This window comes from Entomomonas moraniae (assembly GCF_003991975.1).
Taxonomy (GTDB): Bacteria; Pseudomonadota; Gammaproteobacteria; order Pseudomonadales; family Pseudomonadaceae; genus Entomomonas; species Entomomonas moraniae.
The window spans coordinates 574,011-1,496,756 of sequence record NZ_CP029822.1; the positions used below are offsets into that span (position 1 = coordinate 574,011).

The following is a 922,746-nucleotide window of genomic DNA, read 5'->3' on the forward strand; positions in this document are numbered from 1 at the left end:
AGTCATCCAAGCTGGCATAACAACGGACAAACCTGCACCATGGGGAACGTCACAGACTGCACTCATGGCATGTTCAATCATGTGATTGGGATAGCTAGCGCCAGCTGTACCTAAAAGAGTTATTCCATTTAATGCCATCGTTGCAGCCCAAGCAAACTCTCCACGAGCATCAAGATCTGCTGGATTTTTTAATAATATTTCGGTAGTACGAATAACCGTTTTAATATTCGCTTCAACTTGTAAATTTATCAGCTCAGGTTGTACTGTCGCAGTAAAATACCCCTCAATTGAATGGGCAATAATATCCGCAGCAGAATAAACCAAATAGTCTTGACTTACTGTCGCTTGAAGCTTGGGATTAATAACAGATACTTTAGGATATAAGCTAAAACCACGTATAGGATACTTCTGTTTGGTTTCCTCATTGGTTACCACGCCACCACTATTCATTTCGCTGCCGGTTGCTGCTAGCGTCATCACATCAAAAATAGGCAATGCTTGTTCGACTTCTTTGCCTGTAAAGAAATCCCATACATCTCCCTCGTACAAACTACCCGCCGCAATTGCTTTAGCACTATCTAAACAAGATCCACCGCCAATGCTTAATACACTATCAGCACCAAATTCTTTAGCAATTGAGACTCCTTCTCGTACTTTACTGAGAAGTGGATTACTTTTAATTCCACCGCATTCTATAAATTCAATGCCGTGTTCTTTAAGACTAGTGGTCACATCATCAAATAAACCTGATTCTTTAATGCGATCACTGCCAAAGATAATGAGAGCTTTTTTAGCTTCACACTCTTGCATATACTTACCCATATTTTTTTCTTTATCAGTGCCAAACTCTATACGTGTTGGATTTTGGAAGCTAAACGAATACATAATGAATCCTTATTTAATTGAAGTTATGTTTTTTAATTTATTAAAAAAATATAGTTTAAACTTTAGCAATACCTAAACTTTCACCAATAGCACAATCAGGCTTTTGGATTAGCTTATCGATTAAGGCAGCAATACTGCGCCTAGATACTTGATCACCTTGAAAAGCCTCGCCTTTACGAGTTAATTTATAGTCGACCTCTATGCCATTTGTAAACCAAGCAGGACGAATAAGGGTGTAGTCTAATTTTGATTCTTCAATGACCTTGGCTGAAAGGCGATAGGGATCTAATATTGAACCATGATCTGTTTCTGTTTCATCATAAATCCCCATTGAACTTATCCAAATCAAACGCTTGATATTTTGCTTAGCCATTGCTTGCACCACATTTTTAGCCATTAGCTCAAGCTCACCCGCTAAATTAGCATAGACAATATCCTGCCCCTGCATTGCCTGTTCTAATTGAGCTAAATCCATCACATCTCCTTTAACAACCGAAACCCTTTCATGGGTTAGTGGTATTAGCTCAGTTATATGACGAGAAAATAACGTTAATTTAATTTCAGGGTTATCCAATAAAACGGTAATGACTACTTTGGCTAAACTACCACTTGCACCTAATACCAAAATATTTTTCATTCTATTTACCACGTGATTATCTATTTATGTGGTAATTTTAAACATTACTGTTATTGAGATAAATTAGGTATTGTTTTATAGTGAAGTGAATTAAATTCACTAATAATATAATTATGTATAATTTTAATGAGCTAAATTACTTTATCACTATTGCGCAGACTACCAGCTTTGTAAAAGCAGGCAGATTACTCGGAATTTCATCGTCAGCATTGAGCCATAGCATGCGCAGTTTAGAGACTCGATTAAATTTGCGTTTATTTAATCGCACTACACGCAATGTTTCACTTACTGAAGCAGGTGAGCAGCTATATAAACAAATTGCCCCTTTATTTCGTTCTGTCATCGAAGAAGTCAGTGCATTAGGCGATTTTCTTAATACACCATCAGGTACTATCAGGATTAATGCACCAAGCCTTGCAGTAGAAAATATTATCTATCCTAAATTACGAGATTTTCTACCTCTTTATCCACAAATCAGAGTCGAAATCCAATCTGATAATAGCTGGGCTGACATAGTTAAACAAGGCTTTGATATGGGCTGCCGTTTAGGTGAAGATGTTGCTAAGGAAATGATTGCAGTAAAAATCTCTCCCCCCTTAAAGATGGCTTTAGTTGCTAGTCCTGATTATTTAAAAGGAAGAACTCAGCCTAAAAAAATTAACGAGTTAGATCAGCATCGTCTAATAGGCATGAGAATTTCAGCACATCATGGTGCAGAAGTTCCATGGGAATTTATAGAAAACGGCAATATAGTAAAATATAATCCTTACGCTCAGTTTTCCATTAACAATCATTTGCGTAAACAAGTAGTCTTAGATGGCTTAGGTATTACTTGGCTTGGTCAAACTGAGGTAGAAAATGAGTTAGCCACAGGGAAATTAATTGAATTATTAGAAGAGTTTGCTATTACTTATGATCCTTTTTACATTTATTACCCAAGCCGTAAAGGGCATTCAAATGTCTTTAAATTAGTAATAGATGCGCTAAGGTGTTAGATAATAAATAGTGTAATGGACCTTCCATTCAAAAAATGAAAAATTCATATGTCTGCTATTGGCACAAAAGAGCTATTGCTGACTACCAATCAATAGCTCCTAATCCGCTTATCTAGAATTATTTATTTTTTACCTTAATAATCCCTCTCCCCAAGATACGCCGATTATCAGGTTTCATCAGTCTTAGGTATTCATCGGTTTTAAGTAAATAGCTAACCCCATAGTCAATCATCCAATTAATTTTATTACTTTCACTACGATGTAACATTCCCAAATAACAATGTTTGTAGCTTTCCTTTTGTTCTTTGGTGTTGCAGTTGTAGTACATGCCTCTGCCAAGGGTGATATGATGCTGCCAAAGCTCACCTACTTGTTTAGCAATGTGGTAGTCACTTCTTCTTTTATTACCGTCATAGCAGAGCAGCAAATGCGCATGATAGCCTTTATCACTACCATATTCTAATTTCCAAATATAACCTACCAGATCTTTAAAGACAGGATTGCTGGTAATGAGATTGATAAAGTAATCCATATCTGCTCTAAACGCATCGTATGAGCAATGATTATCGGTAATATGTTCTTTATAACCTAGATCTAGTCGAATAACTAATACTCTGCGGTAGTGATCAAATAGCTCTTCAATATAACGGCTATACTGCCTTAAATGGTCCGTATAGCCTGTATCGTGATAATATTGGCTGAGCGTTCTTCTAAAGCTAGGACTTTGGCTGTTCATATGCATTGCATCAATTAACCAATAGATATCCTGTAGGGCTAATGCATTGATGGTAAGCTGTCCTCTATGGCTGTCTAATTCCACTTGTTCTCTAATATTGATTAAACCATCACACATTAGCAGTAATTGTACATAGGGCGATAACCGTATACCCATGGTTGAATAAAAATAATCTTCATCAAAATCATTATAAGCCTCTATTAAGGTATAAAAGGGATGCTCTGGATTTAGATAGACTCTATTACTCTCTATAGGCTCATGATGAGGGTTTGAATCAATCGGAGGTACTTTGTCATGATTGCCATCAATTAACTGTTTAACAGCTTTATAAAGCCTTACTTGTTGATGAGCTAAATAAACTTGTTGTTTATAGTATTCAGCGTAATAAGGATGATAGCGTTGTCTTTGATTTATTTTACGGGTATAACTAAAGGTATTGGATAAGGACTTCATAAAATTACCTGTTAATAATAAAAAAATAATCATTACTAGGTAAGGTGTATGTAGGACTATAAATTCTCTCTAAATAATAGGCATTCAATGGTTAAGTCATCAGTCATTTAAATGCTTAGTAAAGGAATATTAACTAAGTCATAAGTGATTTAAATACTTATATTAAGAACTTATATTAAGAACTGATAATAACTATTGATATTAACGACTAATATAATAACTACCAATATAGTAACGACTAATAACATATAATCCCTTGGTTTTATTTTTACTGATTACCGACAGGGCTCGGTACCTGTAATTTTTGATTGACGAGTGTGCTCGGCAATAGCATTTTTATACTTTAACCAAAGTTAGCCGAAATCATGATATTTATGCAAAGAAAAATAGAATCAATGGCGAAGGACTTTATTGCTTTAGCAGAGGGACTGAATAACACTGATGAAAGAGAGAATTAACCTAGAAACACACACATTACCTAATGGACATGATTGCCATCATTTAAAAAATAGCAAATAACATGCTGCTATCAAAGTGTATCACTCTCCATCTCCACTTCAGTTAGATCGGTTACACGTGTCAATGCTACGCGATTAAGCAACCAAGCATCCACTTCTGAGGATAACCAACCAATGGCCTTACCACCTAACTTAAAAGGCTTAGGGAAAGTTTCATCATAACGAGGCGATTTAAGGTTCAACCAATCATAAATGGTCGATTTGCCGATACTGAGTTTCTCAGCCACTTGCTGAATACGTAAAACCATTAACTCGGCTAAGATGGTAGAGTTATTAGCCAGAATAGGGGCAGGGGATGGAACTACGGTTGATGTTACTTGTAAAGAAATGCTCATGGTTTTCTCCTAAATGATTTAATCACTCGTTAATGAATTAACGAATGGAGAAGAAACAGCCGGTTTTAACTGATACTTATCAAATCTTGTTAAAATTTAAAAACTACTGATCTCTTGCTCATATTTTCTGAAGAAAAATTATTTTTTTAATTTACCTAACAACACCAACAAACAACCCTACCTAACAAAAGGATCCTTCCAATCATAAAAAAATACACCACACAGCCTACTGCCTGCTCTAAAAATACTCCTGTACTGAAATAAACAAATTAGCACATAAACATTCCCCTATAAATTCCCTCTAAAAAATAAATACCTGCCCATAGCGCTAGATTTTCTCTTTCTACTTAACTAAAAAGTACGTGTCTAAAATACTTAAATCTGCTAAACTGATCATGAAATAAATTAATGACGGTTTAGCAAGCAAGTTTATTCTGAGGCTAACTACTTTCATTAAAGAATGTCATAAAAAATTAAAATAATAATAAAAGGTAACTAACAAAACAGTTACTAAAAATAAATAGCCTGCCAGTCAGCTTGCATTTTACTACTTCACTAAACTTCCCCCCTAGTAAAAAATTATCTCCTATGGTACGATAACCATCGTAGTATCCATTATATCTATTAACTAAATGAAATAATTTATAAAAACTATAAAAATATATACCTAAATAACACATAAATAATATTGTTTTATGTGAAAAATAGATTGTAAATAACATAAACGATTCATTTTTTATTATTACTTTTAGATATAAATTGGAGTTTTTTTATTATGAATAATCAAGTTTCAAATTCCCCTTATCCCTGCAAAGAACTCGAAAATATTCGTGTCAGAAGACAACTTTTGTCCTACCTTTCGACAGATGAGTATCCTCTTGATATTAATATTGTTCATGATCCAGTATTGTTTATGGATGAAGCGATGCGTTATATTGATCATGAAATAGGAATGATAAGGTATAGCAAAGAGGATGCAAATGGAATGCTTGTCAGAAAAGTTAGAGAATGCAAAGCAGAGCTTTTACCTGAGTCCGAATTTGATTGGTTAAAACGCGATGAAAGGGCTTGTTATTATACTTGGTTGACTATTCGAAATGATACTTTATCAGTAGACCTATCGAATCTGTCATTTGTAAAGCCAAAAAAATGGCTAGACTACCATGATATAAGGCTTACGGTATCTGCTGAATCAAGCCAAAAGCGTCTAGAACTAATTATAGCCTACCTTGATTTACAACCCGTGAATACGTCAGATAAAATCGATTACCTAACGTATATTCAAGGAATATGGAATAAAAATAGAAACACCAATAAAAATAACAATGCTAATCCTTTTAGATGGTTAGATAGAAAGGACAAAGATGCTTGTCAGTGGGGATATGAATATATCAGAAATTCATTTGCAGCCAATGACACAGAGCCTAGAGATAAACGAAGGCAACGCCATGATTCTTTTGAATGGTCATATCAACAATTAAATGAACTCAATCCCGCTACAGCCGATGAACAATACCAATTTATTTATCTTTTCTTTGACATCCTTGACGAACGCGATAAAAAAGATTTCAAAGAAAAGATAAGCAGAAAATTTGCTCAACACAAATACCAAAAAAGTAAGCAAGAAATACCCCCTTTAAATACACGCATGAGTAAAGAAACCAAGAAACAGCTAGAAAAACTCAGAAAGCATTATAAAACCAATCTACAAGATACCATAGAGCATATTATACAACTGGCTTATGATCATGAAATTATAAAAAGTAACATTATAAAGGTGGATTTTTCTAAAAAGGACTAAAGAAATCTAACTAAAGCGAATTTCTGGTATAGCTCTGAAATTCGTTATAAAATAACCAAACAGAGAAAAACAGCCACTGTCTAACCTATACTAATAAAATACAATTGAAGCCAATCACAAGTGGTAACCAACTGGCAACGAAAATAAGTGTTTTTAGGGTTTTGACAAATAAGAGAAGAAGAGGGTGGTTGTAACTTATTGATTTAATTGGTGGAGCTAAGCGGGATCGAACCGCTGACCCCTTGCATGCCATGCAAGTGCTCTCCCAGCTGAGCTATAGCCCCAATTTGATTTGCGCGTATGTTACATAAGCGTTTAGGCCAAGTCAAGAAGTATTTATTTTTTGTGAATTTCAAAATGAGTAAAGAAATTTAAGTTAATTTTAATCATTCTAATTAAGTGAACTATTTTATGTGTGAGGTTTACTTTTAATGGTTTAATTATAGAGAATTTTGAGGTACTCATTGGTGTTATATTGCCGATGCTAATAAAGATTTTGAATAGGGGTGCTTAACGTAAGCAAGTTGTTCGGTCATGCATTGTTCAATGATCTGTTTCTGGTATAAAAATAGCACTTGATCACAAAAATAACATACCGTTTGGATGTTGTGGGTAATAAAAAGATAGCTTAATCCTAACTCATATTTGAGTTTTTCCAACAAATCCAGAATTTGTACTTGGGTAGGAATATCTAGCGAGCTGATGGGTTCGTCTAAGATAATGAGTGAGGGTGATGTTGCCAGAGCCCTTCCGATGCAAACACGTTGGGCTTGCCCACCCGATAGTTCGTGAATATAGCGATACATGAGTTTGGAAGATAAACCCACACGTTCAAGGATTTTTTCAACTTCAACTTGTAGCAGTTGTTTAGGGATATAGCCATTGATTTGTAACGATTCGGCAATAACCTGCATGACGTTCATGGTAGGGTTTATCGAGGTGGTATAGTCCTGAAAAACCACGCTAATACGTTGTTTTCGACGATTAGTGGGTAGGCCATCCAGTAATACTTCACCACTGTCGGGCATTTCGATACCGCTAATGATATGGGCTAAGGTTGTTTTACCACTGCCGCTTTCACCTACCAGTCCAACACTTTGCCCTTTTTCTATTTGGAAGGAAACATCTTCAATAATCACATGTTCATGCTTAGGAGAGAGAGCATGGGTATGGAGATAAGATTTTCGTAAATGATTAACCGTTAATAACATAGGGTTTACTCATGATTTTTTCAAAGCGCTGTGTTAATTTACGACGTGTTTCTAACAGAAAGCGAGTGTAAGGGTGTTGCGGGGCGTTAAATAGTTGTTCTTTACTGGCGTATTCGATGAGATCACCTTCTTTCATTACCGCAATATCATCAGCAATTTCTCGAACTAAACTTAAGTCGTGGGTGATGAAGATGAGGGTCATGTTTTGTTGTTTGATAAGCTGTGTCAGTTGTTGAATGATTTCATATTGGGTGATTGCATCCAGTGAAGTAGTAGGCTCATCAGCAATAATAATAGTGGGTTCAAGGGCTAAAGCAAAGGCGATCATTACGCGTTGTAGTTGGCCACCACTTAGTTGGTGAGGATGACTACCCAAAAGGTTATGAACTTGATCGAGTTTGGTTTTTTGAAGTGCTGAGACTATGCGCTGCTGTTGTTCTTCATAGGAGAGATTAAAGTGGCAGGCTAATGTCTCCATAAACTGTGCCCCAATTGTCATCATCGGGTCAAAGGCTCCCATGGCATTTTGCACAATTAAATTGATCTGTTTTCCACGCAGTTGTTGCCGCTGTGCGTTGCTATAATCTAATAAGGATTGTTGTTGAAATAGAATTTGCCCATTGGCGGTTAATGTGGGGGGGAGTAATCCTATAATGGCTTTGGATAATAAACTTTTACCGCTGCCGCTTTCTCCCACAATGGCAAGGGTACGATGCTGATGAATAGTTAAGCACAGTTTATTCAATAAAGGCTGTTGGTTATTTTTATCAATAATCGAGAGATCACGAATTTGCAGGAGTGGTTGACTAGGCATGGTGGTTTTCCGCTGTAAGGCTGTGATCAAACCGATTGGTTGGGTCAAAAACATCACGTAAGAAATCACCTAGCCCATTAAATGCTACAACAACGAGGGTAATCATTAATCCCGCTGGTAACATTTGCTCTGGATGTGAAAGCATGACGGTTTTAGCTGTATTTAGCATGCTTCCCCATTCAGGAGTAGATGGTTGCACGCCTAGCCCAAGGAACGATAATGCAGAAATTGTTAGAATAACAGCACCAATATTGGTCGAGGCGAGTATGATCATATCGGTAGCGGTCATGGGTAAAATATGGCGGTGTAAAATACGCCATGGTTTAATGCCAATGATTTGTGCATAGCGCACATAGTTTTGATGGGTGTATTGAATGACAGCACCACGAACCATGCGTGCATACCACGCCCATTTAACAACCACTATGGCGAGTATGATATGGTTAATGCCTGGCCCTAGTATGCCGACGAGGGCTAAGATCATCACCACCTCAGGGAATGAGAGCATCATGTCACAAAAGCGCATGATGAGGCTATCCACTTTACCACGAAAATACCCAGCGATTAGACCTAAGACAGCACCTAGAAAAATGGTCAGTAGCATGGCGAAAAATGCATAAAAAATGGTCGTGCGAATACCATAAATAAGCCTTGAGAAAACACAGCGTCCTAAATTATCAGTCCCTAAAGGATATGCCCAACTCATTGCATGGTATTTGATGCGGATATTGGTCAGTGTCGGGTCGTGCGGTACAATCCACGGTGCAAAAATGCCCATTAAGAAAATGATGATGAGCGTAGCTAAACACGCTTGTGCGAACCAGTCTTTCTTTAAATGATGGACAAAATGAGGCCACATAATTAATGTCTCCTCAAACTGGGGTTGAGTTTAAGTTGTAATAGGTCAATTAAGAAGTTAAACACCAAGAACAATAGTGCAATCAGTAGAATATAGGCTTGTATCATTGGGTAGTCACGCCCTAAGATAGCGGCAACGCATAAGCGGCCAATACCCGGCCAAGCAAAAATATTTTCAATGACAACAGTCCCTGCAATTAAACTTGGGATACTTAAACCAATACTAACCAAGGTGGTATGCAAAGCGTTGGGTAACACATGTTTTAAAATGATGCGTGATTCAGGCAACCCTCTGGCACGTGCATAAAAAACATAGGGTTGTTGTAGTTGGTTAAGCATGGCTCCACGCATTAGGCGTAGATATGTTCCTATGTAAACAAAAGATAAGGTAATGGCTGGCAAGAGGACTGAATTGAAGCTTAGCATCCCGCTGACGGGGAATAAGTCAAAATACACTGCAAATACCCAAATCAGCAGTAACCCAAGCCAATAATTGGGCAATGCCATGAGGGTAAAAGTGATGCAACGGATCACTTTATCAACCCATGTGTTTCTTGTTAAAACGCATAAAAAAGCGATGGAAAATGAAATAACCAAGCTTAGAATAAAGGTGGCAGCTGCCAAGTAAAGTGTTGCTGGCAGGGCATTAAGAATTTCAGTTAAGACGGGGGTTCTAAAGATAAAGGAACGTCCGAAATCTAAATGTAGAATTTGCCATAGCCAATGAAAATAACGGATAAGAAATGGCTTGTCTAATCCCAGCTCTTGCTGCATCAACGCAATGGCTTCATCAGTGGGAACTATATTGCCTACTCTTAAGGCGACCTCAGCAGGGTTGGAGGGGACAAGGTTCAGCAGTAAAAATGCAATAAAAGAGATGAGTAGCATGAGGGGAATCATCATCAGCATACGGTGTATGATATAGTTCTTCATCGCTCTTTCTTACGCCTAGTTTCTATTTCTCTTAGGGGTTATCGTTTAAAATACATTTTCTCAAACGGTATTTCGTATTGAGATACATTAAAGTCGACACCTTTTAAATCTTGGCTATAAATTACTTTGGTTCTTGAGTAGGTTAAAGGAATATAAATAGCTTCGTCTGCTAATCTTGTAAATAGCCACTGGTAAAGTTGTTGCCGTTTCTGGATATCGGTACTGGTTAAAATCTTACCGATGGTGTTATCGATTTCTTTTTTATCAGGTAGGCCTAATTGTGCTTGATAGTCTGCGTGACCGGAAAAGCGGAACGAGGCGATAAACGAAGCAGGGTCATAAGGTTTACCCCAGGACAGAGAGTATTGTAAATCAAAGTCGCCTGTTTTTTGACGGTCGCGGTAGGTTTGTTTTTCTTCACCAATAATATCGAGTGCGATACCGATTTGTTTAAAGTCATTTTGTAGAAGTTCTGAAATGTCTTTTTCTACTGCATTATTTGTGTCATAAGAAAAAACTAAACGCAGTTCACAGCCATCTTTTTCACGGATTTGTTTTCCTGAAGGTAACCGCCAACCTGCGTCATCGAGAAGTTTGCGAGCTATTTCTGGATTATACGTGTAGGTTTTAACGGATACATCGCTGTAAGGTACGGAGCGAGCCATCAGCGTATCTGCAACCGTTTCACTGTCATTTAATATCCCGCTGGCAATGGCTTCTTTATCGACTGCATAAGAAAGTGCTTGGCGAACTTTTACATCAGAGGTAATCGGGCGTTTACTATTAAGCACGATGGTACGTGAGGCGATAGGGCTACTCATCAGCGTAGTAAAGCGCCCTGTATTGGCTAGGTTTTCATAAGAGTCCATGTCCACCATATCACCATCAGCACCAAAAATGAGCTGAATATCACCTTTTTGTAATGCCATCAGCATGGTTTGACGATCAGGAATTACATGCCAAATGACGGCAGCTAGCTTAGGCTTTTCTCCCCAGTAATGAGGGTTAATGACAAACGTGGCGTATTGATTCTTTTTGTAATCTTTTAATATCCAAGGGCCAGTACCTGCGTTGCTGGTTATTCCATTTTGCGTTAGGCCATTAATAAAAGCTTTGGGTGAAATAAACCGAAAAGGTCTGGTGAGTGCTAGTTCTGTTAAAGTGGGGTAGTAGGGGTGGAAAAGATTGACCTCTACGGTATAGTCATCAATTACATTAACGGATTCAATTTCATTGACTAAGCCCATCCACGCGTGGCGAGCTTTGTTAGCAAGCACTGCGTCCATATTTAATTTAACGGCTTGGGCATTAAACTTTTCGCCATCATTAAAGCTAACATCTTGGCGTAAATTGAAGCGGTAGCGTTTACCCTCATCGAGTACTTGCCAACTTTTTGCAAGGTGCGGTTTAATACTTCCATCAACAGCATTCGTCACCAGTGACTCAAAGACCATGTTTTGGGCCGCCATTTCACCCAAATAAAGGTGTGGGTTGATGTCTGCAATATCTTTAGTACTGGCATAGTCCAGTTGGTTGTCGCGCAGATCTGCTTTGACAAATAGACTGATGACTAACAGTGGAATTGCTAACCATATGAAAACATTCAACCGCATCAGGTACCACTCCTTGAGTTTAACTGGATTTTATTTACGAGCCATAATGACAAACATAGGGGTTGAACCGTAATTGATTTTTTCTTCCTGACTCCACAGTTGTTCACCAATGGTTGTATCAATATAGCATTGGTTGAATCCAATATCTAATAAAACTTTGGCATCCCATTGAGGGCGTATTACTTGGCTCAGTGGGAGCTGGCGTGCTATATCTTCCATTGCTTTAGTATCGGTATTAACGTAGTGGTCACTCACTTGCATTTTTTGAGTATTACTACGGTCATTTAAATAACCTTGCCGATAGTCATCGTTGAATATGTGCAGGTACCAGTTAGCATCGAATACAATGAGTCGACCCTGTGGCGCTAAAACACGATACCAGTCTTGATAGGCTGTTAGTGGGTCTTTTAAGTTCCATGTTACGTTACGGTTAATCACCAGATCAAATTGGTTATCCGCAAAAGGTAGTTGATGGGCGTCACCGCTCATAAACTCAATGGTAATATTCTCTTGTTGTGCATTGTGTTTAGCTTGTTCAAGCATCGCTGTGGTAGCATCAATCGCAGTTACGTTATGGCCTGCTTTTGCCAAGATAATAGCGAAAAATCCAGGGCCTGTTCCGATATCAAGAATGTTTAAACAGCTTTTTTGAGGGGCTAGGCTAAGAATGGTTTCTAGCCAGAGAGTAGATTTATTGCTATTTAACTCCGCCACATTGGATTCACTGTAGCCTTGTGCTCGGTTATCCCAGTAATCAGTGATTGATTTTAGGATTTCATTATTAATACAAGATTGCATGATTAATCCTTTTTCTTTATTGGTTATCTTTGCTCATAAAACTTTTATTAGAGACAAGAAATAACCACGTTGCTAACACAAAGGGCATTGTTAAGCTTGGGATACCGATAGGCGCCAACGCTGTATCTAAAGCACCTTGCACAAACACGGTAAAGATAATACCAATAATCGTATAAATAGTCACGCGTAAGCTAGGAGTATTAAAGGTTGACCCTAAAGCGATACCAGTTAATACAGCACTGAATGAGTATAGACCTACATTAATAGAGCTTGCATCAGCTTGTAAAAAATAAGAGGCAAGAACAGATACAAATGAACCGAGTATAGCATACAGTGCCGCCGCAATTGAGTTGAACGCCAGCCCAATCACAAAGATGATACCAACAGTCATGCTACTGAGTAAAAATACTTCAGAAATACCTCGAAATATATCAGGGATGAGGATGTTTAAGTAAGGCAGAGCTTGTGAACTCGTAATGGTGAATTGATCAGGCGTGACTGGGTGGGGGAGTGAGATGCCCTTGATACCAAAAAAAGTATAGCTTGCTAATAGAATTGTCCAAGTGACTAGTACAAAGGGAGCCGTTAAGGCGGCAACGCCCCAAGATTTGAGAAAATCAGCTAATGATTTTGTGGCAATAACTGAGATAATTGCGCCAAATATCACCACAATCCATAAATAAAAGGATGGGTTTAGAAAAGTAGCTAAACCAATGCCCACTAAGCATCCGTTATAACCATAGAGCCCCGCTCTTAAAGAAACTTTATCCAAGTCATAAAAGTAGGCGGTGAGTGTTGCAATTGCTGTTCCTAAAAGGCAAGCAAAGCCTGCTTGTGGGAGGTTTCCCCAATAAGCACCTAAAAAGATGGCAATAAAAAAAAGTAGCCCTGTGATCGGATTGTTTTGAAACATCACCTGACCACAACCACGCAGTGTTACGTCAATAAACTGGATGATGATGTTTTGTTCTGTTAACTTGTTCCAAGCGTTGGTTGAGGAGGGGGCTGACATAAAAAATTACCTCAAAAAATTTAATAAAATAATCGGCAGAAGAAATAAGCCTATCGCCATAAAAATGGCTGTGGCAGGGCAATGCCTTTGACTTCTTCTCGTGCAACTTGCCAGAAATGGCGAATAACTTGTTTTATTTTTAGGCTCTCGTTGGCTAGGGCCTTAAAAATAATGCCACTTTCATTAGGGAGTTGTGACGCACCAAATGCGATATGATTTTCTACATCATATTTTGCCTCTAAGCGTTCTAGAATAGCTTGATGGTATATTTTGGGTGTCAGTAAGATAACATTGCCAAAAATATCGAAAGGCCCCATGACGCCGGTGGTGCTTAGCTCACTTTTTTTAGGTTCTAGAATGTATTTTTCAACAAATAATTCTTTTTTATAGTCAGGCGTTATTTGGTTATCTTGGTCTAAGTATTTAGCACTGATGCGCGATGAAAAAATATCAAAGCCGAACTGTTCATCATGATGGTGGTATTTGCGACCAGATTGTAAAATTTCTGAGTAAATTACTGTGGCACTCGGGTGCAAGTTAATCTCAGTATCAGTGATAAAGCGTGCGGTTCGATGAGGAATAATAGGATCTGGCATAAGTTCTAAATAGCCATTTTCAGCTACAGTAATATGCTGTACTTGTGAGGCGTAGTTAGCGTCCATCATATGAATTTTAGTCGCTGACTGAGTGGTGACATGTGCACAGGCATCTTTTTCAACAATAATGTCTAGTGCTTGGCGATCGCCTTGTAGTAAGCAACCCGAGGTTGATATCATGGTGACACAAGGTAGGTCTGGCATTTCCTCATCCCAGTACAATGCCTTTTGTACAAGGGAGGGAACGCGTCGCTCTAACTCGACAAGCTCGCTACGATATTCGCCTTTAGCAAAGCGTAGTTTTAGGTAACCTGTTTTGCCAATAGCACCGCTATCCATTTGTTTGGGTTCATTTTGGAAGGCTGCCATTTCTGGTGCCTGTTTACCCAGAAGATGCGCATGGGTACGACTGGGGTTATCTTTTATTTCATCTCTTAGCTCTATCATGCCTTTTGCTCTTGTGATTGATGAGTAAATAAGAATTTATCCATAATCATATCGACCAATTCAGTTACCCCTTGGCCTGTTTTGCAGTTAGTTAATATGTAAGGGCGGTTACCTCGTACCACTTTGGTGTCACTTTCCATGACATCTAGGCTTGCACCAACATAGGGTGCTAAGTCGATTTTATTGATGACTAAAATATCAGCTTGTACTAAACCTGGTCCATTTTTGCGAGGAATCTTTTCACCTTCTGCCACATCAATCACATAGATGTAAAAATCAGCCAGTGCAGGGCTAAAAGTTAAGGTTAAATTATCACCGCCACTTTCGATCATGATGACATCGCTATCAGGAAAGCGTGCTTCCATATCTTCAACCGCTGCAATATTCATACTAGGGTCTTCACGTACCGCGGTATGAGGGCAAGCACCGGTTTCCACACCAAGGATTTTTTCTTCATCTAAAATACCCTTGAGGGTGCGTTTCACTTGTTTCGCATCTTCAGTGGTGACAATATCATTGGTAATAATTAAAGGTTTTATGCCGCGTTGAATTAATATGGGGGTAATTACCTCAATAATCGCTGTTTTTCCAGAGCCTACAGGGCCACCAATACCAATTCTTGTTATCTTTTTCATCTAATTTACTCCATCAACTCGGTATACTTTGATTAATTCATAAATAATCGTACGAACGATTTAGTGTGTACTGCGGCAAGTACATCAATAATCGGGGTGTACGAGGACATTTGGTTGATATCGCCAGAGGCCGCCATATCACAAAAGGATTCAATTTCTTCGTTTAATTCAAATAAAATATGTTGTGTTTCGAAATGGGTAATACGCATTAGGCGGATAGCTGCACTCAGAATTGTCATGGCAATACCGTATTGATGTATCACCACCACATCACGTTCTTTAATACCTTGAATTGCCATCACAATGGCTTGGGTAACGGGTTGTGTACCTAAGGTATTGTTAGTCTTTATCTGCTCGAGCCACCATTGTAATAAGGGGTTTTCGATAATATGCACGGAGAGTTCAGCTAACTTTTTACCCATGCGAACGGTCATTAGCCGCGCTTCTTCATTGAGTTTTCGATTATTGACTGCCCAATCGATTTTCATTAGGTCTTGATGGTTTTCAGTTAAAGCTGCTCGATGGGCTGCGACTAAAGCAATGCCGTCACACTCGGCGGCTTGTTTTAATGCGGTTCTCACAAAGCTTTTTAGACTGTCGGTATCATGGACTACACCTGTTTGTATCGCCGCCTCGACACCATTAGAGAATGTGAATGCACCGATAGGCAGTGCAGAATCACCAAACTGCATAATACGAATAAGTTCAGAGGCTTTCATCATCTTTCCTTTGTTGTCTAGTGCTTATGCGTGTGAGGGTGATGATGATCATGGTCATGCGGGTGATCATGTCCATGGTCGTGGTCATGAGAATGCTTATGTTCAACATGAACGTGTGTTCCAGTGTCTTCAGCCCCACCAAACAGTAAACGGGCTTCTGCATTTGTGAGTAGGGGAAGAATGGTGCTGCCTTTAACGAACTGATAGGTATTGTCGCTAAAGCCATGTGTACGCATAACAGAGCTCATGACCTTTTCGCTCACGGTTAAGGGTACATAAACTTTGTTGTCTTTTATAACGGCCTTCCAATGTTGGTTACCTAAGGCATGGCCTAGTTCAAAGCTGATTAGAATTTGCTGTTCTGGGGTGTCGCCTTTGAGAGAGTTTAAATCGATAACCATTACATCACGCAGGGTAATTTGTACCACAACGGCAGTTTGGTTTGATTCATCAAATAAAATAATATCGCCATCGCTTAATAAAACGTGGCGATCAAGCGAGATGCCTATGTCAAGTCCTGCTTGTGTTTGCTTGCGGCATCGACTTTTTTGAGCTTCCCATTGATCAAGAACAAGGAGATCGACAGTGGCATTGGCTATTTTTTGTTTCCACTCGTTATCTTTATGGGCGTTGCCAAGGATCTGTTCAACTAAGATCATATATTTATCCTTAATGACATCATTATTTTAAAGGAATATATTGTTGGTTTCTTTTAACCTGATGAAAGTTAAAAGAAACCATTGTGGACTAACCGAAGAAATAGCGTTGGTTCATAGCTGCTACAGTGATCGGTTTACAGGTAGCGTGTTCGCCATTGACTTTTACCGCAAAGGTTTCTGGATCAACCTCTATATGTGGTGTTTCTTGGTTACGAACAAGGTCTTGTTTACTAATAGAGCGGCAATTGCGCACAGCAAGTACTTGGCGTTCTAATCCTGCCTTTTCTTTCACCCCGTCATCTAAAGCCGCTTGTGATACGAAAGTAACACAAGTATCTTGCAATGTTTTACCATATGCACCATACATAGGACGGTAAAATACTGGTTGAGGTGTAGGAAGCGATGCATTAGGATCACCCATTGCAGCCCAGTTAATAACGCCACCTTTAATAACCAGTTTAGGTTTAGCGCCAAAAAATCGAGGATCCCATAACACTAAGTCTGCCATTTTACCTACTTCAACAGAACCTAACACATGGCTAATACCTTGGGCGATGGCTGGGTTGATGGTAATTTTTGCCACATAGCGTAGGACACGGAAGTTGTCATTATCAGCTGCGTCTTCTGGTAACTTACCACGTGATGCTTTCATGGCATTAGCTGTTTGGATTACTCGTAGCCAGTTTTCACCAACACGACCCATGGCTTGGGAGTCACTGGAGAACATAGAAATAGCGCCCATGTCATGTAACACGTTTTCAGCGGCGATAGTTTCTGGTCTAACGCGGCTTTCAGCAAAAGAGACATCCGCAGGAACGTTAGGGTTTAAGTTATGGCATACCATAATCATATCAAATAGCTCTGCTTGGCTATTGATACCATAAGGTAATGTAGGGTTAGTAGAACTAGGTAATACATTCATAAGGCTTGCTACTTTTATGATGTCAGGAGCATGACCACCACCCGCACCCTCTGTATGGTAAGTATGAATGGTACGACCTTCAAAGGCTTCTACCGTATTCTCAACATAACCGCCTTCGTTTAGACTGTCTGTATGGACAGCGATTTGAATATCATATTGATCAGCAACACGTAATGAGTGGCGAATAGAGTTTTTTGTAGCGCCCCAGTCTTCATGAACTTTTAAGCCCGCTGCACCGGCTATAATTTGCTCTTCTAATGGCTTAGCTGTAAACGAGTTACCTTTCCCCAATAAGCCGACATTGACAGGTATATTTTCAAACGAGCGTAGCATGGTTCTAATGTTACGAGGACCAGCGGTTACTGTTGTACCATTGGAGCCATCGGTTGGGCCAATCCCACCACCAAAGAACGTAGTTACACCATTGGAAAGTGCTGCATAGGCCTGTTGTGGAGAGATAAGATGGATATGGGTATCGATACCTGCTGCGGTTAAAATAAGGTGCTCGCCTGAAATGGCATCAGTTGAAACGCCTACCACCATGTTGGGGGTAATATTGTCTTGTAGATTAGGGTTACCGCTTTTACCTACACCTACAATCTTACCATCTTTAACACCAACGTCAGCTTTAATGATACCTAATTTAGCATCAACAATTGTCACGTTGGTAATAACGAGGTCTAATACACCATTGTCGCTGGTGAGCGTATTATCAGCACCCATCCCATCGCGTAACGATTTGCCACCACCGTAAACAGATTCTTCGCCATAACCGCGTAAATCTTTTTCAATTTCAATATAAAGGTCAGTATCGCCAAGGCGAATTTTATCACCTACTGTTGGGCCGAATAAACCACAGTATTCTTGTCTTGATATTTGAGGCATTTTATCTATTCCTTCTCGCGTGGATAGAGATTTCTTTCACTGGATAAATGAGTTTTAGATTACGCTTTATTTTTAAAACCTTGCTCAATCGCTTTATTAACAGCGATAGTTTTAGCAGGACGCTCAGCATTGGTGACACTGTCACCTGTCCAGCCATCAACAAGATTATTAAAGCCATAAACGGTTTGTTTTCCACCGTAAGGAATGAGTGATACTTCAGTTTCATCGCCCGGCTCAAAACGAATAGCCGTTGTTGATGAAATGTTTAAACGTTTGCCGTAGGCGGATTGACGGTCAAATTCTAATGCGCTATTTGCCTCAAAGAAGTGAAAATGTGAGCCGATTTGAATAGGACGGTCACCCGTGTTACGTACTTTTATTTTAGTTTCTGCTTTGTTAACATTAAATTCAATCGGTGTGCTTGCTAAAATAACACCACCTAGTGGAGTGGGTTGTTTAGTTTTTGAGTCTTTTTTCATGATATTTCCTTAATGCTAATATAGGTATTAAAAGGAAGGAGGGAGTTACTTAATAGGGTCGTGTACCGTAACAAGTCGGCTACCATCGGTAAAAATGGCTTCTACTTGTACTTTAGGGATAAGATCAGCAACGCCTTCCATCACATCATTTTTAGTTAATACCGTACTGGCTTCTTTCATTACATCTTCCAATGTTTTGCCATCACGAGCACCTTCAAGAGCGGCTACAGAAATAATAGCGACTGATTCAGGATAGTTTAGTTTTACACCTCTGTTTTTACGTCTTTGGGCTACATCAGCTAACGTGTACATCATCAGCTTTTCAATTTCTCTAGGGGTTAATTCCATAACTGACTCCAAGTAGTTAAATTAACATTCTCAGGTTCATTCTATTCCGCTAATGGTGTAATGAATATTATCTGTTTGTATAAGTCCTTATAAGTGTATCCGAATTAGTTATGTTGATTAAGAGACTGGGTAACAACTAATGGATTATTTAAAAAACAAACAGATATGTAATAAGCTATGATTATTCTCTTTGTGCATTATTGATGTTGTTTTTGGCTACAGCGTAAGCTGTTTTGGTCATGACAATTGACTCGCACTTTAACTTAGCATTTAAATCGTTAGAAGTTTTTGATATGTTAAAGCACATCAGTTTTCGTGATAATTTCGTTTTCTTTTTTACAGCACTTATAAACTCAAGTATTTGTTATTGCTTCTTTGGTATAACAGGTGCAATGCTGGGTGTTCTTACGGTTTTATTTGCTAACACAGCTTACTCTGCTAAAAAAGGCAGTAATAATATTTTTTATACAGGGTTTTTATTATTTCTTATTGTGTTAGCAGGTGGGATCGGGTTTTTATTAAAGTTATCATTACTTTTTTATCTGTTTTTATTTGTTGTATCGTACTTTTATTACGTGAGTTATGACAAGGATATTGTGATTGATCGCATTACCCCTTTCATCGTTATTTTTGCTTGCATGGGGACTACGTTACCTACGGTTACTATTGAGCTTCCACTCGCGTACTTAACGGGTATTTGCATTAGCCTCATCCTTTTAACCTTACTTCAGCATAAAAAATACGATGTTGATGCGTTTAAACGAGGGTTGTTTTCAAAAGAACTGTATCGAAGCGATAAGCGTTTGGCTCTACGTGCCTTTATATATAGCATATTCTTGTTTTTAAGTTTAGCCATTCCTGATTATTTGGATTTATACCGTGTTTATTGGGCCCCCTTAACATTTATAGTGTTATTGCAGCCTAAGGAAGTGGGGATCATAAAAATAACATTGTCTCGTTTCTTAGGCAGTGTCTTAGGGGCACTATTTGTCTTTTCATTATTTCATTTGCGGCTCTTTGATACCGTTTATTTTGACGTAGTTCTGATCGCTATTGTTACGTTTCTTATGCCAACATTTTTAAAGTTAAATTATGTTTTTAAAACATTTGCCTTCACGGTCTTTGTTTTATTACTGATTGAGGAAGCAGAATATTGGGGGGACCCTACTTATCTTTTACCCTATTCAAGAGTTTATGAAACTTTAATTGGTGGTAGTGTGGCGCTTTGTGCCAGTTTTGTTTTAAAGCAAGTTAGACGTCTTCCCCGTATAGCATAGGGTAAGTTAACGGGATTTGATTAAATAAAAATTTATGTTTTGATGACTATGACGTTACGGTTTGCTTATTACTATATAAGCTTTCTAGTAAGCAATGGTCATAAAAATGAATACAATTACTTATAGCGATATTGAACAATTTAATTATTGGTGGAATGTTTCGGGTAGCTGGGTTGAGGAGCCTAATAGACGCCGCGGTGGCGAAAGCGGTGTTTTAATACATAAGGATAAAGTAGGGCAGGTTTTTTACGTTAAACGCCAAGAAAAACATATTTATCGTAGTCTATTTTTTCCTTTTGGTCAGCTAACAATTAAGCGCGAAAATTTCGCCTATCAGGCATTTAAAAAAATAGGAATAACAACACCAGAGCTTGTTTATTGTGGTGTCTCTGGCGATAGAGCTATTTTAGTAACAAAAGAGTTAAAAGGCTTTATTAGCTTCGAGCAATGGCTCGATCAATCAAATGATAGTGATGCTAATGAAATAGCTTTATTTGCTGTGTTAAGAAGTATTGCAAACGTCTTATCTAAAATGCATAAGCATCGTTCTCAGCATAATTGTGTTTATCCAAAGCATATTTTTATTAATTTAAATGATGTCCAGCAAGGTAAGGAAAATATAGAAATAGCTTTGCTCGATCTAGAAAAATCTAGGAAGCGTTTTACTGCGAAACAAGCGACGCTGCATGATTTGCCACAGATTAGGAGGCATACATCATTAACCATGAATGAATGGAGATATTTTGTTCAGCAATATGAGATTGCGTGTGACGCTTTTTTTCCTTCTTTATACATTTAAAACTAGGGTTTAGGTAGTTATTATGATAGATAAAAATTTCTTTGAGAAAACTTGTGTTGAATTAACCTTTTCAGATAAATACGATAAAGAGCATGCCATAAAGTATTATCATAAACACCAGCAAGGCTTTTGGCGTAAGCTCTCGCATTGGCGAGAAGAGCAAATGATACGAGAAGCTCTTAAAACAGCAGGTGACCCATTGTCGGTATTAGATTTACCTTGTGGGGCTGGCAGATTTTGGTCGTTATTGTCAGAGAATAAAGAACGCCGTATTTATGCGGCAGATAACTCTCCGCACATGATCGATGCAGCAATATCTTTACAGCCAATAGAGATCACACAAAAGATCCATACTTTTCAATCATCTGCTTTTGATATCCAAGTAGAAGATAACGCGGTTGATTGTGTGTTCTGTATTCGTTTACTTCATCATATCGGTGAGCATGAACACCGTTTAGAGCTATTGCGAGAGTTCCATCGAGTTACTCGTGATACAGTGATTGTTTCTCTATGGGTGGATGGTAATTTCAAAGCATGGCGTAGACGCCAATCTGAATCGACAGGTTCGCATACACAAAATAATAGATTTCTAGTGAGTAGATCAGACATTGAAGCTGAGTTTAAAGCGTCTGGTTTTGATATCTTAGAGTATCATGACTTCTTCCCAAAGTATGCGATGTGGCGTACTTATGTATTAAGAAAGATAAGATAATTCAATTTCTTATAAACCATAATAATAAAATTGTAGTGGAAATATAAAACGTTTATCATTACATAATGATAGATAATCAAAAGGCTAGCTTATGCTAGCCTTTTTACTTTTCTTAGAACCTATCATTAATATTCAACAGTCAAATAGTTACCAAAACAGTTATCACTTTATTGCCATCCTTGAAATACTCTATTGTTTCCTTGTCGGCTTACTTTGGTTTCAAAACAGATTCTAGCAAAGTCTTCTTGATAGCATTTGCCGTTATTAATTATTAGCGAGTATCTGCCTCCCGCATTAGCAACTATAAGATATGACAAAGTTCCAGATAAAACCCAACTAAGTACCAGCAAATCATTCACATTTGCCTCATCACAAGCACAACTGACCTACAACAGCAATGATGCATATAATCAACCGTAATCGTGGACTGGATACACGTTTTAAGATGCATTTCTATAAAAGAATGCTTTATATAACCTTTCTTAGAGGTTAACTGGTTAGATATAAACGGCCTTCTTTGGCTGCGTAATGGCCTCTACTTAGGTTTTAACTGTAAGATGGAGTGTTATAGGTGAATGGCTCGATGATAAGGGGTTCACTTATTTTTTGAGATATGTTATCGAAGAGGGGGGATGTAGGTGCTTTGTAAAAGTTAGGGGATTAGGTATGGCCTACCTAATCCCCTTGGTATTAAGTGAAAATATTATTTGATGAACCTGTTATTCGTATTCACAACTCTTAAATATATCTAACGATGGGTCATATTCCTTTGTTGAAACATCAAGGGCACCTAATACAGTGTGAAATAAGTTATCGTGTGATACGTTTTGATCATTCTTTGCCTTATCCGCTAAACAAGTTTTATTGATGCGGTGGTTATTCATAAAGCTATCAGATAACCAAAAAATCATCGGAATATGTGTTTGCTGTTTAGGTGCAATTCTATAAGGTGCACCGTGTAGATAAAAACCATCTTCCCCTAACGATTCACCATGATCAGACATGTATAACATAGCGGTTGAGAACTGATCGCTGTGCTTTTTAAGTAGCTCAATAGTTGAGTTAAGTACAAAATCAACATTAACAATGGTATTGTCATAGGCATTAACTAACTCTTGTTGTGAGCAGCTGTCTATTTCTGTACTTTTACACGCTGGGGTAAATTTTTCTTGATCCTTTTGATAGCGCTCATGATAGGCAGGACCATGACTACCGTTGGTATGTATTACAATAACGGTATCATCTGTGCGCTCATTAATGTATTGATCTAGTCCATTTAACAATTGAATGTCATAGCAAAGCCCCCCTTTACAGAGTTCTGCCGGTTCTGTCTTATTAATCTCAAGTGTTGGTACACGGTTACATACCTCTTTACAGTTGGAATCATTATCTTTCCAATATACATTAACCCCTGTGCGCGCAATAATATCGAGTACGTTATCTTCATTAATTGCTAGAGTACGGTCAAAGCTTTTACGTGGCATATTTGAAAACATACAAGGAACAGAAATAGCAGTGGCTGTTCCACAAGAACTAGCATGTTCAAAATTAAATAAGTTTGATTGTTTTGATAACAAGGGATTTGTCTCACGCTCATAACCATTAAGTGAAAAGTTTTGTGCCCGTGAAGTTTCACCTACAACGATAATGATCAGTTTCTTTTTCTGTGGGTTAGTTGCTATTTTTCGTTTAGCATCTTCCCCTATATGGGTGAAAGGCACTTCTGATTTATAGTGTTTGTTAACCATATCGCCGAGAGCATAAATATAATTGGTGGGAGAAATTAGTTTTAAGGTTGATTTATTGGTTTTGAGGAAAAAACTATATTCACCCGGTAGTGAAAAGTAGAGTGCGCCTAAAATAGCAACAGAGATGAGAATATTAACAGTCCGTAAAGTTGCTGATTTTAGAAATGATATTTTTTTAACTTTGATGAAGAAGATTACAAATAGACTTGGTAATAAGCCAAAAATAATAAACCATAAGACAAGTTTGCCATTGAGAAGGGTGATTGCTTCATAAGTGTTGGTTTGAAAGATATTAACCAACATGTCATTATCAATATAGATACCATAAAATAGAGAAAAATAGCTACCTAGAGCACTACAGCAAAGGAGTATAACAAGTAGCGGTTTTCTAATAGGTTTTACAAAGAATAAAGTAAAAAGAATATTGAGAACGCAAAAAATAAAAATAATAAAAGAACCAAATAAAAGATAATCATCTTTATTATTCATGCTTAATGCATCGATAACTTTTGCAAAAAAGGCAATATTAAAGCAAGCAGTAAACACTAATGCACTGACCCAAATAAAGCTTAAACTATTGCATTGGATAATGTTTAGTTTACTCGTAACGGATTGTAGTTTTTTATACAGTGTTGTCAACATCTTGAACTCAACTTAATTAAAACGGGTTATTTAAAAACTATGGAACTGTGAGGACTACTTTAAATAAACTTGCTTACCAAGGAGTTCATCGTTAAATAAATAAAAGTTTATATAGTTTGAAAATAACTAAAATACAAATAGAAAAGGCTGAGTAATCAGCCTTTTTTATGTTGGAATTTAAGCTAGTAAGATAGGGTCAAACAGATACAACAACCGGGGTTTGCATCTTCAATCGTTAAGGTCATATTGTGCATGTGCGCAACTGCAGCGACCATGCTTAACCCTAAACCATTACCAGGCGTATGACGGCTACGTTCAGAGCGGTAAAACCGTCTTAGTACGTCTTTTCGCTCTGCGTCTGGAATACCAATGCCTGTGTCAGTGACCTTTAACAAAATTTTTTGTGGGGTATTCTCCAGTGTTACGCTAACATGGCCATGGCTAGGGGTGAATTTAAGGGCATTGTCTAATAAATTACTAAGGGCATCAAATAATAGGTATTGGTCACCTTGAATAATAAGCGGTTTGTCTTTTTTATGTAGGGTGAGTTCGATTTCTTTTTCTTCCGCCACGGGTTCATAAAACTCCACCACATCATTCACAATGGTATTTAAATCAACAGTGGAAAAGTTTTGACGTTGTAGGCTATTTTCTACTTCCGAAATTTTTAAAAGTGATTTAAAGGTATAGAGTAGCGCTTGTGCTTCTTCTATGGCCTGATTAATTACTTGTTCGTACTCTTCTTTTGTGCGCTCTTTTCGTTGCATACGTTCTAGCCCTGCGAGTAACCTTGTGAGAGGGGTGCGTAGGTCGTGGGCAATATCATCACATGCAGTTTTTAAGTGTTGCATTAATCGCTCAATTTCATCAAGCATTTGGTTTAAGATCTGCGCGAGCAGATTAATATCATTTCTTTTGTTATTAACGGGGAGACGCTCTTTTAAATCACCTTGAATTATTTTTTTAATAGCGGCGGTGGTTTTATCCAGTTGCCTCTGGGCACTCTGGCCGATCAAGATGGCACCAAGACCTCCCATGATTAAGATAATTCCTAAACTTGAAAGCATTGCCCCTACCAGTAACTCATTAAACTCGTGAAGGCCACGAATATTCGAGGAGACGATAACGATAATGTTTGAGTCAGGGATTTTGTATAAAATACCACGCAAGACAAGGCGTTTTGAGTTACTAATACGCCGTATATAAAATTCGTAAGGGATATTAAATTCTATTTTTTCAGGAAGTGATCTTAAATCGCCAGCAATATGTTGTCCTTTATCGGTAAATAAACTAAGAGGCTCTAAAAGACTAGAGTCATTTTTAACAGATTTTTCTATAAGACTTTCTAGCTGTTCTATTGGGATCGTTTTTATTTGAGCAGCTCGGGCTTGTAATGATTCATCGACTTCTTTAATCATGTAGTGCGTTGTTTTCCAGTAAATATACCCGAATAAAAGCAATACAGAAAAAATAAAGATAAGTAAAAAGGTAACTGCAACTCTAAAGCCCGTGGTATGCCAAATTTTATTTAATCGAACGAAGGACATAGCCCGCTCCCCGAACAGTTTGAATCATAGAGAGTTCATCACTGGTATCGATTTTTTTTCTTAACCGTCCCATATGCACTTCAATCACATTCGTTTGGTCATGGTAGTGATATTGCCAAACGGCTTCAAATAACATGGTTTTTGTGACGACTTGATCGGCATGTTCGGCGAGATAGATTAGTAATGCGTACTCACGGGGAACTAAGTTAATGTCTCTAGTCCCCCGTTTGACTTCGCGTTTTAACAAGTCGATTTCCAAATCACCAATCATGAGTTTGTTTGATGTTGGTTCTGTATCTTTTTGAATATAGCGTCTTCTTGTTAATGCATCAATTCGAGCGGTTAACTCAATAAACTCAAAAGGTTTGCAAAGATAATCATCACCACCTGCTTTTAGTCCTTGTACGCGTTCATCCAATTGAGATAAGGCGCTTAATATAAGTACAGGGGTTATTACTTCGGCATTACGCAGTGATAGTAAAACGCTTAAACCATCTAGCCCCCCAGCTAGCATGCGGTCTAATACAATCGCATCATAAGGATTTGCTAATGCTTTGATAAGACCGTCGCGTCCTGTTAGTGCAGTAGTCACCATAAGGCCATGATCTTGCAGTGCTTCTTTTATTTCTTCCGACGTTTTTAAATCATCTTCAACGACAAGAATGTGTTTCATAGTATCTTCTGATCTTAATGATATATTTTAGATTGATAGTATGCCTTATAATAACCCCTTTGTATGTCGCCAAAATATAAATAAAAGTTTAACTTTGATTAGGAGATAGTTTGAGAGTACTTGTTATTGAGGATGATAAGCGCACCGCAGAATATCTTTCTAGTGGGCTAGGACAAAATAATTATGTTGTGGATGTTGCACATGATGGTTTAGAGGGTAGGGACATGGCATTAGAAGGTATTTACGATATTATTCTCGTCGATCGACTATTGCCAACGCTTGATGGTATTAACCTTGTGAAGCAATTACGTGAAAAGCGTTTGATGATCCCTATTCTCATGTTAAGTGCATTAGGAACCCCTTTGCATAAGTCAGAGGGGCTACAGGCTGGTTGTGATGATTATTTAAGTAAGCCTTATGCTTTTATAGAATTAGTCACCCGCTTAGAAATTTTATTAAATCGCTATCGTAATAATATAAACACCAATGTATTGCAAGTAGAGGATTTACAATTGGATCGTGAAACTCGAATCGTTACACGAGCAGGAAAAGTTATTTCTTTGCAATTGCGTGAGTCGTTGATTTTAGAAAAACTTATGTTGAATAAAGGTCAAGTAGTGACTCGCCTCTTGTTATTAGAAAGTGCGTGGAATTATGCATTTGACCCCAAAGATAATATCATCGACAAGCATATTTATAAACTACGCCAGAAAATGGATATAGGCTTCTCTAAGCACTTAATTCATACAGTTACAGGCCAAGGGTATATGATTAGGGAATCATAAATGATGTTAGTTAGTATTTTTGGTGTAGCAAGGGTAGGATGCTTTTATAAAATTATTCATTACCTACAAACATAACTATAAACTTAATGTGATTGAGGGAGTAATTGACCGTCTGCACCACCCAATGAAAACAACACCCAAGGTTATGTTAAGCGTGCTTTTAATAATCTAGACGTTAGTCCAGAGAAGCTATAGAGCTAACGGATCAAGTACTATTATTACTCGTCATATGCAAGTAATAGCTAAATAAGTGCTATTAAAAACTATTTCTATGTCGCCTAAGTCGTAGCTTTAGGTTATCTCTACTACTTGATTGATCGGTTAGAGAGTACAAGAACTAAAAGACTATCAAGAGAAATTAACCCATGAGTAAACTGAAAACAATAAGCTAGGTGATAGCATTGCTAACCGAACTAAGCGTTGTATGTCAAAATCAGTTGCCTAGTGTCTACTAATACAACTACCACCAACAAGCCTGATGCAATTACCGTCCAACTTACGAAAATGTTAGACAAGATTACTTACGTATCAGATTCGAAATAGCAAAAACTAAGGGGTAGATATTGGATTACAGTCTTGTATTTAAGAAGTTTGTTTAAAATAATTGCGGAAACGGTTTAAAGGAAGCTAATAAAAAAGCCTTGTATTTTAATAAATACAAGGCTTTTAGTATTTGGTGCGGACGGAGAGACTTGAACTCTCACACCTCACGGTACTGGATTCTAAGTCCAGCGCGTCTACCAATTTCACCACGTCCGCATATATTGTTGTTAATTAATGGGGTGGACGATGGGGATCGAACCCACGACAACAGGAATCACAATCCTGTGCTCTACCAACTGAGCTACGCCCACCATTACAAACCTATTAACTAACTTGCTTAATTCCCGTTCAGGCAATATGGCGCGCCCGGCAGGATTCGAACCTGCGACCACCCGCTTAGAAGGCGGGTGCTCTATCCAACTGAGCTACGGGCGCTCTTTTTAGAGCTTAAGATTCGAGTAAGTGATACTTTCAGACCCTTTGCCCCATTGCTAAGCTATGTTCGTTAAGCGGTGCGAATATTAACTAGAATAATAGATTAAGTCAACGCTTTTTTATAAAAAATATTTTTTTTGGTGTTTTGTATATCAAAAATAAAAATATATTTCTCTTTAATAGGCTGATTATAGGCATTATTAGCTATGTTTTTATGCTTTTTTTTGTTTGGGTTTACTTTGATTGTCGTCCGAGTTTTTTATTATAATGAGGTGGAAGTGGTCGATGTCATCCTCAATTAATGAGCGACGTATGGTGATAATGATCATAAAACCAATGATGAGCATAATAAAGGTAGCAACCCCACCGAACACGATGGCTGTTATTCCACATAGTAAGAAGTAAGGGATAATGAAGATAATGGTCCGTTTGCTGACTTTCTCTGATTTTGCAAAGCGATAATTAAGGATTTGTAACTCGTCATCTTTCATGGCGAGTGCTTTATTGCAATTTTTACACTTAATTGCCTTGTGTGCTCTAAGGTCTGTAATCTCTGTGTAGTCAGCTTGCCAGATGCTATTGCAATGGCTACACTCAAAATCGGCCTGTTTATAAATGGGCATTTTTTGTGTTGATTGTGTCGAGCTTGCCATGAGAAATCCTTAATGTAAGTGCTTTATAGGGTGTAAACACTATATAATAAACGAGAATCTTATTTTTTTCTAATCAGCCGTGAGTTTTGTTGGTTTCATTTGTTATGTTGGTAAGTTCGTCATGATGTCGATTATTCACAAACTAGGGCGTTATACTGCTGTAGGCATTATCAATACCGCTATTCATTGGTTGGTTTTTTTATTAGTGTATTATATGTTAAAAACAGATCAATCGTTGAGTAATTTAGTGGCTTTTTTAGTGGCTGTTAGCTGTTCATTTTTTTTGAATGGTTATTTTACTTTTAATAGTCGTTTAAATATAAAACGTTATTTTTTGTTTATAACCTTTATGGGCTTGATAAGCTATTTAGTTGGCAGGTTAGCGGATACAGCTCACCTATTGCCAGTCTTTACATTGGTTATTTTTACAATGATTAGTTTTGTATTAGGTTTTTTATGGTCTCATTTTATTGTGTTTAAGAAGTGATTACTATGCTAATTTCTTTAGTAGTACCCGTTTTTAATGAAGAAAGTACAATACCTTTATTTTTGTCTGAAATTAATAATAATGGATTACTAGCGGATTATTCCTTAGAAATTATTTTTATTAATGATGGTAGCACAGATAATACAGAGCAGATTATCACTGCTGAGGCAATGAAAAGTTCTAATATTGTTGCTGTGAATTTTTCTCGTAATTTTGGTAAAGAGTCCGCTCTGTTAGCAGGTATTTTCCAAAGTACTGGCGATGCTGTTATCCCTATTGATGTTGATTTGCAAGACCCTATTGATGTTATCCCCATGATGATTGAGCGTTGGCAAGAAGGGTTTGATGTTGTATTAGCAAAACGTGCTGATCGTTCAAGCGACTCTTTTTTTAAGCGGGCGACCTCTAAATTATTTTATATGGTTTATAACAATGTAGTTGAAAATAAAATAGAAGGTAATGTAGGCGACTTTAGATTAATGAGCCGACGAGCTATTGAAGCAGTTAAAGAGTTGCCAGAAAACAATTTATTTATGAAGGGCTTGTTGTCTTGGGTTGGTTTTCCTACCACGGTTATTGAATACACTCGTGTTGAGCGAGCGGCTGGAAAGACAAAATTTAAATTCCTGAAGTTATTTAATTTGGCTTTAGATGGCGTTACCTCATTTAGTAATGTCCCTTTAAGATTTTGGAGTTGTTTAGGTGGGACAGTTGCTTTTATTTCTTTTCTTTTTGCTATGAAAATTGTGTTGTCTAAATTAATTCTTGGTAATCCTGTACCGGGCTATTCTTCATTGATGGTCGCTATTTTGTTTTTAGGCGGTGTGCAGTTAATAGGGATTGGCGTATTAGGTGAATATATTGGGCGAATTTATAAGGAAGCTAAACACCGACCTCGCTATATCATCAAGTCAATTATTGATAAAAATAGGGAATAGCTATTTTGAAAGGATGTATGAATAATACAGTATGTTTAACAGTCGCTATTCTTATTCTCTATGTAACTACTTTTTTTATTGTTTATTTGAGTCCAATGCAGTCAGATGATTTTTCTTTTTATTTCATGGGAACATCGATTAGTAAACATTGGCATTTTTATATGACATGGAGTGGTAGGGTCGTTGCAGACTATATTTCAACATTAATATTAGCGATTAATCACCCTGTTATTATCACGGTTATTTCAAGTGCTGCGTTACCTATATTAATTTATAACATAGCAACTACGCCATATTATCAAGATAAAATTAACCCTAAAAAACAATTAGTGTATACATTGATTATTTTGTGGTTTGGTTATTGGTTGGCTAACCCTGCGTTAGGGCAAACAACTTTTTGGGTCGTTGGGGCCGCCAATTATTTATGGCCACTAGTTTTTGTTTCTTTCTTATTTAAGTATTTACTAAGATGCCTCCCTGAGGGAAAAATCAATAAGATAACAGTGCTCATTTTAATTGTGTTATCTATTCTTTCAGGGTGCTCTAATGAGGCTACAGGGGCACTTATCCTTTATTGTTTAGTCTTGTTATATGCGTGGGCATGGTTTAATAAGCTAGCTAATCGCTCGATTATTCTTTTGTGTTTCGTGGCTGTATTTATGGGGTTTTTAGTACTGTTATTAGCTCCAGGCAATATGGTTCGTGCAGCCAGTCCTGACTATTCGGTTTGGCGTTCAATGGCTTTTGATGAGCGACTTTATAACCATTTTTATGATGTTATGCCCAGTATTTTAAAAGGGTATGGAGTTATTTATTTATTGTTAATTTGGGCCTTTGCGCAAAGTTATCGTCTGCTTCAAAAAAAGGATTATCAATTATTGATTATTTGGCTGAGTTCGACGGTTGTCTTTAGCATTATTCTCATTGCTTCTCCTCATGCAGTAGTTGCTAGAACGCACCTAACAGGCTTGTTTTTTTTACTGGTGGCTTTGTCTTTTCTACTTGAAAAAGCTTTACAGCAGAAAGTAAGTAAAATGGGCGTAGTGTTATTTATTGCGCTTTGTATTACCTTTTTATCATCCTATATTTTAGTTTTTTTGGCTTATCAATCAATTAATAAGCAAAGCAATATCCGTACTGGGATTATTGAAGAAGCTAAAGCCCGTGGTGAGCAGGCAGTCGTTATACCTAACTATTATAAAGGGTTTGTTTTGCGTACGGGGGATTTCCCCGAGTTAGATTACCATAGTGCCGATATGATGGGGCGTTATTACGGCGTAAAAGCTATTAATTTAGTATTTGCCGATTTTGATTACGCTACATTGCTAAATAAGCCTTGTGAGACGCCTTATAATAGAGTGGACGACTATATCCAATGTATTTATACACAGACATTTTTAGGCTCAGATATATTGCGGTTTGTAGTGATGTTTGATCCAAAAATCACAATGTTAGAAAAGGAACACCGTCAGTTTAGGTTGAGAGTGAAAAATACATTGAAACCAACCGACCCTAATTATTATGAGCTAACAATGCCTTTGCGCATTATTAAAGTGGGTGACTATTATTTTGCATCGGCTGATATGTTGCTAAGTTTACTTGGTGTTAAACAAAATCCAGCGTTGATTGTTAGCGTTTATAATTATGATGTAAAACAACCAAGTGCTGATACAATACCTTCAATTTCGATACAGGTTAAATAAAATGAATATTCTTAAAAATACTGCAATTGTTTTTTTCTGTTTATGCTCAATACCTTTGGCGCAAGCAGACAACTATGATGAGTTATATAAAGCATCTGGTTGGCCGGTACAAGTTGAGCATTTTGACTCAGCATTGCAGATGATGCAAAATCAGTACAAGGACATGTTACCCCCAGTTTTCTATCAATCGGTCGTTGGGTTTAGTAGCCAACGCTTTGAGCCTACAGCTATGAATCAACGAGGTCTATCCGCACTAAAGCAAAGTTTAGTGAATCCTAATCCCGCACTGGTTTTTTTTGACTCTGCATTAGGTAAAAAGATTGTTAAAGCAGAAACAGAGGCGACCACAGCAGAAAACTTACAAAAAAATCAACAAGGTGTTCCTGTTATTAAGATAAGTAATGAAAGGAAAGTACTTTTTAAAGAGTTAGCCGCTGCTATTCCTTATCGTCAAGCAACTGTGGATGTTAGTACATCATTGACAAGTACTATGGGTGATACCGTCGACAGTTTATTTCCAGGAATGGGGCTAGGCAGTAGTATTAAACAGATTACACCAACAAAAGCTCAAATTCAGCAGCAAGTAGATGCTCATTTGAATGATATTTTAGTTTATGTTTACCGTGATTTAACGGATCAAGAATTACAACAGTTTATAGTTTTTGCAAAATCAACGGAAGGGAAGGAGTACTATCAGTCGGCACAAAAAATAATCATGGCAAGCTTAAATAAATAGAAACGTTTGTCTAGTGTTTTTGGCTGGTTTTATTGTGGTTAATAGGGTATTGTGAAGTTAACACTGTAATCGATGATTAATAAAATTAATTAGGACCATCGAATTAATTAATTTTTAAATGTTGTTTAGTGGTTATATAATAGGTTCCATAAGTTAATCAAACCGTAAATAAAAAAGGAGTGACATATGTCTCTTATAAATACAGAAGTAAAACCATTTAAAGCACAAGCATTCCACAATGGTGATTTCAAAACTGTTACTGACGCAGATTTAAAAGGTAAATGGTCTGTTGTTTTCTTTTATCCAGCTGACTTTACATTCGTTTGCCCAACAGAGCTAGGTGACTTAGCGGATCATTATGAAGAATTCAAAAAATTAGGTTTTGAAATTTACTCAGTATCAACTGATACTCATTTCACTCATAAAGCTTGGCATGATACTTCAGACACTATTAAGAAAATTCAGTACCCAATGATTGGTGACCCAACTGGTACTATTTCTCGTAACTTCCAAGTAATGATTGAAGCTGATGGTCTAGCTGAGCGTGGTACTTTCTTAATCAACCCAGAAGGTGTGATTAAAGTAATTGAGTTGCACGATGGTGGTATTGGTCGTGATGCGAAAGAACTTTTCCGTAAAGCACAAGCAGCTAAATACATTGCTGAACATCCAGGTGAAGTTTGCCCAGCTAAATGGACTCCAGGTGAGAAAACATTAGCACCTTCATTAGATTTAGTTGGTAAAATTTAATTTTACGTAATTACCCATCTTGATTATTAGATGGGTATTAAAAAATTAAATAGAAATATATGAACGCCTGGTTATCTAGTTGGCCGGGCGTTTTTATTCTCACTTAACTCCAAGGGAAATCTCAGATGTTAGATGCAACTTTAAAAAGTCAATTAAAAACCTATCTTGAGTGGTTAACTAAACCCATAGAGATTGTAGCCTCTTTGGATGAGAGTGAAAAATCTCAAGAAATGTTAACCCTTTTAAAAGAGATTGAATCTCTTTCAGATAAAGTTAGTTTAGATGCTGCGGGTAACGATAGCCGTAAGCCATCTTTTGTTGTAAAACGTGTTGGTGAAGAAATTGGTGAAGTCCGTTTTGCCGGTATCCCTATGGGGCATGAGTTTACTTCACTTATATTGGCATTATTACAAACCGGTGGTCATCCACCTAAAGTAACACCTGAAATGATCGAGCAAATTAAAGGGCTTACTACAAAGCTTCATTTCAGAACCTACATTTCATTGTCTTGCCAAAACTGCCCAGATGTAGTGCAAGCGTTGAACACGATGGCGATTTTAAATCCTAATATTAGCCATACCATGATTGATGGTGCTATTTTTATGGATGAAGTCAGCCAATTACAGATTATGTCTGTGCCTACTGTCTTTTTAAATGATGAGCTTTTTGGCCAAGGCCGTATGACGTTACAAGAAATTCTTGCCAAGGTTGATACAGGCGCAAGTGCCAGAGAAGTGGACAAACTTAATGCTAAAGAAGCATTTGATGTATTGATTGTAGGTGCAGGGCCCGCGGGGTCAGCAGCGGCTATTTATACTGCACGTAAAGGTATCCGTACGGGGATTATTGCAGAGCGTTTAGGTGGGCAAGTACAAGATACTTTAAGTATTGAAAACTTTATTGCTACCATCGAAACAGAAGGCCCTAAGCTTGCTATGCAGTTAGAAGAGCATATTAAAGCGTATGATGTTGATATTATGAGCTTACAATGTGCTAAAGCTCTAATTCCTGCCGCAGAAAAAGGTGGTTTACACGAAGTTCAATTTGAAAGCGGCGCACGTTTAAAAGCCAAAAGTGTTATTCTTTCAACGGGTGCACGTTGGCGCGAAATGAACGTGCCGGGAGAGAAAGAGTATAGATCTAAAGGGGTGGCGTATTGCCCTCATTGCGATGGCCCATTATTTAAAGGCAAAAAAGTAGCCGTGATTGGTGGTGGAAACTCAGGTGTTGAAGCAGCCATTGACTTAGCGGGTGTTGTTAGCCACGTAACTTTATTAGAGTTCGGTTCTGAACTACGCGCTGATGCCGTGTTGCAGAAAAAATTGGCCTCTTTACCTAATGTAGAGGTAATTAAAGAAGCACAAACAACAGAAGTATTGGGTGATGGCCAAAAAGTGGTTGGCTTAGCTTATAAAGACCGTAAAACTGATGAAATGCACAAAATAGAATTAGCCGGTATTTTTGTACAAATTGGTTTAGTCCCTAATACTGACTGGTTAAAGGGAACGCTTGAACTAAGCCCACAAGGGGAGATTGTGATTGATAACCGTTGTAAAACCTCTGTTGATGGTATATTTGCAGCGGGTGATGTAACAACTGTACCTTATAAGCAAATCGTTATTGCTGTGGGTGAGGGGGCTAAAGCAGCACTTTCATCATTTGATTACTTGATTCGTTTGGGTAATTAAAAAAGCAGAAATAAAAAAGGAGACTAGAGTCTCCTTTTTTTACATTGTATTTAGATTAAAACCTATTTCTAAATTTGCTCTTCGTCCCTCACTCTTTAAAGAGATGAGTCTGCTTGATAAATAATGGGGTTAATATGAGCACCATTAAGTCCTACCGATATTCTTAATCCTGCACTGTCCTCAGTCGTTGTTGTCAACACGGATCCATCTACAGGACCATGGCAATTATGATCAGCACTTACTGTGTGCGCTCCTTCAGGGACATAAAAAATAGCTTTTTCAGATGTTTCCAATTGAGCTGCTAATTTGCCATCAATATAGAATTTGACGCCACATAAAAACCTTGGTATCCACTGTCTCTGGTAACCAATATTTTCGCGGGTTGACTTTTATCTTGAAAGGTATAAAGTCTTTTTGATGGAACAGGTTTTGCCTGATCAAATGGAATCGGTTTCGTAGCACATCCAGCTAAAACAACAAGGGCTAAAAAAATAACTGTTTTTTTCATAGAGACTCCAATAAAAATAATTTATATCGTCATGCTATTCGCTTGTATAAACAAAAAAATTGTTAAAAAGTCTATGATCCAACTAAAACTATCAAATAGTCTTAACAAAATATTTATGGCATTGGGTAAGTTAAATAAAATAAAAAAGAGATTTGCATTCTAATTATTGTGGCTTTTTTAGATAAGTATTAGAGTTTGATCTGTTGCTATTAAACTTTATTTAAATAGAAAATGAACAAAGAGTAAGGGAGGTATTAGCCTCCTTTATTAAGGGATCTGTTAGAAATAAAACTTAATGGCAGTGATTATTTGTATTCATACAATAAAGCATTTAAAAAAAATAAAAAGATAATGTGATAACCTCCATCATAGTATTTTTACAAGACTATCTTAAAATGATTTAGAAATCAGGGTATTCTGCATATTCGATGTCATTTTCTGTCAACCTATTTAAACCATCTTCTTTTAGCATGCTATTGAAGTAGTTTATTGTGTCCTCTAAAGCCTAATCAATAGTTTTACCAGAACCTATTGCATTTTCTGGATTTCCATCAGACTTCCGTTTTATCTTTAAATCAGTTCTTCCTGTATATGAACCATTCTGACTTTAATTTTAGCATAGGGTACAACCCCACCATCCAAACAGCAAACTCTGCAACTGTTTTTTCAATAGTGCTAACATTCTCTAATTTTAAATTATGCCACATAGCTTATTTGCCTCATTTTTGTGTTAGTAAACTTAGACCGTCACGTCATAAAATTAAGTGTTATTTTCCACTAGATAATACTGGCGTGCTTATAAATAGTAAGAGAGTAAAAATACTTTTTAATAAAGTAACTGAAATTATATGGTATGAAAGAGATTGAGAGTGTTAAATATATTTATATAAAATAATAAAGCAAGGCGCTTTTAAAAAAGAAATAAAGATAATAAAAAAGAAGCCTACCAATGTAAGCTTCTTTGTAGTTCATAAAATGAGCTATTTTATTTTTTTGTAACGTACCCGATGAGGTTGCGTTGCTGCATCCCCTAAGCGTTTTTTACGATCTTCTTCATATTCTGTGTAGTTGCCTGCAAAGAAAGTCACCTGTGAATCATCTTCATAAGCCAGAATATGGGTACAAATACGGTCTAGGAACCAACGGTCATGCGATATCACAATGGCCGCACCGGGGAAGTCTAATAAGGCTTCTTCTAGGGCGCGCAATGTTTCCACATCAAGGTCGTTTGATGGTTCATCGAGTAGTAAAACGTTACCACCTTGTTTTAAGGTGAGTGCTAAGTGTAGGCGTCCACGTTCACCGCCTGATAAGTCTTTAACGAATTTTTGTTGGTCAGTACCTTTGAAGTTAAAACGTCCAACATAAGCACGAGAGGGGACTTCATAGCCACCGATTTGAATGATGTCAAAACCATCTGAGATTTGTTGCCAAACGGTTTTATCACCTTCTAAGTTGTCGCGGCTTTGGTCAACACAAGCTAGTTTTACTGTTTCACCTAGCTCAATAGTGCCTGAATCTGGTTGTTCTGTGCCCATAATCATTCTAAAGAGGGTTGATTTCCCTGCACCGTTACCACCAATAACCCCCACAATAGCCCCTTTAGGTACAGAGAAAGTAAGATTATCGATCAGTAAACGATCACCATAGCCTTTAGAAACATTATTAAACTCAATAACCTTATCCCCTAGACGAGGACCAGGTGGAATATAGATTTCGTTCGTTTCGCTACGTTTTTGGAATTCTTGCGATTGCATTTCTTCAAAACGCGCTAAACGTGCTTTAGATTTAGATTGGCGTGCTTTTGCACCTTGTCTAACCCACTCTAATTCTGATTTCATTGCACGTTGGTGTGTTGCTTCTTGTTTAGCTTCTTGCTCTAGGCGGGAGGCTTTAGCTTCTAACCAACCAGAGTAGTTACCTTCATAAGGAATACCATGACCACGGTCGAGCTCAAGTATCCAACCTGCTACATTATCAAGGAAGTAGCGGTCATGGGTTACTGCAACAACAGTTCCTTCAAAGTCATGTAAGAAATGCTCAAGCCATGCCACTGATTCAGCATCTAAGTGATTGGTTGGTTCATCGATTAATAGCATGTCAGGTGCCGACAATAATAAGCGACATAAAGCAACACGGCGCTTTTCTCCACCAGATAGCTTGTCGACTTTAGCATCCCATTCAGGCAGACGAAGAGCGTCAGCCGCAATTTCAAGTTGACGCTCTAAGTTGTGGCCATCAGAAGCTTGTACAATAGCTTCTAATTTAGCTTGTTCAGCAGCTAGTGCATCAAAGTCAGCATCGGGTTCAGCATAAGCTGCATATACTTCGTCTAAACGTGCTTGGGCTTGCTTAATTTCATCAACCGCTTCTTCTACCACTTCACGTACAGTTTTGTTAGGATCAAGTTGTGGTTCTTGAGGTAAGTAACCTACTTTAATCCCTGGCATTGGGCGTGCTTCACCATCAATCTCGGTATCAACGCCAGCCATGATTTTTAAAAGGGTTGATTTCCCCGCACCATTTAAACCAAGCACACCAATTTTTGCACCAGGGAAAAAAGAAAGGGAAATATCTTTTAGAATTTCACGCTTCGGAGGAACGACCTTGCTCACCCGATTCATTGTATAAACGTATTGTGCCATAGTAACCTGTATTCTTTTGAAAAATGTATAGTTAAATATATTAGTCTATTTTACCTGTTATACTGGTGGTTGTGTAATTATTTATTATTGATAATTGTGTAAGTTTGGCGTGATTATGAATCGAAAGTCATTGATTGTGTTAATGGGCAGTATTTTATCGGTTATTAATTTAGCCTGTGCCGATCCACTTCTTGAAAAAATGGGAAATGTTGCTAAATCGGATAACAGTGGGAATACAACCTATTATTATGATAGTTCAAGTCATCGCGTTGGTAAATCAGTGGTTAGTGGTAATACTATTACTTATTATGCTGCAACCGAACATACACTAGGCAAAGCCGTTAAGGATGGCGGTAATGTGACTTATTATAATAGCAGTGGTGTCAGAATAGGAGGATCTAAAACCAATAATAGTAGGACAGATTATTATGATAAAAATAATAAACATCAAGGCAGTTCACAAACCAATAATAATAGGACAGACTACTATAATAGTAATAATAAACGTGTAGGGAGCTCAGATAAAAGTGGTAATGTAGAGCAGTATCGACGCAATTAATGGGCGACTAAGTTGTAGTTTCTAGCGTGGGTAGTATATTTAAAGATCATTTCGGTTGAATACTTGTATTGTATCTATAGACCACGACGGCTTTTATGGTGAACAGTGGTCTATAAATATTAAATGAGTCAGTTTATTGAGTTTTAGTTTGCTCAATGAGCTTCTCAATGGCTCCATTGCTATCAAGTTGTTCGCTGAAGTTTACAGCCGCTTCTTGGACGACAGAATTCGACATTAGCGTCATCATAGAAACCTCCCCCAAAGTTTTAAAGCTAATGAAAATGCCTTGTTCTGGTTCATATTTTATAACAGAGATAAATTCGCTTTTACAGTCTTGGGTAATTAATCGCGCAAAAAGATCGATGGCAGTTTTTTCAATTGCTTTTTGTTGCTCAGGGGTAATGCTTGTGAACTCTTTAATATCGGGATGTTGAGCAATCACAGAAAATATCCATTTGGCTAGATTTTTACGGTCTTCTTCATTGGTGTTTTTTACTAAGCACTGACTAAGCTGGTCTGCATAATAACCAGCATAAGCATTGTTAGCTCCTATAATAAAACATAGTAAACCGATAGAGAAAGTTAATGATTTTTTTAATCGTTTCATGGCTTTCCTTACATTATTTACAATATTAGACAGAGTACATGTTAATAATAGTATAGTATTTGATAAGTATTAACTAGGTAACGTGATTAAAATTTGAGTGAGACTGAAAAGCTTTCATATACGAATTATTTAAATATAGGGTAAAATACCCCTTTTATCGATATTCATCCACTGTAGAGGATTGCTATGTTTAGCCGTGATTTAACTATTGCTCGCTTTGACCCAGAAATTTATGCCGCGATGGAAGGCGAGGCGCAACGTCAAGAAGACCATATTGAGTTGATTGCTTCAGAAAACTACACCAGTCCCGCAGTGATGGAGGCGCAAGGCAGTGTCTTAACTAATAAGTACGCAGAAGGTTATCCAGGTAAGCGTTATTATGGCGGTTGTGAATATGTAGATGTGGTTGAGCAAATAGCCATAGATCGTGCTAAAAAACTATTTGGAGCTGATTATGCAAACGTGCAGCCTCATGCCGGTTCTCAAGCAAACAGTGCTGTTTACATGGCATTATTACAACCAGGCGATACTGTGTTAGGTATGAGCCTTGCACACGGTGGGCACTTAACACATGGCGCAACTGTGAGTTTCTCAGGTAAAATTTACAAAGCAGTACAATATGGCATTACAGCAGATGGCTTTATTGATTATGATGAAGTAGAACGCTTAGCCGTAGAGAATAAGCCAAAAATGATTATTGCAGGATTCTCTGCGTATTCTCCAGTACTTGATTTTGCCCGTTTCCGTGCGATTGCCGATAAAGTAGGTGCTTATCTATTTGTCGATATGGCGCATGTGGCTGGCTTGGTTGCAGCAGGTGTTTATCCTAATCCAGTACCTTTTGCTGACGTAGTTACTACAACAACCCATAAAACATTGCGTGGTCCTCGTGGTGGTTTAATTTTAGCGCGTGCGAATGAAGAAATAGAGAAAAAACTAAACTCAGCTGTTTTCCCCGGAGGACAAGGTGGGCCTTTAGAGCATGTGATAGCAGCAAAAGCAATCTGTTTTAAAGAGGCGATGCAATCTGAGTTTGTGGCTTATCAAAAACAAGTGGTTACCAACGCTAAAGCAATGGCAGGCGTGTTCATTGATAGAGGTTTTGATGTGGTTTCTGGCGGAACTGAGAACCATTTATTCTTATTAAGTTTAATCAAGCAAGATATCACAGGTAAAGATGCGGATGCCGCTTTAGGCCGTGCGCACATTACAGTGAATAAAAACTCAGTCCCTAATGATCCACGTTCACCTTTTGTAACATCAGGATTGCGCATTGGTACGCCTGCCGTAACTACGCGCGGCTTTGGTGAGGTAGAATGTATCGAGCTAGCTAATTGGATATGTGATATTTTAGATGATATTACCAACGAAGCTGTTATCGAGCGCGTTCGTGGTCAAGTTGAACACATTTGTGCTCGCTTCCCCGTTTATGGTCGTTAATCATGGATTAGCTGTAATAAAGGGTTATTTTAAATAACCCTTTTTTGTACCACTAGTATTGCAGTATTTTCGTTTTTATCTTAAATGCAAAAAGCTAATCTATTATAAGTTTCATCCCATAAATATAAAAAGACAACATAACGTTGTATTCTTGCGGCTATAAAAATATCAAAATGCCTATAAGAATAAAGGTAGCAACCCAATAAATGGTAAAGTTATCTCTAGTTACTGAGTTATCTTTAACATCAGCTCTTTTAGGTGAGTATCCATCGTATATAATATTAATTATTCTTGTTGTTTCTATTCTATCTGTTTTATAGGTTCTGTTTTATTTGTTCGTGAATTCAGCCGCTATTTTGTAAAATTGTTGATTATTGACTTTGTAGGGCTGAGTACCCTTATTAGCTATTGCTTCTGTTTCTACGCCATTCAAAGCGTAAGACTAACAACGACGGGCGTACCAATTAATACAAATAGAATCTGATATTTTTTAAGATTCATTATTAGTAGAACACCCTATAATATACAACATAAAAATAATGCTTTAGACTCTTTGTCTAAATTTTGAATTGTGACCAGCGTTTTTAATAAAAAAGATTTACTACTTAAGCAACTAACTTAAGTAATCAGACTATAAATAGAGTTGACTAAAAAATAAAGGTTATTGAGATATGGATATATTTTTTATTTGCTTACTGATTGTATCATTTATAGCATTAATTTCTTTGTCGAGCGGTTTGTTATGGGTTCTCTCTCTGATATGTGTAGTGGTCAGTTTGGTATATCTAAGTTATAGGTATTTTCCAAATATATCTAATTTTATAGATGATTTCTTTTGATTCGCAGTCCTATAAATAGCTGATCTATATTAAAGTCTAAGGCTTGAGTTGAATAATAGTGTTGAAAGCTTATTGTTTTATAAGATACACAGTATTGTCATATTTAGAAGGTAAAATAATTTTATATTATTTTAAATACAAGCCCTTTTAAGGAAAAAAACGATGGGAAAAATATTTAGATTATTCTTTGTTCTTGGTTTATTAACGTTGGCATTTAGCGCACAAGCTTTTGATAAAGTGGTCATTGCTCATCGTGGCGCTAGTGGTTACCTGCCAGAGCACACCTTGCCATCAAAAGCAATGGCTTATGCACAAGGTGCTGACTATTTAGAACAAGACCTCGTGATGACTAAAGATAATCAACTGATTGTGTTACATGACCATTACTTAGACCGTGTTACGGATGTTGACCAAAAATTTCCTGAGCGGGCGCGTAAAGATGGACGTTATTATGCGATTGACTTTACATTAGATGAAATTAAAACATTGAATTTTACTGAAGGATGGACAGAGGTAAATGGTGTTAAAAAGCAAGATTATCCTGATCGTTTTCCGATGGAAAAATCAATATTTAAAATTCATACATTTTCAGAAGAAATAGAGTTCATTCAAGGGCTTAACCACTCAACAGGTAAAGAGGTTGGTATTTATCCTGAAATAAAAGCTCCTTGGTTCCATTTAAGTGAAGGAAAAGATATCTCATTAGCGGTGCTTGAAGTATTAAAAAAATATGGTTATACCACTAAAAAGGATAAAGTCTACTTACAGTCTTTTGACCCTAATGAGTTAAAACGGATTAAAACAGAACTGTTTCCCCAACTAGGGATGGATTTAAAGCTTGTGCAACTAATCGCCAAAACAGACTGGCAAGAAACGTTTGAAAAAAATAAAGAAGGCAAACTTGTTAACTATAACTATGATTGGATGTTTGAGCCTGGTGCCATGAAAAAAATTGCTAAATATGCCGATGGAATAGGGCCACAATATCCCATGTTGATTGATAAACGTTCCACCCCTGAGCATATTGTTCTGACTATTATGAGTCAAGAGGCTCATAACAACCATCTATTTATTCACCCTTATACGTTGCGTAAAGACCGATTACCGAGCTTCGCAAACAATATGGAACAGCTACACAATATTATTTTTGAAGTCGTTAAGAGTGATGGAGTGTTTACAGATTTTCCTGATTTAACAGTTAAGTATTTATCTACGCATTGAGTCTAAATTTATTTAAAAACCTGATCCTTGGGTTACAACTCGCATAGATAGGTATCTATTATAGTTCGATGACTCAGATAATCTAATTGGTAATGTTTTGATCTCTAAAGATACTTCTAAAATTATGCAAGATATGGAGTTTATTGCTGATAATTTTTAATATTTAGAAGAAATAGTAGCTCTTATTTATCAAGAGATAACAGAAGACTATCAGTTTAATACTAAAGATTTTATTGTTAAGTTTCAGGCATGTGTTGGCAGCACATTTAAAAGCTACGCATTCTTATAGATGCTTAGTATATAGCAACTACAGAAAGTTAAATGTATTGGATTAGTAGATGATAACTTAAATGGCCATCAGAAGTGCTGCTATTTTTCGAGGTGTACGGATCAGTACTCAAGTGTTAAGTATCTTAAAAAGGCAAAATTATTTGATTACTATATCAGGCTGTTTAGTAAGGTTGTAATGGACGTAATTTAAAAAACTAGAGATCAGTAATGAATTGGTTTATTATTCACTATGATAATTAAGTGGCTGACTTTTTTATAAAAAATTAGTTAGCGTAAAATATGCATATATTCATTATTGGCATTTTTTTACTGAGGTAATACTATGATTTGGGAAAAAAAAGGACTTATTTTAAAGTCCGAGAATCAGGTAGATTGGATTGTCGGAGGAACACTGCAGCCAACGCCTATTCTACTAGGAAACATAATAAGAATTTATTTTGGTGGAAGAAGTGTAAATGGTATCTCAAGAGTTGGTTATGTTGATGTCGATGCGGCTTGCCCATCGAATGTATTGCAAATTTCCGAAAAACCTGTTCTTGATATTGGGGCTCAGTTTACCTTTGATGAGAATGGTGTTGTTCCTTGTGCCGTAGTAAAGCATGAAGAAGATATTTTACTTTATTACGCAGGCTACCAAGTTCCAGAAAATATAAAGTTTCTTGTTTTCGGTGGATTGGCGGTATCAAAAGATGGTGGAAAAACTTTCTTTAGAAATAGTCAGGTACCTATTACTGACCGAACCGATGGTGAGGAGTTTTTTCGTGTAATTCATTCCATAATGTTCGAAGATGGAAAGTGGAGGGCTTGGTATGGAGGAGGTAATTCTTTTATTGATAAAAAGTATCCAGTTTATGACATTCGTTATATGGAATCAGAGTGTTATGATTCTTTTCCCAAAAAAGGTAAGGTAATCATACAATGTAATGAAGGTGAGCACAGAGTAGGTAGGCCATATGTCTTTAAAGATGGCAATATATACCGGATGTTTTTTGGTGCTAGTACAAAGCTAATTCCCTATAAGCTAGCTTATGCTGAGTCTAAAGACGGTATAAATTGGACACGAGATGATGATAAAATTAATTTAGAGTTTTCATCTAAGGGGTGGGATAGTAAAACGATGGGGTATCCATCGGTTTTAAGGTATGAGAGTAAGACTTATTGTTTCTATACTGGGAATAATATGGGAGCGGATGGATTTGGGTACGCTGAACTTGTGGAGTGGTGATTACTTACTAAATAAAAGCCTAATCCGAAGGCTTTGTTTTCTTGATATGCAAACTTTAGATATGACTGTAAACTATATAATCTAGTTTGTCACAAAGGTGATAACTAAAGTGAGTGGAGTGTTACAATTTCTGTATCCTTTTGACTCTCCTATATAGGTTTAATGTGCTGATACGTATATATGAGTTTTAGTACTTAAACAGATGAGAGTAATACGTCATTTGTACAAGATAATATTATTTTTGTTATTGGTATCTCTCTGAGATAGATAGATTGTTTTATCTGTACAAATAACTTTTATTTAAAATTCAATTTTTATAAAGTCTTCCATAAATATCTTGTATTAAAAAGCCCTTACTTATAGGGCTTGTTTAGAATAGATTATTGATTTCATCACTGGCGCAATGAAACTTAACCAAATTATTTTGGGGTTATATTTTTCCATATACCAACTTTTTGATTTTGTGCTTTTTGCTCATACTCTAAAAGAGAATCAATATTATCGTTGAATTTTGAGTTTTCAGATACCTTTGCCATACCTGAAGCGACTTGAAACTTTGCTACATCTTTATTTTCACAACTTACAGCGCCAAATATAAATTGATTATTGTATAAATGTACCTCTACTTCTGCTTCTTTATTTAGGCATAACTTTGTTAAGTTTTGTTTTGATTCTTCAGCATAAAGCTGATTATTAAAGGGTGCATCAATGTCTGCCACCATTAAAGTTATATTGTTAAATTCTTGCTTAATATATTTATTTTCTGGTCGACAATTAGCGACTAAAGAACCGCCATTATTTACGCTGAGAATCATACAAAAAAAAATGTTTAACATATGTTTATTTACTCCACTTAAGATAATCTTGAACTATTTTAGAATATTATTAACTTTTTTAAGGTAAATATTACTTTGTAATTAAATAGATTAATAGAGTTTAATTCCATTAATTGAGTGATGTTTATTAGCTGGTTCTTAAAGAAAGCAATTGTTCTAATCTAGCACCCTCAAAAAACTCGCCCTTATCGATAGCCTCTTTAACAGCTGTCTTACTAATAGAACGTTACTATTTAACAAAAGAGCCGTCATCAAGAAACTTAGTTTCATCATCTTCAACAACTACAGAGGCTCTTCCTTTATTTAACTTACTCGTGAAATTATCATCATTCATTTTAATCTCCGTAATACCGCAACGCTCCATATAGAATTGTTTTAGCCAAACAATACGTTTAGATAGCGTCTGTCTCTTTTCTTTCATTTTTTCAACAGATTTAATACTATCTAACTCAAGCTTAAGATTTAAGATATAACCTGCCATGTTTTGTGATTTTTTGCTACCTTACCTTGAATGTTGTATATTCCAATCGTAATGGCTAATACCATCGGAGCATTAATACGCCTTAATACCTCATTAACTATTAGCTTTAAACGGTGTATATAGTTTTATCTCCTCTGAGTTATTTTGATACTCTTCCTTATGCAGAATTAAACCGACGGGTTTATTTTTTAATTCAATACATATTTCTTTTTGTTATTTCTTGTCCTGTTTAGTATTGAAGTTATAAATATTTCTTAATTCATTATCCCGTGTTGTCCCTTCAACTTTGCAACAAGACATTATCGCGTTAACCAAGTTATACTTTATCAACAGGCGCTATCTAAATCTCATTACTAAACTCATGTGTATGTATCGATGCTAAGGCGTTAGAGCCTGTATCTAAAATCATAAAGCTAGGATGTGATGAAATTACTTAAAAATAATTAAAGTTAGGTATTTATGCTAATTAACTATTTGTTTTTAGTTAAATATTGTCAGCTTAAAAAAATAATGAATTATTTCTATAATTATTTTTCGCTCTAAACGAAATACAGCCCTTAGCCTAATCCGCAAGGGCTTTTTTTATGCCTGTATTAAAACTATACTTCATTTTTTATGTATCTAAGGATGAAGAGAATGAAGCAATTAATTATCAGCGTGATTTTAGCAGTTTTGCTTGTGGGATGTGGTGAAAAGCCTAATTTTTCGATTAATAAAGATGATACACCAGAAACGTATGCTAATAATCCTGTTTTTATAAAAGTTGAACAGCACTTTACTCCTGCGACTGATGAGGGTAAAAATACTATTGTTTATCAATTTATTGGGGGGCCGGTATCTTTTTATGATATAAAAACAAGCGATTTAAGTGTATTGGGTGGATCTATTTATATTATTAGTAATCCTAACATGAAAAGCACGTACTTAATTATTAAAGGCGAAGAGAGTTTTGATAAGTTAGCAGATAGGTTAATTAAATCAAAAAATCTTATTTGTAAAAGGGTCGAGACAGGAAATGATAAAGTATTTCAATGTGCGGACCAAAAGAAACCTGATACTAGGTTAACCATTTATTATAATTCACTTTCAGATATTGTGTCTGTAACTCAAGTTCAATATTAATACTATCAAGTCTAGATAAAAGACCGCTCATTGAGGCGGTTTTTTATAGCTGAAAATTACCAAGACAACATGAAATGCCAGAAAAAGACATAAGTTTTTGGATAGACCTATACAACATTGCACGAGAACAAGGAATAGCATTAGCTATGGTTTTCGTTGTAATCATATTTCGAATGTAGCGAGATGAAAAGCACCCAAGTTTTAAATTAGTATTATTCGATTCTATGTTTGGATCACATATTGTTTTTAGTGTAGGCGTTACCTGTAGAGAGTTTGGCTTATCTTATGGATAGGCATTAGCAGCATCAGGTTTTATAGGTGTATTTGGTTTGAAAACAGCTAAGTACTTCATAAGAAAATTAATCGATAAAAAAATAGAACAAAGTACTAGCTACCAAGACAGATACAGAAACGAGGATGACGAACTATGAGTCTACCAAGAGGAATAAGAAACAATAATCTAGGTCATATACATTGAGGTATTAAATTTCAAGGATTAGTGTCTGAATCACAGAGGACGGATCAATCATGCTATCAATTTATTGATCCTGTGTATTGTATTAGAGCTATTATAAAGGTCATGTTTTCATACAGAGATAAATACGGATTAAGGACGGTTCAATCAACTATTAATCGTTATGCTCCATCTAATAAAAATAACACACAAGGCTATATTCAACGAGCATGTACCAAATTAGGTGTTCAGTCAGACGAACCAATTAAGCTCACGGATGCAGTACTTTATCGATTAAAAGTGCTGTGCGGTTTTTTTAGGATTTCGATTTTCTTTTTACGAAATTCGAGTTCTTTCTTCATCGCTTTATTTTGATGTTCTAGCTCGTGTAGTCAGGTTTCTTATTGGTTTTTATGGTTTGATGGCTAGACTTGCTTATTCATGGTTTGTTGTATCCAATTACACAGGTGGGATATTTTATACCCAAGTCATCAGCCGTTTGTCGATAGGTTTGACCATTATATAATGCTAAATTTATAGCTTTTTGTTTAAAATGAGGATTGTATTTTGTGCCCATTGGAGACTCCTTTTTGAGGTTTAAATGTCTCCACTAATTCGAGGCTACATCATATGTGCCTAGTCTTTTGGGCAAAGGCTCAAAAGTCATAGCTTAACGCTAAGTAACTCATTCCAACGTGTAGTATAACGCCGGCTTAAAAAATCCCTTTTAAGACTCCATGTAGCGTTAACTGTACGACCCCCAATAATAATCGTATTCTTCCCCATCTTTTTATTAATGGAATCAATCGTAGACATTAACCGATCACTTTTAATCTGTTCTTTAGTATCTTGTGCTGCATGAAAAAAATCGAATTGCTCAACATCCTTATCTATTAAGTCTAACATCATAACTCCAGCCTTATGATAAAGATAATCTTCACGAAAGATAGAGCATAATGCTTCATGGGCCGTCTTTACGATAACGCGTGTATCATTAGTAGGATAGGGTAGTTGGGCGAGTTTCGATGGGTTGTACTGCAATAAATCATTACGAAAGCGATTCGTTTTTAAAAAAACCATTAGAGCACGAGCAACAGACTGCTGACTACGTAATTTTTCAGCCCCCTTGCTTGAATGAGCGCGTATAGCCTCAGACAAATCATAAAAGTTACTTGTTATTTTGCCAAAACTACGCGAAGTCATGATATTCTGTTTAGGCGTATTCATATCATCAAGCTCAATACAAGGGGTTCCTTGCAACTCTAAAACAGTGCGCTCAAGAACAACAGAAAAATGCTGCCTAATACGTTTAAGATTTGATTGTCTTAATTGCCAAGCTGTTTTAATACCCAACGCCTCTAATCGTTGAGCTATTTTATAGCCGATGCCCCACACCTCACCTACAGGCAACTGCTTTAACAGCGCTTCAAGTCTTGGCTCCCCTGCGTGTAACCAGCAAATCCCTTCGAGTTCAGGATTTTTCTTAGCAACATGATTCGCTATTTTAGCTAAGGTTTTTGTTGACGAAAGTCCAATACTTACAGGAATACCTGTGTCACGCTTAACAATTGAACGCAAACGCTTACAGTATTCAACCGTATTATCAAAACCCAATAGATGAATAAACGCTTCATCAATAGAATAGATTTCAAGGTCTGACGTGTGTTCACGAACAGTATCAAACACACGACGGCTCATATCACCATAGAGCTCATAGTTAGAACTTAATAACGTAACTTCTTTACGTATATGTGGTGGGATCTGATAGGCAGGCATTCCCATGGGTACTAATGGTTTAATTTCATTAGAGCGAGCAATCACACAGCCATCATTATTAGAAAGAATGCCTACAGGCCTTCCTTCTAGCTTAGGATTAAATACACGCTCACAACTGGCATAAAAATTATTACAATCAATCAAGCCGATCATGAACACTTTCCCTGTAACGAGTGAATATTATAAATAACCACTCCCCACACATGAGCTTCTTTACCTAACAAAGGAATAGGCGGGTACAGACTATTGCCAGAAACCAGAAAAGGTTCACCTTTAATATAAGACAGTTTCTTACACGTAAGCTCCCCATCAATAGCTATGATAACAACATCCCCCGCTTTGGCATCCAATGACCTATCGACAATCAGCAAATCACCACTAAAAATACCATAATCCACCATTGAATCACCAATCGCTCTAATATAATAAGTAGCATTAGGATGCTGTACAAGATACTCTGTTAATTCAAGCTTTGCCTCAGCATAATCATCCGCAGGAGATGGAAAGCCTGCTCTAACTGGGATATCAACAAGGGGTAAAGAAAAATTATTTGAAATGGAAGCACTACCAAGCACAATAATACTAGATTTGCGCGACATCAGTCTCCGGGAGAAAATGGATTTAATACAGTATGAAAAAAAGAAACAACAATGATAAAAATCAAATACTAAGATGAGTTAATAGTATTATTTAAAAATACTGCTGGTCAACCTTTCGAGTAATCACAAATATTACATTTTATGAATAACTGTGAAATACTATATCAAATGTTTTGCGATGTTATACAAGTACTAGGCGTTACCAAAAAGTAAGCGCCTAATCATGTACTGAGCTGTTATGGTGTTTGACAGGGGGATATTAGATTTTAAAATATAGATAAATTAATAAAATATCTTAAATAAAGAATGTTATTAGCATTTCAGTTTAGCATAGAAAGTATTGTTCTGAAGTTCTAATAATAGAAGCACTATTTATTGCTAAGTGCTTTTTTATTATTAAAATATTTATAAATTAATTCGGTAGATTTAAACTGTCGACAGTTGGGCAAGAAGTATTAACCACAGTTAAAGTGTAATACTGATTTTGCAAGCGGCCATAGTTTTGCTGCCAGCGGGTTCTTGTATAAATACAATTGCGAACTATATTAAAGTTTTGTATTGAGTCAGAGGACGCTAGAAAGTACCAAGTTCCGTAAGTTAAGTTTCCTTGTGCGGCATTAACTGATAAAGATGTTAGCCCTGCAATGATTCCTAAAGTTATGGCAAATATAGCTATTAATTTTTTCAATATATCTCTCCTTGAGTTTAAAAACAGTAGCTTTAAAATTGAGGCAATAGAATAGATGATGTGCTATACCTACTAATACTATACCTTGGTACTATAATTATAATGTTAAAATGTTATTAAAACAAAGAAAGCAATGTCAAAAGCTTTGCTCATTTGTGGCGTTCCTAAATGGCAAAACTATTTATTTTATTATTGTGTTAGGGGAGGGCTTTATTGATCCACATTGTATTTTTATTGAGGGCATCTAATGTGCTACCAACATTCAGAGATCAATAGAAGTAAAGCTAATATAGGAATATAATTTTTTTGCATAATAGGTGAATACTCATATATAAAATTATAGGTTGAAAAGTGTATTAAATTAAACATGAGTTTAATGTTTAGCTCTGTAGCAATATATTTGTCTATAAAGGGAGGAGTGTCAAGCTTGTGAAGTGTCTTAGTTTCGAGATTTTAATAAGAAAGGCTAATATTTTATGTAAATTAAGTTTTAATTTGCTCTTCCTAAATACTAGCCTTAATCTGCTTCTTATCATCAGTTAAACATTGGATTATATCGCCGTTCGTAATATCACCACCTTACAATAAATATTATCTGCAAAAGGCAGATTAGAAAATAGGGGGGTAATGATTGATAATAGTTTTTTCATAAGTAAAGCCAGTTTAACATTGATTACCGTCTGCTAGAATTGGGTTGTTAGTTAGTTTTACACTTTCAATCAGTTCTTTTAGTTCTGAAAAGCGAACGTGGGGCATTGGTTTTTTTTTAGTACAGCCTTGGTAACTATATCAATGTTGGTGGTTGGATTAGATTCGATAATTCCTTTTTGCAATAGCAAATCTAAATATTTGATTTAGCTATATTCGTATTTTTAACTGGTTCTGATACGTTTCTGGGCTGGACTCAGGCTTTTTGATTAACGAGACTAGTTCTATTCTTTTTACTGTTCAAATATCTCTTTTTTTAAAGAATGGCATTAGGTCATTGTCAAGATATCTTCTTGTTTTTAGTTTCGTTAAATCTGACCATTTACTAGCAAAAATATCGTACCATTTATTTGCTAAAGATCCAAAATCATTGATGCCCTGTTTGTTTTTTTATATTTTCCTATTGAATACTGTGTCGATTCCCCTTTTGCCTTGCGTCCTTACTTCTTGTTTAAGCTCTCTCGCATAAGAGAGGGACACCGCTAGGTAACATCCTAAAGCTATGAGTTTTTCTTTTCCATCAAAAATATACTTTACCCTCTATAATTTAGAACCATTAGGGAACATTTCAATGTATAATCTCTCCCTATTAGATAACTTAAAAGACTTATCTTTGGATTTTTTTTTATGTGTCTTGGTATTGACTAAGGGGACAGTTTTTTTAGTATCTTTACTTATATTTAATTTTATTGTGGATATGCTCCGTTCCATCATATGCCCCAAAAATAAGCAGATTTTAAAGAATTAATTAGTTCTATTGTGAACAAAAAAAAGCTATAAGCCCTGTTTTTGTTATGAATAATGAGCTATAACGAATGAAAAAGAATTTAACGAAGGAAAACACCTTATGGTTCCTGTGCTTGCTTTAGTAGGCCGCCCAAATGTTGGCAAATCAACTTTATTTAATCGTCTAACTAAGTCGCGTAGCGCTATTGTTGCTGAGTATGCGGGGTTAACCCGTGACCGCCAATATGGCGAAGCGCATTGGAAAGGACAGCCTTATATCGTTATCGATACAGGGGGGCTTTCTGGCGAAGAATTAGGGATTGATGCCAGAATGGCGCAACAATCATTACTTGCTATTGAAGAAGCCGACGTAGTGCTTTTTATTGTTGATGCAAAAGACGGCTTAACGGGTGGTGATCAGTTAATCATGGATCACTTAAGAAAGCGTAATAAAACGACTTATTTGGTTGTTAACAAAATCGATGCAGTAAATAACGATTATATTCAGGCGGAATTTAGTTTATTAGGTTTTGAGTCCATTATTCTGATCGCAGCTGCTCACGGTCGTGGCATTAATCCTATGTTAGAAACGATTTTGTCTAATATGATTGGTGAAGTAAAAGAGGACTCGTTGACTAATGAAACCACTATCGATCCCTCCCAAATAGCAGAAATGCCGAGAGTCCCGGGGCCTAGTGAAAAAGATGGCATAAAAATAGCCATTATTGGTCGTCCTAATGTGGGTAAGTCAACCTTGGTAAATCGTATGCTCGGTGAAGAGCGTGTGGTGGTGTATGACCAAGCAGGAACAACTCGAGACAGTATCTATATTCCATTTACCCGTGACGAAGAGAAATATACATTAATTGATACTGCGGGTGTTAGAAGAAAGGGTAAAATATTTGAAGCGGTAGAAAAGTTTTCTGTTATCAAAACCTTACAAGCTATTCAAGATTCAAACGTAGTTATTTTTGTGATGGATGCCCGAGAAGGTGTTGTAGATCATGATCTCAATCTATTGGGATTTGTGTTAGAAACAGGGCGCTCATTAGTAATTGCTTTAAATAAATGGGATGGAATGGAAGCATCTGAACGTGATTATGTTAAAACAGAGCTTGAACGCCGCTTAATGTTTGTGAACTTTGCCGACATTCATTTTATTTCGGCGCTGCATGGAACTGGGGTAGGCCATCTTTATAAGTCGGTACAAGCAGCTTTTAATTCAGCAGTGACGCGTTGGCCTACAAGTAAGTTAACCCGCATATTAGAAGATGCAGTGCAAGAGCATCAACCACCTATGGTTAATGGTAGTCGAATCAAGTTGCGGTATGCGCATTTAGGGGGAGCTAATCCACCGCTACTTATTATTCATGGTAATCGAGTAGAAAAAGTACCTAAAGCTTATACTCGCTACCTTGAAAATACGTTTCGTCGTGTCCTAAAGTTGGTAGGAACGCCTATTCGGATTGAGTATAAAGGAAGTACAAATCCTTATGAAAATAATAAGAATACGCTAACAGAAAGGCAGGTCAATAAGAAGCGTCGTTTAATGAGCCATCATAAAAAAATGGAAAAAAAGATTCGTGATAAAAAGCGATAAATAATATTTGAAATCAGCTGGTTCTATTTGTTTAGAGGGTTGTTATGGAGTATGTTAAAAAGTGTTTTGTGATTGTTATCGGCCTTATAATCGCAATATTACCTTGTTATTCTTTTGCACAAGTAGCTGTAGAAAGTAAAGCAGAATTGGTTAATGTTCCATTGAAAGAGGGAGCGATTATTAGTTATGCAGATAAAGAGGGTAAAAGAGTAGGAAGTAAGGAACAAAGCACTTACTATAGAAAGTTGTTAAAGATTAACGGCAATGACAATTATCTAATCCAAGATTTTTTTACTGACACGGATAATAAGCAAGTAGAACCAACCTTATTTACCAATGTAAAAGATATTTATGCTTTTATGGTTGAAGATATAGGCGATATTGAAGGAGAATATATTCAGTGGTTTGACAATGGACAAATGGAGTTGAGAGGCTTTTATAGTAGAGGCTTGCTAGAAGGAATGGTTACATCGTGGTACTCATCAGGTCAAAAAGAGTCAGAGTTTAATTATAAGGATGGTAAATTAAATGGATCTTATAAGTTTTGGTACCCTGATGGCAAACTGCAAACAGATGCGCAATTTTCGGATGGGCGATTAGATGGTGTTGTGATCAACTGGTACTGTAATGGTAATAAAAAAGAAGAGTTACATTATAGTGGTGGTAAATTGAATGGTTTGGTGACTCGCTGGTTTAAGAGCGGTGAAAAAAAATATGAAGCCCATTATAAAGATAGTCAAATAGAAGGCATAGAATCTATTTGGGTAAAAGAGAACAATCAATTAATAAAACAAGAGGTCTACTTTAACGATGCCACCTCACAAGATGTGTTTGTTCGTTATTTTCCATCAGGGAAAAAAGAAGTAGAGCGCCATTTTAAAGGTAATAAATTACAAGGGTTATCAACTAGTTGGTATGAGAATGGTGAGAAAAGCATAGAGCTTATGTACGAAAATGACGTACGAAATGGTGATGCTGTTTTTTGGTATAAGAATGGTAATAAGAAAGCACAAGGCTCTTTTATCAATAATAAGAAAGAAGGAGTTTGGCACTATTGGTATGAAGATGGCAAGCCAGAAGAAACTTGTAGTGTCTATGATGAAAATCCTGTTTCTTGTGAACGTTGGTATGCAAATGGTAATAAAAAGTTAGAGGGTACCTCTATTTTAGGAAAGAAGATTGGCCTGTGGAAGACATGGTATGAGAATGGTATGCCTGAGTCTGCTTGCCAATACAAAAATGAGATTCCAATATGTAAAATTTGGAATGAAGCAGGATTACTAATCAATTAATCAAGTATGTATTAAGATGACTTTATTAAATAAAGATGATGCTTTTAGTAATGCTTACTTAGGATTTGTGGTGAAATGATAATAACAGTAGCCAATAAAAATGATTTACAAGAAATTTTGCAACTGCAATATTTAGCCTATCAAAGCGAAGCAAAGCTTTGTGGAAATATGAATATACCGCCGCTAACTCAAACATTGGAAGAAGTATTACAGGAATATGAAAAGGGCATTGTTTTAAAAGTAATGGATAATGGTGACATTATTGGATCCGTAAGGGGGTATATCGAGGATGATACGTTGTATATAGGTAAGTTGATTGTTAAACCAGATAAACAAAATCAAGGAATTGGTACAAAACTATTGACTGAAATAGAAAATGTGCTACCCCATCAGCGGTGTGAGCTTTTTACCAGTTCAAAGAGTGATAGAAATATTAAACTATATCAGAAAATTGGTTATAACATATTTAAAGAAAAGAAAATATCAAACACTTTAAAACTTCTCTATTTAGAGAAGTAATATTTTGTAGGGCAAGTTATTAATAACGTAAAATAGTGTACCCAGTAGCAGTTTGTGCTAATGAAAGTACCACTGTTTATCTGTCACGACAGCCATTGCTTTAATATCCCAGCTATTTAAATGTAGCTTTTCAAGTTTTTGACACTCGTGTGCTAAACCTAATAAATAAGGTTTACGCCACGAGTTCATACGGTTTAGGTAGCTAAAGTAGCGATCGTAAAAGCCTCCCCCCATACCTATACGCCCACCTTCTTTATCAAAACCGACGAGAGGCATAAGGATTAGATCGAGTTTGAGTGGATGACTTAGCTTTGTTTTATCATAAACAGGTTGTTTGATTTTATACTGGTTAAATGTCCAGCGTGTGGATGGTTTAATACGTTGAAAAACCATGGCGTATTTAGGCCATTGCCTGAGAACGGGAAGATAAATATGTTTTTTATACTTTTTAGCGACTTTTAGCAATAAATGAGGATCTATTTCACCATCATTGGCGAGGTAGAGGCCGATATGTTTTGACTTTTTAAATAAAGGGCTTTTGATGAGTTGCTTACAAAGATTTTCAGCGGCAATCTGTTGTTGTAGATTAGTCAGTGACCGTCTACGAGAGCGTAATAGCTTTCTTAGTTCTTTGGGAGATGTTTCGGGGGTAATGACCATCGTCATAATAGAAAATGAAGAGCTCCAAAGGTGCCGTTATTGGGTTAGCCCTTGAACCCAAAAGTTCAAGGTGGTGGTTACCGCAAACCTTTAGGCTTTCCGTAAAACGGACATGCACACCGGTTATTTGATAACCTCCGTATAAAAGATTATCGGCTCAGGGACATCTCCAATTGACGAACACCCGAGGAGTTAAATTTATTATACCTGAATTGCTTGCACTGTAAATGAAAATATAATTAACCATTAATATAATGTAAGACAAGATATTTGGCTGTTTTTGTAATACTATTATAATAGGCTTTGTTGGGTTTCAGTGGCCTTGTGTTTATATTCAAGTAACTCATAGGCAATATTGAGTGCGGCGGTTACGGCAATTCTTTCAACACCAATCGCTTTTCCGCTTGTACGAATTTCTCGCATCACTTTGTTGAGGTAGTTAGCCGCTTCTTGTAGTTCAAGACGTTTATCTTCTGGACATGTAAGGTGATATTCTTTATCTAAAATATTGATAGTCACTGTTTTTGCTTGTTTCATAATATTTCCATGTTTTCGTTTAGTCAAAACGCCCACATATTAATCAATGTAGTAAGGTATTATAATATAATGTTTAATAAAAGTTCATTATACAATTAAACATTCTGTTTGTTTGTCAAGATTGTTACTATAATAGTATAAATTTAGTTTTAAAAGGTTAGCGCCATTTATGTCACAAGTATTATGTTCTGCCTATGCAGGTTTTGCAAAGTTATTAACAGATGCAGGGTATTTTATTACACCGGCTGAGTTGCAGGGGAATCTTTGGGGCGTTAAAGTGTCTGGTGGATCCTTTCAGGAAGCTGATATGGCAACTCTTTTAGGTGAAGGTGAGGAGAGTGAAGCTATTAAGCTTGCTATTTCAGGGTTGCAAGAAATGGTAAATAAAGAGTTTACCGATGGCAGTGTCACGGTGACATTATTATTACCAACAGATGATGAGTCTCTAGAAGATCGTTTAAAGGCATTGATTAATTGGGCCGGCGGTTTTTTATCTGGCTTTGGAATGGTTAAGCAAGCTGCTGAGTTACCTAAAGAAGTATTAGAGATTTTAGCCGATTTAGACTCAATCACACAGTTGCAAACGGCTATTGTTCCAGAAGATGAAGCTCGTAGTGAGAATGATTACATGGAGTTGGTAGAGTTTTTAAAGCTAGTTCCTCTGCTAGTTGCGACCGAGTTAAAAATTCTCCCTGATGAAAAGCAGGTCATACACTAGTCCGAGAAAAATATGATTACAATAGCCCCTTGTGAGTATCAAAAACGCCGCGAATCTTTATTGGCTACTTTAACTGAAGATGATGTGGCAATTGTTAGTGCTGCATCTATTGTAGAGCGTAATGAGGGGGTTGAGTATCCCTATCGCCAAGACAGTAATTTCCAGTATTTAACAGGCTTTCCCGAGCCAGAAGCTATGTTGGTGTTGATTCCAAACCGTGAGCAAGGCCAGGTTGTATTATTTTGTCGTGATAAAGACCCTGCCTTAGAGGTGTGGACAGGGATAAGAGCAGGGCAAGAAGGCGCCGTAACAAACTTCCATGTTGATCAGGCTTTTTCTATTAAACAGCTTGATGAAATTATGCCAAGCTTATTAGATGGGCGTAAAACAGTCTATTCTTTAATGGCAACTCAAAAAACGTTGCAACAACAAATAAGTGATTGGGTTTCTACTGTTCGTAGTCGAGTAAGACAAGATGCTATTCCCCCTTTTACATTTAAAGCATTAGAACCTATTTTGCATGAGATGCGTTTGCATAAAAGTGAGTCTGAATTAGCCGTTATGCAATATGCGATGGATGTTTCAGCAAAAGCGCATATAAGTGCAATGAAAGCGTGTAAAGCAGGATTGTTTGAGTACAGTTTGGATGCTGCATTAGAATATGAGTTTCGTAAAGGTGGTGCGCGTTTAGTGGCCTATAATTCGATTATAGCCAGTGGTGCCAATGCTTGTATTCTCCATTACCAAGAAAATAATGCACCGCTTGTGGCGGGTGATTTAGTAATGATTGATGCTGGGTGTGAAATAGACTGTTATGCGAGTGATATTAGTCGGACTTTTCCTGTTTCTGGCAAATTTTCTCCCGCGCAAAAAGCTTTGTATGAAATCGTTTTAGCTGCTAATTTAGCAGCGATTGAGGCGGTTAAACCAGATAATTTATACCAAGCCCCCCATGAAGTGGCTGTTAAAATTATTACTGAAGGGTTAGTGTCTTTAGGGATATTGCAAGGCGATATCAATGCATTAATTGAAGAAAAAGCCTATACTGATTTTTATATGCATGGTACAGGTCATTGGTTGGGGCTTGATGTGCACGACGTGGGCGCTTATCGGCTTAATAAACAAAGCCGACCCTTGGCGGTGGGCATGGTGTTAACCATTGAACCCGGTATTTATATTGCGGTAGATAATAACAATGTTGCAGAGCAATGGCGCGGTATAGGAATTCGTATTGAAGATAATGTGGTGGTGACAGAAGAGGGACATCGGGTGATGACCTCTAAAGTACCTAAAACGATTAAAGCAATAGAAGAATTGATGGTTTCCTCATTTGAAGCATGAGTTGGAGATAAAGATGCAACAAAATGATCTCGTCATTATCGGTGGTGGCTTGGTAGGTGCGAGTTTGGCATTATGTTTACAGTCAGCTGCACGTGAAAAGGGGTGGCGAGTTAAATTGATTGAACCGCACTCTATTGAGAGTGGTTATCAGCCAAGCTATGATGCACGTTCTTCAGCCATTTCTTATGGCTCTAAATTAATATACGAGCAATTAGGTGTGTGGGATCTTTTAGCTACAAAAGCAGAGCCTATAACTTTTATTCAAGTGTCAGAGCGTGGCCATGGCGTTAAGATAAATCTTGATGCTAAGCAGGAGGGGATGTCCTCTTTTGGTTATGTGATTGATAATGCATGGATTGGACATTGTTTAACGACAGCATTAGATACGCAGGTCATTGATTGCCTTTATAATACAGAGGTAAGTCAGTTAATCCCTCAGCCAGATGGTTACCGTATTATTTTGGGCAATGGTGAGGTCATGGAGTCAAAGCTAGTTGTGCTCGCAGATGGTGGTCGTTCACCACTTCGTGAGCAACTAGGTATTCATGTGGCTTCTACGCCTTATAATCAAACTGCAATTATTGCTAATATCACGCCTGGGTGCCGTCATATGGGGCGAGCATTTGAGCGTTTTACTGATGAGGGTCCTATTGCGTTATTGCCATTGCCTAATAATGATTGTGCATTGGTTTGGACGCGTGAACATGAGGAAGCTGAGCGACTTTTAGCTTTGCCTGATGAAGCCTTTCTGAGTGAACTACAGCATTCCTTTGGTTCGCGTATGGGCGAGTTTAAACGGGTTGGTAAGCGTCATAGTTATCCTTTAATTTTGACAAAAGCTGAGGAACAAGTGAGGCCTCATCTTGTCTTATTAGGTAATTCAGCTCATGGTTTGCATCCTGTTGCAGGGCAAGGATATAATCTTTCATTACGTGATACATGGGCATTGGCGCAAACATTATTAACTTCAGATAAACCGCTTGGAGATTTTAAAACGTTGCTTAAATATCAAGAGCAAAGAGGATGTGATCAATTTTGTGTCGTTGGTTTTTCTGATCGAGTAACACGGCTATTTTCTAATAAACAGCCTATATTAAAAGCAGGGCGTTTTTTAGGTTTAGGCTTAGGAGCTACCAATATTGTACCTCCTTTAAAACATTGGTTTATTTTACAAGCTATGGGGCTTGGAGTTCGTCAGTAGTTTGATTGGGTATTTTATTTGATAGTGATGATAGTTATTGTTAGTTTTTTAAAACAAATTGATTGAAAGGAATTTATTATGCGTTCATCTAAATTTTTATTATCGATATTGGCCGCTGTTAGTACTTTATCTTTAGCTCAATCACCTGAGGCTAAAGATGCACCTAAGCCTACTGATTATAAGAAAAGTATTATTGCAAAAGGTGTTTCAACAATTTCAGCTGCAGACAAGAGCCTTATTGCATCAAATATTTTATGTCAAAATTTACCTGTCGTGGGCAAGGATAAAGTAGCTGCGATGGAAACATATAGTGGTTATATTTTTAAAGTATCTGATCTATTTGCTAATAATGCTAAAGATATCGAAAGCCATGTGATCGGTATTAACCAAGACAATCAAATGGCTTATACATTGGTAGAGCCTGTGTCTATTGTCGGGATAAACTTTGATGTGGTTAATATTAATCGATTAAAGGATGTTGATGGTAATTATTATCAGTTTACCGCTATAAAACCTTTAGTTGATGAAGATGCTGGCAAAGTTAAAAATATTCCAGTTAATGATAATTTGACATTATCAACAAAAGACAAACAGTTATCAATTATCTGTAATATTAGACTGACATTGAATAAGTAATCGCGTTAATAGGGCATGCAGTTGCTATTCACTTGCGATGAGTCCAATACTTTGGTTTGGTTATTGTGAGTGAGTAGTAACTGGCTACGGTTTATTAAGGGGCGAGCCTCTAGGGTATAAATTTTATTGGGCTCAAAGTGGGCGTTAAGTGTAATAATGCAGGTAATGTTACTGCTATTGTTTGAGAATAAACCTGTTGTCTCTGTTGCATCGTACTGAAAAATCAAGCTCAGGCGGTGTTCTCCTTCCGTTACCTCAAAATAACGGCCATCATTCACCCAGTTATAATCTAATTTATCAGCCATTAAACTTCTTCCCGGTTGAGCATACAGTTTAATAATGGCCGTGTTATCCGTTGGAGATGGAATAGGGGGAAGTGCACAAGACGATATAAGGCCCGTGAGTGCTAATATGAGAGAGTAATGTTTAGGTGTCATTCTTCTTGTTCTTTCTGTAGTCATCTAATGTCAATATGGTTGGATGAGGTCTATTTTCTACAATGTTTCCTTGTTGTTCCTCTGCTTGTTGTGGATTGAACGGATAGGGGGGAAGGTTAATAGCCGCCACATAAAATCCATAAAGGGTGATAGTACCGACATAACGTTGCTCCCCTGTTACGGTAAACTCAAAGTTATAGAGTTTGGCAAGCCTTAACTTGCCATGAATGTCGCGTTGTAACTTTACTTGTTTAAGCGCAACATAACCATCTAATAATGAGATATTGAGTTTTTTGCAGTGTTGTTCAACTGCTTTTAACGCAAAGTCTCTTTGTCCATGAATGCGCCACCACCAAGCTACACCTGTAACAATCACAAAGGTTAGTATTATTTCAGGCGTAGATAGCATAAAAGCTCCTATTTAAAAACGTATTTGACTAAATAAAAACCAACACCAATCAGGATTATAAATGCAGTAAAGGCTAGTCCAAGTCGTTTTTCTACTATCTCTCTTGCTCTAGGGCCTAACCAATAGAGAATAGCGCAGGTGAGTAAAAATCGTGTTCCTCGAGCAAAGGTTCCCACAATGACAAACACAAAGAAGTTGAGTTGGGTAATGCCGCTTAAAATAGTGATTATTTTGTAGGGGATGGGAGTAAAACCTCCACCTAATAGCACCATTAACCAGCCTAGCTCATTAAATTTGTTTCGTGCTTCATCAAAACTATGCTGCAAGCCATAAAGATTGATAATCCATTGGCCAATGGTATCCATTAATAAGTAACCAATAAGATAGCCAAGAATCCCACCTAATGAGGAGCTGATAGTACAAATGAGGCAGTAGCGCCATGTTTTTTTGCGATTGGCTAAAACCATCGGTGCTAAAATAACATCAGGAGGAATAGGGAAGAATGAACTTTCTGCAAAACTAATGCCTGCTAATGCCCATTCTGATTTTGGGTGTTCGGCAAGGCGCATTGTCCAATCATATAAACGGCGTAACATCAAAAAGGTTATCCTAAAGCTAAAAGAGGCAATTCTACTAAATTTTATCCAGGGGAGTTAGTTTTATATTGTAAAGTTTATTACAAGATAAAGGACTATCTGCTAGATAGTCCTTTAGGGGAGGTTCATTATGAGGTAGGTATAGATTGCAGTAAACGTGACTCCATTAAGCGTGCAATTTCATTTTCACCAATGATTACAAAGTTAGAACCATGCTGTTCTAAATGTTCTTGTTCTGCTTCTGTTTGAGCGCGTGCCATAATGTCGAGAGAAGGGTTACAAGTTCTTGCATGTTCCACAATTTGGCCTGCTTCAAAACCATTAGGTACGGCAATTAATAACCATTTGGCTTCTTCAATATTTGCTCTTTTTAATAAGTCTATATTAGCAGCATTTCCCTCAACGACAGTGTAACCTTGTTCTCTTGCTTTATCTACACGCACGTGAGCATCTTCGATAATCACTAAGGGAATTTGTTTCTCTTGTAAATATTTACTGGTGAGTATGCCGACACGCCCATAGCCTACAATAATGGCATGGTTAGTTTCTGTAATCGGCTGAATATCATCGTCACTTTCTTGTTCTATCGCAATATTTTCTATAGGATCTGCTGATTGAGAAGTGTTTTCTTCATTTGTAGCTGTCGCGGCAACTTCTTTTTTCTCAACAGATGCTTGGTAACGGTCAAGCAATAAAAATAGTACAGGGTTAATCAAAATGGATAAGATTGCACCCGCTAAGATTAGATTGTAGCCATTTTGAGGGAGTAACTCATATTTCATACCAAGCCCCGCCAAGATGAAAGAGAACTCACCTATTTGAGCTAAGCTGACTGAAATGGTTAGTGCTGTATGAGTAGATTTGCGGAACGCTTTAACAATTAAGAATGCTGCTACAGATTTACCGATAACGATAATCAGAAGTGTTGCTAAGACGAGCAAGGGATTTTCGAGTAGAACATGGGGATCAAATAACATCCCTACTGATACGAAAAAGAGTACAGCAAAAGCATCTCGGAATGGAAGAGAGTCCTCAGCTGCTTTATGGCTAAGTTCTGATTCATTGAGTACCATCCCTGCAAAGAATGCCCCTAACGCAAAGGAGACACCAAAGAGCTCTGCTGATCCAAACGCGATTCCCATGGCGATGGCTAACACAGATAAGGTAAACAGTTCTCGAGAGCCTAAGCCCGCAATACGTTCTAATATCCAAGGAATAACTTTACGGCCAACGATAATCATGAGTGCGATAAATGCAGTGACTTTGCCAAGCGTTATTCCTAATTGTGCGAGTATTCCCAATTGGGCGGGAGCTGTATCGGTTACTACAGTAATAGCTGCATCGGCAAGATCTTTTGAGTCAACAGCGGTTGTCGCAGCATCGCCTGCCGAACCACCTAATATGCCTGCAAGTGCGGGTAGCAATACAAGAGCCAATACCATAATAAGGTCTTCAACAATTAACCAACCAACGGCAATTTTTCCTCTTCGTGTATCGATGAGTTGTCTTGACTCTAGCGCTCTGAGCAATACAACAGTACTGGCACAGGATAAGGCTAGGCCGAAGACAATACTTGTTCCTAGACTCCAGCCAAGTAACCACGTAAGCCCCATTCCCATTATCGTGGCGAAAAAGATTTGGCCAATGGCACCAGGAATAGCTATATTTTTAACGGACATTAGGTCTTTAAAAGAAAAGTGTAACCCAACGCCAAACATGAGCAAGATGACGCCAATTTCAGAAATTTCGTGTGAAAGGTGTTGGTCAGCAACAAAAAAAGGTGTGTAAGGGCCTACACAAATACCGGCTAATAAATATCCTACAAGTGGCGATATCCTGAGGCGTAAGGCAATAGCGCCTAGAATAAGTGCTAATACAAACCCAACCGAGATGGTTGCTATGAGGGGTGTTTGTGTCATAGATTCTCCCTTTTAGTGATTTATCTTTATTATATGATAATTTTAGCTATTAACGGGTGTAATTATAACTATATATGCTAATAAAAATAACCTATTTTTTAATTAGAGTTAATAGCTAAATGCTATAAGTAATTACCATTTGTTTCTAATTCACCGTATCTTTCCAGTTTATGTATTTTTCTTTTGGCGAACTTCACGCCTTTTTTGTGCTTCGTGAAAACGTCTTATTCCATCAGGTGTGGTTGGCTCTAATGTTGGAATCTTGCTGGGTTTGCCGTCATCACCTATAGCGACCATCGTGAAAAAACTGCTGTTCGTGTGGCGAACACTTCGTTCTTTAATATTTTCAGTGACTACTTTGATGCCTATTTCCATTGAGGTGTTACCTGTATAATTAACGGAAGCAAGAAAGTGTACAAGCTCCCCTACATAAACAGGGGCTTTAAAGGTTACTTGGTCAACAGATAGAGTGACAGTGTAACAAGCAGCATAGCGACTTGCACAAGCATAGGCAACTTCATCTAATAATTTGAGCAATGTCCCACCGTGGACATTCCCTGAGAAGTTAGCCATGTCGGGAGTCATGAGAACTGACATAGAAAGTTCTGAGTTACTTGGCATTTGCATACTAGATTAATTTCCTTTAGGCATTGATTATAAATGTTTATAACATCTGAGGTTATTTTTCTATTAGAATAGAGAGCTGTTATTTGTAAATAAAGTATTTTTAGGAGTCCACATTGCATAGTGCTACTAGTTTTCTCCAAGATTTAGCTATTTTAATGCTTTTTGCTGGTGTATCAATTGTTATTTTTAGCCGATTAAAACAACCTGTGGTATTAGGGTATATCGTAGCAGGTTTCTTAATAGGTCCTTATCTATTTAAGCCCGGTCTTATTCATGATGAAGACAGTATTAAAACGTTATCGGAGTTGGGCGTTATCTTCTTAATGTTTTCATTGGGGCTTGAGTTTAGTATTCGAAAGTTGTTTTCAGTCGGCGCTACGGCTTTTATTGCTGCATTATTAGAAATTGTGGTGATGATTTGGATCGGCTATGAAATAGGGCGCTTCTTCAGTTGGGGCAGTATGGACTCTTTATTTTTGGGGGCCATTTTAGCGGTTTCATCAACGACTATTATTATTAAAGCATTAAGCGATTTAAAAATGAAGCATGAGCGATTTGCTCAACTTATTTTTGGTGTATTGATTGTGGAGGATATTTTAGGGATTGGTATTATTGCGCTGTTGTCAGGGATTGCTGTTTCAAAAGGGGATATTAATGCGGTAGGTATTATTGCAACTATCAGTAAGTTGACGCTATTTATGGTGGTATCACTGGTTGTGGGTATCATCATGGTGCCACGTGTATTGGCATATATCGCACGTTTTCAAAGTGATGAGATGGTATTAATCTCTGTTTTGGGCATGTGCTTTGGATTTTGTTTAATTGTTATTTATTTAGGCTACAGTGTGGTATTAGGTGCCTTTTTAATCGGCGCCATTATGGCAGAGTCGAGGCAACTAGCCCAGATTGAGCGAATAATTGAACCTGTTAGGGATCTGTTTAGTGCAATATTCTTTGTTACTATTGGTATGCTCATTGATCCAACTATTTTGCAAACCCATTTTGTTGAAATTATTGTAATCGCGCTTGCGGTTATTATCGGTAAGGTTTTTTCTTGTGGTATGGGAGCGTTTATTGCAGGTAATACAGGTAAAACATCATTACGCGTTGGGATGGGGTTGTCCCAAATTGGTGAGTTTTCTTTTATTATTGCTACTTTGGGGATTCAGTTGGGTGTTACCTCCAGTTATCTTTATTCTATTGCGGTGGCTGTTTCTGTGATTACAACCTTAACAACGCCGTATTTAATTAAGGTAGCTGATCCTTTATCTAATGGATTAGCTAGTATTATTCCTACACCTATCGCTAAAGTGTTTAACGCTTATACGCAATGGGTTGATAGCATAAGATTACATGGAGATAAAGCTGTTTTAGCGGGGATGATACGCAAGATTATTATGCAGGTAGGGGTTAATTTAGCCTTAGTAACGGCTATTTTTCTAGGGGTCGCTTATTTTGTTGGACCTATTGGCCAATGGTTAGGGCATTGGGTTGTTAATGTGGACTATCGTAAGGCGGTTATTTGTGGTGTTACCGTTGTTTTGTCATTGCCTTTCTTGATTGCTGCCTACCGTAAGTTAAAAGCGTTATCAATGCTATTAGCTGAGATGAGTTTGAAAGGCGGTAATATTCGATTACAGCGCATATTGGCTGAGTTGATACCTGCATTGTCTATTGTTGTGATCTTAGTCTTACTTTCGGCATTATCATCCGCTATTTTACCCTCACGTGAGACACTGATTATTGTAGTTGTAGTCATTATTGCATTAACATTAATTTTATGGCGCTGGTTTATTAAAATTCATTCAAGATTGCAGATAGCTTTATTTGAAACATTGGATCAAAGTAAAGATAATCATCATGGTTAGCTGAATGGGTATTTGTTTGTGTAAAAACATATTTTTTACATCAACCTTGGTAAATTAGGGAAGTGGATTTTATCATTTATTAATAGAAGTAATAGAGATATGTTTATTTTAAAAAGATTATCTTGTAATAATCTAACCTTTGTTATTGTTTGTGCAGCATTTTTTACACTGTTCCAAAATATTGCCTTCTTTAGTAAGACTATTCATTTATTAGGTATGAGTAGTCTTATGGATTATGTATTAGTTAGCTCTTTTTTTGTTTTTATTTTTTGTTTTATCAATATCCTGTTTTCTATTATTTTAGTAAGTTACATTAGAAAGCCAATTATTATCCTATTTTTATTTTGTAGTGCATTCGCCAATTACTTCTCTTATTTTTATGGTATTTATATTGATAAAGATATGATACAAAACTTAGCCCAAACTAATATTGGAGAAGCAGAGGCTTTGATAACCTTCAAGCTGATTGTCTGGGTATTTATTTTTGCAGTATTACCCAGTATTTGGGTTATTTTAGTTAAAGATAATAAAAGGTTTTCTTTATTTAAAACCGTTGGCTATCGGTTTTTAAATATTGTTATTTCATTGGTTGTGTTGCTGTCGGTTTCTTATCCTCTTTATAATCAGTATGCATTCTTTTTACGAGAAAAGACGAATGCGCAGTTCACAAAATTTATTACACCCAGTAATTATATTCAAAGCGTTATCAGTTATGCGAAAGGTGAGTATCTTAAAAGTATACCTTTTGTGCATATTGGTGAAGATGCGGCACTTCAAGAAGTGCCGGGGCAAAAGAAAAAATTAATGATAGTGGTTGTGGGGGAAACTTCGCGCGCCATGAACTTCTCATTAAATGGCTATGAGAAAGAAACCAACCCTCTTTTGCAGAAACAATCCATAATTAATTTTACCAATGCAAGATCTTGTGGTACTGCAACCGCTGTTTCTGTTCCTTGTATGTTTTCTGTGATGCCTAGAGAAGATTATGAAGGGGCACAGGCTGAGCGACAAGATAATTTATTAGACATTCTTCAACGTGCTTCGGTAAGCATTTTATGGAAGGAAAATGATTCTAGTTGTAAAGATGTGTGTGATCGTGTGCCAACCATTAAATTAGACGAAGTTTTACCAAAAGAAAAATGCTCAGGTGGATTATGTGATGACATTGAACTACTGAATGGGTTGGATCAATACATTGCTAATTTAAAAGGTAATGCGGTTATAGTTCTACATACAAATGGTAGCCACGGTCCAGCCTATTATCAGCGTTACCAAAAGGCTCAAGAAAAATTTACCCCCGCGTGCAGTACTAACGCGGTTGATACATGTACACGAGAAGAGCTTATTAATGCGTATGACAATACGATAGTCAATGTTGATTATGTTGTGAATTCTGTTATTGAGCTTTTAAAGCAACATTCGAAACAGTATTCAGCAGCAATGATTTATCTTTCTGATCATGGTGAGTCATTGGGAGAAAATGGTATTTATTTACACGGTATTACACCTTATGCTCTGGCACCGAAGGAGCAAACACATATCCCAATGATTTTATGGTTATCCAGAGATTTTACTCAAGATAAGGGAATAGATAACGATTGTCTTATGGCTTATGCTAAAAATAATCAGGTTTCACATGATAACCTATTCCATACTGTGTTAGGTGGTATGAATGTGATGACATCGCTTTATGATCCCAAACTGGATTTATTTAGGCGGTGTGAAAAATAAACCCATGGAGCAGTCTAAACACTTTCATGTGATTACCTGGTACCGGTAAAACAATGCTTGTTAATAATCTGCATGCTTTGGGTTATAAGGTATCTTCTAAGTCAGGTCGAGCGATTATTCGAGCCCAGTTAAGGGCTAATACAAAGTTAGCCCCCATGGCTTTTGCGAAGCAGATGTTGGAAAAGGATTTACATAATTATAAAACAAGTCCACAAAATACCGTGGTGGTATTTGATCGGGGGATTTCAGATACACTTGGGTATTTAATAAGTGTTGGTGCGCAAATTCCTAAATATATCAAACAGGTGGTGCGAGAGCATTTGTATAATCAGACTGTATATGTAGCACCGTTTTGGCCTGAAATTTATGAGTTGGATGCAGAGCGTAAGCAAACGCTAGAGGAAGCAAGGGAAACTTATGAAATTATGCGGTAAGTTTATATTCAATTGGGATATAACCCCCTTCTTTTGCCAAAAGTGGCTGTTAATGAACGGGTAGATTTCGTTAGTAATTATATCAAAAATTTTTGATATGCAATAAAAAACCCTCTGTTAAGAGGGTTTTTATTTTGTTATGGGGTTAGTTACAATTTAGGACCCGCATTACGAATTTCTTCAGCAACATCAAATTTTTTGAAGTTATCAATAAACTTAGTGGCTAATTCACGTGCTGCAACATCATAAGCTGATGTATCAGACCACGTTTTGCGAGGATTTAAGAGTACTGCATCAACATTAGGAACTGATTTAGGAACATCAAGATTAATAATGTCTAAATGCTCAGTCTCTGCGCCAATTAATGCACCACTTTGAATTGCTGCAATAACTGCACGAGTTGTTGGAATGTTAAAGCGTTTACCAACACCGTAACCACCACCTGTCCACCCTGTGTTAACAAGGTAAACTTTAGAACCAAACGCATTAATACGCTTAATGAGTAATTCAGCATATTCACGGGGTGGACGAGGGAAGAAAGGTGCGCCAAAGCAAGTAGAAAATGTTGATTTGATTCCACCACCAGACCCCATTTCTGTTGAACCAACAAGTGCTGTATAACCTGATAAGAAGTGATAAGCAGCTTGTTCATTATTTAAAATAGAAACAGGGGGTAAAACGCCTGTTAAGTCACACGTTAAGAAAATAACCGCATTAGGTTCTCCACCTTTGTTTTCAGGTGCGCGCTTAGCAATAAAATCACGTGGATAACAAGCACGGGTATTTTGAGTAAGACTTGCATCTGTATAATCAGGTTGACGTGTTTGGCTATCTAATACAACGTTTTCTAACACACTACCAAAGCGAATAGCACGCCAAATAACGGGCTCGTTTTTTTCTGTTAAATCAATACATTTAGCATAGCAACCGCCTTCAATATTAAAGACTGTACCAACGCCCCAACCATGCTCATCATCGCCAATTAGGTAGCGGCTTTCATCAGCAGAAAGGGTTGTTTTTCCTGTGCCCGATAAGCCAAAGAATAATGTTACATCACCTTTGTCACCCATGTTAGCGGCACAGTGCATTGGTAAAACATCTTTTGCGGGGAGTAAGAAGTTTTGCACAGAGAACATGGATTTTTTCATTTCTCCTGCATAACGCATACCCGCAAGTAATACGCACTTACGAGCGAAGTTTATAATAACGGTACCATCAGAGTTTGTTCCATCACGCTCTGGTTCACAAATAAAGTGAGGCGCGTTTAATATTTGCCATTCGTCGACATTGCTAGGGTTATATTGTTCTGGATTAATGAACAGTGAACGACCAAACAAGTTGTGCCAAGCAGTTTCAGTTGTCATCCTAACAGGTAAGTAATGGATAATGTCTGAACCAACATGGACGTGAGAGACAAAGTGGTCACGCTCTGCGAGATAAGCGCTAACACGTTGCCAAAGGGCATCAAATTTATCAGCAGGAAATGGTTTGTTGATGGTTCCCCAATCAATTTTATCCTCTGTACCGGCTTCTTTAACAATAAAGCGATCGGCAGGGGAGCGACCTGTACGCACGCCAGTTTCAACAACTAATGAGCCATTAGCCGCAAAGTGCCCCTCTTTACGTTGTATGGCCTCTTCAATAAGTTGTGCGATACTAATATCTGTGAATATAGTAGTTTGACTCATGTTGAATTCCTGTTGGTTAATTCGCTCTTATTACTTTAATAGCTGATCTTGTTCATTTTGTTTATTAATAACGTTCAATTATGCCAGATAAACGGTAGATGATAAATAAATTTGATAAAAAAGAGTAGCGATAGTAGGCATTAAATCATTTATAATAAAAATAAGGCTATTAATCTATTGTTTATGAGTTCGGGTAGAGTCTTTGAAAGTATTGTATTGTTAATAATAAGTCATGTGGTGTTTAACGCGTATGAATAAATCTAGATTATGGAAAGTGCTAGCTAGTTGTTGTTTGTTGAGCGGTTTATTTTTGCAGAATGCAAGTGCTCAAGAATCGCATACAGTAGAGCCAAGAACCATTGTGCTAAAAAGGAATGCACAAGACGCGGCAAACATAATTGGGGTAAGTAGTACGCAGTCTATTCCTGAGAGTAGACTAGCTTTTAAAGCTATGGAGCAGTATACGCCCACCTTAGAGAGGCAGCTTAATGCGCAAGGTCTAAAGCTAGGTGACCCGATTTTATTGCGTATTTTTAAAGTGCCTGCACTTTTGGAAGTTTGGGTTAAAAAAGGTAATCAGTATGTACTATTTAAAACTTATAATATTTGTCAGTTTTCAGGAAAGCTAGGGCCTAAGCTTAAAAATGGTGACCGCCAGTCACCTGAAGGATTTTATAATGTTCCTGCGAGCGCATTAAATCCTAAGAGCAGTTATTATTTGTCTTTTAATTTGGGTTATCCCAATGAGTATGATCGTTTTCATGGGCGAACCGGTAGTTTGCTAATGGTTCATGGTGAATGTGCCTCTGTTGGTTGTTATGCAATGACAAACTCTCGTATATCAGAGATTTATACTTTAATGTATCGCGCATTTAAAAATGGCCAAAAAGAAGTTCAAGTGCAAGCTTATCCTTTTGCTTTGACCGATAATAATATGCGTAAAATGCAGCGCCATTCTTCTTATCGGTTTTGGCTTAATTTGAAAGAGGGGTATGATCTGTTTGCCACGAACCATAAAATGTTAACCGTAACAGTGGATGGTACGGGTAAATACCGATTTAGAAGTAATTAGTTTTTAGCTCGTATAGATTGGCGTAGCCAATGCCAAAAATATACAAACGTTAACAATATTATATGATTTTTAATCAATATTTATAGCTAAAAACGTTACACTAAGCGCTTAATCCAATATTTTGGTAAGTTTATATTATGTATTTGAAAAAAATATTTTTTGTTTTTGTATTATCTATTGTTCTGGTCGGTTGTTCTTCGAATGGTAAAGAGACTTACTCCCACGACGAAGCTAATCGTATCCAGACAACATTGGTTGGTACGGTTGAACAGGTTGAAATTGTTAATGTTAGTGGTACATCGTCTTGGAAAGGAACCTTGACGGGGTCGATTTTAGGTGGGGTATTGGGCAGTACCATCGGTAGTGGTTGGGGGCGTGTTATAAGCTCTGCGGTAGGTTCTATTGGTGGAAGCTTTGCCGGTGCAGGCGTTGAGCGAGAGCTGACAAAAGATGAGGGGCTAAAAATGTCCATTCGTCAGGACGACGGCAATGTCTTTTCTGTCATTATTGTTCCTAAAAAAGGTGAAACTTTTAAAGTGGGTGATAAAGTGCGTGTAATTTCTAGTTCAAGTGGCTCTGTTGCAGTGTCTCACCTTTAGTTTTTTAGTTGTATCTGTATGTAAATGTTTTATTGATTTTAATAATCTGTAAAACAATTTATGACACTATGATGGTCTTTTTCCTTTTATTGGGTTAAGGTGAAATCATCAGTTTAATTAGCTCATAGAAAGGATTTAGAAATTATGAATACTAGCATTAAAAATTTAACCAAAGTTTTGGTACTAGGCTCTACTTTTATGTTAGCAACAACTGTTGTTCAAGCCGCTGGAGCTGAAAAAGGTTGTATGTTAAAGCAACAACAAATACAGAAAGAGATTGATTATGCTAAGAACTATGGTAATAGTTATAAGCAAAAGGGCTTAGAAACTGCCTTGGCTAATGTCAAGGAACATTGTACAGAAGCATCATTAAAGCAAGAAATTAATGAAAAGATTGCAGAAAAACAGCAAAAAGTTAATGAGCGCGAGTCTGAATTAAAAGAGGCACAAGCAAATGGTGATGCTAAAAAAATCGCTAAAAAGCAAAAGAAATTGCTATCAGCTCAACAAGAGTTAGATGAAGCGAAAAAAGAGTTAAGCACATATTTCTAATGGGTATCCACTCATTGTAATAGTAAGGCTAAGTTTTTATATAACTTAGCCTTTTTTGTATAAAAACGATGAATGTATTACCATTAAAAAAAATTTATAATGTGTGCCGGTGTATGAAGGGTCAAAAAAATGTTTACAGGTATTATTGAGTCAGTAGGAAGTATTCAACAATTACAACCATTACAAGGTGATTGTAGGGTACAGGTAGCAACAGGTAAACTTGATTTGTCAGATGTTAAGTTAGGTGATAGCATCGCAGTTAACGGTGTTTGTTTAACCGTGATTGAGTTACAAGGCCATAGTTTTTGGGCTGATGTCAGTGGCGAAACTCTACGTTGTACAACATTCAATGATTTTAAAACAGGCCAGAAAGTTAATTTAGAAAAAGCATTAATGCCAACAACCCGTATGGGGGGACATTTAGTCAGTGGTCATGTTGATGGCTTAGGTGAAGTCATTGAGATAAAGCAAGCAGCACGATCCGTGTTTTTTAAGATAAAAGCCGATATGTCAATTGCTAAATACATTGCTGCTAAAGGCTCAATTACTGTTGATGGAACGAGTTTAACGGTTAATGCAGTCAATGATTGTGAGTTTGAGTTAAATATTATTCCTCAGACGTTAGCAGAAACTATTTTTAATACATATAACGTTGGTATGTTTGTTAATTTAGAGGTTGATTTATTGGCGCGTTATTTAGAGCGTTTATTGACAATGGGTAAAATTGAAGGGAAAGAAAAAGTCTCTACATTAACGGAGTCTATGCTAAGAGAGCATGGATTTATTCGTAACTAAGAAATATTATGGTTATCTATGAAAATATTAATAGTAGAAGATGAACAACTCTTAAGGCATCATTTAAGTGTTAGATTATCGGATGTTGGGCACATTGTCAGTGCGGTTGCAAATGCAAATGAAGCATTGACCTCTGTTGCTAATAATCACTATGACATTGCGATTATTGATATTGGTTTACCAGGCACTAATGGTTTGGAGCTGATTCAGCAATTACGTGCGAATAATTATATTTTTCCTATTCTCGTGTTAACAGCCCGTGGAAGTTGGCAAGATAAAGTGGAAGGGTTAAGCACGGGGGCCGACGATTATGTTGTTAAGCCTTTTCAGTTTGAAGAGTTAGAGGCACGTTTAAATGTATTAAATCGACGCGCATCAGGTATTTCTCAACCAGTTTTAACATTAGGTTCATTAAAGCTTGATTTGAATAGAAAACGGGCTTTTTGTGATGATACTCCTTTGCAACTGACGGCGTATGAATACCGTTTACTTGAATACTTAATGCAACATAGTCAGCAAGTGATTGCAAAAGAGCGCTTAATGGAGCAACTTTATAAGGACGAAGAAGAGCGTGATAGTAATGTTATCGAAGTACTCGTTGGTCGTTTGAGGCGTAAGCTAGAAAGTCAATGTGGTATACAGCCCATTGAAACGGTTAGAGGACAAGGGTACTTATTTTCAGAGTCTTGTCATTAATGCTTCGATCATTTCGTTTTCGTTTACTTTGTTGTGCCGCTATTTTATTGGTTATTTTTTTGGTTGTACTCATGCCTATTATGCGAGAGGCATTTGATCAGGCGGTAAGGCAATTTTCTAATGTTCGCTTAGAAGAGAGGGCAAATGAGCTTATTACGGCGGCTCAAGTAGTAGATGGGGAATTAACCTTACCAAGCAGACTACAGGATTTACGCTTAGAAACCAATAAAGTAGGCAATCATTTGGGGTATTTTTATAAACCAAAAGCTAAAGCATGGTCGGAAAGCATTACAGCAATTGGTGAGTCCTCAGACACTAGAGCACTTTCTTCAGGGGAGTCTATGTTATCAACTGAAGGGAAGGCTGATTTTAGGCTTTCTACTGACTCATTAGGTCGTCATTATTATGTTTATGATAAAGAAATTAATTTAGGTGGACCAGACCTTAGTGTTATCACTATGGAGCCTGTTACTGAGTATGATGTCCTTCGTACTTCATTTCTACGTCGTTTTGAGGTGTGGTTGGTTGTTGCATTGGTGTGTTTATTAGCCTTAATTGCTATGGGATTAACGTGGAGTTTGAGACCGCTACGACGATTAAAATATCAGTTAGATGAAATAGAGGCGGGTAAACGAGAGCAGTTAGATGAGAATGTTCCAAGCGAAATTTATCGTTTAACACGCTCTCTTAATCGGTTGTTGACAACAGAAAGAATGCAGCGCGAACGTTATCATGATACGTTGGGTGATTTAGCACATAGCTTGAAAACACCGCTCACAGTATTACAGAATACATTAGATGAAATTAAAGAAAAAGATGTGGGGTGTGTACAACAACTTGTTATTATGCAGTCACAAATTGATAGAATGGGACAGCAAATAGGCTATCAGCTACAGCGTGCAACACAACGAAAAGGCGCGCTTATTAGTAAACGGATTAGTTTGCGACCATTGATTGATTCACTAACAACCACGTTAAATAAAGTGTATGCTGATAAGCAAATTAATATAAAGACGGACGTGTCTTATAGTATTAAATTACAAGCAGAAGAAGCAGCCTTGTTAGAGTTGTTCGGGAACTTGTTAGAAAATGCCTGTAGATTGTGTATTTCTACCGTTAAAATTTCAGCCAATCTTTTTGAGAAAGAAGTGGTTATTTTGATTGAAGATGATGGGCCGGGTATTCCAGTGGCTAAACGCAACGCTGTATTACAACGAGGTGTTCGTGGCGATAGCTTAAATCCTGGGCAAGGTATTGGATTAGCTGTTGTTCAAGATATTCTAGAGGGGTATAGTGGTTATTTAGAAATTGGTGATTCGGCATTGGGTGGTGCATGTTTTTACATACATATCCCAATTTAGTATGATTTAGACGAGTAATGAATGAAGGAATTTGTAATGGTTAAAACATGTGATTATTTACAATCAGTATTGAATGAACAGATACCAATTACTCAAGCATTGCAGGTGAAAGTATTGGATTGGAAAAATAACCAGTTAACACTTTCTATGCCGTTACAACCCAATATAAATCATATGAGTTCTGCTTTTGGTGGTAGTCTTTATTGTGGCGCTGTTCTTGCAGGATGGGGATGGATGCATTTACGTTTAAAAGAGTTAGGGGCTGAAAATGCACACATTGTTATACAAGATGGGCAGATTAGTTACCCTTATCCTGTTTTAGGTGATGTGTTTATTGAATGTCCTCCACCCAGTGAAGCAGAGTGGGACAAGTTTGAACGGATCTTTAAGCGCCGTTCAAAAGGTCGTTTATCATTAAGTACTTCCGTTATTTATGATGGTAAAGAAGCGGTGGTTTTTAATGGTCAATTTGTTGTCTATTGTGACTAATTTAACTGTAAATATTCAAATGAGAAGACTATTAAACCTTTTTATAGGTATTTTTTTAGCAAGTAGTTTGTTTGCCTGTTCAAATAATAATGAATCAAGTTTTTATAAAGACAGTGACGGCCTCGTTCAGTTAGAGGGAATTATTTTAAATATTCCTGAAAACTCTAATTTGGAGTTGGCATTATTTGCGTTAAATAACGATAACCGTCCTGAAAAGTTGATTGTCAGTGAACATTACAAAGGTATTGGTAATGCGTTTAAGTTTCAAATAAAATTTAACTTAGCAAAAGCAGAGCCGTTTTCGGCATTAGAGCTCAGAGGAAGAGTTATGCAGTCAGGTAAGTTAGTTGGTTATTTGATTCCTTGGTATAAAAAACGATTAACAAAGCAGGATTTAAAAGGTATTATTCTTGAATTAGCGAGTACAGATGCTTAGTAAAAGATTAATGCAAGTTTTTATTGATAGATAACAGAGCGTATTCGATACTTTCGTTGTCATTATTATAAAAAAATATGATCAGATTCTTTATTTAAGGTACATAGTTAATGCCCCAGCTTAGTGATTTACCGTTGGTAATAGAGCCAAAAGATTATTTGGATATGCCTCCCTCATCTAATATAGTTTTGGTTGATATTGGGAGTTCGATACGCTATCAGCAAGGGCATATAACCAATGCCTATAATATTGAACCAAAACAAATTCAATCCCAATCGGGTATTTTTGGGTTATTACCTGATAAATCAACATTGCAGACGCTATTGGCACAGTTAGGTCATTCTGAAAATGTAACTTATATTGTTTACGATGATGAAGGTGGTGGATGGGCCGGCCGGTTTATATGGATATTAGATAGTATAGGACATCACAAATATCATTATTTAAATGGCGGTTTACATGCATGGATTAAAGAGGGATATCCTCTCTCTACTGATGTTCCTCTAAAACGAAAAGAGACTGCGGTTGAGTTAGTTATCCATGACCAGCCAACTGCAACATTAGATTATATCCAAAGCCGTTTAGGTGCTGAGGATTTTGTTATTTGGGATGCTCGTTCTGATGCTGAGTATGATGGTGAAAAAATATTAGCCGCTAAAGGCGGGCATATTCCGGGTGCTATGCACTTTGAATGGACTGATGCAATGGATAAAACCAATGGTTTACGCATTCGCAGCGATATCGAAAAGTGTTTAAATTCTCTTGGTATTACTAAAGATAAAGAGGTGGTGACACATTGCCAATCTCATCATCGATCGGGTTTCACTTACCTTATTGCTAAATCGCTTGGGTATAATATTAAAGCTTATGCCGGTTCTTGGTCAGAGTGGGGTAATCATCCTCATACAGCTGTGGAAAATTAAATGACTTTTAAAAAACGACTTTTTATTATTGTACAATACTTAACACCTCAACATTTATTATCAAGATTTATTGGCTGCTTAGCTGATAGTGAAGTAGTCTGGTTCAAAAATAAATTAATTAGTTATTTTATTGAGCGGTATAAAGTAAATATGAGTGAGGCGGTTTCTGAAAGTTACCTTGAGTATAAAAGCTTTAATGAGTTTTTTACTCGTCCTTTGAAAGAAGGAATGCGTCCAATAGATCAGGCTGCCGATAGCGTTGTTTGCCCCGCTGATGGTGCTATCAGTGAAATAGGAACAATTACTGAGGGGCGTATTTTACAAGCAAAAGGGCATGACTATAGCTTGGTTGATTTATTAGGCGGAGATACAGAAAGAGCACGTTCTTTTTTGAATGGTAGTTTTGCTACAGTTTATTTGTCTCCCAGTGATTATCATCGTGTGCATATGCCAGTTACAGGTACTCTAAGAGAGATGATTTACGTACCAGGACAATTGTTTTCTGTTAATCAAACGACGGCTGAAAATGTGTCTGGGCTATTTGCGCGTAATGAGCGGGTTGTTTGTCTTTTTGACACAGCGTATGGGCAAATGGCAGTTATATTGGTTGGTGCTATGATTGTGGCCAGTATTGAGACGGTATGGGCTGGCTTAGTAACACCGCCTAAAAGAGCGATTAAGGTAACTCAGTATGATGAAAATAACCGAAAACCTATTGTGTTGGAGAAAGGGGCTGAATTAGGACGCTTTAAATTAGGCTCAACGGCAATCGTTCTTTTTGAACAATCAGTGGTTGATTGGGCTAAGGCTGTTGAACGATTAACTGCTACAAAAGTGGGGCAGCGCTTAGGAACTATCACTGCTAAAGTATAGAAAGTTGACTTAAGAGTGTATTCTAATCTAAAGAGCTCGTTTCATATGATCGTCTTTATGTTATAATCTCAAGGCTTTTCAGGGCATTACTTGAAGGTTAGGATGTTAAATTGTTATTAATGGCTAAGTATTATAGTTTACGTATGGATAAAGTAAGTTGTTGTGCTTGGTTAAAGAAAGCACAAGATGAGTAATTATGGAAACAAAAAATCTTCGTTTATTAGTTCTAGATGACTCGCCCAACGAGGCGGAACGTTTCGCTGCTATTTTTCGTAATGCAGGTTATGCCACTAGATTACATAGAATAGCTTCCGCTGATGATGCTAATTCTGTACTTGATCAGTCATGGGACTTAGTTATTGCGACGTCTATGAATGATAACTATGATTCATTAGCACTATTGCAACTAATCAGATCAAAGCATTTAGATATTCCGTTTCTGCAACTTGTTGAACCAGCTTTAGCGACTAATGAGCAAGAAGTTATTGGCTATTTGAAAAAAGGCGTTCAGGGTGTATTGTCTTTAGAGGCAGGTGATGAGTTTCTTCTCTTAATAGCTCAACGCGAACTTTATAATTTAATTAGGCGCCGTTCGTTAGTGAGGGTTGAAAAAAAATTATCAGAATCTGAGCGCCGTTGTAACCTATTACTCGATTCTTCTGTTGATGCTATTGCCTATATTCATGAGGGTATGCATATTTATATTAATCAGGCCTATGCAGACATGTTTGCTTATGGAGATAAGTCAGAGATGGAGGGGTTATCGATTATTGATCTTGTATCAGCGGATAATCCGAATGATTTAAAAGATATGTTTAAGCACCGTGTTGAATCAACATTAGCTTGCCGTGGCATTAAGGAAGATGGTTCAAAGTTTCCTATTATAATTACAACATACCCCGCCTCTTATGATGGTGAGGAGTGTATGCAAGTCATTATTAGGCAGCAACAAGAGGAAGGGGTAAATCATGATCTTTTAGAAGAAAAGATTCGTGAAATGAGCAGCTTAGATTCATTAACAGGTCTGTATAACCGTGCTTATTTATCTACCTTGCTTGATAATGCGATGCATCATATAAAATCTGCCGAGTCTAAAGCAACTCTATTATATATCCATATCGATAATTTTGATGCACTATCAGTGCAAATAGGAATTACAGGATCAGACTCTTTACTGGTAAGCTTTGCAAATTTATTAAAAGAATATTTCTGTCATGGGGAAAGTTTAGCAAGGCTCTCTGATGATGCCTTTGTTGTATTGATCCCAAATAAGAAATCATACGAATTAATTGATCGTATTAAAGCGTTACAAGAAAAAATAACAGAGATTATTTTTGATGTGAATGACTTCTCTATTCAAATTACAATTTCTGTGGGTGTTGCCGACTTTGATAAAAGCTCGACAAATCCACAAGAAGTGATGGACAGAGCTCACCGTAGTGTAGAGTCAGTAACTGGTGTTAACTCAATTAAAGTTTATGATCCTGCTGAGGAGTTAGCAAAAGCGGCTTCACAAGGCGACTTACTTGCAACATTACAACAAACGTTGCAGCAAGAATCATTAAAGTTATTGTATCAACCTATCGTTAGTTTACGTGGAAAATCTTACGAGTTGTATGAAGCACGTTTAAGAATGCTTGATACTGAAGATAAAGAATTGCCTTTAACAAAATTGTTAGATGTTGCTTCTTCTGCAGGAATGGCTGAGCAAATTGATCGTTGGGTAATTGTAAACTCGTTGAAAGAAGTTGCTAGCATGCGTGCGGCTGGCCATAAGCCACGCGTATTTGTACAAATTGGTGCTGATACATTAAAGAATGAGCAACTATTAGGTTGGTTAGAGAAAATGTTTGTGGCGACTAAATTACCACCAGAATGCTTAATTATTGAGTTTTCTGAAAGTGATGCTGCAACTTATTTAAAACAAGCCCAAGGGCTAGTGAATGGTTTAAATGAAATGAGCTGTCAGTCGGTTATCAGCGATTTTGGTAAGGACGAAAACTCATTACTAACATTAAATCATTTAAATACGTCTTTTGTTAAAGTCGCGCCCGTGTTGGTTCAAGCGTTACGCAAGCCTGAGGGCGTTGAAGCATTAACAAATTTACTTAATAAGTTAGCTGACTCTAAGAGAAAAACTATCGCGCCATATGTTGAAACAGCTAGTGTTTTATCAGTTTTATGGCAAGCAGGTGCTGACTATATTCAGGGTTATTATTTGCAACGCCCTATGCCTAACATGAGCTATGATTTTTCAGCGGGTCAATAATAATAGTGAGTGAAATTTTAAAACCTGATATACAAAAGTATCAGGTTTTTTATTTTTTAATCAGCAAATATTGTTTTTATAGCGTGTTAACTGTATTACTGGGTTAACAAAGATTTTTATTTATAACTGCTAGGTTGGATACTATGAGAATCGCTAGCTTTGATATAGATGCCCAAAAAGGCTTCACACCGCTTTGCCCCAAGGAGCTTCCTGTGGCTGGGGGGGACCAAATAGTCACCACACTAAATGAAATGGCTAAGCGAGCAACGATCAGAGTAGGGAGCAAAGATGCCCATACCCCTAAGGCCGTTTGGATTGTTGATAAGCCAGATGCAATGTTACAACCATTATCCTACCCTAATGCCGATTTAACATGGGTTGCTCACTGTATTGCAGGAACTAAAGGGTTCGAACTGTTAGATGGATTGCCGGCAGTAAATGATTATGACTTCTTTGTTTGGAAAGGAATCGAGCCTGATATGCATCCTTACGGTGCTTGCTATCATGATTTAAATGGAAAGCTATCAACAGGTATTATTGAGTTCTTGAAGCAAAAGAATATACAGTGTGTACTCGTTGGTGGATTAGCATTAGATTACTGTGTTAAAAATACAGCAATTCAACTGGCTAAAGCTGGTTTTCAGGTTATTGTTTTATTAGAGGCAACACGCGCTATTGCTGAGTCGACCAAGCAAAGTTCAATTTTTGAAATGCAACAGTCAGGTGTAGTTATTTGTAATGATATAGCTGCATTAGATCAATTACTAATAGGGGATAAATAATGGAGAGCACTATATTCTCTCAACATATTATTAGAGGCATCTTAGATACTGATTTTTATAAGTTAAGCATGATGCAAGCTATTCTACATAATTATCCCAACGCTGAGGTTGAGTGGGAGTTCCGTTGCCGTGACCAAGAAGATTTTACAGCCTATATCCCAGAAATTAAAAGGCAAATAGAAGAGTTGGCTGATTTACAGCTAACAGAAGATGAGCAAAATTACTTGTCACATATTAAGTTTTTAACGCCAGATTATATTCGGTTTTTACGTTTATTTCGTTTTAATCCGCGTTATGTCACAGTGAGCGTTGAAAACGGCCAGTTGAGTATTATTTTAAAAGGGCCATGGCTACATATCGTGTTATTTGAAATTGCATTATTAGCCATTATCAGTGAAGTACGTAATAAAGCGCGTTACCCAAGTGTAGAGCTAAAACAAGTTAATGATCGGTTATATGATAAGTTAGATAATTTAACAAAAATGGCCAGTGATGATGAGCTTAAAGAGTTTAAATTAGCTGATTATGGTACCCGTCGCCGTTTTTCCTACGAAGCTCAACATTCTGTTGTAGAGATTCTGACTAAAGAGTTCCCTGGGAACTTTGTCGGTACCAGCAATGTTCATTTAGCACAAAAATTTAATATCAGACCGTTAGGAACAATGGCTCATGAATGGATTATGGCACACCAACAACTTGGTTTCAGGTTAAAGGATTGCCAAATCGCAGCGCTTGATTGTTGGGTTAGAGAATACCGTGGTTTATTAGGGATTGCCTTAACTGACTGTATTACAATGGATGCTTTTTTAAAAGATTTCGATTTGTATTTTGCTAAGTTATTTGATGGATTACGTCATGACTCGGGGGATCCAATCATTTGGGCTGAAAAAGCCATTGCACATTATAAGTCATTAGGTATTGACCCTCGAACAAAGACATTAGTATTTTCAGATGGTCTAAATTTCCCTAAAGCACTGTCTATTTTTCGACAATTAAGGGATAGAATTAATGTTAGCTTTGGTATCGGTACTAATTTGACTTGTGATATTGAAGGCGTGTCAGCTACCAATATGGTCATTAAAATGGTCAGTTGTAATGGGCAGCCGGTTGCTAAAATTTCAGACTCGCCGGGTAAAACGCAATGCCGTGATGCAAGTTTTGTCAGTTATTTAAAGCATGTATTTAATGTTGAAAGTGAATAGGTTTGGAGAATAGTCATGGCAAATTCATTAGAAATACAACAAACGATTGCTCAAGCTTTAAATGTTTGCCCGCCATTTAAAACAGAACAAGAGATGATCACTGAGTTAAAGCGTCGTATTCAGTTTTTGAAAGATACATTAAAACAATCAGGACTAAAAGTTTATGTATTGGGTATCAGTGGGGGGGTTGACTCACTCACAGCAGGAATGATGACGCAACGTGCTATCAATGAGTTGAGAGAAGAAATGGGAGACTCGGCCTATCGTTTTATCGCAGTACGTCTACCGTATAAGCAACAAGCAGATGAAGCAGAAGCTATGCAATCAATAGAAGTGATTGCACCCGATGGCTGTGAGATTATTAATATAGCCCCCAGTGTAGAGGGAATGGTTTCATCTGTTCATGCACTACAAACCGTGGCAGAAGCAAAAAGAGATTTTGTCATTGGTAATATTAAAGCGCGTGAACGTATGGTAGCGCAATATGCTGTAGCAGGGACTTATGACGGCTTAGTTATTGGTACCGATCATGCGGCTGAGGCGGTGATGGGCTTTTATACAAAGTTTGGTGATGGCGCCTTTGATATTGGCCCATTGATTGGTTTAGTAAAAAATCAAGTTAGAGCCTTTGCGCATTACCTTGGTGCACCGGATTATTTAGTTAATAAAGTACCAACTGCTGACCTAGAAGATTTAAAACCCGGTTTACCTGATGAAGTAGCACATGGTGTCTCATATGATGATATTGATGCTTTTTTGCATGGAAAGTCTGTTTCTTCTGATATATTTAAAAAAATAGTTGATACCTATCATAAATCAATGCATAAGAGAAAACTTCCAATAGGCCCTTAATTATAATGGGTAACACATTAATACTTTATAAAGTTATTTCAATTGATTAGGATAAGCATCTTTTAGTTTTATACAGAGGGATTATGACTTCTTTAGGTAAAGCACTCTTGCTAAGTTTAGGGGTAATAACCGCTTTGCCAGTGCTAGCCTATGATGATTTGCCTACCTTAGGAGACTCATCATCATCGATTGTCTCTCCTCAGGAGGAGTATCAGCTAGGTCGGGCATGGTTAAGCTTATTGCGCTCACAAGTTCCGCGTATTAATGACCCGTTATCGAAAGAGTTTATAGAAATAAAAGTTAATCGGCTAGCGCAAAGTAGCCGTTTGCAAGATAGACGGCTGGAGTTTATTTTAATCAGAGATGCTGAGCTCAATGCTTTTGCCGCCCCCGGTGGTATTATTGGGGTGAATGGTGGGTTGTTTTTATCTGCACCTAATGAAGCAGAGTTTATGGGCGTATTAGCCCATGAATTGGCGCATTTATCACAACGCCATTTCGCTCGTGGCATTGCAGCACAGCAACAGTTACAAGTTCCGATGATGACAGCTTTGTTGGTTGGTATTGTCGCTGCCGCCGCAGGTAGTCCTGATGCCGGAATGGCCACTATTTTAGGTTCACAAGCCGCGGCCTATCAAAATATGATGAGTTTCTCACGAGCAAATGAGCAGGAGGCTGACCGTGTTGGTATTGAAACGCTGGCCAAAGCGGGTTATAGCGCGCAGGCAATGCCTGATTTGTTTGAAATATTGATGAAAAAATATCGTTTTCAACAAATACCGCCAGAGTTCTTAATTACCCATCCACTGACAGAGTCTCGTATTGCAGACACCCGAAATAGGGCAGAGGGCTACCCTAAAAATGGTGTCCGAAATACATTAGAATACTCTTTGGTGCGAGCTAGAATACAGTCATTTTTTGAAGAGACGCCAGGTTCAAGCGTTCGCTTATTTAGAAGCTTACTTGAAAATAATCCTAATGATGAAGTATTACAATATGGCTTAGCTATCTCCTTATTAAAAAATAATAACCTATCTGCTGCGACCAATATACTTAAACAGTTATTAGCAAAATCACCCGATAATATATTTTATAATTTAGCCTATGTTGATTTGGATTTTTATCAAGGTAATTTGGCAGATGCTAACCAACGCATTCAAAAAATGTTATTGGCTAACCCTAATAACTATCCTATTACCAAGGCTTATGTTGATTTATTAATGAAGCAAAAAGACTATCAGCAAGCCAATAGAATCATGGAGCGATTAGTACGAACTCGCCCTAATGACCCTGATATTTGGAATCAAGCGGTTGAGGTGAGAGGAAAGTCAGGTGATATTATTGGGGTGCACCAAGCGCAAGCACAATATTTATCGTTAACAGGGAATTTTGATACAGCACTTGAGCAGTTAAAGTTTGCACGCCAAAAAGCAGGTAATAGTTTTCAACAATTGGCGATGATCGATCAGCAAGCTAAAGAAATACGTACTATGCAAGAAACTGTGAAACAATTTTTACAATAGGTTTTTAATGATGGATATTAGTGTTAATGAAGTATTAGATACCACAGGGCTTACATGTCCATTGCCGTTATTAAAAGCAAAACAAGCTTTAGCCAATTTAAATGCAGGCGATGTATTAAAGGTGATTGCAACGGATGCGGGCAGTCAGCGAGATTTTAGAAGTTTTGCTAAATTGTCAGCCCATCAGTTACTTCATGAAGAAGCCGTTGATGGTATTTACAGTTATTGGTTAAAAAAGGGTTAATAAAAAAGGCTAGTATAACTAGCCTTTTTTAGTAGATTGCTTTATTTAATCAGAGTTTTTAGCTCATCTAAAATGTTTGCCAATGGCAAGTTTTTAGACTCTGACTCACAACGGTTCTTATATTCAAGCTGCCCTTCTTTGAGTCCACGATCACTGATAACAACACGGTGTGGAATACCAATAAGATCCATGTCTGAGAATTTAACCCCAGGGCTGGTTTTCTTATCACGATCATCGAGCAGTACTTCATAACCGAGTTTGTTCAGGTCATTGTAGAGCTTATCAGCGACTTCTTTAATTGCAGGGTCTTCGTATTTTAAAGCGACAATAGCAATTTGGAAAGGCGCCATAGCTTCTGGCCATAAAATACCACGGTCATCATAGTTTTGCTCAATCGCAGCAGCAACCACACGAGAGACACCAATACCGTAGCAACCCATGGTGAGCTCAAGCGGTTTACCATTTTCAGCTAATACAGTGCAGTTCATTGAATGAGTATATTTTGTACCGAGTTGGAAAATGTGGCCTACTTCAATCCCACGACGAATAACTAATGAGCCTTTTCCATCTGGGCTAGGATCACCTTCAACCACATTACGTAGGTCAGCAGTTTCAGGTAAAGCAAGGTCTCTTTCCCAATTAATGCCAAAGTAATGTTTCCCTTCAATATTAGCGCCAGCGCCAAAATCACTCATCATGGCAACAGAGCGGTCAATAATACAAGGAATTGCTAGATTAACAGGGCCTAATGAACCGGGGCCAGCACCAATAGCTGCTTGTATTTCATCTTCAGTTGCAAAAATGAGCGGGCTTGCAACTAATGGGTGATTAGCCGCTTTAATTTCGTTTAGTTGGTGGTCGCCCCTTATGACTAAGGCTACTAATGACCCTTCTTCTGAACCTTTTGCAATTAAAGTCTTAACAGTTTTTTCAATCGGTAATTTAAACTGCTCAACTAAGGCATTAATGGTTTTACAATCAGGAGTGTCAACTAATTGCATGTCTTTTGTTGGTGCAGGGCGACTAGTTTCACGAGGGATAGCTTCTGCTTTTTCAATATTAGCAGCATAGTCTGATGTATCACTGAAGACGATATCATCTTCCCCTGAGTCAGCAAGTACATGGAACTCATGTGAGCCGGAACCGCCTATAGAACCGTTGTCTGCTTGTACAGGACGGAAATCCAATCCTAAACGACTAAAAATATTTGAGTAGGCACGGTACATATCATCATAAGTTAATTGCAAAGACGCTTGGTCAGTATGGAACGAGTAAGCATCTTTCATTAAAAACTCACGTCCACGCATTAAACCAAAGCGGGGGCGGATTTCATCACGAAACTTAGTTTGAATCTGGTAAAGTGTTAGGGGCAGTTGTTTGTAGCTACTGACTTCATTGCGGACTAAATCAGTAACAACTTCTTCGTGGGTAGGGCCAAAACAAAACTCGCGTTGATGGCGATCTTTAAGGCGTAGAAGTTCAGGACCGTATTGTTCCCAGCGTGTTGACTCAACCCAAAGTTCTGCTGGTTGTACCGCAGGCATAAGAATTTCTTGTGCGCCAATGGCGTTCATTTCTTCTCTGACCACTTTTTCTACTTTACGCAAAACACGTAAACCCAGCGGTAACCATGTATAAAGGCCGGCGGCTAACTTACGTACCATGCCAGCACGTAACATGAGTTGATGGCTGATAACCACTGCATCTGCAGGTGTTTCTTTCACTGTGGGGAGTAAATATTGACTAGTACGCATGTTATGTTCACATAAATGAGGTTAGAAAAGGATCATTTTATAGGTTGACTAGCATCGCATTCAATAGCAAAAGTAAAAGAAATAGATATATTTTTGATTAACTACTTTTATCTCATCAGTTAAAGCATTACAATGCGCTGCTTGTGAGGGTTGGTGCTGGTTTTTTGCTAGGGTATTTATTTGTAATGCGTCGCTTGTTTAACTTTTTATTTATTTTAATGGTCTTTATTAGCGGTAGTCTTTGGGCTAATGATGGTATGGCTCAGTCGAGTGTTATTACAACAACAAAAATAAGACCTACCATTGACAAGGTTTTGGTTGAAAAGTCAAAACGTAAACTGTATTTGATGAGCGGTAGAAATGTTATTAAAACGTATAATATTTCATTAGGTAAAAAACCTGTTGGCCCTAAAGTGATGGAGGGCGATAAGCGAACACCTGAAGGCTTGTATTGGATCGACTGGCGTAAGCAGAGTGATAAGTTTAATTTAGCAATGCATATCTCATACCCTAATTCTAGAGATGTTGTTCAAGCAAAAAAACAAGGCGTTTCGCCGGGCAGCATGATCATGATTCATGGTACACCCATTGATCAAGAGTATCCTGAGTGGTATTTTCGAGGATTAAATTGGACTGATGGCTGTATCGCTATGATGAATTGGGACATGAAAGAGGTGTGGAGTCTTGTAAAAGACGGCACGTTGATTGAGATTAGGCCTTAAAGAATAATACATACTAGCGTTTAAGGCTTATTGTTAATTTTTACATTGTCTATTCATGATGTAAACAATGGTCCATGGAGGATATATTCATGAAGTATTCCAATCGTTGAGTTATTAGTTTTTTAGTCATAGATCTTGCCATTTATGGTTGTTCGCCAAAGATTTATTAATCTAGTTAATGATTATTCGCTATATTTTTTACATAAATAGTTGATTTACTTAAGTGGTACGTTGGTTTTTTGTATGATGACGCTTGCTGTTATCTTAACGGCATGTTTTAGTTTAGTTAGTTAACTCATTATGAAAGTCATCGTCATATTGCGATATGGTATTGTGTAAAAAGTGAGCTTTCAGAACAGTTTCATCATGATTTAGCCACTATTTGTCAGTAAGCATAGGCTGATTTATATTATATTAATTCTTTAGTAAAGAATGACTTACTTGAACAGTTAGAACAATGTATTGCCCATAATGAAAAGAGGGTAAGCATCTTTTTTGTGGACCTGAATCTTTATTGGATGCTATAAAAGGGTTGTTAAAGTGTAAAAATATAGGCGTAACTTGTTTGCATTGTGATCATTTCAATATGTGTTAAACCGAGGTGTTGAAGCATAAATAAAAAAACCTAGAGAGCTAATGGATTCTCTAGGTTTTTTATAGTTAAGATGAGGTTAGTGAGACCAGTTTTGAGGTAAGTTAATATAGTCGATCAACTCTCTTAGTCGGCCATGTAATTTACCAGTAAAAGAGAAGAGCAGGTAAGTAAGATGCTTAAACTCATCCTCTTTAAAGCTCTCAGCATACGCTTGCTGTGTAAACTGGCTACCACTTATATCTTTGAAGTTTTCATTAATATAGGATAATGCATCGTTTGTTAATGCATGGTTTAATCTCAGTGCGAATGTGTCTTTAAACCAGCGGCTAGAGTTAAAGTTTTTATAAAACTGCAATATTTCCTGTGTGGCCTCTTCTGAGGTATGTACAAGTTTCATGAGCTTCATATCACTGGGCACAATATAGTGTTCATCTTTTAAATGTTTTTCAAAATAGCTGATAGCATCTTTCCAGTACGAGCTTCCATGTGTTTCTAGCATAATAACGGGAATCAGTGGTGTTTTTCCCGTTTGAATAAGGGTTAAAACTTCCATTGCTTCATCCCAAGTACCAAACCCACCAGGGCATAATACGATAGCTTCTGTTTCTTTCACAAAGAATAATTTGCGAATAAAAAAGAATTGGAAGGTTACCAGAGCATCGCTGTCTCTCATGGTTTTATTGGCATGTTGCTCAAAAGGCAGCTTGATGTTAAAGCCGAGAGCATTATTTTCGCCAGCCCCTTCGTGGGCAGCGGCCATGATACCATTACCCGCACCAGTGATGACAATAAAACCATTATCAGCTAATAATTTTCCTAACTCTTTTGCTTGTTGATAAAGTGGATTAGTTACTGGTGTACGAGCTGATCCAAAAACAGTAACTTTTCGATGCCGTTTAAAGCGTTCAAGCAAAGTAAAACCTTGCTCCATCTCGGTGAGGGCATTTTTAGCTATTTTTGTATCCCAATGGCTACGTTCAGCTTGGACAAGTCGGGTAGCGGCTAAAAAAAGTTCTTTATAAAGAGCATGTTCCTTCGCACCACTCGGTAATGCAAGGTTAAGGAGTTCGTCAATTTTTTTATTAAGCTCTGTTGAGCTGGCAGAGTGGTGCCTATTTAACTCATTATCATGTTCGTTCATCATTGTATTATCCTAACACTTGAGAGTGTCTTATTTTTAAAGGAAGTATGCTAGTGTGTTATAGGAGATGTGTCAATTAAGAAGGGGAGGTTAAGGTGTAATAAACCACCTTAACCTAGTTGTGCTAATTTAGTTTAGGATGTTGCTCGATGAGCTGTTCTCTTTTTTCTGTGAGTGCGTCAATTTGTGCTGTAAGATCTTCTACTTTTGCTTCAATACTATCATGATGCTCTTGTAAAAGTTCTTTAGCTTCAGCCTTATCAGAAGCAGCTGGTGTTGCTCCACGTAAAGGTTTATTTGCTGTTTCTTTTGTAAAGGAGATAGCAACAAAACCAATCACTGCAACAATCATTAAGTAATATGCAGGCATCATTAAATTTTGGGTAACTTCAATTAGCCATTGAGCAATGAGCGGTGTGGTACCACAAAATAATGAAACTGAAATATTAAATGAAATAGCTAATGCACTATAACGGATGCTTGTAGGAAATAGTGCAGGTAACGTAGAAGCCATTACGCCAGTAAGTAAACTGAGGAGTACGCCAAGTATCATAAGCCCTGTAAAGATATAGATAACATCATCATGCATAATGAGATGGAAACTAGGGATCGCAAGGAAAAATAAACCGAACGAAGCAATGGTAATCAGTGGTTTTCTACCAACTTTATCACTCAGTAAGCCAATAAAAGGCTGTACACATAACATACAGATCATAATCACAATAATTAAGATCACTCCATGGCTTTCAGAGTAATGTAAGTTACTACTTAAATAACTTGGCATATAGGTTAATAGCATGTAGTAGGTCACATTCCATACAATCACAAGTCCCATACAAATGAGTAGTGGTTGCCAATGGCGAGTAACTATCTCTTTAAGTGATATTTTACTAATACCATGCTCAGCATCTGACTGTTGTTTTTCTTGCATTTTTTCAAAGGCAGGCGTTTCGTCAATATTACTCCTTAGATAAAGTCCTATCAGACCAAGAGGGCCTGCAAGAAGGAAGGGTATTCTCCACCCCCATTCAAGCATTTTTTCATCACCAAGAAGGTGTGTAATCAGTGTAACTAGACCTGCCCCTACTAAAAAACCAGCGGTAGAGCCAAAGTCTAACCAACTTCCCATGAATCCACGCTTACGATCAGGAGAGTATTCAGCGATGAAAATGGTTGCTCCTGTGTATTCACCACCGGTGGAGAAGCCTTGCAAAAGACGGCAGCAAAGCAGCAATATGGGTGCCCAAATGCCGATACTTGCGTAGCCAGGAATGAGTCCTATACAAAAGGTACTGATAGCCATAATAATAATGGTGGTTGCCAATATTTTTTGACGACCAAGTTTATCCCCTAACAGGCCGAAAAATATTCCACCAACAGGACGAATAATAAATGCGACAGCAAATGTGGCCAGTGCCGCTAATATTTGAGTTGAACCTGATGTTTCGGGAAAGAAGACTTTACCAAGGGTGACAGCAATAAAGCCGTAAACACCGAAATCGAACCATTCCATTGCATTGCCAAGAGCCGAAGCGGCAACTGCTTTCTTTAGTTTTTTGTTATCAATGATGGTAATATCATTAATTTTTAATTCTTTATTGTGGGGTGATATTAAATCCACTGGCATACGTTTTCCTCTATAAGGTGGAACAAGACAAGTGGCAATCTACTGATTAAGTTGAAACAGATACAAGCGAACAAACAAGAAGAGAATATTATTTAATATGTTCATAGCTAGCTGAGAGCTAGAGGCGTATCTAAAATGCGCCGAGAGTTTGTCTTGTGACGTTAATTTTAAAAGCAACACACCTTAAAATAAGTTAGCGATAATACTCTCTTTCATCATTATACCACAAAAAGTGCACTTTTTGTAAAATACATAATTAGTCTTATAATTAAAAATCATGCAGTGCTTTCAAAAAATATTATAAGACTGGATTTAAAAAGCCCCTGTATTCGAGCAGTATACCAATCAAGGGAAGTTCTGCCTTGGCAATAAATTGATAGGTTCCTTTCTCATCAATCCCTTCATTGGCAATAATTTTAGGGGACAAGAAAGAGGGCAGTTTCACACCAAGTAACGAGCAGTATTGGAGCCTCCAACACAGCCAATTATCAGCTAGCTCTAATTTATAATGTTGCTTAATCAGGCCAAAGCTTTCGCTCATGAGTTGAGGATTTTTTTTATCAATCATCAGTAGTGATGAAAATTTTTTATTACCAAAGCTTCTACTCCAACGTTCATTCCCTTGGTCAGTGTAGTAAACACTAACAGTAATCGGTAGGTTATTTCCTGGTTTTGGAAACCCCATAAAGGTGCGTATGATTTTGGCTAAAACATTATTAGAGCCCGTAGCATTAACATACCCCTTCCATAAATGGACGGGGGTATCATGAAATTGTTTAATTGCTGCTGGGAGTTCTTCATATTGCTTTCCCAATAGCTTTGCAAATAGATTAGAAGGCTTATTCTCTGTTGTCATGATTAGTGTTTCGTTTCAGATGGAGGTTCACTGCTGCCATCCTTAAATAGTTGAATGACATCCGCCTTATCAAACGTATAGTGTTGGTTACAGAATTGGCAATCAATCATAATATGACCATTTTGCTCTGCTATCAAAGCTAAAGCATCATCTAATCCTAGGCTACGTAATGCATTGGCTGATCTAGAGCGTGAACAGCTACATTGAAATTTTATAGGTTGTGCATCAAAGAGACGAATATCTTCTTCATGATACAGACGATGTAGAATAGTTGCATGAGGTGTTGATAAAAACTCATCAGTTGTTAATGAGTTTGCAAGTGTTGTAAGGTGTTGCCATGTTGCGCTCCTTTGCTCTGTATCATGCTGCTTTTCTTCGGGAAGCGACTGGATAAGCATTCCACCTGCTTTTTTGCCATCAGCACACAGCCAAAAAAAGGTAGGCAGTTGTTCTGAGCTTGCAAAGTAGTTAGAAAGACTTGTAGAAAGAGAGTCTCCCTCGAGTGCTACAACGCCTTGGTAACGTTTTCCTTGGGTAGGGTCAACGGTTAGCGTCAAAATACCATTGGGCATTAACTCGTTCAAGCTCATGTTGTTATCGATTTGCTCTTCCTCATAACGAGCTATACCGCGTATTTCTCGCTGGCTATTACACTCAACCATTAATAAAGGCAGTGGGCCTTCGGAGCGAACTTGTAATACTAATACCCCATCAAACTTTAATGTGCCACAAAGAAGGGCGCTGGCGGCTAATAGTTCACCTAACAAATTAGCAACCACGGGAGGATAGTTGTGTCGTTTTAGTACTTCGTGGTAACTTTGCTCTAGGGAGACAAACTCACCTTTGGCATCTAGGTTTTCAAATAAAAAACGTTGGGTTATGTCTTGTTTTGTCATGGTAGTTTTAAGTATTGGCTAATTAAATTGATAGTTTTACTTATTAAAATAGTAAACTATTAGTAAGTATAAGCTAACCGTATTATATACGTGTTTAGTTTAAAGATAGCCTTTATATATGGGTTATTGCACCTGATTACAAGGTATATAGCAAGCAAAATAAATAAAGCCTTTATTATTTACTGTTGCTAAGAGTATTTGTTGTGGTTAAATGTTGTATGGATATTTTTCCTGTGGTTTAAGACATACCTATTATTTGGATGTTGCTATTGTTTGTTATCTTATAGAGCAGTTAAACTAAGCGTTGTATTTTATTAAGAGAAGAAGTCAAAATGGAAAAATCCCCTTTTAAAGGAACACGTGGTTTCAAAAGAGTTGTGAATGCTACGGGGTATTCAATGTGTGGGCTTAAAACAGCCTTTGTTAATGAAGCTGCTTTTCGTTCGTTGCTTTTTTTAAGTATTGTTTTAATCCCAATAGCTCTTTTTCTACCCGTTGCACCTGTTGAAAAAGCAGTGATGGTTGCGGTTTGCTTGTTATCGTTGATTATTGAGTTATTCAATTCAGCGATTGAAGCGGTGGTGGACAGAATATCACTAGAGCGACATGAACTTTCTAAAAATGCTAAGGATTTAGGGAGTGCTGCGCAGTTTATAGGACTTTGGACAATTTTTATTGTTTGGGGAATTATTTTGATCGGTCATTATATTTGAGTGATTTATTTGTAACGTACGGGTATTTTAGAGCATTTTATTCGATAAAGTTTTGTATTTTCAGCAATGATAGTGCTAAGATAAGTAGTATTCGTCATCTGTATGGTATGTAAGGAAATGTTTATGGGAACTTCGCCCCATTTTGTTTGTTATTCGAACCCTGTTGACCATTATTCACATCGTGTAAGATTGGTGTTAGCAGAAAAGGACATTAGCATAACAATAAAGGATATAGATTCGAATCATTACCCAACAAGTTTGGCAGAACAAAACCCTTATGCTACGTTGCCTATGTTGGTTGAACGTGAGTTAACCCTCTATAATTCCATCGTGATTATGGAGTACTTAGAGGATCGCTACCCTTATCCTCCATTATTACCAGCCTACCCAAGTGAAAAAGCCAGTAAACGTTTATTGATCTATCGTATCCAAAGAGACTGGTGTAATTTGGTTGATTTACTGTTAGATCCAAAAGCCAAACAAACGGCTCAAAATTCAGCGCGTAAAGAATTAAGAGAGAGCTTAATTGGTATATCAGCTGTTTTTGCAGATAAACCTTATTTTTTAAGCAATGATTTTTCTTTGGCTGACTGTTGTTTATTACCTATTTTATGGCGATTACCTTTATTGGGTATTGAAATACCGCGTGCAGCAAAAGGTTTATTAGTTTATATGGACAGAGGGTTTAACCGTCCAAGTTTTAAAGCCAGTTTGTCTGAGGCGGAGTTAAAAATGGCGGGAGTTAATTCATGAAGTCTAATCGTCCTTATATCATTCGTGCTTTGTATGAGTGGATCTTAGATAATAACTGTACGCCTTATATTTTAGTGGATACTAACGCCCCTCATGTAAATGTCCCCTCTGGGTTTGCCGAAGATGGGCAGATTGTTTTAAATCTTTCTCCTTCTGCGGTTAAACATCTATTGATGGACAATGAAGCGATTAGCTTTGAGGCTCGTTTTGCAGGTGTTATACAACGGCCTTATGCACCTATTGCTGCGGTTAAGGCAATTTATGCCAAAGAAAATGGCTATGGAATGTTTTTTGAAGATGATCCATTGCTTAACCAAGAGAATGAGGAGCCAGACAACGATCCAACCAATCCTGACGGTTCCCCTTCTAGAGGAAAGCCAACGCTAAAGGTTGTTAAATAGAATAATTTAATTAAGCCAATACTGTGTGAGTAAGGTATTGGCTTAATACTGTAGATTTCTTTTTATAATTTATTCGCTGTAAATTTAATTCGTGGATGGGCTATTCTATCTTGAGCGGCGACGAGTTCTAATTCGTAACTTCCTTGTTTTTGAGTTTCTAGTAATACTTCATGCACGGCTGCCGCACAAAACTCAAAGGCCTCGAGTAGAGTATTGCCTAATACTAAACGAGATAAGAAGATACCTGATGTTAAATCACCTACACCTACAGGTTGTTTAGGAAAGGCTAATAGCGGACGCTGTATATGCCACGTTTCTTTTTCTGTCACTAATAGCATTTCAAAGTGTTCTGGCTTTTTACCAGGATAGTTAAGGTGCTTAACCATAATCGCTTTGGGGCCATAAGTTAATAGCTTTTTAGCCATCTCTACACAATCAGTCAAAGAGGTTGGCGTACGTCCTGCAAAGCTGTCCAACTCTAGTTGATTGGGGGAGAGATAGTCAGCCGCAGAGACAGCTTCTTTTAGTAAAAAGTCACTGACCTCTGGCGCTACAACACAACCTTTTTCAGGATGCCCCATCACAGGGTCGCATAGATAGATGGCTTTAGGGTTTAAACTCTTTATATGTTTAACCGCTTCTAGAATTTCTCTGCCTTGTTCTGCTGTTCCTAAATAGCCTGATAGAATGGCGTCACAGTTAGCTAACTCACCAATAGCATCAATCCCCTCGGTGAGCTCGATAATTTGTTTGGGAGGAAGAACTAAACCTTTCCATTGTTTATACTGCGTATGGTTCGAGAATTGTACGGTGTTAAGTGGCCACACGTTAACACCTAGACGTTGCATTGGAAATACGGCCGCCGCATTACCCGCATGACCAAAAACTACATGAGATTGAATGGTCAGAATTTGCGGAACAGATTTCATAATAGGCGACTCCTAAGCGATTCTAAATAGATTATTGTAAGAAATATTATGAGTTCTGGCTATAGTTAGTTTTTTTGCGCCGTTCCTTTATTTTTTTGAGCAATACAGGAGATAAAGCAATAAGTGCTGATCCCATGACAACCACCATCGCGCCAAGATAAGCAACGATATTTAAAGAATCTGCAATAACATAGGCAGGCCAAATAATTGCACCAATGGTAGCGGTAATGAACGTAATGAGAGGAGCAAGTGTTAATGTGGCGGTGACTTTTGAAGCTTCCCAATGAGCGAGTGCTTCTGCAAAAGCGCCATAAGCAATAATGGTATTAGCACAACTAAAAATAAGAAGCCATAGCTGTACCGTAGAGAGGTGCGTAATTGATGATGGATGGCTAACAGGAAATAGAATACAGCTACTGAGAATATAAATTGTCAGTAAAATTTGCATAGAGTTCCATTTTACTAATAATTGTTTTTGGCATAACCCATAACCTGCCCATAAAATGGCAGAAAAAAATAAAATAATGACGCCAAGGGTATAATTACCCAAAGAGGTAAATAGCTCTACAAGCCGTTGATTAAAAAACAACAAAAAACCTGCAAGAAGAATGACAACAGCCAACATTTGTAGATAGTTAAAGGATTCTTTGAAAATAATAACGCTAGCCACGATGAGTAACAGTGGTCCTGCCTGCATCATTAGTTGGGCTGTTCCTGGCGTTAGTAACTCAAGACCCATCACATAAGTAATATAATTACCTAATAAACCGATGGTAGCTAATATTAATAAGATAATGCCCTTATAGCCTAAAGTTTTTGGTCGGGGTAGCTTTCTTTTTGTATAAAGATAGATAAATAAGCACAAGGCGGCTACCGTGAAGCGATACCATGTAATGGTATAAGCATCCATGTTTTTTAGAACTTCTTTCATGGTAACGGGTAAAATTCCCCATAAAATAGCCGTTGTTAAAGCTAATAGAAAACCTCTTAGCCAGCGTCCTGATGTTGTATGCATAATAAGTTGATAAGATTTTTAGATGAAATAAAAGAGTAATCTACTGTTTAGGTTACTCTTTTTTAAAGGAAAGACAAGAGGGCAGAGATTTATTTTATATTATTAGCAAAATAGGTAACGACTTTATTATCAACAAACTGTATTTTTAGGTTGGCGTCCCCTTGGCTCCAATTACAACTCGTTGCCGACATAATATTTTGACAATCGGAAGGTTTACCAAAAATAGATTCAACTTTGCTGCGTTCCATACCCATTTGTAATTTATTATAGTTTTCTTGAGTGAGTTTATTACACCCCGTTAAGAATAAAAAACAAGTTAAGCCAATTAATAGAGTTAGTTTCTTTGACATGAATTGTAGACCTATTGCTTTTGTTGTTGATGGTAATGAGTAATGCGTTCAACTTCTTCCTTAGAACCTAAGAAAACAGCAACACGCTCATGTAATGATTGTGGTTGAATTTCTAAAATACGTTGGTAACCATTAGTGGCTGCACCACCTGCTTGTTCAATAATCATCGACATGGGGTTGGCTTCATACATTAAGCGTAATTTACCGGGTTTACTGGGTTCTCTTGCATCACGAGGGTACATAAAGATACCACCACGCGTTAAAATACGATGAACATCGGCTACCATAGAGGCAATCCAGCGCATATTATAGTTTTTACCTAGAGGGCCTTCTGTTCCTTCTAACATTTCATCAACGTATTGTTTAACAGGGGCTTCCCAATGGCGTTGATTCGACATGTTGATTGCGTATTCAGCTGTTTGTTCGGGAACTTTTACATCATCATGAGTTAATACAAAACTACCCAGTTCAGGATCTAGTGTGAAACCTTTAACGCCATTGCCCATTGTTAACATTAGCATCGTTTGAGGGCCATAGATGGCATAACCTGCAGCGACCTGCTTAACACCTGGTTGTAAAAAAGCTTCTTCTTGCAATGGTTCGTTTTGGCTTAAAAGTTCTGCTGGGCATTTTAGAACAGAGAAAATAGTACCAACTGATACATTGACATCCACATTGCTAGAACCATCTAATGGGTCGAATACTAATAAGTAAGCGCCTTTAGGATAGCAACCAGGAATTTGATAAACGGTATCCATTTCTTCAGAGGCCATACCCGCTAAAGTTCCACCCCACTCATTAGCTTCTAATAAAATTTCATTAGAAAGTACATCTAGCTTCTTTTGTACTTCGCCTTGTACGTTTTCTGTTTTTAAACTGCCTAATACGCCACCTAATGCACCTTTGGTGACAGAGCGATTAATCATTTTACAAGCACGACCAACGATCTCGAGTAAGAATCTTAAATCAGAGGGGGTATTATGGTTGCGTGTTTGTTCAATTAAAAAGCGACTTAGGGTCGTTATGCGCGACATACAAAACTCCAAATAGAAACAGCTGCATTATAAAGCAATAAAGCATGAAAAAATCGTCTTGGCATTATACGCTATCTTGGACAAAAAGGAGATAATTATCCATAGATAAAAATGCTAGATCAAAATGCAATTTTTAATTTAACCAAGTAAATAACACAAGCAAAACAACTTAATGCCAGAATAAAACCTAAATAGCGATAAGCAGAGGTTTTGCCTTTTAGGGCAAGAAAGCCAAAAAGAATATAGCCTATTACAAAACAGAGCTTTTCAGTTAGCCAACGTTCGGATGATAGGTTAGGGTATTGTTGCGTGAGAATAATTAATGTAATACCAAAAATAAGCAAGCAAGTATCATTAAGGTGTGGAAGGATACGAACCCATCGTTGTCGCATAAACTTAGCATTTAGCTGTTTACCAAAAAAACGTACAATGAATAAAGTAATGGTAATGACAGCGGTTAGCGCATGTAAGTGTAAAATAGTTTTTTGTATCATTGTTAGCAATCAACCGTGTTAACTATTGTTTAGTGAAAGATTATTTAATGGCTGAGTAAATTTTAAAGCCATTTTTTTCAGCCAAGACTTGGCAATTACCAAAAGCTTGCTCAATAATAGGTTGGTATTTTAAAAAGCTATTGGCAACAAGCCGTAGTTCACCTCCTTTAATAAGGTGATAGACCGCTTGGGTTAATAGTTGCTCCGTTGTTTCATAATTTGTTTTCACCCCTTGGTGAAAGGGCGGGTTAGTAATAATCATACTAAGTTCTGTGGGGGCCGCATTAATCCCGTCAGCTAATAATGTTGTCGCTTCTAGCTGATTTTGTTGTAACGTTTGCTCTGTACTTGCAATAGCAAAGGCATCCACATCTTGTAAATAAACACAAGTTTTAGGGTGTTGTTGTTTTATAAGGCTGCCAATAACGCCAGCACCACACCCAAAATCTAATATTTTGCCTTGGGGAATATTTGTAAGGTGTTGTAATAAAAGGTTTGTGCCTATGTCCAATTTACCATGACTAAAAACACCTGCAAAGCTTGTAATGTTGATCTCATCTACATGGTAGGTTTGTGCAAAATCACTCAGTTTAGGTGGTAGTATGGCTTCTTGTGGGGTGACTTTCCATAATTGGCAATGACGAGCACTATCAAGTTTGATCGCTTTGCCATAAGTGGTGAGTTGTTTGGCCGCGCGCTCAATCCCTGCTTTTTTTTCTCCTACCAAGTACAGTGGACAATTAGTTTTTAGTGTGGCCGCTGTGGCCTGTAAGAGATAGTCTGTTAACTCTTTCGATTTAGGTAAAAAAATAACAGCAGCTGAAAATACCTCGCAAGGGGCTGTTGTACCAAGGTGTATCTTTTCTGGATAACATTGTTGAAGTATTTGGCTATCATCAGCAAACCAAGACCAACCTTTGCCAGTAGGAATCATGGTAAGTAATTCATCAGCTGGTAAACCCACTAAAAGTGTATTGTCGGTAAATAATTCGATTTGTCGAAGTAACACTTCACTGCGTGGATCCATAAAATAGCCTAATTGAAGTAATAAGAAAAAATTTATTTTATCATTTTAGGCAAAGAAAAGAATTGTAAATATTTTCTAAATTAAATACGGAATGGTTTATAGAAAATACAAAGATATTCCCTGTCTATTTTATGAACATATGAAAAGTATTTGTGATTTTCAATAGGATTATCATAAATAGGTTATTTAGAGTTTGAAATACTTTAGTCTAATAAACTAAAATCTTTTTTTCGGAGAAATGACTTCTTCTTCCCAACTCTTTTTATGCCGTCAAGAGTATTAAAATGAATTATATAAGTATAAAGCTTTTTAAGAAAACTATTGTCTTTTCAGTATTAATGAATACTTTCAATATGGCAATAGCACAAACTCCACCTAGCTCGTTTATACCCGAAAAAACAGCGCCTAATACGGATCAGATATTAACCAATGGCTTATATCAGGACGGTGCACCAAAGTTAAATGCTGATTTAGCAAAAGGAAATTACAATATAGCCATAGCAGCTAATAGCTATGTTCAAGGCCAAAGTATTGTTCGAACGAACACTTCAATGGGTAATTACATCGCGGCGGGCAACAACAATTATATTCTAAATAATACGATTACTTCTGTACAGATTAATGTTGGTTCAGACAGCTATACGATTGGTAATACAGTGCAAGGTAATGCTGACCTTTTTGGCCAGTATGCTAAAGGTGTTATCAGTTTAGGGGCAGGTGCGCAAGCTTATGATACAACCATTAAAAATCTAGGTACTATGTCGGTTAATAAAGGATCTGAAGCATACAATACAAAAGTTGAAACGGGGGGAGTTTTAACCATTGCTAATGGCTATGCGCAATCCATTGTTGTTAATGGTGGGGTATTAAATCTAGCTTTAACTAGTCCAGACTCTAAAACTAAAGATACGCTTGTAATCAATGGCGGACAACAAAATGTTTATAATGGAACAGCCGAAAACTCACATATAGGAAGTGGTGGTTATCAGCTAGCCTCAGGGAAATCTATTAATACCTTTATTTATGAAGGGGGGTATCAAGTTGTTTATTCAGGAGATTCGAGCCGTTTAGTCACCGATCAAAATGCAACGATTTATGCAGGCGGGCAGCAACGTGTTCAAAGTGGTATTTCTGAAAATGCTACCGTGTATGGTACCCAAACGATTAGTCAAAAGAATGGCGATTGGGAAAATGGTCAGTGGGTTGAAGGAACAGGAATCTGGTCAGCATATACACCAACAGCAAATAATGCGACGATTAAACAAGGTGGAACACAAGTTCTAGATACAAATGGCCAAGCCATAGGAACCGTTGTCGAGCATGGTGCTAAACAGTATGTTTATAAAACAGGCGTTATTCAAGATACAAAGGTGGATGGTGGCTATAGTCTTTTAAAAGACGGTGCTATTTCTAAAGGTAGTCTTGCAGTTACTAATGTCGGTACATTAGCAGTTGAAGGCTCAGCTAATCAAGTGTCAACAATAGAGAATGCTACGATTGATGCTTCAAGTTTGTTAAGTCTTGAAAATAATTCCAGTTTAGCCAATGATACGTTCGTTAATATTACTAATCTTGCAAACGATGGTAATATTCGTTTTGGCAGTACCTCTTTGACGCCTAATACTGATTATATTACATTGAATGTTGATAATTTATCAGGTAGTGGCCTTTATACCATGCGTGCAGATATGGCGAGTCAACAGGGAGATTTGCTTAATGTTAATCAGTTAAGCGCGAGTAGCCAGAATAAGCTCTCGATTATTAATCAAGGTTCTGCCGCTACAAAACCAACAGATACATTAACAGTTGTCAAAACGAACAATGGTGGCCAAGCAAATCAGTTCACTTTAGATCATGCTGTGGAGCAAGGTGGATATTTATTTAAATTACGCCAAGCGGGTAATGATTGGGAGCTTTATGCTGCTCAAGGAGGCTCGAGTGGTAAGACTAGCTCTGCATTAGCGGCAGGAAATTTTTTGAACGTCAGCTATTTGATGAATTATGTAAATACTCAGAACTTAATGCAAAGAATGGGAGATTTACGTAATGAGAATAGTACAAAAGAAGTCGATTTCTGGGTAAGAGGGTTTACTGGAAAGCTTAATTCTTTTTCTGGTAACTTGGGCGGTTTCGATATGGATTATCGTGGCACGCAAGTGGGCATAGATAAGCTGATTCCATTATCATCTGGCTCATTGCGTACAGGTGTTGCGGTAGGCTATACAGATGCAGATCCTGATTATAAAGATGGGCACGGTAGCGCTAAAAGTTATAATGCAGGGCTTTATGGTACTTATGTTGATAATAGCCAATTTTATATTGATACCTTATTAAAATATGAGCATATTAAAAATAACTTTCATGTAAAAGATACACAAAATAATAACGTATCAGGTAATGCCAAAAGTGCAGGTTATGGTTTATCTATAGAGGCAGGTAAACGATTTTACTTACAGCAAACTAGCCAAGGTGTTTATTTAGAACCACAGGCGCAATTAAGTTATATGCATCAAGAGGGTGATACGGTTCATGCTTCTAATGGTTTAAAAGTTAAGCTCAGCGATTATGATTCTACGCTAGGCCGACTAAGCACAGCGATAGGTTATGAAATAAAAAATACGGCTAGCCCTGTGAATGTATATTTTAAAACGGGATATGTAAGAGAATTTATGGGAAACAATATTAGTTATTATCTCAATGATGTAAAAGAAAAGCACAATTTTAAAGGGAATTTCTGGGATAATGAACTAGGGGTTAGTACGACGATTAATAAAGCTCATACTTTTCACGCCGATTTGCATTATTCGAAGGGTAATCGGTTCGATCAACAGCAAATTAATATTGGTTATCGCTATCAGTTTTAGTGGTATCAGCTAAGAACCATCACAAGCTTAAGTGTGATGGTTCTTTTATAAAAAAACAAATATTAGTTAATCACTACCTTACTCAATAAATATAATAATGTTATTTAAAATAAAAGTTCCTGATAAGATATGACGATAAATTACGTTGATAAACATCATACGTGATAATCTAATACTTTGCATTTCACATTATTTAGAGGTGATTATGGGGTTTAAGTTAGCCAAAATTATTACGAAAACGGGCGATCAGGGATTGACTCGGTTAGGTGATGGTTCACGGGTGAGTAAAGCCTCTCCTCGAGTTATGGCAATAGGTGGCATTGATGAGCTAAATACCAGTATTGGGCTATTGCGAGCGTATGTGAATAATAGTGAAATAATCGACCAGCTCATTATTATTCAGCATCAGTTATTGGTAACTGGATCGCAACTGGCTAACTCTAATCGCTGCGCGTTACAAACCCGTCATGTTGAGTTTTTGGAAAATTGGGCAGCTACGTTAATGCAACAGCTAGATCCTGTGCAGGATTTTGTTTTACCCGGTGGTTCAAAAGCAGCAGCACATTGCCATATGGCACGTGTGACCTGTCGTCGAACAGAGCGTTATTTAATTGCGGCTGATTTAAAAGAAGATTATATTCCTACCATTATGCAATATTTAAATCGTCTATCGGATGTGTTGTTCGTATTAGCTAGAGTGTTAAATAAAGAACTGGGTGTTTCAGAGATTGTATTAAACAGAGAAATCTAACGTAAAGGTATAACGATGACAGCACTTTATCCTCTGGCACTTAAACTAACCCATAAAAAAGTATTGATTGTGGGGGCGGGTAAAGTTGCCTTACGCAAATTAACAGGGCTACTTGATACAGGTGCAGAAATTACGGTTGTTTCACCAGAAATATTGCCAGAAATACAAAAGATAACACAGATAAAAATTATTGAGCGCCCCTTTGAGAGTGAAGATGTGAAAGGGTTTCATATCATCTATGCTGCCACAAATCAACCAGCCGTTAATGATAGCGTTGCGCAAAATATTGAAGATTGGCAATGGTTTGATGATACCGCAAATCCTCAAACTTCTAGCTTTTATACGCCCGCGGTAGTGCGTGTTGATGGTCTAGTTGTGGCTATCTCGACAGAAAATAAAGACCCTGTTAGAGCAAAATCAGTTAAACAGAAATTGACGGATTTTTTACTTGGGTCAATTAAATCGTAGTTATTTTTAATTGCCATGTTATTTTAATGGACTATCTATTAGTATGTTAAATACGTATTACAAATATGTAATAAGCAACTGCTTGTTATGGAAACAGGTGTAATTCCTGTGCAGCCCCCGCTGCTGTAAGGTGGACGACCCTTTTGATACCACTGAGTGAATCACTCGGGAAGGTGGAGGGAAGAATGAAGCTAAGCCAGAAGACCATTTGTAATGCCAAATAACACCTTCGGTGGGAAGGCGGGTTGTGCTTATTCATGTCTACTTATTTCGATTCATCAATAGCAAACGCGCATTCCTACTTGTTGATAACAAGGTGTGAATTTTTTGTTTGCGGGTGGATAGGCAAAAAGAGTCATGAAAAAGATCATGTTTGGGGCAACCCATAGTGGTGCAGGTAAAACCACAATTACTTTAGGTATAATGCATGCCTTAACCTTACGTGGGTTAAAAGTGCAACCTTATAAAGTGGGGCCTGACTATATCGATACAGGGTGGCACCAGTTAGCCACTCATCAAGCTTCTTGTAATTTAGATGCCTTTATGGTGCCTGAAGAGAACTTACATTATCTTTTCCATACCCATGCACAAACAGCTGATATCAATATTATTGAAGGGGTGATGGGGCTTTATGATGGCTATGGCATCGATCCTAACTATTGTAGCAGTGCAGCGTTAGCCAAAAGCCTTGCTTGCCCGATTGTTTTAGTGGTTGATGGTAAGGCAGTTTCTACATCCATTGCGGCTACAGTGAAAGGGTTTCAGGTATTCCAGCCAAATGTACCCATTGTCGGAGTGGTGATAAATCGGGTTAATACCGATAGCCATTATCAATTATTAAAACAAGCCATCGAGACGTATTGCCAACTTCCTGTATTAGGCCATTTACCCAGTCTTGCAGAGCTAGCCTTACCTGAACGGCATCTAGGATTAGTCCCTTCTGAAGAGATGAGCGATATGCAATCCTATTGGCAGAAGTTGGCTGATACGGTAGAGCAATACATTGAGATTGATAATATTCTTTCCCTAAGTGAAAGTACTGAAGAAACTATAGTTTCACCTAGGTTACCTGATTCGAGAAACTATCAAGGGCTTAGAATGGCCATTGCTCAAGATGCGGCCTTCCATTTTTACTATCAAGATAATTTAGAGTTGCTTAAGACTTTAGGCATCACATTAGTTCCTTTCAGCCCACTTTCTGATAAAGCTTTGCCTGACTGCGATTTAATTTATTTAGGTGGTGGTTTCCCTGAAATATTTGCAGAGCAGCTAGCCGCTAATCTATCTATGCGTCAATCTATTGCAGATGCACATCAGCAGTTAATCCCTATTTATGCTGAGTGTGGAGGATTGATGTATTTGGGGGAGTCATTGCAGGTTGATGGGCAAGTTTACCCAATGGTTGGCGTGTTAACGGGGTACAGTCAAATGAGCAAAGGCTTAAAACGTTTTGGCTATTGTGAAGCAAAAGCGTTACAAAATACGCTATTGGCTAATAAGGGTGAAATACTAAGAGGGCATGAGTTTCACCATTCAGAGTTTATTACATCACTTGATTGTGCTTTTGATCTTTATAAAACACGTGATGGCGAAATCATCAAAACGTGGCAAGGAGGTTATCAGCTGGGTAATACATTAGCCAGTTATTTACATGTTCATTTCTATCAGAACCCTTTTATGCTATGCCGATGGCTAGATAGGGCGGTGCAATGAGCTGCTTTTGGGGGATTGTGCCGATTGTAATTGGATTTATGCTAGATCTATGGTTGGGTGATCCTCCCAATTGGCCTCACCCTGTACGTTGGATTGGCTCTAGTATCAACTTCTTACAACAACGTATTCGCAAAGTGTGCCAGAGTGAGATGTCTTTAAAATGGGGCGGCTTAGCCTTGTGGATTGTGATTGTTGGCGGTACGTATTGGGTGACATGGGGAGTTATCTATGTATTGGCACTAGGATCATTCTGGTTAAGCCTTATGGTGCAATGTTTATTGGCCTATAGCATTTTAGCAACAAAATGCCTGAAAGATGCTGCAGTAACAGTTTTTCAAGCATTGGATATGGGGACAGTAGAGGAGGCTAGAGAAAAACTTTCTTATATTGTTGGCAGGGATACTTCTCAACTCGATAAACCTCAGATAACCCGCGCCGTAGTGGAAACAGTGGCTGAAAATACGGTGGACGGTATCATTGCACCATTATTTTATTTGTTCATCGGTGGCGTACCTTTGGCAATGGCCTATAAAGCAGTGAATACGTTGGACTCTATGGTGGGTTATAAAACGCCTAAATACCAAGCTATTGGCTATTGCTCTGCCAAATTAGATGATGTGTTTAATTATTTTCCTGCTCGTATCAGTTGGTTGCTTTTTACGCTAGCGGCTTATTGGATGAAGCTTAATGCTAAAGCTGCTTTATTGATTGGTTGGCGTGATCGCTATCAGCATAAAAGCCCTAATTGTGCATGGTCAGAAGCAACAGTAGCGGGGGCGTTAGGTATTCGTTTGGGTGGGCCTAACTGTTATTTTGGCGAGTTAGTTGAAAAGCCTTGGTTAGGCGATGAGACACGCTCTATTGCGCAACAGGATATTCAAATAACCATTGCCTTAATGTATCGGGTAGCTTTATTGGCGCTTATTTTATTTGCAGTGATTGACTGCACTATTTACTGGCTAAGTTAAGGATTTGTATGACTTATATTACACAACCACAAAATATTGAAGATAAAAGTTTTGAAATTATTCAACAAATTATTGAGCAAACAAGACCTGACTATCAATTTAAAGACGAATTACAAGCAAAAATAATTAAGCGTTGTGTTCACACCAGTGCAGATTTTGATTGGCTCGATATTCTTAAGTTTTCTAGTACAGCCAATCAAACATTATTAGAGGCTTTACAGCGTGGCGCGACGATTTATACAGACACCAATATGGTGTTGTCAGGAATGAATAAAACCCGTTTAGATAAATTAGGTTGCCAATATCGCTGTTATGTCGCAGACCCCATTACCCGTGAAATAGCTCATCAAAAAGGGATCACGCGCTCAATGGCTGCTGTTGAGCAAGCAGCTAATGAGGAGGGTGAGAAAATCTTTGTATTCGGTAATGCACCTACTGCCTTATTTCGGCTATTAGAACTCTATCAAGAGGGGCGTTTAAAGCCCTCAGCGGTTGTGGGTGTCCCTGTAGGTTTTGTGGGGGCAGAAGAGTCGAAGGATGCATTAATGCAAACGGATTTACCCTATATTGCTGCTCAAGGTCGCAAAGGAGGTTCTAATATTGCGGCCGCTATCATGAATGCTTTGTTATACAGCTTGTGAGATAGTTAATGGAACACGTTGTCTGGATTGATAATAAACCTTTTCGTAAAGGCTATACCACAGGCTCTTGTGCAACAGCTGCTGCTAAAGTGGCTGCGTTAATGGTTTTGCAACAAACGGTGATCTCACAGGTATCGATTACGACACCATCAGGTGTTGTACTGGATTTAGATGTGTTAGAACCTTACATTGAAGAAAATACGGCCACCGCGGCTATTCAAAAAGATGGCGGCGATGATATCGATGTGACACACGGCATGCTTATTTTTGCTAGCGTGACTTTAAACAAGTCAGGCGCTATTACTATTGATGGTGGTGAGGGCATTGGTCGCGTGACACGCAAAGGCGTAAGGCATGAGATCGGTGCAGCAGCCATTAATGATACCCCACGGCGTACGATTGAAGAGGCTGTTCGTGAAGTGATTGGTGAGCAACGTGGTGCCCATGTGGTTATCTTCGCTCCTGAGGGAGAAGAGCGCGCTCAGCAAACCTTTAATCCTCGTTTAGGCATTATGGGAGGGATTTCTATTATTGGAACAACGGGGATTGTTACCCCAATGTCTGAGGAAGGATGGAAAAAATCTATTAGTTTAGAAATCGAAATGAAGCGTGAGCAAGGCTTAGACAAAATAATCTTTGTTCCAGGTAATCAAGGCGAAAAGTTTGCAGAAGCATTAGGTTTTAATAGCCAATACGTTGTCGTAATGAGTAATTTTGTTCGCCATGTTTTGAAGGATGCAGAGCGCTTAGGCTTTAAGCGTGTTTTAATTTTAGGGCATTTAGGCAAACTTATTAAAGTGGCGGCAGGTATCTTTCATACCCATAATCATGTAGCGGATGGGCGTATTGAAACATTAATCGCCCTATTAGCTTTAATGGGTGTGCCACAAGATTTTTTATTGCAGATTGATCAATGTAAAACGACCGAAGCGGCCATGGAGCTTATTGAGCAAGAAAATTATCAAGCTGTTTATCAGCAAATAGCTTTACGTATTAAAGAGCGAGTAGAGCAACTGTCTAGGTTTACTAAAAATCCGATGCAGGCTGATGCCGTACTGTGTTCTATGGATGGCAAACTGTTAGGTTGTAGTGCTCCTTTAACCACGTTAATAGAGGAGTTTCAACTGTGATTAGCGTTGTTGGCTTAGGCCCCGGTTCAACCGATTATTTAACTCCGTTAGCCAAGCGTTTGCTAGATGAGTGTGATTATGTTGTAGGGTCAACTCGTCAATTAGAAGCCATTGCGCCCCATAATGCAAAAGAGCATTTGTTAGATAAAAAATTAGCAGATTTAATTGTTTGGTTAAAACAAAATCAAGCGCTATCTGTTGTGGTGTTAGCCTCAGGCGATCCAATGCTCTATGGGCTAGGTAAATATATTCGTCAACAGATGCCACAGGATAATGTACAGATAGTATCAGGCATTAGTTCTATTCAGTATCTATTTAGTCGAATCGGCCTTGATATGAACGATGTTTACCTCACCAGTAGCCATGGTAAAACTCCGGACTTTGATTTTATGCTACAGCACCCAAAGGTGGCGTTAGTAACCGATGAAAAATTAGGCCCCTATCAAATAGCACAAGAAATTATTAAACGTGGCTTTCAGCGAAAACTGGTGATCGGCGAAAACCTTTCTTATCCCAATGAATGTATAACACAAAGCCAAGCAAGCGAAGTGGTAGACAAAACTTATCAAATGAATGTGGTGGTGATTATTGATGAAAGATAATTTATTTATTCGTGGTGATGTACCCATGACCAAAGAAGAAGTCCGTGTATTAACCATTGATTGGCTAAACCTCTCCCAAGCAAAGACTTTAGTAGATGTGGGTGCAGGCACTGGTAGTATTTGTATTGAAGCCAGCTTGCGTTACCCCCAGTTACAAACGATTGCCATTGAAAAAAATCCAGAGGCGATTGATTTAATTAAGCAAAACTGTGAAAAGTTTCATGTTAATAATTTATACCTTATTGAAGGAGCTGCTCCAGAAGTATTGCCAGAGCAAGCCGTCGATGCCATTTTTATTGGTGGTAGTGGTGGTGAGTTGGATGAAATTATCCGTTGGGCATTTCGCTCTTTAAATGCGAATGGACGCTTAGTGCTTAATTTTATATTGCTTAATAACCTGATGGAAGCATTGGATATTTTATCTAAGATAGGTTTTGAAGCTATTGAGGTGACACAGTTACAGGTATCACGTTTAACTAAGTTAGGTAAAGGGAATTATTTTAAACCCAATAATCCTACCTATATTATTTCTTGTTCAAAAGGGGCTGAAAGCTGATGACGACAACCATTGATAACAGTAAGGTTTATTTTATAGGTGCAGGCCCTGGTGACTGCGAACTGATTACGTTAAAAGGCTATCGTATTCTAGCGCAAGCGGATGTCGTGATTTATGCTGGCTCACTAATTAATCACGACTTACTGCATTATTGTAAGTCAGGGGCTGCTTGTCATGACAGTGCATCTCTATCACTGCAAGAAATTATTGATTTGATGAAAGAGGGGATAGATCAAGGCAAGTTGGTGGTTAGACTACAAACAGGTGATCTTTCTCTTTATGGTTCCATTCGTGAGCAAGCTGAAGAATTGGCTAAACTTGCCATTGGTTTTATTTCTGTTCCTGGGGTGAGTTCTTTCTTAGGGGCTGCCTCTCAATTAGGCGTAGAGTACACAGTGCCTGAAGTTTCACAAAGCCTCATTATTACCCGTATGGCAGGGCGCACACCAACCCCAGAATTAGAGTCATTGGAGTTGTTTGCACAGCACCAAACGTCAATGGCTATTTTCTTGTCGATTCATGACATGGCGAAAGTGGTTGAAAAACTCCATAATCAGGGCAATGGTTATCCTATGGATACTCCCGTGGCAGTTATTTACAAAGCAACATGGCCAGATGAGTGTAAAGTCACAGGCACATTAAATGATATTGCCAGTAAGGTAAAAGAGGCTGGTATTAATAAAACCGCTTTGATTTTAGTAGGTCGTTTCCTAGGAGAGGAATATTACTACTCCAAGCTTTATGATGCAGAGTTTAGTCATGAATTCAGAAAAGCCTAAACTCGCTGTATTGACCATAACGCTCGGCGGAAAAACGCAAGCGATGCGTTTGTCACAGTTGCTGCCTTGTGACTGTTTTACCAGTGATAAGCTTGTAAGCACAGGGTTTACAGGTTTTAACGGCAGTATGGCGGATTGTGTGCATCGTCTTTTTACAACTTATCAGGCGTTATTGTTTATTTGTGCCACCGGTATTACGGTACGAATGATAGCGCCCTTAGTAACTGATAAGTTGGCAGACCCTGCCGTATTGGTGATGGATGAGCACGCAACGCACGTGATTAGTTTGTTATCTGGGCATGTGGGAGGGGCTAATCAGTTGGCTGTAAAATTAGCTAAATTATTAGGTGCAACTCCTGTTATTACAACGGCTACCGATGTTAATCAGTTAGCTTCACTTGATACCTTGATTCAATCGATAGGTGCAGACGTTAGCTTGTATCGACAACAGGTGAAAGATATTAATCAGTTATTGGTTAGTGGCCAAGCTGTTGGTTTATACCTTGATGGTGTAGAAGTAGAAGATACCCGAGGCTTTACGCCAGTAACTGACTTGCAATTGATACCAGAGGGCTTAGCTGCATTGGTTGTGGTATCTAACCATACGGGATTATCGTTTGTTGCAAATTGCCTTGTGGTAAAAGTCATTCCTAAAAATATCGTTGTAGGGATAGGGTGTCGGCGTGGAACTGATGTAGCACTTATTTATCAACACCTTTGTCAACATCTAGCCAAGTATCAAATTGATTTACGAGCCATTAAACAAATCGGCAGTGTCATAATTAAACAGGATGAAGTTGGGTTAATTGCTCTGGCAGAGCAGTTAGCTGTCCCCTTTCAAATCTTTTCCATTGAGGCATTACAAGCGCACGAACACCTATTTCCTATTTCTGAATTTGTACGTAGAACCATTGGAATAGGCAGTGTTTCTCAGCCTTGTGCTTGGATAATGAGTAATGGGAATTTATTAGGCGAAACGTTAAAACAAGATGGTATTACCATCACATTAGGAGTAAGCAAATGTTATATCTAGTTGGTTTAGGCCCAGGTGATGAAGGCACCATGACACAAGACGCTATCGCAGCAATTCAAGATGCAGAAGTCATTGTAGGCTACAAAACGTACACCAATCTTATTAAGCACTTGATTGAAGGTAAAGAGCTGATTAGAACGGGAATGTGCAAAGAATTAGAGCGTTGTGAAGCAGCCATTGAAGCAGCTAAATCAGGTAAAAAAGTAGCCTTGGTGAGTAGTGGAGATGTTGGCGTTTATGGTATGGCTGGTCCTGTTTTTGAAATCATTGCACGAGATCATTTAGATTTAGAGGTTAAAGTAGTAGCCGGTGTAACTTCAAGTGTGGCCAGTGCGGCGATGATCGGTTGCCCATTAATGCATGATTTTTGCCATATTAGTTTGAGCGATTTATTAACCCCTTGGGATTTAATCGAAAAACGGGTACGCATGGCGGCTGATGCCGATTTTGTCATTTGCTTTTATAACCCACGCTCTAAGGGCCGCCCAGACCACTTACAAAAAGCCTTTGAGCTGATGTCTCCTTTCAAACGCCCAGAAACACCTGTGGGGATTGTTAAAGCAGCAGGTCGTGCAAAAGAAGATATGTGGCTAACAACCCTTGCAGAGATTGATTATAGTGTTGTGGGGATGACCTCGATGGTGATTGTTGGTAATAAATCGACTTACCGTTACAAAGATTACATCATTACACCAAGAGGGTATATGGTGTGATAGGTAAAATCCATGTATTTGGTGGTACTTCCGATGCAGTATTGCTATGCCAACGATTAGAGCAGTTAGGTTTAACTTATGGGCTTTCTGTCGCCACCGAAGCAGGTAATGAAACCGCCATGCACTTACAAGGTAAAGTGCATGTAGGACGATTAGATATCGAGCAAATGATGGCGTTATTTCATCGTGAAAGCGTTGATTTAGTCATCGATGCTACACATCCGTTTGCTGCTGAAGTATCAAAAAATATCATACAAGCGACTCAGCAAACAGCGACTAAGTTGATCCGCTACGAGCGTCAAACCCAAATAGATTTATTAGAGCATCCCTTGCTGATCAAGGTGGCTAGTATTGAAGAGGCTTGCCAAGTGGCTAGTCGTTTAGGTGAAAAAGTATTTTTAACGACGGGAAGTAAAGAGTTAGCAAAATACAAACAACTACTCCCAAATAAAATACTTATCGCAAGGGTATTGCCAACTGTCGGTGTTATTCAGTCGTGTGTCGATTTAGGTTTAGGGTTGGGCGAGATTGTAGCTATGAAAGGCCCCTTTAGTCATGACATGAATAAAGCCATGTATCAGTTTTACCAAAGTGATGTGGTTATCACCAAAGAGTCAGGGGCGGAGGGGGGCTACAGCGAGAAGGTTTTGCCTTGCTTAGAATTAGGAATTACCTGCATCGTTATCAGTCGACCTAAGCAAACGTATGAAACCGTGGTATCAAGTATTGAAGCATTAGCCGAGCAATTACAAGTATTAATAAGAGGGTGAGAACATGAAAGGTAAAGTATGGTTAGTTGGGGCTGGTCCTGGAGATATTTCTTTAATTACCGTTAAAGGCATGGAATGTATAAAACATGCGGATGTTTTAGTCTATGATCGCTTGGTTAATCCTGAGTTGTTAACTTTTGCCCCTAAGCACTGTGAGCTTATTGATGTGGGTAAAAAGAGTGATCATCATCCTATTCCCCAAGATCAAATTAACCAAATTTTAGCGGATCATGCTAAAGCAGGTAAAAAAGTAGTCCGCTTAAAAAGTGGTGATCCTTATGTGTTTGGTCGTGGTGGTGAAGAAGCTCAGTTATTGGTTGAGCAACAAGTACCTTTTGAAGTAGTACCAGGGGTTACCTCAGCTATTGGTGGTTTAACGTGTGCAGGGATTCCTGTGACGCACCGTGATCATGCATCTTCTTTTCATGTGGTAACAGGTCATTTGCGTGCTGATAAAGAAACAGACCCTATTAACTGGAAAGCATTAGCAGAGTTAGACGGTACGATTGTTATTTTAATGGGCGTTGCTAACCTTGCAAACATTACCCAAGAGCTTATGCAGTACGGTAAGCCAGCCGATACCCCAGTTGGGATTGTGATGTGGGCAAGTCGAGACAAGCAACGCGTCGTAACGGCAACGCTTGAGACCATTGTTGATGTAGCAAAGGCTGAGGACGTTAAACCTCCTGCACTTATCGTAATCGGTGGTGTCGTAAGTCTACAACAAATGCTCGATTTTTCAGCCTTTATCAGTGACCCAGCACAGTAAGGAATGACCATGAAAAAAGCATTATTAGTGGTGAGTTTTGGTACTAGTTATCCCGAAACTCGTATTAAAAATATTGAATCGTGTGAAAAAGCAATGCAAGCGGTGTGCCCTGATCGCGATTTTTTTAGAGCATGGACATCTCATATCATCCGTAAAAAAGTAGCCAACCGCGATCAAATGTTTATCGACTGCCCTCAAAAAGCATTGGAAAGGCTCATCGAAGAAGGTTATCGAGATGTAGTGATTCAATCGTTGCATATATTGAATGGCGATGAATTTGAAAAAATCACCACCGAAGTCATGGTTTATAAAGATCAATTTGATCGGATGACTATTGGCAAGCCGCTGCTCAGTAGCATTGAAGATTACCAAGCGGTGATTGATGCGCTAATTGATAACAGCCCTAAGTTACCAGCAGATGAACGTATTGTCTTTATGGGGCACGGCGCTAGCCATCATGCATTTGCTGCCTACGCCTGTATCGATCACTTGTTTATGACTAAAAATTTGCCTTTTATCATGGGGGCAGTAGAAAGTTACCCTGAAATTGACACTGTGCTAGTGCGCTTACAACAAGAGAATGTTCGTAAAGTTCATTTAATCCCTTTTATGATTGTGGCGGGTGATCATGCTACTAACGACATGGCCTCTGATGAGGAAGATTCATGGAAAAGCCAAATAGAAGCCATTGGCATAGAGACACAATGTTATTTACAAGGTTTAGGTGAAAATGAGCAGATCAGGGCGCTGTTTGCACAGCACTTGTTAAACGCGATAGGAGAGCACTAAAATGACAGGTAAACTTTATGCCATAGGTACAGGCCCCGGCGCAGCAGATTTAATTACTGTAAGAGCAGCTAATTTACTGGCAACTATGGATATTGTCTATGCTCCTGCTGCTCGTAAAGGAGGGGATAGTTTAGCGCTGTCTATCGTACGCCCCTATATTGGACAACAAACGCTTATTAAAGAGCGCCACTTTCCGATGACCCATAACGCGGCTGAAAAAGAACAAGCATGGCAAGCGGTGGTTGAAGAAATAAAAACGGATTTAGCGGATAATAAAAAAATAGCTTTTATCTCATTGGGTGATGTGATGCTCTACAGCACATGGGTAAGTGTTTTAGAACGTTTACCTGATGGCTTGGATATAGAAGTCGTGCCGGGTATTACGTCTTTTGCCTTAATTGCCGCTAAAACCCAACGTCCTTTAGCGATGGAAACTCAATCACTGGTAGTGATGTCTTGCACTGTAGGAAAAGAGGCGCTCGCCCAAGCGCTTAAGCAGCACTCGAGTTTGGTTTTAATGAAAGCCGCTTCTTGCCTTGCCGATGTGAAAGAGTTGATTGAGCAGCAAGGTTTGCTAGATTGTGCCGTCCTAGTCTCTGACGCATCTCTTGAGACTGAAAAACAATACCGTAACCTAAGAGATATTCCTGTGGATGAAAAACTGCCTTATTTTACAACTGTTTTGGTGAATAAAGAATGGTAAGATTTAAGTTTAGAGTAACCATTTAATGTATTTTAAATACAAAGTTCAATAAATGGATAGGATTGAGCTTTGTTCATAAATTAATGTGTAGTGGCTCAGAGGTATATCTATTCTGACAGGTAGTTTAGTTCCAATAGCGGACATCAGTTTAAATTATATTTATCATTTCGTCAGGGCTTGTTTGGAGTTGCTCAGAATACAAAAATGTTATGTTCATATTACATATTAACAATCCAATCAATAAACATAAAATATGTTTACTTAATTTAGCAGAAGAATTAAGCAATGCATCTAAAGCCTTTTATATAATGGGCGTATCAAGAGAAACATTCTATCGTTATCATGAGCTAGCTAATAATAGTGGAGTTGAAGAAATTGTTAATCAATCAAAGTGAGTACAAAATCTAAAAAATAGAGTGGATGAAGCGGAAGAGCAAGCCATTTTACTTGTGCGCAGGATACTCACTGATAGCGGAGCTGATTATTGTGGTAAGGAAGAGCATCATGATTATCAGCTTTATTTACCAGTCAATGATATTAATCATACTAGGGCCAACGTGATGTCACCACAAACCAATGGCATCTGTGAACGTTTCCATAAAACCATCTTACAAGAGTTTTATCAGATCACTTTTTGGAAAAAATTAGACACTAACTAAGAAAAGCTGAAGCAATATATGGATGAATGGCCGGACTATTACAATAATAATCGAACTCATTTAGGTAAAATATGTTGTGGAATAACTACTATACAAACATTACATGATGGAAAATTGATTTGGCAAGAGCTAAATCTAGCTAAAATCTAAATTGACAGATTTCTCTTTAAAAACAGTGGAGTGTCACATCAGACCTGAGCTCGAGCAAATGTTTTGGCTTGATGTTCCTTGATTCGTAAGATTCATGAACACTAACTCCCGTGCCCAGTTGCCCTTTAAAATTTATTTCCATTGTTACCTCATGATTTTTTATAATGAAGTTACTTTAGTTAGTCCAATTTATATAGGTAAAGCTGTTTCCTGACGCTTACCATTGGTATTTAAAACCTATATTGCCATTTATACCCTCTCGCGTTCCGCGATGATTACTCAATGAATGGCTATAACGAATATCGGTATAAATAGCAGCATTATTTGTAATCGGTAACTGAGCGCCGATACCCACTTCTCCCCAAGTATTCGCAAACTTTTCTCTTATATTACTATTACCGATTTTAGTGCTGTTTGTGCCGTTAATAAAATCATGATAAATATTCCCTGTTAAATAAACACTGCTCATTGATTGTGTTTGTGTATCTTTATTATACCCTAGTCTGAAGCCTATACGGCCTCGTAGACCATGGCGGTCATCTTGATCTACTTTTATATTATTTAGAGTTTTGAAATCAGAAAAGTGAAGGTATTGATAAACAATTTGCGCCTGTGGCTCTATTAACCAATGGCTAGTTATAATTTTAAAGGGACGACCTACTTCGGCAGATAAAGTTGTACCCAAAGCATTATTACTTGATTTGTCTGAGCGGATAGAATCAAACTTATTATGTGCATAGTTAAAATGGCCGACAAGATCTAAGTAGCTATTATTTTTATCATAATAGGTATAGTAACCGCCAAGGCTAACCCAATCTGTTTGACCACTCCCTGTTTTTTTATTACTTGCTTGGTATTGTCCAATGAGTTGATTAAAACTAACATACTGGTCATCGTGAAACTTTATATCATCTTTAGCATACGTTAGCATAACACCTGTATGAGTGCTTGAGCCCTCTTCAAGGTTATATTTTATGGCAAAATCATAACCTAATTGAGCTCCCCACATGTTTGAGCGATAATTAAAGCGATTCTCTCCATTATTACGAGTATAGCTCCCTAAAAAACGCCCCCAAACTTGCCCTTCTGTAGGATTTTTATTATCTAATGCAGTACCCTGTTGTTCGCTAATACGTTGATGCAATGTTCCAATTAACTGATAGCCTAAATTCATATTAGCATCGGGCATTACTGTGAAACCCGGTACCTCTGGCTTTATTGGTGTCGGACCCACTGGTTTATCAGGTACGGGTGACGCCTTGGGAATATACCATGCATAGGTGTTTGCATCCTTTTGTACTAAAAGTGCCTGGCCCGCACCAGCAGTATCTGCAAAACCATAGAAGCTATTACTTCCCATAGTATGGTCACCCACAGTAATAACGTCAGCTGAATACTTTCCTAACTCATCATCTTGTGTCACATCGCCAATAATACCATGATGTGTTTGTACTTGAGTATATCCTGTCGCTGTTCCAGCTATATTTAGCTTATCCGATGAAGAGCTGTCATTATTCCAAAGTGTATTGACGATCAAACGGCCATTAGTGTTTTGATTTTTATAGGTATCCCCTGTGTAATTACCTGTTATATTGAGTATGTTGTATTGAGTGCTGTTGCTGTTGGTTAGATCAATAACAGAATTATTTAAATTAGATAAATTCGTCACATTAGATGATGAGAGCATTTTCCAGTTAGCTCCCGTTAATTGCATATTAACAGTACTACCTTTTTGGAAATCAACATTACCCACTAGTTGGCTATTACTTTCTGCCACTAAGTTAACATTAGATACAATATTATTATTAGTAAAAGAGAGTGCTTCTGCATAAATTAATCGTCCATTATTGGCAGCTAATGATGAGCCATCAGTGAGTTTTACATTAGCATCCATTCCTTTAACATACAAACCATCTCCATTTTCGCTAGTAACAGAAGTATTGTTAAGTGTGATATCAGATACGTATTGATTATCAATTGTAGAGTTATATTGATTAATAGCTGCGATACCTGCTGCTTTATTACCTGTCACGTTGATTGTGCTATCAGAAACTGTTATATAGTTTTGCTGATCATAATAACCTGAACGTTTTGCTAATATTCCATGGCTATTATCACCTGATGTGGTTGCTGTAATATTTTGTGCCTTAATAGTAGAGTTATTTGTTGCCTCTAAAATTGAGGCATTACTTCCTGTTGTTTTAACTATAGAATCACTAATTCCTATCTGCCCTGTTTTATTAGTAGCAATGGCAGAAGAACTACTACCCGTTGTGGTAATAGTTAATTGCTTAGCCGTAATAAAAGCTTCTGAGTAAAGTGCATTGGCATTACTTCCAGCTGTTGTAACACTCGTGTTATTCACAAGGATATTACCATTACTCTTAATACCAACTGATTTATCCATATCGGTTGAAACACGGGTATTATTTAATGAAATAGTAGCGGTATCATTTACAGCCCAAACACCATGCTGTTCAAGTCCTTTTGAGTGATATGAGCCACCTTCAACAATAATATTGGAAAAGGCTTTACCATTGATGAGTGCATAGTTTTTATCGTTCTCGTAATAATTTTGATTGCCGCTTGATTCAGCTGTAATGTTATTTAACTTAATAGTCGCTACTGCCTGCTCACTTGTGCCTTTAGCTAATGCAATAGCTCCTTGATCAAGTATGATAGTTCCATCTTGAATCTCAATACTTCCAGTATCTGTTGCTCTAACCGCTGAGTTGACATTACCCGTCACGGCTAAGTCGTTTAAAGTAATTTTACCACCAGCTTCTGCTTGAATACCAGAAACACCATTCTTCACATATAATTGTGTATTGTCTAACGTAACACTCGATTGAGTATTTGCAACATTGCTTGATGCATAAATACCTGCTTGGGAATAAACACCACCGTCCATATTGATGATATTGTTTGCACCCGTTAAATTAGCATTATTAGTAACAATAATTCCATAATTTCCGATACTATCAATTTGTGATCCATTAACGGTTACGGTTGCACCATTTTTTCCTTCAACCGTCGTATAGCCACCTATTAAATGGCTATCTTTTATATTTGTAACAGAGCTGCTCCCATTGGTAACTATGCCACTGGCTTTTATTGTATCAGTTGTTAAACTAATATTAGATACATTGAGGTTCCCATTCGTATTTGAAACCATATAAGAAGAAAATGTCGAATTATTGCTTCCTTGTATAGATGTTCCATCAAGGATTAAGCTACCATTCGTCAATGATATGGCATTACCTTGCCCTGTCACAGAAATAGAGACATCATCTCCTGCCGTTACAGTGGTATTATTTCCTGTGATTTTTACGGTTGCTTGGCTTTGCGATGAGTTACTGAGCTCATACGCACCTGTTAACTGTTGAGAACCACTAGATATCGTTGCTGTTCTATTGGCTCCAATAGCAGAAAAAGCAACTGTATTAGATATAAATATTAAAGAAAAAGATTTTAAATACCTTTTAAACTTTAATGAACTATGGAAACGTTGTTTTTTCATTAAAATAACACCTTATACTGCTTGGCCTTTGCTTACAGCGATCTCGTTAAAAATTGATTGCTTTAATATTGATAGTGATATGAAACATAAAAGCTACTGCAGTGACTTATAGAACAAGCTAAATGTTAAGTTTAAGTTAGCTTTAAATAAAAGTTTCATATCTATCTTTGGAAATAATACAAACAAAAAATCAATTCATTATGATTAAATATGAGTATAGTTTTATAGGTGATAGGTGGCAATTAATAATTATAAATTTTAGATATAAATCACTTTATCTTAATTTGTTATTAATTAAACCAAGTGGTGATGACGTGTGTTAAAAAGTTATAGTTTGAGATAATTACAGATGTAAAATGATTAAGCTGAGCACGGGGTGATTTTTGTATGATAGGAGATGAGACTGCAAATGCCAATAGCGGAAATAATGTTAGCTTGAGTTTGCAATCCTAATTAGATAGTTTTTTGGTATATGCTCATCAAGGAGGTCTATGTCCACTGAACTGTCCTAGTTTAAGACTAATCATTTCAAATAGATGCAATTATAAAACATAGCACAAAATAACATTATGTTCTTAACAGGTTTTTAGCATCCTTGATTCTTGTGTTGGCTTTCTTTAATATTGTGTGCAGAAAATGAGTTAGTTAGCGTAGCCCAAAAGTTTACGTCCTAATATGATACTTTGACTTCGCTCAGTATCATAGACCTAAATGACTGATAGTATTTTCTTACGAATCTGTATTTAATACATTGAAGTGATTGATAAAAATGACTTCGGAAGTGAGGTGAAAATCCTCCGCAGCCCCCGCTGCTGTAATGCTGACGAACCTGTATATACCACTGGAGATTATTCTGGGAAGGAGCAGGTGAGGATGAGGCTAAGCCAGAAGACCTGTGTGAATACATTGATTTTTCTTCGGCGGGAAGGAAAACAGTAGTCTTTGTATAACCATTGTTATGATGGTTACATTCTATTTGTTACCTTAAAAAATCCTGCTTGTTTTGCAAGCGGGATTTTTTATTTTTACAAATACCGTCTGCTTGTGGTTTGGTAAATTACTAAGGATCATATTATGTTTACTAATAAGGCAGCTGTTATTAATGCAATGGTGTTAGTTTGTTCAAGTCCATTATGGGCGGAAGAGGTTAAACGCAGTGATGAGGATTCTCTATTGCTCGATCCTTTTGTTGTTAGTGCCTCAGCGCGTAATGAAGAGTTAAAAAAAGCGACAGCAATGGTGCAGGTAATCGACCAAGCACAAATAGCAAGATCCAGCGCATCGGATGTAACCAGTCTATTGGCTGAAAATGCGGTAGGATTTTTTAGTGAGTGGACGCCAGGGCAAACCTCTATCAATATTCGTGGTGCAGCAACAGACGGACAAGGTAAAGATTTTAAAAGCCAAGTGTTGGTCTTAATTAATGGTCGTCGAGCGGGAACAGCTAATCTCTCAAAAATATCTCCCAGCAATATTTATCGAATTGAAATTGTTAGGGGTCCTGCCTCGGTCATTTATGGCAGTCAAGCCATTGGTGGCGTGATAAATATTATCATGAAAAACGGCCATAATACCGAAGGAGGAAAGGTTACGCTTAAAGGTGGTTCTTTTGGTATGGCCTCTGGGAGTGGTGAATATGGTTGGCAAAGCAAAGATGGACAATTTACAGGTTTTTTTGGTTTTAATACAGCCACTCAAAATGATTATAAGGCGGGTAAGGGGGGAGGGACGCAGCACAATACCAGTTGGAAACGTCATGGTTTTGATGGTGCTTTAAGTTGGCAAGTGGATGAGGCTAATTTAATCGATTTTTCGATACTTAAAGATGGCGTTTATGATGTAGGTTTTCGTGGTTCATCAGCCAACTATTCAGCCAAAGAAGATCGTTATAATACTTCTGCTGATCTTATTTGGCATCATGGTACAGAGGATGATCGGCTGCGGTGGAAATTACATAATTATTGGCTTGAAGATATTGATGATTTCAAGTGGGCCTCTCCTCAAACTGCTAAAACTAGTCTAGATCACAATAAGCGTAAGCTAACGGCTGCTGGATTAAAGTTTCAACCAGAAGTTGATTTAACGAGTAGTAATACCTTGCTATTAGGGGTTGATTTTGAAAAAAATAAATTACGCTCAACCCGTCATCGTTTTGGATTAAATGGTGCACCCATGACGCAAGTAACGCCTTTTGATAATAATCAAAGGGAAAAAATGTATGGTTTATATTTTGAAGATGCACAGCGTTTTTTAGATGATCGATTAGTATTTAAAGCGGGTGCTCGTTACACGGATGGTAAAACCTATTATGACAGAACACCCTATTTGAAAAATCAGTTAACGGGTAGCACACATTATTATAAGACCACATGGAGTACTGGGTTAAATTTTGAAGCGACAGATTGGTTAAATTTAAAAGCCAGTATGGGTACAGGCTTTCGAGCGCCAACTGCGTCAGAGCTAGGGGCAGACTATACAACCTTAGCGGGCTCACAAATCTATGGCACACCTGGTCTTAAACCTGAAACTAACAAGCAGTATGAGTTTGGTGCTGTATTTTCTGGTAATAATTGGCTAGTTGATGTTGCTTATTTTGAAAATCGTATTAAAGATCGGATTATTACAAAGCCACGTAGCAACAATAGTAATATTTCTGATTATGTGAATAATTCTGATGAGGTTATTGTCAGAGGTTTAGAATTAAATAGCCGCTTTAAGATGCATGAGTTATTGGGCTGGCAAAATAATTGGCAATGGGATGTTGAAGCTAACGGTGCTTGGAACTTTCATATGAAGGATAAAGGCGCTAAAGATCGTAATACTGACAAAGTCCAACGTATGTATCAATATCAGGCAGCGCTGACACATCGACTTGGGCAAAAGGAAACAACCTATCCTTGGTATGTTCAAGTAACGGGTATTTTACGAGGGCCTGTTTGGTATGACACAGAAGAAAAGTTGGTGGCTGGAGCAGAACCTTATAGTAACTACATTCATCGTAAATCACCCTTTATGGTATGGAATCTTAAGGGTGAAGTAGAAGTATATAAAAACTTATCGGTGTTTACAGAAGTTAATAATGTGTTTAACAAAAATCAGCATCCACTCTTTATTGCTATTGATAAAAAGCCTTATATTTTAAATCCATCTGCATCCAATGGTGGGTTGGGAACCTCAATGATGGGTAGAGCAATCTATGTGGGTAGTACTTACCGCTTTTAAACAATGTCGTTGGTTATTGGTTAGCCTGGGGTATTTAATTGCCTCAGCTAGCTTTGCGAATGATTTTCCTGTAAAAGTTGTGGATGCTTTAGGTCGAAGTGTAATTGTAAAAGAGCGTCCACAACGTATTGTTACCGTATTTTCTTCTAATACTGAAATTGTAGCAGCATTGGGTTTAAGCCGGTTGATTGTTGGGATTGATGGTTATACCTATTATCCTGAGAGTATTAAAAAAGTCCCGAAGATTGGTGGACGATTGGGGTTTTCATTAGATAGTATTGTAGCCCAGAACCCTGATTTAGTGATTATGACGCCAGCCAGGCAAGCTACTCATCAGTTGGTTTTACCATTAGATCGATTGGGTATCGCGAGCGTTGTGGTTAATGGCGGTTCTATTGAGACGATTTTGCAAAATATTTTATTAATTTCACATGTTACAGGCGTTCCTGAAGTAGGTAAATCGCTCGTTGCCTCCATGCGAAAAAGATTAGCGGCTATTCCTACGCTTTCTTCTTGCCCTAAAGTGGTTTTAATAACAGGTCGCATTGGTGGTTTGTTATTGATTGCACGTCGTAGTTATTCTACCGTAAATGCCTATACAGCAGATATTGTTACTAAGGCAGGTGGCTGTTTAGTTTTTGATGACGGTGAGTCTATGCTACCACAACTGAATCAAGTATCCCCTGAAGTCATTCTAGCGGCTAATCCTGATATTATTTTATTTGCTGGCAGTGATAGTGAATTATTAGAATTAAGCCGTAGTATTGCAGGTTGGGAGGGTATGAAAGCGGCACAAACAGGTTTTGTTCGTGCAGTAAGTCGGTCACAACTATTGATTTCAGGGCCTAGGGTAATTGACGGGGTTGAAGCGCTTTCTACTATTTTCCAAGCGTGGGATAGGCAGCAATGAAATTATATTTAAAACTATTGATTTGTTTGTTTATAGTGATTGGATTAGGCACTTGTGCGGGGCATACATGGGCTACTCCTCTTGAGATAATAAAAGCAGTAATGGGAGATGGTTCATTAGCCTCAAGACTTTTAATCGAATGGCGTTTGCCCAGGGTATTAACAGCTGCACTTGTGGGCGGTTTATTGGGACTAAGTGGTACTATTTTTCAGGGCGTTTTTCGTAATCCATTAACAGACCCTTGGTTGTTAGGCGCATCTGGAGGGGCTGCAGTCGGAGCAACGGTAGCCCTGTTAGTACCGCTAGCTATTCCAATCGTTTTTAGCTTACCGTTATTTTCTTTTTTAGGTGCTTTTATCACCATTTTTTTAGTTTTAACGATTGCCCGATTAACAGGTTCTTTGGATGTATCTACTCTGCTGTTAACAGGGGTTGCTATTAGTGCTATGTTAAGTGCGATACGGTCTTTTTTAATGATGTCACTATCCAATGAAACCATCAGTTTACAAGTGGTGTTAAGCTGGTTAATGGGCGGAATTCAACCCTTGCAATGGGGTGGAATACTGATTACGTTGCTAATCTTTCTAGCTGGGTTATTTCTTGCTTTGTGGTTGGCTCATGGTTTGGACTTGCTAGGTTTAGGTGAGCACATGGCAACCGCTATGGGGTTATCGGTTAGTCGTTTTATTTTTGTATCCTTACTAATAGGGTCTGCTATAACGGCCTGTGCTGTTGCGTTAGGCGGTATTATTGGCTTTGTTGGTTTGGCATCTCCTCATATTGCACGCTGGTTAAGTGGTAGTCAGCATAAGAAACTATTACCCCAAGCGGCAATTGTTGGTGCTATTTTAGTGACTGCTGCAGACGCATTAGCCAGAAGCTTATTGCCTCCAGGAGAAATTCCCCTTGGTGTGATTACAGCGATTGCAGGTACGCCCTTGTTTATCGTATTATTATCTAAACGGAGTAAAGGATGATTGATATTACTAATTTAATCATTACTCATGGGAATAAAACATGCCTTCAAATTGACGCTTTGCAAATACCACAAAAAGGTGCTATTGCTTTAATTGGTCCTAATGGTTCAGGTAAAACAACCCTGATAAAGTCCTTAACAGGCATTCAAAAAATTAATACTCAAGCAAAATTGTTGATTAATCAAAAAGCATTTGCTGACTACAATAATAAACAACGTGCCCAGTTATTGGGCTATATCCCACAACGTTTTAATCCTTGTTGGAATCAAACGGTTGAGGAGCTATTGGCGTTGGCATTAAGCCGTACCATTGCATCTTCTGAGGTCATGATAAAAGCATGTCAACAATTTGAGTTGATGGAATTACTTAAGAGACATTGGAATATCTTATCAGGAGGAGAGCAAGCTAGAGTATTAGCGGCGATGGCTTTTATGGGAGACCCTGCATTATTAATAGCAGATGAACCAGGAGCTGCTTTAGATGTTAAACACCGATTACAGTTAATAGAACATCTCGTGGCTTATGGTAAACAACAGTTGGCGATTATTTGTTTACACGAATTAGATTTGGTTTTTCGTTATTTTGAAAAAATCATTCTACTCGATCAAGGTAAGTTGATTTTTTATGGTAGTACTCATGACCTGATCAATAACCCGTTATTAGATCAAACCTTTGGGGTGTTTTTTAAGCGTATTAAACAGGATGAAGGGTACTTATTGTATCCTAAGCTTTCAAATCCTTAGTAGGAAGTAGTTTTTATAAATGTAATCTATACAACATACTTTTTCAATAGCAGGTAACCATCATGAGTAAACCCTTTGAAGCACTAAATCCAATGGCTGTTTATGCAGAAGGAATTAACCATTCGAATTATATACAATGTGTTGCCCCACAGATTAAAAAAGTACTCACTAACATAGGTGACTTATTGGATGTGGGTGCAGGTGCTGGGCAATTAGGTGCATTATTAAGCAGTCCAGAAAAACAATGGGTAACAATCGAGCCCGATCCTTATATGAGGAATTGTTTAAAACAGTATCCGAATTGTAGTCAGATAATTGCTAGCGGTTGGCAGGATGTCACTGACTTGCCAGCGCAGTCTTTTGATACCGTGTTAGCTGCAAATATGATAGCACCACAAGCACAGGCTAATCAGTTTTTAGAACGTTGCCGTTATTGGTCACGTAATGCAATTATTTGGTTGGTACCTTCTCAACGAGGTCCTAAAAATCTCTGCTTGGCCGGCTGCTTACCAGAGGAGTGGATAAATGAAGAAAATGTGACAGGGTATGAGAGGGTCATCTCACAGTTATCAATTTCAGACTATCCAGATCATACTTTAACAGCAGATTGGACGTTCAATTACATTACTAACAATATTGACCAAATTGCAACGCATATGGCAAATCAACTGGATTGGGGAAAGACAGATTTGCGTCGTACGGCTATGCGAGATCATCTTTATAATCAGTCAATTAAAGAAGGGCAGAATTACCATCTTCAAGTTGCGAAGCAATCAACAATTCTGATTTGGTTAAATAACGATAAGTAGATTATAGCACTTTAATATTCGTACTTTAAAATAGAGAGCGTTCAAATTTTATTGTCAAAAGATATTAACTATTCTTTAAAAGAATTGAAGCACAAAAAACATATTTTTACCTAACCCTGCATAATTATTTTATGATACGGGACTAGGTATTGACAAGTTATTTAATAAAGTATCTAATCACCGAAATAGTGGTCAGATCACTCAGACCTTACTAATAAGTAAATACGTAGTTTTTAATATTGTTTTTTTGACTCTACGTAGAAATTTTTTATATATTTGCAGATTAATAAAGGTAAAAGTAAGTAAAGGTTATAATAACCTTACTATGAATGGTATGTATTGTAATAAAAATAGTATTATTGTCGTTGGTCTTTTTCAAGTGTTATCGGGTAATGTTTTTGCTGCATCATCTAATAGTTATGGTGGTAACTATAACTATGGTTCTAAAGTTTCTGGTTCTGTAACGGTTGATAATAATAACGCGATTAATTTAGATGGTATAACGTTAACACCTTCATCTTCGGATCAAGAGTTTTTTAGTACAAAAATAAAATTTGATAGTAGCTCACCATCAGGGACAACTATGGCTGGAGGCTCTTTAACTTCCAATGGTGGAGAATTTAATGTCTCTAATAATAGTACATTAAATGGTAGTATTACAGGAGCAAGTAATACTATAAAAAACTCTTCTACAGGTAACAGTGCCTATCCAATAAATATTACTAATTCAAATGCGTCATTATCTGCCACCGGACAACAAATTACTGTAAATGACTCTACAGTTAACGGTAGTATTACAGGGGCTAAGAATGAATCTATTGGTGTTAGTAATTATGCTGTAGGCGGAGTTTATGCATCGAATTCACAGGTCAACTTTATGGCTAAAAGTGGTGATATTAATATTTATAACTCCTCTCTATCAGGCGATATCATAGGTGCTATTAATCGCAGTGTAGCTGATCAAGCTTATTCTGGGGTATCTGCTATAACTGGTTCCATAATGTCCTTTATAGCAACAGGTGATAATCTAAAATTAGATGACTCACTTATTCAAGGAAAAGTATTGGGAGCCAGTAACTATATTCAAGGTTGGACAAGAGGGCTGTCTGCTCAATCAAACTCTAATCTCACGTTTAGTGCCATTGGTGGGAATTTAGAAATTAGTAATAGTAAGATTTCTGGAGAAATTATTGGTGCAAATAATAGTATTATAGGCGCTACTGGTGGAGCTTCTATTAGTACAGGTGCACAAGTGAGTATTCTTGCTAGCGGAGGACAAATTAGCGTTGATAATGCGGCGGTAGGCTCTATTTACGGTGCACGTAATGATATTATCGCTACAGAAGATTACAGTAATGCAATTTTTATTGATCAAAAATCTAAATTAACAATTAATGCTACCAATAGTACTATCAATCTTTCCGGTAATACTGTGCTGAGTAAAACAGATAGTACTAATAATACTACCTATGATGCAGAGTTATGGGGAGGCTATATTAATATACAGGGTGAACTTGCCGGTGATGGGCAAGCTAATATTTATAGTGATAGTTTTACAGGAAATACGCTTAACTTTTCATCCTCTGCCATTACTGTGGCTAAAATGGGTAACTTTGAAAACTATAATTTTAGCTTAAACGATAATAATAAAAATGTAATTAATAGCTCAACAGGACTTATCACTGTTACAGATACTTTACAAAATGATGATACGGTGACCGCCGCAGGTACTACTAAAAATCAATCCACTGCAAAGTTAACAGGTATTTCTGGAAATGTAGATATCAAAAATGGAGATACTATTATATTAGTTGATGCCACAGGCGCTGTTATGAAAGGTGGTGATACGAGTCAAACAGGTTTAGGTCAAATAATAACACAGGGTCAGAAAGAGACGATTAAAGTTGGATTGATTAAAGAAGTTGAAGTGGAGTATTCATTTGCTGGTAATGATAATCAACAGCTTGTTGCAACAGTTAATTCTAACGATGGTAATGACGGTGGTGCATCTGTAAATAATGATTATATTAAGCAGCTAAAGACTTTGTCAGAGAGTCGCTTAGCTTCCCTAATGGCTATTAATCGTGGAGCCGAAATTATAAGCTCTGATATTTTACGACAAATTGATCAACAACCTGCACAGACATTTAAACCTTTTCTGGTTGTTCAATCAGGTTATGATCGTTATAACAGTGGCTCCCACATTAATTCAAATACGACAGTTGTCGTGATGGGTGGAAACTATCAATTCGATGATCATTTTTCTTTAGGTACATTGTATGAGTATGGTAATGGCACCTACGATACCTATAATAGTTTTAATATTGGTAAGGCAAAGGGTAGTGGTAATACCCATTACTATGGTGCTGGTTTAATCACTAAGTATACTTATGATATTTTTTATACAGATGCCTCTCTTCGTTATGGCCGCAGTAAAACTAATTATGGTAATAACGATATTATTACAGGTGGTGGGAGTTGGCTTAGCTATAAAAACACCGTAGATTATTGGGGAGGACATATTGGTGTTGGCTTCACCTATGCGATTAATGATAAAAATATATTAGACACGTCACTTAAATACCTTGTTACTTCATTAGATGGAGCAGATGCCATGGTAGAGGGGAGCTATGTTAAATTTAACAAAGCAAACTCTACAAGAATACAGTTGGGTGAGCAATTGAAGCATCAGTTAAGTCCTTCTACTATAATTTTTGGTGGTGCAGCTTATGACTATGAGTTTAATGGCAGACCTCGGGTTGAAGTGGATGGTTATAATATTGATAAGGCCAGTATCAGAGGTTCGACAGGTATTGTGGAGTTAGGTGTAAACATTAAACCAATACCAAAAGCCACACAGTTAGAATTGGGCTTTGTAACAAAGGGCTATGTGGGTAAACACCAAGGTATAACAGGACTTGTAAATCTTAGCTATCGGTTTTAGAAATAAATAAAAGGAACTGTCAAGTTAACTATTCCTTTGTATAATCATACCGATGAATACAATTAAAATCTATCAACACCATCGTTATTATTCCAAAATTATTATCCAATGTGTGTGGCTATATTACCTTTTCACCTTAATTTATCGTGATCGTAATGGGGTCTTTTGTGAAATCAAAAGAAAATGCATTTATCTATGGCGCTCCGTCGGTTGACCAAGATGGTCAAACTGTTCAAGAAAAAAAGAAACAGTTTGGCTATTAAACGGTTTATCCAAAGGTGAAAAGAAGTATTCAACAATCCGTCGTAACTGACAAACTCAAAAGTTATATTAAACCAATTAAAACACTACCCCCTAGAATCTGGAATATTACTCAATAATATGTCAGTAACCGAGAAGTAAACTCTCATCAACCAACGAGGCTTAGAGAAAAGAAAATGCGTAAATTTAAATCATTGAAACTAGCTTAATTTATCTTATCGTGTTTTGGTAATATCTACGATCATTTCAATTGAAAAGGGCATCTCTGCTTGGCTAATAATTTTCGGGTTTTAGCTAAATACCGATTTAAAGAATGGGATAGTATTACCTAGGTTTCGTCTAAAACTCAAAATTAGAAAGTAGCTATCAAATTTAAACTTGTTTTAAAAAGTTAATTTAACAATAACAATTGCACTGTTATGTTACTTTATATTTTTTACACACTTAAATTCATAACCGCCTAATGTAACCAAATTAATTAGGCTTTGTTAGTTTTACTCGGGATAGCCCTCGTCATTGTAATTATCGTATTTAGCTGCGATTGAACCATCAGGATTATAGATTATAGTTTCTAATACTTTTGCGTTATCCAAGCTTTCTTTGTCAATAAAAGACTCCATAGCTTTAGCTCCGTAAATTCTTTTCGGGTTTGCATAATAAACGACAATTTTCCATACATTTCTTTCAGGTAAATATTCAAATGGTTTAACCGCATAATAGCGAGCTGTACTTTTCTGGCTGCCGAGAAATGAATGCAATATAGGGGTAGGCAACTCTATTTCTTCTCCAGTTGATGAAGGATTACTAAACCATACTTTAGGCATGTCATTTTCATACTCTTTCCCACATAATTTTTCAGTGCACTTGGTAACCGATGTAATATATGAGGCATTATCTCCACATTGATATTCCAACACGTAGTAAAATTCATTCGAAGAATCGTCTACTATTTTCTCCCAAATTTGCTCAAATTTTATTTTATCTACACCTAATGATGAGGGAGTGATTCTATATCTAGTCGGACTGCATTTAGATTTATATTCAAGATTAACCATTTTCACCAACTCATGGTTTTCATCATACATTGAGTAAACATCATTAATAACATTAATCTGTCTATTCACTCCATCTATATGATTACCTTTACAACCAATTAAGGCGACTAATACACTTAATAAAATAAAATTTTTCATTAAATTTTCTCTATAATATAAAAATAGGAATGAACTTTTCGCCCCTTTACTGGCAAAATAAATTTAAAAGTGAATACTATATTGATGACCCTAAAATCAAACCCAAAAAAAGATAATTAACTGTTAGAGAGAATCCATTAAAGACTCTATGCCTTACTTCTCTAGATATTCTTACGACGATCCATTTTAAAACAGCTGGTCAAAAATGCTAAAAAAGGTTCTGTTGTTAATAAGTTCAATTTGTTCATACAGGGATTGTAACACATCAGCTTTATTAGCATTCAAATAAATGGTGGAGAGATAATTTTAACTATATCCATGCTGCCCTAACAACGCGAAGGTATTCATGACTTTGCTGGAGAGACGTGGCAATTTGCTAAAGAACATCAGTGACAAAGCGAAGTGAGTTTAATTCAACTTGGACATTGGTGTCCTTATTGTGCTGGTAAAACCTATATTATTGAAGACATGTGGTAACTGGTGATAGCACGAGGTGGTAAATACCTCTTTAAGATCTACAAAAATTTAGAAACCAAACTCGTGCAGCTTTGTCATTTAGATCATACTTGGTAGGCAAGCTCAACTCATATTAAAGCAGGCACTTGATGTCCATCCTGCAACTATTTATCTCGTGGCCCTAAAGAAGAGCTCAAATAAAAATACCTTTCAACTTTTTCTTATGGGTTTCTCGACAGCTTTATGATGCGCTTTGATTTATTTGGCACTTTTTAAACCTAACGCTGTGCTAAAATCATTTATTATTACCGTATTATTACAAATATTGATGGATAGGAATTATAACTGTATGCCTAATAGCAATGAATTAATTGCTTTTGCTGATGATAAGCACGATATAAACATAAAACCGTCTTATTATTATAAACTCCATGGGCTACTGGTGGCTTTATGCTTAGTGATATTTCCTATTGGAATATCACTACTTTTTATACAATACTTTGAATCTTGGCTTGATTTTAGAAGTTTTCTAATATTTAAGCTGGCATTTGCTTTGATTATAATCATAGGCTTTGTGTTTCTGTTATTGTTTATAGGAATGCTTACAATAGCTGTGATTGTGGGTAGGTTTACACAGGATGATACATTGAATTTTTCTGAGGATGCATTGATCTTTCAAAAAAGAACACGTATTCTCTTCAAAGATATAAAAACTTACTACATTTATGCACAGCCGTTCTCTTCTATAATGCCTGGGCGTAATATAGTTCACCATTACTCTTTATATTTGGAAATTAGTAAACCTCGCTGTTCTTATTTAATTACCTATCATGGACCTAGGATGTTTAATCATGCTGTATATAGCCATAAAACGTTCGCTGAAAATACCTGTGTTATTATTAATGAGTGGCGTCACAACCATAGTCAAAGTACTTAATAGATAAAAATATATAAAAACGATTATCTGATCTGAAGTAATTCATCCCCCCCTGTTGTACAGCGTTGGCTCAGTAATTCTCGTTTGGATGTGCTCTCAATTTAATGCAGATATTTTAACCAAAGGAGTCTCCAATGAGTACTAAATACGACCTCTTTAAACAAGAACTCTGATAATCAAGAGCTAGAGCACTAAAATAAGGTTATGAAAAAAAACTTAAGTTATGTTAAAAGTAGATCGAAATCCTAAAAAAGGCCGCACAGTACTTTATAGGTCAGAAATAGCAAGGTATAAATTTATTAAAGAACAAAGCAATTTATCTAAACGACAGTTTTTACATTATCACCATACTTAAAATTGAAAAAGTAATTAAATCTATAAGTCAGCTTAGTGGTAAACAAAGCAAACAGTACAAAGTTTAAAAGTGAGAAAGTTCAATTAGTCGCCTCGGAATGGAAGTTAATGATGTATAAATTTAGAGGGCTGTGAATGCAGCCCTCTAGCTAGAAAAGATATTAGTGAAATAATAAATTAACCCACTATTTCTGAAGTAAATTATAGGGCATCTTGTAGGATAGTATTCACAACCTCTTTTGTATAAATGTGATAGATACCAAAGATTTTGGCGTTATTTAAAACATTGTCAGTGATTAAAGGTAAATCTTTTTGTGTGATATTGAGTTGCGATAATCTTGTTGGGGTTCCAATTTTATTAAACCAATTTTCTAGTGCAACAATCCCTTCTTCTGCTGTTTTAACCGCAAAGACTTGCTTAGCAAAACGTTTAAATTGATCTGTATTATGCGAGTGATGCCATTTCATCCACGCAGGAATGATGATGGAAAGTCCTGCGCCGTGGGGTACATTAAAAAGTGCAGATAAGGAATGTTCAATCATATGGTTAGGAAAATTAAAACCAGCAGTGCCCGCAGTCGTTAACCCATTTAGAGCTAACGTAGAAGCCCAAGCAAACTCAGCACGTGCATTGTAGTTAGTTGAGTCAGATAAAAGAACTTCTGTTGTCTCAATAACCGTATTGATTATGGCTTCCACAATTCGGGATTGTAAATGAGGTTGATCAGTTGCTGTAAAATAGCCTTCAATCGAATGCGCAATAATATCGGCTGCTGAGTACACGAGGTAGTCCTTTGGGACACTCTGCATGAGCTCAGGATTAACAATCGAAACTTTTGGAAAAAGTGATTCATCAGCAATAAAGAGCTTCTCTTTGGTTTCTTGATTGGTCACCACCGCTGTGGTGTTCATTTCACTCCCCGTTGCAGCTAAAGTCATCATAGCAAAGATAGGTAGTGCTGATTTAATTTGAGCTTTACCAATAAACAAATCCCATACATCACCTTCATGCTTTGCTCCCGCTGCAATTGCTTTAGCGCTATCTAATACGGAACCGCCACCTACGCTTAAAATAGCCTCAACAGGAGTAGCTTTAATTAATTTTATGGCCTCACGTACCTTTGAAAGGACAGGGTTACTAACAATGCCTCCAAACTCAATAAACTCAATACCATGTTCATTTAGCTGACTGGTAATCGTTGTGAAAAGCCCATCTTGTTTAATCCGTTCACTTCCATAGCAGAGTAGCACTTTTTTAACACCAAACTGTGCTAAATGTTGTCCTATTAGTTGTTCTTTATTAGTACCAAATTCAATTTTAGTGGGGTTATAGAAAGTAAAATTTTCCATTTGATTATCCTTACATTGTGAGAGTTATCATTTAATAATAAATTATTTCTAAAATTTAAAACCTTGCAGAAAAATGTTTAGTTTGGTGGTAAACCATGAGTAAACACCTTGGCATGGAAAATATTGGCACCTTGTACATTAGCTTCATCACTGGTAACAATATAGAGATCATTTGTTTTTGGATGAATAGCTAAACTGGTGGAGCGTAAATTTTGTCCTTTATCTCTGTCAGGAAGTAGTATTTGCCCTATGGGAATACCTTGGCGATTAAATATCATTACGCGCCCTTGCCCGTAAATAGCAACATAAACATTCCCATCAGCATCAATTCGCATGGAGTCTGGTGCAGAGCCAATAAAACGATAGGGTATTGCTGAGCCGATTGCCGCTATTTCTGTCGGGTTAATAAGCTCAATACGGTGCAAAAGGTTACGAGCGAACTCAGTAGCCCATAGTGTTTTACCATCTTGACTAAGCGCGAGACCATTGGCCATGGCAAGATTAGGTAGCACGGGTGTGATAGTCTTTAAATCAGCAGAAATATAATAAACCCCACCGCTAGGTTGGGTTGACGATCCTTTGAAATCAGTAAAATAAAAACCGCCTTGTTTATCAAAGACGAGATCATTAGGTAAATAGCCTGCTTGTGCAGGAATAACAGTTTTTATTTCTTGGCTTTTGAGATTGACTGCAACAATGGTTCCTAAGCCCTGCTCTAAATTTAGAGCAGCAATAAATAATCGACCATCTTTGTGTAATGCTAAGCCACCAGGAGAAAAGTTATCCAGTGTTGCCAAGGTTGTTAGCTGTTTATCTTTGGAGACCTGCATAACACGCTGATTGGTCACATCACAAAAAAGTAGATTACCTTCATTATCAAAAATGATACCCTCCAGCACATTATTTTTTTCTGAAGTTTTGAGCCAAAGCTCCGCAGTAACCGTGGGGATAGTTTGTTCAGAAGCGGGGATTGGCATTAAACTTTGTGATTTTTCATTGTAATGTAATCCTTTAGCGAGTACCCCAAAACTAACGATCGCTAAAAATATCAGAATAGCTATCTTCGACATCTGTTTTCGTATCATTTTTCCCTCTGTATTTCTAAAATTTTCAGTGCGTTATGCGGAGCCAGCTCATTAACCAACTTGCCACCTACTCCGATATTTTCTGTGCTGTTTTCTTTGATATATACATAAAATCCAGACTTTGGAATATCAGTTATGCGTGCTGCAATATCGCTTATTTGCTCAACAAGCTCTTTTTTCTGTTTCATTGTTAATGGTGTAATTTCTAACGTAATAACAGGCATACTTTCTCCAAGCTGGATAAAGGAAAAGTTACATATTTTTGGTGTAACCGCCTTTGGATGGGGATGCATCCAAAGAGCGTGTCATGAAGAATTTTAATTACCATGAATAGGCTTGTGGTGCTTCTCCACCAGGCCCTGGAAATATTTTATCAAGCCTGTTAAGCGTTTCATCAGACAATTTAATATTAATTACAGGACGTACCTGTGTCAGTTGTTCTAAAGTACGTGGCCCAATAATTGGTGCGGTTACAACTGGATTATGTAATAACCACGCTAATGCCACATCAGCAGGAGTTTCGCCTATTTTTTCACATAAGGCTTCGTATTTTTCTAACTGTGGACGATAACGTTCAATAACTTGTTGCATAGAGGGTGATGCACGACGACCATCCGACTTATCTTTTAATACGCCACCTAATAAACCACCTGCTAGTGGGCTCCAAGGAAGTAGTCCTAAACCGTAGTGTCTGCATGCAGGGATGACTTCTAATTCTAATGCCCTAACAGTAAGATTATAGAGGCTTTGTTCCGCTACAAGTCCTAGAAAGTTACGGCGCTGTGCAGCAGCCTGAGCAGTAGCAATATCCCAACCAGCAAAATTACTGCTGCCAATATACAATACCTTACCTTGTTGAACTAGAAGTTCCATCGCTTGCCATATTTCTTCCCATGGGGTATTTCTATCAATATGGTGCATCTGATAAAGATCGATATGGTCGGTCTTTAACCGACGCAAGCTGTCTTCACAGGCTTTGCGAATATGGTAAGCAGAGAGATGGCGGTCATTAGGACCTAACCCCATTGGTTGATAGCATTTAGTGGCTAGTACAATATCGTCACGCTTACCACTTTTTGTAAGCCAGTCTCCGATAATTTCTTCAGAAATGCCGAAGCCTTTTTCCATATCAGGGGTTTGTGGGCCACCGTAAACATCCGCCGTATCAAAAAAGTTAATACCGGATTCAACAGCTTGATCCATGATACTAAAAGCTATGGGTTCATCAGTAACATAACCAAAATTCATTGTACCAAGGCACAGGCGACTCACTTTAAGACCCGTACGACCAAGATAAGTGTATTGCATAATCATTCTCCTTAAAGAGGTTATCAACGAAGTACCTTAATAAACGAATTGTTTAGTAAGCTGTTAACTTCGATCTGATGATTAGTTTAAGGAAGAGATTTAGGTATGTAAAATACTTATATTTAATGATTATTTATGCTTAAAAAGCATGTTTTTATTTGGTGTTTATTAGTGGCATATATCTTTTTATCCAATGATCGAGTCATTCTGCATAGCTTATAGTTTGTTCGTATCACTGACCAAAAGTCGCTTTCATTCGCTGTAAAAAAAGCTCAGCTGCTTTTGAAAATAATTGGTACCTTTTCCATACAAAATGCACATTCACTTTTAAATCGGGTTCAAAAGGTCTAAAGCACAATAAACTATTGCCTGTTGTATTAATTAATTTATCAAGACCTAGAGCATATCCCATACCGCTTTCAACCATGACAGAAGCATTAAAGATTAAATTATAAGAAGCAACAATGTTGAGTTTTTTATAATCACGTTTAATCCACTGAGTGATATTATTATCAACTTGTTTTTGTTTAGCGACGATAAGCGGTAGGTTCCAAAGATCCTTAGGTTGAATGGTTTTTTTATTTGCTAATGGGCTATCTTTTCTCATTAATACCCCCCACGTCTCCTGTTCGGGGAGCAGTAGCGTTTCATATTGACTTAAATTAATAGGTTCGATTAAAACGCCGAAGTCTATTAATCCTCTATCAATTCGCTCGGTTACTTCGTCACCATCACCACTAAAAATATGGATGCAAATTTGTGGATAGTCTTGTTGTAAGCTTTTTATAACCTCTACAATCAAGTTCATTAGGTAGGTTTCGCCACCCCCTATATAAATATCACCACCGACTGTTTCAGCAGGGGCTTGAAATTCTGATTCGGTTTTTTGTACCAACTCCAATATTTCTTCCGCTCGTTTACGTAAGCGCATACCGTCGTCCGTCAGGATGATTTTTCTACTGCCACGGATAAACAAAGTAGTGCCTAACCTATCCTCTAACTCACTCAGTTGCCTTGATAGTGTCGGTTGTGTCAGGTGTAAATACTCAGCCGCAGCGGTAACACTTTGCTCTCTAGCCAGCGCTAAAAAATAACGTAGAACTTTTATATCCATTGATGAATCCTCACCCATTAAAAACAAAACAATGCTTTTAGGGTATAGCTAATCATTAAATATAAGTATTTTACATGGATTTCCCATTTTCTTACACTATAAAAAATTAATTATTAACGGTGAGTCGTATGAGTGAAGAGTTTGCAATTATTCAAAACTTAAAAGATGCGGGGTGCGATGAGGTATTAATTAAAAGCTACCTTACCTTAAAAGCTAAAGACTACACAGACGAGCAACTACGCTTACTTGCTTGCCATCGTTGCAATTTAATGACTGAGCTACACGGTAATCAAAAGAAAATAGACCGTTTAGATTATCTCATTTATTTCATCAAAAAAAGTATCAGTACAGAGAATCGCTTAGGAGATTTACCATGAACAATAGCTTAATGTTTTCACTCATTCTTATGTTGTCAATTGGCTGCAATAGTAATGTTTACAGTCAGGTTACTACAAGCAATAAAAACTCTTCTACCAATCACTCAACTACCACTAAAGAGTCATCTATTATGAACAATAGTGAAGTTCGTGTACGTTTTACCTTTAATGGTAAACAAGCGATTGCTGTACTAAATGATAACCCAACCACGCGTAGCATGTTGGCACAATTACCTATTACACTGCCTTTTGAAGACTACTCCAGAACTGAAAAAATAACTTACTTCCCTAACAAACTCTCAAAACAAGATGCACCCGCTGGTCATGCTGCTTCTGCTGGTGATATTACGTGTTATGGCCCATGGGGAAACCTTGCCATATTTTATAAAAGTTTTCCGTATTCTAATGGGCTCATTTATATGGGTAAATTCGAGTCAGGTTTTGAAGAGTTATCCCGCCAAGGCAATAAATTTGACGTAACCATTGAACTAATGGAATAACTTGAGCGCAATAACTATATTTTATATAAGGTAAATTCAAATGAATACACTTAAACAACAAATTTTAACGGGTGAACGGGCGTTATTTAAAGCCTGTAATAGACAAATCACAGACAGTATTTTTGATCATGGCGAGTCTCCTCTAAAAGAATCTTCTAATATTAAGGTGACGGATAGTATTTTTAAATGGAAATACCCCTTTTGGTATTCAAATAAAGTGCATATTCAAAATAGCTATTTAGAAGATGGTGCAAGAGCTGGCCTATGGTATACCGACGGAATCGATATCAGTAACACCACCATTAAAGCACCAAAAGCATTGCGCCGTTCTAAAAATATAAAACTTGATAGTGTGGATATGCCAAATGCCAGTGAAACATTATGGATGTGCGAAAGCATCGTCATGAAAGATGTCAGTGTTAACGGCGACTATTTTGCAATGAACTCAAATAACATTACGGCAGATAACTTTAGACTGGTGGGTAATTATTCTTTTGATGGCTGTAAAAATATTGAAATAACAAATGCAAAATTATTGTCTAAAGATGCTTTTTGGAATTGTGAAAATGTGACGGTGAAAGATACCTTTATCTCAGGCGAATATATTGGCTGGAACTCCCGTAATCTAACGTTCATTAACTGCACAATAGAAAGTTTGCAAGGTTTCTGCTATGTAGATGGTTTAACCCTTATTAATTGCCGATTACTCAATACCACGTTAGCATTTGAATACTGTCAAAATATCGATATTGATGTATCAACCACCATTGATAGCGTAAAAAACCCATACAGCGGTGTTATTAAGGCAGAAGGAATTGGTGAAATAATTTTTGATGACCCACAAATTGAGCCAAGTGAAACAACAATTATTACCTTAAGAGAAGCCCAATATGCCATTTGATTTTGATAAATTAACTGATCGACAAAATAGCTACTCCTTAAAGTGGCAGGTAAAAAATAATGAGTTACCCATGTGGGTAGCTGACATGGATTTTGAAACAGCGCCAGAGATCATTAATGCAATAGTTAATAAAGCAAAAAAAGGTATATTCGGTTATACCATCATACCCGATGAATACTTTAACGCAGTCTGCAATTGGTGGAGTAAACGCCACCAATTTTTCATCGACAAAGAGTGGATTGTTTATTCATCAGGTGTGGTGCCTGCACTTTCATCCATTATTCGCAAACTAACCAGGGTAGGCGAAAATGTATTAATCCAACCCCCTGTTTATAATATTTTTTACAACTGTATCGCCAATAATGGAAGACACTTAATAGAAAATAAATTGCTTTATCAACAGGGTGAGTACCAAATCGATTTTGCAGATCTAGAGCAGAAGCTAGCCGATCCACAAACAACTCTTATGCTACTATGCAATCCACATAACCCAATAGGAAAACTATGGAGTAAAAATACACTGCAAAAAATTGGCGAGCTGTGCGCAAAGTATCATGTGCTCATCATCTCCGATGAAATCCATTGTGATTTAACTCATCCAGATTACCATTACACACCCTTCGCCAGTGTTTCAGAAGCATGTGCTCAAAACAGTATTACTTGCATTGCACCGACAAAAACCTTTAATTTAGCAGGGTTACAAACGGCCAGCGTGCTAATACCCAACCCCGTTTTACGCCATAAAGTAAACCGTGGGCTTAATACTGATGAGATTGCAGAGCCTAATAGTTTCGCTATAGAAGCAACTATTGCTGCCTTCACCCAAGGCGAAAGCTGGCTAACTGAACTTAATCATTATATTCAAAAAAATAAAGATTTAGTGGCAACTTATATTAAAGCCAATATTCCAAAAATTACGGTGGTCGTTTCAGATGCTACGTATCTACTGTGGTTGGACTGCTCGGCTATTACAGACTCCACACGGCAACTGAGCGCATTTATTCGTGAAAAAACAGGACTCTATTTATCTTCTGGGGAAGACTATGGAGAGAACAGTAAAACTTTTTTAAGAATGAATGTAGCAACTTCTTATTTAAGAGTTCAAGAAGGCTTATTACGATTAAAAAATGGAATTAATGAATATACTAAAAGAAGTTAATTGTTCTTCGCTTTATTTAATCGCAGTTTCTAAAAGACATAGTATTTTAAACTCTATATCATTAACGTCAATTAGTTGTTCATTTGTGTCTTAGATTCATCGGTGCCATCAACAGTTAAACAATTCGGCAGAGTAAACATAACCAAATAGCGCATTGGGTGTAAGGGTCGAGATGAAGTTTTACACCTCGTTTATTTGTGTCGTTATTGTAATGGTCTTATTCTTGTTTGATGAGTTTATATGGCTTTTGGAGTTCTTCTGGGGGTTAAGATATGATCATGTTCTTAAATGATTCATTTAACTAACATTGTCAAATATTTTTTAATCTTAAAAGTGTCTGATAATCTTAGGTCTCCCCATACTAAAAACAATTAATTTTTCAATAAAAATTACGATTTTGTAACTGATTTTTAGATTTGTGATCTATATTTGCTACAATAAATAAATTATCTTTGACAATGATTTGAACTTGCTCTTTTCCGAACATAAAGGTCTAAATTTTATATACTAATTGGAAGCCCTAATGAATAGTGACATTATTAAAGGTCGTTTAATCTTCTTGAGAGAAGCTGAAAATTTAAAAAATATAATTCGTTGTTCATATACTTCTAAAGGTAGAAATGAAAGTACTGCTGAGCACACATGGAGATTGGCTTTAATAGCTCTTGTATTTGAAGATGAATTAAAGTATTTAGATTTTTCGAAAGTCTTAAAAATGTGTCTTGTTCATGATTTAGGTGAGACAATTCATGGTGATATTCCTGCAACAGAAAAGCAAAATCATCCTGATAAAGACACTCAAGAACGTAACGACTTATTATTTCTTACAAAGACACTTGATGAACCGTTGAGAAGTTCTTTACTTGCACTATGGGAAGAATATGAAATTGGCCAAACTAAAGAAGCTATTGCTGTAAAGGCTTTAGATAAACTAGAGACTATTTTACAGCATAATCAAGGAATTAATCCTGATGATTTTGATTATGAGTTTAATCTTACTTATGGTGAAAAATATACAGATAGGCATCCATTGTTTAAAAGTATTCGAGCTATCCTCAATGAAGAAACATTAGTAAAAATAAATAACAGCTTATAAAATCTGATTTAGATAGTGGACTATCCTTATTTTAGCAGACTGTTTTATTTAAATATTTTGCTTATTCATTTTTAAATTGAACAGGCGGTATGTATAAGTAGCAAGCGTCTAGAAAACGATACCTAGCCTCTTTTACGTTAGGAGTTCCCATTCAAGTTGGCACCGCAGTAACACAGGGAACTTTTATTATCCCATTACAAGCTCGTTATTATCAATCGGAGCAAACAGTAACGCCTGGTATCGCTAATAGTTCAGCAACATTTACATTAACTTATAAATAGTAAAACTTTTTTTGTAATCTGTGGAAGATATTTCAATTGTTTTTTAGATTTAATCAAAAGCTATAGGAGGTCGTTAATTAATGCTTCATATAATCATCAATCACAGCACTACTAACATTGTTACCATCTTTAATGATTTCGGTTTGTATCTGTGCCTGCCCTAAATTTGAAAATGATACAGTAGCCAGTGACAGATCAATCACCAGATAGCTTTTTTAAATAAACCAAGTTTTTATCGTTCATAAATCCCTCACTCATTGAAAATCCTCACTACGAAGAAAGACCTGATTTATAAATTCATAACAGCCATAGAGGCGCCATAATGCCCACACATAAGCACTATCCTCAGCTTGCTTATGTATGGTTTATTTATCAGAAAAGACCTTAAAAATTTGTTATTGAGTTGGGAGCAGTTCTTGCATTTTCCTGATGGTTAATCATTTTCTATCAGCTCACCATCGGGCTAATAGCCATCTTTTTGGTTAACTAATAACGGCAAGTAAACGTGAGGTTGCCCTCAGCACGTGAAAATATTACCAACACGTTGCACCGTAATAGTGGCTACCTTATAATTATCTGATTGATGAGTAAAGTTGCTTTGTGAGTAGTTATTACTCCATAAGTCCAAAGAGCTACGTGAACCAAACTCACGTATTAAAGGGACTAACAATTCAGACTTCATCGGGAATGTTATAACGCTGGTTAAGAGAGTCTAGTGTTGAAATAAAATAAGGGATAAAAAGCATTCCTGAATTTTCGCTGATAAATATGGACTGAAATTCTGAAAAAATAAGGCTGGAAGCATTTACCTCTTTGATACAAGAGTAAAATGCACAAAACTATCTAACTATGCATACTAAACACTTAGGAGAGTTTGGCATAAAGCACGTTAATGGAAAAATATTTGCTAATAAAAAATCTCTTTCGCTTATAGATAAAGCATCGATTTAATTATCAAAAGATACTATAGATTTTATTCGTAAAAGTATGTGGTTTGATGTAAGGGAGCACATATTACTTTGGCTTGATGCAACAAAAGCTTTATGGAGTATGGTGATTATGGTGTTATGTTGCATATTACTGTAAGAGTTAACAACAAACTTTACGATTACTTGATTTATTATCTATACCATTTAAATACTCAAATCAGTAGTAATAAAGTAGTAGCAATGATGATATCGGTTGTTTTAAGTTGAATTGACAGCATCTGAGGGATATTCTATGACACAAAGTTTACGCGTTAATAAGCAAAGGTTAATGGGTTTTTTAAATACATTAGGAACATTTGGCGCTTTAGAGGGTGGTGGTGTTTGTCGGTTAGCACTATCAGCAGCTGATAAACAGGCACGTGATTGGGTTGTCTCTCAAATGCAAGCGTTAGGTTTAACTATTCGTATTGATCAGATTGGTAATGTTATAGGTATTTATAAAGGGCAAGAGGATGTACCACCAGTGATGATGGGATCTCATATAGATACGGTTGCTACTGGTGGTTTATATGACGGTTGTTTTGGTGTTATGGCAGGTTTAGAGGTTATTTCTACTTTAAAAGATTCAGGAATTACGCCTAAGCGTCCTGTAGCTGTTGCTTTCTTTACTGATGAAGAAGGGGCACGTTTTGCCCCTGATATGTTTGGTAGCTTAGTTTTTCAAGGAGGCTTGTCATTAGAAGAAGCTTTGGCTATTAAAGATGTTGATGGTTTCACCGTAGGCGAAGAGTTAGATAAGATAGGTTATAAAGGAAATGCTCCAGTTGGATGCTTTGAAGTTGATACCTTTTTAGAGGCCCATATTGAACAGGGGCCTGTATTAGATAAGGAAGGCATTAAAATTGGTGTTGTTGAAAGCGTACAGGGTATTTCGTGGACAGAGTTTACTATTGAAGGCGTGTCTAACCATGCTGGAACAACACCTATGAGTATGCGTCATGATGCAGGCTTAGTTGCTGCTAAGATTAATGTATTCGCTCGTGAGGTGGCCCATAAAATAGGGGGTAGCCAAGTGGCAACAGTAGGCTATATTTCATGTAAGCCTAATTTGATTAATGTGGTGCCTAATCATGTGGTGATGACTGTTGATTTACGTAACACCGATAATGATGTCTTAAAGCAAGCGGAAACTCTGTTGTTTGATTATGCTGAGAATACAGCTAAGGAAGAGGGGGTTAAAATTTCTCGGCGTAAATTAGCACGTTTTGATCCTGTGTATTTCCATAAGGAAATAGTTGATTTGGTAGAGCAAGAGGCCGAGGCAGCTGGTTTAAACTCGAAAAGAATGCCAAGTGGTGCAGGGCACGATGCTCAGATTCTTAAGGAAATGTGTCCAACAGCTATGATTTTTGTACCTTGTAAAGATGGGTTAAGTCATAATGTTAAAGAGTTTACAGAGCCTGATGATTTAGAGGCGGGAGCAAATATTTTATTGAGTGTTATTTTAAAGCGAGCAAATCGTCCTTAAGTACGTATAATAAATAACTTGAAACTCACAAGCCCAGCGTTTTACTGGGCTTAGTTTTAGTCGACAATAACATGCAGATTTTGTTTGGCATTTTGCATTACAACAATAGTTTTAAAACCTTTGATATTATCTGCTTTAAAAAAGAGTTCTCGTGTTAATTGTTCATATTCTTCCATATCACATACGTTAAGTACTAATAGAAAGTCAAAATCTCCTGTCACATAATATACTTGCTGTACTTGTGGGCAGTTTACGAAGCGTTTTTTGTCGTTTTCAAGCAAATCAAGGCGTTCATTCTCTATTTTTACTTCTACAATAATAGTGATGGGGCGTCCTACTTTGGTAGGATTAATGATACTAACATTTTCTTTAATAATGCCATGTTCCTCTAAAGAAGCAATTCGTCTGTTGACAGCAGATGCAGAGAGGTTAACGTTTTCAGCTAAGGTACGTTGAGATATTTTATTATTTTGCTGTAGTAGCTTTAGTATTTTCTTATCGTAGCTATCTAATTCCATATTTGCTTCTCTCTCTAAACTAATACGCTAGGTATATGCAATAACATTTCAATATATTCTAACAATTTAGAAGTTTGTTTCATTTAAGATTAAAACTTCGAACAACCATCATAAAGCGCCATATTATGATAAGGCTATTAATAATATAGCTGTAAGCAAATTTTAGGTTGTGAGCAAGAGTTTACCGCTAAAAAAGAAAACTGTGTAGTTTTAGTTATGCGAGTTTATGTTATTAGTTGTTATTAAATAACCTTTTGCTATATAGGAAGAATATATATGAAAAAAATTGTTTCCTCATCTGATGCCCCCAAGGCTATTGGACCGTATTCTCAAGCTGTTTGCTTTAAAGACTTAGTTTTTACTTCCGGTCAGTTACCATTAATCCCCGAAACAATGAATTTTCCAAGTAGCTGTGTGAAAGAGCAAACACGGGAATCGCTAACCAATCTAAAGGTTGTTTTAGAAAAAGGTGGTAGTTCTTTAAAAAGTGTATTAAAGACAACTTGTTTTCTTGTTGATATGGATGATTTTGCTGCTTTTAATGAAGTTTATACTGAGTTTTTTGGCACGGAAGGTGCGCCTGCTCGCTCATGTTTTGCTGTAGCTAAATTACCCAAAGGTGCGTTGGTTGAAATAGAAGCTATTGCATTTGTAGAGCGCCCTTAAACCTATAAAATTGCAAGGAGTCTGTAAAATGACCAATGAAACAGCAGTGTTTAAATTCAATCCACGTAAAAAGCCGTATGGAAAAGGCACTGATTTGTCTTTGTTAAATGATCAAGCTGCCAAAGTGGTAAAGGGGTTTCACAGTAAGTTTCCTGCCTATGCAATAACACCTTTAGTGAGTTTACCTAATTTAAGCAAATACTTGGGTATTGGTTCACTGCATGTTAAAGACGAGTCTAAACGTTTTAAGCTTAATGCATTTAAGGTATTAGGTGGTGCTTACGCAATCGGACAATATCTAGCAAATAAATTAAACCGTGAAATTAATACCCTGAGCTTTGCGGAGCTGGCTTCACCTGAAGTTAAAGCTCAATTAGGTGATATTACTTTTGTGACAGCTACCGATGGCAATCATGGGCGAGGTGTTGCTTGGGCCGCTGAGCAGTTAGGGCAGAAGGCAGTGGTGTTTATGCCTAAAGGTTCTTCTCTTGTTCGTGCACAAAATATTCGTAACCATGGTGCAGAATGTACTATTACAGAGCTTAATTATGATGACTCGGTTCGGTTAGCTTATAAGAATGCGCAAGAAAAAAATTGGGTGATGGTGCAAGATACTGCTTGGGATGGTTATGAGGATATTCCCACATGGATTATGCAAGGCTATATGACCTTAGCGGTAGAGGCTATGTTACAGCTTGAGCAAGCAAAGGCGCCTCTGCCCACTCATGTTTTTTTACAAGCAGGCGTTGGTTCTTTTGCTGGTGCCGCATTGGGTTATATTGTAGAAAAAATGAAAGAAAAATCACCTACCATCGTTATTATGGAACCTAATCAAGCAGATTGTTTGTATAAGTCTGCTCTTGCTGATGATGGTAACCCCCATAATGTAACAGGCGCCATGCAGACCTTAATGGCAGGCCTTGCTTGTGGTGAGCCTAATACAATTAGTTGGCCTATTATTCGTGATAATACAGATTGTTTTATTTCAACACCTGATTATTTCGCCGCTGACGGTATGCGCATTCTGGCGGCGCCTCTAAGAGGGGATTCTGCAATTGTTTCGGGTGAATCTGGGGCAATAGGTACAGGGTTACTCTATCATATTATGAAAGAGCCAAAGTACCAAGGGTTAAAAGAGCAATTGAAGTTAGACCAAACAGCTCATGTTTTATTGGTAAGTACCGAGGGCAATACCTCACCTGATATCTATGAGGATGTTGTTTGGCTTGGCAGGCAACAACTTTAACTTAGCAAGAGGGTATGTGATGGCATTAACTAAACCCCAACAAGAACAAGTGATCGCTTTGTGCCAAACGCTTATTCAAGCACAAAGTTATTCTGGCGAAGAGTCACTAGCGGCCAAAGCCTTTACTCAGTTTATGCACGCGCATAACTTTGATGAGATTGTTGTTGATAGTTACGGCAGTGTGTTAGGTTGTATAAAGGGAAATTATCCAGGGCCTACCGTGCTATTAGATGGTCATATTGATACGGTTCCCGTTGATTCATCAAAATGGACTCATGCACCCTTTGGTGCAGAAAGGGTGGATGGAAAGATTTATGGGCGTGGTTCCAGTGACATGAAAGGCGCTGTAGCTGCTATGGCCTGTGCAGCAGCATTTTTTGCTGATGCGAGTAATCGACAGTTTGCTGGTAAGCTGTATGTTTCTGGGGTTGTGCACGAAGAATGTTTCGAGGGGATTGCTGCCCGTGCTATTAGTAAAGCAATAAAGCCCGATTTAGTGGTGATTGGTGAAGCATCGGAGCTTAATTTAAAAATAGGACAACGTGGCAGAGCAGAGGTTATTGTAGAAACTTTCGGTGTCCCTGCCCACTCAGCTAATCCACATAAAGGTGTTAATGCTGTCCATTTAATGTGTGAATTGATCCGTGCGTTAGATGATATTGCGCCTCCTAAAGACGATGTATTGGGAGAGGGTGTTTCTGTATTAACCGATATTATTTCAACACCTTATCCTGGTGCTTCTGTTGTGCCAAGTCATTGCCGAGCTACTTATGATAGACGATTATTGGTAGGTGAAACACCTGAGAGTGTTTTAAAGCCATATCAAGAAGCTATCGCAATGCTTGAGAAAAAACATCCTCAATTTAAAGCAGCCGTTAGTTATGCCCAGGGAGCCGAGCGTTGTTATACCGGTGCTGAGATTGCCGCTGATCGTTTCTTTCCTGGTTGGTGTGCTAAAGAGGATGAACCCTTTGTTCAGAAAGCATTATCTGCTATTAGGCAAGAAGGGATTGATGCTACGTTGGCTTACTATCCATTTTGTACCAATGGCAGCCATTATGCGGGAGAGGCTCATATTAATACAATTGGTTTTGGACCAAGCCTTGAGACATTAGCCCATGTGATTGATGAGTATATTGAAGAGGTGCAGCTAATCAAAGCGACTGAAGGCTATATAGGAATATGTAAAGCATTTTTAAGTAATTGATCCAAGAAGTTTAATTTGACTAAACCGAGGTTATTATGACAAAAACACTTATAAAAAATGCACAAATTGTTGATGGAAGTGGCAGTAAAGCTTTTGCAGGATCAGTGCTAATTGAAAATGAACGCATTGTAGCCGTAGGTGAGGTAAAGGATACCTCCGCTGATATTGTCATTGATGCCAAAGGTTCGGTCGTATGTCCTGGATTCATTGATACCCACAGTCATTCAGATTTAGAAGTGTTTAAAGAGCCTCCTTTATATGCCAAAGTAATGCAAGGTATTACTACTGAGTTTTTAGGCCAAGACGGTATATCGATGGCACCATTGCCAGAAAAATTTATTAGTCCTTGGCGCAAAAACTTAGCTGGACTAGATGGTGATAAAGAGGATTTAAACTGGAAGTATAAAGATACAGCAGGCTATTTATCTTTATTAGAAAAAAATGGTTCGGGAACTAATCTTGCCTATTTAATTCCCCACGGCAATGTGCGGATGGAGGCAATGGGCTTGGATGGCCGATTGGCAACGCCAGAAGAGCTAGACAATATGAGGCAAATTTTGCGCCGTGAGCTTAAAGCGGGTGGTTTTGGTTTTTCTACAGGGTTGATTTATATGCCTTGTGCATATGGTGATACCCATGAAATGGTAGAGCTTTGCAAAGTGGCTGCTGAATTTGATACCCCGCTAGTTATCCACCAACGTAGTGAGGCGGATACTATTGTGGAGTCAATGGAAGAGGTAATTGAAATCGGTCGTAATTCGGGCTGTAAAGTTCATTTCTCCCATTTTAAAATTTGCGGTAAAAATAATGCAGACAAGTTTGAGCCTGTTTTAAATTTATTAGATGAAGCAAGTAAGGCGGGGATTACCGTTTCTTTAGATCAATACCCTTATGTGGCTGGTAGTACTATGCTTGGTGTGATTCTACCCCCATGGGCACATGATGGTGGTACTGATAAGTTGTTGGAGCGGTTAGCTAATCCTGAAGATCGTAAACGCATGCAACAAGATATTAAAAACGGTATTCAAGGATGGGATAATTTTGTGCAGTTTGCTGGGTTAGATGGTATTTTTGTAACCTCCGTAAAAACCGAGAAAAACCAAGATGCAGTGGGGAAAAACCTTGTTGAGCTTGGCGAGTTAAGAGGTAAAGAGCCATTAAAAGCAACCTTTGATTTACTTTATGAAGAAGCTAATGCGGTTGGTATGGTAGATTTCTATGGACTAGAAGAGCATGTTAAAGCTTTCATGTCGCGTCCTGAAATGAATGTGTGTACTGATGGTTTATTAGGCGGTAAACCTCATCCTCGTGTATTTGGTGCATTCCCAAGGGTACTTGGTAAGTATGTGAGAGAGGAAAAAGTGATGCCACTTGAGGAGGCGATTCGTAAAATGACCTCTCGGCCCGCACAAGTATTTAGGGTTAAAGACAGGGGCTTATTAAAACCAGGTTATTTTGCCGATATAACCATTTTTAACCCTGAAACTATTATTGATAAAGGAACCTATGTTGATCCACGCTACTATCCAGATGGTGTGGAGTATGTGTTAGTAAATGGGCAATTTGCTGTGAAGCAAGGGAAAGCAACATCAGCAACGGCTGGTAAAGTATTAAGGCTAACTGATTAATAGCGGTGTAGTTGCTCGGCGTAGTAGCTGAGCGATAAAGCAGTGACATAATCTATAACTAATAGTCAGCAATTAACGGATTTATATAATTTGCTGAGTTGAAGGAGCCGCAACATGATAAGTAGAATACTGGAACCGCAAAAAATACAATGGAAAGCAAGGTATACCATATTAGCTTTTATTTGGCTTGCTTGGTTGATGTCGTTTTTAGATCGTATGTTAATGAGCATTTCTTTACCTTTTATTGGTGAGGAGTTTCATCTAGATAAAGGGACACAAGGTTGGATTATTTCAGCTTTCTTTCTCAGTTATGCAGGTTTTCAAATTCCAGGTGGTTTTTTAGCAGATAAATTTGGCCCACGCAAAGTGATGTTTTTTGCCATTATTTGGTGGTCAATTTTTACTTCTTTAACAGGGCTTGCATTTAATATTGGCATTGTTTCAGCATTTGTTGTAATGCTGTGTGTGCGCTTTTTATTCGGTATTGGTGAAGGGTCATTTCCAGCTTCTTCATGGAAGTGTATTTCTACCTATTTTCCTTTGAAAGAAAGAGGCCGTGCTACAGCTATTCAATCTACCGTCAATACACTAGGCCCAGCAGTAGCTACTTTTGTTGCGGCCGCCATTATTGCTGCACTAGGATGGCGCTGGGTATTTGTTTTATTGGGCATTCCTGGCATTGCAGTTGCTTTTGGTATTCGTTATTACTGTCGAGATAATTATAGAGACTGCCCTGTTATAACCCAAGAAGAAATAAAAGAGCTAGAAGCAGATGAAGCAGAGCAGGCCGCTAAACTAAGCACCCAACAAGCAGGAGAAACAATACCCTTTATTGATATTTTAAAACGTGTGGAACTATGGCAACTAGCAGTCATTTGGTTCTTATTTGATATTACGTTTTGGGGGTTTACTAGTTGGCTGCCTAGTTATCTTAAAGATGCACGTGGCTTAACCTTAGCACAAATTGGTGTTTGGGGGTCTGTTCCTTATTTGTTTGGTGCTGTTGGAACATTAATGGGCGGGTATGTTTCAGATAAGTTTACGAGTATTCGTAACTGGATTTATATTGCAGCCAGTATGATTGCGGCATTATTCCTATACTTTATGTTTAAAGCAGATGGCCTTACCATGACCGTGATATACCAATGTATGGCAAGCTTATTTATGTTCTTTGCCATGGGTATATTCTGGGGCATTCTAATGCATACTATCAGTGCTAATATCATGGGACGAGCCTCGGGAATTGTTAACTTTGGTGGGCAGCTCGCGGGTGTGGTTGCTGCCCCTGTGATGGGATACTTGGTAGATATTAGTGATGGTAAATATGATAATGCTTTTTGGTTTATTATTATAACATTAGCGGCATCAGCAGCCTTTATTCTGACATTGAGAACTAAAAAATAAGAAGGTTATTATCAATTATTGAGATACTAATAAAGTTAACAGCAGAGAGCTTAATGGCGTAAAGGTCATAAAGTATTCCTTTAACCTCTCTTTGTTGCTTGTAATATACCAAGTTTTATCAGTTTATCATAGTTGATTTTGGATGTTCTACCATCCTCAGCGTTAGATAAATAGATTTTCTTTGTTAATATAGAGATTAAAATAAAGCTGTTTATTCAATATCTATAAGTGACAAAGAAGGGTACGTAATACAACCAGCACCTCCTGCTGCGGAATCTGATCCAATGAGAAATGACCTAAACTCGGTAACAAATCCTTCCGCAAATACCGTTCAATCTGCACCCGAGTATTTTGGCGTTGCTTAAACTCTGTTCCTAGTTTCAACAACTTAAGCAGCTTCCACTGCTCAGCAAACGCACCAAAGGTTTCACAAGTTACCGCTGATTCATCATCAGACTTAACTGACGCCACCGAACGCGAATCAATACCCCTGCTAATAACTGACGACCTCTTCACGGTGTTCTCATGCTAAGCACAAATCCACCTCAGGAAAACATCTAAATGAAATACGCCGCTGCTTACCTTGACAATAAAACCTAAAATGCCAGTGCTCAGCGCCACTTGGTTCAATCCGTAACCCCCATCCACGACCATCAGACAGCGAATACACCGAAGACTTCGCCTTCGCACGACGAATCCCTAAATCCGTTAAACAACTCATAGAGCATCTCTTTACCTGACGAACTCCGAATTCATGTTGAGCAAAAAGTGAAATCGGGAGCTTATAGTACCGGTAGTGAATACATTCAAGACCTTATTCGCAAAGATTTTGAACGAGAGCAACGAGAAATTTAATTATCGAAGGGGTAGAATCATCATTAGGAACTGTTGTGGATGAGAAATATCTTAACGCCTGTAGAGATAGAATAAACAACGGATAAATGGCTTAACCCTTGGGGAAAAAAAGAAAAATAAAACAAGCTACGAATCATTACCAGAGCAACTTTAGATTACTAGCTAAATGCATTTTCACTTTTTCATCTGATAATCTTCATCAAAATCATCTATGATGTTCATATTTAATAATAAAGTTGATAACCTCATGCAAAATACCGAATTAGCTCTATGTTTAGATAATGCTGCCTATAATGAATGGGTAGATAATAAACTAAAAATATCAGCTCAAGATGATTCAGAAGGTATACCAAATTATGAATTTATGAAGATAATAGACGCAATCATTATCAAAGCCAATATAAAACACTATCACTATAATGTTTAGTTTTTCTGATTCTTTTGAATAAAACGAGTCACATTTAAAGCACAAATAACAGACAGGTTCATGGGTAAAAGTAAAATATAATGGTATGTCTATGATCAATTTTAATTTGCAATCATACGATGAGAATATGTATGGGCTTGTTTTTGAGTTCGCTACACCACCATTTAAAGATAACGTTTGGAATATGACATCAAAATATCTGACAGAAGGTGCATTTTGCTTTATCGAAGGCATTATATACAACAATGTGCCTAAATATCAGAATTTTGGGCATTGGGGGAAAACCGAAATTGATAAAGAGCAGTGGTCACTGATAAAATCAGCATTATTAATACTCAAGTCTAAAGTTGACCATGCCAAAAATCTAAGAGAGCTTAAACCTGATTTATTTGATTTCAAATTTATTTCGGATGACTATTTGCAAGAGATGGCAAAAAAGTTTTCTAAATCGCAGCCACCATTTTCACAGATGATTAGTGACTTTATAACATGGGCCGATGAGAATATACAAAAATATGGCTCAATTTATATTCTCGGAATATAAATAACTTTTTAATTAAATCTAATGGAGAAGATCAATTAAACCTTGAGATTTGTTAGAGAGAAACAAAACCTATGAGTCAGTTTTGTGCCAATAGCGGCCCTAATGGGAGGGAATTAAGCTGTTCACAACAATAATGTGAGTTTGACGGAATAAAGCTTGCTATAAAGTTTTATATATGCATTAATGGTACTAACAGAAGTTCAGCATTAACCAAGCATTTTAAATACCTAGTTTTTAGTCAAATAATATCTTTTTGTTTCTTCTATTTTCTTTATATTAATCATGTTCATGCAAAGCGAAGAAATTTTGTCAATTACAGTCATGTGACTGGATTTAATTTATTAAAAGGTATATTTGAATGTCGAATCAAACAGGTTTAGTTAAGTGGTTTAATGAAGGTAAAGGTTTTGGTTTTATTACTCCTGACAATGGTGGCAAAGATTTGTTTGTTCATTTCTCAGCAGTCATTGGTGATGGATTTAAAACATTATATGAAGGACAGAAAGTACAATTTACTGCTGAGAATGGCGCTAAAGGTCCAACAGCAACTCAATAGCTATCTGATTTGAAAAAATAAAATAGCTTACGCATAAAACTCAAAGCCTGACTTAACGTCGGGCTTTTTGTTCTCTGAATATTAATAAAACCTTAAGTTAAAGCATTGACTAAGTTAAATCTGGCTTGAATTTTATCTTTATGAAAATTTAGCCTTATGCAGGCATCTCGTTTTTCGCCCACTTTCGGATAGCACTATAAAATAGTTTTAGTGCTGGAGGTTGATGGAGGCTAGTTGGATAATAGAGGCACATTCTACTAATACATGGGCTCCACTCCGGCAGAATTTGGACTAAGCGACCATGACGAATATGCTCATGCACATGGTAATCTGGAACCCAAGCGATACCAATACCAGTAAGGGCTGCTTCTACCATCAGATTAGTATTTCCCAGTGTCATAGGACCATTGACATCTACACTCATACTACGCCCTTGATAGGCAAAATCCCAGTGATAAAGCGCTCCACTTAAAAAACGAAACTGAATACATTGATGATTTCGAAGATCATCGGGTGAGGCTGGGTATCCATGTTGTGTAATATAATCAGGAGAGGCAACAGCAACAATCTTGATTTCTTTAGGCCCAAAAGGAATCGCTACCATATCAAGTGGAACATCATCCAAAAGGCGTATACCTGCGTTAAATCCTTCTGCAACGATATCAACGTAACGCGTATCTATAACGAATTCAACATGGATATCTGGGTAAGTTTTAAAAAAATCAGGTAGCATATTTTGAATGATTAGTTTTGCTCCCGCCTCTGCAGCACTGATTCTAATAGTACCTGAGGGCCGATTGTGTGTAGAGTTTAACTCATCAATAGCTAATTCTAACTCGTTAATAGCAGGTGTGGCACGCTTGAAGAGCTGTTTACCAGCATCTGTCAGTGCAACAGATCTTGTTGTTCGGATAAAGAGCTGTGTCTTCATTCGCTCTTCGAGTTTACGAATCGAATGACTCAGCGCAGAAGTAGATACTCCTAACTCGCGTGCAGCCGCACTAAAGTTGAGTTGCTCTGCAACAGTAATAAAAACACTTAATTCAGGCAATGCAATTCGAGACATTAATCTGAATCCTCTTAACAAAGGAAATAAAATTAACATTATATGATTATTGAAAATTACTCAATATCGTATCAATTATATTGCTAATTGTTAAATATAACTAACTAATTATAATTGGTTGCTTAATTAAAAAGCAGACAGCATATAACTAAGAGGTTCTTATGATAAAACAACAACGAAATTGGTTGATTACAGGTTGCTCTTCTGGACTTGGTTATGCTCTGGCCAAATACCTGATTACCAGTGGAGAGCAAGTGTTTGCAACTGCTAGAAATGCTAAAGACTTGAATAAGTTGGTTGAAGGGCATGATAATGCTTATGCCCTAACACTGGATGTTACCTGTACTGCCGATATTGAAGGGGCTATTGAATTCGTAAACCAACATGGCGGTGTTGATGTATTGGTTAATAATGCAGGTTATGGCTATATCGCAGCCATAGAGGAAGCAGATGAAAAGGATTATCGGCAATTATTTGAAACGAACCTTTTTGGTCTGATTGCACTCACTCGCAAAGTACTTCCTAGCATGAGAAAAAAAGGATCGGGGCATATCATCAATATATCCTCCATTGGTGGGATGATCGGTAATCCTGGCTCGGGCTTTTATGCAGCGACAAAGTTTGCTGTGATTGGATTTTCAGAATCATTATCCAAAGAAGTTGAATCTCTTGGGATAAAAGTCACTGCCGTATTACCAGGACCTTTTCGTACTGACTGGGCTGGAAGGTCTCTTCAAGCAGCAAAGCATCCTATCGAAGCCTACAAGGAAACGGTACACGATCGTGTAAAATCTTTAAATCAGCAAAGCGGTCAGCAAGTTGGTGATCCTATACGTGCTGCAAAAGCAATTATTTATGCAGTTAACAGTGCACACCCACCATTGCACCTTGTGCTTGGCAAACCAGGATTAGAGATGGTTCAAGAAAAAATTGTCTCATTGAGTGACGAGTTAACAAAATGGACTGATATTACTTTAAGTGCCGACTATCCAGACTAGGCGTACTAAACGCCTTTTCAACAATAGCGCAATATTATGATGCTGATGGACATATCTATAAATAGGAGCATTAAAGTGAAATCTACAGGTTCAAAAAATATCTTATCAACACTTATCTTATCGGCAACACTCATATTTACAGGAGACATTATGGCCGCTGATTATTCAAAAAATCCATTTACGTTAGCCTATGATAGTGCTATTACGAAAAACGAAGCAGGAAAAGTCAATATTCATACCGTTCATTATAAAACTAACGGCATCGACATTGCGGCAAATATCTATACGCCGGCCAATTATGATCCTACCAAGCAATATCCAGCAATTGTAGTAGCACACCCTAATGGTGGAGTAAAAGAGCAAGTAGCAGGCTTGTATGCACAACGTTTAGCAGAGCAAGGTTATATAACGATTGCGGCTGATGCAGCCTATCAGGGTGGCAGTGGTGGTGAGCCTCGTAATATTGATAAACCTTTCAATCGCATCAACGATATTCACGGGATGATTGATTTTATTGAAACCTTTCCGGGGGTTGATAAAAAACGTATTGGCGCATTAGGGATTTGTGGTGGCGGTGGATACACCTTGGCCGCTGCGCAAAGTGACAAACGTATAAAAGTTGTGGCTACAGTAAGCATGTTTAATTCTGGACTTGTCCGCCGCAATGGTTTACAGAATAGCCAAATTGATACCATTCAACAACGTCTCCAGCAAGCTAGCGATGCTCGTACATTAGACTTTAAAGGCAATGTGCAATACAGTGCTAATACCGATTTAAAAGGTATTACTGATGAAGAACTCGCCAAAATGCCAGCAGGGTTATACCGGGAAGGCTTTGAGTATTATGGAAAAACCCATTACCACCCCAACTCAACCCCTAAATACACAACCAGTAGTTTATTAGATTTAATAACATTTGATGCAACTGACCACATTGACCTTATTCAACAACCGCTATTAATGATTGCTGGCTCTAAAGCAGATACGTTATATATGAGTGAACAAGCATTTGCAAAAGCAACAGGAACTAAAAATAAGCAGCTAGTGAAAATCAATGGTGCTAGTCATATCGAAACGTACTGGAAGCAACCTTATGTTAATCAAATCGCTGAAGACTTAATTGCATTTTATAATAAAGAATTATGATCTTAACAATAACGTAGTAAAGGTGATAAATGTTAGTTATTTATCACCTCCCAGATTAAAGTCAATATATTAATTAAATTACTAAGCTTCAACATTAAATTTACTGGCTAAAGGAGCGCATTGTATGATCACAAAAATACGTTATTACGGGTTATGGCTACCCTTATTTGCTATATGTTCAGTTGCACAAGCACAAAACTCTTCTTTGAACATCAAGCCTGCTGGAACTCAAAACGTAGTTTTTGGAGCGGCTGAGAATTTTACGGGACGAGTGATGGTTGAACCATTATTCCAAGCGGATAAAGATATCAATACCTCAGCAGCTTATGTCACGTTTGAACCAGGTGCTCGATCAGCATGGCATACACATCCGACAGGGCAACGGTTAATCGTAATATCTGGCACTGGGCTTACGCAGATAGAAGGACACCTCATACAGACTATCCGCCCTGGTGATGTTGTATTCTGCCCACCACAAGTCAAACATTGGCATGGTGCTACCCCCAATAGTATCATGACACATTTAGCAGTAACAGGCATCGCTGATGGAAAAGGTGTTGAATGGATGGAGAAGGTAACGGATGAACAATATCAAGCGCATTAAATTAATCATGATAGCTTCTTTGTTATCTTTGAACTGTGGTCCCTCGTTGAATGCTGAAACCATGACATCGAATACATTAGAAGTGAATCATCAACAAGTAGTATCCGATACGTTATCACCACGGCAACAGGCCATCCTATTAATTGCTTCTTATATGGCTAGCAGTCAAATGGAAAAGCTTAAAACAGCACTTAATCAGGGGCTAGATGCTGGATTAACCATAAATGAAACCAAAGAAATCCTTGTACAACTCTATGCCTATACAGGCTTTCCTCGTAGCTTGAATGCGCTTAATGAACTCATGAACGTTGTTGCCTCACGCAAACAGCTTGGAATTATTGACGCTGGGGGAAAAGAGCCTATCACCCCTGTTCCTGTTGGTGATGAACTAAAGCGTGTAGGCATCGCTAATCAAACTAAAATAGCAGGTGCGCCAGTACAAGGGCCGCTGTTCGAATTTGCACCTGTTATTAATCAATTTTTACAAACCCATTTATTTGGCGATATTTTTGCTCGCGATAATTTGGACTGGCAAAGCCGTGAATTGGCAACAGTAGGAGCTTTAGCTGCCACACCAGGTGTTGAATCACAATTACTATCACATATACGAGGTAGCTTATGTGTTGGTCTAACGGAAAAACAGCTTCAACAGATTGTTTTGGTTCTGCATGAACATAATGAAATCGACGCCTCTGCAAGAGTAAACTATGCATTGCAACAGGTAACAAAATAGTCATTAATGCTTAATACCTTAAGAACATATGTAGAAGTACACCTAATTGATATATAGATTAGTGTCATAATGCATCTTTATTTTATTAATCAATAATGTGACTTATTATAAGGATGCTGTACATTTACTAATAGTAATACGCTCAATGACAAACCATACAGAAAATACTAAGTTTATCATCTAACTTATTATCATTGATTAATGCTTCCTCTCATTACTAATGTCTGCTGTTCGCTCATTTTTGCCTAAGACTCATCTGTACCAAAGAAGGATTTTTAATAGAAAAATAAACTTTTTACTGAATATAAGAGCATAGTAAATAACTCAAACGTTTCAAGCAGGATTATCTAGCAAAATAAAGGCAAATAAGCCTATTGGGATAGGTTCTTTCGTGCAAGACAAATAGCTTCGTGATTATCATTAGCCCATTGAATGAGTATATTCATTGGTTTTAGAAAAGACCCTCCCAAATCGGTCAGTGTATATTCGACACGAGGAGGCACTTCTGCATAAATAGTTCGGCTGATATAGCCATCATTTTCAAGTTTTTTTAGTGTACGAGAAAGCATCTGACGTGAAATATCGCCGATCTCTCGATGAAGTGAATTAAAGCGTAGTGTTTGGATCTCTAATGCTTTTAAAACTAGTAAACTCCATTGGTCACCAATTCTGTCAAGTACATCGCGGATTGGACAGGGTTGCTCAAAATCAATCATGTTATCCTCTAAGTCGTTTGTCATTATTAAGTTTTCTAGCATCATGTTAGTCTACTTTTGTGACTTAGTCTAATATCTATTAGGAATAGTTACCGATAATATATACAACACTTTTTATATTTCTCTTGATATGGCGGTGACAGAAAATAAAATCCTCTTTTCTTACTACAGTGATGCCTTATTAAACTTTTAAGCCATCGAAACTTAAACACCAACAATAGTCACAAAAAACTGACTTAGTCATATATTTTTGACTTCTTGTTTTTGTCAATAACAGTTGTTAATATTTATTAGTCTATATTGTAGACTAATATTTTTAGCACACTCTAAAAAGTATTTATTTATTAATTTTTATTGGTAAAAGCTTATATGAACATATTTAAAAAACTAATTTTTATTGGAGCCATTTTTTTATCGTTAATGAGTGGTGTTGCCAGTGCTCAAACAACAACTTCGCCTAATTTTGTACAAGAAGAGAAGAATCGTGCACTTGTTATTAAATTTTACAATAGTTTTTTTAATAATCATCAAGTTGATGAGGCTGCTAAAGTGTTAGCAGATGACTACAAACAGCACAACCCGACTGTTCCTGATGGCAAAGCCCCTTTTGTTTCATTTTTCAAAGATTTTTTTAATGAAAATCCACACTCACGCGCTCGCATTATACGCAGTGCTGTAGATGGCGATATTGTGTGGCTTCATGTTCACTCGATAAATGGTGAGAATGACCTTGGAGAAGCCGTTGTCGATATTTTCAGGGTTGAAAATGGAAAAATAGTTGAACATTGGGATGTGATTCAAGCTGTACCTCTGAAGGTTGAAAACAATAATACTATGTTTTAATGAAATATCAGGCCTAAGTATCTATAAACTTAAATTATACCTGTACTAATTTAAAAGGAGCAATCATTGTGAAAATAGCACTTATTGGCGCTACTGGATTTGTCGGTTCTTATATTTTAAAGGAGGCTATTTTACGTGGCCATAAAGTATTAGCAATTACACGTAACCCAGATAAAATATTAATGGCACCATCTGTTGCTGTACAAAAGCTTGATATTAATGATAGTGAAACATTAGTAAAAACGATTATTGATTGTGATATCGTTATACATGCATTTGCACCACCGCGCTCAGACTCTATCGAAGAACGTATTGCAAAACAAACTACAGGGACTAAAAATATTATTTAAGCAGTAAAAAAAGCAAATATTAATAGGCTAATTGCCGTTGGTGGTGCAGGAACAGCAGAAATTGCCCCGGGTATTGCTTTAATGGATAGTTACTTCTTTCCTCCTGAGTATGAAGGTGGTGCACGCTCGACCGAGGTTATTAAAAAACTGTTACAATAAGAAGATGCGTTTGATTGGGTATTTATTTCACCCCCAAATATTCTTGAGGAGGGGGAACGTACTGGTAATTACCGTACAGGATCAGATAATTTGATCATTGAACTGACTTCTGGTAAAAGTTACATGACATTGGCTGATTATGCAGTTGCTCTATTAGATGAGGCTGAGAATCCTCAACATCACCCAACGCCTGAAATGCCTTAAAAAGCATCTCACGAATCCCCTGACTGGTTAATCGTCCACCAAAGCCCAAACGCTTCAACGCCATATTCAACGTATTCTCACTGATTGTTTGCTCAGGATCGAGGCGATGACACAAAAGATACTGTTGTCCAGGAAAAGCACACTCACACAACTTCCTCACAATACCCAATGCTTGAGAAGACAAAGGTACCACATACGCAGGTTTAATCAGCCGGCTCCTCTCTGGGTTTTCCAACACCTTACACCCCCTAAACACATCCACATGCCAAAGAGCCTGCTTAAAATAAAAATGCTGCACCTGAGCAAAACGCAAATCAGCCAACCGAACTCCCGTCAACAATAGCAACCGAATTGCCAATCGCGTTTGCAAATTACCCCGATAACGGCCAAGACGAACTAACAACGCTGGTATCTCCGCGATAGACAAAAAAGGATTTACCGTCCGCTTAGCACGATCTGGCAACGCCAACTCATCTAAATAACAGACTGGATTCAACTCCAACTCACCCAATGCCACCGCATAACCAAATATCTCATAAAGCCACGTTCGTACTTTCTTAGCTACAGCAAGGGTTCCTCGTTCCTCAATACGTTTTTGCACCGCCCACACATCCGCACGAGAAATTTCTCTTAACGGCTTATCGCCCAAGAATGGCAAAATATCCCTTTTCAGCGAACGCTCAATCTGAATTGCCGTTACCTGACCACCCCCATGCTTCCTTTCCCGAGAAAACACCGCATCCAGTCGCTTTAGTTTAAACGCCAACCAAGACTTCGCAAACACATGAAACAACCGACTATCAGCCGCAGGCGAATTTGATTGCTGACGATAAGCTCTAGGATCAATCCCTTTCCTAAGTAATTCATTTCCATCTCGACACAAAGCCCTGGCTTCAGCCAGACCTACCTCAGGAAATACCCCCAACGAAATCCGATACTGCTTCCCTTGCCAAGAAAAACGAAAATGCCAACTGCGTCGAACATTACACGCGACAAACAACGACAAGCCCTGTCCATCAGACAACGTATAAGGCTTCTTCTCAGGCTTAGCAAAACGTACCGCTTTATCTGATAAGGACATCATTGCCTCCAAGTACCAACAGACAAAGAAAAGACCAATACCCCTACAATAATACCGATGGACAAAAAAACAAACTAAAAAATAAACACCGACACGCCTAAAACAATGCGAAAAATAATGTACTACCTAAACCCAGATGTACTAATTTTTGGACTAAATTCTCAGCAAATAAAATCAGATATAAAAGATGAAAAAAAGAGAGGAAAATAATAAAACGATCAAAATCAATGAAATAGAAAGGAGTAAAAATAAAAAAATCCGAATACGAGTCGGATTTCATAACCTTATTTTTTTATATAACCTATCGAATTTAAATAAGTTTTTTACTTGCATAAAAATTTGGAGCGGGAAACGAGACTCGAACTCGCGACCCTAACCTTGGCAAGGTTATGCTCTACCAACTGAGCTATTCCCGCTTTTAATAATGAGGTTGCATTTTATAGCAACCTATCTATCTGTCAATAGTTATTTGTTATTTTCTTCTATTTTATTCTTATTATCTGTCATCAGATAGGGCCACGCCGCCATGAGGTAATGGATCATTGACCAAATAGTTAAAACTGCTGCAATAGTAAGTAAAACATAGCCAATAATAACAGGGGTTGTTAGGATAGGAGGATTGGCTAGGAGTATAACAAGTGCGATCATTTGTGCAGCTGTTTTCCATTTGCCAAGTTTTGATACCGCCACATTAGCTCGTGCGCCTAGTTCTGCCATCCATTCTCTGAGTGCTGACACGACGATTTCTCGACTAACAATAATAATGGCAGAGAGGGTTAAGCAGAGGTTGACCATTGTGCCATGTATAACGCGTGAATGGCTCCCTACGAGTAATACTAGGGCTACTGCAACAATGAGTTTATCTGCAACGGGGTCTAAAAAAGCACCAAAAGGGGTTGTTTGGTTCCATTGTCTTGCAAGGTATCCATCAAACCAGTCGGTAATACAAGCAATTGCAAATATTACACTAGAAGTTGTATATACCCATGGAAATGGTAGTAGGTAGATGATAACGAATATAGGGATAAGGACAACTCGCAACATGGTGAGAATGTTTGGTATGTTCATTTGGAACCTTTTTGTAGATTTAAGTAGTATTCTATGATTGCCATCTATATTATTGAATATTAGTCTATGATATCAGGCTTTTTACTCTTGGTTAATGCTTAGAGGTTGTTTTATTTTATAGAGTTTTTTATTCATTTATTATGTTACATTTAATTTTAATGATGAAGAGTAATTAATAGACGTTATGCATTAAAATCATCTACTATATATTATGTATAAAGATTCTATTATAAAAGGGTATGTTAATGACAGTTTCAATATTATTGCGTAGTGTTTGCCTTGCAGGTTCTATTTTCTTGGTTACTGGATGTGCAACAGAATCCCAACCAAAGCTTACACCAGCACAACAGGCTATTGCTTCAATGTCTTATGAGCAAAAAACGGTTAAGTTTTTAGAGATTATACATGCAGATAAGTTTACAACACTTGCTTATGTACAAGCGCAAGATGTGTTAAATCGTTTGTTTGTTGTTAGTAAAGCACCTGAAAGCAAGAGAGCTGTATTGGAACGTTATGAGGCTCAAGCTAATGCGATCCTAGACAAAGCTATCGGATGGGATGTAATAAAACCTGATGTTATTAGGTTGTACCAAGCAAACTTTACTGATGCAGAGTTAGCGCAAATGATTGAGTTTTATGATTCACCAACAGGTAAGAAAATGTTAAGACAGTTACCTGAAATAAACGTTCAAGTAGAACAGTTGATTGGTTCTAAACTGGAAAGAGGTGCGGCTCCTCAAATTCAAGGACTTATTGAGAGTATGGCAAAAGAGTTGAATTTTTCTTTGAATAGTAAAAAACGTTAGAGTTTTATGAGAAATTGTATTAATGCCGCTCTTGTAGCGGCTTTTTCACCTATGGTGTGTAATGTGCAGGACGAAAGTCATTTGCATAGTCGTGGTACTCAAACACATTATAAGGTTGTGTTAGTTAGTGATTCTTTTTTAAATGTTAGTCGAGTTAAACGTCATCAGTTAGTTTATGCTGCTTTGGGTGACATTATGAAGCAGATTCATGCGCTATCTATTTATGCTTACTCTGTAGATGAGTGGCTGAAAAGTGAGTCAGAAAAAAGTCATAAAAGTCCTCAGTGCCGAGGTGGTAGTAAACATGATGTTGATTTATAGTAGATTTTGTTAGTTAATGAGATAGTTTGTTTTTGAGATAATAATATATGCCTAATCATGCATTGCTATTAATAAATTTAGGTTCCCCAAAGTCGCCAGCAGTGGTGGATGTTAAGGCTTATTTAAAGCAGTTTTTAATGGATCCTTATGTCATTGATTTACCATGGCCTATCCGTAAGCTATTGGTGGCGATGATTTTAATTAAAAGGCCAGAAGCATCAGCACATGCTTATCAATCTATTTGGTGGAAAGATGGATCTCCTTTAATTGTTTTGAGCCAACGTTTACAAAAAACAATGGGGTTACATTGGCAACATGGTCCAGTTGCTTTAGCTATGCGTTATGGACAACCTAGTATTGAGTCTGTTTTGTTGGACTTACGTGAGCGAGGTGTTGATCAAGTCACAATTGCACCGCTTTATCCTCAGTTTGCTGATAGTACGATAACGACAGCATTGGAAGAAGTAAAAAGGGTTGTTAAAGCGAGTCGATTAGAGTTTAAGTTCAAGTTACTTGATCCTTTTTATAACGAACCAAGGTATATTCAGGCTTTAGTTGGTAGTGCGCAAGAAGTGATGAAACAAGGTTTTGATCATTTGCTATTTAGTTTTCATGGGGTTCCTGAGCGTCACATTCATAAATTGGTAAAAGATAAACAACATAATTTACAAGCAGCACATAGTGGTGAAATTAATTCAGAGTATATGGATGTTTGTTATCGCACGCAGTGTTTGAAAACAGCCGAATTATTTGCTGAGCAAGCTGGGTTAGCTCGTGATAAATGGTCGGTATCCTTTCAATCTCGTTTGGGCAAAACAAAATGGATTGAGCCGTATACAGATGTTCATTTAACTAAATTAGCTGCTCAGGGTGTTAAACGTTTACTGGTGATGTCGCCTGCTTTTGTTGCTGACTGCTTAGAGACTTTGGAGGAGATTGGCATACGAGGACGTGAGCAATTTTTGAATGAAGGAGGGACAAGCTTTGAGCTTATCCCTTGTTTAAATGACACCCCCTCATGGGTTGTTGCTTTAAATCAGCTTTGTCAGCCCGAGCAAACGAAGCCATTTCTTATTGATTAAAGCTCTGTAATATCGATGAAACGAGGTGTTGCTGTTTCATCGATTTTTAAGTCTTTGAAATTAAATAATTGTGTATCAGCCAGTTGAGATGGTGCTACGTTGCTTAGTGCTTTAAACATGATTTCAACTCGTCCTGGGTGCTCTTTTTCCCAATCATTAAGCATACCTTTGATAACTTGCCTTTGTAAGTTCGGTTGAGATCCACAAAGATTGCAGGGAATTATTGGAAACTCTTTGATTTTTGCGTAGTTTTCAATATCTTTTTCTGCGCAGTAGGCTAGTGGGCGAATCAAAATATTACGTTTATCATCGGATAAAAGCTTGGGTGGCATTGCTTTTAAAGAACCACCATAGAATAAGTTTAAGAAGAAGGTTTCAACAATATCATCGCGATGATGCCCAAGGGCTATTTTGTTAGCGCCAATTTCATCAGCATAAGTATAAAGAGTACCTCGTCTTAGGCGTGAGCAAAGTGAGCAGGTGGTTTTTCCCTCTGGTATTTTTTCTTTGACAACAGAGTAGGTGTCTTTTTCGATGATGTAATAATCAACACCAATTGATTTTAAGTATTCGGGTAGTATGTGCTCAGGGAAGCCAGGTTGTTTTTGATCTAAGTTGACAGCAATAAGTGAAAAATTTATAGGGGCTACTTTTTGAAGATATAGTAAAATATCCAATAAGGTATAGCTATCTTTTCCACCGGAGAGACAAACCATTATTTTATCACCATCCTCTATCATGTTATAGTCAGAAACGGCTTCTCCAACTAGACGGCGCAGACGTTTTTGCAGTTTATTTTGATTAACTGAAAGTGTGGACATGGGGTTGATTACCTAAACTACATAATGAAAATGGTGGCTATTTTACCTGTATCTAGAAAGCAACACTAATTTTTTATTAAGTAACTGTTATGTTAGCATTTATTTTTTGTCAATAACTCGATAGAATGGTTAGCTTGAGAATAGAGCTAGTAAGTAATGAGTACAAAGTTTATTGTTGAATGCCCAGACTGTAAGGTGCGTTTTTTTGTTACGGAAGATTTGCTCGCAACGGCATATGGCGTTTTGCGTTGTGGTTTCTGTTCGCATGTTTTTAATGGCAAAGAGTATATTGTTTATCAAACATTGGATGTTGGACCAAAGCAAGCAAAAGTTACTGAATCTGCCCCGATACATAGTAAGAAAAGCAATCAAGATGATACGATAGTACCCCCTCAAAAGCAGCCAGAGGATACACCTGATTATTGGAGTGGGGTTGTTGATACATTATCAAGTTTTTCGGTCAACTTTAATGCAGTGGATGGTAATGAGAAGCCTATATCAAAAAAGGAAGAAGATAGACTGCCAAGTTACCCACCTCAAGACTCTCAAACATTAATAGAGGAAAGTTCTTCTCCTGCTTCCAGTGAAGTAGATCTTAATTATGTTGACCCTGATATTGTTGAACGGATAGAGCACATAGATTTTGATCATCTGCTTGTGTTGGAAGAGCAGGCACTATTAGCAAAAAAAGCCAACGCAGGCTCGTTGTTAGTTGAAGAAAAAATAGAAGAAAAGCAAGGTGTAGATGATTTTCCGCTTTCTGTTATAAGTAAAGATTATAACGAGGGAGATACTGAGCCAAAAGATATTTATGGTAATAGCCTGAAAAAAGTATCTTATAGCGATTTTGTCTTAGAAGCTCCACTGCCTAAAAAGATACGTAAGTCTACGTTTGTATGGGGGGGCTTATCCTTTTTGGCGGTATTGTTTTTAGCAGGTCAATACGTTAGATTTATAGCACCTGACATGGCACTTCACGAAGAAAGTAGGGCTTTAGCAGAGAAGGTTTGTAGCTTGTTGCTGTGTGATATTCCACCATTGGTTGATGTGGGCAAGATTAAAACTAATCAACTAGTTGTGAGTGAAAGCAGTCGACTAGAAAATGTATTAAACGTTGACGCCATTATTGAAAATAATCTCAAAATTGCCCAACCTTATCCCATTGTCGAATTACGTTTTACGGATTTAAATGGGCAGCCGATAGCGAGTCGACGCTTTTTGCCTAACGAATACATGGGCAGTGATGTTGTGCAAAACGATCAAATGCAACCTAATTCTCCCACTTATATTTCTTTTGAGGTTATTGACCCTGGAGAAACAGCAGTGGGATATTCGTTATATTATTATCCAGCGAATTAGAATACGTATAACTTATTTATTTTTTGGTCATTTTATCCATGTAAGTTACAACCAATGCAGACACAACAAAGGTTAGGTGGAGAACAACATACCAAAATAGTTTGTCGTTAGGGATCTGCTGAGCAGCCATAAACATTCTTAATAAGTGAATAGATGAAATAGCAACAATGGAAATAGAGACTTTGGTTTTTAAAGAGCCAGAGTCCATTTTTCCTAGCCAATCCAATTTTTCACGATGATCATGGATATTCATTTGAGATACAAAGTTTTCATAGCTTGCAAACATCACCATAACGAGTAAGCCACCTACTAGAACCATGTCAATTAATGAGAGTAGTTTGAGAACTAAGTCTGATTCTGGCATTGAGAGAATACTGGGTAAAATATGAAAAAGTTCTTGGTAAAATTTTATAGTCAAAGCAAGCAATGCTAAAGAAAGCCCAAAGCAAATAGGGGCCAATATCCAGCGAGTAGAGTACATGATATTCTCTAAGAGCGTTTCTATTTTACGCATGTGTTAAATCCTTTAAAGCTTGGGTCGTTGTAGGTACAGGATATTTCGAAGTGGAAATATAAGTAGCTGTTAGTAATTGTTGATAGTCTGTCTGTATTTATATTAATAAGTTGCCAGCGAATCAATTATAAGTGATTTAATAGAGTGTTTGTAAGTATATTAATTTTACTAAAAGTAAAATCAGAGTAAAATATCTATTATTATTTTCCTATTATTAATAAACTTATTCTATAATAGTATAATTTAATTGAAAGTAATTAGTCGCAATTTTACTAAATTGCTCAGGGCACCATTTGGGGTTTGCTCTGTTTGTAATATTTGAGGATGATTCTGTTATATGCTTGGACCACTACTGAATAAGCTTTTTGGAAGCAAAAATGATCGTGAAGTTAAACGCATGACTAAAATAGTTAAAGCGGTTAACGCCCTTGAAGAGAGTATGGTTGCATTACACGATGATCAATTACGTGCAAAAACATTAGCGTTTAAAGAGCGCATAGCGCAAGGTGAAAGTTTAGATAAGTTACTGCCAGAAGCTTTTGCGGTTGTGCGTGAAGCAAGTAAACGTGTAATGGGAATGCGTCATTTTGATGTTCAGCTCATTGGTAGTATAACGTTGCATGAAGGTAAAATTGCTGAAATGCGTACAGGTGAAGGTAAAACATTGATGTGTACCTTGGCTGTGTATTTAAATGCATTATCTGGCAAAGGTGTTCATGTTGTTACCGTAAACGATTACTTGGCTAAACGTGATGCCCAGTGGATGACTCCGCTGTATGAGTTTTTAGGAATGACCGTTGGTGTTATCGTTCCATTCCAAGATCCTGAAGAAAAGCGTGCTGCTTATAATGCGGATATTACTTACGGTACGAATAATGAGTTTGGTTTTGATTATCTAAGAGATAACATGGCATTTCGCTTAGAAGACAAGTTCCAGCGAGTGCTAAACTTTGCCGTGGTTGATGAGGTTGACTCTATTTTAATCGATGAGGCAAGAACCCCTTTAATTATTTCTGGTCAAGCAGAAGATAGCTCTGAGCTTTATATGCGCCTTGATAAGCTTATCCCAAACCTTAGCCTGCAAACAGAAGAAGGCGAAGGTCAAGATAAGAAAATTCTTAAAGAAGGTCATTATACCATTGATGAAAAAGCGCGTACTGCTGAATTAACAGAAGCAGGTCATCAATACATAGAAGAGTTATTATTAGAAAATGGTTTGTTAGCTGAAGGCGATAACCTATATTCTTCTAGTAATGTTACATTGTTCAGTCATGTATTGTCTGCCTTAAGAGCGCATGTACTTTATCATCGCAATGTTCAGTATATTATTCAAGACAATGAAGTCTTATTAATTGATGAAAATACGGGCCGTCCGATGAAAGGACGTCGTTTATCTGAGGGCTTACATCAAGCAATTGAAGCGAAAGAGCGTGTCCCTATTCAGCCTGAAAGCCAAACATTGGCTTCAATCACTTTCCAGAATTTTTTTCGTCTTTATAGTAAGTTGTCAGGTATGACGGGAACCGCCGATACCGAAGCTTTTGAGTTCCGTCAAATTTATAATCTTGATGTGGTTGTCATTCCTACTAATCGTCCTTTAGCGCGTAAAGATTCAAATGACCTTGTCTATATGACTAAGGCAGAAAAATATCGTGCTATTTCTGATGAAGTTAAAGCAGCGCGTGAGCGTAAGCAACCTGTGTTAGTAGGTACCGCATCTATTGAAGCCTCAGAGATTCTTTCAAATGAACTTCAAAAGCAAGGCATCAAACACAGTGTATTGAATGCTAAGTTCCATGATAAAGAAGCAGATATTATTGCACAGGCGGGTCGTCCAGGTGCAGTGACAATTGCAACCAACATGGCAGGGCGTGGTACAGATATTCTATTGGGTGGTAATTGGGAAGCTGAAGCAGCTAAGTTAGAAGAACCAACTGCTGAGCAATTACAAGCATTAGAAGATCAATGGCGTGCAGACCATCAGACAGTTTTAGATGCCGGTGGTCTATTCGTAATAGGTACTGAAAGACATGAGTCACGTCGTATTGATAATCAGCTACGTGGCCGTTCTGGTCGTCAAGGTGACCCAGGTGCTAGCCGATTCTATCTTTCTTTAGAAGATGATTTGATGCGAATTTTTGCGTCTGATCGTATGCGCGGCATCATGCAAATGCTAGGGATGAAAGAAGGTGAGGCGATTGAGCATCGTATGGTAACTAATGCGATTGAAAAGGCTCAACGTAAAGTAGAAGGTCGAAACTTTGATATTCGTAAGCAGTTACTAGAATATGACGATGTGGCGAATGAGCAGCGTAAAGTTATTTATCATATGCGTGATACCATTTTAGAGACTAATGATATTAGCCATATTGTTACAGAGTTCCGTAATGAAGTCTTAACGTCGATATTTAATGATTATATTCCGCCGATGTCTTTACCTGAACAGTGGGATATTGAAGGACTTGAGCAAGTATTACGTTCTGATTTTGGTCAAGATCTCCCTATCCAACAATGGTTAGATGAGGATGACAAGCTTTATGAAGAAACACTAAAAGAGCGTATCACACAGCTAGTTACTGATAAATACGCGGCTGTAGAAGCTGATGCAGGTAATGATAACATTCGTGGTTTTGAAAAATATGTGTTATTAAGAGAGATCGATGACCTCTGGAAAGATCATTTAACACGTATGGATAATCTACGCCAAGGTATTCACTTACGCGGTTATGCTCAAAAGAATCCTAAACAAGAATATAAGCGTGAATCTTTTGAAATGTTTGAACGCTTATTAGGTTTGATTAAATACAATACCATTAGTATATTAGCTAATGCACAAGTTAATCATCAAACTCCAGAGGAAGAAGAGGCAAAACTACGCGAGGAAGCTGAAAGATTAGCTCAAAGCATGGTTTTTCAACATGATGAAGCTGTCTCATCATTAGATGAAGACCCTGAACAAGTAGCTGTTGATGAGTTAGCACCTCCAGCGCCACAACAACCTATTAGACGCGAAGGGGATAAAGTTGGGCGTAATGATCCTTGTCCATGTGGTTCAGGCAAGAAATATAAGCACTGCTGTGGTCGTATAGAATAATCAATTTATTATTTATCTATTTATTTTACACACCACATTTTTTGTGGTGTGTTTGTTTTAGGGTTATAGGAGTATCAAAATGGCAGTAGGTCTAGAGATTCCATCCGTGTTATATCCTGTCAAAGGGTTTAAGTTAGGCATTGCTTCTGCGGGTATTAAAAAAGTAGGCCGTAAAGATCTTGTGATCATGCAATGTGCTGAAGGGGCTACTGTTGTGGGTGTTTTTACACGCAATGCGTTTTGTGCTGCCCCCGTTTTACTATCGAAAGAACACTTAGCTAGAAATACAAATATTCATTATTTTATAACCAATACGGGAAATGCTAATGCCGGCACAGGCAAACAAGGCTTAAAAGCTGCAATAGATGTTTGCCAGGCACTCGCCGATGCTACAAATCTAGACAAAGAAGCTATTTTACCTTTTTCAACGGGTGTTATTGGTGAGCCTTTACCGGTTGAAAAAATAAAAGTGGCTATCCCTGAAGCCCTTAATGATTTAAAAGAAGATAATTGGTTAAAGGCGGCAGAAGGTATCATGACAACAGATACTACGCCTAAAGGAGCAAGCATACGTTTTCAGCATGAAGATAAGGTAGTGACTGTCACCGGTATTAGCAAAGGGGCTGGCATGATTTGCCCTAATATGGGAACGATGTTAGGTTATATAGCTACAGATGCAGATGTTGCAAAACCTGTTTTACAAGCCTTATTAGAGGATGCCACGAATAAATCATTTAACCGAATTACAATTGATGGCGATACCTCTACCAATGACAGTTGCATATTAGTTGCAACTGGTCAAGCAGATCTGCCCACGATTAATCAAGCTCAAGGCGAGTATTATGATAAGTTAAAAATGGCTATTTTTTCAGTAGCTATGGAGCTAGCTCAGGCAATTGTGCGTGATGGTGAAGGAGCGACTAAGTTTGTAACCGTTGAGGTCAATGGTGGTAAAACCCATCAAGAATGTTTAGATGTCGCTTATGCTGTAGCCCATTCTCCGCTTGTTAAAACGGCTTTATTTGCTTCTGACCCTAATTGGGGGCGTATTGTAGCAGCCATTGGTTATTCTAAACTTGAACAGCTTGATGTCAGTAAAGTAGACGTTTTTTTAGGAAGTGTTCAAATTGTAAGTGAAGGTGAGCGTGCTATAAGCTATACGGAAGAGCAAGGTTCGGCCGTTATGCAACAAGCTGAAATTACTATTCGTATAGAGCTTAACCGTGGACAGTGCCGTGAGGTGATTTGGACAACAGATCTTTCTCATGAGTATGTCAAAATTAATGCAGAATATCGGACATAATGACTAAGCGTTAGATGAATCTCAATATAGAATAAGAGGACAAAACGTGGAGCAAATTAAGGTAGTGGCTGCTATTATTCGTCAGAATGGTCGAGTACTACTGGCACGTCGTGCTAAGCATAAACATCAAGGTGGTCTGTGGGAGTTTCCCGGTGGCAAAATAGAGCAAGGAGAAACACCTGAGCAAGCACTTAAAAGAGAGCTAAAAGAAGAGCTTGATATTGATATAACGCAGCTTAATCCTATTTTTCAAACCTCTCATCAATACCCTGAGTATGGTGTGCATTTGGATATTTGGGAGGTGAACCGTTTTGATGGTGAGGCAAGGGGAGCTGAGGGGCAAGAGATTACCTGGGTATTGCCTAAGAATTTATTGCAATATGAGTTCCCAGAGGCCAATAAATCTATTGTGACGGTTGCACGCTTGTCTAATCGCTATTTAATCACACCTGATAATTTAGACCGTCAAGAAATTATTGAAGGACTTCGAATAGCTTTAGATGAAGGGATTAAATTGATTTGCTTAAGAGCACCTAATTTTTTTGATCCTGATTATCGAGACTTAGCAATTGACGCTGTAGGGGTTTGTGCCGGACGTGCTGATTTGCTGGTAAAGGGAGCTTTTGAATGGCTCGGTGATTTCCCTATGGCTGGATGGCACGTAACGGTGGAGCAATTACGAAAATTAGCTGATAAAGGTAGGCCACTACCTGCAAATCGTTGGTTAGCTGCTTCATGCCATAATGCAGAAGAATTAGCATTAGCTAAACAATTTGGTGCCGATTTTGTAACACTTTCACCCATTCAACAAACAGCAACACACCCTGATGCAAAGCCATTAGGTTGGGAAGAGGCAAGCAAATTAATAGCTAATTTTGATCGTCCAGTCTATTTACTGGGTGGTTTAACAGGGCAAGACGTACCTAAAGCGCAGTCAGTCGGTGCGCAAGGTATTGCTGCGATTAGAGGCCTATGGCCTTATGAGTTAGATTAATTAACGAGGATAAGATGATGATTAGTGTTTTTGCAGTGATGATAGCTAAAGCAGGAAAAAAACAACAGGTTTTAGAAATTGCACGTGCCAATCTCAATACGGTGAGGGCAGAACAAGGTTGTCATGAGTATCGATTAGTAGAAGATGCTAGCGATGCAGGAGCTTTTCAAAAAAAACTAGGTGAAGAGAGTTTTGCTTTTATTGAACAATGGGAAAGCATGGTTGCATTAGAAGCACACCTTACTACTCCACATATGCAAGCTTATGCAAAAAATACAAAAGACTTGTTAGAAGACAGTGCGATCTATGTTATGCAGTCTGCTGACTAGTAACTTGTATTAAAAACTAAAAATAATGACTCGAGGTTTATAATGGCTACTTTTCCTTATCAAAAAACAATGATTTTATACACTGGTGGCACTATTGGTATGGTGCCAAGTGATAAGGGGTTAGCGGCTAGTGCAGGCTTTGAGCATTATCTTAAGGACTATTTAACGAGTTTTGCTGAGATTGGTAATAATCAATGGCAATATCAAGAGATTGAGCCTTTAATTGATAGCGCTAACATGACACCTTGTTATTGGCAAAACCTTTTAGGTTTTGTGGTTGACGCTGTTAGATGTAATGAATGTGATAGTGTGCTAATTTTACAAGGAACAGATACATTGGCATACAGTGCTGCTGCGCTATCTTTTCAGTTGTTGGGATTTGATGTGCCTGTTTTAATGACAGGAGCGATGAAGCCTGCCTCTGCCTCAGACAGTGATGCGAAAGAAAATATTTGTGGTGCGATGGCCGCATTGAGTCAAGGTTTAGTAAAAGGTGTACAAATATTTTTCCATGGTGAGTTGCTCTCGGGAACACGTAGCCGTAAATGGCGTAGTGTAGGGCATAATCCTTTTATCTCATTACCTGCGCTACAATCTCAGCCAGTGATAAGTAACATTCCTAATGAGCTGACGTATCCTTTTGTGAGCAGTCTACCGACAGTTGCTATTTTGCCTTTGTTTCCTGGGCTTTCTGCTTATCAACTGCAAGCTATTATGGGCTTGTTTTTACATGGCCTAGTGATTGAGTGTTATGGTAGTGGTACAGGGCCTAGTGATGACGATGCTTTCATTACTTGTATTCAACAGTTAATTGCACAAGGAGTTGTGGTGGTTGCTATTAGCCAATGCCCAGAGGGCAGTATCGATTTTTCTAGTTATAAGGCGGCGAACACTTTTCAAGAGATAGGTGTTATCAGTGGGGGTTGTTTACCACGTGAGGCTGCATTAGCAAAACTTAGCCGGTTGTTAGGGTTAGGCTTAAGTGCTAAGGATATTGCTTTTTATTTTTCTCAAAACCTATGTGGCGAGTATGGAAATGCTTAATCATTATAAAAAACAACTAAAGTTATTATTTCCATTACTGTTCCTCTTTGGCTTAGCGGCTTGTGTCACTAAGTCCGTTTATAAAGACCTAGAAGTGCTGGACAAGGATAAGGCAGACGGCTTTGTTTATATGGCGGCGGATTATGACTTTTATGATAATCCCATTATTGATTTTGATCAGGCTACGAAAGTCGCTGCACAACAATGCAAGAATTGGCTCTATAAGGGGGCAACGCCATTAGAAGGGTATGATCTAACCTGCATTGTTGGAACAGAACAAGATTGTGAGCGCTATCAGGTGGTATATACCTACCAGTGTCTGACAGCGCAAGATTTAAAAGATTATGATGCAGGTGTCTTCAAGTTGAAGGCTAAAAAGGATAGACCGAAGAAAAGTTCATAATAATGAATTTTTGCTTGTTAACGTGAATATATCTCATGGGAGTAAGTTATATGCACCTACCTACAACGCTTTTTAATAGGGTGTTTTGTGCAGTATGTATTTGTTTTGCTTTTAATGCATGGGCAAAGGAAGATATTCCACTGCAAACTAATCAAGTGCCAGGGTATTATCGGATGATGCTAGGTGATTATGAAGTGACAGCCTTATACGATGGCTATACAACGATTGGTAATAAACTTCTAAAAAATATTACTACGAAAGATCTTAAGAAGTTATTACAACAAGCTTTTATAGATAATAGCAATACAGAAGTAAAAACAGCCATTAATGGTTTCCTTATCAATACCAAAGACCAGTTGATTTTAGTTGATACGGGGGCATCTAATTGTTTTGGAGAAAACTCAGGTAAACTAGAAGATAATTTAAAAGCAGCAGGCTATTCGCCTGATCAAGTCACGGTTATTTTGTTGACACATTTACACCCAGATCATGCCTGTGGTTTAGTGAAAGATGGCAAACGTGTTTTTCAAAATGCAATGCTTTATGTGAATCAAGCAGAGGCAGGGTATTGGCTTAATCATAAGTTAGAAGAAGCAGCTACAGAAGATAAGAAAAATATATTCAAACTTGCGCAAAGTGCAGTAGCTCCTTACCAAGCAGCCAATAAATTTAAGACATTCACGGATCAGTTACCTATTACTACCATCAAGTTAATGGCTTCAACTGGTCATACTCCTGGGCATATGTCTTATTTGGTTTCTTCAAAGGGGCAGAGCTTATTGATTATGGGTGACATTATTCACAGCCATGCTGTACAGTTTAGATATCCTGACGTGGCAATTGATTATGACTCTAATCCTAAACAAGCTATTGCTTCACGTAAAAAACTACTCACCTATGCGGTTCGTAATAAATTATGGTTAGCGGGTGCACATTTACCTTTTCCTGGTATAGGGCATGTGATTAAAGAGGGGAATGGCTATGAATGGATTCCTATTGAGTATTCACCGATTGAAGCCACTAAATAACGAATAGGTGTTAGTAAACACCTATTCGTTATCATTAATTAAGGATTAAGCGTCCTCTAGAATAATCACGATTAATTCTTTAGGACCGTGGGCACCATAAGCAAGTACCTGTTCAATATCGGCTGTTTTTGATGGGCCTGAGATGAGTAGTGCATTGGTCGGAGTGTTGTCTGCCCAGTTTAATATTTGCTGTGCTTCATAGAAGTTATTAGCAATTTTACTGGCTTCTAAAATAGCAAAATGGATGGGAGGAACGAGACTCATTAATCGTGGTTCTTCCGTTGTTGGCCAAACAATTAAACTACCGGTAGCTGCAATACCTCCTAAGGTCGAAGTGATGCTAGCATCTACCTCAAAAAACAGTTCATGTTTCCACTCCTCGACTGGACGATCATAAGTTTTTAAGGTAGGTAGTGTTGTATTTTTTGCCCAGTAATTTTCAATTTGCGTTCCCCATTTAACAGTTGGAGCATAGAGCAAATTATTGACTTGCTTTTGTTTTAATACGTCGGCAAATATACTAACCCATTCTGCTTGGGTTGTTTGATAAACTTCTGTCCGCACTGATTCCATCATGGCCCTAAGTTGTTTGATTTTTCCTTGGGTACTGTCATAACTCCAAGGTTTAGTCACAAGATCAACGTTAAAGTCATCAGGGCGTGGTTTAGTATCTTCTAGGCTAGAACGCAATTTATTCAAAATATTATCACGAGCACTCATTTTTTATCTCCTAGATGTTTTTTAGCTAGCTCATGGAGTGTATAAGACGCAGGTTTAGCTTTGCTATGGTTTTGTGACCACGCAAGAATGTTGGGTGTCATAAATCGTAAGCGTGTTGCTAAGTAACTGAACTTGCGATACAAGTTAGGCTTAGTATTCATACTTTTCCAAATATTCCACATCGTTCTTTCCTTACGAGAGAAACGAGCACCTTGGCCTTTTACGTAATGAAGGGGCTCTTCTGGTGGTCGTACGTCTTCTTTACGTAATCGGCGTAATAGTTCAGGGATGGGGATTTTGACAGGGCACACCTCACCGCAAGCACCGCAGAGAGTAGAGGCTATGGGTAAGTCTTCTGTTTTGTCTAGTCCCATCAGATGAGGTGAAATGATTTTACCAATAGGGCCAGGATAAACAGTACCATAGGCTTGCCCACCAATACGGGTGTAAACGGGGCAATGGTTCATGCAGGCACCGCAGCGGATACAGTTAAGGGTTTGCCTTAATTGTGCATCAGCAAAGGCTTGAGTACGGCCATTATCTAATAAGACTAGATGGACTTCTTCAGGGCCATCAAGCTCATTTGCTTTGCGAGGGCCTGATATTAGATTGACATAAGTAGTAATAGCTTGTCCCAGTGCAGAACGCGTTAACAGTGAAACCAGTGGTACGGTGTCGCGTAAGTTTTCAACTACTTTCTCAATGCCTGTAATAGCAATATGAACAGGAGGAACTGTGGTGGACATTCGACCATTACCCTCGTTCTCAACTAAGAATAATGAGCCTGTTTCAGCCACAGCAAAGTTTACACCCGAAATACCAATATCGGCTTCAAAAAACTTGTTACGCAATACTTTACGTCCTGTTTGAATCAAGGTATCAACATCGTCAGTGTAAGGTGTCTGTAACTTGTTTTCAAAGAGATGGCCTACTTGCTTAGCATTTTTATGGATCGCTGGCATGATGATATGTGAAGGTCTTTCATAATCGAGCTGAATAATGTATTCGCCCATATCCGATTCAAGTGCTTCAATACCTTGCTTTTTTAAGAAGTGATTCATGTTCAACTCTTCGCTGACCATGGATTTACCTTTAATAAATAACTTGGCTTGGCGACGTTTAGCAATATCAAAAATAATTTGATTGGCTTCTTCAGTTGTTTCAGCCCAATGTACTTGTACACCACGTTTGGTTAGATTGGCTTCAAGTTTTTCGAGCAGTTCAGGTAACTTTGATAAAGCACGCGCGCGGACATGATTACCTAGTTCACGTAGACTTTCACGTTCATTTTCATCAGGCATTGAGACGAGTCGCTTAGTGATGAGCGAGTCCATGGCTGTGCGCATATTGTGGCGTAGTTGTTTATTACGCAATGCCATGTGAGCATTTTCTTTAAAATGTTGGCTCAGTGCATCGAGGACAGGAATACGAGGCTGTTCTGTCTTACTCATGGTGTGTACCTCCTGTTCTTAGCCAAAGGAATGTAGCTAAATGTTGGCCTCGTAATGATTCATTTTGCTTTTCAAGGGAACCATTGATATTCATCAAACAGCCGCAATCTGCGCTAACAACTTGATCAACGCCTGTGTCTTTGAGTGCTTTGGTTTTATCGAGCACCATCGCGCCAGAAATATCAGCCATTTTGACAGAGAATGTACCGCCAAAGCCACAGCACTCACTCTCATGGTCGTGGTCAATACGTTCAACATTTTCCAGTTGGTCGAGTAATTGACGAACATGTAAATGTGTATTCATTTCACGGCGAGCAGCACAAGATGTATGTAGTGCAATTTTGGTTTTTTGACCTTGGTCTTTTAGCTGTATTTTACTGACATAAAGTAAAAACTCACCTAACTCATAAATACGTTCGCTTAATGCATTGACCTTGGCAAGTACTTCAGGTTCATCATGAAAGAGCTCTTTGTAATGTAGACGCATCATCCCCGCACAAGACCCAGAGGGAATCACAACAGGCCAATCATTTTCGAAGAGGGCGATTTGTGCCTTAGCCACTTCTTTAGCTTGCTCAATGTAGCCAGATGAGTAGGCTGGTTGACCACAACAGCCTTGCTCTTGTGGATAATGTACAGTAATTCCCTCACGCTCAAGTAGACGGATTGCATCAAACCCTGCATCAGGGAACATAATATCAATAACACAAGTACCAAATAAATAAACATGCGTTGGCTTTTTATCTGGATATTTGCGTGGTTGTGGACGAGGAGGTGCTATCCGTGTTGCATTAGGAGCAGCATCATAAAATAAATCACTCATAAGGCTATATCTCACTTTTTTAAATATTATTATGATAAAGGGTAAAAGATTTACCCTTTTAAATTATTAGCTATAAATCATCCATGGCGTTACGTAGCATATGACTAGGTTGATAACACCAACGATTACAGCAAAGAATAAACTATGTTTTACAGTAAATCGAAACAGGTCAGACTCTTTACCAACTTGATTTGTTGCAGCGCAAGCAACAGCAATTGACTGTGGTGAAATCATTTTACCCGTTACGCCACCACTGCTATTAGCGGCTACCATGAGTGTGCTAGATAAATCTAGTTGATTGGCGGTATTAGCTTGTAATGAACTAAATAAAGCGTTGGCTGAGGTATCTGAACCTGTTAAAAACACGCCTAGCCAACCTAAGAAGGGGGAGAAAAAGGGGAAGGCTATACCCGTACCAGCTAGTACCAATGCCATGGTTACAGACATTCCTGAGTTATTGGTAACAAACGCGAAAGCCAATACCATGCCAATAGAAAAAATTGACCATTTTAATTCTTTTAATGTATCCCATAATGTACATAAAGCCAATTTAGGTTTAACTTTAAGAATAAAAACAGAAATAATCGCGGCGATGAAAATAGCTGTACCTGTTGCAGCAACGATATCAAGTATAAAGATATTTTTAATAAAATCATCTTTTGCCCCTGTCGCAACAGGGGCTGCTTTCATAATTTGAATGCCATCAAAGATAAATTGTAAGCTAAAAACACTGAGTGCATCTTTAATCGTTTTTAGCGTCCAAACACTCACCATAATGGTTAAGATAATAAAAGGTGACCACGCCAATAAAATTTGCTGAAAAGAGTAGTTTAATGGCTTCTTTTCATCAGTACTATGGGAGATACTTGCGGTACCACCACCATTTATTTGTAAACTTTGGTTTGTTTTAGGTTGCCATACTTTTAAAAGCATGGTTAAGCAAAGCATGCTGATTAAGGCGGAGGTAATCCCTGCTAATTGGTAGCTGATGTAATGTGCTGTAATATATTGTACGACAGCAAAACTAATACCTGTTACTAGGGTAGCAGGTAAGGTTTCTTTAACGCCTTTAATACCATCCATAATAAAAACGATCCATAAAGGTACAAATGCGGCGAGAAGGCAAAGTTGGCGGCTAGTCATTGCCCCAATGCTATTTGCTTCTATGCCACTGACAGAACCTGCAACCGTAATGGGAATCCCTAATGCACCGAAAGCAACAGGGGCTGTATTGGCAATCAAACAAAGCCCAGCTGCATAAACAGGATTAAAGCCTAAACCAGCTAGTAGCGCCGCTGTAATAGCAACGGGTGCACCAAATCCAGCAGCCCCTTCAAGGAATCCTCCAAAGCAAAAACCAATTAATAATACTTGTAGGCGTTTATCATCCGTAATGTAAACAATAGAGTCACGAATAATATCAAATTGACCACTTTTTACAGTTAGTTTATATAAAAATACGGCGCCAATAATAATCCACGCAATCGGCCATAATCCATAAATAAAGCCGTGCACAGCAGATAACAATGCCATTTTGACGGGCATGGCAAACGCGAAAATAGCGATAGCAATCGAGAGGAGAAGGGTAATAGCACCTGCGATATGCCCTTTTAATCGCAAAACGGTTAAGGCTAAAAAGAAGAATATGACAGGTATAGTTGCTACAAGAGCTGATAAATAAATATTGTTAAATGGATCATAAAGATGTTGCCAGGCTTGCATAGGTTTGTTGCCTCTTTATTTATGTTTATTATAAAAGATAAAGCTAGTGTTTATTATTTTGGTTAATTGGTAATACCAATTTTATTTTGGTATGATTAGGTTAAATGTTTATAAATAAATTATCAACAATTCTTTTGAATTTTTTATTCAATAACTTATTATTTAAGCTACAGTCCTTTAGCATAGAGTAGAACACTAATGGTGCAGCAGTTAATCAGAAGTAAAAAGGTCTCAGATGATATCGTAGAGCAATTAGAGCACCTGATTTTGGAAGGGATATTTAAGCCAGGTAGTCGTTTGCCGGCAGAGCGTAAGTTGGCTGAAGAGTTTGGGGTCTCCCGCCCCTCAGTTCGGGAAGCTTTAAAAAAAATGGTGGCGAAAGGCTTGGTGATAAGTAGACAAGGTGGCGGAAACTTTGTTGTTGAGAGTGTAGGTCAGTTGTTTCGTGACCCTATTTTGAGTTTGTATGGAGATTATCCTGAAGCTCAGCGAGATTTACTTGAGTTTAGACATACGTTAGAAGCATCCTGTGCTTATTATGCGGCATTACGTTCCAATAAGCTGGATCTGGAAAATTTAGTGCAGCACTTTAATGTGATGAAAGCTTGTTATTTAAATAAACAATCAACAAAAAATCAAGAGGCGGAGGCCGATGCAGGTTTTCATCTGGCAATCGCTGAAGCAAGTCATAACATGGTGTTGTTACAGATTATGAGGATGCTGTTTGACTTAGTAAAGCAGAACATTACTTCTAGTATTTTTTGTCTTTATACGGGTTGTAAGCAAACCCGTGATCAGTTAATGGAACAACATACGGCACTATATGAAGCTATTCTTTCAAGAGATGCAGAGTTGGCTAAGACTGTCGCGGGAGATCACATTAATTATGTTCGTCAAGTATTAGATGAGTTAGAGCGAGATCAAAAGCGGATTGTTCAGTCTGAAAGACGTCATAAAGGTGAAACGAAAAAATAGAGTGCTAGTGATTAGCGCTCTATTTAGTTAATTAGGCATGCGTAGTAACTTTCATTAAGACCATGCCTGTGATTATGAAACATGCGGCGAGAATACGGAGCCAGCTCATAGGTTCATGTAAAAAAATAAAGCCCACAAGAAATGCTCCAACCGCTCCAATGCCTGTCCATATAATATAAGCTGTACCTAAGGGTAAACTACGCATCGCGTAAGCCAGTAGGCTAAAACTTACTATCATTGCAATAACTGTGATTATTGTTGGAGTAGGCGCTCTAAAACCGTTTGATAATTTCATTGAATAAGACCAAACAACTTCTAGAAGACCTGCCATTAATAAAGCAAACCAAGCCATAACTTATCTCAATATTAATTCAGGTCGTCCTGAGTGATTGGGAAACATGAGGTCGTCCTCTGTTTTTATGATAACACAGATAAATTGAAGGATAGAAAAAATGTTGGAACCATTAACATGATACATGTTAATAAATAGCGGTGAATGGTTAAAATTATTAATCAATTGATTTTAATTCTGTGGTTTTAAAAGTATCATAGTAACCTATGATAAGTTTAGGTAGAGGAAGAGTGATGCAAGCAGATATCGTCATTGTGGGTGCAGGGATGGTAGGAAGTACACTGGCTTTAGCATTAAAAGATTCTGGATTAAGTATTGTTGTATTAGATCATCATGAAAAATCATATAAAACATTTGAACCAGAAACGCCTTTTGAACCTAGAGTGAGTGCCATTTCTCTAGCCAGTCAGCGAGTATTACAGCATGTTAATGCTTGGCGTGGTGTTTTAGCAAGAAGAGTATCTCCTTATACTGATATGCATGTATGGGATGGTTCAGGTACAGGTAGTATTGATTTTTCTGCAGCAAGTGTTCATCAATCCATTCTAGGGTATATTGTTGAGAATAGAGCCATTCAAGATGCTTTGTTAGAACAATTGGAGCAAGCGAGTGAATCGATTCAATTGCTACCCAATACATCGTTAGAACGGTTAGAGCGCTTAGCGGATGGTTGGTGTATTGGTTTAACAGACAACACGGAAATTAAAGCTCAGTTAGTTGTCGGTGCCGATGGTGCGTGTTCACAAGTGAGGGCTCTCTCTGGTATAGAAACACGTGAGTGGGATTATTTTCATCATGCTATCGTCACCAGTGTTCAGTGTGAGTTACCTCATAAAAAAACAGCATGGCAACGTTTTACTGATGAGGGGCCATTAGCCTTTTTACCTTTATCTTTAAATGGTGATGAACATTGGTGCTCTATTGTTTGGTCTTTACCTCCAGCAAAAGCTGAGCAGGTCATGGCATTGGATGATGTTGCATTTTGTAAAAAACTGTCAGAAAGCTTTGAGTACAAACTGGGTAAAGTAGTGCATACTGATGCTCGTATTTGTATTCCTTTACGTCAGCGACATGTAAAACGCTATGTTCAGCAGGGCTTGGCGGTTGTTGGTGATGCCGCCCATGTTATACATCCCCTTGCCGGACAGGGAGTAAACCTTGGATTTATGGATGCAGCCATGTTAGCAGAAACAATCCTCAATGCATTGTTAACGAGTGATAATTTTAGCAGTGCAAAAACGCTAACTCGTTTTGAACGCAATAGAATGCCTCATAATTTAGGTATGATGGCTGCAATGGAAACTTTTGAGCGTTTATTTCAAGCTGACCTATTACCTGTACGTTGGTTGCGTAATACTGGGCTTAAGGTGGTTGATCAATTGCCAGAGGTCAAAGCAATTTTTATTCGCAGAGCATTAGGTATTGAGGGATCATTGCCAAAAATGGCTATGGTATAAATTTTATTATTATAAACCCCTCATGACAGGGGTTTTATTGTTATAAAAGAGAATTCCAAGTTGTCAGTGAAAAAGTATTTGTCCATATTACCTCTACCCGTAGTTATTCTGCTTGTAGTTATTTGGCAGTTTTATTTTGAATCCTCGATCTCCTCATTTCAACCTAGCACAGCAAAGCAGGTAACGCTAAGTAACTCGGTAAGTAATCCTGAGTTGTTGAGGGCTTATAATAGTCGGGTAGCTAAAGCACAGATCAAAGGAAAAGGGACCATTATTAAATTATTAAAAGATGATTTAGATGGTAGTCATCATCAGAGAATATTACTCAAGGTCAACCCAAATCAGACATTATTAATTGCTCATAATATTGATTTAGCCCCTCGTATCGATAATTTGAGAGTGGGGGATGTCCTTGAATTTTATGGTGAATATGTCTGGAATAATAAAGGTGGCGTATTGCACTGGACTCATCGTGATCCTCGAGGCAGACATCAGGGCGGATGGTTAAAGTATCAAGGAAAAATTTACCAATAAAAATAATTATATAGCATAATAGTTATTAGCCTATTTTATTGGTATGTGTCTAAATAAGTATTGTCCTTTTTAATTATTCGAACTACGATATGTTTTTTTACATCTATTTATAAACTCTTGCAGTGTCTTGCTGTCAATAGTCAATAATACAACACAAAAATAACGGAGAATAATATGCAATTAAAAGATGCTAAGTTGTTTCGCCAGAAAGCTTATTTTGATGGTAAATGGCAAGATGCAGATAATGGTAAAACGATCGATGTAACTAACCCAGCAACAGGGAAAGTCATCGGTACAGTACCTAAGATGGGAGCTGCTGAAACTAAGCGTGCTATCGATGCTGCCAATAAAGCATTACCCGCATGGCGAGCAAAAACAGCTAAAGAGCGTTCTGTTATTATTCGCCGTTGGTACGATTTACTGATAGAGCACCAAGATGATTTAGCACTTATTTTAACCACAGAACAAGGCAAACCGCTAGCAGAAGCTAAGGGCGAAATTGTTTATGGTGCTTCGTACTTAGATTGGTTTTCAGAAGAGGCAAAAAGAGTTTATGGTGATGTCATTCCAGGGCATATGACAGACAAACGTATTGTGGTCATAAAGCAGCCTATAGGTGTTACGGCAGCTATTACTCCTTGGAATTTCCCCAATGCGATGATTACGCGAAAAGCAGGCCCCGCATTAGCAGCAGGTTGTACCATGATTATAAAACCAGCCAGTGCAACACCATATTCTGCGTTAGCACTGGTTGAGTTAGCTGAGCGTGCAGGTATTCCTGCGGGTGTCTTGAGTGTGATAACGGGGTCAGCGGGTGAGATTGGCAGTGAATTAACCGGTAACCCTATTATTCGTAAACTCTCTTTTACAGGCTCTACCGAAATTGGTCGTGACTTAATGGTCGAATGTGCTAAAGACATTAAGAAAGTTTCCATGGAGTTAGGGGGAAATGCACCTTTTATTGTATTTGATGATGCTGATTTAGATGCAGCGGTCGAAGGGGCGATGATTTCTAAGTTCCGTAACTCAGGTCAAACGTGTGTATGTGCTAATCGACTTTATGTACAAGATGGTGTTTATGATGCTTTTCTTGAGAAGTTTAAAGTAGCGGTTGCTAAATTAAAAGTAGGTAATGGGGTAGAGGCTGGTATAACAACAGGTCCTATGATTGATGCCAAAGCGGTTGAAAAGGTAAAAGAGCATATTGAAGATGCAGTAAGTAAAGGCGCTAAAGTTATCGAAGGCGGTAAGTCTTTGGGTGGTAACTTCTTTGAACCAACTATTTTGGCTCATGTTCCGACAACGGCTATTGTGTCTAAAGAAGAAACCTTTGGGCCGCTTGCTCCGGTTTTTCGTTTTAAAACAGATGACGAAGTGATCGGTTATGCTAATGACACAGAGTTTGGCTTAGCCTCATATTTCTATTCTAAAGATTTATCACGCGTTATTCGTGTATCTGAAGCATTAGAGTATGGGATGGTTGGCATAAATACAGGCTTGATCTCTAATGAAATGGCCCCTTTTGGTGGTGTAAAAGCATCAGGATTAGGGCGTGAAGGGTCTAAATATGGTATTGAAGACTATTTAGAAATTAAATATCTTTGTATTAGTATCTAGTAATGATAAAAAGCTGGCTGTTAATGACACCATTAGCGCTAGCTTTTAAAGAGGCATGTTTTTATTATTTCTTAGATTTTTTATTTTTTGTAGCATTTTTTTTGTTCTTACTTAAGGGAAAAGCCTTCTCAAAAGCTTGATGTACTTCTTTTAGTTTTTTTTCATGAACATTATGGATGTGTTTTAGTTTTTTTTTAGTAAAGTCTAGTATTTTACTCTCTATCATCGTGGTAATATCCTCATTAACTTTGGCGTAGTTTAATGTTATGTCTTATTAAAAGCTAGAGCGTTTTGTTATATGCTAATTGCTTTAATGAATAATTGTTTCCAGAAGTTAAGGGGTATCTTTAAATTTTATTTTTTTAGGCGTAAGATTGCCATTTTTTTAGTAAGTTAAGTGTTAGTAGTTACTTTTATACAGTGATTTAATATTACTAGAATCCATCTAGTTGTAGTAATTAAATAGGACGGGTTATTTAATGGAAACTGAAGAGTTTTACCAACCAGGTAATAATATCAACTTGCATTTTGCAAGTCAGACAGAAATGCCTTTGTCAGAAGATGAAAAATGGCTCATTGCTTTAGGTGGGATGTTTTCTAGTCTATCAGGTGATTATGTCAATGTTATTGATACCGGGCGTAGTAATAAGGATATAAGGGAGACGCTCAGAAAAAGGTGGCTAATTGATAGTGATCGTGCTGTTTTTGAGGGGGCAGCATTACGTCTGGTTATTGGGGAAAAAAGAAAGCTTCATTTGCAGCGTTTTAATATGATAAAACGTTTTTTTAAGTTTTTTGATAACTCTAATATATTAGTTAAAACATTATCAAAGTTTTCATTGTTGTTTTCATTAGATTGGTATCAAACAAGGACAAAAGAAGATTTACGAGCGACTGCTAGAAAAGAGTTGGATTTAGATCGCCTGTCCAAAAATAGCTCTAAGAAAAATGAAGAGCTATTTAAGTTATTAAAAAATGCTGGTCATTGGTGTAAAGAGATTGAAAAGATAGGCGACTATCGCCAGATTAATGATCTTGTTGCTTGGGATGCTGTTTGTTTGGTTAACTTAACCCGTTATGTTACTCAGGTTAATTTAATTGAACGAAGTGAGTTTGTTCGCTATGCCGGTGCTATAAAAAAACAAGTACAGATGGCTTATAATAGTTGGGATGAAGTAGCATTAGCTTATTTGATTGGTACTTTTTTATGGAATTACTCAGAGCAAAAATCAAAAACCGTGATTAAAGCAATCCGCAGCTATTTGGATGATAAACGCACATTAATTCATGCGGTAAACTTTAAGTAGCAATCAGATATAATATGTTTGATTTAATAATGAGATACTAAGGTATGAGCTAAACTAACTCATACCTTGTATCGAGTATAGTTATTGGCTATTGGATGCGCTACTAGAAGTTGTTTGAGGTTGATCTAAGATTATATTTTTTGCGTGTAATCCTTTACCACCTTCTTCTATTTCAAAAAGAACATTTTGACCAGCTTTTAATGTTTTATACCCCTCTAATTGTATTGAAGAATAATGAACAAATAAATCCTCATTATGTGTCTCTGAAGAAATAAAACCATAACCCTTGGTATTATTGAACCACTTTACTTTGCCATGTAGCATAACATTTTCCTTATGATTTGAGACCCTTATATTTCCTGCACAATAAGTACAGCTCCCAATATAGGTTCACTATAAAGTATGAATCCGCTTTTATTATAAGATAGATTTAATCGCAATTGCTAATTTTTTAAAGAAACAAAATGTCAAACCCATCTCGTACAAATCATAATATCTTTTTAGATGATTAAAAATAATACTAAAGTGTATAATTCTTAAATGAAAATATTGATTTTTAAGGATTATCTTAACAATCATAGTCAAGTAATCGATAATGTCGTAAAATATCAAGTATTAATTTGTATACAAAAAATGAGATAGACAGTAGTATTCATTCTTTATTTAAGATTTAAGGAACTTTCAAATGATCACAGGTAGTATTGTTGCGCTTGTTACCCCCATGGATCGTACTGGGAATATTGATTGGGAATGCCTTAGTCGATTAGTAGATTTTCATTTAAGCTCAGGTACACATGCTATTGTTGCCGTAGGCACCTCTGGTGAATCGCCAACTTTAGAATTTGATACCGAACATTTAAAGGTAATAGAACATGTAGTGAAGCAAGTTGCTGGTCGTATACCTGTCATAGCAGGAACGGGTGGTAACTCAACAAAAGAGGCGATCACATGGACTAAAGCTGCAAAAAATGTTGGTGCCGATGCGTGTTTACTGGTTGTTCCTTACTATAATAAACCTACCCAAGAAGGTTTATTTCAACACTTTAAGGCTATTGCTGAGGCTGTTGATATCCCTCAGATTTTATATAATGTGCCTGGTCGCACAGTGTGTGACATGAAAAATGAGACGGTTGTACGTTTATCAACTTTAAATAATATTGTTGGTATTAAAGATGCGACCGGAGATGTTGCTAGAGGTCGTGAGTTATTACAAATGGTCAGTAAAGATTTTGCTGTTTATTCTGGTGATGATGCAACGGCGCTTGATTTAATTTTATCAGGAGCAAAGGGTAATATTTCAGTAACCGCTAATGTTGCCCCTAGAGAAATGAGTCAGTTATGTGCGGCTGCTTTATCAGGTGATAGCGTAAAAGCACAAGAAATCAATAACTCATTAGCAGAATTAAATAGAATGTTATTTGTCGAAGCTAACCCTATTCCTGTAAAATGGGCATTATATGAAATGGGATTGATTCCTGAGGGTATACGTTTGCCATTAACTATTTTAAGCGAACAGTATCATGACCAGGTACGTCATGCCTTACGTTGTGCAAGTATTTTATAATTAAGTATTTTATAATTAAGTATTTTATGATAAATAATATTAAGGTCTATGTCTCTAGCATGACAAAAAAACATTTAAGGAGTCTAATGCCATGAGACAACTGGCTAAATTCTCGGTAATTGCTGTAGTCATTTCAACAATCAGCGGTTGTGGTTGGTTGTGGGGTGAAAAAGGGTACTTTCGTGATCGTTCGAATGATTATTTAGATGCAAAGCAAGAGTCGATGATTACGATTCCGGCTAACTTAAAAAAAGATACGAGACCGTTTGATCCACTGTATCCCATTCCTAACAATATTCCTAACCCAACCGTAACTAAGAATTATGAAGTGCCAAGACCATTGCCTTTACAAGCAGTTAATACAAGCGGCCCATTTAGTTTACAACGCAATCAAGGTAATCAATGGATTATTGCACAACAAATGGTTACGCCTGCTTACGAACAAGCACTGCAATACTTTAGACAGGCCGGATTCCGTATCGATACTGCTCGTCCTGTAACAGGTGAGTTTACAACAAGTTGGACGAAAACAAGCGTATTAACCAATATGCTAAATAGTCGCTTGTTGGCAATGGATTCTTCTTTAGCTAATCAAGAGTTACGTATACGTGTTAGAGTTGACCCAGGTGCAAGAGCCAATACGAGTGAACTTTATACGTTGGTTATGGTTCGCCCAGAAGGCAGCGCTGTAGAGTCTGACTGGCCTAGTAAGTCACAAAATTCAGTGGTTGAGGCTATTTTACTAGATGAATTAATGGCTAATATGTCGAATTCTCAAGCGTCAGAAAATGTAGTTTCTTTATCAGATACTCAACAACAATCCGTTGCTGCTAAGAAAAAGGCACTCTTTAATCGAGATACACAAGGCGTTCCTTTCTTAGTGATGAACGGAGATCTTGATTTGGTGTGGTCGCAAGTAGAGCAAGCGATTAACAAAGCAAATATTAAAATTGACGACATGGATCGCAGTGAGAGAGTTTATTACATCAACTTGTCTGAAAAAGCGGATGGTAGCTCGAAACCAGGATTTTTTACTCGTTTATTTACCTCAGAAGCTAGACGAGAAGCGAATGCAGAGCGTTATATTATAAAAGTTATACCTATTGACAATGCAATGAGTGTTAAAGTAGACGGAATAGGCAATGACACAGTGGTTTCTCCTGAAAAAGCTGAGTCTATTCTTAGAATGCTACAAGATAACATGAACTAAACTTATTATAGGCTTTAAACAAGAGTGTAATTAGATGGAAAAGCGTGAAGAACTTTACCGTGGTAAAGCAAAATCAGTATTTGCAACAAGTGATGAAGATCGTTTGATTCTTTATTTTCGTAATGATACATCAATGAAAGATGGAGAAAAAATAGAACAGTTGGAGCGTAAAGGTGAGATCAATAATCGCTTTAATGCGTTTATTATGCAAAAACTTGAAGAAGCTGGAATCCCAACACAGTTCGATACGTTACTATCAACTAATGAGTCTGTTGTTAAAAAATTAAAAATGATACCACTTGAGTGTGTTATTCGTAATTATGCGGCAGGTGGTTTAGTCCGGCGCTTAGAGGCTAAAGAGGGGACTAAGCTTACACCTCCCGTATTTGAATTGTTTCTAAAAAATGATAAGTTACATGACCCTGTAATTAATGAGAGTATTGCTGTTGCTTTTGGTTGGGCAACTCAAGATCAGTTAAATCGTATGCGTGAGCTTACTTTCCATGTAAACGATATTTTAACAAAATTATTTGATAAAGCCGGCTTATTATTAGTTGATTTTAAACTTGAGTTTGGTCTTTACCATGGTGAAATTGTATTAGGGGATGAGTTTAGTCCTGATGGTTCAAGACTCTGGGATAAAGAAACGCGTAAGAAATTAGATAAAGATCGTTTCCGTCAAGGGCTCGGCGGTGTTGTTGAAGGTTATATTGAAGTAGCACAACGTTTAGGTGTTCCATTATAAACTTGATATTAGCATGATGGATAAAAAGGCTATTCATGGAATAGCCTTTTTTCTTTCTAACGTTTACTGCGCCATAGTGAAATATTCGATTAAATAATAAATCTTAATTGACTATTCTAGCCTGTGCTATATTAGTAGTAATAAGTATCTCAATAAGGAGTCTTACAGATGAACAAAAAGATTGGTTTCATTGGTGCTGGACACATGGGTTCAGCTATTATTGGTGGGTTAATACATAAAGCAATAGTCGATGCGAGTCAAATTTATGCAGTTACTCAACACCAAGATAAAACACAGACAGTTGCTAAGCAGTTCGGTATTAATGCATCAGCTAATATTGCAGAACTAACAGTAACTAGCGATATTTTAGTTGTGGCAGTAAAACCTAAAGTTATTGCTCAGGCATTATCGGAAGCATTACCTTTTATTAAAAAAGATACTGTGATTGTGTCAATTGCTGCGGGCGTTACTTTAGCAAATTTAGAAAAGGTATTGGGAGCGGATAAAAAGATTGTCAGAATAATGCCTAATCTTCCTTCCTTAGTTGGGGAAGGCGTAAGTTCCATTACCCCAAATGCAAAAGTAACAGAAAAAGATCTAGAGGATATTAAAGTAATTTTCAATAGTTTGGGTAAAGCAGAAGTAGTCTCTGAAGATTTAATTCATGCTGTAGTCGGTGTGAGTGGATCTTCTCCTGCTTATGTTTTTATGTTTATTGAAGCATTAGCTGATGCGGCAGTACAAGGTGGTATGCCTAGAGAACAAGCCTATACATTTGCTGCACAAGCTGTGCTAGGATCTGCTAAAATGGTACTTGAAACAGGCACCCATCCAGGGGTATTAAAAGATATGATTTGTTCTGCTGGAGGAACGACCATAGAAGCTGTTTGTACTTTAGAGCGAAAAGGCTTTAGAACAGCTGTTATTGATGGTGCAAGTGCAGCAATGATTAAATCACAAGAAATGAGCAATAAAAAATAAGTTATTCGTAATGTTGTATATTGAGTCAGTAGTCTTTATTGACATGTTTTATCTTTTTAAAAAGAGTTTTTATTTATGTGGTTCCGCAATTTATTAGTTTATCGTTTAACACAATCTGTTTCTTTAAATGAAGAAACTTTAATTAAAGCTCTCGAAACTAAGTTAGCTAAACCTTGTACCTTTCAAGAGTTATCTACCTATGGTTTTATTGCCCCTTTTGGGAAGTCAGAAGAGGCTTCTTTAACACATGTGAGTCAAGATTTTTATCTAATTGCAGCGCGTAAAGAAGAGCGAATTTTACCTGCTAGTGTTGTCAAAGAAGCTTTGCAAGAAAAAGTGGATGTTATAGAGGCACGGGATGCGCGTAAGGTTTATAAAAAAGAAAAAGATCAGTTAAAAGATGAGGTAATACAAGATTTATTACCCCGAGCCTTTAGTCGTAAAAAAGTTACGTATGCAGTAATAGCTCCTTCATTGGGATTAATCTTTGTTGATACGACAAGTACGGCTAAGGCAGAGGAATTGTTATCCACATTACGCGAAGCATTAGGTGGTTTGCCTCTAAGGCCTATGAGCGTTAAGGTTGCCCCCAGTGCTACGTTAACTGACTGGGTTAAAAGCCAAAAAGCTTCTGATGGCTTTCATGTGTTAGAAGATTGTGAGTTACGTGATACTTTTGAAGATGGCGGTATTATACGTTGTAAACGACAAGATTTAAGCAGTGATGAAATTCAAACACACTTAAAGTCTGGCAAGGTTATTACACAATTAGCATTGATGTGGCAAGATAAGTTGTCATTTGTTTTAGATGATAAATTGGCAATTAAGCGTATTAAGTTTGAAGATTTACTGCTTGATGAAGCTGATAAAGAGGGCGGTGACGATGAAGTTAGCCAATTTGATGCAACTTTCTTATTAATGATGATGACTTTCTCTGAGTTTTTACCTGCACTGCTTGAGGCATTAGGTGGTGAAGAACAACCTTTAGGTATATAGATTAGATATGTGTGATAAAAGAAAAGTTGATATAGCCATTATTGGTGCCATGAGTGAAGAGGTGGACGCATTAGCAATTCACTTAACAAAGCCTGTTAAATATGAAGCTTTGAATAGTGTTTACTATTTAGGCAAATTGTGTGGTCATGAGGTTGTAATTTTTCAATCAGGTATTGGTAAAGTCGGTGCTGCTATATCAACAACTTTTCTATTGGAGCATTTTAGTCCCAATTATCTAATTAATATTGGTTCAGCCGGTGGTTTTGATTCTCAGCTTTCAGTTGGGGATATCATTATTTCTACAGAAGTTTGTTACCATGATGTTGATGTGTCAATGATTGGTTGTGAATATGGTCAAGTCCCTAATTTACCGGTTGCTTTTAAGGCAGATAGCCAGTTAGTTGCACTTGCAAATCAAGCGGCAAAAAATATTATTGGATATAAAGCATTTGATGGTTTGGTGTGTACTGGTGATTTTTTTATGTCTGGGGCACAATCCATTGCCTTAGTGCGTAGCCATTTCCCCTCTGTATTAGCGGTTGATATGGAGGCCGCTGCTATTGGACATACCTGCTATTTATATAATTGTCCTTTTGTAGTGGTTAGGGCTATTTCAGACTTAGTTGATAACCCTAGTAATAATCTTGATTTTTATAGTTTTTTAGCGGTTGCCGCAAAAAATTCAGCACATTTAGTTATTGATATTTTAAAGCAATTACAATCTTAAGTTCAGAGCTAGCGTGTAACGCTAGCTCGTGCCTTTACCAGTTAACACCGATGCCTAAAATATACCGTGTTTCATTTACATTGGCGTCGCTTGATCCATCAACGATATTTCTATTGACTTTAAAGTTTAAGGACGCCCAGTCCGTCAGTTTGTAGCGTATTCCTATATCAGTATCTAATGTGTATCTAGCAACATTGCTATTAAATGGTTTTGTTGCATTGCCAGTGGTAAATAGTTCTATGTCTTTACCCCATAAGTAGCGATTATAGTCCCACCGTATCCCATAAGCTCCAAAGTTTTTATTGTCTTCTGCTTTGTATTCATAACGAGACAGGTTGATAAGTGATGACATAGAGAATGCTCCTAAACTGTCATCCCAAAATTGATAACCAGGACCTGTACCCAATGTATATTGTTTACGAAGATCTTCAATATGATCCAGTTTAAAATAGCCATTAGTTTGCCAGAACCATTGTTTTGTTAGAAAATGATCAAGCGTATAATCTAATGAATAATTATTAGTTGAGACATTTTTATCGGTACTTTTCCTATTGTATTCTCCCGAAATGATATGACGCCTATTTCCACGCTCAATTTTTGTTTGGAAGTCGATATCAAAAGTACTTGAGTCTTTTTCAGCATGTTTACTATCCAGTGAGAGATTAACTTTTCCTGTCCAAACAAGATCATCAACCTCAAGCCCTAATTTTTTAGGTTTAATTATTTGATTGATATCATTTAAAGCTATTTCATGCTTCTCACCATTAACGAGCAGAAGTTTACCTTCTTGTGAAGGTTTGATGATTTGTGCTTTTTCCTGTTTATCTTGTTTTAGTTTGACTAGAAGAGAGCTTTTGGTTTCTAATGTACTAACTTCACTCCAATTTATAGTTACTGTTCCAGCATATTTTGTGTCTAAAACTAGTTTGTTGTTATTTAATAATGAAACAGTTCCGGTCAGTCTATCACCGTTTTTCATCCATACGGTATCGGCTATAGTAACAAAAGAGGAAAAAAATAGAATTAAAAAAATAAATAGGCGTACTAGCATAGTTATAACGTTTAGTGTTGGAAGAGAATGAATTGAAATTAATTAAGATAATAAGAAAAAAATCTTATATAATAATTTAGAGTAGGTATATAAATTAAATTAAAGGTTAATAGATACTTTGTCAATCTTTCTTTGTAGGCTTTTAGCTAAAGAAAAATCAAATAAACAGCCACAGCGACAGGTATTGAGTACTTGTTTTTAAAGTTATGATAGAATTATATCACTTAACAAAACGAGATATGTCTCTATTGTTCGTTAATTATGTTAGGGAAAACTACTAGTGAGTTGTGATGAGAACCAGTGCATTAATAAATTTTACTAATTTTAAGCTATCCAATAACTTAGTTATTTTGGTATTAGGATTTTCGGCAGGTATTCCTAGTTTATTGATATCCTCAACTTTGGGTATTTGGTTACTGGGGGCGGGCGCGTCTTTCGAAACTATCGGTTATTTAGGATGGGTAGGCTTGATCTATGCGTTGAAATGGGTTTGGGCGCCAATGCTTGACCAGTGGCAACTGCCTGTGCTAAATCGTTTAGGCCGTAGGCGTTCATGGTTACTCTTTTCTCAATTATGTATTTTTATTGGATTGATTTGTGTTGCAGTAACTGATCCTAAAAGTCTTTTACAGCTATTTTTTATATTTGCTTGTTTGGTTGCTTTCTTTTCTGCAACGCAAGATATTGCTCTTGATGCATATAGATTAGAAATTGCAGACCAAAGTCAACAAGCTAAATTAGCTGCACTTTATATTGTGGGTTTTAGAGTAGCGCTGTTAGTTGCGGGGGCTGGATCTCTGTTATTAGCTACTTATTTAGGTACATCTGAACGTTACTATTATTATCATGCATGGCAAATAACGTACATGATTTTTGCCGTTTTGATGTTGCCAGCAATGCTTGTTACATTGTTAAGTAAAGAGCCCGACATTAATATTAAGCATGACCAGACGTCAGACACGGGGTTTAGTTTTGGTCGCCAGTTGTTTGCTATTGTCTTAATACTTTTTTTAGTCATCTCTTTACCTGTTATGATTACTGCCATTATGGATAGTGCATGGCCCAGAGCGTTGTTTTATGGATTGGTTCTAGCCACTGGGTTATCTCCTTGGGGAAAATCGCAGATTTTACCTGTACGTATTTTACTTCGTAAAATGCGTCATTATTTAAAACTAACTGCTCGCTCAAAAGAAATACCTAATTTTGATTTTGTACATCAAAGTATTTCTATCATTATAATGCTCATAGTATTAGTAACCATCTACGCGGCTAGTAAGGCCTTTATGCAAGGGGCTTGGCCAAGAGGCATATTATACTTGCTGATCTGTATGGGGTGTTTGACCGCTCCGGGGCGTTTTTTAATGGCTCCTATATTAACACCGATGGTTGAGTTTATTCAGCGTTATCGTTGGCAAGCACTATTAATTTTAGCTATTGTGTCCACTTATAAATTAACGGATACAATGCCGCTTAATATGATTGATGTCTTTTTGCTTAAACATGGCTTTAGCCAAAATGTTATTGCCGTTTTAGTTAAAGGGTTTGGTATTATTTTGACGATTGTAGGAGCATGGTTTAGCGTTTTCTTAATCGGTCGGTTTAAAGTAATGCCTGTGCTTTTTCTTGGTGGTTTAGCTTGCGCACTGACTAATTTGCTGTATATTTTACTGATTGATGTTCAGAGTACTATTTCTGCTTTAACCACAGGCCATTATAGTTATTTTCTGATAAATTCTGGTTTTGCATTTTATGGTGTGACTTATTCGGCTCCCACCGTTTGGGAGCAGGTTATCGGCTTTGATCCTCAAATTTGGACATTAATTACGATTGTTATTTTTGATAGTCTCAGTTCGGGAATGGCTGTTTCTGCATTATTAGCCTATTTAGCTGGTTTAACGAATATTAAGTTCTCAGCCACACAGTACGCTATGCTTAGCTCAGTTATGCTGCTATTACCTAAATTGTTGGGCGGATATTCTGGGAAAATTCTTACGTATTATGATAATGATTACCAGAAGTTCTTTTGGATATGTGTATTAGCAGGTATTCCCACATTAATTTTCATTAGCTGGGCATGGTTGCGTGAAAATAAATAGGTAATTTATAATTAGAATTACAATTAACCGATTAAATTATTATTTAAACATGTTAAAATACGGCAAGTTTCAAAGAGGTTTATAACCTCTTTTTATTTTTTTAATATGGCAGTGTGGGAATTATGTTATTACAAATACAAAAAGTTCTTTGTCTAAGTTTTTTAGTTTCTTTTGCAATGGTTGGTTTTGCAGAGGAAAAGACCGTGTACGGTCGTTATGAAATGATGAAGGTCGAGGGGCTCAATGGCTTAGTACCCGCTAAATTAGATACTGGTGCAATGACAGCGTCTCTTAGCGCCACTGATATAAAAGTGTTTAAGAAGGATGGTGAGGAGTGGGTACGTTTTACTCCCCAAGTTAAAGGAAAAACATTTGGGCCTTTAGAGTACCCATTGGCTAAAATGGGAAAAATTAAGCGTCGTGCAGCTGATCTTGTTAAAGTAGATCAAGATGATGACGCAGATGAAGAAGATCCTAACTATACCTATCGCCCAGAGATCCAAATGGAAGTTTGTCTAGGCAATCAACTAAGAACTATTGATGTTAATTTAACAGATCGCCGCTCTTTCAGTTATCCCTTATTAATTGGAACTAAAGCATTAAGATCATTCAATGCCATTGTTGATCCTAGCTTGAAGTATCAATCAAAAGCTACATGTGGTAAATAAAAAATATCAGTTAATGGAAATAATATGCGTGCGTTAACGTTACATCTAAAAATTTTAATTACAGTCTTGGTATGTATTGGAGTTTTTTCTATTGCTTATCAGATTTTTGTTCTCAAAATTCCTATTACAGAGAATGAGAAAGGGAATTATTGGACTATTGATGCCAAGATAGATTTTTTTGTACGAGGATCTAAGCCTGTGAAAGTACAGTTTTTTATTCCTTCAGCACAAAATGGTTATATTCGCTATATTAAATCAACCGACAGTATTATTGCAAAAGACTATGGTTCAAGTATTGAGGATGATGGTCTAGGAAATCAGCTTTTAACATTGTCTTCTCGTCGTGAATCTGGCTTACAAACGCTCTATTATCGTTTGGCATTAACACAACGTGATAGTTTAAATACAACGCTGCAGACAAAAGGCTCTATATGGCGTGAAAGTATTCCTTTAACTGAGCAACAACAAGTTGCGGCAAAAACTTTAATTGATGGTATACGTCAAAAATCGTTGGATACTTCGACCTTTATTACTGCGACAATAAAGGCCGTATCTGACACTAAAAATGATAATGTTAGTTTATTGCTAGATAATAATGATAGTATTGTGAACAAAGTTAATGTAATTGATTTATTGTTATCGCAAGCTCATATTCCTATACAACGTGTTCATACCTTACGCTTGATTCAAGGGATTAATCAAAAACCAGAGTTATGGATTAGAAGTTATATAGAATCAACAGTGGCTAAAAATAATGTAGCTGATAAAAAAGATACTAATGCTACCAGTAGCACTGGAAAATGGGTTTATTTCAACCCTGAAACGGGTAAGGTGGGTTTACCCAATGATCGCATTATTTGGTGGGTTGGGGATAATGATTTATTAACCGTTGATAATGGTTCTCAGGCAAGAGTAACATTCAGTATCGGAAACTCCGAGTTATTAGCTAAAGGAATTATCTCTCAGATGGCAGCTGAAAAAGAGGCCAGTAGTTTCCTTACATACTCACTTTATAGTTTACCTATTCAAGTACAAGAAACTTATATGGTCATGATAATGATTCCTATCGGTGTTCTAGTTATTTTGATTTGGAGAAATATTGTTGGGTTACAGACATTAGGTACGTTTACCCCCGTATTAATTGCGTTAGCATTTAGAGAAACTGGACTGGGCTTTGGTATATGCTTATTTAGTATCATCGTTGCCCTTGGTTTATCGGTTCGCTCCTATTTAGAGCACTTAAAATTACAGATGCTACCTCGTCTTTCTGTTGTCTTAACCTTTGTTGTTATCCTGATTGCTGCAATTAGTTTATTTAGCCATAAATTAGGTTTAGAGCAAGGTTTATCAGTGACCTTATTTCCTATGGTTATTTTAACGATGACTATCGAACGACTTTCAATTACGTGGGAAGAAAGAGGGGGAGCTACAGCCTTTAAAGTTGGGATTGGTACATTATGTGCCGCTTCATTGGCTTATTTAATCATGAAGGTTCCTACGATTGTGTACTTCGTATTTACTTTCCCAGGTATTTTATTGATATTAGTTGGCTTTATGCTTGCGATGGGACGCTATCGTGGTTATCGACTCACTGAGCTTGTTCGTTTCAAAGCGCTGTTGAAAGAGGGTTAATCGATGTTAGCACTTTGGAAAACATGGCAAGACTTAAAGGCCAGAGGAATTATGGGAATTAATCAGCGTAATGGTGATTATATTCTCAAGTACAATAAGAGAAAATATTATCCTGTAGTGGATGATAAAATTATTACTAAAATGCGTGCTATAAAAGAGGGTATTAAAGTCCCTGAACTTTATGGTGTTATTGAAACAGAGCACGAAATTAGTAAGTTAAAAACCATATTAGACGGACATAATGATTTTGTCATTAAACCAGCCCAAGGAGCTGGTGGTGATGGAATTATTGTGATTGCTGATCGTTTTGATGAAAAGCGTTTTAAGACCATTTCAGGTAAGATGATCTCATACTCTGAAATTGAGTACCAAATTTCTAGTATTTTAACAGGATTGTATTCTTTAGGTGGTATGAGGGATCGTGCTATCATTGAGTATCGAGTGAGTCCCGACCCTATTTTTAAAAGCATTAGTTATGAGGGGGTTCCCGATATACGTATTATTGTATTAATGGGTTACCCTGTGATGGCTATGCTGCGCTTACCTACTCGTCAATCAAGCGGTAAAGCTAATTTACATCAGGGTGCGATTGGTGTAGGTGTTGACTTGGCAACAGGTATTACATTAAAAGGGACATGGTTGAATGAAAAGATCTCAAAGCATCCAGATACCAATAATATTGTGAGTGGTGTACAATTACCCGACTGGGATAGTTTTATGCGATTAGCAACACGTTGCTATGAGCTTTCAGGATTAGGCTATATCGGTGTTGATATGGTTCTAGATCAAGAAAAAGGGCCATTAATTTTAGAGTTAAATGCACGGCCTGGTTTAAATATCCAGATTGCAAATGATGCCGGTTTAGCTCAGCGTAATCATATTGTTGAAGCGCATTTATCCGAACTGAAAAAGAAGAAAAGAATTGAAGTTCCTGAAGAAAGGATGCTTTTTTCTCAGAAGAATTTTGCAGTAACTATAAACTAAACATATATATAAAAAAGTTTATGTTGTTAGCTTAATGAGCTATATAAAAAGAGTTAAATCTTATATAAAAGCATTTGTCATATAAGGTTTATCTCATATAAGATGTACCTTTAGCTAGGCTTTTATGTATTGAATGCTACTATGACTATAAGTATGTATGAGTAGTAGTGACGTATTTTAATATATTAATGGATTAATATGTGGCAGGAGTCATTATGAAAAAACAAAAAGAAGTAGATTACTATAAGGTAATTCCTAAATATCTCCATAAAGATGCGGATGCATTAATTGATTATGTAAAATATTTTCCTTATCAATTTCCCACAGAATGCCCATTCTGTGGTTATAGATCATTCAAGCAAACATCAGGAACTAATACCGCAGGTGAGCCTAGGTTCGTTTGTTATAGTTGTAAGCGTAACTTTAGCCAATTAACAGGAACTTATTTCGCTCAAATGAAGCAAATAGAACTATGGCCTGATTTTGTTGCTTTACGTTTAACTGGCATTTCATTAATTAAAATTAAAAATATCTTAGGAATGTCGATGCATGCTATTACTAATAGAGAAAAAGCATTGCAGAAGATGGTGAAAGATCTATTCCCTGATTTGGCAGAGTGGTGGTTGCCACATCATCAATGGCAAGATCGTCGCTTGACGAGTCAAGTAGAAAAAGAAAAACAAGTATTTATGAGTTTTCTTGACACCTTACTTTATCAAGAAACCTTGGATTGTCCTACTTGTGGTAATGTAATGAAACGCTTAGAAGCCTCTAAGCACCGTCCTTATTTTGTTTGTCATCGCTGTAAAACCTCTAAAAACTTATTGAGTAATACAGAGTTATTTAGATTAGATCATGTTGATTTATGGCATGCCTACACTAATTATCTAATTAAAGGTGAAAGTAATTTAACAATACAAGACATGTTAAAGATTTCCCATATTTGTGCACTCAATTGGCGTAAACGCTTTATAAAACAGATGACATCTATGGGGTTGGATGAATTAGTATTCTGGATCAATTGGCAATGGGGAAGACGGCAAGGCTCTATTAAAGGAGCTGAGATATCTAAATCTAGGAAAAATGATCAAGAGTCATAGAAAAGATTATTTATAAAATATAACCTTAAAAATAATTTAATACTATTAAGTAACTATCTACACGAGTTATTTACTGGTGATAGATTATTTTAGTTGAGATATAATTACTAAACATAGTGGATATCCATAGATTTAATGGTTGGGGAGAGTATTAAGCTAGTTTAAGTATTATATTTTATGATTAGCTTTCAAAGTATTATGTATAGAATTTTATCAACTGTTATATTATATAATTCAAAAATCAGTGACTCTGAAACATTGCAAAGCCTCTTAGATATAGAGCTTAATAATTCTGTTTGTTTAACGCTTAATATTTGGAATAATGGCCCATCACTGTTAGATGAACGTGATGTAAGTGATTATAAAAAAATAGCTGCATCTAAAAATATTACGGTAGCTGTTTATCAAGATATTAGGAATGTTGCTTTAAGTAAAATTTATAATTTTATTATTAAAAAGGACTGTTTTGATTTTTTTATACCACTAGATCAAGATACTGAAATAAGTAAAGACTATTTTAAAATTATTAGTAATCATGCGGAATTAGATATTATGCTTCCTCTCGTTTATTCAGGTGAGGATTATACAGATATTAAATTCCCTTTTAATATAGCAAGTAAGCAGGTTATTGTTCATGAAGAAGAGTTAAATGTAACAGTAGTCACCTCTGTCACATCTGGCTTGGTTATCAGTAATAGGCTTGTAAAACTATTTGCAGATAAAGCATTAAATGTTTTTGATGAACGATTTGCTTTTTATGGTATTGATACCGCTTTTTTTCTTAATATCCATGAATTAATTGATAAAAATAATATTAAATGTGGTTGTTTTGGAAAGATAAAGCATTCTTTATCAACGTATGTGGAAGAAAACGGTCAGGCAAGTTATCGTCGGCGCATGGAGTTTTTATATTATGCGCTACTTTATCGTTTAAATTATAAAGGAAAATCAAGGTTATCTATTTTAAGTCTAATATTAGCACGTCTATTTACAGGACGTATAAGAGATTTTAAGGGGGTAAAAAATGCATTGTATTGTCTTTTTTATAAGCAACACCCGAGGTCTGCAATTAATATTAGTTTAAATAAGTAGTTTAAAAGCATATTTTATATGAATATTATTCGATTTTTAAAAGAAAAATATCAACGTGAAAAATTTAAGGACTACCTAAAGAAACAACATCCTTTAGAGTGGGGGCAGTTAAAGTTTAAGTATCGTTATCCACAGTATGAGTATGGCTATGGCAGCTATGGTACTCCCTTAGTAGAGCATGCAAGTAAAGATGCTCAATTAAAAATAGGCTCTTTTTGTTCCATTGCTGGGGGCGTCAAGATTCTATTAGGGGGTAATCATAATATAGAGGCAGTGACGACCTTCCCATTTTATGAACGACTACCTAATATGGCCCGACACAATGAAACAAAAGGTGATGTTATTATTGGTAGCGATGTTTGGTTAGCAACTGATTGTTTGATTTTATCGGGTGTAACGATAGGCCATGGCGTCGTTGTTGCAGCAAGATCTGTCGTAACTAAGGATATTCCACCTTATGCTGTTGTCGGGGGGAATCCTGCTAAAATTATTCGTTATCGCTTTTCTGAAGAAGTCATACAAGCTTTATTAGCTAATCCATGGTGGGACATGCCAAAAGATGAGATTATCAACATTGCTTCCTTATTGTGCTCTAGTGACATGCAAGGATTGTTAGATTATATGAAGAACCGAAAAGAATAGAGAAATGTCTATAAAGCCTATATTGGAGATACATAGGCTTTATAAAATAAAAGATTCAATATGTCTAGTTTAAAAACTTTACATTATGAGTATATAAGGTCGGGAGTTGTTTAAGTAAAAAGTTTTTTAATAGAAGTAGTGTCTTTTCCTTTGCAGTGTCTTTAGGCCAAACCATGTAGTAACCATCGCCCGTCGAAACAGCCGTCGGAAAAGGTAAATAGAGGTTTCCTTTTTCTAATTCTGATGAAACGAGCATAAGATCATTTACAGAAACTCCAGTACCTTGTAGTGCTGCTGAAATACCTTGATCTAATGTGTCAAATACTTGCCCACGTCTAATATCAACTTCATGTGATAATTTTTGTCTATCAAGCCATCTTTTCCAGTCGCGTCTATCAAATGAGGGATGTAGTAACTCCATCTTCTCCAAGCTTTTTATCGTAAATGGATCGTTGGGTGAATGGTAGCTGGGTGAGCAAATAGGTATAAGCCATTCATCAAATAATTTAAAACAATTATAATTAGGGCCGAATTTTCCATCCGTCAGTAATATAGCGCAATCATAAGGTTCAGAGTAAAAGTCAACGTTATCAATATCCATCCAAATGCTTGAAAGTTGGATAGGATGACTAGGGTGTTCACCTTTAAATACATTAATTGCTTTGAGTAACCAGCGTGCAGTGAGTGACGAAGGAACTTTTAGTCGAATTGCATGTGGGTTGTCTCTGAATAACAGGCAAGCTCTTTCTATTATTGCAAAGCCAAGTTTTAACTCTTCTGCTAGTGTCTTTCCCTGATCTGTGAGTGTTAATCGAGGGCCATTTCTTTCGAACAAATGATAGCCGAGGATATCCTCCAATGTACGGATGTGGCGACTAATCGCACTTTGGGTCAAAGAAAGTTCGTTTGCGGCTTGTGTAAAAGAGCAGTGGCGGGCGGCGACCTCAAAAGCTCGTAAAGCGTATAGCGGTGGAGTTTGTTTAGACATATTTTTCACGATTATGATAAAAATTCATAGTAAGCCACAAATTTTTACGTTTTTCAATAGTTAAATAAGACAGCATTATCTTCACCTCATGGAATTAGAAAAGTTTAGTTACTTTTATGAGGTATATATGGAATCAACTTATAAGTACATCATTAACCGCAATGATGTGTGCAGTAATAGTTTTTTGAATAATTTGTTTTTTAGATCATGGATGGTGAGGGCCTTAAGTTGTTTTGAGTCTTCAGTAAATAATAATGAGTTTCCATGTTTATTTGGAAAGAAAGTTATTAAGTTAAAAAAGTTTTTTTTATTCTTTTCCTCGATTAGTAGACCAATGGATGACCTTGTTGCTGCATTTATTGAGTATACTAATTTTGTAAAGGAAGTACCTGTTAGAGAAAGGATCTATAGTCCTTTTGTTGTATTTTTAGAGAAAAATACCTTTTCTACACTAAAAGATGAACATCAATATGGATGGTCAATATTACAAATGTTACATGATAGAGATAAGTCTTCTTGGCCTCTTGATGTACCAAAAGATACAGAGAATGAAAAATGGTCCTTTTGTTTTAATGGTCTTCCTTTATTTGTCAATATTAGTTGTCCTCAACATAAGCTCATGAAAAGTCGTAACCTAGGAGACTATGTGGTGTTAGTTATCAATCCAAGAGAGAATTTTGATGAAGTGGCTAGCCTTTCTTCAAAAGGTGGTCGAAGTGTAAGAGAAACGATAAGAAATAGAATAAAGATGTATAATGATGGTGTTGTTCCATCGACGCTAGGTGTTTATGGAGAAAAAGGAAATTACGAGTGGAGACAGTATCAGCTTGAAGAGCCAGGAGGACTAGAGCTGAAAGAGTGTCCTTTACATATAAGGAAGTCGTAAATGGATTTTAATTTATTGATAATTTACGTGATAACAGTCTTAATGTTAATTGCAACGCCAGGGCCTGTGGTTTTTTTAGTTATAAATACTACAATAAAGTCAGGCCCCTCCACAGCGCTAAGAACTGTTTTAGGAACCAACTGGGCTTCTTTGGTACTAATTGTCATTGCGGTACTTATTATTTCAACAAGCTTAGTTATTAGTCCGAAGTTATTTAGTCTGATAAGTTTATTAGGATGTTTGTTTATTGGTTATATGGCAATTAATACCATCAGAGAAGCACTATCTTTAGATAAAGAGTATGTTTTTAAGCAAGAGCAATTGGTTGTAAAAAATGGAGGACTTTTAAATGGTTTCTTGATAGGGTTATCCAATCCCAAAGATATCATCTTTTTTGTTTCATTTTTTCCACAATTTATTAAAGTAACAGATTCCTTTAATAAAAGTATTTTTTTATTAACATTACTTTGGATTCTGTTAGATTTTTTAATCTTAGGCTTCTATATCGTATTTATTCGTAGGGTATCGACACCTAAAGTCAAAAATATAATTGTGTTATTTTCAGGCTTTATCTTGTTAGTTATTGCGATGATTGGTTTCTTATACAGTTTTTTTGAGCTAATTTCGGTTTAATGGCATTGTATAGGGATTATTGAGTAATCCCTATCATGCTCCAAATATAGCCTTCTTTAAGACAATATAATCCTTTTATGGTTTTTCCTTTCTTCCAGTCGACTGATAAATCAATTAATAGTCTTAAAGTAATTTCACCAGAATAATCCCATGTGATTATTTCTGCATCGTGAAAGTAAAAATATTTCTTTGTAATAGGGAATAATGCTTTAAAAAGGCTTTCTTTTATAGAAAAAGCTAAGGTTATAAAAAAAGAAATATCATCTTTGGCTAATGTGAGTTCCTGTTCATTAACTATGTGTGATGCTAGTTTTTTACTCCGATGCTCGGTTAGTAATAATTCTATATCTAAGCCTACAGTTATCCAAAATTTTGTTTCAGCTACAATGGCGGCTGCTACGTGATGGCTATGAGTAATACTGCCAACAGTAAAGGCGGGCCATGATGGCGACCTATCTTGTTGAGAAATAGGAAGCATTGAAATCCCAAGATGAGATAATGCATTTTTTGTACAAATTCTTCCTGCAAGGTATTCTGCTTTTCTTTTAATATTGGCATTTTTCATCTGCTCAGGAAGAGGGATATTAAATTTTAAGTGCAGATCGTCATGGTAACTAGGTACATGGTACGAGCAATGATATAAATAGATTTGATTAACTGGCGGCTTAGTTGGAAAAGGCCATGTATTCGAAAGCAATGTATAAAAAGTTGGTATAGGTTCAGAGTTCATGACATTTATGGTCGTTATAAAAACGCTATTTTATCTTAAATATGATTTATAAAAATACCTAAAAAATTTACATGTGATGCTATTGATTTTATTACATGTGAGTGATATAGTTTACTCATGGAAACGAAAACATCAGCATATTATCAACGATTATATCGTCAACGCTTGCGAGAGCAAGGGCTTGTGAAAAAAGAGGTTTGGATACTCCCAGAGCATACACGAAAGCTACTGGATGTTGAAAAACAACTACGTCAACCATCTGGAATGCCTATAACAGTAGCAATAGGGGAGAAGAATATGGCTGCAACAGCTTCATTATGGACTACCAATAAGTTATTTGATGCACTATCTGCTATTGATCTATTTAAAGGTGGTAGCGCAACTGTTGAGTTAGTAGAAGGAACTGACCCAAGTCTGCATATTATTATGCATGATGTTGGAGATTTGCCCATATTTTTAAGTGTTGTGGGTGAGCAAATTATTGTTGAAAGTATCTTATGGCCAGTGGATTCAGTTAGAAATCCGCAAGTTTTTAATGAAGAAATATTGAGGGCTCACAAGTTCTTTCCTCTTTCTACTGTAGGCATTGAACGATTAGCAGAAAATGATTTTTACATTATGTTTGGTGCATTAAGTGCTGAGTCAACGCTATCAAACGTAACATTTGAAATTGAAATGTTGGCGGATAATGTGATCAAGGCGACTGAAGCATTCGAATCATACTTAAAGGCTTAAAAGGGGGAGAATAAAATGGGCGTATGGGGCAAATTAATTACAGCTTTGCGTGGTGGTATGCATGAGGCTGGAGAGGCCGTTATTGATACTCAAGCACTACGCATTCTTGATCAAGAAATCCGAGATGCTGATCAAGAGCTCAGAAAATCAAAAGAAGCATTGGCTGAGATTATGGCTAAGCAAAAGCTAGCAGAAGATAAAGTTAAAAAGACACAGGCTAAAGTTGATGAGTATGAAGGTTATGCGTTAAAAGCATTAGAGGCCAATGATGAAAAACTGGCAAGAGATGTAGCAGAAAAAATTGCAAATTTAGAAGTAACTCTTGATGCTGAACGTGAGTCTGAAGCTGCTTTCACGAAAAGTGCAGCGGATTTACGTAAGGCCGTCAGTCAGTCAGAGGCTAACATTAAACGTCTTAAGCAACAAGTTGATACTGTTAAGGCAACTGAAAGCGTGCAAAAAGCACAGGCTACTGTAGCTAGCCGTTATTCTGGTTCACAAACTAAAATGCATACTGCACTAGAGTCATTGGAGCGCATCAAGAAAAGACAAGCAGAGTATGGTGCCCGTATGGAAGCAGCTGTTGAGGTTGAAGCGATGGAGAGTGATGACATGCTTGATGTTAAATTGCGAGAAGCAGGCTTTTTAGCCAAAGAAGGCAGTGCAGATAATGTTTTAGATCGATTGAAAAAGAAACAACAAGACAAGTCATCTTCTTGATTTTAAAGGAAAATTAATAAGGTCGCTGATTGCTTGTAATAATAATGTAATACGTGACTTTATTTTGTATATAATGATTGCATTATGAGTGAGGGATTAAAAAAAGAATGGGGCTTTTTTTTACTATAATCGCATCTTTTCCTACGATTGTTTATACATTTTTTGTCTTTGTTGCCATTATCTTTTGGATAGTAGCTACCTTAGGGTTGTTAGATATCGACGTGTTAGATTTTGGTGATATGTCCTCAGCCGGCGACCATATAGACTTTCATGGTGATACGGGCTGGTTTGCTGGTTTCTTAATGAAATTTGGTTTAGATCTTGTTCCATTAACTATCGTTTTAACTATATTTTTCATTATTGGTTGGATGATTTGTTATTTTATTCAACTGTTGGTTTTAGATTTTCTTCCGCTCGGTATTTTGCGTATTCCTGTTGGCTTATTGGTTTTGGTTGTCTCAGTATTTCCAAGTGCCTATTTGACTGGATGGGTTTGTAAACCATTACGTAAAGTGTTTAAAAAATTAAACGAAGAACAAAATGCAATTTCTGGGAGTTCATTAATAGGGCAAACGGCTATTGTTCGCTCTGGAAAAGTGACCTCTACTTTTGGCGAAGCAATTTATGATGATAAAGGGGCTGGGTTTAATTTACGTATTCGTGCTGATGAGTCCTTAGGTTTAAAGAGAAATGATCGTGTAGTGATGATCGAATACCTAGAGGATGGAGCTTACAATGTTGTAAGTGAGGATGAGTTTAAGGGAATCTAATAGGGAGAGGATGCTTGACAATTCTTATTGTGATACTAGCTGTTATCATCTTATGCATAGTGGGTACAATTTTATTTTTTAAATTTTGCTATACCGTATTGCCTCCTAATGTAGCGCTGATAGTGAACGGGAAAAAAGTTTATTTTAGTAACGCAGTCACAATGCCCTCTGATAAAAAATTATTAATACCATTAGAACCTACCCAGATTAGAATGAGTTATATAGGTGCTCAAGGTATTTTATGCAAAGAACAGTTATTACTTGATATATCCATTATGTATCAAATATGTGTTGGCTTAGATGAGGATGCTATATTAAAAGCAGCCGCAAAAGTAGGGGCGGAAAATTTAGGGAATAAAGAGAAGGTTACTACCGCTGTTGATAATGTATTAACGAATACATTAAAAATGATAGTCGCTGAATTACCTTATGATGTGGTTGATAAAGATAGAGGTAAGTTAAGGAAGCAGTTGATGTCCTCGTTACACGATAAACTTTATGGCTATCATCTAGATTACCTTGATATTGAACAAATTAAGCTGACTTCGTTAGAAAGTTTAGCACAGCAAGACGAAGCCCTGTTTAAGCAGCAAGAATTAATCAGAGAGGACTGGGACAAGTATCAACGGCAACAACTAGAAAATCGCTTAAAGTTAGTGACTAATCGTCAACTAGAACTATCAACTAAAATTAAAGCACTCATCGCCGATTATCAACGCGTGATTAGACAAAAAATTAATGTATTTATTAATAAAACATATTAAAGAAAGAAAAAGTCGCTTTAGAGCGTAGGGGGATTTACTTTAAAGGAATAACTAAAGGAAGTTACTTTTAGGTGATTATAGTGTTTCAATGTTTTTAATTATGGAGTAGGAGAGTCAACATAATGTTTTCATCGATTTTAACTATCGTAGGCGTAGTAGCAGCTGCTGTTGTAGCGCTGATTATACTCGTTGTGCTTATTGTAAAGTCTTTTTATATTAAAGTTCCCCAAGGCACAGCGCTGATTGTTAATACCTTGTCATCGATTCCTAAAGTCAGTTTTACAGGGGCTCTTGTTTACCCTGTGATTTATAAAAAGGAATTTATGAAAATTTCTTTAATTACTTTAGAAATAGATCGTCGTGGTTCAGAAGGATTAATTTGCCGCGATAATATTCGAGCAGATATTACTGTAGCCTTTTATTTAAAAGTAAATGCAACTCAAGATGATGTACTTAAAGTGGCTAAATCAGTTGGTGCTGATCGCGCATCAGATCACGCGGCAGTTGCTACACTATTTAACGCTAAATTCTCTGAAGCACTAAAAACAGCGGGTAAAAAATTTGATTTCGAAGAATTATTTTCGGACCGTAAACGTTTTCGTGACTCGATTATTGAAGCTATTGGTGATGATTTAAATGGTTATTCTTTAGAAGATGCTGCAATTGACTATTTGGATCAAACACCTATAGAACATCTTAAAAATACCAATATTATGGATGCTGAAGGTATTCGTAAAATTGTAGAAAGAACATCAACAGAAATTGTTAAAACCAATGAACTTGATCGTGATAAAGATTTAGCTATCACCAAGAAAAATGTTGAAACACAAGAGGCAACACTGGCGTTAGAACGCCAAAGAGCCGATGCTGAAAACAGACAAAAACGTGAAGTTGAGACAACTAAAGCACGTGAAGAAGCTGAAACTAAGAAAGTTCAAGCAGAAGAGTTAGCGAAGTCTGAAATTGCAAGAAAGCAAGCAGAACAAGAAATTGGTAAGGCTGAGATTAATACACAGCGTGAGTTAGATGTTACAGAGCTTAATAAAAAGCGTGTATTAGTAGAGCAAGAAGAAGGTGTTACACAAGCACAGCAAGAAGCCATTGTTAAGCGTGAACGTGAAGTTGAGCTACAACGCATCGATAAAGAAAAAGCATTAGAAGCAGAGCGTACAGCGATTGCTAATATTATTCGTGATCGTGTAGCAGTCGAGCGTACTGTAGCGAAAGAAGAAGAGGCTATCAAAGAAGTACGTGCTGTTTCTGAGGCCGATCGTGCTAAACAAGTTAGTGTCCTTGAAGCACAAGCAGAGGCTGAACGTGACTTAGTGCGCCAAGTTAAACAAGCAGAGGCCGATGCTGAAACCTCTAAGCATAAGTCTATTGAAATTAATAATATGGCACAAGCTGAGTTAGAAGCAGCTGCTAAAAAAGCAGAGTCTCAAAAACGCTTGGCAGAAGGTGTTCAAGCTGAGCGTGCTGCACCTGGTTTAGCTGATGCACGTGTACGTGAAGTACAAGCTGCTGTACGTGAAAAAGAAGGCTTGATTGAGGCTAAACTAACTGCTGAAAGAGGCATTGCAGAAGCTAAAGCAGTGGAAGAAAAAGGCTTGGCAGAAGCGAAAATTATTGAATTTAAAGCAGATGCTAATCAGAAACAAGGTTTGGCAGAAGCAAAAGTACAAATGGAGCTTATGCTATCAACAGCTAAAGGTAAAGAAGAGCAAGGTCTGGCTGATGCTCGTATTACCGAAGCCACAGCCGTTGCAAAAGAGAAAGAAGGCCTCGTAGATGCTAAGGTTATGGAAGAAAAACTAAGTGCCCAAGCTCGTGGAGAAGATCAATTGGGTACTGTTAAAGCTAAGGTTAACCGTGAAGTGGGTGATGCTGATGCTGAAGTGTTGTTAAAACGTATGCGTGCAGAAGCCACAGGGCTTGCTGAGAAATTTACAGCGATTAATGCGCTGTCTGATAATGCACGTGCTCATGAAGAGTTCCGTCTACAAATTGATAAAGCCTTTGAACAATCATTGGCTGCTATCGCTGCGAATAAAGACATCGCGAAAGAGCAAGCAGAAGTATTGGCTGCTGGCTTGGCAAAAACCAAAATTGACGTGGTGGGTGGCGAAGGTGAATTCTTTGAGAAATTCTCTAAAGCCTTGGCTGTTGGGAAATCATTGGATGGTTTCGTCAATAGTAGCTCTGTAGCTCAAGGTGCAATACAACAAATATTGTCAGCAACATCTGATCGTATTGCAAGTAAGGCAGAGACTAAAAAAGCACCGCAGGTAGATGGTGAGTAGTAGGATTTTAATCCTAAGGAAGGGAACATTTTTTACACAATTTTGGCTGATTAATGAAATAGTCATTGAGAAATAATAAAGGCGGCTTTGGTCGCCTTGTTAATTAAGCGGAGTTATGAATGGCTGATTCCCAAGCGGTAGCACAAGAGCAAGAACTACTAGATAAAGCAGTTGCGGAAGGGGGAGCTTATGAGGTGCTTAATAAGCGTCTCCATGAGCAAGGACAGCAATTAAGCAAGCAAGTAGAGATCATCAATCAACAGCGTTTAGATGAGTTTAAGCGCAGCGACATGCAAGTGATTGGTCGAATTCGTATTCGTACTGAAAATAATAGTGTTGCACGCGATATTGTACGTGTCGGTGATTGGCTTTTATTTGGCTATAATGTTTTTTTAGGGTTGAAAAAAGAAACTCATGTTGAGGATGTTTTCTCTCTTCATAAACTCATTGCGATTGATGATGGTTTTGATGTTGAGCATATTCCTTTAGAGGGAACTTTTTTAAGTGATCCAAGCTTCGTAAGGGATTTTTCAGAGTTATACGCTTATTATAAAGATGCTAAATTATTACAGTTAGCCCATAATAATGGCCGCTTGTTGGCTAGTTTCCAAATGGGCGATAAGGTTAGCGATATAAGGGTATTTCGTTGGTCTCTCTCAGCCGACCAGAAAGAAGTCAGTTATATTGATAACCGTGGTGATCGTGATATTGCTTTACCGGCTCCTTATGATTTTGAGTGGCAGAAAACTAATCGTGAAATGCGTGTCAATGGTAAGTACCCTCATATTAATATTCTTGATACCGTTTTTGTTGAGACCATCGGTGGTGATTTAACTGTCAAAGTTGAGAATAATACCAGCACAGGGTTAGGAATTTATAGTGAACCGGTTATCGATAAGACACAATCTGTTGATGATGGACAAATTGAATACGCAAAACTAGGTAGCTTAATTCTATTAAAAATATTGCCTTATCGTGAAGAAGCATGGCGTTACTTTGTTTACAATACGATAAATCAAACAGTGGAGCGCATTGATGAGATAGGATTATCGTGCGTACAATTGCCAGAAGACCACGGTATTATTTTCCCTGGTGGTTATTATCTCCAAAACGGTGAGTATAAAAAATTTGATTTATCCATGAGCGGTATGCGCTTTAAACGCTCAGCAAAATCTCCTAATGGCGAAGATGTTCTGTATATATTCTATGAGCCTAGCGAAGGTCGTAGTGTGTTGTTTACCTACAATATGATTGAGCGTCGTTTACAAAATCCTATAGTGGGTCATGGTTATGCGCGTTTTGATGATGGAAAAATGGTCATATTTGCCAATGAAGGAGAAGAGCCTATTCGCGTTCATCCTATGCAAGTATGGCAAACGCCTTATATGTCGGAAGAGTATGTGGCAAGTCAGCCTGCCAGTAATACCTTTTGGGGACGTATAGGGAACCCCGAGCTGGTTAGAGGGATTTCAGACCTCTATAGTTTAGGGCGTGATATTAATAATAAATCAGTCTCTGTTAATCACTATAATTTAATTCGTGAGAATATTCGTAAGTTATTGGATACTTACAACTGGTTAAGTGACAGCCATTGTGGTGATGTTGTTCAATCTGTTCGTGAGATCGCTGCAACCAGTGATGCAGTACTTGATGAGTATGAAAAAGTTGAAAGTATACGTCGCCAATCTGCAGAAGCCTTAACTCAAGCAGAGCAGCAACAAAAAACGCTTATTACCTCGTTACGTCCTGACAGTTGGGAGACTATCCAGGAATATGTTGATGGACTCCAAGGTATTAGCAAACAATTAGGTCATTTATTAACGATTCGTGAAAATCGTTACATGAACGTGACTAAAGTTGATGAATTAGAGTCACAGTTAAAAGAAGCTCAACTGAAAATTGCCGAAGCCACAGGCAACTTTCTCTCAACACCTGAAGCACTTGAACCATTTTCTGAGCAATTAAAGGTTTTAGATGCACAAGTTCAAGAAGTAAAAACAGGTATTCAGCTAGAAGAACCTTTACAAGGTTTGAAAGACTTAGGTGATAGCTTAGATACAATATCGCAGCTGATGAGCTCATTAAAAATTGATGATGCCAACCAGCGAACACTCATTGTTGAAGCGATATCAAGCATTTATGGTCGTTTGAATCAAACTAAAGCTAGGGCAGAGCAACGCCGTAAATCATTACGTGGTCAAGAGTCTGTTGCTCAGTTCGGTGCACAGTTTACGTTATTCTCACAATCGATTACCAATGCACTTTCGTTGGCGACAGACCCTGAGCGTTGTGATGACCAACTATCGCGTTTATTAGTGCAATTAGAAGAGTTAGAAAGTCAGTTCAGTGACAGTGAAGAGTTTTTAACTGATATTCTTTCTAAACGAGAAGAACTGTTAGAAACATTTGAATCCCATAAACAGTCATTACTTGATGAAAGACAGCGTAAAGCACAGTCATTGCAGGATGCAGCATTACGTATTTTAGAAAGTATGAAGCGCCGCACAGAGCGTCTTACAACACAAGAAGAGCTTAATGCTTTCTTTGCAGGCGACCCACTGGCATTAAAGCTGCGTGAGTTATCAGAAAAGCTAAGAGAACTAAAAGACAGCGTTCGTGCTGATGATTTAGATGCGCGTTTAAAATCAACAAAAGATCAAGCTGTTCGTAGTCTACGTGATAAGTCAGAAATTTTTGAAGCTGGTGGCAATGTTATTAAATTAGGGCCACGCCATCGCTTTAGTGTTAATACTCAAGAGCTTGACTTAACTATTATGCCACGAGGTGAGCAGCTTTATACTCACTTAACAGGAACTGATTATTTTGAGTCATTAGGTAAAACAGAACTCGATGACTTAAAAGATTACTGGCAATATAACAGCGAGTCAGAATCACCAAACTTATACCGTGGGGAGTATTTAGCTGGCCTTATTTTACACGCGGCGGAAAATAATGAAAATGGTCTGACAATAGATTTGCTTGAGCAACAACTTAAAGATCCAGTGTTACTAGAAAAAACAGTCAGAGACTTTGCCGCGCCGCGTTATCGAGATGGTTATGAACGCGGTATTCATGACCATGATGCGGTATTATTATTAACTAAACTAATTCCTTTACACCGTAGTGTTGGTTTATTACGCTATCCGCCTTTAGCGCGTGGTTTTGCGGTTTTATTCTGGGGGCGTTGGAAGGATAATATTGAGGCTGAAAAGTGGCCTGAGCGCGCTAATAATGCCATGAATATGGCTCAGTTATTTGGCAGTCAGCAAGCACTTAAAGAATTACAAGTAGAAATTTCACAGGCGATGTCTGGCTATTTAGAGGTACATCACTTACCAATTGATGCACAAACACGATCAATGGCCGCAGAGTATTTAGTCAATGTGTTAACGGCAGGTGTTAATGTTGACTTTGCATTTACTCGTTATGCTAAGCAATTGATGGAGTCGCTTAAAAAGCGCTTAGAAAATGCGCAAATGTGGCTTGGTTTCCAACAGTCACTCAGTAATTTACAAGGTAGAACATTAGCCCGCTGGGAATTGGCAACAGGCTGGTTTACAGCATTATGCAATGCCAATGATAATGAAGTAGTGATTGAAACCGATGATGATCTTGGTGCATTAAAAAATTATATTCCAGAAGCTGTTGCCTTAAGTTTATTGGATGAAAGCGTCTTATGGCGTTTTACAGAAATGGATTTACGCTTTAGTGTTGAAGGTTTGATGGGCGAGCACGATCGAATTAAAGACACTAAAATGATTTTAGGTATTGATGATTTTTATGATCGTTATGCGTATCAGCAACAGGTGTTTGTTCCTGCTTATCAGCGTTATCAAATGTTACGCCAGGAAGTGATTGTTCGTGAGCGTAATGCGTTACGACTTGAAGAGTTTAAACCAAAACCACTGAGTTCATTTGTTCGTAACCGTTTAATCAATGATGTTTATCTAGGCATTATTGGTGATAATTTAGCCAAGCAAATGGGAACGGTTGGTGAGAATAAACGGACTGATTTAATGGGGCTTCTAATGCTTATTTCTCCTCCTGGTTATGGTAAAACTACCTTGATGGAGTATGTAGCGAATCGTTTAGGGCTTATCTTTATGAAAATTAATGGGCCAGCGATAGGTCACCAAGTGACCTCTGTTGATCCAGCACAAGCGCCAAATGCCACAGCTCGCCAAGAGCTAGAAAAACTCAACTTAGCCTTAGAAATGGGTAATAATGTGATGTTGTATGTGGATGACATTCAACATACTAATCCTGAGTTTTTACAAAAATTCATTTCTCTGTGTGACGGTACGCGTCGTATTGAAGGGGTTTGGAAAGGTCAAACCAAAACGTATGATATGCGTGGCAAGAAGTTCTGTGTGGTAATGGCAGGTAACCCTTATACGGAGTCAGGTGATGTCTTTAAAATCCCAGATATGTTAGCTAACCGTGCGGATATTTATAACTTAGGTGATGTGTTAGGCGGTATGGAAGATGTATTCCGTTTAAGTTATATCGAGAACTGCTTAACTTCAAACCCTGTATTATCACCTTTAGCGACACGTGACATGGCCGATCTTTATCGTTTTGTTGATAAAGCCGATGGTAAACCTTTCTCAAGTAATGAGCTTAGCTATGATTATAGTGCAGCAGAAGTTAATGAGATTGTGTCGACATTACAGCACTTAATGCGTGCTCGTGATTTAGTCTATAAAGTTAACTTACAATATATCTCCAGCGCCGCACAAGCTGATAAATACCGTGTTGAACCACCCTTTAAGTTACAGGGTAGTTACCGTAACATGAATAAGTTAGCTGAAAAAATTACAGCAGTGATGAATGATCAAGAGTTAATGCAATTGTTAGAAGATCATTATCAAGGTGAGGCACAATTACTTACAACAGGTGCTGAAGAAAACCTATTAAAGTTAGCTGAGCTTCGTGGCAATATGACTGAGCAACAGCAGGAGCGTTGGGAGCAAATTAAACGTGACTTCTTGCGTAATAAAACCATGGGGGGAGATGAAAGCATTGGTAACCGTGTAGTTGCACAATTACTTGACTTATCTGAAGGGGTTAAGTCTATTGCTACTCGGCCTGAACCGCAGACACCGTGGGAACAGCTAACAGGGCAATTTGCTGAAATGATTGTTGCATTGAAACAACAACCTGAACCAGCACCATGGGATAAGTTGTTTAAGGAGTTTGGTCGTCTTACTCAGGTTATGGATAAGCAACCAGAGCCTGCTCCATGGGATAAAGTTATTGAGCCGTTATCTCATATTAGTGAGGCTTTACAAGATAAACCAGAAACAAATATTCAAGTGGTCAATCAGCCTGTGCCAGGGTTAGATGGTGTGTTGACAGCATTAGCTGAAACGCTAGAGTATACATTCATGCCGATGTTAAAAACCATGGATAAAAAACTGGATTTAGACTTGCGTAATCATCAGCGTATGCAAGATATTATCACAGAGCTTAAACTCCTCGGTCAGCATGTGGGTATGCATCCAAAGCAGATGATTGAGACAACAGTAAAAGCGGGTACAAATATTCAGAGTAATTATAAAGAAGATGCTAATTAAGCAGTTACGCATTTTATTTCTATTAGCAGGATTAATGGTAGGTGTTTATCTCATTAATCTTGTGTTTGGAGGTGTTTTGTTTTCCTATGGTTTAATTCCTCGCAGACTAACAGGTCTGTGGGGAGTTTTTACTAGCGTTTTGATTCATAAAGACCTAGGCCATTTATTAGGTAATCTATCGGCATTATTAGTGCTTGCTTGGCTATGCATGTTACGTTCAATCCGTTATTTTATAATAGCGAGTACGTTTATTATTATTGTGGGTGGTTTGTTACTATGGCTCTTTGGGCGTAGTGCTTCACATATTGGTGCCAGTGGTTGGATATTTGGTTTATGGGGGCTGCTTCTTGCCAATGGCTATTTTGAAAGAACCATAAAAAATATAGTGATCAGTATTGCCGTCATCGTCTTGTACAGTGGTTTTGTATTTGGTTTATTACCTGATAAACAAGTTTCGTTTGAAGGACATATTTGTGGAATGATTGCAGGTATTCTCTTTTCATGGTTAACCCATAAAACAAAAATCGCTAAGCATAATGGATATGCTTAGCGAAACACTTTTTTATTTCTTTACAAAGTTATCAATAAGTAGCCCTGTAACATCCTCTGTACGGCCTGCTAACGTAGCTTTTACTGTATACATTGCCATACCAAGCACTTGCCCCGTTTCTATTTGAGGAGGCATTACAAGTTCGTAAGGACTTGTGTGAACATCCAATAAAGCAGGGCCTTTTTGATCCAAAAACTCTTTAACAGCCGATTCTAAATCATCTGAATGCGTTACTTTTTTACCATAAAACCCAATGACCTCAGCCAATTTCGCTAGATCAGGGTTTTGAAGATCGGTGTAGTTGTTAACGAGTCCTTCAACTTTTTGTTCGAGTTCTACGAAGTTTAACGAGGAATTGTTAAGAACGACAATTTTAACTGGTAGCTTCTCTTGAACTGCGGTTAATAAGTCGCCTAACAACATAGTTAATCCCCCATCCCCTGAAAGAGAAATTACTTGGCGATTAGGGAACGCTTTTTGTATACCTAATGCTTGGGGCATTGCATTGGCCATGGTTCCATGTTTTAGGCTTGTCAGTGTGCGCCGCTTACCATTAGCTTTGATGTGGCGTAATATCCAAACCATGGCGGAACCACCATCTGCAGTAAAGGCGGCATCTTCAGAGGCATATTGGTCTAATAGCTCCACAAGGTACTGTGGGTGAATTTGACCGCTCGGCGTACGTTGGGCTTTTTTATCTAGTTTAGCGATTGTTTTTGTATGCATTTGTGTGTGGTGGTCTAAAAAGCTAACATCTTCTTTTTCAGAGAGCAAAGGAAGTAGTTTATTTAAGGTTGCTTTTATATCACCTAGGGCTCCCAAAGTAATCGGATGGCGTCTGCCTAAATGGGAGGCCTCTTTATCTATTTGAATGATGGTTGCATTGTCAGGATAAAATTGTGACCAAGCAAAGTCGGCACCCAATAAGAGGAGTGTGTCACAATTTTTAACCATATGAAAGCCTGACTCAATACCCAGCATGCCCGTCATTCCCACATTGTAAGGATTGTCGTATTCGACGAAGTCTTTGGCTCGAGAGGTGTGAGCAATAGGAGCTTTTAATTTTTTAGCAATTGCTATGAGTTCATCATGTGCATTTTGACAACCTAATCCTGCATAGATACCAATTTTTTTACCTTTAGCAAGGAGTTGGCTAATACTCTGTAACTCTTCATCACTCGGTGTTATGACTGGAGAAGGATGATATGTGTGAATAGCTGGGTTGTCATCAACTTTAATTTGGCTAATGTCTACCGGTAAAATAATAACGGCAACGCCTTTTTTATTGATCGCTGTTTGTGCTGCTAATGCAGTAATTCTTTGAGCTTCGAGGGGATTACTAATTTGCTCACAAAAAACAGAACAACTACTGTAAACAGCTTTAAAATCAACTTCTTGAGGAAAGTCAGTGTTAAGTGAAGAGGTGGCAAGCTGGCTAGCAATTAAAACAACAGGTGCACCATTTCGATGGCTTTCAAATAGTCCGTTGATAAAGTGTAGGCTACCAGGGCCACAGGAACCTGCACAAGCCGTTAGTGTACCTGTTAAGTAAGCTTCTGCACCTGCTGCAAATGCTCCAACTTCTTCATGCCTTACATGGATCCATTTTATATCACTTTTATGAATAGCTTCTGTTACATAGTTTAAAGTATCTCCTACAATACCATAACAGTGCTTTGTTCCTGCTTTTTGTAATGTTTCTACAACAAGTTGCGCTACCGTCTTTTTAGACATAAACTTTCTCCTTTTAGTGAAATACGGGTATATACTATCGGATTTGACAAATTAACTATTACAATAGTTAAAGTTAATTTGTTTCATAATTTATTATTCTGCATAAACGACATCTAATATAGGTACATTATTATATGCTTGTCCCTGCTAAGTGGTTTTTTGCCAGTCGCCTCAACCTTTGGGGGCTTGTCTCCATACGTGTGCTTGTATTTTCTTTACAGCTTGTTTCGGTTATTATCTGTTACATTTATAAGCTATTTTATTTGCCTTGGGATATTTTGGCGTTAGTTTTTGTTGCCTCATTTATTTTATGTGTGTTAACAATTATCAGATTAGCCTATATTTCTTTTCCTGTCAGTGATATTGAGTACGCCATTCAGCTTGCTTGTGATTTAACTACCCATGGGATACTTTTATACTGTACCGGTGGCGCAACAAATCCGTTTGTTTCTTATTTTTTAGTGCCTATTACTATCGCAGCGGCTACGCTACCTTGGCTTTATACTCTTTGTTTAGTGACCTATGCTATTTTTGTGTATAGTCTATTATGGACTTGGAATATTCCATTAGAGGTTCAGACTATTTGGGGAAGTAATACTGAATCATTACTTATCAATTTACACCTCATGGGCATGTGGTTGAGTTTTGTTTTTTCTACGGTATTAATTGGTTTTTTTGTTAGCCAAATGGCGGTCACATTACGTCAGCAAGACCGTAGAATTGCAGACTGGCGTGAGGAGGGATTACATGATCAGCAATTACTGGCGGTAGCAGCACAAGCAGCAGGGGCTGCACACGAATTAGGAACGCCGCTCTCAACCATGACGGTTTTATTAAAAGACTTGCAAGAAACCTACAAGGATCCTACTTTACAACAAGATTTGGTCTTATTACAGCGTCAAGTGCAGTTATGTAAGGGTAGCTTACAACAATTGGTTCGAGCCTCTGAAGCAGATAGAATGCATGAGTCAAAAGAACAGTTAGTCTCTCACTGGGTTAATACAGTATTACAAAGCTGGCACCTTATGCATCCTGAGGCAAGTTATACTTATAAAACGTTAGGCAAACATAATGAGCCCGTTTTTAAGCCCCATACAACACTTAGCCAAGCATTATTGAATATTTTAAATAATGCTGCAGATGCATGCCCCGACGAGATAGAAATTGAACTATCATGGACTAAAACTGATTTTACTATTAATATTCATGATAAAGGGGCTGGTATTCCTTCTTTTATAGAGAATAAGATTAATAAACCCTTTGTTTCTTCTAAAGAAAAGGGGTTGGGATTGGGGTTATATTTAAGTCAAGTGAGTGTAAGTCGTGCAGGTGGTAGTTTAAGGTTGTATAATCATAAGAAACAAGGGACAATCGCAGTACTACAATTACCGTGCATAAAAAATAAATCATAGAGAGTTGTTATGGTAGCGCAAGTTTTATTTGAAGGTGATGATCAGCCACATTTGTTATTAGTAGATGATGATGAGACTTTTACCCATATTATGGCACGTGTCCTCGTGCGTAAAGGGTTACGGGTATCTATTGCTGATTCTTCTGAAAAAGCTTTAGACATAGCAAGGGAGGATCTTCCTGAATATGCTGTTGTGGACCTAAAAATGAATGGCGAGTCAGGACTAGTTCTTTTACCGAAATTATTAGAGTTAGATCCTGAAATGAAGGTGGTCATTTTAACGGGGTATTCCAGTATTGCTACTGCGGTAGAAGCTATTAAAAGGGGTGCCTGTAATTATCTTTGTAAACCTGCTGACGTGGATGATGTGTTAGCCGCCTTGTTGGCAAAGAATGTGGATGCTGATAAGATAATTCCTGACAGCCCTATGTCAGTTGATCGACTGGAGTGGGAGCATATTCAGCGTGTGCTAAATGAATATGATGGTAATATTTCGGCTACAGCACGTGCGTTAGGTATGCATCGTAGAACATTGCAACGTAAATTACAAAAGAGGCCCGTAAGACGCTAATCATGACTCCTGCTATTGCCTTATTGAAAAAACAAAAAATCGCTCATCAATTAATGAGTTATGAGCACGATGAAAACGCAATATCCTTTGGGTTAGAAGCTGCAGAAAAGCTTGGTGTGGCACCAGAGAAAGTATTTAAAACACTGTTAGTCACAACCGATAACAACGAATTGTTTGTAGGTATTGTGCCTGTTTTAAAACAACTAGATTTAAAGCACATTGCCCATGCAGCAGGTGTTAAAAAAGTAGAAATGGCTAACCCCTCATTAGCAGAGCGTGTTACGGGTTACTTAGTTGGTGGCATTAGCCCTTTAGGGCAAAAAAAACGATTAAAAACCTTTATTGATAACTCTGCTGAGACTTTAGATACTATGTATGTTAGTGGTGGGCGTCGTGGTTTAGATATTGGTATCTCACCTTGTGATTTAGCAGGTGTATTAAGCGCGCAATTTACCTCGTTAGCTCGAGACAAAGATTAATGGTTTCTTATATTTTATCAATAGATCAGGGAACAACCAGTACTCGTGTTATTATCTTTGACCCACTAGGGCATCCCATAACCACTGCGCAAAAGACAATGGAACAGTCTTTTCCTAAAGATGGTTGGGTAGAGCATGATCCACATGAAATTTGGTCGACGACATTGGCGTTGTGCCAGCAAGCACTTAAACAGGCTCATTTGAAGGGTGAGTCAATTATTGGTATAGGCATCACAAATCAACGTGAAACCACTATTGTGTGGGATAAACTAACGGGAAAAGCTATTTATCCTGCGATAGTTTGGCAGGATAGACGAACAGCGGACTATTGCCAATCTCTTAAAGAAGCAGGGTATGAGCAACAAGTGTTGTCTAAAACAGGTTTGTTAATTGACCCTTATTTTTCTGCTACAAAATTGCGCTGGATTTTAGATAACGTACCCAATGCTAGAACAAAAGCCTGTAAGGGTGAGTTGCTTTTTGGTACGGTGGATAGCTTTTTATTATGGAACCTAACGGGCGGTCAGTCGCATTATACAGATGCAACTAATGCGGCACGTACTATGTTGTTTAATATTCATGAACAATCTTGGGACAACGACTTATTAGCATTATTTGATATTCCTGAAGCTCTATTACCTACTGTTTTGGATTGTGCGGCTGAGTTTGGCCATACACAAAATGGGATGTTTGATTGCCAAATTCCTATTTTAGGTATTGCTGGTGATCAACAGTCAGCGTTGATAGGACAGGCCTGTTTTAATGAGGGAATGGTTAAAAGTACTTATGGTACAGGCTGTTTTATGATTAAAAACACAGGTACAGAACCTGTTATATCAAAAAATCGTTTATTAACCACTATTGCGTATCGTTTACAAGGCAAAACAACCTATGCGCTTGAAGGAAGTATTTTCGTGGCAGGCGCCACAGTACAATGGCTTCGCGATGGTTTGAAGTTATTTGCAAATACATCAGATGCTGAGCTTATCGCTGAATCAACTCCTGATACCAGAGGGGTTTATTTAGTTCCTGCTTTTACTGGTTTAGGTGCCCCTTATTGGGATCCAAAGGCGAGGGGAGCTATTTTTGGATTAACAAGGGATACAGGAATTCAAGAGATTGTTACCGCAGGATTAGAGTCTGTTTGTTATCAAACCTGTGATTTACTTTTGGCGATGCAAGAAGATAGCGCTAGCCCATTGACAACTCTACGGGTTGATGGGGGAATGGCTATTAATAATTGGCTGATGCAGTTTTTAGCAGATATTTTAAATATTACGGTAGAACGCCCTGTGACCAATGAAACAACAGCATTAGGCGTTGCTTGGTTAGTCACACTGCAAGCCAATATTTATCAAAGTTTAGATGAGATTGCAAGCCACTGGTCTTTACAGCGATGTTTTACCCCCGTTATAGCAGAAGACAAACGTCAACAACTTTATAACGGGTGGTTAAAAGCTGTTGAGCGTGTTTGTCTAACTCAGTAACATACTATTTAAAGCTCTTTTTGTAGAAAATATCGAGAGAGCTCGCAGTCCCTCCTGCTGCTTCTAAATAAATGCTTTTTGTTAGTTTATAACGAAGCATGATGGTATTGACCGCTTTGAAAATACTCACGCCATAGTGGATACTGAGTTTATCATTAATTTTGCCACTGGCTGTCAGGCTAGTATCATCGCCTGATCCTGATGCGTCTAGCTGAAAATCTTCTAGTCCCACTTTGCTGGCAAGTTCTCCAACGGTTTCTGATGTGCTTGCAACTCCCATTGCTAAGGCTGCTTGGGCAAGTACATTATTATCTCCTGCTCCCAGAGGACGACCAAAAATAATATAAGACAGAGCTTGGTCTTGACTCATTGAGGGGGTTGAAAATACAGTTATTTTTGGCTGACTTGTAAAACCTGTTACTTTAACGCCAGCGGTTACATTATCAACCATTCTAACTGCTTCAATATCAAGACTTGGCTCTGTCATGGAACCCGTAAATAAAATATTGGCACGGGTAATGTTTAATTGCTGGCCATAAGCACGATAAACACCATTTTTTAGATTAATTTCACCTTGAGTAAAAAGGTTTTTGGTAATGGATAAATTACCTGTAATAGTTGAGGTTAGACCAAAGCCTTTAAATGATAGATGCTCTTGTCCAATCAGTACTTTGACATCCATGTCGATTTTCATTGGCATTGTCTGTTCTGGTGCTTTTTGAGTCACAATAATAGCATCTGAAGAAACAGTGACGGTTGAAGGGGGAAGTTCGCGTACAACAATACTTCCAGTAGGAATATTCACTACTCCTGCAACAGAGAGTGCATTATTGTCAATTTTTAGCTTTAAGTCTGTATTGGCTTCGAGGTTAGCATAGGGTGCAATAATAATGGGAAGTTTACTGGCTTTTAGACCCAGGTTGAGGTTTATACCATTGCTCCAGTTCGCATCGCCAGTGATTTTTGCATGCCCTTGTTTACCGCTACTCCAAGAACCATCGATTGTTAGTGACTCACCTTCGATCATGGCGGTGGCCTGTAAGTTTTCTAAAGAAACTGAGATATCTCCCATCACCGTACCATTTTTTAGTGTTACTTTGCCTGATACATAGGGCTTCTCTAGTATACCGCTGATTGTACCTTTACCATCTATTTTACCTGATAATTCACTAACATCTGGAATAAAGGGACGTAAAATGCCGATATCAAAGCCATCAATACTAAAATCTCCTTCAATAGGCTTATTGTTCGCAAGGGGGTTAAGTATGATTTGTGTATGAATATTACCTAGTGTTGTACTTTTAAACTCAAGTGTTGACGTGATTTTATTGGGCGTTAAGTTAACCAATACGTTTAATGCTTGATAAGGGAAGTCATACCATTGCTCCTCAGTACTTTCTTGTAGTTGGAATACCCCTGCGTTGGTTTTGATCTCAATAATACCTGACATTCCTTGTTCAAGAATTTTGAGCGTAATATCGGCCGATAAAGTGCTTTTCCAATTAAACGTTTCAGGATACCAGGGCTGTAAACTTTGCATAGCAAAGTTGGCTAATTGATAGTTAATTTTTGGATGCGGTAAAAGTGTTTGTTGGTCTTTTGCGCAGAGTGTGGCTTGCCCATTTTTAAAGCAATGAGCTGAAAGCGTTAGTTCGCCTGTATGGGCATAGTTAAGCCGGGTTTTATTTTGTAGTTGCCAATTTTGCCCTTTAGCGTCAACTTGTAGTTTATTGATAGAGGCTAGCCAGTTTTGTTTTATATCTTGTTTGCTATCAATTTGTGTTGATAGGGTGAGGATTCCCCCTGAGATATCAAGACTTAACTGCTGCTGTTTTATATCACCAGAAGCCGTAAGATTTAAATTCCCCAAGGAGGTTGTTCCAGAACTTATATGACTGGCTTGCAGCTTTATCTGGGCTTGTTGCATGGCATTTAAATTAGCATTTAATTGTATACCATTAATTTTTTGCTCTTCAAAACTTAAACGTTTACCTGTTAAGGACACGGTCGTTTGAGGTTTTTCGAGGGACCCCAATAGTTCTACTTTTCCTATGACGTTACCTGTTAACGTAGGTAATAATTGCTTTAAGTTAGGCAGATTGATATTCACATTTGCTTTTAAGGAACGGCTTAGCTCACCTTGACCTGTGATTGTATTATTGCCCACTTTTATTAGTAATTCTGGAACATGCCATTGATTTTGCTTGGCTAATACCGTTGCTTTTATCTGCGTTGCTTGTTTGTTGAGTATGCCTTGGATATTGGCTTTGCTGTCAGTTTCTATTGTATCGCCTATTGTCCCCGTACTTTGAACAACTCCGCTAAGTGAACCGGTTAAGTCCTTTAGCCAATAATTGGGATTAATATTTTTTAAATTAAGGCTAGCAAGCCAATGGAGTTTGGGGGTAAAGTCTAGTGCTGCAGTACCATTAATATTTCCTTTATCAGGGGTATCGATTTGTAAAGTTTCTAACGTTAAATGCTTAAGATCACCTGTTATTTTCGTCTGGAGCTCAAAGTTCCCTGCAGGACCAGTAAGATCGGCACCTAACTGTGCACGATACATATCATTTTGATAGTTAAGCTTAATATTGGCTGTTTGTAAGTCAATAGGGGGAGGTGGATCAAGTGGGTAAAGCTCTTGCCAAGGAAAATTATGATAATTAAGCGTGGCATCAGCAGTTAAGTTGGGTTGGAAACTAGCATTTCCTTTAATATTAACGACTTGTTGCTCTGTTGTTTTGAGTATTAAGTTTTTAACATCAATCTGCTTAGTTGTTATAAAGCTATTTAGCGTCAGATAAACAGGAGTTGTTTTACCTGCAAAGGTAGAGTTAGTACTAACAGTATAGCCATGTTTTAAGTCACCTGTTGCATTAAGGATAAGCTGTTTAATTAAGAGTGTATCAGGTAGTTCTATTATGTTATTTGGAATAAAATTATTTATTGTTAAGGAGAGCGTTGCAGGTAGATTTTCTTCTAATACGCAAGCGGAGGCTTGTAAGTTAGCATCTAAATACCCCGTACTGGCAGTTTCTAGTAGAAGTTTTTTTTGCAAATCACCTTTGACATTTAAGGCCAGTAGCCATGGGGTTTGGTATAGTTCATTAAGCTCTATTTGGCTTTTAACTTCTAGCGGCCAATTATTAGCAAATTCAATATGGCCTTGTAGTGTTGCATTGGCTTTAGCTTGGCCATTGTGCAATGTTAATTGTCCTATAGTAACGTGTGTATTTTTCCATGAGGCGCCTTTTAATAAGGCTTGGGATAAAATTTCTTGCTTATCTATGAGTAGTTTTTCCAGTATGACCGTTTCAATATTGATTGTAACAGGAGTATTAAGCGTCGGAAGCCTTGTTGCTGTTTTATTTTGTTCTTTTGCGTTTGTTTCACTGTTGACCGAGTCTAATAAATCAATATCTAATTGTTTTACTTTTAATTGGCTAATACAGACATTGCCTGTAAGTAAACAACTGGCAAACCAGTTAAGTGAAGGGTTCTGGACAGTTATTTTTATCTCTTCACTTTGCCAGATAAGCTCTTCGGCAGACCAGCCACCACTTAATGTCCCTTGTGAGTTTTTTACAGAAAGATTAGGTATGCTGTTGAGTAAATAACGACTGCCAGCCTCTGTTTTGATGGCAAGAATCAATGTCATTAAAATAAGTAGTAACACTAAAATAATAACAATAAGAGCGTATTTTGCAATTTTTAAAGTTAACTTCATAATTCAGGCCCCATGGAAAAGTGGAGTCGTATTGAGTGATCTTCAACACCGTGAGCAAGATCCACGCGAATAGGGCCAACAGGGGATATCCAGCGAATACCAACACCAACGCCGGTTTTGAAGGCCATGTTCCAACTATTACTAGCATTCCCTTTGTCAATAAAGGTTGCTGCACGCCATTTTTCGGCAAATTGGTATTGATACTCGAGACTACCGGCTAGCATGTATCGCCCCCCAACTCTTTTACCATATTTGTCTTTAGGGGAGAGTGTTTGATAATTATAGCCACGAACACTTTGATCACCCCCTGCATAAAAACGCAAAGAGGGGGGGATTTTACTGTAGTTTGGGCTATCAATGCCCCCGACTTCAACACGGCTAAAAAAACGGTGCCTAGATGCAAAGGTATAAAGTCCTTTGGCAGAACCTGTGTAACGAATAAAGTCAGCCGCGGAAAGAACGTTTTGTTTAGCCCCGGACAAGCCAAACTGTAGACGGTATCCTTGTGAAGGATCGATGTTATTATCTGCTTTTAAATAAGAAAAATTAAACCCAGGCATTAAAAACATACGTGTAGCATTTTCATGATCTATATCGTAAGTTTCATCTTGCCAACGTAAAAATATTGTACGCATCCAACCATTACTAAGCTTTTTATTACGCTCAACACCTAAGGTATATAGCGTACTTTCGGTGTCGACAATATCTTCATGTTGTAATCCAGAGATAAAACGAATATTGTCTGTCAGCGGGTTTTCCATGGGTATTTGGTACCACGCGGATATACTTTGTCGAGGCTGCGATACCTCGGTTGTAAAGCCAAGTTTATGTCCACTGCTATTTATCCATGGGCGCTCCCAATCAAGTTGTGCTCTAGGACCTAAATCAGTAGAAAAACCGGCTCCTACACTGAGTACTTTTGATTTGGCTGCTGTTACATTGGCAGAGACGGGAATTTCAGTGTGTTCTTTATCTATTGGGAGGGCGTCAATACGCACTGTTTCAAAATAACCACTAGATTGTAAACTATTATTTAACTGAGCGATAAGGTCAGCATTGTAAGGAGTGCCTTCATTGAAGTTGACAAATCGGTACAGTAAGTCATCCTTAAAAGGGTTTTGTTGTTGATTAAATGTGACTTTACCAAGGCTTGCTCTTGGGCCACTTTTATAAGTTAGATTAACATCTGCTGCGTGTTCCTCAGGGTTTATCAGTAATTGATGCTTTGTAAACTCTCCCCAAAAAAAACCATAATAAAGTGCTTGTGACTTTATTTGTGATTTTGTTGCATCATAAGCGCCTTGATTTAATATAGCCCCTTTTCTTAGTTCTTTATGTCCTACATTTTTAAATGCTTCTAATGTAGTAGCTGGGCCTAGAATCTTTATATCAATACTTTTTAATCGAATAGGGCTACCTAGTAAGACTTTTACCTTCAATGTAGGATTTTTACTCTTTCTGCCTGAAATCCGAGTATGAACTTCTGTGTCATAGTACCCTAATGCTTGGCTTGCTGAGGTTGCTTTTTCTTTTATAACCGATTGTAAGCGTAGTAGGGTGGCTATATTTTGGTCTTCAAAACTACCAATATAAGCTTCGATATTATCTTTGACTGCTTTATTATCAGGTATAACTTCAACGACTACCTGATTGGCATGAATAACAACACTATAACTGAGGAGGGTCGTTAATAAGGAAATTTTAAAATGCATAAGCAAAAGATAACATCATTTGTAATTAATTGCTTAGTTTATACTAATCAGTATCTCTTATAAATAATGACATGTAGCTTATACATATTATTTAGTATGAAAGATATTGTTTATGTTAATAATAGCCATCCTATTTTATTTAGGGTGGCTTTTTGATGTAAAGTCTATTGACCTGTATATTCACAACCGCTGGTGCAAGTTTCTCTAATACACACTTTGGATAGCTCTGGCAGTAGGGGTTTTAGTTGCTGCCAAACCCAAATAGCTAAATTTTCACTGGTGGGGTTTTCTAAACCTTTTATTTCATTTAAATAGTTATGGTCAAGCTGTTCATAAATGGGTTTGAAAATTTGCTTTATTTCGGAAAAATCTTTAATCCAGCCCATTTTAGGGTCAATATTCCCTGTTATATAGAGTACAACTTTAAAAGAGTGACCATGTAAGCGACCACATTTATGCCCATCGGGAACATAAGGAAGACGATGTGCCGCCTCAAAAGTAAATTCTTTAAATAATTCCAAAACAATTGCCTATTTCTATATGATTGATATTGCTATTTTAGCAAGGAGTTATTAATAACTCCACGCGTTTTATTTGTTTATCTAGCAATGTATGTTAAAAGAAGGTATTGAGTATATGATGTGATATAAATCAATAGTGCTTGAGTATAACAACCAATTAGTGCAACTTTGTAAAAATATGATACAATTTTAGTCAATGAAAATTTAAAGCCAAGGACACTTTAGATGAAAAAAATTGGATCTTTAATTCTATCACTGATTGCTATAACTTCTGTTCAAGCTCAACCATATAAATGTAAACAAGAAAATGGTAAGTATCTGTTTTCTGATATGCCTTGTGTTTCTTCTGTAACTGAGGTCTTAGAGAAAACAAAAATTGATTATGATGGTGTCATTGTCTATTTGGCTGTCACGGCTGATCCTAACCCTCTGCCTAATAGGATTGTGAATCAGTTTTTAGATAAAGTTGATGATGCATGTAAACAGAAAGATGGTCAAAAATTATTCAGCTATTTCTCTACGGACTCTCAAGAAAAACTTAAATTCCGCATTATTAATAATGATCCGTTTACTGCTGTTTCTTATGTTTGTAGTAGTATAAACAATATTAAAAAAGAAGTTGAAGAGTCAAAAGAACCTGTCTTATTTGCAAGTAAAAAACCGGGTAAAGCGATTGAGTTATGTCTTTACACTGCAAAGAAAGGACTTGAAAACTGTTTAGGTAACACAAAAATTATTGCCGAAAAGGGCGATTTAAAATTAGATAATCTTTAAGCAATAAGTTAAGTAATGTAATAAAATATGATTTAGTTTGGTTTTATTAAGCAATGAAATAATGCAAGATTCAAGGCAACGAGTTAATTTTATTACAGCTATTTGGCGAGTTATTAAGCTCACTTGGCATTTTACTTTAGGTTTACTTAGATTATGTGTATTTAATAAATTTTATACTGAAGCAGATAAAGAGGCATTCGTGCAATCTTGGTCTAATAAACTTTTAAAGTTATTAGATATACGAGTTATTATCCAAGGTGAAAAGCCTACACGGTTTAATAATACACTCTTGGTTGCAAATCACATTTCATGGTTAGACATCCTGATTATTTTTACTGTCTTAAAACCGCGTTTTGTCGCAAAAAAAGAAATTGCTAGCTGGCCTATTGTAGGTATGATCGCTAAATTGGGCGATACTATTTTTATTGAAAGAGAAAATAAACGTAGCATTACCCATGTTAATGTATTGATAACCAAAGCATTGCAAGCAGGAAGTTGTATTGCTGTTTTTCCTGAAGGAAAAACCTCCTTAGGTGTGTCAGTAGAACCATTTAAGTCTTCGTTATTTGATTCGGTATTACACTCTAATGGCCAAGTCTTACCGATTGCATTGCAGTATTTAGACAATGCTACATCCATAACAACACGTCCTTCGTTTGCTGGTGATACAACCTTATTACGTAGTATATGGAATGTTCTAACTTGTTATAAACTAACCGTTAATATTTCTTTTGAGCAAACATTACCTGCATATCAATTTTTAGATCGTAATAGTTTAGCGGTTGCTTCAAGACAGGAGATTATAAAGCATTGGCTATAGTTTTATTAGACTTTACTTTTTTATAACATTGGTCTCATAATTCAAATTAAGTTTTTCTCTATATAAAAACTTTCTGGTATAATTAGCCATTTTACAAATCTCTTGGAAGTTTTCTCATGCAGCCCATGCTAACCATTGCCTTACGTGCCGCTCGTAGTGCTGGCGAATTTGTTTTTAGAGCAACAGAGCGTTTAGATAGCTTAAGTCCCCAGCAAAAACAAGCCAACGATTATGTTTCAGAAATCGATAAGCAGTCAGAAGAAATGATCATTGCCGCTTTACAAAAAGCGTACCCTAACCATGGTATTTTGGGAGAGGAAACAGGTTTAATAAAAGGCAAAGATGAAGGTGAAGATTATTTATGGATCATTGATCCATTAGATGGAACCACTAACTTTTTGAGAGGGGTCCCTCATTATGCAGTAAGCATTGCTTGCCAGTATAAAGGGCGGTTGGAACATGCAGTGGTTTTGGACCCAGTACGTCAAGAAGAGTTTACTGCAAGCCGTGGTCGTGGTGCGGCAGTCAATGGCAAGCGTATTCGAGTCAGTGCTCGGAAAAGTTTGGAAGGGGCTTTATTAGGGACAGGTTTCCCCTTTAGGCAAGATCAACTATCTGGTTTAGACAACTATTTAGGAATGTTTCGTGACTTGGTGGGCATGACTTCTGGCATTCGTAGAGCAGGGGCTGCAAGTTTAGATTTAGCGTATGTCGCTGCTGGACGTTATGATGCTTTTTGGGAGTCAGGACTTTCTTCTTGGGATATGGCGGCTGGTGCTCTTCTTGTTCAAGAGGCCGGTGGCTTAGTTAGTGATTTTTCCGGAGGGCACGAATTTTTAGAGAATGGCCATGTTGTTGCAGGTAACCCTAAGTGCTTTAAAGCCGTGTTACAAACCATTCAGCCTCATCTTGTAAAAAGCTAGTTTTTCTTTATACAAAAGCCTTGTTTTCTATTTATTAGAAAGCAAGGCTTTTTTTATTGTGTGCTTTTAAAACAATAGGAAGTTTACATTTGCTATAAAATATTTGTTTGCTTTAGGCGTGTGTTGAGCTATAAAGTAGGCGAGTACATATATTATATGAGCCAATTCTTGGAGTAATTATGAAAATATTATTGATTAATGGTGCGCAGGAGTTTGCACATTCTGGTGGGTTGTTGAATACGACACTGCATAAAACAGCAGTTAAAGTTCTGCTAGAACTTGGTCATCAAGTAAAAGAAACACATATTGAGCAAGGCTATAATGAAACTGAAGAAGTAGAAAAAATATTATGGGCTGATACCATTATCTACCAAATGGCTGGTTGGTGGATGGGAACCCCTTGGAAAGTTAAACGCTACATGGATGATGTTTATACAATGGGAGCGGGGCAATTGTATAAAGATGATGGGCGTACCCGTTCTGATCCTAAAAAGCAATATGGCACAGGTGGTATGTTACAAGGTCGCCGCTATATGCTTTCTGTGACATGGAATGCGCCTTTAGAAGCATTTAATGAGTTTGGGGATTTTTTTGATGGGCGAGGTGTAGATGGTGTTTACTTTGCTTTTCATAAATCACAGCAATTTTTAGGGTTATCGGCATTGCCTACTTTTATGGCAAATGATGTTATAAAAGCTCCTCATGTGGATGACTATATTGCTAATTATCAAGCGCATTTAACCACAACATTGGGTAGCGCTTAAATTTTGTATTGTAAGTGCTTAGTGAAGAGGTAAGTGATTGCAATCCCTGTAGAAGCACAAAGACATAACATTACTGCTGTAGGGTAGATAGTTCCATTTTGTAGCCATGCGGTAAGCCCTGACAAGCTTGCCGCAATAGCAAACTGGAGTGTTCCCATAAGTGCAGATGCACTGCCTGCTTGTCTGGCATCAATAGACATGGCGCAAGCCGTAATATTGGGTAGAAGTATGCCTATAGTGCCCATGAAAATAATAATAGGTATGACCATTAGCCAAACAGGTGCTTTAAAATAGCTAGCTAATATTAATAATAATGCAGCACTCACCGATATCCAAAGAATTTTAGGAATCCAAAACATAGAGGGGTGCTTAGCCAATAGAATATAATTTAATTGCGCAGATAGCATAATACTTAGAGAGTTGAGTGCAAATAACCATGCATACTGTGTATTTGTTAGCTCATAAAGCTCAACGAATATAAAGTGAGAACTCCCAATATAAATAAAAAGCCCTGCTAAGACAAATCCACCGACAAAGCTGAAGCTGATAAATTGATATTTTTTAAACAGTGCTTTGTATTGTTTCATTGCTGTAGAAATAGGTGGCCTTGGTGCATTAGGATGTAATGTTTCGGGTAACCAACAGAATGTTGTTGTAATGATAATGACTGCAAAAATAAAACAGAAATAAAAACTTGCATGCCATGTTTCATAGTATTGAAGTAGCCAACTCCCAATGAGAGGGGCAATCATAGGGGTAATTCCACTAACGAGCATAAGTTGTGAGAAAACCTTAGCGGCTATTTTAGGGTCACATAAGTCCCTGACTACGGCACGCGATATCACCATACCAGCGCAACCCCCTAATGCCTGTAATACACGTAATGCAATAAGCCACTCAAGGCTTGTGGCTAAAGCACAACCTAGTGAGGCGAGCATGAATATGCAAAGGCCAAAAAGTAGAGGTATTTTTCTTCCTAACTTGTCTGTTAATGGGCCATAGAGAATCTGCCCTGCAGCGAGACCAATCAAGTAAACAGAAAGACTAAGTTGGATTTTATCTGACGTCGTATTAAACTCTTCAGCCATCGAGGTGAATGAAGGTAGATAGAGATCGATTGCGATAGGCCCAAAGGCATTTAAGCTAGCTAAAATAAGTATAATTCGTAAAGTCATGAGAATTGAAAATAAACTGATAAACAATAATTGTACAGAATTTGTTAATATACGTACATCTTGTTTGTAAATATATTAAAATAAAGCCTGAGTACTACGTAAGAGTGATTATTTATTATGCGGCGAACTAAAGAAGATGCTGAAAAAACAAAACTGGCTATTTTAGAAGCAGCAGAACAGCTTTTTTTAAAAAAAGGCGTATCTAAAACAAGCCTAGAGGAAATAGCACGCACAGCGGGAATGACTAGAGGTGCTGTATATTGGCACTTTAAAAATAAAGACCATCTAATTAATGAGTTGATGAGTCAGATATTTAAGCCTGTTGAGGATGTATTTGACGAGTTTCTGACAATGGATGGCTCTGTTATCTTAAAACTATTTGGTTTATTTAAGAATATCTTTGATCAACTTTCCAGTGATGAGAGGGTCCGTAATATATTTACCATTTTATTAAGACGTTGTGAATACACTGAGGAGCTAAGTGAGTCAGAAGCACGGTGTAACAATATGATAGCAGGCTTTATTAATCACTGTGCAGGGCTTATTAGCCAACCAGAGACGGCCAAAAAACTTCGACCAGACATTACGCCTGAGTTGGCTGCTCATATGTTGCATATAATGACCAGTGGTGTTTTGAATGATTGGGCAAGAGATCCTCAGCAGTTTGCGGCTGGTTATAACCCAGAGATTATTATCAGAACTTTTTTTAGAAGTATCTTTGTTGATTGGGAATAAAATGCTACAACGAGTAGTTTAAACTACTCGTCATTTAGCTCTAACCAAATAGGGCAGTGGTCCGATGGCTTTTCCATTGCTCTAATTTCGTAATCAATACCCGCTGTTTTAAGGCGTTGCTTTAAGATTCCTGATGCTAATATTAAATCAATTCGTAACCCTCTCTTTGGGGTGTCCTCAAAGCCTCGACTGCGGTAATCAAACCAACTAAAAAGATCATCAGTCTCTGGGTGAAGCATTCTAAAGCTATCAATAAAACCTAAATTTTTTAACTTATCAAGCCACTCACGCTCTTCCGGCTGAAAACTGCATTTGCCTGTTTTTAACCAGCGTTTAGCATTTTGTTCACCAATGCCAATATCGCAATCTTGAGGAGAAATATTAAAATCTCCCATAATAATCATTGGCTCAGCTGACTTGCTTTGTGTCTCTAAAAACTGCTGGAGATCGGCATAAAATTTTTGTTTAGCAGGAAATTTTATAGGATGACTTTTACTTTCGCCTTGTGGAAAGTAACCATTCATAATCGTTATGGATTTTCCGCATTTATCTTTATAAGTTCCATAAATGAAGCGACATTGAGCATTCTCGTCGTCTGAAGGGAAACCTTTATAAATAGTTAATGGCGGGGTTAACGATAATAAGGCAACACCGTAATGTCCCTTTTGCCCATGATATTCAACATGGTAGCCAAGTTTTTCAATATCTGCTAAAGGAAATTGAGGGTTGTCTACCTTTGTTTCTTGTAAACCGATAACATCAGGCTGATATTTATCGATAATTGCTTTTAATTGATGGGGACGAGCACGCAACCCATTAATATTAAATGATATAATTTTCATAGTAAAATAATCCTTATATAATCAAGAGGATATAAAATATTACTCTTAATTACTCATAAAAAGCTCATAACTCTAAATAGTCGTTACCTTTATTATCTAGGTATTTGTCTGTCATTACCATAGATTTGTGACCTAATAATTTTTTTGCAAATTCAGCACCTTTTTTCTACCTCATGTAATCTAGCGGATAAGTTTCTAATTTCGTGGAAGGTTGGCTTCTTCTTTTCACAGGCTGGTAGATATTTAGCAAACCTTGTTCTTAAGGTATAAGTATTTGCGTTGCATGTGGTTTCACTTGAATGAGATAAATTGTTTAACACCTCACGAATAGATTGATTGAAAAAAGAAAGCTTTAAATCTAAAGGAATTGCAATCTTTGAGCCTTTTTTTCTTGCTCGAGATATATATTTTATCGTTTTTAAGATCACACCATTTTAAAGAAGCTATGTCACCTATAGGTTGGCTTGTCAAAACAAATAGCAAAAAATAAATTTTGTATATTTCTGGTGAATTGTTTAAGGCTTCTTTAAATTGTTCTAAGGTGAGTCTGGATCGTTGAACTTTTATTTTTGGAGATTTTATTACTGTTACAGGATTAATAGTGACATATCTGCTTGCTATAGCTTCATTAAAACTATCAGACAATGTTGATTTAATTTGTTTAACCATTGATAGTTTAGGATAGTTGTTTATAAAGTCAGCAATTATTTTGGGTGTAATGTCTTTAAGCGGCATGTCTTCTAAATTTCGTTTGATGATAGATATTTTAATTTTGTAATCACGCAAACTATTAGCGCTTAACTTTCTTTTATTTATGATTTCTTGATAGGTCACCAACCATTCATGTAAAGTTGTTTCTTTAGTACCTCTTATCCGATCAATTAAAGATTCTTTTGGTTTGTATACTTCAAGATTTGCTTGAATTGTTTCAGTTACTGCTAACGCTTTATTGATAAATTAGGCGGTAAATCTTTCGTCTTTTCTGCTTTTTGTCTGCTCATTCATCCGTTCTTTTAACCGCATAGGGTTATTAATTAGTTCTTTGTCTAGCAATATTGCGTTACTATCTACTTCATATTCTCTGCCAACCTTGATTGGAGCAGAAAATATCTTCCCTTCCTTTATATAATTAGATGACATTTGCCTCGTCCTTGGCCTAGCGAAATAGTTTTTATTCCATTCACTAAAAGTTACTCTCATACATCACCTCTTTTCAAATCCTCGTTAAGCAGCTTAAACATTTCTTCATTAAATGAAATTGATTTAATAGGCATGACAACACCTCACTTTATCCACAATAACTGTGGATAAGTCTGTTAGTGGTTTATGGTTAAATTAAGCTAGGCTTTAGAATAGCTAGCTTGTTTATAATTGGTTGGTTTGTGGTGGGGTTAGTGGGAGTAGTGTGAACAAGTAGTTTTTAACGTCCTCTAAAAGTTGATGTAAATCTTCTTCGTATTCTTCGTAAGCATTCTCATCAATAAAATCATACTCGTCTGTAAATGGTCTTTTCTTATTGTATAAAACAATCTTCTTGCCTTCTTTTAATAAAGTTAGACTTAATTCCTCTATAGGCTTCCAGTCAAAAGCTGGTTGGCGATTGTTCCATTCTTTAGCAGCATCACCATTATTTCTATGATCTCCTATATTTATGTAACATCCGTTATATTTAACAGTAGGTTTTTGAATCCAGCAACCAGTTTAATCTTCCTGAACATCTACGTAACCGTCTTGCTTTACTCCCACAAAAAGGGCAGGGTTTTAATTCATTAGTCATATTAATTGACCTCTTAACTAATATTGTAATTTCATTAATAATTATTTTAATATTCTTTGGCTAAAGTATAGGAGTTTTTATCCTTGATTTTTGCTATTTTACCAATAGCTTAACAAGCAAGATTAAGCTGGTAAGTAGTAAAAATTCATTAGTTACAAATGGAGTAGTTGATTATGAAAAAGTTTATTACTGCTTTAGCTTTTTTTTCTAGTTTATTCATATGTTCAAATACTTTTGCTGCTAATAATATAGTAGTTAGCAAGTGGGTTTTAATTAATTACAGAGCAACTTCAACACCTTTTGCATACAGTTGTGATTATGTTCGCTCGGTCTATGTTAATGGCCTTTTTGTTACACAGCAGTATTGGACTGGTGCCGCCTGGTGGGTTTGTCCAGCAGTAATCTAAATAAAAATTGATATACTTGCATCTTATACCAACCTATAATGGTGTTGGTATAAGTTTTATAGATAGCTATTATGATATAGCGAACTCCTAGTGACCTGTCTTTAATATCTTGATTAAATGCCATTGATTGAGTAATGCTTAGTGAACGAGATATCGTCCCAGTCATCGCTCTGAGGCGGTGTTGCTTGTTGATTCTGCTTCGGCCTAGTTTGCTGTACTAGGCTTTGTTGCTGGTTAAATTGTTGTGGTGGATCTTGACCGCTGTCTAGAATCTGCATAATGCTTACATAAATTTTAGTTATGTACTTATCAACGCCTTGTTGATCTTGATACTTTTCAGTAACAATCTTATATTCAAAATAAGCTAGCGATCCTTTAACTAGATATTGTCCAGCTACTTCTGCCAATTTTCCGAACATAGTTATATTGTGCCAAGTTGTACGCTCTTGACTTTGCCCGTTCTGATCTATCCACTTCTCGCTAGTCGCTACGGACATATTAGCAACCGAGCTTCCTGATGCTGTATAACGTATGTCAACATCATTTCCTAGTCGTCTAATAATTTGAACCTTGTTTGAACTAGCTATGCTTAACCTCTTTAACTGTATTTTTAACCAACTCAATAAACTGAGTATGTCTATTGGTTAATCTTTCTATACCCTGTTCACAGTCTGATCTATTAAGCCTGTGAATGATCAATTGCTTATGTTCTGGAAAGTCTGAGCAATAAATAATGAAGTCTACCTAGTCACACCCCGCACAATCTAAATGGCCTATAAGCTGCCATTTATAACTAGGGTCAAATAAATTACGCTTTAGCGTTGCGTAATGAGTAGAAGCGATAACTGACTTAATCTCGATAACACCGTCATCATTAACAAGTCCATCTGGTGATTCACCATAATCGCCACAATCAAAAAAGCCACCATTATTAGCCATGATTGTTCCAAATTTAGAAACAGTGACTTTCCCTAGCCTTAAATGCTCTCATTCTTTGCTATTCTGTTGGATGTTTTGCCATTTCATCATTACACTTGGCTATCAATTGCTCTATGTGTTGTTATGAAATATGAGCTCTTTTTAAAACGCTTTCCAAATTACCATCGCGTTTTTTAAGCGTTTTTAGCACCACTCCACCACTTTTCATTCTCTGGCGTTTAGACTGACTTTTGCTCCTGAATATCGGTATATACATCCATTTCCTGATCTATTAGTTCTTCAGTGGGAATGCTGAATGTTTGTGGTAGGGCATATTTATGAGCTATAGGCATAGCTTTTGCTGTTGACTTGTCTTCACTATCCATTGCTTCACCAAAGACTGCACAGTTAACACTAGAGCTGTCTTTGCACCAAAACGTATATTTCATTTGAACAGTCGTGTAAAAAAGTACAGTGCCTTTTGCATTTACTCGTTCTGTTCTTGTTTGCTCTAACACTTCAGGTGCTGTGAATATTCCATGCTTGGCTAGAATAGGGAGCAAAGTATTATAAACATCATCAATACCTCGATAGTTAAAGCCCTGTTGCTTCTTATCCTTTCCTATAGCTTCAATTTCTTCCATAACACAATCCATCGCTTGATAAATGCTTTACATAACTTTGAGCAATATATAGCACAGCCTCTATTGATATCTGTTTGTCTTGCTTCAAATTCGCATCCGCAAGTTTTGCAATTTCGTTTAACCATTATTGACCTCTTTAATTACTCCATAAGAAAGCAATCAAGGTCAGAAGATACAAGTTGATCTGGCTAAATTGCTTTCTTATAGGTAGAATTGGCTAAAAAATTAAATGAGCGTTTTATATGGAAAGTGTTTTTTATTTTATTTTGCTCGTTATTGCTACTTTATATATTTGGCTATTTATTATTATTATTTTTGGCATCATTGCTGCGTTAGTAAAAAAGAACATGCGCAAACTATGCGTATGTGCGGTATTGCTATTTATTTTTGTACTTTTATCATATGTATTAATAAAATATGTATTTGATTTCATTATAAGCATACATGGTTAGTTTGCCATCCTTGGCATGGCTAAAGTTAGTCTTCCTCAGTATCATTACAGCTAATTAAAGCATCATTTTTTTTGATAATTTTGCATTCTTTTCTTTGAGCCCATCAATTTCTTAACTTGTTCATCTTTTTCTTTTTTGTAATCAGCAAATGATATAAATAATTCGTTGCTTGCTGGTTTAAATCCTTCAATTACATGGTCCTTTGGTTCTACTTTACATTCGATTTCGTGATTATTGCTTTTTGTTTTGTAAGAGTTGCCTAATATTATTGTTGATTCTGGCTTTACTTTTTCTAATGAATTCTAGTTATCTTTAATAAATACAGGATTTTGCTCCAACATATTGATTATGGCTTGTAAGGCTTTCTCTAATTTGTCACTAGGTACAGAGATTAAAATATTGGTAGTGCCTTTTACATCTATATTGATAAATATAATTATTTCCTCCTTGGTATTAATCAATTAACTAATAAAACCACCCTGTATAGGGTTGTTTTGTTAATTGACTTCTTAAATTTGATTTTCTGAGGTAATATAAATAAAAATTAAAACGAATGTTTTATATGCTGGGTCTGATTTACCTCACTTCACTTGGGTTAAGACAAGTTCCTCTTACAACTATTTTTTTAGTAATAGCAGTAATACTTGCCCCGCTGATTATTTTAGCGGTCCTTGCAGATAAGCAATACAAGAAAATATACCTTCTAGCAATAGTGCTTTTTTTGTTAGCTTTAGGCTCTATATATATTATCTATAATGTACTTTATTTCATTATCCCTGTTATTCTTTTTAGTGGTATAAGATAACTATATTTACAAGGTGATCAACCAACTAGAGTAGGGGGTAACCCCTGCTTTTTATTAGTAATCTCGAATTTTATTTTCTCACTCGAAGACGTTGCCCGTCCATATCCTTTCTCCTCTGCTATTACTAGGAAACGGCCTAGCTCTTTTAATCTGAAATTAACTTGCTAACTTTTTTAAAATAGATAAAATCTTTGCGTGCTTATTAACATTTACTGAGAAAATCATGAAAAAAATAGTATTTCTTTTTGCCACCACATTAATTTTAGTAGGGTGTAATAGTATGGATAATCAATCTAAGAAAGATAAAAATCCTAGTGTTGGTATGGCTAATCCTGCATCTGTATATTGTGAACAGATTGGCGGAAAATTAGAGATCAAAAATTCAACTGATGGTCAATACGGTATGTGTACTCTACCTAATGGAGAACAAATAGAAGAGTGGGCGTTATACCGTAGAGACCATAAGTAACTTGCTAAGTTGTCCTTTGTCTTAGCTACTGATAACCGCGCATATTGCCGTTATAACTTCTATCTTATCGGCCTTATGCACCGAACCAGTGGAAAGCTCAAAACTTTCTGCTTGTCACTGTGGGCTACCATTTAAAGGTAGACAGCCGCGTAACCTTTTAATCACCTTTAGCAAACGCACTGGTTAATGCGTTTGGTGAAGATTGCTATTTACTCTCAATATCTTTAACTTTAGCCTCCGCTTCTTCTCTTGTCTTAAATTCGTAGAATGAATTAGCGTCTGTTTTTTCACCCTCAATACCTACTACATAGAGCTCCTCTTTAGCACCTGTTTTGCTGTTGATGCTTTCGATTTCTTGCATGGTGTATTTCATGATTAACCCCTTAAAGCTCATATAACCTGTTTAAATCTGCTGTTGCTAAGGTTAGCCATATAGCCGCGAAAGCTAACCCTGCTATTAAATCTTTTTTCATAACGCCCAACTAACAATCGACCAGATAACCATTGCGCTAAATAAAGCACCACAAGATACGTTCAATATTGTTTCGCCCATCTAAACCACCTTTAAAGCTATTGCTGATACAGCAGTTATAATAAAAAGAACATCTAGCACAATTTTCATTTATGCGGCCTCACAAGCTAATTGGTCTACTAAAACGGCTAGCTTCTTTTGGTAGGCATCTACTCTGTAAGCTTCTCCACCTATCTCAATATCAACATCGCCAATACTGACTCCTAAAACAGTTATGTCGTTTTCATTAAAAATATTGCTTTGAAATGTATATCTTCCAAATTCGCATACAGCGTTGTAATCTGGTCTTAATTCTTCAATTCTGATGTGCAGTTCTGCTAAGGCTCTTTTTTGATGCGTTGGTATGGCTTTCATCTTGTTCACTCCTAAACTAAAATGCTTATTTCGCCAATCTCTGTAAGCTGAAATATGGCTTCGTCAATTGTCTAGTCTGCATCTTCTGCTGTTTGTTTAACTAACTGTTGATCAGCTTTGCTTAAAGTATTGAACCGGAATTCTTCCAAGGTTTGAACGTTATCCCACGACTTAAGGTAGGTATTTATGTTAATTAGTTATTTATTTTTAGTTTAATATTGACAACGTCGGAAAAATAATGCGTTATTACCACAATTATTTTTCGCACCTTAAATAAAGTTAAACAAAACGCAGCCTCTAGCCTAATCGGCAGGGGCTTTTTTTATGCCCGTAATAAAACTATACTTCATTCATGTATGTTTCTAAGGATATAAGGAAATGAGACAAGTAATTAGTGTCATTGTATTAGCTTTTTGTATTATGGGGCTTGGTGGAAAGTCTAATTTTTCGATTAATAAAGATGATACTGAAGAAACTTACGCTGATAATCCTCTTCTTACAAAAGTTGCTTCAGATCGTTTAGATACCAAACACTATAGATTTAAAGATGTTGCCCCAGTTTCAATACTGGGAATAAATACTAATGACATAGGTATCGTCAGTGGAGATGTTAGACTTGTCCCTGAAGAAAAATTAGTTCTAGTTGATCTTATTTTCAATGGTAAAGAGAACTTCGATAAACTTTTTGATAGATTACAGAAAGAATCTGAAAGAGATAGGGATATGAACTGCCGCTATCCAGGTGGAAATATATCTTGCCATCGTGATATGTACGATAGAGGTGATATTAATGTTTTTGTGCTTACTTATTTTAAAAAAACAGATGGTGCTGTTTTATCCATTATGATAAATAACAACTAAGATTTTCCCTTATAGTAACAGATTAAAGCCTCTTAAAAGAGGTTTTTATGTCTTTTTTTTCTTGCTAAAGCAATAGGAATCAATAAATTAAGTAAAATAAAATATGATCTCCAGTTAATAGTAAAGGAGAATTTAGAATGTCATATTATGATAATTTTTCGTTAAATTCAGCTTTAAAAGTTGAAAGAGAACAAGTATGGGGCTTAGAGCCTAATAAACATGTATATAAAGTAACTTTGCCAGTTTTTATGAGTAAGGTAATTCCTAATGACGATATTTATAAAACATACGGGAATAAACTTTTTCTTCATACAGAATTTGAAATTAAAATAATCGCAAACTCTGAAGCTTCAATAGTCGAAGTTGAGAATCAAGCAAAAATTACTTTAAAATCGATGTTAGCTTCTGATAGTGTATTTGATTTCTAAACGTAAAAAAAGCCCCTTACTATAGCTGGTTAAGGGGCTTTATTATTTGCTTAAGTTAATACGAAAGCGACCTCTTTAATACTGGAATATTGAAGATAGCCCTAATCAGCAGAAGCACCTGCATCATAGCTAGATCCCCGTCCTACGTAGGAAAAACCAGTCTAGCATAAGCATGATAACTAAGGGTTATGCTACATAAGTCCTATTGTGAGTGTAAAAAATTACTTTTCAGCTTATCAGAAGATCAAGAAATTATATTTAGGTATCCACGCTGTATGAAAAATAAAACATTAGAAATAGATGGTAGCTATCAATATAAATGTGATAGCTGTGGTAGGTTATTTTTCAAGGTAGTAGACAGCAAAGTTGAGATCAAATGTACACAGTGTAAGAAAATGCACTACAAACCTATGAGTTTAAACAATCGAAATGCCGAACAAAGATCCCAGCCTATGGAATTGGTTGATAGCAGCAATTGAGCAAAGTCCCACTATACAAGGGGGCAGTGATGGCAGCAATTATGGCTACATTAAGATTACTTTACGATGACAATAAAATCAAACCTATAATAGCTTTAGAAGCAATTACTTGTGGCGCTTTGTCGTTATGTATTACTAGTTGATATATTTCAGCTACCACAAAGTGCTGTTATTACTATTGGTGGTGCAATAGGCTTTGTTGGTGTTACTTCTTTAAGAGAGTTTATTTTGAAAACTATAAATAACAGGATTGATAAAGAATGACCGATAAAATAAAGCTTACCTTAGTTCTTGAAAAATCAGAATATTATGGAACATTTGAAACAATAACATTACCCGATGGAAAGACGTTCTATACATTAGAGCTACCAGACAAAGGCAACAAACGTCAGGTGTCATGTATTCCTAAAGGTACATATCAATGTAAGATTTTTAATAGCGCCAAGTTTGGGAAAGTTTATGGTATCTGTGGTGTCCCTAATAGGATAGCTATTCTAATTCATGCAGGGAATTATGGTGGAGACATAGATAAAGGCTACAGAACAGATATACAAGACTGTATTTTGCTTTGAAAAGCTAAACAATCAGCCAGTTGTCACTAGCAGTAAGGTAGCTTTAAATGATTTTATGGGCGATCTTAATAACGAGCCTTTTGAATTGGTGATTAAATAAAGTTAAAGAAATAACTTATAATAAAACTATTTCATACACTTTAAGGATTGTTAACATGTCAGTATTCATGTCATTTTTTTATAGTTTATTCGCGGGTATTCTCTTAAGTTGTAATATTAGTATGGCCCAAGAGAGCGAGACTGCAGATGTTCTATTTGAAAAAGGAGTGCAATATGCCGGCAAGCAAGATTACCAACAAGCAATGCAATGGTATCTAAAAGCTGCTGATGAAGGCAATACTGATGCAATGTATAATATTGGAAATCTTTATGCAAAAGGGGAAGGAGTTGAATGGAGTTATCAACAAGCCATGCAGTGGTGGTTAAAGGCCGCTGATAAAGGTCATATAAACTCAATGCTCATGATTGGTGGTTACTATTATGCGAGCACTGAATATCCAGAGGCGATGCAATGGTACTTGAAAGCAGCAAACAAAGGCAGTCCTAATGCAATGCTTCGTCTTGGATGTCTTTATAAGGAAGGTCTAGGGGTTAAGCAAGATAAGGAACAAGCTGAATTTTGGTACAGAAAGGCAAAAGAAGAACAAAAATAAATCTATTTCTTCAAACGAACCGCCATTAGAGGCGGTTTTTTTATGCCCATTAGTACGGGTTTAACCAGAGAAACTTACAGAATAGTGGTTAAGAGAATAGCGAATGTTTTCCTAAGTTCTCGACCGCCACTTATGTACTAACTTAACCACTATTCTATAGGTGAAAACATGGCAAATATTCAATTAGTATCTGTTAACGATGAAGTAAGAGTAGATAGCAAGTTGATAGCTGAACGGGGTGGCATTGAAAATAGATCAGCCGTCCAGACAATAACTAACTATATTGATGATTTTAAAGAGTTTGGACTAATCCAATTTGAAATGGAGACAGTGAAAAAGATTGGTGGAAGAGGTAGAAAATACAAAAAATATTATCTACTACAGTTCATGCAGGTCACAGATTTGGTGCTCCGGCAATTTATGGTTAAATGACTTTAAAATGGACTGACTCAGTCGTTATACCCAAGGAAGTATTAAAAGAGAAGTAAAGGCTCGTAAATCTAATTCTGAGAAAGTACATCAATGGCTACAAGGTGGCGGTATAGATTTATTAGATGGACAGATAAATGCTATAAAAGCTATTGCCTTAACATCATTAGATCATAGGGATTTTGATGCAAGATGTAGACAAGCATTTAGCAAGAGAGGACAGCTTAAATTTATATTGCCAAAGGCTAGCTAATGGACACTATCACTAAATACCTCTCTGTAGGTTTAGGAGCTATAGCAGTACTACTGCTTATCTACTGTTTAATACTGAGAAACGACAGAGACAATGCACTAAACGAGATAGGCACTCTTAATGGTTGGCTTTATACAGTTATAGGAGCTAACCTGAATCTAAAAGGCTCTATTGACCTACTAGAGAAACAAGCAGAACAAAACAGAGGCTACATAACCAAGCTAGAAGATCAAAAAGCAGAAACAAGAATAAAAGCTATGGAAGAACTGGAGAAGTTCAAATCCACAAAGCATACTAACCAGCCTGTAAGTGATTGGGCAAACAATAAACTACTAAAGGGGATTTATTAATGCTTGGCTATATGACAAAGAAATAAGCTTTAAGTAATGGATTTATACATCATGGTAGTTATTATGGAATTCTTCTTTGGATGGGAGATCTTGATACTGATCGCCCTATGGTAGCCAATAAGTTCTTGCTGCTAGAACTTGTTATGCCCGTAATTACTTTTATAGAGCAGTTAATAAATGATTATAGATGGTATGAAAATATGTTCGTGTTTGAAATTATTAAAAAGATTAAATAGACATGATAGTTAAATTACTAATAACTGTGCTGATAATAAGTTATTTAGCTGGCTGTACTAACAAACAAGTAGTAACCGAAGTAAAGATAGTTTATATCAAACTTCCAGTAATAATGCATGTCAACGGTACTCAATCCAAGAATGCAAGCCTGAGACAAACGGTGAGCTATTTGAATGTACGCTAGAGATAACCAAGCAACTAAATTTATATGCTGATCAGGTAGACAGTTTAAGGAGTTGGTAAAGCAATCAATAAGCAAGAATAAGCTTCACGAAAGAGTGTTTTAATAATTAAAAACTATATTTTCATGAGTAAGATATTCTCTGGATAGTCGCTCAAGGTAAAGACTTAAGAAATGCTACTTGAATAACATATATTTGTTATTATCCTATCCTGGGTTAATTATAGGATAAAAAGATGAAAAAGATCGTGTTTGTTTGTTTGTGTCTTTTATCTACAGCATGCTCTCAGAAAGAGGTACCGCTTAGTCAACTATTTACTGAGAAATCTGCCTTTGGAGTAAAGAGTGGGATGACTCTTGAGGAAGTGAGCAAGGTTCTCAGTTTAGAGAAAGTTAATACTAAAGGCTGTCAAGAATGCTATAAGTCTAAAAGCTCACCTTTACAGAATAGTTTATTTAGTTGCTATGGATTTATGTTTAGAGATGATCGTTTAGAAAAAATCGTAGGATTTAACGATATTCATCCAACAAACAGTGATAGCACTGTGGTCTATGATGGGTATAAAGAGCTAATACAAGTTATAGATAATAAAATTAAAAATGGTTCTTTAGAGTGTGCGAAATTGCCTTCTACTATCGACGAACAAACCACTTATGTATGTAAGAAAAACTATTCTATTGATATTATTTATATAGATGATGGACATAATGAAAAGAAAAATTTTAAATTTATGGGAATAACGTATACATTTTTCAATGATCTTTCTTAGCAAATTAACAACGAAATTAATCACAACATAATACTAAAACCAATAAATAGCCGCCCATTGAAGCGGTTTTTTTATGCCTGTAAAAAGGTAACCAACACCTAAGGGAAAAACAATGCTATTAACACCAGAACAACTCAAAGAGTTAGGAATAGAAGTCAACGAAGGGCAAGCTATTTAGACGGCAAGGAAGCAGTGCATTCACCGCGTATCAAGAAAAATACAGCAAGGATTGTTAGATCACAAGTTGCACAAAGTTCATTTGGATGATGGAACCGAAAGAATAAGTGAAAGAGTTGTTGTGATGCCAAAAGGAATAACAAAATTGTCTTTAATGCTAGTTAATAATATTTGAGGAGGGTATATGGCAACTGAAATAAAATATATACGATATAATAATTGCAAATATGTTTAATTAAAATTTGTACTGTAGAATTAATGATTTATAAAGGTAGTAATTATGAAAATTGATAGAGTGTATCAAGCTCCCGCAGTTAATAAAAAAAGGTATGGTGACACTATAGTTACTATGCTGAGCGATGGTTATCTTGATGCTTCATTTGAGTTATTGAATGGTATTGAAGCAATTGAAGCTGAGGCACTGTTGGAAAACAAGGGAATTAGCCCTTTGCCTCGCATGAATATTAATGTGTTTGTATTACAAATAGGGGAGCGAACAATTTTGGTGGACAGCGGTGCAGGAGGTATAAATGGCTGGGGAGGAAGATTACAAGCTGCATTATCAGCTGCTAATATCGATCCACTAGATATTGATACCATTTTATTAACGCATGCGCATCCAGACCATATTGGTGGTATGGCTACATCATCTGCAACACCTGTTTTTCGAAATGTTCAAGAGTTGTATATCCATGAAAATGAATTAGATTTCTGGCGCAATGATACAATATACGTATCTTCAAACGATAAGTTTAAAAAGAACGCTAATATTGCGAGAAATGCTTTCGATGCCTACCAAGATAGATTAGTTCCATTTAAAAATGAAGCTATACTACCTGGAGTTCAAGCAGTTCCATTATTTGGGCATACGCCCGGCCACACAGGTTATTTGATTGGTAATGAAAAGGACTCTCTCCTTATATGGGGGGATATTGTTCATTTTCCTTATATACAAATAGTTCATCCTGATGTGACGATTGCATTTGATAGTGACCCTACTCAGGCCTCTCATATACGTAAAATACTATTAGATCGTGTCGCTACAGATCAGCTTTCAATCAGTGGTATGCATTTCAATCTACCGGCATCTGGGAAAATTCATCGAGGAAAAAATTGTTATATATTGGATTACGATCTATGGTCACCTTCAGTCTAAAGCTTTCATTGAAATAATACTTTTATTGGCATAATTTGCTCGAAATTATGATTATCCTAGTTTGGTCTATCCTTTTTAAAAAACTGCATATGTATCTTGACCAAACCCTCTTTTGAATTTTTTTCGCAAGAAGAAAATATGGTTTAACTTAATGCCGTGAGGCGTGGAGAAACAAAATGACAGACGGAATTAAAATCGTAGTTGACGCTACAGATGCAGAAAAAGCACGTATTGAACTTGAAAAACTAAGTAGCTCAGTAGAAAAGCTAGAAACCAAAACAAAAAAATCTACATCAACAGTCAATGATATACAAAAAGAAATAATGTCTCTCAGTTCCGTTAGCAAGATAACCTCAAAGGCAGTGGACGAAGTAACAAACTCGCCAAACAATGCGGCTAAAGAGCCTAAATCAACCGCAACAGCTACACAAAAAGCAGACAAGCTACAGCCAGTTTAGGCGAAAGCGAAGAACATGCAGCCACAAGAATTAAAAAGATGATTGCAGCGGCACTTGAGAGAAAGAGAGCAACAGATGAAGCAGTTGAAGCGTCTAGAAATATGTCTAGAACCTTGTCTAATGAAAACAAAAACTGGCAAGAGGTCGTTAAAGCACAAAACCAGTCAATGTCTGCTTACCACAAAGTAGAACAAACCATACAAGCATAAGCAGCTGCCGAAGAAAAAGCCAAAGAAGTAGCATAACAAAGAAAAATCTAGCTGAAATTCAACAATAGAGTATGGGGGGCTGTTAATGACCTTACGCGTGTGCATCATTCAACGGGTGGATTAGCTAGAGTTCCTGCTCATTCTGCGCCTAGTTTGCCAAGTATTAACTTTGCACCTATGGAAAATACCAACAGTACTACTGTTAAAAACAACATGATGCTCAATGTTATTGATGATCCTAACAAAGTTGGTAATTCTCTTTTAAATAACGAGCATACGCAAGATAGTTTTTATGTATTTTTAACAGAAAATAACCAGAGAGTTAGGCAGATTTTGCAATTCTAATGATAAATATAGAGGGCAGACTTATTGCCCTCTCATTTATTATTTAAAATTGTTACAAAATGCGCTATCCTATCTTAAATTAAGAAAAGGGATAGGGTTATGAAAAGGACTCTTATTGCTAGGCTAAACTATCGCATGGATGATCGGTCAAGACGTATCACGAACAGGTGTTAACGATTACTACGCAATTAGGTTAGATGCATAAGTTATTACACAGCAACCTTATGTGTCTAGGGTTGATTAAGGGTTGTATGATTAATTTTTAAATCCTATTCTAAGAGATAAACTATGACATTGGAAATAAAAGAAAAGATTCTACCATCCTATATCGTGTTATCTTATGACGATATTAGCGATCTAGCCAATGAAAACCATACAGAGGCTTTTCTTGTTGTATCAAAAAAGTTTTTTGAAGAAGTTTTGACTTTATTCAATGATGAGATCGAAATACACCTTCCGAATATTTTTTACTCTAAATATCCTTTGGGAGGCTGGATTCCATTTAAGCAACTTTTAGATGAAGCCGCTAATTTTCTATCCTTTATATATTATAACGATAACTATGAATTTCTTACGCAATTAAGAACGAAATATAATTTATATGAGCTATCAATATATACTGATCCTGTTGTATTTACGATAAAAAGGATAAAAAAATAAAGCTAAGAGTATTTTAAAAGCATACAATTTCCATTCTATTGAAAAGCCAGAAACACGGTTGTATTACTCTATCATAAATAAGATAGGGTAATGATTATGTATCTAAAGTTGATTTTAGCTTATGTAAATCTAATCAAACACCTTAAAAATCAAAGTCTATACTATCAGCCTATTCTTGCATGAAAATGCTATTATATAAGCTCATAATGATTTTTAAGTTATTGATTTAATATAACGTAATGGCTTATATCGACTAGTTTTGTCATGCGTGCGGAGTTGTTTAAAGTATATAACGCCTTGTTTATTAAATATTTTTTATTTATTGGCCTCTTTTTCTAATAAACAAGTAGTGAATTTTTCTATGATGTAATTGTATTCATCTTTTTGAAGCCCATTAGGATCAAGAGATAATAATGTATTCTCTCCTGTTTCATCGTAATCGTAAATATGAACATCTACATCCAGTTTTTTATTTAGGTAATGATAGATATTTTTTCGTTGCCGTGCATGGGCAGGGTAATAATCTTTTAGTTCATGCATGGCCAGAACAACCTTTTCTTTAGCTGCCATTTTATTTGCTTGAATATCGCCTGCTTTACGTTTAGCCGCAGATGGAGCTTCAAAAATATCTCTTTTAAATGTATTAATCAATTTGTCTATAAAACTTTGATGGTTAGGCATAAATCGTATCCATGATTGATAATATAATAGAAGAAGATACTAACTATATTATCATTAGTTTTATTAAAAAGACATTGAATGGCAAATTTTTAGGTTTCGATTATGTATTAATTGTGTAATAGGCTTCACAAAATAATGATTTATTAAAATTTTTTTAAAAATAGGCTTGTTGTATTCTACTTATGAATTATAATATCAAGTGATATCTTATCCATTAGAATAAAGTATATTAATATAATGAGCAGTTTTTATTTACAAGCGGTATGGAAAGGCAATATCACATTTAATTATTAAGTGTTTTTTTCATGTTTTATAGGAGATAAAAGTGAAAAAATTTAAAATCGCATTGTTAGTAAGCTCATTAAGTTTGTTGAGTGTAAATTGTTTTGCTTTAGATGGTGGTGTGTTGACATTTAAAGGCTTAATATCCACTAAAACATGTAATGTAGATGTGGATGGAGTTGCCTCGAGTCCGGTTGTTACGCTTCCTAGTATTCCTTCAACTGATCTTCCAAATGTTGGCTCTACAGCAGGTGCTAAAGAGTTTCGTATCAATTTAACAAATTGTAATATTTATGTAACAAGAGCACGTTCTACATTGATAGGTAATCGCGTGACAACCAGTGGTAACTTAGGAAGTATAGGAACAGCAAAAAATGTTTCTATTCAAGTTGCTAATGCCTGGAACTCATCAGTTATCGACTTCAGTCAACAAGAAGAGATTATTTCATTACCTACTGAGCTTGGTAAAGCATATATCCCTTTTATTGCTAAGTATTATGCTGAAGGCACTGTGACTGGGGGAACTGTTATTGCAACAGCACAATATGCTCTTATCTATGAGTAGATTGGTATAAGTCTTTTTGTTTTAAATGTTGTAGAAGTAAATAATTGGCTATTATCTCTAAAAGGTTTTTTATACAGTATTGCGATGCGATTGAAATAAAAAACTATATTTGATGTGATTTGAGTATAGTTTTTATGAGATTCTAGAAGTACTCATACAATTATATATAGATTATGATGGTTAGATTTTTTTATCTCCGAAACGTTTTATTTGCAATTAAATAAAACGCTATCTATTGGTCGTTTTTATGTGGCTGATATTTTTGTTGAAAGTATGCTATATAATTATTTCTTACTAAAAAGCCCTGTTATTACAGGGCTTTTTAAGTTGTTGAGGTTTTAAGCTAATCCCAGCTAAGCGCACCACCTGTTTGATACTCGATAACACGTGTTTCAAAAAAGTTTTTCTCTTTTTTGAGATCCATCATCTCGCTCATCCAAGGGAATGGATTAGTCACGTTAGGGAACTCTTCTTTTAAGCCGATCTGTACAAGGCGACGATTAGCAATGAATTTTAGGTATTCTTCCATCATTACTGCATTCATACCTAATACACCGCGTGGCATTGTATCGCGTGCGTATTCAATTTCTAATTGAGTACCTTGTAATAGCATTTGGCGGGCATCGTCTTTCATTCCTTCATCCCAAAGATGAGGGTTTTCAATTTTGATCTGGTTGATCATATCGATACCAAAATTCAAATGCATTGATTCATCACGTAAAATATATTGGAACTGTTCTGCAACGCCTGTCATCTTATTACGACGACCCATAGAAAGAATTTGGCTAAAACCACAGTAGAAGAAAATACCTTCTAATACACAGTAGTAAGCAATTAAATTACGTAGGAATTGCCTGTCTGTTTCTTCTGTCCCTGTTTGGAATGTAGGGTCAGAGATTGAGCGTGTATATTTTAAGCCCCATGCTGCTTTTTTAGCAACTGAGGGAACTTCACGGTACATATTAAACACTTCGCCTTCATCCATACCCAGTGATTCAATACAATATTGATAAGCATGGGTATGAATAGCTTCTTCAAAGGCTTGACGTAAAATATATTGGCGGCATTCTGGGTTAGTGATTAGACGGTAGGTAGCCAATACTAAGTTGTTAGCCACCAATGAGTCAGCTGTTGAGAAGAAACCGAGGTTACGCATAACAATGCGACGTTCATCTTCGGTTAAGCCATCTTGACTTTTCCAAAGGGCAATATCGGCTGTCATATTGATTTCTTGTGGCATCCAGTGGTTAGCACAGCCATCAAGGTATTTTTGCCAAGCCCAGTCGTATTTGAAAGGAACTAGCTGATTTAGATCGGCACGGCAGTTGATCATTTGTTTGTCATCAACTTGTACACGCCCAGAGGTTCCTTCTAAATCATCGAGCCCTTCTTGAATATCTAATTCATCTAATGCTGCTTTAGCTCTTCTAACGTCCTCTGAGTCATCTGCTTGAATGCTACGGGCTTCATTAGCGAGATCATCACCCACATGATTTAGTTGCTGTTCTAATTGAGCCGTTTTTGTATCAGCAGGTTTGCTCTCTTTTTTAGGGGTATCGTCATTGTCGAAATCATCCCAACTTAACATAAGTAATCTCCTATTTAATAGGCATTATGTCGTTATAATGCCTAAATAATATACAAAATAGTCAAACGGTTATTGGCAGGCTTCACAGTCAGGATCATCAATACTGCACGCTTTTGGCACAGGGGCTGGAGCTACATTGGCTTGCGCTACCTGTTCGTGATTTGATGAAACAGCGTTTAATGCACCAGTGTTAATTGTTGATTTTTCTGTACTTGTAGCAGCTAATGCACGTAAATAGTAAGTGGTTTTTAAGCCTAAGTACCAAGCCATACGGTAAGTAACATCGAGCTTTTTACCTGATGCACCAGCAACATAAATATTCAGCGATTGAGCCTGATCAATCCATTTTTGACGACGGCTTGCCGACTCAATAATCCATTTTGGCTCTACTTCAAAAGCAGTACAGTAGAGGCGCTTTAGGTCTTCAGGTATACGCTCAATTTGTTGCACACTACCATCATAGTATTTAAGGTCATTAACCATGACGCTGTCCCAAAGATTACGGACTTTTAAGTCATGAACTAAATAAGGATTAATGACAGTAAACTCACCCGATAAGTTAGATTTTACAAATAGGTTTTGGTAGGTTGGTTCAATGGATTGAGAAACTCCAGTAATATTAGCAATAGTCGCTGTAGGAGCAATCGCCATGATGTTTGAGTTACGCATACCTTTTTTGACCAACTCACGGATTGGCGCCCAATCAAATGTAGCTGTTTTATCTACTGAAATGTATTGATTACCACGCTCTTCAATTAACTTGTCGATTGAGTCAAGAGGTAATACCCCTTTAGACCATAAAGAACCTTCGAAGGTCGAGTAGCTACCACGTTCATTAGCAAGCTCACAGGAGGCTTGAATTGCATAATAGCTAATCGCTTCCATAGAGAAGTCCGCAAATTTGACCGCTTCATCAGAGCTATACGGAATGTGTTGCAAGTAAAGAGCATCTTGGAAGCCCATCAAGCCGAGACCAACAGGACGGTGTTTAGCATTAGAGTTCTTTGCTTGAGGTACCGCGTAGTAGTTGATGTCTATGACGTTGTCTAACATGCGTACAGCCGTTTTTACTGTTCGTGCTAGTTTTTCTACGTCTAATTTACCATCAACGATATGTTTAACGAGGTTAATTGAACCAAGATTACATACGGCTATTTCATCTTCGTTAGTGTTTAACGTAATTTCAGTACATAAATTGGAGCTATGCACAACACCAACATGTTGTTGTGGGCTACGAATATTACAAGGATCTTTGAAGGTAATCCAAGGGTGGCCTGTTTCAAATACCATGGAAAGCATTTTACGCCATAAGTCACGTGCAGGTAGTGTTTTAAAAGTTTTGATTTTGTTGTATTTGGTTAACTCTTCGTAGTACTCATAGCGTTCTTCGAAGGCTTTACCGTATAGGTCATGTAAATCAGGCACGTCTGATGGGCTGAATAGCGTCCATGATCCATCTTCGAAAACACGTTTCATAAATAAATCTGGAATCCAGTTAGCTGTGTTCATGTCATGTGTACGACGACGATCATCCCCAGTATTTTTACGTAACTCTAAGAACTCTTCGATATCAAGATGCCATGATTCTAAATAAGCACACACAGCTCCTTTGCGTTTTCCTCCTTGGTTAACGGCAACTGCAGTATCATTAACAACTTTGAGGAAGGGGACAACACCTTGAGATTTACCATTGGTTCCTTTAATGTAAGCGCCTAATGCACGAACGGGCGTCCAGTCATTCCCTAAACCACCAGCAAATTTAGAAAGCATCGCATTATCATGAATAGCTTTATAAATACCTGATAAATCATCTGGTACAGTGGTTAAGTAGCAACTTGAAAGTTGCGCGCGAACTGTTCCAGAGTTGAATAATGTAGGGGTTGATGACATATAGTCAAAAGACGATAACAGATTATAAAACTCAATAGCTCGTTCGTTTTTGTCTGTTTCTTCTAAGGCCAATCCCATCGCAACACGCATAAAGAATACTTGCGGTAGTTCAAAACGAATACCATCTTTATGAATAAAATAGCGATCGTATAATGTTTGTAAACCTAAGTAAGTAAACTGTTGATCACGTTCATGTTGTAATGCTTGACCTAGTTTTTCTAAGTCAAATTGAGCTAAGCGCTTATCTAATAACTCAAGCTCAATACCTTTATTAATATAAGCAGCGAGTGCTTTTGGATAAAAGTTAGCCATTTCATGGTGAGTGGCACGTTCCGCAATATTTAAGAAATTTAAAGCTTCTGCACGTAATGTATCAAGTAATAAGCGTGCTGTAACAAAAGAATAGTTTGGTTCGCGTTCTACTAATGTTCTTGCTGTCATTACGAGAGCAGTATTAACATCTTTTTCTGCGACACCGTCGTAAAGATTTTTTAATGTTTCTTTTTCTATAATACGGCTATCAACTTCCTCTAAACCTTCACAGGCTTCCTTCAAAATTGTGTTTAAGCGGCCTAAATCTAAAGGACGTACTTCGCCTTTATCTGTAGTAACACGGATACTTGGATGAGCTTCTTCTATATGGTTTTTGGCACGTTCTTGTTTTCTCGCTTCGCGGTAAAGTACATAAGCGCGTGCTACTTTATGTTCGCCCGAGCGCATCAAAGCTAGTTCAACTTGGTCTTGAATGTCTTCAATATGAATAAGGCCACCAGAAGGCATTCTACGCTTAAAGGTAGCTGTTACAAGGTCAGTTAACTTTTTAACGGAGTCATGAATACGTGAAGATGAGGCGGCGTTATCGCCCTCAACAGCTAAAAACGCTTTGCTAATAGCCACTGAGATTTTATCATCAGTATAGGGTACAACACTCCCTGTCCTTTTAATAACATTAATTTGTCCAGGTGCGGGGGTATTTAACTCGCTATTTATTGGGTTATTATCATTATGAGATACACCACTTAACATTTATGTCTCCTAAAACTAACTTTATACATATGATAAAACAACAAACACAACATATAGTATTTGTATTATTCTGTAGCACGTAGTCCAATTGGTCTACCAAGGCGTAATAATAGGAGATGCCCAGCCATCAAGCATCTCTTAAAATAGGGGTAGCTTAGAAAAGTGCTTACTAGATATAGTTTGCCTTATTACTATATATAGTATTATATACTGGTTTTCATATACAATATAGAGGGATTTTTTTGAATTGTGTATAAGTTTGTGGATATTTTATGGATAGCTATTAGAAAGCTTTGGTATCGCTTAATTATATAATTTTTTTATTAAGAAGGTAATCTTTAAGATTTTTATCTATCAAATCAGATACAATATATAGTGTTGTTATTTTTGCTTTAATCTTGGAATAATTGATGTTAATAAAAGAACGTGATTTGCCTAATGAGGCAGTCAACTTGCCCGATATTCCCCCTTTATTAAAACGTATTTACGCTGCGCGCGGTATTACAACCCCTCAACAGTTAAATAGAGAGCTTACGAATATTGTATCTTATAAAACGCTTAAAGGCATTGATGAAGCAGCAATCTTATTAGAACATGCGCTCATAGAGCAACAATCTATTGTTATTATTGGTGATTATGATAGTGACGGTGCAACGGCAACCGCATTAGCTATGCAAGGTTTGCGTATGTTAGGTGCTCACAACGTTAATTATTTAATACCGAATCGGTTTGATTATGGTTATGGCTTATCCCCTGAAATTGTCAATATGGCCATTAAAACTTACCAACCGCAAGTGATTGTCACCGTAGATAACGGTATTACCAGTTTAGATGGAGTAAATACTGCAAAACAAGCAGAGATAAAGGTACTGATTACTGATCACCATTTACCGGGTGAGCAATTACCCAACGCGGATGTCATTGTTAATCCTAATCAAGCGGATTGCTCTTTCCCTTGCAAGTCCATTGCAGGTGTTGGCGTTATGTTTTATGTCTTGATTGCATTAAGGGCACGATTGAGAGAGAAAGACTATTTTCTACAAAAGCAATTAACAGAGCCTAACTTAGCTGAACTATTAGATTTAGTAGCCTTAGGCACTGTAGCAGATGTTGTTCCTCTCGATACTAATAATAGGACGCTTGTTTATCAGGGGTTAAAGCGAATACAAAAGGGGCGAGTAAGGCATGGCATTAGAGCATTACTTCAACTGGCAGGGAAGGAGCTTGATACAATCACTGCCTCTGATCTCGGCTTTATTGTAGGTCCAAGACTTAATGCTGCCGGTCGACTAGATGATATGCAACTCGGGATTGACTGCCTTTTAGCAGACAATGAAGCAGATGCTTATGAAAAGGCAGCGCAGCTAGATACACTTAATAGACAACGTCGAACAATAGAGCAAACCATGCAAAAAGAGGCGTTACAGCAATTAGAGAGTATCACATTAGATAATTTACCTTATGGGATTTGTTTATTTAATGATCAATGGCATGAAGGTGTTATTGGTATTTTGGCCTCACGTTTAAAAGATAAGTACCATCGCCCGACGATTATTTTTGCAGAAACAGAACAAAAAGGTGTATTAAAAGGTTCTGCTCGTTCAATTACGCACATAAATATTCGTGATACATTACAAAACATGGCTAGTCAATATCCTGATCTGATGGATAAGTTTGGTGGGCACGCTATGGCCGCGGGGCTTGTTTTACAGAAGGAACAATTGTCATTATTCCAAACAGCATTTAATCAAGAAGTAGCAAGGCAGTTGGGTAATGAACCACTAGACAAAATAATTGTAACGGATGGGGTGCTTTCTCAAGAAGATTTTTGCTTAGCGCAGGCTAAGCAATTAGCTGAGGCAGGTCCATGGGGGCAGTCTTTTCCAGAGCCTCTTTTTAATGGTGTATTTTGGATAGAACAACAGCGCTTATTGAAAGACAAGCATCTAAAGTTAGTACTACGGACAGAAGATAAGCAGCAACAAGTGGATGCAATAGCATTTAATATTGATAACACTGTATGGCCTAATAGTACAATTAAACAAGCCAATATAGTGTATAAGTTAATGGTTAACGAGTATAACGGCCAACAGAATTTACAACTATTGGTGACTCATTTACAGCCATTATAAATTGGTAATGGATTAAAAAAGGCAACCTTAGGTTGCCTTTTTTGTTGATTAATAAGATAAGTAATGGAACAGTGTATCAGGAACACCTGCGTAGTTTGCAACAGCAATCAATGGTGATGGCCATACCCCTACAAAGATAACAATAATTGCAATCAATAATAAGACAAAAGTGGCCAGTAAATGTGACCAATGGATACCTTTTTCTTCATTACCTGTTGCAGTTGGTTCAGGTAGGTAAAGTGTAATCATCACCCGTAAATAGTAGTAAAGACCAATACCACTACCAATAATGACCATTGCGGTTAATAACCATAAATTTGCATCTACGGCAGTTCTTAATAACCAGAATTTACCAATAAATCCTGCTGTTAATGGTACACCAGCTAATGAAAGCATCATGACTGACAATGAAATTGTCAATAAAGGGCGACGCCAGAATAAACCACGGTATCTATAAAGCGCATCAGCATCACGATCACCACAAGGTGAAGATAGAACAGTAACCACACTAAATGCTCCCATAGTGGTTGCTATATAGGTAAATAGATAGATAGTTGCTGTTTGCGCTGCTAGTATTTTAGTGGCGGCTGATGAAGACTCATTACTGGCTAAAAGGATAATCAGTAAATAACCAAAGTGGGCAATTGATGAATACCCCATAATACGTTTTAAGCTGGTTTGGAACAGTGCCAATAAGTTACCGACGAGGATAGAAGCAATAGATAGAATACTAATAGCAATATAAAGCCAAGAGTTACCCGTGATAGGGATGAACTCCATCAGGCGTAATAACATCGCAAATACAGCAAGTTTACTAGCTGTTGCTAAAAATGCAGAAGCAGGGGCGGGCGCTCCTTCATAAACATCAGGTGTCCATAAATGGAATGGCACCAATGATAATTTAAATGATAGCCCTACGATCATCAATACAATACCCATATCAACGAGTATTGAATGATTAACAACTTTAGAAATCTCTAGAATAGAAGCAAAGGTTAGTTGACCTGTTATTGCATATAATAAGGCCATACCAAATAGTAAAAACGCAGTACCTGTTGCTGAAAGCACCATGTATTTTATACTGGCTTCTAATGAGCGATGTTGAAAGAATGAATAACCAATTAAACCATACATTGGGATAGATAATAACTCTAAACCAATAAATAAGCCCATTAAATGTGTTGTACTGACCAGTATCATTCCACCTAAGGTTGAGAGCAGAAGTAATAGATAAAACTCATCTTTATTACCTTTATAACCCTCTAAATAGATATGGGAAAAGCAAGTACAAGCCATTGTAACCAATATAATTGATAAGCTTGCAAAGTAAGCATATTTATCAAATGATAGTAAACGGGTTACCTCAATTACTTGTTTTGCAGCATCGACTTGTTTAACGGCAGGGATGATAGCGATGAGTGCTAAAACCATCCCAATCATTGAGATAGCTGCTGTTAAAGTTTGGTGCCGTTTCCATGCAATAGATAACATGACAACGACAATGGTAGCCGTCATTACCAATATGGGTAAGAGGGCTATAAAATGACTTGTTGTTAGTTGTATTTGTTCCATGAGCGACTACCGAGAAACGAGGTTAGGGGAGAACCAAGCATGCACACCATTCATGGTGGCAGCTGATGTGTCCAGAACGATCTGTGGATAAACACCTAGTAATACAAGGAGTATAATCAATAAGAACATCATGTTAAGTTCTCGTTTACAGAGCCCTTGAATAGGTTCATGAAAATTACCACGTGTTGTACCATAAAAAACACGTTGCATGATACTCAGTGAATAAATAGAAGCTAATACCAAGCCAAAGGCTGCAATAGAAACCGCAACTTTATCTGCTGGGAAGGCTCCAATTAAAATCATGAACTCACCCACGAAGTTACCAGTTCCTGGTAATCCTAGCGCGGCGGCATTAAAGAATAACATAATGGCTGGTAAGTAAGTTATTTTACTCCAAAGCCCACCCATTAAACGCATATCGCGTGTGTGTAAGCGTTCATAGATTTGACCACTGGAAATAAAGAGGGCCGCAGCGGAGAAACCGTGAGCAATCATTTGTATAACAACCCCTTGTAAAGCAAGAGGACTACCAGAATAAATACCCACTAAAATAAAGCCCATGTGAGAAATACTGGTATAAGCAATTAAGCGTTTAATATCTGTTTGTTGGAAGGCTAAAATAGCACCGTAAATAATGCTAATAATACCTAACCACATAGCAATAGGTGCGAATTCTATAGACGCATGCGGGAATAAAGGAATAGCGAAACGTAAAACACCAAATGCGGCTGTTTTTAATAAAATACCTGCGAGGTCAACAGAGCCTGCGGTAGGTGCTTGAGCATGTGCATCAGGTAGCCATGAGTGTAAAGGAACAACTGGCAATTTAACTGCAAAAGCAATAAAGAAACCAAGCATCAATACATATTCTAAACTACCTAAATTAGTACCTAGTAGTTGTATATAGTCAAAACTCATCACTCCAGTACTTGTATAGTTTTTAAGTGCTAGTGTAATAATAGACACAAGCATTAATAAGCCACTGGTTTGGGTGAAAATAAAGAATTTAGTTGCCGCGTAAATACGTGTTTTTCCATCAGAACCACTATGTCCCCATAAGGCAATAAGGAAGAACATAGGGATAAGCATGGTTTCCCAGAATAGGAAGAAAAGGAATAAATCAATGGCGATGAAAACACCAACAACCCCACCTAAAATCCACATCAAGTTTAAATAGAAGAAACCTACACGGTTATTGATTTCTTTCCAAGAACACAAAACAGCCAATAACCCTAAAATAGCAGTTAGTACAATGAGCAGAATAGAAAGGCCATCCATTCCCAAGTGGATGCTAATCCCTAATTGGGGTATCCAGCTCATTTGGAAGTAAAACATCCACCACTTAGATTGACCATGTATTAAGGCCGATGAAACCTCTGGGTTAGGTGCATTATGCCAGTTACCTGTAGCCCAGAAATAAAGGGACAAGGAAACCAATATGACCATTGTTAATAATGCAATCCAACGAGGAAGAAAATTACTAATCCGTTCAGAAAGCCAACAAAAAAGGCCACCGATAATCGGTATTAGAATTAACCAAGGTAATAATAGGGATGACATGACTATATCTATTCCTTTTTATAAGTTTAAATCAGCTAGCCGAAGACATAAATGTAATAATCATTACAGCTATTAATACTAAAGCACCACATGCCAGAGATAGCGCATACCAACGTAGGCGACCAGTTTCTGTCAGGGTCATTAATTTATTACCACCACGTATCACCAATGGAATTAAACCAATAGCTTTATCACAAGGGTCTTTGACTAGCAATTTGGTAATAAATAAGTAAGGTTGTACGAATAATTTATCGTAAATCCAATCAAATCCCCAACCATTTAGCCATAAACAGCTAAGTAAGCGGCCAACTGTAGATTCCGCTACGCTATTCACAAAGGCACGTTTGCCAAGGAATAGTAATGCCGCTAACAGAATCCCAGCAATACCAATACAAGCAGAAACCATTTCAAGCGTATGCTTACCTGTTATTGCGTGTTCAGGAGAAGTAAAAGCTGCACCTAATGGTGGTGTAATTAAAGCCCCAATACCGGTTGATAAAATAATCAATACAATCAATGGTAATGCATGAGCAATGCCTTTACCTGCATGAGCATGATCTGCATGTTCCGTTGCAGGTTTACCATGGAATACGATAAAGATTAAACGGAAGGTATAGAGTGATGTCATAAAGGCACCAGCTAATCCAGCTACCAGCAGTCCAGGGTGATCAGCCGCCATGACTTCCCATAAAATTTCATCTTTAGAGTAGAATCCTGCGGTTATGAAGGGTAGGGCACTTAATGCTGCGCCACCTGCAATAAAGCCTGCATAGGCAAGAGGAAGTTTTTTCCATAAGCCGCCCATTTTGAAAATATTTTGTTCATGGTGGCAAGAAATAATGACCGAGCCTGCTGATAAGAACAATAATGCTTTAAAGAACGCATGGGTCATTAAATGGAAAATAGCCGCATTCCATGCACAAACACTGGTAGCTAAGAACATATAACCTAGTTGGCTCATGGTAGAGTAAGCAAGAATACGTTTTATATCAGTTTGTACAAGTGCTGCAAAACCTGCCAATGTTAGAGTGATCGCACCAATAATACCTACAATTTCTAAGGTAAAGGTAGCAGGGAAGAATAAGAAATTCAAGCGAACTAATAAATAAACACCGGCAGTTACCATGGTTGCCGCATGGATTAATGCAGAAACAGGGGTTGGGCCCGCCATTGCATCAGCTAACCAAGTTTGTAATGGGACTTGAGCTGATTTACCAACGGCACCACCAAATAAGAATAAGGTTGCCGCTGTTAAATAAGGTTCACCCAATTTAGCTAAAATAGTTTGAGTCATCTCAGGCTTAGCCATTTCGCTAATACTTAAAGAAAGAAGCTCAGGAACTCGCCAAAGAATAATAAACATACCGATAGCCATCAACACATCACCAATACGTGTGACGATGAAAGCTTTTAATGCGGCGGCACCATTTTTTGGTTCAGTGTAATAGAAACCAATCAATAAATAGCTACATAAACCAACACCTTCCCATCCAAAGTAAAGGAAAAGTATGTCGTCGCCCAAGACAAGGATAACCATACAAGCAACGAAAAGGTTCATATAAGCGAAGAAGCGAGAGTAGCCTTCTTCACCTCTCATATACCATGAAGCAAAAAGATGGATAAAGAAGCCAACACCTGTAACAACACAGAGCATAGTAACGGCTAAGCCGTCAATATGGAAACTTAATTTAGGATCAAATAGAACCTTCCCTGCATTGTTGGGATCATTAACAGTAATCCACGACCAGAGTGGTGCAGTATACTCTGTTAAGCCACTGTTTAAGAAACTATAGCTAACCCATGCAGCAGAAAGCGCTGCTAAACCAATAGCTCCAACGCCAATAATGGCAGAAACTTTCTCACACAAACGCCCTCTTGAAAAAGCTAATATTAAAAAGCCAAGAAGAGGGAAGCCAACGGTTAAATATATTAGGTTCATCCGCGCATCTCACTTGCTGCATCAATGTCAAGGGTATGGAAACGACGATAAAGTTGTAACAGTAGAGCTAAACCAATTGCTGCTTCCGCTGCGGCGAGGGCAATGATCATGATATACATGATTTGGCCATCGGCAGCATGAACGAGTAAATGTTTACCATGAACAACCTTATCAACGAGTACAGGAGTATGGGCACTTCCTGCCACAATAAAAGCCAATGCAGCAGAGTTCATCATAATTTCAAGACTCATTAAGATAAAGAGTAAATCACGACGTATGAGCAAACCTATTAGGCCTAAGCAAAATAGGATGGCCGAAACAATTAGACCGTGCTCAAGAGGGATGCTTTCAAACATAATTTTAATCCTTCGCTTCTTGGCGCCCAATATGATAAGCAGTGACCAACGCGGCTAGTAGTAACAATGAAGCCAGTTCAACTGCTAGTAAATAAGTGCTAAATAAAGATAAACCTACTTCTACAGGGCTAACTGTAATATTGCCAATCGTTAAACCAGTATCACCTACAAAAATAACAAAGAGGAATTCTATCAACAGTACAGATGAGAGTAATGTTGGACCAACCCATGTTTTTGGTGATAACCATTGTAGTTCTTGGTTAACAGTTTGTGTTCCTAGGTTTAGCATCATCACAACGAAAATGAAGAGTACCATGATGGCACCTGCATAAACGATTATTTCTAGAGCTCCTGCAAAAGGAGCGCCAAGGCTAAAGAAGCACATTGAAATAGCTAATAAAGAAACTATTAAGTATAAAAGTGCGTGCACTGGTCGACTATTAGTAATCACTAACAGTGTTGCAATAATCGCAATTGCGGATGAAAGGTAAAAACAAAATGCTGCCATAATCTGTGTCCTTCAAGGTAAAAGACTTTTTACATCAATAGGTTCAGCTTCATTCTTTGCTGCACCTTTGGGTTTGTCTTTAATCGCTTTACCTGAAAAGTTAAAAAAAGAATAATTATGATATTTTCCAGGTCCCGAAATTAATAAGTCTTCTTTGTCATAAACCATGTCTTGGCGTTTGAATTCAGCCAGCTCAAAATCAGGTGTTAGCTGAATTGCTGTAGTAGGGCACGCCTCTTCACACATTCCACAGAAAACACAACGTGAAAAGTTAATACGGAAAAATTCAGGGTACCAACGACCATCTTCACGCTCTGCCTTTTGTAAAGAAATACAACCGACTGGGCAGGCAACTGCACAAAGGTTACATGCGACACAGCGTTCTTCACCTAGCTGACCTTCTGGTGCAGGTTCACGTGTTAAAACGATTCTGCCACGGTAACGAGGAGGGAGATAAACCTCCTGTTCAGGATAGTTAATCGTATCACGCTTACGAAAAGCGTGGCCAAAAATCATAACGATACTTCTTAGTTGTGTATAAGCACCGTGAATAACATGCCATATATATTTCATAACAGTCTCTCTTATGCCCCTTGCGCCAATAACACAAAAAAGCCAGTTACTAATAAGTTAATTAAGGAAAGAGGTAAACAAAACTTCCAACCAAATAACATCACTTGATCGTAACGTGGTCTAGGTAATGCTGCACGGATAAGGATAAACATCATTACAAAGAATAAAGTTTTAAGAACAAACCATACTATTCCGGGTAGAACAGGGCCATGCCAACCACCAAAGAAAAGCACAGTAATTAACGATGAAATCAATACGATCCCAACATATTCACCCACGAAAAACATACCCCATTTCAATCCAGAGTACTCAATATGATATCCATCTGCTAAGTCTTGTTCTGCCTCGGGTTGGTCAAAAGGAAAGCGGTGAGTAACGGCTACCCCAGCAATACAAAATAAGCAAAAGCCAAAAAACTGTGGCACAACAAACCATAACCCTCGTTGTGCGTTTACAATATCATTCATATTAAATGAACCTGCTTGTAAAACGACACCCATCAATGCAAGACCTAAAAACACCTCATAAGAAACGGTTTGTGCTGAGGCACGTACAGCACCTAATAATGCAAATTTATTATTACTTGACCAACCTCCAAAAAGTACTGCATAGACTGCAATACCTGCCATAGCCAAGAAGAATAATAAGCCAATGCTGGTATGGCTAGCCACTCCCCAATTAGGGGTAATAGGTACAATAGAAAAAGCTATCAGTAGTGTGCAAATAGAAATAAGCGGAGCAATGGTAAAGATTAGTTTATCGGCAAAAGGAGGAATCCAGTCTTCTTTAAAAAACATCTTTATCATGTCAGCAGCTAATTGTAAGCAACCAAAAGGGCCTACACGGTTAGGGCCATAACGATCTTGCCATAATCCAAGTAACCGGCGCTCAATCCAACTAAGTAGTGCTGCAAATACGAACACAACTAACATGATAACAATAGCTTTAATAGAAGCTAAAAGAATTGCTATGATCATGTCATAAGTTGATGCTTCCATATTATTGTGCCTCCTTCTGTAATGTTGTTACATTAGGGATATATTGACCAAATAAATAATTAGGTGAACAAACAATACCCACAGGTAAGCCGATAGCGCCTTTTGCTAAACCTGCATTCAAGCACACAGATACAGCCATTTCTTTATTGTTGATAGTCAGTTTAATGAGATCATCTTGTTTTAGATCTAGCACTACAGCATCTTCATTATTTAAAGCAATATAAGGTTTGGCTATGCGTTCTTTTATTGGTTCGGCTTTAGAGGTCATTTCATCAGAACCAAATAAATGGTAAAGAGGAACGATACAATAGCCTTCTTTGTTGTCAGTTTGAGCAGTATACCAAGGTAAAAGTTCATTTTTATTTGTTAGTAGACGAATACCAGGATCCCCTGCACGCAATGGTCCGCCTACTTCACTTTGGAACTTGTTCCACGCTTGTGGTGAGTTCCAACCGGGTGCCCATGCAAATGAAATTTGCTGACGCTCAGCCGATGTACCTGCATAACCCTCCATTGAATAAGTAAATGCAGTATCTTGATCTTGAGGAGCTCTAGGTTCATGAACATTCTTATTGGCTAACATTGACGTGCGCCCACTGTAACGATGTGGCTCACGTGCTAGTTTTTGACCTTTAATACGGAACGAGGCATCAGGAGCTGCTTCTTTAATCCCCGCTAAAATAGGGAAGTGAGAGGCACAATCAGTCGTTACATGGTCTAACAATGTCCAATCAATAGCTTTATTTTCTATTGTGCTATGGATTGCATGCATCCAACGCCAACTTTCTTTAACGCAGTTGTCAGCATTGTAGTAAGTTGGATCAAATACTTGGAAGAATCGTTGTGCACGCCCTTCTTGACTGATGACTGTTCCATCACCTTCTGCAAAAGAAGAGGCAGAAAGGAGTAAGTCTGCTTTAGCCGTTGTATCTGTAATTTGGTGATCAATAACCAGTACTGATTTTGCTTGTTCTAATAAGTTGTCAACCTGTTTAGCATCAGCACGACGGTAAAGGTCATTTTCTAAAATAACCACAACATCGACCAATTGATCAGAAATGGCATTAAATCCATCTTCTAATGATTTATTGGCCATTAAGGCTAAACCAACGCTATTCACTTCAGGGAAAACAAAGCTTAGTGAAGCTTCTTTTTGTTGAAGTTTTAGTGCATTAGCAATATTAGCGGTTGCTTCTAATAACGCTTTAGAACCTAATGAGCAGCCAGAAATAAGTAGTGGCTTTTTAGCAGCTAATAATGCTTGTGCAATATGTTTTGCTCTATCTTTTAATTCGGCTGTAATGTTATTAACCGCAGGAGCTGAAGCATCTAGCTCATGCGCAACGGCGCAAGCAAGTTTTATTAGCTCGTTAGGTGTCGATTGAATAGATGTTTCTGCAATATCATCTAGTCGTGTATTGGCTACACTAGCAATAAATAACGGGTATTTAGCATTTTGCCCAATATTTTTTACGGCTGCTGCAAGCCAAGGTTGAACGCCGAATTTTTCAGACATTTCAACTGCTTTGCCTTTAACGGCTTGACGTACTGCCAATGCAAGACGAGCAGAGGTCTGTGTTAAGTCTTCACCCAAAATGAAGATAGCATCATGTTTTTCTATTTCAGTTATGGTTGGGGTCGGTAATGGGCCTTCTTGCATTATTTTGATTGCAAGGTTAATGCATTCTAATTCTTTGGCAGCAATACCTGTTGAAAAATTATCATAGCCTACTAATTGGCTTAAAGCATAGTTACTTTCTAAGCTCGCACGTGGCGAACCAATCCCTAATACTTTTTGATTTTTTAATAGGTCAGCAGCTTGATCCAATGCTTGATCAATGGTTAGCAGTTTTTGCTGTTTAACCAAGACTGGTTGTAAAGGACGATCTTTTAAGTTGGTATAACCGTATCCGAAACGACCACGATCGCAAAGGAAATAGCGATTGACTTCACCATTATAGCGATTTTCAATGCGTCTTATTTCGCCATAGCGCTCACCCGCCGAAGTGTTACAACCTGAGGCACAGCCTTGGCAAATACTAGGTGCAAATTGCATGTCCCACTTACGGGTGTAGTGGTCAGAGTGGGTTTTATCTGTAAATACACCAGTAGGGCAAACTTCTGTTAAGTTGCCTGAAAACTCACTTTCTAAACAACCATCTTCAACGCGACCAAAGTAAACATGATTATGTGCGCCAAATACGCCTAAATCTTTACCATCAGCGTAATCGTTATAGTAACGAACACAACGATAGCAGGCGATACAGCGGTTCATCTCATGGTTAATGAATGGACCTAAGTACTGGTTGTGGTGAGTACGTTTGTTGAAGCGATAGCGACGTTTGCTATGGCCTGTCATGACTGTCATATCTTGTAAATGACAGTGACCGCCTTCTTCACAAACAGGGCAATCATGAGGGTGGTTTGTCATTAACCACTCGATGACACTTTCACGGAATTTTTTGGCTTCTTCATCTTCAATTGAGATAATTGTACCTTCCGTTACCGGTGTCATGCATGACATGACTAAACGACCTGCTTTATCATCAGCATCTTTATATTGTTTAATAGTGCAAGCACGACATGAGCCTACACTACCTAAGGCAGGATGCCAACAAAAGTAGGGGATATCAAGCCCAAGAGATAAACAAGCTTGTAAAAGATTGTCTGCTCCGTTAACTTCGTATTCTTTACCGTCTACATGGATAATGGCCATGGTTCTTATTTCTTCATCATTTGCTCACCAAGGTGAGACTGGCTTAATGGAAAAATTATTTTTACTATTTTATATTAAATATTGAATAGTAATCGTTTTATAATATGGGTAATTGCTGTACTGCAATTCCTGCATCAAACTCACTTCTAAAGTACTTAATCGCTGTTGCGAGTGGTTCAGATGCGCCCGGTGCGTGTGCACAGAAACTGAGTCCTGGACCTATTTGACGAGCTAGTTCGTCAAGTAACTTAACATCATCAGCTTCGCCTTGTTTCTTTTTGAGGGCTGCTAATATTTTCACTGTCCAAGGTAAACCATCACGACAAGGTGCACACCATCCACATGACTCACGAGCAAAGAAGATTTCCATATTGTGTAATAGGGAAACCATGTCGATCGTGTCATCTACTGCCATTGCGAGCCCAGTACCCATGCGCGTACCGACTTTAGCAATACCACCGGAGTACATTTGTGCAGTCAAGTGTTCGGGAAGTAAAAAGCCTGTTCCAGCTCCGCCGGGTTGCCATGCTTTTAACTTATAGCCATCTCTCATGCCACCTGCATAGTCTTCTAATAATTCTTTAGCAGTGATACCAAGAGGGACTTCCCAAATTCCTGGGTTATTTACTTTACCAGAAAACCCCATTAATTTGGTACCCATATCTTCACTACCTTCTTTTGCCAGTGATTTGTACCATTCAACACCACGCTCAATAATAGCAGGAACATTACAAAGTGTTTCTACGTTGTTTACACAGCTTGGTTTTCCCCATGCGCCAACTGTTGCAGGGAAGGGCGGTTTTGAACGTGGGTTTGCGCGGCGACCTTCTAGTGAGTTAATAAGTGCGGTTTCTTCCCCACAAATATAGCGCCCGGCACCGGTATGAACAAAAAGCTCAAAATCAAAGCCACTACCAAAGATATTTTTACCTAATAGTCCTGCTTGTTTGGCTTCTTCTATGGCTTTATTCAGATTAGTGGCTGCATCAACATATTCGCCACGTAAGAAGATATAGCCACGATAAGCTTTTAATGCATAAGCAGCAATAATCATCCCTTCAATTAAAAGATGAGGTTCTTGCTCCATGAGGAGTCTGTCTTTCCAAGTATTTGGCTCCATTTCATCCGCATTACAAAGTAAATAACGAATGTTAAGTGTCTCATCTTTGGGCATTAAGCCCCATTTGACACCTGTTGGGAAACCAGCACCACCGCGTCCTTTAAGACCAGAATCTTTAACTTGTTGAACTACATCATCTTTTGATAAAGAAGTGAGTGCTTTACGCGCTGCCTCGTACCCTTTTTTCTGCTGATACTCATCTAACCAAATGGCTTCACCATCTTCTCTTAGACGCCATGTTAAGGGGTGTGTTTCGTAACTACGAGCGGAAGTATTAATAGGCCCGATGGAGGTTAATTTTCTCATTTATAAGCCTCCAAAATTTCACTGACTGTTTCAGCGGTTAAATTACCATACGTATCATCATCAACCATCATAGCAGGTGCTTTATCACAATTACCTAAACAACAAACAGGTAATAAGGTATAGCGTTTATCCTCAGAGGTCTGCCCAAGGTCTGCATTGATTTTCTTTTTTATAGATTCTAATACGGGATCATGTCCTGCCATGAAGCATACCATACTATCACACACACGAATAACGTGTCTGCCTACTTCTTGACGGAAAATTTGGCTATAGAATGTAGCAACACCTTCAACGTCTGCAGCACTGATACCAATGATATTAGCAATATAGCTGATGGCTTCATCAGGTACCCAACCATGGTGCTTTTGAACCATTTTTAATGCTTCAATGGAGGCAGAGCGAGAGTCTTCATAATGGTGCATTTCGTGCTCAATTGCCGCTTTCAAAGCGTCTGTTGGCTCAAAAGGCTTAGTCGGTTTACGGTCTGTTTGAATTATTTGATCTTTCATTGTTAACGGTCCACGTCTGCCATAACAAAGTCAATACTACCTAAATAAGCAATAAGGTCTGAAACTAAACTACCACGAATAACCGATGGTATTTGTTGCAGATGAGCAAAGCTTGGCGTTCTAATGCGTGTACGATAGCTCATCGTGCTACCATCACTGGTTAGGTAGTAGCTATTAATACCCTTGGTCGCTTCAATCATTTGGAATGACTCATTATGTGGCATTACAGGCCCCCACGATACTTGTAAAAAGTGGGTGATGAGTGTTTCGATATGTTGTAGTGTGCGCTCTTTAGGTGGTGGTGTTGTTAAAGGATGATCTGCTTTATAGGGACCAGAAGGCATATTCTTTAAGCATTGAGTGATGATTTTAGTACTTTCACGCATCTCTTCAACTTTTACCATCATACGGTCATAGACATCACCGTTATGTGCTAGAGGAACTTCAAACTCAAAGTTTTCGTAACCTGAGTAGGGGCGTGCTTTTCGTACGTCAAAATCAAAGCCTGTTGCGCGTAGCCCTGCACCAGTGATACCCCATTCAAGCGCTTCTTTGGTGTTATATTGTGCAACACCTTTGGTACGGCCAATGGTTATACTGTTAGATAAGCAAGCTTTTTGGTATTCATCAAGGCGTTTAGGGAACCACTCAATAAAGGTTTGTACTAATCGATCCCAACCATTAGGTAAGTCATGTGCTACACCACCAATACGGAACCATGCGGGGTGCATACGAAAGCCTGTAATGGCTTCAACAACATCATAAGCTTTTTGGCGATCAGTAAAGGTATAGAATACAGGTGACATGGCACCAATATCTTGTACCATTGTTCCTAAGAATAGCAGGTGGTTTAAGATTCGGAAGAATTCTGCCATCATGATTCGTATACAATTGACACGATCAGGTACGGTAATTCCAGCTAGTTTTTCTACAGCAAGTACGTAGGGGAGGTTATTCATAACCCCACCAAGGTAGTCGATGCGGTCTGTGTAAGGAATATAGCTATGCCAAGATTGACGCTCAGCCATTTTCTCAGCACCACGATGGTGGTAACCAATTTCGGGAACACAGTCTAAAATATTTTCGCCATCAAGCTGTAAAACTAAACGGAAGGCACCATGGGCAGAGGGATGGTTAGGTCCAACGTTTAGGAACATGTAGTCATAGTTTTCGTCATGTGTTGTCATTCCCCAATCTTCAGGTTTGAAACGCATGGCTTCTTGTTCGCGGATTTGTTTGGCTACTGTTAGTTGGAATGGTTCTTGTTCCGTTGCACGGGCTGGATAGTCTTTACGAAGAGGGTGTCCTTCCCAAGTAGGTGGAAGTAACATTCTAAATAAGCGGGGATGACCTTTAAAATGGATACCATATAAGTCATAAACTTCACGCTCATACCAGTTTGCATTAGGCCATATAGGTATCAGTGTTGGTATATTTAAATCGCCATCAAATAAAGGAACTTTAATAATAATATCACTATTACGTTCCATGGATATGAGATGGTAAAAAACCGTAAAGTCTGCTTCAGGTTGTCCTTCACGATGTGTTTTTAGGCGCTCATCAATCCCGTGTAAGTCATATAGCATGACATAAGGGCGAGGTGACTCGCGTAGAAAACGCATCACTTCCATCAGGCGTTCACGCGTTACCCATACAATAGGGCAACCTACCTTGGTTTGGGGTTGAATCGTTAGCGCTTGATCACCAAAGCGAGTGATTAACTCGGCTACAACTTCTTGGTCATCGGCCTTATAAGGCGGTACGGTCATCGCCATTTTTAGTGTCATAGTTTCAGCCACTTAATAGTCTAAATCACAGTTAATAATAAATTTTATACTTGGTCAGGCGTTCTAAGTTCTTTAACTTTAATGCGTTTTTCTCTTAGTTTTACTTTTTGAGGTGTCATCTCTGCACGATAAACACCTTGGTCACCAACTACCCACGATAGCGGTCTACGTTCCTCAGCAATTGTGTCTTGTAATAATAGTAATGCTTGTAAAAAAGCTTCAGGGCGAGGAGGACAGCCAGCAACATAAACGTCAACAGGTAAGAATTTATCTACACCTTGTACAACAGAGTAAATATCATACATGCCACCTGAGTTAGCACAAGAACCCATGCAAATGACCCATTTAGGTTCAAGCATTTGTTCATAAAGTTCTTGAATAACGGGTGCCATTTTAACAAAGCAAGTTCCAGCAATCACCATAAAATCTGCCTGACGTGGTGATGCACGGATAACCTCAGCACCAAACCTTGCGATGTCATGGACTGCTGTGAATGCTGTGGTCATTTCCACATAACAACAGGAAATACCAAAGTTATAAGGCCATAATGAGTTTTTACGCCCCCAATTTACTACTTTGTTTAGAACATTGTCTAGCTTACCCATGAAAATCCCTTTATTGGCAAGATCTTCTGACATGTCGTCAACAATAGTTCTTTCGCCAATAGGGTAGGTATCATTTGTAGCATTAGGATCAATGCGAGTCAGTGTATATTTCATTGAGGGTACTCTTATTTATTCAGTTTATTTTTGTGATCTTGTGGTGCCCAGTTAAGAACTCCTAAGCGCATAATGTATACAAGACCAGCTAATAAAATAAGGGCAAAAACAGTTGCTTCTATAAAACTAGCCCAACCAAAACCTAATAAGCCGGCATCCTTTAAAGAGACTGCCCAAGCAAATAAAAATAGTGCTTCAACATCAAAAATCACAAATAACATGGCTACAAGATAAAACTTAGCCGAAAATCTAATTTTTGTTGTACCGGTTGGAAGTTGGCCTGCTTCAAATGGTGTATTTTTATTTCGGCCAAAAGCCCTACCACCTAGTATAGAAGCTAACGCAACGACGAAACCTACGAGAGCGATAACAGCAAATATATAAACAGCAAAGCCTAGATTCTGAGAAAGTGTTGTCACGGTTGTTTCAGGCATAAAACTGTCCACCTCTTCCTTTATAATAATGTTGATTAAGATAGGTAGTTTTTTAAAAAGTTCAATTATAAACTATCTTTACTAATTTTTAACTGATTATTCTAAGTCCGATTTGCCATTAAGTAAAATCATTTAGCAAAACTTTTTGATTTTATGAGATATTTTTAATACTTTCTTTATTAAAAAACAGCAACAACTCTATATTTATGTATTCCATGTAATGTTAGAGATATTTTGATTTGTTATTTTTAGCCATGTGTTTTCTTGATCATCTTCTGTTTCAGTCCAGCCATTAGGCGCACAACGAATTTCTACATGAAGGTTTTTATTAGCATCAAGGGCGCATTGGAGATCATCTGCCCATGGTAAGTACTCACTAGCGAGGTAAAGACAGTGCCAACTGCCAACAGCTTTTTCATACCAAGTGATCTCAATATCTTTTTTATGGGTCTCACACTTAAATATTTTATTTTTTTGTTGCCATGGCGTACATTCACCTAAATTGCTGGTTAACCATGGCGTGATTTTTGAAAGGTCGCAGTCTTTTAAATAGATCTCAATATCTGTTTGTTTCATTATTTGGACTCAAATAAATTTAAAATAATCATAACGTACCGACACGGTAACGGTTAAGTCATTCTCAATGACTTTTTGTCTTTTTTCAGCGCTAGCACGCCAGCCGTGGGGCGTCATTGCCAATAAGTTTTTACGGTCCTTTACTTCGGTGAGCGTTAATTTAAAGCTTAGGTAATCTGTAAAGTTGAGCGTCAACTCACTGGGCAGTTGTAATAGGTGTTTATCGTCTTGGTAAGGGCGAACCTCATCATAAAGCATTTCTCTTAGCTCTATTAGATGCTCTTTGGTAGGCCCTAGCCGTAGAATACCCCCTTGCTTATTGAGTATGCGCATTGCTTCTTGCCAGTTGAAGGGGCTAAAAATAGTGGCAATTAAGTCACTTTGTTGATCGGCTATAGGTATGCGCGCCATGCTGGCTACAAGCCAATGAAGGTGTTTATTAAGTTTACAAGCTTGCTTGACTGCATCACGTGAAATATCAAGCGCATAACCCTGTGATTGGGGGAGTGCCTCGGCAATTTTTTGCGTGTAATACCCTTCACCACAACCAACATCTAGCCAGTTTGCTGGGTGTTGTTGTTGGACTAGTGTGGCAAAGCGCTCCGCTAGTGGAGCATAGTGGCCTGCTGATAAAAACTCTCGACGGGCGAGAACCATTTCTAAGTTATCACCCGGTGCGCGGCTATTTTTATGCTGGACAGGTAGTAGATTTAAATAACCTTGTTTAGCTTTGTCAAAGGTATGGTAGTTGACACACTTGACACTCTTGTCTTCATCGGTGAGAGGTGCATTACAGAGAGGACATATTAACATAGTAATAAATTATTCCGCTAAGAGTCGCTCTAAAGTTTGGTAGTAAATTTCAGTCAGTAAGTTGAGGTCTTCTGCATTGACATGCTCATCGACTTGGTGAATAGTTTCGTTGATAGGCCCTAATTCAACCACCTGACAGTTAAGCGTTGCAATAAATCGTCCATCGGATGTTCCACCACTAGTGGAGGGCTCCGTAGTAATTCCCGTTACTGCTTGAATACTTTCACCAATGGCCGCTAAAAGTTGTCCCGGTTCAGTGAGAAAGGGTAGTCCAGATAAAGACCAATCAATATGCCAATCAAGTTGATGCTTATTGAGAATATTGGCAACACGCTGCTTTAAGTCTTCTACTGTGGATTTCGTTGAAAAACGGAAGTTGAAATCAGCATGAAGTTCCCCAGGAATAACATTATTGGCACCTGTGCCTGACTGTATATTAGAGATTTGAAAACTGGTGGGAGGGAAAAAATCATTGCCATGATCCCAAAGCGTGTTAGCTAATTCTGTAATGGCAGGAGATGCGAGAAAAATAGGGTTTTTAGCATTTTGTGGGTAGGCTACATGCCCTTGTTTACCCTTTATGGTTAACTTACCATTAAGAGAACCCCTGCGGCCGTTTTTAACCATATCTCCCAACTTATTGACACTGGAGGGCTCTCCAACAATACACCAATCAATGGTGTCATTGCGTTTTGCTAATGTTTCAACAACGGCACGTGTCCCGTGGGTTGCTATGCCTTCTTCATCGCTTGTAATAAGAAAGCTAATCGTTCCTTTATGGTTTGGGTATTTGTTTATGAAGCGCTCTGTTGCAACGATCATCGCCGCTAGGCTGCCTTTCATGTCGGCAGCACCACGACCATAAAGCATTCCGTTATCATCAATATAAGGTTGAAATGGGTCGTGTTTCCATTTATCAGGTGAACCTACAGGTACAACATCAGTATGGCCTGCAAAGCAAAAAACAGGGCCTTGTGTACCATGGGTTGCCCAAAAGTTTTTTACATCTTCAAATGGCATGTCTTCAATCGAGAATCCCAATGTCTTTAAACGTTCTATCATCAGTTGTTGGCAGCCTTCATCTTTAGGTGTGATGGAGGGGCGGCTTATCAAATCAAAAGCCAGGGCCAGAGTAGATGAAAGTGATGACATTAATAACTCCTTAATATTGCTATGATTGAGTAGAAGGTTCTTGGGTATCTGGTGTTCCATTATGAACAGTCACGCTTCTTCTTGGAACACCAAGATCAAGCCCATTTTTGTCCAGATAACGTTTTAATCTTAAATTGAATGTACGAGAGATTTCGAACTGTTTAAGGGGAGCCGTTTTAAAACGTGCACGTAACACAGCGTTACCTGAATCAAAGCTTTCAACGCCTTGTATCTCTATAGGTGACCAAATATCACGTTGTAGTATTGGGTCAAGACGCATTTCATTAGCGACACTTCGTACAGCTTTAACTGCATCGTCGATTCCCATGCTATGGGCAATCGGGATTCTAAAAATAGCAAAGCCTAGTTCACGAGAATAGTTTTTTACGGTTTTAATGACGCTAAAAGGGACGATATGAACAATACCATCAATATCGCGTAAGCTAACAGTACGGATGGTAATTGCCTCAACCGTTCCTTTATGGTCACCTACATCAACATAATCGCCGATTGCTAATGAGTCTTCAACAATAATAAATAAGCCTGTAATAAGGTCTGACACCAATGATTGTGCTCCAAAACCAATAGCCAAACCGATAACCCCAGCACCGGCTAAAAGAGGGGTAACGTTCATCCCTAAATTAGCTAAGGCAACAATAGTGGCAATTACCAAAATAATGCAAAGTGCAGTGTTGCGAATGAGAGGCATCATCGTAAGTGCACGGGTGCTTGGGCCGTTTCTTCCTACTCCTGTGAGGGCACGATAAATAGCAGTATCTACTAAAATCCAGACCAAGCGAGTCGTCAGTATTGTAAGCATAACGGTAATAACAATAATAGTAATATTATGTCCTGCACCTTGCTCAAACAAGAATATAGAAGAATTCCATACCCGTAATGCTAGATCAATAAAAATAACCCAAACTGCGAGGTTTAAGAGGGTGTAACCAAAGCGAGTTAGACGTAAAAAATATAAACCGTTGTGATTACGTTTAGCTCGTTGTTGTAACTTAGTTGATTGTTTTTGTATCAACCCCGTTAATACGAGAGCAACAATTAATAAAGCAGCACATAATAATGCCCTATGTAATGCAGAAGTGGGGTCTCCTGACAATATGGTTGCAATGAGAGACGCTGTCACAAGCATTAGTACGGGAATATGCCATACGGCACTTAAAAAACGTAAAAAGTCATACGAGCTTTTTCTTTTTTTACGATATGCAAAAGAGCGATTACGAATTAGATGAGCTATTGGGCGTCGGAATGTAATAACAAACCAGCCAGCCAGTAGTGCAGCAGTTAAATTGTTAAATGTTGATAGCGTTAGACTTAGATTACCACCAAGTAAACCGATGATTTTGTAATTAGAGAGAGCATCGCCTAAAGAAGCAAAGAATCCAATAGAAAATAAAGGCCTAAATGCACGTCTACGTAAGGTTCGTAGTGCCCCCCAACGATGATCGCCGCTGAGTAGTGATAAGGAAATAAAGCAAAGTGCAGAAAATATTCCTCCCCCCATAATGGCATAGGTCATTAATAGTGCAATACCTTTACCAAGTGGAGATGTCGTAGGTAGTATATTCGAGGTATAAAGTGTAATAAAGAATGCTACAACCCAAGGAAGTAACTTCTCAAGTGCATAAAGTAAGAATTCCCACGTAGTAGGACTATTGGAGAGTGATAGAGGGAGTTTATAATGTAAGTTGATACGCCTTATTAACCATAACAGTACTCTAGCGATGAGGTACCAAATAATGATAATAATAGAAAAACTATAGAGTAGGGTTGAGAACTCTGAAAGAGATGGAGCAAGTAACTGTAACTCCAAATAGGCAAGTTGTACTCTATCTTTCCAAAAGTTTATTGGGGTTTGACCATTTAAATCATGGCTTAAAAAGTCAAAGAGTTCAGTAAAATCAGTTAAAACACCATTTTCCTCATCTTTCTTATCTTTTTCTGCTGCTACCTTTAGGCTTTCACGAAGGTCCTTTAAATTAACTAATAGATCCTGACGTTGACGGTTGTTTTCAAGAGTTTTTATGAGCGCATCAAGCGACTGTACAAGTTCAGTATTACTGACTTTAGGTTCTTGTTCAGTAGAGGATGAACCTTTTAATAAATTAGGTAATGCAGCATAGCTAGGCGTTATCAATAGATGACTAATAAAAATGATAAATAAGAGTTTATAAATTTTTTTCATACTAAATCTGTTAATAAATTGACTACGCATAGCAGCAATTATACCTTTAAATTGATGGCATATTAGTTTGTAGTGCTTGTAACTTCAATTGTGATGCTACATGGCCTTGTTGTGCTCCTTGCCCATACCAATAAAGAGCCTTTTTTATATCAGGTTTAACACCATCACCCATTTCATATAGTTGTCCTAAATTATATTGGCTGAAGGCATCCCCTTGTTTGGCCGCCTTTTGATACCACTGTAAGGCTTTTTCTTTATCAGGAGTAACGCCTTTTCCATCGCGGTACATGCCAGCAATATAGGATTGTGCTTTTGCATCCCCTTGATTCGCTGCTCGTTCATACCAGTAAGCTGCTTTTTTAAAATCAGGGGTAAACGCTTTATCTTGTTCATAGATTGAAGCCAACACAATTTCTGCATCTAGAAAATTTTGTAACGCTGCTTTTTCTAGCCAGTAAATACCTTGTGTTTTATTAATTATCCCAGGTTTATCTGTGTAAGTTACCCCTATATAGTATTGAGCATTTTTATCACTTGCTATAGCCGCTCTTAAAAACCAATAGTCTGCTATTTCTTCATTTTTATTGCCTGAATATAGAGTGGCAAGTAAATACTGTGCCTCTGTATTATTTTTTATTGCTTGTTCTAATAAAAAGTCAGCGATTTGATTAAAACTTTGCTGTTGCTGATTAAGTAAAATAAGGCTGCGAGGTTCTGTTGTTCTTTTGTGCCAATAAACTGCATCTTTTGGAGAGGCTTTAATACCATCACCATACTGATAGATCGCGATAAGTGCATATTGAGCAAGTAGATAATTTTGTTCGGCAGCTTTTTGGTACCATGATAAAGCAGTTATTTTGTTTTGCTTAACGCTCTTAGCTTGTTGATACATTATACCTAATGTATATTGTGCAACAGGGTTACCTTTTGAAGCTTGTTGTTTTACATAAGAGAAATTATTTGCCCATATGTTAACACTAGCAATATAAAGCAAAAAAGGAATAAGGTAGTTGTAAAACCGCGGCATCTAGGTACTCATCTATTATCTTATGACCAGAGTTCGCTATTGTAACAGCTATTATAATAAGATCATCTGTTATATTAAGTTTTTATATAAAAGAGTATTAGGATCTGATTGGAAATAAGAAGGGAGAGGTTTAGAGAAAATACTTAATAATTACGTGGTAATAAAAACCACGTAATTAAAAAAGGCAGGACTATATTATTTGAATATTTGAAGCCTGTGGACCTTTAGCACCTTGGGTAGCGGTAAAAGAAACACGCTGACCTTCAGTCAAAGTTTTGAAACCGCCGCTTTGGATTTCTGAGTAGTGAGCAAATAAGTCTTTACCACCATCTTCTGGAGTGATAAATCCGTAACCTTTGGTTTCGTTGAACCATTTTACAATGCCGGTTTGCATCTTTTCTTTCCTATAAAACTAAAAAAATAATAGGGGAGTTACCCCACAACACGAGGGCGAAATCAAGACTGAGAGTGATTATTCAAAATAGTTATAGACAAAGAATATACTACTAGACGACAAACACAACCTTAAAACCGCTTGTGACTACTATGAGTGATAATATGAAAAATAGCAAATGGTTTTTATACTATTTATATATTAAGTTATAAGTATAGCTTATAAAAAATCCAAACATTTTTGTCAATTCAATATATTTTGACTGAAACCTTGTTGTTATACAACGTATTAGGTTATATGTTTTTTATAATCATGTGCGTACTATAGTTTTAAAACAGATTTTTTACTTCGTTTTTTGTTACACTAAGCCAGAAGAATCCATTTAAATACAATTATTTTTTTTAAAGAATAATGATAATGAGCGAAAATTAATTACCGACGAGGTATCTACTATGTCTTTTGATTATGATCTTTTTGTCATTGGCGCAGGGTCTGGTGGGGTGAGAGCCGCCCGTTTTGCAGCGAGTTATGGCGCTAAAGTAGCGGTAGCTGAAGAGCGTTATTTGGGAGGGACGTGTGTTAATGTTGGTTGTGTTCCTAAAAAACTATTCGTTTATGCTTCACAGTTTCATGAGGAATTTAATCTAGCTAAAGGATTTGGCTGGCATCTAGGAGATATAGGGTTTAATTGGCAGACATTAGTAGAAAATAAAAACAAAGAGATTGCTCGTTTAAATGGAATTTATAAAAAACTACTGACTAATAGCGGTGTTACCCTGTGTGAAGGACATGCTATAATAGTCAATGCCCATACCGTAATGGTTGATGGTAAAAGTTATACTGCAAAAAATATCTTAATTGCTGTGGGGGGCTGGCCTCAAATTCCTGACATAAAGGGTAGGGAACATGCAATTACTTCCAATGAGGCCTTTTATCTAAAAGAACTTCCTAAGCGTTGTACTATTGTGGGGGGCGGTTATATTGCGGTTGAGTTTGCTTCTATTTTTAATGGATTAGGTGTTGAGACGACATTAGTATATCGAGGTGAGTTGTTCTTAAGAGGATTTGATGATGATGTTCGTAACCATCTAGCTGAAGAGCTGACCAAAAAAGGGATCAAACTAAAATTTAATACAGATATTGTGCAGATAGATAAACAATCGAGTGGCACATTAGTAACAACCTTTAATAATAGTGAAGTGGATGAAACAGATTTAGTTTTTTATGCCACAGGGCGGCATCCAAAACTAGATAATTTAGGGTTGGAAAACACCAAGATCGTTTTAAATAGCAAAGGGTTTATTGATGTTGATAAATACTATGAAACAGCAGAACCAGGTGTTTTTGCTATTGGTGATGTGGTTGGACAGATACAGTTAACACCGGTAGCACTTGCTCAAGGCATGGCGGTAGCACGTTATCTTTTCAAACCAGAAGATTATCGAGCCCTTGATTTAACTCAAGTAGCAACTGCGATGTTTAGTTTACCTAATGTGGCAACCGTTGGATTAACTGAGCAACAGGCTATTGAAAAAGGCTATGATGTTCAGATCTTTGATGAAAGTTTTAGAGCATTAAAACTAACATTGACGGATTGTACCGAAAAAATGTATATGAAACTTATTGTGGATAAAACCTCCGATAAAGTATTAGGTTGCCATATGGTGGGAGAGGGTGCTGGTGAGTTAATACAATGTTTGGCCATTGCTTTGAAAGCGGGTGCTACTAAAAAAGTTTTTGATGAAACAATAGGTGTTCACCCTACCGCTGCAGAAGAGTTTGTTACGATGAGGACCCCTAGAGATTAATTGATGTTTGGTGAAGTCTTCTAGAAGACTTCACTTTTAATGTGCATTATCATCATAACTAAACGTTGGAATTTGCCAACTGTATTTAATAGCTAATAATCTTAATAAGAAGCCAGAACATAAGCAAATTAATGTCGCCGTGCTATCATTTATTTGAAAATGTAATAATGCTAAGTAAGCAATGCCTGTACAAAGGGAAACGCTGGCGTAAAGCTCCTTTTGGAAAACTAGAGGAACTTGGTTGCAAAGCACATCACGTAACACCCCACCAGAAACGCCTGTGAGCATACCTGCAACCAGTACAATAATTGTAGGGCAGTTGATTTCTCTTGCAATCGTGCAGCCGATGAGCGTGAATGCGACCAATCCTAAACTGTCTAAAATTAAAAAAATAGTTTTTAAGTAGTGTAGCCACCGTGCAATAAAGGTTGTGACTAATGCAGCACAAATAGTGTAGTATAAATATTCAGGGTGTTTTACCCAGCCTAATGGATAATGGCCTAAAATAACATCGCGCACAGTTCCACCGCCTAAGGCTGTTACGCAAGCAATGGTTGTAACGCCAAATAAATCCATACGCTGCTTTCCTGCGGAAAGCGAACCAGTTACTGCTTCAGCGGTAATAGCAATCAAGTAAATAATGTGTAATAACATGGATGAAATCTCAAACAACAGTCAAGCAGAACAGTTTAACCAATGTAAACAGTTTCTGAGCCGCTCCCGCTGTCCTTTTGCCTGAGAGTTTAGCAGCTTTGCTGCGTGCCCCTTCGGCGGATCAATTAAGATCTCTCTCCAGATCGGCTTGTTATTCAGATGCAGTTATTATTATCTTTAGATAAGGCCTGAGCGATTATGGGAGTATGCGCCTTCGGCGGGAGTTGAAGTTCCACTCTCCTACACCTAGTAAGTAACAGATTATATAGAATAAGAAAAATAAATGTAAGCCAATAAGTGTATAAACGATTATTTTAATTCGTTAATAATGGAGTAAGCTCACCCACCTTTTCATACACAGGATTAACGCCGTCATCAATACGGTAAACAACTGTTTTTGTTGTTAAATTAATTAATGCCGTTATATTTTTGATGCCATATCCTAAACCACTGACTGCCCATGTCAAATTGTCACCATTAAAGGGAATAATAACTCTATAAAGGAAACCCAGCTCATTGTAATTGACTTGTGGTATAAGTTCCATGCAGTTATTGGAGAAGTCAAAGTATCCACTGCTATCGACTATAGCTTGTTGGTCATTACATGACGTAAGTAAAAAAACGGGGGCACCAATGAATGGCTCTTCATCAACGGATATAATGCCATCTAACTTAGGCGTGCCATAGTAAATATGCATTTTCTTATCAGCGGATTGATGATTACAACCTGCAAGAAAAATAGATAAAAGTAAAAGATAATATTTCATAGCCTATGGACTAAATAATGGGATGTTATCATTTAGTTTAACAGATTATAAATAAATGGTGCGTTTTAGTTTTTAATTGTTTTAAAATATGGTGTGGTATTCGATAGATGGTTTATGTAGAGGGATTTATAAGTCATTTTTATCACTGCTAAATATATTAAAATAATGATATTTATTCATTTAAAAGGATGCTTCATCTGCTATGTCTATGTTTCCTCTTAATGCGCTAAACTTTTTTATGGCCGATGTTCGGGATGGGTTAGGGCCCTTTTTAGGCGTTTTTTTACAGCAACAAGGTTGGGCGGTTGACGATATTGGTTTTGTAATGACGTTAAGTGGGCTAATAGCTGTTATATTTACAACACCTATTGGTGTATTAGTCGATGCTGTGCGAGCAAAGCGAGCAATTATAATATTTTCTTCTTTAACTATTATGGTCACTTGCGCTATTAATTATTTTTATCCCACTCATGTAACAACTACGATCGCCCAAGTGTTAGCGGCTATAGCAGGTGCCTCAATTCCACCAGCTATAACGGGGATTACCTTGGGGATTGTGGGAAAGGATAGATTCGATCATCAACTAGGCCAAAATGAGTCCTATAGCCATGCAGGTAATGCTTTCTCAGCTCTAATGGCGGGGGGATTTAGTTTTTATTATGGATTAAGTGCAGTTTTTGCTTTGATGGGGTTATGGACATTACTATCCATTGTTGCTGTCTTATTAATTCGGCGAAATCAAATTGATTATAATCAATCAAGAGGGCTTACCATGTCAGACAAATCACCCCAGTCAATTAAGTGCCTATTGACTAATAAGGGATTGATTATTTTGGCAGTTACGGTGGTTTTCTTTCATCTAGCCAATGCAGCTATGTTGCCTTTACTAAGTCAGTCAATGGTTGCAAATGGTTCTATTGAACGCCCTGGTTGGTATACGGCGATGACAGTGATTATTGCTCAGATGACAATGATCCCAATGGCATTGTATGCGGCCCATGTCTCAGAGAAGAAAGGTTATAGTCTTATTTTTATTATCGCGTTGGTTGCATTACCTATACGTGGATTATTGGCAGGGCTTATACCACATCCTGCTATCATCATACCTGTTCAGATTTTGGATGGTATTGCTGCAGGACTTATGGGGGTTGCTGTTCCCGGGCTTGTTGCACGTATTTTAAATGGCACAGGGCGTTTTAACACAGGGTTTGCTATGGTATTAACCCTTCAAGGCGTAGGTGCGGCTCTTAGTTCCAGTGTTGCAGGGGTGATGGCTAAGTTTTTTAATTATGATATCGCCTTTTTGGTATTATCTAGTCTTGCTGTTATTGGCTTACTTGTTTGGCTATTTTTTACTTCATTCATGATGCGTTATAATACAAAAAATAGTACTTAATAAAAGAAAAAGATATGATTTTCTTCGTGTTTTCTAAAAAAGGTGATTATAATTAGGTACTTTTTTATATTATTAAATGCTAAAATGAAAAATATATTGTTAATTTAAAATGGAATCGTATGAACTATGGTAGCTAACGTATTAAGAGCATTTTCTTTAACTTTCTTATTCACATGCTTCTCTACGATGGTAAAAGCTGAAATCGTTCAAGAGATAACACAAGGTTGTTCTGACAGCCCTATTGTTTCTACATTGTGTATTACGTTTAGTCCTTTTTATACAACCACTATTATTTCTGTTGTTCCCTCTGAGTGGTCTGGTACCGCATGGGGAGCTAAGTCAAAGGTTATCTATCAGGCTAAAAGTGATGCGGCTACCTTTGTAGCCAGTAATGGAGCAATTAAGGGATCTTATTTAGAAGCCGCTTTTGTGCTTTTACGTCAAGAAGATATCCGTTATAACAAGGTTGATGAGTTAGACCTAGCCAAAGCAATTTTGGCATTTAATCAAACAGCACCTACACCTGCTGCACCGTAGGTGTTCGCTAAGATACTTTGCCATCTAAATAAAGCCACCCCCCATCTTTTTTGGTAAAACGACTGATTTCATGCATTCGATGCATTTGCCCTTCTTGTTCATAGAATGCGTCGAAATCAACAAAAGCCTCATGGGTTGCTTTATTTTCCCAGCTACGATTAATAATAAGCTTCACCCACTGAGTATTATGTGTTTTATTAGTTGAAAAATGTGGGCAAGTGCTTGGGTCCCATGTCTTTATAATATAATCTATTAAATTCAATGCATAAGCACTATAACGTGAACGCATTAGCTGTTCTGCACTATTAGGGCGTTTTGTATAGTTATGATAAGGCTGGCAACAGTTATGGTATAAACGCTCTTGAGTACAAGGACAATAAACTTCTTTTAGCATTATACAAACTCCGGTAGGGTATGTGTTACAAAGTACATAGCGATACTATGTGATGTGTTTATATTAAATATATAAAAATCATTGGCTTATGTTTTTAGTTTGGTCTGCGAGAAACATTTGTTATTTACGTTGTCACAAAACTCATACATTAACGATACATCATTATAAAAGAAATTTTTTAATAATAGTCACCACTGAAGTATAAATTAAATCTTAATTTGTGGAGTAATTCATGAGTAAACCTAATCCTGAGATGATGAAGAATCGTCCTGATGATGCTACTCTCCTAGCTGATGAAGCAAAATATTGTTCTTTTGGTGATACTGTTCATTACATTGAACCGCCTAAGATCTTTGATGGCTGTGAAGGCAGCTATATGTATGATAAGGAAGGCAAGCAATACCTTGATTTACAAATGTGGTATTCCGCTTGTAACTTTGGTTACGCAAATGAGCGCTTAAATAATGTATTAAAAAATCAAATTGATACATTGCCACAATGTGCTAGCCAATACCTTCATCCTACAAAAATAGAGCTTGCTAAAACTATCGCTCAGGATATGAAGAAAAAATTTGGATACGATGGCCGTGTACACTTTAACGTAGGTGGCTCACAATGTATCGAAGATTCTTTAAAGGTTATTCGTAATGCCACGGGTGGTAAAAGTTTAATGTTTGCATTTGAGGGCGGCTATCATGGTCGTACTTTAGGTGCTTCTTCAATCACATCAAGCTATCGTTATCGTCGTCGTTATGGTCATTTTGGTGATCGCGCGATGTTTGTTCCTTATCCTTATCCTTTCCGTCGCCCTAAAGGCATGACAGCAGAAGAGTATGGTGAGTATTTAGTAGCTGATTTTGCTCGTTTATTTGAAACAGAATACCACGGCGTGTGGGATCCTAAAGTAGGCCAAGCAGAATATGCAGCATTTTACGCTGAGCCTATGCAAGGAACAGGTGGTTATATTGTTCCTCCACCAAATTATTTCAAAGGCTTAAAGAAAGTCCTTGATCAGTACGGTATTTTATTTGTAGTTGATGAAATCCAAATGGGCTTCTATCGTACAGGTAAATTGTGGTCAATTGAACATTTTGATGTAAAACCTGATGTGGTTGTATTCGCTAAAGCCTTAACCAATGGTTTAAATCCATTAGGTGGTTTATGGGCGCGTGAAGAGTTAATTAACCCACAAGTATTCCCTGTAGGGTCTACTCACTCAACCTTTGCTTCAAACCCTTTAGGTACAGCATTAGGGCTTGAAGTCATGAAAATGACTGCCGAAGTTGATTTTGAAAAAATGGTTATGGAAAGCGGCGCTTATTTCTTAGAAGGTTTAAAAACGCTTGAAAAACGCCACAAAGAAATTGGTGAGGTAGATGGTTTAGGGCTTGCTCTTCGTGCAGAAATCTGTACAGAAGATGGCTTTACACCTAATAAAGCATTAGTTGATAAGATGGTTGATATCGGTATATCTGGCGACTTAGATTGGAAAGGTCAAAAGATGGGATTAGTCCTCGATATCGGTGGTTATTACAAAAACGTAATCACTTTTGCACCATCATTGTATATTTCTAAGGCTGAAATAGACCAAGGTATTGAGTTACTTGATCAATTAATTACAAGAGCTAAGAAAGAATTGTAATTGTTTTAAATAAAATGGTAGGTAGTAATTAATTACTACCTACTATAAGTTATTAATTATCTTAAGAATAATGCGATATATTAATCAATTAGAACCAGATGGACTCATCGAAAACTTTTTAAGTCATCCTCCCCAGAACTTTAAGGCATGGCTGACGGAGTCTAATGTCCCTGTTTTCTCTGCCAAATTTGATTTATTAACAACAACAGACCTCGATTTTCAAAAGAAACTACAAAAAATTCCACTCTACAATAAATGGCGTAAGTTATTACAGCCACATACTTGTTTTGTTGGTACAACGGTTTCTGAATATGCACTTCTAACAAATGATTTAGATGCAGTGCAGTTAGCAGAGCAAATTAAAGAGCAATACAGTGCTAACTATCCTTTTTTAATTGTCAAAGATATTCCACAAGACTCCCCATTACAAAATCAATTAGCTAATGACTATTCACAGCAATTTATCCAAGCGTTGAAGAAAAATGGCTTTATTGAAGTTGAAGGCCAGGCATTAGCATGGGTACCCGTTGACTATTCAAGTACTGATGATTACCTTTCTCGACTTTCTGCAAGTCGCCGAAAAGATTTTCGTCGTAAATTAAAACATCGTGATAAATTAGACATTCAAGTGATGCACAGTGGAGATGACTATTTTTTTGAAGCGGATGTTTTAGATTATTATTATCAGTTATACCTTAATGTTTATGAGCAAAGTGAAGTTCATTTTGATTTATTAACTAAAGATTTTTTCGTCACGCTTTTACAAGATAAACAGACTAAAGCAACCATTGTGACTTATTATCATCAGCAGGAGCTGATCGGTTACAATATTTGTTTTATTGTTAATGGCATGCTAATTGACAAGTATATTGGGCTTAAATACCCAGCAGCACGTGATTTTAACTTGTATTTTGTTAGTTGGTTTTATAATTTAGAGTATGCAAGAGAGCATCGTTTGTCTTGTTATATTGCAGGTTGGACAGACCCAGAAGTAAAGGCCTCTCTTGGGGCTAAGTTTACTTTTACTAAACATATGGTTTACGTACGTAACCCATTATTACGGGCCATTCTCCGCAAGATAAGTAATAGATTTGAAAGTGATCGGTCTTGGCGTGATGCGCATATTGAAACAGAAAATAACAAAAGGGAATGCAATGAGTAGCCCTATTATCCTTAATTTTGACGATAGCGTTATTAATATAAAAAATGCTATAACCCTTGATTTAACTTCTTGGCAAGATGATATTCGTTTTGGTTGCTCAAAATCCAAGTTTAACCAGTTAAAACACTATCTTGATCAACACTTACCAGAGACTTATGGCACGGTATTGACGGGAAGTGGGGATTATCACCATATTTCATTATTGTTAATTGAGCGACTAAAAGAAAAGTACAGTAGTCAGAATCCTATTCAAGTTGTAGTGTTTGACAATCATCCAGATAATATGCGTTATATGTTTGGTATCCATTGTGGTTCTTGGGTTAGCTATGTGGCGAATTTGCCTTTTGTTAGTCATGTCCATGTATTAGGCATCACCTCTAATGATATTGGTATTGGGCACTTATGGGAAAATAGGTGGCTGCCATTAATGAAGAACAAGTTAACTTACTGGTGTATGGATGTCGATATTACATGGGCTAAACGACTTGGTCTGGGTAAATCATTCAAACGCTTTGATACACCTGACGAGCTGATTGTTGCTTTTCTATCGCGTCAGGACCATGACGCTCAGCCAGTGTATTTATCGATTGATAAAGACGTATTGAGTGAAGAAACGGTCAAGACCAATTGGGATCAAGGGCGATTAGAGTCGTACCATGTATTAGATACTATCTCAGCACTCAATAGTCGTATTATTGGTAGTGATATCACGGGTGATGTATCTACCTGGCAATATAAAAGTCGTTTAAAGCGCTTTTTAAGTTCTCTTGACGAGCAGCCTGCTATTCCCACGGAGACGCTTATTAAATGGCAAACACAGCAACAAAAAATTAATACACAAATTATTAATGCGTTGAAAGAAAGTTGTAAAGAACCTTCTTTTTAATGAGCGACAATGGTTGGGGTAGTGGCTGTAAGCACTATCCTATTCAGCCTCTACAGTTTCCGAGATAATAGCCTTTTTTACAGTTTCAATTAATATTTGATCACCGTAGAGCTCTGCAACTTCTAGTAAGGGACTATCATAACAATAATTACCACTCTTTATATAATGCTGTATTAACGCTACAACTCGCTTATCCTTACGCCTTGCTAGTCCGTGCATGGCTTCGTCTACCACAAGGGAGTCCTCATCATGGGCATTTCTCCAAAGGCATTCTCGTACTTCAGGTGTGTCTACTTGACTATATTGCAAATTACATGTAGCCCAGTCTCTGGTTTCTTCAAAATCATCGGTAGCAAGTTTTAATAGTGCATTAGCAACATGTGGGCCTTCATCAATAAAGTGAGATAAAGCAACGGCTAGCTTCTGACGACACCAAACATGGGGATGATCAACAAAAGTTAGCATAGTTGGCAACGCTTCAGGTACTGGGGTATGAGATAGCCCACTTAGGGCAACGGCAATAACACAAGGGTTTGGATCAGCTAGACCAGCAACAAGCATTTCTTTGCTCTCTTCGATACCGTAGCGAATATGTTTTTTTCTATTATGGTTATCAATATAATAAAGTTGCCCCATAACATACATTGCTAAACTTCTTTTTTTCCAATTGCGTGACTTAAAGATTTTTTTCATGCATGTTATTGTTTCAGGATTTCCTCGAGAACGTATCTCATCAGCCGGGCACCAGTCAATATCATCATAATCACCTTGCAAGTCCATGCTAATTAAACTTTTAAGGCTTAAGCCCTTAAGGTGGTTTCTTCTTTTTTTGCCTTGATTAATATAATCCATTGCTCTTCATTCTCTTAAATAACCATCATCGTTGCGTTATGAAGTGATTAGACGCGTTTATGCTGTATGTTTTTCGATTACCTGGCAAATGAATTGGAACTGATCGTCGTTAAGCCATAAGCTATTGCTAATAGTTAGCATTTGGTTGGCAAGATTTTGTGCATTGGGCACAGAGGTTTTCGGTACAATGCTTTCTAAATAAGCGTAATCGGGTAGAGCATAGATAAATAAACGAGTGATACCTAAAGGACCAGCCCATAGCTCTTGTAAAATGTCATCACGTATTTTACCTGTCGGCAATATCACCATAATAAATGGCCATGTACCTTGTTGTCCCTCATTGTCTGTTAGTACCTGAAGTCCTCTTATTTGTTGTAATTGATTTACGCGAGATAAGGCTTGTTGGGTAGTATCTTGAATGAATTGGGGAAGGCGTTTTACACTATTGCTAGCAACATTTTGTCTAAAGTGACTGACTTTGTGTAAAGGGAGATCAAAATCGAAATCATCACCTACTGCTTCGATAAGTTGATGCTGCTTGAGTGACTTTCTTTTTGGATTACCATAGGCAAAGTAAAGACCGAATGGATTATAGAGTAGAGTATACCCAAAAAGTTCAAGAGTGCGTGTAAGCTCCCATTTTCTATCTCTTGGAATAATTGTTTTAGCCATTTGTTCCAGTTGATTATGCAGTTGCTCATGACGACTGGTGAGCAATCCGCCCTCATAGAGAGTCAGACCTTTACCAGCGGCGAGGCTATAAAATACTATATCGCCATAGGTGCCTACCTGTGCGCCAAGAGCTTGGGCTGCATCTTCTATAATGGTTATATTATAGGGTTTGGCTAATGCTGCAACCCTTGCAATATCGGCAACACGCCCACCTAGGTGTGTTGGAATAACGGCTAACACTTGCTCATCCATTAATGATGCCAATTGGCCAAAATCAAAGTCAAATGAGTGACTAGATAAATCACAAAGCTTAATTTTTAGGCCACAATGGTGAATAGCTAACGCAACTAAAGGGCAAGTGTAGGCTGGGATGATAACATAGCAACGCTCAGGGGCATTACGTTTAAGGGTGGTGAGTGCAATCACCAATGCCGCTGTACCCGAACAGGTCAGTTGTAGGGGCGGGAGTTTAAATAATTGGCTAACTTGTAGGGCTAAATCGTTATGGCAGGGCAACCAATCACGCCATTTTGTTGGTAGCCCAGCAGTTGGAGGTATTTCATAATAACGACGAAGTAATGTCATTAAACACCTAAAGATAAAATTTATTTATTGCTTTCTTGCTCTTGGCTAGTAACTTGTTTTTCAGCTAAAGCCAAAAATATAATGCCCGCAACAATAAGTGCTGCACCAACAAGTCTTTCCCACGTAATGGTTTCATTAAATAACCATACAGAAGCAATCATTACAGTCACAACTTCTAGGTGGGAGGCTGCAAAGGCAGGGCCAACAGGTGCTTTTTTTAGTAGAATCATCCAAGTGAAAAAAGCACCAATGTAACCGAGTATTGCGGTGTAGACCCAGTGATTAGTAAAAACACGTATTACCCAGTCAATATTAAATTCTAGTGGATCAGCATGCATAGCTGTAAACTTAAAGCTACTTTGACCTAATGTGTCAAATAGTAATAGTAAAGTAAAACCAATTAGATAAAATTTACGCATTATGATAGCCCCACAAAAATAACACCCGCAGTGATAAGCGTCATGCCGATAATACGATAAGGCGTTAAGATTTCATTAAATAACAGTCGTCCAACAACCATAACGGCAATAATGTTAATAGAGCCTAATAAAATACCTTGAGAAAGTTCAACTAACGATAAGAAAGCGAGCCACAAGAAGAATTCGGCAAGATAAGATCCTATACCAATCCATAACCAATAATTACGGAATAAATCAAACCAGTAATGCCAGCCATCTCTATTATTTGGCGCCGTTGCTGCGAATTTAAAAGCGATCTGACCTAGTGTGTCAAAACACACATTTGAGACCCATAACACGATAACTAGGGGAGACATTTTTAGAGGCTCCGTTGATCAGTTGTTGAAGAGGACACTTGTGCTTGAGTATTAGCTATTTCTTCAAAGAACTCAACACTCTCTTTAATTACATCACGTCGTTGACGGTCGATAGTGATTAAGTGGTAACTGTCTTCAAGAACAATGAATTTAGTAGGGCCTTTTACTGATTTCTCAACAAGCCGTGCATTGGTATCGATATTGGCGATATCATCATGCCCTGAGTGCATAATTAAACAAGGTGTGGTTACCTCGGGTAGTTGTTTCTTTACAACCCTTGCCAAAAGTTGCATTTCAGCCAGTGCGGGGAAAGGATTACCTGCTAAGCCGGCAGCGGCACTATCACCACTTAACATGCTGGCTGAAACAGTTGCTCTAATACGTTCATCTTTTAGTCCATAAGGTGGTTTTTCAATAAAAGATGTTTTTTGAAAAAGATTGAGTTTTTTGAGTATAACTAATGAAAAGAATAGCTTTTTTGCCCATAGTGGCATGCTCCAGCCATCATAACTAAATGTAGGGCCATAAACACCAACCCCTTTAATTTGGTTAGGGCGGTCAGCTGCTAGTTTTAAGGCAAGCAGGGCACCCATAGAAAGCCCTGCAACAAAAACATTATCAACTTCTTTTGCTAAATAGTCTGCTGCTTCTTCAACACTTTTATACCAGTCTACCCATGTGGTTTTGCAAAGGTCAGCTTCATCTCCACAATGTCCAGCAAGTTGCATTGCATAAACGGTAAAACCTGCTTTATTTAAGCCTTTAGCAATAATACGCATTTCATTAGGCGTACCGGTTAAGCCATGAATTAATAGTACACCGTTTTTATTACCCGGCATAAAGTATGATGAATCTTGAATCATAAAAACCTATAATTATTCAACTGACATAGCAGGGATTCTGCTATATTTTTGGTGTGCACTGTAATCTTCTAGAATACTTGGTAACACCGCGATTGCATCAGCAAAATTATTGATAGCAATATGATCAATAGCGTTTTTCTCACAGTAACCAATCAGTTTGTCTTTTGCTAACACAAGATCAACTTTGTTAGAGACACAAAAGTCAGAAGTACCATCACCAACATAAAACACTTGGTTAAAGTGTTTACGTTGTTGTTTTAAGTGATTACATTTACAATTACCACTGGCTTTAACGCAATTAGCATTTGCATAGGGGAATGTAAGACGCCAATTTCTTTCATTGTCGTGTAATAATTTATTTGCAAACACAGGTAATGACTCTAATCCATTACGTTTTAAAATAGATTGAATAGCATAGTCTAAACCATCACTTACAACATGCACTGCAATATTTTCGCTATGTGCTTTGCTAACAAATGCTTTGAAACTAGGGTCTATTTTAACTTGAGATAACACTTCATCAAGTTCTTCTAGACTAGCATCAAGTAACGCAATTTGTTTGCTCATACACTCTTGTGAGCCAATAACACCTGCAACCCATTGATCTTCTAACTCCTCATAACCATTTTTTCCAAAACGGGTGAGTAGGATATCAGTAACATCTTTAAGGCTGATAGTCCCATCAAAATCACATAGTATGATGGGTTTCTGTGGCTCAAAACTATAGCTAGTTCTAGCTTGTCGAAAAATATTTTCTGAGATGGATAAGAAACTACTCATATTTTTATACCAATATTTTCAATGTAATATAGAATACTGTTTTAACTTGTTTAGTATTTTATAAGAAATCTGTACAATTCTTTGTTTCTGCTTTGTGTATATTCTGTAACGAGTATGTAAAATAGACGATTGGTAACATGATATTTGAATAAAGTGAACGTACAATGAATGATAAAATATTAATTATTGAAGATGATGAGCGTTTGGCTAATCTTGTTCAGGCTTATTTAGTTCGGCATGATTATCAAGTTGAGTGGCATGATCAAGGGGATACAGCAGAGGAAGCGATTGTCAAAATAAAGCCAGATTTAATTATTCTCGATGTTATGTTGCCAGGAAAGTCAGGTTTTGATATTTGCCGAGATATCCGAACTTGGTTTACAGGCTTTATTTTAATTATGACGGCCAGTGAAGATAATATTGATGAAATTGTCGGTTTGGAATTGGGGGCTGATGATTATTTAGCAAAACCAATTGAGCCAAGACTTTTGTTGGCCCGTGTTCGTGCTTTATTACGCCGTAAGCAACTTGAGATCGATCCTTCGATTTCATATCCTATTAGCATTGTAAGTCCTGAGATTCCAGATAATGAGGTACTTTTAAGCTTTGATGGTTTGATTGTTAATAATGAAAACCGTAAAGTTATTTTAAATGGGCAAGAAATAGATTTTACAACGGCTGAATTTGATTTGTTATGGTTACTAGCTAGTCATGCTGGGCAAATTTTATCTCGGGATGATATTTTTTCACAGGTTCGTGGTATTGACTTTGATGGTAGTGATCGTTCAATCGATGCAAGAGTATCTCGGTTACGCCGAAAACTATTGGATGATCCTGATAATCCCCGTCGTATTAAAACGGTTAGAGGAAAGGGATATCTTTTTTTATGTGAGGAAGATAACCATTGAGTGTCATATTAACTAAGCTAACGTTTAGTAAACGTATCATTATTTATTTAATTACGTTATTAATTTTGCAGTGTATTATTGCCTATGGGGCATTGCTCGTTTTTGATGCGTTGCCGCCATCAATTACTGGTGTTCCTGAAGACCATACTGTTCAAAGAGACTCACAAAAAGGAACTGTCAGTTTGATCCGTATGCAAATTAATCAAAATAAAAATCTATCTGTTCAACAAGTGGTTGATAATTTACAGCCTTTATTTGGTTATCCTATAACTGTGTTGGAGGCAGATGTGTTATTGCCTCCATCCGTAAAAAAAGAGTTAGATGAGTATGGTACAGCTTACGATGAAGACCTCGATATTTTATATGTTAGCCTTGATAGTCATGATATTCTTAAGTTAGGCCCCATTTTAATGCGTGATATCCTTGAATCGGATTTTATGCCATTTAGTGTTTTTATTTTTTTATGGTCGTTATTTAGTGTTGCTATCTTCTTTATTTTAATTTACTTTGCCTTTGTTCACTTTTGGAAAGATTTGGTCAATATAAGAAAAACCGCAGAGCGGCTAGGACAAGGTGATCTAGATGCAAGGACAGAGGATGCAAGGAGCTGGTTGTTTAGACCCTTAGCAAGTGTTTTAAATAATATGGGTGTTCACATTAAACACTTGGTGACAACCAGCGAAACTATTTCTCACGCTATGGCGCATGAGCTAAGAACTCCTCTTGCTCGGATGCGTTTTGAACTCAGTATGCTTGATGAGGCAAGAAGTGATGAAGAGCGCTTACAATATCGAAAAGGACTGGATGAAGATATTGATGAGCTCGAGTCTTTAATTAAGGTGAGCTTAAGTTACTTCAAAATGCAACAAAGTCAGTTTGAGCTTAATTTAACTGAAGTTCCTTTAAAAGAGTGGAGTGAAAAGCTCTGTAAATCACTTACATTATTTAAGCCCGAAAACTTTGAGCTAGAATGTAATAGCCAAGATGATACAGCACTGTTTGATATTAATTTAAGCGATACAATTGTTAAGAACCTATTACTTAATGCATTTAAATACGCTAATAGTAAAGCTATTTTTAGTGTATTTAAAAAAGAAGACAAAGTTGTTTTTGTTATTGATGATGATGGCCCAGGCGTTCCTATTGAGTTTCGAGACAGGGTCTTTATGCCTTTTTCTAGATTAGATACAAGCCGTACCAGAACAACCGGCGGGTATGGTTTAGGGCTAGCGTATGTAAAACTTATTGCTGAAATTCATAATGGTAAAGCATTTGTAGTTACAAGCCCATTAGGCGGTGCTCGCTTTGTTGTAGCGATTAAATCAGGCGACTAGAATAAAGCCAGTTTTATACTGGCTTTGTTTTTTCTAAAAAATTAAACTGTTATGGTATTTTTGTAATCGTTCAAGATCAGCTTGGGTAATCTTGCTTAGCCGTGCTAGATTCATATTATCTTTTAAGTCAGCTATTTTTATTTGTCTAGCCAGAGAGTTTAGGCTAACACGTAAAATAAATTGCTCATAAGATTCATCATTACTTTTAGTTAATGCTACGATTGCTTCTAAGATATCCTCTGAAAATCCTTTACTACGTAGTTCATCAATGGTTATTGGTGTATCCTCAATCACATCATGAAGTAGCGCAATGACTTTTAATGTGACATCATCAAATGCAAACATCAACCTAAGTGGATGAAGAATATAAGGTTGACTTGCTTTATCATATTGGTCTTTATGCCCATTAAAAGCAATGCTAAGGGCTTCCTGGAACTGTTTATTCTTCTCCATTGCTCTTACCTTATAATTAAGCCTCTTTTAATGGTTCTGGTTTTCCAAAGATATAGCCTTGAATTTCTAGGCAACCAATTGATTTTAATGTGTTTAGTTGTACCTCATTTTCGACACCCTCAGCAATCAGAGGGAGATGAATACTATTAACCAACGAAATAATACTCTGCAGAAATGTTACTGATTTTTTATTGTATTCAATGTCATTAATAAAACTACGATCTAGTTTTATACAATCAAACTTAAAGTCGTGTAGAAGTTTTAGTGAAGAATAGCCCGTACCGAAATCATCTAAAGAAATACTGATTCCCATTGCTTGTAGTTCTTTTAGTTGTTTAAATGTATTGGTTTGATCATTGATGAAGGCTGTTTCTGTTACCTCAAGTTCTAATTGTTCAGTAGGATACCCAGTTGTTTCTAAGATACGAGATACGTTTTCGATAAAATTGGGATCTTTTAATTGAATAGGTGATAGATTAACTGAAACTTTTTTATTTATCTTATATGTTAGAACCTCTTTGCAAACAGTTTCTAAAATCCAATATCCGAGGGGAATAATTTTTCGTGTGTCTTCTGCCACAGGGATGAATGTGTCGGGGCTTATTAGTCCTAATGTTGGATGTTGCCACCTGAGCAATGCTTCATACCCTGATGTATCATTGTGTAGTAAAGAATATTTTCGTTGATAGAGAATGAATAACTCATTTTTTTCAATGGCGGTTGACATATCATGAGCTAGCATTTTGATTTCTTGCGTTTTTCCATCAACTTTCTTGTCATAGCAACAAATACGATCATTTATTTTTTTATGGGCTCGGATCATTGCAGTCTCAGCATTATTAACCAAGTCTATTAAATTGTTAGCATCACCAGGATATATAGATGCACCAATGGCAACAGTAATTAAAAAATCTTGATCGTCTATGGAGTATATGTTGTTAGTACAGCCATAAATACGCCTATAAAAATGGGTAATATCTTCTTTATTATCAAATATCTTTAGTGCAATAAATTGATCATTACTAAAACGAGCCAATATTTCATCGGGAAGGAGATTCTGCTTTATTTTATCGGCAATATTTTTAGCTAGTTTATCGCCTGTGCGATAGCCTCTGTTATTAATGATTTCTTTGAGTGTATCGACACCAAGTAAGCAGATAGCAAGCTTGTTATTCTGTGGTAGATCATTGATATTTGTTTGTGCAATATTAAAAAACTCATTTCGGCTAAATGTGTCTGTTAACGTATCATATTTTGCGAGATAAGAAATTTTATCTAAAAAGTTTTTTTGCTCAGTAATATTTTTGGTTATTTTCGTAAAACCTTCCAGAGCACCTTTATAATCATATATTGGGTCTATTACAACATGAGCCCAAAAACGATTGCCATCTTTCTTATAACGCCATCCTTCGCCTTCAAAATGCCCCTGCTTTAAAGCATAATCAAGATTTTGTGCAGGTATTTTTAATATCTGATCATCAAGGCTATAAAAAATACCATAGTACTTCCCAATAATTTCACTGTCAGTATAACCTTTTGCTCTTTCAGCTCCTATATTCCAGCTAACAACAATACCTTCTAAGTTTAAGATATAGATAGCATAATCTTGTACACTTTCGATAAAATGACGGTAAGAAATATCAGTGAGGTATTGTGAGTTCATCTTCCTAATCTCTAAGTAAAATGATGGTCTAACATTTTATGCTCTATTTAATATAAATTATACTTTATAATCTAGCCTTGATTCTTATAGCATAGGTCATTGAAAATGGCTTTTTCGACAATGATTTAATATAGCATAAGATTTTACTTTTAGCTTGAGTGCCATCATAATTCTTTTGGATATGTGTTATGGGTTTATAATTGTTACTTCTTATGGATAGATAATAAGAATAGCAGGTAACTGTTTGGATAATAAGAATGTTTAATATGTTAAAGCAATCCGAGTTTAGAAGAGGCTTGATTGCTGCTATTCCTATCATGATTAGTTTTATTCCATTCTCTTTGGTTTTAGGCGCGCAAGCTATTCAAAGGGGGATGGTAGTAGGAGAAATATCGGCCATGGTAGCCGTAAATTTTGCGGGAGGGTCTGAGTTTGTTGCTGTCAATTTATGGACATCACCACCACACCTTTTACTCATTGCATTAATGACATTGTTAGTCAATAGCCGACATATTTTAATGGGGGCAGCGTTGACCCCTTATTTAAAAGAAGTACCTAAAAGAAAAGTATTACTTTCTTTATTTTTTATGTGTGATGAAAGTTGGGCGTTAAGTTTTGCCGATATAAAAAAATCACCTAAGCTACAATTTAATTATCATTATTATTTAGGTGCTAGCTTAGGTCTTTATATTACATGGGTCTTTTTTACAACTATGGGAGCATTAATTGGCCCAATGATTGGTGATGTAACTCATTATGGTTTTGACATGGCGTTTGTTGCAGTATTTTTAGTCTTATTACGAGGAATGTGGAAAGGTGCTGTTAATTCTATTCCTTGGTTTGTAAGCCTCGTAGTGGCAGTGATAAGTTATTTATTTATTCCTGGGGCTTGGTATGTACTTTGTGGTGCATGTTCTGGATTATTAACCGCTTTTGTGATGTTTAGCCATGATTGACTTTTACTCAATACTTACGATTTTAGCGATGGCGACAGTCACTTATTTAACGAGAGTAACTGGTTATTTATTATTACGTAATCGTGTACTGAACCCTCGTTTAACAAAAGTCCTAGAGGCGACCCCCGGTTGTGTTCTCATTGCGGTGATTGCTCCTGCTTTTGCAACGACAAATATTGCTAATTTACTAGGTTTAGGCATTACACTATTATTAGCGAGCCGTTTTTCTCTACTGACAACCGTTATAATAAGTATTGTAGCAACGGGATTATTGCGTCACTATATAGTGTATTAATATATTTAAATACAGGTTATCGCGTGGACAAATTACACCGTTTTTTAAAAACACTTCCTGTTCGTCGTAAACTAATGGCTGCATTGTTTGTGCTATTAATTACAATTCTTATTATTTCTAACCTAGCTTTTATTAGTGCTAGTTATTGGATTACCCAACAAAGTATTGCTCCTCAAGGGTTAGTGACTTTAGGTAACTTGTATGCAACACCTGCACTCAGTAGTCAACTCTTAACCTCTCAAGAAACAGCTAATGCAGCCTTAGATCAGATGATTGATTATATGCCATTAAAAGGGGCTGCTATTTATAACAATCAAGGTGTTTTACAAACAAGATTTCCTATTATTAAAAAAGCTCCCGACTTTCCTGAGAATGTAGCGGCCTTAAATGATTGGATGATATCGCAGTTTGGTACTAGCTATTCTACTGATTTACGAGGCGAAAATGGTGAGTCTGGCCGATTAGTTCTGCTAGCAAGTAATAGCTTACCCATAGCGTTTTATACAGGAATTATCAGTGCGAGCTTAGGGATATTGGTTATTAGTATTTTGTTGTGGTTACTTTTATCAAAACAGGTTAAACGACATATAACAATTCCTATTCAAGAGCTAGAAGCATTGGCATTACGTGTGACACGTGAAGAAAATTATGCGTTGCGAGTAATCCCCCATAGTCGTGATGAAATCGGTCAATTAGCCACTGCATTCAATACCATGTTAAGTCGTATCGAAGCGCGTGAGCAACTTTTAAAGAGTGCGCGTGATGAGGCAGAAGATCTTGCCTCTGAAATGAGAGAGACAAATAATCAGCTCATCAAAGAGGTAGAGGTTCGTAGTAAGGTAGAGAAAAAATTAACAGGATTTCAAAGCTATTTAAATAATATTATTAACTCAATGCCTTCTGCATTAATTGCGGTTGACGGTGAGTTATACGTAACACAATGGAACCAAGAAGCATCCGCTGTATCAGGTTCAACTTTTGAAGAGGCTATTGATCACCCTGTTTTCTTGGCGTTCCCCCATTTAAGACCTTACACAGAACAATTAAAGCAATGTATTGAATCCAATCAAATTGAAAAAGTTGAAAGAGTCTCTTGGATGCAAGAAGGGAAGGTTTGCCATTATGCCTTAACCTTCTATCCCTTGGCTGGTGAGCACGTTAATGGTGGCGTAATTCGTATTGATGATATTACTGATCGCTTAAATCTACAGGAACTGATGGTGCAATCTGAAAAAATGCTATCCGTTGGTGGGTTAGCAGCAGGGATGGCACACGAAATTAACAACCCATTAGGTGCTATTTTGCACAATGTTCAAAATATCCGTCGACGCTTGTCGCTGACTTTAGATAAAAATCAACAGTTAGCAAATGAGGCCGATATTTCATTAGAACATATTAACCATTATCTAGAACTTAGACAAATTCCCTCATTGTTAGATGGTATTTATCAAGCAGGTAGCCGAGCCTCTAAAATTGTTACACACATGTTATCTTTTAGCCGACGTAGTAAGCGACAATTAGTTTTATCTGATTTGAGTGGCATCATTCGTCAGACTTTAGAGATTGCAGAGGCCGATTTTTATTTAGGTGAGTCAACTGATTTTCAAGACATTAAAATTAAATTGGATTTGGATGATAAATTACCGCAGGTTTATGTGGTCACGAATGAGTTAGAGCAGGTGTTACTCAACCTATTAAAGAACGCGGCTCAAGCCATTTTTATGCGTGGAGAGAGTACTGTAAAAGGGGTAATACAAATACGGCTTTTCCCACAAGACCAATGGGCCGTGATTGAAGTTGAGGATAATGGTATTGGTATGAATGAGGTGACTGCTAAACGGATTTTTGAGCCATTTTTTACAACTAAAGAAATTGGCAAGGGAACAGGGTTAGGTTTGTTTGTTTCGTATTTTATTATTACCAATAACCATAAAGGTGAGTTATTACTGAGATCAAAATTAGGACAGGGTTCTTGTTTTACTTTGCGCTTACCATTAAATAATCCTTTAATTAAGAAGTAGATATGAATAGATTAACAAAAATTTATACAAGGCAAGGTGATGAAGGTCTTACGCGCTTAGCGAGTGGTGAGCGTGTGGCTAAAAATCATCCCCGTATTCAAGCAATTGGCGAAGTGGATATGTTAAATAGCCAGCTCGGTTTATTACTTTCTTATCTTCATGCCGATAAAGCAAAGAGTCTAGAAGATTTAGCCTTACAAATAACGCCCTGTTTACATCGTTTATTTGATGTGGGTGGGGAGCTTTCTATGCCAGAGTATCAGGCTATATCAGAGCAGGATGTGACTTATCTTGAATCATTAATAGATGGTTGGAATGAGCATTTAGCCCACTTAAAAGATTTTATCTTACCAACGGGTTCTATTGCTGCGTCTCAAGCCCATGTGTGCAGAAGCCAAGCAAGAACAGCAGAAAGAAACCTACAGTTATTGCATAAAGATGAACCTTTAAGAAAAGAACTATTAGCGTATTTAAATCGCTTATCTGATTTGTTTTTTGTGTTAGCACGTATGATTAACCAATCACAAAAAGTTACTGAAACTTTATGGCAAGCAGCGCAAAAGAAATAACTAATTGATAGATGGATTTGCAATAAAAAAATATTTAACATGAATTAAATTGAAGTTGTGTATTAAAAAAATGAGTTTGTTTCATTTTGCTTTATTCTAGAGAATAGCGCCGTCTATAAATAGGAGTTTGTTACGATGGCGTTAGCACATAATTTAGGTTTCCCCCGCATAGGGCATGACAGAGAATTAAAAAAAGCACTAGAGTCCTACTGGCAAGGTAATATCGATGAGTCAGCGTTACAAGCCGTTGGTAAAGAGTTAAGACATAAACATTGGCAGATTCAACAAGAAGCAGGTATCGAGTTACTCCCTGTAGGGGATTTTGCTTGGTATGACCATGTATTAACACATTCATTAATGTTCGGTGTGATACCAACACGCCATCAAAATAAAGATAAAACCGTAAGTTTAGATACCTTGTTTGCTATGGCTCGCGGTGTTGCTAAATCAAATTGTCAATGTGGTAGTAGCCATGCTCAAGAAATGACCAAGTGGTTTGATACCAACTATCACTACCTGGTTCCAGAATTCACTAAAGATCAAGTATTTACATTGTCTTGGAATCAATTATTTGATGAAGTAACCGAGGCCAAACAACTGGGTTTCAATATAAAACCAGTTATCATTGGCCCATTAACTTATCTCTGGCTAGGCAAAGAAAAAGAAGCTGATTTTAATAAGTTAGCGTTATTGGAACGCCTACTGCCATTGTACGGAGAGATATTACAACAATTATCTAAGCAAGGGGTAGAGTGGGTACAAATCGATGAGCCTATTTTAGGATTAGATTTACCTCAAGAATGGAAGTCTGCTTTTGAGCGGGCTTACAATATTTTGCAGCGCGAACCGACTAAAAAATTAATTGCTACTTATTTTTCAGGGATAGGCGATAACATAGGGTTAGCCAGCTCATTACCTGTTGACGGCCTGCACGTTGATTTAGTACGTGCCCCTGAACAGTTCCCTAGTATTTTAGACCGTATTCCCTCCTATAAAGTACTTTCATTAGGTGTAGTGAATGGGCGAAATATCTGGAAAGCAGACTTTGAAAAGTGCCTTTCTATCTTACAACAAGCGGATAAGCGATTAGGCGATCGTTTATGGGTTGCACCTTCCTGTTCACTACTGCATACACCAGTTGACTTAACTCGAGAAGATCAACTTGATGAAGAGTTAAAAAGCTGGCTTGCATTTGCTGTTCAAAAATGTAAAGAAATAGCATTGCTTACTAAAGGAATCAATCAACCTAAAGACAATGCGGTTGTCTTAGCTTTACAAGAAAGTACACAGATACAAAAAAATAAAGCAACCTCTACGCGTATACATAATCAATCGGTACAACATCGTTTAGCGCATATCAAACCACAGGATGTGCGGAGAACTTTAGCATTTGCTGAGCGCATTAAATTACAGCATGAAAAGCTAAAATTGCCTTTATTTCCTACAACCACCATTGGCTCTTTCCCCCAAACGTCTGCTATCCGGAGTGCAAGAAGCGACTTCAAAGCAGGGCGGATAGATCAAAAAGCATATCAGCAATTAATGCATCAAGAGATTAATGATGTCATTGATTTTCAAGAAAGGATAGGGTTAGACGTTTTGGTACACGGTGAACCCGAACGTAATGATATGGTTGAATATTTTGCAGAGCAGTTAGAAGGGTATTTATTTACTCGTTTTGGTTGGGTACAAAGTTATGGCTCGCGTTGTGTTAAGCCTGCGATAATCTATGGAGATATTTGGCGCCCCAAAGCAATGACTGTTGATTGGATTTGTTACGCACAAAGTAAGACAAAAAAAGCGATGAAAGGAATGCTAACAGGACCTGTTACGATGTTAATGTGGTCTTTTCCTCGCGAAGATATATCGTCTGAACTACAAGCAAAACAATTGGCTTTAGCTATTCGTGACGAAGTGGTTGATTTAGAAGCATCAGGCATCACTGTGATCCAAATTGATGAGGCTGCTTTTAGAGAGGGGTTACCTTTACGCCGTGAGCGTTGGAAACATTATCTAGACTGGGCCGTTAATGCCTTTAGATTGTGTTCTTCTGGTGTTCGTGATGATACACAAATTCATACGCATATGTGTTATAGCGAATTTAATGATGTCATCAGTGCTATTGCAGCAATGGATGCAGATGTCATTACCATTGAAACGTCCCGTTCACAAATGGAACTATTAGATGCTTTTAGAGTATTTAATTATCCTAATGAAATTGGGCCAGGAGTGTATGACATTCATTCTCCCAGAGTGCCTTCTGTTGATGAAATAGTTTCTTTGCTCAAAAAAGCAGCTGAGCTTATTCCAATAGAGCGTTTATGGGTTAATCCTGATTGTGGTCTAAAAACACGCGCATGGCCGGAAACAGAAGCTGCTTTAGTTAATATGGTAACAGCAGCTAAAGAAATGCGTAAGAAGAAGTAGAAGTATTAAAAAAGCCCTAGAAGGGCTTTTTTTAATTAATCTTTTCAATTTCAAGCAGGCGATCACGACCACCTTCAGCTAAGATATATTTATCTGTTCCTATTTTTAGCAACTGTTGTGGTGCTTTCAAATAATTAAGAATAACTCTTAATTTACCATTAGGTTTTAATAGCAACAAGCGCGCACGGTGAGTAGAGTCTTCAGAAATCCAGAGTCCTTTATCATCACACCTTAAAATACTAGGATAGCGTGTTTTTTTATAGTTTAAAATAATAGGATCAGTGCCATCGTCTGCTAATAGTTTCACACGGCTTTTGTCTTTTTCATTGTAATACTTCTTTCCATCAGGGCAGATCGCCAATGTTTCTGCTTCGTTTAAGCTCGAGCGAATCACTTCCAGTTTTTTAGTTTTTGAGTCATAGCGAAGAATTTGGCTATTTTCTCCTCGGTCTTCTACTGCATAAAGGTATTGGCCATCGACGGTTAATCCTTGAACATTAGTTCCCTCAAAAAGAGTTTGTAATTTACCATCCTTAAAAAAACTAACGGGATAAACGCCGCCTTCTTGGCTAAATACAATACCACCATTAAAGGGGGTTATACCATCTGGTTTATCTAAATCTTTGAATAAAACGGTTCTTGTACCATCAGTAGCGATATGAATAATTCTGCCTTGTTTTTTATTTAGTTCTTCTGCCACTATCAAGCTGCCATCTTGTTGTTTATAAACAGCACTTGCACGTTCAACATCGCTATGAAGTACACGGTATTGCCATTTCTTCGATGCTACAACGGGGTAGTATTGTTGCCATAAAAAGAAACCGACAGTACCTAGCGCTGCGATGATAAAAAAAATAAAGAAGTATTTGATAGAAAGAAATAAGCGAGGTTTGCTATTTAGAAGAGACATCATGAAATACAAAGAACCTAGAAAAGAGAGTAGGGAACAGTATATAGAATCTAGCTGAGAAGTCTATGTTAAGTTTTTAATATATTAGGCGTGTCACAAACGTTTTTATTGCAAGTTATTACTCAGAATACTTGCAATAAAAACTCATCATAACTATAACTGTTTGGCTGATAAAATGATAATCGACTGAACAGGAACATCAGATGATCCCATACGAAGGGTGGTGCGAGTATCGGCAATTTTATCAACTACATCCATGCCAGAAACTACTTTACCAAAGACGGCATAACCAAAATCGCGTTGGCTATGATTTAAATAATCATTATTTTTAATGTTGATAAAAAATTGACTTGTAGCGGAGTTAACATCAAAAGTCCTTGCCATTGCGATGGTGCCACGATCATTACGTAATCCGTTATCTGCCTCATTTTTTATAGAGGGTTGTGTTGGTTTTTGTGTCATATCTTCTGTAAAGCCACCGCCTTGAATCATAAAGTTAGAGATAACACGATGAAAAATAGTGTTGTTATAAAAACCACTATTGACATAATTTAAAAAGTTTTCGACAGAAACAGGGGCTTGTTGAGGGTAAAGTTCAAGCTCAATATCTCCCATATTGGTTGATAGCAATACATGAGGGTTTTCTGGCTTAGCATTTCCTTGGTTAGCCCATGTTGATGTAGAAAGTAAAGTAAAACAACAAATTAAAGAGAATAATATTTTTTTTAACATCATCTGTTCCATTAATAAAAGCGATTGCGGTATCATCTTGTATTGTAATAAGACACCATATTAATATGTTTTACAATGAATTAATATAAATATTAGTAAATTGAGGTTATATGATTACGTTATCCACTTTGCAAAAAAAGAAAACTGAACAAGAAAAAATAGCGATGCTTACTTGCTATGAAGCGAGCTTTGCAACACTACTTGATGAAGCAGGTGTTGATATCTTGTTAATTGGCGATTCGCTAGGTATGACGATACAGGGGCACACCTCAACATTACCTGTTACCTTAGAACAGATGTGCTATCACACAGATGCAGTTGCAAGAGGGGCAAAGAACGCATTTATTTTGGCGGATTTGTCTTTTGGCAGTTATCAACAAAGTAAAGAGCAAGCTTTTGACTCTGCCAGTAAGTTAATGGCGGCAGGTGCTCATATGGTGAAGTTGGAAGGTGGCAGCTGCATGGTTGAAACTACAAGCTTTTTACAAGAACGAGGCATTCCAGTTTGTGCCCATTTAGGGTTAACACCTCAGTCTGTTAATGCATTTGGTGGTTATAAAGTTCAAGGAAAAACCGATGCGGCGGCAAGGCAATTAATTGCGGATGCACAAGCCCATGAGCATGCAGGTGCAAGTATGGTCTTATTAGAGTGTGTCCCCGCGGAGTTGGCGAAAGAAATAACAACGAGTTTAGAGTGTCCTATTATTGGTATTGGCGCAGGCATCTCTTGTGATGGGCAGGTGTTAGTACTTCACGATGCCTTGGGTATTTATGCGGGGAAGTCACCTAAATTCTCTAAAAACTTCATGCAAGGTCAAATAAGCATTCAAGCCGCTGTGGCTGCTTATGTAAAAGAAGTTAAAGAGGGGAGTTTTCCGTCATTGGATCATTCGTTTTAGTATAAACTATCATTAGTTTGTGTAATTATAAAACTATTATTGGACTAGGCAGGGTGTTTTATAATACTCTAATATTCTCTAATAATTAATTTTAATCTTGATGTTGGGATAATAATAATGAATGAAACACTTCCAAACTATACACCAGAAGAGCGCCGTAAAAGAATTTGGGGAATTGTCGGGGCTGCATCTGGCAACCTTGTTGAATGGTTCGATTTCTATATCTATGCAGTTTTTGCTACCTATTTCACTGTTGCATTAACAGGCCCAGCGGAAGGATCAAAAGGTACTTTCTTTGTTTGGGGCGCTTTTGCATTAAGTTTCTTTATGCGCCCTTTAGGAAGTTGGCTATTTGGATGGATTGCCGATAGGTACGGTAGAAAACAATCTATGTTAATTTCTATTGTTATGATGGGGGCAGGATCATTCTGTTTTGCTTTATTACCTACTTATGAGCAAGTAGGTGTTTTAGCACCTGTTTTATTGTTGGTTGTTCGTTTATTCCAAGGGTTATCTGTGGGTGGTGAGTATGGTGCAGTCGCTACTTATATGAGTGAGGTCGCGTTGAGAGGCCGTCGAGGTTTTTACGCATCATTCCAATATGTTACTCTTTCTGGCGGACAGCTATTAGCCAGCTTATTAGGGGTTATTCTTTTAGCCTTTTTATCTAATGAGCAACTTGAACAAGGCGGCTGGCGTATACCCTTTTTTATTGGTGGATTTGCAGCATTAATTTCACTCTGGGTACGTAGAAAATTAGAAGAAACAACGACAGCGGAACAACGAGAGTCAAAAGAATCAGGCAGTTTAATTGCATTATTTAGAGATCACTGGAAACAGTTTTTCTTAGTTGTAGGCTATACAGCGGGCGGTTCATTAGCATTTTATACTATCACTGTTTACTCAAGAAATTATATGATGGGAATAGGGGTTGATCCTAAAGTTGTTGGTTATATTATGACTATAGGATTATTTGTTTTTATGCTAAGCCAGCCTGTATTTGGTGCAATTGGTGATAAAGTAGGTCGTAGAGCCTCTATGTTACTCTTTAGCGCCATTGGTGCAGTCTGTATCTATCCTATTATGGCTTGGGGTATGCCAACGATCAAAGATTCTGCTGTTATGCTAGGGATTTTACTGATTATTATGATGTTTATTTTAAGCTTTTATACTTCCATTGGTGGCTTGGTAAAAGCAGAAATGTTTCCAACAGAGGTTCGTGCTTTAGGTGTTGGGCTATCTTATGCTGTAGGTAATGCACTTTTCGGTGGTACAGCAGTTTCAGTAGCTACAGAGTTTAAGTCAAGAGGACATGTAGAATACTTCTTTATCTATGTGGCTATAATGCTTGTTGTTTGTTTCTTCTGTAGTTTTGCATTACCTAAGAAACCACAATACTTAGAAAATGATCATTAAGCAAAGTTATATAACGTATAAATAGTTAATAAAAAACCCAGTTTATCTGGGTTTTTTATTGGTTGGATATTTGTTGCTGTTAGGCGAAAGGATGACGTAACGTAATGGTTTCATTACGATCTGGGCCTGTTGAAATAACGTCAATTGGGGCATCTACCAACTCACCTAAACGCTTAATATAAGCAATAGCATTAGCTGGAAGCTCTTCTAGTGACTTAGCACCAAAAGTTGATTCTGACCAACCAGGCATTTCCTCATAAACAGGGATTAACCCTAAATAACTATCGGCATCGCTAGGTGCTTCGGTTAATAAATTACCTTGTGCATCTTTATAGCCTGTACAGATCTTAATAGTATCTAAACCATCGAGTACATCGAGTTTCGTTAAGCAGAGTCCTGAAATACTATTAATTTCAATAGAGCGACGTAAAATAACTGCATCGAACCAACCACAACGTCTAGCACGACCTGTGACTGAACCAAACTCATGGCCTTTTTCAGCTAAACGCTCACCAATGTCATCAAATAACTCGGTAGGGAATGGACCCGAACCTACGCGCGTTGTATAGGCTTTGGTAATACCTAGAATATAGTCAAGGTACATAGGGCCAAAACCTGAACCAGTAGCAACACCACCAGCGGTAGTATTCGAGCTTGTGACATAAGGGTATGTGCCGTGGTCAATGTCAAGCAATGCCCCTTGAGCACCTTCGAACATAATGTTTTTGCTTTGACGACGTAATTCATGTAAACGAGCAGTAACATCCATTACCATTGGTTTGATTTGTTCTGCATATTCCATGCATTGCTCAAGGGTTTCTTGAAAGTCGATAGTCTTGGCATGGTAATAGTTTTTGAGTGCAAAGTTATGGTAATCGAGTAGTTCGCCAAGCTTTGCCGCAAATCGTTCACGGTGGAACAAGTCGCCAACTCGTAAACCTCTACGTGCCACTTTATCTTCATAGGCAGGGCCAATACCTCGACCTGTTGTACCGATTTTTGCAGCGCCGCGTGCTGCTTCTCGAGCCTGATCTAAAGCAATATGGTAGGGTAGAATTAATGCACAGGCTGGGCTTATATGTAAGCGATTACGTACATTAATGCCATTTTCTTCAAGCTCTTTAACTTCTTTTAAAAATGCTTCTGGAGAAAGGACAACACCATTACCAATAAGGCATTCTACATTTTGTCGTAAAATGCCTGATGGAATGAGTCTTAAAATTGTTTTTTTACCGTCAATAACAAGTGTATGCCCCGCATTATGACCGCCTTGGTAACGAACAACAGCCGAAGCATCTTCGGTCAGAAGGTCAACAATTTTACCTTTGCCTTCATCGCCCCATTGTGTACCTAGAACAACAACATTCTTACCCATGATTATTTCCCCGCTTCGATTGGCTTAATATGCCAACTATTTTCAATAAATATTAAATGCCGATCACATCCCGTTTCAATAGCATCAGCTAATGTCTGATGAGGGAGTGCTTGAATAACACGTTGATTTTGATTACGTAGCTCGGTGATTTTTTGATGAAGACTTGGTTGGTGATCGTAAGGAGCCCATATCATTGACTGGGGTACACAAAAATCAGCTTCACCTAAGTTAACCAGTGTTTTTAAGTCGGTTGAAAAGCCTGTAGCTGGTCTTGCATGGCCAAAAGCAATCCCTGCACTATCATAGCGACCGCCTTGAGCAATAGACTGTCCCACTTGCGGAATAAATGCAGCAAAAACAATCCCTGTATGGTATTGGTAGCCTCGCAATTCGCCGAGGTCAAAATATAAGGGGATATGTGGGTAACGTACGGCTATTTGCTCAGCGATTTCTGCTAGTTTATCAATGGCTTTTAATATGCTGGCTGGTGCGTCGGCTAGCAGTATTTTTGCTTGATCGATGACTTCTTTTCCACCACAGAGTCTAGTCAATGCTTGAAACATTGTGGCTTCTTTATTGGGCAAATGGCTAGTTAACTCAACAATCTCATCAATAGCTTTACGCTGTAATGCATTAAATAGTTGATGTTCTAGTTCATTTGACAGTTGTGAGGCTTGTGCTAATGTTCTAAAAATAGCGACATGTCCTAAATCCATATGAACATTTTTTATTTGGGCTAAGTTCAATGTTTCTAGCATCAAGCAAATAATTTCAATATCGCTGGCTGTGCTTTTATCACCGTATAACTCAGCTCCTAATTGAATAGGACTGCGGGATGTTGTATGCGCTCTTGGCTTGGTGAGCAGAGTACTCCCTGCGTAACACAAGCGAGCGGGGACTTTTTCTTTCAGCCAATGTGCATCAAGTCTTGTCACTTGTGGCGTAATATCGCTACGAAATCCCAAAAGGCGACCCGATAAAGGGTCAACTGTTTTGAATGTTTGTAGGTCAAGATCCTGTGCCGAGCCTGTTAAGAGTGCATCAATAAATTCAACGTGAGGTGGTATGACAAGATCATAGCCCCAACGATTAAATAAATCTAATATCTGACGGCGTGCTGTTTCAATACAGGCCGCCTCAGCAGGCAATACTTCTTCAATACCATCGGGTAGTAGCCAACGATCTAGCTTTGTCATTTATGTCCTCTGATAGTCACTAGAGTAGACGTAAAAAAGCCGGGCGTTCCCGGCGAAACGTTAATAATAACATGTTTTTTACTTGTCAAGGGAGTTATTGCCCTTTAATTTTGTTAACAATGGCTGTTGTAGAGCTATTTTCAACCAGCCCTAATACATAAACCTCTCCACCATAGGCTTTAACAATGTCTGCACCAACCACTTCGTCTACAGTGTAGTCACCGCCTTTAACTAATACATCTGGTTTAACTGCTTGCAATAGGCGTTCAGGTGTTTCATCGCTAAAAAAAGTAACCCAGTCGACAGCCCCTAAGCCTGCTAATACAGCCATGCGACGATCAACAGTATTAATAGGGCGACCCAAGCCTTTTAGTTTTGTCACAGACGCATCATCGTTGATAGCTACAATTAAACGGCCACCTAAAGACCTAGCTTGTTCTAAGTAGGCTACATGGCCTGCATGTAAAATATCAAAGCAGCCATTAGTGAAAACAATTTTTTCGCCTTGTGCACGCGCATCTTCTACTGCAATCAGTAATTGCTCTAAGGAAACAATACCTTTCCCATTGCCTGTGTCTCGTTGTATGGCTCGGCGTAATTCTGGAGCACTGATACAAGCAGTTCCTAATTTAGCAACAACAATACTGGCGGCTAGGTTTGAAATAGCGACAGCTTCTTCAATCTCTACACCTGAGGCTAAAGAGGCTGCCAAGGTAGAAATGACAGTATCGCCTGCACCAGTTACATCAAAAACTTCATGGGCACGAGCGGGTAAGTGTAGCATTTGCTGATTTTTACGAAGTAGAGTCATGCCATGTTCACCACGGGTAATTAGCAGTGCTTCAAGATCTATGTCTTCAATGAGTCGTTGGGCTTTTTCAATCAGTTGATTTTCATCTTGGCATTTGCCAACAACTGCTTCGAACTCGGAAAGATTGGGGGTAAGTAGGGTGGCTCCACGATAAATACTAAAATCACTACCTTTAGGGTCAACGAGAACAGGAATATGAAGTTGTTTAGCAAGCTGTATAAGTTGTTGATGATTTTGCAAAGTTCCTTTGCCGTAATCAGATAATAGTAATACTTTTACTTGGGGTAATAGATCCATTACATCGGTAGCGAGTGCTTCTTTGTTAACTTCAAACGGTTCTTCAAAATCAACTCGTATTAGTTGTTGATGACGACTCATGACTCGTAGCTTAATGGTCGTTGGCTGACCCACAATACGTTGGAAAAAAGTCTTTACGCCTGCTGAATTTAAGCTGTCAGTTAATGAGTCTGCAGCTTCATCTTCGCCAGTGGCCCCAATAAGCCATGTTTGTGCACCGAGTGCCGCTATATTGAGAGCTACATTGGCAGCACCTCCCGCACGATCTTCACATTGATTAACTTTAACGACAGGGACAGGTGCTTCAGGGGAAATTCGAGAAGTTCCACCATGCCAATAACGATCAAGCATTACGTCACCTACAACTAATACAGAGGCTTGCTCAAAGGGGGGCATGGATAATTTCATTCTTTCTCCTAAATAAAAGGATTGTTGGGTAAATAGCTTATTACGCTAGTTTAAGAATGGCAATATTATATAACAACTGAGAGTTAATGACGAAATTATCTGACTGGTAATGTATACTATTGTTAAATAGATTGATTTAAATAAGCGTAAACTCAAAATGTCTTTAATTAGTTTAATTGATACGTTACTCCCTCAAACACAATGTACTAAATGCGGTCATCAAGGATGTAAACCTTATGCTGAGGCTATTGCACAAGGCGAAGCTATTAATAAATGCCCACCTGGTGGTGAAGAAACGATTAAGGCGTTAGCAGCTTTATTAGATAAACCTGTCGTAGAATTAGCCGAGCCATTTATCCCCGCACAGGTTGCCTTTATACGTGAAGCTGAATGTATTGGTTGTACTAAATGTATTCAAGCGTGTCCTGTGGATGCTATTGTAGGGGCAGCGAAGCTTATGCATACCGTCATTAGTCAAGAATGCACAGGATGTGATTTGTGTGTTACCCCATGCCCTGTTGACTGTATTGATATGGTGTGTTTACCAAAGCAATTGGTGGCGTTAACAGGCGACTCTGTTACTACTGAAGAGGAGCGAGTAATTCGTCAATTAAGAAGAGACCATGCAAGAACTCGGTTTGAGTTCCATAAGTTACGGTTAAAGCGAGAGATTCAGCGTAAACAGGCAGAAAAGAAAGCCCGATTAGAAAAAATATCAACCCAAGGAGCAACTAAAATTTCACCCTCGGTGGTGGTAGAGCAAGTTAAAGCAAAGAAATCAGCGGCGAACATATTAAGTGCAGAGCAAAAACGTTTAAAAATAGAGTTGGCAATGGTTCAAGTTGCTTTTAATAAGGTTGAAAAGCAATTAAAGCAACATAATACGGCAGAGTTGCAGCAGCAATTAGATAAATTGGCGATGAAGCTAGCTGAGGCACAATTAGCTTTTAATCAGTCCTTGGATGTTAAGGGCGAGTAAAGAAGTTTGATCTAGAAGTTAAATAATAATAGTAGATCATCAAGAATTATGATGATCTACAAATTATTTTAAAATAGGTGCTAATTAAAAGCGGAACTGATAACCGGCCTTAACGCCCCAAGGTTGTTCCATTTTACTGCCATTTTCATACGAGGCATTAATAAAGAAGTTATGTTGCTTGGCTACATTAAAGTTAACACCAGCACCATAGCGTTGACGTGTACCAATTTGATCGCTATCTAAACGATTATTATTAACGACAACGCGCCCAGTACCAGAAAACTCTTGAATATGAGAGACTTCGACATAAGGCTCTACGACTACGTTATCATAAGTCATTTTAGTACCAGCAACGATTCCCGCACGGCCATTGAATAGATCCATACTATTGCTCTTTACTTCCATACCGTTGCTAAGTGAGTAGCTTCTACCTCTTAAATGAGAAGCTGTTAATTGTAATTGAGGTTCAATAAACCAAGTTTTTTCAAACGTAAAGCGTTTACCACCCTCAACACTTAAGCCAAGAGCGTTACTAGTGTAATCCCCCTTAACCTTTTGGCCAGAGTTATCGTGATAGCTTATTTTATTTTTCATATGGCCATATTTTGCTACTGTATCTAGATAATAGCCGTTATCAAATATTGCTGTTCCATATAAACCATAAGTTTGTGATTTAATAGAACCATTGGCTCCCTCTTTAAAATCCAAAGTACTGCGAGAGAAACCGGTCATTGCGCCCAGGTAGAAGACTCCACCATCAAAGCTAAAAGCTTTATCTACACCAACTTGTGTTCCATTATATTGTTGCTGATAAGCTCGGCTAGAGTCAGGAGATGCATGAATTTCATGAGAAAGCTGTCTTACCCAAACACCACCTGTACGATTAGTATCTAATCTTAAATCACCCATCCGGTTCATTAAAGATCCCATTTCTTCTTCCCACATACTGGCAGTGGCACTATGCATGCCTACTGCTGCATTAGCGCCTGTTGATAGGGAGTTACCTTGGCTCCCGCCTTTGGCCCCTTCATTCACTAATGTCCAATCATTTCCTTGTTGCTCTAAGCCGTAACGATAAGTACCAATATCTACACTATTTAGGTTAAGTGCAAAACTCCCCATACCGGCTTGGCCAGATTTTACAACGGTTAAGCTATCAGCACTGGTTGGCTCTACTCCTGTATCTTTGATAAAAAGTTTATTGTTACCATTGACGGCACCAGTAACATTAATTAAATCTCCAGTGTCATTAGCCATTTGAGTTTGCATATAATAGTTACCATCACCATTTAAGTTCCCATCAACATTTAAAACATTACCTACGGCGGCGGTGGATGAATTAAACGCATTGGTTAAATAAACGTTACCACTATTTGTTACATCACCTGCTATATTAATTGTTGTAGTGGAGTCATTCCCAACAAGCGCTACATTGCCTGTGTTGGTGATATTACCGGTAATATTGGTTGTCATTGCTCCAGAGGAGTCTTTTTCACCCAAAAGCATACTCCCCTCATTGGAAATATCGCCTGAGTAAGTAATATTATCCCCTAAATTTATAATGCCTTTATTATCAAGTCCGTTGGTAGAGTTAATGTTTGTGTTAGAAGCAATGTTGAGCACATTATTATTATTAACTTGTGTTGAGTAGCTTCCTGTTCCTGATACATTCATTACACCATCATTTTCAAATGTTCCTTCATTAAAATTAAATCCATCGGTTATATTAAGAGTACCTTCATTTTGGAGTGTTGTGTTGAGAAAATCAATATTACCAGTTGCTGTGGTCGTACCTGTATTATTAAAACTGGAGTTGGATAGTATTATATCTCCTGAAACGTTTAAATTTCCTGCATTAGTAATGGTGGCTTGATCAGCATTTACAGAGGATTCTGATTGACAACCATTGGTGGTAGTGCAGGAAGTAATATTCATTGTTCCAGATGCGTTATTTGTAATAGTGGCTCCTGCTGCATTGTTACCAACAATATTCATTGTACTGTTTGAGTTATTGGTAAGGGATACACCCTCTGCACTGTTCTCAATAATATTGATAGTACCCTCTGTGTTAGTAATATCGGCTCCTGTTACCGTGTTACCTATGATGTCCATCGTGGAGCCTGCTCCAGCGTTAGTGATTGTTGCACTGTCAGCTGAGTTTTGTTTGATGAGCATGTAGCCATTATTTGAGTTTGAAATTTGAGCATTATTAGCATAGTTAGAATCAATAAACATGCTAGAGCCATCGTTATTTAAGTGGACACTATCGGCATAGTTTTTGTAGAGTACAACATTGTTTTTAGTAGGGTCTCCATTACCTGTGGTTGCTATCGTTACAAATGAACCATTGCCATCTGATGAAACATTCGCTCCTTCATAAACTCCAACGTTATAGTCATTGCCATCATATACGATATTATTAAATGTACCTGAGGATGTACTTTCACCAGAGGTATATCGCTCACCGTTTACTTCCATGTCAGTAAGACCTGTCTTTGGGTCTACAAAGTAACTTGTACCATTGGTATCTTGTTGAAAGTAAGGATTAGTACCATTGTTATAATAAAAGTCTTGATAATTGCTTCCAGTATTATCGGTTGTTGGCGTAGCATTGCCATAAGCATCTTGGCCTGTAGCAAAGGCATGAGTGGATGTTAGTACCGAAATTACTACTGGTAGTATACTGAACTTTTTGTTAATGCTTTTCATAAATCATTTCCTGAGGAATGAGTAAGTAAAAAATATTTAAAGGTTAGATAACAGACATAAAACTGCTTAAATCAACCCTAACATACAAAAGTCGTATTGAATGTTTTGGATTAGTTAAAATGCTGAATAGTTCTCATTTTTTGTGAAAATATATACAACAAAATATTACGAGTGAATGTAGTATAGGTAAGAAATACCAAAGCTTAATAATTAACGAGTTGTGGTTTAAAAAACCATTTTAGAAGGGTAAATATATTTTTTGATATATCAATACAAGTTATTCGTGTTATTTTATCCATGGAGCAAGAGTGATGAAAATTGATAATAATTAGTTGTTTTAGTGTAAAGATTAAGTAAAATTACTTTTTTAAATTTAAGGATAATTATACAGTTATTCAATTTTATATGGATTTGACTGTAGACTGTAAAGATGACTGATCAACGAGATATTATGCCAACACATCAACAAAATGGAACTAAAAGGAAAAGGGTAATTATAGCAGGGATTGTTACTCTTGTGATTATTATAGGTTGTGTATGGTGGTATAAAACACGGTTATCAGGGCAAGCTACAACAAAACCAGCTGATGATGGAATGTTTAACAGCGGAGCTATTCCCGTCAAAGTTGAAGCGGCTTATAGTGGTAGCTTTGTAAAATATGCAAAAGCTTTAGGAACAGTCAATGCTTATAATACTGTGAGTATTGTTAGCCGTGTGCAAGGTGAGTTAGTAAAAGTATTGTTTACTGAGGGGCAGCAAGTTAAAGAGGGCGATTTATTAGCTGTTATTGACCCAAGACCTTATGAAGCAGCACTTGAACAAGCTAAAGGAACGCTTAAGCAAAATCAGGCACAATTGCAAAATGCAAATTCAGAGTTGGTGCGCTATCAAAAACTTATAAAGCAAGACTCTATTGCTAAACAAACTTATGACTCACAATTAGCATTAGTTCGGCAATATCAAGGTACGGTACTAAGTAGCCAAGCCCAAGTTAAAGATGCTGAGTTAAATCTAGAGTTTACACAAATAAAAGCTCCCATCTCTGGGCGTTTAGGCCTCAGACAAATTGATATAGGCAACTATATTAAAGTGGGGGATACGACGCCATTAATTACGATTACTCAAACACAACCTATTTCAGCGACATTTACACTGCCTGAAACACAGTTACCTGAAGTTGCTAAGCATTTAGCGCAAGGGCAAAGGCTAGTGGTAGAGGCTTGGGATAGTAGTAATACACAGTTATTGGCAACAGGTATTGTGGAAACACTGGACAACCAAATTAATACCAGTACAGGAACTATCTTGGTTAAAGCTCGTTTTGATAACAGTGACCAAATATTATTCCCTAATCAGTTTGTAAATATTAAATTAAAATTAGCAACACTAGAAGACGCATTAATTATCCCTACGGATGCAATTCAGTACGGTAATAAGGGTACGTTTGTTTATGTGGTAAATGGTGACAAAGTACACTTAAACTATATTACGCTAGGCAGTAGTGATACAGATAAAACCGTTGTTTTGAGTGGTTTAAATGTAGGAGATAAGGTTATTTTAGAGGGAACAGATAGGCTACGTGAAAATACTAAGGTAGAGATTATAGGCTCTGTATCAGATCTTTCTGATAAATCAAAAATAGAGACAGCGCCTGTAAGTGAGAAGTAGTAATGAATATTTCTCATCCTTTTATTGTTAGACCGGTCGCTACAACTTTATTAATGATAGCCCTGCTAATCTCTGGGCTTATTGCTTATAAAATGTTACCGGTAGCAGCCTTACCGCAAGTAGATTATCCTACTATTCGAGTGGTGACTTATTATCCAGGGGCAAGCCCTGAAGTGATGACAAGTGCCGTAACAGCGCCTTTAGAGAGACAGTTTGGCCAAATGGCGGGGCTTTCTCAAATGTCATCAACCAGTGCTAATGGTGCATCCATTATCACACTACGCTTTTCTTTAGACACTGATTTAGGTGTGGCCGAACAAGAAGTTCAATCATCTATTAATGCGGCGACCAATGACTTACCGACGAATTTACCTGCACCACCGGTTTACAATAAGGTAAATCCTGGTGATACGCCTATTTTAACCCTAGCAATCACTTCAGATACACTACCTTTACCTACCGTTCGTGATCTAGTTGATACACGCATGGCACAAAAAATAGCACAAATCACTGGGGTAGGGTTGGTCAGTATTGCGGGGGGGCAAAAACCTGCTGTGCGAATCAAAGTCGACCCACAAAAATTAGCGGCCTATGGCATGGGACTAGAGGATGTTAGAACCCTCATCACAACAGCCAATATTAATCAACCTAAAGGAACATTAGATGGTCCAACGCGCCAATCAATGATTGATGCAAATGACCAGCTAACTTCGGTCAAAGCTTATGAAGATTTAATTTTAGGCTATAAAAATGGCGCTATATTAAGATTAGGTGATATAGCAACCGTTAGCCATGGACGTGAAGATGACCGATTGGCAGCGTGGGCTAATCAGAAAGAAACTATTCTATTAAATATTCAACGCCAACCCGATGCCAATGTGATTGAGGTAGTTAATCATATTAAATCCATTTTGCCACAGCTAACAGCTACGTTACCAACAGGGGTTGACGTTAAAGAGCTGACCAATCGTACTGAAACAATTCGTTCTTCTATTGAGGGGGTGCAACATGAAATGTTTCTAGCGATTGCTTTAGTCGTTTTGGTTACTTTCTTGTTTTTACGTAATATTCCTGCAACCATTATTCCCTCTATTGCTGTCCCTCTGTCTATTGTAGGAACCTTTGGGGTAATGTACCTTGCAGACTTTTCTATCAATAACTTAACGTTAATGGCGCTTACTATCGCTACAGGCTTTGTGGTAGATGATGCTATTGTGATGTTGGAAAATATTGCACGGTATATAGAGGAGGGTGATACTCCGTTAGAGGCTGCACTGAAGGGAGCTAAAGAAATTGGTTTTACACTGGTTTCATTGACGCTCTCATTAATTGCTGTACTAATTCCTTTGCTCTTTATGGCCGATGTTGTGGGTAGGTTGTTTAGGGAGTTTGCTATTACCCTAGCTGTAGCTATTTTAATCTCGCTGTTAGTGTCATTAACGCTCACCCCAATGATGTGTGCTAAACTGCTAAGGCATGTGCCTGATGAAAAGCAGGAGGCTTTTTATAAAAAAGCAGGGGCGGTTATTGATTGGCTTATTGAATATTATGGTAAGGGATTAACCTTTGTATTACGCCACCAAATAGCTACTTTATTGGTAGCGGTTGCAACCTTTGTTTTAACCGTTGTACTTTATATTGTGATCCCTAAAGGTTTTTTCCCTGAACAAGATACTGGGGTGATTCAGGGAATTTCAGAAGCCTCCCAAAATATTTCTTTTAAGGCGATGGCCGAAAGACAACAAAAATTAGTGGATGTGATTCTTGAAAATCCGAATGTAGTTAGTTTATCGTCCTATATTGGTGTTGATGGCGATAATACCACCTTAAATAGCGGACGCATTCTCATTAATTTAAAACCTCATGATGCGCGTAGTGCAACAGCATCACAAGTGATTGCTGAACTACAGCCAGAGCTTGCTAAAGTAATGGGCATTCATCTTTATATGCAACCTATTCAAGATTTAAGCATAGAAGATAAAGTTAGCCGTACCCAATACCAGTTTACTTTGAACTCACCTGATGAAGACTTGTTAAGAGAGTGGACACCACGACTAATCACTGCTCTAAATAATCAGCCAGAACTGGTTGATGTAACCAGTGATTTGCAAAATAAAGGTTTACAAGCCTATTTGAATATAGATCGTGATATGGCGAGCCGTTTAGGCATTAAAGTTTCAGATATTATGGACACGCTCTATAATGCGTATGGTCAACGACAAATATCCACTATTTTTACTCAAGCGAATCAATACCGTATTGTATTAGAAGCTAATAATGTGATGACTGATGGCATTGATGCATTAAACAACCTATACGTTGTAACGACTTCAGGTGAGAAGATTCCATTAACTAATTTAGTGAAGATAGAACAAAGGCCTGCTTCATTAACCATTAATCATATTGCTCAGTTTCCTGCGGTAACCTTATCATTTAACTTAGCACAAGGTGTTTCTATTGGTGAGGCAGTTGATATTATTAGCCAAGTGAAGGCAGACCTTAATTTACCATCCTCTATTGAGATGAGTTTTCAAGGGGTGGCAGAGGCTTTTAAGGCATCATTATCAAGTACATTATTCTTAATCTTAGCAGCTATTGTAACGATGTACATAGTGTTGGGTATTTTGTATGAAAGTTATATTCACCCTATTACTATCTTGTCAACATTGCCTTCGGCTGCGGTAGGGGCCTTATTGGCGTTAATGATCAGTGGTAACGAGCTTGGGTTGATTGCGATTATTGGTATTATACTACTGATTGGTATTGTGAAGAAAAATGCCATTATGATGATTGACTTTGCTTTAGAGGCTGAGCGTCATCAAGGGTTAACGGCTGATAAAGCTATTTATCAAGCGGCTTTACTCCGTTTCCGTCCCATTTTAATGACCACCTTAGCGGCATTATTTGGTGCTATTCCATTAATGTTTGCGACAGGTTCAGGTGCTGAGTTACGTCAACCACTCGGTTACGCAATGGTGGGGGGATTATTATTAAGTCAGTTATTAACACTGTTTACGACACCTGTTATCTATTTATTCTTTGATCGTCTGTCGCTTAATACACATCCTAAAAAAATGACTAGGGTTTAATACTCGTTATGAATATTTCAGCCCCATTTATTTTTAGATCAGTGACAACCATCCTGTGTAATATTGCAATATTACTACTAGGGCTTTTGTGTTTTCGCCTTTTACCTGTTGCTCCGCTACCTGATATTGATTTACCTGTTATTACTGTTTCTGCTTCATTACCGGGTGGTAGCCCCGAGGTAATGGCGGCAACAGTTGCAACACCGCTTGAGCGTGCGTTTGGTAGTATCTCGGGTTTACAAGAGATGAACTCCAGCAGTAGCCAGGGTTCTACACGCATTATGTTAGTATTTGACTTTAATAAAAATATTGATGATGCTGCACGTGAGGTACAGGCTGCTATTAATGCGGCAAGGGCTTTATTACCCAGTGGAATGCCTAATAACCCAACGTATCGTAAAGTGAACTCAGCCCAAGCGCCTATCATGTTAATCACCATGACATCTGATGTGTTAACAAAGGGACAGTTATATGATCTGGCATCAACTATTGCTGCCCAAAAAATAGCTCAATCACCAGGTGTCGGTGATGTTCAAGTGGGGGGAAGCTCTTTACCCGCAGTACGGATTGAGCTAGAACCTAAAATGTTATCGCACTATAACATTTCATTATCTGAGGTGCGTGAGGCAATTACAGGCTCTAATTTACGAAAGCCTAAAGGATTTGTAGAAAACGCACAGTATCAGTGGCAAATTACAGCGAATGATCAATTAACAAAAGCGGATCAATATAAACCACTTGTTATTCGTTATGATAATGGTGCGGCCATTAGATTACAGGATGTAGCGAGAGTCTATGACGATGTGGAAAATAGATACAATGCAGGCTTCTCTAATAATCAAGAAGCGGTGCTTCTCATTATAAGTAAGCAATCTGGTGCTAATATTATTGAGACGATTAAAGGGGTAAAAGACTCCATTCCTATGTTGGAAGCCGTTATGCCTTCAAGCGTATCTTTAGATATTGCCATGGATCGCTCTATCGGTATTCAAGCAACCCTCACGGACGCAGAACATACATTAGTGATCGCCGTTATATTAGTTATTTTGGTTGTGCTGTTATTTTTAGGGCAGTGGCGTGCAGCACTCATTCCTGCGCTAGCTGTACCTGTATCCATTATTGGTACTTTTGCTGTTATGTATTTGCTTGGCTTTTCATTAAATAATCTTTCGTTAATGGCATTAATTGTTGCCGCAGGTTTGGTTGTGGATGATGCTATTGTTGTGCTTGAAAATATTGCGCGCTACATAGAAGAGGGAATGAGCCCGATAAAAGCGGCACTAAGAGGAACAAGGGAGGTTGGTTTTACTCTTATTTCGATGAACGTCTCACTGGTGGCTGTATTTCTGGCATTGTTGTTTGCAGGCGGGATCATTTCTAAGCTATTTAAAGAGTTTGCTATTACCTTATCGGTAACTATCGTTATTTCGTTACTGGTGTCGTTAACACTCACTCCCATGCTTTGTTCACGTTGGCTTAAAAGGCAAAATGTTGCAGACAACGCAAATGCTTGGCAAAGAGGGTTTAACCGTTTTTTTGCAAAAGTTACTCAAGGCTATCGCGTAAGTTTAGGTTGGGCTTTAAAACATTCACGACTCACGTTAATGATTTTATTCATTACCATTGGGGTGAATGTTTATTTATATGTAGCCATTTCAAAAACATTTCTTCCCCAACAAGATACCGGTGTGCTATGGGGCTTTATACGTGGTGATGATGCAACATCGTTTCAAGTAATGCAGCCTAAAATTGACCAAGTTCGCCGCTATTTATTGACTGACCCAGCGGTTGAAAACGTAGCAGGCTTTATCGGTGGAGGAAGTGTCAATAATGCCATGATGATTATTCGCTTAAAGCCAAAGTCTGAAAGAACAGAAGGAGCACAAGACATTATTAATCGATTAAGAGATAATGCTCCCAAAGTGCCTGGAACAAGAATCTTTTTAATGGCAGTACAGGATATTCAACTGAACAACCGTCAGGATCAAAGCTCTGATTCTGAGTATCAGTTGCTCGCGGATGATTTAGATTTACTACGAAAATGGACGATAAAAGTAGCGGATACTTTTAGAAAAATACCACAGATAACCAATGTTGATGCTGATGATAATCAAGGGGCACAACAAATTTCTCTCGTCATTGACCGCGAAAAAGCTAAACGACTAAAAATCAACATGAGTGATGTGATGGATGTGCTCAATAACTCATTTAGCCAACGACAAATATCCACTATCTTTAATAGTCTAAATCAATACCGTGTTGTGATGGAAGTTAATCCTAAATATGCGCAGTACCCCGACATGTTGAAAGATTTATATGTGATTACAGATGATGGCGAGCGTGTACCACTTTCTACTTTTACAAAGTATGACTATGGCCTAGAAAAAGATAAGGTCAAACATGAGGGACAATTTGCATCTTCTTATATCTCTTTTGATTTAGCCACAGGTGTTAACTTAGATGAAGCTACTGTAGCAGTCGATAAAGCTATTTCAGAGCTGAATATACCAAAAGAAATTCAAGCCAAAATGGGGGGCACTGGGAGTGCATTCCAAAGCTCGATGGCTGGACAGCCCATTATGATTTTAATGGCATTGGTGATTGTGTACATCGTTTTAGGTATTTTATATGAGAGTTATATTCACCCATTAACCATATTATCAACGCTCCCTTCTGCAGGGGTAGGTGCATTATTGGCATTAATGATGCTCAATACCCCCTTTAGCTTAATCTCATTATTGGGTTTATTCTTATTGATTGGTATTGTGAAGAAAAATGCTATTTTAATGATCGACCTTGCGCTACAGTTTGAGCGTGAAAAGGCTATGGATTCACGCACGGCTATACAAGAAGCCAGTATATTGCGTTTTAGACCTATCCTAATGACTACTGTTGCTGCTATTTTGGGGGCAGTTCCTTTAATGATCGGTGGTGCAGAAGGGGCTGAAATGCGTCAACCATTAGGTATTACTATTGTCGGGGGATTGATTTTAAGTCAGTTGCTAACACTGTATACAACCCCTGTAGTTTATCTTTATTTTGACCGTTTAAGCCATTGGTTCAAAAATCGCCGTGTTAAAAAAAATACTCGAACTGATTCAGGAAAAACACTATGAATCATAAATTATATTTAAAAACATTATCTATTGCTTTGATTGGTCTATTATCAAGTTGTGCTATTGGGCCAGACTATCAAAAACCTAATACTATTCAAACCGCAGATTTTAAAGAAGGTGGGGGGTGGAAGTTAGCTACCCCAAAAATAGGAATCATGCCTGAAAAGTGGTGGTCACTTTATGAAGATAATGAACTTAATCAACTGCAAGAGCGGTTATTAGGTGCAAATCAAAACTTGGCTCAGTATGAAGCGAAATACCGTCAAGCTTTAGCTTTGGTTAAAGGGGCAAGGGCGGCTTATTTTCCAACAATTACGGCCGATGTTAATGCCAAAAAGAGCCAGCAAGGCAAAGGTAGTTCGGTAACGAAAACCTATGATATAGGCCCATCGGCTTCTTGGGAAATAGACGTTTGGGGTAAAATTCGCCGTCAAGTCGAATCAGCTAATGCCGATGCCCAAGCTAGCTTTGCTGATTTAGCGGCTGCTAAACTAAGTTTACAATCAGAATTAGCACAAACGTATTTTCAGCTAAGAATAATGGATATTCAGCAAAAACTGTTAGATGATACCGTGTTAGCTTATCAGAAATCACTAACGCTCACTGAAAACCAATATAATGCTGGGCTTGTTGTTAAATCAGATATGACGCAAGCTAAAACACAATTAAAATCAACCCAAGCTCAAGCTATTGATATTAAATACCAACGTGCACAGTTAGAGCATGCGATTGCTATATTAATCGGTGAAGCACCTGCTAATTTCTCGATTAAACCTACTTATATTGTGCCTGAGCTTCCTGGCATCCCTAGTATTTTACCTTCTCAGTTATTAGAGCGCCGACCAGATATCGCAGGGGCAGAGCAACAAGTGATCTCAGCCAATGCACAAATTGGTGTAGCTAAGGCAGCATGGTTTCCAGATCTCACACTGTCAGCGGGGGCAGGTTATAGTAGTAATAGTTTTAGCCATTGGGTAGAAAGCCCAAATCGCTATTGGTCATTAGGACCACAGTTTGCAATGACATTATTTGATGGCGGGTTAATAAGCTCTCGTTATACACAGGCTGAAGCCGTATATGATGAAAAAGTCGCTAATTATCGTCAAACTGTACTAAATGGTTTTAAAGAAGTTGAAGATTATCTTATTCAGCTCTCTACATTACAACAGGAAGCGGTTGTTCAGCAAGAGGCGGTTGATTCTGCGAAAGAATCATTACGCTTAATTACCAATCAATACGAGGCAGGTCTTATTGATTATTTAAATGTTGCTTCAACACAAACATCAGCACTAACCACGGAGCGTACACAGATTACATTATTAGGTAATCAATTAACCACCAGTGTTAAGCTAATTGCAGCCATCGGTGGGGGATGGACAACCGCTGAATTAGATAAAGACTAGTTATCTGGCTTTTATCAGAAAAGAAAAAAAGATGGTTAAACCATCCTTTTTTTTATCAAGCATGAGATATTAAGCTTTTAAAGAATCTTTACGAATAGCTACATAAACCATGATAAAGCTAATGCCTTGCATCAGTAAATCAATCCCCATGATAACACCAAAAACAATTCCACTCACAGGAGAAGCTGCTAAAATAAAAATACCAAAAAGAATATTAATAATGCCTGTTAGGAAAATCCATGGACTACCCACCATTTTGCGTAGTTGATAACTATAAATGATACGACTAACACCAAAGGCAATCAAAAAGATAGCTAGAATAAAAGCTAAATAGAGCGCAGACTCTAAAGGAAGTAAAAATAAACAAATACCAGCAACTAAATAAATAACAGACCATAAAACAGACAATAAAAAAACACCGGTTGTTTGTTTTGCATAAAAACTATGACCAAGTTGAATAAGCCCCGCGGCTATAACAAAACCGCCAATAAAGTACATAGCAACTACAGTGGCTATAATTGTGTAGCTAAGCGCGAATAAACCACCAATCACCAATAAAACCCCAAGCACAAGAAACCAAATACGATTGACTTGGAGTTTTTGAATGAGATCTGTATATTGATTGTTATCTAACATAATGAAAGTCCTTAGTTAATGGTATTTAAAGTTTAGATTAGTTATTATCAAAAGAGTTCTTAAAAAAATATAACCAAATATTAATATAGTAAAAAAAGATATAATCTATTACATTTTCTTAAATAGAGCGATTAAACTTTTAGTTAGCCAATTGGTCTGAGAAGAATAGTAAAATTGTAAGTGATCATAATCAGAGGCAATATGTTAAAGCGTATTTTTATTTTGTTTTTACTGAGTAGTTGTTCTTTGTCTGTATTTGCCCAAGAGCAAGAACTTTATAGTTTTTTAAATAAACCACTATCAGATAAATTATTGGCAATTGGTGTTTCTATAATGCCAGTAGAAGCAAATCAACAAAATGAATCGTTGAGACGTGTTGTTTTTAATAATACAGAGAAACCTAGGTTAACATTAACCTCAGCATGGGACTTAACGGAAAAAGATAGCATTAGTTTACGTATCCAAAACGCAATGGATTGGGATTTAACTTTATATGTCACATTGACGGATACCGACAATTCAACATTAAATGCTGTTATTGCTTTACCTGCAGGGCCAGCCCAAAACTTAGTTATCCCCCTTAAAAGTTTTTCTAGTAGAACATGGGGAATGAGAGAGGGCATTACAAGCTGGCAATCAGAGGGCAACCTCTATTTATTGCCAACAAGCGTTGTGGGCAAAATTGACCCAAGTAAAATAGATACGATTAGTTTATCTATGGATAAACCAGCGGTTGCACAAAGCCTATTGATAGGCACTATGAATAAAACAGATGCGGATGTTGAACAAATGGCCTATTATCACCTTGTTGATAAATATGGGCAAAATACACGCATGACTTGGCCCCAGAAGATCCTCTCTAATAAACAACTAAAAACGATGGCAGAGGAGGAGTCCCAAGAGCTCGTTAAATGGTCAAAAAATACACCTACTCAAGATATTTATGGTGGTATAGGTAAAAGACCTCAATTCAGAGCCTCTAAGTATTTTAGAACAGAAAAATACAAAGGGCGTTGGTATTTTGTATCGCCAAATGGTTATGCATTTATTTCATTGGGCGTGAATACAGTAACGCCAGATGATAGCCAAACGTATATTGATGGACGAGATTTTATGTTTGCTTCATTGCCTGATGCAAAGAGTGTTCTTGCCCGTTTTTATGGTTATGCCAACACCAGTAGTGGCAATGCTGCACAAGGTGGGTTAGGGGTAGATCAAGGAAAATGGTTCGATTTTTATCAAGCCAACTTATACCGGACATATGGCATAAACTTTTTAGATGAATGGCATGAAAACGTTATTAAACGTTTTAAAGCTTGGGGTTTTAATACCATTGGTAATTGGAGTGATAATACACTCATCGGTTTACACAAACTACCTTATACTCGCTCTATTTATATCCGAGGAGACTACAACACGGTCTCTTCTGGATTAGATTGGTGGGGGTATATGCCTGATACATTCGATCCAAAATTTTCCCAGGCGGTTGATGATGCAGTTAAACTAGCCACCAAGGATAATAAGAATGATCCTTGGCTAATTGGTTATTTTGCCGATAATGAGCTGTCATGGGGTAAATTAGGTGACTCACCAACTGATCATTACTCCTTGGTTATGAATGTATTGGCGCAAACGGATACTAGTCCTGCGAAACAAGCTTTTTTAAAACAACTAAAAGGTAAATATACTGATATTACAAAACTTGCAAAGGCTTGGGGGATCGATGTTCAACAATGGGATGCTATAGCAAGTAAAGGGTTTAATGCACCTCTGCCAAGTGCAGAGTATCCTGCGATTGAACGAGACTATGGTATTTTCTTAGCTAACTATGCGGATCACTATTTTAAAACAGTCAAAGATTCCCTAAAAAAGTACGATCCTCACCATTTATTTTTGGGCAATCGATTTGCTGTTAAACTTCCTGAGGTTATTTCATCTTGTGCCAAGTTTTGTGACGTGATTAGTTTTAATACGTATACGATGTTAGCCAGTCAAGGGTATGACACAAAATTAGTAGCCCAACTAGATCGCCCAATTATGATTACAGAGTTTAGCTTTGGTTCTAAAACAATGGGTGCTTTATGGGGTGGGCCAATTAGTGTTACCAATGAGAAGGAAAGAGGTGAAAGTTACCAACGTTTTGTGTCAGATGCTTTTGCTGATCCTCACATGGTGGGTACTCATTGGTTTCAATATATTGATGAGCCACTAACAGGACGTCTGTTAGATGGGGAGAATGGACATGTAGGACTAGTCAATATTACTGACAGACCTGCTCATGATTTAATTGAAAAAGTGAAAGAAACGAACATAAATCTATTAGAAAAAATACGATAAAAACAATACTAATAATGAAGTAAAAGTATTAATCATAGAGACTGTGTATAATATAAGCCATTATATTATATATTAGTAATTAAAACTCATTAACAGCATTTATAGAGTTGAGGTTTTACCCCATAAATGCTGATGGACTTAAGTGTAGGGGCTCATGATAAAGCGTATTTATTTCGAAACACACGTCGTAGAAACTAAACCCGATGAAACAGTATTGGATGCATTTATTCGTAGTGGTGTTTCTATTCCTTTTTCATGTCGTGGAGGTTCTTGTCAGACATGTGCAGTACGTTGCTTGGAAGGAAATATTCCTGCACAGGCACAATTAGGCTTATCTGATTACCAGAAAGAAAAAAAATATTTGTTAACCTGTAAATGTATTCCTACCTCAGATATGACCATTGCTCCACTAAGCCCTGATGATGTGATAACGGACGCATATGTTGTTAGCATTAACGCTAATCAGTTGACTATAGAGTTAGGAAGATCGAGAACCCTAGCAATAGGGGACACTTTTAAGTGTATAAACGGTAGCCAAGCTGAACCTGAGGCAAAAGTTATAGCGAAAGAGGGTGATTGGATTTTAACCTTAGAGCTATATAACACAGAAAACGATGCTATTTGGTTGCAAGGATTAACACCAGAAGCGTTAATACAGATACGAGGACCTTATCCTCAACAAACGCCTGTATGGATGACAGATGAAGCCCCGGACCCTGAGCCTAATTTAGCTATCTGGCATCAATTAGAAGATGGGAAAAAAGTAAGAGAAACCTTAATTGATTTTTATGACAGAGTTTATGCTGATGAAAGATTAGCTCCTTTTTTTGCTAATGTGACTAAAAGTCGTCTCATTGAAAAACAATATTCTTTCTTAATGTATCTATTTACTCGTCAACATGTTCATTTTGGTTTACGCCCTAGAAATTTACACCATTGGATGGTCATTTCAGATGATTTAATGGATCATCGCCGCCAAATTCTAGATGACACTTTTAAAACACATGGACTAACGGATGAGCAACGTCATATTTGGCACCAGTATGAAGAGCATTTTCGTACAGATATTGTGAAAGATAAGGCATGGCCTATAAAAATAGGTGATGAATTTGTTGATTTAGAAACATTTGATAAAGAAGTACTTGATTGCGCCACCGTATGTGATCATTGTGGCGAAGCAGTTGATGTTGGCGTAGAGGTGATTTATCATCGTCGAACAGGTAAAATTAGCTGTCCAAATTGTAGTAAGTAATCTGATGGCTAGGAATAATTTATGAAAGAATATAACGAAACATTATACCCTATGTATGGGCAGCGCTTTAGTGTTGATGAGGTATTGTTTGAGACAGAAACAGACCATCAAAAATTAGTTATTTTCCATAATGCTAAGATGGGAAGAGTGATGGCTCTGGATGGTGTTATACAAACAACTGAAGCTGATGAGTTTATTTATCATGAAATGATGGCACATGTTCCTATTTTCGCCCATGGGAACGTAAAAAGTGTTTTGATTATTGGTGGTGGCGATGGCGGAATGCTTAGAGAAGTAGTTAAGCATAAAAATATCGAAAAAATCACCATGGTTGAGATAGATAAAAGTGTTGTTGAGCTTTGTACAAAATACCTACCTAATCATTCTAAAGGGGCTTTTAATGACCCCCGTTTAACTTTAGTCATCGATGATGGCATGAAGTTTGTTTCCGAAACAACAGCGCATTATGATGTGATTATTTCAGATTCCACTGACCCTATCGGCCCTGCCGAAGTGCTCTTTACTGAGAATTTTTATCAAGCTTGTTTTCGTTGTTTAACAGAGAAGGGAATTCTAGTCACCCAAAATGGAACACCTTTCATGCAAATTGATGAAGTTAAAAGTACAGCCCAAAAAATGCAAAATCTATTTGCAGATTGGCACTTTTATCGTGCAGCAATACCTACATACATAGGGGGGGATATGACATTTGCATGGGGTTCAAAAAATCCTAGTGCCCGCCATACACCTCTAACTGTATTAAAAGAACGTTTTCAAAAAGAAGGGATTGATGTACGTTATTACAACTCAGCAATACACCAAGCCGCTTTTGCCTTACCTCAATATGTATTAAAAGCCATTAATAAACAAAGTAATGACTAGCCATAACAATGCTCTTTTTTGTAAGGGCATTGTATTACTTATATTTTATCCCCGAATTCATTTCAGCACGCTTGTAATCTGGTAAACACCAAACTAATCCCCAATTAAAAACTTCTTTTCCCTCTTTAAATGGTCGTGCAAGTTGAATACGATACTCAATCAGTGCCATTGAAACGGCTTCATCCACGCTTTTATCCGATGCCCAACCTGCCGATGAACGATCTAAATGAGCGGGTATAATATTTAATTTAACTTGTGTTAATGCATTGTTATCAATATACAAACCTAAAGTACAAGGGGAATCACTAAACTCAATATCTTCAAAAAACAACCACTCAGTACCATTTTTATAATCTATATTAGAGCGATATAACTCTGTCAACACTGAGCTTATTTGCTCTTTTGTCGTTCCCTTTTTGAGCACAATAGGATGATTTTTTATTGTTAACGATCCATCTGTTTTATTAATTTGTAGTGTATTATTTGCCATATAACATACCTGTTAGTTGTCATTATTATATTATTATAATATTACTAAAATACAGAGTATTGTAATTTATCAGTGTTTTTTTGTTTTTAATATGAATTGTTTATATTGTTAGCCTAAAATACTTAATCACATTGATTTAATAAAAAGGTGGATGATTATAACGTTTGAACTTATACTCTCTAACCGTTTATGAAAAAACATATGCATATAAAAAATAGTGAGTCATTTTATTTTTAATAAAGGTAATAAATTATTTATGACAGAAAAAACTGTAGTGGCTGCATTTGATTTTGACGTAACGATCACAACGAAAGATACCTTCGTACCTTTTTTATACTGGGTTTTTGGTAGAAAAACTGTCTACAAAACATTTTTAAAGCTTCTTCCAGAAGCGATAAAGGTTGTTTGTAAACTATCGGATCGAGATATATTTAAAGAGAAAATTATAGCAGCACTATTTACTAATCAACCGATTAAACCATTAAAAGTTATGGGGGCAGGGTATGCTAGTTCTTTTACGCCACTAATACGTCTAAAAGCAAGGGAAAGAATTAAGTGGCATAAAGAGCAAGGACATCGTTTGATTATGGTAAGTGCCTCTCTCAATTTGTATTTAGAAAAAGCGGCAAAAGACCTTGGGTTTGATGATCTCCTCTGTACAGAGCTGGAAGAGCATGAAGAATTATTTACAGGACATTTAAACGCTAAAAATTGCCGTTGCCAAGGAAAAGTAGATAAACTACAAGAATTACTAGGCGATTTATCAAAATATGAACTTTATGCTTACGGTGACTCCGAAGGCGATAAACAAATGCTAGCAATTGCTAGTCATCCAAACTTTAGAGTCTTTGAATAACTTATATAAACGACTATATATAAATGCACAGAGGTTTTCTAAATATTATTGCTAAACCTTTACAGTAGCCTTTTGCCTCTATAATTAAAATTTATAATCAGAAGAAAAATATTATATATACGGTTCGATTATCATCTACAATCGATATAAATCAACATATCAAATTTAATAAAAATAAATTAAAAAAATGCTTTACAACGTTGTAAAAATCTATATAATGCACAACCCATATAGCCGGTATAGCTCAGTCGGTAGAGCAACTGACTTGTAATCAGTAGGTCCCGAGTTCGACTCTTGGTGCCGGCACCAGTTAAAGAAAGGCTTGTAGAGAAATTTACAAGCTTTTTTAAATCCCACAAAAAAGCAATTATCCCACAAAAAATATTAGTTAGTCTGTTATTTCGGCTTTCCTGTCATATACCTTTTTAGTTAAAGTAGATGATGAATGACCTAATCTTCTTCTTGCTTGCTCAATATTTTCTGAATCTGTAGCAACTTTAGCGCGCAAATCGTGTTCTGTAAACCGTTCTTTAAGATTAGTGGTTAACAATGCTTTTTTCATGTACCGCTGCCATATAGAAGTAAAGCCGCTTGCTTTGCTACCATCGGAGTATGAGTTGCCGTCACGGTTGCAAAATACATAATCAGATATAGTCGGGCGAATAGATAGGCATTCATTGACAGCTTCCTTTCTGTCATCATTCCAGCTATAAATGGTTTTCTTACCAGTCTTTTGGTGTACGGCATGTATACCATCATCCATTAAATCGCTTTCTCTTAGCCTTAATAAATCGCCTTGTCTTAATCCGGTAGCTAATTTTAATTTCACATAGGCTTTGATAAAAGGAGAGCAGACGCTTAAAAATTCTTCAAGCTCCCAATTTTCAACGTATCTATCTCTAGGTTTCATAGAGAACTTTATATTTAATCCTCTCATTGGGTGCTGTTCGTTTTTTATTACTCCCCATTCTATAGCCTTGCTGAACAGGTGGCTTAATACAGCAAGATCATTATTAGTTGATTTTCTACGATCTTTATTCTTATCCTTGTACTTAAATATCCACGGTGTTTCAAAATTTATTACTGATACTTCACCAAATACAGCACGAAGCCTCCTTATTGAAATAACGTCTAGTTTTTGAGTGTTAAGTGCTTTTGTTGGGGTTACTTCTGATAGATAGCGTGTTATTAAATCATTCATTGTTATAACTGGTTGTTCTTTATCAGATAACGCTTGAATTATATCTGCATACTTGAGTAATGCTTCAGATTGATTTTTACTGAGAGTAACTTCTTGTTTGCCGTTGAAAATGGTTTTTCGTTGTTCTTCTGTTACCCATCTTGGCACCCTATAACGCCATGCTCCTTTCTTCCAACGTACTGATTGCGCGAATGGTTTTATCCGTTCTCTTCCCATTTAGGTTGCCTCTTAGCTTTTTTACTATCATTTATGCTTAGTGATGATCTTGGAATAATGATTATGTTATCAATAGGGTGTATGTAATATTTAATCCCCATAGCATCTAATATTTCTCTTTGTGGTTTTAGATGTTTTCTTCGAGTTAAACGATAAACATCTTCATCATCTAATACTTCACTCATACATCACCTCTTTTCAAATCCTCGTTAAGCAGCTTAAGCATTTCTTTATTAAATGAAATTGATTTATTAGGCATGACAATACCTCACTTTATCCACAATAACTGTAGATAAGTCTGTTAGTAGTTTATGGTTAAATTAGGCTTGGCGTGGAATTTGAATGTGCTAAATACTTTTATCTAGCTTTTCATCGATAACTTCAATACAAAACTGATCCACAGTGATATTCTTTTTTTGAACTATTTCACTAATTTTTTCATATTGTTCGGGCTTGATTGTAATCTTGAGTTTTCTATCTAGCTCACCTTTCATTTTAACTCTTATTTCTGCTATTACTAAAAGAAGAAGAAAGGGAATAGTTATTTTATAAAGTTGATTTGAGTTTATAGTAAAAGGATAATTCTGACAGTAAAAAAGGAAAATAATCAAACAAGCAATAAATACCTTATTAAAAAAATATTCCATTTTAAATAATGCTTTTAAGCCAATCATCTTATTAACCTTACTGAGCAGAGAATGTTCATTTATATTACTTTATATAACTCTTTTAAACCACATAATTAAACTCCATTGATTGAGTGATGTTTAGCGAACGGGATATCATCGTCAAATTCGTTATAGTCAGGTACAGCCGCTTGTTGATTCTGTTGTGGCCTATTTTGCGGTGCTGGTCTTTGTTGCTGATTGGTTTGTTGCTGTTGTGGCTGATCTTGACGGCTGTCTAGTAATTGCATAGTTCCACCCATATCAACAACGATCTCCGTTGTATATCGCTCTATGCCTTGCTGATCTGTCCACTTTCTTGTAACAAGTCTACCTTCAACATAGAGCTTTGATCCTTTATGCACATACTGTCCTACAATTTCTGCAATTTTCCCAAAGAAAACCACACGATGCCATTCAGTACACTCTTGTGGCTCGCCCGTGTTCTTATCTTTCCATGTGTCTGACGTAGCTAATGAAACCGTAGCCACTGCATTACCATTAGGCATATAACGCATTTCAGGCTCATTTCCGATATTGCCTACAAGAATAACGCGATTAACCCCTCTAGCTGCCATGTTTAACCTCTTTAACTGTATTTTTAACCAACTCAATAAACTGATTACGCCTATTGATCAATCTTTCTATATCCTGTTCACAGTCTGATCTATTCAGCCTGTAAACGATTAATTGTTTATGTTCAGGGAAGTCAGAGCAGTAACTTATAAAGTCCACCCAGTCACGACCTGTACAATCTAAATGACCTACGAGCTGCCATTTATAACTAGGGTCGAATGAATTACGCTTTAGTGTTGCGTAGTGAGTAGAGGCAATAACTGACTTGATCTCGATAACACCTTCATCATGAACAAGGCCATCTGGTGAGTCGCCATAATCGCCACAATCAAAAAAACCGCCGTTAGTGACATCAACAAAATACTCATTCTCATAAAGCATTCTGGCAATTGGCTCTTGTTCGTGACCTCGTTCCATGTGCTGATTACTAAAGCTATACTCTGCCTTTTGATTATTGATAATCTCCAGGGCTAACTGTAAAGCGTAACGTTTAGCAGGCTCACCAAAAGCGCCGCCGTCATTAGCCATGATTGTTCCAAAGTTAGAAGCAGTTACCTTGCCAAGCCTTAACTGCTCCCATTCTTCGCTATTCTGTTGGATGTTGTGCCATATCATTATTGCACTCATTTATTAGCTGGTTGATATGCTCTTGTGATAGGGTAGCTCTTTCTAAAACCTTATCTAAATTACCATCCCGCACATAAGCCTCTTTCGCTCTTGTCCACATCTTTTCATTTTGTGGCGTAATAGCTGGTTTATTCGATGCGAATGGCTTCATTAAGCGCAATCCTTCCACTATTTCACCTCTATTTTTAACGTTAGGATCAACATAAATCCTGACTTTGGTATTGCTCCAGTCTTCTAAATATCCTGATCCAGTAAGTGTTTTCATCATCTTGCTGTTGGTGGCATTTAAAATCATTGGTTTTAGCTGTTCGCCTTGTCTTATTTCTTTTTCAATAAAGTAGAGCGTGTTAAATAAGTCCTTACTTCGCTTTGTTTTATCGCCCTCTAATACGGCCCTTGATACAGTAACCTCTATTGGTTCTTCAATATCAGCACTACTAAGATAAGGCGAGTTAAACGCTTTTCTAAAATGTGTTTTATCTTGGCTGTTCTGTGACATTCTTTTTACCTCATGTTATTACCCCATAAGAAAGCAATCTAACCAGCGTGTCTAAGGTCAGAAGATACAGGTTGATCTGGCTAAATTGCTTTCTTATAGGTAGAATTGTGGGTGAAAGTTAATAGGTGTTGATATGAAAAAAAAGTATGCTATTTTTTTTTCTGTAATATCTTTTATAGGCGCTTTTTTTCTAGATATAAGATATTTATGGCAGATTTGTTTAATTGTCTTTTGCTATAGTTGTTGCTGTATCTTCAATCCTGATGCACCAGGTATCAAAAAGATCAACGGTTTTTTGGGTAACATCATAAATCACATTAAAAAATAATAAGTTAACTTGTCAATAAGTAGATTTATTAATATCTGTATTGCCGTCCTTTGCATGGCTAAAGTTATTTATGCTTAATATGATTAAGTTGTCGAGTTTTACTAATCGTTATCCCAACGAGAGAGGCTAATATATAATCTTTCCTTTCTGTTTCTGCTAATCTATACATCTCCATAATTACCTTTTCAGGATTGTCTGAATTGGTTAGAATGTTTTCAAATTGATTGGATAGGGAGGTTAATTTATTCATGCCTACGCTCACAGCTGATTGTCCTCATTGTTTTACAAAAAATACTTTTTTTAAAGGATTAAATGCTTATGCTATTTGTGAAGATGCTGGCTATTTAACTTTTCAATGCCAGCATTGCAAGAATATTGTTTTAACGCTTGTTGATGATGCTTCAAATCAATCAAGAAGGTTTACACAGTTTGATTTTAGTCTCGATGCTAATAAAATTATAAATGGCTGGGAAGTACTAAACATATGGCCAAACTTCCCAAAACCTAAGACTCTTGATTATTTACCTGAAAGTGTTGCTAAGCGATATATTGAGGCACAAGAGCAGTTAGCAGAAGGTCGCTTTGAAACTGCTATAAGTATCTGCCGTAAATCTCTTGATATTGCAACTGTTCTTACGTTAGAAGAAAAGCAGGCCAAAGATGGCGAAGGCAATATTCTAACTAAAGAGGCTTTAGTTAAAAGACCATTGAAAAGAAGAATAGAGCTTCTTTTTGAAAATAATTTAATCACAAAGGATATGGAAAGCTGGGCGCATATAATCCGTGAAGATGCTAATGATGCAATTCATACTGACATTATTTTTACAAAAGAAGAAGCACAAGAACTACTCGATTTTACAGAAGTATTTCTAATGTATCTATACACACTCCCCAAAATGGTTGAAGAAAAACGTAAAACCAATTAACTAATAAAACCACCCTGTATAGGATTGTTTTGTTAATTAACTTTCTTAACTTAATGTTTAACTGTAAAATCACCTCTAAACTTCAAAGGTGGTTAAGTATGTTGGGTATAGCGATTGTTTTTGCCTTTTTTGCAATAACTACAATTGTCTTTTTAATATTCTTTATTAAATTATTAAAGAATAAGAAATATAAATCTTTTATTGTTTTATTGATTATTTTTGTTGTGTTAGTTTTTTTTGCTTATCTTTTTACACTCCAACTTTTTGATTCATTAAAGTGTGCGTATTCTCCATACGGTTGCCCATAATAATTATGCTAAGTTTGTCCATTTGTCTTAGCTACTGATAACCACGCATTTTGCCGTTATCATTCCTATCTTATCGACCTTCTGCATCGAACCAGTGGAAAGCTCAAAGCTTTATGCCTGTCACTGTGAGCTATCATTTAAAGGTAGATAGCCGCTTAACCTTTTAACCATCTTTAGCAAACGCACTGGTTAATGCGCTTGGTGAAGATTACTACATTGCCCAACTAACAATTGACCAGATAAACATTGCGCTAAATAAAGCACCGCAAGTTACGTTCAGAATAAAATCAGCCATCTAAGCCACCTTTAAAGCTATTGCCGATACAGCAGTTAAAATAAAAAGAATGTCTAGTGTGATTCTCATTTAAGCGGCCTCACTAGCTAATTGGTCTACTAAAGCGGCTAGCTTCTTTTGATAGGCATCTACTCTGTAAGCTTCTCCACCTATCTCAATATCAACATCGCCAATACTGACCCCTAAAACAGTTATGTCGTTTTCATTAAAAATATTGCTTTGAAATGTATATCTTCCAAATTCGCATACAAAGAGGCGTTAAAATTGACAATAGAAACTGGGATAGAGAGTGGGGTGCTATATATAACGCTTTACTAAACTCATGCGCTTATATCGACGCTAAAGCGCTTGAACCCGTATCAAAGATCATTAAGCTGGAGTATGATAAAGTTGCTTAAAAATAATAAAAGTTAGATGTTTATGCTAATAACTTATTTATTTTTAGTTAAATATTGACAATATTCGAGAAAAAAGGCATAATTATCATAATTATTATTTGCACCCTAAATAAAGTTAAACAAAAACACAGCCCCTAGCCTAATACGCAGGGGCTTTTTTTATGCCTGTAATAAATCTATACTTTATTCTTTTGTGTATCTAGGGATAAAAGGGAATGAAGCAATTAATTGTCGGCATTGCTGTAGCTGTTTTGCTTGTAGGATGTGGTAAGTCCAAGGAAGAGAAAAGAAAAGAGATTGAAGAAACTATGACTGCAAAAGGACAGACACAGTTACTTGTAAAGCAAGCTGAAATGAATCAGCGAGAAGTTGTGGCAGAAGTATTAAGATATATGGAGACGATAGAGCCTATTGTTGCTGAAGTCTTTTCCGAGCGAGGCACTTGTATTTTTATTGAAAAAACAAGGATGTTACGTGTAGAAAAAACTTGGGATAGCTTTTATCCAAAGATGAACTATTTAAAATCTTTCTCTATCGGGGGTGATTGCTCTATCATTGCAGGTTTTCAAGATTTAGCTTTTGCTCCAAATTTAAAAGATGAAATATTGACTCTCAAAATCGCGCAAGAAAAAGGGAAGATTACTTGGATTTGCTCACTTACAAGTAAAAATAAAGATGCTATCCCAAAAGAATGCCAGTAAATTAAACAATATCAAAAGCCGCCCATTGAGGTGGTTTTTTTATACCTAAAATTTATCAAGACAAAATGAAATGCCAGAAAAAGACATAGGTTTTTGGATAAACCTCTACAACATTGCACGAGAACAGGGAATAGCTTTAGCTATGGTTTTCATACTAACCATATTCCGAATGTATCGAGATGAAAAGCACCCAAGCTTTAAATTAGTATTATTCGATTCTATCTTTGGATCACTTATTGTCTTTAGTGTAGGCGTTACCTGTAGAGAGTTTGGCTTGTCTTATGGATGGACATTGGCTACCTCTGGGTTTATAGGCGTATTTGGCTTAGAGGCATTCAAATACTACGTTAAAAAGATGGCAGACAAAAAAGTAGAGCAAGGATATAGCTATAAAGACAGATACAGAAGTGAGGATGATGAGCTATGAAACTAACATTAACTCGTGAGCAATCGAAAGATTATGGCACGTTTGGAACGATAACATTACCAGATGGTAAAAAGTTCTACACATTAGAACTACCAGATAAAGACAACAAGCGTCAGGTGTCATGTATTCCTAAAGGTTCATATCAATGCAAGATTGTTAATAGTGCCAAGTTTGGGAAAGTTTATGGTGTCTGTGGCGTTCCTAATAGGATAGCTATTCTAATTCATGCTGGGAATTATGGCGGTGATGTTGAGAAAGGCTACAGAACGGATATTCAAGGCTGTATTTTACTCGGGAAGGCTAAAGGTAATCTAAACAATCAACCAGTTGTCACCAGCAGCAAAGTAGCTTTAAGAGAGTTTATGAGTGCATTAAATAATGAACCTTTTGAACTGGTAATCAAATGAAATCAGTGAAATAGCATATAATAAATCTATTGAATAATTTACTTTAAGGATTGTTAGTGTGTCACTATTTAAATCGTTGTATTTTAGTTTATTTGTTATTTTTGGTTTGATCTGCAATTTAGCTGTTGCCCGAGAAAATGTATTAGAAAACAAAAAAAACCAAGAAGTTATGCAGAAGTATTATAACAAGGCAAGCAATGGTGATTATCATGCAATGTATAGCATAGGAGTTGTATATAATCTAGGGTTGCTGGGAGTTAAGCAAGATTACCAACAAGCTATGTTTTGGTATGTGTGGGCCGAAATGGGAGGGAACACATTTGCAATGGTTAGTATTGGTGAGCTATACCAAAAAGGATTAGCTATCAGACAAGACTACCAACAGGCAATACAATGGTATTTGAGAGCAGCTGATATGGGGAATAGTATTGCCATGGCTAATATTGCTTATCTGTATCAAAAAGGGTTAGGTGTAAAGCAAGATTCCCAACAGGCAATGCAATGGTATTTGAAGGCTGCAAATAAAGGTAACCCCTTTGCGATGCATGATATTGGTGTTGTTTATGCTAAGGGTTTGGGGGTTAAGCAAGATAACCAAAAAGCGATGGAGTGGTATCTAAAGGCCGTAGACAAAGGTGTTCCCAGATCGATGTATAACATAGGCTATCTCTATGCTAATGGTCTTGGAGTAAAGCAAGACTATCAACAAGCTATGCAATGGTGGTTAAAAGCTGCTAATAAGAATATACCTAATGCAATGGTGGCTATTGGAGTACTTTATCAAGAAGGGTTGGGGGTTGAAAAAGATCCTATCCAAGCCGAGCAATGGTTTAAAAAAGCTAAAGAAGTAGAAGAAAAGCTAAAGAAGTAGAACACAATAAGCTGATTTTTATCTAAATCAATAAACCGCCTAACAAGGCGGTTTTTTTATGCCTGTTCGCATGGGCAATCAAAAGAAACTTACAGAATAATAGTTAAGAGAATAGCGGATGTTTCCCTAAGTTCTTAACCGTTAATTCTGTGCGAACTTAACTATTATTCTATAGGTGGAAACATGACAAATTTAAATACATTCAACTTTGATCAAATGGTATCTGAAAAAGAGGGTAAACCAGTTACCACTTCTTTAAAGGTTGCTGAATATTTTGGTAAGCAACATAAGCATGTTCTTAGAGACCTTAAAAAACTAGATTGTTCTAATGAATTTATTGAGTCCAATTTTGGACTCAGTGAATATATTGACCAAAGAGGCCGAAGATTACCTATGTATACAATGACTAAAAATGGTTTTATGTTTTTGGTAATGGGTTTCACAGGTGCAAAAGCGGCGGCAATAAAAGAAGCCTATATTAATGCCTTTGATTGGATGCATGAACAACTAAATAATATTAGTAAGTCCTATATGGAAATGCTCAATAAAGCCATGCTTCAATTTAAGCAAGAGCAAAGTATAGCTAGTTATGCTGGTAGGACATTAAGACACTGGCAAGACAGCAAGCCAATGTTAGAAAGCAAAATTAATGAAATCGCCTCAAAGGCACAATTAAAACTCGAGTTAGCTAATGGACACTATCACTAAATACGCTTCTATAGGTTTAGGTGCTATATGCGCTTTGCTCATTATCTACTGCCTACTCTTACGAAACGATAGAGATAACGCATTAAATGAGATAGACAATCTCAATGGTCAGCTTTATACAGTTATAAAAACTAACCTAAACCTAAAAGGCTCTATTGATCAACTAGAGAAGCAAGCAGAGCAAAACAGGTTCTACATAACTAAGCTTGAAGATCAAAAAGCAGAAACAAGCAAAAGAACTATGGAAGAACTAGAAAAGTTTAAAACCACAAAGCGAACTAACCAGCCTGTAAATGATTGGGTTAATACTAAACTACCAAAGGGGATTTATTAGTTATGTTTGATGGGTTACAAAAATTAATAATTGCCTTGGTGGTCATAATGCCAATTATAGGGTGGATTCTTATAGAGGGATTGATATGGTTATTTTCTCACTTAAAAATTATATAGCTTTAGCAATATTCAGCTCCCTAGCGGCTTGTACTAACAAATAAGTAGTAACCGAAGTAAAGACGGTTTTTATCAAGCCGCCAGTAATAACTCCATGTACACGTTACTCAATCCAAGAATGCAAGCCTGAGACAAACGGTGAGCTATTCGAATGTACGCTAGAGATAACCAAGCAACTTAATTTATGTGCTGATCAGGTAGACAGTTTAAGGAGTTGGCAAGACCAACAATGAGCAATGACCTATTAAGTGCTATTAATAGATTAATAGAAGCACAGCAAGCATTAACCGAATCAATAAGAGATAACACTCAAAGCAATAGAGAGTTAATAGAAGCTTTACTATCAGAAGAAGATACAGAAGAATCTATTACTACCTACATGGATGGCACACCAATATAAAGGTAAACATTATGGCTAGACCATGCAGACACACAGGTTGTCCTAACCTTGTTACATCACGCAGTCAAAAAGGCTTTTGTGATACTCATGCTAATGAGCGTACTAACTGGTATAAACATGCACAAGGTAAGACAAGTAGCGAGCGTGGTTATGGTTATAACTGGCGTAAACTACGTGAGCGTGTACTAGAGCGTGACAAGTATCTATGCCAGTGTGACGACTGTAAAGCAACTGGACGTATTAGAGCAGCAAATGATGTTGACCATATCGTACCTAAAGCCAAAGGTGGTACGGATAACATGAGTAACTTACGCGCTATCAACAGAGAGTGTCATAGAGGCAAGACATCAAGTGTTGATTCTAAAATTAGCATATAGACATTGGGCTAATAATCAATAATACTATTACTTTTAAGTCTATAGCATTATTAATAAAAGGTTTTTCATGCCTGTATTTAAATCGTTATGTTGTAGTTTATTCGTAGGTGTTTTCTTAAGTTGCAATATTACTATGGCTCAGGAGATTGAGACTGCTAATACTCCCCTTAAAAAGGGAAGGCAATATAATGAAAAGCAAGCTTACCAAGAATTAATACAATCATATTCAATAGCAGCTGATAAAGGTGATATAAGTAAGATGTATATTCTTGGTTTTTTTTATGATTCCGGTATAGGTGTTAAGCAAGACTATCAACAAGCAATGCAATGGTATTTAAAAGCAGCCGATAAGGGAAATGCGAAAGCAATGAATAATATTGGTTTTTTGTATCTACAAGGAAATGGAGTTAAGCAAAATTACCGACAAGCAATGCAATGGTATTTAAAAGCAGCCGATAAGAACAATCCACCTTCAATGTACAGCATTGGATATCTTTATAAATATGGCTTAGGTGTTCAACAGGATTATCAGCAAGCAATGTATTGGTACTTAATGGCAGCGAATAAAGGTAATATAGATGCAATGAAGGCGGTCGGGTATCAGTATATGTTCGGGCTAGGTGTCAAAGAAGATCATGAGCAAGCAATACAGTGGTATGAAAAAGCACAAAAACTACGCGAAGAACAAAACGCACAGCAGTAAGTTTATTGCTTCAAATATACCGCCCTTAGAGGCGGTTTTTTATACTAGTAAAGGTAGGGGGGAGGGTAAAAAGTTCAGAGAAAAGAGCTTGTTGACCGCCCCCCTAGTCTTTTTTTTACAACCGCGAAATAAAAAATTTGGCATTTTGATTATTTGGTGAGTTTATGGCATCTGGAAGAAAACCTAAACCAGTGTCTCAAAAGCTTTTAGCTGGCAATCCCGGCAAGAGAAAGTTAAATAGTGCAGAGCCTAAGTTTTCAGAAATAACCAATATTGACCCGCCCGAATGGTTAGATGATTTAGCCTCTCAGATGTGGCAAAGGATAATCCCTGAACTATTAAAAGAAAAAGTGCTTTGCTCAACTGATCTACACAACGTCGAGTGCTTTTGTGTAGCCTATTCGCGCTGGAGACAGTCAGAGCAAGACGTAGTTAAGTATGGAATAGTAGTAGAAAGCGGAAACGGAAGCCTTACTAAAAACCCAGCACTAACAGCCGCTAATGAATCGATGATGCAGATCGTTAAATTTGGTTCAAGTTTGGGATTAAGCCCTAGTGATAGAGCTAGAATTATTGGTAACAAAGATAGTGAAGTGAATAACGAATTTGCAGAGTTTCTAAAAAATGAGTGACGGATGGATTACATTAATGTTAAAGACGGCATTAAGTGGGGAAAGACCATTGCTGATGGAAATGAGTAAAGGCATCTGACCAATAAAGCGGTTTATGAATATTGATCCTTTTACATAAACTAATCTGCTCATGCTAATACTCAAACTTTACAATTATTGTCAATACCGTGATTTTAGCGTGTTCAGTCACCTGATTAACCCCCTCAACTCATAACAAAAAACAACAGAGTAGGGGGAATGGTTGTACCTATTAGCGTGTAAAGAACTTGGGTTCTCATACGGATGGGTATTAGCAGCATCAGGTTTTATAGGTGTATTTGGTTTGGAAACAGCTAAGTACTTCATAAGAAAATTAATCGATAAAAAAATAGAACAAAGTTCTAGCTATCAAAACAGATACAGAAACGAGGATGACGATTTATGAGCCTACTAAGAGGAATAAGAAACAATAATCCAGGTGATATACATTGAGGTATTAAATGTCAAGGATTAGTGTCTGAATCAGAAAGGACGGTTCAATCAACTATTAATTGTTATGCTCCATCTAATAAAAATAACACACAAGGCTATATTCAACGAGCATGTACCAAATTAGGTGTTCAGTCAGACGAACCAATTAAGCTCACGGATGCAGTATTTTATCGGTTAGTAAAAGCTATTTACGGAGTAGAGAATGGAAACGATTACACTAATTACTACCCAAGAGAAGCTATAGAACAATCTATAGGATTAGCAAAAAGATGATAGTTAGGAAATAAAACAGTTACAAATAGCAAAATTATAGCTGCCCATCGAGGCGGTTTTTTGCGCCTGCAAGATAGGTTATCAAAACTACAGAAAACCTTCCATAAATTATTTCTTAAATAGGAAAAATATGAAAAAATCTATCATTTCAGTATTCATTTTAGTAAGTTTTACTGCTTACATTTATGCAAAAGAAAATACTAATATCGCTAATGATTTAAAAGCTAGATACAATGATTCAACTAAAATTTGCATGGGAGATAAGCCTGCCTATCAATGTTCGGGTATTATGATTCGAGGCATTAATCAAGCCAACAATCTCCCACATGCTTGGAGTTTAAAGCCAGAAAATAAACAAAAAGAATCTTTTTCTTTTGCTTTTTTACGGCATGATCAACCTTTTTCGAGTTTCCCAAGAGGCTATGATAGCGGTATTATCATGTATCCTCAGCTAAAAACACCAACTAATAAAAACACATATAAAGTATACTGCGCGTTTCCAATAGATGGAGGAACAGATGGTCGAACTGGACATGGTTGTGGTATATACAATAATGACCCAATGAGCAATCATTGTGATAAAGTTGGTATTACTACCTATAATGCATGGGTTAACAACTTTAATCGAATAATGAATAGCAATGACACTAATTTTGTTGGTAGACAATGTGCCTTTGATATGACGATTTCCTCAAGAGGAAAGGATTTCGATATTATCAGGCAGGCTAACCAATATATCCAAAAAAACTCAACTAAATATTACATGCGCAATAACGAACTGTTAGTTCATGCATGGAATGAAGATAATGCAGCACCTTTACCATTAGAAGCCTTTTTCTATTTGATAGGCTCCACTGATGGCTTAAAACATGCTCAAGAATTCCAAAAGGATTATTACAACCAGACCAATAAAGAAATTGTACCGATTGTAGGAATTAAATTACCTAAAACCCCAAATGATACATTGACAGTTACCTATAGCAAATCTGACCAAATAGTAAGTGGTGGTGGTGGCGGTGGTGGATCTCAATCTACAGAAAGCTTTAAAAGTGGCCCTTTTTACAAAAATACAATACTAAGTAGTATATTAGCTAATGCAAAAACTACGGTAAAAAAGGGGGATAAACTTCATATTAAAATCAGTAGCAATAGGAATGGTAAAGTTTGGTTCTATCAAAGCAAACCTGTAGATAATCCAAATTATGTAGTCAATTCACTATCAAACTCTGCTGATGGGGTTTCAGGTTCGATAAATATAACGCTATTGAATGGAGGGAAATTAGCAGACTTGATTGGAGGAAGCTTGGAATACCAGTTTAGCGATGGGAGTACTACTAAGGCTGCGTACTTTAATACGGAAATTACAGTACTTAAATAAATAATAAACATTAAAAACTATTAATGAAAGCCGCCATATAAAATATGGTGGCTTTTATATGCCCATTAGTACAGGCTTTCACAGAGAAACATACAGAATAGTGTTTAAGAGAGTTGTGAATTTTTTTCTAAGTTCTAGACCGCTATTTCTGGACTAGATTAACCATTATTCTAAAGTAAGTGGATGCATGAAAAGCTTACGTGCATTCAATTTTGATCAAATGGTATCTGAAAAAGGGGATGGTGTAGATGACACTCTTAAAGATGCGGTACTGCTAAATGCTATTTCTAAAGAGATTAAAAAGCAAAGTCAGAATTTATAGATGGAACTTTAGATAGAGAAGATGTGTTAGTACATTATATCAACCAATTTAGTAATATTTTGATGATTATTAGGGGTGAGTCCAATTTTTCAATTAACTCATTAATGGCTTAGAGGTTTTTCAGTAATATAATAGGTATTAGTAGGATAAAAAATGAAGAATTTGTTATTTACGCTATCTATAGAGTAGAAACTGGATTAACCAAGATAGGAAGAAGTACACACTTTAATGAATGGAAAAGGGCTATTATACGGTGAGCGATTGATTGGGGGAGCGGTCGCTAGTGCTGGTATTTATGCGGAGGATAAAGCATAATCTATCTATTGATGACTTGCAGATACTGAAACATGAAACTAATAATACTACCTATATTGTTTATAGGCTTGATTGGTTGCGATAATAAATCCAATCTTGATTTAAGTGATAATTATCATCACATTGATAGAAAGTTTGGGCTTAAAAAAGTACAAAAAAAATGTAAGCCATTCTTAGATGAGTACTCACCTGATAAAGAAATTTCCACGATAAATAGTTTTCCCATCTCAGGATATGGTTTCACTAGTATTGAACTAAGCTTTACAAAAGAGGGCAGTCTTTGTGTTGTATCATTAAAGAGAACCTTACCTGATAATGATAATAGTAAAATACAAATTAAACAGGATTTTGATAGATTAAATAATGATCTTAACATGATAAATAAAAGACCTTTACATTCCTATACAATAAATAAAGATGGCATGGCTATAGCGCAGGGAGGTTTAGATGAAAATGGTCATGTTATAGGATGGGGAAATAATGAATATATGCGTTATGAAGTTCTAACTATGTGGTCTAAAACTCTTCTTGATACTATAGAGTTTTCTGCATACTTTAAAAATACATATGAAAAAAACTGTTTCCCGAGTCACTTCTCAAACTAACATCTAAAGGGGATGAGTTATGAAGAGAATAATAATGCTAGTTTTAGGGATGCATGGCTACAATACTATCTAAATCTGACTTCTATATGGTAACTTCACATCTTCTGCTATGGTTTTTATGAGATATCATGGAGTTTTATACACAAAGAAGAGAGGCGGAAAGTTATAAAATAGCGAACTATGTTGATCCAACCCTTTCTTCATACTCTATTCTGACGCTCTAGTTCCTAACAGCTCAAAATGCGGATTGTATTTAGATCTCATAAAAAGCTCATTTTTACTGTTTAAATATTTTCACCAGTTTTGATGCAGAGTATAGTGCTGTATAGTCTATGTAAGATATTGATTATTTAGGTTTTATGAACATTTACTTAATAAATTCTCAATTATATACTAATACCTATTTGGTATATTTTACAATATGTAACTCCCTATTACATGGAAAATGAGTTTTTACGCTTTATGATACAAAAAAGAATTCCTTATGCAGTGATTAAGTTTACGTTGATATCTTCACTTTTTGGAGTGCAGTTGATCTATCAAAATGGTATCGCGGCTACAATTACTTGGAACCATTCTAAATCAAGTGATTGGTCGGACAGCTCAAATTGGGTAGGTGGGGTAGTGCCAGGAATTAGTGATAAGGTGATAATAAATCAAAATGAACAGCAAGCACCTATGATTAATAATGGCAGCTTTTCAATAAACTCATTAGCTCTTGGGGAGACAATTGGTGCATCAAGCGATAGTGGATCTTTAGTTATTCAAGAGGGAGCAAAGTTAAATACCGATTACACTTATATAGGGTCTAGTCAAGGGCTTAGTGGTAGTGTCACTGTCACCGGTAGTGGGTCGACCTTAAATGCAAGTCAATCAATGTATCTTGGATACAATGGTAGCGGTTCTTTAACAATAGAAGATGGAGGGGCGGTTAATCTTCTTAATTCAACACTCTACATGGGGGCATTTAATCGTGGTGAAACCGACACTCTAGTTGTTTCTGGAGAAGGCTCAAATCTTAATATCACTGGCTCTGGTTGGTTGTTACTGGCATATGGAAATAATGCTACTAGTCATGATAGCACCTCTATCGTAACAATAGAAAAAGGAGCAAAGGTTAATGCTGATGGAGTTGATGTAGGCTATGGTGGATATGGAATACTGACAATTAGTGATGGTGGGATGTTGAGTACCCAACATGGCCTGGTAGCTCCTTATGAAGGCGCTAGAGGAGATATACTGATTACTGATAAAAATTCTCAATGGGTAATTGATGATGAGTTAACCGTTGCTTATTCTGGAGTGGGTAACGTAGTTGTAAGTAATGGAGGCCTACTTGAGAATAAAGGCTATGCTTCTATTGCTTCCGGAAGTGCTTCAAATGCCACTGTTAGAGTAACAGGTACTGACTCACGATGGTTGAGTGGATTGTTATATCTTGGTTATGGAGGGGATGGCAACCTTATTGTTGATAATGGTGGATATGTATCTTCGGCTGATGGATATATTGGTGTAGCTGCAACATCCACCAGTGCTGCTGTAGTTACTGGCAAGCATTCAATATGGGAAAATTCTGGTGAACTCGCTGTAGGTTATCAAGGTAATGGATCATTAACTATTGCAGAATTAGGTACCGTTTCTGCAGATGGTATAACTCTTGCTTACGATGCAGGTTCTAAAGGTGTACTAAATATTGGAGCTGCTGTTGGTTATGCTCCAGTATTACCAGGAAGTCTCAATACACAGAATATAACCTTTGGTAATGGAGAGGGTACTATTGTTTTTAATCACACAGATAATTCGGGTCATTATGTGTTTTCGCCTAAAATACAAGGACCAAATGGCTCATTGGAAATATTAGCCGGCACGACTACCCTAACCGGATCCAATGACTTTGCGGGTAATGCACACATAGCTCAAAGCGCATCGTTGATGGCAGGAGCTACAAATACATTAAGTGCCAATGCAAATTACACTATTGATCAAGGTGGTTTATTGTTACTTAAAGGATATGACCAAACAATAAAGTCATTATCAAATGCAGGATTTGTTGACTTGACAGGAGCTTCACCAGGGACTATCTTAACGATAGCAGGAGACTATAAAGGTGAAAACGGTTCTTTAATATTTGGCTCTCAGCTAGCAGGTGACTCATCACCTACAGATCAACTCGTTATTGAAGGTAATGCGACAGGCTCAACCTATGTTGCTGTCAAGAATTTAGGTGGAACAGGGGCGCAAACCGTTGAAGGAATCAAGATAATAGATGTACAAGGTATATCTGATAATAATGCATTTATACAACGGGGACGAATCGTAGCAGGTGCATACGAGTATAGCCTAAAGAAAGGCTCTGCGACTAATCAAGACCAGCAAAGTTGGTATTTAACCAGTCCAGGTCATGATAATACGCCTGTTTTACGCCCTGAAGGGATAGGTTATTTAACAAATCTTACCCTAGCAAACACCTTATTTAATTTAAGATTACATGACCGACAAGGTGAGAGAGAGTATATTGATCCTATAACTGGGAAGAAAAAATCAACCAGCTTGTGGCTACGTCATAGCTATACCCGTAATAATTTTAATGATGCATCAGGTCAACTCAGCTCACGGACTAATCGTAATGTATTTCAATTAGGCGGTGATATACTCCAGACTTCTTTTTCGGGAAAAGATCGTTTTCATTTAGGTGTTATGGTGGGGTATGGTTATGTTGAGGGGCATTCAAAATCTAAAATTACTGGCTACAAAGCAGATACTGATCTTAAAGGATATAACACTGGCTTATACAGTATTTGGTATGAAAATTCAGAGGATATGTCAGGTCTTTATATAGACAGTTGGCTTATGTGGAGTCATTTTACAGCAAAAGTAAAAGGTAAAGGTTTAGCTCAAGAAAAGTATAACCTGCAGGGGGTGTCGGGGTCTCTCGAGCTTGGCTATACATTTGAACTGGCTCAGTTAAATAAAGATTATTCACTTTGGTTACAGCCTCAAGCACAAGCTATTTGGGAGGGAGTGAAGGCTGATAATCATACCGAGAGCAATGGAACACGTATAACCAATAATCATGGTAACGTACAAACAAGAGCAGGTGGACGATTAAGATTGATCCCTGAAACTTCTGCTAAATGGTTCGTAAGTCCTTATTTAGAAACAAATTGGATTCATAATAGTAAAGACTATGCTGTCAGTATGAATAAAGTTCGTACAAAACAAGAATCGACTAAAAATATAGGTGAGGTTAAAGTAGGTATTAGTGGAAATATTAGTCCAAACACCCAACTTTGGATGAGTGTGGGGCAGCAGTTTTCTAAAGATGCTTACCGTGATACTACTACCAATTTGGGGATTAAATATAGATTCTAATACTATGATGTTTTTGAAAAAAATCATTACTATGGACTCAATCGGTATGTAGTAGCCAATGGCTAACCTAAAAAATTAGCTAGCGATTAAACAAAAAAAGCATAACCTTGATTTTTTTTAATGATTTATGCACTGAATGAAAGTGATAAAAAAACTCCGAATGAAAGGAGTCTTATCTGTTGTAAAATAGATTCTTTTTATTCCTTTTTACGCTAAAAACATAACCTCTGCGAAGCTGTCAGACTTGCCCAATTTGGCAGGGGATCGATAGACAGTAAGTTTTTGCAGATATCCTCTGATCAAAAAATTAAAGCAATATGTACGTAACATTGTCAAAAATATTATTTTTATTTATTCAGCATATATCAGTTTGATTTTGGATTCGTTTTAAAGTGACTAAACATAATTGCACCTGCGGTTGGTACCACCTCAATTTCCAACAATGTATCATCATCCATGTCAGGCAGATCATAGCGGTTTAATGATAATCGATTCACACGGTATGGCGTTAAGGTACTGACGATGGCATTGCCACGCCAGTCTGTTGTGGTACCATACTGATTATCGACACCCACTCCTGGCTTGCCAGGTAAGCTGACGATCGCTATTGTTTCACCTAAACTTTGTCCTAATGTCAAACCATGCGAATGTAGCACTGCACTACCTGTAATTTCAGCAGTTTGTTGACGGTAGTCTTCACCTTTTGAATAACCTACACGTAGATCACCGGCATTATATTGATAATCGGCACTGTAATCCTCACTGTCGCCATATTTTCGATCTTTGCTGGTACTAAGGTCATAACTCAGGCTGTAGTCATCCAATAGAGTGCCACTGACGCCAATACGCCGACTATCAGTGCTATCTTTTACTTGAGTCCGGTCATAATTTAGCTTCATACGTGGTAAATTGATCGCATCCAATGCCAGTGAAAGAGAGATTCCTATTTGTGACTCCGCTTTGCTATAGCTATAGTTGGTATACTCAGCATACACACTGATATCTAAATCTCCCCAACTATCATTATAGCCTAACTCAAAACTAGTCTCCCCTTTATTATGAGCGCCACGCATTGCTTCTCGTGATACTGTCACATACAGGCTGCTGGAGTCGGTTATATATTGGTTATAGCTCATTTCTAATCGAAACTTTTTTTCGATATCGAAGTCACCAACGAATACCCCATCTTCCCAATCCCACGAATAGATATTTTGTTGCGCGACGGTTTCATTGAAGGTGCGATAGTGTTGTTTGGGGTAATATTGGTATAGCACGCTGAGCGCTGATTCTAATGATGGAAAAGCTTTGGCATAACGTACGCGTGCCATATTACCGCGATCCTTACCTTTGATACGAGGATCTTCAGCCTCCGCAAAACTATTGTCTACCGATATTGCACCCCATGCACCGAAACTTTTACCCACTCCAATGACGGTGCTACGATACATATCTGAGTGAAGTATGCCTGCATATATTGTGGTATCACTAGGTAAGCCATAACTCAAAGAAATCTGCTGAAATAAAGGTTCCTGTTGTTCAACACCAAAATAGTTTTGATATTTACCCACAGTAAAATCATACTTCCATTGGCCGATATGAGCCAAATTTGGCATGGCAGAGTAGGGGATTTTACGGGTACTTTCTGTGCCATCGCTCTCTTGTATAGTGATATCAATATCTCCATCAGGTGCTGGCGGATAAACATCTTTCAAAATAAAAGTGCCTGGGGAAACAAAGGTTTGGTAGATTACCTCACCCATTTGTCGAACGGTTACTTTTGCATTGCTGCGTGCATAACCACGTATCCAAGGGGAAAAAGTACGTAATCCATCAGGTAGCATGCGGTCGTCAGAACTCAGGCTAAAGCCACGATATTTTACGCTATCAAACAAGCTTGATGATGTGTTGCTATCGCCTATTGAGAGTGATGAACGCAAGCGTTCAATACTGCGAAAAGCTACTGCTCTCTCTGTATGCCAAGTTGGATCGCCCCAGGTATCTTTCTGATAAATTGGTTCATAACGTAAACGCCATGGCCCTATATTGAAGCCAGTCGTAATATCGGCATATAGGCTATTTCTACGCTCTGCATCCTGATACTTTTCACCAGCATAATGGGCATAATTGATGTGATAATCTACAAATAATGCGGTGACACCGTTATTCCAACGGCTGGTTGCTACGCCATTTTCCATATTAGTAAATATATCATCTGGAATAACCAGTGTTACTAATTGGGCAATGGGGTCGTAAAAGTGAAGGATATCGAATTTTTCAAGTGCGTCAGGCATAACGCAAAGGTTTGACGAAAAGCGCATCTTATCAACAAACTTATGGCGGACACCCCATTCACGGAGTAGTGGAGCGGTTAGACAAGGCTTATCTTCTTGATAAAAATTAAGCAACACTCGTCCACGATAGGCACCATTTACGATAATATAAGTTTTATTTGCTTCGGCGAAGCAAACTGACGTCATCATCCCTAATAGTCCTAACAAAACAGCATATAGAATAATGGAGTTAACCCTTTTCATTATTCATTCAATAAAAAAGGTGCTAAAGCACCTTTTTTATTATGGTTTATTAGCGTTTTAGTGCAGCTAGTTCAGCACGCGCTTGGTTTAACTCAGCTGTGATTTTTTGTACATCAGCTTGCTTCTCTTGAAGTTTGCTTTGGTATTTAGCAACTTTCTTAGCATCACCTTTTGCTTGAGCTTGGCGTAGATCTGCTTGTACTTCACGGACGTCGCCTTGTTTTTCAGTTAGTTTCTTTTCAAGCTTAGTTACTTTCTTTTCTGCATCTTTGATAAGACCACTGTTAGTGCAGTTAGCATTTAATTCGCTTAATGCTTTTTTCAAGCCTGCAATTTTATGTGTGTTACCGTATTTTTGCGCTTGTTGAATTTGGTTTTCAATTGCTGTACGCTTAGCTGCACAATCGTTACCAGCCGCAGCTGCTGTAGCTGAAAAACCAACACCTAATGCAAGTACAAGTGGTAATACCATTAATTTAGTTTTCATATCAAAATCCTTATTAATTTGCTTCCATATGGAAACGGTTGATTTCATTAGTTTTTAATAAAAAGGTGCTAAAGCACCTTTTTATTATGGTTTATTAGCGTTTTAGTGCAGCTAGTTCAGCACGCGCTTGGTTTAACTCAGCTGTGATTTTTTGTACATCAGCTTGCTTCTCTTGAAGTTTGCTTTGGTATTTAGCAACTTTCTTAGCATCACCTTTTGCTTGAGCTTGGCGTAGATCTGCTTGTACTTCACGGACGTCGCCTTGCTTTTCAGTTAGTTTCTTTTCAAGCTTAGTTACTTTCTTTTCTGCATCTTTGATAAGACCACTGTTAGTGCAGTTAGCATTTAATTCGCTTAATGCTTTTTTCAAGCCTGCAACTTTATGTGTGTTACCGTATTTCTGTGCTTGTTTAATTTGGTTTTCAATTGCTGTACGCTTAGCTGCACAATCGTTACCAGCCGCAGTTGCTGTAGCTGAAAAACCAACACCTAATGCAAGTACAAGTGGTAATACCATTAATTTAGTTTTCATGTCAAAATCCTTATTAATTTGCTTCTATATTAGGAGTCGGGCCTTTCCCTTCCTTTCATGTGCATTGTATGTTTTTCGCTGGTTACATTGATATACCCCTTTTTCCTAATAGGTTTGTAGGAATGGCTTAAGCTATTGTAGTCCGTAGTCGTATTTGTAGGTTGGCTATCTGCTCTTGAACCTTTATAAGAGCCTCCCGACTGCATTGTTTCTCCAGTTGTTCACAGGCTTTAGCCAATTCGTCATCATGAACTAAATGAGCAGAACCTGCCAGTTTATGCGCAAGTGCCGCAATATTTTCGGCATTAAGTTCAACTTGCTCGGCTTCGGCAGCTAATAAGGCTGCGTCTTCGGTTAGGCATTGTTGTAATGTGGTAATAAACTCTGCCAATACTTCAGGCTGCTGTAACGTTGTAGGGAGACATGTGATATCAAATGCTTTAAAAGATTGTTCTGAAGCGATAGGTGTCACTGTGGCCAGTTTTTCCATCAATCCTTTCAAATTAATTGGTTTAAATAGGCAATCATTCATACCAGCCTGAAGGCAGACTTGATGGGCGCTATCCTGCGCATTGGCAGTTAAACCCCAAACTATCATGGCCTGTTGTTTTTTATCTCGTTCCAATGTTCGTAGTTGCCTTGTAAAATGATAACCATCCATATTAGGCATTTGACAGTCGGTAATCACCAGATCAAAAGTTTGGTTTTCACAAGCAGAGATCGCTTCTTTTCCATCGCTTACAGCCGTAACCTGATGGCCCAAAAACGTTAACTGGCGCATCAGCAGTATTCTGCCTGCCCGATTATCTTCAGCAATCAGAATATTTAGGGGGCGCGATGTTATTTCCACTGTTTCTTTGGAGGCAGAGACTTCTAGTGTATCCAATCGTGGCAGCGAGAGCCGCACGGTAAATTTACTACCTACAGACGGATCACTGCTTAAAGCAATGCTGCCTCCCATCATTTCGACCAGCGTTTGGCTGATATATAACCCCAGACCAGCACCATTGCCTGCATCTTTAGCTTGAGAGAAGGGTTGAAAGAGTCGTTTTCTGGTTACTTCATCGATACCTTTGCCAGTATCTTGTACGTCAATACATACATCTAGCCTTCCTACAGTGATTCGTTCTACCATCACTCTAAGGGTTACTTGCCCCTGCTGAGTAAATTTAATGGCATTGCTGACGAGATTTGATAGTACCTGTTTAAAACGTAACGGATCTACTAATACATCGCCATTCACTTCAGTATCAATTTCCAGGTAAAAGTCCAAGCCTTTTTGACGTGCTACACCTTCAAACAAACTGGCGACAGCCTCGATTTGGTGACGTAAGTAAACTCTCTCTGGATGAAGTACCAGACGTTCAGATTCAATACGTGAAATATCTAAAATATCGCCAATCAATGACAGTAAAGAATATGCAGAGTCATACGCGATGTTTAGCAGCCCGTCATCTAGCATTTCACCTTGCTGTTGTTGTCCTAAAGCTAATTCGAGTATGCCAATAATTGCATTAAGTGGCGTACGAATTTCATGGCTCATGGTCGCTAAAAATGTTGTTTTAGCCCTGTTGGCTGCATCGGCGCGTTCTTTGGCCTGTTGTAGTTCATTAATCAGTTGTTCACGTTCAGTAATATCAAACCAACCTCCAACTTTTTTATCGGTATGACCAATGTTACTCGTCAACAACATGCTCCACTGCTGAAGTGTACGTTGTTGCCCTGAACTTATCCATTTACGAGTAATAAATAGCGCATTAGGATAACTATGGTCGGAATACAGGACTTGATCTGCAGTGCTCGATGGACTCAACTGGTATTGGGAAAGTGATTGCCCCAAAGCCTGATGAGAGGTTTCACCAACTGCACGATAAAAATGGTTATTGGCGGCAACGATGCGTTCTTTGGAGTCAGTCAGATAAACCGGTAGTGGTAGCGCATCCAATAAAGCTTGTTGATGCTGTTGTAGCGTACGACGTAGATGGTAGCGTCCCATTAGCCAAGCTAACAATAATAACAATGATAGTGCTAACGTCATGAGTAGTAGCGGATAATAGTCTGCTAGTGTCTCTTTTTTATTACCTGGCAGCTTCATTAAATAGGCTTTACTATACCATTTGCGGGTCATGGTATGCATCTCTTCTGGTGGGATGTTGAGTAAGGCTTTGTCCAAGATAGTAGCCAGTGGGTATTCATTTTCAGAAACTCCCATCACAAAGCGTGCTGGCTCAGTTTCTAGCCCATGGATGATTTTAAGTTTGGCTTCCGGCGCTTGTGAGAGTATATAATCAGCGCTGATTATAGGCAGTACTAGCGATTGTACTCGACCTGTTACTATCGCATCAATTCCTTCCTGCGGGGAGTCTACGGGTAGAATTTTGGTTTTGGGGTATTGTTGCTTGAGAAATGATTCTAAAAGGTGTCCTTTTACCAATGCAACACTCAGCAGAGGCACTTTATCATTAAAATTTTCATCACCAATTAGAACCCATGAGCTAAATAGATAAGATCGCGTAGTTAATAGGCCATTAGGCCATACAGTATCGAGTGTTACACCAGCAACTACATCAGCATTACCTGATTTTACTTCAGTTAGAGATTGCTGTAACGTATTTGCTCGGATCACTTTAAATTTTAGTCCAGTTCGGCTGGTGATCTCTTGCAAAATATCGGCAGTCAAGCCACGAAAATCTCCCTGGGCATCAAAAAAACTCAGTGGTGGAACATCGTCATTTACCACCACTCGAACAATTGGATTTTCTTCTATCCATTTGTGCTCTAGTGATGTAAACAGTGGATGGCGTACATCGGTGTTTGCTGGAACTCCGCCACTCCAACGACTTTGAATTGCTGCGTTTGTACGATCAGGAATAATCGCCAGAACTGCGTTTAACACTTTTAACAGTCGGGTATTATTATTTGCCACTGCAAAGGAAAAGCCATTAATATCTTCTTGAGGGAGCAACTGTAAGCGTAAATTATTGAGATTGGCTTGATTAATTAAATATTGCGCAGACGTAGCATCACCAATAAACACGTCGAGATTATTAAATGACAATGCTTCCATCGCTCGTCTTGGTGAGTCATAAACCTGATATGGTTCAGAATAGCGTTCGGTCAATGCTTTGCGGTTTCTATAAAGACGCTCAATAGCAATACGCTTCGGTGCTTTGGCATGTGACAGACTATCGGTTCGTTCCACTAAGGCTGGTATAGCGGTCAGATAAGGTTTAGTTAATTGGAATTTGTATTTTTCTGCCTCGTCATTGCTGGCATTACCAATTAGGTCAATGTCACCGTTGGCCAGTGCCTGTATCATCAGCTCTTCGCTATTATAATAACGCACCTGAATCTGAACATTAAGGGTATAGGCTATAATGCCTAAATAATCACCATTGATACCACCGTAATCTTGCACACCGGAAGTAATATCGTACGGTGGATAGTTAGGCGTTGAAGTACCGTATATTAAGGTGCGCTTTTTACGCAACCATTGCCAATCGCCGCCACTCAAAGCCGGTTCTGACAACTGTACTTGCTCTCGGCTCACTAGATTCACTTCTCGATATGGTGGTGGTTCTTTTGCGATAGCAGCAAAGCAGATTAACAATAAAATAAAAAGATACTTATTGAACTTCATGTGAGTACTCTTGTATATCTTGATGATCAAGAAGATTGACTAAATCTTCTGGTTTACTTAGCTGTAATTTTTCCATCAGGCGTGACTTATAAGTGCTAATGGTTTTATTACTAAGTATGAGCCTGTCGGCAATCTCTTTATTGCTGAGCCCATTGGATAAGTAACGTAAAACTGTTAACTCTCGATCAGATAATTTTGCCAACATGCTTTTTTTATCATTTATCTCATGTGTAGAAGAAGTTAATAGCTTTTCAGTGATAAAGTCAGGAAAACAGTGGTAGTCCTGAAGAACTAGTTGACACATAGTAGCTAATTGATTGATATCTTGATCTTTGCCGAAGAAACCACAGGCACCAGCTCGCAAAGCTCTTTCAGCATAAGTTTCAGCTGGCAAACTAGTATAGATAATAACTTTGCTTGGGATTTCTAACTGACGTAGATGCTGGAGGATTTGCAGGCCATCCATTTTATTAAGCATAATATCGAGAATGATGAGTTGTGGCTGCTTTTCCTTAATTTGTGCTAAAGCACTGATACCGTCACTGACACTTATAATGGTATTATCACCCAGAGGTGTCAAAATCGCTTTGATCGCGAAACAAATAGCCGGGTGATCGTCGATAATTAACCATGTGCTCATGACAATATCCTTATTTAGAGTAAAAAAATTATATCTAATACAATCCTATAATGAGAATTATTTCATTAGCAAATAGATAAAATATTATTTAATTTATTATAATAAATTGCTGTGTCTGATGCATTTTTTTTTATCTCATCAAAAACTAAGCATTTAAAATACGATATCATATACTAGTAAAAAATAATACCGTCATACCCCTTAGATCACTTTATACAAAACAAAAATTTACTAGCCAAATTATCTCATCCATCATGACATCGAAATAGGATATCAATCTCATAAATCACATTGTCACTTTATTGGTTTAGACTCATATTAAACACTATAAAAAATAGTGATATCGGCAACATTATAAAGATAAAGCAATGAGTGTAATTGGTGTTCCCTACTATAGCTCTTTCTTTAGTCACTGATGTTTTTAGGAAAATTAAGAAATACAAATACTTGTAACCTAAAATATAATGCAGTTAAATGCATTGCAGAAATATGTAATTGGTGTATTTAAAAAGATAGCAAGGCGAAAAAAGACAACCTATAAATAAAAAAGTCTAGTTAAATAAATTAACTAGACTTTATAAATGGTGCCTCGGGCGAGACTCGAACTCGCACGTTATCGCTAACAACGGATTTTGAATCCGCCGCGTCTACCAATTCCGCCACCGAGGCAGGCAGTGCGCATTTTATGGTTTGGCCAGTTTATTGTCAAATTATTTATTATTAGTTTAGGAATATTAAGTGCTTATTATGGTATTTATGCTATTTTGGTAAGACTCTTAAAATATTAATATCTGAAGTTTTAAAAATCTTTTGTCTCTCGAAAAATAAAAAACACAAAAAATCCAAGAGAAATGAAAGCATTCACTATACCTAATAAACATATTGTTAAGATGCTAAGATGACTTTTATTTAACTCTAAATAATTTAGTCCTCCCGATGTCTTTAAAGCAGGAAGAGAGATAATTTCTTCTAATATGGTAAGGCTTAAGACGACATAACCAATTGAAATGGCAATATTAAAAAGAAAGAAAACGCCCCATGGTAAGTTATTCTTTTTTCGAATAACTAATGCAATAACTGTGGTAACAATATACGTTACTAATATAAAAGATAAAGCAGTAAGCATAATCTATGGCTTCTAATTGATATTGAAAACTATCTTTGCTACAAATTTAGCTCTTTTTTGTGATAACTACAATTATCCAATAGGCTAAAAAGCTGTTTAATTCGTGAACAAAATAGAAATATGCTATATACTTAACACTTAATATAGACTTTTTTTATTACAAATAAAGTAGTAGTCAATGCCTATGTATCGTTATAATTAGCCCAGTTTAATAAAGATAAGGCCGAATAATTATCATGTTTGGATTTAAAAAGAAAGAAGTAACGGATACCAATGTAATGGATCATGTTATTGCAAAAAAAACTTCAAAAATAAAGTCTAAGCTATTTTTGGTGGTGAGTAGTATTATAGGGATCTATTTACTCGTTTGCATTGGTATAGGTATTTATTGGAGTAGAGAGCCTGACTTATTCTCTGTCACAGACAATGCAAAACAAGCCGCAGCTTCTTTAAATATTGCTCCCGAAAATATTCCTGTTGGATTTACGACAGTTGAAACATTAAAAAGAATATCTTCAACATTGATTAATAAACCAGGTGGATTTTTGACCAATGATATGTTTCCTCCGGGGATATGGTTAGATAATATTCCTAGTTGGGAGATAGGAGTTCTTAAGCAAACACGTGATATGACATTGTCTATGCAACGTTCTTTTTCACGATCACAATCGCAATCTTCTGAAAACACTAATCTTTCAAAGGCATTCGAAAGCTTTAGCACCGCCCCAACGAGTTGGCTTTTCCCTGCAGCTGAAGAGCGTTATGCTCAAGGAATAGATTTTTTAAATGCCTATGAAAAGCAGTTATTAAATCCAAATAATGCCGATGGTAAATTTTATGCCCGTGCTGATAATTTGGCCGCGTGGTTGGGGCTTGTAGAAACACAATTAGGCTCTATGTCTCAACGTTTGGCAGCAAGTGTTGGTCAACAAAATATTAGTTCTATGTTGCAAGATACAACCGACTTTGTAACCGATAAAGATAAGGTCACCCAAACACCTTGGTTTCAAATAGATAATGTTTTCTATGAGGCACGAGGACAAGCGTGGGCCCTTTCATTATTATTACGTGCAGTTGAAGTAGATTTTAAAGATGTGTTAGCTAAAAAAGAAGCTCAAACAAGCCTTAAGCAAATCATTCGTGATTTAGAAGCAACCCAGCAAACTGTTTGGAGTCCTGTGATTTTAAATGGTTCTGGTTTTGGTTTTTTAGCTAATCACTCGTTAGTCATGGCCAGTTATATTTCAAGGGCGAATGCTGCTATCATCGATCTACGTCGCCTATTAGAACAGGGTTAAGTCTGTGGCTAAGAAATCTTCTTTATCTGATTTAGGTGGATTAGTTTATTCAACAGATACAGGGCGCACTTGCCCTGTATGCCGTCAACCAGTTGTTGAATGCTGTTGTAATACATTAATTCCATCAGGAGATGGGATCGCTCGAGTTCGCCGAGAGAGTAAAGGGAGGGGGGGGAAAACAGTTTCAACAATTACGGGAATTGCGCTTAGTGAAAAAGAGTTAAAAGAGCTAGCCGCAGTCTTAAAACGTAAATGTGGCACTGGCGGTACTTTAAAAGAAGGAGTTATTGAAATTCAGGGTGACCATGTTGAGCTTTTATTGAATGAGCTGATTAAACGTGGCTTTCTAGCAAAAAAATCAGGCGGATAAATTTTAGATATTTCATCATTGATAAGATTTAGTCTTTCGCTCAATCTTATGTTCTAACTCTATTTAGCTATCAACACTTAATGGTTTCTTAATAAATATTAAGTAGCACTTGTAAATTGTGACATTATATTTTAATGTAGCCCCTCGTTTTGCGTTAGGAAACGGGAAGTAGGTGTGAGAATCCTACGCTGCCCCCGCAACGGTAATTGACAGCAACACAGCACTACACTTTATTAACCCACTGTAATTTAATTATGGGAAGGGAAAGTCTGTAGGTCATAAGCCCGGAGACCGACCTAAAATACATCTGTATTAAGCGCAATGACTCCTGGTGTAGCGGAGGGTTTCACCAGCAGCTGTGTTCTATGCTGCCTGTTTTTCCCTCCTCAAAAGCCTTTATAACTTTTGAGGACTTTCATGAAGCAATCATTATTTTACCCCATCCCTTTAATGCTAGCAGTTACTACTTCTGCATGGGCGGAAACAAAAACATCAAAAGAAACCTTAGATGATGCATTAAAGCTAGATACTATTGTTGTAACCGCAAATCGTGATGCTCAACCACGTTCAGAAACGAATGCGGCCGTGAGTGTTTTTACTCGTGAAGATATTGATCGATTACAACCATCAAGTGTAGCTGACCTACTCAACAGAGTTCCGGGCGTACAAGTAACTCAAACAGGGGGAAGAGGCTCTGTAACCAGTGTTTTTATTCGTGGAACAAAAACGGCTCAAAGTCTCGTTTTGATTGATGGTCAACGTGTTGGTTCTGCATCAGCGGGAGGGGCATCTCTACAATATTTATCTATGGATCAGATTGAGCGGGTTGAGGTTTTACGTGGCTCTCGCTCAGCTATTTATGGTGCCGATGCTATTGGTGGGGTTATTCAAATTTTTACTCGCCGAGCAAATGGGAACGGTATTAATCCTCGTCTACGTGTAGCATTCGGTAATAGAGGGACACAAGAGAGTGCATTAGGTCTTTCGGGTGGAACTGATAAAACACGGTTTAGTCTTAATGCTGCATTGAATGAAACTAATGGTATTGATCGCACTAGACGTTCATTCCCCAGTGATAGCGACCATGATGGATACCGTAATAAATCGTTTAGTTTTACGTTTAGTTATCAGTTAACAGATGATATTGAACTTGGTTTTAATGCATTAGATCAGCGTGGCAAGTCAGAGTACGATAATCCTTATGGGCGTTATGATTCCTCTACGTATATGACTTATGCCACTACAAAGCCTTATAATCTTTTTGCTTTAAATAGTACGTCTGCTTATCTTAATTATCATATCAATGATGTATGGACTTCTCGACTTGAGGTAGGCCATGCCGAAGATAAATTAAAGAGCAAAGATAAATTCTCAACAGAGTCCTCTGTTTATAACACGTATCGTGACTCTGCAACATGGCTTAATACCATTGATCTTGATGAAAAAAATAGAGTATTACTTGGCCTTGACTATTTAAATGATAAACTTCATGCAAGTACTGATTACAACAGAACAAGCCGCTGGAATAGGGCAGGTTTTATTCAATATGATTTCAAAGGTGATTTAATTTTTACTGAGGTAGGATTACGTCACGATAAAAATCAGCAGTTTGGCAGTAAAAACACATGGAATGGAAGTGTTGGTTTTAATATTAACTCAACTAACCAGTTAATTTTTTCTTATGCCGAGGGCTTTCGTGTACCTACCTTCAACGATACTTATGCTCCACTTGGTTGGGGCGCCAATCCAAACCTTAAGCCTGAACGCTCTAAAAGTTATGAAATGCAATGGCGTAGTCAGTTAGCGGATAAAACCTATTTTGAAGCGTCGCTCTATCACACGTTAATACGTGATGCTATTGTGTACAGTGATATTGAAATGCAAAATATCGACAAAGCTAGAATTAATGGTTTTGAAGCTAGTTTACAGCAGGAGTTAAGTAACCAATTATTTGCTAATATTGCACTGAGTATGGTTGATCCACGCGATGCTAAAACAGGGCATACATTACCTAATCAAGCACGTAGAACACTGAATGTTGATCTTGATAAACAATTAGGTAATTTTACTGTCGGGGCTACTTGGTCTTTAGTCAGTTCTAGTTATGGTGATACCGCTAATAAGATAAGTATTCCTGGCTATGGGTTACTTGGCATTCGTAGTAGTTGGCAAGCCACACCTGAATTAAAGTTTGATGCAAAAGTCGATAATCTTTTAGATCGCTCTTATTATCGTGCAACCTATAACTTTAAACCTGATCCTAATAACTGGACAATGCCAACCACACCGTATGGTTATAGGGAAGAGGGGATTACAGTATTGGTCGGGTTAACATGGACACCTGATTTCTTTAATAAAAAGCGACTTTAAGGTCGCTTTATTATTTTTTCTTCCATGTGCTATTAATATTGATATATTGGCCAGCAGGAGTTTTTTCTTGTGCTTTTTGCCCTGCCATCTTTTCTATATCATTTAATGTAATACCATTTTTTTTCGCTAGTGCCTGATATTCTTTTTTACGTGCCTCATTAATTAACTGAGCAATTTCACTAGCGCTACCTTCATTTTTTACTACCCCGAGATAACCGTTGCTCATTTCTCCGACTAGTCCCGCGCTTTTAGCTTGGGCTAATGAACTCATCGCCTCATTCAAACTCATTGCAGCGACAGGTAAAGAAAGGGTTGTCGCCAATAATGCTGTTGTCAACACTTTACGTAAACTCATGATCAGTCTCCTTAGAACAAGCCGCTTGAGCTGTTAAAAATACCATCTAATTCTTTATCAACTTTAATATAGATATCATGTTGAATTTTTACATTTAAATTAATATCAATTGGTTTGTCTGAGGGTTGAACCTTTACTGTAGGAGTACACCCACTCAATAAACCAACTGCTAATAAAAAAGTAAGTAGTCCTACCTTCATACAAGCCCCTTCATCATTTAAAAACATCTGTTTTATCATAATATGGTTATTTATTTTTTACTAGCCCCTTGTTGTAAACGTTTTTGTACCCGTTTTTGGATAATATCACTGACTCTATCACTGAGTTGTAATGTTGTCATTAGTGCAGGAATATTTTCTTGTAGACTAATGTTAAGGTTAACAGCCTGTCCATCTTTGACATCAGGGTTCTTGCCTTTTATTTGTAATCCTAAAATAGCATTGCCTTGATCGTACGAAATCTGGCTACTCAAGACTGAATATTGAAAGTTTTCTAGAGCATCCGTTACAAGCTTCATATTGGGATTGTTTTCACCAACTGCTTTAATAGCAGGAGAGTTGAATTTTATATAACCAGCTTTACGTGCAGCTAGCTTTCCTTCTTTAATATCAAGCCCTGTATTAGTAATAATGATAGGAAGATAACCATCAATATCACCTTCACCATTTAAACCTTCTGTAGGGTAAGCCTTTAAAATATCTTTTAACTGTATATTTTTGATTTGCACGTTTATCTCTTGAGGTAACTTAGCTAAGTCTAATGCACCTGGTTTTAGCCAAACTTCTCCTGTAAACAATGTTAATTCTGCTTTGGTCCAGTTTAATACTCCTTCTAAAGGTTTTTTAATAGATGCGTTATACTCACCGTTAAATTGTAATGGCCCCATGTCAAAACCAGGGTTTGCTTCCGTTAAGGCCAAATCGGGTAACGCTATTTCTAATTTATTGTTGTTTACATTAATTAACACGGTACACGATAAGTCCCTAAACTCAATTCGATCAAAAATTCCTGACAAACCACTGGCATTAATTTTTGACTCTAAAGATAACGTTTTATTATCAAAAGGAATAGTCAATAGCATGTTGCTGATAGAGGTTTTACCCGTCCCTATATTTAACAGTTCAGGCCAGTCTTTAAATGTTTTTGCAAATATATTGGTATTTCTAAAGAATAGATCAGGCGTTTTCCCTTTAATGGTAAGTTGCTTTTTATAGTCTGTTATTAAGGTTAGATTAGCTACAAAATCAGCTGTGTTGGAAATCTTTGCAGCTAATAGAGTTTGTTTTGAGCTGGCATCTAAGCGACCTGTTAAACTCCAACTTTGAGTTTTTAATAACGGTTGTGCTAGTGTTTTGGTTGTTAAAGTGATAGGAGTACCCAATGACCATTGCATGCTATTATTATCTTGATAATCTATAGTGGCTTTAAGTGATTTAGCGGTGAGTTGTAAGTTTTTGGCGACAGTGTCCCGATCAATAATTAATTGTTGTGCTTTAAAACTTGCATCAGGAGAGAAAGTAACGTCAGCCTTTTGTGGTGTAATCGTTGCATTAAATGGAAGTAACAATTGAGCATTCTGTAAACTATAGCCGACCCAAGTTAGCTTATTAGTATTTGCTTGAAAGTTGCTATCCGCCAATAGAATGGTAGTATCTTTTTGGTTAATAAATATTTTTGAATAAAGCAGCGTATTTAATTTACCCTCAGTCGTTAAACTAAGCTCAATAGCATCATTAGTTGCCGTTAACGGTTGCAGTATTAAGTTTACAACGTTGGGTTGTAAATCTTGAGGAATATTAGTTAGTAATTTAGAGGATAAATTGGTTAAGGTCAGGTCTACATTAATTTTTTCTACTTTGGGGAGAGAGTTATCTATCAGTACTTTTGTTTGTAATAGCCCTTGCAAATGCCCTAAATGAATTATGGGCCAAGGGTTAGGTAGTGAGGCATCAATGCTTATCTCTCCTTTTTCAGCTCTAAGTGTCATCAGCCCATCAGGAAAATAAAGCTGCCAGTTTGCATCAACTTTGGCTTCATAAGGAATATTAGTAAAAACCTTTTGATTGGGCAGAAAATACTGCATAAAAGAAAATAACTGAGATGTATTTTGAATTTTATAAAGATTAAAGCTTCCTTGCCAATGCTTTAGTGTTTCATCAATTTGTGTGCTCAATGATATCAGTGGTTCTTTATTAAAGTTTGTATCTAATATTAACGTGAACAGCTCAGGTTTCTGATAAAGTTCGGCTTTTATATATAATAGCTGCAAGTTCTCATTCACTGTAGCAACTAGTGTGATAGGCTTATTAGCGTTGGATGTTTGTAATAACTCAGCACTGCCAGAAAGATTACAAAAGCTAGAAGAGCAGGGTATCGATAAATCAAATTTTTCTATCTTAATCCGATGAGGAGCCCAATTCAAATTATCTAAAAAACGCTTTAGTTCAATTTGGCTAGCTTTTTCTTTCTCTTTTATAATATAATCACCAAGTTGTACTTTTACGTCTAAGTGTTTTATTGTTAATGTAGAAAAAGAAAGCATAACATTTTGGCTGGTGGTGGTTGTTAAGGTACCATCGCTAGACTGTTGATCAATCGTTAGCTTCTCAAATGTTATTCCTTTAATACCTACCTGTATGTTTTGCCAGTCAACCGTTAAACCTAAATCGTGCTTTACTTCTTGTATTTTAAGTACGCCATAAACAATAAGTAATGTTAACAGTAAAAAAACTATTAACAGTATTCTAAGTAGCTTGGTGAACGATTTCATCTTAATACTTACCTAACAGCGTGTTATATTCATTAATTAAATGATTTTACGTAAATACAACACTGAGCATCAACAGTTATAAAATTATATTTTTAATACTAACTGATACATAACAATTATTATAGAGGCCAAAGAATTAAAATAACTGTACAATGAAGTATTGTAAATTTATAGACTCTGTAATAAAACATTACAATTTGAATAATTGAGGATAATTAAAAACACATGGCCAATTGGCATGATATTGATCCAGAGGCAAAATTAGAAGCCTCTAAATATGAAAGACCTATTCCTAGCCGGGTTTTGATTTTAAAACATCTGGAAGACCGCGGGGCGCCTGCAACTAAAGAACAGTTAATAGCAGAGTTTGAAATTCATGAAGAAGAACAACAAGAAGCTATTAAAAGACGTTTGAGAGCTATGGAACGTGATGGACAAGTCATTTATACTCGGCGGGGCGCTTATGCTCCTGTCAATAAATTAGATTTAATTGGTGGTAAAGTGATTGGTCATCGCGATGGCTTTGGCTTTTTAGCACCTGATGATGGTGGAGATGATCTTTTTTTAAGCCCCGCACAAATGCGTTTAGTCTTTGATGGTGACAGGGCGTTAGCACGTGTTACAGGCTATGACCGTAAAGGAAGAAGAGAAGGGGCGATTGTCGAAGTGACTGATCGTGCACATACGACACTTGTTGGGCGCTATTACAATGAAGCCGGACTTGGTCATGTTATTGCTGATAATCCTAAAATTCCCCAAGAAATATTAATTCCACCTTCAAAGCAAGGGAAGGCTAAACACGGCCAGTTTGTTGAAGTTACTATTGAGCAATGGCCCACTGTCTTTCGTCAAGCACAAGGTGCTATCACAGATATTATTGGTAACTATATGGCTCCGGGAATGGAGATCCAAATAGCATTACGTAGCTATGAAATCCCTTATGAATGGCCAAAAGTAATAGAGAAAGAGACAGCAAGAATCAAACCCGACGTTTCTGAAAAGGATAAAAGAAAACGAGTAGACTTGAGAGAGCTACCTTTCGTTACTATCGATGGGGAGGATGCTCGTGACTTTGATGATGCTGTATATGCAGAAACAACTAAAACTGGTTGGAAACTTTATGTAGCTATTGCAGATGTTTCTCATTATGTACAGCTTGGTTCAGCTCTTGATGAAGAAGCTGAGAAACGGGGAACCTCTGTTTACTTCCCAGCTCAAGTGATTCCAATGCTTCCTGAGGTTTTATCAAATGGCCTATGCTCCCTAAACCCCTTAGTCGATAGACTTGCTATGGTCTGTGAAATGGAAGTTAATAAAAAAGGGGAGATGTTAGATTATACTTTTTACGAAGCTGTTATCAACTCGCATGCACGTCTAACCTATAATAAAGTAAGTAAACTTTTAGAAAGCCCTAACTGCATAGATGCTAAACAGATGAGAAAGGAGACGCCGCATATTATATCTCCTTTGAAACATCTGTATGCATTATATAAAGTGCTTTTGACAGCGCGCTTTAAACGACATGCTATTGAGTTTGAGACACAAGAAACACGTATTGTTTTTGGTTCAGATCGCAAAATAAAGGAAATTGTCCCTACCGTTCGTAATGAGGCACACCGACTTATCGAGGAATGCATGCTTTGTGCTAACGTTGCAGCGGCATCTTTTTTAAAAGATAATAATATTGAAGGGCTATTCCGTGTACACGATGGCCCCTCAGAAGAGAAACAACAAAAATTACAGGCTTTCTTAAATAGTTTAGGATTGCAACTTCACAAGGGTATTGACGAAGCAACCCCTGAAGATTATGCGAATTTATTAGAAAAAATTAAAGACCGACCTGATTTTAGTTTAATTCAAACTGTTATGTTACGCTCTATGGGGCAAGCACATTATACTCCAGATAACGAAGGGCACTTTGGGCTTAATTATGAAGCTTACACCCATTTCACATCACCTATTCGTCGTTATCCTGATTTATTAGTGCACCGAGCAATACGCAGTATTATTCGCTCCAAAAAACAAGCAACCCACATACGTAGAGAAGGGGCTTCTAGTTTACTGAAATCACGTATCTATCCTTATGATGTAGCTCAGTTAGAAAAACTAGGTGAGTACTGCTCTATGTGCGAGCGTCGTGCCGATGAAGCAACAAGAGACGTAGTTAACTGGTTGAAATGTGAATATATGCAAGAAAAAGTGGGTGATAGTTTCTCTGGTATCATCACTGCGGTTACAGGTTTTGGTCTATTTGTTGAGCTCTCAGATATTTTTGTGGAAGGACTTGTACATATTACTGCGTTGCCAGGAGATTATTATACTTTTGATGCGACCTATCATCAGCTACGAGGAGAGCGTAGTGGCCGTATTTTTAGATTAGGTGACACTATTGAAGTAATTGTTACTCGTGTAGATATGGACGATCGAAAAATTGACTTTGATCTTGCTGAAAATGCACAAAACGTCAAAAAATCTAAACCAAAAGCAACTATTGCAAAAAAAGAAGTTAAATCAAGAGATTTTAAATCTAAAAATGTAGCACATAAAAAGGCTAATACAAAAAAACGCATTAAAAAACAAAAAAAATCAACTCCAGATAGTAAAGAATTAAAGATACCTCAAGTGGCATCAGCAGCTACGTCTACTTCTGAAAAGCCTAAAAGTACTCGTCAAAAAAGTAAATCTGTTAAAAGAAAACCTAGAGTGAAAAAAGTATGAGCCAAGTCTGGGAAAAAATTTATGGGATTCATGCTGTAGAAGCATTGCTAACTCATCATCCTAAACGAGTTAAACAACTCTTTATTCTCGAAGGGCGTCATGATGTTAAAATACAATCCATTGTTATGCTCGCTAATAATAATCGAATCAAAACTAAAATGTGTAGTCGTGATGAGCTGAATGAACTAACCTCTGAAGAAGCAGTTCATCAAGGTATTATTGCAGAAGTATCACCTAGCCAAGTTTGGACCGAAGCAATGTTGCTCGAATTATTAGAGCAACACTCTGGCACGCCTTTACTTTTAGTATTGGATGGAGTAACAGACCCTCATAACCTAGGCGCTTGCCTACGAACTGCGGATGCGGCAGGTGTACACGCTGTCATTATTCCTAAAGATAAGTCAGCAACACTCAATGCCACCGTAAGAAAAGTTGCTTGTGGTGCTGCGGAAGTGATTCCTCTTGTAGCCGTGACTAACTTAGCACGAACATTAGAAAAATTAAAAAATCTTGGTTTATGGCTAGTTGGAACAGCAGGAGAAGTTGAAACAACTATTTACCAACAAGACTTAACCATCCCCACCGTTTTAATTATGGGCGCTGAAGGGAAGGGAATGCGTAGACTAACCCGTGATTACTGTGACTACTTAGTAAAACTTCCTATGTTAGGCAGTGTAACAAGCCTTAATGTTTCTGTTGCAACAGGTGTTTGTTTATTTGAAGCATTAAGACAGCGCCAATATAAATAGAACTTTCAGGATTATTCTTAATCTAATCATACTATCTAAGTTTTTAAAGCGAATACTTATTTGGAAAATAAAAAGTTTAATTCACTTATATTAAGTTTAAGGAAATTAAAATGGACAAAGTAAAAAAATTTCCAATACATCCAAAGCATCCGGAACGTATTTGCTGGGGGTGTGATAAATACTGCTCAGTGAATGATCTTGGTTGTGGTAATGGCGCAGAAAGAACCCAACATCCTAGTGAACTATTTGGAGATGATTGGCTAGAATGGGAAAACGGCTTAGACTCAAGTCGTTTTTCAGAAGAATTAGAAGAAAGTAAAAAGTTAAAAGATTATAAAGTGAAATGATAATTAACGTAATAGCTATATATTTTATTTACCTTCTACGGAACTCAATGTGGTTCACGTCTATTTTTATTTAAATATTATATACTTATAGTCCATGAAGTTAATTTTAGTTCATGAGGCGTCAATTTCTGCTTGTTTTAAAGGCAAAATGGACATCTAAAGTTCGCGAATTTAAATTTTTATTAATTGATAATAATGTGATGTAATTCACAATATTTAATGTGTGGGTATCTACTCCCTTTTAATTGGGGTATTTCAATTAAAAAGGAGGCTGAACTAGAGCTGAAACTACGAACCATCACAAGGTTTAAAAATATAAAATAGTTCAGGATGAAAAAACAATACATACCTCAAACGAACTGCCTCTCTCGAGTCCTCTGAAAGAGTTGCAGTCAATTGATTGCTTTCAACTTCCATGTTCTCTGGTCAATATCAAGAATATCTATCACTGGGCCTGTAACTTCTGCATACCGTAGAAAAAGAGTATATCATGGCCACCATGAAAGCATTGGAGCTTGTCTCTCCGTTGTTTATTTATCAAGGTTCACGTAGACATCCAGAAATTCTAACCAACTGAGGAAATTAATGAGGAAGAAAAAAATCAACGTAAGGGGTCAGTTTCTCCGCGGTGTTACTTGCTTGAATGCAGGACTATCTAATGCCTTCAGAATGCCCTCAATGACGTAGACCGGACGAAACGTCCAATCTGTGCCAATAGCAGTCATTAATATTTTTCTAATCTTTATTTAGTAATACTGTGATATGCTGATGCTATAAGACTAAAGATACTTTGAATACCCTTATCACTAAAGTGAGGATAGAGCATCATAAGGAATTTAGCTAAACCAATCACTCTTATTTTTTCCTGATGGTGTAAACATCATATTTCTTATTGATGGTAAGGCATTAATTTTATTTTCTTGTGCATGCTCATTATAGTAACTAGCCAAATTAACGACTATTTCCTATAAGGCTTTGTTAGCCATCCACTCTTTTTTTAAGATTGCATATTGCATGGTGTTTTCATATTTAGGTGTGCCATCTGGGTGGTTAGTGAATGAAATAAACTCAATGAAAAGCCCTTCTTTTCGAAGTCCTAAACGGTTACATAATTTTTGGGAGGAGTAGTTATCTTCTTCAACATAAGCAAATATCCGTCGAGCATCAGATTGTTCAAATAGATGATCTAAAAAAGCATAAGCGCTTTCCATCGCATAACCTTTGCCATGGAATTTCGTATTGAAATTCCATCCTACTGAATAAGTATCTGGTTCTTCTTTTATAAAGAATATTTCACCAATGAGTTGATCTGAGTCTTTTAAACAAACTGCAATATAATCATTTTCTTTTTGTCTTTTATGTATGAGAGAAAGTGCATCACCGAGCGTTGAGATTTTTTCTGATAGAAAGCAGTTTGTTATTGGTTTTGTTAAATATGACAGCAAATCAGATGCATCTTTTTTCTCAAATGCTCTTAAAATTAAGCGTGATGTTTCTATTTTTTCTTTCATATTAAAGGACTCTTTTCTATTTTACTTATGGGAATTAATGAAAATATTTTTATTTAAATATATTCTATTTAAGTAAAATATCATCATTAAAATTTAGTTTTGCATAAATAGCGTGATTATGGATTAAAACTATGATTCAACGCCATTCATGCTTTTTAAAAAAAGGACGTTACTTTCTAAAACGTGCCTGTAACCTCATTACGAATACGAAAAATACAGGCACAAAGAAAATTGCTAATAGGGTGCCACTAATCATTCCACCTAATACACCAGTTCCTATTGCATGTTGTGTCTCAGCGCTTGCACCCGATGCGATAACAAGTGGCATTACGCCTAAACCAAAAGCCAGTGAAGTCATTAAGATCGGACGTAATCTTAGTTTTGCAGCCTGTACTACAGACTCAATTACTCCTTTATCTTGCTCTTGCAATTGTTTTGCAAATTCAACAATTAAGATAGCATTCTTAGCTGATAACCCAATCACTGTAATCATCCCTACTTTAAAGAATACATCATTAGGCAAGCCACGAAGCATAATGGCTATTACAGCACCAAATAACCCCAATGGGACTACCAGCATGACTGACAAAGGAATAGACCAACTTTCATAGAGTGCTGCCAGCACTAGGAACACAACGAGCATGGATAATACAAGTAAAAGAGGAGCTTGTGATGCAGACATACGCTCTTGTAATGATTCTCCTGTCCAAGCTACAGTAAACCCTTTTGGTAGTTGTTTAACTAAGTGTTCCATTTCTGCCATAGCTTTTCCGCTAGAATGTCCCGATGCCGCATTACCTGAAATATTTAAAGCTGGAAAGCCTTGGTATCGTATCAACTGTCGTGGTGTTGTCTCCCACTCTACTGTTACTACTTCCGATAATGGCACCATACCACCGCTAATATTACGAACATATAGTTTAAGTACATCATTAATTTGCATGCGCGAAGGGGCATCTGCCTGAAGAATTACTTGTTGCATACGACCTGCATTAGGGAAGTCATTAACATATGTTGAGCCAATTGCGCTGGAAAGTGTTTCGCTAATACTGGTGAATGATATGCCAAGTGCTTCTGCCTTATGACGATCAATGTCTAGGTGAATACTTGTGCCTTCTGGCAAGCTATCTAGATAAACATTAGTAACTACTTTACTTTTTTGGGCTAGCCTGATTAATTTATCGCCTGCTGCTTTGAGTTCAGCATATCCCCTATTAGAGCGATCCAATAAGCGCATTGTAAAACCAGAACTAGTACCTAACTCATCAATAGCAGGAGGCGATAAGTTCATGACAGTACCCTCTGCAATATCTCCCATAGCTTGATCAGCAAGTATTAATTCTTCTTGTATGGTCGCTCCATTTCGTTTTTCCCAATCTTTAAGCATGGTAAACGCAAGTGCTGAGTTTGACCCCGATCCTGAAAAACTAAATCCTATAATTGATAGACTGGTTCCAATAGATGGTCGTGAAGTTACGTGTTTTTCAAACACTTTAACTACATCTAATGTACGTTCGATAGTAGCATCTGAGGGTAACTGAATAGATGTTAAAAAATACCCCTGATCTTCTTCTGGCAAGAACGAGGAGGGTAGCCGTAGAAAAGCAAGTATTAATGCACTCACAATAAGAATAAATGCTAACATGACTCGTTTGGTGCGAGTTGCTAATTTGTTTACACTAGAACCATAATACAATGTCATCTGATTAAATTGACGGTTAAACCACCCAAAGAAACCGCGTTTCTCATGAAAGCTAGGATCTATGGGTTTAAGTAATGTTGCACACAATGCAGGTGTTAATGTTAGTGCAAGAAAGGCTGAAAAGAGAATAGAGATAACCATAGACAGGGTAAATTGTTTATAAATTACTCCCACCGAACCACTAGCGAAAGCCATTGGAATGAATACGGCTGTTAGTACTAAGGTTATACCAATAACGGCATTTGTAATTTCTTTCATTGCTTTAATCGTAGCAGCTTTTGGGTCTAGCTTGTCTTTAACCATAATGCGTTCAACATTTTCTACAACGACAATAGCATCATCCACAATGATACCAATCGCCAGTATCATCCCGAACATGGTTAATACATTAATTGAAAAACCAGCTAAGAGCATTATTACGAATGTCCCAAGTAAAGCGATTGGAGCAACAATTGCAGGAATTAAGGTATAACGAATATTTTGTAAAAATAGAAACATTACTAAAAATACAAGTAACATTGCTTCAAGTAATGTATAAATCACTTTTTCTATCGAAATTTTAACAAAGGGTGCGGTATCAAATGGTATTGAGTAACTCATTCCAGCAGGCAGTGTTTCACTTAGCTCTGAAATACGTGCTTTGATAGCGCTGGCGGTGTTTACTGCATTGGCTCCTGGAGACAATTGTACCGCCGCCATAGTAGATATTTTGCCATTTTCACGGTTAGCAAAGCTATAGCTCTGTGCTCCTAGCTCAATCCTTGCGATATCACTTAAAATAACTTTAGAACCATCAGGATTAGCACGTAGAATGATGCTAGAAAATTCTTCTGGCGTGCTTAATTGGCCTCGTATTGTTAATGGTATTGTTACACGCTGGCTAGGTACTGTAGGGGAAGAGCCTACGCTGCCCGGAGCAATTTGCACATTTTGTTGGCTAATAGCTGTTGATACATCATTCATTGTTAAGCTGTAAGCAATTAATTTATCAGGATCTATCCATATACGCATGGCTTGTTCTGAACCAAATAATTGGACACGGCCAACTCCATCTATACGACGCAATTCTTCTACAAGATTACGCGCCATATAATCGCTTAATGTAATTTCATCAAAACGATCATCATCTGATTTCAGTCCTACAATCATCAAAAAACTTGAGGTAGCCGATTCTACTGTAAGTCCATTTTGTCGAACTTCTTGGGGTAATCGTGGTTCAATGGTTTTTATCTGATTTTGTACATCAACTTGTGCGAGTTGTGGATTTGTTCCCGGTTTAAATGTGGCAGTGATAGAAGCTGTTCCTGATGTATCAGCAGAGGATTCAAAATATAATAAATCTTTTACACTGGAAAGCTCGCGTTCAATTAAGCTTAACACTGCATCGTTCATCGTTTGTGGTGTAGCCCCAGGAAAGTTCGCATAAATAGTTACCGAAGGGGGGGCGATTGATGGATAACGGGCAACCGGTAGCTGTGGGATAGCAATCAAACCAACTAAAATAATAAATAAAGCAATAACCCAAGCAAAAATAGGGCGTTGAATAAAAAACTGAGGCATTATAAATTCTTCCTGTGGCTTTAGTTAGAAGAAGTTTGATTAGGAAAGCTAGGCGTCTTCCAATTTTTTGTAACTACTTTAATATCTTCCGATAGTCGATCTACTCCTTCAATCACAACTTTTTGTCCAGCTCTTAGCCCAGCTTCGATACGGTATTGCCTATTGGCTAACTCTCCTAACTTTACAGGTATGAGGTGTGCATGATTATTCGTATCAATAATCCAAATATACGCTGATTTGCTGAGACGGATGATAGCTTGTTGAGGCACCATTAGCGCATTATCGTAGTTTTTAAGAGGCACTCGTGCGCGAACGAACATACCTGGTAGAAGTTGGCGCTCAGGATTATCTACTAATATTCTTAACAGAACATCTCCCGTACCTTTGTCAACATTAACACCTGAAAACAAAGTTTGCCCCTTAACATCATAAGGTGTGCCATTATTGCGTAATATCACTACAGATACTCTATTATCTGGGTTGTCTTTTTGCGTTACTGCCGTATTGTGTAATATCTCAAGAGAAGATATGGGAAGTCTCACATCCACATAGATTTGGTCGATTTGTTGAATATAAGCCATTGGATTAGTATCATTACTGCTTACTAAAGCGCCTTCAGAAATGAAGGCCTGATCAATACGCCCCGAGATAGGCGCCTCTACGCTAGCAAATTTTAAATCTAATTGACGACGGTCTAAAGTAGCACGTGCTTGCGCAACATCTGCTAGTGCTTGATCTCGTTGAGAAACAGCATCGTCATGTTGTTGACGGCTAACAGCACGCACTTTAACTAAAGATTGCATCCTATTGAGTTGTGTTTTAGCGTGTAGTAATGCGGCATTAGCTTTTTGTAAAGCCGCTGCTGCCGTATCAACTTCAATCTGAAAAGGGGCAGGGTTAATTTGAAATAACGGCTGTCCAGCTAGCACTTCAGTGCCTTCCTCGAATAGACGTTTTCTTATAATACCATTAACCTGAGGGCGAATTTCTGCTGTTCTTATCGCCAATACTCGGCTTGGAAAATCCTCTGTTATGCTCAGTTTTATAGGGGTTGTCGTCATTACTGAAACTATAGGTGCAGGCTCTATACCTTGATCTGGACCTGATTGTTCACAAGCTTGCAGCATTAAGGTGAGTAAGGCACATAAGTAATAGTAATATTTTGGTTTAACTGGCATAGTGTTCTCTTGAGTACAAGTTATCAATTACCAGATTAGTATAAACATTGATGTTGTCGTTTTGGTTGAGCTACAATGGAGAAATGATGGAGATGAAAAATATATAAAGTGAAGTAAAACAATGTCAGTGATAACACCACAACTAAAGACAACTACAAAAACTCACTCATTAGTATTAGTTGCTGAAGATGAGCTGGAAATTGCTGAGATTATCATTGCTTATTTAGAACGTGCTGGCTTACGCACTATTCATGCGGCTAATGGCAAACAAGCATTAGATTTTCACTTGTCACTAAAACCTGATCTCATATTACTTGATATACAAATGCCACAGGTAGATGGGTGGCAAGTTTTATCTGAGATCCGTCATCGAGGTGATACTCCTGTCATTATGCTAACAGCAATGGATCAAGACATTGATAAGCTTATGGGACTGCGTATTGGCGCAGATGACTATATTGTTAAACCTTTCAACCCCGCTGAAGTAGTAGCCCGTATACAAGCAGTTTTACGACGCTCTATGGCAAAAAATAATGATTATCAAGCCCAGCATATTTTACGAGCTGCGCCTTTTGAAATTGATTTAGAAAAGCATGAAGCTATTGTGCAGATCGGTAAACAACATCATGTCTTAGCATTGACACTGACAGAATTTAAGTTATTAGCACGATTAGTAAGCTCCCCTAAACGTGTTTTTAGTCGAATAGAATTATTGACAGCCTGTTTACCAGAGAGCGAAGCATTAGAACGTACTGTCGATAGTCATATCAGCAAACTACGTAAAAAGTTAGAAGATTTAGGTGTTAAAGGTATTCCTGTAGGTGTTCGTGGAGTTGGCTATAAACTCTGGGGGGAGGAATGAAAGGCTCGGGGTTAAGTCGCCAAATTACATTGTCAATGATGGTAATAGCTTTTAGTACTATGTTGCTTATTGTGATTACATCCTACGTATTTTACTACTTTGCATCAACCTATTGGAGTGAGTATTTTCCCCAAGATGAATGGGTAATTACACTTCCTGAGCTAATCTGGCTAATCAGTACGATTTTATTGGGATTAATTTTTGCCGTAATTGTTGCTATTAAATTATCACGTCGAATTCTTACACCATTAAATTCAGTGGCAGATAATATACGCCGTTTGGCACAAGGAGATCTTGATGCAAGAGCTATTTCTGGGAGTCATCCAATAGGAGAAGTTACTTTACTTGTTGATGATTTTAATATGCTAGCAGATAAACTACAGCAAATGACAAAAGAGCAATCCTTCTGGAATGCAGCTATTGCTCATGAATTGCGTACGCCCGTCACTATTTTGCAAGGACGCCTACAAGGTTTGGCAGATGGTATATTTAAACCTGATATATCCCAATTTACTAGCCTGCTAAGTCAAGTAGAGGGTCTATCTCGACTGATTGAAGATCTGCGAGTTGTTAGTCTTGTAGAAAGTGGGCATTTAGCTCTTCACTGGCAACAAGTAATTATCGCCACAGAACTCAAAAAAGTCGTAGATTTTTTTTCTGAAGCGCTATTATCCGCAGGACAAAAGCCTTTGTTGAATCTAGATGATAGCCTGATATATTGTGACCCCATTCGCATAAGACAAGCATTACTGGCATTACTTGAGAATGCTCGGCGCCATGCAGTTCCAGGAACGGTAAAAATTCAGGGTTATCTAGAAAATGGAAATTACCATCTCAGTGTCGAAGATGATGGACCTGGTGTTACCGATGAGATCCTCCCTTATATATTTCAAGCTTTTAGGCGTAAGGAAACACCACACACTCACTCAAGTGGCAGTGGTTTAGGATTAGCTGTTGTATCCGCAATTGCAAGAGCTCACGGAGGAACGGCAACTTGCAACATAACAAGTAGCGGTGGAGCGCAGTTTTCAATCGTATGGCCTGCCCAACCAAAAATAAAATAGACTCTGAATTATAACTATCTCAATAAGTTATTAAGTTTTTATTTATAATTTATTGATTAATCATAGCATTATACTTAGATGGGATTTTATAAATCTTACTAGGAGGGTTGTATAATGTCCGCTCCTCGCTCAGAGCAGACTGTCAGGTATAGCTGTGCTCTATCAACAAAACTGTCAGTACAAATCTGAGCTGATACAATTTAAAACTCCCAAGAAATGATGCCTCTGGGAGTCTTAATTTATTTATTCGCTTTCCTTAGTTCTCTTATAAGAAAAGGGGAAAGAAGCTCTTCAACCTTGATAGGCGTTGTTAAATCAACAGCATTTATTATATCTAGTACTGCCATTGTGTTCAGTTCCAAATTTTTTGCCATTTCATCGCGCTCGTTTCGCATTCGTAGAGCCTGTTTCCTATACGCTTCATTTGCTTTCCTACCGTTCACTAAAGTAGCAATTTCATCAATATCCATATCCATTTGGTTTAACTGACGTTTTTGGTAGTCATGTATCATCTCTTTACGTTTAGGTGTTGATAGAGTACTGAGTGATCCTGTCACATAACCTTTAAGCAAAAGACGTTTGTGTAATGTAGCAGCCTTAATCGGGGCATGTTCTATTCCTTCACGAACCATAGCCAAAAGCTCGGACTCGATGTATTTATCTAATTCGCTACCAGCTAACCGCTTGTTATTATCCATTATTAGTATCCATTCTAGTATGCTGTGCTTTCTTTCGTTTATGTTCTATGAAAAAAAGGTCTGCGAGTGTATTAGGCGTTTTGCCTATAGCCATTTGTGTTTCAATACGTTTAAAAATAGGGAGTAGAGGGTTAGCTTCATTTTGAGATAAAATAGAAATGAATTTTTTATCCCTTAATGAAACAAAGGTGTTTTTTTCAAATCCTTCTAGAATTAAAAGCGACTCATTGGCTTCATTTAAAGCAGATGTGTATCCTGGATCCTCATCAACCAACACCTCTAATTTTTTGATATCTATTTCTCGTTGAGCAATCTGTTTACGAATGATGAATATCTCCTTGGGATGACCTGAGAGCGTGAAATACCCACAGGGTAAACCAGATTGGCATTTCATCGCAAAAGGGCATCCCCAACGGCCAATATCGCGTGTACAGCAACCTAATTCGAGAGGATGGAGTAACGCATGCCGTGATATTAATTCAGATGCTTCTTTATCTTTTTGTGATGCAATTAAAGCAGCATGAGCGGCTTTTAATTCAGGTAAAAATGAGTCAGAAATGGTACTGGTTATATAATTAGCAACCTCTTTATTTGTTTGTCCATAGGTCTGCAAGTTTGTTTTAAAATTAGTTTCAATATTTACCGTTGGGTCGATCAGCATCATCCCAGTTTCTTTAAGGAACGAATTTGAGTGATTCAAGTCTGGTACTTGAACTGATGTGTTTTCTCTATGGTAAATTGACAATTGATGATCAATGGCGGTTTGGCTTTTATTAGAACGGTCTTCTAACATCATTGCTGATAAGGATGCAGCACGAAAACTTTGCGATTCAGCCACATGTTGGTAATGGATGTTCTGTGTTATGTCCATTCTCCCCATTAACATCGCTTGTAAGTGATCAGTTACCTCGGCAATGGCTAAAAACGTATTAATATTATGCCGAGGGAAATGAGTGCCCATAGAGATACGAGAACCATCATCTTCAGTCATTCCCAGCATTTCGAAAAAAGATTTGCGATTCGGTTCCGCTCCCAGCCAGGCCAAGATATTAGCCGAATCAATTGGAACAGGGTTTGATAAAATGATGAGATCTTTATTCAAAGCAAAAGATCCGATAGGGGCTATAAATAATAAGTCTTCATATAAAAACTTGTGGGATTGTCCACTTTCTTTGATCATCATTGAACATTCATCACCAACTTGAAACGCTTTTAATTTTTCATATCTAGCTTTTATAAATTGATTGACTTGTTGTTTTGTGAAGAAAAAACGCTTATCTACCTTATTTATTTCCTCAATATGAACTGGCTGTATTCCAATACCATGATTTTTGAAAGATGAAATCATTGAGCGTCTGAAACCACCATTACCACGGGTACCACCACTACCTTGGAATATGATGTTTTCAAACTCTGATACTTCTATTAAGTCCCGATCTAAATCTAAAAGTGGAGGAGGGAGATAATTCATAAAACTGGATTTTCTATAATCATTTAATCGCTTTCGGCTATCTACGGTCAGTTCTTTTACTGCAATAAAAATAGACTCAACTAGAAGTATTGTGCTGGGTGCTAACCAATGAATTCGCCAACCAGTCTTTTTAGCTCCTAAGTATCTGATACCTAGATGATATATTGGCAATCCATTACTTCTTGCATGTTCAATCTTATCTAAATCAACGATCTCTCGTTTAACCAAAGCATTTATAGTTAAACATTGAGCCTCTCTGAAACGAAAACCAGTAACAATTAATAGCATCATGAAATTCAAAAATACTTTTTCAGCATCAGTTTTTGCAAAATAAATCATTTCAACAATATGCATAAATGTACGAATTGTTATTAGCTTTTCATCATCTGTATGCTCGCCAGTCATCTCGGCCAATTTACGCTTTTTTGTGTTATGCGTAGGGTTACGACATGGATATTTATTGACGCATTCAATATTAGTGAGTGTAAAATTTTGTGTGCGTAAAATTCGAGCTAATAGTACAGCTATATCACAATAATCACTGACATTTGATTTACTCGATGAGTTGTCATAATGTCTTTTCATCGCACTATAGACAATATCAGCAGTTAAATAGATTGGTGATGTTTGACTCGTTAATATGAATAACTCATGATACCAGCGTTTTAATACATTAAGCCTTTTTCCTAATGCGATAGCAGATAAAGGCATATTTTTGGTGAAAATCTCAGAAATAATAATAGCCTTCATAAACTCGATATATTGGCAATTAATCTCTAAATTTTCCAAACCTTTCATTTTATATGTGGATGAAAAATTTAAACTACCAGCCCCTCCTTGACGAAACCAGGCTGCACCTTTTTCACCAAAAAACCATTGAGGATCATGCCAAGAAATCATGCCTTCACAACCGTATTCAGCTAATTTTAATTCAAAAATTTCTTTCTGTTTTAAGATGAATTTTTTTAAGTTATCTCGTTGTATTTGCATATTAAAAATCATTCCTTGATGAATGTAATTGGATCCTAGTCATAACCATCATGACATGTTGTTTTCTTCTGGTTATTTCGGCAATTAATGGGTGAGATTCAATGTGACTAGAATCTGCTTGTTTCATTAATTGAATCAACTCTTCATTTATTGAATCAAACACCTTTTGATGTTCACCATCTATAAAAGGTTTGAAATAAAGGCAACCATAGCAAGCTCTGACCTGAGAGAACGGGCAGAGAGTAGTGTCGTAAGTACAATCCCCGATATTAAAGTGAAATTGATTGTTAATATTTCCTGCCACTTTGCGACCAATCCAGTCATTTCGTTGAACTAAACTACCTGTCATCATTAAAGCAATCATGTTCTGAAAAACAGGGTTGGAACCTAATGCATTCTCTCTAATTTCAGCCAAGCTTGGTGTTGATGAAATATAATATCCCGCAGCAACAGTACTTGAATGGCCTAAGATATAGGCTATTTCTTCAGCGCTAGAACCGTTAAGAGCCATCGAGTGTCCAACATTATGTCGAAATAAAGATGAAGTGTACCTTGGTACAATGGTTGCATTATTTTTTACTGCTTCTTGAAAATCTAATGATGAAAAACGTATTAATTGACGATTGATTGCATCATTAACCATAGTGACGGAGCTTACTTTTTGAGGAAGTAGTGGGTCACTGGATGTAAGTTGGCTAAGCGCTATATATAAATAAATTAATTTACCTAGTTCATCAGGTAATGCTACTGCAATCCGTTCAATGTTTACTTTCGTTTTTTTGCATATGGGATCATTACCGCAAATCGGGTCGTTAAATTCGATTGAGCATCAATACAAATATCTTGCACAGCAATTTTGGAAAGCTGCACAGGCCTTGCACCCGTGATAAAACACAAACCAAGTATGATACAGTCAAGTAGTTGACTTTCTATTTGAAGTTCTTTTATTTTTGTTAATAGCTCTTTTTTTTTCTTAGGCGAATTCAAAGTAGGTGCATACCTTGTAGCCCATTCTGTTAACCCATTTTCAATCAATGAAATAACTGAAGAAGGTAGTACATTGTCAATGTTTTTATAAACACCGAAATCACCTGTTTTTGGTCTAGGGATGAATAAAAGCTTATCCTCCAAATCCTCATAACTATTGGAGGAAGTAAAAAAACCAACGGCTTCTAATTTTCTTGATAAGAATAATACAGAATAAAATAGCCATGAGTTTTTGTTTAACTCCGTTGCGGACTTCAAAAAGTATAAAATATTATCATGATTTATTGATTTTAATTCTTTAAAGAAAACAACCAAGTGACGTGATATGTAATCAATAGATGATGGTGAGTTTTCATTGATATAATAGATAAGTATTATTTTTATGAGTTTAATCTGATAAGAACTTAAATTATCCTTGAATAGTGTCGAATTAAAATCAATGGATATTTTTCTACCTGAGAACCTAATATTCCATAATAGATCATTAGTACACAGCCATTTATCATCAAATTCAGATGCGGAATTAATGATAACATTAACTGGTATATCCGTCTCGATTAACCATGCTAGTTGCTCTTTTGTGAAGAAATTATCATATTATAGGAAAGGGTCATATTTATTATCTACAGTAGGTGCTATTATTAACGAAGTTTGCTCTTTATTATTTTTGATTCGTAGTAAATTATTTTTATTAGCTAGTTCTGATAAAAACCTTTTCGCATATCTATATGGCATTTTACTATTTAGAGACCAACCACCTAAGTTTCTAAGCTGTTCACTTGCTGCATCAAGTAGACCAGACCATTTAACCGACTGTTAATACCGTATTGTTGTTTAAGTATAACTTCCTCATCGAATAGCTTATTATAGATATACTCTAAGGTTATATAGGCACATGAATGTCTACCAACATGAGGGATGATCTTAGGCATAAATGTATGAAAAGCCCTGTCAGAATATAAGCTATTATAGTGTAAATCTATTTTGGTATAATATTTTTGAACCGTGTCATATGTTATAAGCCCGCATGTACCTCGATTGGTAATAAATAAAAGTTGCGGATCATTTTCAATCGACTTATCAGTGCTAATGAATAATGGGTTTCTTAATTCATTAATATAATATTTTATATGGTAGTAATCTTTCTCATCTAAAAGAATTTCACGCAGGGAAAATCTATTTTTTATTGTTATTGGCTCTTATGACTAGGTAATACAGATAGAATATAAGTGAATCTCACCTAAATGATTTGGTTTTGATGCACCGAGCGACTCCATGGTTAAAAGCAAAACTTCACCTATTCTCAATCCGTAGTTAAACATAAGCCGATGAATTATGTATGTTCTAAATTGTAAGAATAATGAAGAAAATGGATTCAATTTATTTTTATATACACTAACGTTTTCCTTTGGTACTGATTCTGATATCAAAGGAGAAGAGGGTAGTAGCATTTCATCTAGGCATAATAGTTGTTCTTTCGTTAAACTTCGGTAAGTGGGATTGTGCTTCATACCACTTGGCTGTACTTTGCTAAAATTCCGAACTATTGATTTTATGCAGCGTTCGTTCCAATCGCGTGACTTACAGAGTTCATATCGGTCAATTTGCTGAAAGATCTGGTTCATATAACGTTGATTTAGATATTGAAAGAACTTAGAAATTGTTCGTAAGTGTTCCGCATTACTTCTGCATGATTCAAAAGATGAGTTTTGAATTGAAACTATGTTTTTAGTATTTCTAAGGTGCTTTTTATTACTCAAGTGATGATAGAAACCATCTAATTCAGAAATGCAGTTTGCAATATCGTAGTTAGATTCCCTGAAAGAGAAATCAAATGTTTTACTGAATTTATTTTCCCAAAACTCGAAGAAATACTTCAGTGTGAACAATTCCTTTTCTTGAGTGCGGAAACGTAGAAGTGAAAGCTTTCTTATTGAGTATATTGCAACAAACAAGGATGGAAGAGTTGTTTGCTCATCGATTAAGGTCAGTATATGTTTCTTATCTATGCGTAAATGCTGTATTGAATATCCCATTAAAAATCTCAGATTGGCTAGAAGTGAAGTTATTAAATTCTTAACACGTATCTGAGTCAATAGGGATTTGAAGCGCTAAATCATTGAAAGAATCCATCTCATGAAGTTATTAGTTACTACGTCCCGTTTAACATAATATATATTATGCGAACTTATATAATGCGGTAATAAGATTAAGTATACGGATAATCTATTACATGTGCATGGCGAGTAATTAGCATTCCTTTCGCCTTGCACATGCATTTATAAAACCGCAGACAGATTTTAATTACGCCAATGTAATTATTACTTGGCGTAACACCACACTTAATGATTTGTAGCTAATTTAAGAATGTTCTTTAAACGTTTATCAATATCTAGTTGAATAGCTTCAGTCGAAAAAGACAAATCATCTAAAACTGGATGGGTTAAAAAACAATCACCAACGAACTGATGATAATCTGTCATCATGGGAGTCATATAAATAATCTGCTCAACTAATATTTGGTTACGATTATTTGGAGGTTCTGAACTTGAAATACTTTCATTTTCAAGTAAGTTTAGCGGTGCCTTAACAGAATTATTTACACCAATGTCAGATAAATTTTGAGTAGAATTATAAGTAGTCATAATGTATTTCCTTGTTCAGATACAGAAAAGAAATTATGGGTATTGGCTATTCATTAAACAATGATTGTTTTATCGATGATCAATTTGTAGCATTTGTACACCTTGTTGAAAAATATCTTTACATCCCTCTTTCTGTACAGTATCCCATAGTGCTTGATTATCCAATACCATAGCGCCAGCCAGCACATCAACACCATAATCGAATAAAATAGGTGTAAGTGGTACACTCGGGCCAGCCATGATAACTTTAGCTCCCCGACTTAACGTTAATAAACGTGGTAACGTTTTATTAGCAAGTGTCGTTCCTGTAATAAAGACATAATCTTGTTCAGGTAAAATATATTCGCAAGCACTGTCTGGATAATCGCCAAGCGATGGATTTTTTTCAAGTATCGATAATTCACAAACTGTTGCTAACTTTTCAAGTCCCGGGAAATGCCCTATTACAGCAACGCGCTTGCCAGTTATTTCTTGCTCATATTCTTTGAAAACCGTTTGTGTAAATTTAGGAGCTAATGGTGTTATTTTAGCTTGTTGATTAAAATAAGCATTAATCGCGGCAACCCCCGCTGTTGCCTCATAAAAATTCCAAGATTTAGCATACGCAGCCAAAGCTTTTAGACGTATTCCTATTAATTGGGCAGGGAGTGTTCTTACCGCCTCTCCTTGTTCAAAATACATAGCAAGGCCTATTGTTTCTGACGTTTTTATTAGCCACCATTTTTGTTGAAAAGTATCTTCTATGGTAATGTTATTGGGGATGGCATCAATTAATTCATCATAAAGTTTCCAACTCATATTCTATCCTTAATTTTTAGTAAAAATCTACGCGGATATTGCTATAAATATAGCGCCCTGGTGAAGCATAGCTTGCATCATATTTTGCATAGTTTTTATTGAAAATATTTTCAGCACCAACATTAAAGCTAACATACTTTAGACTCGCAGGCGTAAACGAGAACTTCAATCCATACAAGGTATAACCACTATTTCGTTCACTACCACTGGTTGAATAATAACTATTACTACGCGCATCCATGGTGGGAATAATATGAAGCCACTCTACGGGATTAATATCAGCATATAATGTCCCAAAATGCTTCGGTATATCCGCCAAATGAATACTTGGATCAGATTTATTTCGTGCCCGTAAAAAAGTATAGGTTCCACCAACTATTAATTTATTATTAATCACATAGTCAACACCCAGTTCAAAACCTTTACGCTCAGTCACACCGGGTAGATTAGTTGTTTGGGTAATGGCGTAACCTGGAAAGTTATTGTAATCAATTGCAGTACGTGAAATCGCTTTTTTAGCTTGATTTAAAAATAATGCTGCTTCTACTGTCATGCCATCAATAGGCATTCCCGAATAACCTATTTCATAATTCATTGCATTTTCTGGTTTAAGCCCTGGGTTTTGCAAAGTTACGCGGGGAATAATTTGCCCCGAGGTACATCCTGACTGCCCAGATGGACACTTACCAGTGCTTCCAGAGGAGTAGTTGGAGTAGGCTTCTTTAAAACTTGGAAACCGGGTTTTACGTGCGATACTTGCTCGGAAAGTATGATCTTTTGTGGGCTTATAAAACAAAGCTGCTTCTGGATCGGTAGTACGTATCGTTGGCGCCAGCATAGAGTTCACTTCTGGATATTTTTGTATTAAAGCTGCTGTATTATTGCCAATTCCTGTCGCACTTGCTTTGCGTTTGGTATGAATAATACCAAATTGTGCTTCCCAATAATCGTTAAAATTAATCGTATCTTCTAAGGCTATCGAGTAGAACTTTTGAGTAGCCTCAGTGCTATCACCAGGAATTTTAATTGATGAGCCCTCGTAAGTGTTAAAACTAGAATGTTTTTCTCGTTTATAGCTAAGTAAAAGCTTTAGTTGATTATGGCTAATTATGCTTGTGCCCAACTCAACGGAAGATCCAAAAGCCTTATCATCATAATGACTACCATTACGACTCCCACCAAAACCAATTAATGTATTCTTAAAGCGATCCTCATATACTCTGGGCTTTATATAAAACTTATCGTCAAGAAAATAGGTGTTTGATACATAAGACAGCGTTTCTCGATCCCACTTAGGCCATTCCCATGTTGTTGGCTCAAATCCTCCAACGCCTGATGAGGGGTATTTTTTTGCTTTTTGTTTTGAGTAGCTAACCGCATATTCATCTGTCTCATTAGGAAGTAACCCGAGCTTAATACTGCCACGTCTATCCTTGGTGGTATAGGCATATTTTTTAGAATCAATTAATCGTCCTGCACTATCTTTACCTACAAAACTTTTAGATAGGTTGGTATAACCACTCGATAAATTTGAGGCTCCCATCTGGATATACCATTTATCTTGCAGACTTCCCACATTAATATTTTCTTCTTTTGAATCACCTTGACCTATCCCTAGCGTTCCTGTTACATCCAACTCTGAGCGCGGTTTCATGGTGACAATATTAATAGCTCCCCCCATCGTATTGTGTCCATACATCACAGAACTATAGCCCTTAGCTACATGAATAGAAGAAATATCTGCGGTGGTAAAACGCCCTAAATCTGAATAGCCATCGTAAGGAATATAAACGGGGATGCCATCAATATAAATAGGCATATAACGTAAGCCATAACCACGAACAACAACATTGGACTCGTATCGTCCACCCTGAGCATAGTTATACAAAACCCCCGGAACTTTTGAGAGTGCAGTACCTACGTCTTTTTTCTCAAAAAGATTAATTTTATCTCTATCTATAACAGATTCTGTTTCTTCTGCCGATGAAATAGGTGTTCCTGTGATCGTCAATGTACCTAATGTAAACACATTACTATTTTCTTGTGTTTCAGTAGCATTAGTAATGTCACTATTCTTTTTTTGTGAATTTCCTTTATTTTTTTCTTTTACTTTTAACATGCGCTTAGCAGACTCAGCATCCACTTCTTTATCTTGCGCAAAGGTCATAGAAGCTAAAGAACAGAAAATAACAGCAAACGCTAATAAATTACCACGCAAAAAATAATGATGAGATAGCGACATAACAACTCCTTCTAACTATTCATAAATGAATACTATTTATTCCATGATAAAAAAGCCCACATCTTATTTGTTTTAAACAGATTAGCTTTACTCTTAACATTGTTAATATAGAAATGTATAAGACACTCTATTTCTTGGTCTGACAAATAGCCAACCGACCACTGCACCATCCGGATAAACCCTTCTAAATCTGGCGTTTTATTTTTATGTGGGCTATGCTCTGCTTCTATAAAGTCAACTTTAACGTTATAACCTTGTTGGGCTAAAATATTGACTGCATAAATATAGTTAGGGAAACCTCTACTTTTGCGACCAATGCACTCTAAAATTTCGTTGGCAATAAAATCTTGTCCAACCGTCATCGTTAAATAGGCTCTTTTTTTAGTTTTTTCATTGATCTTATTGAGTGCCATTTCAAGATCATCCACCATTGTTGAACGTGAAGCAACACAGATATCACACACGGGAACACTATCCCAATTATCTTCCCAAGCTAATTGCATAGGCGTAATGTTATTGACTTGCATGGCTTTTATATTTTTAGCTAAAAGTGCCAGCATGCCAGCACTAAAATCCAGCGCATATAACTTTTTAAACTTTGCAGCTATAGCCAAACTTATGACTCCCCCCCCACAACCTATGTCTAACAAAGTTTCAGCTTCACTTATATCCATTCTTGAAACAAACTCTTTGACATAAGGCGTATCAACTTCAGCAAAATTACCTGAACTATTTACTGACTTTTCGTCCCAATCAATAGCCGTTTTTGGTTTACGCTCAGCACGTTGAAAATGGTTTCGATATAAAGCACCAAAATCAATATCATTAATTGTTTGAGTACTACTTTTTTCCATACTAGTTACCTTTTATCAAACTATGGCTAAGCTTAGTCCGCCATTAAAAACCTCAAATTGTGCTCAATAGTTTCTTGATCCAAACTATATAGTTTGGCAAGATTACTAATGGATAGCGCCTGCATCGGTTCTGCATTAGCCATAACTTTTCCGTTATGAAGTAAAACAATCTTATCGGCAACACGCTTCGCGTGTGAGGGTTGATGCGTTGTTAATAATATCGACATGCCTTCTTTTTTTAATTTAAGAACATGTTCTAACACTTTTATTTGATTACCAAAATCTAAACTAGAGGTAGGCTCATCCATTATCAAAAACCTAGGTTGTTGTGCTAGTGCCCTTGCAATCAACACTAGTTGACGCTCTCCACCACTGAGCAATTGATAATTTTGATATTTAAGATGTTCTACCCCTAGAGTGGCAAGACATTCACCGGCTATTTTCTTGTCATTGTGTTGAGGACTACTGTACCAATTTAAATAAGCCGTTCTTCCCATCAAGACAACTTCTTCTACCGTAAAAGGAAAAATACTATTGTGAGCTTGTGGAACATAGCCAATAAACTGGGCAAGTTCTCTTCGGGTCCATTGATGGTGAGGTTTGTTATTAATGATTATTTCACCCTCTATACAATCTAAAATAGATAATATAGTTTTTAGCAATGTGGTTTTACCGCAACCATTGGCGCCTAATAAGCAAGTAATTTGTTGTTCTTCAAACTCAAGATCAATGTCGGCGCCTATTATTTTATTGGCATACCCTATCGTTAATTTTTTTAGAGAGATTAAACTCATTTTCTAACCCCTCCTCTTATTAATAAACTTAAAAAGAAAGGAACACCAACAAATGCGGTAATAATGCCTAGCGGTAATTCAATGGGGAAACAGGTTCTAGCAATCGTATCAGTTAAGACTAAAAAAACTGCACCAATAAACAAACTCATGGGGAGTAGTTTTCTAAAATCAGGGCCAATCCATAGTCTAGCCATGTGAGGAACCACAAGTCCTATCCAACCGATTACTCCCGTAATAGAAACAGCCGTAGCCGTCATCAAGGTAGCAGATAAAATAAAAACAATGCGCGTTCGATTAACATTAACACCCAAAGATAGGGCCTCTTTATCATCAAGACTCAATATATTCATCCGCCAACGCAATAAAATAAGAGGAACCATACACAACAAAATAATCGGAGTGCTCATTAATAAGTCTTCTCGATTCACCATATTAAGAGCACCTAGCATCCAAAATACCATCGTTGCTAATTGTCCATAAGGATCAGCTAATATTTTGACCAATGCAATGGCTGAACCAAACAATGCTCCTATGGCAACACCGGAGAGAACTAGCGATAGAATAGGATCATGATGACGTGCTAATTTTGCCACTAAATAAACAATAAAAACGACTAATAATGCAAAACCAAATGCCATCACTTGAACCAGAAAAAAAGATAGATCGAAATAAATGGCCATTACTGCACCAAGCCCAGCCCCTGCTGTAACACCTAATACATCAGGAGAAACCAACGGGTTTCGGAACATACCTTGATAAGTTGCACCCGCCATGGATAATGCGGCCCCTACCAAAATTGCTGCACCAATTCGTGGGATTCGAATATCCCACAGCACTGTATCGATATCTGTTTTGTCTGCTGTCGAAAAAAAATACTGAGTTATTGAGTGAGCTAATTCACTTAACGAAATGCCATATTGCCCTACACAGCAGGCAATAACACAGAGTAATAATAAAACGATTGGTGGAAGTAATAACTTAAATAACCGGCTATCTCTATGGCTAGCCATGTTTACTCTAGTCCTTTACTAAAATTAGCAAGCTCATGCGCTGTTAGCTCGTAACCATAAAATAACTCATAATAGCCTCTTATACCTTGACTGTACTCTTCATAGCTCATAGCCTCAGGATAAAGAACTCGCGTTAACCAAATAACACCCAACAGCCGATTAATACTGGGCGGATGGCTAATCCAACCAAAAGGTTTACTAGGTGCAAGATAAACTTTCCCATTTTTTACAGCAGGTATTCTTTGCCAAACAGGGTCTTTCATTAGACGTTGATAAAAATTTTCATCTTGCGTAATAATAACATCTGGCTTCCATTTCATTAGTTGCTCCATTGAAACCCTAGCGCTAAAACCTTTTCCTGCCTCACTAGCAACATTGTAAGCTCCAACGAAATCAATGGCTTCCGTTTGAATAGAACCTGCTAACCCTGTTTGTAAACCATCGATCCCACCGCCAAAATAAACTTTTATAGGTGCCTGATTTTTAGAGGTTTGATTCCGGTGTGCCCTTTCAGCCGTTGATAATATTTTTTCTGCATAATCAGCTAATAATTTACCCCGCTCACTAGCCCCTAACAAATCACCTAGAGTTCTAAGCTGCTCAGGCGTTTCATTTAATAATCCACTTACGACAATATAAGGGATTCCTGTTAATTTATTTATTCGTTCAGCCGTAGAAATATACGTCGCACTTGTTGCTCCTACATCAACAATAATATCTGGCTTTAAAGCCACTATTTTTTCTAAAGGAAAAGTAGAATCTCTTCCTGCAACTCGCCCTGTATTTGGAAGGTTTTGAACAGTCGCAGGAAAATATTTCTTAACTTCTGTAGATAAGCCATGAGTTGAGAAGCCAAGTAATTTATTAGGAACCAATGAAACCAATAAAGTATCTGATACAGGACCCGCGCTGACTACTCGCTGAATATTGTTTGGCTGAGGCAAATCACCAAAGGCACCTCGTACTAGAGGGTAATTTGCCTGCCCCATACTTAGCTGACATAACAAACTAAAGGATACGCCAACCAAAGCGTTAAAAATCCATTGACATTGCTTCATTATTGGCCCCCTTAAAAACGCGATTGCATAGTATTCGTTATGTCAAATTTGACATAACGAATACTATAGAAAGAGCGCCTAACTGTTTTGATTTAAATCAATTCAAGAAATATTAAGTAAAGAATAAAAAGCATCCAATTCTTTTTTAGCACTCTTATTCAGTTTTTTTTCTAATGCTTCATAAGAGTCTATAATTTTCTGCCCCAAAGGAGTTAACCTTGCACTACCACCTGCTTTGCCACCAATACTTGTTTCTATAACCTGTCCTCCAAACCCTTGATTAAGAACATCAATTAAAGACCATGCTTTTTTATAAGGTATACTTAAAGCACGCGCAGCACCAGAGATTGATTTCATTATATTAATTTGTTTCAAAAGCTCTATTTTACCAGGACCTATAGAAAGATTATCACCAAGATAAATGCGAGGGCGAATCAAAATAATATTTTGTTTCTCTTGTGAGGAGTTCATGCATGTCACCTTTTAATAAACTATTAGCAATATATGCAAACCATTATAAGCACCTTAATACAGCATCCCGCTATTCAGAAACTTATTTTCCAATTTACTTCAGCCTCTAACTTTATTAAACCATGCATGTAATGCTTCTTTGTTTGGCGCTACTTCTTCAGCCAGTCCTCCAGTAAAAGTTTGCCATGCGCCTAAATACTTATCTGCTGTTAACGTTAACACAGGAATATCCTCACCAATAAGCGCTTGCAACTCTTCAATAAAACCGCCACCCTCGGCTTCTGCTGTGCCAAAACGATTAATAATCACTAAATCTGGCTTTTCTTCTAATGCTTTACGCAAAACAAAAGCCGCCCCCGCCAACTTACCTAAATCTAAACAACAAGATGTCGAATTTTTACCTAATGCTTGAGAAATAACAATCTCTTGATTAGAACTAATATCATAAATAATCATTGGATTTTTATAATGCTTCGTTAATAACCCTTGAACATTAACGCCATCTGCTTTTAACTCCTCAACAAAATCTCTTAATAAGCCATCATACTCACCCTCTCCTGTATGAATGATAGTGGCTAAATTAATATTATCTGCCTTCATAAACCGGTACCTCACCTTAGTATTAACAAAGTTAATTGCTATTATCATAATATTAACATCATTATTATCTTGATCACGGTTATTTAACTGATGAATAAATAAAATAATTACTAAGTTTTTTGAATACCTAAACGATAAAAGTAGAACGGATGTATTATTAAACAAGAAAGCTGATAGAAAGACCTATTATGGCTGGTATAGTGTGGCTTTAGAAGAGATGAACAGTACAGCACCTGATATTGGAAATTTAATGCCGCTCTTCAAGGTAAATTAAGACTTTTATTACCCATTATTTTCTGAAAGCGAATGATTGCTTCACTACCTCCTGATTTTTTTATCTAACTACCCCAAAATTAAAATTGAAGCTTATTATGAGGATAGTGCTGTTAATATTGTAGCTAAAAGTTATGATCTCGTTATACGTATCGGCTTTTTCTCAAATAGCAATCTAATATCAAAAAAACTAGGGGTATTTAAAAGCCCATTTCTAGTTTTATCAAACTATCTATTGAAACATGGCATGAAATTTAAGTTATTTTTTATTATCAACGTTTTTTCATCAGAGTAACAGTGAATATCCCCCATTGGTCAATACGCTGTGCCACTTTACTAAATCCTGCTGCTTCCATTAACTGATCAACTTCAAGTTGGTATCGGCGACGCAGTAACCATGCTTGCCCGTCTTTATGGCTAGACATGACACGTGCCATATATTCTAAATCCGGGTTCCATATTTTTGTTGTAAAAATCAAGAATCCTCCCTCTTCTAATGCCTCTGCCACCCCATTTAAGGAACGAATAATCATTTGATTATCATTAAATAATTCATAAAAACCAGAAGCAATGGCTATTGTCCTATCTTTCGGTAATGTAGCTAACGATTGTTCACTAAAGGCATCTCCCCATTCAAAATCAACTTGTTGTACAATCTGTTTTTCTTTTAAAGCGGATAAACCTTGTAGAACATTCATGTTCATATAATCCCTCATCAATACATGGTTTATCTTTTCACTATTTTTAGCTATAAAGTCAAACAGATAACAACCAGTACCTGCAGCTATATCTAAGATATTAACATTCCTTTTATCTTTTTGAACTTTGTCGATAGCTAACAACAATAATTCTTCTAGATTTTTTTTTCGTTGCCTAACACCTTTCCAACTACGATTATTAAGATAAATTTTATCTAATAGCTTTCCAAGAACATTACGACCACTGGGAGTATTTTGATAAACATAATCTAATGAAACGCCTGAATCAAAACCATGTTTTAATCCTAGTTTAATACCATTTGACAACACACCAATGTGGCGTATAACGGCACGATTGATTGCCCAATATACCCTTTTTAATAAGCGAGTCTCTGGTGCTGCTAACTTATCGAATTCTTCTTTGGTTTTACCTTGCTGATCCGCCTTTAATAATGAAGGTAACGACTCTTCTATACAAGCTATTTCTTTGATTATCTGATTCATTTTATTAGCTATGATCTCGTTATCATCTATTATATCAATTCTCTTATAATAGCTGCTTACGTTATTATAAAAGTATTTTTGCTCCCTCTCTGTTAGTAAAGAATCCTGTTGGTCGATCAACATAATAATAGGAGTATAGATTGCAGAGGCATCTAACATAACACGCTTGGCTGTATCCAAAAAACTAGTAGCACAACCTTTGACATTGCCGTCTAAAGTGCTATTTTTTGCAGGAAAGAGCCGAGTGTTATATTCTTGGCGTTGTTTAAAAAAACAACTTAGCTTATAAAGTTTTATTTTACTAGTATGTGTAAAAGTAGGAGCCAATAATATTGCCCCTTTTATTTGAGGAGCATAGTCGTGTAACCATATTGAGAGAACCAAAGCACTAATATACTCACCCACAATAATAATATTACTTTCTTCTATACTATAGTTATCTTTAACTTGTGAAATAAACTCATAGAAATCACGTACTAAAATAGAGATATCTTTCATATCTCTATTTTCTGAGAAAAAGCCATCTCTAAAACCAACAGTGAAAAATGCGTACTCTGGTAGACTCATAGTCTTTATCAAATCAGTAAGACTTATATCTTCAGCATTACCTTGATGTAAGAAAATAACGACGTTAGATTTTTTATTTAATGAATCCACTGGCCAGTATTGATAAGGTAATGTGGTACCATCAACGCTAGAAAATTTTTTTTGATATTTTGTACGCATAAGTATTTTTCAATATTAATTTAAATAGAATTTAAGCCTCAGAACGACGAATAGTTTCTTTTATTTTGGCTAATAACATAGGTTCCCATTCATTATCCCAAGACTGTACAAAATTCGATATTTTTTCTACTATTTTAGGTTCTTTAGCATTAAAACCTTCACTAACCAGCCCTCTATAATTAGGGAGCCTCGACTGTATCTGCTCTACAGTAACATCAATATTGAGCATCCTAGCGACATAAAGCGTTGCTACAGTTATTCGATGTAACAATATATCAACTTCTTTGTCATACTGCTTAAGTTGCTCCTTTGACCAAAGTTGCTCTTTATAAATTGTTTCATAGGCCTCAATTGATACGCTACAATGTTCCATTTCTTCAGCATAATGATAGGCTAATAAATAAAGCACTCCAAGGTTTTCAGAAGTGTCCAACATATATTCTAATTTACCATTAGCCAATACATTTTCATAAAATGAAAAACTAGCCATACAAACTTGTGTTTCAAATATAGCGACTGTTTTTAGTGCTTCTTTAAAAGAAAGACTATCTATTGTTTTACCTGCCTGCTCATCCTTTTCAATACCAGCAACAATAGGCTCTACAAATTCTTTATAAGCAACATACATAAAGTCATAAACACGAGGGTGGTATTTTTCTCTAGAGGGTTGAGAATAATTTTTTGCTATAAAAACATTTAGGTTTTTATGAGCAGCTGCATGCCTTTTTTCTTGAGAAATAAAAATAGGAAACCGCTCATCATCATATTCTGTATTTTTTATAAATTTATCATAATAAACACTAATTTTCTCACCATAAAATTCAAAAAACTCTAATAAATAAGAAGTACCTAGTCCAACCAATGAAAGCACATTATCAGGCACCCAAAGATGTTTGAAATTTTCATTTAAACTCATTACCGTAAAGACTTCTTTTGGTACCGTTCTTAATTTTAATTCCATTTTTTTTTCCTTGTAGACTAAACGAATTTAAATAGACAAACCACCATCGATAACCATAGTTTGCCCCGTTATAAAATTACCACCTTCGCCCAGCAAATATTCAACCATTTTAGCTACATCGTCAGGTTGTCCTATTTTTCGTAAAGGAGTAGATTTAATAAGTTGATCTAAAACTTTTTTTGGAAGTTCTGCTGTCATCTCAGTTTCAACAAGCCCTGGGGCAATACTGTTAACACGAACATTAAACATTGCTACCTCTTTAGCTAAACTTTTAGTCATGCCAATTTGTGCCGCTTTAGAAGCGGAATAACTAGTTTGCCCAATATTCCCTCTTAACCCCGAAATCGAACTAATATTAATGATGCAACCATCTCCATCAATAATCATGGGATTTAATAAGTAATGATTAAAATAAAAAGTAGCATTTAAATTAGTTTCTATGACCGTTTGCCACTCAGCAATTGTCATATTTATTTGTAAGTTATTAACACTAATCCCCGCATTATTAATCAATGCGTAAGGAGTACCATGCTTATCTAAAAGCATCTCACAGAAAGACTTTACTTCAGATGTTTTTGTGACATCACAAGGATAACAAACACAAAAAGTATTGTTGTTTGTTAATGACTTTGCTAGTAACTCTGCTTGCTCTTTGTTAGTGCGGTAAGTAAAAACAATGTTATAATGCTTTGAGAGCACTCTAACAATGGCAGCGCCAATACCTCTACTTCCCGCCGTAACAAGTACCATTTTTTTGCTTTTCATTAAAATATCCTTATAAAAACTTGTTTAAGCTATGTGAGCTTTGGTCATACTCCCCATAGAAGATTGGTATAAAAGCTGGCTACCTTCCATCACCTGATAATCTAGTAGACTATAAACCGAGTAATCTTCTTTAATAACATCTTTATCTTCAAAAAAAATTGATAGTTTAGAAAAATCAATCTTTTCGTTTGATAATAGACGCTCAGGAATATAGATTTTTTGATCTGCTTGATAGGTTACGACTTTCCCTTTATCAGGTTCTTTAGTAATTTTTAGAGCTTTTTTATAAAATGGATCGCCTTTTTGATATTTAAAACAAACACTAAAAAGTAATGAGTCCATCATCACCCAGTTGGATATTACATAAGGATACTCCTGCTTAAACAGATCCACTTGCTCGTGAAAAAAATCAGCACTTATATCTATTTTATTAGCAGGCTTGTCAAAAATTGGCTGGTTATCATGATTTAGTTTAGATGTAACAACCACATTTTCTTCATCTGATATTTTGCAAGAAAACTTATTATCCCTTTCACTAAACTGATATTGAATTTGCTCATTAACATAAACAGGTTGTTTGAGATAGAAGTTAACACAAGAGTTTGCTTTAATATGAGGCGCGTATTTTAATTTAGCCTCCATGAGAACCAACATTCCTTGTACAATAATATCTTGTAAACCATTTTTAACTGCAATTTCTTTATCAAAGTGAACTTTATTATGATCACCTGAAAAATCAGCCCACTGTTTAATATCATTATGTGTAAATTGTTTAATCATGGCTCATACCTTTTAAGAACAAGGCAACTATTAGCACCTCCAAATCCATAATTAACATTAAGCGTATACTTTAAGTCTTGATTAAATAAATGCTCATTGGGTACATAATTCAAATCACAAACAGGATCAGGGTTATTGAGATTTATCGTAGCTGGAACTAAATTCTCACTCATGCTTTTTAAGCAAAAAATTGTTTCTATTGAGCCTGCCGCAGCAATTAAATGACCTGTATAAGACTTTGTACTAGAGACAGGAATCTTATATGCATACTCACCAAAAACATTTTTTAGAATTTGCGTTTCATTCGCATCATTCATTGGTGTCGATGTGCCATGAGCATTGATATAATCAATATCCTTTGCACTTATGTTTGCATATTCTAGCGCTTTTTGTATAGTTAATGTTCTACTATGATAATCAGGGGCAGGAACTGTTAAATTAAAATAAGAATCACTGTAATTGGCATAACCAATAACTTCCCCTAATATCTTAGCATTTCTTTTCTTGGCATCTTCTAAGTTTTCTAAACAAACTACCGCAGCCCCCTCTGATAATACAAAACCACTACGATCTAAACTAAAAGGACAACAGGCTTTAGTTAAATCTTCTTGCTCTTTAGTTAAAGCTCTTAAAACATCTATTGACCATATTGACAAAGGAGACATAGAACTCTCTCCTCCACCTGCGATCATCATCTTAGCTTTGCCATTTTTGATTTTCTCATAAGCCTCACCAATTGCTATATTACCGGTAGCGCAAGCAGCTATTGGAGTATTCTGATAACCTTTAAGTTGCCAATTAACGGTAATAGCTGCTGTACCAATATTTGGCATAGCGTGAAAACAACTTTGAATGGAGGGTTCTTTCGAATCATCATACTCATAGGCATAGTAATTAGAGTTAACGTCATCACAACCGCCCCAACCGGTACCAAAAATCACCCCACAATCATCTTCATCGTAATAAGGCTTAAATAATTGCTCTTTACCAAAGGCCATACTCATTGCCTCATCAGTAGCAATAAGCCCTAATTTAGCGAATCGAGGAGTATTTTTAATAATCCGTTTAGAGAAATGCGCCAACGATAATTCTTCTTTGATATTTCCGAAAATTTTAGTTTTTATATCTTTGCCAGGATTATTCCATATATCATATCCCATCTTTTTAGCTAATATAGCTTGCCATATATCAGAGACATTATTACCTAATGAACATATGGCACCATATCCTGTGACGACAACTCGATTAGAATCCTTTTTTTGGTTCATTATTTATCCCTATTTATCTTTGCTTAAAAACTCAACCAACTCTCCAAATGTGGTAAGATTAGCTTCTGTCAACTGATTTAAATCAACATTGATCCCTAAAGCTCTCTTTAATGCGACTTGAATAGATAAAAAGTCTAAGCTTACAAAACCAAAATCACTAATGAGAGTTTCCTTATTGATGGTATCAACGTCAAAATCGGTTAACTCACCAACTTGATCTTTAATAATAGTCTCAATTTTTTTTGTTTTCATGTAGTCACTGTTCCTTGTAATTAGAGTAGGGAAATACTATAAATAACCACTAAAGAAAACAACTGAACTAAAGTGCAATAAAGCTAACTTTAAAAATATGTAATCATTTATAAAGAAGATGTTTATTTTTAGAGTATGCGTAATTTTATAACACCTAAAGACCTAATATTTTCAATTGCTTAATAACAATCAAATAACTTCTCGACAGGTTAATATGTATATAGGGACTAATAAAATATTACGTGTATTCATTATTTTTTTGGCTATTATGCTTTTTTTAGCCATATATCTATATTATACAAATAGAACTAACCTCAATCCGTTAGGGTTGACACTGTATGGTAATATAGAGCAACGGCAAATTTCTTTAGCCTTTAATGCAAATGAAAGAATAACAGAACTCTTCGTAGAAGAAGGAGATAGCGTAATAAAAGGGCAACTTTTAGGTAAACTAGACACTCGCACCATTAGACAACAAATTAAAAAAGCTCAAGCACAAATAAAAGCCAATGAAGCTGCATTATTGCGTTTAAAAAATGGTAGCCGCCCGCAGGAAATAGAACAAGCAAAAGCCGTGGTTAATGTTGCAAAAGCAGATGTTGAACATAAAAAGAAGCTTTATAACAGATACACAAATATTGTAAAAATGACCAATGGTCAAGGAATTAGTAAGCAGAATTTAGATGAATCAAGAGCAGACTATAATGCCTCTTTAGCTACGCTAGATAATAAAAAATTAGCTCTAGAATTAGCTGAAATAGGACCAAGAATAGAGGATATAAACCAAGCACAAGCAATATTAAAAAGTAGTATGGCAGATTTAGCTATACTGAATCGTCAACTTGAAGAAAGTTATCTTATTGCGCCTGCTGATGCGTTTGTTAGAGCTCGCATTTTAGAAGTGGGAGATATGGCCTCCTCACAAAAACCTGTTTATACCCTTGCTCTTATAAGTCCTAAATGGGTCCGTGCCTATGTACCTGAGGCAGATTTAGGAAAAATCAAACAAGGTATGCATGCTAATATAATTTCAGACAGTTTTCCTGATACACCGATTGAAGGACAAGTTGGCTTTATCTCTTCTAATGCTGAGTTTACACCTAAATACATACAAACTGAAGAATTAAGAACAGCATTAGTTTATGAAATACGTATTTATGTAAAAGATCCCACTAACCAACTTAAATTAGGTATGCCCATCACTGTTAAATTAAGAGATTAAGAATGACCAATGAAAGGTATTCTATAGAGATCACTGCATTAAACAAATGCTTCTCTTCTAAAAAAAACACGAAAATACAGGCGCTTAATAATGTTTCACTACAAATTCCTGAAGGGTGTATAACAGCACTTGTTGGAGCTGATGGAGCAGGAAAAACTACATTATTAAGAATTATTTGTGGTTTGTTACACTCTGACCAAGGAGATATCAAAGTAATCGGTTTAGATGTTAATAAACATACTTCCATGATACAAAGTCGCATAGCTTATATGCCACAACGCTTTGGTTTGTATGAAGATTTAACTGTAGGTGAAAACCTAGAGCTATATGCTGACTTACATAATGTTCCCCCTGAGATAAGAGAGCAACGATTTAAGCTATTGTTAACGATGACTAATCTTTTGAATTTTACTGACCGCGCTGCAGGGAAGCTTTCAGGAGGAATGAAACAAAAGCTGGGGTTGGCATGTACACTAGTGCGCTCGCCTAGACTGCTATTACTCGATGAGCCTTCTGTAGGCGTTGATCCATTATCACGATTAGAGCTATGGCAAATTATTGAACAACTAATCGAACATGATCAATTAACTGTCCTCTTAAGTACAACTTACATGGATGAGGCAGAACGATGTAATCACGTGGCCATTCTCCATGAAGGTTCCTTGATTGCACAAGCAAACCCCCAAACAATCGCTAATTATGCAAAAGGAACAACCTTTTATCTTGAAACAAGAGAAAACGAAAGTATTAGACAATTACAAACAGATCTTTATAAACAAAGCATTACTGTTAACGCAGTACCAGAGCAAGGCAAGATACGTCTTGTTATAAAAAAACCTGAATATATACAAAAATTACAATATTGCTTGCTTAATAGAACATATTATCCAATAGCACCAACACTAGAAGATGGATTCTTAGTTTTATTAAGCCAACAGCAAAACACTATCAATGTCTTATCTAACTCTAATCCAATAAAGCCTCATCATCCATTTAACAAAGAAGTTATTAAAGTAAACCACCTGATACGAAAATTCGGTAATTTTACAGCAGTTGATGACATCAGTTTCTCAATACAACAAGGTGAAATTTTTGGTTTACTTGGTCCTAATGGTGCCGGGAAAACAACAACATTTCGTATGCTCTGCGGTTTAATCCCTGCCACATCTGGAGAACTAGAAGTTATTGGTGTTAATTTACGTAATGCACCAGCACAAGTTCGTAAGCGTATTGGTTATGTTGCACAAAAATTCTCTCTCTATGAAAACTTGACAGTTAAAGAGAACTTAACATTTTTTGGTAAAACTTATGGTTTAACAAATAAAAAACTGAAAGAACGCATTGAGTTAGTTTGCCATGAATTTTCCTTGACTAAATATCTCTATCTTCCTACAAAACAGTTGGTAGGAGGCTATCAACGCCGTTTATCAATGGCAGTCGGTTTACTACATGAACCCGATATTTTGTTTCTAGATGAGCCCACCAGTGGCAGCGACCCTATCACCCGTCGAGAGTTTTGGAGAAAAATCATTGCATTGGCCTCAACAGGAATTACAATTATTATTACAACACACTTTATGGAAGAAGCGGAATATTGTGATCGTATACTTATTCAAGATGCAGGAAAACTATTGGCATTGGGGACACCCAATCAAGTTAGATATGAAGCTAATCCCAATGCAAAGGAAAAGTTATCAATGGAACAAGCCTTTATCAACATTATTAAACGGCAGCGCCATCAACAGAGCATACTAAATGAACAATCAATTTAATCACAGCGGAGTTAGACTACGTGCTTTAATAAAAAAAGAATTTTTACAACTTGCACGTGACAATAGCAGTTTGCTATTAGGGATAGCACTCCCTATTATGCTGATTTTTATTTTTGGTTATGGTCTATCTCTAGATGTCAGAAACTCAAGAATAGCTATAGTATCAGAAAATACTACGGCAGATATACTAAACATAGTTGCTAGACTAAAGCTATCTCCTTATTTCAAAACATTCAAGACTAACTCTTTACAAGAAGCCAAACAACTCCTTAAAGAAGATCATGTGGATGGCGTCCTTTATTTTCAAAATGACTTCTCTAAGAAACTTAACCAACAAGAGGCTAGTATTCTATTCATTATAAATGGAACTGATGCGAATAAAGCACGAATAATACAAAGCTATGTCAGCAATGCTTTTAATAATTGGCAAGAATATAATACTGACAGATTGGGAAATAAAGAAAATATAGCCCTGCAAGGTAATGTTACTGTTATCCAAAGATTATGGTTCAATGAAGCTAATAGCAGCACATGGTTTTTAGTACCAGGTGTAATTGTTTTGATTATTACCTTAGTAGGCAGTATGCTAACGGCTATGATAATGGCAAAAGAATGGGAAAGAGGCACGCTCGAATCTCTATTTATTACACCCGTTCACCCAATAGAAATTATTATTGCCAAAATTATTCCATACTTTGTTATCAGTATAGTTGGCATGTTCTTGTGCCTAATTGCAGCACGATGGCTTTTCATGGTTCCTATAAGAGGATCACTTCTCATTATTATTTTTAGCTCCAGCCTATACCTCATCGTTGCATTAGCCATAGGACTCCTTATTTCATCCATCACTAAATCACAATTTGCAGCCAGCCAAATTGCTTTATTAGTTAGCTTTTTACCTGCAATGATGCTATCAGGGTTTATTTTTGATTTACGTAGCACCCCAGCCATAATTCAATTTACTGGTCAATTACTACCATCTACTTATTTTATGGAATTGATAAGGACACTTTTCCTTGCTGGGAACGTATGGTCAATGATTATAAAAAATAGCCTTATTCTTATAGGATACATCATTCTTCTATTAAGTATTACCTTAATGGTTACACGTAAGCGACTAGATTAGGAGAAGTTTTATGTTTTTTATATCTGGCGTTACCAATCTGGCTCATAAAGAATTTATTGCAATTATAAAAGATCGCATTACGAGAGCCATCCTAATTATTCCTATCGTTATACAAACTCTCTTATTTGGTTATGCTGCAACTTATGATCTTAACTCTATTCCCTATGCCGTAATGGATGAAAGCCATAGCCAAAATGCCGCTAATTTGATTGCACGAATTGAAGGAAATCATTTATTTCAACGAATAGCTTCACTAACCAATACGAATCAAATAAAACCACTTATAGACAATCAAAAAGTTTTACTCGTAGTTCATATAGATCAACGTTTTGAAAAACAAATACAAAGTGGAAAAGAAGCACCCATTCAAATAATACTAGATGCTCGTAATTCTAATACAGCAGGCATTGCAGCTAGCTATATTAGCCAAATTATTACAAGCTATAACCAGACACTTACTAATCGCCCCCCAATTAATATAGAAGTACGAGCATGGTACAATCCAAACTTAGAATCACGCTGGCATATTATGCCAGCCATGATTGCAACACTAAGCTTTTTACAAACAATTATTTTTACAGCCCTTTCTATTTCTAAAGAAAGGGAACAAGGTACCTTTGATCAACTGCTTGTTACACCATTAACTCCAATACAACTGATGCTAGGCAAGGCTATTCCTCCTATATTAATAGGATTATTACAAGCAGGTATAGTTAATCTAATGGTTGTTTACTGGTTTCGCATTCCGATGATAGGATCTTATTGGCTACTGTATTCTGGATTATTATTATCTACTATTGCTTGTGTCGGTATTGGTCTATCTATTTCGGCTCTGTCCAATAATATGCAACAATCCGCATTGTATACTTTTATCTTTGTGATGCCTGCTATTCTTCTTTCTGGTTTAGCTACCCCCATTGCTAATATGCCAAATTTATTACAACAACTCACATTGCTTAATCCATTACGTTACAGCATAGATTTTGTAAGACGCGTTTATTTAGAAAATACTAGCTTGTCAGAAATAAGTTATGATTTATACCCACAAATTGTAATAGCTTTTATTACACTTCCAATAGCCACTGTTTTATTTAGAAAAAAACTCAACTAGCAATAACCGATCCATGATATAAATTATTGTTTATTTATATTTTAAATTTAGTATTACTCGTTTAATAGCGTAAATAATAGTTTATAATTACAGCAGACTATATGTAAAGTTTGGGTCGAGTCTCGCCACCTAACTCATAATGTATAAAGCTGTGCTAAATTATACAACCATATAATTTTTAAATAATCCTTATTTCTTCCCAGTATACTGAAGAGTACCTAAATTTATTCTTAAGGACTTGATTTTACGCCAATAAAATTGATATAGCAAAGTGTGTACCCCCATATTGACGCTACTCCTTTTCCTCCACACATAACCATCGCTAGTTTATTGAGGAAACTCTGACTCACTAAATTCTTACCGCTTATCTAAAAGATCTTTTTTAATAACTGTTGACCCAGGTTTCTAATTCCCAAAAAATAATTATTATAATTTGGTATTATTTACTATATAAGCAATAATTGTTGTTCCTGTAGTGGTTTAAGAGAGTTTTTATGATAGATAGTCATATTACGCTGAAAAAATTTGAAATTTTTCTCTCTTTTATGCAAAAAGGTAATATAGGCTTAGTTGCTGAAGAACTAAATTTAAGCAATGTAAGCGTTCATAGAGCACTCCATACCTTAGAAGATGATATTTCTTGTCCTTTATTTGTTCATAATGGCCGGCTTTTACAACCATTACCAGCAGCACACACCTTTGCAGAGTATGTTAAAGAAATTCTTAGGCTTACCGAGCAAGCTATTGAGGCAACCCAACAAACCGCTGGTTTCAATAAAGAAAAACTAAGAGTTGGCAGTATGTACTCGCTAACACTTGAGACAGTGCCTAAAATATTGATGGACTTTAAATTACGCAAGCCGGATATTGCGGTTGATCTTATTATGGGTTCCAATCAGGAACTTTTAGATAAATTGAAAAATGGGCAGTTAGACGCTATATTAATTTCTATCTCAGAAAGCGTGATAGATAAAAATATATTTGAAACGTTGCCATTATTTAAAGATAAACTCTTTATGGCAGGACATATTAGTTCTCCGTTGCTGTCTAGAAAAAAAGCAGATTTACAAGAATTTAGGGATCAAAAGTTTATAGCTTTAGGCGAAGGTTTTGCAACTTATCATAGTTTTAATAAAGTATTTGCAAATACAAATTTTGAGCCTGATATTAGCCTCTATGTTAATGATATTTTTTCACTTATTAATTTAGTAAGTGCAGGCGTTGGTTTTAGTTTGTTACCGGGTCGAATAAAATCAGCTTATACCAATACTATTAAGATGATTCCTTTTGATGCACCTTATTCGGTTAGCCAACAAATTGGTTTAGTATTTTTAAAAGCTAGAGAACATACCCACTATATGCGCGCACTCGTTGCTAGTAGTCGAGTATATTCCCTATCAGTGCATGAACCTATTGCTCCTGACTCAACTCTTTAGCAAGCATAACAACATTGTGTAAACCATTCTGGCAGGTAGATACCGCATCCCCCTGCTCCATTACTTTTTTTGTAAGTCCTGTAAGAACAGCCCCAGGGGGTATTTCAATAGCTAGTCTCGCTCCTCTCTCATAAGCTGCAACCATAGCATCGTGCCAATATACTGGGTGTGACATATTGTAAGCTAAATCATCTGCTATTTTATTTGGCTGATTAATGGCCCTTGCTGTGCTACCACTTAAATAGTGAATACGAGGGTTTTTAAGTACAACCTTTTCCATTGCTTCTGCTAACTGCTTTGCTGCCTCTGATAACAGTTCACAATGGGATGGAACACTTACTGCTAGTTTTGTGGTTTTTCTTGCCCCATTTTTTCTAGCTAACTCAGCAACTTTTAGCATAGCAGATTCACTACCGGCAATAACAAATTGGTCCTCATCGTTATAGTTAGCAACATAAACAGGAAATTGTGAACAGTTAACACTTGCTACTAAAGACTCTACTTTTTTTTGAAGTAGGCCTTGGATAGAAGTTAATCCATAGCCTTGAGGATAAGCTTTCTCCATCAACTCACCCCGTAAAGAAACTAAGTTAAGTGCATCAGTAAACTCTAATGCTCCTGCAAATACAGCAGCAGGAAAAGCACCAATAGACAAGCCGCTGGTAAAATCTGGACTGACCCCTTGGTCTTGCAGCAAATTAGCATACACAATACCCGTTATGAGAATGCAAAGTTGCACAGCACGGGTTTTTTGTAAGGCCTCTTTTGTATCTAACTTAAATATATCTTCATTTAATGTTTCACTTGAAGTAGCTAATATTTTTTTAGTTATTTCATTGTCAGGTAATTGGTGAAGCATATGGGGTGTTTGCGCCCCCTGCCCCGGAAAAGTAAATAATATTTTCATCATCACCTACCTATAATAGCCAAGGATTATTTGTTATAACGGGTCCAGTTGCTGTTTTTAATAGAACTTTTTTATCTCGTATCCACTCACTTAAAGCAAAGCCACCATAGGGTGTTTCAACTTGTACGTCAATCCGGCAAGGCAACCCCTTTATAAAACAGGCTAAATCAACTAGTTGATCCATAACTGCCGGTGTAGGACAGCGTATTAACAAATCTAAATCGCTTTGGTTAGTTAATACGTTAACCCCTGTTGCTAATTGATAACCACAACTTCCCGTAATCCCCCATGTCCAAGAAAAAGGGTATTGTTTTAGTAAATATAATGATTGCTTAATAGGTGCGTGTATATCATCAACTTGCATATTAGCCACCAAAGACTCAGGTGTTACAACGCTTACAATGTGACTTTGCTTTATTTTAGCTGCCAATCGTTGAGAGCGATTACATCCTCTAATCCCTACAGGAATAAACTCTGCCTCTAATTTATCGCGCCTTACCACAACCGGAAGGCTGACTTGCCAGTGCTGAATTACCCAGTCAGGTAATTCAACATCAGTTAATAAAGAGGCTTTATCATCAATCCAAATTAGGTCATGAGGATGGATAATCATATTAATTCCTTAGATACCGGCAGTTAAGGTAATGAATAGAGGTAATGTTACAATACATAGTATTGAAGTGAGTAATAGTGTAGCCTCGGCATCGGGAGATTGCACACCGAATCTGTTGCCAAAGACCACGCCAAAAAAACCAGCAGCTAGTGCGATCATTAAAATCGAAGTGATCGCAATACTTCCATGCAATCCGAATAGAATAACAATACCCCAAGCGATGATTGGCTGAATGATTAACTTTGTAATACAAGAGAGGGTAACGACAGCATTCATCTTCAATTTACGTGCAGATAGTATTAGACCTGTTAAGAATAAAGCGGCAGCTGTGGCAGCCAAGCCTAGAGGTTTAATAGCTAGTAACACCATCTCTGGCATTTTGATACCTATTGCCGACAAGATCACACCAAATAATGGACCAAAAACAATAGGCTTGGTCACTGAGCGCCATATTAGAATAGGTAACATAGATAGAGACGAGCCATGTGCTGTACCAGAAGCACGCGCTTTTTCTCTTTCTAAAATTAATAAACAAAATGGTGTTAATAATACTGAACCGCAAGCAATAGAAATAGCTACCGACAAAGATGTACTAGAGTTTTCACCAACTACGCTACCTAAAATAGGTAACCCTAATGCAGCATAATTAGGTAAAGCAACCGTTAATGTCAATACGGCTGAATCCTGTGCTGATTTGTTAAATAACTTTGTGCTTATAAAATAAATAGCAGCAAAGGTAATCCACATAGATAATACAAGAACAACTACAAGATACCATTGTTGTACAATACCTTGCCAAGGTGTTTGTACTGTTGCGCTAAATAACGCAGCAGGTAACGCAAAATCCATCACAAAAACATTTAATAGTGCCACATTTTTGTTATCAACCATTTTTGCCTTACCGGCATAAAAACCTAAGAGCATAATCAAAAAAATAGGAGCTAACGCTTTAATAATTACATATGCCATGACATCACCTATCTAATCCACTGGGTGAAAAATGTTATAAGAATGATAAAGGCTAGCCTTTACTCGACTATAAATAATACGCTAATAGTCAACTAGCCTTTATCATCGTTGAACTTAACTACCACTGAGCGCGCATCTTCTCACGAACAAGTGCAGAATAATGACGATCCTTCGCTTTTAAGCGGTTACTTAAATCAACACCTTGTTTAAGTGCATCACTGATTGCCTCAGTGATGGTACTTTTAACAAGAGCGATCTCATCAGCTGATGGCTCTTCCACATTGGCAATATCTAGGAGTTTATACAACAAACCTAATTTACTATAATTTTCAATATCATAAGCCATAGGAGGAATGCTAGAGGCTAACTTTTCTAATGACTCAACGGAACGTAAGGTAATTCTTGCTGCTGAGGCCTTACCCATTGCATGAATAAGAACTCCTTTGTCGTTGAAAGCAATTAAACGATTTGCTTGATAACCATGAGCAAGAAAAGCACCTGACATAGCTTTTCCAACAATTAACCCAATTACTGGATGCCCAGCAAGACGTGCCTCGGCATAAGCGCCTGCTGCTCCTGCTAAAGATTGATGAATACCAAAAGCCTCCTCACGTCTACCATACGCTTGGCTGGGCACATCAATGACTGCAACAATAGCCCTTTTATCAGATTTATTTTTATCTGCCTCAATAACTTCATGCACTACCTGGGCTAAAGTCCAACCTTCTAATAAACCTACTTCCCCCTTACTAGCGCGAGGATATTTATTATTAGCATCTGGAACTACGGCAATAAAGCGAGCTGGTTTACCACTAATTTCACCATCTGCCACTTTAATAGAGTTACATTGCCCTTGCCTTAATTTTGCGCCTGTTGTTAATAGCGTAAACCAGAAATCACCACGACTTAAAATAGCGTTACTCATTTGCGATCTCCTTGTCCTAAAATACTTTCAACAGTAGCAGCATCTACTTGCTTACTTGTATCTACCGAATTTAATTTAGCTAAGTAATAGTCATAACATGCTGAGCGTAACTTCTTGGGTAAACCTTTGTTTAAGCAGCCAACCATTGATTTTTTGACCTTCTCAACAGAATCATCAACATAGGCATCAGCAAAGCCATTTTTGTAACGAACTTCCCCACCTGTCATACTCCAAATAAAAGGACGATTACGTGAGTTATATTCTTCAATACCTGCTTCTTGCTCAATCACCTGAGGGCCATTTAGTCCTAATCTTGCTTCACGAGTAACAATTAAATAACTACAAAGACCCGCAGCAATAGACATACCACCGAAGCACCCTACCGTACCTGCAGTAATACCTACCACAGGAACATAGCGTCTTAAATCAGCGATAGCTGAATGAATATCAGCAATGGCAGCCAATCCTAAGTTTGCTTCTTGCAAGCGTACGCCACCTGTTTCGAACAACAGTACCGCTTGAGTCGCTATACCTTTACGATTATCTTCTGCAGCAAGCTCTAGAGCAGCAGCCATCTTAGCGCCAGAAACTTCACCCATACTTCCGCCCTGGAAAACACCTTCTATCGCCATGATGACGGCGGGCTTTCCATCAATAGTCCCTTTAGCTACCACCATGCCATCATCAAATTCAGGAACAATACCTTGTTGTTCTAACCAAGGGGATGTAATTTGCTCAAAAGGATCTAATAATTCGCGAAAGCTACCCTCATCTAATAAACGACGAGCACGTTCACGAGCACTTAACTCAATAAAGCTAATATCATTATTTTTCATGATTAGCCTCCTCAAAAACTTGTTCAATTCTTAATTTTGCAACACCTGGAGTGGATGCAAAGTCATTAATTTCTAACTTACCCATAGGTAGAGAATGCAATAAAGCAAAGCGTTTAAAAAGATTTTCCCAACGCGTTTTACTGCCATCTACTGAAGTTTTAATAATGACTGCTAAGGTTTTTTCTTTATGAGGTATAAACATTGCCTCAAGATCACCCGACCCAACAACGCCTGCTAATGCTTTATGAGATAGTTTCTCAGTTGCAGGGTAACTTAATTCAATTCGTTCCATAACACCCTCTTTAATAACAAAATAGTTATTGAATGACAGTTGTTCTATCTAACAGTAAAGTGGCAGCCAGAAGATCTGCTGCACCACCTGGAGAAATATTGCTAACTAGCATTTGTTTGTCTAAAGAGCCGAACAATGCTTGTCCCTTCTCTGTGGCTACCCCACCGACAGCTAATATGGCCTTTGAGGTTTGCTGGACATACTTTAATGCTGACATCCCAGCCCTAGATAAAACACAGGTATCGGTTAATGAGCTCATAATGGCTAACAATGCATTTATTTGGGCTTGGCTCTCATTAGCACCAGCTTTACGACTTTCCCTTAAAGTAGGTAACCCAAACTTAATAATGTGCGGAAAGCCTTGCTGAGCCTCTTCTCTTGCTCCAGGTACACAATATTTCTTGCTTGCATAAAGTCCCTTGCTAAAAACTTTGGGAGCATTTACATCAGGTAAGTTAGCTAAATCACCCACTAACTTAGCTATTTTTTCAGCAGAAACGACCTCATCAACACAAGCTAATGCAGTTACGATCAACCCTAGAGACCAAATAGCACCTCTATGCGTATTAATCCCACCTGTTACGGCCATCATTTGCTTCTCGCCATCACGACCTATTCTTCCAATTTCTCTTCTTAACACCACATTAATAGGAGAGCACCAGCCACGTAATGCCATTTCATAAAAAGCATCAGCCAAGCTATAAGCTGACTCCTCCATCAAGTTCAGTGTTAAATCTGTGTGAGCGCCAGAACTTCTGCGATCTACTAAACCAGGTTTTGGGCTCAACCGCGCTTCGTCAATTAATGCTTGCGTCGCTAAATTGGCTAATTGCATGGCTTTATCTTGAGCAGATTTAGTGGAGAAATTGGCTAAGGTATTCATTACCAACTCCTAAATTTAGCAGGAGGATTGTATAAGCCACCTGACCATTCAACGAGTTCAGCAACACTATTAGCCGCTAATAATGAACGTTTAGCCTCAGTAGGATGAATACCTAAATCCTCTGGGAAAACTACCTTACCGTCACGACGAAATTCTGCAACTCGCTTACTATCAACTCCTAGCCCAATATCAGTTATGCCCGCTACAGCGGCAACCATGGCACGACGCTCTTCTAATGAAGTAGCACGATGTAAGTAAGCAATGCCTTCCTCTGTTAATACATGGGTAATATCATCACCATAAATCATGACAGGTGCTATGGGCATACCCGCCTCTTTTGCAACATCAACAGCATCTAATTTTTCAACAAATGTTGGTTTTGCACCCGCTTGATAAGTTTCGACCATTTGTACAACTAGTTTATGACCACGATCAACAGGGTTCGGCGTTTGCATCATATCTAACCAAGCTTTAGTCGCATGTCTACGCCCATGAGGGTCATGCCCCATATTTGGTGCACCACCAAAACCTGAAAGCCTACCATGCGTTACAGTTGAAGAGTTACCTAAGCCATCCACTTGTAGAGTTGAACCAACAAACATATCAACCCCATATTGCCCAGCTAATTGACAAAGTGTTCTGTTTGAACGCATGCTGCCATCATGTCCAGTGAAAAACACATCAGGACGTGCAGCCACATATTTTTCCATACCCAACTCACCGCCAAAGCAATGCACAGTTTCCACCCAGCCACTTTCAATAGCAGGAATCAATGTTGGATGAGGATTAAGCGTCCAATGCTTACAAATCTTACCTTTCAAGCCTAACTGTTGACCATACGTAGGTAATAACAGCTCAATGGCTGCTGTATTAAAACCAATACCATGATTCAACGATTGCACTTGATGTTTGGCATAGATCCCTTTAATAGCCATCATCCCCATCAATATATGGAGAGGCTTAATCAATCGAGGATCACGCGTAAAAAGAGGCTCAATAAAGAAAGGTTTATCTGCCACAACGACGAAATCAACCCACGAACCTGGAATATCAACACGGGGTAAATCAGATTCATCATCAACCAACTCATTAACTTGAGCAATAACAATCCCATTTTTAAATGCAGCGGCTTCAACAATTGATGGAGTATCTTCAGTACTTGGACCTGTATAAAGATTACCTTTACTGTCTGCCTTGTAACCAGCTACTAATGCTACATTAGGGATAAGATCAACGAATAAACGCGCATAAAGCTCAATATAGGTATGAATGGCGCCTATCTCTAACAGACCATCATCTAATAGTTGTGAAATACGTAAGCTTTGCGTACCTGAGAAAGAAAAATCAAGTTTCTTAGCAATCCCTTTTTCAAACACATCAAGATGTTCTGGTAAGCCAATACTTGGCATTAACATATGTAGATTATTGATTTTAGTTGGATCGACTTGCGTTAACATCCGTGCTAAAAAATCAGCCTGCTTTTGGTTATTGCCTTCTAAAACAACGCGATCACCAGAAACGATCAGTTTTTCTAAAGCTTGAATGAAGTTTTGGGTTGGAAGAAGCTTTCCTTTCGTAAATGGCTTTACTGCCTCGATACGCCTTTTTTTCTCAGAGAGACGTGTATCCCAAATACGTTTGGATGTTTGGTTATGTAACATAATAGATAAACCTCCAAGGACTAATTACTTTTTATTAAGTAACTGCATTTATTGGTGGTTTTATACTAGACTTTACAATGCCCAAGGATCAATTAAGCGACTTATCTGATCATTAGCTTTTGAGTAATAATAGTTGAATAAAAATTATCTAAAGCTGATATCCATGCTAATTTAAAACTGCTCTACTTTTCTTAATAGACAGCCTTTTTAATTCATTCCTCGATTAATGGAGTTTAGAATAATAATTGCTTTAATAAATAGCGTTAATTTTTTTTATAGTGTGTTATAGATAGAAGAAGATTGATAATATTTTATGTTTAAAGATATTTCTTGTCCTAAACCCCCAATCTTTACACTTACTGTAATAAAACAAATATGAAGTAATACAATCAGATTATTACTTCAAGTTATTCTCTAGGATACTACCTATCTTCCACCAAAACACTTTAAAATTATTATTAGTTTCTTGGGTACGTAATGTATTGGCATAACTTAATGCGAGTTTATAGTCCCCTGCTATAAGTGCATTTAATACTTCTGAATGATTTAATAGGCAATACTTATAATGATAAATGGTATGCATAATTAAAAACTTACTAAAACAGTCTGTAATTAGACCACCCTTTAGATCTTGATTTGTAACGAATTTAGACTCATTAATCACAGAGGCTAAATAAATTTTAAAGTGTATAAAATTTACTTTCCTGTTTAGGCATTGAATAAATTTCTTATTCACTGCCTTTTTCATACGGGAGATAATATATTCTTCTGGACTTGGAGGAAGAATATAAAGTACTCCCATGATAACGAGCATACCGAATAAAATCATCAATGATGTATTTGAGAAGGCGACAATATCGTACGCCATTGGGTTTTGAAAACTAATACTAAAGATTATAACTTGAATAGTGACAAAGCCGAAAAGAGCCCAAATAGGAGAAAATACCACCTGAATATAACACAAAAAGATAATAACAACCAAAAAAGACAACACAGCAATAATATACTCTGAAGTGCCTATAAAAACACCGAATTTTAAGCAGTACGCAATGGTAATACCTGCAATTAACCCTAATGCAGCAAACAAAATTGCAATTCGAATCATAGGAATCATGCTGAGATAGCAACAAATCACACTCAAAAGAATGACACCTATATAACCATATTGCCAATTACCATGTAACCAAAAGAAAACAGCACACATAATTGTCAAAAAGGTTCTTAATCCATTATAAATAGCTTCTTTTTGGTCATGATAACTTCTAATAAAAAATAAACTTTCTTCATTTTTATCTATAATAGGATTAGTAGGTTTTGCAATCGATGAAGTTGTTTTATCAAACTCATCATAAAAACTTTGTATATAAATATCATTAGATGAAATCGGTTTAGGGCTTTCAGCTTTTGGATTATCAAGGTATGCTTCAACTTTTTGTTCGTAAGCAGTTAATATATTGTTAATATTCGGTTTCTCAGAAATTAGCTTACTCTTCATTATTCTTAGCATAATGAGCGAACCTAATGTATCGAAACTGCGATAAATATTCGTTATCGCTTGTACACCCTTCTCACTCGTATTTGTAGAGGAAAAAATATATTGTGTCGCTAATACCTTAATGTTCATCATTTGTAAAATAAAGCCAGTTACGCTTTTAATGATGTCTTTAACAGAAGATGCACTAATGACACAATCATCCATTATAGAAACCAACGACTTTTGTAGTTGGTGATCCGCTTTAATTAAAGCTTTTTGATCTTTGTTAGAAGGAAAAATAAAAGAAACAACAAAAACAACCAGTAGTCCTAGTACGATCTCAGTAAAACGCGCCTGAGATATGAAGAAAAGAGTATAAGAGGAAGGACTGGTTGTGGTTGCAAACCCTACAATCGATGCAGTATAACCACTTAAAGCAAAGCAATAACTAACAGAACCATAATAACAACAGCAAATATAGTGACAAAAACTAACCCACAAGGCAATAAGACAAGCCATTAACCACGGATCATATTGAGACAGTGATACAATAGGAACAATGATGATAATGCCTATAGTCGTACCAATTAATCTTGCAATCAGTTTAATAATTGAAGAACCTGGACTAGGAAGGCTTACAATACTGGCTGTCATCATGGACCAGTATGGCTTATCTAAATCAAGGCAGTAAGATAAATACCAAGCTAATACAATAGCAACACAATACCGTATTACAAAAATATGATCAGCTGCCTTTATGCGAGACCATAAACTATAAGACATTTAGTTTAAGCCCTTCATTAGTCTTTATCAATGATCTTAACAAAGCAAGTAGTTCCTGCGATCAAAGGCTGCTGATAAGCTGCCCAGTCATCTGTTTCAATTTTCACAGGCACTCGTTGCGCTAACCTAACCCAAGGATAATTAGGTTGAACATCTTGTATCAATAAATCGCCCGTGGAGGCACTTTGATCAATAATAGCACGACCAATTCCAGTAATAACGCCTGTTATTTTTTTATTTCCACTATACGAAGTGATTTCAACTTTCTTACCAATCTTTAAAAATCCTAACTTAGTTTCCTCAAAATAAGCCATTACATAAAAAGAATTTTTATCTACTAAAGCAAATAAGGATGTCCCTGTATTGACATAATCAGATACGCGTAATTTTAGATTTGTAATGTATCCATCAGTAGGAGCATAAACAGCTGTTCTAGTTAAATCTAGTTTTGCTTTATCTAAATTAGCCTTTGCTTGCTTAATTTTTGCATCATAAGTATCTAAGTCTGTTTTAGCACTATCTAAATTTTCTTTAGAAACGGATAACCCAGCACGGGCACGGCGTTGATAAAGTCTTTTCGCATTTTCACGAGATGCCTTTAATTCCTCTAGAGCTGCATCTGCATTATCTAGTTGAATTTTATAATCTCTAGGATCTAATTTAAAAAGTAAATCCCCTTTTTTTACTTCTTGATTATCGATAATAGGAAGCTCAACAAGTTGTCCTGAAACCTCAGCAGAGATTTGCGATATTTCTACTCGTATTTTAGCATCACGTGTCCAAGGACCTAACGTATAAAATCCCCAGAAATGATATATTACTGTAATTATTATAAACAGCATAATAACTGAAAGAGCATATTTACCAATTGCTTTCATTTTAAGAGCCACCAATTATCCTTGCAAAAAAGTCAACAACATAGAGACAAATAAATAGAACACCTATGTCAATAAGACCAGGATGCCAATAATTACCATTAAAAATTATTTTTCGATAACTTATTCTAATAAGTAGCCATAAGAATAATCCAATTATTACAATTACTACAAAGTAAGGAAAAAAAATCAAGCTACCAAGAGAGAGGTCTTTCATAAAGTTTTCTTAAATGTACACAAAGAATCTTAAATTCATTTTAGCATACTATCGTCTTAGTAATTTCTTTTTGTAGAAAAATAGCGATTAAAATATTTAAATACTTTTGTAGTTTTAAAATGAAAACTAATGAGAACTATAAGCCCATAATTTTGAACTTTAGCATTTTTTAGATAGGTACTATCTCCATACTATTCAAGCATGCTTACTATTTATGTTTATCTTTACTGAGTTCATAGTAAATTGACAAGTAGCTTATTAATGATGAAAGCTTTCATAGCGTAATGTAGTATTTAAAATATAACCTTATTGGCTAAACTGCCAACAATATTTCATTCATCCACTTCCATAATAGGAAATGTATTATGCTAGCTATTGATGTACTATGGGTAGGTATTGGAGGGGGCATTGGTTCATTACTACGCTGGTGGATTGGCGTATTGGTAGCAAAAAAATATCATCATCCTTTCCCATTAGCTACCTTCTTAATCAATATCTCTGGTGCATTTATTATTGCCTATTTAAGCGTTTTTTTTGGTAGATTGGCATAATCGTTATGGCAACTTCCTTCACTCCGCTATTCTAACTGGATTATTAAGCGGCTACACCACATTTAGCAGTTTGCAATTAGACGCAGCAAAATTAGTTAATCAAAAACAAGCCATTTTAGCTGCTAGCTATTTAATGCTATCGGTATTAAGCTGTTTATTAGCTGCTGCTATGGGCGCTTGGCTAGCTTATTAAAGAGGACAATATAATGTATGCAGTATTTTTTATTTTTATCGGCGGCGCACTTGGCGCCATAATACGCGAACTTTTAATGATAAACATTCCAAGTCTTTCAGATTCTTTTCCAATGGATATTTTTGTAGCAAATATATTAGCTGCTTTTCTATTGGGTATTACAGCCGCATAATTTCAACATAAAAGAATCAATCAATATGCGAATGCCTTTATAGCAACAGGTGTCATGGGTGGGCTTTCAACTTTCTCAAGTTTTATCTACGGCTCTCTTGAAATTATGCAACACCATAATAAGCTATGGGTAGGTATTTGTTATATTGCTATTAGCCTTGTTATTGGTTTTATCGCAGTAATGCTGGGGTTATGGCTTGGAAATAAACTAACACTTAAAAAAATAATACGACCCTAAACTAGCTCTACTACGACCAAAAATAATTCATCGAAGTATTTAGCTCTTAAAACCTCATAGGACGTTTATATTTTTAGTGAACTATGAGGTCTATAATTATAAATCACTAATTATTAGCAGCTCGCTGTGCTGTTAAACGTACAGGCGTATTATTTGCACCGTATTGTGAGTAACCATTAAAGCGTTGTAATATTTCAAAAAAGAAACGATTACCAAAGATTTCTGAATAAACATGCAACATAGCTCCCCCCTTTTCATCTTCATCGTATAAAAGATTATGAGCCTGTAGTTTATTAAGAAATTGTTCATCTAAATCAAACTTAGCGGAGAGATCTTCGTAGTAATTTTCTGGAATTTTCAATAACTTCAAATTATTTTCTTGTAGTTTAGCAACCGTTTCAAAAATATCTTTGGTAGAAAATGCTACATGTTGCAATCCCGAACCACGATAAGCAGTAAATGAACGAGCAATCGAAGTATGCTTATTTTCTGAAATATTTAAAGGAATCCGAACGGTACTATCAATACTACGTACAACTTTACTTTTCATTAAGCCATAAGGATCCGCTAAGGTTAACTCATGCTCCGTCACAAATCCAAAAATGGATTTAAAGTGCAATGTCCATATATCCATTGTTTCAGGTGGAATACCAATAGCAAAATGATCAATACTATTTAAATAAGCAACCTGATCGTTTGGTTTACTAAAAAAGTCGGTTTGATGAATATCTGCTGCATTATCTAAAAAATATTGCAGACTTCCATCGGGTGCTAAAATAGCAGGAATAAATTGCTCTTTAGGCCCTAAGCGGCCTTCGTAAGTATGGCAACCATATTGCTTAGCCCTTGTTAAAGCTTGCTCAGCATTGCTAACTTTAAATGCACTAGCGCATAAGGAAGGTCCATGTATTGCATAATAATGTTGTGCAAATGAATCAGGTTCTGAGTTGAGAACTAAATTAATATCACCTTGCTGATATAAAGAAACATCTTTTGATTTATGCTGCCCTGTTTTTTGAAAGCCTAATTGCTCGAACCAATGGTTTAACTCTGTACGAGCACTTTCATCTACAGCAAACTCTAAAAAGGCTACACTTTCATATTGTGCAACAGGTGCTGGAGAAAAAAGTGACTGGTGCGCCGTAATGTAGTTATACTGTAAATGGTTACGAGTTAACTCTTCTAAATACAATAGAGAACGTCTAGCATAGCAGGCTGTTTGCTCAGTAGGTGCAGCACGAAACTCATCATTAAATATTTCAAGTGATAGAGGCCCTTCATAACCTGCCACTAAAATAGGTGCTAAAAAATACTGTAAATTAAACTGCCCTTGCCCTGGGAAACATCTAAAATGCCGACTCCACTCTAAAACATCCATTTTCATTAAAGGTGCATCGGCTAATTGTACAAAAAATATTTTTTCTTTTGGTATATAGGCAAGCTCTGTTAAATCATCCTTGATGGATAGCGTATGAAAACTATCTAAAATCATCCCCAAATTGGGGTGATCAATCTCTTTAACTAACGACCATGCATGACGATAAGAGTTAACATGCGCCCCCCATGCCAGCGCTTCGTACCCTACTTTAATATTATGCAATGCGGCTTTTTCTGCAATTGCATAGAGATCGTCCATAATCATTGTGTCATCTTTAATACAATTATTTTGTACGTTGCTGCATAACAGCATCCTATCAACACCTAACTCATGCATTAACTCAAATTTTTTCTCAGCGCGGTGGAGGTTTTTTGTTAACCTTTCTCGTGGCATACCTTCAAAATCACGAAAAGGTTGGAATAGAAAAATTTCTAAGCCTAAATCCTGACAAATTGACTTAACATCAGCAGGCGATCCCTCATAATACAATAGATCATTCTCAAAAATCTCTACCCCATCAAAACCAGCAGCGGCAATAGCGCGTAACTTTTCAGGTAACATTCCGCTTAGTGAAACAGTGGCTATGCTATGTTTCATAGCAAACTCCTATCTTTTTATTTTAAATTATAAGCTAAGCCTTAGTTATACAATGGCTTATAGATACCTACTTACGCTTACTCTAGTGCACCTATTAAAGCAGGTATCTCAGTCTTTTTTGGTTGCTGATACCAAATTTTTTTAACCATAACCAATACTACCATCATTGTAGCTGGAATCAACAAGAACAATAACACTTGGTTTAATCCCCAACCGGCGTCAAGCATTAACGCTCCCGCATAGGCACTAAGTATTGCTCCAACACGGCCAATACCATGCATCCAACTATTACCTGTTGCTCGGGCAGATACAGGGAAGAAAATACTAGAAAGTGCGTTCATTCCTGTATTACCTCCATTAAAACAGAAGCCTACCAAAAATACCGTTACTAATAATAATGCATAGTAAATTGACAAGTAGCTCATTAATATTAAAAAGAAAGCGCCAATGCTAAAAGTAACTGCCAATACGATATTTGGGTTATAACGATCCATAAACCAGCCCATACACACTGATCCCAAGGGGCCACCTAGCTGGAATACTGCACCAATAATAGCTGCTTGCTGTAAACTAAAACCAGCCTCCTCAATAATTGTCGGTAACCAACTCCCCAATAAATACACCAAAAACAATCCTGCAAAATAGGTAAGCCATAAACAAAAACTACCGACAATATACTGTTTACTGAGTACTACCGAGATAGGATTACTATCTTGTACCACATTTTTCGATAATTCGAAGGTTGTGTCGTTATTAGCAGCACAGGGTTTGATACGGTTAAGAATAGCAATGATTTTATGCTTAGGCTTTTTCTTGAACACCATAAAGATCATTGATTCTGGTAGTAAAAAGGCTAATACAAGACTAAACACAACTGGCATACCACCACAAACTAACAGTACTGATTGCCAACCATAATGGGTAATCATCCATGAGGCAATAAAACCGCCTGAGGCGGCGCCCACAGTAAAACCAGCAAAAACAATAGTGATAAAGAGCGATTTAGAACGTGCGGGAGAATACTCTGTAATCAAGGTTGCTGCTTGTGGCATCACCCCACCCATTGCAAGCCCTGCAATAAACCGATAAATAATCAGTGACGTTGTTGTTTCAGAGGTCGCACCGATTAAAGTAAAAAAACCAAACGTAAATACACAGCAAACCAATACAAGTTTACGGCCTACTTTGTCAGCAACCGGCCCTGCAATCATTGCGCCAATAGCCAAACCAAACAGAGCAGAACCTAGCACCGGAGCCATTTCAAGATTACTGATACCCCACTGGCGTTTTAGCTCAGGAGTTAAAAATCCCATAATGGCCACATCAATTCCATCCATAATCACGGTTAAAAACATTAACCCAATAATCATAAATTGGTAAGGGCTGGTTTTATTTTTATCTAAAAACTCACGTATATTCATAGTCGACATAACTGTTACCTCTTATTTTTATTTAGGGTATAACACATTGGTTATAAGTATTGTATTTCAGCTAATGTTCTTGCTTCTTCTACCGTTATTGTTGGTAAATCAAAAAACTCTAAATAAGCAGGTATTTGCTCAAATAGCATATCTGTACCCACTTGTATTTGGCAACCTTTTGCTTTTGCTGCTTGTAAAAAAGGGGTTATGTCACTTTTCATTACAACCTCACCTACAAAATGATGACTTTGTAGCTGTGAAATATCCATGGGTAATGGATCATTTTCTTTCATACCTAGTGGTGTCGCGTTTACTACAAGATCGTATGTTCCCACATTCTCTAGGCCAAACACAACCTCCAATGTAGGATAGTGTGTTTTTAATCGTTGGGCTAGCGATTTACATGAGTCTATATTAAGGTCACTTAAACATAATGTTGAAATACCTGCGCCAGCAAGTGATGCCGCAATTGCTCGCCCAACACCTCCCGAACCAATGACAATTGCTTTTTTATCTTTTGGATCAAAGCCTTTGCGCTTGATACCGCGTACGAACCCCTCACCATCGAACATATCACCGACCACTTTACCATCACTCGATAGTTTAAGTGCATTGCAAGATCCAGCCACTTGTGCAGTAACGCTCAACTCATCGGCTAAAGTAACTGCTGCCACTTTATGAGGCATAGTAACCAACGAGCCTTTAAAATTATGGATTTGTATCATTGCTTTAAAGACATTAGCAAAATTTTCTGTACTTACTTCAACAGGGATAAGCACTGTATTAATATTTTGTTTTCTTAAATGAGGATTATAAATCATCGGCGATTTCACACTACGAATCGGATCCCCCATTAATGTTAAAAACTCTGTTTGTCCATTGATTATCATTATATTTATTCTCCAATGTTATTTTTATTTATTCACTAATATGTTAAACACTCTAATGTTTGTGCCGTTGAATGTAACACAGCTATATTGGTTATAAATACAACGTTAATAATCTATCAGATATAACAAAATAATAGATCGGCGCTTAAAAAGATAAACCTCATAAATAACAAGCTATTTTATTTATGGGGTTTTATTGTTTAATCGCTACTAATGTGGAAGTCCGACATAGTTCTCTGCTAATGAATAAATCGCATACTCCGAATTCATTAAATGATTAAACTCTGCCTCTTGCATTTTTTGGGTGAACGGGTCTTGATCATCAAAACGGTGTAATAACTTTGTCATCCACCATGAGAAGCGCTCACCAGCCCAAATGCGCCGTAAACATTTTTCAGAATAATGATCCATACCCAATTCGCGATGCTCAATAAAATACTCCATTAACGCATCAGCTAAATAGAGCACGTCACTGGCAGCTAGATTAAGCCCCTTGGCACCTGTTGGTGGAACAATGTGTGCAGCATCCCCCGCTAAAAACAGACTACCGTAGCGAAGTGGCTCAGAAACAAAACTTCTAAGTGGCGCAATACTCTTTTCAATACTTTTACCAGTTACCAAGTTTTTGCGTGCTTCTGGGTATAGACGTAGGCTTAACTCCTCCCAAAAACGATCATCAGACCAATCTTCAACCTTTTCAGTTAAAGGAACCTGTAAATAATAACGACTCCTCATGGCAGAGCGCTGGCTACTTAGTGAAAAACCACGGGGACTATTACTGTAAATCAATTCATCCGCAACTGGAGGAGTATCGGACAGCAAGCCTAACCAACCAAATGGATAAACACGCTCATAATTCTTTTGAACTTTCTCTGGAATTGCTTTGCGACTTACACCATGAAAACCATCACATCCAACAACAATACGACTATGAATAACTTTTTTCTCACCATTTATTTCAAATGACACTGAAGGATTCTCTGTTTCAATATCGTGGATTTGCACATCATCCACACCGTAAAAAGAGAGTGCAGAAGAATTATTTCTTGCTTCCATCAGATCTCTCGTTACTTCTGTTTGGCCATAAACAACAACGTAACGATTAATGGTTTTCTGAAAATCAATCCTCAGGTGTTTATCATCATAAACTAACTCAATACCATGATGAGGAATACCCTCTTTATGTAAACGTGCAGCGACACCTACTCGTTCAAGTCCCTCAACCGTGACGCTCTCTAAAATGCCTGCTCGAATACGTTCTAAAATATAGGGCTGATCTTTACGGTCGAGTACAATATTATCAATTCCCTCTTTTGTTAGTAACTCACCTAATAACAGTCCAGCGGGGCCTGAACCAATAATGGTCACTTGTGTTTGCATCTTTTTCACCTTTTATACTTATTTTTATGTTTATTATTTCTATTACAACTAATAGGACTTGATTACGAACGCTTTGGGAACAACTACTTGATCTTTAACTTTATAAAACTTAACTTTAATCATTAGTGCAACCGCTGACAATAAAGCAGGAATAGCTAAAATAAAGAAAATGCGCTGTAACGAGATATCTTTACTGATTAAATATGCTACTAAGAAAGACCCTGCAATTCCACCAAAGCGCCCTAATCCCAACATCCATGAGACGCCTGTAGTACGACCCGAGGTGGGATAAAAACTTGCCGCATAAGCAGGCATTGATGATTGTGCTGTATTCATAACAAGACCAGAAAGAATAATGACCGTCACCAAAACTGTGACATGAAGCCCAACCACAAGACCAATTAATGCCACACTAATCGCGGTTAATAACCAAAAAGAAATAATTAACTTGTGCTTGTTATAACGATCCATTAACCAACCATTTGCTATAGCACCTAAACCACCTAATGCAAATAAGCCAGTGACGATTGTTCCTAAACCAGCAGGCATATTGGCCTCCTTAAACAGCAGAGGCATCCAATTCATCACTCCATAGAAAATAACCAATCCCATAAAATAAGTTAACCATAGCGCTATAGAACCTAATGCATAATGTTTAGATAGCACCACGGAAACCCCATTTTTACCATTACCTACTTCTGGTTGCGTCTCCTCTAGGTAAAATGAAGATATATCGTTCGCACGAGGGGAAATCTTACTTAATATAGTTTTAATCTGTGTACTTTCTTGATTTCTAAACACTAAATAGCGAACTGATTCAGGTAATAAAAATAACATCACGATAAGTAATAACGTTGGTGCAATAGCCCCTAACCAGAGAACACTTCTCCAACCTAATTCTGGAATCATCCACGCAGAAACAAAACCACCAATAGCAGCTCCGAGAGGAAAACCACAAAACATGGTATTCACTAAAAAGAAGCGCTTTTTCTCTGGGCAATACTCACTCAATAATGTGACAGCATTAGGCATAGCAGCCCCCAAACCTATACCCGTAATAAACCTAAATAACTCAAGCCACCCTAAAGAAGATGCTAATGCTGAAGCATACGAGCCCGCGGCAAAAATTGCCACAGACAGAATTAATACTTTTTTACGGCCTACTTTATCAGCCACGGGACCAAAACAAACTGCACCAAAGGCCAAACCTAATAACGCTGCGCTTAATACAGGAGCAAGATCAGCCTTTTCAATACCCCATTCAGTGATTAAACTGGGAGCAATATAGCCAATAACGGCGGTATCAAAGCCATCAAACAGCGCCACTAAAAAACATAATGAAAAAATGGTTATTTGAAATACTGACAACTTCTCGGTATTCAAAAAATGTTGGACATTTTCTTTTTTTAATATATTAGTCATCATTTATTACCTCTGGCAGATTAACTGCCTAATACTTAATTATTTTTATACTATTTAAGTATCTTACGTAACAACTTATGCTAGATATAGCCAAAAAAATATCTATTAGATATGCTCTTTTTGCATATCTGTACAACGGATATACAATAACTACAGAGCAATATTTTTCTTTATAAATCTATTTTTATTTTGATTAACAGCGCCAATTGAAGTGAATAGTTATAGAGATAAATAAGATTATAGTTTTAAGGTAAAAAAAGCCCACATCTATATCTCTTAGACTGATGATATAGATATGGGAAACGCCAACTTATTATTGGAGGAGAATAATAACTACGCTAGTTCTTCAGGGAATTTTTCGGTATCAATCTCAGCAAATGTTGCTTTTGCATAACGTGTACCTTTCACTGTTTGCTGATTGATCAGTTCACTTGCTCTAGCTAACACTTCATCGCTGAGAGTTAACTCTATTGTAGCAACGTCCTCCTCCAAATGAGGGACTTTAGTAATTCCTGGTATAGGGATAATCATATTGCTTTGTGCCAACAGCCAATACAATGATAATTGAGCCGTTGTACAGCCTGCCTCTTCTGCCAATTCTAAAAACTGCTGATAAAGTGTCTCATTATATTGCCACTGAGGCTCTTGAAAACGTGGCATTGCAAGTCGAATATCTTTTTCAGGAAAACTACTTATATTCAATTGAGTCGCTAAAAAACCTCGTCCAACGGGACTAAAGGCAACCAAATTAACGCCCAGCTCTTCACATGTTTGTAATAAACCTAACTCTGGATTACGACTCCACAATGAATACTCATTTTGCACTGCTGCAACAGGGTGTATAGCATATGCTTTACGTAAACTTTCTGCAGATACTTCTGATAAACCAATATGTCGAATTTTACCCTCTTTAACAAGGTCTGCTAAAGCCCCTACACTGTCTTCAAATGGGACATTAAAATCACGACGATGTAAGTAATACAAGTCTAAGTACTCAGTAGACAAGCGCTTTAAACTTTCTTCACATTGCTTTTTAATTGTTTCAGGCCGTCCATCAATGACACGCTTGCCATTAACACCCGCCATACCACATTTACTTGCTAAAAAAATATCAGCACGCCTTGCTTTTAAACCAGACTGCCCTAATAAGGCCTCGTTTGTACCAAAGCCATAAAGGGTCGCTGTATCAAAATGATTAATCCCTAAATCTAACGCTTTTTGGATAAGTGCTTTAGCTTCATTTTCAGGTGTAGGATGATTATAAGCATGGCTTAGGTTCATGCATCCTAAACCAATACTCATGATTTCTTGATCTGCTAATTGTCTGGTTTTAAACATGGCCAACCTCTATTGATTATTTAATTGCTGCTCAAGTTCCCCTAATACATGGTAACAGTTAATCACACTGGCTACACTCGAATTAGGTTCGCGCCCTTCACGAATGGCTGCGAAGAACTCTCGATCCTGTAGTTCAATGCCATTCATGGATACAGCAACCTTACTCACATCGATTTTTTCATCTTTACCATTATACAAATCATCGTAACGGGCAAGATAAGTTCCTGTATCACCAATATAACGAAAGAATGTACCAATAGGCCCATCATTATTAAAAGAAAGTGATAATGTACAAATCGCTCCATTTTCAGTTAATAACTGAATGGACATATCCATAGCAATACCTAGCTCAGGATGAATAGGCCCTTGAATTGCATTGGCTTTAATAACCCGTGATCCTGTTTGATATTGGAACAAATCCACTGTATGTGCTGCATGATGCCATAATAAATGATCTGTCCATGAACGTGGTTGCCCTAGAGCATTGATATTTTTTCGGCGGAAAAAATAAGTTTGAACATCCATTTGCTGAATATTAAACTCGCCTTTCTCTATGCGTTGATGAATCCATTGATGAGAAGGATTAAAACGACGAGTATGGCCGACCATAGCAACCAATCCACTCTCTTTTTGAACCTTTAAAACTTCTTCTGCATCTTTCCAACTATCGGCTAAAGGAATTTCAACTTCCACATGTTTACCTGCACGCAAACATTTTAATGTTTGCTCTGCATGCATGTGTGTTGGTGTACACAAAATAACACAGTCTACTTCAGGGCGTTTTAATACATCATCCAAATTATCAGTATAATGCTCAATACCGTAGTCTTGCGCTACTTTTTTAACAGCATCTAAACGAGAACTGACTAAAGAAACAACGTTTGCTCCTTCAATATTCTTAATTGCATCTAAGTGTTTAATACCGAAAGCGCCTGTTCCAACTAATGCCACATTAATTTGCTTCATCTTAATCTCCTTAAATACCATCTTCTAGAATTAAATGACCAACGGCCGTATTTGACGCGGGAACATGATAAAAACGATGTTTGACGATAGGTTCTTTTTCTAAATTCATCGCACCACGTGCCATCAACCACATCACTAACTCAATACCTTCTGAGCCTGCCTCTTCTACATACTCTAAGTGAGGCTTTTTCGATAATTTTTCTGGTTCGGCAATCAGCTCATCTAAAAAGTCATTGTCCCACTTCTCATTAATTAACCCTGCACGAGCCCCCTGTAATTGATGACTCATTCCCCCTGTTCCCCAGATGTGGACATTTAAATCTTGATCAAAAGACTCTACCGCGCGCCTAATCGCTTTTCCCATTGCAAAACAGCGCGCACCAGAGGGCACAGGATACTGTACTACGTTAACATGTAGGGGAATCACATAACAGGGCCACTCATCCACCTCTCCAAACATCAAAGACATTGGCACCGTTAAGCCATGATCAACAGGTAGCTCATTAGCAATGGTAATATCAAAATCATCTTGAATCAGTGATTGTGCAATATGTGAAGCAAGTTCGGGATGCCCTTTTACCACTGGAACAGGTCTAGCTCCCCAACCCTCATCAGCAATAGGAAAGCTTTCTGCTGTGCCTAAAGCAAAAGTAGGAATCAAACTTAAACTAAACGCATTCGCATGATCGTTATAAATCAAAAAGACTACATCAGGTATATTGTCTTTATTCCATTTTTTTGAGTAATCATAACCCGAGAATACTTTTTGCCAATAAGGTTCACCTGCTTTACCTGAGTCTAATGCAGCACCAATAGCAGGGACATGTGAGGTATAAACACTTGCAGTAATTTTAGCCATTTTTTTATTCTCCTAGTTATTTTTAGGCACTGGCTTACGACCACCGGCAAGCATCATCTCGCGGTACTCTTGCTCAGTCATCCCCGTCATACTTCCTGCCATTTGTTGGAATGACAACCCATCAGTTGCACCAATCTTGGCTAGGAAATAAATATTGCCGCCTAATGCAAGACAACGGTTTAAATCACGGTCAATCACTGCTTGTTTTTGGTCTTCAGTCATTGCCCACTCATTTAAATAAGCCCGTTCATCGGCTTTAAAACGGTTGCGATTGTCTGCACTCATAAGCGACATACAAAACTGATTAAGGTAATATCCCTTACGTGATTGCTCAGCATCAAAAATCGTTGTGCCCGGAATATTTTTATAAGGCTTATCTAAACTCATTATTTTTCCCCTTATTTTATTATTTTAAGGTTTCAGGCCAATACAGCCGCATCGGATTGTCGACTAATAATTTTTTTTGTAGTTCAATCGTTGGTGCTATTTGTGTAATATAATTCACTAACAAGCCATCATCCGGCATATGATCTTTTAAATTCGGGTGAGGCCAATCCGTACCAAACAATACTCTATCAGGAAAACGCTCAACAAGATAGCGTGCAAATGGCACGACATCTTGATAAGGTTTTTCTTCACCATTCAATGCCTTAGGACCTGTTATTGTTAAACGTTCTGGACAGGAAACTTTCGACCAGATATTAGGATTTTCCTCCATCAGTCTCACAAAAAGATCAAATTCAGCACCATTCACAGGCTTGCTGACATCGGGTCTCCCCATATGATCTACCACTACCGTAGTAGGAAGTGAGGTAAAGAAATCCCAAAGATCAGGTAGGTCTGGGGCTTCAAAATAGATCACAATATGCCAACCTAATGGTGCTATACGTTCGGCAATTTTTTGCAGTTCATCTTTAGGTAGAAAATCGACAAGCCGTTTTACAAAATTAAAACGAACACCACGTACACCTGCTTTATCTAATGCATGTAACTCCTCATCGCTAATATCTAAGCGAATCGTCGCTACACCACGAGCAAGTCCATTGGCTGACTGTAAAGCATCAACTAATGCACGATTATCGCTACCATGGCATGTAGCCTGTACAATGACATTACGGCTAAACCCTAAATGATCACGCAGCGCAAATAAATCTTCTTTTGACGCATCACAGGGAGTGTATTTACGCTCTGGAGCATATGGAAATTTATTCTGTGGGCCAAATACATGACAATGGGCATCCACAGCCCCAAAAGGTAAGTTAAAACGAGGTTTACTTGGGTTCTCATAAAAAGGCAACCAGCCTTTTGTTACTTCTGCATGTTCCATACTTATCCCCCTAGTCAATGTATTTCAAACCAGCTTTCGCTAGAGGTTCGCGCATTTTGTAATAATCTAAACCTAATGTGCCGTTAGCAAATAGCTGACGTTTATCATCTTCATTTTCAGAACGTTTTTGGGTGGCAATTGCCACGTCCATAGCTTTAGCGGCTGGTACAACAACAACGCCGTCAATATCAGCCACTACCACATCCCCCGGTTCAACTAACATGCCAGCACAAATCACTGGGATATTGACTGACCCCAAGGTTGCTTTGATCGTCCCTTTGCCGTGGATTGCTTTACTAAACACAGGAAACTGCATGTCTGTTAAATCCATTACATCACGAACACCACCGTCAATAATAAGTCCTTTAGCCCCCTGAGCACGAAAGGAAGTCGCTAACAAGTCACCAAAAAAACCATCTGCGTTATCGGTTGTACAAGCAGCTACAACAACATCCCCAGATTTAATCTGCTCAGCGGCTACGTGCATCATCCAGTTATCACCTGGTTGAAGCAACACAGTTATCGCTGTACCACAAGCTTTTGCTTGGGGGTAAATAGGCCGTAAGTACGGTTTCATTAACCCTACTCGCCCCATTGCTTCATGAATGGTTGCACTGCTGTAATTTGAAAGAATTTCTACCGCGGCAGGATCAGCACGATGAATATTACGTTTTACAACGCCAAGTTGATTAAATAATTCTAATGACATTTTATAGCCCTCTTTCACGTAATTTTTTATCTAAACGAGGAAATACTCGACGTGCATTGCCTTCAAAAATTTGGTGACGCTGCTCATCTGTGATATTGGCGCCATTGATATAACGTTTAGTATCATCAAAATAGTGGCCTGTTTTTGGATCAACACCACGCACAGCACCAATCATTTCCGAAGCAAATAGAACATTTTTAGTTGGAATTACTTTAGTCAGTAAATCGATACCATCTTGATGATAAACGCAAGTATCAAAGAAAATATTATTTAATAAGTTTTCTTCAATATCAGGACGTTGTAATGCTTGTGCCAATCCTCTGAAACGCCCCCAGTGATAGGGTACTGCACCACCTCCATGAGGGATTAAAAAGCGCAGTGTTGGGAAGTCTTTAAATAAGTCACTTTTTAAAAACTGCATGAAAGCTGTGGTATCTGCATTTAAATAATGATCGCCTGTGGTATGGAATTTTTCATGGCAACAAGTACTGACATGCACCATCGCTGGAATATCATACTCCACCATCTTTTCATAAATCGGATACCAATATCGGTCAGAGAGTGGTGGTGCTGTCCATAGTCCACCTGATGGATCAGGGTTTAAGTTAATGGCAACATTACCATACTCATTAATGCATTTATCCAGTTCAGCAATGCATGTTTCAGTAGCTACGCCCGGTGATTGCGGAAGCATAGCAGCTGGTATAAAACGATCAGGAAATAGCTGAGATACACGGTAGCACAGCTCATTACAAATAGCAGCCCATGTTGCTGATACTTGATAGTCTCCAATATGATGCGCCATAAAACTTGCGCGTGGTGAAAAAATAGTAATATCGGAGCCACGCTCATTCATTAAACGCAGTTGATTTTCTTCAATCGTTTGGCGAATATCCTCATCACTGATTTTTAAATCACTGACTTTAGGTGCTGTAGAACCTGTTTTAATACTTTGTATTTGTTCTTCTCGCCACTTACTCAATGCTTCTGGCGCAGTAGTGTAGTGACCATGACAATCAATAACTAAACTCATTTAACACCTCTTACTCTTCATTTATTATTTTAATAACACTTATAAACGGCTTTTTAACAAGCACACTTCACCTTTCATCAATAGACGAGCTGTTCTTAGTAATGCTGCACCTATCACTTCACTTTGTCCTTTGTCATTTAGCTTTACTGTTAATTCAACTGTAAACTCACCGCTAGGATGCTCAATAGATAACTGGTAGACTCCTGCTTGTTGCTCTTTATGATAAAACTCACTTGCAACGCTACCTTCTAATACACAAGCAGTGGCAATAGTGACTGCTGCTAAAACCCCAATAGCCTCGTGGCAAACGTGAGGAATAAAACAACGAGTATTCACTGCACCACCTTTTGATGGTTCAGAAATCAGACACATTTTTGGGTAGTTTTTTTGTCTAACATCACCTAACCCCATCTTTTCAGAAGCCACTATACGCAGTGCTTCAATCTTATCTTTTAAGGCTTGATTATTATTTAATTCATCGACACTTTCTTGACCTGTACATCCTAAATCACTGGCACGAATAAGCACCATAGGCATCCCGTTATCAATACAAGTTACTTCAAGCGTGCCAACATTAGGAATGTCAAAACTATCCGATAAATTTCCAGTAGGCAATAAACCACTACAAACGGAACCTGCCGTATCCAAAAAACTGATTTTAATAGGAGCACCACTCCCCGGTACGCCATCAATCTTGGCATTACCTTCATAAGTAATTTCACCTTGTGGCGTCTGTACGGTAATATCGCTGATCATTCCGGTGTTTTCTGTTAATACACGGACTGTAGTTTCATCTTTCATTGCTTTAATCAAGCCTGTTTCTAAAGCAAATGGTACAACTGCCGCTAACATATTTCCGCAGTTAGGGGTGGTGTCAACCGTATCTTTTTCTGGTTGTAATTGTGCAAATAAAAAGGATAGCTCCACACCTTGCTCATGGTTTTCACAACGTGAAACAATCCCCACTTTGGTGGTTAAAGAATGTGCACCACCCACACCATCTATTTGTCGTTTATCTGGTGAGCCAACAGTAGCTAATAAGAGTCGATTACGCTGTTCAATATCTATAGGTAAGTCAGCCTTATTAAAAAAAGGCCCTTTTGATGTTCCTCCGCGCATTAGGCAGCACGGTATCATTACTTGTTTCATCATTACTCTATCTCTTATTGTTATATTAGTAATGATTATCCTAAATAATTCATGTATTATAATAAATATGCAAAACAAACTACTAGATATAACAATATTGCATAACTAAAATAAAAATGATGTATTACTCCCCTAACGGCAGGTGCATAATGAATAAAGAATTAGCATTTGAATTAAAACAACTCAAGTATTTTATCCATATCGCTGAATTTGGTAGTTTTACCAAAGCCGCTGACCATTTAGATATAGCACAACCGATGCTAAGTCGGCAAATCCGTCGGCTAGAAGTCGATTTACGTCAAAATTTACTGGTACGCAATGGTCGTGGCGTTACCTTAACCGATTCGGGGAAAAAACTACTTGAACACGCTTATGGCATTATGCACCAAGTTGAACGCGCCTATGAGGAGCTAACTAACGGGCAACTCTCAGGAAAAGTGGTTATTGGCCTTCCCCCCACATTAGCAAAGCTGCTTGCAGTCCCTATCACTAAAGAGTTTAAACACCTATTACCTGATGCGAACTTAATTATTATTGAGGCAATGTCTTCAGCGATTGAAGAAGGAATTATTACGGGAAAAATCGATATTGGGTTACTCCATAGCAGTAACTTTTCGCTTGATCTAGAGATCAGCAGCTTAGGTAGTGAAAACTTATGCTTGATTGCTCCAAAAGATGATCCTATTATTAATCAGCAATCATTCACTCTTGCAGAAGTAACCAAATTTTCGCTAATTGTACCAAGCTTACCCAATGCCTATCGCTTACTACTCGAAACCAAAATGGCCAATATTGGCTTAAAACCCAATATTATTTTAGAAATGAATAGTGTGAGCACTATTCTAGAACTTGTCTATGAAAAAATGGGTTATGCTATTTTATCGCCACGTACTATTGAACTGATAATGCATAAAGACTCGCTAACTGCTTACCCTATTGGCTCGCCAGAACTCACTAATAAATTATTTTTAGGGGTGTCTAACAAACGAATCATGACGCAAACACAAAAACAAATGAAAGAAGTCATCGAAACGATCTGCAAAAAAATGTATTAAAAATTTAAGCCCAACAATACATTGGGCTTGAATTTTAATTAAAGAAAAGAGATAGGGTAATTCACAATAATTCGATGCTCATCAAAGCGTCCATTTTTATTCCAACTTTGTCTTAACGAACTATAACGCCATTTAATAGATAAGTTTTTTAACTTACCCTCTGTAAAAAGATAAGCTAACTCAGATTCTCGAGCCCATTCTTTCCCATCCTCTGTTAAATTATTTTTAACATCAGTTCCCTTAATATAACGAATCATCATCGTCAATCCGGGTACATTTAAGCCCGTGAAGTCATAATCATAACGCACTTGCCATGAACGCTCTTTAGGTTGATCAGCACTGGTCGTAAATGCATCATTAGCTAATGTTCCTCCACTTGTACCTGTGACGCGCATCCAAGCACTATCACCCGCTAAGTGTTGTAAACCTGCATAGAAAGTATGATGGTTATAATTAGCAGAAAATAAGCCATACAACGTTCTATTATCCAGATTGCCTGCTCGTTTACTACCATCTTCTTTACCGATAAAGAATCCTGTATTAGCTTTTAATACCCAATCGCCTAAAGGTTGCTCATGTTTTAAACTAATAAGCCCTTGCTTATAAACATCTTTTAACTGCCCTCCCCATACACCTACTTGGGTTTTATTATCATTAAAATTGTATTCAACACCGCCAAAATTAAAACGATTTGAGCGCCCTATACTGCCTCGACCATTACTATAAGCCATCTTCTCCATACTAGCATCTTGCCTAAGGCTAGTTTCACGCATTTGCCCACCATAGAATGACCAGTTCTTAAACTCCCTAGAGGTAATTTGACCACCACGAAATGTTTGAGGTAGTGAACGGCCATCATCTGAGCGCAAAATTGGTAAGACAGGCATCCACTCACCTACCTTTAGCTCTGTTTTAGAGATTTTCATTTTACCCGCTACTCCTAACCGCCCATAGCTTTTTGCAGGGTCGCCATCATCATGAATGGGTAACATTTGTGTAGCACCTGCTCCCTTACCCGCGTCTAGTTTAAAAGAGGAAGTCCCTAAAACATCTAAACCAACGCCTACCGTTCCCTTAGTAAAACCAGACTGATAATCCAGTATAAAGTTTTGTGTCCACGCTGAGGATTTACTCTGGGTAGGATCGCTGCCTTTAAAGTCACGAGTAAAATAATAATTACGTACATTCACGCTGGCCTTAGAACCTTCTAAAAAACCTTCTTCCTGACTTTGTACAGGCATGGATAAACATAAACAGGCCAATGCATTGGTCGTTAAAAACCCATAATATTTTTTGCTCATAATGCTTTCTCTATAACAACTTTTTATTTTTCTTATCAATTTATTATTTTTATAAAACCGATAAGTGCGTATTAATTAAAGAACCCTTAACACCAATTTTACTGCTCCTTGCCTCAGTATCCTAAGTAACTACTTATAAAGAATAAAGATATAAATATAAATAATAGATATATCAAATTATTATAACAATACTTACCAACACGATAAAAGATAAAAATATTATTTAAACAATAAGATAAGAAAAAACTATAGTCGCTTTTTAACGTTATCCAAAATCCAGTAATTAACCCAAAAAATGTGTCTTTAACCATTTTTTACTTGCATGATTCAAACGGATTGCTCGTTCTAAAGCATTTTCATGACATCTATCTCGCTCAGGGATTTCAATGGATAACGCTATTTCTTTGGGTAACATTGCAATAATCTCGGCTAAATTATTAATATACCCCTCTCCCGGTGCTTTACGTTGCCCACGCGCTTGACTTAATATTTCATCCATTCCAGTCACATCTTTTGTAGGCACATCACATAACTGTGCATAACGAGGCATAGTGCCATTGTAGGCTTGCCAATCACTAACATCACTATGGGAGCGATGGAAATGCACACTGTCAACCAATACACTTAAATTCTTATGATTAATAGTATTCACCAAGCTAACAGCATCCTTTAACGTTGCAACGGTTAACCATGGCATAAATTCAACATGGGGTAAAATACCATATTGAGCGCTTAAATCAGCCAATCGACCTAAATTATCAATGAGGCGCGCCTCATTAGCATCATTAGCAGCCACCAGAGCACTTTTTGCACCTAACAGCTTGGCTGACTCAAAAATAGGTTCAAAACGCGCTATATCGACCTGATCTGTAATACGTAAAATTTCGATATCTTCAACCTTTACATCAACATCTTTTAAGCGAGCTAAGCACTCTCTACGCACAGGCGTATCTCCTGTAAAATCATAGGAAGGCTCTTGGGGAGTAGCAGGAATCAATCTTAACCCCACATAGTCAAAACCTGCTTGTTGTGCACAATCAATCATTTGAGGGGGCGTTAACTCTAAAACAGTTAATGCCGCTAGTGATAACTTATACATTTTATTTTTCCTCTAGCCTATTAGGTTACTTGATAGTTTTTGGGGAAACTAATTCCCACGGATAATGACGATAAAATATCTGTTATTTTTAATAGATCAGGCAGTAAGTTATCCATTTGCTTTTCGGTTAGCCGTACACTTGGCCCAGCAATACTAATTACCCCTACAGCTTGCCTATTATTTATTGGCAATACAGGTGCAGCCATCGCGGCAGTCCCCAAACCCATGCTATTTTGAAAACGTGCGTGTTGTTGGTCACGTACCTCAGCAAGTTGCTGATAGAACAACTCAACATGAAAAGGACTCACTTTATCGCCACGTTGCTGAAAGCGTTTTTGTTGTTGCTGTACAATACCAAGCGCCTCGTCATCAGTCAGCGTTGATAACCATGCTAAACCTGATGCAGAGAAAGTTAGCTGTGCCTCATTCCCCATATCAGTATCAATCCGTAACGCATCTGTTGCCCCTTGAGCTTTTGCTACAAAAATCAAACGGCTACTATCAATTAAGCTCAATCGCACTAACTCACCACTGATCTGTGCTAATTCGTTTAATAATGGCTGTGCCACTTGAAAAATATTATCCACCGCTAAGCGCTGAAATCCTAGTTGAGTCATTTTTAAGGTCAGGCGGTAGTACTTAGTATCTTCATCTAGCTGAATATATTCATGCTCAGCTAAATCTGTTAATAAACGGTGTGTAGCACTCTTTGGCATAGCTAGTTGCTGGGCAATGTCAGTCAAAGCCATTCCCTGTGGTTGAGCAGCTAATAGTTCTAATAGAGACAATGTACGATTAATTAACTTTGTTGACATAATAAGTTATACCTAATTAATTTGGAAAAATGTTCCACTTATAAACCATATCCTAAATTGTAACATAAGGTCGGTTGAACTAATCTTCGTTACTCATTGCATTTAACTGTTCTCTATTTTTTTATTAGCAATATGACAACCAGCTATATAGCCAAAAGTCATGGCTGGCCCAAGGTTTATACCTCCAGTAGGATAATATCCTCCCATAATACTCGACATATCCGTACCTACGGCATAAAGACCTTGAATAGGTGTACCTGTTTTATGTAGAACGCGTGCTAACTCATCTGTTTTTAATCCTGCAAATGTACCAAAACTCCCAGGCAATACTTTAATCGCATAAAAAGGGCCTTTATCAATCGGTGCGATAGAGGGGTTAGGCGTATGATTTGGATCACCCATTTTTTGGTTGTACGGTGTTGAACCTCGATTGAACAGAGGGTCTTTCCCATCATAAGCTGATTTATTGTACTCATCCAATGTTTGTCTTAATTGTGTAGGATCTATATTACAACTTTGCGCGAGCGCCTCAATGGTCTCTGCTTTTTTTAGATAACCATTTTCCTCCCACATTTTCGTCGAGAAAGGCGCTGGTTTTGTCATTCCAAATCCATAGCGACGTTGGCATTCATGACTACAAATAAGCCATGAGTAAACTTCCTCATCTTCGGGTGTTTCACGATCCATTGCAGAGGCATAATCATAATAACCATCCCCTTCGTTTACAAAACGCTTACCATTTTTTAACACAGCTATAACGCCTGGTTTACCCCGATCGATAATATGAGGAAAGATACCCGTTGAACCATCTTTATAAGGTACAACAGAAACAGGACACCAAGCAACAGCAGATGCTAAGTCAGTAGAGACTTCGGCTCCAATGACTTCTGCCATCTTTAATGTATCTCCCGTATTGGTGGATGGTGGAAGAGGCCAATGAGCAAAAGGATCTTTACTTAAATGCGGAACCATACTAGCACGCCTTTTTATATCGTATGAAAATCCACCGGCAGCTAGGATTATTCCATTTTTTGCATGTATTATTTCTTCACCTGTTTCTGTTTTGACAATAGCGCCTGTTACTTTGTCATTTTCATGGATTAGCCTTTTTGCAGGCGTTGATGTTCGAATTTCAACACCAAGATCCTCAGCAGACTTGGCAAGTCTCGCAATTAAGGCTGAACCATTAGCAAAACGCATGGTTCGACGATAAATTAGTAGATCTAAGAGATGTAATCCCAACCGTTTAGCGACATAAAGAGCTGAAGAAAATGAGCGTGTTGCTTTAAGAAAATGCCAAAGATCTTTTCCTGCCATTATAGGTAATCCTAGAAAGGAAGTTTCTCTCTTTGGTGAAAGCATTTTTTTGACCAACTTACCCATATGTCTGCCATGGTATGGAGCAGCAATGACAGAACGGCCACCTTCTGCTGCACCTGCTGTTTTACCATGTATATCAGCAATTTTATTACCGTCTTCGAATTGCAATGCCGTATGTTGTGCAAAAAAATCAACCATCGTCGGTGCAGTAGTAAGGAACATATCGATATGCTTATCTGAAAACTTATCTTTCAATTCATTTTTTAAAAAAAGACGTGGTTGATCAATATCCTCAACAATACCGGCTTTGCGAGCAAGAGAATTGCGAGGAATCCACATCCAACCACCCGACCAACAGGTAGCACCTCCAAAAAGGTGTGACTTCTCAATAAGAACCACTTTTTGCCCATGCCATGCCGCAGTAACAGCAGCTGAAAAACCTGCCGCGCCCCCGCCAATAACGAGCACATCACAATAATTCTCTTTCATACCTTACCTACTTTTATCATTTTTATTTAATTAAGGGTTGTATCATTTATATAAAAATGGAATACTGTTCCAATAATTTCAGATTAACACAGTTAATCAAACGTTGCCAATAACAATAAATTTAATAGCAATCAAAATAAACATAAAAAATAGGTGAAATATGAGTACATGGGCAAACATTCAAATGAATGAAAATTATGATGTGGTGGTTATTGGGGCGGGCGGCGCAGGAATGTCAGCAGCACTTTTGGCAGCTAAAAAAGGAGCTAAAGTATTATTAGTAGAACGTACTGAATATGTGGGTGGAACAACAGCATTTTCAGCAGGTACTACATGGATTCCAGCGACACATCATGCAGCCAGTGTAGGGGCACAAGATGATACAAAAGAAGCAGCGACAGCTTATTTGGAACGCGTTATTGGTAAAGATAATTTTAACCTCGCATTGATTGATGCCTTTCTAACCGCAGGGCCAAAAGCAGTAAAAGATATCGAAGAAGCTACTGCTGTCCGCTATCGTGCGAGACCTTTCCACCCCGACTATCAATCAGAAGAAAAAGATTCCACATTATGTGGGCGCGCATTAGAACCTCTTGCTTTTGATGGCCGTTTATTAAGGGATAAGTTTAAGTTAGTGCGCCCCCCTATTCCTGAATTTACAGTATTGGGGGGAATGATGGTAGACCGTGATGATGTGGGGCATTTACTCAATTTAACTAAATACTTCGCCTCTTTCAAACACTCACTAAAATTACTGTTACGTTATGGTATGGATCGCTTAAAGTATCCTCGTGGCACTCGGTTAGTAATGGGGAATGCACTGATTGCTTCTTTACTCTATTCCCTTGAACAACGAAAAGTTCCAATATTACTCAATACTGAGATGTCTCACATTATTAAGGAAAATAATGAGATTATTGCTATTGAGCTGGTACATCAAGATGAGATTAAGCGAATTAATGTAAATAAAGCACTTATTTTAGCCTCAGGAGGTTTTAATCGAAATATTGAACGTCGCAAGCGATTAGCTGAACATTCTGATATTTCTTGGTGTCCTGGTGCCCCAGGCCATACAGCTCAAGCACATAAAATTGCTGAAACTTTAGGTGCCGTCTATGGTAAAACACAAAATGCTACAAACTGCTTTTGGGCTCCTGTTTCTATTCGTCAACGTGAAGATGGTTCTCAAGCGGTATTTCCTCATTTTATTTTAGACCGTGGAAAACCAAGTATGATAACGCTTAACCAACGAGGAGAACGCTTTGTTAATGAGTCAACTTCTTATCATCGTTTTGGTTTAGCTCAACAGCAAATGGACTCTATCCCTAGCTACTTAATTACGGATAAAAATGGACTAGTTAAGTATGGTCTTGGGATGGTTCACCCCGGTGGTAAAAACTTAGAACCTTTTTTAAAAGAGGGATATTTATTTAAAGGAGAAAGTATTGAGATTTTGGCTAAACAGCTTGGTATTGAACATACTAAAGCAACTAAGACTATTCAACAATTTAATCAATATGTTGAAAAAGGGATTGATGAACAATTTGCCCGAGGCACTACCGATTATCAACGTGCCAATGGCGATCCAAGCCATAAGCCAAATCCAAACTTAGGAGCGTTGACTCAAGCACCATATTATGCGGTACGTCTATACCCTGGAGATATAGGAGCTTGTACAGGTTTCGCGACCAATGAATATGCTCAAGTATTAAATAGTGAAAACCAATCGATCAATAAGCTTTATGCAATTGGCAATGATATGCACTCAATCATGGCAGGTACTTATCCTGGCCCTGGCATTACTCTAGGTCCTGGACTTACTTTTGCTTGGATTGCAGTTAATCACGCAGTATAAATGAGAGATGGTGTAACAGATCATTAATAAGTTAGACGCAAGAGAAGCAGATATAAAGGCTATAAAAGAAACCTATATCAAATAGGAAAATGAATACCTAGTGTGGAGAAATGCTAGAGAAATACCAAAAGGCTTAAGGAAACAAATCAAAACAGTAAGAGAGCTTATTGCACTACTTAACTTTAAGAACATAAACGGCAAAAGAGCGCGTTATAAAATGGAACCATAGCGCGCTAGTGATGTTAAACAATTCTTTAAAATTAATAAGAGTATGGTATAAATAGAGTGATAACGAAGTAAATATACTTTTTAGAGATTAGTCAAAAAAAATTTTCAGATTATTAAGCATTCGTTTACGAATTAAACCACTGAAAAATCTAATGGCTAGCCAATAACAAGAAAATACTGACTTCGTAACCATTGAAGGACAGTAAACGAATGTCTCTGTTTTAACAATATTTTCATTATTTTGTTTGATAACTTTGAAGCGAAGAACTAATTTAGAAACTTGAGGATCATTTAAATTAATGAATTCATCTTTATTGGTTATATCGCAGAGGCCAAAGTCTGCCCTCCAAAATTTACCCACTAGTCCTAGCGAGATTTCATTATCTGAGCGATATAATAGAGTAAAATTTTTAAGTCCAAAAGTCTCTTTTCCCTGCATGCTTTTGTTGAATAGTCGCGCAGGTAACTCTCTTAAGGACATTAGAAAATGCGTAACTTTATCATCATTCAGATTTGGAAAATATATAGCTTCAATAATTTCATTATCACTAGCATTAATGGCTTGTGACTCATGCTTTTCATAAAAATTAAATGAGGGTAAAAAGGGTGTTCTATCATTAATTTCTAAACTGCTTTTAGCAGTCAATATTCCTACCTTACGGCATAACATATTGTCTCTCCAGCAACTTAATACACTATAGCACATAATGTTAAGCCAACTCTGATATCAATTAAAGACAATTTTTATTAATTCAATCTACTCGCCAAACTCTCCGCTGCTTCTTTATGATAAATCATCAACTGGCTTATATTTCTATGCCCTGCTATTCTAGCCAATTCTAAAACTCTTAGCTTTTTAGATAAGCGCGTTATCAATTCGTTGTGTGTATCGTGAAAAATAAGATCATAAAACTTAGTTTCTTGTTTTGTTTACCTAAAAAAGACCTCTGTCTTAGTCGATGACAATTGAAAGACTTTACTTATCTAAATGAACAAATCAACAATCTAAAAATACATCATCATAAGTTAAACCAAGTTTTCTCATGGCGGTTTCAATTGCAATTAAAAAAGCATATGCCATCTCTTGTTTATTATTTTTTGGCGGTACTCCATCAATACCATTTAATTTTTTTAGTATAGCTTCTATTTCGCTTTCACTTACTTAACCTTTTTCTATGATTATTATTTTTAGGCATTTCAATTGCTTTTAAAGGATTGATTGAACACCATCCTTATTCATTTATAACTTTCTATAAATTGCAGAGATAATAAAAAACTCTCTATTAATAGTTGAGTCTTTAATAATTTTAAACCGTTCGTCTCTTAGTCGTGCAAAGTGTGTAGGCTTAATATTCGATAATAATTCATCCACAAAAACTGGTTAAAAGCTAAAGTTTCTCGCTTAAACCTTCTTTTAAGTATTTAGTGAGCGCATCATATAGAGCATGTTTATTGCCAACAATAATACCCTTTCTATCAGACGCCAGTAAATCGACTTCTCTTGTACTTGCCCACATTAAGCCTCAGCCTTAGTTAGAAAAATTTTAGATTCCCTTACTGCATTACCATTAATATTAAATATTTGTACTTGGCATTTTCTGCCACGTTTTCTAATATTAACCGTAGTATTTTATCGCGATTTTGCCGTGATAAATTAGTTAAATATGGCTAAATTTAGTCAAAAACAGCAAGTGATAAAAAAAGGACACCGGTTCTAATCATTGGAACACGGTGATATATCATGAATAGTTAAAAATAAAAAAAGGGCGATAAAATCGCCCTTTTTCAACTAGCTGATCAATTAATTATTTTGATCTTCTAACTTTTGACGGAATAAGTCACCTAATGTAGCAGGTGCTGCATCATCTTGTTTACGAAGTTCTTTAATTGCATCTTTCTCTTCTTCAACATCTTTTGCTTTAATAGAAAGAGTAATTACGCGAGACTTACGATCAACATTAGTGATCTTCGCTTCAACTTCATCGCCTTCTTTTAATACTGTACGCGCATCTTCAATACGTTCACGTGCAATATCAGAAGCTTTTAATTGACCTTCAACTTCTTCAGCTAAGGTAATAACAGCGCCTTTAGCATCAACTTCTTTCACAACACCTTTAACAATTACGCCTTTATCGTGTGTTTCAGCATAATCAAGGAAAGGATCAGCTTCAAGTTGTTTAATACCTAAAGAAATACGTTCACGCTCAGCATCTACAGAAAGGATAATTGTTTCAATTTCATCACCTTTCTTATAGTTACGAACAGCTTCTTCACCTGTTTCATTCCAAGAAATGTCAGATAAATGCACTAAACCATCAATACCGCCCTCTAAACCAATGAAAATACCGAAGTCAGTGATTGACTTGATATTACCACTGATTTTATCGCCTTTATTATAGCGAGTAGAGAAATCTTCCCATGGATTAGTTTTGGTTTGTTTGATACCTAAAGAAATACGACGGCGTTCTTCATCGATCTCTAACACTTGAACTTCAACTTCATCGCCAACTTGAACCACTTTAGATGGGTGAATGTTTTTATTAGTCCAATCCATTTCTGAAACGTGAACTAGACCTTCTACACCCTCTTCTAACTCAGCAAAACAACCGTAGTCAGTTAAGTTAGTAACACGTGCTTTTGAACGTGTACCTTGTGGATAGCGAGCCTTGATTGCGATCCATGGGTCTTCGCCTAATTGTTTTAAGCCTAAAGACACACGATTACGTTCACGATCAAATTTCAATACTTTTACATCAATCTCATCACCTACAGCCACCACTTCTGATGGATGCTTGATGCGTTTCCAAGACATATCTGTAATATGTAATAGACCGTCAACACCACCTAAATCTACGAATGCACCGTAGTCAGTTAAGTTCTTAACAGTACCCTTAACTTCTTGGCCTTCTTGTAGATTTTCTAATAATGCTTCGCGTTCAGCACTGTTTTCTGCTTCTAATACGCTACGACGAGAAACTACTACATTGTTACGTTTTTGGTCTAGCTTGATAACTTTAAACTCAAGCTCTTTACCTTCTAAGTGTAATGTATCACGTACAGGACGTACATCAACTAAAGAACCTGGTAAGAATGCACGAATACCGTTAACATCAACTGTAAAGCCACCTTTAACTTTACCATTGATAAGACCTCTAACTACTTCTTCAGCAGCGAAAGCAGCTTCAAGCGTTTGCCAAGATTCAGCACGTTTAGCTTTTTCACGTGAAAGTTTTGTTTCACCCCAACCATCTTCAACAGCTTCTAACGCTACTTGTACGTTATCACCTACTTTAATGGTTACTTCACCTTGTTCATTTACAAACTGATCTAAAGGAATAAAACCTTCAGATTTTAAACCAGCATCGACGATGACCCAGTCACCAGCGATATCAACAACAGTACCAGTTACAATTGAACCAGACTGCATTAATTGGATTTTTTGACTTTCTTCAAAAAGTTCTGCAAAGCTTTCGCTCATGTTCATACCTGTAGTTAAAGACGATAATCTGTCTTACCGTATCTCCAGCTTAAATACGGGTTAATTAATAAAATATCAAAAAAATAACCGCTGGTTTTTTTGATATTGTTGAAAATTTAATATATCAATTAATGAAAAACTGCATGTTTTGCTACTTCTTTCAAAACACTGTCTAATACCTGCTCAATAGATGTTGCTGTTGAGTCAAGAATAATAGCATCCGCAGCAGGTTTTAAGGGGGCAATAGCTCTGTTCGTATCGCGCTCATCACGTGCTTTTATTTCATCAATAAGGCTTTCTAGTTTAACATTTTCTCCCGCTGCTTTCAACTGCATATAACGGCGCTTAGCCCTTTCCTCAGCACTAGCCGTTAAAAAAAACTTTAATTGTGCATTAGGAAATACAACTGTCCCCATATCGCGACCATCTGCAACTAACCCAGGCAACGTTAAAAAAGCTCGCTGACGCGCTAGCAACGCTTCTCGTACCATAGGTTGCGCAGCTATTTTAGAGGCATTAGCACCTACTTGTTCTGTGCGTATTGTTTGGGTGACGTCTTCACCTTCCAACAATATTAGTTGATTATTTTTTAAAGCATCAACACTAAAAACAACATCTAATTTTTTAGCTAAATCCGCTAACGCTAAAGTATCATCCATAGAGAGTGCATGTTTTTTAGCTGCTAATGCTAACACACGATAAATTGCCCCAGAATCTAACAGATGATAGCCCAAATGATTAGCGATTAATGTGGCAATCGTACCTTTACCTGAGCCACTTGGCCCATCTATCGTAATAAGCGGAATATTTTGTTGTGTCATGTGCTTATTTTAACTCCACTACATTAATACCACATTGTTGCGCTAATTGAATAAAATTGGGGAATGATGTTGCTACATTATCACAATCACGAATACGAATTTCGCCTTGAGCACGAATAGAGGCAACGACAAAAGACATTGCAATACGATGGTCTGCATGACTCCAAACTTCACCATTGCCTAAACGCCCACCTTTAATTACAATGCCATCTGGCGTAGGTTCTGCCTGAATACCCAAGGTTTTTAGACCATCTGCCATGACTTGTATACGGTCAGATTCTTTCACCCTTAATTCTGCGGCACCCGTTAAAGTAGTCGTACCCTCTGCACAAGAAGCTGCAATGAAAAGTACAGGGAATTCATCAATAGCTAAAGGAACTAGCTCTTCTGGAATGGCAATACCTTTTAATTTAGCACTTTTTACACGAATATCAGCAACCGGCTCTCCACCGACCTCTTTTTGATTTTCAAGGGTAATGTTTGCCCCCATCAATTTTAAAATATCGATGATACCCGTTCGTGTTGGGTTTATTCCTACATGTGTTAATGTCAAATCCGCATCTTCTGCAATGGTAGCAGCCACTAAGAAAAATGCAGCAGATGAAATATCGGCAGGCACGTGAATAGAAGTAGCAGTTAATTTATGATTGGGCTTAATAGTAACCGTTGATCCATTAATATCAAGGGGATAACCAAACCCTTTTAACATACGCTCTGTATGGTCTCTCGTTGGTGCAGGTTCAGTAACAGAGGTTTTACCTTCTGCATACATACCGGCTAATAACATGCAAGATTTAACCTGAGCACTGGCCATCGGCATATCATAGTGCATCCCTTTAAGCGAATGGTTACCTTCTATGGTCAAAGGAGGGTTACCTTCTGTCCCCGTTTCTATTTTTGCACCCATTTCACGTAAAGGCTTAGCGACTCGATTCATTGGACGTTTTGATAGAGAGTGATCACCTGCTAGTGTGCTATTAAACGGTTGAGCTGATAACAATCCTGCCAATAATCTCATTGAAGTTCCTGAGTTACCTAAATAGATCGTTTTAGTAGGTGCTTTCAATCCTTGTAAACCAACACCCTGTATTACAACACGCCCATTTTTAGGCCCCTCAATAGAAACACCCATGTCTTTAAAGGCTTCCAATGTAGCCAACGCATCCTCACCCTCTAGAAACCCCTCAATCGTAGTTGTTCCCTCTGCTAGTGAGCCAAAAATAATAGAACGATGAGAAATGGATTTATCGCCAGGAACTTGTAAACGACCTGATAACTTATTCGTAGGTTTTGCAATAAATGTTAAATCTTTAACAGGGTTAGCTTTATGAGTCATATTCGCTCTACTTTCTAAAATTTTATTAAAATGTCCACGCGCCGCTTTCGCACGAGTGAACACATCCAATAATTGTGAACCGTTATCTTCAAGCATAGCTATGCGAAGTTGCTGTAATTCTTCCATATAACTATCTAAAACAGCTAATACGGCATTTTTGTTCGCTAAAAATATATCATGCCACATGGTAGGATCGCTACCCGCTATTCGCGTAAAATCACGAAAACCTCCCGCTGCGTAGCGAAAAATATCCAAGTTATCATTGTTTTTGGCTAAACAATCAACTAATCCAAAGGCAAGTAAATGTGGTAAGTGACTAGTCGCAGCGAGAATCTCATCATGATGCTTTACCGACATGAGTTCGACATTTGCACCCAAAGCTTGCCATATAAGATGAACCAGTTGCACTGCTTGCTTATTCGTTTCTTGTGTCGGCGTTAAAATAACTTTATGGTTAATAAAAAGCTGACTATCAGCAGCTTCCACCCCACTACGTTCAGATCCAGCAATAGGGTGGCCTGGAACAAAATTAGGCAATAGCTGTGGGGTTAATGCCGTCAATGTATTAACAATGTTACCTTTAACACTACCAACATCAGTCAGTACAGTATTTTTTAAGTTTAGTGAAGACAACGACAGCAAGAGCTTTTCTATTGCTAAAATAGGGATTGCTAGCAAGACAAGATCAGCCTCAAAACAAGCATCGTATAAGTTTTCTGCGATACTATCTACCACTTGATTTTGTATGGCAATTTTTTGTGTTGTTGGATTATTATCTAGCCCAACTACTTGCTTACTTAGCTTGAGATCTTTAACAGCTTTAGCAAAAGATCCACCAATAAGCCCTAAGCCAATAACCGTCACTTTATTTAATTTAGGCGCCCCTAACTCTGTTGTTACTTTAGCCACAAGAAAACCTTTACTTACCCTTATTTATAATTAGCTAGCCAGCGCACATAAATAATCATAAACAATTAGTCTAATATCATTTTTTATAAAAGTGCTCTAGTAGGCTTCTAAAACCCAGTTATAACTCCTTATAATTATAACATCATCAACAACTAAAGGTTATTTATTTAAACTTTTAATACGACTAAGCAACCTATCTGTAAGCTTAATCAAACCATTATAAAAAATATAAATGTATTAACAAATTGTTAATTTTGGTTAGAATAGTCGATTCATTAATCAACGACTGAATATAATCATGGCTGAAAACATTCAAACAATCACTTATGGTGCTATCACTGTAGGACAAAGAGCGACGATAGAAAGACTTGTAGAAGAAAAAGATATTCTATTGTTTGCAGCTGCCTCTGGAGATAATAATCCTGTACATTTAAATCCAGATTTTGCGGCAACAACAAGTTTTAAAAAACCTATTGCCCACGGAATGCTAAGTGCTAGTTTTATTAGTGCAGCAATGGCTTGTAATTTACCAGGACCTGGATCAATATACCTGACTCAAACATTAGAATTTCTACGTCCTGTTTATGCGGGAGACACGTTACGTATTGAAATAGAGGTGCTAGAAAAACTTCCAAAAAATAAAGTACGTCTTTCAACGAAAGTATTTAATCAAAAAAATAAGCGTATCCTTGAGGGAGAGGCCTCTGCACTACTGCCTAACGAAAGTCAGTTAGTTAAAATGTCAGCACTTCCCCAAGCCACTATTAGTTAATCTTACACTATCCCCTAATAAAGGGGATCAGAAAGATCCCTGACAATCCTTTTAAAAACTATTAACCGATTATTTTTTATTACCATAATGAAAAAATGTCTGATAGTTTAGGTTCACCGATTCTAACACTCGCTGTCATACCTGCGGCTAAATGAAGATCTTTAGGTAACTCATCAAACTCAATCCGAACAGGTATCCTTTGTGCTAAACGGACCCAATTATAGGTGGGTTCCACATCGGCTAATAGCTGAGTGTCAGCAGTAGCATTACGGTCAGTAATCCCTCTACTGATTCCCTCAACATGGCCTTTTAGTAAAGTACCACCGCTCATTAACCGAATATCAGCAGGCATACCTACTTTTACACCAGGTAACTTTGTTTCCTCAAGGTAAGCTTGTAAATACAGCGAGCCACTGACAACAATGGCCATCGCAGATTGCCCCTCTTTAATATAGTTGCCTTGAACAAGTTGTAGATTGGTCACTTGTCCATCTCTAGGCGCTCTTACAACACTACGCTTAAGATTTAGTTTTGCCAGTTCTAGCTGAGCTAATGCTTCATTGTATTGACCTTGAGCTATAGCAGCTTCAATTTGTGCATTCTCTAACAATTCGGCACTAATCGCTTGAGACCCCAATCTTTTTCTACGCGAAGCTTCATGTTGCTTTAAGTACATTTGTTGCTTTTGTGTTTCAGCAATAGCCAACGCTTGATTATAAGCCGCTTGATAACGATCTTTATCTATCATCATCAAAATATCACCTTCTTTAACCTCTTGGTTATCTTTGACATTAAGCTCAACAACCCAACCGGCAACATCAGGCGCAATAGTCACAATATCAGCTCTTACTCTCGCATCACGAGTCCAAGGAGACAACATATAAAAACGCCATAGCATAGTGGCTGCAATAATAGCCAACAACACAACAAACAAGGTCACACACACACGTATAACTGGACGCACACTCACCTCACACTAAAAAAAGATACCAATAATTAGCGTCAAAAAAGTAAAAACCAACAAATAGATAGCACAAATGAATAACATTTCATGCCATACCCAACGAGTCAAACCTAGCTTATGGAAAATAACTAAAACACCTTTAGTTATAGGCAATGCCAATAATCCAAAAATTAACAATGGGCTAACATAAACGCCCCCAATAGCCATTTCATGCAATCCCATACTCATCTTCCTGCTGTACTTTTTGCTCTAGATACCAATCAGACCAAACTTGCTGAATCTGCATAATGGCCGATATTGCTAACACACCACGAGTATCAAGACCTTTCTCTCTAATAATCGTTTTTAACCGCTCGCTAGCGCTATTAAGTAGCTCTACACTCATTTCATTAGGTTCTCTTTCAAATACTTTTTCCAAAGTATCAAGATATGTATCTAAACTTATTTGCAATGTTACTTGCTTCGCTAAACTTGTTCGTAAATTAAGAATCTCATCACCCAAATCCATAATATGCAGAGCATCATACCAACGCTTTTCTGCATTCTCTGCCATAATAGAACGATGTCGTGCTAATAAAACTAACCGATCAGCCATCCTTCCACCAAACCATGTTTCAGCCCCTTTTATCGAGGACTGCGTTAATTTTCTTAAATCTTTTAACATGGCACCTAGCATGTATTTACCCTGCCAATACGAGGTATTAATTTTCACGAGATGAAAGGCTAATATTGCCGCAATAATCCCTAGGGGCATCGCCAGTGATTGATTAATAAACATTTCTGTCGATTGAAAGCCATGATTTGTCGGACGGCATAACATTAACAAGTTAATTGAAAATACCGTACACGTCCCTGTTATAGCAGGCTTGACCATTCCTAACGAACTAATAAACAAAGGAATTCCAATGCCTAGCCATAATAAAGGGAAACCACTCCAAGAAGGAAGGATCAACTGTGATACAACAAACGACACCACAACTGCATAACACGTCCCCCTTAAAAATCCCATGCTAATTTGGGCTGCATTCTCTTTATTTGCAAACATACTACAAATAACAGCAACCATCATCAATGAACCACTTGCTTCACTGATGGGCCACCCAAATATCATCCAAAATACAGATAGTATTAAGAAAGCAAGCCCTGAGCGCAAGCCAAAAAACAATCCTAGAGAATAATCTCGATGGGCAGATAAATAACTTGTTTTTGCTTTGCGTTTTAACTTACCTGCACGGACAGAAGCAAGGTCTAAACCTGCGAAAATAGCGCACTGTATCACCATTTCTAGCCGTGCAATAATATCTTGTTGGGGTAGAGGCCTGTCTAGATGATCTTTTTCTCGCAACCTTTTGGCTAGAACATTCAACGACTTATAGGTTGGTTTTGTTAACGTCTCAATACAATCATTAATCCATGGCTGTAACTGCTCACGGTTCTCTTTCGTTAAGAAACGAATTTGCCTAGAAAAACCTCTCGCGGCACGCAGCAACGCCAAAATATCATGGCACATATTTTGAATAGCTTTGGCTCTATTTCTACCATCTCCGCCTTCAAATAGTGCATGCTCTCGTTGTGCATCGATGGCTACAATCTTTGCTAAACTATTTAATAAATCTTCATTAACGTTTTCGCCCTTTAGCGTCATACAGGCTGATGTTAAACCTGCTTGCCAGATATTAGAAGCCTCAACAATAAGCCCATGAAATACTTTAACGGGCCATAAAATAGCGAATACAGCTGACGAGCAAATAATACCCAAACAAATCTCTGTACAACGGGCAATCGCATAATCAAAGATAGATAACGGTTTAAAAACATCAGGTAAAACAATAATCGCCGTGGTATAGCCTGCCAGTACAAAAGAGTAAGACCATGCACTACGTATAACGGTAGAAGCGGCTGTACAAATCATAAGCCCTAAAGATAAAGCTAAAATAAATAACCAAGGCGTTTGGCTAAAAAGTGCTGTCACAACTAATGCGATCACTGTCCCCATCAATGTACCTACCAACCTTGCCAGACCTTTACTCACAACCATCCCAGAATGAGGTTGCGCTACAATAACTGCCGTAGCAGCTGCCCACTGAGGTTGGTTTAAATCTAGACAAAAAGCAATGAATAGAGCAAGCCCTGCCGCAATAGAAAGCTTAATAGCAAACTTTATGGCATCTTCACTAGGAAAAATAAAAGGCTTTAAAACAGCAAACATAAATTCATTAATCTCTTTTTAATACAAACACGTTAACCATAGCTTCATTACTAATTGATAAGAATAAAAAGGAATATCACAGCATGAGCGTAGATAATATTTTCATCACTAAATATTAGGAGGATAGAGAAAGTTAGATTGTTCAAACCTAACCTTGTAACAGAGAACCAAATATTCAATAAGTTCAGTTTATAGCATTATTTTTTAATAGTGCGGTGGTGGGATATTATCTTCAATCTCACCACAACGCTCTAGCAGCTCGTTATGCCCCTTAACTAATAACTGTACTTTTCTTTCTAAAAGGTCTATTAACTGTTGTTGTTTTACAAGCATTTCATTCAATGCTTGAATCGTGTCGTCTTGAAAAGCTAATTGACTTTCCAAACTATTAATGCGCTCAGCTAATTCTTCCATCATAATCACTTAAATAAAAAATCAGTTGGCATCACTGACTTTAATTGTTCTTTTATCACTTCAATCTCATGGTTAGCATAAGGTTTAGCAGGTAACTTATCCCATACTGACTGAGGCCATGTCACATCTGTTTTAACACGTGCAATCACATGTATATGCAGTTGACTCACCATATTACCTAATGCACCGATGTTCATTTTATCAGCCTTAAATAGTGTTTTAAGAAGTTCGCTAAATACGCTCATTTCAACCAATAACTGTTGTTGATCTTCAGACGATAAGTTAAAAATTTCTGTTACCCCTTCTCTTCTCGGTACAAGAATAAACCAAGGGTAGTTTTTATCATTTTTAAGCAACAATCGACAAAGTGGGAAATCTCCCACAATAATACTGTCATTATTTAAACGCTCATCTAATAAAAACATATCGATATCCCAAACATCATCCAAACAAAAAAGTGGTATTTATATCATAACAATAATAGGCTTTAAATATAAACAAATAAAGTAATTCAATAAAAATCACTAACACGCTTTAAATCAATAAAATCAATTATTTTTTTATTTTATTAAAAAATGGTTACCTAATATTTCGATATTATATCGTTTATATGATATAGTTTTTTCGGCTATCTAAAGTAGCTCTTCTGTTAGCACTATATTGTAAAAAGAACTTAGGATTTTAAAAGACAATATAATCAACAGTAATTTAAAACCATAACATAAACATACTAATTTATGATTAAAAATCACTTAAGGGGAAGTGTAAATGTTCAAGCTCAATTTATTTGCAATAACGATTACAGCATTAATACCTAGCCTTACTTATGCCGCCCCACCAGATGACGCAAAAAAAGAAATATCCTCTATCCTAAATGAAAGTGAACAAGCAAAATCGGAGGGAATTTTAGAAGACAGTGATTTAAACTTGCTGATTCGTAATGTCTACTTTAACCGTGACTTTCGTAACTCAAGCCATAATGGGCATGGCAGCTATAAAGCACAAAGCTATCAAGAGGAATGGGGACAAGGTTTTATATTAAACTATCAATCAGGCTTTACACAAGGAACTGTCGGCTTTGGTGTTGATGCACTAGGTATGTATGGATTTAAATTAGATACAGGCCGAGGCCGTACAGGTATCGGTTTAACGCCTACTGACCGACATGGTAGAGCAGAGGATAATTATTCTAAAGCAGTAGGTGCTGTTAAAGCCCGTATATCAAGTACCACACTAAAATATGGTGAACAAATTATAGATACTCCTGTGTTCTCAACGGATGATGCACGACTACTTCCCGAAACAGCTGAAGGTTTTTTGCTCACCAGTAATGAAATTAAAAACTTAAAAATTAATGCAGGCCATTTCACGTCACTACGTGCTATGGATCAAAGTTATCGTGACTCACGCCCTAACGACTGGGGACTTTATAACAATAAAGGAACAGGTTTAAAACGAGCTGACTTTATTGGAGGTAGCTATCAATTTACTGATAATCTATCTGCTGCATTATATTACTCAAATGTAAAAGACTTTTGGAAGAAAAAATACCTAGGTATTGACTACGCCTATCCTATTGATGAAAATCAAGCGGTTAATTTATCGTTTAATTATTACAACACTAAAAGCCAAGGCCCTGTAAAATACTTAAGTCGAGAAGTAGGTAATGGCCATAAAATTGACTCTAATGCTTGGAGTTTACAAGGTTCATATACCTATGACGTTCACAAATTCACATTGGCTTATCAAGCAGTCACAGGGAAAGGGATGGGGAACCCTTATGGTGTTGATGGCGGTGGCTCTATGTATCTTGCCAACTCTGTACAATACTCCGACTTTAATAATGCAGGGGAACGCTCTTGGCAAGCACGTTATGATTTAGATATGACCAACTACGGTGTACCTGGCTTAAACTTAATGGCTCGTTATGTCAGTGGTAGCAATATTTCCGAATATCTTCGTGCCTCAGACAAGTCAGGAGGAAAAGTCAGTGAAAGAGAAACAAACTTTGAAGCTAAATACGTAGTACAAACAGGACCTGCAAAGAATCTTAATTTCCGTGTACGTTACTCTATCTATCGTTCATCTGGCTTCTCTAATGATGTGAATGAAGTGCGACTCATCACCGAATACCCTTGGGATATTTTAGGTACTTTTAGAAAATAACCTTCTCGATATAATAAAGCCCAGTATAACTGGGCTTTATTATATTAGTCATCAAGTTCAGCCCAACGCTCTAATAAAAGATCTAACTGTTGTTGCATGTTAGTTAAGTTTTCTAAAACACCCTGTGTTATCTCGATAGGTTGCTGATAAAAATTAGGATCTGATATTTGCGCTTGCAATGCCGCAATTGCTGTTTCTAATTCATCAATTTGAACCGGCAGCGCATCTAACTCTCGCTGATCTTTGTAGCTTAATTTACGTTTTGGAGCCACATTTTCTTGTACCTCTGTTTTTGCTTGAGGTACAACTTCATCTACCTTTTGCGCTACCTCGTTCTTTTCTTCTTGAACACCTAATAATTTAATAGTGCCGCCTTGCCTAATCCAATCATCGTAACCTCCAATGTACTCGGCTACTTTACCATCCCCTTCAAAGACTAATATGCTCGTCACAACATTATCTAAAAAGGCACGGTCATGGCTAACGATAAGAACGGTTCCTGTAAAATTATCTAAAACTTCTTCTAGCAATTCTAATGTTTCAATATCCAAATCATTAGTAGGTTCATCTAAGACTAATAAATTAGCAGGCTTACTAAATAGCTTTGCCAATAACAACCGTGCGCGCTCTCCACCAGACAAAGCCTTAACTGGTGTACGAGATCGCTGAGGACTAAAAAGAAAATCCCCCAAATAACTAAGCACATGCCGCTCTTGTCCAGCAACCGTGATAAAATCACGACCCTCTGCCACATTGTCTAACACGGTTTTTTCTTCATCTAATTGATCACGTAATTGATCAAAATAGGCAACTTCTAATTTAGTGCCATGCTCAACATTGCCTTTTTTAGGTTCTAAATCCCCTAACAATAATTTTAGCAGTGTCGTTTTACCCGTACCATTTGCACCTAATAAACCGATTCGATCTCCACGCTGTACAAGAATAGAAAAATCTTTAACCTGCGGCTTTTCACCATAAGAAAAACTAATATTATTTGCTAAAATCACTTGCTTACCTGATTTTTCTGCACCATCAAGTTGGAAAGTAGCACGCCCCTGAACATCTCGACGCTCAGAACGCTCTTTGCGCAGGGCTTTTAGTGCCCTTACACGCCCTTCGTTACGTGTGCGTCTTGCCTTAATCCCTTGTCGAATCCAAACTTCCTCTTGGGCTAATTTTTTATCGAAAAGAGCATTTGCTGTTTCTTCTGCTGCTAACTGCTGTTCTTTATGCACTAAAAAGCTTGCATAATCGCCTTTCCAATCGATCAAATGGCCACGGTCTAACTCCAGTATACGCGTTGCTAAATGCTGTAAAAAACTACGGTCATGGGTAATGAATAAAATAGCCCCTTTAAAATCCAGTAGTGCATTTTCTAGCCAATTGATCGCGCCGATATCTAAGTGGTTTGTTGGTTCATCCAATAACAACAAATCAGGTTCAGCCACTAGGGCTTGCGCTAATAATACACGTCGACGCCAACCACCTGATAGGTCTGATAGTTTTTTATCAGCAGATAACTGTAACCGTGTTAATGTTGCTTCGACCAACTGCTGCAAACGCCAACCATCTTTCGCCTCTAACTCTTGCTGCACCGTCATCAGCTGCTGTAAATCATCGTCCGTCACAATATTTTGACTTAAATGATGATAACGTGCTAACAACTCACCTACCCCAGAAAGACCATCTGCTACAACATCAAATACAATACGGTCATCCGCTTTAGGCAGCTCTTGAGGCAACTCACCTATTTTTAATGCAGGCGCACGCCAAATTTCACCATCATCCGGAAAGCTGGCACCCTTTACCAAACCCAATAGGCTTGATTTACCCGTACCGTTACGCCCAATAATACAAACTCGCTCACCTTTATCAATCTGCCATGAAACTTTATCCAATAAAGGAGTCATACCATAAGCTAACGATACATCAGTAAATTTTAGTAGTGCCATTATTATCTCCCAAAACAGAACTGACTAGTTTAACAGGCATTTGCTTTTAGCCAAACAAACAATCAATAAATTGTATTACATAAATATTCGCATATTTTCTCTAAGCACGGTAAGCTATAGCCTTTTATAAAATATAAGGGTTTAATATTTTATGGCTAATGCCTTAGTCCGTTACATCGCATCATTAAGCTGTTTCTTATTAACAAGTATTAACTTACATGCAGTGACTTTAGATGAACAGCGTAACTACTTTGACCAAGCAAAAGCGGCATTAGATAAAAACAATCCCCTCGTTTACTATAGTTATAAAAAAGCATTACAAGGCTATCCGTTACAACCTTATCTTGCTTATCTTGAGCTTAACAATCGCTTAAAACTAGCATCCGATAATGAGATAATTACCTTTGTTGCACAACACGCAGACTTACCCCAAACAAGATGGTTAGAAATGCGATGGTTAAAACAAGTGGCTGACAGAGGAGATTGGAATACTTTTCTACGGTACTATAAAAAAAATACGTTTACTGACCTAGATTGTTACTACGCACAATATCTTTACCAACAAAAACAAATAACTAAAGCCAATAGCCTAGCAGAAGAGCTTTGGTTAACCCCTGCCTCACGCCCTAACTCTTGTGATGCTGTCTTTGATAATTGGAAAAAACAGGGGAAGATGACCGCTGATATGCAGTGGCAACGCTTAAAACTTGCTTTAGAAGCACGTGAATATCGTTTAGCTAACCACCTTATTAGTAGCCTCCCCTCATCACTTGCAAGCCAAGGAAAACTTTTCGCTCAAGTAGCCCAAAAGCCTAGCTTAATACAAAAAACAGAAGACTTTAAAAATAATAACAAAACAACAAAAGACATCGTCACTTTGGGTTTGGTTCGCCTTGTAAGACAAGATCCTGAACAGGCATTATCATTACTTAACTACTATGGCCAACGCTTTCATTTCACTGATGAACAAAAAGTTTCTTTTGCCAACAACATTGGCTTAAGTTTTGCCCGCCGTTTTGATGAGCGCGCACTCCCTATTTTGGCTCAATATGATGCTAATCTTGACCATGATGATGTCAGTGAATGGCATGTAAGGTTATTATTACGCCTAAATCGCTGGCAAGAAGCCCAACAATTAATTAACCGACTACCGGCCAACCTTGCTGAAACTAATCGCTGGAAATATTGGAAAGTAAGAGTTGCTGAAAAAATAAACCCTAAAGATCCTACATTAAAAGAACAATATATCAAACTCGCGCAAGACAGAGACTTTTATGCTTTTTTAGCCGCGCAAAGAGCCAACACAAAATACCAACTTAATAATCAACCCATTATGATTAATAATAATATGGTATTAACTATTAAAAACACACCAGCACTTCAACGATCAATTGAATACCTTTATAAAGGAATGGATAACCAAGCATGGATTGAGTGGCACAACATGACGCGCACGATGTCTGATAAAGAAAAGCTCGCTCTTTCTCAACTAGCCTACGACATGAACCTCTATTTCTATGCCATACGCACATTAGCTATTGCTAGTTATTGGGATGATTTGAATATTCGCTTCCCTATTGCCCATCGACGTACATTAGAAAGGGAAGCAAATAATAGAAATATTAACCCTAATTGGGCTTTTGCAATTATACGCCAAGAAAGTGCATTCAACGACAGAATCAAATCACATGCTGGAGCAATGGGGCTTATGCAATTGATGCCTGCAACAGCTAAAGAAACGGCTAAAAAATTCTCCATTCCATTAGCTAGACCTCAAGATGCGTTAGATCCAACAACAAATATTCAACTCGGCACAGCATTTTTAAGCCAAATGTACTCACGTTTTCAAAATAATCGTATTTTAGCTTCTGCTGCTTATAATGCAGGCCCTGGAAGAGTTAATCAATGGTTACGTAACACAGATAAAAACATTGATTTTGATGTATGGATAGAGACAATACCCTTCAATGAGACACGTCAGTATGTACAGAATGTTCTATTTTACTCGGTTATTTACGGAGAAAAGTTAAATATACCGCAACCACTGATTGAGAAACACGAAATAGCCATTATCAATAACAAATAAAGCAGCCTAAGCTGCTTTATTTATTCAAACAAAAGCGCTCTACATTTTATCTGCACCACAAGTTTTAGCAGCAGCAGTTATTTTGTCTTCTATTGCTTTAAACTTAGGTAAATCTTCTTGAGTAATTTTCTTAGCTGGCGTAAAGATTAAATCCCACTCTTGCTTTGTCATTGCATTATTAAAGCTATCCATTGAGCAAGCGCATGAGGCTTCCGTATTACCACTTTTAACACAAGCTTCTTGCAACTCTTTTATCATTTTCTCTTTTGGAGTTTCTTGCTTCACTGCATCTACTTTTGTCTCCGCTTGAACCACAGAAGCCATTCCCAAAAATGCCATTGTTGCAATAAGTAATTTTAATTTCATAAGTTCTACCCTAAGTTTCAAGAAATAATCTTCCAGTTAATAACAACGTATATTCTTTACCTTGTATTATAAACTGTTTAGACAAAAAGATTTAATGTTTTGATAGATAAAAATGTAAATACAATCAAATTACGTTAAAATAATGTACATTAAGAACTATTAGACGGAATCAATACTTTGCTTAGCTCACTAAAAAAACTTTTTAGTCAAAAAACAACTTCTTCTCGAGTAGAGAAAGAGCATAGAGGGGCAACAGAAAAAGCCACATCAAAGAATGTTAAACATAAAAAATACCAAAGGCGTGCAACAAAAAGCGACACAGCTTCATCGAAGAAAAAAGCCTCACCATCAGTTCCATCATGGACACCTTCCGATTTTGAAGTACCGCTAAAAGAAGGAAAACTACGCTTCAGTGACCTTCAATTATCAACACCTCTACTTCATGCTATTCATGATTTAGGGTTTAGTTATTGTACCCCCATTCAAGCAGAAGTACTGACACATACGCTACAAGACAAAGACTGTATTGGGCAAGCTCAAACTGGCACAGGTAAAACGGCGGCTTTTCTTATCTCAATTATTGCTCAATTAGAAACTGTGGAGCCCCCTAAGGAACGTTATATGGGGGAGCCTCGAGCATTAATTATTGCCCCCACACGGGAACTCGTCATACAAATTGCAGAAGAAGCGAAAGCATTAACCAAATATAGCAACCTTAATGTCCTCAGTTTTGTCGGCGGGATGGATTTTAACAAACAACTCAAGCAACTCGAAACAATGTATTGTGACATTTTAGTTGCAACCCCAGGTCGCTTATTAGACTTCCAACAACGTAATGAAGTTTACTTAGACATGGTTGAAATACTCGTACTTGATGAAGCAGATAGAATGCTTGACATGGGATTCATTCCTCAAGTCAAACAAATTATCCGTAGCACACCGCCTAAAGATAATCGACAAACACTGCTATTTTCTGCAACATTTACTGATGACATCTTAAATTTAACTAAGCAATGGACAACAAATCCTGTTACTATAACCATAGAGCCTGAAACTGTTGCAAGTAACAATATTGAACAGCATATTTATGCCGTCACTGAAACAGATAAATGTACTCTTCTCTATAACTTGATTAAACAGAACAATTGGCAACGTATCATTGTATTTGCTAATCGTAGAGATCAAGTGCGAGATGTTGAAAAAAGGCTTAAGAAATTAGGGATCAGTGTTGCATTACTCTCTGGAGAAGTAGCCCAGAATAAGCGTGTTCAAACATTAGAAAAGTTTCGTGCTGGTAAAATAGCTGTTCTTGTAGCAACTGATGTGGCTGGACGTGGTATACATATTGATGCCATCAGCCATGTAATTAACTATAATTTACCAGAAATACCCGATGATTATATTCATCGCATTGGTCGTACAGGCCGAGCAGGAACCAAGGGGATTTCAATTAGCTTTATAGGAGAAGATGACATCTTCCTATTACCCGCAATTGAAGAACTATTAGGGTATAAACTAGTTGGTGAAATACCACCAACTCATTTATTAATACCACCTAGTAAATAAGGATAAAAAAATGACAGTATTTCAAGTTGTGTTTACTCTGTTAATTATTGCTTGCTGCTTATTGGGCATCGGTTTTAATTTTCGTGATGCAGGATGGGGAATTGCTATCATGTGGCTCGGCGCAATTATTATGCTTTCCGCGATTGGCTATAAAATCTATGATGTTACCCATATGGTAGGAATGTAATCCCTTGCAAAGAAGAGAGTTACCCTCACCATTATGATAAGGCTACTAAGGTCTTTATTAAAACTCAAGCGTTAACTCTCACCTTACTGACCCGCACCTATATTAGTGTAATGTTTTATTCAAAGTATTTACTCGGCAATTCATGGTGTTTCAGATGACACCATAGAGCGTCAACCTGATGGTTTCCCAAAAATAGCAAAAGAATTGTACCAGTCTTTGCGGCTTTTACTTCAATAAAAAATCCCAATAAACGATGAAATGATTAAAATAAGTTGTCCTCACTGCTACAGCCTATTTTCACTAGTTTATTACTATGCACTAGAAACGACAGGATGAAAATTTCGATTAAAATAGGCTAAGCCATTCCCCTCTTCTACATTAATTGTTTCAATCTCCACAAAGAAAATAGTATGAGTTCCTACCTCACTAACATTGCTAATTTTCCCCTGTAAGTTTGCTAATGCCCCTTTTAATATAGGCAAGTTATAAAGCTCTTCTTGCCAATCATTTAGCGTAAAACGCTGGTTCATTTCAATACAGGTCATTCCTGCAAAATGCTTTGCTACCTCAATATGTTCAGCGGACAAAATATTGACACACAGACAATTATTTTCTTTAAAAATAATATTCATTGCACTACTACGATTAATACATACCATAATAGTCGGGGGGGTATCTGTTATAGAACAAACAGCTGTTGCAGTAATACCACAACGCCCCGCTGCGCCATTAGTGGTTATTACGTTAACAGCGGAAGTCATTGAGGCCATAGCGCTACGAAATAATTTTTGTGTTGGCGTTAACTCGGTCTTTATCATTATTATTCTCGCTCTATTAACTAAGCCCCCTTATCTTTGGGCTTAGTTAATCATAAAGTATAAATTATTGACGTATTTTATCTAGCACATTAATATCATCTGGATTATGTAAATGCGATACCGTCCAGCCATTTTCATCGTAATCAGACATGCACTTTTCAACTAAATCTGTCATTTTTTTAAGTGAACCAGTTGCACGAGCATGACCTAAACATTGTAATCTTACCTCATCTTGGTTACCTGCATAATTAATTTCATAAAGCTCATGACGACCACCAAACTCACTGCCAATAGAATCCCATAATAACTTTAAAATCTTAATACGCTCCCTATGACCAATACCTTCTGAACCACGGCAATACACGCTTAAATATTTATCTAACTCAGGGTTTTGGAAATCCCTCACCCCTGAAGGTAAATAAATAAGACCGCTAGCAACCGTTTGCTCAATAATTTTTTTAATTGCAAGGTAAGCACTTGAAGTTAAATTACGATACACATGCATTGGTTCTGAACCAGGAAGATAAGCGCCGCTCTTCCAAGGTGTAGCTGTAGCCCACATGGCATCAGTTAGTGCCCAATACATGTTACGCCAAGCAACGACTTCCCCCACCTGAGCAGAAACACCTCTAAACTCTAATGTGCCCGTACACTCTAGCGCTTTAACTAATAGTCCTGTAATAAAATCCAATTTTACGGCTAGGCGAGTACAAGCCTGCATTGGAAATAAACGTCCAAAGCCACCTTCCCCAAACCAACGTTTACACCTTTCAAAATCACGGTAAATGAATACATTTTCCCAAGGTACAAAAACATTGTCTAAAATAAGAATAGCATCATTCTCATCAAAACGACTGGATAATGGATAATCAAAAGGAGAGCCAGTCATCCCTGCAACTAACTCATAAGAAGGGCGACAAATTAGCTTCATTCCTTTTGCATTCATAGGAGCGAGAAACATGAGTGCAAAATCAGTATTATCACCTAATAGCTGAGCCGATCCTTGCCCGACAAAATTATAATGTGTTAATGCCGAATTGGTAGCTACCACCTTGGCACCACTGACATAAATACCTTCATTTGTTTCTTTTTTAACAGAGATAAAAACATCTTTTACCTGATCAACCGGTTTACTACGATCAATAGGAGGGTTAACAATAGCATGGTTTAAATACAAACAAGACTCTTGAATGCGCTTATACCAATCACGGGCATTTTGTTCAAACTGACCATAGAACTCAGGATTAGCGCCTAAAACATCACCAAATGCAGCTTTATAATCCGCTGTGCGCCCCATCCAACCATAGGACAGTTTAGCCCATTCGGCAATAGCATCACGTTGTTGCCTTAACTCATCGGCACTGCGAGCATAACGGAAAAATTTATGCGTGTATCCGCCACTGCCAGTATCTGTATCCCAACATAAAGTATCTTTAGTAGCTGGATCGTGTAATGCATCGTATAAACTGGCAATAGAAGCAACCGTATTACGAAAAGCTGGGTGGGTTGTCACATCTTTCACACGATCACCATAAATATAAACTTCTCGGTTATCACGTAAGCTTGCTATATATTCTTGTCCCGTGAATGGACGTTTTTTATCAGCACGTAAATCTTCTGGTCTTATTGTCATTTTTATACTCCAATTTTATTTTTATTTGAATAGTCTTTTTATAATGCACATTATCGATTATAAAATGAATGTTTTTTTCCATTTAAAAATGGTACTTTTCATAACACTTTTTAGTTTTATTATTTTTATACTTTATCCGTTTATTTCAATTATTTTATTTATCGTCTTGTTAAGCTTGACCATATCAAAATAAAAAGCATAATAAATAATAATAGGTACCTACCTTATGCCCTTTAAATCTCAACAAAATGCTGTAATCAGCATCCCATTTCTATTACTATTATCTACGCTAGTTGCCTTTGGCCCTTTATCCATTGATTTATACCTGCCTAGCCTGCCAAATATTACTCAAGAATTACAATCATCCGATACTCAAATTCAATGGACAATCAGTGGATTCCTCATTGGCTTTTGTGTTGGTATGCTTTTTTATGGTCCATTATCTGATCGTTATGGGCGTAAACCTATTTTACTCATAGGTATTTTTTTGTATCTTATAACCAGTTTAGCTTGCTATCAGTCAAGCTCTGCGTCACAACTTATTCTTTTCAGAGTACTGCAAGCATTAGGTGGTGGTGCCGCATCAGTTCTTGCAAGAGCAATGGTTAAAGACTTACTTCCATTAAAAAAAGCAGTCCGCATTTTATCCCTGATGCACGTAGTGACCATGATTGCCCCTCTCTTAGCACCGCTAATAGGTGGATATTTAATGCTAGCGTTTGGCTGGCGGTCTTTATTTTTAGTTTTATTTATTTTTGGCCTATTCTGCTTTATTGCGGTGTTATTTACAAGAGAAACCTTACCTAAAGAAAAAAGAGGTGGAAGTATCTCAAAAGCTTTTACCGCTTATAAACATATTTTATATGACAACCGTGCCCTAAGTTATATATTGTGTGCAGGGTTTATTTTTGGCGGCATGTTTGCCTATATTGCTAGCTCCTCTTTTGTATTTATCAATTATTTCAAAGTCCCCGAGCAATACTTTGGATTTATTTTCGGCTGTAATATTATTGGCATTATGATAGTCACCTTTAGCTCAGGTTCATTAAGCCATCGGATTAGCTCTCAAACCCTACTAAAGCTTAGTACTTTAATTGCATTAATAGCTGGGATTCTTCTCCTAATAAGTGCTTATTTTGCTATTGGAGGAATGTGGTTAATCATTATCTTTGCAACCTGCTATATTTCAATGACAGGCACGATCGGAGCTAATTGTATTGCTTGTCTTATGTCACTTTATCCAACACAAGCAGGGGCAGCATCAGCACTTATTGTTGCCACTCAGTTTGGGTTAGGCTTCTTAGCGAGCATTATAGTAAGTCTTTTAACCCTCTCGGTTGCTCTTAATATGGCTATTGTCATGGCAGTTTTTGGTATTGGGAGCTTTTTTGCTTTACGCTTCTCTCACTAAATAATTTAAGTCCTCAATAAAATATAGTCTATACCGAAAAGTTCTATTAAATAAAAAGGCCTCGTTATCTAATAAATAAAAATGAGCAATACGCTCATATAACAAAATAATGATAATAAAGAGGTATATTATGCGTAATGGGTTTGTTAGCTTAAACAAACAGCGTGTGGGAGTGTCTGTTAACGAAAAAGACGAGGTTGTTTATCAAGGACAGATAATTAACTCACCCACTTGGTTACCTATCACTACAGGTACTGTTTATGGCATTGCATTAAACTATAAAGGACTTTTAACTGAACACTTAGCAAGCTTTAATACTCCCCCCTATAAACAACCACCCGTTAAACCTGTTTTATTTATAAAAACACCAAATACTTATAATGCACACCTAGGAAAAATTGTTTTTCCTAAGGGTGTCGAGCGCATACAAGCAGGACCTACACTTGCATTCGTCATAAGTAAAGATGCAAGCCGTGTATCAAAGGACAAAGCATTAAACTATGTAGCAGGTTATACCTTGGCCAATGAAGTAAGCTTACCAGAGGACAGCTATTACCGCCCTGCGGTTAAAGCCAAATGCCGTGATAGCTTCTGCCCTATGGGACCTTACTTTGTAACAACAGGCTCACTCGAGCCTAAAAATCTAACTATTCAGTTGAAAGTCAATGGTGAAGTCAAACAAGAAAATAATACCAATAATTTAATTCGCCAAATTCCACAAATCATTGAAGAACTCACAGAGTTTATGACCCTTAAAGCAGGTGATGTTGTTTTAACAGGAATACCCGAAGGCCGCGTAGATATAAACATAGGCGATACTGTTGAGATTCATATTGAAGGCATTGGTACATTAACTAACATTGTTGTTGCAGAGTAAGGAGATAAAGTCATGAAATACGCACGTATCTGCTACCAGGGTGAAACACTCGATGTTACTGTTGAAAATAATAACGATGTTCGCCTCAAAGATGGTCGACTGTTAAAAGAGGCCGATGTCGAATGGCTACCGCCTGCCATGGGTAATATGTTTGCTCTAGGATTAAACTATGCTGATCATGCGGAGGAACTTGAGTTTAAAGCCCCTACCGAGCCGCTAGTTTTCATCAAATCCCCCACTACCTATACAGGCCACTTAAAAAATACGTGGCGCCCAGACCATGTTGATTATATGCATTATGAGTGTGAATTAGTGGCTGTGATGGGTAAAAAAGCTCGTAACGTAAGTCAAGCAGAAGCATTATCTTACGTCGCTGGATATACCCTCTGTAATGATTATGCTATTCGCGACTATCTTGAGAACTACTACCGCCCTAATTTACGGGTTAAAAATCGCGACTCAACAACCCCTGTAGGCCCTTACATTATCACAACCGATGAAGTACCCGATCCATCAACACTGACCTTACGCACATGGATCAATGGAGAGTTAAAACAAGAAGGCACAACAGCAGATATGATATTCAATGTCCCTTACCTTATCGAATATCTCTCCAGTTTTATGACCTTGCAACCAGGCGACATGATTGCAACAGGCACACCCAAAGGCCTTGCCGATGTTAAACCCGGCGATAAAGTTGTAGTAGAAATGGAAGGTATTGGTAGCTTAACTAACTTTATTGTGACCGAATCAGAATACTTTAAAAAATACGGTACAAATGCTTTAGGAGAATAATAATATGTTAAAACATTGGATTAATGGTAAAGAAGTTGAAAGTAAAGAAACATTTACTAACTATAACCCTGCAACCATGGAAGAAATCTGTGAAGTTGCTAGTGGTGGTGAAAAAGAAATCAACGAAGCTGTTTTAGCGGCAAAAGAAGCCTTTCCTAAATGGGCTAATACACCAGCCAAAGAACGCGCTAAACTCATGCGCAACCTTGGCGAACTTATAGATAAAAACGTACCAAAAATTGCTGAACTAGAAACCAAAGATACGGGATTACCTATTCATCAAACTAAAAATGTACTAATTCCACGCGCCTCTCATAATTTCAATTTCTTTGCTGAAGTCTGTACGCGCATGGATGGACATACTTACCCTGTTGATGACCAAATGCTAAACTACACACTGTACCAACCTGTTGGCGTGTGTGGTCTGATCTCGCCATGGAATGTGCCGTTTATGACTGCCACATGGAAAACAGCGCCCTGCTTAGCACTCGGTAATACCGCTGTACTTAAAATGTCAGAGCTATCCCCCTTAACTGCTCATCAACTTGGGCAACTCGCCTTAGAAGCAGGTATTCCTTCAGGTGTTCTTAACGTTATTCAAGGCTATGGAAGTACAGCAGGTGCTGCGCTTACTAAACATCATGATGTGCGTGCCATTTCCTTTACAGGTGGTACAGCAACAGGACGGCAAATCATGGCATCAGCAGGAATAAAAAAATACTCTATGGAACTAGGTGGTAAATCACCTGTGATTATTTTTGATGATGCTGATTTAGAACGTGCACTGGATGCGGCTTTATTTACTATATTCTCACTCAATGGTGAACGATGCACAGCGGGCTCACGTATTTTCATCCAAGAAAGTGTTTACGATAAATTCGTAGCTGAGTTTGCCAGACGTGCTAAACGTTTGATTGTGGGCGACCCTACTGATCCAAGTACTCAAGTTGGCTCAATGATTACCAAACAACACTACGATAAGGTAACAGGCTATATTGATATTGGTATGAAAGAGGGTGCTTGCTTATTAGCTGGTGGTTTAGAACGACCAGCAGATTTACCCGTACACCTATCCAAAGGGCAATTTATTCAACCAACTGTTTTTGCGAATGTCGATAATAAAATGCGCATCGCTCAAGAAGAAATTTTTGGACCAGTGGTGTGCCTAATGAAATTTAAAGATGAAACCGAAGGGCTAAAATTAGCCAATGACGTTGAATACGGTCTAGCTTCTTATATCTGGACACAGGATATTGGTAAGGCACACCGTGTCGCAAGAGGTATAGAAGCTGGCATGGTATTTATCAATAGCCAAAATGTTCGTGACCTACGCCAACCTTTTGGTGGGGTTAAAGCTAGTGGTACTGGCCGTGAAGGGGGTAATTATAGTTTTGAAGTATTCACTGAAATTAAAAATGTGTGTATCTCTATGGGTAATCATCACATACCACGCTGGGGTGTATAACGCCTTCAAAAGATTGGCTTAGCAAAAGCCAATCTTTAAAACTAATAACATGAAACAATAAAATAAAAATAAAATGGAGAATTATCATGGGTAAATTAGCGCTTGCTGCCAAAATAACACACGTTCCTTCCATGTATTTATCTGAACTACCAGGAAAGAATCACGGTTGTCGACAATCGGCTATTGATGGACATAAAGAAATTAGCCGTCGTTGCCGAGAACTAGGTGTTGATACCATCATTGTTTTTGATACTCATTGGTTAGTAAACAGTGGTTTTCATATCAACTCATACGATCATTTTGAGGGTGTTTATACTAGCCATGAACTACCGCACTTTATTCGCGACATGGAGTATCAGTACGATGGTAACCCATTATTAGGCGATATGATTGCCAAATATGCTAGTCAAAAAAATATTCGTATCTTCTCACACCACATACCTACCCTCCAACTAGAATATGGCACATTAGTTCCAATGCGCTATATGAACAGTGACAACCAATTCAAGGTTATTTCAATTTCAGCTTTTTGTACCTCACACGAACTCTCCGATAGCTTAAGATTAGGACAAGCGGTTGTTGAAGCCATTGAAGAGTATGACGGAACAGTGGCTGTATTAGCCAGTGGCTCTCTCTCTCACCGTTTTGCATACGATCACATTGCTGAAAAATGCTTTAATGACTATACCCGTGAATTTGACAAACAAATGGATCATCGCGTCTTGCAAATGTGGAAAGAAGGAAAATGGAAAGAGTTTATCTCGATGCTTCCTGAATACTCTATTAATTGCTTTGGTGAGGGAGGTATGCACGATACCGCCATGTTATTGGGTGTGGTGGGTGGTGAAAACTATACGGGTAAAGCCGAAATCATTACAGACTTATTTGCAAGCTCTGGAACAGGCCAATTAAATGCAGTTTTCCCGCTGCAATAACAAATCGAGACGACTATGCCACATTTTATTGTTGAATACTCCGGCAACCTTGCCGATGAAATAGACTTCCAAGGGTTCTTCGCAAAGATCCATACTGTACTAGGTAACAGCGGGGTTTTTCCATTGGGAGGTATCCGTAGCCGTGCCATTCGAATGGACACTTTCAGAATGGCTGATGCTAAACACGATTATGCTTTTATACATATTACGTTTAAAGTAGGCTCCGGTCGAGACTTAGCAACAAGAAAAACAGTAGCCGATGCTTTATTTAAAGAAATCACTGAGTACTTTGCACCATTGCAAGCTAAGAGGTTGCTTGCATTATCTTTTGTGATGGAAGAGCTAAATCCCGATTTAAACTACAAAAAAAATAATATTCATGCATTTCTTGCAAACGAGAAAGCAGAATAACTAATAATAGCAACTTATAAAAATAATAAAATCGACTTTACTAAAATAAAAATAATGGGAGTTCGTGTATGAATGATGTATTAGTAAGCCCACAGACTATTCGCAAAATCACATGGCGACTGGTTCCCTTATTACTGATTTGCTATGTCTTTGCTCATCTTGATCGCGTTAATATAGGTTTTGCCAAAGCATCAATGAGCCTAGACCTACACTTAAATGATGCCATGTATGGCTTTGGTGCAGGGCTATTTTTTATTTCTTATATGATCTTTGGTGTACCTAGCAACATGCTCTTAGAAAAATTTGGCCCAAAACGCTGGATTGCTTGTATGATGCTATTTTGGGGAGTAACCTCAACCGCTATGATGTTTGCCCAAAACAGTACCCACTTTTATATTCTACGTTTTCTATTAGGGGTGGCAGAAGCAGGATTCTTCCCCAGTATCATTGTTTATATTAACCGCTGGTTTCCAAGCAGAAGCCGTGGAAAAATAACCGCTATGTTTACTTTGGCTGTACCATTGGCAAGTGTACTAGGTGCTCCTCTATCAGGTTGGATTATTCAAACATTCCATGCTTCTGCAAACTTACATGGTTGGCAGTGGATGTTAATGCTAGAAGGCGTCCCTGTCATCCTACTAGGCATTATTATTCTTTGTTATCTTCCTGATAAATTTTCTAGGGTTACCTGGTTATCTGAAAAAGAAAAACAACTATTAAATAAAGAACTAAACTTCGAAGAAAACAAAAAAATAGAACACTCTCAAGAGTCATTCATTTGTTTTTTAAAAGATCCTAAGTTATTAGTTTTATTCGGAGTCTACTCAGCCGTAATGCTAGGCATGAACGCCGTCAATTTCTGGATGCCTGATCTTATTGGCAACACTGGAGTTGATAATAAAACTAACGTAGGACTTTTAACAGCAATCCCATGGTTTCTAGCCTGTATATTTATGGTAGCAACAGGGGCATCGGCGGATAGACATAATGAAAGACGTTGGCACTTAATTATTCCACTGCTAATGGTTACTATTGGTTTTATTGGCGCAGGCATTTTTTATAACAACCTATACATTTTAATGATCTTTCTTTGCATTGCTACTATGGGCACAGGCACATCTCTACCCATGTTCTGGCAAATTCCTCCCGCCTTCTTAACCGCTAAAAATGTGGCTATAGGTGTCGCTTTCATCAGCTCACTTGGTAACCTTGCGTCATTTTTAGCCCCTTATTTAATTGGTTGGGTAAAAAATTATACGGGGTCAGCCAGCATTGGACTTTATATTTTAGCGATACTCATTGCCTTGGGAGCATCTTTACTGTTATTAATCCCAGCTAAAACTTTAAAATAAATTATGGTAAAGATGTTATGCCTGACTTAACGTCAGGCATAACAATGAGTTATAAACTATATCTAAAGAATGATCATAGAGTTAGAGATCAGCTTACTACTCTCAATTATACCTAATAAACACCGCTCACTTTAGGGATGGATTTCTTATCTTTAAACTCAGACGATAAGTTAGATAAACTTTGCATAAAGACACTGGTGTCCGTTCCCACAGCGATAAAATTAACACCTAACTCAATGTAGTGTTTAGCCAGTGCTTTATCTGCCATTAAGATACCCGAGGCTTTACCAGCCTTTTTTATACACACAAATGCCTTTTCAATGGATTGTTGCACATCTGGATGTTTTGGATTGCCCAAGTGTCCTAACGAAGCAGACAAATCAGCGGGACCAATAAACACACCATCAACACCTTCAGTATTTACAATAGCCTCAATATTATCTAAGCCTTGTTTATTTTCAATTTGTACCAATAAACACAATTCTTTTTCAGCCTGATGTAAATAATCGTCAATAGTATTCCAACGAGACGCTCGAGCTAAAGCACTGCCAACACCACGGATACCGTTAGGGGGATATCGCATCGCTTTAACTAACTCAGTTGCTTGCTCTGTTGTATCCACCATAGGGATTAATAATGTTTGTGCTCCAATATCCAGCAACTGCTTAATAATCGCCGTATCACCTATTCGCGGTCTAATAATTGGCTGGCTAGCATAAGGGGCAATAGCCTGTAATTGAGCAAGTAGTGTTCTTAAATCGTTAGGTGCATGCTCACCATCAAGCAATAACCAATCAAAATCAGCATTAGCCGCTAACTCTGCTGTGTATGCATTGGCCAAGCCCAACCATAAACCAACTAGAGGCTCATTGTTTTTTAATCGTTTCTTAAAGGTATTTATAGGGAGTTCCATAACCATTCCTTTTTATTCTTCATTACACAAACCGACAAGCAATAGAGCCGAGGGGGCCATAATCAACATGAAAAGTATCTCCCGGGTTTGCATCCACGGGGCGAGTAAAAGAGCCACCAAGGATAATTTCACCGGCATTGAGTGTTACATTAAATGCAGACAACTTATTTGCTAGCCATGCAACCCCTTTAGCAGGATGGTTTAACACTGCAACAGATATACCTGACTCCTCCACCACCCCATTTTTATAGAGTACCCCAGGAATATTACGTAAATCAAAATCCATTGGGCGTATTGGTCGACCACCTAAAATAATACCTGCATTAGCGGCATTGTCTGAAATCGTATCAAATACTTTACGAGTAATTTTTGTCTCGGGGTCTATGCGTTGAACTCGCGCATCAATAATTTCTAGTGCAGGGATAATATACTTAGTCGCATCCAACACATTAAAAATTGTGCAATGAGGTCCACTTAATGGTTTATCTAAAATGAAAGCTAGTTCAACTTCTATTCTTGGAACAATAAAACGACTATGGAGGATGTCCGTTCCCTCTTCAAATAGCATATCGTCCAGTAGCGTACCATAATCTGGTTCAGTGATATTAGAAGACATTTGCATTGCACGAGAAGTTAAACCAATTTTATGGCCTATCATCTTACGACCTGCATTAATTTTCATCTCGACCCATGCTTTTTGAATACTATAAGCATCTTCGATAGTCATATCAGGGTATTGCAAAGAAAACTGTTTTATTTGCTGGCCTGATTTTTCAGCTTCGTCCAATCTTTGTGCTGCGTTTTGTATAGATTCATTGTCGATCATAATCATGACCTCCTTATTGTTATTTTAGATGACTAAAGAGATTAAACTTATTTGCTATCATTGATCTTATTTTAGTCTGAAGATGTTTATGATTTATACTTCATACTAAAATCAGTGTAAACACTCTATTATTTAACAAAAAATTAAGCTTTTACTCTTACATAGCAAGCCTTTGCTATTGCGTTTTGTCTATGTAAAACACCACATTGTATAATGTGGTGTCTACAAAAAGACATATTAGTTTGCTGAAAAATAATGCTTAATAAAATAGTCTGTATCAACTTGCCACAATACTTTAGTGCCTTTTTCAACAATCCAGCTATCCCCTTCCTTAAAAGTCCACTTTTCTCCTGTATCTTCATTGGTCAATGTCACTTGGCCTTTGACCACTGTAGCCTGTTCAGAAAAAGGGTATGTCATTCTAAAAATACTTTTAGTCACACCGAAATAACCACCACTTGATGGTTGGTCAGGCGTTCCTAAAGTAAATTTACCATACACATTAGCATCACCCTCAACAATAGTTGAACCTAGATCTACCACTGTACCCCAACTATCTAATTGATCTAAAGTAATAGGTGTATTAAGTTTTAACATCATAAAATCATCTCCTAAAATTTAACTTAGCGACGTCCCGTCCAAAAACCTGATAACTGATGCCAACATTTGGCAACTGTTAAAATGCTAGGACGAAATGCATGTTTACCGACAATATCTCGATGGTGAATTCGGCTGATTAACTTATAATAATTGTAATAATTTGACTGCTCAGCAATACCGGCTGCTAGCACTTTACAAATAATGTGGCTTGGGGTAACACCAAACCCTGAATACCCCTGAACATAAAACACATTAGGATGATTAATTAAACTCCCAATTTGTGGGAAGAGATTTGCACTACAAGCCATAGGTCCACCCCATGCCAAATCAATATTAACATCTTTTAAATAAGGGAATATCTGTAGCATTAATTGTCGATTATAGTGTTTTAGATCGAGAGGAATATGCTCCACATAGCGGGTAGCGCTACCAAATAGCAGACGGTTTTCTTTGGTCACACGGTAATAATCAATGATGGGTCTAATATCACTGTAAGCCCCTCTAATCGGACTAATGCGTTCAATTAATTCATCAGATAAAGGCTCAGTCATTAATTGGAAAGCATAGGTATTGATCGTTTTTTTATCTAAAGAGGGTTCCATTTTATTTAAGAAGCCATCGCATGCCCACAACATCTTCTTTGCTTTAACGCTGCCCTTAGCCGTTCTTACATGAACCGTTTCACCATAACTCACCTCTAAGGCAGGACTATACTCATAAATTCTTGCACCTAAAGAGCTTAAAGCTTTCGCCTCACCCAATAATAAATTAAGTGAGTGAACATGCCCTGCCCCCATATGAACTAACGCACTTTTATAGGCATCTGAACCAATCACCTTGTTGACATCAGGGCCTGTTAATAAATAAATATCATTGGTTTTATCTAGCGATTTAAACTCATTTTCCCAAGAACGAAGTGTTTTTGTTTGTCTTTCATTAAAGCCTAAATAACCATACCCATGGCAGAAGTCTGCTTTAATGTCATATTTTTTTATACGATCTTGTATGATCTTTGAGCCTTGGTCACTAATGGCAAAAATCGTCCTTAACCCTTCATCCCCAATATCTTTCTTAATTGCCTCCAAATCATGGCCTATTCCAGCCATAATTTGCCCACCATTACGACCAGTACCACCATAGCCTAAGTATTTAGCCTCTAGGACGACAATATTACTAAATCCTTGTTCGGCTAATTCTAGAGCAGTATTAATGCCAGAAAAACCACCACCGATAACAACAATATCTGCCTCGATATCTGCTTCAAGTGATGGGAAGCTTAAATCATATTTCTTTGTCGCCGTGTAATAGGTAGGGGTTTCAACTTCTAGCATTTTTGTAATCCTTATAATTATATTTTGCAACTTATTTTTATTTTTTAATGTAGATAATTCTATTTATCATGCTAATATAAAAATAGAATAAATCCGTACTCATCCATAAGTGATTTGCTTATTTATTCTTAAAATAAAACTAATTATACGACTACAAATAAAAATAATAAGGCGGCAATATGGGTATTATTCTTTTAAATAAAGTAGTGGATGTAAAAAATATACAACCTTATTTTATGTTGAGCTCTCACTCAAGTTATCAAGAGAAACGCTCTAACATCCCTGTCATTTCACATTTCTATACATTTCAAGCAGACAACTCAGAAGGCCATACTTTTGCAGTACCCGATGCTTGTGTTGATATTATATTTCTATGCGATAAAGATAATCCTAATGCCCGAATATGTGGCTGTACACTTTCTGCTAAACTCGTTGAAGTGCAAAAAAACAAACATTATTTTGGTATTCGATTCGCACCGGGGTATACACCAAAGTTCTCACAAGCACAGACAAAAGAACTGATAGACAGTGAGTTTAATCTAACAGAGGTTGATCCTTCCGCTGCTATTGTGATTGATAAAATTGCCCAAGCTCACTCATTTGATGAGCAAATCAATATTTTTATTACTCATTATCAAGAACACTTATTAACCAGTGAGTTATCTGGACTATGTAAACAAATTAACCAACTTATTTTAAGCAATAACGGTGATATCCGAATTGCTGATATAGAGAGCCTCACTGGATTTTCAACACGCTATATTTATAAAACATTTACCGATCAATTTGGTATATCCCCTAAATTTTATTGCTTAACCTTACGTTTTCAAAATGCACTGTTAAAGCTACTGTATAATGATAGTGTCACACTAACAGAGTTGGCCATTGACTTAGGCTATGCTGATCAATCCCATTTCTTGCGAGAGTTTAAAAAATTTGCAGCAGTCTCACCAAAAAAATTTTTAATGGCTATACGCTAAATAAAATCATACCAAAATAGTTAAATTTTGGTATGACCGATTTCTTCTATTTTTTAACCACTAAACTCCCTATTTTATTAACTCATAACTAAAAATAATAAACGAGTAAAAATAATAAAATAGGAGTTAATCATGGGTGATACGGCTCATTTAAATAAAAATAGTATTGGTTTGCCTGCCTTAGTTTTTTTTGTAGTCGCTGCTGCCTCACCGCTTACAGGTCTTGTTGGTGGAATGCCGATTGCTATTTTAGAAGGTAATGGAGGCGGTGTTCCAGGGATCTACATTTTATCTGGCGTGGTGTTATTACTCTTTTCCATAGGCTTTATTACCATGAGTCGACATGTTAAAAACTCGGGGGCTTTTTATGCTTATATATCAGCGGGATTGGGTAATAACCTCGGGATAAGTGGTCTTGGTATTGCTATTTTAGCTTATGTTTCTATTCAAATCGCTATTGCTGCAATTTTTGGACTATTCACTCAGATACTTTTTCATGATTATTTTAATATCGATTTACCTTGGTGGCTATATACCCTAGTTATGCTAGTCATTGTTTGTCTATTAGGCATAGAACGTGTAGAGATCGGAGGTAAGGTATTAGGTGTGTTGATGATAATTGAATTAGCCATCGCACTGATTATTTCTTTTATCACCGCCTATCACCAAGCTCAAACAGCTAGTTTAGATTTTACCCCCTTTACCCTTGGTGTCGTATTTCATGGTAACGTAGGTATTGCTTTGGTTTTTGCTGTTGCAGGATTTATTGGCTTTGAAGCTACAGCTATTTACTCTGAAGAATGCCGTAATCCCGAAAGGAATATCCCTTTAGCTACCATACTAGCTGTTGTAATTATCACTGCATTCTTTGCATTCTGTAGTTGGGGTCTAATACAAGCTTATGGTGTAAAGGATGTACAAGCAGCGGTTGCGAAATCTCCAGAGCTTTTTGTGTTTAATTTAGCACAAGCTGCTCTTGGAAAATGGAGTGTATTGGCTATCAATATTCTACTCATTACTAGCTTATTTGCTGCTACACAATCATTCCATAATAACATCACTCGCTACTTTTACTATATATCACGTGATGGTTTATTTTGGAAACGCTTAGCTGTTTTGCATGCAACCAAAGGAACACCTTATTTCTCCAGCATCTGTCAAACCATTACAATGATGGTCATTATTGCAATATTAGTGGTCACAAAGCAAAACCCTCTAACCGCTATTTTTACATGGGGCTCTGCCATTACAACAATGTCTATTTTACTATTACAGACACTGGTTTCAGTGGCTGTTATTTTATATTTTAAGAATAGAAAAGATTTAAATATCGCGCAGTGGAAAGTTTTTTATGCACCTCTACTTTCAGCAATTATTATGGCAGTTTTTATTGGTATAGTTGTTGTTAACCTTGATATATTAAGTGGTGTACACTCAAAATTTATATTCCTTATTCCTCTTTTTGTTTTTGGCACAGCGGTTGGTGGTTTTATTTATTCACTCATTATCAAAAGGCTAAAACCCAATATTTATAATAATTTAGATCAAATTATTAATGAGGCTTAACTATCTAACAAAATAGGAGATATAGGGTTTATCTGCAATGGTTTGACGATACATTTTAGGCGTCATTTTAGATTCTCTCGTAAAGAAACGTGTAAAATAGGCAGGATCATCAAAACCAAGCTGATAACCTATATCCCTAACGCTGTTTGATGAGAATAATAATAAATACTTAGCCTCTTGCATCAACCGATCAATAATAATTTGTTTAGGTGATATATTAGCAATTTGCCGACAAGCATCATTTAACTTAGCTTCTGTAATTATCAATTGTTGAGCATAGTATTTTAATGGTAAATGGTCTTTATAAGAAAACTCAACTAGTTCATTAAATTGTCTAAAAATATAAAATGCTTGATGATGTAATGGTTCATGATTTTGTATTTTAATATTGCCTGCCAAGCGCAATAAACTAATGAAAATCAACCGAACTAAACTTTGCTGAGCAACTAAAAAGCCATTATTTGCGGTATGAGTTTCTTCTCTTAACTTATCCAATAAATAAGTTAAGTGTTGTGCCTCTTGCTGCAATACCTTTGGTAGATCTTTAATCGAAACACAAATAGACATTGTCTTTAATTGAGACTTTAATTCAGGAAGCTCATCCAACAATGACCAAATAAATTGTTGTCGAATAGTCAAAACATGACCATCACTTTCTTCATCAGTAACAAATGCATGGGGAATAATAGGCGGGGTTATAAAAAACAATGGTGCTTCTAATTGGTACTGATGCTCACCTAAACAAATATATGAAGTACCCGTTTTGACATAATGAACTTGATAATAACGATCATGGCGATGCATTTTCATAGTTCGACCAAAAAAATCAGCTAAATTACCTAATGCTTCATAATGAATATCCGCGTCTTTATAGCGGCTATCATAATCTTGACCTATAATGATATTTGGAATATTAGTATCAGCCGTCATACTTTTTTATAAATATTAGCAGGTTATTGTATTAGAGAAATTATTTTTGTAACCCTAGAATATAATGGTATAAAAAATGATATGGGTTACTAACCGTAACCCATATTTCTTATATTGACTAATAACGAATCATTACAGCTTTTAATTCAGTATAAGCGTGGATGAACTCACTACCAAACTCACGCCCCATACCCGATCCTTTTGCTCCTCCAAACGAAATAGAGGGGTCTAATGCAATATGCATGTTAACCCATACTGTTCCTGCCTCGATCTCTTCGACTAATCGAATAGCTTTACTTAGGTTATTTGTCCAAATACTTGCTGTTAAACCGTAAGGTGTATCGTTCATTAAATGAACTAGCTCTTCTTCCGTTTTAAAAGGGAAAAAGCTTAATACTGGACCAAATGTCTCCTCTTGCATCAGCGCGCTGTCTTCACTTTTAGCACGAATCACCGTGGGATAAATATAATATCCCTTTCCCTCAACAGCCTTACCACCATAAACAATTTCATCGCCCTCTTGCCTTGCTTTATCAAAGAAAGATAAAATCTTTTCAAAATGAGGTTTATTCGAAAGAGGGCCAAATTGATTGTTGGTGTTTAAAGGCGAACCGATCTTAATCGCTTTCAATGCAACGACTAATTTCTCAATCACTTGGTCTATAATAGATTCATGCACATAAAACCGCTCAGCAGATGCACAAATCTGTCCTTGATGACCAAGCCCCGCTTCAATAATACCTTGAACAGCCTTATCTATATCAACATCAGCCAGAAAGCCTGCAGCATTTTTACCACCCAACTCAAGAGTAAAGCGCTTGATATTATTTTTTACACAAGCCTCTCCGATCTTAGCCCCTGTTGCCATAGAACCTGTAAAACTGATTTTAGCAACTTTAGGATGATCAATTAAAGCTTGCCCTATATGACCAAATCCATTGATAACATTGATGACTCCAGCAGGAATTCCCACCTCTTCGTGAGCAATTTTAGCCACAAGTAATAAAGAAAGCGGGGTGAACTCACTAGGCTTAACAATAAATGTACAACCACAGGCTAATGCCGCTGCTAACTTCCATACAGTTATCATTACGGAAAAGTTCCAGGGAACAATTGCCCCAACAACACCTATTGGCTCACGACGTGTAAATCCAGTATAGCCCTCACCACTCATTGATGGTTGAGATGTTTGGCTTATGGTTTCTCCTGAAATTTTTGTAGCCCAACCTGCATAATAGCGTAAGAATGAGCAACTTTGCTCAATTTCAAAGCGCGCCACACCTATAAGCTTACCGGTACAAAGAGTGTCTATCTGAGCTAACTCTTCTTTATGATTGGTTAATGCATCAGCCAACTTAAGTAAATAATTCTGACGCCCTTCTGGCGTAACATTTCGCCAAGTTATTTGAAAAGCATTGTAAGCCGCTTCAACGGCTTGATTTACTTCTGTTTGATCTGCCGCTGCAATAGTTGTTATAATTTCTTCGGTTGCTGGGTTTATCACCGTAATCGTTTGCTTGCCCTCTGTGTAAAACTTGCCATCAATATAATGGGCATAACGATTTTTAATAAATGCAGACACTTCAGCAAGTAATTTAATCTCACTCATCTTCCTTACCTCTTATTTTAATTGTCTATAATCATTGATAATCAAATCGGCAGCTTTTTCAGCAAGCATAATCACAGGTGCATTTGTATTTGCGCTCGAAATACAAGGTAAAGCAGAGCTGTCAGCCACCCTTAAGTGCTCAACATTTCTTACTTTTAATTGTATATCAATGGCTGAATTTTCAGGAGAACCTCCCATACGACAAGTACCAACAGGGTGAAATACCGTTTTAGCATATTGTCTGATAAAATCTTCCAACTTCTCATCGGTATCATAACTAGAATCAGGTGCAATCACTTTTGAAATAATTTTCTTCAGTGATGGTGCTTCGAAAAATTTCAAGCCAAATTTAACGGCCCTTAATTGGGCAGCAACATCGTCAGGATCAGCCAAGTAATTTCCCTTGATCATAGGCAAATCAGCCGGATCTTTACTACGTAATAAAACTTCTCCACGCGATTTGGGTTGTACATGTCCTACTTTTAATGTGATGCCATCACCTGATACTTCTTTGCGAGAATCTAAATTATCAAAATTATCAATCACTGGCAGTGCGTGAATTTGTGTTTCAGGTCTGCCGTCACCATCCAAGTCAAAAAAACCGCCAGACTCTAGAATATTTGATGTCACAACACCCGCTTTATAAAGCATCCACTCAATGCCATTGGATATTTTCTTTAATCCTTCCGCTTCTTTCATTAAATTTGGCATATCAGGTGTTAATGCATTTAATGACAAATGTAAATGATCATGAAAATTTTTACCAACTTGAGGATTATCTACCTTGAGCGCCACCCCCATATCCTCTAAATGTTTTTTAGGGCCAATGCCTGATAACATCAGTAATTTAGGAGTTCCCAATGCACCCGCTGTCACAATAACTTCGCTTTTTGCTCTTGCTGTTTCTGTACCTTTTCTATGCCTGTATTGCACAGCTACAGCTTTTTTATTTTCAATAATAACCTGTTCTGTTAAGGCATCTGTTACTACAGTTAAACGTTCATTATTCAAAACTCTGTTTAAATAAGAATAGGCGGCACTCGCTCTCTTACCTAAATGAGTTGTTGTTTGGTAAAAGCCTATTCCCGCTTGCTCTTCACCATTAAAATCTGTCACATAAGGAAAACCCAACTCTTGTGCTGAACGAATGTAAGCCATACTTAATGGATGGCGGTATCTATTTTCGCTCACCCATAAATGTCCATCATTTCCATGATATTTACCTGCAAGGCTTTCATTATTCTCAGATGTAATAAAGTAAGGCAGAACATCGTTGTACCCCCACCCCTCACAACCGTAATCTTTTTCCCAACAGTCATAATCTTGAGGGTTACCACGAACATATATCATGCCATTAACAGAGCTACTCCCTCCCAATACTTTACCTTGTGGTACAGGAATACGTCGATTATTAGCATACGGCTCTGGCTCTGTTTGGTAATTCCAAACACTGCTTTGCATGACATAGGGAATACCTGCCGGCATATGTATAAATGGGTTAGTGTCTTTATGACCTGCCTCAATTAGTAAAACAGTAGCATTTGTTTGCTCAATGATTTTTGTTGCAATAACACAGCCAGCAGAACCCGCACCAACGACAATAAAATCATAATTCTCCATGATAACCTCTTTTTAATTTTATTTTTTTTATGATATTAACTGTAATACTTTGTAGACGTTCACTTCATCTACAGAACAGTATTTCTTTTTTTATTCGCAGTTTATTTTAATAATTCTTTTGAAAAATATGCCATTATTTTAACAATGACTATCAACCTAAAATAGAATATTTAGGACTAAAACACATGCCGTAAATACCGACTATTGCTATTTATAAATAAGTATACTCTTAATAGATGGGAGTACACCTCAATATACCATAAGATCATGACTTAGCTTATAGCTATTTTTATCGCCCAGAAAAAATTAAGCTAACACAATAATTTTTAATAATTAAATCAACAACGCTTAAAAACTAAAGAGGTGTTGATGCCACCAAAGGCAAAGTTATTTGATTGTAGATAGCCAATATCTAATGCACGCCCTTCCGCCATAATATAATCTAATTCACCACAAAGTGGATCAATATTTTCTAAATTAATGGTGGGCGCAAACCACTGTTTATTCATCATTTCGATACTAAGCCATGCCTCTAATGCGCCACATGCACCTAGCGTATGTCCATAATAACTTTTTAGCGTTGAAATCGGTACATTTTTACCAAAGATGGCAGACGTCGCATTAGTTTCTGCAATATCACCTTTATCTGTTGCTGTGCCATGAGCACTTATATATCCAATCATTTCGGGTGTTAATGAGGCCTGCTTTAATGCTTGCTCCATACACACTTGCATTGTTTCTGCTTTCGGTTGTGTAATGTGGGTAGCATCGCAATTAGTAAAAAAGCCTACGATTTCAGCATAGATTGTTGCATTTCTGGCTTTAGCGTGTTCAAACTCTTCCAGAATAAGTGTAACAGCCCCCTCGCCTATAACAAGTCCATCTCTATCTTTATCAAAGGGTCGCGGCGTCAGTTTCGGGGTATCATTTTTTTGGCTTGTTGCAAATAATGTGTCGAACACAGCAACCTCAGAGGGACATAACTCCTCCCCACCACCAGCCACCATGATGGTCTGATAACCATGCTTTATACTTTCGTAAGCATAACCAATGGCTTGACTACCAGAAGTACAAGCCGTAGAGGTTGGTATAATACGGCCAGTTAGCCCAAAGAACAGTCCAATATTCACTGCGGCCGTATGAGGCATCATTTGAATATAGGTTGTTGCAGTAATGCCATAAGTATTCTTTTCTTGTAACATACTTACAAAATCTTTTGTTGCATCCGTACTTCCTGTGGATGAACCATAAGCCACGCCAACTTTGCCACTATTTAATATAACATCGTCTAACAGCCCCGCCTGCATTAAAGCAAGCTCCGTTGCCCTCACTGCCATCAGCGAAACGCGCCCCATACCTCTTGTTCTTTTTCGTGTGTAATGTTCAGGTAAGGAGAAGTTTTTGATTGGTGCTGCTAAGTTTGTATGTAAACCTTGAAAATCAGCCCATTCAGGAATATTTACAATAGCATTATGCTTAGCTTTTAAATGGGGTAAAATAGCCTCCCAACTATTACCTAGGGCTGTTATCCCAGACATTCCTGTTACAACAACACGCCTAGTCATACCATGCCCCCATTGATAGAAATAACTTGTCGGGTAACATAAGCTGCAACATCAGACATGAGATAACTAGCAAGCCCAGCAACTTCTTCGGGTGTTCCCATTCGTTTTAATGGTATCATTTTCATTGCTTCGTCCAAAGCAACAGGTTCTATATCAAGAATACTTGTTTCAATTAACCCTGGAGCGATGCAATTCACTGTAATTTTGCGTTTAGCTAGCTCAATCGCTAATGCTTTAGTTGCCCCAATAATGCCTGCTTTAGCCGCACTATAATTAACTTGCCCCCTATTTCCCATTAAACCTGAAACAGAAGATAATGTAATGATGCGCCCTCCGCAACGTAACCCTATCATAGGCATGACACATGGTTGAATGACATTATAAAAACTATCTAAATTAGTGTGAATAACCTCTTGCCAATCAGTTTCCGATAACGCAGGGAAAGCACCATCTTTAATAATGCCCGCATTATTTACCACGCCATAATAAGCACCATGAGCTTCAATATCTTGCTCAAGCATTGCTTTACACTGCACTGTATCAGCAATATCAAAATGGATTAATCGCCCAGAGCCGCCAGCAGTAACAATCTGATCCAATGTATTCTGAGCCCCCTGCTCATCACTTAAGTAATGCACAACAACATTGAAGCCATCAGCAGCTAACTTGATGGCTATTGCTTTACCAATTCCTTTACTTGCGCCTGTTACTAATACTGTTCGCATATTAATCTTTTCCCATAAACTGCTTTAACTCTACGTCATCTGGCTGATAAACATTTAACCTAGCTGTTGCCATTTCTTTATCATTAACTATTAGCCTACAATCAAAACTAGCTAATTTCGTATCTAATAATAAAAGTGTTACATGAATGGTGAGTATTGTATTAAGGGGATAGCTAGGCATTGCTGTTTTAAACCCGCGACCACCTAACAATAGCCCTAAATGTATATCTTTTTGTGTTTTTTTAGCATACCATCCTTGCCAAACACCAATTGTTTGCGCCATCATTTCTAAAGCAAACCAAGCGGGTAACTCATTTTTTTTATTTAAAAAAGGAGCTAATACCCCATTAGAATCCACAGCAACCTGACAGATGGCCTCTTTATCCGTTACATCAATAATCTGATCAATTAAAATCATAGGTGGGTCATGAGGCAAATAGTTAACCACCGGTTCAAAATGCATCACTGGACTTTTCCTAACAAAATACTGGTATTATTACCACCAAAAGCAAAGGAATTGGATAAGATAATGGGATGTTTTAAAAGCTGCATAGGTTCTTTTAATAAGTTAAATTTGGCTAATGAGCCGTCTATAGTTGCATGAGTAAAATTTTGCCAAGGTAGTGTTAAAGAACGAGTAATAATAAGCCAAGCCAATGCAGCCTCAGTAATAGCTGCCGCACCCAATGTATGCCCAGTCAGATGCTTTGTTGAACTACAAAGTGGCGAGTCACTGCCAAACACTCCATGAATAGCTTTTGCCTCCATCTGATCATTAAGCGCTGTTGCTGTACCATGCATATTGATATAGCCTACTTGGTGTGGCTGTATATTAGCCTCAGATAACGCCATTTTGATTGCCATCTGTGCAGGAGTCCCTTCAGGATGAGGGGCCGACATATGCCAAGCATCGGAAGATTCACCAACACCAAGCAAGGCCAGCTCGGCAGGTTCTTTTGTCAATAACATAAGCCCTGCTGCCTCACCAATATTAATGCCTACTCGTTCTTTTGCAAAAGGTTGGCATAACTTTTCTGAGATTTGCTCTAAACTAGCAAAACCATTAAGAGATAATTGACAAAGTGTATCTGCTCCCCCCACTAGGGCAGCATCAACCATCCCCGACTCGATAAGCCTTTTACCTGAAATAATTGCCCTTGCACTAGAAGTACAAGCTGTCGATACGGTATAGCAAGGCCCATATGTACCCAAATAGTTAGCAAGAAATAGGCCTGAATCACCCATTTCTTGCTGCTGATAAGAGTAGTTTTCGGGCAACACTCCTTGTTGCTCATATTTTGAAATAGCAAGCTCTCCCTCATAAATACCTGAGGTACTGCTCCCCATAATAATAGCCACTCGGTCATTACCATATTTCTTAATAGTGTACTCTAGCTCAGATATTATTTGCGATAGCGCCGCAAATAAAAGTCTATTATTACGGGTATTATGCTCTTTATATACCTCGGGAATATTAGGCGGTTCTCTTTTTACTTTCCCTACATAGGTTTGTTTGTCATGTAATAACCAACTATTATTAGGTGTAAGCCCTGTTTTTCCAATAACTAGATTCGTTGCAATCTCATCTAAAGAATTACCTAACGCATTGATCATAGCAACTGCTGCGATATAAACCATTTTACTCCTCCATGTCTTGAATACTGATGAAGTAATTAAAATAATTGTTTTTTATCGTTATTGGCTCTCTTTCACCCGATGATTGCTTATAAGTAATCTCACTAATGACTTGTTGGTTATCATCTATAAGTAAACGCTTATTACCTTTATCAAGAAGTTGCCATTCATTGGGTAATAAGTTTTGCCAAGCTTTAACAGGCCAATAACTGAGCATAATATCAGCAAGCACTTGATTCGCAGGAGGGAGATCAAGTAACGTTATATATTTTTCTACCTGTATACTTTGTCCATCATAGGTTGCTTCAAATAGTCTAATCCCCATGGTTGACAATCCCATTAAGACAACCCGTCCATCTTTAACTTCTAATAACGTTATAAGACTCCCCGTTTTATTTCCCACCTTTGCAGTTAATAATTGCTGTTTATTTATATCATGGGACAAAGTAACAGCAGGTAGTCGTACTTTAACATCCTTTTTCAACCATGCACTTGTCAATGTTTGAGAATTAGAAGCACAGCCAGATAATAAAATACAAACTAATAAAATAATAAGCTTGTTCACTTTTAATTTACCTTATCTTTCACAATAGCAAGTGGTGATAATAAAAAAGCAGTCAGTATTCCTGTGCTTAACACCAGTCCAAAATCAACAATGGCCTGAGTATGGCTTAACGCCAACAAGCCGAATGTTAGCAAGGTAATTAACGCAGCAAGGCAAATTGCAATAAATGAAACGGGAGGAGCTGTTCTTGCATTAGCAAAAAAAAGTGTGTAATCAATACCAACGCCTAATACTAATGCCAGAGCAAGTGAAGAAAATAAATTTAGTGGAATGCCTATTATACCAAGTATGGCAATACCGACTAAGAGAGACAACCATGTAGGGATAATACAACGTACTCCTTGCCGCCAACCGAAACGTACTAAAAATAAACCGCTAATGACAAACAAAGCCGTCACCAATAACCAACTTAAATAATAACGGTATGTTGCAAAGAGTGCATTATACTCTGAATGCTTATCCATCCAATAAACATTAGGAATTTTTTTGGTTAATTCAAGCAGAGGTCTAGCCTCTTTAACACCTGCGACAGGAACTAAAATGACAGTCTGTCCACGCTTATTTTCAAACCATAATAAACGCCACCCTTCGCTCACTACACTCGACAACCACATCTCAGGTGTTAATATATCCGTTGCCACTTCAGTTGATAAATGCTCTATCCCCTCATTTTTAAGTTTCTCTACCACTGGAACTGTTAAGTTTTTCAATAGTGCGATATTTTCTTTTTGGTGCTGTATAGAGGGCAATGGAAGCAGTCTATAGCTACTAATTTGTTGTTCTTTTTGTAGTTTAGCAAGTGCTGGCTTTAATACTTGTAAAGACTGTAATGCTTGCTCTCCTGTTTCACCATAAATAACAAACCACTTTTGATCAGCATTCTGCTTTGTTAGGCTAGCTATTTTATTATCTTGTGCTTGTAAATGTATGGGAAGCGCTTGCAACTGTTTAATATCATCGTCTATTGTTAGCCTGCTTAAACCAAAAAGACTCATACCAAGTAGTACAATCGGCAGCCCTACCCGAATATAATTATTTTTATGCCATAGCGTTAACCATGCAGTAGCGAAAGAAATATTGACTGTACGAGTTTTAAAACGTTTAGTAAGGTAGGGAAACCAGATAATGACTGTAATAAATGCCGTTAACAAACCAACCACTGCAAATACAGCTAACTGTCTTAGACCAGGGAAAGGCATTAAGATAGAGAGAGAATAGGCAATACTACTGGCAATAACGGCTAAAGATAAAGTGGGTAACAATTTAAAGAAAATAGCTAGTCGATCAATCTGCTCACTCTCTAGCAATCTTGTGGTTAAGTAAAAGAGTGCATAGTCAATGGTTAAACAAATAACTGTACTACTCATTACCAATGTAAGAACATGGATTTGTCCAAAAACCATTAATACAAAGGCTATCCCCCACAAAACACCTATTAATGCAGCCAACGTAATCAATAAAATAGGCTTAATAGATCGGAAGAAAGCCAGTGTTAACAAGATAATTCCAACAATAGAGACAGCACCTATATTAATAATATCTTGTTGTGCTTGTTGGCTTGCATAATCGTTATAATAAAGCATGCTACGCTGCAATATTAAAGTATTAGGCCATTGTCTTTGCAGTTCGTGCTGGATTGCTTGAAATTTTTCTACATTGTCATGGGAGTTTTTTAAAGCAAGCGCATTATCCGATAGCTCAGCATAGAGAAAATACCAAACTCGTCCAGAGGCATCCGCTACCGTAAGCCAACCATCCTTTAGGTTAAAATTATTACTTCCTGTTTTCTGGTTAAGCTGTGTTGAACGTATTAATAATAAGGGGTCATTGGTCAGTTCTTTTGTACTAACGCCTGCAAAAGGTGAATACAATTGCGCTAAAATCCATTGTGTTTGTACATCAGCCGACACTTCGAGTCTCGCCCTTGTTGTTTCATCCATCAAGGCGGAGCGATATTTATAAAAAAACTGCCCCCACTCTTGTTGTTTAACCTCATCTATTGGCGTGAAGGTACTTTCAACTTCAGGCAACGCTGCTACCTTTTTTAAGAAAAACTGTAGGGGTGCTAGGCTTTCTTCATCAGCGGGGCTAATTAGCCAAACCATTTGCTTACTTAACCGTTTATTAAAATCAGCGGTTAAGTCAATGGGTATCCCCTCTATTTTGTCACTTGGTAGCAACGACATAATATTATTATTAACGTGTGCTGTCGCCAATACGCGAACTAGTAATACAATTAATAAAACTGTAGCTAGCAACCAAATAAGGGCTAAAGCACGATGCCATTTAGGGAACAAAATGATTCAACTCCATCTGATTAAGCTTTGGCTCAGTGGTTTGATTAAAAAAATTAATCGTTGTTTTATCACCTTGTTTATCATCAAGCACAACTTGCTCGACAAACTCATTACCCGATAAGGTAATGGCATTAAAAATCTTGTTTATTGGACTTGCAATAGGTTTTAAGGTTAGCACCCAGCCTTTCTCATCCCCTTTTATATCAGAGCTAAAACTACGCGCCAATACTTTTTTATCAAGATTTAAAATAGCGGTTAGTAAATTATTAAATTGAAACATTTGAGGATTACTTTCTTCAGTAATAACTTGAGCTTCCTCACCATTAACTATTTGTGTCATTTTATTTTGTGTTAACACTAAAACCAAATTAAACGGTTGTTGTTGATGCCAATATAAACCCTGTTGTCTAGCAAAAATCATTGAACCTTTAGCATTTAAAGGCTTAGCGATACCTTTAATTTGCCTTGCTTGCTTAAAGTCAGCCCTTACCAGTGGCTGCTTTGCGAACTGGGTAGCTAACTCATCTATTGTAATGCCCCAACTAGTAGATGAAAATAATACAATTACAACGCTAATCCACCATATTCTCATGATATGACCCCTAATTTTTTCCATAAAATAGATGGACACACAAAGCACATTTCTTGTTTATGCATATTAACCGCCACCTGTATGGTATAACCTGTTGTTAATTTCTTATTCGTTAAACTATCTACAATTTTATAATCGATGCGTAGTCTATTTTCGTACTCAGTAATCGTAGCTGTAATATTAATTCTTTGCTCAACAATAACTGGAGCAATGTATTTTGCACGAGCATCAACAACCGGCCAAGCATAACCAGACATCTTCATTTGCTCATAACTGTAATTAACTTTTCGTAATAGTGCTTCACGTGCAATTTCAAAATACCGAAAATAATTACCATGCCATACAACCCCCATCGCATCCGTATCATGGAAAGGTACGGTAAGCGCAATCGTTTCATTGTGTATTACATTTTCTTTTGGTTGCATTGTTAATCCTTTGATAACTTTTCCAAACCATTATCTTGCCAAAAGTTATAAAAATTAAACCAGTCTAATGGAGCCTCTATACAATGATTGGCCAATTCGTCTGCATATCTCTGTGCTAACATGGCTATCTGATGCGGTCTCTCATTTCTCTTAATTGATTGTGGAACATTAAATTCTTTAAAATCGATATAAAACTGTTCTTGTTTCTTCAAGCAAAACATTAAATAAACAGGGTATTTTAGAAGTAATGCCAAAGTAAAAGGCCCTTTTGGAAAAGGTGCTTTTTTACCTAAAAAACTAACCCACACTCTACTTTGCATAGTATCTCTATGATATGTCGTCACCGGTGTTCTATCACCAACAATAGCAACCCATTCGCCAGCTTTAAGTTTTTCCTCAAGCAGTATAGTGGTATCCATACCCACTTCATCCACCTGTATTAAATTAATTGTAGACTTCGGGTTTATTTCTTTTACAAGTTGGTTAAAACGCAATGCATGTTTAGTAAATACAAAAGCATTGATGATGACATGATCGGACAACTCTGCTAATGCTCGACACACTTCAATATCGCCTAAATGAGATACTAATAGCAAGCAACCCTGTTTTTGTTTAACTAAATCTAGGCAATGGGATTTATTTGGAAAGTTAATCTGCTCAGCAGGTATCTGATTGAGCCAAGCAGCTACCTTATCTAAACTCGCTTGGGCAAAGCGTAAAAAATGTTTATAACTATTCAGGTGCGGTAAAACAAGCCCTTTTTCGCTTGCATAACCTCGTAATAGGGCTAAATATTGTTGGGACGCTTCACGTTGTTTTTTACCTGTTAACCAAAAATAGCTAGCTATTGGATAAAGAAGTATATAACACAATCTACGACCAAATAACCGATAGACGGACAATAAAAAACGCATCCCCCATAGCCCCTTACGCTCAATAACTTCAGACCAATGTGTGTCCTTTTTAAAGTGGCGTTTAAGCAATGCGGGCACATGAGGAAACATACCAAAAAATAACCGTGTATGCATCCAAGAAATTCTTAAATTATCTTTCCACACAGAAAAGTGTGAGACACCATCTTTAGGATACACAACTTTTGTAGGAAAAAAATAACACTCGGTACCTTCCCAGTAAAGACGTACCATAATGTCTATATCAAAATCCATATATTGGCCAAGTGATTTCTTTTGTAGCAATGGCATAACCGCTGCTAAGGGATAAACTCTAAAGCCACACATTGAATCCTTTATCGTGAAACTTAAAGTTTCAATCCAAACCCAAACATGAGTAATATAGCGTGAGTATAACCGTGACTTTGGCACGGTTTCATCATAAATAGGTTGTCCCGAAATCAATGTTTGTGGATACTTATGTGCGTTAGCAATAAGCTGTGGAATATCATCAATATTATGTTGAGCATCCGCATCAATTTGCAAACAATGGCTATAGCCTTGCTTAAAAGCCTCCTTAAAGCCCTCGATCACTGCCCCACCTTTACCACTATTATGAGGCAAGGTAATTAACGTTAACCAATGATTAATTTCTATTAATTTCGTTAATACCTGTTTAGTCTCATCGTCACTCCCATCATCAACAATAATACAGGGAAGCTGATAAACTGATAGCCCACTAATCACTTGCTCTATCAAGCTGCCATGATTAAAGCAAGGGATTAAAACACATAAAGAGACTATTGGTTCAACATGCTGATTCATAAGTTAATTTGCCCAGTACTTGCTATTTTATTGCTTTTTGCATATTCAAATTTGAGCTTATTTTTTTCGAACAACCAATCTATTGTTAATACAACATCATCTTCTGGGCATAGTGGGCTTTGAAACTTAACAACATCTATGCCGCCAAAAGCTGTTATATTAAAATACGTTTGAGCATAATGCATTACCCAGTCGATCTGGGCAACACCGGGGAAAATAGCTTGCTCAGGGAAATGCCCAGCAAACCAAAATAAATCTTTTGATAATGTAAAAGATAACTGTAAAGAATATTTACTAATAGCAGGAGGATTCAAAAAAACCGGTAACATCATTTAAATAACCTCTCTAATTCATCATAGCATATCTTACCTCTTTCATTATAAGGCAATTCATTAATTACTCTCCATTTTTTTGGAATAGCTACAAACTCAAGCACCTCTTTTAAAGTTTGACGCCAACACTGAAACAGAGCATACCGACCTAAGTCAGATAACTCTGACTGTCCATCTACGGATAGTACAAGACAAGCTCCGAGTATAAAGCTACTCGATTGATCCAATACTATTACAGCGGCATCAACTACATTAGGTAATGCTTTTAATCGTTCCTCAACCTCAGAGAGGGAAACTCTTTTCTCCTCGATTTTTATGACTCGATCCTTTCTCCCTAGCAAATGAAAACCATTATCTAATAACTCAACCGTATCAGACAGCACAACAGGCAACACGCTACATAGCGGGCTATAGACTACCGCACCATCAGAAGTCGGGACAATCTTAATTGGTGGAAAGTTTAACCATGGCTGATTTTTATAACATTGCCTGCGAGAGGCAATCACACCTGTTTCACTTGAGCCGTAGATCTCCAGTGGGAGATTAACGAGACAATGTTTAACGTGTTGAGCTTCATCGTAAGTTAATGGGCCTCCACCAGATAAAATCATAGCAAAAGCCTTACTTGGCAAATTACTATCCAAACGCTTTAAAAAAGCGGGGCTCGCCACCAAAAGGGCACCTTCTGGATAAAGACAAAGCTGTTCATGATACTGAACCTTCTTTGACTCAAATGGGATACCTGACAGTAAAGGTAATAATACTTTAAATGTTAAGCCATATAAATGCTGATGGCTAACGGTTGCTATTACAAGTTCAATTAACTGATCAGCTAAAAGATGCTCAATTAATAAATGAACCTCTTTCTCCAACAGTGTTATAGGCTTACAAATCGGCTTTGGTATACCTGTTGAACCAGAGGTAAATAATATTAATGACAAATCCTTTGCCAATATTGGTAAATTAACTACCTCTTTAGACATACTTTGATGGACCTGAATCACAGGTTTTGTTGTGCTAATGGCGGATATATCCGTTAAAACAATATCAAAGGTATGTACTTGCTCCGCTAGCTTTTTAGACTTTAAATGACCTAATAAAATAGGTGTTTTCCCACTGTACAAAGAAGCAAACAAAGCGACAGCAAAAAAGTAACTATCTTCAAAATATAATGCACAACGATTACCCGGTAGTGCACTCAACTGATGAATAAGTGCTAAGACAGCATGTCTAAACTGATATAATGTGAAAGCTTGGCTACTACTCCAGGCAATAATCGTCGTAGGATCACGGGACTCATTTAAAACAGAGTCAATACTCAATGCAAGTGTCATGGCATATGCCTCTTACGCACTTTTTGGCGAACTAACCATTCGCTACACATCAATGTTCCCATTAATAAATAACTAATTAATCCATTATAAAGCGTCCAATACATCATATTATTAACTAAGCACGTTATCATAGAAACAGTGCCATTTAATACAAAAAAGACACACCACACCTTAGTCACCATTCGACAATAAGAAACTCCTTTTTCTGGTAACTCAGGTTCAGTTACTCTAGCTAACTGCTCTACAACACTTGGTGGGTTGAATAAACTATAAACAAATACCACTAAAAGTAACAAGTTAATACAAACAGGATAATATAAAACCCAATGATTCTCTTTCAATAACCAACTTAAGGCAGCTAAAAAAATCCCTAAAAAGGCACCTAATTTAAGGCACCATAAAAAATAACTAGACTTGAAATTGACTAAAAAGAAACGAATGCTAAAAAAAACGATAAGGACAGGGGCAATGAATTGAATGCCCGCATATTGCAACCCTAAATAAACAACTAATGGATAAAAAATTAATAATACACCAAAAAAAATGCCTAAAAAATTAGGCTTTTTTGATACATCAGCAGTAAACTTCATGTTATTTTATACCGACAAATTATTTATTATTGACTAGTCGATAAATAACTTCTTCTATATCACCAATTGTACGCACCGATTTAAAATCTTCAGGATTTACTTTCTTTTTAATCACTTTTTGTACATGAACAATTAAGTCAATCGCATCAATACTGTCCAACTCAAGATCCTCAAACAGTCTTGCCTCGTGAGTAATCACCGACTCAGGCACTTCAAAAAGCGTTACCATTGCTGATTTTATTTCATTAAAAATCTGCTGCCTTTCCATGATTATCCTCTTGCTACAACCTGACTATTAACAAAATCGACTAAACTTGCAATAGAGTAAAAATGCTTTTTAGTATCCTCACTCTCCGGTGATAAAACAATGTTATACTTCGACTTTAATGCAAGCCCAAGCTCCAAAGCATCAATAGAGTCCAAGCCCAACCCCTCATTAAATAAAGGCGCATGATCGTCTATTTGTTCAGGTGTTAAATCTTCTAAATTGAGGGTATGAATAATAAGTTGCTTTATTTCAGCTGATAATATTTGCATTATTACTTCTCTGCATTTGGATCTAATAATCCCGTCAAATAACCTGTTAACTTCCTAACATCAATAGCTAACGATGCCCCATCTTCATGTATAAAAGAGTTAATCGAAAGCTTACGCCCAACCTCAATATTAAATACAGGCTTACGTAATGGGACATGATACCACTTTTTATTTTTTGTTAAAAAGACCTCACTGCAAAAAATAGATACAATTCGTATATCAGCCCTAGAGCGTATTGCTATGTTTGCGGCACCTCGTTGTAATTTAAAGGGTTCTCCCTCTACAGTCCTTGTTCCTTCGGGGAAAACTAAAATCATATCCCCTTTTACTAAACAATGATGGCAATCTTTTAATAATTGTTCAGGATCATTATTAGGAATATATCCAGCGGCCTTTATAACACCTTTCATAAAAAAATTATTTAATAATGTATTTTTCACAATACAGGTACACTTTGGCATAACAGAAGTGATTAAAACATAGTCCAATAAATTAGGATGATTAGCAACGACAAGGCATCCATCATCCTCACTCAACTTCTCTACATTAGAAATCTGATAATCAAGTACACCTGTTATTTTTGTTAAAAGCAAAAATAGCTTAAAACTATAACGTATAGATTTTTGCGTTAACTCATGGCGCTTTTTATCATCCCGAATAACGCAGTTTAATAAATTAAAAAAGAAGGTTGATAACAATAAAGCACCTAGACCAAAAACACAAAACGAAAAACCTGTCATTAACAGGCGCCAGAATCGATTCAGGAATAAAAAACTATACTTCATTATTTAACGACCACTGCCATTGAGTCCTACAACCAACCACATTAAAGCTTTTCTTTTTTAATAGATAATGCTTCAAAAATATCAATGATTGAGGTAAGGACTCTACAACGGAACTATCAGGTTTTATTTGCTGCTGACAAATACAACTATTACCTTTCACTATTACCATCCCTAAAGCATAGACAAGCCCATCTTGATAAAAAAGCAGTCTACTTCGATAAGCCGCGGGAACGTTTCCATCAAAATCAATGAGTAAAACTTTATTCTTACCTGAGTGAAGCATAGCTTGAACCTCTAATAATCCTTGCTGAAAACTATCAGCCCCAGCAGATAAGGAAGAGACTGGAATATTTTTTTTTGCTTCAATCGTAAAAAGTCCTGCGGATGTATTATGGACTGACATCGTAAAGCTTGTTGGAGAGGGATCCTTTTGACTCACCAAATCTTTGATAATATGATAAGTGCGATCAAGCTCACCATGTCTACTCACAAAGACAGCTGCATCAATATCTGTATGTTTCTCTAATAATTGCAAAGCAGTTTCTAACGCCATCTTGCTTGATGAACTCATTCGCCTAGCAACCATCATAGGAATCTTTTTAAAAACCACTTTTTGTTGCATATTCCAGTTATAATTTTGGCTAGAGGACCATTGTTGCCAGAGGTCAGAACTACACAATCCCGGCGCCACCCCATACCAATCAAGAATATCAAATGAGTAACTCAACACACCCTCACCTCAAAAGAGATTTATATATTTATTATCTATAGCTTGTAATTATAGCTTATTTTTGAGAAATATTTTTTAATAATATAAGTCCTGCTTTTATTATGAATTTGCCTTAGATCAAAATGACTATAAAACAGACAATTGTATACGTTTTTTTGTCTACCTTATAAGGAGTAGTCACATTCCTTAATTCATCTAAAAAAAAATACCAACAAAAACCCTTCTTTAACTGCTGTATTTTTAATTCTTGTTATAACAAAAAAAATTGGGAGTATAAAATTGGCTATCAAAGTATTAGCTACATACTTTGATATTCTCTGTACGTAATGGAAGCTTATATTGTAAAAATAAGCTTAGATTTAAAGAGGTAGTCTGTATGACTTAAATTATCCTTTTTATCCAAGCAGCAATTGACTCTCTTGTTCTTTTAGTTAATTCTAATTGCACAGGGCTATCTGTCTTTTGATGTAATACATGAGCCCTACTTAAAATAGTTGGCCCGTAGGTCACATCGGATACTTTTAACTTCAATAGATCACAACCCCGTAGTTTGCCATCCAGTGCCAAATTGAAAAGTGCTAGGTCACGGGCTTTATCTTCTAGCTCTAAACCTAATTCGTATTCCCCAGATATAGGGTATCTGTAAAGTTTTTTTCTGACCAATAATAGGGTTTTTATTCCAAGGTGTTGTCGCCATCATTATTCTCCTGCAATAAAGGAGATTTTATTATAGTTAGCGATATAACCTTATCTAGGCAATTATTTTTTTCTAACCCTCAATCTGATATTCTCGTTGCGAAGCAATCAAGGTGGCTCCACATTTGGTTTTCATTCCTTCAACCGCGGGATTAAGACCCTCAATGGTCACATTCATCACCCCTTCTTCAATGGGGTAAGAACCTAAACATTTAGGACAGGTTACTTTATGGCTCTTGCAAGCAATACCTATCCCTTTGATCGGATGATTATCTAACCCTTCCGTCACCGTACCCCCATGACTTGTTTTATCCCCTTTACGAATCACACTTTTTAACACCATGGTTTAACTCCTTTTAATTGATTTGGGCTATTTTTAAATTCTTTCACCTATCTCACCCAACTAATGATGAGCATCTTATCTTGATTAATATTTAGTTTGTTTTTTGTACATCTTTAGTATAGTATTTATTTTATCTTGTTTGAAACTATAAAAAAATATTTTTTAAGCTATTGTAGCTACGAAGTTATAGCTGAACCAAAAGGATTTATTGGCGATCACTATGTTTGAAATTACAAACAATACCTCTTTCTTCTTAGAAGTAGAAGATGCTTCATCAGCTCGATTACAAGTGCTATCTTTTGATGGCATTGAGTCGCTAAATACCGAATACGCGATCGAAGTTACTTTGGTGAGTGATCATCTGCGTTTTGATGTTTCTTCGCTGCTGAGTAAAAAAGCGTTTTTAGCCTTTAATGGCAGTAAAACGTCAGGTATTCACGGCATTGTGTATGCGGTTCGTCGTGGTACCATCAGTGAGCACTATGCCGAGTATAAGATTTTATTGATGCCGCGCTTTACCCATTTACGTAAACGCACTAATCATCGCACCTTTATTAATAAGACCGTACCACAAATCATTAAAACCTTGTTAGAAGAGCAAGGGCTTTTAGAAAATGCACAGTTTGTTTTTAAGTTTAAAGAAGCTGCCGTTTACACACCACGTGAATTCTGTTGCCAATACGGTGAAAGTGATGCGGACTTTATTCATCGCCTGTGTGAGGAGTGTGGTATCGCCATCCATTATGAGTTTAGTCAAACAGAACACTTAATGGTGTTCAGTGATGCCATACCTTTTTTCCCGAAGCTTACACCGGCTTATTTATACCGACCCGATGCAGGCATGACAACCGATCAAATGGTCTTTAAACGTTTTGATGTGGAGTTACTGACTAACGCCAGTGTAGCCGCTGAACGAAACTATAATTTTAAAAATAAAAAACACCCCGAGTCAGCGGCTGTAAGAGCAACGTTAACCAAAGCTAACCAAGCCAATGAACCGCAGCTGGAACACTACCAATACCCAAGTTTAGGCAACACCCAAACCCAAACTAACTATCAAACAAAGCTAACCATTGAACGCTTAAATGCTAATCGTATACTGGCTGAAGCCAGCAGTAACATCAACACCTTGCACAGTGGTTATTATGTCAGTATTGAAGACTATCCGCTGGTGGATGGGCTCAATGCGAATGAGCCTTGGCTAATACAACAAATCCATCACCAAGGTAGACAACCTCAAGTACTAGAAGCTTTTGCCAGTACCCATTCGGCTGAAAGCTATTTAACCCCTAGCTTATTACAAAAACACTTTAAACACCCCATCCAAGAAGAACTGCAATTTACCAGCAACAGCTTCCAGCAAGGTTACCGCAACTGTTTGGTGGCCACCCCGCAACAAATTATTTATCGTCCCCAATACCTACACCTCAAACCTCGGGTATTAGGCACCCAGACCGCTTTGGTAACAGGCCCACAGAATGAAGAGATTTATTGCGATGAATACGGGCGGGTAAAAATTCAGTTTCATTGGGATCGTTTGGGGCAATATAACGAACATTCCAGCCATTGGATACGGGTTGCTAACAACTGGGCCCACCATAAATACGGTGCTATTGAAATCCCTCGAATTGGTATGGAGGTAGTGGTTGACTTTATTGAGGGTGATATTGATAACCCCATTATCCGCGGTGCCGTACACAACGGTATTAGCCAAGTGCCCTATGATCTACCCCGTATCAAAACCCAAAGCACGTTAAAAAGTAAAGAATACAAAGGCGAAGGCTATAACGAAGTTTTACTAGACGACACCACCGGTCAAGTTAAAACCCAAATTCACAGTACCCCGGGAACTAGCCAATTAAACTTAGGAGTATTAACCCATCCTCGAAATCTACCCAACACCAAAAAAAATGGTGAAGCCCGTGGCTTAGGGTTTGAGTTACGTACCGATGAATGGGGGGCTGTGCGAGCGGGTAAAGGGCTTTATGTTTCCACCGATGAGCGCAATAAAGCCAGCAGTCAACAGTTGGATATGCAAGAGGCCATTGACCAACTCAAACGAGCCTTGCAATTAGCCGAAGAATTAGCCAAATCCTCACAACAAGCCAATGCCCTAAAAACCGATACCGCTAACCAAAAATACCAACTTGATACGGTCTACACCCAACTAACCAAACCCGGGATGCTCACCAGTGCGGCTGAAGGGTTTGCTTTCACCACCCCCAAAGCAGCGCAAATCAGCGCCCAAGGTAATATCACCTTAACCGCCGGCGAAAATACTGACCTAAGCACAGCGCAAAACTTTCGTGTTGCTGCTGCGCAAGGTATTTCACTTTACAGCGTTAATCAAGATATGCAACTGATTGCCAACAAAGGCCAAGTCAAAGTGCAAGCACAAGCCAACCAAATGGAACTGGTGGCGGATAAAACCTTAAAAATTGTCTCCACTGAAGACCAAGTGATCGTTTCGGCCGATAAAGAACTGCTATTAACCTCGGGTGGCGCCTACATCAAAATCAAAGATGGCAACATCTACCTCCACGCCCCCGGTGTCATTGAAAACAAAGCCCTAGCTTATCCCCATGCTGAGCCGGCTAACATTGGTATGGACATGCCTGAATTTGTCAGTGCCTCCTCACCCAGCAGCCAATTCTTTAGACCTAGACGACCCATCTGCATTGAATGCTTAAAAACAGCTGCCGAGTACAGTGCGATGACGTTGGAGGTCTCGTAATGAACAACCCAGCTAATCTCCCCGTCAACCCTATTAAAAACAGCCAGCTTTACAGCTACGCCATTGTTGATTGTGCACAGCTTGAAGATGACTTTTATGCCATATTTATCCAACAATACGCACAATATGCAACCAATACAACCCAATCAACTCAAATAGAATCCCTGTTCAAAGGCACATTGGATGAACCTTCCGCCAAAGCAGGACCTGTACTCATAAAGCTCGACATCACCCAAGACAGTCCACTGCGCCAAAAACTACTCCGTCTAGAACAACAATCTCCGGCGGTACTGTGGCTATGGACCAAACTCGACTTTTACCATCTGGCTGAACGAACGTTAAAACCACTGCTGTATGGCCAACTCGAAGACCAGAGTGAAGTATTGATTCGTTACTACGACCCACGCTGTACTGAAAACCTGTGCAAACTCTTTAAAGAAGACCCCACAACTGCAAAGCTTATTAACCAAATCAGTGCGTGGGCTTACCAAGAAGATGGAGAATATCGCTATTTAATCACCTGAGCTAAGCAAAACAGCGAAACAGCGAAATAAACAAAACAGCAAAGTAAACAAGACAAAGCAGAAAAGCTGTAAAAATACAACGTGATAGAGACAAAACGAAACAATAACCCAGCAAACAAAATACAGGAAGTAATTAGAGTAAGCCATGGCGATGAGTATCAGTAATCAACAAATGCATCAGTTAAAAAATAACCTACTGGACGATTATTTAAAAGAGTTAATGACTCTCCTTCAACCCGACTTCGGACAATGGCAACAAAGCATCGGTGAAGATAATTTCTATCACGCCTTAAAACAAGGGGTAGAGGATGCCAAAACCGAAGGCTTTAGCCAACGCGGTCCAGTTAAACTCTATATCAACTTACAGCTGCTGCTGGGCAGTGGTTTTGCCATTGATCCGCAATACGCAGGGTTAACCGAAGAATGGCAACGGCTCAAAACCCAACATGTAAGTCAATTGGAACAGGCGGATACACTTCATCAAGAGCTTACCCCTTACTTTGACCAAGTGTTGGGTGAACAAAACAACGCGCTGCTTAATCATTTAAAAAGACTACAACAACTGAATCTTAACGAACTGGGTGTTTACAAAGAAACCTATAAACCCGATTTGCATGCCTTGCTCTATGAACTCTACCCTGAAAAATACCAACAGTTGGGTAAAGAGACCATGACACAAGTGATTATCAAGGGCACCGAAAAAGCGTATTACCAATACCATTTTGAGCAACCCAGTCATTCGGCATTGCTGGTGACAGCCTGTTTTAGTTTGGGCCATCAGTTTGATCAAGATCCTTTTTTGCCGTGGTTTAGCCAGACGCAGGAACACAACCCAATAAACCCAATGCACATGACAACAACAGACATGAATACGAATACAAAGGCATATACACAAATAAAAGCAGCAATGAATGAAGAGTTTGAAGCAGATAATAGTCAACAACAGGCGAAATGGCTTGAAGCCAGTTTGAAGAGTTATGCTGATAGGGCGATGATGAATTATCGGCAGAAATAGGATAGATAAATTTTTTATTGAATGAAACATAAAAAGGCTAAGTAGCCATCGGATAAATAGCTGATTTAGAGACAATAAGTGAGCTAAACACAGTTAAACAATTGAATGTTAATGATTAAGCAGATTAAATAAGGAGTTTTATTATGCCACCAGGAACACCTGAAACCAAGCATGTAGACCCAGCAAAAAAAGGAAGTGATGGAAAAGAGGTTACGGGAACTAAACAGTCTTGTGGCATCTATTATAATTTTTATAGAGCTATAAGTACTGCAAGAGCGTCATGCGCCTGGAATGGTTATCCATTTAGTACAGATGCTACTCAATGTATTAAAAATGCTAAGATAAGAGTCATAGGAGGAAAAGAAGAGCCTATTCAAGTAAATGAGCTGGGAAAAGCAGACACAGTCAATGGTAAAGAGTATTTATATTATGAAATGATATGTGATGAACATTTCGATTATTTAAATAAAGGAGAAGGAACGGATTTTGATGATGATACTAGAAAAAATATGTGTGGAAAAACCATAGGATTAGGTTTAATTGCCAATAAAAATGATACCTATAATCATCAAACTTATAATATTAAATCAGTTGAGAATATTTATGAAGGCTATAAAGAGAAGCTTCCTAAGAATCCAGTCTGTTATGATTCTGTGATAGATTTAGATAAAAAAATAGCTGAATTTACAAAAAAATACGAAGATAAAAACACAGAATATAAAAGTGCTCATAAACTAATTCCAAATTACGCCCCCCTGTCAGAACTGGTGATATATACTGCTAATAAAGAGAACAGTTTTTATGGCAAATATAAGGCATATAATCAACAGGCGGAAGAATATAATAAGAAACTAAAACTACTTTTAGACATTTATAATACAAGACCTAGCTATAAAGAACTTTTAGTTGATGACAAATCAAACGATACACATATCTTTATATCAGAGGCTGATGATATTTATAACAATAAATTACAATCAATAAAAGAGGAAACATCTGAATCGAAAGCAACATTTTTGAATGCAATAAATGAACTTAAAAAAGAACTTACAGAAATTGAACAAAAACAATATCCTGATCAGATTAATAAAACATTAAAAATATACAAGGAAAACTTACAGACTAGTTTGCATAACCACTTAACAAGATATGAAAAAAAAATTACTGCAAATGAAAAATATGCTGAATATTCAATACTTTTGAATCTCTGTAACCAATTGATAAATCAAAAAAAATTTTATCGTAAAACACAAGGTGGTATAAAAGGTGTTGATGGAATAGCTACAGAGCTTGAAGCAGAGTTTACTATTCATGAAGATACTACTACTTCCATGTTAGAGAATGATACATGCTTTTGGGAATTATACAAAGTAAATAAAGGTGAAGCTCAATGGCCAAAAAGTGGAAATGATAAAGTATGCAAACTAGCTCTTTTATCAGCACCAAGAAGTCCTAACAAGGCTCTATTAATTTCACCAAAAGATTTGCTTGAATGTAGCGAGGATACTGAAAATAAACAGTACATATCATTTCTTAATCATGGTTCAAAAATAGAAGATAAAAATATATACAATCGTTTTAAAAAAAATAAGAAACTTAAAAATACATATTTTTACGTATTAGGCCATGGTTCTCCTTTTACATTAGGAATGAATAGTACAAGTGAAGTTTTTTCTGTAAATGAAAGCGGTATAGACAATAATGCAAAATATATAAAGAAACATTTTGATGAGATCACTAAAGACGAAAATGGGAGCTCAGAATTTTCTGCTAATGCTTGGTGTAAAAAAGATTTAAAGGCACTCGAAGCTTTAATCAGCGCTAAGAATGATCCTGTCAAACCTATTGTTTTTTTAAGCTGCTCATTAGGCGCGGGGATTAATTCTTTTGCAGAGTGTTTTAGTCGGAATTTAACAAAACCTTTAACTGTGTACGCTGCAAATACAACAGTTGTAATGGGAGAAAATACTCTCACAAAAGGTTGTACAAAAACAACTACATATACTGTATCTATAGCAGGAAAATTAAAAGGCTATACACAAAACAATATTAGTTACAAAACCAATAAAACAGTCATACCATGTATAAAAGACGATATAGCTTATATAAATGATCTAGACATTATAATTGATGAGACTCATGTAGCAAATTTTGGTGAAAAACCTCCTTCCAAAGACAAATCGTTGACGACACAAATTATACATACTAAATCCAGCCTAACTCGTAAAATTGCCAAAGCTGGAATAGGCCATTTCCGTATATTTAACTATGCTCAAAGAGTACAGGTGACTAATTCAGGATCTGGTACGACTACTGATCAAACTCCAAATGGAGCTAATCATCCATGAACACATCAAACAACTACTGGACAATTGATTACGCTCTTGACTTAGTCCGTAAAGCGGCTAACCCTTCTTACGGCATAGAAGACCATGAAGCCATTAAGCACTTAGTTGCTCAAAAAAATACAGGTGATCCGAATGCTTTGTATGCTTATGCTTATTTACTCCGTGGCTATAATGGAGCCAATGAAGAATTTAACCTTAGTTTAGAACAAACTGAGTCTACGTTTTTTAATATCTTCTGGGAGCTTTCTGAACAAGATCATCCACAGGCCTGTGATGAAATGGTTAAGTGTGATAACAGCTATATTTTTGCCCATAAATACATCACCAAAGAAGATTTGTTTGCTAAAAAACAACAATGTGCCAAGGTAGCTTTAGAACATAACCTATCTAACTACATGTACTATGCCGATACCTTCTTATTTGGTTTAAACGATGAATATGCCAGTGATTTAATGCTAAAAGACAGCCCTTATTTAGATGACAATCATAAAGAGCTCGTAGCACAAGCCATACCCCTTTATGAAAAACAAGCCCAAAAAATGGGTCTAGAATACTGTTTTGGCCGTATGGTCGAAGCTTACCATCAAGGTATTGGCGTAGAGCAAAATACCATCACTGCGGCCGCTTGGGCAAAACTGATTAAAGAGCGCGTTACCTACCAAAGTGTCTACAAAAACGTCAACTGGGTCAAAGCTATTTACCCCGTATTTGAATACCCCTCCATCCAAGAAAGCGAAGAATTCAAAACCCTCTACGCCCAACTGCAAAAACTCCCCCAATGGTAATCAATAATCAGCTTACTCACTAAATATACCGCCCCAATACTTATAAATAGCGGGGCTTTTTACAATGGTTGCATTACCATACTGCTAGTTACTACAGAAAAAAAACTCGCACAAAAAAACAAACCAATTCACACCAACAACTTATGCTAGCGAATAAAAAAATTTAATTCCTTACTTTCCGCTATTGGCACTGAACTGACTGTAAGACATGATTAAATATAGCATGAGCACTTACAATTTTTTTTATTTTTCTGCCGAACATTATTTAATATGTCTTCTTAACTCTCAATTACTTCTTCCGCACTCGCATAGATATCTGTCCTTATCTACCCAAAGTACTTAGTATTACTTGGCGTAACGCAAGAGTTAATGATTTGTAGCTAATTAAAAAATGCTCTTTAAAAGTTTATCAATATCTAATTTCTATAATTGATATGTTAAAAAAAGTATCTGACGTTAAATTAGCTATATATGTTGTTTCTCTTATAAATCTGAATGTTATATTTTCTTTTAAAGGAGTCATAGTCATATATAATATATGTTCGCTACTAAAAAATACCCTAGTCACTAAAAGCTTTCGAGAACCAAGATTTATTATCTCAAATCCTAAAATATTTATAAATTTGAAATGGTTCTGTTGTGAAACCATCTAAATCGATTCTATTTCCCGCTGTAAACTAAAGTAACTTGCATCGATCTGCATTTGGGTAAAATACTTTAATCACATTACTATTAGGAATATAGTTAATCACAATTAATATAGAGGGTTTTAGATTTTTCTTATCCCAAGTGACGTATTTACCTGGTCTTTCAATAGTGGGCTTTCCAAATACATCTTCTATCTTTTGTCGTAAAATACCGATATCCTCATCACTTTTAGTCACCAATGATAAGGCACATAAACCCTCAACAGAGTTAATAGAATAAACAACAGAGTCAAACTTCAAACCGTAATCATTAGGTACTTCCTGTCCTGCAAAGGTTTGTCCATCAGTACCTACTTCAGCTAGCATCGTGTATCGTTCTATCTGCAGTTTTGTTAACCCCATTTGTGTTCCAAAAGGCCCACTCCAAGGCCCTTTCATAAATTGTTGTTTTGGAGAGTTATTATTACATGCTGTCATTAATAAACTTAGCAGTATAGTTATAGTAAAAACAAATTTTATTTGCATACTTATCTCCAGAACAATTTATTTAGTATAGAAAATTTACCACCCATAACAATTTTTATAAAACCTATCTGCTATTACAATATTTTCTTAGAAATATTTGTTAATATTGGCTAGGTTAATAACAACGTTTTATTTTATCGTAATTTAAAATTATTTAAACCGTTTAAATAATAAATTAATATTAAAAAGATGCTCAATGATGACAGAAAAAAAACTTTCTCCGTGGTTCGTACTTTTACTTTCAATTGCAACAGGCGTTAGCGTAGCAAGTAATAATTATGCACAACCTCTTTTACATACAATAAGTAATGATTTACACATTACAACCAGTAGCACAGGGATTATTATTACTGTTGCTCAACTTTCTTATGCAGCAGGTTTACTCTTGTTGGTCCCTTTAGGCGATCTCATTGAGAGACGCTTACTTATTGTCAGCATGTCTTTTATTTCGATGTTAGGCCTTATTATCTGTGCTTTCTCTCAGAATATGACTTGGTTACTTATTGGTACTGGAATCGCTGGTTTCTTTTCTGTCGTTGCGCAGGTTATTATCCCCTTTGCAGCGAGCCTTGCCAACAATAAAGAAAGAGGGAAAGTTGTTGGTTTCATCATGAGTGGTCTACTCTTAGGTATTTTGCTTGCACGTACCGCTGCTGGGATCTGTTCTTATTTTGGGAACTGGCGGACTATTTATATCGTTGCGGCCATAATTTTATTTATTATTATTCTATTATTATTCAAAACACTTCCCCGCTATCCGGCACCGATTAAGATGAGATATTACCAACTCATTGCTTCAACTATTGGTCAATTTAAAAAATATCCGCTATTAATTTTATATAGCCTATTGGGGGCTTTAAACTTTGCTATTTTTAGCCTATTTTGGACACCTATCGCTCTTTTACTGGGAGGCTCCGATTACCAATACAGTGATTTGACCATTGGTCTCTTTGGATTATTTGGCGCAGCAGGAGCCTTGATTGCCCCCTATGCGGGGAAACTAGCGGATAAAAATAAAAGTAATTTAGTTATCACATTGGGGTTAACTCTATTAATGTTATCTTGGTTACCCATAGGTTTTGTACATATTTCTATTATTTTGTTAATTATTGGTGTTATCACGTTGGATTTAGCCGTACAAGCGACACATGTCACCTCCATGAACCAAGTTTATAAAATAGACCAAAACTCAAGAAATCGCTTAAATGCTTGTTATATGTTATTTTATTTTATTGGTGGTGCAACTGCATCATTTAGCTCGACATGGCTATTTGCCCACTATGGTTGGTTTGGGGTTTCTATCGCGGGAGCCTCAATTGCCCTCATTGCTTTAACCATTTGGCTTATCTTTTATCCAAAACAAAGTGAAGAGCAAACTTATGAATAAATCAGTTCTAATTATTGGCTGTGGAGATTTAGGAACACGACTTGGCATCGATATGGTCGATGAAGGTTGGTCTGTGTATGGCATGAGAAGAAATGTTAGTCAACTTCCCAAAAAAATCAAAGGCATTTCTATTGATCTTTACCAAACGGACATGCCACAAAATTGGCCTAAACAACCTATAGACTATATTGTTTTTTGTGTCGCCCCTAATAGAGACGACCACTTTGATTATGATCGTCTCTACTGTAATGGTCTTAAAAATGTACTGCATTGGTTAAATCAATCAAAACAACAACCTAAGCATTTATTTGTTATCTCTAGTACAGCCGTTTATGACCAAGATGATGGAGAATGGGTCGATGAGAATAGCTCCGCCACCCCATCAAGCAGTCAAGGAAAGAGCATGCTAGCAATGGAGCAGCTTGCTTTCACCAGTAATATCTCATCAACCAGTGTCCGTTTGTCTGGCATTTATGGGCCGGGGCGAACTTATTTAATCAATCAAGCTAAGCAGGGAATTTTCTACCCTGCTCAACCACTGCTTTATACTAATAGAATTTATATCAGTGATGCGACCAACTTGATACATAAACTTGTTAATTATCATCAAGCTGGCCACTCTCTAAGTAACTACTATATTGGTGTAGATGATGCTCCATCTTCTATTCAAGAGGTATTAACTTGGCTACAAACAAAATTAGGGGTATTTGAACTCCATACAGAGCTGACTCAACGACGTGCAGGAAGTAAAAAACTCAGTAATAAACTAGCAAGGTCTATAGGTTGGCAACCAGAGTATCTTAGTTACAAAGAAGGCTATACAACACTTTTAAAAGATTTAATTTAATCAATAAAAAAGGTAAGCTAAAAGCTTACCTTTATAGCAGTATCAAAAATAAATTATCGCGTCGCTGAAAGCATGAGCTGATCTATATCTGATGGGTTATTTAGTGCATTGTTTAATTTACCTGTGTCTAATTGTCCACAATATTTTGCCACTACCACTGTTGCAAGCGCATTACCAATTAAATTAGTTAAAGCACGAGCTTCAGACATGAAGCGGTCAATACCCAAAATTAATGCAATTCCAGCCACAGGGATATGACCAACGGCTGACAAGGTAGCTGCCAGTACAATGAATCCTCCCCCTGTTACGGCCGCAGCCCCTTTCGATGACAACAATAAAACCAATAATAAGGTGATTTGATTCGTAAGGTCAAGAGGTGTATTCGTTGCTTGGGCAACGAAAATAGCAGCCATTGTCAAATAAATGGAGGTACCATCTAAGTTAAATGAATACCCCGTTGGAATAACCAAACCAACTACTGACTTATGACATCCTGCAAGCTCCATTTTCTTTAACATCCGTGGAAGTACAGACTCAGATGATGAGGTTCCTAATACAATCAATAACTCTTCTCTAATAAGACGAATCAGTTTAGAAATACTAAATCCGTTATAACGAGCAATAGCACCTAAAACGAAGAAGATGAAAACAAGACATGTAGCATAAAAACAAAGCATTAGCTGGCCTAATTGCCATAAAGTGCTAATACCATAACGACCAATGGTAAATGCCATCGCACCGAAAGCACCAATAGGCGCTAGTTTCATAATCATATTAACAACATTAAACATAGCATGAGCAATTTGATCAATTAAGTTTAATAATTGTTTACCATAAGGCCCTAATCGATGAAGAGCAAAACCAAATAAAACTGCAAAGAACAAAACTTGCAAGATTTCACCACTAGCAAATGCACCCACTACTGTATTAGGGATAATATGCATGATGAACTCAATAGTACTTTGCTCTTTACCTATATACTGTTGAACACCTTTAATATCTAAAGTAGAGGCATCCACGTTCATACCAACACCAGGTTGAACAATATTAACAATAATAAGACCAATAAATAAAGCAACCGTTGAAACAATTTCAAAGTATAAAATTGCTATACCACCAGTTTTCCCAACAGATTTCATACTTTCCATACCAGCAATCCCACTAACAACAGTACAGAAAATAATGGGGGCAATAACCATTTTAATTAACTTAATGAAACCATCCCCTAAAGGCTTCATTGCCTCTCCCCAACCTACTTTGGTTACTGTATTTGTTGCAGCATCAATGATTGTAGGTGAAAAATGTCCTAATATAATTCCTAAAACAATGGCGACAATAACCTGAAAATACAAAGATTTATAGATCGGTTTTTTCTGCATAATATATTCTCTTTATTAAGTTATGCTCAAATTCTAACACTAACTTTAGTTTTTAAATTATTTTTTTACTACTAAAATAGTAGTTTTTTACATATATTTCAAAAGGGCATTTTATTATTTTCTTATTACAAAAACAAATAAAACCATTATAACTCCTTAATTAGTTTAGTAATTAATAGTTAGCCCTATAGGAAGCTACTATATCATAAAGCACTTATTAACCAATAGAAACTCTATAAAAAACTAGCAGATTATGAATGATAATTTCTACTTTGAATAATTTATATAAATTTGAGTTTTATCAATAATCAGTTTAGGGTAGTATAAATACTTCATTTTTACTGATAATGGAAAAGCTCATGTCTTTGCAACAACATTACACCGCTATCTTACAAGAACTTGGAGAAAACCCTAGTCGAGAAGGATTACTGGATACGCCTAAGCGAGCTGCTAAAGCAATGCAATACCTTTGCAAAGGGTATCAACAAACACTTGAAGAAGTAGTGGGTGATGCTCTTTTTACATCAGATAATAGTGAAATAGTACTAGTAAAAGACATTGAACTGTACTCTCTTTGTGAGCATCACATGCTCCCTTTTATTGGGAAGGCTCATGTTGCCTATCTTCCTAATGGTAAAGTATTGGGACTATCTAAAATAGCACGCATTGTAGATATGTATGCCAGACGTTTACAAATTCAAGAAAATTTAACACATCAAATAGCTGATGCTATAGAAGAGATTACAGGTGCACTAGGCGTAGCCGTAGTAATAGAGGCTAAGCATATGTGTATGATGATGCGAGGAGTAGAGAAACAAAACTCAACCATGATCACTTCTGTGATGCTTGGTGCTTTCCGCGAAAAGGCAACAACTCGTGCTGAGTTTCTTAGTTTAATAAAATAATATCAGAGTAAGTTGGTACTGTGAAAGTTATATCATTTAGTATTATTTGAATGATATAATTTTCATAATTCAATAACTTATTTTTTAAAAACTATAAATATAGCGAAAATATAAGAAATATAAGAAATAAATACAATAACTTAAAAATCATTACGAGCTTATATAATAGCATTTTCATGCAAGAATGGGCTGGTAGTATCGACTTTGATTTTCAGGTGTTTGATTAGATTTACACATGTTCTAATTAACTTTAGACACATATTCATTACCCTATTTTATTTGTGATAGAGTAATACAACTGCGTTTCTATCCTCTCGATAGAATGGAAATTTTATGGCATATATAACTGTTGGTTTTGCTATTTTTATTATCAATTTATTAATTGGCTTATCGGTTTTGAGAGCCAAAAAAAATAGTGCATTAAAAGCATCCTTTATGTTTTTATGGATATGTATTTTAGTTATTTCACCTTTGCTAGTTTTGATTGCACCATATCTTTACTTTATTGCATACTGTTCTGTTTTTACATGCCACTTTGCTTCATAATCCTTTTTCTTTTCAGTCACACACCCGTAAATCAACCCTAGACATGTAATCATTACCCCACCCCATTGTGCAAAATGTTGTAGAGGTTTATCCAAAAACCTATGTCTTTTTCTGGCATTTTATTTTTTCTTTTTTAAGGCAACAATAAAGCCCCTATCTATTGCTAGATAGAGAGGCTTTATTAGATAACAATTATTTAACTACCGATAGCAATATATGAATACGTACAATCACCTATAGGCAACACGTTTGCTATAAAACCTTCTTTGGTTAAACTACCTGGCGTGATATTCATAATCTCTGTGCTATTACTTGTATTTTCTCCACTGCCACAATTTAACACATGGCATGCGTTGGGAAATGCTATCGGAAAACTAACCTTAGTTCCGCTTTTTGATAAAACGACTCTTCCCCACTGTATAATTAATCCACTAGGAAATTTTTGATATCCATTAGTATCAAGTAATGCTTCATCTTTAGGCAACACAACATAACTATGAATAGGCAACTCGATTCCTTCATTAATACATGGGCATTTTTGTGTATCTGTCATTTTCTAATCTCCTTTCTGTTTTAATCGAGATTGTATTTTAGTGGCTGTAATACTTTGACTCTTCTGGCTTTGACAAAAAATTTCAAGCATAAAAAAACCACCTCTAGGGCGGTTGTTAAAAATAAGCTATTCTTATAAAGTCTATGTCTTAGTATAAAAGTATCTATTCCTCATAAATGGAATATTTAAAAGACATCGTATCTGTAAATGATTCATACTTAACCACTAAAAATGTGGCCTCTTGGTCGTTTTCAATACTGCATATAGTCTCTCTAGACTCACCAATTTCAGAAACTTGACAACCTGAACTCACTAATTTACTTATTCTGTCTTCTAGCTTAGTAAAACTTTCTTTACCTCTGATTGCTAATATAGTCTCTGTGCTCTTTTTTGTATCAGAAGGATCTTTTAAATAAATAGTACCACCTAAAACATCTAAATCATTCGTTTTTATGCCATATACTGATTCTGGTACACCAGTGAACTGGTAAATAAGTCGTCTTCCACTTAGCGTTCTAAAATCTGAATCACTAGCTGACTTAATTTTTCTAACCACAGACTTAAACAATGGATTATTAGCATAAGTTTGAATGGTATCTTCTTTACTAATTGAAAATTTAGGCTTCTCTCCAAATCCAACAAGACAAGCGGACAAAATAACACCAATGATTATTCGTTTCATTCCTTTTATCCTTAGATATACAAAAAAATAAAGTATAGATTTATTTCAGGCATAAAAAAAGCCCCTGCTGATTAGGCTAAAAACAAAAAAATTTACCGCCTAATTTATACCTAAGAAAATGTATTTACTACTACAGAGATATAAGAGATAAAAAAGAATACTCATTAGGTAAAAATAAATCTTTAGCAGTGATCGAAGCAATACAAGCAAATTTAGTCATATTAAAACCCTCTATCTATATCTTAGACTGTATTAATCATGTTCAAGTCGTAACGCTTCATGAGTGGCTAGACCAATACTATGACATTGTTAACAGCAGAGAACTAAGAGAGAAAACTTTAGTCGATTACAGATCAAAAATAAACATTATTAAATCTAAACTAGGAGATAAAAACATCCTTGATATAACGCCTAAAGATATAGCTGATTTTATAAATAACTATAAAGGGGCACCTATACACCGCCCTGTCAGACGCGTTCAAAGAGGTAATAGTTGGAGGCATTACAAACAATAATCCTGTCATAATAACTAAGCCACCAAAGACTAAAGTTATGAGAGCCAGACTAGAGCTAAATCAATTTAAAAGTGCCTTTAATAACGCACCAAAAAAGTATGGATACATATTTATGTTGTCTCTTTTAACTGGTCAACGCATAGGTGATATAACGCGCCTTAAATGGGAAGATATAAAAGAGGATAGACTTTATATTGAACAGTCTAAAACAGGGGCAAGGATAGCTATACCTCTTTCAATAAGGCTAGAGGCTATTAAGCTTGATCTTAGAGGCGTTTTAGAATTACTTAAAAATGACAGCCGGTTAATTTGCAATATTTCCATACGCACACTAAGAGAATCATTTAATAAAGCTCTGCCAGATATGGATAATAAGCCAACCTATCACGAGATAAGAGGTTTATCAGCTAGGGTTTATGAGATTGAGAAAGGCGCGGAGTTTACCAAGAAATTATTAGGACACAAATTCATGGTAATGACGGATAAATATTTAGATAACCGTAATAACTCGTTCATTAAATTATGAGCTTTTAATGAGTTATTACGAGTAAATAATTTTAATACTTTGATTTTAAAAGACTCATTTTCATAGGAAGCTTTATTAGAAAAAGAATCTAATCACTCATAAAAGCCCATAAGGGCTTTTATGACAGGCCATTTACTTCTTTAATACCTGAGTAACTTCATCCATTTGCAGAGCAACACTTTGCAATCCATTACCCGACAAATACCATAAATCAGGAGTCAAATAGATGATTTTATTATTCTTATAGGCATTCGTCTGTTTAATATACTGATCTTCTATTTTATTCGTATCTAGTTTACCCTCACCTATCGCCTCGCCTCGATCAATAACAAATAAAATATCAGGATTAAGTGCCGCAATTTCTTTACTCTCTAAAACCAATCGTGGTGTATTACTATTCTTTTTTCTGATCTCCGATAAATCAACACCTTTAAATCCTAACCAGCCATTTATCAACCCTGCATAACTCGTCTGGTCCCCCGCCATTAAACGCCCCTTATAATGCACAGTAATCAATGTGTTAGCTGGCGAACCTTTTACCTTCTTCTGAATATCCTGTGCTTTTTTATCAATAACCGCTAGCTCAGTGCTCATTTCAGGCAATTTATTAAACAGCTTTCCTAACATAACCATGTTATTTTTAAAAGAATGCTCATACTCTTTTGGGTCAACACTCAAGTTAACAGTAGGTGCAATGTTAGCAAATTCATCATATTGTGCCTGCTGTCTACCAGAGATAACTATTAAATTTGGATGCAACTGATTAAGTTTTTCAATATCAGGTGATTTTAACCCACCAATATCTACATAATTACTTGACTTATATTTTTTTAAATAGTTTGGAAGAGCTTGTTTAGGTAGCGCTGCCACTGGCACTCGCAACTGATCTAATGTATCAACCACACCTAAATCAAACGATGCAACACTTTTAGGATTATTAGGTAATGTAGCTTCTTTAGTATTTTCAGCATTAGCCATAACAATACTACTCGTTAACAATAATGTGGTAGCAAGCCCTATCCTGATCATTGTTTGCATAATCATACTCCTTGTAAAAAATAATGATTATCATTTAACAATTATTAAAATGCAATCTTAATTGGCCATTTACTTTTTAAAGACCATACAATCAGACTAAAACACTTTTTCATACACACTATTAAAAAATAATAGTGTGCTTTTTATACAAACAAAGGTACTATTATAGGCTTTACAAAAGATTGGTATTAACAGACAGTTATGTTTCGACCTTTTCCTATTTTTGTTGGATTACGTTATACAAAAGCTAAACGACGCAGCCATTTTGTATCCTTTATTTCTTTTACTTCCATGCTTGGCCTCATACTTGGGGTGATGGTCATGATCTTAGTTTTATCAGTAATGAATGGCTTTGACCGTGAAATGCGCGAGCGTGTACTCTCCTTGATCCCTCAAGTGATGGTTAAAACATATCAGCCTATAGATGACTGGCAAGCACTAACCAACATTATAAAAGAAAAAAATCCTGATGTTATTGGCGTGGCTCCAGTATTAGAAATGCAAGGGATGCTCAGTGCTAATAAGCAAATATCATTTATTCAGGCCAGTGGCATTAACCCCGAAGCAGAAAAAGACGTCTCTATCATTAATCAATACATAACCCAAGGAAAACTAGATGATCTAGCTCCAGGACAGTTCGATATCATTGTTGGTTCAGGCATTGCAAAAAAATTAAATCTTGCAATTGGTGACAAAGTTACCTTCATTATGCCCGAGGCATCCGTAACACCAGCGGGTATTTTCCCTCGAATGAAACGCTTTACAGTAAAAGGTATTTTTCATGCAGGTACTGGCGAGTTAGACAATCACTTCGCCATGATGAACATAGAAGATGCTAATCGCCTTATTCGTCTCCCTGTTAATCAAACACTGGCTTTACGCCTAAAATTAAAAAACCTTTTTGACTCAAATAGCGTTGCAATGGATGTTTTAAAAAGCATACCTGATGGTAAAAACTTTTACGCAACCACTTGGAAAGCCAATTACGGTGGTCTTTATCAAGCCATTCGTTTAGAAAAAAATATGATTGGTATGTTGCTACTGTTGATTGTAGCCGTTGCAGCATTCAATATCATTTCCACACTGGTTATGGTAGTGACTGATAAAAAATCTGATATTGCTATTTTACGTACACTCGGTGCAAGCCCTACACAAATTATGAGTATATTCATGGTACAGGGTACTGTTATTGGTGTCATCGGTACCTTAATTGGTGGTATTTTAGGTGTATTAGCTGCATTTAAAATCAGCAGTATCTTAGCTTGGGTACAAAAAATAACAGGCCACCAGTTCTTAAATTCTGAAATTTACTTTATTGATTACATACCGTCACAAGTCATGTTAAGTGATGTTGTGACAATCTGCGGTGCTGCATTAGTGTTAAGTTTTTTAGCAACACTCTACCCTGCATGGCGAGCAGCACGTATTCAACCAGCAGAGGCATTACGTTATGAATGATTCTTTTGTTTTAAGCTGTAAAAATTTAGGCATGGTTTACCAACAAGGCCCCAATGCAGTTCAGGTATTATCGGATGTAGAGTTAAACTTAAAAGCTGGTGAACGTGCAGCTATTATCGGCCAGTCGGGTGCAGGTAAAAGTACACTATTAAACCTATTGGGTGGCCTAGATACTCCTACATCAGGAAGTGTCTGGCTAGCAGGAAAAGAACTTTCAGCCCTTAATGAAAAAGCCCGTGGATTACTCAGAAATGAAGCCCTTGGTTTTGTTTATCAATTTCATCATCTATTACCTGAGTTTTCTGCACTTGAAAATGTTTGTATGCCGTTACTTATTGGTAAAACATCTGTTAATGAAGCACAACAACGAGCAACAGAACTCCTTGACAGAGTAGGTTTAGCACATCGTCTAAAACATAAGCCTTCAGAACTTTCTGGTGGAGAAAGGCAGCGTGTCGCCATTGCACGCGCACTGGTTAACCAGCCTAAATTAGTTTTATTAGATGAGCCAACAGGTAATCTAGACCAATACACGGCACAGAGCATACAAGCGTTAATGCTCGAATTAAGTAAATCGCTTAGTACTTCATTTTTGGTCGTCACACATTCATTAGAACTTGCGGGGCAAATGGATCGTACATTACGCCTCACTGAAGGGAAACTAATAGAAGAATAGTCTTATGTTTAAACCTTTCACGTTATTTATTGGCCTACGTTATATTCGTGCGAAACGTCGCAATCAATTTATTTCGTTCATCTCATTAACCTCGATGATTGGTTTATCATTAGGCGTTATTGCCATGATTACAGTTTTATCGGTTATGAATGGTTTTCAAAAAGAGATGCGTGACCGAATTTTAGGAATGGTTTCCCATGGCATTATTACCCATCACGATCAACCGATCGATGATTGGCAAGCAATCGCAACCAAACTAAAAAAGAACCCTCAGGTGGTTGGGGTTGCACCTATCACTCAAATACAAGGGATGTTATCATCTAGAGGGACAATGAGCCCTGTCATGATAAGTGGTATTGATCCAGAACAGGAAGACCAAGTATCAACCCTCAGAAAACATATCACTTATGGCAACTATAGCAATCTAAAACCTGATGAATACGGGGTAATTATTGGTGAAGCAACCGCAGGAAACTTGCGTATTAGAATAGGCTCACCATTGTTATTAGTTGTTCCCATTGTAAGTGACTCGGTGAGTGGTATTACACCTCGCATGCAAAAAGCTGTCGTCGTCGGCACTTTCCGCACCAACTCAGATATTGATAACAGCATGGCATTCATGCATTACAGTGATGCGGCTAAAATAAAACAATGGCAACCCAATCAAGTAGAAGGCGTACGCTTAAAATTAAAAGACCTTTTCCAAGCCCCTGTGGTCATTAAAAAACTCGCTAAAGAACTTGGCGATGACTACCAAGCAGAGGATTGGACAAAAACACAAGGCAGTTTATTCAGTGCCATGAAAATGGAAAAAACCATGATTGGTCTACTGTTAATGATTATTGTTGCTGTCGCTGCCTTTAATATTATTGCTACCCTCATCATGGTGGTTGCTGACAAACGTTTAGACATTGCCATTTTACGTACACTGGGTGCTACACCTAGACAAATTATGAGTATCTTCATGATACAAGGTACCTTTATTGGTCTTATCGGTATCACCTCTGGCACTGTACTGGGTATTCTTTTAACCAAATACATCAATACCGTCGCAGGATGGTATGAAAGACTCACAGGAAGCGAAGTATTTTCTACAGAGGTTTTTGCAATTAATTTTTTACCTGTAGACATGCAGATAAGTGATATTGTTACGGTATGCATTGCAGCACTTATACTAAGCTTTTTAGCTACACTTTACCCTGCTTATCGAGCATCAAAGACACAACCTGCTGAAGCATTAAGGTACGAATAAATAACTAAGTTATTAATTAATGTCATAAGGATATGACTAAAAATTTAGGCTAACTTTATTGAAAACCATTAATATAGTGGCCTAATTTAGAATTAATGGAGATGAGAAAACCATGCGTAAAGATAAAAAGCAAATCATTGGAGAACCGATGACCAATGAGCAAATAAAGGTATTCTTAAATGTTGAGCCTGCAGATGACAGCTTACCTGCCCCACTCCATAAACTAATACGAGCTTATCATAGTTTAAGAATAGAGGACTTTGAACGCTTTTTAGTCTTTTTTAAACAACAAGGATTCCCACTTGATGCCAAGAATAAGGAAGGTAAGGATTTTGTATCACTCATCATTGACCAACAATTTGCCAAACCTTATATCGAAGCATTTGAGACAGCACAAACTACCCTTTAGTCGTCTAATAAAACCACTAACCTTTCTCTTATTAGTCACGATAACGTTAACAGGGTGTCAAACAAGGCAACAACAAAATTGCTTGCAAATAGCCTATTCACCTAACACATTGCAACTTAGTCATTTTCAGATAGCCATTAATAAAAAAACCATTGATAGTATTGATAATAACTTATCAGCACTTACATGGAATGAAGACACACGAACATTATTTGGTACGCTTAATAAACCAGCAACCATTGTTGAGCTCTCTACACAAGGTGAACTACTCAGAAAAATAACACTTAACGGTATTACCGATCCAGAGGCCATTGAGTACATAGGGAATAATCAGTTTATTGTGGCAGATGAGCGGTTCCATCGATTAATAAAAGTAACGCTCAATGAACAAACGAATAGTATTAATAGTCAAGATGCCTTACAACTCACACTAGAAAAAAGCTATCAATACAATAAAGGATTAGAAGGGTTGGCTTATGATCACCAAAGAAAAATAATCTATGTTTCCAATGAATCAAGCCCGATCACTATTTATAAAATAACGGGGTGGATTGAAAGTGACGTTATTCATATAGCAGAGATAAAAAAAGATTGGTCTGCGTTTTTAACTGATATTTCAGGACTACACTTCTATGCTCCTGACCAAACATTGTTGGTACTCTCCGATGAGTCTAAACTCATTTTAGCATTGAATAAAAATGACCAAATCGTGGGATGTTTTCCACTCACCACTGGACAACATGGCTTATGGCATACACTTCGTCAACCAGAAGGCATCACGATGGATAACAAGGGAAATCTCTATATTGTGAGTGAGCCTAACTTTTTTTATAAATTCACTCAAAAATAACATAACAAACACTATTTCATACTTAAAAGGCCTTGCTAAAATACAGGGTAAAGCCGTTTAGCCATGGCATATTTTATATAAAAAGGGATAACATGATATTAGCAATTGATGTTTACTATATTGATAATAAAGCTAAAACAGTGGGTATTTTATATGAAACGTGACAGTCCGAAACACCTCATGCCGTGATTACTGATTACCGTGAAAATATAGCGCCCTATCAATCAGGGGCATTTTATTTACGGGAGCTCCCTTGTATTCTCTCTCTACTTAACAAAATTGATTTACATGAAGTCCCTACCATTGTGGTTGATGGTTATATTTATTTAGACGAAGGAAAAATAGGGCTCGGCGGCCACCTTTATCAAGCATTAAAAGAATCAATCCCCATTATCGGGATAGCTAAAAAGCCTTTTTCGGACAATAGTGATTATCTTAAAGAGGTATTGCGAGGTAAGAGCATACATACACTCTATTTCACAAGCGTCGGCATTGAAATAAACTTCGCAGCTGAATGCATTAAATCCATGGCAGGTAAACACAGAATGCCGACTTTACTCCGTTTTCTCGATCAACAAACAAAGCTCTTTAAAGAAGAACTAACCAACAAATAAATACTGATAATATAGACTTATTGAAAATTGAAACTGCATTATAATGCCACCGAACCTATGCTAATATAGTCCACCAGATCACTCATGTGTTAGCAAATCAGCTTCCATTGTATTAATAGCTTTTTTTGTAAGCTCTACCGTCATTCCATCCACACGCTGAAAGCCTCGAGGTAGCTTATTACCACGTCGGCCACGCTCGCCTAAATAATGTTCAAGGTCTGTAGATTTTAAAGCAATAGTACGCTTACCTGATTGCAGAATTAGCGTTGCCTCAGGTGGTAAAACAGCCACACACACCATATACTCTTCATGAGTAACCGCACGTGAACTACTGATATTGATAATTTTATTGCCCTTTCCTTTTGCCAATTGTGGTAAATCAGCAATCGGGAATATCAATAAACGCCCCTCGTTGGTAACTGCTGCAATTCTATCTTTCTCAAGATCATTAACTGGCTGAGGAACAATAACTTTAGCATTTTCAGGCAAACTAAGCAGTGCTTTACCTGCTTTATTTTTAGTTTGTAAATCTTCACCTTTTACAACAAAACCATAACCCGCATCAGAGGCAATCACATAAAGCGCGTTGTCGTCTGGCAATAAAACACATTCAAAGCGTGCCCCAGCGGGTGGCGCTAAACGGCCCGTGAGAGGTTCACCTTGACCTCTAGCAGAGGGAAGCGAATGGCTAGCAAGGCTATAACTGCGTCCAGTGTTATCAATAAACACTGCCGATTGGTTAGAACGCCCAAGCGCACTGGCTAAATAACCATCACCCGCTTTATAGGAAAGCATGGCAGGTTCAAGATCATGCCCTTTGCCACAACGCACCCACCCTTTTTCAGATAAAACGACAGTAATAGGTTCTGTAGGTAAAAGTTCATTCTCAGATAAAGCTTTGGCTTCTTCACGCTCAATAATAGGTGAGCGACGATCATCACCATAAGTTTCAGCATCTTGGATGATTTCTTGACGTACTAACGCGCGTAGCTTGGTATCATTATTAAGTAAGCTTAATAGATAATCACGCTCTTTTTGCAACTCATCTTGTTCACCACGAATTTTCATTTCTTCAAGACGGGCTAATTGGCGTAATTTTGTGTCAAGAATATAGTCAGCTTGCAACTCTGTTAAATTAAAGGTTTGCATCAAGACTAACCTAGGATGATCTTCGGTACGAATAATCTCGATGACTTTGTCTAAGTTAAGAAAAGCAATCAATAACCCTTCTAATAAGTGTAAACGGTGTTCTACCTTATCTAAACGGAACTGTAAACGACGGCGCACTGTTTGAATACGGTACAGCAACCACTCTGTTAGCATCTCTAACAGATTTTTAACCTGTGGTTTACCATTTAAACCGATCATATTCATGTTAACGCGATAACTAGACTCAAGCTCTGTTGTTGCAAATAAATGCTGCATAAGCTCTTGAGTATCAATACGGTTAGAACGAGGCACAATAACAATACGGGTAGGATTTTCATGATCAGATTCATCCCGTAAATCTGCCACCATTGGCAATTTCTTTGCTTGCATCTGTGCAGCTATCTGCTCTAATACCTTTGCCCCAGATACTTGGTGTGGTAATGCGGTAATCACTACATCACCATCCTCGACTTGATAGACAGCTCGCATTTTAACTGAACCACGCCCTGTTTCATAAATACTTAATAAATCGGCTTTCGGGGTGATAATTTCAGCCTCAGTAGGAAAATCTGGCCCTTGAATATAGCGGCATACTTCATTCAGCGTAGCCTGAGGGTAGTCAATCAAATGGACACAAGCATTAGCCACTTCTCTTAGATTATGGGGTGGAATATCGGTCGCCATTCCCACCGCAATCCCCGTTGTACCATTGAGTAAGAGATTAGGGAGACGAGCAGGTAATGTAACAGGTTCATCCAATGTACCATCAAAATTAGGCTGCCAATCAACAGTACCTTGCCCAAGCTCAGATAAAAGCACTTCGGCATAACGTGATAATCTTGCTTCAGTATAACGCATAGCGGCGAAAGACTTAGGATCATCAGGAGCACCCCAGTTACCTTGTCCATCGACCAAAGGATAGCGGTAAGAGAAAGGCTGAGCCATTAACACCATGGCTTCATAACAAGCACTATCACCATGAGGATGATATTTACCTAACACATCCCCTACTGTACGGGCTGATTTTTTATGTTTTGAATCAGCCGATAAGCCTAACTCACTCATTGCATAAACAATACGTCGTTGTACGGGCTTTAGACCATCACCAATGTGAGGTAAAGCCCGGTCCATGATCACGTACATAGAATAGTTTAAATACGCTTGCTCTGTAAATGTACGCAGTGATTGGCGCTCAACGCCATCTAAACTCATATTAACTGTTTCACTCATTACTGATTACTCTTATACTGGCGTAATATCAATTGATTGTTACGGTGGGCAAAGTCTAAAGGCCTTAAAAAGCTCATTCCCAACAAAACATCATCATCCATATTAGGGGTAATGGTTGCGGAGACATTATGCAGTTCAATTGCGCCTAAAGTAACGGTATCTAACTTCGTTGCCCAACCTCTTACCACACCATTGGCTGTTGATAAATCAATCGGTATTAATTTTTTTACATTTAATTGATTGGCTAAACGTTCTGATAAGGCCACACTGGTGGCACCTGTATCTACCATGAAATTAACCTTATGCCCATTGATGAAACCACTTGCCGTATAATGCCCTCCACGGCCACTGTCTAATATAACTTCTACATAGTTTGTACCATAGCTGGACTGTGGAGCTTGGTTAGGGTTTGCTTTTTTCTCTTCCCAACCTGCAAAAAACTTTACTGCAAGTAGCATACCTAGTAGCCAAGCAATAATCATCATGGTTTTACCTGCTTTTTTACCTGCAGGTTGTTGATTTTGCACTGTCATTTAATACCCCCCCTCGACTAAGAGAAATACTAAACTGCTGTGTAACATTTAAATTAACACCTCAGCCAGATTGCCTTTATCCTCTAGCCACTGTTTACGATCTGCGGAACGTTTTTTTGCGAGTAACATATCCATCATCTCACACGTTTCTTCGGCATGATCTAAGGTTAACTGGACTAAACGTCGAGTATTTGGATCCATCGTCGTAACGCGTAGTTGTGAAGGATTCATCTCACCCAATCCTTTAAAACGTGTTACCTGTACTTTGCCTCTTTTCTTTTCAGCAGCAATACGGTTTAAAATACTATCTTTTTCGCTTTCATCTAAGGCATAAAAAATTTCTTTACCAATGTCAATACGATACAAAGGCGGCATAGCTACATAAACATGCCCCGCTTCTACTAAAGGCCTAAAATGCTGTAAAAAGAGTGCACAAAGTAGTGTTGCAATGTGCAAGCCATCAGAGTCAGCATCCGCTAAAATACAAATTTTATTGTAGCGTAGCTGTGTTAAATCATTCGAGTCAGGGTCCATCCCTATGGCTACTGCAATATTATGTACTTCTTGTGAGGCTAACACTTGGCTACCATCAACTTCCCACGTATTTAAAATTTTCCCACGTAGTGGCATAATGGCTTGGAAGTCTTTATCTCGCGCTTGCTTAGCAGAACCACCCGCCGAATCACCCTCCACTAGAAACAATTCTGAGCGGCTAGCATCTTGTGTGGCACAATCAGATAACTTCCCAGGTAATGCAGGGCCTTGGGTTACTTTTTTACGTGCAACTTTTTTACCAGCATTTAAACGCTTTGTCGCATTACCAATGGCGAACTCAGCCAGTTGGTTACCAATTTCTGGGTTGGAGTTTAACCACAAGCTAAAAGCATCTTTAACAACACCCGTAATGAAAGCTGATGCCTCACGGGAAGATAAACGCTCTTTCGTTTGCCCTGAGAACTGTGGGTCTTGCATTTTCATCGACAATACAAAACTGATTTTTTCCCAAATATCTTCGGCCGATAATTTTAAATTTTTGGGTAGTAAATTACGAAATTCACAAAACTCACGCATAGCATCCAACAAACCTTGTCGCAAGCCATTCACATGCGTGCCACCAAGAGGTGTTGGAATTAGGTTAACATAGCTTTCTTGTAACAGTTCACCGCCTTCAGGCAACCAAAGCACGGCCCATTCAACGGCTTCTTTCTCGCCTGTAATGCCTCCCATAAAAGGGGTTTCAGGCAAACATTCAAAACCTTGCATAGCTTCTGACAAATATGAGCGCAAGCCATTTTCATAATGCCATTCTATATGTTCTTCTGTATTTAAATCATCAAAGCTAATCACAAGCCCAGGGCATAAAACAGCCTTGGCTTTTAAAAGATGTTTTAGTCGTGATAATGAGAACTTGGGCGAGTCAAAATAACTGGCATTAGGCCAAAAGCGGACACTGGTCCCTGAGTTACGTTTACCTGCTGTCCCAACGATCTCTAACTCTGAAGCTTTATAGCCGTTTTCAAACACCATCCGGTACTCATTGCCCTCACGTTTAACATACACCTCCAAACGATCAGACAAGGCATTAACAACCGATATACCTACACCGTGTAAACCACCAGAAAACTGGTAATTTTTATTAGAAAACTTACCACCTGCATGGAGTTTAGTTAAAATTAATTCAACCCCTGAGATACCTTGTTCAGGATGTATATCCACAGGCATACCACGCCCATCATCTACAACTTCTAATGACTGGTCCGTATGTAAAATAACACGAATATGCTTAGCAAACCCAGCTAATGCTTCATCAACACTGTTATCAATCACCTCTTGAGCCAAGTGATTAGGTCTTGTTGTGTCCGTATACATACCAGGACGTTTACGAACAGGGTCTAGCCCCGATAAAACCTCAATTGCATCTGCAGTATATGTTGTATTTGCCATAAACTCTCTTTATAAACTTACTTGGTTAACTCTGCCCAATCTAATACTTTTAGAAAATGATCACTAAAATCAGCAAATCTATGATCACCATCATCATCAACTGTCACATCACAATCTTTATACCAGTCTTTAGCAAAGCGATAATCCAATACATTATCACCTTTTTTAAGCCAAACCTTATACCGCTCTTTGTCCGTTGGAGGAGCAACTTCTAAATTAGCTAGCTCATTAATATAGTCTTCGGCAAAAGTTTCATCTTCTTCTTGTACGCCGTAAGTGCCTTTTAACAACTTACCAAAAGAATCAACAGAACAAAGTGGTTCATTACGCCAATCTTGTCCATCAATATAGACTTTACTTTGTAACTTATGTGGTAATACAGCAGGATTAATTAATAATGCTTTTAAATTAAACTTTTCTGCTAAATATGTCGCATAGTATCCGCCCAACGAGCTACCAACTAATATTGGTGAATCCAACTGAATAATTAAGGTTTCTAGCTGTACAATAGCTTGTGATGGATAAACTAACAAGTTGGGGGCTCTAAAACGAGCAATGCCACCTAATTCTAACATTATACTCTTAAGTACTTGTGCTTTAGCACTTTTAGCAGAACTATTAAAACCATGTACATATATTAGAGACTTCATCCATTCCTATCCGTCAATCACAAATCTTTGCATTATAGGGTGATTAACACGAACAATAAACCTTTATTTATTCACTCATAAATACATTTTAATGATTGTTTGATTCGATAAGTTTAGTTATAATTACGTGCTTCATTTTTTCCCTGCTGGGAGTATCTATGTTACGCATAAAGCAAGAAGCACTCACCTTCGATGATGTTTTACTCATCCCTGGCTATTCAGAAGTATTGCCTAATACTGTTAATCTTAAAACCCAACTGTCTCGTGGTATTGAGTTAAATATTCCTCTTATCTCTGCTGCAATGGATACCGTTACCGAAGCCCGTTTAGCCATAGCCATGGCTCAAGAAGGCGGCATTGGTATTATTCATAAAAACATGACTATCGAGCAACAAGCGACAGAAGTACGTAAAGTCAAACGTTTTGAAGCAGGGGTGGTACAAAACCCTATTACTATTGAGTCAGACAAAACGATTGCAGATCTGATTAAAATCACTAACCAATACCATATTTCAGGTGTTCCCGTCGTTGCTAATGGAAATTTAGTGGGTATTGTCACTTCACGTGACATTCGCTTTGAAAGCAATTTAAACACTAAAATTCACGATGTCATGACGCCTAAAGAAAAACTAGTCACCGTAAAAGAAGGGGCTAAAAAAGAAGAAGTTAGACAATTGCTACACAAACATCGTATCGAAAAGGTATTAATTGTTAATGATGCCTTTCAGCTACGTGGCATGATGACAGTTAAAGATATAGAAAAAGCAAAAGCCTACCCGCTTGCAACAAAAGATAGTGAAGATCGTTTACGTGTAGGGGCTGCCGTTGGTACAGGCCCAGAAACACCAGATAGAATCAAAGCATTAGTTGAAGCTGGAGTTGACGTTATCATTATTGATACAGCCCATGGCCACTCTAAAGGCGTTATTGACCGTGTTCGTTGGGCAAAACAAACTTACCCTAACCTACAAGTCATTGGTGGTAACATTGCCACAGGTGAAGCCGCTATCGCTTTAGCTGATGCTGGTGCTGATGGGGTTAAAGTAGGTATTGGCCCTGGTTCTATTTGTACTACACGTGTTGTTGCGGGTGTTGGTGTTCCACAAATTTCAGCCATTGCTAATGTAGCAGCAGCACTTAAAGACAGAGGAATCCCGCTCATTGCAGATGGTGGAATTCGCTTCTCAGGTGATTTGGCTAAAGCTGTTGCAGCAGGTGCTTACTCCGTCATGATGGGATCAATGCTTGCAGGAACAGAAGAAGCCCCTGGAGAAATCGAACTCTATCAAGGTCGCTCTTATAAGTCATATCGCGGCATGGGTTCTCTTGGTGCAATGGCTCAAGCTCATGGTTCAAGTGATCGCTATTTCCAAGACTCTTCCGCTGGTTCTGAAAAACTAGTTCCCGAAGGGATTGAGGGTCGTGTTCCCTTCAAAGGCAGCGTAGGAGCAATTATTCATCAAATGATTGGTGGATTACGTGCTGCGATGGGTTATACAGGAAGCCCTGATGTTGCAACCATGCGTACCAAACCTGAGTTTGTACGTATTACGGGTGCAGGCATGGCAGAGTCTCACGTACATGATGTACAAATTACAAAAGAAGCACCGAACTATCGCGTTAGTTAAAATAAATCCCTTGGTCATCAACTGATCAAGGGATAACTTTTCTTTATTGATCGGCCCTTTACTGGATAAAAATAATGACCCAAGATATTCACGCTCATCGCATTCTTATACTTGATTTTGGCTCTCAGTACACACAACTTATTGCAAGACGTGTGAGAGAAATAGGTGTTTATTGTGAGCTACATCCTTTTGATATGGATGAGCAAGCTATTCGTGATTTTTCACCCAAAGGTATTATTTTATCAGGTGGGCCAGAGTCTGTGCATGAGATCAATAGTCCTCGTGCTCCGCAAGTTGTATTTGAGCTAAATATTCCGATATTAGGTATTTGCTATGGCATGCAAACTATGGCAGAGCAACTAGGTGGAAAAGTTGAAAGCTCAACATTACGTGAGTTTGGTTATGCCCAAGTTGATATTGTTGGTAAATCTGAGTTACTCAACAAAATTGAAGACAATAATAATGCAGGAACACCTATACTTGATGTATGGATGAGTCATGGTGATAAAGTAACACAACTTCCACAAGGTTTTACCAAACTAGCATCAACCCCTAGCTGCCCCTATGCCGGGATGGTTGATAATGGTCGTCATTGGTATGGTTTACAATTTCACCCTGAAGTCACACACACCAAACAAGGTGGGCGCATTCTATCTCGTTTTATTCTTGATATTTGCCAATGCAAAGCATTATGGACACCCGCTAATATTATTGAAGACATGACGCAAAAAGTACGTGAGCAAGTGGGTAATGCCAATGTATTACTTGGACTTTCTGGCGGTGTCGATTCCTCTGTAGTGGCTGCATTACTTCATAAAGCCATTGGCAGTCAATTAACGTGCGTTTTTGTTGACAATGGGTTATTGCGTCTACATGAAGGTGACCAAGTGATGTCCATGTTTGCCGAAAACATGGGAGTCAAAGTTATTCGTGCCAATGCAGAAGATCTTTTCCTTGGTAAATTAGCAGGTATCAGTGACCCTGAACAAAAGCGTAAAATCATTGGCAACACCTTTATTGAAGTATTTGACCAAGAGTCAAACAAACTTGATAACATTCAGTTCTTAGCTCAAGGAACCATCTACCCTGATGTAATTGAATCAGCAGGTGCTAAAACAGGCAAAGCTCATGTTATCAAATCACACCACAATGTAGGTGGTCTGCCTGAAGACATGAAATTAAAACTGGTTGAACCTTTACGTGAATTATTTAAAGATGAAGTTCGTAAAATCGGTCTTGAACTAGGTTTGCCTTACAACATGGTCTATCGCCATCCTTTCCCAGGACCTGGTTTAGGCGTCCGCATTTTAGGTGAAATCAAAAAAGAATATGCTGGCCTACTCCGCCAAGCAGATCATATTTTTATTGAGGAGTTACATAATGCCGACTGGTATCATAAAGTGAGCCAAGCCTTTGTAGTTTTCCAACCTGTAAAATCTGTTGGTGTTGTTGGCGATGGTCGTCGCTATGCATGGGTTGTGGCACTGCGTGCTGTTGAAACCATCGATTTTATGACCGCACGCTGGGCTCACCTCCCTTATGAGTTACTAGAAAAAGTCTCTAACCGTATCATCAATGAAATAGAAGATATTTCACGGGTGACTTACGATGTTTCTAGTAAACCTCCCGCCACCATTGAATGGGAGTAGCCTCCCTCTTCTTTTAAAGCCAACACTATCTTTATAGGTTGGCTTTTTTATTAATATCATGATTATTTATAATCAATGCTCTCCTATGTAACCCTATAAGAAATCATTTCTAAACAATAAGATGATTTTATAAAAATAAGAAAAATCCACGCTTGATAAAATTAGATTCAAACAACATAATATAAGACTTTTGTACTACATATATCTTTTTAGAATATTATAATTAAAGACTCGCTGTATTTTTATATAAAAGGGAAAAAACATGTCCGAATCTACCAGTCGAAAACTAACCAGTACTGATAAGGTTGAAACATCCAGCAGACAAAGAACGAGAACTTCACGATCAGAAAATGCATTTTCTGCAATACAAGAAAACTCATTCTTTAAGGTTGTTTTTGATGAAAGCCAATCATTGGAAGATAAAGTTAGTAATCTTACAAAAATACTTGAGTTCACTAATGATAAAGAAAGTGATAGAGCAAGAGTACAAGAGTTTGACGCATTTAAAGAATACCTACAATCCATTTCTGAAGAAATGTCAAAACAACGTATTCAAATGACGGATACCGAGGTTTTCGCAGAGTTACAAAGAGTTTACTCCGACTTTAATGATGACTTGAATGATTTTATTGAGCAAATCACTCCTCTGACAGAAATCACTGATGCTCTTTACAAATTACGCCAAAGTGGTGAAACCAGAAGCGCTCTTGCTCAAATTAAAGCAGATCAAGCATGGGAAAGTGAAAAAGAAGAAGAAAAGAAAACTCTACAAGATGCCATTGAAAATATAGAAAAGCAAATCACTGACCTACAAAATGACATTTTTAAACTGTCACAAAATAAAAGTTTTTTTGGTCTTGGCCAAATCAAACCTAACTCTAAGGCTCAAATTTTAACCAATGAAGCCTCTATTGAAAAACTACAAACCGAATTACAGGTTAAACGCTCAGAGCTCGACACGTTAACAAAAGAAATCCAAGAGCGTAAAACGATTGCCTCTGAATCTTTTGAAGTTGAAAAACTAAAAGAACTACTCAACCTAACCTCTGAAGAGCATACATTACGCCAAGCTAAAATGGTTGAATCCGCGCTTAAATTTGTTAATCAAGGTAAAGAGCGCTTTGGCGCTATCAGGGGTCATCTAGAAAAGATGGTCAGCCAAATTGAAGGGCTAGGTGACAACAATGGCAACATGATTCAAATTTATGCAGTAATGAACGAAGCCACCAAAAAAGTAGAAGAAGCACACCGTATACGCAGAAAAGAGCTGGAAGAAGAAAACGTTGGCGACAACCTACTTGAATCAATGAAGCACGAAGAAACTTGCCGTAACCTAGATGAACATATTGATACAGTCTCAACAGCTACCGTTGATACTATGCAAACTTATGGTGAATTAACAACTGAAGCCATTAAGATCAGAAATATGCAAGCGGCTACCAAGAAACAAGTGGAAAGTGCTCGTGCGATGCACTCTAGAGGTATCGCTTCTGTTGCATCGCAATTAAGTGTTGTTGTTACTGCGGTCAACTCAGCAGCGATTAATGAAGCTCAATCAATGGCGGGCAATACATTAGCAGAAATGGCTAAAGTTACTAATGACATTGCAAAAAATGAAGCGATTCGCATTGCAACAGGCCGTGATGAAATTAACAATGATCTTGAGTCTATGTTACAAAACCTAGCTGAATTTGGTGATACTCAACGAGAAGCAACAGAAATAACCCGTTCAGCACTAGAGACAATGCGTGCAAATCTTGAAGATATAGAGAAATTGGCTAAAGATGTTCAAACAGACACGAAAGACTTTATTGCCGTAACAGGTGATGTTCTTTCAGAAAAAGCCGCGACTGAAAAACCTAAGCCAACGACTCAATCGCCATTCAAACTATAATTAATAAAAAAGGGAGTAGTATCTATGCATTTGATAAGAGGACGCGATCGTCTCGCTGAGTTTATAGATTTCAAACTGGTTGGTCGTGAGCATGATCTTGAAAGGATTTCCTCTATTCTCATTAGAAAGTCCTCAAACTCTTTGCTATTGACTGGGCCTGCTGGGGTTGGAGTTTCCATACTCCCTCTTGGCCTACAAGCGGCCAAAGAGAAACCAGATACTCCCTTTGATATTATTGTTAAAAAGCTGTTTTGGTTAAATACTGACTCATTATTTGCCAGTGGTGATAGCAACAAGATAAATGATGAGTTTCAACGTATGTTAAAAAAACTGACTCAAACACCTGAATCAGTGCTTATTATTAGTGATACCTATAACTTTTTAGAAGCCGCACATAATACGGGTAATGCCCACTTTATGAATGCATTAAACCATGCGGATAAGTCTAACGAGTTTCAAGTTATTCTTGAGGTTCGCGATGAACACCTAAGCTCAGTACTGAAGTGGAATACAACCATTTCAGAAATGTATACACTTTACGATGTAAAAGAGCCTACGGGTGACGACTTAAAAAAAATCTTAACGCATGTTTCTACACAACTCTCTGAACATCACAAAATCAAAATTGATGAAGAAGCCATTGAGGAAGCAATGCACTTAACCAGTAAATACAGAGATAGCCTAGGTTTAGGTGGAGCACAACCTCAACGCTCGATCTCTCTACTAGACCGTGCACTGGCAAGCTATCGCCAATTTACCCATAAATATCATCCCAAACTGGCTGAACTACAAAATCGTATTGATCAAACCACTGATGATACCCAAAAAGCAGAATTACAGCGTCAACTTGAACAATGGCAAACAGAGTGGGACGAGTTAAAAAGTGAAATAAATAAAACGTATCAATATCAGCATGATGCTGAACTGCTTCGTTTTCAATTACAAGATGAAATTGCTCATCTGCAAGAAGAAGAAAAAAAGAACACCTATCCAGACTCTTCTACCGTAAAGACCTTTGCACAGTTAACGGCAAATGGTTTTGATTCACCAGAAATTAGCAAGCGTAAAGAAAAAATTCGCCAAATTGATCAAGAAATTGCAACTAACGCTGAACAACATAAGAAGTTAGTGGCATTAGCTAATCAAGATTTATTGCTAACAAGGGATGAAGTGATTAAAGAGTTTAGTAACGTTTCAGGAATACCAGCGAATAAACTGGATGAAAACGAAATTGAAAACCTCATCCATTTAGAATCAAACCTACTGTCTCGTATTTATGGACAAGATGATGTTGTAAAACATGTAGCCAATTCGATCAAAGTTTCAAAAATAGATACCCTTGAAGAATCTGGCCCTGCTGTCTCTTATCTATTTCTAGGCCCATCAGGTGTCGGTAAAACAGAAATGGCTAAAGCGCTTGCTCAGTATGTCTTTGGTGACGAAAATTCTCTTGTTCGATTTGATATGTCTGAATACATGGAGAAACATGCCGTTGCCAAATTAATTGGCGCGCCCCCTGGTTATGAAGGTTTTGAAGCGGGTGGCATTTTAACAAACTCAGTTAGAAAAAGACCTGTAGGTATTTATTTATTCGATGAAATCGAAAAAGCACACCCTGATGTGTTCAATATCTTCTTACAAGTCTTATCGGATGGACGCTTAACTGACAACGTTGGACGTACTGTCGACTTCTCTGACATCATCATCATTATGACCTCCAATATTGGTCAACCTTACTATTTAAATCCTAATTTGTCCGATGAAGAAGCTAAAGGGTTTGCTAATGATGAGTTAAATAAAACTTATCGCTCAGAACTCCTTAATCGATTTAATGGCCGCGAAAATATTCTTCACTTTAAGCGCTTACCACTAGAGATTATTGAAAAAATTATTCGTCGTGAGATAACCAAACTTAATAAGTCTTATCAAAGCAAAGGCTTAGAAATTGAAATGTCAGATAGCTGCATTACTAGTTTCTGTAAAGACCATTACGATTTAATTCGTGGGGCACGTGGGCTACCCGGCTATATAAAAGCCAATATCCGTCCGATTATTGTAAACCATATATTGGAGACCCCTCAGGATAAAGGGAAGTTCAATGCTATCTATAATACAGAAAAACAAGTTTTTGAAATGTCATTTATCAAAAACTGAGGTAATTACGATTGAAAACAGACAATAAGTTTTTGCAAGTAATCATCACCCTATTCTCTTTTATAGGAAAAAAGCTTCTTAGCGTATTATCATGGTATAAACAACGATGGGTTAACTATACCTATAATAAGTATGGCGAATTCGTCTATAAAAGAGCATTAGCCATGATTGCGGGAACTATTCTATCTTTTATTATTGTCTTTTATACGGCTTGTTTGCTATTACAAACCTCTTACTATTTTGCAACGTATAAAAAGGAAGTTATTTACCTTAATCACTCTGAAGAAATTTATCCCGATGATAATATTTGGGGGGTCAGAGGGTGTCACACTAAACACTGTGATAGTGATTCATCACTCTATTTTAGAATTCGCCCCGCTACCTTTCACCATATTTGGAGTATGCTTCACAGTGGTCGAGTTTTTTTACCCGATGCTATTGGCTCTAGTGTCCCAACAGGATTAACACGGTGCGAGGTAATTTCTTATGGCGTTCGTATGCGATTTACGATGCTTCTTAATATTTACCCTAATATATTAAAAATAAAGTGTGATGAAACCATTCATGAATAATTTTAAGCACTTCTAAAAGAAAAGGCACTTATATAAGTGCCTTTTTTAATTAATGATGTTCTCTTGTCGCTCTAAATTTAATATCAGGCCAACGCTCTTCCATTAAACTTAAATTAACGCGGGTTGGTGCTAAATAGGTTAGATGATTTCCACCATCTATAGCTAAATGCTCCATGGCCTTATTTTTGAACTCTTCAAGCTTTTTCTTATCATCACACTCAATCCAACGTGCTGACCAGACGTTAATTGCTTCGTAAACACATTCTACTTTGTATTCTTCTTTTAAACGACTGGCGACCACATCAAACTGAAGCACACCAACAGCCCCTAAAATGATGTCATTATTCCGCTCAGGGAAAAAGACTTGGGTAGCCCCTTCCTCTGCCAACTCTTGCAAACCTTGGCGAAGCTGTTTCGATTTTAATGGATCTTTTAAACGAACACGGCGGAATAACTCAGGTGCAAAGTGAGGAATCCCTGTAAAACTTAACTTTTCACCCTCAGTAAAAGTATCACCTATTTGAATAGTGCCATGGTTATGCAAACCAATAATATCACCTCCCCAAGCTTCTTCTAATTGCTCACGCTCAGAGGAGAAAAAGGTTAATGCATCAGATACTTTTAAATCTTTACCAATGCGGGTATGGTACATTTTCATGCCCTTTTCATAACGCCCAGAGCAAATACGCATAAACGCAATACGGTCACGGTGTTTTGGATCCATATTGGCTTGGATTTTAAATACAAAACCAGTGAATTTTTCTTCAGTTGGCAATACTTCGCGCTCATTGGTCTTGCGGGGTAAAGGTTTAGGCGCCCAATCCACCACAGCATCTAGAACTTGATCAACGCCAAAATTACCTAGCGCTGTACCAAAAAAGACCGGTGTTATTTTACCTTGTAAAAACTCTTCTTCATTAAATTCATGGCAAGCACCTTGTACCAGCTCAAGTTGCTCAATAAAATTGTCGTATAAATCACCTAGGTACTCGCGCGCTTCGTCGCTTTCTAAGCCATCAATCACTCTGTTCTCAATACGCTCATGTCCGTGACCTGGGGTATAGGTAATAATTTTATCTGCCGCTAAATGATAAACCCCTTTAAAATCGCGGTAACAGCCAATTGGCCATGTGATAGGTGCTGCTTTAATATTTAAAACCGCTTCAATTTCATCTAATAGCTCAATAGGGTCACGAATATCGCGGTCTAATTTGTTTACAAAACTAACAATCGGCGTGTCACGTAACCGACACACTTCCATCAAGGCAATAGTTCTTGGCTCAACCCCTTTACCACCATCAAGTACCATTAACGCGCTATCCACTGCAGTTAGAGTACGATAAGTATCTTCCGAAAAGTCTTCATGCCCCGGGGTATCGAGCAAGTTGATCATATGATCACGGTAAGGGAACTGCATTACCGAGGTGGTAATCGAAATTCCACGTTGCTTTTCCATTTCCATCCAGTCAGAGGTAGCATGACGATCAGACTTTCTCGCCTTGACTGTTCCAGCCACACTAATGGCTTTCCCCATCAACAAGAGCTTTTCGGTAATGGTTGTTTTACCAGCATCAGGATGGGAAATAATAGCAAACGTGCGGCGTTTATCCACTTCGTTTTTAATTTCAGTAGCAAATGACATAATCGATAAAATTCTTTGAGCTTAAAAAGGTGCGCTATTTTCGCTCATCTTAGAGCAAGACTCAACCATTAACATCGCTTGATTGTAAATAAGTCAATACTTGATCAAATACCTCACGGGCTGGCTGCTTATGAATATCAACGGATAAAAGCTGACGAATACGCCTAGAACCTGAAAATCCTTGAGCCAGCCCCAATAAATGACGACTGATATGCTGCACCGTACCGCCCTCCTTCACATGCTGCTCAATATAAGGCAATATATTCAAGAACGCTTGTTCACGAGAGATAATAGGCGTATCACTACCAAACAGACGCTGATCAACTGTCGCCCACTCATAAGTATTATGGTATGCGGCGCGTCCAACCATTACCCCATCAAAGGTTTGTAAATGATGCTCACAGTCTAATAAGGTATTAATTCCCCCATTAAGAATAAACGTACAATCAGGAAAATCTTTTGTTAGCTGGGCGGCAACATCATACTTTAACGGTGGAATATCTCTATTTTGCTTAGGGGAAAGTCCTTTTAAAATGGCAATACGTGCATGAACAATAAAACGCTTACAACCTGCTTGAACACTTTGTCCTACAAAATCAAGTAACTCATCATAGCTTTCACGTCCGTCTATACCAATGCGATGCTTAATAGTTACAGGAATGCTTACGGCATCTTGCATGGCTTTAAAACAATCAGCAACCAACGTAGGATGCGCCATTAAACAAGCACCTATCATGTTATTCTGCACACGATCGCTAGGGCAACCTACATTTAAATTAACTTCATCATAACCCCATGCCTCTGCCTTTTTTGCACAGGCGGCAAGTTCATCAGGGTTACTTCCCCCCAATTGTAAAGCCAACGGATGTTCAAGTTCATGATATGCTAAATAACGCGGCGCATCACCATGAAGTAAGGCTCCTGTGGTAATCATTTCCGTATAGAGTAACGACTGCTTACTTAATCCACGAAAAAAATAACGAAAATGCCGATCCGTCCAATCTAACATTGGGGCAACACAGAAACGGTAATTAGGTAATGCAGAAGATTGAGAATTCATGGAGTGGAATCTAATAAAAAAGGCTATTTTACTATACTATGCTTTATTAGATAAGAGGTATTGCTAGTTGCTAAAGAGCAACTAGCACATAAAACAATTAGTCAACAATATTACCCTGATTGTCAAAGGTATAAGATCTCTTGCCTGTTTTTTTATAGACTTCTTCTTGAAAGGTTTGCCCCTGCATTTGAGCCATATTGGCATAATCTTTTAACTTTTTCTTAAATACAAAAAAGCCAATAACACCTGCAATAACCATAAAAAGTAGCAACCACAAAGCAAACCATGCTAATACAAGAAGCACAGCTAACTTAATAATAAAAAATACTATTTTGGTTAATCCATATCCTAAGCCTGATAGCTTGCTACGAGCAGCATTAGTAATAGAAACTTCTTTTGCCGTAACTTTTTCAAAACCACGGCTAAATAATTGACGAACTTTTTGCCAAATAGATTGTGTATAGGTAGTCATTCTTTCTTAACATCTCTCTTTAATAAAGGCGAGCTGTATTTTTAACATAAATAGTTGAAGCAATACAGAGGCTAACGTACTTCGTTACAATTTAGGAAAAACAAACATTGGTACTTAATACCGCTCCCCCCTATGTAACATGGCATAAATCTATATCTTTATGATTGTTATTTAAAAATTTTGTAATACTTGTTGTGACTTTCTGTAATCATTTTTACACTCTATAAAATTAGCATTTTATAAAACTTGCCTATTTTAAAACATAAAAATATAATTATGTAACTAATTACGTAATCATGAACAAAGGATGCTTTATGGAATTTTTTAATAAAACCGGCAAGATGGCAATAGGTAGCAGACTCCGAATGTTAACTGATAAAATAACAGAAGACGCAGCGGCTATTTATAAACTTTATGATGTAGAATTAAAAACAAAATGGTTCCCCGTTTTCTTTGTATTATCCAATAATGAGCGATTAACTGTCACCACAATTGCAAAAGAAATTGGCCACAGCCACCCCTCTGTCAGTAAAATTATTCGTGAAATGTCAGCCTGTGGCATCATTAATGAATGCAAAGATGAAGCAGATGGCAGATTAAACTTGATTCAACTCTCCCCCAAAGGTCAAGAAATCGCAAAAAAGCTAGTTGATCAGCTGTCTGATGTTGGAGCAGCGATTGATAGTATTTCAAAGCAAACAACTCATGATCTATGGAAAGCCATAGAGGAATGGGAGTATTTACTTAACCAAAAATCACTTTTAAAGTATGTAGAAGAAGAAAGAAAAAAAAGAGAAAGCACCTATGTTGAAGTTGTTCCTTATACCTCTGATTATCAAGATACATTCAGAGCCTTAAACGAAGAATGGATCAGCCGCTATTTTGAAATGGAAGACGCAGATCATAAAGCATTAGATAACCCACAAGCCTCTATCATCGATAACGGAGGATGTATTTTTGTTGCACTCTACAAAAATATACCTGTTGGCGTCTGTGCGCTATTAAAAATGGATGACGATTATTACGACTACGAATTTGCCAAAATGGCTGTTAGTCCTAAAGCACAAGGGAAAAACATTGGTTTTCTATTAGGTCAAGTTGCTTTAAAGAAAGCACTAGAACTAGGAGCTTCTCGCCTTTATTTAGAAAGTAATACCGTCTTAAAACCGGCTATCAATCTTTACCAAAAATTAGGATTTAAAAAGGTTATAGGTCATGCAACGCCTTATAAACGCTGCAATATACAAATGGAGTTAATCTTAAATAAAGAAGTAGCAAAAGAATAGAACAAGGCGTTATTTTTAATTAAATAACGCCTTTTAAAAAAATACCTAAACAAAATAGCCTTAAATAACCTGTAAAATTGCATCAGTTACTGTTTTTACGTTATTTGTATTCAGTGCAGCCACACAAATGCGTCCTGTCGATACAGCATAAATACCATAATCCGTCCGTAACTTGTCGACTTGATCAGCCGTTAAACCTGAATAAGAGAACATACCACATTGTTTAGCAATAAAAGAAAAATCTTGTTTAGCTTCAGCTAAATTAGCAACCATTTGATTGCGCATAGATTTAATTCGCTCTCTCATGCCTTTTAGCTCATCACTCCATAACTTATAGAGTTCTGGATTATTAAGCACTTTCGACACCAACATAGCACCATAAATAGGGGGATTTGAATAATTGGTGCGAATAACACGTTTTAGTTGTGATAAAACACGTTGAGCATCATCGGCTGAGTTCGTCACTAACGACAAAGCTCCAACGCGCTCACCGTATAGAGAAAACGATTTTGAGAAAGAGCTTGATACGAAAAAGTTAATCCCCGATGCCGCAAATAGCTTAACAGCAAATGCGTCATCTTCAATGCTATCACCAAAACCTTGGTAAGCAATATCAATAAAAGGAATGAGTTGTTTTTCTTGAACAATATCTAGAATTTGCTCCCAATCCTCGGTATCTAAATCAACACCTGTGGGGTTATGACAACAACCATGTAATATCACTAAAGTGTTAGCAGGCAATGCTTTTAAATCAGCAAAAAGCCCTTCACGATTTAAACCATGAGTGTCAGCATCATAATAGCTATAATCACGAACATTAAAACCTGCGGTTGAAAACAATGCCCGATGATTCTCCCAACTGGGGTTACTGATGGCAACATCTGTACCATTTAAAAACTGTTTAACAAAATCAGCACCTAACTTTAACGCCCCTGTACCACCTAAAGATTGAACTGTTACTACGCGCTTTTCGGCCAATAAAAAAGAATCAGCACCAAATAAAAGTTTTTGTACAGCTTGGTCATAGCTACCAATACCATCGATGGGTAAATAACTATGGGGAGCGCCAGCTGCGACAAACTCAGCCTCAGCCTTTTGTACAGCTTTTAGTAAAGGGATACGGCCTTGTTCATCATAATAAACCCCTACACCCAAATTAATTTTATTGGCTCGAGTATCAGCCTGATATGCTTCATTTAAACCAAGAATAGGATCACGCGGTGCAAGTTCGATATTGGCAAATAAATTCATTTTTATCACTCTAGCGGCAGATGCAAAGGTTTTATTATAAACCTAATATGAAATGTTCTAAATACAAAACTACTTATCATAGGTAATATTTTTAAATATAAACTCTTTTGATTATTTAAAATAATAAACAACCTCTTTCATAATGCAGTATTTATGATATATTTCTTCTTTACTATTTTTCTGAGACACTGCACAGCAATGATACAAACACACATGGTGTGTAAGGATTCCCCACTATGCCAAGTCGTATAAAACGAACAATCTATGTATTAGCCTGTTTAATTAGCTGGGGTTCTATCTTTAGTTTTTTCTTTATGTCAAAAGACGCTCCTACACCTATGCTGAAAGAAATCAATAATGCAGGCAATTTGTCCAAAATTCATAGCAAATCCATTGATGTCACTGATATTATCGAGCGCTACTTACCGTTGGGCAGCTCTTATAATGAAACCATTGAACTCCTTCAACAAAATGGTATCAATAGTGTAGTCCCCGTAAGAAGAGATGAGCTTTTAAATTCAAAACGCGTGTCAGGTAACGAATACATGGGCTACTTTTCTTTTAGTTCTCGGCTAACAACCTCTGATCGTTATCTACAAATCTATCTTCACTTCTCAGAGAATGATGAGCTAATAGACTATAAAGCCACATACCAACAACGAGGTATATAGTTATCTTATCATAACTATTTTTTACTTTTAGGGTAGATATTGTGACGATGTAACCCCATATAGGTATTATCCATACTCTTTTTATTATGTAGAGCGCCATGAGCAAATTTCTATTAAAAACTAACTACACCCCTGCTGGAGATCAACCCACCGCTATCAAAGAAATGGTCGCAGGTATCGAGACTGGCCTATCACACCAAACACTTTTAGGTGTTACAGGGTCAGGGAAAACATTCAGTATTGCTAATGTTATTGCACAACTACAACGCCCTACGTTAATCATTGCGCCCAATAAAACCCTAGCGGCGCAGCTCTATGGAGAGTTTAAAAGCTTCTTCCCCAATAACTCCGTTGAGTATTTTGTTTCGTACTACGACTATTACCAACCTGAAGCCTATGTTGCTGCATCGGATACCTATATTGAAAAAGACTCCTCGGTAAATGAACATATTGAACAAATGCGCCTTTCTGCGACTAAAGCGCTGTTAGAGCGTCCTGATGCTATTATTATTGCTTCGGTTTCCTCTATTTATGGTCTGGGTGACCCTGAGTCTTATTTAAGAATGATTTTGCACGTTGATCGTGGTGACAAAATGGATCAACGCACTCTATTGCATCGGTTAGCTGAACTACAATACACCCGCAATGACTTTGATTTTGCACGTGCTACTTTTCGAGTCAGGGGGGATGTTATTGATATTTACCCTGCGGAGTCAGACTTTGAAGCCATTCGCCTTGAGCTATTTGATGATGAAGTGGAAACTATTTCCGCCTTTGATCCCTTAACAGGTGAAATATTACACAAACTACCACGCTTTACCTTCTACCCTAAAACACACTATGCGACCCCACGCGAAGTTTTATTAGACGCTGTAGAACACATAAAAGAAGAGTTAAAAGAACGTTTAGAATACTTACAAGCTAACAACAAATTAGTTGAAGCTCAGCGTCTAGAACAACGTACCAAATTTGATTTGGAAATGATGATCGAACTAGGCTACTGTAATGGTATTGAAAACTATTCACGTTACTTATCAGGTAGAAAACCTGGCGAACCCCCTCCTACCCTTTATGACTACTTACCTGATAATGCCTTATTAGTGATTGATGAATCACACGTTACCGTACCGCAAATTGGCGGCATGTATAAAGGCGACCGTTCGCGAAAAGAAACCCTAGTTGAGTACGGCTTTCGTCTACCTTCAGCACTTGACAACCGTCCTTTACGCTTTGAAGAGTGGGAAGCGATTAGCCCACAAACTATTTTCGTTTCTGCCACACCAGGGGCTTATGAAGAAGAACATGCAGGGCAAGTAGTCGAACAAGTTGTACGACCTACAGGATTAATTGACCCTGAAATAGAGGTGCGCCCTGCTACCACACAAGTGGATGATTTATTATCAGAAATCAGAAAAAGAGTGGCTGATGAGGATCGGGTATTAGTGACAACACTCACCAAACGGATGGCTGAAGACTTAACCGACTATCTATCAGAGCATGATGTTAAAGTGCGCTATTTACACTCTGATATTGATACCGTTGAACGGGTAGAGATTATTCGCGATCTTCGCTTGGGCGCTTTTGATGTATTAGTCGGCATTAACCTACTACGTGAAGGTTTAGATATGCCAGAGGTTTCTCTTGTGGCCATTTTAGACGCTGACAAAGAAGGTTTCTTACGCTCTGAACGCTCACTGATTCAAACCATTGGTCGGGCAGCACGTAACTTAAATGGTAAAGCCATTTTATATGCTGACAAGATAACGGGGTCTATGCAACGCGCTATAGACGAAACAGAACGTCGGCGTGCTAAACAAATTAGCTTTAACGAAGAACATAACATTACCCCCAAAGGCGTTAAACGTGATATTACCGATATTATGGAAGGCGCTAATATTCCTGGAGCTCGCAGTGGTAAACGCAGAAGCCTTGCTAAAGTTGCTGAAGAAAGTGGCCGTGAGATCGAATTAAGAACACCTGCTGACTACAACAAACGAATAAAACAGTTTGAAGAGCAAATGTATAAGTTAGCCAAAGACTTAGAGTTTGAAAAAGCAGCACAACTGCGTGACCAAATTCAGCTTTTACGCCAACAAGCCTTAGCCTTGAGTTAAAAACTCTAGGCTATTATTTTTTCTAGTAGATTTTAAATAAGGTCGGCGCAAAATAAGCCCTGTAAAAAAGCCAGTACCCACACCGACAACATACAAATGAGTGTTGCTGTCTAAAATTGTCTCCACTTTAGGCAAGATATAAAAAACTGCAAAACTGGCTAATCCCCCATAGACCGTACTGATCAAAACAAAAAGCAAATGGGATTTAATTTTTGAATTGAAGTACTCCATCACCACGGTATACAAAAAACATTGAATAAAACAGGGATAATAAATAGCGAACAGCATAGGCATGATAACAATAGCCATAAACATAAAAGTCTCGCCATAGTCATAACGCAAACCACCATGATAACAAATAAACGCCATTAAATAGAACAGCATCAAATAACCACTGATAATAATTGGTAGAAAAAAGCCTAACATAAGACGCCAAATAATCTGCATATTCTGAACACAAGTCATTATCTTAAAATCATCATGCTACCAAAAACACACAAAAATAATCCATCTTTTTACCCAAATTTCGCCACAACTTTTAGCTTAATTTGGTGTATAATTTGCCAAAATTTATTAGCTCCACTATGGGAATGTATTACATGTTACTTTCTGCACTTACTGCTGTATCACCCATCGACGGTCGTTATGGTTCAAAAACTCAAAGCTTACGCCCTATTTTCAGTGAATACGGTTTAATCCGCTTTCGCGTGATGGTTGAGGTTCGTTGGTTACAACAATTAGCTAACCATCCTCAAATTACGGAAGTGCCTCCCTTTTCTCAAGAAGCTAATGACTTACTCAATAGCCTTGTCACTGACTTTAAAGAATCTTATGCAGAAAGAATTAAAGAGCATGAGAAAACAACAAATCATGATGTTAAAGCTGTAGAGTATTTTATCAAAGAACATATTGCACACTTGCCTGAACTTGCTAAGATCAATGAATTTGTTCATTTTGCCTGTACTTCTGAAGATATCAATAATCTTTCCCATGCACTCATGCTAAAGGAAGGATTGACAGAAGTCATCGAACCCACCATGGAGAAAATTAGTGATGCTATCGGTTCATTGGCTAAACAATTTTCGGATGTTCCTATGCTGTCACGTACTCATGGTCAACCAGCATCGCCTACTACCCTCGGCAAAGAGCTAGCTAATGTAGTTTATCGCTTAGAGCGCCAAATTGATCAAATTCAAGATATTCCTTTACTGGGTAAAATTAATGGCGCCGTTGGCAATTACAATGCTCACCTTTCTGCCTATCCAGAAATTGATTGGGAGCGTAATGCTCAAGAGTTTATAGAGCAGCAACTAGGGCTCAACTGGAACCCTTACACCACCCAAATCGAACCACATGATTATATTGCAGAGCTCTTTGATGCCATTGCACGTTTTAACACCATCTTAATCGATTTCGATCGTGATATTTGGGGTTATATTTCATTAGGCTACTTTAAGCAAAAAACTATTGCCGGCGAAATTGGCTCATCAACCATGCCCCATAAAGTGAACCCTATTGATTTTGAAAACTCAGAAGGTAACTTAGGGATCGCCAATGCCATTATGCACCACCTTGCCAACAAGCTCCCTATTTCTCGCTGGCAACGTGACTTAACGGACTCCACTGTATTGCGTAACTTAGGTGTAGGCTTAGCGCACAGTTTAATCGCTTACGAAGCCACCTTAAAAGGCATTAGTAAGCTTGAAATCAACGTTACTCGTATTGCTGAGGATTTAAATAACTGTTGGGAAGTCCTTGCAGAACCTATTCAAACCGTAATGCGCCGTTATGGTGTTGACAAGGCTTATGAGAAACTAAAAGACCTTACCCGCGGTAAAGGTATTACACCCGATGCGTTATTAGCGTTCATTGACACTTTAGACATTCCGGAAGCAGCTAAAGCTGAACTCAAAACATTAACGCCTGCTACCTACATAGGTAATGCAGCCACACAGGCTAATCGGATCTAGTCATGAAAATAGATCAACCTATCGCGTTGCTAGGTGGTATTTCACCTAGCGCTTTTATGAAAGAATACTGGCAGAAAAAACCTTTACTCGTTCGAAAAGCTTTCCCGAACTTAGAAAACCCATTAACACCTGACGAGTTAGCGGGTTTAGCCTTAGAAGAAGAAATCGAATCACGTATCGTCATCGAACATGGTAATACCCCATGGGAACTTTTACATGGCCCTTTTGATGAAGAAACCTTTAAAAATCTTCCTGAAAGTAATTGGACGCTCTTAGTCCAAGCTGTTGATCAATTCGTCCCTGAAGTAGCCGACTTGTTTAAACCTTTTTCATTTATCCCTAAATGGCGCTTTGATGACATAATGATTAGCTATGCCGCCAAAGGTGGTAGTGTTGGCCCTCACTTTGATTATTATGATGTATTCTTAATTCAAAGCCATGGCCAACGCCGTTGGAAAATTGGTGCTGAAGAATCCAGTGAAAGCCCTTGCTTAGAACACCCAAACCTAAGATTACTAGCTGACTTTAAAGAAACGGATGAGTGGGTACTTAACCCCGGTGATATGCTCTATTTACCACCACAATTTGCCCATTATGGTATAGCAGAAACCGACTGCATGACTATTTCTGTTGGTTTAAGAGCTCCGAGTACTCAAGAAATTCTAATTCACTACACCGATTTCTTAAGCCAATTCTACCCAGAAGAGTCTCGCTACAAAGATACTGATCAAATAGCGATCTCTCAAGATCAACACCACATAGATAAAGCAACGCTTGCCCGATTAAAAAAGCTACTTCATGAAGCCTTAAATGATGATCAAAAACTGTTAACATGGTTTGGCCAGCACGTCACAGAGCCTAAATACACTGATCTTTTACTTGGTCAAGAAACCACAGAACAAGAACTCCTTAACTATTTAAATGGGGAAGGACTTCTTATCGCTAGCCCAAGTGCAAAGCTTGCTTGGTCAACCTATAACAATGAATCTATTCTATTTGCAAGTGGCTGTAGCCGTAATTTTCCAGAGCACTATACAGAACTACTAAAACTTATTTCTGAGTCCTCTGCACTGGATAAAGAAAATCTATCCCCTTGGTTACAAGATGCGGTAGCTATTACGCTTTTAGTAGAATTAATTAAACAAGGAACATTGGAGTTTTTCAATGAGTAATACCTGTGTTCGTCAAGCTGATTGGCAAAAAGATATGGTTGATATCATGCGCATTAGAGAAGCGGTATTTATCAACGAACAAAACATACCACCGGAACAAGAATGGGATGAGCTTGACAGCTCATCGACCCATTTCTTAGCCATTGATGGCCAATATACTATGGGAACAGCTCGCTTAACCAAAGAAACAGGAGATTGCGCACGTATTAGCCGTGTGGCTGTTATGAAAGATTGGCGAGGACTGCATATTGGGGAGGAACTACTAAAAGCAACCATCAATGAGGCGATTAAGCAAGGATTTACTACAATAACACTCTCCGCCCAAAAACACGCCACTAAATTTTATAAACATTTTGGTTTTGAGGTCGTCAGTGATGAATTTTTAGAAGTAGGCATTCCCCATGTTGAAATGGTAAAAAAACTATAGGGCTATCTATTTATATTAAGATTGTATATCAAGAAAATTCTTGGTCTTAAAAACACAACATATTGAATAGATTAATAATATTAGCCAAACAAAAATCAATATCAAAGTAAATCAAGGTCTTAAGAATAATAACATTAACTTAATCATGTCTAGACCATAGTAATTTTTTACCAAAGCCTAACTTGTTATTAGTCATTTTAAGTGTAGTGAGCATGATTTCCCACATGGGCGCCTTTTTTAACTTAGCGATAGGATAACTAGTACAAAATAAGTGCCTTGCTCTCTTTTCCTCATCATCCGCAAGTAGCCTCACACGTCCCTGATATTGAACGCCTTGTAAGTGAGTAACAGATCTAGTTTGATCAGCTACTGTCCCTGCAACCTTTGGTAATTTAAGCATAACACTGGCATGATGTGTTTTAAGCGATGAACTAAAATAAAAAGCCATACGTTGTACATCTAATACATAAAAACAAGTACAACAATAAGGCATGCCATCATCAATACAACATAAACTTAAACTGGTCTGCGACGATAAATAACTAACTATTTTATCTAACGAATCATGGTCATGAATCATCTTATTATCTCTACTAAACTAGCCTATGTCATTATACAACCATAAAATATTAGGAAATTTTATTTACGCTAAAGTTTAGATTTAAGTTAATTATTAAGTAAAGAAAACGATAACCAACTGTTTAAAGAGGTAAAAGCACCGAGGAATAAAACCATTATAAGCCCTATAAGGTATTTCAAAAAATACCTTATAGTAATCTAACATTTTTAAACTACACTTCAATTAGCAATACAGCCCGCACCGTGATGATTCCATGCCACAACAACACCCTTTTCAATGGTAAATGTTGTTTTACATACTTCAGGTACTATTTGGTAGTTAACATTTTCTAAAACAGGATCATAATCGGGTAATCCATTAATAAAAAAAGGCTGATAATTTTCTGAGACATTAGGAATATCCTCATTGTATCGAGAATAGTAAGAAAGGAATTGTTGATTCCCTAGCGTATAAGACTTATCTGGTGCTCCCCAATAACTCACTAACTGTAATTCTGTTTTATTAAGCCATTGATTAAGCATCATGTCATATTTTTGGGTAGAAGGGGTTGCACACCCAGTTAGCAATATAATGATAGCAACTAAACTAAGACTTCTTAACTGTATCTTTTTCATGAATAAACCAACCATTTAGAGTATATAAAAATCCCTATTATTTAATCAGTTCATCATGAAATACTGAATTATACATAAGTGTAAACAGCTTTAACTGCTCTTAAAAATCACATTAAATCAAGCCATTCTTTACTGTATACCCCACTGAGCTCCGATAATGAAGATGTCTCCCTTGTATCTATATTAGCAATGGGTAAATTTTGCATTAACTCTAAACGCTCACACCACCGCTTAAAAGTTAACTAGCCTGCCTAATTTCTTGTATCTGAAGAGCTAATAGGATAACTTATTATGGTTTCTATTACGCTAGATACTATTGAATGTAAATCCTGCCGAACAAAAAAAGCTAAATTTCTACCTATTTTCCTTTATACTTTTTTGATTATTGGCTTTATATGCCCATGATTTTCAAACTAACAAAAATATGTAACTATTTGATAGCAACATTATTTATCGAAATGCTTACATCACGAATATCTTGACTATATCTTATCATTGACAACATTAGCTATAGCGATAAATGATGTAAAAGTAATAAATAAAAAAACCTTATCCAACCCATTAAAAACCTAACTTTCAATAAGTAAAAATGGTATATTTACACGAATAAAAATCTCTTAAAAAGTATACAATCATCCATTTCATCATAATTTTTTATCATTAATTAGGCAAATAATTAACACTTTTTTGATCTATATAAACTAAAATGCTTTTTTCAAAATAAATAAAACTAAGGTCTAGTTAATGTCTCTTCAAGAAGGTGCGATAGTTTTTAGATCGCATCGATAGAAAAATAGAATCAAGCCGTTAGATATTATTAATTTTATTAATGGCGAAGTATCACTATAATTAACCACAACAACCTGTTTATTGATGGAGAATGACTATGACTAAAAAAACGGTTTTAACCTCAGCCAGTGGTGCCCCTATCGCTGACAATCAAAACTCCCGTACGGCTGGTCCTCGTGGCCCTGTAACACTTGATGATTTCCAACTTGTTGAGAAATTAGCGCATTTTAACCGTGAGAACATTCCTGAAAGACGTGTTCATGCTAAAGGTTCAGGTGCTCATGGTACATTTACAGCAACAAAAGATATTAGCCAATACACACACGCAAAACTATTTGAGAAAGGGAAACAATCACCTATGTTCGCTCGTTTCTCTACCGTAGGTGGTGAAAGAGGCTCAGCTGATACCGCACGTGACCCCCGTGGGTTTGCATTAAAGTTTTATAGTGAAGAAGGTAATTTTGATATCGTCGGGAATAATACACCTGTATTCTTTATTCGTGATGCACTTAAGTTCCCTGATTTTATCCATACGCAAAAACGTGATCCTAAAACAAATTTAAAATGCGCTCGCATGATGTGGGATTTCTGGTCACTTTCTCCTGAATCTTTACATCAAGTTACTATTTTGTTCTCTGATCGTGGAATCCCTGACGGTTATAGACACATGCATGGTTATGGTAGCCATACCTACAGCTTAATCAACAAAGAAGGTATTCGTACGTGGGTTAAATGGCACTTTAGAACCAAACAGGGCATAAAAAATATACACCCAACTAAAGCAGGAGAGCTTGCAGGCTCTAATCCTGACTATGCTCAAGATGACTTATTCCATGCAATCGAGCGTGGCGACTATCCTAAATGGGGTGTCTATATTCAAGTAATGTCAGAAGATGTAGCGGCAAAACGTGCAGAAAATCCTTTTGATGTTACCAAAGTTTGGTCGCAGAAAGAATTCCCATTGATTGAGGTAGGTGAGTTCGAGTTAAACCGTAACCCACAAAACTACTTTGCAGAAGTAGAGCAAGCAAGTTTTGCCCCAAGTAATGTTATTCCTGGGACTGGGTTATCACCTGATAGAATGTTACAAGGTCGCGTATTTGCCTATGCTGATGCGCAACGCTATCGTGTTGGCACTAACTATCAGCAACTGCCTGTTAATGCGCCTAAATGCCCTTATCACAACTATCAACGTGATGGTTCAATGCGTTTTGATGGCAACAACGGTGGTGCTCCAAATTATGAACCTAATAGCTTTGATGATGCGCCAAAACAAACTAACTTAAAAGATCCAGCATTCCCTCAAGCCGGATCAGGTCCCGAGTATCAATACGATCATCGTGAAGATGGCGAGTATTATAGCCAAGCAGGTGCATTATTTAGATTGATGAATCCTGAGCAAAAAGCACTGTTAATTGATAATATTGTGGGTTCAATGAAAGGTATCGATGAAGCAATACAACGTCGGCAAATCGAACACTTTACAAAAGCTGACCCTGCTTATGGGGAAGGTGTTAAAAAAGGCTTAGGTCTTAAATAGTTTGCCTAACCTAGGTAAAGCTTGGGCTTTAAAAGCTCAAGCTTTACTTTCAACAACTCTACTTTTTTAATTATTAAACTTTTAAGTACGCGCTTTTTGATGATTTTCTAGAAACCATTGATATGCATTATTAAGCCCTGTTTCTAAATCAATACCTGATTGCCATCCCATTGCTTCTAAACGAGAAACATCAAGTAATTTTCTAGGTGTACCATCGGGTTTGCTGTTATCAAATACTAACTTTCCACTAAACCCTGTTATCTTTGCGATTAATTTAGCTAGTTCTTTAATGGAACAATCTTTACCAGTACCAATATTGATATGCGATAGCATAGGTTGCGTATAGCGTTGATAGCTTGACATTTCGAGCTCCATCACATGCACACAAGCAGAAGCCATATCATCAACATACATAAACTCACGTAAAGGCGCTCCTGTTCCCCAAATCACAACTTCATCTTGCTTATTTTCTACCGCTTCATGGAAACGTCTTAACAGTGCGGGAACAACATGGCTATTTTCTGTATGGAAATTATCATGAGGGCCGTATAAATTAGTCGGCATCACGCTACGGTAATCGCGCCCAAATTGCCGATTATAGCTTTCACACAACTTAATACCCGCTATCTTAGCAATTGCATAAGGCTCATTTGTAGGCTCTAATTGCCCCGTTAACAACGAGTCTTCTCTTATTGGTTGTTCTGCTAAACGGGGATAGATACAAGAGGAACCTAAAAACAATAATTTATTAATATCAGCCTTATGCGCTTCATGAATCACATTTGCTTCTATCATTAAATTCTCATGAATAAACTCTGCGGGGTAAGTATTATTCGCCAGTATTCCCCCGACTTTTGCAGCCGCCAAATAAATCTGTTGTATTTTATTTTGTTCAAAAAACTGATGGACTGCCTGTTGGTCTAATAAATTTAACTCTTTACGTGAGCGGGTAATAATATTGGTATAGCCGATTGCTTTTAAACGGCGAACAATGGCTGATCCAACCATTCCTCGGTGACCCGCAACAAAAATTGCTTGATCTAATGCATTCATAACACCTTAATCCTCTAAACTCATCGGTGGCTTATAGCCATATTGTTTTAATAGGGCATGTTGTTTTGCAATGGATAAATCCTCTTTAACCATTTCATGACACATGTCCTGAACAGTAATTTCTGGTATCCAACCCAGTTTTTGTTTAGCCTTGGCAGGATCGCCTAACAGCGTTTCCACTTCGGTTGGGCGGAAATAACGTGGGTCAACACGAACAATTACGTCCCCCACACTCAACGCAGCTGCATTCTCTCCGTCAATAGCTGTGACTATGCCCTGCTCTCCAATTCCTTCGCCTTCAAATTTTAACGTAATACCTAGCGCTTGAGCAGACCAACTGACAAAATCACGCACAGAATATTGTATACCTGTGGCAATCACATAATCTTCTGGTTTGTCTTGCTGTAGCATTAACCATTGCATGCGGACATAATCTTTGGCATGTCCCCAGTCCCGCAATGCATTCATATTCCCAAGATACAAGCACTTATCTAACCCTTGCGCAATATAAGCTAAACCTCGGGTAATTTTACGGGTGACGAAAGTTTCACCGCGGCGTGGAGACTCATGATTGAATAAAATACCATTGCACGCATACATACCATAAGCTTCGCGATAATTTACGGTGATCCAATAGGCATATAGTTTTGCAGCCGCATAGGGTGAACGTGGATAAAAAGGCGTAGTTTCTTTTTGTGGCGTTTCTTGAACTAAACCAAATAACTCTGACGTAGAGGCTTGATAAAAACGTGTTTTTTTCTCTAGTCCTAATAACCGAATGGCCTCTAATAAGCGTAGTGTACCCAAGCCATCCACATCAGCGGTGTATTCTGGAGACTCAAAGCTCACGGCCACATGAGATTGTGCACCTAAATTATAAATCTCATCAGGTTGTACTTGTTGAATAATGCGGGTTAAATTAGAGGTATCTGTTAAATCACCATAGTGCAAGATAAATTGTTTATTTTCCACATGGGGGTCTTGATAAATATGGTCTACACGCTGCGTGTTTAATGATGAAGCACGGCGTTTAATACCATGTACCTCATAGCCTTTTTCTAATAAAAACTCAGCAAGATAAGATCCATCTTGACCTGTAATACCTGTAATCAGTGCTTTTTTAACCATTATACTTCTCGCAAAAAGCCCTTGATGATAACTCGATCAGCAAGGGCTCACTTAACTTACTCGATAATTATTGTTCGTCAGCTAAGAAAAACCATGTATCTAAAACAGTGTCTGGGTTTAATGATACACTAGAAATACCTTGATCCATAAGCCATTTAGCAAAATCAGCATGGTCTGATGGCCCTTGCCCACAAATACCAATGTATTTATTGGCTTTATGACAAGCTTGAATCGCCATCGATAAGAGCTTCTTAATAGCAGGGTTACGTTCGTCAAACAAGTGTGCAATGACACCTGAGTCACGATCTAGCCCCAAACTCAATTGTGTCATATCGTTTGAACCAATTGAGAAACCATCAAAATACTCTAAAAACTCATCGGCCATTAACGCATTAGAAGGTAGTTCACACATCATCACCACACGTAAACCATTTTCGCCACGTTTTAAGCCATAATCTGCTAAAATATCAATCACTTGACGTGCTTCATCCACTGTACGTACAAATGGGATCATCAGCTCAACATTACTAAAGCCCATTTCCTCACGAACACGCTTCATGGCACGACACTCTAACTCAAAACAATCTCTGAATGAGTCACTGATATAACGAGAAGCCCCTCTAAAACCAAGCATAGGGTTTTCTTCTTCTGGTTCATAAAGCTTTCCACCAACAAGATTAGCATACTCATTGGATTTAAAATCGGATAAACGTACAATCACTTTTTTAGGATAGAACGCCGCAGCGATAGTACTTACACCCTCAACAAGACGATCAACGTAATAATCAACAGGGCTCTTATAACCTGCAATCCGTTTTTCTACAACCTCTTTAACATCAATCGGTAATGTATTGAAATTAAGCAATGCTTTAGGATGTACACCAATCATACGGTTAATAATGAACTCTAAGCGAGCAAGCCCCACCCCTTCATTGGGCATCATACTAAAATCAAAAGCACGATCGGGGTTACCCACGTTCATCATAATTTTAAACTTTAACTGAGGCATTTGATCAACAGCACTTTTGCGCACATCAAAGTTTAATTTACCTTCGTAAATAAATCCTGTATCCCCTTCAGAACAAGAAACGGTTACTTCTTGCCCATCTTTTAATAAACTCGTGGCATTACCACACCCCACTACGGCAGGAATACCTAATTCACGTGCAATAATCGCCGCATGGCACGTACGACCACCGCGGTTGGTCACAATAGCACTCGCGCGCTTCATAACAGGTTCCCAATCTGGGTCAGTAATATCAGAGACTAATACATCACCCGGTTGCACCTTATCCATCTCTGTAATACTTTTGACGACACGAACCACACCTGATCCAATACGTTGGCCAATTGCGCGCCCTTCGACCAATACATTACTCTTTTCTTTGATTAAATAGCGTTCGATAACACTCATGTTAGAACGACTTTTTACTGTTTCAGGGCGAGCTTGTACGATATAAAGCTTGCCATCATCACCATCTTTTGCCCATTCAATATCCATTGGGCGATCGTAATGTTTTTCAATAATCATGGCTTGTTTAGCCAACTCTGCCACTTCTGCATCCGTAATGGAGAAACGGTTACGGTCTTCAGGAATCACATCAACAGTTTTTACAGAACGCCCTGCTTTTGCTTCATCGCCATAAATCATTTTAATTGCTTTACTACCAAGATTGCGGCGCAAAATAGCGGGCTTGCCTGCTTGTAAGGTGGGCTTATAAACATAAAACTCATCAGGGTTAACAGCGCCTTGTACAACCGTTTCGCCTAATCCATAAGCCGAGGTTACAAAAACGACATCCCTAAAACCTGATTCTGTATCGAGTGTAAACATGACACCCGCCGCCCCAGTTTCTGAACGAACCATACGTTGTATACCTGCGGATAAGGCTACTAATTTATGGTCAAAACCTTGGTGAACACGGTAAGCAATAGCACGGTCATTAAATAAAGAAGCAAACACTTCTTTTACCGCATAAATCACGTTATCAACACCGCGAATATTTAAAAAGGTTTCTTGCTGCCCTGCAAAAGAGGCATCGGGCAAATCTTCAGCCGTTGCAGAAGAACGAACAGCCACAGCAATATCATGCCCTTGTGCTAGTTCAGAAAATGCTGCTCGAATATCTGCATCTAAACTAGCAGGCAATTCGGCATCCATAATCCATTGTCTAATTTGATCACCTGCTTTCGCAAGTGCATTAACATCATCAACATTGAGCGTATCAAGTACATTATAGATACGATCATTTAAGCCACTTTTTTCAAGAAATTCTCTATATGCATCTGCCGTTGTCGCAAAACCACCCGGTACAGAAACCCCGGCATTGGCTAAGTGACTGATCATTTCACCTAAAGAGGCATTTTTGCCTCCAACCTTCTCTACGTCGTGTACACCTACTTGATTTAAAGGTATTACGTACTTAGTATGTGTTGTCAAGGCTATCTCTCCAATTTGCTGGCTGACAAAGCTTAAAAAACTGCTATCTGTAAAATTGAATTAATGGATGTAAAACAATAATACTTCATATCAATAAAATAACAAAAATTTTACCAATAAAAAGTATTCATATTACTATAGCAGACAAAAGCGCATTATTGTTTAAATCTAAATCACTTTTTAGGCCCACTTTATGAAAAGAACTGTATTTTTTATCTCTGATGGAACGGGTATAACCGCTGAAGCCATAGGCCATAGCCTACTGTCTCAGTTCGATGGTATTGAGCTAAAGATGATAACTAAACCCTATATCAATTCCATCGAGAAAGCGCAATTAATTGTTGAGCAAATCAATCAAGCTGCAGAGCTTGATGGTGTAAGACCGCTCGTATTTGAGACAATTGTCAACCAAGAAGTCAGCCAATCGTTAAAAAAGAGCAATGGCTTCTTTCTTAATATTTTCTCTACATTTTTATCATCACTCGCCACAGAGCTCAATACCAAAGCAACAGGCTCGGTAGGCAAAACCCACTCTATTTCCAACAACTATGTGGATCGTATTGATGCAATTAACTTCGCATTAGATAACGATGACGGATCGCGCACACGCTTTTATGACCGTGCGGACATTATTTTAGTGGGCGTCTCTCGAAGCGGTAAAACACCGAGTTGCCTGTATATGGCTATGCAATATGGCATAAGAGCAGCCAACTACCCCATCACAGACGAAGACTTAGAAGAAGGAAAGCTCCCTGCTCCACTTCGGGACTATAAACATAAACTGTTTGGTTTAACCATTGATGTCGACCGCCTTGTATCCATTCGCAATGAACGCCGCTCAAACAGTAAGTATGCAAGCTACGCACAATGTCAATTTGAAACCAAAGAAGTAGAAGCGTTGTTTCGACGAGAAAATATTCCCTCAGTTAACTCAACGTATTACTCTGTGGAAGAAATTGCAGCTAGAATCTTAGCCAGCCAAAATATTACTCGACGTTTTTAGGAGCTTTGCCATGCGCTGTCCCAATTGCAAACAAGGTGAGTTAAAATACGCTCAACTAGAAGAAAACCTCCCCTGTCAAACTTGCACAAACTGTGGTGGTCACTGGTTATTATTAGTCGACTATTTAAGTTGGCAAAGTGCCAACCGATCAAAAAAACTTGAGGCACCATCAATAATTATTAACGAATCAGAAGATACAACAAAGGCGCTAATTTGCCCTGTTTCGGGTAAATTGATGACTAAATACCGTATTTCTAGTAAAACAGACCATAAGGTTGACTTAAGCAGCAGTGTTAACGCCATTTGGCTTGATAAAGAAGAATGGAATCTTTTAAAACAAGAGGGGCTCACCCTTCAACTAAACCACATTTTCACAGAGCCTTACCAAAAAAATATTCGTGAAGAGCTTGCATCAAAAAGCTTTGAGCGCGTTTACCAACAACAATTTGGTGAGGAAAGCTATTCCAAAATTAAAGCGTTTAAAGAATGGTTAGATACTCAAGACAAGCGCGCAGAAATACTCGCTTATTTAATTGCTGACAATCCTTACGATCGCGTTCGTTAGTTTTTTCAAAAACCACTAGACCACCTGTTATTAACAGGTGGTGATACTAATATTTGCACTACTTTACTGCTTTACTAGTAGTACCTCAGGCAAGACTTGCCAAAATACTTTCAAGCGCTTGTTCTGGATTTTCTGACTTGGTAATAGGACGACCAATCACCAAATAATCAGAACCATCTGCAATTGCTTGTGCTGGTGTCACAATACGCTGCTGATCATCTTTACTGGAGCCCTCAGGTCTAATTCCAGGTGTTACCAGCTTTAAATGAGGGAAGTTTAATTTTAACGACTTTGCTTCTTGTGCAGAACTTACCAATCCATCAAGCCCTGCTTCTGCTGCTAACTGAGCTAAACTTAACACTTGCTGCTCAGGAGATTTAGTAATACTTAACTGTTTTAAATCATCAATACCTAAACTAGTCAGCACCGTCACCCCAATTAAAAGTGTTTGGCTCTTTGTTTGGTCTAATACATTGCGGCAAGCTTGCATCATTGCCATACCACCCACGCAATGAATATCAACCATCCATACCCCCATCGAAGCTGCCACTTTAACAGCCATCGCAGTGGTATTAGGAATATCGTGAAACTTTAAATCTAAAAAAACATCAAAACCTAACTTCTGAAGCTCATCAATAATCATCGGACCACAAACAGTAAAAAGCTCTTTCCCTACTTTGACACGACATTTTGTTGGATCTAACTGCTTAGCTAAATTAAGCGCATCAGCAACGATTGGAAAATCTAAAGCAACAATAACAGGAGAAGTACAAGGCATGTAGGAAGTTCCTTTAATCAGTAAGTATTAACTGAGATATGACTATTTTAAGCATAACAAAGATTTTTCAGCGTGAAAAGCTTATTGCATTTTATCAAATATATTCCCCATAATACGACTTTTCTATAACTTACTTGAATAATTTATTATGCGCTGGAAAAATCGTCGCGAAAGCGATAACATTGAAGACCGTCGTACAAACCAATCTATGTCCTCATCGGGTATTAATCTACCCTCTGGAAAGCTTGGCATTGCCACCATCGTTATTGTGCTTGTAGCAGGTTATTATGGTGTGGATCTTACACCATTAATTACAGGACAATCATCCCCTGTGTCATCCACACAGCAACCTGTTAATAGCACTCATGATAATGAGATGGCCAAGTTCACCAGTGTTGTGTTAGCAACAACTGAAGACACATGGTCAACCATATTTTCACAAATGGGAAAACGTTACCAAGAACCTAAATTAGTGCTTTATCGTGGAGCAACCCGTACCGCTTGTGGTACAGGTCAGTCTGTTATGGGGCCTTTTTACTGTCCCGCCGATAGCACCGTTTATATTGACCTCTCTTTTTATGAGGAAATGAAAAATCGCTTTGGTGCAGGTGGAGATTTTGCGCAAGGCTATGTCATAGCCCATGAAGTTGGCCATCATGTTCAACACCTACTAGGGATTACAGATAAACTTAGAACTTTGCAACAAGGAAGAAGCCAAGTAGAGCAAAATAAACTGTCTGTTAAACTTGAGTTACAGGCAGACTGCTTAGCCGGTGTTTGGGGGCATTATATGGATAATGAAAAAATTCTTGACCCCAATGATTTAGAAGAAGCGCTAAATGCTGCCATGGCAATTGGTGATGATCGCCTACAAAAACAAGCCCAAGGACGTGTAGTACCTGATAGTTTTACACATGGAACATCTAAACAACGCTACACATGGTTTAAAACAGGTTTTGATAGCGGCAAAATTAGCCAGTGTAATACGTTTAATAATTAATAAAAAAAGCAAGTGGCATATTAAGTGCCACTTGCTCTCTTTTACTTTCCCTACAAGAGTTAACTCTTTTTAAGCGATGCCATATCAATAACAAAACGATATTTCACATCACTTTTTAGCATACGTTTAAACGCATTATCAATATCTTGCATATTAATCATTTCAACATCGGCTGTAATACCGTGCTTACCACAAAAATCGAGCATTTCTTGTGTTTCAGCTATTCCACCAATCACTGAGCCTGCCACAGTTTTTCTACCTAAAACAAGCGCGGCACTATTAATGGTTGGTTGTAAATCACCTAAGAAACCAACCAAAACTAAAGTACCATTAATCGTCAAGGTGGTCACATAGGGATTGATATCATGCTCATAAGGTACTGTATCAATAATTAAATCGAACTCACCTTTTGCGGCTGCCATTTGTTTTGCATCAGTAGAAAGAATAATTTTGTCTGCACCTAAATCTAATGCATCTTGCTCTTTACTTGGTGAGCGTGTAAACAATGTTACTTGCGCGCCTAACCCTTTAGCAAGCTTAATAGCCATATGTCCAAGCCCGCCAAGCCCAACCACAGCAACTCGGCTACCTTGTTTAACATTCCAATGACGCAAGGGTGACCACGTTGTAATACCAGCACATAACAACGGTGCGGCACTTTTTAGATCCAAACCTTGAGGGATTTTTAATACAAATTTCTCAGAAACAACAATTTTATCTGAATAACCGCCATAGGTAGGCATATGATCGTGACGATCAGCACCATTATAAGTTGGCGTCATCCCCTCATCACAGTATTGCTCTAGTCCCTGCTTACAGGGATTACAATGTTGGCAGGAATCAACCATACAGCCAACTCCAACATAGTCACCTTCTTTAAAGTGACTAACTGAATTACCTACACTTATCACTTTTCCGATAATTTCATGCCCTGGCACAACGGGGTATGTTGTATTCCAATCAGCATTGACATGATGTAAATCTGAATGACAAACACCACAATACAGAATATCAATTAAAACATCATCTGCACGTGGTTCACGTCGCTCAAAATGGTAAGGAGTTAGAGGTGCTTTAGCTCTCTCGGCCGCATAGCCTGAAACTTTAATAGTCATTATGCTCTCCTGATAGATAATATCATGATCAAGTTTTTAGAAAAACTGCATCAATAAACGAAATTTATCTAAGTAATCTAACAAAAATCAAGGTAATTGATTAGTCTGTATTTAATACTTAATGTTATGAATTACATTCATAAATAGGAAAATATAAAGATAACGCACTTAAGAAACCTTATGGCGTAATGCCTCAACAAGCAGTTTAAAGGCTTGTGACGTTTGCCTACGATTAGGGTAATATAAATAGTATCCCGAAAAATAATTACACCAATCATCTAATACACTAACCAGTCGCCCCATTGCAATGTAAGGACGAACTAAATCTTCTGGCAAATAAGCTACCCCCAAACCTAGTAATGCCGCGTCTAGCCGTTGGGAGGTTAAATTGAATGTAAGCTGCCCTGTCACATTAATTTTTTGTTCATATCCATCTTTTTCAAACTCCCACGCATATATACTATTATAAGTGGGTAGACGCAAATTGATACAAGTATGGTTAATTAAGTCATGAGGCACCTTAGGAATAGTATGTTCTTTAAAATAATCAGGTGTAGCCACAACCGCCATTCTCAAATCAGGGCTAATCTTTACCCCTATCATATCTTTAGCGAGTAACTCACCTGTACGAACGCCAGCATCATATTGTTGTTTTACAATATCAATCATTCCATAATCGGTTGTAAGCTCTACTTTAATATCTGGATATTCTTTTAAGAAAGGGGTAAGTTTAGGCACAATAACCGTATTGACTGCATGCTCTGCACTACTGATACGAATAGTTCCCGCTGGCTTGTCTCTTAACTCACTTAATGCCAATAACTGAGATTGAATCTCAGTAAAATGAGGGCCAATATTTTTTAATAATTGTTCACCTGCTTCTGTGAGGGAAACACTACGTGTTGTTCTTGTTAGTAAACGTATATTTAACCTTTCTTCAAGCCCTCGCATACTATGACTAAGCGCAGACTGAGAAACACCTAACTGCGCAGCTGCGCGCGTAAAACTACACTCTTTCGCTACCACTAAAAAAGATAATAAATCATTATAGTTTTCATGTTGCATTAATGAGTTAACCTCATACGTTTTACTAATAATAAGATTGAGAACTGCTACAAAGACTAAAAATAATAAACAGATTTATATCACTGTTAAAGTACTTTCTTTATGATTGAGTGTATTTTAAGCGCATTTTATAGTAAAAATCTTGTATCATACGCGTAATTAACTTTTAGGTTTCTTTTATGAAAAACACAATACTCTCTTTTAGTATTCTTACACTTTTATTAGGCTGTTCTAATACCTACATGCATAAAAAACCAGAGCCTGTCACCGTTAATAATGAAAAATTTATTAATCTTCCTCAAGACAAAGTCTGGAATATGGCATTTAACCAGTTATTTGATGACACCTTTACAATAGGTAATGTCGATAAAAAAAATGGCATCATTACTGCCACATTTGAAACAGACCGCCCTACTAACTTCATTGATTGCGGTATCGTTAAAGCCAGCTATATGGATGATGAAAAAGTTACTCACAAATACACGTATAACTATGCTGAAGCCACAGAATATAGCACAGATAAAGATGGCGAACGTTACGATGCCAAGGTAGATGCCAAGCTTGATACCACCATCACTGCAACCATTAAAAAAATGGGTGAGGGAACCAACATTATCCTTGATGTAGACTACGCATTAACACGTACAACAAACCTAACAAATCATGCTAATCAAACAAAATTACCTGAAGAAAAAGAAGTCATTACTTTTTCATCAACCAAACCTTATAAAAATGAAAAATTCTCCTGTATTAGTATTGATGCAATAGAAAGTGGCTTATTAAATAACATTCATGCTAAAGGCCGGTAATCTCTATGGCCTTTAGAATTATACAGAATCATCATAGTTTTTATGGCGTGAGCACTGTAACTATAATAAAATAAACATCACTTATTTTTTATAACGCTTTAAACACGCTAACTAATACCATACTCAACAGTTTAATAATTAATTTAATGGCGAACCTTCCCCCTTTATTAACTACTATTTTACTAACGATTAAATAATGCTGGTATTTGATAAAGGTGAGATCCTGCACAGGACATAAAATATAATTAGGAGAAACACCGGCATGTCTGCCAACTACCAAACAGCAGTGACATTTATACTGTATATTGTATTAATGATTATCATAGGTCTTTATGCCTATCGCTCAACAAAAAACTTTGATGATTATATTTTAGGCGGTAGAAGCCTTGGTAGTTTAGTCACCGCCTTATCAGCAGGCGCATCCGATATGAGCGGTTGGTTACTCATGGGGTTACCCGGTGCTATTTATCTATCGGGTTTGTCAGAGTCTTGGATTGCTATCGGCCTTATTATTGGTGCTTGGCTTAACTGGTTATTAGTAGCAGGAAGACTCAGAATCCATACTGAGCACAACCATAATGCGCTCACACTTCCCGACTATTTTACAGCACGTTTTGATGATACCAGCCGATTACTGCGTATTTTTTCTGCGTTGATCATTTTAATATTCTTCACTATTTATTGTGCATCAGGCATTGTCGCTGGGGCCCGTCTTTTCGAAACCACCTTTAACTTACAGCCTTTTGCTGATATGGTTCACTTATCCCCTTATACCGTTGCAATGCTTCTAGGAGCAACAGCAACCATTGTTTATGTATGTATCGGTGGATTTTTGGCCGTAAGTTGGACAGATACCGTTCAAGCAACCCTCATGTTATTCGCACTGCTAATTACGCCTTTATTTGTAATCATTTCACTGTCCGACTGGCATACCACCATGCAAACTATTAATTCAGCACGAGAAGGGATACAAGCTTTTAACTTATTTGCTGTAAAAGGTGAAACATTAGCCATAAAAATAATTGCAATTTTATCTTTACTGGCTTGGGGGTTAGGGTATTTTGGGCAACCTCATATTCTGGTTCGTTTTATGGCGGCTGACTCCGTTAAAGCAATTCCAAATGCTCGTCGTATCGGGATGATATGGATGATACTTTGCCTTGTAGGCACCATAGCCGCAGGCTTTTTTGGTATTGCCTATTTTAAGGACAACCCCAACACAATGGGCGCTATGCTAGTTAATCAAAACTCAGAATATGTCTTTATTGAACTCAGTAAAGCCTTGTTTAATCCATGGGTTGTAGGGCTTATCTTATCAGGTATTCTTGCAGCTGTTATGAGTACATTAAGTTGCCAACTTTTAGTCTGTTCTAGCGCTTTGACAGAAGATTTTTACAAACCATTTTTACGAAAAAATGCTTCTCAAAAAGAGTTGGTCTGGGTGGGGCGTATCATGGTCTTACTTATAGCCTTGATAGCAATCTTTTTAGCACGTGATCCTAACTCCAAGGTATTAGGCATGGTAAGTTATGCATGGGCAGGATTTGGAGCAGCTTTTGGCCCCGTAATTTTACTGTCACTCTTTTATCGCAAGATGACAAAAGAAGGAGCTTTAGCTGGAATGATCGTCGGCACAATAACGGTATTGGTTTGGAAGCATTATGCATGGTTTAACCTATATGAAATTATACCTGGCTTCATTTTAGCAACGCTTGCTATCATCATAGGAAGTAAACTAAACAAACCATCAGAACGCATGATCAACCGCTTTGACAAAGTAGAAAAAGAATATAAACAACTGATGTCATCACACTAGTAGATGAAGGGTGGATGCTAGCATCCACCCTTTATAATTTTTCTTTATCCCATTATTAAAATTCAGTATGATACGCTTTCTAAAAGAATCATATAAAACACATGCTTACCGACTTTCCTAAAATAGGCCCTTATCAGTTAAACGGCTATCTAATACTGGCACCGATGGCAGGTATTACTGACCGTCCGCAACGAGAGTTGTGTCGTCGTTTTGGTGCAGCGCTTGCCGTTTCTGAAATGGTTACCAGTGATATAAACTTATGGAAAAGTAATAAATCACGCCACCGATTACTAAATCAAGAAGACTTAGAGCCCCGCTCCGTTCAAATAGCAGGAACAGAGCCGGAGCAAATGGCAGAGGCCGCACGAGCAAACGTTGCTCTTGGGGCACAAATCATTGATATCAACATGGGTTGCCCTGCTAAAAAAGTTTGCAACAAAGCCGCAGGATCGGCGTTAATGAAGGACGAACGCTTAGTTGAACAGATATTAAACTCTGTTGTAAAGGCCGTTGATGTTCCTGTTACATTAAAAATGCGGACAGGTTGGTGTTATGACAATAAAAATGCGCTCTCTATTGCTAAAATAGCCGAAGCATGCGACATTAAAGCTATAACAATTCATGGTAGAACCCGTGAAGACCTGTATAAAGGTTCCGCAGAATATGATACTATTGCAGAAGTTAAACAACAGGTTAATATCCCCGTTTTTGCCAATGGAGATATTAATACACCGGACAAAGCAAAATTTGTATTAGATTATATGAAAGTAGATGCTTTAATGATCGGGAGAGCGGCTCAAGGCAATCCTTGGTTATTTAGAGAGATTAATTATTTTTTAAAAACCGGTAAATACTGCCCATTGCCTACTTTAGCTGAAAGAAAGCAAGTCATGTTAGAACATTTACAGGCATTGCACGAGTTGTATGGAAACGAATTAGGAATGCGTATTGCAAGAAAACACATAGGCTGGTATTTGTCGCATATTACTAATGTAGTGGCTTTTAAACAAGCATTCAATCAATTAGAATCTACAATAGAGCAATATACCTGTATCAAAAATATTTTTACCCAACTAGCTATTTAACAATGGTTAAACATGAAGGACTTGAAGAGATGGTGATGAGTACTGTGCCAAAGACTGTACCACTCAGTACAAACTACACAGAAGGTCAAACATTACGTACCTGTGTTGAAAAAACACTACAAATCTATTTTGCACATCTTGATGGGCAAATTACGACGGATCTTTATGACCTAGTTTTATCAGAAGTTGAAGCACCTCTCTTCGCCTCTGTAATGGAATACGTTAAAGGCAATCAAAGCAAAGCTTCTGAATTATTAGGTTTAAACCGTGGAACATTGCGCAAAAAACTAAAGCAATATAATCTATTGTAAGAAATTGATAACCTTTAAACAATAATTGATGGATTGATCATGACTGACCAAACGACCCGTATTCCTGTTCGTCGAGCACTCATTAGTGTATCAGATAAGGCTGGTATTGTTGAATTTGCAAAACAACTGACCGCCTTAGGTATTGAAATTTTATCAACTGGTGGAACCTATAAACTACTCAAAGAGAATGCAATAAATGCAACAGAAGTAGCTGATTACACGGGTTTTCCGGAAATGATGGATGGTCGTGTTAAAACGTTACACCCCAAAATTCATGGCGGGATACTCGGGCGCCGTGGAACAGACGATGCAATTATGCAACAACATAAAATCAACCCTATTGATATGGTTGTTGTTAACCTTTACCCTTTTGCGGCTACCGTTACAAAAGAAGGCTGTGACTTACCTACCGCTATCGAAAATATCGACATTGGCGGCCCTACAATGGTGCGCAGTGCGGCTAAAAACCATAAAGATGTTACAATTGTCGTTAACCATCAAGACTATAATCATATTATTAGTCAACTCAAACAAGGTGGGTTAACCTATTCACAACGTTTTGCTCTAGCACTTAAAGCCTTTGAACATACAGCGGCTTATGATGGTATGATTGCCAACTACCTTGGCACAATCGATCAAACCACAGACTACCTAAGCACCCAAAACCGTAGTGACTTTCCACAAACATTTAATAGCCAATTTATTAAAGCTCAAGGCATGCGTTATGGTGAAAATCCTCATCAGAAAGCTGCCTTTTATGTCGAGTCAAACCCTGTTGAAGCTAGTATTGCAACAGCTAAACAACTACAAGGGAAAGAGCTTTCTTATAATAACGTGGCCGATACAGACGCCGCACTTGAGTGTGTAAAAAGCTTTACCAAACCCGCCTGCGTTATCGTAAAACATGCCAACCCTTGCGGTGTTTCCGTTGTACCTGAGCAAGATGGTGGTATTAACAAGGCTTATGATTTAGCGTTCGCTACAGACTCAGAATCAGCTTTTGGTGGCATCATTGCCTTTAATCGTGAACTTGATGGCAAAACAGCACAAGCTATTATTGAACGTCAATTTGTTGAAGTTATTATTGCACCAAAAGTAAGCGAAGAAGCAAAAACGATTATTGCAGCAAAAAACAATATCCGTTTACTTGAATGTGGTCAATGGCCTGAAAAACGCCCTGATGCTTGGGACTATAAACGTGTCAATGGTGGCATTTTAGTACAAAGTCGTGATAATGGCATGATAACAGTTGATGACTTAAAAACCGTTACTAAGCGTGCCCCTACCGAAAAAGAAATACATGATCTTATTTTTGCATGGAAAGTGGCTAAATTTGTTAAATCCAATGCTATTGTTTATGCTAAAAATCGTCAAACCATTGGTGTTGGTGCTGGGCAAATGAGTCGTGTCAACTCAGCACGTATTGCGGCTATTAAAGCAGAACAAGCTGGCCTTGAAGTAAAAGGAGCAGTTATGGCCAGTGATGCATTCTTCCCCTTTCGCGATGGCATTGATAATGCCGTCAAAGTAGGCATTGCCGCCGTCATTCAACCTGGTGGATCAATGCGTGACCAAGAGGTTATTGACGCAGCTGATGAAGCTGGTATCGCTATGGTATTTACAGGCATGCGCCATTTCCGTCACTGATAAGGAACACAAGATGAACGTATTAATTATTGGCAGTGGTGGTCGCGAACATGCCTTAGCATGGAAAGTCGCCCAAGATCAACAAGTACAAAAAGTGTTTGTTGCCCCTGGTAACGCGGGTACAGCTACCGAAACCAAATGTGAAAATATTGACATTGACGTATTAGAACTTGAAAAACTTGCTGACTTTGCTGAAAAGAATGTTGATCTAACTATTGTTGGGCCCGAAGCTCCTCTTGTAAAAGGGGTGGTTAATTTATTTAGAAAGCGTGGCCTAAAATGCTTTGGCCCAACAGCTGAAGCGGCTCAATTAGAAGGATCAAAAGCATTTACCAAAGACTTCTTAGCCCGCCACCATATCCCAACTGCAGACTATCAAAACTTTACAGAAGTAAAACCTGCCCTTGCCTATTTAAAGGAAAAAGGCGCACCTATTGTCATTAAAGCCGATGGCCTTGCCGCAGGGAAAGGCGTAATTGTCGCCATGACATTAGCAGAAGCAGAAGAAGCTGTTAAAGACATGTTATCAGGGAATGCTTTTGGCGATGCAGGCGCTCGCGTTGTTATTGAAGAGTTTTTAGACGGAGAAGAAGCCAGCTTTATTGTCATGGTAGATGGTGAAAATGTGCTCCCAATGGCCACAAGCCAAGATCATAAACGTGTGGGCGATGCAGATACAGGCCCTAATACAGGCGGCATGGGCGCTTATTCTCCTGCACCAGTTGTTACACCTGAAATACATCAACGTATTTTGAATGAAGTTATTTATCCAACCGTACAGGGTATGGCTAAAGAAGGCAATGTTTACACGGGCTTTTTATATGCAGGGCTTATGATCGACAAGTCAGGTTCACCTAAAGTAATCGAGTTTAATTGTCGCTTTGGTGATCCAGAAACACAGCCCATTATGCTACGATTACAAACCAGTTTAGTAGACCTTGTTGAAGCTGCGCTCGCTAAAAAACTCAATACAACGACAGCCAACTGGGATGATCGTTGTAGTGTAGGTGTTGTTTTAGCTGCTCAAGGCTATCCTGCTGATTATCCTAAAGGGGATGAAATTACTGGTTTAGATAAAGCAGTAGCTAATGATGGAAAAGTTTTTCATGCAGGTACTGCATTAAAAAATGGTAAAGTTGTTACCCACGGCGGACGTGTGCTCTGTGCAACAGCATTAGGCAATACAGTACTAGAAGCTCAGCAAAAAGCTTATGCGTTGGCTGAACAAATTCATTGGAAAGGCTGTTTTTATCGTCATGATATTGGTTATCGTGCGATAAAAAGAGAATTATTGTAGTTATCTCATTAGGGTATCAATATGGAAAATCAACCAATTAATTCAAACATGCAAAAATTCTGTTCTTCTTGTGGATCTGTTATCAGTGAAAAGGCTGAAATATGTCCTAAGTGCGGTGTTCGCCAACACAACCCAACTAGCAAAGGTAAAAGTCGCATTGCTGCAGCATTACTTGCCTTCTTTCTAGGAGGCTTTGGTATTCATAAGTTTTATTTAGGGCAAGTAGGGCTAGGTTTTCTTTATCTCATATTCTGCTGGACAGGGATACCTGCCATCGTTGCATTTATTGAATTTATCATCTATTTATGCATGAGCGATGAAACATTTGACGCAAAATATAATAGATAAAACAAAACAGGTAGCTTTTTAGCTACCTATTTTTTACTTCATATTACCTAATCATTATCTTCTGCTTTTTTCTTCTCATCTAATGCTTTTTGTTTCTCTTTATCTTGAATAACATACAGATCTTGGGCTATTTTTCCCTGTGGGTCTTTCTTCTCTAACCATTCTGCAAAAAATATACTTTCAATATTCCCTTTAAAGCCTTTTTCTTTAAGTTTTTGATCCAACCATGCTTGATCATGATCTAAAACCTTAAGTGCTTCTTCGTCAACTTTTCCATCACGGACTAATACAGCAGACGTCTTATTCTCATCTTTTCTAATAATAGAAACTTGATTATTAGCTTCAACTTGCGCATAGTGTACTTCTTGCAATGAAACCCCTTTCATTTGTAAGGCTGTCATAAAGTTATTAATATCTAGGCGTGCTTCTTTAAACGCCTCTAATTGAAATTTTCCATCGATAATAACAGGCGTTACTTTCCCCACAATAATATGCTGTAAAAAAGTGGAGTGCTTACGTAATAAGTTTACAAAAATAATAATCAGTTCCCAAATAATTAAAACCAAAATAAACTTGAAAACTGTAATATCTTTGTTGTATATAACACCACCGATAATTCCACCAAGAACGAAGTTACCAATAAGATCTAAAGGGGTCATCAAGCTTAATTGCCCTTTCCCTGTCGTTCTTAAAACCATTAAGAATGCGCAAATTCCTATGACTAACTTTATCGTGATATCAAGATAAATATAGAATTGATCTAGCATAAGATGTTACCTCTTAAGTAATAGCAATTTCAAAGTAAATAGCTACTTGTAACTGTAAACCACACTCTAATTTAGTCTTTTAAATTGATCATCGAATACAATCAAATTAGATAACTGATCATGAAAAACATCTACGGCATTTTCTAAACGTAACCAATTATTTTTACTAATAACTTGTGCCGCCTTATAAGCAATTATTGCATTACAATACCCTAAACAAACAGGAGTAGCGACAAAATCAGGATGATACTCACTGTCTGACTGAGCAAATAAACAAACCCCTGCGATATGGTCTCCCTCTTTAAAATCTCCCGCTAAGCGATTGAAAGCAACCGTTTTTATTGCCCAACGCTCAGATTGCGCCTCTTTTTTCATTAAAGGGGCTAAAAAAGTTGCTTCATAAGAATCCTTATTGACCTTGGTAATCACACCAGGGATAAGAGAACCTAAATTAAATGCCATTGAGCTTAAAAAATTACTGACAATATTATTGACTTGCGAACCAATAGTACTGATAAGAACTCCGATGATACCCACAATCAACGGAGTCCAAACCCACTGGATACTAAAGAGCCACGCAGCTAAACCAATCAGTACTAAACCAATCAGTTTTAATGCCCACCCTAGTAATTTGGGTTTAGTTGTACCTTTTTGTTTTATAGAAAAGCGCTTGAGTCGTGCTTGGTCAAGTAAATTTGATGCAATATTTAACTTACCATTGCTATAGCGTGTAAGCCCTTCCGACTCTGATTTTTTACCTATTTTATGAATACCACAAAACTCTTTATCCAGTTGGTATTCAACTTCTTCTGCTTTATTTTTTTGATCACTCCAAAGATAAAGGATCATTTGGTATTCTAATGCTTTTGCAAAAATAACCTGTTCATCAACCTCAACGACATTACGGTATTTATCTAGAAATACTTGTAACTGGTTTAATAATGCCTCAGTTTGTTGTTGGTCTTTTGTTTTTTCGACATGAACAAACTGTTTTTCAAGCCAAATAAAAGTATCTCGCATGATATCGCCTACCTCTCCAATAAACCTGCTTACCATGTAATACAGTATTTTCTGAACACTTAGCGCTCTAAATACTTCAGTTTATCTTTTACACCATCCCACTCAGCGGCATCAGGTAATGAATCTTTCTTTTCTGTTATATTTGGCCATGTCATGGATAACTCTGCATTGATTTCAATAAATGGCACCATGTCATCTGCCAACTCATCCTCAGAGAAAATAGCTTTAGCAGGACATTCAGGTTCACACAGAGCACAATCAATGCACTCATCAGGGTTAATCACTAAAAAATTAGGCCCTTCATAAAAACAATCAACAGGGCAAACTTCAACACAATCAGTATATTTACATTTAATACAATTGTCTGTGACAACAAAGGTCATTTATTTTTCTCCTAACACATATAACTATTGATACAATTTTAACAGTTTAAAATATAAATAGTGTAAGTCTTGCTGTATTATTTTGTTATATCGATATAATAATGTCTTTTATTATAACATTTTCATAAGATAAAACGGCTTTTAGTAAAGGCTTATTAAAGAGGGACTACTTTGTAAAAGCTTCTCCCCCATTACACTTTAAGATAAATTAAATATTTTTTTCAACATTCCTGGCTATTTAATCCTTTTTTGCCAGGCATAAAGTAATTCTAATGCTTTGAAGGGTGTTAACTCATTTAGGTTAACACTGGCTAGCTCATCAATCACAGGATGTGTTGGTTGTGTAAATAAATCTCTTTGTTGGGGAATAGATTCACTTTTTATTTGTTGATTACTTAATGTATTGGTATCAACCGCGGTTGTTTCTAACACACTCAAATGCTCTTTAGCCCGCTCAATCACCTCTTTAGGCACACCCGCTAACTTGGCGACTGCGAGTCCATAACTTTGACTAGCAGGCCCAGCAATGACATGGTGTAAAAAAACGATAGTATCATTATACTCAGCGGCCTTAAGATGAACATTAGCAATACTTAGTAATGATTCTGGTAACGTTGTTAATTCAAAATAATGCGTAGCAAATAGGGTAAAAGCTTTTAATTTAGCCAAGTATTCGGCGGCTGCCCACGCCAATGATAAACCATCAAAAGTACTGGTGCCTCGCCCAACTTCATCCATTAATACAAGGCTTTGTTCTGTTGCATTATGAAGAATATTAGCTGTTTCCGTCATTTCAACCATAAAGGTTGAACGTCCACCCGCTAAGTCATCACTTGAACCTATACGGGTAAAGATTCTATCCACCAATGACAGCTGACAAGTTTTTGCAGGCACATAGCTCCCCATATGGGCCAATAACACAATCAATGCGGTTTGACGCATGTAGGTGGATTTACCCCCCATGTTAGGGCCTGTAATAATTAACATACGTGTTTGATCATTCAATGCTAAATCATTAGCGACAAAAGGCTTTTCTAGCACTTGCTCTACCACTAGGTGGCGACCTTGCTCAATAGTAACCCCTACTTGCTCAACAAACTCAGGGGCAACTAAATTAAGGTTTAAAGCCCGCTCAGCCAAATTACAAAGCACATCTAACTTTGCTACCGCTTCAGCAGTTTTTTGCAAAGGTTGTAATTGTAAAATGAGACTCTCTATCAATGCATCGTAAAGCGACTTCTCCCTAGCTAAAGCGCGGCTTTTAGCTGATAGTGCTTTATCTTCAAACTCTTTAAGTTCAGGAGTAATATAGCGCTCAGCGCCCTTTAATGTTTGGCGACGAATATAATCAGCGGGGATTTCTGCATTACCCGCTTGTACTTTAGAAATTTCTATATAGTAGCCATGTACACGGTTATATCCCACCTTAAGGGTAGCAATTCCTGTTCTTTCCTTCTCACGTGTTTCAAGATCCATTAAGTATTGACCTGCGTTTTCACTGATATTACGCAGATCGTCTAACTCTTGATCATAACCTTCAGCCAACACCCCTCCATCACGAATGACTACGGGAGGGTTTTCAATAATGGCTTTTTGTAATGTCGCCGATAACGCGGGATATTCTGTAATATACTGCGCTAATTTTTGCAGCTTTGGATCATCAATACGCTTTAGTTCTGATTGTACAGCGGGTAAGATGATTAACGAATCACGCAGCTTGGCTAAATCTCTCGGGCGTGCATTACGTAACCCTATTCGAGCTAAAATGCGTTCTACGTCGCCAATTTCTTTTAATAATGGTTGAATAGGCTCGAAATTATAATTATTCAATAAGCTTGCAATAGCCGACTGCCGCGAACGAATAATATCAACTTGACGCAATGGTTTATTTAACCAACGCGCTAATAATCGACTCCCCATCGTTGTTTGACAATGGTCTAGTACGGATAGCAAAGTATTATCAAAACCACCATTAAGATTGCAATCAATTTCTAGATTACGGCGACTGGCGCTGTCCAAAATAACTGTGTCTTCAATACGCTCGTGATGTAAACCTTGAATATGGGGTAATGCAGTGCGCTGTGTTTCTTTTGCATAAATTAATAAACAGCCTGCTGCACTAATAGCCAATTTTAAATCCTGACAACCAAAACCAGCTAACTCCTGTGTACCAAATTGCTCACACAGCCCTTTAAAAGCTGTATCTCGATCAAAATCCCATATAGGCCTGCGATGGGCTCCTTTACGTTTTTCTAGCGGTAACCCCATAGGCCAATCGTCGGGGTATAAAAGCTCAGCAGGGTTTAAGCGCTCTAACTCAGCCAGTAGACTTTCCCAGCCTTTTAGTTCTTGCACACTAAAACGACCACTGGCGATATCAAGCACAGCCATACCGAAATGGCGCTCATCACCTAATACAGCAACCAATAAATTATCACGGCGATCTTCAAGCAAGGCTTCATCTGTCACAGTACCGGGGGTAATAATACGCACTACTTTTCGCTCAACAGGGCCCTTGCTGGTGGCAGGATCTCCTACCTGCTCACAAATCACTACCGACTCACCCAACTTAACCAGTTTAGCTAAATAACCTTCAACCGAATGAAAAGGAACGCCAGCCATAGGAATAGGATTACCCGCTGATTGACCGCGTGCTGTCAGCGTAATATCTAATAATTTAGCAGCTCTTTTGGCATCCTCATAAAACAACTCATAAAAATCTCCCATGCGATAAAATAACAACTGGTTAGGATAATCTTGTTTTATGCCTAAATACTGCTGCATCATCGGTGTATGAGAAGAAAGGTTGTTTTTTTCCATAATTCTATTCTATCTATTCGTCATCGCTAATTAATGTACTATTATGCCTGAGCATAAAAAATAATAACACCTATAAACTATCCATCAAGCGAGGTTATTTGTTATGCTTATACGCTATAATTTTTAATGAGTCTTTCGTAATGACACTATCTACCCTACGCCTTAATGCCAATGCCGATCGCCGTATCCGTGCAGGCCACCTTTGGATTTACAGCAATGAAATTAATAATAAAATCACTCCCCTACAAGGTTTTATCAGTGGCGAACAAGCGATTTTAGAAACGTCTGCAGGTAAACCCTTAGGCATTGTCGTGCTGAGCCCTAACAATCTGATTTGCGCACGTATTATCTCAAGAAACACTGAACATACACTGAGTAAATCATTACTTGTTCACCGCATACAGGTAGCACTTTCTCTACGTGAAAAAATATTTGCTAAACCTTTTTATCGCTTAGTTTATGGTGACTCTGATTTACTTCCTGGGTTAATTGTCGACCGCTTTGGTGATATTCTTGTTGCTCAATTAAACTCATCCGCCATGGAACAACATAAAGAAGATATCCAAGCAGCCCTTATACAAGTGCTAAATCCTAAAGGAATCCTCTGGAAAAACGACAGTTCTGCTCGCAACGCTGAAGCACTGACTAGCTATGTTGAAGTGGCTTATGGCGATGTTCCTGAATGGGTCACTTTAGAAGAAAATGGTATTGCCTTTGAAGCCCCTATTATGGAGGGTCAAAAAACAGGCTGGTTCTATGATCACCGTTTTAACCGTGCACACTTAATGCCCTATGTAAAAGGTAAACGTGTCCTCGATTTATTCAGTTACATTGGTGGTTGGGGTATTCAAGCCGCTGCTAATGGAGCATCAGCTGTTACTTGTATCGACTCCTCTCATTTTGCCTTAGATGGCGTAGAACGTAACGCGACATTAAATAACGTTGCTGAAAAACTGACGTGTATTGAAGGTGATGTATTTGAGGCCATGAAAGAACTCAAAGCAAACAATGAAAAGTTTGATGTTATTGTGGCAGACCCACCCGCCTTTATTAAACGCAAAAAAGACTTCAAAAATGGACAAGCCGCTTACCACCGCCTTAATGAATTAGCCGTTCGCTTATTAGAGAAAGACGGTTTATTAGTGAGCGCTTCTTGCTCCATGCATTTAGCTGAAGAAAGTTTAGTAGATATTATTCAAGGGGCTGCTCGTCATAATGATCGTTTTATTCAAATTATTGAACGTGGAGGACAAGGGCCAGACCACCCTGTTCACCCTGCGATTGTTGAGACGCGTTACATAAAATCATTACTTTGTCGTGTATTGCCTAATTAAATCACTTCAACAAAAAGGCTAAACTGATGTTTAGCCTTTATTAATAATACTCTATATTACTAACTATTTTTCTACGCTGTACCAGCATTAAAACCTACAATACTAGCATATAACACATTAAGCACTTGACAGAAGGGGAAAACTCACCTCCCTTGCTTGAGTTGATCTGCTATGTGTATTATTTAAGTCTTTTTAATAACAACGCATATTGACAGTATTTGCTCTTTAATAAAAACTATAACTAACAGCACGTGACCGAATATTTTTTTATCATAATTTAAAATAATACTTAGAATTAAGAGGTACCTTTCCAACTGCTTTTTTCATAGTAACATTCTTACTCCACTTTAGCCTGAACAACTATAGAAGAAGTAATGAAAACCATCATTCAATCTTTGATACCTGCAATTGCTCCAATATCATTCTGATAAACTTTATAATGTGCCAATTTAAATAATCCTTCACTATAAAAGCTCAAATCATTTATTACATTTAATAAAAATATTCTACAAGTATTCTATATTATTCTTATCTGTTCCATTGATGAAACAATCCTCTCCATTTCTCCCCCTTAATCTTTTATTAAAAAGTATTAAAATGAATCCATAATTAAAGGAGAATATTATGACTACAGTAGCAATCGTTTATTACAGTGGCTATGGCCATACTAAGAAGCTCGCAGAAGCAGTACAGTTAGGTGCTAATGATGCAGAGACCAAAGCAACACTTTATGCCATTTCACAAGAAGGTGAACTTAATGAAAGCGAATTAACAGAAATAAGTAAAGCTGATGCTATTATTTATGGAACGCCTACTTATATGGCAGGCCCTGCTTGGCAATTCAAAAAATTTGCAGACGCGACCTCTAAAATTTGGTTTATGAGCCAATGGAAAGATAAAGTAGCCGCTGGTTTTACTAACTCGGCTTCTACCAATGGCGATAAAGGGCAAACATTAAACTATCTTTTCACTTTTGCTCAACAACATGGGCAAATATGGGTTGGTTTAGGTCTTCTACCCTCCAACACAAAAGCCCATAGTTCAAAAGATATTAACTGGTCTGGTGGCTCGATTGGTGTGATGGGAATATCTCCTTCAGATGCCTCACCTGAAGAGGCACCACATAATGGTGATATTGAAGCAGCTAAAGCACTTGGTAAACGAGTTGCTGAAATTACAAAAAAACTACACGTTTAATAACAAAGGCGCCTAATATGCGCCTTTTTATATTTTATTTCTGAGCTATTTTTTTAAGCTCTTCTGTGCGTAAATCTTTACGCAACACCTTTCCCACGTTACTCATGGGTATAGACTCTCTAAACTCGATATGTTTAGGGCGTTTATAGCCAGTCAAATGATCTTTCATATAGTTTCTAACATCTTCAGCACTCATTTGAACATTAGGTTTTAGCACGATAAAAAGCTTAACCGCTTCACCTGACTTTTCATCAGGAATACCAATAGCTGCTGTATACAAAACACCTTCAATATGTGCGGCAACATCTTCCACTTCATTGGGGTAGACATTAAATCCTGACACAACAATCATATCTTTTTTACGGTCAACAATAGTTAAATAGCCATCCTCTCTCACAACTGCAATATCGCCTGTATGCAACCAACCGTTACTATCAATCACTTCTGCAGTTTCTTCTGGTTTATTCCAATAGCCTTTCATCACTTGAGGACCTTTTATGCAAAGCTCGCCCCGCTCACCAAGTAATACCTCATTACCGTTATCATCAACAATTTTGCATTTTGTTGAGGGAAGAGGTAAACCAATTGTGCCTGTTTTTACCCAATTAGGTAGTGGTGGATTTGCACTAATAACAGGGCTTGCTTCTGTCATACCATAACCTTCACAAATTTGACACCCTGTTAGCTTCTGCCAACTTTCATTAGTAGCAGGCTGTAATGCCATACCACCTGAAAGTGATAATTTTAAACGAGAAAAATCCAGCTTTTTAAATTCTTCGTTACTGGCTAATGAAGCGAATAAAGTATTTAATCCTACGAAGACGGTAAAGGGATATTTCGCCACTTCTTCAATTAACCCTTTTAAATTACGAGGGTCTGTAATTAAGATATTATGCCCCCCCAAGACCATGACCACCATGCAGTGAATGGTAAATGAGTAAATGTGGTAAAGAGGTAACGGTGTTATAATAACTTCTGTTCCCTCAGATAGCCCCACTCCCATAAAATATTTTGATTGCATCATGTTGGCAACAAGGTTTCTATTAGTGAGTGATGCACCTTTAGCAATACCTGTTGTACCGCCTGTGTATTGTAAAATGGCAATATCACTTGCTTGGGGTATATTTTCTTTAAACGGTTTACTTGCCCCAACTTTTAACGCGTATCTTAATGAAACACTGTTTTTTATGTGGTAAGGTTTAATCAACTTTTTAACATGTTTCACTGCAAAATTGGTGATTATTCGCTTGAATGGTGGTAAAAAGTCTCCTATTTCCCCAATAATCACTTGATTAACTTTAGTTTTAGGCAATACTTCTTGTACCAAGTGCGCACTGGTTGATAAACAAACAACTACTTTTACATCAGCATCATTAAATTGATGCTCCATCTCCCTTAGTGTATACATAGGATTAGTATTCACAACAATAAACCCTGCCCGAATAATACCAAAGATGACTACTGGGTACTGTAACGCGTTGGGTAATTGAACCGCTATACGATCACCTTTCTTTAAGTCAGAATTACTTTGTAAATAAGCTGCAAATTGTGCTGATAGTTGGTCTACTTCTCGATAAGTTAATGTTCTTCCCATATTAGTAAATGCTGGTTTATCAGCAAACTTTTTACAAGACTCATGAAATACATCAAGGACACTACTATATGCATCGGCATCTATCTCATAAGGTATAACTTCTGGATATTTGTCTTGCCAAAAACTTTCGTACATAAAAAATCCTTATTATTAGAAATTCAAACTATCGTTTTACTTTTATCTAATTTAGCACAATCACTGAAAATACCAACAAACGATGTGTAAAAATTATTAAAAACAAGCATGAATGTATATAAATAATTAACCAACAGGCTTTATTAATTTCAGTGTAACTATTTTAACCGTTTTAGTAGCCATTTTTGAAATTAAATCCATTTTTATAAAAAAATATCAGCCCTCTATTCCCTAAACTGTTATTTCCCAATGCTGTAAAAATATAAAAGAAAGAAACTTACTGAAAAACAGAGAGTCTATATTAAAAATTGACTAAAAATAATAACCATAAACATAAAATAACAACTGGAGTACAACTCATTATGTCACATTGGACACTAAAACAAAAAAGTGCTGTCTTTGCTGCGGTTAGCTGTTGGGTACTTGATGCTTTTGATTTCTTCTTATTAGTCTTTGTTTTTAGCGATATTGCTAAAAGTTTTAATGTTAGTATTGAAGAAGTATCACTCGCTGTCTTCTTAACACTTGCAGCACGCCCTATCGGCGCATTATTACTGGGAAGACTTGCAGAAAAATATGGAAGAAAACCTCTACTCATCATCAATGTTATTATCTTTTCCTCATTAGAATTAGCCTCAGCATTTGCCCCCACACTCTTTATTTTCTTAACCATTCGATTTATCTATGGTATTGCCATGGGAGGTATTTGGGGCGTTGCTTCTTCGCTTGCGCTTGAAACAGCACCAGAAAAATCAAGAGGTTTTGTTTCTGGCCTATTCCAAGCAGGTTATCCAGCGGGTTATTTACTCGCCGCAATTGTTTTTGGCGCACTTTATAGCGTATTAGGCTGGCAAAACTTATTTATTATCGGTTCTTTACCTATTTTCCTCGGTTTATATATTTGGTTTGCTGTTGATGAGTCCCCTGTATGGCTAGCTTCTAAACAAAAAGACAAAACCAATACGCCTTTATTGCCTATCATAAAAAATAACTGGAAACTTTGTTTATATGCAGTGTTACTCATGACTTGTTTCAATTTCTTTAGTCACGGAACACAAGACGCATACCCCATTTTTCTCGAAAAACAACAAGGCTTTGCTCCCCATACAATCAGTTTCATTGCTATTAGTTATAATATTGCCTCTATTCTCGGGGGCATCTTCTTTGGTAGCTTATCGGCAAAAATTGGTCGTCGTAATGCCATTATTATTGCCGCAGCACTAGCATTACCGGCTATTCCTCTTTGGGCTTTTGCTTCTGGTTCGGTCATGCTTGGTGTCGGGGCATTTATCATGCAGTTTATGGTTCAAGGAGCTTGGGGGGTGATACCTGTTTACTTAAATGAGTTAATGCCAGAGGGTGCCCGTGCGGTATTACCTGGTTTTGTTTATCAGTTGGGTAATCTGTTAGCTTCGATGAATTTATCATTACAAATTTATATTGCTAATCATGCCAATGGTAACTACAGCATCGCATTAGCCGTTGTGGCTGGTTGTGCTGCTATCGGTATCTTACTATTCATGTTATTGGGCGCCAATAAATTTTCGACTAAAAAAATATAAAAGTAATAGACAATACCTCTGTATTGATTATTATATACAGCAAAATACAGAGGTCTTATTGCTATGCTTCAAAAAACATTACTATTTTTATGTCTGCTACCCACGTTAACTTTTGCAGAATCAGTCTGTTTAGAAGGCCCCTCTGGCCGTGGTTGCCACACTGTAGATATGAATGGCGAAGTGTTCAAACCCAACAGGACAAACATAGAGACTAGACCCTCTCTAGGACGTAATATTACGTCTAACTTAAAAACTGCGCCTTCTAATCAAGTCGCATCAACTAATAATCGTCGTACTTTTAGGCTTAACGCAGCAGAACAACGTATTCGCCAAAAAGCGCAAATCATAGAAGCGCGAGCTCAAGCAAGACGAAACTTAGCTGGTGCTAATAGTAATTAAATTAATCGATAAACACTCATGCAGGGGCTTGATAATGACCTGCAATTTGTTCCACTTTACCAACGGGTTTATGAGTGGCTCTGTTTATCGCCTCAATGGTGATACCAGCCATCCAGTTAATTTGCTCAGGCGTAATAATATAGGGCGGCATAAAATACACCACATTGCCTATAGGCCTCAACAACAAACCTTGACTTAATGCATATTTGAACACCTGTAAGCCTCTTCGCTCCTGCCATGGAAAAGGTTCTTTAGTTTGCTTATTAGCCACCATTTCAATAGCAACCACCATACCTGTTTGGCGTACATCCCCCACATGAGGATGAGCTTTTAACGAGGCCACTGCATTGGCTAAATAAGCACTGAGTATACGATTTTTATCAATCACTTGCTCCGATTGAAAAATATCCAATGTAGCTAACGCTGCCGCACTGGCTAATGGATTGCCTGTGTAGCTGTGTGAATGTAAAAAAGCCTTTAACGTCTTATAATCATCGTAAAAAGCTTGATAAATAGTATTGCTCGTCATACACACCGACATCGGTAAATAACCACCTGTTAAGGCTTTAGACAAACATAAAAAGTCGGGGCTAATATTGGCTTGCTCACACGCAAACAAAGTGCCCGTACGGCCAAAACCAACTGCGATTTCATCTAAAATCAAATGGACCTGGTACGCATCGCATACTTCTCTGAGCCTCTGCAAATAGACAGGATGATACATCCGCATCCCCCCAGCACATTGAATCAAGGGCTCTACGATGACGGCCGCTACTTGCTGATGATTTTCTGCAATTGCTTTTTCCATCTCTTTGAACATCAGCAGTGAATGCTCCTCTTCACTCATACCCTCTGCTCTGCTATAACAATCAGGTGATGACACTTTAATCACATCAAACAATAGCGCTTTATAGGTTTCCGTGAAAATAGAAACATCTCCCACAGACATTGCAGCTACCGTTTCACCATGATAACTATTGGTCAGCGTAATAAACTTTCTCTTCTGAGGTTTTCCTTGATTTAACCAATAGTGAAAACTCATCTTCAATGCAATTTCGATGCAAGATGAACCATTATCAGCAAAGAAGCAGCGATCTAAACCATTGGGAGTAACCTCAACTAAGCGTTCGGCTAACTCAATAATAGGTTGATGAGTAAAACCTGCCATAATCACATGTTCGAGTTGGTCTACCTGCGCCTTAATGCGTTGATTAATTTTAGGATTCGCATGCCCAAAAACATTGACCCACCATGAACTAATGGCATCCAAATATCGATTACCCTCAAAATCTTCCAACCAAATCCCCTCGCCTTTTTTAATAGGAATTAAAGGCAATTGCTCGTGGTCTTTCATTTGTGTGCAGGGGTGCCATAACACGGCTAAATCACGTGCCATCCAGTCATTATTTAGACTCATTTTTATCTCCTAACATCGCCGTAATATCTAAGTAACTCGCCACTTGCTGAGCATTTGGTTGTTGTAAATAGGGTACTTGCCCCAAGCATGGCAAATTCAGATGCTTTTGTAATGTCCCTAGGTTTTCAGATAAACGTGACATTTTAGGATCAACGATATTAGCCACCCAACCAGCAATCGTTAAGCCCTCTGACAAGATAGCTTGCTTACTGAGCAGCGCATGATTAACACAACCCAAGCGAACCCCAACCACTAAAACCGCAGGAAGCTTTAACTGCTTTGCCAAGTCAGAAAGATACTCGTGTTCATTAAGGGGAACTTGCCAACCACCAGCCCCTTCAATCACCGTAAAATCAGCATCTTTTTCCAAAACAACTTGAACTTTAGGTAACAACATAGCGACAGATAAAACTTGCTGTGATTCAATGGCTGCAATGTGGGGAGCAATCGCCGGTTGAAAGGCAACAGGATTAATCTCTGCGTAATCCAACACTACGGTACATTGTTGCCATAAGGCTAGCGCATCTTCATTTCTTAACCCATCAGCGGTTAACTCACAACCCGAGGCAATAGGTTTTACAGCGGCCGTAGTCAAGTGTTTGGCTTTAGCTGCTGCCAGCAAACCACAAGCAATTGTTGTTTTACCAATTTCTGTGTCTGTTCCTGTAATAAAAAAAGCATTCTTCAACGACATTGCACTACCTTTTACTTAGATAACCGTAAAGCACTTGATAAGTTGAGGGGAGCCCTCGCTCATCACGGTATTGCTCATAAGCTTTTATCAAATGGGCTATCTGCTGTCTTGTTGTAAGCCCTTTTGAACGATTGGGGTTAATATTATGTGCACCAATACCTTTTAGATCAGCCATTAATGCAGTTAATGTTGGATAATAAGCTACTTCGGGGTGACAGCAACAAGCATCAATAGAGAAATGACTGTTATTAAGCAGCGTCATATACTCTGCAAACCCCATAAATTGATTAACATGTATATGGTTATCTACTGCTTGCCAACTGTGTTTTAGCTCCTGCAATGTTCCATGGCACAAGGTAGTGAATAAGAAGAAACCACCTGGTCGTAAGATACGATAGACTTCATCAAGTACTTTTGAAAAATCATGACACCATTGCAAGGCAAGATTAGAGAAAACCACGTCAACACTATTACTTTGAAAGGGTAAGATTTCTGCATCCCCTGCTACCCAAAGGGCATCGTTTACAGTATTTTTTGCTTGCTGTAACATCCCCTCAGCTAAATCAGCGCCTATTAAGATACTCTGTGGGAATCTTTTTTTTAACACCTTAGAAAAATAACCTGTACCACACCCCAGATCTAATAATGTATCAACCGCTTGTGTTGGACAAAGCCCGACTAATAACGTATCACCGATCTTTCTTTGCAATGCAGCAGATTGATCATAACTCACCGCAGCCTTAGAAAAAGAAAGCGCGATAGTTGATTTGCAGGGCTTCATAAACAGCCCCTAATAAACTGATCAATTTTACTAGCGACTACAGCCGATTCTTGAATCACAAATGCATGCCCTGCTTGATGAAATATTTCTATTTTAGCCTCAGGTAACCAGTCGCCTATCGCGGTAGCACAAGCAATAGGCACTAGCGCATCTTGCTCAGCAAACAAGTGGTATTGTGGTTTAGTCAGTTGCTTTAAAGCGAGTCTCGTATCTAAATTAGCCAATAGTGTTAAGCCAATATCACCATACACCATCACATCATCGCTCACGGCTTGCTGTAGAGTTCTCACCATCGTTTTTGGTTCTGATGAGCCTTGTGAAACCAACTGTAAAAAGCGCTTTATAGTCTGCTTAGGGGCATCTTTATAGCTTTGCTCAAACTGATTAAAAACAGCAGCATCCATGGCATAAGGCCAATCTTCTTTTACTGTAAAACTAACATTACTGGCTAATGTTACAAGTCCCAAGCATTGTTTTGGCTTCAACATTGTCAACTGACTGAGCAATTGCCCCCCTAAAGACCAACCCACCCAATAAGCATTTTCAGGTAATTGTTTTTCTAAGACTGAAAACCACTGTTTAGGCTCAGCCAAATAGGGTAAGTTTTTGATAATGACATGATGATTAAGCTTTGCTAGCTCATCGACTAATGGCATTAAACATTGCTCGCCAACACCCCACCCAGTTAATAAAAAAATACAACTCATGGGGTAGTCTCGCTCATCTGCTTCCAACAACTTGCTAAAGCATCTAATAAATGTTCAACATGGTTTGCTGTATGAGCTGCCGTTAAAGTAATACGAAGCCTTGCACTTCCATTAGCAACAGTCGGCGGACGAATAGCCGTTACTAAGATAGCTTGTTGTTTTAGTTTCTCTGAAAACAACATCGCTGCTTCACTGTTACCGATAAGAATAGGCTGAATGGCTGTTTGACTCTCCATTAAAGGGAAACCAATATGTTTTGCCCCCTCTTTAAACTGCTCGATTAAGCTATTTAAATGCTCTCTTCGCCATGACTCTTGTTCGATCAGCCGTAAGCTCTGTAACGTTGCGCAAGCAATAGCAGGAGACTGACTGGTAGTATAGATATAAGGGCGCGCAAATTGAATAAGGTATTCTATAAGTTCCTCACTGCCTGCAATGAAAGCCCCTGATGTACCAAAAGCTTTGCCTAATGTACCCATTAATACGGGAACATCATCAACTGTTAAACCAAAATGCTCAACTAGCCCTGCCCCTGTACGACCTAAAACTCCCATACCATGCGCATCGTCAACCATTACCCAAGCCTGATGAGCTTTAGCCGTTTGACAAAGTGTCGGTAAATCCGCCATATCGCCGTCCATACTAAAGACACCATCAGTAACCACCAGTGTATTACCTTGAGATCTTTTTAAACGTAATTGAAGATTGTCCGCATTATTATGCTGATAACGCAAAAATCTTGCACCACTTAAAAGCCCTGCATCCAATAATGACGCATGGTTTAAACGATCTTCTAATACCGTATCATTTTTTCCTACAAGCGCGGTAACAGCGGCTAGGTTAGCCATATACCCCGTAGAGAACAATAAGGCGCGCTCACGTTTAGTCCACTGTGCTAATGCAACCTCTAATTCATGATGCGGTTCACTATGACCAATCACCAAATGAGAAGCACCACCACCCACCCCCCATTTTTTTGCACCAAGAGAAAGCGCCTCAATTACTTTGGGATGAGCAGCCAAGCCTAAATAATCATTACTGCAAAAGGCCAAATAGCGTTGTCCGTTAATAGTAACTTCTGGTGTTTGAGGGCTTTGTAAATTTAAACGGGTTCGATAAAGATGCTGCTCCTTTTGAGCAGTGCAACGTGAGGCTAAATCAAAACTCATCGTCGGTTCAACTAAGCCTTAGCTGCATCGTAAAATAATGCTGATTGACGTTGCTCCACAATGGCTTGCTCTATTGCGGCTTGGTGAACTTCATCAGCGTGATCTTGTCTGGCCTCGGGTTTTATTCCCAATTTAGCAAATAAGGCTTGATCCTTGATGGTTTGTGGATTACTGGTTGTAAGTAAGCGATCACCATAGAAAATAGAGTTAGCCCCCGCTAAAAAGGCCAACGCTTGCATTTGTTCATTCATTTGTTCACGCCCTGCGGATAGACGTACATGTGATTTCGGCATCATAATTCTTGCCACTGCGAGCATTCTAATAAAATCAAACGGATCAATTTCTTCAGCATTCTCTAAAGGTGTTCCTTTTACCTTAACTAGATTATTAATCGGAACACTTTCTGGGTGCTCAGGTAAGTTGGCTAATTGAATCAATAAATTCGCTCGATCTTTTAACGACTCGCCCATCCCCAAAATACCACCCGAGCAAATTTTCATCCCCGCTTCTCTCACATAGGCTAATGTTTGGAGGCGCTCACTATAGGTACGAGTAGTAATAATATTAGTATAAAAATCTGGTGAGGTATCTAGGTTATGATTATAGTAATCTAAACCTGCATGTGCTAACTGAGTAGCTTGCTCTTGTGTTAAACGACCTAGTGTCATACAAGTTTCAAGGCCTAACGCTTTTACTCCTTTTACCATTTCTAGCACATACGGCATATCTTTAGCCGTTGGGTGCTTCCAAGCCGCACCCATACAAAAACGAGTAGAACCAATCTCTTTAGCAGCTTTTGCTTCTTCTAAAACCTTTTGTACTTCTAACAGCTTTTCTTTATCCAGCCCCGTATCATAATGGCCTGATTGCGGGCAGTATTTACAATCCTCAGGGCACGCACCTGTTTTAATAGAAAGGAGCGTTGAAACCTGAACTTGGTTAGCATCAAAATATTGGCGATGAACAGTTTGCGCCTTGAATATCAAATCATTGAACGGCATGGCTAATAAATCCATTACCTCGTCTAAACGCCAATCATGTCTAACTTTATTAGATGTCATACAAAACCTGTACTATAAAATGTGAGCTGTCTTTTGACTGCACATAATAAGTTTCATTTACCATATGTCAACTTTATTAATCACAAAGGTTTACATTTGATTATTTATTAAACAATTAGTTTTTATAAAACCTAATTACATAACCTCTAATAAATAATAATATTTTATGTATATACATTAACTTTAAAACCTATTTAATTATATCGTGTTAAAATAACCGTAATATTGATGAAAGGAAAGAAGCAGTGCTACTCAATAAGTTACAATGGTTTCGTGAAAGAGGTTGGCATGAGATTAATGCCAACGACTATGAAAAAATATGGTACACCTACGGCGGTAGTGTTGCTACGCACCCAACCATTATTAAAAAACTTTCTACACTGGCTAATACTCCAGTACGTTACCTTGGTTGGCAACAAGAAGGTGATTGGGTAGGAGCTATTGCCTGCTGGGATGATGCACTGGCACTTTCACGAGATCAATTAAAGAAAAAAGGTAAACGCGGCTTATTTGACTTAGGCAATGCAGAAATTATTTTACCTTTGGCAGATAATGCACAGATTACCCTTCGTCATAAAGCTCGTTATTTATCCACACTAAATCAGCCTCAAATCAATAATTGGCAACCACAAAAAGAACAATTGGCCATTGCTCGGCCGCTTGAAGAGTACTCAAAAAAGTTCCGCTATAATCAACGACGTGAATTACGTCTACTTGAAGAGGCTGGTGGTATTATTAAGTCCATTGCCGACTTTTCTTCTGAAGAACTCGCTAGTATGTATTGTGACCTGTTCTTTAAACGCTGGAACTTTCAAGTGCCTAGCGCCCCGACTCAAGCAGAAGTTTTTGAACTACTCCGCGAATTTATGGTGGGATCTGTCATCTTTTTAGACAATGCCCCTATTGCCATTCAAGTTCTTTACCAAGTAGAGTCACCTAAATGGATCAGTATTGAATACGTTAATGGCGGTGTCGATCCTCAAGAGCGTAATTTTAGCCCCGGCAGTGTATTAAGCTTTATAAACCTACAAGCCACATGGGAATACGCTAATAAACAAAATAAACCTCTGCGCTATTCGTTTGGTAAAGCAGACCGAGAATATAAAGAACGTTGGTGTAATCGTATTGATGTAGGAGTGAGTGGCTAATGAGTAAAAAACAACAGCTTCTAAAAAAACACCGCCAAAAGAAACGATTTATTTTAATAGGCTTTGCTATATTTATTCTTACTTGGTTAGTCGCCTCTATTTTTGCCCCTGTGCTTGCTTGTTTTATCCCAATTCTTTTAATCGCTATTTGGGTTATTCATGAAACATGGCTGGCTGATCATTTATTTTACTCGCCTAAACAAGATTATCTCTATCAATTTCCTGCCGAAACATTACAATGCCAAGCTTCTCTCAACCAGAATACTTTAGCCATTAAGGGCGAACTTACAGACGAGTTAGATACGCTTTTTTTAGCGATTAATATCAAAAGCTCATTGACAGGCCTTTTTTTTGATCCCTATATTTTAATTGAAGATGGTCAAGTTAACGATCGACAAGATTTTGAACGAGGCTCCAAAGGACTACGTTACATTAACCTGTCAGGACTTGCTAACTCATTAAAACAAGGCCAGATTAAACTCTTTGCAAAGCACTGTAAAATAATGGGTGAACCAAGACTTTACGGCTTTAAAAACCCTGATTACACACAGCAAAAAATCATGGTCATTGCCCCCCATGCAGATGATGCGGAGCTAGCAGCATTTGGACAATACAGCCAAGCCAAAGAAGCCAGTATTATCACTTTAACCCAAGGTGAAATAGAAGCCGAACATTATCAAAACATCTTTAATCTTACTCAACAAGAAGCTGCACAACTCAAAGGTCGCCTAAGAAGTTGGGATAGCATTGCTACCCCGCTATGGGGAGGAATCCGAACAACCAACAGCGTGCAGTTGGGTTATTATTGTTTACAACTTAAAGCCATGCAACAATCACCAGAGCAAAATTTTGCTTCAAAAGAATCAGGTGAAACAGACACGAGACTTGTACGCATTTTTAATACATTGCCGCTACCTAGCGATAACGATGGTTTACCGACAGGGTATAACTTAAAAAATGATTTAGTCTTTCTAATAGAACACTTTAAGCCTGAGGTGATTATGATGCCCCACCCTGAGCTTGACCCTCATGAAGACCATATTGCTGCAAGCTTACTGGTTGACGAAGTATTGCAAACAACAACATGGCAACCTACTACGCAACTGCTCTACGCGAATCATCTACCTGATAATGACCGTTGGCCGATGGGTCCTGCCTATAACGGAATGGCTTTACCCCCAATGACAGAAAATTTACCTGCCTATAGATTGTGGAGCCCTGTATTAAGTAGGCAAACTCAAATCGATAAAGCCATGGCACTGGCTATGCAACATGATTTACAACCACCAATATCCACTAAAAGGCGCCTACGTCGCTTTATTCAAAAACTGCTAACTAAGCGCAATCACCCAACGTCTGGTGAAAATGACTTTTTTCGCAAAGCCGTTCGTAAGCAAGAATTATTTTGGGTAAAACCCATTCAATCCAAATAGCCTTTATTAAAACACTTACGTATTATTGACTTAAAAACTAATAAATGAAAAAAATATAAAAGGCATCACTATCGGTGTAACAAACATGGCAAACATAATATTTTTAACTACTTCAATGAAGCTGTTTACATAACATTTAGATCGATTTAAAAAATAACTACGCATTGAGGAAATAATAAGCGTCGATAATGTAATGGTAATAAAAATAGGAAAATAAATTTTATCTCTTAAAGGCACACCCAATACATAGTAATTAATAAATATACCCGCTACTAGCGCTATCACTGTTAACAAAGGCACAGCAAACTTTCTGGTTACTTGCCTACTCACAAGGTATTGAAAAATAACTCCTAAGAGAATGGAAGGAATTAAACAAAAACCGAAGAAAAAACTATACAAACCATAGAATCCCATCATGAAATCTAACATACCCACACTTGTTAATTAAATAATAAAGTAAAGTAACCCATGAGTATGTAGGTATTATGTGCTTTCTGTGGAAAGTTGATGGAAAACTAGTCATAACTCAAAAATCAAAAAAGAAGAATCTATTTTTAACGCTCTAAAGATGATAACAATCATCTTTAGAGGTATTTAAAATAGCATGATCACCAAAACTATTCTTTAAATTCAGGAAATTTCATTTGCTCATAACGCACAAACTTCGTTCGTTTAATGTATTTATAACCAAGCCAAATAGTTACAAACAAAGGTAAGCCAACATAAGTTGAGATAATTCTTTTCCAATCAAGACTATCAGCTAGAAAGGCTTGGTAATCTTGACCGATAACAATGGTCATACAAACCACAAAGGCAAAAATAGGCCCAAAAGGAAAAGAGCCTGCTTTATAGGGTAATTTTGATAAATCTAATCCTTGCTTGACATAACCTTTTCTAAAACGGTAATGACTAATAGCAATCCCTAACCATGCGATAAACCCTGTCATGCCAGAAATACTTAATAACCAACCATAGACCTCTTGGCTTTCGAATAAGGAGGTTAAAAAACATAGCATAGCAATAAATGTTGTGGCATAAAGCGCATTACGAGGAACGCCATTTTCGGAAAGCTTGGCAAAAATAGCAGGCGCTTTACGCCCACGGGCTAGTGCATAAAGCATTCGAGAGGAAGCGTACATCCCCGAATTACCTGCTGATAATACCGCTGTTAAAATAACAGCATTCATTACCGTTGCCGCTGATAACAAACCAGCATGCTGAAAAACCAGAGTAAAAGGGCTAACAGCAATATCTGTCGTATCATTACTTAACAAACGTGGATCAGTGTAAGGAATCAAAAAACTAATAATCAAAATAGCTAATACATAAAATAACAAAATACGCCAAAACACACGACGAATAGCAATCGGAATATTTTTACCTGGGTCTTGTGACTCCCCTGCTGCAATACCTACTAATTCTGTGCCCTGAAAAGAAAAGCCCACAATCATCGCCACGCCAATCATGGCAGAAAACCCACCGACAAAAGGCGCCTCCCCTATTGTCCAGTTTTTCCAACCACCTGCGTCACCACCGTTTAAAATGCCAAAAATCATTAAGACACCTAGCACAATAAATATAATGACAGTCACTACTTTAATTAATGAAAACCAGAACTCCGCCTCACCAAATCCTTTTACTGAAATATAATTAATCCAAAACATGACCAATAAAAACAAGGCACTCCATTTCCAACCATCAATATAGGGTAGCCAATAAGCCATAACCAGTTGCAGCGAAACCAGATCCACTGCAATGGTCACTGCCCAGTTATACCAATAATTAAGCCCCATCGCAAAGCCAAAACTTTCATCAACGTATTCAGCACTATAAGTAGCGAATGAACCAGGGGTCGGCATAAAAGCAGCAAGCTCAGCCAAACTCGTCATGATGAAGTAAACCATAATACCAACGACGATGTAAGACAATAAAGCACCGCCGGGGCCTGCTTGAGCAATGGTTTTACCAGAGGCAACAAAAAGCCCTGTCCCAATTGAGCCACCAATCGCAATCATAGAGAGATGACGCGCTTTCAATGATCGTTTTAATGAGTTTCCATTACTAGTTGTTGCCTGAGTCATTAGTAACCTTGTAGAATCTAAAAAGATCGCAAATTTTAGCAAATTATCAAAAAAATAGCTTTTAAAAATTTATTTGAACTTTGAAAAATAAAGACTAGGCATTAAGAATGACAACAATTACCAATATTGACGACTTGCGCGTTCTAGCTAAACGTCGTGTTCCAAAGATGTTTTATGACTATGTCGACTCAGGTTCCTGGACTGAATCCACCTATAAAGCTAACACAGACGACTTCCAAAAAATAAAACTTCGCCAAAAAGTTGCACGCAATATGGAGGGGCGAACCTTAACAAGAACTATGTTAGGTACAGCGATGACAATGCCTGTAGCAATTGCACCCACAGGCTTAACAGGAATGATTCATCCTGACGGAGAAATACTTGCCGCCAGAGCCTTAGCCAATTTTGGTTGTCGTTATACCCTTTCTACCATGAGTATTTGCTCCTTAGAAGATATTGCAGAGCAAGTTGCAAAACCTTTTTGGTTTCAACTCTATGTCATGCGTGATAGAGATTTTATGCTGAGCCTTATTGAAAGATCCAAGGCAGCAGGTTGCGATGCACTTACAGTAACTTTAGATTTACAAATTATTGGTCAACGCCATAAAGACTTAAAAAATGGTCTATCTGTACCACCAAAACCCACACTCAAAAACTGGATCAACCTATTCACCAAACAGGCATGGTGCTGGAAAATGTTAAAAACCAAACACCGCTCTTTTGGTAATATTGTAGGGCATGTTAAAGGAATTGATGATCCAAGCTCTCTTTTCTCATGGACCAGTAAACAGTTTGATCCAACCCTTAACTGGAATGACCTGGAATGGATTAAGAAAGCATGGGGTGGCAAACTCATTGTAAAAGGTATTTTAGATGCCGAGGATGCCAAAATAGCTGCTAACTCAGGCGCTGATGCCATTATTGTGAGTAACCATGGAGGACGTCAACTAGATGGTGCCTGCTCAAGTATTCAAGTATTACCTTCTATTGTAGAAGCATTAAAAGAGTCAGCCGTTGAAGTTTGGTTAGACAGTGGTATACGCTCTGGACAAGATGTTTTAAAAGCTATTGCTTTGGGTGCCCAAGGCACACTTATTGGTCGTGCGTACCTTTATGGTTTAGGTGCCATGGGTGAAGCAGGTGTCACCAAGGCTCTTGAAATTATTCGTAACGAGCTTGATTTAACAATGGCTTTTTGTGGCTTAACCGATATCAACCAAGTCGACCAGCATATTCTTTTAGAAAGTACTATTCCTCACTTATAATTTTTACATAACTAGCAGGAAATACATCTACTAATTACCCTAATAGGCCTTTAGTCATTAGACCTGTGTCTATATTTAATGAATAACTCATTTCTTTTACACTACCCGCCTATGAAGTAGAGGAGTAGACGTGAGTATTAGTCAAAAGTATACAAGGGCGGAGTTAGTACTTGTTACGATCGTGTTAGCCATTGCTACGTTTATGCAAGTGTTAGATTCAACCATTGCCAATGTTGCGGTTCCAACCATCTCAGGAGAACTTGGGGTGTCTAGTACTGTAGGTACTTGGGTAATCACAGGGTTTGGTGCCGCTAATGCGGTTTCTATTGCAGCATCTGGTTTTCTTGCAAAAAAAGTAGGTGAAGTAAGGTTATTGCTTATTTCTACAGCTCTTTTTACCTTATTTTCATTTTTAGCAGGTATTTCTAATAGTATAGGTACTTTGATTTTCTTCAGGGTATTACAAGGAGCCGTTGCGGGCCCCGTCATTCCTCTATCACAAAGTCTTTTATTAAGAAGTTATCCTCCCATAATGAAGAATATGGCCATGGCCTTTTGGTCCATGACGGTGATTCTAGCACCAGTGGTAGGCCCTATTCTAGGTGGCTATATTTGTTATAACTATACGTGGTCTTGGATTTTCTTTATCAATATTCCTTTGGGTATTGCTATCGTTATCATTGGCATTCCACTACTAAAACGCTTGGAAACCAAGCCACAAGTAATCCCTTTTAACTTTATTAGCTTAGGTTTACTCACGATCGGAGTTGGCTGTTTACAAATCATGTTAGATAAAGGGAATCAACTGGGTTGGTTTGCCTCTAAACAAATCATCATTTTAGCGATTATTTCAGTTGTTTCGCTCACTTACCTCGTTATTGGTGAGCTTTTTAGCAAGAACCCTACGGTAGATTTTTCTCTGTTTAAATCTCGTAATTTTACTATCGGCACATTATCTGTCAGCTTAGCCTATATGGCTTATTTCGGTGCTATTGTGCTCATCCCGCAACTATTACAAGAGGTTTATGGCTACACTGCACTCTGGGCAGGTATTGCCTTGGCACCTATTGGAATTATTCCCATCCTTATTTCAGCTCCTTTGGCTAAATTATCTAATAAAGTCGATATTCGCTTTGTGATTACAACAAGCTTTGTCTTTTACGCTATTTGCTTTTTCTGGAGAGCCTTTACTTATACTCCCAATATGGGACTTGCAGAGGTTGTGTGGCCTCAGTTTATTCAGGGTATTGCCGTTGCTTGCTTTTTAATGCCTTTAACGACGCTAACCCTCACTGGGTTACCTGAGAATAGACTGGCTTCAGCTACCAGCTTATCAAACTTTTTTAGAACACTGGCGGGTTCTGTAGGAACCTCTATTACAACCACCATGTGGAGTAACAACGCAGCCTTGCACCATAGTCAATTAGTTGAAAACATTAATCCTTATAATCCCGAAAGTACTTTAACTTATCAAACATTAGAGCGCATAGGGCTTAGTTTACAACAAATCCCCTCCTATCTTAATCAGCAGATTAATGATCAGTCATTAATTATGTCAGCCAATGACATATTCTGGTTAAGTGGTTGTACTTTTATTTTGTTAATCATGATGATTTGGTTTGCTAAACCTTCTCAAAAAGTTAATTAGATAAATACCAAAACAGTAAAGAGTTCACAATGAGTACAGATAATTTGAGCAATAACAACGCACCAACAACCAACCAATTAGATACTAAAAAAAGTCATAATCTTAGAAAAAGATTACTTATGTTACTAACAACCGCCAGTTTTCTATTATTATTTATAGGCTACGGTGCCTATTGGCTCTTGGTATTACGCTATCAAGTCTATACTGATGATGCTTACGTAAAAGGGTTGCAGATACCTATCGTGGCACAAGTGCGCGGTAATGTGACCAAAGTTTTTTTTGAAAATACTAATATTGTTCATGCTGGCGATATTGTTGTTGAATTAGATGATACCGACGCTAAACTCGCCTACGAAAATGCAAAACATCAACTGGCTGAAGCTGTCAGAAAAATCCAAACCATTTATCAAGAAAACATTGGTTATGAAGCAGCGATTGAAGAACAAAAAATATCGCTTGCTAGAGCTGAAAGAGACTACCAAAGACGGTCTATATTGGGTAGTAATGGAGCTGTGTCTCAAGAAACATTACAACATGCCAAAGAAACAATGGAAATTGCAAAATCTGCACTGGCTGTTGCCAAGCAAAAATTAAAAAGTAACCAAGCTCTTCTGTTAAATACAGAGCTTGCTAAGCAGCCTTCAATTCTTGTTGCAGCTGATAATGTTAGGAATGCATGGGTTAACTTACAACGAACTGTTATCCGTGCGCCAATGGATGGTTATGTGGCAAGAAGAAGTGTCCAAGTGGGGTCACAAGTTGACTCAACAACCCCTTTAATGGTGATTGTTCCAACCAATCCTATGTGGGTTGATGCCAATTTTAAAGAAACACAATTAAATAATATTCGTATTGGTCAACCCGTAAAAATAACAAGTGATTTCTATGGTGATGACATTGTATTTCAAGGGACAGTTGAGGGGATAAATATGGGTACAGGTAGCGCTTTCTCGTTACTACCTGCACAAAATGCAACAGGAAACTGGATTAAGATTGTACAACGCCTCCCTGTCCGTATTCGTCTAGATAATGAGCAATCGAAAAAATATCCTCTGATGATTGGCTTATCGATGAATGTTACGATAGATATTGAGGATACCAATGGTAAAAGGCTTCAAGTAAAACAACGAACAACCCCTGCTTTTCAAAGTAATGCAACGGTTGTTAATGTATCCCAAGCCAATCACATTATTAACAATATCATTCAAGAAAATACAACGGAGATTAATTAATATTTTTTATGCGTTGCGAAGGAAAAAGTAGACTAAATATAGAGCCTTTTCCTTCGACACTTTCAATATCTAAATGGCCACCATGCCTTGATAACACGTGTTTTACGATAGACAAACCCAATCCTGTCCCACCTGTTTCACGTGAACGGCTCTTATCAATCCGATAAAAACGTTGCGTTAAGTTTTTAATATGTTGAGCGGGGATACCTTGCCCTGTATCTTTCACACGAAAAACACCTTCCCCATCGACCAATAAAAAGCTAATCTCTATACAACCACCTTCTTTCGTATAACGCACAGCATTTACCGCTATATTAGCAACTGCGCTAATTAACTCAGATTCGTTGCCGGCAATCAATGCTTTCGCATCAGCATGAATGGTAATAGTGTGATGTCCAGCTGAAAGCTCTTGTACCGTATTTTTTGTATGGTCTAAAATCGCATCACTTGCTATCCATTGATCCATCGGGGGAGGAGTACTGTCCTCTAATCGTGCCAATGTTAATAGATCACTCACTAATGACTGCATACGACGCCCTTGCTGATACATTAGATCTAGGTAACGGCTACGCTCCTCTTCTGAAAGAGGTAAATTCTGCATCGTTTCAATAAAGCCATTTAATACAGCCAATGGCGTTCTAATCTCATGAGAAACATCGGCAACAAAGTTACGGCGCATTTTTTCGATACGCTCTATTTGTGTTATGTCATTAACCAACAATAATAACCGCCCCTCATCATAAGGGTGTAGTTGCAACATTAATTTTTTTTCGTCAATACCTTGGGTTAGCTTTAATGGTTGTTGGTATTGCTGACTTTCTATATAATCGACAAACTCAGGCATTCTAATCAAGTTAGTAATATACTGTTGTTTGTCAAGCTCTCTATCTAAATGAAAAAGTTTTGCTGCTGTATCATTGCACCATTCTATTTTATGGTCTTTATCTAATAATAAAACCCCATTGGGTGATACTTGTATAGCCCCTAATAGTTTATTGAGTTGATCAATTGTATGCTGGTTCTCTTGATTACGTTGTTTTAATAATCGCTCAACATAATCTGTAATTTCTTTCCACCTACCTGTTAAATGTGGCTTTTCTTCTCGGGTAGCATCACGTCTTAGCCATAAAATAAGTTGCTCATATTGTTTTTTTGCAAAAAAAGCCCCGGCAAAAATAAAAACAACGAGGCAAATAACAATAATAAGTGAATATATCAATAACTTTCTCCGTTAACTACGATCAATTATTATAAGGTTTTAAAGGTGTTTTACATCATCATGTCTCTTTACTTGCATTAAAGCGATACCCAACTCCCCTCACCGTTTCGACTAAACCGCCAGCGTTAACTAAGGCTAACCCTTCACGTAAACGCTTAATATGTACATCCACTGATCGCTCCTCAATAAACACATGTTGCCCCCAGACTTTATCCAGTAACTGAGATCTACTGTGTACACGATTTGGATAGCGCATCAGGTAGTTAAGTAACTTAAACTCTGTAGGTCCTAATTTAACTTCTAGCCCTGCATAAACTATCTGCCAACGATCTGGATCTAACGTTAGCCCCGCTAATGATACACTCTCTTGACTAGCCTCAGGTAGTTTACGACGCAACAACGCACGTATACGAGCCAATAACTCTTGTGTTGAAAAAGGCTTTACTACATAGTCATCTGCCCCTGCATCTAAGCCTTGTATTTTATCTGTCTCTTCGCTTCGCGCCGTTAGCATAATAATCGGTATTTGCTTTGTTCGTTCATTTGCACGCCAACCTTTTGCCAAGGTAATACCGCTTTGCCCTGGGAGCATCCAATCTAGCAAAACTAAATCGGGTAATATATTATCCACTTCTTGTCGTGCATCGTCTGCATTATCAACAATGACATAATCAAAACCCGCATGTTTTAAATTGATCGCTAACAACTCGGCAATAGCCGGCTCATCTTCAACGATTAAAACTCTTGCCATTATTACTCTCCAGCGCTTTTTGTAATAGACTCAACCTCCTCCAACGAGGCATGCCTAACATCTTCACCTTTGACAATGTAGATAATAAGTTCTGCAATATTTTTTGCATGGTCGCCGATGCGCTCTAACGCTTTTGCAACAAATAATAAATCTAAGCTAGGTGATATGGTTCGTGGGTCTTCCATCATATAGGTAATTAGTTTACGAATAAAACCACCAAACTCTAGATCTATTTCATTATCACTGCGTAAAATATAAATAGCTGCATCAATATCTAATCGAGCAAAAGCATCCAGCGCTTTATGTAATAGGTCTAATGCTAAATTAGACATAAAACGTAACTCTGCCCCCATGAGGTTTTTGGAAATCCCCTGCTCAATGATAGATTTAACCATACGGGCTATTTTAGTTGCTTCATCCCCCGTACGTTCCAAATTATTAGTTGTTTTAGAGATCGCCATCAGTAGGCGCAAGTCACGAGCAGTAGGTTGCCGTCGGGCAATCATAGAGATCAAGTTTTTATCAATCTCAACCTCCATTGCGTTAACTTTTCCTTCTAAATCAATTACCTTACTCACTATTTCTATATCAAAGTTCGTCAAGGCGTTAATGGCCAAGCTCATTTGTGACTCAACCAGCCCGCCCATTTCCATAATTTGGGTAGAAATACTGTTTAATTCAGCACTGAATTGGCTCGAAAGATGCTTATTTGTCATATTATGTTGCCTATACCTACTAGCCAAAACGGCCTGTTATATAATCTTCTGTTTCTTGACGCTGAGGTTTTAAAAAAAGCTGCTCTGTTTCGCCAACTTCCACTAACTGCCCTAAGTACATATAAGCTGTATAATCAGAGCAACGCGCTGCTTGCTGCATATTATGGGTTACAATCGCTACTGTATAATCTTGTTTAAGCTCGTGAATTAGCTCTTCTATTTTACCGGTTGAAATCGGATCTAACGCAGAGCAAGGTTCATCAAGTAGCAACACTTCAGGTTTAATCGCAATTCCTCGAGCAATACAAAGTCGCTGCTGCTGACCACCTGATAAACTCGAGCCATTTTGATGGAGTTTATCTTTAACTTCAGTCCATAAGGCAGCTTTATTTAATGCCCACTCTACACGGTCATCCATTTCAGCATTCGACAATTTTTCAAAAAGCTTAACACCAAAGGCAATATTGTTATAAATAGACATTGGGAAAGGGGTTGGCTTTTGAAAAACCATACCAATACGGGCTCGAATCAACGCAACATCTTCCTTGCTGGTTAAGATATTTTCACCATCAATTATAATTTCACCTTCTGCACGCTGTTCAGGGTAAAGCTCAAACATTCGATTTAGAGTACGTAATAAAGTTGACTTTCCACAGCCAGACGGGCCAATAAACGCAGTGACTTTATTCTCAGCAATATCTAAATTAATATTTTTTAATGCATTAAACTGCCCATAGTAAAAGTTCAAATTACGAATAGAAAGCTTTACTTTGGGTGTTTTGTTATGTACTTTATCGAGCATCTGCAATTAACCTTTCTTCTTTAATAATAAACGTGCGGTGATATTGAGTATTAAAATACCAAACGTAATAATAAATACGCCTGCCCAAGCGAGTTTCTGCCAGTTTTCAAAAGGACTCATCGCAAATTTAAAGATTGTTACAGGCAAACTAGCCATCGGTTGTGATAAATCACTGGTCCAGAATTGATTTGAAAGCGCAGTAAAGAGCAAAGGCGCTGTTTCCCCTGCTATACGTGCAATCGCCAGTAAAATACCCGTAACAATACCTGCTTGCGCCGCCCTAAGGGTAACCATTAGAACAACTTTCCATTTAGGAGCACCTAATGCGTAAGCTGCCTCTCGTAATGAGTTGGGAATAAGCGCTAACATATTTTCTGTTGTTCTAACAACCACAGGAATAACGATTAAAGCGAGTGCCACAATACCAGCCCAACCAGAAAAGCCTTTAAATGGTAAAACAATTAATGAATAAACAAATAAGCCAATGATAATAGAGGGTGCTGACAGTAAAATATCATTAATAAAACGAGTGAAGCTTGAAAGAAGCCCTTTACCACCGTACTCACATAAATAGACACCAGTCATAATCCCTATTGGCGTTCCGATGATCGTTGCCATAAACACCATCAGCACAGATCCCCAAATAGCGTTCGCTAGTCCACCCACTTCTGCATTAGGTGGTGGCGTCATTTCGGTAAAGACAGCTAGTCCAATACCTCCAAGTCCTAAGTAGATCGTTTCAAATAAAATCCATGCTAACCAAAATAAGCCAAACAACATGGCTAATAACGATAACGTTAATGCCACGGTATTTTTAAATTTACGATACCGATGGCGTGTTACTTTGGGAGCGCTAAAATAACTCATGAGCGCCCTCCTTCATTTTTTTGTAATTTCATCAAAAATAATTTAGAACATGACAACACTACGAACGTGATAAAGAACAGTATCAAACCTAAATAAACTAATGATGATTGATGAAGCCCTGGGCTAGCCTCAGCAAACTCATTGGCTAAAACAGAAGTAATACTGTTAGCAGCTTCAAACAGCGAAGGAGACTCAAGCTGATTCATATTCCCTATCATAAAGGTTACGGCCATTGTTTCACCTAATGCTCTACCGAGTCCTAGCATAATACCGCCAACAACGCCCGCTTTTGTATAGGGGAATATAATGTTCCAAATAACTTCCCATGTAGTAGAACCTAGGCCATAAGCCGATTCCTTTAATAAAGGAGGCGTTACTTCAAAAACATCACGCATCACAGAAGCAATAAATGGAATAATCATAATCGCCAGAATAATACCAGCAGGGAAAATACCTATTCCCACAGGATAACCAGAAACTAATGCCCCAAGAAATGGCACACCTTCTAGTAAAGATTGCAGTGGAACTTGAACATATTCGGCCAATAACGGGCCAAAAACTAAAAGCCCCCACATACCATAGACGATGGAGGGAATTGCCGCTAATAATTCAATAGCTGTACCTAATGGCTTTTTTAACCAACTTGGGGCAAGCTCAGTTAAAAACACAGCAATTCCAAAACTAACAGGAACGGCGATAAGCAGTGCAATGACCGATGTAGCAACCGTGCCATAAATCATTACCAATGCGCCGTACTTATTTTGTATCGGATCCCACTCATTGGTCCAAAGAAAACTAAATCCAAATTCTTTAAACGCTGGCCATGCACCAATTATAAGAGAAATAATGATGCCCGCTAACATAACCAACGTTAAGATAGTGGCACCACGAAATAAACCTGCAAAAACAGCATCCCCGTAACGGGAATGCTTTCGATTTAAGGTAGTTCGCATATGTATTATCTGTCTCCTTAATACACAAGCTGATTAGTAATTAATGGCTTTGTTTGTTTTAGCATCTACAACTTTTGACCAACTTTGACGAATTGTTTTCTTTACACTGTCTGGGAAAGGAACATAATCCAGTGCGATGGCTTCTTTATCCCCCTTTTCAAATGCCCAGTTAAAGAATTTTAAAGTCGCTTCAGTTCCGCTAACATCTTCTGGTTTTTGATACACTAAAATGTATGTTGCTGTTGATAATGGCCATGCATTAGCACCTTTTGCATTCGTCATGTCTTGAGCAAATGTTTTCTCCCAATCTATGCCTTCAGCCGCAGATTTAAAGCTTTCATCATTAGGCGTAATAAAATTACCTGCTGCATTTTGTAATGCAACATAACTCATATTATTTTGCTTAGCATAAGCATACTCAACAAAGCCGATTGAGTTAGGTAAGCGCATAACATAGGTAGAAACGCCTTCATTTCCTTTACCGCCCACGCCCACTGGCCATTTAACAGCAGCTCCGGCACCTACATCTTTTTTCCAATCATCGCTTACTTTAGCTAAATAAGAAGTGAAAACAAAGCTTGTGCCTGAACCATCCGCACGACGAACTACTGTAATTTTTGCATTGGGCAAATTAAGGGTTGGATTTAGTTTTTTAATCGCTTCGTCATCCCAATGAGTAATTTTACCTAGATAGATATTGGCTAATACATCCCCTGTTAGCTTTAGCTGGCCTTGTTGTATGCCTTTAATATTCACAACAGGAACAACACCGCCAATCACTGTAGGGAACTGAATAAGCCCTTCCTTTGATAACTCCTCATCTGATAATGGTGCATCAGAAGCTCCAAAGTCAACGGTTTTGGCAATGATTTGCTTTACACCTGCACTTGAACCAATCGACTGATAATTAACTCGATTGCCAGTTTCTTTGTGATACGTATCAGCCCACTTTGAATAAATAGGTGCAGGAAAAGAGGCGCCAGCGCCGGTCATATCTTTAGCAACCGTAGGCAAACTCACCAGTAAAGAAGCAAACCCCAAAACTTTCAAACATGCAGCTATTTTCATAATATCTACCTCAATAAGTAATTTTCAAAATAGCATGACAGAGTTTTATGACAGTATTATGACAATTAAAAAATATTCACCTATTTTTTAATAATAACTTTAAAAAAACAACTATATCTGTTTATAATCACAAGGAAGTGTTATTAAATTGATTAAGTTACTCAATGTATTTTCATTTAAAAAAGATTATTTTTATTCCTCTCGCTTATAGCTTCTTTTGTTTAGCCGGTTGTCAAACTAATTTCAGTGATGCCGATTTAGAACGTGAGGAACTTGTAACCAATCGCAGTAGTATGGGTGCTGGAGAGCTACTACAAACCGACGCAAACCGTGTAGCCACGATTGCTATGCGTAATAATTTGCATGGCCTCTATATTCTGCTTGAAAAACTGTACAAGCGTAATCCGCGTGAATGGCGCAAAACTTCAAACTCTCTCGAGAATGCTAGAAAACTTGTGTTTGACGCGATTGAAAATGATCTGTCTTTTCCAGGATTAAATAATAAAAAAAGTATTGACGCTCTTTATATTTCAATGGACCCTGATTTTACAGGCGATCGTGCGGGTGCATTTATCTATGGGCTAGCCACTATGATTATTATTGCCCATGGTGACCATACAAAATTCTATATATCAGATGTGGTAAATGCCCAATATATTTACAATGCAGCACGTAATGTAGAAATAGCCCAATGGATATTAATGCAACGTAAGGATGCTAATAACCAACCACTGCTTATTTCTAATGAAATTTCTAAAAAAGGCTATAATCTAACATTTGCTATAGAACTTGCAAAAATATCAGGGCGTTTAGACCTTGTTTCAGAAATGCTCGATGAGCGCTTCCGTCGTGTTGGAACTAACTATGTGCATAATCTTCTATTCTTAACTTTTTTACCGGTACAATAAAAAATAGCTGATAGAAGCAGCTATTTTTAAAGCAAACTAAAATTATTCGTTCTCAACCTGCCCCATCATACCCAAGGACTCATGCTCAAGTATGTGGCAATGGTACATCCTTACACCCTTATCATAATCAACAAAAATGATACGTGCTTTTTCATATGGTTTTAGGTTAATCGTATCTTTTAACTCTTTAAAAAGTGGCTTAGTAACTTTGCCCGCCAACTCATACTCTTTTACTTGAAACTGAAGGCCATGTATGTGAAAAGAGTGATCCATATGAGAGTTATTAAAAATCTCCCATTCCTGAACCGTACCTGCTTTGACTTTATAGTCAATACGATTCATGTCAAACGTTTTACCATTAATTAAAAAGTCCACGCCAGCTAAAGACTTAGGATTAGCTGCTTCTGTGTACTCAATTTTATGGAATGCTGTTGCAACAGGTGCCGTAGGAATATCACGTAATCGTTTAGGTAAGTTAATTTTATCTTTTAACTGCATTTTAACCTGGGCTATAGGTAAATCTTTTTCTTTAGCAACTTTTCCCATTTTTCCACGCTCATAAGCCAATGCAGTCAATGTAAACTCACCTTGTTTTTTAGGTGTTAATACAACCTCTGCACGCTCCCCAGGGCTTAACAATAAGCTTGTAATAGCAACGGGTTGCTCTAACAATCCACCATCACTTGCCACCTGATAAGCCTCTACTTCACTTGATGGAAAAGAAAGATTTAAATAACGGCCAGAATTAGCATTCCAAATACGCCAACGTTGAGTCCCCCCTAAAGAGATAACAGGTTGATATTGGCCATTGATGAGCTGAAACTGCCCTTCTCGCCCATTCATCCAGTCTAACATAGAGTTATCAGCTATTTGAGCTTCTTTATTTAATTTCAGATCAGAAAAAAATAGATTTTGTTCAGGAATTGCTTTTAATGGATCGTTCGGATCACGAACAATAAAACCACCTGCTAGCCCCTTATAAACTTGTTCTGCCGTAGTCTCATGGGGATGAGGGTGAAACCAGTAAGTCCCTTCAAAATGAGCAGGTAATGTAAATTCAACTTGCCTTGTTTGACCTACTTTGACTGGATCATGAGGATTACCATCCACTTGTGGTGTCACTGGTAAACCATGCCAATGAACGGTTGTTCCTTCTGGCAAATGATTTTCTATGGCTACTTTAACTTTAGTGCCAGCCATCACATCAATAATAGGTAATATTTTTTGATTATAAAGCCAAAATGTTGTCTGCTTACCAGGAATAATCTCAACCTTTGTAGACATTGGCATCAAATATGTTTCAAATACACCCTGTTGTTTACTTTGATTAACCAATAATGGAAGTGGCTTTAAAGGTTGACCTTTGGGCATTAGTTCTTTTTCTAGCAATGGTGCCTCATTATTAGGCATCGACATCATCATATCATGCTGACTATGATCAGGCAGTGAACTTTGCATGTTATGATGCTGTGCAAGACTCAAAGGAATCTGTAAAGAAAAAACAAAGAAACAACTAAGATATTTAACGATTTGCTTATTGTTCATAAGATCCCATGTGATCAGCTATTTTTTAGGTTTAGATTCCGGATATCGCCAATACCATAGAAGCTCTTCCTTACCATCATTTGAACCTATCCAACTATTACTCTCACCCGTCATAATCCCATCAATGGCCCATTTAATTTCTGGTATCCAATTTTTACCAATGATTAGCTGTGCTGGGTCTAAACCAACAGAGAACTCCCACTTATCTGCCTGTTTCGAGTAGATAAGATTAAGTTCATTTGGAACATCACACTGAGCAATACCAACTCTGTTATTTGGCACACTGAGGATATCATCATTAGGGCGTGTAATTTTAATAAGCTTACTGTTTTCTTTTTGATCTTTCTCAAATGCTCTCAACAGTAACAATAAAGAATGACAGCCAATAATATCAGCTGTTAAATGCCAGTTTGGATAATAAATATCATCAGGATATTGATACCGCCAAAGTGAAATCACACCTTGCTGCTTCCAGTTATCCGCATACAACATTGAACACCTAACTCCCCTTATTTTTTCCGACTTCAAGGCGTACAGCTATACTTATTAATGCTGGTCGAATTATGCCACAATTCATACCAATAATAATATGATTATTTATCGTTTTTGAAAAATAAATAAAATGACATCTCCTGTATTAAAGCCAGAAGTCACCATTATTCTATTTTTAAGAGAATAGTTTTATAGAGAAATGTTATTTAAAAGAAATGTTTTCTATCAGTTAATTCATTTACCTTGTTAAAAACAAGGTAAATGAGTAAATAGGACTAACGTTCGAGCAGAATTCTTAACATGCGGCGCAAGGGTTCGGCAGCTCCCCATAATAACTGATCCCCCACAGTAAACGCACCGATGTATTGAGAGCCCATATTCAGTTTACGTAATCGACCAACAGGTACACTCAAAGTGCCTGTAACAGCCGTTGGTGTGAGCTCCTTCATAGTTATTTCACGGTGATTAGGTACTAACTTCACCCAGCTATTATGATTTTTAATCATCTCTTCAAGATCATTTAGAGGGATATCTTTATGTAGTTTAATTGTCAGTGCTTGACTATGACAACGCATTGCGCCCACGCGAACACAAATACCATCAATAAGAGTAGGGTTCTTTGCACTCCCTAAAATTTTATTGGTTTCAACTTGTCCTTTCCACTCCTCACGGCTTTGGCCGCTGGATAATTCTTTATCAATCCATGGAATTAAACTTCCTGCAAGAGGGACACCAAAATGCTCTGCGGGGAAGTCAGCACTACGCTGTGTTGCAGATACTCGGCGATCAATATCTAAAATAGCACTTGCAGGATCAGCTAACTCAGCTGAAACAGAATGGTTAATCACTCCCATTTGCTGAATGAGTTCGCGCATATTTTGTGCACCTGCACCAGAAGCAGCCTGATAAGTCATTACACTCATCCATTCCACAAGACCGGCTTCAAATAAGCCACCTAGCGCCATTAACATTAAACTAACAGTGCAATTACCACCAATAAAATCTTTCTTACCGGTTTCTAAAGCATGATCAATTACTTTACGATTAACAGGATCAAGCACAATAACCGAATTGTCTTCCATTCTGAGCGTCGAGGCAGCATCAATCCAATATCCCTGCCAACCTGCACTACGGAGTTTGGGGAAAATTTCTGTCGTATAATCGCCACCTTGACAGGTAATAATAGCGTCTAGCGTTTTTAACTCATCAATATCATAAGCATCTTTTAATGTATCGACAGACTTACCAATAGAGGGTGCAGCACCTCCTACATTTGATGTTGTAAAAAAAACAGGCTCAATTAAATCAAAGTCCTTTTCCTCTTGCATACGTTGCATAAGGACTGAACCAACCATTCCACGCCAACCTATCAAACCTACGCGTATCATATTAATACTATTTCCTCTAAAAACTTAGTGCAGTGACGCTCTATGTGATTATTTAACTACAGTTTTTTTAACTCAGCTACAACAGCATTTCCCATTTCTGAGGTCGATACTTTATCACATCCCATTGACATAATGTCAGCTGTACGTAAATTTTTATCTAATGTTAAACCAACTGCTTTCTCAATTAAATTAGCTGACTCAGCATGTTTAAATGTATAACGTAACATCATAGCGGCAGAAAGGATGGTTGCCAAGGGATTAGCCATATTTTTACCAGCGATATCAGGCGCTGATCCATGGCTAGGTTCATACATGCCCTTGCCATTTGCATCAAGAGATGCTGAAGGTAACATACCAATAGAACCTGTCAACATAGAAGCTTCGTCCGATAAAATATCACCAAACATATTATCCGTAACCATCACATCGAATTGTTTAGGTAAGCGAACTAACTGCATAGCCGCGTTATCGACATACATATGCGATAACTCAACATCAGGATACTCTTTTGCCATATTGGTTACAATTTCACGCCATAACTGACTAGACTCCATCACATTGGCTTTATCAACTGAACATAACTTTTTATTACGTAGTTGCGCCATTTCAAAACCAACACGTGCAATACGTTCGATTTCACTTTCACGGTAAGGTAACGTGTTATAACCTTGGCGCTCGCCATTTTCTAGAGTACGAATACCACGAGGTTCACCGAAATAAATCCCCCCCGTTAACTCGCGCACGATTAAAATATCAAGCCCTGCTACAAATTCAGCTTTTAGGCTTGAAGCATTCGCTAATTGAGGATATAAAATAGCAGGACGTAAATTAGCAAATAAGCCTAATTCAGAACGGATTTTTAACAATCCTTTTTCAGGGCGAATACTACGTTCAAGGGTATCCCACTTAGGACCACCCACTGCACCTAATAAAACGGCGTCTGATTCTTTTGCTGTCGCCAGTGTTGAGTCCGCTAAAGGAACACCGTACTTATCAATTGCAGCCCCGCCGATAGTGTCTTCCGTATACTCAAGACCTAAGTTATATTTGTCATTGACGACATTTAATACTTTTACTGCTTCGTCAACAATCTCTGGACCAATACCATCCCCAGCCAATACTAAAATTTTCTTTGTCATGATGTTCCCTTACTCAATATAATTAATCTACTATTCTATAACGTTGTCGCCCATACCACCACCACATCGGTAGAAAACGAGCCCTGTTGATCTATCTCAAAATAATCACGTACTTCTTGCGCCATTGATTGCTGCAATGACAAAATAGCATTTTTATAAACATCAGGCGTACGCATACGCGTTACCCAACTATTAAACTCTAAACGTAACTTTTGCTTATGGTGTTTAGTCACCAGTAAGCCCGCCTCTCCCATTTGCCTAATCCACTCTGCAACGGAGTAATCACGCACATGGCTTGTATCACGTAACACCTCAACCGTTTGTAAATATGTGTCTAGCAGTGGCTGCTCAGGTGAAACCACATCAATGAAAGCAGCTATACCTGACAGTTTTAAAACACGCTTTACTTCACGTAAGGCAATACCTAAATCTTGCCAATGGTGTGCAGAATAACGACTAAACACAAAATCAAAACTATTATCAGCAAAAGGTAACGATTCAGCGACCCCTTGAGCAGTTTCAATATTCTTCAGTTGCTTTTCTTGGCTTGCCTTAGCTACCACCTCAAGCATAGAACCCGAAAGATCGTAAGCAATCACTTTGTTAACAAAAGGTGCCACCTGAAAGCTCACATGCCCTGCACCACAACCCAAATCTAATACGTTGGCATGGGTCTGTTTAGAAACAGCTTCCTGTAATAGTTTAAACTCATCACCTTGTGCGTGAACAGCACTGCTTAAATAAGCATTAGCCTGCTCACCAAACTGCCTATCAACCACTTGCTTATGGTCAGTCACTTTCTATTCCTCATCAATCACGAAATAACCAAGGTTGAGACTCTTTATGCTTAATCTCGAAAGCACGAATGGCATCAGCATCTTGCAATGTCAAACCAATATCATCCAAACCATTTAAAAGACAGTGTTTACGGAATGAATCAATCTCAAAATGATATTGCTTGCCCTCAGGAGTTGTTACTGTCTGGCTAGCTAAATCAACAGTTAATTGATAGCCCTCTTTAGCCTCAACCGCTTTAAGTAACTCATCAACTTCATCTTCAGTTAAAATAATCGGCAATAAGCCATTTTTAAAACTATTGTTAAAGAAAATATCGGCATAGCTTGGTGCAATAACTGTTCTAAAACCATATTCGTCCAATGCCCAAGGCGCATGTTCTCGAGAAGAACCACAACCAAAATTTTTACGTGCGATTAAAATAGTTGCCCCTTGATAACGAGGTTGATTTAACACAAACTCTTTATTAATTGGTCTCTTTGAGCAGTCTTGCCCAGGATAACCTTCATCTAAATAACGCCACTCATCAAACAAGTTCACACCAAACCCTGTGCGCTTAATCGATTTTAAAAACTGCTTTGGAATAATTTGGTCAGTGTCTACATTTGCACGATCTAAAGGAGCAACTAAACCAGTGATTTTTGTATAAGGTTTCATACTATTACGCTCCTCTCTTCATTAACTCACGAACATCAATAAAATGCCCTGTTACCGCTGCTGCGGCAGCCATAGCTGGGCTAACCAAGTGGGTACGCCCCCCATTACCTTGACGCCCCTCGAAATTACGGTTAGAGGTTGAAGCACAATGCTCACCACTTTCTAAACGATCAGGGTTCATGGCTAAACACATTGAGCACCCAGGCTCGCGCCATTCAAAACCTGCTTCAATAAAAATCTTATCTAACCCTTCTTTTTCAGCTTGTGCTTTAATTAACCCTGAACCAGGAACAACCATTGCCAATTTAACATTTGATGCAACTTTACGACCTTTCGCCACTTTAGCCGCTTCACGGATATCCTCAATTCGCGAGTTAGTACAAGAACCTATAAACACCTTATCCACTTTAATATCTGTAATGGATTGATTAGCTGATAACCCCATATATTTTAAGGCACGCTCAATGGAACCACGTTTAATCGGATCAGCTTCTTTTGTTGGATCGGGTACTGTTGCATCTACAGGCAACACCATTTCAGGCGAAGTACCCCAACTGACCTGGGGTTTGATCGCTGTTGCATCTAACTCAACAACAGTATCAAATGTTGCGCCTTCATCAGACATTAACGCACGCCAGCTAGCCACAGCCTTATTCCAATTATCACTTGTTGGAGCAAACGGCCTACCTTTGACATACTCAATGGTTTTATCATCAACAGCTACCAAACCAACACGTGCACCGGCCTCAATCGACATATTACACAACGTCATGCGCCCCTCAACGGATAGGTCACGAATTGCACTGCCTGCAAACTCCATAGCATGCCCTGTACCACCTGCTGTACCAATTTTACCGATAACTGCTAAAATGACATCCTTCGCAGTAACACCATCAGATAACTTACCTTCGACCTTAACAAGCATATTTTTCATTTTCTTTGCTACTAAACATTGTGTAGCTAAAACATGCTCAACTTCTGACGTACCAATACCATGAGCCAATGCGCCCAATGCACCATGAGTTGATGTGTGAGAGTCACCACAAACAATAGTCATTCCTGGCAACGTAGCACCCTGCTCTGGACTGATAACATGCACGATTCCTTGGCGAACATCATTCATTTTAAATTCTAAAATACCAAAATCATCACAATTCTCATCCAATGTTTCTACTTGCAAACGAGAAACAGGGTCCGTAATCGAGTCAATACCACCTTTACGATCCGGGGTTGTGGGTACATTATGATCAGGCGTTGCAATATTAGCATCAATACGCCATGGTTTACGATGTGTCAAACGCAACCCCTCAAAGGCTTGTGGAGAAGTCACCTCATGTAATATTTGGCGATCAATATAAATTAAAGCAGAACCATCATCACGCTGTTTGACCAAGTGTTGATCCCACAACTTATCGTATAACGTCTTAGCAGACATGGTGTTTCCTCATCAAGGTTAATCTAAGTTATTCATTATTTTAGGCTATAGTAAGCCCAACAATTCAATAAAACAAATTTATATTTTTTATAAAAAATATTCCTAAAAGGAATATAAAAATAATTTACAAAAAAAAGCCCCTATAAAGGGGCTTTCTTTAATAATCTGTTTAATTAAATTTCTGATTTACGCTTTTCAGCTAATTCCATTATTTTTACCATTAAAGGATTTCCGCCCGCTTTAGCCAATCTCATTGCCGAAAACATATTACGCTGGATATCTCTAATTTTTGTATGAGTAAGACTTGCCACCTCATCCAATACTCTATTAATTTCTTGAACTGTTGTTGATGACTTTAATAAGTTAACTATATTATCAACATTTATTGCAACATTTGACATTATCATCCCCTCGTTTTCAAATGAATCTACACTATACGCCTAAATACAAAATTAAAAAGACTCAAAATGTTTCCTTAAATAACGATACAATAATAACAACCGACTGCAACTAAATAATAACATAGAAATTAACTGACTAATTATGATAAACTTAACCATCTTGCGCTTGTAGCTCAGCTGGATAGAGCGACCGCCTCCTAAGCGGTAGGCCGCGGGTTCGAATCCCGCCTCGCGCACTTTTTCGGACAAAATAAAATCCCACAAAATGCTATTTATCCCACACCATACCTAAAGAAAATTGACTATTAGTCTTGGTTTAGTCATATCCCTTTATATTAATTAACCATTTTTATTTTAAAAAAGAAAAAATTCATAAATTCTATAAATGGTGTCTTTTGCCGGTAAAGATATTTATTATTCCATCTACCATTAAATGAAATAAATCACAAGATATTAATTATATTGATTTTTTAATTAAAAATCGTGATTCACTATAATATACTTAATCGCGTAATATCGTGGTTGATCCGCATGGATTAGCTTATTGACATTATGAATAATCGACCACAGCATTACCTTTAATTAGTAGTTAGTTTTACAAAAACTGTATTCTTTTTCGAAACTTTCTCTTATTAAACTAGTTACTATCCATACTACCTTTATCTACAAATACTGTAGATAGATCCACTCTAACCTCCAATAGCGAGATCAATACTATGAATAAGTATCGTTTTTTTATTTTAGCTGTCGTACTTTGTAATTTCTTAACGGGCTGCGCTATGTATTATAGATAAGGAGGACAATGTGTTTAGATTTCTATTAATTAACTGTCTTTTACTAACTCATGGTTGTATGACCGTTTATGAATGTGAAGGAGACCATAAGGAACAATATAATAATATTTCTCCTACCACTCAACAATCAGATACAACAAACTCTGGAGATAAACCACCGAACACTCAAGCCAACACTAGCAAAGCTAAATTATAACTTAATATAGCCAACCTATCCTATTAATACTTTTTACTAACAGTTTTAGAACATTTATCCCCTTTAAGCGAATAAATCATTAATCGTTTAAAGGGGAAATGGGTTATTGATTTACTGCAATTAATAATGGTTCAGTGGTTTGTTTGATCAATATTGATTGTTACGTTTGATGAAGCTGAAAATTTTGGCATTGGCTAGGTTTTCTGTGCTGCTATTTACTGCTCCAGTATTCTAGTACCCGTTAAACGTTGTTATACTTCGTCATATTGTACTGTCATTAAAATATAATCAGGACTAAGAATCATTTGCGTCAAAATAATACGATACTCTAGGGCTTAGAGTGGACGATCTGTTATCTAATGTGAATCACTTTAATCCACAAATGAGTAAACTGATAGGGAGATAATCAAGTGTCCAACGCTCAAAAAAGTCGGTATTAAAGGATCCTCCCTTTTGACATACATTGAGAACTGATTTAATGAAACAACTTGATTTTAATTTGGCCTTTATTCAAGGAGTTTATTGGATCATATGACAAATATTGACTCAATCAAAAACCTATTGAAGAGTCGATGATAAAAAAAGATTAATCCAAAAATGTTCACACAGAATAAAGAAAAAATTCAAAGAAACAATTTAATAATTTTCTGCAAGCATTATATTCTTAGTATTAGCAAGTCTGTAAAACACAAAGCTTACTAAATTTTATTTCAAACCTAAATAGCCTTTAGGGCCACTAGGTTAATATGGTGGGTTGTATAGGATCCGAACCTATGACCAACTGGTTAAAAGCCAGCTGCTCTATTGACTGGGCTAATGACCCAAATTCTTTTAAATTTGGTCGGAGCAGAGGGATTGGAACTCCAGACATCCTGTTCCCAAAGCAGGCGCGCTACCAACTGCGCTATACTCTGATAAATTTGGTCCACTACCTGGGCTCAAATCGGGAACTCAATGATTAGCTGTCATTTGATCTTAGTTATGCTTCTATGTATGATAGTTAGTTGAAAGCTATCCAAGCTAAGCATCATCCCTTTTTTAGTATATAAGTCCCACAATAATCTTACAAACTATAAGCTATTCTAAATGCGTAATAATTAAAAGATTTATTATCTAATAAATTGATTGTAATAGATATAACTTTCCTTTTATTAGGACAAATACATTATCTAGTACAATACACTTAAAGTTACACAACTATGTTCATTATAAATATAGTTAATTAAGAAAATATCATTTTCTAATTAATTTAATGTTAAGTTTTTCAATAATCCTATTTTCTGTACACCATCTCTATCATCTCCTTGTTATTTGATTGTTTTGACGTTCGTAAAATCAAAGATTTGTTTTACTTTGTGATAAAGCATTTTATATATACTTTCTTTAGCTGAAAAAATTAACGTTATTTTTCATTAAAGTTGAAATCAACTGAAAAGTTATTTAATTCATCTAATATACAAATATTAAGCTGTATTTCTGTGGCTAAGTCTGCTGTTAACCAACACTCTAAATCTAATCCTACACCCTCTCTCTTACTCACTGGTAATACTACACTAGCTGCAATACCTTTAGCATGAGTAATCGAACCTATAAATCCATTTGGCCAAGCAGGTGATCTATCTTTTAGTATATCTACTGATTGGTAACAATTATATTCAGCTAATAGCTGTTTAGATAATACCCGCCCTGCTACAAACTCTGTTAACCTTTTTGGTACTGCATTGTTAAGTTGAACAAGAATATCAATTTGGTAGATATTACTTGTCTCATTTGTTCAACATTCGGAGTAATAATGGCAAAGTTTAATTTTTACTTGTTGAATTGTTATTTCAGTGAATTGGTCTAGAAGCTTTAAACTCATTAAAACTAGTTCTCTTTATGATTCTGAATATAGTTAGCTAATCCTGCTATGGTGATTTCTATTTGAAACTCAAAGAACTTTTCAAAATCTAATTGCTGCATTTCACTCACTAATAAATTATGTATTTTATTATTTGCTTTTATTGGTGTTATAAGCTGTTGCATTTGTTCAACTATCTTTTGATAGTTAGCAGGTTGTCGATAATACTCATATTCTCTACTAACAAAGTCTTGTACTGCTTGCGCTAATAAAAAAAATGATTGAACAACAAGTACCCGTGGATAACCTAATTTATTTAGGCTTTCTAAACATTGAGTTATAAAATCTGTTGCTGCACCTGCTACTGGACCAATCATTTCTACTAACTGCAAGCGTATAGGTTCAGTTATCAACCATCGCCTAAACTCATAAGCAAAGCCCTTACACCAATGCTGCCAAGTATCTGCAACAGGCACGCGTAAATCCCACGTTATTTTTTCAACCATTAATGAGTGCAGTTCATCAATACTTTGAATATGGTAATACAATGTTGGTGATTTTACCCCTAAAGCTGCCGCAACACTTGCCATACTTAGTTGTTGAGGCGGTAATTTCATTGCGGCCTCAATGATCTTTTCACGATTTATTCGTGTTGGTCTTCCCCTTGGTTGCTGAGGTAGCTGTTGTCCTTTAGATTCGTATTTAGCCATTTTTCTATGATTTTTCTAATGTCACTCTAATGATAATATTTCTCATTATTATCTACAACCTATTTTTCAATAAGAAATATTTATAGAAGGAACTACTATTTTGAAAGCTATTATTAATGCTATTCTTCGTTACCGAATTGTATGTTTAATTTTAGTAGCATTAATAACGCTGTTAGCTTTCCCACAATTAGCTAATTTAGAAATAGACAATTCTAACGAAAGTTTCTTTCAACAGAATGATCAAACCAAAATTCGCCTAGAAGAATTTAAACAAACCTTTGGTAATGATGATTTTATTTTTATTCTAATAGACACTCAGCAACCTATTACAACAAACCATTTAAAACTCATTGAACAATTAGTATCTGAACTTAATCAAAAAGTCCCCTATTTAGATAAGATTACTTGGATTGGCAATGTAGAATCCATAACAGGCCAACAAGATACAATTAGTATCAAGCCTCTTATTAATGATTTTAATTTACCTCCAGCACAGATGAATTTGTTAAGAAACAATATAATCAATGATCCAGCTTATCGTGATCGACTTATTGCCAAAGAAGGTAGTGCTGTAGGAATTCTATTAGAGTTTATAAATTATCCAGATGATAGTATTAACCCCCGTAAAGAAACACCTCCTATCGTTGAACAGATTGTAGCTAACTATCCAGATCTAACCACCTATATTGTTGGTGCTCCTGTAATGAGCTATCAAATAGATGCAGATACTGCACAGGAAGGCCCCATCTGGTTACTTATTGCCTTAATAGCTATGGCTTGTGTACTAGCCTTTACCACTCGTAGTGTTATTGGTGTAGTTATCCCATTAATTACTGTATTTATTGCCATTATTTGGACAATGGCATTAGTAGCAGTATTTGGCTTTAAGCTTAATATGCTCATTATTATGTTACCTACCTTATTGCTTTGTGTAGGCATTGGCGACACTATGCATGTAATAGCCGAGTTTAGACATTTCTATCTACAAGGCACTACCCCACATGAAGCTATTCAAAAAACCTTAGCAATTATTTATAAACCACTTATTCTAACTACTGTTACCACTGCAGTAGGCTATTTAGCTTTTGTGTTTACTGATTTAATTCCCCTTAAAGAATTAGGTTTTCAAGCAGCATTAGGTGCGTTTATTGCTTTACTAGTTACTTTTATTTTTGCATTACCTTTGTTGTCTTTTACAAGACTAAAACCTTCCAATAAAACTATTGTTGTTGATGGTAAAACCAAACGTTCTAAAGATTTCTTTGATCGCTCGTTAATCTTTATGTGCAAAATGGTTTTACTCTACCCTAAATCAATCATCATTGGTTTCAGTGTAGCGCTTTTATTGGCAGTAGTTGGTGTAACACAATTAAAAATAGAAACAGCCTTTATTCATGACTTGCCAACCACAGACCCTTTACGCCAATCTTTTGAATTTGTTGATGAGCGTATGGGTGGCTCAATGTCGATTGAGTTCATGTTTAAAACCCACAAGGAAGATGGTGTAAAAGAATTAGCTACTATCGCAGATATTGAAAAACTACAACATTATCTCAATAGTCATCCAATGATTATGCAAACCTCGAGTTTTTTAGATCAACTTAAACAAATGAATCGAGCTGTTCATGAAAACCAACAAGATTTTTATAAACTACCCTTATCACAAGCACAAGTAGCCGAGTATCTATTACTCTATGAATCAGGTGGTGGTAAATTATTAGATCAGTTTGTTAGTTTCTCTTTTGATACTGCACGTATCCAAGCACGAACAAAATCACTAAAACTAACTGATATTCAAAAATTAGAAAATGATGTTAATCATTTTGTAAAAGAGCAAATACCTAATAGAACGATTGAAGCAACAGGCGGTTTAAGTATTCTTAGTGCTGTAGCAGATTATTTAGCATGGGGGCAATTACTTAGTTTTACTTATGCATTCATTGCCATTGCTATTGTTATGTCTCTTGCATTACGTTCTATAAAATTAGGTTTAATTGCGATGGTGCCTAATTTATTACCTATTTTATTTAGTCTCGGTCTGATGGGATTAACAGGGGCTAAATTGAATATGATTATGGTAACACTTGCTCCTCTTATTCTAGGCGTTTCTATTGATGATACTATTCATTTCTTTAGTCGTTACCAATATTATTTCAAAAAATATGGCTGCTATAAAGAAGCCTATTTACATACGATTTCTAGCGTAGGGCGAGTGTTATTTTTCACTACGCTAGTAATAAGTGCTGGCTTTATTGGCTTTGCTTATACCAAATATGATGGCCCTTTTATATTTGCTCTTATATCTATCTTTGCTTATAGCACAGCATTACTTTCTGACTTTTTATTAACCCCTCTTTTATTTTCTATTTTTAAACCATTAGGCACTGAAACCCAAGATAACCAACTTTCAGATAAAGCTTCCTTAGAGCAGCTTGTTATTAATCATTCATAGGAATAAACATGAAAAAATATTTAATTATCTTAATAGCTGTTTGTTTTTCTTTATCTTGCTATGCAAATGACTTAACAGGTCGAGATATTGCCGTATTGGTTGATAATGCTGATAGTTCAAAAGATACCCACCGTTATGCTGTGATGATGATCGAGCGTGGTAATCAAAAACTTATTCGTAAAATGGAAATGTGGGTTAAAAAATATGGTAAGGATCGCCATTCACTTAATAAGTTTATAGAACCTATTGATATTCAAGATACACAATTTTTATCTTGGTCTTATGATGATCCTAAAAAAGAAGATGACTTATGGGTCTACTTCCCTTCAGAAAACATGGTAAGACGTATTAGTGGTGGTGGCAAAAAGAGTGCTTTTATGCGCAGTGATTTTGCCTTAGAAGATATGGAATATCGCCATGTAGACAGTGACAATCATCAGTTTATCAAAATGGATACTATCAATAACAGACCCACTTATGTAATAGAATCCACCGCTATTCCAGAAAAGCAACACGAAACAAACTATAGCAAAAGACGTATTTGGGTAGATAAAGAATATAATCTACCTGTAAAAATAGAATATATAGACCATAACAATAGACTCACTAAAACTCTACAACAAGGTGACTTCAAACAAATAGACAATATTTGGACACCGACCAAATTAGTGATGCAAAACAGCTTACGTAATACTCGAACACTCATGCAGTATTCAGATACACAATATAATACAAATATTGCTGATAATATTTTTGATCAAAATAAGTTAAAACGATAAAGGAATAGTAATGGTGCTTTGCAAACTGTTTCCTTTATACAGCTTTTTATTATCGATATGCTGTTTCACTGCTTATGCAGATGATACCTTTAATTTTAACTTAAATGAGCAAACAGAATTCAAAAAAAATTGGCGTTTTTCTAATACCTTAGAAAGTCGTAATAGAAAATTTACTCATCAACAACGTTGGCTTTCTACAAGACAACGCTTGAATAGTAGTTTATTGTATGAACAAGAAGCATGGAAAGCCTATATCAATACCTATCTTGATTATGACCCTAGTACCTATCGTTATCAACCAACCACACAAGCTGATTTAAATGAAGCTTATGTAGTTTTTCATGGTTCAGCTGTTGATTTACCTGCTACTCAATTAACTATTGGGAAGCAAAGAATCACTTGGGGTACAACAGATGGGCGCAGTACTATCGATTTACTAAATGCGACCTATTTAAGAGATCCCATTGCTAATGGTAGAACCATTCAAAAACGTCCTTCCTGGTTAATGCGCTTAGAACAACAGTTCTCATTTGGTGCAGTTGACTTAGTAGTTATGCCCTTTGGCCGTGAACGTAAACTACCCAAATATGGTAGCCCTTGGGAACCAGATTCTTTTCATCAACTAAGAGAATATGAAAAACTAGGTTTGATTCAACTAAGTAAGAAATATAATCCCCATAAACCAGAATTAGGTCTTAGATTTACCCAATATAACCAAGGTTATGATTGGGGTTTTGCTTACTTTGAAGGCTATTCTGATTTACCTGCAGCTAAGGTAAAAGCTAACAACCATATTTTATTAGAACCAACTAAGCAACGCACATGGAATATTAATGCAGCCGTAAGTCAAAATAGTAATACTTATCGTATTGAAGCCGCTTATACAGATCAACTACCTGTTTATAACAAACAAGGTTCACTCTATTTTTCTGAACTACAACAGATTATTTTAGGTTGGGATAGAAACTTTAATGATAATTTATACGCCAATATTCAATTATTTTGGGATCACTATCCTAATTACAAAGATAACTATGGCGCTACATTTGCTATTAACAAACCCTTTTTTAATGACACATTAACATTAGGTGTTAGTGGTTTTTATGGCTATAACAATGAACACTCTATAGAAAGTTATGCGGAATACGCTTATAACGACCACTGGACTTTTATCGCTCGCTTATATGTACTAGGTGGCGGTTACTCACAAAGCCTATTCCGTTCCTATGCTAACAATGATTTTATTGAATTAGGTTTTAGATACTTCTTTTAAGCAACTGAACTTATCGTTTCCTTATCAGGTAATTCTTGTTGTAATTGTTCAATTATTAAACCCAAAGCATCAGCCACATCAATACTAGGTTGATCTGAACCAATTAACGGATAAAAGGTTAGATATAAGCGATTAGTGTTTGATAAAGAAGTACAAGCAATTATCTTATTATTCATCATAGCGCCCATTAAATCAAGCGGCTCAGAATTAATAGAAGCAATCACTTCAATAAACGTAGTGCCTATTAATGTATTTACCTTTTTAAATAAACGTCTGTTATTAAATGAGGTATGAGTGAAAGAAATAGGATCATCTTTTTTACCTACTAACTTTTTTGCAATGGCAAATTCTAAAAAGTTATACTGACTGACATCTAATTTATTTTCCCGAAACTCCTTTACCCATGCATCTATGTTTTGCGCAATATCTATTAATGATTGATTAGCATTCATTGTTACTGGCACATAAGCTATATAGTTACCTAAATACTGATTACGCATTTTTGGTGTTAAAATATCTGATAACATGCGATAACTTATCATCTCAGCATTAGCTAATTGTTTTTTATGCACATTAAGCCAATAGAAAGTTTTTACTAATAACGCACTAATAAGGCTATTAGTATTCACTTGAGGATAATGTTTTTTATAATAACTCATTAAGGGGTTTACATCATAATAGCGCATTATAGGGTGACGCAATTTCTGTTGATATTCAGCTAAGTTCTGCTTAATTTGCTCATATGTAATCGAATAATTGCCTGTATCTTTTATTTTATAAGTAATAATTTTAAATAGATTAGCCATATGTTTATACCATGGCATTTTTATTAAACAATCTGCCTGAGCAAAACTATAAACATTTTTACTGGATAAAGTAGTTAAGCTATTTAGCTTAGTAACTATTTTTTGCTGTGCTTGTAAATTATCTTCAATTAAGGCGTTATAGTAATCTATTAACCAATTTATAATCAGCTCTGCTGCCCTTGCATCACAATAAGTATGATTAACCGTTTGAGCAAGAATATAATTTTTTTCATCCCCATTATTATCACTTTCTAATAAAGTAAAAAACATTGGAAACTCATCAAACTCTTTATAAGTATTAAAGATATTTGCAGAAAACTCCACAAAACCTTGTTCTAAATCTGCACATTGCATACTAACTAATGGGGGTATTTTTATGGATGTCTTTTGCCATAATGATTCACCATTATTAGCCACTATCATTTTATATTGAAACTTATTTATTGCACCCAGTATTGCTATACTACTTTGTTGTAATTTTTCTTTATCAATGAATCCTTTAAAACGATAACCTTTAGAAAATAAAATACCACAATGGTGCATCATTGCTTCTAAATAAATCTTCCCTATAGCCATAGTTACTCCCTAATTTTCTTCTGCTATTAAATGCTCAATACTCTGTGCTTGCCATAATTGTTGATATAACTTGTTATGTTTTAATAAATCATTATGTTTACCACAACCAACTATTTTCCCCTGATCCAATACAATAATTTGCTCAGCATAACGGATGGTATTTAAGCGGTGAGCAATCATTACTACAGTTCGCCCTTGAGCTAATTTGGAAAGTGCTTGCTGAATTTCATATTGAGCAATTGGATCTACTGAGGCGGTGGCTTCATCGAGCAATAAAATAGGTGCATCTTTTAACAAAGCACGAGCTATTGAAATACGTTGCCTTTCACCACCTGATAGCCCACTACCTGTCTCACCAATAACTGTTTGATAACCATGCTCAAGATTATTTATAAAATTATCACAATAGGCAACTTTACAGGCTTCTTCTATTTGCTGCTGGGAAGCATTAGGACTACCAATAGCAACATTATCTACGATACTGCCTTGATGTAATAATACTTGTTGAAAAACCATACTAAGATATTGATAAAGTCCTTCTGTACCAATCTCATCAATAGCTATACCACCTATTTTAATTGTACCTTGTTGTGGCTCATAAAAACGTGCTAACAAGTTTAATAAAGTAGTTTTTCCAGAGCCTGATGGACCAACAATAGCTGTTAAGGTACCTTGCGGTACGGTAAAACTAATATCTTGTAAAATTGGTTTTACTTCATAACTAAAACTGACATTTTCTAATGCTATAGTAAAGTTACTAATCTTTTTAGGTTGTTGTGGCTCTTTTAATAATGGTGTATCTAATAGCTGTTGCAGAAGAGTTTCACTCTCAATCGCATAACGAAAAATAGTAATACTTTCAGGTAAAGTTAATAAAGGTTGTAATAGCTTATGTCCAATTAAAATAAATAATAACCAATCCAGAGGTGTCACTTGTTTAGCTGTAATTAAATAAGCCATCATTACTAACAGGGCTACTAAACCAAATTCAACCAGTAGCCTAAATAACATTACAGCACCGCCACCAAAGGCTTCTACCTGCAAATTATTATCCTTTAATTTAATAAATTGCAGATTAAGTTTATTAAGCCATAGTTCTGATTTATTGAATAAACGTAATGTTCTAATACCCATTATAAACTCAACTAATAAACCAGAAATCTGAGCAAATAATTGCTGTTTTTGTTTACTCTGTAATAAAAAATATTTTTTAACTTTTTCTAAAATGACTACTGCTATAGGCAAAGGGATAATCAATGCTAATGCAAGTTGCCAGTTATAGCAGACCAAGACAAGAAATATCACTAAACTAGCACAGCTAGCCGATAAAATATCTGCTACTGAATGAGTAAAAATACCTTCTAATTTTTTAACATCACTAGTAACTACTTCAGTTAATTCGCCTACCCGTTGGTTTTGTATTTCACCTAGCGGCATAGCATGTATTTGATCGATTATTCTTTCTCTGTAGCCTGCTATAATATGATAGCTACCCACAAAAGATTTTAAATAGCCATAATAACTACAAATTAATTGTAGTATCAAAACTACCACCAAACTAATTATTACAACTACTAAGCTAATAATCAGTTGTTGCTGATTAAGAGTATTTATTTGCTTATAAATATAGCTAAACCATAGATAGGCAATAAAGAAAGGTAGTAAATCAAAAATACGTTCTGCTATACGCAGTAATACCCCTTGATAAAACATTTGTGGCTTTCTACCACTGTAATGAATAACTCGTTGTAACGGGGCAAACCATTTTATTAACATTATTGCTTACCCTCTTGGCTAACAATGCTCCAATCCATTACAGTTTGCTGTTGTTGCCACATGGTTTGATAAAAAGAATTACGTGCGAGTAATTGTTGATGTTGTCCAACTTCCTGCACACTGCCCTTATCCATAATAATAATTTGCTCAGCAGATTCTGCCCCATAACTATTATGAGCAATAATTAAAATCGTTTTATGAGGATAGTAAGTGCGTAATGCCTGATAAAAATTCTTTTGGGTAATATTATCAGCAAAGGCAGTAGCTTCATCTAAAATTAAAATCTGAGTATCCATCAGTAAAGCTCTCGCTATAGCTAAACGTTGCCGCTCACCTCCTGATAGCTTTAAACCTTGTTCATTTACCATAGTTTGATAACCATCTGGTAAACTGTTAATTAATGACTCAGCTTGGGCAACTTTGATAGCTGTCTCTAACTGTTGCTCACTAATATCTTTATTGGCAAAACATAGGTTATCTAAAATTGTTCCTTGAAAAAGAAAAGGTTCTTGAGTCACTAGCCCTATAAGCTCTGACCTTTGCTGATCAGACAACTGTTGTAGTGATACATCAGCTACCATTACTTGCCCTTTATTAGGTATTAACAAACCTGCCATTAATTGAGCAATAGTGGATTTCCCTGAACCAGAACTACCCACTAACACAGTAACTGTAGCAGGCTTTAAAACTATACTCACATCAGTAATTACTTGCTGTTGTTGATAGCTAAAACTTACATTAGATAACTGTAAGCTAATAGGTTCTACTAGAGTTAGGGTAGTGTTATTATTAGTCGTTTTTAAAGCCAAAATAGGCATTAAACGCCTTAAACCAGCTAATACTTCTGTTAACTCTGAGCTAAGCAGGTTAACTTTCATTAATGGTCTTAAAATACCTGCTCCTAACATGATAGCTAGGGCAATTGCTGATATCTTAACTTCTCCATAAATAAATAAAACAATACCAACAGGTAGAATAAATAACACATTAGCACTTAACAAAGAGGTAAATACTGACCAACCACCAATTACTTTATGGGTGATAACTTGAATGGTTTGATAATAGTTAGCTAACCGACTACGCATCTGCTCAAAGTGCTTAACATTTAAATTGAACACTTTCATCACCGCAATATTACGCACATATTCAACAGTAGCACTATCTAACTCGGCAGCCATTCCCATATAGCTGTCATAATCCTTACTCATACCACGCATTGTCCAATTTGAAATCAACATAACAACAGGAGCAATAATTAACGCGGCTAAGCCTAACCGCCAATCAAAATAGAATAAGAAAAGACTGCTTACTAAAGGACAGACTATAGCTGCCAAACCTTCTACCGTATGGTGAGCAACAAAGGTTTCTATTCGTTCTACATCTTGAATAACCGTTTGTCGTAACTTACCTGATGGATTCTGCTGTAACCAAGGTAATGAAGCATAAGCTAGCTTATCCACCAACTTATAACGTAACTCAGTTAGGATTGAATAAGCTGCCTGATGGCTAAGGTAATAGGCAATACAATAAAAAATATAGCGCAGTAAAATCACCCCTGCCATAGCTACTGCTAATTTAATTAAATAATAAGCAGTTAATGGTTGATAATTTATGACTGCACTAAATACCTTATACAAAATTAAAAAAGGTAATAGCTCTGCAATTGCTGCCAAAATAGTTAAAACAACTGTCCACAGTAAATATCTCTGTTGTGATTTTAATAGCGTAATAGCTAATTGTTTATCTTGCGATAAACGAGAAATTATCATGATAAATAACAACCTTAGTCATACAAAAATAAGCTAAAAAATAGCCCTTTACAGATAACCATTACTACCCTAAAAAGATTAATTAATAGCCAAATCAGAATAATTCCTATTTATAAAAATAATCTCGCAATATTTATTGTTAAAAAATAATTACTTAAAAATATAAAAGATATATTTCTTAAAAAAATAGATCCGATATGGATATTTTTAACCGATACGGGGAGAATTTTTTTTATAAAACATCTATCTTTTAAATGATAATTATTCTTATTTATGCACTACCCAAATTAGCCTAATCAAATGGAATGTTAAATAAATAACGACTTATAAATAAAGGTTAATTCAATGACACAACCATTAGAAGTAAAAACTTGGAATGCTGAACAACAAAAGCAATACCTAGCACTTGGCTATTGGCATAGGCTTTCCCTAAGTACTGAGTTAACTAACTGGTGTAAACAATATGCAAATAATACGGCCATTATAACCGGCGACAAAAAAATCACTTACCAAGCACTTAATCAACAAGTTGAGCTATTAGCCGCTGGCTTTTATCAACTAGGTGTTAAACCAAAAGATCGTGTGTTATTACAACTACCTAACTGCATAGGTTTTATTACAAGTCTGTTTGCTTTGTTGCGTTTAGGCGCGCTGCCTATATTAGCTATGCCCTCTCAGCGGCAACAAGATATTCATGCGCTTTGTGAGTTGGCCGAACCAACACTTTATATTGTTCCTAATAAATTTTTAGGTACTGATTACCAACCATTAGTAGATAATATAACAAGTAGTTTTCCAGCCATTCAGGTCATTCATATAGATACTGAGCAAGATCCTGAAATAGCGTTAGCAAGCTATCATAGCTCTCAACCTTATGAAGTTACTGAAGCCTATTATTTAGATCCCGCTATTCTATTATTATCAGGCGGTACTACGGGTACACCAAAACTTATTCCCCGTACCCATGCCGACTATTGTTATAACGCTCGTACTATGGCGGAAATATGCCAGATAGATGGTAATAGTGTTTACCTTAATGTATTGCCCATTGCCCATAACTTTTCTTTGTCCTGTCCTGGTTTACTAGGTGTTCTTTCAAAAGGTGGCAGTATTGTTTTAAGTAAAACCACTAGCTTTGACGAAGCTTTTACCTTAATAGAACAACATAAAGTAACTATTACTGCTGTTGTACCACCCCTTGCTCAATTATGGGCTAATGCTCGTGAGTGGGATGATACAGATATTTCTAGTTTACAACTTATTCAAGTAGGTGGTTCACGTTTAGAAGCTAGTATCGCTAGACAAATCAAACAGGCTATGCAATGTCAATTGCAACAAGTCTTTGGTACTGCTGAGGGACTAATCTGTTGTACACGGTTAGATGATAGTGACGAAGTTATTTTCAATACTCAAGGCCGTCCTATTTCACCACATGATCAAGTATTAATTGTTGATGAACATGACCAACCTGTTGTAGCTGGTGCAACAGGTGAGATGATTACTAAAGGGCCCTATACCATACATGGCTATTACCGAGCTGCTGAACACAATAAAACTAGTTTTACTAAAGATAATTTTTATCGCATGGGTGATTTGGTCAGACTTACTCCTGAAGGTAATGTTATTGTTGAAGGACGAATCAAAGAACAAATTAATCGCGCAGGTGAAAAGATTGCTGCCGCCGAAATAGAACAAAAATTAATAGACCACTCACAAATAGAAAGTTGTGCAGTAGTGGCTGTAAAAGATAGCCGCTTAGGCGAACGAACATGTGCTTTTATTATTACTGATAATAAACAAATTACTTTAACCGATATTAGAGACTTTCTGAAACAACAGGGAATTGCTCTTTATAAATTACCAGACCAATTAGAACACATTGCTAGTTGGCCACTAACTTCAGTAGGAAAAATAGATAAACGTCGCTTATCTATTATCGGTGAACAACAAATGAAAATTAATCAATCACAAAATTATTTTGAAAAAACCATCAATATCAAAAACCAACCCCTTGATATAGCAGTAGCTCTTATTAACGCTAATCTAAATGAACAATACGCAGTTTATGAACATAATGGTGAATGGTCAGTAGGTTTAGATAAAGCTGCTCAATTATTTGTTTATGCTGATAAAACTATTCTCCACTACGATGGACAGCAACAACAATGGAATGAGCCAGAAATTATTGACAATATTAACGCTGCGCTTACAACATTACCTATTGCAAACTGGCGTGCTTATGGTGCTAGTAAATTTGAATTGGCCCATATTTTTCACGATCCAGATTATCTAACCAGTAATGATGAAATAGTATTACAGCTATTTATTCCTGAGCAAGAAGCAAGATTTACCCAAGGCCAAGCATTATTAAGAAGTCTAAGCGAACAAGGTTTAAGCCAATTAACTGCCATTGTTGAAAATATAGATAAACAAAACTATCAATCTAATGATGCTAAAAATACTTTTGCAGACAGTGAAACTACTATTCGTGAAACTGATGCTGCGCTTTATAAAGAAAAAGTAGCCGCGGCAGTTAATGAAATAAAAACAGGGCAATATCAAAAAATTATCCTTTCCAGAAAAGTACCTATTCCTGCGGATATTGACTTAATTGCTAGCTATCAACTAGGACGAAAAAACAATACCCCTGCTCGCTCATTTGCTATTAATTTTAACGACCTTCACTTAATAGGCTTTAGTCCAGAAACAGTAGTAGAAGTTAACCACCAAGGAATAGTAACTACTCAACCACTAGCTGGTACTAGAGCCTTAATAAAAGATGATCCTGAGCAATCAGATAGACTTTATAACGAATTAATTAACGATACTAAAGAAATTGCTGAACATGCTTTATCAGTAAAACTAGCCTTTGAAGAATTAGAACCTGTATGTGAACAACAAACTGTGACTGTTCCTGAATTTATGACAGTTTCCAAACGAGGCACTGTACAGCATTTAGCCTCCCGCGTTAAGGGTAAATTAAAACCTAACTTAACCGCGTGGCATGCTTTTAAATCATTATTCCCGGCAGTTACTGCTTCTGGTATACCAAAGCGTGAAGCACTGGCTGCTATTCGCCAACACGAAGCTTCTAAGCGTGGATCTTATAGTGGTAGTGTAATGATTGTAGATAGTAATGGTAGCTTAGATGCAGCCTTGGTACTCCGTAGTCTCTATCATCAAAATGGTCAAGTTTGGCTACAAGCAGGTGCTGGCATTATCGACCAATCACAACCAGAACGCGAACTTGAAGAAACCATAGAAAAATTAAGCTGTATTTCACGCTATTTAGTGATCAAGGAGCAACAAATAATGACAGGGACGGAGGGTTAACTATGTCAATATCATCAATAGATATTAATTCTGAAGGTATCTACCAACAAATAAAAAGGTTACTACCTCAAGGAACTACTACTCTTACAGATACTGACAATCTTATTGAAAGTGGTTTAGATTCGTTACATATCATGCGCCTTGTAAGTCAATGGCGTAAAGCTGGTTATAAAATCACTTTTGCAGAGTTGATAGAGCAACCTATCTTACGCCAATGGCAACTATTACTTGCCAATGCTATACAACAACCCTTAGTAGCTACTAGCACAGCAACCATAGCTATTAACGATCAGCCTTTTCCATTAACCGATGTTCAATACGCTTATTGGATTGGTCGTGAGGACAATAGAGAGCTAGGAGGTGTAGCCTGCCATGCCTATTTGGAAATCGATGGCACTATTACAGATACTCAGCGCCTTGAGCTAGCCTTTAAGCAGTTAATTGCCCATCACTCAATGTTGAGAGCAAGCTTTACGGAAAATGGTCAACAACTGATTAATTCAGAAAACTGTAATGATCCTTTATTAGTCCATGATTTACGTGAACTAACTGCATCACAAATCCAAAACAGTTTAACTGAAACTCGCGAGCGTCTTTCTCACCGTAAGTTAGCTATTGAACAGGGACAAGTTATTGGGTTGGAAATCTCTCTGTTACCTGCTAATAAATCCAGATTACACGTTGATGTAGATTTATTAGTGGCTGATGTACAAAGTCTAAATATTTTATTAAGAGACCTAGCTCAGCTTTACCAGCAAAATACTTCTCTGCAAGCACCAAAAGACTGGAGCTTTGCTGCTTACCTAGCAGACCAACAACATCATAAACAAGCGGATTACCAACAAGCTAAAAGCTATTGGCAAAACCGTTTAGCAGAATTACCTATTGGGCCACAATTACCTGTCCTTAATAAACAGATTTTTAAACCAACCTTTAAGCGACGCACTTTTACCCTTAGCCAACAACAATGGCAAAGTTTAAAACAACAAGCAGCAAAAGCCAAAGTAACCCCTGCAATGACGTTAGCCTGCGCTTATGGCTATGTTTTAGCACGCTGGAGTAATCAACCTCAATTTTTATTAAATATTCCTCTATTTGATCGTAATACTGAACAACAAGCTATTGAACAAGTAGTGGCTGATTTTACTAATCTACTCTTACTAGATTGTGATTTTTCCAAAAAGCAAAGTTTTACTACGCAAGTTAACCAACTACAAAATCAATTTCATAAAGACGTTGCTCATGCTAGTTACTCTGCTGTAGAAGTACAAAGAGAAATGGCACGCTACAACCAACAACAAGGTATTATTGCGCCTGTAGTATTTGCTTGTAACCTCGGTACGTCTTTACTTGATAATGCAACCGAACAAACCTTAGGTAGTTTGCACTATATGATCTCGCAAACACCACAGGTTTGGTTAGATCACCAAGTTTATGAAATGAGCGATGGTTTATTGCTGGCATGGGATAGTGTTGATGAACTATTTCCAGTAGGATTAATAGAGGAAATGTTTAATACTTACACTAAGTTATTAGTAGCACTTAGTGAACAAGCTGAAAGCTGGCAACAATGTCCCCTTGAGCAACTACCTACAAAACCACAGTTAATAAGACAGCAACTAAACTCTATTACCTCGCCTTTACCTAGCAGTAGTTTAATAGAACCTATCTTTGATTATGCCAGTAGTCATCCTCAACAAGTAGCTCTTGTCTTTGATGAGCAGGAGTTCTCTTATGAGGAGCTCTCTATGCGTGCCTTACAAATAGCTAATTTATTGCTCAGCTATGGTTTACAGCAAGGTGAGTCGGTAGCGGTTTGTTTACCTCGGGGACCTATGCAGATTATGGCTGTGTTAGGGGTACTTGCTGCAGGCGGTGCTTATGTGCCTGTGTCTACTACTCAACCTGTTGCACGACAACAAAAGATTTTTAATACTGCTGATATTAAGTTGGTGTTATGTAATGAACCTTTGTTTGAAGCAGATTCTGTTAAGTTTATATCGCCTTATTTAGCCTTGGATTTAGAGCCTTTAACTAAGCCTGTGTTAGTTGATTGTCAATCGCTGGCTTATATTATTTTTACTTCTGGCTCTACAGGTGAACCTAAAGGGGTGGAGATTCCTCATCAAGCAGCGTTGAATACGATTAAGGATATTTGTCAACGTTATGCTGTTGATAGTTCAAGTTGTGCTTTGGCTGTTTCTGCTCTTGATTTTGATTTATCGGTATTTGATATCTTTGGTTTGTTGGCTGTTGGGGGCGCTTGGTTTTAATCAGTGATGATGAACGCCGAGACGCGGCTAGTTGGTTGCAGTTAGTCCATGAGCATGGGGTATCGGTTTGGAATTCGGTACCTATCTTACTTGATATGTTGTTGGTAGTCGCTAGTCATGATAGTCGTAGCTTACCTTTAAAGACTGTTCTTTTATCAGGTGATTGGATTGGTTTAGATCTGCCTGTTCGTTTAGCTGAGTGCTGTGGTGAATTACCTAAGCTGGTGGCTATGGGGGAGCTACTGAGGGCAGTATTTGGTCTAATGCTTTTGAGGTAACCCTTCCTTTACCAAAAGAGTGGTCTTCTATTCCTTATGGCTATCCATTAACTAATCAGTGTTATCGAGTGGTGGATGCCTTAGGCAGGGATTGTCCTGATTATGTAGCAGGCGAACTTTGGATTGGTGGGGCTGGAGTTGCTTTAGGTTATTGTGCCTCTCCTGCGTTAACCAAAGAGCGTTTTGTAGAGGTAGATGGACAACGTTGGTATCGTACAGGAGATCGAGGTCGTTATTGGGCGGATGGTACGTTGGAGTTTTTAGGGCGTGTTGATCATCAAGTTAAAGTAAGAGGTCATCGTATTGAGTTAGGTGAGATTGAGTCTGCCTTAGCCAGTTTACCTGAGATTGCTCGAGCTATCGCCGTAACCGTTGGTTCCCCGGCTCAACTCGCAGCGGCTATTCAATTAAAAGAGAACTTAGCTACCTCTGAGCAGCCTATTAAAGAGCAATTACAACAACTATTACCTGATTATATGGTGCCTACTAGTTTGGTAATTTATGAAACCTTACCTTTGAGTGCTAATGGTAAAGTTGATCGGAAAAAGATTATTGAGGAACTAGTCAATCAAATAACTAATACTGAAACTATCTTTGAAGCACCACAAACAGCTATCGAACAACAAGTAGCTTGTGTATGGCAAAAAATACTTAAAACGCCAAACGTAGGACGCTTTGATAGTTTCTTTAGCTTAGGCGGTGATAGTTTATTGGCCACCCAAGTGATTGCTCAATTAAAGCAATTAGGCTTAACCACTGAACAACCCTTACGACAATTGTTTGCTAAACCACAATTGGCTGAGTTTGCCGCTACTTTAATGGTAACTGAACAAGTTGAACAACAACAAGTAGTGCCTGATTTAGCTAATCGTTATCAACCATTCCCACTGACTGAAGTACAACGTGCTTATTGGATGGGACAATCGCCTGGTTTACCTTTAAGTTGTGGTACTCATTATTTAGTAGAACTAGATGGCGAGAATGTTGATCTTACTAGATTTAGTCAGGCATGGAATCAACTGGTGCAATATCATGAAATGATGCGTGTGACTATAGATAGCGAAGGTAACCAAACTATTCTAAAGCAAGTCGAAGCTATCCAATTGCAAGCAATAACGCTGGCCACAGACTCGGTACAAGAAGTACAACAGGTTTTATATAAATATTGGCAACAACATCAACTTGATAATAATTATAAACATCATCTATATGCCATTAAGTATGCTAATAATCGTTGCCGTATAGGTATTATTTTTAACTACCTTACCTTAGATGGTTTTAGTATTAAGCTAATTCTTCAGCAACTTGCTTCACTCTATGAAAATAGTAGCACTCAGCTACCCAGATTAGCGTTATCTTTTAGAGATTATGTTACTCAAATACAAACAGATACTGATAGCCAAACTAAAGCTAAAGCTTTTTGGTTAGAAAAACTAAATACTTTACCCCTAGCACCACAACTACCTATTGCACAACAGCCTGAACAACTTACACAGGTTATTTTTAAAAGACGTAGCCATCGTTTAGCTAATGAACAATGGTTGTTACTTAAAGCAAAAGCTCGTCAATATCAACTAACACCCTCTGTTATTTTATTAACAGCTTACGCCACTATTTTGGCGCAATGGTCAGCTAACCAATCGTTAGCTATTAACTTAACCCTATTTGATAGACCCAATGTTCATCCAGATATCAATCAAATAGCAGGTGATTTCACTACCCTCGCCCCTGTTGGTTATTTTCCAAATAGTCAACAATCTATTATTGAGCAGGCAAAAGCGTTGCAACATGAAATAGCAGATGCTTTGGAACATAAAGAGATTTCCTCTATTTGGGTGCAACGGGAACGCTCGAAAACGATGGGTATAACTGCTGCTGCATTACCCGTAGTATTTACCAGCACCTTAGGGCTTGGCGAAGGCTTATTTGAAACTCCTAATAAAAACTTCCCTGCTTTTGTTAGCGGTGGCCTTTCTGAAACCCCTCAAGTTTGGTTAGATCATCAGCTTTATGAGTTTCATGGTGAGCTTGAGCTTTCATGGGATGCAGTAGAAGATCTATTCCCAGCTGGCTTACTTGATGAGATGTTTGCTAGTTATATCCAATTATTAAATCAGTTAATTGAACATAATTGGCAACAACCTTTAGTAGCTCAATTACCTGCTACTCAGTTGCAAGTTAGACAGCAAGTTAATGCTGTTGTTGCACCTTTACCTAGCAGTAGTTTAATAGAACCTATCTTTGATTATGCCAGTAGTCATCCTCAACAAGTAGCTCTTGTCTTTGATGAGCAGGAGTTCTCTTATGAGGAGCTCTCTATGCGTGCCTTACAAATAGCTAATTTATTGCTCAGCTATGGTTTACAGCAAGGTGAGTCGGTAGCGGTTTGTTTACCTCGGGGACCTATGCAGATTATGGCTGTGTTAGGGGTACTTGCTGCAGGCGGTGCTTATGTGCCTGTGTCTACTACTCAACCTGTTGCACGACAACAAAAGATTTTTAATACTGCTGATATTAAGTTGGTGTTATGTAATGAACCTTTGTTTGAAGCAGATTCTGTTAAGTTTATATCGCCTTATTTAGCCTTGGATTTAGAGCCTTTAACTAAGCCTGTGTTAGTTGATTGTCAATCGCTGGCTTATATTATTTTTACTTCTGGCTCTACAGGTGAACCTAAAGGGTGGAGATTCCTCATCAAGCAGCGTTGAATACGATTAAGGATATTTGTCAACGTTATGCTGTTGATAGTTCAAGTTGTGCTTTGGCTGTTTCTGCTCTTGATTTTGATTTATCGGTATTTGATATCTTTGGTTTGTTGGCTGTTGGGGGCGCTTGGTTTTAATCAGTGATGATGAACGCCGAGACGCGGCTAGTTGGTTGCAGTTAGTCCATGAGCATGGGGTATCGGTTTGGAATTCGGTACCTATCTTACTTGATATGTTGTTGGTAGTCGCTAGTCATGATAGTCGTAGCTTACCTTTAAAGACTGTTCTTTTATCAGGTGATTGGATTGGTTTAGATCTGCCTGTTCGTTTAGCTGAGTGCTGTGGTGAATTACCTAAGCTGGTGGCTATGGGGGAGCTACTGAGGGCAGTATTTGGTCTAATGCTTTTGAGGTAACCCTTCCTTTACCAAAAGAGTGGTCTTCTATTCCTTATGGCTATCCATTAACTAATCAGTGTTATCGAGTGGTGGATGCCTTAGGCAGGGATTGTCCTGATTATGTAGCAGGCGAACTTTGGATTGGTGGGGCTGGAGTTGCTTTAGGTTATTGTGCCTCTCCTGCGTTAACCAAAGAGCGTTTTGTAGAGGTAGATGGACAACGTTGGTATCGTACAGGAGATCGAGGTCGTTATTGGCGGATGGTACGTTGGAGTTTTTAGGGCGTGTTGATCATCAAGTTAAAGTAAGAGGTCATCGTATTGAGTTAGGTGAGATTGAGTCTGCCTTAGCCAGTTTACCTGAGATTGCTCGAGCTATCGCCGTAACCGTTGGTTCCCCGGCTCAACTCGCAGCGGCTATTCAATTAAAAGAGAACTTAGCTACCTCTGAGCAGCCTATTAAAGAGCAATTACAACAACTATTACCTGATTATATGGTGCCTACTAGTTTGGTAATTTATGAAACCTTACCTTTGAGTGCTAATGGTAAAGTTGATCGGAAAAAGATTATTGAGGAACTAGTCAATCAAATAACTAATACTGAAACTATCTTTGAAGCACCACAAACAGCTATCGAACAACAAGTAGCTTGTGTATGGCAAAAAATACTTAAAACGCCAAACGTAGGACGCTTTGATAGTTTCTTTAGCTTAGGCGGTGATAGTTTATTGGCCACCCAAGTGATTGCTCAATTAAAGCAATTAGGCTTAACCACTGAACAACCCTTACGACAATTGTTTGCTAAACCACAATTGGCTGAGTTTGCCGCTACTTTAATGGTAACTGAACAAGTTGAACAACAACAAGTAGTGCCTGATTTAGCTAATCGTTATCAACCATTCCCACTGACTGAAGTACAACGTGCTTATTGGATGGGACAATCGCCTGGTTTACCTTTAAGTTGTGGTACTCATTATTTAGTAGAATTGGATGGCGAGAATATCGATTTACAACGGTTGACTGTTGCTTGGAATAAATTAGTAGCACGCCATGATATGTTACATGCCACTGTCACCGAACAAGCAGAACAACATATTTTACCTGAATGGGCGCTTTACACCATTCCCCAATCAGAGCATCACAATCTAGCTGAGATAAAAATTAAAGTGGATGAATGGTGGCAACAACAGAAAGCTAAAAAACATTCACTACCCTTTGCTATGCATGCTTTTAATTATCCTGAGCAACGCTGTTATCTGGCTATTATTTTTAACTATATGAATTTGGATGGTTTTAGTATTAAGTTGCTACTTAAAGAATTAGCAAGTTTTTACCAAGACCTTGATATTAAGTTACCTAAGCTAACCCTTTCTTTTAGAGATTATGTTACTCAAGTTACTCATACTCCACAAGCAATAGAGCGAGCTGAAGCTTATTGGCATGAGCGTATGGTAACTTTACCCGGTGCCCCACAATTACCCACAGCTATCGAACCACAACAACTTAAGCAAGCGAAGTTTATTCGTAAAAGCGCTAAATTAGATAGCCAAAAGTTAATTAGTTTACGACATATTGCTAAAAATTATGGGCTAACTCCCTCTGCTATTATTATGTTGGCTTATGCTGAGGTTTTAAGCCAATGGAGTGGTGGCGAAGCAGTTACTATCAATATGACACTATTTGATAGACAAGAGGTACACCCTGAAATCTATCAAATTGCTGGTGACTTTACTTCATTATTACCTATTGCCTATACCCCTGATTACTCTAAATCATTATTAGAACAAGCTAAGTGCTTACAGCAAGAACTTGCTACCGCTTTAGATCATCGAGAAATCTCCTCCATTTGGGTACAGCGAGAGCTAGCACGTAATAAAGCAATTAATGCTGCCTCTTTACCAATTGTCTTTACCAGTACCTTAGGTATTGCTGATGATTTACTTGAAGATAGTGAGCAACAAGGTTTTTTACAACTTGCAGGCGGTGGGTTATCAGAAACTCCACAAGTGTGGTTAGATCATCAACTTTATGAACATCAAGGTGGCTTATTAATTTCATGGGATGCAGTAGAAGATTTATTCCCAACTGGCTTACTTGATGAGATGTTTGCTGGTTATATCCAATTATTAAATCAGTTAATTGAACATAATTGGCAACAACCTTTAGTAGCTCAATTACCTGCTACTCAGTTGCAAGTTAGACAGCAAGTTAATGCTGTTGTTGCACCTTTACCTAGCAGTAGTTTAATAGAACCTATCTTTGATTATGCCAGTAGTCATCCTCAACAAGTAGCTCTTGTCTTTGATGAGCAGGAGTTCTCTTATGAGGAGCTCTCTATGCGTGCCTTACAAATAGCTAATTTATTGCTCAGCTATGGTTTACAGCAAGGTGAGTCGGTAGCGGTTTGTTTACCTCGGGGACCTATGCAGATTATGGCTGTGTTAGGGGTACTTGCTGCAGGCGGTGCTTATGTGCCTGTGTCTACTACTCAACCTGTTGCACGACAACAAAAGATTTTTAATACTGCTGATATTAAGTTGGTGTTATGTAATGAACCTTTGTTTGAAGCAGATTCTGTTAAGTTTATATCGCCTTATTTAGCCTTGGATTTAGAGCCTTTAACTAAGCCTGTGTTAGTTGATTGTCAATCGCTGGCTTATATTATTTTTACTTCTGGCTCTACAGGTGAACCTAAAGGGGTGGAGATTCCTCATCAAGCAGCGTTGAATACGATTAAGGATATTTGTCAACGTTATGCTGTTGATAGTTCAAGTTGTGCTTTGGCTGTTTCTGCTCTTGATTTTGATTTATCGGTATTTGATATCTTTGGTTTGTTGGCTGTTGGGGGCGCTTGGTTTTAATCAGTGATGATGAACGCCGAGACGCGGCTAGTTGGTTGCAGTTAGTCCATGAGCATGGGGTATCGGTTTGGAATTCGGTACCTATCTTACTTGATATGTTGTTGGTAGTCGCTAGTCATGATAGTCGTAGCTTACCTTTAAAGACTGTTCTTTTATCAGGTGATTGGATTGGTTTAGATCTGCCTGTTCGTTTAGCTGAGTGCTGTGGTGAATTACCTAAGCTGGTGGCTATGGGGGAGCTACTGAGGGCAGTATTTGGTCTAATGCTTTTGAGGTAACCCTTCCTTTACCAAAAGAGTGGTCTTCTATTCCTTATGGCTATCCATTAACTAATCAGTGTTATCGAGTGGTGGATGCCTTAGGCAGGGATTGTCCTGATTATGTAGCAGGCGAACTTTGGATTGGTGGGGCTGGAGTTGCTTTAGGTTATTGTGCCTCTCCTGCGTTAACCAAAGAGCGTTTTGTAGAGGTAGATGGACAACGTTGGTATCGTACAGGAGATCGAGGTCGTTATTGGGCGGATGGTACGTTGGAGTTTTTAGGGCGTGTTGATCATCAAGTTAAAGTAAGAGGTCATCGTATTGAGTTAGGTGAGATTGAGTCTGCCTTAGCCAGTTTACCTGAGATTGCTCGAGCTATCGCCGTAACCGTTGGTTCCCCGGCTCAACTCGCAGCGGCTATTCAATTAAAAGAGAACTTAGCTACCTCTGAGCAGCCTATTAAAGAGCAATTACAACAACTATTACCTGATTATATGGTGCCTACTAGTTTGGTAATTTATGAAACCTTACCTTTGAGTGCTAATGGTAAAGTTGATCGGAAAAAGATTATTGAAGAGCTAGCAAATCATACTACTTTAACGCTCGTTAAAGAGCTGCCAAGAGATCAGTTAGAACAGCAAATAGCTAATCTTTGGCAAGAGGTTTTAAATTGCCACACCTTATCACGTGATGATGATTTCTTTTTAAGCGGTGGCGATAGTTTAACTGCCACTCAAATCGTACAACTTTTACATAAACGCCATATTACCCCAGAGCTTATACCACTGAGGGTACTTTTTTCTGCGTCAACTATTGCCAGTTTAAGTGATTATATTAAACAGCAATGGAAAAGCAATGTATTAGACGAAGACACTTTATTTGAGGAGGGAACACTATGAATAAAGCAATAATGGTAGAAACGTTAGTAACAGAATTATCCTCACAAGGTGTTTTACTCTGGGCAGAAGGTGAGCAATTAAAATTTAAAGCACCAGCAGGTGTGATTACAGATCACCATAAACAACATTTAACGGCTAATAAGTTAGCGATTATTGAGTACCTACAAAATATCAACAATAACAATATTGAGCACGATGCCGAAGGGCGTTATCAGCCATTCCCTCTCACTGATTTACAGCTCGCCTATATGGTTGGCCGCAGTAATCTTTATGAATATGGTGGTGTAGGTTGCCATAGTTATATTGAGTTAGCGTTACCTGATACAGACCATAAAAAATTACAAGATGCGTGGCATGGCCTTATTATGCGGCATGATATGTTGCGGGCGATTATCCTTGCGGATGGTACTCAACAAGTTTTAGCAGAAGTTAACTTACCACCATTACTAGAAAATGACTTCAGAGCGTTAGACCCACAGCAAACAGAACAACAATTATTAGCTATTAGAGAACAGCTCTCTCACCGCTGTTACGATCCAACGCAATGGCCACTCTTCGATTTGCGACTAACCCATACTGCAGAAGGTGCTATTTTACATTTCTCAATCGATTTATTAATTGCTGATTTTGCAAGTATTCAAGTATTACTGGCTGAGTTAGGCGAAGCCTATCAATACGGTGTTGCTAGCTTACCTGAACTACCCATCACTTTCCGTGATGTAGTATTAGCTAAAAAACAAGCTTTTAATAACCCCACTTATAAACAACGTTATGAAAAACACAAACAATACTGGTTGAAGCAATTAGACACTATGCCATTACCACCAGAGTTGCCGGTAAGTAGTTACAGTAAACAACAAAATCAACCTATACGCTTTGACCGTTTTCACTTTGCATTAACCAAAGAACGTTGGCAAGCACTAAGCCAGCAAGCAACAAGCCGTAAGCTTACGCCCTCAAGTGTAGTATTAACTGCTTTTACAGATATATTAGCCCGTTGGTCACGCCATCCAGAGCTCTGTATTAATTTAACCCTATTTAATAGACCCACTGACTATGCTGGGGTACATAATACTGTTGGTGATTTTATCGCAGTCAATGTATTAGGCGTTAGGAATAATCCACAGCAGAGCTTTTGTGAACGTAGCCAAGCTTTGCAAGAACAATTATGGCAAGACCTAGAGCACAATGAGTTCACAGGGATAGATGTGCTACGGGCAATGAACCAACAACGCCAAGAAAATATTTTAGTACCTGTTGTTTATACCAGTACCCTAGGCGTTAAAGCAGATAAACTGACAACTAATGAATTTATGCAAAATGCTAAACTGCATTACGGCATTACTCAAACGCCACAAGTATGGCTCGATTGTCAAACTACCGAACGCTATGGTACGTTGCAACTTGATTGGGACGTTAGACAAGGCATTTTCCCAGAAGGTGTGGCTGAAGCGGCTTTTACTGCACTCACTGAGTTATTAAATAATCTAGCTGACGACGATAGTTTGTGGCAGCAAAATTCAGTGGTTAAATTACCCGTTGCTATGCAACAACGCCATGCGCAACTAAATGATACCTTTACTGCTTATCAACCTCAATTACTACATGCTGATTTCTGCCAACAAGTATTGATTAGACCAACCGCCACAGCAGTTATCGCTAGTGACTATCAGCTCACTTATTTGCAACTGGCTGAGCAGGCACTAACTATTAGTCAGCAGCTACAACAGGCAGGCTGCCAAGCAGGCGATAATATAGCCATCGTTATGGATAAATCAGCTGCCCAAATAGCCGCCGTATTAGGAGTGCTATTAGCAGGTGCTACCTACGTGCCCATTGAAAGCCATCAACCTATAGCACGTAAACAAGCTATTTTAGAAGATGCTTCAATCAAACTATTAATCACCGATAACAACCATCTTAATGAAAATTGGCCTAGCAGTATTACCCCCTTACTAATTAATACGCCTAAGGAAGTGGCTGATATTGACCAAGTAGCCCTTACTAACTTCTTCGATCAGTTTATTAAAAATTACCAGCAACAGCCAGAAGCCACTAGAAGAACGGGTTATATTATTTTTACCTCAGGGACTACAGGCAGACCCAAAGGGGTGATGGTTAGCCACTTTGCCGCATGGAATACGGTAGCTGAAATCAATAAACGTTTTGCTGTTAATCAACAGGATAAAGTTCTCGGTTTGGCAAGTTTTAGTTTTGATTTATCGGTATGGGATATATTTGGAACACTAGCGGCAGGTGCTTGCTTAGTGTTACCTGATGCTGAGCAGAGAACAAATCCAGAGCATTGGGGCAAATTAATTGAAGCGCATCAAATCACTCGCTGGAACTCTGTACCTGCACAAATGCAAATGTTAGTTAACTGGTTAGAATGGGATACTCATCTTAACTTAAGTAGCCTACACACTGCCTTTTTATCAGGTGATAAAATCCCTGTTACCTTGCCTGCATTGGTTAAAGAGTACTTACCAAAACTACAATTAATCAGTTTAGGTGGCCCAACTGAAACCTCTATTTGGTGTGTAAGCCACCCTATTCTTCAAAGTTTTACTAAGCAGACAGTTCGTATTCCTTATGGTAAACCACTTACTAACCATCAAATCTATATTTTAAATGAACGCCTTGAACAATGCCCAGACTATGTAGTGGGCGAAATGTATGTTGCAGGGCATGGTTTAGCCGATGGTTATGTAGCAGACAACGAACAGACTGCTTATCGCTTTATTACCCACCCTATTACAGGACAAAGGCTCTATAAATCAGGTGATATCGGCTTTTATACAGCACATGGTTTAATTGAGATTTTAGGGCGTGAAGATAACCAAACTAAAATTAGAGGTTATCGTGTTGAGCTAGGTGAAATTGAGGCTGCACTGACTCATATTCCTACTATTAAACAAGCTGTTGCCATACCTATCGCAAATGCTAGCAGTTTGGCAGCTGCTATCGTGATTGAAGATTCGACAGGTAGAGTGCAAGAAGAATTTGTAGCACAGGTTAAACAACAACTGGCTATCGATTTACCTGATTATATGATCCCTGAGCGAATTGATATTTACCAACAATTACCATTGAGCAGCAATGGTAAAGTAGATCGTAAACAGCTGACTAAACTATTTACCGAAACCCATACCACCACTAGCCAACCGTTCGAACAACCTACTAATGACCCTATCGAACAAGATTTAGCAACTATTTGGCAAGAGCTATTAAAGATAACGCAAATATCTAGACAGGATGACTTTTTCCAAGTAGGTGGCTCTAGTTTATCCGCCATTAACTTATTAAGTATCTTACTAGCTAGGGGTTATCCTGCTACCTTGGAGCTTATTTTCAATAATAGTATGTTTGCCAATATGGCAACTGCACTAAGAAATAGCAATGAGTCAAAAACCCAATGGTTAGAAAGTATCGACTTAGCAGAGATAACTAAGCAAGCTATAAGTAGCCTTAACACTGCTATCCCTTTTAATATTTCCCATAGCCCACAGAATATTTTATTAACGGGCGGTTCAGGCTATTTAGGTATTTATACTTTAAGCACTCTATTGTATAAAACCAATTATAACATCTACTGTTTATTACGCGCTGAAGATGAAGTACAAGGACTTAACCGTCTCTTTAAAGCAGCCGCAGAAAAAGGTGTAACACTATCTGATGCAGAAAATCGTATTAAAATATTCTGTGGTGCAGTGGACAAAGATAACTTAGGGCTAACAGTAGAACAGTATCAACAATTAGCTAATGAAATAGATCTTATTATCCACAATGCTTCCATCATTAATTTAATGGATCCACTAAGTAGCTTATATCCTACCAATGTGCAAGGCGCTAGTAATATTCTACAACTAGCAACTACCAATAAAGTTAAGCAAATAAACTATGTTTCTACTGTTGCAGTACATCATGCCTTAACTGAACATGATGAAAATAAGCCAGTACCTGAAAGTACTAGTATCTCTCGTTGGCGTGATCTTGAGTTAACCTATGAACAATCTAAGATTATGGCTGAGAATATCTTTTACCTTGCCAGAGAACAAGGTGTCCCAATCAATATTATGCGCCCTGCCACTATTACTTGGGCCACTACTGAGCAACCCTTTATTAATGATGATGCTTTCTTAAAGTTCTATAAAGCTTGCTTAGATATTGCCGCCTACCCACATTCTAGTTTAAAAGTTAATTTAGTACCGGTGGACTTTGTAGCACAAAGCATCACTGCCATCACTGAAACAAACTATGGCAACAGTAAAAACTTCCACTTAGTTTCTGCTGATAGCTTAAACGTAGAACAAATTTACCATTGGTTTATAGAGTTAGGTTGTCAGCTACAAGGCTATGAATTTACTGAATGGCAACAGAGACTTCAAGATAATTTTGTAGCTGGTTTTATCAACCTTTACTTTAAAGATGGCATGGATAATGGCGGCCACCACCAATATGCTATGGATAATCTGCTGGAGGCTATCGAACCCTTTAACATCCCATCTTTTAAAGTGGACAAAAATTACTTTATACCACTGATTAATAAGTTTAATAACAAGGAGTTACAATGAATAGTGCAACATCATTCAAAGTGACTCAAGCAAAGACAGCTTGGTGGCGAGTTTATCAACCTCAGCCACAAGCTAAACAACGGATTATCTGCTTACCTCATGCAGGTGGCTGTGCCAGTTTTTTTAAAAAATGGACGATGACTTTACCTAGTTCTATCGAACTTATAGCCGTTCAATATCCAGGGAGAGAAGAACGGCTAGTAGAACCATTAATCAATAATATGGAGCAACTAATTGATGAGTTAATAATAGCTTTAATTGAGCAACAAATATTAGATAAACCCTACTTACTGTTTGGGCATAGCATGGGGGGCTATGTTGCCTATGAGTTGTGCTTAGCGTTACGAGAGTGTAATTTGCCACTTCCCTATCATTTAGTCATTTCAGCAGGTGAGGCGCCCAACCATAAAAATGCTAGCACGTTACATCTCGATTCTGATCAAGCCTTATTAAATGAATTAGATAAATTAAACGGTAGCCAGTTTTCTTTAGCAACTCATCCTGAGTTAGCACAAATGTTATTACCCATTATCAGAAATGATTACCAACTGATTGAAACATGGCAACCCCAATTAAATAGTCTCCCTTTGGCTATCCCGTTAAGCACTTTTATCGCTCAGCAAGATACCGAACTTACTGAGGAGCAAGCGCTCGCTTGGCAACAACAAACCACTAACAACTTTCATTGTGAATACTTTCAAGGCAACCATTTTTATCTGATAGATGAACAAGCTAAGGTTATTCAAGCACTACTTAAAATAGCTAAGCAACAAATGAGAAGCCACTACCAATGGACGATGACCCCTTAAATACGAAGCATGTCATAACGCTTTTATGTGTTATTTTAGGAAAATTATATGAGAGACAAATTCGCTTTAACTAATGCAATAACTCACCAACCTTTAATTTGTTCTAACAAAAGTAACATGACTGCGCCTTGGTTATTGGCCAGTGCTTTCTGTTTATCTTTTAGTGCAATAGCAGAAACTGTTGGCGAAGAAGATGAAGCTATTCAATTAGACCAACTTACAGTTACTGCCAGACATGTAAAAGAGTCTGCCAAAGATATTCCTTTTACAGTCAATATTATTGATGATAAAAAACTTGTCGAACATCGCGAAACCACGTTAGAAAAAGCCTTGAATGATACGGTAGGTGTACAGGTAATCAGTAATATGGGGGGCGCTAAGTCTATTCGGATGCGTGGTGTAGGCTCAGTATTACCAATGAGTGGTGATGATAGTTCAGTCAGTATTAATGTTGATGGCATGCCACAGTCTATTAATAATACGACCCTAAACTTACTCGATGTGGAGCGTGTAGAAGTATTAAAAGGTCCACAAGGAACACTATTTGGTCGAAATAGTGAAGCCGGAGCTATTAATATTATTTCTAAAAAACCTACTCACTATTTAGAAGCAGGTTTTAGAACCGAACTTGGACAAGACCATCAGAAACTAACTGAGGGCGTTATTAGTGGCCCTTTAAATGATATGTTAAGTGGTCGTTTTGCTGTTCGTTATGATGAAGCTGATAGTATTTTAGATAATCATTATGACAATAAGCCAGTGAGCATTCTTAGAAATAAAATAGCAAGAGGGTCATTATTATGGGAACCATCAGATGTCACCTCAGTACTATTTATTACTGAAGTAGAAGATGCGATGGGTATGGATAATATGTATATGATGCGTCCTTATGGGCATCATCCTAAAATTGATATCCCCAATAGTAGTGATAAAAGCGACAAAAATATTCATCGCTTTAATTTAAAGGTAGAACATGAACTTGGTAACAGCATGTTAACCTCCATTACAGGCTATTCGTATACCAAACATGACACTAAATCTCCTATTTATGAAGGTGATTTATATAACCATTTAGTAGGTATGGCACCTCCCTCTAACTGGTCATTTTTAACCAAGGAAAACCTTTTTAACCAAGAATTTAGAATTTCTTCTAAGCCAGAAGCCCCTATTTTTTGGGTAGCAGGGATTAATTACTATACTAATCACCGCCATAGAGAAACCTATGATGTAATGGATGTATTTTATCCTACCAATCCAATGAATGCTAATATTAGAAGAAAATTTAAAACTGATAATGTAGGCGTATTTGGTGAGGTTACTTATCCAATTACTGATAAATTCAAAGTAACAGCAGGTATTCGCCAATCTTACGAAAAGAAAAACTATCAAGCTAAATGGAATGCTAACTCGATTTATGCAGGTGCCGCTCCAGGCATGCCTACTTTAGCTTTTGATAAGCAAAAAATAACTGATCACTACACTACTGGTAGACTTGGGTTTAACTACCTACTCAATGATAATGCTACGCTTTATGCACTTTATTCCAGAGGTTATAAAACGGGGGGTTTTAATGATGAAGGTACCGACTTTGCTACTTTAGGTAGTCCAGACCAAGCCTATAAATCAGCTTATGTAAATTCTTATGAAGCAGGATTAAAAGTTGAAAATGATACCAATACATTAGGGTTAAATACCGCTCTATTCTATAACGATACTAAACGCGAACATTTAATGGCCTATAACCCTGCTACCTTTGTAGCTGTTGTTGAAAATTATGATACTCGCAGCTTTGGTGTTGAATTAGATGGCTTTTGGAAAGCGCCTTGGAACCTAGAGTTTACAGGAGGCATAGGCTATACCAATGCTAAAATTGTAGGAACACCTAGTCAAAGTTTGGCTAAGGTTAAAAAACATAATTATGTACCTGACACAGCCAAGTGGAATGCTAACTTAACTGTACTTCACAGTATACCACTCAATATATCAGGACTTACCTTAGAGACTAGAATAACTAATCGCTATATTGGCGCACGTAAAGCAGATGTACAAAACAATTTTGGTTTAAAACCTTATAACAAACTCGACGCACGGATTGCAGTTAAAAGTGATAACGCTGAAGTTTATGTATGGGGCGATAATCTCTTAAATAAAACTTATGATCTATGGGGCTACTACATGCCAGCCATGTACCCAGGTGGTCCAGATGCGACCATTGGCTCGCCAGGTAGAGGAATAACATTAGGTGTTGGTTTTGCCTATAACTATTAACCATAATCACCACTAGTGGGGTGACCCGCTAGTGTGCTATTTAAGGAATAACTTTTATGCAAGATAATCCCCCACAGATTTTAATACTAGGTGGTACAGGTAAAGTAGGAAAAACAGTTTGTGATTATTTATTAAAAAATACCTTATGCCAACTCAATATAGTTACTCGAAACACAAAACCAGATTTAACGGAATATGCTGATTATTCTGGGCGATTAACTGCCCTTAATTTTGACGCATTAAACAAGGAACAACTTAGCCAACACTGCAAGGAAGCAGACCTTGTTATTTCCTGTATTGGTCCATCTCAAGTAATAGGCTCAACTATTGTAGACATTTGCTACCGAACGGTTACCCCTTATATTGATGCAGGTGGCTATGACCCACTATTAAAACATCTTGCTAATCTAGTAGCTACAGAACCTGCTAAAGTTCCATTAATTATTAATGCGGGATTGTTACCTGGACTATCAGGTGTTTATCCTAAATACCTAATAGATCAATATGCTTCAAATGAAACAATAACCAGCCTAGAAGTATCTTATGTAGGACGTGACGCTTGGAGCTATAACTCAGCATGGGACATCATAGTTGGCTTAGGTGACTTTGGTGAAGACCGAGGCTTTTGCTATATTGCCGATAAACAACTAATAAAAGTACCTTTTTATAAAGCAACGCAAAAGAAAGTTTTTCCAGCGCCTATTGGTAAAGTGGGTACAATGCTAATCTACTCGGAAGAGTTACGAAGATTAATTAACCAATACCAAATCCCTAATCTAAAAGTTTATGGTGCTAATATTGGGGCAAAAGCTGCCTTTAGTTGTGCTATTTCAAAAATATTTGGTCAATATAAAACTCCTGAAAAATTAGCTAAAGCTGCTAAACGTCTAGCATCTGCTTCAGCGAAAGATATGCTCAAGAGTGATCCCATCTATGCCATTCAGGCAGAAATTCAACTTGCTAATGGTCAGCAAATAACAGGTTCATTATTAACAGGTGATACTTACTATGCTACAGGAACAGTCATTGCCATTACTGCTAAATATCTACTGGAAAACACTATTGCGGCAGGTGCATATAGCCTTCATGAAGCAATTCCAAGTGAAGTAATCATTGAGCAGTTACAAGCACAACAGATTATTCAATTAATCACCACAACTAACGACTCCCTAAAACGGTCGGAGGCTATTTAATGACAACTTCTCAAACAACCACTACAAAAATTATTGTCATTGGTGGTACAGGAGAAACTGGACAACGTATTTTAAATCATTTAAAACAAACTTATCCCACACTATCACTCACCTGTGCTAGTCGTCAAAATACTTCAAACTTATCGGATATACCTTTTGTTAATATTGATATTAGTAATGCACAACAAAGCATAGCACTATTAAAAGATTATGATCTAGCTATTCTAGCCATAGGACCTATGGAAAGATTGTTAGCTACCCCACATCAACTCTGTTTGGAAGCTTGCATTGATTGTATTGATATTAATGACAGTGCTACTGCCAGCAAAGCTATTTTAGGGCTTCATGAAACTGCACAACAAAAACAATGCAGTATTTATACAGGTATGGGTTTAGCACCAGGTATTACTACCCTAATGCTAATGCAACTGGCTGAAAAAAAGCGTTCATCAAAAGGTGTTTATCGCTCTAGACTTTATATGGGCGCAGCGTACGGTGGTGGTAAAACAAGCCCCTACTCCATGTTGGCAAATTTTTCTAAAAAATTAACAGTGTTCCAAGAAGGAAAACTACAAACTATTACTACCCCTTGGAAGAAAGCGCCCTATCAGTTTCATTTTTTTGGACAAGAAAAACCATTAGCCATGCTTCCCTATGGTACACCAGAGGTGATTTCTTTAAGCAGTGAACGCTTTGATCAAGCAACTACTCCCATTCGAACTTTAGATAGTCGCTTTCATATTCAGTTTTTCCCAATGGGCATGGCAAAAGCTATTGCTGCTTTTAATCCAGGTGAAAAAACGATTAATTTTTTAGCTAATAAATTTTATAACAGCGGTCAATCTATTAAAAATAAACCCAAAGCAGACCCTGATACTTACATTAATATTTTCCCTGATAATGCTCCTGAACAAGGTTTAATGCTACAAGGTAGTATTTCATCCTATGACCTTACCGCTTTAATGACTTGTGCAGTGACTGACTGTTGGCTAAATAACAACTTAGTTGAGAAACATGGTGTTTACTCTATAGAGTTTTTATCTAGTGCCACAAGAAATAATTTAACCCAAGCATTAAAAGCTAGAGGCATTATTTGGCAAGAGTATAATACCTCAAGACTACAAGCAGAAAATAATTATTTTGGTTCGTTAGAGTCAAATATATATAAAGTACAAACACTGCGCCATTATGGTAAAAACTGGTATACCGTGCCTAAGCAACATCCACGTATGGCCTATTTACAAAAACATTTTTTATTCCAATCAGAAGTATGGCAAACATTAAGAAAACAGCTTAACACGCTACAACTAACAAAGTTTATTATTAAAATGCTTAAGCGTTGGCAAAAACATGGTAAACAATTAGCCCACTATGCAGAAAAAAGTAGTGAATGGAAAAAACTCACTAAAGATCTTAGTATGTTTACCTCTGGTTATAGCTTATTGCGTGAAACCATAGGCCAACAACTAGCATACTCCCATTATCGTAAAATGTTTTTAGAAACAGGTGATATGGAGATGCAATGGTTATGGCCACAACCAACAGTATTTATGTTACTAGAAAATCCTGCACAAGCTGTTTATCAATACTGGTTAGCTTTTTTAGAAAGTTATCAGCAATTAGGGCTATTAAACTTTAGCCAAACTAAACTAGCAGTTGATAGTTACCATGTACACATCAACCAATGTATCTATGCAGAAGTATTTACTAAATTAGGCTGTCCTGAATTAGCTAATCTAGTTCGTGAAATGGAACATTATGCCTTTACTAGAATAGCCTCTAAAACTAATTTAGTTATCAACTGGCAACAAAAAGATAATGGTGAAACTGAGGTCAGTTTAACTATACCACCTGCCATTCTTACCCAAACCTTAGGATAAGGTAAGTAATGGTTAACCACTAAAACTGTGCTGCCACTATTCAAAAAATTTATACAAATGCTGGCGGCGCACCTCTTTAGGTAATACTCCAAACTGTTTTCTAAAGGCTGAACTAAAATGACTAATATTGCTATAACCCATTGTAATAGCTGTTTCTGTTACACTATTATCTACTAATAGCTGTTTTGCTTTACTCATTCGCTCTGCTAAAAAATAAGAATAAATACTTTTACCAAAAACCTGCTTAAAACCTTTTTTTAACTTACTTTGATTAAGCCCTACTTGCTTAGCTAACCAATCAATAGTTGGTGGGCTACTTAAATCACTTATTAAATAGTCACGAGCACTATTAATTTGCTTATATTCTCGATGAGTAAACTCTTGCTTTTCTAGATGACTATCAAAGGTTTTGAAATACCAATTTAGATATTCCAAAACATGAGCATATAGCAGTAAGCGATTGGTCACTTTACAGTCAGTGTTTTGCATTAAGTGAAATAACTGTCTTGCACAAGACAGTACATTAATATTTTGCTCTATTTGATGATGATGTAGGAAAAAATTAACTTTCTTGTCTAGACAAGAAAATTGAAAATCCATATCTCCAAGTAAAACATCCAATAATTCGGGCATTATCATTACTTCAAGATTACAGAAATCCTCTGAATGCTGTAGGTGGAAGGTCTCACCATCAGCAAAGCCAAAAGTTAAATCCCCTTTTGTCGTAACAAATTTTCTACCTTTGACTTGCATACTCAACTTACCCTGCAATTGACAGCTAAAACATAAACATTCATCACTGCTAGGGAACTCTTTGCTGACATCGATTGCATTTAAATCATCTGCGGTAACAACACATACAGCTAAGCCTGGTTGTAACTCAATATATGAGCAACCTTTATTGTCACTATTGAAATTATTACTGGTTAACAGATCATCCAAATGCATACATCCTCCTTCAAAGATACAAACGATAACAAATATCATTTGCATCCACAACAAAATAAAGCTACTATTCACATGCTGTATGCATTAGGAATACTAGTACACTAATAAATTTCTTATAAATAAAAGACTTGTAAAAATATCTCATGGATAAAAAAATCGTCCACAATCGTAAACAGAGAAACTATTTTTTATTCATTATTGCACAACTTTATGTCATTCAAGGAATTCCTGTTGGCTTAGCTTTTGATGCCTATCCTATTTTATTACGTAATGCTGGGGTTTCTCTGGCAGTAATAGCAATGATTCCTCTAGCCGGGCTACCTTGGGTAGTTAAATTCTTATGGGCTCCTGTTGTAGAAAATCACTGGATAAATAAAATAGGTTATAGAAAAAGCTGGTTACTACCTATGCAGTGTTTGTTAGCAGTATTTATTACTATTATCGCCTTTATCCCCTTTACCCCAGAAACTACTAGCTATCTACTTGGTATCATTATCCTGTCTTGTATAGTTTCTGCAACACAAGATATTGCCACTGATGGGTTAGCTGCTGACTTATCACAAAGTAATACAATAACCCAAGTAAATAGTATTCAAGTAATGGGTAATATAATGGGGATGTTAATAGGTGGTGCAGGTGTTACCGTTTGCTATGACTACTTAGGAAAAACCTACAGTATCTTATTATTAGTGGTATTTATTATACTTTCTATAATACAACTACTCATATGGAAAGAACCTAACTTATTTCATACATCACAGCCCAAACCACGAGCAAGAATCAGCTATTTTTTTAAAAGGCAAAATGCTTATCATATGCTATTACTTGCATTACTTGTTCCTTTTGCTGGCTCTGTGATTTTAGCCATGACGAAATTTATACTACTTGATCACGGCCTTTCAGTTAGTGATATAGGTATTTATACAGGTATTGGTGGTTATATAACCATGTTACTAGGCTGTGTTATTGCCGCTTACTTATTAAAAACTAAACACCCCTATCAAACTTTAAAACTAGGCTTTAGCTTATTTACTTTGTTAATTATCTTCTGGAGTGTGCTTTACTACATACCGAACTACATTAATCTTATCAGTATTATTGCCATCATGACTATTCTAGGCATTGGTATTGGTATTATTAACGTTAGTATTTATACTATAACCATGATTTTTGCTAAAAAAGGCAAACAATCTGCTACTGACTATGCTATTTTTCAAAGTAGTTTACTATTCTCTGAAATAATTGCTTCCTCTCTATCTATGACAATAGCAGAATACTTTAATTATCTAACTGCTTTTATAATAGCCTTAATAGCAGTTATTATTATTCTTATAAATCTAAATAAAAACAAGGTCTGTTAACGCTAAAGCACTAGGACTGAAAAGGCTAGTATAAATTTCTTTAATTATTAATTTAGAGGATATTTAGGAGCCTGTTGTTATAAAGAATCTATAGATGTACATAATCAAAGATTATTAAGAGCCTTCGAGAAGTTTTCTCTTATTTCATGACCGTAGAATGGTACAATTGCTATTTTAGAGGAATACTACCCCCTATAATATTAAACAACGTGGCGTAAGTATGAATTACCGATCCGCCAACAATTATTACCGCATCTAATGTCTTTGAGTATATCTCGAAACGCATCGGTATCCAGGTATCACCTCGCCTCTTTGGACACACCTTGGGTACTGATTTGATGAAATAACCGGATCGTAATTTGCATTTAGTAAAGAAGTTATTAGGCCATACTGATGTACTCACAACGCATGAATATATCGTGCCAGACATTAACTCAATCAAGGACTTACGAGAGAGTCGCTATTAAGAGAAGAATTTACACAGAATAAAGAAAAAAGCTTACAGAAACATCTTGATAAACTTCTTTAGGCGTTACACTCTTAAATATATAAGAATTATAAATCCATCAAATATAGTTTAAGTTTTTGCTAATTAATGAGATACTACAATTTATTTTTTACTAATCTGTACTTCTCAATTCATTAAACTTAAAGAGAACCGATTTATTAATTTGAAATGGTGGGTCGTATAGGATTCGAACCTATGACCAACTGGTTAAAAGCCAGCTGCTCTACCGACTGAGCTAACGACCCAAATTCTTTTGAATTTGGTCGGAGTAGAGAGACTCGAACTCCCGACATCCTGCTCCCAAAGCAGGCGCGCTACCAACTGCGCTATACTCCGATAAATTTGGCTCCGCGACCTGGGCTCGAACCAGGGACCCAATGATTAACAGTCATTTGCTCTGCCGACTGAGCTATCGCGGAATCATCAAACTTGAAAGCTATATTGCCTCTCAAGGTGGGCGCCATTTTACGGATTTTAAAAGACATGTCAACTGTTTTTTTAAAAAAATTTAATTTTTATTAAAATACTAGTAATTGTTATACTTTACCCTATCACATTACAGAATTAGGGGTAATTTTTGTGACACGCATTAAAATCTGTGGGATCACTCGAGTAGAAGATGCTATGGCCGCAGTAGAGGCAGGCGCTGATGCATTAGGTTTTGTATTTTATAAAGATAGCCCTAGAGCTATCACAATCGATCAAGCTAAAAATATATGCCAAAATTTACCACCCTTTATTACAAGTGTCGGCCTTTTTGTTAACGCATCAAACAATGGCGTCTTGGATATTGCTAATTATCTCCACTTAGACCTATTACAATTTCATGGAGAAGAATCAGCAGAGTACTGCGAACAATTCAATTATCCATGGATTAAAGCACTAAGAGTACAGCCTGATACTAATATTGAAATGGCCATAGAAAGCTATAAAGAAAGTAAAGGTATTTTGCTTGACAGCTACGTACATGGGGTTCAAGGGGGAACAGGAATAACTTTTGACTGGTCGCTTATCCCTCAAAATGTAAGCAAACCTATTATTTTGGCAGGTGGACTAACTATTGATAATGTTCAACAGGCAATCCAAAATTGTCGCCCTTATGCTGTTGACGTTAGTGGAGGGGTTGAACTTAGCAAAGGAATAAAAGACCATGACAAGATAAAACGTTTTATACATAATGTAAAAAATAGTTTATAGTCATAAAATTAGAGTTTTAACAAAGAAATAAATAACTTTTCAAATCAATTCAGGTAAAATAGTACCTTTGATAATATTTTAGGCTTTCTATAGTGGTAATAGCCTATAGTTTATACCTATAAAGAGGAATATATAAACATGAGTAACTGGTTGGTTGATAAACTAATTCCTTCCATTATGCGCTCTGAAGCTAAAAAGAGTTCAGTACCCGAAGGTTTATGGCATAAATGCGTATCTTGTGAAGCCGTTTTATATCGTCCTGAATTAGAAAAAAATTTAGATGTATGCCCTAAGTGTGGGCATCATATGCGTATTAATGCACGTAAGCGCTTAGATATTTTCTTAGATAAAGAAAACCGCGTTGAAATTGCAAAAGATCTCGAGCCAATCGATCGTTTAAAGTTCAAAGATTCTAAACGTTATAAAGACCGCATTGTCGCTGCACAAAAAGAAACGGGCGAAAAAGATGCATTAGTTGCTATGAGCGGTACATTATTAAACAATCCTATTGTTGCTTGTGCTTTTGAGTTTAGCTTCATGGGTGGATCCATGGGTAGCGTTGTAGGAGAAAAGTTTGTTCAAGCAGCCAATATAGCTATTGAGAAGAAATGCCCCTTTGTTTGCTTCTCCACATCAGGTGGTGCTCGTATGCAAGAAGCATTATTATCTTTAATGCAAATGGCCAAAACATCGGCTGTATTAGCCCGTATGCGCGAACTCGGTATTCCCTACATCTCTGTCTTAATAGACCCTATTTACGGTGGTGTTTCTGCTAGTTTATCGATGCTTGGTGACTTAATTGTTGCTGAGCCTAATGCATTAATCGGTTTTGCTGGCCCTCGAGTTATTGAACAAACCGTTCGCGAGAAACTTCCTGAAGGTTTCCAACGCAGTGAGTTTTTATTAAAACATGGTTCAATTGACTTGATCATTCCTCGTAATGAGTTACGTAGCCGTTTAGCAAAAGTCCTTGCTCAGCTTCAAGGCCTCCCGTCTACAACTCACAATACCGTTGTTCAAACTGTATTAGACATTGCTGATCCTGCATCAGAAGCAGCGGTTGTAGCAGAAGAACAAACTGTAGAAAAAAAGACAAAGCATAAAGAAAAACCTGCAAAGAAATGATTAAACACCATCTTAACGATTGGTTAGCCTATCTTGAGAAGTTACACCCTAGTACCATTGATATGGGACTAGGGAGGCTACAACAGGTAGCTAAAAAACTGCAATTAGCTAAACCTGCACCATTAGTCATTACCGTTACGGGTACAAATGGCAAGGGCTCAACCTGTGCCTTTATTGCTGCACTCCTAGAAAGCCAAGGGTTAAGCGTGGGTATTTACACTTCACCTCACCTTATTCATTATCAAGAACGCATTGCAATTAACCAACAACTGGTTAGTGAAGACTCTATTTGCCATGCCTTTGAAAAAATAGAACAAGCGCGTGGCAATATTTCGCTCACTTATTTTGAGTTTGGCACATTAGCAGCTTTTTTATTATTCCAACAAGCTCATTTAGATGCAGTCGTTTTAGAAGTAGGCTTAGGTGGAAGATTAGATGCGGTTAATCTGGTTGATGCGGATATTGCTGTTGTTACCAGTATTGGCATTGATCACCAAGAATGGCTAGGGAACACCCGCGAATCAGTAGGATTTGAAAAAGCAGGAATTTTTAGAGAAAATCACCCTGCTGTATGTGGAGATAGTAATCCACCCAACACATTAATTGAACAAGCCAAACAAAAAAAAGCACCTTTTTATGTAAGAGATAAAGATTTTACTCTCACACTAGAAGATAACCATTGGCAATGGCAAGGCATTAATAAACAAGGAACAGCACAAACACTCTCTAACATTCCACTGCTTAATTTACCCATGAATAATGCTGCACTAGCCTTACAGGTTTTTAGTCTATTAGATTTTCCATGGCAAGAACATAAGCTTATTAATGCTTTACAGCATGTTAAAGTAATGGGACGCTTAGAACGACACGTTATAAATTATCATAATAAAAAATGTACTCTTTTATTAGATGTAGCTCATAACCCTCATGCAGCTAACTTTTTAGCTAATTACTTGAAAAGCCATCCAACGACTGGGAAAAGATATGCCGTGTTTGGCCTCTTAGCAGATAAGGACCTAGAGGGTGTTATCAATCCACTTGCTAACCTTATTGAAAGTTGGGCAGTTGCACCACTTTCCACACCGAGGTCAAATACTGCGGAACATCTTGCCCAAAAGTTACAAGAGAAAGAGCTACATGTCACCTTGCATAATAGCATTGTAAAAGCTATCGAAGCCCAATTAGACAGCATCTCACCTGAAGACGAAATCATTATTTTTGGTTCTTTTTATGTTGTAGCCGATGCTTTACAATGGCTAAACACATTTAAATAGGAAGTAATATGGCCCTTTTTGATGGAAACCTCAAACAAAGACTCATTGGAACTATCGTACTGATCATTTTGGCTGTAGTATTTTTACCCATGATATTTAATAATAGAGGAGAAAAACTACCCGAAACTATTGTCACTGTGCCTACAGAACCTACAAGGCCTGAAACTTCTACTACACCATCTCAACCAGAAGTTACAACTGCAACCGTTACTAACCAAGCAGCAACTAATACTGTTGTAACAACTATTCCACAACCTGAACACAACGCTCAACCTGTAACATCGACACAACAAACCACAGCAGTGGAACAAAACACTAATACAACAACACCGGCTGCAAATACCAACACACAGCAAACATCACCCCAGACAAACAATCCAATAACCCCTTCATGGACAATTCAGATTGCGGCTGTTTCTAATCCAACTAACGCAGAAGAGTTTACTAATAAATTACGAAAAGCAAATTATAATGCCTACACACGCAAAGAGGGTAATATATACCGTATTTTTGTAGGGCCATTTATTAACAAAACAGAAGCTTTTCGAACACAAAAGCTGATTGAAAAACAATTTAAAGAAAAAGGTATTGTTAGAGAATTTAAGCCTGAAAGAAATTAGTTAAATTCCGCTATTATATTATAATAAAGCTTCCTTTAACTCTTTCAAAAAAACTTGCACTTTCAAAGGGAGCAGCTTTCTCCCCGAAGTAATCGCCCACATGGTTACGGTGGGCATATTCCACCCCTCCAATAAACGAACCAGTCTACCCTCCTCAACCATCTGTTGAACCAGTGTCGTTGTGACTGAAACAATGCCAACACCTTGCACAGCAAGAAGCCTTACTATTTCTATTGAGTTTGATATAACAGGCCCGCTTGGAATGCCTTGCCAGCTTTCTTTACCACAGCTAAGCTGCCATTGTTGTATTTCCCCCAAAGAGTTAGCTAAATGTATACCTACGTGTTCTTCAAGCTCATTAGGGCACTTAGGAACCCCATGTTTCTTTAAATACATAGGGCTAGCATATAAACCGCCAGCCAGAACTTTAAGAGGTCTAGCAACTAAGGTTGTATCATCAGCAAGTGTGGATGCCATACGGATAGCTAAATCATAATGCTCAGCTAAAATATCAACACGACGGCTAGAAAAGTCTAAATCTAATCTTACATGCGGATACTTAACAATAAATTGTTGGAAAAAATCCTTTTTAATAAAATCGATATAATTCGGGGGCATAGAAACTTTTAAAGTTCCTGTGGGCGTCATTTGCCGATAATTAGCTAAATCAGCAACAGCCAATGCCTCTTGCTCTATGGCATGAGCATGATCTAATATCGCTTGGCCAAACTCTGTAATCGCTAAACTACGTGTATTACGAATAATTAAGCGCTCACCTAATTGATGTTCTAAACGTGTAATACGCCTTGATAAGGTTGATTTAGGTAAACCAATACGGTCTGCTGCCGTAGTAAAACTACCATAATCAATAACTTTTGCAAATAAGGTTAAGTCATTTACATCCACTGGTAATGATTTTTCTGTCATCCTAAAAACGTCTCTCTACAATATAAGTGGCTAAATCCCTTAGAACATCAGCGTTACTAGAGAAACTAGCTAACGCATTGATAGCCTGTTCATGAAGCTGCTTTGTATAACGTTTAGCTCCCTCTAGCCCTAATAAAGCTGGATAGGTTGGTTTATCATGAGCAATATCGGCTCCCTGCGTTTTACCGAGTATTTGTGTATCACTCTCAACATCTAAAATGTCATCTTGGACTTGGAATGCTAACCCAATCGCTTGAGAATACTCTTTCAACTGCTGTATTTGCTGGTCGCTAACTTGATGGCTGGCTAATGCACCAAGTAAAACACTTGCCTCTATCAAAGCGCCTGTCTTATAACGGTGCATTTTTTCTAAGGCTGGCTGATCTAATTTTTTGCCCACTGACTGCAAATCGATCGCTTGACCACCTACCATGCCCTTAACACCCGAGGCTCTGCTCAAAACTTTTATCATTTCAAGAGATATTTCTGCTGGGTTTTCATTGAGTTTGGGATCTACCAACACTTCAAAAGCCATCGTTTGTAAACCATCTCCAACTAAAATAGCGCAAGCTTCATCATAGGCTTTGTGTGTTGTGGGTTGCCCCCTACGTAAATCGTCATTATCCATTGCAGGCAAATCGTCGTGTACTAAAGAATATGCATGAATTAACTCCACAGCACATGCCGCACCATCAGCCTGAGATAAAGTACCCCCTAATGTTTCACAGGCACCATAAACTAATAAAGGTCTAACCCGTTTACCACCAATCATCACGCTATAATGCATTGCTTCATAGAGCCTTGCTAATTCTGGCTGAGGAGCTAGAAATAAATTAGCTAATAATGCATTTACGCGCTCTTGACATATTTTTTGGTAAGTGACTATTAGACTCATATTTATTTATCATCCACATCAAAAGGAATCGTCTCAAGTTTATTATCTTTTTCTACAAGCATCTGCACTTTTTGTTCTGCATCCGTTAACGACTGCTGACATTCTCTCGTTAAGCGTATTCCTTTTTCAAAATCAGATAATGACTCCTCTAAAGAAAGATTACCAGATTCCATACGCTCTACCAATGTTTGCAGCTCTAGTAGTGACTCCTCAAAACTCTGTGTAGCTTTTTTCTTTGCCATTACTCATCACCTCTATTCAAACGGTCTCGAACAACCATTAATGCAAATCCCAATAAATTAGCGCCCTTCCATACAAGAGGATTTTCTATATTATTTGCATTTTCATCTAAACCTATCCCCCATACATTATCATAGGGACTCGCTTCTACTAATATTTTATTTTTTGTATTTAATAAATAATCTTTTAACTCAGGAATCTGTGAAAACTTAGCAAAATTTCCATCAATCACTATTTGAGAGCAATTAGCATCCCAAATGGTTTGATCAAACCCACTAATTTTTCTTCCTAACGCTTTTACTGTCGGGGCATCTTGCGCTATTAAAATCTTAGCATGCATGGAAACATCACCAAACAACGCCGCTTTTGATGCCATCATATAATGCTCTGCAGTTGGGTAAAATACCCCATCTATTTCAAATCCCGCAGGATACCACTGGCTAAGACAATTTTTGGAAACTTTATTTCCTGAGTGCCCCCAAAAAAACAGATAATCAAATCGTTCACCAACTCGGTAGCGATCACACAATGTTTGAATCGTTAACATGCTTAAACCTAGTCTTTATTATTGCATTTTAAAAATAAAGCATTTTTAGCACCTGCAACACGTTTATATGCCTCTAAAAAAACGTCATAATACTCACTAAATAACCAATGAGTATCTTGTTGATAGCGTTGCAGATGTTTTAAGTTTCGAGTTCTCTTAGCTTGAGATAATGCATGAGATTGCTTTTTCATATCCGCAAAATCTATTAAACCCAATTGTTGATCAGGCAAAACCAGCACATTAGCCAAATGAATAGAACGAAAATAAATGCCATGCTCGTGAAGTGTCGCTAATAACTCTCCAAATAACCGTATAAAATGTTTTTTTACCGTTTCATCTGCTGTAGAAAGGACATTACGCAAAGTATCGCCTGGTAATGGGTGATAATGCACTGCTGTAAAATCAAGCTGATTATAAGAAAAACGATAAAGATTCAAAATTTCAGGCGTTGCAATGCCTACCTCTTTTAAAATAGAAGCATTATTAGCAAACCGCTTGACATAAGGATAGAATAACTCAGATGAAAACCAACGTTTACGACGAAATAACTTTAAAAAACCACCATCTAGCAGTTGCAAGACTTTAGGCGCTGTCGTGTCTTGTTCTAAGACTTTAGCCCCTCGGGTTATTGCTTGGTAATACTCAGGACTGATTGTTTTTATACATAGTGTTGTCATGACAGTTGTGTATTTTTACTTAAAAATAATGCTATATATTAACATGACGGACTAAAAAATACGCTGACATTAGCGTTTTATTAACCTGCAATTGTCTAGCCAATAAAGTAGAAACGCAAACCCTATAAAGCAAGCTGTAATGGCACCTACATTGATTAATACCTGTGCATAGCCTATTAAATTGATATCGAGGATAGGATAAGGGTATAAACCTGTTATTGCCCCACGAACAAAGGTATAAATCAAATAAATAATCGGAGGAATAAATGAATTAATTACAGAGCGTTTAGTCAATACGGGGTGGGGATCAAAAAATACCCACCCAATAACCCCTAATACAGGAATAACAACATGTAAAAACTCCGTTGTTATTCTAAGTACTAATAAATTGGGTTGGTACATCCCTCGTAGGACAAGATTATAAACAATCCCAGTAATAATAACGCCGACAATCCCATCAATCCGTAATACTGCCAAAGCACTTGATTGGTAATGTGGTTTAAATATAACGAATAAACAGCCCAAGCTTAAAGCCAGCGTTGATAATACCGTAAAAAAACTAAAGTAAAAAACTGCTCTTGAAAAAGCTCCCTCGAGATGAAATGGTAAGAGCCTTTCCGTAATACAAAAATAAGACTCTATACCAATACAAGTAAGGGCTAAAATAATAATGAGTGAATAAAGATATTTCATAGCACTCTACAATAATATCTCTATTTAGCGTTTTGGTTTCTTTGTAGGCATTGGACGCTCAGCAACGGTAGTCACTTTACTACGCTTTACAGAGTTTTTAGCTGCTTTTACAGGCTTCACCATCTTACGTTGCATACGTTTAATACGATCTTTCACTTTAACAGATAACTCTGGTAAAGCAACAGACTCAAGCCCAACCTCAGCACTCAATATATCTAGCTCACGCTGATCCATTTCACGCCAACGGCCGACACTTAAACTAGCGGTTAAAAATACAGGGCCAAAACGCACTCTTTTTAATCGGCTGACAACCAGCCCTTGGGACTCCCAAAGCCTACGAACTTCTCTATTACGACCTTCCATAACCACACAATGATACCAGCGATTTAACCCATCTCCTTCAGGTGCAGCTTGAATATCTGAAAACTTTGCGAGGCCATCCTCAAGCATAACACCTGCTTTGAGGGTTTCCATCATTTCTTCAGTGACCTCACCACGTACACGGACAGCATACTCTCTATCCATTTGATAAGAAGGATGCATTAATCGATTGGCAAGCTCACCATCTGTCGTAAAGAGCAAAAGCCCTGATGTATTTATATCAAGACGACCTATATTAATCCAACGGCCTGTTTTCAAACGAGGCAAACGCTCAAAAACCGTAGGACGGCCTTCAGGGTCACTTCGGGTACAGACTTCACCTTCCGGCTTATTATAGATAATAACACGACGCAAAGGCGCTAGCTCTTTTATTGAGACAACACGGTCATCAACCGTTATTGTTTCATTACCCTCTAAACGTTGCCCTAAAGTAGCAACCGTTCCATTTACTTTAACGCGCCCATCAGCAATCCATCGCTCAATATCACGGCGTGAACCAATACCTAAATGGGATAATATTTTTTGGATACGCTCCCCTGTTTGAGTTATTTCTACTGGTAATTCATCATTCATAGGCACCTCCCGGCGTAATTAACTTTAAAAGGAATATATTTTATCAGCTCATTACATTTAAAACTAATGATATAAAGAATATTTTTTGCATAAAAAAAGCCTACTAACCATTAAGCTTTTAAACAACAAAATATATTTATTCTGCCATTATTTCATTATAGCGTTGTTGGTATTGATTATAAGGTAAATTTTGTTGTTGCAAGACTTGTATTTTCAGCTCTTTCGACATTGTATTAACATATGTCTTTACTATTAGACCAAGGTTTAAAATACTATTGTATTTTATGGGAATAAAGGATGGAAAATGGAGAATTTATTTAGAAGAGAATCTGGTAGGTAATAATACCTACCAGATTTTAATGCATTAAGCTAAAGCAGCTTTAGCTTTTTCAACGATAGCAGCAAACACTGCTTTATCATTAACAGCTAAATCAGCTAACACTTTACGATCAATTTCAATCGTAGCTTTTCTAAGACCAGCAATCAAGCGGCTATAAGAAAGACCGTTAACACGAGCCCCCGCATTAATACGCGCAATCCATAAAGCACGGAATTGACGTTTTTTCTGACGACGGTCACGGTAAGCATACTGTCCCGCTTTGATAACAGCTTGTTTAGCCACACGGAATACACGAGAGCGCGCACCGTAGTAACCTTTAGCTAACTTTAAAATTTTCTTGTGACGAGCACGAGCTACCACACCACGTTTTACACGAGCCATTTATATCTCCTCCAATTAACGTAAACGTAAAGAACGTTTTACAGCAGCTACATCAGATGCATGCAATAAAGATGCACCGCGAAGCTGACGCTTACGCTTAGTAGACATTTTGGTTAAGATATGGCTTTTGTAAGCGTGTTTAAACTTTACACCGCCAGCCGTTATTCTAAAGCGCTTTGCAGCACCACTTTTGGTTTTCATTTTTACTTTTGGCATGTTCATACTCCAAACTAATGAGCTAATAAATATAACAGCAAGGCCTGCCTGTGCCCTGGTTGTTATTTCTTCTTAGGTGCCAACACCATAGTGAGTTGACGCCCTTCCATTTTAGGAAACTGTTCTACAGTACCAAGTTCAGCTAAGTCTTCTTCAACTCGCTTTAGTAGTACCATTCCCAGCTCCTGATGGGCCATTTCACGACCACGGAATCTTAATGATACCTTAGCCTTATCCCCATCTTCTAGGAAACGTTTCAAGCTACGTAATTTAACTTGATAGTCCCCTTCTTCCGTCCCTGGACGAAACTTAATTTCTTTAACTTGAACTTGCTTTTGGTTTTTCTTGGCAACCGCTGCTTGTTTTTTCTTTTCAAACAGGTGCTTGCCATAATCCATTATTTTACATACAGGAGGCGATGCATCAGGCGAGATTTCGACCAAATCTAACTTAGCTTCTTCCGCTGCATTAAGGGCATCCTCAATAGATACAACACCTACTTGTTGACCATCGGCGCCAATTAATCGCACCTCCGGAGAACTAATATTTTCATTAATAGGTGCTTTTGGTTGATTTTTCTTATCTTGTCTCATTTCACGCTTAATAGTCATTTACTCCATCATTAATTAATACGACCACGTTGCTCTACTGCTGTAGTAAGAAGTGCATTAAATTCATCAATTGTCATAGAACCTAAGTCTTTACCATTGTGAGTACGCACTGCAACGGACCCTGTTTCAACCTCCCTATCTCCAACAACAAGAAGATAAGGAATTTTTTGCAAAGTATGCTCGCGAATTTTAAAGCCAATTTTTTCATTTCTCAAGTCCGCTTTTACACGAAAACCTTTTTGAGAAAGATCTTTAGCTACTTTTTCAGCATAATTTGCTTGATTATCTGTAATATTTAACACTACTGCTTGAATTGGTGCAAGCCATGCAGGAAAAAATCCTTCATAATGCTCAATTAAAATTCCAATAAAACGCTCAAAGGAACCTAAAATAGCACGATGCAACATAACAGGCACTTTGCGGCTGTTGTCTTCTGCAACGTACTCAGCACTTAAACGTTGCGGTAGGTTAAAATCGCATTGTATTGTACCACATTGCCACACGCGACCTAAACAGTCTTTTAATGAAAATTCAATCTTAGGTCCATAAAAAGCCCCTTCACCGGGTTGTAATTCCCACTTAAGCCCTGCTGTATCTAAAGCGGTTTGCAGTGCATGCTCTGCTTTGTCCCATAACTCTTCTGAACCCACTCGTTTTTCTGGTCGAGTTGATAATTTAAGTTCAATGTCTTTAAAACCAAAGTCAGCATATACAGCCAATGTTAAATTAATAAAGGCTGACACCTCAGTAGCGATTTGATCTTCAGTACAGAAAATATGTGCATCATCTTGGGTAAATCCGCGTACACGCATAATACCGTGCAAAGCGCCTGATGGCTCATTACGATGACAACTACCAAACTCAGCTAAACGCAATGGTAAATCACGATAGCTTTTTAAACCTTGATTAAAGACTTGAATATGACAAGGGCAGTTCATTGGTTTGATTGCAAAATCTCTATTTTCAGAACTTGTTGTAAACATATTCTCTGCATAGTTAGTCCAATGCCCTGACTTTTCCCATAATACTCTGTCTACAATTTGTGGCGTTTTAATTTCTTCGTAGCCATGCTCACGCTGAACGCGACGCATATACTGCTCTAGCACTTGATAGATAGACCAGCCATTAGGATGCCAAAACACCATACCTGGGGCTTCTTCTTGAGTATGGAATAGATCAAGCTGCTTACCGATTCGACGGTGATCACGTCTTTCGGCCTCTTCTATACGTTGAATATACTCAGCGAGCTGTTTTTTATCTGCCCAAGCCGTACCATAAATACGTTGTAACTGTTCATTTTTAGAATCACCGCGCCAGTATGCACCTGAAATTTTTGTTAATTTAAATGCTTTTAAGAATCGGGTATTAGGCACGTGAGGCCCACGACACATATCCACATATTCTTCATGATAATAAAGCCCCATGGCTTTTTCATCAGGCATATCATCAACTAAGCGCAATTTATAATCCTCTCCGCGCGCAGCAAAAACTTTAATCACTTCATCACGCGGTGTCATTTTTTTAATCACATCGTAATCTTTAGCGATTAATTCTTGCATCCGCTTTTCAATCGCAGCTAAATCTTCTGGTGTAAACGGACGCTCAAAGGCAATATCATAATAAAAGCCTTCTTTAATCACAGGCCCGATTACCATTTTGGCGGTTGGATATAGCTGCTTTACTGCATGCCCTACTAAGTGCGCACAAGAGTGACGAATGATCTCAACACCCTCTTCATTTTTCGCTGTAATAATTTGTACCGTAGCATCTTGATCAACGAGATCACATAAATCGACCAAACGCTCATCAACACGCCCAGCGATCGCTGCTTTAGCTAGACCTGTGCCAATAGATTGTGCAATTTCAAGAATACTAACGGAATGATTAAAAACACGCTGACTTCCATCAGGAAGAGTAATAACGGGCATGGCGCCTCCTATACCTAGTGGTGACCGGTACCAAAGATCACATACGGTGGATGAGCCAGTAAAGTGTCCAAACACTAATCAACTATACAGGGGTTGTTCAGGTAAAACCTGCAAAGCGCTCAAACAATATCACTGGAAATATTAAAGCCTGAAATTATATAGCAACTGGCTTTAAGTTTCTAGTCAACAATCCCGCTATTACTATAAGAATGATCTTATCTCTTGTTATCCACCTATTTGACAAATGAGCGAGGTATGTTTCTCAACAAGGGCTTTTAACTGACTGACATCGTCTGGATTTGGAGGTTTAATATCTCCCATACGGTACTCATAGTTAAGATAGCCATATTTATTTTCGCCCATGCGATGATACGGTAACAAGTGTATATGTTTCACACCCGGCAAATGGCTGGCAATATTGGCAATAGCCAATATTTCTTCTGGCTGGTCATTAAAGCCCGGTATTAGGGGAACGCGTATAATTAACTCAGTACTTGGAAAGCTAGCTATAAACTGTGCATTCTCTAAAATTAACTCATTGGGTTTCCCCACAAAGAGCTCATGCTTTTTACTGTCTGCATGTTTAATGTCAAGCAATACTAAATCAATATAAGGTAGTGTCTTTTCAAATTTTTCTTGTGGAACATAGGCCGCTGTCTCAACAGCAGTATGCCAACCCTCTCGCTTACAAGCTTTTAATAGCTCTGCGCTAAAATCTGCCTGAGCAATTGCCTCTCCACCCGAGAGAGTGACTCCGCCATTGGAACGTCGATAGTGATTACTATCTCGCCTAAGCTCTTTGATTAAATCAGGAACTGTTACTATATTGCCCTCCATCGCTAATGCACCGGGATAGCAGACCGAAGCACAATCACCACAAAGAACACATTGATCTTTTTTTACATTAAAACTAGGGATAATTTGTAATGCGTCATAATTACAAGCATCAACACATTTATTGCATTGTATGCAATCACGCTTAATAAACGCCAACTGCCTTGTCCAGTCATGGCTCTCTGGATTAGAGCACCAGCGACACCGCAAAGGACATCCTTTTAAAAAAACGATTGTCCGAATTCCTGGGCCATCGTGGACAGAAAAACGTTGAATATCAAACACTGTTCCTGTTATTTGTTCATTTAAAGACATAAAATTCCTTACTCAATAAGCGCATACTTTATAAAAAGTATACGCTTACAAACCTGATAATAAGTTATCGTTAAAACAATTGCTCCGTTCTAGAAATAATGTCATCTTGAATTGATTTATCTAATGAAACAAAATGTGCACTATAACCAGCCACGCGAACCACCAGATTTTTATATCTTTCAGGATCTTGCTGTGCTTTTCTCAAGGTTTCACGATCAATCACGTTGAATTGTACATGCATCCCTTTATGGTCAAAATACCCTCTTACAAGTGCCGCCAAATTAGCTAACCCTTCCTGACCAGAAAGTGCAGAGGGGTGAAACTTCTGATTTAACAATGTTCCGTTAGAAGCAATATGATGATCCAATTTAGCCACTGAGTTTAATGCAGCTGTAGGGCCATTTTTATCATAACCTGAAATAGGTGATACCCCTTCAGCTAATGGCTGCCCTGCTAGTCGACCATCAGGCGTTGCACCACAAACCAACCCCATAGGCACGTTCGCAGACACAGGATATAAACCTGGTTGGAAACAACCACCTCTAGGATTTTTATAGCGCTGCACTTCTGTACAATAAATAAGCGCTGCTTCACGGGCAATATCATCCGCTTCGTCCAAGTCATTACCATATTTAGGCGCACCATTAATCAACATCTGACGAATATATTCACCTTCTGTTGAATCATTATTATTGGTTTGTGCTTTGTATGTTTCTGACTTATTAGTTTGTGCTAAAATTTGTTGTACAACTTGAGCCACTAGCGCTTCTAAATCTGTTTGTTGAGTGCCTGTTGTACTATCTACAGCACAAGTTTTACCATGACCGAAGTTATTACCGAGCACTTCTTTTAGTTGGGTGAGTGTCAATTTCTTTTGCTCAAATACCAATGTTTTAATAGCCATTAAAGCATCGCCTACATTGGCAACCCCAACACCTTGTGGACCAGTAAAGTTATATTGAGCGCCACCCTCTTGCAAGGTCTTACCTTTTGCAATGCAATTATCAACCATGCACGATAAGAATGGCAGTGGCGCACGCTCACCGTGCGCAACATCCACCGCATTATCCGCATTAACAAGCAGCTTAACAAACCATTCCATTTGTTTTCTGTAAGCTTTTTCAAGCTCGTTATAACTTTGGAAAGACGTTAAATCACCTGTTTCTAAACCAACCTTAACATGACCATCCATTCCATTGTTTAACGTTACTTCTAGCACTTTTAACATATTGAAGAAAGCTGCATCGTGCCAACCTTCTGTTTTACCGCCAACTTGAGGTTCAACACATCCAATAATGCAGTAATCACGGGCGTCGTTAAGACTCACACCTCGATTTTCTAATGCAGGAATAATCACTTCGTCATTATACCAAGCAGGCATCCCTAACCCTATACGTGTCACTTCAGCGGCTTTTTCCATCAGTGATTGTGGTGTCTTATTCCAGACGCGAATAGAAATAGAGGGTTGCGGTAATTTAACATGGGCTGAGGCTGTTAAACAGGCATAAGACAAAGGATTCGTTGCATCACGTCCACACACTGTTTGCCCACCCACAATAAGGTTTTGAAACATTGGATAACCACCAAAACCTTTGGTTGAGGCTTCATCACGAATCTTGTTAACATCATTTAATTTAACCCACAAGCAGTCTAATAGCTCTTGTGCTTGTTCCTCACTCATGGTGCCATTAATGACACATGCTTCATAGTAAGGGAACATATATTGGTCAAAGCGTCCGGGAGAAATGGAGTGCCCATTAGACTCTATTTGAATTGCCGCTTGGATAAACCAGAATGATTGACAAGCTTCCCAGAAATTTCTGGCTGGATTTTCTGGTACATTCTCACAGTTTTTAGCAATTTGTAATAGCTCTTGCTTGCGTTGGTTATTTGTTTCTTTAGCTGCCTCAATCTGGGCTAGCTTAGCAAAACGCTTTGCATAGTTAACCACCGCATTAGCCGAAATAATCACTGACTCATAAAAATGCGATTTTTTTACTGCATCTGGGTCCCCCTTATCCAATGCGACAAGTGCAGTTGCAGCCTCAGCAATAATACCTTTAAAACCAATCTGTAAAACCTTGCGATAATCTACACTGATATGACCAACACCATTAAAATAGTAGTTTCCAACAGTGAAAGCCCCAACATCCATTGCAGTAATAGTTTCTGAGTACATATATTGGGTGGCTAATTCTTGGGTTGTTTTACCATCCCAGTATTTAAATACTTCTCGCAGTATTTTTTTGCTTTCATCTGAAATAAAGAAGCGATCCCCTGTTCGCTTATTAATAGAATCAAACTCATCTTCTAGCCATTTGTTAGAAAACTCAGGAAAAAGTTGCACACCTCTAGGGCTAACAGCAAAATTACCAACAATAAGTTCATTGGGGCGAATGACTAATGTCATTTCATTCATTATTTTTTCAAACGCACGCGCACGGCGAATCACCATTGGTTGATTTTCAGTTTGCTTATAAGATTCTGTTAATAGACAAGCCCGCTCTATTTCAACGGGGGGATCATTGCGATAAAGCTCATCGATCAAACCTTGAATTCTATTGCTCACTTCTATATTTCTCATTTGCCATCACCCTATTCTTTGCCTATTTTTTGAGTTTGTTCGCTCTATTGAAAAATTGTTTCTTCATGAAAAAATCTTAATAAAATTTTGAAAAGTAACAACTTCTCTAGTTTTTATGCATTTACAACTGTGTTTTGTTCAATAACTTCTAAAAAGTTCGATTATCAAAGGTTGATCAAATAATATAAGGTGTTGTTGTCGAGGCTGCCTTACCACCCAAAGACTCCAATAATGGCAAACCAACTTCTCTAGCAGCTATAACTGCTTGCTTTACCGCACCTGAATCACCTGAAATCATTAAGATAGCTTCGTTTGAATAGCTAGTGCCACCATTAGCGGGAGAACCATAGCCAACCACATCTACCTGTGCGGCTTTTACTGCCACATCAGCCATTAACACACCAATTGCAGCAGGAGCTCCAACAATTAAACCAAATGCTTTATTCATTGGCGCATTAAATCCTTTTTGGCAAGCATAATTAGCCCTAGCTGTATATTGAAACTCTAAATGCCCAGCATCATTGCCATAAACATCTCCCATCGTGCGATTTAACTCACTCAGGGTCACTTCTACTGCATTTCTTGCATCAGCCACGTCATCAGCACCAAAAATAATTAAGCTTCCATGCCCTGCTCCACCTTTGGTATCTCTAGGGAGCTCAATAGATAAGATTTTTACATTACTTGCTTTCACCGCCTCATCAGCGGCTAATATTTGAGGACCTGCTCCTGTTCTAGCACCAACAATACCAATGGCGTTGTATCCTTTTTCTAACTTCATCATCTGGTGTAGTGCTGGATCAACATTAGCGATTACCAGCCCAATCGTATCGCCTATGGCTGTACCAACAAATTCGGGGGGCATTGGAGACGGGCTAGTAGAAAATTGAGGAGAGTTGTTTTTTTCAGAGGTATTTAGACGCTTCATGACTTCTGCAAAAACCTGTTTAGAAAGTTCATCTTGTTGCATATGCATTACCTTTAGTCAGTTCTGAAAGACTACAGCATAGTTCTAAAACATCATCAACCTATCAAACAGCTAGCACACAATATAAATAATAAGTTACGTTTATATTTTTGTCGTTTTTGATTTTTAGGTTTTAACTATTCACTTGCAACTATAAATACTCTAGATAAACCCTTTGCCTTGCACTGATTAAAATCAACATTTTCTCTAATTTTTTAAATTTATCTCAGAAAATATAAGTCGTCATCATCATATAAAAGATACTTAACAAGCACTCTAACCTCTAGAAAACCAAGCCTATAGCGTATTACATCCTCAATAAATATGAAATTTTATTTTTTATTTTTCTTAAAGATGTTTTATTTTTTATCATTACATGTAATAATTTGCAAGAATTACACGTAATAAACAAAAGGAGATGTAAAAAATGAAATTTTTAATTTTTCTCATTATTTTAGTAGGTATTATTGGCTTTATTGCTTATCTTTACAATCAACTGGTTAGTTTGAAAGAACAATTTAAAAATGCGTTCTCCCAAATTGATATCCAACTTAAGCGTCGCTATGATCTTATTCCTAACTTGGTAGAAACAGCAAAAGCTTATTTAAAACACGAAAGCGATACGCTCACAAAAGTCACAGAAGCACGTAATACAGCCCTAAGTGCACTTAAAGCCGTGACCGGGAATATAGATAACTCCTCAGCAATCACTGCATTAAACCAAGCTGAAAAACAACTATCTCAGGCATTGACTAGTTTCAATTTACAAATAGAAGCTTATCCAGAATTAAAGGCTAATGAGAATATCATGCAACTTTCTGAGGAACTTTCATCTACAGAAAACCGTATTGCTTTCGCAAGACAGGCCTATAACGATGCGGTCATGGCTTATAATATCCAACGTAAAACCTTTCCAACCAATCTCTTTGCTGCGAAATTTGGTCACTTTAAAGATGCTGTTTTATTGTCATTTGAAGACTCTTCAGAACTACAAAATGCACCTAAAATTAGTTTTTAATCTGAACGGTTAGTCAGTATGAACTTTTTTAAATATCAAGATCAAGCAAAAAACCAAACATTTTGGCTAGTGGTACTTTTTTTTGCAGGATTAGTAATAATACCTTTTATAGGTGCCAAAATTATTACTTTTGCTCTGAACCTCATGATTTCTGAAAAAACAAGACCGAACAATCTTTTTGCTATAATATTAACTTCATTAATACTAATTACACTGCTCGTTTCTTTATACAAATATATTTCTTTACGTCAAGGGGGACGAGTAGTTGCCATCTCTCTAGGAGGCCGCTTAATTGATAAGAAAGCTGCTACGCTAAAAGAACGGCAATTATTGAATGTTGTGGAAGAAATGGCTATTGCTTCTAGCCTACCTGTTCCTCATGTTTATATTTTAGATGATGAACCTAATATCAATGCTTTTGCAGCTGGCTATACCATTAATGATGCGGTCATAGGCGTTACTTACGGATGTGTGGAGTTACTGACGCGTGATGAACTACAAGCAGTTATAGCGCATGAGTTTAGTCATATTTTAAATGGTGATATGCGGCTTAACTTACGCTTCACTTCCTTACTTTTCGGTTTTATTTTCGTCACTCAAGCAGGTTATACCCTTTTAGATTTAGCCACTGGTTTTAATGAAGGAGATACAGATAAATCCGTTAGTTATATCGTAGCCAATCAAGGAACACGTTATGGCTTATCAGGAGATAAGAAAAAAGGTGGTGGTTTCTCCATCCAGCTTCTTGTCATAGCAGTAGCTCTCTTACTCGCTGGCTTTATTGGCCAAGTGTGGGCTCGCATCATGCAAGCCGCGGTTAACCGACAACGCGAGTATTTAGCCGATGCATCCTCAGTACAATTTACCCGTCATGCCAAAGCACTTGCCTCTGCACTAAAAAAAATCGGTGGATCAGAGACTGGCACAACATTATATGCAGCCACCGCAGCTACTTATAATCATTTTTTCTTCAGTCAGGTAGATGAAAAGCTACTGGCCACCCACCCTCCTTTGAAAAAACGTATCCTACGTATAGAACCATGGTGGAGAGGAGAATTTATTAAACCCAATATTGAGAGGCTAGAGCAAGAGATCGCTTACAAGAACAATCCTGAACTAACTCAAACTCAAAAAACGTTCAAACAAAAAGACAAACAAATAGCAATGGCTATCGCCGTCGGGACGGCATTGACTCACAGTGAAGCATTGCCTTTTATCAAGCCTATCAGTCTACTCAATACCGATGTTTCTACACCTGAGCAAGCCATTGCAAAAATTGAATCAATTTGCCAAGAACCTATGGATGCTTGTTATTTAATGTTTGCCATTTTGATGGACAAAATTCCATCCATTCGAGCCAAACAATTCACAGTTATCAAAAACACTGATCTTGTGACAGACTATTATCAAACCCTATCGCTTATTCCAGAAGAGAGATACTTGGAGTTTATTGAGAAGGCCATTCCTTCTTTAAAAAACCTATCGGCAACACAATACAAGACATTTAAAAATATATTAATGCACTTTATTCAAGCAGACAAAACAATTTCTTTAAAAGAATGGTTACTCTACCAACTCATTACTCACCAAGTTGATGGGCAATTTAACCCCAAGGCTATTGCTCAAAATTCGCTTTACAACCATATAAGCCAAGTTAAAGAAGAAGCAACCAACATTATCACCATAGCGGCCTATCTTAATGAAAACATCATCGATCAGCAGCGTGCTTTTGAAGTAGCAGCAAATAGTATAGGATTAGATACTATAGAATTACCTGAAAAGCCCAGCTTTACAAAACTAAGCAGTAGTTTGGCTAAACTTCAATATGCCTCATTGGGTGTTCGTAAACTTATTTTACAAGGGATATTAAAAACCATTGAACATGACAATAAAATATCCACTAAAGAACATGCACTGCTTAGGGTGTTATCACTTTGTCTAGACTGCCCAATAGCTCTATAACTGTAAAACAATTATTTCAAGAAAAATTTAAAGGCTGTGACAGTCGCTATGCCCAAAAATGTCATGATGATACTGCCAATCACGTGACTAGCAACGGCCAAACTACCCCACATTATTTTGCCTTCATAAAAAAGCATTGAGACTTCACCAGAGAAACTAGAAAAAGTAGAAAGCCCCCCCAAGCATCCCGTTATAATAAATAAACGCCATTCTGCAGGAATGTGTGGATTACTCATAAAAACAACAAGAAAAATCCCTATCAAATAACTTGCTATTAAATTAGCAACTAATGTTCCTAAAGGGATTGTTGGAAATAATGAGTTAAGAGAAAGCCCTAGAACCCAACGTATAATGGAACCTAGCGCACCACCGATACCTACTAATAAAGCAAACTTTAACATAGACTAACCTTTCTTCCATAAAAAATGTCGCTTAACTAGCCAACTAGAAAGCACCATGATTGATTATTTTCTTCTAATGAGCCATTAAAATCTAAATAACATTTTATGCTAATAGTATATCAAGCATTCCTTTGCTGATCAGTATATTTCAATGACCTTCTTAGTATAACTAAACAGAGTATAACGTCTCAATCTTAAAAGCTATATGACGCCGTTAAAGCGATACCACCGCCCTCACGTTTTCCTGTATACCCTTGTAATTCAGTTTTTATAGAAAGGTTCTTCACTTGTTTAGGGCGATAATTCATTGCTAAGCTAGCAATTGCTGTTCCACCCTTAACCGAAGCTTTCTTGATACCAAAGGTTTCGTATGTTCTTCCACCTTGTTTACCATCAAACTCATTCTCAAAACCCAACCCAAGAGAAACAGAAACACTTTGACTGAGTTGTTGAGTTCCCTCCGCATTAAATCTTAATCGGTGTGAGTTTAATGAGTCGAAATGGATGTTATCACCTGCAATTGTTTTATTGGCATCAGGTGTTCTTGTCCATAGATATTTAACTGAAAGGTCTAAACGCTGACGTTCATTAATTTTATAAACATAGCCTGTTCCCAAATGAGCACTTTGATAACCACTCTTTATCGTATATCTTGCATACTCGCCAGATGCTATGTTTACAATATCACTGCTATTAAATTTATTTTTTAAACGACCAAACCGAAAACTCGCATCAGCATACAGGCCGTTTTCAAAAGAATAACGTCCCAACATTGCCATACCATAGTATTCGTTATGCCCCTTGCCATGGACTTTTCCTGTATAGAAGCTGTTATGGCTATCATAACTTCCCCAACCTTGCTCATAAGCAATCGCTGAGGAAAGATTATTATATTTATAAGCTAATCCAGCGGTTAACAAATGTTCATCGGCATTAATATGCGACCCACTGTTGTATCGAGAACTATCTGTTCTTATATCAACAAAAGGGGTAAAGCCATTTACAAATGCCGGATCACTAAGGAAACTACTTAAATTATAGGCAATATTATCGCCACCTCTTGTCACAAGCATAGCTGCTGCCAAACGACCCTCCATTAAAGCTTTTAATTGAGGATTAACAGAAACCACCGAACCAGCTCCAGCACTTGGTTGTACTGTTGTAACTATTTGATTACCAATAACTTCTGTTTTTACATTATAAAGTAACGATATTCCCTGCTGAACTTGGCTAATACCTGTATTAACACCTGTTCCACCAATGCCGAGAGAAACTTTTCCTGCATCGATACTCCCTGAGTTATCTTGAGCTAAAATAAACTTATCATTGACTTGTAAAATATTTCCAGAATTAACACCTACAACATTAACGTTAGATAATTTATAAGTTGTATTATCACCAGCCACATAGCTTGAATCGTTTGTTGCATTATTACCAAAACTAATATTATCAGCTGTCATTAAAGCTGTTGAACTATTCGCAAGAGAAGGCTCTAACTTAAAATTATAATTTTGAAAATTACCTACATTACCAACTGAAATAGGTTTATCTGCGTATACATTAAGCGTATTACCCGTAAACGCATCAAGGCTGGTTGGCGTGTAATTACTATTAAACCAACCACCGTAGAGATCGGTTTGATTAAAAGCAGGATCACCTTTAATCTCAACAGTATTATTTATCGCTTCTGCAAACTGTGCACCAACAGACCCACCATAGATAGCAGAAACATCGATACTACCGCCATTAATAAATACTTTATTTGCATTTGCACTTGATGTTGAATTATTACTTTGCCCTTCATGTTCAACTAATCCACCAGAGATAATGCCACTGCTATTGATGATATTTGCACCATTAAGAATCACTGTATTTTGATTAGCCGTTATTTCTGAAACAGATTGTTGACTTCCTGTTGCACTTCCTCCATAAATATCCCCACGGACTTCACCACCATTAACTTCGACAGTATTATTATCGACACTAACATACCCAGGTATCGTACTGTTTCCATACCCATACCCCCCTTTAACAGCACCATTGACTACCGCATCAGCATTTAGTTTAACGTGATTATCCGTGACCTGAATTGATGAGCCCCAGCCATCAGCACTACCACCAATAACCTCTACGCCTACGGTCCCACGATTAATGATCACCTGATTATTAATGACCATCCCAGAGGATGAGGAAAAGCGGCTTATTCCGCCATAAACGCTATTAGTAACATTCCCATTATTTATAGTAACAACATTATTTTGTACTTGAGAGTCATTATTACTATCCAAGCCACCGGCCACATAAGAAGGGTCTTGTTTAGCACCTAAAGTATAATCAATCGTTACCGATGAACCTGAAGGTGTCCATGCTGTTGTACTACCTGGAAAAAGAACTGCACTGGTCTCTGCGGGGGTTGCTGTACTCGGCAATAACCAACTAGGTGCCGTTTGTAAAGAGTCAGGAGAGGTATCGGAATAGATGATATTATCTCCCCATACAACCTGAACTTGAATAACACTGAGCAAACCACAAACAATATATCCCCAACTCGCATAGGAGGAAGTTTTTTTAGATCCATTTTTTTTCATGCTACAAAAACCCTGCAAATAAAATCATATTTCACTATTAATCATCATTTCGGCCTAACATTTGTTTAATCATTTAAACATAAGACTAAAGCATAAAATTATATATTTACTTATAATATATACTTTAGTAGTGCAAAGCAAACTGAAAATAAATTCCCTCTTAGTTACACAACTAAGAATACAATTTGAAATTGATTAACTATAAATAAACTTAGATAAAAGTTTTTATTTGAGGGTCAAAGTGCAATTTTTCTCAAACACACGTTAAATACTTGAGAAAAATAAAAGAGGGGGAACTAGCTAATTGCTTAGAACAAAACCAATTAAACAAATGTCTTTATTACTCATTATTATAAATAAACTAAAAACAATGATGCATGTATAGCGTTCTTGTATATAGTAATGCCTTAGATGAAATAAAAAGGTGATGAAGGTAAAATCTTTCGTAACAAAAAGCGCATAATTATTTTTATGCGCTTTTTATCAACTGCTATTTATCTAAGGTCTTTAATAACCCTTCAATATTGCTATCAACTTTGGCTCGAAGCTTCTGTCCAGGATGAAAAGTTACGACACGCCTTGCTGTAATAGCAACCTCCTCTCCTGTCCTTGGATTTCGTCCCGGACGTTCGCTCTTATTACGAAGCTCAAAGTTACCAAATCCTGATAACTTCACCATTGTATTATCAGCTAAAGCTCCTTTTATTTCCTCAAAAAAATCTTCAACCAACTCTTTCGCTTCTTGCTTTGGCAAACCAAGCTGATTAATTAGGGATTCAGCCATTTCGGCCTTTGTCAAAGTGCTCATATTTACTTCCTCAATGTAGCATTAAACTGCTCTTCTAATACAACAATGATAGCCTGAAAGAATATATTGATATCATCATCAGTTAATGTACGCTCTGGATGCCTCCAGCTAAGACGCACAGCAATACTTTTTTGATTGTCACCAATAGCACTTCCCTCATAAATATCAAATAATTGTATTTTTGTTAAATAATCTCCTGCGGCCGCTTTTATAGTCGATATAAATTTATCAGCTATAACTGATTTATCAATTAAGACGGATAAATCACGACTTACTTCTGGAAAACGAGATAACTCCTTAAATGCTGGTAAAATCCCCTGTTGGATTTTACCCAAAGACAACTCAAACAAATAAACAGGAACATCTATATCAAGTATTTTAGCTAGTTCTGGATGCAATGCCCCAACATAACCAACAGGAGTACCCTCGCGCATTATAGCGGCAGCTTGCCCAGGATGGAGCGCCGTATGCTGTGTTGGAGAGAATTGGTATTGCTCTAGCGAACCAACTAAACCTAATATTGCTTCAACATCCCCTTTTACATCATAAAAATCAACACGGTCTTTGGCATTAGCCCACCCTTGCGGTAAGCGAGTACCCATGATTAAGCCAGCAATCATACTTTCTTGTTTTAAATCAGCTAACTGCCCTTTAAAACTCAAACCACACTCAAAAATACGAACTCTATCTTGCTGTCTATTGATATTATACTGCAATGATTTAATAAGCCCTGGCCACAATGATACGCGCATAGCAGACATATCACTAGAAATAGGGTTTGCCAATAATAGCGGTTCTTGGTCTGGATTAAATAATTTAAATAGTTTAGGGTCAATAAAACTATAGGTAATATTTTCTTGATAGCCTCTTGCAACTAAAATATCGCGCAACGTCTTTTTATTAAGCTCTGCTTCCTGCTTATTAGCATGTGGAGCAAGACGTGCTTGAGGGTAACGTACAGGAAGATGGTTATAGCCATAAAGTCTTGCGATCTCTTCCACAAGGTCCTCTTCAATTGCAATATCATAGCGATAACTAGGAACAGTGACATCCCATATACCTGCCGACTTGACTTGTAACGTTAAGCCCAACGGCAATAATAATTGCTCAACTTCTTTATCAGAAAGTGCGATGCCTAAAATCTTATTAAGACGCTCAGCACGTAATACAATATGATTTATTGTAGGCAAATCTGACTTACTCACAACATCAACGACAGGTCCAGCACTACCTCCAACAATATCGAGCAATAACGCTGTCGCACGCTCCATCGCTAAGGGCGCTAGCTGCCAATCAACGCCCCTTTCAAAACGATGAGAAGCATCTGTATGTAACCCATAAGAACGAGCCTTACCAGCAACAGTTATCGTATTAAAAAAGGCAGCCTCTAATAACAAGTCTTTTGTTTTAGAGCTAATACCACTGTGCTCTCCTCCCATAACACCGGCGATTGCTAGCGGTTTGGCATGGTCGGTAATTAATAATGTATCACTGCGTAATGTTATTCCTTGTCCATTAAGCAAGGTCAATGTCTCATTTTCATGAGCCATTCTGACCACAAGGCCTTTATCAATTTCTTCAAGATCGAAGGCATGCATCGGTTGGCCTAACTCAATCATTACATAGTTAGTCACATCCACAACCGCATCAATACTACGAATCCCTGAGCGGCGCAATCTCTCTACCATCCACATGGGAGTTGGTTTGGAAACATCAACATCCTTAATCACTCGGCTAACATAGCGTGGACAATCTTTAGAACTTATGACATCAACACTTACTTTATCATCAGCTGTGGGTTGTACTTCATCTATTACTAACTCTTCCATAGGTTGCTTATAAAGAGCACCTACTTCTCGAGCGATACCACGTAGGGATAAGCAATCACCACGATTCGGGGTTAAATCAACCTCAACAACAATATCATTTAAATCTAAGTAATCTCGTAGATCTTTACCAACAGGCGAGTCACAAGGTAACTCCATCAGACCCGCATTATCATCACTTAAACCAAGCTCTTTCGCAGAGCAAAGCATTCCATTAGATTCGACACCACGTAATTTTGCCTTCTTAATAGAAAAATCACCTGGTAATTTTGCACCAATCATCGCAAAAGGAATTCTTATCCCTTGTCTTGCGTTAGGGGCACCACAAACAACTTGAAAGGTGTCAGAGCCATTACTGACCTGACAAACACGTAACTTATCTGCATCAGGATGCTGTTCTATCGCAACTATTTCCCCGACAACAACACCCGAAAAAGCTTCAGCAACAGGATCAACCCCATCAACTTCTAGGCCAGCCATCGATAAACGGGCAACTAATTCTTCTTGGGAAACCGTGGGATTTACTAAACTACGTAACCAATTTTCACTGAATTTCATACTGTTCTCCTCTATTTAATATTAATAGCTTATTAACGAAATTGGGATAAAAATCGCAAATCGTTATCAAAGAACAGACGTAAATCATTAACACCATAACGCAACATCGCTAAGCGCTCGGCCCCCATACCAAAAGCAAAACCTGAATATACTTCAGGATCAACACCCGACATACGTAATACATTCGGATGAACCATTCCACACCCCATTACCTCTAGCCAACCTGTTTGCTTACAAACACGACAACCTTTCCCGCTACACATTACACACTGAATATCTACTTCTGCAGAAGGTTCAGTGAAAGGGAAAAAAGAAGGCCTAAAACGAACTTCAAATTGTTTTTCAAAGAAAACACGCAAAAATTCTTCGATTGTTCCTTTTAAATCAGCAAAGCTAATATCTGTATCAACTAATAAGCCTTCGACTTGATGAAACATTGGCGAGTGTGTCATATCTGAGTCACAGCGATAAACACGCCCAGGACACACCACACGGATAGGTGGCCTTTTAGCTTCCATCGTACGTACTTGAACAGGTGATGTATGGGTACGCAACAGCATATTAGCGTTAAAGTAAAAGGTATCATGCATAGCACGGGCAGGATGATGCCCTGGAATATTTAATGCCTCAAAGTTATGATAATCATCTTCAACTTCGGGACCTTCCTCTACGCTGTAACCAATATTAGTAAAAAAACTCTCAATTCTTTCTAAAGTACGAGTAATTGGGTGGATACTACCAGAAATTTGGCCACGACCGGGCAATGTAACATCGATCTGTTCTGCTTCTAGTTTTTTATTAAGTTTTTCTTGCTCTAAAACACTCTTACAATTATTTAATGCGGCCTGAACCTTTTCTTTAGCCTCATTAATTAAAGCACCCACCTTAGGACGCTCTTCTGGAGATAAGTTCCCCAATAATTTCATTACTTGTGTTAACTCACCTTTTTTACCTAAATACTGCACGCGTAATTGTTCTAACTCATTAATATCATTTGCCGCAGTTATCAACTGCAAAGCTTTAACAACTAACTCATCCAGATTTTCCATCCACAAGCCCCAAATACATAATTAAAATAAAGAATACGAAATTATACACTTTTCCTTTTTACGAGCATACTATTAGATAAAATTAACATATTTAAGGTTTTGTTGCATCACTAATTAATGCCTTCCTCCTCATAGACAGGAGAAGTAGCCAAAACAAAAAGGCTATCGGATGAGCACGTTAAAACCTATTTCGAGTAGTTTTATCATTGGACAATAATACGAATGGTAACAGATTTTTTTAACCAGAAACCATAGCTAGCAACATTTAGAATTAGATATGCTTAACGTAAAGTCTAACCAACGAATTAACACAAATAAAGCGCATATAATCGACTTATAAATCACATAATAAAGACTAAAGAATGACGAATCAGGGAAAAGGAGTGATATTTAAGTAACACTAACTTGATTTCAAAAAAATAAAGCCATCACACAAGGTGATAGCTTTATCACTAACTAAGAGAAACTACTTAATCGTTAAGGCTACTAATTTGCCACCATTGCCAAAAACATACATCATATTATCAACAACTATTGGTTGTACACGCAAACCACCACTGCCTATCTTACGTCGAGCAACAAAATGCCCATCCGCTTGACTCATTAAGTGTAAGTATCCTTCAAAATCTCCAACAGCCACATAGTTATAGAAAGCTGCTGGGCCTGATAATTGGCGACGTAATAATTGATTATTTGACCACAACTCTGTCGAGTTACGCTCTTCAATTGCTTGAACGGTTCCATCTGCTAAAGTAAGGAACAAGGTATTTGAATGTAGAGATAGCCCAGTATAACTTGAAGCAGGTCTTTGCCATAAAATACGACCAGAGTTTGAGTCTACTGCGGCTAATTGCCCCTGATAAGTAACAACGTATAAGATATTATTAGATACTAATAATTTACTGTTTATATCTACCATACGCTCTAATTCTGAACGACCTTTAGGGATTGCAATGACTTGCCCCCATAAAGGAATACCTTTCTTTACATCAAGTGCGATAATTTGGCCTGTTGAAAGCCCGAAAATAGCTGTATTTTGAGTAATAACAGGAGTACTTGTGCCCCTTAATGTCAAAATAGCAGGTGAGTTATCATACCGCCATAGCTGTGTACCCGTTACAATATCAAAGGCAAATAAGCTATCTGCCCCTGTTTGTAAAACTACCTCACTTCCGTTAGTAACCGGAGGAGCCAATACATCACTATTGACTTGGGCAGTCCATCTCACATCACCAGAACTACTTTCAAGTGCGATAATTTCGCCTTTCATGGTACCTAATAAAACCACACCATATTCAACAGTAACACCGCCTGACACAGGTTTTTTTAACTTCTTTTTCCACTGAACTTTACCCGTAAAACGATCCATGGCAATCACTAAACCATCTGCATCAGCGGCATAGATCATATTACCATCAATCGCAGGAGTTAATCGATTATAGAGATCCCCCTGCCCATCCCCTATTGAGCGTGACCAAGCGACACTCAGCTCAATCTCGGGATTAAACTTTACTAATTCAGCGGGAGGTAGCTCTTTTGAACCACTACTGCACCCTACGACTAATAATGCAACAGAAAAAATAACCAGTATTTTACGCCACATTATTTAATATCCTCTTGTGCAAGATTGTTTAGTTTAAGCTTAATAATCAATTGATTACCTAATTTATCTGCTTCTGCGGCTGCCAAGGCTGCCCTATAAGCTTCACGAGCTTGATCTATTTTGCTCTGTTTTAAAAGCACATCACCTTTTAACTCTTCACGAGTTGTAACAAACTCTTTTTCCACAGGAGCTTGTAATAAAGCAAAAGCTTCATCTAGTTTATTCTGAGCTAACAACACGCGTACCAAACGCTCTCTAGACAACTCACCTAACGCTGCATCCGCAGGCTTATCTAATACCGCTTTTAATGCTTTAGCAGCATCATCTAATTTATTCTGACTAACCGCTAATTTAGCTAAATAAAATTTTGCATATTGTGCATAATAGCTATCAGGATTAGCTTTTTGTAGTTGGTCTGCGATTGAAATAACGTCTGCTTCATTCACTTTATCCAGTGGCTGAGACATAGCAAAGATCAATAACTGATAGTTCTGAGCTTCTTTTACTTTATTTGCAATTTGGTGGTTTTCCCAAAACTTCCATACCGAGACAATAGCAATAGCTAATAAAACACCAATAAAAATAGGTTTACCGTATGAGTTCCAAAAACTTTTTAACTCTTCTATTTCTTCATTTTCAATGCGTGTAGTCACTACCGATAACTCCTATTTACTTTAATAACTGTTTTAGATGGCTTGCGATATCTGCCCAGTCTACTAGTTGTTGGGGCGTATCATCTCTTAATGGCTTACAAACTAACTTTTGTTGCGACAATTCATTTTCACCCAAAATAAGTGCATAACGAGCGCAACTATTGTCTGCTTTTTTAAGTTGATTTTTAAAATTGCCACCGCCTGTATTAACCTGTAATTTTAACTGTGGAAATTGGTCTCGTATCTGCTCAGACAATTTAAGTGCTAACGCATCAGTACCTTCACCTACCGCCACAAAATAACAATCTAACTGATTTAGCGCTGTGGGTATTTTACCTAGTTCTTTCAATAAAAGAATAAGTCTTTCTACACCCATGGCAAAACCAACGCCAAAAGTAGGCTTACCCCCTATTTGCTCAAATAATCCATCATAACGCCCACCACCACATACGGTACCTTGGGCGCCTAATGCTGTAGTTGTCCACTCAAAAACTGTTTTATTATAATAATCCAAACCACGAACTAAGTTCGTATTAAGGACATATGGAATACCCAATGTATCAAGACGCATGAGTAAACCTTTAAAATGCTCAGATGAATCTTCATCAATAAAGTCGGTAAACTTAGGCGCATTGACTAAAATAGTCTTTGTTGATTCAATTTTTGTATCAAGTATTCTCAATGGGTTTGTAGATAAACGAGATTGACTATCTTTATCTAACTGATCTTTATAAGTTGTTAAATAATCAACCAATGCGGCTTTGTAGTTATTACGTGCTTCTAAGCTACCCAAACTATTTAACTCTAAAGTAACAGCACTTTCAATGCCTAGTAATTTCCATAGTCGCCACGTTAAAGCGATCAACTCTGCATCAATATCTGGACCCGCTAAATTAAATACCTCTACCCCTATTTGATGAAATTGCCGGTAGCGCCCTTTTTGGGGGCGCTCACGGCGAAACATTGGACCATAATACCAAAGTTTTTGTACACGTCCAGCATGGGTTAAACCATGCTCAATCATCGATCTAACAACCGCCGCTGTATTTTCTGGGCGAAGCGCATAAGATTTACCGTCTTCCTTATCCAACGTATACATTTCTTTTTCTACAATATCCGTCACTTCACCTATAGAGCGCTTAAATAGCCCTGTATACTCCATAATAGGTGTACGGATTTGTTTGTACCCATAACTGGCTAATAGATCAGTTACGGTCTCTTCAAAATACTGCCAAACAGGCGTTTGCTCTGGCAATATATCATTCATTCCTGTAATAGCTTGTAATGCTTCTACCATCAAAATAATTCCTTAAAATAACTTTTAACTATGCGATTAGCCACGAGCGATAATAGCGTTTTGTTTTTGGCGCGCTTTTTCTCTAATTAAACGCTCCAGCTCATCAATAAAGTAGTCATTTGATAATTTCTGTGCAGGTTTCCCATCAATATAAACAAGATTATTAGGGGAACCTCCTGCTAACCCTAGATCAGCTTCTTTTGCTTCTCCTGGCCCATTAACCACACAGCCAATAACAGCTACATCCATCGGAACTAACAAGTCATCTAACCTTGTTTCTAATTCATTCATTGTTTTAACAACATCAAAATTCTGCCGTGAACAACTCGGACAAGCGATAAAATTAATACCTCGCGAACGTAGTTTAAGCGATTTTAATAGATCAAATCCTACTTTTACTTCTTCAACAGGGTCTGCGGCCAAAGAAATACGTAAAGTATCACCGATACCTTCATTTAATAGGATACCGAGCCCTACAGCAGATTTAACCGTACCCGACCGCAAACCACCTGCCTCAGTAATACCAAGATGCAGTGGTTGCTCGATTTGTTCAGCTAATAAGCGATAGGCACTAACCGCCATAAATACATCGGATGCTTTAACGCTAACCTTAAAGTTTTGAAAATCTAGCTTATCTAAATAATCAATATGCCGTAAAGCAGACTCAACTAATGCCGCTGGCGTTGGTTCCCCATACTTTTTTTGCAAGTCTTTCTCTAAAGAACCTGCATTCACACCAATACGAATGGGTATATTTTTATCTTTAGCCGCATCGACAACCGCTCTTACACGATCTTCTCTACCAATATTACCGGGATTAATTCGTAAACAATCCACACCCAACTCTGCAACTCTTAATGCGATGGTATAATCAAAATGAATATCAGCGACCAGAGGTATTTTCACTTGCTTTTTGATTTGTCCAAAAGCTTCAGCAGCTTCCATACTTGGCACTGAAACTCGAACAATATCAGCACCCGCCTTTTCAAGTCGCTGTATTTGATCAACTGTTGCCGCCACATCACAGGTTTCAGTGTTAGTCATGCTTTGTACACTGATTGGCGCATCCCCACCAACGGCAACATCACCAACATATATTTTCCTAGAAATACGGCGCTTTAAAGGGGATAAGGTATTCATAAAGGCTTATTTACCTAATTTAATTCGATGTGTTGAGTTTGATGTTTGGTTGAGTTGTACTGGCTCTCCATTATAACTCATAGATACAGCCGAAGGTGCTCCTAAAACCACATCAAGCGGTGCTTTACCCGAAATATTTAGATGGGTATTGGCCGTAAAGAGCTTACTCACTAAAACCTTGCCGGTAGCATCAGTTATACTCACCCAACAATTTGCTTTAAAATTTGCTTCAATAAGTCCCTCGCCTTTTTTCAAGCTTGGCTTAGCATTTTCTTGAGCATTTGCATCATTTTGCTCTGACTGATCTTGTATATTAGTTTCACTTACAGCGTCTTTATCTGTATTAACGGGCGAAAGAGCATTATCAGTCGCTAGTTGTGTTGTATTATTAAGCGCCAAAGGCAACGTAGAACTATCCGTTGAAATAACGGGTATAGTATTTTGCTCTTGTAAAACGGTCGATGCAGTAGAACCGGGCTCCACAATGATCGCTCCATTTTCACTCGGGATCGTTTGATTAGTATTCGAATTTACAAAATGTTGCCATATTAAAAAAACAATACCCGCAAGGATTAAACAAACCACAAAACTTACAAGCCAATAAATGCTATTTGAGATACTCTTTATACGTTTTATTTGTTTAAAGTCGAGCACCCTCGTGTCAGTAGCATCATTTCCCACACAAGCATCGAATGTGCCGACCAATTCGTCTATATTTGTTAACTCAAGATATTTTGCATAATTGCGGATATACCCGCGGGTAAAAGTAGCTCCAGGTAGTTTACTAAACTCGCCTGCTTCTAAAAAAATAATAAAACGCTCCGGTAAATTTAAAACATCTGCGATCTGCTTGGTCGTGATACCACGCTTTTCACGCTCAGCTTTTAGCAACTGGCATGGTTGAGAAACTTCATTCGTTTTGTTTGGATCAGTACTCATTTACTTCCTGCCTTATATTCTCGATACTCAACAGATTTTGGGTATAACTGCTCAAGTTGCATCGCATACTTTGCAGCACTGGTTTTATCATTCATTGCATTAGATAAGCGAATACCTAGCAACAATCCTTGGGGACTCTGAGCATCTCCCATCATATTGACATAATTATTATAATAATTAAGCGCTGCCGGATAATTTTTCTTTTGTCCATAGACCTGCGCTAATCCAAGAGTTGAAACTACTCGACTCCTATTCAATAACAGTGCCTGACGGAAGTTTTCCTCTGCTTTTACCAAATTATTCTGTTGTAACTCAACTAGCCCTATATTTTCAAATACCATTGATCGTTCAGAATAAAAGGGATCATCCAAGGCCTTTAAAAAATATTTTTTAGACTCATCTAAACGGTTCTGTGAAAAAAGAAATACCCCATAATTATTTAAAATTCTTGAGCTAGAAGGATCCGATGAAAGCGCTTTCTTAAAATATATATCAGCATCTTTATAATTTTGTTCAAGTTGAAAAACGTAGGCAATCATAGCATTAACGTCGGCACTATTTGGTTCTATCTTAAGAGCATCAACCAGTGGTTGTTTAGCTTCTTCCGTTTGCCCTTCACGTATATAACCTAAAGCCAAATCAATATAAGCCTGGACTGCTTCTTGTCTACCCTTCTCTGTATTTAATGCACCTCGTTTACCACTGACCTCTGTAACACAACCAATCACGGCAATACAAATAACTGTAACAAAAAATACTTTCAATAACTTAACTATTTTCATTAGTCTATTCCTAACTACTTAATTTCTATAGAGCTCGTAGAGCCAACCTCTTGCGAACTCAAATCACGCACTGCAATATAACGCGCACTGCGTTTTGTTCTATCTTTTATTTGTCCGACCAATTGCCCACAAGCCGCATCAATATCTTCTCCTCTTGTGGTACGAGTAGTCACATTAAACCCAGCATTATAAAGCATATCTTGGAAACGTCGTACAGCATTATTACTTGGGCGCTCATACCCTGAATGAGGAAATGGATTAAACGGAATTAAATTAATTTTACACGGGACATCTTTCAACAAAGCAATCAGTTGTTCAGCATGTTCTGGCTGATCATTAACACCTTTTAATAAAGTATACTCTATCGTTAAAACTCTTTTTTCCCCTAAACCTGAAATATATTTTAATCCTGCTTCTAATAGTTGTTCTAATGGATATTTTTTATTAATCGGTACGAGCTGATTACGCAGCTCATTATTTGGTGCATGAAGCGATATGGCTAAAGAGACATCTACATGCTTAGCGAGTTCTTCAATCATTGGAACAACACCAGAGGTAGAAAGCGTCACTTTACGCTTTGAAATACCATACCCTAAGTCATCCATCATCATTTGCATAGCAACAATAACATTATCAAAGTTAAGTAATGGCTCCCCCATACCCATCAAAACCACATTGGTAATTGCACGGTCAATTTTACCAGGGATTGTTCCAAATGACTTATTAGCAATCCAAACTTGTCCAATAATTTCTGCTGCGGTTAAATTACTATGAAACCCTTGTTTACCTGTTGAGCAAAAACTACAATCTAAACCACAACCTGCCTGTGATGAAACACAAAGTGTACCTCGGTTATTTTGCGGTATATAGACCGTTTCTATTAGATTTCCAGAATCTACCTTAACAATCCACTTACGTGTACCATCTTGTGATATATTTTGACTAACAATCTCAGGGCCACGTATCTCTGCCTTTTCTTTTAACTTTTCTTTTAATACCTTACCAAAATTAGTAATATCATCGAAGTTATCAATACCAAAATGATGAATCCATTTCATCAATTGCCCAGCACGAAAACGTTTTTCACCAATAGACTCAAAAAACGTTTCAAGCTGCGACTGATTCAGCCCCAGCAAATTTAACTTATCAGTCGCATTACTCATAAACAACTACCTATTCTTATTTCTTATTACAACAACTTAACGAATTCGTTCACATACTTCAGTCGCTGCAAAAAAATAACTAATTTCACGTGCAGCAGAAGCAACAGAGTCTGATCCGTGCACAGCATTCTCATCAATAGAAACAGCAAAATCAGCACGAATTGTACCTTTTTCTGCTTTTTTAGGATCAGTAGCGCCCATTAGCTCACGGTTTTTAGCAATCGCATTATCACCTTCAAGTACCTGAACAACAACAGGGCCAGAAGTCATGAATGAAACTAAATCTTTGAAAAAGGGACGCTCTTTATGCTCTGCATAAAACCCACCCGCTTCACGTGCTGATAACTGTACCATTTTTGCTGCAACTACTTTTAAACCAGCCTTCTCAAAACGAGTGATGATTTCACCAATTGCATTTTTTGCAACAGCGTCAGGTTTAATAATAGAAAGTGTGCGTTCAACAGCCATAAAAATTCCTCAATAAAAAATGGGCTTAAAGTAATCAATTATACTTATATTATAAGAATAATCCTATAATAAAAATGTACTCCCTGTAACAAAATTACAAAGCATCAAGAAAACTGTTATGATGTTTTTTATTTTTAATTAATTTATTATACTTCATTGCTACCAATATGCTTCCGCTCTCTGACGATCAGCAATTAATCTATCATCTAAATAATGCAATAGAGCACTACTACCAAAGAGCTGAGTTGTTTTTTCATCGTACATTTAATCGTCCAAAAGTGAAAATCGATCTAAGAGGTCTTAGTGCGGGAACAGCAACCCCTAGCTTAAACTTATTACGTTTTAATAAAGAGCTACTAATAAACAACCAGCAGCATTTTTTACAACAAACCGTGCCCCACGAAATAGCACATCTATTAGCGTATCATTTATTTGGTCTAAAAATTCGCCCTCATGGCAAAGAATGGCAACATATTATGAATGCGGTCTACCAAGTACCTGCCGAACGCTGTCATCATTATGAGGTCAAACGAAAACCAACAACCTACTATCTTTACGGCTGTCATTGCCCGACCCAACACACACTAACCATAAGAAGACATAATGCTATAAAAAGGGGAAGAAAATACCTGTGTAAACGTTGTCAGACCATACTGTATTTCAGAAATACTACAGAGCAGAAACCTTAGATTATTATTTTTTGGTAATTTTATATATTATCGATTAGAGTATGCAATTTAATTATAAAACTAACGTATAATCATGACATTTAGAAAAGATATTAATGGACTAAGAGCTATTGCAATACTTGCAGTGATACTATTTCATTTTAAAATCAAAGGGTTTACAGGCGGTTTTGCAGGGGTAGATATTTTCTTTGTCATCTCTGGTTACTTAATGACAGCTATTATTTTCACTCGAATCCGGGGGGAAAAATTTTCGCTAGTAGACTTCTATATTTCACGAGCCAAACGTATTATTCCAGCACTGGCTGTGCTTTGTACAATACTCATGGTATTAGGATTCGTCTATTTAGAACCTATCGAATATAGAGAGTTATTACGGTGTATAAAATCCAGTATTTTCTTCACTTCTAATCTCTACTTTAGCCACAAAACGGGCTATTTTGCTACCCCCATGCAAGAAAATTGGTTACTGCATACATGGTCACTATCTGTTGAATGGCAATTTTATATTATATACCCTATTGTTATAACCTTACTTTGCCGCTTCTTTAATGAAAATGTAGTCAAGACGTTATTATTAATAGTTGCTGCTTTTTCACTCATAGGTGCCAGTATTTATGTTCATGAAAATCCTACGGCTACTTTCTATCTCTTACCTACCCGTGCATGGGAGATGATCGCAGGAGGAATTGTCTTTTTATTCCCACTGACATTAGGTAATAAAACTCGAAGTACATTCGAGCTCTCAGGGCTTTTCTTAGTTATTTTTAGTATATTGTATTTCTCAGAGGGCGGGGATTGGCCAAGTTACCGAACCTTAGTACCCGTTATCGGAACAATGATGATCCTCTATGGTAATAGAGACTCCATAATTACTGGAAATATTATTGCACAATTTATAGGAAAAGTTTCTTATTCCGCGTATCTATGGCATTGGCCGATTGCTGTGTTTCTCTATTATTCTGGTTCATTAGATAATCCCACCTATATTGTAACAGGCATTGCCACCACATTTATCCTAGCAACTATCTCCTATTACTGTGCTGAACAGTTTTTCTTAAAAAGAAAAAACACACGACGCATAGCTATAATTAAATATCTGTCTGTTGTTATTATATTAGGTGGGATTGTTAGCCCAACCATTGCCTCCTATGTAAAAAAACACTATTACACTGATGAGACAGTGAAAACCAATCAGATAATACGTAAGAATTGCTCTCCTCCATCTGATGACGATTTTATTGATTGTAAATATGGCGAAGGCCAGCCCCAAGCCATCATCATCGGCGATAGCCATACCGATGCTATTTCAGAAACTATGCGCCATGTAAATCCAGAGCAGACGATTGTATGGGCACGCCATGGATGTCCCACACTTGAAGATTTTCACTTCAAAAGTAAAAGCGAAACAGCTTATTGCCATAAACTTAACAGTAAAATATTTAACCAATTGGCAACACAGTATCCTAATGTACCTCTTTTTATCATCAATCGAGCCAGCTTATATCCAGATCCAATTGATTTAGGAGGTCATTTTGCAAGATTTGATGGCATCAATAATTATGACCGTCAAAAATACTTAGAGACTTACCGTAAAGCTTATTTAAATACTGTATGTAAGCTAACAAAACAAAGGCCTGTTTATATTATTAAACCGATTCCTGAAATGCGGACGGATGTTGTCAAAAGCTTAAAAATGCAAAAACATTTCACTAGCCATGTCCTAGATATTACACTTCCAATAAAGCAATATTATGATCGCCAAGCATTTATACTTAAGATTATGGATGAGGCTAAAGAACAATGTGGTATCAAACTATTAGACCCTACGCTTTTTTTATGCCCTGATGGTAAACTTTGTATAGGTTCAATCAATGGAGAATCTATCTATAACGATGATAATCATTTAAATAATAGAGGCAGTGCGCTCTTGTTTCCTTTATTCACACCGCTATTTAAGAAATAACCTTAAGATTAAAAACAACACAGTAAACACTGTTCTAACGGTAAAGACAGTGTTTACCTTACCATGCAGTTGTTATATCGATTACTCACAACCATTCTATAACTAATATATAATAGCTTTTAATTTATTATTCATTTTATCTCCCCCTTTTTTTACTCAATACTAGATATGTAGGCAGTATGTTATTTGATAAACATTAGAAGAAGTGGATTCGCAAACACAATTTTAAACTAACAAATAGAACAGTCGCTGTTAGTAAATACTCAACACTCCTAATGGAAGAACATGTATTACTCTCGGTCATCAAAAAATAAAAACATTACACGTAGTCTCTATTGGAGCTTATACTCATATTCGTACTACAGGTCGCTTACATTTAGTTAAAAGTATAGGTCGTTTTTGTGCGATAAGTACTGATGCTTATATAGGCCATAAAAAATACACACACCCTTTAGATTGGGTTAGCTGTCATGGCATACAATACTCTGAGGAGTTCCCTCTAGTTTACACTCCACCTTTAAAACTAGCCACTATTGGTCATGATGTAATGATGGGAATAAACGCTATCGTCATGGAGGGCGTTAATGTTGGAACAGTTGCTATTATTGGTGCTCGCTCAGTTTTAGCAAAAGATATTCCGCCCTACGCTATTGTTGTAGGTAACCCAGCAAAAATTATTAGGTACCGTTTCCCTGAAGAAATCAGTCAAGGGCTATTGGAGAGTCAATGGTGGGATTACCCTATTGAGGTATTGAAAACATTACCTATGAACAAACCTGCGGAGTTCTTAAAAGAAATAAGTAACATACCAAGAGAAAAAGCACACTATCAAACGATCCAAATCACTCATAACAAGTGTAGGCTACTCAATGAAAAAAACTGACCATTTATCAAGGAATGAATAATAAATAAAAGCTCTTTTTAATTATAAAAAAAGCCATGGTGTTTTTTTATTACAACCAAAAGTAGAATAGTCTATACCATCTATTGATTATTTGCTCTTAGAGTCTATAAAATCAATTTCTAAGCTATTTAGTATTAAATTAAGAAATTAGCTTAAATTTAAAATTAAAAACTATTAAAAGGAATATCAATGACAAATCAACAAAGCTATACAGCCACAGCAAAGTTCATCCATTGGCTCATGGCATTTATATGGATTTTTGTTTGGGTAATAGGAATGATAGCAGTTTATGGAAGAGAAATGTTCAATCCAAATCATGGTCTTACATCACTACACAAGGCAGTGGCTAGTACCCTGCTTGTTCTCATCATTATCCGTATTTTGTGGCGACTTACTCATACACCACCCGCACTGCCTAACACAATGAGTCAACATGCAAAACTAATGGCTAAACTAGGCCATATTGCTCTTTATCTATTTGCCTTACTGTGTTTACCTATCAGTGGTTGGCTCATGAGCTCTTTTGCAGGAAGACCCGTCCTACTAGCAGGTCTTTTAGAACTCCCGCCTCTAGCAAGTCCTAATCCACAGTATGCATCTATCGTCAAAGATATTCATGTTTATCTCGCTTGGTTTTGTGGATTACTGGTTGCGGGGCATATCCTTATCGCCTTAAAGCACCATTTTATTGATAAAGACAATATTCTTATGAGCATGGCGCCTAATCATAAGAAAAAATAACTCCCTACTTGCTTAACTCATCTGAACCCATCGCTGATTAATGAATAACTCGATGGGTCTGTACTGCAATTTATAACTCATTTTACGACAATTTTTAATCCAATACCCTAATGACAAGTAATCAAGCCCTAGCCTTTGACACTCCTTAATCTGCCACAAAATGGCATACTGCCCTAAACTGCGCTTTACTTCATCTGGCTCAAAAAAAGTATAGACGGCAGAAAGATGATTTTCTAATGTATCAATAACAGCCACCGCTAATAACTTTTCTTTTTTTCGAAACTCATAGAATGAACAATATTCAGGAACATCTACCAAAAAACTTTGATACTGCTCCCGTGTAGCAGGATACATATCACCATCACGGTGCCTTGTATTAATATAACGCTCATACAGATCAAAATGCTCATCCGTATCACAAGGTATGACTTTTTGAATGATCAAATCTTGATTATTTCTTATCGCTCGCTTTTGCTGGCGATCAGGTACAAACTTTGCTACTACCACTCTGACAGGAACACAAGCATGGCAGTTTGCACAATGAGGTTGATAGATATAATGGCCACTTCGCCTAAACCCTAAATTTGAAAAATGGCTATATTGCTCTTTAGTTAAAACCAATTTAGGGTCTACAAAAACAGTCGATGCTTTTTGATTGACTAAGTAACTACAGGGATGAGCGTCTGCCATGTAAAGCGTAATATCAGATAAGTCTTTTATCATCCTACCATCCCATCAGAATATTTCCAGTCAATAGAAATAGATTGATATTGGTAATCACGCAAATAACTAGCAAATACTTTTCGTGGTATTAAATCTGCACCAAGGCTTTGTAAATGACTGGTATGCATTTGACAATCAATTAATACAACACCTGCTTTTCTTAACTTATAAACTAACTGAATAAAACCAAACTTAGAGGCATTCGTCACACGGCTAAACATCGACTCACCAAAAAACAAGCGGCCAATAAGCAGACCATACAAACCACCTACTAACTCCCCCTGTTGCCAAATCTCTACGGAATGAGCTAATCCTAACTCATGCAGTGTAAGATAAGCTTGACGCATATCGTCAGTAATCCATGTCAAATCCGTATAGTCTCTAGGTTGACTACACCCCTCAATGACAGCACTAAACTCTTGATCATAGGTCACATCAAACGTTGAAGCATTCAACAATCTACGCATACTACGAGAAACATGTAACTGATCAGGAAATAAAACCATTCTCGGATCAGGCGACCACCACAAAATAGGATCTTCAGGATTAAACCATGGGAAACAACCATGCCTATAGGCTGCCTCTAAACGTGTAGGAGATAAGTCTCCCCCCATGGCTAATAACCCATCAGGCTCTGTTAGCGCCTGTTCTAAAGGCGGAAAAGTCAAGTCCTCATCCGACAATAGAGTCAACGACATAATCTCTATAATCCATCTAAATAACGTTCTACATCCAAGGCAGCCATACAACCAGCACCTGCTGAAGTAATTGCTTGGCGATAAACTTGATCAGCCACATCACCTGCCGCAAAAACACCTTCAATACTGGTAGCCGTCACGCCTAACTTACCACCACAAATTTTTATATAACCATTATCTAACGCTAACTGGTTTTGAAAAATATCGGTATTAGGTTTGTGGCCTATTGCAATAAAAACACCCATTAAATTTAGAGTAGTTTTTTCACCCGTAGCTACACTCTTTAAAGAAACACCTGTCACTCCCGTTTTATCACCTAATACTTCATCAAGTTCAGTATTCCAATGAATCACTACATTACCTGTTTTAGCTTTTTCAAAGAGCTTATCTTGCATAATTTTTTCACAGCGTAACTTATCTCTACGGTGAATAACATGCACCTCTTTTGCTATATTCGAAAGGTATAACGCCTCTTCAACAGCAGTATTTCCACCACCAACAACAGCAACCACTTGGTTTTTATAGAAAAAACCATCACAAGTCGCACAAGCAGACACACCTTTACCCATAAATTGGGTTTCCGAAGGCAACCCTAAGTATTGCGCAGAAGCGCCAGTAGCAACAATTAATGAATCACAAGTATAAGTGCCACTATCACCGACAAGAATAAAGGGTTTCTTTGATAAATCAGCTTGATTAATATGGTCATAAACAATTTCGGTTGCAAATCGCTCAGCATGTTTTTGCATACGCGCCATCAAATCAGGCCCCTGTACACCTTCAACATCACCTGGCCAGTTATCCACCTCAGTAGTCGTTGTTAATTGTCCACCTGGCTGCATCCCCGTAATCAACAATGGGGACAAGTTAGCACGTGCCGCATAAACGGCCGCTGTGTAACCCGCAGGGCCTGCACCCAAAATAATGACTTTAGAATGTTTAATATCAGACATAACTCTTCGCCCCTCATATTTTTAATTGCGTCTATTGTACAACATAAAACTATCTGATACCCCCCTATCAAAACTAATCATCGTAATTAATTTAATTAATGACCTTAGCACATAATAACTATTTCAGTTTACAACCTTAAACGAGTTACAATGAAAAGAGTATCAAGCAATTATTTAAAACCAAGTAGAGAGATAAAAAATGGCTACTGTTGAAATTACAAATGACAACTTTGAAAATATTATAGAGTCTAACGAAATTGTCATATTAGATTTTTGGGCTTCATGGTGTGGCCCTTGTCGCAACTTTGCCCCAACCTTTGAAAGCGCATCAGAGAAGCACCCTGATATTGTGTTTGGAAAAATTAATACAGAAGAACAAGAAGCACTCGCCAATAGCTTTAGCGTTCGTTCTATTCCGACGATTGCTGTCTTTCGTGAAAAGGTTGTTGTATATTTTGAGTCAGGCGCATTACCAGCAAATGCATTAGATGATCTAATTGCACAGGTTAAAGAACTGGATATGGAAAAAATCAAAGCAGAAATTGCAGCACAAAAAAATGACTAATCATCAATGAAAGAAGCTCCCTTTATTGTAGGACTTTATGAGTGGATCAGCCTACCAGAGCTTGGTGTAATTGGGCTACGTGCAAAAATTGATACTGGAGCGAGCACCTCCAGTTTACACGCCACAGACATTGAAGTTTTTAATCGCAATAATAAAAAATGGGTTCGCTTTACAGCGCATATTGGAACACTCGTACAACGAGGCCATCGATGCGAAGCTCCCCTTGTCAGCACAAAAACTATAAAAAGCTCTAACGGCTTATCGCAAAGTCGTTATGTTATTACAACACAGCTGACGTTAGGTAATCATACATGGCCTGTAGAATTTACATTAGCATGCCGTAGAACAATGCAATACCGTGTTTTACTAGGTTCCAAAGCTTTAATTGATGGGGAAATTCTAGTCAATCCAGCGTTGAGCTATGTGCAGTCCAAACCCTCTTTTACGCTTTTGCCTCCAAACTAGCGGATACCTACGTTATGAAAATAGCCATTTTATCTCGCAACCCTGCATTATACTCAACCAAAAGGTTGATGGAGGCATGCACTTCAAGGGGACATGAGGTCATCGTTATAAACCCACTGCGCGCTTATATGAACATTACAAGCTTGCAGCCACAAGCTTTTTCTCAAGGGGAGATATTATCCAACATCGATGCAGTCATTCCACGCATTGGTGCGTCCATTACATTTTATGGCTGTGCTTTACTGCGCCAATTTGAAATGATGAATGTGCTAGCACTTAATAGCTCTACGGCGATCAAAAAATCACGTGATAAACTCCATTGCTTGCAACTATTATCCACCCAAGGCATCGACTTACCCATTACAGGATTTGCCCATTCACCTGATGACATCCCAAATCTCATACAAATGGTGGGAGGAGCTCCTCTCGTCATAAAACTACTAGAGGGGACTCAAGGATTAGGTGTAGTACTGTGTGAAAACCAAAAAGCTGCTGAATCTGTATTACAATCCTTCATGAAACTTAAACACCATATGATGGTACAAGAATACATAAAAGAAGCAGAAGGTGCTGATATCCGCTGTTTTGTAATCGGTGGTAAAGTGATTGCCGCCATGAAGCGTCAAGCAGAACCAGGAGAATTCCGCTCTAATCTGCACTGTGGCGGTGCAGCAGAACACGTTAAAATAACATCACAAGAGCGAGCAATCGCGATTAAAGCAACGAAAGTATTGGGTTTACAGGTTGCTGGGGTTGATATTTTACGTTCCAATCGTGGTCCACTCGTCATGGAAGTTAACTCCTCGCCAGGACTAGAAGGCATTGAAAACATAGCCCAACAAGATATTGCAAGTTTAATTATTCAATTCTTAGAAAATCGCTTTGCTCATCATAGAAAAGTGAAAATAACTGAATAAATACTTAATTTAACCATTCTATACATTGCAATAACGCTGTATTTTCTGTCAGTATATTCTTTTTCAAAAGGAGAAAAATATGAAAAAAATGCGTCGCGAACCAAGTAAAGCAAAACGTTTGGTCATGCAACCTCTCTTCCGCACGCGAACCCAAAAACCAGTCAAAGGAAAAGGCAGCTATAACCGAAAGGCCCCACATAACTACTATAATGGGGCTTTTTTTATAGCCTAATAAATAAAAGCTCTACACTTTCTTTCCTTTCTTTAAGCTTACATTATTTAATCCCCTAAAGACTATTACATCATAAAAGAGTAAAATAAATAGAATATTTTTCTTTGTAAAATGAGGCCACTCATGCTCTATCGTGCTACTTGCGCAGGTTTAACATTATCACTCTTTTTAACAGCTTGCTCTCAATCAGCAACCAATACGTATACTCAACCTGTCAATGTAACAGAAAAAAGCTCTCAACCTATGGTAAAGACTACATCAGAAGAAGAGTTAATCGTTGATAATCCTAGCCAAAGCTTTAACGAGTGGCTAACTGAATTTAAAGCTTATGCAATAACAAAGGGCATCACCCCCCATGTATTTGATCAGTCATTTCAAGGAATAACCCCAGATCCTGACGTAGTAAAAGCTGACCGCAGCCAACCAGAGTTTACCCGCCCCGTATGGGAATACTTAGACACAGCCGTTTCTAAGACAAGAATCAGTAATGGTAATAAGAAAATTCAAGAAAACAAAAAATTACTCGATGATATTGAACAAAACTACCATATCGATCAAGAAGTCTTTATTGCCATATGGGGTATGGAAAGTGGTTATGGTGGTTTTACAGGCAACAAAAATGTCATTCGTTCCTTAGCTACTTTAGCTTATGAAGGTAGACGTAGTAAATTTGCAAAAGAACAACTCATTGCTGCTTTAAAAATATTACAAAATAAAGATGTTGAAGTAAAAGACATGAAAGGCTCATGGGCTGGGGCCATGGGGCAAACACAATTTATCCCCACCACTTATTTAGCGCTCGCCGTTGATTTTGATGGCGATGGACATAGAAATATTTGGACATCCATACCTGATGCCCTAGCCTCTACTGCAAACTATTTGCAAACCTCAGGCTGGCAATATAAAGAAACATGGGGACATGAAGTAAAGTTACCTAAAAACTTTGACTACTCTCAGACAGATATATCCACAAAAAAATCAGTTTCTGAGTGGATAAATCATAGTGTCACACTTATCAACGGGCAACCTATTCCTAATACTGAGCAAAACCTACAAGCGGCTATTATTTTACCCGCAGGCGCTAATGGCCCTGCCTTTATTGTATATCGTAATTTCTTCGCCATTATGAAATACAATAACTCCACCTCATACGCTCTTGCCGTCAGCTTATTAGCCGACAACTTTAAAGGTAAACCAGGGCAAATCATACACAGTTGGCCTACCTCAGATAAACCGCTATCAAGAACGGAGCGAAAAGAATTACAAACTTTACTCGATCAACAAGGTTTTAGTGCAGGCCATGCCGATGGGATCATAGGTGCTAATACACGCCAAGCAATCAGAGGCTTTCAAAAAACAATAGGTGTTGCTGCTGATGGGTATCCAAGCCATAATTTACTGAATCAATTGCGTACTAAATAATGGAGTTAGGTTCCCAGCTAGCCATATTATTTCAGAAACTTAGCCAATCAAAATTTCGCTCTAGCATTAAACTTAGTGAAAAAGACTATAGTTATCTGAAACTAAAAGGAAAGTCTGTCATCGCTAAACATGCCACTGAGTTTATTAGTCAGCGCTTAGCGCCTGCTCATCCCGTTAACGATGGGAAACAAACCCCTTGGAAAGGACATCCTGTTTTTGTTGCACAGCATGCTACAGCAACCTGTTGCCGTAGTTGCTTACTGAAATGGCACAACATTCCTAAAGGTTTCGAGTTAACATCACCACAACAACAATATATTGTTCGCGTTATTATGCTCTGGCTTAACCAAGAAAAATTTGAAATAAGAAAAAGTGTTAGCAAAAACTTATCCTTGTTATAATGACCAACTTTATTAAACACATCTCTAGGTTCACACGGTGGATTTAAGCACATTTATTGCCCAATATGGCTATCTTGCAATTGCTCTAGGTTGTATGCTTGAAGGTGAAACGGTCGCGGTGCTGGGTGGCCTAGCAGCTAATACACAACTAAGTCTCCCCCTTGTATATTTAATGGCCTTTTTGGGTGGTTGGTTATGGGACTCTGTATTTTTTTTAATAGGTCATCATTATGGTGCAGCCATCATTAAGCGATTTCCTAGATACAAAGGCAAAATTAAAAAAGCTGAATTAATCGTTCGTAAATATGACTTAATTGCAATTATCGGTTTACGATTTCTCTATGGACTTAGAACTATTGGCCCTATGGCAATAGGTATCGCCAAAATCAATACACTACGATTTATTATCTGTAATGCAGTAGGTGCAGCCCTGTGGTCATCTATTTTTGTGACAATCGGCTACAGTGCAGGGAGAATATTTCAAGAAAAACTACAAAAGCTCGGCAATAATATAATCCCTCTTCTAATTGTTGCGGCGATAGTATTTACTGTTTTTTTCATTATTAGAACGCTGATTAGCAAACGACATCGACAAACAGAAAGTGACATTGATGATTAACTTTATAAATAAAAAGCTGGTGGATGTTCTTGGACATCAACCAGCTTTTATTAATAACCAAAAGTACAATTAAAACTTAATTTCGCCACTGACATCTAATAAACTTCTACGCGCTAACGCTAAGTTTGATTTAGATTTATCCAATACGAAGTATAAGAAAATATCTGGCTTACTTTCTAATGGGCGAATAATATGGTATTGCTTACCTAAAGTAATTAAAATATCTTCAATGTGATCATTAAGATTTAATGATTTCATTGTTTTAAGCTTAGCACGAACTACTTCAGTATTACCTGCACAAGCTAATTCAATATCAAGCCCTGCCCCTTTACCACCTAGCATCATACCGCTAGATGAGTCCACCAAAGCTGCAACCATCGCACCATCAACAGTTAATAACTTTTCTAAAGACTCTTGAATATTACTCATTACCTTCTCCTATTTACATAAAACTAAACTTTACTATTAAAAGCATCAACAACTGCTCGGGCATGATAAAGTATTTGACCTAAAACCGCATTTTTCGATGCCACAACATTGAGAATCATCGGAAATGCTTCGTTGTCTATATCCATAATTACAATATAACCTTTATCACTTTCAATAATTATACTGTTGTACTCTGTCCCTAAATTTGTCTCACAAATTGACATGTTACTGATAGCTGATAATGAACTCGCCATTGCAGCTAACTTTGAAGGGTCGACTGTCTCATCAGTAGACTTAAACGCTACCTCAAATCCATCTTCTGTAGTTAAAACAGCACTTTCAATACCCGTAGCAACACTCATTAACTTATCTAACTCTCTTGCTGCAGCAAGCTTAATCACTTTTGGAGTTAAAACTGAAACTTTATTTTCCGCCATTAATATTACTCATAAATTAATTAAATATTGACTAAACATAGAGTTGCGTAAGCAATAAATCTAATAGCATAAGAACATCTTCTTTAAGTCGTACATCAGCCGTTACAATAGGACAAATGACTCCTTGGGCAGCAGTAAATGCTGAGAACTGGTTAATAATATCTGTATCATCTGGGTCTGCTTTTGTAATACAAATAACACAGCTGCGCTCTTCTATTAACGTTTTAAAGCTTTCTAAATAGATACTTAAATCTTCAAACGGATCAGGGCGGGTGTTATCCACTAAAATAATAACGCCTAGTGCCCCAGTGGATAAAACACGCCACATAAAAGAAAAACGCTGTTGACCTGGAGTGCCATAGATTCTAAGGCGCTCATCTTCACTAATTGTGACTATCCCATAATCAAAAGCCACTGTTGTTTTTTCTTTATCCACAGATTTATCAGTATTTAATACATCTGTTGAAATAGGTGGAATTTCACTTACAGCAGCAATTGCTGTTGTTTTTCCTGCTCCCATCGTTCCCGTTATGAGAATTTTGTATTCTTCAATCATAAGTTATTTCTGAAAAAGCCCTAAACTATTACGAATTCTATCTAATAAACTTTTCTTTGGTGCTGCTTTTTTCTCAATCACTTTTGATGGAGTCATTACAGCTGTCACATACTCGGCATCACCACTATTAATTATTTGCTCTATAAAAGCATGACAAACTTCTTCTGGCTTTGTTGAGATAGCGGTTAATTCTTCTAATGTCATCGCGCACTTGCTTAACAACGTTGATAATACAGGGTAAGCCTTATCTTGTTTTAAAATTTCTGCTTTTGGCCACTGTAAAAGACGTACTTTCTGCGATATATCTTTTTGTGATTCAACATTTTTCTCAACAGGTTCAGGCTCACTCTGTGTTCCAAGCAGCACACTCTCTGCCATGTAAATTTTTTCTATTAACTCAGTTGCTTTTATAGGCGTACTGGCATAAAAAATATCACAACCATTTTTTTGAATTTCAGTATTAAATGACAATATTACACGGATATTATTAGGAATAGATAGCATTTGCTCTGGAGTAGCATCTTTACCGACAACAAGAACGCCAGCTGCAGTATCGTTTTGCTTCCATGTTGCATTATCCCGTGTATTATACATAACGAGCACGGATCTAAAAAAAATCTGCTCCCTATTGGATAAACACAATGTTGAATAAAATACTGTTCGCATAAAATCTAATCTACATCTCTCAAAATTGAAAGCTAAAACAATAGAAATATGTCCAAAAGCAGACATATAGCAAAAAATTACTGGCCTTATAATAACATACTTATACAGCCTTTAGAAGAAATCTTAGCACTACCTAATTAATCATATTATGATTTTTAATCAATCATACTTAATATAAATAGTTGCTCTATCGCCATCGCGACCATCATCCATAACACCTAGCCAATCTGAAGATAATAACTGCAAGCAAGAATTCCATTGTAAGGGATGTTGAGAATAAGAATTTTTATAATTTGATCGTAATAAAAACTCAACCACCCTACTTTTAGAAATAGCTAACCGCTTAATCTGTAATTTGGCTTGTATCAACCACAAATAATTATTAACATCATAAAAACGATATAAATAAGAAATAAGCTGATCTGATTCAAGCATTATTTCTCCCAACACATTATCTGCCCCATACTGCTGGTAAATTTCCTGTATGGTTAAAGGCTGATGACTAGCTACACTATCAATAATATAGGCGCTTGATGAACTAGGGAGCACCAATGATGCCTTATTAATCAATAAATTAAGTTTTTGATAGTTTAAATTCATGGCTGAAATTTTATTAAACTTTAATAGATAACCTAACTTTTTGGCCTGGCAAAAATAGCTTCCCCCATTATCATCAAAATCTAGTTTTTTCCATAAATGAATATATTCTTCTATCGTTTCCTTTGTCGAAAAATAGCCACTAATAACCATAAATCCTTGTTCTCTTCTAAACGTACTGGCAATTATTTGTTGCTGCGCTGTGTTTAGCGGTTGAAATAACAATGTTAACTGTGGATCTGATAAATATGGCTTTAGCTGGGGTCTATCAATTAACTGTTCTAACACGTGTGCGGTGATTAATAACTGCCTGACGCCTATCATCACATCAATCAAATAGCCATTCACTAACAATTTATTTTTAATAAAATCCATTTCATCTTGTAAGATTTTTAATCCCTTACGCACATCACCATCGTCAATAGCAAACACAGCCTCAGCCAAACGCAATTGCGAAGCATAAATACTCTTATGATAAGGTGGTATTGGCATTTCTGCCGACATAGGATAAGCCTTATAATAAGGCTTGGCCTGAATTTGTCGATAACGTGCCAAAATAACATTACTTTCCTTGATTAGTGCTGTTAACTACTTCCTATCCTTTACTACTTGATCGACACTATGCAGATTTTTTAATGAAGCACATGGAAACTCATAACCTGTTCCATATCCCATATTTACTTTGAGCGCTTTATTTTCATCATAGTAATCTGTTGTTTTTACTATGTTATCAAGTAACTTAACATCCTGCTTGCTAATGGCTACTTGTAATAAGCGATTATTTTTTATTAGCATTTTTTTAGCGATAGCAGTGTAATTTTAATCTACTGGCACATCCAGCGCTAGCATACCAACATAACCATTCTGGTCTAAGTCTCGTTCAAACAAATCGGGGATAACTAATAATTGCTTAACTTCGGGTAACAGTTGTTTATTGTCCAACTCATTAGCTAACAAAGGTAAACTCAACAAACTAAGAACCCATAAGGCTTTAAGCCTCATAGTAAAATCCCTTAGTAATCAATATTAATCTGCTTTAATCTTTAATTTGTCTAATAACGTTTCAAGTGTTGTAAAACGCTCATCAACTCTCTCCATCGGTACCTGGAATTTAAATGTTGTACCACCTTCTAGTTTATAGTGTTTAGGCTGACCCTGTATCAGTTTTATCAACGTTAAAGGATCAACTGTTGTGTGGGTCGAAAATTCAACCTTACCGCCCTGTGGGCCTGCATCAATTTTGGTGATACCTAATTGTTCTGCTTCTATTTTTAAACGTGTTTGGCGAATCAGATTTTTAACAGGCTCGGGCAACAAGCCAAAACGGTCGATCATTTCTACTTGCAGTTCTTTTAAATCGTCGTCTGTTGTAGCAGAGGCAATACGTTTGTACAAGATTAGGCGATTATGTACATCGGGCAAATAATCTTCAGGAATTAATGCGGGTAAACGTAAATTAATATCAGTACCCACCCCCAATGGTTGCTCTAAGTTGGGCTCCTCTCCTTTTTGAATAGCTTTCACCGCACGATCAAGCATATCCATATACAACGAGAAGCCAACCGCTTGTATTTGCCCACTTTGCCCTTCCCCTAATAACTCACCGGTACCACGAATTTCCATATCATGGGTAGCGAGCACAAAACCTGCGCCCAAATCTTGAGCACTGGCAATCGCTTCTAAACGTTTTTGAGCATCATCTGTCATGCTCTTTTTAGGGGGCGTTAGTAAATAAGCATACGCTTGGTGATGACTACGCCCTACACGCCCACGCAGTTGGTGTAACTGCGCTAATCCAAACTTATCTGCTCGTTCAATCACAATGGTATTAGCCGTTGGCACATCAATACCTGTTTCAATAATGGTTGAAGACACCAGTACATTAAAGCGCTTATGATAAAAATCAGCCATCACTTGCTCAAGTTCACGCTCACGCATTTGCCCATGCCCTACGCCAATACGTGCCTCGGGTACAAGTTCAGCAAGATCAGCTGCACACTTTTCAATGGTTTTAACATCATTATGCAAATAATAAACCTGCCCCCCTCTAAGCAGCTCACGTAGCAAAGCTTCTTTAATCACTGCGTTTTGCTGTTCCATCACAAAAGTACGTACTGACAAACGGCGCGCAGGGGGTGTGGCAATAATGGATAGGTCACGCATCCCCGACATCGCCATATTGAGTGTGCGAGGAATGGGGGTCGCGGTCATAGTTAATACATCCACCTCACTGCGCAAGGCTTTTAGGCGTTCTTTTTGACGAACCCCAAATCGGTGTTCTTCATCAATAACCACCAACCCTAAATTTTTAAACTTCACATCCTCTTGTAATAACTTATGCGTTCCGATAATGATATCGATCTTACCTTCTGCCAATTCAGCAATGGCTTGATTCACCTCTTTGGTGGATTTAAAACGACTCAATACCTCCACCTTCACAGGCCAATCAGCGAAACGGTCTCTAAAACTGTTGTAATGTTGCTGTGCCAATAAAGTAGTGGGCACTAATACAGCTACTTGCTTTCCACTTTGAACAGCAATAAAGGCTGCACGAATGGCCACTTCTGTTTTACCAAAACCAACATCACCACAAATAAGACGATCCATTGGCTTGCTAGCGGTCATATCTTCTAACACAGCATCGATAGCAGCTTGCTGATCTACCGTTTCTTCAAAAGGGAATCCTGCTGCAAAAGCTGCGTAGTCACTTTCTGGTTTACTAAAAGCAAAACCTTTGCGAGCTGCACGACGGGCATAAATATCTAACAATTCAGCGGCCACATCTCGAACTTGCTCTGCCGCTTTACGGCGAGCTTTTTGCCACTGCTCAGAACCTAAACGATGCAAAGGTGCCAACGCATCATCCGACCCTGTATACCGGGCAATCAGGTGTAGGCTAGCGACAGGAACGTACAGTTTGGTTCCCTCTGCATACTCTAACATCAGAAACTCTTGCGGTTGGTCGTCTAATTCTAACGTCACTAAACCTTGATAACGTCCTACTCCATGGTCGATGTGTACGACAGGCGCACCTTCTCGTAACTCCGTCAGGTTTTTAACAATGTTTTCATTGGTTACTTCGCCTCTTTTTTGGCGACGTCTGCGTTGTAAAATCTTTTGGCCAAACAAGGGGGCTTCGGCAATCAATGCCAACGCTGGCTTTTCTAAAACAAGCCCGTCATCTAGATTAGCCACAGTAATGGCTATTCGCTCTTTGCATTCTGTAAATTCTTGCCAACCAGCTACTTCAACGGGGCGTACTTTCAAACGGGCTAATAACTCAAGCACAACCTCTCGACGCCCAGCCGTTTCAGCTGTAAATAATAACCGCCCTTCAAACTGCTCAATAAACTGACGTAATTTACTTAATGGTTCTGTTGTCCGAGACTCTATGGTTAAATCAGGCAATGCCTGTAGTGAAAAATTTTGTTTATTTGCGCCTTGCTCGACACTGCTTTGTTGCAATGTAACTCTTGGCCATTTTTTTAAATAGCCAAAGCATTCATCGGTCGATAAAAATAATTGCTTAGGCTCTAGAATTGGCTTTTCAACATCATAACGACGATCTTCATAACGGTTTTTCACATCACGCCAGAAAGTTTCCGTCGATTCCTCAATATTTGGTAATGAAAAAACTTGCATATTGTCAGGCAAGTAATCAAATAACGTAGCAGTTTGCTCAAAAAATAGAGGCAAATAATACTCAATACCTGATGGTGTAATACCCGTTTCTAAATCTTGATAAATAGGACAGCGACGATAATCGATATCAAACTGTTCTCTAAAACGCTCTCTAAAGTTTTTGATGGCCTGCTTATCAAGAGGAAACTCATGAGCAGGCAATAAATTAATTTGCTCAACTTTATCGATGGAACGCTGTGTTTCAGGGTCAAAGGTACGTAAAGTTTCGATTTCATCATCAAATAAATCAATACGATAAGGTAAACTACTCCCCATCGGGAATAAATCAAATAATGCGCCCCGCACAGCGAACTCACCGTGCTCGAAAACAGTTTCAACACAGCGATAGCCCACACTTTCTAAACGGCCACGCATCTCTTCAACATTAACTTTATCACCAATTTTTACCACCAGACCACTACCTAATACAAAGGAAGCAGGCGCAATTCGCTGTAACACGGTAGTAATAGGAACGACTAAAATACCTTGTTTAATGTTAGGTAATTGGTATAGGGTCGATATTCGTTGTGAAATAATGTCTTGATGGGGGGAGAATACATCATAAGGCAACGTTTCCCAGTCAGGAAAGTTAAGTACGGTCGTGTGAGGCGCAAAAAACTTTAGCTCACGACTTAATCGATCTGCACTTGCAGTATCCGGTGTTAAAACCAAAGTAAAATGCTGATAGGCTGAGGCGGCTTCGGCTACAACTAAACCAAAAGAAGCACCTACTAAATTTCCCCATTGTAGTTTATTTGAGGTCTTTGATAGTTTAGGAAGGGCAAGAACAGACACGAAGTTATAGCTCCACTAGTAGCCAATTAAAGAGGACGATTATACACCATGCAATCATTGGGTTGATTACAAACTCAATGTTTAACCAATCTTTTTTTCTTGAACCATGCATTAGACGTTTCACAGTTCGAGGGTTTCAACTCACTTAAAGGTATTTTAAAACGTTTAAAAACAGCCCAAAGCTCATCTAAAGCTGATTCATCAAGTAATGCTTCGTCAACCGTTACATAAAGTGTTCTTAGCTCTCCGTCCATCACTTGAATACTGTCTATACTTTCAAGCCATTTAAAAAAGATATCTTCATCGGTTAACGAAAAATAAGTAACGCCCGTAATTGAAATAGCTTTCACTTTTGTTACTCCTTTATGGGAGTTATCTCTTTATTGCTACTGACTTGTTTAAGCAAGTTAAACACGCCAATTGCCCCGACCAGAGCAAATAGCATAGGAACTAAACTATCATGATTAACCCCTGTTAGTTCCAATACAAGCACAATCGCAGTCAGCGGCATTTTCATTGAACACGCTAGAAAGGCTGTTGCACCGATAATGGCATAAGCCCCCATAGGCGCAGCAGGAAATACATAATTCCAAAGACTACCAAATAAAATAGCAATCAAACCACCATGCATTAACCCTGGAGTAAGTAATCCCCCCTTTGCACCCACTCGTAAAGAAGTGACAGTAATAAAAAAACGTATCACAAGCAACGTAGCCACAAGCTGTATAGTTAAAGAACCATCAAAGCCTAACTGTAAAGGCTCCTTCCCATTTCCCAATAATTCTGGATAAGGAATCGCTAACACGCCAATCAATAAAAAGTTAATCAATGCCAGTGGTATTAGTTTGGCATCTTTAGGCGCGGCTTTTTTAGCCGCTGCAGTTATCTTTACAAAATAAAAAGCAGCAACACCAATAATAGGCCCGATAACCACCGACCACGCCACTAACGAGTAACTTAGCTGCATGACTGAAATATGGTATTGTTGCTCATCACCCAAGCCCGCCCATGCAATAACCGCTGCCAATGTGGAGGTAAAAATAGCAGGGGCAACACATTGCCAACGTGCACTGACAAGCAAAACCTCTAAAGTAAATAATGCGCCAGCCAAGGGGACATTATAAACAGCTGCCAAGCCTGCTCCTGCACCACAGGCCACCAATATTTTGATGTCAGGCTCGGTTAATTCCATTTTTTGAGAAAGCCAACCAACAAAAGAAGCGCTGACTTCACGGGGGGCTAACTCTCTCCCAAGAGGAGAGCCCAATCCCACCGAAACCATTTGAAGTAAACCATGCACCACGGTTGTAAATACAGGCATCTGATGCGGTTCATTTTTAACTGCTTGTTCAATGGTCATGGTTTTTTTACCGTATCGATAAAGCGCCCACCAACCAACACCAACAACAACCCCACAAGCCACTAAAGCCAAAACTCTACGCAAAGGGGATGAGGCATTAACCGCTTCAAGAAAATTATCTGTTGAAAAGACTTCATTTAAGTTATAACCAAAGGCTATGTGCTGAACCACATGTAAAATAAGTGATAAAACCACCCCCACTAAACCAGCGATAACTCCCGTTAGAATCATCGCCATAAGAAATTTAATGGTGTAACGTACAGAACTGGGTAATGACATAAAAAACCTATAATATGCGTTTCCTAGAAGCCATGCATCATACGTATTAATGCATAAGCCTCATGTATTTTAATCGTCATGATGGTTGCTTGATTAATAGCCTCATCACTGCCTCCTGAACTGATAACCTTGTCAGGATGATAACGTGCTAACTGCCGTTTGTATTGTTGCTTAATGAATGTATTTGGACTATCGACTAAAACCTCTAATAAAACTAATGCTTGTTGATGTTCCTGAGAAAGAAAAACAGGGCGATAAGGTATACCTACTTTTTCAATACGGGCACGCTCCCAGCCAAACCAGAAGCCGAATAGATGAACCAATTGATACTCTCTCGTACCAAGGTGCCGATCAGCCCAAATCATCCGCCAACACCGTTGTAGAAAAAGCTCTTTTTCTAGTTCACAGCCTTTAAAATAACGCAAAGAAGCTTCCAAAACATCTGTCTCTAACGTTTTACCCATTAAATAGTGTTGATAAGCTAGTTGTACTTGCTCATGAGACAGTGGCTGCAATGCGATTTCTTGATCAAGCTGTTGACGATGACACTTACTTTCTAACTGACTATTTGCTAGATGCCCTAGTGCTTTAAAGACCAACTCATTGCCTTCAAAAATAACTTGATTTGCCAACCGACGCCGCTCAACAAAAGCATCAAAAAGGTGGCTTATCTTCTGTTTAAAAAATTGCAAGTAATCTTCCACTATAATAATAGAGGCCTAATTGATACCACCTGTTGTATAACACCTTTTGTTAGGATACGAAGCGATAGATTGCATCAAATAACCATTTTTGATGGGTTTAACATAAAAATATTGCAGCGTTTCAGCATCCATTTCTTTAGTGCCATTAAATATCACTTCTACCTCGTACAACTCTTCTTTTTTACAATATTTTGTTGCCCCATAAAAACCGCCTCTATCTTTTAACTTTGCTTGCTGCTGTAATAATAAAGCTGTATTTTCACTATTTGAAAACCTTTCTAACTCTTCTTTTCCTAAAATTAGCCACTCATCCACAAAATCACGCGGGGTTTTGGCAAGGGGTTGTTCACGAATAATTTTGTTATTGTCTATGCGATAACGATAAAAAGATCGACGAGCCCCTAAATCTGGGTCAAGCATTGCGACACTAGCTTGTAACTCAAAGCCATTCTCTAACTTATTAATATTAACTAACCCTCTTCCTCGATAGGTTATGATTTTCTGATGCATAAGAACCATTTGTGGATTATGGTCATCCGCTAATTTAATCACATCAAATACCAAAGGCTGCCAATTTGTAGTACAGTCAGCAGAAGAATGTAAAGCTAGGACTTTAGTCGATTCATTTTTATTAGCAGGTAAAACCAAATGATCAATATAGCTACTAAACGCGCCAGTTATCATATTATAAGGCTTACTTTTCCAAACCAAATCTAAATGCCAACTTTCCCCTCTAAAGCGATACACGAGTAAAATATTATCATCACCACAGGGAATACCAAAACCAGCCTGAACAACCATTAGATTCGGTGTATTTTTAGGCCTATCTACTGATATTTTTAAATCATACCCATAAATCGCTTCGGCTTCGGCTAGTTCAGAAAGTTGCAATGCATTTAATAAGTCTTGTTGTACTTGTGTAGGATTAATAGATAGGTTATTTTCACACGCCACCCTTTCATTAATCAGCGCAATAAGTGCCAACTTTAAATTGTCGATATATTTAATAGCGTCTGTGGGAACATACCCATACTGAGCATCTACATCTTCAATTTGTAATAATTGAACTAAGGGCTCTTTAACGGCTGAAAGCTTATCATTTGACAGCACGGCACACCCTGCATAAGAGAGGGTAGGCAGCATAAAAAATAATAAACTTACTAGATATAACTGTTTCTTAATCATAACAATCTCTTGGTTTAACAAATGCCAACCAATCTAATTACAACAAAGATAATTTAGGCTTTAGTTTATCGATAGCCTATTTTTTTTTCAAAAAAAAACCAAAAAAAATCAAACTCCGTTCATAATTGGATAAAATAACCCAAGATCAGTTCCACTTTAAATTAACTTATATTTGAGTAGACTATGAATTTCATTATCAAACTATTACGAAAGCTAAGTAATAAACCTAAACGCCTTAATCCAGAAATATACCAACTCGTTGCAGAAGGCAGCCGAGAGGCACTCATCATTTATGTCACTTATTGCAACATGCACCACCAAGAGAAATTTGACTATAAACTTTACCATAAAGGGCTTTTAGCCTCAGTTGAACAGGGGAACTTTGATTCTCTCTATGAGATTGGTTATTTTCATGCCAATGGGTTAATGGAGTTTCCACAAGATTATAAACAGGCCATTAATTACTTTTTGAAAGCAGCCGAACAAAACCATAGTAGCGCAATGAACTACCTTGCACTATTCCACTATAAAGGGTTAGGTGTTGAGGCAGACAAACAAAAAATGCGTGCATGGTATGAAAAATCAGCATCACTGGGTAATGCTGATGCGTTAAGCAATCTTGGAAATATTTATACAGAAGGCTTAGGCGTTGAACTTGATTACGTAAAAGCTAAAGACTACTTTCTCATGGCCGCAGAAAAAGGCAATGCAAATGCCATGAATAACCTCTCTTATTTGTACTCACAAGGGTTAGGCGTAGAAAAGGACGAAGCCCTTGCCGATGAATGGTTAGAAAAAGCCCATAACACCAAAGCAGAACAACCTGTAAAACTTGGCATTATGAATAGCTAAGTAAAACGCTGAATACTGTATGGTGCGGGATCTGTAAAGGGTTTATCCTCGGTCATAAGATCGGCCAACAACCTGCCTGAAATGGGCCCTAAAGTCAAACCATGATGGGCATGACCAAAATTAACCCATAGCCCTTTTGCTTTTGGGGCTTTACCAATGACAGGACGCATGTCATTAATACAAGGTCGACGACCTAGCCAAGGCGTAGACTCAACAGCCTCACCTAATGGATATAGCGTGCGAGCAATAGCCTCTGCCCTATTAATTTGGATATCTTTAGCAGGCAGATTAGGATCAGTAAACTCAGCCCCTGTTGTTAAACGAATGCCATTTGTCATGGGGGCTAATATAAAACCTGCAAGATGGTCACAAATCGGTTGCTGTAATACATGATCAGCTTCAACACGATAATGTTTGTGATAACCTCGCTTAACCGCCAATGGTATTTTATAACCAAATCGGCTTACTAACTCAGGAGAATTAAAGCCTAAAGCAACTACAACATTATCAGACTCAAGTAGTTGCTCATCTGTTTGCAAGGCCCACCCATTATTTTTTTGTTTAAGTCGTTGCGCATCGCCGTTTAATAGCGTTCCCCCTAACTTAACAAATAGCTGCGCATAACGTTTAGCCAGTTGGCTAGGGTCAGTCACTGTTTTAGGGTCTAGCCAATGAATGCCCCCTTTGACAATAGGCTTTAGGGTCGGCTCCCTAACAAGTAGCTGTTCTGTATTAAGCACATCATAATTTAACTGATAAAAGCCTAACTCATCTAAATCACACTTAGCATGTTCAAAAGAAAGTGTTTCTCTAAACACCTCAATCCAACCTTTTGCTCGAACTAAATCTTGGGCATTGGCTAAAGTAATCCACTTATCATGCTCTGTCACACAGCGTTGTAATAATGGCCACATTTCAACCGCAGCTTGAGCTAAACGCTTAGGTGAGGAATGCCACCAATAACTGGCTAACCAAGGGGTTATTTTAGGTAAATAAGAAAAGTCATAGCGAACATCGCTTTGATTATTGAGAGCATAGCGGATAAGTTTGTCAAACTCTCGTGGAAAGCCATAGGGGATAACGCTGCTTCGTTCAATAAGCCCTGCATTACCAAAGCTCGTTCCCTCACCGGGGGCTAGCTTATCAATTAAACAAACACTGCGACCTCTTGCTTGTAGCTGTAATGCACTACTAACCCCAACAATACCAGCTCCCAATACGATACAATCATAGTTCATTATAAAAATCCTATGTTTACGTATTGTTAATTATATATTTTTTATTCGATTAAGCTAGCTATTAGTCAACAATAGACTTCATAAAAGGAACCGTAGACCAATCAATACTATCCAGCAAGTTTTTAACAATGAGCCCTAACTCAGTGTCTCCCTCAATTTGTAATTTTCGATTAAAAAATAACGTATCAGGGTCTTCTTTTCTTAATATCATTTTACTAAAATCAATCATCTCAGCAATGAAGCGTAAGTCTGGCTCACCCTGATAGTGACTGACAATAAATTTTTGCTCATTTGCGGTAAAATTGATAACCAATCCCAAATCATCAATCACTATTTCAAATTGTTTACCCGCTAGTAATGTCATGTCGGCAGGTAAAACTTCTTTGCGTAGTAATTGATTAAGCGCTATAACTAAACCATACTGCACAGGCTTACGGGGTAATCTTTTCGTTACCTGTTTGACAAAAGAAGGAATCTTAATATCAGGAAGTTGCATAGTGACACTCCTCAATAGCTGCAATACCTGGCTGACCTTGCCAGTAACCGTCAATTAACGCATGCTCAGCAAATGATTTTAACTGCGTTAATGCATCGCCTATGGCTAACTGTCCATTGATCACAGCATGATGAATTTGTATCACCTCAATCATATGCTGTGATTGTGGTGATAAACGTAATAGCTTAATACCCAGTGCCTCCATCTGTTGATAATGACATATGAGGCTGTGACAATTAGCAGACATCGTTTGAATGCCATTAATTGTTAAAAATGACTGTCCATCACGGGTATTCACAGTAATCGCATCAGGGTGCTCTTGGCACTTAAACTCGCAGCTATCCTTTTTTAAATTGTAATAGCGTGCTGTAAAACAACGCGATGAAAAGGCTAAAGGCAACTTACCCCAACCAAATACTTCACAATCAATGTTCGTTGTTTCATTTAATATTGTTGTTAACTTTGTTGCAGGCATTTCAATAGGAGGCACCCAACGAACTGCACCTAGCTTTCTAAAAAATGCTAAGGTTTGCTCGTTATAAATATTGAGCGTCTGCCCTGCTACAAAGGTTAAGCCATGATCTCTGGCTAGCTTAACAGCACCCATATCATTAGCTTCTACTTTAAAAACACCTTGATCAACTAATTTACGTAAACGTTTTAAATCTGATTCGCTTTCTAATAGAACTTGTGATGAGAAGACTACTTTTTTACCCGCACACGCAATATCTTTTGCTAGACCAAACCAGTCATCAAAACGCATTTCTTGTCGACGAGAACAAATGGATTCACCAAGATAAATCGTGTTTAACGGTTGATCGATCATTTGTTGATAAAAATCTAATACTTGCTTTTTAGACCAGAAAAACAAAATAGGGCCTAAAGAAAGTGCTAACTTATGCTTCATTTAAATGCCTCATTATTTCCAAGGACGGCTATAAGCCCCTAATGTTGCCTGCTGCCCTTCAGATAACTTGGCCAAACTCTGTTGCCATTCATTATTAATAACGAAGTTAACAGGATTATTTACTGCCAAATCGATGGCCTTTCTTAACACCTTGGTGACTTGTGCAGTATAAGCAGGACTACGTTGGCGCCCTTCTACCTTGATAGCTGCCACACCAATATTAAGTAACTCTGGAAGAATTTCTATAATATTTAAGCTTGTTGGCTCTTCTAATGCATAATAAGTATCATCTTCAACGCAAAAACGGCCTTTACATAATGTGGGATACCCAGCAGGTTCGCTTGCAGCGTATTGGTCAATAAGGACTTCATTTAATCGGGCATTGAGTGTTTGCTGAGTTTTCTCCCAGCGAACAAATTTAGCAGGTGAGCAAACGCCATGGGTATTAGGAGACTCACCGGTGGCATAACTTGAAAGTAGGCAACGCCCCTCCACCATGACACACAAGCTCCCAAAACCAAATACTTCAACTTCAACTTCTGTATTTTGTATCACTTTAGCCACTTGCGCCACGGTTAAGACCCTTGGCAATACAACGCGCTGAATATTAAATAACTCACGTGCCAAATTGATCGCCTCATAATTAGTGGCTGAACCCTGCACAGACAAATGTAATCTCAAATTGGGGTGTGTTCGATGCGCATAATCTAATAACCCCATATCGGCTAAAATAATCGCATCAACTCCTAATTCTGCTGCTTGATCTATAGCTGTATACCATTTATCTACTTCGCCAGCTTGTGCATAAGTATTAATCGCCAATAATACTTTTTTGCCATGTCGGTGGGCATATGCTATACCCTCTATGGCTGATCTCGTATCAAAATTCAGCCCTGCAAAATTACGTGCATTGGTAGTATTTTTCAACCCCATATAAACAGTGTCTGCACCATTATCAACTGCTGCTTTTAAAGCGGGTAAATTCCCGGCAGGACAAACCAACTCTGGAAGGATAGTTCTCATAACTTGACCATGATGGGTTATTTGATTAAAACGAATTAGTTATAGCAGATACAAACTAAAAAAATATCCACTACATTCTGAAAGGATAAATTATATGGGTTACACTTTATTATAAAAATAGATCAAAATAATTAACTCGTATCAATTAAAACGAATTAGTTATCAATCTTTAAAGTGTTTAATTGAGGATACCGGTCAATAATAAAAAAGTGGGGGATTGTTATAAAATACACCGATGCGTATATTTCTAACCATAATACCATTTATTAAAAATAAATATTTAAATATCAATATGTTAAGCATTTATCATATCTATATATGGGTGCCAAAGCCTGACAATACTAGACATTTAGCTATAATTAAATCAATACGTTATAAATAATTATGAGCTTATATAATAGCATTTTTATGCAAGAATGGGCGGATAGTATCGACTTTGATTTTAAGGTGTTTGATTAGACTTACACATGCTCAAACTAACCCTAGACACATAATCATTACCCCATCCCATTATGCAAGCGGTTCTTTGATTACGAGTCTTTTCCCACTGGGTTACAGGATAGGTTTTACTCCACGCTTCGAATAGCTGCCTATCTTGTTTGGATAGTTTGAGATTATAGCGGTCATACATGTACAGGCTAATACGAGCAACGATACCCCTAACCTCTTTCCGTGGCATCATCTTTCGTTTCTTGAAATCAATAACGGTTTGACATTGCCCATATTTGGTAGGCTTTTCAGGTAGCCAAGCATATTGGAAGTCATTTCTGTCTGCATTAACTTCGCCAATAACAGGAATTAGGTTATGCAGATCGGCTTCTATGAGGTTGTATTTAGGATCGTTCTTAACACATCCTTTACGCTTGCCCTTTTGCCAGCATTGAAGCTGTTTACCAAATACAGCAGCAGGTACAACATGTTCCCATTCTACCCTACTCGCCCTTTGTTGATTCTTTCTAGGGATGTAACCACAGCTTTTTAGATTAATCTGTTTACCCTGATAACTACAGCCGCAATATAGCTCTGTTTTGTTATCAAAGTAGATTTGATCAGCAAGCTTTTTAGACTCACTAAAAGTCTTTGGTTGGGCTAGGCATGTCAAGGGAAACAAAAGGATTAAAAGAATTTTATGCATAAAAAAGTTTAGCATAAATTTAATACAAGTGACAAAAATCCAATAGCACCTCCGGAGTTTAGGAAAATGAAATAATCACGACCATATCATAAAAGGCACAAGCATTTAGTGAGCAACTACTAAAAAATCTGTACTAGCTAAGAATGTAGTTGATAGAGAGGTGATTCGTAAAGATATTATTCATAATAAAATTTAAATGCTTAAAAACTCAGCCTTGATTTTTTTAATCATTTCTTGTGCCGAAATACCTTGAATTTTGGGAGGCAGTTCTTTTTCGCAAAATTCTCGCCAAATAAAAAAAGTTAGTTCAGCACCATCAGTTAAGTGGCTCAAACTAGGATCACCAAATTTGCTTAATTCTCTATATCTTTCATCACTCCAAAACAAATCAATAACCCATTGATATACTGGAATAAAATGAAAATGGAAAGGTGTATCTGGCGTATGCCCATACTTACTTATGTAAAGATATTGAGGATTGCATATTTTTTTAATTATACCTTCAGTACGGGCTATAATGCTTCCCATCTCTTTTAACGCTTCTATTGATAAACTATTGCAATTTGCTGAGCTACAAATGGGTTGCATTATTAAATAACCAGAAAGTTTAGAATCTTTTCGGTGATTAACTACCCAATGTTTAGAATTGAACACAATCAAGTTATCAGATATTTGCATAGTTCACCTTAATTTATTTTATTTGCTTACACTTTAGCAATCTACTACCTTGCAAAGACAGCAGGGCTTTTTATTTCATTCCTTTAAGAGAATGGATATTGTAAACTATTACACCGAATATTTGTTCAAGAGGATCGACCAATCTCACAGGCTTTACTGTTTCATCAGGCGATACTAAATATAGAGCATTGTCTCTATTGTGTACTCGACGGATAACATGTTCACCCTGGTAAATAGCTACCACAATATGATTGTGTTCAGGCTCTATTGATCTATCTATGATAAGTATATCGTTTTCGCTAATACCTATACTCTTAACAGTTACCGAGCTTCGTGCATAAAAGGTTGCGGCTGGGTTGGTGGTTACATAGTCCGTTAATTTTATGCTTTGAACATATGCATTGGTTTCGACTGGATAACCAGCTCTGACACTTTCTAAGGCTAACGGTATTGATATTTGACTATCTGCAATACTGCCTAATATTTTTACTTCATTCATAACATAATTATATAACATTCATAATTATGTATCTCTACGACATTCTAAGAACTTGACACTCCTCTCTTTATGGGCAAATAATCGACCTTTAAATGCTGTCGGCGCATGCCTATTTTACGTCCAGATGACGAAGGCACTATACTTAGTGAGCGAGCTTTACCGCTAATGGATAGATAACATAACTATAATTTAGATATAGCTTTGAAATAGGATTGTAATATAATAATTTAAAAGTGCGTTTAGTAGCTAGCAATAAAACGGTTGTTTATATTCATTACATTAATGTTCATGAAAGGATGTCTTAAAGCTAATTATGAAAAACAAATTTAAAGGCTATTACCAACTCTCACCCTCTGACTTTGACAAGCTATGGGAAAATGCAATTTTTATTTTTGATACAAATGTTCTGCTGAATTTATACCGGTATAAAGAGTCAACTAGAAAAGAACTTCTTTCTGTTATTAAAGAATTGAATAATAGAGTATGGATTCCTTATCATGTTGGATTAGAATTTCAACGAAACAGATTAAAAGTCATAGCGGAACAACATAAAAAATACAATGAAGTCAACGATTCTATCTCTAAAAATATATCTAAAATTGAAGCAGATTTAGCAGCACTCAAACTTAAAAATCGTCATAGCCATATTAATCCAGACCAATTATTAAAAAATATTGATTCCGCTAAAAATGCCTTTATTAAAGAGTTAGATAATCTTAAACAGCAGAGTATTAATGTAAGTTCAGAGGATGAAATACGTAACAGAATCGACAAGCTATTTGATAATAGAGTTGGTAATCCACCAGCAGATCAAAAGGGAATTGATGACCTTTTTAAAGAGGCCGAAAATCGATATAAAAATTCAATTCCCCCTGGTTTTATGGACGCAGAGAAAGATAAAGAGAAGCCTGACGGGTTCATATATGGAGGAATAACATACAAGCGTAAATACGGTGATTTCCTTATTTGGAAACAAATCATTGAATATGCCAAAGACGAATCTTTGACAGACATTATTTTTATTACTGATGATAATAAATCAGATTGGTGGTTGCAAGTTGAGAGTGACGGAACTAAAACATTAGGAGTTAGACCAGAATTAGTTGATGAAATAACTAGAGAAGCAAAAATCGAAAGGTTTTATATGTATAGTACTGAAAGCTTTTTGAGCTATGCAAAACCAAAACTTAAAACAAAGGTAACAAATGACGCAATCGAAGAAATACGAGATATCAACCATAAATCTCATGGCCTAGGCGAACTTCCCCCTAATACTGATGCTTCAAAAATTGTCTTGGATTGGTTATATGGTAAATTTTTGTACTTGCAATATATTAATGAAGTGATGCCCTTTTATGTAACTCGTCATGATAATGAATTATTGGGCTTTAATATTATTGTAGAATTCGATAGAAACGTATTTAAGCTTGGATTAAGTCTAGCAAAGAGAGTAATTGCCATGGAGCTCTGTAGTAGAGTTATTACTATTTGTATTATTCCAATATGGGATGTACGAGATAGACAAATAGCCGAAGAGATCTTTAATTTAGAACAAAATGAAAAGCTTGGTTTTTTAATAGGTTATCCAAGACAAGTATTTAAACCATCTTCTAGCCTTGATTATAGAAAAATGCTTCATCTGGAATTTGCTCCATACTTCAGCTCAAAAAATGCAAGGTTTCTTATTTAGAATTAAAACAATGTAATTGATAGTAATCTTTGTCACTCACCTAAAATTTCAGTAGCCATCATTAACAATGGCTACTTAATTATATTTATTTATTCGAAATTAAACTTCCCGCCCGACTCCCTAAATCTATCGTACTCCTCCTCTGTCATTTTAGATGGATCAACAGAAATCGCATTACCAGTAGTCCCCTTTCTCGAAACTTGAGGCGATGCTTGTCTTGCTCGTTCTAATTGCTCCTCAATCTGCTCTTTACTTAGAGTAGTTTTCTTTGTGCTTTCTTGTTTATTGCTATTGATGCCAGTTAACTTATTTGCCTTTTCTATAGCGTAATTAAGAGAGTCATTAAAGCTCATGCCTTTTTCTTGAGAGTTTTTAAATAATGCTACGCACATTGTAGGAACTTGACAAACGAAACTCAATAGGTAAATATATGATCACTACATTAAATCATGTGGTCAGGTGTGGAAGCCTGCTTTAAAGTTACAAGGTGCAACAGCACCCATAACCTATAGGTGCTTTTTTATTGCCTATTCTATGGTAGTGTTGCATGGGAACCCGAAAGGGTTGCTAGTTCCTTGTAGCTAGTCTTCCACCCTGTGCAATGCTACCGCCCTAATCTGTGGAAGGATTAACGGTAGTCTCTTAAATTACAAGGAGACACTAATATGTCTAATCAAATTACAGTTCCATTTCATGGCACAAATCTTTTTATTGTTAATATCAATAACGAACCATACACACCTATGAAGCCTATTGTTGAGGGCATGGGTTTAACATGGCAATCTCAATTAGAAAAAATTAAAAATAGGTTTGCTAAAGGTGTAACGGAAATCGTTATACCTACAAAAAGTGGTTCTCAATCAATGATATGCTTACCACTTCGCAAACTTGCTGGATGGCTACAAACAATTAGTCCGAATAAAGTTAAGCCTGAAATTAAGGATAGAGTAATTCAGTATCAGAATGAATGTGACGATGTTCTATTTGAATATTGGACTACAGGTGAAGTTAAAAAGAAAGTAAAAACCACAGTAGATCAAAGAACACCGTTAAGAGATGCCGTTAATCTTCTAGTAAGCAAGAAAGCTATTACTTACTCAGAGGCTTACTCAATCGTTCATCAGCGCTTTAATGTAGCCTCTATCGAAGATTTACCACAAGATCAATTATCTCAAGCTGTAGAGTATGTTCATAAGGTAGCGTTAGAGGGTGAGTACATATCTAAAGAAATAACAACAAGCAGACAAGTAGCCGTAAATCAAACCAATCTATCTTGCCTAATTAATAGCATGGAATGGATTTATAAATATTACAAAGAATATAACCTACTGGAAGTCAGTAGAATGTTGCAAACTGATTTTGGCACAAAGCTCCACGATCATATTATAAGTGGTTATACTAGCTCAAGATCATTAAGTTAACTCAAGTAAATCTAAACTAGCCCTAACCTACAGGGCTAGTGACTTATCTGAGTAGTTAGCCGATGGTAGAAATCTTCCTAATTTGGAAAATATTGTTTAATTGATTATCCTATACTAGCTCTGGCCATTAACTAGGGATAGCTTTAATTAGTTATCAAAGGAATATAAATTGAAAACTATCATACTTACCGAACAAGACTTGATTTTAGTTTATAGACTACATATTCAAAATTCTAGGATTCTTATATATAGAGTTCTAGTACCTCTGCGCTGGTATTTAATATTGATAGGTATACTTTTTCTGGGTATCTCTATTTGCTTAGGAAAGCATACCAGTTATGAATTTATTAGCCATGCTATAAGTTATCTTGGCCTCCTCTTTTTTTTACTTGGTTTTATTGTATTCTTAATGCCATTCATAGCAAAATATACAGCAAAGAATACATGGAGGAAAAATAAAATATTACATCACTCTTATATATTAACATGGGATCAAAATAATCTATCTGCACACTCTGATATCTCCGAGCATAAGCATAAATGGAGTGCATATTGCCAAACAGTTCAAGATGAAAATTATATATTAGCTTACTATCAACAAAATTTATTCTTTATAATTCCAAAACGGTTCTTTGAAAGCAGTGAAGAAGTGCATGACTTTTTAAATCACTTAGATAGTGGTATAAAAAAAAATAAAGAAAGCACTTAATAACTCCCTCTGCCAAATACCCTAACAGCCCAGTACATGATTAGGCGCTTCCATTTCGGAACGCCTAGCACTTCCTATTCTACTCTCCCACCTTAAACGAATAACTATGCTTTTGATAACTGGTCAAGCCATCGCGCTCTGCTTCAAGCTCAACTTTCACCCTTGTTTCACTACTATTGCTATAAGGTTCAGTAGGTGGGGTAAAATTTGTTGTATACAAGGCTTGCTTTGTAAATAAAAACTCATCGAGTTTAGCCTGTAAAAAGCAGCTAGGCGCGGCATTGTTATAATCTCGCCCGATAACTGTTTTACCATACTTTGAAAAATCAAAAACAAGTTTATTGCCTGTACGCTCTGCGTCTAAAACACCATTTAAAAACAAGCGTATCGTGCCTTTATTGCGCGTAATAGCCACATGGTAGCGTTTACCTACCTCAATCGTTGTATTTGATAATATAGAGGTATAGCCGTAACTGTAAGAACTCTCATAACTTCCTAAACCTATTCTTGATTTAAGTATTGAGTTAGGGCAGTTTTCACCCCATAAGTTAATAAAACACGCCCCCGTACCCCATGAGCTATAGCCATTAGCAATAATGGTTGCATAACTATTAGTCAGCGAGGTTGGTTCAACCCAAAAGCTGAAAGTAAAATCATCTTCTGCACCAATGGATAGGTTTTTATTATCGGTGGTTTGGATAAATCGATTGTTGTCGAATATTGCTTGCTGATTAAATGGCTTATCAGGTGAGTTTTCAAAGGTTACGCCATTATTTGTCCATACAGTGCCCGCTTCATCGATAATGTTGTTATCAAAATGCAATAAGCTTTGATGTTCGCTGATAGTTGTTAGAGTAAACGAGTAGTCTTTGGCAGTTAAGCCTTGCTCTTTTTTATATAGTGTATCGTTTAGATAAACCGTTAAATTATAACGCGTATTGGCTTCTTCCCCAGTATCAGTAGCAGTTGTATCAATCAATTTATCCGCTTGTAATAAACGATGACGGCCTGACCATGTAATATTGAGAGCAGCTGCATTAACTTTTTCAGGATACGCTGCACCATTAATTTTAAGATTGCCCGGCGGATAAGGTCGTCCTTGTCTGGCTTGAACATTAATCGCCTTTGTTTCAGCTTGGCTTTGTTCTAGGCGTTCTCTAAAAGTATTGGGCAGTAGTTTTATTTCGACATTATTGTTGTAGCTATACTCTACGCCGTCGGTTGTTTCTGAGCTGTCAATAAACCAAATCATTACCCCTTTACTATGTTTAGTCGGTACAGTATCGACACAACCACGCCCAAGGGTGATTTGGTTATTAGCGAGATCAAGTCCATCAATACGAACGATCTCGTCATCAATCAGTGCCGCACTACCAATTTCAACATCCTCTAAGAGTTGCCCATCTTGAATATGGATAATCGTGTCCTTATAGCCAATATCACTGGCGATTAAGGCCGTCGCACACCATGCCCCCGTGTCATCCGCCTCGCTAAAGTTGGCAGCACCTTTAACGCGGCTCACAATGTCGTAGCTATAGCATTGGTTTGCGGGTGATTGTGCCACGGCATAAATAAAGCCGGAACTGCTATCAATTTTTTCAAGATTAGCAGGGTCTAAGGTTAATACAAGGTCTCGATAAGTGGCTTCTAGTACACGGCTATCAATAATCGGTACAGGTGGCTGTGGTTCAGGTCTATTGGGTGCATCGGGTATCGGCATAAAGGCCACTTTCGGTGTTGAGAATACGTCTTGCACCACGTCCATCGTGATCGAGCCATCCGTTAAGAAGTTTTCTTTTCTCTTGGTAGCCCGTACAACCAAATCAATGTTATTAGTACGGTATTTAGTTTTTATTCTAAAGGGTTGACCATTGACTATGTCGTAAGCTCTGCGATCTAGTTTGATAGAGGCACTTTTAATGCCACTGGTTTTGGCTTTTAGATCACGATAGGCTACACGGGTCGCCAGTTCACCGATTGGAATACCTAAGTATTCGTTGGTTTCGGTGTTTCGCCCGATTTGCCCTTGAGCCACCGCGGGGTTGGTTGCATACGCTGTACGCTCTTGAAAAGTAATGGCATCATTAAATTTAACAATGATTTGCGAGGGGACTTCGGTATTGTTTGAAGCTTGTAGTTTAATCTCCAGTAATCCGCTGTCCTCATCAAACACGGGTAAATCTTCCACCGCATAATCATCACGGATTAAACGAATGGTATTTTTGCCTGTTTTGGGGTCAGTTCCAAGTATCGCGTCGATATGGTTACAAACATATTCCCTTAAATTTTTTAAGTCGTCGGTGGCTTTCCATTCAAAACATAGGCCAAAACCTTCTGCATAAAGCGTATCTGCTACTTTTTTGTAGGCTTCATCGTCCATCATGGCACGCGGTATGCCTGCGCCCCATGTATTGCTAATATAGCTTTCATAGAGGATGTGAGCAGGGTTCATGGCTTTGATTTGCCCGTTAGCGAGGCTTATTTCGATGGTCTCAGGATAGAACGGCGTATTATCAGGCCATCCTGATTTGATGCGCCGATAATAAAAGTTCCATGTTTTGGGATACCAGTTCATCGCGGCTAACATACCAGTAAACACCGTGGTTACTGTGCCACGAAAAGCAGGGATTTTATTACCTAAATAACGAGTTAGTTTAGCATTTTGTCCTTGCGTCTCACCGCCAAACATGACATCAAGCGTTCCACGTACCCCGCCTTCGCCTTTTTTACCGCCAAATAAATTATATTTATCAATAAAAATTGAGCCATTTTGTTTAATGGAGCCAGTCCATGCGGTTTTATCGCCAATATTAATTTGATAAAGCTCGTCCATAGCAAGGCCAATGCCTGAGTGAACAGTACCATTGTATTCATAACCGATCACGGTTGATTTACTACCCATGCCCATGTTCGTTCTCCTGTACTTTTTTTACTAGCTCAATAACTAATGCATTTCCTGTCCCAATTAAAATATCTGAGTCAACGCCATGCCTTAAAAAAGACCACCAGTTGATATTGTGTTGATCTGCAAACTCTTTTGATACCTTACCGCAGTAGCCATACGCTCTGACGTGATCAATCGTAATCATCATTTTTTACCGCCTTTTTGTTTAATGGCTTTGGTATAAAAGCCACCACACCAGAAAACAATATAATCCTTGGTTTTAACTTGACCAAAGGCGATGGCTTTACTGTTGCCTTCCTCGCAGCGTGGCATGTCATCGGCATTCATTGCTTGTGGTTTGGGCTTTTGTGTTTTTGGTTGAGTAAATAGGCTAATGGCTACCATCACAACCATTGCAATCATTGTAAACATATCACGCCTCCTTAAAATATCTGGCTACCGTCAAAAGGTGACCACCCTTGTAAATGGTCGAACGCTTGGCGGTTGAGTGAGTTATCGAATTTATTAGCGCAGGCATCAGGTGAGCCGTTGCACCCTGCATAGAGGCTAATTGTTTGGCCTTGATTTAAACCTTGTGTTTCACCCCATAAATATAATTCTGCCCCAATATGCTGTTCGATATATCGACGATCCAACTCGCCATTGCTGTCGGTGTATTCAATAAAACCACCACTAAACCATCCGTCAGGATGATTTGCGGCCTCGCTCACGGTCACGGCAGATACGGCGATTTGTTGCAGGGTGGTTCTAACCTTGTAGAGTTCTTTGTTGACCTTGCATTGATGGTCATAAATCATAGCCCCGCAGGTACGCGAATAAACCAAGGTGACACCAGGGCGATTGGTCATGGTTTCATTCGGAATTACGATGATTTCAACGGTGGCGGCTGTTTTATCGTTCACGCTATCGACTACCCCCCAAAATGCAGGAATGACTTCTGCAGTTTGCAAGTGAGTATTAGCCACTTCCAGAGTCAACCGTGAACTGGGCGGCATGCTATGAAATAGTGGTGCGATTTCAATCGTTGCCGGGGCGGTTAGGGTAAAGTTATCACTGATACCACCATCACTGACAATAATCCCACGATCACTAAGACCGCCTTTAAGGGCTTTGTATTTGATGTTATTGCGGATAATGGTCTCGCTACTGGTGTTGTAATCCCAACGTACTGCTCCCAGTTTGAACGTATAAAGCCGTATCGGGGTACGGCTCGCTAAAGATTGTTCAATTTGTTTATAGTTCATTGTCACGTACTCGTTTAAAAGTTAATTGACTGGCCGCTAGCCCTTCACTGTCAGTGACATGGCTAATTTCTACGCTATCACTGTTACTACGGCATAACCGCATATAGCAAATACGGCGAATATCGCTTGGTTTTAGCTGCTTACCCAATGGGCTATCCAGTGCGAGGCGTTCTTTACCGTCTATCGCTTCGCTATCGATGATCTTTCGGAAATAATGCGTACCGTCATTTAAATAAATAACGAGGTGTTTTTTATCAGGGTCATTGCTTGCAAAGCGTTTGTAACCACAAGGAGCTATCACAAGTACTGGCTCGGTAGCACTAACGATGTCCACCACGGTTAAATCATCAGCATGGCTCGGTATCCAAGCGGCTTTTTGTTGACCATTTAAAAAGTAAATAAACTCTCTAAATTGTCGTTGTTCGGTTCTGCCCATGCCTAGCCATCGGTAGCTCTGCACTAAAAAGCTGTAGGTGCTTTTATCAAATACTAACGGCAAGGCCATTTTGTTATCTACAGTTTCAAGCAGGCGTTGATACTGGCTTGTTAAATCATTCGATTCTTCAGGTCTCATCATAAACACTGGGAAGCCTAGATAGGTTTCTTCGGGTGCAACGCCCTTAAAAGGGTTGGTGTCATCAATAAAAAACTCGATAGAGGCCAGTTGTAAGTTATCGGTTTTACGGCTAAGACTGGGCTGTTTAGCAAAGCAAGCTGATTTAGCCGGGTAAAGACGTGTTCCTTTTTTCCAGTCGGCTTGTAACGAACGTTTCAGCGTTAAGCCATCTTCACTGATTGCCGATACTTCGGTGATCTCGTAGGTGGTAAAATCACGGTATAATAAAATAAGGCCACCTTCACTAAACTCTATGTCTTGTGTGGTACAGCCAATAAAGTTATCACCTTGCTGAGCCGCTATGGTTAATGTCTGGATATAATGCCATAAAGGGATTGCCCAGTTACGCGCTCCCCAACTCATCATGTTATTAAAGTATTGGCGTTGGTTTTGGTGAAGTATAAAGTCTGCTTCCAAAGTACGCCGTGGTGTTAAGTAGAGCGCGCTTCGTTGTTCAAAGCCTGATTCACTGGTTAAAATATCCGTTGACCATTCGAGAGTTTCGGTAATGCCGTCTTGCCAGTTGGGCATAAAGGCAAAGGCGACAATGCGGTCACCTGTAATGATGATACTGGGGCGTTCCTCATCAAAGGCAAAAACTATACTGTCATCAATGACGCTTGAGCCGTCAGGTGTAACGGTGAGTTTGTATTGTTGTTCTTCGAGTGCTTGGTAATCATACGGGGCTTTTTTACCGTCTAATACTAAACCCTCGCTAATCCCTATAATGGCGGTGAGCCGCTTTTGGGTAAAGTGGGCATTCCATACATAGAAAGTAACCTCTTGAGTACTGGCAATATTGCCCAGTTCTAATTGACTAGGTGAGATATGCACACGATGATAATAATCATCACTGAAGCTAGTAATTAAGCTTGCTTTGATCTCCCGACTTGGTTTATTAGAATTATTACGAACAATAGTACCTGACAGCATTGGCTCAGCAAGAGATTGCGAGTAAGGATGCCACGCACTTGTAATCTCATACACCCCACCCGATAGATTAGGATTATCAATCCCCCCTTGAGGCGCGGTGAGTTGTACGGCTAGTTTTTCGGCCATTTACTCTCCCCCATACAGTACGGCAATGCCAAATGTGCCACTGTGTCTCAAGGTGTCATAATTTGAGCCGTTGTAACTTTCACCATTACGTGCAGCGGTGTTTTTTTTAAGCCACGGATAGACTTTATACTTAGTATCGCCCAAGGTAATAATTTGCCCCGGCTCGTAGTTGTCTATGCGGATGTAGCGTGCCTGTTTTAAGTTGCCCACAATCACCAGTGTACTGTTAGCTTGGTGATAAACCGCAGGCGTGATAGGCAGTAGAATGGCCTCACCGTTATAGCTGTTCGGTTGTCGATTGAGTAACGGGGCGGTCACCAACGTTGCACTGGCTTGACTGGGTAGAGCTGCCCATCCGCTAGCGGTCATACTACCAACACCCTCGCCACTGACTGACCATTCATTACCGTCTAGCCCATGATGAATAAAACTTCTCACCTGTTGACCTTGGTTGCTTATACTCCCAGTGGGGGTCATAGTCGAAAATAGCAAACTAAAATGATGCCCATTTTGTCCTTGGTTGTTAATATTGCGTATATCCGAGAAGTTATCGCCCCCTGTTCCAATACCACCGTACCAGTTACCCGTCCCCGTTATCCCTGCTACGGGGCTTTGCCCAAAGGCAATATATGACCAGTTATCAACGTTGTAATTAACGAACAGGTAAACTTCTTTATCGAATACATGTAAATGATAAGTCAACGGGTAGCTAATGGATTGAGCAACGCCTGCTAATGAGGCCGCTAATGTATTTTTACCATTTAATAGTATTTGCCCTGTTAATGCGCCATTTGTTTGGCCTGTTCCGCCAATAACCCGTAAACCGTTGCCACTAATCGCCACGTCCATTACACAATTGTTTTTGTAGATCAGACTACCCGATACCGTCCACCCATTTTCAGTACAGCCATTTTGTAAAGCACTTAAGAGTGCATTGGCGGTGCTTGCGGTTGCTGTGTAATAACTCATGCGTCTAGCCTCATTGCGTAATAATCATTTACTCCTGTTCGCGATACATCCTGACCGATCACCCACGTAACACCATCAATGACGAGGGTGTTTTCAACGGCATTATCAAAACCTGAAATATGAGCAATGCCTTCTAATTCGCCATAGAGGTTATTGCTGTCAGTTAGGATAAGCCGCTGTAAGGTGTAAGCTTCGTTACAGCTTCTTAGGTATTTTGAGCCAACGAGGTTGGTATTTACCCAAGGCCAGACCTCGGGTTGTAGCCATGCGCCACTGTTGAAGAACAATCTAAAATTAGCCCGATTGCCTTTGTAAGGCATGGAGTGGCTAGACTCTGAGAAACGAGTAGCACTTGCTCCGTTTAGCATACCGCCACAAACTAAGGGCAATGGGTATTGATTAGGTAATGCATAAGGGAGGCATTTACCACAATAGAATGACTCATACACGGGTGTACCGACACGCAATAAACCTGTGATACGTTGAGGGCTGAGACTAAGCCAATAATCGATACGGCGGTTATGTGCAGGGACACCGCTAAAAATAACATTGGGTTGGGTGGTAATGGGATTACCTGCTACATAACCAATGGCTGTTCCCATTGCTATGTTGTAGTAATCGGCGGTTTCGCTTTGGTAGGTGTAGAAGCAGAGGTAGATTTGTTCTTGTCCGCTGTAGCCTTTGCCTTTGATGATGAGTTCACGATTGGCTTTGGTGGTGTCGTAACGCAAAACTTCCCAACCGTTATTGCTTGTGAAGTCGTGAATTACTTCTAATAGATTATAATGGGCGAGTTGTCCATTACTATCATCTATTGTTCCGATGATGTGTGGCATTGATGTCTCCCGACATTAATTTAGTTTTATTTAGAATGTATTTGTTATAACAGCTCCTAATGCTATTTTTAGGGCTTCATAGCTTAAATCTAGGCCTTTATCTCTAACTATAGTCTTTATTTTGTTCCATGCTGATTGCTGCCTGATCTTGTCTAAAAATTCGTGGCCCTCCCAAGTTAAAGAATTAGCAAAACATAAAATAGGTTTTGTTTTTGAGCATTGAGCAACTATTAACCCTGCTTCATTTAATATGCTCATGTGATAGCTCACTGTTTCAGCATCATACTCAGTAATAGCATTTGCATTTAATCTGCTCGTGGTATCAGGTAAATCTTCAACAGCTATCAATATTTCTCTTATTAAATCCCAGTCTCTTTTCATTTTTATCTCCGTTTAAGATTGTAGAATTTGCTTAATAAAACCATTTTCTTCTATAAAGAATGTTTTCAAGGAATCTCGTGTTCCTGAGTGGGTATTGATTAACTTAGAAAACTCATTTTCATCTTTAACTGTTACAAGCCTAATACTATTTTGAACCGTTGTGCTATTTGTATTTTCCATAGGTGCAAGGTTAATACTTGGCAAACTAGGCGCAGAAGGAGCAGGAACTCCAGCAAGTCCACCTGTTGAATGGTGAACACGCGTAAGATCATTAACAGCTCCCCATCCTCTATTGTTGAGGTCTTTCATAAAGTCTAACATTCCTGGCTGTTTTACCACTTTAGCGCGTGTTACGAATTCACCATTAGAGAGCATTGCAGGGATTGAATCGCTTGTACCTGTCCCCTCACCTCTTACATGTCCACCTGTTGCAAAGGCTTTCATACTGGTAAGTACCATCATTAATGCAGAGAGTCCAATCATTGCGGCAGAACCAAAGGATGCTACAGATGCCGCCGTTGCTGCTGGTGTCCATGATGCTGTTGCACTCGCGGCGGCGGCTTGTGTCGTTGTCTGCGTAGTTGCTGCCGAAGATACCGCAGAAGCTGTTAATGAAGCGTCTGCTGCTGTTTTGGTTGCTTTTACGGTATTGATAGCCCCCACTGCTTCGCTAGCTTGCTGGGTTACATTGCCAAATAAGCCACCATCACCACCTAATCCACCATTCATTGCACCCATAGAGCTAAATGCACTGCTGATAGTTTGAGCCGCTGTCATAGCCCCCTGTTCTATTCCCATCTGCATAGCCATAGCACCTTCTTGTGATGCTGTGCTAATAGCGACTGCTTGCGGTGAGGTTTCATCAATACCCACTGCTGCCGTATCACCCCCAAAGCCAAACATTGAGTTTAGACTATTTAGCCCTCCCATAATGCCATCAGTAGCCTGTTGTGCTATGTTCTGTGTGATGACGTTAAGAATATTGGATGCAATGCTGTCTACAAAGTTTTTAAGGGCTTCTTGTAGGTTCATTGTGCCTTTGACTAGGCCGTCAATACTGGACTGAATACCGTCCTGTAGGCCATTTCTAAAGGCGTTTTCTAGTTCGTTTGTTGTCGCTTGTAATTCGATCAAGCGTGTTTGTACTTGGGTTAAATAGTCTGATGCTTGCTGCCCCATTTCCCCCTCAAGTTTTGACATTTGTTGAAGCTGAGGAAGCATTCCTGAAACAGATTTAGCTGTTTTTTCATGCAGTTCAGTTAGTCGTTTTTGTGCTTCGTATTGGGTAATAATGCCAGCAGTAACTTGTGCTTGTATCGATTGCTCTTGTTGGCTTTGATAGTTAAATAATTTATCTATCTCTGATTTAATACTATCCATTTGTATCTTAAAATCATTAACTCTTTCTACCTTAGGCAATAAAGATAATCCCTCTGTATTGCCGTTCTTCTCAAACTCTTTACGCATTTCTGCCAGACGGGCTTTTAACTCAAGTGAAGCCGCGCCAGCTTCGTCACCTAATGAACGCAATAACTCTATCTGTAATTGAATATTGTCATTAGTATTAGCCATTGCTTGGCGTTCTTTTTCGTCAGCATTGATAATTTCTAAAGCGGCTTTAGCTCTTATCAGCATTTCTTCTGAAAGATTTTTTTCTGCTAATTCCCTTTCTCTGATCTCTTGGGTTGTTAGTTTGAGTTGTGCTGCTTCTTTCTCAAGATTTTTAAGATAGTTTTCTTTATCATTTCCTGATTTTGCACTTCCCTTGCTAGTCTTTTTAGAGTCTGAATAAGCCTTTTGTTGGACGATCAGATCAAGCGCCTGTTTTTTCTGCTCGTCACTCAGCGTACTAGACTGTACTTTATCGGCTTTTTTGTCGAACTCATCCATTCGCATTGTGCGTGCGCTTTCTTTGATATCTTCTAACATTTTAAGATCATTTAAGTTATCAAGCTTGGATTTTGCGCCTTTTAACTTGTCTAGTGCATCATTAAGCTTGGCTACTTCCTCCGCCGCATCTCCAGATTGTCCACCTAAAGTTGTAATCTTTGACTCTATACTGGCTATTGCTCCATCTAATCCTAGCCCTGATTGATATTGTTCATCTAGACTTTTAGTGAGTTTTTGTATTTCTTGGTTCAATTCACTAGACTTGTTTTTTAGATCAGCACTTGCTGCAGCGGCTTCTTTATTCTGAGCACTCAGCTCTTTTTTTCTGCTTTTGGCTTCATCTAAAACAGCAACTTGTTTAGCTAGCTTCTTATTTTCATCATCAAGACTACCTGCTAAGGTCGTAAGTTGAGTATTCATTTTTTCATCTAATACACCTAACTCTTGTAGCTCAGATTTAAGCATATTGATTGCTTTAGCAGTATCTCCACTTTCTTCACGTAATTTTTTGAAGTTTTCAAAGGCGGCGATTACTTCTTTGTTATCGTTATAAACCTCCCCTTCTGGACTGGAAAATATTAGCTCTTGAGTAGGAATTTTATCTTTTATCTGCTTAATAACATTATCAACATCATCTTCTTTTATCTTAACTGCTGCCTCGACCTCAATAATGTATTTATCTAGCTGCGCCTCAGTCATTTCAGTTATTTTTTGTCTAACCTCATCAATGCTTTTAGCCGCATCATCTAACGCATTTTTAGCAAGCTCTGTATTATCTTTAAATAGTAGCCAACTAGCTGCTGCCGTTCCAAGTGTGACCGCCAAACCAACTAAACCTAAAACACCACCACTCATAAAACCGCGGATAGCAGTAGAAGCAGCCGCGGCTCTAGCTTGCGCGGTTGCATAAGCATTAGTAGCGGCTGTTAATTGTGTTTGTGATGCAGTTAGTCCAAGTTGCGCTCTTGTCTGAGCTACTATTGTTGCTGTTCTAGCAACCTCTGCTTTTGCAGCATTACTCTCTGCAATGGTATCTGCTATTTTTGCATAAGTATTTTTAACTGTTGCCAATGTTGCTCCAGTTGCTTTTAGTGTATAAGCAGTCAAAGCCCCTGCTAATACAGAGCCGATTAATTTAGCAGCCCCATCCATATTATCAGTAAGATAGTTCATCGTACTAACTAACTTATCTGTAGCACCTGTCGACTTATCCAGCTCACTTAAGTAACCCCCTAGCTCATTGGTAAATCGCTGGATTGAGTCGTTTGTGCCTGTACTCATACCCTCTGCCATTTCATTTTTAACATCTCTTACTCTATTGGCAGCTTCAATAAAGATTTGTGTGGTAAGTTCGCCATTAATAGCCATTTGACGCACTTCTTTTTCTGATACTTCTGAAACGCCTCGAATCTCTGCTAGATAGTCCGCAATATCTTTGACAACTGTCGGCATTGTGCTAGTTATCGTTATCCATTCATTACCTGATACCTTTCCTTTAGCCATCGCCATATTAATAGCACCAACAACACTCGCAAACTTCTCAGCATTAGCGGAGTTGATTGTCAGGCTTGAACTCATGCTATCCAAAAAGTTTAACGTATCATAAGTTGTATACCCTAAATCCTTAACCGAGCTATTAATGCGAATGAATAGCTCTTGTTGCTCTGATAGTGGTTTATAGGTTCGGTTAGCTGACGCTAAAATACGCTCCTGAGCATACTCAAACTCATCTTGGCTATCCGTCGCCATTTGTATACGCTCTGCTAATTCATTGTACTGATTAGCCATCCGCATTCCTGCAGTAAAGCCAGCGATGGATAAAAACGAAGCCGTCAACCCAAGAATACCTGTCTTTAAGTTTGCAAATGATTTATTAGCTTGATTAGCTGAGTTTGCAGCTGTATTGCCGAATTTAACCGCGCTTTTCTCTGCTTCGGTTATTTGTTTCTCTAGCCCTGTTACTTTCGTAATTAAATCACGAATGTTGCTTCTTGCGCCGTGACTGTCTAAGAACTCGCCAAAAGTGCCATCTGTTTTGATGACTGTTTTATCTAGTTCTTCTAATGTAGATTTTAAAATCTGTAGTTGTTTTTTTGCCGCCTGAACTTCACTAGCGTCTACTGGTATTTTAATTCCGTCTGTCATTTTGTTTCTCCACGCCTCACGGCATTAAGTTAAAAAAAGGGCGCGAACGCCCCAAGGTTAATCACTATCTAAAACAATATCTTCTGGCGACTGATATTCTTTTGCCGTCTCCGAAACTACTTTATTAATATCACTAAGTGGAACTGTTGCTTTATGCATACAATGTATTGCGCACATCCATTTATTTAACTTGGTTAAAGAGTGCTGATCTAAAGATTCGATAAACTCTAACTCTTTATCATCTGCCCCTAACCCTTCCATGGTTCTTAAGTGAAAACCTAATGCGATTGCTGCGCTTTCTATATCACTTAAATAAATTTTTCCTTCATAAGTTTTTCTGTAAGATTGGCTAAATGGAATAACATTACTCATGCCGCACCTCTTAACTCTTTATCTTGAGTATATTCACCATTCCAAGTCTTTTTCATGGGTAACATTCCTTTTATGTAATAGTCATAGAGCTTTACTGCGCCATTTTTTAGTAAAACAGGTTTGTTTACTGTAAACGGCTCTAATCCATGAGGAGCTATCTCTGTTATCTCTTCCGTCATGTATTTATCCCTAGCGTAAGATTTTACGCGCCATCTGACATTGCTCTTACTTTCGTTATAGAGCCAGTTTTTCTTCTCTAGAAACTTTGATACATCCATGACATTTACACCATTTAGCTTTTTACAAAACTGTGTAATAGACTCTCCATGTTTGAATAGGCTTTCTAATGATTCAATCTTTTGTGATTTTTCTTTGTTCTCTAGTTGTAACTGCTGATTCTGTTCTTCAAGATCAGCAGCTAGTCTTAATGCTTCAGGCAATGACTTAGGTATATTGAAGCTATCAACACTATAACCACCAGTTTTACGAACAGAAGGCAATACTTCACCAGTAACCCACTTTCTAAAACGATAGGGTTTTGTTCCTTTTTTCATTGCATCCCTGCATCTTAATGTTAGAGTATATACGCCAGACTCTGAAAGTATTGCAACATCCTGTTTTCCGCCAAGGGTCTGTATTGAATACAGGGCCTTTTCATCATCGTCTAGCTTTCTAGTCTGGCTAGAATCAATATTTAGAGAAGCACACACATCAGCAGCAATAAACCAAGGCTCACTCTCAACTATAACAACCCTTACTTGGTCGCTGTTAAAATTGTAGTTAATTAAGTTACTCATGGCTAAATCCTCCCTTAACTACAGAATCTCCTAAATCATTACCGCAATCATCCAAGTTATTACTGATTAACTGAATAGCACTAATTAATCCACCTAAAACATTACTGTTAAAACTTTCGTTATCACAATCTTTATTACATAGGTCAGCTTCTAATACATCGCCTATCGCTCTTATGGCATAAGCTGACTTATTAACTATCTTAGCTACTCTGCTAGCTTCATAAGCTAAACCCCAAGCATCTTGCTTAGGTTGATTATTTTGTTGTGTTGCTGTACTATTTGACATTGACTTATCTCCGCAAGATATAAGTTTTAGATTAGAGGCTTTAGGTGTTAGCGCACTTGAAGCCTTTTTTATTTGTCCATTCATATTAAGATGCCTCAGCCAAGGCTAGTCTAATAGCTTCCAATCCTTTATCGTTATACATAAAATTAGGCACTTGTTTTGCTGAATATTTAGATTTAGTTAAAATATTCTCGCCATTCTCTTGTGTTTTAATTCCTAAGGAATTAGCAATACGCCCTACTTTGTTAGCGCTAATATTAAGAATTTTTCCAATATCTTCTGCGGTATATAACTTCTGCTCTAACTTTGGTAATGGAATTATTTCAGCCCCTGCAATTGGATTGACTAAACCTGCATAGATGACTTGCTTTGATTTTTCGCTAAGACTTGGAAACATTAAACAGATATCTTTAGCTGATTCAGTAGCCATTTTTAATGCTCTAGCTTGTCTGAATTGAACTAAGCCTGAATTATCAGTTTTAATTTGCTTGCTTTCGCCTAAAACGATCTTTTCACACTCAATAAAATACTTTCTAGCTAGTCTACCCTTCTCATTTCTTTCTACCATAGATAATTCTTTCGCCATATCTATAGTGATGTGATATTCAACGCTTGGGCGACCACCTGTAGGTTTTGCTCTTTTTTGAGCGAAACTTAAATAATCAGTATTTTCAATGAATCCATACTCAGAAATACGACGGGCAATCCAATCTTTAAATTGAGTTTCGACTTCTAAAAATTCATACAATGTTCTAGCATTTACAGTTTTAACTAATTCATTATTAATTTTCGATTGCTCAATCTTGATTAATTCATTCATTACCATTCCCCTCAGCTTTTTTATTAACCCAGCTTTCCAAATCAATAAATCTAATCAATCTACGGCGACCATTCTTGAATGAATTAAGCTCGCCACTGTTTATAGCATCATAAATAGCATTACGTGTTACCCCTACTAACTCACCAGCCTGTTTAGGGCTAATTGAGATAGGTTTAATTTGTGTTACTATAGACATACTTTGTTTTCTCCTTAAAAGATTACATTACTAAACACAACCAAAAACATGTAAGCATAATAATTGTAAGTAACATTTAATGCAAGCATATTTTTTGTATACCTATGGTTTTTTATTATGGCTAATAGATCAAAAAAAGTTGTCTTGTCCGCTAGAGTTCCCTCTTATCTAAAGGCAGGGATTGATATAACCTCTACATGCTTAAACAAAAGCACGGTATCAATTATTGAAGAGCAACTTGAAGATCTCATTGATACTACCTCTATCACCTTTCCTGTTGTTCTCTCTAGTGAAAGATTTGCCCGTAGAGAAAGACTTAGCATACGCAAACTAATGAGCTATATATGGAATGACGATGAAATTATTTTTAAACTCAGAATAGGCATAATTGGAGATCATATTGCTGGCTCTATTTTAAGTAGAGTTGCAGACTGGGCATGCAACGACCTATTCAAAGGAGAATATCCTTTATTTGGAGACTTAAATGGTCACCTAACTCAAAATCCAGAAGAATTTGATGTTATTGAAAAACATATAGACTTGGAAAAGGTCAGAGCAGAGTGGGATACTCTAAATGCATACATGGAATTTTTAGAAAAAAATAAACCTCTAAACCCAAGTTATGAGCAATACAAAAAAATGCTTAACAACTCTTAACCTATAAAAACTCACACCCAAATAAAAACCCTCACTAGGAGGGTTTATATGTACTAAGCTGCTTTTTACCAATCGCGCTGACGAGTAGCTTCTTCTGAATCTATATCAATATCAAAGTATTTTAAAATACAGAAGATTGTTTCACATATACTTTCACGGGCAACCGTTTCAATCTCACTACCGTTTTCCCAAAACTCGTCTTGTAAACTATTGATTGCCTCTGTAACTTCATCGCACTTTACCTGTATTTCGTCGTTAGTTTTGTTTTCAGGTTCTAGAAAATGCACTAATTCGACTAACAGGTTTTTAAGCTTTTCTACAAGATGAGGTGGGTAGTATGCATCATCCATCATGTCTTTTAGATAAACAAAGTCGGGGTCTATTTTCTTCATGGCAACTAACTCCTTCTCGTTATATTTTCTTTATGTTACTTTCTATGAGGGCTTGCTTAATTAGTACAACCATATGAATAGCGCACATGGTAATTGAAATACACATCATTGTTTTTTTCATATACTCCTAGTCTTACGGTGCTAAATGGATTTTCTGTAGTCCATCTAGTCTCTATATCTTGTAGCTTTGAAGGTTTAGCTTTATATATAATATCATTTATTGCGTTTTTTAACTTATCGTATTCGCCTACAAATTCTGCTTTTTCCTTTACATCGCCCTTCCTTGCGCCGAGAACAATACAAATCTTATCATTCTCAAAAACATAAGTGTAACTATTAAGATAATTATAAGGCTTTGGGGCTGAGTTAGAAGCGTACATATTAGGCTTAACTTCTTTCAGTTCCACCTTCTTTTTCAACTCGTCTAATGTTGTATTAGCATTAACACCGAATGCAGAGTCTTTAGTAAAAACTTCATCTATTGGGTAATCTTTTTTACCATCACAACCAGCTAATAAAAGAACGCTTAGCCCCATCAATATTATTTTTTTCATCCCTTTCCCCTTAGATAAACATAGAGACAGGATAGGATAACAGCGCTGATTATTCAATGCTAAAAAGAAGCTCGTTATTATTCTCGGCATTAAGTTAAAAAAGGGCGCGAACGCCCTAAGGTTATGCTGCTATTAATTTCATTGTGATAAGATATCAGATAAGTTTAAGTATTAATCTGGCTCTTTAAGTGTTTATTTTGCGTGATAGGATTCAAGGAGCTTAACAATGTCTGTATATCCCTTTTGTTTTGCATGAGTTAAAGCAGAAATGCCTTTGTTATCAGGAATATTGGGGTTAGCTCCTGCTTTCAATAAGATCTCAATAATCTGGACATGTTTTGCTCCACCATCACTTAATACAATCGCCTCCATTAATGCAGTCCAACCTAAATTATTAACATGATCAATCGGAAAGTTAGGCGTATTCGCTAATAGTTCAACGTTCTTAACATGTCCTTTCTCCGCAGCTGGAATTAACGCAGTGCCACCGTAACGATTATAGATATCGAATTTAGCTCCATGGGCTAATGCTAATTTAACAGTATCATAATACCCTTCAGCCCCAGCGTAGAGAAATGGAGAGTTCTTTATATTATCTTGTGCATTTACATTGGCTCCAGCAAGAATAAGTTGTATTGCAAGCTCTTGATTACCTTGATAAATAGCTAACATTAAAGGTGTTTGTCCTTCTGAGTTACGTATTTCTAATAAAGAAGGATTTGCTTTAACAAAGTTAAGAACAGCTTCATTATCATTCGCTTTAATTTCTTTGAATAAATAAGGCATATTATTTTCCACCTTTAATGATTGTTGTTCAGCGTAACCAATTATATTTGTTGTTATTAATATAGAAGCTAAAATAGTTGTAATTTTATACATTGTTAAATTCCCCTGATGATCAAAAGACGATTTAATAATTAGTACTTTTCTAGTTTTATTTTTGTTGAAAAGTATTTAGTTTCATGAAAACATGATTAATTAAAAAATACCACTTTGATACTGTAACCACATGTAAATATTGAAATATCTTATATTCTATAATCAATTAGTTCATCTGTCTTTTTTGTAAGTGGCTTACCATTAAAGAAATTACATTACTCATGCGGCACCTCTTAACTCTTTATCTAAATAAACCCGTTATTATTCCAGACATCGAGTTTAGTCATATTCTCTACTTGCGTAAAAAAACCCTCAAAAGAGGGCTTTGTTTAATTGGCTCTTCCTTGCTATAGGGGTAGTCCTTAATAAAATATAGCTATAAAGTTTTTACTAGTACTCAGACAACAAAAAGCCCGACATCAAGTCAGGCTTTTGATCTTATGTGTAAGCTATTATATTTTTATTACATAGCTGATACATTAATTGCTGTAGGGCCTTTAGCTCCATTTTCAGCAGAAAACTGTACTTTTTGTCCTTCGTATAATGTTTTAAATCCATCACCAATAACTGCTGAGAAATGAACAAATAAATCTTTGCTACCATTGTCAGGAGTGATAAAACCAAAACCTTTACTTTCATTAAACCACTTAACTAAACCTGTTTGAATCGACATTTGAATATACCTTTTTTATAAATTAAATTCAGTCACATAACTGTAATTGACAAAATTTCTTCGCTTTGGATGAACATGATTAATATAGAGAAAATAGAAGAAACAAAAAGATATTATTTGGACTAAAAACTAGGTATTGAAAATGCTTTATTAACGCTGAATTTCTGTTATAGCCATTAACTCATATATAAAACTTTATAGCAAGCTTTATTCCGTCAGATTCCCATTAAAGTGTAATTATTGTTCTCAGCTTAATCAAATCCCTCTAGGTATTAATTTAAGAAGTTACTCGGGAAACAATTTTTTCATATGCATTTTTAAGGTATGCGAAGAAATCGAACTCACTACCAAACTGTCTAAGCTTGCCATAATTGCCTCTAAAATGAACAATAAAAAACCCACCGAAGTGGGCCATTCATGCGTGTATTGATAGATCTTTCAATGTAGAAAGGTGAAAAGCATATTCCCCCGTTCATTGATGAGTTTAAAGACCGTAATATAAAATATCTTGCTTTTTCTTCATCGCAGCGGATTCCATACATCTAATTGCATGTTGGTCTTGGCTAACTTTTTTAATTGCCTGTCTAATTTCTTTGATAGCTACAGATGTTAAAGTACGGGGGACACCAATTGGTCCACCTAATAATGGCTTAATATAATTTAGAGATGAGGTGCATTCTTTAGAGTCCACTATCATTTTATAAACCTCTAGAGCCACCTTTTCATTTGGGGTTATACCTTTATAGTTGCCTGGATATAACTTTTCCAAAATTTTAACCAGTGCTTCTTGTGTATATAAATCTACAATCTGTTCAGCCATTTTGTTTATTTCCTTGTTAACATTTGAACAACTTCATCTTTAGAAAATCCAGTAAATGATATTAGATAAAATAGATCTTTATATTTATCAGTAAGTACAAAAGCTGTTGTCCTTGGTCTATCATCTAAAGTTCCTTTTTGCTCGATAATATATATTTTATAATCTGGCTTATTTATATTAATAATTGGCTCTGAGCAGTCGTAGTAATACGCCTCTTGGATGGTTTTTTCTATCGTTCCTTTCGTTATGAAATCTTTCTGTATTGTAAATATCCCTATAAGGTTTTCTCTTTCTAAAATCAACACAACCCCATCCGATGCAGCTATTGTTCCTATAGGTATAGGACTATAAAGCGCTAACCCTTTGCTAACAATGTTTTTGAATGTATAACTATTGCTCTCTTCCTTTGGGCTTATCTCTTTAATCTTGCACTCATTAGCCATTGATAAGCCACTACAGGCAAGTAATACTAGTAACGTTGATATTATGATTTTTGGCATATACTCCTCCTTGTAAAACATTATTCTTATTCAATAACAAAGGAAAAGCAATCAGCTTATCTATGTGGTTCATTAAAATTGCTGATAACTTTTTCAAATAAGGGTATCTCTGGTCGTGCATTACATCTATTTACAGACTGCAATTTTTTAAAAAATTGCTCTGAACTCATAGCTTGAACCTTATCCTCCTGCTGATTATAAGCATAATACTCTTGTGTGCCATTATCAAAAACAAAAGAAGCAATCCAATAGTCTCGTTTCTCATAGAAATGCTTGTCAGTATAAAAACTAGCAACTGCGGAATGTGCAGACATGGGTTTATCTAATAAAACATGATCAATAATAAGATCACAGACTTCCATATCAGTCTCATCAAATATGATGTAATAAGGCTTTTCAGGGCAAGGAAGCTCTTCATCCGCCTGAGAAAAAGTTGCAAAAGATGCTAAAATCAACATAAATGAGATAAATTTATACATTTACTACTCCATTGAAAAAATCATTTTTAATTAACTGCATGGAAAAAGCAATTAATATAAGGGTACTTGCGTACCCTTTACGAAGCCTTTGGTAAGATTAGTTTAATTTGCCCTTGCTTGGTATAAGCTTGAGAACAGCGCGATATAAAGTCTTGATAATCTAAGCAACCATTAGCTAATGATGTAATACTAATTATCTGGGCTTCAACTGCTTTTAATGCCGTAGGTGTTAGATATTGATGTACTTTCTCACCCTTACGACATCTTAATTTTGCTTCTTGATAGACATAATCAGGTAAGGCCACTTCATATACCCATTCTTTTGTTATTTTGCCAAATATTGGTGGAGTTCCGTTTCTATGTCCTAGATAACGAGTATTGGTCACTCTAGCTAACGCACGATAAAAACTATCAATAAAACGCTTTTCCCAAGTGTCAGCTTCATCCAAGGTCAATAACTTGATTACTTGCTCATTAGTATGGATAACTGTTCTTGATCTGACTAGGTGATCAATTGTAATGTCGCACCAAATAGAAAATTCAATGGATAACCATCTAGCGAAAGCAACAGCTAGCTTAGGGTGTAACCATGTACCACCTCCACTCTCAGGGCTACCGCTTTTAGACCTAACTAACCCAGTCTTTTTGCTTAGAATTAATATTTTATTCTTGTAAGCACTACTACGGCTATCTAAACTATTGATTTCATTAATCTCTGTCTCAGAGACACCTTTTAAATTAAGTGCATTTTGCAGGGCAAATAAGTAATTTAACGTTTCCTCTGTTCTTAACCATTGGGTAACTTCTCTATGAAATTTCTTAGCTGCTTCGGTCGCATTAATCCATCCATCATCATTGAAGCTAACTTGATAGTGTTGATAATCTAATTTAATGATGTTATTCATATATTTATTTCTCCTTATATCTTAAATCTCCCAGGAATAAAAAAAGGCAAGCAAAAACGGCAGGGAGAAAGCAACCGTCTTTTTTCGGTAGCTAACCTAGCTTGCTGAATTGAAATGAATAAAAATTGAGGAAGTTGACCTCGTTTTTATTACTCTATAAGTGCAACCTATTAATAATTTTTATTTTCTAAGGTCTTTTACGATCTTAGCAGTCTCTTTACCGCCATTTGTTCCCACGCTTACTACGGTTATATCATCTGCCATTTTGTGCCGTTCTGATTCACCTAGTGACTGGGTATAGAGTTTTAGTTGACGGATGGTGAGTTGTTTTATGTCGTTTAGGCTAAAACCATTTTTTAGTAAGTAGGTGATGTTGTTGGTCCATGCATGACTATTTTTATTAGTCGTGTTACTGCTTGGTTCTTTGAAGAATTCAAACAGTCCTTGTTTATTGACTTCCCACCATACTCCTATTAGTACTAATCCCTCCTCTGGCGTTAGTTTAGTTATTTCTTGTGCTGTTAGACTGCATGATTGGCTGACAAGAAAAGCAACCTCGATTTTGTGTTTTAATAGTAGTTCTTGAGCTTCTTCGAATCCTGGAATATCGGTGTATTTTTGTTTTAATGTGTTGATGATAGGTTCAGCTACACTCAATAAGCGCAAAGCTTCTAGAAATGAATACTCTTTTATGGTGATTGAACGCCCTGCTATTTCCACAGGGCGTTCAGGAAAAAGAATTTCTAGCTCATGAACGTCATTTTTCTTTACAGAAGAACTTCGTTTTTTGGCCATGATTATTCCATTGTCAGAACTTGCATATATCCACTTAACTGATCTTTGCCTGTTTTTTGTGAGTCGATTAAAAGCGTACCGGTTAAAGGTAGCTCGCCAAAGGTTTCATTAATCAATCCAAAATTACTGGTGGGGTCAAATTGAACACGGTACATTTCAATATAAGTGTTTTTACCTGTCAGGGTATTAATCCCTTCAAAAACCAAGCAGCGTTCAGGTGGTTGGATGTTGGCAAATGGATACAGTGCTGTTGCTTCGGATGATTTATAGCTCGCTTTGAAGGGCTGTTTGAATGTTTTGGTGCTAAGTATTTTAATATCGCCTGATATATCAGAGACGATTTCATAATCAACGCCTTCTTTTAGTGTCACAGGTGTTGCAGTTGAGTCTTTGATGATTAGGTCTGAGATAAAATAGCCATCTAATACAACCGTATTACCATCAACCACTGTCGGAAATTCTTCATCAGTAATTGTTTTAGCGTCAACTTTAACTTCTTTAGCATAAAGACTTAGTGCTAATGGTTCTGGCAGCCACTCTGTTAATGTCATGTTAAGACTAATTGTTTTACCTGTGATGATGGTGCCGTAATCAGCCCGTTGTCCTGAGAAAGATTCTTTCATTGTTTCTTTGTCAACGGACATTTCTAGACTGGCTTCTTTTACGTTACCTAGCCATGTTTTTGTTGTATTATCTAAACTGCCGTCTGCTTTACGTTGAATAGTTGAGAAACGGCCTTGTAAACTAAATAGTTTATTTGTTTCCATAAAATAGTCCTCTTTCGCCTCACGGCGGTAGTTAAAAGTTAATCGTTGCTTTGTAGTAAATTGATAAGTGAATAACGTTATAGTTATCTTTGATTAGAATCTGGCTGTAATCAACTTTTCTAACAGTGAATGACTGCCCGTTATATTCAAATCTTACATGAGGTCTTAGCCTTGCTTTAACCTTGTCAGCATCTTCAAGTAGTTTAGGTGCACTAGTATCGAGTGGGTGATTGATGTCTATCTGTAGTATTCCGCCTAGCTTCTCTACAGTTTGTAATGGCTCGGTTGTGGTAGGGATGTGTTTTATTTCTATCCAGGGTGTATCTGGAGGCGGTTTAAAGAGCTTGCCCTCGTACTTGATTGGATAGGGTAAGATTCCTTCAATCGCCACCATAAATGCGCTGTTCAGTTCTTTCAATTTTGACCTCGCAGTATCAAGTTAAATCGGTCAACACTACGCCTTATCCATCCAGCTTCAATTTGTCTTGAATGACCATATTCTAGTGGAACAATATAAGGCACGTTGTTGATGATGTAGAGTTTTGTCCACTGTGTAGGTAATGTGGGTGTTGTGGGTACGCTAGTAGAATGGATAATTTCGTTATCGGGCGTTTCAACGATTCGCCAGTTAGCCCTCGCGGTTCCACCTACATAACCTTTAGGGTGATAACCACTCAGCCATAAGCTAGGATTACCTACCGGCGTATTTTTTACAAGCTCACCGTAAAGTTCTAGTACAGCGGCGTTTGCTCTGTCTTGCATTTGGTTGCTATAGTTGTCTATTTGAGCAGAGAGGCTGTTATTTCTTACAGCCATAAATTACCCTCCCCGTAACTGAATGGACCATGTGATATTGGCAGGGTCTTTGGTTACGTTAATGACGGTATAATCTTCGATTTTGTCATTAATTTGTGGGGTATTGGTAACTTCTGCTTGTAGTGCTGTGAGCTTTTGGTCAGTGGTTAGAATAGATTCACCATCAACTAAAGAGAGCGCATAAGAACCAAACACGCCGCGTCCAGTGTATTTGGTCACTATATCATCTGATTCACCCGTGATAGGATTATAATTACCCTTGGTAACCCTAATCCCTTCAAACTCGGTCACAGCATCAGCAAGCTTGTTATCGAAAGCTTTGCTCAGAGCTTTAGTGATTTTGTCTTTTAGCATGATTGCACCTTATTAAGGAACTTTATTAAGAATGCTGACTAATCCAAAGCTTTTAAGCCACGGCCTGAGTAGATCATCTGCTATTAGCTCTCCCTTGGAGATTGTGACAGCATTACTAGCGAGCGTCTGACTGTACGAAACAGTATCAGCACTCATTGATTCACTCAAAACCCCAGTTTGTTTGTCTGCATAGATGCCACCCTTACCGATCTCGTAGGCGATCTCATAGCCTGCTTCTTTCCATTCATTAGGGATGGGATTTAGATTAGGAAGCCCTTTGTTAGATAACCACAGATTAGCCAGCCGTACACAACGCTCAGGTGTTTCTTTGACTGCCCAATCTGTATTGCCGAAGTAGTCGGTAGCACCCTGAACGTTGATGTAGTCCATTATGCACCGCCTGCTTCTTCTAACAGTTTTACGAGATCAGCCTTCTTAGCATTATCAGGAAATTCTATGCCTTTGGCTGTGAGAATTTCTTTGAGTTGATCTACTTTCATGTCAGAAGGATTAATAGGGCCGCTTTCCTTTTCGGCTCCAGTGCTTACTTTAATGCCGACAGCCTCATAAGCTTCTACAATATTGGGATAATCACCTTCAATAATAACCTTTGTAGCCTTTTCAGGTTTATCAAAATACTGTGGATTACGATAACTTTTATCTTTTTCAAAATTTGAAGTTCGTTCTGTATAAATTAGTTCCATGCTCATGTCCAAAGCCCTACTTAAAGGGGCGTTTATTAATGTTATGGTTTTGTGCTTAGATCAATCAATACGCCTGCAGTGGATTTGTTACTCGTAGCGTATTTAGTCCAGTTAGCAGACGAGCCTAATGCAGCAAGATTAGGATTAACCCCGCTGTTTCTTTCCAGCTATAACCTAATACGTCTAGGTTAAATGTTCCTTCGGCTCGGAAACCCATCGCAATGTTTTCTTGGTCGTTAATAGAGTAACTACAAAAACCAGGTAATTGTGATTCAGTAACTGTAATAGCGCCTGTCTGTAATCCAAAAATACTATCGACAGGAGCTTTATCTGTAACTAATACAGGTTTGCCTAGTGTTCCTGGCTGACCACCATAAATAACAATATCTGCTTCGTTGTAGATTTTGTCAGTAATCGCTTGATCTACTAGATCAAAGTAAGTCGTACTGTCCATCACCCATAAGGCAATGCGCGCTGAACGATCTCCAAATTTACGCATGCCTTTAGTTAATGTTTTCTTACCGTCCTTTGCTATACTAGCGTTAGCAACCATGTCTGCATTTGACATGATAGAGGCTTTCAGAGAAGCCATCGCATACTCAATATAACCCTCTAAAACCGCATCTGCATAATCTTGACCGACAAGCATGGAAAACTCTTCAGGGCTACGAGCGCGCCTTTTAAATGCTTCATCAGTAGTTTGGTATGGGCCATATTTAAATGGAACTTTTACACCAACCATTTCGCCGGGGCCAATCTTCTTTGCTGTTACCTTGGCATCTGAATTAACGTCACGATGCTCAACAGCACCACCAATTTTATAAAAAGCTCTTTTACGTAGATCACCCTCAATCAGCTCATTGTTTAAAATCACTGCTCCACTAGATGAAACATTAAAGATTTCAATTACATCTTGAATACGCTCAAGATAGGCGGTTTGTGCTAGGTCATTATAAATAACCATATCTGTATTAACGGTAGTTGTCATTAATTATTCCCTCATTATTTAGGTAGTTTTAAATATGCTTCGCGTCCGTGATCTTCGATATACTGTTTTATATCCACGGCACTCATTTTTGATCTACTCAATTTAGCCTTGCCATTACCTGAGCCGGGCGCCCCCCTCCCTGAACGATAGGAAACCAGTGAGGCGCTTTTTCTCGCATAGCTTCTAGCCATGCTTTTGTTGTCAGAGGATTGCCTTTGGCATCTAACCCTGCTGATTCGGTGGGTATTACTTTGCCTTCATCATCGACGGTAAATAGATCACGACTACGATAAATAGCGTCATCAATCGCTGATGGGATAACACCTAATGCGGTAGCCGCTGCGCGTATCTCATCGGATAGCACGCGACCTTTGAATTTGTTGGCGAAACTCTTAGCTTGCTCTGCTTGCCCTGATAGTTCTTGGTATTTCTTTTCGTAATCTTCTTTCATGCGCTCAGTGCGTTGGAGGACTAATTCGTCAAGCTTGCCCTCTTCAATTAGCTTTTTATCAGCTATTTCTTGTTGTTTCTTTAAGGCTTCCCTAGCAGCTTCTGGGTCTAGGTCAGCATAAGAGCCTAGCTTTTCTTTTAGTTGCTTTTGAAGCCCTAACAGCTCGCTATTTTTAGCTTTTAAACCAGTTACACTACTTTCAAGCTCTGACTCAAACTTACTGTTTAAAGCTTTTGCTTGATCTTCGTTTACTTCTATTCCTAACTCTTTGAGTTGCTCTGCTGTTAATGGCATTGTTGTCCCTTGGGTGTTGTTGTTTACCTTTTTTCAGGCATAAAAAAACCCCACTTAAGGGGTATTAATAAAATAATGCGCTCTTTCGTGACGCTTCACAGCGATACTAGGAGCAAATAATGCGCCCTTTCGTTCTATCTCACGACAGTACTAGGGGCGACTTAACTTTATAAGCCTGCTCTTTCAAAAGCTAGCGGCTCTAACTCTCTCATTCTAGCCAGTGTAATTGGTCTGAAGTTTCTGTCTATTTGTAATTGTGCAAATCGCTCTGCACTCAAACCACCATCACGGAATAATTGACCTCTTACTGGTCCTAATGCTTGATCTTGAAATGTACTGCTCTGTCTCTGTAGCCATGAGTAATAGGTAAGATCGCCTGATACTTGCCCCGTTTCACTCGCTCTGGTTGTTCCTTGACTAAACAGCCTAGAGAGTCGAGTGACGGGAATAACGACACTCCTACAGTTGTAATGAAGAGGTGGCCTAGGACCTTCTCCCTGCCTAAAGATTTGACCATCTAACGCTGCACAAGTAGAGGTAGTTCTTCGATCAAGTGTAGATACCCACTGCACACCCTCTATAGCGGAATCATTAGCCTTATAAAGAGTTTCCTTTGCGACTGTAGCCGTATGACCAATTAACGTTCTAACAGTTGAATCAATGCTGTTACGGCTTACATTAAGTATGCCATCTGTATATTGATTGGCTTTAGTTCCTCTAATCGAGGTGATGATCTCAGCATTAGATTTGCCTTGAGCAACGCTTACTTTGATAGCATTAATTAACCGCTGAGATTCAATCGGTATGATATTAATTGCTTCATTAACAGTCTTACCAGCTATCGAGCCACTAACCTGTAAAGGAATGACGGCTAGAGAGGATATCAAGGTTGTTTTAGCGATGCTTTTAAACTTCTCGCCTAATGTCTTAGTAAGATTTTTTTGCTCAAATTCAGCTTCATAGAGAGCTATATCAGTAAGCTTATGACTAACTTTTTCTGCCATATCTTCTAGTATTGTTTGTATTTCCTTTTGGGCATTCTTTAAAAACTGTTGATATCGTTTTGGGGTCAGTTCTGTTAGCTCTTGCCTGGTTAGAAGCTCTCTAATGAGTTTGTCCAGTTGTCTGTAGTATCTTTGTAGGTCTTTTATCTCCCCGCTTTTAGTTGTTCTAGTAGGACAGCGTGACGAATGGCAGTATCTCTAAGTTGTTTCTGGCTCATCTAGCTGTAATCCTTCGTTGTCTTGTTGCTCAGCGATTAGCTTTTGTTCTTCTTCGTAGGTACGTTCTGTTATTTTTCCTGTACGGATGTAATCCCAGTAGGTTGTCATGCTGATTTTATTAGCCAGTGCTGCACTGAGAAGGCTTGTAAGAATTGAAGCATCTACACCCGCTGCTCTAAAGTCGATAGTAACGCTAAAGATGTCTTTTTCTGTTGCTACGTGGACAACTTCACAGATGTATTTGAGGGCTTGGTTGATTGCGCTGACTGCAACACTGACAACAGAGTGTAATGTAGCATATTGGTCATTTTGTCTGGCTTGTCGTGCTTCGCCCGATTCAACACCAATATCAATTACCCTTGCCCCTGACTCTAAAGCAGTATTTTTTAAGTCGCTCATGGCGATACGGTTGCGCTCAATACCATTACCTGATATTTCTAAATAGCCACAGTTGCCGCCCTGTGGTATTTTCCAGACCATATTGGCCCTGAATATTCTATTTTTTCTTCTGCACTTAAACCACTAACCCAAGGTTGAGGGTGACAGGTTAAATGAAGATCGTGGTAATAGTCGGCACTGATCTGGTACTGTTTTACTGCACACTTTGCCATAGTCCATAGGGGTATGGGGTCTATCTCTGGGCTGGTATCGGTTGAGCCAATAAAAACAAAGGGAATGTAATCTACTCCATTAAGAATATTTTCTTTTGTCTCTACCGGCTCACTTAATGTAGCATCTTTAAAGATTCTTACTCGATACTTGCCCTGCTCGTCCAGGTCTAATACTCGGTAAACCGTTTCTGTATCGTGGTCAAATTCATCATTCGTGTCTTTTAGCCACTGTTCAGCTAAAACAACCAAGGTTAAATCCTTACGTCCGTTGTTGTTGGTTGATTTCCAGTTGATGATAGAGAAGGCATCATAATAGGCTAAGTATGGCTTCCCTTCATGGTCAACATCAACAAGAAGCCCTTGTCTTCCGTAGCCTAATGAGTTTTCAACTACACGATTGAAGAGTTGTTTTAGTCCAAACCCATCCGCGGTTGCATTATTTTCTAGGTCTTTTAATTTAGTTGGTAGTTCAATACTGGCTTCTAATCGAGAAACAAGCCCCATCATTGAGCGTGAACCATCTGAGGTAAAAGATTGAAAGTCTGCTCTTGCTATGTAGGCTTTGTATATTTCAGGTAGGTTAACTGCTTTCTGTCCTGCTGTTTGTGGTAGGTACTTTTCCCGCTTTTCTTTGACGGTCTCTTCTAACACATCACGCATTAGCTCCCATTTAGGCAGCATCTTTACGTAATCAGGGTGTTTTGTTGATACAGGCATATTAGTATCCAAATCCAGGTATTGTTTGGGTTGTAAATTGACGTTTTACAATAGGGTATTGATAAGCAATGAAATAGCCTGCCGCATCTAGTACGTGATCTAATCCACCAGACTTGTCTGGCATGCCATTTTTATCGTAAGGCTGTTGCTCTAGTGCTTCTGTTAGTTCAGGGCAATTGTTGGTGTTTACTTTTAAATTTCTAACGCCTTCGCCATTCAATATCATGGCATTAAATGCGTTAATTCTATTCATAATGGCTGGGTTGGTGCTGTTTACCCTTACTGTTAATCCAGCCTGTCTTAAAATGCTTAAATCTGATTCACTGGCATTTTTACTGGATGAGTTAGCACCGCTCGCATCGGGATAAATAATGACTGAATGCCCGTTGTTTTTGTAAAGATCACATAACAGTTTAGCCATATCTGGCGTATCTCTCACCCCAGTATGCTCTTTCACCGCTATAGGATCATTGTCTTTTATAACATAAACAACCGCACTCATCTTTAAGCGGTTAAAGTCCATTCCCACATAAAGTGTATCGCCTTTAGTGATAATGGCATTGCTATGATTAAGTTTTCTATCAAAGCTCGGGTAAACATTGCCACTATTGAGATTGACAAACTCACCATCCAGATATGCTTTAATGAGTTGTGACGGATAGCTATCAAGCAGTGATTGTACATAGTCTTCTGGTAAGAATGGGTTACTTGCTGTTTTGGCTCTAACTAACTCGTAACCAGCTTTCTTATTCTTTACCCATGTATCGTAAGCAAATTTAAAGCCTTCTGGCGTGGTATAAGCCGATACTCGATTGAATGAGCCTTCTAATCGTGTACCAATGTCATCAACTAATGATTGCCTGTTACGTGCTATGATCTTTTGCCATACTGCATTGGCTTGATCTTTTTTAAGCGTGTCTATTTCGTCAACATGTGCCCTGTAGGATTCATACCCTACAATACGGACTGGGTTCTCTAGCGTCCTGAGTATAAAGTCCCCACATTGAGGATTACTTGTATAGATGATGTTTTCTGTTTTGTTGTATTTATAGCGTATCCCAAAATCTAACAGCTTTTCTTCCATTCTTGGGGCTAGAATTAACCGTATTAGATCATAAGTAGGTTCATAACACGCAATAATCGCCTGTGATGAGCTTAGCGCATCTCTTAATGCACAATTAGCAAGCGTTTCTGTCTTGCCACTTCCATAACCTCCTACGAACAAAGAGTATTTAGCCTGTAACTGAAAGAACTCCGCTTGTTCCTTCGTCATCTTTAGGTTTAATGTTCGCACCCACGACCTCTACTTGTATTTTTCCTATCGGTAACTCTTGTGGTTGCTCTTGTTTTTCATTAAATGCACTGATTGCTACATGCTTACCTAATAATTCAAGGTTCTTTAATTTATCGGGCCATTTGATTTTTTTAACAAGTGACTCAATATCACCACTCATTAGCTCTTGTACATCGATACCTGTTATTGATTGCCGCCATGCTTTAGGCCACTCTTGAATGGGTTTTAACTTACCGTCATCTTGGAGTATATCGGCAACATCCAATTGATCTATTTCAACCAGTCTATTTAGGACATAATCAGCATTTATCTTGGTTCTTTCTGTTCTTTTATCCATGGCTTTTTGTATTGCGTTTATAACTACGGTTTTACCAAGTAGTTCTGTTGCTATTTGATTCGCTGAAGCCTTTGAGTACCCTGCCCTTATAGCAGCTTGACTAGCATTTAAATCTATTAGGTATTCTTTTACGAATAGTTTTTGTTTGTTGGTTAGTTTTCTCATAATGGTTCCTATCGCCTAACGATAAGAAATATATTGTTGCTAATAAATATTTAAAACAAATGTTTTATATATTAAAATAAAACAAATGTTTAATTAAAAGGAGTTTGTCATGCGATATATTAGCTTATTTCTAATCATTCTTAGTTTTAATGTTTGCGCTCAAACACCTGACATAAATATTCCAGACTTGCATGCCATGAACATGGATTTATTAAAACTTGATGTCAAGATGGCTAAATTAAATACTAATTTAAATCAAATTGATTTTGGTGCTGGTGCACAAGGTTTAGCTGCGACAAGTCAATCATTAGGACAAGTACTATCTTCTATGTCAATGTCGAGTAATACAGGTCCTCGATTTAAACTGATTGAGCGAGCACAACCAGATGCAATCAACTATATTGTCAGTGATGGAAATATCCGTGGCGCTTACTTAGAGCAAGCACTAACCCTACTTAGAAAAGAACACTCTAATGCTTCAGATATGGAACTAGCTAAGGCTATTCTTGCTTATTGATTGCTTTGCCAACTCCTTAAACTGTCTATCTGATCAGCACATAAATTAAGTTGCTTGGTTATCTCTAGCGTACATTCGAATAGTTCGCCGTTTGTACTTGGTTTGCATTCTTGGATTGAGTATCTAGTGCACTGGGTTATTACTGGAGGCTTGATGTAAATCGTCTTAACTTCGGTTACTACTTGTTTGTTAGTACAGCCCATTAGGGAGTTTAATATCAGCCCAGTTATTAACAGGTGGATTAGTTTTTTTTGCATTCTTGAACTTCTCTAGTTCTTCCATAGCCTTTTTACTGGTTATAGTTCTTTGTTCTTCAAGCTGAGTTATGTAGCTTCTGTTTTGCTCTGCTTGCTTCTCTAGTAGATCAATAGAGCCTTTTAGGTTTAGGTTAGCTGTTATGGCTGTATTTAATTGACCATTAAGACTATCTATCTTATTTAAAGCCTCGTCTCTATCATTTCGTAAGAGTAGGCAGTAGATAATTAGTAAAGCGCATATAGCACCTAAGCCTATAGAAGCGTATTTAGTGATAGTATCCATATTATTTACGATCTTGCTAATTTGATAGCTTGCTCAATAACTTCTTTAGGGTAGTAGTTGGTGTACTCATTACCGTTCTCAACACCACAGATAGCCTTGATGATCCAGTACAATACTTCATCGGTTAGCTCTATCGGTTCGTCTGGCTGTACACCTAGCTTAGTACATACTCTCTGGATATAGCCTTGTGTGTTGTTTTCTTCGGGAGGCGCGTAGCGATGGATAATTGACTTAACTGTTTTTAGTCCATATTTGTCTCTATAGGTAAAAAGGACTTTTACAATAGCTCTAATACCATATACAGGATCAACGAACTGACAGAATGATTGGTCTGTCCTTTCTGGTTCAGGCACTAATCCTTGCCATTTACTACCCCAGCGTATATTGCCAGGGTTATTGTTTCTTATGCCTCTTGGTAAGCTCATAGCTCATCATCCTCATTTGTGTATCTGTTTTGATAGCTAGTACTTTGTTCTATTTTTTTATCAATTAATTTTCTTATAAAGTACTTAGCGGTTTCCAAACCAAATACGCCAATAAATCCAGAGGTAGCCAATGTCCATCCATAAGACAAACCAAACTCTCTACAGGTAACACCAACACTAAAGACAATAAGTGATCCAAAGATAGAATCGAATAACACTAATTTAAAACTTGGGTGCTTTTCGTCTCGATACATGCGGAATATGGTTAGTACGAAAACCATAGCTAAGGCTATTCCCTGTTCTCGTGCAATGTTGTAGAGGTTTATCCAAAAACCTATGTCTTTTTCTGGCATTTCATTTTATCTTGTTGATTTTCAGGCATAAAAAAACCGCCAATTAAGGCGGTTGTTAAAAAGAGATAGACTTATAAAGTCTGTCTGTCAGTGTAAAAATATCTAATTTTAATATGTCATATACGTAAATGATGTTATATCTGAAAAAGAATCATAACTTGCAGTTATAACTATTCGTTGTTGCTCAAAGTAGTAGTTAAGACTCTTTGAGTTTCCTACATCAAAACTGGTGAAAGTAAATTCTTTTAATTCATTCAATCGTTTTTCTAGCTTATCAAAACTTTCTTTACCTTTAATGGTCATTGTCATGCGGGTGCCTACAAGAGTGTGAACAATAGTCCCACCTATAACGTTTAAATCCCCTGTTTCTATACCAAATACAGATACTGGTGTGACTGTAAATTGATAGCCAAACTTATCATCCTTATCCTTTTTACCCTTAGGGGTAAGATGAGTTTTTACTTTGGTAAATGCTGGGTTATTTGCATAAGTCTCTAAAGTATCACTCTCATTAATAGAAAACTTAGGCTTCTCACCACATCCCACAAGCAAAACTGCTAAAACAATACCGATGATTATTTGCTTCATTCCCTTTTATCCTTAGATATACAAAAGTTTGAAGTATAGATTTATTTCAGGCATAAAAAAAGCCCCTGCGGATTAGGCTAGGGGCTGTGTTTTTGTTTAACTTTATTTAGGGTGCAAAAAATAATTATGGTAATTTTGCCTTTTTTCTCGCACATTGTCAATATTTAACTAAAAATAAATAAATTATTAGCATGAACATCTAACCTTTATTATTTTTAAGCAACTTTATCATAATCTAGCTTAATGATCTTTGATACGGGTTCTAGCGCTTTAGCGTCGATATAAGCGCATGAGTTTAGTAAGGCGTTATAAATAGCACCCCACTCTCTATCCCAGTTTCTATTGTCAATTTTAACGCCTCTCTCGTCGGCTAATAATTTACATTTATCAGCATGAGTTTTGAATGGTTTAGGATTACCCATAATCACATGGAAATATTCGGGGATAGCGCACAATGTTAATTCCTTGGATAGCTCCCACTTCTTATCCGTTAGTTTTTCAGCCTTGAAGTTATACCAGAAGTTATCAAATACAGCCTCTTGCGCACCTTCCAGGTCATCTATATTACGCATAGGCGAGTACATCCAATTACCAAAACCCTGGATATTTTCAGGTAGCATGGCAATAGCATTCTGTACTCTGCCTTTTAACCAGTTATCCATGCTCGCGGAGGTGCTATTATTCATAACGGTCTTTTGAATGGTAGTACCTAGCATCAAGAACTGATCTACTGTGTTTTCTTTACCTGTATAGTATGCATCATGCCATGCTTTGCGCGCTGTCGTGTATTTCATGTACTACCCCTTTACATCTAAATAATCTTGTATAACGTCTTTAGCTTCTTCAAATCCTTTACATACAACGGCTTTATATCCCTGCTTTTCTGCTCTCTCTATAAACTTCAATTGATCTTCTGATACTGTAGCCCCTGTTTTTCTTTTCATTTCGATAAATAAGCCATGGTATTTACAGCTAGGCTGCATGAGGAATAGATCAGATACACCGACAACTAACCCTTCTTTTTTCAACCTAGTCATTTGTTTAGCACGAGCGACCACCCCACCAGCTAGTACCGAACCGTTAGGGATACAGAATAGACAGTCAGCTATCGGCCTGTATTGAAGCCTGAACCATTTAATTAGATTGGACTGCTCTTGTGTTTCTAATGGTGCCTTACTTGCCATTCTGTTTTCCCCATTCTTTGCGCATATTTTCAATTAAGTAATCTGCTGCCTTTTGTCCTCGTTTCTTTCTTATTTCTTCCCTGAGCTGTTCTCTTTTAGAGCGTGTTGTGAAGCCCATACCTAACCAGTATCTAGCCTCGCATTCGGCTCTGTATTGTTCGCTTACTCTTTCCATGGGCTACCTGTCTCTAACCAGCGATCACCACACATGTGAGCTTCTTTATTATTTCTTTTTTTATTCTTAAAATTCATGATGCCCAGCTCATTAAAGGCTGAACCTATTGCTCTTTTTCTACTGCGAATAGGCTTTTGTGTTAGTTCTTCGTTTATTAATGAGTTCATCATCTCTATATCTCTTACAGCCATAGCTGGCATTATTAAAGCCATCAGTTTTGTATAATTATTCATACCTTAATAATCCCCTCTTTTCGCAATACAGATTGAGTTCTCATAACCCCTTCCAAGTGGCATAATCGAACAAATTCATTCTCTAAAATGCGTGTACGACGATCAATTTCATCGTGACAGTCGCTGCAAGCCCAAGCACCTTGTAAGTCATTAGGCTTTATTCCAGTTCCACATGTACCAGCCATTCGATAATGGGCCAATACTGTTGTTTCTGGGTTGTGGTTGCAGATACCGTCTAGTCTTACTTGGCATTCTCTGCCCTTGGCTAGTTTTCTAAGGTCTGTCATATAGCCTCCTGAGACATAGCCCCTGCCATTTCTTCTATTTTTTCAGGTGTTAGATCATGCCAATAGGTATTGATAAGGTACTGGCAAACGATCTGCCAAAATTGATAAAACTCTGCATCGTCCATACTATCGAAAGCGATTGATTGTGGGACATGTCTAGTTACTGTTCCAAGATCACCAAGATCAAATATTTCAGCATCACAAAATACTTGACCATCTTTTTGTATTTTTTTAATAACTTGGTGAGCTTCCATATTTTCAAAGCCGTCTATGTTTTGGCTGACTAGCGTACCTAATCGATGCACTAATCTATGAAAAGCGGCGTGCCTTGGTTTTTTAAGTTCTGCTCTTACCCTGTCGCCCTCTCTATAATTTCTTGCCTTTAATATCTCTCTATCTTCTTGAGAGTCAGCAATCAAGGCCATTACTTGTTGTTTGGTAACAGGGTCTATTAATGCCTTAAATTTTAGGTAAACAGGCTTTGTTTCCTTTTTACGTTTTGCTTTGAGGTCTATAACATTGTTTTCCATTATGCTCTAGCCTCCCTTCTTTCTATTCTTCTCTATGGCTTTCCCCCAAACCATCAAAACGGGCCACATAACTAGTAGAAGAATAAGAACAAAAATAGAAAGGAAAAATGACTTAAGCTCATTCTCGGCAATATCTGTGTTCGACTTAAACATACAAAACACCCATAAAATAAAACCAATAACCAAATATGTTAATATGTATCCATTCATGCTCTAGCCTCCTTTGTTCTGCTGGAGGTCCAGTCAAAAACTATGGCCTCTCCGCCTTCTCTGAGTCGGTCCACTACTCGATCACCTAAGTAATTTGGTAATTCAGAAGGCCCATGATTTGAGATGATGATGGTTGGTAGCATGTTTTCATAACGGTTATTGATGATGTCGAATAGGGCCGTTAGTTCAAATTCGCTAGACTTTTGCACGCCTATTTCATCAATGATTAATAAATCAGGGTCAGAGAAAACTTGAAAGGCTTCTGATTCGGTCATGTTTTTGTCTGAGTAGGTGGCTCTGATAAAACGTAAGATATTACCTACTGTCGAATAGAGGGCCGTTCTTCCCTGCTCTCTGATGATCTTGTTGGCTATGGCATTGGCTAGATGAGTTTTTCCCGTACCAACACCGCCTAAAAGTAATAATGACTTACCCGTCTCATAGTTTTCATTGAATTGGTCCGCATATCGTAAGCATTTTGCGAGGGCCCTTTTCTGACCTTCATTGTCGGCTAGGTAGTTTTCAAATCCTTTGTTTTGAAAGCGTGGCGGTATGCAGGCATTGCCTAGACGCTTTTCGATCGATACTCGTCTAGCTTCGATAGCCGCCCGTTCTTGTTCGGCTCTGTTTTCTGCATCGCGTTTTTCTTGTTGGCATTTTTCACAGGTGGACCAGACATCGCCTTGTCTTAAACACATCAGCATAGCTTGATATTCTCCATGCTTTTCACAGTTCCTAGTCTCGGTATCTAAAATCGTGAATAGTTTTCTCACTGTGTTCATCAGAATTTAACCTCACCGTTAGGGCCAACTTCAAAGTTAAAATTACTAACATTCGCCTGCATGGATGGTTTGCGGTCGGGGAACTGTCGAATATTATTCTTTGGGTTTGGGAATAAGCCCTGCCAACCGCAAGCAATTGATTTTTTGATAACGTCATCTGGATTAGGACAGTTAACCAGATCAACAGCCTGTTGTTTGCACATGGTTTCAGTTAATGGTTTCTTGATCTCAGACCTGTACTTAACCCACATGGACCATGTTTCTACAGATACGTTTTCAGGTTTAGCCAACAGTGGATTAAATTTTTTATTATTGGACTTGGTTTTTTTTGTATTATTTTTTTTAATATCTGTATCTGTATCTGTATCTGTATGGTTCAACGTTTGTTTAACGTCCGTTGAACGTTCGTTATTAGTATTAGCTGAACGCGCTTTAGCAGAACGCTTTCCAGCATTAGATGCTTTAATGGATTTTTCCCTTACCGCATCTAAATCATGTTCAATACGATTATGTTTCCACTCTATACAATCGTTATGCTGAATAATTACGAAGAATTCTTTCAGTTGTTCCGATACTTCTAACCATTCATTAATAGTTAGTCGAGCAACAGACGCTAAACGTTTGTTGAGCGTTTGTTCATCCTTTGCTTTGAAGGATTCTCCACGCTGCCAGTAATTAAACATTAATAGTAAGTAGGCCCCATTTTCCAAAGTGGTTAGATGGGCCGTGTCAGCTAAGTAATCTGCTGTATATAACTGAATGTATGGTAGTGCTGCCATTATGCAACCTCTCTTAATCTGTTAGCCCATAGCTCACTAATCCAGTTAAAGCCTTTAGGGGTGAATTTCATTTGTGTGTAAGCGTGTTCTGTGTCAGATACACCTGTCTTAACAACAAAGCGACCAGCATCAATATGTCTTTGGTAAGGGGTCATTGTTTTACCTGTGTAATAGATGATCCCGTTTTCAATCAGGAATAATTTAAGTTCAGGCTCTTTAGCATTTAGTAACTTAGCCACTTGTCTAAAGTTGTAATTGCCTTCTGCTTTTACGTAGTTGTCTACAAAGTCAACGGCTGGCTTTTGTTGTTCTATGATTAATTTTTGCTTATTATTTTCTTCCACTAAGTCAGCAGCTAAACGCAAAGCATCGGGTAAGGTTTGAGGAACATTTAAAAATATTCCATTTAACTTAGCTAAAACCATTCTTCTTACTTTTTTAGATTCGCGCATAGCTACCAGCATGCACATATCTTTAGTTAACTCAAAAACAACTGACTCCGTATTGTTCAAATTTTGTACTACAAAACTTTTGTAGTTAAAATCTGATAGCTCGTCAGCTACTCTTGCGTGAAAAACATTAGAGCGAATTGAGTTTTCGCCCTCTTGTTCTCTTACATTATTAATAACGTCTAGTAAGTCTCTACTTGACATTGTTACGTTTTCGTTTAATATTAATTTGTTCATTTAGTGAACCTCACTGTATTAATAATCTGTGATAAAAGCCGTAATTGCCGTACGGCTTTTTTATTGCCTGAAATTAATACTCGTCTGTTAAGTCATCCGCTGACTGCAAATGCTCTGTCCATTTCTTATTGCCATACATAAAATATTCGACGTCTGATTGTTTGAAGCAACGCATATCATCAGGAACGATCTTTAAATCTAAGATGGCTAATATTTCTGAAAGCTGTTGAAACTTTTCAGGCTTCATTCTGCTAATAGTCGATTCATCGCAACCTAATGCATGAGAAACAGCGGCATTTCCAACAGATGCAAGACGCTGCACGATCATTGAATAATTCTTGCGTGCTATTGCTTCTTGGTTATCTGATAATTTGCTCATCGTTAATTACTCAAGGATTTAATATGGTTTATGCTATTTGCGACGGGAAAGGTCGAACCTCAAAAGCCTTTAACTTCCCCTGTTCTTCAACAACATATATTTCTCTATTTTTTCTAATGGCTTTGGATACTGCACCCTGTGTTGTACCTAGTTTTTTAGCGGCCTCTCCTTGAGAGGTACCTTCAACATATTTTTTTAATGGGATTTTATTCATAAGAACTCCTACTTATATGTATTAATAATACCGTCGGTATTTATACATGTCAATACCGTCGGGATTTGATTTAAATTACCGCAGGGAATATATTTGCCAAATGGAAAAGACTGATAATAGAAAAAAACAACTTACCCCTGAGCTTCTAGAAGAAAGCAAGAAGCTTAAGAGTATTTTTGAGTCAAAAAAGAAGGATTTAAAAATAAGCCAAGGCTCAATAGCTGACTTTATGGGAATAAATCAAAGCTCAGTTAGTCATTACTTAAATGGACTAAATCCTTTAAATGCAAACGCCGCTGCTAAATTTGCAAAAATATTACAGGTAGATATAAATGAGTTTAGCCCTCGCCTAGCTAAAGAAGTAAATAATTTAGTTTCTATCACAGTAAACAACCAGCCAAACACGATCGAAATTTCTACCTATAACGAAAACGATCCAGTGGAAAATGACGAAGTTGTAATACCAATCTTTAAAGATGTTCAATTAAGCGCTGGGTGTGGACGAGTAGCAATATCAGAACTTCAAGCAAGCTCTACTATCAGATTTAAAAAGAACATTTTAATCAAACAAGGTGTAAGCTTTAATTATGCTATATGCGTTACTGTTTCAGGAAATAGCATGGAGCCATTTATACAAGATGGTGCACTTGTAGGAATAGATACAGCCAATACTAATATAGTAGACGGAAAAATATACGCTGTTGTGATTGAGAATGATCTAGCAAGGGTTAAGCAATTGTATAGACTACCCAATAACAGGGTTAGATTACGTTCATTCAATCGTGACGAGTACGAAGATGAGGATTACAGCCTAGAAGATATTAGGGTTGTAGGTAAAGTATTTTGGTCATCAGTGCTATGGGATTAGCAAAGGGTTTTGATGATAGGAGATTGTAAAGCGGTTTAAATCGCATCAGATATGCTGTAGATGCTAGATATTTTTATTAAAATGGTATGATCTATGGTTATGTTATTTATTAGCAAATACAAGAATATAAACTGTGGGAGAGCCTTATGATTAAGTTTCTCGGTAGCTCTAGCTATGTTGGGGCTAGCAAAGTATCCACTGTAACTGATGGCATGATGGCCTATACCCATATCGCACAATTAAATACAACTCTACACGAGCCAAGTTTTACCCAGTGTTATGTTAAGATCTACCAAGAAAATGATAGCAGAGATAGAGAAGATAAATCTATTTTAAACGAAATCGTTGGGTATATTATTGGTAAATCTCTAGGTCTTCCTGTTCCATCAGAAGCAGGCATAATAATGATAAAAGGCTCTCAACTATCCTCTCCTCCAGATTGGATAAATAAAGATGAAGAAATTATAGCTTGGTGGGTAAAAGATATGTACTCCCCATCCCTTAAGCAATATTATGATTATAGTAAGTTTGGGAATCACGACATTCTTCTAAATAAATTAGTAAAAGAATTGTTAGCCTCTGATTTAACTAGTCAAATTATTGCTTTTGATGACCTAATCGCAAATATCGATAGAAATCTAGGAAATATTTTAAAAACAAAAAATGGAAAATTTATTTTAATTGACCACGGCCTTTGTTTAACGCGCTCTGACTGGATAGCATCTGATTTAAAGCCAGAACTGACATATCCGAATAGAATACTTGAATTTATTTCCACCAATTTGAACTTACAAAAAAAACATAACATTATAGAGTCTAAAAGGCTATTGTTTAAACAAATAGAAACTGCTATAAATAATCTTAGAGAATTGCTGCAATGTTTCATTGAAGAAAATGATATTTATGCCATCGAAAATTTTATACGAAATCGTTACACCAGCGATCGCTTTGAGAAAAAAGTAGGAATACTTGTATGACTATTACTAATAGAATACATGAGTATACAAAATCATTAGGTATACAACATAGTAATAATATTGAAGGATCATGGTTCAATATTTTATTACGCCCTGATATATTTACTGTAGACCAGGTTAGTATTGGCGTTGGCTTTATAGATAAAAATAATACATTGCATGTTAAGGTAGCCAATGATCTCTCAAAGTTAAAATGTTTTTATGGAGATAATATTGATGTTAATGAGCTACAGTATCTAACAGAAATTATAGCTAATGAATATGATCGCATTAATTATAATTTAGCAGAAAAATCTATAATTAGCCCACAAATATCCTTTTCAGCACCTGCTTATGCCGCTGGAGATAGCGTCAACACAATATTAGAAAATTTTTATAATCGTACAATATACTTTACAGGAAAAAAGCAAAACACAATTAATAAAGAAAGGTTTCAAGGAATTAATAATACTCAACTTAGGGATGAGATTTATGAGTGGGTTATGACACAGGATAAATATCTTGCAAAACAGATATTTCCATCGGATATACATCATAAATTAGTATTCACAGATAGCAATGGATCTACTCAAGAAAATTTTGTGGAATTAGCTATAAACTCAATGAACATGTCTGGCTCTATAGTATCTGCATACTGCAAAAATCCAAATTCAGCAGAGCTAAGAATCTTAAAAGCCGCCATTGATATTAATACTACAAAAATTCATTATCCAAACAACAAATATGGTTTATTTATCTTAAGGGCAAACGAAGACAGCGGAATATCTAGGGATATTTTAAACCAACTAGATGATGTTATTGATGAAAACATATGGAAATTAGAAAACGCAGGAGTGCATATAGGCTCTGAAGAGTCTATTGCAGAATTAGGCCAAAATATCATCCATTGGGCTGCGTAATAGCCTCATCTTGATTTAAAAGCCCTCCCAAGGGCTTTTTTATTGCCTGCCATATCCCCCCCTTCCCACCTAAAATATTTTAAAAATAAATTCCTTTTTAGATCATGGGGATATTAAAAATAATACCGATCATAAAAATAATTAATACCGATGGTATTGACATATATAAATACCGGCGGTAGTATAAGCCCATCGAAACACAAAACAGGGTTATCAAAATGAACAATATCTACTTAGACAATACAGGATACGAAAACGCTACTCCTAAGTCTTGGGATAACGTTCAAACCTTGGAAGAAGTTAGGTTCAATTCTTTAAGCAAAGCCGATCAAGAGTTAGTTATACAAACAGCAGAAGATGCAGACTGGACAATTGACGAAGCCATATTTCAGCTTACAGAGATTGGCGAAATAAGCCCTTTAGTTTAGGAGTAACCAAGATGATTACTAAAGAAGAAAGAAACATCTTTATCACGCTTCATGACAGGCTTGAAGAGCTTGGACTTGAAAACAATCTTCAGTATGGGAGCTACGCTTGTGAGTTCCAATCAATAGTCAATATAAACGGTACGATTATTAGCTGTACCCTCGTTACCGTAACGGATGACTCAGACCATGAAAAGATTGAAAACTATCGGAAGATGTTAGTAAACGTCATCGAAACTCATTGTAAGGAAGCCGCCTAAATGAGAATCACACTAGACATTCTTTTTATATTAACTGCTGCTATAAAGGAGGCTTAGATGGGCGAAACAATATTAAACGTAACTTGCGGTGCTTTATTTAGTGCCATGGTTATCTGGTCAATTGTTAGTTGGGCAATGTAGGTTTTTTATGATAACTGAACAAGAGTGGGACTATATCAAAGAAGGCGATTCTATTTATTGGGCGCATCCTTTTGTTAATAAAGTACGTGAAATGAAAATAACCGCAATCAGGCAAACAGGTTTTGATTCTATTCTAATTGATACAGGCGTTAGTGATAAGAACACAAGAAAAGCATTTAGCTTTCTATTTTCAGATCCTGATTGTGCTAGAAAGTTTTTAGATGAACATATCAAGCTAATCGAAGAATCAAACAAGAGAGGTTAATCATGACGGATAAATACATAACATTAGTAATTAAAAATCCAACTCAAGACAGAATTAAAACATTTCGCTTATTTGAAGAAACAGAAGGAGTTGGTGAAATATCGGCATTATCCGTAGGACATTGCTTAGATATTCTAGAAGATTGCACCGCATTTATTGAAAAGTTATCAAATGGTGAAATTTCAAATTTTGATGTACAAGACGAAGCTCTAGAGATTAAGCAAAAAATAGATGCAAAACTTAAATATTAGTCATTTTCACCAAACGCATTAACCAGTGCGTTTGCTAAAGATGGTTAAAAGGTTAAGCGGCTATCTACCTTTAAATGATAGCTCACAGTGACAAGCAGAAAGCTTTGAGCTTCCCACTGGTTCGATGCAGAAGGTCGATAAGATAGGAATGATAACGGCAAAATGCGTGGTTATCAGTAGCTAAGACAAGGGACAAACTTAGCAAGTTACTTATGGTCTCTACGGTATAACGCCCACTCTTCTATTTGTTCTCCATTAGGTAGAGTACACATACCGTATTGACCATCAGTTGAATTTTTGATCTCTAATTTTCCGCCAATCTGCTCACAATATACAGATGCAGGATTAGCCATACCAACACTAGGATTTTTATCTTTCTTAGATTGATTGTCCATACTATTACACCCTACTAAAATTAATGTGGTGGCAAAAAGAAATACTATTTTTTTCATGATTTTCTCAGTAAATGTTAATAAGCACGCACAGATTTTATCTATTTAAAAAAAGTTAGCAAGTTAATTTCAGATTAAAAAGGGCTAAGCCATTTCCTAGCAATTGCAGAGGAGAAAGAATATGTAACAGGTAACGCCTTCGAGCGAGAAAATAAAATTCGAGATTACTAATTAAAAGCAGGGTTTAACCGCCCTGCTCTAGTAGACAGAGAAAAGATGTAACTCATTGAATATGAAGTGATAGAGAAATAGTAATAGAACAAATAAAACCAATATATTTATAAATGCTACTTGCGAGTCTTTTTTTAATATAGCTTTCACAGCCATACGAGAGAATAAGGAAATCACCCAAAAATATATAACAGAAATAGCGACGGCTAAAAATACAACAATACTTTCCATGATGGCTACTAAGTGTGTTTTAACCGATTTTACCTATTCAAAACAACTTTGCAAGTTAATTAACAAAACAATCCTATACAGGGTGGTTTTATTAGTTAATTGAGTGAGGCAATCTATATGACAAAGACCGCAACTAAAGAGCCATAGAAAAAAGCCCACGTAAAAGGATAAATACTAGCCTGATAATAAAGCTATCTGCAAAGACAACATTACATATAACAAATAGTATTAGAAATATTATGCCATTTGCTTGTTTATTTTTAAAAAAACAAACTATGGATATGATCAATAAAACTAAACTAATTACACAAAAAATAGCAATAATCACAAAAAACATCCATTTTAACTTTCAACCAATTCTACCTATAAGAAAGCAATTTAGCCAGATCAACCTGTATCTTCTGACTTAAGCATACGCTGGTTAGATTGCTTTCTTATGGGGTAATTAAAAGAGAGAGGTAAAGAATGTCTGAACCAATAGTAAGGACAATAGTAATTGAAGAAAAGAAAGGTAGTTTATCTGTTAGATTTACACCAAATCCTAGAGAGTTCCCAATAAAAACAAGAGCAGATGCTATTCACTCAGCAGTTTATGACATGCTTTTAAATGACTTAAAAGAATATTCAGATAGCGAAAATATAGAGCTTACTCTTGAAACAGATTAGAGGTAAAAAGAATGTCACAGAACAACCAAGCAAAAATACATTTTAAGAAAGCTTTTAATTCGCCTTACTTGAGCAGCGCTGATATTGAAGAGCCTATTGAGGTAACTGTATCACAAGCAGTAATAGAGGGCGATAAAACAAAACGAAGTAAAGATTTGTTCAATACAATTTATTTTGTTGAAAAAGAGATCAGACAAGGTGAGGCATTAAAACCTATGATCTTAAACGTCACTAACTGCAAAACGATGAAGAAGATCACTGGATCTGGTTATATTAATGACTGGGAAGGCGCAAGAATAAGAATATATGTTGATCCTAATGTGCGTAATCGTGGTGAGATGGTCGAAGGACTAAGGATTATGAAGCCGTTTGCATCTAATAAGCCTGCTATTACTCCTCAAAATGAAAAGATGTGGACAAGAGCGAAAGAGGCTTATGTGCGGGATGGTAATTTAGATAAGGTTTTAGAAAGAGCTACCCTATCACAAGAGCATATCAACCAGCTAATAAATGAGTGCAATAATGATATGGCACAACATCCAACAGAATAGCGAAGAAAGGGAGCAGTTAAGGCTTGGCAAGGTCACTGCTTCTAACTTTGGAACAATCATGGCTAATGACAGCGGCGCGTTTGGTGAGACGGCTAAACGTTACGCTTTACAGTTGGCCCTGGAGATTATCAACAATCAAAAGGCAGAGTATAGCTTCACTAATCAACACATGGAGCGAGGTCACGAACAAGAGCCAATCGCCAGGATGTTATACGAGAATGAGTATTTTATTGATGTGACTAACGGCGGTTTTTTCGATTGCGGTGATTATGGCGATTCACCAGATGGACTAGTTAATGATGACGGGGTTATCGAGATTAAGTCAGTTATCGCTTCCACCCATTACGCGACCTTAAAGCGTAAATCATTCGATCCTAGTTATAGATGGCAGCTAATAGGTCATTTAGATTGCACAGGACGCGACTGGGTAGACTTTATAAGTTACTGCTCAGACTTTCCAGAGCATAAGCAATTAATCGTTTACAGGCTGAATAGATCAGAATGCGAACAAGATATAGAAAGATTAGTCAATAGGCGCAAGATGTTTATTGAGTTGGTTAAAAATACAGTTAAAGAGGTTAAACATGGCTGAGAAAGGTGTTAATAAAGTTATTCTAATAGGAAATTGTGGAGACGAACCATCTATTAGATACATGCCTGACGGAACGGCAGTGGCTACTGTTTCACTAGCCACATCGGAAACTTGGAAAGATAAGAACACAGGACAACCACAAGAGCGTACAGAGTGGCATCGTTGTACATGTTTTGGAAAATTAGCAGAAATCATAGGGCAATATGTTCATAAAGGCTCAAAACTTTATATTGAAGGTAAGCTTAGAACTAGAAAATGGACAGACCAACAAGGCGTTGATCGTTATACAACAGAGGTTGCTATAGAGAAAATGCAGATGTTAGACAGCCGTCAAGATCAACCTCAACAGAATCAACAAGTGCCAAGCTTTGATGACTTTGATGATCCTCATTTTTAGTAAACATCACTCAATCAATGGAGTTTAAACTACTTCAGTATTAGAATATCGTACATCTAATATGGAGTGATGAAAATATAAAAGCTTTGTGTATGTCTATAAGGAGCAAAATGAAAAAGCGTTCATTAATTACAACCTGTTTACTCTTGTTAAATATACTCCTTTCATTTACAAGTATTGTTAATGCAGAACAAACGACAACTAAAAAAACGCCTGTTAAACAAGAAAGAAGAACTTTTTCTTCCCCGATACTACAAGATGTCTATGATCATGGCTATCCTGGGGAAAGGGGTTATGGGGATAGCATTAATGTCACAGAGATCGTTGAAAAATATATTCCGATAGGAACAAGTTTTGATGACACGAAGTCTATTTTAGATAAAAATGGACTATCTATGCTGAAAACGCTGGATGTTGTTCCGGCCGGTGTTGAAGGTTTAACTGACAGAGATTATCGTGTGAAATATCTTTTTGAAGGAGCTAATTTGTTTTCAGGTAAGTGGTCTACAATATATATGATTATAGGATTACATTTTTCAGATCAAAATAAATTAATAAGAATGCGCGCAACTACTTTCTATGATGGTATGTAATTTAAATTTATTAATAAAAATTGGCTAGTATAAATAGAATAAACGCCAAATCAATAATCTAAGCAAGCCCTACCAGTTAGGGCTTTTTAATGAGCTGAATATTTTAGTAAATATAAAAAAAATACTAGAGGTAATAGCACCAATGAGAGGAGAAGATGCAAATAAAATCACATAAAATTTTACTTGTTCAAAGCCATGAATAGAGCTACCAGGGCTATCAATATTTGATATAGAGTAAAATGATATTGCACCAATCATAATTATTGCCCCTAATATAAACAGAACAACTTTTATAGGACCAGGTTTTATTACTTTACCTACTATTATAATCAGTATTACGGCTATAACTGATGAAACAATGAGGGCTATAAAAAATATCGCAAGCAAAATTAATCCCATAATAAATCCTTATAAAGAGCACATTACAAATTACTGAGAACATTCTAATGTAATGTCAGCTTATTAACCAATCTCACAACTAGCTAGCCTTATCAAAGCCTAGCCTAATTTAACCATAAACTACTAACAGACTTATCTACAGTTATTGTGGATAAAGTGAGGTGTTGTCATGCCTATTAAATCAATTTCATTTAATGAAGAAATGCTTAAGCTGCTTAACGAGGATTTGAAAAGAGGTGATGTATGAGGGTAACTCTCAAAGAATGGAATAAAAAATATTTTGCGAGGCCAAGATCGACTCGGCAGTTATCGCGTTATATCCAAGACGGTAAAATATACCCTGCTCCCGTAAAAATCGGACGAGAGTACGAAGTAGATAGTGAAGCAATTCTATTAAATAAAGAAGCTATAAATAACCCTAACACATTAATGAGGCGGATAAATGAGCAGAAAGAGAGGAGCAAAAACAAAAGATTTACCGCCTAATTTATACCTAAGAAAAGGGATTTACTACTACAGAGATATAAGAGATAAAAAAGAATATTCGTTAGGCAAGAATAAATCTTTAGCAGTGACCGAAGCAATACAAGCCAATCTAGCTATATTAAAACCCACCATTTCTTTATTAGACCGTATTAACAATATCCAAGTTGTTACTCTTCATGAGTGGCTAGACAGGTATCATGAAATAGTTAATAAGCGAGGCTTAAGAAAAAATAGTTTGAGAGATTATAAAACTAAAATCTCAATCCTTAAAGCTAATCTAGCTGATAGCAATATCAATGAGCTGACAGCAAAGGAAATAGCAAGCTTTATAAATAACTATCGTAGTCCATCAATGGCTAAATTGCTTCGCACTACTCTATCAGATGCCTTTAATGAGGCAATCGCCGCTGGATTAGCAAACAATAATCCTGTCACAATAACAAAACCACCAAAAACAAAAGTAATGCGCTCAAGACTAGAGTTAGATCAATTTAAAACCGCCCTTGAAAATGCTCCAAAAAAATATGGTTATATGTTCATGCTATCCCTTTTAACTGGACAAAGAATAGGAGATATAACACTCCTTAAATGGGAGGATATAAAAGAGGATAGGCTTTATATAGAACAATCTAAAACAGGGGCAAGAATAGCCATACCTCTATCATTAAGACTAGAAGCTATCAATATTGATCTTAGAAGTATTTTAGAATTACTTAAAAATGATTCTGAGTTAATTTGTAATACATCTCAAGCTACCTTGAGAAGAATATTTGATAAATCGTTACCAGTAATAGAAAACAAACCAACTTACCATGAAATAAGAAGTTTATCAGCAAGGCTATACGAAAGTGAGAAAGGGGCAGAATTTGCTAAAAAACTACTAGGACATAAATCTATGCTGATGACTGATAAGTACCTGGATAATCGCAATAATTCTTTTGTGCAGTTATGAGCTTATAATGAGTTATTATGAACTTCAATACATAACCTATTGATTTTAAGAAGCTTATTAGCCAAGGTATATTTCTAACCAAAATATCCATAAAGCGATTAGAAATATAAGTAGATTTTTATCTGTATAATGAAATGTTAAAAGCTATTAACTCACTGACACATACATGGGGTAAAGTACTCTTTCCTCGCATTTAATGCGTCTCACTAATACATCACAAACATCATTAAACTCTGAGGGAAATTCTTCTTGTAAATTGGCCTCTTTCTCTAACGTTTTATACTTTGATAAAAAGTTAACAACTGCCGTGCTGATACCACTCATTTCTTTTTGAAGCTCACGCATCATCTTCAAATTTACTGGGTCATCTGCTAATGATCGTTGTAAATAGATATAGAGATCTATATTCTCTATCAGTAGGTGAGCATATATTTTTTCACGAAAAATTTGTAGCTCTTTTGTAACAGTGCTCCAATTTTTATTATCTACGGCCTTTTGGATTCGGCTGACAATATTAAAAAGAATTTGATGGTCATCTTTCAAAGTAGCAACTAGCTCTGGTTTGTAGCTTCCAGCACCACCAACTTGTTTATTAGGCGTAGGAGAATTGGTTGGAGTTGGGTTCTCTTGAGTGTTACGTTTAAGTAGTGAGAAAAATCGTTGTAAAATCATTGTATCTTCGTATTGCAAATAAATTATCTATAGTGATTAATATTAAATACTAATCATCTGGGTTTCATCTTGTATGTCAGTTACGTATAACGACTAATTACAAGTAACTAATCGTTATTCTGTGCTTATAAGACAAGTTTACGGTTTGAAGCTTTAATAAACTCTTTCTTTAAATCTTCATAGGTATGTACGGCAGGATATTGAGGAAACTCTTTTATTACATGCGCAGGTGCATGAAAGAGTATACCTGCATGAGCTTCTTCAAGCATTGCGGTATCATTATAGGAGTCACCCGTTGCAATACAGCGATAATAGAGACTTTTAAACGCAATGATTGATTGACGTTTAGGATCTTTTTGTCGAATTTGGTAATCCACTACGCAATCTTGATCATCGATCACTAAATTATGGCACAATAATGTAGGAGAACCCAACTGGCGCACTAAAGGACGAGCAAATTGATAAAACGTATCGGAAAGAATAACCACTTGGAAACGCTCACGCAACCAATCAACAAACTCAATAGCACCATCTAAAGGTTTTAAGGTTGCAATAACTTCCTGAATATCTTTAAGCTTTAAGCCATGTTCATCTAAAATACGTAAACGCTGTTTCATTAAAACATCATAATCTGGAATATCTCGAGTTGTAGCTTTTAACTCCTTAATCCCCGTTTTCTCTGCAAAGGCAACCCAAATTTCAGGGATTAATACACCCTCAAGATCTAAGCAAGCAATTTCCACTGTTATTTCCTCAATAAAAATTAATAATATTTACCACATCAAATCGTCTGGAACAGCATAATCCTTATAAGGATCATCTTCATCCGCTTCTTTTTTCTGTTCGTTTAATACAACAATGCGCTGTTCGTTGCGTTCTTTTATTTTCAGCGCCACATCACGGGGAACAACTTCATAATACCCTTCAAAACTGACAATCGCTAAACTGCCCTTTACTAATTTATCACGAATCACTTCATTAACAGCGATTCGTTTTACTTTTTTATGGTCAACAAAATTATAATAATCTTCTGTATCAAGACGAGGTAACCGCGCATTAACAATAAGCTGCTTTATTTCTGCTGCAATTGCTTTACGACGTTTCTTTTCTTCTTGCTGCTGGTTTAGTTCTTGATCTTTTACTTGCTTTTGAAGAAGGGTCTCTTTAATCGCTTGTTGCTGTGAAGTATCTTTATCCAGCAAGCCTTTATTCTGCAATTTTGTTTCTTTTTGCTTTTGCTTTGCAGCCTGTTTGACTTGCTTTTCATTGACCAAACCAGCTTTCAGTAACTGATCGCGCAGTGACATACTCATAAAAACAAACTCTTTAGTGTAGGTTACGTTAAATAATAAAAGGCTACTATTCTACTGTAGCTTATTCAAAAACAAAATATTTACTGTTCATCTCTTAAAAAAACGAGTTTTTGATCACTTGAATGCTTTTCTGAAAAATAATACCCTTCACAATCAAATGCTTTGACTTGATCTATCGTTTTTAATTGGTTTTTGATCACATAGCGCGCCATCATACCCCGCGCCTTTTTTGCATAAAAACTTATAATTTTATATTGTCCTGATTTAAAATCTTTAAAATCAACATCAATAATATCAGCGTCTAATAAATTAGGCTTAACTGATTTAAAATACTCATTAGAGGCTAAATTAAGTAATACCTTATCGCCCTGCTCGGCAATTGCCTTGTTGAGCCATTGCGTAATTTCATTCCCCCAAAACTCATAAAGATTCTTACCTTTACTATTCGCGAACTTAGTGCCCATTTCTAATCGATAGGGTTGCATCAAATCTAATGGTCGTAATATGCCATAAAGCCCAGACAAAATACGTAAATGTTGTTGCGCAAAAGCAAAGTCTTTCTGTGTAAAATCCTCAACGGCTAACCCTGTATAAACATCACCTTTAAAAGCTAAAATGGCTTGTCGTGCATTATCTTGGTTAAAATTAGGTGTCCACTCAGCAAAACGAGCGACATTCAGCGCCGCTAACTTATCTGAAATGCTCATTAAGCTAGCCACTTCTTGTACAGAAAGTTTTTTAAGTTGCTTAATTAACTGTTCTGAATGCTTTGTATAAGCAGGTTCAGTATACTCTTTAACATCAACAACACTCGTATAGTCCAATGTTTTAGCTGGAGAAATGACCATCAACATAAATCTAAATACTCCCATGATTTTGGTATTTATAACCAATCATAAATTAATACTGGTGCAACAATAAAATATTGTCAATGATTATGCAGTCCACAACAATCACAATCAACCGATTTCTCGTTAAAATATTGTCTTATTTTAATATTAAGTCATTAGCTAACAAACATAATTAAGTAATGTATCCAGCATAAAATAATAGTATTTACTATACTAAAGCCAACCATAAAAATAGATATACTTATTTATAGACCTATAAAAATAAGGAAACACATATATTTTTTATAAAACCAACTAAGGTCTTACTTTCATTCGTATAGATTGCCTATACAATAGCAGTCAGTCTTAAACAACTATTAAGGCTGTTTTTTAGTAATCAAGGAGATAAGGTAATGAAAAAATTACTTTTAATTATGACTGTAGGACTATTGTCAACTCAAGTTTCAGCAAACAATGTAGATAATAATAGCAATGCAAGATATGGCTATAATCCAATCAAAATTGTTTTAGTTGGTGAAGCAGAAACTGCCTATGGATTGAAGATCTGTACTTATCAAAAACTTAAATTCAATTATGTTTTAGCACAATTTAGCAAGGTTGTTCCTAAGAGAATTTCTTGCCCTGTGATTGGTCCTCAATACTAGTGGTAATAGAAAGGCTGTATATATACAGCCTTTTTTATAACTCTCCTCTCTACAAGTATCTTTTTAACCTGATTTCTATTGCTTAATCAAACTATAAACCTGCTCAATATTTACATATTGTCTAAGATGATCAGCTAACTTATCGTATTGTTGTTCTTTGAAGGCTGCATAATCAAAAGTAGTTTCAGTCAACTTACTTGCATAGGGTTTTAATAGATAATCTATCACCTCTGCATTATCTAAAATACCATGAATATAAGTACCAAAGCAGTTATCACTGGCTTTATAGCCATCTTTTGTACCTGTTTGTAAGTAGTTAATTGGCGACTCTTGGTACCCCTCAACAGGCGTTGTTACTCCCATATGAATTTCATAGCCGTCACACCATGAACTGCCGTCTAAGAATTTAAACTTAACTTGACGCGTGACCTTCTCGCCTAGCATTTGAGTAGAAACTGGTAATAATCCTAACCCTGGTAAACGCTCAATAGAACCTTCTACATGATCAGGATCACAAATCTCTTGCCCCATCATTTGATAACCACCACAAATGCCCACCACGGTAGCACCACTTCGATGCGCGGATAGAATACTTTGCGCCACACCATTACGACGCAATTCATAGAGATCGTCTAAAGTGCTTTTACTACCAGGGATTAAGATAATATCTGCTTGAGCGATTTCATCCACATTGCTGCTGTAATATAGATGAACCCGTGGGTCTTGCTCCAAGCGATTAAAATCGGTGAAGTTTGATAGGTGCCTTAATAACACGACTACTACATTAACTTTACCATGGCTTGCTTGAATTTGCTTGGTATGCAGTGCTACAGAATCCTCTTCTTCAATATGAATATCCTTATAATAAGGAACCACCCCCACAACAGGAATACCGCATAAGTCTTCGAGCATTTTAATACCCGGTTCAAAAAGCCTGATATCACCACGAAATTTATTAATTAAAATACCCTTAACATAAGGTCGCTCTTCTTCTGTTAAGAGCATAATAGAACCATAAACACTGGCAAATACACCACCGCGATCAATATCAGCAACCAAGATAACCGATGCATTAGCATGCATTGCCATAGGCATATTGACTAGATCAACTGCACGTAAATTGATCTCTGAAATACTCCCTGCACCTTCCATTACAACGGGGTTATAACGGCTAGCTAAGCGATCAAACGCGCTATTTACTTCCTTTCTTAATACTTCCCTGCCCTCTGTTCTAAAATATTGGTAGGCATTTTGATTGCCAATGGGTTTGCCATTTAATACTACTTGGCAAGTATGATCTGATGAGGGTTTTAAAAGTAATGGATTCATATCCGTATGGCAAGCAACACCAGCCGCCTCTGCCTGCACTGCTTGTGCTCGACCTATTTCTAAACCTTCTTGTGTTGCATAAGAATTATTAGCCATATTTTGTGCTTTAAATGGCGCAGGGTGATAACCATCTTGTTTAAAGATACGACAAAACCCAGCGGTAATAATGCTTTTGCCGACATCGCTACCAGTTCCCATAAACATCAAAGGTGAAAGTTTTTGCATCACTGTTGCCTTATCATTCATTAATAGTTAATTCCGTTACTGAGCCATAACGGGGTGTTTCATCAAACATGGTTTGGAGTGTTGTTGCTTTGCTATAAACACGGGCACTATTAATAACTCCACCATGGGTGAAAATTGCCACTTGCTCCAAGCCGCAAGGTAAATCATCAATAAAATCACAAAATCGACGATGCAAATCATTAAAGGATTCGCCCCCTGTTGTTCTGACCGTAATATAATCTTTATACCACGTATCTAAATGAGGATCTTGTATCGCATCCCATGGCTGCATTTCCCAATCACCGAAATTAAGCTCTTGTAAGCGATCATCTATAACGGCATCAGCAAATCCACAGTAATGCGCTAGCTTAACGCAACGTGTCAGTGGGCTGGTAAATACAGCATCAAACTTAATAAGGCTTAATTGTTTAGCTACGGCTTTAGCTTCCTGCTCAAAACTAGCTTTCAGAGGAACATCTGTTTGGCCATAACAAACGCCCTGAGGTACATCAACAGCCGTATGGCGAATTAAATAAAGTTTCATACAATCCTCGCCAACACAACAAAGCTTAAATAAAAAGAAAGCTCCGTTAATAAAAATAAAGCACCGGCACAATCCCCTGTATAACCTTGTATTTTCTGATTCATAAAAGCTGTTAATAGAAAAAACATAACCACGGGCAAAATAGCCGATAAATAAAATAAAGGGGAAATGACAGCGAAAATAATAAAATAAGGAATTAATGCAAAACTAACTGCGCAAAGAAAATATTTGATTTGCAACGTATTATAAACCACTTTAACCTTACTGCTTTCAGCCGTGCGGGCATAAGTTAAGCGACTGGTAATAAATGAAGACAATCCTTTACAAAAGGGATCAGCAACCAAAATAACAATACAGGCTAGCCCAACAGTTAAGCTGCTAAGTAATGAAAACAACAGCAAATAGTAAATAATTAACCCAATCACACCATAACAACCCATATGGCTGTCTTTCATAATCGCAAGAATACGTTCTTTAGTCAGCCCACCACCAAAACCATCAAAAAAATCGGCTAAACCATCCTCATGAAAGGCGCCTGTTAATAATAATCTGCTCGCCAGCGCCAAGACGACAGCCACATTCATTGGCAAGATCAGATTACTTAAATACAAAACTACAGCCATCACCGATGCCGTTAACCACCCCGCCATCGACCAATAATAGACAATGTTTTTAAAATAATCATCTGGGAGAATACAGTTCCTAAAAAACGGTAACCGTGTGTAGAAAATAATAACTGCTTTTATGGCTAACATTTTGTGATCGGAGAAATATCCGCCCCTTGAAAGGTTTTCATTTCATTAATCATTCGTACCGCAGAATCTACTAAAGGAAAAGCACAAACAGCCCCTGTTCCCTCGCCCAATCTAAAATGGAGTTGCAATAATGCGTTCACTCCGATGTGATCTAAGAGTAATTTATGCCCTGTTTCCTCACCTTGATGTCCAAAAATAGCATAATCCATAATATTTTCTTGAAACTGGCTAGCCATAAGTAAACAGTTAGTCATGATAAAACCATCAATTAAAATAATCATACCCAACTCAGCAGCTCTTAACATAGCACCTACGGCAGCGACCATTTCATAACCACCAAAATAACGCATAATATCTTCAGCACTGCCATCACCTTGATAATTTTCTACTGCTTGCTTGAGAACCTGATATTTACGTAATGTCCCTTCTGATGCCCAGCCAGACCCAGCGCCAACACACTGTTTTAGATCAATACCGGTCAAATAGCTCATCCAAATAGAAGACGGCGACGTATTGGCAATGCCTAACTCTCCTAAAGAAACAATATTACATCCCGCTTGATGACATTGATCAACAAGGCTAATCCCAATATTGATTGCCTGTTCCATTTGTGTATGACTCATCGCCGCCTGATGTAAAAAGTTAGCCGTTCCTTTACTGATTTTACGATCAATTAACCCCGTATTTTCTTCAAAATCATAGTCAACCCCCACATCAACCACCATCAGTTGAAAACCATGTTGACGAGTAAAAATATTAATCCCGCCGCCACCGTTGACAAAGTTAAGGGCTTGTTGCCATGTAATGGCTTTGGGCGAAGGACTAACCCCTGACTCTGCAATACCATGATCTGCCGCCAATAGAATATGACAAGGGTGACTAAGTTGTGGTGTTAGGCTTTGCTGAATCGTACCTATTTGTAATGCTAGTTGTTCTAATAAACCGAGCGATCCTTTCGGCTTAGCCAAACTATCAATCTTGGCTTGTAATAAAGGGGTAATGGCTGTATCTGGTTTTTGAATAACAAAGTTTCTCATTAATTACCCCTTAATTTTCATTGGAATACCTGAGACAGTGAAGTAAACCTCATCTGCTCGCTCTGCAATATACTGATTTAACCACCCTAGTAAATCGGTGAATTGACGCTGCAATTTATTTTCAGGAGTTCCCCCCAAACCTATTTCATTAGTCACAAAAATAAATTGCGCTTGTTGCTTGGTTAACGAATCGAACTCGTGCTGTAATGCTTGTAGCGCTTGTTCAATATGACTATCTAAATCAAAAAAATAATTAGTGGCCCAGAGCGTTACACAATCAACCAACACAACATGCCCTTCTACAAGGTGCTTTGATAGCTGCTTGTCTTCCTCAATGGTGAACCAGTTTGCTTCTCGTCTACGCTGATGAAGAATAATTCGTTGCTCATACTCAGCATCCCAAACCCGAGAGGTTGCCATATAAATTGGCTGATCACTCGCGGCTAACGCTAACTGCTCGGCAAAAAGACTTTTACCTGAGCGCTGCCCCCCTGTAACCAATATTATTTTAGTCATGTAACCATTCCCCAACCGCCGCCACTAAGGCTTGATTTTGCTCTGGCGTTTGTGTTGCTATTCGAAAATAACGAGTATCCAACCCTACAAAATTAGCCGCATCGCGAATTAATAAATGATGCTGATGAGCTAAGTAATGTTTAAGCTCGGCAGCTGTGCGACCATTAAGTAGTTTTACCAAAAAATAATGAGTACAACTGGGTAATACTTCTAGCGCTCTAAATACAGCTAATTCCTGCTGTAGCTGCTGGGTATACTGTAGCAGTAAAATAAGGTCAATTTTCAAATTATTGTATTGATTTAACAAATAATGTCCGGCTGCAATCGCTACGCTATTCACTGACCACGGCATACGAAAATGATTAATTTTTGCCGCTAACGATTGGCAAGTCATAAAATAACCTAACCGCAACCCTGGAATGGCGTATTGTTTGGTCATTGAGTGTAAAATGATTACATTGTTATATTGCAACACCTTCTCTATCGGTAACTCTGCATTGATTGCAAAGTCTGCATAAGATTGGTCAACCACAAAAACAACCTGAGAGTAATTTTCAAATAATGCGAAGAGTTGTTGCTCAGTATAAACGTCACCCGTTGGATTATTAGGGCTACACAACCAACAAAGTTCTGTTTGTGGCGGAATCTCTTGTAGTGCAAAAACATGCTGTACTTGGTGCTGATGAATTTGACAAGCATCGCTGTACTCACTAAACACAGGGGAAACAATGGTTGTTTTACTGCCTCGAAATGCTTGAGCTATTAAATAAATCGCTTCAGTAGCACCATTGGTTACGCCAATACATTGTTCATCAATACCATAACGAGCGGCTAATAAACACCTGATAGCGCCTGCATCAGGCTCAGGATAATGATGAATATCACTAAGATGCTCAATGAGTACTTGCTTTAAAGTAGATAAATCAAGTTGATGATAAACATTAGAACTAAAATCAGCAGTAATTTTTGGGTATTGGTAGCGATCATCACCATGGCCATTTATCATACGTAACTCACCTCATCAACACGGTTAACTACCTAAAAAGTCTTGCTCACGCCGGTAAAGTGGCAACTCTTTCTCAAGATGTAAACGAACTAACCAAGGCTGGACTAACCCAGCCTGTTTAATAAGCTCGGTTTGTAAAAAGACTTGTTGCGTATCGCCCGAGGTTAACAAGCGGCCTTTATGTAATACCGATACCTCATCACACACCTGATAAATCAGATCAATATCATGGCTTGAGATAACAACTTGCTTACCTTCAGCCACTATGCGTTGTAAAATCTCAATAATCTGCTGACGCCCGAGAGGATCTAGGCCAGCGGTAGGTTCATCTAATAAAATACAGGGTGCATCTAAAACTAACGCCCCTGCAATTGCGACTCGTTTTTTCTGCCCATAACTTAAATATTGAATCGGCTGGTCTGCAAAATGCTGAGCATCAACAAGGGTTAGTGCATTATCAACACGACGTAACACTTCCTCTTCGTCCATCCCTAAATTACGCAAAGCAAACGCAATATCACTGCGAATATCGGTATAAAATATCTGCTGATCGGGGTCTTGAAAAACAATAGAAACGTTTTGCCGTAATTGATAAAGTGCCTCTTTATGATAGCTTAACGGTTGTCCATCCCAACAGACCTCACCTGTGTTAGGTTTCAAAATACCTAACAACAGCATAAACAATGTCGACTTACCCGAACCATTAGCACCAATTAGCCCTGTAACCTTTCCAGCGGCTAATGTTAAGCTAATATCCTCTAATACCCATTGATTATTCTGCTCATATTTAAAACTAATCCGCTTGGTCAATAACATATCAATACCTACAGCTACAGGTGAAAATCACCCTTAAATAACTTTGTCTCTAAAGCTATTGTCATTTGACTATAACGACTTAACACTCGGCTAAATAACATCGTAATTAACATCCCCAATGACCGATAACTCGTTGCCATAGAGATATAACCAAAACGTAAAGTTTGGGCACGCTTGATAGCCACAACTTCATCTAAAAAAATAAAAATAAAGCGGTAAGTCAACAAAATAGTCTCTAACAAAACATTGGGAACGCGCAGTTTTTTACCAATATAAATCAACTGATCAAAAGGTGTTGTTAATACAAATAAATAAGTAACCGCCAAACAAGAGAGACTACGAAAGAAAGCGTTCTGAGCAACAGCCAATGAGTCAGCACTAATACCGATATAAAGCGAACCCACGGGGAAGCTGACCAATAAAGAGTTAGCTTCCCAAGCAAATGACACTAAAATACCCAGCATACTGACCAATAAAAAAGAAAAGGGAACCATCATCCATTTACAATATTTACCCAAAGAGATGCGAGTGACATAACAACTAATAGGCGCTAAGACCAATAAAATAACAATCTGTAACCACCAAAAAGTACACAACGCTATCAATAATAAAATAATATAAGCCGCCGCTTTAAACAAAGGGTTTACTGTGCGCCAGCGGCTTTGATAGGCATAATGATCAATCTCTAGCATTATCTTTTAGCCTTCTACCACGGTAATAGCCTAAGATATAACATATAACGCCGGTTCCCAAAGAGCCTTGCAAAGTAAATAATAAACTTTCTATCTCTCCACTGGCAGGTTCAAAGAAAGAAGAAAACCAAGGTTTATAATCAGGATGTGTTTGGCTAATAGCACCTTCCGCTTGATCATCTGAACCGCCGAACTCAGCCCCCTTATTGGTAGGCATAAAAAATGGGATTAAACACATCACGATCACTATCGCTAACAGTATTAAATTCTTTTTCATCTCACAAATCCTTCCGCCGGTGCAATCTTACGATCAACCACAATGTTATAAACAATTACTGTTAACAAGCCCTCAGCAATTGCAATTGGTATTTGAGTTAAACAGAAAATACCCATAAATTTAGCGGCTGAGGCCATAAAACCAAATTGAGGATCGGGGAAGGCCCCAGCCAATTGAATAGAAGTAATAAAATACGTCGCGATATCAGCTGTAAAAGCACAGAGAAAAACACCCACATCTTTGCGAATTTTTAATCGATTAGCTATTCTCCAAATCGCATAACCTACAACCGGACCACCCACAGCCATCGACATGCCATTGGCACCCAGAGTAGTAAGCCCACCATGCGCCAAAAATAAAGCTTGAAATAATAATACGATTCCCCCTAAGACAGCCATAACCCAAGGGCCAAACATGACTACCCCTAAGCCAACCCCTGTAGGATGAGAACAACTCCCCGTAACAGAAGGCATTTTTAAGGAAGACAATACGAATACGAATGCCGCGCACAAAGCTAACAATATTTTTTTATCCGTCCCCGTTGCAGAAATTTTCTTTAGCTGAAAAAGCCCTAAAATCAAAAAAGGAACATAAATAAGCCACCACGCACCCGCCCAAACAGGCGGTAAAAAACCTTCCATAATATGCATAGCAAACGCTTGTTGAGGAAAGAGAGTCAGTAATGCCGCCCCGGCTACTAGTGACAAAGGCTTGAGCTTGATTTTCATCGTAATAACCTTATTTGTCAGAGACATATACACCTAACTCGGTGTTAATAAGGCTATACATATGAAATAAAAAAAGGGAGAAATATTTCATCGATAGACTACCCTTCCCACCGAAGGAGGTATCCTAGGTAATCAAACAGGTCTTCTGGCTTGGCTTCATTCTCATCCGTCCCTTCCCGAGTTTCCTCAGTGGTCATGACAGATTCGTCCACCTTACAGCAGCGGGGGCTGCGCAGGATTCACACCTGCTTCCTAGCAATTAAGCTATGTTTGATTACCGTTAGTTAAGAGTTTATGCTGTTTTTATATAAGGGTAAATATAAAAGTGGTGAAGTATTGATGTAGGTAATGAGTTGGTTAAATTTAATACCTCATACCCTTAAATAACTCTCTATGCTAAAGTGATACTCTAATATTCTATATAGCTGAAGAACTATGGATAAAACTAATATTGGTTTAACTTTTCGTATTACAGCTGATCGATTTGATACAGATTTAATTAGTCAACAACTAAATATTCAGCCCACAAAAACGCGTATAAAAGGAAATACAATAAGTCAAAACAATACACATAAATACACGTTTACGAGCTGGGAGTTAGGCCCTACAAGGAAAGATTCAATGGATATAAACGATTCATTAAATCAGATAATAGTGTTACTTAAAGGAAAAGAAGATAAATTATTAGCTATTAAACAGCAGTTACATGATGTTAATTTCATATTTGGATTTTTTGTATACGTTGAAAACAGCGAAATACCCAGTATTTATTTTGAAACAAGTAGTATTGCCTTTATTAACTCAATTCAGGCAGAAATAGACATAGATTTTTATATTAACTCGTAGGTAACTTAATGGAAGATCCTTTCGCAACCTCCGCCACTGTTAAAGTTTGCTTTTTAATTTATACCCATGATTTAAATACAACCCTTATAAGTAATTTATTAGAACTACAACCATCAAACGTTAAACCCTATCAACCATTAATCAACAATGACAACGAAAAAGCTAATGCAACTAGCTGGATAATAGAAACACCAGAGGAAATCTCACATGATATTAACGATCAGCTCAGCCAACTCATTTCATTATTAGCAGACAAAAAAGAAATCATTAGATCACTAAAAAAACAATATAATACGAACCATGAGTTTCGAATAATCATTAAAATGAAAAATGAAGACAAATGCGGGTTAAAACCTGCTAAAGGCTTTGACCATAAAACACTGACATTTATTAACGATATTTATGCAAAAATTATGTTTGATCAATACATTATCTAATGAATTGATCCTAGGCTTAATATAAACACCGTAAACTTCTTACTGCCAATACTTAAGAGCCATCTCATTGGCTTCAATAGAAATTACACCCTCAAGCCAAGTATTTTTTAACTATACAGGCTAATTTGTCAATCATTGGTTGTTTTTCCATTTCAGGAATCTAGAAAACTAAGTGCTATGATTAGTAGAGTGCTCACTTCTAATATCTTTTTTATTAGTGAACCTAAGTTTACGACGCTTAAAAGAATACGATTTTTTTAATCATTCATCTATTACACTAAGTTTTTAGCATAAGTGATAAAAGCTTTAAGGGCAGTAGATTGCCATGAGTCTTTACGGCGCATGAGTATTGCTGTTCTCTCTAAAGGCTGTTTTAGCAAGGGAATAACAACAAGCCTGTTATAAGCATTGGGTATATTACTGGGGATAACAGTTAAGAGAGAGGTTTGTTGCACAATGGCAATAATTGCATTAATAGAGTCAACCTCCATGTGGACTTTAAGCTGTAAACCTAACTTACGAAAATAATGATCAATTTGTGTACGGGTCGCAAACTTAGGGTTTAGTAAGACAAAATTTTCATCTTCAATCTGCTTTAGCGTAATAGAGACTTTCTTTACCAACGGATGGTCTACGGAAGCCACTAAAGTAAGCTTCTCTGTTAAGAGTTTTTCGGTAGAAATTCCTGATGAATTTGCTTCATCAAACCCAATGCCGATATCAATTTCATCATTTAATAACATTTTTTCAATTTTATCTTGTGGTGATTCTTGAACCTGTACGGTGATGTTAGGATGCTGAGCATATAACTTAGCCACTAAAGGGCCAATGAAGTAGGTAATGAAACTGGGCGTCACTGCAACACGTATAGAACCTCTACTAAGATCTTCAATATCATGAATGGCTCGCTGGCCTTCATTTAATAGATGAGAGGCTTGTTGTGCATATTGAAAATAAATTTCACCTACATCTGTGAGACGAATATTTTTACTACTTCGATCAAACAGTAATACACCCAGACTTTCTTCTAAGGATTTAATATGCTGAGAGAGCGCAGGTTGAGATACATGTAGCACTTCAGCAGCGCGCGTAAAACTTTGGTGCTCCGCAACGGCTAAAAAGTAATGAATATAACGCAGATGTATCATATTACCCATAAGTTTTTTGAATAGCTATCATAATAAATAAGACTTTTACCATATTAATGCAAAAAGCTATGCTTATGAATAAGTACTATAAGAAATAAAAGTTTTACACGTAATTATGTGATGTATAGCAATTATTACCTGATAAGTGCTGTCAGTTTATCAAATTCTAAGGAGTGTTGTATGAGTCGAAAAACAGTAGGATTATTTGCTGCGATTTTAGCCTGTTATGTACTGGCTTTATTCGCGCACAGTAGTCCAGATACATTCTTTTATCAAATTGTTAGCGTTATACCATTGTTATTGATTTTAGCGCTTCTTTTTTTACAAGTTGATATGTTAGTGGCGGCGCTGGCTGGCGGCATAATGGCCATGATTATTGGTGGTATAGGCCTCTCAGGTGCTAATGGAATTATGATGGAGACCGTGCCTAAGATGTTATCGAACACGGTTCCTATTATTAACTCAGCCATTGCAACAGCAGTGTTTCAGGCAGGTGGCTATACTGCTGCGCTTACCTTAGTACGCCGTGCTATCGGTGGTCGTTTAGAATACGTGGCCGCTTTTATTGTTATCTTACAAGCGGCAGCGACTTATATGTCGGGTATAGGTGGGGGTAGTGCCATTGTTATCGCTCCATTAGCCTTTGTTGCATTAGGCGCAAACCGTTATGTGATTGCAGGAATGTCTATTGCGGCTGCCGCCTCTTTTACCACTTCGCCAGCTTCTTTAGAGTCTAGCGTTATTTCTGATCTCTCTAAAACCCCCATTGCAGAATATGTTGCCATCATGCAACCTTATTGGCTATTGTTCGTGGGGATAGCGATTGCTATTGCATTTATTGGCACACTAAAAATGAAAGTTATTTTTGAGGCAGAAGAAGATGAAAAATTTAGCTCAAAAACGAGAGGTGAGCTTTGGAAATTAACCTTGCCCGCTATATTTTTACTGACTGCTGTGATCATGGGACCAACTATTAATCAACTACTTATCTCAAGTGGTCTTGTTAAAACAGCTGTGTTTGGCCCATTAATGTACACAGTGATTACTATCTTCCTTATTTATCTATGCAGTGATTTATCTTTAGATGACTCAGTCAAGGCTATGGTTAATGGTTCTAACTATATTTTAAAGTGCCTGTTCACTGTGGGGTTATTTTTAACCTTTATTTATGTGATTGAAAAAACAGGGGCATTCACCACTATCGCATCGGTAGTAAGTTTAGCACCTACTGCATTAGTCGTTCCGGTGGCTGTCCTAATAGGATTCTTAATTGGCGTACCGGCAGGCGCTTATGTAGGGTCTATTTTAACACTGGTTTTACCAATCACCGTGGTGCTAGGTTTTACTCCTGCACAAATTGGTATGGTTGCAATAGGCGTTGGTTTCGGTAGTCAACTAAGCCTTGTTAATATCACGATGCAAGCATTATCTGCTGGCTTTAGGATTCCAATCATTCAAGTTTCTAAAGGCAACATGCCCTTTATATTGGGTTGTCTTGTGTTATTACTAATGATTTCAGCCTTTGTTTAACATTTTAGGAGTTAAAATAATGAGCAATAAGATGGATACAATTATTCGCAACGTTAGAATTGATGACTCAAAGCCCCTTGTAGATGTAGCCATTACTGATGGTAAAATTACTGTAATTAAGGAGCAAATAGAAGCTAGAGCTGACATTGAGATTCAAGGCAATAATCATATATTAATTCCAAGTTTTGTTGAGAGCCACTTACACTTGGAAAAAGCATTCGTGATGGACCGAAAAGCTAATCGATCCGGCACACTTCAAGAAGCAATTGCGGTGACTGCTGAGTTGAAGCCGACCTTTACGCATGACGATATTATGGAGCGCTCTCGTCAAGTGATTCGTTTATTAGTGCAAAATGGTTCAACGCATGTCAGGGCACATGCTGAATTTGATCCTGGGCAAGGGTTTACAGGTTTTGATGCTGTTTTAAAGCTTCGTGAAGAATTTAAAGATGTCATTTCAATTCAAGTGGTTGCTTTTCCACAAGAAGGAATTTTTAAATATCCAGGCACAGAAGCAATGATGGTCGAGGCTATGGAAAAGGGAGCTGATGTCGTAGGAGGCATCCCATACAATGACCGTGATGCAAAAGAACATATTGACTTTGTATTTAACTTGGCTAAAAAATATGATAAAGACATCGATTTGCATCAAGACTTTGCTGATAATGCCGATAAGATATCTATTGATTATGTAGCCAAAAAAACGATTGAGATGGGTTGGCAAGGACGCGTGAGTGTAGGACATTTAACTAGCTTGGCGGCATTAGAGCCCGATCGCCGTAACGAAATTATCCAGCTAATTAAAGAGGCTGATATTAGCGTCATGTGCCTACCTGCAACAGACCTTCATCTCGGCGCACGTAATGATACCTACAATGTTCGTCGTACCTTAACACCTGTTAGAGCTTTGCGTGATGCAGGTGTTAATGTTTGCTTAGCAACCAATAATATTCGTAATGCTTTTACTCCATATGGAACAGGCAACTTATTACATATTTCCATGTTAGCGATTCCGGCTGCTCATTTAGGTGGGGCTGATGATCAATTAACTATTTTACCAATGCTAACAACTAATCCTGCTAAAGCATTAGGACTTAAAAATTATGGTTTAGAGGTGGGTAAAGATGCTGATTTGGTTTTGCTGAACACAGATAAAATATCCTCAGTAATTTTAGATATTCCAGCACCGCTAAAAGTATTTAAACGAGGAAGGGTTGTTGCAGAAACAGAAGTAAATCAACAACTAAAATTTTAGATAATCAAGAGAACAATAAAACTTTTAATTAGAGTAATCATTAAATCAACTTTACTAAGTATTTATTAAGTTACAGTTAGATCGATAAATAGTAGCTTTCAGTCGAATATTTATCGATCTTTTATTAGGCTGAATCGCGGACCGTAATATAACGTTCTAAGATAATCTAATAAATAAAAATATAATAACTATAATATTAACAACATACTCATCTAATCCAATACCTGTTGTCTTATTAGAACACTTTGGCATCAATATGCAAGGCATGATTTATACATTTTCAGGTTATGAACTTAGCTAGGGTGGGCGCCATGCATATTATCTTTTTAATTGCTGTAGTGATTGTTTAGCGGAGGATAAATCTATCCAACTTACAAAATAAAATAACTAAAGAAACTAATCTTGAATTTCAATAGACTTAGTCTATCTCATTGGGAATAAAACTAAAGTATCATAAGAAAGTTAATGACTTGTACATTGTAAAAACAATGTACAAGTATAGGAAAAACTAATTAATTGGTGAGCGCTGTATACTCTTTACTCGCTTGATCAAATGTATCTAGTACTTTCTGTGTTGGCTTAGTAACACTGCTAACAACAAAAATCGCAAGCATATTTAAAACAAAACCTGGGACAATCTCATATAAATTAAACCACTCATACTGTTTCCATACCAATACAGTGAGAGCACCAAGAATCATCCCAACTAATGCTCCCTCTTTAGTCATCTGACGATAGAATAAAGATAATAAAATAACAGGTCCAAAAGCCGCACCAAAACCAGCCCATGCATAACTTACCATTCCCAATACTCTTGAGTTAGGATCACGTGATAAGAAAATAGCTAATGCCGCAACAATAAGTACCATCGCTCGCCCAACCCAGACTAATTCTCGCTGAGAGGCATTTTTGCGGAAAAATGGCTTATAAAAATCCTCGGTTAAAGCACTGGAGCAAACGAGTAACTGGCAACTTAAGGTGCTCATTACAGCAGCTAAAATACCAGATAAAATAACACCTACTACCCAAGGATTAAAAAGCGCTTTACTTAGCTCAATAAAAACATACTCTGAGTTTTTATTAACAATAGTTGCGCCTAGTGAATCAGGGTAATTAGCAAAATAAGCAATACCAAAGAAACCTGCAGATACAGCGCCCAACAAACAAAGGATCATCCATATCATGCCAATACGCCGTGCATTGGGCATACTTTTAACTGAGTCAGCCGCCATAAAACGCACTAAAATGTGTGGTTGCCCAAAATAACCTAACCCCCAGGCTACCAAAGAGATAATAGCTATAAATTTAATTAATGCTGTCTCGCCTTTAACTGCAAACAAATTAAATACATCAATATTTTGCCGCGTTTTCTCAATTGTAATAACTGTTGTGTTCCAATCTGACAATGAAATAATTACAAATACAGGAGTAAGTATTAAAGCAAACAGCATTAAAGATGCTTGTACAGTATCGGTCCAGCTAACCGCTAAAAAGCCACCAATACACACATAAATAATAGTAGCTACTGCACCTAAGAACATCGCTATATGATAAGCCGTAAGGCTTATGCCTAAAAAATTATTCACATTATTTGCAAAAGGTGTTAAATCAAAAATACTTTCAAATAGTCGAGCTCCTGCCACAATGCCTGAAGCGCAGTATAGGGTAAAGAAAATCAAAATAACCAATGCGGAAAAAATACGAAGTAGTCGCGTATGATCATCAAAACGTGAAGTAAAATAATCAGGTAATGTCAATGCATTATCATTATATTCAGTATGTACCCGCAATCGTCCAGCCACTAATAACCAATTTAGCCAAGCACCAAGCGTAAGACCTATAGCAATCCAAACTTCAGACAAACCCGATAAATAAATAGCACCAGGCAAACCCATTAGAAGCCAGCCACTCATATCGGATGCACCAGCTGACAGCGCTGTTACTAAACTACCTAAACTCCTTCCCCCTAAAATATAATCATCAAAATTTTTTGTTGATCGATAAGCATAAAGGCCTATCAAAATCATTAAAATTATATACAGTACAAAAGTAACTGTTGTTTGATAGTTTGCTGACATACAGGTTCTACTCCTGATTTTATTGTAAACGCTCACCTCATATGAGGGTTGCACCTTAGTCTAAGTAAACTTTTCAAGGCATTTAGGCAAATAGTTATTATTTAAATACACCTTGTGCTATGAATTTAAAAACTCATATTTTTTAAAGCAAAAAAAATGCCAAATAAAGGTGCAACCAATAAAAAATGAGGTTGCACCTTTTGGCATGAAAATTGAATAATATTTTTGAATGTGTTTACGCTAAGTAAAAGTAACATACCCAGTAAATAACATAACAACAAGCTAGTTCTTTCTTTTATGGGGTTTTATATGGCTTCAACAACTTTAGGTGTCAAATTAGATGATAACGCTCGCCAACGATTGAAAGAGGCTGCAAAGCGTATTGATAGAACACCACATTGGCTAATTAAACAAGCTATTTTTAGTTATTTAGAAAAAATAGAACAAGGTGCTTCTATCGACGAGTTACTAGGTATTCATGCATCTGCTGAAATTGATGATGAACTTCCTACATCAACAATTAAAAACGTATTACAACCCTTTTTAGAGTTTGCTGAAAATATTCACTCGCAATCACTGTTGACCGCTTCAATCACCGCAGCTTATCGCCGCCCTGAGCCTGAGATCATCCCTCTTTTACTCGAACAAACACGTTTTTCAGAAGATGACTCAAAATCAGTACATACCATGGCATTTGATATTGCCAATAAATTAAGAAATCAAAAAACAGCTTCTGGTCGCGCCGGTTTGGTGCAGGGGTTGTTACAAGAGTTCTCACTTTCATCTCAAGAAGGTGTAGCCCTCATGTGCTTAGCCGAGGCACTTCTCCGTATCCCTGATAAAAGCACACGTGATGCACTAATTAGGGATAAGATCAGCAAAGGTAATTGGCAACCCCATTTAGGGAAAAGTCAATCTATGTTTGTCAATGCTGCTACATGGGGATTATTGATAACAGGTAGGCTAACATCTACCCATAATGAAACTAAACTAACAAGCTCACTCAATCGAATTATTGGAAAAAGTGGGGAACCACTAATCCGCAAAGGTGTGGATATGGCTATGCGAATGATGGGAGAACAATTTGTAACGGGTGAAACCATTGGAGAAGCGTTAGCTAATGCTTCTAAATTCGAAGCTAAAGGTTTTAGATATTCATACGATATGCTGGGCGAGGCAGCTCTTACTAAAAAAGATGCGGATGATTACTTTATATCTTACGAGCAATCTATCCATGCTATAGGGAAAGCCTCTAATGGTAGAGGCATCTATGAGGGACCAGGAATCTCTATAAAATTATCAGCCCTACATCCTCGCTATAGCCGCGCTCAATATGATCGTGTAATGAATGAACTTTATCCAAAACTACTTTCATTAACGTTACTAGCCAAACAATACGATGTAGGCATTAATATTGATGCTGAAGAAGCCGATCGCTTAGAGTTATCTCTCGAACTTCTTGAAAAACTATGCTTTGACACTAGTCTAGTGGGTTGGAATGGAATAGGTTTTGTCATTCAAGCCTATCAAAAGCGCTGTCCTTACGTGATTGACTATGTGATTGATTTAGCACGTCGTAGCCGTCATCGTCTTATGATTCGTTTAGTGAAAGGTGCCTATTGGGACAGCGAAATAAAACGCGCCCAAGAATTAGGACTAGAAGGTTACCCAGTTTATACCAGAAAATGCTACACCGATATTTCCTACTTAGCTTGTGCGCGTAAACTACTTGCTGTACCTGAAGTGATTTTCCCTCAATTTGCAACTCACAATGCCCACACGCTGTCTGCTATTTATCATATTGCAGGTAAAAATTACTATCCTGGTCAATATGAATTCCAATGCCTACATGGCATGGGTGAACCGCTTTATGAGCAAATTGTAGGTAAAATATCAGAAGGCAAATACAACAGACCCTGTCGTATATATGCTCCTGTAGGCACTCATGAAACACTACTCGCTTATTTGGTACGACGTCTGCTAGAAAATGGTGCAAACACATCATTTGTTAACCGCGTAGCTGATCAAAATATTTCTATTAATGAGCTTATTGAAGACCCAGTTCAAACAATTGAAAAATTAACCGAACAAGAAGGCAAAATGGGACTGCCACATCCTCGTATTTCGCTCCCAGAAAATTTATATGGAAACAGTCGTACTAACTCAAAAGGGATTGATTTATCCAATGAAAACCGTCTAGCCTCACTTTCAAGTGCACTACTTAATAGTGTTACTGAGCAGTGGGTAGCCTCCCCTATTTTAGGGTCAGATGTTACTTTAGGTAACTCACAACCAATCTTAAACCCTGCCAATAACCATGATGTCGTTGGGCAAGTATACGAAGCCTGCGAACAAGATGTGGAAGTTGCACTAACCTGTGCAGAATCTGCTTTCCCTATTTGGCAAGCAACCCCATCTATTGAACGAGCGTCTATTTTAGAGCGAATAGCCGACCAATATGAGCTGAACATGCAAACACTTATTGGTATTATAGTTCGAGAAGCGGGTAAAACATATAGCAATGCAATTGCTGAAGTCAGAGAAGCCATCGATTTTCTTCGTTACTATGCTGAACAAGTAAAAGATAATTTCGCAAATGCTACACACCGTCCCTTAGGAACTATTGTGTGTATTAGTCCTTGGAACTTCCCTATGGCCATATTTACGGGGCAAGTTGCTGCGGCACTAGCTGCTGGCAACACCGTTATCGCTAAACCTGCTGAGCAAACACCACTGATTGCTGCTCAAGCTATTCGCATAATGCTAGCAGCAGGTATTCCAAAAGGAGTATTACAATTATTACCAGGAACTGGTGAAACAGTAGGTGCTAAATTAACAGCAGATCCACGTGTCAAAGGTATTATGTTCACAGGCTCTACCGATGTAGCCAAAATTATCAACAAGAGCATTGCAGGGCGCTTAGACGAGCATGGTCACGTTATACCATTGATCGCGGAAACTGGCGGACAAAATGCAATGATTGTCGATTCCTCTGCCCTCGTTGAACAAGTCGTGATAGATGTGCTTGCCTCCGCTTTTGATAGTGCTGGGCAACGTTGCTCAGCGTTACGAGTGCTTTGTATCCAAGAAGATATCGCAGATCGAACTTTAGAAATGCTTAAAGGTGCAATGAATGAATATCAATTAGGAAACCCTGAACTACTTTCTGTTGACATTGGTCCCGTTATTGATCATGAAGCTAAAGCGAATATTGATAAGCATATAGAAAATATGCGAGTCAAGGGCAATAAAATTTATCAAGCTGCTATTTATAATAACCAGACAATTAGCCAAGGCACATTCGTGGTACCTACTATCATTGAACTTAACCAACTCAAAGAGCTTAAACGAGAAATTTTTGGCCCAGTACTTCATGTCATTCGCTATAACCGCAACGATTTAGATAACTTACTGACACAAATTAATGAGCTAGGCTATGGTTTAACCCTTGGTATTCACACACGTATCGATGAAACCATCTCAAAAGTCATTAAGAAAGCTGAGGTGGGCAACATCTATGTTAATCGCAATATTGTAGGTGCGGTTGTTGGCGTTCAACCTTTTGGTGGCGAGGGACTTTCAGGAACAGGCCCTAAGGCTGGCGGCCCTCTTTACCTATATCGGTTATTAGCTACAAAACCTGATAATGCAGCCTTTGACGCTCTAATACGTTATGATGAGCTTAATCTACCCTACGAGGATGTTGGTAAAGAAGCTTTATCAGAAACAGTGAACACATTTGCTCATTGGTTAGAAAGTAATAATATCACTGATATTGCAGATCTAGCCAAACAGTTTTATGCACAATCACAATCAGGTACACTACGTATTTTATCGGGCCCCACAGGTGAGCGTGATACTTATGAGCTACAAGCAAGAAAAGAAATACTCTGCCTAGCCACCAATGAGCAAGACTTATTAATACAGCTTGCCGCCATTATAGCCATTGGCGCAAAAGCTATAATTGCCGATCCAGTAGCAGAGCTATTAACAAAACCATTGCCTGAAAAAGTACTCACCTCTATTAAACGTATTAAAGACTGGGCAATAGAAAATAGTCATTACGATGCCGTACTCTATCATGGCGACTCTGATCAATTGATTGAAGTATCTCGCAAAGTGGCTAGTAAAGAAGGGGCTATTGCAAGTGTACACGGCTTAAGCCAAGGTAGTACAAACATCCCCCTAGAACGCTTATCAATTGAACGATCAATTAGCGTAAACACTGCTGCTGCGGGAGGTAATGCAAGCTTAATGACTATTAGCTAACGCTATATTAATGCTGTTATGCATACGCATAACAGCATTAACTCTCTACACAATATAACTAAATTATTCATTTAATTAAGCTTTTATTTTTATGAGGGATTACCTTTTTTGATTGTTTAACTGTAGATACTAGTCAAATAATAAAGCATTTAGAATCTCTAAAGAAATCTTGGAGAAATATTTTAAAGACAACATCCTTTAATTTTCTAGATATACTCAATAAAAAAAACACCTAGAGTTGTCAATGAGCCTAGAAATTCATACAAAAAGGACTATCCGACACCCCATAATGCAATTCAAATTAGATTATGAATGATTGATGATGTCTTCTTGTTGGAGGATCTTATTGCGGCTAAAGCCATTAAACCATTAAAAAATTCAGTTACCAAGGCCGTCAAGCAACACAAAGGTGATGTTGTTAAAAAAATTAGCCAGAAGGTTAAAAGCACATCTAGCACTAAGGTAACAACAGAATCAAAGATAACCCTTAAAAATGCTGGCTTGGATAAAACTGTATTAAATCATTTGATTGGTCACGCGATTGCTAAGTACCGTAAGCAAACAGCGTTTTCACAATAGCAGTTAGCCGAGGCGTTAGGTATTGGTTATGAGGCCGTTTCACGGATGGAGCGTGGGGTGGTTATTCCAACAGTAGACCACTTGATTGAAATTGCTGAGATTGTGAATTGTCCTGTGACTGACCTTTTAAATCAAAGCAGTCCTCGCCCCTCGGATGAGGTAGTGCATTTACATCAGTTGTTATCTTATCTCTCTCGTGAAAATAAGCAATGCCTCATGCAGCAAATTGAGCTGTGGGTGAGTAAACTTAAATAATGATGAGCTTACTCATCTGCTGAAAACTTTGCCTGATAGTGCGTTTTAAGTTGGTGTATCATCTCTTTCTGATGTTCTTTAATATCCTTTGACTCCCATGAAGCCTTTTGAAAAATTTTCCATAGTTTTAATGAGTCAATAGCCCCACACTTATCAAAAAGTATTTTCTTTTCTAAAAATAATTTATCACCATAAGAGGAATTTTGGCTAGTATTAAGTAGGGCTAAATTACCAAATGAGTCTAAATCACCATCAAATAAATGATATTCAGTTTCGGGCGTTTGTGGAAAGACATGCTCAATAGAATTTTTAGAGCTGATTCAGTATTTACTTTCTTTTTCATTTTTATCATTGTTAGAAGCCAAATCTGCTCCACTTTCAGTATTTTCTCTTTAGTATTTTTCAACTATACATATTCCAATTTTTGAAACCAATAGTGGCTAAAACCTGTACCATGATCTGAATTTAAATAACCTTCTATGACTTGCCAAGGTTCTAATGCTATGTGTTCATTTTTTGCCAAAGCAAAACTAATACGCTGCTGAGTTTCAGCAGCTCTTGCTTCTTGACTCTTTGTAATAGAGTAACGAGGAACAGAGAGTTTATTATCTATCTCTTCAAGCTTATCCAGCAGATTTTCATTACTACACTCTTTACTGACTTGCATAGCCCTGTAAAGATAAGGGGTTAACCAAAACTGGCTATTACGTTCACTGGTAAAATAACAAACAGCTTGTAACATAGCTAACTCATCAAACTGCTAAAAGCTACTTATCAGTTAGGATATTACGCCCAAAAACTAAAAGAGGCTATTGTGTCAGTATCGGGAAACTCGAAATAGGGTCACTGACTGGAGAAACCATAAATTAGCGAATAACTGGAACACCCACATGTGGTATTTAAAAGCAACATTCACGCATGACGTTGATAATTTTTACTAATATTGAGTATTAATCCTTTCTCCAAAATGGACATTGCAACGCTGAAAAATCGTAAATAAACCTTAACATCAGCAAAACTTACACAAGCTAGGCTATTTCGAGAGGGAATGAAATCGGAGGAGGCAAAGGGTATATTATATCATGTTTGATTTTGGCAAACTATTCCTCATCATTCCCCTTGCCAAAAACACGTAGTCCTTTACGATCATCATTTTTAATAACATACACCCCCTGCCAGATAGATTTATCAAAGAAATGATCTAATTGCCTTTGTTAAGTCATTTGGTGGTTCGCTAGGATACTTCCCTAACCTGCCTCTGTAAAATTTAAGAATCGTGATAACAATGTAAAGCAGCATAACGTGGAATTAGAAAAACATAAAGAGGATGTGAAAAAGATAGCAGCCGTAAATTGGAATGAGCACCAAGCAAATTTGGAGGCGTTTGTCAAAACAAAAACCGAAAAGTAATTAGTGCAGTGATAATTGAAAGGTTAGTGGTATTTTTTATTAGGCCAAGACCAAAGATGTAAAATTTAGTTACTATTAAATTTATTCTAATGAGATGCAACAGATGTTAATTTAAGCTAAGCATGAATAGCATACTAAACCCCTACAAAAAACAAAACCCATTGATTTCTCAATGGGTTTTGTTTTTCCTATGGCGGAGAGGGGGGGATTCGAACCCCCGATACCCTTTTGAGGTATGCTCCCTTAGCAGGGGAGTGCCTTCGGCCTCTCGGCCACCTCTCCATAACTGGTGGCGTATCCTAACCTTTTTTTAAGCATTTGGAAAGTAAAATTTTCATTTTTTTACTTTTACTCTGATTCTTTACCTGAGTCTGCTTGATTCTTTTCTTTTTGAATGCGTTGATAAATTTCTTCACGATGCACAGCTACTTCTTTAGGTGCACTCACACCGATTCTAACTTGATTACCTTTAACGCCCAATACGGTGATATTCACATCATCGCCGACCATTAAAGCCTCTCCAACTTTACGGGTTAAAATTAACATTCCCTATCTCCTCACAAGTACTTCTAGGATGTAAACTAAAAATATAGCATTTTGAAAAATGCTATAAACCTTTATATAAAATCTTACCTAATCTAATGTTTTTTCTGGAGCGTCTAGTTCAAATGCTGTATGCAATGACCTAACCGCCAACTCCAAATATTTTTCTTGAATCAATACAGAAATTTTAATTTCTGATGTTGATATCATAAGAATATTAATGCCTTCTTTGGCTAAAACCTCAAACATACGGCTAGCAACACCTGCATGAGAACGCATCCCTACACCAACAATAGATACTTTTGCAATATCAAGATTACCTGCTACTTCACGTGCAGATATTTTCTTGGCTGTTTCATTTAAGATATCAAGAGCAGACTGATAGTCACTACGAGATACTGTAAACGTAAAATCAGTTGTGCCATCGCGTGAGATATTTTGAATTATCATATCCACTTCAATATTTGCAGCACTAATAGGACCTAAAATATTAGAGGCCACTCCTGGAGTATCTGGGACTCCACGAATTGTTAGTTTAGCCTCATCACGACTAAAAGCTATTCCAGAAATAATAGGTTGTTCCACAGAAACCTCTTCATCAATTGTAATAAGGGTACCATTCCCTTCTTTAAAACTATGTAATACACGTAGTGGGACGTTGTATTTACCTGCAAACTCAACAGAACGAATCTGTAAAACTTTTGAGCCTAAACTAGCCATTTCTAGCATTTCTTCAAAAGTAATTTTATCTAATCTTTTTGCTTTGGGAGCAACTCTGGGGTCCGTAGTGTAAACGCCATCGACATCAGTATAAATCTGACACTCATCTGCCTTTAATGCAGCGGCTAAAGCAACGCCTGTTGTATCAGATCCACCACGCCCTAATGTTGTTATATCGCCATATTCATTTACACCCTGGAAACCGGCTACAACAACAACTTTCCCCTCTTTTAAATCTGCCTTTATGCGATGCTCATCAATACTAAGGATACGTGCTTTTGTATGAGCACTATCTGTTTGGATACGAACTTGAGCACCTGTATAAGATTTTGCAGGAATACCCAACTCCTCTAATGCCATACACAAAAGAGCAATAGTAACTTGCTCTCCTGTAGATACCATCATATCCAACTCTCTCAAATTTGGTCGGTTTGAAACTTGCTTTGCTAGACCTATTAGGCGGTTAGTTTCACCACTCATAGCAGACAAAACAATAACCAAATCAATACCATTCTCTCTAAACTTTTTAACTTTTTGTGCTACTTGCTGAATTCTTTCTACTGAACCAACAGAAGTACCACCAAATTTCTGTACAATTAATGTCATAATATTAATGGCCTAAAACTATTGTGCAATTATCCTAAAGTATCTTCTACATAAGTCGCAATTGATGCTAATGCATCATCTATCTTCGCAACACGCGTGCCACTACCTTGTGCCATGGTTGGTCGACCACCACCTTTACCCTCTATAGCCACACAAGCTAGCTTTATTAAATCCCCTGCTTTTAATTTATTAGAAAGGTCTTCTGTCACACCAGCAACAAGAAGAGCTTTACCTTCATGCTCACTCGCTAATAAAATAATAGCGGAACCTAATTTATTTTTAAGTTGGTCTAGCAAGACTAATAATGCTTTATTATCTTGATTATCAACTTTAACTGATAATGTTTTTATCCCTTTTATTTCTTTAACTTGAGAGGCTAAATCATTACCTGCTGATGAGGCCAACTTAAGTTTCAACTGCTCAATATCTCTTTCTAGCTGACGAGAATGATCAATCACCCCTCTCAGTTTTTCAAAGAACGTCTCTTTAGTCCCTTTAAGTAACTGAGCAGCCTGTTTCAAATCATTATCTGCTTCAGTTAAGTGGTTAAACGCCACCTCTCCGGTCATTGCTTCAATACGTCTTACTCCTGAAGCAATACCTGTTTCATTAATAATTTTAAATACACCTATATCACCCGTACGTTCAGCGTGAGTACCACCACAGAGCTCTATGGAGAAACCGTTCCCCATCGAAAGGACTCGAACTTCATCTCCATATTTCTCACCAAATAAAGCCATCGCACCCATTTCCTTTGCAGTATCAATATTGGTTGTTTTGGTTTGAACTTGTGTATTTAAACGAATTTGATCATTAACAATTTTTTCTAACTCAGCGATCTGTTTAGGTGATAATGCTTCAAAATGGCTAAAATCAAAACGTAGTCGTTGGCTATCGACTAAAGAACCTTTTTGATGGACATGATCACCCAAAACTTTTCTTAATGCGGCATGCAAGAGATGTGTAGCTGAGTGATTTAAAGCCGTTGCTTTACGCACATTAATATCGACAACAGCTTTGAGAGACATTCCCGAGTGAATATTTCCACGCACTAATTTACCATGGTGTAAAAAAGCTTGCTTAACTTTAGTTACATCAGTTACTTCAAACCGTACATCATCTGAAAATAGATAGCCAGAATCACCACATTGACCACCTGACTCAGCATAAAAAGGTGTTTTATTTAAGATGATACTGGCCTCATCACCCTCTTTTAACTCATCAACAATCTCGTTATCTTTGATCAAAGTAACAATATTGCCTTCATCTGCTAAATAATCATACCCTGTAAACTCTGTTAGGGTATCCACTTTCAAAAGGCTATTGTAATCAACCGTGAATTGGCTAGCTGATTTTGCACGTGCTTGCTGCTCTTTCATTAGTAATTGAAAGCCGTCTTCATCTAAAACAAGCGATCTTTCTCGTGCGATATCATTGGTTAAATCAACAGGAAAACCGTAAGTATCATAAAGTTTGAAAATCACTTCACCTGGAATGATATTGTTTTCTAAATTAGCTAGATCTTGCTCTAAAATACGTAGCCCCTGCTCGAGGGTTTTTGCAAATTGTTCTTCTTCTGTTTTCAAGACACGTTCAATATGCGCTTGATTTTCAAGTAACTCAGGATAGGCTACTGACATTTCAGCAACGAGTGCTGAAACAATTTTGTAGAAAAAGGCTCCAGTCGCGCCTAATTTATTACCATGTCGGCATGCACGTCGAATAATACGGCGTAAAACATAACCACGCCCCTCATTAGATGGGAGGACACCATCAGCAATTAAAAAACTGCAAGAACGGATATGATCAGCCACCACTTTTAAAGATGGATTATTATCATGGGCACAACCAATAGCTTTTGCAGCAGCCTTTAATAATTGTTGAAATGAGTCAATTTCATAATTTGAATGTACATGTTGCATAACCGCACTAATACGTTCTAAGCCCATTCCAGTATCAACGCTTGGCGCAGGAAGTGGATGTAGTACGCCATCCGCTGTCCGATTAAACTGCATGAAAACGACATTCCAAATCTCTATATAGCGGTCACCATCTTCTTCAGCTGAACCTGGCACGCCTCCCCATATGTCGGCACCATGGTCATAAAAAATTTCAGTACAAGGGCCACAAGGGCCAGTATCACCCATGGTCCAGAAGTTATCAGAGGCGTATGGTGCACCTTTATTATCACCGATACGAATCATTCGCTCTTCGGGGATGCCTATCTGTTTTGTCCAAATATCATAAGCTTCATTATCTTCTTGATAGACCGTTACCCAAAGCTTTTCTTTAGGTAAGCTGAGCCATTGCGCAGAAGTTAAAAACTCCCATGCGTAGCTAATAGCATCTTTTTTGAAATAATCACCAAAGCTAAAGTTACCAAGCATCTCAAAAAAAGTATGATGGCGTGCAGTATAACCCACATTTTCTAAATCATTATGTTTACCACCAGCTCTTACACATTTTTGGCTAGTGGTTGCACGTGAGTAGGCACGCTTTTCACCACCAAGGAAACAGTCCTTAAACTGGTTCATCCCCGCATTGGTAAAAAGTAAGGTAGGATCATTTTGTGGCACTAATGAACTTGAAGAAACTCGAGTATGTCCTTTTCCCTCAAAGAACCGTAAATAAGCCTCACGAATTTCTGCACTCTTCATAAACAATTCCATAATTTATAGTTACTGCTAAACAATTAAATAATAACGTTATTAGTAATATTTTAGTTAATAATTTCTGTAAACAACACCACGATGAACAGCCCCGTTTTGTCAAAATAAAACAGAGCACATATACAAATAAAAATTAAGTTTATAAAAAACGATTTATTAAGCTAATATATTTTACGCAATCTTCTAATTCTACAAGATAAATAGCATTTTTTCAATAATACTTATTGCAACAATACCGAAAATACCCAAATACAAAAAACAAAAAACAAAAAACAAAAATTAGATCGAATCAATATATACTTTAAAAGACTTCATTTCTTAAGTTTGAATAGTTTATATGATAAATAGTTTTCTTATCAACTTTAAAGCTCATAGTCTATCTCTATAAATAATGAAACGCTCTACTACTTAATAATTAGTTCACTCCGCATTATGAACAAGATGTTTATTTTTCTGTTTTTAGCTATACTATTTGAAATACTAAAACTTGGTTATAACTATGTTGACCGATGACTTTGGAAGAACCATTGACTACCTAAGAATTTCTGTAACAGATCGCTGCGATCTACGTTGTAGCTATTGTATACCTAAAGGATTTAGGAATTTTGAAGTCCCCAAAAACTGGTTAACCTTTGATGAAATAAAACGAGTGGTCACTGCTTTTTCCAAGCTTGGTACCCGTCACTTTCGTTTAACGGGAGGAGAACCCCTGCTACGAAAGAACTTCACCGAGCTTGCCTATGATTTATCACAAATAACAGGTGTTGAAGACCTATCTGTAACAACCAATGGAACCCAACTCGCTAAATATGCTGATAGCTTATATAAAGCAGGTGTACAGCGCTTAAATGTTAGCCTCGACTCGCTACGCCAAGAATGCGTTGAAGAAATTAGCGGTTGCGATAGCCTCAATAAAGTACTAACAGGTTTAAAGGTCGCCAAAGAGGTAGGATTTGAAAAGATTAAGATCAACATGGTGCCCCTACCCAATCAAAATATCAATGATATTGAGAATATGATCGAGTTTTGTATAGAGCATCATTTCGTACTAAGATTAATTGAAGCGATGCCGATGGGAGTAACAGGACAAAATACTCAGTATGTTGATTTACAAAAAGTTATCACGGAACTTAAGACAAAGTTTAATTTAACGCCCAGTGTAAAGGTTATGGGAAGCGGCCCTGCAAGATACTGGCAAACACCTAACCAAGAGTTCTCTCTAGGATTGATTACACCGATGTCTCAACACTTTTGCGCTACGTGCAATCGTGTCAGATTATCCGTTGATGGAACACTTTATATGTGTTTAGGCCAAAATAACAGTATTCATTTACGGCCATTATTACGTGATAATTGCACAGATGAAGAATTAGAATCTACGATTAAACAGGCTATTAAACTAAAACCTGAAGCGCATAATTTTTTAGATAATCCTACACAAATCATACGCATCATGTCTGCTACTGGCGGCTAAAAAATTTATTGTTTAGGTCGAAAAGCTTTACAAACTTCAGGATTTGTCTCAATAAAAGGCCCACCGATTGCATCAACACACAAGGGTACAGCTGAAAAAATCCCATGTACAACAATTTCACCCTCTTTATTTCTTACGCCTTCGAGTGTTTCTTTTATTGCTGTAGGTCGACCGGGCAAATTAAGAATTAAGCTATTTTTACGAATAACCCCTAGTTGTCTTGATAATATAGCTGTAGGCACAAAATACAAACTTACCTGACGCATTTGTTCGCCAAAACCTGGCATCAATCTATCTGCCACAGCCAATGTAGCATCGGGCGTAACATCTCGAGGATACGGACCTGTCCCCCCTGTAGTTAAAATTAAACTACAGCCCTCTTTATCTGATAATTCGATTAATGTTTTTTCAATTAATGCTTGCTCATCAGGAATCAGATGCTCAATATATATTTTTGGATTAATAACGGCTGCATCTAACCATTCTTTTAAGCTAGGTAGCCCTTTATCTTCATAAACACCTTGGCTAGCACGATCACTAACTGATACTAAACCTATTTTTATTTGTTGCACAATTATTACACCTTATAGTCCAAACGATAAACTTTTATAAAGTCCCCTTTGCTAACAGCAGTTTCTGGAGGGACTTCAGCTAATGCATCAGCTTTAACGCAAGTGCTTAACATAGCAGAGCCCTGATTAGCCAATAATATTGCTTTGAATCCTTCTTCACTACTTATTAAGTTAACCCGCAAAAACTCTCGTCGAGATTGTAATTTAGAGATAGAAAAGTCTGCTTTCACCTGTACACTTCTAGGCTGTGCATTCTCTATAGTTTTTCCTGCTAATTTGCCTATAGCAGGAACGACTAACTGTTGAAAAGTAACCAAAGAACTAACAGGATTACCTGGCAACATAAAAATCTTTGTTGTGTTAATTTCGCCCCATGCAAAGGGCTTACCAGGCTTGATTGCTAGCTTCCAAAACACTAATTTTCCTAATTGTTCAATTGCCGCACGGACATGGTCCTCCTCACCGACTGACACGCCCCCAGAAGTAATAATAACATCAAAGTTTTGACTAGCTTTACGAAGTGCTTGCTCTGTTTTCTCTTGATTATCAGGCAAAATACCACCATCCGTAATTTGATGGGCTGATTGCTTTAACCAACTGAGTAATAAATAGCGATTGGCATCGTATATTTTACCATCAACTAACGGCTGACAAGGTTCAAGTACTTCATTGCCTGTTGAAAACACACAAATTGTTAAGGGTTTAAAAACACGAACCGTTGCATAACCTTGGCTCGCTAGCATAGCAATCATCGCTGGGGTCAAACATTGCTTAGCAGACAATAGGCACGTCCCTTTAGCCAACTCTTCCCCTTGAAAACGAATATTCTGCCCTTGCTTGACAGTTTTACTAATCTTTAGAACACCATTTTCTACCTGTGTGTTCTCCTGCAAAACAACAGTAGTTGTCCCTCGAGGGATAGGAGCACCTGTAAAAATACGTGCTGCCTGACCAGTTGCTAACACAGTATCTGCGGCCGAAGCACCTGCTGCAATTCGATCAACAATGTGCCACTGCTGATAGTCTTCTACATCTCCGCCTAAAGCATAGCCATCCATCGCTGAGTTATCAAATAATGGGGCATCATGCTTCACCATAACATCTTCTGCTAAAACTAAACCGACTGCCTCTAGCAGAGGTCTATCTTCAACATCTATGAGGGCAAGCTCCGTCAACAGCGTTTGTAAAGCATCGTAGTAATCTAACATCACAACCTCTTATTGATACTGTGCTAATGTTTCTAAGTAATTTATATTGGTAAACGCAAGCTCATCATCAAACATAACCTTGATAGTGCGATGGCTAAATAACCAAGATTTTATGCTAAGTTTACCTTGTTCTAAATGATCAAATAGCCGATGATTAATGGAAGTCTTACACAGAAAAATACTAGGGTGATCGCAAAACGCAGTTGCTGCGTAAGCAATTTCATTTTCTGGGTGACTTAATAGGGCTTGTTTTAACGTGGCAACTAAGTCTGAAGGGATAAAAGGTGTGTCACAGGGAACGACTTGCATAAACCTAACATTTCCATCAATTTGTTGTGAGGCCGTTAATATCCCAGCCAAAGGTCCTTTGCCAACACTAGTAGATAAATCTTTATAAACATCAGGAACTAATGTTTGATACATCTCTATATCTTCATTAGCACTGATAACAATCTTATCTACTTGTGGTGATAACCGCTCTAAAATATGTTGTACTAAACTTTTTCCCTGTAATGTTAACAATCCCTTATTACGGCGACCAACACGTTGCCCTTCTCCACCAGCAAGAATAAGACCTACTGTTATATCATCTGTGTTCATTTACTATCCCAACGCTGTTTCTGCAAAGTATCAGATGATTTTGCCTCAACCCAGCCTGAGCGTCCATCTTGAAAATATTCTTTTTTCCAAAAAGGAGCTTCTGTTTTTAAATAATCCATAATAAACTCGGCCGCTTGAAAGGCTTCTTTGCGATGCCTCGCAGAAACCATAACCAATACAATAGGATCTCCTACTGCCAAGTCTCCCACACGATGAATAACACGACAATTTGTAAATTGCCAACGTGTTTGAGCCTGCTTAATAATACGTTCTATTTCTTGCTCGGTTATTCCTGGAAAATGCTCTAAATGTAAATAATCTAAACGGGGCTCTTGGTCATAGCCGCGAACAACACCTTTAAAAGTAACAATCGCACCACAATGCCCTGATGATGCTTCAAGTTTTATTTCTTCATCATTACTATTAAAGCCATCTGTTTGCACAGCCACATAAATCATACTAGCCTCCTGTGACAGGTGGCAATATAGCAATTTCATCACCATCATTTAACAAAACAGATTGATATATTATTTGCTGATTCACCACCAGCCTAAATATATTTTTATCAGATAATGTTTCGGCCCATAGCTCATCGCGTTTGCGCAAAACGGATAAAAGATCATCTGTACTACCGCTTTGCCAAACCAATTCCTCTTCACACAAGCTTAATGTGTCTTTAAATGAACCAAAATAACGAATTTTAATCATAATATTTACTGTACATAGCTATCTGTGGTGTTTAGCATACTGCTATACTGATCACTTAACAACTCCCCATTGATACTATCAAACTAGCTATATTGGTTAATTGTTACGCTTATTTTGACATGCTAATTTTACAATTTTAATAGGAAAAGTCTATGACAAAGCTGACCCATTTTGATGATGCAGGCCAAGCACACATGGTCGATATCGCAGAAAAGCAAGAAACAAAACGTCAAGCCATTGCCACTGGAACCATCCAACTATCGCCAGAAGCTTTTAAGTTACTAGGGCACAACGCCAGCAAAAAAGGTGATGTACTTGGCATAGCGAGAATTGCCGCTATACAGGGTGCTAAACAAACCTCTACACTAATACCTCTTTGTCACCCTTTGGCACTGACTAAAGTCAGCGTCGAATTTGAACCTGATGAGGCCAGTTCATGCTTACATATACAAGTCACCACTGAAACAGTAGGAAAAACAGGAGTAGAAATGGAAGCTTTAACAGCGGTTTCAGCTGGGCTTCTCACTGTTTACGATATGCTAAAAGCAGTAGATAAGAGCATGGAAATACACAATATACGCCTACTAAAAAAACAAGGTGGTAAAAGTGGTTTATGGCAAGCCAACACATAATTTAATAGAAAGTACCTCAAGGAAACATAGCCTCTCGACTAAACTGCTTGTTTCTGTCATTTTATGGGTCGTTGGTGCACTCATAGTGACAGGATATGCATTGGCTTTTTTATGGCAGCTCGAAAGCGGTGGTATTGCTATCAACCAAGCGGGGAGCTTAAGAATGCGCGTTTATCACATGGTCGTCATTTTGGAGCAACCAAATAATCAAGCGCAACTACAACAAGAAAAAGAACATTTTTCTTATATATTACATAACCTTAAAATGACTGACAGCAGTACTCTTTTACTTTCTCAGTCCCCTGCAATTGAATCGCAAATTTTACAAGTTAATCAGAGTTGGACACAGCAAATCTTACCGCTTATTGATGAATTGAGCCAAACACACCAAAAAATTTCATCAGAGGAACTAAAGACCATAGATCAATTTGTTAATGATATTGACAAACTTGTTAAATTGATGGAAACAAAAAATACACAACACATTTCTTGGCTACGCTTTATACAGAGTATTCTAATCATCATGGTTGTGTTTTCAGCCTTTACTGCTATTTATTTATTATATCGATTAGTAATCGCACCTCTTGTGATATTACAAGAAGGAATTACACAACTCAGCCTAGGTAATCTCTCAAAACGTATTACACTAGCCAGAAAAGATGAGTTTGGTGTTGTCTCTATCGGCTTTAATGAGATGGCGAAAAATTTAGAAGATCTCTACAACAATTTAGAGCAAAAAGTCAGTGAAAAAACAGCAGAACTAGAAAAAAATAACCACGAATTATCATCACTTTATAGTATGAGCTCATTTCTACATGAGTCTCACACCGAAGAGGTCATGACAAAAGGCTTTTTGAAACACATTATTAATATCAGTCGAGCCAATGCGGGCAGTATTAGATTATTAGATAAAACTAATAATCGCTTAAACTACGTAGCCAGCCTAGGGTTACCTGATGAACTATTCACCACCCCTGAGTGCAGCTCAATCAATGGCTGCTTCTGTGGAACGATAGCCACACAAGAAAGCAATAATGCAACAGCCATTAACTTATCAGCAAATGCATCAAATGTAACCTACTGTATTAAAAAACTATTTGAACACCTTATTGTTTTTCACATCAAACATAATAACAATAGCATAGGTGTCATGACGTTATATTATAAAGATCCTCAGGCTATATTATCCCCCCAAACAACCCATTTAATTGAGATCCTAACCGATCAATTAGCAGTAGCATTAGAAAACCAACAGCTTGTCTTAAGTGATAAGCATCTAGCCGTTATGGAAGAACGAAACCTTATGGCTCAAGGCTTACACGACAGTATTGCGCAGTCATTATCTTTTTTAAACCTACAAGTACAAATGCTACAAACAGCATTAGCTCATAATGAAACAAAACAAATAGAGCAAACCGTTAACTTTATTCAACAAGGTATTCAAGAGTGCTATGATGATGTACGAGAACTTTTACTAAACTTTAGAGTACGCCTCGATAAAAAAGAAACCTTTAGAGATGTTGTTCAAAAGCTTTTAGATCGTTTCAAGACGCAAACGAAAATAGACGTTAATATTAACCGTTCCGGTAATGGCCCTTCTCTAAATCAAGAACAAGAACTGCAAGTTATTTTCATTTTACAAGAAGCACTGTCGAATATCCGAAAACATGCACAATGCACTGAAGTTAATCTTAATATCATCTATGATGATTATTTCGCAATGTCTATTTCTGATAACGGTTGTGGTTTTGAAAAAGAAGAAATAGAGAAAAAGAAAACTCGCCATGTGGGGCTTTCCATCATGTCAGAACGTGCAGCGCAAATTTCAGCGACAATTGATATAAGCTCTGAGCTTAATCGTGGAACAACCATTCTGTTAACTATTCCAAAAGAACAACGAGGCGTTTTATGACCGCATCTAAAATTAAAATTTTACTGATCGATGACCATACTTTATTTCGTAGTGGCCTCCGTTTTTTATTGGAAACTCAAGATGATTTTGAAATCATTGGAGAAGCATCCGATGGGTTGGAAGGTATAAAACTTGCAGAATCTATTCATCCCGATGTCGTCTTACTCGATCTTGATATGCCAACTATGGGCGGACGAGAAGCTTTACCACAACTGCTTAGCACGCAACCAGAACTTGCTGTACTTATTCTTACCGTATCAGAAAATACCAATGACTTAACAGAGTGTATGCGTATCGGCGCTAGAGGCTATTTATTAAAAAACATTAATACTGATTTTTTATTAAACAGTATTCGTAAAGCCGTGGATGGTGATAGCGTACTTTCTCCTGAAATGACCACAAAGCTAGTCAACCAGCTACGCGCCCCGATAGTGCCAGAAAATCATGATGCACTTTATGAGACACTTACCCCCAGAGAGAAAGAAACATTAACATGGCTAACTAAGGGGGTGAGTAATAAAGAAATTGCTAGGGCTCTGGATTTAACAGAAAGCACAGTCAAAGTACATGTTCAGAATTTATTACGAAAACTCAACCTTCACAGCCGTGTACAAGCAGCCGTTTATGCGATTGAACACGGTTTAGATAAAGAATAACTAGTGTGATTTACCACAAACATGGCAGGCAGGATTACGCGTAAATTTAACAGGATAAAACTGTGAATGGTAAGCATCATAATTTAAAAGTGTGCCGATGGCAGTCTTTCCCGTTTCCGCAATTAGCTTTAATGCTTCAGCCGCTTGCATAGAACCAATGATCCCGACCAAGGGAGCAAAAACACCCGAAGTCGTACAAGTCTCCTGTTCTATATCATCTCCATCAAATAGACAAGCATAACAAGGTGAATTAGATTGCCGCGGATCAAAGACACTCAACTGCCCATCAAAGCGAATTGCTGAGCCAAAAACCAATGGAGTCTTTGTGATCACAGAGGCTTTATTGATTGCTTTACGTGTTAAAAAATTATCTGTACAGTCAACAATCACATGATGAGCACGCGACAAAGCTATCAAATCATCCAACGCTACACGCTGGACTAATGTATCAACCTTTACCTCTTTGTTTTGCTGCGTAATATGCTGTGCCATCACTTCTGCTTTAAACAAACCAATATCTTGCTCATTATAATGGGTTTGTCGTTGTAGATTAGAAGACTCTATTTTATCGTGATCAACAATAGTTAACTGACCGACTCCGGATGCCGCTAACAAAGGAATAACCGCGCTTCCTAACCCACCACAACCAATAACCAAAACCTTACTATTAAGTATTTTTTGCTGACCTTGTATATCTAACTGTGGTAATAAAATATGGCGGCTGTACCGTAATAATTGCTGATCATTCATAAAACAATTCTCTTGTTCGCTATTTTTATAATTTACTCAAAAAAAACTGAAATGGCTACTTTTAATAAGACTCACCGACAACTAAGCCAAAATAACTAGATACCACATAAACCTAATGATCTAAACCAACTGAGCTTCTGACCAATTGGAAATAACGCTTTAATCACTTAATGTGTACAAAGTAAATTTTAATATCCGGTGGTTTCATATGATAAGAGAAAGTTACAAACCTTACGCAGTTCTTACCTCAAGCACGATAGCATTTACCGTCTGCTTTATGATTTGGATGATGTTTGCGGTTATTGGTGTTCCCCTTCAAAAACAACTTAATCTCACAGAAACCCAGTTCGGTATTTTAACAGCATTACCTGTTCTGTCAGGTTCTCTTATTCGTGTTCCACTTGGAATATGGACAGATCGTTTTGGTGGAAGAATCGTTTTTTTCATTTTAATGATGAGTTGTGTTATTCCCATTTTCTTACTGCAATATGCAACCGCTTATTGGCAATTATTGGTCATTGGTTTATTTGTGGGTTTAGCGGGTGGTTCGTTTTCTGTAGGAACTCCCTATGTTGCCCGTTGGTTCACAAGTAAACGCCAAGGCCTCGCCATGGGAATTTTTGGTGCAGGTAACGCAGGCGCAGCGGTTAATAAATTAATCGCCCCCACGATAGTGGCTTTTTGGGGTTGGCAAATGGTTGCCAATGTGTATGCCATTGTTATGCTAGTTACTGCGATGTTATTTTTTACTTTTAGTTACAGTAAACCTGAGCATATTGTTCCTTCTACCATTACTTTAAAACAACAATTAGCTATGATGAAAAACCCAGCAGTTTTACGTTATTGCCAATATTATTCTGTTGTTTTTGGAGGCTATGTAGGTTTATCACTATGGATGGTTCACTACTACGTTGCCGAATATGGTTTTAGCTTAACTACAGCCGCATTTTTAGCTGCTTGTTTCTCTTTACCTGGCGGTGTATTACGAGCATTTGGTGGTTGGTTATCCGATAAATACGGTGCTTATAAAATTACTTGGTCTGTTATGTGGGTTTGCTTAGTTGTATTTTTTATTCTCTCCTACCCTCAAACCAAAATGCTGATTACCACCGTAACACCAGAACAACCATTAAGCTTGAATATTGGTATTAATGCATTTTGGTTTACGGTACTGCTTTTCTTTGCAGGGATTGCAATGGCCATCGGAAAGGCATCTGTTTTTAAATTTATCTCTGATGAGTTTCCTGAAAATATCGGCACAGTATCTGGTGTTGTTGGTCTTGCAGGTGGGCTAGGTGGTTTCCTACTCCCTATCATGTTTGGCGCTCTAGTTGATTTAACAGGTATTCGCTCTACTTCTTTTATGCTGCTCTTTGGAGCGGTGGTTGTCAGTTTAATCTGGATGCATTTCTCATTTAAAGCAATGCAAATTGAAAACATACAAAAAGCTCAAAATTTAGCTAACAAATAGGAAATATAAAATGTCTAAACTACTTAAAGAATGGACACCTGAAGATCCAAAGTTTTGGAAAGAACAGGGCCGTTCAATTGCTAGGAGAAATCTATGGATTTCTATACCTGGGTTATTATTAGCCTTCGTTGTCTGGCAATTATGGAGTGTTGTTGTTGTTTACTTGCCACGAGTAGGTTTTAACTATACTCCTAATGAACTGATGTGGTTAACTGCTCTACCAGCTTTATCAGGTGCAACACTACGAATTTTTTACTCATTTATGGTACCTATTTTTGGCGGTAGACGTTGGACTGCTATATCAACTGCAACTCTGTTGATTCCTACTATTGGGCTGGGTATTTGCATTCAAGATCCAACCACAAGTTTTACCACGATGGCGATCTTAGCGCTACTATGTGGTTTTGGTGGTGCAAACTTTAGCTCATCCATGGCTAATATTGGTTATTTTTTCCCAAAGGCAGAAAAAGGCAGTGCAACAGGATTAAATGCAGGGTTAGGTAATCTAGGTGTATCGGCGGTACAATTTATCGTGCCTCTTGTTGTTGGTGTTGGGATTTTTGGGGCATTGGGTGGCCTACCTCAAACATGGACACACGACAATCAAACCACTTCATTATGGTTACAAAATGCGGGCTATATTTGGGTTCCTTTTATTGCCTTAGTGGTTGTTTTTGCTTGGTTTGGAATGAATGATATTGCTTCTGCAAAAGCGTCACTGTCAGATCAATTCACTATTTTCAAACGTAAACATAACTGGATTATGTGCTGGCTGTATGTAGGTACATTTGGATCATTTATTGGTTTTTCTGCCGCATTACCATTACTAATTAAACATGAATTTCCTACAGTTAATCCGCTAACCTATGCATTTATAGGCCCATTATTAGGTTCTATATTCCGTGTATTAGGTGGAATACTTTCTGATAAAATAGGCGGTGCAAGGGTTACACAATGGAGCTTTGTAGCCATGATTCTTTGTGTTTTTTCTATTCTTTATTTTCTACCAGAAAAAGGCCAAGGAGGTAGTTTTGCAGGTTTTTTAATTAGCTTCTTAGTACTTTTTGTTTTTGTTGGTCTTGGTAATGGATCTACCTTTGCTCAAGTGCCTAATATTTTTATCCAATTTCACAAACGCATAGCAAAAGGTAAAGACGAAGAAGCACAAAAACACGCAATGCTTAATGCAAACAAAGAATCTGGTGCAGTACTAGGCTTTATTGGTGCCATAGGTGGGTATGGCGGTTTTATTGTTCCTAGAATTAATGGGATATCTATTGACCTAACAGGTTCTATTACCTTAGCGTTTTATTACTTTATTGCTTTCTACATTACTTGTGTATTGGTCAACTGGTGGTTCTACGCTCGTAAAAATGCAGAAGCGCCATGTTAATAAAAGAACAAAATAGATTAAAAAAAATCCGTGATTAGGAGATATTATGAGCCATTTACTTGATCGTTTAAATTTCTTTGGGAAGGTGAAAAGCACCTTCTCCGATGGCCATGGTGCTGTCGTTAAAGAAGATAGAAAATGGGAAGATGCTTACCGCCAACGTTGGCAACAAGATAAAATTGTTCGCTCAACCCATGGTGTTAACTGTACAGGTTCTTGCAGTTGGAAAGTTTATGTAAAAAATGGACTAATTACTTGGGAAACCCAACAAACAGATTACCCACGTACTCGTCCTGACCTACCCAACCATGAACCTCGTGGTTGTCCTCGTGGCGCATCCTATAGTTGGTATGTTTACTCCGCACAACGGGTTAAATACCCTATGTTACGTGGGCAAATGGCTAAACTATGGCGCGAAGTTAGAAAAACTAAAGACCCAATTGCTGCTTGGGAATACATTAGCCAAACCCCAGAAATTGCAAAATCTTATAAGTCACGCCGTGGTCTTGGTGGTTTTGTTCGTTCAACATGGGATGAAGTAAACGAAATTATTGCTGCTGCTAATAATTTTACAGTTAAAAAATTTGGTCCTGACCGTGTTATTGGATTCTCCCCTATTCCAGCCATGTCAATGATCAGCTATGCATCAGGTTCACGTTACCTTTCACTGATTGGTGGTGTACCACTTTCCTTCTACGATTGGTATTGTGACCTTCCTCCTGCAAGCCCTCAAGTATGGGGAGAACAAACAGACGTTGCCGAATCAGCAGACTGGTATAACTCAACTTATTTAATGGTTTGGGGCTCAAACGTTCCAATGACTCGTACCCCTGATGCACACTTCTATACTGAAGTTCGTTATAAAGGGACTAAAACCGTTGCTGTTTCCTCTGATTTTGGTGAAATGGCCAAATTTGGTGATATCTGGTTAGCACCAAAGCAAGGAACTGATGCTGCACTGGCCATGGCAATGGGACATGTAATTTTTAAAGAGTTCCATTTAGATAACCCATCACAATACTTTACTGATTATTGCCGTCAATACACTGACATGCCAATGCTTGTTATGTTAAAAGAAAAAGATGGCAAATATATTCCTGATTATTTCTTACGAGCTAGTCATTTAGCCAACAACCTCAATGAACAAAACAACCCTGATTGGAAAACATTGGTTATTGATGAAAAAACAGGCAATATTACAGCACCAAAAGGGTCTATTGGTTTCCGCTGGGGCGAGTCTGGTAAATGGAACTTACTTGAACAAGATGCTAACGGCCAAGCCATTCAAGCACAGCTTTCTTTACTCAATAAGCGCGATCAAGAAACACCGGTTGCTTTTAGTTACTTTGCTGGCGATCAGCATAGTGAAGAAGTTATCCGCAATGTACCGACCAAAACCATTACTTTAGCCGATGGCACTCAAGCTGTTGTTACGACCGTATTTGATTTAATGGCAGCCAATTATGGTATTGACCGTGGTTTGGGCGGTGGAAATGTTGCTAAAGACTATATGGATGACATTCCCTACACCCCTAAGTGGCAACAAAAGCACACAGGTGTAAAACCAGAAATGGTTATTCAAGTCGCTCGTGAATTTGCCAACAATGCCGACAAAACTCATGGTAAGAGCATGGTCATCGTCGGTGCTGCATTAAACCACTGGTATCACATGGATATGACTTATCGTGGCATCATTAACATGCTGATGATGTGTGGTTGTATTGGACAAAGTGGTGGTGGTTGGGCGCACTATGTAGGGCAAGAAAAATTACGCCCTCAAACAGGTTGGGCTCCTCTAGCATTTGGTTTAGATTGGCAACGCCCTGCTCGCCAAATGAATGGAACATCTTTCTTCTATGCACACACCAGCCAATGGCGCCATGAAAAACTAGGGGTTAATGAGATTCTTGCGCCTAATGCTGACAGTGAACTTACCAAAATGTCACTGATTGATTTCAATGCAAAATCTGAGCGCATGGGATGGTTACCCTCAGCACCACAACTGGCCACTAACCCATTGGAAATAACAAAACAAGCAGCAGAAAAAGGCCAAGATGCTGTTCAGTATGCTGTAGATGGTTTGAAAGATGGCTCATTAGATATGTCCTGTAATGATCCAGATAACCCTGCCAACTTCCCCCGTAATATGTTTGTATGGCGTTCTAATATTTTAGGTTCATCTGGTAAAGGGCACGAATATTTCTTAAAATACCTCTTAGGAACACAAAATGCTTTAATCAGTAATGAAGAAGACGGCATTAAACCTAAAGAAATTAAGGTTCGCCCTGCGGCTGAAGGCAAACTTGACTTACTCGTTGTTTTAGATTTCCGCATGTCTACTACCTGCTTATATGCAGATATCGTACTACCTACAGCAACATGGTATGAAAAAGACGATTTAAACACCTCAGACATGCATCCTTTCATCCATCCATTAAGTGAAGCTGTACAACCTTTGTGGCAAAGCAAAAGCGATTGGGAAATCTACAAAGGTATTGCTAAGAAATTTTCTGAGTTAGGTAAAGATTACCTAGGGGTTCAAAAAGACTTAGTGTTAACTCCTTTAATGCACGATACACCTCAAGAACTTGGTCAAGCATTTGATGCTAAAGACTGGAAACATGGCGAATGTGACCCTATCCCTGGAAAAACCATGCCTGCCATGACCGTTGTCGAGCGTGATTATGGTGCGATTTATGATAAGTTCACCTCTATTGGCCCATTACTTGAAAAATTAGGTAATGGTGGTAAAGGGATTAATTGGGAGACTAAGCACGAAGTTGATGTACTGCGTGGCCTCAATCATACAGTTACTGACGGTACCGCCAAAGGCCAGCCAAAACTCAATACAGCCATTGACGCAGCTGAAATGATTTTAACTTTAGCACCTGAAACTAATGGTCACATTGCGGTTAAAGCATGGGGGGCATTGTCGAAAATTACAGGGCTTGATCATACTCACTTAGCTAAACCACGTGAACATGACACAATTCGCTTTAGAGATGTTCAAGCACAACCTCGCAAGATCATTTCCTCGCCTACGTGGTCAGGCTTAGAAAGTGAAGAAGTTAGCTATAATGCTGGCTATACCAATGTTCATGAGTGTATCCCATGGCGTACAATCACAGGCCGCCAGCAATTCTACCAAGACCATCAATGGATGCGTAACTTTGGTGAAGAACTCTGCGTTTATAAACCAGCCGTTGATTTAAAAACAACCAAAAAAGTGCTTAATCAGCATGGTAACGGTAACCCTGAAATTACGCTTAATTTCTTAACACCACATCAAAAATGGGGCATTCACAGTACTTACTCTGATAATTTAAGAATGTTAACCCTTTCGCGTGGTGGCCCTCACGTGTGGATATCAGAAATCGATGCACAAAAAGCGGGTATTGTTGATAACGACTGGATCGAGGTTTTCAATGTCAATGGAACATTAACAGCTCGTGCGGTTGTCAGCCAACGTATTCCTGAGGGAATGACACTGATGTACCACGCACAAGAAAAAATTGTCAATGTTCCTGGCGCAGAAGTATCAGGCAAACGTGGTGGTATTCATAACTCGGTGACTCGTGCAGTACTCAAACCAACGCATATGATCGGTGGATATGCACAACTCTCTTATGGCTTTAACTACTATGGCACTGTAGGCTCAAACCGTGATGAGTTTGTGGTTGTCAGAAAAATGAAGAAAGTTGAATGGTTAGAAGAAACTGACACTGTACAACAACCTAAGATCGAGTTATAAGAGGATTAGCTGATGAAAATTAGAGCACAAATCGGCATGGTATTAAACCTTGATAAATGTATCGGTTGTCATACCTGCTCAGTTACTTGTAAAAACGTATGGACTAGCCGGGATGGTGTAGAGTACGCATGGTTCAATAACGTTGAAACAAAACCGGGGATTGGTTACCCAAAAGAATGGGAAAACCAAGAAAAATACAAAGGTGGTTGGGATTTAAAAAATGGAAAACTACAACCTAAACAAGGTGGTAAGTTAAAAATTTTAGGCAATATTTTTGCCAATCCAAATTTACCACAAATTGATGAGTATTATGAACCGTTCACCTATGATTACGAACGCCTTCAAAATGCTCCTGATGTAAAAACCCCACCAACTGCACGCCCTGTTTCTGTGTTAACAGGCAAGAAGATGGAAAAAATTGAATGGGGTCCCAATTGGGAAGATGACTTAGGCGGTGAGTTTAAAAAACGTGCCAAAGATATGCTATTTGAAGGTATTCAAAAAGAAATTCACTCCACCTTTGAAAACACTTTCATGATGTATTTACCACGCCTTTGTGAGCATTGCTTGAATCCTGCTTGTGTGGCAAGCTGCCCATCAGGCTCTATTTATAAGCGCGAAGATGATGGTATCGTCCTCATTGACCAAGACAAATGCCGTGGTTGGCGTATGTGTATTTCAGGCTGTCCTTATAAAAAGATTTACTACAACTGGACATCAGGTAAAGCTGAAAAATGTATTTTCTGCTACCCTCGCATTGAAGGTGGGCAACCAACCGTTTGTTCAGAAACCTGTGTAGGGCGTATTCGTTACCTCGGTGTAATGCTTTATGATGCCGATAAGATAGAACAAGCTGCTTCCGTTGAAAACACACAAGATCTTTATCAATCACAACTTGATCTGTTCCTAGATCCTAATGACCCTGAAGTAATTGCGGAAGCACTTAAACAAGGTATTTCACAAAGCTGGTTAGACGCAGCTAAAAACTCACCTGTTTATAAAATGGCGATGCAATGGAAAGTGGCCTTCCCCCTTCACCCTGAATACCGTACTTTACCGATGGTTTGGTATATTCCACCTCTATCACCTATTCAATCAGCGATGGAGAATGGCATAATTGGTGAAAATGGTATTATTCCTGATGTAAAAGACTTGCGTATTCCTTTGCGTTACCTTGCGAATCTATTAACCGCAGGCAAAGAAGAACCGATACTCAAAGCATTAGAAACCATGGTAGCCATGCGTCGCTATATGCGCGGTAAATCAGTAGAAAAACAAGCAGATTTAAGTGCATTAGAAAATACTCACTTAACACCTGAGCAAGTAGACGAAATGTATCAAGTCATGGCAATTGCTAACTACGAAGACCGATTTGTTATTCCTAGCTCTCATAAAGAAATGGTGGAAAACACCTTTGAAGGCAAAGCCTCTTGTGGTTTTAGCTTTGGTAATGGCTGTTCTAATGGTGAAAGCAAAGGAAGTTTATTTGGTCGTAACCCAAAAGCAACTCCTATTATTTTCTCTGATGCAATGCAAGACAGAGAAATGAACCAAAATAAAGAGAGTAATAGCTAATGAATATTTATAAAATATTATCTGTATTACTCTGTTACCCAGAACAAGAGCTAATCGATAGCGTTCCCGCTATCGGACAGATCTTATCTGAACTTCAAGTAAACAATGAGTATGTACAGCCATTATTAACAGAGCTAGCAACAAATGACCTCATTACGTTACAAGAAAACTATGTGCAAACCTTTGACCGCACACCAACGCAATCACTGCATCTTTTTGAGCACATTCATGGTGAAGATCGTATTCGAGGCCAAGCCATGGTGGACTTGATGCAAGAGTATCAAAATGATGGTTTTGAAGTAACTGCTAACGAATTACCCGATTATTTACCTCTATTTTTAGAGTATTTAGCAGTTTGCGAAACAAAAAAAGCAACAGAGCTTTTAGGTGAAGCAATTGACGTTATTGGTCATATTGAAAGTAAACTTTCTACCAATAACTCCACTTATACGGGTATTTTTAAGCAACTCATCAGCTTATCACCGACTCAACCTAAACCTTTAATTACGCCCCCCATACGGGATATGGACGAGGCCTTAGAAAAATTTGGCCCAAGTTCAGAAGGAGTAGAACCTCTTTTACAGTTAAATACTTCTAGCGCCTGTATCACCTGTGAATCTTCTGCGAGGCAAGTAAAATGAATTACATTGATAAATTTGTATTTGGTATTTATCCCTATATAGCCCTAACAATTTTTATTGTAGGTTGTTTAGTACGTTTTGAACGTGAACAATACTCATGGAAAAGTGAGTCAAGCCAACTTCTTTATTGTGGTTATTTACGATTAGGTAATATTCTATTTCACATTGGTATTTTAGGTTTATTTTTTGGCCACCTTGTTGGTTTATTAACCCCTGTAGCTGTTTGGGATACATTAGGTGTTAGTCATTCATTTAAACAAATGACAGCCATGATCGCCGGTGGCATTATGGGGAGCATGGCATTGATAGGCTTAATTATCATCATTCATCGCCGCTTTACCAATGCACGGTTGCTAGCTAATAGTACTTGGCGTGATAAATTAGTACTAATTTGGTTACTGATTACACTACTCTTAGGTTTAACAACCATTCATGTTTCAGCTCAACACCGCGATGGGCATGAAATGGTATTGCTCATGACATGGGCACAACACATTGTTACCTTCCGTGGCGATGCTGCTGGTTATATCATGAATGCATCCAGTATTTTTAAACTACATATCTTCATGGGTATGACGCTATTTGTTATTTTCCCTTTTACTCGACTAGTGCACGTGTTTAGTGGTTTTGCCGCTGTCACTTATTTGACTCGTGCATGGCAACTTGTAAGACCTCGTAGTTAATACCTAAAAGCCACCCTCCTGAGGGGTGGCTTTTTTAAATGTCTCTCTATAAAAATTGTAGCCATCGTGCAGTGTATTATTTTTACCCAATAAGTTAACGTCTCATTATAATCTTTTTAAAACGTGTTTCTCGTAAGCACAAAAGTAAATGACACTATTATTAGCCAGTGATACTATATACAAATTGCCTTATATATATATTCATTAAAGTTATTGTTGGCTTCTTAATTTTAAGTTCAAGAGGATAAATCATGGTTAATAAGAAAATTACTGCAGCTATTTTTTGCTTATCTATTTCTTGTCTGACAGCCAACGCAGATGAGTTGATTGTTTCTGCCGCAGCTAGCTTAAATAATGCTTTCAACGAAATAGGCCAAAAATTTGAAGCAACTCACCCTAATGATAAAGTATTGTTTAATTTTGCAGCATCAGGCACCTTATTACAGCAAATGGCAAAAGGTGCACCCGTTGATGTATTTGCCTCTGCTGACCAAGAGACAATGAATCAAGCTGAACAGAAAAAACTAATTGTCGATAACTCACGTAAAAACTTTACACAAAACACATTGGTTATTATCGCCCCAACCCAAAGCACATTATCGTTTAATGGATTAACAGATTTAGATTCAGAGGCTATTAAACGCATTGCTGTAGGTAACCCTGCGAGTGTTCCTGCTGGGCGTTATACTCAAGAAGCGTTAGAGCAAACAAAACAATGGCAAGCACTACAAAGCAAATATATCTATACCCAAAATGTACGCCAAGCCCTTGATTATGTAGCGCGTCAAGAAGTGGATATTGGTTTCGTGTATGGTAGTGATGCAGCTATTATGAAAGACAAGGTAAAAGTTTTATTTACTATTCCTTTAAAAACACCCGTGACTTATCCTATTGCCCAATTAAAAGACAGTAAACATAGCCAATTAGCTAATGAATTTATTGACTTTATTTTATCGAAAGAAGGACAACAAATACTAGATAACTATGGCTTTTCGACCATTAAACCTTAACTAATTGCTATGGATATTGCTTGGATAGCCCTGCTTCTCTCTCTTAAAATTGCTGGTTGGGCTATATTAATTAACTTAGTGCTTGGAATTTCTGTTGGCTATTTGTTAGCACGTAAGCAATTTTACGGCAAAGAGCTTCTCGACACATTGCTTACCCTCCCCATGGTAATGCCGCCAACAGTACTAGGTTATTATTTATTAGTTTTACTTGGCCGTAATGGTTGGATCGGCCATTTTTTGCAAGACACGTTTAATATTAATTTGATTTTCACATGGCAAGGAGCCGTTATTGCATCGGTCATTGTCACCTTCCCTCTCATATTTAAACCAGCTCGCGCTGCTTTTGAGAGCATTGACCGCCAATATGAGCAAGCTGCAAGCGTACTAGGTATTTCGGTGCTTGCCATTTTTTTTAGAGTAACATTACCTCTTGCATGGCGTGGTATTTTAGCGGGTGTTTTATTAGCTTTTGCCAGAGCATTAGGAGAATTTGGCGCAACACTAATGGTCGCAGGGAGTATTCCAGGAAAAACACAAACATTATCTATTGCTATTTACGAAGCTGTACAAGCAGGACAAGATGCAATTGCTAATACAATGGTTATTATCATCTCGATCGTTTGTATTATTATATTATTATTAGCCAAACAGTTATCGGCCTATAAAGCCAATTACTGATGATCTATGCAACTTGAATTAACACTACAAAAAACATTACTATCACCTACACGTATTTTTCAATTAGATGTCAACATTACGTCTAACAGCCAGCGTATTGTCATTTTTGGTCCATCTGGGGCTGGAAAAACAATGATATTAAAAAGTATTGCTGGTTTAATAACACCTGATAAGGGATATATTAAAATAGCGGATAAGGTTTTATTTGATAGTACAAAAAAAATAAATCTTAAACCTCAACAACGTCATTTGGCCTATCTTTTTCAACATTACAGTTTATTTCCTCATTTAACAGTTGGCCAAAATATTGCTTTTACATTAAAAAAAGGGCTATTTAATCCAAATAAAAAAAATTTTCCTCCGCAAGCCAAACAATGGATAGAAAAATTAGAATTAACAGAGTTAGTGGACCTCTACCCTCAACAACTTTCAGGGGGGCAACAACAACGCGTTGCCTTAGCAAGGGCACTAACAACAAACCCCTGCATGTTACTGCTTGATGAGCCCTTTTCTGCTTTAGACTATGGATTACGCCACAAAGTACGTCACGAAATAAATGAGCTTCAGCAGCAGTTGAATATTCCTATTATCCTTATTTCTCATGATGTTGAGGATGTAAAATTGTTTGGCGAACACGTAATAGAAATTCAACAAGGACATCTTAAAGGCTAATTCGTAGGCAAGGACTTTATTGTTAATACTTTTTTAACGGATAACTCATAGCGCCAATATAATATTATGTTACAATCGCCAAAAATATCTTATCCCCCCTTTGTAACAGCGTTTATTATGATAACAAATACCGACATACACTCTATTACTAGCCAACCAGAAGCTAGACCTTTAAATAAAAATGACTATAAAACACTTGCTCTATCTTCTTTAGGTGGAACATTAGAGTTTTATGATTTTATTATTTTCGTTTTTTTCACTAATACGCTGACTCATCTCTTTTTTCCTGTTGAAAATATTTTTATTGCACAAATGCAAACCCTCGGAATCTTTGCCGCAGGTTACTTGGCACGCCCTATAGGTGGAGTCATCATGGCTCACTTTGGGGATAAGCTAGGCCGTAAGCGCATGTTTACTCTCAGTATTTTCTTAATGGCTTTACCTACTTTTATCATTGGTTGCTTACCTACCTATAATACCATTGGCGTGCTTGCGCCATTACTTCTCTTACTTATGCGTATCTTACAAGGTGCAGCTATCGGCGGAGAAATGCCAGGGGCTTGGGTCTTTATTGCTGAACATACACCAAAACAACGCTATGGTTTAGGCATTGGTGTTCTTACATCAGGAATTACAGGAGGTATTTTCCTTGGTTCTATTGTCGCCATTATTGTTCAACAACTGTATTCAGATAGCGAAATCCATGCGTTTGCATGGCGTATTCCTTTTTTATTGGGAGGTATTTTTGGTTTTATATCCGTATACCTTCGCCGCTTTTTAGGGGAAACACCTATTTTTAAAGAAATGGCAGCTAATAAGGCTATTGCTAATAACCTGCCTATTTTGACGGTAATAAAAAAACATAAAGCAGCATGCTTTATTACGGGTATATTGACATGGTCATTATCTACCACCATTGTTGTGACTGTTCTAATGACCCCACCACTTATACTAGAAGGGATGTACCATATTGATAGGACAACATCATTATTAGCTAACTGTGTTGCTACACTGATGCTAACCTTTGGCTGCATTTTTTGGGGTTATCTCTGTGATAAATTAGGTACACGCGTTGCTCTTACTCTTGTATGGGGTGGTCTAATCTTAAGTAGCCTTTATTTTTATAATTCGCTACATACAGGCATTAGCACCGAAATCCTTATTTTTAACTATGGATTAATGGGGTTTTTCGCTGGCTCTACAGCGACGACACCTATCGTTTCTACACGCGCTTTTCCGCCTGCGATTCGGTTTACAGGTTTATCCTTCGCTTACAATTTGTCTTATGCTATTTTTGGCGGACTAACTCCATTAATTGCTAGAGCATGGCTTCAATATACACCAATGGCCGCCGCCTATTATGTAACAATCACGTCTATATTGGCTTTAATAGTGACATTTATACCCTTGGCCTACAAAGGTTATCAAGCTAAGTAATCACACCATAGATAACTGGAATAAATAAATGGGCTTCAGAAAAGATATTAATGGACTACGAGCTATCGCTGTTCTTGCTGTAATTTTATTTCACTTTAAAGTCACTGGATTTGATGGTGGTTTTAGTGGTGTGGATATCTTTTTTGTCATTTCTGGTTATTTAATGACGAGAATTATTTTTACGCGGATTGCTAACCATCAATTTTCTGTCATAGACTTTTATCTTCATAGAGCCAAGCGCATTATTCCTGCATTGGCTTTTTTGTGTATAACACTTAGTATCTTTGGATTCTGCTTCTTTTTAACTGCTGACCTACGTGAAGTCACTCAAAACATTCGAAAAGTTATTCTGTTTATATCAAATTATACTTTTTATGAACATGCGGGATATTTTGATACCCCCTCAAAAGAGAATTGGCTGCTGCATACATGGTCTTTATCAGTTGAATGGCAGTTTTATTTAATCTACCCATTGATTCTCATCGGACTATCTAGACTCTTCTCATTACAAAAGATACGCTTTATTATCATTATCATGGCAATTATTTCTCTTATTTTTTCTATTGCTTATACACCTATTAACCCTTCTTTTTCTTTTTACTCGCTCCCTACTCGATCGTGGGAAATGTTAGCAGGCGGAATAGTTTTTTTATTTCCCTTATCATTGTCGAGCATATTTAAAAGATTAATCGAGTGGGGAGGACTTGGCCTAATTTTATTAGCTTTAGTTTTATTTGATGATAGTTTTTTATGGCCAGGTTACTTAGCTCTTATCCCTGTTATAGGGGCTATGTTCATAATTTGGTCAAACCAAAATAGCATCATCACTGCCAATCCCCCTTTTCAATGGATCGGTAAAATCTCTTACTCAGTTTATTTGTGGCATTGGCCTGTTGCTGTACTTTTATTGACAAGTGGACTACTAACAAATCCTATTTATAAAGTTGCTGGCATTATAGTTTCTTTTATATTTGGTATATTTTCGTATTTATTTATTGAGAAAAAACTCAAATTAACACATAGTAAAATAGTCGAAGTGATTAAATACATAGGGATTATTTTGACCACTATTTTATTCGCTGCAATTACAGGATCATTAGCAAAACATCACCCTGAGCTACGCAGCAAATTCTTACAAGATTTAAATTATATCACTGAAAATAAGTACACCCCATTCTCAAAGAAATGCTTACTTACTAACAATACTCCTCCATCATCTGAGTGCATCTCAAATAAAGGTGAACTAAATATGATAGTTTTAGGAGATAGCCACGCTAGTGTTCTATTTTCTACAATAGATGAAGCCAACAAGAAAGGTTCTTCTGCTTTATGGGCTATGGGTAATTGCCCATTTATTCAGGGCGCAAAATTTGCTAAACCAATCTATCAAGGATGTAATGAGTTTGTTCCCGCAAGGCTAAAACTTCTTGAAACTTCTTATTCCAATATTCCCGTATTAATCTCTAATCAACTAACATCCTATTTCAATGAGTCAAAAGGTACTATGTACTTTACAACTAAAAATAAAAGTTTTGAACAAAACTTTCGTTCATCTTATATCAATACGGTATGTAAAATAGCAAAAACACATCCTGTTTATATAATCAAACCTATTCCACGGTATCCTTATGATGTACCTAAAAAAATGGCTAGTAATCATTTATTTAGTTTTAGTACTCTACCGTTAACCATTTCTCTATCTAAATATCAAAATGAGAATAGCGTTATACTAGATGTAATGAAAGAAGCATCAAATGTTTGCGGTGTAAAACTATTAGATCCCACAGCTTACCTATGCCAAAACAATACTTGTCATGCTAACATCAAAAATCAACCGTTTTACTTCGATAGTCACCACTTAACAAAGCTTGGAGCAGAACAACTATTCCCACTATTCGAAGATATTTTTATTAATAAACAAATATAAATTAGTTAACCAAAGAATAAGCAATCTTATGTAAAGTTGCTTATTCTTTTTGACTTTCTTATATCTCTGCTATTCATAACTAGCCAAAACTAAGAAATCACTCACTTCAGGCATCTATAAATATTTTTTCCTATACGGCTAGACTTCTGTCTTACAAGTATTAATCTAATGACTATGTAATCTCTAGTTCAAAAGGCTCATGGTTTAGAACAGCCATAAATTCTTTTAAAGCAACTCTACTGCTTACTACAACAGGCTGATCATATAGCTTTCCACGTCCTTTACCGAGTAAAATACAACCTAAAATATCCGATCGATAACCTTTCTCTACATCACCACCATAGTTACCCGCGTGGATTAAAATATTCGCTCGATTTGGTACATTTAAAATGCCAAAGACTTGACCAAATTTTGGAGAGTTAATTATTTTGCATTTATATATCCCCTCAGGAATACATGATATTTGACGTTTATTATCCTTATCCGGCAATTCTAGTGTATCAAACTGTTTTCCATCAGGCAGTGTTATAGTGCCAAATGTACCATAATCTTTTGATTCTTCTCGTTTTAGTATTACTTTCATCGTTATTTATCCTTGTTTATATTTTTACATCTTCCTACCAATCCATTTTCTTGTAAGACACTTAGCTGTTTCCAAACCAAATACATCAATAAATCTTGAAGTAGGGAACGCTTAACCATAAAAAAATAAGAATTTTTAAGACTACAAACTCTATCTATAGCAAATACTATTATGGAAAAAAAAGACCAAGTGATATTGTTTTAAAACTTGAGAGAAAGTCATTCGAAAGATATGAAACAAAACAGAAGAAAATATTGACTATTTCATTTAACAGCTATTAATGATGCTGTATTCACCGTACTATACGGAGTTGTTTTTTAATTGTTTATTATATAAACATTTCCATGTTCATTAGTCTGATTTTAACCCCCCTTCTTTACTCCTAGTCTATCAAGACCTAGCCTAATTTAATCATCAGCTACTAATAGAGTTATTTATAGATATTGTGGATAACATGAAGTACTGTATACAAATTGATTTTGTCATGGGAGAGTGTATGATAAATAAGGAAATATTTTCAGCCATTTGGTGATTAAATCACATAGATTTAATGGATAGAGGATCAATCTTATAAAAACAAATACTATTGATGGTATAAACTCAGTTTTATTACAGTGATATTATAGATAAGTTTCATCAACCATAAGATCAGGAGAGGCCAATGCGACTGTAACCGTGAAAATAATTCACCAATGAAGAGTGGAATTCTATCCTTTCATCTTATGTATCAATGCAACCAATAATTATAACGCTGTTTTTTTCAATTTACTTTATCACCTGCATTACTTTGCATAGATTACCAATATTTCCCCTAGTTATTTTATTATTACAGATACTATGATTATCTTCACTAATGCACGAGTGAGTTATATCTTATTTTTAAAAACCTCTTTATCACTAGCTATTTATTTCTCAATGATGAAGTCTTTATATGTTATTTAGGATGCTAAAAAACAGCTCATTATCCGTATGATGACACCTATTATTAAATGGTACAATCTAAACAAATAGTACTACAATGTATTGTAATGAGTGTAATATGAAACTACTTATTGTCGAAGACAATCAAAAAATGGCCGATTACTTAAAACAAGGCTTAACAGAATCGGGCTATATTGTGGATTTACTCCATAATGGAATTGATGGGCTCCACCATGCCTTAACAGAAGAGTATGATTTGATTATCTTAGATATCATGTTGCCTAAACTTGATGGTTTAGCCATTTTAAAGACTGTCAGGCATGCGGGTAAACAAATGCCCATCCTGCTACTTTCCGCACGCGACCAAGTATCAGATAGAGTTCAAGGATTAGAAATGGGAGCAGATGATTACCTCGTTAAACCATTTGATTTTACAGAATTACTCGCACGCATTCGTACTTTATTACGCAGATCGACGCTTAATATCACCGACTCAGATACCCTCAAAATTGCTGATTTAACACTGAATATTAAACGCCGCTACGTTATGCGCGGAGAACTACGCATTGATTTAACAGCAAAAGAATTTGCCTTACTTGAATTACTAATACGCCGCCAAGGTGAAGTATTATCACGCTCTTTAATTGCTTCGCAAGTGTGGGATATGAATTTTGATAGTGATACCAATGTGATTGATGTGGCAATGCGGCGCCTACGCAGTAAAATTGATGATAACTATGATAATAAATTAATTCATACGATCCGTGGTATGGGCTATGTGCTTGAGGATAAACAGCAATGATTGCTCGACTAAGATATTCGCTCACCTTTCGTCTTGCTCTAATGTTTTCACTGTCGGCCCTTGCTGTATTGTTACTGCTCGGTTTTGCAGTACTCTACGTGGTCAATCAACACTTCATTTCACAAGATCGTATGATGCTTGAAGCTCAATCGCAACATATTGCACAATCACTTCACCAAGTAGATACACTCTCTCAAGTTTCAACATACTTAGGTCATACCGTTTCAGAAAATGCTCACAGTGAGCATGGTTTTATTATCGTTGTGGCAAATGCGGCTGGTGATGTGTTATTTAATAGCTCACCGACACAAAATCTCTCTGCACTGGCCTTACCATCAAAAATACTTGGCGCCAAACTGAGCACATTACATCAAAACGATATTAGCTATCGCATACTCACCAAACCAATGACGATTGCAAATCAAAAAGCAATCGTTCTGGTTGCGTTAAATATTAATCATCATCAAACATTTTTAACCGCATTTAAAACCTCAATGTGGATAAGTATAGCTGTTGCTGCTGTAATCATGGGGTTACTTGCTTGTATCGTAGCACAAAAGGGTTTAAAACCATTGCATCTATTGATGGCACAAACAGAACAAATCACCATCAATAATTTATCGCAACCACTGCCCATGAATTCGACTTACTTAGAAATCTCACAGTTAACTGCAACCTTTAATGCGATGCTTGATCGATTAAATAACTCATTCCAACGACTCGTCGGATTTTCATCAGACTTAGCACATGAATTACGAACACCGCTGAGTACAATGAAAATGCAAAATCAAGTCATCCTATCCCGATCACGTACGGTTGAAGAATATCAACAAGCATTACACGACAATGCACAAGCCCTTGACCAAATGACCCGAATGGTCACTGATATGCTTTTTTTAGCCAAGTCAGATAATGGTCTCATTTGTCCTGAAGAGACCTCTTTCGCCCTACATGATGAAATCAACACCCTGCTTGATTTTTATGATTACCTTGCTCAGGAAAAAAACATCACACTACACTTATCTGGTCAAGGCAAACTCCATGGCGATAAATCTCTATTACAACGCGCATTGAGCAATCTTATCGCCAATGCAATTAATTACGGCGATGAGCACTCCAGCATTGAGATTAAAATAATAGAAGAAACGGATCAGACAGAAATCACCATCATCAATCAGGGAGAGACTATAGATGCCAAACATCTACCGCATTTATTTGAACGCTTTTACCGTACCGACAGCTCAAGAACCAATAACAGTGAGGGAGCTGGCTTAGGCCTTGCAATTACGGCAGCCATTATTGCAGCACACCAAGGAAAAATAGCTGTATCGTCTGAACAACGCCAGACATGCTTTACGCTACACTTTAAAAAAAAACACACAACAAGCTAAAACTGTTAAGTATTGGCTATGTAACAACAACCTTGCCTTTTACTTAATAAACTAATCCCACGATTTACGTGGGATTAATTAAGATTGGCTCTAAGCTATGAAATAATTACGAGTCCTCATGAACCTCCCGCTTAAAACGTCTACGTTGTATCAGCTTGTAAACAGCAGGAATAACAAACATAGAAAGTAAGGGGGCTGTGATCATCCCACCAACCATAGGCGCTGCAATACGACTCATGACTTCTGAACCTGTCCCCGTGGCCAATAAAATAGGGACTAGTCCAGCAATAATAACAGCAACGGTCATGGCTTTGGGGCGTACACGTAACACCGCACCGTGATAAATCGCCTCATCGAGTTCATCGTCTGAAAGTTGTGTTTTACCCAATTGTTGCTGATAGTCTTCTATCGCATGGCGTAAATAAAGTAACATCACAACCCCAAACTCGGCCGAGACCCCAGCCAACGCAATAAACCCCGTACCCGTTGCAACCGACAAGTGATACCCCTGAAAGTAAAGGAACCAAAAACCACCAATTAATGCAAAAGGAATACTGGTGATGATCAGCAACGCTTCATCAATCCGTCTGAAGGCAATATACAATAAGGTAAAGATAATCAACAACGTCATCGGTATCATCATTTGCAAACGTGCACTGGCACGTTCTAACAGTTCAAATTGCCCTGTGTAAGAAACACTAATACCAGAACTGAGTTTTACATTTTGACTAATTGCTGTTTGTAAGTCATGCACAACCGACACCAAATCCCGTCCACGCGCATCAATGTATACCCAACTCGCGGGTCTCGCATTTTCAGTTTTTAACATCGGTGCACCGGGTTTTATTTCAACACGGGCAACATCTGCTAAGGTAATATATTGTCCTTTGGGCGTTAAAATAGGTAAACGTCGTAAACTGTCAACATTGTTACGGTAATCTTGAGGATACCGTAGGCTAATCGGATAACTCTCAATACCCTCAATGGTATCGCCAATCATCTGCCCACCAATCGCAGCAGAAACAAAGAGTTGTACATCGTCAATATTCATCCCATAACGGGCACTTTTTTCACGATCAATATCAATATCAATGTATCGACCACCTGTTAAACGCTCAGCAAGTGCGGATACCACACCGGGGACTGTTTTAGAAACTTCTTCAATTTGCTGCGCGGACTTATCAATTTCAGCTAAATTAGTCCCTGATACTTTAATACCAATAGCACTTTTTACACCCGTGGATAGCATATCAATACGATTACGGATGGGGGGAACCCATAAGTTTGCTAATCCCGGCAATCGAACTGTCGCATCAAGCTCATCAATAATCTTATCTAGCGTCATCCCTTCTCGCCACTCGGATACTGGTTTTAAACGAATGGTACTTTCTATCATCTCCATCGGAGCTGAATCCGTAGCAGTTTCAGCTTTGCCTACTTTACCAAAAACCGTATCCACCTCAGGTACCGTTTTTATCAGTTTATCTGTCAACTGTAAAATATAGGATACTTGCCCCGATGAAACACCCGGTAAGGTTGATGGCATGTACAGTAAATCGCCCTCATCAATGCGCGGTAAAAACTCGCCACCAATGCGACTTAAAGGCCAAACTAATGTAGCTAATAAAATAAAGGAAATAGCTAAGGTTAGTTTCGCATGCCTTAATACCACATGAATCATTGGGCTATAAATTTTAATTAAAAAACGATTCAGTGGATTGGCGTCCTCCTTCGGAATTTTGCCACGAATCCAAAATCCCATCAAAATAGGAATTACCACAATCGATAATACCGCAGCACCTGCCATAGCATAGGTTTTGGTAAAAGCTAAAGGTGAAAACAGCTTACCTTCTTGTCCTTCAAGGGTAAAGATAGGAATAAACGATAAAGTAATAATCAATAAACTAATAAATAATGCAGGCCCCACCTCAACCGAAGCCTCTGTAATTACTTGCCAACGCTCTTTAGGTGTGATGGTTTTATCAGGGTATGCGTGTTGCCATTGCTCTAATTTTTTATGGGCATTTTCAATCATCACCACGGCGGCATCTACCATCGCACCAATGGCGATAGCGATCCCCCCTAACGACATGATGTTGGCATTTATACCTTGATAATACATCATTATAAAAGCAATAAATAAACCTAAAGGAAGTGAAATAATAGCAACCAAAGCTGAGCGCACATGCCATAAAAACAACACACAAACTAACGCCACAACAATAAACTCTTCCAGTAATTTACCAGTTAAATTATCAATTGCTCGGTCAATCAGTTGGCTCCGATCATAGGTTGTCACAATTTCAACGCCGTCAGGTAAACTACTTTGCAGCGCTTTAAGCTTATCTTTGACATGACCGATCACTTCACGCGCATTTTCACCTGAACGCAAAATAATAATACCACCGACTACTTCACCCTCACCGTTGAGCTCCGCCACACCTCGACGCATTTCTGGCCCTAGTTGCACGCGAGCAACATCTTTAAGATAGACTGGTGTTGCATTCTCGTCAGTTTTTAATACAATGTGATTAAAATCTTCAATCGTCTGTAAATAGCCACTGGCACGCACCATGTACTCAGCTTCGGCTAGCTCAACAACTGAACCACCCATTTCCTTATTACCACTATTAATGGCTTGTTTAATTTGTGGTAATGAAATGTTGTATTGTACTAGCTTTAAAGGATCAACCACCACTTGGTATTCTTTGACTACACCACCCACGGTAGCCACTTCAGCGACACTGGGTATGGTTTTAAGTTCAAACTTTAAGAACCAGTCCTGTAACGAACGCAGTTCAGCTAAATCATGTTTACCACTGCGATCAACCAAGGCATACTCATAGATCCAACCGACACCTGTTGCATCAGGCCCTAGCATAGGTACAACGCCTGCGGGTATTTTGCCCTGAACTTGATTTAAATACTCTAATACCCGTGAACGTGCCCAATATAAATCCGTATTATCATCAAAAATAATATAAACATAAGACTCACCAAAAGAAGAAAATCCCCTAACAGTTCTAGCACCGGGTACAGAAAGCATTGTCGTGGTTAATGGATAAGTGACTTGATTCTCTACAATCTGTGGGGCTTGGCCTGCATAATTGGTTCGAATAATAACCTGCACATCAGACAAGTCAGGTAAGGCATCAACAGGGGTTTTATAGGTGATCCAAGCGCCCCAGACAGAAAGCAATAACACCCCCATCATCACTAATAATCGGTTGGCTACCGATTTTTGAATAATCCATTTGATCATTAATGTGCTCCTTGATGTCCAGTCATATTGTGTTGATTGGTCTTGTCGGCTGGTTGCTCACGCATGCGCTCAAGTGCCCCATTAATATTGGCTTCTGAATCAATCAGGAATAAACCGGAGGTTATGATTTTCTCACCTGCTTTTAATCCTGACAGAATGGCCGTTTTACCACTGGCCTCAGCATAAATTTTGATACGTTTAGGAATAAATCGCCCTTGCTCATCTTGAGTAATCACCCGTTGCTCATCACCCGTATTAATAATGGCTTGTGAAGGCACTAACACATAGTCTTGGGTTTCTGTTTGTAATTTAACAATAGCACTCATCCCCGGTTTTAACTTGTGATCAGGATTAGCCACAAACAAACGCAATGATAGGGTGCGCGTATCTGCCTGAGCATTAGAAAGTATTTGCCAGTCAGTAATCTTAAATTGCTGTTCAGGTAAAGCAGGTACTTCAATGGTTAACTGGGTATCTTTTGTCAACAGATCAGTCAACGACTCAGGAACAGAGGCTACAACCCAAATTGGATCAATACCTTGAATAGTTGCGATTAGGGCAGACTTATTCATGGTCATACTACTGCGCAAATCAAAGCTCGTTAATACTCCGCTGATAGGTGCACGAATAGTTAAATAACTTTGAATCTTTTTTGTTTTATTCAATTGATTAATTAGGCTTTTCGGCATACCCGCCAGATAAAGGCGCTCAAGAACACCTTTTAATAATGCGGGCGATGCATTAGTCCTAAGCAGCGTTAAATACTCGCTTTGTGCAGAAACCCAATCAGAAACCGTAATAGCAACCAACGGCTCTCCTTTCTTGACATAATCACCCACCGCCAATGGATAGCTTTTTTCAACAAAACCTGATGCCCTCGCATGGACAATTTCATATTGATATTGGTTAAAATTGACATTAGCCGGTAAACTTTGTTGATACGTTAACTTACCTGTTTCAGCAATATCAGTACGTAAGCCCAAATTTTGTACTTGCGTTGGGCTAATGGTGACGCCTGCCACCTCATCGCTTCCTTCATCAGCATATTTGGGTACTAAATCCATATCCATAAATGGCGAAGGGCCTGGTTTATCAAATTTGGTAGCGGGGTACATCGGATCGTACCAAAAAAGCACTTTACGTTCAGCGGCAGTGCTAGTTCCCTCTGTAGCTTTCGAAGTGAGTCGTGAGTAACTAAATGCTGTTACCAGAATGCCAAGCACCATTCCTATCGTAATCAGCATGATTGCTTGATATTTTTTAACCAACATGTGTCTTCCTGTTTTTATCAATAACGAATGGTGTGGTTCAGTTAATCTAACTACTGAACAATATCAACACGTTGAAGCATTGATAACGGTCCTTTTTGTTCAAATGTAAAGCGGATGTTATCGTTTGGTTTTAAATTTTGAATCAACGCCACATCTTCAGCTGTAAAGCGCATCGTCATAGCAGGCCAGTTTAATGAAGTTATCGGATCATGATGGATAGTGACTTTTTTATTAGCAAGATCAACACTTTCAACAACCCCTTGCGTTTGAATAAGTTGTTGTGTTTGTGTGGCTGATGGTTGATGATCATGCTCATGAGTTTGGTCGGCCCATACCACTGCTGTTGAACTTAATGTTAAAGCTGTTGTAAGTATCATGTGTGTTAATTTCATAACAAATTTCCTTGTGTTGTGTTATTTATTCTTTCCAACCGCCACCTAGGGCAACAAATAGATTGACCTGATTGGCGAGTGTGTTTTGTGTTAAAGTCAATAGAGTTAGTTCAGTCGTAAATACATTACGCTGTGCATCAAGAATATCTAAATAACTGGCAGAACCACTCAAATAGCCTTGCTGTGATAAGCTCAATGCATTTTGTTGAGTTGATAAGTATTGCTCTTGAAGTAATTTTTGCTGACGATAACTTTGTTGTAGTGTTAATAAATCAGCCACTTCTTTGAAGGCTGCTTGCAATGTTTTTTCATAGGTTATGGCAGTTTGTTGTTGTCGAAGATTAGCGATATCCAAATTAAATTTATTTTGTCCTCCTTTAAAAATCGGTAAACTGATTTTAGGTGCTAGATCCCATAAGGTAGCCCCACTTAATAAATCAGAAAGCTCTGTACTGGCATTACTGATGCCACCCGTCAGGGAGATAGAAGGAAAAAATGCCGCTCTGGCTACACCTATATCTGCGTTACTGGCTTTAAATTGATGTTCGGCTTGTTGAATATCGGGGCGCTTCAACAAAACAGTTGAAGGTAAATTGCTAGGGATTGCTACGTTAATTAGATTTAGGTCTGTTACAGGTTTAACTGTTAAATCATAACGATTCACTAAGTTTTGTAACGTATGGTGCGCTATTTGTTGTTCTTGTAACAACTCAACACGGCTAACTTTAATACTTTCAAGCATACCTCTTGCTTGCTCATAATCTAAATAGGTTGACTCTCCAGAAATCAACCGTGACTCAATCAAGGCCAATGCTTGTTGATAATTTTCCATTTGCTTATCAGCCGTTGCTATTTTTTGAACAATAATTTGCTCATTAAAATAAGCTTGGGCTACTTGTGACACGAGTAATAGATAGACATTACGTTGTGCTTCTTCCGTTGCTAAGTAAGCCTCTAATTGTGATTGGCTTAAATTTTTAAGCCGCCCAAATAAATCAATCTCAAAGCTAAACGAAGCACCTATATTATAATTTTTACTGGTTTCATCACGATTTTGCCCAGCGTATTGAATCGATGTCTGACCATCAACTTGAGGGTAACGGCTCGATTGTGCTACACCATATTGCTTATAACTCTCCAAGGTTTTAAGTGTAGCTAGTCTGATATCGGTATTATTCGCCAGTGCCATCTCAATCAGAGAGATAAGTTGTTCATCCTTAAAATAACGCTTCCAACCAATATCACTTAAATCAATGGAAGTATGATCTTCAGACTGGCTTAAATACTGAGGAACTGTTGAAATATCGGGGTCACTATTTTTTGGTGCTAACGAAATACAACCGGTTAACACCATAAATAGAGGAATGGAGATGAGATTTAACTTAGCCATGTTTTCTCTAATTCATAAAATAGATGAATAGAGAATAAGACTTACGTGTAACGTCACCGTGACAGAAAGATTACAATTTTTGTAATCTACTAAACATCAGCCATCATAAAATAATCAACGCTCACTTTTAAAGGCAATACTTTAGGCCATTATATTTAAAAAAAAACAACTTACCCTTTACTTTAGCACTATAGCGATAATATCAAGCGAACGGTATTATAAAAAGTATCTATAAATAACGAATACTCCTTTAATGAGTAAACTAGCTTACCAATGAAACAAGTCTTCTTAAATGATTTATTGCCTATATTCGTGCTTCTAGTATTTGGCTACATTGCAGGTGCAAGAAATCGTTTTACTGAAGACAATGCCCTTGCTTTTAATAAACTCGTATTAAATTATGCACTACCTGCCGCTTTATTTATCTCGATTGTTAAAACTGATCGAGCAATGTTATTTTCCGACATAACACTAACCCTTGTCAGTACATTGATTTTATTAATTGGCTTTGCTATCAGTTTTTTTAGTTGTCTACTCCTTTTTAAACATAGTAAACAAGAAGCATCTGTTGCTGCAATGATTACTGGCTCTCCAACTGTTGGGGTATTAGGGTTTGCCATTTTAGATCCTGTCTATGGTGCAGGCGCTACCACAGGCATTGTGGTAGCGATTGTTGCTATCATCCAGCATGTGATTATTATTCCATTTGGTATTTATTTATTTCATCCAGCCGATGAGAACGGTAATAAAAAACATACCAATCCTGTGATTGCTGCAATAAAAGAACCTATTGTTATTGTACCAATGATAGCAATCATATTGGTTATTTTAGGGATAAAGTTTCCAACTGTGCTAGATCCTAGCTTAAACCTAATCGCTTATACTAAATCAGGTGTTGCCATCTTCGCCGCAGGCATTACATTATCTGTTTATAAATTACAGCTCAGTAAAGAGGTCGTCTACAATACTTTTTTAAAATTATTTGTAATGCCTTTCTTAGCCTTATTACTCGGTATTATGTTTAATTTGCAAAAAGAAATTATTCAAATGCTAGTGCTTATTTCAGCGCTTCCCTCCTCAATTTCAGGAGTTATCGTTGGCGGTCGCTATCAGACCTACTTAAAAATAGGTACTTCCTCATTAGCATTTAGTATCCTGTTCTTTGCTTTGGCCGCACCTTTTTGGATCATGTCTAGCGGCTATATTATCGATTGGTTTTATTAAAACACCCACAAACTATCAACCTATTGTTTAGCTTATATAATTAATAAATATCATCTAATAGCTCAAGCCATTACATATAAGCTTAGAGCTCATTATTCTAAAAAAACCGTAGATACTAGACTAATGTACTATTTTTATTAATCATTTTTTTTAGGATTATGATTATGTGTTTAGAAGCTAATTTATAGAAATTATGTGTGCATAAATTAAAATACAGTGGATGTCTAATAATTATGAATGGAATTAATTTGTTTGTGACTGTAGGGATATTAATCTTAGTTCTATCAACACATTATTTTTATGTTCAAACTACCTCAAAAATAAAATATATTTTCAATAAAGTATTTTCTAATAATACTTTCATTTTCTACGTTATGAACCCTGTTCAAAAGCAACACGTAGTAGCCTTTGACGCTTTCTTTATTCCTTACTCAATATCCGATCTATCATTAACACCACAATATAACCAATTAGATACTAACCAACATAATAAAAGTTCTAATATGTTATTAAAAATTATCTTACTGATTAGTAAGATAAATATACCTAATCATGTCAATAGTTTTCTAGGAAAAGAGCTGACTCATCCTCCGCATTACCAAAATAATTAATCAGACTCCTCGGAAATAAAAAAACTTTAACGGACATCTAAATTGCTTTCTTTAAAGATCATTCACTTTTAAATATTTTATAAAACAAATCATTAAGTTAAATAATTCGTATTAAAATTATAGGTTAAATCATATGAAAAATATAAAACTTACACCTTATCAATTAACTTTTTATTATGAGTGGTTAGCTAACCCACTACGTCACGATTACAACATGGTGATTGATAATACAATTACTGGTGAAATAGATTTACAACGTCTACATGATAGCTTAAAAAAAATCTTCAATGAACACTTCATTTTGCGCCACAATGTTGCTAATGACGTTAATGGTATAGTATGGAAACAAAGAGAACCTGCATCAGGTACAGATATTGTTACTTATCACAAGGCCCCACTCTCTGATGAGAAAATTAGAGCACTTGCTTTAAAACCCTTCGATTTAGAAAATGACCTCTTAGGTAAAGCACATATTATCAATCTAGGTAATAATCAATACCGACTCATATTTATTTTCCACCATATTGTAGTAGATGGAATCAGTACAGGAGAAACTTGGGATAAATTTCGTCAGCACTATAACGGTATTGACTATAATTTACCTTGTATACAGACACAAGCAACAATGCATGAATCATTAAATAACTATTTCGAAGGATTATTAACCACACAAAAAGGACAGATGCAATCATTTTGGAAAGAGCATTTAACTGATGTAAGAAATATTGATCTAACCTTTCTAAAACCACCATCAACTATAAAAAACAAAGTCCCCTTTGCTATCACTGAATACACTTTCAGTTATAGTGAAGAAGTCGCCAAACAAGTTAAGTCGCTAAGACGTCGCTATAAAATAACCACTTATCTTTTTGGACAATTAGTGATGGCATTGTTATTACATAAAATAACACGCCAGGCGGATATCCCCATTGCTTATCCCGTGGCCATATTAGAAGGCAAAGAATTACTGTACGGAGCACATGTTAATACATTACCTATTAACTACCATTTTGATGACCAAACAACGTTACAATCGGTCATTGACAAAATGTTTACTTATTATAAAGATGTAAAAAACCACAATAGCAAGTACTTGCCTGTTTATGACATTATCTCTTATGCTGACAATCCTGCTATTTTAGACATTGCATTCGTGCAAACCTTTCTTCGAGATCACACAACAAGTCTTAATGGTGTTAGCAATGAAAAGATTAATCATCAATTTCAAATAGACTTATCAAACAAGCTCGTTTTTGAACAAGAAGAACATGATAACCATATCAATTATCGTGTTAAATTTGATGCACAAATATTGGATAAAAACCTTGTTCAACAATTTGCAAGTTTTTATCAACAACTCTTCACAACCACTCTTGATTATTTATTAAATGATCAAGCAGATACTTTAACTAAAACAGTAAAAATTATAGACAACACTGTCTATCAAACCCTTATTCATGACAAGAACCAAACCCGTAGACCTTATAAACAGGATAAAACTATCCCTCAGGTCTTTGAGGAGCAAGCCTCTAAAACTCCTTTGAATATAGCGGTGATGTTTAATGATGTGCGTTTGTCTTATGCTCAGTTGAATGGCAAAGCGAATCAGTTAGCTCATTATTTAAAAGAACATTGTGCAATTAAACCTAATGATTTTGTCGGGTTGTATCTGGATCGTTCGGAGCAGATTGTGGTGTGTATCTTGGCTATTTTGAAAGCTGGTGCCGCCTATGTTCCGATGGATCCTGATGCACCTGATGAGCGTAATGGCTTTATTATGCAGGATGCTCAGTTGAAAGCCGTGCTTTGCCAAGCGCATTATGCAGATAAGTTGGCTACCCTTGCACCCGATGTGGCTATTTTTTCTGTGGATGAGCCTCGTTTTGTTGAGACGTTGTCTGGCTATCCAGTTGATAATGTGGTTTCTGACACGACTCCTCGTGATTTGGCTTATGCAATTTATACCAGTGGGACTACAGGAAATCCTAAGGGTACGTTGATTGAGCATCATAATGTGAATCGTTTGGTGGTGAATGCAAATTATGTATCGGTGGATGAGTCTGATCGGTTTTTGAGTATTTCTGGGTATCAGTTTGATGCATCTACTTATGATTTATTTGCGGCGTTGTTTAATGGGGCTGCTACAATTATTGCCACTAAGGATAATTTTTTGAATTTGGCAGTGTTTAATCAGTTGTTGGCGGATTATGAAGTGACTAACTTTTTTGCTACCGCTGCCTTTTTTAATACGTTGGTGGATGCCGAGTTGCCTAATTTAGCTAGGTTGCGTTATGCCCTTGCTGGAGGTGAGGCGTTATCAGCGGCTCATGTGAATAGGTTTTTGGAGCTTTATCCGCAGGTTAAGGTGGTGAATGGCTATGGCCCTACGGAAACAACAACGTTTGCGGTGACTTATTTGGCAAATCAGGCAGCTCCTTTTGATCATTCTGTGCCTATTGGGGTGGCGTTGTCTAATACAGCACTTTATATTTTGGATGAGCAGCTTGAGCCTGTGCCGATGGGGGCTATTGGTGAGCTTTATATCGGGGGGGCTGGAGTTGGTCGTGGGTATTTGAATAACCCTGAGTTAACGCGTAAGGTGTTTTTGGCAAATCCGTTCCAAACAGCTGAGGAAAAAGCTGAGGGGTATAATGATCGATTGTATAAGACGGGGGATTTGGTTCGTTATTTGCCAAATGGCAATATTGAGTATATTGGCCGTAATGATTTCCAAGTTAAAATCCGTGGCTTTAGGATTGAGCTTTCTGAGATTGAAAGCCGTTTAATCGGTCATCCTTTGGTTAAGCAAGCGGCTGTATTGGCATTAACAAATGCGAATGGTGGTAAGTATTTGGCTGCTTATTATGTCGCTGACAGTGCAATGACGCATGAGGCGTTATCAAGTTATTTGCAGCAGTTTTTGCCTGAGTATATGGTGCCAACCGCTTTTGTTTATTTGAGTGCGTTTCCACTTAATATGAATGGCAAGCTCGATCGCAAAGCGTTGCCTGTGCCTGAGTTTAATCATAACGGTGAATATATTGCACCTAAAACACAAACTGAACAAACACTACAAGGTGTTTTCAGTGAGTTTTTAGACATTCCTGCTGAAAAAATTAGCACATTGGATGATTTTTTCCAACTGGGTGGTAATAGTATTGTTGCCATCAAATTGTCGAGCAAAATGGCTAAACTTTTTAATAAAAAAATCCATGTTGCCGATATTTTCTCCAGACGTACGATTTACTCACTCAGTCAACTGATTGATGAAAGTAAGGATAGCTCGCTGTCCATTACGGCACCTCAAATAGAAAAACCTGAAGACCAGTTATTATCCTTTGCACAGGAACGGTTATGGTTTATAGAATCTTATGAGGGGGGAACTTCTGCCTATAATATTCCATTAGTTTTTAAACTAACTCAAACTGCTGATATTAAGAGCCTGAAACACGCTCTTTTACATATTATTGAGCGTCATGAAGTATTACGCTCACTTATAAAAACCAATCAAGCAGGCCTTGGTTATCAACAACCGATAGATATAAATAATGTATCGCTCAACTTCAACCAACAAACTTGCCATGAAATCTCTGATTTACACATTCGAATTGATGCACATATTCATCATATTTTTAAATTGGATCAAGAAATCCCTGTTTCTGTTGAGTGCTACCAATTAAGCAATGAACGTTATATGAGCATTGTCATCCATCATATCGCCTTTGATGGATGGTCAATTGATTTACTCACCAAAGAACTTATCCATTATTATGATCAATACAATAACCAACAACTAGACAGTATATCTTCTATTACTGAACTACCTGCTGTTGATGTTCAATACAAAACGTTTGCATTATGGCAGCGACAATACCTACAAGGCGAACAGTTAGAACAACAACTTGATTATTGGCAAAAGCAACTCACTGGCTATGAACCTCTAAGTCTACCCACCGACTACCCTCGTCCATCACAAATAAATTACCAAGGTTGTGATATTAACTTTCAATTAGGGGAATCGTTGAGTCAAGACCTACGTCAATTAGCGACTAAGCTTAATGTCAGTTTATACACTGTATTGTTAAGTGGTTATTATTTACTGCTAGGCTCTTTTAGTAATCAAAAAGACATTATCCTTGGTACGCCAACCGCTGGCAGGCATTATCAAGGTATTGAAAATACTATTGGTTTCTTTGTTAATAGCCTAGCTTTAAGACAACAAATTAAACCCGACATGAGCTTGATTGACTTTATTAAAAAAACAGGCGAGCGGACTAGTGAGGCACAGCAATACCAAGATATTCCTTTTGAAAAACTGGTTGATGCTATGCAAGTCGAAAAGGATGAGTCAAGACATCCACTCTTCCAAGTTATGTTTGGAGTACAATCATTTGGTAACCCAGATAGCCATGAATTAACTAAGCTGCTAGAGCTTTATCAAACGCAACAAACAACCTATCAAGCCGCTAAGTTTGATATTACAACACTGCTAGATGATTCAAAAGAATCTATCTCAGGTATTTTTAACTATGCCACTACGTTATTCAAAGCTTCGACGATTGAAAACTATATCAGTGTTTATAAAACTATTTTGGCACAATTTACACGCTTATATGAAGAGCAACAGCCAATTGCCAAGCTAAAACATCTGAACACACAAGATTACCAACATCTTATTCATGACAAGAACCAAACCCGTAGACCTTATAAACAGGATAAAACTATCCCTCAGGTCTTTGAGGAGCAAGCCTCTAAAACTCCTTTGAATATAGCGGTGATGTTTAATGATGTGCGTTTGTCTTATGCTCAGTTGAATGGCAAAGCGAATCAGTTAGCTCATTATTTAAAAGAACATTGTGCAATTAAACCTAATGATTTTGTCGGGTTGTATCTGGATCGTTCGGAGCAGATTGTGGTGTGTATCTTGGCTATTTTGAAAGCTGGTGCCGCCTATGTTCCGATGGATCCTGATGCACCTGATGAGCGTAATGGCTTTATTATGCAGGATGCTCAGTTGAAAGCCGTGCTTTGCCAAGCGCATTATGCAGATAAGTTGGCTACCCTTGCACCCGATGTGGCTATTTTTTCTGTGGATGAGCCTCGTTTTGTTGAGACGTTGTCTGGCTATCCAGTTGATAATGTGGTTTCTGACACGACTCCCGTGATTTGGCTTATGCAATTTATACCAGTGGGACTACAGGAAATCCTAAGGGTACGTTGATTGAGCATCATAATGTGAATCGTTTGGTGGTGAATGCAAATTATGTATCGGTGGATGAGTCTGATCGGTTTTTGAGTATTTCTGGGTATCAGTTTGATGCATCTACTTATGATTTATTTGCGGCGTTGTTTAATGGGGCTGCTACAATTATTGCCACTAAGGATAATTTTTTGAATTTGGCAGTGTTTAATCAGTTGTTGGCGGATTATGAAGTGACTAACTTTTTTGCTACCGCTGCCTTTTTTAATACGTTGGTGGATGCCGAGTTGCCTAATTTAGCTAGGTTGCGTTATGCCCTTGCTGGAGGTGAGGCGTTATCAGCGGCTCATGTGAATAGGTTTTTGGAGCTTTATCCGCAGGTTAAGGTGGTGAATGGCTATGGCCCTACGGAAACAACAACGTTTGCGGTGACTTATTTGGCAAATCAGGCAGCTCCTTTTGATCATTCTGTGCCTATTGGGGTGGCGTTGTCTAATACAGCGCTTTATATTTTGGATGAGCAGCTTGAGCCTGTGCCAATGGGGGCTATTGGTGAGCTTTATATCGGGGGGGCTGGGGTTGGTCGTGGGTATTTGAATAACCCTGAGTTAACGCGTAAGGTGTTTTTGGCAAATCCGTTCCAAACAGCTGAGGAAAAAGCTGAGGGGTATAATGACCGGTTGTATAAGACGGGGGATTTGGTTCGTTATTTGCCAAATGGCAATATTGAGTATATTGGCCGTAATGATTTCCAAGTTAAAATCCGTGGCTTTAGGATTGAGCTTTCTGAGATTGAAAGCCGTTTAATCGGTCATCCTTTGGTTAAGCAAGCGGCTGTATTGGCATTAACAAATGCGAATGGTGGTAAGTATTTGGCTGCTTATTATGTCGCTGACAGTGCAATGACGCATGAGGCGTTATCGAGTTATTTGCAGCAGTTTTTGCCTGAGTATATGGTGCCAACCGCTTTTGTTTATTTGAGTGCGTTCCCGCTTAATATGAATGGCAAGCTCGATCGCAAAGCATTGCCTGTGCCTGAACTCATTAATACAGCGTCTTATATTGCTCCCACTAACCCAACGGAAACTATTTTCTGCCAACTGTTTGCTAACATCTTAAGAATAGATGAAAAGCAGATCGGTATAGAAGATGACTTCTTTAAACTAGGTGGTGACAGTATTAGCAGTATTCAATTGGCTAACCGTGTTCGCCAAAACCTTGGTTACTATCTCTCAATCAAAGATATCTTTAACTACAGAACAATTAAAGGGCTCAGTGATTATGTTATTAAAAACCAACATAATAAAGCCTCTCAGATACAATCTGAGCAGGGTATTTTAGCAGGTGACATTACGCCAGCACCTATTCAACAATGGTTTTTTAATAATGTTACACAAGGTAAATACCAAAACCCAGCGCATTGGAATCAGGCATTCCTCATTAAAGTGCCACAGTTAAACCATACCGTGCTACAACTTAGTATTGAAAAATTGGTTGAGTACCATGATATTTTACGTGCGACCTATAGCGATGACTTAGGGTATTATCAACAATCGTTGCCACTCGCTTTTGATATTTTAAATGTTGAAAAACTTTCAGTAACAGACATAGAGCAACAGCTGACACAATGGCAAGATCAGTTCAATCTTAATGATGGCCCACTTTATCATATAGGCTATCTTGAGGGTTATGCCGATAACATTGCACGCATTCATGTAGCGGTACATCATTTAAATATTGACGCAGTCAGTTGGCGAATCATTAAACATGATTTACAAGCTATTTATGAGTACTTCACACAACAAGCCACAATAGATGAAACCATCAGTGCTGAAAAAATACTGGGGGCAAAAAGTACCAGTTACCGCCAATGGGTCATGGCGCAACAAAATTATTCGTCAAAAAAATCGTCTAGCCATGAAAAAGCCTACTGGCAAAACTTGTTAGCAGACTTTGAAGGCTATCAACAACATATTAACCAATACCGTACCAATACGGTTCATAAGCTGCAATTAACATTGCCAAAAGAACAAACAACTCGTTTATTACGAGAGGCTAACAAGGCTTATCACACCTCTATTAATGACCTTTTATTAACAGTATTGGCTAAAGCGTTAACAACCCTATTCAACACACCTGAGCATTATGTGCTATTGGAGGGGCATGGTAGAGAAAAACTATTTGATGATATTGATATTAATAACACCGTAGGGTGGTTCACTTGCATGTATCCCGTTAAGTTATGTGCTCAACAAGGTGAATCAGTCCATAACCTCATCGCGATTAAAGACAGTTTGCGTAGCATTCCTGAACGTGGTTTGGGTTACGGTATTTTAATGGGTTATACCCAACACCCTCTTCCTTCCGTCTGCTTTAACTATCTGGGTCAGTTTGATGGACAGGAAGATATACAATGGTCATTCAGCCATGAGAGCTCAGGCATCGCTATATCAGCTAACAATCGCATGACCGATTTCTTATCATTAAACGGCGGTATTCTCAATGGACAACTACAGTTTAACGTAGAAGGTTATTTAGCTGTCGATCAGCTTCATACGTTTAATGATGTCTTTACACAGCAACTTAATGATTTAATCGATCAATTAACAGCCATAGACCGTTCGTACTTAACGCGTTCTGACATTAATGACATTATTTCTCGTGAGTTATTAGATAAATTACAAACAAGTAATGAAGTTGAAGCAATTTACCCTGCCAATAGTTTACAGCAAGGTTTTATCTATCATGCTGTTGCCCAAGGCCAGTCAGACAGTGCCTACCGTATTCAATTGATTTGGGATTACCATAATCCGATGGATGCAGAGGCCTTCAAAAAAGCATGGCAAATTAGCCAAGCAAACTACCCTGCCCTGCGCTCACGCTTTTCTTGGGATGAGGAGTTTATCCAAGTTATCGACAAGCAAAGCAGTTTTGCTTGGGCGCTTATAGACCTTAGCGAGCAAACTCCAGCGCAGCAGTTAACAAGCCTTGAAGAAATCATTCAAAAAGATCATCAAATTAATTATGATCTAAGCCAAGGCCAGCTCTTTAGAATCTATTTAATTAAATTGGCAGATGCACATTACCAATGCTTATTTAACAATCATCACACCATTTTAGATGGTTGGAGTGTACCTGTTCTGTTAAATAATGTGCATCAAAACTATTTATCGATCATTAATCAAAAACCTATCGTAGAGCAAACTGACCACTGCTATTTAGCAACTCAGGCCTTTTTGCAGCAAAAAGCAGCAGAAACCGAAGCATTCTGGAATAGCTATTTATCCTCACCAATTGAGCCAGAGAGTTTAGATAGCCTTTTAAAAGATGAGTCTCGACATATTAATCTCAGTGATCACAAGTTTATTGTTGACCACCAAGAACGTTCTATTAACTTCACAGGGCGGCAAGCTGAGCAGCTCAAAGCATTCTGCCGTAAACATGACTTTACCATCAATGCCCTTATGCAGTACTGCTGGCACCAACAACTAAGTCTTCATGGTAATACGAAGACAACAACCGTAGGGATGACAGTATCAGGTAGAAACTTGCCTATTGATGGTATAGAAACCTCCGTAGGGCTTTATATTAATACCCTGCCTGTTACTTTGAACCATGAGGATGGCCGTATTATTGACACGATTAAGTTACTGCAAACGCATATTAATAATGTCAATAATCACAGCAATATCAACCTGACTAAATTACAACGTTCAGGAACGCGCCTCTTTAACTCATTGTTTGTTTTTGAAAACTACCCTATTTCAGAGACGCACAATGAGCAAATAAAACTAACCTTTAAAGAGGGTAAAGAGAAACTAGATTATCCATTAGGTATTGTTGCTTTTGAAAATGCACAACAAATCACCCTCAAGATAAAATATGCAGGTGAGTTATTTAGTGAGCAAGCCATTGAGCGTGTTTTACAGGGGATCAACCTCACCTTGAAACAATTACTTGCTAACCCAATGGTATTAGTCAAAGAGCTACAACTGATAACAGCTGAGGAGTATCACCATCTTATAAAAGAACAAACGCAAACGGTTATTCCTTTTCCTAAACATAAATTAGTCAACCAATTGTTTGAGGAACAGGTACAAAAAACACCTGATGCGTGGGCGCTAGTGTATGAAGATATTCGCTTTACCTATCAGGAGCTCAATGACTATGCTAATCAACTCGCTCATTATTTAATCACCACTCTTGAGACTAAACCGGATGATTTAATTGGCTTGTATTTAGATAAGTCTGAACACATGGCTATTGCTATTTTAGCCATACTAAAAGCAGGAGCAGCTTATGTGCCTATGAGCCCACAAGCACCTGTTGAAAGAATTCAGCACATGGTTAATGACACCAACGCTAAAGCTATATTAACCAACGCGGTGTATCAAGATTATCTTAATCAATTAATGGATTCATCAAACAAGGTAATTGCTATTGATGCGCCAACCTTCACTAGCAAAATTGTACAAGGTGATAAGCATAATCCAATAACACAAACGCAATCAAACCATCTTGCTTATATTATTTATACCAGTGGTACAACGGGTAATCCTAAAGGGGTGATGATTGAACATCATTCGCTTATTAATATGGCAACCTTGCAGCAAGATATTTTAAATTTGAATCCGAAGCATGGTCAAAAAAATGTACTCTGGTATTCTAGCTATGTCTTTGATGCTCATGCTTTTGAACTGTATAACAGCCTACTAAATGGGCATTGCTTACATATCCTTACTGAAGAAAAACGCCTCAACTTCAATGCGCTATCTGATTACATAACAGACCATCGTATTGATCTTGCATTTATACCTCCAGCCCTGCTTGATAAGAACGAATTGCTCAGTATTCCTATATTGGCTATTGGCGGCGAGTCTGCTAATCCTGAGGTTGTTAATCAATATTGCCAGCATGAAACTACGCTTATTAATCTTTATGGCCCCACTGAGACAACCATTTGGGCGACTACGCATCCTTATCAAAAGGTTGATATCAGTAATAACATTGGTAAAGCCAATAAAAACTTTTATCTTTATATCTTAGACGAGCATTTTCGCCCTGTCCCCCAAGGGGTTAAAGGTGAGCTTTACATTGGTGGGTTCGGTGTTGGGCGTGGTTATTTAAACAATACCGAATTAACAAACCGTGTATTTATTGCTAACCCCTTCCAAAGTGCAGAAGAAAAGGCACATGGATACAATGACCGCTTATATAAAACAGGAGATCTTGTCCGCTACTTAGCCAATGGTGATGTAGAGTATATTGGCCGTAATGACTTCCAAGTAAAAATCCGTGGTTTTAGAATTGAGTTAGGAGAAATTGAAGCACGCCTAGCTAGCCACCCTGAAATTAAGCAAACATTAGTGATGGCACTTAGCAATAGTTTAGGCACTAAATACTTAGCCGCTTACTATGTAGCTAAACGAGCGTTATCTCAAGAAAGTTTGGTGGAGTATTTACAACAGTTTCTACCTGACTACATGCTTCCCTCAGCATTTGTTCATTTAACGGCTATGCCGATTAGCATTAACGGCAAAATCGATCGTAAGGCATTACCTACGCCATCATTAGTGCTAATGGATACTTACATTGCACCAACAACGTCCACTGAAAAAACTTTGGCTGATTTATTCGCTGAATTACTGGGACTAACGCCAGATCAAGTCAGTACCAACAGTGACTTTTTTGGGTTAGGTGGCGACAGTATTTTGGCCATTAAACTATCAAGCAAAATAGGCAAAGTATTCAATAAAACTGTGCCTATTAATGAAATTTTTACCAAACGTACTATACAAGCATTGGCTATCTTCTTAGATGAAGTAGAAGAAGGTCAACAACGGATTATAGCACCTGTTATTCAGCATCCAGAAGAACAGCGTTTATCTTTTGCTCAAGAGCGTTTATGGTTTATTGAGAGCTATGAGAATGGTAGTAACGCTTATAACATTCCGCTAGTTTTCAAACTGGCAGAAAATACTGATTATAACGCTATAGAGCAAGCGCTCACCGAAGTTGTTAATCGCCATGAAATACTACGTTCAGTGATTAAAACTAATGTGGAGGGCGCAGGTTATCAACGTGTTATAAACCTACAAGAAAATCCTTTAGTGATTAATCATCAAGTATGTGAAAGTAAAATAATTTTAGATAATTATCTTTATAATCATGCCCATAAAATATTCATACTTGATCAAGAACTGCCTATTTCTATTAATCGCTATCTATTAGACCATGAGTATTATATAAGCATTGTTATTCATCACATTGCTTTTGATGGTTGGTCTACGGATTTGTTGATTAAAGAGCTTATACAGTGCTATCAACAAATTACTCAACAACAGCCTATCAACTTAGCGCCTGTTGATGTTCAATATAAAGACTTTGCTCTCTGGCAACGTCATTACTTACAAGGTGATGTTCTTGCACAACAACTGCAATATTGGCAACAACAGTTGGGAGATTATGAACCATTGAACTTACCTACAGATTATCCTCGCCCTGCTCAAGTCAATTATGATGGCATGGATATGATGTTTGAATTAGGCAGCGAGCTTAGCCATGCATTACGCACAATAGCCGCTGAATCAAAAGTCAGTTTATATACCGTGTTACTCAGTGGTTATTATTTACTACTCAGTGCCTTTAGTAATCAACGTGATATAGTCATTGGCACGCCTATCGCAGGAAGACATCATCAAGGTATTGAAAACACCATTGGTTTTTTCGTTAATATGTTGGCGTTGAGAACCTCCATCAATCCTGAAGATAGCCTACAAGCGTTTATTGAACAAACTAGCCAACATGTTCTTGATGCACAAAAATATCAAGACTTGCCGTTTGAAAAACTGGTTGATTCATTACAGCTTGAAAAAGATGCCTCAAGGCATCCTATTTTTCAAGTTATGTTTGGTGTCCAATCTTTTGCAAGCCCAATAACATCAGAATTTGAGTCGTTATTTACACCATATAAAACCAAGCATGCTCAATATCAACCTGCAAAGTTCGATATCACTACGTTACTAGATGACTCACAACCCTCTATTACAGGGGTATTTAACTATGCAACCAGTCTATTTAGTGAACAAACTATTGCATACTATATTTCTGTTTATCAGCATATTCTAGAACAGATAGTCACGTTGTATAAAAAACAACAATCCATTGCTGAGCTACAACTTTTAACACCTAATAGTCACCATCAAGTGATTACGCAATGGAACCAAACACGATGCAGTTACCCTACTGATGCCACTATCCCGATGCTATTTGAACAACAAGTGCAAAGAACACCGGAAAATACGGCAGTGATTTATGAGCAAGAGAGCATCACCTACCAAGCACTTAATGCACAAGCGAATCAACTCGCTTATTATTTGAGGGCTAACTTTGCCATACAACCTGATGATTTTGTTGCGCTATGTTTAGATCGCTCAAAACACATGCCTATTAGTATATTAGCAATCCTTAAGGCTGGTGGCGCGTATGTTCCTATGGACCCACAAGCCCCTGATGATCGTATTGTCTATATGCTAAATGATACCAAAGCCAAAGTAATATTAACTACTCATAAGAGTTATGAAAAAATCAAAGCATTGGTAAATCCAGAACAAACTGTTATTAATCTACAAGATGAGGATAACATAAGAGCAATAAGCCATTACCCTGTGAATAACCTACCACATTTAGCAAAGCCACACCACTTGGCATATGTGATCTATACTAGTGGTACAACAGGTAATCCTAAAGGCGTAATGTTAGAACACCAAGGGGTTGTTAATCGGATTAATTGGATGCATAAACAATATCCTATTACAGAACAAGACCACATCTTACAAAAAACTAACTACACCTTTGATGTTTCTGTGTGGGAGTTATTCTGGGCCCACTGGTATGGCGCTTGTATTGTATTTGCCAACTCAGAGCTTTACAAAGACAATGTTTATTTGGCACAGCTTATTGAGTCAGAAAAAATAACTGTTTTGCATTTTGTGCCATCAATGTTGGTTGCCTTTATCGAAACACTCGAAGCACAACCAGAGCTTCAATTAAAAGTACAGTCATTAAAATACATCTTCTGTAGTGGAGAAGCACTCAATCTCTATGAGGTAAAAAAATGTCAGCAGTTAATTCCTTCTTGTGAGATACACAACCTCTATGGACCAACTGAAGCAACCGTAGATGTTTTGTATTACGATTGTAATAACCCTGACATCAAACAAGTACTTATTGGTAAACCTATCGATAATACCAGTGCCTATGTACTTAATGAGTTGTTACAACCAGTCCCTATCGGCGGTATTGGTGAGCTGTATGTAGGGGGTGATGGTCTGGCACGTGGTTATCTAAATAACCCTACTCTAACGCAAGAAAGGTTTATTACCAATCCATTCCAAACACTGCTGGAGCAACAACAAAACTACAATGGCCGTATTTACAAAACAGGAGATCTTGTCCGTTCATTGGCTGATGGCAATATCCAATACTTAGGCCGTAATGACTTCCAAGTTAAGATTCGTGGTTTTAGAATAGAACTTGGTGAAATAGAGGCACGACTAACACTTTACCCTGCTATCAACTATTGTGTTGTGATCGCCTACGAGCAAGCTAGCGGTAGTAAATACCTCGTTGCTTATTATGTGGCGGCTCAAAGTATTGATGAGCAATTACTGTCTCGTCACCTGCATGAAACATTGCCTAGTTACATGATACCCAGTGCATTTATTCATTTAACAGAGTTACCTATTACCTCCAATGGTAAACTTAATAGAAAAGCACTACCTAAACCAGAGCTAACCGACAAGGTTGAATACATTGCACCAGAGAATATGGTTGAAATAACACTCTGTGATATTTTTGCAAGTATCTTAAAAATCTCTGCCAGTGAAATCAGCATGGCCGATAACTTCTTCAAACTTGGTGGTAATAGTATTTTAGCCATGATGTTAAACAATCGGATTAATGAAGCATTCCAAATTAAATTACGTTTGGTTGACATACTTAATACGCAAACTATTCGCGAGTTGGCTCAAAAAATTGCCAATACTCAACAATTATTTAACCCTGTTGTTTCACTTAATACAGCGATTAATAAACCGGTCATATTAATGATCCATCCAGGTATTGGCGGTTGTGATGTTTATAGCGCCCTGGCGAATAAACTTACAGACCATTACCAATGTCAGGGCATTGACTCTTATAATTTCTATCATGAGAATAAAATAGATGATCTTTATGTATTAACCCAATACTATCTCAATCACATACAAAAAATACTCGCTCTTAATGAACCTATTATTTTACTGGGTTGGTCATTAGGCGGGCATATTGCATTGGAAATGGCAACGTATTTTGAAGCCCTTGGTATTAATAATATCAAAGTCTATTTACTAGATACGTGGCTATTAGATAAAGAAGATATAGCTAATACTAACAACCCGATCGAGCTCGCTTATGCTATGAAAGAGCTCAATATTCCTGATAGTTTAAAAACGAAAGTTGAGTCATTGGCTGAAATAGACAGTAGGCTAGTCGTTCAACCTCTTTCTGCTGTGCTTGAAAAAACTCAAATTGTTTTATTCAAAGCGACACAAGCAAGAGAACACTCACCAGAGCTTTATGAAAAATATCCCTACAATAATATTGATCGTTATATTCATTCACCTGATCAACTACGAGTTGTTGAATTGAATTGTGATCACTATCAAATCATCAATCAGGAGAGCATAATTATAAATCATCTTATTGAATTAGTTAATTAATCTAAAAAAACCGCTAACACCTAATTATTAGCGGTTTTCAAATTGTATTATTTTTTAACTAGCATTACAAAAAAAAAGTATAGACCTTAAAAAAACGAAGATTACAAACACCTCAAACATGAAATAATTTCATAATCAAGGTGTTTCTTCTATTGCTTCATCACTTTGTGAAACACATCACAAAAAACTTTTGTTTTGATTTTTTATATACTTACAATGTTATTTATATTTAAGCTATGTATATCTCCATTAACTAAACACAACTTAAACTTGAAAAAAACCCAGCCAAACTGAACAGACACTGAACAGAAATAATTTATAACAAAAGTATAAAATTGACTCAAATCACTATACAACAGTTAATCCATCATCTTTTTTGTATGCAAACGACATCATACTTACATTATCTTGATATACTTTACTAGAAAAGCCTAATAAAATTGGTATCGGATGCTTAAGAACCTTCTTCAAGTGTGGCATCAAGGTCAAACTAATATTTTATTATTAGAAAGATCCGTTTAAATCATTAGCTATTAAAGAGTATTTATATGAAGTATGTTATTTTAGCAAGTCTTTTTGCTTTGCCTATTGCTAGCTATGCACAACAAAGTAACGTGATTACTTTCAAAGGTCAGGTAGATGATGTAACTTGTACTGTAACAGTCAATGGTACAGCATCAACTCCTATTATTTTATTACAAACTGCAAAAACTTCGAATCTAGCTGCTGCTGGTAACACCGCTATGCCAACAGAGTTTGATCTTCAATTGACTGATTGTGGTGCAGCAAAAACTGCAACAGCTCAATTAATTGGTAACAACGTAACCACAAAGGGAAATCTTGGCAACACAGGTACAGCTACAAATGTATCTATTCAAATCGTAGATAATGGCACGCCTATCACATTTGTGGGTAGTACAGCGGTTCAAGCAGGTATAGATACTGCTCTTGCAAGTGGCTCTGGTACTATACCTTTAGTGGCACAATATTATGCGGAAGCAACAGGTGTAACTGCGGGTACAGTTCAAGCTACAATGCAGTATGCAGTAACTTACAAGTAATGGACTAAATGACAGACTATTAGATATTACTTATACCTTTTAATAGTCTGTTAATTTAGAAGATTACCTTTATTTTTATTGGTTGTACTGATGAATTAGTCGAGATATACAATGCATAGTAGTTGCTTAAAAAAGCTTATCGCGTCAATCATCCTTATTAGTAGTGTAACTTATAGCTCTTTCAGCCTAGCGACTGTCACCATGGTAGGTAATCGTATTATTTATCCTGCTGATGCTAAAGAAAGGATGTTACAGTTTTCTAACCCAGATAATATCCCATATATGGTTCAAGTCTGGACGGATATTAACACTCCAAATTCAAAACCTGAATCAGCTGATGGCCCATTCATCGCAACGCCACAGCTATTTAAAATTGAGTCAAATCAAGGTCAAGTAGTTCGATTAATGTTTAATAATAAACTGAGTCTGCCTACAGATAGGGAGTCTCTTTTTCACTTTAATTTTTTACAATTTCCAGGGGTAGATGACTCTCAGAAAGAACAAAATAAAATTGTTCTTCTGGTCACTAGTCGTTTGAAGATTTTTTACCGCCCCAAAAAACTTAGCCTTGCGCCAGAAGAAATATCAGAAAAAATTAAATTTAAACTTTCTAATAATAAATTAGAAGTACTTAATAATAGTCCGTACTATGCAACATTTGACAAAGTAGAGCTCTTAGACACTAACAAAAAAGTCATTACCACAGTTAAAAACCCACAGATGGTAGCCCCTTTTTCAAGTGATAGATGGTCAGCCCAAACACCTATGATGAATGCGGCAATAGTTAAATACTCTCTTATAAATGATTTCGGTGTTTCTATTAATTACCAATTTTCTCTTTAAGTATATAGTTTACGATGAAGAGCTTTGTTAAAGTAAAGTGCTATAAAACACTGTATCAGTCATTATCTATTTCAGTGTTTTTTATAGTTTATAGTTCTTCGCCACTTGCAGAAGATAAGGTAGTATCGTCCACAAAAAATTATTCTTTCGATGATTCCTTATTAAAAGGTTCAACATTTAACCTAGGTAATTTAAACAATTTTAATCAAGGAACAAAAGTTGACCCCGGTAGTTATAAGGTTGACTTATATATTAACAATCTATTCATAAAAACAACCGAAGTAACATTTATAAAAGATACAGCAACAAACAAAATAGAGCCTTGTTTTTCGTTAGATGAACTACTAGCGCTAGGTATTAAAAAATCATCCATTGATACTCCGTCGAATACAAATAAACAGAACTGTTTGGTTCTCGACTATGCTGTAAAAGGGGCAAGCTCTAACTTTATTTATTCAGAGTTTAAACTACAATTGCATATCCCTCAAATCTTACTTAACACCTTACCCCGAGGATATGTTAGCCCAGAGGCTTTAAACGAAGGGATTCCTGTTGCATTTGTTAATTATAATGCCAGTCAATATCACGTTAGTTATAAAGGGAATTCTAACCTAAAAAATGTTGATTCAACTTATATCAATATGAATATAGGCGCGAATTTAGGGTTATGGCGCTATAGACAACAAACTTTTTTTACTAAACAAAGCCACATGGGGAGTGATATAAAAACAACCAACCGCTATGTTCAACGTGCAATTTTACCATTACAAAGTGAATTGTTGATAGGTGAAAGCTTTACGACAGGGCAGTACTTCTCGGGCATCGGTTATAGAGGTATTTCATTAAAATCAGATGACCGCATGTTACCAGACTCACAACGTGGTTATGCTCCAACTATCCGCGGGATTGCTAAAACAAATGCTAATGTAGTTATTCGGCAAGGTAGAAATATCATTTACCAAATGACAGTACCTCCCGGTCCTTTTGAAATTAATGATCTTTATGCAACCAACTATGCAGGAGACTTGGACGTTACCGTAAACGAAGCAGACGGGACTGTTAATAGTTTCACAGTTCCTTACTCAGCAGTTCCAGACTCATTAAGACCTGGTGTTAGTCGCTACGATGTGACTATTGGTGAAACTCGCTTCGTTGGCGATAAAGATAAATTTATTGATGCTACTTATAGACGAGGGATCAGTAACTCCATCACTCTCAATACTGGTTTTAGAACCGCTGATGGTTATCAAGCGATTTTATTAGGTGGTGTTTACTCTAATGACCTGGGAGCCTTTGGCGTAACAACCACATTCTCACGCGCCAAAATATTAGGAAAAACAGAAACAGGCTGGATGTCTCGACTCTCTTATAGTCGTACTTTTGACCCGACCAACACAACATTGACTATCGCAAATTATCGCTATTCTACGTCGGGATACAGGGACTTAAATGATACATTAGGTTTAAGAAAAGCATACAAGACCAACACTGAATGGGACTCCTCAACTTATATGCAACGGTCACGTTTTGATGTATCGATTAATCAAAGCCTAGGAAATTATGGTAATCTATTTATTAATGGTGCTATTCAAGATTATTATGGCAATCGTAAACGTGACAAACAATTACAAGCCAGTTATTCCAAATCATTTAGTAATGGCTTAGCGGTTAATTTTTCTGTTACACGCAGTCAATATGGTTCTTATAACACTGGGGTAAGCTATCTTGACAACTACAATATATACCAGCAGTACAACATTCCAAAGAAATCTCAAACAACAACGATGGTTACCTTATCAATGCCTTTAGGTTATGGAAATAATGCTCCGTCATTGAGTACTTCCATAACAAAAGACTCTGAGTCTGGTGCCGATTTCCAAACATCATTAAATGGTACATTAGGCGAAAAACAAAACTCTAGTTATGGCGTGAGCTATTCTACGAATGATAGAGACCATATTGACACATGGAATGCTTCTTTCCAAACTCGCTTACCTGTCGCAACAGCATCTGTTTCAGCAGCAAATTCCGATAATTACTGGCAAGTTTCTCAAGGACTGCAAGGCTCTGTAGTACTTCATGAGGGTGGTATTACCTTAGGTCCTTACTTGGGAGAAACTTTTGGTATTGTTGAAGCAAAAGGTGCAGAAGGTGCAGAAGTTATTGGTGGACAAGGAGCAAAGATTAATCGATTTGGATATGCTGTAATCCCCTATTTAGCCCCTTATCGCTATAATAATGTGTTACTCTCACCGGAAGGCATGAACTCTTATGCTGAATTAGTCAGTAATCAGAAACAAGTTGCACCCTATGCAGGAGCAGCAGTTAAAGTCAAATTTAATACAACACTAGGCTATCCCGTTTTATTCACTTTTGACCAAACTGATAAAGATATTCCTATGGGAGCAACAGTCTATGACGTCAATGGGAAGAACGTAGGAATGGTAGGCCAAGGCAAACAAGCTTACACTAGACTTGAAGAACTAAACAGCAGACTAACTGTACGCTGGGGAGATAAAAAATCTCAACAATGCCAAGTCGATTACAATTTAAATGGACAAGACATCAACCAATATTTAATCATACTCAATGTACCTTGTATATGAGCCACTACTTATGATGCGACCAAACAGTTTAAATTTAATATTATTAATTTTTCTTATGAGTAGCCCAATATTAGGCCATGCCAGCTGTACTCGCAATGTTGCTGTTGCTGGTTATGATGGACAAGGTATGAATACAGGGCTTGGCAATATTAATGTCACTGACAATTACATTCAACCACCAGGCTCTATAATAGCCACATCTGTTGTCAATTATGCACCAGGCTACAGCTACCCCTCACCCGATACTGTTATTTATACTTGTGATCAAACAGATATCGGCAGTATTTATGAAATGTTCGCAACAAATGGGGATGATCTTTATGGTGGCTTTTATACTATAGGAACAGAAGATGGACTTAGTGGTTTTTATCAAAATAAAATTCATTACACAGGCATAAAACTTACTCATCTTAACAGTGGACAAGCTTTTTTAAGAACATGGCAACAATATCCAATTACCTCTTATTTAGTGGACGGTACTAAAATTAAAATTAGAGCTAAAGATTTTAGTGCTATAAAAGTTGAAATAGCAAAAGTGAGCTCAGATGGCTATACCAGTGGTGCTGTTTCTAATTACTGTGGAACAGGATGGCAAGCAGCTGGTTCTTACGCATGCACGCAACCTAATGGATACGTTATATTTAAAGGACCAGGCACGGGCTCCACACCAGCGATTGGTTCAGATTCAGCGACTAATTATCAGGGTTGGCCCACTCACTGGACTTCGATTGGCCTAGGAACTCCACCCAAAACAAATGTTACAATGAATACGACTTGTGTTGCTAGAAATGTAACCCCTACTATACTATTTCAAACAATGAGTGTAAATGATATAAACCAAGGAAAGACCGTAGAAAATAATATTTCAATAACTGTAGAGTGTAGTAATACAGTTCAGTCGGGGACTGCGAGCGGACAAACGGCTATAGGAATTCAAACCTCACTCGAGGCTTATCAAACGGCTCAATCACTGGGGTTAGTTAATGCACAAGGTGGCGTTAGTTACTTGCTATCTGATGGCTATGGCACCAATAGTATGATAGCGACCGGCGTTGGTATTGCATTAAAAGCACCTGATGGCCAAGACCTACCTTTTGTTGGATGGCAAAATTGCAATGGAAGTGGCAGTACAAGCACATGTCCTGGTGGACGAGATGCTGGATGGTATCCTATCTTGTCAGGAGCAACTAATGCAGGAAGCTCTTCTCAATCAGGTTATCAATATTTTACAACTCAATTCACGGCTATTTTGAAAAAAATCCCTAGTGAGACTGTTACTCCAGGAAGTGTTCAAGCAAAGGGATACGTATTAGTAAGAATACAATAACCTAATGTGATTATATGAAAATCGATTTCTCTTTTAAGATAGCAGCTCTTTTAGTACCAATAATATTATTTGATACATTGGCTTATGCAGGCATTATTCCAGAAAAAAAACGAATTATTTTTAAAAGTGATGAACAACAACAGGTTCTCTTAATTGCTAATACCAACGACTACCCTATTTTAATGCAAACATGGATCGATAACGGTAATACGCAGAATGTACCCAGCGCTACTGTGTCCCCTTTTATCATTACCCCTCCTATGTCCCGTTTAGTCGCAGGAGAAATAAAAGGATTACGTATCATCTACAACAAACAAAAAACACTACCTAATGATAAAGAATCCGCTTTTTGGATCAATTTATACGAAGTACCACCGACAAGTAAAGAAAATAAATTAGTTGATAATGTTACCGTGGCAATGAATACACAAATTAAGCTATTTTATAGGCCAACTCCGTTAGCGAATAAACCAGAAGAAAAAATACTCGTCACGCAACTAAGCTGTTATGGTAAAGCTTATAATCTAGAAATCACAGTCTCCTGTAAAAACCCAACCCCCTATTACATCTCCTTATCTAATATTGAATTAAATCTCTACAATCATACTTATCATAATGAAACACAATTAGATATGATGGTTCCCCCTTTTTCTGATAATAGCTATCGGATTAATGTTGACTCCAGCAACATTCCTCAACAAGTAAATGTTGAATACTCCTTTGTCGATGATAAGGGAGATGTCCATGGGCTTAAATCAACAATACGGATCGATTAATCGTTTATTTACATGAAAATTACCGCTACAACCTAACACTCCATTAGGCTAGGTGGCAATGAGCTCTATTTTCATGTATACAACAACAACCAAATATTTACACATTCTTTACCCAAGCTGTATTTTCTCTTTACACTTCTAGCGCTAATATATAAACACTTAAATTACAAAACAAAGGAATTACAAAATGAAAAAATTATTAGCTACCTCAGTTGCTGCTTTATTATCTTTAAGTGTTGCAGGTTATGCTTCTGCTCAAAGTACAGAACACCAACCAAACCAACAACAAGCCCCTCATACTCAACACATGAGCAAGCAAGATAAAGGAAATCAAGGTCAACAACATGAAGGCAAAAAACCAACTAGACATAACAACGCTGACAAAAACCAACAACATGATGGTAAAAAAGTAAACAAAGAACATAAAGGCCAAAATGTGAACAAAACACATAGAGCTGACAAGAACCAACAACATGATGGTAAGAATGCAAGCAAAAAACACAACGGCGAAGGTAAAAGACAACACCAATCAGATAACAGCAAATCTGAATAAAACTGATACTTTTTTCTGATCAATTGATCTTATCTTTTCTATAAAAATTTAGGCGAGGCAAACCAGTTACATTTTTATACTGTCACCCTCGCTCTAAATTTTTTTTAATTTCATATCAATAAATAGTTTCCCATCTCAAAATCATTGACATTTATTTAGCCATTTTTTGTTTTCTTTCCAACTCCAAAGCACCAAAATGAGAGAGAATACAAAAAATAATACAGCACACTGTACCGCCTAATAATAAATAAAAACCAATATCCCAATTGCCATTTGTTTGCTTCACAACAAACCCAAAAATACTGGTTCCTAAAGAAGCACCTAAAATATAGCTCATAAAGCCACGTAGACCTACAGCAGAACCTACCGCATAACTAGGAACAATTTCCATTGTTTGCACAGAAGCAAGAAATTGTGGAATATAAATCAAACAACCAACAATAGCAGCAAATGTTGTTACCATAAATAAAGAACTACTTTGCCAATAACCAATAATACAAAAGAAAATAAGTGACATAGCTAAAATAGCTAAAGGCATACGGCGCCCTTTAAAAAGCTTATCAGATAACCAACCTGCTAAAAGGGTAGAAGGTATTGCTGCCCACTCAAAACATAAGAAAGCAAAACTCATCTCTCCTTTAGAGAAATGTTTAACATCTGATAAATAGATAGGTAACCAGCTAATAACGCCAAAACGCACCATGTAGACAAAGACATCAACAAACGAAATAAACCATGCATTCTTATTAGGTAATACATACTTTACAAAAATTTGCCACGAACTCATATTAGCAACAGCAGAATTCAACTCCGTTTTAACCAGCTCATCGTCATCTTTTACTATTTCATTTAAAGAAGGTAAACCCTCTCCAACTGGGGACTCTTTACCCAAGCCCAATACAACAAATGCCATGATAATCGCAATAGCAGCCGGAACAACATAGCTCGCAATCCGCCAATAATCTTGTGGGTTATCATCCCCTGTCACAAATGCCAATGCTGCAAAGCCACCCGCAACAATCGGAGCAACAACCCCCCCCCCTACGTTATGAGAGATATTCCAAAAAGCACCAACACGCCCACGAATATTGCGAGGAAACCAATTAGCAATAGTAATAAATGAAGGCCCTACTCCCATCCCTTGGAATAAACCATTTAAGGCAACAAAAATAAAAAACATCCAAAAAGCAAAACTAAATCCTAACCCAATATTAACAATAGCACATAGAAATAAACCAACGGCCATAAATCTCTTAGGGCTCGCTTTATCTGAAAGGTTACTCATCACCCCTTTACTAATTCCATAAACGATAAGCATTAAACTGGTCAAAATACCAATTTCCTGAGTATCAAAGTGTAACTGATCTTTTAGATAGGGAGTTGATAACGTAAAGTTATTTCTAACAATATAATAAGAAAGATACCCTAAAAAAACACTTAGTAACGCCTGTATTTTATAGGTATTATAGGTTGTTTGGATCAACTGATCGGAAACTTTATCAGCTTTAAACTGCGGTTTTAAGAATGCAAACATAATTAGGCCTGCTTAGTTTTTGAATGATATAGTATTAGTAAATGTTTCAAGCAATTAGTTTAATATTCTGGAAAAAATTTATAAACTATCCATAATATTTAAATAAATATACTTGATATATTCAAACTTCTATCAAACATACCGCTTTAATTATTAAGTAAAGGTTTTTATTTATGCTACTTTTTATTCGTCATGGTGAAACTGATTTTAACCACAAAGGACTTTGGATGGGATGCACTGACATTGAACTTAATGAACGAGGCAGACAACAAGCACTTAATGCAGCAAAAGCTCTATCCGAAAAATCCATTGATGTTATTTTCACAAGCCCTTTAAAAAGAGCCTATATCACGGCCCAAACGATTGCTCATCAACAACTACACAAACCTCCCATTATCATCTTAAATGATTTAAGAGAACGTGGTTTTGGCATCTTAGAAGGAACCCCTCGAGACAAGCCACTAAATGATGATTTTGATAATATTGAGGGCGTAGAAAAGAAAGATACTCTTATAAAGCGGTTGACCACTGTGTTATCGAGTATTGAGAAAGATGCTCATAAAAACATACTTATTGTTTCACATGGGGGAGTCTTCCATTGCCTTACTCATGAGATGGGATACAGAAGTAATCCTTCGAGTGAGGGCACTCAAATTAGTAATTGCGAACCTGTAGAATTATTTAAAAAGTAATTTTTATTCGTCCTATTTACACCAATATCCAGTTATTAAAAAACCCAATACCTGAGTTATGCACGCAGATATTGGGTTATATTAAAAACTACATGGCTTATTGATAAACCTGCATAGCAGCATCAAACGCTGCACCTTGCGTTGTTTTAAAGCCAACACGATTTAAAACACTTTCTAAAGCTGTTAATGTTTCACATACACAGTCTTTTCTTGCGTTATATCCCATTGTACCTATACGCCAAATCTTGCCTTTTAAGGGGCCAAATGAGCTGCCTATTTCTATTGAGAAATCATTTAACAATAAGCTTCTTACTTCTTCGCCATCAATACCATCAGGAATATGAATACCTAGCACATTGTTCATTCTGTTTTTAAGGTCACCAAAGGGTTTTAATCCCATCGCTTCAATGCCTGCTAAAACAGCATCGCCATGTAATTTATGGCGTTTAATACTGTTATCAATTCCCTCTTCCAGTAGTAAACGTCCACATTCATACGCGGCAAAGAGCATACTGGTCGCTTCTGTATGATGATTTAGGCGTTCAGCACCCCAATAATCCATAATCATACCAAGATCAAAATAGTTAGAGTAAACCATCTCTTCTTGGCCTTGCTCATGATGGTCTGCCAAAATACCTTCTTCAATATGTTTACGGTGATTAATTTGCTCTACAATAGCATCGCTTAAAGTGATAGGTGAGCTTCCTGGTGGGCCCCCTAAACATTTTTGTAACCCTGTAGATACAGCATCTAAATGCCAAGCATCTGTCTCGAGTGGATTACCACCAAAAGAAGCTGTTGCATCTGTGTAAAAAAGCACACCATGACGTTTACAGATTTCCCCTAAGTCAGCCAACGGCTGTAACATCGTTGTTGAGGTATCACCTTGTACTGTAAGCAACATACGAGGTTTTATCTCTTTAATCGCTTTTTCTATTTGTTCTGGTTCAAACACTTCCCCCCAAGGGACTTCAATTTTATGCACCTCAGCACGGCACCGCTTAGCAATTTCACATAATAGTAAGCCAAAACGACCAAAAACGGGTACTAATACTTTATCATTAGGTTTAATCACTGACATAAAGATGGCTTCAATACCTGCTCTTGAAGTCCCATCTATTAATAATGTCCATTGATTTTTTGTCTTATAGAGCTCCCGATAAAGCGCCATAGTCTGGTTCATATAACCGGTCATTACAGGGTCATATTGTCCAACCAACTGATGGGACATCGCTTGCAATACTCTTGGATCGACATTAATAGGTCCTGGGCCCATGAGCAGTCGTCTGGGTGGATTGAGAGGGGGAAAGTTTACGGAATTTTTCATACTACACCTATTTAAATAACAAAATAAATCTACTTCTTATACGGATGATTCTTAAGCCAGTGGGTTGCAATATCCTGACGACGACATACCCACACCTTATCGTGTTGTTGAATATAATCTAAGAAACGCTGTAATGCCTTAAAACGACCAGGTCTACCTAATAACCGGCAATGCATACCTATCGACATCATTTTAGGTGACTCCTCACCTTCTGCATATAACACATCAAAACTATCTTTTAGATAAGTATAGAATTGTTCTGCAGTATTAAAGCCTTGGGGAGTAGCAAAACGCATATCGTTGGCATCTAATGTATAGGGAATGATTAAATGAGGCTTCTTTTCACCTGAGGATAGAGTAACCTCTGTCCAAAAAGGTAAATCATCGCCGTAATAATCACTATCAAATAAATAACCACCTTGCTCCACGACAAGGGCTCTTGTGTTTGGACTATCACGCCCTGTATACCAACCGATGGGAGCTTTACCAAAAAGCTCAATTAATGCTTGGGTAGCTAGCTGGACATGCTGCTTTTCTGTTTCAGGGCTGATTTGTTGATAATGTAACCAACGCCAACCATGACTGACCACATCGTAATCTGCTTCTTTAATCGCCTCAACGACCTTAGGATTTCTCGCCAAAGCCATTGCCACACCAAAAACGGTCATGGGTAACTTTCTTTTCTGAAACTCATTATGAATACGCCAAAACCCTACGCGAGAGCCATACTCATAAAGAGAATCCATAGAAAGATGACGATCAGGAAAACTATCGGCACCAATAATATCTGATAAAAAACGCTCAGAACCTGCATCACCATGCAACACGTTATTTTCAGAACCTTCTTCATAATTAAGAACGAACTGTACAGCAATACGGGCATTATTGGGCCAACAAGCATTGGGAACATCATTTGCATAACCCAACATATCCCGCGGATAATTTACATTAATTTCATCTAACACACTCATTTATCATCCCCTTACTCTTTCGTTCATTCAACTAGCTGAATCAAATAACGTTTAACTCAATTAGCAACTAAAATCACTATTTTTTGTTTCTTTAATTAGGAGCATGGCAATAAAACTAATCAACGAGGCAAAAGATACGTAATAGCCTACCCACAATAATCCACCCTCATTAACGAGATAATTCGCAACGATAGGCGCAATTGAAGCCCCCAAAATACCACCAATACTATAAGCAGCAGACGAGCCTGTATAACGTATGTTGATAGGAAATATTTCAGGTAATAGCGCCCCCATCGGTGCAAAAATAACCCCCATTAAAAATAACTCAATACATAAAAAGGCAAGCACTAAAAAGTTTGAATCACTCTCCATAAATGGAACCATGACCATACCCGATAAAATAGTTAAAATAAGTCCGATAATTAAAACAGGCTTACGTCCATATTTATCACTTAATAAAGCAGAAATAGGCGTCGCAACTGCCATAAACACGACGGCAATACATAAAAAACCTAAAAAAGTCTGATTGGCAATACCAAGGTGCTTTGTCCCAAATTGCAATAAGAAGGCCGTTGTAATATAAAATAATGTATAACAACCAACCATAGACAATGAACCTAGTGCTAATGTTGACCAGTGGCATTTAAACATTTCTAAAACAGGCACTTTAGGAGGATTATTTTTCTTTAATGCTTCTGTAAAAATAGGACTTTCTACTAGTTTTAAACGAATATATAAACCAATAACAACCAATAATGCACTAAATATAAAAGGTATCCGCCAGCCCCATGCTAAAAACTGCTCATTGGTTAATGTTAAAGCAATAATAAAGAATACGCCATTGGACATCAAAAAACCAACCGATGGTCCTAACTGAGGGAACATACCAAATAGCGCTCGCTTGTCTTCGGGGGCATTTTCTGTTGCCAGTAAAGCGGCACCGCCCCACTCTCCCCCAAGACCTAAACCTTGAGCTAATCGTAAAATACAAAGAAGAAATGGTGCCCAAAAACCAATGGCGGCATACCCTGGTAACAAGCCGATCAGCATTGTTGCTATACCCATCAGTATCAGCGAAAAGACTAATGTTGATTTACGTCCAATGCGATCACCAAAATGACCAAATAGCATTGCTCCAATTGGCCGTGCTACAAAAGCAATACCAAAGGTTGCAAACGATTGTAATATTTGAGCAGAAGGGGAACTACCAGGAAAAAATACAGGGCCTATGACAAGCGCCGCTGCAGTGGCGTAAATATAAAAATCATAAAACTCAATAGTTGTACCAATAAAGCTGGCCAAAGCCACACGGGATGTTGAATTAACAGGTTGATTACTATCACTTCCCTCGATAAAAGACTGTGTTTTATCCATTCAATTCTCCCTAAATTATTATTGATGTAAAAGACTATCTGCCTAAATATTGAAAGGTGACAATAATATTGCCTAACCTATTATTAAAGCAAGCACTAACTAAAAGTAATCTTATATTGATTATTTTTATAAGAAATAAATAAATCGTTTATAGCACTTGGCAACCCTTAAATTTAGAGACATACTATTAACCAAATTAAACCAAATGATAAAAACAGTCGATCACAAATAATGATCTATATCTATTGCACATGCGTCAATGAAATACAATGGTCAGAAATTCAGACGCAAGTAAATATTTTAAATATCACTGATCAAAAAGCTATTGCACAATACAAATTTGATAAAGATAAATGCCGTTCCCTCTTAGGGAAAATGCTGTTGCTTTATATTCTTAAGCATCATGAAAGCTATCACTCAAACCAACTTCCTCCCATTACTTATACAACTTATCGAAAACCTTTTATATCAACCATGCAAGGTTATTTTAATATTTCCCATGCAGCTGATTGGGTAGTGTGTGCTTACACACAGAAAGGAGATCTAGGTGTTGATATTGAAAAAGCAATCAGTATTGATATCCATGACTACAAAGCTGTCATGACACCAAATGAGTATTTCCGAGCAACTCATTCTAATAACTTTGATTTTTTTCAGTTATGGACATTGAAAGAAGCCATCATGAAAGCAGAGGGACTTGGATTTTATCTCCCCCCGACATCCTTTGAAGTCCCCTATCCCTTTAGCAACAATACGAATATTCACATTAATAAAGACTGGTTTCTGTTTAGCCAATGTTTTGAACAATACTATACATTATCCATCGCTTCATCATGCTTATTAAATGAACATCCTCAAGTTATCATTCAACCCATCGATCAACTCTTAGTTTCATCAAAAATTTAATTGCATGACTGTAAATCTTGATGTCCCTTTACATTCTTTATTAATATCTGCTTTTCTGTCTCTGGAATATTCATTTTTTGAATATCAGCTTCGTCTAAATCATAAAACATTTTTTGATCCAGCGTTTCTTGCTCTATCTTTTGTAGAAAAGCTTTATCTAGGGGATCCTTTTTATATTGCTGTTCATCAGGGGCAAAGAAATTATAAAACTTTTCTTTATAAAACTGTTGGTCAGCCTTCTCTATATTATATTGTGCAAAAAAATCATCTAACCTCATAACAGGCGGACTAACCTTTCGACCTTGTCGATTGTCACTCACCACGGGATAATACTCAATACGAATACCTGTGTCATCTTTCACCACATAAATCGTATTAATACGGTCCCAGCCACCACTTTCTCGATATAAATTCTCAAACTCAAGAAAGCCTACTTGTTCACCATAGGAAAAATAGATTTTATAAAACCAGACATCATGGTTGCTGAACGCCAATCGGTCACCTTTAAATAAAATCGTTTGTACTTTCGAGCAGGTATAAAGTGTTCCTGTTGGGTTAACTGATTCAATATTAACAACCATTTCCTTTAAAATGGGTCTATGCCCTTGTATTTTGAACTCGGGCTCTGATGAATCATTACTGACTAGCATATAAATCAACCTATCTAGGAGTATTAAGAAAAAAATGATGACAAAAATAATAATAAAATATTTAAATATGCGGGCGATGGTCATTAAAAACTCCTTGATGACTTTTTCGTATTTTACTACCATTTATATATGATAACATCGGCCTCGCTTTAGGAAACTCCTTTAACTCTTCACGAGTTAGGCTTGCAGCTGATTTCAGTCTAATACAAGTTGCAGCCCAACCTTCACTTAACAACCCACCCACCAGGTAAACAGGATTGTATGACCAACCAATCCCTACATTCCTATCCGTACTCGATACCCTATAATCAGGGAAAAAAGAGCCATAGGCAAAATTTGTTTGCCCCCATACTTCAACATTTTTGAAATTTTCAAGGTGTGATAACTTTTCGGCAAAACTATTCTGATACCAAGCAGATTGATTACCATATAAGACACACATAGCGCCTTCTTTTATCCAATTAAACTTAATCGCCGCCCATCCACTGATATTCATTTGATTAACTGCATTTATAGGGTCAACCGGTGGATAAACTATCGAATGATAAGAGATTGGACCATCTAAACCACAATAAGAAAAAATACCTACCTCACGGATTTTTGCTTTACCCTCATGCTCATTCATAATTTCATAGACACGCGTCCCTATGTCATGAATAGCTAACACAGGCAGTTTATATATTTTGTGTAGATCTTCAATATACCAAGGTGATTTTTCTATATTTCTTGCACGCGTATCAGCCGCTACTTTAAACATATCTCTATCGGTATAAAATAGACTCCCTTTATTACGTTCATCTACCCAAAATAATAATATTAACTCTTTGGGCCTACTAATTTTTTGTACTACGGTATGATTAGGTGTCTTCTCTAACATACCTTTAGTTAATTTTTCGTCCGTAGGTTCAGCATAAACTACCATTAATTAAGCCCCTGTATCCTCATCCAGTAACGCATGTATTTTTATTTCTGGTTGAGGTTGATCATCGTAAAACGTTTCTGTATAACCATCTTTATCCGTACGCCCCCTTCTGCTTGAGCCATCAGGCATATAAGCAATATAACTTGTATTACTATAAGGATGATCATGATCATCCGTTAATTGAAAACGTAAGTTATAAGTAGGCTTATCAATCAAACTGTTTGTTTTCTTTGAGTAAATCTTTTCAAACGGCTTCAATACAACAGCAGGTGCCGTAACTGCTGTGACAGCGTCTTGTTTAAATAATGGTGTTTGAGGAATGGCCAGACTCCCCGCCATAGGCACTCCACCCGTCCACACAGGCATAGTCATCCAAATACCTGCTGGATTAAGTACAATATGCTGCCCACCTGCTTTTAGCGTTAAAGACAAGCCGCCATCAATCACTATTTGCCCGCCTGACTTAAGGTGTATTTCTTGTCCTGCTTCAGTTGTCGTAATCGTGCCAACTGTTTTATGCTCAGCAAGCCCTACCTGAGTATAATCATTCGCTAGTACTTGGCTACGACGGTCTAAATCAGTGAGGTGATGCTCTTCTCCCTCAATTTTAGTATATCGATTCTTTACAATGGTTTCTGAATGCTCATTATTAACTTGTAAATGGCTATTGTTATTAACTTGAATTGTATGATTATTTTTAGTTAATTGATCATAGTCTTTTTGTGCCTGCACAAAAATTTGTTCTTTGTCCTTTTTATCTTCAATTCTAAACTCATTACTCCCTACGCCGCCTTTTGATGAAGATGTTTTAAAAACAGACTTCGTTTTATTAGCAGGTAACTCATAAGGCAGCTTATTAATGCCATTATGGATAGCGCCCGAAATAATGGGCTGATCTATATCTCCTTCGAGAAAATCCACCTTAACTTCCATGCCCACCCGAGGAATAACCACTGCACCATAACCATCATGAGCCCAATTGCTCGCCACACGAATCCAACAGCTAGAGTGCTCATTTTTAGGATTCAATCTATCCCAATGAAACAAAACCTTTACCCGGCCAAACTCATCACAAAAAATCTCTTCACCCTGTCCCCCTGTAACAACCGCTGTTTGACTACCTAATACTTGAGGCTTAGGATGTAAGCGTTGCGGTCGACAAGGGACATCTTTAGGCGTACTAATCAAGCAGTTTCTATAACCCTGCTGAAAATCATCAAAAGGAAACTGCAAACCATCATCAACAGGATGGTTATAGTATTTAAATAAATAATGCACATCTTTGATAACAGCTGCGACCTCACTTCCTAAGGCCTCCAATACTTGAGGTTGTCTACCTTGGTGATAAACTTGGTTAACAAGCCAATAATCAGAAGAGTCTAATGCATCCAGCTCAGGATAATTCGACAAAGAAAAACAATAACCACTCTTTAATAAAGGCACATCAGTATAAGCCTCTGCAAGTATCTGGCTTGCTTTTAAACGTTCTATCTCTATTTTTGCATAATGTTCCCCTCTAGCCACATTTAAGTGGCGTTGAGGATAATCATAAAACTCAAGCTTTGGTTCTATAGCATGATTAGCCTTATCGCTTTGTGTTCCCTCTGCGATGCCCTCAGGAATTTTCATGTTTTGAAAATTATAATTTCGAAAACTAGCCTTAGTTGTTGTTGCCGTTAAACCAATAGAAAAACTTTTAAAGACGGGGCTATCAGCAACATTTCCTGTACTGGGTCTGTACTCAAAAACCTCATCATACTGGCCAAAAAAGCTATTGGCGTCACTCAACACCATCAGATGAGAATCGTTGGCGTGTTGATAGTAGATATTTATCCCTTCTTCTTCACAAAGACGATAGATAAAATCTGCATCAGACTCTTTATATTGGCAACAAAACTCTCTTTTGGGATAATCCTCTTTAAACATTAAAGAAAAATCTATCCCTTGCTGCAAACCATGCTCATTTAATAAAGCACATACAATCTCAGGAACACTTTGATTAATGAATGCTCGTTGATTAAAACGGTGATGAAGATTCATAAAACGTGAAGATAAAATAACTTTAAATAAGCTATAATCTTTACCTATTGCTCCACGTTTTACAGCAACAATGACACCATGTACACCTGCTTTTTTGTCTGAGGTAAAAGATAAGCAAGCTTTTTTACCTAATAGTTTTGTGATATCGTAACGAATATGATTACTGACTAAAGTAATTTCAAATACATATTCTGTATTTAACGCTTCGATGCCATCAAAAGCTAATACTTGCAACTTATTATTAGCAAGATTTTCTATATCAAAATAAAAATGCGTCTCGTTAGCAGAGTCAAACATCCACTTTACTCCTCCGCGCTATCTTGCCAATTTATATATAGCAATATATTGATTAAAAGAAGACTTGGAATAAAACTATAAGCAAAGAATATTGATAACAAGCTTGTTATATTATAATTTGCAATGAAAAGTTGTGATTAATAAGCCACTAAGCTTTCAAAAAAATCCCAATTGATGCTGCTAAATTTAGCATTTAACTAGGAGACACCACAACAAAAAGAGATATAGACCAATGTCTAATTCACAACCAATAAAAAAATTTTCTAATTTAAAATCATTAAGATAAAAAAATATAAAATATATCTAAACTATTCAAAACGAAAACTTTAACATCAACTAAAAATAATACAACATATAATCACCCCACATCATCAATAGTATTAAATGAACAACTTTTTGTAATTTATTTATCACTATTTATGATAATCAATCACCTTATAGTTAAAAAATAAGAAATACTTTGCTTAAACACTTCAATTTTTCAAATAATTAATGGTTAAATACTGTTACAAGTCTTGCGTTTAGACCATCGGATAATTTCTTTAATTGAGTCAATGATAAAGAATAAAAAAATCTTAATCAGCATGCAATTATGTATTTGCTTAAGATTGAAAGCACTATTACATCTATTAGAGGAATTCTTCATGAAAAAAGCGATTATTATGGCATCAGCAATTGTATTATCTTCTTTAAGCTATGTATCAGCAGCCACTGCGCCAACTGCTGCAACTAAACCTGTTCAATCATGGACTTGCCAAGACTTTCTTGATTTAAGTGAAACTTACAGACCAACTGCGGTTGGAGTAGTACAAGTGATTAATGAGAAAAAACATACTGATAAAGATTATCTAGATATTGATGGCCTTGAAACAATTACGCCATCTGTTGTTACTATATGCACTGCAAACCCAAAAGCATCACTTCCTAAAGCAGTTAAACAAGCCGCAGCGAAGAAATAAGACGCTACTAAAGGCATATAATCAACCACATTATATGCCTTTTTCTTTTCTCAATTACTGTCCCTCTTCTATTTATTAATTATTAACATTCCTAATAATAAGCATTAATACCATACAATATAATGTTATAATGCTCATTTTAGCCAGATAAAATTGTATGCAGATTTGGATCGATGCCGACGCCTGCCCCAAAGTAGCCAAAGAACTTATTTTTAAGTTTGCCCATAAACGTAATTTACAAGTGGTTATGGTTGCAGGGCAATCTCAAATAAAACCTATCTATCAATGGGTATCTTTAATCGTTGTTCCTACAGGAATGGATGCAGCTGATGACTATTTAGTTGAGCATGCCAAAGCCAATGATTTGGTTATTTGTAGCGATATTCCCCTTGCTGATCGTTTAATCAAAAAGCAAGTGGCTGTTCTACACCCTAAAGGAAATGAATTCACACAAGAAAACATGTCACAAACGCTGGCTATGCGTAACCTCTTTACCGAACTTAGAGAGCAAGGCCAAATTACCTCTCAGCAGGCTAGCTATGGCGCAAAAGATAAACAAAATTTTGCCAATGCACTGGATAGATTACTCACAAGGCTCGCCGCTAAATAGTTTATTGCTAATAGATCATGTATAATTCTCGCCTTTAAAACCAAACTGGCTTTATTATTAAATGAATACTCAAACCTTACCGCTTGTTACTGTTATTATCTCCTCCTATAACCATGCTCAATATATAGAAGAGACAATAAAAAGTGTCATCAATCAAACTTACCAACACATTGAGTTATTGGTAATCGATGATGGTTCAACCGACAACAGTGTTTATCTATTAACAACGCTGCAAAAAGAGTTTGGTTTTGATCTGCTTATTCAAGAAAACAAAGGCTTATCAAGAACCCTCAATGAAGCCATCGACCGCGCCAAAGGAGAATATATTATCCCTTTCGGTTCTGATGACATCATGTTACCTGAGCGTATTACGACTCAAATAGCTTATATTACCGATAAACCAGAAGTGGGTATCTGTGCAGGGAATATGGATCTCATTGACAGTAATAGCCAACTTCTTCCAGAAGAGAAACAAAAACATCGCTATATCCCTTTCAGACGGCTAGATTTTAATGACGTATTTTTAGATAGAAAACCAGGCGCAATGGCTGCGACATTAATGTTTAGAAAAGAGGCTCTGCAAAAGGTTGGAGGGTTTGACCCCACCATCAGATTAGAAGACCTTTATATTATGCTAGCAATTACCCATGCAGGGTATTTTATGGATGTATTGCCTGATGTTATTTCGCTTTATCGCCAACATCCAACCAATACTTATAAAAACTTACCTTTCATGTTTGAAAACAGCTGTAAAACTTATGAACGCTTTAAAGACAGCCCACACTATGAAGAAGTATTGATGAAAATGTGTAATTCGATGTTCTTAAAAAGCGCCTCTCGCAATAAAGAATTAGCCAAACGTATCCTTAAACAAATTCCTTATAAATATTGGAATAAAAAGACGGTTAGAGGGCTACTTAGGTTGTGGTTTAGCCGAACAAAATAAAAGGGAAGTTAACTTCCCTTTTGGCATAAATTTTATACTTCTTGCAAAAGTTTTTTCAAATATTCGCCATAGTGCGTTTTAGATAATTGATTCGCTTTTTTCTCTAGTTGCTCTGCGCTAATCCAACCTTTCACAAAGGCAATTTCTTCTAAACAAGCAATTTTAGCATCTTGACGTTTCTCAAGGGTATAAACGTATTGGCTAGCTTCCAATAAAGAGTCATGTGTACCACTGTCTAACCAAGCAAAGCCACGTCCCAACAATTTAACATCTAACGTTTGCTGCTCAAGATAAACACAATTCACATCCGTGATCTCTAACTCACCACGAGGAGAAGGTTTAATATTTTTGGCAATATTAATGACATTGTTGTCGTAAAAATAAAGACCTGTCACAGCATAATTAGACTTAGGTTTTGCAGGCTTTTCTTCAATGCTTAAAACCTTACCTGTTGAATCAAAGTCAACCACACCAAAACGTTTAGGGTCTGAAACATGATAACCAAAAACCGTAGCACCTACCTGCTTCTCATTGGCTTGCTTTAGGCTTACAGAAAAGTTAGCACCATGAAAAATATTATCACCTAAAATTAAACAACAAGGATCATTTCCAATGAACTTTTCGCCAATAATAAATGCTTGTGCTAAACCGTCTGGTGATGGTTGCTCAGCGTACTCAATATTTAATCCTAACTCACTACCATCACCAAAAATTCGCTCAAAGAAGGGTAAATCCGTAGGGGTAGAAATAATCAATATATCTTGAATATCCGCCAGCATCAGTGTAGACATCGGATAGTAGATCATTGGTTTATCATAAACAGGTAATAACTGCTTTGATACGCCTAATGTTATAGGATGCAATCTCGTGCCTGATCCACCCGCTAAAATAATACCCTTTCTTCTTCCCATCTCACGGCCTATTCTGTATTTTAAAATGTGATAATACCTTATTATATAAAACTTCTCTTATTATTGCAGTGCTTTCATAAAAAAACCGCCAACAGGCGGTTTCTTATTATGATACAAAATTAAATCTTAGCACTAAGCTCTTTAATTTTATGGTTTAAAATATGATCATTTTCACTGTAATCAACAGGGCAATCAATCACATGTACACCAGGTTCATTTAAGCATTTTTGTACCAATGATGCAAATTCTGCCGCGCTATTTACACGATGTCCGGAAGCACCATAGCTTTCTGCATATTTTACAAAATCAGGATTACCATACGTTAAACCAAAATCGTCAAAATGCATATTTGATTGTTTCCAACGAATCATACCATAAGCATCATCACGCAAAATAATGACAACAAGGTGAAGACCTAAACGTACAGCTGTTTCTAATTCTTGGCTATTCATCATAAAACCACCATCACCACAAACAGCAACGATAGGTATATCTGGATGCACTAAACGTGCCGCCATCGCAGAAGGAAGGCCTGCGCCCATCGTAGCCAATGCGTTATCTAATAACACTGTATTTGGCATATGTGCTTTATAATTACGAGCAAACCAAATCTTATAAACGCCATTATCCAACGTTACAATACCATCTGCTGGCATAATATTACGTAAATCTGCGACTAATCGTTGTGGGTACATCGGGAAACGATCATCATCGGCACCTATTCTTAAGTAGGCCTCATTGGCTTCACGAATCGTTAATAAACGTGAAAAATCCCATGTTGGTTGCACAATAATTTCTTGTTTAATTTGCCATATAGCATTAGCAATATCGCCCACTACCTCAATTTGAGGGAAATAAACAGGATCCACTTCTGCCGAACGGAAGTTAATATGAATAACTTCTGTTCCACCACGCACCATGAAGAATGGAGGCTTTTCAATAACATCATGGCCTACATTAATAATTAAATCGGCAGACTCTAATGCCTTATGTACAAAATCACCCGATGACAATGCGGCGTTACCAAGAAAACGAGGATGACTTTCATCAACCACACCTTTCCCCATTTGCGTTGTGACAAAAGGAATGCCTGTTTTTTCAATTAATTGGTATAAAACTCGCGCTGTCATCTTACGATTAGCGCCAGCACCAATGACTAACACAGGGCTTTTCGCCGCTTCCATTTTAGAGACAGCTGCACGAATTGCCTTCCCTTCAGCTAATGGTCGACGCGTTAAGCTAGCAGGAATCGGGGTGTTATCTGTCTCATCTTCAGCCACATCTTCTGGTAGCTCTAAATGAACTGCACCTGGCTTTTCTTCCTCTGCTAAACGAACCGCCTCGCGTATTCTTGAAGGGATATTATCTGCAGACGCCAACTGATGGGTAAATTTTGTTAAAGGCGACATCATGCCCACAACATCTAATATCTGAAAACGGCCTTGTTTAGAATGTCTAATAGGCTTTTGCCCAGTAATCATTAATAATGGCATACCACCTAAATAAGCATATGCCCCTGCCGTTACAAGATTTGTTGCTCCCGGCCCTAATGTTGATAAACACACGCCAACTTTTCCCGTCAAACGCCCATAGGTAGCAGCCATAAAACCAGCAGACTGTTCATGACGGGTCAAAATTAATTCAATTTGTTTTGAGCGTGATAAAGAGTCTAGTAGATCAAGATTCTCTTCACCAGGAATACCAAAGATATATTTAACACCTTCACTTTCAAGGCATTGTACAACAAGATCAGAGGCTTTAGTCATTAATGATTACCTTTGTAAAATTTACTACAGCGGACGTAGAGAGTAGCTTACCAAAAACTAGCTAAAGTCATAATAATGCAATAGCCACGGGTATTTGTCTATAGATAATTAATTTATATAATTATAGAGTAGCTTATTATAAAAGAGTTCGTTTTAAATGATAAAAATTATTATCTTACTTAGATTGGATTTACTACTTCTATCACTTATACTAAAGCACTTTAATGCTTAGCCAATGAATGAATGCCATGATAAAATCGGCAACTTATAAAGCCTACCTCTGTTGTTTGTTATTAAATAGTTACAGCTTAGCTTTTGCTAGTCATACTGTTGATGCAATACCAGTATCAATAGAACAAACAACCACAGCCATTGGCGTAGGAAAGATCGTGGCAGAAAATGCATTGATCTATCGGAAAATTATTGAAATAACAAGTGATCAACAGTTCAAAGTACAAAACTTTTATAAGCATACTCACCATAAACAATCTGACATTCTTACTATTAAAAACCGTAATAAACTTACAACATTTCAAGAGCTCCAATTTTATAACCTAAGAAATCTAATGTTCGATGGTGATCTGACTCTATGGTTTGATAATGGTAATAAATCGATGAGCGTCAAAATTAATCAAGGCAATGCTGATGGCCCTTTCAATACTTATTATATAACAGGCGATAAGGAAATTGAGGGATATTACTACGCTGGGAGACCAGATGGGCTTTGGAGATTTTGGACACAAGAAGGCAAGTTAGACAAACAAGTGTATTACCAACAAGGTATCATACATTGGCAAAAAAGCAGTATTCAAATACAGGAGCTTTGATTTTTCTTTGAAGAATACACTCTCGAAAAAAGGCTACTTTTGGTTACCTCTCCTATCAGGAACACTATCAGCAACAATACTCTTTGTACTATTGCTTTATTTTGATTGGTTAAATATATTGACGTACTTACTCATCCCTTTCTTTAGTGGATTTATCTGCCTCAGCTTCGCCGATAAAACTATACAACAAGATAGGCTATGCAACATATGTTTACCATGGGCTGCTCTCGTCTTACTTGTGCCTTTTAGCTACTGGAAAGTTAAATTATTAATAATTACAATATTTCCTCTTGCGAGCTTTGGCGGCTTACTTGCAAGTTATTTTTTTCTACGCAACAAAAACAAGGACGATTAAAAACAACAACTCATCAAAACATTTCTTCCCCTACTGGTATTCCTTTTTGGTATAAAACACTTTTTAGTTTATTTCCTTTGTCATCCCAATAAATCCAAGTACCATCCTGTAAATTAGCTGCATAATTACCTTCAGCCCATTTTTTACCTGCAGTATAGTAAGTCCATAAATTTTCACGCTTACTGGCCACATACTCGCCCTCAGATATTTTTTCACCCTTACTATTCCAAATAATCCAAAGGCCATTTAATAATCCCTTATTATAAATGCCTACCGCCTGTTGTTGGCCATTTTCAAACCAGCGAGAAAAAGCACCATTCAATAAGCCCTTCTCATAATTTGCTTGTAACTTTAACTGGCCACTCTCGTACCACTCACTCCAACTACCAGACTTTTTACCATTAACATAAGCGCCTTTCATTTTAGATGTTCCATTACTGTACCATGCTTGAAAAGCACCATCGAGCACGCCTATAGTCTTATAAAAAGCCTCTGACTGCTTTTGGCCATTTTGGTACCACGTTATATAAGGGCCTTTAATGGTTTTTAGAAAACCAGAGTTTTTAACATCATAAATACTACTCACCAACACAGGGTCTGACTGCTTACGACCAGTTTCTGTAAAAAAATCTTGAACAAGAAAGAAGTTTTCCTCTTCCATTCCAATAAATTTACGATAATAACCATCTGGTGTTTTTTCATCGATGGGTATCCAATAACGACTAAAAAAACCAACGATACTACCTTCTTTTAGTGGTGGGTTCATAATCGTTTCAGCAATAGGCTTTTCATCTGTCGTGTTTGGCACGTCCCCAGCCCATACGGTTGCCGTTCCTAGCACCATAGACAGCATAAAACTAAAAAAAACAGACTTCCTCAACATCTAGATATCCTTTAAAATCACCTATACCTCATATAATACCTCAATTGTACCATAAGGAAATGAAGATTTTTCCTAAAAAAAAGGGACTTATTGTATAATTAACTCAAGGTTACATGTTTAGTAATATTATCTGCCTCACGTATTAGTTGACTAAATTAGTAGGAAATAACATAATATTAGCTATAAGATATAAATAAAGGTAAATTAATGCGCTTAACAACAAAAGGGCGTTATGCTGTGACAGCCATGATTGATTTAGCAATTAATGCAACAGATACCCCCGTATCTCTAGTAGATATTTCAGAAAGACAAAGTATCTCTCTCTCCTACTTGGAGCAGTTATTTTCTAAATTAAGGCACTACAATCTTGTCAAAAGTGTAAGAGGCCCTGGTGGTGGTTACCAATTATCTCAAAGTGCTGACCTAATAGATATTGCTCAAGTCATTGATGCAGTAAACGAATCAGTAGATGCTACACGTTGTCAAGGTAGTTCTAATGGCTGTAATGCAGGAGATATTTGTTTAACTCACTTTTTATGGCAAGACCTAAGCAATCAAATCCATGATTTCTTAGCGGGTATTACGTTGGCTGATCTCGTTAATAAGCAAGAAGTACGCAATGTTGCACGTAACCAAACTGCACGACAAAAAATAGACAGTAAACTAAAAATGAACAAAATTAAAAGTTCTTTAGTTGAATAAAATTTTTGACCTCCATGAGGATAACCTGATGAACTCACCTATTTACTTAGACTACTCTGCAACTACACCCGTCGACCCACGTGTGGCAAAAAAAATGATCGAATGCTTAACGATGGAGGGTAACTTTGGTAACCCGGCATCGCGTTCGCACATTTTTGGCTGGAAAGCAGAAGAAGCAGTAGAAAATGCTCGTCGTCAAGTAGCGGATGTGATTGGTGCTGATCCTCGTGAAATTGTATGGACATCAGGAGCAACTGAGGCAGATAACCTAGCGTTAAAAGGCGCAGCTCATTTTTATGCCAGCAAAGGAAAACATTTAATTACCTCAAAAATTGAGCACAAAGCAGTCCTCGACACGATGCGCCAATTGGAGAGAGAAGGGTTTGAAGTTACCTACCTAACCCCAACACCTGAGGGTGAAATTACTGTTGATATGATTAAAGAAGCGGTAAGAGAAGATACCATTCTTGTTTCCGTTATGCATGTCAACAATGAAATAGGCACTATCAATGACATAGGTGCTATTGGAGAGTTTACACGATCAAAAGGCATATTATTCCACGTTGATGCAGCCCAATCTATCGGAAAATTACCTATTGATCTAGAACACCTTAAAGTCGATTTAATGTCTTTATGCGCCCATAAAATCTATGGCCCTAAAGGTGTGGGTGCACTTTATGTACGCCGCAAACCAAGAGTCAGAATCGAAGCTCAAATGCATGGTGGTGGTCATGAGCGTGGCATGCGTTCAGGTACATTACCGACACACCAAATTGTTGGTATGGCTGAGGCTCTGCACTTAGGTAAACTAGAAATGCAAAAAGATCATGACCATGCAGCGAAACTACGTGATCGCTTCTATCAACAAGTAAACCAACTTGAAGAAGTTTATGTGAATGGCTCACTTGAAAATAGTGTCCCTAACCTTCTCAACTTAAGTTTTAATTATGTTGAAGGTGAATCACTTATGATGTCACTAAAAGATTTAGCCGTCTCATCAGGATCGGCCTGTACTTCAGCATCACTCGAGCCCTCTTACGTATTGAGAGCATTAGGGCGTAATGATGAACTAGCCCATAGTTCAATTCGTTTTGGATTTGGCCGCTTTACAACTGAACAAGAAGTCGATATTGCTGCTCAAAAAGTTTGTGAAGCAGTCAACAAACTACGTGAACTTTCACCTTTATGGGACATGCATAAAGAAGGTATCGATATTTCTAAAATAGAATGGCAAGCACACTAATTATAAAATACTCTACCGTATTAACTGATTTGAGGAAGTAACCATGGCATACAGCGATAAAGTTATCGATCATTACGAAAATCCTCGTAATGTAGGTAAAATGGATGCAGAAGACCCCAATGTTGGAACCGGCATGGTGGGAGCTCCCGCTTGTGGCGACGTAATGCGCCTACAAATTAAAGTCAATGATGACGGCGTTATTGAAGATGCCAAATTTAAAACCTATGGGTGTGGCAGTGCCATAGCCTCTAGCTCACTAGCTACTGAGTGGATGAAAGGCAAAACCCTAGACGAAGCAGGTAATATTAAAAATACACAACTTGCGGAAGAGTTAGCACTACCTCCTGTAAAAATCCATTGTTCTGTTTTAGCAGAAGATGCAATTAAAGCAGCAATTACAGACTATAAAACTAAAAAAGGTTTATCATAATAACCTTTAGTAAGGAGTTCTTATGGCAATTACAATGACCTCTGCAGCAGCTAAACATATTGAAACAGCATTAGCTAATCGCGGAAAAGGTATTGGCATTCGACTAGGTGTTCGCACCACAGGTTGCTCAGGAATGGCTTATGTTCTTGAATTTGTAGATGATACAGATCAAAGTGATCTCATTTTTGAGCAAGATGGGGTAAAAGTGATTGTCGACCCTAAAAGTTTGATTTACATTGATGGCACAGAACTAGATTTTGTTCGAGAAGGTCTAAATGAAGGATTTAAATTCAACAACCCTAACGTGCGCGGTGAATGCGGGTGCGGAGAAAGCTTCAATATCTGAGGAATGTAGAGGCGATAAGCCTTGTTATTTCGCTTTATTGGATCTAAAACCGCACTTTGATATTGATCTCAAAGCATTAGCAGAGCGCTATCGTAGTAAAGTAACGGCAGTACATCCTGATCGTTTTATTTCTGCGTCTGAGCGTGAAAAACGTTTAGCTTTAGAGCAATCAGCAAACCTCAATGAAGCCTATCAGATCTTAAAAACGCCTTCACAGCGTGCACGCTATTTACTCAGTTTAAGAGGGGGTAATATTCCTCTAGAAACAACCGTACAAGACCCTGAGTTTCTTATGCAGCAAATGCAATGGCATGAAGAGCTTGACGAACTAAATGAGCAAGCCAATATTGAACAGTTAGACAGTTTTAAAAAACGCATCAAAAAAGTGCAAACAAGCCTTGAGGCTGACTTTAATGAACATTGGCAAAATAGTGAAAGTTATTTACACGCAGAGCAGCTTGTTAGACGCATGCAATTTATGGATAAACTCGCGTTATCTGTAAAGCAACTTGAAGAACATCTGGATAATCAACCTGAATAATTAAGAAAAATACATGTCTTTATTGCAAATAGCAGAACCCGGTCAAAGTCCTAAGCCCCACCAAAAAAAACTGGCGGTAGGGATAGACTTGGGGACAACAAACTCCTTAGTCGCCAGCATATTAAGTGGTATACCAACGGCATTAACCGATATTAATGGTAATATGCTCCTTCCTTCTGTCATACGATATTTACCCGATAATATCAAAGAGGTGGGTTACTCTGCTAAACAATCTGCAACGATAGACCCCCTAAATACTATCTCCTCTGTAAAACGATTAATGGGCCGTGGTATTAGCGATATAAAACAACTGGGTAATCAACTGCCTTATCATTTTACTCAAGGTGAGTCGAACATGCCATTTATTGAAACCATCCAAGGTGCCAAAAGCCCTGTTGAGGTTTCAGCAGAAATACTTAAAGCATTAAAAAAACGCGCTGAACAAAGTTTAAATGGTGAGTTAGTCGGTGCTGTTATTACTGTCCCCGCTTACTTTGACGATGCTCAACGCCAAGCAACCAAAGACGCCGCACAGCTTGCTGGGCTTACTGTACTACGTTTACTCAATGAGCCAACGGCTGCCGCAGTTGCTTATGGACTAGATAAAAAAACTGAAGGAGTCATCGCTGTTTATGATTTGGGTGGTGGTACCTTCGATATCTCAATACTGCGCCTTGCCAAAGGGGTATTCGAAGTACTTTCTACAGGCGGTGACAGTTCTCTAGGTGGTGATGATATTGACCACTACATCGCTGACTGGATAATTAAGCAAGCGAACCTATCTCAAAATCTTTCCCCTGCCGAACAGAAACAGCTATTAAAGATAGCCTGTACCGCTAAAGAATCGCTAACAGAACAAACAGAAACACTCATTAAATATGGAACTTGGCAACAGACGTTAACAAGAACCCAATTTAATGAAATGATCCACCCCTTAATAGAAAGAACGCTTAAGGCTTGCCGACGCGCTATCCGTGATACAGAACTGGAACTCACCGAAATAACCGACGTTGTTATGGTTGGTGGCTCTACCCGTATTCCTTTTGTGAGAGAAAAAGTAGGTGAGTTATTCAATACGATACCTCACACAGAAATAGACCCTGACCAGGTTGTTGCTCTAGGTGCGGCAATTCAGGCTGATGCATTGGTTGGTAATCGTAGTGCAGACGACCAACTACTGCTCCTAGATGTGATTCCACTCTCTTTAGGTCTTGAAACTATGGGGGGATTAATGGAAAAAGTGATACCTCGTAACACCACTATCCCTGTTGCACGAGCACAAGACTTTACTACCTATAAAGATGGCCAAACAGCCATGATGGTTCATGTGTTACAAGGAGAGCGTGAGCTGGTTTCAGATTGTCGCTCACTCGCCCGCTTTACCCTTCGTGGCATTCCGCCTATGGTAGCCGGAGCAGCAAAAATCAGAGTAACATTCCAAGTAGACGCAGATGGCTTATTAGCTGTTTCTGCGCAAGAGCTTACCAGTGGTGCACATGCTGCTATTCAAGTAAAACCCTCTTACGGGCTTACTGATGGTGAAATTGCACGCATGTTACAAGACTCTTTCGAACATGCAGAGAATGATAAACAACAACGTAGCCTAACAGAAGCATTAGTAGAGGCTATCCAACTTATTGAAATAACAGAAACGGCTTTAGATATTGACGGTCAACAATTACTAACCGCTCAAGAAATAAATGTGATTGAGAGTGAAATCAATGCATTAAATCAAGCAATAAATACTCGAAACTTACTCACTATTGAAAAACAAACCAAACGACTGGCTAAAGCAACAGATCCTTTTGCTGCTAAACGAATGGATGCGGGAATAAGACAAGCACTGAGCGGCCGCACACTTGACGAAATAGACAACTAACACACTAGGATACCTTATATGCCAACTATTACCTTTCTACCAAATGAAGAATACTGCCCAGACGGCGCTATTGTAGAAGCAGAAACAGGAGAAACCATTATTGAAGCGGCAATGCGCAATGGTATTGAAATAGATCATGCCTGTGAGATGTCTTGTGCTTGTACGACTTGCCATGTCATCGTACGTGATGGTTTTGATAGCTTACCTCCTTCTGATGAATTAGAGGATGATATGTTAGATAAAGCATGGGGGTTAGAACCAGACTCACGCCTTTCATGCCAAGCCGTTGTCGGTGATGAGGATTTAATTGTAGAAATCCCCCGTTACACTATTAACCAAATTTCAGAAAATCACTAGCAGGAACAATCAACATGACTCTTAAATGGACAGATGTACAAGAAATCGCCATTCAGCTCAGTGATTCATTTCCTGATATTGATCCATTAACCATAAATTTTGTTAACTTACGCCAGAAAGTAATGGAGCTTCCTAACTTTTCAGATGATCCTGAGCGCTGTGGTGAAAAAGTTTTAGAAGCAATACAAACAGCTTGGATAGAAGAAGTTGAATAATAAGTGTTATAAACTCTCTGATGATTTTTACCTATTTCTCTAATACCTGTTCATCAGGTATTTTTCCACTCACAACGGTACGAGATCTTTTATTATTATAAATAAAGGGTCTCTTTATCAAAAAGTCTTCTGTAAATTGATCTCATCAAAAACAAACGTTGCTTCCTAATTTAATAACATTATTCAATCACTAATTTATTAATTATTTTTATAAAAAAGAGTTAAAAAGACTCTTTTGTATTATTTTGACTACAGTAAAATTTAGTCAAAATAACATATATTTTAGATATCCACCTGATAATTAAAGACATAATAGTTGGTACGCTATTTGATAGAGTGTTATCTATTAGTTTATTAAAAATAAAGTGAGGTATCGTGTATGTACTGTGTTCAATGTGAGCAAACAATGAGAAACGCACAAAAGGGTAATGGCTGTGCCTATACTAAAGGAATGTGTGGTAAAACGGCAGAAACATCGGATTTACAAGACCTTTTAATAGCCACATTGCAGAGCTTATCTACTTGGGCTATTGAAGCCAATACATTGGGTATTACCGATCACCACACTAATAGTTTCTCTCCTAAGGCGTTCTTCTCGACACTCACCAATGTTAACTTCGACTCTACACGTATTATTGAGTATGCATTAGAGGCGATTACTTTAAGAGATAGCCTGATTAAACAATGCAAAGAAAGAAATACTTCTATTCAATTAACTCATCCTTTAGCGTATTTGCAATTAAATGGTAGTGATATTGACACTCTACAAGAACAGGCTAAGCATTTTTCACTTAAAAAAACAGATGATACCAATCAAGATGCCTATGGATTAAGATTACTATGCTTATATGGCCTAAAAGGGGCTGCTGCCTATATGGAGCATGCCCATGTGTTAGGACAGTCTGATGAAAAAGTTTATCAACAATATCATCAACTCATGAGCTGGCTAGGGACTAACCCTGTAGATATTGAAGAGCTATTAAATAATTCCATGCTCATTGGTCAAATGAACTTTAATATTATGGCATTACTCGACAAAGGAGAAACTGAAAACTTTGGTAATCCATCACCCACTACTGTTAATGTAAAACCCATCGCAGGCAAATGCATTTTAGTCTCAGGGCATGACTTAAAAGATCTTTATGCTTTACTTGAGCAAACACAAGATAAAGGCATTAATGTATACACACACGGGGAAATGCTTCCTGCCCACGCCTACCCTGCTTTTCAAAAATTCAGCCACTTAGTAGGTAACTATGGTGGAGCATGGCAAAAACAACAAACTGAGTTTGCCAACTTTCCTGGTGCCATAATTATGACCTCCAACTGCATTATTGACCCTAGTGTTGGAAACTATCAAGACCGCATATGGACACGCAGTATGGTTGGCTGGCCTAATGTGAAACACTTAGAAGAAAGAGATTTTACAGCAGTTATCAATCAAGCTCTCTCTTTACCAGGCTTCCAACACACAGAAATAGAACAACTTATTACCATAGGCTTTGCCAAAAATACCTTGCTCAATGCGGCGGACGGTATTATTGATCTTGTTAGTCAGAAAAAGTTACGCCATGTCTTTTTAGTGGGTGGCTGTGATGGTAGTCACGAAGAGCGCAACTATTATCATGATTTTGCCATGAGTACGCCTCAAGACAGCTTATTGTTAACACTCGGTTGTGGTAAATACCGCTTTAATAAAGAAAGTTTTGGTGATATTGAAGGCATTCCAAGATTACTCGACGTAGGACAATGTAACGATGCCTATTCTGCCGTTATGTTAGCTGTTCACCTATCAGAAAAATTGGGTTGCGAAGTCAATGACCTACCCCTCACAATCGTTCTCTCATGGTTTGAGCAAAAGGCCATTGTCATTTTATTAACATTACTGTCATTAGGGATTAAAAATATCTATACAGGCCCAACACTACCTGCATTTTTAACACCTAATCTTATCAATATTATGGTAGAAAAATTTAAACTACATCCTACAGGTGATGCGGAAAGCGATCTGAAACAAATTTTAGCCGCTTAATATAAATAAAAGGAGATAATAATTTATCTCCTTTTAAAAAACACTGATTCTTTTCTAACATCCCCATCAATCTTAAACCTCTTAGATTACCCTCCTAAATCTATTCAGTTGATTACTTTACGATTAAATCACTCGCTAATAAACTTGCTAAAAAGGCTGATCAAAACAGATATTTTCTTTATAATATATGGTGAATTCCCTATCTCTTTAGGACACCGATATGAAAAACTTTACTAAATTAATAATCATTGCCCTAGCGACCTCTATTTCTATGGCGTCCATTGCAAAAGAAGCTCAAACAGAACAACAAATCAATGAACAAATGCAGCAAATGGCTACCAAAGTGAATAGCCAACTACCTCGTAAAGTGGATGAAATGATGACCTTGCTTCATATTGATTATGACAATAAAGTATTTTCCTATTTTTATAAAATAGACGATTTATCTCAACTTAAGAATACTGCCAATGTAGAAGCGAATATGACACGAATAGCTTGCTCATCAATGAATAAGATGATTAACGAACTCGGCTATTCTTACCGTTATAATTATGTAGCACCTAATAATGAGCAGATTATGGACTTTACGGTGAATAAAAATAGTTGTACTAAATTGACAAAATGATATTAGGATATTAACTTGGCTAGCGGAAAAAGGCGATAGAAATTATTTGTCGTCTTTTCTGCAAACGACTCAAAAGACTCCCCTCTTAACTGAGCAACAAACTCAGCAACATCTTTTACATAAATTGGCAAATTAGATTGTCCCCGATAAGGGACAGGGGCTAAATAAGGAGAGTCCGTTTCAACCAAGATCCGATCATTTGGAATTTTTTTTGCGACATCTCTTAAAGTATCCGCATTACGAAAAGTGACAATGCCTGAAAAAGAAATATAATACCCTAAATCTAATGCTTGTTTAGCCATCTCCCAATCTTCAGTAAAACAATGCAAAACACCTGCCTGCCTTAGATTGGCCTGCTTTAAAATATCAATGGTTAATGCTCGTGCTTGGCGGGTATGAATAACGACAGGTTTTCCTGTTAAACGTGCAGCTTCTAAATGAAGCTCAAAAGAAGCCTGCTGTGCCTTGACGGTCTCTGGTTGATAATATAAATCCAGCCCTGTTTCACCAATGGCTACTACCTTCGGACGATCAATCGCTTGCAGTAACCAATCTAACATAACAGGCTCTTTATCCATTAAATCTAAGGGATGAATACCTACCGTACAATGAACATCAGAATGCGCTGCAGCAATAGCACATACTGTTTCTGCATTATCTTTACTGACACCTATTGATAGAAAATGTTTAATGCCCTTTGCTCTTGCTTGCTCCAAGATACTGGCTAGGTTTTCTGTATCATCTAACTTTAAACAATCAAGATGACAATGCGAATCTACTAAATAAGACATAACGTTACAGCGATCAGCACTACATGGTAAATGTTGGTTGTGTATTACCTTCTAATAATCCAGCCAAATATTTAGATATTTTCTCTCTAATTGGTGCAGAATCACTTGTTGAAAACTGAATCCCGACACCTTTTACTCTATTACCTTGATTTGCAGGTGATATCCAAACGACTTTACCTGTAACAGGGAGCTTTTCTTCTTCATCTAGCAAATCGATCAATAAAAAAACCTCATCACCTAAACTATGCTTTCTTTGACTTCTTACAAATATCCCACCATCTGTTACAAAAGGCATATAAGACGCATATAGTACATTTTTATTCGGAATACTTACATTAATAATACTATTACCACCCATAAATGACATAAGATTCTCTCCCTATCTGATAATTTAACCATTCTACCTTGCTTGAAGTAAGTTAATCCAGTCAATTAACACACTCTCTAATAGCAAAACTCTATTTAAATTAGCCTTGGCTAATACTTTTTGTCTTTCCTGTAGTAACTTATTTTGTAACTGTCTTACATTTTCTGGCGTTGATTTATCTGCTACATAACCTAATACCTTTTGCATATCCTCTGCACCCAGTGTGTTTTTATCGCCTGTTACTTGAAAACACAAAATAGTATGTATCCACTGACAAAACCAATCAAAGATAACCAATAGCGGTATAGCATTCCAAGCTTCTGCCACTTGACTCACAACAACCTGTTGCTTCAATAATTTTTTCATATCAGCCACTACTAACTCACGTTGTGCTAAGATACCTTGCTGGTGTAACTCAACAGCATAAAGTGGCGCATTTCCTGCCAACATCGACAGTTGTGATAGCTGTTCTTTCGTTAGATCAGGTAACGCCTCTCCCATCCATAACAAAGCATTCTCTTGTTTAGGTAATGGGCACAACTGCTGTATACATCGACTTTTTATGGTGGGCAATAGTTGGCCTATTTGATGACTCACCAAAATAAGACGGCTATTTCCTGCTGGTTCTTCCAAACTCTTTAATAAGGCATTAGCTGCATTTAAATTCAATGCCTCTGCCGGCTCTAATAAAACAACCTTACAGGGTGATATTTGCGGCGTTTGATTAATAAAATCAATCAATGCACGAATCTGATTCACTTTTATAAATTCTGAATCTTCGGGCATTAAATGAAAAATATCAGGATGAGCACCACTTCCTAAAAGCAAGTGACAGCTTTTACATTGCCCACAAGGCTGCTCATGGACTGGTGAAAGACATAGCCAGTAATGAGCAAGGCGCTCAGCAAATAAATATTTTCCTATCCCTTTTTTACCATAAAACAAATAGGCATGCGCTAGCTTTTTATTACTTACCATTTGTTGCCATAACATCTGCTGCCAAGGTAGCAACTTATCAAGCATTTAAATACCCTAAAATTTCTATTAAATAATTATCAAGTTGCAATTGAACTTCTTCCAATGTTTGGCCAGCATTCACAATACGAAATCGTTTCATATCTTGTTTTGCCCGATGCCAATAAGCGGCGCGAACCGCCTCAAAGAAATCTAGACTTTCTTGTTCAAAACGATCTAATCCTTGTCTTGAATTTTTAACACGAGATAAACCAATATCAGCATCCAAGTCAAACAAAAACACCAAATCAGGTCTTAGACTACCTTGCACTAAGTTTTCTAACAAGGCTATTTTAGTTTCATCAATACCTCTACCACCACCTTGATAGGCATAGGTTGCGTCAGTAAAACGGTCACACAATACTACCTGACCACGCTTAAGAGCAGGTAAAATAACTTGATTCAAATGTTCTGCTCGTGCGGCAAAAACTAATAGCAACTCAGTATCAACGGCCATTCCTTTAAAATCGGGATTAATCAATAATTCACGAATTTTTTCGGATAATACTGTACCACCTGGTTCACGAGTGACTAAAACAGAATATCCCGCTTTTTCTAAGCTTTTAGCAAGATAAGCTATATTCGTAGACTTTCCTGCACCCTCTGGCCCTTCGAATGTTATAAACATTGTGATCTACTTCGATTCCTGTGGTGGTGGGCTAGAACGATAGTCTGCACGACGATTTAATTGATATTTTCGAACAGCCCGTTGGTGTTCAGTTAAACTTTCAGAAAACACGTGGCTACCATCGCCATTAGCAACAAAATATAAGAACTTTCCTTCTTCAGGATGAAGTGCTGCATCTATCGCTTTTCTACTCACCATCGCAATAGGTGTGGGGGGTAGACCTGAAATAACATAAGTATTATAAGGTGTTTCTTTCTTTAAATCGGCACGGGTAATTTTACCTTTGTAGCTATCACCCATTCCATAAATAACCGTTGGATCTGTTTGTAACAACATCCCTTTTTCTAGGCGACGAATGAAGACTCCAGCAATCTTTGGTCTTTCTTCCGCCACACCAGTTTCTTTTTCTATGATAGATGCCATAATGAGTGCTTGATAAGGGGTTTTATAAGGCAAGTCATCTGCTCTATTTTGCCAAGCATCATCTAACTCATCAACAAGACGCTTATGTGCTTGTTGTAGAATACTTAAATCTGTATCACCGCGCATATAAACATAAGTATCTGCAAAGAACTGGCCTTCAGGATGAACATCTGACACACCTAGCTTATCCATTATTGCTTGATCTGTCATTTCTTGAGTAATTAACTTAAGGGCTTCTTGTTTGCCCAAAGCAGCTCTTACTTGTTTAAAACTCCAACCATCAACCAACGTAATTTTATAAAGAACTACCTCGCCCTTTAACCAAATGGAGATAAGCTGTTTAATATCCATACCAGGTTTTAAAAGGTATTCACCTGCATGAATAGTATGCCCTTTCTTCTCTAAACGCCAATAGAGTCGAAGAAAAGAGGCATCTGTAATAATGCCCTTCTTTTCTAAAAGAGAAAACATTGCATTAGGCGATGCCCCTTTCGGGACAATAATGGTTTGCTCGTTAGTTATCATCAGCGGCTGCTCTAATGCCGCATTATATTTCCAATAACCAATACCACCCACAGCGCCTATTAAAATAATAACAGTAACAACAGCAATTAAGAATATTCGCATCATCAATTGTAAAATTAAGAAAAACGACGGAAAATTAAGCTACCATTGGTTCCACCAAATCCAAATGAGTTTGATAATACTGTATCTATTTTCGAAGATCTCGCTTCACCTGCAACGAAATCTAAATCGCATCCTTCACTTGTTTCCTTTAGGTTAATCGTTGGTGGTACGATTTGATCACGGATAGCGAGTGTACTAAACACTGCCTCTATAGCTCCCGCAGCACCTAATAAGTGTCCAGTCATTGATTTAGTTGAGCTAATAGGGAATCGATACGCTTGTTCACCAAAAACTGACTTAACTGCTGATACTTCAGCCAAATCACCAACAGGTGTAGAAGTACCATGTGCATTAATATAATCTATTTGATCAATATTAAGCCCAGCATCGCGTAATGTATTTCTCATGCAGGTAGCAGCCCCTTTACCATCTGTGGTTGGTGCTGTCATATGATAAGCATCACCACTAAAGCCTGCTCCTACTAACTCAGCATAGATTCTTGCACCACGCGCTTTAGCGTGTTCGAGCTCTTCAAGAACTAATACCCCTGCTCCATCACCAAGTACAAAACCATCACGATCTTTATCCCAAGGGCGACTGGCCGTTGCAGGATCATCATTACGTGTAGAGAGTGCTCTGCAAGCCGAAAAGCCAGCTAAACCAATGCCACAAGTAGCTTTTTCTGCACCACCTGCAATCATTACATCGGCTTCACCATGAATGATATTACGCGCAGCCATACCAATACTATGTGTACCTGAGGCACAAGCTGTTGCTATTGCGTAATTAGGCCCATGCACCCCTAAGTTGATAGATAATAAGCCTGATGTCATATTAATAATTGCACCAGGAACAAAAAATGGGGAAACACGACGTGGCCCTTGATTGGCTAATGCATCACAGTTTGTTTGAATATTGGGTAGCCCACCAATGCCTGAACCAATAACAACACCGATACGATCACGGTTACTGTCTGTAATTTCTAATCCAGAATCTTCTACCGCCTGCATTCCTGCAACAACGCCATACTGGATAAAAACATCCATCTTTCTAGCATCTTTAACAGACAAATAAGGTTCTACAGAGAAATTTTTAACAGGCGCACCAAAACGGGTAGGAAATTCTGAAATATTAAAATCTACATCAGTTAATGGTTCTACACCATTTTTACCTTCAATAATGCTTTGCCAACTGCTTACTACATCATTTCCTACAGGACTTACAATCCCAAGGCCAGTAATAACAACTCGTCTTTGAGACACCGTCTTCTCCTTAGCTAATTTAAGTAAGTTATGTTAATCAATAAAGATATTATAATGAATTTATATAACCTATTAGAACATATTTTTACTGACACGCCTATAGTCTTATTGGTTAGCCTATAAACTTACCAATTTATAATTTCTTATAAAATAAAAAACCGCACATTTAAAAATGTGCGGTTTTTTATTTAGAGATATAAATTATTCTTCAATATTTGCAGAAATATAATTTACAGCATCTTGAACAGTACCAATTTTTTCAGCTTGTTCATCAGGGATCTCTAATTCAAACTCTTCTTCCAGAGCCATTACCAGCTCAACATTATCAAGAGAGTCTGCACCTAGATCTTCAATGAAAGAAGCATTACTAGTAACCTCTTCTTCTTTAACATCAAGTTGTTCTGCTACAATTTTCTTGACGCGTTCTTCAATGGTGCTCATACCTTGTTTTCACTCCTAAGTTGGATAATTTGGCTCTGTTGTGCCATTTTGCTAAGTTTATAGAAAGGTGATTACTTTTAGCAAGTAAAATTTAAACCCTTCCGTAAAGTTCTAGAGAAAAATCCCTAGGTTATTTTTGCTATTTTACGATAATCTTTACATTTTGGGTAGATATGAATTAACTCATATACATACCACCATTGACAGGTATCGTTGTTCCTGTGATGTAAGATGCTGAATCAGAGGCTAAAAAAGCAACTGTTTGAGCAATCTCTTTAGCTTGTCCCAAGCGTCCTAACGGAATTTGCGCTAATAGCGCATCACGTTGAGCTTCAGGTAGTTCTTTAGTCATATCAGTATCAATAAAACCGGGGGCGACTGCATTAACCGTAACTGAACGAGAGCCAAGTTCACGTGCAAGGGCACGCGTGAACCCTTCTAAACCGGCTTTAGCCGCAGCATAATTTGCTTGTCCGGCATTCCCCATGGCACCAACAACTGAACCAATACTAATAATACGTCCCCAACGGGCTTTAGTCATTCCCCTTAGCACACCTTTTGAAAGACGGTACAGACTATTTAAATTGGTATCGATAACATCATACCACTCATCATCTTTCATACGCATCATTAAATTATCGCGTGTAATGCCCGCATTATTTACTAATATACTAGGGGCGCCAAATTCTTTAGTCACATCAGATAAAACAGTTTCTACTGAAGTTCCATCTGTCACATTTAATACTTTACCAACACCTGAAATTTTATTTTCTTTTAAATAGTGGGTAATTTTTTCTGCACCCGACTCAGTAGTCGCCGTGCCAATAACAATTGCACCTTGTGCACCTAACTCCAAAGCAATGGCCTGGCCGATACCACGACTAGCGCCTGTTACTAAAGCAATTTTACCGGATAAACTCATTTTTATTTCCTATGATTGTAAGGCTGAAACAGTTGCAGCAAAAGCATCTGGTGTTTCTAATGAATAATTAGCTAACTCTTTAGTACAGCGTTTATTTAAACCACCCAATACTTTACCAGGGCCACACTCTACCAATGAAGTTACGCCTAACTTAGCTAGCAGTTGAACTGACTCAACCCATCTTACAGGGCTATATAACTGCGCCAAAAGGTTTTCTTTTAGCGTTTGTAAATCTCTGCTCACATCCGCTGTAACGTTTTGCACAATAGCAATGCTAGGGTTTTTCCATGTAGCGGCACTTAATGACGCAGCAAATTCTTCTGCGGCAGGCCTCATCAAATCACAATGAGATGGTACGCTAACAGGCAAAGGTAAAGCACGTTTTGCTCCTTTAGCACTGCAAATTTCAATCGCTCGAGTTACCGCCTCAGTATTACCAGCAATCACTACTTGTCCTGGTGCATTAAAATTCACTGCACTAACAACCTGCCCTTGAGCAGCTTCTGCACAAGCTTCTCTGACTTCTTCATCTGTAAGGCCGAGAATAGCTGCCATTGCGCCTTGTCCTACAGGTACGGCTTTTTGCATTAATTGTCCACGTAATTCAACCAGTTTAACGGCCTCACTAAAGGGTAAACTTTGAGCTGCTACTAGTGCAGAATATTCTCCTAGACTATGACCAGCCATAAAAGAGGGCTGTGCATTGCCTTGATTACCCCATAAACGCCATAAAGCTATTGAGGCAGTCAAAATGACAGGTTGTGTTTTATCAGTTTGATCTAATTGCTCCTTAGGCCCCTCCTGGGTTAACTGCCAAAGATCATACCCTAAAGCATCAGATGCTTCGACAAAGGTATCCTTAATAATACAATGATCTTTTGCTATATCAGCTAACATTCCTATCGCTTGCGAACCTTGTCCAGGAAAAACAAAAGCAGAAACAACAGACATAAATTTTATCCTAATTAATTTGTAATTTTAATGGTTACTTTTCTATCTTACCGTAAGATTAAATTTATATAAAATATATTTAATCTTCAGTCACTACAATTTATTTTGAGGTATTCTTTGTGAGGACTTCTTCTATAGGCCGTTCTTTTTTCACTACAATCGCTTCTGCCTCTTTTACCAGCTGGTCATAATCATAATCAGTTCGATAATTTACGGCCTCTTTTTCTGACATAGCAATTGAAATATCGCCGTTCCATTGGGGTAAAGTTTCAGGTGGCAAGGGTGCAACTTTTTCTAAATTAGAAAACACTAAGGTTGCATTGCCTCGCATTTCATCGGGCTTACCTAAGGATTTACGATAAATATCACGATTAAGATAAACAGAGTTTTTGGCTTTTTGTAACATGGCCATACGTTCTAAAAACTCTTTAGAAAAATAATCTTTACCATATTGCTGTTTATAATAACTTTCTTTATTTGCGATGCTCGCTAATGCATTATAGCTTCCAGCTTTTATAGCTTGATATAAATACTTAAAAGAATCCATCACTTCTGCTTCTTTTGTTGCATTCGTCTCTAGTTCATTCGATTTTTTAAACAACGCTTCAGCATTATCTTGCTTTTTAGCCACCGCACAGCCAAGCATTACATTAGCATCTTTTGTACGCCCTATACTGATAAAAATATCATGTAGATCTGATAATGCATCAGGATAATTTAATTTAGCCGCTTCAAACAAAAAAACAGAAGCGGGAATCGGAATACTTCTAAAGGCTTCCGTACCATTTGATTTGAACTGCCCCATAGCATAATAAGCCGCTGGAATATTTTGCTGTAACATCTCTACCATATAGGCTTTAGCCTTTTCTGGCTGATAGTCCGTATACTCACTGTCTGAATGTTTTAAATACAAACGTACGACCATCAGCTTGGCTCGCCAATGCCCCATTTCAGCCGATTTATTTGCTAGAATATACATTTGTGGATAATGGTCTGTATCATTTTGACCAAATATTTTTATGGCTGCTTGGTAATATAACTCAGCACGAGGATCTTCGGGTAACTTTAGAGTGTCTTCACTAACATCATTACAAGCCGGCAACTCAGCAGTTATAAAATTTACTTCTTTACGCTTTTCTTTTAAATCAAATGCAAACGTATTCACGCTTGCGATTAATAATCCAACTAATAGCCCACATTTTAAATAGCTATATTTTTTCATTATTGGCATAACAATCCTCTAATAAGCCCATATTGATATTTATCATATTCATCAAAAAATTTAAAATATAAACCTAAAAATAGTGCAGCACAAAAATTGGCTTTTCATTCGAAGCGATAAATCTATTGTAATAAGACATCTTCTAACAATGAACTTATTTGCTTTGATAATCGTGCTTGTAAGTTTTCCTCTACTTCAGTATAAGCATGCCGTAAAGCTGACTTAAAAGCGACGCCATCAGCAGCCCCATGGCTTTTTACTACTACTCCCTGTAAACCTAAAAAACTTGCACCATTGTATTGTTCAGGAGAAAAATCTTTACGTAATCCTCTTAGCATAGGTAAAAACATTAAAAAACCTTTTAGTTTTCCTAGCCAATTTGCTTTAAAACGATTTTCTAAGCGCGTTCTTAATAACTTTAATACGCCTTCGCTAGATTTAAGCAAGACATTCCCAACAAAACCATCGCACACAACAACATCTACATCACCACGATAAACACCATCGCCCTCAACAAAACCAATATAATTTAATTTATTTTGCGACTCTAAAAGCGATGTTGCTTGCTTAACTTGTTGATTACCTTTTATGCTCTCAATTCCAATGTTTAATAACGCCACCTTAGGGTTAATAACACCCATGACTTCGGCAGCAACTGACCCCATAACAGCAAATTGAAATAATTGTTCGGCGCTACAATCAACATTAGCACCCAAATCTAATAGATAGCAATCTTTATTAGCTTGTGTCGGTAAACAACACATCATTGCCGGACGATCTATCCCAGGGATAGTTTTTAATGTAAAACGAGCCAAAGCCATCAACGCCCCAGTGTTGCCAGCACTTACACAAGCATTTGCTTTACCTTCACGCACTAACTCCAAACAGAGTCTCATTGAAGATTGGGGCTTGGCTCTTAAGGCAACAGCAATAGGATCATCCATAGTGATGACATCAGTTGCATCAATGATTTCAATTCGCTCATGAACACTATCAGTTAATGGGGGCAATAACGAAGTAATTTCAGCGGACAGTCCAACTAAAATTAATTTTACTAGAGGCGTATCTTCTAGAAAAGAGATACAAGCAGGCACTGTACAGGAGGGGCCTAAATCCCCCCCCATTACATCAACAGCAATAACAGGGGCGTTCAATTATTCGTCAAAATCCTGATCTTCAACAATAACTTGACGTCCACGATAAACACCCTTAGGTGTTATATGATGACGTAAATGTACTTCACCTGTTGTTTTCTCAACAGATAAAGCATTTGAATCTAATGCATCGTGAGAACGGCGCATATCGCGAGCCGAACGTGATTTTTTGTTCTGTTGAACAGCCATAATTTAACTCCTAAGCTTTTGGGTCACGCTTTAACTGCGCCAGAACACTGAATGGGTTTGACCGTTTAACCTCAGTCTCAATTGGTTCTGGCTCATCGAGCTTTACCAATTGCTGGCATTCATTTAACTCATGTATTGGAATAATTGGAAGCGCTAGCAATAGCTCATCCTCTATCAATACCTTTAAATCAAAAGGATCTTTAACTCCTAACTCAAGAGCATCATATCCTTCTGGTAATAATACCTCTTCTTTCTCATCTGCCATGAACATATAGTGATATGTCCCTGCAGTGCAAAAAGTCATTATATCTAAACAACGTTGGCAAACCAAACATACTTTCGCATCAAGCATAATAGACATCAATGCTTGTTTTTGCTCACCCCGTTTAAATACCACTTCAACATCGATACTTACTTCATCAGTAGCAAGTGCCTCATGCAAACGTGGCAAATCAGCTAATGTAATACTCCCTTTATAAGTGATATTACGATCGGCTAATTTATAAGGTTCAATATAATCTGGAATTAGGCCATTTGACATAGGGCGGCTATTTTATGGTTGTTCTTTATATCTGTCAAAGGAAATTATGTATAAAATGCAATAATTGATACAATTTATTTATTTTATTAACAGGAACGCTTATGTTACCTATCATACTTGCCTCTAGTTCCACCTATCGCCGCCAACTACTTGAGCGTTTAAAAATAAACTTTATCGCGACCTCACCTAATATTGATGAAACACCATTAAAAAATGAGCAGCCACAAGAAATGACTAAACGTTTAGCCATTAATAAGGCCAAAGCACTTACTCATCAGTATACTGATCATCTTATTATTGGTTCAGATGAAGTTGCCTGTCACAATGGCAAAATTATGGGCAAACCTCATACCTTTGAGCGTGCATTTCAACAACTAAAAGATGTTAGCGGCAAAACCATTACCTTTTACACAGGACTAGCGTTATATAATAGCAAAACACAAAACTTACAAGTAGATTGTATTCCTTTCCATGTTCATTTTAGAGAGCTGTCGGATGCTGCAATAATGAGATACTTAGAAATAGAAAAACCTTTTGATTGTGCTGGTAGCATAAAAGCAGAAGGACTAGGAATTTGTTTCTTTAGAGCAATGGAAGGCTCAGATATTACTAGCTTGATGGGATTACCACTTATTCGATTAGTCGATATGTTAGAAAATGAACATATATTGATTCCATAATATTTTCTATCGATAACATGCTATATTAAAGGGATATAACTTAACTATGCAGCAAGGGATAAAAAATGAAGAAACGTCTTTGCTTTGCTTTGCTTTGCTTATTATCAGTTTCTAGTATTCTTCTATCAGCTTGTAAGAACGAACAAGAAAAAATGGATGAAGTCCAAAAAACAGCACTTATACAAGGACTTAAAACTGTTATCCTATTCAAATCACAGATGTCGGCTTATTACGCTGAAAATCAAGTTTGTAGCGAGAACGCTATTAGCAATGTCGATCGAATACTTACCAAGGTACATTATGTAGAGGGCGTTATTGCAACAGACAAGTGTCAAATTATTCTAACATTTAAAAAAGATGTCTCTATTCCTGACATTTCTCGACAACAAATCATTCTTACCATGACGCCTGGCCCAAGTACTCATAAGTGGACATGCGAGTCCACTACACGAAGAAAAGATCTTTTACCACGAGAGTGTAGATAACTAATCATTCTTCATCACATAGTAAGTACATCCATAAAAATGTGCTTACTGCGCTTAATTAATTGCAATTACCCGTATAAATCATTCCGCTTTAGCGCTACAATACAACCTTCTGTAATATTGCGCCCTATCTTGATGGAAACCAATATGCCTATTCATGAAATTAATCATCCGTTAATTAAGCATAAAATCGGTCTAATGCGACGTAATGATATTAGTACCAAACACTTCAGAGAACTTGCACAAGAAATTGCCACTCTACTCACTTATGAAGCAACCAAAGACCTTCCACTGGAGCCCTGTATTATAAACGGCTGGGATGGCAGCCAAGTCAGTGTTGAAAAAATTGCTGGCAAAAAAATTACCATTGTTCCTATTTTACGCGCAGGAATTGGTATGCTCGAAGGAGTTTTAGACCTTATTCCTAGCGCCAAAGTCAGTGTTATTGGCTTAGCCCGTAATGAAGAAACATTAAAGCCTGATACCTATTTACAAAAACTGGCCTATGAAATTGACCAACGAAATGCATTAATTATTGACCCAATGCTTGCCACCGGCGGCTCAATGATCGCAACTATCGACATGTTAAAAGCAGCAGGGTGTAAAGGTATTTGTGCCCTCGTTCTTGTTGCGGCCCCAGAAGGTATTGCTGCTCTTGAAAAAGTACACCCAGACGTGGTAGTTTATACCGCCTCTATAGACTCTCATCTAAATAACAAAGGTTATATTATTCCTGGCTTAGGGGATGCAGGTGACAAAATTTTTGGTACACATCAAAAAGATATTAAATTTCTATAAGGCTTAATCGTAAGTATGAGTTTATCGTTTATTCGTGTTGTGTTGGTAGCTACAACTCATGCAGGGAATATTGGAGCCACAGCTCGTGCGATGAAAAACATGGGGTTAACTCAGCTTGTGCTCGTTAACCCAAAACATTTGCTTCCAAATCCTGAAGCTAGTGCGAGGGCATCGGGCGCTGATGATCTTCTTCAAAACGCTTTAACAGTGAATACGCTTGAAGAAGCATTAACAGGCTGTCATATCGTACTCGGGACTAGCGCAAGAGAAAGACAAATTCCTTGGCCATTGCTCAACCCACGAGAAGCCGCCCAAAAAGCTATTGAGTCAACAATCAATAATCAACAGGTGGCCTTCGTTTTCGGCCGTGAACATGCAGGGCTAACTAATGAAGAATTACAGCAATGCAACTATCATATCCACATTCCAAGTGATGAGGTATTTTCATCACTAAATGTTGCCGCGGCAGTACAAGTGATTACTTATGAAACAAGAATGGCTTGGTTAGAAACTAAACCACTAGAAAAAGCCACCTCTGACAAAACCGCGGATCAACCTTGCACACATGATGAGTTAGAGCGATTTTATAAGCATTTAGAACAACTACTAGTGACTATTAAATTCCTTGATCCTACACAACCTAAACATTTAATGACAAGAATCCGCAAACTCTACGGAAAAGCACAACTGAGCAAAGTTGAGATGAATATCCTACGTGGAATATTAACCGAAACAGAAAAATCCCTTCGTAAATAACTATAACTTACTTAATATATTGGAAAAATAATTCTATGACGGATCTATTAAAAAAAGAAAAACTGATGTTGCTGGGTTTAATAGCAACAATCTTTGCCTATACAATGGAACATACATTGATAGCTAATGGCCGCTCACTAGCGTTTATAACAGCAGTTATTCTCATTATTGTTATTATTGGCGTGGCTATTCGTGTAGCTCACCATGCTGAAGTGATTGCAGAAAAAATTGGTGAACCTTATGGAACAATGGTACTGACTCTCTCAGCTGTTTTAGTTGAAGTTATTATTTTAGTTATCATGATGAGCCATGAACACTCCCCAACGCTTGCACGTGATACAATCTATGCGGCTATTATGCTTGATATGAATGGGATTATTGGCCTCGCCGCGCTCTTAGGAGGCTTACGTCATGGCGAACAAGTTTATAATGATGACGCAGGTAAAACTTATGTTGTCATGATTATGACTGCTGTTGGTATTTCTATGCTTGTTCCTGAGTTTTTACCAACTGACAAGTGGACATACTATTCTGTTTTCACTATTGGCATAATGATTGTCCTTTACGCCCTCTTCTTAAAAATGCAAACTGGCCGTCATAGTTATTTTTTCCATTACAGTTATGCTGATAAAAATAAACTCGGCAATGCAGAGGAGCATTCAACACACGCATCTATTAAACCAGCTATTATTTTACTCATTATCGGCATTATCTTAACAGGGGCATTAGCTGAAGTAATGTCAACCGTTCTTAACACTGGTGTTAAAGGACTGGATATCCCTCCTATTTTACTAGGTTTAGTCGTGGCAACCATTTCAGCAAGCCCTGAAATTCTCACCGCATTAAAAGCTGCTCTTGCTAATAGAATGCAACCTGTTATTAATATTGCACTAGGTGCAACACTATCAACCGTTATTCTTACTATTCCCGTAGTGGAAGCAGTTGCCCTGATCACAGGTCAACAAATCACCATGGGGCTTACCATTCCGCAAACAGTTATGGTCGTTCTCACATTATTTGTTGGTGCTATTAACCTAAATGATGGAGAAACAAATGCCATTGAGGGAATGACCCATTTCGTTCTATTTGCAACCTTTATTATGTTATCAATCTTAGGATTATAGTCGTCCACTTGATACAGTATTACTCATAGAAAATATAGGTAATACTGTAATTAGCACTTGTTCTCTTAAGCTCCATTCAACAAAGAAAGTCATTAAATAAAAATTAATCGATTAATCTGATCAAAAAAGAATATAAATACAGTATCATGTTACCAACAATCTTTATATGAAATAGGCTATTAAGGGAAAGATATGATAGATGACGATATCTCTTTATTTCGTTCCGAGATGAAAAATGTAAAACCAATTGAATGTGACAAAGTTGATCTAAGCGTCAAACCTAAAGATAAAAAACAACTAAAAGCATTAAGGGACAATGCAGCCAACGCTCTATCCAAAGAAAATATTGTTGATGGGCTATCTGACCAATTTATTATTGATGTAGAACCTGAAGAGCAACTCTTTTGGTCTAACAACGGCGTAAGAAGCTCACAAATGCAACAACTAAAAGCTGGGCAAATTTCATTTGCAGGCAGTATCGATTTACATGGCTTAACCGTTGAACAGTCACGTAAACTTTTATGGGAATTTTTAGAAGAAGCAACAAAAATAGAAGTACGTTGTGTTAGAGTAACTCATGGCAAAGCATTAAGAAAAGACAAGTCAAAACCTATTCTAAAAAGTTACCTAAATACGTGGTTAAGACAACACCCCCAAGTACTTGGCTTTAGCTCTTGCCAACCCAAGCATGGCGGTACTGGAGCTGTTTATATTTTACTAAAAAGAACAATGTTAGATGGCCGTGACGAATAAGAAAAAGCTATGAATCATTGTTCATTGATGTAAAATAGACCTCTTTTATTAACCACACAGGTAAAGCTATCTATGAGCATTGATATGGGTGCTATTAAAGCCGTAAGAAAAGAAGCAGATTGCCTCTTTACAAAGGCAGAGATTGATGCAGCTATCAAAAAAATTGCAACTGAAATCACTAATGACCTTGCGGATAAAAATCCTATCGTTTTTTGCGTAATGAATGGCGGACTAATTTTTGCTGGCCAACTTTTACCCTTATTAGATTTTCCGCTAGAAATCTCATACTTACATGCTACTCGCTACAAAAAAGAAACCACTGGCGGAGAGTTATTTTGGAAAGCTAAACCAGAAGTTTCTTTTATCGACAGAGATATTATCATTATTGATGACATCTTAGATGAAGGTAATACACTTGCAGCTATTATACAATATTGCCAACATGCGGGTGCTAATGCTGTTTACACCACTGTTTTGTTAGATAAAGAACATGATAGAAAAGCAATCCCTGGTTTTTCAGCCAATTACACAGGGCTAACGTGCCCTGATCGATTTGTATTTGGCTTTGGAATGGATTACAAAGGCTACTGGCGTAATGCACCAGGGATTTTTGCTGTCAAAGGCTTGTAAACGCAAAAGATAAACAAGCCCTACAAGTTAGGGCTTTTTAATGAAGTAATTATTCGACAAAACTAGACAGACAACTTGCACACTTAACTACTTGAAACTCAATTATTTTATAATCAGCTATACTCTCACGATAAAATGGATCGAAGAGCAAGATATTTTCTAAGTCTTTTTTACTCATATTTTTAACTAAAATAACACCACCATCTCTTGGCACCTTAGGCCCTGAAGCTATAAAACACCCATTACTATAATGAATATCAAGAAACCGTCTATGTTCTTCTAAATATTTCTCAACTTTTGTTAGTGGTTCTTTATAAGTTAACTCTACAACAAACATTTTAGATTTTTGACTCCATGATAAATATCCATAAATTTATTATTTTTTTAGACCAGTATGATTATAAAAAAGTTCGAATAAGAAAAACTTATGTACTTAACTACTTTAATAAAAATACATACTAGGAAGATTATATAAACTCAATTACTTTTGAGTTGGAGCTAATAAAATAGGTGTTGTAATTGAAATGCTCTCATCGAGCAAGCCATCTATAGATATATCTGAAAACTTAATATCTGCCTGATAGTCTTTTTTAAGGTTAATTGGATACCTCTTATAGTCACAATAGAATAATCAATAACAAAAATTGCAGTAGGAGAAACTTGTAAATCTTTATCTGTATCATTTTTCAGATTAATTTTCACTGAAAAGGATAAAAATTTATCCATCATTGAGTTTTTCTTGGCACTGTTAGTGATTTTCTTCAAAGGTGGTGTGATATATGCAAACATTGGCATAGCAACAGAACCACCTATATAGCTCTCGTATCTATAGACATATTTCCATCCATATATCCTATAGATACTGATATTGTGAAGAATGTGGCTACGTGGTGCCTAATATTTATTTTAGGTAGTTTTTATGCGGTTTTTATGTGCCTTCAATATCTTTTATCACTGCAAGACTTGTAAAACTACTTAAACAAGCTGTAGTCATACTACAGCTTATAACCTCTTTGTTTCAATTACACTGTGCACTCAAAGAGAAATTATTAATAGACACTATTAGAAAATGATTATCTTTCTTCCAATACTCTAATAAGCTCCTAAACTTGTTCTCTTCTTGCTCCCCATCTTTCATTTTCTCTTGCATAACAATCATAGAATAACCATCTCAAAATTTAGTTTTAAGCCAACTTATATCATGTAAAAACCAAATAACTCCAAGCTTTGTTTTACTACTTTCATTTGCTATTGATTTAGCAAATCGTTGCCTATGCCGCGACTTGCACCAAAAATCAAGAGCGAATTCATCATAGACTTCGCCGTTAAGACAATACTTGAGCTAAATAATCAAAGCGCTCTAGTTGAGCAGGTTGTAGATAGCGTTCATTATTACGCCCTAAAAAAATCTTTAGCATTGCTGCTCCACTTTGATTTAAAAAAACAATAGATGCTGTATCAGTTCCCATAAACTTTCGTTTAATCAAAGCAATATGTGCGCAATTTTCAGCTTTAATATGACCACTTAACCCATTAGTTTTATGTAAATTAAAATAGCCATGTTTATGCGTACCTTTAGGTAACTCACCTGAATACTCAATAATGGCATCTGCTGTATGCGTTAGTAATACAATTTGCCCCCAATTACCTACCTCATTCCAGACATCATCAAAGTGCTCACCTTGAATAACAACGCAATTTGGCAATAAACAAACTACCTCATAAAGACTGCAGTGATAGTCTTCTGCTATCTTTTCTAATGTACCGTCGGGCGATGTTGCTAAGAAATCTTTCAGTACTTGTTGTGTCATAGACCATACTCCTTTTTTAAAATGTTAGCCATTAGTTTAAACAATGAGCTGTTTTAAGATATTATCCAATGCCATGTAAATATTTCGCCCCCAAAAACGACCACTTGGCGTCATACGTAAGTGAAACGAATTATCTGTAATAAGTTTACTTTGATACCAGTTATTAATCAGAGGCTGTAATAGACTTGGTTGTTCAAGAAAATGAGGTAAATGAATCAATCCTGTTTCAGCCTGTCCTTGTAATTGATGAGACCATGAAGGCTGGTTATTGTACATAAGCATCATAAATGGCTTACGTTGCTCGTCAAGTACTGAGTAATAATGTTCAAGACTACGTGCCAACATAAATGAATAGTTTTCTAGTCGCCCACCAGCTCCCGAACCATAGGCTAGAAAATCGGCGCCTTGCTTGATTAATAAATTATACAAATTACGTTCACGGGTAGTTCTAGCCCAGTGATTATTGCTAAGTTGTACCCAACCCGCCTCATATAAAGCCTGTTGCCCTACGATATAATAGTTATAAATTTCTTCTGGAGTGGGGGCAGTTATTTTTTGACTGCTAATATTTTCTGCTAATTTAGTGTTGGGGAGAATATTAATAGCATAAAGATCGATACCATCTAGCGGCAAATTTTGTACAATTTCCAAATCAGCTTGCCATGAGTCCATTGTTTGCCCTGGCAAACCAAACATTAAATCACAAACTACGGCCGCTGAATTATAATTAGCAATTTTTTCTATAAAAGTGATGGCCTGCTCTTTAGAGGCATAACGCCCCATGCTACGTCTAATTTTCGTATCAAAAGTTTGAATACCAATAGAAAACCGATTAGCACCTGCCTCTAAGCATGTTTCTATTTTCTCTTCATCAAAATTTAATATACGCCCTTCTATGGTGATTTCACAATCTGGCGCAAGAGGGAAATGATTTTTATAAAAGCTAATAAGCTGTTTTAACTGCCTTGCGCTTAGCGCGGTTGGAGTTCCTCCTCCAAAATAAATAGCATGGATAGGCGTTGACTGTACAAGTGTAGAGTCTGCATCTTGCTTCAACTCTTTCAGCAGATAATCAGTGTATTTCTGCGTATCATTTTTTTTTACAGCATTTTGGAAAAAACCACAAAAAGCACAATGTGTTGCACAGAAAGGGATATGGGTATAAATCAACCTTTTAACAGGGTTAAGAGACTGGCTACGTAACGTTTGCCAAACATTATCTATTTCCTCTTTGGCTACAGGAATACTCTGTTGTGCTGTTGAATTAACCGGTATTTTTTTATTAAACGCATAAGCCCCCTGTTCAGTATAAAAAGAACTTAAATCGAAAGAACTACCCCTAGTTTTGTTATCATTACACAGTGCCGCTATTGTTGACATTATTTCGCCTTAAATAAAATGATCAATTTAATTCAAATACTAAGCCATTATTTACCTAATAAATCTCTATCTACCTGAGTCACTTGCCCTGTATTAGCATCAAGTAAGAAAGCTTTACCAAAACCAATAATTAAACGTCCTTGCTCTGGAGTGGCTTTAAAAAGTTGAAAATCTGGCATTATTTTTAATAACTCAACTGTTTTTCCAGCACGCTGCCTTAACATATCAAGTATTTCTTGGTAGTCTTGATCACTTTTGTCTAACTTACTAGCAATAGCTTTATACACTAAGCGATTACGTGCATAAATGTTTTTAGCACATGCCTCATCTTCAATTAATAACAAACTAAAAACTGGATTTATTTGAATATTTTTAGTGTGTGGTGCTAATTCAGAAATCAAGAAATAGTAAGCATTTTTATGGTAGATATAAGGGGTATAACTGGTTTCCAACTCCCTCTCTAGGTTAGTGGTTGATAGAATCAAACTCAGCGTAGATTCATGCAACTTATTTATTTCTTTACATACATATTGTTTCGATGCATACAACATAACAACTTTTTCCATCCCAGCCTTAAATAAAAATGATAATCATTATTATTTAAAAAAGTAAAATATGTCAACCTCGAAATAGATCTATATTTTTAGCAAAATAATCACATAGAATATGCTAATCAAAGAATTAAAGGATGTAGTAGCCTAAGTCTAATGTGACAGCGCCTTGTTTTGAAGAGGTATCTGTCAGTTTAGATTTAAGCTAAGTTTTTCTCTTCCCAAATCAATTTCCCATCAAGTAAGGTTTGCATAGGTGTTCTTCCACAATATATTTTACCTTGATGAGTTCGATTATTATTGTAGTAATCTAGCCATTCATCCAGATCTTTTTGTAACTCTTCCAAGCTAGCGTACAGTTTCTTCCTAAAGATGATCTGATAAAATTCTTGTAGGATGGTTTATGGAAACTCTTACAGATGCCATTGGTCTGTGGTGATATGGCTTTGGTTTTAGTATGGTCAATGTCATTGATTGCCAAATAAAGCTGATAGTCATGATGTTCTACCTTACCACAATACTCTGCTCCTCTATCAGTGAGTATTCTAAGTATATGTAACTCATGGTTATTATAAAACGGTAATACTTTATCGATGAGGTATATCAACCGCGGTAATCGGTGTTTTGGTAGTGTATAACTTACAATGAACTACCTTTGATTAGAAGTCGATAAAGGTTTGTTGGTAGACTCTTCCTACCCCTTTTAGATTACCTACATAGAAGGTATCTTGGCAGTCTAGATAACCAAGGGGAACAGTTTCTATTTCACCGCTGTCTTTATCATCATGCTTTTTCTTTTCTAAAGAAGCTATTTGTGGTCATTAAGGATAATACCTTCGTTGGCTACTTTGGTTTCTAATGCTTTAAGACGTTTTTTAAAGTTGTCTAGGCTATGTCTTAACCAAATTGATCTAACATCGCTACCAGAAATAAAGATGTCTTGCTTCCTCAGTTCGTTACTCGTTCTGTGCTGACCATAAGCTGGATATTCTTATGTTTAGTGATTGGATTGTTAGTATGTAACATGAACATAACCTCTTTATGTTTTGATTTAAGATCTGATACCTCATATCAAAACGGGTTATATTCACTTTTTCAAGTTAACTCTCTCACCTGGTCTGAACTTATACAATTTAAATGTCAATCTACAGGGTAATGATACGGAAATAATTAGACCATCACAAAAATAAAAAACATAACACATTGATAATATGAGATTTATTTGGCATATCTAGCAGGAATCGAACCTGCAACTAAAGGACTGTAAGTACGCTGAGCAAAAGCTATATCTTATTATTTTTTATAGGCTATTTTTAGCCACATACTAATTCGTGTTACCTATGTGTACGAGTAGTAAGGCAATTTATAATAACCTCTGCTAAGAGCGAATAGCAGGCATTAAATTATCTATTAAATAGAGGCAGATCAGTAAACTGTTTTATAATTGGCAGAGAATATCACGACTAATTACAATACGCTATCCCTATTTAATTGATCCTTTTTTATATCAATTAAAATTCTATATAGCATGATTCAAATACTCCAAATCAAGGCAATGTAAAGTGGAAAGAAACAACAATCCTAAAAGTTCTCACTTTTTTAAATTGACAGTCCTCTCGCTGGCTACTCTATCCTCTTTTTCTTATGCTCAATTATTACAAGAGCAAGTATATAATGATAGCTCAGCCTCGATGCTTGAACGAGCAGATTCTCAAGATATCGAGCTCGATAAAGCAAAATGGATGAGTCCCGTATTAAATAATTACGATAAAGGCCTTGTTTTTCGTGATCAAGATAACTCCAATGAGTCGGTTCTAAGTGCTGCTAACCTTGTTGTTGATTATACCGCTAATACAGACCCTCAATTTGTTATCGGTGGGTACAGTAACGATGCGGACATAGTAACAGATAATAAGGTAACACTCATTCATGCGCAAGGAGTAGGAGATGTGTATGGTGGTGTTTCACATTACTCACAAGAAACTGCTGATGCTGTTAATTCGACTAACAATACAAATACTTCTATAGCTATTAATTCTAAAAACCCAGCGGCTAATGGAAATAGCGTTATCATAAACGATAATGCAGGGACAATCAATGGCAGTGTCACAGGAGGTAGTGCTGTATTATGGACTAAAACAGGAAGTGCTATAACTTACGACTACTCGAATGCCTATGCCATTGCCTATACCAGCGCTAACGATGCACAAGTTAATGCCAATAACAATGTAATCACTATTGGAAATGATATTAACAGTATCACAAACATTACAGGTGGATATGCTAGTATCGAATTAACAACTGGTACAGCTAACGCTACTGCTACCGCCACCAACAATGCTCACACCCTTGCTCTTGGCTCTGCTAACACCTCTGCCAGTGCCGACAACGCGCAAATCAATGCCAATAACAATAATATCACCATTGGAAATAACATTGACAGTATCGGAAATATTACAGGCGGATATGCTAATCTCGCATTAACAACCGACACAGCCACTACCAATGCCACTACTACCGCAACTGCTAATCCCGCTGCCACCGCCAGCACCAATACCAACACTTATGCCCGTGCTTACAAATCACAAATCAATGCCAATAACAATGTGGTCACCATTGGAAATGGTAATAACAGTATCGGAAATATTACAGGCGGGTATGCTAATTTAGTATTAACATCTGCCGATGCCAACTCCTCCGCAGCTTCTAATAATGCATCCAATGATAATATCTACACCCAAACTAGTAGCTATCCCTACGGCTCGCAAATTAATGCCAATCATAATGAGGTCATCATTGGAAATGGCAATAACAGTATTGGAAACATTACGGGTGGAGATGCTAATCTAGCCTTAAAAGCCGGCAACACAAGTATGTATAGCAATGGCAGTAATAGTACAAACGCCAGTACCACCGCATCAAGGGTTAACGTTCTTGCAGATAATAATAAAGTTACTTTTGATGGCAACTTAACATCATCTAATACAGCTATTTATGGTGGCCGCATTGGTTTTAATATTATAACTGGGGAAGTATACGAAAACGGTTCTCTAAAAGAAAAAGGAGATTTCTTTAATCAAAATTCCATTGCAAGTGCAACAAACAATACTATAACTATCGGTGAAAATGCCCATTTCTCCAATGACCAAACGCAGTCTCTTTATGGTGGTTATCTTGAGTTAAATACAACAACGGCACTTGCTCCTATAACCTACAATGTCTTTACAGGTAATACCCTGAACTATGCAGCTAAAACTCCTGCTTCTTTTAAGACTGTGGGAAACTTTGAGAACTATAACTTTACTCTTACACCTGAGTTAGCTAATTCAACCACCCCACTTATTTTTGCACAAGACATTGTATTAGGCACAGATACATCTAACACCAACGATACAAGCTTGGCTGAAATAAAATCCAATGTTAATGTTGTAGGAATACACTCTGGCAACATCCTAAAAGTAGATGATAGCTTTGTCCTAATGCAATCAAGCAATGCATTTACAGGAACAAGAGCAACAGGCCAAACTATGAGCAACATAAGCCAAGCTCAACAAGGCATATCTTTACTTTATGACGTAAGAACAGACATAGATACGACCAACAACAAAGTCACCGCGACAATTGTTGGTGCTACAGGTAGCCCTGTGAGGGTCAACCCACAACTCAAAGCCCTATCAGAGGGTTACTTAGCAAACACTATGCTTGTCACCCGAGGGGCAGATATGATGGCTTATGAAACCATATCTGTGATTAGCAGCCAAAACCAGAACAGCGGCTTGGCTCCCTTTGTGACATCCTCTATTCAATACAATCGCTATAATAGTGGGTCTCACATCAAATCAGATGATTATCTGTTAAGTGGAGGGCTCTCTTATCAACAAGACAATATCACCGCCGCTGCTATTATTGAAGGAGGATGGGGTAGCTACGACAGCTATAACAGTTTTAGCAATACTGCCAATGTACATGGAGATGGAAATACAAGCTATTACGGCTTTGGAGTGCTTGGTAAATACGAGCTCAATAATGGCCTATACACAGACGGCTCACTACGCTATGGAAGAACACAGATTAAATTTGACACGAACGATATCGTCAACCTCGCTACTGGACAGAATGCACGCTATAAACTTAATACCAACTATGCCAGTACGCACATTGGAGTTGGTTACAATCTGTCTATCAACGAGAAAAATACACTAGATCTCTCGACCAAATACTTATACACCACAGTACAGGGCAAAAATGTTAATGTTGCTGGGGACAATATTCACTTTGATCGAGTCAACTCTAGCCGGGTCAGACTCAATGTAGAAATCAGCCATCAATACAGCCGTACAGTGACCCTGCATGTAAATACAGGGTATGAGTATGAGTATGATGGTAAAGTCAAAGCAACCACGTATGGAGTATATAAAATAGATGAACCGAAGGTCAAAGGTGGCACAGGAATCATTTCCTTAGGATTATCTGTAAAACCCTCTCAAGAGAGTAAATTCACCTTTATTGGAAAGGTAAAAGGGTATGCGGGTAAAAGAGAAGGTGGCGGATTGGACTTAATGGTAAACTATTCATTCTAAAGGCTTGTTTTGTGTAAAAAATGGTGCTAGCGCAATAGCTAAATCGACAATACAATATTTATTATCAAGCATAGATTGAATAGTTCTATTAGAGTTCTTTCTGTCTGATGCACTACGGATCTTAACTGTATCATCGATATCGCCCAGTCTTATAAGCTCTAATTTTATGTAAAAACTTGGATATCAGCAAAAGCAGGTAATGTGGTCGTAGAAATAAGAAAAAGCACTGTTAGTAGTTTATTCATTGTATCAACTAAACATTATAGCGTAAGAAATGGAGTGGATGTATAGCTGACTTTTATAGTTTATCAGATGAATCATAAATACACAAAACCATTTAATAACACGCATTAAGCATTTTAGTAGTGTTTATAATTGTTGATTTGCTTAAAAGTGAATATCCACTTCTGGCATCTTAACGACACTATAAGCCCCGTTAGCTCTTTTAAATAAAACCAACTAGCTTTATTACTATTGTGGTTTTTATCACTTCCCCAACATGCATTAGCAACAGCTTAAAGTCGCCAAAATGTGCTAGCTAATGACTTTAAAGGTTATTCAAAAATAGTAAAGTGTGCTGCAAAAAAATAAGGGCTGGTAACTTAATAAAATTACCAGCCTTTTTGGTGGGCCCAGCAGGACTCGAACCTGCGACCAACGGATTATGAGTCCGCTGCTCTAACCAACTGAGCTATAGGCCCAAAACTTTTACAACTGTTACATGAGTATTTTAACAAAACAACTAAACTTCATATAACTTATTCAATCCACAGAAGTTTTTCAACTTCTTACTGCCTATGCGCCACTTATTATGAGTCCGCTGCTCTAACCAACTGAGCTATAGGCCCTTTAGAATTAGTGAAGGCGAATTATACAGATAGAAAGCAAATTCGCCAACCCTTTTTATAAAAATTATTCGTCTAAGAATGAACGTAAATGCTCACTACGTGTAGGATGGCGCAATTTTCTAAGCGCTTTTGCTTCAATCTGACGAATACGCTCACGTGTTACATCGAATTGTCTACCAACCTCTTCTAATGTATGATCCGTATTCATATCAATACCAAAACGCATTCTTAGTACTTTGGCTTCTCTAGCAGTTAAACCAGAAAGAACATCACGTGTTGCCTCTTTAAGACTTTCAGCAGTAGCTACATCAACAGGTAATTGCATGGTAACATCTTCAATAAAATCACCAAGATGTGAATCTTCATCATCCCCAATTGGTGTTTCCATTGAAATCGGTTCTTTTGCAATTTTTAGCACTTTACGAATCTTGTCTTCTGGCATTTCCATGCGCTCGCCTAACTCCTCGGGCGTAGGCTCACGCCCCATTTCTTGTAGCATTTGACGAGAAATACGATTAAGTTTATTAATCGTTTCTATCATATGCACAGGAATACGAATAGTGCGTGCTTGGTCTGCAATCGAGCGTGTAATCGCTTGACGAATCCACCATGTTGCATACGTTGAGAATTTATAACCACGACGATACTCAAACTTATCCACAGCTTTCATTAAACCGATATTACCCTCTTGGATAAGATCTAAAAACTGTAAGCCTCGGTTAGTGTATTTTTTGGCAATCGAAATAACAAGTCGTAAGTTAGCCTCAACCATTTCTTTTTTAGCACGACGAGTTTTCGCCTCACCAATAGAAACTCGACGGTTAATGTCTTTAATTTCAGCAATTTTAAGGTCTAAACTTTCTTCGATATCAAGCAATTCTTGTTGTAATTGTTGAATAGTTTCAAGTTGCTGTGCTATACCTTCTGCGTATTTAGTTTTACCAGAAGCAATTTTTGTTGCCCAGTTAGTATTTGTTTCATTGCTAGGAAATTGACGTAAAAAATCTGCACGGGGCATTTTAGCATTACGAACACAAGCTTGCATTATTAAACGCTCGCGCTTACGTACACCATTTAAAGCATCACGTATCATGCCTATAACAATATCGTATTGTTTAGGAATAAGCTTAATAGGCATTAATATATCTGCTAAAACTTGCAATTGCTCTTGTACTTTAGCCGATTTACGAGAACCTTTTTGTAGCAGTTTTTGAACAATCGCGAACTGCTCAGCTACCGCTGTAAAACGGATACGAGCTTCTTCTGGATCGGGTCCCCCATCACCATCTTCTGCATCGCTATCGGATGACTCTTCATCATCTTCATTTTCGTCATCGTCATCATTTTTAGCAACAATTTCTTTTTCTTTGATATCCAACAACATTTCTTCGTCGGTTAATTCTTTAGTTTCTGCGTCAATATAACCGATTAAAAGATCAGACAAACGTCCGCCACCCTCTGTGATACGTTGGTACTCTGCAATAATATGCTCAACAGGGCCAGGAAAATGAACAATAGCACTCATTACATCACGTATACCTTCTTCGATACGTTTTGCAATTTCTATTTCGCCTTCTCGTGTCAATAAATCAACAGTACCCATTTCTCGCATATACATACGCACAGGGTCTGTCGTGCGACCAAGATCACTTTCTACAGCAGCTAACACAGCAGCAGCTTCTTCGGCAGCAACCTCATCTGTATTAGAGTCTGATAATAAAAGTGCATCTTCATCTGGGGCTACTTCATAAACACTAATCCCCATATCGTTGATCATTCGAATAATATCTTCGACCTGTTCTGGATCAGAAATATCCTCAGGCAAGTGATCGTTTACATCGGCGTAAGTTAAGTAGCCCTGCTCACGGCCACGGCTAATTAATTCTTTTAAACGGGATTGCTGGTTTTCAGACATAGGACTCTATCCAAATAGATATAGCAAAAATAAGTTAGCCTAACAGTATAACAGAAAATAGCTAATGACTCCAACCCTAATCATTTTTTGTCTTAGCGGCCAATAAATACCTTAACTGGTCTTTTTCATCATCTGTTAACATATTACCTTTTTTAAGTAGCTCTTGAAGTTGGTTTTGTTTTGCCAATTCACTTTGCTGCTTTATTAGCATTAATATGGTGTCTACAAACTCTTTTTCAAGATCATTTTGATCTGAAACGAGTTGGTCTTTATTCAATAATGTTGTTAAAACGCCCTCTTTATCATAAGAAGACAATTTTCCCAATAGCTGGAAACGATTTAAACGAGGCTCTTTTTTCAGAAAAATAATAGCTTGTGACAATAACTGCCCATAAATTCCTGGAATCTCTGTTAGTTTTTCTGCTCCCTCTACTTTTTGTAAAGATGAAGGATGTTGCAATAGGAAATGGAGAGCAGACATTGCAGGAGAAATAGTCACTTTTTTAGCTTTATTAACAAAAAGTACTGGTTCATCTGCCGGTATAAATGGTGCAGCAGTCGCTGCTGGTACTTGCTGACTCACATGGCTAGCTACTGGTTTAATCGCTAATAAATGTTGCTGATCTAACCCTGTCAACTCTTCTAACTTTTGGTACATTAACGCCTTTAAACCACCACTAGGCATTTTAGTTAAAAGCGGCGTCACAATGGAAGCTAAATGTGCTTTTCCTTCTAATGAGGTGGGCTTAGCTTCTTCAGTAAGATGATTAAAAAAGTAGTCTGTTAATGATTGAGCTTGTTGACTCATGCGAGCTTTGAATGCATCGACACCCTCTTTACGAACTAAACTATCTGGATCATCTCCGTCAGGTAAGAATAAAAACCTTACTTTTCGACCATCCTGCAAATGAGGCAATGCTGATTCTAAAGCCCGCCAAGCCGCTTTACGACCAGCGGCATCACCATCAAAACAAAATAAAATATTATTAACTAATCGAAAAAGTTTTTTAATATGCTCTTCCGATGTCGCCGTACCTAGTGTTGCAACGCCATTAGTAATTCCAAATTGTGCTAGAGCAATCACATCCATATAGCCTTCAAGCACAAGAATTTCATCTAAATGACGGTTATTTTTACGAACCTCATAGAGCCCATAAAGCACTTCACTTTTATGAAAAACTGGGGTTTCAGGTGAGTTCAAATATTTTGGCTTATCATCCCCCAGAACACGACCACCAAAAGCAATAACCCGTCCTTTTACATCACGAATAGGGAACATAACTCGTTCACGAAAGCGGTCATAACGTTTCCCTGTATCAGCACTTTCAACAACTAAACCAGCATCAATTAATTGCTTTTGCTGGCTATCATCAGCCTCAAAGTGCTTTATTAAATTGTCCCAACCAGGTGGAGCAAATCCAAGGGCAAAATCACGTGCAATCACTCCAGTCAAACCACGTTGTTTAAAATAATCAACAGCCATCTTTTTGGTTGAATGCGTTCTCAGCGACTGTTGATAAAACTCACTGGCCTTAAGTATTAAGTTATAAAGAGGCGACTCAATAGATTGCCTTGCCGCACCTCCAGCATTTTCTTCGTATGGAACATCAAGCCCTACTTGCCTAGCAAGCACTTCAACAGCTTGAGGAAAATCTAGGTGATCATACTCCATAACAAAACCTAGCGCGCTTCCAGAGGCCCCACACCCAAAGCAATAATAAAATTGTTTGTCCGGACTAACAGTAAATGAGGGCGTTTTTTCATTATGAAATGGGCAACAAGCGGAGTAGTTTTTACCACTTCTTTTTAATGAAATACGGCTTCCCACCACATCGATGATATCGACGCGGTTTAATAAATCATCAATAAAAGATTGTGGGATTAAACCAGCCATACTATTTATTATATAACAAACTCAAAAAATAAAAGCTCCAATCTAACAAAAGATTGGAGCTTTTATAAGCAACTATTGAAAACTAAGTAGTTTTAATATTACTCAACTTCTACTATTAATAGTTATGTTTAGCTGGACGTTGCTCACGCGAAACTTTTTTCGCATGACGCTTAACGGCTGCTGCCTTTTTACGTTTACGTTCAGCTGTAGGTTTTTCATAAAATTCACGGCTACGTACATCTGCTAAAACACCCGCTTTCTCACAGGCGCGCTTGAAACGACGTAAGGCAACGTCGAAAGGTTCGTTTTCTTTGACTTTAACAGCAGGCATTCAGGTCTTACCTTTAAATAAATTAATAAATGTGTTAAAAATAGTAGTACTTAATTACTAAACAAAGTACCCAATCCATATTAAGCTGACAATACTACTCTTTTAGAAACGCTAACGCAAGTAGTTCTCTTCATCTTTAACAAAAATAGCATTCTAACACTAAACTATAAGCCTAACCAGTATAAAGATTACGCTTACTCATTATGAGCATACACTTAATAAAATAGCTTTTTAATATGTCTTTAATCTATTTTTACGGTAAAATGTTAAACTAAATGATTATGGTAAGGATTAATTATGCAAGACAAAATCACAATAATTCGCCCAGATGACTGGCATATACATTTACGTGACGGCGCCGCATTAAAACAAACCGTCAAAGATGCAGCCAATCAATTTAGCCGTGCGATTATTATGCCTAATCTTGTTCCTCCGGTTAAAAATGTGCAACAAGCAAGTGAATACAAAGAAAGAATCCTTACACATATTCCTAAAGGTAACTCTTTTGAACCTTTAATGACATTGTATTTAACTGATACGACCTCTATAAAGGACATTAAGGCTGCAAAAGATAGTGGGATGATCTATGCTGTAAAATCTTATCCTGCAGGTGCAACCACCAACTCACACTCAGGCGTTACTTCTTTAGAAGCTATTTACCCAACATTGGCTTGCATGGCTGAGCTAGGGATACCTTTATTATTGCACGGGGAAATTACTCGCCCAGATATTGATGTATTTGACCGTGAAAAATGCTTTATTGATGAACATTTAGTACCACTTGTTCAAAAATTCCCGACTCTTAAGGTTGTGCTAGAACATATCACAACCAAAGAGGCCGTCGACTTCGTAAAAGAAGCAAATACCAATGTCGCAGCTACTATTACTGTACAACATCTACTTTACAACCGTAATCATTTATTGGTAGGTGGTATCCATCCACATTACTATTGTTTACCTATTCTAAAACGCAATATCCATCAAGAAGCTTTAATAGGGGCTGCAACCAGCGCCAGCCCTAAATTCTTTTTAGGAACAGATTCAGCCCCCCACCCTACCCATAGCAAGGAATCAGCCTGTGGTTGTGCTGGTTGTTACACTGCTTATGCTGCCATTGAGCTTTATACAGAGGCTTTTGATCGTGCACACGCATTAGATAAACTAGAGGGCTTTGCCAGTCTTTTTGGGCCTAAGTTTTATGGTTTGCCTGTTAATAATGATACCATCACGTTGATCCGAAAAGATTGGACAGCACCAACGTCATTACCCTTTGGAGAAAATCAAGTAACTCCACTTAAGGCAGGAGACACAATACATTGGCAATACTTAAATGAGAGTAAGAATGACAACTGATTACATGGACAATACATTTACAGAAGACACCTCAACCTCAAAGCAACACCACCCGATGTCACAACGTTTTAGAGGATACCTCCCTGTTGTAATTGATGTTGAAACAGGCGGTTTTAATGCTGCCACTGATGCGTTACTTGAAATTGCAGCCACCACAATTTCGATGGACGACGACGGCTTACTGTATCCTGAACACAGTTACTTTTATAGAATAGAGCCGTTTGAGGGAGCAAATATAGAAGCCAGTGCCCTTGAATTTACAGGTATTAAGCTAGATCATCCATTAAGAGCAGCAGTGAAAGAAGACATCGCACTCACTGAAATTTTTAGGGGGGTTCGCAAATCGCTTAAAGCCAACGGTTGCAAACGTGCAATATTGGTGGGTCATAACAGTAGTTTTGACTTAAACTTTCTCAACGCAGCCATTGTTAGAACAGATGCAAAACGCAACCCATTCCACCCATTTTCAAGTTTTGACACAGCAACGCTTGCAGGCTTAGCTTATGGCCAAACAGTACTAGCCAAAGCTTGTGAAGCTGCTAGAATTGATTTTGACCAAAAAGAGGCTCATTCTGCACGCTACGATACAGAAAAAACAGCGGAGCTATTTTGTAATATCGTTAACCGTTGGAAAGAAATAGGGGGTTGGCACGGCTTTTAGCTATCTCCAACATCAATAAGTCAGCCCATTATTTAGTGGGCTATTTTTTATCACACCCCAAAGCACAAGCAAGCGAGCGCCTGTATTTAGTACGTAAGAAGTCAGTATTCATACCCGCCAACTTCATTTTTAATTCTAACTGATACAGTTCTTTCGCTTTAATCGCATAATTATCCGTGTCTTCATCAATCGTATCTAATAAGTCTGCAAGCTCAAGCATCTTTTTACGATCTTCTAATTCTGGCGGTAAAAAACCTGAGTTTTTCAGTAGCCTATACGCTGCCTTTAATTGGGGAGGAACAAAACTATCATCATCAATGACTAAGGCCTTCCCTTGCCCAGGAAGATTATCTAGTTCCCCTCGCTCTATTGATTGCAGTATATGTCGTTCTGCCATATCATCTATAATAGACATATTAAAGAGTTAGTCTCTTGCTTTTAAATCATTTAATAATAACTCACAGTTTGGATAATACCAGTCTGCGAGATCAGGCCATGTATTTTCAGGGTAATTTACTAAAATAGTATGTGCTCCTGCTTCTTTACCACACGATAAATCATGCCTAAAATCCCCAATCATTAATAGATGATCAGATTTTATCTGCCAAGCATTCGCAATTTTTAACAAACCATCAGGAGAAGGCTTTGGCTTAGCCTCATCACGCCCTAAAATAAAAGTTTTAGGAAAGTGTTTTTCTAAACCTATTGCTCGTAAAGTGATAAACGCAAGCTCTCGATCATTACGGGTTAAAATGGCAAGCTTCGTCTCCTGTGAAACTAAATAATTAACGAGCTCAATAGCCCCTCTTGCAGGTGTAGCATTTTCAGCCAACACACGTTCATGTTCTATAAGCCATGCATTTTTTTCAGCCCTTTCTGATGCAGGCAATGCAGCTAAATACTCAAGTATATCATCCGTTTCGGCCATACCAAGCGTCTTACGAATAGCAGGAAAATCATGCACAGCATTCGTAAGCGTACCATCCATATCAAAAACCCAGTACTTTATTTTACTGGGGGTTATAGAAGTATCCATAACTATATCTCTTCTCTATTTTAATAAAAATCAATTTACTTTTCTTTCTAGCAACAGATTTTCTTTTCACTATCAATTTAGCTGTATAATATCATCATTTATAACCTACTCTATTATAGTACTCACTTAATAGTACAATGACTCAAGAATAATTTATATCATGCTTTATCTTTGTATCGTTACAATTTTATGGGCTTTTTCATTTAGTCTTATCGGCCAATATCTAGCCGGTAGTGTTGATAGCTATTTTGCAGTAGTCACTCGCATCAGCTTAGCGGCATTAGTCTTTCTACCTATCACCCAATGGAGGGGAGTCGCAAGCTCATTTATAAAAGGAGTCATGATCTGTGGCGCACTCCAATTTGGTATTACTTACGTTTGCTTATATCTGAGTTTCTCCGTACTTAGCGTGCCAGAGGTTTTGTTATTTACGATACTCACCCCCCTTCACATCACATTGATTGATGACTTTTTAAATCACCGTTTTCAACCATGGGCATTAGTAGCTGCCTTAGTGGCTGTTTTCGGGGCAGGCATTATTCGTTACGATGCCATTAACCAAAACTTTCTAATGGGCTTTTTATTGCTACAAGTAGCTAATTTTACTTTCGCTGCGGGCCAAGTATATTATAAAAAGCTAGTCAAGCAATTTCCTTCAGACATTCCTCAATATAAACGCTGGGGATATTTTTATATCGGCGGTTTTCTTGTGGCATTCCCTGCTTTCTTACTCCTAGGTAGTCCCTCTTCTGTTTTATCTATCACGGCATGGCAATGGGGTATTTTGGTTTGGCTTGGTTTAGCCGCTTCTGCTTTAGGCATGTACTGGTGGAACAAAGGTGCCTGTCAAGTTGATGCAGGTACGCTAGGTATTATGAACAATGCACTTATACCTGCGGGTTTATTAGTTAATCTTATTTTCTGGAATCATCAGGCTGATATTCCTCGCCTAATCTTAGGGGGGATCATTATCGCCAGTTCTTTATGGATTAATAAGTTAGGGAGAGTGACCCAAAAACAGCCAATTTAATATAGAAACGTAAGAAAACCAATATGATGATCCTTATAAAACAAAACTATCATATAGAAATTTCTTAATCAGACATTAAATTTTTTTTATTATCTCGTCCAACACATTACATTAGTCAAGATATTAGGTACAATTGACAATAAAATGATTATCAATTATTGGGAAATATAGAGTGTTATGAAAGTTTATTTACGCCTGTTGGCGCTCTTTTTGTTTGCGTTTTTATTAACAGCTTGTGATATTTTATCGCTGAACAATAACAACCAAATGCCATCATTTACTAATACACAAGGAAATCCTACACAATTAATTAATTTAGCCAACCAACAAAGTAATGTTGAAATTGCTAATCAATACCGACTTATTGCAGCCGATAAATACATTCAGGCCAAACAAGAAGCTAAAGCACAAGAAATTTTAAAGGAGCTACCGGCTAATCTAACCAACACTCAACAGATGATAGTAGCGCTATTAAATGCCAATATTGCACTCAACAAAAAAGATACAACCACAGCACTAAGCTTATTAACTGGTAAAACCTTTTATCAACTTGACGAGCAAGACCCTGACCTACAAGTCCGCGTTAGGTTACTAAAAGCATCAGCTTTTGAGTTAGAAGGTAAACCATTACAAGCTTTACGTGAGCGTTCTTATATCTCCTCATTTTTAAAGGGTAACACTGCACAAGATAACCAAGATAACATCTGGCGTTTAGCTATGTCTGTCCCATTGGATGCTTTGCTATCCGCGGCTGACAGTGGTGAAACAGGCGGCTGGTTAGAACTTGCCAAAGCAGTTAAAACAGCCTCAACCGTTACAGAGCAAAAACAGAACATTGAAAACTGGATAGCAGCCAACCCTAATCATCCAGCTGTCATTAATCCACCTGCGGAATTATTAACGATTAAAGGGCTCACCACTGAAACCTATTCGAAAATAGCCGTCTTATTGCCTCAAAAACAAAAATACGCACAAGCTATTTATAACGGCTTTATTGCTGCTTATTACCAAGCGCCCAACAAAGATAAAGTTACCATCAAAGCTTATGAAAGTACTGACTACCCAACCATGGATGCTTTCTACGCACAGGCACAAAAAGATGGCATTCAATTGGTCGTTGGCCCACTAGACAAAGCACAAATTAATGAGCTCAGCAAAAAATCAACGCTACCTATTACAACACTTGCTTTAAACTATACAGATACCAATACTCAGCCACCTCAACTTTTCCAATTCGGTTTATTGCCTGAAGACGAAGCACGTGAAGCAGCAACCAGAGCTTTTAATGATGGAAAACGTCATGCTATTGCTGTTGTGCCACAAGGCGAGTGGGGCAAAAAAGTACTCTCCGCTTTTCGTTCTAAATGGGAAGAGCAAGGCGGTGTATTAGAAGGCATTGAATATATTGACCGCCCTGTTGATTTGGATGGCCAAATGGTAGCTCTTACCAAGAAACTACCTAACCTGAAAGAAGCCAATGATAATATGCTTTTTATGGTGGCAGACCCCGCTATGGCACGCCAAATAAGAGCATTATTGACTTATCATGATGAAAAAGATCTCCCTGTCTATGCTACCTCACATATTTACAGCGGTGTGCCAAGTGCTAATCAGGATGCTGATCTAAACGGTGTATTATTCACTGACGTGCCTTGGCTATTAAGTGATAACAATCCTGTACAACAGGCCATTGTTGCCCAATGGCCTCAAGCCAAAACAAGCTTTGCACGCCTTTATGCATTAGGAGCAGATACATGGAGTTTAATACCCCGCCTATCTGAATTAAAAGCCTTACCTAACAGCCGTATAGAGGGCCTTTCAGGTGAGCTTTCTATTGATAGTCAACAACGCGTTGTTCGTAAACTACCTTGGGCAACCTTTGACAAAGGATTAATTCAACCTGCGCCTGCTATTAGTTTATAATGGCTAAACACCTAAACTCAGGAAAACAAGCAGAAGACTTGGCTTTGCAGTACTTACAAAGTCAAGGTTTAAAATTAATCAGTCGTAATTGGTTCAGTCCTTTTGGTGAAATCGATCTTATTATGCTGAATAAACAAATACTTTGTTTTATTGAAGTTCGCTACCGCAAATCAGAACAATGGGGAAGTACACAAGAAACTGTTACACATACTAAACGCCAAAAACTCATAAAAACAGCACTGCTATTTTTACAAAAAAACGCCCGATTTACGATGAGTGCTTGCCAATTTGATATCGTTGCTATAACAGGTTCATTGGATAAGCCAAACATCAATTGGTTAACCAATGCTTTTGCTCTATCATAAAGAATCATTATGCAAGAACGTATCCAAACATTTTTTCACGAAGCCATTGACACACTAATACAAGTCTCAGAGAACTTAAGTGATGAAATTGAGAAAGCTAGCCTCTTGGCGGTCAATAGTTTACTCAATGATGGAAAAATTCTAAGTTGTGGCAATGGAGAGTCAGCCATTTGTGCAGACTACTTCACAACTAAACTGCTGAATCATTACATTCAAAAACGCCCTAGTCTACCCGCTATTTCTCTCAATAATCACGCCATTACTACTGCGATAATGACAGATTATGATAGTGCTGAAATATATTCTAAACAAATTAGAGCGCTGGGGAGTAATAAAGATGTATTATTAGCTATCACCAGCCATACAAATTCGGATAATATTATAGAAGCGATACATGCTGCTCATGATAGAGAAATGAATGTGATTGCCTTAACAGGAACTGACAGTAGTGCAATTAGATCATCTTTATTGGCAACAGATATTGAGATTTGTGTACCAACCCATAAAATGGTCAGGGTGCAAGAGGCTCATTTACTAATTACTAATGCATTATGTAACTTAATTGACTATCAATTATTTGGAAGCGACTAATGAACAAACAATTCCCATTAATTATCACTTTTTTGCTGGCACTCATCATCACAGGTTGTTCAACAGTTGTTAGTACTACACGAGACAAGCCTGTTGAAGACAATTTAGGAAAACGGACATGGGGAGCGCAGATAGATGACTCGCTGATAGAAACGAAAGTGGCTGTAAATATTGATAAAGCAGACACTAAATTAGATGATGATTCTCGTATCGTCGTTGTTAGTTACAACGGTGTTGTTTTATTAGCAGGACAAGTGCCTAATGCTAATTTAAAACCTATTGCAGTAAAAGCTGCCTCACAAGGTGTTCAAGGCATTAAGCAAGTACATGATGACTTACAAGTAGGCCCAAATGCTGGCTTTTTAGCGCGCACAAGTGATGGTTGGATTACAGGGAAAGTAAAATCTTCTATGCTTTTCAAAGCCGGTGTACCCTCTGGCCGAATTAAAGTTGTCACTGAAAATGGTATTGTTTACTTAATGGGGTTAGTCACCCACAAGGAAGCACAAGCGGCTTCTGCTGTTGCTAAAGACATATCAGGCGTACAACGTGTTGTGATGGTCTTTGAGTACATTGACTAATAATCTATGAAAAGGGGCCATTTGATGCCCCTTTTTAATTTAACCTATCTCACTCCTATCTTAGTTGGCTGTCTTTGCTTCCCCGCCGATTGTATAAACTCAATACTTTTTCCTGTTCTTTATCAAAGCGCTCTTGGCAATTTATACAAAACCGAACACCTAATAATGCTTTACGTCGTCCCTCTGGAATAGGCTCACCACATTCCTCACAAAACTCAGCACTTTGTTGATTCGCACTCAAATTTAGCTGTTGTTTGGCTTGCGCTATCGCATCATTAATACTGCTTTCAATTTGCTCACTAACGGCATCATCTGACGCCCATCCACTTGCCATAATTAATCCCTCCTATCAATTGAGGATAATTACTATATGGTTATGAACCATTCATTTTTCAAGGCAATAAAAAAACCACTGTTTTATACAGTGGCTTCAAAGTATGTTGGATTATTAACTTATTGACGCACACCCTCAACAGATAACGTCATTTCTACCTCTTCATTGGCATTACCCAAATCTTTTGTACTGATATCAAAATCTTTTAACTTAAAAGTCGTTGTACCAATAAACCCAGCGCGATAACCACCCCAAGGATCTTTACCCTCACCCACAAAGGTTGCATTAATCGTTACCGGTTTTGTTACACCATGCAAGGTTAAATTACCTTCAATATCAAGTTTACTTCTTGAAACGTGAGTTACTTTAGTAGAGACAAATTTAGCTTGCCCATATTTTTCAACATCTAAGAAAGCAGTTGAGCGCAGATGCTCATCTCTCTTTTCATTATTAGTATCAACACTCTTAGTATTAATGATTACATCTACTTTATCCAATGAGGGGTTAGCCTTATCGTAAGTAAAGTTACCAGAAAAATTTCTAAAAGTTCCATAAAGCCAGCTATAACCTAAATGACTAACCCGAAAATTAATAAAAGCATGCTGTCCGTCTGTGTCTATTTTATAATCTGCAGCATTAACCACTGGGATAGTCATTGCAAATGCACTAGTTATTGTTGTCGCCAGTAATAGTTTTTTAAACATAAATCACCTTCCTTTTGTCATTATTCAAATTTAACTTATGCTTTTAGTCTACCGATGAATAATGCACAAATAAACCCACAAAAAGGATAACTACGTTCTATTTTTGCAACAATACCATATAAAATCTACTTCATCGTTTCAGGTGAATAGCCATCACTATAACGCGCACCAACAGCCGAATTTAATGGAAAAAAATCACTTAACTGTTGATATTCTTCGGGTGATAAACAAATATTAAGCGCTGCTATATTTTCTTGCAAATTAGTTATGCGTCTCGAACCCGGTATTGGAGTAATGTGATAAGGTGAAGTAAGTACCCATGCCAACGCTAATTGTGCAGGGCTACATCCTTTTTGCAAGGCTAATGCTTTAAGATTATTGACTAATGCTATATTTTTAAAAAAATTTTCCCCAATAAATCGTGGATTAGTCCGGCGATAATCATCTTTATCAAAGTCATCTGGTGTATTAATTTTACCCGATAAAAACCCGCGCCCTAAAGGGCTATATGCCACAAAACCAATATCTAATTCTTGACAGGTGTCTAAAATCTTTTGCTCTGCATCACGTGTCCACAACGAATACTCCATTTGTACGGCGGTAAGGGGGTAAGTTTGATGCGCTCGTTGAATCGTTTCAGACAAAGCCTCAGAAATACCAATATAACGCACCTTACCTTGCTCGACTAAACGAGCCATCGCTCCGATGGTCTCCTCAATGGGTACACTGTCATCAATACGGTGTAAGTAATATAAATCAATAACGTCGGTATTTAATCGCTTTAAACTGCCCTCACAACTTTTAATAACGTAATCAGGATGTCCATTGACAACTCTCTGTTGTGCAGTGTTTGCAGCATTATTATCATAGACAATACCAAACTTAGTAGCCAAAATAACATCATCACGTTTTTTATCTAGCGCTTTAGCAATGAGTTGTTCATTGGTTAATGGACCATACATATCAGCCGTGTCTAAAAAATTAACACCCTGATCGATAGCATAATGAAGGGTATTAATGGAGTCTTTCTCTGCATAATTGCCATAAAAAGCGCTCATCCCCATGCACCCCAATCCGATGTTGGAAACATTGAGATGACTATTACCCAATTTATGATATTTCATTACTTTACTCCTAAATTATCGGTGATTAATTATAATTTGACGTTCAGCAAAAACCTCTTTGGTTATGCTAAGCCCATTCAATGCAGCAGGAAAACCCGCATATACTGACATTTGCATCATGACTTCAACCACCTCTTCAGGCTTGACTCCAACATTCAAAGCAGCATTAATATGAACTTTGAGTTGTGGCTGGGCATTACCTAAAGCCGCTAATGCAGTAATAGTAGCTAACTCCCTATCGCGTAAACTCAGTTGTGGTCTGGCATAAATATCACCAAACGGATACTCTAATAAATAAACTGCAAAATCTGGAGCAATTGTTTTTAATGATTCAATAACACACTCCCCAATCTCTCTATCAATTTTATTTAACAAACGCTTACCACGAATAAGACGTGACTCAGATTCTTCAAGGGAAACTGACATAATAATTACTCCTTTTGATAACATAATGTAAGTTTATTTATTTATTATTTTTTAATAAATACTATAATACTGTTAATACTTTTAAGTAAAACTTAATAATGCGTACAGACCTTAATACTTATCTACACTATTTTTGTGTAGTAGCCGAACAACAAAGCTTTACTAAAGCAGGCTTACAACTCGGCTTATCCCCTTCTGCTATCAGCCAAGCTGTTCGCTTGCTTGAAACAAGCCTTGGGCTAAAATTACTCTACCGCAACACAAGATCCATTCGGTTAACGGAGGCTGGAGAGCAGTTATTGGCTAGAGTTAAACCAACACTCGAAGAAATAGACAATGCGTTAGAAGACATCAAGCAACAACATAGTGTCCCTAAAGGTATTATTAAGATAAACACTTCTTACATTGCTTGGAGGGCGCTTATCCACCCAAAGCTAAGCGCTTTTAGTAAACAATACCCTGCTATTGATTTAGATATTCAAATCAGTGAAGGTTTGATTGATATTATTAAAGAAGGATTCGATCTAGGTATTCGCTCTACACGTTCATTACAAGACACGATGGTGGCTGTGCCGTTGGGCAATCCTGTTAAGTCTCTCCTTGTTGCTAGTCCATCGTACTTAGCCAAAAACGCTACTCCCATTATTCCAGACGATCTTTATCAACAAGAGACGATAGGTTATCGTTTTCCATCAAGCCAACAATTTTATAATTGGAAATTTACAAAAGAAGATAAACAACAAAATTTACAACTAACCCATAAATATATTGCTAACAGCGAAACCGTTCTACTAGAACTGGCTCTATTAGGTAAAGGTTTTGCCTACATTTTTGAGCAAGAAGCAGTCAAACAAGCCATTGCTAATAAACAGCTTGTTTGTGTTTTAGAAGATTGGCAATTAGAGGCTAGTCAATATTATTTCTATTACCCTAATCGAAACTTTATTCCCAGCAAACTTAGAGCATTTATTGATTTTTATCGGTCAAATTAAACCACCATTTACCATAGAAATTAATGATAAATGGCGCTCTTTAATATTACTTATCATACCCCAGATTAGGTGCTAACCAGCGCTCAATCTCTTCTATGCTCATCCCTTTACGCTGGGCATAGTTTTCTATTTGGTCTTGGTAAATTTTACCCACACCAAAATATTTCGATTGAGGATGAGCAAAGAACCAACCACTAATAGCTGCTGTTGGCCACATTGCATAGTTTTCAGTGAGAATCACCTTACTTTGACCATGCTGATTCAGTAACTCAAACAACGTTGCTTTTTCTGTATGATCAGGGCAAGCGGGGTATCCTGGGGCGGGTCTAATACCTTGATACTGCTCTTTAATAAGCGCTTCATTATCGAGTGTCTCTTGATTTGCATAGCCCCAATAATCCTTACGTACTTGTGCATGCAACCATTCAGTACATGCTTCTACTAAACGATCAGCCAATGCTTTAACCATAATAGCATTGTACACATCTTGCTTACCTTCATACTGTGCGACTAGCTCATCAACACCAATACCCGCCGTTACAATAAAGCCCCCTACGTAGTCAGTGATGCCTGTTTCTTTAGGGGCAATAAAGTCAGCTAAACAATAACTGGGTGTGCCTTCGGCCTTGATTTGTTGTTGCCGCAGGTGGTGTAAAACAGTAACCGGTTGGCCTTGCTCATCGAGGAGTTCAATATCATCTTCATTAATTTGATTAGCCGCCCAGAAACCGAGCGTAGCTCTGGCTTTAATCAGTCCCTCTTTGACGATTGTATCTAACATAAGCTTCGCATCAGCGAAAAGCTTAGTCGCCTCCTCACCTACCACCTCATCGGTTAAGATTCTGGGGTATTTACCAGCCAGATCCCATGAAATAAAGAACGGTGTCCAATCAATATAATCTACTAGCGTAGCTAAATCGATATCTTCTAACACCTTAGTGCCAATAAATTGTGGTTTTACAGGCTTAAAGTTTTGCCAATCAATCACAGGTTTATTCGCAATTGCCTCTTCATAAGAAAGGTATTTGGCTAACTGTGTGCGCTCAGCCATTCGATCTCTGATTTTTTGGTACTCTACACGCGTCTCAGCCACCAAATTGGGCTTCATTTCTTTTGACAATAGTTGTGTAGCCACACCAACAGCGCGAGAAGCATCTGAGGTGTAGATAGCCATATCATTTTGATAATGAGGTTCTATCTTAACCGCAGTATGTGCTTTTGAAGTAGTAGCGCCACCAATCATCAATGGAATAGAAAAACCTTGGCGTTGCATCTCTTTAGCGACATGCACCATTTCATCGAGCGATGGTGTAATAAGGCCTGACAGCCCAATAATATCTACTTTTTCAGCAATGGCTGTTTGGAGGATTTTTTCACAGGGTACCATTACCCCCAAATCAACGACATCGTAGCCGTTACACCCCATAACAACACCCACAATATTTTTACCAATATCATGAACGTCGCCTTTTACAGTAGCCAATAAAATCTTTCCTTTGGCTTCTTTTTGTTCCCCCTTCTCTGCCTCAATAAAAGGGACAAGATGAGCTACTGATTGTTTCATCACCCGTGCTGATTTAACTACTTGTGGCAAGAACATTTTACCATTACCAAATAAGTCCCCTACCACGTTCATACCGGCCATTAACGGCCCTTCAATCACTTCAATAGGGCGATTGCATTGCAAACGGCATTCTTCGGTATCTTCAACAATATAGGTGGTAATACCTTTCACTAAGGCATACTCTAAACGCTTGTCAACAGGGAAATTACGCCACTCTTCCGTTTCCACTTCCTTGGTCGCTGAACCATCGCCACGGTATTTTTCAGCAACTTCTAATAATGCTTCCGTACCATTGCTATGGCGATTTAAAACAACATCCTCCACTCTGTCGCGAAGTTCTTGGGGAATATCATCATAAATAGCTAATTGGCCTGCGTTAACAATCCCCATACTTAAACCATTTTTAATGGCATAGTATAAAAAGACAGAATGTATCGCCTCTCGCACAGGGTTGTTACCACGGAAAGAGAAAGAAACGTTAGAAACCCCGCCAGAACTTAAGGCATAAGGTAAGTTATCACGAATATAAGCACAGGCATTAATAAAATCAACCGCATAGTTATTATGCTCTTCAATCCCGGTGGCTACCGCAAAGATATTGGCATCAAAAATAATGTCTTCGGGAGCAAAACCTACGTCATTAACTAAAATATCATAAGAACGTTTACAGATTTGTTTTTTACGTGCTTCAGTATCAGCCTGACCATTTTCATCAAACGCCATGACAATAATCGCTGCACCATAACGTTTACAAAGTTTAGCATGGTGTATAAAGGCATCAACACCCTCTTTTAAACTGATAGAGTTAACAATCCCCTTACCCTGTACACACTTCAAGCCAGCTTCTATCACTTCCCATTTAGAAGAATCGAGCATAATAGGTACACGTGAAATATCAGGCTCAGAGGCGATGAGGTATAAAAAAGTGACCATAGCCGCTTTCGAATCCAACATGCCCTCATCCATATTGATATCAATGATTTGAGCGCCTGATTCAACTTGCTGACGTGCTACATCGAGGGCTTGTGCATAATCGCCCTCACGAATCAATCGGGCGAATTTAGCTGATCCTGTGACATTGGTTCGCTCCCCCACATTAATGAATAGTGATTCACGGGTAATATTAAAAGGTTCTAACCCTGATAGGCGACAAGCCTTAGGAATTTCAGGCACTTGACGAGGAGCAATACTACTAACAGCCTCTGCAATCGCTTTGATATGTGCTGGGGTTGTACCACAACATCCCCCCACTATATTTAAATAACCTGCTTGGGCAAACTCTTTAATAATGGCTGCCATTTGTGCAGGGGTTTCGTCATATTCACCAAAGGCATTAGGCAAGCCTGCATTAGGATGAGCTGAAACATGGGTTTCTGCTTTTGCTGACAACTCAGCAAGATAAGGGCGTAACTCTTTAGCACCTAGGGCGCAATTAAGACCGACTGATATAGGGTCAGCATGACGAACTGAGTTCCAGAAGGCCTCGGTTGTTTGCCCTGACAAAGTACGACCTGATGCATCAGTAATCGTACCAGAGATCATAATTGGTAACGTAACATTTAACTCCTCAAACACACCTTGTACTGCAAAAATTGCCGCTTTTGCGTTTAAAGTGTCGAAGATAGTTTCGATCATAATAAAATCTACACCACCTTCGATTAAAGCTTTGGTTGCTTCAGTATAGTTTTCAACTAACTCATCAAAATGAATATTGCGAAATCCCGGGTTATTCACATCAGGAGAAATCGTACAGGTTCGGCTCGTTGGACCCAATATGCCTGCTACAAATCTTGGCTTATCTGGCGTTTCTAATGTTTTTTGATCAGCCACTCGCCTAGCGATACGGGCACCTTCTAGATTTAACTCATAAACTAAATGCTCCATGCCATAATCGGCTTGGGAAACACGGGTAGAATTAAACGTATTGGTTTCTATAATATCAGCGCCAGCATCTAAATAAGCTTTTTCAATCTCTGAAATAATCTGCGGTTGCGTCAGTACCAATAAGTCATTATTACCTTTAACATCCATATGCCAATCTGCAAAACGCTCTCCTCGATAGTCTTTTTCTTCGAGTTTATAGCTTTGTATCATCGTACCCATCGCTCCATCGAGGATTAAGATACGATTTTTTAAAACCTTTTGAAAAACAGATAAGCGAGTCGCACGATCTAACATTGATACATTTCCTAATCGAAAGTTAGCAAAACACAAAATAATTAGCCATTATAATGAATTATTAGGCAAACGCGAAAGAACTCATTATTATTTACTAATAAATGCTCTTGCATAGAAGTATCGACCTATTATTAATTTACAAATTGATCTAAAACCTCTAAGCTAGAGTTGTAGTTATACATTGATATGAAAAATCAGCTAAGTAAAAAATATACTTTAGGAAAAAATATGAAAAAGATTTTATTAGGCTTAATGATTGGTGCTACTTCTATTTCTGCAATGGCCGCTGAATTAGTAACAGAGTGTCAAGACTATTATAAAGAAGCAGATACGATGCTTCCTCAAGCACTAGAAGCAGCTAAATCACAAGGTATGGATGAAGCAGTTGTTAAAAAACAATATGAAGATTCAAAAGCCCAATTAGCTGCTTTAACACCAGAACAACAAAAGTCAGCTTGTACTCAAGCAAAAGCTGCACTTGTAGAAGTTAAAAAAATGCAAGCAGCTCAACAAGCAGCTCCTGCAACAGAAAAGAAGTAAATAATTATTTAAAGAAGGACCTTTAGGTTCTTCTTTAAACAAACTATAAAATAACGTGAATTAAAGGGGCTGCAATTAAATTAATTAGTCCCATAAGTACCATGGCCAATCCGGCAACCGATCCCTCACCCATACCCAACTCTTGTGCTCTACTTACACCGCAGCCATGAGCCCCAACACCGAAAATAGCACCACGTGCTAGCGTAGTTTTTAAAGGCAACCACTTCAATATAATCCCACCTAACAAGCCACCCAAGACTCCCGTAATCAATACGAACACCGCAGCAAGTTCAGGAACCCCCCCTAGTGTCTCAGCCACAGGCATTGCGAAAGGTGTTGTAATTGTTCTAGGTACTAACGACATAGTTACTTTATCATCTAATGAAAGCATATGAGCTAAGTAAAAAGAGCTAATAATAGACAAACTACTACCAACCAACATACCTATCGATAGTGCCAACCAATGCTGTATAATCAACTTGCGTTGCTTCCAAATAGGTACTGCAAAGGCTACTGTCGCAGGACCTAACATCAACACGAGCCAATGAGTATTTTGGGAATACTCCTTATAAGTAGTGTGTAATGGCACTGCAAATGCAAATAAAATAATAGGCACAAAGAGTAGAGGTGATAAAATATAATAACGCTTACGCTTATAAAGCCAGCGGCTAACAAAATAGCTGCATAATGTTAACAACAACCAAAGCCAAGGCTTCCACCACTCAATGGTCATGCTTTTTTCTCCAACGGCGCATTAAACTCCAACGATAGACCAACTCAACAGTAATCGCTGTTCCCAACATGACAAGAACTGTACTAATAATAATGATTAAAATAATCTTCCAACCTTGATTTTTAATCAAAGTTCCTTGATCTAATAAACTCATCACCGCAGGAATAAAAAAAAGCAACATTTCACCCATTAGTAACGCGGCACCCCGTTGGAGTTGTTCAGGAGAGAGCCAACCAAAAGCAAAAACTGCTAATAATAGTGCAAGCCCTACCACACCTGGAGGAATGCTTAAACTAAACCATAGAACGAGCTGTCTACCTACTGCATAAAAAGCAAGTAATATAGCTAACTCAGCAAGTAAGCGTGTTAAAAGGAAAATAGATTGGCGTGTCATAATAAAAGAGAACTTCAGTTGTTTTTACAACAACATAAACATAAAAAGTCAGATCGGGTTATTAAGACTTTATTATATTCCTAATTGAGCAATTCGTCATTTAATAGATCACTTAAATTAAGAATCACCGCCCGTAACAAAAATTAACTTGGCAAAATAATATAACTCTTTTATTATACGATGACGCCCAAAGTGGGGTTTTAAAACGTAAGTATCAATAACTATTACTGTTTTTATAAAGTACTTATACGTTTACCAGATGTATCTTTATTTACTCATATTAGCAGTACAGATTTTTCGTTTTCATAAATAATAGCTAGTTATTGCATGACTAATCCACTTTGGCTGATAAATAACCTATAAATAGATTAGGATAAATATGAAAAAAAAGTCTTTTAAAATCACGCTTGCTTGGCAAATCGTTATTGCCTTAATTCTAGGGATCGCTCTTGGCGCTGTCTTACACAATATGCCAAGTGTAACGCTTTTCAGTGCATTCGGATATGAAAAAACTGTAACTAATCTAAATGCCTCCTGGGTCATCGGTAACATTTTACAACCTGCGGGAGACCTATTTATACGCTTAATTAAAATGATTGTAGTCCCTATCGTACTAGCCTCTATTATTGTTGGCGTAGCAGGTATCGGGGACTCAAAAAAGCTAGGCCGTATCGGTTTTAAAACTATCCTTTATTTTGAAGTTATTACCACAGTAGCTATTATCGTAGGTATTACCATTGCAAATGTTTTCCATCCTGGAACAGGCATTGACACTAATACGCTAAGCCAAGCCGATATTTCTCAATACGCCTCTGCAACCCAACAAGTAGTGCATGAAAACCATTTTGTTTCAACGCTAATGTCACTCGTTCCAACCAATGTTTTTGCGGCAATGATGCGGGGCGACATGCTAGCGGTTATCTTCTTTGCTGTTATTTTTGGTGTTGCATTATCAACGATCCCTGCCTCAAAAAGAGAACCTCTCATTAATATTTTTAGTGGGGTTTCTGAAACAATGTTTAAAGTAACCAATATTATTATGCTTTATGCGCCTATTGGGGTATTTGGTTTAATTGCGGTCACTGTTGCTCAGTTTGGTTTCTCTTCTTTATTACCACTTTTAAAACTAGTTTCACTGGTTTACTTTGCTATTTTATTCTTTGCAATTGTTGTTCTAGGTTTAGTAGCTAAGCTATTTGGCTTCAACATTTTTAAATTGTTTGCTATTTTAAAAGATGAACTTATTCTTGCCTATTCAACTTCAAGCTCAGAAACTGTTCTTCCTCGCATTATGCAAAAAATGGAAGATTACGGTGCTGCACCCTCAATCACAAGCTTTGTGATTCCAACGGGTTACTCTTTTAACTTAGATGGTTCAACTCTGTATCAAAGTATTGCGGCTATCTTTATTGCTCAACTCTTTGGTATTGAATTAAGTATTTGGCATGAAATCACGTTGGTATTAACATTAATGATTACTTCTAAAGGTATTGCCGGTGTTCCTGGCGTATCGTTCGTGGTATTACTCGCCACGTTAGGTAGTGTAATGCCTATGGATCAAGCAACACTAGGTCTTGCATTCATTGCTGGGGTTGACCGTATCATGGATATGGCAAGAACCGCGCTTAACGTTGTAGGTAACTCATTAGCTGCTTTAGTTGTTGCTAAATGGGAAGGACAATTCGATTTTGAAAAAGCTCATGCCTATGAGCAAAAGATGATTTACTCGAAATAATGCCTCAGGGATAGTGTAGTTTTCTGCACTATTCCCTTCTTTCTCTTTTAATCTCTCAATAAACCTATACAACGCGATTAGTTATTAATCTTACTACTTATTTCATTGCTTGTTTTTTTACTTGTCGTAAATAATTATTTATAGCTAACAAGCAAACCTCTATTTTGACTCAAGATATAACGATACCATCTCATTTTGTAAGTCTTCACTCAGGTAATGAACTTGTTCGGTGCGTTCATCATTATTAGCGTTACGCTTATTTAGTAAAGAGCACCACTCTTTATGTGCTCTAGCTTTTTGCAAGGGCTTTGGTAGTTCTTTCCAAATGTGCTGATCCGTTACATTTAACTTAATTGCCTGATTTGCCGCATGCCCCCTTTTAACTAAGGCATCAAGTAAACAGCATTGGCGAATAGCTAAAATTTGTAATATAACATCATCAACACCTAAAAACTGTTTGCCCGTTAACTTCCCAACAAACTGTTTTTGATAGGTTGTTAATGTTTGCCATACACTGCCTGTAACAGCACCTAAAAGCGCTGCCGCACCCAAGGTTAAACCTGCAAACATTAAGTCAACGCCAACACCTGCTGCTGCCCCAGCAATAGCTCCTTTACCTATGTGAAGACTAAACTTTTTTATTGTTTCAGGGTTAAATAAATCCCCATCAAAGCGCCCATCAATCAAAGGTAAATTATCAGCGAAGGCATCATCTTTTCTAAATTGATAAATAGCCAGCAGTGTTTCAATGCATTTTTGTTCACGCGCTCTAACTTTATCTTGTAACGCTTGTTTGGCTTCTTTAATACTTTGCTGATCACTGGCAACAAGCATATTATAAGCGGCAATATCAATCAATAAATCAGCAATTGCATTAAACCCTTGCTCATAACGCTCCTGAGCCTGCTGCTCCTGATAAGCCATAAGCTTCAATAGCATAGGGCGTGCTGACTCTATTAATAAAGCTAGATTTTCATAAAGTCTTTTTTCACCATCTTCAGGGGGAGACACGGTATCAAACTGAACCAGCGCATGTATTCCTAACCTCGCAAGAGCTGCTCTCCACTCATCCCCACGATGCTCATTCGTCGAAACGAAATTTAGAACAGGTAATAACGGCTTACCACAGTCAATCAGTATCTCTAACTCATCTTTATATTTGGCTAGCACCGGTTCTCGTGCATCAATAACATACAGCCCTATATGGGAGACCAATAACTGTTTTAGTACTTTGGCTTCTTGCTCAAAACGTAATGATGACTCATTTGATTTTAAAAATCGTGCTATCCTTTCAGGCCCATCTAATCGCTCATCCCCCGTCAGTTGGTCACAATAATCCAGTAAACCAATTGCATCTTCTAAACCAGGAGTATCATATAACTCAAGTGCAGGCTCATTATCTATAAATAATTTAGCGCCCTCAACATGACGAGTCGTGCTTGCGCGATGTGATACCTCACCAAAGTGCCCATCACGTATTAGGGTGCGTAATAAAGAAGTCTTCCCTACATTCGTATGACCGACTACAGCAATAACTAGCGGTTTACTCATGTTCTCTCACTTAACCAAATTAATAATTCATCTGAGTCAGCATAAGTTATACCTAGCTGCTCTAAAGCCTGCTGCCAATCAGCAAGACGCTTACTATCTGTTTTCTCATCGACTAACAGCCATACCCTAGCCTCTGCCACACAATAAGCTAACTCGGAGAAAAGCATTAATGTTCCCCTATCAATAGAGCGTTTAGGATCACAAACAATCAGCAACTTTGCTACAGGGTCGCTCACCAGTTGATCTAAAAGTGCTTTTCGCTGCTCTCTAGTCTCAATAATACCCGCATCAATAACATTTGTTGCGATATTAGGTGGCCAAGGATAATCAGGCTCCAACTCAACACCAATAATCGTCGCCCCCCATTCCACATTATTGTTAATAATGGGTTGTCTCTTTTTTACAAAGACATTATCTGGGTCTGTAATACCCAAACGTTCACTCGAAGGTAATAGTCTTGATCTTAATAAATGATAATTTCTTTTGGTAATATCGAGTTGTAAATGTTTATAACCATAGCGCCAAAAAACACTACAAACTAAAAATAAAATAAGTCGTGGAAAAATACCATAGACAACTAAAACCCCAACCAACCAAGCCGCCCAAACCTGCCTTGCCGCATCATCCATGACAGGAGTATTTCCACTTTGCCGAATAAGTGATTCAGGAGGAATAGGAAAACCTAACCACTGAGGTAAACTACCCAATAGATTAACAATGGTCACAAAATGACTATCACCCAATATAGTGGTTTGCCAAACAAAGCCATAACGTTGTGTAGCTAAGAGAGATAACAAACTAATCAGTGCAAAAATTGAAATGAGTAGCCATAAACCATTAGTGAGGCGCCCCAATAGCCAACGTTCTAAATGGCGCTGGTGTAACAAGCCAAAGAAGGCTGGCATCAGTTGTGCTACTTGTTTTTTACCTGTTAATTTATTAGTCAACCACAAAACCAACCGTCCTAATTGATTAATAGATTGCCCACCAAAAACTGTACTCAATATCCACACAACCAACATCAAAAAATTTAAGCCTAACAAACACCCTAATGCACTAAAAATATTAATGGTATGATCTGCTACAGAAAATGTTGGTAAAATTAATCCCATGCCAAAAAAAAATGCTAGGGCACATAAAATCTTTACAGACCACTGCATGGCAGTTATCGCACTTTGCTGCGCCACTATTAAATTTGTTTTATTGGCTAGCCATTGGGCACGAGTCAAAATACGTGTTTGAAAATCCCCACCCTCTTTCTGGGCTTGACGAACAGCTTCACTATCCGCAAAATCACCCTGAGACTCCTCTTGCAATCGAATGGTTTCTGCCAACCACAAAGCATTAAAATGTTCTTGGCTTGTTAATTTAGTCACAGTATTTATTCATACTCTATTTAATTTAATGATACAGGTTCTTAATATTTTAATACATTTTATCGAAAAGATTATATTAACGTTTGATAGATTGTAAAAAGACGTGTCTAGTCATGTTTATTTCTAGATATAGTTTCACCAAAACATACGCATGATTCAAAATTATTTAGCAATAATCCTCTCTTTTGTAATATTCTATTATAATACTCATTTTTTTATAGTCATGTTTTCAGCGGTAAGGTAGAATTTAACCATATCGTATAAGAATGAAAGATGCTGTTATAAAACTTAACACGCTAAAGCCATCGAAAGTGCTAAGGTAATAGAATAGCTAGCCAGTGGGATAATATCATGCAATACTGTCGACGCCTCATCATTTTAGCTTTTATTTTATCTCCTTCATTAGTTTATACTCAAGAGATCAACACACCTATTGAGAGTGTGACAATAGCACTTCCCCACTACAAAAAAAATACAATCATTCAGAACTATGACAAAGATTGGTTACCTGTCGATAAGACCAATAATAATGGATACTACCGTAAATTTTTAGAAACCACCCCAAATGGACGCTTTGTTATCCAAGATTTTTACGCCAAAAATAATGCCAAACAAAGTGATCCCTTTACGTTTACAGATGAAAAAGATATAACAGCTAGCCGTATTAAAAGCATCGATGGGCCATTAGTGCTATGGTATCGTAACGGTAAAAAATCATCAGAAAAAACCTATATCAAGGGCAAAGAAGAAGGTGCTTATAACTTTTGGTATAGCGACGGAAAGCAGCAGGCTACAGGCGCCTATCATGATGGGCTACTTAATGGACAATCCATTGTGTGGTTTAACAATGGTCAAAAGCAAGCAGCCGGTAATTTTATTGATGGTAAAAAGAATGGTAAGTGGCAATATTGGTATGACAATGGCACCGCATCAGTAGAAGAAAACTATGATAACGGTAAAGCTATTGGGGATTTTAGAAAATGGTATAGCAATGGTCAACCTGAAATTTTAGGCCAGTTTAAAGAAGGTAATAAAATAGGGATTTGGCAATATTGGTTTAAAGATGGTAAACAAGCCATTGAAGAAACCTACCAAGACAATTTACTTTCAGGACATTCTAAAACATGGTATCAATCAGGCCAACTTGAGTCCGAAGGTGATTATGAAAATGGTCAAGAGTCAGGTACTTGGGTATATTGGCATAAAAATGGTAGCAAGGCTATTGAAGCACAATATAATAATGGCCGTCTCGATGGACTTTCACAAACTTGGTACGACAATGGGCAACCAGAAAGTAAAGGTAATTACATAGCCAATAGACAAAATGGCGTTTGGACGTTTTGGTTTAATAATGGCCAAAAATATACAGAGGGGGTCTTCCTGGATGATGAGCCATCAGGTGTGTGGCGTATTTGGACACCAGAAGGTGATTTACGAGAAGAAGATACTTACGAAAACGGCAAACTGTTAGAACGGAATATTACCTCTCAGGAACCACTCATAGAGAGCAAAAAAGAAATAGAACCTGTTATTAATGCTCCCCCAGCAAAAGCAAATAACTAACCTATCAACTACAGCCTATTTTCTAAAAAAACTTGGATACTTTATTAGTATTATTTTTTTAGTTGCAATCAATATTACTTCAAGTTATCTCCCCTCATGCTCTATAATGTTTTCCATTATATATACATAACTGTCTGTATATAAATTAGCACACAATTAAAACTATCGTTTGAATTTACAAACTATCATTTTCGGCTAAACTAATTGCACCAGATAATACATTAGAATAGGAAACTTTAATGTCAGAACATTCACAGTTTGCACTCCTGAAAGAGCGTCGTTACCTGCCTTTTTTTATTACACAACTAGCAGGTGCTTTTAACGACAATGTATTTAAGCAGGCACTTATATTAGCCATCATCTATAAACTGACATTCAGTAATGTGATTGACCACACACTCATCACAAGTTTATTTAAAAATGGGGTGATTGATAAAGACTTTTTAGTTAATTTTTGTGCCATTGTTTTTATCTTGCCTTTCTTTTTATTTTCTGCATTAGGCGGACAATTGGGTGAGAAATATGAAAAATCCATGCTCATCCGGCGCATAAAACTAGCCGAAGTTTTAACGATGGTCATCGGAGCAATTGGCCTATTCCTAAATAGTTTTGCATTAATGCTCGTTGTTTTATTTGCAATGGGTACTCAATCAGCACTTTTTGGTCCAGTTAAATACTCTATCTTGCCACAACAATTAAAAGAAAATGAACTCATCGGAGGTAACGCATTAGTAGAAATGGGAACATTTCTAGCGATACTCGCGGGAATAGTGCTAGCAGGGATACTTATGACAGGGGATGGCCCTTATGCCTTATACATCAGTATGGCTATTTTAATCGTTGCGCTGATTGGCTATTGTGCTAGCAGTAAAATCCCATTTAGCCCAGCGGCTCTCTCTGATCTAAAGATAAGCTTTAATATCTTTTCACAAACTTGGAAAACCATGCGCTTAGGCTTTAATCAGACTCCAGCTGTTTCACGCTCAATATTAGGAAACTCTTGGTTCTGGTTTTTAGGCACAATTTATATTACACAAATTCCCAATTATGCAGAAAAAATCTTAAATGGTGACCCCAGCGCCTATACACTGGTTTTAATTGTGTTTTCTGTTTCTATTGCTATCGGTTCAGCTCTTTGTGAAAAATT

General features: G+C 37.5%; 858 protein-coding genes, 13 tRNA genes, 1 other RNA gene, 18 pseudogenes and 6 riboswitches (2 of these 896 running past the window's edge). Of the genes and pseudogenes, 406 read left to right on the forward strand and 484 right to left on the reverse strand.

Annotated features, from left to right (window positions below):
- Together DM558_RS02715 and DM558_RS02720 are read right to left on the reverse strand one after the other, a co-directional pair.
- Nucleotides 1–885: the 5' portion of an iron-containing alcohol dehydrogenase gene (locus DM558_RS02715; protein WP_127161941.1), read on the reverse strand. 261 nt of this gene lie to the left of the window's left edge; only the first 885 of its 1,146 coding nucleotides appear in the window; its start codon is at nucleotides 883–885; the stop codon falls past the left edge of the window.
- A gap of 55 nt (nucleotides 886–940) precedes the next feature.
- Nucleotides 941–1,522 carry an NAD(P)H-binding protein gene (locus DM558_RS02720; RefSeq protein WP_127161942.1) on the reverse strand — a complete coding sequence of 194 codons (582 nt, stop codon included), beginning with the start codon at nucleotides 1,520–1,522 and terminating at the stop codon, nucleotides 941–943.
- 113 nt (nucleotides 1,523–1,635) lie between these two features.
- Here DM558_RS02720 and DM558_RS02725 point away from each other — a divergent pair, with 113 nt between their 5' ends.
- On the forward strand, nucleotides 1,636–2,517 hold the full coding sequence (locus DM558_RS02725) for a LysR family transcriptional regulator (RefSeq protein WP_127161943.1): 882 nt from the start codon (nucleotides 1,636–1,638) through the stop codon (nucleotides 2,515–2,517).
- Nucleotides 2,518–2,635: 118 nt separating this feature from the next.
- Here DM558_RS02725 and DM558_RS02730 read toward each other — a convergent pair whose 3' ends face one another.
- Together DM558_RS02730 and DM558_RS02735 are read right to left on the reverse strand one after the other, a co-directional pair.
- Entirely contained in the window at nucleotides 2,636–3,706 is a 1,071-nt protein-coding gene (locus DM558_RS02730; protein ID WP_164731229.1) for a YagK/YfjJ domain-containing protein, read from the reverse strand.
- 529 nt (nucleotides 3,707–4,235) lie between these two features.
- Nucleotides 4,236–4,559, reverse strand: coding sequence for a helix-turn-helix transcriptional regulator (locus DM558_RS02735; protein WP_127161945.1), 324 nt, complete (start codon nucleotides 4,557–4,559; stop codon nucleotides 4,236–4,238).
- A 775-nt stretch (nucleotides 4,560–5,334) separates the two neighbouring features.
- Here DM558_RS02735 and DM558_RS02740 point away from each other — a divergent pair.
- Nucleotides 5,335–6,360, forward strand: a complete 1,026-nt coding sequence (locus DM558_RS02740; protein WP_127161946.1) for a hypothetical protein — start codon at nucleotides 5,335–5,337, stop codon at nucleotides 6,358–6,360.
- Between the two features lie 208 nt (nucleotides 6,361–6,568).
- On the opposite strand, the gene DM558_RS02745 is transcribed toward DM558_RS02740, so the two are convergent.
- From DM558_RS02745 to DM558_RS02815, 15 genes and pseudogenes are all read right to left on the reverse strand, one after another.
- Nucleotides 6,569–6,644: transfer RNA gene (locus DM558_RS02745), tRNA-Ala, on the reverse strand.
- Between the two features lie 186 nt (nucleotides 6,645–6,830).
- Nucleotides 6,831–7,571, reverse strand: a complete 741-nt coding sequence (locus DM558_RS02750) for an ABC transporter ATP-binding protein (RefSeq protein ID WP_127161947.1) — start codon at nucleotides 7,569–7,571, stop codon at nucleotides 6,831–6,833.
- Nucleotides 7,555–8,385, reverse strand: coding sequence for an ABC transporter ATP-binding protein (locus tag DM558_RS02755; RefSeq protein ID WP_127161948.1), 831 nt, complete (start codon nucleotides 8,383–8,385; stop codon nucleotides 7,555–7,557). Before DM558_RS02755 ends, DM558_RS02750 begins: the two co-directional genes overlap by 17 nt.
- On the reverse strand, nucleotides 8,378–9,244 hold the full coding sequence (gene opp1C / locus DM558_RS02760; protein WP_127161949.1) for a nickel/cobalt ABC transporter permease: 867 nt from the start codon (nucleotides 9,242–9,244) through the stop codon (nucleotides 8,378–8,380). Before opp1C ends, DM558_RS02755 begins: the two co-directional genes overlap by 8 nt.
- A 2-nt stretch (nucleotides 9,245–9,246) precedes the next feature.
- Nucleotides 9,247–10,176 (reverse strand): nickel/cobalt ABC transporter permease, encoded by a 930-nt coding sequence (opp1B, locus tag DM558_RS02765; protein ID WP_127161950.1) that lies wholly within the window; start codon nucleotides 10,174–10,176, stop codon nucleotides 9,247–9,249.
- A gap of 38 nt (nucleotides 10,177–10,214) precedes the next feature.
- Nucleotides 10,215–11,789: a nickel ABC transporter substrate-binding protein gene (gene nikA / locus DM558_RS02770; RefSeq protein WP_127161951.1), complete on the reverse strand. Its 1,575-nt coding sequence runs from the start codon at nucleotides 11,787–11,789 to the stop codon at nucleotides 10,215–10,217.
- A 30-nt stretch (nucleotides 11,790–11,819) separates the two neighbouring features.
- Nucleotides 11,820–12,587, reverse strand: coding sequence for a class I SAM-dependent methyltransferase (locus DM558_RS02775; protein WP_127161952.1), 768 nt, complete (start codon nucleotides 12,585–12,587; stop codon nucleotides 11,820–11,822).
- A 16-nt stretch (nucleotides 12,588–12,603) separates the two neighbouring features.
- A complete protein-coding gene (gene yut, locus DM558_RS02780) occupies nucleotides 12,604–13,599 on the reverse strand; it encodes an urea transporter (protein ID WP_127161953.1) in 996 nt (331 codons plus the stop codon).
- Between the two features lie 50 nt (nucleotides 13,600–13,649).
- Nucleotides 13,650–14,642, reverse strand: a complete 993-nt coding sequence (locus tag DM558_RS02785) for an urease accessory protein UreD (protein WP_164731230.1) — start codon at nucleotides 14,640–14,642, stop codon at nucleotides 13,650–13,652.
- Complete coding sequence (gene ureG, locus DM558_RS02790; RefSeq protein WP_109703121.1) at nucleotides 14,639–15,277, reverse strand: urease accessory protein UreG; 639 nt, start codon at nucleotides 15,275–15,277, stop codon at nucleotides 14,639–14,641. Before ureG ends, DM558_RS02785 begins: the two co-directional genes overlap by 4 nt.
- Before the next feature lie 32 nt (nucleotides 15,278–15,309).
- On the reverse strand, nucleotides 15,310–15,999 hold the full coding sequence (locus DM558_RS02795) for an urease accessory protein UreF (RefSeq protein ID WP_228411796.1): 690 nt from the start codon (nucleotides 15,997–15,999) through the stop codon (nucleotides 15,310–15,312).
- 14 nt (nucleotides 16,000–16,013) lie between these two features.
- Nucleotides 16,014–16,655 carry an urease accessory protein UreE gene (gene ureE / locus DM558_RS02800; RefSeq protein ID WP_127161954.1) on the reverse strand — a complete coding sequence of 214 codons (642 nt, stop codon included), beginning with the start codon at nucleotides 16,653–16,655 and terminating at the stop codon, nucleotides 16,014–16,016.
- Nucleotides 16,656–16,743: 88 nt separating this feature from the next.
- On the reverse strand, nucleotides 16,744–18,462 hold the full coding sequence (locus DM558_RS02805) for an urease subunit alpha (RefSeq protein ID WP_127161955.1): 1,719 nt from the start codon (nucleotides 18,460–18,462) through the stop codon (nucleotides 16,744–16,746).
- A 152-nt stretch (nucleotides 18,463–18,614) separates the two neighbouring features.
- Nucleotides 18,615–18,941: pseudogene (locus DM558_RS02810) on the reverse strand (urease subunit beta); the annotation flags it as partial.
- Between the two features lie 45 nt (nucleotides 18,942–18,986).
- Nucleotides 18,987–19,289, reverse strand: a complete 303-nt coding sequence (locus DM558_RS02815; protein WP_109703116.1) for an urease subunit gamma — start codon at nucleotides 19,287–19,289, stop codon at nucleotides 18,987–18,989.
- A gap of 239 nt (nucleotides 19,290–19,528) precedes the next feature.
- Between DM558_RS02815 and DM558_RS02820 the strand changes: the two genes are divergently transcribed.
- From DM558_RS02820 to DM558_RS02830, 3 genes are all read left to right on the forward strand, one after another.
- Nucleotides 19,529–20,566: an FUSC family protein gene (locus tag DM558_RS02820; RefSeq protein WP_127161957.1), complete on the forward strand. Its 1,038-nt coding sequence runs from the start codon at nucleotides 19,529–19,531 to the stop codon at nucleotides 20,564–20,566.
- A 106-nt stretch (nucleotides 20,567–20,672) separates the two neighbouring features.
- Complete coding sequence (locus DM558_RS02825) at nucleotides 20,673–21,365, forward strand: lipopolysaccharide kinase InaA family protein (protein WP_164731231.1); 693 nt, start codon at nucleotides 20,673–20,675, stop codon at nucleotides 21,363–21,365.
- A 22-nt stretch (nucleotides 21,366–21,387) separates the two neighbouring features.
- Nucleotides 21,388–22,077: a class I SAM-dependent methyltransferase gene (locus DM558_RS02830; protein WP_127161959.1), complete on the forward strand. Its 690-nt coding sequence runs from the start codon at nucleotides 21,388–21,390 to the stop codon at nucleotides 22,075–22,077.
- A gap of 719 nt (nucleotides 22,078–22,796) precedes the next feature.
- Here DM558_RS02830 and DM558_RS02835 read toward each other — a convergent pair.
- The 3 genes from DM558_RS02835 to DM558_RS02845 form a co-directional block, all read right to left on the reverse strand.
- Complete coding sequence (locus tag DM558_RS02835) at nucleotides 22,797–24,467, reverse strand: phosphoethanolamine transferase (protein ID WP_127161960.1); 1,671 nt, start codon at nucleotides 24,465–24,467, stop codon at nucleotides 22,797–22,799.
- Between the two features lie 182 nt (nucleotides 24,468–24,649).
- Nucleotides 24,650–26,014, reverse strand: coding sequence for a sensor histidine kinase (locus DM558_RS02840; RefSeq protein ID WP_127161961.1), 1,365 nt, complete (start codon nucleotides 26,012–26,014; stop codon nucleotides 24,650–24,652).
- Entirely contained in the window at nucleotides 25,992–26,687 is a 696-nt protein-coding gene (locus tag DM558_RS02845; RefSeq protein WP_127161962.1) for a response regulator transcription factor, read from the reverse strand. The genes DM558_RS02840 and DM558_RS02845 overlap by 23 nt, the downstream gene beginning before the upstream one ends.
- Before the next feature lie 110 nt (nucleotides 26,688–26,797).
- Here DM558_RS02845 and DM558_RS02850 point away from each other — a divergent pair, with 110 nt between their 5' ends.
- Nucleotides 26,798–27,472: a response regulator transcription factor gene (locus DM558_RS02850; RefSeq protein WP_127161963.1), complete on the forward strand. Its 675-nt coding sequence runs from the start codon at nucleotides 26,798–26,800 to the stop codon at nucleotides 27,470–27,472.
- A gap of 674 nt (nucleotides 27,473–28,146) precedes the next feature.
- On the opposite strand, the gene DM558_RS02855 is transcribed toward DM558_RS02850, so the two are convergent.
- The 4 genes from DM558_RS02855 to DM558_RS02870 all read right to left on the reverse strand — a co-directional run bounded on the left by DM558_RS02855 (nucleotide 28,147) and on the right by DM558_RS02870 (nucleotide 29,103).
- Nucleotides 28,147–28,231: transfer RNA gene (locus DM558_RS02855), tRNA-Leu, on the reverse strand.
- A gap of 19 nt (nucleotides 28,232–28,250) precedes the next feature.
- A tRNA-His gene (locus DM558_RS02860) sits at nucleotides 28,251–28,326 on the reverse strand.
- 47 nt (nucleotides 28,327–28,373) lie between these two features.
- Nucleotides 28,374–28,450: transfer RNA gene (locus DM558_RS02865), tRNA-Arg, on the reverse strand.
- 212 nt (nucleotides 28,451–28,662) lie between these two features.
- Nucleotides 28,663–29,103, reverse strand: a complete 441-nt coding sequence (locus DM558_RS02870; RefSeq protein ID WP_127161964.1) for a hypothetical protein — start codon at nucleotides 29,101–29,103, stop codon at nucleotides 28,663–28,665.
- Between the two features lie 121 nt (nucleotides 29,104–29,224).
- Between DM558_RS02870 and DM558_RS02875 the strand changes: the two genes are divergently transcribed.
- From DM558_RS02875 to ahpF, 6 genes are all read left to right on the forward strand, one after another.
- Complete coding sequence (locus DM558_RS02875) at nucleotides 29,225–29,590, forward strand: GtrA family protein (protein WP_228411797.1); 366 nt, start codon at nucleotides 29,225–29,227, stop codon at nucleotides 29,588–29,590.
- Nucleotides 29,591–29,595: 5 nt separating this feature from the next.
- Complete coding sequence (locus DM558_RS02880) at nucleotides 29,596–30,528, forward strand: glycosyltransferase family 2 protein (RefSeq protein ID WP_127161965.1); 933 nt, start codon at nucleotides 29,596–29,598, stop codon at nucleotides 30,526–30,528.
- Nucleotides 30,529–30,545: 17 nt separating this feature from the next.
- Complete coding sequence (locus DM558_RS02885; protein WP_127161966.1) at nucleotides 30,546–32,231, forward strand: DUF6056 family protein; 1,686 nt, start codon at nucleotides 30,546–30,548, stop codon at nucleotides 32,229–32,231.
- 1 nt (nucleotide 32,232) lies between these two features.
- The gene (locus DM558_RS02890; RefSeq protein ID WP_127161967.1) at nucleotides 32,233–32,967 is read left to right on the forward strand and encodes a hypothetical protein; all 735 of its coding nucleotides are present in this window, start codon (nucleotides 32,233–32,235) and stop codon (nucleotides 32,965–32,967) included.
- A 186-nt stretch (nucleotides 32,968–33,153) separates the two neighbouring features.
- Nucleotides 33,154–33,717: an alkyl hydroperoxide reductase subunit C gene (gene ahpC, locus DM558_RS02895; protein WP_127161968.1), complete on the forward strand. Its 564-nt coding sequence runs from the start codon at nucleotides 33,154–33,156 to the stop codon at nucleotides 33,715–33,717.
- 125 nt (nucleotides 33,718–33,842) lie between these two features.
- On the forward strand, nucleotides 33,843–35,405 hold the full coding sequence (gene ahpF, locus DM558_RS02900) for an alkyl hydroperoxide reductase subunit F (protein WP_127161969.1): 1,563 nt from the start codon (nucleotides 33,843–33,845) through the stop codon (nucleotides 35,403–35,405).
- A 95-nt stretch (nucleotides 35,406–35,500) separates the two neighbouring features.
- Here the strand turns inward: ahpF and DM558_RS02905 are convergent, their stop codons facing one another.
- The 3 genes from DM558_RS02905 to ettA all read right to left on the reverse strand — a co-directional run bounded on the left by DM558_RS02905 (nucleotide 35,501) and on the right by ettA (nucleotide 38,558).
- On the reverse strand, nucleotides 35,501–35,698 hold the full coding sequence (locus DM558_RS02905) for a hypothetical protein (protein WP_127161970.1): 198 nt from the start codon (nucleotides 35,696–35,698) through the stop codon (nucleotides 35,501–35,503).
- 8 nt (nucleotides 35,699–35,706) lie between these two features.
- Nucleotides 35,707–35,913, reverse strand: coding sequence for a hypothetical protein (locus DM558_RS02910; RefSeq protein WP_127161971.1), 207 nt, complete (start codon nucleotides 35,911–35,913; stop codon nucleotides 35,707–35,709).
- Between the two features lie 980 nt (nucleotides 35,914–36,893).
- Nucleotides 36,894–38,558: an energy-dependent translational throttle protein EttA gene (gene ettA, locus DM558_RS02915; protein WP_127161972.1), complete on the reverse strand. Its 1,665-nt coding sequence runs from the start codon at nucleotides 38,556–38,558 to the stop codon at nucleotides 36,894–36,896.
- 115 nt (nucleotides 38,559–38,673) lie between these two features.
- On the opposite strand from ettA, the gene DM558_RS02920 reads away from it, so the two are divergent.
- Nucleotides 38,674–39,117: a hypothetical protein gene (locus tag DM558_RS02920; protein ID WP_127161973.1), complete on the forward strand. Its 444-nt coding sequence runs from the start codon at nucleotides 38,674–38,676 to the stop codon at nucleotides 39,115–39,117.
- A gap of 133 nt (nucleotides 39,118–39,250) precedes the next feature.
- On the opposite strand, the gene DM558_RS02925 is transcribed toward DM558_RS02920, so the two are convergent.
- Nucleotides 39,251–39,724 (reverse strand): hypothetical protein, encoded by a 474-nt coding sequence (locus DM558_RS02925; protein WP_127161974.1) that lies wholly within the window; start codon nucleotides 39,722–39,724, stop codon nucleotides 39,251–39,253.
- Nucleotides 39,725–39,910: 186 nt separating this feature from the next.
- Between DM558_RS02925 and glyA the strand changes: the two genes are divergently transcribed.
- From glyA to DM558_RS02940, 3 genes are all read left to right on the forward strand, one after another.
- A complete protein-coding gene (gene glyA / locus DM558_RS02930; protein WP_127161975.1) occupies nucleotides 39,911–41,164 on the forward strand; it encodes a serine hydroxymethyltransferase in 1,254 nt (417 codons plus the stop codon).
- A gap of 1,001 nt (nucleotides 41,165–42,165) precedes the next feature.
- A complete protein-coding gene (glpQ, locus tag DM558_RS02935; protein ID WP_127161976.1) occupies nucleotides 42,166–43,224 on the forward strand; it encodes a glycerophosphodiester phosphodiesterase in 1,059 nt (352 codons plus the stop codon).
- Nucleotides 43,225–43,837: 613 nt separating this feature from the next.
- Nucleotides 43,838–44,740, forward strand: coding sequence for a glycoside hydrolase family protein (locus DM558_RS02940; RefSeq protein ID WP_127161977.1), 903 nt, complete (start codon nucleotides 43,838–43,840; stop codon nucleotides 44,738–44,740).
- A 419-nt stretch (nucleotides 44,741–45,159) separates the two neighbouring features.
- Here the strand turns inward: DM558_RS02940 and DM558_RS02945 are convergent, their stop codons facing one another.
- Nucleotides 45,160–45,576, reverse strand: a complete 417-nt coding sequence (locus DM558_RS02945; protein WP_127161978.1) for a thermonuclease family protein — start codon at nucleotides 45,574–45,576, stop codon at nucleotides 45,160–45,162.
- Nucleotides 45,577–45,805: 229 nt separating this feature from the next.
- A pseudogene (locus DM558_RS02950) lies at nucleotides 45,806–46,060 on the reverse strand (hypothetical protein); the annotation flags it as partial.
- 633 nt (nucleotides 46,061–46,693) lie between these two features.
- On the opposite strand from DM558_RS02950, the gene DM558_RS02955 reads away from it, so the two are divergent.
- Nucleotides 46,694–47,179, forward strand: coding sequence for a hypothetical protein (locus tag DM558_RS02955; protein WP_127161980.1), 486 nt, complete (start codon nucleotides 46,694–46,696; stop codon nucleotides 47,177–47,179).
- 1,117 nt (nucleotides 47,180–48,296) lie between these two features.
- Here DM558_RS02955 and DM558_RS02965 read toward each other — a convergent pair.
- From DM558_RS02965 to DM558_RS15985, 4 genes are all read right to left on the reverse strand, one after another.
- Nucleotides 48,297–49,562 (reverse strand): Y-family DNA polymerase, encoded by a 1,266-nt coding sequence (locus DM558_RS02965; protein WP_127161982.1) that lies wholly within the window; start codon nucleotides 49,560–49,562, stop codon nucleotides 48,297–48,299.
- Entirely contained in the window at nucleotides 49,559–50,008 is a 450-nt protein-coding gene (locus DM558_RS02970; protein ID WP_127161983.1) for a LexA family protein, read from the reverse strand. The genes DM558_RS02965 and DM558_RS02970 overlap by 4 nt, the downstream gene beginning before the upstream one ends.
- Nucleotides 50,009–50,420: 412 nt before the next feature.
- Entirely contained in the window at nucleotides 50,421–50,696 is a 276-nt protein-coding gene (locus DM558_RS02975) for a hypothetical protein (protein WP_127161984.1), read from the reverse strand.
- Between the two features lie 1,098 nt (nucleotides 50,697–51,794).
- Nucleotides 51,795–51,932, reverse strand: coding sequence for a hypothetical protein (locus DM558_RS15985; protein ID WP_407644328.1), 138 nt, complete (start codon nucleotides 51,930–51,932; stop codon nucleotides 51,795–51,797).
- Nucleotides 51,933–52,251: 319 nt separating this feature from the next.
- Between DM558_RS15985 and der the strand changes: the two genes are divergently transcribed.
- The 3 genes from der to DM558_RS02990 all read left to right on the forward strand — a co-directional run bounded on the left by der (nucleotide 52,252) and on the right by DM558_RS02990 (nucleotide 55,541).
- Nucleotides 52,252–53,730: a ribosome biogenesis GTPase Der gene (der, locus tag DM558_RS02980; RefSeq protein ID WP_127161985.1), complete on the forward strand. Its 1,479-nt coding sequence runs from the start codon at nucleotides 52,252–52,254 to the stop codon at nucleotides 53,728–53,730.
- Between the two features lie 44 nt (nucleotides 53,731–53,774).
- Entirely contained in the window at nucleotides 53,775–55,022 is a 1,248-nt protein-coding gene (locus DM558_RS02985) for a toxin-antitoxin system YwqK family antitoxin (RefSeq protein WP_127161986.1), read from the forward strand.
- Nucleotides 55,023–55,097: 75 nt separating this feature from the next.
- Nucleotides 55,098–55,541, forward strand: a complete 444-nt coding sequence (locus DM558_RS02990) for a GNAT family N-acetyltransferase (protein ID WP_127161987.1) — start codon at nucleotides 55,098–55,100, stop codon at nucleotides 55,539–55,541.
- Between the two features lie 57 nt (nucleotides 55,542–55,598).
- On the opposite strand, the gene DM558_RS02995 is transcribed toward DM558_RS02990, so the two are convergent.
- The 3 genes from DM558_RS02995 to DM558_RS03005 all read right to left on the reverse strand — a co-directional run bounded on the left by DM558_RS02995 (nucleotide 55,599) and on the right by DM558_RS03005 (nucleotide 56,738).
- Complete coding sequence (locus tag DM558_RS02995; RefSeq protein ID WP_127164796.1) at nucleotides 55,599–56,201, reverse strand: 5-formyltetrahydrofolate cyclo-ligase; 603 nt, start codon at nucleotides 56,199–56,201, stop codon at nucleotides 55,599–55,601.
- Nucleotides 56,202–56,219: 18 nt separating this feature from the next.
- A non-coding RNA gene (ssrS, locus tag DM558_RS03000) (6S RNA) lies at nucleotides 56,220–56,396 on the reverse strand.
- A gap of 96 nt (nucleotides 56,397–56,492) precedes the next feature.
- On the reverse strand, nucleotides 56,493–56,738 hold the full coding sequence (locus DM558_RS03005; RefSeq protein ID WP_127161988.1) for a cell division protein ZapA: 246 nt from the start codon (nucleotides 56,736–56,738) through the stop codon (nucleotides 56,493–56,495).
- Between the two features lie 169 nt (nucleotides 56,739–56,907).
- On the opposite strand from DM558_RS03005, the gene DM558_RS03010 reads away from it, so the two are divergent.
- The 4 genes from DM558_RS03010 to DM558_RS03025 all read left to right on the forward strand — a co-directional run bounded on the left by DM558_RS03010 (nucleotide 56,908) and on the right by DM558_RS03025 (nucleotide 60,634).
- Nucleotides 56,908–57,456, forward strand: a complete 549-nt coding sequence (locus DM558_RS03010) for a UPF0149 family protein (RefSeq protein ID WP_127161989.1) — start codon at nucleotides 56,908–56,910, stop codon at nucleotides 57,454–57,456.
- Between the two features lie 12 nt (nucleotides 57,457–57,468).
- Complete coding sequence (gene pepP, locus DM558_RS03015; RefSeq protein ID WP_127161990.1) at nucleotides 57,469–58,797, forward strand: Xaa-Pro aminopeptidase; 1,329 nt, start codon at nucleotides 57,469–57,471, stop codon at nucleotides 58,795–58,797.
- A gap of 13 nt (nucleotides 58,798–58,810) precedes the next feature.
- The gene (gene ubiH, locus DM558_RS03020; RefSeq protein WP_127161991.1) at nucleotides 58,811–59,998 is read left to right on the forward strand and encodes a 2-octaprenyl-6-methoxyphenyl hydroxylase; all 1,188 of its coding nucleotides are present in this window, start codon (nucleotides 58,811–58,813) and stop codon (nucleotides 59,996–59,998) included.
- Between the two features lie 78 nt (nucleotides 59,999–60,076).
- Nucleotides 60,077–60,634 (forward strand): hypothetical protein, encoded by a 558-nt coding sequence (locus DM558_RS03025; protein WP_127161992.1) that lies wholly within the window; start codon nucleotides 60,077–60,079, stop codon nucleotides 60,632–60,634.
- Nucleotides 60,635–60,639: 5 nt separating this feature from the next.
- On the opposite strand, the gene DM558_RS03030 is transcribed toward DM558_RS03025, so the two are convergent.
- From DM558_RS03030 to DM558_RS03050, 5 genes are all read right to left on the reverse strand, one after another.
- Nucleotides 60,640–61,071 (reverse strand): PA0061/PA0062 family lipoprotein, encoded by a 432-nt coding sequence (locus tag DM558_RS03030; RefSeq protein ID WP_127161993.1) that lies wholly within the window; start codon nucleotides 61,069–61,071, stop codon nucleotides 60,640–60,642.
- Nucleotides 61,061–61,480, reverse strand: coding sequence for a DUF3301 domain-containing protein (locus DM558_RS03035; protein WP_127161994.1), 420 nt, complete (start codon nucleotides 61,478–61,480; stop codon nucleotides 61,061–61,063). Before DM558_RS03035 ends, DM558_RS03030 begins: the two co-directional genes overlap by 11 nt.
- Nucleotides 61,481–61,488: 8 nt before the next feature.
- Entirely contained in the window at nucleotides 61,489–62,076 is a 588-nt protein-coding gene (locus DM558_RS03040; protein WP_127161995.1) for a YqaA family protein, read from the reverse strand.
- Nucleotides 62,077–62,204: 128 nt separating this feature from the next.
- The gene (locus DM558_RS03045) at nucleotides 62,205–63,995 is read right to left on the reverse strand and encodes a cation:proton antiporter domain-containing protein (protein ID WP_127161996.1); all 1,791 of its coding nucleotides are present in this window, start codon (nucleotides 63,993–63,995) and stop codon (nucleotides 62,205–62,207) included.
- A 168-nt stretch (nucleotides 63,996–64,163) separates the two neighbouring features.
- Nucleotides 64,164–64,616, reverse strand: coding sequence for an acyl-CoA thioesterase (locus tag DM558_RS03050; RefSeq protein WP_127164797.1), 453 nt, complete (start codon nucleotides 64,614–64,616; stop codon nucleotides 64,164–64,166).
- A gap of 161 nt (nucleotides 64,617–64,777) precedes the next feature.
- Here DM558_RS03050 and DM558_RS03055 point away from each other — a divergent pair, with 161 nt between their 5' ends.
- From DM558_RS03055 to DM558_RS03065, 3 genes and pseudogenes are all read left to right on the forward strand, one after another.
- A complete protein-coding gene (locus DM558_RS03055) occupies nucleotides 64,778–66,490 on the forward strand; it encodes a cation:proton antiporter (RefSeq protein ID WP_407644302.1) in 1,713 nt (570 codons plus the stop codon).
- Between the two features lie 99 nt (nucleotides 66,491–66,589).
- The gene (gene eptA / locus DM558_RS03060) at nucleotides 66,590–68,221 is read left to right on the forward strand and encodes a phosphoethanolamine transferase EptA (RefSeq protein ID WP_127161998.1); all 1,632 of its coding nucleotides are present in this window, start codon (nucleotides 66,590–66,592) and stop codon (nucleotides 68,219–68,221) included.
- Between the two features lie 47 nt (nucleotides 68,222–68,268).
- Nucleotides 68,269–68,655 (forward strand): annotated as a pseudogene (locus DM558_RS03065) (AAA family ATPase); the annotation flags it as partial.
- A 149-nt stretch (nucleotides 68,656–68,804) separates the two neighbouring features.
- On the opposite strand, the gene DM558_RS03070 reads toward DM558_RS03065, so the two are convergent.
- Nucleotides 68,805–70,343 (reverse strand): phosphoenolpyruvate carboxykinase, encoded by a 1,539-nt coding sequence (locus tag DM558_RS03070; RefSeq protein WP_127162000.1) that lies wholly within the window; start codon nucleotides 70,341–70,343, stop codon nucleotides 68,805–68,807.
- A 250-nt stretch (nucleotides 70,344–70,593) separates the two neighbouring features.
- Here DM558_RS03070 and DM558_RS03075 point away from each other — a divergent pair, with 250 nt between their 5' ends.
- From DM558_RS03075 to DM558_RS03150, 16 genes are all read left to right on the forward strand, one after another.
- The gene (locus tag DM558_RS03075) at nucleotides 70,594–71,415 is read left to right on the forward strand and encodes a L,D-transpeptidase family protein (protein ID WP_127162001.1); all 822 of its coding nucleotides are present in this window, start codon (nucleotides 70,594–70,596) and stop codon (nucleotides 71,413–71,415) included.
- Between the two features lie 137 nt (nucleotides 71,416–71,552).
- Complete coding sequence (locus DM558_RS03080) at nucleotides 71,553–72,014, forward strand: outer membrane lipoprotein (RefSeq protein ID WP_127162002.1); 462 nt, start codon at nucleotides 71,553–71,555, stop codon at nucleotides 72,012–72,014.
- Nucleotides 72,015–72,158: 144 nt separating this feature from the next.
- Complete coding sequence (locus DM558_RS03085; protein ID WP_228411798.1) at nucleotides 72,159–72,566, forward strand: DUF1090 domain-containing protein; 408 nt, start codon at nucleotides 72,159–72,161, stop codon at nucleotides 72,564–72,566.
- Between the two features lie 129 nt (nucleotides 72,567–72,695).
- Entirely contained in the window at nucleotides 72,696–73,361 is a 666-nt protein-coding gene (locus DM558_RS03090) for a riboflavin synthase (RefSeq protein WP_127162003.1), read from the forward strand.
- Nucleotides 73,362–73,379: 18 nt separating this feature from the next.
- Nucleotides 73,380–74,057, forward strand: coding sequence for a response regulator (locus DM558_RS03095; protein ID WP_127162004.1), 678 nt, complete (start codon nucleotides 73,380–73,382; stop codon nucleotides 74,055–74,057).
- The gene (locus DM558_RS03100; protein ID WP_127162005.1) at nucleotides 74,057–75,418 is read left to right on the forward strand and encodes an ATP-binding protein; all 1,362 of its coding nucleotides are present in this window, start codon (nucleotides 74,057–74,059) and stop codon (nucleotides 75,416–75,418) included. The genes DM558_RS03095 and DM558_RS03100 overlap by 1 nt, the downstream gene beginning before the upstream one ends.
- Before the next feature lie 36 nt (nucleotides 75,419–75,454).
- Nucleotides 75,455–75,907, forward strand: a complete 453-nt coding sequence (locus DM558_RS03105; RefSeq protein WP_127162006.1) for a thioesterase domain-containing protein — start codon at nucleotides 75,455–75,457, stop codon at nucleotides 75,905–75,907.
- A complete protein-coding gene (locus DM558_RS03110) occupies nucleotides 75,879–76,343 on the forward strand; it encodes a hypothetical protein (protein ID WP_127162007.1) in 465 nt (154 codons plus the stop codon). The genes DM558_RS03105 and DM558_RS03110 overlap by 29 nt, the downstream gene beginning before the upstream one ends.
- A gap of 110 nt (nucleotides 76,344–76,453) precedes the next feature.
- Nucleotides 76,454–77,266, forward strand: coding sequence for a rhodanese-like domain-containing protein (locus DM558_RS03115; RefSeq protein WP_127162008.1), 813 nt, complete (start codon nucleotides 76,454–76,456; stop codon nucleotides 77,264–77,266).
- On the forward strand, nucleotides 77,267–78,139 hold the full coding sequence (gene asd, locus DM558_RS03120; protein WP_127162009.1) for an archaetidylserine decarboxylase: 873 nt from the start codon (nucleotides 77,267–77,269) through the stop codon (nucleotides 78,137–78,139).
- A gap of 196 nt (nucleotides 78,140–78,335) precedes the next feature.
- Nucleotides 78,336–80,408: an EAL domain-containing protein gene (locus DM558_RS03125; RefSeq protein WP_127162010.1), complete on the forward strand. Its 2,073-nt coding sequence runs from the start codon at nucleotides 78,336–78,338 to the stop codon at nucleotides 80,406–80,408.
- Between the two features lie 143 nt (nucleotides 80,409–80,551).
- On the forward strand, nucleotides 80,552–81,190 hold the full coding sequence (locus DM558_RS03130) for a nicotinamidase (RefSeq protein WP_127162011.1): 639 nt from the start codon (nucleotides 80,552–80,554) through the stop codon (nucleotides 81,188–81,190).
- Complete coding sequence (gene pncB / locus DM558_RS03135) at nucleotides 81,190–82,392, forward strand: nicotinate phosphoribosyltransferase (RefSeq protein ID WP_127162012.1); 1,203 nt, start codon at nucleotides 81,190–81,192, stop codon at nucleotides 82,390–82,392. Before DM558_RS03130 ends, pncB begins: the two co-directional genes overlap by 1 nt.
- A gap of 15 nt (nucleotides 82,393–82,407) precedes the next feature.
- Entirely contained in the window at nucleotides 82,408–83,244 is an 837-nt protein-coding gene (nadE, locus tag DM558_RS03140; RefSeq protein ID WP_127162013.1) for an ammonia-dependent NAD(+) synthetase, read from the forward strand.
- Nucleotides 83,245–83,327: 83 nt separating this feature from the next.
- Nucleotides 83,328–84,767, forward strand: a complete 1,440-nt coding sequence (locus tag DM558_RS03145) for a M48 family metalloprotease (RefSeq protein ID WP_127162014.1) — start codon at nucleotides 83,328–83,330, stop codon at nucleotides 84,765–84,767.
- 7 nt (nucleotides 84,768–84,774) lie between these two features.
- A complete protein-coding gene (locus DM558_RS03150) occupies nucleotides 84,775–85,011 on the forward strand; it encodes a sulfurtransferase TusA family protein (RefSeq protein WP_109703031.1) in 237 nt (78 codons plus the stop codon).
- 41 nt (nucleotides 85,012–85,052) lie between these two features.
- Here DM558_RS03150 and DM558_RS03155 read toward each other — a convergent pair whose 3' ends face one another.
- Nucleotides 85,053–86,765 carry a proline--tRNA ligase gene (locus DM558_RS03155; RefSeq protein ID WP_127162015.1) on the reverse strand — a complete coding sequence of 571 codons (1,713 nt, stop codon included), beginning with the start codon at nucleotides 86,763–86,765 and terminating at the stop codon, nucleotides 85,053–85,055.
- 257 nt (nucleotides 86,766–87,022) lie between these two features.
- Between DM558_RS03155 and DM558_RS03160 the strand changes: the two genes are divergently transcribed.
- Nucleotides 87,023–87,487: a L,D-transpeptidase family protein gene (locus tag DM558_RS03160; protein WP_228411842.1), complete on the forward strand. Its 465-nt coding sequence runs from the start codon at nucleotides 87,023–87,025 to the stop codon at nucleotides 87,485–87,487.
- A 671-nt stretch (nucleotides 87,488–88,158) separates the two neighbouring features.
- On the opposite strand, the gene DM558_RS03165 is transcribed toward DM558_RS03160, so the two are convergent.
- The 4 genes from DM558_RS03165 to hslO form a co-directional block, all read right to left on the reverse strand.
- A complete protein-coding gene (locus DM558_RS03165; RefSeq protein ID WP_127162016.1) occupies nucleotides 88,159–89,226 on the reverse strand; it encodes an LOG family protein in 1,068 nt (355 codons plus the stop codon).
- Between the two features lie 121 nt (nucleotides 89,227–89,347).
- Nucleotides 89,348–90,850, reverse strand: coding sequence for a glycine betaine/L-proline transporter ProP (proP, locus tag DM558_RS03170; protein WP_127162017.1), 1,503 nt, complete (start codon nucleotides 90,848–90,850; stop codon nucleotides 89,348–89,350).
- A gap of 298 nt (nucleotides 90,851–91,148) precedes the next feature.
- Nucleotides 91,149–91,706 carry a DUF4166 domain-containing protein gene (locus tag DM558_RS03175; RefSeq protein WP_127162018.1) on the reverse strand — a complete coding sequence of 186 codons (558 nt, stop codon included), beginning with the start codon at nucleotides 91,704–91,706 and terminating at the stop codon, nucleotides 91,149–91,151.
- A 2-nt stretch (nucleotides 91,707–91,708) separates the two neighbouring features.
- Complete coding sequence (gene hslO, locus DM558_RS03180) at nucleotides 91,709–92,602, reverse strand: Hsp33 family molecular chaperone HslO (RefSeq protein WP_127162019.1); 894 nt, start codon at nucleotides 92,600–92,602, stop codon at nucleotides 91,709–91,711.
- A 332-nt stretch (nucleotides 92,603–92,934) separates the two neighbouring features.
- Between hslO and DM558_RS03185 the strand changes: the two genes are divergently transcribed.
- The 3 genes from DM558_RS03185 (at nucleotide 92,935) to DM558_RS03195 (ending at nucleotide 94,469) form a co-directional block, all read left to right on the forward strand.
- Nucleotides 92,935–93,315 carry a diacylglycerol kinase gene (locus DM558_RS03185; protein ID WP_109703024.1) on the forward strand — a complete coding sequence of 127 codons (381 nt, stop codon included), beginning with the start codon at nucleotides 92,935–92,937 and terminating at the stop codon, nucleotides 93,313–93,315.
- Between the two features lie 123 nt (nucleotides 93,316–93,438).
- Nucleotides 93,439–94,068, forward strand: coding sequence for a glutathione S-transferase N-terminal domain-containing protein (locus DM558_RS03190; protein ID WP_109703023.1), 630 nt, complete (start codon nucleotides 93,439–93,441; stop codon nucleotides 94,066–94,068).
- Nucleotides 94,065–94,469, forward strand: coding sequence for a ClpXP protease specificity-enhancing factor (locus DM558_RS03195; RefSeq protein WP_127162020.1), 405 nt, complete (start codon nucleotides 94,065–94,067; stop codon nucleotides 94,467–94,469). The genes DM558_RS03190 and DM558_RS03195 overlap by 4 nt, the downstream gene beginning before the upstream one ends.
- Before the next feature lie 62 nt (nucleotides 94,470–94,531).
- Here the strand turns inward: DM558_RS03195 and pdxY are convergent, their stop codons facing one another.
- The 6 genes from pdxY to DM558_RS03225 all read right to left on the reverse strand — a co-directional run bounded on the left by pdxY (nucleotide 94,532) and on the right by DM558_RS03225 (nucleotide 99,318).
- Entirely contained in the window at nucleotides 94,532–95,398 is an 867-nt protein-coding gene (gene pdxY / locus DM558_RS03200; RefSeq protein ID WP_127162021.1) for a pyridoxal kinase PdxY, read from the reverse strand.
- 46 nt (nucleotides 95,399–95,444) lie between these two features.
- On the reverse strand, nucleotides 95,445–96,413 hold the full coding sequence (locus tag DM558_RS03205; RefSeq protein WP_109703020.1) for a DMT family transporter: 969 nt from the start codon (nucleotides 96,411–96,413) through the stop codon (nucleotides 95,445–95,447).
- Nucleotides 96,414–96,502: 89 nt separating this feature from the next.
- Complete coding sequence (gene bamE / locus DM558_RS03210; RefSeq protein WP_127162022.1) at nucleotides 96,503–96,763, reverse strand: outer membrane protein assembly factor BamE domain-containing protein; 261 nt, start codon at nucleotides 96,761–96,763, stop codon at nucleotides 96,503–96,505.
- Nucleotides 96,764–96,774: 11 nt separating this feature from the next.
- Nucleotides 96,775–97,797, reverse strand: a complete 1,023-nt coding sequence (locus DM558_RS03215; RefSeq protein WP_127162023.1) for a class 1 fructose-bisphosphatase — start codon at nucleotides 97,795–97,797, stop codon at nucleotides 96,775–96,777.
- Between the two features lie 119 nt (nucleotides 97,798–97,916).
- The gene (locus DM558_RS03220; RefSeq protein ID WP_127162024.1) at nucleotides 97,917–98,291 is read right to left on the reverse strand and encodes a SirB2 family protein; all 375 of its coding nucleotides are present in this window, start codon (nucleotides 98,289–98,291) and stop codon (nucleotides 97,917–97,919) included.
- Nucleotides 98,292–98,331: 40 nt separating this feature from the next.
- Complete coding sequence (locus tag DM558_RS03225; RefSeq protein WP_127162025.1) at nucleotides 98,332–99,318, reverse strand: methyltransferase; 987 nt, start codon at nucleotides 99,316–99,318, stop codon at nucleotides 98,332–98,334.
- 284 nt (nucleotides 99,319–99,602) lie between these two features.
- Here DM558_RS03225 and DM558_RS03230 point away from each other — a divergent pair, with 284 nt between their 5' ends.
- The 18 genes and pseudogenes from DM558_RS03230 to DM558_RS16100 form a co-directional block, all read left to right on the forward strand.
- Complete coding sequence (locus tag DM558_RS03230; RefSeq protein ID WP_127162026.1) at nucleotides 99,603–102,182, forward strand: autotransporter outer membrane beta-barrel domain-containing protein; 2,580 nt, start codon at nucleotides 99,603–99,605, stop codon at nucleotides 102,180–102,182.
- Between the two features lie 205 nt (nucleotides 102,183–102,387).
- On the forward strand, nucleotides 102,388–102,933 hold the full coding sequence (locus DM558_RS03235) for a cob(I)yrinic acid a,c-diamide adenosyltransferase (protein WP_127162027.1): 546 nt from the start codon (nucleotides 102,388–102,390) through the stop codon (nucleotides 102,931–102,933).
- A gap of 15 nt (nucleotides 102,934–102,948) precedes the next feature.
- Nucleotides 102,949–103,401: an NAD(P)-dependent oxidoreductase gene (locus DM558_RS03240; RefSeq protein WP_127162028.1), complete on the forward strand. Its 453-nt coding sequence runs from the start codon at nucleotides 102,949–102,951 to the stop codon at nucleotides 103,399–103,401.
- Nucleotides 103,402–103,444: 43 nt separating this feature from the next.
- Nucleotides 103,445–103,628: riboswitch (cobalamin riboswitch) on the forward strand.
- Nucleotides 103,629–103,758: 130 nt separating this feature from the next.
- Entirely contained in the window at nucleotides 103,759–105,114 is a 1,356-nt protein-coding gene (locus DM558_RS03245) for a cobyrinate a,c-diamide synthase (RefSeq protein WP_127162029.1), read from the forward strand.
- Nucleotides 105,111–106,082, forward strand: coding sequence for an adenosylcobinamide-phosphate synthase CbiB (gene cbiB, locus DM558_RS03250; RefSeq protein WP_127162030.1), 972 nt, complete (start codon nucleotides 105,111–105,113; stop codon nucleotides 106,080–106,082). Before DM558_RS03245 ends, cbiB begins: the two co-directional genes overlap by 4 nt.
- A gap of 8 nt (nucleotides 106,083–106,090) precedes the next feature.
- Nucleotides 106,091–106,723: a cobalt-precorrin-8 methylmutase gene (locus tag DM558_RS03255; RefSeq protein WP_109703009.1), complete on the forward strand. Its 633-nt coding sequence runs from the start codon at nucleotides 106,091–106,093 to the stop codon at nucleotides 106,721–106,723.
- A gap of 8 nt (nucleotides 106,724–106,731) precedes the next feature.
- Nucleotides 106,732–107,853 carry a cobalt-precorrin-5B (C(1))-methyltransferase CbiD gene (gene cbiD, locus DM558_RS03260; RefSeq protein ID WP_127162031.1) on the forward strand — a complete coding sequence of 374 codons (1,122 nt, stop codon included), beginning with the start codon at nucleotides 106,732–106,734 and terminating at the stop codon, nucleotides 107,851–107,853.
- Nucleotides 107,850–108,455, forward strand: coding sequence for a cobalt-precorrin-7 (C(5))-methyltransferase (locus tag DM558_RS03265; protein ID WP_109703007.1), 606 nt, complete (start codon nucleotides 107,850–107,852; stop codon nucleotides 108,453–108,455). Before cbiD ends, DM558_RS03265 begins: the two co-directional genes overlap by 4 nt.
- A complete protein-coding gene (locus tag DM558_RS03270; RefSeq protein ID WP_127162032.1) occupies nucleotides 108,445–109,011 on the forward strand; it encodes a decarboxylating cobalt-precorrin-6B (C(15))-methyltransferase in 567 nt (188 codons plus the stop codon). The genes DM558_RS03265 and DM558_RS03270 overlap by 11 nt, the downstream gene beginning before the upstream one ends.
- Nucleotides 109,011–109,790: a cobalt-precorrin-4 methyltransferase gene (locus DM558_RS03275; RefSeq protein WP_127162033.1), complete on the forward strand. Its 780-nt coding sequence runs from the start codon at nucleotides 109,011–109,013 to the stop codon at nucleotides 109,788–109,790. Before DM558_RS03270 ends, DM558_RS03275 begins: the two co-directional genes overlap by 1 nt.
- A complete protein-coding gene (gene cbiG / locus DM558_RS03280; RefSeq protein WP_127162034.1) occupies nucleotides 109,771–110,823 on the forward strand; it encodes a cobalt-precorrin 5A hydrolase in 1,053 nt (350 codons plus the stop codon). Before DM558_RS03275 ends, cbiG begins: the two co-directional genes overlap by 20 nt.
- The gene (gene cobJ / locus DM558_RS03285) at nucleotides 110,811–111,536 is read left to right on the forward strand and encodes a precorrin-3B C(17)-methyltransferase (RefSeq protein ID WP_127162035.1); all 726 of its coding nucleotides are present in this window, start codon (nucleotides 110,811–110,813) and stop codon (nucleotides 111,534–111,536) included. The genes cbiG and cobJ overlap by 13 nt, the downstream gene beginning before the upstream one ends.
- A complete protein-coding gene (gene cobK, locus DM558_RS03290) occupies nucleotides 111,533–112,306 on the forward strand; it encodes a precorrin-6A reductase (RefSeq protein ID WP_127162036.1) in 774 nt (257 codons plus the stop codon). The genes cobJ and cobK overlap by 4 nt, the downstream gene beginning before the upstream one ends.
- Before the next feature lie 4 nt (nucleotides 112,307–112,310).
- Complete coding sequence (gene cobA, locus DM558_RS03295; RefSeq protein ID WP_127162037.1) at nucleotides 112,311–113,075, forward strand: uroporphyrinogen-III C-methyltransferase; 765 nt, start codon at nucleotides 112,311–112,313, stop codon at nucleotides 113,073–113,075.
- Between the two features lie 9 nt (nucleotides 113,076–113,084).
- On the forward strand, nucleotides 113,085–113,864 hold the full coding sequence (gene cbiK, locus DM558_RS03300; RefSeq protein WP_109703000.1) for a sirohydrochlorin cobaltochelatase: 780 nt from the start codon (nucleotides 113,085–113,087) through the stop codon (nucleotides 113,862–113,864).
- 1 nt (nucleotide 113,865) lies between these two features.
- Nucleotides 113,866–114,567 carry a cobalt-factor II C(20)-methyltransferase gene (locus DM558_RS03305; protein ID WP_127162038.1) on the forward strand — a complete coding sequence of 234 codons (702 nt, stop codon included), beginning with the start codon at nucleotides 113,866–113,868 and terminating at the stop codon, nucleotides 114,565–114,567.
- Between the two features lie 209 nt (nucleotides 114,568–114,776).
- On the forward strand, nucleotides 114,777–114,962 hold the full coding sequence (locus tag DM558_RS16095) for a helix-turn-helix domain-containing protein (RefSeq protein WP_456073080.1): 186 nt from the start codon (nucleotides 114,777–114,779) through the stop codon (nucleotides 114,960–114,962).
- A gap of 54 nt (nucleotides 114,963–115,016) precedes the next feature.
- A pseudogene (locus DM558_RS16100) lies at nucleotides 115,017–115,376 on the forward strand (integrase core domain-containing protein); the annotation flags it as partial.
- Nucleotides 115,377–115,593: 217 nt separating this feature from the next.
- Here the strand turns inward: DM558_RS16100 and DM558_RS03315 are convergent.
- A complete protein-coding gene (locus DM558_RS03315; protein WP_127162039.1) occupies nucleotides 115,594–118,896 on the reverse strand; it encodes an autotransporter outer membrane beta-barrel domain-containing protein in 3,303 nt (1,100 codons plus the stop codon).
- A gap of 722 nt (nucleotides 118,897–119,618) precedes the next feature.
- A riboswitch (cobalamin riboswitch) is annotated at nucleotides 119,619–119,811 on the forward strand.
- A gap of 159 nt (nucleotides 119,812–119,970) precedes the next feature.
- On the opposite strand from DM558_RS03315, the gene DM558_RS03320 reads away from it, so the two are divergent.
- From DM558_RS03320 to DM558_RS03345, 6 genes are all read left to right on the forward strand, one after another.
- Nucleotides 119,971–122,118 (forward strand): TonB-dependent receptor plug domain-containing protein, encoded by a 2,148-nt coding sequence (locus DM558_RS03320; RefSeq protein WP_127162040.1) that lies wholly within the window; start codon nucleotides 119,971–119,973, stop codon nucleotides 122,116–122,118.
- Nucleotides 122,093–123,028, forward strand: coding sequence for an ABC transporter substrate-binding protein (locus DM558_RS03325; protein ID WP_127162041.1), 936 nt, complete (start codon nucleotides 122,093–122,095; stop codon nucleotides 123,026–123,028). The genes DM558_RS03320 and DM558_RS03325 overlap by 26 nt, the downstream gene beginning before the upstream one ends.
- Nucleotides 123,025–124,005: a FecCD family ABC transporter permease gene (locus DM558_RS03330; protein WP_127162042.1), complete on the forward strand. Its 981-nt coding sequence runs from the start codon at nucleotides 123,025–123,027 to the stop codon at nucleotides 124,003–124,005. The genes DM558_RS03325 and DM558_RS03330 overlap by 4 nt, the downstream gene beginning before the upstream one ends.
- Nucleotides 124,002–124,748: an ABC transporter ATP-binding protein gene (locus DM558_RS03335; RefSeq protein WP_127162043.1), complete on the forward strand. Its 747-nt coding sequence runs from the start codon at nucleotides 124,002–124,004 to the stop codon at nucleotides 124,746–124,748. Before DM558_RS03330 ends, DM558_RS03335 begins: the two co-directional genes overlap by 4 nt.
- Nucleotides 124,749–124,810: 62 nt before the next feature.
- Nucleotides 124,811–125,557: a methyltransferase domain-containing protein gene (locus DM558_RS03340; RefSeq protein ID WP_127162044.1), complete on the forward strand. Its 747-nt coding sequence runs from the start codon at nucleotides 124,811–124,813 to the stop codon at nucleotides 125,555–125,557.
- 325 nt (nucleotides 125,558–125,882) lie between these two features.
- On the forward strand, nucleotides 125,883–128,501 hold the full coding sequence (locus DM558_RS03345) for a beta strand repeat-containing protein (RefSeq protein WP_127162045.1): 2,619 nt from the start codon (nucleotides 125,883–125,885) through the stop codon (nucleotides 128,499–128,501).
- 755 nt (nucleotides 128,502–129,256) lie between these two features.
- Here the strand turns inward: DM558_RS03345 and DM558_RS03350 are convergent.
- The gene (locus tag DM558_RS03350) at nucleotides 129,257–129,955 is read right to left on the reverse strand and encodes a hypothetical protein (RefSeq protein WP_127162046.1); all 699 of its coding nucleotides are present in this window, start codon (nucleotides 129,953–129,955) and stop codon (nucleotides 129,257–129,259) included.
- Nucleotides 129,956–130,760: 805 nt separating this feature from the next.
- On the opposite strand from DM558_RS03350, the gene DM558_RS03355 reads away from it, so the two are divergent.
- Nucleotides 130,761–131,348, forward strand: a complete 588-nt coding sequence (locus DM558_RS03355; RefSeq protein ID WP_127162047.1) for a DUF502 domain-containing protein — start codon at nucleotides 130,761–130,763, stop codon at nucleotides 131,346–131,348.
- 555 nt (nucleotides 131,349–131,903) lie between these two features.
- On the opposite strand, the gene DM558_RS03360 is transcribed toward DM558_RS03355, so the two are convergent.
- The 5 genes from DM558_RS03360 to DM558_RS03380 all read right to left on the reverse strand — a co-directional run bounded on the left by DM558_RS03360 (nucleotide 131,904) and on the right by DM558_RS03380 (nucleotide 136,559).
- Nucleotides 131,904–133,052 (reverse strand): iron-containing alcohol dehydrogenase, encoded by a 1,149-nt coding sequence (locus DM558_RS03360; protein ID WP_127162048.1) that lies wholly within the window; start codon nucleotides 133,050–133,052, stop codon nucleotides 131,904–131,906.
- Between the two features lie 77 nt (nucleotides 133,053–133,129).
- A complete protein-coding gene (locus DM558_RS03365; RefSeq protein WP_228411799.1) occupies nucleotides 133,130–134,137 on the reverse strand; it encodes an SMP-30/gluconolactonase/LRE family protein in 1,008 nt (335 codons plus the stop codon).
- A complete protein-coding gene (gene dmpI, locus DM558_RS03370; protein ID WP_127162049.1) occupies nucleotides 134,134–134,361 on the reverse strand; it encodes a 4-oxalocrotonate tautomerase DmpI in 228 nt (75 codons plus the stop codon). Before dmpI ends, DM558_RS03365 begins: the two co-directional genes overlap by 4 nt.
- Nucleotides 134,362–134,458: 97 nt before the next feature.
- Nucleotides 134,459–135,445, reverse strand: coding sequence for an aldo/keto reductase (locus DM558_RS03375; RefSeq protein ID WP_127162050.1), 987 nt, complete (start codon nucleotides 135,443–135,445; stop codon nucleotides 134,459–134,461).
- 232 nt (nucleotides 135,446–135,677) lie between these two features.
- A complete protein-coding gene (locus DM558_RS03380; protein ID WP_127162051.1) occupies nucleotides 135,678–136,559 on the reverse strand; it encodes a LysR family transcriptional regulator in 882 nt (293 codons plus the stop codon).
- Between the two features lie 128 nt (nucleotides 136,560–136,687).
- Between DM558_RS03380 and DM558_RS03385 the strand changes: the two genes are divergently transcribed.
- From DM558_RS03385 to DM558_RS03405, 5 genes are all read left to right on the forward strand, one after another.
- Entirely contained in the window at nucleotides 136,688–136,936 is a 249-nt protein-coding gene (locus DM558_RS03385) for a hypothetical protein (RefSeq protein ID WP_127162052.1), read from the forward strand.
- Nucleotides 136,933–137,436: a cyclophilin-like fold protein gene (locus DM558_RS03390; protein ID WP_228411800.1), complete on the forward strand. Its 504-nt coding sequence runs from the start codon at nucleotides 136,933–136,935 to the stop codon at nucleotides 137,434–137,436. The genes DM558_RS03385 and DM558_RS03390 overlap by 4 nt, the downstream gene beginning before the upstream one ends.
- Nucleotides 137,437–137,476: 40 nt before the next feature.
- Nucleotides 137,477–138,337 (forward strand): DUF3737 family protein, encoded by an 861-nt coding sequence (locus DM558_RS03395; protein WP_127162053.1) that lies wholly within the window; start codon nucleotides 137,477–137,479, stop codon nucleotides 138,335–138,337.
- A complete protein-coding gene (locus tag DM558_RS03400) occupies nucleotides 138,327–139,496 on the forward strand; it encodes a MalY/PatB family protein (RefSeq protein ID WP_127162054.1) in 1,170 nt (389 codons plus the stop codon). The genes DM558_RS03395 and DM558_RS03400 overlap by 11 nt, the downstream gene beginning before the upstream one ends.
- 523 nt (nucleotides 139,497–140,019) lie before the next feature.
- Complete coding sequence (locus DM558_RS03405) at nucleotides 140,020–140,592, forward strand: HD domain-containing protein (RefSeq protein ID WP_127162055.1); 573 nt, start codon at nucleotides 140,020–140,022, stop codon at nucleotides 140,590–140,592.
- 798 nt (nucleotides 140,593–141,390) lie between these two features.
- Here the strand turns inward: DM558_RS03405 and DM558_RS15580 are convergent.
- A complete protein-coding gene (locus tag DM558_RS15580; protein ID WP_164731232.1) occupies nucleotides 141,391–141,555 on the reverse strand; it encodes a hypothetical protein in 165 nt (54 codons plus the stop codon).
- A 161-nt stretch (nucleotides 141,556–141,716) separates the two neighbouring features.
- Here DM558_RS15580 and DM558_RS15990 point away from each other — a divergent pair.
- Together DM558_RS15990 and DM558_RS03420 are read left to right on the forward strand one after the other, a co-directional pair.
- A pseudogene (locus DM558_RS15990) lies at nucleotides 141,717–141,824 on the forward strand (hypothetical protein); the annotation flags it as partial.
- A 270-nt stretch (nucleotides 141,825–142,094) separates the two neighbouring features.
- Nucleotides 142,095–143,330 carry a Zn-dependent hydrolase gene (locus tag DM558_RS03420; protein WP_127162056.1) on the forward strand — a complete coding sequence of 412 codons (1,236 nt, stop codon included), beginning with the start codon at nucleotides 142,095–142,097 and terminating at the stop codon, nucleotides 143,328–143,330.
- 56 nt (nucleotides 143,331–143,386) lie between these two features.
- Here the strand turns inward: DM558_RS03420 and DM558_RS03425 are convergent, their stop codons facing one another.
- Nucleotides 143,387–143,848: an Lrp/AsnC family transcriptional regulator gene (locus DM558_RS03425; protein ID WP_127162057.1), complete on the reverse strand. Its 462-nt coding sequence runs from the start codon at nucleotides 143,846–143,848 to the stop codon at nucleotides 143,387–143,389.
- Nucleotides 143,849–144,124: 276 nt separating this feature from the next.
- Between DM558_RS03425 and DM558_RS03430 the strand changes: the two genes are divergently transcribed.
- From DM558_RS03430 to DM558_RS03450, 5 genes are all read left to right on the forward strand, one after another.
- Nucleotides 144,125–144,514, forward strand: a complete 390-nt coding sequence (locus tag DM558_RS03430; protein WP_127162058.1) for a RidA family protein — start codon at nucleotides 144,125–144,127, stop codon at nucleotides 144,512–144,514.
- A 28-nt stretch (nucleotides 144,515–144,542) separates the two neighbouring features.
- The gene (gene dpaL / locus DM558_RS03435; RefSeq protein ID WP_127162059.1) at nucleotides 144,543–145,760 is read left to right on the forward strand and encodes a diaminopropionate ammonia-lyase; all 1,218 of its coding nucleotides are present in this window, start codon (nucleotides 144,543–144,545) and stop codon (nucleotides 145,758–145,760) included.
- 19 nt (nucleotides 145,761–145,779) lie between these two features.
- Nucleotides 145,780–146,967 carry a YgeY family selenium metabolism-linked hydrolase gene (locus tag DM558_RS03440; protein WP_127162060.1) on the forward strand — a complete coding sequence of 396 codons (1,188 nt, stop codon included), beginning with the start codon at nucleotides 145,780–145,782 and terminating at the stop codon, nucleotides 146,965–146,967.
- 35 nt (nucleotides 146,968–147,002) lie between these two features.
- On the forward strand, nucleotides 147,003–148,595 hold the full coding sequence (locus tag DM558_RS03445; RefSeq protein WP_127162061.1) for an N-acyl-D-amino-acid deacylase family protein: 1,593 nt from the start codon (nucleotides 147,003–147,005) through the stop codon (nucleotides 148,593–148,595).
- A 114-nt stretch (nucleotides 148,596–148,709) separates the two neighbouring features.
- Nucleotides 148,710–149,999: an MFS transporter gene (locus DM558_RS03450; RefSeq protein WP_127162062.1), complete on the forward strand. Its 1,290-nt coding sequence runs from the start codon at nucleotides 148,710–148,712 to the stop codon at nucleotides 149,997–149,999.
- Nucleotides 150,000–150,522: 523 nt separating this feature from the next.
- On the opposite strand, the gene DM558_RS03455 is transcribed toward DM558_RS03450, so the two are convergent.
- The gene (locus DM558_RS03455) at nucleotides 150,523–150,720 is read right to left on the reverse strand and encodes an Arm DNA-binding domain-containing protein (protein ID WP_127162063.1); all 198 of its coding nucleotides are present in this window, start codon (nucleotides 150,718–150,720) and stop codon (nucleotides 150,523–150,525) included.
- A 381-nt stretch (nucleotides 150,721–151,101) separates the two neighbouring features.
- Here DM558_RS03455 and DM558_RS03460 point away from each other — a divergent pair, with 381 nt between their 5' ends.
- The 3 genes from DM558_RS03460 to DM558_RS03470 all read left to right on the forward strand — a co-directional run bounded on the left by DM558_RS03460 (nucleotide 151,102) and on the right by DM558_RS03470 (nucleotide 152,381).
- Complete coding sequence (locus DM558_RS03460) at nucleotides 151,102–151,281, forward strand: hypothetical protein (RefSeq protein ID WP_127162064.1); 180 nt, start codon at nucleotides 151,102–151,104, stop codon at nucleotides 151,279–151,281.
- 91 nt (nucleotides 151,282–151,372) lie between these two features.
- Nucleotides 151,373–151,825: a hypothetical protein gene (locus tag DM558_RS03465; RefSeq protein WP_127162065.1), complete on the forward strand. Its 453-nt coding sequence runs from the start codon at nucleotides 151,373–151,375 to the stop codon at nucleotides 151,823–151,825.
- 358 nt (nucleotides 151,826–152,183) lie between these two features.
- Entirely contained in the window at nucleotides 152,184–152,381 is a 198-nt protein-coding gene (locus tag DM558_RS03470) for a cold-shock protein (RefSeq protein WP_127162066.1), read from the forward strand.
- A gap of 154 nt (nucleotides 152,382–152,535) precedes the next feature.
- Here the strand turns inward: DM558_RS03470 and DM558_RS03475 are convergent, their stop codons facing one another.
- A complete protein-coding gene (locus DM558_RS03475) occupies nucleotides 152,536–153,447 on the reverse strand; it encodes a LysR family transcriptional regulator (protein ID WP_127162067.1) in 912 nt (303 codons plus the stop codon).
- 161 nt (nucleotides 153,448–153,608) lie between these two features.
- Between DM558_RS03475 and DM558_RS03480 the strand changes: the two genes are divergently transcribed.
- The 4 genes from DM558_RS03480 (at nucleotide 153,609) to DM558_RS03495 (ending at nucleotide 156,928) form a co-directional block, all read left to right on the forward strand.
- The gene (locus DM558_RS03480) at nucleotides 153,609–154,445 is read left to right on the forward strand and encodes an oxidoreductase (protein ID WP_127162068.1); all 837 of its coding nucleotides are present in this window, start codon (nucleotides 153,609–153,611) and stop codon (nucleotides 154,443–154,445) included.
- Between the two features lie 150 nt (nucleotides 154,446–154,595).
- Nucleotides 154,596–155,591: an alpha/beta hydrolase gene (locus DM558_RS03485; protein ID WP_177412516.1), complete on the forward strand. Its 996-nt coding sequence runs from the start codon at nucleotides 154,596–154,598 to the stop codon at nucleotides 155,589–155,591.
- Between the two features lie 124 nt (nucleotides 155,592–155,715).
- Nucleotides 155,716–156,195, forward strand: coding sequence for a (R)-mandelonitrile lyase (locus DM558_RS03490; protein WP_127162070.1), 480 nt, complete (start codon nucleotides 155,716–155,718; stop codon nucleotides 156,193–156,195).
- The gene (locus tag DM558_RS03495) at nucleotides 156,173–156,928 is read left to right on the forward strand and encodes a carboxymuconolactone decarboxylase family protein (protein ID WP_127162071.1); all 756 of its coding nucleotides are present in this window, start codon (nucleotides 156,173–156,175) and stop codon (nucleotides 156,926–156,928) included. Before DM558_RS03490 ends, DM558_RS03495 begins: the two co-directional genes overlap by 23 nt.
- A 371-nt stretch (nucleotides 156,929–157,299) precedes the next feature.
- Here DM558_RS03495 and DM558_RS03500 read toward each other — a convergent pair whose 3' ends face one another.
- Nucleotides 157,300–157,668, reverse strand: coding sequence for a winged helix-turn-helix transcriptional regulator (locus DM558_RS03500; RefSeq protein WP_127162072.1), 369 nt, complete (start codon nucleotides 157,666–157,668; stop codon nucleotides 157,300–157,302).
- A 345-nt stretch (nucleotides 157,669–158,013) separates the two neighbouring features.
- On the opposite strand from DM558_RS03500, the gene DM558_RS03505 reads away from it, so the two are divergent.
- Nucleotides 158,014–158,487 carry a nuclear transport factor 2 family protein gene (locus DM558_RS03505; protein WP_228411801.1) on the forward strand — a complete coding sequence of 158 codons (474 nt, stop codon included), beginning with the start codon at nucleotides 158,014–158,016 and terminating at the stop codon, nucleotides 158,485–158,487.
- Between the two features lie 68 nt (nucleotides 158,488–158,555).
- Complete coding sequence (locus DM558_RS03510) at nucleotides 158,556–158,837, forward strand: NAD(P)-dependent oxidoreductase (protein ID WP_164731233.1); 282 nt, start codon at nucleotides 158,556–158,558, stop codon at nucleotides 158,835–158,837.
- Between the two features lie 253 nt (nucleotides 158,838–159,090).
- Here DM558_RS03510 and DM558_RS03515 read toward each other — a convergent pair whose 3' ends face one another.
- The 3 genes from DM558_RS03515 to pgsA form a co-directional block, all read right to left on the reverse strand.
- Nucleotides 159,091–160,284, reverse strand: coding sequence for a tyrosine-type recombinase/integrase (locus DM558_RS03515; protein WP_127162074.1), 1,194 nt, complete (start codon nucleotides 160,282–160,284; stop codon nucleotides 159,091–159,093).
- Between the two features lie 337 nt (nucleotides 160,285–160,621).
- Nucleotides 160,622–160,697, reverse strand: a tRNA-Gly gene (locus DM558_RS03520).
- 49 nt (nucleotides 160,698–160,746) lie between these two features.
- Nucleotides 160,747–161,349 (reverse strand): CDP-diacylglycerol--glycerol-3-phosphate 3-phosphatidyltransferase, encoded by a 603-nt coding sequence (gene pgsA / locus DM558_RS03525; protein WP_127162075.1) that lies wholly within the window; start codon nucleotides 161,347–161,349, stop codon nucleotides 160,747–160,749.
- 245 nt (nucleotides 161,350–161,594) lie between these two features.
- Between pgsA and DM558_RS03530 the strand changes: the two genes are divergently transcribed.
- From DM558_RS03530 to hemH, 3 genes are read left to right on the forward strand one after another with little or no spacing between them, the layout of a single operon-like run.
- Nucleotides 161,595–162,155 (forward strand): DUF2059 domain-containing protein, encoded by a 561-nt coding sequence (locus DM558_RS03530; protein WP_164731234.1) that lies wholly within the window; start codon nucleotides 161,595–161,597, stop codon nucleotides 162,153–162,155.
- Nucleotides 162,156–162,161: 6 nt separating this feature from the next.
- On the forward strand, nucleotides 162,162–162,476 hold the full coding sequence (locus tag DM558_RS03535) for a BolA family protein (RefSeq protein ID WP_127162077.1): 315 nt from the start codon (nucleotides 162,162–162,164) through the stop codon (nucleotides 162,474–162,476).
- Between the two features lie 47 nt (nucleotides 162,477–162,523).
- Nucleotides 162,524–163,558, forward strand: coding sequence for a ferrochelatase (gene hemH / locus DM558_RS03540; protein WP_127162078.1), 1,035 nt, complete (start codon nucleotides 162,524–162,526; stop codon nucleotides 163,556–163,558).
- Here hemH and ttcA read toward each other — a convergent pair.
- Nucleotides 163,555–164,379 carry a tRNA 2-thiocytidine(32) synthetase TtcA gene (ttcA, locus tag DM558_RS03545; RefSeq protein ID WP_127162079.1) on the reverse strand — a complete coding sequence of 275 codons (825 nt, stop codon included), beginning with the start codon at nucleotides 164,377–164,379 and terminating at the stop codon, nucleotides 163,555–163,557. The genes hemH and ttcA overlap by 4 nt on opposite strands.
- Before the next feature lie 156 nt (nucleotides 164,380–164,535).
- Between ttcA and DM558_RS03550 the strand changes: the two genes are divergently transcribed.
- Nucleotides 164,536–165,738, forward strand: a complete 1,203-nt coding sequence (locus DM558_RS03550; protein ID WP_127162080.1) for a zinc-ribbon and DUF3426 domain-containing protein — start codon at nucleotides 164,536–164,538, stop codon at nucleotides 165,736–165,738.
- Nucleotides 165,739–165,754: 16 nt separating this feature from the next.
- Here DM558_RS03550 and DM558_RS03555 read toward each other — a convergent pair whose 3' ends face one another.
- Nucleotides 165,755–166,243 carry a TIGR00645 family protein gene (locus tag DM558_RS03555; RefSeq protein ID WP_109704314.1) on the reverse strand — a complete coding sequence of 163 codons (489 nt, stop codon included), beginning with the start codon at nucleotides 166,241–166,243 and terminating at the stop codon, nucleotides 165,755–165,757.
- A gap of 346 nt (nucleotides 166,244–166,589) precedes the next feature.
- Between DM558_RS03555 and secA the strand changes: the two genes are divergently transcribed.
- The 7 genes from secA (at nucleotide 166,590) to DM558_RS03590 (ending at nucleotide 174,447) form a co-directional block, all read left to right on the forward strand.
- On the forward strand, nucleotides 166,590–169,346 hold the full coding sequence (gene secA, locus DM558_RS03560) for a preprotein translocase subunit SecA (RefSeq protein ID WP_127162081.1): 2,757 nt from the start codon (nucleotides 166,590–166,592) through the stop codon (nucleotides 169,344–169,346).
- A 79-nt stretch (nucleotides 169,347–169,425) separates the two neighbouring features.
- The gene (gene argJ / locus DM558_RS03565) at nucleotides 169,426–170,649 is read left to right on the forward strand and encodes a bifunctional glutamate N-acetyltransferase/amino-acid acetyltransferase ArgJ (RefSeq protein ID WP_127162082.1); all 1,224 of its coding nucleotides are present in this window, start codon (nucleotides 169,426–169,428) and stop codon (nucleotides 170,647–170,649) included.
- A gap of 46 nt (nucleotides 170,650–170,695) precedes the next feature.
- Nucleotides 170,696–171,643: a Nudix family hydrolase gene (locus DM558_RS03570; protein ID WP_127162083.1), complete on the forward strand. Its 948-nt coding sequence runs from the start codon at nucleotides 170,696–170,698 to the stop codon at nucleotides 171,641–171,643.
- Between the two features lie 14 nt (nucleotides 171,644–171,657).
- Nucleotides 171,658–171,972 (forward strand): putative quinol monooxygenase, encoded by a 315-nt coding sequence (locus tag DM558_RS03575; RefSeq protein ID WP_127162084.1) that lies wholly within the window; start codon nucleotides 171,658–171,660, stop codon nucleotides 171,970–171,972.
- A gap of 42 nt (nucleotides 171,973–172,014) precedes the next feature.
- Entirely contained in the window at nucleotides 172,015–173,016 is a 1,002-nt protein-coding gene (locus DM558_RS03580; protein WP_127162085.1) for an asparaginase, read from the forward strand.
- Nucleotides 173,003–173,419, forward strand: a complete 417-nt coding sequence (gene yecR / locus DM558_RS03585; protein WP_127162086.1) for a YecR family lipoprotein — start codon at nucleotides 173,003–173,005, stop codon at nucleotides 173,417–173,419. The genes DM558_RS03580 and yecR overlap by 14 nt, the downstream gene beginning before the upstream one ends.
- A gap of 50 nt (nucleotides 173,420–173,469) precedes the next feature.
- Entirely contained in the window at nucleotides 173,470–174,447 is a 978-nt protein-coding gene (locus DM558_RS03590) for an MBL fold metallo-hydrolase (RefSeq protein WP_164731235.1), read from the forward strand.
- A gap of 45 nt (nucleotides 174,448–174,492) precedes the next feature.
- On the opposite strand, the gene DM558_RS03595 is transcribed toward DM558_RS03590, so the two are convergent.
- The 4 genes from DM558_RS03595 to DM558_RS03610 form a co-directional block, all read right to left on the reverse strand.
- Entirely contained in the window at nucleotides 174,493–175,167 is a 675-nt protein-coding gene (locus DM558_RS03595) for a LutC/YkgG family protein (protein WP_127162088.1), read from the reverse strand.
- Complete coding sequence (locus DM558_RS03600; protein WP_127162089.1) at nucleotides 175,164–176,618, reverse strand: LutB/LldF family L-lactate oxidation iron-sulfur protein; 1,455 nt, start codon at nucleotides 176,616–176,618, stop codon at nucleotides 175,164–175,166. The genes DM558_RS03595 and DM558_RS03600 overlap by 4 nt, the downstream gene beginning before the upstream one ends.
- On the reverse strand, nucleotides 176,611–177,441 hold the full coding sequence (locus DM558_RS03605) for a (Fe-S)-binding protein (RefSeq protein ID WP_127162090.1): 831 nt from the start codon (nucleotides 177,439–177,441) through the stop codon (nucleotides 176,611–176,613). Before DM558_RS03605 ends, DM558_RS03600 begins: the two co-directional genes overlap by 8 nt.
- A 66-nt stretch (nucleotides 177,442–177,507) precedes the next feature.
- Complete coding sequence (locus DM558_RS03610) at nucleotides 177,508–179,163, reverse strand: lactate permease LctP family transporter (protein WP_127162091.1); 1,656 nt, start codon at nucleotides 179,161–179,163, stop codon at nucleotides 177,508–177,510.
- 198 nt (nucleotides 179,164–179,361) lie between these two features.
- Here DM558_RS03610 and DM558_RS03615 point away from each other — a divergent pair, with 198 nt between their 5' ends.
- Nucleotides 179,362–180,138, forward strand: coding sequence for a GntR family transcriptional regulator (locus tag DM558_RS03615; RefSeq protein WP_127162092.1), 777 nt, complete (start codon nucleotides 179,362–179,364; stop codon nucleotides 180,136–180,138).
- 31 nt (nucleotides 180,139–180,169) lie between these two features.
- Here the strand turns inward: DM558_RS03615 and DM558_RS03620 are convergent, their stop codons facing one another.
- Nucleotides 180,170–180,490, reverse strand: a complete 321-nt coding sequence (locus tag DM558_RS03620) for a DMT family transporter (RefSeq protein ID WP_127162093.1) — start codon at nucleotides 180,488–180,490, stop codon at nucleotides 180,170–180,172.
- A gap of 233 nt (nucleotides 180,491–180,723) precedes the next feature.
- Here DM558_RS03620 and DM558_RS03625 point away from each other — a divergent pair, with 233 nt between their 5' ends.
- From DM558_RS03625 to gabD, 3 genes are all read left to right on the forward strand, one after another.
- Nucleotides 180,724–181,947, forward strand: coding sequence for a 2-octaprenyl-3-methyl-6-methoxy-1,4-benzoquinol hydroxylase (locus DM558_RS03625; RefSeq protein WP_127162094.1), 1,224 nt, complete (start codon nucleotides 180,724–180,726; stop codon nucleotides 181,945–181,947).
- Between the two features lie 66 nt (nucleotides 181,948–182,013).
- Nucleotides 182,014–182,481 (forward strand): DUF3465 domain-containing protein, encoded by a 468-nt coding sequence (locus tag DM558_RS03630; protein ID WP_228411802.1) that lies wholly within the window; start codon nucleotides 182,014–182,016, stop codon nucleotides 182,479–182,481.
- A 174-nt stretch (nucleotides 182,482–182,655) separates the two neighbouring features.
- On the forward strand, nucleotides 182,656–184,098 hold the full coding sequence (gene gabD / locus DM558_RS03635) for an NADP-dependent succinate-semialdehyde dehydrogenase (protein ID WP_127162095.1): 1,443 nt from the start codon (nucleotides 182,656–182,658) through the stop codon (nucleotides 184,096–184,098).
- Nucleotides 184,099–184,162: 64 nt separating this feature from the next.
- Here the strand turns inward: gabD and DM558_RS15585 are convergent, their stop codons facing one another.
- Nucleotides 184,163–184,324, reverse strand: coding sequence for a hypothetical protein (locus DM558_RS15585; protein WP_164731236.1), 162 nt, complete (start codon nucleotides 184,322–184,324; stop codon nucleotides 184,163–184,165).
- A 253-nt stretch (nucleotides 184,325–184,577) separates the two neighbouring features.
- Between DM558_RS15585 and DM558_RS03640 the strand changes: the two genes are divergently transcribed.
- Nucleotides 184,578–185,405, forward strand: coding sequence for a DUF1266 domain-containing protein (locus DM558_RS03640; protein WP_127162096.1), 828 nt, complete (start codon nucleotides 184,578–184,580; stop codon nucleotides 185,403–185,405).
- A gap of 81 nt (nucleotides 185,406–185,486) precedes the next feature.
- On the opposite strand, the gene DM558_RS03645 is transcribed toward DM558_RS03640, so the two are convergent.
- On the reverse strand, nucleotides 185,487–185,729 hold the full coding sequence (locus tag DM558_RS03645) for a cold-shock protein (protein ID WP_109702763.1): 243 nt from the start codon (nucleotides 185,727–185,729) through the stop codon (nucleotides 185,487–185,489).
- Between the two features lie 361 nt (nucleotides 185,730–186,090).
- Between DM558_RS03645 and dapA the strand changes: the two genes are divergently transcribed.
- The 6 genes from dapA to DM558_RS03675 all read left to right on the forward strand — a co-directional run bounded on the left by dapA (nucleotide 186,091) and on the right by DM558_RS03675 (nucleotide 191,628).
- Nucleotides 186,091–186,969, forward strand: coding sequence for a 4-hydroxy-tetrahydrodipicolinate synthase (gene dapA / locus DM558_RS03650; RefSeq protein ID WP_127162097.1), 879 nt, complete (start codon nucleotides 186,091–186,093; stop codon nucleotides 186,967–186,969).
- A gap of 91 nt (nucleotides 186,970–187,060) precedes the next feature.
- Complete coding sequence (gene bamC, locus DM558_RS03655; protein ID WP_127162098.1) at nucleotides 187,061–188,179, forward strand: outer membrane protein assembly factor BamC; 1,119 nt, start codon at nucleotides 187,061–187,063, stop codon at nucleotides 188,177–188,179.
- A 34-nt stretch (nucleotides 188,180–188,213) separates the two neighbouring features.
- Entirely contained in the window at nucleotides 188,214–188,924 is a 711-nt protein-coding gene (gene purC, locus DM558_RS03660) for a phosphoribosylaminoimidazolesuccinocarboxamide synthase (protein WP_127162099.1), read from the forward strand.
- A 168-nt stretch (nucleotides 188,925–189,092) separates the two neighbouring features.
- The gene (gene proC / locus DM558_RS03665; protein WP_127162100.1) at nucleotides 189,093–189,905 is read left to right on the forward strand and encodes a pyrroline-5-carboxylate reductase; all 813 of its coding nucleotides are present in this window, start codon (nucleotides 189,093–189,095) and stop codon (nucleotides 189,903–189,905) included.
- A gap of 75 nt (nucleotides 189,906–189,980) precedes the next feature.
- Complete coding sequence (gene rdgC, locus DM558_RS03670; protein ID WP_127162101.1) at nucleotides 189,981–190,901, forward strand: recombination-associated protein RdgC; 921 nt, start codon at nucleotides 189,981–189,983, stop codon at nucleotides 190,899–190,901.
- Nucleotides 190,902–190,908: 7 nt separating this feature from the next.
- Entirely contained in the window at nucleotides 190,909–191,628 is a 720-nt protein-coding gene (locus DM558_RS03675; RefSeq protein ID WP_127162102.1) for a 5'-methylthioadenosine/adenosylhomocysteine nucleosidase, read from the forward strand.
- Between the two features lie 34 nt (nucleotides 191,629–191,662).
- Here DM558_RS03675 and DM558_RS03680 read toward each other — a convergent pair whose 3' ends face one another.
- Nucleotides 191,663–192,607 carry a DUF481 domain-containing protein gene (locus tag DM558_RS03680; RefSeq protein ID WP_228411803.1) on the reverse strand — a complete coding sequence of 315 codons (945 nt, stop codon included), beginning with the start codon at nucleotides 192,605–192,607 and terminating at the stop codon, nucleotides 191,663–191,665.
- 362 nt (nucleotides 192,608–192,969) lie between these two features.
- Here DM558_RS03680 and DM558_RS03685 point away from each other — a divergent pair, with 362 nt between their 5' ends.
- The 7 genes from DM558_RS03685 to DM558_RS03715 all read left to right on the forward strand — a co-directional run bounded on the left by DM558_RS03685 (nucleotide 192,970) and on the right by DM558_RS03715 (nucleotide 200,893).
- Nucleotides 192,970–194,775: an AmpG family muropeptide MFS transporter gene (locus DM558_RS03685; protein WP_127162104.1), complete on the forward strand. Its 1,806-nt coding sequence runs from the start codon at nucleotides 192,970–192,972 to the stop codon at nucleotides 194,773–194,775.
- A 122-nt stretch (nucleotides 194,776–194,897) separates the two neighbouring features.
- Entirely contained in the window at nucleotides 194,898–195,443 is a 546-nt protein-coding gene (locus DM558_RS03690) for an ATP-dependent zinc protease family protein (RefSeq protein ID WP_127162105.1), read from the forward strand.
- Nucleotides 195,444–195,467: 24 nt separating this feature from the next.
- Nucleotides 195,468–197,075 (forward strand): UUP1 family membrane protein, encoded by a 1,608-nt coding sequence (locus DM558_RS03695; protein ID WP_127162106.1) that lies wholly within the window; start codon nucleotides 195,468–195,470, stop codon nucleotides 197,073–197,075.
- A 3-nt stretch (nucleotides 197,076–197,078) separates the two neighbouring features.
- Nucleotides 197,079–198,059, forward strand: a complete 981-nt coding sequence (locus DM558_RS03700; protein ID WP_109702753.1) for an alpha-L-glutamate ligase-like protein — start codon at nucleotides 197,079–197,081, stop codon at nucleotides 198,057–198,059.
- A 215-nt stretch (nucleotides 198,060–198,274) separates the two neighbouring features.
- Complete coding sequence (locus DM558_RS03705; protein ID WP_127162107.1) at nucleotides 198,275–199,159, forward strand: hypothetical protein; 885 nt, start codon at nucleotides 198,275–198,277, stop codon at nucleotides 199,157–199,159.
- Between the two features lie 177 nt (nucleotides 199,160–199,336).
- Nucleotides 199,337–200,251, forward strand: coding sequence for a hypothetical protein (locus DM558_RS03710; protein WP_127162108.1), 915 nt, complete (start codon nucleotides 199,337–199,339; stop codon nucleotides 200,249–200,251).
- 18 nt (nucleotides 200,252–200,269) lie between these two features.
- Complete coding sequence (locus DM558_RS03715) at nucleotides 200,270–200,893, forward strand: CatB-related O-acetyltransferase (RefSeq protein ID WP_127162109.1); 624 nt, start codon at nucleotides 200,270–200,272, stop codon at nucleotides 200,891–200,893.
- Between the two features lie 64 nt (nucleotides 200,894–200,957).
- Here DM558_RS03715 and DM558_RS03720 read toward each other — a convergent pair whose 3' ends face one another.
- Nucleotides 200,958–201,881, reverse strand: a complete 924-nt coding sequence (locus DM558_RS03720; RefSeq protein WP_127162110.1) for a LysR substrate-binding domain-containing protein — start codon at nucleotides 201,879–201,881, stop codon at nucleotides 200,958–200,960.
- Between the two features lie 127 nt (nucleotides 201,882–202,008).
- On the opposite strand from DM558_RS03720, the gene DM558_RS03725 reads away from it, so the two are divergent.
- Together DM558_RS03725 and DM558_RS03730 are read left to right on the forward strand one after the other, a co-directional pair.
- The gene (locus DM558_RS03725) at nucleotides 202,009–202,767 is read left to right on the forward strand and encodes a YqcI/YcgG family protein (protein ID WP_164731237.1); all 759 of its coding nucleotides are present in this window, start codon (nucleotides 202,009–202,011) and stop codon (nucleotides 202,765–202,767) included.
- Nucleotides 202,768–203,400, forward strand: a complete 633-nt coding sequence (locus DM558_RS03730) for a LysE family translocator (RefSeq protein WP_127162112.1) — start codon at nucleotides 202,768–202,770, stop codon at nucleotides 203,398–203,400. It begins immediately after the preceding gene.
- Nucleotides 203,401–203,416: 16 nt separating this feature from the next.
- Here DM558_RS03730 and DM558_RS03735 read toward each other — a convergent pair whose 3' ends face one another.
- Nucleotides 203,417–204,130 carry a 4'-phosphopantetheinyl transferase family protein gene (locus tag DM558_RS03735; protein WP_127162113.1) on the reverse strand — a complete coding sequence of 238 codons (714 nt, stop codon included), beginning with the start codon at nucleotides 204,128–204,130 and terminating at the stop codon, nucleotides 203,417–203,419.
- Nucleotides 204,131–204,247: 117 nt separating this feature from the next.
- On the opposite strand from DM558_RS03735, the gene bacA reads away from it, so the two are divergent.
- From bacA to DM558_RS03770, 7 genes are all read left to right on the forward strand, one after another.
- Nucleotides 204,248–204,865 carry a biofilm formation regulator BacA gene (gene bacA / locus DM558_RS03740; protein ID WP_127162114.1) on the forward strand — a complete coding sequence of 206 codons (618 nt, stop codon included), beginning with the start codon at nucleotides 204,248–204,250 and terminating at the stop codon, nucleotides 204,863–204,865.
- 15 nt (nucleotides 204,866–204,880) lie between these two features.
- A complete protein-coding gene (locus DM558_RS03745; RefSeq protein WP_127162115.1) occupies nucleotides 204,881–205,585 on the forward strand; it encodes a PspA/IM30 family protein in 705 nt (234 codons plus the stop codon).
- Between the two features lie 107 nt (nucleotides 205,586–205,692).
- A complete protein-coding gene (locus tag DM558_RS03750) occupies nucleotides 205,693–206,355 on the forward strand; it encodes an OB-fold-containig protein (protein ID WP_127162116.1) in 663 nt (220 codons plus the stop codon).
- 161 nt (nucleotides 206,356–206,516) lie between these two features.
- Entirely contained in the window at nucleotides 206,517–207,119 is a 603-nt protein-coding gene (locus tag DM558_RS03755) for an SPFH domain-containing protein (RefSeq protein ID WP_127162117.1), read from the forward strand.
- 122 nt (nucleotides 207,120–207,241) lie between these two features.
- Nucleotides 207,242–209,419 carry a flotillin family protein gene (locus DM558_RS03760; RefSeq protein WP_127162118.1) on the forward strand — a complete coding sequence of 726 codons (2,178 nt, stop codon included), beginning with the start codon at nucleotides 207,242–207,244 and terminating at the stop codon, nucleotides 209,417–209,419.
- A gap of 119 nt (nucleotides 209,420–209,538) precedes the next feature.
- Nucleotides 209,539–214,995 (forward strand): DNA repair ATPase, encoded by a 5,457-nt coding sequence (locus tag DM558_RS03765; protein WP_127162119.1) that lies wholly within the window; start codon nucleotides 209,539–209,541, stop codon nucleotides 214,993–214,995.
- Complete coding sequence (locus DM558_RS03770; RefSeq protein ID WP_228411804.1) at nucleotides 214,985–215,545, forward strand: rhomboid family intramembrane serine protease; 561 nt, start codon at nucleotides 214,985–214,987, stop codon at nucleotides 215,543–215,545. Before DM558_RS03765 ends, DM558_RS03770 begins: the two co-directional genes overlap by 11 nt.
- Before the next feature lie 12 nt (nucleotides 215,546–215,557).
- Here DM558_RS03770 and DM558_RS03775 read toward each other — a convergent pair whose 3' ends face one another.
- A complete protein-coding gene (locus DM558_RS03775; protein WP_127162121.1) occupies nucleotides 215,558–217,279 on the reverse strand; it encodes a thiamine pyrophosphate-dependent enzyme in 1,722 nt (573 codons plus the stop codon).
- A gap of 134 nt (nucleotides 217,280–217,413) precedes the next feature.
- Here DM558_RS03775 and DM558_RS03780 point away from each other — a divergent pair, with 134 nt between their 5' ends.
- The 4 genes from DM558_RS03780 to glpK are packed head-to-tail and all read left to right on the forward strand — an operon-like array spanning nucleotide 217,414 to nucleotide 221,227.
- A complete protein-coding gene (locus DM558_RS03780) occupies nucleotides 217,414–218,691 on the forward strand; it encodes a sensor histidine kinase (RefSeq protein WP_127162122.1) in 1,278 nt (425 codons plus the stop codon).
- 9 nt (nucleotides 218,692–218,700) lie between these two features.
- Entirely contained in the window at nucleotides 218,701–219,261 is a 561-nt protein-coding gene (locus DM558_RS03785; protein WP_127162123.1) for a response regulator transcription factor, read from the forward strand.
- Between the two features lie 2 nt (nucleotides 219,262–219,263).
- Nucleotides 219,264–219,740: a Cys-tRNA(Pro) deacylase gene (gene ybaK, locus DM558_RS03790; RefSeq protein ID WP_127162124.1), complete on the forward strand. Its 477-nt coding sequence runs from the start codon at nucleotides 219,264–219,266 to the stop codon at nucleotides 219,738–219,740.
- Nucleotides 219,740–221,227, forward strand: coding sequence for a glycerol kinase GlpK (gene glpK, locus DM558_RS03795; RefSeq protein ID WP_127162125.1), 1,488 nt, complete (start codon nucleotides 219,740–219,742; stop codon nucleotides 221,225–221,227). Before ybaK ends, glpK begins: the two co-directional genes overlap by 1 nt.
- 4 nt (nucleotides 221,228–221,231) lie before the next feature.
- Here the strand turns inward: glpK and DM558_RS03800 are convergent, their stop codons facing one another.
- The 3 genes from DM558_RS03800 to queD all read right to left on the reverse strand — a co-directional run bounded on the left by DM558_RS03800 (nucleotide 221,232) and on the right by queD (nucleotide 227,187).
- Complete coding sequence (locus DM558_RS03800) at nucleotides 221,232–224,954, reverse strand: translocation/assembly module TamB domain-containing protein (RefSeq protein WP_127162126.1); 3,723 nt, start codon at nucleotides 224,952–224,954, stop codon at nucleotides 221,232–221,234.
- Nucleotides 224,951–226,666, reverse strand: a complete 1,716-nt coding sequence (locus DM558_RS03805; protein WP_127162127.1) for an autotransporter assembly complex protein TamA — start codon at nucleotides 226,664–226,666, stop codon at nucleotides 224,951–224,953. The genes DM558_RS03800 and DM558_RS03805 overlap by 4 nt, the downstream gene beginning before the upstream one ends.
- 164 nt (nucleotides 226,667–226,830) lie before the next feature.
- A complete protein-coding gene (gene queD / locus DM558_RS03810) occupies nucleotides 226,831–227,187 on the reverse strand; it encodes a 6-carboxytetrahydropterin synthase QueD (protein ID WP_127162128.1) in 357 nt (118 codons plus the stop codon).
- A gap of 225 nt (nucleotides 227,188–227,412) precedes the next feature.
- Between queD and DM558_RS03815 the strand changes: the two genes are divergently transcribed.
- The 4 genes from DM558_RS03815 (at nucleotide 227,413) to DM558_RS03830 (ending at nucleotide 230,468) form a co-directional block, all read left to right on the forward strand.
- Nucleotides 227,413–227,961: a DUF4124 domain-containing protein gene (locus DM558_RS03815; RefSeq protein ID WP_127162129.1), complete on the forward strand. Its 549-nt coding sequence runs from the start codon at nucleotides 227,413–227,415 to the stop codon at nucleotides 227,959–227,961.
- Nucleotides 227,962–228,022: 61 nt separating this feature from the next.
- Nucleotides 228,023–228,781 carry a lysophospholipid acyltransferase family protein gene (locus DM558_RS03820; protein WP_127162130.1) on the forward strand — a complete coding sequence of 253 codons (759 nt, stop codon included), beginning with the start codon at nucleotides 228,023–228,025 and terminating at the stop codon, nucleotides 228,779–228,781.
- Between the two features lie 116 nt (nucleotides 228,782–228,897).
- Nucleotides 228,898–229,704: an inositol monophosphatase family protein gene (locus DM558_RS03825; protein ID WP_127162131.1), complete on the forward strand. Its 807-nt coding sequence runs from the start codon at nucleotides 228,898–228,900 to the stop codon at nucleotides 229,702–229,704.
- A gap of 179 nt (nucleotides 229,705–229,883) precedes the next feature.
- Nucleotides 229,884–230,468, forward strand: a complete 585-nt coding sequence (locus DM558_RS03830; RefSeq protein ID WP_127162132.1) for an NAD(P)H-dependent oxidoreductase — start codon at nucleotides 229,884–229,886, stop codon at nucleotides 230,466–230,468.
- Here DM558_RS03830 and DM558_RS03835 read toward each other — a convergent pair.
- Complete coding sequence (locus DM558_RS03835) at nucleotides 230,465–231,643, reverse strand: multidrug effflux MFS transporter (protein WP_127162133.1); 1,179 nt, start codon at nucleotides 231,641–231,643, stop codon at nucleotides 230,465–230,467. The two genes, DM558_RS03830 and DM558_RS03835, sit on opposite strands and share 4 nt — an antisense overlap.
- Nucleotides 231,644–231,760: 117 nt before the next feature.
- Here DM558_RS03835 and DM558_RS03840 point away from each other — a divergent pair, with 117 nt between their 5' ends.
- Complete coding sequence (locus DM558_RS03840; RefSeq protein ID WP_127162134.1) at nucleotides 231,761–232,378, forward strand: TetR family transcriptional regulator; 618 nt, start codon at nucleotides 231,761–231,763, stop codon at nucleotides 232,376–232,378.
- Nucleotides 232,379–232,401: 23 nt separating this feature from the next.
- Here the strand turns inward: DM558_RS03840 and xthA are convergent, their stop codons facing one another.
- From xthA to DM558_RS03855, 3 genes are all read right to left on the reverse strand, one after another.
- The gene (gene xthA, locus DM558_RS03845) at nucleotides 232,402–233,220 is read right to left on the reverse strand and encodes an exodeoxyribonuclease III (RefSeq protein WP_127162135.1); all 819 of its coding nucleotides are present in this window, start codon (nucleotides 233,218–233,220) and stop codon (nucleotides 232,402–232,404) included.
- A 321-nt stretch (nucleotides 233,221–233,541) separates the two neighbouring features.
- The gene (locus tag DM558_RS15740; RefSeq protein ID WP_228411805.1) at nucleotides 233,542–234,054 is read right to left on the reverse strand and encodes a site-specific integrase; all 513 of its coding nucleotides are present in this window, start codon (nucleotides 234,052–234,054) and stop codon (nucleotides 233,542–233,544) included.
- 123 nt (nucleotides 234,055–234,177) lie between these two features.
- Nucleotides 234,178–234,420, reverse strand: a complete 243-nt coding sequence (locus DM558_RS03855; RefSeq protein WP_127162136.1) for an excisionase — start codon at nucleotides 234,418–234,420, stop codon at nucleotides 234,178–234,180.
- 750 nt (nucleotides 234,421–235,170) lie between these two features.
- Here DM558_RS03855 and DM558_RS03860 point away from each other — a divergent pair.
- Complete coding sequence (locus DM558_RS03860; RefSeq protein WP_127162137.1) at nucleotides 235,171–235,404, forward strand: hypothetical protein; 234 nt, start codon at nucleotides 235,171–235,173, stop codon at nucleotides 235,402–235,404.
- 113 nt (nucleotides 235,405–235,517) lie between these two features.
- Here DM558_RS03860 and ssb (DM558_RS03865) read toward each other — a convergent pair whose 3' ends face one another.
- The 3 genes from ssb (DM558_RS03865) to DM558_RS03875 all read right to left on the reverse strand — a co-directional run bounded on the left by ssb (DM558_RS03865) (nucleotide 235,518) and on the right by DM558_RS03875 (nucleotide 236,978).
- Nucleotides 235,518–236,027: a single-stranded DNA-binding protein gene (gene ssb / locus DM558_RS03865; RefSeq protein ID WP_228411806.1), complete on the reverse strand. Its 510-nt coding sequence runs from the start codon at nucleotides 236,025–236,027 to the stop codon at nucleotides 235,518–235,520.
- Between the two features lie 121 nt (nucleotides 236,028–236,148).
- On the reverse strand, nucleotides 236,149–236,343 hold the full coding sequence (locus DM558_RS15700) for a PDDEXK family nuclease (protein WP_177412500.1): 195 nt from the start codon (nucleotides 236,341–236,343) through the stop codon (nucleotides 236,149–236,151).
- Between the two features lie 218 nt (nucleotides 236,344–236,561).
- Nucleotides 236,562–236,978 carry an ERF family protein gene (locus tag DM558_RS03875; protein ID WP_127162138.1) on the reverse strand — a complete coding sequence of 139 codons (417 nt, stop codon included), beginning with the start codon at nucleotides 236,976–236,978 and terminating at the stop codon, nucleotides 236,562–236,564.
- A gap of 1,525 nt (nucleotides 236,979–238,503) precedes the next feature.
- Between DM558_RS03875 and DM558_RS03880 the strand changes: the two genes are divergently transcribed.
- Nucleotides 238,504–238,692: a putative hemolysin gene (locus DM558_RS03880; protein WP_228411807.1), complete on the forward strand. Its 189-nt coding sequence runs from the start codon at nucleotides 238,504–238,506 to the stop codon at nucleotides 238,690–238,692.
- Between the two features lie 205 nt (nucleotides 238,693–238,897).
- Here the strand turns inward: DM558_RS03880 and DM558_RS15590 are convergent, their stop codons facing one another.
- The gene (locus tag DM558_RS15590; RefSeq protein ID WP_164731239.1) at nucleotides 238,898–239,065 is read right to left on the reverse strand and encodes a hypothetical protein; all 168 of its coding nucleotides are present in this window, start codon (nucleotides 239,063–239,065) and stop codon (nucleotides 238,898–238,900) included.
- Nucleotides 239,066–239,314: 249 nt separating this feature from the next.
- Entirely contained in the window at nucleotides 239,315–239,578 is a 264-nt protein-coding gene (locus tag DM558_RS03885) for a hypothetical protein (protein ID WP_127162140.1), read from the reverse strand.
- Between the two features lie 378 nt (nucleotides 239,579–239,956).
- Here DM558_RS03885 and DM558_RS03890 point away from each other — a divergent pair, with 378 nt between their 5' ends.
- The 13 genes and pseudogenes from DM558_RS03890 to DM558_RS03950 all read left to right on the forward strand — a co-directional run bounded on the left by DM558_RS03890 (nucleotide 239,957) and on the right by DM558_RS03950 (nucleotide 247,796).
- On the forward strand, nucleotides 239,957–240,439 hold the full coding sequence (locus DM558_RS03890) for a hypothetical protein (protein ID WP_127162141.1): 483 nt from the start codon (nucleotides 239,957–239,959) through the stop codon (nucleotides 240,437–240,439).
- Between the two features lie 137 nt (nucleotides 240,440–240,576).
- A complete protein-coding gene (locus DM558_RS03895) occupies nucleotides 240,577–240,867 on the forward strand; it encodes a hypothetical protein (protein ID WP_127162142.1) in 291 nt (96 codons plus the stop codon).
- Between the two features lie 520 nt (nucleotides 240,868–241,387).
- Nucleotides 241,388–241,610: pseudogene (locus DM558_RS15890) on the forward strand (phage holin family protein).
- Nucleotides 241,607–241,918, forward strand: a complete 312-nt coding sequence (locus tag DM558_RS03910) for a DUF5675 family protein (RefSeq protein WP_127162145.1) — start codon at nucleotides 241,607–241,609, stop codon at nucleotides 241,916–241,918. The pseudogene DM558_RS15890 and the gene DM558_RS03910 overlap by 4 nt, the downstream one beginning before the upstream one ends.
- Nucleotides 241,919–242,073: 155 nt before the next feature.
- Nucleotides 242,074–242,571, forward strand: a complete 498-nt coding sequence (locus DM558_RS03915) for a tetratricopeptide repeat protein (RefSeq protein WP_127162146.1) — start codon at nucleotides 242,074–242,076, stop codon at nucleotides 242,569–242,571.
- A gap of 168 nt (nucleotides 242,572–242,739) precedes the next feature.
- Nucleotides 242,740–243,003: a hypothetical protein gene (locus DM558_RS03920; protein ID WP_127162147.1), complete on the forward strand. Its 264-nt coding sequence runs from the start codon at nucleotides 242,740–242,742 to the stop codon at nucleotides 243,001–243,003.
- A gap of 249 nt (nucleotides 243,004–243,252) precedes the next feature.
- Entirely contained in the window at nucleotides 243,253–243,603 is a 351-nt protein-coding gene (locus DM558_RS03925; protein WP_127162148.1) for a hypothetical protein, read from the forward strand.
- Nucleotides 243,604–244,257: 654 nt separating this feature from the next.
- A complete protein-coding gene (locus tag DM558_RS03930) occupies nucleotides 244,258–244,791 on the forward strand; it encodes a hypothetical protein (protein WP_127162149.1) in 534 nt (177 codons plus the stop codon).
- 457 nt (nucleotides 244,792–245,248) lie between these two features.
- Nucleotides 245,249–246,124, forward strand: coding sequence for an MBL fold metallo-hydrolase (locus DM558_RS03935; protein WP_127162150.1), 876 nt, complete (start codon nucleotides 245,249–245,251; stop codon nucleotides 246,122–246,124).
- 176 nt (nucleotides 246,125–246,300) lie between these two features.
- Nucleotides 246,301–246,582, forward strand: coding sequence for a hypothetical protein (locus tag DM558_RS03940; RefSeq protein WP_127162151.1), 282 nt, complete (start codon nucleotides 246,301–246,303; stop codon nucleotides 246,580–246,582).
- 38 nt (nucleotides 246,583–246,620) lie between these two features.
- Complete coding sequence (locus tag DM558_RS15595) at nucleotides 246,621–246,791, forward strand: hypothetical protein (RefSeq protein WP_164731240.1); 171 nt, start codon at nucleotides 246,621–246,623, stop codon at nucleotides 246,789–246,791.
- Between the two features lie 99 nt (nucleotides 246,792–246,890).
- Nucleotides 246,891–247,136, forward strand: coding sequence for a hypothetical protein (locus tag DM558_RS03945; RefSeq protein WP_127162152.1), 246 nt, complete (start codon nucleotides 246,891–246,893; stop codon nucleotides 247,134–247,136).
- Between the two features lie 288 nt (nucleotides 247,137–247,424).
- Nucleotides 247,425–247,796 (forward strand): hypothetical protein, encoded by a 372-nt coding sequence (locus DM558_RS03950; RefSeq protein WP_127162153.1) that lies wholly within the window; start codon nucleotides 247,425–247,427, stop codon nucleotides 247,794–247,796.
- Between the two features lie 315 nt (nucleotides 247,797–248,111).
- On the opposite strand, the gene DM558_RS03955 is transcribed toward DM558_RS03950, so the two are convergent.
- Nucleotides 248,112–248,477 carry a hypothetical protein gene (locus tag DM558_RS03955; RefSeq protein ID WP_127162154.1) on the reverse strand — a complete coding sequence of 122 codons (366 nt, stop codon included), beginning with the start codon at nucleotides 248,475–248,477 and terminating at the stop codon, nucleotides 248,112–248,114.
- A gap of 325 nt (nucleotides 248,478–248,802) precedes the next feature.
- Between DM558_RS03955 and DM558_RS03960 the strand changes: the two genes are divergently transcribed.
- On the forward strand, nucleotides 248,803–249,324 hold the full coding sequence (locus DM558_RS03960) for a fimbrial protein (protein WP_164731241.1): 522 nt from the start codon (nucleotides 248,803–248,805) through the stop codon (nucleotides 249,322–249,324).
- Between the two features lie 343 nt (nucleotides 249,325–249,667).
- Here the strand turns inward: DM558_RS03960 and DM558_RS03965 are convergent, their stop codons facing one another.
- Together DM558_RS03965 and DM558_RS03970 are read right to left on the reverse strand one after the other, a co-directional pair.
- Complete coding sequence (locus DM558_RS03965) at nucleotides 249,668–250,912, reverse strand: ribonucleotide-diphosphate reductase subunit beta (RefSeq protein WP_127162156.1); 1,245 nt, start codon at nucleotides 250,910–250,912, stop codon at nucleotides 249,668–249,670.
- Nucleotides 250,913–250,981: 69 nt separating this feature from the next.
- The gene (locus DM558_RS03970) at nucleotides 250,982–253,828 is read right to left on the reverse strand and encodes a ribonucleoside-diphosphate reductase subunit alpha (protein WP_127162157.1); all 2,847 of its coding nucleotides are present in this window, start codon (nucleotides 253,826–253,828) and stop codon (nucleotides 250,982–250,984) included.
- Between the two features lie 410 nt (nucleotides 253,829–254,238).
- Here DM558_RS03970 and recJ point away from each other — a divergent pair, with 410 nt between their 5' ends.
- Nucleotides 254,239–255,960: a single-stranded-DNA-specific exonuclease RecJ gene (recJ, locus tag DM558_RS03975; protein ID WP_127162158.1), complete on the forward strand. Its 1,722-nt coding sequence runs from the start codon at nucleotides 254,239–254,241 to the stop codon at nucleotides 255,958–255,960.
- A 48-nt stretch (nucleotides 255,961–256,008) separates the two neighbouring features.
- Here the strand turns inward: recJ and nuoN are convergent, their stop codons facing one another.
- The 19 genes from nuoN to DM558_RS04070 all read right to left on the reverse strand — a co-directional run bounded on the left by nuoN (nucleotide 256,009) and on the right by DM558_RS04070 (nucleotide 277,219).
- The gene (gene nuoN / locus DM558_RS03980; protein WP_127164804.1) at nucleotides 256,009–257,523 is read right to left on the reverse strand and encodes an NADH-quinone oxidoreductase subunit NuoN; all 1,515 of its coding nucleotides are present in this window, start codon (nucleotides 257,521–257,523) and stop codon (nucleotides 256,009–256,011) included.
- Between the two features lie 15 nt (nucleotides 257,524–257,538).
- Nucleotides 257,539–259,092 (reverse strand): NADH-quinone oxidoreductase subunit M, encoded by a 1,554-nt coding sequence (gene nuoM, locus DM558_RS03985; RefSeq protein WP_127162159.1) that lies wholly within the window; start codon nucleotides 259,090–259,092, stop codon nucleotides 257,539–257,541.
- A 31-nt stretch (nucleotides 259,093–259,123) separates the two neighbouring features.
- Nucleotides 259,124–261,031 carry an NADH-quinone oxidoreductase subunit L gene (gene nuoL, locus DM558_RS03990; protein ID WP_109702590.1) on the reverse strand — a complete coding sequence of 636 codons (1,908 nt, stop codon included), beginning with the start codon at nucleotides 261,029–261,031 and terminating at the stop codon, nucleotides 259,124–259,126.
- Nucleotides 261,028–261,387, reverse strand: a complete 360-nt coding sequence (gene nuoK / locus DM558_RS03995; protein WP_109702591.1) for an NADH-quinone oxidoreductase subunit NuoK — start codon at nucleotides 261,385–261,387, stop codon at nucleotides 261,028–261,030. The genes nuoL and nuoK overlap by 4 nt, the downstream gene beginning before the upstream one ends.
- A 4-nt stretch (nucleotides 261,388–261,391) precedes the next feature.
- A complete protein-coding gene (gene nuoJ, locus DM558_RS04000) occupies nucleotides 261,392–261,895 on the reverse strand; it encodes an NADH-quinone oxidoreductase subunit J (RefSeq protein WP_109702592.1) in 504 nt (167 codons plus the stop codon).
- A 12-nt stretch (nucleotides 261,896–261,907) separates the two neighbouring features.
- Nucleotides 261,908–262,468 (reverse strand): NADH-quinone oxidoreductase subunit NuoI, encoded by a 561-nt coding sequence (nuoI, locus tag DM558_RS04005; RefSeq protein ID WP_109702593.1) that lies wholly within the window; start codon nucleotides 262,466–262,468, stop codon nucleotides 261,908–261,910.
- Nucleotides 262,469–262,479: 11 nt separating this feature from the next.
- Nucleotides 262,480–263,445 carry an NADH-quinone oxidoreductase subunit NuoH gene (gene nuoH / locus DM558_RS04010; protein WP_407644303.1) on the reverse strand — a complete coding sequence of 322 codons (966 nt, stop codon included), beginning with the start codon at nucleotides 263,443–263,445 and terminating at the stop codon, nucleotides 262,480–262,482.
- A gap of 22 nt (nucleotides 263,446–263,467) precedes the next feature.
- Nucleotides 263,468–266,182, reverse strand: coding sequence for an NADH-quinone oxidoreductase subunit NuoG (nuoG, locus tag DM558_RS04015; protein WP_127162161.1), 2,715 nt, complete (start codon nucleotides 266,180–266,182; stop codon nucleotides 263,468–263,470).
- 97 nt (nucleotides 266,183–266,279) lie between these two features.
- Nucleotides 266,280–267,608, reverse strand: coding sequence for an NADH-quinone oxidoreductase subunit NuoF (gene nuoF / locus DM558_RS04020; protein ID WP_127162162.1), 1,329 nt, complete (start codon nucleotides 267,606–267,608; stop codon nucleotides 266,280–266,282).
- Nucleotides 267,605–268,117, reverse strand: a complete 513-nt coding sequence (gene nuoE / locus DM558_RS04025; RefSeq protein WP_109702597.1) for an NADH-quinone oxidoreductase subunit NuoE — start codon at nucleotides 268,115–268,117, stop codon at nucleotides 267,605–267,607. Before nuoE ends, nuoF begins: the two co-directional genes overlap by 4 nt.
- A 2-nt stretch (nucleotides 268,118–268,119) precedes the next feature.
- Nucleotides 268,120–269,904 (reverse strand): NADH-quinone oxidoreductase subunit C/D, encoded by a 1,785-nt coding sequence (nuoC, locus tag DM558_RS04030; RefSeq protein WP_127162163.1) that lies wholly within the window; start codon nucleotides 269,902–269,904, stop codon nucleotides 268,120–268,122.
- 44 nt (nucleotides 269,905–269,948) lie between these two features.
- Nucleotides 269,949–270,623 carry a NuoB/complex I 20 kDa subunit family protein gene (locus tag DM558_RS04035; RefSeq protein WP_109702599.1) on the reverse strand — a complete coding sequence of 225 codons (675 nt, stop codon included), beginning with the start codon at nucleotides 270,621–270,623 and terminating at the stop codon, nucleotides 269,949–269,951.
- A gap of 11 nt (nucleotides 270,624–270,634) precedes the next feature.
- The gene (ndhC, locus tag DM558_RS04040; RefSeq protein WP_109702600.1) at nucleotides 270,635–271,057 is read right to left on the reverse strand and encodes an NADH-quinone oxidoreductase subunit A; all 423 of its coding nucleotides are present in this window, start codon (nucleotides 271,055–271,057) and stop codon (nucleotides 270,635–270,637) included.
- Between the two features lie 204 nt (nucleotides 271,058–271,261).
- Nucleotides 271,262–271,633, reverse strand: a complete 372-nt coding sequence (locus DM558_RS04045) for a hypothetical protein (protein WP_127162164.1) — start codon at nucleotides 271,631–271,633, stop codon at nucleotides 271,262–271,264.
- 9 nt (nucleotides 271,634–271,642) lie between these two features.
- Nucleotides 271,643–272,446: a putative RNA methyltransferase gene (locus DM558_RS04050; RefSeq protein ID WP_127162165.1), complete on the reverse strand. Its 804-nt coding sequence runs from the start codon at nucleotides 272,444–272,446 to the stop codon at nucleotides 271,643–271,645.
- Between the two features lie 9 nt (nucleotides 272,447–272,455).
- On the reverse strand, nucleotides 272,456–273,598 hold the full coding sequence (gene dapE / locus DM558_RS04055; RefSeq protein WP_109702603.1) for a succinyl-diaminopimelate desuccinylase: 1,143 nt from the start codon (nucleotides 273,596–273,598) through the stop codon (nucleotides 272,456–272,458).
- A 19-nt stretch (nucleotides 273,599–273,617) separates the two neighbouring features.
- A complete protein-coding gene (locus tag DM558_RS04060) occupies nucleotides 273,618–275,798 on the reverse strand; it encodes a mechanosensitive ion channel family protein (protein ID WP_127162166.1) in 2,181 nt (726 codons plus the stop codon).
- 46 nt (nucleotides 275,799–275,844) lie between these two features.
- A complete protein-coding gene (locus DM558_RS04065) occupies nucleotides 275,845–276,825 on the reverse strand; it encodes an SEL1-like repeat protein (RefSeq protein ID WP_127162167.1) in 981 nt (326 codons plus the stop codon).
- Nucleotides 276,826–277,015: 190 nt separating this feature from the next.
- Complete coding sequence (locus DM558_RS04070) at nucleotides 277,016–277,219, reverse strand: cold-shock protein (RefSeq protein ID WP_109702605.1); 204 nt, start codon at nucleotides 277,217–277,219, stop codon at nucleotides 277,016–277,018.
- Between the two features lie 452 nt (nucleotides 277,220–277,671).
- On the opposite strand from DM558_RS04070, the gene gorA reads away from it, so the two are divergent.
- Nucleotides 277,672–279,027, forward strand: a complete 1,356-nt coding sequence (gene gorA / locus DM558_RS04075) for a glutathione-disulfide reductase (protein WP_127162168.1) — start codon at nucleotides 277,672–277,674, stop codon at nucleotides 279,025–279,027.
- 36 nt (nucleotides 279,028–279,063) lie between these two features.
- Here gorA and DM558_RS04080 read toward each other — a convergent pair whose 3' ends face one another.
- A complete protein-coding gene (locus DM558_RS04080; protein WP_127162169.1) occupies nucleotides 279,064–279,681 on the reverse strand; it encodes a trimeric intracellular cation channel family protein in 618 nt (205 codons plus the stop codon).
- Nucleotides 279,682–279,742: 61 nt separating this feature from the next.
- A riboswitch (glycine riboswitch) is annotated at nucleotides 279,743–279,833 on the reverse strand.
- A riboswitch (glycine riboswitch) is annotated at nucleotides 279,834–279,934 on the reverse strand. It abuts the riboswitch before it with no gap.
- A 61-nt stretch (nucleotides 279,935–279,995) separates the two neighbouring features.
- On the reverse strand, nucleotides 279,996–280,448 hold the full coding sequence (locus DM558_RS04085) for a hypothetical protein (protein ID WP_127162170.1): 453 nt from the start codon (nucleotides 280,446–280,448) through the stop codon (nucleotides 279,996–279,998).
- A gap of 202 nt (nucleotides 280,449–280,650) precedes the next feature.
- On the opposite strand from DM558_RS04085, the gene DM558_RS04090 reads away from it, so the two are divergent.
- Together DM558_RS04090 and DM558_RS04095 are read left to right on the forward strand one after the other, a co-directional pair.
- Entirely contained in the window at nucleotides 280,651–281,844 is a 1,194-nt protein-coding gene (locus tag DM558_RS04090) for an MFS transporter (protein WP_228411808.1), read from the forward strand.
- Nucleotides 281,845–281,970: 126 nt separating this feature from the next.
- Complete coding sequence (locus DM558_RS04095) at nucleotides 281,971–282,381, forward strand: DUF2388 domain-containing protein (RefSeq protein ID WP_228411809.1); 411 nt, start codon at nucleotides 281,971–281,973, stop codon at nucleotides 282,379–282,381.
- A gap of 7 nt (nucleotides 282,382–282,388) precedes the next feature.
- On the opposite strand, the gene DM558_RS04100 is transcribed toward DM558_RS04095, so the two are convergent.
- On the reverse strand, nucleotides 282,389–282,775 hold the full coding sequence (locus DM558_RS04100) for a YchJ family protein (RefSeq protein ID WP_127162171.1): 387 nt from the start codon (nucleotides 282,773–282,775) through the stop codon (nucleotides 282,389–282,391).
- A 253-nt stretch (nucleotides 282,776–283,028) separates the two neighbouring features.
- Between DM558_RS04100 and DM558_RS04105 the strand changes: the two genes are divergently transcribed.
- The 3 genes from DM558_RS04105 to DM558_RS04115 all read left to right on the forward strand — a co-directional run bounded on the left by DM558_RS04105 (nucleotide 283,029) and on the right by DM558_RS04115 (nucleotide 286,465).
- Nucleotides 283,029–284,417 (forward strand): aspartate aminotransferase family protein, encoded by a 1,389-nt coding sequence (locus DM558_RS04105; protein ID WP_127164807.1) that lies wholly within the window; start codon nucleotides 283,029–283,031, stop codon nucleotides 284,415–284,417.
- Between the two features lie 70 nt (nucleotides 284,418–284,487).
- On the forward strand, nucleotides 284,488–285,579 hold the full coding sequence (locus DM558_RS04110) for a peptidogalycan biosysnthesis protein (protein WP_127162172.1): 1,092 nt from the start codon (nucleotides 284,488–284,490) through the stop codon (nucleotides 285,577–285,579).
- Nucleotides 285,572–286,465: an arginase family protein gene (locus tag DM558_RS04115; RefSeq protein WP_127162173.1), complete on the forward strand. Its 894-nt coding sequence runs from the start codon at nucleotides 285,572–285,574 to the stop codon at nucleotides 286,463–286,465. Before DM558_RS04110 ends, DM558_RS04115 begins: the two co-directional genes overlap by 8 nt.
- 39 nt (nucleotides 286,466–286,504) lie before the next feature.
- On the opposite strand, the gene DM558_RS04120 is transcribed toward DM558_RS04115, so the two are convergent.
- Genes DM558_RS04120 through DM558_RS04145 form a run of 6 tightly spaced genes read right to left on the reverse strand, consistent with a single transcriptional unit; the run spans nucleotide 286,505 to nucleotide 290,992 of the window.
- Nucleotides 286,505–287,317: a HEAT repeat domain-containing protein gene (locus DM558_RS04120; protein WP_127162174.1), complete on the reverse strand. Its 813-nt coding sequence runs from the start codon at nucleotides 287,315–287,317 to the stop codon at nucleotides 286,505–286,507.
- A gap of 57 nt (nucleotides 287,318–287,374) precedes the next feature.
- Nucleotides 287,375–288,574 carry a DegT/DnrJ/EryC1/StrS family aminotransferase gene (locus tag DM558_RS04125; protein WP_127162175.1) on the reverse strand — a complete coding sequence of 400 codons (1,200 nt, stop codon included), beginning with the start codon at nucleotides 288,572–288,574 and terminating at the stop codon, nucleotides 287,375–287,377.
- Nucleotides 288,575–288,594: 20 nt separating this feature from the next.
- Nucleotides 288,595–288,993 carry a DMT family transporter gene (locus DM558_RS04130; RefSeq protein WP_109702612.1) on the reverse strand — a complete coding sequence of 133 codons (399 nt, stop codon included), beginning with the start codon at nucleotides 288,991–288,993 and terminating at the stop codon, nucleotides 288,595–288,597.
- Nucleotides 288,993–289,349: a DMT family transporter gene (locus DM558_RS04135; RefSeq protein WP_109702613.1), complete on the reverse strand. Its 357-nt coding sequence runs from the start codon at nucleotides 289,347–289,349 to the stop codon at nucleotides 288,993–288,995. Before DM558_RS04135 ends, DM558_RS04130 begins: the two co-directional genes overlap by 1 nt.
- Nucleotides 289,350–289,351: 2 nt before the next feature.
- Nucleotides 289,352–290,212, reverse strand: coding sequence for an alpha/beta hydrolase (locus tag DM558_RS04140; RefSeq protein WP_127162176.1), 861 nt, complete (start codon nucleotides 290,210–290,212; stop codon nucleotides 289,352–289,354).
- Between the two features lie 12 nt (nucleotides 290,213–290,224).
- Nucleotides 290,225–290,992 (reverse strand): MtnX-like HAD-IB family phosphatase, encoded by a 768-nt coding sequence (locus DM558_RS04145; RefSeq protein ID WP_127162177.1) that lies wholly within the window; start codon nucleotides 290,990–290,992, stop codon nucleotides 290,225–290,227.
- Between the two features lie 164 nt (nucleotides 290,993–291,156).
- Between DM558_RS04145 and DM558_RS04150 the strand changes: the two genes are divergently transcribed.
- Together DM558_RS04150 and DM558_RS04155 are read left to right on the forward strand one after the other, a co-directional pair.
- Entirely contained in the window at nucleotides 291,157–291,900 is a 744-nt protein-coding gene (locus tag DM558_RS04150; protein ID WP_127162178.1) for a winged helix-turn-helix domain-containing protein, read from the forward strand.
- The gene (locus tag DM558_RS04155; RefSeq protein ID WP_127162179.1) at nucleotides 291,897–293,234 is read left to right on the forward strand and encodes an ATP-binding protein; all 1,338 of its coding nucleotides are present in this window, start codon (nucleotides 291,897–291,899) and stop codon (nucleotides 293,232–293,234) included. The genes DM558_RS04150 and DM558_RS04155 overlap by 4 nt, the downstream gene beginning before the upstream one ends.
- 33 nt (nucleotides 293,235–293,267) lie before the next feature.
- Here DM558_RS04155 and DM558_RS04160 read toward each other — a convergent pair whose 3' ends face one another.
- Both DM558_RS04160 and DM558_RS04165 read right to left on the reverse strand, forming a co-directional pair.
- The gene (locus DM558_RS04160) at nucleotides 293,268–293,687 is read right to left on the reverse strand and encodes a GTP pyrophosphokinase (RefSeq protein WP_127162180.1); all 420 of its coding nucleotides are present in this window, start codon (nucleotides 293,685–293,687) and stop codon (nucleotides 293,268–293,270) included.
- A gap of 16 nt (nucleotides 293,688–293,703) precedes the next feature.
- Nucleotides 293,704–295,350: a putative bifunctional diguanylate cyclase/phosphodiesterase gene (locus DM558_RS04165; protein ID WP_127162181.1), complete on the reverse strand. Its 1,647-nt coding sequence runs from the start codon at nucleotides 295,348–295,350 to the stop codon at nucleotides 293,704–293,706.
- A gap of 266 nt (nucleotides 295,351–295,616) precedes the next feature.
- On the opposite strand from DM558_RS04165, the gene DM558_RS04170 reads away from it, so the two are divergent.
- The 5 genes from DM558_RS04170 to metE all read left to right on the forward strand — a co-directional run bounded on the left by DM558_RS04170 (nucleotide 295,617) and on the right by metE (nucleotide 301,618).
- Entirely contained in the window at nucleotides 295,617–296,306 is a 690-nt protein-coding gene (locus DM558_RS04170) for an AzlC family ABC transporter permease (RefSeq protein WP_228411810.1), read from the forward strand.
- The gene (locus tag DM558_RS04175; RefSeq protein ID WP_109702621.1) at nucleotides 296,299–296,601 is read left to right on the forward strand and encodes an AzlD family protein; all 303 of its coding nucleotides are present in this window, start codon (nucleotides 296,299–296,301) and stop codon (nucleotides 296,599–296,601) included. The genes DM558_RS04170 and DM558_RS04175 overlap by 8 nt, the downstream gene beginning before the upstream one ends.
- A gap of 74 nt (nucleotides 296,602–296,675) precedes the next feature.
- On the forward strand, nucleotides 296,676–298,622 hold the full coding sequence (locus DM558_RS04180) for a sensor histidine kinase (RefSeq protein ID WP_127164808.1): 1,947 nt from the start codon (nucleotides 296,676–296,678) through the stop codon (nucleotides 298,620–298,622).
- A gap of 2 nt (nucleotides 298,623–298,624) precedes the next feature.
- On the forward strand, nucleotides 298,625–299,191 hold the full coding sequence (locus tag DM558_RS04185; RefSeq protein ID WP_127162183.1) for a cob(I)yrinic acid a,c-diamide adenosyltransferase: 567 nt from the start codon (nucleotides 298,625–298,627) through the stop codon (nucleotides 299,189–299,191).
- Nucleotides 299,192–299,326: 135 nt separating this feature from the next.
- The gene (metE, locus tag DM558_RS04190; protein ID WP_127162184.1) at nucleotides 299,327–301,618 is read left to right on the forward strand and encodes a 5-methyltetrahydropteroyltriglutamate--homocysteine S-methyltransferase; all 2,292 of its coding nucleotides are present in this window, start codon (nucleotides 299,327–299,329) and stop codon (nucleotides 301,616–301,618) included.
- A 31-nt stretch (nucleotides 301,619–301,649) separates the two neighbouring features.
- Here the strand turns inward: metE and DM558_RS04195 are convergent, their stop codons facing one another.
- On the reverse strand, nucleotides 301,650–302,531 hold the full coding sequence (locus DM558_RS04195; RefSeq protein ID WP_127162185.1) for a YncE family protein: 882 nt from the start codon (nucleotides 302,529–302,531) through the stop codon (nucleotides 301,650–301,652).
- A gap of 150 nt (nucleotides 302,532–302,681) precedes the next feature.
- Nucleotides 302,682–303,260 (reverse strand): peptidylprolyl isomerase, encoded by a 579-nt coding sequence (locus DM558_RS04200; protein ID WP_127164809.1) that lies wholly within the window; start codon nucleotides 303,258–303,260, stop codon nucleotides 302,682–302,684.
- A 110-nt stretch (nucleotides 303,261–303,370) separates the two neighbouring features.
- Between DM558_RS04200 and panB the strand changes: the two genes are divergently transcribed.
- Nucleotides 303,371–304,159, forward strand: a complete 789-nt coding sequence (gene panB / locus DM558_RS04205) for a 3-methyl-2-oxobutanoate hydroxymethyltransferase (RefSeq protein ID WP_127162186.1) — start codon at nucleotides 303,371–303,373, stop codon at nucleotides 304,157–304,159.
- A gap of 111 nt (nucleotides 304,160–304,270) precedes the next feature.
- Nucleotides 304,271–305,575, forward strand: a complete 1,305-nt coding sequence (locus DM558_RS04210; RefSeq protein WP_407644304.1) for an MFS transporter — start codon at nucleotides 304,271–304,273, stop codon at nucleotides 305,573–305,575.
- Nucleotides 305,576–305,654: 79 nt separating this feature from the next.
- Here the strand turns inward: DM558_RS04210 and DM558_RS04215 are convergent, their stop codons facing one another.
- From DM558_RS04215 to hldE, 3 genes are all read right to left on the reverse strand, one after another.
- Nucleotides 305,655–306,950: an adenylosuccinate synthase gene (locus DM558_RS04215; RefSeq protein ID WP_127162187.1), complete on the reverse strand. Its 1,296-nt coding sequence runs from the start codon at nucleotides 306,948–306,950 to the stop codon at nucleotides 305,655–305,657.
- Between the two features lie 2 nt (nucleotides 306,951–306,952).
- A complete protein-coding gene (locus tag DM558_RS04220) occupies nucleotides 306,953–308,146 on the reverse strand; it encodes an ATP phosphoribosyltransferase regulatory subunit (protein WP_127162188.1) in 1,194 nt (397 codons plus the stop codon).
- A gap of 94 nt (nucleotides 308,147–308,240) precedes the next feature.
- Nucleotides 308,241–309,662 (reverse strand): bifunctional D-glycero-beta-D-manno-heptose-7-phosphate kinase/D-glycero-beta-D-manno-heptose 1-phosphate adenylyltransferase HldE, encoded by a 1,422-nt coding sequence (gene hldE / locus DM558_RS04225; protein ID WP_127162189.1) that lies wholly within the window; start codon nucleotides 309,660–309,662, stop codon nucleotides 308,241–308,243.
- A 157-nt stretch (nucleotides 309,663–309,819) separates the two neighbouring features.
- Between hldE and DM558_RS04230 the strand changes: the two genes are divergently transcribed.
- A complete protein-coding gene (locus DM558_RS04230) occupies nucleotides 309,820–310,641 on the forward strand; it encodes an RnfABCDGE type electron transport complex subunit B (RefSeq protein WP_127162190.1) in 822 nt (273 codons plus the stop codon).
- 84 nt (nucleotides 310,642–310,725) lie between these two features.
- Here DM558_RS04230 and DM558_RS04235 read toward each other — a convergent pair whose 3' ends face one another.
- A complete protein-coding gene (locus tag DM558_RS04235; RefSeq protein WP_127162191.1) occupies nucleotides 310,726–313,350 on the reverse strand; it encodes an autotransporter outer membrane beta-barrel domain-containing protein in 2,625 nt (874 codons plus the stop codon).
- A gap of 430 nt (nucleotides 313,351–313,780) precedes the next feature.
- Between DM558_RS04235 and DM558_RS04240 the strand changes: the two genes are divergently transcribed.
- Genes DM558_RS04240 through DM558_RS04255 form a run of 4 tightly spaced genes read left to right on the forward strand, consistent with a single transcriptional unit; the run spans nucleotide 313,781 to nucleotide 322,627 of the window.
- Entirely contained in the window at nucleotides 313,781–315,019 is a 1,239-nt protein-coding gene (locus DM558_RS04240) for an MdtA/MuxA family multidrug efflux RND transporter periplasmic adaptor subunit (RefSeq protein WP_109702632.1), read from the forward strand.
- A gap of 2 nt (nucleotides 315,020–315,021) precedes the next feature.
- Entirely contained in the window at nucleotides 315,022–318,108 is a 3,087-nt protein-coding gene (locus DM558_RS04245) for an MdtB/MuxB family multidrug efflux RND transporter permease subunit (protein WP_127162192.1), read from the forward strand.
- A gap of 8 nt (nucleotides 318,109–318,116) precedes the next feature.
- A complete protein-coding gene (locus DM558_RS04250; RefSeq protein ID WP_109702634.1) occupies nucleotides 318,117–321,224 on the forward strand; it encodes an efflux RND transporter permease subunit in 3,108 nt (1,035 codons plus the stop codon).
- Nucleotides 321,221–322,627: an efflux transporter outer membrane subunit gene (locus tag DM558_RS04255; protein WP_127162193.1), complete on the forward strand. Its 1,407-nt coding sequence runs from the start codon at nucleotides 321,221–321,223 to the stop codon at nucleotides 322,625–322,627. The genes DM558_RS04250 and DM558_RS04255 overlap by 4 nt, the downstream gene beginning before the upstream one ends.
- 69 nt (nucleotides 322,628–322,696) lie before the next feature.
- On the opposite strand, the gene DM558_RS04260 is transcribed toward DM558_RS04255, so the two are convergent.
- Entirely contained in the window at nucleotides 322,697–323,263 is a 567-nt protein-coding gene (locus tag DM558_RS04260) for an HdeD family acid-resistance protein (protein ID WP_109702636.1), read from the reverse strand.
- A gap of 201 nt (nucleotides 323,264–323,464) precedes the next feature.
- Here DM558_RS04260 and DM558_RS04265 point away from each other — a divergent pair, with 201 nt between their 5' ends.
- The 3 genes from DM558_RS04265 to speE all read left to right on the forward strand — a co-directional run bounded on the left by DM558_RS04265 (nucleotide 323,465) and on the right by speE (nucleotide 327,734).
- Nucleotides 323,465–325,600 (forward strand): beta-galactosidase, encoded by a 2,136-nt coding sequence (locus tag DM558_RS04265; RefSeq protein ID WP_127162194.1) that lies wholly within the window; start codon nucleotides 323,465–323,467, stop codon nucleotides 325,598–325,600.
- Nucleotides 325,601–325,754: 154 nt separating this feature from the next.
- Nucleotides 325,755–326,852, forward strand: a complete 1,098-nt coding sequence (locus DM558_RS04270) for a 2Fe-2S iron-sulfur cluster-binding protein (RefSeq protein WP_127162195.1) — start codon at nucleotides 325,755–325,757, stop codon at nucleotides 326,850–326,852.
- Nucleotides 326,853–326,873: 21 nt separating this feature from the next.
- Nucleotides 326,874–327,734: a polyamine aminopropyltransferase gene (gene speE, locus DM558_RS04275; RefSeq protein ID WP_127162196.1), complete on the forward strand. Its 861-nt coding sequence runs from the start codon at nucleotides 326,874–326,876 to the stop codon at nucleotides 327,732–327,734.
- A gap of 34 nt (nucleotides 327,735–327,768) precedes the next feature.
- On the opposite strand, the gene DM558_RS04280 is transcribed toward speE, so the two are convergent.
- Nucleotides 327,769–328,224 carry a hypothetical protein gene (locus DM558_RS04280; RefSeq protein ID WP_127162197.1) on the reverse strand — a complete coding sequence of 152 codons (456 nt, stop codon included), beginning with the start codon at nucleotides 328,222–328,224 and terminating at the stop codon, nucleotides 327,769–327,771.
- A gap of 256 nt (nucleotides 328,225–328,480) precedes the next feature.
- Between DM558_RS04280 and DM558_RS04285 the strand changes: the two genes are divergently transcribed.
- Together DM558_RS04285 and DM558_RS04290 are read left to right on the forward strand one after the other, a co-directional pair.
- Nucleotides 328,481–329,080: an HAD-IB family hydrolase gene (locus DM558_RS04285; RefSeq protein WP_127162198.1), complete on the forward strand. Its 600-nt coding sequence runs from the start codon at nucleotides 328,481–328,483 to the stop codon at nucleotides 329,078–329,080.
- A 233-nt stretch (nucleotides 329,081–329,313) separates the two neighbouring features.
- Nucleotides 329,314–329,389 (forward strand) — tRNA-Thr (locus DM558_RS04290).
- A 79-nt stretch (nucleotides 329,390–329,468) separates the two neighbouring features.
- Here the strand turns inward: DM558_RS04290 and DM558_RS04295 are convergent.
- The 6 genes from DM558_RS04295 to DM558_RS04320 form a co-directional block, all read right to left on the reverse strand.
- Nucleotides 329,469–330,497 (reverse strand): tyrosine-type recombinase/integrase, encoded by a 1,029-nt coding sequence (locus DM558_RS04295; protein WP_127162199.1) that lies wholly within the window; start codon nucleotides 330,495–330,497, stop codon nucleotides 329,469–329,471.
- Entirely contained in the window at nucleotides 330,479–330,682 is a 204-nt protein-coding gene (locus DM558_RS04300) for a DUF4224 domain-containing protein (RefSeq protein WP_127162200.1), read from the reverse strand. The genes DM558_RS04295 and DM558_RS04300 overlap by 19 nt, the downstream gene beginning before the upstream one ends.
- 162 nt (nucleotides 330,683–330,844) lie before the next feature.
- A complete protein-coding gene (locus tag DM558_RS04305; protein WP_127162201.1) occupies nucleotides 330,845–331,171 on the reverse strand; it encodes a hypothetical protein in 327 nt (108 codons plus the stop codon).
- A 68-nt stretch (nucleotides 331,172–331,239) separates the two neighbouring features.
- Nucleotides 331,240–331,740: a single-stranded DNA-binding protein gene (gene ssb, locus DM558_RS04310; protein ID WP_127162202.1), complete on the reverse strand. Its 501-nt coding sequence runs from the start codon at nucleotides 331,738–331,740 to the stop codon at nucleotides 331,240–331,242.
- Nucleotides 331,730–332,353: a lambda exonuclease family protein gene (locus tag DM558_RS04315; RefSeq protein ID WP_127162203.1), complete on the reverse strand. Its 624-nt coding sequence runs from the start codon at nucleotides 332,351–332,353 to the stop codon at nucleotides 331,730–331,732. The genes ssb (DM558_RS04310) and DM558_RS04315 overlap by 11 nt, the downstream gene beginning before the upstream one ends.
- Nucleotides 332,325–332,864 carry a hypothetical protein gene (locus tag DM558_RS04320; protein ID WP_127162204.1) on the reverse strand — a complete coding sequence of 180 codons (540 nt, stop codon included), beginning with the start codon at nucleotides 332,862–332,864 and terminating at the stop codon, nucleotides 332,325–332,327. The genes DM558_RS04315 and DM558_RS04320 overlap by 29 nt, the downstream gene beginning before the upstream one ends.
- 576 nt (nucleotides 332,865–333,440) lie before the next feature.
- On the opposite strand from DM558_RS04320, the gene DM558_RS04325 reads away from it, so the two are divergent.
- The 16 genes and pseudogenes from DM558_RS04325 to DM558_RS04390 all read left to right on the forward strand — a co-directional run bounded on the left by DM558_RS04325 (nucleotide 333,441) and on the right by DM558_RS04390 (nucleotide 347,531).
- Entirely contained in the window at nucleotides 333,441–334,118 is a 678-nt protein-coding gene (locus DM558_RS04325; protein ID WP_127162205.1) for a DUF4145 domain-containing protein, read from the forward strand.
- 1,216 nt (nucleotides 334,119–335,334) lie between these two features.
- Nucleotides 335,335–335,820 carry a hypothetical protein gene (locus DM558_RS04330; RefSeq protein ID WP_127162206.1) on the forward strand — a complete coding sequence of 162 codons (486 nt, stop codon included), beginning with the start codon at nucleotides 335,335–335,337 and terminating at the stop codon, nucleotides 335,818–335,820.
- Between the two features lie 70 nt (nucleotides 335,821–335,890).
- Nucleotides 335,891–336,247 (forward strand): phage holin family protein, encoded by a 357-nt coding sequence (locus tag DM558_RS04335; protein ID WP_127162207.1) that lies wholly within the window; start codon nucleotides 335,891–335,893, stop codon nucleotides 336,245–336,247.
- Nucleotides 336,244–336,654, forward strand: a complete 411-nt coding sequence (locus DM558_RS04340; protein ID WP_127162208.1) for a DUF5675 family protein — start codon at nucleotides 336,244–336,246, stop codon at nucleotides 336,652–336,654. The genes DM558_RS04335 and DM558_RS04340 overlap by 4 nt, the downstream gene beginning before the upstream one ends.
- 58 nt (nucleotides 336,655–336,712) lie before the next feature.
- Entirely contained in the window at nucleotides 336,713–337,525 is an 813-nt protein-coding gene (locus tag DM558_RS04345; protein WP_127162209.1) for a tetratricopeptide repeat protein, read from the forward strand.
- Between the two features lie 183 nt (nucleotides 337,526–337,708).
- Nucleotides 337,709–338,233 carry a Rha family transcriptional regulator gene (locus tag DM558_RS04350; RefSeq protein WP_127162210.1) on the forward strand — a complete coding sequence of 175 codons (525 nt, stop codon included), beginning with the start codon at nucleotides 337,709–337,711 and terminating at the stop codon, nucleotides 338,231–338,233.
- Nucleotides 338,217–338,567, forward strand: coding sequence for a hypothetical protein (locus DM558_RS04355; RefSeq protein ID WP_127162211.1), 351 nt, complete (start codon nucleotides 338,217–338,219; stop codon nucleotides 338,565–338,567). The genes DM558_RS04350 and DM558_RS04355 overlap by 17 nt, the downstream gene beginning before the upstream one ends.
- Nucleotides 338,568–338,748: 181 nt before the next feature.
- A pseudogene (lysC, locus tag DM558_RS15995) lies at nucleotides 338,749–338,916 on the forward strand (Rz1-like lysis system protein LysC); the annotation flags it as partial.
- Nucleotides 338,913–339,083, forward strand: a complete 171-nt coding sequence (locus DM558_RS15600) for a hypothetical protein (protein ID WP_164731242.1) — start codon at nucleotides 338,913–338,915, stop codon at nucleotides 339,081–339,083. The pseudogene lysC (DM558_RS15995) and the gene DM558_RS15600, both read left to right, overlap by 4 nt.
- 11 nt (nucleotides 339,084–339,094) lie before the next feature.
- Nucleotides 339,095–339,460, forward strand: a complete 366-nt coding sequence (locus tag DM558_RS04360) for an HNH endonuclease (RefSeq protein WP_127162212.1) — start codon at nucleotides 339,095–339,097, stop codon at nucleotides 339,458–339,460.
- A 133-nt stretch (nucleotides 339,461–339,593) separates the two neighbouring features.
- Nucleotides 339,594–340,163, forward strand: a complete 570-nt coding sequence (locus tag DM558_RS04365; protein WP_164731243.1) for a tetratricopeptide repeat protein — start codon at nucleotides 339,594–339,596, stop codon at nucleotides 340,161–340,163.
- 164 nt (nucleotides 340,164–340,327) lie between these two features.
- Nucleotides 340,328–340,795, forward strand: coding sequence for a phage terminase small subunit P27 family (locus DM558_RS04370; RefSeq protein ID WP_127162214.1), 468 nt, complete (start codon nucleotides 340,328–340,330; stop codon nucleotides 340,793–340,795).
- A gap of 874 nt (nucleotides 340,796–341,669) precedes the next feature.
- Nucleotides 341,670–342,917 carry a hypothetical protein gene (locus DM558_RS04380; RefSeq protein WP_127162216.1) on the forward strand — a complete coding sequence of 416 codons (1,248 nt, stop codon included), beginning with the start codon at nucleotides 341,670–341,672 and terminating at the stop codon, nucleotides 342,915–342,917.
- Nucleotides 342,918–343,104: 187 nt separating this feature from the next.
- Complete coding sequence (locus DM558_RS15895; RefSeq protein ID WP_267128195.1) at nucleotides 343,105–343,239, forward strand: hypothetical protein; 135 nt, start codon at nucleotides 343,105–343,107, stop codon at nucleotides 343,237–343,239.
- A 347-nt stretch (nucleotides 343,240–343,586) separates the two neighbouring features.
- On the forward strand, nucleotides 343,587–344,159 hold the full coding sequence (locus tag DM558_RS04385) for a hypothetical protein (RefSeq protein WP_127162217.1): 573 nt from the start codon (nucleotides 343,587–343,589) through the stop codon (nucleotides 344,157–344,159).
- Nucleotides 344,160–344,621: 462 nt separating this feature from the next.
- The gene (locus DM558_RS04390; protein ID WP_164731244.1) at nucleotides 344,622–347,531 is read left to right on the forward strand and encodes an autotransporter family protein; all 2,910 of its coding nucleotides are present in this window, start codon (nucleotides 344,622–344,624) and stop codon (nucleotides 347,529–347,531) included.
- Between the two features lie 365 nt (nucleotides 347,532–347,896).
- On the opposite strand, the gene DM558_RS04395 is transcribed toward DM558_RS04390, so the two are convergent.
- The 7 genes from DM558_RS04395 to DM558_RS04425 form a co-directional block, all read right to left on the reverse strand.
- Nucleotides 347,897–350,065, reverse strand: a complete 2,169-nt coding sequence (locus DM558_RS04395) for a fimbria/pilus outer membrane usher protein (protein ID WP_228411811.1) — start codon at nucleotides 350,063–350,065, stop codon at nucleotides 347,897–347,899.
- A 49-nt stretch (nucleotides 350,066–350,114) separates the two neighbouring features.
- Nucleotides 350,115–350,552, reverse strand: a complete 438-nt coding sequence (locus tag DM558_RS04400) for a DUF1090 domain-containing protein (RefSeq protein ID WP_127162219.1) — start codon at nucleotides 350,550–350,552, stop codon at nucleotides 350,115–350,117.
- 94 nt (nucleotides 350,553–350,646) lie between these two features.
- A complete protein-coding gene (locus DM558_RS04405; protein ID WP_127162220.1) occupies nucleotides 350,647–351,084 on the reverse strand; it encodes a DUF1090 domain-containing protein in 438 nt (145 codons plus the stop codon).
- A gap of 127 nt (nucleotides 351,085–351,211) precedes the next feature.
- Nucleotides 351,212–354,724 carry an ATP-binding protein gene (locus DM558_RS04410; RefSeq protein WP_127162221.1) on the reverse strand — a complete coding sequence of 1,171 codons (3,513 nt, stop codon included), beginning with the start codon at nucleotides 354,722–354,724 and terminating at the stop codon, nucleotides 351,212–351,214.
- The gene (locus DM558_RS04415) at nucleotides 354,711–355,364 is read right to left on the reverse strand and encodes a response regulator transcription factor (RefSeq protein WP_127162222.1); all 654 of its coding nucleotides are present in this window, start codon (nucleotides 355,362–355,364) and stop codon (nucleotides 354,711–354,713) included. The genes DM558_RS04410 and DM558_RS04415 overlap by 14 nt, the downstream gene beginning before the upstream one ends.
- Before the next feature lie 582 nt (nucleotides 355,365–355,946).
- Nucleotides 355,947–356,033, reverse strand: a tRNA-Leu gene (locus DM558_RS04420).
- Nucleotides 356,034–356,163: 130 nt separating this feature from the next.
- Entirely contained in the window at nucleotides 356,164–356,490 is a 327-nt protein-coding gene (locus tag DM558_RS04425) for a hypothetical protein (protein ID WP_127162223.1), read from the reverse strand.
- Nucleotides 356,491–356,726: 236 nt separating this feature from the next.
- Between DM558_RS04425 and DM558_RS04430 the strand changes: the two genes are divergently transcribed.
- The 3 genes from DM558_RS04430 (at nucleotide 356,727) to DM558_RS04440 (ending at nucleotide 360,528) form a co-directional block, all read left to right on the forward strand.
- On the forward strand, nucleotides 356,727–357,788 hold the full coding sequence (locus tag DM558_RS04430) for a DUF2333 family protein (protein WP_228411812.1): 1,062 nt from the start codon (nucleotides 356,727–356,729) through the stop codon (nucleotides 357,786–357,788).
- 4 nt (nucleotides 357,789–357,792) lie between these two features.
- Complete coding sequence (locus DM558_RS04435) at nucleotides 357,793–358,158, forward strand: translation initiation factor Sui1 (RefSeq protein WP_127162224.1); 366 nt, start codon at nucleotides 357,793–357,795, stop codon at nucleotides 358,156–358,158.
- A gap of 116 nt (nucleotides 358,159–358,274) precedes the next feature.
- A riboswitch (cobalamin riboswitch) is annotated at nucleotides 358,275–358,472 on the forward strand.
- Nucleotides 358,473–358,575: 103 nt separating this feature from the next.
- On the forward strand, nucleotides 358,576–360,528 hold the full coding sequence (locus DM558_RS04440) for a TonB-dependent receptor plug domain-containing protein (protein WP_127162225.1): 1,953 nt from the start codon (nucleotides 358,576–358,578) through the stop codon (nucleotides 360,526–360,528).
- Between the two features lie 10 nt (nucleotides 360,529–360,538).
- On the opposite strand, the gene DM558_RS04445 is transcribed toward DM558_RS04440, so the two are convergent.
- Genes DM558_RS04445 through DM558_RS04455 form a run of 3 tightly spaced genes read right to left on the reverse strand, consistent with a single transcriptional unit; the run spans nucleotide 360,539 to nucleotide 363,653 of the window.
- Complete coding sequence (locus DM558_RS04445) at nucleotides 360,539–360,883, reverse strand: YdbL family protein (protein ID WP_127162226.1); 345 nt, start codon at nucleotides 360,881–360,883, stop codon at nucleotides 360,539–360,541.
- 11 nt (nucleotides 360,884–360,894) lie between these two features.
- Complete coding sequence (locus DM558_RS04450; protein ID WP_127164812.1) at nucleotides 360,895–361,083, reverse strand: YnbE family lipoprotein; 189 nt, start codon at nucleotides 361,081–361,083, stop codon at nucleotides 360,895–360,897.
- 50 nt (nucleotides 361,084–361,133) lie between these two features.
- Nucleotides 361,134–363,653, reverse strand: a complete 2,520-nt coding sequence (locus tag DM558_RS04455) for a YdbH domain-containing protein (RefSeq protein ID WP_127162227.1) — start codon at nucleotides 363,651–363,653, stop codon at nucleotides 361,134–361,136.
- Nucleotides 363,654–363,878: 225 nt separating this feature from the next.
- Between DM558_RS04455 and rnr the strand changes: the two genes are divergently transcribed.
- From rnr to DM558_RS04470, 3 genes are all read left to right on the forward strand, one after another.
- A complete protein-coding gene (gene rnr, locus DM558_RS04460; protein WP_127162228.1) occupies nucleotides 363,879–366,371 on the forward strand; it encodes a ribonuclease R in 2,493 nt (830 codons plus the stop codon).
- Nucleotides 366,368–367,120: a 23S rRNA (guanosine(2251)-2'-O)-methyltransferase RlmB gene (gene rlmB / locus DM558_RS04465; RefSeq protein WP_127162229.1), complete on the forward strand. Its 753-nt coding sequence runs from the start codon at nucleotides 366,368–366,370 to the stop codon at nucleotides 367,118–367,120. The genes rnr and rlmB overlap by 4 nt, the downstream gene beginning before the upstream one ends.
- 110 nt (nucleotides 367,121–367,230) lie before the next feature.
- A complete protein-coding gene (locus DM558_RS04470; RefSeq protein WP_127162230.1) occupies nucleotides 367,231–367,467 on the forward strand; it encodes a DUF3079 domain-containing protein in 237 nt (78 codons plus the stop codon).
- A gap of 965 nt (nucleotides 367,468–368,432) precedes the next feature.
- On the opposite strand, the gene DM558_RS04475 is transcribed toward DM558_RS04470, so the two are convergent.
- The 3 genes from DM558_RS04475 to DM558_RS04485 form a co-directional block, all read right to left on the reverse strand.
- A complete protein-coding gene (locus DM558_RS04475) occupies nucleotides 368,433–368,978 on the reverse strand; it encodes a GNAT family N-acetyltransferase (RefSeq protein WP_127162231.1) in 546 nt (181 codons plus the stop codon).
- Between the two features lie 169 nt (nucleotides 368,979–369,147).
- On the reverse strand, nucleotides 369,148–372,240 hold the full coding sequence (locus DM558_RS04480; protein WP_127162232.1) for a multidrug efflux RND transporter permease subunit: 3,093 nt from the start codon (nucleotides 372,238–372,240) through the stop codon (nucleotides 369,148–369,150).
- Nucleotides 372,241–372,260: 20 nt separating this feature from the next.
- A complete protein-coding gene (locus tag DM558_RS04485; protein ID WP_127162233.1) occupies nucleotides 372,261–373,418 on the reverse strand; it encodes an efflux RND transporter periplasmic adaptor subunit in 1,158 nt (385 codons plus the stop codon).
- Between the two features lie 121 nt (nucleotides 373,419–373,539).
- On the opposite strand from DM558_RS04485, the gene DM558_RS04490 reads away from it, so the two are divergent.
- Together DM558_RS04490 and DM558_RS04495 are read left to right on the forward strand one after the other, a co-directional pair.
- Nucleotides 373,540–374,280: a response regulator gene (locus DM558_RS04490; RefSeq protein ID WP_127162234.1), complete on the forward strand. Its 741-nt coding sequence runs from the start codon at nucleotides 373,540–373,542 to the stop codon at nucleotides 374,278–374,280.
- Complete coding sequence (locus DM558_RS04495; protein WP_127162235.1) at nucleotides 374,277–375,344, forward strand: ATP-binding protein; 1,068 nt, start codon at nucleotides 374,277–374,279, stop codon at nucleotides 375,342–375,344. Before DM558_RS04490 ends, DM558_RS04495 begins: the two co-directional genes overlap by 4 nt.
- Nucleotides 375,345–375,583: 239 nt before the next feature.
- On the opposite strand, the gene DM558_RS04500 is transcribed toward DM558_RS04495, so the two are convergent.
- From DM558_RS04500 to DM558_RS04590, 19 genes are all read right to left on the reverse strand, one after another.
- A complete protein-coding gene (locus tag DM558_RS04500; protein ID WP_127162236.1) occupies nucleotides 375,584–376,042 on the reverse strand; it encodes a hypothetical protein in 459 nt (152 codons plus the stop codon).
- Nucleotides 376,035–378,503, reverse strand: coding sequence for a hypothetical protein (locus DM558_RS04505; RefSeq protein WP_127162237.1), 2,469 nt, complete (start codon nucleotides 378,501–378,503; stop codon nucleotides 376,035–376,037). The genes DM558_RS04500 and DM558_RS04505 overlap by 8 nt, the downstream gene beginning before the upstream one ends.
- A 1-nt stretch (nucleotide 378,504) precedes the next feature.
- Nucleotides 378,505–379,014: a hypothetical protein gene (locus DM558_RS15605; RefSeq protein WP_164731245.1), complete on the reverse strand. Its 510-nt coding sequence runs from the start codon at nucleotides 379,012–379,014 to the stop codon at nucleotides 378,505–378,507.
- A gap of 254 nt (nucleotides 379,015–379,268) precedes the next feature.
- The gene (locus DM558_RS04515) at nucleotides 379,269–379,748 is read right to left on the reverse strand and encodes a hypothetical protein (protein ID WP_127162239.1); all 480 of its coding nucleotides are present in this window, start codon (nucleotides 379,746–379,748) and stop codon (nucleotides 379,269–379,271) included.
- A gap of 2,084 nt (nucleotides 379,749–381,832) precedes the next feature.
- On the reverse strand, nucleotides 381,833–382,135 hold the full coding sequence (locus DM558_RS04520; protein ID WP_127162240.1) for a hypothetical protein: 303 nt from the start codon (nucleotides 382,133–382,135) through the stop codon (nucleotides 381,833–381,835).
- A gap of 69 nt (nucleotides 382,136–382,204) precedes the next feature.
- Entirely contained in the window at nucleotides 382,205–382,933 is a 729-nt protein-coding gene (locus tag DM558_RS04525; RefSeq protein ID WP_127162241.1) for a DUF364 domain-containing protein, read from the reverse strand.
- 16 nt (nucleotides 382,934–382,949) lie between these two features.
- On the reverse strand, nucleotides 382,950–385,175 hold the full coding sequence (locus DM558_RS04530; RefSeq protein ID WP_127162242.1) for a TonB-dependent receptor plug domain-containing protein: 2,226 nt from the start codon (nucleotides 385,173–385,175) through the stop codon (nucleotides 382,950–382,952).
- Nucleotides 385,176–385,207: 32 nt separating this feature from the next.
- Nucleotides 385,208–386,029 (reverse strand): class I SAM-dependent methyltransferase, encoded by an 822-nt coding sequence (locus DM558_RS04535; RefSeq protein ID WP_127162243.1) that lies wholly within the window; start codon nucleotides 386,027–386,029, stop codon nucleotides 385,208–385,210.
- Between the two features lie 32 nt (nucleotides 386,030–386,061).
- The gene (locus DM558_RS04540; RefSeq protein WP_127162244.1) at nucleotides 386,062–386,823 is read right to left on the reverse strand and encodes an ABC transporter ATP-binding protein; all 762 of its coding nucleotides are present in this window, start codon (nucleotides 386,821–386,823) and stop codon (nucleotides 386,062–386,064) included.
- A complete protein-coding gene (locus tag DM558_RS04545) occupies nucleotides 386,820–387,833 on the reverse strand; it encodes a FecCD family ABC transporter permease (protein ID WP_127162245.1) in 1,014 nt (337 codons plus the stop codon). Before DM558_RS04545 ends, DM558_RS04540 begins: the two co-directional genes overlap by 4 nt.
- 2 nt (nucleotides 387,834–387,835) lie before the next feature.
- Nucleotides 387,836–388,891 (reverse strand): iron ABC transporter substrate-binding protein, encoded by a 1,056-nt coding sequence (locus DM558_RS04550; RefSeq protein WP_228411813.1) that lies wholly within the window; start codon nucleotides 388,889–388,891, stop codon nucleotides 387,836–387,838.
- 102 nt (nucleotides 388,892–388,993) lie between these two features.
- On the reverse strand, nucleotides 388,994–389,362 hold the full coding sequence (locus DM558_RS04555) for a winged helix-turn-helix domain-containing protein (protein ID WP_164731246.1): 369 nt from the start codon (nucleotides 389,360–389,362) through the stop codon (nucleotides 388,994–388,996).
- A 99-nt stretch (nucleotides 389,363–389,461) separates the two neighbouring features.
- Complete coding sequence (locus DM558_RS04560; RefSeq protein WP_164731247.1) at nucleotides 389,462–389,962, reverse strand: DUF2478 domain-containing protein; 501 nt, start codon at nucleotides 389,960–389,962, stop codon at nucleotides 389,462–389,464.
- Nucleotides 389,963–390,507: 545 nt separating this feature from the next.
- Entirely contained in the window at nucleotides 390,508–392,163 is a 1,656-nt protein-coding gene (locus tag DM558_RS04565; protein WP_127162247.1) for a class I SAM-dependent methyltransferase family protein, read from the reverse strand.
- Nucleotides 392,164–392,194: 31 nt separating this feature from the next.
- Nucleotides 392,195–393,124, reverse strand: a complete 930-nt coding sequence (locus DM558_RS04570) for a metal-dependent hydrolase (RefSeq protein ID WP_127162248.1) — start codon at nucleotides 393,122–393,124, stop codon at nucleotides 392,195–392,197.
- Between the two features lie 27 nt (nucleotides 393,125–393,151).
- On the reverse strand, nucleotides 393,152–393,889 hold the full coding sequence (locus DM558_RS04575; RefSeq protein WP_127162249.1) for an SDR family oxidoreductase: 738 nt from the start codon (nucleotides 393,887–393,889) through the stop codon (nucleotides 393,152–393,154).
- Nucleotides 393,890–393,913: 24 nt separating this feature from the next.
- A complete protein-coding gene (locus tag DM558_RS04580) occupies nucleotides 393,914–394,669 on the reverse strand; it encodes a MaoC/PaaZ C-terminal domain-containing protein (RefSeq protein ID WP_127162250.1) in 756 nt (251 codons plus the stop codon).
- Nucleotides 394,666–395,937 (reverse strand): beta-ketoacyl-[acyl-carrier-protein] synthase family protein, encoded by a 1,272-nt coding sequence (locus tag DM558_RS04585; protein WP_127162251.1) that lies wholly within the window; start codon nucleotides 395,935–395,937, stop codon nucleotides 394,666–394,668. Before DM558_RS04585 ends, DM558_RS04580 begins: the two co-directional genes overlap by 4 nt.
- A gap of 9 nt (nucleotides 395,938–395,946) precedes the next feature.
- Nucleotides 395,947–396,189, reverse strand: coding sequence for an acyl carrier protein (locus DM558_RS04590; RefSeq protein ID WP_127162252.1), 243 nt, complete (start codon nucleotides 396,187–396,189; stop codon nucleotides 395,947–395,949).
- Nucleotides 396,190–396,403: 214 nt separating this feature from the next.
- On the opposite strand from DM558_RS04590, the gene DM558_RS04595 reads away from it, so the two are divergent.
- The 5 genes from DM558_RS04595 to DM558_RS04615 all read left to right on the forward strand — a co-directional run bounded on the left by DM558_RS04595 (nucleotide 396,404) and on the right by DM558_RS04615 (nucleotide 402,856).
- The gene (locus tag DM558_RS04595; protein ID WP_127162253.1) at nucleotides 396,404–397,411 is read left to right on the forward strand and encodes an efflux RND transporter periplasmic adaptor subunit; all 1,008 of its coding nucleotides are present in this window, start codon (nucleotides 396,404–396,406) and stop codon (nucleotides 397,409–397,411) included.
- Nucleotides 397,412–397,413: 2 nt separating this feature from the next.
- Nucleotides 397,414–399,183 carry an ATP-binding cassette domain-containing protein gene (locus tag DM558_RS04600; RefSeq protein ID WP_127162254.1) on the forward strand — a complete coding sequence of 590 codons (1,770 nt, stop codon included), beginning with the start codon at nucleotides 397,414–397,416 and terminating at the stop codon, nucleotides 399,181–399,183.
- Complete coding sequence (locus tag DM558_RS04605) at nucleotides 399,167–400,309, forward strand: ABC transporter permease (protein ID WP_127162255.1); 1,143 nt, start codon at nucleotides 399,167–399,169, stop codon at nucleotides 400,307–400,309. The genes DM558_RS04600 and DM558_RS04605 overlap by 17 nt, the downstream gene beginning before the upstream one ends.
- A 10-nt stretch (nucleotides 400,310–400,319) precedes the next feature.
- Nucleotides 400,320–401,420 carry an ABC transporter permease gene (locus DM558_RS04610; RefSeq protein ID WP_127162256.1) on the forward strand — a complete coding sequence of 367 codons (1,101 nt, stop codon included), beginning with the start codon at nucleotides 400,320–400,322 and terminating at the stop codon, nucleotides 401,418–401,420.
- Nucleotides 401,421–401,914: 494 nt separating this feature from the next.
- Nucleotides 401,915–402,856, forward strand: coding sequence for a LysR family transcriptional regulator (locus tag DM558_RS04615; protein ID WP_127162257.1), 942 nt, complete (start codon nucleotides 401,915–401,917; stop codon nucleotides 402,854–402,856).
- Here the strand turns inward: DM558_RS04615 and mdcH are convergent.
- The 11 genes from mdcH to DM558_RS16000 all read right to left on the reverse strand — a co-directional run bounded on the left by mdcH (nucleotide 402,831) and on the right by DM558_RS16000 (nucleotide 413,291).
- Nucleotides 402,831–403,763 (reverse strand): malonate decarboxylase subunit epsilon, encoded by a 933-nt coding sequence (gene mdcH, locus DM558_RS04620; protein ID WP_127164814.1) that lies wholly within the window; start codon nucleotides 403,761–403,763, stop codon nucleotides 402,831–402,833. The genes DM558_RS04615 and mdcH overlap by 26 nt on opposite strands.
- Nucleotides 403,764–403,773: 10 nt before the next feature.
- A complete protein-coding gene (locus DM558_RS04625) occupies nucleotides 403,774–404,376 on the reverse strand; it encodes a malonate decarboxylase holo-ACP synthase (RefSeq protein ID WP_127162258.1) in 603 nt (200 codons plus the stop codon).
- Between the two features lie 9 nt (nucleotides 404,377–404,385).
- Entirely contained in the window at nucleotides 404,386–405,345 is a 960-nt protein-coding gene (locus DM558_RS04630) for an AEC family transporter (RefSeq protein ID WP_127162259.1), read from the reverse strand.
- A 118-nt stretch (nucleotides 405,346–405,463) separates the two neighbouring features.
- Complete coding sequence (gene mdcE / locus DM558_RS04635) at nucleotides 405,464–406,270, reverse strand: biotin-independent malonate decarboxylase subunit gamma (RefSeq protein ID WP_127162260.1); 807 nt, start codon at nucleotides 406,268–406,270, stop codon at nucleotides 405,464–405,466.
- On the reverse strand, nucleotides 406,267–407,106 hold the full coding sequence (locus DM558_RS04640; protein WP_127162261.1) for a biotin-independent malonate decarboxylase subunit beta: 840 nt from the start codon (nucleotides 407,104–407,106) through the stop codon (nucleotides 406,267–406,269). The genes mdcE and DM558_RS04640 overlap by 4 nt, the downstream gene beginning before the upstream one ends.
- Nucleotides 407,096–407,398, reverse strand: a complete 303-nt coding sequence (gene mdcC / locus DM558_RS04645; RefSeq protein WP_127162262.1) for a malonate decarboxylase acyl carrier protein — start codon at nucleotides 407,396–407,398, stop codon at nucleotides 407,096–407,098. The genes DM558_RS04640 and mdcC overlap by 11 nt, the downstream gene beginning before the upstream one ends.
- Nucleotides 407,399–407,423: 25 nt before the next feature.
- Entirely contained in the window at nucleotides 407,424–408,281 is an 858-nt protein-coding gene (locus DM558_RS04650; RefSeq protein WP_127162263.1) for a triphosphoribosyl-dephospho-CoA synthase, read from the reverse strand.
- Nucleotides 408,281–409,942, reverse strand: a complete 1,662-nt coding sequence (gene mdcA, locus DM558_RS04655) for a malonate decarboxylase subunit alpha (RefSeq protein ID WP_127162264.1) — start codon at nucleotides 409,940–409,942, stop codon at nucleotides 408,281–408,283. The genes DM558_RS04650 and mdcA overlap by 1 nt, the downstream gene beginning before the upstream one ends.
- A 397-nt stretch (nucleotides 409,943–410,339) precedes the next feature.
- Nucleotides 410,340–412,199: an FUSC family protein gene (locus DM558_RS04660; protein ID WP_127162265.1), complete on the reverse strand. Its 1,860-nt coding sequence runs from the start codon at nucleotides 412,197–412,199 to the stop codon at nucleotides 410,340–410,342.
- Nucleotides 412,200–412,216: 17 nt separating this feature from the next.
- A complete protein-coding gene (locus DM558_RS04665; RefSeq protein WP_127162266.1) occupies nucleotides 412,217–413,077 on the reverse strand; it encodes an efflux RND transporter periplasmic adaptor subunit in 861 nt (286 codons plus the stop codon).
- A 1-nt stretch (nucleotide 413,078) separates the two neighbouring features.
- Nucleotides 413,079–413,291, reverse strand: a complete 213-nt coding sequence (locus DM558_RS16000; RefSeq protein ID WP_109702810.1) for a DUF1656 domain-containing protein — start codon at nucleotides 413,289–413,291, stop codon at nucleotides 413,079–413,081.
- 365 nt (nucleotides 413,292–413,656) lie between these two features.
- Between DM558_RS16000 and DM558_RS15750 the strand changes: the two genes are divergently transcribed.
- Genes DM558_RS15750 through DM558_RS15765 form a run of 4 tightly spaced genes read left to right on the forward strand, consistent with a single transcriptional unit; the run spans nucleotide 413,657 to nucleotide 414,444 of the window.
- Entirely contained in the window at nucleotides 413,657–413,842 is a 186-nt protein-coding gene (locus DM558_RS15750) for a CrcB family protein (protein ID WP_228411814.1), read from the forward strand.
- Nucleotides 413,826–414,035 (forward strand): fluoride efflux transporter FluC, encoded by a 210-nt coding sequence (locus DM558_RS15755; RefSeq protein WP_228411815.1) that lies wholly within the window; start codon nucleotides 413,826–413,828, stop codon nucleotides 414,033–414,035. Before DM558_RS15750 ends, DM558_RS15755 begins: the two co-directional genes overlap by 17 nt.
- Before the next feature lie 13 nt (nucleotides 414,036–414,048).
- Nucleotides 414,049–414,207 (forward strand): CrcB family protein, encoded by a 159-nt coding sequence (locus DM558_RS15760; RefSeq protein WP_228411816.1) that lies wholly within the window; start codon nucleotides 414,049–414,051, stop codon nucleotides 414,205–414,207.
- A 15-nt stretch (nucleotides 414,208–414,222) separates the two neighbouring features.
- Nucleotides 414,223–414,444 (forward strand): CrcB family protein, encoded by a 222-nt coding sequence (locus DM558_RS15765; RefSeq protein WP_323368281.1) that lies wholly within the window; start codon nucleotides 414,223–414,225, stop codon nucleotides 414,442–414,444.
- 106 nt (nucleotides 414,445–414,550) lie between these two features.
- Here DM558_RS15765 and DM558_RS04685 read toward each other — a convergent pair whose 3' ends face one another.
- The 13 genes from DM558_RS04685 to DM558_RS04745 all read right to left on the reverse strand — a co-directional run bounded on the left by DM558_RS04685 (nucleotide 414,551) and on the right by DM558_RS04745 (nucleotide 428,916).
- Nucleotides 414,551–416,419 carry a bifunctional sugar phosphate isomerase/epimerase/4-hydroxyphenylpyruvate dioxygenase family protein gene (locus DM558_RS04685; protein WP_127162267.1) on the reverse strand — a complete coding sequence of 623 codons (1,869 nt, stop codon included), beginning with the start codon at nucleotides 416,417–416,419 and terminating at the stop codon, nucleotides 414,551–414,553.
- A 77-nt stretch (nucleotides 416,420–416,496) separates the two neighbouring features.
- On the reverse strand, nucleotides 416,497–417,849 hold the full coding sequence (locus tag DM558_RS04690) for an MFS transporter (protein ID WP_127162268.1): 1,353 nt from the start codon (nucleotides 417,847–417,849) through the stop codon (nucleotides 416,497–416,499).
- Nucleotides 417,850–417,890: 41 nt separating this feature from the next.
- Nucleotides 417,891–418,730, reverse strand: coding sequence for a shikimate dehydrogenase family protein (locus tag DM558_RS04695; RefSeq protein ID WP_127162269.1), 840 nt, complete (start codon nucleotides 418,728–418,730; stop codon nucleotides 417,891–417,893).
- A 210-nt stretch (nucleotides 418,731–418,940) separates the two neighbouring features.
- On the reverse strand, nucleotides 418,941–420,110 hold the full coding sequence (pobA, locus tag DM558_RS04700; protein ID WP_127162270.1) for a 4-hydroxybenzoate 3-monooxygenase: 1,170 nt from the start codon (nucleotides 420,108–420,110) through the stop codon (nucleotides 418,941–418,943).
- A gap of 48 nt (nucleotides 420,111–420,158) precedes the next feature.
- Nucleotides 420,159–421,535 carry an MFS transporter gene (locus DM558_RS04705; protein ID WP_228411817.1) on the reverse strand — a complete coding sequence of 459 codons (1,377 nt, stop codon included), beginning with the start codon at nucleotides 421,533–421,535 and terminating at the stop codon, nucleotides 420,159–420,161.
- A 330-nt stretch (nucleotides 421,536–421,865) separates the two neighbouring features.
- Complete coding sequence (locus tag DM558_RS04710) at nucleotides 421,866–422,870, reverse strand: aldo/keto reductase (RefSeq protein ID WP_127162271.1); 1,005 nt, start codon at nucleotides 422,868–422,870, stop codon at nucleotides 421,866–421,868.
- A 9-nt stretch (nucleotides 422,871–422,879) separates the two neighbouring features.
- Nucleotides 422,880–423,836, reverse strand: coding sequence for a Gfo/Idh/MocA family oxidoreductase (locus tag DM558_RS04715; RefSeq protein ID WP_228411818.1), 957 nt, complete (start codon nucleotides 423,834–423,836; stop codon nucleotides 422,880–422,882).
- Nucleotides 423,837–423,846: 10 nt separating this feature from the next.
- Nucleotides 423,847–424,695, reverse strand: coding sequence for a class III extradiol dioxygenase subunit beta (locus DM558_RS04720; RefSeq protein ID WP_127162272.1), 849 nt, complete (start codon nucleotides 424,693–424,695; stop codon nucleotides 423,847–423,849).
- Between the two features lie 12 nt (nucleotides 424,696–424,707).
- Nucleotides 424,708–425,082: a protocatechuate 4,5-dioxygenase subunit alpha gene (gene ligA, locus DM558_RS04725; RefSeq protein WP_109702819.1), complete on the reverse strand. Its 375-nt coding sequence runs from the start codon at nucleotides 425,080–425,082 to the stop codon at nucleotides 424,708–424,710.
- A gap of 19 nt (nucleotides 425,083–425,101) precedes the next feature.
- A complete protein-coding gene (locus DM558_RS04730; RefSeq protein ID WP_127162273.1) occupies nucleotides 425,102–426,022 on the reverse strand; it encodes an amidohydrolase family protein in 921 nt (306 codons plus the stop codon).
- A gap of 10 nt (nucleotides 426,023–426,032) precedes the next feature.
- Nucleotides 426,033–426,731, reverse strand: a complete 699-nt coding sequence (gene ligK / locus DM558_RS04735) for a 4-carboxy-4-hydroxy-2-oxoadipate aldolase/oxaloacetate decarboxylase (protein ID WP_127162274.1) — start codon at nucleotides 426,729–426,731, stop codon at nucleotides 426,033–426,035.
- Between the two features lies 1 nt (nucleotide 426,732).
- Nucleotides 426,733–427,764: an amidohydrolase family protein gene (locus tag DM558_RS04740; protein ID WP_127162275.1), complete on the reverse strand. Its 1,032-nt coding sequence runs from the start codon at nucleotides 427,762–427,764 to the stop codon at nucleotides 426,733–426,735.
- A 39-nt stretch (nucleotides 427,765–427,803) separates the two neighbouring features.
- Nucleotides 427,804–428,916: a 4-oxalomesaconate tautomerase gene (locus tag DM558_RS04745; protein ID WP_127162276.1), complete on the reverse strand. Its 1,113-nt coding sequence runs from the start codon at nucleotides 428,914–428,916 to the stop codon at nucleotides 427,804–427,806.
- Nucleotides 428,917–429,062: 146 nt separating this feature from the next.
- Here DM558_RS04745 and DM558_RS04750 point away from each other — a divergent pair, with 146 nt between their 5' ends.
- Nucleotides 429,063–429,968: a LysR family transcriptional regulator gene (locus DM558_RS04750; RefSeq protein WP_164731248.1), complete on the forward strand. Its 906-nt coding sequence runs from the start codon at nucleotides 429,063–429,065 to the stop codon at nucleotides 429,966–429,968.
- Nucleotides 429,969–430,006: 38 nt separating this feature from the next.
- On the opposite strand, the gene DM558_RS04755 is transcribed toward DM558_RS04750, so the two are convergent.
- From DM558_RS04755 to DM558_RS04770, 4 genes are all read right to left on the reverse strand, one after another.
- Nucleotides 430,007–431,269 carry an OprD family porin gene (locus DM558_RS04755; RefSeq protein ID WP_127162278.1) on the reverse strand — a complete coding sequence of 421 codons (1,263 nt, stop codon included), beginning with the start codon at nucleotides 431,267–431,269 and terminating at the stop codon, nucleotides 430,007–430,009.
- A 283-nt stretch (nucleotides 431,270–431,552) separates the two neighbouring features.
- Nucleotides 431,553–432,368 carry a sugar phosphate isomerase/epimerase family protein gene (locus tag DM558_RS04760; protein WP_127162279.1) on the reverse strand — a complete coding sequence of 272 codons (816 nt, stop codon included), beginning with the start codon at nucleotides 432,366–432,368 and terminating at the stop codon, nucleotides 431,553–431,555.
- A gap of 20 nt (nucleotides 432,369–432,388) precedes the next feature.
- The gene (locus DM558_RS04765) at nucleotides 432,389–433,183 is read right to left on the reverse strand and encodes an IclR family transcriptional regulator (RefSeq protein ID WP_127162280.1); all 795 of its coding nucleotides are present in this window, start codon (nucleotides 433,181–433,183) and stop codon (nucleotides 432,389–432,391) included.
- A gap of 102 nt (nucleotides 433,184–433,285) precedes the next feature.
- Nucleotides 433,286–434,992, reverse strand: coding sequence for an FAD-dependent oxidoreductase (locus tag DM558_RS04770; RefSeq protein ID WP_127162281.1), 1,707 nt, complete (start codon nucleotides 434,990–434,992; stop codon nucleotides 433,286–433,288).
- Between the two features lie 160 nt (nucleotides 434,993–435,152).
- Here DM558_RS04770 and DM558_RS04775 point away from each other — a divergent pair, with 160 nt between their 5' ends.
- Nucleotides 435,153–436,847 carry an FAD-dependent oxidoreductase gene (locus DM558_RS04775; protein ID WP_127162282.1) on the forward strand — a complete coding sequence of 565 codons (1,695 nt, stop codon included), beginning with the start codon at nucleotides 435,153–435,155 and terminating at the stop codon, nucleotides 436,845–436,847.
- A gap of 316 nt (nucleotides 436,848–437,163) precedes the next feature.
- Here the strand turns inward: DM558_RS04775 and DM558_RS04780 are convergent, their stop codons facing one another.
- The 5 genes from DM558_RS04780 to DM558_RS04795 all read right to left on the reverse strand — a co-directional run bounded on the left by DM558_RS04780 (nucleotide 437,164) and on the right by DM558_RS04795 (nucleotide 443,619).
- Nucleotides 437,164–437,745, reverse strand: a complete 582-nt coding sequence (locus DM558_RS04780; protein WP_127162283.1) for a hypothetical protein — start codon at nucleotides 437,743–437,745, stop codon at nucleotides 437,164–437,166.
- Nucleotides 437,746–438,463: 718 nt separating this feature from the next.
- Entirely contained in the window at nucleotides 438,464–438,592 is a 129-nt protein-coding gene (locus DM558_RS15900) for a hypothetical protein (RefSeq protein ID WP_267128196.1), read from the reverse strand.
- A gap of 284 nt (nucleotides 438,593–438,876) precedes the next feature.
- Nucleotides 438,877–440,553, reverse strand: coding sequence for a 30S ribosomal protein S1 (gene rpsA, locus DM558_RS04785; protein ID WP_127162284.1), 1,677 nt, complete (start codon nucleotides 440,551–440,553; stop codon nucleotides 438,877–438,879).
- A 128-nt stretch (nucleotides 440,554–440,681) separates the two neighbouring features.
- Nucleotides 440,682–441,374: a (d)CMP kinase gene (gene cmk, locus DM558_RS04790; RefSeq protein ID WP_127162285.1), complete on the reverse strand. Its 693-nt coding sequence runs from the start codon at nucleotides 441,372–441,374 to the stop codon at nucleotides 440,682–440,684.
- A gap of 4 nt (nucleotides 441,375–441,378) precedes the next feature.
- The gene (locus DM558_RS04795; protein ID WP_127162286.1) at nucleotides 441,379–443,619 is read right to left on the reverse strand and encodes a bifunctional prephenate dehydrogenase/3-phosphoshikimate 1-carboxyvinyltransferase; all 2,241 of its coding nucleotides are present in this window, start codon (nucleotides 443,617–443,619) and stop codon (nucleotides 441,379–441,381) included.
- 298 nt (nucleotides 443,620–443,917) lie between these two features.
- Here DM558_RS04795 and DM558_RS04800 point away from each other — a divergent pair, with 298 nt between their 5' ends.
- A complete protein-coding gene (locus tag DM558_RS04800; RefSeq protein WP_127162287.1) occupies nucleotides 443,918–444,391 on the forward strand; it encodes a MaoC family dehydratase in 474 nt (157 codons plus the stop codon).
- Between the two features lie 79 nt (nucleotides 444,392–444,470).
- Here the strand turns inward: DM558_RS04800 and DM558_RS04805 are convergent, their stop codons facing one another.
- The 5 genes from DM558_RS04805 to DM558_RS04825 all read right to left on the reverse strand — a co-directional run bounded on the left by DM558_RS04805 (nucleotide 444,471) and on the right by DM558_RS04825 (nucleotide 448,403).
- A complete protein-coding gene (locus tag DM558_RS04805; RefSeq protein ID WP_127162288.1) occupies nucleotides 444,471–445,355 on the reverse strand; it encodes an efflux RND transporter periplasmic adaptor subunit in 885 nt (294 codons plus the stop codon).
- Nucleotides 445,356–445,367: 12 nt separating this feature from the next.
- The gene (locus DM558_RS04810) at nucleotides 445,368–445,577 is read right to left on the reverse strand and encodes a DUF1656 domain-containing protein (RefSeq protein WP_127162290.1); all 210 of its coding nucleotides are present in this window, start codon (nucleotides 445,575–445,577) and stop codon (nucleotides 445,368–445,370) included.
- Nucleotides 445,564–447,564: an FUSC family protein gene (locus tag DM558_RS04815; RefSeq protein WP_127162292.1), complete on the reverse strand. Its 2,001-nt coding sequence runs from the start codon at nucleotides 447,562–447,564 to the stop codon at nucleotides 445,564–445,566. The genes DM558_RS04810 and DM558_RS04815 overlap by 14 nt, the downstream gene beginning before the upstream one ends.
- Nucleotides 447,565–447,768: 204 nt before the next feature.
- The gene (locus DM558_RS04820) at nucleotides 447,769–447,981 is read right to left on the reverse strand and encodes a SlyX family protein (protein WP_177412502.1); all 213 of its coding nucleotides are present in this window, start codon (nucleotides 447,979–447,981) and stop codon (nucleotides 447,769–447,771) included.
- A 2-nt stretch (nucleotides 447,982–447,983) separates the two neighbouring features.
- Nucleotides 447,984–448,403 (reverse strand): HIT domain-containing protein, encoded by a 420-nt coding sequence (locus tag DM558_RS04825; protein ID WP_127162294.1) that lies wholly within the window; start codon nucleotides 448,401–448,403, stop codon nucleotides 447,984–447,986.
- Nucleotides 448,404–448,746: 343 nt separating this feature from the next.
- Here DM558_RS04825 and DM558_RS04830 point away from each other — a divergent pair, with 343 nt between their 5' ends.
- The gene (locus tag DM558_RS04830) at nucleotides 448,747–450,144 is read left to right on the forward strand and encodes an OprD family porin (protein WP_127162296.1); all 1,398 of its coding nucleotides are present in this window, start codon (nucleotides 448,747–448,749) and stop codon (nucleotides 450,142–450,144) included.
- Nucleotides 450,145–450,188: 44 nt separating this feature from the next.
- Here the strand turns inward: DM558_RS04830 and DM558_RS04835 are convergent, their stop codons facing one another.
- Nucleotides 450,189–452,096, reverse strand: coding sequence for an ATP-binding cassette domain-containing protein (locus tag DM558_RS04835; protein ID WP_127162298.1), 1,908 nt, complete (start codon nucleotides 452,094–452,096; stop codon nucleotides 450,189–450,191).
- Nucleotides 452,097–452,247: 151 nt separating this feature from the next.
- Here DM558_RS04835 and DM558_RS04840 point away from each other — a divergent pair, with 151 nt between their 5' ends.
- Entirely contained in the window at nucleotides 452,248–454,182 is a 1,935-nt protein-coding gene (locus DM558_RS04840) for a transglycosylase SLT domain-containing protein (RefSeq protein ID WP_127162300.1), read from the forward strand.
- A gap of 39 nt (nucleotides 454,183–454,221) precedes the next feature.
- Here DM558_RS04840 and DM558_RS04845 read toward each other — a convergent pair whose 3' ends face one another.
- The gene (locus DM558_RS04845) at nucleotides 454,222–454,548 is read right to left on the reverse strand and encodes a hypothetical protein (protein ID WP_109702840.1); all 327 of its coding nucleotides are present in this window, start codon (nucleotides 454,546–454,548) and stop codon (nucleotides 454,222–454,224) included.
- A 177-nt stretch (nucleotides 454,549–454,725) separates the two neighbouring features.
- Between DM558_RS04845 and rhlB the strand changes: the two genes are divergently transcribed.
- Together rhlB and DM558_RS15610 are read left to right on the forward strand one after the other, a co-directional pair.
- Complete coding sequence (gene rhlB, locus DM558_RS04850) at nucleotides 454,726–456,114, forward strand: ATP-dependent RNA helicase RhlB (RefSeq protein ID WP_228411819.1); 1,389 nt, start codon at nucleotides 454,726–454,728, stop codon at nucleotides 456,112–456,114.
- A 10-nt stretch (nucleotides 456,115–456,124) separates the two neighbouring features.
- Nucleotides 456,125–456,301, forward strand: coding sequence for a hypothetical protein (locus tag DM558_RS15610; protein ID WP_164731249.1), 177 nt, complete (start codon nucleotides 456,125–456,127; stop codon nucleotides 456,299–456,301).
- A 311-nt stretch (nucleotides 456,302–456,612) separates the two neighbouring features.
- On the opposite strand, the gene hpaC is transcribed toward DM558_RS15610, so the two are convergent.
- Together hpaC and hpaB are read right to left on the reverse strand one after the other, a co-directional pair.
- Entirely contained in the window at nucleotides 456,613–457,119 is a 507-nt protein-coding gene (gene hpaC, locus DM558_RS04855) for a 4-hydroxyphenylacetate 3-monooxygenase, reductase component (protein WP_109702842.1), read from the reverse strand.
- A gap of 64 nt (nucleotides 457,120–457,183) precedes the next feature.
- Nucleotides 457,184–458,746, reverse strand: a complete 1,563-nt coding sequence (gene hpaB, locus DM558_RS04860) for a 4-hydroxyphenylacetate 3-monooxygenase, oxygenase component (protein ID WP_127164818.1) — start codon at nucleotides 458,744–458,746, stop codon at nucleotides 457,184–457,186.
- Nucleotides 458,747–458,978: 232 nt separating this feature from the next.
- Here hpaB and DM558_RS04865 point away from each other — a divergent pair, with 232 nt between their 5' ends.
- The 7 genes from DM558_RS04865 to DM558_RS04895 all read left to right on the forward strand — a co-directional run bounded on the left by DM558_RS04865 (nucleotide 458,979) and on the right by DM558_RS04895 (nucleotide 465,998).
- On the forward strand, nucleotides 458,979–460,163 hold the full coding sequence (locus DM558_RS04865; protein WP_127162304.1) for a Bcr/CflA family multidrug efflux MFS transporter: 1,185 nt from the start codon (nucleotides 458,979–458,981) through the stop codon (nucleotides 460,161–460,163).
- Nucleotides 460,164–460,293: 130 nt separating this feature from the next.
- Nucleotides 460,294–461,040, forward strand: a complete 747-nt coding sequence (locus DM558_RS04870; protein WP_127162306.1) for a fumarylacetoacetate hydrolase family protein — start codon at nucleotides 460,294–460,296, stop codon at nucleotides 461,038–461,040.
- 12 nt (nucleotides 461,041–461,052) lie between these two features.
- Nucleotides 461,053–461,835: a fumarylacetoacetate hydrolase family protein gene (locus tag DM558_RS04875; protein ID WP_127162308.1), complete on the forward strand. Its 783-nt coding sequence runs from the start codon at nucleotides 461,053–461,055 to the stop codon at nucleotides 461,833–461,835.
- Nucleotides 461,836–461,839: 4 nt separating this feature from the next.
- A complete protein-coding gene (hpaE, locus tag DM558_RS04880) occupies nucleotides 461,840–463,300 on the forward strand; it encodes a 5-carboxymethyl-2-hydroxymuconate semialdehyde dehydrogenase (protein WP_127162309.1) in 1,461 nt (486 codons plus the stop codon).
- An 86-nt stretch (nucleotides 463,301–463,386) separates the two neighbouring features.
- Nucleotides 463,387–464,235 carry a 3,4-dihydroxyphenylacetate 2,3-dioxygenase gene (hpaD, locus tag DM558_RS04885; RefSeq protein ID WP_127162311.1) on the forward strand — a complete coding sequence of 283 codons (849 nt, stop codon included), beginning with the start codon at nucleotides 463,387–463,389 and terminating at the stop codon, nucleotides 464,233–464,235.
- A 15-nt stretch (nucleotides 464,236–464,250) separates the two neighbouring features.
- Nucleotides 464,251–464,646, forward strand: coding sequence for a 5-carboxymethyl-2-hydroxymuconate Delta-isomerase (locus DM558_RS04890; protein WP_127162313.1), 396 nt, complete (start codon nucleotides 464,251–464,253; stop codon nucleotides 464,644–464,646).
- Between the two features lie 68 nt (nucleotides 464,647–464,714).
- Entirely contained in the window at nucleotides 464,715–465,998 is a 1,284-nt protein-coding gene (locus DM558_RS04895; protein WP_127162314.1) for an MFS transporter, read from the forward strand.
- Nucleotides 465,999–466,110: 112 nt separating this feature from the next.
- Here DM558_RS04895 and hpaI read toward each other — a convergent pair whose 3' ends face one another.
- From hpaI to DM558_RS04915, 4 genes are all read right to left on the reverse strand, one after another.
- A complete protein-coding gene (gene hpaI, locus DM558_RS04900) occupies nucleotides 466,111–466,911 on the reverse strand; it encodes a 4-hydroxy-2-oxoheptanedioate aldolase (protein ID WP_127162316.1) in 801 nt (266 codons plus the stop codon).
- Nucleotides 466,912–466,933: 22 nt separating this feature from the next.
- The gene (gene hpaH, locus DM558_RS04905; RefSeq protein ID WP_109702851.1) at nucleotides 466,934–467,737 is read right to left on the reverse strand and encodes a 2-oxo-hept-4-ene-1,7-dioate hydratase; all 804 of its coding nucleotides are present in this window, start codon (nucleotides 467,735–467,737) and stop codon (nucleotides 466,934–466,936) included.
- Nucleotides 467,738–467,974: 237 nt separating this feature from the next.
- Complete coding sequence (locus tag DM558_RS04910) at nucleotides 467,975–468,337, reverse strand: cupin domain-containing protein (protein ID WP_127162318.1); 363 nt, start codon at nucleotides 468,335–468,337, stop codon at nucleotides 467,975–467,977.
- 23 nt (nucleotides 468,338–468,360) lie between these two features.
- Nucleotides 468,361–469,668: an NAD(P)/FAD-dependent oxidoreductase gene (locus DM558_RS04915; RefSeq protein ID WP_127162320.1), complete on the reverse strand. Its 1,308-nt coding sequence runs from the start codon at nucleotides 469,666–469,668 to the stop codon at nucleotides 468,361–468,363.
- A 179-nt stretch (nucleotides 469,669–469,847) separates the two neighbouring features.
- On the opposite strand from DM558_RS04915, the gene DM558_RS04920 reads away from it, so the two are divergent.
- Entirely contained in the window at nucleotides 469,848–470,648 is an 801-nt protein-coding gene (locus DM558_RS04920; RefSeq protein WP_109702854.1) for an AraC family transcriptional regulator, read from the forward strand.
- Between the two features lie 132 nt (nucleotides 470,649–470,780).
- Nucleotides 470,781–472,214, forward strand: a complete 1,434-nt coding sequence (locus tag DM558_RS04925) for an APC family permease (protein ID WP_127162322.1) — start codon at nucleotides 470,781–470,783, stop codon at nucleotides 472,212–472,214.
- Here the strand turns inward: DM558_RS04925 and hpaA are convergent, their stop codons facing one another.
- From hpaA to DM558_RS05030, 21 genes are all read right to left on the reverse strand, one after another.
- Nucleotides 472,215–473,144 (reverse strand): 4-hydroxyphenylacetate catabolism regulatory protein HpaA, encoded by a 930-nt coding sequence (gene hpaA, locus DM558_RS04930; protein ID WP_127162324.1) that lies wholly within the window; start codon nucleotides 473,142–473,144, stop codon nucleotides 472,215–472,217.
- Between the two features lie 118 nt (nucleotides 473,145–473,262).
- Complete coding sequence (locus tag DM558_RS04935; protein ID WP_127162326.1) at nucleotides 473,263–474,753, reverse strand: aldehyde dehydrogenase family protein; 1,491 nt, start codon at nucleotides 474,751–474,753, stop codon at nucleotides 473,263–473,265.
- Between the two features lie 12 nt (nucleotides 474,754–474,765).
- Nucleotides 474,766–476,373 carry a GMC family oxidoreductase gene (locus tag DM558_RS04940; protein WP_228411820.1) on the reverse strand — a complete coding sequence of 536 codons (1,608 nt, stop codon included), beginning with the start codon at nucleotides 476,371–476,373 and terminating at the stop codon, nucleotides 474,766–474,768.
- A gap of 338 nt (nucleotides 476,374–476,711) precedes the next feature.
- Nucleotides 476,712–477,938: a beta-ketoacyl-ACP synthase gene (locus DM558_RS04945; protein ID WP_127162330.1), complete on the reverse strand. Its 1,227-nt coding sequence runs from the start codon at nucleotides 477,936–477,938 to the stop codon at nucleotides 476,712–476,714.
- Complete coding sequence (locus DM558_RS04950) at nucleotides 477,935–478,663, reverse strand: 3-ketoacyl-ACP reductase FabG2 (protein ID WP_127162332.1); 729 nt, start codon at nucleotides 478,661–478,663, stop codon at nucleotides 477,935–477,937. The genes DM558_RS04945 and DM558_RS04950 overlap by 4 nt, the downstream gene beginning before the upstream one ends.
- A 1-nt stretch (nucleotide 478,664) precedes the next feature.
- Nucleotides 478,665–479,126 carry an ApeP family dehydratase gene (locus tag DM558_RS04955; protein ID WP_127162334.1) on the reverse strand — a complete coding sequence of 154 codons (462 nt, stop codon included), beginning with the start codon at nucleotides 479,124–479,126 and terminating at the stop codon, nucleotides 478,665–478,667.
- A complete protein-coding gene (locus DM558_RS04960; protein WP_127162336.1) occupies nucleotides 479,126–480,301 on the reverse strand; it encodes a beta-ketoacyl-[acyl-carrier-protein] synthase family protein in 1,176 nt (391 codons plus the stop codon). The genes DM558_RS04955 and DM558_RS04960 overlap by 1 nt, the downstream gene beginning before the upstream one ends.
- 1 nt (nucleotide 480,302) lies before the next feature.
- Nucleotides 480,303–480,863 (reverse strand): DUF3261 domain-containing protein, encoded by a 561-nt coding sequence (locus DM558_RS04965; protein ID WP_228411821.1) that lies wholly within the window; start codon nucleotides 480,861–480,863, stop codon nucleotides 480,303–480,305.
- Between the two features lie 2 nt (nucleotides 480,864–480,865).
- On the reverse strand, nucleotides 480,866–483,160 hold the full coding sequence (locus DM558_RS04970) for an MMPL family transporter (protein WP_127162338.1): 2,295 nt from the start codon (nucleotides 483,158–483,160) through the stop codon (nucleotides 480,866–480,868).
- Complete coding sequence (locus DM558_RS04975) at nucleotides 483,150–483,752, reverse strand: outer membrane lipoprotein carrier protein LolA (protein ID WP_164731250.1); 603 nt, start codon at nucleotides 483,750–483,752, stop codon at nucleotides 483,150–483,152. Before DM558_RS04975 ends, DM558_RS04970 begins: the two co-directional genes overlap by 11 nt.
- On the reverse strand, nucleotides 483,749–484,177 hold the full coding sequence (locus DM558_RS04980; RefSeq protein ID WP_127162342.1) for an acyl-CoA thioesterase: 429 nt from the start codon (nucleotides 484,175–484,177) through the stop codon (nucleotides 483,749–483,751). The genes DM558_RS04975 and DM558_RS04980 overlap by 4 nt, the downstream gene beginning before the upstream one ends.
- A gap of 2 nt (nucleotides 484,178–484,179) precedes the next feature.
- Nucleotides 484,180–485,892 carry a glycosyltransferase family 2 protein gene (locus DM558_RS04985; protein ID WP_127162344.1) on the reverse strand — a complete coding sequence of 571 codons (1,713 nt, stop codon included), beginning with the start codon at nucleotides 485,890–485,892 and terminating at the stop codon, nucleotides 484,180–484,182.
- The gene (locus DM558_RS04990) at nucleotides 485,889–486,224 is read right to left on the reverse strand and encodes an ApeI family dehydratase (RefSeq protein ID WP_109702865.1); all 336 of its coding nucleotides are present in this window, start codon (nucleotides 486,222–486,224) and stop codon (nucleotides 485,889–485,891) included. Before DM558_RS04990 ends, DM558_RS04985 begins: the two co-directional genes overlap by 4 nt.
- Nucleotides 486,221–487,558 (reverse strand): AMP-binding protein, encoded by a 1,338-nt coding sequence (locus tag DM558_RS04995; protein WP_127162346.1) that lies wholly within the window; start codon nucleotides 487,556–487,558, stop codon nucleotides 486,221–486,223. Before DM558_RS04995 ends, DM558_RS04990 begins: the two co-directional genes overlap by 4 nt.
- The gene (locus DM558_RS05000) at nucleotides 487,555–488,148 is read right to left on the reverse strand and encodes a COG4648 family protein (protein WP_127162348.1); all 594 of its coding nucleotides are present in this window, start codon (nucleotides 488,146–488,148) and stop codon (nucleotides 487,555–487,557) included. The genes DM558_RS04995 and DM558_RS05000 overlap by 4 nt, the downstream gene beginning before the upstream one ends.
- 19 nt (nucleotides 488,149–488,167) lie before the next feature.
- Nucleotides 488,168–488,419 carry an acyl carrier protein gene (locus DM558_RS05005; protein ID WP_228411847.1) on the reverse strand — a complete coding sequence of 84 codons (252 nt, stop codon included), beginning with the start codon at nucleotides 488,417–488,419 and terminating at the stop codon, nucleotides 488,168–488,170.
- A complete protein-coding gene (locus DM558_RS05010; protein ID WP_127162352.1) occupies nucleotides 488,419–488,685 on the reverse strand; it encodes a phosphopantetheine-binding protein in 267 nt (88 codons plus the stop codon). The genes DM558_RS05005 and DM558_RS05010 overlap by 1 nt, the downstream gene beginning before the upstream one ends.
- Before the next feature lie 2 nt (nucleotides 488,686–488,687).
- Entirely contained in the window at nucleotides 488,688–489,425 is a 738-nt protein-coding gene (locus tag DM558_RS05015) for a lysophospholipid acyltransferase family protein (protein WP_228411822.1), read from the reverse strand.
- Between the two features lie 34 nt (nucleotides 489,426–489,459).
- Nucleotides 489,460–490,197, reverse strand: a complete 738-nt coding sequence (locus tag DM558_RS05020; protein WP_164731251.1) for a beta-ketoacyl synthase chain length factor — start codon at nucleotides 490,195–490,197, stop codon at nucleotides 489,460–489,462.
- A 384-nt stretch (nucleotides 490,198–490,581) separates the two neighbouring features.
- Nucleotides 490,582–490,863 (reverse strand): site-specific integrase, encoded by a 282-nt coding sequence (locus DM558_RS05025; RefSeq protein WP_228411823.1) that lies wholly within the window; start codon nucleotides 490,861–490,863, stop codon nucleotides 490,582–490,584.
- Between the two features lie 106 nt (nucleotides 490,864–490,969).
- Nucleotides 490,970–491,239 carry a PAAR domain-containing protein gene (locus tag DM558_RS05030; RefSeq protein ID WP_127162358.1) on the reverse strand — a complete coding sequence of 90 codons (270 nt, stop codon included), beginning with the start codon at nucleotides 491,237–491,239 and terminating at the stop codon, nucleotides 490,970–490,972.
- 220 nt (nucleotides 491,240–491,459) lie between these two features.
- On the opposite strand from DM558_RS05030, the gene DM558_RS05035 reads away from it, so the two are divergent.
- From DM558_RS05035 to DM558_RS05055, 5 genes are all read left to right on the forward strand, one after another.
- Nucleotides 491,460–493,973, forward strand: coding sequence for a type VI secretion system Vgr family protein (locus DM558_RS05035; RefSeq protein ID WP_127162360.1), 2,514 nt, complete (start codon nucleotides 491,460–491,462; stop codon nucleotides 493,971–493,973).
- Nucleotides 493,973–494,497 (forward strand): DUF4123 domain-containing protein, encoded by a 525-nt coding sequence (locus tag DM558_RS05040; protein ID WP_164731252.1) that lies wholly within the window; start codon nucleotides 493,973–493,975, stop codon nucleotides 494,495–494,497. The genes DM558_RS05035 and DM558_RS05040 overlap by 1 nt, the downstream gene beginning before the upstream one ends.
- A 145-nt stretch (nucleotides 494,498–494,642) precedes the next feature.
- Nucleotides 494,643–495,512 (forward strand): hypothetical protein, encoded by an 870-nt coding sequence (locus DM558_RS05045; protein ID WP_127162364.1) that lies wholly within the window; start codon nucleotides 494,643–494,645, stop codon nucleotides 495,510–495,512.
- A 143-nt stretch (nucleotides 495,513–495,655) separates the two neighbouring features.
- Nucleotides 495,656–497,860 (forward strand): hypothetical protein, encoded by a 2,205-nt coding sequence (locus DM558_RS05050; RefSeq protein WP_127162366.1) that lies wholly within the window; start codon nucleotides 495,656–495,658, stop codon nucleotides 497,858–497,860.
- Complete coding sequence (locus tag DM558_RS05055; RefSeq protein ID WP_127162367.1) at nucleotides 497,857–498,645, forward strand: hypothetical protein; 789 nt, start codon at nucleotides 497,857–497,859, stop codon at nucleotides 498,643–498,645. The genes DM558_RS05050 and DM558_RS05055 overlap by 4 nt, the downstream gene beginning before the upstream one ends.
- 677 nt (nucleotides 498,646–499,322) lie before the next feature.
- On the opposite strand, the gene DM558_RS05060 is transcribed toward DM558_RS05055, so the two are convergent.
- Nucleotides 499,323–499,817 (reverse strand): hypothetical protein, encoded by a 495-nt coding sequence (locus DM558_RS05060; protein WP_127162369.1) that lies wholly within the window; start codon nucleotides 499,815–499,817, stop codon nucleotides 499,323–499,325.
- Between the two features lie 196 nt (nucleotides 499,818–500,013).
- Between DM558_RS05060 and DM558_RS05065 the strand changes: the two genes are divergently transcribed.
- Nucleotides 500,014–501,204 (forward strand): MFS transporter, encoded by a 1,191-nt coding sequence (locus tag DM558_RS05065; protein WP_323368277.1) that lies wholly within the window; start codon nucleotides 500,014–500,016, stop codon nucleotides 501,202–501,204.
- Nucleotides 501,197–502,051, forward strand: a complete 855-nt coding sequence (locus DM558_RS05070) for an NAD-dependent epimerase/dehydratase family protein (RefSeq protein ID WP_127162371.1) — start codon at nucleotides 501,197–501,199, stop codon at nucleotides 502,049–502,051. Before DM558_RS05065 ends, DM558_RS05070 begins: the two co-directional genes overlap by 8 nt.
- A gap of 53 nt (nucleotides 502,052–502,104) precedes the next feature.
- Here the strand turns inward: DM558_RS05070 and DM558_RS05075 are convergent, their stop codons facing one another.
- Nucleotides 502,105–503,433 carry a dicarboxylate/amino acid:cation symporter gene (locus DM558_RS05075; protein ID WP_323368282.1) on the reverse strand — a complete coding sequence of 443 codons (1,329 nt, stop codon included), beginning with the start codon at nucleotides 503,431–503,433 and terminating at the stop codon, nucleotides 502,105–502,107.
- Between the two features lie 356 nt (nucleotides 503,434–503,789).
- Between DM558_RS05075 and folE the strand changes: the two genes are divergently transcribed.
- Complete coding sequence (gene folE / locus DM558_RS05080; RefSeq protein WP_127162375.1) at nucleotides 503,790–504,335, forward strand: GTP cyclohydrolase I FolE; 546 nt, start codon at nucleotides 503,790–503,792, stop codon at nucleotides 504,333–504,335.
- Nucleotides 504,336–505,077: 742 nt separating this feature from the next.
- On the opposite strand, the gene DM558_RS05085 is transcribed toward folE, so the two are convergent.
- Together DM558_RS05085 and DM558_RS05090 are read right to left on the reverse strand one after the other, a co-directional pair.
- Nucleotides 505,078–505,434 carry a gp53-like domain-containing protein gene (locus DM558_RS05085; RefSeq protein ID WP_127162377.1) on the reverse strand — a complete coding sequence of 119 codons (357 nt, stop codon included), beginning with the start codon at nucleotides 505,432–505,434 and terminating at the stop codon, nucleotides 505,078–505,080.
- A gap of 163 nt (nucleotides 505,435–505,597) precedes the next feature.
- The gene (locus tag DM558_RS05090; RefSeq protein WP_127162379.1) at nucleotides 505,598–506,116 is read right to left on the reverse strand and encodes a hypothetical protein; all 519 of its coding nucleotides are present in this window, start codon (nucleotides 506,114–506,116) and stop codon (nucleotides 505,598–505,600) included.
- A gap of 95 nt (nucleotides 506,117–506,211) precedes the next feature.
- Here DM558_RS05090 and DM558_RS15905 point away from each other — a divergent pair.
- The 3 genes and pseudogenes from DM558_RS15905 to DM558_RS15775 all read left to right on the forward strand — a co-directional run.
- Nucleotides 506,212–506,325, forward strand: a pseudogene (locus tag DM558_RS15905) (phage integrase Arm DNA-binding domain-containing protein); the annotation flags it as partial.
- Nucleotides 506,305–506,631 (forward strand): tyrosine-type recombinase/integrase, encoded by a 327-nt coding sequence (locus DM558_RS15770; protein ID WP_267128202.1) that lies wholly within the window; start codon nucleotides 506,305–506,307, stop codon nucleotides 506,629–506,631. The pseudogene DM558_RS15905 and the gene DM558_RS15770, both read left to right, overlap by 21 nt.
- 37 nt (nucleotides 506,632–506,668) lie before the next feature.
- A complete protein-coding gene (locus tag DM558_RS15775; protein WP_228411824.1) occupies nucleotides 506,669–507,157 on the forward strand; it encodes a tyrosine-type recombinase/integrase in 489 nt (162 codons plus the stop codon).
- A 132-nt stretch (nucleotides 507,158–507,289) separates the two neighbouring features.
- Here the strand turns inward: DM558_RS15775 and DM558_RS05100 are convergent, their stop codons facing one another.
- Nucleotides 507,290–508,195, reverse strand: a complete 906-nt coding sequence (locus DM558_RS05100; protein WP_164731253.1) for a siderophore ABC transporter substrate-binding protein — start codon at nucleotides 508,193–508,195, stop codon at nucleotides 507,290–507,292.
- Between the two features lie 201 nt (nucleotides 508,196–508,396).
- Between DM558_RS05100 and DM558_RS05105 the strand changes: the two genes are divergently transcribed.
- From DM558_RS05105 to DM558_RS05130, 6 genes are all read left to right on the forward strand, one after another.
- Nucleotides 508,397–509,653, forward strand: a complete 1,257-nt coding sequence (locus DM558_RS05105) for a lipoprotein-releasing ABC transporter permease subunit (RefSeq protein WP_127162383.1) — start codon at nucleotides 508,397–508,399, stop codon at nucleotides 509,651–509,653.
- The gene (gene lolD / locus DM558_RS05110) at nucleotides 509,646–510,329 is read left to right on the forward strand and encodes a lipoprotein-releasing ABC transporter ATP-binding protein LolD (protein ID WP_127162385.1); all 684 of its coding nucleotides are present in this window, start codon (nucleotides 509,646–509,648) and stop codon (nucleotides 510,327–510,329) included. The genes DM558_RS05105 and lolD overlap by 8 nt, the downstream gene beginning before the upstream one ends.
- A gap of 4 nt (nucleotides 510,330–510,333) precedes the next feature.
- Nucleotides 510,334–511,581 carry a lipoprotein-releasing ABC transporter permease subunit gene (locus tag DM558_RS05115; protein ID WP_127162387.1) on the forward strand — a complete coding sequence of 416 codons (1,248 nt, stop codon included), beginning with the start codon at nucleotides 510,334–510,336 and terminating at the stop codon, nucleotides 511,579–511,581.
- 112 nt (nucleotides 511,582–511,693) lie between these two features.
- Complete coding sequence (locus DM558_RS05120; RefSeq protein ID WP_127162389.1) at nucleotides 511,694–511,990, forward strand: PA4642 family protein; 297 nt, start codon at nucleotides 511,694–511,696, stop codon at nucleotides 511,988–511,990.
- Nucleotides 511,965–512,840 carry an SdiA-regulated domain-containing protein gene (locus tag DM558_RS05125; RefSeq protein WP_164731254.1) on the forward strand — a complete coding sequence of 292 codons (876 nt, stop codon included), beginning with the start codon at nucleotides 511,965–511,967 and terminating at the stop codon, nucleotides 512,838–512,840. The genes DM558_RS05120 and DM558_RS05125 overlap by 26 nt, the downstream gene beginning before the upstream one ends.
- A 185-nt stretch (nucleotides 512,841–513,025) precedes the next feature.
- On the forward strand, nucleotides 513,026–513,454 hold the full coding sequence (locus DM558_RS05130; RefSeq protein WP_228411825.1) for an endonuclease V: 429 nt from the start codon (nucleotides 513,026–513,028) through the stop codon (nucleotides 513,452–513,454).
- A 78-nt stretch (nucleotides 513,455–513,532) separates the two neighbouring features.
- Here the strand turns inward: DM558_RS05130 and parC are convergent, their stop codons facing one another.
- From parC to DM558_RS05150, 4 genes are read right to left on the reverse strand one after another with little or no spacing between them, the layout of a single operon-like run.
- Nucleotides 513,533–515,833, reverse strand: coding sequence for a DNA topoisomerase IV subunit A (gene parC / locus DM558_RS05135; protein ID WP_127162393.1), 2,301 nt, complete (start codon nucleotides 515,831–515,833; stop codon nucleotides 513,533–513,535).
- Entirely contained in the window at nucleotides 515,833–516,366 is a 534-nt protein-coding gene (locus DM558_RS05140) for a retropepsin-like aspartic protease family protein (RefSeq protein ID WP_228411826.1), read from the reverse strand. The genes parC and DM558_RS05140 overlap by 1 nt, the downstream gene beginning before the upstream one ends.
- A 48-nt stretch (nucleotides 516,367–516,414) precedes the next feature.
- Nucleotides 516,415–518,310 (reverse strand): DNA topoisomerase IV subunit B, encoded by a 1,896-nt coding sequence (gene parE / locus DM558_RS05145; protein ID WP_127162395.1) that lies wholly within the window; start codon nucleotides 518,308–518,310, stop codon nucleotides 516,415–516,417.
- Between the two features lie 17 nt (nucleotides 518,311–518,327).
- Nucleotides 518,328–518,960 (reverse strand): YqiA/YcfP family alpha/beta fold hydrolase, encoded by a 633-nt coding sequence (locus DM558_RS05150; protein WP_127162397.1) that lies wholly within the window; start codon nucleotides 518,958–518,960, stop codon nucleotides 518,328–518,330.
- 158 nt (nucleotides 518,961–519,118) lie between these two features.
- Here DM558_RS05150 and guaB point away from each other — a divergent pair, with 158 nt between their 5' ends.
- The 5 genes from guaB to DM558_RS05175 all read left to right on the forward strand — a co-directional run bounded on the left by guaB (nucleotide 519,119) and on the right by DM558_RS05175 (nucleotide 526,857).
- Nucleotides 519,119–520,588, forward strand: coding sequence for an IMP dehydrogenase (gene guaB / locus DM558_RS05155; protein ID WP_127162399.1), 1,470 nt, complete (start codon nucleotides 519,119–519,121; stop codon nucleotides 520,586–520,588).
- A 74-nt stretch (nucleotides 520,589–520,662) separates the two neighbouring features.
- Nucleotides 520,663–522,237, forward strand: coding sequence for a glutamine-hydrolyzing GMP synthase (gene guaA, locus DM558_RS05160; protein WP_127162401.1), 1,575 nt, complete (start codon nucleotides 520,663–520,665; stop codon nucleotides 522,235–522,237).
- Nucleotides 522,238–522,499: 262 nt separating this feature from the next.
- Nucleotides 522,500–524,131 (forward strand): hypothetical protein, encoded by a 1,632-nt coding sequence (locus DM558_RS05165; RefSeq protein WP_127162403.1) that lies wholly within the window; start codon nucleotides 522,500–522,502, stop codon nucleotides 524,129–524,131.
- Nucleotides 524,132–524,155: 24 nt separating this feature from the next.
- Nucleotides 524,156–526,285 carry an AAA family ATPase gene (locus DM558_RS05170; RefSeq protein WP_127162405.1) on the forward strand — a complete coding sequence of 710 codons (2,130 nt, stop codon included), beginning with the start codon at nucleotides 524,156–524,158 and terminating at the stop codon, nucleotides 526,283–526,285.
- Nucleotides 526,286–526,296: 11 nt separating this feature from the next.
- Complete coding sequence (locus DM558_RS05175) at nucleotides 526,297–526,857, forward strand: hypothetical protein (protein WP_109702570.1); 561 nt, start codon at nucleotides 526,297–526,299, stop codon at nucleotides 526,855–526,857.
- Nucleotides 526,858–526,906: 49 nt separating this feature from the next.
- Here DM558_RS05175 and DM558_RS05180 read toward each other — a convergent pair whose 3' ends face one another.
- From DM558_RS05180 to DM558_RS05190, 3 genes are all read right to left on the reverse strand, one after another.
- Nucleotides 526,907–528,499, reverse strand: a complete 1,593-nt coding sequence (locus DM558_RS05180; RefSeq protein WP_127162407.1) for a peptide chain release factor 3 — start codon at nucleotides 528,497–528,499, stop codon at nucleotides 526,907–526,909.
- Between the two features lie 61 nt (nucleotides 528,500–528,560).
- Nucleotides 528,561–529,559: a tRNA dihydrouridine(20/20a) synthase DusA gene (dusA, locus tag DM558_RS05185; protein WP_127162409.1), complete on the reverse strand. Its 999-nt coding sequence runs from the start codon at nucleotides 529,557–529,559 to the stop codon at nucleotides 528,561–528,563.
- A gap of 97 nt (nucleotides 529,560–529,656) precedes the next feature.
- Entirely contained in the window at nucleotides 529,657–530,031 is a 375-nt protein-coding gene (locus DM558_RS05190) for a DUF3742 family protein (protein WP_127162411.1), read from the reverse strand.
- Between the two features lie 314 nt (nucleotides 530,032–530,345).
- On the opposite strand from DM558_RS05190, the gene DM558_RS05195 reads away from it, so the two are divergent.
- Complete coding sequence (locus DM558_RS05195; protein ID WP_127162413.1) at nucleotides 530,346–531,317, forward strand: bifunctional helix-turn-helix transcriptional regulator/GNAT family N-acetyltransferase; 972 nt, start codon at nucleotides 530,346–530,348, stop codon at nucleotides 531,315–531,317.
- 60 nt (nucleotides 531,318–531,377) lie between these two features.
- Here the strand turns inward: DM558_RS05195 and DM558_RS05200 are convergent, their stop codons facing one another.
- Entirely contained in the window at nucleotides 531,378–532,568 is a 1,191-nt protein-coding gene (locus DM558_RS05200) for an amino acid aminotransferase (protein WP_109702566.1), read from the reverse strand.
- A 236-nt stretch (nucleotides 532,569–532,804) separates the two neighbouring features.
- On the opposite strand from DM558_RS05200, the gene DM558_RS05205 reads away from it, so the two are divergent.
- Nucleotides 532,805–533,239 (forward strand): hypothetical protein, encoded by a 435-nt coding sequence (locus DM558_RS05205; protein ID WP_127162415.1) that lies wholly within the window; start codon nucleotides 532,805–532,807, stop codon nucleotides 533,237–533,239.
- A gap of 98 nt (nucleotides 533,240–533,337) precedes the next feature.
- Nucleotides 533,338–535,353 carry an excinuclease ABC subunit UvrB gene (gene uvrB / locus DM558_RS05210; protein WP_127162417.1) on the forward strand — a complete coding sequence of 672 codons (2,016 nt, stop codon included), beginning with the start codon at nucleotides 533,338–533,340 and terminating at the stop codon, nucleotides 535,351–535,353.
- On the opposite strand, the gene DM558_RS05215 is transcribed toward uvrB, so the two are convergent.
- Nucleotides 535,339–535,800, reverse strand: coding sequence for a hypothetical protein (locus DM558_RS05215; protein WP_127162419.1), 462 nt, complete (start codon nucleotides 535,798–535,800; stop codon nucleotides 535,339–535,341). The two genes, uvrB and DM558_RS05215, sit on opposite strands and share 15 nt — an antisense overlap.
- Before the next feature lie 152 nt (nucleotides 535,801–535,952).
- On the opposite strand from DM558_RS05215, the gene purB reads away from it, so the two are divergent.
- From purB to DM558_RS05230, 3 genes are read left to right on the forward strand one after another with little or no spacing between them, the layout of a single operon-like run.
- Entirely contained in the window at nucleotides 535,953–537,323 is a 1,371-nt protein-coding gene (gene purB, locus DM558_RS05220) for an adenylosuccinate lyase (RefSeq protein WP_127162420.1), read from the forward strand.
- Nucleotides 537,324–537,325: 2 nt separating this feature from the next.
- Complete coding sequence (locus tag DM558_RS05225) at nucleotides 537,326–538,495, forward strand: cupin domain-containing protein (protein WP_127162422.1); 1,170 nt, start codon at nucleotides 537,326–537,328, stop codon at nucleotides 538,493–538,495.
- Complete coding sequence (locus tag DM558_RS05230) at nucleotides 538,488–538,922, forward strand: GNAT family N-acetyltransferase (RefSeq protein WP_127162424.1); 435 nt, start codon at nucleotides 538,488–538,490, stop codon at nucleotides 538,920–538,922. Before DM558_RS05225 ends, DM558_RS05230 begins: the two co-directional genes overlap by 8 nt.
- Before the next feature lie 139 nt (nucleotides 538,923–539,061).
- Here the strand turns inward: DM558_RS05230 and DM558_RS05235 are convergent, their stop codons facing one another.
- Both DM558_RS05235 and DM558_RS05240 read right to left on the reverse strand, forming a co-directional pair.
- Entirely contained in the window at nucleotides 539,062–539,502 is a 441-nt protein-coding gene (locus DM558_RS05235) for a pyridoxamine 5'-phosphate oxidase family protein (RefSeq protein WP_127162426.1), read from the reverse strand.
- Between the two features lie 218 nt (nucleotides 539,503–539,720).
- Nucleotides 539,721–540,116 carry a hypothetical protein gene (locus DM558_RS05240; RefSeq protein WP_127162428.1) on the reverse strand — a complete coding sequence of 132 codons (396 nt, stop codon included), beginning with the start codon at nucleotides 540,114–540,116 and terminating at the stop codon, nucleotides 539,721–539,723.
- An 886-nt stretch (nucleotides 540,117–541,002) separates the two neighbouring features.
- On the opposite strand from DM558_RS05240, the gene DM558_RS05245 reads away from it, so the two are divergent.
- The gene (locus DM558_RS05245) at nucleotides 541,003–542,445 is read left to right on the forward strand and encodes a catalase (RefSeq protein WP_127162430.1); all 1,443 of its coding nucleotides are present in this window, start codon (nucleotides 541,003–541,005) and stop codon (nucleotides 542,443–542,445) included.
- 81 nt (nucleotides 542,446–542,526) lie between these two features.
- Here the strand turns inward: DM558_RS05245 and fcl are convergent, their stop codons facing one another.
- The 3 genes from fcl to ppsA form a co-directional block, all read right to left on the reverse strand.
- Nucleotides 542,527–543,498: a GDP-L-fucose synthase gene (gene fcl / locus DM558_RS05250; RefSeq protein WP_109702554.1), complete on the reverse strand. Its 972-nt coding sequence runs from the start codon at nucleotides 543,496–543,498 to the stop codon at nucleotides 542,527–542,529.
- A 6-nt stretch (nucleotides 543,499–543,504) separates the two neighbouring features.
- A complete protein-coding gene (gmd, locus tag DM558_RS05255) occupies nucleotides 543,505–544,626 on the reverse strand; it encodes a GDP-mannose 4,6-dehydratase (protein WP_127162432.1) in 1,122 nt (373 codons plus the stop codon).
- Between the two features lie 67 nt (nucleotides 544,627–544,693).
- Entirely contained in the window at nucleotides 544,694–547,066 is a 2,373-nt protein-coding gene (gene ppsA, locus DM558_RS05260) for a phosphoenolpyruvate synthase (RefSeq protein WP_127162434.1), read from the reverse strand.
- 193 nt (nucleotides 547,067–547,259) lie between these two features.
- On the opposite strand from ppsA, the gene ppsR reads away from it, so the two are divergent.
- Both ppsR and DM558_RS05270 read left to right on the forward strand, forming a co-directional pair.
- Entirely contained in the window at nucleotides 547,260–548,069 is an 810-nt protein-coding gene (gene ppsR / locus DM558_RS05265; RefSeq protein WP_127162436.1) for a posphoenolpyruvate synthetase regulatory kinase/phosphorylase PpsR, read from the forward strand.
- Between the two features lie 10 nt (nucleotides 548,070–548,079).
- The gene (locus DM558_RS05270) at nucleotides 548,080–548,634 is read left to right on the forward strand and encodes a TFIIB-type zinc ribbon-containing protein (RefSeq protein ID WP_127162438.1); all 555 of its coding nucleotides are present in this window, start codon (nucleotides 548,080–548,082) and stop codon (nucleotides 548,632–548,634) included.
- Nucleotides 548,635–548,719: 85 nt separating this feature from the next.
- Here DM558_RS05270 and pyrF read toward each other — a convergent pair whose 3' ends face one another.
- Nucleotides 548,720–549,412 (reverse strand): orotidine-5'-phosphate decarboxylase, encoded by a 693-nt coding sequence (pyrF, locus tag DM558_RS05275; protein WP_127162440.1) that lies wholly within the window; start codon nucleotides 549,410–549,412, stop codon nucleotides 548,720–548,722.
- Between the two features lie 148 nt (nucleotides 549,413–549,560).
- On the opposite strand from pyrF, the gene ypfJ reads away from it, so the two are divergent.
- On the forward strand, nucleotides 549,561–550,412 hold the full coding sequence (ypfJ, locus tag DM558_RS05280) for a KPN_02809 family neutral zinc metallopeptidase (protein WP_127162442.1): 852 nt from the start codon (nucleotides 549,561–549,563) through the stop codon (nucleotides 550,410–550,412).
- Between the two features lie 59 nt (nucleotides 550,413–550,471).
- On the opposite strand, the gene DM558_RS05285 is transcribed toward ypfJ, so the two are convergent.
- A complete protein-coding gene (locus tag DM558_RS05285) occupies nucleotides 550,472–551,527 on the reverse strand; it encodes an NAD(P)-dependent alcohol dehydrogenase (RefSeq protein WP_127162444.1) in 1,056 nt (351 codons plus the stop codon).
- Nucleotides 551,528–551,695: 168 nt separating this feature from the next.
- Complete coding sequence (locus tag DM558_RS05290; protein WP_127162446.1) at nucleotides 551,696–552,592, reverse strand: LysR family transcriptional regulator; 897 nt, start codon at nucleotides 552,590–552,592, stop codon at nucleotides 551,696–551,698.
- 179 nt (nucleotides 552,593–552,771) lie between these two features.
- On the opposite strand from DM558_RS05290, the gene DM558_RS05295 reads away from it, so the two are divergent.
- From DM558_RS05295 to DM558_RS05325, 7 genes are all read left to right on the forward strand, one after another.
- A complete protein-coding gene (locus DM558_RS05295; RefSeq protein ID WP_127162448.1) occupies nucleotides 552,772–553,401 on the forward strand; it encodes a hypothetical protein in 630 nt (209 codons plus the stop codon).
- Between the two features lie 262 nt (nucleotides 553,402–553,663).
- Nucleotides 553,664–555,217 (forward strand): sodium/proline symporter PutP, encoded by a 1,554-nt coding sequence (gene putP / locus DM558_RS05300; protein ID WP_127162450.1) that lies wholly within the window; start codon nucleotides 553,664–553,666, stop codon nucleotides 555,215–555,217.
- Between the two features lie 101 nt (nucleotides 555,218–555,318).
- Nucleotides 555,319–556,302, forward strand: coding sequence for a tRNA dihydrouridine synthase DusB (gene dusB, locus DM558_RS05305; RefSeq protein WP_127162452.1), 984 nt, complete (start codon nucleotides 555,319–555,321; stop codon nucleotides 556,300–556,302).
- A 29-nt stretch (nucleotides 556,303–556,331) separates the two neighbouring features.
- On the forward strand, nucleotides 556,332–556,613 hold the full coding sequence (gene fis, locus DM558_RS05310; protein ID WP_228411849.1) for a DNA-binding transcriptional regulator Fis: 282 nt from the start codon (nucleotides 556,332–556,334) through the stop codon (nucleotides 556,611–556,613).
- A gap of 39 nt (nucleotides 556,614–556,652) precedes the next feature.
- Entirely contained in the window at nucleotides 556,653–558,260 is a 1,608-nt protein-coding gene (gene purH / locus DM558_RS05315; protein ID WP_127162455.1) for a bifunctional phosphoribosylaminoimidazolecarboxamide formyltransferase/IMP cyclohydrolase, read from the forward strand.
- A gap of 13 nt (nucleotides 558,261–558,273) precedes the next feature.
- Nucleotides 558,274–559,557: a phosphoribosylamine--glycine ligase gene (purD, locus tag DM558_RS05320; RefSeq protein WP_127162457.1), complete on the forward strand. Its 1,284-nt coding sequence runs from the start codon at nucleotides 558,274–558,276 to the stop codon at nucleotides 559,555–559,557.
- 21 nt (nucleotides 559,558–559,578) lie between these two features.
- Nucleotides 559,579–559,905, forward strand: coding sequence for a TM2 domain-containing protein (locus tag DM558_RS05325; protein WP_127162459.1), 327 nt, complete (start codon nucleotides 559,579–559,581; stop codon nucleotides 559,903–559,905).
- A gap of 47 nt (nucleotides 559,906–559,952) precedes the next feature.
- On the opposite strand, the gene DM558_RS05330 is transcribed toward DM558_RS05325, so the two are convergent.
- The 4 genes from DM558_RS05330 to mutS all read right to left on the reverse strand — a co-directional run bounded on the left by DM558_RS05330 (nucleotide 559,953) and on the right by mutS (nucleotide 564,862).
- Nucleotides 559,953–560,672 (reverse strand): DUF421 domain-containing protein, encoded by a 720-nt coding sequence (locus tag DM558_RS05330; protein WP_127162461.1) that lies wholly within the window; start codon nucleotides 560,670–560,672, stop codon nucleotides 559,953–559,955.
- Between the two features lie 66 nt (nucleotides 560,673–560,738).
- Nucleotides 560,739–561,692 carry a DUF3239 domain-containing protein gene (locus DM558_RS05335; RefSeq protein ID WP_164731255.1) on the reverse strand — a complete coding sequence of 318 codons (954 nt, stop codon included), beginning with the start codon at nucleotides 561,690–561,692 and terminating at the stop codon, nucleotides 560,739–560,741.
- 59 nt (nucleotides 561,693–561,751) lie between these two features.
- Nucleotides 561,752–562,075: a ferredoxin FdxA gene (fdxA, locus tag DM558_RS05340; RefSeq protein ID WP_109702536.1), complete on the reverse strand. Its 324-nt coding sequence runs from the start codon at nucleotides 562,073–562,075 to the stop codon at nucleotides 561,752–561,754.
- 234 nt (nucleotides 562,076–562,309) lie between these two features.
- Nucleotides 562,310–564,862, reverse strand: a complete 2,553-nt coding sequence (gene mutS / locus DM558_RS05345; protein WP_127164822.1) for a DNA mismatch repair protein MutS — start codon at nucleotides 564,860–564,862, stop codon at nucleotides 562,310–562,312.
- 173 nt (nucleotides 564,863–565,035) lie between these two features.
- Here mutS and DM558_RS05350 point away from each other — a divergent pair, with 173 nt between their 5' ends.
- Both DM558_RS05350 and DM558_RS05355 read left to right on the forward strand, forming a co-directional pair.
- A complete protein-coding gene (locus DM558_RS05350; RefSeq protein ID WP_127162465.1) occupies nucleotides 565,036–566,229 on the forward strand; it encodes a class I SAM-dependent rRNA methyltransferase in 1,194 nt (397 codons plus the stop codon).
- Nucleotides 566,230–566,853: 624 nt separating this feature from the next.
- Nucleotides 566,854–567,426 carry a flavodoxin family protein gene (locus tag DM558_RS05355; RefSeq protein WP_127162466.1) on the forward strand — a complete coding sequence of 191 codons (573 nt, stop codon included), beginning with the start codon at nucleotides 566,854–566,856 and terminating at the stop codon, nucleotides 567,424–567,426.
- 34 nt (nucleotides 567,427–567,460) lie between these two features.
- Here DM558_RS05355 and DM558_RS05360 read toward each other — a convergent pair whose 3' ends face one another.
- Nucleotides 567,461–569,155: an AMP-binding protein gene (locus tag DM558_RS05360; protein WP_127162468.1), complete on the reverse strand. Its 1,695-nt coding sequence runs from the start codon at nucleotides 569,153–569,155 to the stop codon at nucleotides 567,461–567,463.
- Nucleotides 569,156–569,517: 362 nt separating this feature from the next.
- Here DM558_RS05360 and DM558_RS05365 point away from each other — a divergent pair, with 362 nt between their 5' ends.
- Both DM558_RS05365 and DM558_RS05370 read left to right on the forward strand, forming a co-directional pair.
- Nucleotides 569,518–570,717 carry an MFS transporter gene (locus DM558_RS05365; protein ID WP_127162470.1) on the forward strand — a complete coding sequence of 400 codons (1,200 nt, stop codon included), beginning with the start codon at nucleotides 569,518–569,520 and terminating at the stop codon, nucleotides 570,715–570,717.
- A gap of 63 nt (nucleotides 570,718–570,780) precedes the next feature.
- On the forward strand, nucleotides 570,781–571,116 hold the full coding sequence (locus DM558_RS05370) for a hypothetical protein (RefSeq protein WP_127162472.1): 336 nt from the start codon (nucleotides 570,781–570,783) through the stop codon (nucleotides 571,114–571,116).
- Nucleotides 571,117–571,132: 16 nt separating this feature from the next.
- Here the strand turns inward: DM558_RS05370 and DM558_RS05375 are convergent, their stop codons facing one another.
- From DM558_RS05375 to bioB, 6 genes are read right to left on the reverse strand one after another with little or no spacing between them, the layout of a single operon-like run.
- The gene (locus tag DM558_RS05375) at nucleotides 571,133–572,533 is read right to left on the reverse strand and encodes an adenosylmethionine--8-amino-7-oxononanoate transaminase (RefSeq protein ID WP_127162474.1); all 1,401 of its coding nucleotides are present in this window, start codon (nucleotides 572,531–572,533) and stop codon (nucleotides 571,133–571,135) included.
- Nucleotides 572,520–573,221: a dethiobiotin synthase gene (bioD, locus tag DM558_RS05380; RefSeq protein WP_407644305.1), complete on the reverse strand. Its 702-nt coding sequence runs from the start codon at nucleotides 573,219–573,221 to the stop codon at nucleotides 572,520–572,522. Before bioD ends, DM558_RS05375 begins: the two co-directional genes overlap by 14 nt.
- 10 nt (nucleotides 573,222–573,231) lie before the next feature.
- The gene (gene bioC / locus DM558_RS05385) at nucleotides 573,232–574,008 is read right to left on the reverse strand and encodes a malonyl-ACP O-methyltransferase BioC (protein ID WP_127162478.1); all 777 of its coding nucleotides are present in this window, start codon (nucleotides 574,006–574,008) and stop codon (nucleotides 573,232–573,234) included.
- A complete protein-coding gene (locus tag DM558_RS05390) occupies nucleotides 574,005–574,715 on the reverse strand; it encodes an alpha/beta fold hydrolase (protein WP_127162480.1) in 711 nt (236 codons plus the stop codon). The genes bioC and DM558_RS05390 overlap by 4 nt, the downstream gene beginning before the upstream one ends.
- Nucleotides 574,712–575,884: an 8-amino-7-oxononanoate synthase gene (bioF, locus tag DM558_RS05395; protein WP_127162482.1), complete on the reverse strand. Its 1,173-nt coding sequence runs from the start codon at nucleotides 575,882–575,884 to the stop codon at nucleotides 574,712–574,714. The genes DM558_RS05390 and bioF overlap by 4 nt, the downstream gene beginning before the upstream one ends.
- Before the next feature lie 11 nt (nucleotides 575,885–575,895).
- Entirely contained in the window at nucleotides 575,896–576,945 is a 1,050-nt protein-coding gene (bioB, locus tag DM558_RS05400; protein ID WP_109702524.1) for a biotin synthase BioB, read from the reverse strand.
- Between the two features lie 245 nt (nucleotides 576,946–577,190).
- On the opposite strand from bioB, the gene DM558_RS05405 reads away from it, so the two are divergent.
- Together DM558_RS05405 and DM558_RS05410 are read left to right on the forward strand one after the other, a co-directional pair.
- Nucleotides 577,191–578,093, forward strand: a complete 903-nt coding sequence (locus DM558_RS05405) for a GNAT family N-acetyltransferase (RefSeq protein WP_127162484.1) — start codon at nucleotides 577,191–577,193, stop codon at nucleotides 578,091–578,093.
- On the forward strand, nucleotides 578,093–579,526 hold the full coding sequence (locus DM558_RS05410) for a PIG-L deacetylase family protein (protein WP_127162486.1): 1,434 nt from the start codon (nucleotides 578,093–578,095) through the stop codon (nucleotides 579,524–579,526). Before DM558_RS05405 ends, DM558_RS05410 begins: the two co-directional genes overlap by 1 nt.
- Before the next feature lie 30 nt (nucleotides 579,527–579,556).
- Here the strand turns inward: DM558_RS05410 and DM558_RS05415 are convergent, their stop codons facing one another.
- Nucleotides 579,557–579,955: a hypothetical protein gene (locus DM558_RS05415; RefSeq protein ID WP_127162487.1), complete on the reverse strand. Its 399-nt coding sequence runs from the start codon at nucleotides 579,953–579,955 to the stop codon at nucleotides 579,557–579,559.
- A gap of 188 nt (nucleotides 579,956–580,143) precedes the next feature.
- Nucleotides 580,144–581,607 (reverse strand): amino acid permease, encoded by a 1,464-nt coding sequence (locus DM558_RS05420; RefSeq protein ID WP_127162489.1) that lies wholly within the window; start codon nucleotides 581,605–581,607, stop codon nucleotides 580,144–580,146.
- Between the two features lie 107 nt (nucleotides 581,608–581,714).
- Here DM558_RS05420 and DM558_RS05425 point away from each other — a divergent pair, with 107 nt between their 5' ends.
- From DM558_RS05425 to DM558_RS05435, 3 genes are all read left to right on the forward strand, one after another.
- Nucleotides 581,715–582,872, forward strand: coding sequence for an alpha-hydroxy acid oxidase (locus DM558_RS05425; protein WP_127162491.1), 1,158 nt, complete (start codon nucleotides 581,715–581,717; stop codon nucleotides 582,870–582,872).
- A gap of 130 nt (nucleotides 582,873–583,002) precedes the next feature.
- Nucleotides 583,003–584,520, forward strand: a complete 1,518-nt coding sequence (locus DM558_RS05430; RefSeq protein ID WP_228411827.1) for a DHA2 family efflux MFS transporter permease subunit — start codon at nucleotides 583,003–583,005, stop codon at nucleotides 584,518–584,520.
- A 29-nt stretch (nucleotides 584,521–584,549) separates the two neighbouring features.
- On the forward strand, nucleotides 584,550–585,752 hold the full coding sequence (locus tag DM558_RS05435; protein ID WP_127162493.1) for an EmrA/EmrK family multidrug efflux transporter periplasmic adaptor subunit: 1,203 nt from the start codon (nucleotides 584,550–584,552) through the stop codon (nucleotides 585,750–585,752).
- Here DM558_RS05435 and phoR read toward each other — a convergent pair.
- The 7 genes from phoR to pstS are packed head-to-tail and all read right to left on the reverse strand — an operon-like array spanning nucleotide 585,745 to nucleotide 592,131.
- Nucleotides 585,745–586,971, reverse strand: coding sequence for a phosphate regulon sensor histidine kinase PhoR (gene phoR / locus DM558_RS05440; RefSeq protein WP_127162495.1), 1,227 nt, complete (start codon nucleotides 586,969–586,971; stop codon nucleotides 585,745–585,747). The two genes, DM558_RS05435 and phoR, sit on opposite strands and share 8 nt — an antisense overlap.
- Nucleotides 586,972–587,029: 58 nt before the next feature.
- Entirely contained in the window at nucleotides 587,030–587,722 is a 693-nt protein-coding gene (gene phoB / locus DM558_RS05445) for a phosphate regulon transcriptional regulator PhoB (RefSeq protein WP_127162497.1), read from the reverse strand.
- Between the two features lie 2 nt (nucleotides 587,723–587,724).
- Nucleotides 587,725–588,438 carry a phosphate signaling complex protein PhoU gene (phoU, locus tag DM558_RS05450; RefSeq protein ID WP_127162499.1) on the reverse strand — a complete coding sequence of 238 codons (714 nt, stop codon included), beginning with the start codon at nucleotides 588,436–588,438 and terminating at the stop codon, nucleotides 587,725–587,727.
- Nucleotides 588,439–588,457: 19 nt separating this feature from the next.
- Nucleotides 588,458–589,240, reverse strand: coding sequence for a phosphate ABC transporter ATP-binding protein PstB (pstB, locus tag DM558_RS05455; protein ID WP_127162501.1), 783 nt, complete (start codon nucleotides 589,238–589,240; stop codon nucleotides 588,458–588,460).
- Between the two features lie 6 nt (nucleotides 589,241–589,246).
- The gene (gene pstA / locus DM558_RS05460) at nucleotides 589,247–590,107 is read right to left on the reverse strand and encodes a phosphate ABC transporter permease PstA (protein ID WP_127162503.1); all 861 of its coding nucleotides are present in this window, start codon (nucleotides 590,105–590,107) and stop codon (nucleotides 589,247–589,249) included.
- On the reverse strand, nucleotides 590,104–591,060 hold the full coding sequence (gene pstC / locus DM558_RS05465; protein WP_109702503.1) for a phosphate ABC transporter permease PstC: 957 nt from the start codon (nucleotides 591,058–591,060) through the stop codon (nucleotides 590,104–590,106). The genes pstA and pstC overlap by 4 nt, the downstream gene beginning before the upstream one ends.
- A 33-nt stretch (nucleotides 591,061–591,093) precedes the next feature.
- On the reverse strand, nucleotides 591,094–592,131 hold the full coding sequence (pstS, locus tag DM558_RS05470; protein ID WP_407644306.1) for a phosphate ABC transporter substrate-binding protein PstS: 1,038 nt from the start codon (nucleotides 592,129–592,131) through the stop codon (nucleotides 591,094–591,096).
- A 161-nt stretch (nucleotides 592,132–592,292) separates the two neighbouring features.
- Between pstS and DM558_RS05475 the strand changes: the two genes are divergently transcribed.
- Entirely contained in the window at nucleotides 592,293–593,036 is a 744-nt protein-coding gene (locus DM558_RS05475) for a hypothetical protein (protein WP_177412503.1), read from the forward strand.
- 42 nt (nucleotides 593,037–593,078) lie between these two features.
- Here the strand turns inward: DM558_RS05475 and DM558_RS05480 are convergent, their stop codons facing one another.
- The 8 genes from DM558_RS05480 to DM558_RS05515 all read right to left on the reverse strand — a co-directional run bounded on the left by DM558_RS05480 (nucleotide 593,079) and on the right by DM558_RS05515 (nucleotide 600,888).
- Nucleotides 593,079–594,581, reverse strand: coding sequence for a multicopper oxidase family protein (locus DM558_RS05480; protein WP_127162507.1), 1,503 nt, complete (start codon nucleotides 594,579–594,581; stop codon nucleotides 593,079–593,081).
- 18 nt (nucleotides 594,582–594,599) lie between these two features.
- Nucleotides 594,600–595,073, reverse strand: coding sequence for a hypothetical protein (locus tag DM558_RS05485; protein WP_109702500.1), 474 nt, complete (start codon nucleotides 595,071–595,073; stop codon nucleotides 594,600–594,602).
- Nucleotides 595,074–595,348: 275 nt separating this feature from the next.
- A complete protein-coding gene (asd, locus tag DM558_RS05490) occupies nucleotides 595,349–596,461 on the reverse strand; it encodes an aspartate-semialdehyde dehydrogenase (RefSeq protein WP_127162509.1) in 1,113 nt (370 codons plus the stop codon).
- Between the two features lie 56 nt (nucleotides 596,462–596,517).
- Nucleotides 596,518–597,600: a 3-isopropylmalate dehydrogenase gene (leuB, locus tag DM558_RS05495; RefSeq protein WP_109702498.1), complete on the reverse strand. Its 1,083-nt coding sequence runs from the start codon at nucleotides 597,598–597,600 to the stop codon at nucleotides 596,518–596,520.
- Nucleotides 597,601–597,635: 35 nt separating this feature from the next.
- The gene (locus DM558_RS05500) at nucleotides 597,636–598,397 is read right to left on the reverse strand and encodes a class I SAM-dependent methyltransferase (RefSeq protein WP_127162510.1); all 762 of its coding nucleotides are present in this window, start codon (nucleotides 598,395–598,397) and stop codon (nucleotides 597,636–597,638) included.
- Between the two features lie 13 nt (nucleotides 598,398–598,410).
- Nucleotides 598,411–599,052 carry a 3-isopropylmalate dehydratase small subunit gene (leuD, locus tag DM558_RS05505; RefSeq protein WP_127162512.1) on the reverse strand — a complete coding sequence of 214 codons (642 nt, stop codon included), beginning with the start codon at nucleotides 599,050–599,052 and terminating at the stop codon, nucleotides 598,411–598,413.
- A gap of 4 nt (nucleotides 599,053–599,056) precedes the next feature.
- On the reverse strand, nucleotides 599,057–600,487 hold the full coding sequence (gene leuC / locus DM558_RS05510) for a 3-isopropylmalate dehydratase large subunit (RefSeq protein WP_127162514.1): 1,431 nt from the start codon (nucleotides 600,485–600,487) through the stop codon (nucleotides 599,057–599,059).
- 173 nt (nucleotides 600,488–600,660) lie between these two features.
- Nucleotides 600,661–600,888, reverse strand: coding sequence for a hypothetical protein (locus DM558_RS05515; protein WP_127162516.1), 228 nt, complete (start codon nucleotides 600,886–600,888; stop codon nucleotides 600,661–600,663).
- Nucleotides 600,889–601,050: 162 nt separating this feature from the next.
- Here DM558_RS05515 and DM558_RS05520 point away from each other — a divergent pair.
- Nucleotides 601,051–601,124, forward strand: a tRNA-Arg gene (locus DM558_RS05520).
- Nucleotides 601,125–601,692: 568 nt separating this feature from the next.
- Nucleotides 601,693–601,878: a hypothetical protein gene (locus tag DM558_RS05525; protein WP_127162518.1), complete on the forward strand. Its 186-nt coding sequence runs from the start codon at nucleotides 601,693–601,695 to the stop codon at nucleotides 601,876–601,878.
- Nucleotides 601,879–603,185: 1,307 nt separating this feature from the next.
- Here DM558_RS05525 and DM558_RS16005 read toward each other — a convergent pair.
- From DM558_RS16005 to DM558_RS05545, 4 genes and pseudogenes are all read right to left on the reverse strand, one after another.
- Nucleotides 603,186–603,245: a hypothetical protein gene (locus DM558_RS16005; RefSeq protein ID WP_407644307.1), complete on the reverse strand. Its 60-nt coding sequence runs from the start codon at nucleotides 603,243–603,245 to the stop codon at nucleotides 603,186–603,188.
- Nucleotides 603,246–603,280: 35 nt separating this feature from the next.
- Nucleotides 603,281–603,418 (reverse strand): hypothetical protein, encoded by a 138-nt coding sequence (locus DM558_RS15780; protein ID WP_228411828.1) that lies wholly within the window; start codon nucleotides 603,416–603,418, stop codon nucleotides 603,281–603,283.
- 18 nt (nucleotides 603,419–603,436) lie between these two features.
- Nucleotides 603,437–603,634, reverse strand: a pseudogene (locus DM558_RS16010) (hypothetical protein); the annotation flags it as partial.
- Nucleotides 603,635–603,744: 110 nt separating this feature from the next.
- Complete coding sequence (locus tag DM558_RS05545; protein ID WP_127162520.1) at nucleotides 603,745–604,428, reverse strand: TetR/AcrR family transcriptional regulator; 684 nt, start codon at nucleotides 604,426–604,428, stop codon at nucleotides 603,745–603,747.
- 100 nt (nucleotides 604,429–604,528) lie between these two features.
- On the opposite strand from DM558_RS05545, the gene DM558_RS05550 reads away from it, so the two are divergent.
- From DM558_RS05550 to DM558_RS05560, 3 genes are read left to right on the forward strand one after another with little or no spacing between them, the layout of a single operon-like run.
- Nucleotides 604,529–606,880, forward strand: a complete 2,352-nt coding sequence (locus DM558_RS05550) for an efflux RND transporter permease subunit (protein WP_127162522.1) — start codon at nucleotides 604,529–604,531, stop codon at nucleotides 606,878–606,880.
- An 8-nt stretch (nucleotides 606,881–606,888) separates the two neighbouring features.
- Entirely contained in the window at nucleotides 606,889–607,659 is a 771-nt protein-coding gene (locus DM558_RS05555) for an outer membrane lipoprotein-sorting protein (protein ID WP_127162524.1), read from the forward strand.
- A 10-nt stretch (nucleotides 607,660–607,669) separates the two neighbouring features.
- Nucleotides 607,670–608,932 (forward strand): TonB-dependent receptor, encoded by a 1,263-nt coding sequence (locus DM558_RS05560; protein ID WP_127162526.1) that lies wholly within the window; start codon nucleotides 607,670–607,672, stop codon nucleotides 608,930–608,932.
- Here DM558_RS05560 and DM558_RS05565 read toward each other — a convergent pair.
- From DM558_RS05565 to DM558_RS05575, 3 genes are read right to left on the reverse strand one after another with little or no spacing between them, the layout of a single operon-like run.
- Nucleotides 608,929–610,314 carry a hypothetical protein gene (locus DM558_RS05565; protein ID WP_127162528.1) on the reverse strand — a complete coding sequence of 462 codons (1,386 nt, stop codon included), beginning with the start codon at nucleotides 610,312–610,314 and terminating at the stop codon, nucleotides 608,929–608,931. The genes DM558_RS05560 and DM558_RS05565 overlap by 4 nt on opposite strands.
- 9 nt (nucleotides 610,315–610,323) lie before the next feature.
- The gene (locus DM558_RS05570) at nucleotides 610,324–612,090 is read right to left on the reverse strand and encodes an ABC transporter ATP-binding protein (protein WP_127162530.1); all 1,767 of its coding nucleotides are present in this window, start codon (nucleotides 612,088–612,090) and stop codon (nucleotides 610,324–610,326) included.
- Nucleotides 612,090–613,859 (reverse strand): ABC transporter ATP-binding protein, encoded by a 1,770-nt coding sequence (locus DM558_RS05575; protein ID WP_127162531.1) that lies wholly within the window; start codon nucleotides 613,857–613,859, stop codon nucleotides 612,090–612,092. The genes DM558_RS05570 and DM558_RS05575 overlap by 1 nt, the downstream gene beginning before the upstream one ends.
- 345 nt (nucleotides 613,860–614,204) lie before the next feature.
- Here DM558_RS05575 and DM558_RS05580 point away from each other — a divergent pair, with 345 nt between their 5' ends.
- From DM558_RS05580 to DM558_RS05645, 12 genes and pseudogenes are all read left to right on the forward strand, one after another.
- Nucleotides 614,205–617,192, forward strand: a complete 2,988-nt coding sequence (locus DM558_RS05580; RefSeq protein ID WP_127162537.1) for a salicylate synthase — start codon at nucleotides 614,205–614,207, stop codon at nucleotides 617,190–617,192.
- A 2-nt stretch (nucleotides 617,193–617,194) separates the two neighbouring features.
- Nucleotides 617,195–619,743: pseudogene (locus DM558_RS05585) on the forward strand (AMP-binding protein).
- Nucleotides 619,698–620,264: pseudogene (locus tag DM558_RS16105) on the forward strand (AMP-binding protein); the annotation flags it as partial. The pseudogenes DM558_RS05585 and DM558_RS16105, both read left to right, overlap by 46 nt.
- A pseudogene (locus DM558_RS16110) lies at nucleotides 620,259–621,866 on the forward strand (condensation domain-containing protein); the annotation flags it as partial. The pseudogenes DM558_RS16105 and DM558_RS16110, both read left to right, overlap by 6 nt.
- 48 nt (nucleotides 621,867–621,914) lie before the next feature.
- Nucleotides 621,915–623,239: pseudogene (locus DM558_RS16115) on the forward strand (amino acid adenylation domain-containing protein); the annotation flags it as partial.
- Nucleotides 623,222–625,983: pseudogene (locus DM558_RS05610) on the forward strand (AMP-binding protein). The pseudogenes DM558_RS16115 and DM558_RS05610, both read left to right, overlap by 18 nt.
- Nucleotides 625,959–626,864 (forward strand): non-ribosomal peptide synthetase, encoded by a 906-nt coding sequence (locus tag DM558_RS05620; protein ID WP_228411851.1) that lies wholly within the window; start codon nucleotides 625,959–625,961, stop codon nucleotides 626,862–626,864. Before DM558_RS05610 ends, DM558_RS05620 begins: the two are co-directional and overlap by 25 nt.
- On the forward strand, nucleotides 626,861–631,438 hold the full coding sequence (locus tag DM558_RS05625; protein WP_127162549.1) for a non-ribosomal peptide synthetase: 4,578 nt from the start codon (nucleotides 626,861–626,863) through the stop codon (nucleotides 631,436–631,438). Before DM558_RS05620 ends, DM558_RS05625 begins: the two co-directional genes overlap by 4 nt.
- A complete protein-coding gene (locus tag DM558_RS05630; protein WP_127162551.1) occupies nucleotides 631,435–632,247 on the forward strand; it encodes a thioesterase II family protein in 813 nt (270 codons plus the stop codon). Before DM558_RS05625 ends, DM558_RS05630 begins: the two co-directional genes overlap by 4 nt.
- Before the next feature lie 48 nt (nucleotides 632,248–632,295).
- Nucleotides 632,296–634,515 carry a TonB-dependent receptor gene (locus tag DM558_RS05635; protein ID WP_127162553.1) on the forward strand — a complete coding sequence of 740 codons (2,220 nt, stop codon included), beginning with the start codon at nucleotides 632,296–632,298 and terminating at the stop codon, nucleotides 634,513–634,515.
- Nucleotides 634,516–634,571: 56 nt separating this feature from the next.
- Complete coding sequence (locus tag DM558_RS05640; RefSeq protein ID WP_127162555.1) at nucleotides 634,572–635,708, forward strand: saccharopine dehydrogenase NADP-binding domain-containing protein; 1,137 nt, start codon at nucleotides 634,572–634,574, stop codon at nucleotides 635,706–635,708.
- Nucleotides 635,708–637,588 carry a saccharopine dehydrogenase family protein gene (locus DM558_RS05645; RefSeq protein ID WP_127162557.1) on the forward strand — a complete coding sequence of 627 codons (1,881 nt, stop codon included), beginning with the start codon at nucleotides 635,708–635,710 and terminating at the stop codon, nucleotides 637,586–637,588. The genes DM558_RS05640 and DM558_RS05645 overlap by 1 nt, the downstream gene beginning before the upstream one ends.
- Nucleotides 637,589–637,624: 36 nt before the next feature.
- Here DM558_RS05645 and DM558_RS05650 read toward each other — a convergent pair whose 3' ends face one another.
- A complete protein-coding gene (locus DM558_RS05650) occupies nucleotides 637,625–638,536 on the reverse strand; it encodes a helix-turn-helix transcriptional regulator (RefSeq protein ID WP_127162559.1) in 912 nt (303 codons plus the stop codon).
- 143 nt (nucleotides 638,537–638,679) lie between these two features.
- Here DM558_RS05650 and DM558_RS05655 point away from each other — a divergent pair, with 143 nt between their 5' ends.
- Entirely contained in the window at nucleotides 638,680–639,897 is a 1,218-nt protein-coding gene (locus DM558_RS05655; RefSeq protein WP_127162561.1) for an MFS transporter, read from the forward strand.
- Between the two features lie 677 nt (nucleotides 639,898–640,574).
- On the opposite strand, the gene DM558_RS05660 is transcribed toward DM558_RS05655, so the two are convergent.
- The 3 genes from DM558_RS05660 to DM558_RS05670 all read right to left on the reverse strand — a co-directional run bounded on the left by DM558_RS05660 (nucleotide 640,575) and on the right by DM558_RS05670 (nucleotide 640,824).
- Nucleotides 640,575–640,650: transfer RNA gene (locus DM558_RS05660), tRNA-Lys, on the reverse strand.
- 15 nt (nucleotides 640,651–640,665) lie between these two features.
- Nucleotides 640,666–640,741: transfer RNA gene (locus DM558_RS05665), tRNA-Pro, on the reverse strand.
- 7 nt (nucleotides 640,742–640,748) lie between these two features.
- Nucleotides 640,749–640,824 (reverse strand) — tRNA-Asn (locus tag DM558_RS05670).
- Between the two features lie 154 nt (nucleotides 640,825–640,978).
- Between DM558_RS05670 and DM558_RS05675 the strand changes: the two genes are divergently transcribed.
- The 4 genes from DM558_RS05675 (at nucleotide 640,979) to DM558_RS05690 (ending at nucleotide 644,621) form a co-directional block, all read left to right on the forward strand.
- Complete coding sequence (locus DM558_RS05675) at nucleotides 640,979–641,602, forward strand: phosphoribosylanthranilate isomerase (protein WP_127162563.1); 624 nt, start codon at nucleotides 640,979–640,981, stop codon at nucleotides 641,600–641,602.
- 138 nt (nucleotides 641,603–641,740) lie between these two features.
- The gene (gene accD, locus DM558_RS05680; protein WP_127162565.1) at nucleotides 641,741–642,727 is read left to right on the forward strand and encodes an acetyl-CoA carboxylase, carboxyltransferase subunit beta; all 987 of its coding nucleotides are present in this window, start codon (nucleotides 641,741–641,743) and stop codon (nucleotides 642,725–642,727) included.
- A complete protein-coding gene (gene folC / locus DM558_RS05685) occupies nucleotides 642,724–644,001 on the forward strand; it encodes a bifunctional tetrahydrofolate synthase/dihydrofolate synthase (protein WP_127162567.1) in 1,278 nt (425 codons plus the stop codon). Before accD ends, folC begins: the two co-directional genes overlap by 4 nt.
- An 8-nt stretch (nucleotides 644,002–644,009) precedes the next feature.
- The gene (locus tag DM558_RS05690) at nucleotides 644,010–644,621 is read left to right on the forward strand and encodes an SPOR domain-containing protein (protein ID WP_127162569.1); all 612 of its coding nucleotides are present in this window, start codon (nucleotides 644,010–644,012) and stop codon (nucleotides 644,619–644,621) included.
- A gap of 18 nt (nucleotides 644,622–644,639) precedes the next feature.
- Here DM558_RS05690 and DM558_RS05695 read toward each other — a convergent pair whose 3' ends face one another.
- The 14 genes and pseudogenes from DM558_RS05695 to pduB form a co-directional block, all read right to left on the reverse strand.
- Nucleotides 644,640–645,548 (reverse strand): LysR family transcriptional regulator, encoded by a 909-nt coding sequence (locus DM558_RS05695; protein WP_127162570.1) that lies wholly within the window; start codon nucleotides 645,546–645,548, stop codon nucleotides 644,640–644,642.
- Between the two features lies 1 nt (nucleotide 645,549).
- A complete protein-coding gene (locus DM558_RS05700) occupies nucleotides 645,550–646,443 on the reverse strand; it encodes a polyprenyl synthetase family protein (RefSeq protein WP_127162572.1) in 894 nt (297 codons plus the stop codon).
- Between the two features lie 2 nt (nucleotides 646,444–646,445).
- Nucleotides 646,446–646,685: an exodeoxyribonuclease VII small subunit gene (locus DM558_RS05705; RefSeq protein ID WP_109702919.1), complete on the reverse strand. Its 240-nt coding sequence runs from the start codon at nucleotides 646,683–646,685 to the stop codon at nucleotides 646,446–646,448.
- The gene (locus DM558_RS05710; protein WP_127162574.1) at nucleotides 646,685–647,230 is read right to left on the reverse strand and encodes an NADAR family protein; all 546 of its coding nucleotides are present in this window, start codon (nucleotides 647,228–647,230) and stop codon (nucleotides 646,685–646,687) included. Before DM558_RS05710 ends, DM558_RS05705 begins: the two co-directional genes overlap by 1 nt.
- Nucleotides 647,231–647,238: 8 nt before the next feature.
- Nucleotides 647,239–647,907 carry a lipopolysaccharide kinase InaA family protein gene (locus tag DM558_RS05715; protein WP_127162576.1) on the reverse strand — a complete coding sequence of 223 codons (669 nt, stop codon included), beginning with the start codon at nucleotides 647,905–647,907 and terminating at the stop codon, nucleotides 647,239–647,241.
- A gap of 69 nt (nucleotides 647,908–647,976) precedes the next feature.
- The gene (locus DM558_RS05720; RefSeq protein ID WP_127162578.1) at nucleotides 647,977–648,600 is read right to left on the reverse strand and encodes a Pr6Pr family membrane protein; all 624 of its coding nucleotides are present in this window, start codon (nucleotides 648,598–648,600) and stop codon (nucleotides 647,977–647,979) included.
- A 27-nt stretch (nucleotides 648,601–648,627) separates the two neighbouring features.
- Nucleotides 648,628–649,554, reverse strand: a pseudogene (rluB, locus tag DM558_RS05725) (23S rRNA pseudouridine(2605) synthase RluB); the annotation flags it as partial.
- Between the two features lie 364 nt (nucleotides 649,555–649,918).
- A complete protein-coding gene (rplT, locus tag DM558_RS05730) occupies nucleotides 649,919–650,275 on the reverse strand; it encodes a 50S ribosomal protein L20 (protein WP_109702924.1) in 357 nt (118 codons plus the stop codon).
- 15 nt (nucleotides 650,276–650,290) lie between these two features.
- Nucleotides 650,291–650,491: a 50S ribosomal protein L35 gene (gene rpmI / locus DM558_RS05735; RefSeq protein ID WP_109702925.1), complete on the reverse strand. Its 201-nt coding sequence runs from the start codon at nucleotides 650,489–650,491 to the stop codon at nucleotides 650,291–650,293.
- 62 nt (nucleotides 650,492–650,553) lie between these two features.
- Complete coding sequence (infC, locus tag DM558_RS05740) at nucleotides 650,554–651,102, reverse strand: translation initiation factor IF-3 (protein WP_177412504.1); 549 nt, start codon at nucleotides 651,100–651,102, stop codon at nucleotides 650,554–650,556.
- A gap of 11 nt (nucleotides 651,103–651,113) precedes the next feature.
- Complete coding sequence (gene thrS, locus DM558_RS05745) at nucleotides 651,114–653,030, reverse strand: threonine--tRNA ligase (RefSeq protein ID WP_127162582.1); 1,917 nt, start codon at nucleotides 653,028–653,030, stop codon at nucleotides 651,114–651,116.
- Nucleotides 653,031–653,255: 225 nt separating this feature from the next.
- Nucleotides 653,256–654,179: a glycyl-radical enzyme activating protein gene (locus DM558_RS05750; protein WP_127162584.1), complete on the reverse strand. Its 924-nt coding sequence runs from the start codon at nucleotides 654,177–654,179 to the stop codon at nucleotides 653,256–653,258.
- 70 nt (nucleotides 654,180–654,249) lie between these two features.
- On the reverse strand, nucleotides 654,250–656,763 hold the full coding sequence (locus DM558_RS05755) for a glycyl radical protein (protein ID WP_127162586.1): 2,514 nt from the start codon (nucleotides 656,761–656,763) through the stop codon (nucleotides 654,250–654,252).
- A 175-nt stretch (nucleotides 656,764–656,938) separates the two neighbouring features.
- Complete coding sequence (gene pduB, locus DM558_RS05760; protein WP_127162588.1) at nucleotides 656,939–657,733, reverse strand: propanediol utilization microcompartment protein PduB; 795 nt, start codon at nucleotides 657,731–657,733, stop codon at nucleotides 656,939–656,941.
- Between the two features lie 424 nt (nucleotides 657,734–658,157).
- Here pduB and DM558_RS05765 point away from each other — a divergent pair, with 424 nt between their 5' ends.
- Both DM558_RS05765 and DM558_RS05770 read left to right on the forward strand, forming a co-directional pair.
- Nucleotides 658,158–658,748: a LemA family protein gene (locus DM558_RS05765; RefSeq protein ID WP_127162590.1), complete on the forward strand. Its 591-nt coding sequence runs from the start codon at nucleotides 658,158–658,160 to the stop codon at nucleotides 658,746–658,748.
- A gap of 18 nt (nucleotides 658,749–658,766) precedes the next feature.
- Nucleotides 658,767–660,710 (forward strand): M48 family metallopeptidase, encoded by a 1,944-nt coding sequence (locus DM558_RS05770; RefSeq protein WP_127162592.1) that lies wholly within the window; start codon nucleotides 658,767–658,769, stop codon nucleotides 660,708–660,710.
- A gap of 11 nt (nucleotides 660,711–660,721) precedes the next feature.
- Here the strand turns inward: DM558_RS05770 and crcB are convergent, their stop codons facing one another.
- The 13 genes from crcB to ndk form a co-directional block, all read right to left on the reverse strand.
- Nucleotides 660,722–661,111, reverse strand: coding sequence for a fluoride efflux transporter CrcB (gene crcB / locus DM558_RS05775; protein WP_127162594.1), 390 nt, complete (start codon nucleotides 661,109–661,111; stop codon nucleotides 660,722–660,724).
- Between the two features lie 194 nt (nucleotides 661,112–661,305).
- Nucleotides 661,306–663,699: an autotransporter outer membrane beta-barrel domain-containing protein gene (locus DM558_RS05780; RefSeq protein ID WP_127162596.1), complete on the reverse strand. Its 2,394-nt coding sequence runs from the start codon at nucleotides 663,697–663,699 to the stop codon at nucleotides 661,306–661,308.
- Nucleotides 663,700–664,189: 490 nt separating this feature from the next.
- A complete protein-coding gene (locus DM558_RS05785; protein WP_127162598.1) occupies nucleotides 664,190–664,507 on the reverse strand; it encodes an integration host factor subunit alpha in 318 nt (105 codons plus the stop codon).
- A 2-nt stretch (nucleotides 664,508–664,509) separates the two neighbouring features.
- On the reverse strand, nucleotides 664,510–666,891 hold the full coding sequence (gene pheT, locus DM558_RS05790; protein WP_127162599.1) for a phenylalanine--tRNA ligase subunit beta: 2,382 nt from the start codon (nucleotides 666,889–666,891) through the stop codon (nucleotides 664,510–664,512).
- Between the two features lie 32 nt (nucleotides 666,892–666,923).
- Complete coding sequence (gene pheS, locus DM558_RS05795) at nucleotides 666,924–667,940, reverse strand: phenylalanine--tRNA ligase subunit alpha (RefSeq protein WP_127162601.1); 1,017 nt, start codon at nucleotides 667,938–667,940, stop codon at nucleotides 666,924–666,926.
- 466 nt (nucleotides 667,941–668,406) lie between these two features.
- Nucleotides 668,407–669,543 carry an outer membrane protein assembly factor BamB gene (gene bamB, locus DM558_RS05800; protein WP_127162603.1) on the reverse strand — a complete coding sequence of 379 codons (1,137 nt, stop codon included), beginning with the start codon at nucleotides 669,541–669,543 and terminating at the stop codon, nucleotides 668,407–668,409.
- Nucleotides 669,543–670,196, reverse strand: coding sequence for a YfgM family protein (locus DM558_RS05805; protein ID WP_127162605.1), 654 nt, complete (start codon nucleotides 670,194–670,196; stop codon nucleotides 669,543–669,545). Before DM558_RS05805 ends, bamB begins: the two co-directional genes overlap by 1 nt.
- Before the next feature lie 16 nt (nucleotides 670,197–670,212).
- Entirely contained in the window at nucleotides 670,213–671,493 is a 1,281-nt protein-coding gene (gene hisS, locus DM558_RS05810) for a histidine--tRNA ligase (RefSeq protein ID WP_127162607.1), read from the reverse strand.
- A gap of 36 nt (nucleotides 671,494–671,529) precedes the next feature.
- Nucleotides 671,530–672,633 carry a flavodoxin-dependent (E)-4-hydroxy-3-methylbut-2-enyl-diphosphate synthase gene (gene ispG / locus DM558_RS05815; protein WP_127162609.1) on the reverse strand — a complete coding sequence of 368 codons (1,104 nt, stop codon included), beginning with the start codon at nucleotides 672,631–672,633 and terminating at the stop codon, nucleotides 671,530–671,532.
- A gap of 6 nt (nucleotides 672,634–672,639) precedes the next feature.
- Complete coding sequence (locus DM558_RS05820) at nucleotides 672,640–673,572, reverse strand: RodZ domain-containing protein (protein WP_127162611.1); 933 nt, start codon at nucleotides 673,570–673,572, stop codon at nucleotides 672,640–672,642.
- The gene (gene pilW / locus DM558_RS05825) at nucleotides 673,569–674,354 is read right to left on the reverse strand and encodes a type IV pilus biogenesis/stability protein PilW (RefSeq protein WP_127162613.1); all 786 of its coding nucleotides are present in this window, start codon (nucleotides 674,352–674,354) and stop codon (nucleotides 673,569–673,571) included. Before pilW ends, DM558_RS05820 begins: the two co-directional genes overlap by 4 nt.
- Nucleotides 674,355–674,368: 14 nt before the next feature.
- Nucleotides 674,369–675,517: a 23S rRNA (adenine(2503)-C(2))-methyltransferase RlmN gene (gene rlmN, locus DM558_RS05830; RefSeq protein WP_127162615.1), complete on the reverse strand. Its 1,149-nt coding sequence runs from the start codon at nucleotides 675,515–675,517 to the stop codon at nucleotides 674,369–674,371.
- Nucleotides 675,518–675,553: 36 nt separating this feature from the next.
- A complete protein-coding gene (ndk, locus tag DM558_RS05835; protein WP_127162616.1) occupies nucleotides 675,554–675,985 on the reverse strand; it encodes a nucleoside-diphosphate kinase in 432 nt (143 codons plus the stop codon).
- Between the two features lie 167 nt (nucleotides 675,986–676,152).
- Between ndk and DM558_RS05840 the strand changes: the two genes are divergently transcribed.
- The 4 genes from DM558_RS05840 to DM558_RS05855 all read left to right on the forward strand — a co-directional run bounded on the left by DM558_RS05840 (nucleotide 676,153) and on the right by DM558_RS05855 (nucleotide 680,282).
- Nucleotides 676,153–676,674, forward strand: coding sequence for a SprT family zinc-dependent metalloprotease (locus DM558_RS05840; RefSeq protein ID WP_127162618.1), 522 nt, complete (start codon nucleotides 676,153–676,155; stop codon nucleotides 676,672–676,674).
- 73 nt (nucleotides 676,675–676,747) lie between these two features.
- The gene (locus DM558_RS05845) at nucleotides 676,748–678,637 is read left to right on the forward strand and encodes an acyltransferase family protein (protein ID WP_127162620.1); all 1,890 of its coding nucleotides are present in this window, start codon (nucleotides 676,748–676,750) and stop codon (nucleotides 678,635–678,637) included.
- Nucleotides 678,638–679,184: 547 nt separating this feature from the next.
- The gene (locus tag DM558_RS15625) at nucleotides 679,185–679,520 is read left to right on the forward strand and encodes an LbetaH domain-containing protein (protein ID WP_164731260.1); all 336 of its coding nucleotides are present in this window, start codon (nucleotides 679,185–679,187) and stop codon (nucleotides 679,518–679,520) included.
- A gap of 210 nt (nucleotides 679,521–679,730) precedes the next feature.
- A complete protein-coding gene (locus DM558_RS05855; protein WP_127162624.1) occupies nucleotides 679,731–680,282 on the forward strand; it encodes a cytochrome b in 552 nt (183 codons plus the stop codon).
- Nucleotides 680,283–680,294: 12 nt separating this feature from the next.
- Here the strand turns inward: DM558_RS05855 and DM558_RS05860 are convergent, their stop codons facing one another.
- From DM558_RS05860 to trxB, 3 genes are read right to left on the reverse strand one after another with little or no spacing between them, the layout of a single operon-like run.
- Nucleotides 680,295–681,002: an arginyltransferase gene (locus DM558_RS05860; RefSeq protein ID WP_407644308.1), complete on the reverse strand. Its 708-nt coding sequence runs from the start codon at nucleotides 681,000–681,002 to the stop codon at nucleotides 680,295–680,297.
- Nucleotides 681,002–681,703, reverse strand: coding sequence for a leucyl/phenylalanyl-tRNA--protein transferase (aat, locus tag DM558_RS05865; RefSeq protein WP_109702950.1), 702 nt, complete (start codon nucleotides 681,701–681,703; stop codon nucleotides 681,002–681,004). Before aat ends, DM558_RS05860 begins: the two co-directional genes overlap by 1 nt.
- A 5-nt stretch (nucleotides 681,704–681,708) precedes the next feature.
- Entirely contained in the window at nucleotides 681,709–682,656 is a 948-nt protein-coding gene (gene trxB / locus DM558_RS05870) for a thioredoxin-disulfide reductase (RefSeq protein WP_127162628.1), read from the reverse strand.
- Between the two features lie 199 nt (nucleotides 682,657–682,855).
- Between trxB and trxA the strand changes: the two genes are divergently transcribed.
- The 7 genes from trxA to DM558_RS05905 all read left to right on the forward strand — a co-directional run bounded on the left by trxA (nucleotide 682,856) and on the right by DM558_RS05905 (nucleotide 687,277).
- Nucleotides 682,856–683,221, forward strand: a complete 366-nt coding sequence (trxA, locus tag DM558_RS05875; protein ID WP_109702952.1) for a thioredoxin — start codon at nucleotides 682,856–682,858, stop codon at nucleotides 683,219–683,221.
- Nucleotides 683,222–683,227: 6 nt separating this feature from the next.
- Nucleotides 683,228–683,686 (forward strand): retropepsin-like aspartic endopeptidase RimB, encoded by a 459-nt coding sequence (gene rimB / locus DM558_RS05880; RefSeq protein ID WP_109702953.1) that lies wholly within the window; start codon nucleotides 683,228–683,230, stop codon nucleotides 683,684–683,686.
- Between the two features lie 14 nt (nucleotides 683,687–683,700).
- On the forward strand, nucleotides 683,701–684,603 hold the full coding sequence (rimK, locus tag DM558_RS05885) for a 30S ribosomal protein S6--L-glutamate ligase (protein WP_127162630.1): 903 nt from the start codon (nucleotides 683,701–683,703) through the stop codon (nucleotides 684,601–684,603).
- A 79-nt stretch (nucleotides 684,604–684,682) separates the two neighbouring features.
- Complete coding sequence (arfA, locus tag DM558_RS05890; RefSeq protein ID WP_177412505.1) at nucleotides 684,683–684,835, forward strand: alternative ribosome rescue factor ArfA; 153 nt, start codon at nucleotides 684,683–684,685, stop codon at nucleotides 684,833–684,835.
- 123 nt (nucleotides 684,836–684,958) lie between these two features.
- The gene (locus DM558_RS05895; protein WP_228411829.1) at nucleotides 684,959–686,257 is read left to right on the forward strand and encodes a lytic murein transglycosylase; all 1,299 of its coding nucleotides are present in this window, start codon (nucleotides 684,959–684,961) and stop codon (nucleotides 686,255–686,257) included.
- Nucleotides 686,257–686,658, forward strand: coding sequence for a DUF4186 domain-containing protein (locus DM558_RS05900; protein WP_127162634.1), 402 nt, complete (start codon nucleotides 686,257–686,259; stop codon nucleotides 686,656–686,658). The genes DM558_RS05895 and DM558_RS05900 overlap by 1 nt, the downstream gene beginning before the upstream one ends.
- A gap of 37 nt (nucleotides 686,659–686,695) precedes the next feature.
- Nucleotides 686,696–687,277 (forward strand): DedA family protein, encoded by a 582-nt coding sequence (locus DM558_RS05905; protein WP_127162636.1) that lies wholly within the window; start codon nucleotides 686,696–686,698, stop codon nucleotides 687,275–687,277.
- Nucleotides 687,278–687,346: 69 nt separating this feature from the next.
- Here DM558_RS05905 and DM558_RS05910 read toward each other — a convergent pair whose 3' ends face one another.
- The 11 genes from DM558_RS05910 to DM558_RS05960 all read right to left on the reverse strand — a co-directional run bounded on the left by DM558_RS05910 (nucleotide 687,347) and on the right by DM558_RS05960 (nucleotide 697,966).
- Nucleotides 687,347–687,706 carry a hypothetical protein gene (locus DM558_RS05910; RefSeq protein ID WP_127162638.1) on the reverse strand — a complete coding sequence of 120 codons (360 nt, stop codon included), beginning with the start codon at nucleotides 687,704–687,706 and terminating at the stop codon, nucleotides 687,347–687,349.
- A gap of 23 nt (nucleotides 687,707–687,729) precedes the next feature.
- Nucleotides 687,730–688,143, reverse strand: a complete 414-nt coding sequence (locus tag DM558_RS05915; protein ID WP_127162640.1) for a roadblock/LC7 domain-containing protein — start codon at nucleotides 688,141–688,143, stop codon at nucleotides 687,730–687,732.
- A gap of 31 nt (nucleotides 688,144–688,174) precedes the next feature.
- Complete coding sequence (locus DM558_RS05920) at nucleotides 688,175–688,699, reverse strand: GTP-binding protein (RefSeq protein WP_127162642.1); 525 nt, start codon at nucleotides 688,697–688,699, stop codon at nucleotides 688,175–688,177.
- Between the two features lie 3 nt (nucleotides 688,700–688,702).
- Entirely contained in the window at nucleotides 688,703–689,293 is a 591-nt protein-coding gene (locus DM558_RS05925; RefSeq protein ID WP_127162644.1) for a hypothetical protein, read from the reverse strand.
- Nucleotides 689,294–689,524: 231 nt separating this feature from the next.
- Complete coding sequence (locus tag DM558_RS05930) at nucleotides 689,525–690,517, reverse strand: hypothetical protein (protein ID WP_127162646.1); 993 nt, start codon at nucleotides 690,515–690,517, stop codon at nucleotides 689,525–689,527.
- A gap of 264 nt (nucleotides 690,518–690,781) precedes the next feature.
- Nucleotides 690,782–690,964, reverse strand: a complete 183-nt coding sequence (locus DM558_RS05935) for a hypothetical protein (protein WP_127162648.1) — start codon at nucleotides 690,962–690,964, stop codon at nucleotides 690,782–690,784.
- A 24-nt stretch (nucleotides 690,965–690,988) separates the two neighbouring features.
- Nucleotides 690,989–694,438, reverse strand: coding sequence for a transcription-repair coupling factor (gene mfd, locus DM558_RS05940; RefSeq protein ID WP_127162650.1), 3,450 nt, complete (start codon nucleotides 694,436–694,438; stop codon nucleotides 690,989–690,991).
- A 74-nt stretch (nucleotides 694,439–694,512) separates the two neighbouring features.
- Nucleotides 694,513–694,788 carry a hypothetical protein gene (locus DM558_RS05945; protein ID WP_127162652.1) on the reverse strand — a complete coding sequence of 92 codons (276 nt, stop codon included), beginning with the start codon at nucleotides 694,786–694,788 and terminating at the stop codon, nucleotides 694,513–694,515.
- 5 nt (nucleotides 694,789–694,793) lie between these two features.
- The gene (locus DM558_RS05950; protein WP_127162653.1) at nucleotides 694,794–696,077 is read right to left on the reverse strand and encodes a chloride channel protein; all 1,284 of its coding nucleotides are present in this window, start codon (nucleotides 696,075–696,077) and stop codon (nucleotides 694,794–694,796) included.
- Nucleotides 696,078–696,100: 23 nt separating this feature from the next.
- Complete coding sequence (locus DM558_RS05955) at nucleotides 696,101–696,769, reverse strand: co-chaperone DjlA (RefSeq protein ID WP_127162655.1); 669 nt, start codon at nucleotides 696,767–696,769, stop codon at nucleotides 696,101–696,103.
- 27 nt (nucleotides 696,770–696,796) lie between these two features.
- The gene (locus DM558_RS05960; protein ID WP_127162657.1) at nucleotides 696,797–697,966 is read right to left on the reverse strand and encodes a hypothetical protein; all 1,170 of its coding nucleotides are present in this window, start codon (nucleotides 697,964–697,966) and stop codon (nucleotides 696,797–696,799) included.
- Between the two features lie 183 nt (nucleotides 697,967–698,149).
- On the opposite strand from DM558_RS05960, the gene DM558_RS05965 reads away from it, so the two are divergent.
- Entirely contained in the window at nucleotides 698,150–698,818 is a 669-nt protein-coding gene (locus DM558_RS05965; protein WP_127162659.1) for a tetratricopeptide repeat protein, read from the forward strand.
- Here the strand turns inward: DM558_RS05965 and DM558_RS05970 are convergent.
- The 7 genes from DM558_RS05970 to DM558_RS06000 all read right to left on the reverse strand — a co-directional run bounded on the left by DM558_RS05970 (nucleotide 698,815) and on the right by DM558_RS06000 (nucleotide 704,794).
- Nucleotides 698,815–700,056: an NAD(P)/FAD-dependent oxidoreductase gene (locus DM558_RS05970; protein ID WP_127162661.1), complete on the reverse strand. Its 1,242-nt coding sequence runs from the start codon at nucleotides 700,054–700,056 to the stop codon at nucleotides 698,815–698,817. The genes DM558_RS05965 and DM558_RS05970 overlap by 4 nt on opposite strands.
- A 61-nt stretch (nucleotides 700,057–700,117) precedes the next feature.
- A complete protein-coding gene (ubiT, locus tag DM558_RS05975; RefSeq protein WP_127162663.1) occupies nucleotides 700,118–700,552 on the reverse strand; it encodes a ubiquinone anaerobic biosynthesis accessory factor UbiT in 435 nt (144 codons plus the stop codon).
- A complete protein-coding gene (locus tag DM558_RS05980; protein WP_127162665.1) occupies nucleotides 700,539–701,459 on the reverse strand; it encodes a U32 family peptidase in 921 nt (306 codons plus the stop codon). Before DM558_RS05980 ends, ubiT begins: the two co-directional genes overlap by 14 nt.
- A 12-nt stretch (nucleotides 701,460–701,471) precedes the next feature.
- Nucleotides 701,472–702,482 (reverse strand): ubiquinone anaerobic biosynthesis protein UbiU, encoded by a 1,011-nt coding sequence (gene ubiU / locus DM558_RS05985; RefSeq protein WP_127162667.1) that lies wholly within the window; start codon nucleotides 702,480–702,482, stop codon nucleotides 701,472–701,474.
- A gap of 442 nt (nucleotides 702,483–702,924) precedes the next feature.
- Nucleotides 702,925–703,617 carry an endonuclease gene (locus DM558_RS05990; protein ID WP_127162669.1) on the reverse strand — a complete coding sequence of 231 codons (693 nt, stop codon included), beginning with the start codon at nucleotides 703,615–703,617 and terminating at the stop codon, nucleotides 702,925–702,927.
- A 192-nt stretch (nucleotides 703,618–703,809) separates the two neighbouring features.
- Nucleotides 703,810–704,295, reverse strand: coding sequence for an HIT family protein (locus tag DM558_RS05995; protein WP_127162670.1), 486 nt, complete (start codon nucleotides 704,293–704,295; stop codon nucleotides 703,810–703,812).
- 70 nt (nucleotides 704,296–704,365) lie between these two features.
- The gene (locus tag DM558_RS06000) at nucleotides 704,366–704,794 is read right to left on the reverse strand and encodes a LexA family protein (RefSeq protein WP_164731273.1); all 429 of its coding nucleotides are present in this window, start codon (nucleotides 704,792–704,794) and stop codon (nucleotides 704,366–704,368) included.
- A 313-nt stretch (nucleotides 704,795–705,107) separates the two neighbouring features.
- On the opposite strand from DM558_RS06000, the gene DM558_RS06005 reads away from it, so the two are divergent.
- The gene (locus tag DM558_RS06005; RefSeq protein WP_127162674.1) at nucleotides 705,108–706,484 is read left to right on the forward strand and encodes a PIN-like domain-containing protein; all 1,377 of its coding nucleotides are present in this window, start codon (nucleotides 705,108–705,110) and stop codon (nucleotides 706,482–706,484) included.
- Between the two features lie 89 nt (nucleotides 706,485–706,573).
- Here DM558_RS06005 and DM558_RS06010 read toward each other — a convergent pair whose 3' ends face one another.
- Complete coding sequence (locus DM558_RS06010; RefSeq protein WP_127162676.1) at nucleotides 706,574–706,876, reverse strand: hypothetical protein; 303 nt, start codon at nucleotides 706,874–706,876, stop codon at nucleotides 706,574–706,576.
- A gap of 273 nt (nucleotides 706,877–707,149) precedes the next feature.
- Between DM558_RS06010 and DM558_RS06015 the strand changes: the two genes are divergently transcribed.
- The gene (locus DM558_RS06015; RefSeq protein WP_127162678.1) at nucleotides 707,150–707,905 is read left to right on the forward strand and encodes a phage antirepressor N-terminal domain-containing protein; all 756 of its coding nucleotides are present in this window, start codon (nucleotides 707,150–707,152) and stop codon (nucleotides 707,903–707,905) included.
- Nucleotides 707,906–708,074: 169 nt separating this feature from the next.
- A complete protein-coding gene (locus tag DM558_RS06020; protein WP_127162680.1) occupies nucleotides 708,075–708,614 on the forward strand; it encodes a YcxB family protein in 540 nt (179 codons plus the stop codon).
- A gap of 79 nt (nucleotides 708,615–708,693) precedes the next feature.
- Here DM558_RS06020 and DM558_RS06030 read toward each other — a convergent pair whose 3' ends face one another.
- The 14 genes from DM558_RS06030 to DM558_RS06095 form a co-directional block, all read right to left on the reverse strand.
- On the reverse strand, nucleotides 708,694–711,522 hold the full coding sequence (locus tag DM558_RS06030; RefSeq protein WP_127162682.1) for a LamG domain-containing protein: 2,829 nt from the start codon (nucleotides 711,520–711,522) through the stop codon (nucleotides 708,694–708,696).
- Entirely contained in the window at nucleotides 711,509–711,706 is a 198-nt protein-coding gene (locus DM558_RS06035; RefSeq protein ID WP_127162684.1) for a hypothetical protein, read from the reverse strand. The genes DM558_RS06030 and DM558_RS06035 overlap by 14 nt, the downstream gene beginning before the upstream one ends.
- On the reverse strand, nucleotides 711,703–711,930 hold the full coding sequence (locus tag DM558_RS06040) for a hypothetical protein (RefSeq protein WP_127162686.1): 228 nt from the start codon (nucleotides 711,928–711,930) through the stop codon (nucleotides 711,703–711,705). The genes DM558_RS06035 and DM558_RS06040 overlap by 4 nt, the downstream gene beginning before the upstream one ends.
- Before the next feature lie 11 nt (nucleotides 711,931–711,941).
- Nucleotides 711,942–712,763: a phage BR0599 family protein gene (locus DM558_RS06045; protein WP_127162688.1), complete on the reverse strand. Its 822-nt coding sequence runs from the start codon at nucleotides 712,761–712,763 to the stop codon at nucleotides 711,942–711,944.
- Complete coding sequence (locus tag DM558_RS06050) at nucleotides 712,753–714,438, reverse strand: hypothetical protein (protein ID WP_127162689.1); 1,686 nt, start codon at nucleotides 714,436–714,438, stop codon at nucleotides 712,753–712,755. Before DM558_RS06050 ends, DM558_RS06045 begins: the two co-directional genes overlap by 11 nt.
- Nucleotides 714,439–715,407 (reverse strand): hypothetical protein, encoded by a 969-nt coding sequence (locus tag DM558_RS06055; protein WP_127162690.1) that lies wholly within the window; start codon nucleotides 715,405–715,407, stop codon nucleotides 714,439–714,441.
- Nucleotides 715,404–716,243 (reverse strand): hypothetical protein, encoded by an 840-nt coding sequence (locus tag DM558_RS06060; RefSeq protein WP_127162691.1) that lies wholly within the window; start codon nucleotides 716,241–716,243, stop codon nucleotides 715,404–715,406. Before DM558_RS06060 ends, DM558_RS06055 begins: the two co-directional genes overlap by 4 nt.
- 30 nt (nucleotides 716,244–716,273) lie before the next feature.
- A complete protein-coding gene (locus tag DM558_RS06065) occupies nucleotides 716,274–716,624 on the reverse strand; it encodes a DUF2513 domain-containing protein (RefSeq protein ID WP_127162692.1) in 351 nt (116 codons plus the stop codon).
- Nucleotides 716,625–716,636: 12 nt separating this feature from the next.
- A complete protein-coding gene (locus tag DM558_RS06070; RefSeq protein WP_127162693.1) occupies nucleotides 716,637–720,659 on the reverse strand; it encodes a tape measure protein in 4,023 nt (1,340 codons plus the stop codon).
- Between the two features lie 57 nt (nucleotides 720,660–720,716).
- Entirely contained in the window at nucleotides 720,717–721,031 is a 315-nt protein-coding gene (locus DM558_RS06075; protein WP_127162694.1) for a hypothetical protein, read from the reverse strand.
- Nucleotides 721,028–721,828: a BRO-N domain-containing protein gene (locus tag DM558_RS15785; protein WP_228411830.1), complete on the reverse strand. Its 801-nt coding sequence runs from the start codon at nucleotides 721,826–721,828 to the stop codon at nucleotides 721,028–721,030. The genes DM558_RS06075 and DM558_RS15785 overlap by 4 nt, the downstream gene beginning before the upstream one ends.
- Nucleotides 721,821–722,114 carry a hypothetical protein gene (locus tag DM558_RS06085; RefSeq protein WP_127162695.1) on the reverse strand — a complete coding sequence of 98 codons (294 nt, stop codon included), beginning with the start codon at nucleotides 722,112–722,114 and terminating at the stop codon, nucleotides 721,821–721,823. The genes DM558_RS15785 and DM558_RS06085 overlap by 8 nt, the downstream gene beginning before the upstream one ends.
- A gap of 85 nt (nucleotides 722,115–722,199) precedes the next feature.
- Nucleotides 722,200–722,934: an antA/AntB antirepressor family protein gene (locus DM558_RS06090; RefSeq protein ID WP_127162696.1), complete on the reverse strand. Its 735-nt coding sequence runs from the start codon at nucleotides 722,932–722,934 to the stop codon at nucleotides 722,200–722,202.
- Nucleotides 722,927–723,130, reverse strand: coding sequence for a helix-turn-helix domain-containing protein (locus tag DM558_RS06095; protein ID WP_127162697.1), 204 nt, complete (start codon nucleotides 723,128–723,130; stop codon nucleotides 722,927–722,929). Before DM558_RS06095 ends, DM558_RS06090 begins: the two co-directional genes overlap by 8 nt.
- 117 nt (nucleotides 723,131–723,247) lie before the next feature.
- Here DM558_RS06095 and DM558_RS06100 point away from each other — a divergent pair, with 117 nt between their 5' ends.
- Complete coding sequence (locus tag DM558_RS06100) at nucleotides 723,248–723,787, forward strand: hypothetical protein (RefSeq protein ID WP_127162699.1); 540 nt, start codon at nucleotides 723,248–723,250, stop codon at nucleotides 723,785–723,787.
- Nucleotides 723,788–723,852: 65 nt separating this feature from the next.
- Here DM558_RS06100 and DM558_RS06105 read toward each other — a convergent pair whose 3' ends face one another.
- The 22 genes and pseudogenes from DM558_RS06105 to DM558_RS06210 all read right to left on the reverse strand — a co-directional run bounded on the left by DM558_RS06105 (nucleotide 723,853) and on the right by DM558_RS06210 (nucleotide 738,505).
- A complete protein-coding gene (locus DM558_RS06105) occupies nucleotides 723,853–724,179 on the reverse strand; it encodes a DUF5713 family protein (protein WP_127162701.1) in 327 nt (108 codons plus the stop codon).
- Between the two features lie 56 nt (nucleotides 724,180–724,235).
- Nucleotides 724,236–724,733: a hypothetical protein gene (locus DM558_RS06110; protein WP_127162703.1), complete on the reverse strand. Its 498-nt coding sequence runs from the start codon at nucleotides 724,731–724,733 to the stop codon at nucleotides 724,236–724,238.
- Nucleotides 724,734–724,925: 192 nt separating this feature from the next.
- Entirely contained in the window at nucleotides 724,926–725,612 is a 687-nt protein-coding gene (locus tag DM558_RS06115) for an ankyrin repeat domain-containing protein (protein WP_127162705.1), read from the reverse strand.
- Between the two features lie 463 nt (nucleotides 725,613–726,075).
- Complete coding sequence (gene cspE, locus DM558_RS06120) at nucleotides 726,076–726,285, reverse strand: transcription antiterminator/RNA stability regulator CspE (RefSeq protein WP_127162707.1); 210 nt, start codon at nucleotides 726,283–726,285, stop codon at nucleotides 726,076–726,078.
- A 484-nt stretch (nucleotides 726,286–726,769) separates the two neighbouring features.
- A complete protein-coding gene (locus DM558_RS06125) occupies nucleotides 726,770–727,105 on the reverse strand; it encodes a hypothetical protein (RefSeq protein ID WP_127162709.1) in 336 nt (111 codons plus the stop codon).
- Nucleotides 727,106–727,110: 5 nt separating this feature from the next.
- Nucleotides 727,111–727,605, reverse strand: a complete 495-nt coding sequence (locus DM558_RS06130; RefSeq protein WP_127162711.1) for a hypothetical protein — start codon at nucleotides 727,603–727,605, stop codon at nucleotides 727,111–727,113.
- A gap of 56 nt (nucleotides 727,606–727,661) precedes the next feature.
- Nucleotides 727,662–728,084, reverse strand: a complete 423-nt coding sequence (locus tag DM558_RS06135; protein WP_127162713.1) for a hypothetical protein — start codon at nucleotides 728,082–728,084, stop codon at nucleotides 727,662–727,664.
- 77 nt (nucleotides 728,085–728,161) lie between these two features.
- Complete coding sequence (locus tag DM558_RS06140; RefSeq protein WP_127162715.1) at nucleotides 728,162–728,989, reverse strand: KilA-N domain-containing protein; 828 nt, start codon at nucleotides 728,987–728,989, stop codon at nucleotides 728,162–728,164.
- A 180-nt stretch (nucleotides 728,990–729,169) separates the two neighbouring features.
- Nucleotides 729,170–729,784 (reverse strand): DUF6631 family protein, encoded by a 615-nt coding sequence (locus tag DM558_RS06145; protein ID WP_127162717.1) that lies wholly within the window; start codon nucleotides 729,782–729,784, stop codon nucleotides 729,170–729,172.
- 2 nt (nucleotides 729,785–729,786) lie between these two features.
- Complete coding sequence (locus tag DM558_RS06150) at nucleotides 729,787–730,551, reverse strand: phage tail tube protein (protein WP_127162718.1); 765 nt, start codon at nucleotides 730,549–730,551, stop codon at nucleotides 729,787–729,789.
- Between the two features lie 31 nt (nucleotides 730,552–730,582).
- Entirely contained in the window at nucleotides 730,583–730,969 is a 387-nt protein-coding gene (locus tag DM558_RS06155) for a phage tail terminator-like protein (RefSeq protein WP_127162720.1), read from the reverse strand.
- Nucleotides 730,966–731,367: a hypothetical protein gene (locus tag DM558_RS06160; protein WP_127162722.1), complete on the reverse strand. Its 402-nt coding sequence runs from the start codon at nucleotides 731,365–731,367 to the stop codon at nucleotides 730,966–730,968. The genes DM558_RS06155 and DM558_RS06160 overlap by 4 nt, the downstream gene beginning before the upstream one ends.
- 3 nt (nucleotides 731,368–731,370) lie before the next feature.
- Nucleotides 731,371–731,721, reverse strand: coding sequence for a glutamate 5-kinase (locus tag DM558_RS06165; protein ID WP_127162724.1), 351 nt, complete (start codon nucleotides 731,719–731,721; stop codon nucleotides 731,371–731,373).
- Between the two features lie 12 nt (nucleotides 731,722–731,733).
- Nucleotides 731,734–732,111 (reverse strand): hypothetical protein, encoded by a 378-nt coding sequence (locus DM558_RS06170; protein ID WP_127162726.1) that lies wholly within the window; start codon nucleotides 732,109–732,111, stop codon nucleotides 731,734–731,736.
- Complete coding sequence (locus DM558_RS06175; RefSeq protein ID WP_228411831.1) at nucleotides 732,111–732,431, reverse strand: HeH/LEM domain-containing protein; 321 nt, start codon at nucleotides 732,429–732,431, stop codon at nucleotides 732,111–732,113. Before DM558_RS06175 ends, DM558_RS06170 begins: the two co-directional genes overlap by 1 nt.
- Nucleotides 732,432–732,466: 35 nt before the next feature.
- Nucleotides 732,467–733,413: pseudogene (locus DM558_RS06180) on the reverse strand (major capsid protein).
- 97 nt (nucleotides 733,414–733,510) lie between these two features.
- Nucleotides 733,511–734,158 (reverse strand): hypothetical protein, encoded by a 648-nt coding sequence (locus tag DM558_RS06185; protein ID WP_127162728.1) that lies wholly within the window; start codon nucleotides 734,156–734,158, stop codon nucleotides 733,511–733,513.
- A 167-nt stretch (nucleotides 734,159–734,325) separates the two neighbouring features.
- A complete protein-coding gene (locus tag DM558_RS06190; protein ID WP_127162730.1) occupies nucleotides 734,326–735,162 on the reverse strand; it encodes a minor capsid protein in 837 nt (278 codons plus the stop codon).
- Between the two features lie 198 nt (nucleotides 735,163–735,360).
- Entirely contained in the window at nucleotides 735,361–735,861 is a 501-nt protein-coding gene (locus tag DM558_RS15910) for a DUF4055 domain-containing protein (RefSeq protein ID WP_127162732.1), read from the reverse strand.
- A complete protein-coding gene (locus DM558_RS15915; protein WP_127162733.1) occupies nucleotides 735,819–736,709 on the reverse strand; it encodes a DUF4055 domain-containing protein in 891 nt (296 codons plus the stop codon). Before DM558_RS15915 ends, DM558_RS15910 begins: the two co-directional genes overlap by 43 nt.
- Before the next feature lies 1 nt (nucleotide 736,710).
- Nucleotides 736,711–738,003 (reverse strand): terminase large subunit domain-containing protein, encoded by a 1,293-nt coding sequence (locus DM558_RS06205; RefSeq protein ID WP_164731299.1) that lies wholly within the window; start codon nucleotides 738,001–738,003, stop codon nucleotides 736,711–736,713.
- Entirely contained in the window at nucleotides 737,942–738,505 is a 564-nt protein-coding gene (locus tag DM558_RS06210; RefSeq protein ID WP_127162737.1) for a terminase small subunit, read from the reverse strand. The genes DM558_RS06205 and DM558_RS06210 overlap by 62 nt, the downstream gene beginning before the upstream one ends.
- Nucleotides 738,506–738,614: 109 nt before the next feature.
- Between DM558_RS06210 and DM558_RS06215 the strand changes: the two genes are divergently transcribed.
- Nucleotides 738,615–739,022, forward strand: a complete 408-nt coding sequence (locus tag DM558_RS06215; protein WP_228411832.1) for a DUF2388 domain-containing protein — start codon at nucleotides 738,615–738,617, stop codon at nucleotides 739,020–739,022.
- Here DM558_RS06215 and lysC (DM558_RS16015) read toward each other — a convergent pair.
- The 17 genes from lysC (DM558_RS16015) to DM558_RS06290 form a co-directional block, all read right to left on the reverse strand.
- The gene (lysC, locus tag DM558_RS16015; RefSeq protein ID WP_407644298.1) at nucleotides 739,016–739,279 is read right to left on the reverse strand and encodes an Rz1-like lysis system protein LysC; all 264 of its coding nucleotides are present in this window, start codon (nucleotides 739,277–739,279) and stop codon (nucleotides 739,016–739,018) included. The two genes, DM558_RS06215 and lysC (DM558_RS16015), sit on opposite strands and share 7 nt — an antisense overlap.
- On the reverse strand, nucleotides 739,212–739,562 hold the full coding sequence (locus DM558_RS06220; RefSeq protein WP_127162739.1) for a hypothetical protein: 351 nt from the start codon (nucleotides 739,560–739,562) through the stop codon (nucleotides 739,212–739,214). Before DM558_RS06220 ends, lysC (DM558_RS16015) begins: the two co-directional genes overlap by 68 nt.
- 5 nt (nucleotides 739,563–739,567) lie before the next feature.
- On the reverse strand, nucleotides 739,568–739,987 hold the full coding sequence (locus DM558_RS06225) for a structural protein (RefSeq protein WP_127162741.1): 420 nt from the start codon (nucleotides 739,985–739,987) through the stop codon (nucleotides 739,568–739,570).
- A complete protein-coding gene (locus DM558_RS06230) occupies nucleotides 739,984–740,340 on the reverse strand; it encodes a phage holin family protein (RefSeq protein ID WP_127162743.1) in 357 nt (118 codons plus the stop codon). The genes DM558_RS06225 and DM558_RS06230 overlap by 4 nt, the downstream gene beginning before the upstream one ends.
- Nucleotides 740,341–740,448: 108 nt before the next feature.
- Nucleotides 740,449–740,928, reverse strand: coding sequence for a hypothetical protein (locus DM558_RS06235; RefSeq protein ID WP_127162745.1), 480 nt, complete (start codon nucleotides 740,926–740,928; stop codon nucleotides 740,449–740,451).
- Between the two features lie 215 nt (nucleotides 740,929–741,143).
- Complete coding sequence (locus DM558_RS06240) at nucleotides 741,144–741,722, reverse strand: hypothetical protein (RefSeq protein ID WP_127162746.1); 579 nt, start codon at nucleotides 741,720–741,722, stop codon at nucleotides 741,144–741,146.
- A gap of 3 nt (nucleotides 741,723–741,725) precedes the next feature.
- Nucleotides 741,726–742,112 (reverse strand): VRR-NUC domain-containing protein, encoded by a 387-nt coding sequence (locus DM558_RS06245; protein WP_127162747.1) that lies wholly within the window; start codon nucleotides 742,110–742,112, stop codon nucleotides 741,726–741,728.
- Entirely contained in the window at nucleotides 742,102–742,287 is a 186-nt protein-coding gene (locus tag DM558_RS06250) for a DUF7696 family protein (protein WP_127162749.1), read from the reverse strand. Before DM558_RS06250 ends, DM558_RS06245 begins: the two co-directional genes overlap by 11 nt.
- Nucleotides 742,275–742,520: a hypothetical protein gene (locus DM558_RS06255; RefSeq protein ID WP_127162751.1), complete on the reverse strand. Its 246-nt coding sequence runs from the start codon at nucleotides 742,518–742,520 to the stop codon at nucleotides 742,275–742,277. The genes DM558_RS06250 and DM558_RS06255 overlap by 13 nt, the downstream gene beginning before the upstream one ends.
- On the reverse strand, nucleotides 742,517–742,807 hold the full coding sequence (locus DM558_RS06260; protein ID WP_127162753.1) for a DUF1364 domain-containing protein: 291 nt from the start codon (nucleotides 742,805–742,807) through the stop codon (nucleotides 742,517–742,519). The genes DM558_RS06255 and DM558_RS06260 overlap by 4 nt, the downstream gene beginning before the upstream one ends.
- A complete protein-coding gene (locus tag DM558_RS06265; protein WP_127162755.1) occupies nucleotides 742,804–743,337 on the reverse strand; it encodes a hypothetical protein in 534 nt (177 codons plus the stop codon). Before DM558_RS06265 ends, DM558_RS06260 begins: the two co-directional genes overlap by 4 nt.
- A gap of 6 nt (nucleotides 743,338–743,343) precedes the next feature.
- Complete coding sequence (locus DM558_RS15630) at nucleotides 743,344–743,490, reverse strand: hypothetical protein (protein ID WP_164731311.1); 147 nt, start codon at nucleotides 743,488–743,490, stop codon at nucleotides 743,344–743,346.
- 53 nt (nucleotides 743,491–743,543) lie between these two features.
- Nucleotides 743,544–744,329, reverse strand: a complete 786-nt coding sequence (locus tag DM558_RS06270) for an ATP-binding protein (RefSeq protein WP_127162756.1) — start codon at nucleotides 744,327–744,329, stop codon at nucleotides 743,544–743,546.
- Nucleotides 744,329–745,108 (reverse strand): YdaU family protein, encoded by a 780-nt coding sequence (locus DM558_RS15795; protein ID WP_228411833.1) that lies wholly within the window; start codon nucleotides 745,106–745,108, stop codon nucleotides 744,329–744,331. Before DM558_RS15795 ends, DM558_RS06270 begins: the two co-directional genes overlap by 1 nt.
- Nucleotides 745,108–745,794 carry a phage antirepressor KilAC domain-containing protein gene (locus DM558_RS06280; RefSeq protein WP_127162758.1) on the reverse strand — a complete coding sequence of 229 codons (687 nt, stop codon included), beginning with the start codon at nucleotides 745,792–745,794 and terminating at the stop codon, nucleotides 745,108–745,110. The genes DM558_RS15795 and DM558_RS06280 overlap by 1 nt, the downstream gene beginning before the upstream one ends.
- A 73-nt stretch (nucleotides 745,795–745,867) precedes the next feature.
- Nucleotides 745,868–746,173: a CII family transcriptional regulator gene (locus DM558_RS06285; protein WP_127162760.1), complete on the reverse strand. Its 306-nt coding sequence runs from the start codon at nucleotides 746,171–746,173 to the stop codon at nucleotides 745,868–745,870.
- 28 nt (nucleotides 746,174–746,201) lie between these two features.
- Complete coding sequence (locus tag DM558_RS06290; RefSeq protein WP_127162762.1) at nucleotides 746,202–746,387, reverse strand: Cro/CI family transcriptional regulator; 186 nt, start codon at nucleotides 746,385–746,387, stop codon at nucleotides 746,202–746,204.
- A 100-nt stretch (nucleotides 746,388–746,487) separates the two neighbouring features.
- On the opposite strand from DM558_RS06290, the gene DM558_RS06295 reads away from it, so the two are divergent.
- The 7 genes from DM558_RS06295 (at nucleotide 746,488) to DM558_RS06325 (ending at nucleotide 750,473) form a co-directional block, all read left to right on the forward strand.
- A complete protein-coding gene (locus DM558_RS06295) occupies nucleotides 746,488–747,255 on the forward strand; it encodes a LexA family transcriptional regulator (protein ID WP_127162764.1) in 768 nt (255 codons plus the stop codon).
- Between the two features lie 146 nt (nucleotides 747,256–747,401).
- On the forward strand, nucleotides 747,402–748,232 hold the full coding sequence (locus DM558_RS06300) for a hypothetical protein (RefSeq protein ID WP_109703077.1): 831 nt from the start codon (nucleotides 747,402–747,404) through the stop codon (nucleotides 748,230–748,232).
- Nucleotides 748,229–749,131: a hypothetical protein gene (locus tag DM558_RS06305; protein WP_127162766.1), complete on the forward strand. Its 903-nt coding sequence runs from the start codon at nucleotides 748,229–748,231 to the stop codon at nucleotides 749,129–749,131. Before DM558_RS06300 ends, DM558_RS06305 begins: the two co-directional genes overlap by 4 nt.
- Before the next feature lie 218 nt (nucleotides 749,132–749,349).
- Nucleotides 749,350–749,559, forward strand: coding sequence for a hypothetical protein (locus DM558_RS06310; RefSeq protein WP_127162768.1), 210 nt, complete (start codon nucleotides 749,350–749,352; stop codon nucleotides 749,557–749,559).
- An 11-nt stretch (nucleotides 749,560–749,570) separates the two neighbouring features.
- Complete coding sequence (locus tag DM558_RS06315) at nucleotides 749,571–749,816, forward strand: hypothetical protein (protein WP_127162770.1); 246 nt, start codon at nucleotides 749,571–749,573, stop codon at nucleotides 749,814–749,816.
- Nucleotides 749,817–749,964: 148 nt separating this feature from the next.
- Complete coding sequence (locus DM558_RS06320) at nucleotides 749,965–750,222, forward strand: hypothetical protein (protein ID WP_127162772.1); 258 nt, start codon at nucleotides 749,965–749,967, stop codon at nucleotides 750,220–750,222.
- Nucleotides 750,223–750,224: 2 nt separating this feature from the next.
- The gene (locus DM558_RS06325; RefSeq protein WP_127162774.1) at nucleotides 750,225–750,473 is read left to right on the forward strand and encodes a hypothetical protein; all 249 of its coding nucleotides are present in this window, start codon (nucleotides 750,225–750,227) and stop codon (nucleotides 750,471–750,473) included.
- 206 nt (nucleotides 750,474–750,679) lie between these two features.
- Here the strand turns inward: DM558_RS06325 and DM558_RS06330 are convergent, their stop codons facing one another.
- A complete protein-coding gene (locus DM558_RS06330) occupies nucleotides 750,680–750,868 on the reverse strand; it encodes a putative hemolysin (RefSeq protein ID WP_228411807.1) in 189 nt (62 codons plus the stop codon).
- Nucleotides 750,869–751,792: 924 nt separating this feature from the next.
- On the opposite strand from DM558_RS06330, the gene DM558_RS06335 reads away from it, so the two are divergent.
- The 5 genes from DM558_RS06335 (at nucleotide 751,793) to DM558_RS06355 (ending at nucleotide 754,126) form a co-directional block, all read left to right on the forward strand.
- Nucleotides 751,793–751,993 carry a hypothetical protein gene (locus tag DM558_RS06335; RefSeq protein ID WP_127162776.1) on the forward strand — a complete coding sequence of 67 codons (201 nt, stop codon included), beginning with the start codon at nucleotides 751,793–751,795 and terminating at the stop codon, nucleotides 751,991–751,993.
- Nucleotides 751,994–752,004: 11 nt separating this feature from the next.
- Nucleotides 752,005–752,544, forward strand: coding sequence for a hypothetical protein (locus DM558_RS06340; protein WP_127162778.1), 540 nt, complete (start codon nucleotides 752,005–752,007; stop codon nucleotides 752,542–752,544).
- Complete coding sequence (locus DM558_RS06345; RefSeq protein WP_127162780.1) at nucleotides 752,516–753,136, forward strand: lambda exonuclease family protein; 621 nt, start codon at nucleotides 752,516–752,518, stop codon at nucleotides 753,134–753,136. The genes DM558_RS06340 and DM558_RS06345 overlap by 29 nt, the downstream gene beginning before the upstream one ends.
- Nucleotides 753,129–753,533 (forward strand): single-stranded DNA-binding protein, encoded by a 405-nt coding sequence (gene ssb / locus DM558_RS06350; protein ID WP_127162782.1) that lies wholly within the window; start codon nucleotides 753,129–753,131, stop codon nucleotides 753,531–753,533. Before DM558_RS06345 ends, ssb (DM558_RS06350) begins: the two co-directional genes overlap by 8 nt.
- Nucleotides 753,534–753,643: 110 nt before the next feature.
- Nucleotides 753,644–754,126: a hypothetical protein gene (locus DM558_RS06355; RefSeq protein WP_127162784.1), complete on the forward strand. Its 483-nt coding sequence runs from the start codon at nucleotides 753,644–753,646 to the stop codon at nucleotides 754,124–754,126.
- Nucleotides 754,127–754,195: 69 nt separating this feature from the next.
- On the opposite strand, the gene DM558_RS06360 is transcribed toward DM558_RS06355, so the two are convergent.
- On the reverse strand, nucleotides 754,196–754,525 hold the full coding sequence (locus DM558_RS06360) for a hypothetical protein (RefSeq protein ID WP_127162786.1): 330 nt from the start codon (nucleotides 754,523–754,525) through the stop codon (nucleotides 754,196–754,198).
- A 243-nt stretch (nucleotides 754,526–754,768) separates the two neighbouring features.
- On the opposite strand from DM558_RS06360, the gene DM558_RS16020 reads away from it, so the two are divergent.
- On the forward strand, nucleotides 754,769–755,011 hold the full coding sequence (locus tag DM558_RS16020; RefSeq protein ID WP_127162788.1) for an excisionase: 243 nt from the start codon (nucleotides 754,769–754,771) through the stop codon (nucleotides 755,009–755,011).
- Entirely contained in the window at nucleotides 754,968–755,963 is a 996-nt protein-coding gene (locus tag DM558_RS06370) for a tyrosine-type recombinase/integrase (protein ID WP_127162790.1), read from the forward strand. Before DM558_RS16020 ends, DM558_RS06370 begins: the two co-directional genes overlap by 44 nt.
- A gap of 147 nt (nucleotides 755,964–756,110) precedes the next feature.
- On the opposite strand, the gene DM558_RS06375 is transcribed toward DM558_RS06370, so the two are convergent.
- The 4 genes from DM558_RS06375 to yaaA form a co-directional block, all read right to left on the reverse strand.
- Nucleotides 756,111–756,635, reverse strand: a complete 525-nt coding sequence (locus tag DM558_RS06375; protein WP_127162792.1) for a hemerythrin domain-containing protein — start codon at nucleotides 756,633–756,635, stop codon at nucleotides 756,111–756,113.
- Between the two features lie 125 nt (nucleotides 756,636–756,760).
- Nucleotides 756,761–757,378 carry a bifunctional phosphoserine phosphatase/homoserine phosphotransferase ThrH gene (gene thrH, locus DM558_RS06380; protein ID WP_127162794.1) on the reverse strand — a complete coding sequence of 206 codons (618 nt, stop codon included), beginning with the start codon at nucleotides 757,376–757,378 and terminating at the stop codon, nucleotides 756,761–756,763.
- 30 nt (nucleotides 757,379–757,408) lie between these two features.
- Complete coding sequence (locus DM558_RS06385; RefSeq protein WP_109702984.1) at nucleotides 757,409–757,948, reverse strand: DUF2058 domain-containing protein; 540 nt, start codon at nucleotides 757,946–757,948, stop codon at nucleotides 757,409–757,411.
- Between the two features lie 80 nt (nucleotides 757,949–758,028).
- Entirely contained in the window at nucleotides 758,029–758,802 is a 774-nt protein-coding gene (gene yaaA, locus DM558_RS06390) for a peroxide stress protein YaaA (protein WP_127162795.1), read from the reverse strand.
- A 389-nt stretch (nucleotides 758,803–759,191) separates the two neighbouring features.
- Between yaaA and DM558_RS06395 the strand changes: the two genes are divergently transcribed.
- A complete protein-coding gene (locus DM558_RS06395) occupies nucleotides 759,192–759,443 on the forward strand; it encodes a hypothetical protein (protein WP_109702986.1) in 252 nt (83 codons plus the stop codon).
- Between the two features lie 75 nt (nucleotides 759,444–759,518).
- On the opposite strand, the gene DM558_RS06400 is transcribed toward DM558_RS06395, so the two are convergent.
- Genes DM558_RS06400 through DM558_RS06445 form a run of 10 tightly spaced genes read right to left on the reverse strand, consistent with a single transcriptional unit; the run spans nucleotide 759,519 to nucleotide 767,368 of the window.
- On the reverse strand, nucleotides 759,519–760,997 hold the full coding sequence (locus DM558_RS06400; RefSeq protein WP_164731336.1) for a cobyric acid synthase: 1,479 nt from the start codon (nucleotides 760,995–760,997) through the stop codon (nucleotides 759,519–759,521).
- A gap of 13 nt (nucleotides 760,998–761,010) precedes the next feature.
- Nucleotides 761,011–761,541 carry an alpha-ribazole phosphatase gene (cobC, locus tag DM558_RS06405; RefSeq protein ID WP_127162797.1) on the reverse strand — a complete coding sequence of 177 codons (531 nt, stop codon included), beginning with the start codon at nucleotides 761,539–761,541 and terminating at the stop codon, nucleotides 761,011–761,013.
- Nucleotides 761,538–762,296, reverse strand: a complete 759-nt coding sequence (cobS, locus tag DM558_RS06410; RefSeq protein ID WP_127162799.1) for an adenosylcobinamide-GDP ribazoletransferase — start codon at nucleotides 762,294–762,296, stop codon at nucleotides 761,538–761,540. The genes cobC and cobS overlap by 4 nt, the downstream gene beginning before the upstream one ends.
- Entirely contained in the window at nucleotides 762,290–763,333 is a 1,044-nt protein-coding gene (gene cobT / locus DM558_RS06415; protein ID WP_127162801.1) for a nicotinate-nucleotide--dimethylbenzimidazole phosphoribosyltransferase, read from the reverse strand. Before cobT ends, cobS begins: the two co-directional genes overlap by 7 nt.
- A gap of 3 nt (nucleotides 763,334–763,336) precedes the next feature.
- The gene (gene cobU / locus DM558_RS06420) at nucleotides 763,337–763,849 is read right to left on the reverse strand and encodes a bifunctional adenosylcobinamide kinase/adenosylcobinamide-phosphate guanylyltransferase (protein ID WP_127162803.1); all 513 of its coding nucleotides are present in this window, start codon (nucleotides 763,847–763,849) and stop codon (nucleotides 763,337–763,339) included.
- Nucleotides 763,842–764,855, reverse strand: coding sequence for an aminotransferase class I/II-fold pyridoxal phosphate-dependent enzyme (locus DM558_RS06425; protein WP_127162805.1), 1,014 nt, complete (start codon nucleotides 764,853–764,855; stop codon nucleotides 763,842–763,844). Before DM558_RS06425 ends, cobU begins: the two co-directional genes overlap by 8 nt.
- Before the next feature lie 24 nt (nucleotides 764,856–764,879).
- The gene (locus DM558_RS06430; RefSeq protein WP_127162807.1) at nucleotides 764,880–765,671 is read right to left on the reverse strand and encodes an ATP-binding cassette domain-containing protein; all 792 of its coding nucleotides are present in this window, start codon (nucleotides 765,669–765,671) and stop codon (nucleotides 764,880–764,882) included.
- A 14-nt stretch (nucleotides 765,672–765,685) separates the two neighbouring features.
- Nucleotides 765,686–766,363, reverse strand: a complete 678-nt coding sequence (gene cbiQ / locus DM558_RS06435; RefSeq protein ID WP_127162808.1) for a cobalt ECF transporter T component CbiQ — start codon at nucleotides 766,361–766,363, stop codon at nucleotides 765,686–765,688.
- On the reverse strand, nucleotides 766,350–766,640 hold the full coding sequence (locus DM558_RS06440) for an energy-coupling factor ABC transporter substrate-binding protein (protein ID WP_109702993.1): 291 nt from the start codon (nucleotides 766,638–766,640) through the stop codon (nucleotides 766,350–766,352). Before DM558_RS06440 ends, cbiQ begins: the two co-directional genes overlap by 14 nt.
- A complete protein-coding gene (locus DM558_RS06445) occupies nucleotides 766,637–767,368 on the reverse strand; it encodes an energy-coupling factor ABC transporter permease (RefSeq protein WP_127162810.1) in 732 nt (243 codons plus the stop codon). Before DM558_RS06445 ends, DM558_RS06440 begins: the two co-directional genes overlap by 4 nt.
- Nucleotides 767,369–767,486: 118 nt before the next feature.
- Nucleotides 767,487–767,657: riboswitch (cobalamin riboswitch) on the reverse strand.
- Between the two features lie 146 nt (nucleotides 767,658–767,803).
- Between DM558_RS06445 and DM558_RS06450 the strand changes: the two genes are divergently transcribed.
- Both DM558_RS06450 and DM558_RS06455 read left to right on the forward strand, forming a co-directional pair.
- Complete coding sequence (locus DM558_RS06450; RefSeq protein ID WP_127162812.1) at nucleotides 767,804–768,214, forward strand: DUF4279 domain-containing protein; 411 nt, start codon at nucleotides 767,804–767,806, stop codon at nucleotides 768,212–768,214.
- An 8-nt stretch (nucleotides 768,215–768,222) separates the two neighbouring features.
- Complete coding sequence (locus DM558_RS06455) at nucleotides 768,223–768,651, forward strand: DUF4279 domain-containing protein (RefSeq protein ID WP_127162814.1); 429 nt, start codon at nucleotides 768,223–768,225, stop codon at nucleotides 768,649–768,651.
- A 272-nt stretch (nucleotides 768,652–768,923) separates the two neighbouring features.
- Here the strand turns inward: DM558_RS06455 and cynR are convergent, their stop codons facing one another.
- Nucleotides 768,924–769,799 carry a transcriptional regulator CynR gene (gene cynR, locus DM558_RS06460; RefSeq protein WP_323368280.1) on the reverse strand — a complete coding sequence of 292 codons (876 nt, stop codon included), beginning with the start codon at nucleotides 769,797–769,799 and terminating at the stop codon, nucleotides 768,924–768,926.
- A gap of 180 nt (nucleotides 769,800–769,979) precedes the next feature.
- Between cynR and DM558_RS06465 the strand changes: the two genes are divergently transcribed.
- Nucleotides 769,980–771,329, forward strand: a complete 1,350-nt coding sequence (locus DM558_RS06465; RefSeq protein WP_127162816.1) for a citrate transporter — start codon at nucleotides 769,980–769,982, stop codon at nucleotides 771,327–771,329.
- A 19-nt stretch (nucleotides 771,330–771,348) separates the two neighbouring features.
- On the forward strand, nucleotides 771,349–772,584 hold the full coding sequence (locus DM558_RS06470) for an amidohydrolase family protein (protein ID WP_228411834.1): 1,236 nt from the start codon (nucleotides 771,349–771,351) through the stop codon (nucleotides 772,582–772,584).
- A gap of 512 nt (nucleotides 772,585–773,096) precedes the next feature.
- Here DM558_RS06470 and putP (DM558_RS06475) read toward each other — a convergent pair.
- Nucleotides 773,097–774,662 carry a sodium/proline symporter PutP gene (gene putP / locus DM558_RS06475; RefSeq protein WP_127162817.1) on the reverse strand — a complete coding sequence of 522 codons (1,566 nt, stop codon included), beginning with the start codon at nucleotides 774,660–774,662 and terminating at the stop codon, nucleotides 773,097–773,099.
- A 309-nt stretch (nucleotides 774,663–774,971) separates the two neighbouring features.
- On the opposite strand from putP (DM558_RS06475), the gene putA reads away from it, so the two are divergent.
- The 3 genes and pseudogenes from putA to DM558_RS15805 form a co-directional block, all read left to right on the forward strand.
- On the forward strand, nucleotides 774,972–778,931 hold the full coding sequence (gene putA / locus DM558_RS06480; RefSeq protein WP_127162819.1) for a trifunctional transcriptional regulator/proline dehydrogenase/L-glutamate gamma-semialdehyde dehydrogenase: 3,960 nt from the start codon (nucleotides 774,972–774,974) through the stop codon (nucleotides 778,929–778,931).
- Nucleotides 778,932–779,243: 312 nt separating this feature from the next.
- Entirely contained in the window at nucleotides 779,244–779,510 is a 267-nt protein-coding gene (locus DM558_RS15800; RefSeq protein WP_228411835.1) for a hypothetical protein, read from the forward strand.
- Nucleotides 779,511–779,522: 12 nt separating this feature from the next.
- Nucleotides 779,523–779,765: pseudogene (locus DM558_RS15805) on the forward strand (helix-turn-helix domain-containing protein); the annotation flags it as partial.
- Nucleotides 779,766–779,773: 8 nt separating this feature from the next.
- Here DM558_RS15805 and DM558_RS16025 read toward each other — a convergent pair.
- The 6 genes from DM558_RS16025 to alaS form a co-directional block, all read right to left on the reverse strand.
- Nucleotides 779,774–780,085 carry an HNH endonuclease family protein gene (locus DM558_RS16025; RefSeq protein ID WP_127164833.1) on the reverse strand — a complete coding sequence of 104 codons (312 nt, stop codon included), beginning with the start codon at nucleotides 780,083–780,085 and terminating at the stop codon, nucleotides 779,774–779,776.
- Nucleotides 780,086–780,171: 86 nt separating this feature from the next.
- Nucleotides 780,172–780,507, reverse strand: coding sequence for a hypothetical protein (locus DM558_RS06495; protein ID WP_127162821.1), 336 nt, complete (start codon nucleotides 780,505–780,507; stop codon nucleotides 780,172–780,174).
- An 859-nt stretch (nucleotides 780,508–781,366) separates the two neighbouring features.
- A tRNA-Ser gene (locus tag DM558_RS06500) sits at nucleotides 781,367–781,457 on the reverse strand.
- A gap of 66 nt (nucleotides 781,458–781,523) precedes the next feature.
- Nucleotides 781,524–781,721 (reverse strand): carbon storage regulator CsrA, encoded by a 198-nt coding sequence (gene csrA, locus DM558_RS06505; RefSeq protein WP_109702470.1) that lies wholly within the window; start codon nucleotides 781,719–781,721, stop codon nucleotides 781,524–781,526.
- Nucleotides 781,722–781,808: 87 nt separating this feature from the next.
- On the reverse strand, nucleotides 781,809–783,044 hold the full coding sequence (locus DM558_RS06510; protein ID WP_127162823.1) for an aspartate kinase: 1,236 nt from the start codon (nucleotides 783,042–783,044) through the stop codon (nucleotides 781,809–781,811).
- A gap of 29 nt (nucleotides 783,045–783,073) precedes the next feature.
- Nucleotides 783,074–785,701 (reverse strand): alanine--tRNA ligase, encoded by a 2,628-nt coding sequence (gene alaS, locus DM558_RS06515; RefSeq protein ID WP_127162825.1) that lies wholly within the window; start codon nucleotides 785,699–785,701, stop codon nucleotides 783,074–783,076.
- Between the two features lie 511 nt (nucleotides 785,702–786,212).
- Here alaS and moaA point away from each other — a divergent pair.
- Complete coding sequence (moaA, locus tag DM558_RS06520; protein WP_127162827.1) at nucleotides 786,213–787,187, forward strand: GTP 3',8-cyclase MoaA; 975 nt, start codon at nucleotides 786,213–786,215, stop codon at nucleotides 787,185–787,187.
- A 5-nt stretch (nucleotides 787,188–787,192) separates the two neighbouring features.
- On the opposite strand, the gene mog is transcribed toward moaA, so the two are convergent.
- The 5 genes from mog to DM558_RS06545 are packed head-to-tail and all read right to left on the reverse strand — an operon-like array spanning nucleotide 787,193 to nucleotide 790,275.
- Nucleotides 787,193–787,759: a molybdopterin adenylyltransferase gene (gene mog / locus DM558_RS06525; RefSeq protein ID WP_127162829.1), complete on the reverse strand. Its 567-nt coding sequence runs from the start codon at nucleotides 787,757–787,759 to the stop codon at nucleotides 787,193–787,195.
- 5 nt (nucleotides 787,760–787,764) lie between these two features.
- Complete coding sequence (locus tag DM558_RS06530; protein ID WP_127162831.1) at nucleotides 787,765–788,967, reverse strand: molybdopterin molybdotransferase MoeA; 1,203 nt, start codon at nucleotides 788,965–788,967, stop codon at nucleotides 787,765–787,767.
- 9 nt (nucleotides 788,968–788,976) lie between these two features.
- Nucleotides 788,977–789,567 (reverse strand): molybdenum cofactor guanylyltransferase MobA, encoded by a 591-nt coding sequence (gene mobA, locus DM558_RS06535; protein WP_127162833.1) that lies wholly within the window; start codon nucleotides 789,565–789,567, stop codon nucleotides 788,977–788,979.
- Entirely contained in the window at nucleotides 789,564–790,025 is a 462-nt protein-coding gene (locus DM558_RS06540; protein WP_127162835.1) for a molybdenum cofactor biosynthesis protein MoaE, read from the reverse strand. Before DM558_RS06540 ends, mobA begins: the two co-directional genes overlap by 4 nt.
- Nucleotide 790,026: 1 nt before the next feature.
- A complete protein-coding gene (locus tag DM558_RS06545; RefSeq protein ID WP_127162837.1) occupies nucleotides 790,027–790,275 on the reverse strand; it encodes a MoaD/ThiS family protein in 249 nt (82 codons plus the stop codon).
- Between the two features lie 152 nt (nucleotides 790,276–790,427).
- Here DM558_RS06545 and moaC point away from each other — a divergent pair, with 152 nt between their 5' ends.
- From moaC to DM558_RS06560, 3 genes are read left to right on the forward strand one after another with little or no spacing between them, the layout of a single operon-like run.
- Entirely contained in the window at nucleotides 790,428–790,907 is a 480-nt protein-coding gene (moaC, locus tag DM558_RS06550) for a cyclic pyranopterin monophosphate synthase MoaC (RefSeq protein ID WP_127162838.1), read from the forward strand.
- Complete coding sequence (locus DM558_RS06555) at nucleotides 790,882–792,819, forward strand: histidine kinase (RefSeq protein ID WP_164731368.1); 1,938 nt, start codon at nucleotides 790,882–790,884, stop codon at nucleotides 792,817–792,819. The genes moaC and DM558_RS06555 overlap by 26 nt, the downstream gene beginning before the upstream one ends.
- On the forward strand, nucleotides 792,816–793,475 hold the full coding sequence (locus DM558_RS06560; protein WP_127162842.1) for a response regulator: 660 nt from the start codon (nucleotides 792,816–792,818) through the stop codon (nucleotides 793,473–793,475). Before DM558_RS06555 ends, DM558_RS06560 begins: the two co-directional genes overlap by 4 nt.
- Here the strand turns inward: DM558_RS06560 and DM558_RS06565 are convergent, their stop codons facing one another.
- Nucleotides 793,476–794,225: a HesA/MoeB/ThiF family protein gene (locus DM558_RS06565; RefSeq protein ID WP_127162844.1), complete on the reverse strand. Its 750-nt coding sequence runs from the start codon at nucleotides 794,223–794,225 to the stop codon at nucleotides 793,476–793,478.
- A 208-nt stretch (nucleotides 794,226–794,433) separates the two neighbouring features.
- Between DM558_RS06565 and DM558_RS06570 the strand changes: the two genes are divergently transcribed.
- From DM558_RS06570 to DM558_RS06620, 11 genes are all read left to right on the forward strand, one after another.
- Nucleotides 794,434–795,696 carry an MFS transporter gene (locus tag DM558_RS06570; protein WP_127162846.1) on the forward strand — a complete coding sequence of 421 codons (1,263 nt, stop codon included), beginning with the start codon at nucleotides 794,434–794,436 and terminating at the stop codon, nucleotides 795,694–795,696.
- Nucleotides 795,697–795,706: 10 nt separating this feature from the next.
- Nucleotides 795,707–797,089, forward strand: a complete 1,383-nt coding sequence (locus DM558_RS06575) for a NarK family nitrate/nitrite MFS transporter (protein ID WP_127162848.1) — start codon at nucleotides 795,707–795,709, stop codon at nucleotides 797,087–797,089.
- A 46-nt stretch (nucleotides 797,090–797,135) separates the two neighbouring features.
- A complete protein-coding gene (locus tag DM558_RS06580) occupies nucleotides 797,136–800,840 on the forward strand; it encodes a nitrate reductase subunit alpha (protein WP_127162850.1) in 3,705 nt (1,234 codons plus the stop codon).
- A gap of 12 nt (nucleotides 800,841–800,852) precedes the next feature.
- On the forward strand, nucleotides 800,853–802,415 hold the full coding sequence (gene narH, locus DM558_RS06585; RefSeq protein WP_127162852.1) for a nitrate reductase subunit beta: 1,563 nt from the start codon (nucleotides 800,853–800,855) through the stop codon (nucleotides 802,413–802,415).
- Nucleotides 802,415–803,056, forward strand: a complete 642-nt coding sequence (gene narJ / locus DM558_RS06590) for a nitrate reductase molybdenum cofactor assembly chaperone (RefSeq protein ID WP_127162854.1) — start codon at nucleotides 802,415–802,417, stop codon at nucleotides 803,054–803,056. Before narH ends, narJ begins: the two co-directional genes overlap by 1 nt.
- Nucleotides 803,053–803,739, forward strand: coding sequence for a respiratory nitrate reductase subunit gamma (narI, locus tag DM558_RS06595; RefSeq protein WP_127162856.1), 687 nt, complete (start codon nucleotides 803,053–803,055; stop codon nucleotides 803,737–803,739). Before narJ ends, narI begins: the two co-directional genes overlap by 4 nt.
- Nucleotides 803,740–803,990: 251 nt before the next feature.
- Entirely contained in the window at nucleotides 803,991–804,749 is a 759-nt protein-coding gene (gene modA / locus DM558_RS06600; RefSeq protein WP_127162858.1) for a molybdate ABC transporter substrate-binding protein, read from the forward strand.
- Nucleotides 804,750–804,758: 9 nt separating this feature from the next.
- On the forward strand, nucleotides 804,759–805,427 hold the full coding sequence (modB, locus tag DM558_RS06605; RefSeq protein ID WP_127162859.1) for a molybdate ABC transporter permease subunit: 669 nt from the start codon (nucleotides 804,759–804,761) through the stop codon (nucleotides 805,425–805,427).
- Between the two features lie 6 nt (nucleotides 805,428–805,433).
- Entirely contained in the window at nucleotides 805,434–806,099 is a 666-nt protein-coding gene (locus DM558_RS06610; RefSeq protein ID WP_127162861.1) for an ATP-binding cassette domain-containing protein, read from the forward strand.
- A gap of 117 nt (nucleotides 806,100–806,216) precedes the next feature.
- The gene (locus tag DM558_RS06615; protein WP_127162863.1) at nucleotides 806,217–807,536 is read left to right on the forward strand and encodes an MFS transporter; all 1,320 of its coding nucleotides are present in this window, start codon (nucleotides 806,217–806,219) and stop codon (nucleotides 807,534–807,536) included.
- A 28-nt stretch (nucleotides 807,537–807,564) separates the two neighbouring features.
- A complete protein-coding gene (locus DM558_RS06620; protein ID WP_127162865.1) occupies nucleotides 807,565–809,463 on the forward strand; it encodes an acyltransferase family protein in 1,899 nt (632 codons plus the stop codon).
- 172 nt (nucleotides 809,464–809,635) lie between these two features.
- Here DM558_RS06620 and DM558_RS06625 read toward each other — a convergent pair whose 3' ends face one another.
- Nucleotides 809,636–810,046 (reverse strand): DUF5675 family protein, encoded by a 411-nt coding sequence (locus tag DM558_RS06625; protein ID WP_127162867.1) that lies wholly within the window; start codon nucleotides 810,044–810,046, stop codon nucleotides 809,636–809,638.
- A gap of 1,039 nt (nucleotides 810,047–811,085) precedes the next feature.
- Between DM558_RS06625 and DM558_RS06630 the strand changes: the two genes are divergently transcribed.
- Both DM558_RS06630 and DM558_RS06635 read left to right on the forward strand, forming a co-directional pair.
- Nucleotides 811,086–811,769, forward strand: a complete 684-nt coding sequence (locus tag DM558_RS06630; protein ID WP_127162869.1) for a heavy metal response regulator transcription factor — start codon at nucleotides 811,086–811,088, stop codon at nucleotides 811,767–811,769.
- Nucleotides 811,766–813,160: a heavy metal sensor histidine kinase gene (locus DM558_RS06635; protein WP_127162871.1), complete on the forward strand. Its 1,395-nt coding sequence runs from the start codon at nucleotides 811,766–811,768 to the stop codon at nucleotides 813,158–813,160. The genes DM558_RS06630 and DM558_RS06635 overlap by 4 nt, the downstream gene beginning before the upstream one ends.
- Nucleotides 813,161–813,266: 106 nt before the next feature.
- Here the strand turns inward: DM558_RS06635 and DM558_RS06640 are convergent, their stop codons facing one another.
- The 4 genes from DM558_RS06640 to DM558_RS06655 are packed head-to-tail and all read right to left on the reverse strand — an operon-like array spanning nucleotide 813,267 to nucleotide 819,475.
- Nucleotides 813,267–816,422, reverse strand: a complete 3,156-nt coding sequence (locus DM558_RS06640) for an efflux RND transporter permease subunit (protein WP_127162873.1) — start codon at nucleotides 816,420–816,422, stop codon at nucleotides 813,267–813,269.
- The gene (locus DM558_RS06645; protein WP_127162875.1) at nucleotides 816,422–817,693 is read right to left on the reverse strand and encodes an efflux RND transporter periplasmic adaptor subunit; all 1,272 of its coding nucleotides are present in this window, start codon (nucleotides 817,691–817,693) and stop codon (nucleotides 816,422–816,424) included. Before DM558_RS06645 ends, DM558_RS06640 begins: the two co-directional genes overlap by 1 nt.
- 50 nt (nucleotides 817,694–817,743) lie before the next feature.
- The gene (locus DM558_RS06650; RefSeq protein ID WP_127162877.1) at nucleotides 817,744–818,085 is read right to left on the reverse strand and encodes a copper-binding protein; all 342 of its coding nucleotides are present in this window, start codon (nucleotides 818,083–818,085) and stop codon (nucleotides 817,744–817,746) included.
- 25 nt (nucleotides 818,086–818,110) lie between these two features.
- Nucleotides 818,111–819,475 (reverse strand): efflux transporter outer membrane subunit, encoded by a 1,365-nt coding sequence (locus tag DM558_RS06655; RefSeq protein ID WP_127162879.1) that lies wholly within the window; start codon nucleotides 819,473–819,475, stop codon nucleotides 818,111–818,113.
- 273 nt (nucleotides 819,476–819,748) lie between these two features.
- Between DM558_RS06655 and DM558_RS06660 the strand changes: the two genes are divergently transcribed.
- The 10 genes from DM558_RS06660 to DM558_RS06705 all read left to right on the forward strand — a co-directional run bounded on the left by DM558_RS06660 (nucleotide 819,749) and on the right by DM558_RS06705 (nucleotide 843,437).
- Nucleotides 819,749–820,699: an AEC family transporter gene (locus tag DM558_RS06660; RefSeq protein ID WP_127162881.1), complete on the forward strand. Its 951-nt coding sequence runs from the start codon at nucleotides 819,749–819,751 to the stop codon at nucleotides 820,697–820,699.
- Nucleotides 820,700–820,932: 233 nt separating this feature from the next.
- Nucleotides 820,933–821,310: a hypothetical protein gene (locus tag DM558_RS06665; RefSeq protein ID WP_127162883.1), complete on the forward strand. Its 378-nt coding sequence runs from the start codon at nucleotides 820,933–820,935 to the stop codon at nucleotides 821,308–821,310.
- Between the two features lie 133 nt (nucleotides 821,311–821,443).
- Nucleotides 821,444–826,531, forward strand: a complete 5,088-nt coding sequence (locus DM558_RS06670; protein ID WP_127162885.1) for a non-ribosomal peptide synthetase — start codon at nucleotides 821,444–821,446, stop codon at nucleotides 826,529–826,531.
- A complete protein-coding gene (locus DM558_RS06675; RefSeq protein ID WP_127162887.1) occupies nucleotides 826,477–836,271 on the forward strand; it encodes a non-ribosomal peptide synthetase in 9,795 nt (3,264 codons plus the stop codon). Before DM558_RS06670 ends, DM558_RS06675 begins: the two co-directional genes overlap by 55 nt.
- A gap of 548 nt (nucleotides 836,272–836,819) precedes the next feature.
- Nucleotides 836,820–837,332 (forward strand): fimbrial protein, encoded by a 513-nt coding sequence (locus DM558_RS06680; RefSeq protein ID WP_127162889.1) that lies wholly within the window; start codon nucleotides 836,820–836,822, stop codon nucleotides 837,330–837,332.
- Between the two features lie 201 nt (nucleotides 837,333–837,533).
- Nucleotides 837,534–838,175 (forward strand): fimbrial biogenesis chaperone, encoded by a 642-nt coding sequence (locus tag DM558_RS06685; protein WP_164731388.1) that lies wholly within the window; start codon nucleotides 837,534–837,536, stop codon nucleotides 838,173–838,175.
- 14 nt (nucleotides 838,176–838,189) lie between these two features.
- Nucleotides 838,190–840,781 carry a fimbria/pilus outer membrane usher protein gene (locus DM558_RS06690; RefSeq protein WP_127162892.1) on the forward strand — a complete coding sequence of 864 codons (2,592 nt, stop codon included), beginning with the start codon at nucleotides 838,190–838,192 and terminating at the stop codon, nucleotides 840,779–840,781.
- 55 nt (nucleotides 840,782–840,836) lie between these two features.
- Nucleotides 840,837–842,108, forward strand: a complete 1,272-nt coding sequence (locus tag DM558_RS06695; protein WP_228411836.1) for a fimbrial protein — start codon at nucleotides 840,837–840,839, stop codon at nucleotides 842,106–842,108.
- A 14-nt stretch (nucleotides 842,109–842,122) separates the two neighbouring features.
- Nucleotides 842,123–842,884: a fimbrial biogenesis chaperone gene (locus tag DM558_RS06700; RefSeq protein WP_127162896.1), complete on the forward strand. Its 762-nt coding sequence runs from the start codon at nucleotides 842,123–842,125 to the stop codon at nucleotides 842,882–842,884.
- Between the two features lie 187 nt (nucleotides 842,885–843,071).
- Nucleotides 843,072–843,437 carry a hypothetical protein gene (locus tag DM558_RS06705; protein WP_127162898.1) on the forward strand — a complete coding sequence of 122 codons (366 nt, stop codon included), beginning with the start codon at nucleotides 843,072–843,074 and terminating at the stop codon, nucleotides 843,435–843,437.
- 151 nt (nucleotides 843,438–843,588) lie between these two features.
- Here the strand turns inward: DM558_RS06705 and pgtP are convergent, their stop codons facing one another.
- Nucleotides 843,589–844,971, reverse strand: coding sequence for a phosphoglycerate transporter PgtP (gene pgtP / locus DM558_RS06710; protein WP_127162900.1), 1,383 nt, complete (start codon nucleotides 844,969–844,971; stop codon nucleotides 843,589–843,591).
- Between the two features lie 173 nt (nucleotides 844,972–845,144).
- Between pgtP and DM558_RS06715 the strand changes: the two genes are divergently transcribed.
- Nucleotides 845,145–845,663, forward strand: coding sequence for a histidine phosphatase family protein (locus DM558_RS06715; protein ID WP_127162902.1), 519 nt, complete (start codon nucleotides 845,145–845,147; stop codon nucleotides 845,661–845,663).
- A gap of 97 nt (nucleotides 845,664–845,760) precedes the next feature.
- On the opposite strand, the gene DM558_RS06720 is transcribed toward DM558_RS06715, so the two are convergent.
- The 3 genes from DM558_RS06720 to DM558_RS06730 all read right to left on the reverse strand — a co-directional run bounded on the left by DM558_RS06720 (nucleotide 845,761) and on the right by DM558_RS06730 (nucleotide 849,335).
- Nucleotides 845,761–846,990 carry a pyridoxal-phosphate-dependent aminotransferase family protein gene (locus DM558_RS06720; protein WP_127162904.1) on the reverse strand — a complete coding sequence of 410 codons (1,230 nt, stop codon included), beginning with the start codon at nucleotides 846,988–846,990 and terminating at the stop codon, nucleotides 845,761–845,763.
- Between the two features lie 29 nt (nucleotides 846,991–847,019).
- Nucleotides 847,020–847,943 (reverse strand): allantoinase PuuE, encoded by a 924-nt coding sequence (gene puuE / locus DM558_RS06725; RefSeq protein WP_228411854.1) that lies wholly within the window; start codon nucleotides 847,941–847,943, stop codon nucleotides 847,020–847,022.
- A gap of 78 nt (nucleotides 847,944–848,021) precedes the next feature.
- Nucleotides 848,022–849,335, reverse strand: coding sequence for an MFS transporter (locus DM558_RS06730; protein WP_127162908.1), 1,314 nt, complete (start codon nucleotides 849,333–849,335; stop codon nucleotides 848,022–848,024).
- A gap of 231 nt (nucleotides 849,336–849,566) precedes the next feature.
- Between DM558_RS06730 and DM558_RS06735 the strand changes: the two genes are divergently transcribed.
- The gene (locus DM558_RS06735; protein ID WP_127162910.1) at nucleotides 849,567–850,241 is read left to right on the forward strand and encodes a 4'-phosphopantetheinyl transferase family protein; all 675 of its coding nucleotides are present in this window, start codon (nucleotides 849,567–849,569) and stop codon (nucleotides 850,239–850,241) included.
- Here the strand turns inward: DM558_RS06735 and DM558_RS06740 are convergent.
- The 3 genes from DM558_RS06740 to DM558_RS06750 all read right to left on the reverse strand — a co-directional run bounded on the left by DM558_RS06740 (nucleotide 850,238) and on the right by DM558_RS06750 (nucleotide 854,150).
- Nucleotides 850,238–850,891, reverse strand: a complete 654-nt coding sequence (locus tag DM558_RS06740; protein WP_127162912.1) for a hypothetical protein — start codon at nucleotides 850,889–850,891, stop codon at nucleotides 850,238–850,240. The genes DM558_RS06735 and DM558_RS06740 overlap by 4 nt on opposite strands.
- A gap of 61 nt (nucleotides 850,892–850,952) precedes the next feature.
- Nucleotides 850,953–851,813: a hypothetical protein gene (locus DM558_RS06745; protein WP_127162914.1), complete on the reverse strand. Its 861-nt coding sequence runs from the start codon at nucleotides 851,811–851,813 to the stop codon at nucleotides 850,953–850,955.
- A 3-nt stretch (nucleotides 851,814–851,816) separates the two neighbouring features.
- Complete coding sequence (locus DM558_RS06750) at nucleotides 851,817–854,150, reverse strand: type VI secretion system Vgr family protein (protein WP_127162915.1); 2,334 nt, start codon at nucleotides 854,148–854,150, stop codon at nucleotides 851,817–851,819.
- Nucleotides 854,151–854,794: 644 nt separating this feature from the next.
- Here DM558_RS06750 and hdeA point away from each other — a divergent pair.
- The 3 genes from hdeA to DM558_RS06765 all read left to right on the forward strand — a co-directional run bounded on the left by hdeA (nucleotide 854,795) and on the right by DM558_RS06765 (nucleotide 856,665).
- Nucleotides 854,795–855,109 (forward strand): acid-activated periplasmic chaperone HdeA, encoded by a 315-nt coding sequence (gene hdeA, locus DM558_RS06755; protein WP_164731397.1) that lies wholly within the window; start codon nucleotides 854,795–854,797, stop codon nucleotides 855,107–855,109.
- Between the two features lie 157 nt (nucleotides 855,110–855,266).
- Nucleotides 855,267–855,719: a YaiI/YqxD family protein gene (locus DM558_RS06760; protein ID WP_127162919.1), complete on the forward strand. Its 453-nt coding sequence runs from the start codon at nucleotides 855,267–855,269 to the stop codon at nucleotides 855,717–855,719.
- A 61-nt stretch (nucleotides 855,720–855,780) separates the two neighbouring features.
- Nucleotides 855,781–856,665 (forward strand): glycosyltransferase family 2 protein, encoded by an 885-nt coding sequence (locus DM558_RS06765; RefSeq protein ID WP_127162921.1) that lies wholly within the window; start codon nucleotides 855,781–855,783, stop codon nucleotides 856,663–856,665.
- Between the two features lie 32 nt (nucleotides 856,666–856,697).
- Here DM558_RS06765 and rfbA read toward each other — a convergent pair whose 3' ends face one another.
- Nucleotides 856,698–857,576, reverse strand: a complete 879-nt coding sequence (gene rfbA / locus DM558_RS06770) for a glucose-1-phosphate thymidylyltransferase RfbA (protein WP_127162923.1) — start codon at nucleotides 857,574–857,576, stop codon at nucleotides 856,698–856,700.
- A gap of 119 nt (nucleotides 857,577–857,695) precedes the next feature.
- Nucleotides 857,696–859,342, reverse strand: a complete 1,647-nt coding sequence (locus DM558_RS06775) for an acetolactate synthase large subunit (RefSeq protein WP_127162925.1) — start codon at nucleotides 859,340–859,342, stop codon at nucleotides 857,696–857,698.
- Between the two features lie 248 nt (nucleotides 859,343–859,590).
- Between DM558_RS06775 and DM558_RS06780 the strand changes: the two genes are divergently transcribed.
- On the forward strand, nucleotides 859,591–860,169 hold the full coding sequence (locus DM558_RS06780; RefSeq protein WP_127162927.1) for a toxin-antitoxin system YwqK family antitoxin: 579 nt from the start codon (nucleotides 859,591–859,593) through the stop codon (nucleotides 860,167–860,169).
- A gap of 368 nt (nucleotides 860,170–860,537) precedes the next feature.
- Here DM558_RS06780 and DM558_RS06785 read toward each other — a convergent pair whose 3' ends face one another.
- Complete coding sequence (locus DM558_RS06785; RefSeq protein ID WP_127162928.1) at nucleotides 860,538–861,407, reverse strand: toxin-antitoxin system YwqK family antitoxin; 870 nt, start codon at nucleotides 861,405–861,407, stop codon at nucleotides 860,538–860,540.
- Nucleotides 861,408–861,614: 207 nt separating this feature from the next.
- On the opposite strand from DM558_RS06785, the gene iscR reads away from it, so the two are divergent.
- The 10 genes from iscR to DM558_RS06835 all read left to right on the forward strand — a co-directional run bounded on the left by iscR (nucleotide 861,615) and on the right by DM558_RS06835 (nucleotide 869,777).
- Nucleotides 861,615–862,109: a Fe-S cluster assembly transcriptional regulator IscR gene (iscR, locus tag DM558_RS06790; RefSeq protein ID WP_127162930.1), complete on the forward strand. Its 495-nt coding sequence runs from the start codon at nucleotides 861,615–861,617 to the stop codon at nucleotides 862,107–862,109.
- 28 nt (nucleotides 862,110–862,137) lie between these two features.
- On the forward strand, nucleotides 862,138–863,352 hold the full coding sequence (locus DM558_RS06795) for an IscS subfamily cysteine desulfurase (protein WP_109702412.1): 1,215 nt from the start codon (nucleotides 862,138–862,140) through the stop codon (nucleotides 863,350–863,352).
- A 43-nt stretch (nucleotides 863,353–863,395) separates the two neighbouring features.
- Nucleotides 863,396–863,782, forward strand: coding sequence for a Fe-S cluster assembly scaffold IscU (gene iscU, locus DM558_RS06800; RefSeq protein WP_109702411.1), 387 nt, complete (start codon nucleotides 863,396–863,398; stop codon nucleotides 863,780–863,782).
- 22 nt (nucleotides 863,783–863,804) lie between these two features.
- Complete coding sequence (iscA, locus tag DM558_RS06805) at nucleotides 863,805–864,128, forward strand: iron-sulfur cluster assembly protein IscA (protein WP_127162932.1); 324 nt, start codon at nucleotides 863,805–863,807, stop codon at nucleotides 864,126–864,128.
- On the forward strand, nucleotides 864,058–864,669 hold the full coding sequence (gene hscB / locus DM558_RS06810; RefSeq protein WP_127162934.1) for a co-chaperone HscB: 612 nt from the start codon (nucleotides 864,058–864,060) through the stop codon (nucleotides 864,667–864,669). Before iscA ends, hscB begins: the two co-directional genes overlap by 71 nt.
- A gap of 13 nt (nucleotides 864,670–864,682) precedes the next feature.
- Nucleotides 864,683–866,548 (forward strand): Fe-S protein assembly chaperone HscA, encoded by a 1,866-nt coding sequence (hscA, locus tag DM558_RS06815; RefSeq protein WP_127162936.1) that lies wholly within the window; start codon nucleotides 864,683–864,685, stop codon nucleotides 866,546–866,548.
- An 18-nt stretch (nucleotides 866,549–866,566) separates the two neighbouring features.
- Nucleotides 866,567–866,905 carry an ISC system 2Fe-2S type ferredoxin gene (gene fdx / locus DM558_RS06820; RefSeq protein WP_109702407.1) on the forward strand — a complete coding sequence of 113 codons (339 nt, stop codon included), beginning with the start codon at nucleotides 866,567–866,569 and terminating at the stop codon, nucleotides 866,903–866,905.
- 14 nt (nucleotides 866,906–866,919) lie between these two features.
- Nucleotides 866,920–867,120, forward strand: a complete 201-nt coding sequence (gene iscX, locus DM558_RS06825) for a Fe-S cluster assembly protein IscX (protein WP_109702406.1) — start codon at nucleotides 866,920–866,922, stop codon at nucleotides 867,118–867,120.
- Between the two features lie 379 nt (nucleotides 867,121–867,499).
- Entirely contained in the window at nucleotides 867,500–869,152 is a 1,653-nt protein-coding gene (gene hcp / locus DM558_RS06830; protein ID WP_127162938.1) for a hydroxylamine reductase, read from the forward strand.
- 220 nt (nucleotides 869,153–869,372) lie between these two features.
- Entirely contained in the window at nucleotides 869,373–869,777 is a 405-nt protein-coding gene (locus DM558_RS06835) for a hypothetical protein (protein WP_127162940.1), read from the forward strand.
- Between the two features lie 2 nt (nucleotides 869,778–869,779).
- On the opposite strand, the gene DM558_RS06840 is transcribed toward DM558_RS06835, so the two are convergent.
- The 13 genes from DM558_RS06840 to DM558_RS06900 all read right to left on the reverse strand — a co-directional run bounded on the left by DM558_RS06840 (nucleotide 869,780) and on the right by DM558_RS06900 (nucleotide 880,309).
- Nucleotides 869,780–870,568 (reverse strand): TatD family hydrolase, encoded by a 789-nt coding sequence (locus DM558_RS06840; RefSeq protein ID WP_127162942.1) that lies wholly within the window; start codon nucleotides 870,566–870,568, stop codon nucleotides 869,780–869,782.
- 19 nt (nucleotides 870,569–870,587) lie between these two features.
- Nucleotides 870,588–870,935, reverse strand: coding sequence for a PilZ domain-containing protein (locus tag DM558_RS06845; RefSeq protein ID WP_109702402.1), 348 nt, complete (start codon nucleotides 870,933–870,935; stop codon nucleotides 870,588–870,590).
- 33 nt (nucleotides 870,936–870,968) lie between these two features.
- Entirely contained in the window at nucleotides 870,969–871,958 is a 990-nt protein-coding gene (locus DM558_RS06850) for a DNA polymerase III subunit delta' (RefSeq protein WP_127162944.1), read from the reverse strand.
- Nucleotides 871,951–872,577, reverse strand: coding sequence for a dTMP kinase (tmk, locus tag DM558_RS06855; RefSeq protein WP_164731407.1), 627 nt, complete (start codon nucleotides 872,575–872,577; stop codon nucleotides 871,951–871,953). The genes DM558_RS06850 and tmk overlap by 8 nt, the downstream gene beginning before the upstream one ends.
- 6 nt (nucleotides 872,578–872,583) lie before the next feature.
- Nucleotides 872,584–873,630: an endolytic transglycosylase MltG gene (gene mltG / locus DM558_RS06860; RefSeq protein WP_127162948.1), complete on the reverse strand. Its 1,047-nt coding sequence runs from the start codon at nucleotides 873,628–873,630 to the stop codon at nucleotides 872,584–872,586.
- 11 nt (nucleotides 873,631–873,641) lie between these two features.
- Nucleotides 873,642–874,889, reverse strand: a complete 1,248-nt coding sequence (gene fabF, locus DM558_RS06865) for a beta-ketoacyl-ACP synthase II (protein ID WP_127162950.1) — start codon at nucleotides 874,887–874,889, stop codon at nucleotides 873,642–873,644.
- A 201-nt stretch (nucleotides 874,890–875,090) separates the two neighbouring features.
- Nucleotides 875,091–875,330 (reverse strand): acyl carrier protein, encoded by a 240-nt coding sequence (gene acpP / locus DM558_RS06870; RefSeq protein WP_109702397.1) that lies wholly within the window; start codon nucleotides 875,328–875,330, stop codon nucleotides 875,091–875,093.
- Between the two features lie 178 nt (nucleotides 875,331–875,508).
- Entirely contained in the window at nucleotides 875,509–876,252 is a 744-nt protein-coding gene (gene fabG / locus DM558_RS06875; RefSeq protein WP_127162952.1) for a 3-oxoacyl-ACP reductase FabG, read from the reverse strand.
- Nucleotides 876,253–876,261: 9 nt separating this feature from the next.
- On the reverse strand, nucleotides 876,262–877,203 hold the full coding sequence (gene fabD / locus DM558_RS06880) for an ACP S-malonyltransferase (protein WP_127162954.1): 942 nt from the start codon (nucleotides 877,201–877,203) through the stop codon (nucleotides 876,262–876,264).
- Nucleotides 877,204–877,303: 100 nt separating this feature from the next.
- Complete coding sequence (locus DM558_RS06885) at nucleotides 877,304–878,434, reverse strand: sel1 repeat family protein (protein ID WP_127162956.1); 1,131 nt, start codon at nucleotides 878,432–878,434, stop codon at nucleotides 877,304–877,306.
- Nucleotides 878,435–878,547: 113 nt separating this feature from the next.
- On the reverse strand, nucleotides 878,548–879,579 hold the full coding sequence (plsX, locus tag DM558_RS06890) for a phosphate acyltransferase PlsX (protein WP_127162958.1): 1,032 nt from the start codon (nucleotides 879,577–879,579) through the stop codon (nucleotides 878,548–878,550).
- On the reverse strand, nucleotides 879,580–879,768 hold the full coding sequence (gene rpmF / locus DM558_RS06895; RefSeq protein WP_127162960.1) for a 50S ribosomal protein L32: 189 nt from the start codon (nucleotides 879,766–879,768) through the stop codon (nucleotides 879,580–879,582).
- Between the two features lie 10 nt (nucleotides 879,769–879,778).
- Nucleotides 879,779–880,309: a YceD family protein gene (locus DM558_RS06900; RefSeq protein WP_127162962.1), complete on the reverse strand. Its 531-nt coding sequence runs from the start codon at nucleotides 880,307–880,309 to the stop codon at nucleotides 879,779–879,781.
- Between the two features lie 101 nt (nucleotides 880,310–880,410).
- On the opposite strand from DM558_RS06900, the gene DM558_RS06905 reads away from it, so the two are divergent.
- The 7 genes from DM558_RS06905 (at nucleotide 880,411) to DM558_RS06935 (ending at nucleotide 885,535) form a co-directional block, all read left to right on the forward strand.
- Complete coding sequence (locus tag DM558_RS06905) at nucleotides 880,411–880,989, forward strand: Maf family protein (protein ID WP_127162964.1); 579 nt, start codon at nucleotides 880,411–880,413, stop codon at nucleotides 880,987–880,989.
- 65 nt (nucleotides 880,990–881,054) lie between these two features.
- Nucleotides 881,055–881,474, forward strand: coding sequence for a pilin (locus DM558_RS06910; RefSeq protein WP_127162966.1), 420 nt, complete (start codon nucleotides 881,055–881,057; stop codon nucleotides 881,472–881,474).
- Nucleotides 881,475–881,621: 147 nt separating this feature from the next.
- Complete coding sequence (upp, locus tag DM558_RS06915) at nucleotides 881,622–882,272, forward strand: uracil phosphoribosyltransferase (protein WP_127162968.1); 651 nt, start codon at nucleotides 881,622–881,624, stop codon at nucleotides 882,270–882,272.
- A gap of 15 nt (nucleotides 882,273–882,287) precedes the next feature.
- Nucleotides 882,288–883,028: a tRNA (cytosine(32)/uridine(32)-2'-O)-methyltransferase TrmJ gene (gene trmJ / locus DM558_RS06920; RefSeq protein ID WP_127162970.1), complete on the forward strand. Its 741-nt coding sequence runs from the start codon at nucleotides 882,288–882,290 to the stop codon at nucleotides 883,026–883,028.
- A gap of 35 nt (nucleotides 883,029–883,063) precedes the next feature.
- Complete coding sequence (locus tag DM558_RS06925) at nucleotides 883,064–884,152, forward strand: calcium:proton antiporter (protein WP_127162972.1); 1,089 nt, start codon at nucleotides 883,064–883,066, stop codon at nucleotides 884,150–884,152.
- Nucleotides 884,153–884,344: 192 nt separating this feature from the next.
- Nucleotides 884,345–884,905, forward strand: a complete 561-nt coding sequence (locus tag DM558_RS06930) for a Smr/MutS family protein (protein ID WP_127162974.1) — start codon at nucleotides 884,345–884,347, stop codon at nucleotides 884,903–884,905.
- Nucleotides 884,906–884,977: 72 nt separating this feature from the next.
- Nucleotides 884,978–885,535 carry a hypoxanthine-guanine phosphoribosyltransferase gene (locus tag DM558_RS06935; protein ID WP_127162976.1) on the forward strand — a complete coding sequence of 186 codons (558 nt, stop codon included), beginning with the start codon at nucleotides 884,978–884,980 and terminating at the stop codon, nucleotides 885,533–885,535.
- Nucleotides 885,536–885,584: 49 nt separating this feature from the next.
- Here the strand turns inward: DM558_RS06935 and DM558_RS06940 are convergent, their stop codons facing one another.
- The 6 genes and pseudogenes from DM558_RS06940 to DM558_RS06965 all read right to left on the reverse strand — a co-directional run.
- Entirely contained in the window at nucleotides 885,585–885,872 is a 288-nt protein-coding gene (locus DM558_RS06940) for a YciI family protein (protein ID WP_127162978.1), read from the reverse strand.
- Nucleotides 885,873–886,081: 209 nt separating this feature from the next.
- Nucleotides 886,082–886,414 (reverse strand): DUF7424 family protein, encoded by a 333-nt coding sequence (locus DM558_RS06945; protein WP_456073081.1) that lies wholly within the window; start codon nucleotides 886,412–886,414, stop codon nucleotides 886,082–886,084.
- Nucleotides 886,415–886,860: 446 nt separating this feature from the next.
- Nucleotides 886,861–887,346, reverse strand: a complete 486-nt coding sequence (gene hutX, locus DM558_RS06950; RefSeq protein ID WP_127162982.1) for a heme utilization cystosolic carrier protein HutX — start codon at nucleotides 887,344–887,346, stop codon at nucleotides 886,861–886,863.
- Between the two features lie 36 nt (nucleotides 887,347–887,382).
- A complete protein-coding gene (hutW, locus tag DM558_RS06955; RefSeq protein WP_127162984.1) occupies nucleotides 887,383–888,726 on the reverse strand; it encodes a heme anaerobic degradation radical SAM methyltransferase ChuW/HutW in 1,344 nt (447 codons plus the stop codon).
- A 47-nt stretch (nucleotides 888,727–888,773) separates the two neighbouring features.
- The gene (locus DM558_RS06960; RefSeq protein WP_127162986.1) at nucleotides 888,774–889,292 is read right to left on the reverse strand and encodes a HugZ family pyridoxamine 5'-phosphate oxidase; all 519 of its coding nucleotides are present in this window, start codon (nucleotides 889,290–889,292) and stop codon (nucleotides 888,774–888,776) included.
- A gap of 185 nt (nucleotides 889,293–889,477) precedes the next feature.
- A pseudogene (locus DM558_RS06965) lies at nucleotides 889,478–890,268 on the reverse strand (integrase core domain-containing protein); the annotation flags it as partial.
- A gap of 571 nt (nucleotides 890,269–890,839) precedes the next feature.
- Here DM558_RS06965 and DM558_RS06970 point away from each other — a divergent pair.
- Complete coding sequence (locus tag DM558_RS06970; RefSeq protein WP_127162988.1) at nucleotides 890,840–893,857, forward strand: beta strand repeat-containing protein; 3,018 nt, start codon at nucleotides 890,840–890,842, stop codon at nucleotides 893,855–893,857.
- A gap of 624 nt (nucleotides 893,858–894,481) precedes the next feature.
- Here DM558_RS06970 and DM558_RS06975 read toward each other — a convergent pair.
- From DM558_RS06975 to rpsU, 4 genes are all read right to left on the reverse strand, one after another.
- A tRNA-Ile gene (locus DM558_RS06975) sits at nucleotides 894,482–894,558 on the reverse strand.
- A 211-nt stretch (nucleotides 894,559–894,769) separates the two neighbouring features.
- A complete protein-coding gene (gene rpoD, locus DM558_RS06980) occupies nucleotides 894,770–896,620 on the reverse strand; it encodes an RNA polymerase sigma factor RpoD (RefSeq protein WP_127162990.1) in 1,851 nt (616 codons plus the stop codon).
- 76 nt (nucleotides 896,621–896,696) lie between these two features.
- Nucleotides 896,697–898,514 carry a DNA primase gene (dnaG, locus tag DM558_RS06985; protein ID WP_127162991.1) on the reverse strand — a complete coding sequence of 606 codons (1,818 nt, stop codon included), beginning with the start codon at nucleotides 898,512–898,514 and terminating at the stop codon, nucleotides 896,697–896,699.
- 115 nt (nucleotides 898,515–898,629) lie between these two features.
- Complete coding sequence (gene rpsU, locus DM558_RS06990) at nucleotides 898,630–898,845, reverse strand: 30S ribosomal protein S21 (RefSeq protein ID WP_109702367.1); 216 nt, start codon at nucleotides 898,843–898,845, stop codon at nucleotides 898,630–898,632.
- A 297-nt stretch (nucleotides 898,846–899,142) separates the two neighbouring features.
- Here rpsU and pyrC point away from each other — a divergent pair, with 297 nt between their 5' ends.
- Both pyrC and rnt read left to right on the forward strand, forming a co-directional pair.
- Nucleotides 899,143–900,198, forward strand: a complete 1,056-nt coding sequence (gene pyrC / locus DM558_RS06995; protein WP_127162992.1) for a dihydroorotase — start codon at nucleotides 899,143–899,145, stop codon at nucleotides 900,196–900,198.
- Nucleotides 900,199–900,202: 4 nt separating this feature from the next.
- Nucleotides 900,203–900,859, forward strand: a complete 657-nt coding sequence (gene rnt, locus DM558_RS07000; RefSeq protein ID WP_407644309.1) for a ribonuclease T — start codon at nucleotides 900,203–900,205, stop codon at nucleotides 900,857–900,859.
- A 40-nt stretch (nucleotides 900,860–900,899) separates the two neighbouring features.
- Here the strand turns inward: rnt and DM558_RS07005 are convergent, their stop codons facing one another.
- A complete protein-coding gene (locus DM558_RS07005) occupies nucleotides 900,900–901,274 on the reverse strand; it encodes a DnaJ family domain-containing protein (RefSeq protein WP_127162994.1) in 375 nt (124 codons plus the stop codon).
- Nucleotides 901,275–901,283: 9 nt separating this feature from the next.
- Complete coding sequence (locus tag DM558_RS07010; protein WP_127164834.1) at nucleotides 901,284–901,883, reverse strand: HAD family hydrolase; 600 nt, start codon at nucleotides 901,881–901,883, stop codon at nucleotides 901,284–901,286.
- A 172-nt stretch (nucleotides 901,884–902,055) separates the two neighbouring features.
- On the opposite strand from DM558_RS07010, the gene DM558_RS07015 reads away from it, so the two are divergent.
- The 5 genes from DM558_RS07015 (at nucleotide 902,056) to DM558_RS07035 (ending at nucleotide 906,385) form a co-directional block, all read left to right on the forward strand.
- Entirely contained in the window at nucleotides 902,056–902,925 is an 870-nt protein-coding gene (locus DM558_RS07015; protein WP_127162996.1) for a carboxylate/amino acid/amine transporter, read from the forward strand.
- 177 nt (nucleotides 902,926–903,102) lie between these two features.
- Complete coding sequence (locus DM558_RS07020) at nucleotides 903,103–904,848, forward strand: penicillin-binding protein activator (protein ID WP_127162998.1); 1,746 nt, start codon at nucleotides 903,103–903,105, stop codon at nucleotides 904,846–904,848.
- On the forward strand, nucleotides 904,848–905,213 hold the full coding sequence (locus tag DM558_RS07025) for a YraN family protein (RefSeq protein ID WP_127163000.1): 366 nt from the start codon (nucleotides 904,848–904,850) through the stop codon (nucleotides 905,211–905,213). Before DM558_RS07020 ends, DM558_RS07025 begins: the two co-directional genes overlap by 1 nt.
- A 3-nt stretch (nucleotides 905,214–905,216) precedes the next feature.
- Entirely contained in the window at nucleotides 905,217–905,804 is a 588-nt protein-coding gene (locus DM558_RS07030; protein ID WP_228411855.1) for an SIS domain-containing protein, read from the forward strand.
- On the forward strand, nucleotides 905,804–906,385 hold the full coding sequence (locus DM558_RS07035) for a BON domain-containing protein (protein ID WP_127163004.1): 582 nt from the start codon (nucleotides 905,804–905,806) through the stop codon (nucleotides 906,383–906,385). Before DM558_RS07030 ends, DM558_RS07035 begins: the two co-directional genes overlap by 1 nt.
- 55 nt (nucleotides 906,386–906,440) lie before the next feature.
- Here the strand turns inward: DM558_RS07035 and DM558_RS07040 are convergent, their stop codons facing one another.
- The 4 genes from DM558_RS07040 to DM558_RS07055 all read right to left on the reverse strand — a co-directional run bounded on the left by DM558_RS07040 (nucleotide 906,441) and on the right by DM558_RS07055 (nucleotide 908,973).
- Nucleotides 906,441–906,719: a DksA/TraR family C4-type zinc finger protein gene (locus tag DM558_RS07040; protein ID WP_127163006.1), complete on the reverse strand. Its 279-nt coding sequence runs from the start codon at nucleotides 906,717–906,719 to the stop codon at nucleotides 906,441–906,443.
- A gap of 119 nt (nucleotides 906,720–906,838) precedes the next feature.
- Nucleotides 906,839–907,423 (reverse strand): YceI family protein, encoded by a 585-nt coding sequence (locus DM558_RS07045; RefSeq protein ID WP_127163008.1) that lies wholly within the window; start codon nucleotides 907,421–907,423, stop codon nucleotides 906,839–906,841.
- Between the two features lie 125 nt (nucleotides 907,424–907,548).
- Entirely contained in the window at nucleotides 907,549–908,547 is a 999-nt protein-coding gene (locus tag DM558_RS07050; RefSeq protein WP_127163010.1) for an aldo/keto reductase, read from the reverse strand.
- Between the two features lie 15 nt (nucleotides 908,548–908,562).
- Complete coding sequence (locus tag DM558_RS07055; RefSeq protein ID WP_127163012.1) at nucleotides 908,563–908,973, reverse strand: carboxymuconolactone decarboxylase family protein; 411 nt, start codon at nucleotides 908,971–908,973, stop codon at nucleotides 908,563–908,565.
- A gap of 98 nt (nucleotides 908,974–909,071) precedes the next feature.
- On the opposite strand from DM558_RS07055, the gene DM558_RS07060 reads away from it, so the two are divergent.
- Nucleotides 909,072–909,965: a LysR substrate-binding domain-containing protein gene (locus DM558_RS07060; protein ID WP_127163014.1), complete on the forward strand. Its 894-nt coding sequence runs from the start codon at nucleotides 909,072–909,074 to the stop codon at nucleotides 909,963–909,965.
- 46 nt (nucleotides 909,966–910,011) lie between these two features.
- Here DM558_RS07060 and metH read toward each other — a convergent pair whose 3' ends face one another.
- Nucleotides 910,012–913,707, reverse strand: a complete 3,696-nt coding sequence (gene metH, locus DM558_RS07065) for a methionine synthase (protein ID WP_127163016.1) — start codon at nucleotides 913,705–913,707, stop codon at nucleotides 910,012–910,014.
- Between the two features lie 228 nt (nucleotides 913,708–913,935).
- Here metH and DM558_RS07070 point away from each other — a divergent pair, with 228 nt between their 5' ends.
- Nucleotides 913,936–914,247 (forward strand): DUF5339 family protein, encoded by a 312-nt coding sequence (locus tag DM558_RS07070; protein WP_127163018.1) that lies wholly within the window; start codon nucleotides 913,936–913,938, stop codon nucleotides 914,245–914,247.
- Between the two features lie 43 nt (nucleotides 914,248–914,290).
- Here DM558_RS07070 and DM558_RS07075 read toward each other — a convergent pair whose 3' ends face one another.
- Both DM558_RS07075 and DM558_RS07080 read right to left on the reverse strand, forming a co-directional pair.
- Nucleotides 914,291–914,980 carry an LrgB family protein gene (locus tag DM558_RS07075; RefSeq protein ID WP_127163020.1) on the reverse strand — a complete coding sequence of 230 codons (690 nt, stop codon included), beginning with the start codon at nucleotides 914,978–914,980 and terminating at the stop codon, nucleotides 914,291–914,293.
- Entirely contained in the window at nucleotides 914,970–915,374 is a 405-nt protein-coding gene (locus tag DM558_RS07080; protein WP_127163022.1) for a CidA/LrgA family protein, read from the reverse strand. Before DM558_RS07080 ends, DM558_RS07075 begins: the two co-directional genes overlap by 11 nt.
- Nucleotides 915,375–915,753: 379 nt before the next feature.
- Here DM558_RS07080 and gltP point away from each other — a divergent pair, with 379 nt between their 5' ends.
- Nucleotides 915,754–917,109: a glutamate/aspartate:proton symporter GltP gene (gene gltP, locus DM558_RS07085; RefSeq protein WP_127163024.1), complete on the forward strand. Its 1,356-nt coding sequence runs from the start codon at nucleotides 915,754–915,756 to the stop codon at nucleotides 917,107–917,109.
- A 159-nt stretch (nucleotides 917,110–917,268) separates the two neighbouring features.
- On the opposite strand, the gene DM558_RS07090 is transcribed toward gltP, so the two are convergent.
- Together DM558_RS07090 and DM558_RS07095 are read right to left on the reverse strand one after the other, a co-directional pair.
- Nucleotides 917,269–918,660, reverse strand: coding sequence for a GTPase/DUF3482 domain-containing protein (locus tag DM558_RS07090; RefSeq protein WP_127163026.1), 1,392 nt, complete (start codon nucleotides 918,658–918,660; stop codon nucleotides 917,269–917,271).
- A complete protein-coding gene (locus DM558_RS07095; RefSeq protein WP_127163028.1) occupies nucleotides 918,657–920,036 on the reverse strand; it encodes a DUF2868 domain-containing protein in 1,380 nt (459 codons plus the stop codon). The genes DM558_RS07090 and DM558_RS07095 overlap by 4 nt, the downstream gene beginning before the upstream one ends.
- A gap of 351 nt (nucleotides 920,037–920,387) precedes the next feature.
- On the opposite strand from DM558_RS07095, the gene DM558_RS07100 reads away from it, so the two are divergent.
- Both DM558_RS07100 and DM558_RS07105 read left to right on the forward strand, forming a co-directional pair.
- Complete coding sequence (locus DM558_RS07100; RefSeq protein WP_127163030.1) at nucleotides 920,388–921,599, forward strand: toxin-antitoxin system YwqK family antitoxin; 1,212 nt, start codon at nucleotides 920,388–920,390, stop codon at nucleotides 921,597–921,599.
- Between the two features lie 239 nt (nucleotides 921,600–921,838).
- Nucleotides 921,839–922,746, forward strand: partial view of an MFS transporter gene (locus DM558_RS07105; protein ID WP_127163032.1) — the start only. Its footprint extends 1,021 nt past the window's final position; 908 of the gene's 1,929 nt are visible here — the first part of the coding sequence; the start codon lies at nucleotides 921,839–921,841; its stop codon lies off the right edge, out of view.

Bases quoted from the DNA above. Each gene is read 5' to 3' on its own strand.
- DM558_RS04640 (WP_127162261.1), bottom strand. From the start codon at position 407,106: ATGAAAAATAATGATATTAGCTTTATTGAGTTAAGTGCTCGTGAACGT.
- DM558_RS03385 (WP_127162052.1), top strand. From the start codon at position 136,688: ATGAGTGAAGAGTTTGCAATTATTCAAAACTTAAAAGATGCGGGGTGC.
- DM558_RS05925 (WP_127162644.1), bottom strand. From the start codon at position 689,293: ATGTATAATACACGGGATAATGCAACATGGAAGCAAAACGATACTGCA.
- mdcH (WP_127164814.1), bottom strand. From the start codon at position 403,763: ATGAAAATATTATTTACTTTTCCGGGGCAGGGGGCGCAAACACCCCAT.
- recJ (WP_127162158.1), top strand. From the start codon at position 254,239: ATGTTAATAAAAGAACGTGATTTGCCTAATGAGGCAGTCAACTTGCCC.
- DM558_RS03395 (WP_127162053.1), top strand. From the start codon at position 137,477: ATGAATACACTTAAACAACAAATTTTAACGGGTGAACGGGCGTTATTT.
- DM558_RS06465 (WP_127162816.1), top strand. From the start codon at position 769,980: ATGAGTCGAAAAACAGTAGGATTATTTGCTGCGATTTTAGCCTGTTAT.
- DM558_RS05090 (WP_127162379.1), bottom strand. From the start codon at position 506,116: ATGAAACGAATAATCATTGGTGTTATTTTGTCCGCTTGTCTTGTTGGA.
- DM558_RS03340 (WP_127162044.1), top strand. From the start codon at position 124,811: ATGAGTAAACCCTTTGAAGCACTAAATCCAATGGCTGTTTATGCAGAA.
- dnaG (WP_127162991.1), bottom strand. From the start codon at position 898,514: ATGGCTGGTTTAATCCCACAATCTTTTATTGATGATTTATTAAACCGC.
- DM558_RS03045 (WP_127161996.1), bottom strand. From the start codon at position 63,995: ATGACACAAACACCCCTCATAGCAACCATCTCGGTTGGGTTTGTATTA.
- DM558_RS06340 (WP_127162778.1), top strand. From the start codon at position 752,005: ATGTCACAGAACAACCAAGCAAAAATACATTTTAAGAAAGCTTTTAAT.
- DM558_RS03720 (WP_127162110.1), bottom strand. From the start codon at position 201,881: ATGTCTAAACAAACTCCACCGCTATACGCTTTACGAGCTTTTGAGGTC.
- DM558_RS03335 (WP_127162043.1), top strand. From the start codon at position 124,002: ATGATTGATATTACTAATTTAATCATTACTCATGGGAATAAAACATGC.
- DM558_RS04820 (WP_177412502.1), bottom strand. From the start codon at position 447,981: ATGATGGAAGAATTAGCTGAGCGCATTAATAGTTTGGAAAGTCAATTA.
- DM558_RS04405 (WP_127162220.1), bottom strand. From the start codon at position 351,084: ATGAAAACTAAATTAATGGTATTACCACTTGTACTTGCATTAGGTGTT.
- DM558_RS06315 (WP_127162770.1), top strand. From the start codon at position 749,571: ATGATTACTAAAGAAGAAAGAAACATCTTTATCACGCTTCATGACAGG.
- DM558_RS06540 (WP_127162835.1), bottom strand. From the start codon at position 790,025: ATGATTTATGTGGCTGTGCAAACAGATGGCTTTAATAGTAATGATGAA.
- DM558_RS05235 (WP_127162426.1), bottom strand. From the start codon at position 539,502: ATGATTCATGACCATGATTCGTTAGATAAAATAGTTAGTTATTTATCG.
- fcl (WP_109702554.1), bottom strand. From the start codon at position 543,498: ATGAATGCATTAGATCAAGCAATTTTTGTTGCGGGTCACCGAGGAATG.
- DM558_RS06935 (WP_127162976.1), top strand. From the start codon at position 884,978: ATGAGCATTGATATGGGTGCTATTAAAGCCGTAAGAAAAGAAGCAGAT.
- mdcA (WP_127162264.1), bottom strand. From the start codon at position 409,942: ATGTTACATAACCAAACATCCAAACGTATTTGGGATACACGTCTCTCT.
- DM558_RS05085 (WP_127162377.1), bottom strand. From the start codon at position 505,434: ATGACAGATACACAAAAATGCCCATGTATTAATGAAGGAATCGAGTTG.
- DM558_RS05935 (WP_127162648.1), bottom strand. From the start codon at position 690,964: ATGAGGCTTAAAGCCTTATGGGTTCTTAGTTTGTTGAGTTTACCTTTG.
- DM558_RS03840 (WP_127162134.1), top strand. From the start codon at position 231,761: ATGCGGCGAACTAAAGAAGATGCTGAAAAAACAAAACTGGCTATTTTA.
- DM558_RS04615 (WP_127162257.1), top strand. From the start codon at position 401,915: ATGATAGATAGTCATATTACGCTGAAAAAATTTGAAATTTTTCTCTCT.
- DM558_RS05480 (WP_127162507.1), bottom strand. From the start codon at position 594,581: ATGAACAATAAGCAAATCGTTAAATATCTTAGTTGTTTCTTTGTTTTT.
- DM558_RS04590 (WP_127162252.1), bottom strand. From the start codon at position 396,189: ATGAAAACAAAAAAAATTGAGACTATTATTAAAGATCAAGTTGGTGAG.
- DM558_RS03765 (WP_127162119.1), top strand. From the start codon at position 209,539: ATGGCTGATTCCCAAGCGGTAGCACAAGAGCAAGAACTACTAGATAAA.
- DM558_RS02910 (WP_127161971.1), bottom strand. From the start codon at position 35,913: ATGAAAAAAACAGTTATTTTTTTAGCCCTTGTTGTTTTAGCTGGATGT.
- hscA (WP_127162936.1), top strand. From the start codon at position 864,683: ATGTCTTTATTGCAAATAGCAGAACCCGGTCAAAGTCCTAAGCCCCAC.
- DM558_RS03165 (WP_127162016.1), bottom strand. From the start codon at position 89,226: ATGATGAACGAACATGATAATGAGTTAAATAGGCACCACTCTGCCAGC.
- DM558_RS03420 (WP_127162056.1), top strand. From the start codon at position 142,095: ATGACACAAAGTTTACGCGTTAATAAGCAAAGGTTAATGGGTTTTTTA.
- DM558_RS06685 (WP_164731388.1), top strand. From the start codon at position 837,534: ATGGTAGGTAATCGTATTATTTATCCTGCTGATGCTAAAGAAAGGATG.
- trxA (WP_109702952.1), top strand. From the start codon at position 682,856: ATGGCTACTGTTGAAATTACAAATGACAACTTTGAAAATATTATAGAG.
- DM558_RS06530 (WP_127162831.1), bottom strand. From the start codon at position 788,967: ATGTTAGATTACTACGATGCTTTACAAACGCTGTTGACGGAGCTTGCC.
- secA (WP_127162081.1), top strand. From the start codon at position 166,590: ATGCTTGGACCACTACTGAATAAGCTTTTTGGAAGCAAAAATGATCGT.
- DM558_RS04530 (WP_127162242.1), bottom strand. From the start codon at position 385,175: ATGTCGCTATCTCATCATTATTTTTTGCGTGGTAATTTATTAGCGTTT.
- glpK (WP_127162125.1), top strand. From the start codon at position 219,740: ATGGTTTCTTATATTTTATCAATAGATCAGGGAACAACCAGTACTCGT.
- DM558_RS06375 (WP_127162792.1), bottom strand. From the start codon at position 756,635: ATGATTTTACAACGATTTTTCTCACTACTTAAACGTAACACTCAAGAG.
- DM558_RS04360 (WP_127162212.1), top strand. From the start codon at position 339,095: ATGGCTAGACCATGCAGACACACAGGTTGTCCTAACCTTGTTACATCA.
- DM558_RS07015 (WP_127162996.1), top strand. From the start codon at position 902,056: ATGCTTTATCTTTGTATCGTTACAATTTTATGGGCTTTTTCATTTAGT.
- DM558_RS03350 (WP_127162046.1), bottom strand. From the start codon at position 129,955: ATGAAAAATTTTATTTTATTAAGTGTATTAGTCGCCTTAATTGGTTGT.
- cspE (WP_127162707.1), bottom strand. From the start codon at position 726,285: ATGTCGATTCAAACAGGTTTAGTTAAGTGGTTTAATGAAAGTAAAGGT.
- ligA (WP_109702819.1), bottom strand. From the start codon at position 425,082: ATGAGTTTAGATAAGCCTTATAAAAATATTCCGGGCACAACGATTTTT.
- DM558_RS06030 (WP_127162682.1), bottom strand. From the start codon at position 711,522: ATGGGCATGGGTAGTAAATCAACCGTGATCGGTTATGAATACAATGGT.
- DM558_RS05350 (WP_127162465.1), top strand. From the start codon at position 565,036: ATGACACTATCTACCCTACGCCTTAATGCCAATGCCGATCGCCGTATC.
- DM558_RS03275 (WP_127162033.1), top strand. From the start codon at position 109,011: ATGACGACAACCATTGATAACAGTAAGGTTTATTTTATAGGTGCAGGC.
- DM558_RS05205 (WP_127162415.1), top strand. From the start codon at position 532,805: ATGCCAAGTCGTATAAAACGAACAATCTATGTATTAGCCTGTTTAATT.
- DM558_RS03690 (WP_127162105.1), top strand. From the start codon at position 194,898: ATGTTATTACAAATACAAAAAGTTCTTTGTCTAAGTTTTTTAGTTTCT.
- dapE (WP_109702603.1), bottom strand. From the start codon at position 273,598: ATGTCATCACTTTCATCTACTCTGGCCCTGGCTTTTGATTTGATAAGC.
- DM558_RS05120 (WP_127162389.1), top strand. From the start codon at position 511,694: ATGCGTAAAGATAAAAAGCAAATCATTGGAGAACCGATGACCAATGAG.
- DM558_RS03495 (WP_127162071.1), top strand. From the start codon at position 156,173: ATGAACAATATCAAGCGCATTAAATTAATCATGATAGCTTCTTTGTTA.
- pyrC (WP_127162992.1), top strand. From the start codon at position 899,143: ATGCAAGACAAAATCACAATAATTCGCCCAGATGACTGGCATATACAT.
- DM558_RS05980 (WP_127162665.1), bottom strand. From the start codon at position 701,459: ATGAAGCATAAGTTAGCACTTTCTTTAGGCCCTATTTTGTTTTTCTGG.
- DM558_RS03625 (WP_127162094.1), top strand. From the start codon at position 180,724: ATGCAAGCAGATATCGTCATTGTGGGTGCAGGGATGGTAGGAAGTACA.
- nuoM (WP_127162159.1), bottom strand. From the start codon at position 259,092: ATGTCATCCCTATTATTACCTTGGTTAATTCTAATACCGATTATCGGT.
- DM558_RS06240 (WP_127162746.1), bottom strand. From the start codon at position 741,722: ATGAAATACACGACAGCGCGCAAAGCATGGCATGATGCATACTATACA.
- DM558_RS04355 (WP_127162211.1), top strand. From the start codon at position 338,217: ATGGACACTATCACTAAATACGCTTCTATAGGTTTAGGTGCTATATGC.
- DM558_RS05055 (WP_127162367.1), top strand. From the start codon at position 497,857: ATGAACACATCAAACAACTACTGGACAATTGATTACGCTCTTGACTTA.
- DM558_RS05360 (WP_127162468.1), bottom strand. From the start codon at position 569,155: ATGTACGAAAGTTTTTGGCAAGACAAATATCCAGAAGTTATACCTTAT.
- DM558_RS04975 (WP_164731250.1), bottom strand. From the start codon at position 483,752: ATGAGAATATGGTGGATTAGCGTTGTAATTGTATTATTTTCATCTACT.
- DM558_RS04450 (WP_127164812.1), bottom strand. From the start codon at position 361,083: ATGAAGGTAGGACTACTTACTTTTTTATTAGCAGTTGGTTTATTGAGT.
- hpaC (WP_109702842.1), bottom strand. From the start codon at position 457,119: ATGATAAAGACCGAGTTAACGCCAACACAAAAATTATTTCGTAGCGCT.
- DM558_RS02985 (WP_127161986.1), top strand. From the start codon at position 53,775: ATGGAGTATGTTAAAAAGTGTTTTGTGATTGTTATCGGCCTTATAATC.
- purB (WP_127162420.1), top strand. From the start codon at position 535,953: ATGTTACTTTCTGCACTTACTGCTGTATCACCCATCGACGGTCGTTAT.
- DM558_RS04150 (WP_127162178.1), top strand. From the start codon at position 291,157: ATGAATGATAAAATATTAATTATTGAAGATGATGAGCGTTTGGCTAAT.
- DM558_RS06440 (WP_109702993.1), bottom strand. From the start codon at position 766,640: ATGAAAAAGAATTTAATACTGTTAGCGATAGTGATCGTGATGTGTTTA.
- DM558_RS02820 (WP_127161957.1), top strand. From the start codon at position 19,529: ATGACAATTGACTCGCACTTTAACTTAGCATTTAAATCGTTAGAAGTT.
- DM558_RS05295 (WP_127162448.1), top strand. From the start codon at position 552,772: ATGAAAAACACAATACTCTCTTTTAGTATTCTTACACTTTTATTAGGC.
- DM558_RS05920 (WP_127162642.1), bottom strand. From the start codon at position 688,699: ATGATTGAAGAATACAAAATTCTCATAACGGGAACGATGGGAGCAGGA.
- hisS (WP_127162607.1), bottom strand. From the start codon at position 671,493: ATGGTAGAAGCATTACAAGCTATTACAGGAATGAATGATATATTGCCA.
- putP (WP_127162450.1), top strand. From the start codon at position 553,664: ATGTCTGCCAACTACCAAACAGCAGTGACATTTATACTGTATATTGTA.
- cbiD (WP_127162031.1), top strand. From the start codon at position 106,732: ATGGAACACGTTGTCTGGATTGATAATAAACCTTTTCGTAAAGGCTAT.
- DM558_RS03100 (WP_127162005.1), top strand. From the start codon at position 74,057: ATGCTTCGATCATTTCGTTTTCGTTTACTTTGTTGTGCCGCTATTTTA.
- DM558_RS06345 (WP_127162780.1), top strand. From the start codon at position 752,516: ATGATATGGCACAACATCCAACAGAATAGCGAAGAAAGGGAGCAGTTA.
- ureE (WP_127161954.1), bottom strand. From the start codon at position 16,655: ATGATCTTAGTTGAACAGATCCTTGGCAACGCCCATAAAGATAACGAG.
- DM558_RS05855 (WP_127162624.1), top strand. From the start codon at position 679,731: ATGACAAATCAACAAAGCTATACAGCCACAGCAAAGTTCATCCATTGG.
- leuD (WP_127162512.1), bottom strand. From the start codon at position 599,052: ATGAAACCTTATACAAAAATCACTGGTTTAGTTGCTCCTTTAGATCGT.
- DM558_RS05900 (WP_127162634.1), top strand. From the start codon at position 686,257: ATGGAGTTAGGTTCCCAGCTAGCCATATTATTTCAGAAACTTAGCCAA.
- hpaD (WP_127162311.1), top strand. From the start codon at position 463,387: ATGGGTAAATTAGCGCTTGCTGCCAAAATAACACACGTTCCTTCCATG.
- DM558_RS04525 (WP_127162241.1), bottom strand. From the start codon at position 382,933: ATGAGTTGGAAACTTTATGATGAATTAATTGATGCCATCCCCAATAAC.
- rnr (WP_127162228.1), top strand. From the start codon at position 363,879: ATGGCCAATTGGCATGATATTGATCCAGAGGCAAAATTAGAAGCCTCT.
- parE (WP_127162395.1), bottom strand. From the start codon at position 518,310: ATGGCAAATACAACATATACTGCAGATGCAATTGAGGTTTTATCGGGG.
- DM558_RS03895 (WP_127162142.1), top strand. From the start codon at position 240,577: ATGTCATATTATGATAATTTTTCGTTAAATTCAGCTTTAAAAGTTGAA.
- DM558_RS04130 (WP_109702612.1), bottom strand. From the start codon at position 288,993: ATGCGTAAATTTTATCTAATTGGTTTTACTTTACTATTACTATTTGAC.
- DM558_RS04720 (WP_127162272.1), bottom strand. From the start codon at position 424,695: ATGGCTAAAATTACTGCAAGTGTTTATACCTCACATGTCCCTGCTATT.
- DM558_RS03010 (WP_127161989.1), top strand. From the start codon at position 56,908: ATGTCACAAGTATTATGTTCTGCCTATGCAGGTTTTGCAAAGTTATTA.
- DM558_RS04630 (WP_127162259.1), bottom strand. From the start codon at position 405,345: ATGGCATATGTAATTATTAAAGCGTTAGCTCCTATTTTTTTGATTATG.
- DM558_RS06835 (WP_127162940.1), top strand. From the start codon at position 869,373: ATGAAAAACTTTACTAAATTAATAATCATTGCCCTAGCGACCTCTATT.
- DM558_RS05765 (WP_127162590.1), top strand. From the start codon at position 658,158: ATGAAATTTTTAATTTTTCTCATTATTTTAGTAGGTATTATTGGCTTT.
- DM558_RS03735 (WP_127162113.1), bottom strand. From the start codon at position 204,130: ATGAACTCTGAACCTATACCAACTTTTTATACATTGCTTTCGAATACA.
- DM558_RS02970 (WP_127161983.1), bottom strand. From the start codon at position 50,008: ATGTCGCGCAAATCTAGTATTATTGTGCTTGGTAGTGCTTCCATTTCA.
- fabD (WP_127162954.1), bottom strand. From the start codon at position 877,203: ATGTCTGTTGTTTCTGCTTTTGTTTTTCCTGGACAAGGTTCGCAAGCG.
- ppsR (WP_127162436.1), top strand. From the start codon at position 547,260: ATGAAAAGAACTGTATTTTTTATCTCTGATGGAACGGGTATAACCGCT.
- DM558_RS02870 (WP_127161964.1), bottom strand. From the start codon at position 29,103: ATGGCAAGCTCGACACAATCAACACAAAAAATGCCCATTTATAAACAG.
- DM558_RS03600 (WP_127162089.1), bottom strand. From the start codon at position 176,618: ATGAGTAAGACAGAACAGCCTCGTATTCCTGTCCTCGATGCACTGAGC.
- DM558_RS03145 (WP_127162014.1), top strand. From the start codon at position 83,328: ATGACTTCTTTAGGTAAAGCACTCTTGCTAAGTTTAGGGGTAATAACC.
- thrS (WP_127162582.1), bottom strand. From the start codon at position 653,030: ATGCCCGTTATTACTCTTCCTGATGGAAGTCAGCGTGTTTTTAATCAT.
- DM558_RS05290 (WP_127162446.1), bottom strand. From the start codon at position 552,592: ATGCAACATGAAAACTATAATGATTTATTATCTTTTTTAGTGGTAGCG.
- DM558_RS04110 (WP_127162172.1), top strand. From the start codon at position 284,488: ATGCGATATATTAATCAATTAGAACCAGATGGACTCATCGAAAACTTT.
- DM558_RS05140 (WP_228411826.1), bottom strand. From the start codon at position 516,366: ATGACAGTGCAAAATCAACAACCTGCAGGTAAAAAAGCAGGTAAAACC.
- DM558_RS06495 (WP_127162821.1), bottom strand. From the start codon at position 780,507: ATGTTACAAGCTGTTTGTTATTTTACCAGTGAACGTAATAGCCAGTTT.
- DM558_RS04260 (WP_109702636.1), bottom strand. From the start codon at position 323,263: ATGTTAGATAACAATCAATATACAGATCTCATTCAAAAACTCCAAGTC.
- DM558_RS04600 (WP_127162254.1), top strand. From the start codon at position 397,414: ATGACCAATGAAAGGTATTCTATAGAGATCACTGCATTAAACAAATGC.
- DM558_RS03255 (WP_109703009.1), top strand. From the start codon at position 106,091: ATGACTTATATTACACAACCACAAAATATTGAAGATAAAAGTTTTGAA.
- pilW (WP_127162613.1), bottom strand. From the start codon at position 674,354: ATGAAAATAGTTAAGTTATTGAAAGTATTTTTTGTTACAGTTATTTGT.
- DM558_RS15595 (WP_164731240.1), top strand. From the start codon at position 246,621: ATGATTGCAGCGGCACTTGAGAGAAAGAGAGCAACAGATGAAGCAGTT.
- DM558_RS06925 (WP_127162972.1), top strand. From the start codon at position 883,064: ATGACGGATCTATTAAAAAAAGAAAAACTGATGTTGCTGGGTTTAATA.
- opp1B (WP_127161950.1), bottom strand. From the start codon at position 10,176: ATGAAGAACTATATCATACACCGTATGCTGATGATGATTCCCCTCATG.
- DM558_RS15900 (WP_267128196.1), bottom strand. From the start codon at position 438,592: ATGTGGGCAAGTACAAGAGAAGTCGATTTACTGGCGTCTGATAGAAAG.
- mdcE (WP_127162260.1), bottom strand. From the start codon at position 406,270: ATGAGTAACGCTATTTTAAGTCGTGGTGATTTCTGGTTTACGCTATTA.
- bioC (WP_127162478.1), bottom strand. From the start codon at position 574,008: ATGAAGCCCTGCAAATCAACTATCGCGCTTTCTTTTTCTAAGGCTGCG.
- DM558_RS03160 (WP_228411842.1), top strand. From the start codon at position 87,023: ATGGCTCAGTCGAGTGTTATTACAACAACAAAAATAAGACCTACCATT.
- DM558_RS04080 (WP_127162169.1), bottom strand. From the start codon at position 279,681: ATGTTATTACACATTATTTACTTGATTGCTATTACCGCTGAAGCAGTA.
- csrA (WP_109702470.1), bottom strand. From the start codon at position 781,721: ATGTTAATTTTAACCCGTAAAGTTGGAGAGGCTTTAATGGTCGGCGAT.
- DM558_RS03055 (WP_407644302.1), top strand. From the start codon at position 64,778: ATGCTTTTTGCTGGTGTATCAATTGTTATTTTTAGCCGATTAAAACAA.
- nuoK (WP_109702591.1), bottom strand. From the start codon at position 261,387: ATGTTTGAAAGCATCCCTCTTGAGCACGGTCTAATTGTTTCGGCCATC.
- DM558_RS04910 (WP_127162318.1), bottom strand. From the start codon at position 468,337: ATGATGTTAAAACTTAATACACCTATTACTTTAGATCAATTAGATAGT.
- eptA (WP_127161998.1), top strand. From the start codon at position 66,590: ATGTTTATTTTAAAAAGATTATCTTGTAATAATCTAACCTTTGTTATT.
- DM558_RS03460 (WP_127162064.1), top strand. From the start codon at position 151,102: ATGCAAAATACCGAATTAGCTCTATGTTTAGATAATGCTGCCTATAAT.
- DM558_RS04180 (WP_127164808.1), top strand. From the start codon at position 296,676: ATGGCTGCATTGTTTGTGCTATTAATTACAATTCTTATTATTTCTAAC.
- DM558_RS06730 (WP_127162908.1), bottom strand. From the start codon at position 849,335: ATGGATAAAACACAGTCTTTTATCGAGGGAAGTGATAGTAATCAACCT.
- DM558_RS04835 (WP_127162298.1), bottom strand. From the start codon at position 452,096: ATGGCACTACTAAAATTTACTGATGTATCGTTAGCTTATGGTATGACT.
- DM558_RS03710 (WP_127162108.1), top strand. From the start codon at position 199,337: ATGATTAGCTTTCAAAGTATTATGTATAGAATTTTATCAACTGTTATA.
- DM558_RS03500 (WP_127162072.1), bottom strand. From the start codon at position 157,668: ATGACAAACGACTTAGAGGATAACATGATTGATTTTGAGCAACCCTGT.
- DM558_RS03105 (WP_127162006.1), top strand. From the start codon at position 75,455: ATGGTTAAAACATGTGATTATTTACAATCAGTATTGAATGAACAGATA.
- DM558_RS06655 (WP_127162879.1), bottom strand. From the start codon at position 819,475: ATGGCTAAGTTAAATCTCATCTCCATTCCTCTATTTATGGTGTTAACC.
- DM558_RS04890 (WP_127162313.1), top strand. From the start codon at position 464,251: ATGCCACATTTTATTGTTGAATACTCCGGCAACCTTGCCGATGAAATA.
- dusB (WP_127162452.1), top strand. From the start codon at position 555,319: ATGCTTACCGACTTTCCTAAAATAGGCCCTTATCAGTTAAACGGCTAT.
- parC (WP_127162393.1), bottom strand. From the start codon at position 515,833: ATGAGTGAAACAGTTAATATGAGTTTAGATGGCGTTGAGCGCCAATCA.
- cobC (WP_127162797.1), bottom strand. From the start codon at position 761,541: ATGAAACTTTATTTAATTCGCCATACGGCTGTTGATGTACCTCAGGGC.
- hdeA (WP_164731397.1), top strand. From the start codon at position 854,795: ATGAAAAAAGCGATTATTATGGCATCAGCAATTGTATTATCTTCTTTA.
- ndk (WP_127162616.1), bottom strand. From the start codon at position 675,985: ATGGCTGTTGAACGCACACTTTCTATTATTAAACCTGACGCTGTTGCA.
- accD (WP_127162565.1), top strand. From the start codon at position 641,741: ATGAGTAACTGGTTGGTTGATAAACTAATTCCTTCCATTATGCGCTCT.
- DM558_RS05420 (WP_127162489.1), bottom strand. From the start codon at position 581,607: ATGACTCAGGCAACAACTAGTAATGGAAACTCATTAAAACGATCATTG.
- DM558_RS04065 (WP_127162167.1), bottom strand. From the start codon at position 276,825: ATGCCGCGGTTTTACAACTACCTTATTCCTTTTTTGCTTTATATTGCT.
- DM558_RS03485 (WP_177412516.1), top strand. From the start codon at position 154,596: ATGGCCGCTGATTATTCAAAAAATCCATTTACGTTAGCCTATGATAGT.
- DM558_RS06700 (WP_127162896.1), top strand. From the start codon at position 842,123: ATGAAAATCGATTTCTCTTTTAAGATAGCAGCTCTTTTAGTACCAATA.
- DM558_RS02880 (WP_127161965.1), top strand. From the start codon at position 29,596: ATGCTAATTTCTTTAGTAGTACCCGTTTTTAATGAAGAAAGTACAATA.
- proP (WP_127162017.1), bottom strand. From the start codon at position 90,850: ATGCCAGTGGATTTAATATCACCCCACAATAAAGAATTAAAAATTAAT.
- DM558_RS06265 (WP_127162755.1), bottom strand. From the start codon at position 743,337: ATGGAAAACAATGTTATAGACCTCAAAGCAAAACGTAAAAAGGAAACA.
- DM558_RS04830 (WP_127162296.1), top strand. From the start codon at position 448,747: ATGTTCAAGCTCAATTTATTTGCAATAACGATTACAGCATTAATACCT.
- DM558_RS03320 (WP_127162040.1), top strand. From the start codon at position 119,971: ATGTTTACTAATAAGGCAGCTGTTATTAATGCAATGGTGTTAGTTTGT.
- DM558_RS04430 (WP_228411812.1), top strand. From the start codon at position 356,727: ATGTTTGGATTTAAAAAGAAAGAAGTAACGGATACCAATGTAATGGAT.
- DM558_RS06930 (WP_127162974.1), top strand. From the start codon at position 884,345: ATGATAGATGACGATATCTCTTTATTTCGTTCCGAGATGAAAAATGTA.
- moaA (WP_127162827.1), top strand. From the start codon at position 786,213: ATGTTGACCGATGACTTTGGAAGAACCATTGACTACCTAAGAATTTCT.
- ybaK (WP_127162124.1), top strand. From the start codon at position 219,264: ATGACTCCTGCTATTGCCTTATTGAAAAAACAAAAAATCGCTCATCAA.
- DM558_RS04705 (WP_228411817.1), bottom strand. From the start codon at position 421,535: ATGATGACTAATATATTAAAAAAAGAAAATGTCCAACATTTTTTGAAT.
- DM558_RS06175 (WP_228411831.1), bottom strand. From the start codon at position 732,431: ATGAGCATGGAACTAATTTATACAGAACGAACTTCAAATTTTGAAAAA.
- phoB (WP_127162497.1), bottom strand. From the start codon at position 587,722: ATGGCAAGAGTTTTAATCGTTGAAGATGAGCCGGCTATTGCCGAGTTG.
- modA (WP_127162858.1), top strand. From the start codon at position 803,991: ATGGTTAATAAGAAAATTACTGCAGCTATTTTTTGCTTATCTATTTCT.
- asd (WP_127162009.1), top strand. From the start codon at position 77,267: ATGACTTTTAAAAAACGACTTTTTATTATTGTACAATACTTAACACCT.
- DM558_RS06130 (WP_127162711.1), bottom strand. From the start codon at position 727,605: ATGCCAAAAATCATAATATCAACGTTACTAGTATTACTTGCCTGTAGT.
- DM558_RS03880 (WP_228411807.1), top strand. From the start codon at position 238,504: ATGGATAATCAATCTAAGAAAGATAAAAATCCTAGTGTTGGTATGGCT.
- DM558_RS05710 (WP_127162574.1), bottom strand. From the start codon at position 647,230: ATGTTAACGATTCAAACATTGTGTGATCGCTACCGAGTTGGTGAACGA.
- DM558_RS04895 (WP_127162314.1), top strand. From the start codon at position 464,715: ATGAATGATGTATTAGTAAGCCCACAGACTATTCGCAAAATCACATGG.
- pyrF (WP_127162440.1), bottom strand. From the start codon at position 549,412: ATGCCTTGTACTTCTCCTGTTATTGTTGCTTTAGATTTTCCAATCGTT.
- DM558_RS03695 (WP_127162106.1), top strand. From the start codon at position 195,468: ATGCGTGCGTTAACGTTACATCTAAAAATTTTAATTACAGTCTTGGTA.
- iscR (WP_127162930.1), top strand. From the start codon at position 861,615: ATGCGCTTAACAACAAAAGGGCGTTATGCTGTGACAGCCATGATTGAT.
- nuoH (WP_407644303.1), bottom strand. From the start codon at position 263,445: ATGATCATAGCAATTCTTTTAGCTTCTATTAAAGCTATTGTTATCATG.
- yecR (WP_127162086.1), top strand. From the start codon at position 173,003: ATGGAAATGCTTAATCATTATAAAAAACAACTAAAGTTATTATTTCCA.
- leuB (WP_109702498.1), bottom strand. From the start codon at position 597,600: ATGACAAAGAAAATTTTAGTATTGGCTGGGGATGGTATTGGTCCAGAG.
- DM558_RS06145 (WP_127162717.1), bottom strand. From the start codon at position 729,784: ATGGCCAAAAAACGAAGTTCTTCTGTAAAGAAAAATGACGTTCATGAG.
- DM558_RS04950 (WP_127162332.1), bottom strand. From the start codon at position 478,663: ATGCGAACAGTATTAGTAACAGGCGCAAGTAAAGGAATTGGTAAAGCA.
- DM558_RS05545 (WP_127162520.1), bottom strand. From the start codon at position 604,428: ATGGCTAAATACGAATCTAAAGGACAACAGCTACCTCAGCAACCAAGG.
- DM558_RS02740 (WP_127161946.1), top strand. From the start codon at position 5,335: ATGAATAATCAAGTTTCAAATTCCCCTTATCCCTGCAAAGAACTCGAA.
- DM558_RS04085 (WP_127162170.1), bottom strand. From the start codon at position 280,448: ATGAAATATTATCTTTTACTTTTATCTATTTTTCTTGCAGGTTGTAAT.
- DM558_RS06115 (WP_127162705.1), bottom strand. From the start codon at position 725,612: ATGTATAAAATTACAACTATTTTAGCTTCTATATTAATAACAACAAAT.
- DM558_RS05115 (WP_127162387.1), top strand. From the start codon at position 510,334: ATGTTTAAACCTTTCACGTTATTTATTGGCCTACGTTATATTCGTGCG.
- fdx (WP_109702407.1), top strand. From the start codon at position 866,567: ATGCCAACTATTACCTTTCTACCAAATGAAGAATACTGCCCAGACGGC.
- DM558_RS05225 (WP_127162422.1), top strand. From the start codon at position 537,326: ATGAAAATAGATCAACCTATCGCGTTGCTAGGTGGTATTTCACCTAGC.
- iscA (WP_127162932.1), top strand. From the start codon at position 863,805: ATGGCAATTACAATGACCTCTGCAGCAGCTAAACATATTGAAACAGCA.
- DM558_RS04470 (WP_127162230.1), top strand. From the start codon at position 367,231: ATGGACAAAGTAAAAAAATTTCCAATACATCCAAAGCATCCGGAACGT.
- DM558_RS04455 (WP_127162227.1), bottom strand. From the start codon at position 363,653: ATGAAATCGTTCACCAAGCTACTTAGAATACTGTTAATAGTTTTTTTA.
- DM558_RS04560 (WP_164731247.1), bottom strand. From the start codon at position 389,962: ATGAAGGCAGATAATATTAATTTAGCCACTATCATTCATACAGGAGAG.
- DM558_RS04125 (WP_127162175.1), bottom strand. From the start codon at position 288,574: ATGACATTACTTCGTCGTTATTATGAAATACCTCCAACTGCTGGGCTA.
- DM558_RS05370 (WP_127162472.1), top strand. From the start codon at position 570,781: ATGCTTCAAAAAACATTACTATTTTTATGTCTGCTACCCACGTTAACT.
- DM558_RS04300 (WP_127162200.1), bottom strand. From the start codon at position 330,682: ATGAGTGAAGTATTAGATGATGAAGATGTTTATCGTTTAACTCGAAGA.
- guaB (WP_127162399.1), top strand. From the start codon at position 519,119: ATGTTACGCATAAAGCAAGAAGCACTCACCTTCGATGATGTTTTACTC.
- DM558_RS06470 (WP_228411834.1), top strand. From the start codon at position 771,349: ATGAGCAATAAGATGGATACAATTATTCGCAACGTTAGAATTGATGAC.
- DM558_RS02990 (WP_127161987.1), top strand. From the start codon at position 55,098: ATGATAATAACAGTAGCCAATAAAAATGATTTACAAGAAATTTTGCAA.
- DM558_RS03005 (WP_127161988.1), bottom strand. From the start codon at position 56,738: ATGAAACAAGCAAAAACAGTGACTATCAATATTTTAGATAAAGAATAT.
- DM558_RS04500 (WP_127162236.1), bottom strand. From the start codon at position 376,042: ATGGATAATAACAAGCGGTTAGCTGGTAGCGAATTAGATAAATACATC.
- narH (WP_127162852.1), top strand. From the start codon at position 800,853: ATGAAAATTAGAGCACAAATCGGCATGGTATTAAACCTTGATAAATGT.
- DM558_RS06140 (WP_127162715.1), bottom strand. From the start codon at position 728,989: ATGAATAACATCATTAAATTAGATTATCAACACTATCAAGTTAGCTTC.
- gabD (WP_127162095.1), top strand. From the start codon at position 182,656: ATGCAATTAAAAGATGCTAAGTTGTTTCGCCAGAAAGCTTATTTTGAT.
- DM558_RS05970 (WP_127162661.1), bottom strand. From the start codon at position 700,056: ATGAACTATGATTGTATCGTATTGGGAGCTGGTATTGTTGGGGTTAGT.
- DM558_RS07045 (WP_127163008.1), bottom strand. From the start codon at position 907,423: ATGTTTAAAAAACTATTACTGGCGACAACAATAACTAGTGCATTTGCA.
- DM558_RS03465 (WP_127162065.1), top strand. From the start codon at position 151,373: ATGATCAATTTTAATTTGCAATCATACGATGAGAATATGTATGGGCTT.
- DM558_RS04775 (WP_127162282.1), top strand. From the start codon at position 435,153: ATGAGTACATGGGCAAACATTCAAATGAATGAAAATTATGATGTGGTG.
- DM558_RS15785 (WP_228411830.1), bottom strand. From the start codon at position 721,828: ATGAGTAACTTAATTAACTACAATTTTAACAGCGACCAAGTAAGGGTT.
- DM558_RS03530 (WP_164731234.1), top strand. From the start codon at position 161,595: ATGACAGTTTCAATATTATTGCGTAGTGTTTGCCTTGCAGGTTCTATT.
- DM558_RS06355 (WP_127162784.1), top strand. From the start codon at position 753,644: ATGAAAAAGCGTTCATTAATTACAACCTGTTTACTCTTGTTAAATATA.
- DM558_RS03575 (WP_127162084.1), top strand. From the start codon at position 171,658: ATGATGATTAGTGTTTTTGCAGTGATGATAGCTAAAGCAGGAAAAAAA.
- DM558_RS04825 (WP_127162294.1), bottom strand. From the start codon at position 448,403: ATGTTTTTATTAGATGAGCGTTTAAATAATGACAGTATTATTGTGGGA.
- DM558_RS03450 (WP_127162062.1), top strand. From the start codon at position 148,710: ATGATAAGTAGAATACTGGAACCGCAAAAAATACAATGGAAAGCAAGG.
- DM558_RS03095 (WP_127162004.1), top strand. From the start codon at position 73,380: ATGAAAATATTAATAGTAGAAGATGAACAACTCTTAAGGCATCATTTA.
- yut (WP_127161953.1), bottom strand. From the start codon at position 13,599: ATGTCAGCCCCCTCCTCAACCAACGCTTGGAACAAGTTAACAGAACAA.
- DM558_RS05995 (WP_127162670.1), bottom strand. From the start codon at position 704,295: ATGCAAATATCTGATAACTTGATTGTGTTCAATTCTAAACATTGGGTA.
- acpP (WP_109702397.1), bottom strand. From the start codon at position 875,330: ATGAGCACCATTGAAGAACGCGTCAAGAAAATTGTAGCAGAACAACTT.
- DM558_RS15760 (WP_228411816.1), top strand. From the start codon at position 414,049: ATGTATGCAGTATTTTTTATTTTTATCGGCGGCGCACTTGGCGCCATA.
- rimB (WP_109702953.1), top strand. From the start codon at position 683,228: ATGAAAGAAGCTCCCTTTATTGTAGGACTTTATGAGTGGATCAGCCTA.
- proC (WP_127162100.1), top strand. From the start codon at position 189,093: ATGAACAAAAAGATTGGTTTCATTGGTGCTGGACACATGGGTTCAGCT.
- DM558_RS03480 (WP_127162068.1), top strand. From the start codon at position 153,609: ATGATAAAACAACAACGAAATTGGTTGATTACAGGTTGCTCTTCTGGA.
- mobA (WP_127162833.1), bottom strand. From the start codon at position 789,567: ATGAACACAGATGATATAACAGTAGGTCTTATTCTTGCTGGTGGAGAA.
- DM558_RS04445 (WP_127162226.1), bottom strand. From the start codon at position 360,883: ATGAGTTTACGTAAAGTGTTGACAACAGCATTATTGGCGACAACCCTT.
- hutX (WP_127162982.1), bottom strand. From the start codon at position 887,346: ATGACACAACAAGTACTGAAAGATTTCTTAGCAACATCGCCCGACGGT.
- DM558_RS06795 (WP_109702412.1), top strand. From the start codon at position 862,138: ATGAACTCACCTATTTACTTAGACTACTCTGCAACTACACCCGTCGAC.
- aat (WP_109702950.1), bottom strand. From the start codon at position 681,703: ATGTCGTTGACTCTATTGTCGGATGAGGACTTGACTTTTCCGCCTTTA.
- DM558_RS05640 (WP_127162555.1), top strand. From the start codon at position 634,572: ATGCAAGATAATCCCCCACAGATTTTAATACTAGGTGGTACAGGTAAA.
- DM558_RS03245 (WP_127162029.1), top strand. From the start codon at position 103,759: ATGAAAAAGATCATGTTTGGGGCAACCCATAGTGGTGCAGGTAAAACC.
- cynR (WP_323368280.1), bottom strand. From the start codon at position 769,799: ATGATACATCTGCGTTATATTCATTACTTTTTAGCCGTTGCGGAGCAC.
- modB (WP_127162859.1), top strand. From the start codon at position 804,759: ATGGATATTGCTTGGATAGCCCTGCTTCTCTCTCTTAAAATTGCTGGT.
- DM558_RS05895 (WP_228411829.1), top strand. From the start codon at position 684,959: ATGCTCTATCGTGCTACTTGCGCAGGTTTAACATTATCACTCTTTTTA.
- DM558_RS15610 (WP_164731249.1), top strand. From the start codon at position 456,125: ATGACAGTATTTCAAGTTGTGTTTACTCTGTTAATTATTGCTTGCTGC.
- DM558_RS06650 (WP_127162877.1), bottom strand. From the start codon at position 818,085: ATGAAATTAACACACATGATACTTACAACAGCTTTAACATTAAGTTCA.
- DM558_RS04220 (WP_127162188.1), bottom strand. From the start codon at position 308,146: ATGACAAAGCTAGATCGTTGGCTACTACCCGATGGTATTGAAGAAGTA.
- DM558_RS05840 (WP_127162618.1), top strand. From the start codon at position 676,153: ATGCTTCCGCTCTCTGACGATCAGCAATTAATCTATCATCTAAATAAT.
- moaC (WP_127162838.1), top strand. From the start codon at position 790,428: ATGACAAAGCTGACCCATTTTGATGATGCAGGCCAAGCACACATGGTC.
- DM558_RS05965 (WP_127162659.1), top strand. From the start codon at position 698,150: ATGAATTTCATTATCAAACTATTACGAAAGCTAAGTAATAAACCTAAA.
- DM558_RS03175 (WP_127162018.1), bottom strand. From the start codon at position 91,706: ATGACAACAGAGAATAAGCCTTCTAATCTATTTGCAAAGCTATTGGGA.
- dapA (WP_127162097.1), top strand. From the start codon at position 186,091: ATGATCACAGGTAGTATTGTTGCGCTTGTTACCCCCATGGATCGTACT.
- DM558_RS02890 (WP_127161967.1), top strand. From the start codon at position 32,233: ATGAATATTCTTAAAAATACTGCAATTGTTTTTTTCTGTTTATGCTCA.
- DM558_RS06900 (WP_127162962.1), bottom strand. From the start codon at position 880,309: ATGTCAAATGGCCTAATTCCAGATTATATTGAACCTTATAAATTAGCC.
- cbiK (WP_109703000.1), top strand. From the start codon at position 113,085: ATGAAAAAAGCATTATTAGTGGTGAGTTTTGGTACTAGTTATCCCGAA.
- DM558_RS03505 (WP_228411801.1), top strand. From the start codon at position 158,014: ATGAACATATTTAAAAAACTAATTTTTATTGGAGCCATTTTTTTATCG.
- DM558_RS06680 (WP_127162889.1), top strand. From the start codon at position 836,820: ATGAAGTATGTTATTTTAGCAAGTCTTTTTGCTTTGCCTATTGCTAGC.
- DM558_RS03205 (WP_109703020.1), bottom strand. From the start codon at position 96,413: ATGCATACAACATCAGGACGCTGGCTAAGAGGTTTTCTATTAGCTTTA.
- DM558_RS06425 (WP_127162805.1), bottom strand. From the start codon at position 764,855: ATGATAAATGGCCATGGTGATGATCGCTACCAATACCCAAAAATTACT.
- DM558_RS03195 (WP_127162020.1), top strand. From the start codon at position 94,065: ATGAAGTCTAATCGTCCTTATATCATTCGTGCTTTGTATGAGTGGATC.
- DM558_RS05045 (WP_127162364.1), top strand. From the start codon at position 494,643: ATGGCGATGAGTATCAGTAATCAACAAATGCATCAGTTAAAAAATAAC.
- DM558_RS05040 (WP_164731252.1), top strand. From the start codon at position 493,973: ATGAACAACCCAGCTAATCTCCCCGTCAACCCTATTAAAAACAGCCAG.
- DM558_RS04135 (WP_109702613.1), bottom strand. From the start codon at position 289,349: ATGTCTCCCCTAGTTATCGTGTTATGGGTCTCAAATGTGTGTTTTGAC.
- rpmF (WP_127162960.1), bottom strand. From the start codon at position 879,768: ATGGCTGTTCAACAGAACAAAAAATCACGTTCGGCTCGCGATATGCGC.
- DM558_RS04160 (WP_127162180.1), bottom strand. From the start codon at position 293,687: ATGGAGAAGAATAAACAGTTCCAGGAAGCCCTTAGCATTGCTTTTAAT.
- DM558_RS05000 (WP_127162348.1), bottom strand. From the start codon at position 488,148: ATGAAGTTTACTGCTGATGTATCAAAAAAGCCTAATTTTTTAGGCATT.
- DM558_RS06170 (WP_127162726.1), bottom strand. From the start codon at position 732,111: ATGGACTACATCAACGTTCAGGGTGCTACCGACTACTTCGGCAATACA.
- xthA (WP_127162135.1), bottom strand. From the start codon at position 233,220: ATGAAAATTATATCATTTAATATTAATGGGTTGCGTGCTCGTCCCCAT.
- DM558_RS03590 (WP_164731235.1), top strand. From the start codon at position 173,470: ATGCACCTACCTACAACGCTTTTTAATAGGGTGTTTTGTGCAGTATGT.
- DM558_RS02720 (WP_127161942.1), bottom strand. From the start codon at position 1,522: ATGAAAAATATTTTGGTATTAGGTGCAAGTGGTAGTTTAGCCAAAGTA.
- DM558_RS06690 (WP_127162892.1), top strand. From the start codon at position 838,190: ATGAAGAGCTTTGTTAAAGTAAAGTGCTATAAAACACTGTATCAGTCA.
- DM558_RS03325 (WP_127162041.1), top strand. From the start codon at position 122,093: ATGTGGGTAGTACTTACCGCTTTTAAACAATGTCGTTGGTTATTGGTT.
- DM558_RS06960 (WP_127162986.1), bottom strand. From the start codon at position 889,292: ATGGAAAAAGTTGTTATGTTGTATGCATCGAAACAATATGTATGTAAA.
- DM558_RS03130 (WP_127162011.1), top strand. From the start codon at position 80,552: ATGAGAATCGCTAGCTTTGATATAGATGCCCAAAAAGGCTTCACACCG.
- DM558_RS05050 (WP_127162366.1), top strand. From the start codon at position 495,656: ATGCCACCAGGAACACCTGAAACCAAGCATGTAGACCCAGCAAAAAAA.
- DM558_RS03860 (WP_127162137.1), top strand. From the start codon at position 235,171: ATGAAAAAGTTTATTACTGCTTTAGCTTTTTTTTCTAGTTTATTCATA.
- DM558_RS03080 (WP_127162002.1), top strand. From the start codon at position 71,553: ATGTATTTGAAAAAAATATTTTTTGTTTTTGTATTATCTATTGTTCTG.
- DM558_RS03230 (WP_127162026.1), top strand. From the start codon at position 99,603: ATGAATTATATAAGTATAAAGCTTTTTAAGAAAACTATTGTCTTTTCA.
- DM558_RS03115 (WP_127162008.1), top strand. From the start codon at position 76,454: ATGCCCCAGCTTAGTGATTTACCGTTGGTAATAGAGCCAAAAGATTAT.
- DM558_RS03780 (WP_127162122.1), top strand. From the start codon at position 217,414: ATGCTTGTCCCTGCTAAGTGGTTTTTTGCCAGTCGCCTCAACCTTTGG.
- DM558_RS03050 (WP_127164797.1), bottom strand. From the start codon at position 64,616: ATGCCAAGTAACTCAGAACTTTCTATGTCAGTTCTCATGACTCCCGAC.
- DM558_RS04425 (WP_127162223.1), bottom strand. From the start codon at position 356,490: ATGCTTACTGCTTTATCTTTTATATTAGTAACGTATATTGTTACCACA.
- hpaE (WP_127162309.1), top strand. From the start codon at position 461,840: ATGTTAAAACATTGGATTAATGGTAAAGAAGTTGAAAGTAAAGAAACA.
- DM558_RS03805 (WP_127162127.1), bottom strand. From the start codon at position 226,666: ATGCATTTTAAAATTTCCTTATTAACGACCCTCCTCAGTTATAGTGTT.
- tmk (WP_164731407.1), bottom strand. From the start codon at position 872,577: ATGTTTATAACATTCGAAGGGCCAGAGGGTGCAGGAAAGTCTACGAAT.
- ypfJ (WP_127162442.1), top strand. From the start codon at position 549,561: ATGCGCTGGAAAAATCGTCGCGAAAGCGATAACATTGAAGACCGTCGT.
- DM558_RS04370 (WP_127162214.1), top strand. From the start codon at position 340,328: ATGGCATCTGGAAGAAAACCTAAACCAGTGTCTCAAAAGCTTTTAGCT.
- DM558_RS05010 (WP_127162352.1), bottom strand. From the start codon at position 488,685: ATGCAAATATTATCAGCTGAAATAAAGCAACTTATTATTCATACCCTC.
- DM558_RS02825 (WP_164731231.1), top strand. From the start codon at position 20,673: ATGAATACAATTACTTATAGCGATATTGAACAATTTAATTATTGGTGG.
- DM558_RS07020 (WP_127162998.1), top strand. From the start codon at position 903,103: ATGAAAGTTTATTTACGCCTGTTGGCGCTCTTTTTGTTTGCGTTTTTA.
- pepP (WP_127161990.1), top strand. From the start codon at position 57,469: ATGATTACAATAGCCCCTTGTGAGTATCAAAAACGCCGCGAATCTTTA.
- DM558_RS04330 (WP_127162206.1), top strand. From the start codon at position 335,335: ATGAAGCAATTAATTGTCGGCATTGCTGTAGCTGTTTTGCTTGTAGGA.
- DM558_RS06045 (WP_127162688.1), bottom strand. From the start codon at position 712,763: ATGAACTATAAACAAATTGAACAATCTTTAGCGAGCCGTACCCCGATA.
- ureG (WP_109703121.1), bottom strand. From the start codon at position 15,277: ATGAAAAAGATAACAAGAATTGGTATTGGTGGCCCTGTAGGCTCTGGA.
- iscX (WP_109702406.1), top strand. From the start codon at position 866,920: ATGACTCTTAAATGGACAGATGTACAAGAAATCGCCATTCAGCTCAGT.
- DM558_RS02965 (WP_127161982.1), bottom strand. From the start codon at position 49,562: ATGATCGGCTTGATTGATTGTAATAATTTTTATGCCAGTTGTGAGCGT.
- fis (WP_228411849.1), top strand. From the start codon at position 556,332: ATGGTGATGAGTACTGTGCCAAAGACTGTACCACTCAGTACAAACTAC.
- DM558_RS04395 (WP_228411811.1), bottom strand. From the start codon at position 350,065: ATGAAAAGGGTTAACTCCATTATTCTATATGCTGTTTTGTTAGGACTA.
- DM558_RS07005 (WP_127162994.1), bottom strand. From the start codon at position 901,274: ATGTCTATTATAGATGATATGGCAGAACGACATATACTGCAATCAATA.
- DM558_RS06360 (WP_127162786.1), bottom strand. From the start codon at position 754,525: ATGGGATTAATTTTGCTTGCGATATTTTTTATAGCCCTCATTGTTTCA.
- DM558_RS04940 (WP_228411820.1), bottom strand. From the start codon at position 476,373: ATGGAGAATTATGATTTTATTGTCGTTGGTGCGGGTTCTGCTGGCTGT.
- DM558_RS03750 (WP_127162116.1), top strand. From the start codon at position 205,693: ATGGGGCTTTTTTTTACTATAATCGCATCTTTTCCTACGATTGTTTAT.
- hutW (WP_127162984.1), bottom strand. From the start codon at position 888,726: ATGTCAACAATAGCGGCACTGTGTAATGATAACAAAACTAGGGGTAGT.
- DM558_RS04140 (WP_127162176.1), bottom strand. From the start codon at position 290,212: ATGATTCAAGATTCATCATACTTTATGCCGGGTAATAAAAACGGTGTA.
- pgsA (WP_127162075.1), bottom strand. From the start codon at position 161,349: ATGAACATACCAAACATTCTCACCATGTTGCGAGTTGTCCTTATCCCT.
- DM558_RS04800 (WP_127162287.1), top strand. From the start codon at position 443,918: ATGGCTGAAAACATTCAAACAATCACTTATGGTGCTATCACTGTAGGA.
- DM558_RS04485 (WP_127162233.1), bottom strand. From the start codon at position 373,418: ATGCCAGTTAAACCAAAATATTACTATTACTTATGTGCCTTACTCACC.
- DM558_RS05180 (WP_127162407.1), bottom strand. From the start codon at position 528,499: ATGTCATTTGCTACTGAAATTAAAAACGAAGTGGATAAACGCCGCACG.
- DM558_RS06910 (WP_127162966.1), top strand. From the start codon at position 881,055: ATGAAGAAACGTCTTTGCTTTGCTTTGCTTTGCTTATTATCAGTTTCT.
- DM558_RS04175 (WP_109702621.1), top strand. From the start codon at position 296,299: ATGATTGACTTTTACTCAATACTTACGATTTTAGCGATGGCGACAGTC.
- DM558_RS04315 (WP_127162203.1), bottom strand. From the start codon at position 332,353: ATGATATGGCACAACATCCAACAGAATAGCGAAGAATGGGAGCAGTTA.
- panB (WP_127162186.1), top strand. From the start codon at position 303,371: ATGATTACGTTATCCACTTTGCAAAAAAAGAAAACTGAACAAGAAAAA.
- gorA (WP_127162168.1), top strand. From the start codon at position 277,672: ATGTCTTTTGATTATGATCTTTTTGTCATTGGCGCAGGGTCTGGTGGG.
- DM558_RS06050 (WP_127162689.1), bottom strand. From the start codon at position 714,438: ATGGCCGAAAAACTAGCCGTACAACTCACCGCGCCTCAAGGGGGGATT.
- DM558_RS04070 (WP_109702605.1), bottom strand. From the start codon at position 277,219: ATGCAAACCGGCATTGTAAAATGGTTCAACGAAACCAAAGGTTACGGA.
- DM558_RS04050 (WP_127162165.1), bottom strand. From the start codon at position 272,446: ATGTTAATATGTCCTCTCTGTAATGCACCTCTCACCGATGAAGACAAG.
- DM558_RS06105 (WP_127162701.1), bottom strand. From the start codon at position 724,179: ATGAAGAAAATAGACCCCGACTTTGTTTATCTAAAAGACATGATGGAT.
- DM558_RS06695 (WP_228411836.1), top strand. From the start codon at position 840,837: ATGAGTAGCCCAATATTAGGCCATGCCAGCTGTACTCGCAATGTTGCT.
- DM558_RS04200 (WP_127164809.1), bottom strand. From the start codon at position 303,260: ATGTTAAAAAAAATATTATTCTCTTTAATTTGTTGTTTTACTTTACTT.
- putP (WP_127162817.1), bottom strand. From the start codon at position 774,662: ATGTCAGCAAACTATCAAACAACAGTTACTTTTGTACTGTATATAATT.
- DM558_RS06450 (WP_127162812.1), top strand. From the start codon at position 767,804: ATGGATAAAACTAATATTGGTTTAACTTTTCGTATTACAGCTGATCGA.
- ubiT (WP_127162663.1), bottom strand. From the start codon at position 700,552: ATGCAACTTCCTGATATTAAGATTCCTTCTTTTGTCAAACAGGTAACG.
- bamC (WP_127162098.1), top strand. From the start codon at position 187,061: ATGAGACAACTGGCTAAATTCTCGGTAATTGCTGTAGTCATTTCAACA.
- DM558_RS05105 (WP_127162383.1), top strand. From the start codon at position 508,397: ATGTTTCGACCTTTTCCTATTTTTGTTGGATTACGTTATACAAAAGCT.
- DM558_RS05635 (WP_127162553.1), top strand. From the start codon at position 632,296: ATGAGAGACAAATTCGCTTTAACTAATGCAATAACTCACCAACCTTTA.
- DM558_RS04540 (WP_127162244.1), bottom strand. From the start codon at position 386,823: ATGAGTTTAATCTCTCTAAAAAAATTAACGATAGGGTATGCCAATAAA.
- DM558_RS04685 (WP_127162267.1), bottom strand. From the start codon at position 416,419: ATGAAACATAGCATAGCCACTGTTTCACTAAGCGGAATGTTACCTGAA.
- DM558_RS04875 (WP_127162308.1), top strand. From the start codon at position 461,053: ATGAAATACGCACGTATCTGCTACCAGGGTGAAACACTCGATGTTACT.
- DM558_RS04115 (WP_127162173.1), top strand. From the start codon at position 285,572: ATGAGTAGCCCTATTATCCTTAATTTTGACGATAGCGTTATTAATATA.
- DM558_RS04265 (WP_127162194.1), top strand. From the start codon at position 323,465: ATGTTAAAGCGTATTTTTATTTTGTTTTTACTGAGTAGTTGTTCTTTG.
- DM558_RS03490 (WP_127162070.1), top strand. From the start codon at position 155,716: ATGATCACAAAAATACGTTATTACGGGTTATGGCTACCCTTATTTGCT.
- DM558_RS06280 (WP_127162758.1), bottom strand. From the start codon at position 745,794: ATGAACAAATTAATATTAAACGAAAACGTAACAATGTCAAGTAGAGAC.
- iscU (WP_109702411.1), top strand. From the start codon at position 863,396: ATGGCATACAGCGATAAAGTTATCGATCATTACGAAAATCCTCGTAAT.
- DM558_RS03700 (WP_109702753.1), top strand. From the start codon at position 197,079: ATGTTAGCACTTTGGAAAACATGGCAAGACTTAAAGGCCAGAGGAATT.
- hldE (WP_127162189.1), bottom strand. From the start codon at position 309,662: ATGAAATTATCCATGCCCCCCTTTGAGCAAGCCTCTGTATTAGTTGTA.
- DM558_RS03955 (WP_127162154.1), bottom strand. From the start codon at position 248,477: ATGCCTAACCATCAAAGTTTTATAGACAAATTGATTAATACATTTAAA.
- infC (WP_177412504.1), bottom strand. From the start codon at position 651,102: ATGACTATTAAGCGTGAAATGAGACAAGATAAGAAAAATCAACCAAAA.
- DM558_RS06100 (WP_127162699.1), top strand. From the start codon at position 723,248: ATGGCTAATAGATCAAAAAAAGTTGTCTTGTCCGCTAGAGTTCCCTCT.
- purD (WP_127162457.1), top strand. From the start codon at position 558,274: ATGAACGTATTAATTATTGGCAGTGGTGGTCGCGAACATGCCTTAGCA.
- DM558_RS06165 (WP_127162724.1), bottom strand. From the start codon at position 731,721: ATGCTAAAAGACAAAATCACTAAAGCTCTGAGCAAAGCTTTCGATAAC.
- DM558_RS03345 (WP_127162045.1), top strand. From the start codon at position 125,883: ATGAATGGTATGTATTGTAATAAAAATAGTATTATTGTCGTTGGTCTT.
- DM558_RS04090 (WP_228411808.1), top strand. From the start codon at position 280,651: ATGTCTATGTTTCCTCTTAATGCGCTAAACTTTTTTATGGCCGATGTT.
- cobA (WP_127162037.1), top strand. From the start codon at position 112,311: ATGAAAGGTAAAGTATGGTTAGTTGGGGCTGGTCCTGGAGATATTTCT.
- DM558_RS05215 (WP_127162419.1), bottom strand. From the start codon at position 535,800: ATGCAGATTATTTGGCGTCTTATGTTAGGCTTTTTTCTACCAATTATT.
- DM558_RS04610 (WP_127162256.1), top strand. From the start codon at position 400,320: ATGTTTTTTATATCTGGCGTTACCAATCTGGCTCATAAAGAATTTATT.
- ubiU (WP_127162667.1), bottom strand. From the start codon at position 702,482: ATGAGAACTATCCTTCCAGAGTTGGTTTGTCCTGCCGGGAATTTACCC.
- DM558_RS06565 (WP_127162844.1), bottom strand. From the start codon at position 794,225: ATGAATGATCAGCAATTATTACGGTACAGCCGCCATATTTTATTACCA.
- DM558_RS05785 (WP_127162598.1), bottom strand. From the start codon at position 664,507: ATGAGCACTTTGACAAAGGCCGAAATGGCTGAATCCCTAATTAATCAG.
- DM558_RS15795 (WP_228411833.1), bottom strand. From the start codon at position 745,108: ATGGCAGCACTACCATACATTCAGTTATATACAGCAGATTACTTAGCT.
- DM558_RS04215 (WP_127162187.1), bottom strand. From the start codon at position 306,950: ATGGGTAAGAATGTTGTTGTTCTAGGTACACAATGGGGCGATGAAGGC.
- DM558_RS06745 (WP_127162914.1), bottom strand. From the start codon at position 851,813: ATGGTAGTTTATGCTGAACCTACGGACGAAAAATTAACTAAAGGTATG.
- DM558_RS03040 (WP_127161995.1), bottom strand. From the start codon at position 62,076: ATGTTACGCCGTTTATATGATTGGACAATGCGCCTTGCCGAACACCCA.
- DM558_RS04665 (WP_127162266.1), bottom strand. From the start codon at position 413,077: ATGAAAGCAATTGGTAAATATGCTCTTTCAGTTATTATGCTGTTTATA.
- DM558_RS04580 (WP_127162250.1), bottom strand. From the start codon at position 394,669: ATGATTAAACAATTTACACATAATGATATTAAACAGTGGGCTGATTTT.
- cobT (WP_127162801.1), bottom strand. From the start codon at position 763,333: ATGAGAAACTTTGTTATTCAAAAACCAGATACAGCCATTACCCCTTTA.
- DM558_RS06735 (WP_127162910.1), top strand. From the start codon at position 849,567: ATGATCTATATCTATTGCACATGCGTCAATGAAATACAATGGTCAGAA.
- metH (WP_127163016.1), bottom strand. From the start codon at position 913,707: ATGTTAGATCGTGCGACTCGCTTATCTGTTTTTCAAAAGGTTTTAAAA.
- DM558_RS03970 (WP_127162157.1), bottom strand. From the start codon at position 253,828: ATGTTAAGTGGTGTATCTCATAATGATAATAACCCAATAAATAGCGAG.
- DM558_RS05060 (WP_127162369.1), bottom strand. From the start codon at position 499,817: ATGCAAATAAAATTTGTTTTTACTATAACTATACTGCTAAGTTTATTA.
- DM558_RS06445 (WP_127162810.1), bottom strand. From the start codon at position 767,368: ATGAAAATCAAGCTCAAGCCTTTGTCACTAGTAGCCGGGGCGGCATTA.
- DM558_RS06780 (WP_127162927.1), top strand. From the start codon at position 859,591: ATGATAAAATCGGCAACTTATAAAGCCTACCTCTGTTGTTTGTTATTA.
- rnt (WP_407644309.1), top strand. From the start codon at position 900,203: ATGGACAATACATTTACAGAAGACACCTCAACCTCAAAGCAACACCAC.
- DM558_RS03155 (WP_127162015.1), bottom strand. From the start codon at position 86,765: ATGCGTACTAGTCAATATTTACTCCCCACAGTGAAAGAAACACCTGCA.
- DM558_RS04305 (WP_127162201.1), bottom strand. From the start codon at position 331,171: ATGATTGGCTTAAAAGCATTATTTAAAATGGAATATTTTTTTAATAAG.
- trxB (WP_127162628.1), bottom strand. From the start codon at position 682,656: ATGTCTGATATTAAACATTCTAAAGTCATTATTTTGGGTGCAGGCCCT.
- DM558_RS06905 (WP_127162964.1), top strand. From the start codon at position 880,411: ATGTTACCTATCATACTTGCCTCTAGTTCCACCTATCGCCGCCAACTA.
- purH (WP_127162455.1), top strand. From the start codon at position 556,653: ATGACTGACCAAACGACCCGTATTCCTGTTCGTCGAGCACTCATTAGT.
- DM558_RS05845 (WP_127162620.1), top strand. From the start codon at position 676,748: ATGACATTTAGAAAAGATATTAATGGACTAAGAGCTATTGCAATACTT.
- DM558_RS05375 (WP_127162474.1), bottom strand. From the start codon at position 572,533: ATGAGTCTAAATAATGACTGGATGGCACGTGATTTAGCCGTGTTATGG.
- DM558_RS04745 (WP_127162276.1), bottom strand. From the start codon at position 428,916: ATGATGAAACAAGTAATGATACCGTGCTGCCTAATGCGCGGAGGAACA.
- DM558_RS05035 (WP_127162360.1), top strand. From the start codon at position 491,460: ATGTTTGAAATTACAAACAATACCTCTTTCTTCTTAGAAGTAGAAGAT.
- DM558_RS15600 (WP_164731242.1), top strand. From the start codon at position 338,913: ATGAGCAATGACCTATTAAGTGCTATTAATAGATTAATAGAAGCACAG.
- gltP (WP_127163024.1), top strand. From the start codon at position 915,754: ATGAAAAAAAAGTCTTTTAAAATCACGCTTGCTTGGCAAATCGTTATT.
- DM558_RS05990 (WP_127162669.1), bottom strand. From the start codon at position 703,617: ATGCATAAAATTCTTTTAATCCTTTTGTTTCCCTTGACATGCCTAGCC.
- DM558_RS06055 (WP_127162690.1), bottom strand. From the start codon at position 715,407: ATGAGTTATTACACAGCAACCGCAAGCACCGCCAATGCACTCTTAAGT.
- DM558_RS03235 (WP_127162027.1), top strand. From the start codon at position 102,388: ATGGGGTTTAAGTTAGCCAAAATTATTACGAAAACGGGCGATCAGGGA.
- DM558_RS15910 (WP_127162732.1), bottom strand. From the start codon at position 735,861: ATGGTCTGGAAAATACCACAGGGCGGCAACTGTGGCTATTTAGAAATA.
- DM558_RS04440 (WP_127162225.1), top strand. From the start codon at position 358,576: ATGAAGCAATCATTATTTTACCCCATCCCTTTAATGCTAGCAGTTACT.
- rimK (WP_127162630.1), top strand. From the start codon at position 683,701: ATGAAAATAGCCATTTTATCTCGCAACCCTGCATTATACTCAACCAAA.
- DM558_RS05770 (WP_127162592.1), top strand. From the start codon at position 658,767: ATGAACTTTTTTAAATATCAAGATCAAGCAAAAAACCAAACATTTTGG.
- DM558_RS06015 (WP_127162678.1), top strand. From the start codon at position 707,150: ATGTCTAATCAAATTACAGTTCCATTTCATGGCACAAATCTTTTTATT.
- DM558_RS04480 (WP_127162232.1), bottom strand. From the start codon at position 372,240: ATGCCTCAGTTTTTTATTCAACGCCCTATTTTTGCTTGGGTTATTGCT.
- pdxY (WP_127162021.1), bottom strand. From the start codon at position 95,398: ATGAAATCTGTTCCGCAAATTCTGACCATTCAATCTCATGTAGTTTTT.
- rlmB (WP_127162229.1), top strand. From the start codon at position 366,368: ATGAGCCAAGTCTGGGAAAAAATTTATGGGATTCATGCTGTAGAAGCA.
- bamE (WP_127162022.1), bottom strand. From the start codon at position 96,763: ATGTCAAAGAAACTAACTCTATTAATTGGCTTAACTTGTTTTTTATTC.
- DM558_RS04505 (WP_127162237.1), bottom strand. From the start codon at position 378,503: ATGCAAATACAACGAGATAACTTAAAAAAATTCATCTTAAAACAGAAA.
- DM558_RS04565 (WP_127162247.1), bottom strand. From the start codon at position 392,163: ATGCGTACAAAATATCAAAAAAAATTTTCTAGCGTTGATGGTACCACA.
- DM558_RS05910 (WP_127162638.1), bottom strand. From the start codon at position 687,706: ATGAGTAATATTCAAGAGTCTTTAGAAAAGTTATTAACTGTTGATGGT.
- DM558_RS05650 (WP_127162559.1), bottom strand. From the start codon at position 638,536: ATGCATTTGGATGATCTGTTAACCAGTAATAATTTCAATAGTGACAAT.
- DM558_RS04230 (WP_127162190.1), top strand. From the start codon at position 309,820: ATGTCTTTAATTAGTTTAATTGATACGTTACTCCCTCAAACACAATGT.
- DM558_RS02885 (WP_127161966.1), top strand. From the start codon at position 30,546: ATGAATAATACAGTATGTTTAACAGTCGCTATTCTTATTCTCTATGTA.
- DM558_RS07050 (WP_127163010.1), bottom strand. From the start codon at position 908,547: ATGAAATATCATAAATTGGGTAATAGTCATCTCAATGTTTCCAACATC.
- DM558_RS03595 (WP_127162088.1), bottom strand. From the start codon at position 175,167: ATGAGTGCTCGTGATAATATTTTGAATAAATTGCGTTCTAGCCTAGAA.
- rfbA (WP_127162923.1), bottom strand. From the start codon at position 857,576: ATGGGAAGAAGAAAGGGTATTATTTTAGCGGGTGGATCAGGCACGAGA.
- DM558_RS06765 (WP_127162921.1), top strand. From the start codon at position 855,781: ATGAATACTCAAACCTTACCGCTTGTTACTGTTATTATCTCCTCCTAT.
- hemH (WP_127162078.1), top strand. From the start codon at position 162,524: ATGCCTAATCATGCATTGCTATTAATAAATTTAGGTTCCCCAAAGTCG.
- DM558_RS15580 (WP_164731232.1), bottom strand. From the start codon at position 141,555: ATGAAGTCTGAATTGTTAGTCCCTTTAATACGTGAGTTTGGTTCACGT.
- DM558_RS05655 (WP_127162561.1), top strand. From the start codon at position 638,680: ATGGATAAAAAAATCGTCCACAATCGTAAACAGAGAAACTATTTTTTA.
- der (WP_127161985.1), top strand. From the start codon at position 52,252: ATGGTTCCTGTGCTTGCTTTAGTAGGCCGCCCAAATGTTGGCAAATCA.
- DM558_RS06260 (WP_127162753.1), bottom strand. From the start codon at position 742,807: ATGACAGACCTTAGAAAACTAGCCAAGGGCAGAGAATGCCAAGTAAGA.
- DM558_RS03580 (WP_127162085.1), top strand. From the start codon at position 172,015: ATGGCTACTTTTCCTTATCAAAAAACAATGATTTTATACACTGGTGGC.
- DM558_RS06670 (WP_127162885.1), top strand. From the start codon at position 821,444: ATGAAAAATATAAAACTTACACCTTATCAATTAACTTTTTATTATGAG.
- DM558_RS16000 (WP_109702810.1), bottom strand. From the start codon at position 413,291: ATGAAAGACCTCTCTCTTGGTAGCTTGATTTTTTTTCCTTACTTTGTA.
- DM558_RS06075 (WP_127162694.1), bottom strand. From the start codon at position 721,031: ATGAGTAATGTTATTCCATTTAGCCAATCTTACAGAAAAACTTATGAA.
- hcp (WP_127162938.1), top strand. From the start codon at position 867,500: ATGTACTGTGTTCAATGTGAGCAAACAATGAGAAACGCACAAAAGGGT.
- bacA (WP_127162114.1), top strand. From the start codon at position 204,248: ATGGAAACGAAAACATCAGCATATTATCAACGATTATATCGTCAACGC.
- DM558_RS06185 (WP_127162728.1), bottom strand. From the start codon at position 734,158: ATGCCATTAACAGCAGAGCAACTCAAAGAGTTAGGAATAGAAGTAAAC.
- DM558_RS04845 (WP_109702840.1), bottom strand. From the start codon at position 454,548: ATGAAATTAAAATTACTTATTGCAACAATGGCATTTTTGGGAATGGCT.
- DM558_RS05190 (WP_127162411.1), bottom strand. From the start codon at position 530,031: ATGACTACCTATACACAATCTATTTGGCAAAAAGTTCGTCAATTATTT.
- DM558_RS04690 (WP_127162268.1), bottom strand. From the start codon at position 417,849: ATGTCGACTATGAATATACGTGAGTTTTTAGATAAAAATAAAACCAGC.
- nuoJ (WP_109702592.1), bottom strand. From the start codon at position 261,895: ATGGCAGCATTTTGTTTTTACCTTTCATCCGCAATTGCGATTATTGCA.
- DM558_RS06125 (WP_127162709.1), bottom strand. From the start codon at position 727,105: ATGGCTGAACAGATTGTAGATTTATATACACAAGAAGCACTGGTTAAA.
- DM558_RS05715 (WP_127162576.1), bottom strand. From the start codon at position 647,907: ATGACAACACTATGTATAAAAACAATCAGTCCTGAGTATTACCAAGCA.
- DM558_RS06705 (WP_127162898.1), top strand. From the start codon at position 843,072: ATGAAAAAATTATTAGCTACCTCAGTTGCTGCTTTATTATCTTTAAGT.
- leuC (WP_127162514.1), bottom strand. From the start codon at position 600,487: ATGTCTGCTAAGACGTTATACGATAAGTTGTGGGATCAACACTTGGTC.
- DM558_RS04780 (WP_127162283.1), bottom strand. From the start codon at position 437,745: ATGTTATGCCGTAAGGTAGGAATATTGACTGCTAAAAGCAGTTTAGAA.
- DM558_RS05065 (WP_323368277.1), top strand. From the start codon at position 500,014: ATGATGACAGAAAAAAAACTTTCTCCGTGGTTCGTACTTTTACTTTCA.
- DM558_RS15630 (WP_164731311.1), bottom strand. From the start codon at position 743,490: ATGTTTAAGTCGAACACAGATATTGCCGAGAATGAGCTTAAGTCATTT.
- DM558_RS03620 (WP_127162093.1), bottom strand. From the start codon at position 180,490: ATGGCTTGGTTTGCTTTATTAATGGCAGGTCTTCTAGAAGTTGTTTGG.
- DM558_RS15700 (WP_177412500.1), bottom strand. From the start codon at position 236,343: ATGGCTAATAATGGTGGCTTTTTTGATTGTGGCGATTATGGTGAATCA.
- DM558_RS03550 (WP_127162080.1), top strand. From the start codon at position 164,536: ATGAGTACAAAGTTTATTGTTGAATGCCCAGACTGTAAGGTGCGTTTT.
- DM558_RS06385 (WP_109702984.1), bottom strand. From the start codon at position 757,948: ATGAGTATGTCACTGCGCGATCAGTTACTGAAAGCTGGTTTGGTCAAT.
- ahpF (WP_127161969.1), top strand. From the start codon at position 33,843: ATGTTAGATGCAACTTTAAAAAGTCAATTAAAAACCTATCTTGAGTGG.
- DM558_RS04520 (WP_127162240.1), bottom strand. From the start codon at position 382,135: ATGACTACTTATAATTCTACTCAAAATTTATCTGACATTGGTGTAAAT.
- DM558_RS06270 (WP_127162756.1), bottom strand. From the start codon at position 744,329: ATGAACACAGTGAGAAAACTATTCACGATTTTAGATACCGAGACTAGG.
- DM558_RS06370 (WP_127162790.1), top strand. From the start codon at position 754,968: ATGAGCAGAAAGAGAGGAGCAAAAACAAAAGATTTACCGCCTAATTTA.
- DM558_RS03935 (WP_127162150.1), top strand. From the start codon at position 245,249: ATGAAAATTGATAGAGTGTATCAAGCTCCCGCAGTTAATAAAAAAAGG.
- DM558_RS03715 (WP_127162109.1), top strand. From the start codon at position 200,270: ATGAATATTATTCGATTTTTAAAAGAAAAATATCAACGTGAAAAATTT.
- DM558_RS05950 (WP_127162653.1), bottom strand. From the start codon at position 696,077: ATGTCATTACCCAGTTCTGTACGTTACACCATTAAATTTCTTATGGCG.
- DM558_RS06305 (WP_127162766.1), top strand. From the start codon at position 748,229: ATGACTATTACTAATAGAATACATGAGTATACAAAATCATTAGGTATA.
- nuoG (WP_127162161.1), bottom strand. From the start codon at position 266,182: ATGGCCATTATCCATGTAGACGGTAAAGAATACGAAGTTAACGGAGCA.
- DM558_RS02830 (WP_127161959.1), top strand. From the start codon at position 21,388: ATGATAGATAAAAATTTCTTTGAGAAAACTTGTGTTGAATTAACCTTT.
- DM558_RS05270 (WP_127162438.1), top strand. From the start codon at position 548,080: ATGCGCTGTCCCAATTGCAAACAAGGTGAGTTAAAATACGCTCAACTA.
- DM558_RS03605 (WP_127162090.1), bottom strand. From the start codon at position 177,441: ATGAGTGATTTATTTTATGATGCTGCTCCTAATGCAACACGGATAGCA.
- DM558_RS04385 (WP_127162217.1), top strand. From the start codon at position 343,587: ATGAAACTAATAATACTACCTATATTGTTTATAGGCTTGATTGGTTGC.
- nuoL (WP_109702590.1), bottom strand. From the start codon at position 261,031: ATGAACCTAATATATTTAACCGTTGGCTTCCCTCTTCTTGGCTTTTTA.
- DM558_RS03775 (WP_127162121.1), bottom strand. From the start codon at position 217,279: ATGTCTAAAAAGACGGTAGCGCAACTTGTTGTAGAAACATTACAAAAA.
- narI (WP_127162856.1), top strand. From the start codon at position 803,053: ATGAATTACATTGATAAATTTGTATTTGGTATTTATCCCTATATAGCC.
- DM558_RS02925 (WP_127161974.1), bottom strand. From the start codon at position 39,724: ATGAAACGATTAAAAAAATCATTAACTTTCTCTATCGGTTTACTATGT.
- DM558_RS06210 (WP_127162737.1), bottom strand. From the start codon at position 738,505: ATGAGAAAACTAACCAACAAACAAAAACTATTCGTAAAAGAATACCTA.
- DM558_RS06070 (WP_127162693.1), bottom strand. From the start codon at position 720,659: ATGACAGACGGAATTAAAATACCAGTAGACGCTAGTGAAGTTCAGGCG.
- DM558_RS06750 (WP_127162915.1), bottom strand. From the start codon at position 854,150: ATGTTTGACTCTGCTAACGAGACGCATTTTTATTTTGATATAGAAAAT.
- DM558_RS05780 (WP_127162596.1), bottom strand. From the start codon at position 663,699: ATGAAAAAAAATGGATCTAAAAAAACTTCCTCCTATGCGAGTTGGGGA.
- DM558_RS05915 (WP_127162640.1), bottom strand. From the start codon at position 688,143: ATGGCGGAAAATAAAGTTTCAGTTTTAACTCCAAAAGTGATTAAGCTT.
- DM558_RS04280 (WP_127162197.1), bottom strand. From the start codon at position 328,224: ATGGCAAATAATACACTACAAATTAATAAAACAGATGGATCGTTAACA.
- DM558_RS04865 (WP_127162304.1), top strand. From the start codon at position 458,979: ATGCCCTTTAAATCTCAACAAAATGCTGTAATCAGCATCCCATTTCTA.
- DM558_RS06665 (WP_127162883.1), top strand. From the start codon at position 820,933: ATGAATGGAATTAATTTGTTTGTGACTGTAGGGATATTAATCTTAGTT.
- dpaL (WP_127162059.1), top strand. From the start codon at position 144,543: ATGACCAATGAAACAGCAGTGTTTAAATTCAATCCACGTAAAAAGCCG.
- DM558_RS15775 (WP_228411824.1), top strand. From the start codon at position 506,669: ATGAGAGCCAGACTAGAGCTAAATCAATTTAAAAGTGCCTTTAATAAC.
- DM558_RS05570 (WP_127162530.1), bottom strand. From the start codon at position 612,090: ATGTTAATAAAATGGTTTGCCCCGTTACAACGAGTTATTCATTACAGT.
- upp (WP_127162968.1), top strand. From the start codon at position 881,622: ATGCCTATTCATGAAATTAATCATCCGTTAATTAAGCATAAAATCGGT.
- DM558_RS04605 (WP_127162255.1), top strand. From the start codon at position 399,167: ATGAACAATCAATTTAATCACAGCGGAGTTAGACTACGTGCTTTAATA.
- DM558_RS04730 (WP_127162273.1), bottom strand. From the start codon at position 426,022: ATGGAACATGCAGAAGTAACAAAAGGCTGGTTGCCTTTTTATGAGAAC.
- nuoF (WP_127162162.1), bottom strand. From the start codon at position 267,608: ATGAGAAAATTAACCTCCATCGGGCCTATTAATACTTCCGCTCGTAGT.
- nuoI (WP_109702593.1), bottom strand. From the start codon at position 262,468: ATGAAATATATATGGCATGTTATTCACGGTGCTTATACACAACTAAGA.
- DM558_RS04925 (WP_127162322.1), top strand. From the start codon at position 470,781: ATGGGTGATACGGCTCATTTAAATAAAAATAGTATTGGTTTGCCTGCC.
- DM558_RS06235 (WP_127162745.1), bottom strand. From the start codon at position 740,928: ATGAAGCAAATAATCATCGGTATTGTTTTAGCAGTTTTGCTTGTGGGA.
- DM558_RS05165 (WP_127162403.1), top strand. From the start codon at position 522,500: ATGTCCGAATCTACCAGTCGAAAACTAACCAGTACTGATAAGGTTGAA.
- hpaH (WP_109702851.1), bottom strand. From the start codon at position 467,737: ATGATCGACAATGAATCTATACAAAACGCAGCACAAAGATTGGACGAA.
- DM558_RS07075 (WP_127163020.1), bottom strand. From the start codon at position 914,980: ATGACCATTGAGTGGTGGAAGCCTTGGCTTTGGTTGTTGTTAACATTA.
- DM558_RS05960 (WP_127162657.1), bottom strand. From the start codon at position 697,966: ATGATTAAGAAACAGTTATATCTAGTAAGTTTATTATTTTTTATGCTG.
- DM558_RS16020 (WP_127162788.1), top strand. From the start codon at position 754,769: ATGAGGGTAACTCTCAAAGAATGGAATAAAAAATATTTTGCGAGGCCA.
- DM558_RS06150 (WP_127162718.1), bottom strand. From the start codon at position 730,551: ATGGAAACAAATAAACTATTTAGTTTACAAGGCCGTTTCTCAACTATT.
- DM558_RS06720 (WP_127162904.1), bottom strand. From the start codon at position 846,990: ATGAAAAATTCCGTAAACTTTCCCCCTCTCAATCCACCCAGACGACTG.
- hpaA (WP_127162324.1), bottom strand. From the start codon at position 473,144: ATGACGGCTGATACTAATATTCCAAATATCATTATAGGTCAAGATTAT.
- DM558_RS06715 (WP_127162902.1), top strand. From the start codon at position 845,145: ATGCTACTTTTTATTCGTCATGGTGAAACTGATTTTAACCACAAAGGA.
- DM558_RS03375 (WP_127162050.1), bottom strand. From the start codon at position 135,445: ATGCAATACACTTATCTTGGTCGTACGGGTCTTAAAGTGAGTCGCCTG.
- DM558_RS05705 (WP_109702919.1), bottom strand. From the start codon at position 646,685: ATGGCAAAGAAAAAAGCTACACAGAGTTTTGAGGAGTCACTACTAGAG.
- ttcA (WP_127162079.1), bottom strand. From the start codon at position 164,379: ATGTCCACACTTTCAGTTAATCAAAATAAACTGCAAAAACGTCTGCGC.
- DM558_RS04240 (WP_109702632.1), top strand. From the start codon at position 313,781: ATGACTGATCAACGAGATATTATGCCAACACATCAACAAAATGGAACT.
- DM558_RS05645 (WP_127162557.1), top strand. From the start codon at position 635,708: ATGACAACTTCTCAAACAACCACTACAAAAATTATTGTCATTGGTGGT.
- bioF (WP_127162482.1), bottom strand. From the start codon at position 575,884: ATGAGTTTTGATTTAGCCTCACGTTGCACTGCTCAAAAGGAGCAGCAT.
- DM558_RS04165 (WP_127162181.1), bottom strand. From the start codon at position 295,350: ATGAACTCACAATACCTCACTGATATTTCTTACCGTCATTTTATCGAA.
- DM558_RS04740 (WP_127162275.1), bottom strand. From the start codon at position 427,764: ATGAGTTTAGTTATTGATTGTCATGGTCACTACACTACTGCGCCAGAA.
- DM558_RS04990 (WP_109702865.1), bottom strand. From the start codon at position 486,224: ATGATGTTACCGGTTTTTTTGAATCCTCCTGCTATTAGTAAATATTCT.
- lysC (WP_407644298.1), bottom strand. From the start codon at position 739,279: ATGCAAAAAAAACTAATCCACCTGTTAATAACTGGGCTGATATTAAAC.
- DM558_RS03835 (WP_127162133.1), bottom strand. From the start codon at position 231,643: ATGACTTTACGAATTATACTTATTTTAGCTAGCTTAAATGCCTTTGGG.
- DM558_RS03855 (WP_127162136.1), bottom strand. From the start codon at position 234,420: ATGAGAGTAACTTTTAGTGAATGGAATAAAAACTATTTCGCTAGGCCA.
- DM558_RS05560 (WP_127162526.1), top strand. From the start codon at position 607,670: ATGGTGCTTTGCAAACTGTTTCCTTTATACAGCTTTTTATTATCGATA.
- DM558_RS04490 (WP_127162234.1), top strand. From the start codon at position 373,540: ATGTCAGTGATAACACCACAACTAAAGACAACTACAAAAACTCACTCA.
- dusA (WP_127162409.1), bottom strand. From the start codon at position 529,559: ATGAATTCTCAATCTTCTGCATTACCTAATTACCGTTTCTGTGTTGCC.
- DM558_RS05565 (WP_127162528.1), bottom strand. From the start codon at position 610,314: ATGGCTATAGGGAAGATTTATTTAGAAGCAATGATGCACCATTGTGGT.
- DM558_RS05245 (WP_127162430.1), top strand. From the start codon at position 541,003: ATGACTAAAAAAACGGTTTTAACCTCAGCCAGTGGTGCCCCTATCGCT.
- DM558_RS04760 (WP_127162279.1), bottom strand. From the start codon at position 432,368: ATGTATAAGTTATCACTAGCGGCATTAACTGTTTTAGAGTTAACGCCC.
- DM558_RS03090 (WP_127162003.1), top strand. From the start codon at position 72,696: ATGTTTACAGGTATTATTGAGTCAGTAGGAAGTATTCAACAATTACAA.
- nadE (WP_127162013.1), top strand. From the start codon at position 82,408: ATGGCAAATTCATTAGAAATACAACAAACGATTGCTCAAGCTTTAAAT.
- DM558_RS03890 (WP_127162141.1), top strand. From the start codon at position 239,957: ATGAGACAAGTAATTAGTGTCATTGTATTAGCTTTTTGTATTATGGGG.
- DM558_RS06630 (WP_127162869.1), top strand. From the start codon at position 811,086: ATGAAACTACTTATTGTCGAAGACAATCAAAAAATGGCCGATTACTTA.
- DM558_RS06290 (WP_127162762.1), bottom strand. From the start codon at position 746,387: ATGAATAAAATCCCATTAAAAAAATATGTTGAAGGTACCTCTCAAGGA.
- DM558_RS04100 (WP_127162171.1), bottom strand. From the start codon at position 282,775: ATGCTAAAAGAAGTTTATTGTCCTTGTACTCAAGAGCGTTTATACCAT.
- nikA (WP_127161951.1), bottom strand. From the start codon at position 11,789: ATGCGGTTGAATGTTTTCATATGGTTAGCAATTCCACTGTTAGTCATC.
- DM558_RS04770 (WP_127162281.1), bottom strand. From the start codon at position 434,992: ATGAAAGAGAATTATTGTGATGTGCTCGTTATTGGCGGGGGCGCGGCA.
- DM558_RS03760 (WP_127162118.1), top strand. From the start codon at position 207,242: ATGTTTTCATCGATTTTAACTATCGTAGGCGTAGTAGCAGCTGCTGTT.
- DM558_RS03380 (WP_127162051.1), bottom strand. From the start codon at position 136,559: ATGGATATAAAAGTTCTACGTTATTTTTTAGCGCTGGCTAGAGAGCAA.
- DM558_RS04120 (WP_127162174.1), bottom strand. From the start codon at position 287,317: ATGGATTATATTAATCAAGGCAAAAAAAGAAGAAACCACCTTAAGGGC.
- DM558_RS05820 (WP_127162611.1), bottom strand. From the start codon at position 673,572: ATGAGTACTGATCCAAACAAAACGAATGAAGTTTCTCAACCATGCCAG.
- DM558_RS06575 (WP_127162848.1), top strand. From the start codon at position 795,707: ATGTCTAAACTACTTAAAGAATGGACACCTGAAGATCCAAAGTTTTGG.
- DM558_RS06845 (WP_109702402.1), bottom strand. From the start codon at position 870,935: ATGTCATTTATGGGTGGTAATAGTATTATTAATGTAAGTATTCCGAAT.
- DM558_RS03125 (WP_127162010.1), top strand. From the start codon at position 78,336: ATGGAAACAAAAAATCTTCGTTTATTAGTTCTAGATGACTCGCCCAAC.
- DM558_RS06510 (WP_127162823.1), bottom strand. From the start codon at position 783,044: ATGACATTAATTGTACAGAAATTTGGTGGTACTTCTGTTGGTTCAGTA.
- DM558_RS03475 (WP_127162067.1), bottom strand. From the start codon at position 153,447: ATGTCTCGAATTGCATTGCCTGAATTAAGTGTTTTTATTACTGTTGCA.
- DM558_RS03390 (WP_228411800.1), top strand. From the start codon at position 136,933: ATGAACAATAGCTTAATGTTTTCACTCATTCTTATGTTGTCAATTGGC.
- rpsA (WP_127162284.1), bottom strand. From the start codon at position 440,553: ATGAGCGAAAGCTTTGCAGAACTTTTTGAAGAAAGTCAAAAAATCCAA.
- cbiQ (WP_127162808.1), bottom strand. From the start codon at position 766,363: ATGCTAGAGATTGATCATTATGCCTATCAAAGCCGCTGGCGCACAGTA.
- fabG (WP_127162952.1), bottom strand. From the start codon at position 876,252: ATGAGTTTATCCGGTAAAATTGCTTTAGTAACAGGCGCTAGTCGTGGT.
- fdxA (WP_109702536.1), bottom strand. From the start codon at position 562,075: ATGACCTTTGTTGTCACAGACAATTGTATTAAATGTAAATATACTGAT.
- DM558_RS05230 (WP_127162424.1), top strand. From the start codon at position 538,488: ATGAGTAATACCTGTGTTCGTCAAGCTGATTGGCAAAAAGATATGGTT.
- DM558_RS03225 (WP_127162025.1), bottom strand. From the start codon at position 99,318: ATGGATCCACGCAGTGAAGTGTTACTTCGACAAATCGAATTATTTACC.
- glpQ (WP_127161976.1), top strand. From the start codon at position 42,166: ATGGGAAAAATATTTAGATTATTCTTTGTTCTTGGTTTATTAACGTTG.
- ahpC (WP_127161968.1), top strand. From the start codon at position 33,154: ATGTCTCTTATAAATACAGAAGTAAAACCATTTAAAGCACAAGCATTC.
- DM558_RS07025 (WP_127163000.1), top strand. From the start codon at position 904,848: ATGGCTAAACACCTAAACTCAGGAAAACAAGCAGAAGACTTGGCTTTG.
- DM558_RS06225 (WP_127162741.1), bottom strand. From the start codon at position 739,987: ATGAGCTTACCAAGAGGCATAAGAAACAATAACCCTGGCAATATACGC.
- DM558_RS03240 (WP_127162028.1), top strand. From the start codon at position 102,949: ATGACAGCACTTTATCCTCTGGCACTTAAACTAACCCATAAAAAAGTA.
- DM558_RS05555 (WP_127162524.1), top strand. From the start codon at position 606,889: ATGAAAAAATATTTAATTATCTTAATAGCTGTTTGTTTTTCTTTATCT.
- DM558_RS06245 (WP_127162747.1), bottom strand. From the start codon at position 742,112: ATGGCAAGTAAGGCACCATTAGAAACACAAGAGCAGTCCAATCTAATT.
- DM558_RS03085 (WP_228411798.1), top strand. From the start codon at position 72,159: ATGAATACTAGCATTAAAAATTTAACCAAAGTTTTGGTACTAGGCTCT.
- DM558_RS06610 (WP_127162861.1), top strand. From the start codon at position 805,434: ATGCAACTTGAATTAACACTACAAAAAACATTACTATCACCTACACGT.
- DM558_RS04270 (WP_127162195.1), top strand. From the start codon at position 325,755: ATGATAAAGCGTATTTATTTCGAAACACACGTCGTAGAAACTAAACCC.
- DM558_RS05390 (WP_127162480.1), bottom strand. From the start codon at position 574,715: ATGAGTTGTATTTTTTTATTAACTGGGTGGGGTGTTGGCGAGCAATGT.
- DM558_RS02945 (WP_127161978.1), bottom strand. From the start codon at position 45,576: ATGTTAAACATTTTTTTTTGTATGATTCTCAGCGTAAATAATGGCGGT.
- DM558_RS04715 (WP_228411818.1), bottom strand. From the start codon at position 423,836: ATGAAGCAAATTAATGTGGCATTAGTTGGAACAGGCGCTTTCGGTATT.
- DM558_RS03925 (WP_127162148.1), top strand. From the start codon at position 243,253: ATGGACACTATCACTAAATACCTCTCTGTAGGTTTAGGAGCTATAGCA.
- DM558_RS03610 (WP_127162091.1), bottom strand. From the start codon at position 179,163: ATGCAAGCCTGGCAACATCTTTATGATCCATTTAACAATATTTATTTA.
- DM558_RS03190 (WP_109703023.1), top strand. From the start codon at position 93,439: ATGGGAACTTCGCCCCATTTTGTTTGTTATTCGAACCCTGTTGACCAT.
- DM558_RS06395 (WP_109702986.1), top strand. From the start codon at position 759,192: ATGAAAAAATTACTTTTAATTATGACTGTAGGACTATTGTCAACTCAA.
- DM558_RS04105 (WP_127164807.1), top strand. From the start codon at position 283,029: ATGATGAAGAATCGTCCTGATGATGCTACTCTCCTAGCTGATGAAGCA.
- DM558_RS04750 (WP_164731248.1), top strand. From the start codon at position 429,063: ATGAATAAAGAATTAGCATTTGAATTAAAACAACTCAAGTATTTTATC.
- DM558_RS07100 (WP_127163030.1), top strand. From the start codon at position 920,388: ATGCAATACTGTCGACGCCTCATCATTTTAGCTTTTATTTTATCTCCT.
- pstB (WP_127162501.1), bottom strand. From the start codon at position 589,240: ATGCTCGATAAAGTACATAACAAAACACCCAAAGTAAAGCTTTCTATT.
- DM558_RS05755 (WP_127162586.1), bottom strand. From the start codon at position 656,763: ATGAGAAATATAGAAGTGAGCAATAGAATTCAAGGTTTGATCGATGAG.
- DM558_RS04755 (WP_127162278.1), bottom strand. From the start codon at position 431,269: ATGAGCAAAAAATATTATGGGTTTTTAACGACCAATGCATTGGCCTGT.
- DM558_RS03405 (WP_127162055.1), top strand. From the start codon at position 140,020: ATGAATAGTGACATTATTAAAGGTCGTTTAATCTTCTTGAGAGAAGCT.
- DM558_RS06060 (WP_127162691.1), bottom strand. From the start codon at position 716,243: ATGCCACACATCATCGGAACAATAGATGATAGTAATGGACAACTCGCC.
- DM558_RS03515 (WP_127162074.1), bottom strand. From the start codon at position 160,284: ATGATGTCCTTATCAGATAAAGCGGTACGTTTTGCTAAGCCTGAGAAG.
- DM558_RS04625 (WP_127162258.1), bottom strand. From the start codon at position 404,376: ATGATTATCCATCCTCATGACCTAATTTGGATTGATGATAAAGCCTCT.
- DM558_RS05150 (WP_127162397.1), bottom strand. From the start codon at position 518,960: ATGAAGTCTCTAATATATGTACATGGTTTTAATAGTTCTGCTAAAAGT.
- DM558_RS06635 (WP_127162871.1), top strand. From the start codon at position 811,766: ATGATTGCTCGACTAAGATATTCGCTCACCTTTCGTCTTGCTCTAATG.
- guaA (WP_127162401.1), top strand. From the start codon at position 520,663: ATGACCCAAGATATTCACGCTCATCGCATTCTTATACTTGATTTTGGC.
- DM558_RS06250 (WP_127162749.1), bottom strand. From the start codon at position 742,287: ATGGAAAGAGTAAGCGAACAATACAGAGCCGAATGCGAGGCTAGATAC.
- DM558_RS06455 (WP_127162814.1), top strand. From the start codon at position 768,223: ATGGAAGATCCTTTCGCAACCTCCGCCACTGTTAAAGTTTGCTTTTTA.
- DM558_RS04245 (WP_127162192.1), top strand. From the start codon at position 315,022: ATGAATATTTCTCATCCTTTTATTGTTAGACCGGTCGCTACAACTTTA.
- DM558_RS04570 (WP_127162248.1), bottom strand. From the start codon at position 393,124: ATGGAATTAAAATTAAGAACGGTACCAAAAGAAGTCTTTACGGTAATG.
- DM558_RS04170 (WP_228411810.1), top strand. From the start codon at position 295,617: ATGTTAAAGCAATCCGAGTTTAGAAGAGGCTTGATTGCTGCTATTCCT.
- DM558_RS05325 (WP_127162459.1), top strand. From the start codon at position 559,579: ATGGAAAATCAACCAATTAATTCAAACATGCAAAAATTCTGTTCTTCT.
- pstC (WP_109702503.1), bottom strand. From the start codon at position 591,060: ATGCGAACTACCTTAAATCGAAAGCATTCCCGTTACGGGGATGCTGTT.
- DM558_RS03825 (WP_127162131.1), top strand. From the start codon at position 228,898: ATGCAGCCCATGCTAACCATTGCCTTACGTGCCGCTCGTAGTGCTGGC.
- DM558_RS04870 (WP_127162306.1), top strand. From the start codon at position 460,294: ATGCGTAATGGGTTTGTTAGCTTAAACAAACAGCGTGTGGGAGTGTCT.
- DM558_RS06085 (WP_127162695.1), bottom strand. From the start codon at position 722,114: ATGTCAAATAGTACAGCAACACAACAAAATAATCAACCTAAGCAAGAT.
- DM558_RS06660 (WP_127162881.1), top strand. From the start codon at position 819,749: ATGAAACAAGTCTTCTTAAATGATTTATTGCCTATATTCGTGCTTCTA.
- uvrB (WP_127162417.1), top strand. From the start codon at position 533,338: ATGAGCAAATTTCTATTAAAAACTAACTACACCCCTGCTGGAGATCAA.
- DM558_RS06325 (WP_127162774.1), top strand. From the start codon at position 750,225: ATGACGGATAAATACATAACATTAGTAATTAAAAATCCAACTCAAGAC.
- DM558_RS05700 (WP_127162572.1), bottom strand. From the start codon at position 646,443: ATGAGTCTAATAGTCACTTACCAAAAAATATGTCAAGAGCGCGTAAAT.
- DM558_RS03685 (WP_127162104.1), top strand. From the start codon at position 192,970: ATGAGAACCAGTGCATTAATAAATTTTACTAATTTTAAGCTATCCAAT.
- DM558_RS04650 (WP_127162263.1), bottom strand. From the start codon at position 408,281: ATGAATACCTTAGCCAATTTCTCCACTAAATCTGCTCAAGATAAAGCC.
- DM558_RS04595 (WP_127162253.1), top strand. From the start codon at position 396,404: ATGTATATAGGGACTAATAAAATATTACGTGTATTCATTATTTTTTTG.
- DM558_RS03875 (WP_127162138.1), bottom strand. From the start codon at position 236,978: ATGGATTGTGTTATGGAAGAAATTGAAGCTATAGGAAAGGATAAGAAG.
- bamB (WP_127162603.1), bottom strand. From the start codon at position 669,543: ATGTGGCGTAAAATACTGGTTATTTTTTCTGTTGCATTATTAGTCGTA.
- DM558_RS06740 (WP_127162912.1), bottom strand. From the start codon at position 850,891: ATGCTAGTCAGTAATGATTCATCAGAGCCCGAGTTCAAAATACAAGGG.
- DM558_RS04575 (WP_127162249.1), bottom strand. From the start codon at position 393,889: ATGAAAAGCAAAAAAATGGTACTTGTTACGGCGGGAAGTAGAGGTATT.
- DM558_RS05485 (WP_109702500.1), bottom strand. From the start codon at position 595,073: ATGTTGTATGCGGATAACTGGAAGCAGCAAGGTGTGATTTCACTTTGG.
- DM558_RS06625 (WP_127162867.1), bottom strand. From the start codon at position 810,046: ATGAAAGTAATACTAAAACGAGAAGAATCAAAAGATTATGGTACATTT.
- DM558_RS15585 (WP_164731236.1), bottom strand. From the start codon at position 184,324: ATGATAGAGAGTAAAATACTAGACTTTACTAAAAAAAAACTAAAACAC.
- DM558_RS05630 (WP_127162551.1), top strand. From the start codon at position 631,435: ATGAATAGTGCAACATCATTCAAAGTGACTCAAGCAAAGACAGCTTGG.
- DM558_RS03110 (WP_127162007.1), top strand. From the start codon at position 75,879: ATGGTCAATTTGTTGTCTATTGTGACTAATTTAACTGTAAATATTCAA.
- DM558_RS15590 (WP_164731239.1), bottom strand. From the start codon at position 239,065: ATGAAATACACCATGCAAGAAATCGAAAGCATCAACAGCAAAACAGGT.
- hslO (WP_127162019.1), bottom strand. From the start codon at position 92,602: ATGACAAAACAAGACATAACCCAACGTTTTTTATTTGAAAACCTAGAT.
- DM558_RS03470 (WP_127162066.1), top strand. From the start codon at position 152,184: ATGTCGAATCAAACAGGTTTAGTTAAGTGGTTTAATGAAGGTAAAGGT.
- DM558_RS06005 (WP_127162674.1), top strand. From the start codon at position 705,108: ATGAAAAACAAATTTAAAGGCTATTACCAACTCTCACCCTCTGACTTT.
- DM558_RS04410 (WP_127162221.1), bottom strand. From the start codon at position 354,724: ATGAAGTTCAATAAGTATCTTTTTATTTTATTGTTAATCTGCTTTGCT.
- DM558_RS05435 (WP_127162493.1), top strand. From the start codon at position 584,550: ATGAGTACAGATAATTTGAGCAATAACAACGCACCAACAACCAACCAA.
- DM558_RS03820 (WP_127162130.1), top strand. From the start codon at position 228,023: ATGCAAGATTCAAGGCAACGAGTTAATTTTATTACAGCTATTTGGCGA.
- opp1C (WP_127161949.1), bottom strand. From the start codon at position 9,244: ATGTGGCCTCATTTTGTCCATCATTTAAAGAAAGACTGGTTCGCACAA.
- rdgC (WP_127162101.1), top strand. From the start codon at position 189,981: ATGTGGTTCCGCAATTTATTAGTTTATCGTTTAACACAATCTGTTTCT.
- DM558_RS04350 (WP_127162210.1), top strand. From the start codon at position 337,709: ATGACAAATTTAAATACATTCAACTTTGATCAAATGGTATCTGAAAAA.
- DM558_RS03075 (WP_127162001.1), top strand. From the start codon at position 70,594: ATGAATAAATCTAGATTATGGAAAGTGCTAGCTAGTTGTTGTTTGTTG.
- DM558_RS03940 (WP_127162151.1), top strand. From the start codon at position 246,301: ATGACAGACGGAATTAAAATCGTAGTTGACGCTACAGATGCAGAAAAA.
- DM558_RS07060 (WP_127163014.1), top strand. From the start codon at position 909,072: ATGCGTACAGACCTTAATACTTATCTACACTATTTTTGTGTAGTAGCC.
- DM558_RS06285 (WP_127162760.1), bottom strand. From the start codon at position 746,173: ATGAGCAAATTATCAGATAACCAAGAAGCAATAGCACGCAAGAATTAT.
- DM558_RS06110 (WP_127162703.1), bottom strand. From the start codon at position 724,733: ATGAAAAAAATAATATTGATGGGGCTAAGCGTTCTTTTATTAGCTGGT.
- DM558_RS04920 (WP_109702854.1), top strand. From the start codon at position 469,848: ATGGGTATTATTCTTTTAAATAAAGTAGTGGATGTAAAAAATATACAA.
- DM558_RS06335 (WP_127162776.1), top strand. From the start codon at position 751,793: ATGTCTGAACCAATAGTAAGGACAATAGTAATTGAAGAAAAGAAAGGT.
- DM558_RS04710 (WP_127162271.1), bottom strand. From the start codon at position 422,870: ATGTTTAAAACCAGACAATTAGCAGATCAAGAAATCATGAGTATTGGT.
- mutS (WP_127164822.1), bottom strand. From the start codon at position 564,862: ATGATGCAGCAGTATTTAGGCATAAAACAAGATTATCCTAACCAGTTG.
- crcB (WP_127162594.1), bottom strand. From the start codon at position 661,111: ATGTTAAAGTTTGCTTTATTAGTAGGTATCGGTGGTGCGCTAGGTTCC.
- DM558_RS04255 (WP_127162193.1), top strand. From the start codon at position 321,221: ATGAATCATAAATTATATTTAAAAACATTATCTATTGCTTTGATTGGT.
- argJ (WP_127162082.1), top strand. From the start codon at position 169,426: ATGGCAGTAGGTCTAGAGATTCCATCCGTGTTATATCCTGTCAAAGGG.
- mltG (WP_127162948.1), bottom strand. From the start codon at position 873,630: ATGATGCGAATATTCTTAATTGCTGTTGTTACTGTTATTATTTTAATA.
- DM558_RS03030 (WP_127161993.1), bottom strand. From the start codon at position 61,071: ATGACACCTAAACATTACTCTCTCATATTAGCACTCACGGGCCTTATA.
- DM558_RS02725 (WP_127161943.1), top strand. From the start codon at position 1,636: ATGTATAATTTTAATGAGCTAAATTACTTTATCACTATTGCGCAGACT.
- DM558_RS05015 (WP_228411822.1), bottom strand. From the start codon at position 489,425: ATGACAGGTTTTTCGTTTTGTGTTTTTGGTCTAGGTGCTTTATTGTTA.
- DM558_RS07035 (WP_127163004.1), top strand. From the start codon at position 905,804: ATGAACAAACAATTCCCATTAATTATCACTTTTTTGCTGGCACTCATC.
- DM558_RS03215 (WP_127162023.1), bottom strand. From the start codon at position 97,797: ATGTCGCGCATAACGACCCTAAGTCGCTTTTTAATTGAACAAACACGC.
- DM558_RS04185 (WP_127162183.1), top strand. From the start codon at position 298,625: ATGAATAGATTAACAAAAATTTATACAAGGCAAGGTGATGAAGGTCTT.
- DM558_RS03800 (WP_127162126.1), bottom strand. From the start codon at position 224,954: ATGAAGTTAACTTTAAAAATTGCAAAATACGCTCTTATTGTTATTATT.
- cmk (WP_127162285.1), bottom strand. From the start codon at position 441,374: ATGACACAACAAAATATTCCGCTTATTACGATAGATGGGCCAAGTGGC.
- DM558_RS06230 (WP_127162743.1), bottom strand. From the start codon at position 740,340: ATGCCAGAAAAAGACATAGGTTTTTGGATAAACCTCTACAACATTGCA.
- lolD (WP_127162385.1), top strand. From the start codon at position 509,646: ATGAATGATTCTTTTGTTTTAAGCTGTAAAAATTTAGGCATGGTTTAC.
- DM558_RS03150 (WP_109703031.1), top strand. From the start codon at position 84,775: ATGATGGATATTAGTGTTAATGAAGTATTAGATACCACAGGGCTTACA.
- rpoD (WP_127162990.1), bottom strand. From the start codon at position 896,620: ATGTCTGAAAACCAGCAATCCCGTTTAAAAGAATTAATTAGCCGTGGC.
- DM558_RS05100 (WP_164731253.1), bottom strand. From the start codon at position 508,195: ATGCAAACAATGATCAGGATAGGGCTTGCTACCACATTATTGTTAACG.
- DM558_RS03885 (WP_127162140.1), bottom strand. From the start codon at position 239,578: ATGAAAGCCATACCAACGCATCAAAAAAGAGCCTTAGCAGAACTGCAC.
- DM558_RS03355 (WP_127162047.1), top strand. From the start codon at position 130,761: ATGCCTAATAGCAATGAATTAATTGCTTTTGCTGATGATAAGCACGAT.
- ndhC (WP_109702600.1), bottom strand. From the start codon at position 271,057: ATGCCTGAAACAACCGTGACAACACTTTCTCAGAATCTAGGCTTTGCT.
- DM558_RS03025 (WP_127161992.1), top strand. From the start codon at position 60,077: ATGCGTTCATCTAAATTTTTATTATCGATATTGGCCGCTGTTAGTACT.
- folE (WP_127162375.1), top strand. From the start codon at position 503,790: ATGTCTTTGCAACAACATTACACCGCTATCTTACAAGAACTTGGAGAA.
- DM558_RS05355 (WP_127162466.1), top strand. From the start codon at position 566,854: ATGACTACAGTAGCAATCGTTTATTACAGTGGCTATGGCCATACTAAG.
- DM558_RS06010 (WP_127162676.1), bottom strand. From the start codon at position 706,876: ATGTGCGTAGCATTATTTAAAAACTCTCAAGAAAAAGGCATGAGCTTT.
- DM558_RS05285 (WP_127162444.1), bottom strand. From the start codon at position 551,527: ATGACTATTAAAGTTTCAGGCTATGCGGCCGAGAGAGCTAAAGCACCT.
- DM558_RS06560 (WP_127162842.1), top strand. From the start codon at position 792,816: ATGACCGCATCTAAAATTAAAATTTTACTGATCGATGACCATACTTTA.
- ssb (WP_127162782.1), top strand. From the start codon at position 753,129: ATGGCTGAGAAAGGTGTTAATAAAGTTATTCTAATAGGAAATTGTGGA.
- DM558_RS03615 (WP_127162092.1), top strand. From the start codon at position 179,362: ATGGTGCAGCAGTTAATCAGAAGTAAAAAGGTCTCAGATGATATCGTA.
- pduB (WP_127162588.1), bottom strand. From the start codon at position 657,733: ATGCAACAAGATGAACTTTCTAAACAGGTTTTTGCAGAAGTCATGAAG.
- DM558_RS03400 (WP_127162054.1), top strand. From the start codon at position 138,327: ATGCCATTTGATTTTGATAAATTAACTGATCGACAAAATAGCTACTCC.
- cobJ (WP_127162035.1), top strand. From the start codon at position 110,811: ATGTTATATCTAGTTGGTTTAGGCCCAGGTGATGAAGGCACCATGACA.
- DM558_RS15895 (WP_267128195.1), top strand. From the start codon at position 343,105: ATGAAAAGCTTACGTGCATTCAATTTTGATCAAATGGTATCTGAAAAA.
- DM558_RS03305 (WP_127162038.1), top strand. From the start codon at position 113,866: ATGACAGGTAAACTTTATGCCATAGGTACAGGCCCCGGCGCAGCAGAT.
- DM558_RS04495 (WP_127162235.1), top strand. From the start codon at position 374,277: ATGAAAGGCTCGGGGTTAAGTCGCCAAATTACATTGTCAATGATGGTA.
- DM558_RS06615 (WP_127162863.1), top strand. From the start codon at position 806,217: ATGATAACAAATACCGACATACACTCTATTACTAGCCAACCAGAAGCT.
- DM558_RS03770 (WP_228411804.1), top strand. From the start codon at position 214,985: ATGCTAATTAAGCAGTTACGCATTTTATTTCTATTAGCAGGATTAATG.
- DM558_RS03965 (WP_127162156.1), bottom strand. From the start codon at position 250,912: ATGTTAAGTTGGGATGATTTCGACAATGACGATACCCCTAAAAAAGAG.
- DM558_RS05720 (WP_127162578.1), bottom strand. From the start codon at position 648,600: ATGAAATATCTTTATTCACTCATTATTATTTTAGCCCTTACTTGTATT.
- DM558_RS04390 (WP_164731244.1), top strand. From the start codon at position 344,622: ATGATACAAAAAAGAATTCCTTATGCAGTGATTAAGTTTACGTTGATA.
- DM558_RS07040 (WP_127163006.1), bottom strand. From the start codon at position 906,719: ATGGCAAGTGGATGGGCGTCAGATGATGCCGTTAGTGAGCAAATTGAA.
- DM558_RS04195 (WP_127162185.1), bottom strand. From the start codon at position 302,531: ATGATGTCTCTTCTAAATAGCAAACCTCGCTTATTTCTTTCTATCAAA.
- DM558_RS04935 (WP_127162326.1), bottom strand. From the start codon at position 474,753: ATGAGTGAGATTAAATTACTTGCTGAAGTGTCTGCATTTATTAAAAAT.
- DM558_RS04335 (WP_127162207.1), top strand. From the start codon at position 335,891: ATGCCAGAAAAAGACATAGGTTTTTGGATAAACCTCTACAACATTGCA.
- glyA (WP_127161975.1), top strand. From the start codon at position 39,911: ATGTTTAGCCGTGATTTAACTATTGCTCGCTTTGACCCAGAAATTTAT.
- DM558_RS03920 (WP_127162147.1), top strand. From the start codon at position 242,740: ATGGCAAATATTCAATTAGTATCTGTTAACGATGAAGTAAGAGTAGAT.
- ettA (WP_127161972.1), bottom strand. From the start codon at position 38,558: ATGGCACAATACGTTTATACAATGAATCGGGTGAGCAAGGTCGTTCCT.
- DM558_RS03315 (WP_127162039.1), bottom strand. From the start codon at position 118,896: ATGAAAAAACAACGTTTCCATAGTTCATTAAAGTTTAAAAGGTATTTA.
- DM558_RS06850 (WP_127162944.1), bottom strand. From the start codon at position 871,958: ATGCTTGATAAGTTGCTACCTTGGCAGCAGATGTTATGGCAACAAATG.
- DM558_RS05195 (WP_127162413.1), top strand. From the start codon at position 530,346: ATGGAATTTTTTAATAAAACCGGCAAGATGGCAATAGGTAGCAGACTC.
- DM558_RS06430 (WP_127162807.1), bottom strand. From the start codon at position 765,671: ATGTTATTGACCAAGCGGATTAGTTTTAAATATGAGCAGAATAATCAA.
- DM558_RS03745 (WP_127162115.1), top strand. From the start codon at position 204,881: ATGGGCGTATGGGGCAAATTAATTACAGCTTTGCGTGGTGGTATGCAT.
- DM558_RS06035 (WP_127162684.1), bottom strand. From the start codon at position 711,706: ATGATGATTACGATTGATCACGTCAGAGCGTATGGCTACTGCGGTAAG.
- DM558_RS04955 (WP_127162334.1), bottom strand. From the start codon at position 479,126: ATGCATTTTGAACCGGTGGTTAACTATTTGCCTCATGACCCACCTATG.
- DM558_RS16095 (WP_456073080.1), top strand. From the start codon at position 114,777: ATGTTCATATTACATATTAACAATCCAATCAATAAACATAAAATATGT.
- DM558_RS04045 (WP_127162164.1), bottom strand. From the start codon at position 271,633: ATGAAACAAACAGATATTGAGATCTATTTAAAAGACTGCGACCTTTCA.
- DM558_RS03440 (WP_127162060.1), top strand. From the start codon at position 145,780: ATGGCATTAACTAAACCCCAACAAGAACAAGTGATCGCTTTGTGCCAA.
- DM558_RS06065 (WP_127162692.1), bottom strand. From the start codon at position 716,624: ATGAAAAGAGACTGGGATTTAATAAGAGAAATATTGATAGCTGTTGAA.
- DM558_RS05580 (WP_127162537.1), top strand. From the start codon at position 614,205: ATGACACAACCATTAGAAGTAAAAACTTGGAATGCTGAACAACAAAAG.
- DM558_RS03185 (WP_109703024.1), top strand. From the start codon at position 92,935: ATGGAAAAATCCCCTTTTAAAGGAACACGTGGTTTCAAAAGAGTTGTG.
- DM558_RS05575 (WP_127162531.1), bottom strand. From the start codon at position 613,859: ATGATAATTTCTCGTTTATCGCAAGATAAACAATTAGCTATTACGCTA.
- alaS (WP_127162825.1), bottom strand. From the start codon at position 785,701: ATGAAGAGTGCAGAAATTCGTGAGGCTTATTTACGGTTCTTTGAGGGA.
- DM558_RS03220 (WP_127162024.1), bottom strand. From the start codon at position 98,291: ATGATACAAAAAACTATTTTACACTTACATGCGCTAACCGCTGTCATT.
- DM558_RS04145 (WP_127162177.1), bottom strand. From the start codon at position 290,992: ATGAGTAGTTTCTTATCCATCTCAGAAAATATTTTTCGACAAGCTAGA.
- DM558_RS03035 (WP_127161994.1), bottom strand. From the start codon at position 61,480: ATGCTATCTACGCCTGAAATAATACTAACCTTTGTGATTGTTACAGGT.
- DM558_RS05335 (WP_164731255.1), bottom strand. From the start codon at position 561,692: ATGCGAGATACTTTTATTTGGCTTGAAAAACAGTTTGTTCATGTCGAA.
- DM558_RS02785 (WP_164731230.1), bottom strand. From the start codon at position 14,642: ATGATAGAGCTAAGAGATGAAATAAAAGATAACCCCAGTCGTACCCAT.
- DM558_RS03705 (WP_127162107.1), top strand. From the start codon at position 198,275: ATGAAAAAACAAAAAGAAGTAGATTACTATAAGGTAATTCCTAAATAT.
- DM558_RS03815 (WP_127162129.1), top strand. From the start codon at position 227,413: ATGAAAAAAATTGGATCTTTAATTCTATCACTGATTGCTATAACTTCT.
- DM558_RS02995 (WP_127164796.1), bottom strand. From the start codon at position 56,201: ATGGTCATTACCCCCGAAACATCTCCCAAAGAACTAAGAAAGCTATTA.
- pgtP (WP_127162900.1), bottom strand. From the start codon at position 844,971: ATGTTTGCATTCTTAAAACCGCAGTTTAAAGCTGATAAAGTTTCCGAT.
- rlmN (WP_127162615.1), bottom strand. From the start codon at position 675,517: ATGAGTAATGCGACTGATAAGTTAAATTTGCTGGGGCTGAATCAGTCG.
- DM558_RS07070 (WP_127163018.1), top strand. From the start codon at position 913,936: ATGAAAAAGATTTTATTAGGCTTAATGATTGGTGCTACTTCTATTTCT.
- DM558_RS03455 (WP_127162063.1), bottom strand. From the start codon at position 150,720: ATGAGTTGTTTAACGGATTTAGGGATTCGTCGTGCGAAGGCGAAGTCT.
- DM558_RS04415 (WP_127162222.1), bottom strand. From the start codon at position 355,364: ATGAGCACATGGTTAATTATCGACGATCACCCGGCTATTTGTTTCGCG.
- DM558_RS04325 (WP_127162205.1), top strand. From the start codon at position 333,441: ATGCCTACGCTCACAGCTGATTGTCCTCATTGTTTTACAAAAAATACT.
- DM558_RS03725 (WP_164731237.1), top strand. From the start codon at position 202,009: ATGGAATCAACTTATAAGTACATCATTAACCGCAATGATGTGTGCAGT.
- DM558_RS04980 (WP_127162342.1), bottom strand. From the start codon at position 484,177: ATGCAACCAAAAGAAAATGTAATACACAATGAAACGATTGCGCTTACC.
- DM558_RS04995 (WP_127162346.1), bottom strand. From the start codon at position 487,558: ATGACACTTGCATTGAGTATTGACTCTGTTTTAAATGAGTCCCGTGAT.
- DM558_RS02955 (WP_127161980.1), top strand. From the start codon at position 46,694: ATGAAGCAATTAATTATCAGCGTGATTTTAGCAGTTTTGCTTGTGGGA.
- DM558_RS03785 (WP_127162123.1), top strand. From the start codon at position 218,701: ATGGTAGCGCAAGTTTTATTTGAAGGTGATGATCAGCCACATTTGTTA.
- DM558_RS04365 (WP_164731243.1), top strand. From the start codon at position 339,594: ATGGCTCAGGAGATTGAGACTGCTAATACTCCCCTTAAAAAGGGAAGG.
- mdcC (WP_127162262.1), bottom strand. From the start codon at position 407,398: ATGGAACGAATTGAATTAAGTTACCCTGCAACTGAGAAACTATCTCAT.
- DM558_RS05200 (WP_109702566.1), bottom strand. From the start codon at position 532,568: ATGAATTTATTTGCCAATATCGAACTTGCACCGCGTGATCCTATTCTT.
- gmd (WP_127162432.1), bottom strand. From the start codon at position 544,626: ATGGTTAAAAAAGCACTGATTACAGGTATTACAGGTCAAGATGGATCT.
- DM558_RS03680 (WP_228411803.1), bottom strand. From the start codon at position 192,607: ATGAAAAACGGTGATAGACTGACCGGAACTGTTTCATTATTAAATAAC.
- DM558_RS06570 (WP_127162846.1), top strand. From the start codon at position 794,434: ATGATAAGAGAAAGTTACAAACCTTACGCAGTTCTTACCTCAAGCACG.
- DM558_RS02835 (WP_127161960.1), bottom strand. From the start codon at position 24,467: ATGTTGACAACACTGTATAAAAAACTACAATCCGTTACGAGTAAACTA.
- DM558_RS03270 (WP_127162032.1), top strand. From the start codon at position 108,445: ATGAAAGATAATTTATTTATTCGTGGTGATGTACCCATGACCAAAGAA.
- DM558_RS06940 (WP_127162978.1), bottom strand. From the start codon at position 885,872: ATGTTTGTTGTAGAGTTAACTTATAAAGAACCACTAACAAAAGTTGAG.
- DM558_RS15915 (WP_127162733.1), bottom strand. From the start codon at position 736,709: ATGCCTGTATCAACAAAACACCCTGATTACGTAAAGATGCTGCCTAAA.
- DM558_RS04815 (WP_127162292.1), bottom strand. From the start codon at position 447,564: ATGTTTGCTGTTTTAAAGCCTTTTATTTTTCCTAGTGAAGATGCCATA.
- DM558_RS03425 (WP_127162057.1), bottom strand. From the start codon at position 143,848: ATGGAATTAGATAGCTACGATAAGAAAATACTAAAGCTACTACAGCAA.
- DM558_RS05515 (WP_127162516.1), bottom strand. From the start codon at position 600,888: ATGTCAAATGTTGCAATAAATGTTGATAATATAGTTAACTTATTAAAG.
- DM558_RS04810 (WP_127162290.1), bottom strand. From the start codon at position 445,577: ATGGGATTGCATGAAATGGCTATTGGGGGCGTTTATGTTAGCCCATTG.
- DM558_RS04695 (WP_127162269.1), bottom strand. From the start codon at position 418,730: ATGATAATCAATGGACAAACAGAGTTTTTAACATTAATGGGGGATCCG.
- speE (WP_127162196.1), top strand. From the start codon at position 326,874: ATGAAAGAATATAACGAAACATTATACCCTATGTATGGGCAGCGCTTT.
- DM558_RS15605 (WP_164731245.1), bottom strand. From the start codon at position 379,014: ATGGCTCTTAACGGTTCTAGCGCTGAAGAAATAGCCTATATCTTAGGC.
- trmJ (WP_127162970.1), top strand. From the start codon at position 882,288: ATGAGTTTATCGTTTATTCGTGTTGTGTTGGTAGCTACAACTCATGCA.
- DM558_RS06775 (WP_127162925.1), bottom strand. From the start codon at position 859,342: ATGACTAAAGCCTCTGATCTTGTTGTACAATGCCTTGAAAGTGAAGGT.
- DM558_RS04320 (WP_127162204.1), bottom strand. From the start codon at position 332,864: ATGTCACAGAACAGCCAAGATAAAACACATTTTAGAAAAGCGTTTAAC.
- DM558_RS03930 (WP_127162149.1), top strand. From the start codon at position 244,258: ATGAAAAAGATCGTGTTTGTTTGTTTGTGTCTTTTATCTACAGCATGC.
- DM558_RS03535 (WP_127162077.1), top strand. From the start codon at position 162,162: ATGAGAAATTGTATTAATGCCGCTCTTGTAGCGGCTTTTTCACCTATG.
- DM558_RS05750 (WP_127162584.1), bottom strand. From the start codon at position 654,179: ATGTCTTTAAATGAACAAATAACAGGAACAGTGTTTGATATTCAACGT.
- DM558_RS03675 (WP_127162102.1), top strand. From the start codon at position 190,909: ATGTGTGATAAAAGAAAAGTTGATATAGCCATTATTGGTGCCATGAGT.
- DM558_RS06310 (WP_127162768.1), top strand. From the start codon at position 749,350: ATGAACAATATCTACTTAGACAATACAGGATACGAAAACGCTACTCCT.
- DM558_RS06785 (WP_127162928.1), bottom strand. From the start codon at position 861,407: ATGTTGAGGAAGTCTGTTTTTTTTAGTTTTATGCTGTCTATGGTGCTA.
- DM558_RS02840 (WP_127161961.1), bottom strand. From the start codon at position 26,014: ATGTCCTTCGTTCGATTAAATAAAATTTGGCATACCACGGGCTTTAGA.
- DM558_RS04400 (WP_127162219.1), bottom strand. From the start codon at position 350,552: ATGAAAACTAAATTAATGGTATTACCACTTGTACTTGCATTAGGTGTT.
- DM558_RS02845 (WP_127161962.1), bottom strand. From the start codon at position 26,687: ATGAAACACATTCTTGTCGTTGAAGATGATTTAAAAACGTCGGAAGAA.
- yaaA (WP_127162795.1), bottom strand. From the start codon at position 758,802: ATGTTGATGGTCATTTCTCCAGCTAAAACATTGGACTATACGAGTGTT.
- DM558_RS03445 (WP_127162061.1), top strand. From the start codon at position 147,003: ATGACAAAAACACTTATAAAAAATGCACAAATTGTTGATGGAAGTGGC.
- DM558_RS03070 (WP_127162000.1), bottom strand. From the start codon at position 70,343: ATGAGTCAAACTACTATATTCACAGATATTAGTATCGCACAACTTATT.
- DM558_RS03915 (WP_127162146.1), top strand. From the start codon at position 242,074: ATGTCAGTATTCATGTCATTTTTTTATAGTTTATTCGCGGGTATTCTC.
- DM558_RS04380 (WP_127162216.1), top strand. From the start codon at position 341,670: ATGAAAAAATCTATCATTTCAGTATTCATTTTAGTAAGTTTTACTGCT.
- DM558_RS06000 (WP_164731273.1), bottom strand. From the start codon at position 704,794: ATGAATGAAGTAAAAATATTAGGCAGTATTGCAGATAGTCAAATATCA.
- purC (WP_127162099.1), top strand. From the start codon at position 188,214: ATGGAAAAGCGTGAAGAACTTTACCGTGGTAAAGCAAAATCAGTATTT.
- arfA (WP_177412505.1), top strand. From the start codon at position 684,683: ATGAAAAAAATGCGTCGCGAACCAAGTAAAGCAAAACGTTTGGTCATG.
- DM558_RS05170 (WP_127162405.1), top strand. From the start codon at position 524,156: ATGCATTTGATAAGAGGACGCGATCGTCTCGCTGAGTTTATAGATTTC.
- pobA (WP_127162270.1), bottom strand. From the start codon at position 420,110: ATGCAAACACAAGTGACCATTATTGGTTCAGGCCCCGCTGGACTGTTA.
- DM558_RS05070 (WP_127162371.1), top strand. From the start codon at position 501,197: ATGAATAAATCAGTTCTAATTATTGGCTGTGGAGATTTAGGAACACGA.
- DM558_RS04250 (WP_109702634.1), top strand. From the start codon at position 318,117: ATGAATATTTCAGCCCCATTTATTTTTAGATCAGTGACAACCATCCTG.
- DM558_RS04060 (WP_127162166.1), bottom strand. From the start codon at position 275,798: ATGAAAAAAATTTATAAACTCTTATTTATCATTTTTATTAGTCATCTA.
- DM558_RS03950 (WP_127162153.1), top strand. From the start codon at position 247,425: ATGACATTGGAAATAAAAGAAAAGATTCTACCATCCTATATCGTGTTA.
- DM558_RS06885 (WP_127162956.1), bottom strand. From the start codon at position 878,434: ATGCCAATAATGAAAAAATATAGCTATTTAAAATGTGGGCTATTAGTT.
- DM558_RS06255 (WP_127162751.1), bottom strand. From the start codon at position 742,520: ATGAATAATTATACAAAACTGATGGCTTTAATAATGCCAGCTATGGCT.
- DM558_RS05330 (WP_127162461.1), bottom strand. From the start codon at position 560,672: ATGCTAGATCAATTCTATATTTATCTTGATATCACGATAAAGTTAGTC.
- DM558_RS05030 (WP_127162358.1), bottom strand. From the start codon at position 491,239: ATGGTGTTAAAAAGTGTGATTCGTAAAGGGGATAAAACAAGTCATGGG.
- DM558_RS06640 (WP_127162873.1), bottom strand. From the start codon at position 816,422: ATGATCAAATGGATTATTCAAAAATCGGTAGCCAACCGATTATTAGTG.
- DM558_RS05410 (WP_127162486.1), top strand. From the start codon at position 578,093: ATGAGTAAAAAACAACAGCTTCTAAAAAAACACCGCCAAAAGAAACGA.
- DM558_RS06545 (WP_127162837.1), bottom strand. From the start codon at position 790,275: ATGATTAAAATTCGTTATTTTGGTTCATTTAAAGACACATTAAGCTTG.
- phoU (WP_127162499.1), bottom strand. From the start codon at position 588,438: ATGACAAATAAGCATCTTTCGAGCCAATTCAGTGCTGAATTAAACAGT.
- DM558_RS06580 (WP_127162850.1), top strand. From the start codon at position 797,136: ATGAGCCATTTACTTGATCGTTTAAATTTCTTTGGGAAGGTGAAAAGC.
- DM558_RS04550 (WP_228411813.1), bottom strand. From the start codon at position 388,891: ATGAAGCAATGTCAATGGATTTTTAACGCTTTGGTTGGCGTATCCTTT.
- DM558_RS05625 (WP_127162549.1), top strand. From the start codon at position 626,861: ATGAATAAAGCAATAATGGTAGAAACGTTAGTAACAGAATTATCCTCA.
- DM558_RS02875 (WP_228411797.1), top strand. From the start codon at position 29,225: ATGATGTCGATTATTCACAAACTAGGGCGTTATACTGCTGTAGGCATT.
- rpsU (WP_109702367.1), bottom strand. From the start codon at position 898,845: ATGCCTGCTGTTAAAGTCAAAGAAAACGAACCTTTCGACGTTGCCTTA.
- ispG (WP_127162609.1), bottom strand. From the start codon at position 672,633: ATGAATACCTTATCCCCTTTAAAGCGCCGTATTTCTAGGAAAATATAT.
- pheT (WP_127162599.1), bottom strand. From the start codon at position 666,891: ATGAAATTCAGTGAAAATTGGTTACGTAGTTTAGTAAATCCCACGGTT.
- DM558_RS02940 (WP_127161977.1), top strand. From the start codon at position 43,838: ATGATTTGGGAAAAAAAAGGACTTATTTTAAAGTCCGAGAATCAGGTA.
- DM558_RS06400 (WP_164731336.1), bottom strand. From the start codon at position 760,997: ATGCAAAAACTTTCACCTTTGATGTTTATGGGAACTGGTAGCGATGTC.
- DM558_RS02795 (WP_228411796.1), bottom strand. From the start codon at position 15,999: ATGATGAAAGCCTCTGAACTTATTCGTATTATGCAGTTTGGTGATTCT.
- ubiH (WP_127161991.1), top strand. From the start codon at position 58,811: ATGCAACAAAATGATCTCGTCATTATCGGTGGTGGCTTGGTAGGTGCG.
- DM558_RS05240 (WP_127162428.1), bottom strand. From the start codon at position 540,116: ATGAAAAAGATACAGTTAAGAAGTCTTAGTTTAGTTGCTATCATTATA.
- rpmI (WP_109702925.1), bottom strand. From the start codon at position 650,491: ATGCCAAAAGTAAAAATGAAAACCAAAAGTGGTGCTGCAAAGCGCTTT.
- rplT (WP_109702924.1), bottom strand. From the start codon at position 650,275: ATGGCTCGTGTAAAACGTGGTGTGGTAGCTCGTGCTCGTCACAAGAAA.
- DM558_RS05365 (WP_127162470.1), top strand. From the start codon at position 569,518: ATGTCACATTGGACACTAAAACAAAAAAGTGCTGTCTTTGCTGCGGTT.
- DM558_RS07090 (WP_127163026.1), bottom strand. From the start codon at position 918,660: ATGAGTAAACCGCTAGTTATTGCTGTAGTCGGTCATACGAATGTAGGG.
- DM558_RS04535 (WP_127162243.1), bottom strand. From the start codon at position 386,029: ATGGAAAAAAGTAGTACTCAAACAATTAATGATATTGATTTTGGTGCT.
- DM558_RS06090 (WP_127162696.1), bottom strand. From the start codon at position 722,934: ATGAATGAATTAATCAAGATTGAGCAATCGAAAATTAATAATGAATTA.
- DM558_RS06300 (WP_109703077.1), top strand. From the start codon at position 747,402: ATGATTAAGTTTCTCGGTAGCTCTAGCTATGTTGGGGCTAGCAAAGTA.
- DM558_RS04960 (WP_127162336.1), bottom strand. From the start codon at position 480,301: ATGGTTTATATCGCAGCAGTTGCTATGATCAATGCGTTAGGTAATTCT.
- DM558_RS15625 (WP_164731260.1), top strand. From the start codon at position 679,185: ATGATGGGAATAAACGCTATCGTCATGGAGGGCGTTAATGTTGGAACA.
- DM558_RS04285 (WP_127162198.1), top strand. From the start codon at position 328,481: ATGACAGAAAAAACTGTAGTGGCTGCATTTGATTTTGACGTAACGATC.
- DM558_RS03730 (WP_127162112.1), top strand. From the start codon at position 202,768: ATGGATTTTAATTTATTGATAATTTACGTGATAACAGTCTTAATGTTA.
- DM558_RS04235 (WP_127162191.1), bottom strand. From the start codon at position 313,350: ATGAAAAGCATTAACAAAAAGTTCAGTATACTACCAGTAGTAATTTCG.
- DM558_RS03640 (WP_127162096.1), top strand. From the start codon at position 184,578: ATGGAAACTGAAGAGTTTTACCAACCAGGTAATAATATCAACTTGCAT.
- DM558_RS06330 (WP_228411807.1), bottom strand. From the start codon at position 750,868: ATGGACAATCAATCTAAGAAAGATAAAAATCCTAGTGTTGGTATGGCT.
- DM558_RS04660 (WP_127162265.1), bottom strand. From the start codon at position 412,199: ATGTCTTATAGTTTATGGTCTCGCATAAAGGCAGCTGATCATATTTTT.
- DM558_RS06215 (WP_228411832.1), top strand. From the start codon at position 738,615: ATGCGATATATTAGCTTATTTCTAATCATTCTTAGTTTTAATGTTTGC.
- metE (WP_127162184.1), top strand. From the start codon at position 299,327: ATGGCGTTAGCACATAATTTAGGTTTCCCCCGCATAGGGCATGACAGA.
- DM558_RS03830 (WP_127162132.1), top strand. From the start codon at position 229,884: ATGAAAATATTATTGATTAATGGTGCGCAGGAGTTTGCACATTCTGGT.
- DM558_RS04545 (WP_127162245.1), bottom strand. From the start codon at position 387,833: ATGGCTAGCCATAGAGATAGCCGGTTATTTAAGTTATTACTTCCACCA.
- DM558_RS03430 (WP_127162058.1), top strand. From the start codon at position 144,125: ATGAAAAAAATTGTTTCCTCATCTGATGCCCCCAAGGCTATTGGACCG.
- asd (WP_127162509.1), bottom strand. From the start codon at position 596,461: ATGATACGCGTAGGTTTGATAGGTTGGCGTGGAATGGTTGGTTCAGTC.
- DM558_RS06620 (WP_127162865.1), top strand. From the start codon at position 807,565: ATGGGCTTCAGAAAAGATATTAATGGACTACGAGCTATCGCTGTTCTT.
- DM558_RS05690 (WP_127162569.1), top strand. From the start codon at position 644,010: ATGGCCCTTTTTGATGGAAACCTCAAACAAAGACTCATTGGAACTATC.
- DM558_RS03755 (WP_127162117.1), top strand. From the start codon at position 206,517: ATGCCCTCTGATAAAAAATTATTAATACCATTAGAACCTACCCAGATT.
- DM558_RS03330 (WP_127162042.1), top strand. From the start codon at position 123,025: ATGAAATTATATTTAAAACTATTGATTTGTTTGTTTATAGTGATTGGA.
- DM558_RS06295 (WP_127162764.1), top strand. From the start codon at position 746,488: ATGGAAAAGACTGATAATAGAAAAAAACAACTTACCCCTGAGCTTCTA.
- DM558_RS02735 (WP_127161945.1), bottom strand. From the start codon at position 4,559: ATGAGCATTTCTTTACAAGTAACATCAACCGTAGTTCCATCCCCTGCC.
- cobU (WP_127162803.1), bottom strand. From the start codon at position 763,849: ATGACTAAAATAATATTGGTTACAGGGGGGCAGCGCTCAGGTAAAAGT.
- DM558_RS04295 (WP_127162199.1), bottom strand. From the start codon at position 330,497: ATGGGAAGAGAACGGATAAAACCATTCGCGCAATCAGTACGTTGGAAG.
- DM558_RS04945 (WP_127162330.1), bottom strand. From the start codon at position 477,938: ATGACTAGGCGTGTTGTTGTAACAGGAATGTCTGGGATAACAGCCCTA.
- DM558_RS02755 (WP_127161948.1), bottom strand. From the start codon at position 8,385: ATGCCTAGTCAACCACTCCTGCAAATTCGTGATCTCTCGATTATTGAT.
- cbiG (WP_127162034.1), top strand. From the start codon at position 109,771: ATGAATTCAGAAAAGCCTAAACTCGCTGTATTGACCATAACGCTCGGC.
- narJ (WP_127162854.1), top strand. From the start codon at position 802,415: ATGAATATTTATAAAATATTATCTGTATTACTCTGTTACCCAGAACAA.
- bioB (WP_109702524.1), bottom strand. From the start codon at position 576,945: ATGACATCTAATAAAGTTAGACATGATTGGCGTTTAGACGAGGTAATG.
- DM558_RS04035 (WP_109702599.1), bottom strand. From the start codon at position 270,623: ATGAAATATACACTGACTCGCATTGATCCTAATGCTACAAATGATACC.
- DM558_RS04765 (WP_127162280.1), bottom strand. From the start codon at position 433,183: ATGTCAACAAAGTTAATTAATCGTACATTGTCTCTATTAGAACTATTA.
- DM558_RS15750 (WP_228411814.1), top strand. From the start codon at position 413,657: ATGCTAGCTATTGATGTACTATGGGTAGGTATTGGAGGGGGCATTGGT.
- DM558_RS02815 (WP_109703116.1), bottom strand. From the start codon at position 19,289: ATGGAATTAACCCCTAGAGAAATTGAAAAGCTGATGATGTACACGTTA.
- cobS (WP_127162799.1), bottom strand. From the start codon at position 762,296: ATGTTAGCCATAAAAGCAGTTATTATTTTCTACACACGGTTACCGTTT.
- DM558_RS06190 (WP_127162730.1), bottom strand. From the start codon at position 735,162: ATGGCAGAAAAAGTTAGTCATAAGCTTACTGATATAGCTCTCTATGAA.
- DM558_RS03645 (WP_109702763.1), bottom strand. From the start codon at position 185,729: ATGCTACATGGCAAAGTAAAGTGGTTCAATAATACCAAGGGTTATGGT.
- ssb (WP_127162202.1), bottom strand. From the start codon at position 331,740: ATGGCAGCTAGAGGGGTTAATCGCGTTATTCTTGTAGGCAATATCGGA.
- ligK (WP_127162274.1), bottom strand. From the start codon at position 426,731: ATGTCATTAGAATTATTTAATCAACTTGGCGTTGTAAAACGTAATATT.
- dmpI (WP_127162049.1), bottom strand. From the start codon at position 134,361: ATGCCTGTTATTACGTTAGAAATTACACCATTAACAATGAAACAGAAA.
- DM558_RS06645 (WP_127162875.1), bottom strand. From the start codon at position 817,693: ATGTTGGTTAAAAAATATCAAGCAATCATGCTGATTACGATAGGAATG.
- DM558_RS03365 (WP_228411799.1), bottom strand. From the start codon at position 134,137: ATGATACGAAAACAGATGTCGAAGATAGCTATTCTGATATTTTTAGCG.
- hpaI (WP_127162316.1), bottom strand. From the start codon at position 466,911: ATGGAACTCCCTATAAATACCTTTAAGAAACGATTAAAAAACAATGAG.
- DM558_RS06220 (WP_127162739.1), bottom strand. From the start codon at position 739,562: ATGGATACTATCACTAAATACGCTTCTATAGGCTTAGGTGCTATATGC.
- DM558_RS02730 (WP_164731229.1), bottom strand. From the start codon at position 3,706: ATGAAGTCCTTATCCAATACCTTTAGTTATACCCGTAAAATAAATCAA.
- DM558_RS04840 (WP_127162300.1), top strand. From the start codon at position 452,248: ATGGCTAATGCCTTAGTCCGTTACATCGCATCATTAAGCTGTTTCTTA.
- DM558_RS07080 (WP_127163022.1), bottom strand. From the start codon at position 915,374: ATGACACGCCAATCTATTTTCCTTTTAACACGCTTACTTGCTGAGTTA.
- folC (WP_127162567.1), top strand. From the start codon at position 642,724: ATGATTAAACACCATCTTAACGATTGGTTAGCCTATCTTGAGAAGTTA.
- pstA (WP_127162503.1), bottom strand. From the start codon at position 590,107: ATGAGTTATTTTAGCGCTCCCAAAGTAACACGCCATCGGTATCGTAAA.
- DM558_RS06840 (WP_127162942.1), bottom strand. From the start codon at position 870,568: ATGTCTTATTTAGTAGATTCGCATTGTCATCTTGATTGTTTAAAGTTA.
- hscB (WP_127162934.1), top strand. From the start codon at position 864,058: ATGAAGGATTTAAATTCAACAACCCTAACGTGCGCGGTGAATGCGGGT.
- DM558_RS06320 (WP_127162772.1), top strand. From the start codon at position 749,965: ATGATAACTGAACAAGAGTGGGACTATATCAAAGAAGGCGATTCTATT.
- DM558_RS03910 (WP_127162145.1), top strand. From the start codon at position 241,607: ATGACCGATAAAATAAAGCTTACCTTAGTTCTTGAAAAATCAGAATAT.
- DM558_RS06160 (WP_127162722.1), bottom strand. From the start codon at position 731,367: ATGGCTGTAAGAAATAACAGCCTCTCTGCTCAAATAGACAACTATAGC.
- pncB (WP_127162012.1), top strand. From the start codon at position 81,190: ATGGAGAGCACTATATTCTCTCAACATATTATTAGAGGCATCTTAGAT.
- DM558_RS04915 (WP_127162320.1), bottom strand. From the start codon at position 469,668: ATGCTAGAAGTTGAAACCCCTACCTATTACACGGCGACAAAGAAATAT.
- DM558_RS02920 (WP_127161973.1), top strand. From the start codon at position 38,674: ATGAATCGAAAGTCATTGATTGTGTTAATGGGCAGTATTTTATCGGTT.
- DM558_RS04475 (WP_127162231.1), bottom strand. From the start codon at position 368,978: ATGAAAGAAAAAATAGAAACATCACGCTTAATTTTAAGAGCATTTGAG.
- DM558_RS06135 (WP_127162713.1), bottom strand. From the start codon at position 728,084: ATGTATAAATTTATCTCATTTATGTTGATTTTAGCATCTTTTGCAACT.
- nuoC (WP_127162163.1), bottom strand. From the start codon at position 269,904: ATGACACTAAAAATGGCGATGACCGTACCGCCTTATAAGGCCGATGAC.
- DM558_RS02805 (WP_127161955.1), bottom strand. From the start codon at position 18,462: ATGCCTCAAATATCAAGACAAGAATACTGTGGTTTATTCGGCCCAACA.
- DM558_RS04095 (WP_228411809.1), top strand. From the start codon at position 281,971: ATGGTAGCTAACGTATTAAGAGCATTTTCTTTAACTTTCTTATTCACA.
- DM558_RS04340 (WP_127162208.1), top strand. From the start codon at position 336,244: ATGAAACTAACATTAACTCGTGAGCAATCGAAAGATTATGGCACGTTT.
- DM558_RS05425 (WP_127162491.1), top strand. From the start codon at position 581,715: ATGACAACAATTACCAATATTGACGACTTGCGCGTTCTAGCTAAACGT.
- DM558_RS03360 (WP_127162048.1), bottom strand. From the start codon at position 133,052: ATGGAAAATTTTACTTTCTATAACCCCACTAAAATTGAATTTGGTACT.
- DM558_RS05475 (WP_177412503.1), top strand. From the start codon at position 592,293: ATGTATTTTCATTTAAAAAAGATTATTTTTATTCCTCTCGCTTATAGC.
- DM558_RS06760 (WP_127162919.1), top strand. From the start codon at position 855,267: ATGCAGATTTGGATCGATGCCGACGCCTGCCCCAAAGTAGCCAAAGAA.
- DM558_RS05695 (WP_127162570.1), bottom strand. From the start codon at position 645,548: ATGACAGAAAAATCATTACCAGTGGATGTAAATGACTTAACCTTATTT.
- DM558_RS04585 (WP_127162251.1), bottom strand. From the start codon at position 395,937: ATGAACCAAAAAAAGGATTCTAATCGAGTTGTCGTCACAGGATATGGT.
- nuoE (WP_109702597.1), bottom strand. From the start codon at position 268,117: ATGAAAGATCAAATAATTCAAACAGACCGTAAACCGACTAAGCCTTTT.
- DM558_RS04985 (WP_127162344.1), bottom strand. From the start codon at position 485,892: ATGAATCAGCATGTTGAACCAATAGTCTCTTTATGTGTTTTAATCCCT.
- DM558_RS05415 (WP_127162487.1), bottom strand. From the start codon at position 579,955: ATGTTAGATTTCATGATGGGATTCTATGGTTTGTATAGTTTTTTCTTC.
- DM558_RS07055 (WP_127163012.1), bottom strand. From the start codon at position 908,973: ATGTCAGTTTCCCTTGAAGAATCTGAGTCACGTCTTATTCGTGGTAAG.
- DM558_RS02775 (WP_127161952.1), bottom strand. From the start codon at position 12,587: ATGCAATCTTGTATTAATAATGAAATCCTAAAATCAATCACTGATTAC.
- putA (WP_127162819.1), top strand. From the start codon at position 774,972: ATGGCTTCAACAACTTTAGGTGTCAAATTAGATGATAACGCTCGCCAA.
- DM558_RS15800 (WP_228411835.1), top strand. From the start codon at position 779,244: ATGATTGATGATGTCTTCTTGTTGGAGGATCTTATTGCGGCTAAAGCC.
- DM558_RS06095 (WP_127162697.1), bottom strand. From the start codon at position 723,130: ATGTCTATAGTAACACAAATTAAACCTATCTCAATTAGCCCTAAACAG.
- cbiB (WP_127162030.1), top strand. From the start codon at position 105,111: ATGAGCTGCTTTTGGGGGATTGTGCCGATTGTAATTGGATTTATGCTA.
- DM558_RS06040 (WP_127162686.1), bottom strand. From the start codon at position 711,930: ATGTTTACAATGATTGCAATGGTTGTGATGGTAGCCATTAGCCTATTT.
- pheS (WP_127162601.1), bottom strand. From the start codon at position 667,940: ATGGAAAATCTGGATGAGTTAGTTGTTAAAGCTTTGCAGTTGATAACT.
- DM558_RS04555 (WP_164731246.1), bottom strand. From the start codon at position 389,362: ATGAACTCCTCACAAGAGAAACAAAATATTATTTTGATTCGCCCTCGC.
- DM558_RS02750 (WP_127161947.1), bottom strand. From the start codon at position 7,571: ATGTTATTAACGGTTAATCATTTACGAAAATCTTATCTCCATACCCAT.